At 32.0% G+C, this 796,643-nt stretch carries 697 protein-coding genes, 17 tRNA genes, 5 rRNA genes, 1 pseudogene and 2 riboswitches (2 of these 722 cut by a window edge); of the genes and pseudogenes, 457 read left to right on the forward strand and 263 right to left on the reverse strand.

Annotated elements, in window-relative coordinates; all coding sequences use genetic code 11:
• Together ACY2IJ_RS09735 and ACY2IJ_RS09740 are read right to left on the reverse strand one after the other, a co-directional pair.
• Nucleotides 1–541, reverse strand: partial view of a FecR family protein gene (locus tag ACY2IJ_RS09735; protein WP_476724169.1) — the 5' portion only. Its footprint begins 641 nt before the window's first position; 541 of the gene's 1,182 nt are visible here — the first part of the coding sequence; its start codon is at nucleotides 539–541; its stop codon lies beyond the left edge, outside the window.
• A 130-nt stretch (nucleotides 542–671) separates the two neighbouring features.
• A complete protein-coding gene (locus ACY2IJ_RS09740; protein WP_476724170.1) occupies nucleotides 672–1,229 on the reverse strand; it encodes an RNA polymerase sigma-70 factor in 558 nt (185 codons plus the stop codon).
• 303 nt (nucleotides 1,230–1,532) lie between these two features.
• Between ACY2IJ_RS09740 and ACY2IJ_RS09745 the strand changes: the two genes are divergently transcribed.
• Both ACY2IJ_RS09745 and ACY2IJ_RS09750 read left to right on the forward strand, forming a co-directional pair.
• Nucleotides 1,533–2,375: a glycoside hydrolase family 3 protein gene (locus ACY2IJ_RS09745; RefSeq protein WP_476724171.1), complete on the forward strand. Its 843-nt coding sequence runs from the start codon at nucleotides 1,533–1,535 to the stop codon at nucleotides 2,373–2,375.
• Nucleotides 2,366–4,111 (forward strand): glycoside hydrolase family 3 C-terminal domain-containing protein, encoded by a 1,746-nt coding sequence (locus tag ACY2IJ_RS09750; protein ID WP_476724172.1) that lies wholly within the window; start codon nucleotides 2,366–2,368, stop codon nucleotides 4,109–4,111. The genes ACY2IJ_RS09745 and ACY2IJ_RS09750 overlap by 10 nt, the downstream gene beginning before the upstream one ends.
• A gap of 257 nt (nucleotides 4,112–4,368) precedes the next feature.
• Here the strand turns inward: ACY2IJ_RS09750 and ACY2IJ_RS09755 are convergent, their stop codons facing one another.
• The 10 genes from ACY2IJ_RS09755 to ACY2IJ_RS09800 form a co-directional block, all read right to left on the reverse strand.
• The gene (locus tag ACY2IJ_RS09755; RefSeq protein WP_476724174.1) at nucleotides 4,369–5,841 is read right to left on the reverse strand and encodes a tetratricopeptide repeat protein; all 1,473 of its coding nucleotides are present in this window, start codon (nucleotides 5,839–5,841) and stop codon (nucleotides 4,369–4,371) included.
• A 190-nt stretch (nucleotides 5,842–6,031) separates the two neighbouring features.
• Nucleotides 6,032–8,119: a c-type cytochrome domain-containing protein gene (locus ACY2IJ_RS09760; RefSeq protein ID WP_476724175.1), complete on the reverse strand. Its 2,088-nt coding sequence runs from the start codon at nucleotides 8,117–8,119 to the stop codon at nucleotides 6,032–6,034.
• Nucleotides 8,120–8,123: 4 nt separating this feature from the next.
• Nucleotides 8,124–9,578 carry a DUF1501 domain-containing protein gene (locus tag ACY2IJ_RS09765; RefSeq protein ID WP_476724176.1) on the reverse strand — a complete coding sequence of 485 codons (1,455 nt, stop codon included), beginning with the start codon at nucleotides 9,576–9,578 and terminating at the stop codon, nucleotides 8,124–8,126.
• 5 nt (nucleotides 9,579–9,583) lie between these two features.
• Nucleotides 9,584–11,896, reverse strand: coding sequence for a PSD1 and planctomycete cytochrome C domain-containing protein (locus tag ACY2IJ_RS09770; protein WP_476724177.1), 2,313 nt, complete (start codon nucleotides 11,894–11,896; stop codon nucleotides 9,584–9,586).
• A gap of 4 nt (nucleotides 11,897–11,900) precedes the next feature.
• Entirely contained in the window at nucleotides 11,901–12,959 is a 1,059-nt protein-coding gene (locus ACY2IJ_RS09775; RefSeq protein WP_476724178.1) for an NHL repeat-containing protein, read from the reverse strand.
• 153 nt (nucleotides 12,960–13,112) lie between these two features.
• Nucleotides 13,113–17,018, reverse strand: coding sequence for a hybrid sensor histidine kinase/response regulator transcription factor (locus ACY2IJ_RS09780; protein ID WP_476724179.1), 3,906 nt, complete (start codon nucleotides 17,016–17,018; stop codon nucleotides 13,113–13,115).
• Nucleotides 17,019–17,163: 145 nt separating this feature from the next.
• Nucleotides 17,164–18,675: a RagB/SusD family nutrient uptake outer membrane protein gene (locus ACY2IJ_RS09785; RefSeq protein ID WP_476724180.1), complete on the reverse strand. Its 1,512-nt coding sequence runs from the start codon at nucleotides 18,673–18,675 to the stop codon at nucleotides 17,164–17,166.
• 10 nt (nucleotides 18,676–18,685) lie between these two features.
• Entirely contained in the window at nucleotides 18,686–22,042 is a 3,357-nt protein-coding gene (locus ACY2IJ_RS09790; protein WP_476724181.1) for a TonB-dependent receptor, read from the reverse strand.
• A gap of 137 nt (nucleotides 22,043–22,179) precedes the next feature.
• Nucleotides 22,180–23,238 carry a FecR family protein gene (locus ACY2IJ_RS09795; RefSeq protein ID WP_476724182.1) on the reverse strand — a complete coding sequence of 353 codons (1,059 nt, stop codon included), beginning with the start codon at nucleotides 23,236–23,238 and terminating at the stop codon, nucleotides 22,180–22,182.
• 117 nt (nucleotides 23,239–23,355) lie between these two features.
• On the reverse strand, nucleotides 23,356–23,973 hold the full coding sequence (locus tag ACY2IJ_RS09800; protein ID WP_476724183.1) for an RNA polymerase sigma factor: 618 nt from the start codon (nucleotides 23,971–23,973) through the stop codon (nucleotides 23,356–23,358).
• 139 nt (nucleotides 23,974–24,112) lie between these two features.
• On the opposite strand from ACY2IJ_RS09800, the gene ACY2IJ_RS09805 reads away from it, so the two are divergent.
• On the forward strand, nucleotides 24,113–24,478 hold the full coding sequence (locus ACY2IJ_RS09805; RefSeq protein WP_476724184.1) for a hypothetical protein: 366 nt from the start codon (nucleotides 24,113–24,115) through the stop codon (nucleotides 24,476–24,478).
• A gap of 153 nt (nucleotides 24,479–24,631) precedes the next feature.
• Here the strand turns inward: ACY2IJ_RS09805 and ACY2IJ_RS09810 are convergent, their stop codons facing one another.
• From ACY2IJ_RS09810 to ybeY, 3 genes are all read right to left on the reverse strand, one after another.
• On the reverse strand, nucleotides 24,632–25,636 hold the full coding sequence (locus ACY2IJ_RS09810) for a class I SAM-dependent methyltransferase (protein ID WP_476724185.1): 1,005 nt from the start codon (nucleotides 25,634–25,636) through the stop codon (nucleotides 24,632–24,634).
• A 200-nt stretch (nucleotides 25,637–25,836) separates the two neighbouring features.
• Nucleotides 25,837–27,714 carry a tRNA uridine-5-carboxymethylaminomethyl(34) synthesis enzyme MnmG gene (mnmG, locus tag ACY2IJ_RS09815; RefSeq protein WP_476724186.1) on the reverse strand — a complete coding sequence of 626 codons (1,878 nt, stop codon included), beginning with the start codon at nucleotides 27,712–27,714 and terminating at the stop codon, nucleotides 25,837–25,839.
• An 80-nt stretch (nucleotides 27,715–27,794) separates the two neighbouring features.
• A complete protein-coding gene (ybeY, locus tag ACY2IJ_RS09820; protein ID WP_476724187.1) occupies nucleotides 27,795–28,205 on the reverse strand; it encodes an rRNA maturation RNase YbeY in 411 nt (136 codons plus the stop codon).
• Nucleotides 28,206–28,341: 136 nt separating this feature from the next.
• Here ybeY and gltX point away from each other — a divergent pair, with 136 nt between their 5' ends.
• A complete protein-coding gene (gltX, locus tag ACY2IJ_RS09825) occupies nucleotides 28,342–29,856 on the forward strand; it encodes a glutamate--tRNA ligase (protein WP_476724188.1) in 1,515 nt (504 codons plus the stop codon).
• Between the two features lie 71 nt (nucleotides 29,857–29,927).
• Nucleotides 29,928–30,821: an SPFH domain-containing protein gene (locus tag ACY2IJ_RS09830; RefSeq protein WP_476724189.1), complete on the forward strand. Its 894-nt coding sequence runs from the start codon at nucleotides 29,928–29,930 to the stop codon at nucleotides 30,819–30,821.
• A gap of 20 nt (nucleotides 30,822–30,841) precedes the next feature.
• On the opposite strand, the gene ACY2IJ_RS09835 is transcribed toward ACY2IJ_RS09830, so the two are convergent.
• The 6 genes from ACY2IJ_RS09835 to ACY2IJ_RS09860 form a co-directional block, all read right to left on the reverse strand.
• On the reverse strand, nucleotides 30,842–32,320 hold the full coding sequence (locus ACY2IJ_RS09835) for a DUF5723 family protein (protein ID WP_476724190.1): 1,479 nt from the start codon (nucleotides 32,318–32,320) through the stop codon (nucleotides 30,842–30,844).
• A 90-nt stretch (nucleotides 32,321–32,410) separates the two neighbouring features.
• Entirely contained in the window at nucleotides 32,411–32,986 is a 576-nt protein-coding gene (locus tag ACY2IJ_RS09840; protein WP_476724191.1) for a DUF975 family protein, read from the reverse strand.
• Between the two features lie 61 nt (nucleotides 32,987–33,047).
• The gene (locus ACY2IJ_RS09845; protein ID WP_476724192.1) at nucleotides 33,048–33,248 is read right to left on the reverse strand and encodes a Sec-independent protein translocase subunit TatA/TatB; all 201 of its coding nucleotides are present in this window, start codon (nucleotides 33,246–33,248) and stop codon (nucleotides 33,048–33,050) included.
• Nucleotides 33,249–33,309: 61 nt separating this feature from the next.
• Complete coding sequence (locus tag ACY2IJ_RS09850) at nucleotides 33,310–33,978, reverse strand: GIN domain-containing protein (RefSeq protein WP_476724193.1); 669 nt, start codon at nucleotides 33,976–33,978, stop codon at nucleotides 33,310–33,312.
• Nucleotides 33,979–34,026: 48 nt separating this feature from the next.
• Nucleotides 34,027–36,246, reverse strand: coding sequence for a ribonuclease R (rnr, locus tag ACY2IJ_RS09855; RefSeq protein ID WP_476724194.1), 2,220 nt, complete (start codon nucleotides 36,244–36,246; stop codon nucleotides 34,027–34,029).
• 151 nt (nucleotides 36,247–36,397) lie between these two features.
• The gene (locus ACY2IJ_RS09860) at nucleotides 36,398–37,840 is read right to left on the reverse strand and encodes an FG-GAP repeat protein (protein WP_476724195.1); all 1,443 of its coding nucleotides are present in this window, start codon (nucleotides 37,838–37,840) and stop codon (nucleotides 36,398–36,400) included.
• Between the two features lie 834 nt (nucleotides 37,841–38,674).
• Between ACY2IJ_RS09860 and rpiB the strand changes: the two genes are divergently transcribed.
• Nucleotides 38,675–39,106: a ribose 5-phosphate isomerase B gene (gene rpiB, locus ACY2IJ_RS09865; protein ID WP_476724196.1), complete on the forward strand. Its 432-nt coding sequence runs from the start codon at nucleotides 38,675–38,677 to the stop codon at nucleotides 39,104–39,106.
• Nucleotides 39,107–39,222: 116 nt separating this feature from the next.
• Nucleotides 39,223–40,530, forward strand: a complete 1,308-nt coding sequence (locus ACY2IJ_RS09870; protein WP_476724197.1) for an NAD(P)/FAD-dependent oxidoreductase — start codon at nucleotides 39,223–39,225, stop codon at nucleotides 40,528–40,530.
• A gap of 35 nt (nucleotides 40,531–40,565) precedes the next feature.
• Here ACY2IJ_RS09870 and ACY2IJ_RS09875 read toward each other — a convergent pair whose 3' ends face one another.
• The gene (locus tag ACY2IJ_RS09875; protein ID WP_476724198.1) at nucleotides 40,566–42,800 is read right to left on the reverse strand and encodes a tetratricopeptide repeat protein; all 2,235 of its coding nucleotides are present in this window, start codon (nucleotides 42,798–42,800) and stop codon (nucleotides 40,566–40,568) included.
• A gap of 55 nt (nucleotides 42,801–42,855) precedes the next feature.
• Nucleotides 42,856–43,764: a formylglycine-generating enzyme family protein gene (locus tag ACY2IJ_RS09880; protein WP_476724199.1), complete on the reverse strand. Its 909-nt coding sequence runs from the start codon at nucleotides 43,762–43,764 to the stop codon at nucleotides 42,856–42,858.
• 126 nt (nucleotides 43,765–43,890) lie between these two features.
• On the opposite strand from ACY2IJ_RS09880, the gene ACY2IJ_RS09885 reads away from it, so the two are divergent.
• The 12 genes from ACY2IJ_RS09885 (at nucleotide 43,891) to ACY2IJ_RS09940 (ending at nucleotide 55,756) form a co-directional block, all read left to right on the forward strand.
• Nucleotides 43,891–44,322 carry a deoxycytidylate deaminase gene (locus ACY2IJ_RS09885; protein WP_476726553.1) on the forward strand — a complete coding sequence of 144 codons (432 nt, stop codon included), beginning with the start codon at nucleotides 43,891–43,893 and terminating at the stop codon, nucleotides 44,320–44,322.
• Complete coding sequence (locus tag ACY2IJ_RS09890) at nucleotides 44,312–45,865, forward strand: S41 family peptidase (RefSeq protein WP_476724200.1); 1,554 nt, start codon at nucleotides 44,312–44,314, stop codon at nucleotides 45,863–45,865. Before ACY2IJ_RS09885 ends, ACY2IJ_RS09890 begins: the two co-directional genes overlap by 11 nt.
• Nucleotides 45,866–45,870: 5 nt before the next feature.
• The gene (locus tag ACY2IJ_RS09895) at nucleotides 45,871–46,620 is read left to right on the forward strand and encodes a UDP-2,3-diacylglucosamine diphosphatase (RefSeq protein WP_476724201.1); all 750 of its coding nucleotides are present in this window, start codon (nucleotides 45,871–45,873) and stop codon (nucleotides 46,618–46,620) included.
• A gap of 156 nt (nucleotides 46,621–46,776) precedes the next feature.
• Complete coding sequence (locus ACY2IJ_RS09900; protein WP_476724203.1) at nucleotides 46,777–47,766, forward strand: AAA family ATPase; 990 nt, start codon at nucleotides 46,777–46,779, stop codon at nucleotides 47,764–47,766.
• Between the two features lie 79 nt (nucleotides 47,767–47,845).
• A complete protein-coding gene (locus tag ACY2IJ_RS09905) occupies nucleotides 47,846–48,712 on the forward strand; it encodes a DUF58 domain-containing protein (protein ID WP_476724204.1) in 867 nt (288 codons plus the stop codon).
• Between the two features lies 1 nt (nucleotide 48,713).
• Nucleotides 48,714–49,649 (forward strand): hypothetical protein, encoded by a 936-nt coding sequence (locus tag ACY2IJ_RS09910; protein ID WP_476724205.1) that lies wholly within the window; start codon nucleotides 48,714–48,716, stop codon nucleotides 49,647–49,649.
• Nucleotides 49,636–50,637, forward strand: coding sequence for a vWA domain-containing protein (locus ACY2IJ_RS09915; protein ID WP_476724206.1), 1,002 nt, complete (start codon nucleotides 49,636–49,638; stop codon nucleotides 50,635–50,637). The genes ACY2IJ_RS09910 and ACY2IJ_RS09915 overlap by 14 nt, the downstream gene beginning before the upstream one ends.
• Nucleotides 50,638–50,639: 2 nt before the next feature.
• Nucleotides 50,640–51,680, forward strand: coding sequence for a VWA domain-containing protein (locus ACY2IJ_RS09920; RefSeq protein WP_476724207.1), 1,041 nt, complete (start codon nucleotides 50,640–50,642; stop codon nucleotides 51,678–51,680).
• A 1-nt stretch (nucleotide 51,681) separates the two neighbouring features.
• Nucleotides 51,682–52,515, forward strand: a complete 834-nt coding sequence (locus ACY2IJ_RS09925; protein WP_476724208.1) for a tetratricopeptide repeat protein — start codon at nucleotides 51,682–51,684, stop codon at nucleotides 52,513–52,515.
• Nucleotides 52,499–54,295 carry a BatD family protein gene (locus ACY2IJ_RS09930; protein ID WP_476724209.1) on the forward strand — a complete coding sequence of 599 codons (1,797 nt, stop codon included), beginning with the start codon at nucleotides 52,499–52,501 and terminating at the stop codon, nucleotides 54,293–54,295. The genes ACY2IJ_RS09925 and ACY2IJ_RS09930 overlap by 17 nt, the downstream gene beginning before the upstream one ends.
• Nucleotides 54,296–54,298: 3 nt before the next feature.
• Entirely contained in the window at nucleotides 54,299–55,051 is a 753-nt protein-coding gene (locus tag ACY2IJ_RS09935) for a tetratricopeptide repeat protein (protein ID WP_476724210.1), read from the forward strand.
• Nucleotides 55,052–55,204: 153 nt separating this feature from the next.
• Complete coding sequence (locus ACY2IJ_RS09940; protein ID WP_476724211.1) at nucleotides 55,205–55,756, forward strand: NUMOD4 domain-containing protein; 552 nt, start codon at nucleotides 55,205–55,207, stop codon at nucleotides 55,754–55,756.
• A gap of 59 nt (nucleotides 55,757–55,815) precedes the next feature.
• On the opposite strand, the gene ACY2IJ_RS09945 is transcribed toward ACY2IJ_RS09940, so the two are convergent.
• Entirely contained in the window at nucleotides 55,816–56,646 is an 831-nt protein-coding gene (locus ACY2IJ_RS09945; RefSeq protein ID WP_476724212.1) for a mechanosensitive ion channel family protein, read from the reverse strand.
• Between the two features lie 123 nt (nucleotides 56,647–56,769).
• Here ACY2IJ_RS09945 and ACY2IJ_RS09950 point away from each other — a divergent pair, with 123 nt between their 5' ends.
• Complete coding sequence (locus ACY2IJ_RS09950) at nucleotides 56,770–57,678, forward strand: TIGR01777 family oxidoreductase (protein WP_476724213.1); 909 nt, start codon at nucleotides 56,770–56,772, stop codon at nucleotides 57,676–57,678.
• A 1-nt stretch (nucleotide 57,679) separates the two neighbouring features.
• On the opposite strand, the gene ACY2IJ_RS09955 is transcribed toward ACY2IJ_RS09950, so the two are convergent.
• The 4 genes from ACY2IJ_RS09955 to ACY2IJ_RS09970 all read right to left on the reverse strand — a co-directional run bounded on the left by ACY2IJ_RS09955 (nucleotide 57,680) and on the right by ACY2IJ_RS09970 (nucleotide 61,291).
• Nucleotides 57,680–58,522 (reverse strand): DUF4437 domain-containing protein, encoded by an 843-nt coding sequence (locus tag ACY2IJ_RS09955; protein WP_476724214.1) that lies wholly within the window; start codon nucleotides 58,520–58,522, stop codon nucleotides 57,680–57,682.
• 10 nt (nucleotides 58,523–58,532) lie between these two features.
• Nucleotides 58,533–59,540 (reverse strand): zinc-binding alcohol dehydrogenase family protein, encoded by a 1,008-nt coding sequence (locus ACY2IJ_RS09960; protein ID WP_476724215.1) that lies wholly within the window; start codon nucleotides 59,538–59,540, stop codon nucleotides 58,533–58,535.
• Between the two features lie 71 nt (nucleotides 59,541–59,611).
• Nucleotides 59,612–60,286 carry an NAD(P)H-dependent oxidoreductase gene (locus ACY2IJ_RS09965; protein WP_476724216.1) on the reverse strand — a complete coding sequence of 225 codons (675 nt, stop codon included), beginning with the start codon at nucleotides 60,284–60,286 and terminating at the stop codon, nucleotides 59,612–59,614.
• A gap of 198 nt (nucleotides 60,287–60,484) precedes the next feature.
• A complete protein-coding gene (locus tag ACY2IJ_RS09970) occupies nucleotides 60,485–61,291 on the reverse strand; it encodes an SDR family NAD(P)-dependent oxidoreductase (RefSeq protein WP_476724217.1) in 807 nt (268 codons plus the stop codon).
• A gap of 216 nt (nucleotides 61,292–61,507) precedes the next feature.
• On the opposite strand from ACY2IJ_RS09970, the gene ACY2IJ_RS09975 reads away from it, so the two are divergent.
• Nucleotides 61,508–62,392 (forward strand): AraC family transcriptional regulator, encoded by an 885-nt coding sequence (locus ACY2IJ_RS09975; protein ID WP_476724218.1) that lies wholly within the window; start codon nucleotides 61,508–61,510, stop codon nucleotides 62,390–62,392.
• Here the strand turns inward: ACY2IJ_RS09975 and ACY2IJ_RS09980 are convergent.
• The gene (locus tag ACY2IJ_RS09980) at nucleotides 62,389–63,201 is read right to left on the reverse strand and encodes a Rossmann-fold NAD(P)-binding domain-containing protein (RefSeq protein WP_476724219.1); all 813 of its coding nucleotides are present in this window, start codon (nucleotides 63,199–63,201) and stop codon (nucleotides 62,389–62,391) included. The genes ACY2IJ_RS09975 and ACY2IJ_RS09980 overlap by 4 nt on opposite strands.
• Nucleotides 63,182–63,706, reverse strand: coding sequence for a CvpA family protein (locus ACY2IJ_RS09985; RefSeq protein WP_476724220.1), 525 nt, complete (start codon nucleotides 63,704–63,706; stop codon nucleotides 63,182–63,184). Before ACY2IJ_RS09985 ends, ACY2IJ_RS09980 begins: the two co-directional genes overlap by 20 nt.
• Before the next feature lie 76 nt (nucleotides 63,707–63,782).
• Here ACY2IJ_RS09985 and ACY2IJ_RS09990 point away from each other — a divergent pair, with 76 nt between their 5' ends.
• Entirely contained in the window at nucleotides 63,783–64,124 is a 342-nt protein-coding gene (locus ACY2IJ_RS09990) for a hypothetical protein (RefSeq protein ID WP_476724221.1), read from the forward strand.
• Nucleotides 64,125–64,155: 31 nt separating this feature from the next.
• Entirely contained in the window at nucleotides 64,156–65,469 is a 1,314-nt protein-coding gene (locus tag ACY2IJ_RS09995; RefSeq protein ID WP_476724222.1) for a TlpA family protein disulfide reductase, read from the forward strand.
• Between the two features lies 1 nt (nucleotide 65,470).
• Here ACY2IJ_RS09995 and ACY2IJ_RS10000 read toward each other — a convergent pair whose 3' ends face one another.
• Together ACY2IJ_RS10000 and ACY2IJ_RS10005 are read right to left on the reverse strand one after the other, a co-directional pair.
• Nucleotides 65,471–66,574, reverse strand: a complete 1,104-nt coding sequence (locus ACY2IJ_RS10000; RefSeq protein ID WP_476724223.1) for a TlpA family protein disulfide reductase — start codon at nucleotides 66,572–66,574, stop codon at nucleotides 65,471–65,473.
• A 65-nt stretch (nucleotides 66,575–66,639) separates the two neighbouring features.
• Nucleotides 66,640–67,002, reverse strand: a complete 363-nt coding sequence (locus ACY2IJ_RS10005) for a YraN family protein (RefSeq protein WP_476724225.1) — start codon at nucleotides 67,000–67,002, stop codon at nucleotides 66,640–66,642.
• Nucleotides 67,003–67,479: 477 nt separating this feature from the next.
• Between ACY2IJ_RS10005 and ACY2IJ_RS10010 the strand changes: the two genes are divergently transcribed.
• On the forward strand, nucleotides 67,480–67,626 hold the full coding sequence (locus ACY2IJ_RS10010) for a hypothetical protein (protein WP_476724226.1): 147 nt from the start codon (nucleotides 67,480–67,482) through the stop codon (nucleotides 67,624–67,626).
• Between the two features lie 40 nt (nucleotides 67,627–67,666).
• Here the strand turns inward: ACY2IJ_RS10010 and ACY2IJ_RS10015 are convergent, their stop codons facing one another.
• Entirely contained in the window at nucleotides 67,667–68,644 is a 978-nt protein-coding gene (locus ACY2IJ_RS10015; protein WP_476724227.1) for a S66 peptidase family protein, read from the reverse strand.
• A 109-nt stretch (nucleotides 68,645–68,753) separates the two neighbouring features.
• On the opposite strand from ACY2IJ_RS10015, the gene metG reads away from it, so the two are divergent.
• The 3 genes from metG to tamL all read left to right on the forward strand — a co-directional run bounded on the left by metG (nucleotide 68,754) and on the right by tamL (nucleotide 78,347).
• The gene (gene metG / locus ACY2IJ_RS10020; RefSeq protein ID WP_476724228.1) at nucleotides 68,754–70,829 is read left to right on the forward strand and encodes a methionine--tRNA ligase; all 2,076 of its coding nucleotides are present in this window, start codon (nucleotides 68,754–68,756) and stop codon (nucleotides 70,827–70,829) included.
• Between the two features lie 274 nt (nucleotides 70,830–71,103).
• The gene (locus ACY2IJ_RS10025; protein WP_476724229.1) at nucleotides 71,104–76,089 is read left to right on the forward strand and encodes a translocation/assembly module TamB domain-containing protein; all 4,986 of its coding nucleotides are present in this window, start codon (nucleotides 71,104–71,106) and stop codon (nucleotides 76,087–76,089) included.
• Nucleotides 76,089–78,347 (forward strand): translocation and assembly module lipoprotein TamL, encoded by a 2,259-nt coding sequence (gene tamL / locus ACY2IJ_RS10030; protein WP_476724230.1) that lies wholly within the window; start codon nucleotides 76,089–76,091, stop codon nucleotides 78,345–78,347. The genes ACY2IJ_RS10025 and tamL overlap by 1 nt, the downstream gene beginning before the upstream one ends.
• Before the next feature lie 72 nt (nucleotides 78,348–78,419).
• On the opposite strand, the gene ACY2IJ_RS10035 is transcribed toward tamL, so the two are convergent.
• On the reverse strand, nucleotides 78,420–78,872 hold the full coding sequence (locus tag ACY2IJ_RS10035; RefSeq protein WP_476724231.1) for a CBS domain-containing protein: 453 nt from the start codon (nucleotides 78,870–78,872) through the stop codon (nucleotides 78,420–78,422).
• A 67-nt stretch (nucleotides 78,873–78,939) separates the two neighbouring features.
• Complete coding sequence (locus tag ACY2IJ_RS10040) at nucleotides 78,940–79,404, reverse strand: Lrp/AsnC family transcriptional regulator (protein WP_167896418.1); 465 nt, start codon at nucleotides 79,402–79,404, stop codon at nucleotides 78,940–78,942.
• Nucleotides 79,405–79,561: 157 nt separating this feature from the next.
• Here ACY2IJ_RS10040 and metE point away from each other — a divergent pair, with 157 nt between their 5' ends.
• Complete coding sequence (metE, locus tag ACY2IJ_RS10045) at nucleotides 79,562–81,868, forward strand: 5-methyltetrahydropteroyltriglutamate--homocysteine S-methyltransferase (RefSeq protein WP_476724232.1); 2,307 nt, start codon at nucleotides 79,562–79,564, stop codon at nucleotides 81,866–81,868.
• 15 nt (nucleotides 81,869–81,883) lie between these two features.
• Here metE and trpS read toward each other — a convergent pair whose 3' ends face one another.
• Nucleotides 81,884–82,855 carry a tryptophan--tRNA ligase gene (gene trpS / locus ACY2IJ_RS10050; protein WP_476724233.1) on the reverse strand — a complete coding sequence of 324 codons (972 nt, stop codon included), beginning with the start codon at nucleotides 82,853–82,855 and terminating at the stop codon, nucleotides 81,884–81,886.
• A gap of 144 nt (nucleotides 82,856–82,999) precedes the next feature.
• Between trpS and trhA the strand changes: the two genes are divergently transcribed.
• Complete coding sequence (gene trhA, locus ACY2IJ_RS10055; RefSeq protein ID WP_476724234.1) at nucleotides 83,000–83,644, forward strand: PAQR family membrane homeostasis protein TrhA; 645 nt, start codon at nucleotides 83,000–83,002, stop codon at nucleotides 83,642–83,644.
• 1 nt (nucleotide 83,645) lies between these two features.
• Here the strand turns inward: trhA and ACY2IJ_RS10060 are convergent, their stop codons facing one another.
• Entirely contained in the window at nucleotides 83,646–84,119 is a 474-nt protein-coding gene (locus ACY2IJ_RS10060) for a CYTH domain-containing protein (RefSeq protein WP_476724235.1), read from the reverse strand.
• A 69-nt stretch (nucleotides 84,120–84,188) separates the two neighbouring features.
• On the opposite strand from ACY2IJ_RS10060, the gene porZ reads away from it, so the two are divergent.
• From porZ to ACY2IJ_RS10115, 11 genes are all read left to right on the forward strand, one after another.
• Nucleotides 84,189–86,555 (forward strand): type IX secretion system anionic LPS delivery protein PorZ, encoded by a 2,367-nt coding sequence (gene porZ, locus ACY2IJ_RS10065; RefSeq protein WP_476724237.1) that lies wholly within the window; start codon nucleotides 84,189–84,191, stop codon nucleotides 86,553–86,555.
• A complete protein-coding gene (gene recO / locus ACY2IJ_RS10070; RefSeq protein ID WP_476724238.1) occupies nucleotides 86,555–87,277 on the forward strand; it encodes a DNA repair protein RecO in 723 nt (240 codons plus the stop codon). Before porZ ends, recO begins: the two co-directional genes overlap by 1 nt.
• Nucleotides 87,277–89,706 carry a TonB-dependent receptor plug domain-containing protein gene (locus ACY2IJ_RS10075; protein ID WP_476724239.1) on the forward strand — a complete coding sequence of 810 codons (2,430 nt, stop codon included), beginning with the start codon at nucleotides 87,277–87,279 and terminating at the stop codon, nucleotides 89,704–89,706. Before recO ends, ACY2IJ_RS10075 begins: the two co-directional genes overlap by 1 nt.
• Before the next feature lie 40 nt (nucleotides 89,707–89,746).
• Nucleotides 89,747–90,130, forward strand: coding sequence for a ribonuclease P protein component (rnpA, locus tag ACY2IJ_RS10080; RefSeq protein ID WP_476724240.1), 384 nt, complete (start codon nucleotides 89,747–89,749; stop codon nucleotides 90,128–90,130).
• Nucleotides 90,131–90,157: 27 nt separating this feature from the next.
• Entirely contained in the window at nucleotides 90,158–91,810 is a 1,653-nt protein-coding gene (locus ACY2IJ_RS10085; RefSeq protein WP_476724241.1) for a DUF6909 family protein, read from the forward strand.
• Between the two features lie 7 nt (nucleotides 91,811–91,817).
• Nucleotides 91,818–92,393: a sugar transferase gene (locus ACY2IJ_RS10090; RefSeq protein WP_476724242.1), complete on the forward strand. Its 576-nt coding sequence runs from the start codon at nucleotides 91,818–91,820 to the stop codon at nucleotides 92,391–92,393.
• A gap of 3 nt (nucleotides 92,394–92,396) precedes the next feature.
• Complete coding sequence (purD, locus tag ACY2IJ_RS10095; RefSeq protein ID WP_476724243.1) at nucleotides 92,397–93,671, forward strand: phosphoribosylamine--glycine ligase; 1,275 nt, start codon at nucleotides 92,397–92,399, stop codon at nucleotides 93,669–93,671.
• A 189-nt stretch (nucleotides 93,672–93,860) separates the two neighbouring features.
• Nucleotides 93,861–95,558 carry a lysine--tRNA ligase gene (lysS, locus tag ACY2IJ_RS10100; protein WP_476724244.1) on the forward strand — a complete coding sequence of 566 codons (1,698 nt, stop codon included), beginning with the start codon at nucleotides 93,861–93,863 and terminating at the stop codon, nucleotides 95,556–95,558.
• A gap of 151 nt (nucleotides 95,559–95,709) precedes the next feature.
• Nucleotides 95,710–98,304 carry an AsmA family protein gene (locus ACY2IJ_RS10105; RefSeq protein WP_476724245.1) on the forward strand — a complete coding sequence of 865 codons (2,595 nt, stop codon included), beginning with the start codon at nucleotides 95,710–95,712 and terminating at the stop codon, nucleotides 98,302–98,304.
• 201 nt (nucleotides 98,305–98,505) lie between these two features.
• Entirely contained in the window at nucleotides 98,506–99,312 is an 807-nt protein-coding gene (locus ACY2IJ_RS10110) for a S1/P1 nuclease (protein WP_476724246.1), read from the forward strand.
• 10 nt (nucleotides 99,313–99,322) lie between these two features.
• Nucleotides 99,323–101,200, forward strand: coding sequence for an endonuclease (locus ACY2IJ_RS10115; RefSeq protein ID WP_476724247.1), 1,878 nt, complete (start codon nucleotides 99,323–99,325; stop codon nucleotides 101,198–101,200).
• 230 nt (nucleotides 101,201–101,430) lie between these two features.
• Here the strand turns inward: ACY2IJ_RS10115 and ACY2IJ_RS10120 are convergent, their stop codons facing one another.
• The 5 genes from ACY2IJ_RS10120 to ACY2IJ_RS10140 form a co-directional block, all read right to left on the reverse strand.
• Nucleotides 101,431–102,225 carry a T9SS type A sorting domain-containing protein gene (locus ACY2IJ_RS10120; protein ID WP_476724248.1) on the reverse strand — a complete coding sequence of 265 codons (795 nt, stop codon included), beginning with the start codon at nucleotides 102,223–102,225 and terminating at the stop codon, nucleotides 101,431–101,433.
• 40 nt (nucleotides 102,226–102,265) lie between these two features.
• A complete protein-coding gene (locus ACY2IJ_RS10125; protein ID WP_476724249.1) occupies nucleotides 102,266–103,375 on the reverse strand; it encodes an endonuclease in 1,110 nt (369 codons plus the stop codon).
• Between the two features lie 66 nt (nucleotides 103,376–103,441).
• Entirely contained in the window at nucleotides 103,442–105,121 is a 1,680-nt protein-coding gene (locus tag ACY2IJ_RS10130) for a choice-of-anchor J domain-containing protein (protein WP_476724251.1), read from the reverse strand.
• Nucleotides 105,122–105,154: 33 nt separating this feature from the next.
• Complete coding sequence (locus tag ACY2IJ_RS10135; protein ID WP_476724252.1) at nucleotides 105,155–107,683, reverse strand: TonB-dependent receptor; 2,529 nt, start codon at nucleotides 107,681–107,683, stop codon at nucleotides 105,155–105,157.
• A 341-nt stretch (nucleotides 107,684–108,024) separates the two neighbouring features.
• Nucleotides 108,025–108,615, reverse strand: coding sequence for a hypothetical protein (locus ACY2IJ_RS10140; RefSeq protein WP_476724253.1), 591 nt, complete (start codon nucleotides 108,613–108,615; stop codon nucleotides 108,025–108,027).
• 146 nt (nucleotides 108,616–108,761) lie between these two features.
• On the opposite strand from ACY2IJ_RS10140, the gene ACY2IJ_RS10145 reads away from it, so the two are divergent.
• The 4 genes from ACY2IJ_RS10145 (at nucleotide 108,762) to ACY2IJ_RS10160 (ending at nucleotide 115,136) form a co-directional block, all read left to right on the forward strand.
• Nucleotides 108,762–109,277 carry an RNA polymerase sigma factor gene (locus ACY2IJ_RS10145; RefSeq protein WP_476724254.1) on the forward strand — a complete coding sequence of 172 codons (516 nt, stop codon included), beginning with the start codon at nucleotides 108,762–108,764 and terminating at the stop codon, nucleotides 109,275–109,277.
• A gap of 58 nt (nucleotides 109,278–109,335) precedes the next feature.
• The gene (locus ACY2IJ_RS10150) at nucleotides 109,336–110,241 is read left to right on the forward strand and encodes a FecR family protein (protein ID WP_476724255.1); all 906 of its coding nucleotides are present in this window, start codon (nucleotides 109,336–109,338) and stop codon (nucleotides 110,239–110,241) included.
• 1 nt (nucleotide 110,242) lies between these two features.
• Nucleotides 110,243–112,813 carry a TonB-dependent receptor gene (locus ACY2IJ_RS10155; protein WP_476724256.1) on the forward strand — a complete coding sequence of 857 codons (2,571 nt, stop codon included), beginning with the start codon at nucleotides 110,243–110,245 and terminating at the stop codon, nucleotides 112,811–112,813.
• Between the two features lie 262 nt (nucleotides 112,814–113,075).
• Nucleotides 113,076–115,136, forward strand: a complete 2,061-nt coding sequence (locus tag ACY2IJ_RS10160) for a hybrid sensor histidine kinase/response regulator transcription factor (RefSeq protein WP_476724257.1) — start codon at nucleotides 113,076–113,078, stop codon at nucleotides 115,134–115,136.
• Between the two features lie 269 nt (nucleotides 115,137–115,405).
• On the opposite strand, the gene ACY2IJ_RS10165 is transcribed toward ACY2IJ_RS10160, so the two are convergent.
• Nucleotides 115,406–116,542 carry a DNA polymerase III subunit gene (locus ACY2IJ_RS10165; RefSeq protein ID WP_476726554.1) on the reverse strand — a complete coding sequence of 379 codons (1,137 nt, stop codon included), beginning with the start codon at nucleotides 116,540–116,542 and terminating at the stop codon, nucleotides 115,406–115,408.
• Nucleotides 116,543–116,658: 116 nt separating this feature from the next.
• Here ACY2IJ_RS10165 and ACY2IJ_RS10170 point away from each other — a divergent pair, with 116 nt between their 5' ends.
• A complete protein-coding gene (locus ACY2IJ_RS10170) occupies nucleotides 116,659–117,342 on the forward strand; it encodes a hypothetical protein (RefSeq protein WP_476724258.1) in 684 nt (227 codons plus the stop codon).
• Nucleotides 117,343–117,451: 109 nt separating this feature from the next.
• Nucleotides 117,452–118,636 (forward strand): phosphoglycerate kinase, encoded by a 1,185-nt coding sequence (locus ACY2IJ_RS10175; protein ID WP_476724259.1) that lies wholly within the window; start codon nucleotides 117,452–117,454, stop codon nucleotides 118,634–118,636.
• Between the two features lie 137 nt (nucleotides 118,637–118,773).
• On the opposite strand, the gene rpmA is transcribed toward ACY2IJ_RS10175, so the two are convergent.
• Together rpmA and rplU are read right to left on the reverse strand one after the other, a co-directional pair.
• Entirely contained in the window at nucleotides 118,774–119,034 is a 261-nt protein-coding gene (gene rpmA / locus ACY2IJ_RS10180) for a 50S ribosomal protein L27 (protein ID WP_073118150.1), read from the reverse strand.
• Nucleotides 119,035–119,090: 56 nt separating this feature from the next.
• Complete coding sequence (gene rplU, locus ACY2IJ_RS10185) at nucleotides 119,091–119,402, reverse strand: 50S ribosomal protein L21 (protein ID WP_073118151.1); 312 nt, start codon at nucleotides 119,400–119,402, stop codon at nucleotides 119,091–119,093.
• 264 nt (nucleotides 119,403–119,666) lie between these two features.
• Here rplU and ACY2IJ_RS10190 point away from each other — a divergent pair, with 264 nt between their 5' ends.
• Both ACY2IJ_RS10190 and ACY2IJ_RS10195 read left to right on the forward strand, forming a co-directional pair.
• A complete protein-coding gene (locus ACY2IJ_RS10190) occupies nucleotides 119,667–120,170 on the forward strand; it encodes a heavy-metal-associated domain-containing protein (RefSeq protein WP_476724260.1) in 504 nt (167 codons plus the stop codon).
• 80 nt (nucleotides 120,171–120,250) lie between these two features.
• Nucleotides 120,251–121,285, forward strand: a complete 1,035-nt coding sequence (locus ACY2IJ_RS10195; protein ID WP_476724261.1) for a COX15/CtaA family protein — start codon at nucleotides 120,251–120,253, stop codon at nucleotides 121,283–121,285.
• Here ACY2IJ_RS10195 and gldD read toward each other — a convergent pair.
• Genes gldD through mutY form a run of 4 tightly spaced genes read right to left on the reverse strand, consistent with a single transcriptional unit; the run spans nucleotide 121,282 to nucleotide 124,655 of the window.
• The gene (gldD, locus tag ACY2IJ_RS10200) at nucleotides 121,282–121,836 is read right to left on the reverse strand and encodes a gliding motility lipoprotein GldD (RefSeq protein ID WP_476724262.1); all 555 of its coding nucleotides are present in this window, start codon (nucleotides 121,834–121,836) and stop codon (nucleotides 121,282–121,284) included. The genes ACY2IJ_RS10195 and gldD overlap by 4 nt on opposite strands.
• A 17-nt stretch (nucleotides 121,837–121,853) precedes the next feature.
• Nucleotides 121,854–123,164, reverse strand: coding sequence for a gliding motility-associated protein GldE (gene gldE, locus ACY2IJ_RS10205; RefSeq protein ID WP_476724263.1), 1,311 nt, complete (start codon nucleotides 123,162–123,164; stop codon nucleotides 121,854–121,856).
• Between the two features lie 11 nt (nucleotides 123,165–123,175).
• Nucleotides 123,176–123,583, reverse strand: a complete 408-nt coding sequence (locus tag ACY2IJ_RS10210; RefSeq protein ID WP_476724264.1) for a single-stranded DNA-binding protein — start codon at nucleotides 123,581–123,583, stop codon at nucleotides 123,176–123,178.
• A 37-nt stretch (nucleotides 123,584–123,620) separates the two neighbouring features.
• Nucleotides 123,621–124,655 (reverse strand): A/G-specific adenine glycosylase, encoded by a 1,035-nt coding sequence (gene mutY / locus ACY2IJ_RS10215; protein WP_476724265.1) that lies wholly within the window; start codon nucleotides 124,653–124,655, stop codon nucleotides 123,621–123,623.
• Between the two features lie 135 nt (nucleotides 124,656–124,790).
• Here mutY and ACY2IJ_RS10220 point away from each other — a divergent pair, with 135 nt between their 5' ends.
• Both ACY2IJ_RS10220 and ACY2IJ_RS10225 read left to right on the forward strand, forming a co-directional pair.
• Nucleotides 124,791–125,081, forward strand: a complete 291-nt coding sequence (locus tag ACY2IJ_RS10220; RefSeq protein WP_010136136.1) for an HU family DNA-binding protein — start codon at nucleotides 124,791–124,793, stop codon at nucleotides 125,079–125,081.
• Between the two features lie 290 nt (nucleotides 125,082–125,371).
• Complete coding sequence (locus ACY2IJ_RS10225; RefSeq protein WP_476724266.1) at nucleotides 125,372–126,901, forward strand: Rne/Rng family ribonuclease; 1,530 nt, start codon at nucleotides 125,372–125,374, stop codon at nucleotides 126,899–126,901.
• Between the two features lie 64 nt (nucleotides 126,902–126,965).
• On the opposite strand, the gene ACY2IJ_RS10230 is transcribed toward ACY2IJ_RS10225, so the two are convergent.
• Both ACY2IJ_RS10230 and uvrC read right to left on the reverse strand, forming a co-directional pair.
• Entirely contained in the window at nucleotides 126,966–129,188 is a 2,223-nt protein-coding gene (locus ACY2IJ_RS10230; RefSeq protein WP_476724267.1) for a patatin-like phospholipase family protein, read from the reverse strand.
• A gap of 12 nt (nucleotides 129,189–129,200) precedes the next feature.
• On the reverse strand, nucleotides 129,201–130,994 hold the full coding sequence (gene uvrC, locus ACY2IJ_RS10235) for an excinuclease ABC subunit UvrC (RefSeq protein ID WP_476724268.1): 1,794 nt from the start codon (nucleotides 130,992–130,994) through the stop codon (nucleotides 129,201–129,203).
• Nucleotides 130,995–131,362: 368 nt separating this feature from the next.
• Between uvrC and tyrS the strand changes: the two genes are divergently transcribed.
• Complete coding sequence (gene tyrS, locus ACY2IJ_RS10240) at nucleotides 131,363–132,661, forward strand: tyrosine--tRNA ligase (protein WP_476724269.1); 1,299 nt, start codon at nucleotides 131,363–131,365, stop codon at nucleotides 132,659–132,661.
• Nucleotides 132,662–132,748: 87 nt separating this feature from the next.
• On the opposite strand, the gene ACY2IJ_RS10245 is transcribed toward tyrS, so the two are convergent.
• The 3 genes from ACY2IJ_RS10245 to ACY2IJ_RS10255 form a co-directional block, all read right to left on the reverse strand.
• Nucleotides 132,749–134,038 (reverse strand): hypothetical protein, encoded by a 1,290-nt coding sequence (locus tag ACY2IJ_RS10245; protein ID WP_476724270.1) that lies wholly within the window; start codon nucleotides 134,036–134,038, stop codon nucleotides 132,749–132,751.
• An 84-nt stretch (nucleotides 134,039–134,122) separates the two neighbouring features.
• Nucleotides 134,123–134,563: a YHS domain-containing (seleno)protein gene (locus ACY2IJ_RS10250; protein WP_476724271.1), complete on the reverse strand. Its 441-nt coding sequence runs from the start codon at nucleotides 134,561–134,563 to the stop codon at nucleotides 134,123–134,125.
• 57 nt (nucleotides 134,564–134,620) lie between these two features.
• Entirely contained in the window at nucleotides 134,621–135,595 is a 975-nt protein-coding gene (locus ACY2IJ_RS10255; RefSeq protein ID WP_476724272.1) for a long-chain-fatty-acid--protein ligase, read from the reverse strand.
• Between the two features lie 82 nt (nucleotides 135,596–135,677).
• Between ACY2IJ_RS10255 and ACY2IJ_RS10260 the strand changes: the two genes are divergently transcribed.
• Nucleotides 135,678–136,562, forward strand: a complete 885-nt coding sequence (locus tag ACY2IJ_RS10260) for a septum formation inhibitor Maf (protein ID WP_476724273.1) — start codon at nucleotides 135,678–135,680, stop codon at nucleotides 136,560–136,562.
• A gap of 252 nt (nucleotides 136,563–136,814) precedes the next feature.
• On the opposite strand, the gene ACY2IJ_RS10265 is transcribed toward ACY2IJ_RS10260, so the two are convergent.
• Nucleotides 136,815–137,453 (reverse strand): ribonuclease H1 domain-containing protein, encoded by a 639-nt coding sequence (locus tag ACY2IJ_RS10265; RefSeq protein ID WP_476724274.1) that lies wholly within the window; start codon nucleotides 137,451–137,453, stop codon nucleotides 136,815–136,817.
• Nucleotides 137,454–137,459: 6 nt separating this feature from the next.
• A complete protein-coding gene (gene purN, locus ACY2IJ_RS10270; protein WP_476724275.1) occupies nucleotides 137,460–138,023 on the reverse strand; it encodes a phosphoribosylglycinamide formyltransferase in 564 nt (187 codons plus the stop codon).
• Nucleotides 138,024–138,203: 180 nt separating this feature from the next.
• Here purN and ACY2IJ_RS10275 point away from each other — a divergent pair, with 180 nt between their 5' ends.
• The 5 genes from ACY2IJ_RS10275 (at nucleotide 138,204) to pyk (ending at nucleotide 142,494) form a co-directional block, all read left to right on the forward strand.
• Nucleotides 138,204–138,437: an acyl carrier protein gene (locus ACY2IJ_RS10275; RefSeq protein ID WP_068828135.1), complete on the forward strand. Its 234-nt coding sequence runs from the start codon at nucleotides 138,204–138,206 to the stop codon at nucleotides 138,435–138,437.
• Nucleotides 138,438–138,455: 18 nt separating this feature from the next.
• Nucleotides 138,456–139,709 (forward strand): beta-ketoacyl-ACP synthase II, encoded by a 1,254-nt coding sequence (gene fabF, locus ACY2IJ_RS10280; protein WP_476724276.1) that lies wholly within the window; start codon nucleotides 138,456–138,458, stop codon nucleotides 139,707–139,709.
• A 5-nt stretch (nucleotides 139,710–139,714) separates the two neighbouring features.
• Nucleotides 139,715–140,455 (forward strand): ribonuclease III, encoded by a 741-nt coding sequence (gene rnc, locus ACY2IJ_RS10285; RefSeq protein WP_476724277.1) that lies wholly within the window; start codon nucleotides 139,715–139,717, stop codon nucleotides 140,453–140,455.
• Between the two features lie 92 nt (nucleotides 140,456–140,547).
• Nucleotides 140,548–141,033: an IPExxxVDY family protein gene (locus tag ACY2IJ_RS10290; RefSeq protein WP_476724278.1), complete on the forward strand. Its 486-nt coding sequence runs from the start codon at nucleotides 140,548–140,550 to the stop codon at nucleotides 141,031–141,033.
• Between the two features lie 3 nt (nucleotides 141,034–141,036).
• Entirely contained in the window at nucleotides 141,037–142,494 is a 1,458-nt protein-coding gene (gene pyk, locus ACY2IJ_RS10295) for a pyruvate kinase (protein WP_476724279.1), read from the forward strand.
• A 59-nt stretch (nucleotides 142,495–142,553) separates the two neighbouring features.
• Here pyk and ACY2IJ_RS10300 read toward each other — a convergent pair whose 3' ends face one another.
• From ACY2IJ_RS10300 to ACY2IJ_RS10315, 4 genes are all read right to left on the reverse strand, one after another.
• On the reverse strand, nucleotides 142,554–143,336 hold the full coding sequence (locus tag ACY2IJ_RS10300) for an energy transducer TonB (protein WP_476724280.1): 783 nt from the start codon (nucleotides 143,334–143,336) through the stop codon (nucleotides 142,554–142,556).
• A gap of 102 nt (nucleotides 143,337–143,438) precedes the next feature.
• Complete coding sequence (pgi, locus tag ACY2IJ_RS10305; protein WP_476724281.1) at nucleotides 143,439–144,989, reverse strand: glucose-6-phosphate isomerase; 1,551 nt, start codon at nucleotides 144,987–144,989, stop codon at nucleotides 143,439–143,441.
• Nucleotides 144,990–145,006: 17 nt separating this feature from the next.
• Nucleotides 145,007–146,242: a peptidoglycan DD-metalloendopeptidase family protein gene (locus ACY2IJ_RS10310; RefSeq protein WP_476724282.1), complete on the reverse strand. Its 1,236-nt coding sequence runs from the start codon at nucleotides 146,240–146,242 to the stop codon at nucleotides 145,007–145,009.
• A 48-nt stretch (nucleotides 146,243–146,290) separates the two neighbouring features.
• Nucleotides 146,291–147,043, reverse strand: a complete 753-nt coding sequence (locus ACY2IJ_RS10315) for a DUF3108 domain-containing protein (protein ID WP_476724283.1) — start codon at nucleotides 147,041–147,043, stop codon at nucleotides 146,291–146,293.
• 107 nt (nucleotides 147,044–147,150) lie between these two features.
• On the opposite strand from ACY2IJ_RS10315, the gene ACY2IJ_RS10320 reads away from it, so the two are divergent.
• The 6 genes from ACY2IJ_RS10320 (at nucleotide 147,151) to ACY2IJ_RS10345 (ending at nucleotide 159,325) form a co-directional block, all read left to right on the forward strand.
• Complete coding sequence (locus tag ACY2IJ_RS10320; protein WP_476724284.1) at nucleotides 147,151–148,404, forward strand: 3-deoxy-D-manno-octulosonic acid transferase; 1,254 nt, start codon at nucleotides 147,151–147,153, stop codon at nucleotides 148,402–148,404.
• The gene (locus ACY2IJ_RS10325; protein WP_476724285.1) at nucleotides 148,394–148,804 is read left to right on the forward strand and encodes a hypothetical protein; all 411 of its coding nucleotides are present in this window, start codon (nucleotides 148,394–148,396) and stop codon (nucleotides 148,802–148,804) included. The genes ACY2IJ_RS10320 and ACY2IJ_RS10325 overlap by 11 nt, the downstream gene beginning before the upstream one ends.
• A gap of 71 nt (nucleotides 148,805–148,875) precedes the next feature.
• Entirely contained in the window at nucleotides 148,876–152,592 is a 3,717-nt protein-coding gene (locus tag ACY2IJ_RS10330) for a two-component regulator propeller domain-containing protein (protein ID WP_476724286.1), read from the forward strand.
• Nucleotides 152,593–152,767: 175 nt separating this feature from the next.
• On the forward strand, nucleotides 152,768–155,845 hold the full coding sequence (locus tag ACY2IJ_RS10335) for a SusC/RagA family TonB-linked outer membrane protein (RefSeq protein ID WP_476724287.1): 3,078 nt from the start codon (nucleotides 152,768–152,770) through the stop codon (nucleotides 155,843–155,845).
• Between the two features lie 24 nt (nucleotides 155,846–155,869).
• Nucleotides 155,870–157,462: a RagB/SusD family nutrient uptake outer membrane protein gene (locus ACY2IJ_RS10340; protein WP_476724288.1), complete on the forward strand. Its 1,593-nt coding sequence runs from the start codon at nucleotides 155,870–155,872 to the stop codon at nucleotides 157,460–157,462.
• A gap of 63 nt (nucleotides 157,463–157,525) precedes the next feature.
• The gene (locus ACY2IJ_RS10345) at nucleotides 157,526–159,325 is read left to right on the forward strand and encodes an alkaline phosphatase (protein ID WP_476724289.1); all 1,800 of its coding nucleotides are present in this window, start codon (nucleotides 157,526–157,528) and stop codon (nucleotides 159,323–159,325) included.
• Nucleotides 159,326–159,391: 66 nt separating this feature from the next.
• Here ACY2IJ_RS10345 and ACY2IJ_RS10350 read toward each other — a convergent pair whose 3' ends face one another.
• From ACY2IJ_RS10350 to ACY2IJ_RS10360, 3 genes are all read right to left on the reverse strand, one after another.
• The gene (locus tag ACY2IJ_RS10350) at nucleotides 159,392–160,075 is read right to left on the reverse strand and encodes a haloacid dehalogenase type II (protein ID WP_476724290.1); all 684 of its coding nucleotides are present in this window, start codon (nucleotides 160,073–160,075) and stop codon (nucleotides 159,392–159,394) included.
• Nucleotides 160,076–160,140: 65 nt separating this feature from the next.
• Nucleotides 160,141–160,692 (reverse strand): carboxymuconolactone decarboxylase family protein, encoded by a 552-nt coding sequence (locus ACY2IJ_RS10355; RefSeq protein ID WP_476724291.1) that lies wholly within the window; start codon nucleotides 160,690–160,692, stop codon nucleotides 160,141–160,143.
• Between the two features lie 79 nt (nucleotides 160,693–160,771).
• Nucleotides 160,772–161,335, reverse strand: a complete 564-nt coding sequence (locus ACY2IJ_RS10360; RefSeq protein ID WP_476724292.1) for a TetR/AcrR family transcriptional regulator — start codon at nucleotides 161,333–161,335, stop codon at nucleotides 160,772–160,774.
• Between the two features lie 287 nt (nucleotides 161,336–161,622).
• Here ACY2IJ_RS10360 and ACY2IJ_RS10365 point away from each other — a divergent pair, with 287 nt between their 5' ends.
• From ACY2IJ_RS10365 to ACY2IJ_RS10435, 15 genes are all read left to right on the forward strand, one after another.
• The gene (locus ACY2IJ_RS10365) at nucleotides 161,623–163,887 is read left to right on the forward strand and encodes an NADP-dependent malic enzyme (protein ID WP_476724293.1); all 2,265 of its coding nucleotides are present in this window, start codon (nucleotides 161,623–161,625) and stop codon (nucleotides 163,885–163,887) included.
• 3 nt (nucleotides 163,888–163,890) lie between these two features.
• On the forward strand, nucleotides 163,891–164,472 hold the full coding sequence (ruvA, locus tag ACY2IJ_RS10370; protein ID WP_476724294.1) for a Holliday junction branch migration protein RuvA: 582 nt from the start codon (nucleotides 163,891–163,893) through the stop codon (nucleotides 164,470–164,472).
• Nucleotides 164,473–164,477: 5 nt separating this feature from the next.
• The gene (sov, locus tag ACY2IJ_RS10375; RefSeq protein WP_476724295.1) at nucleotides 164,478–171,497 is read left to right on the forward strand and encodes a T9SS outer membrane translocon Sov/SprA; all 7,020 of its coding nucleotides are present in this window, start codon (nucleotides 164,478–164,480) and stop codon (nucleotides 171,495–171,497) included.
• A gap of 12 nt (nucleotides 171,498–171,509) precedes the next feature.
• Complete coding sequence (gene gcvH / locus ACY2IJ_RS10380; protein WP_476724296.1) at nucleotides 171,510–171,890, forward strand: glycine cleavage system protein GcvH; 381 nt, start codon at nucleotides 171,510–171,512, stop codon at nucleotides 171,888–171,890.
• 58 nt (nucleotides 171,891–171,948) lie between these two features.
• Nucleotides 171,949–172,242: a VanZ family protein gene (locus tag ACY2IJ_RS10385; RefSeq protein ID WP_476724297.1), complete on the forward strand. Its 294-nt coding sequence runs from the start codon at nucleotides 171,949–171,951 to the stop codon at nucleotides 172,240–172,242.
• A 50-nt stretch (nucleotides 172,243–172,292) separates the two neighbouring features.
• A complete protein-coding gene (locus tag ACY2IJ_RS10390; RefSeq protein WP_476724298.1) occupies nucleotides 172,293–173,024 on the forward strand; it encodes an energy transducer TonB in 732 nt (243 codons plus the stop codon).
• Nucleotides 173,025–173,167: 143 nt separating this feature from the next.
• The gene (locus ACY2IJ_RS10395) at nucleotides 173,168–174,046 is read left to right on the forward strand and encodes a hypothetical protein (RefSeq protein WP_476724299.1); all 879 of its coding nucleotides are present in this window, start codon (nucleotides 173,168–173,170) and stop codon (nucleotides 174,044–174,046) included.
• A 242-nt stretch (nucleotides 174,047–174,288) separates the two neighbouring features.
• Entirely contained in the window at nucleotides 174,289–175,320 is a 1,032-nt protein-coding gene (gene trhO, locus ACY2IJ_RS10400) for an oxygen-dependent tRNA uridine(34) hydroxylase TrhO (RefSeq protein ID WP_476724300.1), read from the forward strand.
• A 173-nt stretch (nucleotides 175,321–175,493) separates the two neighbouring features.
• Nucleotides 175,494–177,050: a PSP1 domain-containing protein gene (locus ACY2IJ_RS10405; RefSeq protein WP_476724301.1), complete on the forward strand. Its 1,557-nt coding sequence runs from the start codon at nucleotides 175,494–175,496 to the stop codon at nucleotides 177,048–177,050.
• A complete protein-coding gene (locus ACY2IJ_RS10410; protein ID WP_476724302.1) occupies nucleotides 177,043–177,525 on the forward strand; it encodes a gliding motility lipoprotein GldH in 483 nt (160 codons plus the stop codon). The genes ACY2IJ_RS10405 and ACY2IJ_RS10410 overlap by 8 nt, the downstream gene beginning before the upstream one ends.
• A gap of 11 nt (nucleotides 177,526–177,536) precedes the next feature.
• Nucleotides 177,537–179,828, forward strand: a complete 2,292-nt coding sequence (locus tag ACY2IJ_RS10415) for a transglycosylase domain-containing protein (RefSeq protein WP_476724303.1) — start codon at nucleotides 177,537–177,539, stop codon at nucleotides 179,826–179,828.
• 10 nt (nucleotides 179,829–179,838) lie between these two features.
• Complete coding sequence (locus ACY2IJ_RS10420; protein WP_476724304.1) at nucleotides 179,839–180,603, forward strand: exodeoxyribonuclease III; 765 nt, start codon at nucleotides 179,839–179,841, stop codon at nucleotides 180,601–180,603.
• Between the two features lie 8 nt (nucleotides 180,604–180,611).
• The gene (locus tag ACY2IJ_RS10425) at nucleotides 180,612–181,559 is read left to right on the forward strand and encodes an OmpA/MotB family protein (protein WP_476724305.1); all 948 of its coding nucleotides are present in this window, start codon (nucleotides 180,612–180,614) and stop codon (nucleotides 181,557–181,559) included.
• Between the two features lie 4 nt (nucleotides 181,560–181,563).
• A complete protein-coding gene (locus ACY2IJ_RS10430; protein ID WP_476724306.1) occupies nucleotides 181,564–183,081 on the forward strand; it encodes a transglycosylase SLT domain-containing protein in 1,518 nt (505 codons plus the stop codon).
• Between the two features lie 6 nt (nucleotides 183,082–183,087).
• Complete coding sequence (locus tag ACY2IJ_RS10435) at nucleotides 183,088–184,098, forward strand: DUF4837 family protein (protein WP_476724307.1); 1,011 nt, start codon at nucleotides 183,088–183,090, stop codon at nucleotides 184,096–184,098.
• Here ACY2IJ_RS10435 and ACY2IJ_RS10440 read toward each other — a convergent pair.
• Nucleotides 184,088–185,026: an ABC transporter ATP-binding protein gene (locus ACY2IJ_RS10440; protein ID WP_476724308.1), complete on the reverse strand. Its 939-nt coding sequence runs from the start codon at nucleotides 185,024–185,026 to the stop codon at nucleotides 184,088–184,090. The two genes, ACY2IJ_RS10435 and ACY2IJ_RS10440, sit on opposite strands and share 11 nt — an antisense overlap.
• Before the next feature lie 141 nt (nucleotides 185,027–185,167).
• Here ACY2IJ_RS10440 and ACY2IJ_RS10445 point away from each other — a divergent pair, with 141 nt between their 5' ends.
• Nucleotides 185,168–186,532, forward strand: coding sequence for a hypothetical protein (locus ACY2IJ_RS10445; protein ID WP_476724309.1), 1,365 nt, complete (start codon nucleotides 185,168–185,170; stop codon nucleotides 186,530–186,532).
• A 65-nt stretch (nucleotides 186,533–186,597) separates the two neighbouring features.
• On the opposite strand, the gene trxA is transcribed toward ACY2IJ_RS10445, so the two are convergent.
• Together trxA and ACY2IJ_RS10455 are read right to left on the reverse strand one after the other, a co-directional pair.
• Nucleotides 186,598–186,957, reverse strand: coding sequence for a thioredoxin (trxA, locus tag ACY2IJ_RS10450; RefSeq protein WP_476724310.1), 360 nt, complete (start codon nucleotides 186,955–186,957; stop codon nucleotides 186,598–186,600).
• 201 nt (nucleotides 186,958–187,158) lie between these two features.
• Entirely contained in the window at nucleotides 187,159–189,246 is a 2,088-nt protein-coding gene (locus ACY2IJ_RS10455; RefSeq protein WP_476724311.1) for a glutamine--tRNA ligase/YqeY domain fusion protein, read from the reverse strand.
• Between the two features lie 233 nt (nucleotides 189,247–189,479).
• On the opposite strand from ACY2IJ_RS10455, the gene ACY2IJ_RS10460 reads away from it, so the two are divergent.
• From ACY2IJ_RS10460 to ACY2IJ_RS10625, 34 genes are all read left to right on the forward strand, one after another.
• Nucleotides 189,480–189,944, forward strand: a complete 465-nt coding sequence (locus ACY2IJ_RS10460) for a (2Fe-2S)-binding protein (protein WP_476724312.1) — start codon at nucleotides 189,480–189,482, stop codon at nucleotides 189,942–189,944.
• Between the two features lie 3 nt (nucleotides 189,945–189,947).
• Complete coding sequence (locus tag ACY2IJ_RS10465) at nucleotides 189,948–192,089, forward strand: xanthine dehydrogenase family protein molybdopterin-binding subunit (protein WP_476724313.1); 2,142 nt, start codon at nucleotides 189,948–189,950, stop codon at nucleotides 192,087–192,089.
• A gap of 6 nt (nucleotides 192,090–192,095) precedes the next feature.
• The gene (locus ACY2IJ_RS10470; protein WP_476724314.1) at nucleotides 192,096–193,103 is read left to right on the forward strand and encodes an XdhC family protein; all 1,008 of its coding nucleotides are present in this window, start codon (nucleotides 192,096–192,098) and stop codon (nucleotides 193,101–193,103) included.
• A gap of 1 nt (nucleotide 193,104) precedes the next feature.
• Nucleotides 193,105–193,710 (forward strand): nucleotidyltransferase family protein, encoded by a 606-nt coding sequence (locus tag ACY2IJ_RS10475; RefSeq protein ID WP_476724315.1) that lies wholly within the window; start codon nucleotides 193,105–193,107, stop codon nucleotides 193,708–193,710.
• 24 nt (nucleotides 193,711–193,734) lie between these two features.
• Nucleotides 193,735–194,100, forward strand: coding sequence for a dihydroneopterin aldolase (gene folB, locus ACY2IJ_RS10480; RefSeq protein WP_476724316.1), 366 nt, complete (start codon nucleotides 193,735–193,737; stop codon nucleotides 194,098–194,100).
• 59 nt (nucleotides 194,101–194,159) lie between these two features.
• Nucleotides 194,160–194,230 (forward strand) — tRNA-Cys (locus tag ACY2IJ_RS10485).
• Nucleotides 194,231–194,483: 253 nt separating this feature from the next.
• Nucleotides 194,484–195,281, forward strand: a complete 798-nt coding sequence (locus ACY2IJ_RS10490) for an HAD-IIB family hydrolase (RefSeq protein WP_476724317.1) — start codon at nucleotides 194,484–194,486, stop codon at nucleotides 195,279–195,281.
• Nucleotides 195,274–196,431: a glycerate kinase type-2 family protein gene (locus ACY2IJ_RS10495; protein WP_476724318.1), complete on the forward strand. Its 1,158-nt coding sequence runs from the start codon at nucleotides 195,274–195,276 to the stop codon at nucleotides 196,429–196,431. The genes ACY2IJ_RS10490 and ACY2IJ_RS10495 overlap by 8 nt, the downstream gene beginning before the upstream one ends.
• 1 nt (nucleotide 196,432) lies before the next feature.
• Nucleotides 196,433–197,644, forward strand: a complete 1,212-nt coding sequence (locus ACY2IJ_RS10500; protein ID WP_476724319.1) for a glycosyltransferase family protein — start codon at nucleotides 196,433–196,435, stop codon at nucleotides 197,642–197,644.
• Nucleotides 197,644–199,365 carry a sugar phosphorylase gene (locus ACY2IJ_RS10505; protein WP_476724320.1) on the forward strand — a complete coding sequence of 574 codons (1,722 nt, stop codon included), beginning with the start codon at nucleotides 197,644–197,646 and terminating at the stop codon, nucleotides 199,363–199,365. The genes ACY2IJ_RS10500 and ACY2IJ_RS10505 overlap by 1 nt, the downstream gene beginning before the upstream one ends.
• An 87-nt stretch (nucleotides 199,366–199,452) precedes the next feature.
• Nucleotides 199,453–200,316 carry an MBL fold metallo-hydrolase gene (locus ACY2IJ_RS10510; RefSeq protein ID WP_476724321.1) on the forward strand — a complete coding sequence of 288 codons (864 nt, stop codon included), beginning with the start codon at nucleotides 199,453–199,455 and terminating at the stop codon, nucleotides 200,314–200,316.
• Nucleotides 200,313–201,971, forward strand: a complete 1,659-nt coding sequence (locus ACY2IJ_RS10515) for a S8 family peptidase (RefSeq protein WP_476724322.1) — start codon at nucleotides 200,313–200,315, stop codon at nucleotides 201,969–201,971. The genes ACY2IJ_RS10510 and ACY2IJ_RS10515 overlap by 4 nt, the downstream gene beginning before the upstream one ends.
• A 61-nt stretch (nucleotides 201,972–202,032) precedes the next feature.
• Complete coding sequence (locus tag ACY2IJ_RS10520; protein ID WP_476724323.1) at nucleotides 202,033–203,859, forward strand: M1 family metallopeptidase; 1,827 nt, start codon at nucleotides 202,033–202,035, stop codon at nucleotides 203,857–203,859.
• A 51-nt stretch (nucleotides 203,860–203,910) separates the two neighbouring features.
• Nucleotides 203,911–204,861, forward strand: a complete 951-nt coding sequence (locus tag ACY2IJ_RS10525) for an NAD(P)H-dependent flavin oxidoreductase (RefSeq protein WP_476724324.1) — start codon at nucleotides 203,911–203,913, stop codon at nucleotides 204,859–204,861.
• Between the two features lie 73 nt (nucleotides 204,862–204,934).
• On the forward strand, nucleotides 204,935–207,082 hold the full coding sequence (gene porW / locus ACY2IJ_RS10530) for a type IX secretion system periplasmic lipoprotein PorW/SprE (protein WP_476724325.1): 2,148 nt from the start codon (nucleotides 204,935–204,937) through the stop codon (nucleotides 207,080–207,082).
• 31 nt (nucleotides 207,083–207,113) lie between these two features.
• Nucleotides 207,114–207,560, forward strand: coding sequence for a bactofilin family protein (locus ACY2IJ_RS10535; RefSeq protein ID WP_476724326.1), 447 nt, complete (start codon nucleotides 207,114–207,116; stop codon nucleotides 207,558–207,560).
• Between the two features lie 31 nt (nucleotides 207,561–207,591).
• Complete coding sequence (locus tag ACY2IJ_RS10540) at nucleotides 207,592–207,741, forward strand: hypothetical protein (protein WP_476724327.1); 150 nt, start codon at nucleotides 207,592–207,594, stop codon at nucleotides 207,739–207,741.
• Nucleotides 207,742–207,746: 5 nt separating this feature from the next.
• A complete protein-coding gene (locus tag ACY2IJ_RS10545; RefSeq protein ID WP_476724328.1) occupies nucleotides 207,747–208,160 on the forward strand; it encodes a DUF6168 family protein in 414 nt (137 codons plus the stop codon).
• Between the two features lie 101 nt (nucleotides 208,161–208,261).
• Nucleotides 208,262–209,425 (forward strand): F0F1 ATP synthase subunit A, encoded by a 1,164-nt coding sequence (atpB, locus tag ACY2IJ_RS10550; RefSeq protein WP_476724329.1) that lies wholly within the window; start codon nucleotides 208,262–208,264, stop codon nucleotides 209,423–209,425.
• A 39-nt stretch (nucleotides 209,426–209,464) separates the two neighbouring features.
• On the forward strand, nucleotides 209,465–209,659 hold the full coding sequence (locus tag ACY2IJ_RS10555; RefSeq protein WP_167896517.1) for an ATP synthase F0 subunit C: 195 nt from the start codon (nucleotides 209,465–209,467) through the stop codon (nucleotides 209,657–209,659).
• A 96-nt stretch (nucleotides 209,660–209,755) separates the two neighbouring features.
• Nucleotides 209,756–210,256 carry a F0F1 ATP synthase subunit B gene (locus ACY2IJ_RS10560; RefSeq protein ID WP_476724330.1) on the forward strand — a complete coding sequence of 167 codons (501 nt, stop codon included), beginning with the start codon at nucleotides 209,756–209,758 and terminating at the stop codon, nucleotides 210,254–210,256.
• Between the two features lie 8 nt (nucleotides 210,257–210,264).
• Nucleotides 210,265–210,819, forward strand: a complete 555-nt coding sequence (atpH, locus tag ACY2IJ_RS10565) for an ATP synthase F1 subunit delta (RefSeq protein WP_476724331.1) — start codon at nucleotides 210,265–210,267, stop codon at nucleotides 210,817–210,819.
• A gap of 26 nt (nucleotides 210,820–210,845) precedes the next feature.
• Nucleotides 210,846–212,417 carry a F0F1 ATP synthase subunit alpha gene (gene atpA / locus ACY2IJ_RS10570; RefSeq protein ID WP_476724332.1) on the forward strand — a complete coding sequence of 524 codons (1,572 nt, stop codon included), beginning with the start codon at nucleotides 210,846–210,848 and terminating at the stop codon, nucleotides 212,415–212,417.
• A 115-nt stretch (nucleotides 212,418–212,532) separates the two neighbouring features.
• The gene (atpG, locus tag ACY2IJ_RS10575) at nucleotides 212,533–213,393 is read left to right on the forward strand and encodes an ATP synthase F1 subunit gamma (protein ID WP_476724333.1); all 861 of its coding nucleotides are present in this window, start codon (nucleotides 212,533–212,535) and stop codon (nucleotides 213,391–213,393) included.
• Between the two features lie 298 nt (nucleotides 213,394–213,691).
• Nucleotides 213,692–214,201: a transposase gene (locus ACY2IJ_RS10580; protein WP_476724334.1), complete on the forward strand. Its 510-nt coding sequence runs from the start codon at nucleotides 213,692–213,694 to the stop codon at nucleotides 214,199–214,201.
• Between the two features lie 2 nt (nucleotides 214,202–214,203).
• Nucleotides 214,204–215,034: an IS3 family transposase gene (locus tag ACY2IJ_RS10585; protein WP_476726555.1), complete on the forward strand. Its 831-nt coding sequence runs from the start codon at nucleotides 214,204–214,206 to the stop codon at nucleotides 215,032–215,034.
• A gap of 91 nt (nucleotides 215,035–215,125) precedes the next feature.
• Nucleotides 215,126–215,851, forward strand: coding sequence for a metallophosphoesterase family protein (locus tag ACY2IJ_RS10590; protein ID WP_476724335.1), 726 nt, complete (start codon nucleotides 215,126–215,128; stop codon nucleotides 215,849–215,851).
• Between the two features lie 75 nt (nucleotides 215,852–215,926).
• Entirely contained in the window at nucleotides 215,927–216,136 is a 210-nt protein-coding gene (locus ACY2IJ_RS10595) for a DUF6341 family protein (RefSeq protein WP_476724336.1), read from the forward strand.
• Between the two features lie 9 nt (nucleotides 216,137–216,145).
• A complete protein-coding gene (trmB, locus tag ACY2IJ_RS10600; RefSeq protein ID WP_476724337.1) occupies nucleotides 216,146–216,817 on the forward strand; it encodes a tRNA (guanosine(46)-N7)-methyltransferase TrmB in 672 nt (223 codons plus the stop codon).
• A gap of 48 nt (nucleotides 216,818–216,865) precedes the next feature.
• Nucleotides 216,866–217,198, forward strand: a complete 333-nt coding sequence (locus tag ACY2IJ_RS10605; RefSeq protein WP_476724338.1) for an MGMT family protein — start codon at nucleotides 216,866–216,868, stop codon at nucleotides 217,196–217,198.
• 157 nt (nucleotides 217,199–217,355) lie between these two features.
• The gene (locus ACY2IJ_RS10610) at nucleotides 217,356–218,021 is read left to right on the forward strand and encodes a DUF4331 family protein (RefSeq protein WP_476724339.1); all 666 of its coding nucleotides are present in this window, start codon (nucleotides 217,356–217,358) and stop codon (nucleotides 218,019–218,021) included.
• A 22-nt stretch (nucleotides 218,022–218,043) separates the two neighbouring features.
• Nucleotides 218,044–218,595, forward strand: a complete 552-nt coding sequence (locus ACY2IJ_RS10615; protein WP_476724340.1) for a DUF4331 family protein — start codon at nucleotides 218,044–218,046, stop codon at nucleotides 218,593–218,595.
• A gap of 73 nt (nucleotides 218,596–218,668) precedes the next feature.
• The gene (locus ACY2IJ_RS10620) at nucleotides 218,669–219,952 is read left to right on the forward strand and encodes a tetratricopeptide repeat protein (RefSeq protein ID WP_476724341.1); all 1,284 of its coding nucleotides are present in this window, start codon (nucleotides 218,669–218,671) and stop codon (nucleotides 219,950–219,952) included.
• 4 nt (nucleotides 219,953–219,956) lie between these two features.
• Nucleotides 219,957–222,161, forward strand: a complete 2,205-nt coding sequence (locus ACY2IJ_RS10625) for a TonB-dependent receptor (protein ID WP_476724342.1) — start codon at nucleotides 219,957–219,959, stop codon at nucleotides 222,159–222,161.
• A 124-nt stretch (nucleotides 222,162–222,285) separates the two neighbouring features.
• Here ACY2IJ_RS10625 and ACY2IJ_RS10630 read toward each other — a convergent pair whose 3' ends face one another.
• Both ACY2IJ_RS10630 and ACY2IJ_RS10635 read right to left on the reverse strand, forming a co-directional pair.
• The gene (locus ACY2IJ_RS10630; protein ID WP_476724343.1) at nucleotides 222,286–223,092 is read right to left on the reverse strand and encodes an anti-sigma factor; all 807 of its coding nucleotides are present in this window, start codon (nucleotides 223,090–223,092) and stop codon (nucleotides 222,286–222,288) included.
• Nucleotides 223,093–223,096: 4 nt separating this feature from the next.
• On the reverse strand, nucleotides 223,097–223,627 hold the full coding sequence (locus tag ACY2IJ_RS10635) for an RNA polymerase sigma factor (RefSeq protein ID WP_476724344.1): 531 nt from the start codon (nucleotides 223,625–223,627) through the stop codon (nucleotides 223,097–223,099).
• A gap of 170 nt (nucleotides 223,628–223,797) precedes the next feature.
• On the opposite strand from ACY2IJ_RS10635, the gene ACY2IJ_RS10640 reads away from it, so the two are divergent.
• The 3 genes from ACY2IJ_RS10640 to ACY2IJ_RS10650 all read left to right on the forward strand — a co-directional run bounded on the left by ACY2IJ_RS10640 (nucleotide 223,798) and on the right by ACY2IJ_RS10650 (nucleotide 225,914).
• Nucleotides 223,798–224,355, forward strand: a complete 558-nt coding sequence (locus ACY2IJ_RS10640) for a hypothetical protein (RefSeq protein ID WP_476724345.1) — start codon at nucleotides 223,798–223,800, stop codon at nucleotides 224,353–224,355.
• A gap of 152 nt (nucleotides 224,356–224,507) precedes the next feature.
• A complete protein-coding gene (locus ACY2IJ_RS10645) occupies nucleotides 224,508–225,644 on the forward strand; it encodes an Mrp/NBP35 family ATP-binding protein (protein ID WP_476724346.1) in 1,137 nt (378 codons plus the stop codon).
• A gap of 33 nt (nucleotides 225,645–225,677) precedes the next feature.
• Nucleotides 225,678–225,914 (forward strand): NifU family protein, encoded by a 237-nt coding sequence (locus ACY2IJ_RS10650; RefSeq protein ID WP_476724347.1) that lies wholly within the window; start codon nucleotides 225,678–225,680, stop codon nucleotides 225,912–225,914.
• Between the two features lie 124 nt (nucleotides 225,915–226,038).
• Here ACY2IJ_RS10650 and ACY2IJ_RS10655 read toward each other — a convergent pair whose 3' ends face one another.
• Together ACY2IJ_RS10655 and ACY2IJ_RS10660 are read right to left on the reverse strand one after the other, a co-directional pair.
• Entirely contained in the window at nucleotides 226,039–227,904 is a 1,866-nt protein-coding gene (locus ACY2IJ_RS10655) for an ABC-F family ATP-binding cassette domain-containing protein (RefSeq protein ID WP_476724348.1), read from the reverse strand.
• A 54-nt stretch (nucleotides 227,905–227,958) separates the two neighbouring features.
• Entirely contained in the window at nucleotides 227,959–228,828 is an 870-nt protein-coding gene (locus ACY2IJ_RS10660) for a hypothetical protein (RefSeq protein WP_476724349.1), read from the reverse strand.
• A gap of 163 nt (nucleotides 228,829–228,991) precedes the next feature.
• On the opposite strand from ACY2IJ_RS10660, the gene ACY2IJ_RS10665 reads away from it, so the two are divergent.
• From ACY2IJ_RS10665 to ACY2IJ_RS10675, 3 genes are read left to right on the forward strand one after another with little or no spacing between them, the layout of a single operon-like run.
• Complete coding sequence (locus ACY2IJ_RS10665; RefSeq protein ID WP_476724351.1) at nucleotides 228,992–230,674, forward strand: ABC transporter ATP-binding protein; 1,683 nt, start codon at nucleotides 228,992–228,994, stop codon at nucleotides 230,672–230,674.
• Nucleotides 230,675–230,722: 48 nt separating this feature from the next.
• Nucleotides 230,723–231,535, forward strand: a complete 813-nt coding sequence (lolB1, locus tag ACY2IJ_RS10670) for a lipoprotein insertase outer membrane protein LolB1 (protein ID WP_476724352.1) — start codon at nucleotides 230,723–230,725, stop codon at nucleotides 231,533–231,535.
• Nucleotides 231,528–232,757, forward strand: coding sequence for a murein hydrolase activator EnvC family protein (locus ACY2IJ_RS10675; protein WP_476724353.1), 1,230 nt, complete (start codon nucleotides 231,528–231,530; stop codon nucleotides 232,755–232,757). The genes lolB1 and ACY2IJ_RS10675 overlap by 8 nt, the downstream gene beginning before the upstream one ends.
• Before the next feature lie 16 nt (nucleotides 232,758–232,773).
• On the opposite strand, the gene ACY2IJ_RS10680 is transcribed toward ACY2IJ_RS10675, so the two are convergent.
• Together ACY2IJ_RS10680 and ACY2IJ_RS10685 are read right to left on the reverse strand one after the other, a co-directional pair.
• The gene (locus ACY2IJ_RS10680; RefSeq protein WP_476724354.1) at nucleotides 232,774–233,283 is read right to left on the reverse strand and encodes an acyl-CoA thioesterase; all 510 of its coding nucleotides are present in this window, start codon (nucleotides 233,281–233,283) and stop codon (nucleotides 232,774–232,776) included.
• Between the two features lie 41 nt (nucleotides 233,284–233,324).
• A complete protein-coding gene (locus ACY2IJ_RS10685) occupies nucleotides 233,325–234,218 on the reverse strand; it encodes an HU domain-containing protein (RefSeq protein WP_476724355.1) in 894 nt (297 codons plus the stop codon).
• A 93-nt stretch (nucleotides 234,219–234,311) separates the two neighbouring features.
• On the opposite strand from ACY2IJ_RS10685, the gene dprA reads away from it, so the two are divergent.
• Entirely contained in the window at nucleotides 234,312–235,415 is a 1,104-nt protein-coding gene (gene dprA, locus ACY2IJ_RS10690) for a DNA-processing protein DprA (protein ID WP_476724356.1), read from the forward strand.
• On the opposite strand, the gene ACY2IJ_RS10695 is transcribed toward dprA, so the two are convergent.
• The 3 genes from ACY2IJ_RS10695 to ACY2IJ_RS10705 are packed head-to-tail and all read right to left on the reverse strand — an operon-like array spanning nucleotide 235,412 to nucleotide 238,191.
• Complete coding sequence (locus ACY2IJ_RS10695) at nucleotides 235,412–236,275, reverse strand: DMT family transporter (protein WP_476724357.1); 864 nt, start codon at nucleotides 236,273–236,275, stop codon at nucleotides 235,412–235,414. The two genes, dprA and ACY2IJ_RS10695, sit on opposite strands and share 4 nt — an antisense overlap.
• Before the next feature lie 5 nt (nucleotides 236,276–236,280).
• Complete coding sequence (gene dut, locus ACY2IJ_RS10700) at nucleotides 236,281–236,715, reverse strand: dUTP diphosphatase (RefSeq protein WP_476724358.1); 435 nt, start codon at nucleotides 236,713–236,715, stop codon at nucleotides 236,281–236,283.
• 33 nt (nucleotides 236,716–236,748) lie between these two features.
• Complete coding sequence (locus ACY2IJ_RS10705) at nucleotides 236,749–238,191, reverse strand: lipopolysaccharide biosynthesis protein (RefSeq protein WP_476724359.1); 1,443 nt, start codon at nucleotides 238,189–238,191, stop codon at nucleotides 236,749–236,751.
• A 63-nt stretch (nucleotides 238,192–238,254) separates the two neighbouring features.
• Here ACY2IJ_RS10705 and ACY2IJ_RS10710 point away from each other — a divergent pair, with 63 nt between their 5' ends.
• From ACY2IJ_RS10710 to ACY2IJ_RS10720, 3 genes are read left to right on the forward strand one after another with little or no spacing between them, the layout of a single operon-like run.
• Nucleotides 238,255–238,947 carry a DUF6973 domain-containing protein gene (locus ACY2IJ_RS10710; RefSeq protein WP_476724360.1) on the forward strand — a complete coding sequence of 231 codons (693 nt, stop codon included), beginning with the start codon at nucleotides 238,255–238,257 and terminating at the stop codon, nucleotides 238,945–238,947.
• Nucleotides 238,944–239,372: a hypothetical protein gene (locus tag ACY2IJ_RS10715; RefSeq protein WP_476724361.1), complete on the forward strand. Its 429-nt coding sequence runs from the start codon at nucleotides 238,944–238,946 to the stop codon at nucleotides 239,370–239,372. Before ACY2IJ_RS10710 ends, ACY2IJ_RS10715 begins: the two co-directional genes overlap by 4 nt.
• Nucleotides 239,373–239,381: 9 nt before the next feature.
• Nucleotides 239,382–240,143 (forward strand): 1-acyl-sn-glycerol-3-phosphate acyltransferase, encoded by a 762-nt coding sequence (locus ACY2IJ_RS10720; RefSeq protein WP_476724362.1) that lies wholly within the window; start codon nucleotides 239,382–239,384, stop codon nucleotides 240,141–240,143.
• A 74-nt stretch (nucleotides 240,144–240,217) separates the two neighbouring features.
• Here ACY2IJ_RS10720 and ACY2IJ_RS10725 read toward each other — a convergent pair whose 3' ends face one another.
• From ACY2IJ_RS10725 to ACY2IJ_RS10735, 3 genes are read right to left on the reverse strand one after another with little or no spacing between them, the layout of a single operon-like run.
• Nucleotides 240,218–241,753, reverse strand: coding sequence for a RagB/SusD family nutrient uptake outer membrane protein (locus tag ACY2IJ_RS10725; RefSeq protein WP_476724363.1), 1,536 nt, complete (start codon nucleotides 241,751–241,753; stop codon nucleotides 240,218–240,220).
• Nucleotides 241,754–241,773: 20 nt separating this feature from the next.
• Nucleotides 241,774–242,547: an amidohydrolase gene (locus ACY2IJ_RS10730; RefSeq protein ID WP_476724364.1), complete on the reverse strand. Its 774-nt coding sequence runs from the start codon at nucleotides 242,545–242,547 to the stop codon at nucleotides 241,774–241,776.
• Nucleotides 242,532–243,677, reverse strand: a complete 1,146-nt coding sequence (locus ACY2IJ_RS10735) for a methionine aminotransferase (RefSeq protein WP_476724365.1) — start codon at nucleotides 243,675–243,677, stop codon at nucleotides 242,532–242,534. The genes ACY2IJ_RS10730 and ACY2IJ_RS10735 overlap by 16 nt, the downstream gene beginning before the upstream one ends.
• A gap of 117 nt (nucleotides 243,678–243,794) precedes the next feature.
• Between ACY2IJ_RS10735 and ACY2IJ_RS10740 the strand changes: the two genes are divergently transcribed.
• Nucleotides 243,795–244,790: an NAD(P)H-dependent glycerol-3-phosphate dehydrogenase gene (locus tag ACY2IJ_RS10740; RefSeq protein ID WP_476724367.1), complete on the forward strand. Its 996-nt coding sequence runs from the start codon at nucleotides 243,795–243,797 to the stop codon at nucleotides 244,788–244,790.
• Nucleotides 244,791–244,844: 54 nt separating this feature from the next.
• Here the strand turns inward: ACY2IJ_RS10740 and ACY2IJ_RS10745 are convergent, their stop codons facing one another.
• The 7 genes from ACY2IJ_RS10745 to ACY2IJ_RS10775 form a co-directional block, all read right to left on the reverse strand.
• Nucleotides 244,845–245,246 (reverse strand): hypothetical protein, encoded by a 402-nt coding sequence (locus tag ACY2IJ_RS10745; RefSeq protein WP_476724368.1) that lies wholly within the window; start codon nucleotides 245,244–245,246, stop codon nucleotides 244,845–244,847.
• A gap of 78 nt (nucleotides 245,247–245,324) precedes the next feature.
• Nucleotides 245,325–246,401: a LacI family DNA-binding transcriptional regulator gene (locus tag ACY2IJ_RS10750; protein WP_476724369.1), complete on the reverse strand. Its 1,077-nt coding sequence runs from the start codon at nucleotides 246,399–246,401 to the stop codon at nucleotides 245,325–245,327.
• Nucleotides 246,402–246,522: 121 nt separating this feature from the next.
• Entirely contained in the window at nucleotides 246,523–248,544 is a 2,022-nt protein-coding gene (locus ACY2IJ_RS10755) for a glycoside hydrolase family 97 protein (protein ID WP_476724370.1), read from the reverse strand.
• A 39-nt stretch (nucleotides 248,545–248,583) separates the two neighbouring features.
• Complete coding sequence (locus ACY2IJ_RS10760) at nucleotides 248,584–249,948, reverse strand: carbohydrate porin (protein WP_476724371.1); 1,365 nt, start codon at nucleotides 249,946–249,948, stop codon at nucleotides 248,584–248,586.
• A 275-nt stretch (nucleotides 249,949–250,223) separates the two neighbouring features.
• A complete protein-coding gene (locus ACY2IJ_RS10765) occupies nucleotides 250,224–252,092 on the reverse strand; it encodes a DUF4153 domain-containing protein (protein WP_476724372.1) in 1,869 nt (622 codons plus the stop codon).
• A 115-nt stretch (nucleotides 252,093–252,207) separates the two neighbouring features.
• Nucleotides 252,208–253,227 carry a phenylalanine--tRNA ligase subunit alpha gene (gene pheS / locus ACY2IJ_RS10770; protein WP_476724373.1) on the reverse strand — a complete coding sequence of 340 codons (1,020 nt, stop codon included), beginning with the start codon at nucleotides 253,225–253,227 and terminating at the stop codon, nucleotides 252,208–252,210.
• Between the two features lie 144 nt (nucleotides 253,228–253,371).
• Complete coding sequence (locus tag ACY2IJ_RS10775; RefSeq protein ID WP_476724374.1) at nucleotides 253,372–254,673, reverse strand: HTTM domain-containing protein; 1,302 nt, start codon at nucleotides 254,671–254,673, stop codon at nucleotides 253,372–253,374.
• Nucleotides 254,674–254,745: 72 nt separating this feature from the next.
• On the opposite strand from ACY2IJ_RS10775, the gene gdhA reads away from it, so the two are divergent.
• The 4 genes from gdhA (at nucleotide 254,746) to ACY2IJ_RS10795 (ending at nucleotide 259,132) form a co-directional block, all read left to right on the forward strand.
• Nucleotides 254,746–256,089 (forward strand): NADP-specific glutamate dehydrogenase, encoded by a 1,344-nt coding sequence (gene gdhA, locus ACY2IJ_RS10780; RefSeq protein WP_476724375.1) that lies wholly within the window; start codon nucleotides 254,746–254,748, stop codon nucleotides 256,087–256,089.
• A gap of 149 nt (nucleotides 256,090–256,238) precedes the next feature.
• Complete coding sequence (locus ACY2IJ_RS10785; protein ID WP_476724376.1) at nucleotides 256,239–257,429, forward strand: T9SS type A sorting domain-containing protein; 1,191 nt, start codon at nucleotides 256,239–256,241, stop codon at nucleotides 257,427–257,429.
• Nucleotides 257,430–257,519: 90 nt separating this feature from the next.
• Nucleotides 257,520–258,611, forward strand: coding sequence for a DNA polymerase IV (dinB, locus tag ACY2IJ_RS10790; RefSeq protein WP_476724377.1), 1,092 nt, complete (start codon nucleotides 257,520–257,522; stop codon nucleotides 258,609–258,611).
• A 77-nt stretch (nucleotides 258,612–258,688) separates the two neighbouring features.
• The gene (locus ACY2IJ_RS10795) at nucleotides 258,689–259,132 is read left to right on the forward strand and encodes a 3-oxoacyl-ACP synthase (protein WP_476724378.1); all 444 of its coding nucleotides are present in this window, start codon (nucleotides 258,689–258,691) and stop codon (nucleotides 259,130–259,132) included.
• A gap of 64 nt (nucleotides 259,133–259,196) precedes the next feature.
• On the opposite strand, the gene ACY2IJ_RS10800 is transcribed toward ACY2IJ_RS10795, so the two are convergent.
• Entirely contained in the window at nucleotides 259,197–259,622 is a 426-nt protein-coding gene (locus tag ACY2IJ_RS10800; protein ID WP_476724379.1) for an OsmC family protein, read from the reverse strand.
• 135 nt (nucleotides 259,623–259,757) lie between these two features.
• Between ACY2IJ_RS10800 and ACY2IJ_RS10805 the strand changes: the two genes are divergently transcribed.
• From ACY2IJ_RS10805 to ACY2IJ_RS10815, 3 genes are read left to right on the forward strand one after another with little or no spacing between them, the layout of a single operon-like run.
• A complete protein-coding gene (locus ACY2IJ_RS10805; protein ID WP_476724380.1) occupies nucleotides 259,758–261,035 on the forward strand; it encodes a replication-associated recombination protein A in 1,278 nt (425 codons plus the stop codon).
• Between the two features lies 1 nt (nucleotide 261,036).
• Nucleotides 261,037–262,161: a glycosyltransferase gene (locus ACY2IJ_RS10810; protein ID WP_476724381.1), complete on the forward strand. Its 1,125-nt coding sequence runs from the start codon at nucleotides 261,037–261,039 to the stop codon at nucleotides 262,159–262,161.
• Nucleotides 262,158–263,348, forward strand: a complete 1,191-nt coding sequence (locus ACY2IJ_RS10815; protein WP_476724382.1) for a lipopolysaccharide biosynthesis protein — start codon at nucleotides 262,158–262,160, stop codon at nucleotides 263,346–263,348. Before ACY2IJ_RS10810 ends, ACY2IJ_RS10815 begins: the two co-directional genes overlap by 4 nt.
• A 1-nt stretch (nucleotide 263,349) precedes the next feature.
• Here ACY2IJ_RS10815 and ACY2IJ_RS10820 read toward each other — a convergent pair whose 3' ends face one another.
• The 3 genes from ACY2IJ_RS10820 to radC are packed head-to-tail and all read right to left on the reverse strand — an operon-like array spanning nucleotide 263,350 to nucleotide 266,232.
• Nucleotides 263,350–264,216, reverse strand: a complete 867-nt coding sequence (locus tag ACY2IJ_RS10820) for a hypothetical protein (protein ID WP_476724383.1) — start codon at nucleotides 264,214–264,216, stop codon at nucleotides 263,350–263,352.
• The gene (locus ACY2IJ_RS10825) at nucleotides 264,213–265,526 is read right to left on the reverse strand and encodes a polysaccharide deacetylase family protein (RefSeq protein WP_476724384.1); all 1,314 of its coding nucleotides are present in this window, start codon (nucleotides 265,524–265,526) and stop codon (nucleotides 264,213–264,215) included. Before ACY2IJ_RS10825 ends, ACY2IJ_RS10820 begins: the two co-directional genes overlap by 4 nt.
• A gap of 7 nt (nucleotides 265,527–265,533) precedes the next feature.
• A complete protein-coding gene (radC, locus tag ACY2IJ_RS10830) occupies nucleotides 265,534–266,232 on the reverse strand; it encodes a RadC family protein (RefSeq protein WP_476724385.1) in 699 nt (232 codons plus the stop codon).
• Between the two features lie 60 nt (nucleotides 266,233–266,292).
• Here radC and trkA point away from each other — a divergent pair, with 60 nt between their 5' ends.
• The 4 genes from trkA to ACY2IJ_RS10850 are packed head-to-tail and all read left to right on the forward strand — an operon-like array spanning nucleotide 266,293 to nucleotide 270,114.
• Nucleotides 266,293–267,639: a Trk system potassium transporter TrkA gene (gene trkA / locus ACY2IJ_RS10835; protein WP_476724386.1), complete on the forward strand. Its 1,347-nt coding sequence runs from the start codon at nucleotides 266,293–266,295 to the stop codon at nucleotides 267,637–267,639.
• Nucleotides 267,640–267,642: 3 nt separating this feature from the next.
• Complete coding sequence (locus ACY2IJ_RS10840) at nucleotides 267,643–269,142, forward strand: TrkH family potassium uptake protein (protein WP_476724387.1); 1,500 nt, start codon at nucleotides 267,643–267,645, stop codon at nucleotides 269,140–269,142.
• A 28-nt stretch (nucleotides 269,143–269,170) separates the two neighbouring features.
• Entirely contained in the window at nucleotides 269,171–269,350 is a 180-nt protein-coding gene (locus tag ACY2IJ_RS10845) for a zinc ribbon domain-containing protein (protein WP_476726556.1), read from the forward strand.
• Between the two features lie 53 nt (nucleotides 269,351–269,403).
• Nucleotides 269,404–270,114 (forward strand): pirin family protein, encoded by a 711-nt coding sequence (locus ACY2IJ_RS10850; protein ID WP_476724388.1) that lies wholly within the window; start codon nucleotides 269,404–269,406, stop codon nucleotides 270,112–270,114.
• A gap of 55 nt (nucleotides 270,115–270,169) precedes the next feature.
• Here the strand turns inward: ACY2IJ_RS10850 and ACY2IJ_RS10855 are convergent, their stop codons facing one another.
• The 4 genes from ACY2IJ_RS10855 to gyrB all read right to left on the reverse strand — a co-directional run bounded on the left by ACY2IJ_RS10855 (nucleotide 270,170) and on the right by gyrB (nucleotide 274,856).
• Nucleotides 270,170–271,096: a malate dehydrogenase gene (locus ACY2IJ_RS10855; protein ID WP_476724389.1), complete on the reverse strand. Its 927-nt coding sequence runs from the start codon at nucleotides 271,094–271,096 to the stop codon at nucleotides 270,170–270,172.
• Between the two features lie 90 nt (nucleotides 271,097–271,186).
• Nucleotides 271,187–271,648: a DUF2059 domain-containing protein gene (locus ACY2IJ_RS10860; protein WP_476724390.1), complete on the reverse strand. Its 462-nt coding sequence runs from the start codon at nucleotides 271,646–271,648 to the stop codon at nucleotides 271,187–271,189.
• Between the two features lie 106 nt (nucleotides 271,649–271,754).
• Entirely contained in the window at nucleotides 271,755–272,786 is a 1,032-nt protein-coding gene (locus tag ACY2IJ_RS10865; RefSeq protein WP_476724391.1) for a DUF6588 family protein, read from the reverse strand.
• Nucleotides 272,787–272,918: 132 nt separating this feature from the next.
• Entirely contained in the window at nucleotides 272,919–274,856 is a 1,938-nt protein-coding gene (gene gyrB / locus ACY2IJ_RS10870) for a DNA topoisomerase (ATP-hydrolyzing) subunit B (protein ID WP_476724392.1), read from the reverse strand.
• Between the two features lie 467 nt (nucleotides 274,857–275,323).
• Here gyrB and ACY2IJ_RS10875 point away from each other — a divergent pair, with 467 nt between their 5' ends.
• From ACY2IJ_RS10875 to ACY2IJ_RS10900, 6 genes are all read left to right on the forward strand, one after another.
• Nucleotides 275,324–276,775 carry an SLC13 family permease gene (locus ACY2IJ_RS10875; protein WP_476724393.1) on the forward strand — a complete coding sequence of 484 codons (1,452 nt, stop codon included), beginning with the start codon at nucleotides 275,324–275,326 and terminating at the stop codon, nucleotides 276,773–276,775.
• Between the two features lie 32 nt (nucleotides 276,776–276,807).
• Nucleotides 276,808–278,046 (forward strand): porin, encoded by a 1,239-nt coding sequence (locus ACY2IJ_RS10880; RefSeq protein WP_476724394.1) that lies wholly within the window; start codon nucleotides 276,808–276,810, stop codon nucleotides 278,044–278,046.
• Between the two features lie 226 nt (nucleotides 278,047–278,272).
• The gene (locus ACY2IJ_RS10885) at nucleotides 278,273–278,539 is read left to right on the forward strand and encodes a hypothetical protein (RefSeq protein ID WP_476724395.1); all 267 of its coding nucleotides are present in this window, start codon (nucleotides 278,273–278,275) and stop codon (nucleotides 278,537–278,539) included.
• A gap of 77 nt (nucleotides 278,540–278,616) precedes the next feature.
• Entirely contained in the window at nucleotides 278,617–280,014 is a 1,398-nt protein-coding gene (locus tag ACY2IJ_RS10890) for an amidase (RefSeq protein ID WP_476724396.1), read from the forward strand.
• Entirely contained in the window at nucleotides 280,014–283,355 is a 3,342-nt protein-coding gene (gatB/aspS, locus tag ACY2IJ_RS10895; RefSeq protein WP_476724397.1) for a bifunctional amidotransferase subunit GatB/aspartate--tRNA ligase AspS, read from the forward strand. The genes ACY2IJ_RS10890 and gatB/aspS overlap by 1 nt, the downstream gene beginning before the upstream one ends.
• Nucleotides 283,356–283,430: 75 nt before the next feature.
• Nucleotides 283,431–283,934: a hypothetical protein gene (locus ACY2IJ_RS10900; RefSeq protein WP_476724398.1), complete on the forward strand. Its 504-nt coding sequence runs from the start codon at nucleotides 283,431–283,433 to the stop codon at nucleotides 283,932–283,934.
• Here ACY2IJ_RS10900 and moeB read toward each other — a convergent pair.
• From moeB to thiS, 11 genes are all read right to left on the reverse strand, one after another.
• Nucleotides 283,926–284,969, reverse strand: a complete 1,044-nt coding sequence (gene moeB / locus ACY2IJ_RS10905) for a molybdopterin-synthase adenylyltransferase MoeB (protein ID WP_476724399.1) — start codon at nucleotides 284,967–284,969, stop codon at nucleotides 283,926–283,928. The two genes, ACY2IJ_RS10900 and moeB, sit on opposite strands and share 9 nt — an antisense overlap.
• Nucleotides 284,970–285,046: 77 nt before the next feature.
• Nucleotides 285,047–286,159, reverse strand: coding sequence for a 2-iminoacetate synthase ThiH (thiH, locus tag ACY2IJ_RS10910; RefSeq protein ID WP_476724400.1), 1,113 nt, complete (start codon nucleotides 286,157–286,159; stop codon nucleotides 285,047–285,049).
• Nucleotides 286,160–286,287: 128 nt separating this feature from the next.
• Nucleotides 286,288–287,055 (reverse strand): thiazole synthase, encoded by a 768-nt coding sequence (locus tag ACY2IJ_RS10915; protein ID WP_476724401.1) that lies wholly within the window; start codon nucleotides 287,053–287,055, stop codon nucleotides 286,288–286,290.
• Nucleotides 287,056–287,101: 46 nt separating this feature from the next.
• Nucleotides 287,102–287,512 (reverse strand): DUF1801 domain-containing protein, encoded by a 411-nt coding sequence (locus ACY2IJ_RS10920; RefSeq protein WP_476724402.1) that lies wholly within the window; start codon nucleotides 287,510–287,512, stop codon nucleotides 287,102–287,104.
• Nucleotides 287,513–287,630: 118 nt separating this feature from the next.
• A complete protein-coding gene (thiE, locus tag ACY2IJ_RS10925; RefSeq protein WP_476724403.1) occupies nucleotides 287,631–288,281 on the reverse strand; it encodes a thiamine phosphate synthase in 651 nt (216 codons plus the stop codon).
• 50 nt (nucleotides 288,282–288,331) lie between these two features.
• On the reverse strand, nucleotides 288,332–288,703 hold the full coding sequence (locus tag ACY2IJ_RS10930; protein WP_476724404.1) for a four helix bundle protein: 372 nt from the start codon (nucleotides 288,701–288,703) through the stop codon (nucleotides 288,332–288,334).
• Between the two features lie 3 nt (nucleotides 288,704–288,706).
• Nucleotides 288,707–289,543 (reverse strand): hydroxymethylpyrimidine/phosphomethylpyrimidine kinase, encoded by an 837-nt coding sequence (locus ACY2IJ_RS10935; protein WP_476724405.1) that lies wholly within the window; start codon nucleotides 289,541–289,543, stop codon nucleotides 288,707–288,709.
• On the reverse strand, nucleotides 289,536–289,895 hold the full coding sequence (locus ACY2IJ_RS10940) for a four helix bundle protein (protein WP_476724406.1): 360 nt from the start codon (nucleotides 289,893–289,895) through the stop codon (nucleotides 289,536–289,538). Before ACY2IJ_RS10940 ends, ACY2IJ_RS10935 begins: the two co-directional genes overlap by 8 nt.
• Before the next feature lie 2 nt (nucleotides 289,896–289,897).
• Nucleotides 289,898–290,551, reverse strand: coding sequence for a thiamine phosphate synthase (locus ACY2IJ_RS10945; RefSeq protein ID WP_476724407.1), 654 nt, complete (start codon nucleotides 290,549–290,551; stop codon nucleotides 289,898–289,900).
• 345 nt (nucleotides 290,552–290,896) lie between these two features.
• Nucleotides 290,897–292,759, reverse strand: coding sequence for a phosphomethylpyrimidine synthase ThiC (gene thiC / locus ACY2IJ_RS10950; RefSeq protein WP_476724408.1), 1,863 nt, complete (start codon nucleotides 292,757–292,759; stop codon nucleotides 290,897–290,899).
• 95 nt (nucleotides 292,760–292,854) lie between these two features.
• Nucleotides 292,855–293,058, reverse strand: a complete 204-nt coding sequence (thiS, locus tag ACY2IJ_RS10955) for a sulfur carrier protein ThiS (protein ID WP_476724409.1) — start codon at nucleotides 293,056–293,058, stop codon at nucleotides 292,855–292,857.
• A gap of 102 nt (nucleotides 293,059–293,160) precedes the next feature.
• Nucleotides 293,161–293,266: riboswitch (TPP riboswitch) on the reverse strand.
• Between the two features lie 456 nt (nucleotides 293,267–293,722).
• Between thiS and ACY2IJ_RS10960 the strand changes: the two genes are divergently transcribed.
• From ACY2IJ_RS10960 to ACY2IJ_RS10970, 3 genes are all read left to right on the forward strand, one after another.
• On the forward strand, nucleotides 293,723–294,970 hold the full coding sequence (locus ACY2IJ_RS10960; protein ID WP_476724410.1) for a sulfite oxidase: 1,248 nt from the start codon (nucleotides 293,723–293,725) through the stop codon (nucleotides 294,968–294,970).
• On the forward strand, nucleotides 294,970–295,356 hold the full coding sequence (locus ACY2IJ_RS10965; RefSeq protein WP_476724411.1) for a hypothetical protein: 387 nt from the start codon (nucleotides 294,970–294,972) through the stop codon (nucleotides 295,354–295,356). Before ACY2IJ_RS10960 ends, ACY2IJ_RS10965 begins: the two co-directional genes overlap by 1 nt.
• A 163-nt stretch (nucleotides 295,357–295,519) precedes the next feature.
• The gene (locus ACY2IJ_RS10970) at nucleotides 295,520–295,774 is read left to right on the forward strand and encodes a SemiSWEET family sugar transporter (RefSeq protein WP_476724412.1); all 255 of its coding nucleotides are present in this window, start codon (nucleotides 295,520–295,522) and stop codon (nucleotides 295,772–295,774) included.
• Between the two features lie 3 nt (nucleotides 295,775–295,777).
• On the opposite strand, the gene rlmN is transcribed toward ACY2IJ_RS10970, so the two are convergent.
• The 8 genes from rlmN to ACY2IJ_RS11010 all read right to left on the reverse strand — a co-directional run bounded on the left by rlmN (nucleotide 295,778) and on the right by ACY2IJ_RS11010 (nucleotide 302,329).
• Nucleotides 295,778–296,818 carry a dual-specificity RNA methyltransferase RlmN gene (gene rlmN / locus ACY2IJ_RS10975; RefSeq protein ID WP_476726557.1) on the reverse strand — a complete coding sequence of 347 codons (1,041 nt, stop codon included), beginning with the start codon at nucleotides 296,816–296,818 and terminating at the stop codon, nucleotides 295,778–295,780.
• Between the two features lie 98 nt (nucleotides 296,819–296,916).
• A complete protein-coding gene (gene queA, locus ACY2IJ_RS10980) occupies nucleotides 296,917–297,966 on the reverse strand; it encodes a tRNA preQ1(34) S-adenosylmethionine ribosyltransferase-isomerase QueA (protein ID WP_476724413.1) in 1,050 nt (349 codons plus the stop codon).
• 239 nt (nucleotides 297,967–298,205) lie between these two features.
• Entirely contained in the window at nucleotides 298,206–299,435 is a 1,230-nt protein-coding gene (locus ACY2IJ_RS10985; RefSeq protein WP_476724414.1) for a 3-phosphoshikimate 1-carboxyvinyltransferase, read from the reverse strand.
• A gap of 1 nt (nucleotide 299,436) precedes the next feature.
• A complete protein-coding gene (locus ACY2IJ_RS10990) occupies nucleotides 299,437–299,697 on the reverse strand; it encodes a hypothetical protein (protein WP_476724415.1) in 261 nt (86 codons plus the stop codon).
• Nucleotides 299,697–300,023, reverse strand: a complete 327-nt coding sequence (locus ACY2IJ_RS10995) for a nucleotide pyrophosphohydrolase (protein ID WP_476724416.1) — start codon at nucleotides 300,021–300,023, stop codon at nucleotides 299,697–299,699. The genes ACY2IJ_RS10990 and ACY2IJ_RS10995 overlap by 1 nt, the downstream gene beginning before the upstream one ends.
• Nucleotides 300,024–300,125: 102 nt before the next feature.
• Nucleotides 300,126–300,767 carry a leucyl/phenylalanyl-tRNA--protein transferase gene (gene aat / locus ACY2IJ_RS11000; RefSeq protein ID WP_476724417.1) on the reverse strand — a complete coding sequence of 214 codons (642 nt, stop codon included), beginning with the start codon at nucleotides 300,765–300,767 and terminating at the stop codon, nucleotides 300,126–300,128.
• Between the two features lie 84 nt (nucleotides 300,768–300,851).
• The gene (locus ACY2IJ_RS11005) at nucleotides 300,852–301,214 is read right to left on the reverse strand and encodes a DUF3127 domain-containing protein (RefSeq protein ID WP_476724418.1); all 363 of its coding nucleotides are present in this window, start codon (nucleotides 301,212–301,214) and stop codon (nucleotides 300,852–300,854) included.
• Between the two features lie 83 nt (nucleotides 301,215–301,297).
• A complete protein-coding gene (locus ACY2IJ_RS11010; protein ID WP_476724419.1) occupies nucleotides 301,298–302,329 on the reverse strand; it encodes a glycosyltransferase family 9 protein in 1,032 nt (343 codons plus the stop codon).
• Between the two features lie 83 nt (nucleotides 302,330–302,412).
• On the opposite strand from ACY2IJ_RS11010, the gene ACY2IJ_RS11015 reads away from it, so the two are divergent.
• From ACY2IJ_RS11015 to ACY2IJ_RS11050, 8 genes are all read left to right on the forward strand, one after another.
• Nucleotides 302,413–303,321, forward strand: a complete 909-nt coding sequence (locus ACY2IJ_RS11015) for a DMT family transporter (RefSeq protein ID WP_476724420.1) — start codon at nucleotides 302,413–302,415, stop codon at nucleotides 303,319–303,321.
• Between the two features lie 56 nt (nucleotides 303,322–303,377).
• Entirely contained in the window at nucleotides 303,378–304,235 is an 858-nt protein-coding gene (locus tag ACY2IJ_RS11020) for a YicC family protein (RefSeq protein WP_476724421.1), read from the forward strand.
• Nucleotides 304,235–304,807, forward strand: coding sequence for a guanylate kinase (gmk, locus tag ACY2IJ_RS11025; protein ID WP_476724422.1), 573 nt, complete (start codon nucleotides 304,235–304,237; stop codon nucleotides 304,805–304,807). The genes ACY2IJ_RS11020 and gmk overlap by 1 nt, the downstream gene beginning before the upstream one ends.
• Before the next feature lie 4 nt (nucleotides 304,808–304,811).
• Complete coding sequence (gene nadD, locus ACY2IJ_RS11030; RefSeq protein WP_476724423.1) at nucleotides 304,812–305,390, forward strand: nicotinate (nicotinamide) nucleotide adenylyltransferase; 579 nt, start codon at nucleotides 304,812–304,814, stop codon at nucleotides 305,388–305,390.
• Between the two features lie 68 nt (nucleotides 305,391–305,458).
• Nucleotides 305,459–306,499 (forward strand): M23 family metallopeptidase, encoded by a 1,041-nt coding sequence (locus tag ACY2IJ_RS11035; protein WP_476724424.1) that lies wholly within the window; start codon nucleotides 305,459–305,461, stop codon nucleotides 306,497–306,499.
• A 4-nt stretch (nucleotides 306,500–306,503) separates the two neighbouring features.
• A complete protein-coding gene (locus ACY2IJ_RS11040; RefSeq protein WP_476724425.1) occupies nucleotides 306,504–307,997 on the forward strand; it encodes a GH3 auxin-responsive promoter family protein in 1,494 nt (497 codons plus the stop codon).
• Between the two features lie 73 nt (nucleotides 307,998–308,070).
• On the forward strand, nucleotides 308,071–308,736 hold the full coding sequence (gene rsmI, locus ACY2IJ_RS11045) for a 16S rRNA (cytidine(1402)-2'-O)-methyltransferase (protein WP_476724426.1): 666 nt from the start codon (nucleotides 308,071–308,073) through the stop codon (nucleotides 308,734–308,736).
• Between the two features lie 11 nt (nucleotides 308,737–308,747).
• Nucleotides 308,748–309,065, forward strand: a complete 318-nt coding sequence (locus tag ACY2IJ_RS11050) for a Dabb family protein (RefSeq protein ID WP_476724427.1) — start codon at nucleotides 308,748–308,750, stop codon at nucleotides 309,063–309,065.
• 1 nt (nucleotide 309,066) lies between these two features.
• Here ACY2IJ_RS11050 and ACY2IJ_RS11055 read toward each other — a convergent pair whose 3' ends face one another.
• Nucleotides 309,067–309,888: a hypothetical protein gene (locus tag ACY2IJ_RS11055; protein WP_476724428.1), complete on the reverse strand. Its 822-nt coding sequence runs from the start codon at nucleotides 309,886–309,888 to the stop codon at nucleotides 309,067–309,069.
• A 220-nt stretch (nucleotides 309,889–310,108) separates the two neighbouring features.
• On the opposite strand from ACY2IJ_RS11055, the gene leuC reads away from it, so the two are divergent.
• The 5 genes from leuC (at nucleotide 310,109) to leuB (ending at nucleotide 315,623) form a co-directional block, all read left to right on the forward strand.
• On the forward strand, nucleotides 310,109–311,515 hold the full coding sequence (gene leuC, locus ACY2IJ_RS11060; RefSeq protein ID WP_476724429.1) for a 3-isopropylmalate dehydratase large subunit: 1,407 nt from the start codon (nucleotides 310,109–310,111) through the stop codon (nucleotides 311,513–311,515).
• Nucleotides 311,516–311,528: 13 nt separating this feature from the next.
• Nucleotides 311,529–312,128 carry a 3-isopropylmalate dehydratase small subunit gene (gene leuD, locus ACY2IJ_RS11065; protein WP_476724430.1) on the forward strand — a complete coding sequence of 200 codons (600 nt, stop codon included), beginning with the start codon at nucleotides 311,529–311,531 and terminating at the stop codon, nucleotides 312,126–312,128.
• A gap of 123 nt (nucleotides 312,129–312,251) precedes the next feature.
• Nucleotides 312,252–312,833: a hypothetical protein gene (locus tag ACY2IJ_RS11070; RefSeq protein WP_476724431.1), complete on the forward strand. Its 582-nt coding sequence runs from the start codon at nucleotides 312,252–312,254 to the stop codon at nucleotides 312,831–312,833.
• 148 nt (nucleotides 312,834–312,981) lie between these two features.
• Nucleotides 312,982–314,499: an alpha-isopropylmalate synthase regulatory domain-containing protein gene (locus tag ACY2IJ_RS11075; RefSeq protein ID WP_476724432.1), complete on the forward strand. Its 1,518-nt coding sequence runs from the start codon at nucleotides 312,982–312,984 to the stop codon at nucleotides 314,497–314,499.
• Between the two features lie 68 nt (nucleotides 314,500–314,567).
• A complete protein-coding gene (gene leuB / locus ACY2IJ_RS11080; protein WP_476724433.1) occupies nucleotides 314,568–315,623 on the forward strand; it encodes a 3-isopropylmalate dehydrogenase in 1,056 nt (351 codons plus the stop codon).
• A gap of 131 nt (nucleotides 315,624–315,754) precedes the next feature.
• Here leuB and ACY2IJ_RS11085 read toward each other — a convergent pair whose 3' ends face one another.
• Together ACY2IJ_RS11085 and ACY2IJ_RS11090 are read right to left on the reverse strand one after the other, a co-directional pair.
• A complete protein-coding gene (locus tag ACY2IJ_RS11085; protein WP_476724434.1) occupies nucleotides 315,755–316,843 on the reverse strand; it encodes a hypothetical protein in 1,089 nt (362 codons plus the stop codon).
• A gap of 37 nt (nucleotides 316,844–316,880) precedes the next feature.
• Nucleotides 316,881–317,819, reverse strand: coding sequence for an endonuclease/exonuclease/phosphatase family protein (locus tag ACY2IJ_RS11090; protein WP_476724435.1), 939 nt, complete (start codon nucleotides 317,817–317,819; stop codon nucleotides 316,881–316,883).
• A gap of 143 nt (nucleotides 317,820–317,962) precedes the next feature.
• Between ACY2IJ_RS11090 and hflX the strand changes: the two genes are divergently transcribed.
• Nucleotides 317,963–319,186 (forward strand): GTPase HflX, encoded by a 1,224-nt coding sequence (gene hflX / locus ACY2IJ_RS11095; RefSeq protein ID WP_476726558.1) that lies wholly within the window; start codon nucleotides 317,963–317,965, stop codon nucleotides 319,184–319,186.
• Between the two features lie 3 nt (nucleotides 319,187–319,189).
• Nucleotides 319,190–319,642, forward strand: a complete 453-nt coding sequence (locus ACY2IJ_RS11100; protein ID WP_476724436.1) for a NanQ anomerase/TabA/YiaL family protein — start codon at nucleotides 319,190–319,192, stop codon at nucleotides 319,640–319,642.
• Nucleotides 319,643–319,734: 92 nt separating this feature from the next.
• Here ACY2IJ_RS11100 and ACY2IJ_RS11105 read toward each other — a convergent pair whose 3' ends face one another.
• From ACY2IJ_RS11105 to ACY2IJ_RS11120, 4 genes are all read right to left on the reverse strand, one after another.
• The gene (locus ACY2IJ_RS11105) at nucleotides 319,735–320,574 is read right to left on the reverse strand and encodes a DUF3078 domain-containing protein (RefSeq protein WP_476724437.1); all 840 of its coding nucleotides are present in this window, start codon (nucleotides 320,572–320,574) and stop codon (nucleotides 319,735–319,737) included.
• Between the two features lie 3 nt (nucleotides 320,575–320,577).
• Nucleotides 320,578–321,090, reverse strand: a complete 513-nt coding sequence (locus tag ACY2IJ_RS11110; protein WP_476724438.1) for a DUF2480 family protein — start codon at nucleotides 321,088–321,090, stop codon at nucleotides 320,578–320,580.
• Between the two features lie 86 nt (nucleotides 321,091–321,176).
• A complete protein-coding gene (locus ACY2IJ_RS11115; RefSeq protein ID WP_476724439.1) occupies nucleotides 321,177–321,497 on the reverse strand; it encodes an SUF system Fe-S cluster assembly protein in 321 nt (106 codons plus the stop codon).
• Between the two features lie 18 nt (nucleotides 321,498–321,515).
• Nucleotides 321,516–321,941, reverse strand: a complete 426-nt coding sequence (locus tag ACY2IJ_RS11120) for a SufE family protein (RefSeq protein WP_476724440.1) — start codon at nucleotides 321,939–321,941, stop codon at nucleotides 321,516–321,518.
• A gap of 102 nt (nucleotides 321,942–322,043) precedes the next feature.
• On the opposite strand from ACY2IJ_RS11120, the gene ACY2IJ_RS11125 reads away from it, so the two are divergent.
• The 3 genes from ACY2IJ_RS11125 to ACY2IJ_RS11135 all read left to right on the forward strand — a co-directional run bounded on the left by ACY2IJ_RS11125 (nucleotide 322,044) and on the right by ACY2IJ_RS11135 (nucleotide 325,758).
• Entirely contained in the window at nucleotides 322,044–322,964 is a 921-nt protein-coding gene (locus tag ACY2IJ_RS11125) for a PfkB family carbohydrate kinase (protein ID WP_476724441.1), read from the forward strand.
• A 60-nt stretch (nucleotides 322,965–323,024) separates the two neighbouring features.
• Entirely contained in the window at nucleotides 323,025–324,899 is a 1,875-nt protein-coding gene (locus tag ACY2IJ_RS11130) for an amidophosphoribosyltransferase (protein ID WP_476724442.1), read from the forward strand.
• Between the two features lie 313 nt (nucleotides 324,900–325,212).
• Complete coding sequence (locus tag ACY2IJ_RS11135) at nucleotides 325,213–325,758, forward strand: hypothetical protein (RefSeq protein WP_476724443.1); 546 nt, start codon at nucleotides 325,213–325,215, stop codon at nucleotides 325,756–325,758.
• Nucleotides 325,759–325,831: 73 nt separating this feature from the next.
• Here ACY2IJ_RS11135 and ACY2IJ_RS11140 read toward each other — a convergent pair whose 3' ends face one another.
• Nucleotides 325,832–326,179, reverse strand: a complete 348-nt coding sequence (locus ACY2IJ_RS11140; protein ID WP_476724444.1) for an arsenate reductase family protein — start codon at nucleotides 326,177–326,179, stop codon at nucleotides 325,832–325,834.
• A gap of 54 nt (nucleotides 326,180–326,233) precedes the next feature.
• Between ACY2IJ_RS11140 and ACY2IJ_RS11145 the strand changes: the two genes are divergently transcribed.
• Nucleotides 326,234–326,695 carry a DinB family protein gene (locus ACY2IJ_RS11145; RefSeq protein WP_476724445.1) on the forward strand — a complete coding sequence of 154 codons (462 nt, stop codon included), beginning with the start codon at nucleotides 326,234–326,236 and terminating at the stop codon, nucleotides 326,693–326,695.
• A gap of 11 nt (nucleotides 326,696–326,706) precedes the next feature.
• On the opposite strand, the gene ACY2IJ_RS11150 is transcribed toward ACY2IJ_RS11145, so the two are convergent.
• The 3 genes from ACY2IJ_RS11150 to ACY2IJ_RS11160 all read right to left on the reverse strand — a co-directional run bounded on the left by ACY2IJ_RS11150 (nucleotide 326,707) and on the right by ACY2IJ_RS11160 (nucleotide 329,992).
• The gene (locus ACY2IJ_RS11150; protein ID WP_476724446.1) at nucleotides 326,707–327,600 is read right to left on the reverse strand and encodes a hypothetical protein; all 894 of its coding nucleotides are present in this window, start codon (nucleotides 327,598–327,600) and stop codon (nucleotides 326,707–326,709) included.
• A 90-nt stretch (nucleotides 327,601–327,690) separates the two neighbouring features.
• The gene (locus ACY2IJ_RS11155; protein ID WP_476724447.1) at nucleotides 327,691–329,271 is read right to left on the reverse strand and encodes an Ig-like domain-containing domain; all 1,581 of its coding nucleotides are present in this window, start codon (nucleotides 329,269–329,271) and stop codon (nucleotides 327,691–327,693) included.
• A 34-nt stretch (nucleotides 329,272–329,305) separates the two neighbouring features.
• Nucleotides 329,306–329,992 (reverse strand): ComF family protein, encoded by a 687-nt coding sequence (locus ACY2IJ_RS11160; protein ID WP_476724448.1) that lies wholly within the window; start codon nucleotides 329,990–329,992, stop codon nucleotides 329,306–329,308.
• A gap of 65 nt (nucleotides 329,993–330,057) precedes the next feature.
• Here ACY2IJ_RS11160 and ACY2IJ_RS11165 point away from each other — a divergent pair, with 65 nt between their 5' ends.
• The 4 genes from ACY2IJ_RS11165 (at nucleotide 330,058) to ACY2IJ_RS11180 (ending at nucleotide 333,998) form a co-directional block, all read left to right on the forward strand.
• The gene (locus tag ACY2IJ_RS11165; protein ID WP_476724449.1) at nucleotides 330,058–330,969 is read left to right on the forward strand and encodes a hypothetical protein; all 912 of its coding nucleotides are present in this window, start codon (nucleotides 330,058–330,060) and stop codon (nucleotides 330,967–330,969) included.
• A 63-nt stretch (nucleotides 330,970–331,032) separates the two neighbouring features.
• Complete coding sequence (locus ACY2IJ_RS11170) at nucleotides 331,033–332,577, forward strand: glycine--tRNA ligase (protein ID WP_476724450.1); 1,545 nt, start codon at nucleotides 331,033–331,035, stop codon at nucleotides 332,575–332,577.
• A 78-nt stretch (nucleotides 332,578–332,655) separates the two neighbouring features.
• A complete protein-coding gene (locus ACY2IJ_RS11175; RefSeq protein ID WP_476724451.1) occupies nucleotides 332,656–333,165 on the forward strand; it encodes a transposase in 510 nt (169 codons plus the stop codon).
• Nucleotides 333,166–333,167: 2 nt separating this feature from the next.
• Nucleotides 333,168–333,998: an IS3 family transposase gene (locus ACY2IJ_RS11180; RefSeq protein WP_476726559.1), complete on the forward strand. Its 831-nt coding sequence runs from the start codon at nucleotides 333,168–333,170 to the stop codon at nucleotides 333,996–333,998.
• Nucleotides 333,999–334,054: 56 nt separating this feature from the next.
• On the opposite strand, the gene ACY2IJ_RS11185 is transcribed toward ACY2IJ_RS11180, so the two are convergent.
• Nucleotides 334,055–336,619 carry an ATP-dependent Clp protease ATP-binding subunit gene (locus tag ACY2IJ_RS11185; RefSeq protein ID WP_476724452.1) on the reverse strand — a complete coding sequence of 855 codons (2,565 nt, stop codon included), beginning with the start codon at nucleotides 336,617–336,619 and terminating at the stop codon, nucleotides 334,055–334,057.
• Nucleotides 336,620–336,908: 289 nt separating this feature from the next.
• On the opposite strand from ACY2IJ_RS11185, the gene gyrA reads away from it, so the two are divergent.
• The 12 genes from gyrA (at nucleotide 336,909) to ureG (ending at nucleotide 351,696) form a co-directional block, all read left to right on the forward strand.
• Nucleotides 336,909–339,428, forward strand: coding sequence for a DNA gyrase subunit A (gene gyrA / locus ACY2IJ_RS11190; RefSeq protein ID WP_476724453.1), 2,520 nt, complete (start codon nucleotides 336,909–336,911; stop codon nucleotides 339,426–339,428).
• A 12-nt stretch (nucleotides 339,429–339,440) separates the two neighbouring features.
• On the forward strand, nucleotides 339,441–340,661 hold the full coding sequence (locus tag ACY2IJ_RS11195; protein WP_476724454.1) for a tetratricopeptide repeat protein: 1,221 nt from the start codon (nucleotides 339,441–339,443) through the stop codon (nucleotides 340,659–340,661).
• Nucleotides 340,662–340,996: 335 nt separating this feature from the next.
• On the forward strand, nucleotides 340,997–342,268 hold the full coding sequence (locus ACY2IJ_RS11200) for a hypothetical protein (protein WP_476724455.1): 1,272 nt from the start codon (nucleotides 340,997–340,999) through the stop codon (nucleotides 342,266–342,268).
• 24 nt (nucleotides 342,269–342,292) lie between these two features.
• On the forward strand, nucleotides 342,293–343,555 hold the full coding sequence (urtA, locus tag ACY2IJ_RS11205) for an urea ABC transporter substrate-binding protein (RefSeq protein ID WP_476724456.1): 1,263 nt from the start codon (nucleotides 342,293–342,295) through the stop codon (nucleotides 343,553–343,555).
• 77 nt (nucleotides 343,556–343,632) lie between these two features.
• Nucleotides 343,633–345,246 carry an urea ABC transporter permease subunit UrtB gene (gene urtB / locus ACY2IJ_RS11210; protein WP_476724458.1) on the forward strand — a complete coding sequence of 538 codons (1,614 nt, stop codon included), beginning with the start codon at nucleotides 343,633–343,635 and terminating at the stop codon, nucleotides 345,244–345,246.
• 18 nt (nucleotides 345,247–345,264) lie between these two features.
• Nucleotides 345,265–346,320 carry an urea ABC transporter permease subunit UrtC gene (gene urtC, locus ACY2IJ_RS11215; RefSeq protein WP_476724459.1) on the forward strand — a complete coding sequence of 352 codons (1,056 nt, stop codon included), beginning with the start codon at nucleotides 345,265–345,267 and terminating at the stop codon, nucleotides 346,318–346,320.
• 12 nt (nucleotides 346,321–346,332) lie between these two features.
• Nucleotides 346,333–347,091 carry an urea ABC transporter ATP-binding protein UrtD gene (gene urtD, locus ACY2IJ_RS11220; RefSeq protein ID WP_476724460.1) on the forward strand — a complete coding sequence of 253 codons (759 nt, stop codon included), beginning with the start codon at nucleotides 346,333–346,335 and terminating at the stop codon, nucleotides 347,089–347,091.
• A gap of 11 nt (nucleotides 347,092–347,102) precedes the next feature.
• The gene (urtE, locus tag ACY2IJ_RS11225; RefSeq protein ID WP_476724461.1) at nucleotides 347,103–347,822 is read left to right on the forward strand and encodes an urea ABC transporter ATP-binding subunit UrtE; all 720 of its coding nucleotides are present in this window, start codon (nucleotides 347,103–347,105) and stop codon (nucleotides 347,820–347,822) included.
• Nucleotides 347,823–347,856: 34 nt separating this feature from the next.
• Nucleotides 347,857–348,600, forward strand: coding sequence for an urease subunit gamma (gene ureA, locus ACY2IJ_RS11230; protein WP_476724462.1), 744 nt, complete (start codon nucleotides 347,857–347,859; stop codon nucleotides 348,598–348,600).
• A 6-nt stretch (nucleotides 348,601–348,606) separates the two neighbouring features.
• On the forward strand, nucleotides 348,607–350,313 hold the full coding sequence (ureC, locus tag ACY2IJ_RS11235) for an urease subunit alpha (RefSeq protein ID WP_476724463.1): 1,707 nt from the start codon (nucleotides 348,607–348,609) through the stop codon (nucleotides 350,311–350,313).
• On the forward strand, nucleotides 350,313–350,981 hold the full coding sequence (locus tag ACY2IJ_RS11240; protein WP_476724464.1) for an urease accessory protein UreF: 669 nt from the start codon (nucleotides 350,313–350,315) through the stop codon (nucleotides 350,979–350,981). Before ureC ends, ACY2IJ_RS11240 begins: the two co-directional genes overlap by 1 nt.
• Nucleotides 350,982–350,985: 4 nt before the next feature.
• Nucleotides 350,986–351,696 carry an urease accessory protein UreG gene (gene ureG / locus ACY2IJ_RS11245; RefSeq protein WP_476724465.1) on the forward strand — a complete coding sequence of 237 codons (711 nt, stop codon included), beginning with the start codon at nucleotides 350,986–350,988 and terminating at the stop codon, nucleotides 351,694–351,696.
• 56 nt (nucleotides 351,697–351,752) lie between these two features.
• On the opposite strand, the gene ACY2IJ_RS11250 is transcribed toward ureG, so the two are convergent.
• Together ACY2IJ_RS11250 and ACY2IJ_RS11255 are read right to left on the reverse strand one after the other, a co-directional pair.
• Complete coding sequence (locus ACY2IJ_RS11250) at nucleotides 351,753–352,421, reverse strand: urease accessory protein UreH domain-containing protein (RefSeq protein ID WP_476724466.1); 669 nt, start codon at nucleotides 352,419–352,421, stop codon at nucleotides 351,753–351,755.
• A gap of 3 nt (nucleotides 352,422–352,424) precedes the next feature.
• Entirely contained in the window at nucleotides 352,425–353,261 is an 837-nt protein-coding gene (locus ACY2IJ_RS11255; protein WP_476724467.1) for an urease accessory protein UreD, read from the reverse strand.
• Nucleotides 353,262–353,399: 138 nt separating this feature from the next.
• Between ACY2IJ_RS11255 and ACY2IJ_RS11260 the strand changes: the two genes are divergently transcribed.
• The 4 genes from ACY2IJ_RS11260 to ACY2IJ_RS11275 all read left to right on the forward strand — a co-directional run bounded on the left by ACY2IJ_RS11260 (nucleotide 353,400) and on the right by ACY2IJ_RS11275 (nucleotide 357,424).
• Entirely contained in the window at nucleotides 353,400–355,238 is a 1,839-nt protein-coding gene (locus ACY2IJ_RS11260; protein WP_476724468.1) for a sensor histidine kinase, read from the forward strand.
• Nucleotides 355,239–355,255: 17 nt separating this feature from the next.
• Nucleotides 355,256–355,930 (forward strand): response regulator, encoded by a 675-nt coding sequence (locus ACY2IJ_RS11265; RefSeq protein ID WP_476724469.1) that lies wholly within the window; start codon nucleotides 355,256–355,258, stop codon nucleotides 355,928–355,930.
• Nucleotides 355,931–356,073: 143 nt separating this feature from the next.
• Nucleotides 356,074–356,769: a CoA transferase subunit A gene (locus ACY2IJ_RS11270; RefSeq protein WP_476724470.1), complete on the forward strand. Its 696-nt coding sequence runs from the start codon at nucleotides 356,074–356,076 to the stop codon at nucleotides 356,767–356,769.
• A gap of 1 nt (nucleotide 356,770) precedes the next feature.
• The gene (locus ACY2IJ_RS11275; protein WP_476724471.1) at nucleotides 356,771–357,424 is read left to right on the forward strand and encodes a 3-oxoacid CoA-transferase subunit B; all 654 of its coding nucleotides are present in this window, start codon (nucleotides 356,771–356,773) and stop codon (nucleotides 357,422–357,424) included.
• A gap of 7 nt (nucleotides 357,425–357,431) precedes the next feature.
• On the opposite strand, the gene ACY2IJ_RS11280 is transcribed toward ACY2IJ_RS11275, so the two are convergent.
• From ACY2IJ_RS11280 to ACY2IJ_RS11290, 3 genes are read right to left on the reverse strand one after another with little or no spacing between them, the layout of a single operon-like run.
• Nucleotides 357,432–357,758 (reverse strand): DMT family transporter, encoded by a 327-nt coding sequence (locus ACY2IJ_RS11280; protein ID WP_476724472.1) that lies wholly within the window; start codon nucleotides 357,756–357,758, stop codon nucleotides 357,432–357,434.
• Between the two features lie 20 nt (nucleotides 357,759–357,778).
• Nucleotides 357,779–358,549, reverse strand: a complete 771-nt coding sequence (locus ACY2IJ_RS11285; protein ID WP_476724473.1) for a C40 family peptidase — start codon at nucleotides 358,547–358,549, stop codon at nucleotides 357,779–357,781.
• A gap of 18 nt (nucleotides 358,550–358,567) precedes the next feature.
• Nucleotides 358,568–359,746: an acetyl-CoA C-acyltransferase gene (locus ACY2IJ_RS11290; RefSeq protein WP_476724474.1), complete on the reverse strand. Its 1,179-nt coding sequence runs from the start codon at nucleotides 359,744–359,746 to the stop codon at nucleotides 358,568–358,570.
• A gap of 74 nt (nucleotides 359,747–359,820) precedes the next feature.
• Here ACY2IJ_RS11290 and ACY2IJ_RS11295 point away from each other — a divergent pair, with 74 nt between their 5' ends.
• The 6 genes from ACY2IJ_RS11295 to ACY2IJ_RS11320 all read left to right on the forward strand — a co-directional run bounded on the left by ACY2IJ_RS11295 (nucleotide 359,821) and on the right by ACY2IJ_RS11320 (nucleotide 364,316).
• Nucleotides 359,821–361,881 carry an HD family phosphohydrolase gene (locus tag ACY2IJ_RS11295; RefSeq protein ID WP_476724475.1) on the forward strand — a complete coding sequence of 687 codons (2,061 nt, stop codon included), beginning with the start codon at nucleotides 359,821–359,823 and terminating at the stop codon, nucleotides 361,879–361,881.
• A 79-nt stretch (nucleotides 361,882–361,960) separates the two neighbouring features.
• Nucleotides 361,961–362,044 (forward strand) — tRNA-Ser (locus tag ACY2IJ_RS11300).
• Between the two features lie 18 nt (nucleotides 362,045–362,062).
• Nucleotides 362,063–362,137: transfer RNA gene (locus tag ACY2IJ_RS11305), tRNA-Pro, on the forward strand.
• Nucleotides 362,138–362,169: 32 nt separating this feature from the next.
• Nucleotides 362,170–362,243, forward strand: a tRNA-Arg gene (locus ACY2IJ_RS11310).
• A 138-nt stretch (nucleotides 362,244–362,381) separates the two neighbouring features.
• A complete protein-coding gene (locus ACY2IJ_RS11315) occupies nucleotides 362,382–363,506 on the forward strand; it encodes a Zn-dependent alcohol dehydrogenase (protein WP_476724476.1) in 1,125 nt (374 codons plus the stop codon).
• A 6-nt stretch (nucleotides 363,507–363,512) separates the two neighbouring features.
• Nucleotides 363,513–364,316 (forward strand): alpha/beta hydrolase, encoded by an 804-nt coding sequence (locus ACY2IJ_RS11320; RefSeq protein ID WP_476724477.1) that lies wholly within the window; start codon nucleotides 363,513–363,515, stop codon nucleotides 364,314–364,316.
• Nucleotides 364,317–364,318: 2 nt separating this feature from the next.
• Here the strand turns inward: ACY2IJ_RS11320 and ACY2IJ_RS11325 are convergent, their stop codons facing one another.
• Both ACY2IJ_RS11325 and ACY2IJ_RS11330 read right to left on the reverse strand, forming a co-directional pair.
• The gene (locus ACY2IJ_RS11325) at nucleotides 364,319–365,212 is read right to left on the reverse strand and encodes an AraC family transcriptional regulator (protein WP_476724478.1); all 894 of its coding nucleotides are present in this window, start codon (nucleotides 365,210–365,212) and stop codon (nucleotides 364,319–364,321) included.
• 129 nt (nucleotides 365,213–365,341) lie between these two features.
• Entirely contained in the window at nucleotides 365,342–369,514 is a 4,173-nt protein-coding gene (locus tag ACY2IJ_RS11330; protein ID WP_476724479.1) for a hybrid sensor histidine kinase/response regulator, read from the reverse strand.
• 395 nt (nucleotides 369,515–369,909) lie between these two features.
• Here ACY2IJ_RS11330 and ACY2IJ_RS11335 point away from each other — a divergent pair, with 395 nt between their 5' ends.
• A complete protein-coding gene (locus ACY2IJ_RS11335; protein WP_476724480.1) occupies nucleotides 369,910–371,307 on the forward strand; it encodes a glycoside hydrolase family 28 protein in 1,398 nt (465 codons plus the stop codon).
• A gap of 90 nt (nucleotides 371,308–371,397) precedes the next feature.
• On the opposite strand, the gene ACY2IJ_RS11340 is transcribed toward ACY2IJ_RS11335, so the two are convergent.
• Nucleotides 371,398–373,371, reverse strand: a complete 1,974-nt coding sequence (locus tag ACY2IJ_RS11340) for a sulfocyanin-like copper-binding protein (RefSeq protein WP_476724481.1) — start codon at nucleotides 373,369–373,371, stop codon at nucleotides 371,398–371,400.
• Nucleotides 373,372–373,389: 18 nt separating this feature from the next.
• Nucleotides 373,390–375,306 carry a 3-keto-alpha-glucoside-1,2-lyase-like domain-containing protein gene (locus ACY2IJ_RS11345; protein WP_476724482.1) on the reverse strand — a complete coding sequence of 639 codons (1,917 nt, stop codon included), beginning with the start codon at nucleotides 375,304–375,306 and terminating at the stop codon, nucleotides 373,390–373,392.
• 306 nt (nucleotides 375,307–375,612) lie between these two features.
• Between ACY2IJ_RS11345 and ACY2IJ_RS11350 the strand changes: the two genes are divergently transcribed.
• The 13 genes from ACY2IJ_RS11350 (at nucleotide 375,613) to ACY2IJ_RS11410 (ending at nucleotide 395,148) form a co-directional block, all read left to right on the forward strand.
• A complete protein-coding gene (locus tag ACY2IJ_RS11350) occupies nucleotides 375,613–375,960 on the forward strand; it encodes a c-type cytochrome (protein WP_476724483.1) in 348 nt (115 codons plus the stop codon).
• A 6-nt stretch (nucleotides 375,961–375,966) separates the two neighbouring features.
• The gene (locus tag ACY2IJ_RS11355) at nucleotides 375,967–376,725 is read left to right on the forward strand and encodes a 3-keto-disaccharide hydrolase (RefSeq protein ID WP_476724484.1); all 759 of its coding nucleotides are present in this window, start codon (nucleotides 375,967–375,969) and stop codon (nucleotides 376,723–376,725) included.
• A 146-nt stretch (nucleotides 376,726–376,871) separates the two neighbouring features.
• Nucleotides 376,872–378,272, forward strand: coding sequence for a sulfatase family protein (locus tag ACY2IJ_RS11360; protein WP_476724485.1), 1,401 nt, complete (start codon nucleotides 376,872–376,874; stop codon nucleotides 378,270–378,272).
• Between the two features lie 171 nt (nucleotides 378,273–378,443).
• On the forward strand, nucleotides 378,444–380,294 hold the full coding sequence (locus ACY2IJ_RS11365) for a sulfatase-like hydrolase/transferase (protein ID WP_476724486.1): 1,851 nt from the start codon (nucleotides 378,444–378,446) through the stop codon (nucleotides 380,292–380,294).
• A gap of 6 nt (nucleotides 380,295–380,300) precedes the next feature.
• A complete protein-coding gene (locus ACY2IJ_RS11370) occupies nucleotides 380,301–381,995 on the forward strand; it encodes a sulfatase-like hydrolase/transferase (protein WP_476724487.1) in 1,695 nt (564 codons plus the stop codon).
• A gap of 108 nt (nucleotides 381,996–382,103) precedes the next feature.
• Nucleotides 382,104–383,807: a sulfatase-like hydrolase/transferase gene (locus ACY2IJ_RS11375; protein ID WP_476724488.1), complete on the forward strand. Its 1,704-nt coding sequence runs from the start codon at nucleotides 382,104–382,106 to the stop codon at nucleotides 383,805–383,807.
• Nucleotides 383,808–384,104: 297 nt separating this feature from the next.
• Nucleotides 384,105–387,089 (forward strand): glycoside hydrolase family 2 TIM barrel-domain containing protein, encoded by a 2,985-nt coding sequence (locus tag ACY2IJ_RS11380; protein WP_476724489.1) that lies wholly within the window; start codon nucleotides 384,105–384,107, stop codon nucleotides 387,087–387,089.
• A gap of 13 nt (nucleotides 387,090–387,102) precedes the next feature.
• Nucleotides 387,103–388,656 carry a sulfatase family protein gene (locus ACY2IJ_RS11385; RefSeq protein ID WP_476724490.1) on the forward strand — a complete coding sequence of 518 codons (1,554 nt, stop codon included), beginning with the start codon at nucleotides 387,103–387,105 and terminating at the stop codon, nucleotides 388,654–388,656.
• Nucleotides 388,657–388,666: 10 nt separating this feature from the next.
• Complete coding sequence (locus tag ACY2IJ_RS11390) at nucleotides 388,667–389,779, forward strand: glycoside hydrolase family protein (RefSeq protein WP_476724491.1); 1,113 nt, start codon at nucleotides 388,667–388,669, stop codon at nucleotides 389,777–389,779.
• Nucleotides 389,780–389,785: 6 nt separating this feature from the next.
• Nucleotides 389,786–391,525 (forward strand): glycoside hydrolase family 2 protein, encoded by a 1,740-nt coding sequence (locus ACY2IJ_RS11395; RefSeq protein ID WP_476724492.1) that lies wholly within the window; start codon nucleotides 389,786–389,788, stop codon nucleotides 391,523–391,525.
• A complete protein-coding gene (locus ACY2IJ_RS11400; RefSeq protein WP_476724493.1) occupies nucleotides 391,503–392,459 on the forward strand; it encodes a LamG domain-containing protein in 957 nt (318 codons plus the stop codon). Before ACY2IJ_RS11395 ends, ACY2IJ_RS11400 begins: the two co-directional genes overlap by 23 nt.
• Nucleotides 392,460–392,464: 5 nt before the next feature.
• Complete coding sequence (locus tag ACY2IJ_RS11405; protein ID WP_476724494.1) at nucleotides 392,465–393,913, forward strand: sulfatase family protein; 1,449 nt, start codon at nucleotides 392,465–392,467, stop codon at nucleotides 393,911–393,913.
• Between the two features lie 5 nt (nucleotides 393,914–393,918).
• Nucleotides 393,919–395,148 (forward strand): glycoside hydrolase family 16 protein, encoded by a 1,230-nt coding sequence (locus ACY2IJ_RS11410; RefSeq protein WP_476724495.1) that lies wholly within the window; start codon nucleotides 393,919–393,921, stop codon nucleotides 395,146–395,148.
• A gap of 553 nt (nucleotides 395,149–395,701) precedes the next feature.
• Here the strand turns inward: ACY2IJ_RS11410 and ACY2IJ_RS11415 are convergent.
• Nucleotides 395,702–397,273, reverse strand: coding sequence for a tetratricopeptide repeat protein (locus ACY2IJ_RS11415; protein WP_476724496.1), 1,572 nt, complete (start codon nucleotides 397,271–397,273; stop codon nucleotides 395,702–395,704).
• A gap of 265 nt (nucleotides 397,274–397,538) precedes the next feature.
• On the opposite strand from ACY2IJ_RS11415, the gene ACY2IJ_RS11420 reads away from it, so the two are divergent.
• The 14 genes from ACY2IJ_RS11420 (at nucleotide 397,539) to ACY2IJ_RS11485 (ending at nucleotide 427,168) form a co-directional block, all read left to right on the forward strand.
• A complete protein-coding gene (locus tag ACY2IJ_RS11420) occupies nucleotides 397,539–398,828 on the forward strand; it encodes a glycoside hydrolase family 117 protein (RefSeq protein ID WP_476724497.1) in 1,290 nt (429 codons plus the stop codon).
• 2 nt (nucleotides 398,829–398,830) lie between these two features.
• Nucleotides 398,831–400,378 (forward strand): sulfatase family protein, encoded by a 1,548-nt coding sequence (locus ACY2IJ_RS11425; RefSeq protein WP_476724498.1) that lies wholly within the window; start codon nucleotides 398,831–398,833, stop codon nucleotides 400,376–400,378.
• A gap of 12 nt (nucleotides 400,379–400,390) precedes the next feature.
• Nucleotides 400,391–402,055 (forward strand): glycoside hydrolase family protein, encoded by a 1,665-nt coding sequence (locus ACY2IJ_RS11430; protein WP_476724499.1) that lies wholly within the window; start codon nucleotides 400,391–400,393, stop codon nucleotides 402,053–402,055.
• 83 nt (nucleotides 402,056–402,138) lie between these two features.
• A complete protein-coding gene (locus ACY2IJ_RS11435; protein WP_476724500.1) occupies nucleotides 402,139–403,953 on the forward strand; it encodes a sodium:solute symporter family protein in 1,815 nt (604 codons plus the stop codon).
• Nucleotides 403,954–404,080: 127 nt separating this feature from the next.
• On the forward strand, nucleotides 404,081–406,543 hold the full coding sequence (locus ACY2IJ_RS11440) for a glycoside hydrolase family 2 TIM barrel-domain containing protein (protein WP_476724501.1): 2,463 nt from the start codon (nucleotides 404,081–404,083) through the stop codon (nucleotides 406,541–406,543).
• Between the two features lie 233 nt (nucleotides 406,544–406,776).
• A complete protein-coding gene (locus tag ACY2IJ_RS11445) occupies nucleotides 406,777–410,568 on the forward strand; it encodes a VPS10 domain-containing protein (protein ID WP_476724502.1) in 3,792 nt (1,263 codons plus the stop codon).
• 1 nt (nucleotide 410,569) lies between these two features.
• Complete coding sequence (locus tag ACY2IJ_RS11450) at nucleotides 410,570–412,105, forward strand: sulfatase family protein (RefSeq protein ID WP_476724503.1); 1,536 nt, start codon at nucleotides 410,570–410,572, stop codon at nucleotides 412,103–412,105.
• Nucleotides 412,106–412,108: 3 nt separating this feature from the next.
• On the forward strand, nucleotides 412,109–413,653 hold the full coding sequence (locus ACY2IJ_RS11455) for a sulfatase family protein (protein WP_476724504.1): 1,545 nt from the start codon (nucleotides 412,109–412,111) through the stop codon (nucleotides 413,651–413,653).
• Nucleotides 413,654–413,677: 24 nt separating this feature from the next.
• A complete protein-coding gene (locus ACY2IJ_RS11460; protein WP_476724505.1) occupies nucleotides 413,678–415,234 on the forward strand; it encodes an alpha-L-fucosidase in 1,557 nt (518 codons plus the stop codon).
• A 281-nt stretch (nucleotides 415,235–415,515) separates the two neighbouring features.
• Entirely contained in the window at nucleotides 415,516–418,722 is a 3,207-nt protein-coding gene (locus ACY2IJ_RS11465) for a SusC/RagA family TonB-linked outer membrane protein (RefSeq protein ID WP_476724506.1), read from the forward strand.
• A 46-nt stretch (nucleotides 418,723–418,768) separates the two neighbouring features.
• Nucleotides 418,769–420,640, forward strand: a complete 1,872-nt coding sequence (locus tag ACY2IJ_RS11470) for a RagB/SusD family nutrient uptake outer membrane protein (protein WP_476724507.1) — start codon at nucleotides 418,769–418,771, stop codon at nucleotides 420,638–420,640.
• Between the two features lie 33 nt (nucleotides 420,641–420,673).
• A complete protein-coding gene (locus ACY2IJ_RS11475; protein ID WP_476724508.1) occupies nucleotides 420,674–422,716 on the forward strand; it encodes a SwmB domain-containing protein in 2,043 nt (680 codons plus the stop codon).
• Nucleotides 422,717–422,931: 215 nt separating this feature from the next.
• Complete coding sequence (locus ACY2IJ_RS11480; RefSeq protein ID WP_476724509.1) at nucleotides 422,932–425,409, forward strand: glycoside hydrolase family 2 TIM barrel-domain containing protein; 2,478 nt, start codon at nucleotides 422,932–422,934, stop codon at nucleotides 425,407–425,409.
• A gap of 220 nt (nucleotides 425,410–425,629) precedes the next feature.
• Entirely contained in the window at nucleotides 425,630–427,168 is a 1,539-nt protein-coding gene (locus ACY2IJ_RS11485) for an alpha-L-fucosidase (protein WP_476724510.1), read from the forward strand.
• Between the two features lie 53 nt (nucleotides 427,169–427,221).
• Here ACY2IJ_RS11485 and ACY2IJ_RS11490 read toward each other — a convergent pair whose 3' ends face one another.
• On the reverse strand, nucleotides 427,222–428,247 hold the full coding sequence (locus ACY2IJ_RS11490; protein ID WP_476724511.1) for a LacI family DNA-binding transcriptional regulator: 1,026 nt from the start codon (nucleotides 428,245–428,247) through the stop codon (nucleotides 427,222–427,224).
• A 182-nt stretch (nucleotides 428,248–428,429) separates the two neighbouring features.
• Here ACY2IJ_RS11490 and ACY2IJ_RS11495 point away from each other — a divergent pair, with 182 nt between their 5' ends.
• From ACY2IJ_RS11495 to ACY2IJ_RS11540, 10 genes are all read left to right on the forward strand, one after another.
• Nucleotides 428,430–429,440 carry a zinc-binding alcohol dehydrogenase family protein gene (locus ACY2IJ_RS11495; protein ID WP_476724512.1) on the forward strand — a complete coding sequence of 337 codons (1,011 nt, stop codon included), beginning with the start codon at nucleotides 428,430–428,432 and terminating at the stop codon, nucleotides 429,438–429,440.
• 54 nt (nucleotides 429,441–429,494) lie between these two features.
• Nucleotides 429,495–430,529, forward strand: a complete 1,035-nt coding sequence (locus ACY2IJ_RS11500) for a PfkB family carbohydrate kinase (protein ID WP_476724513.1) — start codon at nucleotides 429,495–429,497, stop codon at nucleotides 430,527–430,529.
• Nucleotides 430,530–430,589: 60 nt separating this feature from the next.
• Nucleotides 430,590–431,258 (forward strand): bifunctional 4-hydroxy-2-oxoglutarate aldolase/2-dehydro-3-deoxy-phosphogluconate aldolase, encoded by a 669-nt coding sequence (locus ACY2IJ_RS11505; protein WP_476724514.1) that lies wholly within the window; start codon nucleotides 430,590–430,592, stop codon nucleotides 431,256–431,258.
• Between the two features lie 4 nt (nucleotides 431,259–431,262).
• Nucleotides 431,263–432,915, forward strand: a complete 1,653-nt coding sequence (locus tag ACY2IJ_RS11510) for a UxaA family hydrolase (RefSeq protein WP_476724515.1) — start codon at nucleotides 431,263–431,265, stop codon at nucleotides 432,913–432,915.
• 137 nt (nucleotides 432,916–433,052) lie between these two features.
• Entirely contained in the window at nucleotides 433,053–434,489 is a 1,437-nt protein-coding gene (locus tag ACY2IJ_RS11515) for a tagaturonate reductase (protein ID WP_476724516.1), read from the forward strand.
• Between the two features lie 71 nt (nucleotides 434,490–434,560).
• Nucleotides 434,561–435,388 (forward strand): amidohydrolase family protein, encoded by an 828-nt coding sequence (locus tag ACY2IJ_RS11520; RefSeq protein WP_476724517.1) that lies wholly within the window; start codon nucleotides 434,561–434,563, stop codon nucleotides 435,386–435,388.
• Nucleotides 435,389–435,399: 11 nt separating this feature from the next.
• The gene (locus ACY2IJ_RS11525) at nucleotides 435,400–436,191 is read left to right on the forward strand and encodes an SDR family oxidoreductase (RefSeq protein WP_476724518.1); all 792 of its coding nucleotides are present in this window, start codon (nucleotides 435,400–435,402) and stop codon (nucleotides 436,189–436,191) included.
• Nucleotides 436,192–436,287: 96 nt separating this feature from the next.
• Nucleotides 436,288–437,625 carry an L-fucose:H+ symporter permease gene (gene fucP, locus ACY2IJ_RS11530; RefSeq protein ID WP_476724519.1) on the forward strand — a complete coding sequence of 446 codons (1,338 nt, stop codon included), beginning with the start codon at nucleotides 436,288–436,290 and terminating at the stop codon, nucleotides 437,623–437,625.
• A gap of 5 nt (nucleotides 437,626–437,630) precedes the next feature.
• Nucleotides 437,631–437,978 (forward strand): L-rhamnose mutarotase, encoded by a 348-nt coding sequence (locus ACY2IJ_RS11535; protein ID WP_476724520.1) that lies wholly within the window; start codon nucleotides 437,631–437,633, stop codon nucleotides 437,976–437,978.
• Between the two features lie 123 nt (nucleotides 437,979–438,101).
• Nucleotides 438,102–439,649: an FG-GAP repeat domain-containing protein gene (locus tag ACY2IJ_RS11540; RefSeq protein WP_476724521.1), complete on the forward strand. Its 1,548-nt coding sequence runs from the start codon at nucleotides 438,102–438,104 to the stop codon at nucleotides 439,647–439,649.
• Nucleotides 439,650–439,656: 7 nt separating this feature from the next.
• On the opposite strand, the gene ACY2IJ_RS11545 is transcribed toward ACY2IJ_RS11540, so the two are convergent.
• Genes ACY2IJ_RS11545 through ACY2IJ_RS11555 form a run of 3 tightly spaced genes read right to left on the reverse strand, consistent with a single transcriptional unit; the run spans nucleotide 439,657 to nucleotide 441,547 of the window.
• Complete coding sequence (locus ACY2IJ_RS11545) at nucleotides 439,657–440,253, reverse strand: DUF1684 domain-containing protein (protein ID WP_476724522.1); 597 nt, start codon at nucleotides 440,251–440,253, stop codon at nucleotides 439,657–439,659.
• A gap of 3 nt (nucleotides 440,254–440,256) precedes the next feature.
• Nucleotides 440,257–440,970 (reverse strand): class I SAM-dependent methyltransferase, encoded by a 714-nt coding sequence (locus ACY2IJ_RS11550; protein WP_476724523.1) that lies wholly within the window; start codon nucleotides 440,968–440,970, stop codon nucleotides 440,257–440,259.
• Nucleotides 440,971–440,995: 25 nt separating this feature from the next.
• A complete protein-coding gene (locus tag ACY2IJ_RS11555) occupies nucleotides 440,996–441,547 on the reverse strand; it encodes a sigma-70 family RNA polymerase sigma factor (RefSeq protein WP_476724524.1) in 552 nt (183 codons plus the stop codon).
• Between the two features lie 297 nt (nucleotides 441,548–441,844).
• Here ACY2IJ_RS11555 and ACY2IJ_RS11560 point away from each other — a divergent pair, with 297 nt between their 5' ends.
• The 4 genes from ACY2IJ_RS11560 to ACY2IJ_RS11575 all read left to right on the forward strand — a co-directional run bounded on the left by ACY2IJ_RS11560 (nucleotide 441,845) and on the right by ACY2IJ_RS11575 (nucleotide 446,248).
• Complete coding sequence (locus ACY2IJ_RS11560) at nucleotides 441,845–442,021, forward strand: DUF5522 domain-containing protein (RefSeq protein WP_476724525.1); 177 nt, start codon at nucleotides 441,845–441,847, stop codon at nucleotides 442,019–442,021.
• Nucleotides 442,018–442,731 carry a DUF4197 domain-containing protein gene (locus ACY2IJ_RS11565; RefSeq protein WP_476724526.1) on the forward strand — a complete coding sequence of 238 codons (714 nt, stop codon included), beginning with the start codon at nucleotides 442,018–442,020 and terminating at the stop codon, nucleotides 442,729–442,731. Before ACY2IJ_RS11560 ends, ACY2IJ_RS11565 begins: the two co-directional genes overlap by 4 nt.
• Before the next feature lie 227 nt (nucleotides 442,732–442,958).
• Nucleotides 442,959–445,553, forward strand: coding sequence for a T9SS type A sorting domain-containing protein (locus ACY2IJ_RS11570; protein WP_476724527.1), 2,595 nt, complete (start codon nucleotides 442,959–442,961; stop codon nucleotides 445,551–445,553).
• Between the two features lie 5 nt (nucleotides 445,554–445,558).
• Nucleotides 445,559–446,248 carry a hypothetical protein gene (locus ACY2IJ_RS11575; protein WP_476724528.1) on the forward strand — a complete coding sequence of 230 codons (690 nt, stop codon included), beginning with the start codon at nucleotides 445,559–445,561 and terminating at the stop codon, nucleotides 446,246–446,248.
• 56 nt (nucleotides 446,249–446,304) lie between these two features.
• On the opposite strand, the gene ACY2IJ_RS11580 is transcribed toward ACY2IJ_RS11575, so the two are convergent.
• On the reverse strand, nucleotides 446,305–447,900 hold the full coding sequence (locus ACY2IJ_RS11580) for a hypothetical protein (protein ID WP_476724529.1): 1,596 nt from the start codon (nucleotides 447,898–447,900) through the stop codon (nucleotides 446,305–446,307).
• Between the two features lie 429 nt (nucleotides 447,901–448,329).
• On the opposite strand from ACY2IJ_RS11580, the gene ACY2IJ_RS11585 reads away from it, so the two are divergent.
• From ACY2IJ_RS11585 to ACY2IJ_RS11630, 10 genes are all read left to right on the forward strand, one after another.
• Complete coding sequence (locus ACY2IJ_RS11585; RefSeq protein WP_476724530.1) at nucleotides 448,330–449,118, forward strand: IclR family transcriptional regulator; 789 nt, start codon at nucleotides 448,330–448,332, stop codon at nucleotides 449,116–449,118.
• A gap of 243 nt (nucleotides 449,119–449,361) precedes the next feature.
• A complete protein-coding gene (locus tag ACY2IJ_RS11590) occupies nucleotides 449,362–450,378 on the forward strand; it encodes a zinc-dependent alcohol dehydrogenase (protein WP_476724531.1) in 1,017 nt (338 codons plus the stop codon).
• Nucleotides 450,379–450,397: 19 nt separating this feature from the next.
• A complete protein-coding gene (locus ACY2IJ_RS11595) occupies nucleotides 450,398–451,162 on the forward strand; it encodes an SDR family NAD(P)-dependent oxidoreductase (RefSeq protein WP_476726560.1) in 765 nt (254 codons plus the stop codon).
• Between the two features lie 30 nt (nucleotides 451,163–451,192).
• A complete protein-coding gene (aldA, locus tag ACY2IJ_RS11600; RefSeq protein ID WP_476724532.1) occupies nucleotides 451,193–452,647 on the forward strand; it encodes an aldehyde dehydrogenase in 1,455 nt (484 codons plus the stop codon).
• Between the two features lie 86 nt (nucleotides 452,648–452,733).
• Nucleotides 452,734–453,828 carry a mandelate racemase/muconate lactonizing enzyme family protein gene (locus ACY2IJ_RS11605; RefSeq protein WP_476724533.1) on the forward strand — a complete coding sequence of 365 codons (1,095 nt, stop codon included), beginning with the start codon at nucleotides 452,734–452,736 and terminating at the stop codon, nucleotides 453,826–453,828.
• A 17-nt stretch (nucleotides 453,829–453,845) separates the two neighbouring features.
• Nucleotides 453,846–454,892 carry an aldose epimerase family protein gene (locus ACY2IJ_RS11610; protein WP_476724534.1) on the forward strand — a complete coding sequence of 349 codons (1,047 nt, stop codon included), beginning with the start codon at nucleotides 453,846–453,848 and terminating at the stop codon, nucleotides 454,890–454,892.
• Nucleotides 454,893–454,975: 83 nt separating this feature from the next.
• The gene (locus ACY2IJ_RS11615) at nucleotides 454,976–455,992 is read left to right on the forward strand and encodes an L-rhamnose/proton symporter RhaT (protein WP_476724535.1); all 1,017 of its coding nucleotides are present in this window, start codon (nucleotides 454,976–454,978) and stop codon (nucleotides 455,990–455,992) included.
• Between the two features lie 19 nt (nucleotides 455,993–456,011).
• Nucleotides 456,012–457,247 (forward strand): glycoside hydrolase family 117 protein, encoded by a 1,236-nt coding sequence (locus ACY2IJ_RS11620; RefSeq protein WP_476724536.1) that lies wholly within the window; start codon nucleotides 456,012–456,014, stop codon nucleotides 457,245–457,247.
• A 215-nt stretch (nucleotides 457,248–457,462) separates the two neighbouring features.
• Complete coding sequence (locus ACY2IJ_RS11625) at nucleotides 457,463–459,988, forward strand: glycoside hydrolase family 2 protein (protein WP_476724537.1); 2,526 nt, start codon at nucleotides 457,463–457,465, stop codon at nucleotides 459,986–459,988.
• A gap of 4 nt (nucleotides 459,989–459,992) precedes the next feature.
• Entirely contained in the window at nucleotides 459,993–461,546 is a 1,554-nt protein-coding gene (locus ACY2IJ_RS11630; RefSeq protein ID WP_476724538.1) for an alpha-L-fucosidase, read from the forward strand.
• Nucleotides 461,547–461,632: 86 nt separating this feature from the next.
• On the opposite strand, the gene ACY2IJ_RS11635 is transcribed toward ACY2IJ_RS11630, so the two are convergent.
• Entirely contained in the window at nucleotides 461,633–462,469 is an 837-nt protein-coding gene (locus tag ACY2IJ_RS11635; RefSeq protein WP_476726541.1) for an IS3 family transposase, read from the reverse strand.
• On the reverse strand, nucleotides 462,466–462,975 hold the full coding sequence (locus tag ACY2IJ_RS11640) for a transposase (RefSeq protein ID WP_476724099.1): 510 nt from the start codon (nucleotides 462,973–462,975) through the stop codon (nucleotides 462,466–462,468). The genes ACY2IJ_RS11635 and ACY2IJ_RS11640 overlap by 4 nt, the downstream gene beginning before the upstream one ends.
• A 272-nt stretch (nucleotides 462,976–463,247) precedes the next feature.
• On the opposite strand from ACY2IJ_RS11640, the gene ACY2IJ_RS11645 reads away from it, so the two are divergent.
• Entirely contained in the window at nucleotides 463,248–464,075 is an 828-nt protein-coding gene (locus ACY2IJ_RS11645; protein ID WP_476724539.1) for a hypothetical protein, read from the forward strand.
• An 89-nt stretch (nucleotides 464,076–464,164) separates the two neighbouring features.
• On the opposite strand, the gene ACY2IJ_RS11650 is transcribed toward ACY2IJ_RS11645, so the two are convergent.
• The 8 genes from ACY2IJ_RS11650 to purH all read right to left on the reverse strand — a co-directional run bounded on the left by ACY2IJ_RS11650 (nucleotide 464,165) and on the right by purH (nucleotide 472,952).
• Complete coding sequence (locus tag ACY2IJ_RS11650; protein ID WP_476724540.1) at nucleotides 464,165–464,974, reverse strand: ABC transporter substrate-binding protein; 810 nt, start codon at nucleotides 464,972–464,974, stop codon at nucleotides 464,165–464,167.
• Nucleotides 464,974–465,807, reverse strand: a complete 834-nt coding sequence (pyrF, locus tag ACY2IJ_RS11655) for an orotidine-5'-phosphate decarboxylase (protein WP_476724541.1) — start codon at nucleotides 465,805–465,807, stop codon at nucleotides 464,974–464,976. Before pyrF ends, ACY2IJ_RS11650 begins: the two co-directional genes overlap by 1 nt.
• Nucleotides 465,808–465,872: 65 nt before the next feature.
• A complete protein-coding gene (rodA, locus tag ACY2IJ_RS11660) occupies nucleotides 465,873–467,150 on the reverse strand; it encodes a rod shape-determining protein RodA (protein WP_476724542.1) in 1,278 nt (425 codons plus the stop codon).
• Nucleotides 467,131–469,017: a penicillin-binding protein 2 gene (mrdA, locus tag ACY2IJ_RS11665; RefSeq protein ID WP_476724543.1), complete on the reverse strand. Its 1,887-nt coding sequence runs from the start codon at nucleotides 469,015–469,017 to the stop codon at nucleotides 467,131–467,133. Before mrdA ends, rodA begins: the two co-directional genes overlap by 20 nt.
• Nucleotides 469,014–469,526 (reverse strand): hypothetical protein, encoded by a 513-nt coding sequence (locus tag ACY2IJ_RS11670; protein ID WP_476724544.1) that lies wholly within the window; start codon nucleotides 469,524–469,526, stop codon nucleotides 469,014–469,016. Before ACY2IJ_RS11670 ends, mrdA begins: the two co-directional genes overlap by 4 nt.
• Nucleotides 469,519–470,340, reverse strand: coding sequence for a rod shape-determining protein MreC (mreC, locus tag ACY2IJ_RS11675; RefSeq protein ID WP_476724545.1), 822 nt, complete (start codon nucleotides 470,338–470,340; stop codon nucleotides 469,519–469,521). The genes ACY2IJ_RS11670 and mreC overlap by 8 nt, the downstream gene beginning before the upstream one ends.
• A 4-nt stretch (nucleotides 470,341–470,344) precedes the next feature.
• Complete coding sequence (locus ACY2IJ_RS11680; RefSeq protein ID WP_167188757.1) at nucleotides 470,345–471,373, reverse strand: rod shape-determining protein; 1,029 nt, start codon at nucleotides 471,371–471,373, stop codon at nucleotides 470,345–470,347.
• Between the two features lie 52 nt (nucleotides 471,374–471,425).
• Nucleotides 471,426–472,952, reverse strand: coding sequence for a bifunctional phosphoribosylaminoimidazolecarboxamide formyltransferase/IMP cyclohydrolase (gene purH / locus ACY2IJ_RS11685; RefSeq protein ID WP_476724546.1), 1,527 nt, complete (start codon nucleotides 472,950–472,952; stop codon nucleotides 471,426–471,428).
• Between the two features lie 147 nt (nucleotides 472,953–473,099).
• Between purH and xrtF the strand changes: the two genes are divergently transcribed.
• Genes xrtF through ACY2IJ_RS11700 form a run of 3 tightly spaced genes read left to right on the forward strand, consistent with a single transcriptional unit; the run spans nucleotide 473,100 to nucleotide 475,041 of the window.
• Entirely contained in the window at nucleotides 473,100–473,645 is a 546-nt protein-coding gene (gene xrtF / locus ACY2IJ_RS11690) for an exosortase family protein XrtF (protein WP_476724547.1), read from the forward strand.
• On the forward strand, nucleotides 473,638–474,081 hold the full coding sequence (locus ACY2IJ_RS11695) for an exosortase F system-associated membrane protein (protein ID WP_476724548.1): 444 nt from the start codon (nucleotides 473,638–473,640) through the stop codon (nucleotides 474,079–474,081). Before xrtF ends, ACY2IJ_RS11695 begins: the two co-directional genes overlap by 8 nt.
• A 57-nt stretch (nucleotides 474,082–474,138) precedes the next feature.
• A complete protein-coding gene (locus ACY2IJ_RS11700; protein ID WP_476724549.1) occupies nucleotides 474,139–475,041 on the forward strand; it encodes an EamA family transporter in 903 nt (300 codons plus the stop codon).
• Here the strand turns inward: ACY2IJ_RS11700 and ACY2IJ_RS11705 are convergent.
• The 11 genes from ACY2IJ_RS11705 to cyoE all read right to left on the reverse strand — a co-directional run bounded on the left by ACY2IJ_RS11705 (nucleotide 475,038) and on the right by cyoE (nucleotide 482,609).
• Nucleotides 475,038–475,439: an EamA family transporter gene (locus tag ACY2IJ_RS11705; RefSeq protein ID WP_476724550.1), complete on the reverse strand. Its 402-nt coding sequence runs from the start codon at nucleotides 475,437–475,439 to the stop codon at nucleotides 475,038–475,040. The two genes, ACY2IJ_RS11700 and ACY2IJ_RS11705, sit on opposite strands and share 4 nt — an antisense overlap.
• A 2-nt stretch (nucleotides 475,440–475,441) precedes the next feature.
• Nucleotides 475,442–476,791: a magnesium transporter gene (mgtE, locus tag ACY2IJ_RS11710; RefSeq protein WP_476724551.1), complete on the reverse strand. Its 1,350-nt coding sequence runs from the start codon at nucleotides 476,789–476,791 to the stop codon at nucleotides 475,442–475,444.
• Nucleotides 476,772–477,557, reverse strand: a complete 786-nt coding sequence (rsmA, locus tag ACY2IJ_RS11715) for a 16S rRNA (adenine(1518)-N(6)/adenine(1519)-N(6))-dimethyltransferase RsmA (protein WP_476724552.1) — start codon at nucleotides 477,555–477,557, stop codon at nucleotides 476,772–476,774. The genes mgtE and rsmA overlap by 20 nt, the downstream gene beginning before the upstream one ends.
• Nucleotides 477,558–477,559: 2 nt before the next feature.
• Nucleotides 477,560–477,775, reverse strand: coding sequence for a hypothetical protein (locus ACY2IJ_RS11720; protein ID WP_476724553.1), 216 nt, complete (start codon nucleotides 477,773–477,775; stop codon nucleotides 477,560–477,562).
• A gap of 1 nt (nucleotide 477,776) precedes the next feature.
• Nucleotides 477,777–478,289 carry a DUF420 domain-containing protein gene (locus tag ACY2IJ_RS11725; RefSeq protein ID WP_476724554.1) on the reverse strand — a complete coding sequence of 171 codons (513 nt, stop codon included), beginning with the start codon at nucleotides 478,287–478,289 and terminating at the stop codon, nucleotides 477,777–477,779.
• Between the two features lies 1 nt (nucleotide 478,290).
• The gene (locus ACY2IJ_RS11730) at nucleotides 478,291–478,989 is read right to left on the reverse strand and encodes an SCO family protein (protein ID WP_476724555.1); all 699 of its coding nucleotides are present in this window, start codon (nucleotides 478,987–478,989) and stop codon (nucleotides 478,291–478,293) included.
• Nucleotides 478,979–479,632 carry a hypothetical protein gene (locus tag ACY2IJ_RS11735; RefSeq protein ID WP_476724556.1) on the reverse strand — a complete coding sequence of 218 codons (654 nt, stop codon included), beginning with the start codon at nucleotides 479,630–479,632 and terminating at the stop codon, nucleotides 478,979–478,981. The genes ACY2IJ_RS11730 and ACY2IJ_RS11735 overlap by 11 nt, the downstream gene beginning before the upstream one ends.
• Nucleotides 479,633–479,705: 73 nt before the next feature.
• Nucleotides 479,706–480,050, reverse strand: coding sequence for a cytochrome C oxidase subunit IV family protein (locus tag ACY2IJ_RS11740; protein ID WP_476724557.1), 345 nt, complete (start codon nucleotides 480,048–480,050; stop codon nucleotides 479,706–479,708).
• A gap of 36 nt (nucleotides 480,051–480,086) precedes the next feature.
• On the reverse strand, nucleotides 480,087–481,061 hold the full coding sequence (locus ACY2IJ_RS11745; protein WP_476724558.1) for a cytochrome c oxidase subunit 3: 975 nt from the start codon (nucleotides 481,059–481,061) through the stop codon (nucleotides 480,087–480,089).
• 60 nt (nucleotides 481,062–481,121) lie between these two features.
• Entirely contained in the window at nucleotides 481,122–481,709 is a 588-nt protein-coding gene (locus ACY2IJ_RS11750; RefSeq protein WP_476724559.1) for a cytochrome c oxidase subunit 3, read from the reverse strand.
• Nucleotides 481,710–482,609 (reverse strand): heme o synthase, encoded by a 900-nt coding sequence (gene cyoE, locus ACY2IJ_RS11755; protein ID WP_476724560.1) that lies wholly within the window; start codon nucleotides 482,607–482,609, stop codon nucleotides 481,710–481,712. It abuts the gene before it with no gap.
• 250 nt (nucleotides 482,610–482,859) lie between these two features.
• Between cyoE and ACY2IJ_RS11760 the strand changes: the two genes are divergently transcribed.
• From ACY2IJ_RS11760 to ACY2IJ_RS11920, 33 genes are all read left to right on the forward strand, one after another.
• Nucleotides 482,860–482,945 (forward strand) — tRNA-Leu (locus tag ACY2IJ_RS11760).
• A gap of 32 nt (nucleotides 482,946–482,977) precedes the next feature.
• Nucleotides 482,978–483,063: transfer RNA gene (locus tag ACY2IJ_RS11765), tRNA-Leu, on the forward strand.
• A 65-nt stretch (nucleotides 483,064–483,128) separates the two neighbouring features.
• The gene (locus ACY2IJ_RS11770) at nucleotides 483,129–484,199 is read left to right on the forward strand and encodes an anhydro-N-acetylmuramic acid kinase (protein WP_476724561.1); all 1,071 of its coding nucleotides are present in this window, start codon (nucleotides 483,129–483,131) and stop codon (nucleotides 484,197–484,199) included.
• A gap of 208 nt (nucleotides 484,200–484,407) precedes the next feature.
• Nucleotides 484,408–485,871, forward strand: a complete 1,464-nt coding sequence (gene nhaB / locus ACY2IJ_RS11775) for a sodium/proton antiporter NhaB (RefSeq protein ID WP_476724562.1) — start codon at nucleotides 484,408–484,410, stop codon at nucleotides 485,869–485,871.
• 109 nt (nucleotides 485,872–485,980) lie between these two features.
• Complete coding sequence (locus ACY2IJ_RS11780; RefSeq protein ID WP_476724563.1) at nucleotides 485,981–486,664, forward strand: MotA/TolQ/ExbB proton channel family protein; 684 nt, start codon at nucleotides 485,981–485,983, stop codon at nucleotides 486,662–486,664.
• A 60-nt stretch (nucleotides 486,665–486,724) separates the two neighbouring features.
• Nucleotides 486,725–487,117, forward strand: coding sequence for an ExbD/TolR family protein (locus ACY2IJ_RS11785; RefSeq protein ID WP_476724564.1), 393 nt, complete (start codon nucleotides 486,725–486,727; stop codon nucleotides 487,115–487,117).
• A 4-nt stretch (nucleotides 487,118–487,121) separates the two neighbouring features.
• On the forward strand, nucleotides 487,122–487,955 hold the full coding sequence (locus ACY2IJ_RS11790; RefSeq protein WP_476724565.1) for an energy transducer TonB: 834 nt from the start codon (nucleotides 487,122–487,124) through the stop codon (nucleotides 487,953–487,955).
• Nucleotides 487,956–488,015: 60 nt separating this feature from the next.
• Nucleotides 488,016–489,251: a bifunctional folylpolyglutamate synthase/dihydrofolate synthase gene (locus ACY2IJ_RS11795; protein ID WP_476724566.1), complete on the forward strand. Its 1,236-nt coding sequence runs from the start codon at nucleotides 488,016–488,018 to the stop codon at nucleotides 489,249–489,251.
• 88 nt (nucleotides 489,252–489,339) lie between these two features.
• Nucleotides 489,340–490,368 (forward strand): NAD-dependent epimerase, encoded by a 1,029-nt coding sequence (locus ACY2IJ_RS11800; RefSeq protein ID WP_476724567.1) that lies wholly within the window; start codon nucleotides 489,340–489,342, stop codon nucleotides 490,366–490,368.
• Nucleotides 490,369–490,374: 6 nt separating this feature from the next.
• A complete protein-coding gene (locus ACY2IJ_RS11805; protein WP_476724568.1) occupies nucleotides 490,375–491,397 on the forward strand; it encodes a mannose-1-phosphate guanylyltransferase in 1,023 nt (340 codons plus the stop codon).
• A 57-nt stretch (nucleotides 491,398–491,454) separates the two neighbouring features.
• A tRNA-Val gene (locus tag ACY2IJ_RS11810) sits at nucleotides 491,455–491,532 on the forward strand.
• Nucleotides 491,533–491,556: 24 nt separating this feature from the next.
• Nucleotides 491,557–491,634, forward strand: a tRNA-Val gene (locus ACY2IJ_RS11815).
• A gap of 110 nt (nucleotides 491,635–491,744) precedes the next feature.
• On the forward strand, nucleotides 491,745–492,716 hold the full coding sequence (locus tag ACY2IJ_RS11820; RefSeq protein ID WP_476724569.1) for a Gfo/Idh/MocA family protein: 972 nt from the start codon (nucleotides 491,745–491,747) through the stop codon (nucleotides 492,714–492,716).
• A gap of 67 nt (nucleotides 492,717–492,783) precedes the next feature.
• Nucleotides 492,784–494,064 carry a nucleotide sugar dehydrogenase gene (locus ACY2IJ_RS11825; RefSeq protein ID WP_476724570.1) on the forward strand — a complete coding sequence of 427 codons (1,281 nt, stop codon included), beginning with the start codon at nucleotides 492,784–492,786 and terminating at the stop codon, nucleotides 494,062–494,064.
• A gap of 60 nt (nucleotides 494,065–494,124) precedes the next feature.
• Nucleotides 494,125–495,450 carry a UDP-glucose dehydrogenase family protein gene (locus ACY2IJ_RS11830; protein WP_476724571.1) on the forward strand — a complete coding sequence of 442 codons (1,326 nt, stop codon included), beginning with the start codon at nucleotides 494,125–494,127 and terminating at the stop codon, nucleotides 495,448–495,450.
• A 44-nt stretch (nucleotides 495,451–495,494) separates the two neighbouring features.
• A complete protein-coding gene (locus tag ACY2IJ_RS11835; protein ID WP_476724572.1) occupies nucleotides 495,495–496,778 on the forward strand; it encodes a nucleotide sugar dehydrogenase in 1,284 nt (427 codons plus the stop codon).
• Between the two features lie 9 nt (nucleotides 496,779–496,787).
• Nucleotides 496,788–497,984 carry a glycosyltransferase gene (locus tag ACY2IJ_RS11840; protein WP_476724573.1) on the forward strand — a complete coding sequence of 399 codons (1,197 nt, stop codon included), beginning with the start codon at nucleotides 496,788–496,790 and terminating at the stop codon, nucleotides 497,982–497,984.
• Between the two features lie 13 nt (nucleotides 497,985–497,997).
• Complete coding sequence (locus tag ACY2IJ_RS11845) at nucleotides 497,998–499,389, forward strand: phenylacetate--CoA ligase family protein (protein WP_476724574.1); 1,392 nt, start codon at nucleotides 497,998–498,000, stop codon at nucleotides 499,387–499,389.
• A 10-nt stretch (nucleotides 499,390–499,399) separates the two neighbouring features.
• On the forward strand, nucleotides 499,400–500,839 hold the full coding sequence (locus ACY2IJ_RS11850) for a lipopolysaccharide biosynthesis protein (RefSeq protein ID WP_476724575.1): 1,440 nt from the start codon (nucleotides 499,400–499,402) through the stop codon (nucleotides 500,837–500,839).
• A gap of 6 nt (nucleotides 500,840–500,845) precedes the next feature.
• Nucleotides 500,846–502,021, forward strand: a complete 1,176-nt coding sequence (locus ACY2IJ_RS11855; protein WP_476724576.1) for a hypothetical protein — start codon at nucleotides 500,846–500,848, stop codon at nucleotides 502,019–502,021.
• Nucleotides 502,018–503,100, forward strand: coding sequence for a glycosyltransferase family 4 protein (locus ACY2IJ_RS11860; protein ID WP_476724577.1), 1,083 nt, complete (start codon nucleotides 502,018–502,020; stop codon nucleotides 503,098–503,100). Before ACY2IJ_RS11855 ends, ACY2IJ_RS11860 begins: the two co-directional genes overlap by 4 nt.
• On the forward strand, nucleotides 503,093–504,448 hold the full coding sequence (locus ACY2IJ_RS11865; RefSeq protein ID WP_476724578.1) for a hypothetical protein: 1,356 nt from the start codon (nucleotides 503,093–503,095) through the stop codon (nucleotides 504,446–504,448). Before ACY2IJ_RS11860 ends, ACY2IJ_RS11865 begins: the two co-directional genes overlap by 8 nt.
• An 11-nt stretch (nucleotides 504,449–504,459) precedes the next feature.
• Nucleotides 504,460–504,879 carry a hypothetical protein gene (locus tag ACY2IJ_RS11870; RefSeq protein WP_476724579.1) on the forward strand — a complete coding sequence of 140 codons (420 nt, stop codon included), beginning with the start codon at nucleotides 504,460–504,462 and terminating at the stop codon, nucleotides 504,877–504,879.
• Between the two features lie 5 nt (nucleotides 504,880–504,884).
• The gene (locus ACY2IJ_RS11875) at nucleotides 504,885–505,940 is read left to right on the forward strand and encodes a glycosyltransferase family 4 protein (RefSeq protein WP_476724580.1); all 1,056 of its coding nucleotides are present in this window, start codon (nucleotides 504,885–504,887) and stop codon (nucleotides 505,938–505,940) included.
• Nucleotides 505,937–507,082 (forward strand): glycosyltransferase, encoded by a 1,146-nt coding sequence (locus tag ACY2IJ_RS11880; protein WP_476724581.1) that lies wholly within the window; start codon nucleotides 505,937–505,939, stop codon nucleotides 507,080–507,082. Before ACY2IJ_RS11875 ends, ACY2IJ_RS11880 begins: the two co-directional genes overlap by 4 nt.
• 5 nt (nucleotides 507,083–507,087) lie before the next feature.
• A complete protein-coding gene (locus ACY2IJ_RS11885) occupies nucleotides 507,088–508,011 on the forward strand; it encodes an NAD-dependent epimerase/dehydratase family protein (RefSeq protein ID WP_476724582.1) in 924 nt (307 codons plus the stop codon).
• Nucleotides 508,012–508,120: 109 nt separating this feature from the next.
• Nucleotides 508,121–509,095, forward strand: coding sequence for an MraY family glycosyltransferase (locus tag ACY2IJ_RS11890; protein ID WP_476724583.1), 975 nt, complete (start codon nucleotides 508,121–508,123; stop codon nucleotides 509,093–509,095).
• Nucleotides 509,085–510,305, forward strand: coding sequence for an oligosaccharide flippase family protein (locus ACY2IJ_RS11895; protein ID WP_476724584.1), 1,221 nt, complete (start codon nucleotides 509,085–509,087; stop codon nucleotides 510,303–510,305). The genes ACY2IJ_RS11890 and ACY2IJ_RS11895 overlap by 11 nt, the downstream gene beginning before the upstream one ends.
• Nucleotides 510,302–511,633 carry a hypothetical protein gene (locus ACY2IJ_RS11900; protein WP_476724585.1) on the forward strand — a complete coding sequence of 444 codons (1,332 nt, stop codon included), beginning with the start codon at nucleotides 510,302–510,304 and terminating at the stop codon, nucleotides 511,631–511,633. Before ACY2IJ_RS11895 ends, ACY2IJ_RS11900 begins: the two co-directional genes overlap by 4 nt.
• A gap of 133 nt (nucleotides 511,634–511,766) precedes the next feature.
• The gene (locus tag ACY2IJ_RS11905; protein ID WP_476724586.1) at nucleotides 511,767–513,656 is read left to right on the forward strand and encodes a polysaccharide biosynthesis protein; all 1,890 of its coding nucleotides are present in this window, start codon (nucleotides 511,767–511,769) and stop codon (nucleotides 513,654–513,656) included.
• 53 nt (nucleotides 513,657–513,709) lie between these two features.
• Nucleotides 513,710–514,441, forward strand: coding sequence for a polysaccharide biosynthesis/export family protein (locus tag ACY2IJ_RS11910; RefSeq protein ID WP_476724587.1), 732 nt, complete (start codon nucleotides 513,710–513,712; stop codon nucleotides 514,439–514,441).
• Nucleotides 514,442–514,448: 7 nt separating this feature from the next.
• A complete protein-coding gene (locus ACY2IJ_RS11915; protein WP_476724588.1) occupies nucleotides 514,449–516,809 on the forward strand; it encodes a GumC family protein in 2,361 nt (786 codons plus the stop codon).
• Between the two features lie 115 nt (nucleotides 516,810–516,924).
• A tRNA-Thr gene (locus tag ACY2IJ_RS11920) sits at nucleotides 516,925–516,998 on the forward strand.
• Nucleotides 516,999–517,035: 37 nt separating this feature from the next.
• Here the strand turns inward: ACY2IJ_RS11920 and ACY2IJ_RS11925 are convergent.
• The 3 genes from ACY2IJ_RS11925 to ACY2IJ_RS11935 form a co-directional block, all read right to left on the reverse strand.
• Nucleotides 517,036–518,445, reverse strand: a complete 1,410-nt coding sequence (locus ACY2IJ_RS11925) for an FAD-dependent oxidoreductase (RefSeq protein WP_476724589.1) — start codon at nucleotides 518,443–518,445, stop codon at nucleotides 517,036–517,038.
• A gap of 63 nt (nucleotides 518,446–518,508) precedes the next feature.
• A complete protein-coding gene (locus ACY2IJ_RS11930; RefSeq protein WP_476724590.1) occupies nucleotides 518,509–519,384 on the reverse strand; it encodes a cupin-like domain-containing protein in 876 nt (291 codons plus the stop codon).
• Nucleotides 519,385–519,464: 80 nt separating this feature from the next.
• Nucleotides 519,465–520,421 carry an RluA family pseudouridine synthase gene (locus ACY2IJ_RS11935; RefSeq protein WP_476724591.1) on the reverse strand — a complete coding sequence of 319 codons (957 nt, stop codon included), beginning with the start codon at nucleotides 520,419–520,421 and terminating at the stop codon, nucleotides 519,465–519,467.
• 152 nt (nucleotides 520,422–520,573) lie between these two features.
• Here ACY2IJ_RS11935 and nrfH point away from each other — a divergent pair, with 152 nt between their 5' ends.
• From nrfH to ccsA, 3 genes are all read left to right on the forward strand, one after another.
• The gene (gene nrfH, locus ACY2IJ_RS11940) at nucleotides 520,574–521,182 is read left to right on the forward strand and encodes a cytochrome c nitrite reductase small subunit (RefSeq protein ID WP_476724592.1); all 609 of its coding nucleotides are present in this window, start codon (nucleotides 520,574–520,576) and stop codon (nucleotides 521,180–521,182) included.
• Between the two features lie 20 nt (nucleotides 521,183–521,202).
• On the forward strand, nucleotides 521,203–522,696 hold the full coding sequence (nrfA, locus tag ACY2IJ_RS11945) for an ammonia-forming cytochrome c nitrite reductase (RefSeq protein ID WP_476726561.1): 1,494 nt from the start codon (nucleotides 521,203–521,205) through the stop codon (nucleotides 522,694–522,696).
• A 79-nt stretch (nucleotides 522,697–522,775) separates the two neighbouring features.
• A complete protein-coding gene (gene ccsA, locus ACY2IJ_RS11950) occupies nucleotides 522,776–525,922 on the forward strand; it encodes a cytochrome c biogenesis protein CcsA (RefSeq protein WP_476724593.1) in 3,147 nt (1,048 codons plus the stop codon).
• A gap of 53 nt (nucleotides 525,923–525,975) precedes the next feature.
• Here the strand turns inward: ccsA and ACY2IJ_RS11955 are convergent, their stop codons facing one another.
• From ACY2IJ_RS11955 to ACY2IJ_RS11965, 3 genes are read right to left on the reverse strand one after another with little or no spacing between them, the layout of a single operon-like run.
• Complete coding sequence (locus ACY2IJ_RS11955; protein ID WP_476724594.1) at nucleotides 525,976–526,575, reverse strand: PhnA domain-containing protein; 600 nt, start codon at nucleotides 526,573–526,575, stop codon at nucleotides 525,976–525,978.
• Between the two features lie 16 nt (nucleotides 526,576–526,591).
• Complete coding sequence (gene rlmB / locus ACY2IJ_RS11960) at nucleotides 526,592–527,338, reverse strand: 23S rRNA (guanosine(2251)-2'-O)-methyltransferase RlmB (protein WP_476724595.1); 747 nt, start codon at nucleotides 527,336–527,338, stop codon at nucleotides 526,592–526,594.
• A gap of 20 nt (nucleotides 527,339–527,358) precedes the next feature.
• Entirely contained in the window at nucleotides 527,359–528,957 is a 1,599-nt protein-coding gene (locus ACY2IJ_RS11965) for a ShlB/FhaC/HecB family hemolysin secretion/activation protein (RefSeq protein WP_476724596.1), read from the reverse strand.
• Between the two features lie 226 nt (nucleotides 528,958–529,183).
• Between ACY2IJ_RS11965 and rpsL the strand changes: the two genes are divergently transcribed.
• The 33 genes from rpsL (at nucleotide 529,184) to carA (ending at nucleotide 547,432) form a co-directional block, all read left to right on the forward strand.
• Complete coding sequence (gene rpsL, locus ACY2IJ_RS11970) at nucleotides 529,184–529,558, forward strand: 30S ribosomal protein S12 (protein ID WP_068827466.1); 375 nt, start codon at nucleotides 529,184–529,186, stop codon at nucleotides 529,556–529,558.
• 29 nt (nucleotides 529,559–529,587) lie between these two features.
• Nucleotides 529,588–530,067 (forward strand): 30S ribosomal protein S7, encoded by a 480-nt coding sequence (rpsG, locus tag ACY2IJ_RS11975; RefSeq protein ID WP_457821812.1) that lies wholly within the window; start codon nucleotides 529,588–529,590, stop codon nucleotides 530,065–530,067.
• 5 nt (nucleotides 530,068–530,072) lie between these two features.
• The gene (gene fusA, locus ACY2IJ_RS11980; protein WP_476724597.1) at nucleotides 530,073–532,196 is read left to right on the forward strand and encodes an elongation factor G; all 2,124 of its coding nucleotides are present in this window, start codon (nucleotides 530,073–530,075) and stop codon (nucleotides 532,194–532,196) included.
• 18 nt (nucleotides 532,197–532,214) lie between these two features.
• Nucleotides 532,215–532,520 carry a 30S ribosomal protein S10 gene (gene rpsJ / locus ACY2IJ_RS11985; RefSeq protein ID WP_010137088.1) on the forward strand — a complete coding sequence of 102 codons (306 nt, stop codon included), beginning with the start codon at nucleotides 532,215–532,217 and terminating at the stop codon, nucleotides 532,518–532,520.
• Nucleotides 532,521–532,620: 100 nt separating this feature from the next.
• Nucleotides 532,621–533,235: a 50S ribosomal protein L3 gene (gene rplC, locus ACY2IJ_RS11990; protein ID WP_476724598.1), complete on the forward strand. Its 615-nt coding sequence runs from the start codon at nucleotides 532,621–532,623 to the stop codon at nucleotides 533,233–533,235.
• Nucleotides 533,235–533,864 (forward strand): 50S ribosomal protein L4, encoded by a 630-nt coding sequence (gene rplD, locus ACY2IJ_RS11995; RefSeq protein ID WP_476724599.1) that lies wholly within the window; start codon nucleotides 533,235–533,237, stop codon nucleotides 533,862–533,864. The genes rplC and rplD overlap by 1 nt, the downstream gene beginning before the upstream one ends.
• A 9-nt stretch (nucleotides 533,865–533,873) precedes the next feature.
• Nucleotides 533,874–534,164, forward strand: a complete 291-nt coding sequence (gene rplW / locus ACY2IJ_RS12000) for a 50S ribosomal protein L23 (protein ID WP_476724600.1) — start codon at nucleotides 533,874–533,876, stop codon at nucleotides 534,162–534,164.
• A gap of 25 nt (nucleotides 534,165–534,189) precedes the next feature.
• Nucleotides 534,190–535,017, forward strand: coding sequence for a 50S ribosomal protein L2 (rplB, locus tag ACY2IJ_RS12005; protein ID WP_476724601.1), 828 nt, complete (start codon nucleotides 534,190–534,192; stop codon nucleotides 535,015–535,017).
• A gap of 6 nt (nucleotides 535,018–535,023) precedes the next feature.
• Nucleotides 535,024–535,305: a 30S ribosomal protein S19 gene (gene rpsS / locus ACY2IJ_RS12010; RefSeq protein WP_068827452.1), complete on the forward strand. Its 282-nt coding sequence runs from the start codon at nucleotides 535,024–535,026 to the stop codon at nucleotides 535,303–535,305.
• 6 nt (nucleotides 535,306–535,311) lie between these two features.
• Nucleotides 535,312–535,719, forward strand: a complete 408-nt coding sequence (gene rplV / locus ACY2IJ_RS12015; protein WP_476724602.1) for a 50S ribosomal protein L22 — start codon at nucleotides 535,312–535,314, stop codon at nucleotides 535,717–535,719.
• 12 nt (nucleotides 535,720–535,731) lie between these two features.
• Nucleotides 535,732–536,451: a 30S ribosomal protein S3 gene (gene rpsC, locus ACY2IJ_RS12020; protein ID WP_476724603.1), complete on the forward strand. Its 720-nt coding sequence runs from the start codon at nucleotides 535,732–535,734 to the stop codon at nucleotides 536,449–536,451.
• Nucleotides 536,452–536,477: 26 nt separating this feature from the next.
• A complete protein-coding gene (gene rplP, locus ACY2IJ_RS12025; RefSeq protein ID WP_476724604.1) occupies nucleotides 536,478–536,906 on the forward strand; it encodes a 50S ribosomal protein L16 in 429 nt (142 codons plus the stop codon).
• 12 nt (nucleotides 536,907–536,918) lie between these two features.
• Nucleotides 536,919–537,104 (forward strand): 50S ribosomal protein L29, encoded by a 186-nt coding sequence (rpmC, locus tag ACY2IJ_RS12030; RefSeq protein ID WP_476724605.1) that lies wholly within the window; start codon nucleotides 536,919–536,921, stop codon nucleotides 537,102–537,104.
• Between the two features lie 12 nt (nucleotides 537,105–537,116).
• Nucleotides 537,117–537,374 carry a 30S ribosomal protein S17 gene (rpsQ, locus tag ACY2IJ_RS12035; protein ID WP_068827442.1) on the forward strand — a complete coding sequence of 86 codons (258 nt, stop codon included), beginning with the start codon at nucleotides 537,117–537,119 and terminating at the stop codon, nucleotides 537,372–537,374.
• Nucleotide 537,375: 1 nt separating this feature from the next.
• Nucleotides 537,376–537,744 carry a 50S ribosomal protein L14 gene (rplN, locus tag ACY2IJ_RS12040; protein ID WP_167188601.1) on the forward strand — a complete coding sequence of 123 codons (369 nt, stop codon included), beginning with the start codon at nucleotides 537,376–537,378 and terminating at the stop codon, nucleotides 537,742–537,744.
• 12 nt (nucleotides 537,745–537,756) lie between these two features.
• Entirely contained in the window at nucleotides 537,757–538,065 is a 309-nt protein-coding gene (gene rplX, locus ACY2IJ_RS12045; protein WP_476724606.1) for a 50S ribosomal protein L24, read from the forward strand.
• A gap of 1 nt (nucleotide 538,066) precedes the next feature.
• Nucleotides 538,067–538,618 carry a 50S ribosomal protein L5 gene (rplE, locus tag ACY2IJ_RS12050; protein ID WP_476724607.1) on the forward strand — a complete coding sequence of 184 codons (552 nt, stop codon included), beginning with the start codon at nucleotides 538,067–538,069 and terminating at the stop codon, nucleotides 538,616–538,618.
• Nucleotides 538,619–538,620: 2 nt separating this feature from the next.
• Nucleotides 538,621–538,890: a 30S ribosomal protein S14 gene (gene rpsN / locus ACY2IJ_RS12055; RefSeq protein ID WP_068827434.1), complete on the forward strand. Its 270-nt coding sequence runs from the start codon at nucleotides 538,621–538,623 to the stop codon at nucleotides 538,888–538,890.
• Between the two features lie 74 nt (nucleotides 538,891–538,964).
• Nucleotides 538,965–539,363: a 30S ribosomal protein S8 gene (gene rpsH / locus ACY2IJ_RS12060; protein ID WP_476724608.1), complete on the forward strand. Its 399-nt coding sequence runs from the start codon at nucleotides 538,965–538,967 to the stop codon at nucleotides 539,361–539,363.
• A 13-nt stretch (nucleotides 539,364–539,376) separates the two neighbouring features.
• Nucleotides 539,377–539,922: a 50S ribosomal protein L6 gene (gene rplF, locus ACY2IJ_RS12065; RefSeq protein ID WP_476724609.1), complete on the forward strand. Its 546-nt coding sequence runs from the start codon at nucleotides 539,377–539,379 to the stop codon at nucleotides 539,920–539,922.
• A gap of 11 nt (nucleotides 539,923–539,933) precedes the next feature.
• Nucleotides 539,934–540,287, forward strand: coding sequence for a 50S ribosomal protein L18 (rplR, locus tag ACY2IJ_RS12070; protein ID WP_476724610.1), 354 nt, complete (start codon nucleotides 539,934–539,936; stop codon nucleotides 540,285–540,287).
• 9 nt (nucleotides 540,288–540,296) lie between these two features.
• Nucleotides 540,297–540,821: a 30S ribosomal protein S5 gene (rpsE, locus tag ACY2IJ_RS12075; RefSeq protein ID WP_476726562.1), complete on the forward strand. Its 525-nt coding sequence runs from the start codon at nucleotides 540,297–540,299 to the stop codon at nucleotides 540,819–540,821.
• An 11-nt stretch (nucleotides 540,822–540,832) separates the two neighbouring features.
• Complete coding sequence (gene rpmD / locus ACY2IJ_RS12080) at nucleotides 540,833–541,015, forward strand: 50S ribosomal protein L30 (protein WP_476724611.1); 183 nt, start codon at nucleotides 540,833–540,835, stop codon at nucleotides 541,013–541,015.
• A gap of 11 nt (nucleotides 541,016–541,026) precedes the next feature.
• Nucleotides 541,027–541,476 (forward strand): 50S ribosomal protein L15, encoded by a 450-nt coding sequence (gene rplO, locus ACY2IJ_RS12085; protein WP_476724612.1) that lies wholly within the window; start codon nucleotides 541,027–541,029, stop codon nucleotides 541,474–541,476.
• A gap of 14 nt (nucleotides 541,477–541,490) precedes the next feature.
• Nucleotides 541,491–542,825, forward strand: coding sequence for a preprotein translocase subunit SecY (gene secY, locus ACY2IJ_RS12090; RefSeq protein ID WP_476724613.1), 1,335 nt, complete (start codon nucleotides 541,491–541,493; stop codon nucleotides 542,823–542,825).
• A gap of 2 nt (nucleotides 542,826–542,827) precedes the next feature.
• Nucleotides 542,828–543,043, forward strand: a complete 216-nt coding sequence (gene infA, locus ACY2IJ_RS12095; protein ID WP_010137062.1) for a translation initiation factor IF-1 — start codon at nucleotides 542,828–542,830, stop codon at nucleotides 543,041–543,043.
• Between the two features lie 11 nt (nucleotides 543,044–543,054).
• Entirely contained in the window at nucleotides 543,055–543,171 is a 117-nt protein-coding gene (ykgO, locus tag ACY2IJ_RS12100) for a type B 50S ribosomal protein L36 (protein WP_013621733.1), read from the forward strand.
• Between the two features lie 2 nt (nucleotides 543,172–543,173).
• Complete coding sequence (gene rpsM / locus ACY2IJ_RS12105) at nucleotides 543,174–543,539, forward strand: 30S ribosomal protein S13 (RefSeq protein WP_457828934.1); 366 nt, start codon at nucleotides 543,174–543,176, stop codon at nucleotides 543,537–543,539.
• A 7-nt stretch (nucleotides 543,540–543,546) separates the two neighbouring features.
• Nucleotides 543,547–543,939 carry a 30S ribosomal protein S11 gene (rpsK, locus tag ACY2IJ_RS12110; RefSeq protein ID WP_068827418.1) on the forward strand — a complete coding sequence of 131 codons (393 nt, stop codon included), beginning with the start codon at nucleotides 543,547–543,549 and terminating at the stop codon, nucleotides 543,937–543,939.
• 87 nt (nucleotides 543,940–544,026) lie between these two features.
• On the forward strand, nucleotides 544,027–544,632 hold the full coding sequence (gene rpsD, locus ACY2IJ_RS12115; RefSeq protein ID WP_476724614.1) for a 30S ribosomal protein S4: 606 nt from the start codon (nucleotides 544,027–544,029) through the stop codon (nucleotides 544,630–544,632).
• 20 nt (nucleotides 544,633–544,652) lie between these two features.
• Nucleotides 544,653–545,645, forward strand: a complete 993-nt coding sequence (locus tag ACY2IJ_RS12120) for a DNA-directed RNA polymerase subunit alpha (RefSeq protein ID WP_167898083.1) — start codon at nucleotides 544,653–544,655, stop codon at nucleotides 545,643–545,645.
• A 67-nt stretch (nucleotides 545,646–545,712) separates the two neighbouring features.
• Nucleotides 545,713–546,186 carry a 50S ribosomal protein L17 gene (rplQ, locus tag ACY2IJ_RS12125; protein WP_476724615.1) on the forward strand — a complete coding sequence of 158 codons (474 nt, stop codon included), beginning with the start codon at nucleotides 545,713–545,715 and terminating at the stop codon, nucleotides 546,184–546,186.
• Nucleotides 546,187–546,331: 145 nt separating this feature from the next.
• Nucleotides 546,332–547,432, forward strand: coding sequence for a glutamine-hydrolyzing carbamoyl-phosphate synthase small subunit (gene carA, locus ACY2IJ_RS12130; RefSeq protein WP_476724616.1), 1,101 nt, complete (start codon nucleotides 546,332–546,334; stop codon nucleotides 547,430–547,432).
• A 55-nt stretch (nucleotides 547,433–547,487) separates the two neighbouring features.
• Here carA and ACY2IJ_RS12135 read toward each other — a convergent pair whose 3' ends face one another.
• The gene (locus ACY2IJ_RS12135) at nucleotides 547,488–548,045 is read right to left on the reverse strand and encodes an acyl-CoA thioesterase (RefSeq protein ID WP_476724617.1); all 558 of its coding nucleotides are present in this window, start codon (nucleotides 548,043–548,045) and stop codon (nucleotides 547,488–547,490) included.
• Nucleotides 548,046–548,157: 112 nt separating this feature from the next.
• Here ACY2IJ_RS12135 and ACY2IJ_RS12140 point away from each other — a divergent pair, with 112 nt between their 5' ends.
• Nucleotides 548,158–549,066, forward strand: coding sequence for a glycosyl transferase family 90 (locus ACY2IJ_RS12140; RefSeq protein WP_476724618.1), 909 nt, complete (start codon nucleotides 548,158–548,160; stop codon nucleotides 549,064–549,066).
• A gap of 31 nt (nucleotides 549,067–549,097) precedes the next feature.
• Here the strand turns inward: ACY2IJ_RS12140 and ACY2IJ_RS12145 are convergent, their stop codons facing one another.
• Nucleotides 549,098–549,679 (reverse strand): DUF975 family protein, encoded by a 582-nt coding sequence (locus ACY2IJ_RS12145; RefSeq protein WP_476724619.1) that lies wholly within the window; start codon nucleotides 549,677–549,679, stop codon nucleotides 549,098–549,100.
• A 131-nt stretch (nucleotides 549,680–549,810) separates the two neighbouring features.
• Between ACY2IJ_RS12145 and ACY2IJ_RS12150 the strand changes: the two genes are divergently transcribed.
• Entirely contained in the window at nucleotides 549,811–550,923 is a 1,113-nt protein-coding gene (locus ACY2IJ_RS12150; RefSeq protein ID WP_476724620.1) for an aminotransferase class I/II-fold pyridoxal phosphate-dependent enzyme, read from the forward strand.
• Here the strand turns inward: ACY2IJ_RS12150 and ACY2IJ_RS12155 are convergent.
• From ACY2IJ_RS12155 to ACY2IJ_RS12255, 21 genes are all read right to left on the reverse strand, one after another.
• Nucleotides 550,920–551,900 carry a magnesium and cobalt transport protein CorA gene (locus ACY2IJ_RS12155; protein ID WP_476724621.1) on the reverse strand — a complete coding sequence of 327 codons (981 nt, stop codon included), beginning with the start codon at nucleotides 551,898–551,900 and terminating at the stop codon, nucleotides 550,920–550,922. The two genes, ACY2IJ_RS12150 and ACY2IJ_RS12155, sit on opposite strands and share 4 nt — an antisense overlap.
• Entirely contained in the window at nucleotides 551,900–552,730 is an 831-nt protein-coding gene (locus tag ACY2IJ_RS12160; protein WP_476724622.1) for a mechanosensitive ion channel family protein, read from the reverse strand. The genes ACY2IJ_RS12155 and ACY2IJ_RS12160 overlap by 1 nt, the downstream gene beginning before the upstream one ends.
• A gap of 64 nt (nucleotides 552,731–552,794) precedes the next feature.
• A complete protein-coding gene (moaA, locus tag ACY2IJ_RS12165) occupies nucleotides 552,795–553,805 on the reverse strand; it encodes a GTP 3',8-cyclase MoaA (RefSeq protein ID WP_476726563.1) in 1,011 nt (336 codons plus the stop codon).
• Nucleotides 553,806–553,847: 42 nt separating this feature from the next.
• Entirely contained in the window at nucleotides 553,848–554,756 is a 909-nt protein-coding gene (gene moaCB, locus ACY2IJ_RS12170) for a bifunctional molybdenum cofactor biosynthesis protein MoaC/MoaB (RefSeq protein WP_476724623.1), read from the reverse strand.
• 75 nt (nucleotides 554,757–554,831) lie between these two features.
• Nucleotides 554,832–555,266: a molybdenum cofactor biosynthesis protein MoaE gene (locus tag ACY2IJ_RS12175; RefSeq protein ID WP_476724624.1), complete on the reverse strand. Its 435-nt coding sequence runs from the start codon at nucleotides 555,264–555,266 to the stop codon at nucleotides 554,832–554,834.
• Between the two features lie 32 nt (nucleotides 555,267–555,298).
• Nucleotides 555,299–555,541, reverse strand: coding sequence for a MoaD/ThiS family protein (locus tag ACY2IJ_RS12180; RefSeq protein WP_476724625.1), 243 nt, complete (start codon nucleotides 555,539–555,541; stop codon nucleotides 555,299–555,301).
• On the reverse strand, nucleotides 555,535–556,104 hold the full coding sequence (mobA, locus tag ACY2IJ_RS12185; RefSeq protein ID WP_476724626.1) for a molybdenum cofactor guanylyltransferase: 570 nt from the start codon (nucleotides 556,102–556,104) through the stop codon (nucleotides 555,535–555,537). The genes ACY2IJ_RS12180 and mobA overlap by 7 nt, the downstream gene beginning before the upstream one ends.
• A 12-nt stretch (nucleotides 556,105–556,116) precedes the next feature.
• Nucleotides 556,117–557,313 carry a molybdopterin molybdotransferase MoeA gene (locus ACY2IJ_RS12190; RefSeq protein ID WP_476724627.1) on the reverse strand — a complete coding sequence of 399 codons (1,197 nt, stop codon included), beginning with the start codon at nucleotides 557,311–557,313 and terminating at the stop codon, nucleotides 556,117–556,119.
• Between the two features lie 31 nt (nucleotides 557,314–557,344).
• Nucleotides 557,345–558,787 (reverse strand): rubredoxin, encoded by a 1,443-nt coding sequence (locus tag ACY2IJ_RS12195; RefSeq protein ID WP_476724628.1) that lies wholly within the window; start codon nucleotides 558,785–558,787, stop codon nucleotides 557,345–557,347.
• 4 nt (nucleotides 558,788–558,791) lie between these two features.
• Complete coding sequence (locus ACY2IJ_RS12200) at nucleotides 558,792–562,322, reverse strand: molybdopterin-dependent oxidoreductase (RefSeq protein ID WP_476724629.1); 3,531 nt, start codon at nucleotides 562,320–562,322, stop codon at nucleotides 558,792–558,794.
• A 163-nt stretch (nucleotides 562,323–562,485) separates the two neighbouring features.
• Nucleotides 562,486–563,199: a multiheme c-type cytochrome gene (locus tag ACY2IJ_RS12205; protein ID WP_476724630.1), complete on the reverse strand. Its 714-nt coding sequence runs from the start codon at nucleotides 563,197–563,199 to the stop codon at nucleotides 562,486–562,488.
• Nucleotides 563,200–563,201: 2 nt separating this feature from the next.
• A complete protein-coding gene (locus ACY2IJ_RS12210) occupies nucleotides 563,202–564,227 on the reverse strand; it encodes a 2Fe-2S iron-sulfur cluster-binding protein (protein ID WP_476724631.1) in 1,026 nt (341 codons plus the stop codon).
• A 17-nt stretch (nucleotides 564,228–564,244) separates the two neighbouring features.
• Entirely contained in the window at nucleotides 564,245–564,724 is a 480-nt protein-coding gene (locus tag ACY2IJ_RS12215; RefSeq protein WP_476724632.1) for a hypothetical protein, read from the reverse strand.
• A 9-nt stretch (nucleotides 564,725–564,733) separates the two neighbouring features.
• Complete coding sequence (locus tag ACY2IJ_RS12220) at nucleotides 564,734–565,552, reverse strand: c-type heme family protein (RefSeq protein ID WP_476724633.1); 819 nt, start codon at nucleotides 565,550–565,552, stop codon at nucleotides 564,734–564,736.
• Nucleotides 565,553–565,582: 30 nt separating this feature from the next.
• Entirely contained in the window at nucleotides 565,583–566,068 is a 486-nt protein-coding gene (locus ACY2IJ_RS12225; protein WP_476724634.1) for a globin family protein, read from the reverse strand.
• A gap of 235 nt (nucleotides 566,069–566,303) precedes the next feature.
• A complete protein-coding gene (locus ACY2IJ_RS12230) occupies nucleotides 566,304–567,494 on the reverse strand; it encodes a hypothetical protein (RefSeq protein ID WP_476724635.1) in 1,191 nt (396 codons plus the stop codon).
• 79 nt (nucleotides 567,495–567,573) lie between these two features.
• Complete coding sequence (locus ACY2IJ_RS12235; RefSeq protein WP_476724636.1) at nucleotides 567,574–568,386, reverse strand: ABC transporter ATP-binding protein; 813 nt, start codon at nucleotides 568,384–568,386, stop codon at nucleotides 567,574–567,576.
• Nucleotides 568,387–568,399: 13 nt separating this feature from the next.
• Nucleotides 568,400–569,251: an ABC transporter ATP-binding protein gene (locus ACY2IJ_RS12240; protein ID WP_476724637.1), complete on the reverse strand. Its 852-nt coding sequence runs from the start codon at nucleotides 569,249–569,251 to the stop codon at nucleotides 568,400–568,402.
• Between the two features lie 20 nt (nucleotides 569,252–569,271).
• Nucleotides 569,272–570,369: an ABC transporter permease gene (locus ACY2IJ_RS12245; RefSeq protein WP_476724638.1), complete on the reverse strand. Its 1,098-nt coding sequence runs from the start codon at nucleotides 570,367–570,369 to the stop codon at nucleotides 569,272–569,274.
• Between the two features lie 106 nt (nucleotides 570,370–570,475).
• Nucleotides 570,476–571,855, reverse strand: coding sequence for a CmpA/NrtA family ABC transporter substrate-binding protein (locus tag ACY2IJ_RS12250; protein ID WP_476724639.1), 1,380 nt, complete (start codon nucleotides 571,853–571,855; stop codon nucleotides 570,476–570,478).
• 165 nt (nucleotides 571,856–572,020) lie between these two features.
• Nucleotides 572,021–572,734, reverse strand: a complete 714-nt coding sequence (locus ACY2IJ_RS12255) for a Crp/Fnr family transcriptional regulator (RefSeq protein WP_476724640.1) — start codon at nucleotides 572,732–572,734, stop codon at nucleotides 572,021–572,023.
• Nucleotides 572,735–572,838: 104 nt separating this feature from the next.
• Here ACY2IJ_RS12255 and nirB point away from each other — a divergent pair, with 104 nt between their 5' ends.
• From nirB to dusB, 14 genes are all read left to right on the forward strand, one after another.
• Complete coding sequence (gene nirB, locus ACY2IJ_RS12260; RefSeq protein WP_476724641.1) at nucleotides 572,839–575,355, forward strand: nitrite reductase large subunit NirB; 2,517 nt, start codon at nucleotides 572,839–572,841, stop codon at nucleotides 575,353–575,355.
• A gap of 26 nt (nucleotides 575,356–575,381) precedes the next feature.
• Nucleotides 575,382–575,756, forward strand: coding sequence for a nitrite reductase small subunit NirD (nirD, locus tag ACY2IJ_RS12265; protein WP_476724642.1), 375 nt, complete (start codon nucleotides 575,382–575,384; stop codon nucleotides 575,754–575,756).
• Nucleotides 575,757–575,866: 110 nt separating this feature from the next.
• Nucleotides 575,867–576,280 (forward strand): RrF2 family transcriptional regulator, encoded by a 414-nt coding sequence (locus tag ACY2IJ_RS12270; RefSeq protein WP_476724643.1) that lies wholly within the window; start codon nucleotides 575,867–575,869, stop codon nucleotides 576,278–576,280.
• A 2-nt stretch (nucleotides 576,281–576,282) separates the two neighbouring features.
• On the forward strand, nucleotides 576,283–576,492 hold the full coding sequence (locus tag ACY2IJ_RS12275; protein WP_476724644.1) for a putative signal transducing protein: 210 nt from the start codon (nucleotides 576,283–576,285) through the stop codon (nucleotides 576,490–576,492).
• Nucleotides 576,493–576,666: 174 nt separating this feature from the next.
• Complete coding sequence (locus ACY2IJ_RS12280; RefSeq protein ID WP_476724645.1) at nucleotides 576,667–576,930, forward strand: DUF2061 domain-containing protein; 264 nt, start codon at nucleotides 576,667–576,669, stop codon at nucleotides 576,928–576,930.
• Nucleotides 576,923–577,552, forward strand: coding sequence for a phosphoadenosine phosphosulfate reductase domain-containing protein (locus ACY2IJ_RS12285; RefSeq protein WP_476724646.1), 630 nt, complete (start codon nucleotides 576,923–576,925; stop codon nucleotides 577,550–577,552). The genes ACY2IJ_RS12280 and ACY2IJ_RS12285 overlap by 8 nt, the downstream gene beginning before the upstream one ends.
• A gap of 118 nt (nucleotides 577,553–577,670) precedes the next feature.
• Nucleotides 577,671–578,570 (forward strand): sulfate adenylyltransferase subunit CysD, encoded by a 900-nt coding sequence (gene cysD, locus ACY2IJ_RS12290; RefSeq protein WP_476724647.1) that lies wholly within the window; start codon nucleotides 577,671–577,673, stop codon nucleotides 578,568–578,570.
• Nucleotides 578,571–578,747: 177 nt separating this feature from the next.
• A complete protein-coding gene (locus ACY2IJ_RS12295; protein WP_476724648.1) occupies nucleotides 578,748–579,989 on the forward strand; it encodes a sulfate adenylyltransferase subunit 1 in 1,242 nt (413 codons plus the stop codon).
• A gap of 160 nt (nucleotides 579,990–580,149) precedes the next feature.
• Complete coding sequence (locus tag ACY2IJ_RS12300; RefSeq protein WP_476724649.1) at nucleotides 580,150–582,252, forward strand: HEPN domain-containing protein; 2,103 nt, start codon at nucleotides 580,150–580,152, stop codon at nucleotides 582,250–582,252.
• Nucleotides 582,253–582,320: 68 nt separating this feature from the next.
• Nucleotides 582,321–583,079, forward strand: coding sequence for a uroporphyrinogen-III C-methyltransferase (cobA, locus tag ACY2IJ_RS12305; RefSeq protein WP_476724650.1), 759 nt, complete (start codon nucleotides 582,321–582,323; stop codon nucleotides 583,077–583,079).
• Entirely contained in the window at nucleotides 583,079–583,675 is a 597-nt protein-coding gene (locus tag ACY2IJ_RS12310; RefSeq protein WP_476724651.1) for a precorrin-2 dehydrogenase/sirohydrochlorin ferrochelatase family protein, read from the forward strand. Before cobA ends, ACY2IJ_RS12310 begins: the two co-directional genes overlap by 1 nt.
• 79 nt (nucleotides 583,676–583,754) lie before the next feature.
• A complete protein-coding gene (locus ACY2IJ_RS12315; protein WP_476724652.1) occupies nucleotides 583,755–584,807 on the forward strand; it encodes an NAD(P)/FAD-dependent oxidoreductase in 1,053 nt (350 codons plus the stop codon).
• 162 nt (nucleotides 584,808–584,969) lie between these two features.
• Nucleotides 584,970–585,296, forward strand: coding sequence for a 2Fe-2S iron-sulfur cluster-binding protein (locus tag ACY2IJ_RS12320; RefSeq protein ID WP_476724653.1), 327 nt, complete (start codon nucleotides 584,970–584,972; stop codon nucleotides 585,294–585,296).
• A gap of 128 nt (nucleotides 585,297–585,424) precedes the next feature.
• On the forward strand, nucleotides 585,425–586,435 hold the full coding sequence (dusB, locus tag ACY2IJ_RS12325; protein ID WP_476724654.1) for a tRNA dihydrouridine synthase DusB: 1,011 nt from the start codon (nucleotides 585,425–585,427) through the stop codon (nucleotides 586,433–586,435).
• Nucleotides 586,436–586,478: 43 nt separating this feature from the next.
• On the opposite strand, the gene ACY2IJ_RS12330 is transcribed toward dusB, so the two are convergent.
• Entirely contained in the window at nucleotides 586,479–587,681 is a 1,203-nt protein-coding gene (locus ACY2IJ_RS12330; protein ID WP_476724655.1) for an ABC transporter permease, read from the reverse strand.
• Nucleotides 587,682–587,685: 4 nt separating this feature from the next.
• Nucleotides 587,686–588,081, reverse strand: a complete 396-nt coding sequence (gene rbfA / locus ACY2IJ_RS12335; protein WP_476724656.1) for a 30S ribosome-binding factor RbfA — start codon at nucleotides 588,079–588,081, stop codon at nucleotides 587,686–587,688.
• A gap of 120 nt (nucleotides 588,082–588,201) precedes the next feature.
• Between rbfA and ACY2IJ_RS12340 the strand changes: the two genes are divergently transcribed.
• The 5 genes from ACY2IJ_RS12340 to ACY2IJ_RS12360 all read left to right on the forward strand — a co-directional run bounded on the left by ACY2IJ_RS12340 (nucleotide 588,202) and on the right by ACY2IJ_RS12360 (nucleotide 593,758).
• Entirely contained in the window at nucleotides 588,202–589,080 is an 879-nt protein-coding gene (locus tag ACY2IJ_RS12340; RefSeq protein WP_476724657.1) for a cell division protein FtsX, read from the forward strand.
• Between the two features lie 3 nt (nucleotides 589,081–589,083).
• Nucleotides 589,084–589,323 carry a DUF3098 domain-containing protein gene (locus tag ACY2IJ_RS12345; protein WP_476724658.1) on the forward strand — a complete coding sequence of 80 codons (240 nt, stop codon included), beginning with the start codon at nucleotides 589,084–589,086 and terminating at the stop codon, nucleotides 589,321–589,323.
• Between the two features lies 1 nt (nucleotide 589,324).
• Nucleotides 589,325–590,119: an undecaprenyl-diphosphate phosphatase gene (locus ACY2IJ_RS12350; protein ID WP_476724659.1), complete on the forward strand. Its 795-nt coding sequence runs from the start codon at nucleotides 589,325–589,327 to the stop codon at nucleotides 590,117–590,119.
• The gene (truB, locus tag ACY2IJ_RS12355) at nucleotides 590,120–590,824 is read left to right on the forward strand and encodes a tRNA pseudouridine(55) synthase TruB (RefSeq protein WP_476724660.1); all 705 of its coding nucleotides are present in this window, start codon (nucleotides 590,120–590,122) and stop codon (nucleotides 590,822–590,824) included. It abuts the gene before it with no gap.
• Between the two features lie 135 nt (nucleotides 590,825–590,959).
• Nucleotides 590,960–593,758: a PKD domain-containing protein gene (locus ACY2IJ_RS12360; RefSeq protein WP_476724661.1), complete on the forward strand. Its 2,799-nt coding sequence runs from the start codon at nucleotides 590,960–590,962 to the stop codon at nucleotides 593,756–593,758.
• Nucleotides 593,759–593,823: 65 nt separating this feature from the next.
• On the opposite strand, the gene ACY2IJ_RS12365 is transcribed toward ACY2IJ_RS12360, so the two are convergent.
• The 6 genes from ACY2IJ_RS12365 to ACY2IJ_RS12390 form a co-directional block, all read right to left on the reverse strand.
• Nucleotides 593,824–595,011: an efflux RND transporter periplasmic adaptor subunit gene (locus ACY2IJ_RS12365; protein WP_476724662.1), complete on the reverse strand. Its 1,188-nt coding sequence runs from the start codon at nucleotides 595,009–595,011 to the stop codon at nucleotides 593,824–593,826.
• 4 nt (nucleotides 595,012–595,015) lie between these two features.
• Nucleotides 595,016–599,323 (reverse strand): CusA/CzcA family heavy metal efflux RND transporter, encoded by a 4,308-nt coding sequence (locus ACY2IJ_RS12370; RefSeq protein ID WP_476724663.1) that lies wholly within the window; start codon nucleotides 599,321–599,323, stop codon nucleotides 595,016–595,018.
• Between the two features lie 62 nt (nucleotides 599,324–599,385).
• Nucleotides 599,386–599,697: a DUF6660 family protein gene (locus ACY2IJ_RS12375; protein ID WP_476724664.1), complete on the reverse strand. Its 312-nt coding sequence runs from the start codon at nucleotides 599,695–599,697 to the stop codon at nucleotides 599,386–599,388.
• 31 nt (nucleotides 599,698–599,728) lie between these two features.
• Complete coding sequence (gene nadB / locus ACY2IJ_RS12380) at nucleotides 599,729–601,312, reverse strand: L-aspartate oxidase (protein ID WP_476724665.1); 1,584 nt, start codon at nucleotides 601,310–601,312, stop codon at nucleotides 599,729–599,731.
• A gap of 4 nt (nucleotides 601,313–601,316) precedes the next feature.
• Nucleotides 601,317–602,315 (reverse strand): quinolinate synthase NadA, encoded by a 999-nt coding sequence (gene nadA / locus ACY2IJ_RS12385; protein ID WP_476724666.1) that lies wholly within the window; start codon nucleotides 602,313–602,315, stop codon nucleotides 601,317–601,319.
• Between the two features lie 75 nt (nucleotides 602,316–602,390).
• A complete protein-coding gene (locus ACY2IJ_RS12390; protein ID WP_476724667.1) occupies nucleotides 602,391–603,464 on the reverse strand; it encodes a branched-chain amino acid aminotransferase in 1,074 nt (357 codons plus the stop codon).
• A gap of 265 nt (nucleotides 603,465–603,729) precedes the next feature.
• Between ACY2IJ_RS12390 and mnmC2 the strand changes: the two genes are divergently transcribed.
• Entirely contained in the window at nucleotides 603,730–604,395 is a 666-nt protein-coding gene (gene mnmC2, locus ACY2IJ_RS12395; protein WP_476724668.1) for a tRNA (5-methylaminomethyl-2-thiouridine)(34)-methyltransferase MnmC2, read from the forward strand.
• Nucleotide 604,396: 1 nt separating this feature from the next.
• The gene (locus tag ACY2IJ_RS12400; protein ID WP_476724669.1) at nucleotides 604,397–604,531 is read left to right on the forward strand and encodes a hypothetical protein; all 135 of its coding nucleotides are present in this window, start codon (nucleotides 604,397–604,399) and stop codon (nucleotides 604,529–604,531) included.
• Between the two features lie 13 nt (nucleotides 604,532–604,544).
• Here ACY2IJ_RS12400 and ACY2IJ_RS12405 read toward each other — a convergent pair whose 3' ends face one another.
• From ACY2IJ_RS12405 to ACY2IJ_RS12415, 3 genes are read right to left on the reverse strand one after another with little or no spacing between them, the layout of a single operon-like run.
• Nucleotides 604,545–604,901 carry an SdpI family protein gene (locus ACY2IJ_RS12405; RefSeq protein ID WP_476724670.1) on the reverse strand — a complete coding sequence of 119 codons (357 nt, stop codon included), beginning with the start codon at nucleotides 604,899–604,901 and terminating at the stop codon, nucleotides 604,545–604,547.
• Nucleotides 604,902–604,938: 37 nt separating this feature from the next.
• Nucleotides 604,939–606,027 carry a glycosyltransferase gene (locus ACY2IJ_RS12410; protein WP_476724671.1) on the reverse strand — a complete coding sequence of 363 codons (1,089 nt, stop codon included), beginning with the start codon at nucleotides 606,025–606,027 and terminating at the stop codon, nucleotides 604,939–604,941.
• Nucleotides 606,024–606,920, reverse strand: coding sequence for a hypothetical protein (locus tag ACY2IJ_RS12415; protein WP_476724672.1), 897 nt, complete (start codon nucleotides 606,918–606,920; stop codon nucleotides 606,024–606,026). Before ACY2IJ_RS12415 ends, ACY2IJ_RS12410 begins: the two co-directional genes overlap by 4 nt.
• Before the next feature lie 56 nt (nucleotides 606,921–606,976).
• Here ACY2IJ_RS12415 and ruvC point away from each other — a divergent pair, with 56 nt between their 5' ends.
• Entirely contained in the window at nucleotides 606,977–607,531 is a 555-nt protein-coding gene (ruvC, locus tag ACY2IJ_RS12420) for a crossover junction endodeoxyribonuclease RuvC (protein WP_476724673.1), read from the forward strand.
• 138 nt (nucleotides 607,532–607,669) lie between these two features.
• Nucleotides 607,670–608,794 (forward strand): radical SAM family heme chaperone HemW, encoded by a 1,125-nt coding sequence (gene hemW / locus ACY2IJ_RS12425; protein ID WP_476726564.1) that lies wholly within the window; start codon nucleotides 607,670–607,672, stop codon nucleotides 608,792–608,794.
• Here the strand turns inward: hemW and ACY2IJ_RS12430 are convergent.
• Nucleotides 608,791–610,131 carry an aldehyde dehydrogenase family protein gene (locus tag ACY2IJ_RS12430; protein WP_476724674.1) on the reverse strand — a complete coding sequence of 447 codons (1,341 nt, stop codon included), beginning with the start codon at nucleotides 610,129–610,131 and terminating at the stop codon, nucleotides 608,791–608,793. The two genes, hemW and ACY2IJ_RS12430, sit on opposite strands and share 4 nt — an antisense overlap.
• Nucleotides 610,132–610,215: 84 nt before the next feature.
• On the opposite strand from ACY2IJ_RS12430, the gene ACY2IJ_RS12435 reads away from it, so the two are divergent.
• The 3 genes from ACY2IJ_RS12435 to ACY2IJ_RS12445 all read left to right on the forward strand — a co-directional run bounded on the left by ACY2IJ_RS12435 (nucleotide 610,216) and on the right by ACY2IJ_RS12445 (nucleotide 612,004).
• Nucleotides 610,216–610,575 carry an MmcQ/YjbR family DNA-binding protein gene (locus tag ACY2IJ_RS12435; protein ID WP_476724675.1) on the forward strand — a complete coding sequence of 120 codons (360 nt, stop codon included), beginning with the start codon at nucleotides 610,216–610,218 and terminating at the stop codon, nucleotides 610,573–610,575.
• A 75-nt stretch (nucleotides 610,576–610,650) separates the two neighbouring features.
• Complete coding sequence (locus ACY2IJ_RS12440) at nucleotides 610,651–611,265, forward strand: GDSL-type esterase/lipase family protein (RefSeq protein WP_476724676.1); 615 nt, start codon at nucleotides 610,651–610,653, stop codon at nucleotides 611,263–611,265.
• 10 nt (nucleotides 611,266–611,275) lie between these two features.
• Entirely contained in the window at nucleotides 611,276–612,004 is a 729-nt protein-coding gene (locus tag ACY2IJ_RS12445) for an esterase family protein (RefSeq protein WP_476724677.1), read from the forward strand.
• On the opposite strand, the gene ACY2IJ_RS12450 is transcribed toward ACY2IJ_RS12445, so the two are convergent.
• Nucleotides 611,995–612,456 carry an OsmC family protein gene (locus ACY2IJ_RS12450; RefSeq protein ID WP_476724678.1) on the reverse strand — a complete coding sequence of 154 codons (462 nt, stop codon included), beginning with the start codon at nucleotides 612,454–612,456 and terminating at the stop codon, nucleotides 611,995–611,997. The two genes, ACY2IJ_RS12445 and ACY2IJ_RS12450, sit on opposite strands and share 10 nt — an antisense overlap.
• Entirely contained in the window at nucleotides 612,449–613,846 is a 1,398-nt protein-coding gene (locus tag ACY2IJ_RS12455; protein ID WP_476724679.1) for a dipeptidase, read from the reverse strand. The genes ACY2IJ_RS12450 and ACY2IJ_RS12455 overlap by 8 nt, the downstream gene beginning before the upstream one ends.
• A 91-nt stretch (nucleotides 613,847–613,937) precedes the next feature.
• Between ACY2IJ_RS12455 and ACY2IJ_RS12460 the strand changes: the two genes are divergently transcribed.
• Nucleotides 613,938–614,019 (forward strand) — tRNA-Leu (locus tag ACY2IJ_RS12460).
• A 121-nt stretch (nucleotides 614,020–614,140) separates the two neighbouring features.
• On the opposite strand, the gene ACY2IJ_RS12465 is transcribed toward ACY2IJ_RS12460, so the two are convergent.
• From ACY2IJ_RS12465 to ACY2IJ_RS12505, 9 genes are all read right to left on the reverse strand, one after another.
• Complete coding sequence (locus tag ACY2IJ_RS12465; protein ID WP_476724680.1) at nucleotides 614,141–614,704, reverse strand: hypothetical protein; 564 nt, start codon at nucleotides 614,702–614,704, stop codon at nucleotides 614,141–614,143.
• Between the two features lie 120 nt (nucleotides 614,705–614,824).
• Nucleotides 614,825–615,691, reverse strand: a complete 867-nt coding sequence (locus tag ACY2IJ_RS12470) for a hypothetical protein (protein WP_476724681.1) — start codon at nucleotides 615,689–615,691, stop codon at nucleotides 614,825–614,827.
• Entirely contained in the window at nucleotides 615,681–615,986 is a 306-nt protein-coding gene (locus tag ACY2IJ_RS12475) for a hypothetical protein (RefSeq protein ID WP_476724682.1), read from the reverse strand. Before ACY2IJ_RS12475 ends, ACY2IJ_RS12470 begins: the two co-directional genes overlap by 11 nt.
• 4 nt (nucleotides 615,987–615,990) lie before the next feature.
• Complete coding sequence (locus tag ACY2IJ_RS12480; protein ID WP_476724683.1) at nucleotides 615,991–616,272, reverse strand: helix-turn-helix transcriptional regulator; 282 nt, start codon at nucleotides 616,270–616,272, stop codon at nucleotides 615,991–615,993.
• A 92-nt stretch (nucleotides 616,273–616,364) separates the two neighbouring features.
• Entirely contained in the window at nucleotides 616,365–617,015 is a 651-nt protein-coding gene (locus ACY2IJ_RS12485) for a hypothetical protein (RefSeq protein WP_476724684.1), read from the reverse strand.
• A gap of 55 nt (nucleotides 617,016–617,070) precedes the next feature.
• Complete coding sequence (locus ACY2IJ_RS12490) at nucleotides 617,071–618,321, reverse strand: tyrosine-type recombinase/integrase (RefSeq protein ID WP_476724685.1); 1,251 nt, start codon at nucleotides 618,319–618,321, stop codon at nucleotides 617,071–617,073.
• Between the two features lie 355 nt (nucleotides 618,322–618,676).
• Complete coding sequence (locus tag ACY2IJ_RS12495; RefSeq protein WP_476724686.1) at nucleotides 618,677–621,310, reverse strand: carboxypeptidase-like regulatory domain-containing protein; 2,634 nt, start codon at nucleotides 621,308–621,310, stop codon at nucleotides 618,677–618,679.
• A 90-nt stretch (nucleotides 621,311–621,400) separates the two neighbouring features.
• Complete coding sequence (locus ACY2IJ_RS12500) at nucleotides 621,401–622,366, reverse strand: MauE/DoxX family redox-associated membrane protein (protein ID WP_476724687.1); 966 nt, start codon at nucleotides 622,364–622,366, stop codon at nucleotides 621,401–621,403.
• Nucleotides 622,367–622,369: 3 nt separating this feature from the next.
• A complete protein-coding gene (locus tag ACY2IJ_RS12505) occupies nucleotides 622,370–622,906 on the reverse strand; it encodes a DUF1599 domain-containing protein (RefSeq protein WP_476724688.1) in 537 nt (178 codons plus the stop codon).
• A gap of 91 nt (nucleotides 622,907–622,997) precedes the next feature.
• Here ACY2IJ_RS12505 and folP point away from each other — a divergent pair, with 91 nt between their 5' ends.
• A complete protein-coding gene (folP, locus tag ACY2IJ_RS12510; protein ID WP_476724689.1) occupies nucleotides 622,998–623,825 on the forward strand; it encodes a dihydropteroate synthase in 828 nt (275 codons plus the stop codon).
• A 36-nt stretch (nucleotides 623,826–623,861) separates the two neighbouring features.
• Here folP and ACY2IJ_RS12515 read toward each other — a convergent pair whose 3' ends face one another.
• Entirely contained in the window at nucleotides 623,862–624,440 is a 579-nt protein-coding gene (locus ACY2IJ_RS12515) for an HPP family protein (RefSeq protein WP_476724690.1), read from the reverse strand.
• Nucleotides 624,441–624,676: 236 nt separating this feature from the next.
• Here ACY2IJ_RS12515 and ACY2IJ_RS12520 point away from each other — a divergent pair, with 236 nt between their 5' ends.
• The 3 genes from ACY2IJ_RS12520 to murA all read left to right on the forward strand — a co-directional run bounded on the left by ACY2IJ_RS12520 (nucleotide 624,677) and on the right by murA (nucleotide 629,131).
• Nucleotides 624,677–627,016 (forward strand): ATP-dependent helicase, encoded by a 2,340-nt coding sequence (locus tag ACY2IJ_RS12520; protein WP_476724691.1) that lies wholly within the window; start codon nucleotides 624,677–624,679, stop codon nucleotides 627,014–627,016.
• A 135-nt stretch (nucleotides 627,017–627,151) separates the two neighbouring features.
• Nucleotides 627,152–627,814, forward strand: coding sequence for a DUF4290 domain-containing protein (locus ACY2IJ_RS12525; RefSeq protein ID WP_476724692.1), 663 nt, complete (start codon nucleotides 627,152–627,154; stop codon nucleotides 627,812–627,814).
• Between the two features lie 9 nt (nucleotides 627,815–627,823).
• Nucleotides 627,824–629,131 carry a UDP-N-acetylglucosamine 1-carboxyvinyltransferase gene (murA, locus tag ACY2IJ_RS12530; protein WP_476724693.1) on the forward strand — a complete coding sequence of 436 codons (1,308 nt, stop codon included), beginning with the start codon at nucleotides 627,824–627,826 and terminating at the stop codon, nucleotides 629,129–629,131.
• Nucleotides 629,132–629,298: 167 nt separating this feature from the next.
• Here the strand turns inward: murA and aroC are convergent, their stop codons facing one another.
• Both aroC and ACY2IJ_RS12540 read right to left on the reverse strand, forming a co-directional pair.
• Nucleotides 629,299–630,360 carry a chorismate synthase gene (gene aroC / locus ACY2IJ_RS12535; protein WP_476724694.1) on the reverse strand — a complete coding sequence of 354 codons (1,062 nt, stop codon included), beginning with the start codon at nucleotides 630,358–630,360 and terminating at the stop codon, nucleotides 629,299–629,301.
• 66 nt (nucleotides 630,361–630,426) lie between these two features.
• The gene (locus ACY2IJ_RS12540; protein ID WP_476724695.1) at nucleotides 630,427–631,182 is read right to left on the reverse strand and encodes a sulfite exporter TauE/SafE family protein; all 756 of its coding nucleotides are present in this window, start codon (nucleotides 631,180–631,182) and stop codon (nucleotides 630,427–630,429) included.
• A 188-nt stretch (nucleotides 631,183–631,370) separates the two neighbouring features.
• Between ACY2IJ_RS12540 and ACY2IJ_RS12545 the strand changes: the two genes are divergently transcribed.
• From ACY2IJ_RS12545 to ACY2IJ_RS12630, 18 genes are all read left to right on the forward strand, one after another.
• Nucleotides 631,371–631,455: transfer RNA gene (locus ACY2IJ_RS12545), tRNA-Ser, on the forward strand.
• Between the two features lie 250 nt (nucleotides 631,456–631,705).
• Nucleotides 631,706–632,986, forward strand: coding sequence for a site-specific integrase (locus ACY2IJ_RS12550; protein ID WP_476724696.1), 1,281 nt, complete (start codon nucleotides 631,706–631,708; stop codon nucleotides 632,984–632,986).
• Nucleotides 632,987–633,059: 73 nt separating this feature from the next.
• Entirely contained in the window at nucleotides 633,060–633,950 is an 891-nt protein-coding gene (locus ACY2IJ_RS12555; protein WP_476724697.1) for a helix-turn-helix domain-containing protein, read from the forward strand.
• Nucleotides 633,951–634,076: 126 nt separating this feature from the next.
• Nucleotides 634,077–634,409, forward strand: coding sequence for a metalloregulator ArsR/SmtB family transcription factor (locus ACY2IJ_RS12560; RefSeq protein ID WP_068825264.1), 333 nt, complete (start codon nucleotides 634,077–634,079; stop codon nucleotides 634,407–634,409).
• On the forward strand, nucleotides 634,399–634,908 hold the full coding sequence (locus ACY2IJ_RS12565; protein ID WP_147676749.1) for an SRPBCC family protein: 510 nt from the start codon (nucleotides 634,399–634,401) through the stop codon (nucleotides 634,906–634,908). Before ACY2IJ_RS12560 ends, ACY2IJ_RS12565 begins: the two co-directional genes overlap by 11 nt.
• Entirely contained in the window at nucleotides 634,905–635,405 is a 501-nt protein-coding gene (locus ACY2IJ_RS12570) for an SRPBCC family protein (protein ID WP_147676748.1), read from the forward strand. Before ACY2IJ_RS12565 ends, ACY2IJ_RS12570 begins: the two co-directional genes overlap by 4 nt.
• A complete protein-coding gene (locus ACY2IJ_RS12575) occupies nucleotides 635,402–635,785 on the forward strand; it encodes a DoxX family protein (RefSeq protein WP_068825270.1) in 384 nt (127 codons plus the stop codon). Before ACY2IJ_RS12570 ends, ACY2IJ_RS12575 begins: the two co-directional genes overlap by 4 nt.
• A 2-nt stretch (nucleotides 635,786–635,787) precedes the next feature.
• Nucleotides 635,788–636,000 carry a DUF4287 domain-containing protein gene (locus ACY2IJ_RS12580; RefSeq protein ID WP_054726427.1) on the forward strand — a complete coding sequence of 71 codons (213 nt, stop codon included), beginning with the start codon at nucleotides 635,788–635,790 and terminating at the stop codon, nucleotides 635,998–636,000.
• Between the two features lie 26 nt (nucleotides 636,001–636,026).
• Nucleotides 636,027–636,662 carry a DUF998 domain-containing protein gene (locus ACY2IJ_RS12585; RefSeq protein ID WP_476724698.1) on the forward strand — a complete coding sequence of 212 codons (636 nt, stop codon included), beginning with the start codon at nucleotides 636,027–636,029 and terminating at the stop codon, nucleotides 636,660–636,662.
• Nucleotides 636,663–636,667: 5 nt separating this feature from the next.
• Nucleotides 636,668–637,030 carry a DUF1801 domain-containing protein gene (locus tag ACY2IJ_RS12590; protein ID WP_476724699.1) on the forward strand — a complete coding sequence of 121 codons (363 nt, stop codon included), beginning with the start codon at nucleotides 636,668–636,670 and terminating at the stop codon, nucleotides 637,028–637,030.
• Between the two features lie 9 nt (nucleotides 637,031–637,039).
• The gene (locus ACY2IJ_RS12595) at nucleotides 637,040–637,408 is read left to right on the forward strand and encodes a VOC family protein (protein WP_068825276.1); all 369 of its coding nucleotides are present in this window, start codon (nucleotides 637,040–637,042) and stop codon (nucleotides 637,406–637,408) included.
• A gap of 83 nt (nucleotides 637,409–637,491) precedes the next feature.
• Nucleotides 637,492–637,731, forward strand: a complete 240-nt coding sequence (locus ACY2IJ_RS12600; RefSeq protein ID WP_054724470.1) for a hypothetical protein — start codon at nucleotides 637,492–637,494, stop codon at nucleotides 637,729–637,731.
• A 12-nt stretch (nucleotides 637,732–637,743) separates the two neighbouring features.
• Nucleotides 637,744–638,811 (forward strand): helix-turn-helix transcriptional regulator, encoded by a 1,068-nt coding sequence (locus tag ACY2IJ_RS12605; RefSeq protein ID WP_476724700.1) that lies wholly within the window; start codon nucleotides 637,744–637,746, stop codon nucleotides 638,809–638,811.
• An 86-nt stretch (nucleotides 638,812–638,897) separates the two neighbouring features.
• Entirely contained in the window at nucleotides 638,898–639,491 is a 594-nt protein-coding gene (locus ACY2IJ_RS12610) for a Crp/Fnr family transcriptional regulator (protein ID WP_476724701.1), read from the forward strand.
• 64 nt (nucleotides 639,492–639,555) lie between these two features.
• Complete coding sequence (locus ACY2IJ_RS12615; protein ID WP_476724702.1) at nucleotides 639,556–639,939, forward strand: VOC family protein; 384 nt, start codon at nucleotides 639,556–639,558, stop codon at nucleotides 639,937–639,939.
• A gap of 20 nt (nucleotides 639,940–639,959) precedes the next feature.
• Complete coding sequence (locus tag ACY2IJ_RS12620; RefSeq protein ID WP_476724703.1) at nucleotides 639,960–640,337, forward strand: nuclear transport factor 2-like protein; 378 nt, start codon at nucleotides 639,960–639,962, stop codon at nucleotides 640,335–640,337.
• A gap of 2 nt (nucleotides 640,338–640,339) precedes the next feature.
• A complete protein-coding gene (locus ACY2IJ_RS12625) occupies nucleotides 640,340–640,795 on the forward strand; it encodes a DUF1569 domain-containing protein (protein WP_147676740.1) in 456 nt (151 codons plus the stop codon).
• 40 nt (nucleotides 640,796–640,835) lie between these two features.
• The gene (locus ACY2IJ_RS12630; RefSeq protein ID WP_147676739.1) at nucleotides 640,836–641,087 is read left to right on the forward strand and encodes a hypothetical protein; all 252 of its coding nucleotides are present in this window, start codon (nucleotides 640,836–640,838) and stop codon (nucleotides 641,085–641,087) included.
• Between the two features lie 4 nt (nucleotides 641,088–641,091).
• On the opposite strand, the gene ACY2IJ_RS12635 is transcribed toward ACY2IJ_RS12630, so the two are convergent.
• Nucleotides 641,092–641,514 (reverse strand): DUF1330 domain-containing protein, encoded by a 423-nt coding sequence (locus tag ACY2IJ_RS12635; protein ID WP_068825288.1) that lies wholly within the window; start codon nucleotides 641,512–641,514, stop codon nucleotides 641,092–641,094.
• Nucleotides 641,515–641,648: 134 nt separating this feature from the next.
• Here ACY2IJ_RS12635 and ACY2IJ_RS12640 point away from each other — a divergent pair, with 134 nt between their 5' ends.
• The 10 genes from ACY2IJ_RS12640 to ACY2IJ_RS12685 all read left to right on the forward strand — a co-directional run bounded on the left by ACY2IJ_RS12640 (nucleotide 641,649) and on the right by ACY2IJ_RS12685 (nucleotide 647,372).
• The gene (locus ACY2IJ_RS12640; protein ID WP_476724704.1) at nucleotides 641,649–642,008 is read left to right on the forward strand and encodes an ArsR/SmtB family transcription factor; all 360 of its coding nucleotides are present in this window, start codon (nucleotides 641,649–641,651) and stop codon (nucleotides 642,006–642,008) included.
• Nucleotides 641,978–642,436, forward strand: coding sequence for an SRPBCC family protein (locus tag ACY2IJ_RS12645; RefSeq protein WP_068825292.1), 459 nt, complete (start codon nucleotides 641,978–641,980; stop codon nucleotides 642,434–642,436). Before ACY2IJ_RS12640 ends, ACY2IJ_RS12645 begins: the two co-directional genes overlap by 31 nt.
• Nucleotides 642,437–642,447: 11 nt before the next feature.
• Nucleotides 642,448–642,825 (forward strand): DoxX family protein, encoded by a 378-nt coding sequence (locus ACY2IJ_RS12650; protein WP_147676738.1) that lies wholly within the window; start codon nucleotides 642,448–642,450, stop codon nucleotides 642,823–642,825.
• 2 nt (nucleotides 642,826–642,827) lie between these two features.
• Nucleotides 642,828–643,184 carry an iron chaperone gene (locus ACY2IJ_RS12655; RefSeq protein WP_476724705.1) on the forward strand — a complete coding sequence of 119 codons (357 nt, stop codon included), beginning with the start codon at nucleotides 642,828–642,830 and terminating at the stop codon, nucleotides 643,182–643,184.
• A gap of 6 nt (nucleotides 643,185–643,190) precedes the next feature.
• A complete protein-coding gene (locus tag ACY2IJ_RS12660; RefSeq protein WP_054724495.1) occupies nucleotides 643,191–643,544 on the forward strand; it encodes a DUF4180 domain-containing protein in 354 nt (117 codons plus the stop codon).
• 17 nt (nucleotides 643,545–643,561) lie between these two features.
• On the forward strand, nucleotides 643,562–644,146 hold the full coding sequence (locus ACY2IJ_RS12665) for a YdeI/OmpD-associated family protein (protein WP_476724706.1): 585 nt from the start codon (nucleotides 643,562–643,564) through the stop codon (nucleotides 644,144–644,146).
• A gap of 15 nt (nucleotides 644,147–644,161) precedes the next feature.
• Complete coding sequence (locus tag ACY2IJ_RS12670) at nucleotides 644,162–644,365, forward strand: hypothetical protein (protein WP_054724499.1); 204 nt, start codon at nucleotides 644,162–644,164, stop codon at nucleotides 644,363–644,365.
• A gap of 170 nt (nucleotides 644,366–644,535) precedes the next feature.
• Nucleotides 644,536–645,780 (forward strand): TCR/Tet family MFS transporter, encoded by a 1,245-nt coding sequence (locus tag ACY2IJ_RS12675; RefSeq protein ID WP_476724707.1) that lies wholly within the window; start codon nucleotides 644,536–644,538, stop codon nucleotides 645,778–645,780.
• A gap of 220 nt (nucleotides 645,781–646,000) precedes the next feature.
• The gene (locus tag ACY2IJ_RS12680) at nucleotides 646,001–646,390 is read left to right on the forward strand and encodes a VOC family protein (RefSeq protein ID WP_054724504.1); all 390 of its coding nucleotides are present in this window, start codon (nucleotides 646,001–646,003) and stop codon (nucleotides 646,388–646,390) included.
• A 244-nt stretch (nucleotides 646,391–646,634) separates the two neighbouring features.
• The gene (locus ACY2IJ_RS12685) at nucleotides 646,635–647,372 is read left to right on the forward strand and encodes a DUF6597 domain-containing transcriptional factor (RefSeq protein ID WP_476724708.1); all 738 of its coding nucleotides are present in this window, start codon (nucleotides 646,635–646,637) and stop codon (nucleotides 647,370–647,372) included.
• Nucleotides 647,373–647,540: 168 nt separating this feature from the next.
• Here the strand turns inward: ACY2IJ_RS12685 and ACY2IJ_RS12690 are convergent, their stop codons facing one another.
• Nucleotides 647,541–647,918, reverse strand: coding sequence for a winged helix-turn-helix transcriptional regulator (locus ACY2IJ_RS12690; RefSeq protein WP_054724508.1), 378 nt, complete (start codon nucleotides 647,916–647,918; stop codon nucleotides 647,541–647,543).
• An 82-nt stretch (nucleotides 647,919–648,000) separates the two neighbouring features.
• Between ACY2IJ_RS12690 and ACY2IJ_RS12695 the strand changes: the two genes are divergently transcribed.
• The 8 genes and pseudogenes from ACY2IJ_RS12695 (at nucleotide 648,001) to ACY2IJ_RS12730 (ending at nucleotide 654,647) form a co-directional block, all read left to right on the forward strand.
• Nucleotides 648,001–648,828 carry an alpha/beta hydrolase gene (locus ACY2IJ_RS12695; protein WP_054724510.1) on the forward strand — a complete coding sequence of 276 codons (828 nt, stop codon included), beginning with the start codon at nucleotides 648,001–648,003 and terminating at the stop codon, nucleotides 648,826–648,828.
• 584 nt (nucleotides 648,829–649,412) lie between these two features.
• Nucleotides 649,413–649,945 (forward strand): annotated as a pseudogene (locus ACY2IJ_RS12700) (dihydrofolate reductase family protein).
• A gap of 13 nt (nucleotides 649,946–649,958) precedes the next feature.
• Nucleotides 649,959–650,366, forward strand: coding sequence for a RidA family protein (locus ACY2IJ_RS12705; RefSeq protein ID WP_476724709.1), 408 nt, complete (start codon nucleotides 649,959–649,961; stop codon nucleotides 650,364–650,366).
• 4 nt (nucleotides 650,367–650,370) lie between these two features.
• On the forward strand, nucleotides 650,371–650,805 hold the full coding sequence (locus tag ACY2IJ_RS12710) for an SRPBCC domain-containing protein (RefSeq protein ID WP_476724710.1): 435 nt from the start codon (nucleotides 650,371–650,373) through the stop codon (nucleotides 650,803–650,805).
• Between the two features lie 190 nt (nucleotides 650,806–650,995).
• On the forward strand, nucleotides 650,996–652,096 hold the full coding sequence (locus ACY2IJ_RS12715; RefSeq protein WP_476724711.1) for a putative glycolipid-binding domain-containing protein: 1,101 nt from the start codon (nucleotides 650,996–650,998) through the stop codon (nucleotides 652,094–652,096).
• 645 nt (nucleotides 652,097–652,741) lie between these two features.
• On the forward strand, nucleotides 652,742–653,551 hold the full coding sequence (locus ACY2IJ_RS12720) for an alpha/beta fold hydrolase (RefSeq protein WP_476724712.1): 810 nt from the start codon (nucleotides 652,742–652,744) through the stop codon (nucleotides 653,549–653,551).
• 17 nt (nucleotides 653,552–653,568) lie between these two features.
• The gene (locus ACY2IJ_RS12725) at nucleotides 653,569–654,483 is read left to right on the forward strand and encodes a helix-turn-helix domain-containing protein (protein ID WP_476724713.1); all 915 of its coding nucleotides are present in this window, start codon (nucleotides 653,569–653,571) and stop codon (nucleotides 654,481–654,483) included.
• Nucleotides 654,480–654,647: a hypothetical protein gene (locus tag ACY2IJ_RS12730; RefSeq protein WP_157757595.1), complete on the forward strand. Its 168-nt coding sequence runs from the start codon at nucleotides 654,480–654,482 to the stop codon at nucleotides 654,645–654,647. The genes ACY2IJ_RS12725 and ACY2IJ_RS12730 overlap by 4 nt, the downstream gene beginning before the upstream one ends.
• A 489-nt stretch (nucleotides 654,648–655,136) precedes the next feature.
• On the opposite strand, the gene ACY2IJ_RS12735 is transcribed toward ACY2IJ_RS12730, so the two are convergent.
• The 4 genes from ACY2IJ_RS12735 to ACY2IJ_RS12750 all read right to left on the reverse strand — a co-directional run bounded on the left by ACY2IJ_RS12735 (nucleotide 655,137) and on the right by ACY2IJ_RS12750 (nucleotide 659,166).
• Complete coding sequence (locus tag ACY2IJ_RS12735) at nucleotides 655,137–655,928, reverse strand: SDR family oxidoreductase (protein WP_054724523.1); 792 nt, start codon at nucleotides 655,926–655,928, stop codon at nucleotides 655,137–655,139.
• A gap of 14 nt (nucleotides 655,929–655,942) precedes the next feature.
• Nucleotides 655,943–656,542 (reverse strand): GNAT family N-acetyltransferase, encoded by a 600-nt coding sequence (locus tag ACY2IJ_RS12740; protein WP_476724714.1) that lies wholly within the window; start codon nucleotides 656,540–656,542, stop codon nucleotides 655,943–655,945.
• A 45-nt stretch (nucleotides 656,543–656,587) separates the two neighbouring features.
• A complete protein-coding gene (locus tag ACY2IJ_RS12745; protein WP_476724715.1) occupies nucleotides 656,588–657,346 on the reverse strand; it encodes a class I SAM-dependent methyltransferase in 759 nt (252 codons plus the stop codon).
• A gap of 611 nt (nucleotides 657,347–657,957) precedes the next feature.
• On the reverse strand, nucleotides 657,958–659,166 hold the full coding sequence (locus tag ACY2IJ_RS12750) for an MFS transporter (protein ID WP_054724530.1): 1,209 nt from the start codon (nucleotides 659,164–659,166) through the stop codon (nucleotides 657,958–657,960).
• Between the two features lie 98 nt (nucleotides 659,167–659,264).
• Between ACY2IJ_RS12750 and ACY2IJ_RS12755 the strand changes: the two genes are divergently transcribed.
• The 14 genes from ACY2IJ_RS12755 (at nucleotide 659,265) to ACY2IJ_RS12820 (ending at nucleotide 678,579) form a co-directional block, all read left to right on the forward strand.
• Entirely contained in the window at nucleotides 659,265–660,059 is a 795-nt protein-coding gene (locus ACY2IJ_RS12755) for an AraC family transcriptional regulator (RefSeq protein WP_476724716.1), read from the forward strand.
• A gap of 752 nt (nucleotides 660,060–660,811) precedes the next feature.
• On the forward strand, nucleotides 660,812–661,654 hold the full coding sequence (locus ACY2IJ_RS12760; protein ID WP_054724543.1) for an RteC domain-containing protein: 843 nt from the start codon (nucleotides 660,812–660,814) through the stop codon (nucleotides 661,652–661,654).
• Between the two features lie 118 nt (nucleotides 661,655–661,772).
• Complete coding sequence (locus ACY2IJ_RS12765) at nucleotides 661,773–662,048, forward strand: helix-turn-helix domain-containing protein (RefSeq protein WP_476724717.1); 276 nt, start codon at nucleotides 661,773–661,775, stop codon at nucleotides 662,046–662,048.
• Nucleotides 662,049–662,858: 810 nt separating this feature from the next.
• On the forward strand, nucleotides 662,859–663,680 hold the full coding sequence (locus tag ACY2IJ_RS12770; protein WP_476724718.1) for a transcriptional regulator: 822 nt from the start codon (nucleotides 662,859–662,861) through the stop codon (nucleotides 663,678–663,680).
• A 604-nt stretch (nucleotides 663,681–664,284) separates the two neighbouring features.
• The gene (locus tag ACY2IJ_RS12775) at nucleotides 664,285–664,896 is read left to right on the forward strand and encodes a P-loop NTPase family protein (protein ID WP_476724719.1); all 612 of its coding nucleotides are present in this window, start codon (nucleotides 664,285–664,287) and stop codon (nucleotides 664,894–664,896) included.
• A 222-nt stretch (nucleotides 664,897–665,118) separates the two neighbouring features.
• Nucleotides 665,119–666,126: a type IV toxin-antitoxin system AbiEi family antitoxin gene (locus tag ACY2IJ_RS12780; RefSeq protein WP_476724720.1), complete on the forward strand. Its 1,008-nt coding sequence runs from the start codon at nucleotides 665,119–665,121 to the stop codon at nucleotides 666,124–666,126.
• A gap of 67 nt (nucleotides 666,127–666,193) precedes the next feature.
• Nucleotides 666,194–666,943 carry a nucleotidyl transferase AbiEii/AbiGii toxin family protein gene (locus ACY2IJ_RS12785; protein WP_476724721.1) on the forward strand — a complete coding sequence of 250 codons (750 nt, stop codon included), beginning with the start codon at nucleotides 666,194–666,196 and terminating at the stop codon, nucleotides 666,941–666,943.
• A gap of 3 nt (nucleotides 666,944–666,946) precedes the next feature.
• Complete coding sequence (locus ACY2IJ_RS12790) at nucleotides 666,947–670,669, forward strand: nSTAND3 domain-containing NTPase (RefSeq protein WP_476724722.1); 3,723 nt, start codon at nucleotides 666,947–666,949, stop codon at nucleotides 670,667–670,669.
• A gap of 171 nt (nucleotides 670,670–670,840) precedes the next feature.
• On the forward strand, nucleotides 670,841–671,104 hold the full coding sequence (locus ACY2IJ_RS12795; RefSeq protein WP_068825326.1) for a helix-turn-helix transcriptional regulator: 264 nt from the start codon (nucleotides 670,841–670,843) through the stop codon (nucleotides 671,102–671,104).
• A 2-nt stretch (nucleotides 671,105–671,106) separates the two neighbouring features.
• Nucleotides 671,107–672,372: a type II toxin-antitoxin system HipA family toxin gene (locus ACY2IJ_RS12800; protein ID WP_476724723.1), complete on the forward strand. Its 1,266-nt coding sequence runs from the start codon at nucleotides 671,107–671,109 to the stop codon at nucleotides 672,370–672,372.
• A gap of 236 nt (nucleotides 672,373–672,608) precedes the next feature.
• Entirely contained in the window at nucleotides 672,609–673,676 is a 1,068-nt protein-coding gene (locus ACY2IJ_RS12805) for a DNA cytosine methyltransferase (RefSeq protein ID WP_476724724.1), read from the forward strand.
• Nucleotides 673,666–676,566, forward strand: a complete 2,901-nt coding sequence (locus ACY2IJ_RS12810) for an ATP-binding protein (protein ID WP_476724725.1) — start codon at nucleotides 673,666–673,668, stop codon at nucleotides 676,564–676,566. Before ACY2IJ_RS12805 ends, ACY2IJ_RS12810 begins: the two co-directional genes overlap by 11 nt.
• Nucleotides 676,567–676,571: 5 nt before the next feature.
• A complete protein-coding gene (locus ACY2IJ_RS12815; protein WP_476724726.1) occupies nucleotides 676,572–678,125 on the forward strand; it encodes a response regulator receiver domain in 1,554 nt (517 codons plus the stop codon).
• Between the two features lie 304 nt (nucleotides 678,126–678,429).
• Nucleotides 678,430–678,579 (forward strand): hypothetical protein, encoded by a 150-nt coding sequence (locus ACY2IJ_RS12820; RefSeq protein WP_476724727.1) that lies wholly within the window; start codon nucleotides 678,430–678,432, stop codon nucleotides 678,577–678,579.
• A 406-nt stretch (nucleotides 678,580–678,985) separates the two neighbouring features.
• Here the strand turns inward: ACY2IJ_RS12820 and ACY2IJ_RS12825 are convergent, their stop codons facing one another.
• On the reverse strand, nucleotides 678,986–679,360 hold the full coding sequence (locus tag ACY2IJ_RS12825; protein ID WP_476724728.1) for a Fur family transcriptional regulator: 375 nt from the start codon (nucleotides 679,358–679,360) through the stop codon (nucleotides 678,986–678,988).
• Between the two features lie 109 nt (nucleotides 679,361–679,469).
• Here ACY2IJ_RS12825 and ACY2IJ_RS12830 point away from each other — a divergent pair, with 109 nt between their 5' ends.
• Both ACY2IJ_RS12830 and ACY2IJ_RS12835 read left to right on the forward strand, forming a co-directional pair.
• The gene (locus ACY2IJ_RS12830; RefSeq protein WP_476724729.1) at nucleotides 679,470–680,471 is read left to right on the forward strand and encodes an NAD(P)/FAD-dependent oxidoreductase; all 1,002 of its coding nucleotides are present in this window, start codon (nucleotides 679,470–679,472) and stop codon (nucleotides 680,469–680,471) included.
• 262 nt (nucleotides 680,472–680,733) lie between these two features.
• On the forward strand, nucleotides 680,734–681,360 hold the full coding sequence (locus ACY2IJ_RS12835) for a class I SAM-dependent methyltransferase (protein WP_476724730.1): 627 nt from the start codon (nucleotides 680,734–680,736) through the stop codon (nucleotides 681,358–681,360).
• A gap of 249 nt (nucleotides 681,361–681,609) precedes the next feature.
• Here the strand turns inward: ACY2IJ_RS12835 and ACY2IJ_RS12840 are convergent, their stop codons facing one another.
• The gene (locus tag ACY2IJ_RS12840) at nucleotides 681,610–682,584 is read right to left on the reverse strand and encodes a serine hydrolase domain-containing protein (RefSeq protein WP_476724731.1); all 975 of its coding nucleotides are present in this window, start codon (nucleotides 682,582–682,584) and stop codon (nucleotides 681,610–681,612) included.
• 456 nt (nucleotides 682,585–683,040) lie between these two features.
• On the opposite strand from ACY2IJ_RS12840, the gene ACY2IJ_RS12845 reads away from it, so the two are divergent.
• A complete protein-coding gene (locus ACY2IJ_RS12845) occupies nucleotides 683,041–683,460 on the forward strand; it encodes a DUF6943 family protein (protein ID WP_054724561.1) in 420 nt (139 codons plus the stop codon).
• Between the two features lie 93 nt (nucleotides 683,461–683,553).
• Here the strand turns inward: ACY2IJ_RS12845 and ACY2IJ_RS12850 are convergent, their stop codons facing one another.
• The 8 genes from ACY2IJ_RS12850 to ACY2IJ_RS12885 form a co-directional block, all read right to left on the reverse strand.
• The gene (locus ACY2IJ_RS12850; RefSeq protein ID WP_098946169.1) at nucleotides 683,554–683,727 is read right to left on the reverse strand and encodes a hypothetical protein; all 174 of its coding nucleotides are present in this window, start codon (nucleotides 683,725–683,727) and stop codon (nucleotides 683,554–683,556) included.
• A complete protein-coding gene (locus ACY2IJ_RS12855) occupies nucleotides 683,727–683,975 on the reverse strand; it encodes a hypothetical protein (protein WP_476724732.1) in 249 nt (82 codons plus the stop codon). Before ACY2IJ_RS12855 ends, ACY2IJ_RS12850 begins: the two co-directional genes overlap by 1 nt.
• Before the next feature lie 2 nt (nucleotides 683,976–683,977).
• Entirely contained in the window at nucleotides 683,978–684,415 is a 438-nt protein-coding gene (locus ACY2IJ_RS12860; protein WP_476724733.1) for a DUF5675 family protein, read from the reverse strand.
• Nucleotides 684,415–685,173, reverse strand: a complete 759-nt coding sequence (locus ACY2IJ_RS12865; protein WP_476724734.1) for a hypothetical protein — start codon at nucleotides 685,171–685,173, stop codon at nucleotides 684,415–684,417. The genes ACY2IJ_RS12860 and ACY2IJ_RS12865 overlap by 1 nt, the downstream gene beginning before the upstream one ends.
• An 859-nt stretch (nucleotides 685,174–686,032) precedes the next feature.
• Nucleotides 686,033–690,373, reverse strand: a complete 4,341-nt coding sequence (locus tag ACY2IJ_RS12870; protein WP_476724735.1) for a PAS domain S-box protein — start codon at nucleotides 690,371–690,373, stop codon at nucleotides 686,033–686,035.
• A 108-nt stretch (nucleotides 690,374–690,481) separates the two neighbouring features.
• Nucleotides 690,482–691,858 carry a glycosyltransferase family 2 protein gene (locus tag ACY2IJ_RS12875; protein WP_476724736.1) on the reverse strand — a complete coding sequence of 459 codons (1,377 nt, stop codon included), beginning with the start codon at nucleotides 691,856–691,858 and terminating at the stop codon, nucleotides 690,482–690,484.
• A complete protein-coding gene (locus ACY2IJ_RS12880; RefSeq protein ID WP_476724737.1) occupies nucleotides 691,855–692,901 on the reverse strand; it encodes a hypothetical protein in 1,047 nt (348 codons plus the stop codon). Before ACY2IJ_RS12880 ends, ACY2IJ_RS12875 begins: the two co-directional genes overlap by 4 nt.
• On the reverse strand, nucleotides 692,901–693,266 hold the full coding sequence (locus tag ACY2IJ_RS12885; RefSeq protein WP_476724738.1) for a response regulator transcription factor: 366 nt from the start codon (nucleotides 693,264–693,266) through the stop codon (nucleotides 692,901–692,903). The genes ACY2IJ_RS12880 and ACY2IJ_RS12885 overlap by 1 nt, the downstream gene beginning before the upstream one ends.
• 231 nt (nucleotides 693,267–693,497) lie before the next feature.
• Between ACY2IJ_RS12885 and ACY2IJ_RS12890 the strand changes: the two genes are divergently transcribed.
• Nucleotides 693,498–693,582 (forward strand) — tRNA-Ser (locus tag ACY2IJ_RS12890).
• Nucleotides 693,583–693,630: 48 nt separating this feature from the next.
• Here the strand turns inward: ACY2IJ_RS12890 and ACY2IJ_RS12895 are convergent.
• Both ACY2IJ_RS12895 and ACY2IJ_RS12900 read right to left on the reverse strand, forming a co-directional pair.
• Nucleotides 693,631–695,190, reverse strand: coding sequence for a DUF4955 domain-containing protein (locus ACY2IJ_RS12895; RefSeq protein ID WP_476724739.1), 1,560 nt, complete (start codon nucleotides 695,188–695,190; stop codon nucleotides 693,631–693,633).
• Nucleotides 695,191–695,285: 95 nt separating this feature from the next.
• Nucleotides 695,286–696,293: a LacI family DNA-binding transcriptional regulator gene (locus tag ACY2IJ_RS12900; RefSeq protein ID WP_476724740.1), complete on the reverse strand. Its 1,008-nt coding sequence runs from the start codon at nucleotides 696,291–696,293 to the stop codon at nucleotides 695,286–695,288.
• A gap of 138 nt (nucleotides 696,294–696,431) precedes the next feature.
• Between ACY2IJ_RS12900 and kduI the strand changes: the two genes are divergently transcribed.
• Complete coding sequence (kduI, locus tag ACY2IJ_RS12905) at nucleotides 696,432–697,274, forward strand: 5-dehydro-4-deoxy-D-glucuronate isomerase (RefSeq protein ID WP_476724741.1); 843 nt, start codon at nucleotides 696,432–696,434, stop codon at nucleotides 697,272–697,274.
• 81 nt (nucleotides 697,275–697,355) lie between these two features.
• Here kduI and ACY2IJ_RS12910 read toward each other — a convergent pair whose 3' ends face one another.
• Together ACY2IJ_RS12910 and ACY2IJ_RS12915 are read right to left on the reverse strand one after the other, a co-directional pair.
• Nucleotides 697,356–699,206: a sulfatase family protein gene (locus ACY2IJ_RS12910; protein WP_476724742.1), complete on the reverse strand. Its 1,851-nt coding sequence runs from the start codon at nucleotides 699,204–699,206 to the stop codon at nucleotides 697,356–697,358.
• Between the two features lie 161 nt (nucleotides 699,207–699,367).
• A complete protein-coding gene (locus tag ACY2IJ_RS12915) occupies nucleotides 699,368–702,199 on the reverse strand; it encodes a M16 family metallopeptidase (protein ID WP_476724743.1) in 2,832 nt (943 codons plus the stop codon).
• 91 nt (nucleotides 702,200–702,290) lie between these two features.
• Between ACY2IJ_RS12915 and ACY2IJ_RS12920 the strand changes: the two genes are divergently transcribed.
• Entirely contained in the window at nucleotides 702,291–703,262 is a 972-nt protein-coding gene (locus tag ACY2IJ_RS12920; RefSeq protein ID WP_476724744.1) for a bile acid:sodium symporter family protein, read from the forward strand.
• 35 nt (nucleotides 703,263–703,297) lie between these two features.
• Here ACY2IJ_RS12920 and ACY2IJ_RS12925 read toward each other — a convergent pair whose 3' ends face one another.
• Both ACY2IJ_RS12925 and ACY2IJ_RS12930 read right to left on the reverse strand, forming a co-directional pair.
• Nucleotides 703,298–704,161, reverse strand: coding sequence for an SDR family oxidoreductase (locus tag ACY2IJ_RS12925; RefSeq protein ID WP_476724745.1), 864 nt, complete (start codon nucleotides 704,159–704,161; stop codon nucleotides 703,298–703,300).
• A gap of 50 nt (nucleotides 704,162–704,211) precedes the next feature.
• Complete coding sequence (locus tag ACY2IJ_RS12930) at nucleotides 704,212–704,766, reverse strand: TetR/AcrR family transcriptional regulator (RefSeq protein ID WP_476724746.1); 555 nt, start codon at nucleotides 704,764–704,766, stop codon at nucleotides 704,212–704,214.
• Nucleotides 704,767–704,874: 108 nt separating this feature from the next.
• Here ACY2IJ_RS12930 and ACY2IJ_RS12935 point away from each other — a divergent pair, with 108 nt between their 5' ends.
• Both ACY2IJ_RS12935 and ACY2IJ_RS12940 read left to right on the forward strand, forming a co-directional pair.
• Nucleotides 704,875–705,801 carry a DM13 domain-containing protein gene (locus ACY2IJ_RS12935; protein ID WP_476724747.1) on the forward strand — a complete coding sequence of 309 codons (927 nt, stop codon included), beginning with the start codon at nucleotides 704,875–704,877 and terminating at the stop codon, nucleotides 705,799–705,801.
• A 12-nt stretch (nucleotides 705,802–705,813) separates the two neighbouring features.
• Nucleotides 705,814–706,671, forward strand: a complete 858-nt coding sequence (locus ACY2IJ_RS12940) for a hypothetical protein (RefSeq protein ID WP_476724748.1) — start codon at nucleotides 705,814–705,816, stop codon at nucleotides 706,669–706,671.
• Nucleotides 706,672–706,723: 52 nt separating this feature from the next.
• Here ACY2IJ_RS12940 and ACY2IJ_RS12945 read toward each other — a convergent pair whose 3' ends face one another.
• A complete protein-coding gene (locus ACY2IJ_RS12945) occupies nucleotides 706,724–708,253 on the reverse strand; it encodes a sulfatase family protein (protein WP_476724749.1) in 1,530 nt (509 codons plus the stop codon).
• A gap of 484 nt (nucleotides 708,254–708,737) precedes the next feature.
• Here ACY2IJ_RS12945 and ACY2IJ_RS12950 point away from each other — a divergent pair, with 484 nt between their 5' ends.
• The 7 genes from ACY2IJ_RS12950 (at nucleotide 708,738) to ACY2IJ_RS12980 (ending at nucleotide 716,619) form a co-directional block, all read left to right on the forward strand.
• Nucleotides 708,738–709,775: a LamG domain-containing protein gene (locus tag ACY2IJ_RS12950; protein ID WP_476724750.1), complete on the forward strand. Its 1,038-nt coding sequence runs from the start codon at nucleotides 708,738–708,740 to the stop codon at nucleotides 709,773–709,775.
• 158 nt (nucleotides 709,776–709,933) lie between these two features.
• Nucleotides 709,934–711,064: a tRNA guanosine(34) transglycosylase Tgt gene (tgt, locus tag ACY2IJ_RS12955; protein WP_476724751.1), complete on the forward strand. Its 1,131-nt coding sequence runs from the start codon at nucleotides 709,934–709,936 to the stop codon at nucleotides 711,062–711,064.
• Nucleotides 711,065–711,066: 2 nt separating this feature from the next.
• On the forward strand, nucleotides 711,067–712,158 hold the full coding sequence (locus ACY2IJ_RS12960; RefSeq protein WP_476724752.1) for an LptF/LptG family permease: 1,092 nt from the start codon (nucleotides 711,067–711,069) through the stop codon (nucleotides 712,156–712,158).
• A 24-nt stretch (nucleotides 712,159–712,182) separates the two neighbouring features.
• On the forward strand, nucleotides 712,183–713,577 hold the full coding sequence (glmM, locus tag ACY2IJ_RS12965) for a phosphoglucosamine mutase (RefSeq protein ID WP_476724753.1): 1,395 nt from the start codon (nucleotides 712,183–712,185) through the stop codon (nucleotides 713,575–713,577).
• A gap of 207 nt (nucleotides 713,578–713,784) precedes the next feature.
• Nucleotides 713,785–714,900, forward strand: coding sequence for a DEAD/DEAH box helicase (locus ACY2IJ_RS12970; RefSeq protein WP_476724754.1), 1,116 nt, complete (start codon nucleotides 713,785–713,787; stop codon nucleotides 714,898–714,900).
• A gap of 96 nt (nucleotides 714,901–714,996) precedes the next feature.
• Nucleotides 714,997–715,944 carry a family 16 glycosylhydrolase gene (locus ACY2IJ_RS12975; protein ID WP_476724755.1) on the forward strand — a complete coding sequence of 316 codons (948 nt, stop codon included), beginning with the start codon at nucleotides 714,997–714,999 and terminating at the stop codon, nucleotides 715,942–715,944.
• Nucleotides 715,945–715,959: 15 nt separating this feature from the next.
• A complete protein-coding gene (locus ACY2IJ_RS12980; protein WP_476724756.1) occupies nucleotides 715,960–716,619 on the forward strand; it encodes a class I SAM-dependent methyltransferase in 660 nt (219 codons plus the stop codon).
• Between the two features lie 97 nt (nucleotides 716,620–716,716).
• Here the strand turns inward: ACY2IJ_RS12980 and mqo are convergent, their stop codons facing one another.
• The 5 genes from mqo to ACY2IJ_RS13005 all read right to left on the reverse strand — a co-directional run bounded on the left by mqo (nucleotide 716,717) and on the right by ACY2IJ_RS13005 (nucleotide 722,952).
• Nucleotides 716,717–718,105, reverse strand: coding sequence for a malate dehydrogenase (quinone) (gene mqo, locus ACY2IJ_RS12985; protein WP_476724757.1), 1,389 nt, complete (start codon nucleotides 718,103–718,105; stop codon nucleotides 716,717–716,719).
• 136 nt (nucleotides 718,106–718,241) lie between these two features.
• Entirely contained in the window at nucleotides 718,242–719,687 is a 1,446-nt protein-coding gene (locus ACY2IJ_RS12990; RefSeq protein WP_476724758.1) for a catalase, read from the reverse strand.
• Nucleotides 719,688–719,789: 102 nt separating this feature from the next.
• Nucleotides 719,790–720,485, reverse strand: coding sequence for a 3'-5' exonuclease (locus tag ACY2IJ_RS12995; protein ID WP_476724759.1), 696 nt, complete (start codon nucleotides 720,483–720,485; stop codon nucleotides 719,790–719,792).
• Nucleotides 720,486–720,497: 12 nt separating this feature from the next.
• Nucleotides 720,498–722,411, reverse strand: a complete 1,914-nt coding sequence (locus ACY2IJ_RS13000) for a DUF294 nucleotidyltransferase-like domain-containing protein (RefSeq protein WP_476724760.1) — start codon at nucleotides 722,409–722,411, stop codon at nucleotides 720,498–720,500.
• Between the two features lies 1 nt (nucleotide 722,412).
• Nucleotides 722,413–722,952 carry an NUDIX hydrolase gene (locus ACY2IJ_RS13005; RefSeq protein ID WP_476724761.1) on the reverse strand — a complete coding sequence of 180 codons (540 nt, stop codon included), beginning with the start codon at nucleotides 722,950–722,952 and terminating at the stop codon, nucleotides 722,413–722,415.
• 79 nt (nucleotides 722,953–723,031) lie between these two features.
• On the opposite strand from ACY2IJ_RS13005, the gene menD reads away from it, so the two are divergent.
• Nucleotides 723,032–724,714, forward strand: a complete 1,683-nt coding sequence (gene menD / locus ACY2IJ_RS13010) for a 2-succinyl-5-enolpyruvyl-6-hydroxy-3-cyclohexene-1-carboxylic-acid synthase (protein ID WP_476724762.1) — start codon at nucleotides 723,032–723,034, stop codon at nucleotides 724,712–724,714.
• 3 nt (nucleotides 724,715–724,717) lie between these two features.
• Nucleotides 724,718–725,149, forward strand: a complete 432-nt coding sequence (locus tag ACY2IJ_RS13015) for a S1 RNA-binding domain-containing protein (RefSeq protein ID WP_476724763.1) — start codon at nucleotides 724,718–724,720, stop codon at nucleotides 725,147–725,149.
• 36 nt (nucleotides 725,150–725,185) lie between these two features.
• Here ACY2IJ_RS13015 and kwaA read toward each other — a convergent pair whose 3' ends face one another.
• Entirely contained in the window at nucleotides 725,186–725,812 is a 627-nt protein-coding gene (gene kwaA, locus ACY2IJ_RS13020; protein WP_476724764.1) for an anti-phage protein KwaA, read from the reverse strand.
• Between the two features lie 313 nt (nucleotides 725,813–726,125).
• Nucleotides 726,126–727,997 (reverse strand): peptidase U32 family protein, encoded by a 1,872-nt coding sequence (locus tag ACY2IJ_RS13025; RefSeq protein WP_476724765.1) that lies wholly within the window; start codon nucleotides 727,995–727,997, stop codon nucleotides 726,126–726,128.
• Nucleotides 727,998–728,252: 255 nt separating this feature from the next.
• Here ACY2IJ_RS13025 and ACY2IJ_RS13030 point away from each other — a divergent pair, with 255 nt between their 5' ends.
• The 20 genes from ACY2IJ_RS13030 (at nucleotide 728,253) to rrf (ending at nucleotide 747,320) form a co-directional block, all read left to right on the forward strand.
• On the forward strand, nucleotides 728,253–729,092 hold the full coding sequence (locus ACY2IJ_RS13030; RefSeq protein WP_476724766.1) for a 1,4-dihydroxy-2-naphthoyl-CoA synthase: 840 nt from the start codon (nucleotides 728,253–728,255) through the stop codon (nucleotides 729,090–729,092).
• 119 nt (nucleotides 729,093–729,211) lie between these two features.
• The gene (gene purU, locus ACY2IJ_RS13035; protein ID WP_476724767.1) at nucleotides 729,212–730,084 is read left to right on the forward strand and encodes a formyltetrahydrofolate deformylase; all 873 of its coding nucleotides are present in this window, start codon (nucleotides 729,212–729,214) and stop codon (nucleotides 730,082–730,084) included.
• A 26-nt stretch (nucleotides 730,085–730,110) separates the two neighbouring features.
• Nucleotides 730,111–730,728 carry a fumarylacetoacetate hydrolase family protein gene (locus ACY2IJ_RS13040; protein ID WP_476724768.1) on the forward strand — a complete coding sequence of 206 codons (618 nt, stop codon included), beginning with the start codon at nucleotides 730,111–730,113 and terminating at the stop codon, nucleotides 730,726–730,728.
• 148 nt (nucleotides 730,729–730,876) lie between these two features.
• Nucleotides 730,877–732,121, forward strand: coding sequence for a CinA family nicotinamide mononucleotide deamidase-related protein (locus tag ACY2IJ_RS13045; RefSeq protein WP_476724769.1), 1,245 nt, complete (start codon nucleotides 730,877–730,879; stop codon nucleotides 732,119–732,121).
• Nucleotides 732,122–732,194: 73 nt separating this feature from the next.
• Complete coding sequence (gene rpmB, locus ACY2IJ_RS13050; RefSeq protein WP_073122502.1) at nucleotides 732,195–732,434, forward strand: 50S ribosomal protein L28; 240 nt, start codon at nucleotides 732,195–732,197, stop codon at nucleotides 732,432–732,434.
• Between the two features lie 29 nt (nucleotides 732,435–732,463).
• Nucleotides 732,464–732,646 carry a 50S ribosomal protein L33 gene (gene rpmG, locus ACY2IJ_RS13055; protein WP_010134999.1) on the forward strand — a complete coding sequence of 61 codons (183 nt, stop codon included), beginning with the start codon at nucleotides 732,464–732,466 and terminating at the stop codon, nucleotides 732,644–732,646.
• A gap of 8 nt (nucleotides 732,647–732,654) precedes the next feature.
• The gene (locus ACY2IJ_RS13060) at nucleotides 732,655–732,807 is read left to right on the forward strand and encodes a DUF4295 domain-containing protein (protein ID WP_167190757.1); all 153 of its coding nucleotides are present in this window, start codon (nucleotides 732,655–732,657) and stop codon (nucleotides 732,805–732,807) included.
• A gap of 109 nt (nucleotides 732,808–732,916) precedes the next feature.
• Complete coding sequence (gene ftsY / locus ACY2IJ_RS13065; protein ID WP_476724770.1) at nucleotides 732,917–733,870, forward strand: signal recognition particle-docking protein FtsY; 954 nt, start codon at nucleotides 732,917–732,919, stop codon at nucleotides 733,868–733,870.
• Between the two features lie 101 nt (nucleotides 733,871–733,971).
• The gene (rimO, locus tag ACY2IJ_RS13070) at nucleotides 733,972–735,288 is read left to right on the forward strand and encodes a 30S ribosomal protein S12 methylthiotransferase RimO (protein ID WP_476724771.1); all 1,317 of its coding nucleotides are present in this window, start codon (nucleotides 733,972–733,974) and stop codon (nucleotides 735,286–735,288) included.
• Nucleotides 735,289–735,596: 308 nt separating this feature from the next.
• Nucleotides 735,597–736,685, forward strand: a complete 1,089-nt coding sequence (dnaX, locus tag ACY2IJ_RS13075; RefSeq protein WP_476724772.1) for a DNA polymerase III subunit gamma/tau — start codon at nucleotides 735,597–735,599, stop codon at nucleotides 736,683–736,685.
• Between the two features lie 293 nt (nucleotides 736,686–736,978).
• Nucleotides 736,979–737,302, forward strand: coding sequence for a hypothetical protein (locus ACY2IJ_RS13080; RefSeq protein ID WP_476724773.1), 324 nt, complete (start codon nucleotides 736,979–736,981; stop codon nucleotides 737,300–737,302).
• 43 nt (nucleotides 737,303–737,345) lie between these two features.
• Entirely contained in the window at nucleotides 737,346–738,158 is an 813-nt protein-coding gene (locus ACY2IJ_RS13085; protein ID WP_476724774.1) for a universal stress protein, read from the forward strand.
• Between the two features lie 3 nt (nucleotides 738,159–738,161).
• Nucleotides 738,162–740,378 (forward strand): SulP family inorganic anion transporter, encoded by a 2,217-nt coding sequence (locus tag ACY2IJ_RS13090; protein ID WP_476724775.1) that lies wholly within the window; start codon nucleotides 738,162–738,164, stop codon nucleotides 740,376–740,378.
• Entirely contained in the window at nucleotides 740,365–740,946 is a 582-nt protein-coding gene (locus tag ACY2IJ_RS13095; protein ID WP_476724776.1) for a MiaE family protein, read from the forward strand. The genes ACY2IJ_RS13090 and ACY2IJ_RS13095 overlap by 14 nt, the downstream gene beginning before the upstream one ends.
• A 5-nt stretch (nucleotides 740,947–740,951) precedes the next feature.
• A complete protein-coding gene (locus tag ACY2IJ_RS13100; RefSeq protein ID WP_476724777.1) occupies nucleotides 740,952–741,395 on the forward strand; it encodes a DUF4268 domain-containing protein in 444 nt (147 codons plus the stop codon).
• A 788-nt stretch (nucleotides 741,396–742,183) separates the two neighbouring features.
• Nucleotides 742,184–743,705 (forward strand): 16S ribosomal RNA (locus ACY2IJ_RS13105).
• A gap of 86 nt (nucleotides 743,706–743,791) precedes the next feature.
• Nucleotides 743,792–743,865 (forward strand) — tRNA-Ile (locus ACY2IJ_RS13110).
• Nucleotides 743,866–743,975: 110 nt separating this feature from the next.
• Nucleotides 743,976–744,049, forward strand: a tRNA-Ala gene (locus ACY2IJ_RS13115).
• 217 nt (nucleotides 744,050–744,266) lie between these two features.
• A 23S ribosomal RNA gene (locus ACY2IJ_RS13120) occupies nucleotides 744,267–747,059 on the forward strand.
• A gap of 151 nt (nucleotides 747,060–747,210) precedes the next feature.
• Nucleotides 747,211–747,320 (forward strand): 5S ribosomal RNA (gene rrf / locus ACY2IJ_RS13125).
• Together the 16S, 23S and 5S rRNA genes with 2 tRNA genes alongside form the textbook arrangement of a ribosomal RNA operon.
• Nucleotides 747,321–747,419: 99 nt before the next feature.
• On the opposite strand, the gene ACY2IJ_RS13130 is transcribed toward rrf, so the two are convergent.
• Entirely contained in the window at nucleotides 747,420–748,871 is a 1,452-nt protein-coding gene (locus ACY2IJ_RS13130; RefSeq protein ID WP_476726565.1) for an FAD-dependent oxidoreductase, read from the reverse strand.
• Nucleotides 748,872–749,077: 206 nt separating this feature from the next.
• Here ACY2IJ_RS13130 and ACY2IJ_RS13135 point away from each other — a divergent pair, with 206 nt between their 5' ends.
• A complete protein-coding gene (locus tag ACY2IJ_RS13135; protein WP_476724778.1) occupies nucleotides 749,078–751,165 on the forward strand; it encodes a hypothetical protein in 2,088 nt (695 codons plus the stop codon).
• Between the two features lie 62 nt (nucleotides 751,166–751,227).
• Here ACY2IJ_RS13135 and ACY2IJ_RS13140 read toward each other — a convergent pair whose 3' ends face one another.
• From ACY2IJ_RS13140 to ACY2IJ_RS13165, 6 genes are all read right to left on the reverse strand, one after another.
• A complete protein-coding gene (locus tag ACY2IJ_RS13140) occupies nucleotides 751,228–752,127 on the reverse strand; it encodes an IS3 family transposase (protein WP_476724779.1) in 900 nt (299 codons plus the stop codon).
• 5 nt (nucleotides 752,128–752,132) lie between these two features.
• Nucleotides 752,133–752,519 (reverse strand): transposase, encoded by a 387-nt coding sequence (locus tag ACY2IJ_RS13145; protein WP_476724780.1) that lies wholly within the window; start codon nucleotides 752,517–752,519, stop codon nucleotides 752,133–752,135.
• A 936-nt stretch (nucleotides 752,520–753,455) separates the two neighbouring features.
• The gene (locus ACY2IJ_RS13150) at nucleotides 753,456–754,292 is read right to left on the reverse strand and encodes an IS3 family transposase (protein WP_476726566.1); all 837 of its coding nucleotides are present in this window, start codon (nucleotides 754,290–754,292) and stop codon (nucleotides 753,456–753,458) included.
• Nucleotides 754,289–754,798 (reverse strand): transposase, encoded by a 510-nt coding sequence (locus ACY2IJ_RS13155; RefSeq protein ID WP_476724781.1) that lies wholly within the window; start codon nucleotides 754,796–754,798, stop codon nucleotides 754,289–754,291. The genes ACY2IJ_RS13150 and ACY2IJ_RS13155 overlap by 4 nt, the downstream gene beginning before the upstream one ends.
• 135 nt (nucleotides 754,799–754,933) lie before the next feature.
• A complete protein-coding gene (gene odhB / locus ACY2IJ_RS13160) occupies nucleotides 754,934–756,163 on the reverse strand; it encodes a 2-oxoglutarate dehydrogenase complex dihydrolipoyllysine-residue succinyltransferase (RefSeq protein ID WP_476724782.1) in 1,230 nt (409 codons plus the stop codon).
• Between the two features lie 48 nt (nucleotides 756,164–756,211).
• A complete protein-coding gene (locus ACY2IJ_RS13165; protein WP_476724783.1) occupies nucleotides 756,212–758,935 on the reverse strand; it encodes a 2-oxoglutarate dehydrogenase E1 component in 2,724 nt (907 codons plus the stop codon).
• Nucleotides 758,936–759,149: 214 nt separating this feature from the next.
• Between ACY2IJ_RS13165 and ACY2IJ_RS13170 the strand changes: the two genes are divergently transcribed.
• Nucleotides 759,150–759,223: transfer RNA gene (locus ACY2IJ_RS13170), tRNA-Asn, on the forward strand.
• A 115-nt stretch (nucleotides 759,224–759,338) separates the two neighbouring features.
• Here ACY2IJ_RS13170 and ACY2IJ_RS13175 read toward each other — a convergent pair.
• Together ACY2IJ_RS13175 and ACY2IJ_RS13180 are read right to left on the reverse strand one after the other, a co-directional pair.
• The gene (locus tag ACY2IJ_RS13175) at nucleotides 759,339–760,505 is read right to left on the reverse strand and encodes a tetrahydrodipicolinate N-succinyltransferase N-terminal domain-containing protein (RefSeq protein WP_476724784.1); all 1,167 of its coding nucleotides are present in this window, start codon (nucleotides 760,503–760,505) and stop codon (nucleotides 759,339–759,341) included.
• Nucleotides 760,506–760,585: 80 nt separating this feature from the next.
• Nucleotides 760,586–761,626 carry a substrate-binding domain-containing protein gene (locus tag ACY2IJ_RS13180; protein WP_476724785.1) on the reverse strand — a complete coding sequence of 347 codons (1,041 nt, stop codon included), beginning with the start codon at nucleotides 761,624–761,626 and terminating at the stop codon, nucleotides 760,586–760,588.
• A 119-nt stretch (nucleotides 761,627–761,745) separates the two neighbouring features.
• On the opposite strand from ACY2IJ_RS13180, the gene ACY2IJ_RS13185 reads away from it, so the two are divergent.
• From ACY2IJ_RS13185 to ACY2IJ_RS13215, 7 genes are all read left to right on the forward strand, one after another.
• The gene (locus ACY2IJ_RS13185; RefSeq protein ID WP_476724786.1) at nucleotides 761,746–762,561 is read left to right on the forward strand and encodes an SDR family oxidoreductase; all 816 of its coding nucleotides are present in this window, start codon (nucleotides 761,746–761,748) and stop codon (nucleotides 762,559–762,561) included.
• 12 nt (nucleotides 762,562–762,573) lie between these two features.
• Complete coding sequence (locus tag ACY2IJ_RS13190) at nucleotides 762,574–764,004, forward strand: sulfatase (RefSeq protein WP_476724787.1); 1,431 nt, start codon at nucleotides 762,574–762,576, stop codon at nucleotides 764,002–764,004.
• A 1-nt stretch (nucleotide 764,005) separates the two neighbouring features.
• Nucleotides 764,006–765,169, forward strand: coding sequence for a mannonate dehydratase (uxuA, locus tag ACY2IJ_RS13195; protein ID WP_476724788.1), 1,164 nt, complete (start codon nucleotides 764,006–764,008; stop codon nucleotides 765,167–765,169).
• Nucleotides 765,170–766,582, forward strand: coding sequence for a glucuronate isomerase (gene uxaC / locus ACY2IJ_RS13200; protein ID WP_476724789.1), 1,413 nt, complete (start codon nucleotides 765,170–765,172; stop codon nucleotides 766,580–766,582). It begins immediately after the preceding gene.
• A gap of 83 nt (nucleotides 766,583–766,665) precedes the next feature.
• Nucleotides 766,666–767,631, forward strand: a complete 966-nt coding sequence (locus tag ACY2IJ_RS13205; protein ID WP_476724790.1) for a TRAP transporter substrate-binding protein — start codon at nucleotides 766,666–766,668, stop codon at nucleotides 767,629–767,631.
• A gap of 1 nt (nucleotide 767,632) precedes the next feature.
• Nucleotides 767,633–768,133: a TRAP transporter small permease gene (locus tag ACY2IJ_RS13210; protein ID WP_476724791.1), complete on the forward strand. Its 501-nt coding sequence runs from the start codon at nucleotides 767,633–767,635 to the stop codon at nucleotides 768,131–768,133.
• A 2-nt stretch (nucleotides 768,134–768,135) separates the two neighbouring features.
• Nucleotides 768,136–769,440, forward strand: a complete 1,305-nt coding sequence (locus tag ACY2IJ_RS13215; protein WP_476724792.1) for a TRAP transporter large permease — start codon at nucleotides 768,136–768,138, stop codon at nucleotides 769,438–769,440.
• Nucleotides 769,441–769,525: 85 nt separating this feature from the next.
• Here ACY2IJ_RS13215 and ACY2IJ_RS13220 read toward each other — a convergent pair whose 3' ends face one another.
• A complete protein-coding gene (locus ACY2IJ_RS13220; protein WP_476724793.1) occupies nucleotides 769,526–769,915 on the reverse strand; it encodes a DUF2721 domain-containing protein in 390 nt (129 codons plus the stop codon).
• 154 nt (nucleotides 769,916–770,069) lie between these two features.
• Here ACY2IJ_RS13220 and ychF point away from each other — a divergent pair, with 154 nt between their 5' ends.
• Nucleotides 770,070–771,161 carry a redox-regulated ATPase YchF gene (gene ychF, locus ACY2IJ_RS13225; RefSeq protein WP_476724794.1) on the forward strand — a complete coding sequence of 364 codons (1,092 nt, stop codon included), beginning with the start codon at nucleotides 770,070–770,072 and terminating at the stop codon, nucleotides 771,159–771,161.
• A gap of 164 nt (nucleotides 771,162–771,325) precedes the next feature.
• Nucleotides 771,326–771,778: a DUF1569 domain-containing protein gene (locus tag ACY2IJ_RS13230; protein WP_476724795.1), complete on the forward strand. Its 453-nt coding sequence runs from the start codon at nucleotides 771,326–771,328 to the stop codon at nucleotides 771,776–771,778.
• Nucleotides 771,779–771,823: 45 nt separating this feature from the next.
• Here ACY2IJ_RS13230 and ACY2IJ_RS13235 read toward each other — a convergent pair whose 3' ends face one another.
• Both ACY2IJ_RS13235 and ACY2IJ_RS13240 read right to left on the reverse strand, forming a co-directional pair.
• Nucleotides 771,824–773,662, reverse strand: coding sequence for a T9SS type A sorting domain-containing protein (locus tag ACY2IJ_RS13235; protein WP_476724796.1), 1,839 nt, complete (start codon nucleotides 773,660–773,662; stop codon nucleotides 771,824–771,826).
• 238 nt (nucleotides 773,663–773,900) lie between these two features.
• Complete coding sequence (locus ACY2IJ_RS13240) at nucleotides 773,901–775,571, reverse strand: sulfatase family protein (protein ID WP_476724797.1); 1,671 nt, start codon at nucleotides 775,569–775,571, stop codon at nucleotides 773,901–773,903.
• A 518-nt stretch (nucleotides 775,572–776,089) separates the two neighbouring features.
• Here ACY2IJ_RS13240 and ACY2IJ_RS13245 point away from each other — a divergent pair.
• From ACY2IJ_RS13245 to ACY2IJ_RS13265, 5 genes are all read left to right on the forward strand, one after another.
• Complete coding sequence (locus ACY2IJ_RS13245; protein ID WP_476724798.1) at nucleotides 776,090–777,004, forward strand: DMT family transporter; 915 nt, start codon at nucleotides 776,090–776,092, stop codon at nucleotides 777,002–777,004.
• Entirely contained in the window at nucleotides 777,001–778,422 is a 1,422-nt protein-coding gene (locus ACY2IJ_RS13250) for a hypothetical protein (protein WP_476724799.1), read from the forward strand. The genes ACY2IJ_RS13245 and ACY2IJ_RS13250 overlap by 4 nt, the downstream gene beginning before the upstream one ends.
• Nucleotides 778,423–778,524: 102 nt before the next feature.
• Nucleotides 778,525–780,381 carry a DNA topoisomerase IV subunit B gene (locus tag ACY2IJ_RS13255; protein WP_476724800.1) on the forward strand — a complete coding sequence of 619 codons (1,857 nt, stop codon included), beginning with the start codon at nucleotides 778,525–778,527 and terminating at the stop codon, nucleotides 780,379–780,381.
• Between the two features lie 60 nt (nucleotides 780,382–780,441).
• Nucleotides 780,442–783,024, forward strand: a complete 2,583-nt coding sequence (locus tag ACY2IJ_RS13260; protein ID WP_476724801.1) for a DNA gyrase/topoisomerase IV subunit A — start codon at nucleotides 780,442–780,444, stop codon at nucleotides 783,022–783,024.
• A 21-nt stretch (nucleotides 783,025–783,045) separates the two neighbouring features.
• Nucleotides 783,046–783,249 (forward strand): hypothetical protein, encoded by a 204-nt coding sequence (locus ACY2IJ_RS13265; protein WP_476724802.1) that lies wholly within the window; start codon nucleotides 783,046–783,048, stop codon nucleotides 783,247–783,249.
• A 71-nt stretch (nucleotides 783,250–783,320) separates the two neighbouring features.
• On the opposite strand, the gene ACY2IJ_RS13270 is transcribed toward ACY2IJ_RS13265, so the two are convergent.
• From ACY2IJ_RS13270 to ACY2IJ_RS13295, 6 genes are all read right to left on the reverse strand, one after another.
• Nucleotides 783,321–785,201, reverse strand: a complete 1,881-nt coding sequence (locus ACY2IJ_RS13270) for a DUF5060 domain-containing protein (protein WP_476724803.1) — start codon at nucleotides 785,199–785,201, stop codon at nucleotides 783,321–783,323.
• An 87-nt stretch (nucleotides 785,202–785,288) separates the two neighbouring features.
• On the reverse strand, nucleotides 785,289–786,431 hold the full coding sequence (locus ACY2IJ_RS13275) for an ABC transporter substrate-binding protein (protein WP_476724804.1): 1,143 nt from the start codon (nucleotides 786,429–786,431) through the stop codon (nucleotides 785,289–785,291).
• Nucleotides 786,412–786,951, reverse strand: a complete 540-nt coding sequence (cobC, locus tag ACY2IJ_RS13280) for an alpha-ribazole phosphatase family protein (RefSeq protein WP_476724805.1) — start codon at nucleotides 786,949–786,951, stop codon at nucleotides 786,412–786,414. Before cobC ends, ACY2IJ_RS13275 begins: the two co-directional genes overlap by 20 nt.
• On the reverse strand, nucleotides 786,948–787,700 hold the full coding sequence (locus ACY2IJ_RS13285) for an adenosylcobinamide-GDP ribazoletransferase (RefSeq protein ID WP_476724806.1): 753 nt from the start codon (nucleotides 787,698–787,700) through the stop codon (nucleotides 786,948–786,950). The genes cobC and ACY2IJ_RS13285 overlap by 4 nt, the downstream gene beginning before the upstream one ends.
• On the reverse strand, nucleotides 787,701–788,717 hold the full coding sequence (gene cobT, locus ACY2IJ_RS13290; RefSeq protein ID WP_476724807.1) for a nicotinate-nucleotide--dimethylbenzimidazole phosphoribosyltransferase: 1,017 nt from the start codon (nucleotides 788,715–788,717) through the stop codon (nucleotides 787,701–787,703).
• Between the two features lie 6 nt (nucleotides 788,718–788,723).
• Nucleotides 788,724–789,227: a bifunctional adenosylcobinamide kinase/adenosylcobinamide-phosphate guanylyltransferase gene (locus ACY2IJ_RS13295; RefSeq protein ID WP_476724808.1), complete on the reverse strand. Its 504-nt coding sequence runs from the start codon at nucleotides 789,225–789,227 to the stop codon at nucleotides 788,724–788,726.
• Nucleotides 789,228–789,316: 89 nt separating this feature from the next.
• On the opposite strand from ACY2IJ_RS13295, the gene ACY2IJ_RS13300 reads away from it, so the two are divergent.
• From ACY2IJ_RS13300 to ACY2IJ_RS13330, 7 genes are all read left to right on the forward strand, one after another.
• Nucleotides 789,317–790,243 carry an ABC transporter substrate-binding protein gene (locus ACY2IJ_RS13300; protein WP_476724809.1) on the forward strand — a complete coding sequence of 309 codons (927 nt, stop codon included), beginning with the start codon at nucleotides 789,317–789,319 and terminating at the stop codon, nucleotides 790,241–790,243.
• Nucleotides 790,244–790,263: 20 nt separating this feature from the next.
• Nucleotides 790,264–790,481, forward strand: a riboswitch (cobalamin riboswitch).
• A gap of 23 nt (nucleotides 790,482–790,504) precedes the next feature.
• The gene (locus tag ACY2IJ_RS13305) at nucleotides 790,505–792,388 is read left to right on the forward strand and encodes a TonB-dependent receptor plug domain-containing protein (RefSeq protein ID WP_476724810.1); all 1,884 of its coding nucleotides are present in this window, start codon (nucleotides 790,505–790,507) and stop codon (nucleotides 792,386–792,388) included.
• A gap of 10 nt (nucleotides 792,389–792,398) precedes the next feature.
• Nucleotides 792,399–793,475, forward strand: a complete 1,077-nt coding sequence (locus tag ACY2IJ_RS13310) for a YncE family protein (RefSeq protein WP_476724811.1) — start codon at nucleotides 792,399–792,401, stop codon at nucleotides 793,473–793,475.
• A gap of 853 nt (nucleotides 793,476–794,328) precedes the next feature.
• A 16S ribosomal RNA gene (locus ACY2IJ_RS13315) occupies nucleotides 794,329–795,850 on the forward strand.
• Nucleotides 795,851–795,936: 86 nt separating this feature from the next.
• Nucleotides 795,937–796,010: transfer RNA gene (locus tag ACY2IJ_RS13320), tRNA-Ile, on the forward strand.
• 110 nt (nucleotides 796,011–796,120) lie between these two features.
• Nucleotides 796,121–796,194, forward strand: a tRNA-Ala gene (locus ACY2IJ_RS13325).
• A 217-nt stretch (nucleotides 796,195–796,411) separates the two neighbouring features.
• Nucleotides 796,412–796,643, forward strand: a 23S ribosomal RNA gene (locus ACY2IJ_RS13330); it runs 2,561 nt beyond the window's last position.

Genomic DNA, 796,643 nt, shown 5'->3' on the forward strand with positions numbered 1-796,643 from the left:
GAACCAACAATTCATTATAAACCAACTCAGTTATATTCTTTAAAGAGTTGCTGTAATTTAACTTTGTTCCTTTTTGAGTTCCTACAACTTTTCCTTTTTCATCAACAATTGTACTTTCACCGTTAGCATTTATTACTTGAATATTTCCGTTGGCAAGTTTTAAGGTAATTTCTTCTGATGTAGTATTTGTAGCAAGTGGTAAAGCTGTTAAAGAATTTTTAGTCATGTAAAAATAAGACAGTCCAATACTTAATAAAAAAACCGCTGCAGCTCCGCCTACCCATGTTAAATATCTGAGCTTAGATACTGGGTAAATTTGTTTTTGAATTTTTTCCCAATCTTTGTTCTTTTGATCGTTAATTTGTTTTAAAAGATGATTACGTTGGTTTTGAGCTCCAGCATCTTTTAATCTATCAATAATTTGTTGGGTATCGTTTTCATCAAACAAAGGGGTTATTTTCTCTGGTTTGATTTCTTTATTTTTAAAGATAGATTTTGCTAAATCTTTAGCAAGTATAAATAAGTTCTCTAATCTGTTCATGTCTAATTTTAAAATAACAACAGGGTATTTTATTACAAAACGACACAAAAACAATATAGGGTGCAAAAAAAATGATTTTTTTTTACGTTATTCTCAATAAAACGAAATAAAAATACATTTTAGTCAGTTTCTAATTAATTAAAACAAACAGTAAAATAGCGTAAGATCCTTTTAATAAAGGACGTAATTTTTTATAAGCAATCTTTTTTTGACTTTTAACTGTATTGATAGAAATGTTTAACTCTTCTGCAATTTCATCGTTCTGACGACCTTTCATACTAAGTTCTACAACTTCTCTACATTTATTAGGCAATTTTTTTAGTGCTTCATCTACCAATCTAGAAACTTCTTCTATCAAAACTTCTTTTTCAAAATACGTTTCCGATTCTAAAAGTGTAAGATCTAAATTAGTAGCATTTATTTTTACTTTGTACTCTTTGCTTTTTAAATAATCTAAGCTTTTGTTACGAACACTTGTATACAAATAAGCCTTAATGTCATCTTGGGGTTCTAAAAGAATTTTATGATTCCAAAGTTTGATAAAAACTTCTTGCACAAGATCTTTTGCTTTTTCTAAATTATTAACATAGTTATTTGAGAACACACACAAAGACCCATACAGCGAATTGTAAAGCTCATCGTATCTGTTTTTTGTAGAAACCAATTTATTTGACACTACTTTTTTCAATCTTATCGTATAAAATTAATGACTCAAATTAGATGTTCATCACCTAAACTTAAAATTGAGAAAATCAAATATACCGAAAACGTAATTTTTAACGACTAAAAACACACAATCCGTTTAGCTATAAAAATTCTAATATGTATCACAAATGGTTAAAACAACCGTTTTATAATTTTTTACATGCTAAAATTCAAGAACAAATCCTTTAAATACAAGACTTGTCCTAATAATGTCCATTGTTATTTTTCTTACTTTCTAGTTTCTAAAATTACATTTGAGAATAATCATTTTAAAACGTTTATTCTTATGAAATACTTTAAAACAGCATTATTGTCTGCGTTTTTATTCTTACTAAGTTTTGGCTCTTTTGCACAAACTTGGAAAAATCCAAATGCAAACATTAATGATAGAGTTCAGGACTTACTGTCCAAAATGACTTTAGAAGAAAAAATTAGCTATTGCGGATCTAGAATTCCAGAAATTAAAAGATTAGGAATTCCATCTTTTGAATGGTACGGTGAAGCTTTGCACGGAATTATTGGATGGAATTGTACTCAATTTCCACAAAACATTGCCATGGGTGCCACTTGGAATCCTGATTTAATGTTTGATGTTGCTACCGCTATTTCTAACGAAGCAAGAGCATTAAAAAATATGGGGAAAAAAGAAGTTATGATGTTTTCTCCGACCGTAAACATGGCCAGAGACCCTAGATGGGGTAGAAATGGTGAATGTTACAGTGAAGATCCTCATTTAATGTCAGAAATTGCACGTATGTATGTTAGAGGAATGCAAGGAAACGACCCTAACTATGTAAAAACGGTTACCACTGTAAAACATTATGTAGCTAACAATGTAGAAACAAAAAGGGAGTGGATACATTCTAACATTGGGAAAAAAGATTTATACGAATACTACTTTCCTGCATACAAAACCTGTGTTGTAGATGAGAAAGCAACAGGAATTATGACCGCATTAAACGGTTTGAACGGAATTCCTTGTACAGCACACAATTGGTTGGTAAATGATGTATTAAGAGACGAATGGGGATTTAAAGGATATGTAATTGCAGATTGGGCTGCTGTGCAAGGTCTTGAAAAAAGAATGAAGTATGCAAAACACAACCCGAAGCTGCTGCAATGGCTATAAAAGCAGGTGTTGATCAAGAATGTTTTAGACATAAAGAAAAACAAGCTCCAATGGTAAGTGCATTGCCTAAAGCGCTAGAGCAAGGTTTAATCACAGAAAAAGAATTAGACATTACAGTTGCCAGATTGTTAAGACTTCGTTTTATGACTGGTGATTTTGATGATCCTGCATTGAATCCCTATTCTAAAATTCCTGCTAGTGTTTTAGAATCTGATTCGCACAAGGCTTTGGCATTAAAAGCTGCTGAACAATCTATTGTGTTGTTAAAAAACAATCAAGTACTTCCTCTAAAAAAGGATTTAAAAAACATTGCCATGATTGGTCCTTTTGCAGATAGATGTTGGATGGGAATATACTCTGGACATCCTAAAAGCAAAGTAAGTCCCTTAGACGGTATCAAAACCTATACCCATGCCAATGTAGCATTTGCAGAAGGTTGTAATGTAACGGCTAAAAATGATGATGACACCAAAATAGCAGAAGCTGTTGCTTTGGCTAAAAAATCAGACCAAGTAATTTTAGTTGTAGGGAATGATGAAACTACTTCTACAGAAAACACCGATAGAAAATCGATAAAATTACCAGGAAATCAGCATAAACTAATCAAGGCCGTACAAGCTGTAAACAAAAACATCATATTGGTATTAGTTCCTAGCGGACCTACAGCTATTGCTTGGGAACAAAAAAACATTCCTGGTATTGTGTGTGCTTGGCCAAACGGACAAGAACAAGGTACTGCCTTAGCAAAAGTATTGTTTGGTGATGTAAACCCTGGAGGAAAATTAAATGCTACTTGGTATGCCTCTGATAATGATTTGCCAGATTTTCACAATTACAAAATGGCAGGAGGAAACAGAACTTATATGTATTTTAAAGGAAAACCATTGTATCCTTTTGGATTTGGTTTAAGCTATACCAACTTTAAAATAAACAATGTTTCTCTAAACAAAAAGAAATTAAAAGCCAATGAATTTGTAACAGTAACTGCTACTGTAAACAATACAGGAACCTTACATGGTGATGAGGTTATTCAAGTATACATTCGCAACGTTAACTCTTCTAAAAACGCACCCATTAAAGCTTTAAAAGGATTTAAACGTGTGTCTGTAGCGGCAGGGAAACAAACCACTGTAGCTATTCAAATTCCTTACGAAGCTTTTTCTTATTACAACACTAAAAAAGGAAAGCTAATGGTAAAAAAAGGAACTTTTGAAATTTTGGTGGGTAATTCTAGTGAAAACATTATAGCTACCAAAACTATTGATGTTAAAGGTGGTGATTTACCAGAAATTAAAGTAGGACAAAAAAGTGCTTACTATAATTTTGATGCCGAAAAACACGGTAAATCTTGGGATTATTTGTACCAAAATAATACAACTAAAAATACCGTTGTTAAAAACAAAGAGGACAACTCTAAGTGGGTAGAATATGAAATTACGTTTGTAGATCCAGGATTTTATGTAAATACTTGGAATGCAGAACTAAACTTTAAATCGGCTAGTAAAGAGGCTATTATAGAAACCTTTATGGCAGGCAACGCTATTAAAACCTATACCATTTTAAACAATCAACGCACATTGGCTATTAAAATTCCAATTCCACCAGAATATGGTAAACCAGTACGTTTAAAAATTAAAACTAGAAGTGGAAACGTAGAACACGAGTCTATTAAAATTATTCCTCCTGGTGATGAAAAGCCTTTTGTAGTTTCTAAAATTATTGATCAATCTAAGTAAAATAGATTACAGTTTTTAGTGAACTTATAATGTGTACAAACCTCAGATGATTTTATATTGCCTGAGGTTTTTTATGCTGTTAGAATTCTTGAGTGATTTCTACTTTTTGGAAGAAGTGTGATTATTGTTATATGGCGAACATTTTCTGTAACAATAACTAGGTAGGTTCTCAACTTCGCTCGAACACCCAAAAGTTAATACATTGAACAGAATCGAGATGAAGATTTTCTCAAGGTTATCAAGTAGCATCTAGATGCTTAAATACTATTAATATAGGCAACCAAATTATCATCTCTATTTAATGCCAGTTTTTTTCTAAGTCTATATCGGGCTTTGTTAACACTATCTGCAGAAACACCTAAAAGCTGAGCCATTTCTTTGGTAGAAAAGTTAAGTTTTATCAATGCACAAAGTTTCAACTCATTTCTACTTAAATTAGGATGTTTGTGACTTAACAATTCATAAAAAGAACTGTTTACTTGTACAAATCGGGTTTCAAATTCTTCCCAAGTTTTGGTAGCATTTACTTTAATGGTACTTTTTATTTGTTCTACAGAAACATCGTCTTTATCTTTTTTAACATTCTCTAATCCTTTCTTTATCTCTTCTAACAGTTTGTCTTTTTGCATTAATTGTAAGGCTGTAACAGCCAATTCTTTTTCTTTAATTTCAACCTCAGCACGTGCTCTTTCTTTGGCTATTTTTTTTTCTGTAGCATGTTTTTTACGAATTAATTTTATTCCAAAAAACGATACAATTACCGTAAGAATAAATAAAATAGTCGAGAAAATTAACTGTATGTTTAATTTCTCTTTTTGAGTTTTAATGAGTTTTAACTCTTGTTCTTTTTGAATTCTTTTGTTTTGTAATATAGCTGTTCTGTAAGAATCTTTAATTTCGAATAGCTCTTTGTTACGTTCACTTTGTCCGCCAAATAAACTATCGCCTAAAACCTTAGAGCTTGTCATTTGTTGAAAAGCGATTTTATACATTCCTAATTTGCCATTAATTTTGGCCGTTTTTTCTAACAAATCTACTTTTAAACCAACTCTGTTTTTTTTCTTAGATAAAATTTCTAAACTCCTATTGTAATACGTGAGTGCTTTTTTGTTTTCTCCTTTTTGAGCATACAAATCTCCCAACATTGAATTGATAATAGATGCATAATGATGTTGGTTAGAAACCTTTTGAACTATTTCTGTTAAAAGTTTTTCGGAAGCGTTGTAATTCTTAGTTAATGTGTACAAATGAGCTTTTTCTGTAAGTACATACAACTTATCGTTAAAAGAACTATGTAGTGAATCTAAAAGATCTTCACTAATGGTTAAATATTTAGCAGCCAGGTCATACTCATCATTCATTCTATACGTTAATGCAGCAGTGTAATACAAGTTAGATTTTACCTTGGGGTTTGCAAACACCTTTTGTTGTTTTGCATGCACAAACATAGAATCTATGGCTACAAAGGCTTTTTCTTTTTCGTGAAAAATAGAATATAACTGAGATAAACTTTTATATGCTTTGTATTTAATTTTAGAATTGTGTAACGAATCTGATAGAATTAATACATTCCAAAGCTTGTCATAAGCCTCCGGATAATAGGCATGTGTTGTTAGGTATTTTGCTTTTTGTAAATCTTGTTCTATACTTTTTTGCAAGCTGTTTTGTGCCAACACATTACTGCTTATAAACCAACAACCAACCACTAAAAAACGAAGAGAATTTAACATACTACAAAGTTAACTAAAAACAATACTCAACTTAAACAAATACTACCAGTATAAATAACATTTGTGGTAATACCCAATTAGTATTTTAACTCTGTTCAGTTTACCGTTGCTAGCGATAACAAACTTCCAGTAAAAACAAACAAATCCAAACTATATGGTCTGGATTTGTTTGTAATACAATTTGCTTAAACTAATAAAAGAATAATTGAGAAACAAAAAACCTTTTGTTTGCTCCAGGTTGAATCCGTATTTTGTAGTAAGAGTATTTTGTGTTTTTTAGTTTAAAATCTATGGTATATTTATTTTTAAATTGCTTTGTTTTTGGGTACTGAATTTTATCAATCATCTTCCAATTTTCTTTGTCATTAGATCCAAATACATGTGCATACTCCAAATTATTTTTCCCAAACCTATAATAAGTTGCACATTGTATTTTTAATTCTTTTATAGGCTGTTTATTGTTTTTAAAATCTGCAATACATTCAAAATATTCCTTGTCTGTAAACATGCTCCACCCATAAGATTGTGCATTTTTATATGGTAAATAATCATCTACTAACAAAACTCTAGCATCTCCAAAATAATCTGCCGTATAGTTGGTAAAACGAGTTTCTAAAGCACTTGGCTGTATTCCTTGTTTGTGTACTCTAAAAGAAATTTCTGAACTCGATTTTTTTCCTTTTTTAAAAGCTTTTGCTTTTATAACCAATTCTCTTTTATTCTTAAAATCTATTTGAATTCCATTTTCATAAACACTAGAACTATCGGTTACCTTCTGATTGATATTGTATTTGATAACAACATCTTTATCTAAATGTTTTAAATAAATTAAATCGCCATTATTTTTAACATTAGCTCTACCTACAACTGTTGGAGGTGCCAAGGCACTTTTTTGATGACTTTCTTTTATTCCTTTTTCTACATTGATGGAACCAAGTTGATTTTCTAAAATTTCTTTATCAATATTGGTATTCCAAACACACAATGTTTCTAATTGTTTTAATGCTTTAAACGTTTTAATACTTTCATTATCTAAAGAAGTTCCTACTGCAGACAATAATTTTAATTCTTCTAATTGTTTTAAAGCCTCCAAACCACTACTTGTTATTTTGGTAAAATTTAACCACAAGCTTTCTAAATTTACAAACTCCTTTACTGTTTGTAAATCGGTATCTGTAACCTCTAAGTTTGATAAATTTAAAGAGACCAACTGTTCTTTAACCGCTAACAAACTTTGTAAATTTTTAGGTTCATAACTGCTCCCTCCCAAAACAGTAGCAACTAATGCAGGAGAGTTGGCGGATTTTTGTTGAATACTGATGTAAGGAGATTTTTTTAAGGTCGCTAAGGTTTCTGAACTTGCAAAATCAAACTCATAAACAGGTTCACTATCTTTTTTTAACCACTTTGTTGTAATTAATTTTTTTAACACATTGGTGTTTTGCAAATCTGAAACAGCAATGGTATCATTTGCTCCTTGCTGAATCCAAGTGGTAACTAACTGTATTTCTTCTTTACTTAGTTGTGGTTTTCCATCTGGAGCCATGTGTTTTTTATCTTCTAAAGGCAAGTGTACACGCTGTAAGAATAAACTTTTTTGAGGCTGATGTGCCACCCACAACGCTCCGTGCTTTCCTCCTTTGTTTATTGCTTCTATGCTACTCATATCTAAACCTCCTTTGGGTTTATTGGTATTGTGACAACTTACACATTTTGCTTTTAAAATAGGCTGAATATGGGCTTGGTAAATAGAGTTACTTAAAGGGTCTGTATGTGTAACTTGCAAAGGCTCTGTAATAAAAGTACTTCCGTGTGTTAGTCCGGCACCATAATGTCCTACAAAAACCACCAATACCAAACCTACGTACAACAACGGAGTGTATATTTTTTTAGAGTAAACTGAAACTAATAAATACATGTAAAAACTCAACGCAACTCCCAACCATTTGTGCAATTGCATCAAATCAGATTCATATCCTTCTAAAGAAAGTAAAAATCCCATAATAGTTGCAATTACAGTAGTAAAAGCAGTAAGCAATAATAATTGGTAATGTGTTTTTTGATACGTTTCTTTTTCTATGCTTTTTTTAGTAAAGGTAAACAACACCAATAACCCAATAAAAGCCACTGGAAAATGCAATATAATAGGGTGCATACGTCCTAACGGTTGTACCCAATACGGCACTTGTACAGCACTTTCAAAAACTAGTAAAAACGCTAAAAAGATATGCAATACAAATAATAATTGTAATACAAGTTTTGTTTTGTTCTTCATCATCCTTTTACGAAATAATATCTTTAACAACATGTCCGTGTACATCGGTTAATCTAAACCTTCTACCCAAATGTTTGTAAGTTAAACGTTCATGATCTAAGCCCATTAAATGCATAATGGTAGCGTGTAAATCGTGAATATGTACAGGGTTTTCTACAATATTATATCCCAACTCGTCTGTTTTTCCATATACTGTACCTGCTTTAATTCCTCCACCGGCCATAAACATGCTAAAACATCTAGGATGATGATCTCTACCATAATTTTTTTGAGTTAATTTTCCCTGACAATAATTGGTTCTTCCAAATTCTCCTCCCCAAATCACCAAAGTTTCATCTAACAAACCACGTTGTTTTAAGTCTGTAATTAAGGCAGCAGAAGCTTGATCTACGTCTTTAGCCTGACCTTTAATAGCACCTACTAAATTGTTGTGCTGATCCCATCCTTGATGATACAATTGTACAAATCGAACTCCAGATTCTGACAACTTTCTAGCCAACAAACAGTTGGCTGCATAAGTTCCTGGAATGGTACAATCTGCTCCGTACAATTCTTTAATACTTTCTGGTTCTTTAGAAATATCGGTTACTTCTGGCACTGCAGTTTGCATACGATAAGCCAATTCATACTGTTGTATTTTAGAATGGATTTCAGGATCTCCAAATTCTTTGTAATTCAATTCGTTTAAATTCCCCAAATGATCTAACATTTTTCTTCTATTGGCACTGTCCATACCTTTAGGATTGTTTAAATACAGAATAGGATCTTCACTAGCACTTAATTGTACTCCTTGGTGTGTGCTATCTAAAAAACCGTTGGACCATAATTTAGAATAAACACCTTGTCCGTTTCCTTTTCCTTTAGACAACAAAACACAAAACGAAGGCAAATTTTTATTTTCGCTACCCAAACCATAACTCAACCAAGAGCCCATACTTGGTCTAGATCCTACTTGTGCTCCTGTTTGTAAAAAAGTTAAGGCAGGGTCGTGATTGATAGCCTCTGTATGCATGCTTTTTACAATGCATAAATCATCGGTAATTTTGGCTATGTTTGGCAATAATTCGCTTACATAAGTTCCATTTTTTCCATGTCTATTAAATTTGTAATGCGACCCTACCAAAGGAAAGCTTTTTTGATTGGCAGTCATTCCTGTTAAACGTTGACCTCCTCTAATAGATTCAGGCAAATCTTGCCCAAACATTTCTTCTAACTTAGGCTTGTAATCAAACGTTTCTAACTGAGATGGGGCTCCGTTTTGTACTAAAAAAATAACCCGTTTGGCTTTAGGAGCAAAATGTGTTAATCCTAAAGGGATTTCATCTGAAGTTTGAGAACTTCCTTTTAACAAATCGGGCATTAGCAAAGACCCCAAGGCAACACCTCCCATTCCCAAAGCTGCTTTGGATAAAAAATGTCTTCTATTGATATTTAATCGATGTTCAAATTGTTCTTTTTCCATAATGATTAGCTTTTTACAATGGTTTCTTCCATGTTGTACATGGTGTGAATTACTTGCATTAAGGTAGCTACCTTAATTGGGTTTGTGTTGGGTTGCATAGGATACTCTCCTACGTTTATAAATTGTGCTGCTTTTTTAGGATGTTCCTGAAAAAAAGTTTGCTGATCTTGATAGTAACTTACCAAAATATCTTTTTCCTCTTTTTTAATTTTTCTACATAGAATTTTTTGAAAAACAGTTGCTATTTTTTCTTCTATAGTACCTGTTTCTTGTACTGTTTTTTCTGATAAAACTCTTGCTGCTTCTAAAATAGTAGGGTCGTTTAGGTTGATAAGCGCTTGCAATGGTGTAGATGTTGACAATCTTCTAACTTCGCACTGATCTCTTGAGGTTCCATCAAACACCATTTGTACAGGTGGCATGGTGGTTCTTTTTACAAAAATGTACAATCCACGTTTGTACAACAAATCTCCTTTGTCTTGTATGTATTCTGTTAAATGTCCTCTACCTGCTGTAGCAACTTCCCAAAGTCCATCGGGTTGATATACTCTTACACTTCTTCCTCCTATTTGTTGATTTAACAATCCGCTAGTAGCAAGTGCATGATCTCTAACCATTTCGGTTGTAAATCTGTTTCTATTGGCTCTGGCCAGTAATTTATTATCAGGATCTATGGCTTGTTTTTCTTTTGTAATTACAGAAGACTGTTGGTAAGTTGCTGATGTTACTATTTTTTTGATGAGGTATTTAATATCCCAATCATGTTCCATAAAATCAGCAGACAACCAATTTAACAATGCTGCATGAGTGGGCAATTCACCTTGCATTCCAAAATCTCCAGATGTTTTTACAATTCCTTTTCCAAACAATTCTTGCCAAATTCGGTTTACATAAACTCTGCTAGTTAATGGGTTGTTTTTGTTAAACATCCATTGTGTTAATCCTAATCTGTTGGGTTTGTATTCAAGAGTATCAAAAGGTAGTATGGCTTTTGGTGTGCTACTTTGTACAATTTCTCCTTTGGCATCATAAGCTCCTCTATTTAACACGTGTGTTTTCCTAATATTTGGAATGTCTTTCATTACCATAGTTTCTACAGCAACTTTTGGTGTTTTGTTAATAAAAGGCAACTTGTTTTTTACAATAGAATCTGTGATTAAGATTTTAGGTTTTTCGGCAAATAATTTACGTGAAGCGGATTCTCCATTTTCACGAAAAGGAACTTTATCAAAAAAAGCAAACGTTTGAAAATACTCTTTTTGAGAAATAGGGTCGTATTTATGATCGTGACATTTGGCACATTCAAAGGTCATTCCTAAAAAAGCTTTTCCAAATGTATTGGTTCTATCGGTTACGTTTTCTATACGTGTTTCTTCTCTAATAATTCCTCCTTCTTGGTTTAGTTTATGGTTTCTGTTAAATCCAGATGCTAGCAAAGCCTCTAAATTATCTTCCTCTAACATATCTCCCGCCAACTGATAGGTTACAAACTTTTTGTAGCTGTAGTTTTTATTAAAAGCATGAATTACCCAATCTCTCCAAGGCCACATTGTGCGCAATTGGTCGTCTTGAAATCCGTGAGAATCGGCATAACGGGCAACATCCATCCAGGTAGCAGCCATTTTTTCTCCGTAGTGTTTGCTAGCCAATAGCTCATCTACTATTTTTTCATATGCGTTTTCTGAAGCATCGTTTACAAAACGATGTTGCATTTCTAAGCTTGGAGGCAATCCTGTAATATCAAAAGCTACACGTTTTAACAAACGCTCTTTATCTGCTTTTTTATTAGGAACCAAATTGGTAGCTTCTATTTTTTGAGCAATAAAATAATCTATTTCATTTTTAGCCCAATTTTTAAGTTCTATTTTAGGAACAACGGGTTTTGTTACTTTTTTAAAAGCCCAGTGTGTGTCGTATTTTGCTCCTTGTTCTATCCACTTTTTAATTACCTTTTTCTCGTACTCACTTAGTTTTAAATTGCTTTCTAGCGGAGGCATTAGTTTTGTGGTGTCTTTAGAAACTATTCTTAAATAAATTTCTGATTTCATAGGATTGTTAGGCACAATTCCGTGTACAGCAGCATTTTCTTTTAATGCTTTAAAAGCACCTTCTTGAGTATCTAACCTTAATCCTTTAAATCTTTTTTTAACATCGGGACCGTGACAACTAAAACATTTGTCGGACAATATGGGACGAACATCAAAATTGTAATCTACTACTTTAGGTACTTTTTTTTCGGTTAATTTGTTGTAATCTCCTTGCTTTTTACAAGAAACCAACACACTTAAGAACCCTAATATATATCCTAATTTTTTCATGTTTTTAAATTCTTTCTAATTTAATAGGATAGCTTTTGTTGGCATTCCATTGACAGACATATATGTTTTTATCATTATCTATACATACATCATGACAATGATTGAATAAAGGTGTTTCTTGAAGCATAAGCTGCAACTCTCCATGCTTGTATTTGGGTTTGGTTCCTCCAGGATTGGAAATTACTTTGTTATTTTTATCTAAAATGGTTACAAAACCAGAATTAGGTACTCTTTCCAAATATTTTAATCGAGACCAACAAGCTCCTGAATACAAATTTTCTCCATCAATAACAGGACGACATACATATGCTCCTGGCAAAAAAATGGTTTCTAAGTACTTACCCTCTAGGGTAAAGCGTTTAAATGAATTGTGGACTCTAGAAGTACATAGTAAGGTTATATTGTTTGGGTCTCTGTCATCAATAGCAACTCCGTGTGCATTGTTTAGCTTTTCATCTTGATGTCCTTTTCCTCCAAACTTTCTAATAAATTCTCCTTCTTTGTTAAACTGTAGTATGTAATCAGAACCATAACCATCGGCCACATAAATATCGCCGTTAGGTGCTACCGCAGTTTCTGTAGGTCTGTAACGTTCTTTTTCTTTATATATTCCTATTTTTTTAGGATTTGGCAATTCCATTAAAACTTTTCCGTCTATGGTTGTTTTAATAATTCTTTGATTGTTATCGGTTATAAAAAGTACATCTTCTCCCCCTTCATTAAAAATAGAAAGACCGTGTCCGCTTTTCATATGATGAGTCCATGAGGTTATTAATTTTCCAGATTTATCGTACACAATAATATTGTTTTGTACATGATCTGTTACCATTATTAAACGTCCTTTGGAATCCATAACCATTTCATGACAATTTTTAACAGGTGTTGTTAGCGGATTTAAATTTCCCCATTCTTTGTGTACACGGTATTTAAAATCTCCGTGCCCTATACTATTTTTAGACAGACTTGGTTTGTTAATAATGGTAAGGCCATAGGAAGAAGTAAGGCTTAAACCAGCACCTAGCAATGCAGTGTTTTTAAGAAACTCTCTTCGGGTATTTTTCATGACTATAGTTCTAATTGTTGCCTTACAAACATAGACACAAAAAAAAACTAGCATGTGGATTTTTTGTATAAAAGAGTGCACATTTTACACAAAAAACCTATTTACACTTATAATAATGAAGTATTTACAATATTCTATTGTTGTTTTTATAATTTATTCTTTTTTGGATATATAAAAAGAAGGAGCGTTTCCAAAGTGGTTTTTAAACACTCTGCTAAAATACCTGCTATCATCAAACCCAACAGAAAAGGCAACTTGTTTTACACTTGTATTTCCTTTTTTAAGCAGTTCCATGGCTGTGGTAAGTTTGTAAAAATTAATGTATTCTATAATAGATTTTCCGGTAATAGATTGTAATTTTCGGTACAATTGAGACCTGCTTGCTCCCATTTCTAAACATAAATTTTCTACTCCAAAATTGGAATCTTCTAAATGTTTTTCCAAACAACTATTTAGTTTGATTAAAAAATTATCTTGATTTTGTTTTTGGAAGTTCTCTTGTTTGTTTTCCAGATTTTTTTGAGTCCATTCTTTTCTAGCTGTTAAAATGTTTTTTAGCTTTAATTGTATTTCTGAAATGTTAAAGGGTTTCTGAATATAATCGTGCACACCAGAATTTAAACCTATCAATTTATTTTCCATTCCTGTTTTAGCGGTTAAAAATATAACGGGAATATGAGACGTAAAATCATTTGCCTTTAATTGTTGAGTTAACTGAATTCCATCAATCGTTGGCATCATAATATCGCTAATAATAATATCGGGAATATGGGCTACTGCTTTAGACAAACCTTCTTTTCCGTTTGTAGCTGTAAGAATGGTATACGATTCTTGTAACTCTGCAGCTAAATAATTTCTAATATCTTGATTATCTTCTACCAACAACAAAACATCTTTTTCTGAATTTTCTATAGTTTCTATGACAGCTTGGGGTGAGTGTTCGTTTGTTTCTTTTAAATTTTTGCCAATAGGAATGCAAACTGTAAAATGAGATCCTTGATTTAATTCACTTTCTAAAGTTATAGTTCCTCCATGTAACGTAACTAATTCTGCACATAAAGACAATCCTATTCCAGAACTATTTAAAACCACAGAATCTTTGTCTAACTGAAAATACCTTTCAAATATTTTTTGCTGATATTCTTTGGCTATTCCCACGCCGTTGTCTTTTACTTCAATAACCAACTCTCCGTTTTCTACCTGGTTTTGAGGGTTTGTTTTTATGTTTTTTAACCAAACTATAAAATCTATTTTTCCATGTTCTGGTGTGTATTTTACTGCATTAGAAATTAGGTTAGATGTTATTTTTTGAACCACATCTGCATCGTAATAAAGTGTTGGCAGGGTCTTTTTTTGAAAAAGTGTTTTATGGAATTGGATGTGTTTTTCTTTGGTCCAATACAAATAGGCATCGTATATGTTTTCAAACAAAGTTTGATCTTTTACTTCTGATATTTTTAATTGTTGCTTGCTTTCTAATTTTCTAAAATCTAATATTTGGTTGATGAGTTCTAACAAGCGATTGCTGTTGCGATACATCATTTTTAATACTTTATGATTGGGGATAATTCCTTTTTCTGAAAATTTACTTAAAGGAGCTGTAATTAATGTTAAAGGAGTTCTTAGTTCGTGCGATATGTTGGTAAAAAAACGTAATTTCATTTGAGAAATTTCATCAAATTGTTTCAAACGCTCTTTTTCTAACTCAAATTTAGACCTAGATTTTTCTTTGTTTAAAAACCATTTAAAAACTACATAAACCACTATTAAAACAAACAACAATGCCAATGCACGTACCCAAATTAAATCCCAAAAAGGAGGAGCTACTACAATGGTTAGTTTTTTATAGTTGGTATTCCAAACATTATCTTCGTTAGTGGCTTTTACTAAAAAGGTATATTTCCCTGCAGGAATATTGGTATAGGTTGCTTTGGAGTTTTGAGAATTCACATAAGACCAATCTGCATCGTATCCTTCTAATTTATAGGCATATTTACATCTTTGGTTGTTGCTAAAATGAATTACTTGAAATGCAATCTCAAACTTGCTATCTGTATAATCTAAATTTAACAAGTTTGCTACTTCAATGTTTTTTTGAATGTATTTATTTTTAGGTTTTGGTTTTATTAAATTGTTATTTACCCACAATTTAGAAATATAAACTTGTGGTTGTTTAGTGTTTGGTTTAATTTGTTTAGGGTTGAATTTCATCAATCCTTTTTCGGTTCCAAAAACCAAATCGCCATTGTCTAAAAGCAAACTTCCTGTTCCTATTTCATTAGATATCAAACCATCTGCTTCGTTTAACACTCTAATTTCTTTTGTTTCTTCATTAAATTTTATTAGACCGTTGGTGGTTCCAATCCAAAAATTTCCTTCGTGGTCTTGTTCAATGGCCGTTATAATTTTGTCTTTTAATTCTTCCATTTCAAAAGGCAATACTTGCTCTTTTTCTAATGAAATTTTAGACAATCCTGATTGAGTTCCTACCCATAAATTTTGATGCTGATCTTCGTAAATAACATCTACAAAATTGTTGCTAATTGTATGTACATCTCCAATTTTATGTCTAAAGTGTTTAAATTGTTGGGTATCGGTATTGTATTTTTTCAATCCATCTCCTGTAGTTCCTAACCAAATAGAACCTTTGCTGTCTTCAAAAAGATTTATACATCTATGAAAATACCCTATACCATTAGGATCGTCCCAATTACACTGAAAAAAATGTTGTTGTTTAAATGGTGTTGCTTGGTAGTTTTTTACCCCTAAAATTTCGCCAACCCATAGTTGATTGTTTGATGTGTGTAAAAAACTTCTTACTTCGTTAGACTTGTCTCTTGGGTGTTTTTTAAGAAGTGTTCCATCTTCTTTAAACAAGTAATAAAACTGTGTATCCATAGCACTCACCTCTTTGCTTTGTGGGCTATTTGTAATTTGTAAATCTTTATGGGGAGTACTAAAACGTTTAACCTCTAGTTGTTGTTGTTTATCAAAAATGATGATTTCGTTGAAACTATTCATCCAGATATAATGAGAGGTTTGCAAGAGATTGTTTGATTTTTGGAAACTTAAATAAGAATCAAATACTCGTTCTTTTTCTTGAAACCTAAAAAAAGTTCCTTTGTTTGCCAACACCCACATTTCTCCTTTTACGCTGCTTTTAAAAATACTTTGCAAATAATATTTTTCCTGGAACCAATAATCTAACGAAATTCTTTCTTCTTGATGTGGAAAATTAGAGTAGATAGACACGTATTTCCAATTGACATACCAAGTATTTCCAGACATGTCTTCGGCAATTTTAAGGGACACAAAGCTATGACGATCATCTTGTTGAATTTTCCATGAGTAGTTTTCCTTAATTTTTTTAATTCTATTAAGAACAAAATATGATTGATTGGCTTTGTTTTTATCATCAACAATTCGTTGAACTGTATTGTTTTTATAATCCAATAAATTCAATCCTTTCCAGGTTCCTACAAGCAATTTTCCAGGAGTAACTTCTGCCAAACTCAATACATTGTTATGACTTAAACTCTGTTTATTGTTGGGTTGATGTTTGAACGAATGAAAGGTTTTATTTTCTCTGTTCATAAGGTTAAGTCCTCCTCCATCGGTTCCTATAAAAAATTGACCATCTGAGGTTTCATAAATAAGTTTCACCTCGTTAAAACTTAAACTTTTAGGGTTGTTTTCATCGTGAATATAACGCTCAAAACAATCAAACTCCCTTATGTATTTTAACAATCCTCCTCCATAAGTACCCACCCATAAATCACCTTTAGAATCTTCAAAAACTTTAGAAATATGGTTGTCTGTAATACTTGTGGTATCTAACTCATTTTTTACATAATTTTTATAACTACCTCCGTCATATCTCCACAATCCTTGTGTAGTAGCAATCCAAACAAACCCATATTGATCTTGTAAAATGTCTGTTGTATTGGTTTCTATGGGCAATTCATAACGAGTAATTTTATAGTTTTTTGTAAAAACTTGAGAAAACCCATTAAAAAACAAAAAAAGAAATGCTAAGAATAAAAAAGATTGTTTTTTCATTTTTAATATTTTTTAGCTTTAAAGCCAAAAGTGCTGATTGTAAATATAACTTAAAAAATAAGATTGTATAACAAACACTTAAGCCCAACCAAATACTAAGATTTGATTGAGCTTAAGAAACTAACTAAATTAAAAAAACTATATACTAATAATTATTTTGAGTTAATATTCCTTTAGATAATTGTATTTGAGAATAAGGAATTGGCATCACTTCATGTTTTCCTGTTTGAAACCCTAAAGGTCCTAAAATGGTTGCGGCTCTACCTGTTCTAATCAAATCATGGTATCTATAACCTTCACCTGCCAACTCTAAACGTCTTTCTTTATAAATAGCATCACGTAAAGCATTCCCTGTTAAAGTCATAGGTAAATCTTCAGGAAATAAATTTCCTACTCCTCCACTTTCTCTAGCACGCTTTCTTACTTTATTTACATACTCAATCGCTGTTGTTGGATCTGTTAAATAAATAGCCTCTGCATACATTAAATATGCATCTGCTAATCTTAACACTCGAACATTGTTAGCACTGTTTGCTGCTCCTCCAACAGTTGGAAAAGTATAATCACTATAAGGAGCCCAAGAATATTTTCTAATATACCAACCTGTACCATAAGTACCTGCTTTGTCATTTGGAGTATAAAAAGTAGCATCGTACCTAGGATCACGAATGGTGTCTGTTCCTATAATATTTACTACATAAGCATCCCTTAACTCTCTTTTCGCTTGCATAAACCCTCCTCCTTTTTTACTTCTAGGTGATAAAATTTGTATGGTTCCATTCCCCAAAAGACTGGTGTTTGATGAGTAATTAATTTCAAAAATAGATCCTGTTCCCCATTCTCCACTTTGTTTAAAAATATTGTTTACATCTGCTTCTAAAACATAAGGCAAGGCAAACAATTGTTCTCCATAGGTTTTAACTTGATTCATTTTGTTTTGATACAAAGAAACTCGCATCATTAATCCTAAAGCAGCTCCTTTATCTGCTCTACCAAGATAGGTATCATCCTTATCAAATCTTGACGGCAAATTTGCAATAGCCAATTCTAATTCATCTTCTATAAAAGCATAGGTAGCTTCTTCTGTTGCTCTTGGAAGATTTGCTTCGCTATACTTTAATGGTTTTTCTATTAAAGGAACCCCTCCAAAAGAATTTACCAAATCAAAGTAAAAATAAGCACGTAAAAAATGAGCCTCTGCTAAAATTTCTTGTTTTCTAACAGCATCTTCAAAATCAATATTAGGTACTTTTTCTAAAATTAAATTAGCATAATAAATCCCTTTATAATTTACTCTCCATACTTGCTCTATCGCTATATTTGAAGTTGGAATTTCATATAATTTTTTCTGATCCAAAGGAATATTGTCATTTACTCTATTTCCTCCTTTTAAAAAATCATCAGTTCCAATATCTCCAAATATTAAATCAGTCCCCATCTTTGCCCAAAAATTTTTCCTCCCATACAATTCATTCATTGCGGAATATACAGATATCATTCCTTGCTCTGCATCTACTGCTGATTTGTAATAATTTTTCACCTCTGGAGTTCCATAAGTTCCAACTTCTAAATAATCGTCGCTACAAGAAGCAAGACTCATTACTAAAGTTAATACACTAAACTTTATAATATTTTTTATGTTTGTATGTAATTTCATCATCAATAATTTAAAAGTTAATATCTAATCCCACAGAAACAGTTCTTACAGAAGGATACCTTCCTCTATCTATTCCCATATCTAAAGGACTGTTTTGTGAACTATCTATCCCTACTTCAGGATCTAAACCGTCATACTTGGTAAAAGTCAACAGATTTTGAGCTGCTATGTACCCTCGTAATTTAGTTACAAAAAACTTTTCTAATATTTTTTTAGGAACCGTATATCCTAACTGAATGTTCTTTAACCTTAAATAAGACCCATCTCTTACATATCTACTAGACAATTGTGTGTTGTTAGATTGCCCTGAAAACGTAGCTCTTGGAATGCTATTAGAAGTTCCCTCTCCTGTCCATCTTCCTAACATATTTGTGTTTAAATTACTACCCAAATCTCCTTCTAACCAATAGTCTGTACTGTTAAAAATTTTGTTTCCTTGACTACCTTGAAAAAAAGCTGTGAAATCAAACTGTTTATAAGACATGTCTAAATTAATACCATACGTAAATTTTGGAAACGGAGAACCAATAAAAGTTCTATCTCTATCGTCAATAACATTATCATTGTTTAAGTCTTTATACTTTACATCTCCAGCTTTTGTGTTTGGTAAACTTGCATAATTATCAATCTCGTCTTGATTTTGAAACAAACCAATCATTTCGTATCCGTAAAAAGAAGCTAATGGATTTCCCGCTTCGGTTCTACTAATATTTTTAAATCCGTTTGCATTACCTGTTTGAATAAGACTTCCTTCTCCAGACAACTTGATAACTTTGTTTCTAATAGCTGAAATATTCCCTCCAATACTAAAAGAAAAATCATTAATACTTTTCTTATAATTGGCTGTAAACTCCAATCCTTTATTTTCTATATCTCCCGCATTGGTATATGGATTATCTTCAAAACCAGCCGTTAATAATACTGGAGTTGGCATTAACATATCTGTGGTATTTTTGATAAAATATTCTGCTGAAAGCGTAATAGAATTATTTAACAAAGCCATATCTATACCAATGTTTTTAGTAATGGTTGTTTCCCATTTTAAATCTGGGTTTCCAGGTCTTAACGGAGCCACACCTAACTGTGTTGCTTCATCAGTTCCTAATGAATAATTAGTACCACCTACCCCTAATGTATTGTAAGTTGCCGTATTTGGAATGTTTTGATTTCCTGTTCCTCCCCAACCTGCACGTACTTTTAATTGGTTGATGACATCTATATCGTAAAATTCTTCTTTATGAAGGTTCCATGCTAAAGCCAACGAGGGAAATTGAGCCCATCTGTTATTAGCACCAAAACGAGAAGATCCGTCAAAACGATACGTACCTGTGATTAAATAACGATCATCAAAATTGTAATTTAATCTACCAAAAAATGACAATAGTTTTGATTCTGAAATCGTTCCTCCGTTACTTGCAGAAGAGATAGCTCCTGAACCTAACGTAGGATTTGCCACACTTTCTGGAATGTCATTTCTACTTGCGCTTACATTATTAGAACTCAACTGTTGAATTTCTTGTCCTAACAAAGCATTAATACTGTGTTTTTTATGAAATGTTTTATTATAGTTTAAAGTGTTTGACAAAATTAACACTCTGCTTTCTGCTCTACTTAAATTATAAGTAGTTACTGGAGAGTTAAATTTTCCTGCAACAAAATATGCAGGTTTGTAATTATCTACTTTTGTATTATTAACTTGTAATCCAAAATTCGATTTAAATTTTAACCCTTTTACAATATCTGCTTCTAAAAATAAATTACCAAAAAAGCTCTCTCTTTTTCTAGGAGCTTGCCCAAACTCTGTCAACCCCAAAGGATTTATTGCTTGAGAAGCATATTTTGCAATAGCATAAGTTCCATCATCATTGTAAAAAGGAGTGGAAGGATCTACCATATATCCTGTAAAAGCAGTCTTAGCTGTAGAATTTCCACCATAAGAAGGAACTGAACTTGTGTATGAATTTGCATACTGAATATTATGTCCTATTTTAATTTTAGGTTTTATTTGATACGTATTGTTAACTCTAAAATTGGTTCTTTTATAACCTGTATTTTTAATAATTCCATCTTGATTTATATAACCAAAAGAGACAAAATAGGTTGATTTATCTGTTCCACCAGAAACTGACAATTGATGACTTTGCATAATTGCAGATTTGTATACAGCATCTTTCCAATTGTACGATTTTAAAGAATTTGGATCTGCTAAATAAGCATCTGAAGGCATACCATCATTAGCCAACCCCTCATTGTAAATGGTTGCCCATTGTTGTGCATTTAACACATCTAAATTGTCTATTCTTTTTTGAACCCCTGCATAGGTTCTATAATTAATTACAGGCTTCCCTTTTTTTCCTGTTTTTGTGGTAATTAATACAACTCCATTTGCTCCTCTAGATCCGTAAATAGCGGTTGCCGATGCATCTTTTAATACTTCTATAGATTTTGCATCTTCCATATTAATGGTAGAAATATCGTTAATAGGAACTCCATCTACCACATATAAAGGATCTGCATTGTTTACCGTTCCAATTCCTCGAATCCTAACCATAGGTGTTGCTCCTGGTGTTCCTGAACTTTTTGAAACAGTAACCCCAGCTGCTCTACCTTGAATGGCTTGCGCTATGGAAACATTTTGTGTTTTGCTTATTTGCTCCGTATCAACAGAAGATAACGCTCCAGTTACGTCCGATTTTTTTACCGTACCATAACCCACCATTACTATGGCATCTAATTCGCTTACGTCTTGTTTTAAAACAACATTAACAACTGTTTTATTAGCTATTGCTACTTCTTTTTCTTTATACCCAACATAAGAAAAAACTAAAATTGCATTTTTAGTATTTATCGCTATTTGATAGTTTCCATCAAAATCTGTAATGGTTCCTTTGGTAGTTCCTTTCACCACTACATTGGCTCCTGGTACAGGCATTCCAAATTCATCGGAAACATTTCCTTTAACAATAATTTGTTGTTGTATTTCTTTAATTTTAAACGTTTCTTTTTCTTTAACAATTACTTGTCTATCCGCAACTATATAATCTAAATTGGTCTTTTTAAAAGACTGATTTAAAACCTCTTGCAACTCAGCATTTTTTACGTGTAATGTAACTTTTACATTTTTATCAATAACGTTGTCTTTGTAGAAAAAAACGTATTTACTTTTATTTTGAATTTCTTTAAAAAGATTTTCAAGTGTAATGTTTTTTACGTTTAAGTCTATTTTTTCTTGAGAATAAGGAATGTTTGCGTAGACAGATCCTAGTCCTAGTACAATAAATAATATAAATATTCTCATAATTTTCCACTCGACACTAGCAAACATACTTTTGTCTTGTTTATCTAGTCGATAAAAGATTTTATTCATAATTTTAAGTTTCTATTAATTAGTAATTGCATCGTTTTTAGAACGATGTGCTATTTAACTTCCAGAGGATGTTGCCGCATCTTCTGGTTTGTTTTTTTTGGTTAGATTTGTGTCTTTTATTTATTTCATATTTTACTTTATTGGTTAAACATTAATTTTACTTGATTTTTGTCTGTAATTTTATAGTGTATATTAATTCCTTTACTTAATACATCTAAAACACTCTCTAAACTATCTGACAAGTTTAGCGCTCCCGAAAATGTTTCTTTTCCTATTAATTTGTCTTGAAATTCTATGTTAACGTTGTAATATCTAGCCAATTTTTTTATGATGTAATTGAGTCTGTTTTGTTTAAGAATTAAAAGACCTTCTTTCCATGCAAAATATTGTTGAATATCTACTTTTTTGGTTACCACAGCTCCAGTATTTACGTTTACTTTACTAATAGTTCCTGGTGTTATTACTAAACTTTTCTTTTTAGGAGCAAACAAACCTTTGTTGGTATTTTGATGAGCTACTTTAACGCTTCCTTCTTTTAGCACTACATAGTTTATAAAATCATCTGAGTAACTGCTAACATTAAACACCGTTCCTAAAACTTCTATTTCTTGATTTTTAGAAAGTACTTTAAACGGTCTATTATTATCATGAGTTACATCAAAAACTGCTTCTCCTATTAAATAAACATTTCTGTGAGTGTTGTTAAACTTTACCGGATAAATTAATTTAGACCCTGAATTTAACCATACTTTTGTTCCATCCGATAATGTTAACTCTGATCTTTTTCCATAAGGAACTACAAGTGTGTTTAATTGTTCTTTTGTTTTTTGTTGAACAACTGTTTTTTGATTTGCAATACTTACTTGCTCTCCTGTTTTAGAATAAGAAATAGAACTGTTGTCTCCTTGAATTGTAATGTCATTTCCTTTTTCTAATATTAATGTAGTTTTATCTGAAGGTTTTATATTCTCTGCGTTAGAAAGCAATGCTATTTTTTGAATATGTGCTGGATCTGTTTTAGGGTTTAAAAAGTAAAAACCTATACCTACCAACAGTGCTACAGATGCAGCAAAACTAAAACGATATACTTGTTTTTGAATTTTTAACCTTTTAATTGTGGTTAAAATTCTTTTTTTAAGAAACTGTTTTTCTAACTCAGTAATCGTATATTCTCCAGAGTTTTGGGATTCTTTCATATCTAAATCTTAAATAGTATGTTATTGCATTTATCAAAAACAAAAAACATACAATATGCCTTATATATACTAAAAGCAACATTTTATTAAGATATAGACAAAAAAATATATTTATTTTTACAATAATGAAAAAACTAAGAGTAAAACAATAGGTAAAGAGTATTCTCTTAGTGCTTTTATAGCTCTATAAACAATAGTTCTAGCTGATGCAACAGAAACTTTTAAGGCTATGGCTATTTCTTCATAAGACTTACCTTCCTTAAACCTTAATGTAATTCCTTTTTGCTGAGTTTTAGTTAATTTATTAACTGCTTTTTCTAGGTTTGTTATTTTTTCTTCATAAACTTCCCTATCAACAATAAATTCTTCTTTAGATTTAGAATAGGCACTTTTATGCACTACATTTTGATAAGCATCTGGATCTAAGAAAATTTCTTTTTGTTTATACTTTTTATTTATTTTTCTTTTTAAAGCCAAGTATAAATAAAATTGCACATCATTAGTAGTACTTAATTTGTGTTGGTATTTGTACAAGTCCACAAATAAATCATGAACACAATCCATAGTGTAGGATTTGTCTCCACATAGCTTTATTCCATAAGCAATTAAATTATCTATATACAAATCATACAAGTCACCTAAAACATTGGTATCTCCTTTTACAAAAGCAAACCATAATTGGTCCTTATCCAAATTAGAATCTGATGATTTATTTTTTTGTGATTTGTAATCCATATATAATTATAATTCTTTGCTAAATAAAAAGCCATAAAAGCATTTAAAAAAGAACTAAAGGCTAAGGTAACAAAAAAAGCCAATCTATATTTTGATGAAAGAGGTATAAAAACTATTTGTACTTTTACAAAAAAAATAAATGTCTCTTAGCATTCTTACATTTCTATTAATTTCTTTTGGATACTCGCTTTTTGAAAAGCTAAAAGACAAAAAAGGATATACTTTATTTTTAGCAGAACACTTAAAAAAAGAAAATTTAGCTACACTATTTTGGTGGTTATTGGTACTTATAAACTCCATTACAACACTTGTTTTAATTTTAGGAATTATAAGTTTTTTATTTAATGTTTCATTTTTTGACCCTACTTTAACTTTTAAAGTAAGTACAGCTAACATTTTAATTTTACTTTTTGGACAAAGAATTGCTGGAGATTTTCAAGGAGCTGCAAATTTGGGAATTTATTTTATTATTGTACTTTTTGGATGGTATTTGCAAACACCATAGATTTTACTAATAATAAATAATATTTATTATTAGTAAAATTTCTATAACTAATATATTTAAAAAACAACCCTCTTAAATTCGTTTTAAGAGGGTTTTATATTTATAGCTTGTATTTTATTACAAACTTTATTTTAATTAAATTAAACGGACTTATTATTCGTTTTTCATGATTTTAAGTAAATAAATTAAAGAGGAATACTCTCCTGTTCGCTTTGCTGATTTATTAGATTTAATTCCACTTAAAAAAGCTTTGATAAAATTCTTTTTTCCTGTTTTATATTCTTCACTTAATAACGACACATAAAAAGCATCAAATTTCATAGGAATGGTTTTAACTACTTTCATTAATTCTGTAGCAAATAATCTATGAATAGATGTTTGAGAAAAATGCCATAAATGTCTTGGCACATCAAAAGCAGCCCAATGTTCTTTATAATGTTCAGCATCATAACTTTTATAATTAGGAACTGCTATTAACAAAACCCCATTTGGTTTTAATAATTGTTTTAATCTATAAATATACATATCCAAATCATGCACATGCTCCAAAACATGCCACATAGTAATTACATCAAATTGATAAGGTTTGTTTTCTGGTGTATAATTATCACTAAATTTTAAAACTTCTTTTTCTACATTTTTTGTTTCATGTTCACTATGGTGATAAAGTTTTGTTTGCTTGTAGCTTTGTTTGTAATCTAAATCTTTTTCTTCGCCAGCAAAATCATCTTCAAAAAAAGCATGTATATCAGAATATATATAAGTTCCTTTATTTAGTTTTTCTAATCCTTTTTCTCTTGCTTTTTTGTTAGGTTCTATACCTGTAACTTTCCATCCTGCTTGCTGACACGTTTTTAAAAAATCAGCAGTACCACAACCTATATCTAATACATTTTTATCTTCTACAGAAAAAGAATTTAACAATTCTAACTTTTTTTTAAGCGTATGTTTTTTAACCAAATTATAAATTATTTCTGTTACAGATTTTTTTCTATCTGTATGAGAAATATAATTTTCAGTTTCGTAATATTTTCCTAAATCCTCTTTTTTAGGTCTAGGGTTTGTTATTAATAAATCTATACGATCATCTAATAACAATTCAAATTCTTTTTTGGAAACTGAATAATCTTTAGTTTTTAAATAAGTTTCTAATGCCATATTTTAATATTAAAACGCGTTCAAATATACTTGTATATATTTTTATAAAAAAGGATTGTTTTTCTACTCTTCTATTCTTTTTTAAAAACAAAAAAAAGAATATCTATAATTTTAAAAACCGTTTAAATTCTATAAAAAAGCCGATATTTTGTAAAATATCGGCTTTTTTATAATTATTTGTTCCACGTGGAACTTGTTATTTATCTTCCCATATACACTAATAAAACAGAAACATCTGACGGAGATACTCCACTTATTCTGCTTGCTTGCGATATGGTTACTGGTTGAATTTTAGTTAATTTTTGCTGTGCTTCTGTAGACAAAGATTTTACTTTGTAATAATCAAAGCTTTTAGGAATTGTTATATTCTCTAATCTTTGAAGCTTATCTGCATTATTTTTTTCTTTTTCTATATAACCCGCATATTTAACTTTAACTTCTGCTTGTTCTAAAATCTCAGCATCAATTTCGTTACTTTTTATAAAATCTGCAACACCAGGAAACCTAATAACATCCGAAAAATCTATCTGTGGCCTAGAAGCTACTTTGTACATTTTTACAGATTGGTTAATTACTGCAGATCCTTTTTCTTCTAATATAGGGTTTGCTTCTTCTGGTTTGATACTTGTTTCTTGTAAAAACTGTACTAACAAATCTGATTTAGTAACCTTAATTTTTACTCTTTCTAAACGATCATCAGATGCCAAACCTATAGCATTTGAAATTGGAGTCAAACGAATATCTGCATTATCTTGTCTTAATAAAGTTCTATATTCTGCTCTAGAAGTAAACATTCTGTATGGTTCTTCTGTACCTTTTGTAATTAAATCATCTATTAAAACACCAATATAAGCCTCGTCTCTTTTTAAAATAAAAGGAGGTCTTTGTTGCACTTTTAAAGCAGCATTAATACCTGCCATTAAACCTTGAGATGCAGCTTCTTCATAACCCGTAGTACCGTTAATTTGCCCTGCAAAAAACAAATTCTTTACCAACTTGGTTTCTAAAGTATGTGTTAATTGCGTTGGCGGAAAATAATCATACTCAATTGCATAACCGTAACGCAAAAATTTTACATTTTCAAAACCAGCAACTTTACGCAAAGCTTTATCTTGTACATCTTCTGGTAAAGATGTAGAAAAACCATTTACGTAAATTTCAACTGTATTCCATCCTTCTGGTTCTACAAAAATTTGATGCCTATCTTTGGTCGCAAAACGATCTATTTTATCTTCTATAGAAGGACAATATCTTGGTCCTGTAGATTGAATTCTACCATTAAACATAGGGGATCTATCAAAACCAGAACGTAACAAATCATGAACTTCTTGAGAAGTATAACTCATATAACAAGAACGTTGTTTTTCTAATGGTTTCGTAGTTGGTAAATAAGAAAACTTTTCAGGATTTTCATCACCAGGTTGTTCTATCATTTTAGAAAAATCTAACGAACGAGCATCTACTCTTGGAGGTGTACCTGTTTTCATTCTTCCAGCTTCAAAACCAACTTTTACCAAATCTTCGGTAATTCCGGTAGAAGCACTTTCACCAGATCTTCCTCCTCCAAAAGATTTTTCACCAATATGAATCAATCCATTTAAAAAAGTACCTGCTGTAATAATTACAGATTTTGCTTTTATCGTAAAACCTAATCCCGTTTTTACCCCTTTTATTTCACCATCTTCTATAACCAAACCTTTAACCATATCCTGGTAAAAATCCAAATTGTCAGTTTGCTCTAACATATTTCTCCACTCCTCTGCAAAACGCATTCTATCAGATTGAGCTCTTGGACTCCACATAGCAGGTCCTTTAGATTTGTTAAGCATTTTAAATTGTATAGCCGTTTTATCTGTAACAATTCCACTATACCCACCTAACGCATCAATTTCTCTTACAATTTGTCCTTTAGCAATTCCTCCCATTGCAGGATTACAACTCATTTGCGCAATATTTTGCAAACTCATAGTAACCAACAAAGTTTTAGAACCCATGTTAGCGGCGGCTGCTGCAGCTTCAGAACCGGCATGTCCAGCACCAACAACAATTACATCATAAGTATCGGTAAATAAACTCATATATTTTTATTGTATTTAAAACCAAGTATTAACCTACTCTGTTTTATATTCATCAATATTTAATGTTCCACGTGGAACTTTTAAACCCATTTAGATATATAAAAATCTTCTTTAGAACGCATTAAAACCACGTCTTTTTCATCTTTATCTTTATATCCACAATAATGAAGAATTCCATGTATCATAACTCTTTTTATCTCTTCATTAAAATCAATATCTAAATCTTTAGCGTTATCGTATACTCTTTCTACAGATATAAATATATCTCCAGAAATTAGTTTTCCCATCGTATAATCAAAACTAATTATATCTGTTAAGGTATCATGATTTAAAAATTCTACATTCAGTTTATGAAGATATTCATCGTCACAAAAAATGTAATTTATATCACCTTCTTCAAAACCTTCTTCTTTTATTGCATTTTGAATCCAAAGAGTATAATCTTTAGCTTTATTTAATTCAAAATCAGACTCATAAGTAAAATCTATCATACTAAAAAATTGATTTGCAAAGGTAATAAAAAGGTTGATACATTGAAAGACAATAAAATAAAGTATATATAATTATAAAAAGAGCAGATAAATTATATTTGCAAGCAACAAATGAATGTCATTTAAAAAAATAATCATGGAAAATGTACGTGTAAGATTTGCACCTAGCCCAACAGGACCTTTACATATTGGAGGTGTTAGAACTGCTTTGTTTAATTATTTATTTGCAAAGAAAAACAAAGGAACATTTGTATTAAGAATAGAAGATACCGATCAGACTAGATATGTAGCAAATGCTGAACAATATATTATTGATGCTTTAGATTGGTGTGGAATTCCTTTTGATGAAGGTCCAGGAAAAAATGAAAAATTTGGTCCATACAGACAATCTGAGAGAAAAAATCTTTATAAAAAATATGCAGATGCTTTGGTGGCTAGTAACCAAGCTTATTATGCTTTTGACACTGCCGAAGAGTTAGATACTTTAAGAAAACAAGCAGAAGAAAATAAATCTGTTTTTGTATATAACAACGTTTCACGTGAAACCTTAAACAATTCTATCAACTTATCTAAAGAAGAAGTTGAACAAAAATTGGCTAATGGAGATAAATATGTAATTCGTTTTAAGACTCCTAAAGATCAAAAACTAATTTTAGACGATATGATTCGTGGTGAAATTACAATTGACACCAATACTTTAGATGATAAAATTTTGTTTAAATCTGATGGTATGCCAACCTACCATTTGGCAAATATAGTAGACGATCATTTAATGCAAATAAGTCATGTAATCCGTGGAGAAGAATGGCTACCTTCTCTTCCACTTCATAGTTTGTTGTACGAAGCTTTTGGTTGGATTGCTCCAAAATTTGCACATTTACCCTTAATTTTAAAACCAGTTGGTAAAGGAAAATTAAGCAAACGTGATGGAGATAAATTAGGATTTCCTGTGTTTCCTTTAGAATATACAAACCAAGAAACCAATGAAGTTTCTAGAGGATATAAAGAAGATGGCTATTTTAATGATGCTTTTATAAACATGTTGGCTTTATTAGGATGGAATCCAGGTACAGAACAAGAACTGTTTTCTTTAGAAGAACTAACTAAGGAATTTGACATTAAAAGAGTTTCTAAAGCAGGTGCTAAGTTTAGTGCAGATAAAACCAAGTGGTTCAATCAGCAATACATGCAACAGAAAAATGATGATGAAATAGCAATTGAATTTGTAAAATTATATCAAAATGAATTAAAAGATTTTGATATAAATTACATTACTAAAGTAGTTGCACAAGTAAAAGAAAGAGCTGTATTTACTAAAGATATATGGAACTTATCTGATTACTATTTTATAAATCCTACATCTTATGATGAAAAAGCAGCTAAAAAACAATGGAAAGAAACTACAGCTGAAATAATGCAAGATGTATTGCAAATTATTGAAAATATAGATGATTTTAGTAGTCTTGTAATAGAAACAAAAGTAAAAGAGTATTTAACCGAAAAAGAATTAGGTTTTGGAAAAGTAATGCCACCCTTAAGGTTGTGCATAGTTGGAGAAATGAAAGGTCCTCACCTATTTGATATTATTGAAATGATTGGAAAAGAAAAAACCATCATTAGAATTAAAAATGCAATAAGCAAATTAAACTAACCTAACAAGTCCTGAGAATTTACTCAGGACTTTTTTTGTAGTAAAAAACAGTATCTTTAAAATAAAAAAATATGATTTCAACTTATTTTATAATTGCATTTATAGCAATAGTATTGCTACTAGGTGTATTTACCGTTAAACAACAAACTACAGCTATTGTAGAAAGATTTGGAAAATTTGTAGGTACAAGACAAGCTGGTTTAAACATTAAAATTCCTTTTATAGATAAAATAGCAGGAAGAGTAAGTTTAAAAATACAACAGTTAGATGTACTGGTAGAAACCAAAACGAAAGATGATGTTTTTGTACAAATGAAAATATCAGTACAATTTCAAATTTTAAGAGACAAAGTAGAAGATGCCTTTTACAAACTTCAAAATCCACACGATCAAATAACAGCTTATATTTTTGATGTTGTACGTGCAGAAGTACCTAAAATGCGTTTAGATGATGTTTTTGAGAAAAAAGATGACATTGCATTAGCCATACAGAGAGAATTGAAAGATGCTATGTTAAATTATGGATACGACATTGTGAAAGCTTTGGTAACAGATATTGATCCAGATGCACAAGTAAAAGCCGCTATGAACAGAATTAATGCTGCTGAACGTGAAAAAATAGCAGCTCAGTTTGAAGGGGATGCGCAACGTATTGCCATTGTAGAAAAAGCTAAAGGTGAGGCCGAAAGTAAGCGTTTGCAAGGACAAGGTATTGCAGATCAAAGAAGAGAAATTGCTCGTGGTTTAGAAGAATCTGTAGATGTTTTAAACAAAGCAGGTATCAACAGTCAAGAAGCTTCTGCTTTAATTGTAATCACTCAACATTACGATACTTTACAATCTATAGGGTCTGAAACTAATAGCAATTTAATATTACTACCAAACAATCCAAATGCAGCTAGCAGTATGTTAAATGACATGGTAACAAGTTTAGTAGCAGCTAAAAAAATTCAAGACAACTCTTAATAAAATAATGGCAACACAGTTTACAAATCAGATTCTGTGTTGTCATTATCTTCTTCAAATTCTTCATCTTTACTTATTCTTTTTTGAATTAAAGAATAACTTCTTATGGCTGTTTTATATTCCTTTATAACTTTGGTATTATAAATAGGAATTTTTAATCCTATAAAAAAATCAACTTCTTTAGATTGATTTGTAAAGTTGGTAAATACAGAAGAACTACCAGCATAAAACAAACCTGTTCTAATTCCAATTCCTGCTTTGTAAACACCAAAGCTATTTATACTTACTGGTAAAAAAGCAGAAATATGTTGTGATTCATAACGTGGAGTAAAACTAATGTTAGAAACCGTTTTCATGGCATTTCTTCTATCTTTAGAAAACGTATAAAAATCTAAATTGGTATTTAAATACCAATGATTATTTAAATTGTAATCAAAATTAAGATGTCCCGTTGTAGGTAATAAATATGTTTCTTTTTTATACTTAGCAGACTTAATTGATAAGTAATCTGAAATCACAAAACTACTGTTCGTTAAATTTAAATTAACAGGATTCACTTGTGTTTTAGTATTGTTAAAACTTATAAATCCAATATCAGTTATAGCTGCAGAAAATTTATAAGAATATGGAGCTTTACTATAATAAATATTGCCGTGTTTATCTTTACTATTTATAGGTAATGTTTTATTCCTTTTCTCGTATACAAAACCAATATCTAAACCTTGACCATAATTAGCACCTGTAGATGATGATGTAACTGCAATAGATCCATTAAAATCTAAAGTACTGTTTTCTGGTGCACTAATATCTAAAGTAAAATTAGATTGTAAATTATTTAAGAAAAAAGAATAGGTTTTTATTCCTCTTAAAAATTTAAGACTTACTCCTACTTTTAACAATTCTCTAGGAGTGTGTAAAGGAACTGCTGCATACGTTAAACCAACTTCATACCAAGCAAAAGCTTGACCATAGCCTGTTAAAGATCCAAAATTGTTTTGTAATAATTTTTCTGGATTGTCTAAATATGTTTTTTCTGTAAACTCATTATACAACTCACTGTTAAAATTATATGTATAACCATTAAATCGAATGGCAGTTGTAAACCCAACTGTATTGTACTTGTTAACAGTCCATAAAAAAGAAGGACCTAATAAAGTAGAATTTCCATAAAAATTAGAATTTTCAGAAAAATCTTTTTTATAAAAATAATGATCTAATTCTTTTAATTCTGATACTTCTAAAATAGTATCTATGGTAGAATTTAACGAGGGCAATTTTTTTAAAACGTCAAAATCATTCAATCCAAATTTATTGTCTTTTACAATTTTAATGGGTTTTAAAATAGCATGTGTGTTTCCAAAATTAGTTGTTGATGAAAGAACATTTACATCAACTTTGTAAAACGAATCCGCAATATTTGCAGGATTAAATAATACGCTTTCTATACCCGAAAAATTATCTGTAAAACCTACAGAGGTTTGGGCATTAACAACATTCAAAAAGCATATAAAAAAAAATAGGGGGCAGATTTTTTTTATCATAGCAGTATTAAGGGTACAACATATGTTGTTAAAGCTATGATAAAATTTTTATTTATGTTTTAAAAATTGATAAAAATTAGCAAATGTAACATATTGAATAGGTACAATTAACAAACTAACCAATGGTACTTTACGTAAAATTAACACTAGAGATATTAAGGTAAAAATTAATAGAGTTAAAAAATACTTGACTTCCATCCCTTTCATCAATTCTTTACTTTTTTTAAATACTTCCATAGGTTCCATAGTAGGATTTTCTATAAGTATAAAATAAGATTGTGACAACCAAATAGCAATAATAATGCCTGGTACAATAAACAAGAATAATCCTCCAATTATAAATACTAAGGATAATAAAAAAACACCTAGTGCATTTTTAAAATGATTAAATCCATCTAAAAAATAAGAAAACTGTAATGGTTGTTTATTTACAATTGCTAAAGACAATTTAGACAAACCCGCTTTTAAAGGTCCAGAAAAAACCAATAGTAACAACATTCCAACAATTTTATTTTGTTGTATAACTAAAGGCAAAAAACTTAAAGGTAAAGAAGCTAATAATAAAAGACCATAAGTTCCTTTTAATTCTAAAATTGATTTTTTAATAAGATGAATAAGATTCATAATACAATAAAAAAAAACCTACTCTTTTCAGAATAGGTAAGTTGTTAACTATGTAGATAAATTATTTTTTATCTTCATCTATTTTCTTTTTAGACTCTTCTTCTTCGTCTTGAGTTGCTTTTTTAAACTCTTTGATTCCACCACCAAGTCCTTTCATTAATTCAGGAATTTTACGTCCTCCAAATAACAACAACACAATAACAGCAATTATTACCCATTGTCCTGGTCCTACAAATCCTAAAGATATATTTAAAGTATTCATTTCTTGTGTATTTTAAGAATTACAAATATACATTTTTTAATAACAAATAATAATCAGATGTTTACTCTTCTTGCTTGTGAATTACTTTTCCTAAAAAAGTTTTTTCGTTTACAGAAAATGGAGTTCCCATATATACAATTTCTCCTTTTAATTTAGCATTGGCATCTAAAAATTCTGAAACAAAAACTCCTGCTTGAGCTGCTTTTGCTTCTACAAATGCTTTTTTACTTTTAAAATTAAAAGCATCAAAAATACTTTTACTTTTTACCTTAATTTTTTGACTTTCTGTAAAGCCTTTTAAGAGTAAATTACTACCTAAGTCAAGGTTTGCTATAAAATCTTCTGTTTGAATCGTTAAATCGGCTCTAACGTTATTAATAGCTTCTATTTCTAAAAATTTTTCAATTATAGGCTCTTTAGATGTAAATACAACTTGGTTGGCTAATTTTATATGTCGCAAACCTGTGTTGTAATAAATTTTTACTTTTAAATCGCTCTTAAATTTCTTTTTTAAAGATGTTGATAGTTTTAATTCTTTATTTGCATTTGCAATGGTTAATTTAGAAACATCATTCCCATTAACTTCTATTTTAAAATCATTGGCCAAAATTAATTCTACCTCCATAGCACTATTAATAGTAATAGCTTTAAAAGGTTTTAAATTTTTAACTAAGTCTTGAGCAAAAGAAAATTGCCCAATGAATAAAATTGCTAAAAATATTTTTTTCATTTTTTATAATTATTCAATTTACAGAAGTGTATCAAAAGTAATACCTAATTAATCTTCTATTAAATAAAAATCTAAATGTTTACGTTCTAAATCGGCATTTTTAACTTTAATCCAAACTTCATCTCCTAATCTATACATATCACCATACTTACGCCCTACCAATGCATATTCTTCTTGATCAAACACAAAATGATCGCTGGTAATATCTCTAGTTCTTACCATTCCTTCACATTTATTTTCCATTACTTCTACATAAATACCCCACTCTGTAACCCCAGAAATTACTCCTTTAAAAGCTTTTCCTGTAAAGTTTTGCATGTATTTAATTTGCATGTATTTTATAGAATCTCGTTCTGCTTTGGCAGCTAACATTTCCATTTCTGAAGAATGTGCACATTTTTCTTCGTACTCTTCTGCAGATACAGATTTTCCTTTGTCTAAATAATGTTGTAACAATCTATGAGCCATTACATCTGGATAACGTCTAATAGGCGATGTAAAATGACTGTAATAATCAAAAGCCAAACCGTAATGACCAATATTTTCTGTGGTATATTCTGCCTTACTCATGGTACGTATGGTTAGCGTTTCAATCATGTTAGATTCTGCTTTTCCATGCACATCGCTCAATAATTTATTTAAAGATGCTGTGGTACTTTTTCTAGATTTGGTATTAATTCCATATCCAAACTTTTGAACCAGATTTCCTAAAGCTTCCAATTTATCAACATTAGGTTCATCGTGTGTTCTATAAATAAATGTTTTTTTAGGTTGACCTGCTTTGGTTTTCCCTACAAACTCGGCTACTTTTCTGTTAGCCAATAACATAAATTCTTCTATTAATTTATTGGCATCTTTAGATTCTTTAAAAAACACTCCTATTGGATTGGCATTTTCGTCCAAATTAAATTTAGTTTCAATTTTATCAAAAGCCAAAGCACCAGATTTCATACGTTTACCACGCATAATTTTTGCCAAAACATCCATTTTTAAAATCGCTTCGGATATGTTAGGATCTACTTCGTAAGCTTCATCAGTAATAGAAATTTCTGCCGGAATGGTATGCTTCTCGACTCCGCTCAAAGGCCCATTTTCTATCACTACTTGAGCTTCTTCATATGCAAAACGTTTGTCAGAATACGTAACGGTTCTACCGTACCATTCTTTTTTAATTTCTGCTTTATCATTCAACTCAAACACCGCAGAAAACGTTAATTTTTCTTCGTTCGGACGTAAAGAACAAACTCCGTTTGATAACATTTCTGGCAACATAGGCACTACCCTATCTACCAAATACACTGAGGTTGCACGGTTGTAAGCTTCTTCATCTAAAATTGAATTTTCGGCAACATAATGAGACACATCTGCAATGTGAATTCCTATCTCATAATTTCCATTTTCTAATTTTTGAAAAGACAAAGCATCATCAAAATCTTTAGCATCTCTAGGATCTATGGTAAATGTTAACACATCTCGCATATCTCTACGTTTGCTAATTTCTTCTTCGGTAATGGTTACATCTAATTGTTCTGCAGCAGCTTCTACTTCTGATGGGAATTCATAAGGTAAATCGTACTCCGCTAATATGGCATGAATTTCTGTATTGTGTTCTCCAGCTTGTCCCAAAACTCTGGTAATTTCTCCAAAAGGATTTTTTGCATCACCAGACCAATCGGTAATTTTAGCTACTACTTTATCACCATCAACAGCCGTTCCTATTTTATCTTTTGGAATAAAAATATCGTTGTTCATAGATCTGTCATCAGCCACTACAAAACCAAAACGAGCACTTAATTGTAATGTTCCTACAAATTCAGATTTTTTACGTTCTAAAACCTCTACAACCTCTGCCTCTAGCTTATTACGTTGCTTGCGTTTATACACATAAGCTTTAACAGTATCTCCGTTTAAACCTCCGTTTACACTACTTTTATTGATAAAAGCATCGGTTTCAAAATCATCACAAATAAAATAGGCATTTCCAGAGCTAGTAACATCTAAAGTACCTATATGATAGTTTTTAGAAGCATCTAAAATATATTTACCTCTATCTTCTTCTTTAATTTTTTTTTGAGCTTTTAACTCTTCTAATTTTAACAACAATTGTTGTTTACTACCATGATCTTCTAAATTAAGTTTGGCAGCAATTTGTTTGTAGTTTAAAGGATTTCCACTATTCTCGTTCAATACTTTAAAAACCTTACGAGTAAGATCTTTAATAACTCCTCCTTTTTTCTTAAAAATTCCTTTTTTTCTACTTCTTGGCATCTATGCAAATTATTTAATAATGATAAAGATAATTGTATTTAAAGAAACACATTAAGATTCGTCATATAAATTATTGTAAAGCTTTTATAAAACAAAAAACACAACCTGATTGATTGTGTTTTTTTGTTGGTAACCATTCTATTTTATATAGTTATTTAACTCCTAGTTTAAATAACTGAATAGCTCCCGAAGCGTGTTGTGCTTTTACAAAATAAACTCCTGATTGTATGGAATGATTTGGTAGTTCTTGACCTAAAATATTTTTAATTGAAAGTTTTGTATTTGACAAATTACTTTTAAAAGAATTATTTTGGAACGTAATCATCAATCCTTCTATGGTTGAAGTATTGGTGGTTAACACTACCTCTTTATATTCAAAAACTCTAGCATGACCGCTGTTAGGACCTACTCCATCATTTAAAGCCGCACCAATGGCAACTATGGTACCATCGCTATTTAAATCTAAAGATACTCCAGATTCATCAAAATCTGCTTCTCCATCAATATCATTTCCTTGCTGTATCCAAGTACTATTTTCGTTTTTATACACTCTTACATGACCATGTTTTGTTGCAGATTCACCATTTCTTTTAGCTGCTATAGCAACTATAGAACCATTGTTATTAATACGAACCACACTTCCAGATTCGTCTTGAGATCCTTCTCCTTGAATAGCAACACCTATTTGAGACCATGTTCCTGAGATGTATTGATAAACACTTGCATGACCTGTATCAACTCCAGCTTCTCCATCGCTTTTACTAGCACCTATAACAACTGTGTTTCCTGTTTCATCTAAATCAACAGAAATCCCCAAATAATCTCCAGCAGTTTGGCTATAAATATTTGAATGCAAACTCCAAGAACCAGATGTAAATTCATAAAACCTTACCAAACCAGCCAAACTTCCATTAGTAGAATTTCCGGGAGCACCTACGGCTAATTTAGTTCCTAACCCATTTAAACTAACAGACATTCCTAAATTATCTTCAGCTGTTTGACCATAAAAAACTGAACTTAAATTCCAATTACCTGAAGTATATTCATAAATTTTTACAGCACCAGATTCTAATGCATTGGTAGAATTTTTAGGGGCTCCTACCGCTAAAATAGTTCCAGATTGATTTAAACTAACAGAACTTCCAAAATAATCTCCAGACAATCCATCTAAATCTGTACCTAATTGAGTCCAAGTACCTGCATTGTATTCATAAACTCTAACATGACCTGAATTGGTACCACCGCTATTGTTATTAATGCTTCCTATTGCCACAATATTTCCAGATGCATTACTACTTAAAGAATAACCAGATTCATCATTAGCGGCTTCTCCTACAATTCTATTTCCGTATTGAATCCATTCATCAACTTCGTTTTTTTTGTACACAGTAACTACTCCATTGTTAAAAATAGTAGAGGATTCATCGTCATCTGTAGCACCTACGGCAACAATATTACCTGTTTGATTAATGGCTATAGATTTTCCAAAAAAATTATCTTTTTTATCACTATCAATATCAGATCCTATTTGAGTCCATTGTGCAAAAAAAGATTGTGTAATTAACGTAAATACTAAAAGTAGTTTTTGTTTCATTTTTTAAATTTTACGCAAATATACATTATAACCTATGTTAGCTATAATGAAACAGCAACTTTATAAAAATGAACCTTATCAACATTTATATAATATCTATTTTTTTCTTTTTTTAAATTTAAAAACAAATAATAGGGTATTATTAGCTGTTAATTTATAGAATAACTATCCTTAATTTAATTTTGAGTTAACATTTACTTTACTTTATTAACATGTTATAAAAGTGATAACTTATTTGTTTTTAATTAGTTGATGGTAGTTATTCACAGTTGTTAACAACACAATTATCCTTTTTTAATAGTATAAAAAGTTTGTTTTTAATTTTTAATAAGAAGTGAATAAATTGTTAATAACCGTTCAAAACTTTTTGGTAAATAAATTTGCTTTGTATTAGGGGAGTCACGTATTGTTTTTTTAATTCAGATTCCAAAATTTACTTTCATTTTTTTAACCACAGTTTATTAACAAATTACTGATTTTTGTAATTGTCTGATTTTAAAGCTTTTTTAAAATAGTTATTAATTTTAATGTTAATAACTATTAAGACTGTTAATTATGTAATAAAATCTACTTTTTAATATAAATATCTTAATAAATTAAAATATAAGAATCTGAATATTAATGAGTTAGTTTTGTTTGTTATAATTTTATTTTAAATAAGATATTTTTTATAAAAGTAAAACATAAAAAGTGTCCTTTTTAAAACAAGTTAAATAGTTATGTGTTTTTATGCATACTAATTTTAAACAATTGTAGATAACTATTTGTACACTTAAAGTTACTTCTTATAAAGGTTGTTTTTGTAAATTTGTTCTAAATTATAAAACTACTCTTATGAAAATAGCAATCGGAAACGATCACGCTGGACCTGCATACAAAGCAGCAATTGTAAAACTATTAGAACAAAAAGGTATTGAAATTGTGAATTATGGAACCGATACTTTTGATAGTGTAGACTACCCAGATCATGCTCATAAAGTAGCAAAAGATGTAGATACTAATTTGGTAGATTTTGGAATCTTAATTTGTGGATCTGCAAACGGAGTAGCCATGACTGCAAATAAATATAAAAATGTAAGAGCTGGTTTGTGTTGGACAAAAGAAATTGTGTCTTTAGTAAGACAACATAACAATGCTAACATATTATGTATTCCTGCAAGATTTACAGCTGTAGAACAAGCTTTAGAAATGGTAGAAACTTTTTTAAATACAGAATTTGAAGGAGGTCGTCATCAAAACAGAGTAAATAAAATTGCTTGTAGTTAATTCAAACGCTTAACAAAACAAAAACTGTATTGAATTTCAATACAGTTTTTTTATGAATAACAAATACTAACTTATTGATATATAAAACATTTGTTTTATAAAAAACATTAAAAACAATGAATGTTCCAAAAGTAGATTTACCTAGAGTTGTTGTAATAGGTGGAGGTTTTGCAGGTTTAAATTTAGTAAAAAGGTTACGCAAATTGCCTATACAATTGGTGATGGTAAACAAACACAATTACCATGCATTTCAGCCCTTGTTATACCAAATTTCTACAAGTGGTATTGAGTCTGATTCTATAGCATATCCTTTAAGAATGTTTATAAAAAAGAAGCAGAATTTTTACTTTAGAATGGCCGATGTTAAAGAAATTGATACAGAAAATAAAATTGTAAAATCAGACATTGGAGATTTAGCTTATGATTACTTAATTATAAACACAGGAACTAAGACCAATTATTTTGGAAATAAAGAAATAAAAAAGCACGCAATGCCAATGAAAACCATTCCACAGGCATTGAATTTACGTAGCTTAATACTTCAAAATTTTGAACGTGCAACGGTAGAAACCGATGTAGAAATTCAAAAATTCTTATTAAATTTTGTCATTGTAGGTGCTGGTCCAACAGGAGTAGAATTGGCAGGAGCAATAGCAGAATTTAAACAAAGTGTATTGCCTTTAGATTATCCAGATTTAGATGCTAGTTTAATGCAAATTAATTTGTTAGAAGGTGCTGATAGAGTTTTACCTCCTATGAGTGAACATGCTTCTAAAAAATCGACTAAATTTTTGAAAGAATTAGGGGTACAAATTCATACCAATACTATTGTAACAGAATACAATGGTAAATTGGCAAAAACCAAAGATGGGAAAGAATTTGCTAGTAGAACTTTAATATGGTCTGCAGGAGTTATTGCAAATAGAATTGATGGCTTTGATGAAGATTGTTCTGAACCAAGAAGCAAAAGATATTATGTAAATGAATTCAATCAAATAAAAGGTTTTAAAGATGTTTTTGCTTTAGGTGATGTTGCCTTAATGGCTTCTAAAGAATATCCCAGAGGGCATCCACAAGTAGCTCAACCAGCCATACAACAAGCACATAATTTAGCTAAAAACTTTCCTAAAATATTAAAAGGAAATACAGCATTAAAACCTTTTGTTTATAAAGACAAAGGTTCTATGGCAACTATTGGTAGAAACAAAGCGGTTGCAGATATTAACAAACTTAAATTTGGTGGATTTTTTGCTTGGCTTATTTGGATGGCTGTGCATTTAATATCATTAGTAGGTTTTAAAAACAGATTGGTTATTTTAATTACTTGGGTGTATAATTATGCAAATTACAACAAAGGATCTCGTTTAATTATTAGAAGATTTAGTGTAAGAAAACGTAGAGTACGAACCAACGCAGAATTGTAAATAATAAAAAACCTCCTATAACTAGGAGGTTTTTTTTATGGATTTAAAACCTGATAAAATTGCTGATATTGTTGATTTTTAGGTTGCAATTCTAATAATTTTTTAGCTTGTTCTCTAGCCAAATCTATTTGTTGATTTTGATGATAGATATAAGCCAATAAATAAATTAAATCTGTGTTGTTAGGATTTCTTTTTAATTGCACTTTTAAAACACTAACAGCATTAATTGTTTCTTTATTTTGAAAATATAACAAACTTAAATTATAAGCAATTCTATCGTTATTAGGTAACAAATGCAAAGCTTCTTTTAATTGAACAATAGCTTCTTTAGGTTTTCCTATTTCATTTAACAACAAACCATAATCAAAATTAGTTAAACCAAAACCAGGTTCTTGTTCTAAAATGGTTTTATAAGCTTGTTCTGCTTGGGTGTATTGTTTGTTTTGATAATATAAATTTGCCAAACTAGTTCTAACAATATTGTTAATAGGATCTAATTCTAAAGCTTCTTCTAAGGTTTTAATAGCGCTTTTAATTTTTCCTATTCCCATGTAATATTGTGCACGTTTCATTCTTCCACCAGAAAACTCACCTCCTACTTTTAAATTGTTTGCAAACTCAATTCTTACTTTGTCGTAAAAAGGAATATATTCTGCAGGAATTTTAGATTTAGGTACTGCGCTTAATGCAAAAAATGCTTTTACTCTTACTGCTCGTTTTTTATCTTTTAATAAAGGTAACAAAGCTTTGTAATTATCTGTTCCTGCTTTTAGTTCAAATAACAAATCTACAGTAGCCCCTTTTACCAAAGGAGAATCGTCTTTTAAAAAGTTTAGAACCTCATTAATGTTAATTTCAGAAACATAATTATTTAAATTAGAAACTGCCGATGCTCTTGCAATATTTGGATAAACGGTATCTTTTATCAAAGCAATTAAACTATCTTTTCCTCCTTCTGCTCTGGTTATTCCTGGTGCTAATTTATCAGAAAAATGATTTTTTAAAGGTTCTCCGTATAGTTTTACAAAATTATCATAAGCCCATTGATCGTCTTTGTCTTTATGACATCCAGAACATACATTTGGAGTATTGTATTTTAAGCTTAAATCAGGTCTTGGAACTCTAAAACTATGATCTCTTCTAAAATCATTCCCCATGTAATATTTACCGGGCATATGACAATTTATACACAAAGCACTTTCTGTTCCCATTGGGTGTTTGTGGTGTGTTTCAGAATCATATTTTGCACCTTCGTGACATTGCATACATAAACGATTGTCATTAAATTTTCGTTCGGTAGAGTGTACATTGTGGCAATCTTTACAACTAACACCGTTGTGATACATTTTACTTTGTACAAAAGAACCATATACATAATCTTCATCTAAAATTTGACCATCGGCATGGTACAAACTTTCTCTAATTAATTGAGGATAATAATGATCTAAAAATGTTCCTTGTGGTGTATGAAATAAACTAATATTTTCTCTTCTTGCGTGGCATCTTGCACAAGCATCTACCAATTCTTTAGAATTTAAATTGGTCATTTGCATACTACCATCGTTCTTGTAATGATCTCCTTGAATAACTGCTTTAGAAACGTGTTCTTTTCCAGGACCATGACAAGCTTCACAACTTACATTTACAATGGCATAATTGGTATTGTAGCTATGGTCTTTTTCGTTGTAGTTCTTTTTTACATTGGTGCTATGGCAATCAGAACACATGGTGTTCCAATTTAACCCTCCTCTACTCCAATGCAACCATTCGCTATGTACTACTTTAAAATCAGGATACAAATCAAACCATTTGTTTTTCTGAGTATCATAGGCGGTTCGTAAACATTGGTAATGTCCATCAGGAAATAATACAATGTATTGCTGTAAAGGGGTTAAACCAAAAGTATATATAATTTCGTAATCGTGATTTTTACCATCACGACCTTCTGTATTGGCATAAAATTTTCCATCTTTTTGAAAAAAAGTAGAGGTAACCCCTTGGCTTTTAAAAATCTCTCCATTAAAAGGTGCTAGAATAGTTTCACGAGAAGCTTTTTGCATAGACTTGTCATGATGAGATCCTTCCCATTGTTCAAATTGGTCGGCATGGCACTCTTTACATTTTTGGCTACCTACATAATGTTTGTTTGGAATACTATCTGTATTGGTAAAAATAGACATAGGGTCTACTTTTTGATATCCTTCATCTTTTGTGTTTTTACAAGAAATGAATAACAAAGTAGTAAATAGGAAAGCAAAAATTTTTTTCAAAAGAAATGGATTTTAAGAATAGTTAAATATAATAAAAGATTAAATAGTATTTTATTTAATTAACAGATTTTGCACATCTAAATCCTGTGTTAAATAAAGAGGATTCTTTGGTGTTTTGAGCTCTAAAAGTTGTGGTGTAACTTAATTCTAAAGCCTGGTCATACATAAAAGATCCTCCTCTAGTTACTACAACATTGTTATTTTTTTGAAACGGCATGTTTTTGTCATACGGTTCAAAAATAGTACTGGTCCATTGCCATACATTTCCAACCATGTCATGAATACCACTTTTACTTTTAGGAAAAGCATCTATAGGAGATGTGTAAAAATAACCATCTTCTACTTTTTGGTCTTGAATGGTAGCTCCATCCCAAACATTGGTCATGTGTGTATTTCCATTTTTAGGTGTATTTCCCCAAGGATATTTTAAATCTTCTCCGTTTTTAGCTGCAAACTCCCATTCTATTTCTGTAGGTAATCTTTTTCCAGCCCAAGCAGCATAAGCTACAGCATCGTTCCAACTAACGTGTGTTACAGGATGATTATTTTTGGCTTTTTCTCCATTAGGTCCCATAGGGTATTCCCACGTAACGTTTTTAACCAAATTCCATCCTATTTTTTCAAAATCAAAAACACCAGAATCCCCAAAAGTTTCAGCTTCTGTAGTATAATTGGTTGCTTCTACAAATTTTCTAAAATCAGCAACAGTCACTAAATTTATATCTAAGTAAAAAGGTTTTACCGTAGCTTCAAAAGCCGGAGATTCAATTTGTGTTCTGTCATTAGCACCTATAGTAAAGGTTCCACCTTTAAAAAGAACCATGTTGCTAGTGTCTGCAGTGTTATGGGCAGGCTTTGTTAGTTCTTTATTTTCTGTTTTTACAGAGTTGGTTTTTTCTTTTTTATCATTTTTACAAGATGTTAAAAGTATAACGGTAGTAAGTGCGGCTAAAATGTATTTCATTTTATTTTTTAATTTATTATAATGCAATATTATCTATTTATATCTATATTTTAGTAAGAAGTAACAATAAGATGCTATTTTTGTTCAATGGTTTAACCAAAAAAGAAAAGAATTAGAATGATGTCTATGCCGGATGAAAAACAACTAAAATATGATATAGCTTATTTAAAAATGGCTTTTGAATGGGCAAAATTATCTCACTGTAAAAGAAAACAAGTAGGAGCTTTAATTGTAAAAGATAGAATGATTATATCTGATGGATACAATGGAACACCTTCTGGTTTTGACAATTGTTGTGAAGATGAAAATTATGATACCAAATGGATGGTATTGCATGCAGAGGCCAATGCAATTTTAAAAGTAGCAGCATCTACCCAATCTACAAGCGGAGCTACTTTGTATATTACCCTATCTCCTTGTAAAGATTGCAGTAAATTAATTCACCAATCTGGAATTACAAGAGTGGTATATGCTAATGAATATAAAGACACCACAGGAATAGATTTTTTAAGAAAAGCAGGTGTAGAATTATTGAAAATAGAAATTGATGAAAGATAACAACAACCTTCCTATTTTTGTAGGATTATCTATTGCTTTTGGAATTATTTTAGGAAGCTTTTTTAACATTAGAAATGTTGGTAAAATATACAATCCTACTTATGCATCAGACGGAGGAAAATTAAGTTCAGTATTAAAATACATAGAAAGCGAATATGTAGATGATGTGGATGCAGATAAAATTACCGAAGAATTAATAACCGATTTGTTAAATAAATTAGACCCCCACTCTAGTTATTTATCTAAAGATGCTCAACAATATGCAAAAGAAACCATGGAAGGTAACTTTGTAGGTATTGGAGTACAATTTGTGGTAAAAAAAGATACCGTTGTTGTGGTAAAAGTATTGCCAGATGGACCTAGTAAAAAAGCTGGAATTAGAGCAGGAGACAGATTGTTAACTGCCGACAAAGACACAATTTTTGGAAAAGGATTAAACTCTAACGATATTGTTAGCAAATTAAAAGGTGTAGAAGACAGTCAGGTATTGGTAAAAGTACACAGACCTGGCGAAGAAAACTTAATAGATTTTAACATTACCAGAGGTAAAGTTGCCATTAAAAGTGTACCTGTTGCTTTTAAGTTAACAAATGATTTGGGGTATATAAAAGTTGATAGATTTGCCATGACTACTTATGATGAATTTAAAACAGCGTTAGATACTTTACAAAAAAATGGAATTCAAGATTTGGTTTTAGACCTTAGAGGAAACCCTGGAGGATACATGCATATTGCAGACCAAATGGCTGATGAGTTTTTAGCAAATGGAAAGTTAATTGTATATACAAAAAACAAAAAAGGACGTCAAAAAAATTCAGTAGCTACAAGCAAAGGTTCTTTTGAAAAAGGACATATTTATGTGTTGGTTGATGAAAATTCAGCATCGGCAAGTGAAATAGTTTCAGGAGCTTTACAAGACAACGACAGAGGAACTATTATTGGACGTAGAACTTTTGGAAAAGGATTGGTACAGCAAGAAATAGATTTTAACGATGGTTCTGCCATGAGATTAACTATTGCTAGGTACTACACTCCTACCGGTCGTTCCATTCAAAAACCATACGGAAATAATAACTACGATGATGAAGTAGCAAATCGTTACAAAAGCGGAGAATTATTTTACAAAGACAGTATTAAAGTTATAGATTCACTTAAATACACAACACCAAAAGGAAAAATTGTATATGGTGGCGGAGGTATTACTCCCGATGTGTTTATTCCTTTAGACACAACTACAACTTTAAATTATTACGAATTAAATTTAATCAACAATTTTGTGTACAATTATATAGATAAACACAGAAACGATTTGTTAAAATTTAATGAACATAATTTTATTCAAGAATTTAAAATTACACCAAGTATTTTAAAAGAATTTAACAATTACATCAAACCGTATCAGTTTGTAAATAAAAATGTAATAAAACCACTTTTAAAAGAAAACTTTGCAAGTACACTAACTACAGATCAAGTCTATTTTAAATTATTACAACAAAGAGATGTTTATATAGATAAAGTATTAGAAATTCATAAAAACCAATAAATTAAGTGAAATCAAAAAAAATATACTTTGCTTCAGATCAGCATTTTGGTGCTCCAAATAGAGAAAAAAGTTTGCAACGCGAAAAACGTTTTGTAAACTGGCTAGATACTATTAAAAAAGATGCAGAAGCTATATTTTTATTAGGAGATTTGTTTGATTTTTGGTTTGAATACAAACATGTTGTACCTAAAGGATTTGTACGTGTTTTAGGAAAAATTGCAGAAATTAAAGATTCAGGAATTCCAATTTATTTCTTTGTAGGAAATCACGATTTATGGATGACAGATTACTTTGAAAAAGAATTAAACATTCCAGTATACAGAAAACCTACAGAATTTACGTTGCACAATAAAACCTTTTTAATTGGCCATGGCGATGGTTTAGGACCTGGAGATAAAGGTTACAAATTTATGAAAAAAATATTTGTAAGCCCTTTGTGTAACTGGCTGTTTAAATGGTTACATCCCGATTTAGGTATGGCTTTGGCCAAATATTTATCTATAGAAAACAAAACCATTTCTGGTGCTGAAGATGTTCAGTTTTTAGGAGAACACAAAGAACATTTAATTTTGTTTTGTAAAGAAGTGCTACAACAAAAACACTATGATTATTTTGTGTTTGGTCACCGTCATTTACCTATGATTTTTGACTTACCTCGCAATTCTAAATACATCAATACCGGAGACTGGATAACTTATTTTACTTACGGAGTTTTAGAAAACGGTGTGTTTGATATTAAGGAACACAATTACTAGTCCATTGTTAATTAAGTATAAAATCAAAAAGAGTCAAGAAAATCTTGACTCTTTTTATTTTTAAAACTGTCAAATTTACTTAATTGGTATCAATATTGTATTTTGGTACACAAATTGATTGCAAACAACTGTATTAAGAATAAAACCTTATAAATAATGGAAGTAGACGTAAGAGCTATCAGCGAAAAAATCGAAAGAGAAAGTGCATTTGTGGATTTATTGTCCTTAGAAATGAACAAAGTTATTGTAGGTCAAAAACACATGGTTGACCGGTTGTTGATTGGTTTGTTAGGAAACGGACATATTTTATTAGAAGGAGTTCCTGGTTTGGCAAAAACCTTAGCCATCAATACCCTTGCAAAAGCTGTAGATGGTGATTTTAGTCGTATTCAATTTACTCCAGACTTATTGCCTGCCGATGTGGTAGGAACCATGATATATAACATGAAGCAAAACGATTTTTCTATTAAGAAAGGTCCTATTTTTGCAAACTTTGTGTTGGCAGATGAAATTAACCGTGCTCCAGCAAAAGTACAGTCAGCATTGTTAGAGGCCATGCAGGAACGTCAAATTACCATTGGTGATGAAACTTTTAAGTTAGACGAACCTTTCTTAGTAATGGCAACTCAAAACCCTGTAGATCAAGAAGGAACCTATACTTTGCCAGAAGCACAAGTAGACCGTTTTATGTTAAAAGTAGTAATTGATTATCCTAAATTAGAAGAGGAGCAAATCATTATGAGAGCAAACTTAAACGGATCTTTTGAAAAAGTAAATCCAGTTGTTTCTTTAGAACAAATAGTAAAAGCTCGTGAAGTAGTTCAAGAAGTATACATGGACGAAAAAATTGAGAAATACATCTTAGATTTAATTTTTGCCACTCGTTATCCAGAAAAATACGGATTGGCAAACTTAAAACCTTTAATTTCTTTTGGAGCTTCTCCTCGTGGTAGTATTTCTTTAGCCAAAGCCGCTAAATGTCATGCTTTTATCAAACGTAGAGGATATGTAATTCCAGAAGATGTAAGAGCAGTTGTACTAGATATTTTACGTCACCGTATTGGAATTACATACGAAGCTGAAGCAGAAAATGTGACTGCAGAAGACATTGTAAACCAAATAGTAAACGTAGTAGAAGTACCTTAAATCTAGTACAGAGTATATAGTATTAAGTACAAAGCAAGGTACTCAATACTCAGTACTCAGTACTCAGTACTAAAAATATATGGATACCAAAGAAATCTTAAAAAAAGTTAGAAAAATAGAGATCAAGACACGTCGTTTGTCCGATCATATTTTTTCAGGAGAATATCACAGTTCTTTTAAAGGACGTGGTATGACTTTTAGCGAGGTAAAACAATATCAATTTGGTGATGATATCCGTAGTATAGACTGGAATGTAACTGCCCGTTATAACGAACCTTATGTAAAAGTTTTTGAAGAAGAACGAGAACTAACCATGATGTTAATGGTAGATATTAGTGGTTCTGGAAACTTTGGAACAAAAGAACAGTTTAAAAGAGAAACACTTACAGAAATTGCAGCTACTTTAGCTTTTTCTGCCATTCAAAATAACGATAAAGTAGGGCTGTTGTTGTTTTCTGATGAGGTAGAATTGTACATTCCTCCCAAAAAAGGAAAAAGTCACGTACTACGAATCATTAGAGAAATGATTGAATTTGAACCTAAAAGTCAAAAAACAAACATTAACGAAGCTTTAAAATACATGTCTAACGTTATGAGAAAAAAAGCCATTGTTTTTGTTTTGTCCGATTTTATGGACGATGGTTACGAACACACCTTAAAAATACTAGGAAATAAACACGATGTTACAGGAGTTAGAGTTTACGATCAGTTTGATGAAACCTTGCCAAAAATAGGATTAGTCCCTATGGTAGATGCCGAAAGTGGTGAGACCGTTTTGGTAAATACATCGTCTAAAAAAGTTCGTAACAATTACGAAAAACAGTTTTACAATTGGAAACTAAATTTTGAAACTGCTTTTAAAAAGAGTGGTGCAGGTGTGTTAAGTTGTAGAACGGAAGAGAATTACGCAAAAAAATTATTGACATACTTTAAACAACGTGGGTAATATGAAGTATTTCATCACAAGTATTTGTTGCTTATTTAGTGTATTTATGATGGCTCAAACAGAACCATCCATCACTATAAAGGCAGATACCACCAATATTAAAATAGGAGAACAGTTAACGTATACTATTCAGGTTCCCAAAGGTAAACAAGTAACGTTTACCAAATTGGAATTAGACGGTTTAGAATTGGCAGAAGAATTACCAACCGATACGGTCAACAATCAAATTTTAAAAAAGTATTTAATTACAGGGTTTGATAGTGGTTCTTTTTACATTAAAAAACAACAAGTGTTTTTAGATACTAAGGCCTATTTTACAGATTCATTACTGATAAATGTAGCTACAGTAGCTGTAGATACTACCAAATTAGCACCTTATTATAAAACCAAAGGACAAGAAACAGAAGCTTATACCTTTACAGAAATTTGGTATCGTTATCAAAACTATTTGTACATCGCTTTAGGAGTAATTGCTTTTATTGTGGCTTTATACTTTTTGTTCCGTAAAAAAGAAGAAAAGCAAGAAGTTATTGTACCTAAAATACCACCTTATATAGCAGCAACCAAAGAATTAAAAAACTTAGAAGCTAAAGAATTGTGGCAAAACAATCAGGTAAAAGAATACTATTCTGAATTGACAGACATTGTTAGAAAATATATAGGAGATGAATTGTTTATTCAGGCTTTAGAAACTACTACAGATGAGCTGATGGATTTGTTAAAAAATGAAAACAAGCAACAACAGTTAGGTTTAGATAAAGATATTTTAGAAAGATTAGAAGGTCTTTTATCACAAGCAGATTTTGTAAAATTTGCCAAACAAAAACCTATAGAAAATGACATCAAAGGACATAAATACGATGCAGAGGCTGTGATAGAAACCATCCATAAAATTGTAGAATCAAAAAAGACGGTAGAAAAAAATGAAGTACAGTAATTTTGAATTTACAAACCCATTGTTTTTGTGGGGGTTAATCATCATTCCGTTGGCAGCGGTTTGGTTGTACATAAGCAGAAATAGAAATCAAGCTAAGTTGGCTATTTCATCTGTTAAATCTGTACACAAACCAGGTATTTACACCTATTTATATCGCAGTTTATGGACATTTAGGTTAATTGCACTAGCATTGTTAATTGTAGCTTTGGCAAGGCCTAGAAATGTAGCGGTGACTACTAAAAACAAAAAAAATAAAGGAATAGACATTGTAATGGCAACCGATGTTTCTGGATCTATGTTGGCAAGAGATTTAAAACCAAACAGATTAGAAGCTTTAAAAGAAGTAGCTGAAAACTTTGTAGACAAACGTCCTAACGATAGAATTGGAGTAGTGCTGTATGCAGGAGAAAGTTATACAAAAACTCCTATTACAAGCGATAAGTCTATTGTAAAAAGAACCATTGCTACCATAGAATATGGAGGAATAGAAGATGGTACTGCCATAGGTATGGGGTTGGGTTCTGCCGTTAACCGATTAAAAGATAGCAAAGCCAAAAGCAAAGTAATTATTTTGTTAACAGATGGAGTAAATACGGCAGGTTCTGTAGATCCTAAATTAGCAACAGAATTGGCTAAAGGAATAGGAATAAAAGTATACACCATAGGTATTGGTACCAACGGAATGGCAGAAATGCCGTATGCTAAAGATTATCAAGGAAGATTGTTGTACAAGCCAATGCAAGTAGAAATAGACGAAAAACTATTAACCTACATAGCAGAAGAAACAGGGGGTAAATATTTTAGAGCAACCTCTAACACCAAGTTAAAAACAATCTATGATGAGATTGATAAATTAGAAAAAACAGAAATAGAAGAGTTTAAATATTACAATTATCAGGAATTGTACAGAAATTTAGTTCTAGCGGCTTTAGGATTGTTGGTTTTAGAGTATTTGTTAAAGAACACTTTATTTAAAAGTTTTATATAGTTATGCAAAGATTAGAAGAACCTATATATTTTTATGCCCTTGCATTACTTCCTTTTTTATTGGTGGTTTTGTTATACAAGTTTTGGTGGCAAAAACGTACACAAAAAGCTTTTGCTACCGCTGGATTGTTACAAAAATTAGCTCCAGATTTTTCGGTGTACAAAGCTACGGTAAAATATGTGTTTTTAGCTTTGGCTATAGTTAGTTTGGTTATTGCATTGGTCAATCCAAAAATAGGAACCAAGTTAGAAACCGTTAAGAGAGAAGGAGTAGATATTGTATTTGCTTTAGATGTTTCTAAAAGTATGTTATCAGAAGATATTGCACCTAGCCGATTAGAAAAAGCAAAACAAATTATTCTTAAAACCATAGATCAATTAGGTAGCGATAGAATTGGAATTATTATTTATGCAGGTAATTCTTATCCATTATTGCCCATTACTACAGATCATGCAGCGGCCAAATTGTTTTTAAAAAATGCATCGCCAGATATGGTTTCTAGTCAAGGAACTGCTATTAACGAAGCTTTAAGTTCTGCTAAAAATTACTATAATAATGAGGAGCAAACCAATAAGTATTTAGTCATTTTATCCGATGGTGAAGATCATGAAGAAAACACCATAGACCAAGCCAAAGAACTTGCCAAAGACGGAATTAAAGTAATTACTGTGGGAGTGGGTACCGAAAAAGGAGGCGTAATTCCAGACATGATTAACGGTTATAAAAAAGGCTTAAAAAAAGACAAAAACGGAGAAGTAGTTATTACCCAAAGACATGTACAAGTGTTGCAAGAGGTAGCAGCAAGTGCTAATGGTTTTTATGTAGATGGAAATAGAACAGCAACATCGGTTAATAAAATTATTGATGTACTGTCTAAAGCCAAAAAAACAGAGTTTGAAACCAAACAATTTTCAGATTATAAAAGTCAGTTCCAATGGTTTATTGGTTTAGGAATTTTATGGTTACTATTAGATTTGTTTGTTTTTGAAAAGAAAACAAAATGGGTAAAGAGAGTGAATTTGTTTAATGAAAATGAAGAATAGAATGAAGCAAATACTATCCTTATTTATAGTTTTTACTACGTTGGTAACTTTTGGTCAAGAGTTGCCAAAAGAAAAGCTGTACGAAGCTAAAAAGCAATTAAGAAGTGGAAACAAAGCATACGATAAAAAGAATTATGCTGATGCTGCCATTGCTTATCAAAAAAGTTTGGCAGAAGATGGAACGTATTACAAAGGAGCTTATAATTTAGCCAATTCTTACTTTAACCAAAAAAAGTATAAAGAGGCTATTACACAATATCAATTAGCAAATAAATTAGCCAAAACAAAAGAAGAAAAGGCTAAAATTAGTGAGTTGATAGGGGATTCTTTTAAAAAACAAAAGGAATTAGAAAAAGCCTTAGAGTCTTACAAACAAGCTTTGTTAAAAAATCCTAAAGACGATATTCTTCGTCAAAAATTTATTGCTGCCAAACAAGAAAAACAAAAACAAGATCAACAAAATAAAGACAATAAGGATAACAAAGACAACAAGGACGATAAAAATAAGGACAAAAACGACAAAGGAGACAAAGACCAAAATAAAGACGGAAAAGGGGATAAGGATAGCGATAAAAAAGACGACAAGGACGGAGACAAGAAGGACGATAAAGAAAACGAAGACAAAAAAGATCAAGATTCTGATAAAAAGGATGGCGATAAAGGAGATGATAAAAAAGAGGAAGAACAACCTGGTCAGCCTAAAGAATCCAAACTTTCTCCACAACAAATGGAGCAGTTGTTAGAGTCTATGAGTAACGAAGAGCAAAAAACTCAGAAAAAGGTAAACGCTCAAAAAGTAAAAGCAAAAACAAACAAAAATGAAAAAGACTGGTAACCCATTTTTATTCAAAACAATTGCCTTGTTTTTGTTTTTTATGAGTACTACACTAGTAGCACAAGTAAAATTAACGGCAAGAGCAAGTAAAAAAACATTAGGAGAAAATCAACGTTTTAGGTTAGAATACACCATTAATAACCAGGAGGCAGATGATTTTAAACTTCCTAATTTTAAAGATTTTAAAATAGTAGGAGGTCCTAGTCAATCGGTTAGTAATTCATACACGTTTATTAACGGAAAGGCACAAAGTAATTTTACCAAAACCTTTACCTACATGGTAGAGCCAAAAAGAAAAGGTACGTTTACATTGCCACCAGCTACCATACAATACAAAGGAAAAACAATAGAATCTAACGCAATTACAATTCAGGTACTAGATCCTGTAGATTTGCCAAAAGATCCTAACGACCCAAATTACATTGCAAGTCAGAATGTAAAAATGGTTACGACTATATCTAACGAAAATCCGTACGTTGGAGAGCCTATTTATGTGGAATATAGACTGTATGTAAATCAAATGGCAATTAATGGTTTTGATGTAGATACACCACCTAATTACGAAGGTTTTTGGAGTCAAACATTAGAAAATGAAAGACCACAATTTAAAGACGGAACTTATAAAGGAGAACCATGGCAATATGCAACATTGCACAAAGTATTGTTAATTCCACAAAGTTCAGGAGAGTTGTCTGTCAACTCAATGTCTGCCAATTTAACCATTGGAGTTCCTACAGGAAGAGGAGATTTTTTTGGAAATATGATTACACGTAATGTCAATCAAAAATTAACATCAGCAAAAAGAACTATAAAAGTAAAATCCTTACCGTTAGAAGGAAAACCTTTAAATTTTTCTGGAGCTGTAGGAGATTATAGCTATAGCGTAAACACAAGCAGAGCTGTTTTTAAAGCCAATGAATCGGCACAAATAAAAGTAAAAGTATCGGGTAAAGGAAATTTAAAATTATTTGAAATACCTACCATTAAAACTCCTAAAGAATTAGAAGTTTACGATCCGGAAAGGAAAGAAAACGTAGAAGTTACTAGCTCTGGTTTAAGAGGAAGTATAGAAAATGCGTATACAGTAGTACCTCAATACAAAGGAAAATTTATCATTCCGGCTACATCATTTAGCTATTTTAATCCTAAAGAAGAAAAATACCAAACCATTACTTCTGATGAAATTGTGTTAGATGTTACAGAAGGAAAAGAATTGATAACTTCTGCACCTTCTGACTATACAAATGGGACTATAAAACAAGTAGTTGGTAAAAGCGATCAGAATTTTAGATATATACAAACCAGTACTCAACTAGAATCTATAGAAAAAGAAGATTTTTACTTGTCTAAATGGTTTTATATATTATTGTTATTGCCTTTGGTTATTTTACCATTAGGAGTTTTTGCTTCTAAAAAACAAAGAGAACTAAGTAAAGACATTGCTAGAAACAAATTAAAGCAAGCAGATAAATTAACGAAGAAATATTTAGCAAGTGCTAAAAAGGAGCTAGGAAATAAAGAAACTTTTTACAGTTCGTTAGAAAAGGCATTACACAACTATTTAAAAGCTAAATTAAGAGTTGAAACTACAGATATTTCTAAAGATAAAATTGCAGAAATATTAAAAGGCAAAGGTGTTTCTGATGAAATTATAAATCAGTTTACAGCCGTATTTACAGCTTGTGAATATGCTAGGTACGCAGCCTCTTCTGAAGCTAAAATGCAAGAAGATTTTGAGAAAGCAAAACAAGCCATTACCTTAATTGATAAAAACTTATAAAAAATGAAAAATTTTATAATTGGAATTTTTGTAATGTTCATTGGTTTTGTAAATGCTCAAGATTTGCAAAACACATTTAAAGAAGCAAACAATCAATATCAGAAAGAAGCTTATACACAGGCCATAAAATCTTATCAAAGTATTTTAGAGCAAGGCTTAGAGTCTTCTGAGCTTTATTTTAATTTAGGAAATGCTTACTACAAAACCAATCAAATGGCAGAGGCTATTTATTATTTTGAAAAAGCATTGGTCTTAAATCCATCCAATCAAGATGCAAAAAACAATCTTACATACGCTAACCGTAGTATAATTGATAGCATTAAAATTATTCCAAAATCAACGTTAGAAAAATTTAACGACACAGTATTGGCTGTGTTTTCTTACAACACATGGGCAAAAATAGCAGTTGTTTGTTCTCTGTTAGCTGCTTTGGTTTGGATGCTTTTTTTCTTTAGCACACAACCTGGTGTAAAAAAGCTATTTTTTACCTTAGGTATTGTAATTAGTGTGGCTTGTTTTGTAGGATGGGGAGTGGCATCTCAGCAATATGTAAAAAACAAAAACACAGTATATGCTATTGTTTTTGCCGAAGAAATATCTGTTAAAAATGCACCTAGAAACAGTGCTTTAGAAATATTTTTACTACACGAGGGTACCAAGCTAAAGGTATTAGACAAAGTAGGGGATTGGCATAAAATTAAAATTGCTGACGGGCAAATAGGTTGGATTCCTAAAGAAGCTATTAAGGTTTTTTAAAAACATTTTGTTATATTTGAGAGACCTATTGTTTACTTACCCCAAGTAATTCTTTAGTAACATACCCTATAATCGATGCTATGATTAAGATGTAACAAATTTTTACAGAATTTTTTTGTAGAACAGAGTATTAACGCGTTTAAATTTTAGTTTATGATACACGGATTTAGAAATGAAGAATGGAAAGAAATTAAGTTTGATGACAAAATAGCACCAACTGAAAAATGGAAAATTTCTAATTTTGGAAGGGTTTTAAATTGTAAAGGTGATGAAGAAAAATTATTAAGAAAAAACTTAATAAATGGTTACCCTGCAATTCCCGCTAAGCAAAAGAAAAATGGTAAAAAAACAAGCAGATTTATACACAAACTAGTTGCTGAACATTTTTTAGAAAAGAAAGAAGATGATATACATGTAATTCATTTAGATTACGACAAGTTAAACAATCATGTATCTAATTTAAAATGGGCTACCAAAAGAGAAAAAGAACTACACCAGTTTAAAAATCCTGTGTTTATAGAGGCTGTAAAGAATAAAAAAGTAAACTATAAACTAGATGAAGGAAAAGTGAGGATGATCAAACGTAAATTGGCAAGCAAAAAAAGTCATACAAGATTAAAAATGATAGCCAAACAATTTGGTGTTTCTGATATGCAAATACACAGAATTAAAACCGGTGAAAACTGGGGACATGTAAAAATATAAATAGAAAAAAGCCACTCAATATTGAGTGGCTTTTTTCTATTATTTATAGTCTAAATTTTTTATTCAGCTTTGTGAACGTGAACATCCATTTGTGGATAAGGAATATTTAATCCAGCTTTGTTAAATTCGTTGTAAACTTTAGCATTGGTATCAAAATAAACTCCCCAATAATCTGCAGCGTTTACCCATACTCTTACCGCAAAATTAACAGAACTATCTGCCAAAGCAACCACTTCTACAAAAGGTTCAGCAGGATCGTTAATAATTCTTGAATCAGCTTTTAAAATAGCCAATAAAACCTCTTTACCTTGCTCTATACTGTCTCCATATCCAATTCCAAAAGTAAAATCAACTCTACGTTTAGGTTCAGTAGAATAATTTACCATAGAAGAGTTAGACAATCCTCCGTTAGGAATAATAATTGTTTTGTTATCTGGAGTTTTTAAAATAGTATTAAAAATTTGAATTTCTTTTACAGAACCTGTGTATCCTTGTGCTTCAATTACATCACCTACTTTAAAAGGCTTAAAAATTAAAATCATAACTCCACCAGCAAAGTTTTGTAAAGTTCCAGATAAAGCCATACCAACAGCCAAACCAGCAGCTCCTAAAATAGCAATAAAAGAAGTCATTTCAATACCTAAAGTAGATAGTACAGTAATTACCAAAACAACTTTTAGTAAAACACTTACAATACTTTTTAAGAAAGGTTTTAAAGAATCGTCAGTTTTACTTTTGTCTAGCATTTTACTAAAGCCCTTTACAATAGCTCCAATAATAAAACCTCCAATAATCCATACAGCAATAGCAGAAACTAGCTTTAATCCGTATAGAGTAATGTATTCAGAACCTTTTGCTGATACATTTTCAATAATGTTGTTTACATCCATAATTTTATGTTTATAAGTTTAGTTAGAAATCAAATATAATTATTTTAAATAGTAATAACCTATGTTAGGTTGCTAAAAGCTACTGTAATTTTCTTATTTTTAAGAATATAAACAAATGTATATATGAAAGTTGTAATTACAGGAGGTACAGGTTTGGTAGGTAAACACTTGCAAAAAGAACTGTTATTGTTAGGTTTTGAAGTGATTATTTTATCTAGAGAAATAAAAAGCTCTACCACAAAAGGACTTTCTTATGCGGTTTGGGATCTTGATAAAAATAAAATAGATGTAGCTGCTGTTTGTAGTGCAAATTATATCATTCACCTAGCAGGAGCAAATATTGCAGATGGTAGATGGACCCGTAAACAAAAGCAAATTATTATTGATAGCCGAGTAGAATCTGCGAATTTAATTTTTGAAACGTTAAAAAATAATTCACACAAGGTTAGTGCTTTTATTTCTGCTTCTGGAGCCGATTGTTATGGTGTTAAAACCACAAATACAGTTTACAAAGAGTCCGATGCTTTTGGAAGTGATTTTTTAGCTGAGGTTTGTACAAAGTGGGAAGGAGCTGCTCATCAATTTGAACAATTGGGAATTAGAACCGTTTGTTTACGTACAGGAATTGTTTTTGCAACCAAAGATTCTGCTTTGCAAAAAATAGAAAAACCTATTCGTTTAGGAATAGGTTCTCCATTAGGTTCTGGAAATCAAATAATGTCTTTTATACACCTTAAAGATTTAGTGGCTATGTACATACAATCCATTCAAAATTTAAAAATGAGTGGAGCTTACAATGCAGTTTCCGATAATAAAACCAATGGTGATGTTACCAAATCGATTGCATCTATTTTAGAAAAACCTATGTTTATGCCTAATGTTCCTAGTTTTGTATTAAAACTATTGTTTGGAAAAATGGCCTCTATTTTATTAGAGGGTAGTGCTGTAGACAATTCTAAAATAAAAGCAGCAGGCTTTACTTTTAACTATCCTAATTTAACCACTATTTTAAAAGATGTATTGATCAAATAGTTTAATGTTTTCCTTTAATTTTAAACATTCCGTTACTTCTTATGTAGATAACTGTTTCTTTATCTGTAGATATTTTTGATGTAGAATTTTTTTCAGCTCCAAAATAAGATCCAGGATTTAATTGATTTTTTTCATCTTTTTTAGAAAATTGATGAGTTAAATGACCAGAAATAACAACTGCTCTAAAGTTTGGACTTAAGTTTTTAAGGTGTCCTTTAAATCCAGCTGGCAATCTTAAAAGTGTTGCACGAAGTTTATTTTTTTTATGACTTCCCCATAAAAAAGCAGTCTCTATATTGCTTTTATTCTCCACCCATTCAATATCTTTAGCATTTAACCATACCATGTTGGTTTTATCTACGTTTATTGGACGTTCACCATTGTCAAAAGCTTCTGATGTTGGTTTTACCAAATAAGGTCCTTCTTGAATATCTAAAAAAGCCAAATTTTCTTTACCATCTGCAGCAGTTATATGTGCTTCTCCAGCAGGTTGTTGCCAAAAAGATCCTGCTGGTAACCATTGTTTTTTTGCTTGTTCATCATCGTTGTGTAACAGTCCTTTAATAACAACTCCACGGTAGGTAATATTGTGAATGTGTGGGGGCGAAGAAAATCCTTTGTTAAATTTTACTAAAAATCCAGCAGGTTCGTTCTTGGTACGGTCTCCCCATAATTTTCCTGCAGCAGGACTTTTATCTCCTCTTAAAGGGTTTAACCAACCCCATTCTACATTTTCTGCAGTTACCACTTCGTTTTTAGAAAGTGTTGAATCTGTTTTTGGAGTTTGTGCGTTTGCGTAAATGCTTGTAACCAATGTTACAGCGATAATAATTGCTTTTTTCATTTTTATTTTTTTAAAATTCTTCTAATACTATTTTACCTTTTGCTTTGCCTGTTTCTAAAAAAGCATGTGCTTTTCTAAGGTTTGCAGCATTAATGGTTCCAAAATTTTCTCCTAAAGTAGTTTTAATAGTTCCATTGTCTATAAGCTCAGATATTTTATTTAAAATATGATGTTGTTCTATCATATCATCGGTTTGAAATAAAGAACGGGTAAACATTAATTCTATGTGTGTAGAAACTGCTTTTCCTTTAAAAGGCATTACGTTTAATGATTTAGGATCATCTATAAAACCAAATTTACCTTGTGGTTTAATTAGTTTTACAATTTCATCTACATGGTGTTCTGTTGCGTTTAAACTTACAACATACTCTGGTGCAGGTAAGTTGTGTTTTTTAAACTCTTCGCTTAATTTATTTCTATGATTGATGATAGAATCTGCACCTAATTCTTTTAACCAACTGGTTGTTTCGTTACGAGAAGCGGTAGCAATAATGTTTAATTGGGTTAGTTTTTTTACCAATTGTACTAAAATAGATCCTACTCCACCAGCAGCACCTATAATTAATATTGATTTGTTAGCATCATTTTTGGTAACCTGTAATCTATCAAACAACATTTCATAGGCTGTAAGCGATGTAAGGGGTAAAGCAGCAGCTTCGGCAAAAGATAGGCTAGTAGGTTTTTTACCCACAATACGTTCATCTACAACTTGATATTGCGCATTACTACCCTGTCTGTTTAAATCTCCAGCATACCAAACTTCGTCACCTACGTTAAACAAAGTTACGTCTTCACCAATTTCTTTAACAATTCCAGTAGCATCCCAACCTAGTACTTTCCAGTTATTGTTTTCAGATGCTGTGTTGGCTCTAACTTTATAATCCACCGGATTTACAGATATGGCTTTAATTTCAACCAAAATATCTTTCCCGGTAGCTTTTGGTGTGTCTAACTCTATATCTTGTAGAGATTTTACATCTTCTATTGCAAGATTTTCTTTATATCCTATTGCTTTCAATGTGTAATTGTTTTAAGGTAAAAAAGTTTCAAGACGTTCATCTTGAAACTTTTTTAACAGTGGTTTTAAAATTATTTCCAAGTAACAATATCTTCTAAAGGTCTTCTTGATTTAGGAAATTCTGGTTCTGCTTTTCTATACCCAAATGCTACCATAAAAGACAAACCGTATTTAGTGGTATCTATTCCAAATTTTTCTTGTAACAATGCTTCGGCTTTTTCTTGATGAAATCCTTCTATTGGACAAGAATCTATTCCTGTTAACGCAGCAGCTGTCATCATATTACCTAAAGCAATGTAGGTTTGCTTAGAAGACCAATCAAACAATTTTTTATCGTTGTTTAAATTAAAGTCTCTTTCTTGAAATTCTCTATAAAATTTAGAATACATTTCAATAACCTCTTCAGGTAATTGTTTTACATCTTTCATCATGTGTGCAATGTATTCTGCATCGTGTTTTACCATAGGAGCTTTCATACTAAGTCCTAATATAAAATGGCTAGCAGTGTCTAATTTTACAGGAGCTCCCCATGCCACAGGTTTTAACAATTCACGCAATTCTTTGTCTTGTACCACAATAAAATGCCATGGTTCAAAACCAAAAGAACTTGGAGATAAGTTTGCTGTTTTTAAAATAAAGTTGATGTCGTCATCACTAAGAGTTTTAGTGGCATCAAATTCTTTAGTTGCATGTCTAAAATTAAATGCGTTTAAAATGTCCTGTTTGTCAATATTAGGTGTGCTCATTGCTTTATATTTTTAATGTGTTTTTTTATTTTAGTACAAATGTAAATGCTAAATAGGTTTATTTTAAAGTATAAAAAAAGGTGATTAATGTATTTTTAGGGGTTTTTAGGGTTTTATAGTTGGTTTTTTTATTATTTTAGTGTTTAGAGAGGTTTTTTAGGGGTTATAACCCTTTATAAGTACATAAAAAACAAATAATTACTGGTTGGTAATCTCTAAAGTAACATCAATTAATTCGGCTATTTTAACAGTATCATATGCATCAGGATGTGCGTTAGAAAAAGTACCTTTTGTATCACCTTTATCGTTGTCAAAATACATTTTAGTAATGTTGTTGTATTCATCTGATATTGCCAAGTCATATAAAATAGAAACACCTTTTTCTGCTGGAGACCAATGTTGTCCGTAGGCTTCTTTTGCCATTTTTGTGTTTAATAAAGAACCTGGGTTTACTGCAATTACAGAGGTGTTTTGTAGTTTGTCTGCTAAATAAAAACTCCACATGGTTAAGGCTAATTTACTCTGTGCGTAAGCTTCGTTTACAGATATAGAGCTTTGCCCTTTTAAAGCCGAAATAGACACAGGTGTTTGTGCTGCAGAACTTAAGTTTATGATACGTGATCCTGTATTAAAAATAGGAAGTAATGCATTTGTTAATGTGTAAGGAGCTAAATAATTTACGGCAAGTCTAATGTCTATTCCTTCTTTGGTTTTAGAAACAGAACTGGTAAGAATACCTGCATTGTTAATTAAAACATCCAATTCTGACACTTCTTTAAGGATTTGTTCTCCCATACTTTTTACAGCATTTAAATCAGAAAAATCTGCCACAAAACCTTTAATGTTTTCATTTTGACTAAGTTCTTTTATTTCTGTAACAACAGTGTTTAATTTATTGGCATTTCTACCGTGTACAAAAACCACATGTCCTTCTTTGGCTAGTTTAATAGCGGTTAGTTTTCCTATGCCATCTGTACTTCCTGTAATTAAAATATGCCTTTTCATTTTGTTTTATTTTGTATTTAATGTGAGTATTTAAGTAAATAATGGTTTTTCTTTTAAAAGAACATACCTACTGTTTAACAGTTACAAATTTACTTAGTTGTTTGTGTTGTTGTTAGGTATTTAAAAAGGGTATTTATGTATTAATAAAGGTTATTAGAGGTGTGTTTGTTAATTATTAATTGTTTTTTAATAGTTTTGATGTAAATAAACAAGATTATGGAAGTTTTAGAAGCATATAAACCTTTTGAAGTACAAGAAATTAAATTATCAGAATGGAAACAAAGAGCTGTTAAAAACAATTTTTTTGAATTGGTACTGATTAAAGAAGGAGAAGGAATGCAGTGTATTAATTACAATGAATATTTTTACAAAAAAGGAAGTATTTTTTTATTACCCCCTTTAAAATGTCATTCTTTTACAATAGAAAAACCAACTAAATTTATTTTCTTAAAATTTACAGATTCGTTTTTTAAAAATGCCAATCGGGTTTCTATAGACAGAAATGAATGGTTTAAAGAAGCTTCTTTTATACTTTCTAATTACAATCAACTGCCAGGAGATATTGTTAAGAATGAAGTAGATAGAAAACATTTGTTTAGACTGGTTTCTATGATTTTACAAGAATCTAGAAGTTATGAAGAAGAATCTGTAATGTTAATTAAAAGTTTAATGACAAGTATTCTAGAAATTTTAATTAGAAATATTAAAAAAAGTAGTTATTCAGAAATTAGTAGCAAAAACTCTGACGATAGAATTACCAAAATGCTTAGTTATATAAACGAAAATATTGAAAAAACAGAATTGTTAAAAGTAGAGAATTTAGCAGATGTTTTTATGATGTCTCCAACTTATGTAAGTGAGTTTTTTAGAAAACAAGTAAAATTGCCTTTAAGAGAATATATAATTAAAGCAAAAATAAAATTAGTAGAAATTAGGTTGTTAAATTCTGATTATACCCTAACAGAAATTGCAGATGAACTTGGTTTTACCGATGCAAGTCATTTGTCAAAAACCTTTAAAAAATATACAGGATTTTCTATAAGAGATTTTAAAAAGAACGGAGAATATGTACTTTTAAAAAGAGTAGAATGTGCTGTTTAATTTTTAAAAATGTGTAAACTCTTTAGTAAATCAGGGTGTGTAAACGAATAGTTTAAATCATCCACTAATTTTTGATTAGAGATTACTTTAAAGTTGTTTAGCTCTCTAACAAAAGTAGCTGTTTTTTTACCCAATTGCTCTGTAGCTTTTGTGTAATAATCTGCTTTTGTTGGGTGTGTTGTAGCGGCTGCATTATAGGTGCTGTTCCATTTTTGTTGTTCTACGATGGCTTTTACAATACCAATACAATCTTCTAGGTGAATTAAGTTTATTGGAGACAAAGCATTTTGTACGGTTTTGTCTTCTTTAAAAAAGTTTCCAGGGTTTCTAGTACCACCTATTAAGCCAGCAAAACGGATAATGGTTGTGTTAAATTTTTTGTTGTTTTTAAACAGGTTTTCAAAATCTAACAATTCTTTTTTGGCAGGATTAATTTTAAAGTTATCAGTATCTGTAATTTCTCCATTAACATCATCATATATAGAGGTAGAACTTATAAATAATACATGTTTTATAGAAGATTTTTCTATAGACTTAACCAGTTTTTTATAAGTGTTTAAAAACGGTTTTTGTTGTCTAAAAGGAATGTTAATTAATAAAATATCTGCTTGTAAAAAATGCTCTAAATTACCATCTATATCTTCATCAATTAAAAGCGTATATGGTTGAATACCGTTTTCTAATAATGTTTCGTGTTTAGAAATGGTAGTGGTACTTCCTTTTACAATAAAATTATCGTTTACTAAGGCAGTTGCTAATGGCAAACCTAGCCATCCGCAACCTAAAACACTAAATACTTTTTGTTTCATTTTTATTTTCTATGTTGCTATCTAGTTTGTCTAACAAAGTAGGAAAAATAGAAGGTGCAAGATTTTTTACAGGAGTAAACAAAATAGATTGTTCAATTTGTTCTTTTTCTAAAAAAGGTACGACTCCGTTTATTTTTTCTAACCAACCTAAAACAACACTTAAAATTAATCCTACTTTTAGCACTCCAAAAATAGCTCCTAAAATTTTATTTAACCAACCTAAGGCAATTATAGATGCTAATTTTGTTAGTAGTTTTCCTGCCAAAGAAATACTAATTACAATTACCAAAAAAGTAATAGCAAACGCAGATAATGCAATGTATTTAGGCTCTAAATTTACGTGCTGTACTAAAAGGTCTTTTGCATAAAAAGAAAAATGCATGGCTCCATATATTCCTGCAATTAAAGCAATTAATGATGCTACTTCGGCCAACAAGCCTTTCATAATTCCTTTTACCAATCCGTACAAAAGAATAATCCCTAAAACAATATCTAAAATTTCCATAAATAAATTTGACTCAAAGATACAGTTTTATCGTTTTCCCCTTTAGGACTTCTTATATTTGTTAAAAAAAGGAACGATGGTTAATGACGAACAATTAAAGTTGCGTTGGAATGAAATTGTAAAAGATTTGTCTAATAGATTTGCAGATGGAGATTCTCTAGATGTAGATGCTATTTTATATTTAATAGGAGTGCAAGAATTAGGGCAAGGTTATAAAGTTTTTAAAAAAGATGAAAAATTAAACTTAATGCATATTGCCATTTGTAGGTTGTTAGAACCTTATGGTTATTATGAGTTTGATTATTTTGATGAGGATAGCTGGCCACACTACAAAGTATTAGAACCTTTGCCAAATTTAAAGCCAGGAGAACAAACTTTATTAATGAAAGAAGCCATTGTTCGTTATTTTGATGAGTAGTTTTGGAATGTTATTTGCTTCACGTATATCTATGAAATATTTAAGCCTTTTATTGTTTGTTTTTACTCAAATTTTAACAGCACAAAACATTGTTAAAGGAACTTTTGTAGATTCTGTTCCTAAAATTAAAAGTGTAGCCTTGTACAAATTTGTTAAAGGAACTCCAAAATATATAAACTTTGTAGATGTAAATAAAAATTCATTTACATTTAAAATGGATAGTTTACCTACGGGTTATTACAAGGTTTTGTATCAGAATGTAAGTTCTGGTTTTGTAGATTTTATTTACAATAAAGAAAATGTAAACTTTAAAGTAAATAGCAAAGTAGGGCAACCCTCGGTACAATATTCATCTTCTAGAGAAAACCAACTATTAGCAGCATACAATTACAGTTTGTTACAGCTACAAACCAAATTAGATTCTGTACAAATGTCGTTTTTTAGAAAACCAAATGCCGATATAGCTTTTTATAAACAAGTAAAATCTAAACTAGAAGGAGCTCAAAATTACTATGAAGATTTGGCTAAAAATGATTATTGTTTAAGTCTAATAAAAGCATCTAAAAGATACAATGCTCCAATTCCATTTACATTACCAGGGAACTACATTCAATCTATTCAAAAACATTTTTTTGATTATATAGATTTTACTGACAAAGAACTACAAGATTCGGATTTTTTAAAAAAAAGAGTATCTGATTATGTTTTTTATTTACATCAATCAGAAAACAAAGCACAAGAAAGCAATTTGTTTATAAGCGCTATAGAAAAAGTAAACAGTATAGTATACAACAACAAATTAAAAGAGGTATTACTATCGGATCTTCTTAAGAAATTAATAGCAAAAGAAAATGACAAGGCACTTAATTATACTTTAAATCTGTATAAATTATTACCTAAAACAATTCAGAATGCAGAGCTGTTAAAAGAGGTGCATCAACAATCTAAAACGTTATTAGGAGTTGTAGCTCCCAATATTAAAATAACAGACAAAGAAACGCTATACAGTTTAACAAAATCAAATTATATAGTTATTTTTTGGAGTAGTACCTGTTCTCATTGTTCAGAGGAGCTGCCTAAAGTAAAGGAACTATTAAAAAATTATGAGACTACTATGGCTATTATTTCTGTAGGTTTAGAAAACAAAGAAGATAAAACCAAGTGGCTTTCTGAAATTAAGCAATATCCAAATTGGAAACACGTGTTTTCTTTAGGAAAATGGGATAGTACCGATGCTATAAATTACAGTGTTGTGGCAACACCCTCTTATTTTGTTTTAGATGCTGAAAAGAGAATTGTTGCCAAACCACATACATTAAAAGAATTAAAGGCTATTTTTAAATAAATTAATCTAATAGTTCTTCAATTTTTTTACTCATAATTTCATCAATATTGTGTTTGTAACCTGTTTCAAAGAATTGAATTTTTCCTTCTTTGTCAATAATAATATTGGTTGGGTATCTAGACACATCAAACTCTTTAGCCAACCATCTACCTTGTTCTACCAAATCGTATTGTAAAGGAGTGTTTGCTATAAATTTTTCTATTCTTTCTTTATTGTCTAATGCTACAGCAATAAACTTTACTTTTTTGTTTGATTTGTATTTTTCTTTAAGAAGGTTCAATTTTGGAATTTCTGATTTACAAGGAGGACAAGTTGTAAACCAAAAATTTAAAACAACTACTTTTTTTCTTAATTTTTTACTAGAATATACAGTATCATCAATGGTTTTTACTTTAAAATCAGGGCTTTCTTTATTAATTTTTTGCTTGTATTTTAAGGTTCTTTTAGCAATTTCTAAACTCTTGTTTTTTTTGTATTCACTATATGTTTCTACCGTATAATTTTCTAAAGAATAAAGAGATTCTGGCATGTTGTAAAAGTTAATTTTGTCTGCCGTAACGGTATAGTGTCCTAGTTTACTGTTGTAACCAGGATACTGCATAATAAACCCATCTACTTTGTAATTTTTATGATAATTTATAGGGAATAAATCAGTGGCATAAATTTCATAAAATTTTCCGTTTTTAATGGTAACGTATTTACGACAAGGAATTCCTAAAATCTCTTTAGTTTCTCCTTCCTGTAAAGCCGCTTCACTATAAGGTTTTAAAAAAGAATAAGAAACAGCCTTTTTGGGTTTACTTTCTTGATGGCAATAATATCTTTTCTTTTCTTTAAAGTTGTATAAATTAAAATGGTTAGAACCTGATGAGTTTCTGTACAGATAACGTTCTACAAGTTTGTTGTTTTTAAAAATAACATTTATTTCACGTAAAAAACTAGAAGATTTTCTTTCTAAATCTGTTAATTCTCGTTCGTAATTAACTTTGTATGTAATGACAATATCTTTACTTAAATCTTCTTTGTTTGGTTTTGTAAATTGTGCAAAAATAGAAGAAATGCTAAGTAGGGTTAGCACATAAAAAATGTGAGTTTTTAATTTCATAGAGCTTTTTTTCTCTAAATATATTTTTAAAAAAGACTATTCCCAAAATTTTTTTAATAAAAACATTATTCAAAAGCTAAAAAGGCTTCTTGAATATGATTTATTTTTGTTTCATTCTTATTTTTAACAATGGCAATTACATCAAAACGAACTTCTACATCTATGTTTTTTTGTTCTACATAAGCATTGGCAGCATTTATTAATAACCTTATTTTACTTTGAGTAATAAACTCTTCTGGGTTTCCAAAAAAAGCAGTAGTCCTTGTTTTTACCTCTACAATAGCCAAGGTATTTTCTTTAATTGCAATAAGATCAATTTCAGCTTTTAAATATCGCCAATTGGTTTCTAAAATAGTATAGCCGTTTTTAAGCAAATGTTCTTTTGCCAAATGCTCTCCTAAGTTTCCTAAATCGTTGTGTTGTGCCATTATAAATTCTAATATAGTTTTTTATATTAATATTTTTATGAAACGTTTGGTTATCAATTAAAAAATTCTGAGGTTTGTAGTAGAAATGAAACACAATAATTTACATAATACCCAGTCGGTTGCCTATACAAAATCGAATTATCAAGTTATGATGGTCAAAAACCATATAGCTCGGATGTTACTGTGTATTTCTATTTTTTAAAAAAATAAAACTAAAAATATATATAAAAGCATCCATTTGGATGCTTTTTTTCGTTTACAGCAAATTCTAAATAATAATTATATGAACACAAGTTATCACTCTTCCAATTTAACATTACAGCAAATTTATGTAACCAATTTTGCCAAATATATGTCGGTTTGGTTCCCAAAAAAAGTCCTTTATAAAACAGATTGAACGTACTAAGTACTCAAACATTTCAATATTATAAAGGCACTTTTTAAAGTGTCTTTTTTATTGATTAAAATTTAAATACCATGAAAAATAGCTTAAAAAACATAAACAACATTTTTAACAATGATTTTATAAATAACATCAATAACATCAATAGAAAATTATATCCAAGACCTTATTTGTTTGAGGATGAGGTAAATGAAGAAGATGAGCCCATTTTGTTTATATAAATAGTATTAAAAATTACGATTACCATGGTAATCGTAATTTTTAGTTCGTAAATTGAATGGTTGAATGTGTTTTGCCAACTTTTATTTTTACCTCTTTACCTAGAATTAACGGTACATTTTTATCTTCATGCCCTGCAGGAAAATCAAATAAAACAGGAATGTTGTATTTTTTTACAACAGATAAAATTAGTTGTTCAATAGTTTCTCCAAATTCAGGATAATTTTGTTTGGTATCAGTAAAATCACCAATTAGAATTCCGGCACATTCTTTAAAATATCCTTTTCTATCTAAAGCTCTTAGTAGCCTGTCTATGTGGTATTTGTACTCTCCTATTTCTTCAATAAAAATAATTTTATTTTTAGCAGAAAAGCAAGTGCTTGTACCAATCATATTTTCTAAAATAGTTAAGTTTCCGCCTATTAATACACCAGAACAAGTCCCTTTTTTGTTTAAGGGGTTGGATGGAATTGTGTATGTTTTTAAATTGCCTTGTAAAAAATTGTTTAGGTCTTGCATACTTTCTTCAATTGCTGGCCATGGCTGTTTAAAATTAATGGGCATAGGAGCGTGCATGCTTTGAAAACCTAAGTTGTGTAGTTTGTTGTGAAATACAGTAATGTCGGAATATCCAATTATCCATTTAGGGTGTTTGGCAAATTTAGAAAAATCCAAATCATCAATAATTCTTACAGAACCATAACCGCCTCTAGCACACCAAATGGCTTTTGCTGTAGGGTGATTTAATGCCCATTGCATATCGTGTAAGCGTTCTTTATCGGTTCCTGCAAAATGATGATGTTCATTAAAAACAGCATCTCCAATAATTACCCGATATCCCCAGTTTTCAAAAGTTTCCTTAGCTTTTAAAATAGCTTCGGGTTGTTTTATAATTCCTGCTGGGGCTACAATTAGTATGGTGTCTCCCAGTTGTAAAAAAGGAGGTTGAGTAAAAGTGATGTTTTGACTGTTCATAGAAGTAATCACAAATAAAAAAATGAGCCTAAAAAAGGTTTTCATACGTTGTGTTTGTTGTTCGAAAATACGCAATTTACAATCTTTCAACTACCTATTTTATAAAGTTTGGTTACAGAATTGTATTTTTGCGGTCAAATAAAAAGAAAACCTGATGAACAATCCTAAGAGATACACCATTACAACGGCTTTACCTTATACAAACGGACCTATACATATTGGTCATTTAGCAGGTGTTTATGTACCTGCAGACATTTATGTACGTTACCTACGTAACAAAGGAAAAGATGTTGCGTTTGTTGGTGGTTCTGATGAACATGGAGTGCCAATTACCATTAAGGCTAAAAAAGAAGGAGTAACACCACAAGATGTGGTCGATAAATATCATGGAATTATTAAAAAATCTTTTGAAGATTTTGGAATTTCATATGATAATTATTCTAGAACATCGGCACCTATTCACCATCAAACAGCTTCGGAATTTTTTACAAAGTTGTATGAAGCAGGTGAGTTTATAGAAAAAGTAGAATCACAATTGTTTGATGAAGAAGCCAATCAGTTTTTGGCAGATAGATTTGTGGTAGGAACTTGTCCTAAATGTGGAGATGAAAATTCTTATGGAGATCAATGTGAAAAATGTGGAACGTCTCACAACGCTACAGATTTAATCAATCCAAAATCTGCTATTACAGGAAACGTACCTACGGTTAAAGAAACCAAACATTGGTTTTTACCTTTAGACAAGCACGAAGCCTTTTTAAAAGAATGGATTTTAGAAGGCCATAAAGACGATTGGAAGCCAAACGTATACGGACAAGTAAAATCTTGGATAGATGATGGATTACGTCCAAGAGCGGTAACTCGTGATTTAGATTGGGGAATTCCCGTTCCTGTAGAAGGAGCAGATGGAAAAGTTTTATACGTGTGGTTTGATGCTCCTATTGGATACATTTCATCAACTAAAGAATGGGCAGCTGCAAACGGAAAAGATTGGGAGCCTTATTGGAAAGATAAAGACACTAAATTGGTACACTTTATAGGAAAAGATAATATTGTATTCCACTGTGTAATTTTTCCTGCTATGTTAAAAGCACATGGTGATTATATTATGCCAGACAATGTACCTGCTAACGAGTTTTTAAATTTAGAAGGAAATAAATTGTCTACCTCTAAAAATTGGGCAGTTTGGTTGCACGAATATTTAGAAGATTTTCCTGGAAAACAAGACGTGTTGCGTTATGCTTTAACCGCCAATGCTCCAGAAACTAAGGATAACGATTTTACTTGGAAAGATTTTCAGGCACGTAACAACAACGAGTTGGTGGCCATTTTTGGAAACTTTATCAATAGAGTTGTAGTGTTAACCAATAAATACTACAATGGAGAAGTACCAACACCAGGAAATTTATCTGAGTTAGATGAAGATGTATTGTCACAAGTAAGAGAGTTCCCAAATATTATTTCTAAATCTATGGAACGCTACCGTTTTAGAGAAGCTTTGTCAGAAATGATGAACTTAGCTCGTTTGGGTAATAAGTACTTAGCAGATGAAGAACCTTGGAAATTGGTAAAAACGGACGAAGAACGTACCAAAACTATTATGTATGTAGCGTTACAAATAGCTACTGCCTTGTCTGTTTTATCAGAACCTTTTTTACCATTTAGTTCTGAAAAGTTGAAGAACATCTTAAATTTAGGGTCTTCGAGCGGAGTAGAGAAGCAAATCTCTTGGAATGATGTTGAGGTAAAAGATGAGTTGATTGCTGCAGGACATATTATTGGAAAAGCAGAATTGTTATTTGCCAAAATAGAAGATGCTGAAATTCAAGCTCAAATAGACAAATTAGAAGCAACAAAATTAGCCAACGCTGCCGAAGCTAAAGTAGTAGAACCTCAAAAAGAAACCATTGGTTTTGAAGATTTTATCAAATTAGATATTAGAACAGGAACTATTATAGAAGCCGAAAAAATGCCAAAAGCTAAAAAGTTATTGGTGTTAAAAGTAGATACAGGTATTGATGTAAGAACGATTGTTTCTGGAATCGCAGAAAGTTATAAGCCAGAAGATATTGTAGGTCAAAAAGTATCCGTTTTGGTAAACTTAGCTCCTAGAAAATTACGTGGTGTAGAGAGTGAAGGAATGATTTTAATGACAGATACCAAAGATGGTAAATTGTCTTTCTTAGCTCCTACAGAAGATAACGTTGCTAACGGAGAATTTATAAGCTAGATTGTAGCTACATAGAATATAAAGAGAAAGAGAAAAGGTCTGTATAAATAGTATACAGACCTTTTTTTATATATAGTTTAGTTAGTTAGTCACTAATAAATAAGCAACATGTTTGCGAATATAATAATATTTTTAATAAAACAATGAGAAAAATAACAATATGTGCTTTTTAGTTAAAAATTAGTATTTAAAAATAGTAGTATATAGTCATTTATAGGCATTATCTTTGTTATTAATATTGGTTGAACAATAACCTATTAAGCTGTGAATACCTATGTTTAAAACAATTCAACAATTTTTATTAAAAGCATTTCATTTTTTAAAATGGTTGTTTTTAGGGCTGTTGGTTGTATGTATAGCGCTAGTGTTGTTTATTCGTAGTTCTTGGGGACAGAATATTGTGAAGAACAAAGTAACTGAATTTGTAGCGCAAAAAATAGATACTAAGTTTGATATAGGTAAATTGTACCTTAGTTTTTCTGGTAATTTAATTCTAAAAGAACTGTATCTAGAAGATCAGCAAAAAGATACTTTGGTATATAGTAAAGAATTAGAGGTTTCAGTGGCTCTAATGCCAATTTTTACTAAAAACACCATTCATATAAAAGCTGTAGATTGGAAAGGACTAAAAGCTAAAGTATACAAGCCTAAAACTACAAATCAATACAATTTTGATTATATCATCAATGCTTTTGCAACTCCAAACACAGAGAAAGAAGCTGAAGAAGAAAGTGCTGCATCACCCTTAAATGTAAAAATAGGAACTCTTAATTTTTCTGATTTTGATTTGTTGTTTAACGATGAAGTTTTAGGTGTAAACACATATTTAAAATTAGGAGATTTAGGTTTAGATCTAGGTAACCAATTAAATATAAATACCTTCCATTTTCCTATTGAAAAATTAAGATTAAAGAATGTTGATGTCAAGTATGTACAACTTAAATCGTTTCCAGAAACTGAAGAAAGTCAAGAAGCATCTCCTTTGCCAATTATAAAAATTGATGATGTAGCTTTAGAAAACATCAAGGTTAATTATCAAGACCTAACAACTAATAGTTTAGCCGATGTTCATTTAGGGATGTTTGAGCTAAAAAATACGTTGGTCAATTTAAAAGAGCAAAACATTAAAGTTCATCAGGTAGGTTTACAAAATACCCTTGCCAATTTAGTTTTTGTAAGTGATGAAAAAATCATTGAGCAACAGACTACTCAAACCGCCAAAAACACAAAATTTGAATGGCCTAACTGGAAAGTAAATGTGGACGAATTGGCTTTTACCAATAATACCATCGCTTTAAAAACAGGAGAAGGAACTACGGCTAAAAATGTATTCAATCCTCAGGATTTTAAAATTAGCAAAACCAATATTTTGTTAAAGGATGTTCGTTTGCTACAAGATCAATTAGCTTTAGATCTTAAAGAGATTTCTTTTTTAGAAAAAAGCGGTTTTCAATTAAAAGAATTGGCTTTAAAAGGAAATGTAAACAATCAGCAAATAGAATTATCCAATTTAAAAATAGTTACCAATCAGAGTGCTATACAAACCCAAGGAACTATTGATTATACTACTATAAATGATTTGATCAATCAACCTAAAAACACCAAGTTTAATGTTGCCGTTAATGATTTAAATTTAAATGTAAAAGATGCCTTTTATTTTAATGCAGCGTTACAAGAAAACACATATGTTCAGCAATTATCTAAACATACTGTAACCGGAAATGTAAAAGTTAAAGGAGTGTTAAACAACGTAGATTTAACAGCTTTGAACTTAAATTGGGGAGAAAAAACATCGGTAAATATATCTGGAAAAATTAAAGATGTATTAACAGAAAATAACTTGAATTTTAACTTGCCAAATATCCGTTTTAAAACGGATAAAAAATCGATCTTAAATTTTGTTGATGAACAAACATTAGGGATTAATATTCCAAATACAATCTCTTTACAATCAACTACTAGTGGAAGTTTAACAGAAATAAAAACGGCTACTTTTTTAAAAGTATCCAAAGGAGAAATTGCCCTAAATGGAACATTTAAAAACAAACAAAAAACAATTGTAAAAGGAAAGTTAAAAGTTACCGAATTAGACTTGGGTAGCATACTTAAAAATGATAAAATAGGGTTGTTAGATTTTGAAACTGAGGTACAGGCAGATTGGAAAAAAATAGCAACTTTAAACGCAACGTTAAGCACTCAATTTAAAAATTTGGTGTTTGATGGATACAATTACAATCCTTTAGAAATTAGAGGAACTATTAAAGATGGTAAAGGACAAATAAGTACTGTTTTTAAAGATGATAATTTGGATGTTAATACCAAAACAAACATAAAATTAGATTCCATAAGGTCTAGCATTACATCGGCCATAAAAATTAATGGAGTCAACCTACAAGCTTTAAAATTAACCGAAGAAAATATAAGAGCTAGAATTTATTTAAATGTTGATTACAAAACCAATGCAGATGGTTTTAAAGTAAAAGCAGAAACAGAAAATGGTTTGTTGGTGTATAATGATGAATCTTTTCCGATGGGTAATTTTTTAATCAACACCAATATTGCTAAAGACTCTACAAGCGTAAGCGTTGCAAGTAATTTGCTAAATTTAAAACTAAGTGCCAATGCCAATCCGGAGCAAGTAACAAGTGCTGTTAACAAACATTTAACTCGTTATTTTTCTAAGAAAAAGTTAGATACCGTTGTGGGTAAAACTCGTTTAAAAGCAGAGTTCACCATCAGTCAAGATCCGCTTTTAGACCAGGTTTTTTTAAAAGGGTTGAGTAATTTTGAACCTATAAAAATGAATGTTTTATTTAATGAGGCTGATGAAAAATTAAGCTCATCATTTAAAATTCCATACATAGAATATCAAGGAAGTAGTGTTACAAATGCACAGTTTTCTTTAAATAGTTTGTCAGAAAATTTTGATTTAGATTTTAAAGTTGATAATGTAAAATACGATCCTATTAACATTCAAAACATCAATTTGCAAGGAAAGGTGGTTGATGGAACGGTATTGTTAGATTTTTCTACTTCTGATGAAACTGAAAAAATCATCAATATAAATTCTGAGATTGTAGCGAATGATTCTTTAGTCAAATTCCACATCAACCCCCAAAATTTAATTTTAAACCGAAAGCCTTGGCAAATTCCAGAGAACAATGCCATTTTGGTTAATGGAAATATAACTTCTACAGATTTTAAATTGTCTAGAAACAGTCAAATATTAACTTTTAACGCTCAAGTAAAAGAAGAGAATAACAACAATTTAGCTTTTGATTTTAAGAATTTTGATTTGTTAAATTTAGTATCGTTTCTAAATCCAGAACAGCAAATTGCTACAGGTATAGTGGGCGGAAACATAGAAATAGATCGTTTAGATAAAGAACAAAATATTGTGTCTGATATTAAAGTAGAAAAACTACATGTTTTAGAAAATATGTTGGGAACACTACAGTTAAATGCAGAAACGTTTAACCATCAAAATTACCATGTACAATTATCTTTACAAGAGCAAAACAACATCAACTTATTAATTGATGGTACTTACAACACAGCAGAAAATCAATCGCCATTAGACCTTAAAGTAAATTTAAAAAAGCTGAGTTTACAAAAAATAGAAGGTTTTGCTAAGGAATACATATCAAATGCATCCGGAAGTATTTCTTCTAATTTTAACATGAAGGGTACTCTTAAAGATCCTCTGTACAATGGAAGTTTAAACTTTAGCAATGCTCAATTAAAAGTAAATAGTTTTAATACCAATTTTACGTTGCCAGAGGAATCTATACAAATAGACAACTCAAGCGTTTTGTTAAACAAGTTTACCATTTTAGACAAAGACCAAAATGCTTTTGTGTTGGATGGTAAAGTGGAAACTAATGATTTTGCAAATCCAAAATTTAAACTGGCCTTAAAAACAGAAAACTTACAGGTTTTAAATTCTACCCAAGAAGATAACGATTTGTATTATGGAAAATTGTTTATAGATGCCGATGTAAAAATTGGAGGAGATTTAAATGTGCCTAAAATTACGGGAACGTTAAAAGTAGACAAAAACACAGATTTTACGTATGTAATTCCAGAATCTGAAATAGAAGCTGTAGAAAGAGAAGGTGTGGTTGTGTTTGTAAATAAAAAAGTAACAAACGATATTTTAACAACCAATGAATATTCAGAAACAACAACAGGAATTGTAACAGGTTTGGATATTAAAACCATTTTAAAACTAGACAAATCGGCTGTTTTAAATGTAATCATCGATAAAAAAACAGGAGACAATTTAAAAGTATCTGGAGTTGCCGATTTAAATTTTGGATTAACTCCAAACGGACGTACCACCTTGTCTGGAAAATATGAGGTAAATAACGGACATTACGAAGCTAGTTTGTACAACTTAGTAACTCGTAAGTTTGACATTGCCAAAGGAAGTAGCATTCTTTGGCAAGGAGATCCTTTAGAAGCCAAAATGGACATTAAAGCGATTTACAAAGTAAAAGCATCGGCAAGCGGATTGATGTCTTCTTTAACATCTGGAATGGATGCAGAAACTTTAAATACGTTTAGAAAAAAAATGCCTTTTTGGGTGTATTTAAATTTAAATGGAGAGTTGTTAAAACCCGAAATCAGTTTTAATTTAGACATTCCAGAAGAATCTAGAGGTGAACTAAGCGGACAAGTATATACGCAAGTACAAGAACTAAATAATAGAGAAGAAGATTTAAACAAGCAGGTGTTTTCGTTGTTGGTTTTAAATCAATTTTTTCCGTCTAACATTAGTGATGGTAGTAGTGGAGGATCGCTTTCTATAGCTAGAGACAATGTAAACAAAGCTTTGTCTAATCAACTAAATAATTACTCAAACAAATTGGTAGGTAAAACAGGAGTAGAGTTAGGTTTTGAATTGGATAGTTATACAGATTATACCAGTGAGGGAGAAGAAAACAACACACAACTAAATGTAAGTGCACAAAAACGTTTGTTTAATGATAGGTTAACCGTGCAAGTAGGTAGTGGTTTTGAAATAGAAAATACATCAAAAGAACAAAGTGAAAAAACTCCAATTATAGGAAATGTAAACATTGAATATGCGCTAACGGAAGATAGAAGATATAGATTAAAGGGATTCCGTAAAAACGAGTACCAAAGTGTTATTGATGGGCAAGTAGTAGTTACAGGAATAGCCTTTTTATTTAATAGAGAGTTTAATAAGTTCCGTGAATTGTGGCTTAAAGAAAACGCTAAAAAATCTACACAGTAATGGAGAGTACAAAAATAAATAAAGTTTGTGGGTTGTTGGTTTTGTCTCTAATCATAAGTGCGTGTAGTATAAAACGTTTTGTGCCAAAAGACGAAAAACTATATAGTGGTGCTACCATTAAAATCATCAATAAAAACAAGATAAAACAACTATCAAGCTTAGAAGAAGAGCTGCAAGAATTGTTAAGGCCAGAACCCAATAGTAAAATTTTAGGATCTAGAGTTGGTCTGTATTATTACTACAAATCTAAAGAAGGAAGTAAAAATTTTATTACCAAATACATCACCAAAAAAATAGGAGAAAAACCCATTTATTACTCCAATGTTTCTCAAAACAAAGTGGTGAATTTAATTCAAAACCGATTAGACAATAGAGGTTTTTTTAATAGCAAAGTAACTGCTACCGTAAAAGAAAAAAAGCACACAAAAAGCATTGTTTATACTGTAGAGTTAACAGATCCTTATGTGTTAGAAAGCTATCAGTTAGAGAATGATACTTTGGCTATTTACAAAGAAATTAAAGAGGAGTTAAAAACCACTTTGCTAAAAAAAGGAACCAGATATAATTTAGAATCTTTTAAAGAAGAAAGAATTAAAATTGATGAAAAACTAAAAGCCAAAGGGTATTATAATTTCAATCAAGATTTTATCATTTTTGAGGCAGACACCAATCAATACAAAAACAAACGTTTTGATTTGTATGCAAGAATAAAAAAAGAAACTCCTAAAAAAGCTTTAAAACCTTATAAAATAAATAAGGTTACGGTGTATCCTAATTACAATTTAGCTCAAAAAAACAGTGCTTTAGACAGTGTTACTTACAAAGGAGTTTCCTTTTTACAAGACACGTTATTTTTTAAACCCAAAAGGCTTCGTAATTATTTGTTGTTTAGTGAAGGAGATTTATACCATCCGGAAAAATCTAAAATTACGAGTAAAAGATTATCTTCTATTGGAACTTACAAATATGTAAATATTCAGTTTGAGGAAAATAAAAATCAAGAAAATGATAGTGTTAGAGGTTTAAATGCAGCCATTTATTTATCGCCATTAAACAAAAGATCTTTAGGGTTGGAGTTGCAAGCAGTAACCAAATCTAACAATTTTGCAGGACCCGAATTGTCTTTAAATTATAGAAATAGAAATTTATACAATGGAGGAGAATTATTAAACATTACAGGAACCTTTGCTTATGAAACACAAATAGGAAGCAATACAGAAAATTTAAATGGAATAAAATTGGGGCTGGGAGCTAGCTTAACCTTTCCAAGATTAATATTTCCGTGGGATTTAACAGGACGTTTTAAGTACGGAGTTCCTAAAACCAAAATTTCTTTTGATTCGGAATATTTAAGTCGATCTAATTTGTATGGATTAACTTCTTTTACAGGGAGTTTTGGATACCAATGGGATGCCAACAAATATTTAAGTCATCAAATAAATCCGGTAAATATTAATTATGTAAGATTGTTTAACACTACTTCTGATTTTGAAACCATTTTGGCCAACAATCCGTTTTTACAAAACAGTTTCGATCAGCAATTTATTGCAGGACTGACTTACAATTTAACGTATAATGAGTTGGGAAGAAGTACTAAAAAAAATCAAGTATTTTTTTCCACCAGTTTAGATGTTGCAGGAAATGCACTGAACTTAGTCAGCTTAAATTCTGGAGGAGATAAAAACACTTTTTTAGGTTTGGAATATGCACAATATGCCAAAGTTGATGTAGATTTTAGATACTATATGGATTTAGGAAAAGAGCAAACTCTAGTTAGTAGATTGTATGGAGGTTTGGGAATTCCTTATGGAAATTCAGATGTTTTGCCATTTACCAAACAGTTTTTTTCTGGAGGACCTTACAGTGTTAGAGGTTTTGCTTCAAGATCTATTGGTCCAGGAACATATAGTAGTGGTACGTCTAGCAGTACGTATTTTGATAGCTCAGGAGACATTCGTTTAGAAGCCAATTTAGAGTATCGTTTTCCTATTTATTCTTTGCTAAAAGGAGCCTTTTTTGCCGATGCTGGAAATGTATGGTTGTATAATGAAAACACTGCTTTGGGTGGTGGTCAATTTACGTCTAACTTTTTAAATGAAATGGCAGTTAGTGCAGGAGCAGGACTAAGAGTAGATATTCAGAGTTTTGTTATAAGGTTTGATTTTGCAACTCCTGTTAAGCAACCAACTTCTACTTCTCTAAGTACCATTAAGTTGAGCAATACCATTTTAAATTTTGCGATAGGGTATCCGTTTTAACATACAAAAGACACATAAGTTTTATTTATGTGCCTTTTGAGCTTTAGTTAGTAGTTTTGGTTAGTAGGTATTTTATTTAATTTCTAAAGCGGCTTTTAAAATATCTTTTCTACTTATTTGACCAATAATTTTATTTCCATCTACTACAGGAAAACGGTTTCTTCTAGAAGTACAAAACATGTGTGCTGCATCAAAAATGTTGGTATCACCGTTAATAGTTTCCACAATCACTTCCATATATTCGTCTACATACTGATCGTGTAATGGAATATTATAGTATCTACTATTTGCTATTTTTTTCATGCAATCACCTTCAGAAATCATTCCTATTAAATGGTCATCCTCATCAATAACACAGGCTCCTGCAATGTTGTTGGTTACCAAGGTCTGCATAGCTTCACCAATACTAACTTTTGGTAAAAACGTAATCAGTCGATCTCTAGGTACCATATAATCAGAAACTAATATTTTTCCAGCTAAAGTCTCTGCCTTAGCATCTGGGGATTTAAAATTTTTTATAGCCATACTTTAATAGTTTTGTCGTTCCCTATTAAGATACAAATAAAAAAAGTAAGAGTCAATAGTTAATTTGCTATTGAATAGGAATTTCTGTTGTGTTTTTAATTTCGGCCATTACAAAAGTACTATGAGCACTCCCAACATTGGGTACACTTCCTAAGTGATTTAGAACAAAATCTTGATAATCATCCATATCTCTAACCATTACTTTTAGCAAAAAATCAAAATCTCCAGAAATGTTGTAACATTCTGTTACTTGTGGCAAAGAGGTAATGTCTTTTACAAAGTTTTCACCTATTTCTTTGGTGTGTTCTCTTAGTTTAATGTTACAGAATACAATTAGTTTTTTGCCTAATAAACTTCTATCTAACAGAGCCACGTGTTTGGTAATGTATCCGTTTTTTTCTAGTTTTTTAATTCGCTCATGTACAGGTGTGTTAGACAAGTTGGTAATGTTGGCTAGCTCTTTAATGGTAATTCTAGCGTTTTTTTGAAGCTGTTTTAGCAGTTGCAAGTCTACAGAGTCTGGTTGATACATAGGATATATTTCTTTTTAGGAATCTTTTTTTACAGAGATAAAGATTATTATTCTTTATGTTTTCCAAATTTAGGTTTATTATCTGTATTTAAGGTGTTTTTTTAGTGTTTTGTGTATGTATTATAGTTTTGTAAAAGAATTTTAATCTATAGAAAAAGTGAAAAATCATACATTAGGATATCCAAGAATTGGAGCAAAAAGAGAATTAAAAAGAGCAATAGAAAGTTATTGGGCTAAAAATCATACAGAAGAAGCTTTAGATACAATTGCTAAAAATATTAGAAAACAAAATTGGGAAAAGCAACAACAAGCAGGAGTTGATTTAATTCCAGTAAACGATTTTTCTTATTATGACCAAGTATTAGATCTTTGTATAACTGTAGGAGCAGTACCTCAAAGATATCAAGAATTGATTGATGGTAATTTCTCTGAATTGGAAGTTTATTTTGCCATGGCAAGAGGACTACAAACAGAAAATTACGACATAACGGCAATGGAAATGACCAAATGGTTTGATACCAATTATCATTACATTGTGCCAGAGTTTGTGCAAAATCAAAACTTTAAATTGTTGTCTAAAAAAGTAATTAACGAATACAAAGAAGCAATTGATTTAGGAATTAATGCTAAACCCGTATTAATAAGTCCAGCCTCTTTTTTACTATTGGGTAAAGAAAAAGAAGAGGGGTTTGACAAATTAGATTTGTTAGATAATTTATTAGCGGTTTACAAACAAATAATTGGAAAACTTCAGAATTTAGGAGCTACTTATATTCAGATAGATGAACCTTTTTTGGCTTTAAATTTATCAGAAAATGAAAAATTGGCCATTCACAAAACCCATACTTTTTTAAGAAAAGAGTTTCCTTTAATTAATTTTATTACAGCAACTTATTTTGATGATGTTTTAGAAAACTTAGAGTTGATTAATAGCCTACCAGGTTCTGTTTTACATGTAGATTTTACAAGGGGAGATGAAACACAATTGGCACAAATTTTACAATCAGAATTTAAAAATCAATCTAAAATATTGTCTTTGGGTTTGGTAGATGGACGAAATATTTGGAAGAACGATTTTACCAAATCCATTGCAAAAATTAACAAAGCCAAAGAGGTGTTGGGAGCAGATAGAGTATGGATTGCAACCTCTAGCTCTTTGTTACACGTACCTGTAGATTTAGAGAGCGAACAGAAATTAGATGCAGAATTAAAATCTTGGTTAAGCTTTGCGGCTCAAAAATTAGATGAAGTGGTGTTGTTAAGTAAATTAACAACACATCCTACCCACAAAGATTTGTTACAATTTGATGAAAACAAACAAGCAATTCAAGAAAGAAGAGAATCTGAAAGAATTCATAAGTTTAAAGTAAAAAACAGAGAAAGCTTTATTAAAGAAGCTGATTTTAATAGAGTTAGTGCTTTTAAAACCAGAAAAGAACTTCAGAAAAGAGCTTTAAATCTACCTCTTTATCCAACCACAACTATTGGATCTTTTCCACAAACTCCAGAGGTTAGAAGTTGGAGAGCCCACTATAAAAAAGGAAGTTTATCCATTCAAGAATACAATCAACTTTTAGAAAAAGAAACCAGAGAATCTATTGAGTTTCAGGAACAAGTAGGTTTAGATGTTTTGGTACATGGAGAGTTTGAAAGAAACGACATGGTAGAATATTTTGGAGAACAATTAGAAGGATTTGCGTTTACACAATTTGGATGGGTACAGAGTTATGGAACTAGATGTGTAAAACCACCTATTATTTTTGGAGATGTAGAACGTTTACAACCTATGACGTTGGAATGGACGGTTTTTGCTCAAAGTTTAACAAACAAATATGTAAAAGGAATGCTTACCGGACCGGTAACTATTTTGCAATGGTCTTTTGTAAGAGACGATCAGCCAAGACAAACTACTTGTAATCAAATTGCTTTAGCCATTAGAGATGAGGTGGTAGATTTAGAAAGAGCTGGAATTAAAATTATTCAGATTGATGAACCTGCGATAAGAGAAGGATTGCCTTTAAAAAAAGCACAATGGAATACTTATTTAAACTGGGCTGTAAATGCGTTTAAATTATCGGCAAGTGGGGTAAAAGATGAAACTCAAATTCACACACACATGTGTTATTCTGAATTTAACGATATTATTGAGTCTATTGCCAACATGGATGCCGATGTAATTACCATTGAATGTTCTCGTTCTCAAATGGAATTGTTAGATGCTTTTGCAGCGTTTAAATACCCAAATGAAATTGGCCCTGGAGTGTATGACATTCATTCTCCTAGAGTTCCGTCTGTTGCAGAAGTGGTAGATTTAATTGAAAAGGCAGAAAAGTACATTCCGCAAGAAAATATTTGGATCAATCCAGATTGTGGATTAAAAACCAGAAAATGGCCAGAAACTAAAAAAGCCTTAGAGGTTATGGTAAATGCTACACAACAAATTAGAAATAAAGTATTGGCTTAAAAAAATAGGATACAATTAATTGTATCCTATTTTTTTTCTTACTCTTTGTAATGTTTCATTTGCTATTTTATTTGCTTTTTTGGCACCTATAGCTAGAGCTTTATCTATTTCTTCAGTGTTTTCTATGTAGTAGTTGTACTTAGCTCTTTGTTCTTTAAATTGCTCTAATAACAATTCATAAAAAGCTTGTTTGGCATGTCCATAACCATAGTTACCACCTTCGTAATTAGCTCTCATTTCAGCAATTTGTTCATCAGAAGCAATAATTTTGTACAAGGCAAATAGGTTGCAAGTATCTGGGTTTTTAGGTTCTTCTAAAGGAGTACTGTCTGTTTCTATTTTCATGATTTGTTTTCTCAATTTTTTATCATCTAAAAATAAGTTGATAATATTTCCTTGAGATTTACTCATTTTACCACCGTTAGTTCCGGGAATATATTTGGTTTCTTCTTGAATTTTAGCATCAGGAAGCACAAAAGTTTCTCCCATTTGGTGGTTGAATCTACTGGCAACATCTCTTGTAATTTCTAAATGCTGCAATTGATCTTTACCAACAGGAACAATTTCTGCATCGTACAATAAAATATCGGCAGCCATTAGTACCGGATAATCAAACAAACCGGCATTTACATCTTCTAACCTATCAGCTTTGTCTTTAAAAGAATGTGCAAGTGTTAGTCTTTGGTATGGGAAAAAACAATTTAAATACCAGGTAAGTTCAGTGGTTTGAGGTACATCGCTTTGTCTGTAAAAAATTGTTTTGTTAATATCTAGCCCAAAAGCCAACCAAGCAGCAGCTGTACTATAAGTGTTTTGTTTTAAGGTTTCTCCGTCTTTAATTTGTGTTAAAGAATGCATGTCTGCAATGAATAAAAAAGATTCGTTTGCAGGGTTGTTTGCCATTTCTATTGCAGGAATAATTGCCCCTAATAAATTTCCTAAATGTGGAGTTCCTGTACTTTGTACACCTGTTAAAATTCTTGCCATATACTTTTAAAAAATAATGTTTTGCACAAAAGTACACTTTCATAAAAAATAAGCGAATAAACGCTGTAAATTATTTCTTAAAATAGAATTTAACATTGGTTAATTTGTGTGTTTTTTCGTATATTATATAGTAAAGTTTAAGCAATGGAGTTTAAGGTAACCTATTATGAAACATTAGAAGAAAAATGGAATGTATGGTCTCATGCAGTCGGTTTTTTTTTAAGTCTTTTTGTGTTTCCTTTTTTAATGTACAAAGCCATTGTTTCTCAGTCTATAAATACCATTTTAAGTTATGCTATATATGGCATAAGCATGATTTTGTTGTATGCTGCTTCTACATTATATCATAGCACGTTTAATAGAAAAATAAGGTATTATCTTAATATTTTAGATCATTCTGCTGTGTATGTACTAATTGCAGGATCTTATGCACCAATATCTTTAGTTGTTTTGGGAGGACGGCTAGGATGGTTGGTTTTTGCCATTTCTTGGGCAGTAGCCATTTTAGGAATTGTATATAAAATTTATTTTATAGGTAGGTATAGGTTACTTTCTGTATTGTCTTATTTGATAATGGGTTGGTTACTTATTTTTTTTCTAAAACCATTAATGCAAAATTTACCACTTTGGGGACAACGATGGTTGCTGTTGGGTGGATTTTTTTATTCTGTAGGAGCTTATTTTTATGCAGCTAATAAAATTAAATACAATCATGCAATTTTTCACGTTTTGGTATTGTTAGGTAGTTTGTGTCATTTTATAACTATTTATTATCATACCATTAAATAAATTACCAGTTTTTGTAGGGTTTTTTGCTAAGTTGAGAGTTGTAGTATTCAACTTGCCCAGTAACTTCTGCTCCTAACCAATTTGGCTTATCAAAGGCTTCATGTTCATTGCTAAGTTCAATTTCTGCCACAATTAAACCTTTGTTGTCTCCATCAAAAACATCAATTTCGTAAGTATGATGGTTGCTTTTAACCAAATATCTTGTTTTGCTAATAACTCCCGGCTCGCAAATAGCCAATAATTGTTTTGCTTCGGAAACGGTAATTTGTTTTTCCCACTCAAACCTAGTCGTTCCTGCAAGGTTAGATTCTCCTTTAATAGTTAAAAATCCCTGATTATTTTTAATTCTAACTCTAACAGCTCTTTGTTTATGAGAGTTTAAATAACCTTGTTCAATTCTATCGTTTTGATAGCTTTCGTTTATAAAATCAAGATTTTTTACTAAAAATTTACGTTCTATTTCTTTGTAATTCATAAGGTTTAATCAATATTAATTTGTTTATTATGTTTTACATTTGTTACAATTCAAATTATAAATGGCAATATGAAATATATTTTTGGTTTTTTACTTCTACTAAGTCATTTTTTGTTCGCGCAAAAAGATTATTCTAATCAATGGCAAGATTTATATTCTTACAATAATGTAAAAGACTTTACGATAGTAGGTAATAATTTGTATGCCATTTCAGAAAACGCAATGTTTGTGTATGATATAAATACACAAGAAGCTCGTAAATTTTCTTCAGTAAATGGTTTGTCTGGTAACAACACTAGTAGTGTTTCATATGATGACATTACTGAAAATATTATTATTGGTTACGAAAATGGATTGATAGAAATAATTTCAGAAAATCAAAAGATAGAACCTATAACGGGAGTTAAAGACAATTTAATTTTGGTAAATAAGGCAGTAAACGGAGCGTATAGAAGTGAAAATAAGCTGTTTGTTTATGGTGATTTTGGAATTGTTGAGTTAAAAATTAATAAGCTAGAGATAGGAGATTCTTATAGATTATCTAACGATGGAATTCCCTCTAAAGTAAATCAGGTTGTGGTAAACAATAACATTCTTTACGCAGCAACCGAAAAAGGATTGTATTCTATAGATCTTTCAGAAGAATTAAATTTAAAACCAACTAATTTTAACAATTGGACTCAAATAGCACCTGGGGATGTTTTGAATTTATTACAAGTAAATAACAATGTGCTGTTTAGTGTAGGTAGCAATGTGTATGAGGTAAATAATCCACAGGTAAGTCTTTTGAGTCAAGCCAACACAGTAAGTAGTTTAACTTTAGATAATAATCATGTTGTAGTTACCACAACAAATACTGTAAATATATACAATAGCTCTGATTACTCTTTATTAAATAATATTGATTTGTCTAAGGCAGATACACACACTTTTACAACTCAAAAAGGGATTGTTAAAAATAACATATTGTACGTAAGTTCATCAGAACATGGAGTGCTGCATACAACTTTAACAGATAAAGTAAATTATTTAGAAATTCATCCTGAAGGTCCTTTTTCAAATGAAGTATATGCCTTAACTGTTGGGCAAAATCAAAAATGGATTGTGTATGGAGGTTATTCAAAAGCAGGATATAACGGGCTGAATAAAAAAGTAGGGATAGATTTTTATAATGGAAACAAGTGGGAGTATTTACCTTATGAAAAAATAGGATTTAATAGAGATTGTAATAAGGCAATTATAGATCCTTTTGATGCTTCTAAAGTATTAATTGGTTCATATTTTTCAGGAGTTTTAGAGTTTAACAACTTTGAGTATGTTACTAAATGGAATCCTGGAAATACAGCAGAAATTATACCTAAGCACGCAGAGAATCCTACCAATTCATTATCATGGATTGCAGACTTAATTGTAGATAATAATAATATGATTTGGACTGTAAACGCTAGGGCTTTGGATAATAGAATGTTTACCATGTACGATGGAAGCAAGTCTGGTGTAAATAGATGGGTGACCAATGTTAATTTTCCAGAAATGAAATATAACGGAGGTACAACAAGTGGAGTAAATAAAATGTTTGTAGATAAAAACAACAATATTTTTGCTGGAACTAGAAATAACGGGTTGTTAGCGTTTAATGCAAATCCGGTAAATAAAGAAGAAGATAGACAAGTAATTGTTTTAGATGATACTCCTGGAAATGGTGAATTACCCTCTAACGAAGTATTATCTGTAGCAGTAGATGATAACGACAAAATATGGTTAGGAACAGATTTAGGATTGGTTGTTTTTGATGATTATGAAAATTTATACAATACCAATAAAAGACCTGTGAGTAAGGTTATTATAGAAGAAAATAATGTTGCAAAAGAATTTTTAGGAGAGACAAAAATAAATGAAATTTTAATAGATGAAGCAGGAAACAAATGGTTTGCTACCGACGGAGCAGGTGTAATACAAACATCTTCCGATGCACAAACCACAATTAATCTATTCAATACATCAAACTCTCCTTTGCCGTCCGACAATGTAATTGACTTAGAATTTGATCAAAGTAATAATTTGGTCTACATGGTTACAAATAAAGGAGTTGTTGTTTATAGTAACAAATCAGAACCTTTTGGAACAACAATTACATCTGTTATAGCATATCCTAACCCAGCTATTAGAAACCAAATAGGACATGAAACAATTACCATTGTTGCTAAAGATGGTAATGGTATACCTGATGGAACTAACGTAAAAATAATGGATGTATCTGGAAGATTGGTGTTTGAAACCAACATATCAGAAGCAAATCAATCTTTTGGAGGTAAAGTAGTTTGGGACAAAAAGAATTTAAGAGGAAATTTAGTAGCCTCGGGTATATATATCGTTTTGCTATCAAGTGCTGATGGGGCTGAACACACGACCACAAAAATAGCCATTGTAAATTAATGCAAGTAGCCACAAAAGCCATTGTAATAAATGCTGTAAAATATGGAGATACAAGCCTAATTGTAAAGTGTTATACTTATGAAGAAGGAATAAAATCTTATTTGTTACAGGGAATATTAAATAAAAAAAAAGGAAAATTAAATAAGTCTCAGTTCTTTCCTTTATCCATACTGCACATTAATGCATCTCACAACAACAAAGGAAACTTAAACAGAATAACAGAAGCAAAAGTTTTATATCCGTTTAAAACACTTCATATAGATTTGGTAAAACAGTCTGTTGTCTTTTTTTTATCAGAGTTTTTATCAATTGTATTAAAAGAAGAAGAAGGAGAAAATTCAGTACTTTTTGATTTTTTAGAAAACACAATTGTTTGGTTAGATTATCATGATCAGGTTGCAAATTTTCACTTAAAATTTTTAATAGAATTAACCAAGTCTTTAGGGTTTTATCCAGATGAAACTCATAAAAATGAGAATTATATGTTTGACTTGCTCGAAGGAAAATATGTAAATCATCAGGGAGCCAATGTAATTTATGGAGAACAACTCTATTTGTTTAATCAAGCATTAGGCATAAAATTTGATACATTAAACCAGACGTTGTTCAATAAAAAACAAAGGGCTGTTGTATTAGATCTTTTGTTAAAATATTATCAACTTCATATGGTTTCGTTTCGCAGACCAAAATCTTTAGATATTTTATCAAAAGTGTTGGAATAATGATGAGAGTTTTAGTTGTCTTTTTTTTAATTTCCATTAGCTCATTTTCGCAAAAAATTAGAGTGGTAAACGCTTATACCCAAGAATATGTAGAAGGGGTAGAGGTGTACAATCAAAAGAATCAGAAACTTAAAACTTCTAATACCAAAGGCGAAATGCAGCTTTTGTTAAAAAACAACCCATCGGTTTTAACTTTTAAACACAAAGATTATTGTGAGTTAAAGGTAGTTGCAAAAGATATTGATAAAGAAGTTCTTTTAAAGCCTAAATACGAAGGATTGCAAAGCGTTGTGTTGTCTGTTGCTAGAGTTGCCGAAAAAAAACAAAGAATACCAGAAAAAATAGAGATTGTTACTAAGAAAGAAATAGAAAATTTATCGCCTCAAACATCTGCAGATATATTGGCCAATACTCCGGGTGTTAGGGTTCAAAAATCTCAATTTGGTGGAGGTTCTCCTGTAATTAGGGGAATGGAGTCAAACCGAGTTCTTTTGGTGGTAGATGGGGTAAGAATGAACAATGCTATTTATAGAAATGGACATTTACAAAACGCTATTACCGTAAGTCCTTTTGCCATAGAAAGAGCAGAAATTGTTTTTGGACCTACTTCTGTAGCTTATGGTTCCGATGCCTTAGGTGGAGTTATTCATTATTACACTAAAAACCTAAACTACAGTACCAATTTGTACAATAAGAACGATGTTTTTTACAGACACAGTACGGTTAATAATGAACAAACAGTCGCTTTTTCATCTTACAGTTCTCATAAAAAGTGGAGTTCTTATTCTAATATTTCGTATAGTAATTTTGATGATTTAAGAATGGGAAAAAACAGAACCCATGGTTATGAAAATTGGGGGAAAGTGTTTAAATATTCAAAAAATACAAATAATAAATATTACGCTACAAGTTCTCCAAATAGCAATCCAAACATTCAAAAAAACACAGGATATAAGCAGGTAGATGTTTTGCAAAAATTTAAATTTCCAATTTCTAGTGCTATAGATTTAGTGGTAAATGGTCAGTTTAGCAAGTCTAGTAATATTCCAAACTTTGGGAAATTAAACGATGAAAAAAACGACGATTTAAAGTTTGCAGAATGGTATTACGGACCACAGCAACGTTTGTTGGTTTCTGCTCAAACCAAATTCAAAGACTACAAATCGTTATTACAAAACGGTAGCATTACGTTGGCATATCAAAATGTTTTAGAGTCTAGAATTAATAGACAAATAAATTCTTTAGACAGAACATCAAGGTTTGAGGAAGTAGACGTATATTCTTTAAATAGTGATTTTTACAAGTTATTAACCAAAGACGGACATAGAAAATTGTTTTATGGAATAGAATTGGTACATAACAACGTTAATTCCAAAGCCAAAGGAGAAACATTAGCGGTAGCAGGTAATGAAATTGTAGGAGTACAGTCTACTTACAATGCAGATAGTCGTTATCCTGATGGAGGTAGTACGTATAGCAGTGCGGCTATTTATACCTCTTACAGACAATTGTTAGATAAAAAAAACACATTAAATTTAGGAATAAGATTAACCAATACATTGTTAAAAGCAAATTGGAATAACAATGTAGCAATAGCAATTCCCAACAATAGCATCCAACTAAACAACACAGCATTAACAGGTTCTTTAGGATATATATACAGACCTAAAAAAAGCGATAAAATTAGTGTGGTTTTGTCTAAAGGCTTTAGAGCTCCTAATGTAGATGATGTAGGTAAAATAAGATCAAAATCTGGAAAATTAACCGTTCCTAATACACAGTTAAAACCAGAGCACTTATACAGTTTAGAAGCAGGATATGACAAGTGTTTGTTCCGTAACGGTTTAAAATTAAACATGAATGCGTACTACACCTTGTTAGATGATTATATTGCTAGATCTCCATCATCGGAGTTTGGTGATGAAATTAGCTACGACGGAGACGAGTTTACAAACGAAGACATTTTGGCCAATACCAATCAGGGACAAGCCTATATTTATGGAGCAACTTTTGGCTTGCAAGCTCAGTTAAAAAAATATTTAAAATATCATATGAGCATTACTTATACCAAAGGAAAATCCTATGACACACAACAGCCGCTTTCTTCTATTCCTCCTTTATTTGGGAATGTTTCTTTAGGATGGTATCAATCAAAATACGATGTAGTTTTAAGCTATAGAATGTCTAAGGCTAAAAAATTAGCAGATTATAACATGGTAGAAGGAATAGATAATTTAGACGAAACTCCAAATGGAAAAGGAACACCTGCTTGGCATATTGTTAGTTTTAATTCCAACTATAGAATCACAAACGATTTAAAACTGCAATTACAACTTCAAAATATTTTTGATATTCATTACAAAGAATTTGGTTCTTCTATAAGCGCTCCCGGAAGAAATTTAGTAGCAGCGGTTGCATATTCTTTTTAAAAGAGGATTTGTAGCCTATGTTTGCTTATTTTTGCAGCGTATGAAATTCACGTTAGGTAAAAACAAAAAGTTAAAAAGTAGAAAGGCAATTGCTCAATTGTTTATAGAAGGAGAGTCTGTAAAAGAATTTCCTATAAAAATGATTTTTTTGCCTGTTCCTCCAGATCAAGAACAAATAACCAAAGTTGCTTTTTCTGTACCTAAAAGAAATTTTAAACTAGCAGTTCATAGAAATAAAATCAAAAGACTGTTAAGAGAAGCTTACAGATTGCATCAGCATGAGTTTTTTGAAGAATCTTCTAAGGCATATAACGTTATGTTTATTTACATGCAGCCCAAAATGCCTACTTACGAATATGTAGAGCATAAGTTAAAAAAACTGTTCTTAAAGTTTAAATCTTTACATCCGGTGTCAAATTCTTAATTAGAATTATTACCTTCCATATTGTATATGGAAAGACAAGAAAAATTACACGCACAAAAATCAAAAAGAGCTATTGAAACAATGTACATAACCATGTTGCATTTGTTTAATAGAGGACATTACAAGCCTATGGGGTTGTCGGGTCAATCTCTTAGAAATGCCCTGTTAGAATTGCAGCCCGAAATTTACGGTTCTATAGCAGATCCTAAAAAATTTGAACTGCAAGGTTTGTTATATGTTTTAGATAGGTTGCCTAAGGGCATAGAAACCTGTCGTTTTATAAACCTAACCGCTACAGAAGGTTTAGATCAAGCACACTTTCATAAAATAGTTCCGCCTAAAAGAAGACGAAATTGTTACAGAATAGACAAAGAGCAAATGAATATAGAAATTACTCGTGGTCGTTCTGATATTTATGATGTGCTAACACATTTAACGTTCATGTATTTAGAGTCGCATAAGCTTTTAAATAGAATGTTTGTAGGGTACAAATCTGAAATTTCTCATGAGTGGGAAAAATTAGAAGCCTTAGTGCTTTCTAGTGAAGAAATTTCTCAAGAAGACAGAGGGGTTTTGTTTGTGTATTTGTCCAATCTTTTAGGACGTGCATTTGATGAGGTAAAAGCGGTGTATCATCACCTAGCTACAGAAAATAATCCAGATAGATTTTTTCATATTATATATTGGTTGGGAAATTTAGCTGCCCAAGAACGATTAAACAATCAATACAGGTTAATTCGTTTTAGCGATGCTTTAATAGATCAGGTAGGAAAACATGTTTACGGAACCATTTGGGCAAAAAACATAAAAAATGTACTGTACAACAAAGGAATGTTACGTAGACCTATTCATATCATTAGTTCTAACATGCATTCTGTTTTAAATGTTTTGTATGCAAAAGAGGCATTAAATTACCAGAGTAAAGATAATTTTGCACTCTATAAAACCTTAAGCAACACAACCGCAACCAAAAAAAGAAAACAAGTTATAGATTATGCTATAAAAAAAGGATTAACAGAAGTAGATGATACTTCTGGTGCTAACATAGATGTTCAAATAATAGACACAAGTTATCTTACGCAACACGATAAAGAAACAGCACCTGTAATTGTAGTAATGGATTATGCTTTTGGAGAACAAGCATATGAAACTATGGACGAATTATTAAAGCCATACACTACACAAGAAGAAGAAAAAATAGAATTGGATGTACAATCTATTTCTATTATGGGAAAAGCAGGAATTTTATCTGGAGATAAAGGAGATATTATGATTCCAACAGCACATATATCCGAAGGAACAGCAGACAATTATTTTTTTATCAATGAATTAGATGAAAATCAATTCAAAAAATTAAATTTGAAAACCTTTACAGGAAACATGATTACCGTATTAGGAACATCTTTGCAAAACAAGTTTATTCTTAATTACTTTAAAAGCACTACATGGAAATGTGTAGGTTTAGAAATGGAAGGGGCACATTATCAAAAAGCCATTCAAATAGCATCTAAAGTAAGAAATCATATTTCTAAAAATGTAAAAGTAAGGTATGCGTATTATGCTTCAGACAATCCATTACATTCAGGAAGCACATTAGCATCAGGAGGCTTAGGTATGAAAGGAGTAGTTCCTACATATGCAATTACCGAAGCGATTATTGAACAAATATTTAATAGTTAAAAAATTCATGTTAAAACGAATATTTGATATTCTGTTTTCTTTCTTTATTCTAATCACTGTTTTAAGTTGGTTGGCTCCGTTAATAGCTATTTTAATTTTGATAACAACCGGAGAAAGACCTTTCTTTTTTCAAAAAAGGGTAGGAAAAAAAGGAAGACTATTTTATATTTATAAGTTTAGAACCATGAAAGGTTTTCCTCCAGTAAACGATCCTTTACTTTCCGATGAAGAAACACACAGAATTACCAAGCTAGGAAAAATACTACGCAAATATAGAATTGATGAATTTCCTCAATTTATAAACGTATTAAAAGGAGATATGAGTGTGGTAGGGCCTAGGCCAGAAAGACAAGAGTTTTTAGACAATATAATTAAAGAAATTCCCACATATGCATATTTACAATGTTTAAGACCTGGAATTACATCCTTAGGTCAAATACGTTTCGGATATGCAGATACATTTGCTCAAATGAAAATTAGGGCTCGTTACGATTTAGTTTATTTAGATAACTTATCTTTGTGGACTGATATTAAAATAATATTACTAACCATATTGGTAGTAATTAAAGGAAAAGGTAAATAAAAGATGAATATTCTTATTTTAGGTTCTGGAGGTAGAGAACACGCGTTTGCAAAAAAATTAGCAGAAAGTAAAAAATTATCAAAGTTATTTATAGCACCAGGAAACGCTGGTACCGCTAGCATTGCAAATAACATTGCTATAGATCCTACAGATTTTATTGCTGTAAAAAAAGCAGTTTTAGAAAACAACATCAACATGGTGGTGGTTGGACCAGAAGCTCCTTTGGTAGCAGGTGTTCACGATTTCTTTTTAGCAGATAATGATTTAAAAGATATTCCAGTTATTGGACCTAAAAAAGATGGAGCTGAGTTAGAAGGCTCTAAAGAGTTTTCTAAAAAGTTTATGTTTAAACACGGAGTACCTACAGCTAAATACGAATCTTTTACCAAAGAAACCGTAGCAGAAGGACAAGCGTTTTTAGAAACCTTAAAGCCACCGTTTGTACTAAAAGCAGATGGATTGGCAGCAGGAAAAGGAGTTCTAATTATAGACAACTTACAAGAAGCTAAAGATGAATTAGCAGATATGTTAACCAATGAAAAATTTGGAGCAGCTTCTTCTAAAGTAGTAATTGAAGAATATTTAGATGGTATTGAATTGTCTGTTTTTGTATTAACAGATGGAAAAGATTATAAAATATTACCTTCTGCCAAAGATTACAAAAGAATTGGAGAAGGAGATACAGGATTGAATACAGGGGGTATGGGAGCCATTTCTCCAGTGCCTTTTGCTGATGAAGCTTTCTTGTCAAAAGTAGAAAAAAGAGTTGTAAAACCAACTGTAGAAGGTTTGCAAAAAGATGGTATAGATTACCGTGGATTCATTTTTATTGGATTAATGAACATTAACGGAGAACCATTTGTAATTGAATACAATGTACGTATGGGAGATCCTGAAACAGAAGCGGTATTGCCACGTATTACTTCTGATTTGTTAGATTTATTTGAAGGTGTTGCTACACAAACTATTGCATCTAAATCTTATGAGGTAGATCCTAGAACTGCAACAACTGTAGTGGTTGTAGCTGGCGGATATCCAGAAGCGTATGCAAAAGGAGATGTAATTACAGGAACAGAAAACGAACAAGACTCTATTATTTACCATGCTGGAACGGTTTTAAAAGATCAGAACATTGTAACCAACGGAGGTCGTGTATTAGCCGTTACTTCTTTTGGAGATGATATTCCATCTGCACTAGAAAAATCATATAAAACCATTGATAAAATTTCATTTGATAAAATGAATTATAGAAAAGACATCGGATTTGATTTGGTATAAACGTTTCTAAACATCATCAAAAAACGCTTAACTAAATTTTAGTTAAGCGTTTTTTTTATCCTATAATCTTTTTAAATCCATTAAAATTAAACAAGAAAATAACTTTTTATTTCTAGGTCATCAATTCTTAAGTTCTTATTATCTTTGCCAACTCAGAATTAACGCATTATACATTTAAAAAGTACCAGCATGCAATTATCAGAACAAGAAATTGTAAGAAGAGAAAAGCTTGACAAATTAAGAGCTTTAGGAATTAACCCATATCCTGCAGATTTATTTCCAGTAGACAATTACTCAAAACAGATTAAGGAAAACTACCAGGAAGATAAAAAGGTAGTGATCGCTGGACGTTTAATGCGAAAGAAAATTCAAGGAAAAGCTTCGTTTGCCGAATTGCAAGATGCAGAAGGTAGAATACAAATTTATTTCAATCGTGATGAAATTTGTCCAGGAGAAGACAAAACCTTATACAACGATGTTTTTAAGAAGTTATTAGACTTAGGAGATTTTATAGGAGTAGAAGGAGAATTGTTTAAAACTCAAGTTGGAGAAATTTCTGTAATGGTTCGTAATTTTAAATTACTAAGTAAAGCGTTAAAACCTTTACCCTTGCCAAAAACAGATGCCGAAGGAAAAACCTATGATGAGTTTAACGATCCAGAATTGCGTTACCGTCAGCGTTATGCAGACTTGGTAGTAAACCCACATGTAAAAGAAGTATTTGTTAAGCGTACAAAATTGTTTAACGCAATGCGTTCTTTCTTTAACGATAAAGGATATTTTGAAGTAGAAACTCCAGTGTTACAACCTATTGCGGGTGGAGCATCGGCAAGACCGTTTATCACACATCACAATTCTTTAGACATTCCTTTGTACATGAGAATTGCAAACGAATTGTATCTAAAACGTTTAATTGTAGGTGGTTTTGATGGAGTGTACGAATTTTCTAAAAACTTCCGTAACGAGGGAATGGATAGAACCCACAACCCAGAATTTACAGCTATGGAAATTTACGTAGCTTATAAAGATTATAACTGGATGATGGAGTTTACCGAAAACTTGTTAGAGCACTGTGCTTTGGCGGTTAATGGTACTACCGATATTGTTTTTGGAGAACACCAAGTAAGCTTTAAAGCTCCGTTTGCTAGAGTAACCATGGCAGATTCTATTAAGCATTTTACAGGTTTTGATATTACAGGTAAAACAGAAGATGAATTAAGAGCTTCTGCTATAGAAATGGGTATTGAGGTAGACAATACCATGGGGAAAGGAAAGTTAATTGATGAAATGTTTGGAGAAAAATGTGAAGGAAACTACATTCAGCCAACATTTATTACGGATTACCCTAAAGAAATGTCTCCATTGTGTAAGGAACACAGAGACAATCCGGAATTAACAGAACGTTTTGAGTTGATGATTTGTGGTAAAGAAGTAGCCAATGCTTATTCAGAGTTAAACGACCCTATTGACCAAAGAGAACGTTTTGAAGCTCAGTTAAAATTAGCAGAAAGAGGAGATGATGAAGCTTCTAACTTTATAGATGAAGATTTCTTACGTGCCTTAGAATACGGAATGCCTCCTACATCTGGTTTGGGGATTGGAATGGATCGTTTAATTATGTATTTAACCAACAACCAATCTATTCAAGAAGTATTGTTTTTCCCTCAAATGAGACCAGAGAAAAAAGCACCTTCTGTAGAGTTAAATGATGATGAAAAAGCATTGTTTGCTTTGTTAGAAAAAGCAGAAAAAATAGCCTTGAATGATTTAAAAGCACAATCAGGTTTGTCTAACAAAAAATGGGATAAAACCATTAAAGGACTTACAGGTAAAGATTTAGCCACTGTAAACAAAACCGATGAAGGTTTGTTTGTAGAATTGGTATAATCTTATAATAAAGTATAAAAAATCCCTGTTGTAAATTTCAACAGGGATTTTTTTTGATATTAAATAATAATAAAATTGACAATACTCAACAAGTAATATTTGCTCTGCATCTGCGACTGTAGTATCTTTAAATTGTTAAAAAAATAAAATTATGCTAAAAAAAATAGTAAAAGGATTCGCCATTTTTCTTGCAGTGGTTTTTCTATTATTGTTAATAATACCCTTTGCTTTTAAAGGAAAAATTACTCAAATAGCCAAAGAACAAATTAACAATACGGTAAATGCTACGGTAGATTTTCAAGATTTATCTATTTCGTTGCTAAGGAGTTTTCCTGATGTATCTGTAGATTTGGAAAACTTATCAGTAATAAACAAAGCTCCTTTTTTGGGCGATACTTTAGCCGCTATAGGACATACTTATATAGATGTTAGTTTAAGCAGTTTGTTAGGAGACACTCCAAAAATTAACAGCGTTAAACTAGCCAATGTTTTTGTAAATGTAAAAGTAAACAAAGACAGTGTTGCTAATTATGATATTGCTTTGCCATCAGAAACAAAAGAAGAAACACCTACAAAAGAATCTGCTCCGTTTTCATTAGCCATTCAAAAATACAGTTTAGAAAACATAAATGTAACTTATGTAGACCAGGTTAGTAACATGAGTGCCAAAGTGGTAAATTTTAATCACAACGGTAGTGGAGATTTATCGCAAAATAAAGTAGATTTAGATACGCATACTACTGCCGATGCCATTTCTTTTATGATGGATGAGGTAGCTTATTTAAAAGATTTAAAATTAAATTATGATGCTGTAGTAGGAGTTGATTATGCCAATGATTTAAAGTTGACCTTTAAAAACAACGTGGCACAAATAAACGATTTAAACTTGGCTTTTAATGGTGCCTTTACCATGTTAAAAGAAGCTTACGATTTAGATTTTACCTTTAAGTCAAACAAATCAGAGTTTAAAAGTTTGTTGTCTTTAATTCCAAATGCATATACAGCAGATTTTCCTAAAGTAGAAACTACTGGTGCGTTAGATTTACATGGAAAGGTAAAAGGACAATATTCAGAAACAACCATACCAACATTAGACATAGTTTTAAAAACAAACAACGCAAGTTTAAAATATCCAGATTTACCTAATAAAATAGAAAATATTGATGTAGATGCACACATAACCAACACAACAGGTATAATGGATGATGTGGTTGTAGAAGTAAAAAACTTTGGTTTTAAAATTGCGAAAGATGTGTTTGCTGCCAATGCTTTGGTTACAAAACCTATATCAAACCCAACGGTAAAAGCAATGGTAAACGGAAAAGTAGATTTAGGAAATTTAAAAAATGCGTACCCAATTCCTCCTTTAGATTACGATTTAAAAGGAATTGTAAAGGCTAATATTTCTACTGCTTTTGATATGGATGCTATAGAAAAAGAACAATACCATAAAATTGATAGCAAAGGGAATATTTCTTTACAAGGAGTTACTGTAGGTTCAGATTTTACACCTAAGCCTATTTTGGTAAAAAAAGCAGGTTTGGTCTTTACAACCAAAAATGTAACCTTGCAAGAAACCGATATCACTACAGGAGCTTCTGACATTCAGCTGAAAGGGAGTTTAGACAACATTTATGGATATGCATTTTCTAACGGAACGTTAAAAGGAAATTTATCGGCGACATCAAAATTATTTAAAGTAGCAGATTTTTACGAAGCAGACACCACTGCAGTTGTAGCAACTACTGATACTATAAAAGGAGAGCAATTTAAAATTCCAGAAAACATAGAATTGGTTGCAAATGTAAATGCTCAAAAAATAGTATACGATAATATAGAGTTGACCAATTTTATAGGAAATACAGTTGTAAAAAACCAGAAAATTACATTTAACAAAGCCAATGCAAATATGTTTCAAGGAGCTGTTGCCATTAACGGATCTGTAGACACCAAACCCAATACAACTGCTTATGATTTTAAAATGGATTTAAAACAAGTAGACATTGCTAGTGCTTTTAATGGAATGGGAATGTTGCAAAAAATAGCCCCAATTATAGGAGCTTTTAGCGGACGTTTTGATACGGATTTAGACATTAAAGGTGATTTAGGAACTGATTTTATGCCAAATTTATCTAAGCTAACCGGAGCTGCTTTTGCCAATTTACAAGTAGACAAAATAGATGCAAGCAAAAACAAATTTTTAAGTTTAGCAGAAAATAAAATCAACTTTATAGACTTTGATAAAACCGATTTAAAAGATTTAAAAACAAAAGTTACTTTTGAAAACAGTAAAGTTAACGTAGCACCGTTTACGTTAAAATTTAAAGGAGTTCCAGTTACAGTTCAAGGTTCTCACGGATTTGATAACAAAATAGACTACGGATTAAAGTTTAATTTGCCTGCAAAATATTTGGGGAAAGAAGCAGAGAGCATTGTTAGTAAATTAAGTGGTTCCGATCAGGAAAATATAACCGTTCCTTTAGATGTTAAAGTAGGAGGTACAGTAACCAATCCATCTGTAATTCCAGGAATGAAAGATGCAGTGGCTAGTTTGGCTCAAAAAGCAATAGACAATCAAAAAGAAAAGGTAAAAGAAAAAGTAACTTCTGAAGCCAAAAACAAATTAAAAGATTTGTTAGGAGGAAGTAGTCAAAAAAATACCGATAGCACTCAAACAGAATCATCTTCTAAAGACAAGGTAAAAGAAGCAGGTAAAAAAATTCTAAACGGATTGTTTGGAAAATAACAGCTTTTCAACATTACTTAAAACCCTCAGTATTCGTTTGTAATCTGAGGGTTTTTTAATGACACTACTCAAGTACTTAATACTTACATAACAATTAGCTTGTATTAAATTATCAACAAAATAGTTTTTAGTTAACACCTATAATAGTTTAAAATACGTGCGTTTTAGTACTATTGTTGTTCACACTTTAAACTTAAAAAAATGATCAAATACATTTTAATCTTAGTCACTTCTATAAGTGTTTTTGCGAACAACGATTGGGGAAAAACAGGACATAGAACGGTAGGAGAAATTGCAGCTCAACACATTTCTAAAAACACAAGCAAAGAAATTAACAAATTGTTAAAAGGAGAATCTTTGGCTATGGTATCTATTTATGCCGATGAAATTAGAAGCAACCCAGAATACAACTCTTTTGCTCCTTGGCATTACGTAAGTTTTAGCGGAGATAAAAAATACAAAGAAGAACCTATAAACCCTAAAGGAGATATTTTACAAGGTATTAAAACCTGTATTTTAAAAATTAAAGATTCAAACGCTACCATTCAAGACAAAGCCTTTTATTTAAAAATGTTGGTTCATTTTGTAGGAGATTTACACATGCCTTTGCACACAGGTAACAAACGCGATAAAGGAGGAAATGCAATAAAATTGCGTTGGTTTGGAAACAATACAAATTTACATAGGCTGTGGGATACCGATATGATTGAGTCTTACAAAATGAGTTATTCTGAATTGGCATCTAACTTAGACATACTTTCAGAAAAAGAAAATCGTAAAATATGCAAAGGAACTTTAACAGATTGGGCACACGAATCTAGAGCTATTGCCTTAAAAGTATATGAGTCTACCGAAGAAGGTAAAAACGAAAGTTATAAATATATGTATCATAATTTTCCAATTGTAAAACAACAATTACAAAAAGGAGGAGTTCGTTTGGCTTTTGTTTTAAATGAAGTATTTAAAAAAGAATCTACTTGGTTAACTAAGTTTTTAGAAAACATTTAAAGCTAGTACAATGAACAAAATAATTCTAAGGTTATTACTCGTTGTTCCATTTATACTCTGGTCACAACAAAGTTATTACAACGGTGTAAATGTAAACGCTACAGGGTTAAATTTAAAACAAGAATTGGCAAGTAAATTAGCAGCAACACATCATCAATTAAGTTATTCAGAAATTTGGGAAGCTTGTAAAATTACAGATGTAAATCCAGAAAATAGTTCGGAGGTATTGTTGATTTATGGGTATGAAAACGGATTGGATAGCAATGCACAAAACGATAGAGAAAGGGATAAAAACAGGAATGGAGGAGGTTCTACAGATTGGAATAGAGAGCATGTGTATGCAAAATCTATAGGAAACCCAAATTTGGGAACTTCTGGAGCAGGGGCAGATGCTTTTAATTTAAGACCTGCAGATGTTAGGTACAATAGTTCTAGAGGTAGTCGTAGATTTGCAGATAGTAGCGGAAATTCCGGGGTTGTTGGTAGCAATTGGTATCCGGGTGATGAGTGGAAAGGAGATGTAGCTAGAATTATTATGTATATGTATGTTCGTTACGGAAACAGATGTTTGCCTTCTTCCATTGGGGTTGGAAGTAAGTCTGGAACTCCTGATGAAATGATTGATTTGTTTTTAGACTGGAATAGACAAGATCCTGTATCTGATTTTGAAAAAGCCAGAAATATCTATCATGATAGCAGTGGAGGATATGCACAAAGAAATAGAAACCCTTTTATAGACAATCCGTATTTAGCAACACGTATATGGGGAGGTCAGGCAGCAGAAGATCTATGGGGTATTTATACAGAGGGTAGCGGAAGCACTGATGAAGATACAGAAGCTCCTACAAAACCTACCAATGTAATGTTGGTCAATAAACAAAGCCATAGTTTAGAGTTTTCATGGTCCAAATCAACAGACAATGTTAAGGTTCTTAACTACCATGTGTATGTAAATGGAGTTTTAAAAACAACCACAACATCCAATAATGTTGTGCTTACAGGATTAAATTCTGCAACCACTTATTCATTTTATGTAGTTGCTAAAGATGCTGCAGGAAATGAATCTTTAAAAAGTGAAACCATTTCTGAAACCACCAATACAGCTACAAGTCCCGAGGTTTCTGATGCTTTATTCATATCGGAATATGTAGAAGGTAGTAGTTTTAACAAAGCTTTAGAAATAGCCAATTTTACTTCCTCATCGGTAGATTTGTCTAACTATTCTATTAAAAAGCAAAGTAACGGATCAGGAAATTGGGTATCTGCCTATACCTTGTCTGGAACTTTGCCCAAAGGAGAAGTATATGTGTTGGTCAATTCAGCATCTAACAACACAAGCTTAACTAGCAAAGCAGATGTATTGGTAGAAGATGATTATCCGAACAATCCATCACCATTAAACTTTAATGGAAATGATCCTGTAGGTTTGTTTTATCAAAATACATTAATAGATGTTGTTGGAACCTATGGTAGCAGTAGCACCTTTGGAGAAAACATCACGTTAAGAAGAAAAAATACCATAACAAAACCGACGACTACATTTCAGAAAACTGCAGATTGGGATACCTTTAACAAAGATGATTTTTCTAATTTGGGAACACATCAGTTATCACAAGAATTAAGCACTAAAGCTTATATAAAGGCAGTTGATTTTAATGTTTTTGTAAAGAACAATAATCTTAGTATTCAAAATTTAAACAAGAATGAAATAATACATCAGGTAAATATTTACAATGTTTTAGGGAAGCAATTGCATCAATATAATAATTTGTTTAAAAATACTTACCATATTCCTATAAGTCGTTTTCATCAGGGATTGATACTTATTGTAGAGGTAATTACTAAAAATGCAATGGGAAGAACAAAAATAGTGGTTGGTGAATTTTAAAACATAAGGTACTGTTAGTTTCTAAATAAGTTTATTTGTGTGATTGTATAGGCTATTAAGCTAACAACAACCCTCAACACTGCAGTGTTGGGGGTTTGTTTTAAGGGTGTTCTATGCATTTTTAACTTACAAATACTAATTAACTAATAATAGTAAAAGCCCGAGAAATTTTATTTCTCGGGCTTTTTATAAAATGTTTCAATGGGTTTGTTGTTATAGAGTAGTATATATTAGTTTACAACTACTTTTTTAACCGCTATTTTGTTGTTTTCTTTTACGGTAACAATGTACACACCTTTAGCTAAGTTTTGGTTAGCTACTTGTACACCTACTATGTTGTAAATAGCTACAATGTTTCCTTTATTAGTATTTACAGTACCATTGTTAGCTGTAACAATTAAACCAGGAATTACGTTTGTTTTAATTGATAATACAGGAGGTGTATAAGAACCTAGTGAAATTATTGTACTAAGAGCTACGTCTCCTTTACATAACCCTTTGTTATCTAATGCATTTGCACCTGCAAAAGTCCAGTCTGAAGGGTTAAAAGTAGCGCTTGGATTAGTGTTAGATTTTCTTTGAGCATAAGAATCTAAAAATTCCCAAACTTTTCCACTTCCATCTTCTCCCTCGACACCATAAATATCTATTACGGTATTATCTGAGTTTTTTATGATTCTATAACGATCATCACCATTATTGTTAGCAGAACCAGTAATTATATTAGCTGGATTTGAAAACTCATTGTTAAAATCTTCTAGATGATTAGCATTTGTAAAGTATACAAATGTATCAGTTATTGTACCTAAATTTTCTAAACTTGATGTAGCTCCCCAAGAAGTATTTGAGTTACTTTGAGTTTGTATAGAATACAAAGAAAAGTCAACTGTTCCATTAGCATAAATTTCAATCCCCTTTGGAGTTCCACCAGAACAGGGTCCATCTATAACCATTGTTATAACTGGTGTTTGTGCAAACGTAAATCCGCTTACAAGTAAAGCAATAATTAAAGTAATTTTTTTCATGATTGTCGTTTTAGAGTTGTTTGTATATAGTTTTAGTTGATTATTCCCATTTGTTTTCTGCAGGAGTTCCTCCCCAGATTAGCGTGACTAAGTAAGGGTTGTCTATAAAAGGATTTCTATTCCCTTGAGTATCTGCAATTATGTCATTTCTTTGAATTTCAAAATCAGAGATAGGATCTTCTTCATTCCATTCTAAAAAAGTATCTAAATCACCAACTTTGGTAATGCTTTCATCGTATCGTAAATGGATGTATAAAATCATTCTGGCTACATCTCCTTTCCACTCATCACCTGGGTACCATTGGCTGTTTACAATTCTAGCTTCTCCACTAGCATCTACAAATTTTCGGTTACTTCTAGAAGAATTTGTTCCAGAGTCGCAATATCTTAAGTGGTGTAAATCTCCTTTTACAATTTCATCTTTAGCAGCACCTCCTTCTCCGCCAGCGTATAAAGATTGCGGATAGATATGTTCTGTATTAAATTTACCACTAGGGCTACCAGAGGTTTGTCTAAAAGATTTATTTCTGCTCTCTCCTGTGTACATTAGAATAACATTGAATATTTCATCTTTGTCTTGATCTGCTTTTAACAAAGGAGTATGTCTAGCAGAGTAATAAATAATATTCGTGTGTTTGTTGGTGGTTACGTTTTGTAATTCTGTTTTTAGTTTTTCGGGAGATGTGGTAAATGACACTGAGCTGTAATAATTTTTTAATTCGTTTGGAATGTTAAAAATATTGGTACTCGTGTTATCTAATACAGTAATGGTAACAGTAGCAGTACTACATTCTTGTGGTGTAGCATTGGTACAAACTTCGTACTCAAAGGTGTCTGTTCCTGTAAAATCTGTTGTAGGGGTATAGGTATACGTTCCGTTGGTGTTTTTAGTAATTGTTGCGTTGTTACTGCTTGTAGTTTCCAGAGTTACAGTAACGTCTTCTACATTTTCATCGTTGTTTAAAATATCAGAAAAGGTATAAGCAGTATTCTTGTCTGCAAAAAAGGTGTCGTTATTGGCTACAGGAGCAATAATTTCTATAGGTTCTTCTGTTGGACTATCTGTACCTTCTATCACAAAAGTATTGTCTCCGCTAGAGCAAGCCGCTAATACTATTGCGCTTAGGTATAAAAAAAAGTTGGTTTTCATTTTTGTTTTAGATTAAAAAACCTCTTTCATAAAGAATGAAAGAGGTTTTGTTTTTTTAAAAGAAGATTATTCTGTTACGTATTTGTAATCTCCACTTTCGTCTAGAATTAATCTAAACTCTTCTACAGCACTGCTACCTACATAGGTTAAAGCAGAAACTGAGTAAATGGTTCCAGACTCAGTGTCTGGGAACTTGTTTTTTAAGAATAGGTTTAACGCGGCCAATACTTGTTCGTTAGACCAATAAGCATCTCCACCTGGTCTCCTGTCAAAATTTTTGTATTGATTAGCACTACTTACTTGTGAAGCAAAACTAACATCGTCTTTTAAAGAAGATTCAGAAATCCATATAAAATCATCACTAGTTAATTCATAAACAATAGGGTTGTCTGAAACCCAAGATCCTTTTTTATGAGCAAATCTAATTTCTGTTTCTGTACTTGTTTCTGGTATGATCCAAACTCCGTTTTCAAAGCTGTATAAATCAAATCTTGTTTGTACTCCTCCGCTAAAGTATTTGTAGAAAACTAATTTTTGAGTTCCTTCTATTGCATAGTTGTACTTATTAGCTAAGAAAGTTGGCAAGTAATTTTTTGGTAAAACAGAGCTACTAAAGTTATTACGTTCCCCTGGAGTATTTGCTTCTGTTCCCATTGCATCATAATCTTCTGTAGTTAACTCATAGGCATTTTCTGGCATCTTATAGTCTGTTCCATTATATGTATAAAAGGTGGTAATGGTTTCTGTATTTCCAACATATTCATCACCTTCTCCTTTGGTAATAGACACTTTTCCGATCAACCATCTGGTTGAATCTTCTGTGGTAGAGTTGTATTTAAATGCAATGTGAATGTTTTTATTGTCATAAGCAGAAAAATCAATAATATCAGAAGGAGCTAATGCGTGGTCAGTGTTATAGCTTCTGTTGGTAATGGTTAATTCGTTCCAAGTAGCAGTATTTACGTCTCCTGTGTAATTTTCAGAAACTAAAACTTTTAGTAAAGACAAGTCTGTACCATATCTTAAGTTTTCTTCCATTTGAAATTTTAACGCTGTTTCTCCAGTTAAATCAATTGCAGGAGATATTAACCAATCTTCGTTTTCTTTTGCAGAACCCGAAAATCCACTCATTTGAATATTTCCAAATCCAGTTGCATCTTCCCAAGCTTCATCTCCAGTAACGTTTAAAGCAGTCCAACCATTAAAAGTTTCGTTGGTAAAATCATAAGAAACAACTTCTCCTGCAGATGCTTTTGTTGGTTCTTCTGTAAAGTTTTTATAAGTTACTTTGTAAAAATCTCCGCTTGTAGGGTTGGTTGTTTTATTGGCAATAATGTTAGGTAACAATTCTTTTGCGTTTTCACTTGGATGAAAAGCTCCACTGTTTGCCGTAGGGTAATCTTCTGTTGTTAAAGTTACTTCTTCGGCATTAAATAGGTTACTAATAATGGTGTTGTTGTCATTGTAAATATCTACCATTAAAGCAGCTTTTGCTCCAGGAGAGTTGGGCAATACTTTGTTTAAAACAGTTGGAATTAGTTTTTCTGCTTGCTCAAAAGAAGCAAATTTTTTAGAACTTAAATCTAAAGTTTTAAAATCGTCTTCTGTTAAGGTGTATTTAATGTCTGATTTGATTTTGGTTTCTACAGGTCCTAATTCATCGTACACATCTTCTAAAGAGTCGGAACAAGAGAATAATAAGGCACTTGTTAAAAGTGTTAGTGATATATGTTTTAAATTTTTCATTTCTTTGGATTTTAATTTGAGAACTGATTTGGATTAAAAGTTGATAACAGAGCTTACACTAAAAGTTCTACCAACACCATAATATACTCTTGCATTGGCTGCAGTACCATCAATGTCATTGGCACGAGTAATGTATTTTGTATTGAATGCGTTGTACATTCTAGCCATTAGTTTGGCATCTAAAACACCAATTTTAAATTTGTGTTGTAAAGAAACATCGACCAAGCTGTATGCGGGTACTTTCCAAGGATCTTTTCCTGCTGAGTTTCTGTTATTTGGCTCAAAGTCTGCATAAAATCTATCGTAGTAATTAAAGTCTGCAAAAATGCTAGTTGCTTTTGTAATTTTGTAAGATGCGTTTAATGCTGCTGAGGTTTGAGCAGATCTACCTACAGGTAAGCCTTTAATTACAATGTTAACATCTCTAATAACTTGATTGTTGTTGTCTGTAATAATAGCGGTTACATTGTTTTGCCAAGTCCAATCACCCAAAGACAAAGCTCCTTTTAAAGTAAAAGTTTCTATAGGTCTGTATTCAAAATCAAATTCAATTCCTTGGTGTAAAGCATTTACACCTAAAATATTGGCAAAGAATATTTCGTTAGTGGTTGGGTCGGTTGTTGTTCTTGTATCGGTTCTATCGTTCCAAGCAGTTCTATAGATGTTTACATTGGCAGCAAATTTGTCTGTTCTTAAACCATAACCTAATTCTAAACTAAATATTTTTTGATTTTCTGCACTGGCATTTGTTTGGTCGTTGTTATTGGTAGGCCATACTGTATTAAAAAATGGAGCTCTTTCAAAATATCCTCCATTAAAAAATACGTTTTGGTAACTGTCAAACCTGTAGTTAATTCCTGCTTTGGCACCAAAACCAATAAAGTTTACATTGTCTGTTTTTTGGTTTGGATCACTGTCTAATTTTGCAAAATGATCTTCTCTTGCATATACTGTATTAGATAGGTTACCAGCTACAAAAGCAGTAATATCTTCATAATCATATTCTATTTGTGCAAAACTACCATAGGTTGTGTTGTATGCAGTACTAAAAAAGTCAAACTTTTCTCCTACGGTTACTTCATTATTAGGGTTGTTTACATTTCCGTCTATGTCTAAAATGTAATCACCTCCTAATAAATCTTTCATTTCTTTACCGCTGCTTACTTTTGTATATCTGTAATCTACACCAGCTGTAAAGTCATATTCTTCGTTTATTTCTAAATTATAGCTTGTTAAACCTCCTGCCCAAGTGTGGTCGTTGGTGCGTGTTTGGATGAAAATTTCTGACTCTCCGCTAACTTTGTTTTCTTGAACTACTTTGTCTAAGTCAATAGGAGCATATTTATCTCCTAAACGGTATTCTGCTGAGTCTAAATCTCCACTGTTTGGACCTTCTTCAAAGCTTACACCTCCATTACCTTTGCTGTAATATACAGAAGTGGATAATTTACTGATATCATCAATTTTCCAATAGTGATTAAGAGATGCAATTGGTTTGTGAAAAAAGTTAGAACTTAAGCTAAATTCTTGTCCGTTTTTGTATCCCCAGTTTTTATTGGTTTTTCTACCTCTTTCACTTTCTCTAAATTCTTGAATAGACAACATATCAAATCTTTGTCCGTGGCTTTGTGGTGCTCCTGTTACAAAGAATGATAATTTGTGTTGTTCGTTTAATTTTTTAGAAATACTAGCAAAGTAAGACATGGCTTCAAAAGAAGTTCCATCAACATATCCGTTTCCTGTAATTCTGTCTGCATAGGCAGTTACAGCAAAACCGTTTTCCATTATTCCTGTAGATAGTTTTAATCCATATTTTTGATATCCATCATTACCAATACCGTATTCAAATCTACCTCCTTCTTTAGCATCTGTAGATTGTGTAATAATGTTAATGGTTCCTCCAATAGATGGTACAGCTAGTTTAGAAGCTCCTAAACCTCTTTGGGTTTGTGTAGATGCTGTAACATTACCAATTCCAGCCCAGTTAGACCAAAATACTCTACCGTCTTTTGCAGCGTTTACAGGTACACCATTAATTACAACAGCTACGTTTTCAGAGTTAAAACCACGCATGGTAATTTCACCATCTCCAAAACCACCACCTGCACGAGTTGTGTACACTCCAGGAGTTGATTTTAAGATTTCTACAAATTCTTGGTTTCCTAATTTTTGTTCAATCTCTTCTTGCTTTACAGTGGAATAGGCAACAGGTGTTTTTCTGTCTATAGCTCTAGATGCAAAAACAACGACTTCGTCTAGACCAACCGTAGAACTTTTTAAAGTAATATTTAAGTTTTTAGTAGATTTATTAAAAGCAATAATTTTTGTTAAGTACCCTAAAGAAGATACTTCAATTTCTCCTGTTACTGCAGGAGTCTTTAATTCAAACTCTCCATTAAAGTTGGTAAACGTTCCTTTATTGTTTGCGTTTAATAATTTTATAGAAGTTACGGGTATAGGTTGACCAAAGGTATCTTTTACCAACCCATTGATTGTTTTTTGTCCAAAACCGTTATATGCTATACTAGTAAGCAATAAGGTAAGTAGAATAAGTTTTTTCATTTTGAGTTTTAAATTTTGTTTGTCAGACAAAACTATAGACTCATAGAGTTTTTTTGAAGGTGGCTGTTTTATATTAAGAATAAAACAAAATGAACTTAATGTAGAGCTAATGTTACCAAAACATTAGTCTGTTGATTATTTGTAAGTGTTTGGTAAACAATATGTTAATTATTAACAAAGGTTTGTGATATGTGGTTTTTGGTAAACATTTTTACAAATGCATATAAAAGGTATATAAATACTAAAAGAGGTAGAACGGTAAAGTTTTAAGCATTTATAAATAAGAAAACCTCTGTATGGGGTTTGTTACAGAGGTTATTGAGTTTAGGGGATTGAAACGATTACTTTTTTTGAGGTTTGTTAGTTTCTAAATAGGTAGTTAATTCGGTTTGTGTAGCAAATTCAATAATATTATTGTTTTTGTCTGTTATAGAAATAGGAAATTGAAAAGTTGGCTTTGTTCCGTTTTCTAAAGTTTCTACATATGCTTTCATAGCTTCTTTGTCTGCTATTTCAGTAGTGGTGTCATCAGCATTGATAACTGTTACAGGAAAAACCAATTTTAAGCCAGGTCTTTTATGTTTTCTAATAATTATTAATGCTCTTAGTTCTTTTACGGTGTTTAGGGTAGTAACTTCTCCGTTTACAGTAATTTCTATTGGAAAATCAATTTGGGGTCTGTTAGATTTTTGACCGTAGGCCTCTAGCTCTTCATCCGAAGTAATTGTTTCGTTTGTGTTGTCTGTATTTATAGCAGTAATAGGGTAATTGATACTTAAATCATCTACAATAGATGTAATGTCGTTTTGTGTAAGTTCATCATTTAATTGAGAAACAGATGTAGATTCATTTTCAATATCGGAATTGTTGTTACAGCTTATTAATAAGACAGAGGATGTAATAATTCCTAAAATGGTTCTTGTAAATTTCATGATATAATTTTTTTGGGTTATATAATTTAAACAGTATTGTTTTAAATTACCCTACTTTTTTTTTGATTTTTTTTAAAGAAATGTATTAGGAAAGGCATTTAGGTTAAAAATAAATAATTGTATTTTTGAGAATATAACTACAAATTATGTCAAAAGAACCTTCTGTTTGTGAGGCTAAAACGTACGAATCTCTATATAAAAAGTATAGTAAATCTCTATACAGTTTTATGTATTACAGATGTGGAGATTGCGATAGAGCAGAAGATTTGGTGCAAGAAGCTTTTATTAAATTATGGAACAATTGTTCTAAGGTTGTTTATCAGAAAGTAAAATCTTATTTATATACCATAGCCAATAATCAATTTTTAAATGAAGTAGCTCATTTTAAAGTAAAATTAAAATATGAAGTGAGTGTAAACAAAGAGCGTTCTAATATGGAATCTCCAGATTTTGTTTTAGAAGAAAAAGAGTTTATGGACAAGCTTCAGCATGCGTTAGAAGAATTAACACCTGGTGAACGAGAAGTTTTTTTACTAAATAGAATTGAAGATGCCACTTATAAAGAAATTGCAGAAATGCTAACCATATCTGTAAAAGCGGTAGAAAAAAGAATGCACGGAGCTTTAGTTAAGCTTAGAAAAAGTATTGGTAAAAAAATTTAAGGTTATTTAAAGTAGGGTATATAATAAGTAATTGGTTATAGATATAAAGGGGACAATTATGAAGCAAAACAACTTTACAAAAGATACTTTTTTGGCCAAATGGTTAAATAATGAGTTAACCGACAAAGAATTGTCTGATTTTAAAAAGTCTGATGATTATGAGTTGTATTCTAAAATAGCAGAAAAAAGTAAACAATTTAAATCGCCTACGTTTGATGAATCTAAGGTGTTAAAACAAATTCAAGCTAAATTAGAACAGCAAAAAGGAAGGGTTAAAAAATTAAAAGTTTTTGGATGGTGTGCTTTAGCAGCATGTGTAACCATTGTTTTAGGAATTTCTTTTTTCTTTTCTACAACCACCTTTAGCAGTGCTACCGGAGAACAAATTGCTGCAGTGTTGCCAGATGGATCTGCGGTTGAGTTAAATGGGAATTCACACATACATTTTAATAAAAAGAAATGGGAAAAAGGTCAAAGAACGATAGAGTTAGATGGGGAAGCATATTTTAAAGTAACCAAAGGAAGTACTTTTTCTGTTTTAACAAAAGAAGGAATAATTACAGTGGTAGGAACAGAGTTTAACGTGCAAACTGTAAAAAACTTTTTAGCTGTTGAGTGTTACGAAGGTAAAGTAAAGGTAAAAAGCAAAACAACGGAGCTGTTATTAACACCAGGAAAAGGAATAAAAATTAGTGACAAAATTTCTAAAAAATACAATACCTTAAAAACAAAACCTAGTTGGTTGGTGCAAAATTACCAATATAACGGAATTCCTTTACGAGTTGTTTTTAAAGACTTGGAAAACGTATATAAGATAAAAGTTCAGAATAAAAATGTAAATTTATCAAACACCTATTCTGGTACAATTGTAACAAACAATTTAGAAAAGGCAGTGCAAATTATTTCTAAGTCTATGAATATTAGCTATGAGATTCATGAAGATAAAGTAACTTTTAAAAATTAGAATGAAAAACGTTTTTTGGTGCTTTTTTTTAATTACTGTAGTTGTTTTTTCACAAGAAAAAATAAGTTTAAAAAAAGCATTAAATCAACTTTCAGAAAAACATCAAGTGGTGTTTTCTTACAACAATACTACTGTAGAAAATTTTAAAAAAGTTACGGTTAACAAACAAAAATCTATTGATGAGGTGTTGATGAGTTTATCTAAACAAACACAATTGGTTTTTGAAAAAATAGATTCAAAAAATTATGTAGTCCGTTTTTTTAATGCACAAAAAAAAGAGATTTGTGGAACTGTTGTAAGTTCAAAAAACAAGCAAGAATTACCGTTTGTAAACGTTTATAGTAGGCAACAAAATAGCAGTACCAATTCCAAAGGATATTTTCGTATAGAAGCTTTTACTGATGAGTTTATTACGTTGAGTTCTGTAGGTTATCAAACCAAAACCATAGCAGTTTCTACGTTTACCAAACACTGTAATACCATTGCTTTAGAAGAAGAAATTAACTATTTAAATGAAGTTGTAATAAGAGAATATTTAACCAAAGGAATTTCTAAAAATAAAGATGGTAGCATTGCTTTTGACTGTAAAAAAACAGGAATTTTACCAGGAGTTATAGAGCCCGATGTTTTACAATCATTACAACTAATACCAGGCTTGCATAGTCCTAATGAAACAGCATCTGGAATTCACATAAGAGGGAGTACTCCAGACCAAAATTTAGTGCTTTTTGACGGTATGAAAATGTATCATTTTTCTCATTTTTTTGGATTAATTTCTGTTTTTAACCCTTACATAATTAATCAAGTAAAAGTGTATAGATCTGGCACACACGCTAAGTACGGAAATGTTGTAGGAGGTGTGTTAGATATAAGCGTAACCGATAAAATTCCAGAGAAAATAACCATTGGCTTAGGAGTTTTATTAACTCATGCCGATTTGTATTTAAAAACACCCTTATTTAAAAATAACAAAGTAGGGTTGGTTTTTTCAGCAAGACGGTCTTTAACCGATTTTTTGAATAGCATTACTTATCAAAAATATTCCGAAGCAGTATTTCAAAATAGTAAAATAGCAGAAGGGTTAGACGATGAAAGTCTAAGAATTACCAATGCCAAGAACCATTTTTTTTATGAAGATTACCATACAAAAATAATGATTCAGCCTGCTAGTCATAGCAAAATTTCTTTAAGGTATTTGTACAATCAAAATTATTTAACGTTTACGGGAACCACTCCCAATATTAATGAAAACTTTAAAGATGATGTGCTTGTTAAAAATCAAGGGTTTAAAATAGATTGGGAAGGGGATTTGCAAAAAAATGGACTTCATAAAATAGGTTATTCTACAACCAATTTTAGAAAAGATTATGACGGATCTAGAGATCGAGAATTGAGAAATGGAGAGCATCAAAATGCAATTTATGGGAAAGAAAATACGGTTACAGAACAAAGTTTAGAATATGTTTTTGAACACAATACCATTAAAAAAAACAATTGGCAGTTAGGTTATCAATTTCAGAAATACCAAGTAAATTATCTGTTTTATAGATTTAATCAAAACAATAGAATAAATGATGTGATTGATAATAGTGGAAATAACATTGCTTTTTTTACAGAATATCAATATTTAAATCATAAAAAATGGTTGTTAAATTTGGGACTTAGGTGGCAAAAATTTTACAATGCAGAAAAGAGCTACTTAGAACCTAGGTTAAATGCAAGCTATAAAGTAAACAAAAACACACGTATGAGTTTTTCTACAGAATTAAAACATCAATCAATAAGTCAAGTAGTAGATTTTAGAAATGATGATTTGGGAGGACTTTTTGATCGTTTTTGGACACTTTCTAATGGAGTTGAATTTCCGGTTTTAAAAAGTAATCAAACAAGTATTGGTTTTGATTATCAAAAAAACAAATGGACAATTGACGTAGAATTGTATCAGAAAAAAACAAAGGGTGTTTTGTTGTTGATTGATGAAAATATAAAATCAAAAAAATATTTTAACGGAACAAACACGGTACACGGGTTCGATTTTTTATTAAGAAAACAGTGGAGCAAATACAATACTTGGGTAAGCTATACGCTGTCTAAAAGCAAATATTTATTTAAAGGGTTAAACAATTCTAAAAAATTTGATGGCTCTTATGATATGCCTCATCATTTTATTTGGTCTCATGGCTATACACATAAAAATATAGAATATTCTTTGGGTTGGAGGTTTAGGTCTGGAATTCCGTATACGGTAAAAACAGCTGTAGAAAATAAGCAAGGAACTGGAATTAGAATAAATTTTGATGATTTAAATACAGAAAGGTTACCAAATTACCAAAGAGTAGATTTTTCAATGGCTTATAAGTTTTATGTTGGTCAAAAAACAAAATACAAAGGAACCGTAAGTTTTACTTTGCAAAATATATTTAATCAAAAAAACATACTAAATAAAGATTACAAAATACAAACTGTTATAAACAACAGAGGAGTAAATAGAGAAGAACAACAAGTTTTAGTAGAAACGAATAGATTTTCTATGGGATTTGTTCCTAATATTATGTTTAGACTAAGTATGTAAAAAAAGAGTCCTACGCATTTTTAATATACCCCTATATTTTGCGTAGGACTTAAGGTATTCCCTTTACTTAAAACCCGATAGGTTTTACAACATAATTAAGTTATATAAAAAGTCAGATAATTTACCTAACCAATTACAATTGCAAATAAATCACATATAAAAATCATTATTTGGTCAATTTTAATCATAAATTGGTCAAAAAATTAAGTGAAATAGAAATCATAGTATGTTTTAAGTTTTTGTAATCCTTAATAGTATAGGTATGATTGATAAAATAATTCGTATAAATAGATTTTTTATACATGATAAAATGTCTAAAAGCACTTTAAAAAGAGTAAACCTATTGTTGCTTTTTTGTTCTGTTTGGATGCTTGAGGCTTTAATTTCTATACCCTTATCTTTCAATCAAAACAATCCGGAGTTGGTTGTTAAGGGGCATGTGTTTAATTTAATAGCTATTTTTGGGGTTGTTTTTTTCTTATATATAAAAAAATACAATTGGGCACTTGTAGTGTTTTTAACTTCTGTAATTTGTACTATTTTGTTGTTTACAAACTTTATAGCACCTAGAACATATGCAGAGTATAATTATATGTTTGTTCCTTGTTTGATATTGGTTTTAACAGATAAAAAAACAATAACGTATATAAGTTTTTTTGTTGCATATCTTGCTTTTATAGTCCCTAATGAATTGTTACATATATATCCTGAGGGAGCTTATCAAGATCCTTTTTCAGCATTTATATTTTTTATAATTAGTTTTCTTTTGGTTTACTTTTTTAAAACAAATAATTTAAAAAACGAACAATTATTGGCTACTAAAACAAAGGAATTAGAGGAGCTAAATAAATTTCAATCTCAGTTTTTTATTAATATTTCTCACGAAATAAGAACTCCTTTAACGTTGTTAAAAGGAGAAACAGATAAGTTGCAAAACATACCCTCGGCTCATGCTATAGAGCAAAACCTACATCATCAAATAAATAAGATTAAAAATATAGTAGATGATGTTATTGATCTTTCTAAAATGGACAACACATCTTTTAAATTAAATTTAAAAACCATTGATTTGAAAGATTTGGTTACAAAAGTATTTGTGTCATTTCAACCTTTGTTTGATCAGAAAAAAATTCAGTTTAAATTTATTTCATCACTAGAATATTGCAGTATTAAAGCAGATGAGGTTTATTTAGAAAGAGCACTGAATAATTTGGTGTTAAATGCTTATAAGTATACTGATGTAAACGGAATGGTAACCATTCGTTTGTTGGTTAAAAATAATAAAGTTGTATTGGAGCTGATAGATAACGGTATTGGGATTTCTAAAAAACACATAGGTAAAGTTTTTAAAAGGTTTTATCAGGTGAAAAACGACATTAATAGAAGTGGAGGTAGTGGAGTTGGTTTGTCTTTTAGCAAAGAAATTATAGAATTACATCAGGCTTTGTTTTTATTAAGTAGTAAACCATCTAAAGGAACTAAAATAGAATTGCAATTTTTACCAGATATCAATACAGTAACAAATTCTTTACCAACTAATACTGCTTTAAATATACCCACTAAAAATAAAAACATAGAAAAGATTTGTGAGAACCAAAAACATACAGTTTTAATTGTAGATGATTCTTATGATTTAAGAAATTATTTAAAAGAATTATTAAAAGATTACAATTGTATAGAGGTTTCTAATGGGGTAGAAGCCTTAAAAGTTTTAAGAAACACAACTGTTTTGTTTGATATAATTATAAGTGATTATATGATGCCAAAAATGGATGGTTTAGAGTTGCTTAAAAATATAAAAACATCATTTTCATCAATACCTGTTTTAATGCTAACTGCTAGAGTAGATCAGAATAGTAAAATAGAAATTTTAAAATTAGGAGTTACAGACTATTTAAACAAGCCTTTTGAAAAAGAGGAGTTTTTAATAAGAGTAGAAAATATATTAAAGCAACATAAAAAAAAGAAACAGTTTTTAGAGAAAGAAAAAATTTCAACATCAGAACTTCAAGAAAATAGTGTCTGGGTAAAGGAGTTAAAAACATACATATTAAAAAACGTGTCTAACCCTAAGTTAAATCAAGAGGAAATATCGGAGCAGTTTCATTTATCAAAAAGTTCTTTTTACAGAAAAGTTAAAATGGAAACAGGTTTAACTCCTAACGGGTTTATTATAGAGGTTAAGTTGCAAAAAGCAAGAGAAATTATAGAGCGTAGGTTGGATATAACATTAAAAGAACTTTCTGCAGAGGTGGGGTATTTACACACATCTTATTTTGTAAAAAAATACGAAAAAAGGTTTGGGAAACATCCTTTAAAATAAGTTATCGTTTATTAGAGAGAATAAAAGATTTGTTAACTATTTTGGAGAATAAGTATTTTTCGTTACAACTAGCACATTTGTAAACAGAGACCATAATTAAAGAATGATATGCTTTTCTTCTTCTGCTTTTATATCTCCTTTTAGAGCCACAAGAAGGACACTTTTTATTAGCGAACATTTGTTTGGTTAGTTTAGTGTTTAAAAAACATTACAAATGTAAGTATTATATTAATTGATGCTTAATAATTAATGTGTTAAGTTTTTTTTAATTATAACAATTGCTCTTTGGTGTGTAGTAATCTGGTTAGTTTTATAGAGGTATCTAACAATATTAATTTTGCATTTCCATTTCGTTCAATATGATAAATGGCATCATTTAATTCTCTGTTTATAGATTCTATGTTACCGCCGTGAATAAAAGGAGCAAATTTATCAATACTAAAACCGCTTGTTTGTGGTTGCATAAAAACCAATTCTTTAGCTCCATAATTAAACAATAAAGCTTGTCTAAAAAACTGCAAACAAAAATTTAAGAATTGTTTTTGTTTTTCTCTACCCATGGCACCAATAGTGTCAGACCAAGCAATTAAGTCTTGAATAACACTAGCGTTTCCTTTTGCTTTAAAAGCAGCTCTTACCCAGGTTATAAATAATTGTTCATATTCAAGGTCATCTCCTTCTTTTTTAAGAAGATCTAAAGCTTTTTTATAATTACCTTCTGCTCTATGAGCTATTTTTTGTGCCTCTGCAGGAAAAGAGTTCTCACGCTCAATTAATGCTTCGGCTATGTGTTCATCACTTAACAAAGGGAATTCTAACACTTGGCAACGAGAAAGAATTGTGTTTATTAATAATTCCTTTTGTTCTGCCACCAATATAAAAATGGTTTTTGCAGGAGGTTCTTCTATTAATTTTAACAATTTATTAGCAGCAGCATTGTGCATTTTTTCGGCCATCCAAATAATCATAATTTTATAACCTCCTTCGTATGGTTTTAATTTTAATGATTTTACGATTTCCTCTGCTTCATCAACCCCAATTTGTCCTTGTTTGTTTTCAATTCCCAAATGTTGATACCATTGAAATAAACTACCATAAGGATGTTTGTTTACAAAGGCTCTCCAGTCTTCTAAAAACAATTTACTTACCGGATGTTTTTTAACCTTATCGTTAACGGCTGTTGGAAAAGAAAAATGCAAATCAGGATGTTGTAGTTTTTCTACCTTTAAGCTACAAGCTTCATTGGTTTTACATAATATATACTCCGCATATGCTATAGCAGTGGCTAAGGTTCCTACCCCCTCTTTACCAACAAAAAGTTGTGCATGAGCAATTCTACCATTGTCTGCTGTAGTTTTTAAATGGTTTACTATGTGTTTTTGTCCAATAATTTTGTTAAAAAGCATGCTCAAATATACTGCTTTCCTATTATTCATAACATGAATAAAATTGATTATATAGACTTTTCTGGTTTAGAAATAAGTTCAAAAAAGTTTTTTGTAATTTTATAAAAACTAATATTATGAAAAACAGGTGTTTAGTGTGTTTTTTGTTCTTTTTTACGCTTCCTTTCTTTGGTCAAAAATATGTAAAAGGAAGCGTAATTACATTTAAAGAATATCCTTTAAATAAGGTAAAAATAAAGGCAAGCAGATCAAATAAAGTAGTTTATACAGATAGTTTAGGAAGGTTTAGTATAGAATGCAAAGAGAAAGATTATTTACATTTTTATGCTGATGGTTTTTTTAAAGAAAAACTAAAAATAGACAAAACAATTAATCAGCCTGTAGAAGTAAATCTTTACTACGATGAAAATAGCAAAGAATCGTTTTTAAAGGCAACCGAATCTAAACATGTAATCAAAAATATACTAGCTCACGCCTTAGAACATAAAAGAGCTCAAAACAATGTTTTAGAAACTTTACCATCTATATTCGATATTATACAATACAAATACCCAGGAGCCAAATTAATGGAGTTAGAAGGAACGACTCAAATTCTATTAAACGCAAGAGGAGAAAATTCTTTGTTTGCAGACATACATGCACTGTTGGTTGTTGATGGTTATGTGGTTAATGATGTTTCAGGAGTTACTCCTATGCAAGTAAAAGATGTAAAAATACATTTAGGCACTCAAGCCTCTCATTGGGGAATGAGAGGGGGGAACGGAGTTGTAGAAATTACATTAAATTATGGTCCAAGGTAAATCATTCCGTTCAAACACTATTATAACGTTTTAGTTAATTTATTTATTAACTAATTTATAAATACACACAAGTGTTATATTTGTAATCAATCAACTTAGATTTGACAATATGAAAACAATCAAAGATTTTAATTTTCAAGGTAAAAAAGCCTTAGTAAGAGTAGACTTTAACGTTCCGTTAGATGCAGATTTTAACGTAACAGACACAACAAGATTAAAGGCAGCAAAGCCAACAATCATTAAAATATTAGAAGACGGTGGTTCGGCTGTTTTAATGTCTCACTTAGGACGTCCAAAAGGGGTAGAAGACCAGTTTTCTTTAAAGCATATTGTTAAAACTGCTTCAGAAATTTTAGGAGTAGAAGTAAAATTTGTACCAGCAACAGTTGGTGCAGAAGCAGAAGCAGCAGTTGCAGCTTTAGAACCAGGACAAGTATTGTTATTAGAAAACCTACGTTTCTTTGCAGAAGAAACGAAAGGGGATTTAGCGTTCTCAGAACAATTATCAAAATTAGGAGATGTTTATGTAAACGATGCTTTCGGTACAGCTCATAGAGCACATGCTTCTACCACAATTGTAGCTCAGTTTTTTCAAGAAAAATTAGCTGGTTTTGTAATTGAAGCAGAATTAGTAAACGCCGATAAAGTATTAAAAGGGGGAGTAAAACCTGTTACAGCAATTATGGGTGGTGCTAAAGTTTCTGATAAAATTTTAATAATTGAAAAATTATTAGATGTAGCAGATAATATTATTATTGGAGGAGGAATGTCTTATACTTTTGCAAAAGCAGAAGGAGGTAGCATTGGTAAGTCTCTTTGTCAAGATGATTTGTTAGATTATGTTTTAGAATTAGAAGAGAAAGCAAAAGCAAAAGGGGTTAAATTAATTTTTCCAATAGACAATTTATTAGGAGATGATTTTTCTAATACTGCAAATACACAAGTAGTATTAAGAGGACAAATTCCAGATGACTGGGAAGGATTTGATATAGGACCTCAAACAATAGAGTTGTTTTCTAGTATTATTAAAGACTCTAAAACTGTAATTTGGAACGGACCAATGGGGGTTTCAGAAATTCCATTATACGCAACAGGAACTATTGAGGTAGCTAAAGCAGTAAAAGCAGCTACAGAAAATGGAGCTTTTTCTTTAATTGGAGGAGGAGATTCTGCAGCAGCAATCAATAACCTTGGGTTTGGAGATGATGTTTCTTATGTATCTACCGGAGGAGGAGCCTTGTTAGAATACATGGAAGGTAAAACATTACCAGGTATTGCAGCTTTAGAAGCTTAAATATAAAGATTGTATCAATTAAAAAGTCTAGCTAAGTATATTTTAGCTAGACTTTTTTTGCTTAAAAATGATATATAATAAAAAAGGCAAATTCAGTTACTGAATTTGCCTTTTTTATAAGATAATCTTTGTTTTTATTAAGCCTCAACAGGAATAATAGAAACATAAGATTTGTTGTTTCTTTTCTTTTGGAATTCAACAATTCCATCAACTTTTGCGTGTAAAGTATGATCTTTTCCCATGTAAACGTTTTCACCTGGATTGTGAGTAGTACCTCTTTGACGTACTAAAATGTTTCCAGCCAAAGCAGCTTGTCCACCAAAAATCTTTACACCTAATCGTTTCGATTCTGATTCTCTACCGTTTTTCGAACTTCCGACACCTTTCTTATGAGCCATAATATTGTGTTTTTAAGGTTATTTTTCTTTATTAATTTAAATTAGACAGTTTCAGATTAAGCGTTAATTGCTTCAATTTGAATTTCCGTTAAATATTGACGGTGTCCATTTTTCTTTTTGTAACCCTTTCTTCTTTTCTTTTTGAAAACGATTACCTTATCACCTTTTAAGTGACCTAAAACTTTAGCTTTCACTGAAGCTCCTTCTATAGCTGGGGCGCCAATAGTAACATCACCATTGTTGTCTACTAATAAAACGTTGTCAAAAGAAACAGAATCTCCTTCTTCGTTTTGTAAACGGTGCACGTATACTTTTTGGTCTTGCGCTACTTTAAACTGCTGCCCTGCTATCTCTACAATTGCGTACATACTTAAATAATTTAAAATGCTTGTTAATAAAATGGATGCAAATATACATATTATTTTTCAACAATTCTAAACTGTAAAAAGTTTTTTTGATTATTTATTTGCTTGATACTAATGTGATTAGTGTGTTTCTTTTTTGTTTTAAACTTGTTGAAAACTAAATGAACTCCCTCTTAAGAGAATGAAAAGTTGATTTTACTCAATGAACCAAGTTTAGTTTTGTAGTATTTCTTTTGTACATTTGAAGTGAAATTTAAAGAATAAGTTATGAGAGTTTTAAAGGTTTTATTTGCTGTATTTCTAACTGTCAATATTGTTGGATGCAAACCATCGTCTGAAAAGAAAAATATTCCAGAGGCTGTAAATTTACCAGCTAAATTGTTAACAACAAGTATTGATATAGAGGGAATGACTTGTGAAATAGGTTGTGCTAAAATTATAGAATCTAAAGTTTCTAAAATAGATGGGGTAACAGAGTCTAAAGTAAGTTTTGAAGATAAAAAAGGAGTTTTTGTTTATGACTCAAATAAAACATCAAAAGAAGAAATTATAAGTACTATTAATGGCTTGGTTGATGGTGAAACTTACAAAGGAAGAGAGTCAAAAGAACATTCTTGTGAACCTGGGTGTGAAAAGCCATGTTGTAAAGTTGCAGAAGGGACTACCGATTCTAAAACTTGTGCAGATACATGTAAACATAAGAAAGGAGAGGTTTGTAATAATGCGGACAAAGAAAATTGTAAAAAGTCTTGTTGTGCAACTAAGAAATAATTCAAATAATAAAGAATAAATTAAAGCTACTCTTGTGAGTAGCTTTTTTTGTATAATTTTGTTAGCAAATACTAAATATTATGAATAAAGCACTCCTTAAAACCATTAATATAGCTATTGTATCTGTTTATTTAATTTTCCTTGCAGGTTCAGTTGTTAGAATGACAGGTTCTGGAATGGGGTGTCCAGATTGGCCAAAATGTTTTGGTTATTACATTCCTCCTACTTCTCAAGATCAGATAGAGTGGAAGGCGGATACGAGTTTTAAAAAAGGAGTAATTATTATTCATAATGAGGCTTTGTATGTAGCTAAAAAGAACTTTACAACAAGTAAAGCATTTAAGCTTGAAAATTGGGAAGCATACACAAAGCATGAGTATGCAGAATTTAATGTATATCACACTTATACAGAGTATGTAAATAGGCTGAGTTCTGTACTTGCTGGCTTTGTTTTCTTAGTGCTTTTATGGAAGGTTACTTTTGATAAAAACAAAACAAGAGGTGTGGCCTTGCTAACTTATTTGGCTTTTGCAGGTATGCTTTTTGAAGCTTGGTTGGGTAAGGTAGTTGTAGATAGTTTTTTAACACCATACATAATAACCATTCATATGATTGGAGGGTTATTTATTATAGGTCTTTTATTAAGAGCAAAATTTTTAATAAGCTCTAAAAACTTATCTTTTGTGTACAAATACAACCAAACATTTCATTGGCTTTTATTTGCGCTGTTGTTAATGATGGTAATTCAAATTTTGTTAGGAACACAAGTAAGACAATATGTTGATGAACAAATTAAGGAGTATGGTTTTGGAGAAAAAGAGTATCGATTGTTAAATCCAAGTTTTAAGTTTTATTTTCACAGATCATTTACTATAATTATTGTTTTAATAAGTTCTTTTTTATTCTGGTTAAATAAAAAGTATGCTTTGGGTTACAAACAAGTAAAATGGATTTTAGCTTTTTTATTTTTTGAAGCCTTTACAGGAATATTAATGTATTACATACATTTTCCTTTTGGTACACAAGCTATTCACTTATTGTCTGGAGCTCTGTTGTTTGGGGTTTTAATGTACAGTCTTTTTGTGTCTTATAGACTAAAAAGATTTGATTCTTAATTTGTCCAAGTTAAAGTTTCAATTATTTTTTGAATGTCTTTTTTTACATAATCCACAGCTGGTAAAATAGAATCGTAATTAGGTTTTGTATTAAAATACAAAGATCCGCTTATAAAATGTTTGATGGAGTCTGTAGCTTGAAATTGTATAGGGGAAGCTGCATTTCCTGAAACTTGAAACAAACGAGCATATACTTTTTTTTGGGGGTTTTCAAAAGGATATACCTCAATATGATCTGCTATTAATGTGTGTTTGTAGGTAAGTTTCTCTGCATCGGACACTAACTGAGTTAAATTGTTGTTTACTTTTTGATAAGTAATGTTGATTTCTGCCTTTAATTTAGGGTAGTATATGTTTGACCAATTTCTGTTTTCAATAGTAAAAACAGCGTTTTTTGAAATACGAAAATTAAAAGGTAGGTTGGGAGAAATATTTTTGTAATTAGGTGATGGGTAGTTTAATTTTAGAAACGCATTTGGTTTTGGAGTGGGAGTGTTTTGGCAAGAGATGCAAGCTATAAAAACGGAGATAAGCGTTAAAAAATATTTCATGCAGTTTTTAATTGTTTTTAAAGAATAGCAACCTTTATTTGTTTTATCCTTTTTCTTTCAATGGCCTCTACGGTAAAAATTAAATTTTGATAGTTTACTTTTTCAAATTTACGAGGAAATTTTCCAGATAATTCTAGAATTAATCCTGCTAAAGTTTCAGATTCACCTTTGTCTTTTTCAAATAAAACTTCATCTAGTTCTAATACTTTACAAAAATCTTTTAGATTAATTTTTCCATCAAAAACGTAGTTGTTATCGTCTATTTTAGAGTAAGATAAGTCGTCGTCATCAAATTCATCGCTAATATCTCCTACAATTTCTTCAATAACATCTTCTAAGGTTACCAAACCGCTGGTTCCACCATATTCATCAACAACAATGGCTAAATGATTTTTTCTTTCTTGAAAATCGATTAATAAATCATCTAATTTTTTGTTTTCTGGAATAAAAAATGGTTCTCTAACTAGAGGTAGCCAGTTAAACGTTTTTTTGTGCAAATGTGGAAGCAAATCCTTGGCATAAATTACACCAATAATTTCATCAATATTATTGTCGTATACAGGGTTTCTAGAAAATCCTTTTTCTGTAATAATTTCTAAAAGTTCTGTAAATGTTGTTCGTTTGGAAATGGCACAAATATCCATTCTAGGATTCATAATTTGTACAGTTTCAGTGTTTCCAAAATTTACAATTCCTTCTAAAATATTTTTTTGTTCTGCTGTAGTGTCTTGCTCGTTGGTAAGTTCTAGTGCCTGAGACAAATCATCTACAGAAAAATTACTTTTACCACTTCTTAATTGTTTTTCTATAAGGTTAGATAGTGCTGTTAAGGGTCCGCTTATGAACACAAATATTTTTCCAATAATTACTAATACTGGGCTCATTAAAAGCGCAAAACTTTTGGCATTTCTATTGGCATAAATTTTTGGTAATACTTCTCCAAAAATTAGAATAATAAATGTAATTAGAATAACCTCTATAAAAAACCTGATGTTTAGGGTAAAGTAATATAGGTTTAAATTGAGGGTTAAGTTTCTAAAAAACACATCGCCCAAAGAGGCAAAAAGTAGTACTATTAAAATGTTTATAGCATTGTTTGCAACCAAAATATTAGCTAATAATCTTTTGGGTCTATTGATAAGTTGAATGGTTTTTTTTGAATTGCTGGTTCCAGAGGCTTCTATTTCATCAAGTTCTGATTTGGTAAGTGAGAAAAAGGCAACTTCTGATCCAGAAATTAAAGCAGAGCTTATTAATAGTCCTATTGTGAATAGGCAATTAATAATTGTGTCTAATTGTAGTCCGGTATCGTGTATGGGCTCAGGCAATGTTTTGTAGATTAAAATGGTAAATCGTCAATAATTCCGTTAGGATTCTGTTTTTCAGAATTAGAATTTTGTGTTTTGTTTTCTGATTTGGGCGATAAAAAAGTCATTTCTTGAACGTGAATTTCATGGGTTGTTTTTTTAACACCCTCTAATTCCCATTCTCTTGATTTTATTTTTCCTTCACAATAAACTTTATCTCCCTTTGTTAAATGTTTTTCACATATTTCTGCAAGTTTGTTTCTTACAACAATATTGTGCCACTCGGTAGTGGTTGTTTTTTCGCCTGTACTTTTGTTTGTATATGTTTCGTTGGTTGCTAAAGGGAATCTAGCAACGCAACCTCCACCATCAAAGTAGTGCGTTTTAACGTTGTCTCCTAAGTAACCAATAAGCATAACTTTATTAAGTGTACCTGCCATATTTTGTGTTCATTGTTTTATCAAAAATAATGAAAATTTATTTGGTTTTGTAGCTATCTAAAAAATTGTGTATCAGTTTAGGAACTGCAAAATTATCAATATCTTTCCAGTTAACACGGTGGTTTGGGTCTATGTTATTGATTTCTACAATCCAGAATTGAGTAAATAAATGCTGATGAGATAGCTTGTGTATCCATGGTTGTGGATTAAAAAGCCTAATGGAAGAAAAATTTTGCTTGTTTAATGTTTCATGATTTGCGAGTTCTTTTTGGTTTACAATTTTATCAAACTCAACTAAAGGAAATTGATATAAGTTTTTCCAAATTCCATTACCCGTTCTTTTTTCAAGTATGGTTTGCGACCCATCATCAAAAACAATAAAATTTAAATATCGGTTTTTAATTTTTATCTTTTTTTCTTTCACAGGTAACGTGTTAATCTTGTCTTTTGCTTTGGCTAAACAAGCATTGGCTAAAGGACATTCTGTGCAAATTGGATTTTGAGGTTTGCACACCATAGAGCCAAAATCCATAATAGCTTGGTTGTATTCTTTAGGGTTTGCATTTTTGATTAATTCTTGTGCTAGTTCTTTAAAATATTTAATTCCTTTAGAGGAATTGATGGGGATATCAATATTAAAGTAACGAGACAGTACTCTATAAACATTTCCATCAACCACTGCTGTTTTTTCGTTAAAACAAATAGATGCAATGGCAGATGCAGTATAATCTCCTACACCTTTTAGCTTGATGATTTCTTTATAAGTTGTAGGGAATTTTCCATCAAGTTCATTACAAATGTATTTTGCAGAAAAATGTAAGTTTCTAGCTCTAGAGTAATAACCTAAGCCTTGCCAGTCTTTTAAAACATCATCTTCATTGGCATTTGCCAAATCTTTTACGGTAGGATAGTGTTTTGTAAACGTATTGTAATAAGCTGTTCCTTGTTGAATTCTTGTTTGTTGTAAAATAATTTCTGAGAGCCAAATAAAGTAAGGGTTTGATGATTTTCTCCAAGGTAGTTCTCGTTTGTTATTTAAATACCACGTTTCCAGTATTTTATAAAATTCCATATATTTGTGCTTAGGAATGCAAACTTACAGAAAACTTCCATTAAAATTTGATGGTTAATCTTTTTAGAATTAATTAATTATCCTATCTTTGCATCCTCAATTTTTTTCTAGAATAATATTAAAAAGTAATAAGAAATGACGAAAGCGGATTTAGTAACGACAATTGCAGATAAATCAGGAATTGAAAAAGCTGATGTTTTAGCAACTGTTGAGGCGTTTATGGATGAAGTGAAAAATGCTTTAGAAAACGGTGACAATGTTTACTTAAGAGGATTTGGAAGTTTTGTAATCAAAACAAGAGCTGAAAAAACAGGAAGAAACATTTCTAAGAATACAACAATTAAAATTCCAGCACATAACATACCAGCATTTAAACCTGCTAAAACGTTTACTGAAGGAGTTAAAGCAAAAGTAGAAGTAAAGTAATTTACTACAAAAATAGATTATTAACTATCTCCAAAAGGAGACTTTAAAATTATACATTATGCCAAGCGGTAAAAAAAGAAAAAGAGCTAAGATCTCTACGCACAAACGTAAAAAAAGATCAAGAGCTAACAGACATAAGAAAAAGTAAGTTTTTATAACTTACTTTTTCTTGTTTTTTATGGTTTCGTAAAAACCATAACACGTTCATTGACATTTAAGACAATAGTCTTAATTATCAATATACTTATTTTTAATCATGTTGCCTAGTGTAACATTTAAAACAAATCAGGATGAAATTAGAATTAATAATTCGTTCAAATTCTTCTGATATTGATTTTGCATTACTTAGAGATGGTAGATTAATTGAGTTAAATAATGAATCTAACGATAATAAAATATCGGTAGGTGATATATTTTTAGCCAAAGCAGGGAAGGTGTTAAAAGGACTAAATGCTACTTTTGTAAACGTAGGTTACGAAAAAGATGGCTTTTTACACTATCATGATTTAGGAGCTCAAGTAAATTCTCTAAATAGTTTTTTAAAGAAAGTAAGTACAGGTAATTACAAAGATTTTACGTTAAGCAAATTTCAATTTGAAAAAGATATTGACAAAGGAGGTACAATTGACAAGGTGTTAAAACCAAAGCAAAATATTCTCGTTCAAATTGTGAAAGAACCTATATCTACCAAAGGACCACGAATTAGTTCTGAGTTGTCCATAGCAGGTAGGTATTTAGTATTAGTGCCGTTTTCTAACAGAGTTTCTGTTTCTCAAAAGATTGAAGATCCAAAAGAAAAAGAAAGACTTAAGAAATTGGCAAAAAGCATCAAGCCTAAAGGGTTTGGACTAATTCTGCGCACAGTTGCACAGGGAAAAAAAGTTGCAGAATTAGATAAAGATTTACAAAACTCATTACAACGATGGGTAGACATGTGTGAACGTATTCCCAATACAAACACACCTACTAAAGTTTTAAGCGAGTTAAACAGAGCATCTTCTATTTTAAGAGATGTTTTAAATGATTCTTTTACAGATATTGTTGTTGACGACGAACAGTTAGCAACAGAAATAAGAGATTACATTGAAGAGATAGATCCTGGAAAAGTGAATATTGTTAAAAATTATGACGGTAACACTCCAATATTTGAAAAATACGGAATTGAAAGGCAGATTAAATCTGCATTTGGAGAAACCGTGTCAATGAGTAAAGGTGCTTATTTGGTAATAGAACATACCGAAGCATTGCATGTTATTGATGTCAATAGCGGAAACAGATCTAACAAAGCCAATACACAACAAGACACTGCGCTTGAAGTAAACTTAATTGCAGCAACGGAAATTGCACGCCAATTGCGATTAAGAGATATGGGTGGAATTATAGTTGTCGATTTTATTGATATGAATACCAATGAAAATAGACAAAAGCTGTATGAACATCTTAAAAATGAAATGGCTACCGATAGAACCAAACACAAAATTTTACCTCCAAGTAAGTTTGGTTTAGTGCAAATTACTCGTCAACGTGTTCGTCCAGAAACGAATATCAAAACACGAGAACCTAATCCGAATAAAAACGGAGAAGTAGAAGCACCCATAGTGCTTGTTAGTAAGATAGATTTCGAACTAAGAAAAATCTTATCAACAAAAAAGCGTAACGAAAAAATCTTTTTACATGTACATCCTTTTGTAGCTGCTTACTTAAGAAGAAAATTATGTTCTCAGCAGAGAACATGGTTTAAAGAGCACAAAAAATGGATAAAAATAGTACCAAGAGATGCTTATATGTATTTGCAATATAAGTTTTCTTTTAAAAAGTAAAATCATATCAATAAAGCCCAATTAGTTAATCTAATTGGGCTTTTTTTGTTTTATAAAATTGTTTTTAAAACCAAAAACCAGCACTAAAATAGATAGCGTTGAATTTATTTTCTGGAGACCAAGTGTATCTAATGTCAAAAGGACCTAAAAAGGTGTCGGAACTTAAGCCAATAGCATATCCTGTATTGGCATTGGTAAAAAAGGGTTTGTGTTCTAGAAACTCTAGCACATCATCGGTAATTAATGCGTAGTTGGCTACAAAGTCAACATAGTTTTTTTTGTAAAATCTATAGCGTAAAGAACCCGTAGTTTTTAAAAAGGAGTTCCCTTCTAGTTCTGAAAAACTGTATCCGTAAAACGGAACAAAATTGTTAATAAAGTTGTTACCATAACCTCCTAAAGAATAGTTAAAGTTGTCTAATTGTTTTGCGGATATACTAATTGCACCATCACCTTGTGCAAAAAAAGACAATCTATCGGAAAGGGTCCATCTACCTTCCATTAATACACGTAGTTGAGAAAAAGGACTAAAATTGTTTCCAAAATCTGAAGATGCTAAAAAGGTTCTCCAAGTTGTGTTTATTAAAATTCCTTTATTTGGAAAGCTTTTTTTGTCATAAGTATCTGCTTCAATTTTAGCTAATAAGTTAAAGTAGTGGCTATCGTCAAAAAAGGTACGATTGTCATCTTTTACAGAAGCAAAATTGTTGGTAAAAGATCTTATGTATTTATGTTCTGCTCCAATAGAAATTGCATACATGTTTTCAAAATTACCTTGAGTGTAAATGTAATTGGTAAAATCTTCGTATTCAAAGTTGATTTGATTTACACCAATAAAATTGTTGCTTTTAATGGTGGTTTCAAATTGGTTAAATCGGGTATAAATTCCGTAACCTAAAAAATGTCCGTTGTCTATAAAATAATTTACATCATATCTTGTATTATCTCCAAAGGCTAGATCTATAGAAAGAATATCGTTTCGTAATAAAAGGTGTTTATGGGTGTAATTTATTAAACCAGATAAGTGGTATAAAGGGTCGTAGTGGGCTCCTAGTTTTAGAAAGCGAGATTCGGGGTTTTCTACCAATTTAATGTCTAAATCTACAATAGAATCTTTTTCGCTAAAAGAGTATAAAATGTTTTTAAAGTTGTTAGATGTGGTTGCATAATTTATGTTTTGATTAAATTTTTGCAAACTTATTTTTTGATTTTTTTTAAAGTCTAACTTTCCTCTAATATACCTTCTAGTATAGTTTTTAACTCCAGAAATGTTGTAGCTATTAATACTATATTCTGCTAAGTTTGGATTTATTTTAGTAGGTAACTTGTATTCTTTGTTTTGTTTTTTAGCAATGGCTTTTAATTGATTTATTTGTGCTTTGGCTGCTTTGTAACCAGCATCAATAATTTGTCTTTTTCTGTTAAAGTCTACAATGCTAAAATCAGCAACATCAGGGTGTAAATAAAGATCTACTTTTTTTAATCCTGCGTATTCATCTCCATACAATTGAAAGTTGATGATTTGATCTAGTACTTTTAGCGCAGAATCTAATTTTTGCTGTTTTTTTAACCTTCCTTGTACGTCTACACCAATAATGTAATTTACTCCTTTGTTTTTCATTTGATCGGTAGGAAAATTGTTAGAAATTCCTCCATCAATTACGGTAATAGAATCAATTTGACTAGGGGTTAGTAAAGTGGGCAAAGAAGCACTAGACCTAACAGCTAAGGCTAAGGAACCAGTGTTAAGTTCTACTTGTTTTCCTGTTTCTATATTGGTTGCAATACAGTAAAAAGGAATAGGAAGTTTAGAAAAATCTGTAATATGATCTACATGATGAAAAAGTTCGCTTAACGTATTGTAGGTGCATTGTCCTTTAGAAAGTGCAATGGGTAAACCTAGTTTGAATCCTTTTATGGGGAGTGTAAGTAAATATTTTTCGTTGTTTTTTTTGTCAAAAAAAGAATTGTATTTTCTGTCAATCTTATCGGTTAACATTTTTTCAAAATCAATAGCCATAATAATAGAATCTACCTGGTGAGCTGTGTAGCCAGATGCGTATAAAGCCCCCACGGCAGCTCCCATGCTAGTTCCTCCAATATAATCTATTTGTAAGCCAGCCTCTTCAATAGCTTTTAAAACTCCAATATGAGCAAATCCTTTGGCACCACCACCACTTAAAACCAATCCTACTTTTTGTGGAATGTTTAAAGTGTCGTTTTCTTTTTGTTGACAAAAAACAACTTGGTGTAATAAAATAAAAAGGATTGCAATTTTCTTTGTCATGACGTTATAAAGTTACTCCTTTTTATGGTAAAAATTATGTAATTTTTGAGCTCTAGAATTGCCTATAACACTGGTTAATTGTTCAATGGTTGCTGATTTTATTCTTTTTACAGATTTAAAATATTGCAATAAAGCTTCTACACTTTGCTGCCCTATACCAGGAATGGTTTCCAATTCAGAATTTAGAGAGGTGTTGCTACGTCTGTTTCTGTGATGTGTAATTCCAAATCTGTGTGCTTCGTTTCTTAATTGTTGTAAGATTTTTAGCGTTTCCGATTTTTTATCTAAATACAAAGGAATAGGGTCGTCTGGAAAAAACAACTCCTCTAACCTTTTGGCAATACCAATAATGGCAATTTTATTTCGTAAGCCTAAAAGATCTAAACTTTTTAAGGCCGATGACAATTGCCCTTTTCCTCCATCAATTAAAATGAGTTGAGGCAAAGGTTGGTCTTCATCTAACAATCTTTTATAACGTCTGTAAACAGCTTCTTCCATTGATGCAAAATCATCGGGGCCTTCTACCGTTTTAATGTTAAAGTGTCTGTAATCTTTTTTGCTAGGTTTTCCGTCTTTAAAAACCACACAAGCCGCTACAGGATTGGTTCCTTGTATGTTGGAGTTGTCAAAACATTCTATATGTCTTGGTTCTACACTCAAACGCAAATCGGTTTTCATTTGAGCCATAATTCGTTTGGTGTGCCTCTCCGGGTCTACAATTTGTACTTGTTTAAATTGTTCTTGTCTGTAATATTTTGCGTTTCGTAAAGAAAGTTCTACCACGCGTAATTTATCTCCTTGTTTGGGAACGGTTACTTTTATGTTTTCTCCCACGTTAACTTTAAAAGGAACCAAAATTTCTGGACTAATGGAATTGAATCTTTCTCTTAATTCTACAATAGAAAGTTCTAGTAATTCTTTATCGCTTTCTTCTAATTTCTTTTTAATTTCTATGGTGTGAGATTGAATAATGGAACCGTTAGATATTTTAAAAAAGTTGACATAAGCTGCAGCCTCATCAGACAAAATAGAAAAAACATCTACATTGTTAATGGTAGGATTTACAATGGTAGATTTTGCTTGATAGTTAGAAAGCAAGACCATTTTTTCTTTAATTTTTTGAGCTTCTTCAAATTCCATTTTACTAGCAAAATCGTGCATCATGTTTTCAAAAGCAATCATAGAATCTTTAAAGTTTCCTTTAATAATGTTTCTAATGGCTTTTATTTGGTTCATGTATGCGGTCTCGGTTTGCAAGCCTTCGCAAGGACCTTTACACTTTTTGATGTGATAGTCTAAACAAACTTTAAACTTTCCAGTGTTGATGTTTTCTACACTTAAATCGAACATACAACTGCGAATTTGATAGAGTTCTTTGATTAAATCTAACAAAGCATAGGCCGTTTTTACATTGGTATAAGGGCCAAAGTATTCCGATCCGTCACGAATCATTCTTCGGGTAACAAAAATTCTTGGAAAACGTTCTTTTTTAATACAAATCCACGGATACGTTTTGTCGTCTTTTAACAACACATTGTATTTGGGTTTGTATTTTTTTATCAAGTTGTTTTCTAAAAGCAAAGCATCGGTTTCTGTAGCGACCACAATGTGCTTGATGTCTGCAATTTTAGAAACTAAAATTCGGGTTTTGGCATCGTCGTGTTTTTTAGAAAAGTAGCTGCTAACTCGCTTTTTTAAATTGATGGCTTTTCCTACATAAATAATAGTTCCCTCCTTGTTAAAGTATTGGTATACTCCAGGAGTTGTAGGCAGAACGGTTACTTTAAGTTTTAGGTCTTGATTCACATTGTAAATTTAAGGATTTATGGGGAGTTAAGTAGTGAAGAATTTAAAGGAGTTAAAAATGTCTCTTTCATTTTGCATTAGGGATGGAGTCTTTCGAATTCCTCAAGATAGGCTCTCTGTTTGAGCTCTTTTGTTTTGTTTATAGAATTTAAGAATATGAGTAGTTAAGAAGTTAAGGAGCTTCTGAAAATACTTAACTACTCTACTCCTTAACTCCTGAATTCTATAAACAAAACAAAAAGCGAGTAATGACAGCCCGACCCTGAACTTGTTTCAGTGAAATGCCCTAAAAACTGGATTTTGTAAATTGTTAATTGCACCTTGCTAATTGCTACTTGAAAAAGTATCTTTGCTCAAAATTTTTAAAAATGGCTTACAATTTTGTAGAGGAATTAAAGTGGAGAGGGATGATGCACGACATTATGCCCGGAACTGAAGAACAATTGGCAGAAGAAGTAACTGCAGGATATATTGGTTTTGATCCTACGGCAGATTCTTTGCATATAGGGAGTTTAATTCCAATTATTGTGTTGATGCATTTCCAAAAAGCAGGTCACAAACCGATTGCTTTAATTGGAGGGGCTACTGGTATGATTGGTGATCCATCGGGAAAATCGGCAGAGCGTAATTTGTTAGATGAAGAAGCGTTGGCTAAAAATGTGGCTGGGGTAAAAGGTCAGTTAGAGCGTTTTTTAGATTTTAATTCGGATGCAGAAAACGCAGCGGAGTTGGTGAACAACTACGATTGGATGAAAGAATTTTCTTTGATTGATTTTGTTCGTGATATTGGAAAACACTTAACGGTGAACTACATGATGGCTAAGGAATCTGTAAAAAAACGTATTACAGGTGAAGATGGTGCAGATGGAATGAGTTTTACGGAGTTTACGTATCAGTTATTTCAAGGATATGACTTTTTACATTTGTACGAAAACAAAAATTGTAAGTTACAAATGGGAGGTTCTGACCAATGGGGGAATATTACCACAGGTACAGAATTGGTAAGACGTAAAGCGCAAGGAAAAGCATATGCTATGACTTGTCCGTTAATTACCAAAGCAGATGGAACCAAGTTTGGAAAATCTGAAGGAGGAAATATTTGGTTGGACAAAAACAGAACATCGGCTTATAAGTTTTACCAATATTGGTTAAACTCATCGGATGAAGATTCTGAAAACTTTATTAAAAAGTTTACTTTTTTAACCAAAGAAGAAATAGAAACATTAATTGCAGAACATAAAGAAGCTCCACATTTGCGTTTGTTGCAAAAAAGATTGGCAGAAGAAGTTACCGTAATGGTACATTCTCAAGAAGATTTAGATAACGCTGTAAAAGCATCTTCTATTTTGTTTGGGAAATCTACTGCAGACGATTTAAAATCTTTAGACGAGCAAACGTTTTTAGATGTTTTTGATGGAGTACCACAAGCAGAATTAAGCAAAGATGAGTTAACAGAAGGATTGGATATGATTGGAGCATTGGCTGCAAAAACTAACTTCTTAAAAACAAATTCTGATGCGAGACGTGCGTTAAAAGAGAATGCAATTTCTGTAAATAAAGAAAAAATAAAAGAAGATTATAAAATTACTGCTGCAGATTTAATTGCAGGAAAATATGTATTGTTACAAAGAGGTAAAAAGAATTACTACTTGGTAAGTTTTGTTTAAAACCAATTTTCGTAATATTAAAAAAGCCTTTCACAAATTTTGTAAAAGGCTTTTTTGATTTATTTACCTCTGTGGGAAGGTGAGCTGCTATTTTTCTTCTTCAAGTAGGTCTTGATACCATTTTCTTAATTTTAAGGTAGAAGGTCTGTTGTCTAAAAACATGGCACATGCATGTGCGTTTAAACCAGATTCTGCCGAAGTTACATTTACATTTTGATCTGCTAACATTTTTTGCAACTCTTTATTTTTTTTAAGATTGTCTGTGTGGAATGTTTTTGTTCCATTTAAGTTTTGCAAACGCAGAATAGCATCATTTAATTTACTACCTCCCCATCCGTCACCATCGTAATGTTGGCACATGTGAATTCCTTTCCAAGTGTTTGCAATGGATTTATTTCTTAAACCAATAAAGCCACAAGCAATGGCTCCTCTAGAAAACCCTGTTAAAAAAACATTGTTAGGGTCTCCGTTAAATTTTTTAATAATATAATTTACAACTTTAAGGGTATAGTCTACAGTGTCTTCAGGATTTCCCCATCCGCTAGGGGCTGTTTTTCCTGTTTTGTAATTCACAAAAGGTAAACTTACCCATATGGCATTTCCTTTACTCATACCATAACCAATAGTGCAATCTTCTGGGCTTCCAGAAGAGTAGCAATTGTTTGTATAAAATTCGTTTCCTGGAAACTCCACAATTATGGGAAGCTTTTTTTTAGGTGTCCATTTTTTTGGTAGAAAAAGAGCAGAATATAATTCTGAGTTATTGTCTAGCTTGTATTTTACTCTTAGTCCTGCTGTAGGTTTTTTGAGAATCATGTCTGGCACTTCCAGTCTTCCTTTAGGCATGATTGCTTTTTTCTGAACTCCTTTGTAAGTTAAATGGCTTAGTGTAATGTTTAAATTGCTAGGAGCTTTTACAATAATAAGTTTTAGTAGAGAAATATGATTTCTGTCTATTTTAGGAGTTTCTCCATCTGGAAACATGTCTAGTAAATTACATTCTAAGGTTTTAGATTCGTTTGGTTTGATGGTAGCTTCATCAGAAACAGCATCCCAACCTCTGTTTGCTTTTACATAAAAAACAACCTTTACTTCTTTGTCTCCTTTGTTGTGAATAGTACCATTTACAAATTGAGCATTTTTTAAGTTTTCCCAACCTTTTTTTGGGGCAGTAAAAACAACTTGACTGTATTTAATTTTGTTTTTTTCTTCTTTGCTTTGAATGGAAAAAACTTGTTTTTTGTTGGTGTTTGTTATGTTTACAGATAAGTTATTTGTAAAAGAGATATCATCTGTGTTTTTTAGATGATAGATAAAACTATGCTGGCTGTAGATGTAGCTAGATATGAATAGGAAAAATAGATAAAAAGCTTTCATTGTAGATATGTTAATTTTTAGAGTTTGCTAAAAATATACAATTTAGCTAATATTTAATGAGTAGCTTTCTTAAAATAATTAAACTTATTTAAGATTCTTCCAATAAGAATCGGCTTTTTCTTTAAGTTCTTTTGGGTTTTCATCTTTCCACTTTTTTAAGGTGTTTACTCCCCATGAGTTGTAAAATAAGTAGAGTTTACCATCTCTAATTTCAAAAGTTTTAGGGTTAATGTCGTATTTGGTATTATTCGCTCCAATAGCATAAGCGCACCAACCTCCGTATTGTGGAACGTATTTTTTAGGATTCTTTTTAAAAGTTTCTAGGTGCTTTTTACTTACAAACTTAAATTTTGCTCCATTGTAAGTGGTGGTAAATTCTTTTTTACCTTCTTCTGCTATGTTTTCAAAATAAGAAACTACATCGTAACCTTCGGCAACATATCCTTTTTTAAGATTGTAATCTTTTTTTTGAGCAAAAGAAATAGAAGTGGCGAATAAAATAAGAAATAAGACAATTTGTTTCATAATAGTGGATTACCGTTATCAATATGTAGTCGAAAGAAAAGGTTGTAGATTACAAGGTTACTGTATCAATAAATTACAACCTCTAATATCGGAATTGTCAAATCTACCTAAAACATCAAAAGATTCATCAGTATAAACTTTTCCTAAATCTTGAGTGGCAATAAAAGAGCAAGAATTGTAGTTGGCCAAATCAATAACATTAATTCCTCCGCTTTTTTCGTTAGGTAATAACGATAAAGCATCTTCGGTATCACGAATTAAAATTTTCATCCAAGGAGGACAATTGAATCTTTGTAAATCGTTAAAATAGGCTTGACTTAACAATTCTGTCATTCCGTATTCTGAGTGAATAGTAGCAACCCCAAAACCCTTTTTTAGTGCTGCATGCAATTCTTCACGAATCATTTCTTTACGCTTTCCTTTCATACCACCTGTTTCCATTACAATAGTGTGTTTTAGGTTACAGGGGTGTTTTTCTATAAAATCTAGCAAAGCAAAAGAAACACCTATTAACAATGTTTTTTTCTGTTGTTCTTCTTGTTCTTGTAATTTGTTAAATAGTTCTTGATGGTTGTGTAAATAAAATCCGCTATTTGGGTTTTCAGACTTGTTGATGAGATCTTCTACCATGTAGATTAAAGAAGATCCTTTACGTTCTAAATAAGAGGGTAATAAGGCTAAAACGGTATATTCTGTAATATCTCCGTAAAATTGTTGAAACGTACTTAAATAGCTTTTTTCATATGCAGAAACATTGGTGACAAAATGTTTGCTTTGGCTTGTTCCCGTGGTTCCACTGCTAAAAAAAGTTTCTTGTATAGATTCGCTACCAGAAATAATTTGATGACTTTTAAAAAATTGTATAGGTAAAAAAGGAATGGCAGAAATAGATTTTATTTTAGAGGGTTTTATGTTTAAAAGAGCAATAAAATCTTTGTAAACCTTACAGTGTTTTGCTTGGTATTGAAAGACAACTAGTGCTTTTTCTTCAAAGTTTTGGGGTGTTATAGCTAAAAAATCAAACGCTCTCATACTCAATTATTCTGGCACAAAAATAACTAAATTAGTGGTGTAACCCATGTTAATTTGTATCGACCTACTAAAAAACACACTTATGAAAACGATTACGTATTTATTTTTATCAATGTTAGCTACAAGTTATGCTCAACAAAAGACTTATAAAACAAATGTCAATCAACAATTTAAAGAGTATTGGTATGCTGGCAAAGCAGAAATTACAAGTTATGATTTGGAGCAAGAAAGATATGGAGAGTTAAGAAAAGGACATGCAGTACATATTTTTGTAACAGAACCATTTTCTAAAAAGTACAATACCAAGGCAGATGAAAAGAGTGCGGCCAATATTAGTGTATTAAAGTTAAATGCAACTAAAAAATTCAATACAGGAATATATCCTTATTCTGTAATGACAAGTAGCTTTTTACCTATTGATGAACCTACAGCTTCGTTAAAAATAAGCTCATCAACCCAAGAATGGTGTGGGCACGAATATGTTGAGTTGGTAAATGATGATGAGTTTGAAATACATAATTTTTCTTATTTTCAGGGAGCATCTTTTAGAGGTAAAAAAATAGATAAAGAGGTAGTTCTAGAAGATGATCTTTGGTCTAAAATTAGATTAACTCCAGAGAATTTACCTAAAGGAAAATTTAAAGCATTGCCAAGTTTTGTGTATTTAAGATTTTCTCACAACAATGTAAAACCTTATCAGGCAGAGGCAACAATAACTAAAGGAAAAAACACAACAGATTATCAATTAAAGTATGTGTCTTTAAATAGAACTTTAACCATTACTTTTGAGAATGCTTTTCCGTATAAAATTTTAGGATGGACAGATACTTACCAAAGTGGGTGGGGAGCAAAACAAAAGAAATTAACCACCAAAGCAACGTTAAAGAAAACTTTAAATGTAGCGTATTGGGAAAAAAATAGCAATGCCGATTTGCATTTAAGAAAAGAGTTGGGGTTAATGGAGTAGATGTTCTAGCGGAGTCGAAAACAAATTTTGTGAATTTAAAGAAATATCATCTCGACTCCGCTCGATGACCTTTATTTATAGTTGTTTAAGTGTATGTTGAATTAAGGTGTGTTGTAATTTATAAAATCACTATCTCGATTCCGTTCGACATACCTTTTGGATTAGAGCGTAGTAGAGAACAAATTATATAATGATAGAATATCTACAAATAAAAAAGATTCTCTTGATACTATTCAAGTAATGCTAACAATTTTACTTTCGTCCAAAATCTGCAGGTATTTCACCCCAAACTTTGGTTTCCCACTTTAGTATGGGGTTTTTAAAGGTGTTTTCTTGCAACCATTTTTCACCACGCTTAATCAAATCAAACATTTTTTTATTATTAGCTGTAGGCATAATTTTAGTCCTGCATTGTTTTGCTTTTACCCAAGCAATGGCAGTTCTAGAGTCAGAATAAATAGGTAAAGTAGGTTGATTTATTTTTTGCAAATAAGCCAATCCATGTACCAAAGCTAAAAACTCTCCTATGTTGTTGGTTCCTTCTTTAAATGGACCTTGTATAAACAATTGTTGTTTGGTTTTGGTGTTTACTCCTCGGTATTCCATCAATCCAGGATTTCCACTACAAGCAGCATCTACACTTATAGAAATCAAATTAGGATTTCCTGTTTTGGCTAACAATTCTTTGTCTACAATAGGTTTTTTAGTGTCTTTACCTTTGTATTCTTCGTAGGTTTTGGTAAAAGCAATTTCAGCTTCTTCTTTAGAAGTAAAAGATTTGTATTGTGCACCTTGAAAACCATCAATTTGTTTTTTACAATCATTCCAACTGTTAAAAACGCCTTTGGTTTTTCCGTTCCACACCACATAATATTTTTTGCTTTTGGCCATATATGTTTAGCTATTAATTACTTCGTCAATAACTCTAGGAAAGTGTTTGTATTCAAGTGTATGAACTTTTTGAGCAATATCTTCAGGAGAATCAGTAGGGGTTACTTCCGTTTTTGCTTGAAAAATAATAGCTCCTTCATCGTAATTTTCGTTTACGTAATGAATGGTAATTCCTGTTTCTTTTTCTTTGTTTTCCTTTACAGCATTGTGCACATGCATTCCATACATTCCTTTTCCTCCATAATTGGGTAACAGAGCAGGGTGTATGTTGATAATTTTATTAGGAAAAGCTTCAATAATGTTTTCAGGTACTTTTAATAAAAAACCAGCAAGTACAATAAAATCGGCTTCAACTTTTAACAAGTTTAGAAGTCCATCTTGCTCTTTCATCTCTTTATTAGAGAAAACTTTGCTCTTAATTCCTAATTTTTTAGCCCTTTCAAGCACAAAAGCATCCTTTTTATTGCTTAAAAAATAGGTGATTTTAACATTTTTATGGTTAGAAAAATACAGTGCAATGTTCTCTGCATTGGAACCAGAACCGGAAGCTAATATGGCTATTTTAATCATGTTTTATTGACTTTAGAGCGATTTTTAAATCGCTTGACTTGTGTTAAGTGAGTAAAAACTTAGTACAAAGATGTGATAATTTTTTATATCTTAGTGAATATATTTTCTACAAACATTGTTCGCAGAAACAAAAGTTTTTTATTTTTGTCCCGGTTTTAAACTTAATTAAATAATAATATTATGTCAGACATTGCATCAAGAGTAAAAGCAATTATCGTTGATAAATTAGGAGTTGACGAAAACGAAGTAACTGCTGAGGCAAGCTTCACAAACGATTTAGGAGCAGATTCTTTAGATACTGTTGAATTAATTATGGAATTCGAAAAAGAATTTGATATTCAAATTCCAGACGATCAAGCTGAGAACATTGGTACAGTAGGTCAAGCAGTAAGCTTTATTGAAGCAGCAAAGTAATTAGAAAATTATCTATTTATGAAATTGAAACGAGTTGTAGTTACTGGACTTGGTGCATTGACACCAATCGGAAACAATATAGAAGAGTATTGGGATGGTTTAGTGAATGGGAAAAGCGGAGCGGCTCCTATAACACACTTTGATGCTGCCAAGTTCAAAACTCGTTTTGCATGCGAGGTAAAAAACTTTGATGTGAATGAGTTTATTCACAGAAAGGAAGCTCGTAAAATGGATAAGTTTACGCAATTTGCCATGGTGGTTGCCGATGAGGCAATCCACAATTCTAAATTAGATTTAGAAAAAGTAGACTCAGACAGAGTTGGAGTTATTTGGGGATGTGGAATAGGTGGAATTGATACTTTTGAACAAGAAGTAATTAATTTTGCAAAAGGAGATGGTACTCCAAAGTACAACCCGTTCTTTATTCCTAAAATGATTGCAGATATAGCACCAGGTCATATTTCTATGAAATATGGTTTTAGAGGTCCTAACTTTACCACAGTGTCTGCATGTGCATCTTCTGCAAATGCAATTATAGATGCTTTAAATTACATCCGTTTAGGACATGCAGATGTAATTGTAACAGGTGGCTCTGAAGCCTCTGTAACAGGAGCAGCAATGGGAGGTTTTAATGCCTTGCATGCCTTGTCTCAAAGAAATGATGATCCATCAACAGCATCTCGACCATTTGACAAAGACCGTGATGGTTTTGTAATGGGAGAAGGAGGTGGAGCTCTTATTTTAGAAGAATATGAGCATGCTGTCGCAAGAGGAGCAAAAATATATTGTGAGGTTGCTGGTGGAGGTTTGTCTGCCGATGCACATCACTTAACTGCACCACATCCGGAAGGATTAGGAGCAACAAAAGTAATGCAGAATTGTTTACAAAATGCAGGTTTAAAACCTGAAGATGTAGATGCTGTAAATATGCATGGAACATCTACACCATTAGGAGATGTTGCAGAATTAAAAGCAATTCAAAAAGTTTTTGGAGAAAATGCTTACAATGTAAACATCAATTCAACAAAATCTATGACAGGTCACTTATTAGGTGCAGCAGGAGCTATAGAAGCTATTGCATCTGTACTGGCTATGGAGCATGGAATGGTGCCACCAACTATTAACAATTTTGAATTGGATGAGAATATTGATCCTAAGTTAAACTTAACACTTAATAAAGCTCAAAAGAGAGATATTAAAGTTGCGATGAGTAATACTTTTGGATTTGGTGGACACAATGCTTGTGTATTGTTTAAAAAATTAGAAGCTTAAGACTTTTGAAGTTTTTCAAAAATATAAAGAAATCTCGTTCTACATCGGACGAGATTTTTTATGCCCAAATAAAAAAAATAATAGGTTTTGTTCCTAAAAACTTAACTCATTACAAAAGGGCCTTTACGCATACATCTGTACAGTTAAAAGATGAACAAGGAAATCCTATTAACTTTGAAAGGTTAGAGTATTTAGGAGATTCCATGTTAGGATCTATTATAGCAGCCTATCTGTTTAAAGAAGTTCCAGAAGCTAATGAAGGTTATTTAACTCAAATGCGTTCTAAAATAGTAAGTAGAGAGCATTTAAATGAATTGGGAAAAGATCTTGAATTGTTAACGTATTTAAATACTAAGATTTCAAAATCAAAAATAGGAAACAATATACACGGTAATTTATTTGAAGCTTTAATAGGAGCTATTTATTTAGATAGAGGCTACAATTATTGTGAAAAATTTATCACCAAAAAAGTAATTGTTCCTTATGTTGATATTCAAAAACTTGAAGGTAAAATAACCAGTTATAAAGGTGTGTTAATAGAATGGTCTCAGAAAAATAAACGAGACTTAAATTTTGAAGTGTACGAAGATTCAGGAAATCAAAACATAAAACATTTTAGTGTAAAACTATTTGTAGACGACAAAGTAATTTCTAAAGGTAGGGCAACATCTAAAAAGAGAGCCGAAGAAATGGCGGCTAAAAGAGCTTACTATGTGTTTCAATCTGAAATAGAAAAACTACTATAACGTTTGCGTTTTATTATCGTAAAATTTATTTTTGATTGAATACTATTAACTAATTTCGTTCCTGTATTTTTACGTATTAATACGTAGTTTTTATGGCGGCTAATTTTTTAACATTTTGTGATTTTGACGAGCAAGATTACCAGTTAATCGCTGTTCATACCGTGTTGCAAGATTATAAGTTAGCTTATTTATTAAATAATGATTTAAACTTTTCTTTCCAAAGAATAGTACCAGATTTAGATTATGTAATAGAAGGTAAAAAAGCATTCTTTTCATCATTCGAATTTCATGATCATAAAAATTTAATAGACTGGTATATCATTAAAAATAAATTCAAAGTAAAAGCTCCTAAAGGTAATTCATTAGGTTTGTTTCAAACAGAAGAATCTTTTGCAAGTTCTTATGTATATTTACAACCAGAAATTAAAGAAGCAGACTTTGTCATAAAAATACAAGGAGATGTTTTAGAGTTAAAACTAAAGCAATTTTTGCAACAAATAAATAAAATAAATGGGGTAGTTACTGCATATTCAGTAGATACTCATAAATTAAACCATAAAGAATACTTAATTTTTTAAAATATGTCACAGACTAAAAAAACCAAAATTGTAGCTACATTAGGTCCTGCCTTAACAGGTAAGAAAGAAAAGCTAAGGGAATTAATGATTTCTGGAGTAAATGTTTTCAGAATTAATTTTTCTCATGCTGATGAGGATGACGTAAAAACTAACGTTAGATTAATTAGAGAATTAAATGATGAATTAGATTTTAATGTTGCAATTTTAGCCGATTTACAAGGTCCAAAATTACGTGTAGGTGTAATGGAAGAAGGTGTTGAATTGGCTCCTGGTGATGTTTTTAATTTTACAACTGAAAAATGTGAAGGAAACCAAGAAAAGGCATTTATGACTTATCAACGTTTCCCTAAAGATGTAAAAGTTGGAGAAAAAATATTAGTAGATGACGGAAAATTAATGTTTGAAGTTACAGCTACTAATGGAGAAGATTTAGTGACAACTAAAGTATTAAGAGGAGGTCCTTTAAAATCTAAAAAAGGAGTAAACCTACCTAATACAAACATATCTTTACCTGCATTAACAGAAAAAGATATTAAAGATGCTAAGTTTGCGTTGAGTTTAAATGTAGACTGGATGGCGTTATCTTTTGTTAGAAACCCTAAAGATTTAGATGATATTCATAAATTAATTGAAGAAAATTCTGATACATCTGTTTACAGAACTAGAGTAATTTCTAAAATTGAAAAACCAGAAGCTTTAGAAAATATTGATGCAATTATTGCTAACACAGATGCTATTATGGTTGCTCGTGGAGATTTGGGTGTTGAAATTCCAATGTCTGAAGTGCCTTTAGCTCAAAAAATGTTGGTAAGAAAGTGTAAAGAAGCTAAAATTCCAGTTGTAATTGCAACTCAAATGATGGAAACAATGATTGAGAACTCTGTACCTACTCGTGCTGAGGTAAATGACGTTGCAAACTCTATTATGGATGGTGCTGATGCTGTTATGTTGTCTGGAGAAACTTCTGTAGGAGCATTTCCAAACGAAGTAATTAAAGTAATGAGACAAATTATTTTAAATGTAGAAAACTCTAGTTTAATTGAAGTTCCTAGAGAATCTCCTAAACCAGATACAGATTCTGACCGTGCAATTACCAATGCAATTTGTCATCAAGCAGCATTAGTTGCAGAAGATATTGATGCAAAAGTAATTTCTACGATTACAAACTCAGGATATACAGCACAACAAATTTCTGCATTAAGACCTAAATCACAAATTTTAGCTTTCTCTTCTGACAGAAGAACATTAGGGATGATGAATATTATGTGGGGAGTAAAAGGTAGATATTATGAGCCAAACACTCCTTTTTCTACAGATATTATTAGAGATGTTAACAATATTGCTTTTGAAAGTGGATATTTACAAGATGGAGACATTGTTGTAAACTTAACTTCTACTCCAATTATGGAAAAAGGTGATGTTAACACATTGCGTATTTCTAAAGTAGACTTAAGCAAATAAGAAATATAATTTTTATATAAAAACCCCCTGTTCTTTAAAAAGAACAGGGGGTTTCTTTTTTATTCTACCATAAACCGAACTGGTAGTGTATATAGTAAATTTACTGTTTTTCCGTTTTGCTTTGCAGGCATCATTTTGGGTAAATTGCCCAAAACATCTTTAATTTCTTTGGCCAATTCTGGGTGGGTTTTTGTGGTTTTAATGTCTGGACTTATATTTCCGTTGTGATCAATAATAAATTGACAATCTATTTTTTGTAAACCCACTAAATTTAGTTTGTTAGCTAAATCAATATCAAAGTTTTTACCAAAAAATTTCGATATCTTTTTACTAAAACATTTTTTAGACTTTTCTCTATCATACATATATTTTTCGCAACCAGGGTAAACAGGAATATTTTCTACACTTACATAATTTACGGTTTCTGGTTCGTATTCTATTACATCATCAAAATATTCTATGTTTTTTAAATCTTCATCTGCAGTAGTTGTAGGAGATTCTTCTTTGATTAATGTGGTTTCAACTTCTTTGGTATCATTCACCTTTTTAACTTTGCTTACATCTATAATAGTAGGTTGTTTTTTTATTTTTTGTTTGTGAATAGGTTCTTCAAGAATTGGTTTTTCCATTCTCTTAGGTTTCTTTTCTATTCGTTTAAATTGAATGGTTTTAGTCTCATCGGTATCATATTTAATTGCAATATTCGTTTCTTTTTTAATTGCTGCATATGACTTATGTTCTATAAAAACGTAGGTAATAAAAAGAGTTAATACAAGTCCTAGTAGTGTAAAAATACCACTGTAATGTTCTAGGTTAGCTTTTGGGTTTTTCTTTAATTTCATGATGTATAAGAATTTGGTTAGATAAGATTTACATCAAGATAAGTGCCAAAAAAAAACCCTAGTGTTTGATTACTAGGGATTTGTGTACGTTAAAGTAGTTTTCTATTTTAAAAGTTTGTTTGCCATTTCTTTTCCAAGTTCTACACCAAACTGATCAAAACTGTAAATGTTCCAAATAATTCCTTGTACAAATATTTTGTGTTCATACATAGCAATTATTTTTCCTAGGCTATTTGGGCTTAATTTATTTGCTGTAATACAGTTGCTAGGTCTGTTACCTGTAAACACTTTAAAAGGTAGTTCAATAGCATTTGCAGCTACACCACTAGCCAATACTTGTTCTTTGGTTTTACCAAAACACAAAGCATCTTGCTGACCATAGAAGTTTGCCATTAATTTTTTATGATGATCTGCTTTACCGTATAAAGATTCGTTGAATCCAATAAAATCACATGGAATTAATTTAGTTCCTTGGTGTACCAATTGCATAAATGCATGTTGCATGTTGGTTCCTGCAGCCCCCCAAATAATAGTTCCTGTTTGGTAAGTAACTTCGTTTCCGTTTCTGTCTACAGATTTACCATTACTTTCCATAAAAGCTTGTTGTAAGTAAGACGGTAATGTGTTTAAGTATTGAGTGTATGGTAAAACAGCTTCGCTTTCTGCTCCATAAAAATTGTTATACCAAATACTTAACAAAGCTAAAACAACCGGAATGTTTTTGTCAAACGATGTTGTTTTAAAGTGGTTGTCCATTTGGTATGCTCCATTTAATAAATCAGCGTAGTTATCGTATCCTACAGAAAGGGCAATAGATAAACCAACAGCAGACCATAAAGAAAAACGACCTCCTACCCAGTTCCACATTGGAAATACGTTTTCTGATGCGATTCCAAAATTAGCAACCGCTTCTAAATTGGTAGAAACTGCCACAAAGTGTTTTGCAACATCTGCTTCTTTAGCACTTTGTAAGAACCAATCTTTAATAGTTAAAGCGTTTCCTATAGTTTCTTGAGTGGTAAAGGTTTTAGAAACAATTACAAATAAAGTAGTTTCAGGGTTTAATTTTTTAATCACTTCTGAAACATGATCTCCATCAATGTTAGAAACAAAGTGAGTTGTTAAATGGTTTTTGTAGTACTGTAAAGCATCTACAACCATATTGGGTCCTAAATCGGAACCACCAATACCAATGTTTACAATATCGGTAATTGATTTTCCTGTGTATCCTTTCCAGTTTCCAGAAATTACTTTTTCTGTAAAAGCTTTTATGTTTTCTTTTGCTTTGTTTACTTCTGGCATTACATCTTTACCTTCAGAAATTACAGCATTACCACTGTTGTTTCTTAAAGCAGTGTGTAGTACAGCTCTTCCTTCGGTAGCATTGATGATTTCTCCACCAAAGTATTGTTCAATTGCATTAGACAATCCAGATTCATTAGCTAATTCTACTAACAAATCCATAGTTTCTTTAGAAATTCTGTTTTTAGCGTAGTTTAGTTGTAAATCATCTAGAGCAATTGTAAAGTTTGCATCTCGGTTTTCATCCTTAGCAAACAATTCTTTTAATTCTAGATTTTTAGCAGTTTCAAAATGAGCTGCCAGTTTTTTCCAAGCGTTGGTTGTTGTTGGATTAATGTTTTGTAAAGACATAGTGGTATGTATTTGGTTTAATATGGAATAGCATCTAATTCTTTTTTAATTGGAGCTATGTAAGTTAAATAGTTTGCTTGAATTTCTTTTTTCATTGGTTTGGCTGCCGGAAGTTCTTCTTTTAACGGGTCTACTTGTCTACCGTTTTTCCAAAAACGATAGCATACGTGGGGTCCAGAAGTGTTTCCTGTCATACCTACCCATCCTATAACGTCTCCTTGTTTTACGTAATCGCCTACTTTTACGTTTCGTTTTTTCATGTGTAGGTACTGAGTTGTGTAGGTAGCATTGTGTCTTATTTTAACATAATTTCCGTTACCTCCTTTGTATCTAGATTCAATTACTTTTCCGTTAGCGGTGCTCATAATTGGACTTCCTACCGGAGCTGCAAAGTCAGTTCCTAAATGTGGTTTTACTCTTCCGTAAAAAGCAATTCTTCTTTTAAGATTGTATTTAGAGGAAATTCTACTAAATTTTAGAGGTGCTTTTAAAAAAGCTCTTCTTAAGTTGTGTGTTTGGTCATCAAAATATTCTTCTATACCCGTAATAGAATCAGGAACGTAATGAAAGGCATAAAAAGGTTTGCCTACGTGTTCAAAATAAGCAGCTTTAATTCTACCAATTCCAACAGGAACGGTGTCGTTAATATATTTTTGTTCGTAAATAACTTTAAATCGATCGTTTTTTTGCAATCTAAAAAAGTCAATGGTCCAAGCATAAATATCGGACAGGTCATTAGCAACAATAGGACTCACGTGTTTTTCATCTAACGATTGAGACAAAGAACTGGTAATAATTCCCGATGCTTTTTTTAATTTGGTTGTTACTTTTTTCTTAACAGTTTTGGTAAAAATAGAGTCTCTAAAATCTACAATAGAATAGTTTACCAAATCGTGCTGATAAATAAATACCTGAGCTTTTTCGGTAGAGTCTTTTGCTGCCAAAATGGTGTAATTTTTACCCGCTCTTAATCTTCTTACATCAAAATCAGGTTTAACGGTGTTGGCAATTTCATAAATTTTAGGAGTCCAAACGTGGTGTTCATCTAAAATAGTTCCAAAAGTTTCTCCTTTTTTAATTTCTTTTTTAAAGACTTTAAAGTTATCCAAGCTGTATCCAAAAATTTTTTTGGATACTTTAGGTTTTTTAACAAGTTGAAGAGTGTCACTTTGTTTACCCGATTTTTCTTCTTTAGAATTACAAGAATAAATAGTTAGTAAAATAAGACTTAATAGGGTGATTTTTTTTAACATTCTGGGTATTTATTTCTGACTGCCAAAAGTACAATTAATTTATGAATTTTATTGAGCATTAAAGGGATGTAATAGGCCTTTGTACTCATCAATATCTGCTTTTAAAGAGCCTACGGCTAAATCGGCTTGAATTCTTACAGGAATCCTGTTTTTATCTGCTGTAATCCATATACTAAGGCTTTCTTTGGCTTTAAAAACTCGACCAGATTGTACCATGGGTCTAAAGACAAAACATTCTATATCTCCAAACTTGGTTTTTAGATTCTCTTTTCTGAGTTTTATAAGTTTAAAAGGGAATTTTTTGTAGTCAAAAAACAAATCCATATCTACAGATTCGTTTATTTGTAAACTATCTGGAACGTTGTTTCGTAGGTAATAAAATGCAGCAATCATGTCTTGCACATTTTTAGCTGCTACTCTTTTTTGTTTGTTGTGTTTGTGGTCTACGGTAAGCACACTGTCTTTTTCAAAAAATAGCTCTACGTTTTTGGTGTATTTACCTTCTTTTATTTTTCTAATAGCTCTAGTAGGAAATCCTGTTTTTGTGTGAATAAAAGATTGGTAATTATCTTCTACAGGAAAAACCCATTTAAGCATTCCGGTAGTCCATCCTTTTCCAATAACATGTTCGTATTGTTGGTTGTTAATTGTTTTTTCTTGTACTTCAATAGTTGCGTAACCTGCATTAATAATTCCGTAATGAATTCTAAATTTTATTTTTTCACCGTCTTTATAAGCTCTATTTTGTTGAGCATTTGCAATAAATCCGATAAAAAAAAGTAGGTATATAAGTTGTTTCATATGTTTCTTTATTTAGCTTTTGATAGGTAATATCAAAACATATTCCAAAATAAAAAATTAAACTTCAATTTAGGTAAACACAGTGCTAATTTTTTAGCTTTGCGGTTATGAGGTTTTTATATAATTTTCTTATTCTAGTGGCTTCTTTTGTTTTAAAAGTCGTGGCTTTTTTCAATCCTAAAATCAAGCTTTTTGTTAAGGGTAGAAAACAAGTTTTTAATGTGTTAAACGCATCTCTAAAAACAAGCAAACCTGTGGTTTGGATTCATGCGGCTTCTTTAGGGGAGTTTGAGCAAGGTAGACCTGTAATCGAAGAACTAAAAAAGGAGTATTCTAATCATCAAATTGTATTAACATTTTTTTCGCCCTCTGGTTACGAAATTAGAAAAGATTACGAATTAGCAGACGTAGTTTGTTATTTACCAATGGATACGCTTAGCCATGCTAAAAAAATTCTTAAAGCAATACAACCATCAGCAGCAATTTTTATTAAATATGAGTTTTGGCCAAATTATTTAAATGAGCTACATCGTTTGCAAATACCTACGTTTTTAATTTCTGGAATTTTTAGAAAGAATCAATTGTTTTTTAAACCACAAGGTTTTTGGATGCGTAAACATTTGCAATACATTCAACATTTTTTTGTGCAAGACAATGCATCTAAAGAATTGTTAAATTCTATTCATATAAACAATGTTACTGTTGCTGGAGATACTCGTTTTGATAGGGTTCAGAAATTGGTTGAGGCAAATGAAAAATTACCGTTTGTAAATAACTTTAAAAACAATGCTTATTTATTAGTAGCAGGTAGTACTTGGCCAGAGGATGAAGAACAATTGGTTGCTTATATTAATACAAAAGCAACTGAAAACGAGAAATTTATTATTGCACCGCATAATATTACAAAAGAAGGAGTTTTAAAACTAAAAAATAAACTTACAAAAGAAGTGGTGTTGTATTCAGAAATGGAAGGGAAACAAATGGATGCATATTCTGTTTTTATAGTAGACACCATTGGAATTTTATCTAAAATATACGCTTATGCAAATGTGGCTTATATTGGAGGTGGTTACACCAAAAGCGGAGTTCACAATACGTTAGAAGCCGCTACCTATGGATTGCCAATTGTGATTGGTCCTAATTTTAAGAAGTTTAAAGAAGTACAAGATTTGGTCACTTTAAAAGGATGTGTAAGTGTTGATAATACCAAAGAGTTGAGCTCTGTTTTACAAGATATATATACGGATTCTAAGCTTAGAGATGGAATGTCTGTAATTACCAAGAATTATGTGGCTAAAAATTTAGGAGCTACTCAAAAAATAATGAGTTCTTTATCTAAAGTTTTAAGCAATGAAAATTAAGATTATAGCAATTGTTTTAGCTCTAGTATCTGTACTTGTTTTTTCAGAAGGAGATTTTTTTAATACTGTTCTATGGGTTCCAAATGTTTTTTGGATTGCCCCTTTTTATGGATGGTTTTGGTTATCTGCATTCTATTTTACTAAAGCATTTGGCAAACAATTAAATGTAACATACAAGTTGTTTGTTGTTTTATTAAACATTGTCCTCTTGTTTTCTTTCCTATACATGGGGTTCCAAATTTGGAAACTAAATACGGGAAATATATTAATGGAGAATCATAATATCTTTCAAATCAACCTAAAAAATATATGGTTTTGGGTTGTTTATCAATCGTATCTAATGCTATTTTTCTTTTCAGCATTTAAGTTACTGGTCACTATAGATCAAAAATCATCATAAGAACTTAATATAGATTTTATATTAAAGTAATGCCATAAGCGTAACATTGTTGGTTAATAATGATTACGATTATGAAGTTTTGGTTTTTCCTTTTTTCCATTTTTATATCTACCGTTGGTTTAAGCCAACAAATAAAATTTAAAACCTATACCACCAATGAGGGTTTGTCTAACAACTCTGTGGTAGATGTAGAAAATGATGCAAATGGTGGTTTATGGATTGGAACTTGGGATGGGTTGAATTATTTTGATGGCACTGAATTTACAGTGTATAAACATAACATCAACAATCAAAATTCAATAGCAGGTAATTATGTTGTAAACATTGAAAAAGACAAGTTTGGAACTATTTGGGTGCAAACAGATGAAGGAAAATTAAGTAAATACATAGGAAACGGAAATTTTAAAAATTTTGAATTTAAAACAGGTGTTGTTCATAGAATTAGACTTTCTAATAATAAAACTCTTGTTGCAGAAACCAGTACCAAAACCTATGAATATGTTAAAGACAAGTTTGTAGAAAACAAAGTAGCTTATGCTAACGAAGGAAATTACAATGCGTTTAGAAAAATATTAAAAACTAGATATCCGAACGTAATTGTAAATGGGGTTTTAAAAGACAAACAAGGGAATGTGTGGTTTGCAACCCGTAGAAATGGAGTTTATATCATTCCAAACCATCAGAATAACATTCAAAACAAACAAATTCATCACTACGTTGTCGATAAATATTCTGCTTACAGTTTTCATAGTAATGAAATTAACAAGTTGCATATAGATTTATTTAACAATGTTTGGTTGGCTCATAAAGATGGGGGATTAAGCATGGCTTATAAAGATTCTGATTTAATTTCTCAAATAGCTCCACACCCCATAAAATATCCTCACTTGCCCAATGAATCTATTAGGGCCATAACTACAGATTTAGAAGGTACAATTTGGTTGGGCTATTACAATAAAGGCTTGTATTACTACAATAACAAAACAAAATGTTATGTAAATTATACTATTTCTGAAGCAAGTCAAAATATAGATTGGCAAAGAGTTAGATCTTTATTTACTTCTTCTGATGGTAGTGTTTGGGCAGGAACTTATGGAGGTTTGATAAGAATTAAGAAAAACTCATATGAATTGTACAGTGCAAATTATGTAAAAGAACTGCCTAACAATAGACATTATTCTTTGTATGAAGATGAAAATAAAAATATTTGGATTTCTTGTTGGGGAGGAGTGGCTAAATTTAGTTTGACAAAAAATAGATTCGAAACCTTTAAAGGTCAAAACTTAGTAAATAAGTACCATATAAGAAATATTAAAAAAAATGATTCGGAGTTAATTTTAGCCACAGAATACAGTGGTGTTATTCTATTAAATTTAAAAAACAATACCTTACATAAGGTCACAACATCAGAAGGAATTTTAGGTAATAGTGTGTACTCTTTGTTTCATGACAAACTAACTTCTAATTATTGGATAGCTTCTTTAGGTGGGGTTAGTGTTTATCATAAAACCAAAGGAATTGTAAAAAACATTACAGAAAAAGATGGTTTGCCAAGTCATATGGTATATGGACTCATAGATACTGGTGATAAAGTGTGGTTAAGCACCACTAAAGGATTAGCGGTAATTGATAAGTTTACTTATAAAGTAAAAGCTTTAAACCCAAATGAAGGATGGTTGTCTCCAGAATTTTCAGAAGGAGCTTATTATCAAGACCCTAAAGGAATGATGTTTTTTGCTGGGGTTAAAGGTTTGAATTATTTCAATCCGGCAGCAATTAACATAAAAGAATATTTTCCTAAAATAAAACTGAAAGTAGATGGAGATGAAAATTATTCCAAACATTTAATAAAGGAACACACAAACAATACTTTAGTTGTTAGAGTAAAAGCAATTGTTTTTCCTGAAAGTCAAAAAAAAGATGTGTATTATAAGCTTGATGGAGTAGATACTTCCTGGAAACTATTAAGATGGGGAGTTTTAAAATACAATAATCTTCCATCCGGAAGTTATGATTTTTATCTAAAAACATCCTCAGAAGAAACACCATCAAGTCCTTATTTTACGGTAAAGATTAACAAAGCTTTTTATGAAACCATTTGGTTTTATTGCATTGTAACTTTAGTGTTTATGTTGTCTGTTTTAATTATTGTTTGGGTTAGAAATAAAAACAACAAAAAACTAAAGAAAAAATTAGAACAAAAAATAATTGATAGAACCAAAGTTATAGAACATCAAAAACAAGACTTGCTTAAAGCAAATCAAAAATTAGATGAAAAAAACAAAGAGGTTTCTCAACAAAAAGAACAATTACTGGAGTTGCATAATAGTTTAAAAAATGAAGATTTTGAACTGGAAAAATTCAAGTCTTTTGTGCTTTCAGAATTTCAAGAACCGGTGTCTAAAATTATTCAGGCAAGTACCAAAATAGAAGGAAATTCTAAGCAAAAAGAAAAAATAATAAACCATGCTACAAGTCTTATTAATTTATTGTCAGAGTGGAATTATTTAGATCATGTAAAAGATTTAGAGCCAACTAAAAAAAGCATTGTGAACTTATTTTCGGTGCTTAAAAATATTTTAGAAAAGAATAAAAAAGTTGCACAAAAAAATCAAGTAAATTTTATTAGCCACATTAATAAAGATATTACTTGGGTAGAAATAGACATTCTTAGGTTTAGTTTGTTAATGCAATACTTTTTTGGAGATATTTTAAAATATGCTAATAAAGACAGTCAGTTAAACATAACAATTACACATCAGAATAATCTTTTAGAACTGCAACTTATTTCTACTAGCGAGTTGTTAATTACCAATTGGGATCATGTAATTCGTTACAGTCCATATTTTAAGGCTGTTAAAACGTTGTTGCATGATTTAAACGGAAGTTTTTATGTGCAAGAGGAACAAGATTTTGTTTTAACATTTGAAATTCCTGTGTTTAAAATGAATAAAGATTTTAAACAATCAGAAATCATTTCATGGAAACATATGAACCAACAAGAATTGCTAAACAACGGAAACAAAAATATATTGGTGCTTTCTGATGTGGAGCATATAGATGTGGTAAAGCAACTTTTAGGAAATCAGCAAAGTAATTTGTTGTTCGAGAGTGCAATTGCTGATGTAAGCTCGGCTTTGCAACAAATAGATATTGATGTATTGGTGTTTTACCAAACAAATTTTACCAAAGAATTAGTTGGTTTTTTTAACAAATACAAATCACAAGAAACACAAAAGAAAATACCTTTTGTGTACATATCAGAAGAAATTAGTTACAGTCTTCAGGAACAATCTGTAGAATTTGGAATTGATGTTGTAATTCAGCTACCTGCAAGTGAATCTTATATTCAAAAGAAAATTTTAGGTCTCATAAAATCTAAAGAAAATAAAATCACGAATCAGTTAGAAAAAGACATTTTTAAAATTTTAACCGAAGAAAACGACATTGAAACAAGTAATGATAAACTCATAAAAAAGAGTTTAGAAATTATTAAAAAAGAATTGTCTAATTCTAGTTTTAATGTAGAAATGTTAATTGAAGAACTGGCTATTTCTAGAGTAAAATGCTATCGTTTGTTTAAAGAAGTTTTAGGAAAATCTCCTTCCGATGTTATTATTTCTCTTAGATTTCAAAAAGCTGCCTATTTGTTAAAAAACAAAAATTTAAACATTTCAGAAATTAGTTACGAGTGTGGTTTTAACGATCCCAAGTACTTTGGTAAGTCTTTTAAAAAACAGTTTGGAATGAGTCCAAAGGCGTTTAAAAGTCAAAAACAAGAATCGTAAGTATTATGGTAGGATTAGCCCAATGTTACCTAAACGTTAGTGTGTTAAAAATCCACCTTTTTGCAATTTAATAAAGATGTTTTAGAAGCAAAATTACCCCTTGCTTGTACAAAATTACCCCTTGTTTAAAAGCTCTCAAACTACTTTTAGCACAAATCAAAAACTAAAATACTCAATGAAAAAAGCTTATTTATTTTTATTATTTGTGGTAGGATGCATGTCGTATTCTATAGCCCAAGTAACTGTTAAAGGAACCGTGGTTTCTAAAACAGATGGAATGCCTGTACCAGGTGCATATATTGTACTTAAAGGTCAGGTAGGACAAGGAACAACCACCGTTACTAATTTTGATGGACAATTTGTAATTGAATCAAAACAAAATAATGGTTTGGTAGAAATATCTTCATTAGGATATGAAACACAAACCATTAACTACGTAGGTAATCAGGAATTAGAAGTCGTGTTAAACGATCTTGCTAGTGATTTGGATGAGGTTGTATTAATAGGTTATGGATCTGCTAAAAAAGGAGATTTAACATCATCTATAGGAATTGCAACCAACGTAAAAAGTATTGAGAGTAGACCTGTAACTAATTACAAAGAATTTTTACAAGGAAATATTGCTGGGGTAACTGTATCAAATTCTGGTGGAGATCCTACAAGTGGAGCAGATATTAGAATTAGAGGTATTGGTACTTTTAACTCAGAATCTCCTTTGGTAATTGTAGATGGTATGCCTTACAACGGACCAGACATTAACCCTAATGACATTGCTTCTGTTTCTGTATTAAAAGATGCAGCATCTGCCTCTATCTATGGTGCACAAGCAGCATCTGGAGTAATTGTAATTGAAACCAAAAAAGGTAAAAATGGGAAACCTAAATTTGGAATTAATTATTACACAGGTGTTAAATCTGCCACCAATTTACCAACACCTTTAACGGCTAAGCAGCAAGCAGAGGTGTACAACACAGCTGCAGACAATGCGGGTTCTCCAAGACAATCTGCACACGATGCAACTCAAAATCCTTACGGACAAGTAAACCGTACCAATTGGATTGATGCTATTTTTAGAGATGCAAAGGTGAACAACTTAAATTTAGATTTAAGTGGAGCTGGAGAAAAATACAATTACTTCACGTCATTTTCTTATAGAGATAGACAAGGTTTGTTAGAAGGAACAAGTTCTCAGAGCTATAATTTAAGGTTAAAAGCAGATTATCATATTACAGATAAAATTACCATAGGAGAAAACGTGTATTTGTCTAGAGACGAATCTTATGGTACAGATACAGACAATCCATATTCTGGAACTATTATCAATGCAATTTACATGCCTTCGGCATCGCCAACTCGTTATGCTGATGGAAGTTTTGCAGGAACTGCACCAGAAGATTTATCTCAGTTTGCTGGAGCTTATGGAGATACCTATAACCCATTGGCATTGTTGTTAAGACCTAATAAAAAATCACCAAGCACTTATGTAAATGCAAACGTATATTTTAAATACGATATTTTAGATGGTTTGTCTTTTAAAACCAATTATTCTGCTGCTTTTAGAAATGTTCATAAAAAAGAATTTTATCCTAAAGTACCTGAGTTAGGTAGAACAAATCCTCAAAACTCTTTAATAGAAGAAACTTCTAATCAAGACAAATGGATTTGGAACAATCAGTTGAGCTACGACAAATCTTTTGGAAATCACAACGTAAATGCTACTGTGGTGTATGCAGCTCAAAAAACAACAGGAGAATCTACTTATTTAAAGGGAACAGGGTTTTCATCAGAAGAGCCATTTAATCAATACATGCAAAATGTAAGTGTCGTAAACAAGCCATCAAACAATCCGTATGAAGATGCTTTAACTTCTGCTATCGGAAGAATAATGTACAACTATGGAAACAAATATTACGTTTCTGGAAGTATACGTAGAGATGAGTCTTCAAAATTATTTAAAAACAACCAAGCAGATAATTTTTATTCAGCTTCTGCAGCTTGGAGAATTTCTAAAGAATCGTTCTTTAATATAGAGGCTATTAACGATTTAAAAATAAGAGCTTCTTATGGTAAAATTGGAAATATAGAATCTATTAGAGGATATTACCCATACTCAGTTCCAGTAAATACAGGAAATGTAGTTTTAGGAGAAGATGCTGATTATTTTGGAAACGTGGGTAGCTATATTAATAGAAATGCAAACAAAAACTTAAAGTGGGAAACTGTAGAGTCTTTAGATTTAGGATTAGATGCTTCACTTCTTAACCATAGCTTAAACATAACGGTTGATTATTTTGAAAAAACAACCAATGATATGATTATTCCTGGTTTGGCAAACTTAAACGAAGGTAGAGATCCAGCAGATCAGAATGCAGGACAAGTAAAAAACAGAGGGATAGAATTTGCAGTTTCTTATAAAAACAGCATAGGAGATGTTAATTATAGTGTGAATGCCAATGCAACTTCTATTAAAAACGAGTTGGTAAACTTAGGAGGGTACGGAGCTTCTAAACAAGAAATTTATATTCATAATGACAATGTAAGAAATGTACTAGTACCTTATCAAACAAAAGTTGGTGGTGCTTTGTATACACCTTACTTAATTCCTTATTTAGGTGTTTTCCAAAATCAAGCAGAAATTGATGCTTATACAAAAGATGGAAACTTAATTCAGCCAAATGCAAAACCTGGAGATTTTAAATTTCAAGACACCAACAACGATGGTAAAATTAGTAGTGAAGACAAAAAATACTACAATTCATACCAACCAAAAATCACCTATAACTTTGGACTTAATTTAGATTACAAAGGTTTTGATTTGGGAATGATTTTTCAAGGAGTTGGTGGTGTAAAAGCTTTTAACGGATACAAGTACACTACTTACAATGCATCTTTATCAGGATATAACTTAGACAATAGAGTTTTAGGAGCTTGGTCAGAAACTAATAAAGGAAGTAACATTCCAAGATTGTCTACCAAAGATGATAATAAAAACTTTGGAACCACATCTAGCTGGTATTTAGAAGATGCTTCTTACTTAAGAATTAAGAACGTAACCTTAGGATATACATTTAGCAAAGAAATTATGAACAAGTTGGCAAAAGGATCTTCTTTAAGAATGTATGTGTCTGGAGAAAACTTATTGACTTTTACTAGCTACTCAGGTTTAGATCCAGAAGTAGGAGGAAAAGGATTAGATATTGCAAAATACCCAGTGGCTAGAACATTATCACTAGGATTGTTATTGTCATTATAATTTATTTAAAATTTAGAACACACAATGAAAAATATATACAGAAAAATAGGAATAGTAATGTTGGCTGCTGCTTTAGGAGGTAATATGGTATCTTGTTCAGATGATTTTACAAACTTAGACCCTATAGGGCAAGTTACAGATGAAAATTATTGGAAAACAGCTACAGATGCTGAACAAGCTGCAAACGGATTGTATACGCTTATGTTTGATGAAGAAATGTTTGGTAGAGGTTTCTTTTGGTACATCAATGCGTCAGACGATATGATTACAGGTCGTATCAAAGCATCTGCAGATAATATTAAAGATTTTAATATTGATGGTACAGAAGGAGGATACACATCTACTTGTTACCCTAATTCTTACAAAATAATAAGAAGAGCTAATGATATTTTAGCAAACGTTCCTGAAATGGAAATTAACGAAGATCTAAAAAATAGAATTTTAGGAGAAGCTTATTTTATGCGTGCGTTTAGCTATTTCTGGGTAGCACATACTTACGGAGATGATAAAAGTGGAGGAGTTCCTATTCTAACTGTAGAAAACATGTTAGATGGGGTTGCTTCTAGAACAAGACCAGCAAGTGTGGTAGAAAATTACGCAATGATTGTTGAAGACTTAAAAAAAGCAGCAGATTTGTTACCATTGTTTACAGATTATTCTGCTGAAAATTATGGTAGACCTCATAAAGATGCAGCTTTGGCATACATAGCTAAAACCAATTTGTATTGGGCACAATACGATGCTTCTAAATATGCAGAAGTGGTAAAATATGCAGATTTGGTAACCAATTCTGGTTCTGGTAGAGCGTTAATCAACACAGGGAATCCTGCAAAAGATTACAGAGAATTGCACAGTCACCTAAACAACTGGACAAGCGAATACATTTGGTCTGTAAACTCAGGAGTAGACAGAGGTAGTATTTTAACTGGAGTAATGTTAGAAAACAAAGGTTGGGGTAAATTTAACGGATGGGGATATTACACACCATCAGAAGGATTGTACAACGAATTTGAAGCAGGAGATGCTCGTAAAGCGGTAACCATTTTAAGTTTTGGTGATGAGTTTCAATATTTTGGAGAAACCAAAAGATACCAATCAGAAAACTCTTTGTCTGGTTTTCAATTTAACAAATATATGTATGAGTTTAGAGAGGCAGATGCTATTGGAACTACTGTAAATACCAATGGAGACAATCCAACAACTACCTACAACGTACCGTTAATGCGCTATGCAGAGGTGTTGCTAATGAAAGCAGAAGCTTTAATTGCTGATGGGTTAAATGGAGATGCTCCTTTAAACCTAGTAAGAGCAAGAGCAGGATTGGCTCCAAAAACCAATGCAACTATAGATGATTTAAAACACGAAAGAAGAGTAGAATTGGCAGGAGAGTTTGCAAACAGACATTTTGATTTGATTCGTTGGGGAGATGCGCAAGCAATTTACACACAACCTATTTATGGTAGAATTTACACAGATAGATCTAATCCAGATTCACCATACACTTCAGAAATTGTATGGCCTGCAAGAAACTTTGATGCTTCTTATATGAATGTTTGGCCTATTCCAAACACTGTAATTCAATCATCAGGAATTGACCAAAATAAAAACTGGAATTAAACACCAGCTTTATAAACAGCAAAAAGGTGCTATTTAAATAGCACCTTTTTTAAATAATTATTTATGTTATTATTTGTAAAAAGAAAATTTATACTAGTTCTTTTATTACTAGTTTCAGGTTTGGCCAATAGCCAAGACCACAAACATATTAGAATACAATCTCACAACGATTATTTACAAAACACACCTTTTTGGACAGCTTATACAAGCGGATTAAACTTAATAGAGGCCGATGTATTTCTAAAAAAAGGAGCATTATTTATAGCTCACACATCTAAAGAAATTAACAAGGTAAAAACATTAGAGGCTTTGTATTTAAAGCCCTTAAATCAGTTGGCAAGTACAGCAGAAGACTTGCATAAAGATTTGTTTTTAATGATTGACGTAAAGTCTGAAGCAGTAACAACTTTAGAGGCAATTATTAAGAATTTAGAAGAATACCCTCAGGTAATTCATCACCCACATATTAAAATTGTAATTTCTGGTAATAGGCCAAATTCAGAAAGTTATCACCAATATCCTTCTTTTATTTCTTTTGATTATCAAGAAATAGAAACAACCTTGTCTGCTAAAAATTTAGCAAAAGTAGACATGGTTAGTGTAGATTTTAAAAAATACACAGAATGGAACGGAAAAGGTAGATTAACCCATACCGATTATGACAAGGTAACAGCGGTGATAAACCAAGCAAAACAATTTCACAAACCTTTCCGTTTTTGGGGGACCCCAGACTCTAAAACAGCATGGAGAACTTTTTTAGAATTAGGTGTAGATGTTATCAATACAGATCAGCCTAAAAGATGTGCAACTTATGTTTCTAGTTTAAAACACAGAACGGTACAAGCAAAAATATCATCAGAAGTTTACAAGCCAACCTATAAATACGATAAGGCTAAAGGAAAAGTTAAAAACATTATTTTATTAATTGGTGATGGTAATGGATTGTCTCAAATATCATCAGCAACTTTAGCAAATGGTGGAGCTTTAACCTTAACACAGTTTAAAAATATAGGATTGATTAAAACCCAAGCAGCAGATGATTTTACAACCGATTCTGCAGCTGCAGGAACAGCTTTGGCTACTGGAAAAAAAACAAACAATAGAGCTATTGGAACAGATGTACACGGAAATACTTTAAAAAATATAACCGAAATTTTACATCAAAAAGGTTTTGCAACAGGTGTTATTACTACCGATGAAATTACAGGAGCTACCCCATCTGCTTTCTATGCACATCAAAAAGATAGATCGGAAAAAGATAAAATAGCAAAGGATTTAGTACAGAGTAAATTAGACTTTTTTGCAGGAGGAGGTTCTAACACTTTTAAAAATTTAGCTTTAGAAAAATCTTTTAGTGTAATGCATTCAGTATCTGAAGTAACAAAATCAAAAGCCAAAAGAGCAGGATTGTTTTTTTCAGAAAAAGGAGTGCCATCTATTCTTACAAATAGAGGAAATTTATTAGCAGAAACAACCAAAGCAGGATTACAATTTTTAAAAGAAAAAGAACAGCCTTTCTTTTTAATGGTAGAGGCTGCACAAATAGATAGTTTTGGTCATGCCAACAACACAGAGGGAATTGTGTTAGAGGGAATAGATTTTGACCGAGCAATTACAGAGGCTATTCAATTTGCCGATGAAAACAAAGGAACGTTGGTAATTGTAACTGCCGATCATGAAACATCTGGTTTTGGAGTTGCTAGTGGTAGTGTAGAAAACCATTCTATAGAAGGAGGGTTTATTACCCATGACCACACAGGGAGCATGGTGCCTATTTTTGCATACGGTCCGCAAGCAAACAGGTTTTCGGGAGTTTATGAAAACAACGAGGTGTTTGAAAAAATAGTAGAAAGTTTAAAATAATTTTTTGAGTTTTGTTTAAATAGCGTTAGCGGCTTGGTTTTTAAAATCACTGTCGCTTTCTATTTTTTACAAGACGATTAGTTTTTTAGCAATTTTTAAAAGATCAGTTTCGTTAATTTCAGGAATTGGAGCTAAAGGATACAATTGTTGTTCGGGTCTATTGATAAAAGCAGTTCTAAATCCTGCCCACATTGCACCAGCAACATCCCAACCATGTGCAGCAATTAGCATACAATCTTTGGGTTCTACTTTTAGTTTTTTTGCAGCCCAATGATATACTTCTGTTTCGGGTTTGTATTTTCCAAAGTCTTCTACACTTAGTTGTTCATCAAATAAGTGAGTTAGGCCTGCGTTTTTAAATTGGGTTTGCATTCCTTTTGTTGAGGAATTGGTTAAAGCAACCATTTTATAACCTGCATTTTTAAGTATGGTTAAGGCATTTAGTACTTCAGGGTGTGGAGGTAAGTTGCTGAAATTTTTCATAACCTCTTTTGTTTCATTTGTAGATAGGTTTATGTTGTAGTTTTTTGCAACCATTTGCAAAGCTGCAGCACCAATATTACTAAAATCTGTAAACTGTTTGCTAGCTGTGGTTACTAAAGAATAATGCAACATGGTGGTAAACCACAAAGGCACTAAATCTTCTTTTCCATTTAAAGCTTTTCCTATGTGTTTTTTCATGGAACTTAAATCTAACAAAGATTCGTTTACATCAAAAAATAAAACTTTAGGTCTTGGGTTGTGTTGCATCTTATTTATTTTTAAAACATAAAAAAAGGATTGTTTGTTTTACAAACAATCCTTTTAACTACTAATTATTTTTTAGACCAAGCAAAAGCTTGAAAAGGGGCATCTATAGGTGTATTGGCAATGTGATTGGTGTAATTGCTAATTACTTTTTGAGACAATCCTAAAATAATTTCTAAGACTTGTTGCTCTCCATATCCAGCTGCATAAAATGCTTCTAAATCTTCTTGAGAAACGTGTCCACGGTTTTTTACAATTGTTAAAGTCATGGTGCGTAATGCTTCTAGTTTTGCATCGGCAAGTGGAGTTTCGTTACGCAATGCTTCTGTAATTTCATCATCTACTTTCATAGATTTTGCAATTCCTGTGTGTGCTGGTACACAGTAATGACAAGCATGCTCTACATTAATAGTTTGCCAAACAACGGTTAATTCATCATTGTTAAAAGAAGTTTGTGTAAACAATTCGTGTAAGTTTTGGTAGGCTTCTAAAATTTTAGGAGCTCCTGCTAATACTCCGTGCAAACCAGGAATCATTCCGTAGGCTTTCTGAGATTTTTCTATAAGGGGTTTACTTGCTTCTGGAGCTGTTTCTAGGTTGTGAATTTTTAAGGTTGTCATAATTTCTAATTTTTTATGAATTGTATTTAATTATTTATATTATAACTAAGCGTGTGCTTAGTTATGTGGTAAAAAAAAGTTACAGACTTAAAAAAGTAACTTTAATAATGTTATCTAATTGATTTTTTTGAAAAACTTTAGATGCAATGGAGAGTCCTAATAGACTGTTCATTAAATAATCTGCCTGTTTTTCTATGGTTGAACTGTCTTTTGAGTCGTCTTGTTTTAAATTGCTTACAAATAAATCTCTAATTTCATTAGCAAATGTTTTTAACTCCAACATTATTACAGAGTCCGATTCCTCTTTAATTTCGTTGACTGTGTTGGTAACTAGGCATCCTTTGTGTAAAGAACCTTCTTTAGAAAATTCTAAAAAATCGTAAAAATATTGTTGAATTCCAGCAACTCCGTTGTTAGAGTTTTTCAATTTATTTTTAATGGAATTCACTTGCGTTTTGTAATATTTTACACTTTCTAAAAACACACCTTGTTTGTTTTTAAAACTAGCATAAATAGAAAATTGATTGATACCCATTTCTTTTTCCAACATACGTACAGAAGTTGCTTCGTAGCCATTTCTCCAAAAAAGTCCCATTGCTTTTTTGATGACCTCTTCTTCGTTATATTGTTTTTTACGTGCCATTGTTTAATGTAAAATCTACAACACAAATCTAAGCAATAGCTTAGAAATATAAAAGTAAAATTGTTTTAAAAGCTTTACATATTTAGAAAGGATGTTTGTAAAATAAAGTCTGTTTTTTCTTTTTTTGATGAAAAGTGAATGAAATAAAAACATCAGAATGGGATAATGATTCCGTTTTGTGTAAAAAAAACGGGTAAAATGCCCAATTCGTTTCGGAATTGTCAAAAAAAATCGATAGTTTTTGCTCGGTAAATACAAATGGTATCTTTGCTACATAATTATTGAATATGAGTTATACAAAAAAAGAACTAGAGGCTTTAGAATATCATGAAAAGCCCCAGCCAGGTAAAATTAAAGTGGTACCTACTAAAAGGTATGCCACTCAAAGAGATTTAGCATTGGCTTATTCTCCAGGAGTTGCAACTCCGTGTTTGGCCATTGAAAAAAATCCAGAAGATGCTTATAAATATACTTCTAAAGGGAATTTAGTAGCAGTAATTTCTAACGGAACAGCTGTTCTTGGATTAGGAGATATTGGTCCTTTAGCAGGAAAACCAGTAATGGAAGGAAAAGGATTGCTGTTTAAAATTTTTGCAGATATAGATGTTTTTGATATTGAGGTAGATACCAAAGATGTAGATAAATTCATAGAAACTGTAAAGGCTATTGCACCTACTTTTGGAGGAATCAATTTAGAAGACATCAAAGCTCCAGAAGCTTTTGAAATAGAAAGAAGATTGAAAGAGGAATTAGACATTCCTGTAATGCACGATGATCAACACGGTACAGCAATTATTTCTGCAGCTGCATTAAAAAATGCGATAGAGCTTACAGAAAAAGACATTACAAAAGTAAGAGTGGTGGTAAATGGAGCCGGTGCTGCGGCCATTTCTTGTACCAAATTGTACAAAGCATTAGGAGTTTCTGAAAAGAACATTTTAATGTGCGATAGCAAGGGAGTAATTACGACCAAGCGTGAAGACTTAAATGAGCAAAAACAAGAATTTGCTGTAGATACAGAGTTTACTACTTTAGAAGAAGCAATTAACGGTGCCGATGTATTTATTGGTTTGTCTGTTGCAGGAGCTTTAACACCAGAAATGTTAAAAACCATGGCACCAGACCCTATTGTGTTTGCTATGGCAAATCCAACACCAGAAATAGATTATGATCTTGCGGTGGCTACTCGTCCAGACGTAATTATGGCTACAGGTAGATCCGATTATCCTAACCAAGTAAACAATGTATTAGGTTTTCCATTTATTTTTAGAGGAGCTTTAGATGTTAGAGCTACAGGAATTAACGAGGAAATGAAAATGGCTGCTGTGCATGCCTTGGCAGACATGGCAAAGAAAAATGTACCTGAGCAAGTAAACATTGTATATGGTGAAAAGAATTTACAATATGGTAGAGAATATATTATTCCAAAACCATTCGATCCTCGATTGATATACGAATTGCCTCCAGCCATTGCCAAAGCAGCTATGGATAGTGGTATTGCTAAAAAACCAATTAAAGACTGGGATGCTTATATTCATGAATTAATGGAACGTTCTGGTTCTGGTAGTAAGTTTGAGCGTATGCTGGTTTCTCGTTCTCAAAAAGATCCTAAACGTGTTGTGTTCCCAGAAGCTGAACATTTAAATGTTTTAAAAGCAGCTCAAATTGTTTCTGATGAAGGAATTGCAAAACCTATTTTATTAGGAAATGTAGATTTAATTAAAACGTTAAAAGAAGAAATTGGTTTTGAGGCTGAGGTTGAAATTATAGACCCTAAGAGCGATGAGTATGCAGATAAAGTAAATTTATATGCAGAAAAGTATTGGGCCAAACGTCAACGTAAAGGAATTCGTTTGTTAGATGCACAAAAGCATATGATAACACGTAACTACTTTGCTGCAATGATGGTAAACGTAGGAGAAGCAGATGCCATGGTGTCTGGATATTCTAGAAATTACCCATCTACGGTAAAGCCAATTTTTGAAACCATTGGTAAAAGAGCAGGGGCTTCAAGAATTGCAGCAGCAAACATTATGATTACTGAAAAAGGACCGTTAATTTTTACCGATACAACTGTAAACATAGATCCGAGTTCAGAAGTTTTAGCAAACATTGCAGAGCTAGCAAGCGGAATGGCAAAAATATTTGCTATTGAACCACACATTGCTATGTTATCTTACACTAACTTTGGAGGTGTAGAGAGTGAAGGAGTTGCTAAAGTGCAAAAAGCTGTAGAGATTTTAAAAACAAAAAGACCAGACTTAAATGTAGATGGACCTATACAAGCCGATTTTGCATTGAACCACGATTTGTTGGAAAAACAATTTTCTTTTTCTGATTTGGTTGGAAACGAAACAAATACATTTATTTTTCCTAGTTTAGATGCTGCAAATATTTCTTATAAAATGATTAAGGAATTGACAGATGCAACTTCTATTGGACCTGTGTTAATGGGGCTTAACAAACCAGCACACGTAGTTCAGTTAGGTGCAAGTGTAGAAGAAATAGTAAACATTACTGCCGTTGCAGTAATTGATGCCCAAAATCAATAATACATGATTACCCATTTAAAAGGTAAATTAGTTGAAAAAAATCCTACCTATGCCATTGTAGAATGCAATGGTGTAGGTTATTTTTTAAATATATCTTTACAAACCTACTCTCAAATACCAGATAGTGAGTTGGTAACTTTGTATACACAGTTAATTGTAAAAGAAGATTCACACACCTTATATGGATTTTGTTCTACATTGGAAAGAGAAATATTTAAGTTGTTAATTTCTGTTTCGGGTATAGGACCTAGCATTGCAAGAACCATGTTGTCTTCTTTAACAACAGAAGAAATACAAAAAGCATTGGCTACAGAAAACGTAGCTGTTATTCAATCTGTAAAAGGAATTGGTGCTAAAACAGCACAAAAAGTAATTATTGAGTTAAAAGATAAAATTGTAAAGACCTATGATATAGAAGAAATTTCTACTATTGCAAACAATAGTGTGAAAGAAGAAGCGTTGTCTGCTTTAGAGGTTTTAGGATTTGTAAAAAGACAAGCCGAAAAAATAGTAACTTCAATTTTAAAAGAAACACCTGATTTAAGTGTTGAAAAACTAATCAAACTAGCTTTAAAAAAACTATAATTAACTTGAAAAAGTGCTTTGTAATAATTGTATTGTTATTCTTGGTTGTATCTGTGGGGTATAGTCAAGAAAAGGAAGTTGATACGCTTAATTTAATAGAGGAGAAACATACTTTTTCGTTTGATAATTTAAAGGATGGAACGTTATACTTAAAAAATCCAACCGATAAAAAAACAGAATACGATCCTACTATTGGAAGGTACATAATAAGAGAAAGGATAGGGAAAACAAGCTTTACAACTCCTACCTATTTAACAGAAGAAGAATATAAAGAGTATAGATTAAAACAAGATGTTCAAGATTATTTTAAAGCCAAAACAGCGGCTATAGAAGGTCGAAAAAAAGATGCAGAAGAGGCTCAAAAAGATTTGTTGCCAACTATGTATGTGAACAACAAGTTTTTTGAAACGTTGTTTGGAGGTACCGAAATTAAAATGGTGCCACGTGGTTCTGTAACCATGCGTTTTGGAGTTTTGTATCAAAATATAGAAAATCCTTTATTGTCCGAAGAAAACAGAAGTAGCTTTACACCAGAATTTGATCAGCAAATTAGAGCCAACTTATCGGCAAAAGTAGGTGAGCGTTTAACGGCAGATATCAATTATGACACACAATCTACATTTTCATTTCAAAATCAATTAAAATTAGACTTTGAACCAGGTGAAGATGATTTGATTAGGAAATTAGAAGTAGGTAATATCAATATGGATATTAAAAACAACCTAATTACCGGATCTCAAAGTTTGTTTGGAGTAAAAGCACAGTTGCAATTTGGAGCTACTACGGTAACGGGTGTGTTTTCTCAACAACAATCACAAGCTAAAAATATTATAGCAGAAGGAGGATCTGCACTTACTGAATTTGAGCTAAGAACTACACAATACGATAACAATCGACATTTTTTTATAGCTCAATATTTTAGAAATAATTACAACACTGCATTGGCAGAATTGCCGTTAATTAACTCAGCAGTACAAATTACAAAGTTAGAGGTTTGGGTTACCAATAGAAATACCAATACACAAGATGTAAGAAACATTGTGGGTTTGGTAGATTTAGGAGAATCTGGAACAGATAAATATGACAATACTCAATCTAACATTACCAATAATACCGTTACAGAAACTCCTGTAAATACTCAGTTTGTGCCTGACAACAATGCCAATAGCTTAAATCAATACATTGGAACCGATAAAACACAATTAAGAGAGGTAGAAAATGTGCCTACGGTATTGTCTAACTTTGAACAAGGTAGAGAGTATGCAGTGGTAGAAAATGCTAGAAAATTAAATGCTAGTGAGTTTACGTACAATCCGCAATTAGGATACATATCATTAAACTCTAGATTAAACGATGGAGATGTATTGGCTGTTGCCTTTGAGTATACGTATAGAGGAAAAGCGTATAGAGTTGGAGAATTGTCTACAGATGGTATAGAAAGCGATAAAAATATTGTAGTAAAATTAGTAAGGCCACAATTGATAAATACAGAAGATATTGTCTTTAATTTATTAATGAAAAATGTTTATAACATTGGGGCTTACAACTTAGACAAAGAAGGATTCATTTTTAATTTATTGTATAGAGATGATGCCACAGGTCAAGCAACAAACAATTTATTAGGATCACAAGAAGATGATATTAAAAAAAGAACCATTTTAAACTTAACCAATTTAGATAGGTTAGATGCTAATAACAACTTAACAAGAAATGTGCTGAATAAAAACTATGCCAAAGGAGATGGTTTTTTTGATTTTATAGAAGGACTTACTGTAAACACCACAAACGGATCTATTATTTTTCCTGTTATAGAGCCTTTTGGTAGAGATTTAGAAGGTTTGTTAACCAATCAGGCAGATATAGATAAATATGTTTTTAAAGAACTCTATACCACAACGGCATCTGTGGCAGAAAATGATTATCAGAAAAAAGATAAATTTTTAGTTAAAGGACAATATACATCTAGCACCAGTGATGGAATTTCACTAGGAGCTTTTAATGTACCCAGAGGATCTGTTACTGTTACAGCCGGAGGAATTGTATTGGTAGAAGGAGTAGATTATACGGTAGATTACTTTGGAGGAAAAGTAAAAATCATCAATCCGTCTATAGAATCATCGGGGCAAGCCATTAACGTTTCATTAGAAAACAACACCTTTTTCAATCAGCAACAAAAAACATTTATAGGAGTAGATGTAGAGCATAAGTTTAACGATAAATTGGTAATGGGAGCTACTTATTTAAATATTAAAGAGCAGCCAATTAGTAATAAAGTTCAGCTAGGTCAGGATCCGGTTAACAATTCTATGTATGGATTGAACCTAAACTACAGTTCTGAAATTCCTGAGTTAACAGATTGGGTAAATTATTTACCCAATATAAATACAGATGCTCCGTCTTCTATTTCTGTAAGGGGAGATTTTGCTTATTTAAGACCCAACACACCTTCTAGTATAGATATTGGAGGGGAAGCAACTACGTATTTAGATGATTTTGAAGGAGCACAAATTCCAATCAATTTAGGAACCGCACAAAATTGGTCTTTGGCAAGTGCACCTATAGGTTTTGATGGAAAAGATTTTGGAGCCAATAACAGCAATAGTTTAGAATATGGTAAAAAGCGTGCAAAATTAGCTTGGTATACCATAGATCAGTTGTTTTACACGGGTTCTAGTTTAAAACCACAAAATATAGATCCAGATGAATTGTCTAGGGCCGAGGTAAGACCTGTACAAAGTGAAGAATTATTTCCAGAAAGAAATTTAGATGTTACACAAAGAACCAATTTACAAACGTTTGATTTAACGTATTACCCTAACGAGCGTGGTCCTTATAACTATAGTCCTATCGTTAATTCGTCTCAACCTAATCAATTAACAAATCCTTCAGAAAAATGGGCAGGAATTACAAGAGGTATGCTGGTTACAGATTTTCAAAGATCTAATATTCAGTATGTAGAATTTTGGATGCAAGACCCATATGACCATTATAGCATAAGCAATAACGAAGGAATTGTAACCAATCCAAACCCTAGTAATCAGAAAGGAACTTTGTACTTAAACTTAGGAAGTATTTCTGAAGATATTTTAAAAGACAATAGAAAAGTTTTTGAAAACGGATTGCCTGAAGACGGAAGTAAAACAGGAATAGATGAAACAACGGTAGCCAATGTTCCTACAGAAAAATCATTATTATACGCTTTTGATCAAGGAGATGAAACAAGACGTAATCAAGATGTCGGTTATGATGGTATGAGTGATGCTGAAGAAAAATCAAGATTTCCAGATTTAGCATCGTTAGAAGATCCATCATCAGATAACTTCCGTTTTTTTAGAAGCACAGAATACGATTCACAAAATGCTTCTATTTTAAGAAGATATAAAGATTATAACAACACACAAGGAAACTCACCAACAGCAGCCTTGTCTCAAGAATCATATCCTACATCTGCTACCAATAATCCTGATGTAGAAGATGCTGATAGAGATCAGACCATGAATACTATTGATTCTTATTGGCAATACAGGGTAGATTTGTCTCAGAATAGTTTGAGTAAAGAAAACAACAAATTTATTGTTGATGAAAGAACCACAACAGTTACTTTAGAAAACAATACAGAAAAACAATTTAAATGGTATTTGTTTAGAGTGCCAATTACAGGAGGAGAACCTATAGGTGGTATTAATAGTTTTCAATCTATCCGTTTTATGCGTATGTTCTTAACCGATTTTGAAATTCCGGTAACTTTACGTTTTGCAGATTTTCAAATTGTAAGAGGAGATTGGAGAATTTACGATCAAATTATTGATGTAAACGATAATTTAACCAAAAGAGCTACAAGCGCTACCGAGAATTTAATAGAAACAGGAATTGTAAATATTGAAGAAAACGAAAATAGAATTCCTGTAAATTATGTTTTACCACCAACAATTAGTAGAGAAGCTTTACAAGGAACCTCTAATGTATTGCAGCAAAATGAGCAATCTTTAACGGTAACTGTAAACAAACTAGAGCAAAACAACACCATTGGGGTTTATAAAAATATAAACGTAGATATGCGAATGTTTAAACGTTTAAAAATGTTTATTCATGCCGAAGAAATTTTACAAAACACTGTTACAGATGATGATTTAGTTGCGGTAATAAGATTGGGGAGCGATACCAATGACAACTATTATCAAATAGAAGTGCCGTTAACTATAACAGATGTTCCTAATTTTGGAGCACCTAATGCTTTAGGAGCTAGAGAGGTTTGGCCCGAAAGTAATGATTTAGACATTGCACTATCTAATTTAACCAATTTAAAAATAACCAGAGATAAAGAAGGTCAGTCTGTATCTGCAATATACCCTGCGCAAACAGCTATAGATAATTCTAAAACAGTGTTTAGAATAAAAGGAAATCCAAACTTATCAAACGTTAGAACTATTTTTTTAGGGGTTAAAAACTTAGATGCTACTCAAAAAACAGCTGAAGTTTGGTTTAATGAACTTAGAATGTCTGGTTTTGACAACAAAGGAGGATGGGCAACAAAAATTTCTGCAGATGCAACCATTGCCGATTTTGCAAAAATTGCTGTAAACGGAGGTTATCAGTCTATTGGTTTTGGTAGTATAGATCAGAGTGTGAATGAAAGAAGTCAAGAAGAAATTAAAAACTATAGTGTTAACACAAGCCTTAATGTAGGGCAATTATTGCCTAACGATTGGAATATTAGAATTCCAGTAAACTATACAGTTTCCGAAGAAATAAGAACTCCAAAATACGATCCTAAATATGAAGACGTATTGGCTACCGATGCAAAAAATAAAGGAGTTGCAGCCGAAAGTATAGACATTAAAACAAAGCGTAGAAGCATAAGTTTGATTAATGTAAAGAAAGAGAGATCGGAAACAAGTGAAAGAAAACCGCAAATATATGATATAGAAAACTTTAGTGTTTCTTACACCTATAGCGATGCCACCAACGAAAGCTATATCATAGAAAAAGACATTCGTCAAAACGTAAATGCTTCAGCAAATTATGCCTATAAGTTTAAACAAATAGAGGTAAAACCTTTAGAAAATATTCCTTTTTTAAAGAGCAAGAGTTTAAGTTTGTTAAGAGATTTTAATTTTAATTTATTGCCGTCAGATATTGCTGTAAACAGTGCTATTAAAAGAAATTATAGTGAGTATAAATCAAGAGATTTGTCTCAAACCGCAGGATTAGAAATTCCAACATTAAAGCAACGTAATTTTATGTTTGATTGGGATTATAGAATTGGTTATAAATTAACAGATGCCATCAACTTAAATTTTAATGCAAGTAACAATTACATTTATGATACGTTTGAGCAAGACGTGCAAAACGAAGAAGAATTAGATAGAATAGATTTGTATTCTAACTTTTTTAACGTAGGTAGACCTAATAACTACTCACAAAGCTTAACTGCAACGTATAGATTGCCTATCAACAAAATTCCGTTATTAAGTTTTGTGAATGCAGATTATTCTTATACGGGTAATTTTAATTGGAGAGCTTCATCTCCAGATTTTGTAGAAAAGGTAGGAAACACAATTCAGAACGGAAATGTACATAATATATCTACCAATTTAAATTTCTCTAAACTTTATTCAGAAATAGGTTTGAAAAATATATTTAGTTCATCTTCTGGTAAAAAAAGAATGCCATCGCCAGGAAGAACTAAGAAAAAATCGGGAACGGTAGGTGATTTTGTGTATGGATTGCTAAGCTCTGTTAAAACAGGAAGAATTAGTTACAACAAAACCCGAAGTAGTTCTTTAGATGGTTATGTACCAGAAATAGGCTTTTTAGGTAGAAATAAATACAATGGAGGTTATGCCCCTAGCTTAGGATATGTGTTTGGTCAGCAAACCAATGTGTTGCAAAATGCAGTAGAAAATGGCTGGTTATTAGGAAGGTCTGGTGCAGAAGACGACGTGCTTTATAATAAAAACTATATGCAAACAGAATTGACAAGTTTGAATTATGATGTTACATTAAAGCCGCTTCAAGATTTAAACATTCAATTAACAGGAAGCAGAAGTTATTCCAACACAGAGCAACAACAAATAGATTATGTAAAAGGTGAAGATCAAATAGAAAATGCTCAAATTAATAGATCTGGGAATTATAACATTTCTTACTCTTTAATAAAAACAGCTGTGGGTAGTGATCCAGATGCTTTGTTTGAGGAGTTTGTAAACAACAGACAAAAAATAGTAACACAAATACACGCAGGAAGCGATGCTAATTCAGAGCAAGCACTCAATAGTCAAGAAGTTTTAATTCATTCCTTTTTGGCAGCATATAGTGGAAAAGATGTTGTTTCGGCAGATAAAACAATTTTTAAAAAAATACCAATTCCTAATTGGAACATTACTTATAGAGGTTTGATGAGGTTAGATTTTATGAAGAAGAACTTTAGCAATTTTACGCTATCTCACGGGTACAACTCATCTTATACAATAAGTAATTTTTCTAACAACTTAAATACAGATACTTCAAACCTATATCAATCAGATTTAATTTATTCTGGAATTACATTAATAGATGCTTTTTCGCCATTAATTAAGCTAGATGTTAAATTTAAAAACTCCTTATCGTTAAGAGGTACCATCAATACAAACAGAACATTGTCTTTAAACTTAAACAACACTACACTTTCCGAAATTACAGGAAATGAGTATGTTTTTGGAATAGGGTATAGATTTAAAGATGTAAAAGTAAAAACTCGTTTTTTAAGAAAACAAAGAACCTTAAAAGGAGATATAAATATAAAAGCAGACCTGTCCTACAAAACCGATGTAACCAATATAAGAAGTATAGACACGCAGACAAGTCAGCTTGTTGGAGGTCAAAATTTATTCGGAATTAAAGTAGCAGCAGATTATAATTTAAGTCGTAATTTTACGGCATCGTTGTATTACGACCAAAATGTAGCCAGTTATGCAATTTCAACATTGTATCCAAGGCAATCAATAAACGCAGGATTAAGTATAGTATATAACCTAGGAAACTAAAACAAAGAAAGAATGAATTTTCCAGAAGAATTAAAGTACACTAAAGATCACGAGTGGGTAAAAGTAGATGGAGATATTGCCATTATTGGTATTACAGATTTTGCTCAAAGTGAATTAGGAGACATTGTTTATGTAGATGTAGACACTTTAGATGAAACCGTAGAAGAAAATGAAGTATTCGGTTCTGTAGAAGCTGTAAAAACAGTATCAGATTTGTTTATGCCAATAACAGGAGAAGTTGTTGAGTTTAACGATGATTTAGAAGATGAACCTGAAGCGGTAAACGAAGATCCATACGGAAAAGGATGGATGATAAAAGTAAAAGCAGACAATATAGAAGATGTCCAAAATTTATTAGATGCTGCAGCGTATAAAAAACTTATTGGAGCGTAATAGCTTATTTTTAGCCATAGCAAGTAGTTTCTGTATTTTGGTGTTAAGTTTAATAAGTATGGAAGGAGTTCCTAATTTAAAATTTAACAACACAGACAAGTATGAACACGCGTTTGCATATACATTTATGTCATTTTTTTGGATGCTATCTTGTCAATTAGGCAAAATAAAATTAAGTTTTTTGCATTTAATTTTAATTATTATCCTCTATGGTATAATAATTGAAGTTTTACAAATGAGTGTAACAGTAAGTAGAACAGGCGATTTACTTGATGTTTTGGCAAATTCGGTAGGAGTAATTTTAGGCTATGTTATTTTAAGATTACTTCGTCGTTTATATTTGCAAGTCTAATTCTAATTTCGTTATTTTAGCAAACTAAAATTCAATTGAACTGAATAAAAATGGAAGTTAAAAAGAATCCCAAATCTAATCTTGAAAATTTTAGTAAGGTATTTACTTTGCTGGGATTGGTTTTAGCGCTGTATATAGTCTACGTGGCTATAGAGCATAAAACCTACGACAGGGTTGTAGAAGAACTACAATCGGTAACCTTACAATCTGATGATGTGGAAGACATGGTCTTGACACAAATCAAACCACCGTCTGCACCACCACCGCCACCGCCACCGCCGCCACCACCACCATCTCCTGAAAAGTTTGAGAAGGTAGAAGACGATGTTGAAATTGAAGAAGTAGTGATTCAAACTACAGAGGCAGAAGTTGATGATATTGTTGAGATTGAACAAATTGAATATAGCGACGAAGTTGAAGAAGTAACTTACGAAGATGTACCTTTTGCAGCAATTCAAAACCCAGCAATTTTCCCAGGATGTGAAAAAGCGAAAGACAAGAAAGCTTGTTTTAGTGAAAAAGTAAACAAACACATTAGTAAGAATTTTGATACCGGTTTAGCTGATGAATTAGGACTTTCAGGTGTACAAAGATTGGCAGCTATGTTTAAAATAGATGTTAATGGAAAAGTATCTGATGTTAGAGTAAGATCTAAAAGTCCAGAATTGCAAAAAGAATTTGAGAAAGCTTTAAAATCTTTACCTCAAATGGTGCCTGCAAGTCAAAACGGAAGAAAGGTAAACTTGTTATTTGCTTTACCTCTAGTATTTAGAGTAGAATAGTAAAATAAGAAAGTAAAAATAGAAAAAAGAGTGTAGCATTTGCTACACTCTTTTTTTGTTTTAATAAGTGTGTAGTAATCTTGTCTAATGCAGAACTGATTTTGTAATTAATTGGTTTGTTGTATCTTAGGGGTAAAAAAGATATGAGAAAAAGAACTATGTTAGGGTTGTTTGTATTATTAACAACATCGATATTTGCACAATTAAATCAAGGAGATATTGCTTTTATAGGTTATAATGCTGATGGAAATGATGATTTAGCTTTAGTAGCTTTGTCAGATATTCCTGCCAATACAATTATTTATTTTACAGACGGTGAGCCTAATGCTAATGGAACAGGAATGATTGATGACTCAGAAGGAGTTATTACTTGGGCAACGGGAGCATCCATTATTACTGCTGGAACAGTAGTAGTTTTTACAGATTTAAGTAATGAGTCTAATGAGTTTTTTGGAGCATCTGTAGGAGCCATAACAAGAACTAATGCAGGTTTTGCATTGGTAACGGGTGCAAGTGGAGACAATGTGTTTGCTACATTAGGAAATCCTGCAACAAACGAAGTAACTACTTGGTTAACGGGGTTTGAATTTAGGCAAACAGGACAAGGAGTTAATTTTGCTCAAACGGGTTTAACGCTTGGGATTAACTATTTAGTTATAGATAAAACACAAAGCAAAGATGGAGGTAAATACACAGGAGTAAGAACAGGAAAAACAGTTGCTGAATATAGAATGTTGTTGACTAATGAAGAGGAGTGGACTACCAATACAGAAAATGGAGAAGCTCTTTTACCTTATAGCACTACTACTTTTGAATTTACTACATTGTCGAGTTCGGTGAATGTGGTAAGTGAATTGAAGTTGACTGTTAAAAATCAGCAAATAATTACCACTTTAGGAAATGTTATAGGGGTTTACAATATGTTAGGACAACAAATTGTAAATAAAAATTTAGCAAAAGGAGTGTATGTAGTTGTGGTTAAGTACAATGGAAAAATAACCAGTTATAAATTAGCTGTATAGAGCTAATCTGTTTTTGTAAAAAAGACTCTTTTTTTAGAGAGTTTTTTTGGTTTTTGGCATGGGGTTTGTAAACTATCTATTAGTTTTAGATTATAGTTTTTCATAGTTTTAGTTTATAAACTCCTTGTAGAAAGTTGTTCTTTTTGCAAGGAGTTTTATTGTATATAAAAGTAAGGTCTGCATTATGTTGTCAAGTATTTGTTACCTTTGCAAAAAATAATGTTTAACTAAATTCATATAGCATGCAACTGTATAATAAGTTAAGCGCAGAAGAACGTGCGCAGCTAATCGATGAGGCAGGAAAAGATCGCCTTACAATTTCATTTTATCAATACCACCAAATAGGAAATCCACAGGTGTTTAGAGACCATTTGTTTATAGAATGGGATAAGCTAGACGTGTTAGGAAGAACCTATGTGGCCAAAGAAGGAATTAATGCCCAAATATCTGTTCCAGCAGATAGATTTCACGAATTCAAATCACATTTAGATAGTATTTCTTTTTTAAAAGATATTCGATTAAATATAGCCATAGAGCAAGACAATAAATCTTTTTTAAAATTAAAAGTTAAGGTTAGAGATAAAATTGTAGCCGATGGATTAAATGATGATCTGTTTGATGTAACTAATAAAGGGGTGCATTTAGATGCCGAAGCGTTTAATAAAATGTTAGAAGATCCAAACACTATATGTGTAGATATGCGTAACCATTATGAGAGTGAAATAGGTCATTTTGATGGAGCTATAACTCCAGATGTAGATACGTTTAGAGATTCTTTAGATATTATTGAAGCAGATTTAAAAGATCACAAAGAAGATAAAAATTTACTAATGTATTGCACAGGAGGTATTCGCTGTGAAAAAGCTAGTGCCTATTATAAATACAAAGGCTTTCAAAATGTATTTCAATTAGAAGGAGGAATTATTGAGTATACACGTCAAGTAAATGAAAAAGGATTAGAAAATAAGTTCAAAGGAAAGAATTTTGTATTTGACCATAGAAAATCCGAAAGAATTTCAGAAGATGTAATCTCTAATTGTCACCAATGTGGAACACCTTGTGATACGCATGTAAATTGTGCAAATGAAGCATGTCATTTATTATTCATACAATGTGATTCTTGTAAGGAAAAAATGGACGAATGTTGTTCTGATGAATGTAAAGAAATTAATGCCTTGCCATATGAAGAGCAAAAAGAATTGCGCAAAGGAAAATCTAACAGCAATAAAATATTTAAAAAAGGACGTTCTGAAGTTTTAAAGTTTAAAAAATAGATTAAAAAAACACTAAGAAGAAAATAAAATGATAAAAAGAATAGTCTGACATTAGACTTTACTTTCTGTTATTTTAATTATATCTTTAAAAATTAATAGAAAAAAATTGGTGAAATATCAATTTTTGATGAATTACGAATCTTACACAATTGTGTGATAATATATAAAAATATATGAGCTGTACTAGTTGCTCAACTAAAGAAGGTGGTGTACCAAATGGCTGTAAAAGCAATGGGAGTTGTGGTACCGGAAGTTGTGATAAATTAACTGTTTTTGATTGGCTGTCTAACATGGAATTGCCAACAGGACAAAAGCCGTTTGATATTGTTGAAATCCGTTTTAAAAATGGAAGAAAACACTTTTACAAAAACGAAAAAAATCTTCAATTAACCATAGGAGAAGTTGTAGCTGTAGAAGGAAACCCTGGGCATGATATAGGTACTGTTTCTTTAACCGGAGAATTGGTTAAAATTCAAATGCGCAAGAAAAAGGTTGATGCCGATAGCGAAGAGGTTAAAAAAATCTACAGAAAAGCAACGATTAAAGATATTGAGACTTGGGAAGAAGCAAGAGGTAGAGAAATAGAAACTCAAAAAAGAGGTAGAGAAATTATTATTAAGTTAGGTCTTAAAATGAAACTTTCTGATGTAGAATATCAGGGAGATGGAAACAAAGCTACTTTTTATTATACAGCAGACGATCGTGTAGATTTTCGTCAATTAATTAGAGAATTAGCTTCAGCGTTTTCTATTAGAGTAGAAATGAAACAAGTTGGTTTACGACAAGAAGCAGCACGTTTAGGTGGGGTTGGGTCTTGTGGTAGAGAATTGTGCTGTTCTACATGGCTTACAGATTTTAGAAAAGTAAACACTGCTGCAGCCAGATACCAACAATTGTCTTTAAACCCACAAAAATTAGCGGGTCAGTGTGGAAAATTAAAATGCTGTTTAAACTATGAACTAGATACGTATTTAGATGCATTAAAAAGTTTTCCAGCTCAAAACGTAGTTTTAAAAACTGAAAAAGGGTTAGGGGTCTTTATAAAAATGGATATTTTTAAAGAGGTGTTGTGGTATACTTATAAAGAAAACAAAACCAAATGGTTCAAACTAACGTTGGCTCAAGTTCAAGAAATTATAGAGGAAAATAAACAAGGGAATACTGTTGAAGGTTTAGAAGATTTTGATGCTGAAAATATAGAAGAAACAAAAGTAGATTTTGAAAATGTTGTAGGTCAAGATAGTTTAACACGTTTTGATGAACCAAAACGCAAAAACAATAGAAGACGAAATAATCGATCTAAAAACAAACCTAAAGGAAATACAACATCGCCAAGACAACAGGTAGGCCCTAAATCAAATAATAATTCAGAAACAGGTTCACCTGCAAATTCAGGAGAATCAAGACCTGCGAGAAAACCAAATAATAGAAGAAGGCCCAATAAAGCTAATGGGAACAACTCTGCTCCAAAAGCAAATGCAAATCCTAAAGCTGTAGATGTTCAGCCTAAAAAAGAAGGAGCTACAACCAATAAACCCAAGCCAAAAAGAAGACCAAACAAACCTAAAGCTCAAAGTAAAGAAAGGCCAGCTTCTCCAAATAACAAAAAGCCAGCAAATCAGGCTCAGCAAACAAATTCTGAAAGCGGACCTACAAACAAACCACGAAGAAGAAATAACAACAGAAGAAGACCAAACAAACCAAACAATGGGCCTGCTAAAAGTGAATAAATTTCTTTTTTTTGTAGTGTTGATACTATCCTTTTCTTGTGATCGTTATAAGAAATACGATAATTATCATACATTAAAAGATGGAGTTTGGAAAGCCAAAGATTCTGTAGTTTTTAAAGTGGATATCAAGGACGTTAGCAATCTACATCATGTATTTTTAAATATTCGAACTGATAATAATTATCAATACAGAAACTTGTTTGTAATTTCTAAAATCACCTTACCTAGTAAGGTGGTTATTCAAGATACGTTGGAGTACGAAATGGCAGATGCTTTTGGAAATTGGTTAGGAGATGGACTTACCGATGTAAAAAATAATAAATTATACTTTTTGGAGAATTACGTTTTTCCAGAAAAAGGAACGTATCAGTTTGAGTTTTCTCAGGCAATGCGAAAAAGAGGGCAAGTAGATGGAATCCCAGAACTTTTAGGGGTTGTAGATGTAGGTTTAAGAATAGAACAATCTAAAAAATAATTCATAAAATAATGGATAAGAAAACAAAATCAAAACCAAATTATAAACGCTACATTAAAATATTTTGGGGGCTATTTTCATTTTTTATCATCAGTATATTTGCTGTTTTTTTACTAGTAAATATGGGGGCTTTTGGAAAGCTACCTACGTTTGAAGAGTTAGAAAGTCCAGAGAAAAACTTTGCAACAGAAATTATTTCATCAGATGGAGTAACACTGGGGAAATACTATAAAGAAAACAGAACTCCTGTTAAGTTTAATGATTTACCACAAAACTTAGTAACTGCTTTAATAGCTACTGAAGATGAGCGTTTTTATGAACATTCTGGAATAGATTTTTACAGTTTGGCAAGAGCCATAGCCAAATTAGGGAAAGATGGTGGAGGAAGTACCATTACACAACAATTGGCAAAACAATTGTTTACCGAAAATTACGGAACTAGAAATATAATAAAACGTGTTGGTCAAAAATTAAAAGAATGGGTAATTGCTGTTAAATTAGAAAAACAATACACCAAGAACGAAATTATTACCATGTATCTTAATAAGTACGATTTTTTGTACAATGCTATTGGTATTCGTTCGGCATCAAGAATTTATTTTAACAAAGAGCCTAAAGAGTTGTCTATAGAAGAATCTGCTATTTTAGTGGGAATGGCTAAAAACCCATCACTTTACAATCCTAGAAGATTCCCAACCAATGCCAAAAATAGAAGAGCTACTGTTTTTGGTCAATTAGAAAGAAACGGAATTATTACTTCAAAAGAAAAAGATTCGTTAAACAAACTGCCTGTACAAATAACCTACACTCCCGAAGGACATAGTGATGGACATGCCACTTATTTTAGAGAATATTTAAGAGATTATTTAAAAAAGTGGATCAAAGAACATCCAAAATCAGATGGAACTAATTACAATATTTACAGAGATGGATTAAAAATATATGTAACGTTAGATTCTAGAATGCAAGCATATGCAGAACAAGCAGTGGCAGAGCATATGTCTAACTTACAGCGTATTTTTTTTAAAGAACAAAAAAGAAATCCTACCGCTCCTTTTTACGATATAGATAAAAGTCAGGTAGCGACTATTTTGTTTAGAGCTATAAGAACTACAGATAGGTACAAAACTTTAAAAGCACAGGGTTTAAGTAAAAAAGAGATTCTTAAAAAGTTTAAAGAAAAACGAAAAATGGAAGTTTTTGATTGGGCAAAAGGAAGCAAAGACACGGTAATGTCTCCTTACGACTCTATTAAATACTACAAATCTTTTTTACGTTCGGGCTTGTTGGCGGTAGAACCACAAACAGGACACATTAAAGCTTGGGTAGGAGGAATTAATCATAAGTACTTTAAATACGATCATGTAAAGCAAGGAAAACGACAAGTAGGATCTACTTTTAAACCTTTTGTATATGCATCGGCTATCAATCAGTTTAGAATTTCTCCTTGTGAAAAATATCCAAATACACCTTTTACCATTCCAAAAGGAAAATATGATTTGTTAGAAGATTGGACTCCTAAAAATGCAGGAGATGAATATGGTGGCGAATTAACGTTGAAACAAGCTTTGGCAAAATCGGTCAACGTAATTACGGCTAGAATGATTGATAGAGTAGGGCCAGAAACAGTCGTTCAATTGGCAAAAAAATCAGGAATTACATCTAACATTCCACCTTATCCATCTATTGCTTTAGGAACTATTGATGCTAGTTTGTATGACATGGTTGGTGCCTATGCTATGTTTGCTAACAAAGGATTTAGAGTAAACCAAACGATGGTAATGCGTATAGAAGATAAAAATGGTAGTGTTTTACAACGTTTTGTTCCAGAATCTGAAGAAGTAATGAGTGAGGAAGCTGCCTATGCAGTATTAGATTTGCTAAAAGGAGTTACTATGGAAGGATCAGGAGTGCGTTTGCGTGGTAAATGGGGTAAATATCCAGAGAATGTAGCCACAGGTTATCCGTATCAATTTACCAATCCTATTGCTGGAAAAACAGGGACTACTCAAAATCAATCAGATGGTTGGTTTATGGGAGTAGTACCAAATTTAGCTGTTGGAGTATGGACAGGTGGTGAAGAAAGATCTACACATTTTGCAGGAATCACATTTGGGCAAGGAGCAAGTATGTCTTTACCTACTTGGGCTTTGTTTATGAAAAAATGTTATGCAGATGAGTCCCTAAATATAAGTCAAGAAGATTTTGAACAACCCGAAGACTTTGGTATAGCAATTGATTGCAATACGTCTGCTGACGAAGATGGAGAAAGCTCTTTAATTGAAACAAATCCAGATTTTTAACATTATATATATGAAGATTATATCCTATAACGTAAACGGAATTAGAGCGGCTCTAAAAAAAGGCTTTTTAGATTGGTTAGAAGCTGCCAATCCAGACATTTTATGTTTACAAGAAACCAAAGCACATAAAGAACAATTAGATCTTACTGTTTTTGAAAACTTAGGGTATAAATATACCTATTGGTTTTCTGCACAAAAAAAAGGATACAGCAGTGTAGCCGTTTTGTGTAAAGAAGAACCAAACCATGTGGAGTACGGAACAGGTATAGAAACCATGGATTTTGAAGGTAGAAATTTACGTGTAGATTACGATACGTTTTCTGTAATGAGTTTGTACTTACCTTCTGGAACCAATGATGCTCGTTTGGATTTTAAATTGAATTATATGGATGAATTTTTGGATTATGTAACAACACTGCGTAGCCAAATTCCTAATTTAATTATTTGTGGAGATTACAATATATGTCATACAGAAATAGATATTCACAATCCTAAACAAAATAAAAATACATCAGGTTTTTTACCTGTAGAAAGAGAATGGCTAAGCAAATTTATCAATAGTGGTTTTATAGATAGTTTTAGGCATTTTAACAAAGAACCACATCATTACTCTTGGTGGAGTTACAGAGCCAATGCTAGAAATAATAACAAAGGTTGGCGAATAGACTATCATATGGTTACTCAAAATTTACAAGATAGATTAGAAAGAGCCTATATATTACCAGAAGCAAAACATTCAGATCATTGTCCAATAGTTTTAGAAATTTCTAAATAGAATATCACATGAAAAATAAAATAGTTGCAATTTTAGCCATTGCTGCATTAACAAGTTGTGTTACCAAAAAGCAGTTTACAGAACTATCTGATAAATATGATAAGTTAAGAGAAACAAGTTCAGATTTGGTTGCTCAGAATGATGAGTTGATCAAAGACAAATTTTCTATGTCTAAAGAATTAAGAGACTTAAAACAACAACATTTGTACTATAGCAATCAATCTAAAAAATTGAATGAAGAAATAGAATCTATTATGGGTAGATATAACAAACTTCAAGAATCTTACGATGATTTGTCTGCCAATAGTTCATCAACAATTAATTCTAAAATCAACGAAAACCAAACACTTTTGTCTGAGTTAGATGCTAAAGAAAATAAGTTGTTGCAAGAAGAAGCAAAACTAAGAAAGTTAAAATCTGCATTAGAAGCTAGGTCGCAAAGAATTACAGATTTAGAAGCATTAATAGCTAGTAAAGAAGCTGCAATGCAAAAATTAAAAAGTGCAATTAGTGAAGCCTTGGTTAGTTTTGAAGGAAAAGGATTAACGGTAGAAAATAGAGATGGAAAAATTTACGTTTCTATGGAAAATAAATTGTTGTTCCAGTCTGGTAGATGGGATGTTGGGAACAATGGAAAGTCTGCAGTAGTAGAATTGGCTAAAGTTTTGGTACAAAACCCAACCATAAACGTGTTAATAGAAGGTCACACAGATAACGATCCTTACCACGGAGGAGTGATTCAAGACAACTGGGATTTATCTGTAAAAAGAGCAACTGCTATTGTTAGAATTTTACAAGATCAAAACGTATCTCCAAAGCAAATTACTGCTGCGGGTCGTAGTGAATACATTCCGGTAGCACCAAACACTTCGGATGCAGGTAAAGCTAAAAACAGAAGAATAGAAATTGTATTGTCTCCAAATTTAGACGAGGTAACTAAATTATTAAACGAGTAGTATTTTGAGTAGTAGATTAATGAAGTTGGGCTTTGTGTTTTTGTTAAGTTGTTCTGTTTTTGCACAAAAAGCAACGGACACAATAGAAGTAGTGAATACAGAAATTGTTACTACAATTAAACAATACAAAGATGCAATAGCCAGTGATGAGGTAGCAAAAATAGATAGTATTTGGATAGAAAATTTATACAAATCATCTTTGTCAGATAGTATATTTGATAATTTAAGACCTATAACGGATGATAGGTTTACATTGGAAGAATTATCTACAGATACTTTAAAATACAGATTAGCTCGTTTAAACGAAAAAACACCTTTTCATATTGAATATAATATTGAATTGGAAAGGATTATAAAAAGTTATTTAAAATATAGAAAAAAGTACTACCCACAAATGATGGCAAGAGCGGAATATTATTTTCCGTTTTTTGAAGAACAATTGGCTCAGTACGAAATTCCTTTAGAAATTAAATATTTAGCCATTGTAGAATCTGCTTTAAAACCCAGAGCAAAATCAAGAGTAGGAGCCACAGGTTTGTGGCAATTCATGTATCAAACAGGTAAAATGTTTGATTTAAAGGTTAGTTCTTATGTAGATGAAAGACAAGATCCTGTAAAATCTACCAAAGCAGCTTGTAAGTATTTAGAACAATTGTATCACAGTTTTAACGATTGGGATTTGGCTCTAGCAGCTTACAATTCTGGACCTGGAAATGTATCTAAAGCGATTAGAAGATCTGGAAACAGAACCAATTATTGGAACATAAGACCTTTTTTACCAAAGGAAACAGCAGATTATGTTCCTGCATTTTATGCAACAATGTATATTTTTGAATATGCTAAAGAACATCATATTTATAAGGAGCAACCTAGAATTCATAAGTTTGAAGTTGACAGTATTCAAGTAAAACAATTGCTAACATTTCAGCAAGTTCATGATATGTTAGGGACTGATATTGAATTGTTAGAGTTTTTAAATCCATCGTATAAACTAAACATAGTGCCTTACGTAAAAGGAAGAAATTACAAACTAGCACTTCCGTTAAAAGATGCCTTGGCTTTTGTAGATAATGAAGATCAGGTATATGAATATGCAACCCTGCAAGCCAACGAAAGAGAAAAACCATTGCCACAATATTTTGAAATGAGTCAACGTATTCGTTACAAAGTAAAGTCGGGTGATTATTTAGGCCTAATTGCCGAAAGGCATGGTGTGTATGTAAGAGACCTTAAAAAATGGAACAATTTAAAATCAACCAGCTTAAAAGTTGGGCAGCGATTAACCATTTACCCTAAGCGTTTAAATTATACGATTGCCAAACCCAAACCTGTTAAAAAAATTACAAAAATAGAAGTGCCTAAAAAAGGAACAAAAGTGTATCATACCATTACAAATGGAGACAACCTTTGGGACATTTCTAAAAAATACAACGTAACCGTTACCGCTGTTAGATCTTGGAATAATCTTTGGGGGAGTAATAATCTAAAGTTAGGAAATCAATTGGTTATTTATAAAATGTAAACTTCTATGAAAAAAATTATTACTTTTTTAGCATTTGTTTTATTAATTGCTTGCGGAGATAAAAGCCAAAACAAGAAAGAAGACACAAGTTATTTAAAACCAGAATCTACCGGAAGAATCAATCATATAATTGTAGTGGTAGAACCGCAACATTGGGAGGGTAAAATAGGAAAAGCATTTAAAGAGTTAATTGCAGAACCTATTGTTGGTTTGCCACAAGCAGAATTTCAGTTTAATGTGTCTACCATACCTCCAAAAGCATTCAATAAAATGTTTCAGCATAGTAGAAATTTATTGGTGTTGCAATTGTCAGATGTGGAAACTTTTAGAACAAGTAAAGACAAATATGCCAAACCTCAAACCATTGTAGAGTTAAAAGCTCCTACGGTTGATGATTTAGTAGCATTGATAGCTACCAAAGGCCCTAGTATGATTGATGTTTTTAAAAATGAAGATTTAAAAACCATTCAGAAAGAAAACAGAAGAAATAAAATAGCTACCAAAATAAATTCTTTAGACAAACTAGGAATAAAAATGGAGATTCCTAATAAATTTAGAGTTGTAATGGATACGTTAGGATCTTTTATGTGGTTAAGAAGTCATATTTCTGGAGGAATTGCCATAGGAGATCAAACAAATAACTTATTGGCTTATGAAGCTCCAATGTTTCAGTCAAATCAACCTATTTTAAATCAAATTATTAAAAATAGAGATAGCATTGGAAAAGCATACATTAGAGGGAACAATGTAGAAAAAATGTATATGATTACCGAAGCAGCAAGAACTCCTGTAATAAGAGAGGTAACCATAAATGGGAAAAAAGCTTACGAAACCCGTGGTACTTGGGAAGTATTTGGAGCGTACAATGCAGGACCTTTTTTAAACTATTCTATTGTTGATGAAAAAAATAACAGAGTTGTAGTTGTAGAAGGTTTTAACTACGCACCATCTGTAAACAAAAGAGATTTTATATTTGAATTGGAAGCAATTCTTAAAACAACCAACCTTAAAGACTAATACAAATTTTAGATTTTTTAGGATAAGCTTTCTGACTAGAAATCATAATTTCCAGATCGTTTAGTTTGGCTTCAACTAAATAAAAAATTCCTTTATAGTAACTGTTTAAAACCGTTGCTTTAATGTCAGAATTTTCAACAATTTTAAGCTGTTCTGGATACAGAATGGCTTTTCCTTTTTTTGTAAGCCCTAAATATGTGTATGGTATTTCATTTACTTCGTTAAAAAAAGAAGCTACATAGGTTGATGTTGGTTGTTCATAAACCTCTCTAGGAGCACCACTAGTTATAATTTTATGATCTTTAAGAACATGTACAGTATCCGCAAAAGACAAAGCATCTGTACTGTCGTGTGTAGCCACAATACAAGCTATATCTTTTGTCTTTAAATAATTAAACAAACGTCTTCTTAGATGGTTTTTTCTAAAATTATCTATATGACTAAAGGGTTCGTCTAACAATAAAATTTTAGGTTCTTTAGCCAATACTCTCGCAATAGCCACGCGTTGCTTTTGTCCGCCACTTAAATTTTTAACTTTTACATGTGCAAAATCACTCATGTCTACTACTTCTAGTAGTTCTTTTATTCTAGCTTGTTTTTTTTCTTTATAAATGTTAGATAAAAATTCGCCAACGTTTTCTGCAGCAGTGGTATAAGGCATTAAACTAAAATCTTGAGCCAAATATTTCATAAACGGATGTCCAGGAATAATATTAAATTTAGGACCTAATAGTTTTTCATCATTGTAAAAAATAGCCCCTTTTTCAATGTCCATTAAACCATAAATTAATTCTAATAAAGTGCTTTTTCCACAACCACTTTCTCCTAAAAGCGCTACATACTCACCTTTATTTACATTAAAATTAATGTTTTTAAGTACGGGTTTGTTTTTAATGTAGCCATAAGAAACATCTTGAATAGATAACATAAGAATTTGTTTAAGTCGCAAATATAAGGTTTCTAGTACGATAGAAATTTAGAATTCATAAAAAGGAAAACATAAAAATATGCTTGTTGGTTTCATAAAAACATTTAAATTTAACATATGTTAAAACGTAAAACTATAACTATGAAAACTACAATCAGAATTGTTTTATTAGCGATTATTTTTGTGCAATTTGGATATGCTCAAGATGAGTTTGAAAGCTCTTTTGATAAAGAAAATACTTTATCTGCAAACCTTGGAGTAACAACTATTGGAGAACAAACCTTTGTTGGGTTTAGAGTTCAACCAGAATTTTCTATAGGAAAATTTGGATTGGGTTTAGACGTTCCTTTATTATTTAATACCGAAAACGGAGAGCTAAGAACACAGGAATTTAACAATGGTGTTGGTGTTTTTAGAATGGTTCGTTACTTACGCTATGGTAGAAAGAAAAAAGATGCTGTGTATGCTAAGTTAGGTGATATGACTGGAGAACAACTAGGTTTTGGAGCTCTTTTAGGAAACTACAGCAATGCTGTTTCTTTTGAAAGACGTAAAGTAGGTATTAGTGCCGATTTATTATTTAAAAAAACAATAGGTTTGGAAGCTATTTATAGCGATGTGAATTTTGATGGAACTCAAAAATTATTAGCCTTAAGACCTTACTATAAACCATTAGCAAAAACAAGCATTCCTGTTTTAAAAACATTAGAACTAGGAGTTAGTTATGTTTCTGATAAAGATAACTTTGAAGAAACTACTGATGCAGGTGTAACCTCTAACACAACTTTTACTAGAGATGGAAACAGTGCTGTTGGAGTAGATGTAGGAATGACTTTGTTAAGAAATGCTTTGTTAAAATTAACTTGGGATGCCCAATATGCACAGTTAAACAAAAACGATGCTTTGGCAGAAGATCTTAGTAACAACCCTGGAAATTATGAACCAGGAGCTACTTATGACGATGGTAGTGGTTTTGCAACAGGTTTAGAGGCACAGTTTAGATTTGTAGCCAATGTATTTCATTTAAATGCTAGAATAGAAAGACAATGGTACGGAGAAAATTACATTCCACAATTTTTTAATTTTGCTTATGAAATTAATAAAGATGCTCGTTTAGAGGAGTTGGTTTTAGCAGAAAAATCTCAAGGTGTTTACGGTCGTTTAGGAAGTGAAATTTTAGGATTGGTAAAAGTTGAAGGAGAATTAATTTTACCAGACGATTTAAAAAATAGCAACAGAGGAGCAATCGTAGGATTGAATTTACAAACTAAAGAAATAGCAAATTTTAGAGCAAGAGGTAAATATGTAAAAGGGCAATTATCAGATTTAGGAGATGCTTTTAAGTTTGATTCTAGAGCTTTGGCTAATATTTTAGTAACCTATAGAATTAACAAATTTTTAGAGGCAGGAGTAGATTACCAATGGACATATGCTGAAAAAGAAGACGGAACTTTTGGACCTGTTAATCAAGTAAGACCATATGTGGGTGTAAATATTAAAATTTAAGTAGAAAAATTAACGTAAAAAAGCCTCACATTTGTGAGGCTTTTTTTGTTGATTGTAAGGGTTGTTTATTTTTCAACCTTTAAAATATCTTTAATCAATTCTTCAAATTGTTGTTTAGGCAAAGCCCCTTGAGCCATTTGTGGTTTTTCTCCTTTAGGGCAAAATAATAATGATGGAATAGAACGAATTCCAAAAGCACCAGCCAATTCTTGTTCTACTTCTGTATCTACTTTGTAAATGTTTATTTTTCCATTGTATTCTTTGTCTAATTCCTCTAACAATGGAGCAACCGCTTTACATGGACCACACCAATCTGCATAAAAATCTATAATTGCAGGAACATCTCCAGCAAATTCCCATTCTTGTGATTTTTCAAAATTGAATACTTTATCTAAAAAGTCTTGTTTTGTGATTGTTTGTACCATAATTGTTGTTTTAAGGTTTCTAGGTTTAAAATTACTATTTGTTAAGTCGTTTGTCTGTATCAAAAATTACATTAGCAAAATTGGAAGCAGAATTCATAAAAAAAGTTGTCTAAAAATATTTTACAAACATCATGCTGAACTAAAATCAGGATGATGTGTATTATTTTTAGACAACCTCCATAGTTGTAATATTAGCAAATACTATGCTAAAGCCTTTTCTATAACTTCTTTAATAAAAGGACTTTTTTCTTCGGCTAAAATAGCTTCTAGCAATGTTTTGTTTTCTAACAATAATTCGGCAGTAGCAATGGCAATATTAATAGCCTCTAACTTTATAGCACCATTTTTCATTCCTAAAGCTTTGGCTAAAAATGCTTTTTCTTCTGGTGATGTAATTCCTATATATTTAAGAGTTAACAAACCAGCCAACACATCTTTGTTAGCAATTGCATCGTTTAATTTAGTGGCTAATACCTCTTTGTTTACTTTAGTAGCTAAAGGTTCTATTTGTGTTAAAAGCTCTGCTCTATCTTCGTTAGAACGTGCTTTTAAATATTTTCCTGCCAGAGCAACAATGGCATCGTAAGAAGCATCGTTTGCAGGAGCAGCAGTTTTCTTTTCTTCTTTTGCCCAAGAATCTGTCAATCCAACCGTACGGTTAAAAATTAGTTGAATAGAAGTGCTATCGGTATCTGCACAAAAATATCCTTTACGTTGAAATTGAAATCTATCCCCAGGTTTAGAAGTCAACAAACTTGGTTCTACCAAAGCAGTAATTACTTCTAAAGAATTTGGGTTGATGAACTGTTTAAAATCAATGTCTTTATGACTGTCCGGAGCTTCGTCTTTAAACAAACGATCGTATAAATTTACTTGAGCTTTTACAGCGTGTTTGCTACTTACCCAGTGAATGGTTCCTTTTACTCTACGTTTGCTTGCTTCGGTTCCAGATCCAGAACGAGAGTCTAAATCTGCTGTACAATGGATTACAGTAACATTTCCGTTTTCGTCTTTTTCTACAGAGTCAGCTTTAATAATGTATGCGTTTTTTAAACGAACTTCTCCTCCAATTTTTAATCTAAAAAACTTTTTGTTGGCTTGTTCTCTAAAGTCTTCTCTTTCTATAAATAATTCTTTAGAAAATGGAACTTCTCTTTCTCCAGCTGCTTCATCTTCAGGATTGTTTTCTGCAATTAAAATTTCTTCCTTATCTGTAGGATAATTATCAATCACTAATTTAATAGGATCTAACACTGCCATTACACGTGGTGCTGTTTTGTTTAATTCGTCTTTAATACAGAATTCTAACAAAGCCACATCGGTTACGTTGTCTCTTTTAGAAATTCCAGCAATTTCACTAAATTTTCTAATAGAATTAGGTGTGTATCCTCTACGTCTTAAACCAGAAATGGTAGGCATACGAGGGTCGTCCCAACCAGATACCAATTTTTCTTGTACCAATTGCAACAACTTACGTTTGCTCATAACGGTATAACTAATGTTTCTACGAGCAAATTCACGTTGTTTAGGTACAATATTACCAGCTTTTGTTACCTGTGCTAAATACCATTCATATAAATCTCTATGGCTTTTAAACTCTAAAGTACATAGTGAATGTGTAATGCTTTCTAAATAATCAGATTCACCATGAGTCCAATCATACATAGGATATATTACCCAATCGTTTCCTGTTCTGTGGTGATGCTTTTTTAAGACACGATACATAATAGGATCACGCATGTGCATGTTATTATGTTGCATATCAATCTTAGCACGTAAAATAGCTTCTCCTTCGTTAAATTCACCATTCTTCATTTTTTGGAACAAAGCCAAGTTTTCTTCTATAGAGGTATTTCTATAAGGACTGTCTGTTCCTGGTGTTGTTGGAGTTCCTTTTTGTGCAGCAATTTCTTCAGATGATTGTAAATCTACATAAGCTTTTCCTGCTTTTATAATATCAATCGTCCAGTCATATAGTTGTTGAAAATAATCAGAAGAATACAGTTCCTTATCCCATTTAAAACCTAGCCAAGCTACATCTCGTTTAATAGCATCTACATACTCTTGCTCTTCTTTAGCAGGATTGGTGTCATCAAAACGTAAGTTCACCGGAGCGTTGTATTTTTCACCCAAACCAAAGTTTAAGCAAATAGAAGCAGCGTGTCCAATGTGTAAATATCCATTAGGTTCTGGTGGAAAACGGAATCTTAGATTTTTAGGATCCAATCCATTTGCCAAATCTTCTTCAATGATTTGTTCAATAAAGTTTAATGATTTCTTTTCTACCATTTCAACAAAAATAATCAGTTATTAAGTCAGCAAATTTACAGAAAACAGAACGAAAACGATGAATTTATAGTTTGAAGTTGAAATATGTTCTTACTTAGTATAAATATGATTTAAGAATCAGAATCTATTTTTATAATTTAATCATCTGAAAATAAAGTATTGGTATTAAAATTGTGAATTTATTGAGTGAAATTTGATACTTATCTAATTCTATTGAAATTAAAACAACAACTATGCAATTTAAGTTAACAGTTAACAACAAAAAATACGAGGTTGATGTAGATGGAGAAACACCACTACTTTGGGTATTAAGAGATTCGCTGCATTTGGTAGGAACCAAATTTGGTTGTGGAATAGGACAGTGCGGTGCTTGCTCTGTACATTTAAACGGAACGGTGGTGCGTAGTTGTTTGTTTCCAGTGGTTGCTGTTGGAGATGCTAAGATTACTACCATAGAAGGTTTGTCTAAAAATAATGATCATCCTGTACAAATAGCTTGGAGAGAAATAGATGTGCCACAATGCGGTTATTGTCAAGCAGGTCAAATAATGACTGCTTCATCTTTATTAGCTCAAAATAACCAACCTAACAAGGTAGAAATTAAAGAGGCTATGCATGGTAATATTTGCCGATGTGCTACTTATAAAAGAATAGAAAAGGCAGTAGAAAAAGCTGTTGAAATCACTCAAAAATCTTAAACAATGGCATCAAATCAATCAATACAAATGGATAGAAAATCGTTTCTAAAAGTATCTGTACTTTCTGGAGCGGGAATTGTTTTTGGGGTTCATTTTTTACAAGGTAGCAACAAGCAAGGTAAAATGCCCGTAGATTTAGAAGCCTTAGATTACAATGAATTTAATGCCTATATACAAATAGCTAACAATGGAAGAGTAACTATTTATTCTCCCAATCCAGAAATTGGGCAAGGAGTAAAAACATCTATGCCTATGATTGTGGCAGAAGAGTTAGATGTGCCATGGGAACATGTAAGAGTGGTTCAAGCAAATTTAGATACTAAAAATTTTAAAAGACAAGTAGCAGGAGGAAGTCAGTCTATCCGATTTTCTTGGTTGCCTTTAAGAGAAGCTGGAGCTACTGCAAGACAAATGTTGATAAACGCTGCAGCTTTAGAGTGGGGTATAAAACCTAACCATTGTAGTACAAGTGATGGAAATGTAATGCATCCCAACGGTAAAAAGTTAGGCTACGGAGATTTGGTAGTAAAAGCAGCAACGTTAGAAGTACCTACAGATATTACCTTAAAAAATCCTGAGGATTTTAAAATTATAGGAAAACAAGCCAAAAATGTAGATAACTTTAAAATTACCCAAGGAGCACCATTGTATGGAATGGACTATTTTGAAGAGGGAATGGTGTATGCTTCTATTATACATCCGCCAGCTTTTGGCCAAAAATTAATAAGGTTTGATGCATCGGAAGCTTTAAAAATTAAAGGAGTTTCAGAAGTTGTAAAAACAGGAAACAACATTGCCGTAATAGCCACCAGTACATGGATTGCTTTTCAAGGTAAAAAAGCGGTAAAAGCTACCTATAGTAAAACCAATAAAAAAGAAGATTCTACCTATTTTGATCAATTAGCAGAAGAAGCTTTAGCTTCTGGACAGTTTAAAAAAGTAAGAGAAGATGGAGATGTGAATAAAGCTTTTAAAGAAGCTGATAAAGTAATAGAAAGAGTGTATGAAGCTCCTTTTTTAGCACACAATACCATGGAACCCATGAACTTTTTTGCCAATGTAACTGATGAGATCATTGAATTAAAAGGACCTATACAAACTCCAGAATTAACCGCTAAACAAGTGGCTAGAAACTTAAAAAGAGAGGTAGATGAGGTGCGTGTAGAAATGTGTAGAATTGGTGGTGGTTTTGGTAGACGATTAAAAGGAGATTATGCTATTGAGGCTGCGTTAATTTCTGATAAAATTAAAAAACCTGTAAAACTGGTTTATACCAGAGAAGATGATATGACAACAGGTTGGTATAGACCTAAAGTAAAATACAAAATAAGAGCAGCAATTAAAAACAATAAAGTAACAGGTTATCATTTAACAGATGTTTCTGTAAATGCAGTGGTTAATAAACAAAGAGCCGATTTTTTTCCTTCAGGAGCTATAGATAATTTGTTAATTGATACGTACAAAATAAAAAGTAAAGTAACGTGCTTTGCGTGGAGAGCACCCATTTGTAACATTTTGGCTTTTGCAGAACAAAGTTTTTTTGATGAGTTGGCCGAAGAACTAAACATAGACCCTGTTCAGTTGCGATTAGATTTGCTAGAAAATGCCAAAAAGCACAAAGATCAAAATATGAAATATTCTCCTGAAAGAATGCAGGAGGTTATTAAGAAGGTCGCTAAAGAAGCCCAATGGGGAGTTTCAAAGCAAGGAGTTTATCAGGGTTTTAGTGCTTACTATTCTCATAATACCCACGTGGCTCAAATTGCAGAAGTGGTTTTAAAAGACAATAAGCCTGTAGTAACCAAAGTATATTGTGTTGTAGATTGTGGAATTGTAGTAAATCCGCTAGGAGCCAAAGCACAAGCAGAAGGTGGTATTATAGATGGAATTGGACATGCTATGTTTAGTGAAATGATTGTAGAAAACGGAGTGCCAAAAAGCAATAATTTTCATCAATATCAATTAACAAGATTAAAAGATGCTCCAGAAGTTGTGGTTTCTTTTGTAGATAGTAAAGAAGCACCTACAGGAATGGGAGAACCTACCTTGCCACCGGCACCAGCAGCAGTAGCTAATGCTTTGTATGCTGCCATGGGTAAAAGATTTAGAAAACATCCTTTTATTAAAAATGGCTTAAATAGTTAGGGTTTTATGACTCATGAATTTAAAGAAATATTAGAAGCTTACCTTAAAGCCAAACAACTTTCTAAAAGTACGGTGTTAGCAACCTTGGTATCTGTTAATGGATCGTCATATAGAAAAGAAGGGGTACGAATGTTGATCCATCAAAATATGCAGATTGTTGGAGCAGTGAGTGGTGGTTGTGTAGAAAAAGAAGTGGTGTTACAGTCGCAATCTGTATTTGCCACAGGGCAATCTAAGTTAATTAGTTACGATGGAAGATACAGGTTGGGATGCGAGGGAACATTGTATTTGTTGTTAGAAAAACTAAACATTTCTGATGAGGTAATTCTTAAAATTCAACATTGTTTTGACAATAGAAAGTCATTTCAACTCAATACTTTTTATGCTGATGTGTTAACTGTGGGAGGAGGAACCACTGTTCGGTTAGATGGTGTAGATTATCCAATTTCTAATTTTAATAGAACAACAAAGTTTAAAAACTGCTTTCATCAAACCATGGAACCTATATTTCAAATTTACATTGTAGGTACAGAGCACGATGCAAATAGTTTAAGTCAGCAAGCCTCTTTTTTAGGATGGGAAGTAATTATTGTTAACGGAACTAAAACATTAAAATCTACCAATGATTTTATAGGAGCTAAGAAAATCATCAATACAGAAGAAGACGGTATTAATGAAATAAAGATAGATCTAGAAACGGCAATTGTGTTGATGAATCATAATTATGCAAAAGATTTGTGGTTTTTGCAACGTTTAAAAAATTCAAAGCCATTGTACATTGGTTTGTTGGGAGCAACAAAAAGAAAAGAACAATTGTTTACAGTTCTAATTGAAGAAGATTTGGATATTTCTGAAGAGTTTTTAGAACTCATTCATGGACCCACAGGTTTAGATATTGGTTCTGTAACTCCTCAGGAAATAGCGGTTTCTATTGTGGCAGAAATTATAGCTACTAAAAAGAATAAATTAGTAAGTTCTTTACCAAAGAATACTAGTTTAAAACTGTCAATATAAGATGATTGTAAACACAGCCTTTTTAATAGTAGCAGCCGGAAGTTCAAGTAGAATGAAACAACCCAAGCAGTTACTTCCTTTTAAAAACGATGTTTTGTTAACACATGTCATCAAACAAGTGTTGGCAGTTTCTAAAGAAAATGTGTTTGTAGTGGTAGGAGCAAATAGCGATGTTATTATTGAGGCTATTAAAAAATATTCTGTACATATTTTAAATCATCAACAGTGGAAAAAGGGAATAGGAAGTTCTATTGCTTATGGAGTTTCTGCAATTCAGAAACTAAATAAATACCAAAGAGTTGTGATTTTGTTAGCTGATCAGCCTAGTATACAAACAAAAGATATTCAGCAAATTTTAGAATATCACTACCATCATCAATGTAAAATTACGGTAACAGCTTGTCTTAATTACACAGGAGTTCCTGTTGTTTTTGAACAAGAATTTTTTAAGGAATTAAGTTTGTTGTCTAAAGATGATGGGGCCAAATCGATTCTTAAAAAACACGAATCAGAAGTGTCTAGGTTTGTTTTGAAAAAGGAAATTTTAGATATAGATACTCCTGAGGATTATGCCAAAATGTTAAAAAGTTTGAATGCTTTGTTATAGATTTGCATTTTTAAATCAGGAAATATGGGAATTATTAGAGTTCAGAATATTAGAATATACAGCAATCACGGATGTTTAGAAGAAGAGGCTAAAATAGGTTCTCACTATCGTGTAGATGTGGCTGTAAAAGCAGATTTAAACAAATCAGCAATTTCAGACAAGCTAGCAGATACGGTAGATTATGTTCATATTAACAAAATTGTTGAAGAAGAAGTATTGCAACGTTCGGAACTGTTAGAGCATGTGGTAGAAAGAGTATTGGTAAGATTGTTAAAAGAAATTTCTTTAATAGACGAAGCTACGGTGGCTTTGTCTAAACTAAACCCACCTATTGGAGGAGATGTTGAGGCTGTTACGATTGAAATGACGAAAAAAAGACAAGAATTTTAAAAAAAAATGTAAAAGTATATTGTGCAATGTATAGAATTATATAAATTTGCACGCTCAATGGTGTTTTGGCCGAGTGGCTAGGCAATGGTCTGCAAAACCATGTACAGCGGTTCGAATCCGCTAGACACCTCAAAAAAACCATCACTTTTTAGTGATGGTTTTTTCGTTTCATCCCTTTTTTATTTTTAGGTTTCATGAATTTGGAATCAAGTCTACTATACAAATCTCATTCTAACAACTGTTTTTTAGCAGGTCAATTTATTTAATAATGTCTTAGTTTTATACTTTAAGTCAAGTCAAAAAGCAATTTTTGGTTTCTAAAAGGAATATCAGTTTGGTTTTTAAAACGTGTTACTCCTTGTATATTATTTTGAACACCCGCTATGAAGACAGTTATATTTACAGATTTGGATGGAACTTTTTTAAACCACAACAACTATTCGTTTAAGGAGTCTTTTGAGGCTTTAGAACAAGTGTTTAAAAAAGAAATACCCTTAATATTTACCACAAGCAAAACCAAAGTAGAGGTAGAACAGTTGCAGCAAAAAGTAGGTATTAAAGAACCTTTTATTGTAGAGAATGGTGCAGCGCTGTTTATTCCAAAAAATTACAAAGGTTTTGATTTTTCTTTTTTAGAAGAGTTTGATGCTTTTTATTACATACTTCAGCTAGGAGTTTCTTATGATCAAGTATTAACTTTTTACAATGCCTGTAAAACAGAATTTGGAATGTTAGGCTTTAGTGATATGACAGATGAAAAAGTAAGGGAACTTACTGGATTGTCTTTAGAAAAAGCACAAACATCTAAACAGCGAGATTTTACAGAGCCTTTTGTTTTAAAAGAAGAAGCTGTAATAGAGGTTTTAGAAAAATTAGCTTCAGAAAATCAATTAAAAATTACCAAAGGAGGACGATTTTATCACTTAATAGGAAAAAATCAAGACAAAGGAAAAGCGGTAGAAAAATGTGTGGCAATTTTTGAAAAAATCTATAAAGATGAGGTAAGATCTATTGGATTAGGAGATGGACAAAATGATGTGCCCTTGTTAAAAAGTGTAAAAGTACCTATTGCCATTCAGAATCACGAAGGAGGGTATGTAGATTTATCCAATTCAAAATTGCAAAAATCGAGCTTTAAAGGAGCTAAAGGGTGGAACGAAATGGTTATGAAAAATGTATAAATTAGAATTAGAAAATATTTATTTTAAAGCTTTACACAAAGTAAAAGCTACGTCTTTAATAAAGGACAATATATCGGTAGATGAAAATGTCATCACCATAGTAGAGAACGATTATGTGCTAAAAGACAACACTCGCTTTTTTGTGTTTGGTGCAGGAAAAGCTGCTTTTGATATGGCTAAGGAGTGTGAAGCTATTTTAAAAGACAAAATTTCAGGAGGTGTTGTAATTTCTACATCTACGGGAGATTTACAATATGCAAAGCATTTTACCTCTACACATCCTTTGGTGTCTGATAAAAGTATAAAAGCTGCAGAATTATTACTAGAAGGAGTTCAGCAGTTAACAGAAAACGATGTGTTTGTGTTCTTATTGTCTGGAGGAGCTTCGGCCATGATAGAAAAACCAATTGAAGGATTAACACTGGATGATTTTACCAAAATATCATCGGCATTGTTAACATCAGGAATAGATATCAAAGCGTTAAATACGGTAAGAAAATCCATTTCACAAATAAAAGGAGGTAAGTTAGCCAATCATATAAAAGCCAAAGGAGAAGTTTTGGTGTTGAGTGATGTTATTGGAGATGATTTGCATACCATTGGTTCGGCACCCATGAACAACGGAAAATTTCCTCATCATATTATAGGGAACAATAAAATTGCGTTGCAAGAGGCAAAAATGTATATGAGTTCTAAGGTTGAGGTTACGGAAATTGTAACGACAACTTTGGAAACAGATTCAGAAAACGCAACGGAATTTATAAGCAGTAAAATTAAAGAATATGACAAGCAATACCATAGTTTTTGTTTGTTGTTTGGAGGCGAAACCACCACAACAGTGGCAGGTGATGGATATGGAGGTAGAAATCAGGAATTGGCATTAAGACTGTTGTTAACAGATTGCGTAACAGAAAATATTAGTATTCTAAGTGCGGGTAGCGATGGTATTGACGGAAGGTCCGAGGCTACAGGTGCTTATATAGATATTAATAGTTATGAAAAAATAAAGAATAAAAAACTAGATCCAGAAGCCTATTTAAAGAACAGCGATAGCAATACGTTTTTTAAAAAATTGGGTGATGATTTTGTAACGGGAATTTCGGGTACAAATGTGATGGATTTTATAATAATCGTAAAAAATAAAAAATAGTATGGCAGATTTTTTTCAGAATGGTGTAATTACAACACTTCAGAATTTAGGAGATAGAACATTAGAAGATTTAGAAAGTGAGTTAGAAGGTTTTAGCAAACGAAGAGGGATGTTGTTAATGTTACCTGCTTTGTATTCTGAGTTTGAAACCCCTGCAATGCACAAAATTATAGAGGAGTTAAAACATGTAAAATATCTTTATAAAATTATTTTAGGATTAGACCAAGCTACAGAAGAGCAATTTAAAGAGGTTAAAAAATTAATGTCTGTATTGCCTTGTCAGGTAGATGTGTTGTGGAATGATGGGCCTAGAATAAAAGAGTTGTATGCAGATCTTACTGCCGAAGGTTTTCCGGGGTTACAAACACCAGGAAAAGGAAGAAATGTTTGGACCATGATTGGGTATGCGTTGGGAGATAAAGATGCTTATGCTTTTGCTTTGCACGATTGTGATATTGTAAATTACAGCAGAGAAATTCCTGCAAGATTATTTTATCCTATCGTACATCCAGCTTTAGATTTTGAATTTAACAAAGGATTTTATTCCAGAGTAACTAATAAATTACACGGTAGAGCTACCCGTTTGTTATACACACCTTTGGTAAACTCTTTGGCTAAAGTATACGGAGAAAGTAAGTATTTAGATTATATGGGAAGTTTTAGATATTCATTATCTGGAGAGTTTTCTTTTATAAGGTCGTTGGCAAGAGGTATTGGAATTTCTCCTACTTGGGGATTAGAAGTTTCTACGTTAAGTGAGGTGTATAAAAACACATCTAACAAAAGAATTTGTCAAACAGAAATTATGGAAACCTACGAACACAAACATCAAGATTTGGGAGATCAGGCTTCTGGTTCTGGAATTTATAAAATGTCTAAAGATATTGCCAAAACTTTGTTTAGAGTGTTGGCACAAGAAGGAGTTGTGTTTTCAGAAGCTTCTTTTAAAACCTTATTGGCTACTTATTTTCAGGAATCTAGGTTCGAGATTTCTAAATACAATGCTCTAAGTAAATTAAATGCGTTGGAATATAATAGAGAGAAAGAAATAAAAGCTGTAGAAGCTTTTCAAAATGCCATACAAGAAGCCTCTCATGAGTTTTATGAAGATCCTATGGGAACACATTCTTTATCATCTTGGATTACGGTGAGATCTGTAATGCCAGATTTTTCTGAAAAATTTGTGAACTACGTTAAAAAAGACAATGAATAATGAAACATATATCAGACAAAGACCACACAATTAATAAACGCTTGCACAAACTATATCCGCCAGAAATAGCAGATAGAGCCGTGGATAGTATTATTGATTTAATTTTTAAGTACAAATCTAGAATTCAATCCAAACCTTATCACTTAAGTGAAAAAGATGTGATTTTAATTACTTACGGAGATCAAGTAAATAAAGATTACGAACCGTCTTTGCAAACCTTAAAAGGTTTTATGGATAAGCATTTAAAAGGAATTATAAATTCTGTACATATTTTACCCTTTTACCCTTATTCTTCTGATGATGGATTTTCTGTAGTAAACTACGGAGCTGTAGATCCTAAAATGGGTTCTTGGAGAGAAATAGAGCAAATAAGTGGAGAATATAGATTAATGGTGGATGGAGTCATCAATCATATTTCCCAATTTTCAGATTGGTTCAAAGCTTTCTTAGCAGGAGATCCTTATTTTCAAGATTTTTTTACAGAAGTAGATCCTTCTATAGATTTAAGCAAAGTGGTAAGACCAAGAGCCTTACCATTGTTAAGTGAATTTGTAGACAACAATGGGAAAATTAGGCATGTTTGGACAACTTTTAGTAAAGATCAGGTAGATTTAAATTACAAAAGTCATCGAGTTTTAAGAAACGTACTAGATGCTCTTTTTTATTATGTAGAAAAAGGAGCCACCTTAATTAGATTAGATGCCATTGCCTTTATTTGGAAAGAAATAGGAACCGAATGTGTACACTTAGAACAAACACATGAGCTAATTCAGTTAATGAGAGAAGTGCTACATGAAGTAGCTCCAGAAGTAATTATTATTACAGAAACCAATGTTCCTCATCACGAAAATGTATCTTATTTTGGAAGTGGAGATGATGAAGCACAAATGGTTTACAATTTTGCTTTGCCACCTTTGTTGGTGCATTCTGTCCAAAATAAAAATACCAAAACGTTAATGTCTTGGGCAAAAACATTAACGCTGCCTAGTGATAAGGTTTGCTTTTTTAATTTTACGGCAAGTCATGATGGAATTGGTTTAAGACCGGTAAAAGGAATTTTAACCGACGAGGAACTTAATCGAATGGGGGAAACAGTTAAAAACCATGGAGGATTAATTTCTTATAAAACCGATGCCGATGGAAGTCAAAGTCCGTATGAGCTAAACTGTAGTTATATGGATGCTTTAACACATCCGGATGAAACAGATGAACTTCGTTACAAAAGAATGTTTTTGTCACAAGCCACAGTATTGGCAATGCCAGGGGTTCCAGGAGTGTACTTTCATTCCTTAGTAGGATCTAGAAACTACAAAGACGGTGTAAAACATTCTGGAATAAATAGAACAATTAACAGAGAAAAATACCATATAGATTGGTTAGAAAAAGAATTAGCTACTCAAGGAACGTTGACTAAAAAAATGTTAGATAGTTATAAGAGAATTATTTCTATACGCATAAACGAAGCAGCGTTTAATCCTTTTGGAAAATTTGAGTTTATAGATTTACATACTTCTCTTTTTGTTGTAGATCAACATTGTATACACCAAAAAGAAAGAATTGTAGCAGTGCATAATTTTTCTGACACAACAATATCATGCGAGTTGCCCAACAAAATTTCTCTTCCTTTAACCAATATTTTAGCACCAAATTCCGAAGCATTAACAAGTTCAACAATAAGTTTACAGCCTTTTGAAATTATGTGGCTTAAAGGGAATTTGTAAATAGGTTGTCTTTTTTGTGTATATTTTTAGAAAATAACATTCCGTTCTAAAGTCATTTTATATCTTTAATCTTAAAATTGATTTAAAATGACTTTATATCCGATAGAGGCCGGAAACTTTAAGTTAGATGGAGGAGCTATGTTTGGAGTAGTCCCTAAAGCCATTTGGCAAAAAACCAATCCTGCCGATGCAACCAATAAAATTGATATTGGTATGCGTTGTTTGTTGATAGAAGACGGAGATCGATTGATATTAATAGACACAGGTTTAGGAAACAAGCAAAGCGATAAGTTTTTTAGTTACTACACTCCTTGGGGAAATTTTACGTTAGACACTTCTTTGGCTAAACACGGTTTTCATAGAGATGATATTACCGATGTTTTTTTAACCCATCTGCATTTTGATCATGTAGGAGGAGCCATTCAGTGGAATAAAGACAGAACTGTTTTAGAACCCTCTTTTAAGAATGCTACATTTTGGTCCAATGCCAATCATTGGCAATGGGCAGTAGAACCCAATGCTAGAGAAAAAGCCTCTTTTTTATCAGAAAACATATTGCCAATTCAGGAAAGTGGACAGCTAAAGTTTGTGGGATTGAACGGAGAACATCAATCTAAAGAATCTGAGTTAGGGTTTGGCATATTTTATGCTGATGGTCATACCGAAAAACAAATGATTCCAATAATTCAGTACAAAGGAAAAACACTTGTTTTTATGGCAGATTTGTTACCAACAATAGGTCATATACCATTGCCTTATGTAATGAGTTTTGATACACGGCCTTTGTTAACCTTATCGGAAAAAGAATTATTTTTGAAAGAAGCTGCAGCAAACGATTATTTGTTGTTTATGCAGCACGATGCACATCATGAAATATGTACCGTACATCAAACAGAAAAAGGAATAAGATTAAAAGAAACATTTACATTTAAAGAAATATTTAATTCATGAAATTAACAAAATATACAGCAGTTATTGCCCTAGGAACCTTTGTAGTAAGTTGTAGTTCTATTCACAACATAGCAGTGCCAGAAGGAAAAAGTACAGCCGTACATATTCCTGCAAAAAAGGTATTTGCAGAAGAAGAATTAAACACTTGGTCGCATTCAGACTTAGCTACAGATTCTATTCCAGGAATGAGCTTGGCTAAAGCTTATGAGTTTTTACAAGGAAAAAAATCAGTTCCTGTAATTGTAGCAGTTACCGACTCGGGTTCTGATATTACACACGAAGATTTAAAAAGCAAAGTGTGGGTAAACCCTAAAGAAATTGCTGGGAACGGTTTAGATGATGATAAAAACGGATTTATTGATGATGTTCATGGATGGAACTTTTTAGGGCCTACGTATGATGAAACGTTAGAAATTACCAGATTGTATAGAACTTTAAAACCAAAGTACGAAGGAAAAACATCGGTAGATATTAAGAAAAAAGATCAAGATGATTATTTGGCTTTTAAGGCTTTAGAAGAAGATTATAAAAACAATTTAGAAGAAGCTAAAAAAGGACAAGAACAATACATGCAATATCAAAGTATGTTAAAGGACACCGATATTGCGATGCAAAACTTAACGGGTAAAAAAGAATATACTTTAGAAGATGTTAAAGGGGCAACTTCTAATTTTGATTTTGTAAACTCTAAAAAGGAAATTGCTATCAGAATTTTAGAAAGCGGAAGTACCATAGAAGAGCAAATAGAGCAACTAGAACCTGCAGTAGAGTATTATACATCTAAAGTAAATACTTATTACAATTTAGAGTTTGATGGAAGAGCCGCTTTAAATGATGATGCTTATTCTATGAAAACAAAAGTTTATGGAGATAACAATGTAAAAGACCAGGCAGATGATGAAATTCATGGAACACATGTTTCTGGAATTATTTTGGCAGATAGAAATAATGATTTAGGAGTACAAGGAGTTGCCAATAATGCATTGTTAATGGCAGTTAGAGTAGTGCCTAATGGTGATGAATATGACAAAGATGTAGCTTTAGGAATTAGATATGCGGTAGATAATGGAGCTAAAGTTATCAATACCAGTTTTGGAAAAGGATACTCTCCAAATGCAGAATGGGTGTATGATGCGATTAAATATGCGGCTAAAAAAGATGTGTTAATTGTAAACGCAGCAGGTAACGATGCTCAGAATATTGATGACAAACCAAGCTATCCGAAAGATGTAGATGATGCCGAAGAAATATCTGACAACTTTTTAACAGTGGGTGCTATTACTCGTTTTTACGATGAAAAGTTATTGGCAGATTTTACTAATTATGGGAAAAAAAGCGTAGATGTTTTTGCACCAGGACACGATATTTACAATACTGTTCCAGGAAATAAATATAAAAAATTAAGCGGTACCTCTATGGCTTCTCCAGCAACAGCAGGTGTGGCAGCATTAATTCGTTCTTACTATCCAGAGTTGTCTGCAAGTCAAGTAAAACATATTATTATGAATTCGGGTACATTGGTAGATATGAAAGTATTGTTGCCAGGTGGAGCAGGTAAAAAAGTACAATTATCAGAAATTTCTAGAACAGGAAGAGTGGTAAATGCTTACAATGCAGTTAAAATGGCTCAAGAGATTGTAAATCAAAAAAAATAAAAAAACAAAAGACAAACAACATACCAGCTCATTACGGGCTGGTATTTTTATTTAAATAACGATGAACAAAATAATAGTATTCTTAGGACTGTTGTCGCTTAATATACATGCACAATATTGGCAACAAAAAACGGATTATAAAATGAGTATTGATATGGATGTAACAACCTATCAATACACAGGAAAGCAAGAAATAACCTATAAAAATAATTCACCAGAAACGTTAACCAAGGTGTATTATCATTTATATAACAATGCTTTTCAGCCGGGGAGTGCTATGGATGTAAAAATTCAAAACATGAAAGATCCTGACCCAAGGGTTATGGTGAATGTAGGTACAGAAGAAGCTCCAGTAAATAAAAGTAAAATTGCTTTGTTAAAACCAGAAGAACAAGGGTATTTAAAAGTGATTACTTTAACACAAGGAGGAAAAGCTTTAAATTATCAGGTAGAAGGAACTATTTTAGAAGTAGAGTTGGCCAAGCCTTTAAAATCAGGACGAAAAACTCGTTTAAAAATGGAGTTTAAAGGTCAGGTTCCATTACAAGTAAGAAGATCTGGAAGAGATAATAAAGAAGGAGTAGCTTTGTCTATGACTCAATGGTATCCAAAATTAGCAGCTTATGACGATGAAGGTTGGCATGCAAATCCGTATTTAGGAGCTGAGTTTTATGCAGACTGGGGAGATTATGAAATAGATATTACAATTGATAAAGCATATACTATTGGAGGTTCTGGTTATTTACAAAATCCTAATGAAGTTGGGCACGGTTATGAAGATTCTGCTAAAAAATTAAAACAAAAAGTAGTTGATGGAAAAATTACTTGGGAGTTTAAAGCTCCAAATGTGCATGATTTTTCTTGGGCTGCCGATGCAGATTATAAACATTTAAAACACAAAGTAACAAACGGTCCAGAGGTTCATTTTTTATATAAAAACTCATTATCTAAAGCCCAAAAAGAATCTTGGGGAAAATTACCGAAAGTAATGGATGAGTTGTTTTCTTTTTACAAAAATCAGGTAGGAGCGTATCCATACAAACAATACACGGTTGTACAAGGAGGTGATGGAGGAATGGAGTATGCAATGTGTACTTTAATTACAGGAGATAGAGAGTATAGAAGTTTGGTAGGAGTGGTTGCTCATGAATTGGCACATTCTTGGTTTCAGTTTTTATTGGCAAGTAACGAAACCAAACACGCTTGGTTAGATGAAGGTTTTACCACTTATTTATCTACCCTTATAGAAAACAAATTGTTTAACGATGAAAAAGATGCTTTTGATAAAATGTATGCCAGTTACGTAAAGTTGGTAGGTTATGGAATAGAACAACCTTTAACCACACATGGAGATGCTTTTGACTACAATTACGGTTACGGAGTTTCTTCTTACAACAAAGGAGCATTGTTTCTACATCAGTTAGAATATGTAATAGGAAAAGAAGCGCTAAAAAACACGTTAAGAAATTACTTTAAAGCCTTTAGTTTTAAGCATCCAAAACCAGAAGACTTTATCAGAATTGCAGAAAAAACTTCTGAAATAGAACTAGACTGGTATTTTAATTTTTGGATAGAAACTACTGCTACTATAGATTATGAAGTATTTCCTCCGTTAACCAATACCATAACAATTCATAGAAAAGGAAAAATGCCTATGCCTGTAGCATTAGTAGTTACTTATGAGGATGACAGTCAAGAAACATTTTACATTCCTTTAGATATTATGAGGGGAGAAAAAAAGCAAAAATCAACCTTATTGCCCGATTGGCCTTGGATAAAACCAACGTATAGTTTTAAGGTAGATCATAAAATTAAAAAGATTGAAATTGACAAAGAACATCAAATGATGGATGTAAACAGAGAAAATAATATTTGGGAGCAAAATTAACATTCGTCAATTTAAAATGAGTACCTTAAACACAAATTAGAAACACTCAACATGCCTCAATCAAAAACATTGCAACAAATACTAAATATAGATTTGCCTTTTTTGGTAGCTCCAATGTTTTTAGTTTCTAATACTGCTATGGTTATTGCAGCCATGCAAAAAGGAGGTGCAGGATGTATTCCTGCTTTGAACTACAGAAAAATTAGTGAGTTAAAAGCAGCAATACAAGAAATGAAAGCTCACAAGCCACATAATGGAGCTTTTGGAATTAATATTATAGTAAACACCTCCAACTTAAAATACAGAGATCAGTTAAAAGCTTGTTGTGACGAAGGGGTAGATTTTATTATTACTTCCTTAGGAAGCCCTAGAGAAGTAATTGTAAAAGCAAGAAGAGCTAAAATTAAAGTGTTTTGTGATGTTGTAAATTTAGATCATGCAAAAAAAGCAGAAGCTTTAGGTTGCGATGCTTTAATTGCGGTAAACAATACAGCAGGTGGTCATAGAGGAGAATTAGATCCAGAAACGCTAATTAAACAGTTGTTTAAAAACACCAATTTGCCTATTATATCTGCAGGGGGAATAGGTTCTAAGCAAGATTTAGAAAAAGTATTAGCATATGGTGCAGCAGGAGCTTCTATAGGAAGTCCGTTTATAGCCTCACAAGAATCTCAAGTTTCGGATGCTTATAAAAACGCTTGTGTAACTTATGGAGCCAAAGACATTGTAATGACCAAAAAAATATCTGGAACACCTTGTACGGTTATTAATACTCCTTATGTACAAAAAATTGGATTGGATGAAACTTGGTTGGAAAAAAAATTACACAAGTACAAATTTTTAAAAAAGTGGGTAAAACTGTTAAGGTATTTAAAAGGAACGCAAGATGTAATATCTTCTGCTAAAGAAGTAACTTATAAAACGGTTTGGGTTGCCGGACCTAGTATTGAACATACATACAAAATAGAGCCTATTTCCAAAATAATAGATAGATTTGTGTAATATGCATAATTCCATTAGCATTAGAACCTTATATTTGTCTTGTAAGAACCTTATATTTTAGACCTAAATTTTTGTGAAACACTTTTTTATATACATATCTGCATTTTTATTGTTGGCTTGTAGTACTCGTAAAGATAGGTTTGTAAACAGGCAATACCATGCTTTAGTTACAAAATATAATGTGGTTTATAACGGGAAATTAGCTTTTGAAAAGGGATTAGAAAAAGTTGAGAGTACTTATCAAGATGATTTTAATGAAATTCTTCCTATAGAGCCTTTTAGCTTTTATGCAGATCAAAAAATAGATGGTGATGCACAACCAATTGGGCAAGCAGATTTTGAAAGAGCCGAAGAAAAAGCTGTAAAAGCCATTCAGAAACACTCTATGTTGATAGGAGGAGAAGAAAGAAATTCGCAAATAGATGAAGCCTATTTATTATTGGCAAAATCTAGATATTATACCAAAAGATTTGGTCCTGCTTTAGAATCTTTTGAATACATTATTAAAAATTACCCTAGTGCCAGTTTAATATATGAAACGGTGGTTTGGAGAGCAAAAGCAAACATTCATTTAGACAATGTAGATTTTGGAAAAAGAGCTTTAAAAAGATTGCTAACCTCTTCTAGAATTTCTGATAAAATAAGACAGCAAGCAGAAATAGGTTTGGTAATGGCCTATCAAAAAACACCTGATAGTTTAGATCAAATAGTTTCACATTTAGAAGCTTCTTTGCAAGCAATTAATAAAGGAACTACAGCAAGTAGAGCTGCATTTGTTTTAGGACAAGTTTATAGAAAATTAGGATTGGTAGCAGAGTCAGATGAAGCTTTTGATCAAGTAATACAAACCCCAAACGGATTGTACAAATTAAAAGTCCAGGCTCAGTTAGAAAAAATAAACAATCATTTAAAAGAATATTCTACAGAAGAGTTTTTAGAAAAGGTAAACAAACTAATCAGAGTAACCAAAAACAGGCAATACTTAGGAGCTTTATTGTATCAAAAAGGGTTGATATATCAAGCATCTGATTCTATTTCTTTGGCCAAACAATTTTTTACAGAATCTGTGCAAAGCCCTAAAAGTGATGTCAGTCAAAAAGTATTGTCTTATGAAAAATTAGGAGATTTGTCTTACAATTTAAAGAACTACGAGTCAGCAAAATCTTATTACGATACACTGATAAATGTTGCTCAAAATAAAAATTCTAGACGTGTTATTAGAATTAAACGAAAATCGAACAGTTTAGAGAAAATTGTCAACATATCAAATCACGCGAGAACAAACGATAGTTTGCTAAAAATAGCTCGTATGAATGATGATGATTTGACAATATTTTTTAAAAACCATATTCAAAAAATAAAGGAGCAAGAAAAACAAGCAAGGTTAAAAGAATTACGCTTGTTGTCTAAACAAAACAATATAGGATTTGCTGACAAAACAGATTGGTACTTTTACAACAGCACCGAAAGAATTAAAGGGAAAACAGCCTTTAAAGAAATTTGGAATTTGTCTGTTAAAAAAGAAAACTGGTATGCAAAATCTTTAATAACTGCTAGTGATGTAAATAAAGGAACACCATCATTAGATAGAGAAGAGTCTGTAGAAAACAATAAATACAAAGTAATTTATTACACAAGTAAAATAAATAGAGATCCTAAGTTTTTAGATAGTATTACAGCTACAAGAAATTTAAATTATTACGAGTTGGCAAATGCGTATTCTACCCAGTTAGAAGAACATGATTTGGCTATTGAAAAATTAGAAAATTTAATTTTATTTGACCCTTATGATGATTTAAAGATAGGAGCCTATTATAAATTGTATAAAATTTATAAAGACTCTGGGAATTCAATCAAATCAAACGTATACAGACAGAAATTAACAAATGAATTTCCAAACTCATCGTTTACAAAATTGGCAAACAATCAAAATCAAGAAGGTTTGGTTTTAGAAGAAGAAAATGCTTATATAAAGTGTTATGAAACAATTTATGAACTTTACAAAGTAAATTCTATACAAGCTGCACAAGAAGAAATGGATGAGGCACTCGTAAAATATGGAGAAACATCTTTGGCTCCTAAATATATGTTGTTAAACGCTTATTTAATTGCAAAACAAAAAGGGAAAGAAGCCTTTGAAAAAGAATTAAAAGACTTAAACTTTAGGTATCCTAATTCTGAAGAAGCTAAAAAAGCCAAAGAATTATTAAATAAGAAATAACTAACTTTGAAAGAATAAATTAAGAGGATATATGTTTGGTTCAGATAAAAAGAAAGCACAAAACATGCAAGAGAATTTAACCATGGAGAGAAACAGGATTTCAAAGAAATCCATATTCAAAGGAAGTATTACCTCTCAGGGTGATTTTAGAATAGATGGAACTATTGAAGGAGATTTAACCACTACAGGGAAAGTAATTATAGGACCCGATGGAAAAGTTTACGGAAAAGTAAAATGTGTAAATGCAGATATAGAAGGTTTTTTAGAAGGACATTTAGAGGTTAAAAACTCTTTGTGTTTAAAACCAACAGCTAAAGTTGCAGGAGATATTTTTATGGAAAGTTTAACTGTAGAGCCAGGAGCTATTTTTAATGCGAATTGTAGAATGTTAAGTAGTATAAAAGAGTTAAATCCAGCAAATAGTGAACAAGCAACAGAATCAAAAGAGCGAGAATCAAACATTTCGGAAATTTCTTAAATTTTCAGGAATAGGAGTACAGTTAGGAGTTATGATGTTTTTGGCATCTAAAATTGGAAATGTAATAGATACGCATTATCAGTTAAGCAAACCTTGGGCTACCCTTTTGTTTATTATCTTAGCCCTTGTTATTTTTGTGATGAACTTAACCAGACAATTAAACAAACTTAATAAAGAATAATTTTAATGTTTAAAAATCATACCAAAGGTTTAGCCATTGTATTAGTGGTAAACCTTTTTGCTTTTTTACTACACAACTATTTAAAAGCAGATCGTCTTATAGATCAATTAGTTTTGGTAATAGATTTACCTCTTTCTTATATTGTAAATGCAACGTTATCTATTTTAGTGTGTACAAGTGTTTTGTTGTTAAATAAAAAATACGAAAGTCAAATAGGTTTTATTTTTTTAGGATTGAGTGTGATAAAGATGCTTTTATTGTACTTTGTTTTAAATCCGACGAATAAATTTGGAGAGGTTAGCACTCCAGATGCAATAGCTTTATTTATTCCCTTTGGATTGAATTTAGTGATGGAACAAATATTTATAGTAAAACTCTTAAAAATAAGCGATTTAACTAAAAATTTTAAAAAGGACTAAACTTTTTGAATTTTGTGTAAAACAATGTTGAAAACTCATAGTTATTTTAAATTATTGTTTACATTTGCACAAATTTTGAAACAATCCTTATTCACGAGAGAATGATAGTAAAATTGAACTTTAAGTTTTTAGTGGTGTTAATGCTTACATTAACAACGTTTACAAGTCAGGCAAACGATGATCAGCATGCTACAGATGCACACCAAAAAGAAGTAGTACAACACCAAAAAGAAAGTACAAATCATGCTTCAAATCACAATTCTCACAACAGCGGAGCTAACGATGGAGTGAGCAGTCCAGAAGAAATTACGGCATATGCTCAGCATCACTTAGCAGATTCTCATGATTTTATATTCTTTTCTGATGAGAAAACAGGACATCATTACGGATTTTCTTTACCAGTTATATTAGTAGATAATGGACTAAAAGTTTTTATGTCTTCTGAGTTTCACCACGGAGAAGCAATAGTTTCTAAAGGAGATAAAAACTATGTATTGCACCATGGTAAAATATACAATTCGGATGCTCAAGGTAATTTATTAGAAGACGAACACGGACATCACGTTCATCCATTAGATATTTCTATTACTAAAAACGTGTTTTCAATTTTAGTAATATCAATCATTATGCTTTTGTTATTTGTAAATTTAGCAAAAGGGTATAAAAAAGGACCAATTCCAACAGGATTTGCAAGAGTATTAGAGCCTTTAGTTGTTTTTGTAAGAGATGAAATAGCTAGACCAAATATAGGAGAAAAGAAGTACCGTAAGTTTATGGGGTTCTTGTTAACTGTGTTTTTCTTTATTTGGATTACCAACTTATTAGGATTAACTCCATTAGGAATTAACGTTACAGGAAACATTGCTGTAACAGTTTGTTTAGCATTGTTTACCTTCTTTATTGTACAGTTTAGTGCAAATAAAGATTATTGGAAACATATTTTCTGGATGCCAGGAGTACCTGTGCCAATGAAAATAGTTTTAGCACCTATAGAAGTATTAGGTATGTTTACAAAACCTTTCTCATTATTAATCCGTTTGTTTGCAAATATTACAGCAGGTCATACCGTTGTAATGGGATTAATAGCATTAATTTACACAGGTAAAGCAATGTTAGGTACAGGAGGAAGTATTGGAGTATCGTTATTGCTAACATTATTTATTAATGTAATAGAATTGTTAGTAGCATTTTTACAAGCATATATCTTTACAATGTTGTCATCATTGTTTATTGGTATGGCCGTAGAAGAACACGATCATCATTAAGAATAAATTTTTTGTTTAATTATATATAAATCAATTATTATGGCAATCCCAGGATTAGTAGGAGCAGGTTTAATCGTTATTGGAGCAGGTTTAGGTTTAGGTAAAATTGGTGGTTCAGCAATGGACGCTATTGCACGTCAACCAGAAGCAGCTAACAAGATTCAAACTGCAATGATTATTATTGGTGCATTATTAGAAGGTTTAGCATTTGGTGCTTTAATCTTAGGAAAATAATCACTAAGAAAAACTAAATACTATCTGTAACGGTTGGTTACAGATAGTATTTTAAACAAAAAATACAAAACAAACTAAATTAAATATTTTACATAGATGGATAAGTTAATTAACGATTTTTCATTTGGTTTATTTTTCTGGGTAGCAATTATATTTGTTATCTTAATCGTTTTAATGCGAAAGTTTGCATGGAAACCAATATTAGAAGCATTAAACGATAGAGAAGAAGGTATTTCTAATGCTTTAGAAGCAGCAGAAAATGCAAAAAAAGAGTTAGAAACTTTAAATGCTGACAACGAAAGAATCTTAAAAGAAGCTAGAGCAGAAAGAGACACTATGTTAAAAGAAGCTCGTGAAATTAAAGATAAAATTGTAGCAGATGCTAAAGAAGAAGCTAATGAACAAGCAGACACTATAATTTCTAACGCAAAACAAGCAATAGAAGTAGAGAAGCAAGCAGCATTGGCAGAGTTAAAATCTCAAATAGCAGGAATATCTATAGATATTGCTAAGAAAGTTATTAAGAGTGAATTAACTTCGGAGAAAACCCAATTAGAATTGGTAGAAAAATCTTTAAAAGAAGTTACTTTAAACTAGTATAAAGAATGAGTACAAGAGCAGCATTACGTTATGCAAAAGCGATCCTAAATCTTGCCAAAACAGATCATAGTGAATCAGCTGTATATGCAGATATGCAATTGATTGAAACTACGATTCAAGGAAGCAATGATTTAAAGGTGTTGTTAAAAAGTCCTATTATCAAATCAAGCGATAAAGTAAATGCTTTAGAAGCTATTTTTGGGAAACAAATTAACAACTACTCTTTAGGATTAATTAAGCTTTTAGCAAACAACAAACGATTAAATGTTTTAGAAACAGTAGCAAGTGATTATCAAATTATTTATGACCACTTAAAATCTATTGAAGTTGCTAAAGTAACTACAGCTGTTCCTTTAACACCTGCGTTAGAAGCGCAAGTTATAGCTAAAATAAAAGAATTAACTGGGAATGAAACAACTCTTAGCAATGAAGTAAATCCAGACATTATTGGAGGATTTATATTAAGAGTAGGAGATCTTCAGTACGATGCTAGTATAGCTAAAAGTTTAAGAGAATTAGAAAGAAGTTTTGACGATAGTCATTACGAAGCAAAAATTTAAAAATTTACATCAAATAATAAAAAAAGATGGCAGCAATAAAACCGGCTGAAGTATCAGCTATTTTACAAGAGCAGCTAACTAATTTTGAAGCAACAGGTTCTTTAAATGAAGTTGGTACTGTATTACAAATTGGAGATGGTATTGCACGTGTATACGGATTATCAAATGTGCAGTACGGAGAATTAGTTGAGTTTGAATCAGGATTACAAGGAATTGTATTAAACTTAGAAGAAGATAATGCAGGAGTTGTATTATTAGGATCTTCTTCTCAAGTACAAGAAGGTTCAACAGTAAAAAGAACTGAAAAAATTGCTTCTATCAATGTAGGTGAAGGAATTGTAGGTCGTGTTGTAGATACTTTAGGAACACCTATTGACGGTAAAGGTCCTATTGCAGGAGAAACTTTTGAAATGCCTTTAGAACGTAAAGCACCAGGAGTAATTTTCCGTGAGCCAGTAACAGAACCATTACAAACAGGTATCAAATCTGTAGATGCAATGATTCCTATTGGACGTGGACAACGTGAGTTGATTATTGGTGACCGTCAAACAGGGAAATCAACAGTAGCTTTAGATACCATCTTAAATCAAAAAGAGTTTTACGATGCAGGACAACCTGTTTATTGTATTTATGTAGCTGTTGGACAAAAAGCTTCTACAGTTGCTGGTATTGTAAACTTATTAGAAGAAAAAGGTGCTTTGGCTTATACTACTGTAGTAGCAGCTAACGCTTCAGATCCTGCTCCAATGCAGGTATATGCTCCTTTTGCTGGGGCAGCAATTGGTGAGTACTTCCGTGATACAGGAAGACCTGCTTTAATTGTTTATGATGATTTATCTAAACAAGCAGTAGCTTACCGTGAAATTTCATTATTATTAAGAAGACCACCAGGACGTGAAGCATATCCTGGAGATGTTTTCTACTTACACTCTAGATTATTAGAGCGTTCTGCAAAAGTTATTGGTGATGATTCTATCGCTTCTAAAATGAACGATGCTCCTGTTTCTTTAGCAGGAAAAATCAAAGGAGGTGGTTCTTTAACTGCTTTACCTATTATCGAAACTCAAGCAGGAGACGTATCAGCTTATATTCCTACCAACGTAATTTCTATTACAGATGGACAAATTTTCTTAGATGGAGATTTGTTTAACTCAGGAGTTCGTCCAGCAATTAACGTAGGTATTTCTGTATCTCGTGTAGGAGGTTCTGCTCAGATTAAATCTATGAAAAAAGTATCGGGTACTTTAAAATTAGATCAAGCTCAGTTCCGTGAATTAGAAGCATTTGCTAAATTCGGATCTGATTTAGATGCAGCTACTTTATCTGTTATTGAAAAAGGACAACGTAACGTAGAAATTTTAAAGCAAGCTCAGAACGATCCTTATACAGTAGAAGATCAAATTGCAATTATATATGCAGGTTCTAAAAACTTATTGTCTAAAGTTCCTGTAAATAAAGTTAAAGAATTTGAAGCAGACTATATTGAGTACTTAAATGCTAAGCATAGAGATACTTTAGATGTATTAAAGTCTGGTAAATTAGAAGGATTAGATGTATTAGAAGCTGTTGCAGCTGAAATTTCATCAAAATACGAATAAAATAGTATTGAGTAGCTAGTACAGAGCATAAAGAATCTTTGCACTAGTTACTCCTTAATATAACACGTAGTTATATATCTAGCTACTAGATACTAACTACTAACTACTTAAAAGTATGGCAAACTTAAAAGAAATTAGAAACAGAATTACCTCTATTGGTTCTACGATGAAAATCACGAGCGCAATGAAAATGGTATCTGCTGCAAAGTTAAAAAAGGCTCAAGATGCAATTACTGCTATGCGACCTTATGCTAACAAATTAACTGAGTTGTTGCAAAACTTAAGTGCTACTTTAGATGCAGATGCAGGAGGTGTATATGCAGATCAAAGAGAAGTTTCTAAAGTATTATTAGTAGTTGTTTCTTCTAACAGAGGTTTGTGTGGAGGTTTTAATACATCTATTATTAAAAAAACAGATCGTGTTATTTCTGAAAAATATCAAGGTAAAGATATTACGCTTTATACTATAGGTAAAAAGGCAAATGATATTTTATCTAAAAAATACAATGTATATAAAAATAATGTCGAAATCTTTGACAATTTAACTTTTGATAATGTTACTGTTATTGCAGAAGAGTTGATGCAATTGTTTTCTGAAGGAAAGTATGATAAAATTGAAGTGGTATACAATGTGTTTAAAAATGCAGCAACTCAAGTAGCTACATTAGAACAATTTTTACCAATTCAACCTATTGAAATAAAAGGGAATGTTTCTTCTGATTATATTTTTGAACCATCAAAAGAGGAAATAGTTGAAGCATTAATTCCTAAATCTTTAAAAACACAGTTGTATAAAGCTATTAGAGATTCATTTGCTGCCGAACATGGAGCTCGTATGACTGCAATGCACAAAGCAACAGACAATGCAAAAGATTTAAGAAACGATTTATTGTTAACATATAACAAAGCACGTCAAGCTGCCATTACAGGAGAAATCTTAGAAATTGTTGGAGGAGCTGAAGCGTTAAACAATTAAGCTGAGCTTACGAAGCTAAATTGCAAACAAGAAAAGCGTTAAACAATTAAGCTGAGCCAACGAAGCTAAATTGTAAACAAAGAAAAGCGTTAAACAATTAAGCTGAGATTACAAAGCTAAATTGTAAACAAAGAAAAGCGTTAAACAATTAAGCTGAGCCAACGAAGCTAAATTGTAAACAAAGAAAAGCGTTAAACAATTAAGCTGAGATTGCGAAGCTATAAATTTTCAATATAAAAAAAACCGATAACATGATAGAGTGCCCCCAAAATGTTAGACACAATTTGGGGGTATTTTTATGTCTAGAAAAGTAAAATACACATTAGGCTTTAAACAAGAATGTGTGAAGTTAGTTCTTAAAGGAGAACACTCTATAACTAGTTTGAGTAAAGAGCTAGGTTTTGATAGTTCTCTTCTTTCTCTTTGGTGTAGGCAATATGAACACAAAGGAGTTCAAGGTTTGTTACCAAAGATAAATAAACAATATACATCATCATTTAAACTTGATGTTTTACAACGAATAGAAAAAGAACATCTTTCGTTAGAGCAAGCATGTATTCTATTTGATATTGGAAGTGGTGCTAGTATTATTAATTGGCAAAGAAGATATAAATCCTTAGGTTTGAAAGGTCTTAAAAATCAACCTAAAGGAAGACCTATCGGAATGAAATCCAAGTCTAGAAAAAATAAATCTATACCATTAACTAGAGAAGAAAAACTTTTAAAAGAGAATCAATCTTTAAAAGCAGAACTTGATTTGCTAAAAAAGTTACAAGCCTTAGCTCAAGCCAGAGAGAAAAAGCAATAGTCATAAATGAGTTAAGGCATAAGCATGATTTGTCGGTATTGTTACCTCATGCAAAGATGGCTAGAAGTAGTTTTTATTATCATTTACAAAAAAGTAAAGAGCCTGATAAATATGAATCTATAAAAAGGTTTATTACTCAAATCTACCATCAACACAAAGGTAGGTATGGTTATAGAAGAATCACTTTAGTACTAAACAACAGAGGGATTATCATCAATCATAAAACAGTATTAAGACTAATGAAGTCCATGGGGTTAAAATCTTTGATTAGAGTTAAAAAGTATCGTTCTTACAGAGGAAGTCAAGGTAAAATAGCTCCCAATATACTTAAACGGAATTTTAAGGCTTCTAAAACCAATCAAAAATGGGCTACAGATATTACAGAATTTAAAGTTAAAGGTCAAAAACTTTATTTGTCTCCAATTATTGATTTATGTAGTAGAGAAATCATTAGTTATCAAATTTCTAGGAGTCCTAATTTTAGACAAATAACTCAAATGCTGGGGAAAGCTTTTAAAAAGTATAAAGCAGCAAATGTGTTATTACATTCGGATCAAGGATGGCAATATCAAATGGAAAAATATCAGAATATCTTAAAAAAGAACAAGATGATTCAAAGTATGTCTAGAAAAGGGAATTGTTTAGATAATGCTATTATTGAAAATTTCTTTGGAACTTTAAAATCTGAGCTGTTTTATCTAAAACAATGGAACTCGATTGAGCAATTAGAAAAGGAAATTAATGAATATATTTGCTATTATAATAATGATAGAATATCATTAGCTTTAAATGGAATGAGCCCGATAAAATATCGAGCTCATATCAATAATTAATTTTTTAACTGTCCAACTTTTTGGGGGCTGTCCATTTCGTTATCGGTTTTTTTGTGCGTAATACCTATATTTAGACTTTAATTTTTAAGAAATGGAAAGAACACTAGTTATTGGAGATATACACGGAGGTTTTAAAGCTTTGGAACAAGTTTTAGAAAGAGCAAACGTAACCTCAAAAGATACACTTATTTTTTTAGGAGATTATGTAGACGGTTGGAGTGAGGCTTTTGAAGTACTGAACCTGTTAATTAGCCTAAAAGCATCTAACAATTGTGTTTTTTTAAAAGGAAACCACGATGAGCTTTTTTACAATTGGTTAACAAAAGGAAAAGACAATCCTAACTGGTTACACCACGGAGGGCAAGCTACTATAGATTCTTACAAAGACAGACCTTATAATTTTATTAAAATCCATACACACTTTTTAGAAAACTTAGAAAATTATTATCTAGACTCAAAAAACAGATTGTTTTTACATGCAGGCTTTACCAATGTAAAAGGAATAGAACAAGAACATTTTACCAAAATGTTTTATTGGGATAGATCTTTGTGGGAAACAGCATTAGCTTGTAGAGATTTAAATAAGAATGATGAGTTTTATCCGGAACGATTAACTATTTATTCAGAAATATACATAGGCCACACACCCTTATCTAGAATAAACAAAGACAAACCATTCTGTGCAGCAGGAGTTTGGAATGTAGATACTGGAGCAGCCTTTACCAATCCGTTAACAATTATGGATGTAGATACTAAAGAATTTTGGCAGAGTGATCCTTTGCCAAGCTTATATCCAAATGAAAAAGGTAGAAATTAACATAAAAAAAGCTTTTCAGATTTTTAATCTGATTACTTTTATTACTTTTGCAGAGCTAATAAAAATATAACTATTATGACAGCATTAAACATCTTTCACACAATTGATGATTTATTTACAAACGGTTTATTTGCACCTTTTAAAGCATTGCGTTTTAGCGGATCTTGGTGGGGATCAAATGCAATTAATTTTGTGTTTGTAATTGTTGCTTTAGTGTACTTTGCTTATTGGATGAAAGAATCTAAAAAGTTTAAAGACACAAATACAGAAGATTTACCAAAATAAGAAACTATATTGGGAAGCAAGAATAAGTTAAAACGTTTTAATGAAAACGAAACGTTTGACAATGTAATACAGCCAACTAGAGAAGAAGTTGTATCTGGTTTTAAGTACCAAGGAAAATGGAATACTTTTTTTAAAAACAACAATCCTATTGTTTTAGAATTAGGTTGTGGTAAAGGAGAGTATACTGTTGCTTTGGCCAAAAGAAATCCAAATGTTAACTATATAGGTATAGACATTAAAGGAGCTCGTTTTTGGAGAGGTGCTAAAACAGCTATAGAAGAAAACATGCCCAATGTTGCTTTTGTACGTACACAAATAGAACTGGTTGATTATATTTTTGCTGAAAATGAGGTAAGTGAAATTTGGATTACTTTTCCAGATCCACAAATAAAATACAAGCGTACCAAACATCGTATGACTGGTGATGCTTTTTTAAGAAGGTATCATAAAATTTTAAATGCAGAGGGAATTATGCATTTAAAAACAGACAGCGAATTTATGCACGGATATACCATTGGTTTGTTGCACGGACAAGGACAAGAAGTTGTTTATGCCAATCATGATGTGTATAGACAAGAAGGTGCTCCCAAAGAAGTTACCGAAGTACAAACGTATTACGAAAGTCAATATTTAGAAAAAGGTAAGGCAATTACTTACCTTCAGTTTAAATTAACATATTAAAAAGAACCTCTGTTTTACAGAGGTTCTTTTATTTTAGATACTATTTTTTTGAGTTCAAACAAACAAGATTTTTTTAAAAAAGTACATCAAGTAGCTAAACAAATACCAGAAGGAAGAGTAACCTCTTATGGAGCTATTGCGGAGTATTTAGGAGCAAAATCATCCGCCAGAGTAGTAGGTTGGGCTATGAATGCTGCGCACGGAGATTTGTCTATTCCTGCGCATAGAGTTGTGAATAGAATAGGAATGTTAAGTGGTAAACATCATTTTGAAGGAACCAATTTAATGCAACAACTTTTAGAAAGTGAAGGAATTGTTGTAAAAAACAATCAAATTCAGAATTTTAAAGAAATTTATTGGCATCCATGTAAAGAACTTTAAAAAATAAAAATAATTTTTAATTCTCAAAACCATCATAATCAATTGTTTATGATGGTTTTTTTGTTTTCTTTAAAAAAAAAAAAACTTTTTTAAAACCGCATAGAACTTTCCATCGTACATACTTGTGTAAACGTTTTAATAACTAAAAAATACAATTATGAAGACAAGTAAAATTTTATTAGGGCTAGCAACTATAGCTTTGGTATCTGGAGCAATTATAGCAGCAGACCATATTGATGCCCCAGATGTAAAAGGAGGTACAAGCGACATTACAGACTTTTATGCTTTTGAAGGAGCAAGTACTAGTAATTTGGTGTTTGTAGCCAATGTACAAGGGTTAATTACTCCAGAAAATTCATCAACAGCAAAGTTTGATAAAGATGTAATGGTAGAAATTAACATTGATACCAATGGAGATAACATTGAAGATTATGTAATTCAAGCTATTCCAAACGGAAACAATATGGATGTATATGGACCAGCTATGCCAAATGAAACGGGGGCTATTAGTACAATGTTAGATGATAAGTACAAAAGTACAGTAGCAATTACGGCTTATGGAACATCTCAAATTGCTGCCACTACAAATGCAAGTATGGTAACAGGGGTAAAAGCTTTTGCAGGTTTAAGAGATGATCCTTTCTTTATGGATTTTGCAAAATATAGTGAAATTATTGCTGGAGAAGCAACAGCTTTTGACAATCCAGGAACAGATACTTTTGCTGGTACCAACGTATTATCGGTAGTAGTAGAAGTACCTAAAACCATGATTGGTGGTACAGGAACAATCAACACTTGGGTAACTACAAAAAGAAAACAATAACAACATTTAAAAAATTAAGATTATGATACGTAAAATAACAACCATAGCATGTATGTTTCTAATAGCTGCAGTTTCTGTAAACTGTTCTAATGATGATGACAATAACAATATTAAAAACGAAACAAAAGCCATGTATGTTTTAGAAGATCAAATGGGGAGACCAGCTGTAAATACGGTATTTGTAGCTTCTAATGACAAAGATGATTTTAATACCACAATTCCATCTGAACAAGGAGCCAAATACGCAAGTAAGTTTAAAGCAAATTTAGAAGCATTAAGTCCTGCTTTTAATGAGTCTACAGACACCAATGCCTTAGGACAAAATTCAGCAGCGTTTACAACATTGTTAGCAACAGATGTATTAAATGTTAGTTTAGATGGTACCACTACTTTTTACGATGGAACCAATTTGTTAACAGGTAGAGCTCTAACCGATGATGTAATTACTACAGAATTATTATTGATTTTTGGAGGTGAAGATTTTTCTGAAAATCCAACACTGTCTAATGATCATGTAGATGCAAATGATAAAGAATTTTTATCAGAATTCCCATACTTGGCATCTCCTTGGTAAAAAAGGCAAAGAACAAATACTGGGGTTTCCCAGTGTTTGTTCTTAAACCATAACACTACAATCCCCCTTAAACATGAAAAATCTAAACAAAATTATAGTCTTTGTTTCTGTGTTAATAGTTGTTGCTTGTACAAACAAGACCAACAATGTGGTACACTTAAAAGATTTAAAAACTTACTTAAGAGTTCAACAAGATGATGAGCTTATTAAAACACAAAAAAACATTGCATTCTGGAGTAAAAAATTAGAAGCCACCCCATCTCAATTTCCTTACAAAGTTCAGTTGGCAGGTTTAAAAAATCAATTATTTTCTAAAACCGGAGACATCCAACATTTAAAAAAATCTGAAGAACTTTTGTTAGATGCTATTCAAAAAACACGATCTAAAAACTCAGGTTATTTAAGAGCGTTGGCAAAAAACTATATTTCTCAACATCAATTTAAAAAAGCATTGGACCTGTTGCAAAAAGCAGAAGCTAATGGAGATAAAAAACAAGAAACTATTAACATGTTATTTGATGTTTATCTTGAACTAGGAGCAGATCAAAAAGCAGAAATGTACTTAGGAAAAATAGAAAACAAACGTTCTTTTGATTACTTAATTAGAATAGCCAAATGGCAAGATTATATAGGAAATTTAGAGGCAACTATTTCTTATATGGAAGAAGCGTTGGCCGTTGTACAAGCTAAAGAATATACAGAGCTAGAGTTGTGGTGCATAACCAATTTGGCTGATTATTATGGGCACCATGGTGATATTCAAAAATCTTATGAATATTATTTAAAAGCATTGGAACTAAATCCACATAATTATTATGCACTCAAAAAAATAGCATGGATTTCTTTTTCTAATGATAAAGATGTAGAAGAAGCCAAAGCAATTCTATCTTTTTTAGATAAAAACTATCAAGGAGTAGATGTAAATTTATTAAGTTATGAAATTGCTTTGTATGAAAATAATCAAATAGAAAACACCTACAATTCTTATTGGTCTCAGGTTCAAAATTCAGCCTACGGAGATATGTATAATGCTTATAATTTTGATATTTTTGTACACCAAAAAAAATATCAAAAAGCCTATCAAATAGCTTTAAAAGAAGTAAAAAACAGACCTACGGCAGTATCTTATTCTATGTTGGCATTGGCAACCGCTTATGTGGAAAATCCATCGTCAGGATTGGCTATTATTAGTTCTAAAAATGTGTTAAAATCTTATGAACCGGCTGTGCGGCTAAGAGTTGCCAAAGTATATGCGTTAAATAATCAAACAGAAAAAATACAACCTTTAAAAAAAGAGCTGTTAGAGGCTGCTTTTGAGTTAGGACCCGTTAAAACTAAAGAAGTACAAAAACTATAACAACATGAAAAACTTAATGTATTCGGCACTATTCCTATTGGCAAGTGTTGGTTTTGCACAAACTACAAAAGGAATTGTGGTGAATGAAAACAAAGCTCCCGTAGAGTATATGACGGTGGTAAATCAAAAAACAAAAGAGCATACGCACACAGATTTTAAAGGAAGATTTCAATTAGAAAACACAATAGCAGGAGATACTTTAGTGTTTCAAAAAATGGGATTTGGTGTTAAAAAAATAATCAGTAAAACTCCATTTGTAAACGTACAAGTAAATAGTAAAAGTATTGCCTTAGACCAGGTAGTTTTGTCTAGCGAAGTAAATGCAGCAAGTATTATTACAGCTATAGACGTGGAAACAAATCCTGTAAAATCATCTCAAGAGCTGTTAACCAAAGTACCAGGTTTAATAATTGGTCAACATGCAGGTGGTGGTAAGGCAGAACAAATTTTTTATAGAGGTTTTGATATTGATCATGGTACAGATTTGCAAGTAACAGTAGATGGTTTGCCTGTAAATATGGTGTCTCATGCACACGGACAAGGATATGCAGATTTGCATTTTGTAATTCCAGAAACCGTTCAGAATTTAGATTTTAAAGCAGGAACTTACAATGCAAAACAAGGAAATTTTGCCACTACAGGTACGGTAAATATTACAAGTAAAGAAAGCTTAAAAAACAATATCATAAAATTAGAAGCAGGAGATTTTGATACGCAACGATTACTGTTCATGAATCAGTTTATAAACAAAACCAATGAGTCTGCTTACATTGCTACAGAATACCTCCGTTCAGATGGTCCTTTTGAAAGTCCTCAAAACTTTAAAAGATTCAACATAAATAGTAAGTACATTAAAACTATTGATGATACTAAGTTGGCTTTTACATTTTCTCATTTTGTGAGCAATTGGAATGCATCAGGGCAAATTCCAGAAAGAGCTGTAAATAACGGAAGTATTTCTCGTTTTGGAGCTATTGATGATACCGAAGGTGGAGAAACTGCTAGAACCAATGCTGCCTTGTCTATTACCAATTCTTACAAAGACAATTCACAATTAAAACACTTGTTGTATTATACCAACTATCAATTTAATTTGTATTCTAATTTTACTTTCTTTTTAGAAAATCCTGTAGATGGAGATCAAATTCAACAAAAAGAAAATAGAGATATTTTTGGATATCAATCAGATTATCAGAAAAAAATGAATCTAGCTAATAAAGAAGTGCTATTTACTTCTGGAATAGGAGTTAGAACCGATAAAGTAAAAGACAATCAATTATCTAACACAAAAAACAAAACAGAAATTTTAAACAGAGTTCAATACGGAGACGTAAACGAAACGAACTTTTTTGGATACGTTAGTGGAGATATAGAATTGGGAAAATGGAATATAATACCAGCCCTTAGAGTTGATTATTTTTCTTTTGGATACCAAGATTTTTTATCTACAGATAACAAATTAAAAGAACAAAGCAGTACTGTAGTAAGTCCAAAATTAAGTGTGCTATATACACCAGTAAATAGTTTTCAGGCTTATGCAAAAATAGGACAAGGTTTTCATACCAACGACAGCCGTTTGGTGTTAAATTCTTTAGGGAATGATATTCCAAAAGCATACACAACCGATGTTGGTTTTGTATGGAGAACAGATCCAAAGGTTTTAATTGGTTTGGGAGCTTGGGCCATGTATTCGGAACAAGAATTTGTATATGTAGGAGATGCTGGAGTGGTAGAGCCTAACGGAGCATCAGAAAGAGTAGGACTTTCTTTAAATACCAGATTACAGCCAACCAACAACCTGTTTGTAAATTTAGATGCCAATTACACACATGCAAGATTTGCAGACGAACCTAACGGACAAAATTACGTGCCTTTAGCACCTAGTTTTACCTTAAAAGGTGGACTTACTTATAAAAAAGACAAAGGCTTTTACGGAGGAATAGACTTTTTACATTTAACAGATAGACCTGCCAACGAAGACAATTCTATTGTTGCAGAGGGGTATACATTAACCAATTTAAATGCAGGTTATAGATGGAATAAAGTAGAATTAGGAATTCAAATTCAGAACTTGTTTGATGTGGAGTGGAACGAAACACAGTTTGCAACAGAATCTCGTTTGCAAAACGAAGCTAGTTCTGTTGAAGAAATTCACTTTACACCAGGAACACCATTGTTTGTAAAAAGTAGCATTACCTATAAGTTTTAAGTAATATAATTTTTTGTTTAGGGGAGTTGGGTCATCTGGGGGGATGGCCCTCCTCAACTTGTTTAGTTGAAAGCAAAAGACCATCTAGTAATAGATGGTCTTTTTAGATAAAGAGTTTGTGTTTTTAGGAAACGTTTGTAACTCCTAAAGTATATAATTGTTCCAGCGTAGGTGATTTGCTACCACCTGCAGGTTCTAAAGTAATTCCAAAAGCTTCAGATTTATTAGCATTACTTACTTTAATGTATCTATCACCTTTGTTAAAAGCATCCATAGTTCCCAAACTTGTAGGAGTTAACGGGTTTAGTGTTAAAGACCAAAGCTGATATACTTTTCCTTTAGGTGCAGGTGGCAATCCTTTTAAATCTACATACATTTCATTGGTTTTCGGATCCCAATAAACATTTGCATAACTTTCTGGAGCAACAGCTTGTCCGGCTAAGTTTACTTTTATAGTTTCTGATGAAGATAAAAATGCAATAACTTCATCTCTGGTAGTAAGTTCAATGTTTTTGGCAATTACATCACCTTGTAGTTTTGCTCTTTGCTCATCTAACAATTCGTTACTGGCAATTTGTTTGGTTAAGTTTTCTTTTAAGTTATTGTTGTTGGTGTACAAGCTAATAATTCCTACCGTTAAGGCAATACTTGCAGCCCAGCCCATATAACTATATAGTTTTATAGGAATTACGTTGGTTTGTTTTTTAGTTACAGCATGCATTAATTTAGTAAAAGGATAAGCTTTTAGACTTTCTTTTTTACTTAGTTCTGCAATTTTAATTACAGTATGCTCTATATTTTTAACATGTTCTTTTAATTCAGGATACTTTTGTATGTTGGCATATACCTCATAACTATCTTCTCTGTTAAGGGTACCTGCTACATATAGCTCAAGTATACCAGATTCTATATATTCATTTATATTTATCATAACCCTATCTATTAATACTTAACTTTAAACTGTTTAAACAACTACGGCTACGTGTTTTTACCGTACCTAAAGGAATGTCTAATTCTTCAGAAGTTTCTTTTTGTGTATATCCTTTGTAAAAAATTAAGTCGATTATTTTTCTACACTTGTCAGATAGTTTTTTTACTTTATCAAACAGTGTTTTTTCTTCGTCACTAACCTCTTTGTCTTGTGGGGCTGATATATTTACGAAAATATCTAGACTTTGGTTTCTTTTCTGAATTTTATAATCTTTAGATCTGGTTTTGTCTATGGCTGCGTTTCTAGAAATGTTTAACAACCAAGTAAAAAACCTTCCTCTTTTTGGAGTGTAGCTTTCTATATTGTCCCAAACTTTTATAAAAACTTCTTGTAGTACATCTTTAGATAAATCTTCGTCTTTAAGAATATTATCAATAACCCCTAACATACTTTTGTGGTACATTTTATAGAGTTCTTCATAGGCAACAAGGTCTTTTTCTTGCTGAAATTTTATCACCAAATCATCTACATCCATATATTGTTGTGTCTAAAATTAGATTCTGAATTTAGCAATAAATTATGACTTATTAGGCCAAATAATATTTGATGTTTATCATTAAAAAACACTTTTATTTTAGGTAAGTTTACTAAATAAACAAAACGTTTGTTCGTTCTTTTATAACAAAAAAAATAGAATTAAGAAATATGAAAAAAACAATAGGTTTGGTAATGTTGCTGTTTACTTTGGGAGTTAGTGCTCAGGTAGATAGTGTTTCTGTGGTTAAAAATTTATACAATGCGCAAGCGGGTTTTGGTTTGTGGGTAAATAACGAAACTAGGTTAACTTCCGAAGTTACTTTGCGTAGCGAAATAGGATTAAATGGAGGATATCAAAAAGAAGGAAGTAGATCTACATTGGCTTTTATACCAGGTGTTTCTGTAGAGCCAAGATGGTATTTTAATTTAAAAAAGAGATATACAAAAGGGAAAGATGTGGCTTTTAATAGTGCCAATTATTGGTCTGTAAAAGCTTTTTATGTTTCCAATGCTTTTATTCTTGCAACCAACAATGCAGAACTAGAAAACAATCAATTAAACATTACGGTTAATTGGGGACTTAAAAGAAACATAAATGCACATTGGCATTATGAGTTGGGGGTTGGTTTAGGAGCCAATGCACTGTATAAAGATGAGGATAGTTTGTTTACCAATAGTTCTCCTTTGGTAGGAAATTTAACAGTAAGAATAGGATATAAGCTATAGTATTTATCAGTAGTTACTTTGTTTTAAAACAAAACGGAATCACAAGAAAATTAAATATGTGTAAGTTTTTAATTAATAGCAGACAATAGAAGATAGGTTCTTAAAAATAGGACTAAATAACCTATCTTTACAGACCAAATAAAAAGGGTAAAATGAGTATTACAAAGTCAGATATAAAAGCAGTATTAGAAACGATTACAGCTCCTGGAGAAGGGAAAAGTTTGGTGGAAAACAATAATGTAACCAATATTAATATTTTTGGTGATGAGGTAGTTGTAGATGTTCAAATTAGCAATCCTACTTTACAAGCAAAAAAGAAAACAGAAGCCGAAATAGAAAAGGCAATTGTAGCTAAGTTTGTTAATGCCAAAGTAAAGGTAAATTTATCGGTAGCGGTTAAAAAGGAAGAGCCAAAAGCAAATCCAAATTTAATTAAAGGAGATAAAATTCCTGGAATTCAAAACATTATTGCTGTAGCCTCTGGTAAAGGAGGAGTAGGAAAATCTACCGTAACAGCAAACATGGCAGTTACTTTACAAAAAATGGGATTCAAAGTAGGAGTTCTAGATGCTGATGTATACGGACCTTCTATGCACATTATGTTTGATGTTCCTAAAGCAAAACCTATTTCTGTAAATGTAGATGGACGTTCTAAAATGAAACCTGTTGAGAATTACGGAATTAAATTACTGTCTTTAGGGTTTTTTACCAATCCTAATGAAGCGGTAATTTGGAGAGGTCCTATGGCATCTAAAGCATTAAATCAAATGATTTTTGATGCAGACTGGGGAGAATTAGATTTTTTATTAATTGATTTGCCTCCAGGAACCGGAGATATTCATTTATCTATAGTACAAGCATTACCTATTACAGGTGCCGTAGTAGTAAGTACTCCACAAAACATAGCTTTGGCCGATGCTAAAAAAGGAGTGGCTATGTTCCAACAAAAAAACATTAACGTTCCTGTGTTGGGAATTGTAGAGAACATGAGTTACTTTACTCCTGCAGAATTGCCAGAAAATAAGTATTATATTTTTGGAGAAAACGGAGCAAAACATTTAGCAGAAGATATAGAAACAGCCTTTTTAGGAGAAGTACCATTGGTACAAGGAATTAGAGAAGCTGGAGATGTAGGCCATCCTGTTGCGTTGCAAAACGGAACTCCTCAAGAAATAGCCTTTAAAGAAATAACCAAAAATATGGCAGCGGAGTTGGTAAAACGCAATAAAGATTTACCACCTACAGAGGTTGTTAAAATTACAACTATGAGCGGTTGTTCAACAAAATAATAATAGTATATTTAGGACATAAATAAGTAAACGATGAACGCAGAAGAGTTGCAAAAGAATGTAGAAAATGCTTTGGATGAAATTCGTCCTTTTTTAGAATCCGATGGAGGTAATATTTCTTTAATTTCTATTGAAGACAATATTGTAACAGTAAAGTTAGAAGGGGCTTGTGTTGGATGTAACGTAAACCAAATGACCTTAAAAAATGGTGTAGAAGCCACAATTAAAAAACATGCTCCACAAATAGAAAGTGTTATAGATGTTAGTTAAAAACAACTGCTTTATATAGAAATAAAAAAACTCCCAAACTGAATTTTCAGTTTGGGAGTTTTTTGTTGTAATTTATATAAGCTCATCGAGCGGAGTCGAGATGCAATATGTTTAAAATTTTGATTTACCCTTCTAGTTTTTCACTCAATTCAAACCAACGCATTTCTTTAAATTCTATGTCATCAATAATTTTCTGAAGCTCAATTGATTTTTTATCAATGTCATCACCTTCTATTTTACCTTCAGCAAATTCAAGTTCTATGGCTTCTTTTTTACGGTTCAATTTGGCAATATCACTTTCTAAATTAATGTATTCCTTATTTTCGGCATAACTTAACTTGGTAGGTGTTTTTTGTTTTTCTTTAACCGGTTCTATTTTGGTAGGTACAATTTCTTGCTCTTGTTGGTTGTCAGAATTTTCATAAGCTCTAAAATCTGAATAGTTTCCAGGAAAGTTTTCTATCACTCCGTTTCCTCTAAACACAAACAAAGAATCTACAATTTTATCCATAAAATAACGGTCGTGAGATACTACAACCAAATTTCCAGGATAATCCAACATAAAGCTTTCTAACACGTTTAGGGTTACAATGTCTAAATCGTTGGTAGGCTCATCTAAAATTAAAAAGTTAGGATTCTGAATTAAAACCGTACATAGGTACAAACGCTTACGTTCTCCTCCACTTAATTTTTCTACAAAGTCGTATTGTTTCTTTTTGTCAAATAAAAATCGTTCTAACAATTGGCTTGCAGATATTTTATGTCCTTTAGATAAGGGAATAAATTCACCAAATTCTTTAATAACTTCTATTACTTTTTGTCCTTCTTTTACCTGTATTCCAGACTGATGGTAGTATCCAAATTTAATGGTTTCTCCTACCACAACTTTACCAGAATCTACTGGGGTATTTCCTGTTAAAACATTTAAGAATGATGATTTTCCGGTTCCATTTTTACCAATAATTCCAATGCGTTCTCCACGATTAAAATTGTAATCAAATTGATCTAACATAACCATGTTTTCCCAAGCTTTAGAAACTTTGTGGAATTCCACAATTTTGTTTCCTAAACGTTCCATGTTAATTTCTAACTGAACTTTGTGTTCTGCTCGTCTGGCTCTTGCTTTTTCTTTAATTACATAAAAATCATCTTGTCTAGATTTAGACTTGGTAGTACGTGCTTTGGGCTGACGTCTCATCCAATCTAACTCTTTTTTAAACAAGTTTTTGGCTTTGGCTTGTACTGTTTGTTCTAAAGCTATACGTTCTTCTTTTTTTTCTAAATAATAAGAATAGTTTCCTTTGTAACTGTACAGTTGTCCATTGTCCATTTCTATAATTTCGTTACAAACACGTTCTAAAAAGTAACGATCGTGCGTTACCATAAACAAAGTAATTTTTTCTTTGGCAAAAAAATCTTCAAGCCACTCAATCATTTCTAAATCTAAGTGGTTGGTAGGCTCATCTAAAATTAACAAATCGGGTTTGCTAATTAAAACGGTTGCTAAGGCTAAACGTTTACGCTGCCCTCCAGACAATCCTTTTACTTGTAACTGTAAATTATCTAGTTTTAATTTGGATAGAATTTGTTTGTATTGTGTTTCAAAATCCCAAGCATTGTATTGATCCATCATATCAAATGCTAATTGATATCTTTCAGCATCATCTGGATTTTCAATCGCCTTTTCGTATTCCTGAACAATTTTTAACACCTTGCTATCTGATGCAAAAATAACTTCTTCTACAGTTTGGTTTTCATCAAAAGAATCTTCTTGAGACAAATAGGAAACGTGCAAATCTTTACGAGTTACTACTTGTCCTGTATCTGGAATATCGTTCCCCGCAATAATTTCTAACAAGCGAGTTTTACCCGTTCCGTTTTTGGCAACAAAGGCAATTTTTTGGTCTTTGTTAATTCCAAATGATAAGTTTTCAAACAATACACGTTCTCCAAAAGCCTTGGAAACGTTTTCTATAGATAAGTAATTCACACAAAAATATTTTGTGCAAAAGTAAGGGTTTATAGTTAGAGTTGTGTATAAAAGCTACCAAGCTTGTTCAAAAGTTTTTTCATGAATGTACAGGTCTTTAACCAATTTGTTAATTCCAGTGTTTTTAAAAATATTCATTACTTTTTTTGGCCAAGTTTCTCTAAAATTAAAAGAGTTAGGTTTTCCTCCAATGGTATAAATAAATTTTTTATTCAGTTCGGCATCAAATAAAACATGAATTCCATGTAGTGCCACTTGTTCATCTAATAAAGTACGGGCTTGATTATAAGCTTTTATACGACTGGTATGAGAAATAAAGCGACTTACAAAATCTTCTACATTTTTAAGGTTCGCTTTGGTCATTTCATCAGGATGATTGATTAAAAAATCTAAGCTTTTAGAAGTTCCAGCAATACTATCTGGGCGATAATCTTTTTTTAACGATGGAGGTCTTTTTTCCCAAACAATATTTGATTTTGGTATTTTGGCTAATTTTTTCTTATCTAAAATAGGGGTTTGTGTAGTGGTGTCTTTAGGCATGGTTAACGCAGGCAGTTCGGCATCGTTTCCAATTGCATTTAAACTTAAAAAGTTACCAGTAATTCTACCGATGTATCCGTTTCCCCAGCCAGATTCTAAAGAAATAATACTTAACACTGCTGCCGGAGGAACTTTGTGCTGTACACACAACTCTGTAACAGGTAAGGCCAAACGTTTGTAAAGTTTGGCTACATGATTGTATTTTCGATATCTAAAATTAGTACTTGTTTTTTTTACCGGACCTATGGCTTTTTTAATTTTAACAGGTATTGTTTTTTTAGGAAGAGCTATTTTATTTTTTTGTTGTGTGGTAATGTTTAAACAAAAGAAATAGAATACAGTAAGTCCTCCAAAAATAAAAAAATATCTTTTCCGATTGTACATAGGCCTGTTAGATAACAATTAAATCAAATATATAGAAATAATAATTTGTGCAAAGTAAGGGCATTTAATGTTAGATTTAATTTTTAAAACTAAAAAACTCCGTCAGAACCAAAACCATCTGTATAGATTTGTTAATTTTAAAAATCAATTCTTAAGAAAAAACATGGAGGCTATCCTAAGTGTACAAAATTTAAATATTTCATTTCAAAACCAGCATCAAGAAACCCAGGTGGTTCACAATGTGAGTTTTGATATTATGCCGAATCAAATTGTAGGAATTGTTGGAGAATCGGGTAGTGGTAAATCTGTAACCTCTATGGCAATTATGAATTTATTGCCTAAAAAAAGTGTAAAAGTTTTAGGAGAAATTTTATACCATAAAAAAGCGTTGCTAAAATTAAAAGCTGCAGAAATTCGAAAAATTGTTGGGAAAGAAATTAGCATGATTTTTCAGGAACCTATGACTTCTTTAAACCCTAGTTTAACTTGTGGAGCACAAGTTGCAGAAATTTTAGAATTGCATACCCATTTATCTAAAAAAGAAATAGAAGCTGAGGTTTTACAATTGTTTGAGAAAGTAAAACTACCTAGAGCCCAAAAAATGGTTGCTCAATATCCTCATGAATTGTCTGGAGGGCAAAAGCAACGAGTAATGATTGCCATGGCTATTGCCTGCAAACCTAAGTTGTTAATTGCTGATGAACCCACCACTGCTTTAGATGTAAGAGTACAAAATGATATTGTTTTGTTGTTAAAGGAATTGCAACAAGAAACAGGAATGAGTATTTTGTTTATTACACACGATTTGGCTTTGATTGCCGAAATAGCCAATAAAGTGGTGGTTATGCAAAAAGGAAGAGTTGTAGAGCAAGGAGCTGTGAGTCAGGTGTTTTTACAACCAAAAGAGGTGTATACCAAGGCACTGATTAATGCCAAACCTAAAATGAAATACAGAGTAAAAGAATTGCCATCGGTAGCAAGTTATTCTGATTTAAATTTTAAAGAAGTTGTATACACCACCCAAGAAAGAGAACAGTTTCACAAGAAAATTTATGCTCAAAAACCATTGTTAGAAGTCAAAAATTTAAAAACATATTACACCTCCAAAAACAACTGGTTTGCAAAACCAAATGTGGTAAAGGGAGTAGATAATGTTAGTTTTCAGGTTTTTGAAGGAGAAACTATTGGATTGGTAGGAGAATCTGGAAGTGGAAAATCTACCATTGGAAGAACCATTTTAGGATTAGAAAAAGCAACCGCAGGAGAAATTTGGTACAAAGGAGTTAATTTGGTCACTTTATCAAATGCGCAAAGAAAAAAATACAGACAAGAAATTCAGTTAATATTTCAAGATCCATATTCTTCTTTAAACCCTATTATGAAAATTGGGGAAGCCATTTTAGAACCTATGCAAAAACATAAAGTGCTAAGAAACACCAAAGAACGCAAAGAGTATGTTTATAATTTGCTAGAAAAAGTAGGGCTATCTAAAGAGTTTTACCATCGATATCCGCATGAGTTTTCTGGAGGGCAAAGACAACGTATAGGAATTGCAAGAGCTTTGGCTTTGCAACCTAAATTAATTATTTGCGATGAGTCTGTATCGGCTTTAGATGTGTCTGTACAAGCACAAGTATTAAATTTATTAAACAGCTTAAAAAAAGAATTTCATTTTACCTATATTTTTATTTCACATGATCTGTCTATTGTAAAATTTATGTCTGATCAGTTGATTGTTTTAAACAAAGGAAAAATTGAAGAAATTGGAGATGCCGATGCAATTTATAATCATCCTCAAAAAGAATATACAAAAGCATTAATTCATGCCATTCCTAAAGGAATTTGATTCTGTTGTCCTCTTAATAAATTGTATATTGCATCAAAAAATAAATGTATGCAATTTAGGTTGTTGGCAGTGTGTTTACTGCTTTTGGTAATTTCTTGTAAGTCTAAGCAAACCTTAGAGCCAATTAAAATGGATATTCCTAGGCTTAGTGAGTCTAAATTATTAAAAAAATACAAAGCAAAATCTTTTGAAGAATCTGGAATTAAAACCGTAAAGATTGATGCTAAAATGTCTTATAAAATTGGAGATTCTTCTCATAAATTAGGATTGAAATTTAGAGTAGCTAAAGGAGAAAAAATATGGATAAGTGCCGATTTTTTAGGAATTCCTGTTGTTAAAATGCTCATAGAAAAAGACAGTGTTCATTATTACAATAAATTTGATAAAACCTATTTTGATGGTTCTTTTGATTTGATTAAAGAATTGATAGGGGTTGATGTAACTTATGGTGTGTTAGAAAAATTATTTATGGGAGATATGATTCTAAACATAGCCTCTAAAAGATACAATATGGACCTTCATAAAGATGCTTATTTATTTTACAACTCTAGAAATGACGACTATTTTATAGAAGGAGCTATTTATCCGTTTATTTTTAAAACAAAATCTCAAGTAATAGAACAAGTTTTAGGAACCAATAAATTTGCTGCGTACTACAAAACACATCAAAATATAGATGAGTTTTTGTTTCCTAAGGTAGTAGAGTTGCAAGCAAATAATAAAGGTAAAATAACGGTGGTTTCTATGGTCTACAATCATGTTACTTTTAATGAAGATCTTACTTTTCCGTACAAAGTTCCTAAAGATTGTGACAAAGAAATTCAGTTAAAATCTAAAAAAGAGAACAAGGCAGATGAGTAAAAAGATTTTTCTTTTTTTTAGTATTCTATTTTTAACCACTACTCTTTCTTTTGGGCAAACTGCCAAACAAAAAGAATTAGAAAAAAAAAGAGCGCTGTTGCAACAAGAAATTGCAAGGGTTAATAAGTTGTTGTTTAGTACTCAAAAAGAAGAAAAAAACTTATTAAGTAGCTTAGAGTCTATTAATAAAAAAATTCAGGTAAGAACAGATTTAATTAAAGCAATTACTGAAGAAGCAGATTATTTAGAAAGCTTAATTTTTAAAAATCAGAAAGAAAGAAAAAAACTTGAGGAAGAATTAGAGGCCTTAAAAAAGGATTATGCAGAAATGATTTTAAAATCGTACAAAAGCAAATCTGAACAAAGTAAATTGATGTTCTTATTGTCTTCAGAAGATTTTTTTCAAGGCTACAAACGTTTTAGGTATATGCAACAATATGCTGATTTTAGGAAAAAACAAGGAGATTCTATTGTGGCTAAAACCGAACAAATTGCCAATTTAACCCGAAAGTTACAGTTGCAAAAAAAACAAAAAGAATCTTTAGTAATCAAACATAAAAAGGAGGCGGAAAAAATAATAACAGAAAAGAAAAGTCAAGAGGTTTTAGTTAAAAAAATAAAATCAAAAGAAAAGTTATATGTTGCAGAAATTAGAAAAAAACAGCAGCAAGAAAGAGCTTTAGAAAAAGAAATAGAGCGTGTTATTAAAGAAGCAATTGCAGCATCTAACAAGAGCAACAGTAAAAATAAAGTTAATGTAAATGCCAAATCGTCTGGTTTTGCATTAACTCCAGAAGGAAAAGCATTGGCAAATCGTTTTGAACAAAACAGAGGAAAGTTGCCTTGGCCAGTTACAGAAGGTGTGGTGACTAGAAGTTATGGTGTTATTCCTCATCCTACTTTAAGTGGTATTAAAATAGATAGTAAAGGAATACATATTACAACTAAAAAGAATGCTTCTGCTAGAGCGGTTTTTAAAGGAACTGTTTTGGCTATACAATCTGTAAGTGGAAGACATGCAGTGTATGTACAACATGGTAATTATATTTCTTTGTATAACAATTTAGATAGAGTATATGTTACCAAAGGGCAAGAAGTGGTTTTAAAACAATCTTTGGGTACTGTTTTTACAGATAAAGTTACAGGAAAAACAATATTAAAATTTCAAATTTGGAAAGATACAAGTAGGCAAAATCCAACATATTGGTTGGCTAGAATGTAGTGTTTTGTATCCTCCTTTATTCAAACAAAGATTTTAGTTCTGTAGCTTCTTTTGGCTTTAATTTACCAGCTACTACTAGGCTTAGTTGTTTTCTTTGTAATGCGTTGGTAAAACGTCTTTTTTCTAAGTCTGTTTCCGGAATAATTTGAGGAACTTGTTTCGGTTTACCAGTTTCATCAACAGCAACAAAAGTATAAATAGCTTCGTTTACTTTGGTTCGTTCTCCAGAATTTCTGTCCTCTAAAAACACATCTGCAATTACTTCCATAGATGATGTAAAGGCTCTAGAAACTTTGGCTTCTATGGTCATCATACTTCCTAAAGGAATTACTTTTTCAAAAGACACATTGTTTACAGAAACGGTAACACAAATAGATTTAGAATGTCTTTGTGCAGCAATACAACAAATTCTATCTACACGTGCCAATAATTCCCCTCCAAACAATCCGTTTAGGGCATTGGTGTCACTTGGTAAAATAATATCGGTACTAATTGCTAAAGACGAAGATGAAGTTTTTGCTGTCATAATAAATGGTATAAACGTGTGCTAAATATAAGCTTTATTGTTTACTCATTTACAAATAACCAAGCATGTTTGTTGTCAACTTTTCTAATTTTGTGCAACGTATTTATTGCATCTCTTTTATTATTAAAAGACTCGTAGCTTACTTGGGTTAATCCCCATTTATTTAAACCAATAATGCTAGCCTTGTATCCTTTTTTGTTTAAAAGTGATACTTTTTTTTCTGCATTGGCTGCATCTTTAAAAGCACCTGCAATAATATGATACTTATAGGCAATGTTGGTTGCTTTTACTTCTTTTTCAATTTTTAAAGTAACTGGTGGTAGTGGAGTTAAAATATTGAAAGAAGCTTGTTGAATTTGTGTTGCTATTTCTTGCTGTGCAGCTATTTCTTGTTGGTTTTCAATGTTATTTACATACACATTTCCTCCCAAAAACAAACCGGCTAGTATGGCAGCAGTAGCTATGTATTTACCGTAAGATTTTTTACGTGTAATTTCTTGTTGTGGAGTTGCAATGTTATTTCGTAAAATGTAATTAGCATCTACATCACTTAAACCAAAAGAACTTGTTAAGTAGTTAATTTTGCTAATAGGTTCAAAACACAATTGGTTGTTTACAAGAGTAAATTGTCCAATGTTTTGTAATAAAAGTGGAGCCTTGTGCAAATCTTGCTGCCAGTTTTCTACAGTTTTGTGTATCATTTCTACAGCCTCATCATAAGAAATATTCAAGCTTTTTGCTATATGATTCACCAATAAACCATCGTTTTGTTGAAGGTTTACATTAAAAGAAATGTGTTTTGTTGGTGGTGTAAAAGTGTGTTGATTGGTATTTAGCTGACTTGCGTGCGTATTGCTTACAAATCCTCCAAAATTGGGAACCATTACACATTCATATCTGTAAAGTAAATCGCTTATGTATTTTGATAACTGCATAACACAAAAATATCAAAAAAATAATTAGGTTCAATAGATGGTTTCTGTTTTTTGATAGAAACATTTTTGTAACTTAAAAGAAAATTATTGCGTATGTATATTGAAGAGCTTCAATATGCTTTAGCACTTCAATACACAAAAGGAGTAGGTAGTGTTACAGCAAAAAAATTGATTGCTATTTATGGAAGTGCAGTAGAGTTGTACAAAGCACATCAACAAAAAGAGATTAGAGAAAACGTAAATCCAACTGTTTTTCAAAAATTGTTTTCTAAGACATCTGTAGAAAAGGCAAAAAAAGAAATTGATATAGCTTTAAATAGAGGGATTCATTGTATTTATTACAAGGATATGGATTATCCTCAAAGTTTATTAAACTGTTCTGATGCTCCTATTATTTTATTTAAAGACGGTGTTGAGAAATGCAACAATTATGAAAGAGTAATTAGCATTGTAGGAACTAGAAATATTACAAGTTACGGACGTGAATTTTGTAAAGAATTACTAGCTTCTTTAAAAGGATACAATCCGTTAATTGTAAGTGGTTATGCTTTTGGTGTAGATATTTGTGCACATTTAGAAGCTTTAGAAAACGGATTGCCTACGCTTGCAGTTATGGCTCATGGTTTTGGAACCGTATATCCAAAAGAGCATAAAAGGTATTATAAAAAAATGCAAGAAAGCGGTGGTTTTTTATCAGAATTTGTGTTTGATGAACCTCCGTATAGAGAAAACTTTTTAAAAAGAAATAGAATTGTAGCTGGTATAAGTCAAGCTACAATTGTTATAGAATCTGCTAGTAAAGGAGGTGCGTTGGTTACTGCAGATATTGCAAATTCTTACAATAAAGATGTTTTTGCTGTTCCAGGTAGATCCACAGATGTGTATAGCAAAGGATGTAACAATTTAATTAAACAGCACAAAGCAGCCTTAATTACTTCTGGTGAAGACTTAATAGATCAATTAGGATGGACCTCTAAAATTCATACAAACACAAAAAATATTCAGCCACAGTTGTTTGTAGATTTAGAAGGTGATGAGAAAGATATTTATGATATGTTAGAAATATCTTCTTTATATATGGATGAAATTTCTAGGCTGAGTAACATTCCGATTTATAAAATATCTAATATTATTTTTCAGTTAGAGTTAAAAGGTTTGGTTCAGGTATTGCCAGGAAAAATGATAAAAAGAGTTTAATTTTTTTTAGAAATTAAACTTTCTAAAACTACAGCAGAAACAATAATACTTCCTCCAATTAAAGTTGATATTGTAGGCTTTTCATTTAAAAAAATATAAGCAAGAATAACTACATACACAGGTTGAATACAGCTTAATAATGAAGCTGTAGTGGCAGAAAAATATTTAAAAGTTTTTACGTAGTAAGTGTGTCCAATAGCAGTGGTAAAGGCTCCTAAAAATATTAAATAAGGAAGCAAACTAACGTAGTGATTAATTTTAATGTCTAACACAAAAAGTAAAGGAGTTAAAAGCAAGGTTACCCATCCATTTTGGTAAAACATTAACATGCTAGCATCATAAGTAGCTACATGTTTTTTCATTAAAATATTTCGAGTTCCAAAAAAGATAGCTGAAATAATTCCAAAAAAGATTCCCAAACTTGTTTGATTTCCAAAATTCAATTCGGGAGTAAGTATGTATAGTCCTACTAAAACAACTAAAGCTAACAATAAATGCTTAGGATTGAACTTTGTTTTAAGAAGAAACGGTTCTAATAAAGTGGTAAAAATAGGAAAGGTAAACAAAGAAATAACTCCTAGCCCTGCTCCAGCTAATTGTAGTGCATAGAAATAAGTAATCCAATGTCCTCCTTGTAAAACAGCACAAAAAATAAAAGAACCAGTATCTTTTTTATAATTATAAGTAAGAGCAATCCCTTTAATTTTTACATAAATAGCAAGGGTAATAAAAGCAAAAAAACATCGAGACCAAATACCAATTTCTGGAGGCAAGGAAATAAAATTTCCTAAAGGAGCTGCACCAGCAATAATCATTAGAGCTATGTTTAGCTCTAAAATTTGTTTTACTTCTTTTTTCATACTTTTTATTTGGTTCCTGTGCTTCCAAATCCTCCAGTTCCTCTGTCAGTAGTGTTTAGTTCCTCTACTTCTAACCACTCAGCTTGTTCGTGTTTGGCAATTACCAATTGAGCAATGCGTTCACCATCGGTAACTTCAAAAATTTCGTTGGATAGATTTACCAAAATAACTCCAATTTCACCTCTATAATCTGCATCTATAGTTCCAGGAGAATTTAAAACCGTAATTCCTTTTTTAGCAGCCAAGCCACTTCTAGGTCTTACTTGTGCTTCATAACCTTGTGGCAATGCAATAAACAAACCTGTTTTAATAATGGCACGTTCTAAGGGCTTTAGAAATATACTTTGTGTAATGTTTGCTTTTAAATCTAAACCAGCAGCACCTGTGGTTTCGTATTGAGGTAAAGCGTGTTTTGATTTGTTGATGATTTGCACTTTCATACTAAAAGAATTTAGTGCAAAGAAACTTTTTATTTACCTGTTAAGCAATCTTTGTTTTATGAATTTTTGTTCGTTAAGATAAATAAACACTAGTGTTGATAGAATAAATAAAGTGTTTATAATATAATTACCTCTAAAAAGGTAAAAAGAGGTAAAGCATAAAGCAGAAGTAAATAGGAATAAACCAACAATTTTAGAAACTTCATAAGGTGTTTTGTAATGTTTTTGACCATATAGGTAAGACATTATCATCATAACAGCGTATACAAAAAAAGTAACCCATGCAGCTCCCATGTAACCAAAAAGAGGAACCATGGTAATAAGTCCAATTACGGTTAAAACTCCACCGAATAAAGAAAAATACATGGCATATTTTGTTTTGTTGGTGTTTTTATACCATACAGAAAGATTGTTGTATATCCCTAACAATAAATTGGCTAATAAAATAACAGGCACAATTTCTAAAGTTTGAAAATATTCAGGTTTTTTTAACAACAGTCCAGCAAAAAAATCAATATAAGCAACAATAAACAGAGCAATAAGCGCTCCTAAAATAGTAAACCATTTTAAGATTAAAGCATAGGTGTTTTTTGCGTTTTTTTGCTTGGCAATATTAAAAAAGAAAGGTTCTGCTCCAAGTTTAAAAGCGGTAATAAATAAAGCCATAAACACACCTAATTTATAAGTTCCAGCATAAGCACCTGCTATGTTTTCGTTTAAATAGTTAGGTAAAATTAATTTGTCTAAATTTTCGTTTGTGATGTAGGCAATTCCTGCAATTAAAATAGGCCAACTGTATTTTAGCATTCTTTTTAAAAGTTCAAAATTAATTTGAAGTTTGAATGTTAAAAATAGAGGGATGAATAAAATAAAAATAAATCCGCTAGCCATAAGGTTTGCTAAAAATATATAACCTGCTTTAGAGTTGGTATGAAACCAATCAAAAAGATTAAAACTAGTATGAGTAGGTAAATACCATAAAAAAAGTAGGTTTAAAAGTGCATAAATTGTAATGCTAAGAATTTTAAAACTAGCATAGTTAAGAGATTTGTTTTTTACCCTTAAATAAGCAAAAGGTATCACCACTAGAGTGTCTAGTAAAGTTGTAAAAATTAAAATTTTAAAGTGATTCACTTCATTAAACCCTAACGCAGGAGCAATTTTATAGGCGAATAAAAATAAAGGCATAAGAAGTAAAAATGCTACAAGTCCAATAATGGTAAAAGCAGTGTTGGTAACTTGAGCACTGTTTTTTTCGGAATTAAAGAACTTAAAAAACGTAGTTTCCATCCCAAAAGTAAGTAACACATTAAAATAAGAAGCCCAAACATAATACTCAGTATTTATGTTAAAATCTGCGGTGCTTGGTAAGATTTTTGTATGTAATGCAACAAGAAAAACATTGATGGCTTTGGGTAAAACAGCTGCTATACCATAAACCAAAGTGTTTTTAATAAAAGATTGTAATGTGCTCAAATTAATAAGATATAGCACAAATATATTCTATTTTTGCAGAAAGAAAATGAAAGTAAAAAAGTTATGAGATTTAAAATTACTACATCTGTTATATGGATGGTGTTGTTAGTAACTACAGTTAGTTTTGGTCAATCTACAGAAAAAATGTTTAAAAAATTAAGCTCGGCAGAAAAATGCTGGGTAATTTTTCATCCTTTTAAAGCTAAAAGAGCGCATAGAGTTACTCAAGAAGTAAAACAAGTGATAGATTCTATTTTAAGAACAGAAAATATGGGGAATCATCATGCGGGAAACCAGCTAGATGCTTTTAAACATGCATTTTGGATGTGGAGTTTGGCAGAGGAAATAGGTTGGAGATCTGCCTTGAGTTTGGGAAAACAGCATGAAAAAGGGAATTACCAGTTTTACAAAGAACATAAATTAGAAGACAGAACAACTCCCGATAAAGTTAGTGGTGAAATGGATTTGTATAATAATGCTGTAGGAATTCGGTTGTACAAACAGTATAAAAAACAAAAACTGTCTCAAAAAGAGCGAATTGAAAAGGTAAAAGAAGCTGTTTTAAGAGGAGAAATGAGAATGATTTATCAAACCCATTCAGGTAAATATTTAAATGCAAACGGCTATTTAATTCCTAAAAAAGAATATTACGGAGTATGGAATAATGCTAAATGTTTGGTTCCATCAACCTCTATATTTTTAATGGCTGATAATAAAACTAAATCCCTAAATTTGTCACAAAACATTAAACAATGAAAACAATACACTCAATTTTAGCAGCTTTTGTATTAATCGCTTTAGCAATGGTAGTTTTTAATGCCATTATGAGCTTAAAAAGAAATGAACAATTTAAAACAGGAGACAGAAAATTAGGTTTAATTGCTTTAATATTAACACATACACAGTTAATTATAGGTTTAATTACCTATTATGTTTCTCCGTGGTACAAATTGTTAAAAGGAATAGGAATGGGAAATGCTATGAAAAATGCGGAATTGCGTTTGATGAGTGTTGAACACCCATTAATGATGATTATTGCCATTGTATTAGTAACAGTTGGTTGGTCTAAGCACAAGAAGAAGACAGAAGATGCAGCAAAATTTAAATCGTTTGTTGTTTTTTACGGATTGGCACTTGTTGTAATTTTATCAAGAATACCTTGGTCTCAGTGGTTTCAATAAAATAATTTTATGGCAAAGCATCAAAAAATGCCACTAGCCAAAAGGTTATTGGCATATCCTTTATCTGTTTTATTTTATTTGGTATATGCGTTGTTACTTTGTAGTTTTCATCCAATTCAATGGTTGGCTTTAAAATTATTTGGTTACTCGGGGCATAAAAAAGTAGTCGATGTATTAAACTTTTGTTTAACAGCATCATTATATATACTAGGAACCAAAGTAAAGTTTGTCAATACATTTTCTTTTAAAACAGAAGAACCTTATATTATAATTTCCAATCATCAAAGTACGCATGAAATTCCACCATTGGGTTGGTTTTTTAGAAAATTACATCCTAAGTTTATCGCTAAAAAAGAATTAGGAAAAGGAATTCCTAGTGTTTCATTTAACTTAAAACATGGAGGTTCTGCGTTAATTGATAGGAAAGATGCAAGACAAGCATTATCTGCTATAGGGACATTTGCTAAGTATTTAGAAAAAAATAAAAGAGCAGGAATTATTTTTCCGGAAGGAACCAGAAGTAGAGATGGACAGCCTAAACGTTTTTCTGAAAACGGATTAAAGGTTTTAACCAAGTTTGCCCCATCGGCAACAGTTATTCCTGTAACTATAAACAATTCTTGGAAATTGTGGGAATATGGCCAATTTCCTATGAATATTGGTGTAAAAATGACCATTGAAGTACATAAGCCTATTAAGATTACAGACAAATCTTTTCAAGAGTTGTTTACAGAGGTTGAAGAAAAAGTAAAGAGTAAAATTATTGTATAAGAAACTTGCAAAAATTACTCGAATTATAAATATATACAAGAGAGCTTCTAATCATTTAGAAGCTCTCTTGTGTTTTAATAACCTGTGTTTTGTTTAGCGTTTGGATTTGCAGATATTTCACTTTCAGGTATGGGTAACACTAATTGGTAACTCTCAATGTCAAGCAAATTCGTAGCTTTATGAAAAGCTTTTAAAATGTAGAATCTGTTACCGTCTAATTGTAATTCTTGTTGAGATTGTAAAAAGATTGCTTCGGACAATTCACTTTTACTTATTGTTAATGAAATAAGGGGTTGTTGAGACCTAGTCCTTAATTTATTTAGATACTCAATTGCTTTTGTAATGTTGTTTGTTTGGTTATAGCACTCTGAAAGAAGTAGTAAAATTTCAGAATATCTAGAAATGTTTAAACTTTGAATGTTTAGGTTATAGTTGTTGTTGAGTGAATTTATAAGAGCATAATTGATGTTAGAAGAAGTAAAATCAAAACTATACTTATAAATTAGCTCTGTATCCTCCGGGGGATCAATAGAATTAGATAAGCTATAGTTGCTTTGAGATATTATTTGTTCTAAAAGTTCAATAGCTTTCTGATATTTGTTTTGGGTAAAATAAACTCTACCTAACAAAACTTTACAAAAGTCTTTTGTAATTCTGTTTTCTGTTTCGGATGAACTAGATGGTAAATATTGCAAAGCAAATTCTAAGTCTTTACTTACTTGCGCTATAATTTCCTCAGTGCTTTTATATTTAAACACAGGAATATTAGTAATGGTGTTTAACAGTATTGGCCCTTTACCAAACCAATTAATAATAGCTGAATAAGCATATGCTCTTATGGCATAGGCTTCAGCAAGTTTGCTGTTTAGTTTGTTAGGATGGTCCTTGTAAGTGATAGCACTGTTTTCTGCTAACCTATTAGCCCAATGTATTGTACTGTAAATAGTTTGCCAAAAACTATTTAAATCAGTATTAGTAGGTTTCACTGTATGGCTATTCAAATCAGTTTTGGAACCAAAAGGTTTTTCTGTTATTTGATTTGTGTAAAAAGAATCAAACAGAAATTGATGTTGTAAAAATAAAGGAAGTTCTTTGGTATAAATTTCGGTTAAGAGTGCTTCAATAACTTCTTCATCCAATTCAGGTTGTGAGGTATTAGACTTTACAAGTACATTATCTAACTTAATAGAGTCTAATAGTAAACTATCTTGAGCATTGTTATTAGCTACAATTACAGCATTAATTTTTGCAGATATATTATGAATAGAGTTTTTTTGGATGGTAATAAGACCACTTTTACTAGAGTATGTCTTATTGCTTAAAGTGTATTTTATATCAGCTACTTTCTGATTTACCACAGCAATATTATCAGAAGGAACTATTTTATAATCTCCTTGTAATGTATCATTTGTTTCTAATAGTAAAGTATCGTTTGCTCTTACCACACTAAATAAATAAGTATGGTCAATTGTTTTTTCTATAAAAAAATCAGAGGCTGATAAAACAAGATGTTCAGTTTCTACTTTATTTATTTTTGTGTTTAATTCTTCTTTAGTGCAACTAAGCGTTATTAGTAGAATTAAAGACAGTGCTAAAAAATAACTTTTCATTTCTTTTTAGCGTAAAGCTATCAATTTTTAATTTTAAATTCATCTCTATCTTCTAAAAAACGAAACTGATTTCTGGTTTTTGTTAAGGTATTTTTTGGGAGTGTAATTTGTCTTACAACAGCTTGGTTAGAACAGTGTGTTAACAATTCTCCTAGAGGACCAATTACTTGGGAATCTCCTTGGTAATTTAAATGGTTTCCATCTATTCCTAATCTGTTTACGGCCACTACATAGCACATGTTTTCTATAGCTCTAGCTGTTAGCAAGCTATTCCATGCAAAAGCTCTTTTGGCTGGCCAATTGGCAACATATAAAGCAATGTCGTAATCATTGGTGTTTCTAGACCAAACAGGAAATCGTAAATCGTAACAAATAAAAGGTTGTATTTTAAATCCTTTATAATTTATTGTGGTTGTATTGGTTCCTGGAGTGTAAACATCATTTTCTTTGCCATAAGTAAACAAATGTTTTTTATCGTATACAGATTGAATACCTTCTGGGGTTACAAATACAAACCGATTGTAATATTTGTTGTTTTCTTGAATGCTTAAAGATCCACAAATGGCACAATTTAACTCTTTGGCTTTGGCAAGCATCCAAGTAACAGAAACACCATTCATAGGTTCTGCAATTTTTGTGGGTTCCATACTAAAACCTGTGGCAAACATTTCTGGAAGCACAATTAAATCGGTAGTTATATTGGTTAGCTGCTTGTCTAAAAAAGCAATAGTAGCCAAACTATCCATCCATTGAATATCTGTTTGTACAAGTGTTATGTTTATTGAATTTTGCATAGTATTTCTGTAGCTTTTATGATGGTTTCATCTGTTTTGGCAAAACAAAATCTAAGAACTTTTTCATCTAAATGATTTACGTTAAAAACCGAAACAGGAATAGAGGCTATTTTAAATTCTTTCACCAATCTTTTGGCAAATTCTAAGTCGTTTTCTAAAGTAATCTTATCATATTTTAATAATTGAAAATAAGTTCCTTTGGATGGAATGTAGCTAAATTTAGAGTTTTTAATTCCATTTAAAAACAAATCTCTTTTGTTTTGATAAAATTGGGTTAAGTATTGATAGTTGTTTTCATCTTTTAAAAAAGTAGCAAATGCTTTTTGGTAAGGAGTATTAATGCTGTACACATTAAATTCATGAATTTTTACAAATTCATCCATCAATAGTTTAGGAGCAGCACAATAGCCAATTTTCCAACCTGTGTTGTGAAATGTTTTTCCAAAAGAGGCAATTACAAAACTTTGAGCTTTTAAAATTGGAAATTTACAAGCACTTTGGTGAATATTTCCATCAAAAACCATGTGTTCATAAACTTCATCGCTTAACACAATAATATTAGTGTTTTTAATTAAGTTTTGTAGCGCTAGCATGTCTTGCTCCTCAAACAAAGTTCCGGTAGGGTTTAACGGAGTGTTTAAAATAATCATCTTAGTTTTTGATGTGATTTTAGAAGCTACTTCTTGCCAATTTATTTGGTAATTAGGGTAGTGTAATTGAATACAAACAGGAACTCCACCCGATAATTTTACCACAGGTTCATAACTATCAAAAGCAGGTTTAAAAATAATAACTTCATCGTTTTTATGTATAAAACAAGTAATGGCATTAAACAAAGCTTCGGTAGCACCTGCTGTTATGGTAATTTCGTTTTCAGGATTGTATTTAGTTTGGTATAAAAAATCTATTTTTTGTGCAATGGCGGTTCTCAATTCCAAATCGCCACGCATATGTGCATACTGGTTGTATCCGTTTGCCATAGCTTTGCTAACCAAATCTTGTAAAACAGATGAGGTTTTAAAATTAGGAAAGCCCTGAGACAAATTAATAGCATTGTATTGGTTTGCCAAGCCACTCATGGTGGTAAAAATACTTTCGGGTAAATTGGGTAGTTTAGAATTGATAGTCAACGCACTAGTTTTTTAGATACCATAAAAATAAACATTGATTTGTGATTTAAATGTAAATTAATACTTAATTCCGTAGAGAAGTCTTATTTTTGAACGAATTGAAAAGTTTGATTTTTAATGAAAAAAGATACTAAAGTAGCAGTTTTTGGAGGAGGTAGTTGGGCAACAGCTATTGTTAAAATGTTATGCGAAAAAGTAGATGTAGTAGGGTGGTATATGCGTAATACCACTGCTATTGAGTATATTAAAGAACACAATCATAATCCTAATTATTTAACATCGGTTGAGTTTAAAACCAATCAGCTTTATTTATCTGATGATATTAATGAGCTGGTTTCCTATGCAGATATTATCATTTTTGCAATACCATCGGCCTTTTTAAGCACAGAACTTTCTAAATTAACGGTTTCTTTAACCAATAAAATGGTATTTTCTGCCATTAAAGGTATTGTTCCAGAAACAGGTTTAATTGTAGGAGAACATTTGCATGAGAAACACGAAATTCCGTTTGATAATATTGGAGTGATTACAGGACCTTGCCATGCAGAAGAAGTGGCTATGGAAAGATTGTCTTATTTAACCGTAGCTTGTCAAGATGAGTCTAAGGCTAAAGATTTAGCCGATTGTTTAACATCTGATTATATTTTTTGCAAAACTTCTGATGATATTATTGGTGCAGAATATGCAGCCATGTTAAAAAATATTTATGCCATTGCTGCAGGGATTGCTCATGGTTTAGGGTATGGAGATAATTACCAAGCTGTACTAATGTCTAACGCTATTAGAGAAATGAAGCGTTACATAAGAAAAGTTCATAAAATGAAACGTAACATTAACAACTCTGCTTATTTGGGCGATTTGTTAGTTACAGGTTATTCTACTTTTAGTAGAAACCGTATGTTCGGAAATATGATTGGTAAAGGATATACCGTAAAATCTGCCATGATGGAAATGAAAATGGTTGCAGAAGGTTATTATGCTGTAAAATCTGCATATGAGCTCAATCAAATTAACGGAGCCAGAACTCCTATTATAGATACAGTTTATGCTGTGGTTTACGAAGGAAAAAGCCCCAGAAAGCATTTTAAAATATTGTCTGAAAATTTAGACTAAAACCAAAAAATCCCATTTTATAAAATGGGATTTTTTAGTTGTATAAAAGAGGTGTTATTTTACAACAATACCTTCTTTATTTAATTGTTTTACCCTTCTTAAGGCACCTTCTTTAATCGTATTTTTTTCAAACACATATTTCTTTTCATACATGGTGTTACCCACAAAAAAAGTAGTGTTAAAAAAGTTGTTTAGTTTAAACAAATCGGGCTGAATTAATTCTACTTTGGCAAAAGACTTTGCAGGTAATTTCTGAAGTGTTTTTCGCATTACAGAAGTTTCTATCAATTTGTCTTCATCATATCCTTTAGAAACAATAAGAACCATTTCTAAGTCTTCTTCTTTGTCGTTTACCAAATAAACATTCCAGTCTTCGCATTGAAATTCGTTGTTGTATTCTTTTACAACAGTCATAAATACATTTTCTACTTCTGGAATTTGAATGTCTTTTTTCATGATAAAATAATAGATGGTTTAAAACCTAAATAAGCGACAAAAGTAACAATTTGTAGGAAACTAAAGGGAAGTTGCTCTTTATGATTTTTGGATATTGGGTAGTATGCGTTGTATTTGTTCTAAAAGATTTTCTATTTCAGATACAGCATCTGGATTTTTATCAACAACCATCGTACTTTGTCTTTCTATTAAAGTAACATCTACAAAGCTTTTACTAATGGAGTGATGTTCTAATTGATGTAAAATTTTATGAACAGCTTGTTTTCCTACTTCTAGAAAATTTTGACGAATTGTTGTTAATGGGGGATTAAAATAGGCACTATCAGGAGTGTCGTCAAAACCTGTAACCATTAATTGTTGTGGTACAGCAATAGCTTGTTCTGCACATGCTCTTAATGCTCCTAAAGCCATTTGATCGCTAACCACCAAAAGAGCTTGAAATTTTTTGGGATGCAACAACATTTTAGTAGCTTCTATATAACCACTTTCTGCACTCCAATTTCCTTCGGCTTCTAGTACAATTTCTGCATTGTGTTTTTTTATTTCTTGTTTCCAAGCCAAATTTCTTTGTTGTGCAGCCCAAGAATTTGTAGGTCCATTTAGTAAGGCAAAACGAGTGTGACCTTGCAAAAGTAAATGTTGTATGGTTAATTCTGCACCTTGGTAATGATTGGAAGAAACTTGACTTACCTTAGCTTCGGTAGGAACATCTATAAACAAAAAACAGATGTGTGGGTGTTTTTGTACTATTTTTTCGGCTGCTTGTGAAGAAACTCCTAGGTTGATGATAATTCCTTCTACTTGTTGCGATTTTAAATCTCGAATAGCTTCTTCTAAACTTTCGTTGTTTTGTTCTACAACAGTAAAAGCAATGCTGTATCCTTGGTTTTTACTCTCTATTCTAATGCCTTCTACAATATTCATGGCACCTTCCATAGACATTTTAAGAGAAATAATTCCTAGTATTTTTGCCTTTTTTCGAACCAATAATTGTGCTCCTTTATTAGGTACATAGCCTAAAGTATCTATGGCTTCTTGTACCTTTTTTAAGGTAACAGGATCTACCCCTTTACCCCCGTTGGTAACTCTAGAAACGGTTTGTGTAGAAACTCCTGCCAGTGCAGCTACATCTTTAAATGTGACTTTTTTACTCATGTGTTACAAATCTAATCATTAAATATAAAAGCATTTGTACTTAATTTTACTTCATCGCAAAAAAAAATCTACTTTTTGTAAGTAAACAAAAAGTAGATTGAAATACACGGGGTAATTTGTTTTATAATTTAACTACAAAACCTCCTCCGGGAGCCATTCTAATAGTTATTGTATGGGTTTTAGGCAGTGTTTCTTTTTTAAAATCTACACCATTAGTATCTGCATTAATACCATCTTTGTAAACAGTTAAAGGTCCTGTTTTTCCTGTAATATCTTTTATGTTTAAGGTAATTTCTCTGGCATCCCAATTGTTTAATCCACCAATATACCAAGTGTCACCACTTCGTCTTGCTGTTACAATATATTCACCCATTTTTCCATCTATTGTTTTACTTTCGTCCCAAACTGTTGGTACAGAAGCAATAAATTCTGTACTTATAGGATTTTTTTCGTAATTGGTTGGAGTGTCGCATAACATATTTAATGGCGATAGAAAGATGATATACTCTGCTAGCTGATGCATACGAGTTCCTTGACTCATAGGTTTAGAAAAGTTAGGGTGGTATTGTGTTTCTACTTTATTTGTAATGGTGTTTAAAGCTTTTACTGCGTTGTTCATAGCACCTTGTGTATAATCTACAGGTCCAGAAATCATTCTAATAAAAGGAAGCGTTACGTCATAAGTAACCTGATCGCATGTAGCAGGTTGCCATTTCATTTGCTCTAATCCGTGAACTCCTTCAAAGTTTAAAATATTTGGATATGTTCTTTGCAATCCAGCAGGTTTATAGGTTCCGTGTAAGTCTACCAATAAGTTGTATTTGGCACAAACTTGTGCAACACGTTCGTTAAAGTACACCAATTCTTGATCGTCTCCGTTCATAAAATCTACTTTAAATCCTTTTACACCCATTTTGCTATAATGTTCGGATACTTTTTCCATATCTCTATCAAAAGCATAATATCCTGCCCAAAGAATAATACCTACATTTCTTTCTTTTGCATAAGCAATTAATTCTTCTAGATTAATTTCAGGAACAACTTGCATTAAATCATAGACTTTGTTTACAGACCAACCCTCGTCTAAAATCACATATTCAATTCCGTTTTTAGAAGCAAAATCTATATAGTATTTATAAGTAGCGTTGTTTACACCTGTTTTAAAATCTACACCTTCTAGGTTCCAGTTGTTCCACCAATCCCAAGCTACTTTACCTGGTTTTATCCAATCGGTATTACCAATTGCATTTTCCTCTGCCAATTTGTAAGTCATGGTTGTGTTTGCCAAATCAGCATCGTTTCCAGTTACTATGGCAGCCCTCCAAGGAAAAGTTCTTTTGGTGTTTATTTTGGCAATATAATTATGACGAGATTTTACTGTTACTTGTAAGTTGTTGTACCCAGAATGTTCTTCTACTTTATTGCGCAAAGGAGCAAAAAAAGCACTTAATGTATTTTCTTTTTGGGTAGCTTTTATATACATTCCTGGGTAATTTCTTAAATCACTTTCTGTAATAGTAACACGTTTTCCTTTTGGAGCTTGTACGCTTAAAGGCAAAAAAATCAAACGTTCTTTGTCTAGCTCAGATATTTTTAAATGAGTATAAGTGTTTTCAAAAGATTGAGACAATTGATGTTCTAAATCTCCTGGAGAATATACATAAGGTATTGTTGTGTTGGCATTGTTTACAAATTGATAATCGGCAATTTCATTAACAATTTTATAAGTCCCATTTTTGGTGCTTGTAAATCGGTAAGCAATACCATCGTTGTAGGCTCTAAATTCTAATCCCCAATTGTCTTTAAATTGTATGGCCACTTGGTTGTATTCGTCTTTTACTTTTTTGGTTTTGTAAAAGGGTGCATGAATGGTTTTGTTTACGGATGATTTTTGAACACTTTTTATTTTAGGTTGTTCTCCCCATGTGGTTCCTTCGGATAATATCATGGCAATTTTAGAAGGAGCCAATACAAGAACATCGTCTTGAGAAATTGAATACCTAATGTCTTTTTCTATGTTAATTTGTGTTGCAGTTTTACCGTCTGGCGATTTTAAAATTATTTTTTGTGTTGTTGCTCCCATAGCTGTGTTGGTTATTAATAATAAGCTCATGATGAGTGTTAAGGTTGTTATTTTTTTCATTTTTCTGTATTTTAAAAATTTATATTCTTTTTGTAATTGTTACCACCAAATTTCGAATTGCAAACCATAAGTAAATCCTTTGGTGCTACTTCCAAAAGGTGCATTGGTTGGTGTTGTACCTATATGGCCTTTTAAATCGTTACTCCAAAAAGCATAGGTAACTAAGGGTCTTAAAACGGGTCTAGAGTAAAATCCTTTTTTTAAAGATATTTCTGGGGTAAAAGAAATTCGTTGTAAGTTACCTTCTACATTTACTTGCTGATTGTAAATGTATTCTGTACTTAGTTCTAAGCTTAGTTTAATATAACGATTAAAATAGTACATTCCTCTGGCACCTGTGGCTATCCAATACATTTTGCTACCTTGGTTTTCTATATAGTTTTTGGTTCCAGATTCATAATTATACGGTTGTGTACCAAAGTTTTTAAATACACTCATAAAAATACCATTGATGGCAAAACGCTCAAAATCATCATATAAAAAGTTGTTGTTAATTTCTAAGGCATAGGTAGTTCTTAAATCTGTTAACACCAAAGAAGAATTGTTTGGATTCTCTTTTTGAGACATTCCTGTCCAATGATGTTGTGCAACATTAGCTCCTTGTCTAAACAGAATTCCAAATGTATTGCTAATACGATTTTTTTCTGTGTCTAACCAAGCAAAGGCTCCAACTCCGTGACGATTTTTATAAGCTAGGGTTTGGTTTTTTGTACGTAACGAATAATTTACAGCTAAGTTTATTTTACTGTGTTTGCTCACTGGTACGTGTACCCAACGTGCATCAAACGTAAATGCTTTTAAGGTGCTTTGATTGCGATTGATGTATGAAATCACTTTTTGATCTTCAAATGTCCAAACACCAAATTTTAAATCTTGTCCTTCTTTGTTGGTAATTAAATTTTCTATTCCCATTCCCCAACCTGTTTGTGCAGGATTCATCCATTGTTTGTCTAATAAATGAATGGCTTGTCTGTGGTAGTATCGTTTACCAATCCATAGTACTTCTTTTTTGCCTAACAAATTGTTTCCGCGAACATATAATTGTGCGGTTTTGTCAAATTGCATTCCGTTTTCACTTCCAAAGGCTTCGTAAAAAGAAGTCATCCAAACTACATCTACCGATTTGTTCTCTTTTTGGTTTATGTAACGAGTGTAATCAAATTCTAATTCTCCATATGTGTCTGCTTGGTTACCCAAACTAAATTTATTTAAAGCACCAGGCATTTGAAAATGAGCTTGTGTTGCTCCGCCTTCACTTTTTCCCATTCCAGTTCTTATGTAGCCAGAAGTTCCAAAATAGTTTAGATTGTCTTCTAATAATTTTTGACTATTTGCTTTTACGCATAGTAGTAAAAAAATAGGAAGCCATATTTTACAAGGTTTAAAAAGTTGATCTCGTTTCATTTTAAATTGATTTTTGATGTTACAAACATCAATTAATGTTTACGCAAACATATATAAAAATATTGATATTTTTGTAGTTTTTAATGTTTATTGTGTTTTTGAAAACATTTTAGGTGTAGAAATACAGTAAAATAAGAGTAAGCACACTAATTTTAATAATTTCTTATTTTAGTTTTATTCTAAAAAAAGGAATTGTAAATAATCTAAAACATAAAAAAAACGACAAGTAATATTCTTGCCGTTCTCTTTTTTAGCTAAGTAACAGTTCTGTAGAGTTATTTTTCGTAGATGTATAGCGTACCTCCTATAGTTTCTGTTTGTTGTTCTTTTTTTAAAGGTGTAAAATAAAAATAATTAATATCACAAGTTATTTTTAATGCTTCACTGTTTAATGATGCTGTCCAAATTACTTCAGGAATTGCATTATTAGAGGTAGTTCCCCATTTGGTAATTAGTTGTTTCTTAATTTCTTTAAAAGGGAGGTTTAACGTATCTTTATTATGGACAATTAACAAAGCATTTTCTGTTTTGTTCAATTCAATTGTGCTGTTTGTAGTATGAATTGTTTTGGGTTGATTGTTCTTATAAAACGAAAAGTTATATAAGTAATCTGCTCCTTGTGTAGCAATTAATGTAGGCTTTTTAGTTCTATAGAAAACTTTAGTTTGATGAGTTTTATTTTTATAGATCTTACGATATTTTAATCCCATAGATTCCATGTAAACCTTGGCTTCATTAATAAATCGTGAATGTGTTTCTTTTTGACTTTTTTGATATAAACTATCTATATTTTGAGCAAACCAGGGTCTGATTTTTTGCATTCCATGATGATCGTCTAAATAATCTAAAATAGATTTTACTTGATTGTGGATAGAGTCTGGCAAAGTGACTAATTGTGTGTTTTTGTGTTGAAATGCCCATTTGGGTAACTGTTCTGTATCCCAAAGAGTTTCTGTATTGATTTTCCCATTCTGTAAAATTCCTTGAGTTTCTAGTATTTTTTGCAATCTATAAGTTTGAGAGTTTTCACTAACTGAAAACATTCCCCAGGGGCCAAAAGAGCTTAAGCACAACAAAATAGATAAAGAAATGGGAATGAATTTAATGTTGTCTTTTTTAAATAAAAAGAATAGACAAACCAAAAGAATCCATATAGCTAAGGTAATAGATGCATAGCGTTTAACAGTAATTCCATAAGCATTTACTCTTATGTTAATTGCTAAAAACAATAACACAGTTAGGGGTAACATTGCTATAAAAAAGGCTTTGGTAAATTTAGAAATCCATAAATCTTCTTTGGTTTTACCATAAGGATATAGCAATAGAATGGTAAAAAAACCAAGAATGGCTACTCCCGAAACTAAATAAGTAACCCACCCTTTTGGCCAACTTCCTAGTAAAGTAATTTTAGAAGCATATGCATAAAGAATTATTAAATATAGAATAAGCAATGGAAGTAATATGTATTGAGAAAATATTTTTAATCCTTTAGGGTATTCGGTAATATCTTCTAGTTCATTTAAATTAGTAGGAATACCAGCAACAAAAAACCAAGTATTAAAAAGACCAATTACCACTATAAACATTTCAAAATATAGTTCGTAATTAATGTTTATTTGAAATAATATGTTTAATGCAAAAAGAGCAATTGTTAAGCCTATGTATAAAACACCTGAATATAAAATAGCAGTGCAAAAGCGTAAAAATAGAGTTTTATTGTAGTTCCAAAAGCCATTAAGATGTTTGTTTTTTAGGTAGGGAATATAGGCAACCAAAAGGTGGGTAATAACATTGTAAATTCCATATCGGGTGTAAGAAATATGTAAGTTGTGGCTTTCTAAAGAATTGGGTAAAGAAAAATAAACCCCAATCAACAATCCTAAAGTTAGTATGTGCGTAATGATATTAAATGTTTTAGAATTTTGTTGTTGTTCCTTAAAAATAGTGACACAAAAAAATAAAGGGACTCCTAAAGCAAAAGTTAACAATGCATTGATGTAATTTATGGATAGGTCTAGGTCTTTTTGATATTCTACTAAAAAAATAGCCAATAATACACCGCAAATAGCAGATATAATTACCCATGGAAAACGAAAAAAAGAAGTTTTTGCACGAGTAGCTACATGAGAAAAAGAAAATTTCATAGTTAGTTTTTTGCTAAAGATAGCAAAAGAAATAATTGTGTAGGTAAAAACAGAATGCTACAAAAAATGGTGAAAAAAAACGATTCATTGAAAAATGAATCGTTTTTTTTATTTGTTAGTTAATGCTTTTAAACTGTTCTAAGAAACGAACATCGTTTTCATAAAACATTCTAATATCCGGAATTTGATATAACAACATAGCAATACGTTCTATTCCCATTCCAAATGCATAACCACTATATTTTGTAGGGTCTATATTGGCATTTTTTAACACATTAGGGTCTACCATTCCACATCCCATAATTTCTAACCAACCTGTTCCTTTGGTAATTTTATAATCTGTTTCTGTTTCTAGTCCCCAATAAATATCTACTTCGGCACTTGGCTCTGTAAATGGAAAATAAGAAGGACGTAAACGTATTTTAGATTTTCCAAACATTTCTTGTGTAAAGTATAACAAAGTTTGTTTTAAATCGGCAAAAGATACATCGGTATCAATGTACAAACCTTCTACTTGATGAAAAATACAGTGAGCTCTAGCAGAAATATCTTCGTTTCTAAATACTCTACCAGGAGACAACGTTCTAATAGGTGGCTGGTTGTTTTCCATATATCTTGTTTGTACAGATGATGTATGTGTACGCAGTAAAATATCTGGATTTTGCTCAATAAAAAACGTGTCTTGCATATCTCTTGCAGGATGATATTCTGGCAAGTTTAACGCAGTAAAGTTGTGCCAGTCATCTTCAATTTCTGGACCTTCAGAAACGGTAAAACCAATTCTAGAAAACACATCAATAATCTGATTTTTTACAATAGATATAGGATGGCGAGATCCTAAACTTAAAGGCTCTGCAGGTCTAGTTAAATCGTTTAAGCTAGCTTTGTTAAGATTTGCATCTTCTAAAGATTCCCTTAATTTATTTACTTTTTCTTCAGCAGCGTTTTTAAAAGTATTTAGTGCTTGACCAAATTCTTTTTTCTGATCGTTGGCAACATTTTTAAACTCAGCAAAAAGATCGTTTAAAATTCCTTTTTTACCAATGTATTTAATTCTAAATGCTTCTAGTTCCTCTTTAGTAGTGGCCTTAAAATCATTTACTTCACCAATTAGTTCTTTAACTTTATCTAACATAATTGTTATTCAGAAATTAGATTGCAAATTTAACAAACTATTTGGAGTAATACTTTATTTACATAGACTTTTATACAAAAGGAAATGTTGCTTTGGTGTGATTGTTTTTTACAGCGTATACAAGAGCCTTATTTGTAGCAAAAATTACCATCCGTTAAAAGGCATAATCCAAGGTTGACATTGAAAATAATTCCATGTAGTGTTTGCTAAATCTACATTTGGATCTATAAATGCTTGCAAAGGTCTATTGTTTAAGCTTTTTTTACTGATAGCAAATACTTTTACATTGTTTCCTTGTTTTTTTGCTTGATCTTTTAAATAGTGAGCATATTGCCAAATTACATCAGGATGTGTGTTTAGTAATCTTTTTTGTTTTACAGTTAAAATAGTAGGTCTGTGGTAGTATGTTCTTTGATTTGTAAGGTCTTCTATTTTGTAATAAATGGTTCCGGTGGCAGATCGTAACATCATTCTCCAACTCATTTTGTGTCCTTGTTCTGTCCAATAAGTATTTCCTTTTATAAAATGTTGTCTTAACGGTAAAAACAGTTGAAGAAGAACATAAGAAAGAATAAAAAGAGTAGTGGCAGGGTTGGTATGTTTGGTTTCTTTAGTGGTGAAATATTCTTTTTTGGGTAAAAATAGTTGTTGAACTTTTTTTGCAGGAAAAAAGAACAAAGCAAAAGAAAGGCTTAAATAAGGAAATACACCTACTTGGAACACAATAGAGTTAAAACTGTGGAAGAATATGGAAATAGCAAATCCAAAAATCCTAGTTTTTCTATGGAGAAATAAAGGAATAATCAATAAATCAAACAAAAAGCCACCATAGGCAATTCCCATGTAAAACCATTTTTTAGAAAAGTATTTTCCAATAACAGGAAAAGAGCTTTTAGGTTCTAAGGCAATTTGTGCAAATGTTCCATCAAACCAATCTGGATATATTTTGGCAATGGCACCAAAAAAATAGACACAACTTATTTGAAACATCAGTAAAAGTAAGCACCAATATTCTGTGTAAGTTTGTTGGGTTACTCTTTTGTGTTTTACATCTAAAGAAGCGTATTTGTTTGCAGGTAAAAAACACATAAGAAAACATAATAAAATCATTAAATAATAATGATTGTTGTACGAAATTTTATGCGATAAATAACAGTAAGTCCAAAGTATGGTATAACCAATAATAGAAAGTCTATAAAAATATCCTAATAAAACCCCTAGACCCAAAATACCCATAAAAATATATAGGTAATACATTCCTAAGCCATCAAGTGGTTGCAGCCATTCTAAGCCAATGTAACTAAAATGAATGCTAGGCTCTATATATGTTTTATGAATCCATCCTGTAAAAATAGAGCCCCAGGCTTCAAGCGTTAGTACCAATCCAAAAATGATTCTGAAAACAATTAGTGGACTATTGTCTGTTTTTTTAAATAAAAAATTCATAGAAAATTGTAAGATTTTAATAGGTACATTGTACCAAACAAATATATTTTTATATTTAAAAAAAACGATACAATGGATAAAAGAATAAAAGATTTTATGGAAGTTGTAAAAATTAGAAATGGTCACGAACCAGAATTTTTACAAGCAGTACAAGAAGTAGCAGAAACAGTAATTCCATATATATGCGAAAATGAAATTTATTTTGGAAAAAACATTTTATTAAGAATGGTAGAGCCCGAAAGACTAGTGTCTTTTAGAGTTTGTTGGGTAGATGATGATGGAGAAATACAAATTAATAGAGGGTATAGAGTACAAATGAACTCTGCTATTGGTCCTTATAAAGGCGGATTGCGTTTTCATCCTACGGTAAACCAAAGTGTGTTAAAATTTTTAGCCTTTGAGCAGGTTTTTAAAAATTCATTAACCACTTTGCCAATGGGAGGAGGAAAAGGAGGTTCTGATTTTGATCCTAAAGGAAAGTCTGATGATGAAATTATGCGTTTTTGTCATGCATTTATGAGTGAGTTGTTTAGACATATTGGACACGATACAGATGTACCCGCAGGAGATATTGGTGTAGGGGCTAGAGAAGTAGGGTATTTGTTTGGGATGTATAAAAAATTAAAAAATGAATTTACAGGAGTGCTAACCGGAAAAGGATTGTCTTGGGGAGGTTCTCAAATTAGACCAGAAGCTACAGGATATGGAGCTGTTTATTTTGCAGATTCTATGTTAAAAACAAAAGGAGAAGCTATTGAGGGAAAAAACATCGTAATTTCTGGTTCTGGAAATGTTGCGCAATATGCAGCAGAAAAATGTATTCAATTAGGAGGTAAAGTCTTAACAATGTCAGACTCATCAGGCTACGTATATGATGAAGATGGAATTACTCAAGAAAAATTAAATTACATAAAAGAATTAAAAAACGTAAAAAGAGGAAGAATTTCGGAATATGTTAATGAATATCCATCAGCAGTGTATTATGAGGGGCAAAAACCTTGGCAAATAAAATGTGAGATTGCATTTCCTTGTGCCACACAAAATGAATTGTTAGAAAACGATGCCAAAAGTCTAATTAATGGAGGTTGTATTTGTGTTACTGAAGGAGCTAATATGCCATGCGATATTAATGCTGTAGAAGTTTTTCATAAAGCCAAAATTTTATTTGCACCAGGAAAAGCATCTAACGCTGGTGGGGTAGCTACTTCTGGTTTGGAAATGACACAAAATGCGTTACGTTACAAATGGACAAGAGAAGAGGTTGATAAAAAACTAAAAGAAATTATGAAAGAAATACATGAATCTTGTCAAGAATATGGAGCTGAGAAAGACGGTTACATTAATTATGTAAAAGGAGCTAACATAGCTGGTTTTGTTAAAGTGGCAGATGCAATGTTGGCACAAGGAGTTATTTAAGTAAATAGTTTGTTTTTTTGTAAATGGTTTTAAAACAGGGGTTTTTCTTGTTTTAAAACCATTTGTTTCTTGTGAAAAACCATATGAGCAAATCAAAAATGATGGTTTAAAATAGCTTTGAGATAACTAACAAAAAAACAGATTATATAATGATTAAAAAACTACTATTAGTAGTTGCTTTTGCAACTACATTGTTTTCGTACGGTCAAGCAGCGGATACAAATACCATTACCAAAAGCACATCAGCAGCTAATGAATTGGTTGTTTCTACCAACGGATTTTTTTTAAACAAATTGCCAGGTGGTGGTTATGAAACAGCAACTTTAACAGTAACAAGTGTAAATGATTTTAGAACTTTAGGAGAAGGAAATGAACCTACTTATGCACAAGTGTGGTTGCCTATTAAAAACCCAGGAGCTTCAGGAAATGCATTTGCTGTAACAGGAGGACTTAAAGATTCGAACATTTCTACGAGTGTGTTAAGCGCAAACCCAAACGATGGAGATAACATGACGTTAAGAACTAGAACTTGGGTTTTAGATAAAATTGATATTAACGATGAAAGTTTGATAGCAGAAGGAACAGGTTATTCTTTAAGAGTTAGTGGTGGTGGACCTTTAGCGTTAGACAGAACAGGTTTTCCTAATACAAATATAGAAGTTGTAGAAGCATATTATCCACCCAACTATATTTCTATAAGTAATGAACAAACAGCTTTTGCAAGTGTTACTAGGGGAGAAACATTTACAATGTCGTTCAACTATACAGCTAATACGACTATTTCAGGTTTAAGATATAGAATTTTATTAGTACACCCTCCAGGAGAAAATCCAACAGAAGATCCTTACACTAACGCGGTTATAGATGATGTTACTGTTGATGATATTACCGTAACAGGAACAGAAGAAAACCAAACAGGTACTGTAACGTTTACTTTTCCAGAAGCAGAAACATTAAACGGATTAAATGTAGGAACAACTGCAGATAATGGTAGTGGGTCTCATAAATTGAATGGAAGTGATTATTATGGTTTGCAAAAATGGAATGGAACAGGTTGGGATTTTATTTCTTATAGTTTAGAATTTCCAGTAATTAATGATGCAACACTATCTTCAGGAAATTTTAAAAAAGAAGGATTGTCTATTTATCAGGATTTACAAAATGGAGTAATTACTATTTCTGATGTTTCTAGTTTTAAAACTATATATTTAAGTAATGTTTTAGGACAAATAGTAAAAACATTTAAAGCTCAAAACACATTAGATATATCTACACTACCAGCTGGTATTTACTTTTTACAAACCAATACAGGGTTAAGACAAAAAGTAGTTAAAAACTAATTCTTTTAAATTTTATGTAAAACTCCTTTGGAAATTTCTAAAGGAGTTTTTTGTTTTAAATATATAACTTGTAGTGCGTACCTTTATAAAGTGGAAAATTTACAAACAAAAACACGTAAAATTATACATGTAGATATGGATGCCTTTTTTGCATCTGTAGCGCAATTGGATTTTCCTGAACTAAGAGGAAAGCCCGTAGCAGTTGGTAGCGATGGTAAACGAGGTGTTATAGCAGCAGCTAGTTATGAGGCTAGAAAATTTGGAGTAAAGTCTGCAATGGCCGGTTCTTTGGCTAAAAAAATGTGTCCGGATTTAATTTTTGTAGGTACAGATTTTAAACGATATAAGGAAATATCAAATCAAGTAAGACAAATATTTAAAGAATATACCGATTTAATAGAGCCATTATCTTTAGATGAAGCTTATTTAGATGTAACCGAGAACAAAAAGAAAATGCAATCTGCTACTTTAATTGCCCAAGAAATTAGACAAAGAATTAAAGAGGAAACAGGCCTAAACGCATCGGCAGGAATAGCTCCTAATAAATTTGTAGCAAAAATAGCATCAGATATTAACAAGCCCAATGGCCAAAAAACTATTACACCTAACGAGGTAGTTCCTTTTTTAGAAACATTGCAAATCAGAAAGTTTTATGGGGTCGGAAAAGTGACTACTCAAAAAATGTATCAGTTGGGTATTTTTACAGGATCAGATTTAAAAAATAAAAGTTTAGAATTTTTAGAAGAACATTTTAAAAGCTCAGCACAGCATTATTACAATATTGTAAGAGGAATTCACAACAGTCCCGTACGTCCATCAAGAACTAGAAAGTCTGTAGGAGCAGAACATACTTATTTAGAAAACCTCTCGTCAGAAATATTTATTTTAGAAAAATTAAAAATCTTATCTAAAGAAGTAGCAGAAAGGTTGCTTAAAAACAATGTAAAAGGAAGAACAGTTACCTTAAAAATAAAGTATAGTGATTTTACACAAACGACACGTAGCAAAACCGGAGATTTGTTTGTGGGAAATTATGTAGATATTTTTAACATTGTAAAAGAATTATTGTTTCAAGAAAAATTAAGTAATTCTGTTAGGCTTTTAGGAATTTCAGTAAACAATTTAAACAATCAAGAACCTAGTAACTTAAAACAATATATTCAATTAAAATTAGAGCTTTAGTAAAAAGGATGTTGATTTTTTTAGGAAAAACAAGAATATAAAAAATTAATATTAAGGTGTGTAACACTATTGTGTATATGAATAAAAAAGAATTAATAGAGGTTTGTTTACAAGTAATAAATACAAGGTTAACTCAAATTCAAAAAGGAATAGATGATTACAAGGTAGATTTGTTGTCCGAAACAAAAAGTTCTGCTGGCGATAAACATGAAACTGGAAGAGCAATGATGCAGTTAGAAATGGAAAAACTAGGTCAGCAATATCAAACAGTGTTAATGCAAAAGCAAATTTTGTTAAAAATAGACAATTTGCCTACAACAACAATAAAAGTGGGGAGTTTGGTTTTGTTAAGCGGAACCTATTATTTTTTAGCAAGTAGTTTGGGAGTGGTACAGTGTAAAAATCAATCTGTAATGGTCGTTTCTATCAACTCTCCCATAGGAAAATTATTATTGGGAAAACAAGAGCATGATGAATTTACGTTTAATGGAAAAAAGTTAAGCGTAGATAAAGTATTGTAAAAACTAAAAATTTTGCCCAAATACCATAGAAAATCATTGGAAAAGTGGGCAAAATTTAAGGAGTTTATTTCTTTGGAAAATAATTAATTTTAGTTTCAACGGTTGCAAACTGACGGAACATTTCCATAACTCCACAATAGGTGTCAACAGATAGATTAACCGCTTTTTCTATTTTTTTCTCGTTTAAATTATCTCCATAAAAATTAAAGTTTACCCAAACTTTATGATAAAATTTAGGATGTTCTTCTGTCAATTCTGCTTCCACATCAATATCAAAAGTATCTACATCAATACGCATTTTTTTAATTAAAGAAGCCACGTCTATACCAGAGCAACCTGCCAAAGCAGAAAGCATTAATGCTTTAGGACGTAATCCTTTTCCTTGCCCACCTACTTCCTCAGAACCATCAATAGGTACATTTCCTCCAGGACCTTCAGATTCAAAATGGACTCCTTCTTTCCAATTTAATTTTATTTTTTGTGTTGCCATATTTCTGTATTTTAAGATGTCAAAAATAAGCAAAGTAATTGACGTACTGAAACCTACAATTGTTGAAATAAGTGGGTAGTAATAATTGCGAATCATCCGTTGTTAATTGCAATTAGGAACTCGTATATTTACTCTATGAATCAACCTTTGGCAGAGCGCATCCGACCTAAAACATTAGAAGACTACATTAGTCAACAACACCTTGTGGGTAAAACAGGAGTGTTAACCAATCATATTAATAACGGTATGATTCCGTCTTTAATTTTGTGGGGGCCTCCCGGTATTGGAAAAACAACCTTAGCAAATATAATTGCAGAAACATCTAAAAGACCCTTTTTTACACTAAGCGCAATTAATTCAGGTGTAAAAGATGTAAGAGAAGTAATAGACAAGGCTAAGCAAAGTGGAGGTTTGTTTACGACCAAAAATCCTATTTTGTTTATTGATGAAATTCATAGATTTAGCAAATCTCAGCAAGATTCATTATTAGCAGCTGTAGAAAAAGGTTGGGTTACGTTAATTGGTGCCACTACCGAAAATCCTAGTTTTGAGGTAATTCCTGCTTTGCTATCTCGTTGCCAAGTCTATATTCTAAATCCTTTTGATAAAGAAGATATGGAAGCTTTGTTGCAAAGAGCCATGGAAAAAGATGAGGTAATTGCTAAGAAAAAAGTAGTTTTAAAAGAAATAGATGCTTTGTTGCAGGTTTCTAGTGGAGATGCTAGAAAGTTGTTAAATATTTTTGAACTGATTGTGGCCTCAGAAGAAGCAGGTGTTGTGATTACCAATGAATTGGTGTTAGAAAAAGTACAGAGAAATGTAGTGAGGTACGATAAAACAGGAGAGCAACACTACGATATTGTTTCGGCTTTTATAAAATCGATTAGAGGATCAGATCCTAACGGAGCTGTTTATTGGTTAGCAAGAATGGTTGAAGGAGGAGAGGATGTAAAGTTTATAGCTCGTAGAATGTTAATATCGGCATCGGAAGATATTGGAAATGCAAACCCTACGGCATTAATTATGGCAACCAATACCTTTCAAGCGGTCACCACCATTGGTTATCCAGAAGCTAGAATACTGCTAAGCCAATGTGCTATATATTTGGCAAACTCTGCAAAAAGTAATGCCAGTTATGAGGCTATAAACAAAGCCATACAAGTAGTAAAGCAAACAGGAGATTTACCCGTTCCACTACATTTAAGAAATGCACCAACCAAATTGATGAAAGATTTAAATTACGGAGCTGATTATAAATATGCACATGCATATCCTGGTAATTTTGTGAATCAGGAATTTATGCCCGATGATTTGAAAGGAATGTCTTTATACAAGCCAGGGGTAAATGCTCGTGAAAATGAATTTAGAAAGGTGATGAAAGATAGATGGGGAGATAAATACGAAGACAATTAAAATGGGAGGTGAAAAAAGAATAGTCTATTTAACTTCGGGTCATACCGTTTATGATGATAGGATTTACTACCATATTAAACAAACTTTAGAAAAAAAAAATTACAAGGTATTTGTTTGTTCTACCTATGGTTTTACAAATAATAATCAATATAGTGTAGATGGTACCCAGTTGTCTAAAAAAGAAAAAATAGAATGGTTTTATAAGCAACTAATTTTGTTAAAACCATCTCTTGTTATTTGTGCCGAACCACTTCCTGTTTTAGCTGCCAAAAAATATAAAAAGCATTTTTCTTGTAAAATTATTTACGATGTTACAGAGTGGTATCCGTCTAAAAAAAATTTAGAAACATTATTTTTTCCTAAAAAAACAATCAAATATTTAAGTTTGTTTTTGTTGAATATATACGTTTCTTTTTTTGTAGATGGGTTTATAATAGGGGAATATTACAAGAAAAAATTATATGATATGTTATTTCCTTTTACACCTAAAGAAATGATATCGTATTATCCTCAAAAAAAATATGTTTCGTTAAAAGGCAAACAATTGCAATCCAATGTTTTTAGAATTGGTTATTCCGGAAAATTTAGCAAAGAAAAAGGATTGCATAGAGTGTTTAATGTTGCTAATTTGTTAAGGGAACAAAATCCGGATGTAAATATTCAACTAATTCTTATTGGAAAAGCTTTTGTAGAAAAAGATGAATTGTTTGTGGCTGAGTTGATAAAAATGTATCCGTTGCTTAAATTAGAAATTAAAGAAATGGTTTCTTTTGATAATTTTAGTGAATCCCTTGTAAATTTTGATATTGCGTTAGATTTAAGAGATGTTGATTGGGAAAATACTAGATGTTTGCCTATTAAAGTTTTTCATTACAATGCATGCGGAATTCCAGTGATTTATAGTCGTTTAAAAGCTCTAGAAAAAGGATATGTTGAAACTGATTTTTGCAAACTTTTACCACCTGATGAGGTTGTGCAAATAACTACCTATATTCAATCATATATAAACAATCCTAATTTGTATAGCAAAACTTCTGCAAATGCAGTAGCGCAAATTAAAGAAGCTTATTTGTGGGAGCATATAGAACAAAAATTAATAAATTTTATTCAAAAAATAGATGTGTGAAAATCAATAAAAACATTATTCAGACATTAGTTGTTAGAGGAGGAGTTGCTGTTATGAATATGGTAATTGTTTTTTTAACATTAAATGTGTTGGGAGCTTCAGGAAGAGGAAAAATAAGTCTTTTTTTAACTGATATTATGTTAATATCTATGGTAACAAGCATATTGGCTAATAGCACGGTTTCTTATCATGTTCCTAAAACCAACGTAAAACCTTTAGTAAAAATAGGGGTTTTATGGGTGTTGATGGTCTCTTTTTTTATGGGGTTTGTATTGTGTTTTTTTCATAATGAATACTTACAAAGGCATTTGTTTCCTATATCGTTTCTTTTAGGATGGATTACTCTAAATCAAATGATTTTAATAGGAAAAGAAAAAATAAAAATGTACAATATTATTTTTGTATTGGATCCTTTTTGTAGAATGATTGTTTTGCTTTTAGGTTTTTATGTTTTTAATATTACTTCTTTAACTGTATTTTTAATAGCCATGTACGTTTCTTTAGGAATAAGCCTTGTTGTGTCTATGTTGTTTGTTTTTCAAATAATTTACAAAGATGATAGAAAGGTGGAAATAAAATCTAAAGAAATTTTTAAATATGGTATAGGTACAGAAATTAGTTCTTTTATTCAGTTTTTTAATTACAGATTGCTATTTTATGTGGTCTTTTATCAGTTAGGTTCGGTAGAATTGGGGTGGTTTTCTGTAGCGGTATCTATTACAGAGTCTTTGTGGATTATTTCTAGGAGTATAACCGTAAATCAATATTCAAAAATATTAAATACAACCAGCAAATTAATACAAAGAACAATTACAAATAAAAGCGCAAAATTGTCTTTTGGACTTACAATGGTAGCTGTTGTATTGTTACTAGGTTTGCCTAAATCTGTTCTAGAGTTGGTTATTAAGGAAGATGTGGCTAATATTCAGCAAATTATATGGGTTTTGTGTCCGGGAGTTTTAATGATTGCTGTCTCAAATGTTTGGGGACATTATTTTTCGGGTAGGGGAAAGTATCAAATAAACAACATAAAATCTTTTGTAGGCTTTGTGTTAATGCTATCTGCAGCCTATGTTTTTACTCCTATTATGGGAATTACAGGAGTTGTGTTAGCAATGTTATTGGGGTATTTGGGTTCTTCGGCAACCTTGTTCGTTTTTTATATAAGAGATAGTAAGGTTAAATAGACTAAAATTTCTTAGCAAACAAGTAGTAAGTCTCCAGCTCACTTCCAAAACTTTTAAAAAACGAAGCTATTCCCGGATGCATAGATCCTTCAAAATCTAAAAAAATATTGGTTCCGGAGTAAGATTTTATCATAGAATCTAATATGGCTGTGTTTCCCTGTGCTTTGTTTCCTTTTGTGTTGTTTGCAGAAAACACATAATAAATTCTTTGTTTGTGTTTAAAGAATAAAGAACCAGAAATAAGCTGTTGGTTTTCATCTAACACACCCATAGTAATAGGGTTTAGTTTTTGTTCTAAAGCTAGTTTTTTAAGTTTTATATAATCTTGTTGATGTATGTTTAGTTCATCAGCATAGTTTTCTTTAAACAGTTCAATAATTTTTTGAATATCTATGTGTTGTTGAATTTGATGTTTTGTTTTTTTAAATTTTTTCAATCGATCTTTTCTGTCTTTTCGATAATGTTTCAAAAGAGTTTCGTAGGAATTGTTCAAACTTAACACATAATTATTTTTTGTAGTAAATAATTTAGAATGACAATGACTATTAAATTGAATGGTTGTTTTTAAAAACGTTTTAGGAATGGCAGAAACAAAGTGATGAACTAAGTTAGATGTAATTTTTTGCGATGAAAAAACACCCAATTGTTGTGTCCAACAAGGAGGGTAAATGTATTTAATAAAATATTTACTTTTCCAAGGCAGAGGCATTACAGCTTCATAATCATTTAGAATTAGAGCATCCCAATTATCAGCAACAATGTCTAAATAAAAACTAAGAGCATAAATTCTTGAGTTGCTTGCGTTTTGAATACAAGCATCATATTTTTGAGTGTTTAAGTTGTTTCTTTTTACGTAACAAATCCTCATTCCTTAACACAATTTAAGACCTCTTCATAAAAATCATCCCAATATTTCCAGTCTCCAAAATTTGAAAGACAATCATTGTGAAAAACAGAAATTAAAGTCCCGTTAACTTGTTTTACCATGTTGGTAACATGGTTTATTTTCATTAGTGCTTGTTTGGGACTTAGTTGTAGGTTAAATCGTAATGTGCTGTCTATAAAAGCATAAGGATATACTTTTAAAGGGGTTTGAATTTCAAAATCTAAATCGTAAAAATAAAAAGGAGTACAGGTACTTGCTCTAAAACCTATGTGTTTTAAATACCCCATAGAATAATCTTCGGTAATATCTAAATCAATTAATTTTTGGTAGGTTTCTGGAAGTTTATTTCTACCAAAGTGTTGTCTAGATAATTGTGTTGGTGTATTTATAATGTGAGACAACCTATCAGATTCTTTTCTTAGTTTTTCGTCATCATCCATTGTAAAATAAGAACTTAGTAATCCAACTTTGGCATAATCTGCAATAGATTTAATAAGTAAATGATATTTTCTTTTGGTAAACGCTACATTGTTGTCGTAAGTGGTGTAGTTAGAAATTAAAAAAAAGAATATTGTTTTAATATGGTACTTTTTATGAAGAGCCATAATTTTATCAAACGTATTATAAGGATCTTCTTTGATTCTTAAAAAGACTGCAATACGCACCCATACTTCATAAAGTTTAAAAGTAAAAAAGTCATAAACTCCCCCCACAATGTTTCTAATCACACCTTTGCATCTGTACAAAAAAGTTTGGTTAATGCTGAATGTTGAAATGTATTTGTAGGTATTGGGTTGATGAACGTACTCAGGATATTTTTCTTTTAAAGCTTTTAATAGTTTGTAAGCCCAAACATCTATAATTGGTTTTTCTAAAAAATTGTTTTGATAAGCAATGCTTTCCTCTGCCGGATAGCATTCATTTTCATCTAACACACAAGGTAAATATTCTTCGTATCTACTTAACAAATAAAAGCTAGCAGCAAAAATATCAAAAGGAATTACAGATTTTTTTCCTGTGCTAAAAAAACAAGGGGTACTGTCCCACTGAGACATGGTAATTTCTATATCGTTAATACCTTGTTCAAACAACAAACCATGACTCTGTATAAAAAATTCACTTCCAAGAGGACTTTTCGCATAAGTCATTTTTAAACTATCATGAGCCACAAACTCTTCTATGGTAGAAGTAAATTTTATTGGAATGTTTAAAATACGAACAAAAATATGCTTAAAAATATAGCTTACTCTTGGAGTTATTTTTTGTGTATATATTAATAATTCTTCGCTCATGGTTGGTTTATAGAATTCCCTCGTCTGCAAAGCTAAAATAAGCTTTTTGTGTGATTATTAAATGATCCAAAACTTTTATGTCTAATGTAGCAGCTGCATTTTTAATTTTTTGAGTTATTTGTTTGTCTGCTTGACTAGGTTGTAGTTTGCCAGATGGATGATTGTGACCTAAAATAATTGCAGTAGAAAGTAACTCTAAACACTTTTTAAAAATAATCCGTAAATCTACCAAAGTTCCTGTAAGTCCTCCTTTGCTAATTAATTGTTTTTCTAACACTTTGTTGCTATTGTTTATGTGTAGAATCCAAAATTCTTCGTGTGGCAAATCTCCCAAAATAGGTTCAAAAATGGCAAACACATCTTTGCTACAACTAATTTTAGGAACCGCCAATGCAGCAGACAAACGTTGTCTTTTTCCAAGAGCCAAAGCAGTAACAATGCTTATTGCCTTGGCTTCTCCAATACCTTTAAAGGTCATTAACTCATTAATGCTAGCTTTGGTTAATACGTTTAGATTGTTGTTAAAATGATTGAGAATTTTTTTAGAAAGTTCTACAGCAGATTCGTTTTTGTTTCCAGAACCTATTAAAATAGCTAAAAGTTCTGAGTCCGAAAGAGAATCTACCCCTTTTAGTATCAATTTTTCTCTAGGCCTATCGGCTTCGTTCCACTCTTTTATAGTTAATGGTTTTATATCTTGTTTCATAGCGCTTTATTTGTGACAGATACTAATTAAATGTAATATATTTGTAGCAAATATTCAGGTATGAAGATTATAATTGCTGGAGCAGGAGAAATTGGTTACCATCTTGCAAAGCTGTTGTCTATGGAGGCACATGATATTTTTGTGATAGATCAAAATACACAAAGACTAAATCATCTTAACACACACATTGATGTGTTTACAAAAAAAGGAGATGCAGCATCTATTCAAGTTTTAAAGGAAGTTGGAATTAGTGATGCAGATTTATTAGTAGCCGTAACAGAATCTCAAAACACCAACTTAACCATAGCAGGTATTGGTAAAAAACTAGGTGTTAAAAAAACCATAGCCCGTATTTCTAATACAGAATATATTAAAACCAAAGAAATTAATTTTTCTGATGTTGGTATTGATTATATGATTTCTCCCGAGGAATTAGCAGCTAATGAAATAGAAATTTTAGTTAAAGAAACCGCTTTTAATGATAAGTTTGATTTTGAAAAAGGAGAATTAAGCGTTTTAGGAGCAAAACTATCAGAAGAATCTCAAATTGTAGGAACCACTGTTCAGGAAATAAATTCAAAATTTAACTTTGATTTTATTGTAATTGCCATAAAGAGAGATACCTCTAACGAAATTGTAATTCCAAGAGGAAACACCGTTTTTCAATTAAACGATCAGGTGTATTTTTCTGTGCCTAGAGAAAGTTTAAGCAAAGTTCATTTATTGGTAGATAAAGAAAAAGTTGGAATTAAAGATGTAATGATTCTTGGTGGTGGTAGAATTGGTCAAAAAATATCAAGACGACTTTGTGGAAAAAGTTTACGAGTAAAAATGATTGAAAGTAACAGAGACAAATGTTTTGATTTATCTGATGATTTAAAAAACACTTTGGTTATTCATGGAGATGGTAGAGATATAGAACTTTTAGAAGAAGAATCTTTAAGCAATATGGATGCTTTTATTGCCGTATCTGGAAACTCAGAAACCAATATTATGACCAGTTTGGTGGCAAAATCTAAAGGAGTTAAAAAAACCATTGCTTTGGTAGAGAATATGAATTATATGGATATTTCTCAATCTATAGGAATAGATACTTTAATCAATAAAAAAATATTAGCTGCAAGTGCCATTTTTAGGCATGTTCGTAAAGGACGAGTTTTAGCTTTGGCCAATTTACACAACGTAGAGGCAGAGGTACTAGAGTTTTTTGTAAGAAGAAATACCAAAATAACCGAAGCTAAAATAAAAGATTTAAACTTACCCGAAAATTCTGTCTTAGGAGGAGTTGTTAGAAAAGGAAAAGCATTAATGACCTATGGTGATTTTACCATTTTACCAGGTGATAGAGCTATTGTTTTTTGTTTGCCAGATGCCATTTCTCAAGTAGAAAAGTTTTTTAACAACTAACCAATGAAAGGGATAAACTTTAAAATTATAGCAAGTTTTTTGGGGCTTACCTCCATGATGAATGGTTTTTTTATGCTGTTGTCAGAACCTTTTAGTTGGTATTATCACGAAGTGGCTAGCACAGGTATTCTATCAGCAGGATTGCTAACCATAGTTGTAGGATTTTTATTGTGGTTTTTTAATAAAAATGCTCCAAAAGAACTACAAAAAAGAGATGGGTACTTAATTGTAACTTTAGGTTGGTTAATGCTAACTTTAACAGGGAGTTTGCCTTATTTAATGACAGGTACAATTACATCTTTTCCCGATGCAATCTTCGAAACAATATCAGGATACTCAACAACAGGAGCTTCTATTTTAACAGATATAGAAAGTGTACCCAAAGGAGTTTTGTTTTGGAGAAGTGCAACACATTGGATTGGTGGAATGGGAATTATTGTATTAACCGTAGCCATATTACCGTTGTTAGGAATTGGAGGAATGCAGTTGTTTGTAGCCGAAGCTCCAGGGCCTTCTACAGATAAGTTACATCCTAGAATTACACAAACGGCCAAAAGGTTATGGCTTATCTATTTTAGTTTTACCATTATAGAATTTTTGTTGTTAAAAGTAGCAGGAATGACGTGGTTTGATGCCATTAACCATGCCATGGCAACATTAAGTACGGGTGGTTTTTCTACTAAAAATGCAAGTTTGGCTTATTGGAATAACAATCCATTGGTGCAATATATTATTATTGTTTTTATGTTTATTGCTGGGGCTAATTTTGTACTGAGTTATTTTGCGTTAAAAGGAAAAACATCCAAAATTTTTAAAGACGATGAGTTTAAATATTATTTTATTTTAAGTGTTGTTGTTACTGTTGCTGTTACTATTTTAATTGTATGGTTTCAAGACCCAACTTTAAAAACAAGCATTAATCACCCAATGCCTTTAGGACAATTAGAAAGTGGGTTTAGGCATGCAGCATTTCAAGTAGTAAGTGTGTTAACAACCACAGGTTTTGTTTCTGCAGATTTTACTATGTGGAACTATTTGGCTACAGCATTAATGTTTTCTTTATTCTTTATAGGTGGTTCTGCAGGGTCTACCAGTGGAGGAGTTAAAATAGTTCGTCATGTAATTATGATTAAAAACTCTTTGTTAGAGCTAAAAAAACAATTGCACCCAAAAGCAATTATATCGGTACGCTACAATGGAAGCAGAGTTTCTAGAGTAATTATATTTAATATTCTATCGTTTTTTGTTATTTATATGTTGATATTTATTTTAAGTACCATCATATTAACTTTTTTAGATTTAGACTTTCTTTCAGCGTTTGGAGCAGCAGCATCTTGTTTAGGGAATATTGGACCTGCTTTGGGATCTGTAAGTCCTGTAGATAATTTTGCACATTTAACAGATTCTGCCAAACTATTTTGTTCTTTTTTAATGCTAATTGGTCGTTTAGAATTGTTTACCGTACTAATTGTATTAACTCCTTATTTTTGGAAAAGTAATTAATGTTTTTGTAACTTTCTACAAATAGTTAATTATGAATCACAGTTTTACTTGTCCTTATTGTTGGGAGTCTATAGATATGTTTCTAGAATTTTCTGTAAGCGAAACTTACATTCAAGATTGCGAAGTATGTTGCAATCCCATAGAAATTAAAACCGAATGGAATGAGGAGGTTTTAGTGAGTTTTAATGCTACTGCAATTGGTCAGTAATTGTAAAGGAATTTATTGTTTTCGACTAAACTACAAATCATCAAATAAAAAAAATGAAGACAATTGTACATAAGGCAGGTTCTAGAGGATATGCAAATCATGGTTGGTTAGAGAGTCATCATACATTTAGTTTTGCAAATTATCAAAATTCGGAACGAATGAATTTTGGGGTATTACGTGTTTTAAATGATGACAAAGTAATTGGTGGAAAAGGATTTGGAACACATCCACATCAAAATATGGAAATAATTTCCATACCACTTTCAGGAGATTTGGAACACAAAGATTCTATGGGAACTCATGGGGTTATTAAAGAAGGAGATGTTCAGGTAATGAGTGCTGGAACGGGAGTGTACCATAGTGAATTCAATAAAAATGAAAATCAAAAAGTTGAATTTTTGCAAATTTGGTTGTTCCCAAACCAACAAAATGTAACTCCAAGATATGATCAGCAATCGATTAAAGAATTAGAAAAACAAAACGAATTTTATCAAATATTATCTCCTAATGCAAATGATCAAGGTGTTTGGATTCACCAGGATGCGTATTTCTCTATGGGAAAATTTGATGGAAATACACAAGCTACTTATCAGCTAAAAAACAAAGAAAACGGATTGTATATTTTTGTTTTACATGGTGATTTAAGAGTAGGGGACACTGAATTAATTAGTAGAGATGGTATGGGGATTGAGGATGCAGATGAGGTGAGTTTTCAGTTTAAAACCAGTTCTCATGTACTCTTAATGGAAGTACCAATGATGTAATAAAAAAAGCCTTTTATAATTAATTATAAAAGGCTTTTTAAGGTTTAGAGTTAAATTAAACCTCTAATAAACTGTTTGTTTTTTTAACAGCATCTGCAGATGAGGCAAATTTTGCTTTTTCTTCTTCGTTTAATTCTATTTCAACAATTTGTTCCAATCCGTTTTTACCTAAAATACAAGGAACACCAATACATAAATCTTTTTGTCCATATTCTCCTTCTAAATATACAGAGCAAGGAAATAGTTTTTTAGAATCTGTAGCAATGGCTTGTACCATGGCAGATACCGCAGCACCTGGAGCATACCATGCAGAGGTTCCTAGCATTTTGGTTAAGGTAGCACCACCAACTTTGGTTGCTTCTGCAATTTCGTTCAATTTTTCATCACTTAAAAATCTAGAAACTCGCATAGAGTTTCTGGTGGCTAAACGAGTAAGAGGTAACATTCCTGTGTCTGAATGTCCTCCAATAACCATTCCGTCAACATCCGACAAAGGAGCGTTTAAAGCTTCGGCAAGTCTGTATTTAAAACGACCAGAATCTAAAGCACCACCCATACCAATAATTCTATTTTTAGGAATATTTAGTTGTGTTTTTACCAAATAAGTCATGGTATCCATTGGATTAGACACAACAATAATAATGGCTTTAGGCGAATGTTCTAAAATGTTAGTTGCAACAGATTTTACAATTCCTGCATTAATTCCTATCAATTCCTCACGAGTCATACCTGGTTTTCTAGGGATTCCAGAAGTAATTACAGCTACGTCAGAACCTGCTGTTTTGGTATAATCGTTTGTAGAACCTACTATTTTAGTGTCAAAATTGTTTAATGATGCAGTTTGCATTAGGTCCATGGCTTTTCCTTCTGCATAATTTTCTTTAATGTCTACTATTACTACTTCAGAAGCAAAGTCTTTAATTGCTATGTATTCTGCACATGAAGCTCCAACAGCTCCTGCACCAACTACGGTTACTTTCATTTTATTTTGTTTTTATAGATGATTAATTTTTACGTATTAAATGTAATTAATTGTTTGTGTCCAAAATATGATTTAGGTCATTAATGAATTTTATTCAGTTTTTGCTTGTTGAATTCTTTCCTTTATTCTTTTTTGAAATTTTGGCATTCCATTTTGCATCATGTCTTGCATTAGTTCTTGCGTAATAACAGGTGTAAGTGTAATTAGCTTTTTACCAACTTCGCTTTTGTAAAATTTAATTAAGTTGTTAATGTCTTTATCGTTAAAATGTTTGGCATAAATAGTTACCATGGGTCCGTTAATCATTTCTGTGGTAAAAGCTTTTACTTCTTCTATAAGTATTGTGTTTATCTTTTCCATTTTTTGCTTTTGTTCCTCGGTTTTTAAAGAAGCTTTTATTTGTTGTTGCATCATAGGAACCATTTGATCCATCATCTGATTTACCATTTTATCGGCTTGCATTTCTTTGATTAACTCTTTTACTTTTTCTTTTGAGGTTTGTGCGTTAATTGATAGTGTTAAAATAAAGAAAAGTCCAAAAAATTTTTTCATAGTTATTTTTATTAGGGTTAGTAATTCTTCTAAAATAAGTAATAAAATCAAAAAAGCCTATTGAATTTTAAACAATAGGCTTTGTGTAGAATGTATGTAATTAATTTTATCTGAAACTAAAAGCTATCCCAGCGTTAATAGAGTTGTATTCTTGTAAAGTATAACTTCCGTATATTTTAAAGAAAGCTAAATTAATGCTCATACCTGCAGTGGTCATAAAGCTAGTGACATCATTTTCGATATTTGGTAAGTCTTCAGGATTTATTTGTTGAGGTTCTCCTAAAGCTAAACCTGTGTTAGGGTCTTTATATTGAAAGTAATAATCTCCGTTTACCACTAGGCTAGATGTACCAGTAGAGTAACCTAGACCTACAAAAAAGTTAACAATTTTTAAATCTACAGATCCTAGTAGCTGACCTGTTAGACTAGTCACTTCCATGTCAATGCTTTGTCCTTCTTCACCAGGTAAGTATTGAGAATTTAATTTAGTATATCCTCCAAATAAAGAAATATCTACTAAAGGAATACGTTTGGCAATAGGAAAATATTGTAATATGTTGTGTTTAACTCCTATACCAAATAAATCTGTTTTAAAAGAGTCGCTACCAACTTTAGGAACAAAACGTACCGTTACATCTGTTTTAAAAGGCAAGCCAATACCGGCTTGTACCATAGCAGCAGGTACTTGGTCAAACCCAATCTCATCTCCTAGACCATTAAAAGCATCAATTTCAAATTCGGCTGTTTGAGGTCCTAATGGGGTGTCAACATCTTTTGATACAATAAGTACTTCATTTGAACTTCCTCCAAAGGCTGTTGGTAGTTCTGTTTGACTAGCCCCACTTTCTAAACGAACATTCTCGTAATCAGCGATGTTAAATGTAAAGTTTTTTCTGTTGCTAGGAACAGAAGATAGCGTTGCGTTTAAAGTAAGATCAAAACCTAATAATCGATGAGGTTTGGCTGTTCGGTACCATCCGCTGTTTAAATTATAAATAGTTCCTTCAAAGGCAGGTTGTAAGTAAGATTGCATTAAAGTTCCTGCATCTTTTCCAAGTACAAGGATCTCTTCAATGTCTTGTGCTTTGGCTGTAGATAAACCAGCTGTAAAAGCAATTAGTAAGATTATTTTTTTCATAAGTATAGTGTTATGTTCTGTACGAAAGTACAAAAATGTTCACAAACCAAATGTTATCATTTAGCTAATAAAAAAAGGAGCTCATTTAACTGAACTCCTTTTAATTAATTGTATGGCAATACTTAAAAAGTATTAAGCATCAATGTTTGCATATTTTGCATTTTTTTCAATAAACTCTCTACGTGGCGGAACCTCATCACCCATTAACATAGAAAAAACTCTGTCTGCCTCCACTTCACTGTCAATAACAACTTTTCGCAAAGTTCTAAATTCAGGATTCATAGTCGTGTCCCATAGTTGTTCTGCATTCATCTCTCCTAAACCTTTATAACGTTGAATAGAAGCTGAACCTCCAAATTTTAAGTTGATCATGTCTCGTTGATCATCTGTCCATGCATATTCTTTTTTAGCTCCTTTTTTAACTAAATATAACGGAGGAGTAGCAATATAAATGTATCCTTGTTCAACCATTTCTCTCATATATCTAAAGAAGAATGTTAAAATTAAGGTAGCAATGTGAGAACCATCTACATCGGCATCACACATAATAACTACTTTGTGGTAACGTACTTTAGATAGGTTTAAGGCTCTAGGATCTTCTTCGGTACCAATGGTAACTCCAAGAGCAGTAAACATGTTTTTAATTTCTTCGTTTTCAAAAACTTTATGATTCATGGCTTTTTCTACGTTTAAGATTTTTCCTCTTAAAGGTAAAATAGCTTGAAATTCACGATCACGTCCTTGTTTTGCTGTTCCACCTGCAGAATCTCCCTCTACTAAGAAAATTTCACATTTTTCAGGATCTGTTTCAGAACAGTCAGATAATTTACCAGGCAAACCACCAATAGACATTACGGTTTTACGTTGCACCATTTCACGAGCTTTGGTAGCTGCGTGGCGGGCTTGTGCTGCTAAAATTACTTTTTGTACAATGGTTTTAGCATCATCTGGATGTTCTTCTAAATAATCGGTTAACATTTCTGATACGGCTTGACTTACAGCAGCAGAAACTTCACGGTTTCCTAATTTTGTTTTGGTTTGCCCTTCAAATTGTGGTTCCTGAACTTTTACAGATACAATGGCTGTTAACCCTTCTCTAAAGTCATCTCCAGCAATGTCAAACTTTAATTTTGACAACATTCCAGAAGCATCAGCGTATTTTTTAAGAGTGGTTGTTAATCCTCTTCTAAAACCAGATAAGTGTGTACCTCCTTCGTGTGTATTAATATTGTTTACGTAAGAGTGTAAGTTTTCTGAGTACGATGTGTTGTATACCATGGCAACTTCTACAGGAATACCATTTTTTTCACCTTCCATAGCAATAACTCCAGCAGTTAATTGCTCTCTAGTATTGTCTAAATATTTTACAAATTCAGACAATCCTTCTGTAGAATGAAATGTTTCAGAAATATAATTTCCTTCATCGTCTTTATTTCTTTTGTCAGTTAAACTAACAGTAATTCCTTTGTTCAAAAAGGCCAATTCACGCATACGAGCCGCTAAAGTGTCGTAGTTGTAAACTGTTGTTTGTTGAAATATAGATTTGTCTGGAGTAAATGTTACAGTAGTACCGTTTTTATCGGAGTCTCCAATGGTTTTTACAGGGTATAAAGCTTTTCCTCTTTCGTACTCTTGTTCCCATATTTTTCCTTCTCTGTGTACGGTTGCTCTTACGTGGTCAGACAATGCGTTTACACAAGATACTCCAACACCGTGTAGTCCTCCAGATACTTTATAAGAATCTTTGTCGAACTTACCCCCTGCACCAATTTTAGTCATTACAACTTCTAATGCAGAAACTCCCTCTTTTTTATGAAGTCCTACAGGAATACCACGTCCATTATCTTCAACAGTTACAGAATTATCTTCGTTAATTATTACAGAAATGGTATCACAATGTCCTGCTAAAGCTTCATCAATAGAGTTGTCTACTACTTCATATACCAAATGGTGTAATCCTCTTACTCCAACATCTCCAATATACATAGATGGTCGCATACGTACATGCTCCATTCCTTCTAGTGCTTGAATACTATCGGCCGAATATCCCGGTAATTTTTCTTCGCTCATAATTTATGTCTGTATTATTTTAATTTCTTAACCTATCAAATATAATTAAATAGAAGCGTTTTTAGGAATAATGTCTGCAAAATTTACGCAAACCCTAAAATTTAAAAAACGTCTTAAAATAGCTAAAAACACCTTTATTTGGGGTTTTGGTGTTTTTGGAGAATTATTTTTTAAGCTTGTGATAAGAAATGGTCTTAGAGCTTAATTTTTGAATTAAAAAAAATCGGGATTTTAGGAACTGTTAAGTTTTTTTTAGACGAATGGACCAATGTTCTTTTATGATATTTCATCAATAACAGAAGTTACTTTTAAAAAGTGTAGGTAGAAAACGATATTGATGTTAACGATGTATAATAGATAGGGGGATTAAATGCATTATCTGTAAAAAGTGCTTGTTATGATGAATGTCATATAATCAAAAGTGGTTTCTATCGAATTTTACAGTATCAAATTAAAACAACAAAACAATGGCAGATTCAAGATTAGATTCTTTAAGGAGATTTAAGCAGGTGCAAACCATGGTTGATTTTCAAGGACGAATTATCAATTTTTTAATCAGTATTATTTTAGCTTTCGGAGGGACATATCTATTACAATCTCCAGAATTAGATACTCCTCAAATTTATGTGTTATTTCTATTGATTTTATCGGTTTGTTTGTGGGTAACAGAAGCCATTCCTCCTTTTACGGTAGGTCTGTTTATTTTTGGTTTTTTAGTTTTTGCCCTCGGAAAATATTATCACGATATTGATCCGACAACCTCTAATAAAATAGTTCAAAAATATGTGCAAACTTGGTCTAACTCTGTAATATGGTTAATGCTAGGTGGTTTTTTTATGGCAGAGGCTATGCAAAAAGTAGGGCTAGACAAAACCATTTTTAAAATGACCATTAAAAGGTTTGGAACCAAACCTAGGTTTGTGTTGCTAGGAATTATGTTGGTTACTGCTATTTTTTCTATGATAATGAGTAATACAGCTACTACGGCTATGATGATTGCATCGGTATTGCCTTTTTTAAAAACATTGCCAAAAGATGCAAAAATTACCAAAGCCTTATTAATAGGTATTCCAGCAGCGGCTTCTTTAGGTGGAATGGGAACTATTATAGGTTCGCCCCCAAATGCAGTAGCTGTAGATGGTTTGTTACAAAACGGAATTAAGTTTGGTTTTTTAGAATGGATGATGATTGGATTTCCGGTAGCAATTGTATTGGTTTTAATTTTTTGGTTGATTTTGATTAGTAAGTTTATACCTAGAGTTTCTACCATCGATTTAGGTTTTTTAAGCGAAGGTGAGCCTGAAGAAGGTTCTACAGAAAAAATGTTTTTGCTAAAAAAGAAATTTGTATTGGCAGTATTAATTGTAACCATGTTGTTTTGGTTAACAGGAAAATTACACGGAATTTCTGCCTCAACAGTATCTATGTTGCCTATAATGTTGTTAACGATGTTTCGTATTGTAAATTCAGAAGATGTTAGGAAATTACCATGGGATACTTTAATGTTAGTAGCAGGAGGTTTGTCTTTAGGTTTGGCTATTAAAGAAACAGGACTGGCTGCTTATTATGTAGGATTGATTCAAGAATACAACTTAAATTTTGGAATAATGATTGTTGTTTTTGCCTTAATAACCGTTGTGTTGTCTAATTTTATGAGTAACACAGCTACCACCACTATTTTAATTCCAATAGCTATTATTTTGGCAACAGACAATCCTTTAATTCTACCATTAGTTATTGGATTTAGTGCTTCTACAGCTTTGTTTTTCCCAATTTCTACACCGCCTAATGCCATTGCTTTTAGTACAGGGCTTATAGAACAAAAAGACTTTAGATTTGGGGGAATTATAGCAGGTTTATTAGGGCCGTTAATTGTAGTGCTTGTAATTTTAGGATTTCAAATGGTTGGATTAATTTAAAAACAAAACAAGAAAGATTAAAAAGAAGAAGAATGGTGAAGTTTAAAATGATGTCAATAGTATTGTTTTCTTGTATGGCTTTGCAAGCTCAAGACAAACCCAAAGTAAAATGGAATATTACCACTCAATTTTGGGCACGTTACTCTGAGCTAAACAAAGGAACTGCTGTTAACGGAGAAAAAACCAATAGTTATGCAGATGTGTCTATTCGTAGATTAAGAATTCCGGTTACATCACAAATAACACCTAAAATTTATGGATATGCGTTGTTTGGAGGAAATAACTTTAATCATGAGTCTAAAAATTTTCCGTTACAAGTTTTAGACTTGTATGTAGAATATGCTTTTGATAAAAGTTTTGAAGTCGGATTAGGAAAATCAGGATGGCAAGGCTTGAACAGATGGAATGTACGTTCTTCAAAATCATTAATGGGATTAGATTCTCCTCTTTTTTCACTATCAACAGTTAATAAAGATGATGATTTGGGAAGGAATTTAAGTTTGTGGTTCAAAGGACAAGCGGCTAAGTTTGATTATCGTTTTGTAATCTCAAATCCTATTTCGGTAGACAAAGCCCCAGCAGCAGGTAAAGTAGATTTTGCCAACAACCGACCTAGAAAACGTTATTCTGCCTATGTAAAATATCAGTTTTTTGAAGAGGAATCAAATAAATCTGCCTATCAAACCGGAACATATATTAATAAGAAAAATGTGTTTAATATAGGGGTGGGAGCGCAGTATCAAGCAAAAGCATTTGCAGATGATGATGCTTTGCTAACAAGTACCAATTTATACAATATGAAAAATTGGGCAATAGACTCTTTTTTAAGTTTGCCTTTAAATAAAGAACAGGGAATTACAGCTTATTTAGGATATTATCATTTAGATTTTGGAAAAAATTACATTCGAAATGTAGATGCCAATGGTTCTATGTTTGATGCGGGTTCTGGAACTACTTACAACGGAGACGGAAACGGTTATCCTATGATAGGAACAGGAACTACATGGTATACACAATTGGGATATGCTTTTCCAATGTATAAAAAACACATAATTCAGCCTAATATTGCTGTTCAATATTCAGATTACGATGCTTTAGCATCTGTAATGACTGTATATGATTTTACAATAAATCTATTTTTAAACGGAACAGGACACGGAAATAAAATAAGTTTAGGATATCAATACAGACCTGTTTTTGATCGTGTTAGCTTAAACGAAATTGATAGAAAAGGAATGGCAGTGTTACAGTATCAGATTACCATTCAATAAATTTAAAGATTAAGATTAGAGGTGTTAAGTCTTAATTTTTGAATCTAAGAAATAGTTGTTTTTTTTAGTAGTTGTTCATGAAAACAGCCAGATTCTTTACGGAGGATTTGGCTGTTTTTTATAAGCTTATATTTGTCCTTAAAGATTAGGCTTTGTAAAGCTTTTTACTCCGTTAAAACTTTTGTATTTTCGCACACTTGAAGTCTGAATTTAAAGAAACTAAGAAATGAGTAAAATAATGCCTGTAGACATCTTGTCTAGCATCAAAGGAGCCAAGTCTTCTGAGGCGGTGGATAAGTTGTTTGACGTAATTAAAAATGCGGAAACAAATCAAAATTCATCAAATCAAAATGCAAAGAATGCAGTGTCTATAGACCATTTGCGAGAAGATGTAGTAGAACACAGTTCAGAAATTACCAAAAAAATCATCAAGGAAAACTTTCCTAAAGAAAAAGATGGATATTTAGTGGTGTCTAAAGTTATAGAAGGGTAAAATGTAAAAAGACGTAAAGTAGAAAGACTTTTTCTTTTGACTTTTTACTCAAAATCTTTTTATCCAAAACGAATACAATGAGTTTGATAAAAAAAATACATCAAGATTTAGTTGCTAAAAAATATACTTGTACTGCTTTGGTTCAAGAAAAACTAGCATTGCTAAAAGAAAATAAATACAATTCTGTAAACACTGTTTTAGAAGATTTGGCTTTGGAAGCTGCTGCAAAAGTAGATGCTAAAATTGCCAATGGAGAAGAAATAGGTTTGTTAGAAGGAATTCCCTTTGGAATTAAAGATGTATACATGGTGCAAGGAACCTATACATCTGCTAGTTCAGATTTGTTAAAACAATACAAGTCTGCATATACAGCAACTGCTATTCAAAAATTGTTAGATGCTGGAGCCATTCCAATGGCTAAAGAAAATTGTGACAGTTTTGGTCACGGTTCTTCTTCTGAAAATACCGTTTTTGGAAGTGTTAAAAATGCTATCAATCAAGAATTAGTAGCAGGAGGTTCTTCGGGAGGTTCTGCCGTAAATGTTGCTGCAGATTATACCGTGTTTTCTATTGGTGGAGATACAGGAGGTTCTATCCGCCAGCCAGCAGGATACAATAAAATTTATGGATTAAAACCTACTTACGGACGTGTGTCACGTTATGGGTTAATGGCTTATGCATCGTCTACCGACACCGTTGGACCTTTGGCAAAATCTATAGAAGATGTTGCGATTGTGATGAATGTGATGAGTGGTAAAGATCCAAAAGATCAAACAACCATTGCATCAGAAGAGATCAATGCTGAGGTAATTGCATCAAAACCAGAAGGAATTAAAATAGGATATTTTAAGAACTTTATTGAGAATGATGCCATCGACCCAAAAGTAAAAGCAGACTTTTTAGCAACGATTGAAAAGATAAAAGTAGCAGGATACGAGGTTCAAGAATTAGATTTTTTTAATGCAGATACGTTGGTTTCTACCTATTATACTTTAGCGATGGCAGAAACAGCATCGAACTTATCTAGGTTAGATGGAACCAATTATGGAGATAGAGTAGAAGGAAAAAACCTAAAAGATACCTACATGATTACGCGTTCTGAGAAATTTACCGAAGAAACCCAACGTAGAATTGTAGGAGGAAATCAAGTATTGTCTCAAGGTTTTTCTGATGCGATTTACTTAAAAGGTCAAGAATTAAGAAAAGAAATAGAAGCTGCTTTTGAAGCTGATTTTAATAAAGTTGATATTATTCTATCACCTGTAACTCCAGGTCCTGTTCCTAAAATAGGAGAAGTATTAAGCAACCCGCATGCCATGTATTTGTCTGATGCCTACACCGTAGGATTTAGCTTAGGACAGTTACCAACTTTAACTTGTCCTTTTGGAACAGAAACCGGAATTCAAGTAACAGGAGCAAAAAATAAAGAACAAACAATTTTACAGTTTGCTAACTTTTTAAACCAAGTGCAATAATGGAATTAGAAAGATTAAATTCTCTAATAGAAGAAAACGGAATAGAATTAGTAATTGGTTTAGAAACACACGTACGTTTAAATACAAAATCTAAGTTGTTTTGTGGATGTGCGAATGAAGAAAGCGAAGAAGCAAACGTAAATATTTGTCCGGTTTGTACAGGACAAATGGGAGTGTTGCCAGCCATTAATAAAGAGGCTATTACCAAGGCTATTTATTTTGGAAAGGCCATCAATTCAACTTTTTCTAACGAAATTACTTCATGGGATCGTAAACATTACGAATACCCAGATAACCCAAAGAATATTCAGATTACACAGTTTCACAATCCTATCATTCCAGATGGAGAGGTGGCTTGTTATAGAAACGATGGTTCTCAATTTTCTGTACAAATTGAGCAAGTGCATGTAGAGGAAGATGCTGCAAAATTGGTGCACGAGAAAACCATTTCTTTGGTAGATTTTAACAAAGCGGGAGTTCCGTTAATTGAAATTGTAACCAAACCTTGTATTCGTAATATTGAGGATGCTTCTACTTATGCACAATATGTGCAACGTATAGTTCAGAACTTAGGAGTTTCTGAGGCTAACTTAGAAAAAGGACAATTCAAGTCGGATGTTTCTGTATCGTTACGTATTAAAGGAACAGACGTGTTGAATCCTCGTACCGAAATTAAAAACTTAAACTCGTTTAAGTTTATGGTGGAGGCTTTAAAAGAAGAAATAGAAAAACAATTAAACTATTACATAGAGCACAAAGAGTTTAGACCAGATCAAACTACAGTTTTGTGGGATGAAGCTTTAAAGCAAACTAAAACCATGCGTAAGAAAGAATACGATGCTGATTATCGTTATATTTCTGAACCAGATTTGCCGTTTGTAGCTATTAAAGAGGTAGTAGATAGCATAAAAGTAGACAACAGTATTTTACCACATGCGGTAGAAACTATTTTAATTGATGGAAAGGTAAAACCTCAAGATGCTAAGTTTTTTACAGCAGATGCTTTACGTTCTAGCACGGTAATGGCATTGATTGATGCTATTGGTGATGTAGCTTTTGTAGCCAAAACATTGACCAATAACCTTAAAGCAGAGGATTACGATAAGATTGAGAATATAGATGATTTGATCTCTATTTTTAAATCTTTTAAAGATGGAAAAGTAACCAATGTATTGGTTCAAAAAGCAATTGAAGAATTGTTAGTGAACCCTAAGTTTGATTACAAAAAATACTTTGCTGATAATACCATTTCTGAAGAACAAATTCAAGAAGCTGTAAATGATGCTATTAGTGAAAACGAAGCGATTGCGAATGACATTAAAGGAGGAAACAAAGGAAAAGCAGGAGTTTTAGTTGGTAAAGTAATTGCAAAAATTGGTAAAGGAGCACCAGGGAATGTAATTCGTGAGATGATTTTGGATACCCTTGCAGGAAGTACAGAGTCCAAAGTACAGAGTACAGAGCAAGGGACTAGTAATGAAAAACTGAATACTGAGGACTCAGTACTGAATACTAGCGAAGCATTACCTGAAATTCCTTTAGTAATAAAAGAAGAGTATAGAACACATGTTATAACAGACATCACCGAAGAAACGATTAATACTACTGTAGGTTTGGCAGGATGGGTATCTAGTGTGCGAGATCATGGAGAATTAATTTTTATTGATTTGCGTGATGCCTCTTATGAAATTATTCAAGTTCGTTTAAGTAGAGAATCGTTCCCTAATTTAGATGAGTTGGTAAAATTGAAACCAGAATCTGTTATTACTGTTTCAGGTAAAATAGTACAACGTAGAGAAGATGATTACAATGCTGGATTAAGAACAGGAAAAATTGAATTAGAAGCTACGGATTTAGATATTTTAAACTTGTCTAGAACCCTGCCTTTTGAAATTAAAAAAGCGACACGTTCTAACGAAGCAGTTCGCTTTGAATACAAGTTTTTAGATCACAGAAATCAAGAAGTACGTAAAGCAGTAGTTAACCGTCATAAAGTAATTAAGTTGTTGCGTGACATGTTAGATACGGATGGTTTCTTAGAAGTAGAAACACCAATTTTAACAGCAGGTACCGATGAGGGAGCTAGAGAATTTATAGTGCCTTCTCGTAAAGAACCAGGAGCGTTTTATACGTTGCCACAAGCACCACAACAGTTTAAACAAATGTTAATGGTAGGTGGTTTTGATAAGTATTTCCAAATCGCACGTTGTTTCCGTGATGAAGATTCTCGTGGAGATCGTCAACCAGAATTTACACAGTTAGATATAGAAATGGCATATGCATCTATGCAACAAATCATAGATTTGAATACAAAGATGTTTAATACCATTGTGAAAGAGATTTATGGTAACAAATGGATTTTACGTCCTTTTGAAGTAATTACTTACAAAGAGGCTATGGATAAATATGGTTGTGATAGACCAGATTTACGTTTTGGCTTACAAATGCAAGACATTACAGACATTGTAAAAGGAACCACTTTCCAAGTATTCTCTAAACCTATTGATGAAGGTGGAATTGTAAAATGTATTAAGGTTTCTGCAGAAGAGCAAGGAGGAAAACGTATGTCTAAAGGGCAAATAGAAAAATTAACTTCTATTGCTCAACAACATGGTTTAGGAGGATTGGCTTATATTATTGTAAATGAAAACGATTTGCAATCGCCAATTATTAAATTCTTAGGAGAAGAAATTGCTCAAAATATTATTGATGTTACAGAAGCTAAAGTTGGAGATATTGTTTATTTCTCTGCAGCCGATTATGCTACTGCTAACAAAGCGTTAGATGCAGTTCGTCAGGAGTTAGGAGCCATGTTAAAATTAATCAATCCTAAGGAATTAAGACCAGCGTGGGTAGTTGACTTCCCTATGTTTGAAAAAACTGACGAAGGACGTTGGACTTTTACACATAACCCATTTTCTATGCCAGCTATTTATGATTTAGATAAACATATGAAGGGTAAAGAAGAGGAAATAGGGACAATTATAGCTCAACAATACGACTTAATTTTAAATGGTTACGAAATTGGAGGAGGATCTGTCCGTGCTCACAAACCAGAAATTTTAGAAGCAACCTATAAAAACATGGGTTACAATAAAGAAGAAATGTTAAAGAGTGTTGGCACGATGTATGATGCATTTCATTATGGAGCACCACCGCACGGAGGTATTGCATGGGGAGTAGATAGATTGATGATGATTTTAGAAAAGAAAGCTTCTATTAGAGAAGTAATGGCTTTTCCTAAAACAGGTTCGTCTGAAGATTTATTGTTTAAATCACCATCTAAATTGTCTACTAAAAAAGTAGAAGAAATGAATGTTAGAGTAATTGTGAAAAAATAAATGAAATTAAGAGTGTTTTGTATGGTTATTATTGATATAGGTTAATATATTTGCCATAAATTGTATTGATACAATATGAAAAAGTTATTTGCTAAGCTTAAAAGAAAAAATATATTCTCTTATGATGAAAAAGGTGTTGAGGTTAAAGTTTCAGCAAAAGAAAAGAGAGTAGTTAAATGGGATTCAGTTGTCAAAGTAGTTTACATAAATCACTTTGAGGAATATAGTGGATACTTTTTAACAGAAGAATATAAATCTAAAGTTCTGTATAACCGTATTTGGGTAGATTGTAGTCAAAATATGGTGAAAGTTAGAACCGGAGGAACTCCTTCTGTTAAAAATAATGTATCAAATCCTTTCTCAAAAAAATTTGGTACAACCTGTATTTACAATGTTGTATTTGTAGAATATGTAAATGAAAAAGGCTTATTGAATTTATTTGCGGTTCATTTTGAATTTGAAAAAGTAGAAAAATGCATCAAAAACATATCAAAATATCTATCAAAAGATAAAATTTATTTTGAAAAACGATTAGAAGGTTTTAATAATGTTAATAGCATAAAAAAAGCATCACTTTAGTGATGCTTTTTTTATGCCTCCTTTTAAAGAGCTTATTTTTAAATTTAAATCTTTAATAAGTTGTCTACTTCTGTTTCCTGTTTCACAGTACAACACTATTTTTTTATCGGAGTTTAATAAGTTTGGATTATTTCTTATATCATTTTCAGGAATGTGAATTCCGCCAATGTTCTGAATATCTCTTTCCAAACTTGTTCTAATATCTATCAATTGATGAGCTGAGGTAAGTTCTGAAAATTGAATTTCATGTTCAAATGCTTCAATGCCACAAAAGAAATTATAGTCAATCAATTCAGTAACGTGCAGGTTATTATTTTTCTCAAACCCTAAAATAAATTGTTGATTGTTGAGTGTATTGATGGTGAGTAGTTTTCCAGATAAAATTTCTCCAATTCCACAAATAATTTTAATGACTTCATTAGCTTGATAACTTCCAATAATTCCAGGAAGTACTCCTAAAACTCCAATTTCAGAACAAGAAGGAACTGAACCTGCTTTTGGTGGAGTAGGGTATAAGCATCTGTAAGTTGGTCCATTGTTATAGTTAAATACAGAAACTTGTCCTTCAAACTTAAAAATAGATCCAAATACCAAGGGTTTGTTGGTAAGTACAGCAGCATCATTGCATAAATATCTGGTTTGGAAATTGTCGGAACCATCAACAATTATATCGTATTGATTAAAAAGAGCTAGTGCATTGTCTTTGTTTAAAAACTCATGAACAATATTAAATTTTACATAAGGATTTAATTGTTTCATTCGGTTGGCTACTGCTCTAGCTTTAGATTTTCCAATATCATCAACCGTAAACAAAATTTGACGTTGTAAATTGGTTACATCAACATTATCTCCATCAACAATACCAATAGTTCCTACTCCAGCAGCGGTTAAATACTGAATAATAGGACAGCCCAATCCTCCAGCTCCAACCACTAAAACTTTGGCTGCTTTTATTTTTTCTTGCCCTTCTAGTCCAATTTCATTTAATAATAAATGACGACTGTATAGTGTTTTTTCGTTGTTGTTTAGTTTCACAAATACAAAGTATTGAGTACAAAGTACAAAGTATTGAGTAGCTATTGTTCTTAGTACTCATTACTTTATACTTAATACTAATTAAAAGTTTCCCAATCTTTCCATACAGGTTCTAATCCGCTTTCTTTTAACATTTCTGCAATGAGTTCTGTTGAGCGTTCATCGGAAATTTCAAATTGCTCTAAGGTTTGTGGGGCTACTGTGTAACCACCTGGATTTGTTTTAGACTCTGCACTTAAAGAGGTAATACCCAAATGGACAATGTTATTTCTAAATTTTTCGCTTTCGCGAGTACTCATAGACAGTTCTACATCTTCATCTAACAACCTAAAAGCACAAATAGTTTGCACCAAATCTCTATCGGTCATTTCTACTTTTGGTTCTAAACCTCCGCTATGTGGACGTAATCTTGGGAAAGAAATAGAGTATTTTGTTTTCCAATAGGTCTTTTGTAAATATTTAAGATGTAAAGCTGTAAAAAAACTATCTGCTCTCCAGTCTTCCAAACCAAATAAAGCCCCAATTCCAATTTTATGAACACCAGCTTTACCCAATCTATCAGCGGTATCTAAACGGTAATTAAAGTTAGATTTTTTCCCTTTAGGATGGTGTTTTTTATACTCATCTCTATGATACGTTTCTTGATAGACTAAAACGGCATATAAATTGGCTTCAATCAATTCCTCATATTCATGTTGCTCTAAAGGTTGTACTTCTATGGTAATGTTAGAAAACTGATCTTTAATTAATTCCATAGCATGTTTAATGTATGGAACCCCAACGGTTTTATTTGCTTCACCTGTGACCAACAAAATATGATCGTATCCTTTGGTTTTTAAAAAAGCAACTTCTTTTAAAATTTCTTCATCAGTTAAAGTCCTACGAGGAATTTTATTGGTCATGCTAAATCCGCAATAAGTACAAATGTTTTGGCACTCGTTAGACAAATACATGGGAACGTACATTTGAATGGTGTTTCCAAAACGTTTTTTTGTAGTCATCTTACTCATATGAGCCATTTGTTCTAAATAAGGAGCAGCAGCAGGAGATACCAAGGCTTTAAAATCCTCTAAATCTCTTTTGGTTTTAGAAAGTGCATACTCAACATCTTGAGCTGTTTTTGAGTTGATACTCGCTAAAGTTTCATCCCAATTGTAGGTGTCAAATAAGGTTTGAAATGTTTTCTTCATGTTTTTAGAGTTTTAGTAGTTAAGAATATGAGTAGTTAAGAATTTGAGTATTACTTGCGTAACCTGCTCCTTAACTCCTGCTCACTTGTGAGCTATACTCCTTAAATTCTTAACTACTTTATTCATTCCTACTGTAAAAAACTTGTTAAAGGACTACTAGCTTCCGCATGTTTTTTAATACTCGCTAATTTTGCGTTGTAAGCCATTCTACCTGCTTCCACCGCCATTTTAAATGCTTTGGCCATTTCTACAGGGTTTTGAGAAACCGCAATGGCTGTGTTTACCAAAACAGCATCGGCACCTAATTCCATAGCATAAGCAGCGTGAGATGGGCTTCCAATTCCAGCATCTACAATTACAGGAACATTGCTTTGTTCTATAATAATTTCTAAAAAGTCACTTGTTTTTAATCCCTTATTAGTTCCAATAGGAGCTCCTAAAGGCATTACGCATTGTGCTCCTACTTCTTCTAATCTTTTGCATAAAACCGGATCAGCGTGAATATATGGCATCACAACAAAACCTAGTTTTACCAATTCCTCGGCTGCTTTTAAGGTTTCTATAGGATCGGGTAATAAATACTTAGGATCTGGGTGAATTTCTAATTTAATCCAATTGGTTTCCAAAGCTTCTCTTGCTAGTTGCGCTGCAAAAACAGCTTCTTTAGCATCTCTTACTCCAGAGGTGTTGGGTAATAAATTTACATGTGGTTGGTGAATGCTTTGTAGCATTTTGTCTTGCTCATTATCTACATCAACTCGTTTTAAGGCTACGGTTACCAATTCACTCTCTGATGCTAAAATAGCTTTTGCCATTAAATCATTAGAACTAAATTTTCCTGTTCCTGTAAACAATCTTGATGTAAATTCTTTATCGGCTATTTTTAATGTGTCCATATTTTTTCTTTTCAAGAATTTAAGGAGTTAAAGCTCTTTAACTTCTTTACTCCTTAACTACTTCCTTTATTGTTCTCTTAATTATTTCTTTTAAAACTTGGGTGTCTACATCTGCTAACTTGTTAATGTATAAGCAGCCTACACCGGTTTTGTGTTTTCCTAATTGGTCTAATAAATCTTGACTTTTTTTGATGTCGCACCCCATTAGATATAAGGATGTATTTGCTTTTCTAGGCGAGAATCCACAGGTGAACCAATTGTCTTCTATGCCCGATTTTGTTTTGTATCTGTATTGGCCAAACCCCACAATACTATCTCCCCACATCACAGGTTTTTCTCCTGTTAGCGTTTCCATCATATTTAGTATTTCAAAACAATCTTTACGTTTTTGTTCTTTGTCAACTAGGTTGATAAAGTCTGTAACACTTGCGTTGGTTGGTTGATTTTTGTTGGCCATAGGTTTCGTTGTTTTGATGAGTAGTTAAGAATTTTAGGAGTGATAGAAGTTAAGTAGTTAGTAAAACTTCTTAACTCCTGCTCGTATACGAGCTTTAACTCCTCAGATTCTTAAATTCTTATTTATTTCCAAAATCATATCTCTGTTCTGCACTATTTCCGGCTTTTAATAGTTGATTGATGTTTCTAATTTGATTAAAATCTCTAGTAATTTCTCCAGACATAGCAATACCCGAAACTCCTGTTTTTAAAAGTTCAGAAATGTCGTTTATAGTGATTCCTCCAATGGCTATAATTGGGGTTTCTGTTTTTAATTCTTCAAGAATCAAACGATAACCATCTAATCCTAAAATGGGACTTAAATTATCTTTTGTAGAAGTAAATCTAAAAGGTCCCAAACCAATATAATCTACTTCTTCTTTAATTCTTTGTTGGCAGTCTTGTAAAGTATTTGCGGTTCCTCCTATAATTTGCCAAGAGAATAATTCTTTTCTAGCTATTTTGGGACTAGTGTCTGTTAATCCTAAATGAACTCCATCTGCTTTTATTTCTTTAGCAATTTTATAATGATCATTAATAATCAATCTTGTCTGAAAATGATTAGTGATTTCTCTGGCTTCTAAAGCTGTTTTTAAAATCTTTTTATCGGATAGATTTTTTAATCGAAGTTGTACCAATTCAGCTCCCGAAGCACAAGCTTTTTGGATATTTTCTAAATGCTCTATTGGTGTAGCTCCTTGCGATATGTAATGTAATTTGTTGATGGTCATTTTGTGTGAATATGGAAGTTGAGAATTTTAGGATATGAGGAGTTAAGAACTTAATTATAGTTGTTTTTATTGGCAATGGATCTACAATAAGAATTTAACATTTTGCTTACTTCATTAATCAAATCATTAAGTTTTTTAAATTCATTTGTATACTCTAAATCCCTCGATAGAATTAAAAAATATTTACATTCTTCTAGTGATGCTTGAGCAATATTATAAAACCTTAGTTTCTCTTTGTTAGAAAGTCTTTTGTATCCTTCTGCAATGTTAGCTGTAATAGAAACAGAAGCCCTTCTAAATTGAGAAGTCAATCCGTAGATTTCTTCTTTAGGGAACGATTTTGTTATTTTATAAACTTCTAGAACAAATTGATGTCCTTTTTGCCAAACTAATAAATCTTCAAAACTTTTGCTCTTTTCCATATGCTACATTGGTTTTTGAGATGATACTTTACTACTAAACTTCTCAGATTCTGAACTACTAAATTTATGCGTTCCCAACAAAGAATCATTAGAGTTTAAAAAGCTTTCAGTATAATATTTTGCAGCTTTACAGGCATCTTCTAACTCTTGTTCTAAGCCAATATTACAAGCTAAGGCAGATGACAATACACAACCGCTTCCGTGTTTTTCTGAAACTTTAGTAGCGTTTGGAGGAATGTTTACCATTACAATTCCACTATGGTATAATTCGTCCCAACCTTTTTTGTCTTTTCTATGTCCGCCTTTTAAATAGATGTTGGTTTTGCTGGCAATATGTTCTGTAGTTTCTTCAATATCTTTTTCTGGGTACAGTAATTGAATTTCATCATAGTTGGGAGTGATGATATAACATTGTTCCCAAATTTTATTCAACAAATCTTGATTTTCGTCTGTATGAAAATCAAAACCAGCAGTGGCTTTGATAATTGGATCTAAAACAATTTTTGCTTCAGGATTTAAGCATTTCAGTTGTAATAAAATATCGAGCAATGCTCGCCAAGATTGGATGATTCCTATTTTAACGATAGCAATTTCAAAACGTTCGAATAAAGTTTCAATTTGTGAAAAAATCACTTTAGGATCTGTCCAAACGCACTCTTTAAAATCTACATCATTTTGAACGGTTATAGCAGTGCAAACAGATAAGCCATAAAAACCATGTGCTTCAAATGTTTTAATATCTGAAGTCAATCCAGCACCTCCTGAAGGATCGTGACCCGCGATAGTTAATATGTATTTACAATTAGCAGTTGGCAATGTGCAATTATCAATTCTATCCATCTCCATTTTCTTTTGATTTTTTGATAATTGTAAATAGTATTTTTAATATTTGCTCAAGTTCATCAAACAATACCTCAAATTCTTCAGACTCAATATAACCTGTGTCTTTTAAAATTCTCAACCAATATTTAGTTTCTCTAGCTTCTTTGTAAGCTATATTTAGTTTATATATAAAGTCTTTTTTAGAGAAACCTCCAGTTGCTTCTTCAGTATTTGCACCTACAGAAGTTCCTGAGCGTAGTATTTGTTTAGATAAAACGTATTCTTTTTTCTCACTTACTAAATATTGAGAAAGTTTCACAATTTTAATTGCAAAGTTGTACGTTTTGTTAAGAATAATATTGTTACTCATTGTTAATTGTTCTTTGCTAATTGTACATTGAAAAATGTTTGCATTGTAACAAAATCTTCCACCGGGTTTTCACTATTCCAAATTCCACCCAATACTCCAACTCCTTTAAAGCCTAGTTTGTTAAATTCGGTTAAGTTTTCTGTTGTTACTCCTCCCATACCTACAATGGTTTTATAGATGTGATTGACATCAAAACCACGGCCATTGTAACCTTGTTTTGAAATAGAAGAGAAAACAGGACTTAGTAAATGATAGTCAAACTCAAACGTACAATTTTGTAATTCTTCTGGTTCATGAAAAGAAGAGCTTATGCTCTTAGTACTGAGTACTGAGTATTGAGTATTGAGGCTTTTAGCGTAGTGTTGCAAAAAAGTCTTTGTACTTTGTACTTTGTACTCTGTACTCAAAACGTCTCTACGTTTTGCTTCCTGAAAATGAATTCCTTTTAAATTGTATTCGTTTACCAACTCATGAAAATAATGTACTACAATTCTGTTGTGATATTGTTTGTCAATCTGATTTAAATACTCACAATGCTCTTGATAATTCTTGTGTGGTTTCCTGAAATGATAATATTCCAATCCTTCTTGAAATAGTTGATCTAGTATTTCAATTTCGTTAGGAATGTCGTTCTCGGGAGCTATAAGAATTATCATGTTTTTTTGTGTAAAGACTTCTCGATACTATTTTTCGTTCCTCAAAATTACTCGAATTGACGTTTGTGTTTATTTGTCACTTCGAGTTAATTTTACGATTGAAATGAGTTAAAATTAGTATCGAGAAGTTCTTGTTGTTATATTTTAGTTCTTCAAAATTACTTGAAATCATTTGAATGAGTTAGGGATTGAGGTTTTGTTTGAGCTCTTTTAAAACGGTGTTTTTCTGAAATTTGTTCTCGACTCCGCTCGAACACCTTTTTAAAAAGCGAGCACCGAAAGCCCAGCTTTAGATGGGCATCTCGACTCCGCTCGATGTCCATCTAAAGCAACTCCCGACTTATACTATAGATAAACCTCTGATCCTTTGTCTTTAAACTCTTGAGACTTTTCTTCCATTCCTTTTTTCAACACTTCGTTGTCATCAGAAATTTCATTGTCGGCAGCAAAATCACGTACTTCCTGAGAAATTTTCATAGAACAGAATTTTGGTCCACACATAGAGCAGAAATGAGCCACTTTTGCACCATCGGCAGGTAAGGTTTCATCGTGATATTCCAACGCACGTTCTGGGTCTAAACCTAAGTTAAACTGATCTTCCCAACGGAATTCAAAACGAGCCATACTTAAAGCATTGTCTCTGTGTTGCGCACCTGGGTGACCTTTGGCTAAATCGGCAGCATGAGCCGCTAATTTATAAGTTACCACTCCCACACGAACATCTTCCTTATTAGGCAATCCTAAGTGTTCTTTTGGAGTTACGTAACACAACATAGCACATCCGTACCAACCAATCATAGCAGCACCAATACCCGATGTAATGTGGTCGTAACCTGGAGCAATATCAGTAGTTAAAGGTCCTAATGTGTAAAAAGGAGCTTCGTCACAAACTTCAATTTGCTTTTCCATATTTTCTTTAATCATGTGCATTGGCACGTGACCTGGTCCTTCTATAAAACATTGTACTTCGTGCTTACGAGCAATTTGTGTTAATTCACCCAAAGTTTCCAATTCAGCAAACTGAGCTTCATCATTTGCATCGGCTACAGAACCCGGACGTAAACCATCTCCTAAAGAAAAAGCAACATCGTATTGTTTTAAAATTTCACAAATTTCTTCGAAATGTGTGTACAAGAAACTTTCTTTATGATGTGCCAAACACCATTTTGCCATGATGGATCCTCCACGAGATACAATTCCTGTAACACGATTCGCTGTCATAGGTACGTAACGTAATAAAACTCCGGCGTGAATGGTAAAATAATCTACTCCTTGTTCTGCTTGCTCAATTAAAGTATCACGGAAAATTTCCCATGTTAAGTCTTCTGCAACCCCGTTTACTTTTTCTAAAGCTTGATAAATAGGTACGGTACCTACTGGCACTGGAGAGTTACGGATAATCCACTCACGAGTTTCGTGAATGTTTTGTCCTGTAGATAAATCCATAATATTATCTGCTCCCCAACGGCAAGCCCAAACAGCTTTTTCTACTTCTTCTTCTATAGATGATGTGGTAGCAGAGTTTCCAATATTTGCATTGATTTTTACCAAGAAGTTTCTACCTAAAATCATAGGTTCTGCTTCTGGGTGGTTAATGTTTGATGGGATTACTGCACGACCTCTAGCAACTTCTTCACGAACAAATTCTGCCGTAATTTTTTCTGGAATGGCAGCTCCAAAATGTTCTCCTTTGTGTTGTTTTCTTATCTCGGTCATTTCGTCAATTCGTTGATTTTCACGAATGGCGATGTATTCCATTTCTGGAGTAATAATTCCTTGCTTAGCGTAGTGTAATTGCGTTACATTTTTTCCTTTTTTAGCACGTTTTGGTTTGTGTTTTAAATCAAAACGCATGTGGTCTAAACTTTTATCGTTTAAACGCTCGTTACAATATTTAGACGTAAAAGAGTCTAATTCTTCTACATCCCCACGATCTAAAATCCACTGTTCTCTAATTCTTTCTATTCCGTTATGTACGTTAATTTCTTTGTTAGGATCTGTATAAGGTCCAGAAGTATCGTAAACTGTAACTGGTTCGTTTGGTGTTTTCTTTTTGGTCATCGAATCTGTTGTGTCCGCCAAAGAAATTTCACGCATAGCCACTTTAATTTGTGGATGAATTTTTCCTGGTACGTAAATCTTTTTAGAATTTGGAAAAGGCTTTCTTGTAATTTGTCCTTCTTTTGGTGCAGTGTCTTTGTTTTTCATTTTTATTGTGGTGTTTGGTGGTAGGTAGAAAGTATAAAGACTTATCGTAGCTACGTATAATTGTTAATTCGTAATTGATTGATTGCTAATTGAGTTTATCCTCCCTGTGTAGCTTGTATAATTAAAACATCATCTCCCTGGTTTAGTTGATGTTGGTTCCAATTAGATTTTGAAATAATTTGTTGGTTAATGGCTACAGCAATTCCATGTTCTGGTTGAGACAATTGTTGTAACAACTGTTCTACAGAACTGTTTACTGAAATTTCTTTGGAAAGGTTGTTTACTTTTACAGTTATCATTATTTAAAATATTTTGGCGATAACCTTTGCAGAAGGACTCTGCTTAAACTTGATTAAGATAGTACGCTAAAAATTGCGTTGCTATGTTAATAACAAAAAGAGGTCTATGACCTCACTTTTCCCTACGTAAGTACTAACTTATTCAGGTTCAAAGGGTAATTCTCAGTTTTGTAGGTTTTTCAATTACAAAACACCCCTAAAGTTTATCGTAAACAAATATAGTTAAAATACTCGTAATTAGCTGTTAGTTTTACAGATAGTATACGATAAAAAAAAGACTACCTTATTAAGATAGTCTTTTGGTAAATTGTTTTTTGAATAAGTTAAAACATTATTTTTTTAGTGATAGTCTCTGATTTTGATTGAATATGGATTCTTTTTCCTATTTGGTAAGTATTAATATAATCTTTTGTTTTGTATTAGTATGTATTTATTCTGTATGTTTTACAACAAAAAACGATCACAACAGTTGTTCGTATCTTTGTAAATGTATTCTGATTTAAAAAAGTCAAGTTTTAGTTAACAATAATTTAAAACAAAAGACGTTTGTAGTTCATGTAATTAATTTATCCCATCCCACCCCTTAAGTATTTATAGTTGTTACAATTTTTTCATAGATTAAAGAATCTTAGATTTACTTATTCAAAAAAAACTCAAATACGAGATGGAGAATCAAACCAAAAATTCAAGAAGAGATTTTATTCGTAAAAGTAGCTTGGCAACCCTTGCCACTGTTTTAGGGACAGAAATTGTTTTTTCAAAAAATTTACCAAAGGGCTTAACACCTGTAATTTTAGAAGAATTACCAGAGAATCCTTTAGAATCGATAGGAAAACATGGAGAGTTAACCATATTTAATGATAGACCTTGGAATGTAGAAACTCCAGCACATTTATTAGACGATAGAATTACACCTGCTAAAAATTTATTTGTAAGAAATAATGGGGTGCCACCTTCGGAGGTAGATGTTTCTAGTTGGACTCTAGAAATTGAAGGAGAGTCTGTAAAACGAAAAGTTACGTTTACTTTAGATGAATTAAAAAAGAAATTTAAACATTACAGTTATCAATTGGTTATAGAATGTGGAGGAAATGGTCGTTCGGAATTTAGTCCTACAGCCAAAGGAAATCAATGGACTACAGGAGCAGTAGGTTGTCCTAAATGGACAGGGGTTCGTTTAAAAGACGTGTTGGAATATGTAGGAATAAAAGAGAATGCTGTTTATATTGGGTATTATGGAAAAGACACGCATTTAAATGGAGATTTAGATGAGGTTGTTATTTCTAGAGGAGTGCCAATAGCTAAAGCAATGGAAGAAGAGTCTCTAATTGCTTGGGCATTAAATGATGAAGATATACCATTAATGAATGGACATCCTTTACGAGTAGTTTTTGGAGGCTGGCCAGCATCTACATCAGGAAAATGGTTACGCAAAATTGTAGTAAGAGATAAAGTTCATGATGGTGTTAAAATGAATGGATATTCGTATAGAGTACCAAATAAACCTGTAAAACCAGGAGAGAAAGTTGCAGAAGAAGATATGCGTATCATAGAGTCTATGCCTGTAAAATCGTTGATTACCTTTCCTAAAACAGGAGCTATGTTAAAAGAGGGGAAAACCTTAGAAGTAAGAGGACATGCTTGGGCGGGCGATTTGGAAGTTTCTGAAATGGAGGTTTCTATTGATTTTGGATCAACTTGGCAAAAATGCGAATTAGAAAAACCTGTGAATAGACTGGCTTGGCAACATTGGAAAACAGAAGTGCAATTTCCTAAAAAAGGTTATTATGAAATTTGGGCAAAGGCAAAAGATAGTCATGGTGTTATGCAACCTATGGTGGTACCAGGATGGAATCCAAAAGGATATTTAAATAACGCTTGTCATAGAATTGCAGTAAAAATTATAGATTAATGTTCAAAAAAATATATTTAATAGGATGTATTGCTTTGGTATTAGGCTCTTGCAATCATAAAACAGAAACACCTAAAGGGCACAAGGCTGTAAAGTTTAAAGTGTATACGGATTCTATTTCTGGATTGATTATAGATAGAGGTTATCTTGAAGTAAAACAGACATGTACAGTTTGCCATTCTAGTAAATTGGTAATTCAGAATAGAGCTACAAGAGATGGATGGTTAGAGATGATTCGTTGGATGCAAAAAAAACATAAATTATGGGATTTGGGAGAAAATGAAGATTTAATTTTGGATTATTTGGCCAGAAACTATCCTCCAGTCGATAAAGGTAGAAGACCTGCTCTTGAAGGTATTGAATGGTACGAGTTAAAAAAGGATTGATTTTTGAAACAAGGTATCAAATTAAAGAAGCCTAATAATTAGATTTTAGTTGCTGCTTGTGGAGGAATTTTTTAAGTTTTTAAGAATGAAAAAATAATAAAAATAGAAGCTAGTTTTTAATAGATAATAATACTTTTACAAACAATTTTAAAAAGTAAAAATAGTGGATTTAGCATCGGTAATTGGTGTGTTAGGAGGAATTACGTCAAGCAGTATGTTCTTTCCTCAGGTTTGGAAATCATTCCAGCAAAAAGACACAAGTAGTTTGTCTTGGAGTGGTTTGTGGGTTGGATTGCTAAACGGTTTTTTTTGGTTAACGTATGGTATATTAAAAGATGATCCGATTATTTATGTAACCAATAGTTTTTTTACTTTAGGAGCTTTGTTGTTGCTGTTGTTAAAGGTTAGGTATAAATAAAAATTAGCTTTTATTAGCCAATTGTCCACAAGCAGCATCAATATCTTTACCTCTAGAGCGACGAACGTTTACTACAATTCCGTTTTTTTCTAAAGAGTACACATAATCATCTGTAGCTTTTGTGCTAGCTTGTTGGTATTCTCCATCATCAATAGGATTGTATTCTATTAAATTCACTTTACACGGAACATAAGAACAGAATTTTACCAATGCGTTAATATCTTCTTGTTTATCGTTAATGTCTTTCCAAACTACATATTCGTAGGTAATTCTGCTTTGTGTTTTTGCATACCAATATTCTAAAGATTCACGTAAGTCTGTTAACGGAAAGTTTTTAGAAAAAGGCATGATTTTATTACGAGTTTCCTCAATAGCTGAATGTAGAGAAACAGCTAAATTGAATTTTACATCATCATCAGCCAATTTTTTAATCATTTTAGGCAATCCAGAAGTAGAAACAGTGATTCGTTTAGGAGACATCCCCAAACCTTCATCACTTGTAATCATTTCTATAGATTTCATTACATTGTTGTAGTTCATTAAGGGTTCTCCCATTCCCATATACACAATGTTAGATAATTTGTGTTTGTGAGTTTTGATACTTTCTTGATTGATAGCTGCTACTTGATCAAAAATTTCATCAGCATTTAGGTTACGCATACGTTTTAAACGAGCCGTAGCGCAAAATTCACAATCTAAACTACAGCCTACTTGGCTAGAAACACAAGCAGTGGTTCTGTCGCTAGTAGGGATTAATACAGATTCTACAATTAAACCATCGTGTAGTTTTACCGCATTTTTAACCGTACCGTCTTTACTGCGTTGCATGTTGTCTACCTCAATATGGTTGATGGTGAAATTGGTGTCTAACATATCTCTAGTTTGTTTAGATAGGTTAGTCATGTCCTCAAAAGTATGAGCAGATTTGGACCATAACCATTCGTAAACTTGGTTACCTCTAAAAGCTTTGTCTCCGTTTTCAACGAAAAAATCTCTTAATTGATCTTTAGTAAGGGCTCTAATATCTTTTTTAGACATAATGATTTTGTAAAATTCTGTTAGGCAAAGGTACGTAACTATAATAAAAGAAAAATCCCGAAGTGTAAAACTTCGGGATTCTTGGAATATATTTTAACGATTGATTAGATAATCAACATTGCATCTCCGTATGTGCTAAATTTATATCCTTCTTTAATAGCTTCGTTGTACGCTTTCATTAAAAAATCGTAACCAGCAAATGCTGCTACTTGCATCATTAAGGTTGATTTAGAAGGGTGGAAGTTGGTAATCATAGAGTTGGCAATACTAAAATCATAAGGAGGGAAAATAAATTTATTTGTCCAACCATCATAAGGGTTTAATCTACCGTTAGAAGATACTGTAGATTCTATAGCTCTCATAACTGTAGTTCCAACAGCACAAACTCTACGTTTATTGTCAATAGCATTGTTAACAATTTCACAAGTGTCTTCTGATACATTCATTTGTTCAGAATCCATTTTGTGTTTAGATAAATCTTCTACTTCTACAGGATTAAAAGTACCTAAACCAATGTGTAATGTCAATTCAGCAAAATCTACTCCTTTAATTTCCAAACGCTTCATTAAATGTTTAGAAAAGTGTAAACCTGCAGTAGGGGCTGCAACAGCACCTTCTTCTTTGGCATAAATAGTTTGGAAACGTTCTTCGTCTTCTGGTTCAACTTCTCTGTTAATGTGTTTTGGAATAGGAGTTTCTCCTAGGTCTTCTAGTTTTTGTCTAAATTCTTCATAAGAACCATCATATAAAAAACGTAAAGTACGACCTCTAGAGGTTGTATTGTCTATTACTTCTGCTACCAAAGAGTCGTCATCTCCAAAAAATAATTTGTTTCCAATTCTAATTTTACGAGCAGGATCTACCAATACATCCCATAAACGGTTTTCAGCATTTAATTCACGTAACAAAAAAACTTCTATTCTAGCACCTGTTTTTTCTTTGTTACCATACATACGAGCAGGGAAAACTTTTGTATTGTTTAAAATCATTAAATCACCATCGTCAAAATAGTTGATTAAGTCTTTAAACTGTTTGTGTTCTATGGTTTGCTCTTGTCTGTTTAAGACCATTAAGCGAGATTCATCTCTGTATTCAGCAGGATGTTGTGCTATCAATTCATCAGGTAAATCAAAGTGAAATGCAGATAACTTCATGTATATGTTGTTTTTAGATAGAATGCAAATATACAATCTGAGAATAGGGGTTGTCAAGCATATTGACGTTTATTTTTGTTTTGACTAGTCATCATTATTAAATACAGGGTACTGAGAGTGAGTGTTTATGTGTAGTAGCGGTGTTTTGTAACCTATAAAAAATGCTCAAAAATTTAATTTATTTTTGAGCATTTTTTTAAAAATTGGTACTGATTACTCAATACTTACAGCCTTTTAAGTTACTGAAATCTTTCATAATCGTCCCAAAAACTAGGATATGATTTAGAAACCACTCCTGCATCGTCTATATTAATATTGGTTTTTAATAATAGAGGAGCAAAAGCCATGGCCATTCTGTGGTCGTTATAAGTAGCAATGTGTACATCGCTATTTATAGTGTTATTAAAGGTTTTTACGGTTAAGGTTTCGTCTGAGGTTTCTATAGTAGCTCCTAGTTTTGTTAATTCATTGTCTAAGGCTACAATTCTATCGGTTTCTTTAATTTTTAGAGTATGTAAGCCCGTCATATGACATTCTACTCCCAAACCAAAAGCGGTAACAGCTATGGTTTGTGCAATGTCTGGAGCTTTTACCAAATCAAATTCTACTCTTTTAGGAAGTGTAAAGTTTGGTGTTTTTTGCAAAGTGATGGTGTGGTTGTTAAACGTTGTAGTTACTCCAAATTCTTTGTAAATTTCTTGCAGCACAGAATCTCCTTGTAAGCTGTTTTGTTTGTATGATGAAATTTCTAAAGTTCCGTTTTTGGTTAAAGCCACAAATCCATAGGCATAAGAAGCAGAACTCCAGTCTGATTCTACGGTAAACTCTATGTTTTTAATTTCTTGTGTAGGAGCAACGGTTATAAATTGACCTTCAAATTCTGTGATTACTCCTAAATCATTCAATAAACTTAATGTCATTTGAATGTATGGAATAGAAGTAATTTTCCCTTCAAATTCAATAGTCAATCCATTAGGAAGTGTAGGAGCAATTAATAATAAAGAAGAAATGTATTGACTACTTACGCTACCATCAATCTTAACTTTGTTGTCGGTTAAAGTAGTTCCTGTAATTTTTAAAGGAGGATAACCATCGTTTTTAACATATTCAATATTAGCACCCAAAGAACGCAAAGCATCTACCAAAATTTTAATAGGACGTTCTTGCATTCTAGCAGATCCTGTTAAAATAATTTCTGAGTTAGGTTTTACAGCAAAATAGCTGGTTAAAAAACGCATGGTGGTTCCAGCATGCCCTATATTTATTTCTTTTTCTGATGAATTTAATGCGTTTAACATTAAGTTGGTATCGTCAGAATTAGATAAGTTGCTAATTTCTATACTTGGGTACAACGCTTGTAAAATTAACAAACGATTACTTTCACTTTTAGACCCGGTAATTTGAAAAGTGTCGTTTACTGGTCCGTTGTATTGTTTTAGGAATTTAGTTCCTATATCTGCATGTGCCATTTTATAAAGTGTTTTTAGCTTTTCTTTTGGTTAAAAAAGCCATTACAAATCCATATGCTGTAATTACAGCTAGTCTAATACCAATAAAAGTAATCCAAGTTCCATCTTGAAAACTTTGGGAGATTGCATTTAGATTACCGTTTTTAAATAATTCTGCTGCGGTAAGTACTATAATTAAAATAAACCCAAAAGAAATCATGAATCTAATCGCTAATTTCCAAATGGGAGTGTTTGCAACTTGTTGTATTTTTTGATTGGCCATTATTTTAATTTTTGATTGTTGTGATGACGATCGTGATCACGTTTTGTTTTTAAGTCTAATTTAGCATCAAAAGCAGCTTGTAGATCTACTCCTGTTTGGTTTGCCAAGCATAATAAAACAAATAATACATCAGACAATTCCTCTCCTAAATCTTTGTTTTTGTCGCTTTCTTTTTCTGATTGTTCTCCGTATCTACGAGCAATAATTCTGGCTACTTCTCCAACCTCTTCAGTTAATTGAGCCATGTTGGTTAATTCGTTAAAATAACGAACACCGTGTTCTTTAATCCACTTGTCTACGTCAAGCTGTGCATTTTTAATATCCATGTTGCTATGTTTATTCTTTGGTTGTGCTCTTTTGAGTTAAAAACGGCTCAAAGATAAGGGTTTGCTTTACAAGTAAAAAGATTAAAGTAGTAAAGTAAAAGTTTATTTTTTTTCTAAAATAGCTAAAAATTCTTGTCTCGGAATTTCATAAGCTCCTAAGCTTTCTAAGTGGCTATTGTGAACTTGACAATCTAATAGTTTGTATTTGTTTTCGGATAAATGATTGCACAACCAAGCAAAAGCAATTTTTGAAGCATTGCTTACTTTGCTAAACATACTTTCTCCGCAAAAAACGTGACCTTGATCAATACCATATAAACCACCTACCAATTGGTTGTTTAACCAAACTTCTACAGATTTTGCGTATCCTAATTCGTGTAGCCTAATGTAGGCTTGCTGCATGTCATTGGTAATCCAGGTTCCTAAGCCATCATTTCTATTAATGGTTTTACAATGATAAATTACCTCTTTAAAGTTTTGGTTAAAAGTAACTGTAAAAGTATTTTTTTTAATGATTTGCTTTAAACTCTTAGAGGGTTTATAATGTCTTGGGGCTATAACCATTCGCCAAGCGGGGCTATACCAAATAATGGGTTCGCCATCACAATACCATGGAAAAATACCTTGTTGGTAAGCTGCAAGCAAACGCTTTGTAGATAAATCTCCGCCAATGGCAAGAATATCATCTTCATTTGCTAAACTAGGATGAGGAAATTGTACAGAGTTTTGATCTAATAAATACATAGGGTAAATTTCTGTGAAATTTAATGCAAAAACGCTTCCAATAAAATTGAAAGCGCTTTAAATATTTTAAGATAACTTTTTTAATTAAAAAGGTAAATCGTCTGGTTCTTCGTTTTGTGCTATAGAAGTTGTTTCAAAAGTAGCAGGTGCTTCTCCTCCTTGTGCAGCGGGTGCAGCAGCTTCAATTCTCCAACCTGTAATAGAGTTAAAGTATTTAGCAACACCTTCTGGATTGATCCATTCACGACCTCTTAAGTTGATAGAAATAGTAACGTCTTGTCCAACTTTATATGCATCTAAAATATCTACCTTGTCTTGTACAAATTCTATCAATAACATTTGAGGGTATTGTTCATCGGTTGTTAATACCAATTCTCTTTTTCTAAATCCGCTAGCTCCAAATGTTTGCGTGTCGTTAATTAATTTAATTTTTCCTGATACTTGCATGTTCTTCATTTATTTATTGAATATCAAAAATAATTAGATTGTTAAGAAACTAGAATAGAAACTGTTTAAACTTATTAACAAATCTACTTTATTGTTGATAACACTTTGTTGACGATTGTGTTAGGTTGAATGGTGTTCATTACATGTTCGTAACCTACAATTGTTTTGTTTCCGTATACCGATGTAGGTAGTAACGGAAATTTTGTTCTATCTGCAACCAAACAATTTTCACTTTGTTTAAAAGGAGCAAATCCTGCATACGGATGCGTAGCTCCCCAAATAGTAATAGTAGGCACACCAAATAAAGCCGAAAAATGTCCGTTTCCGCTATCCATACTTATCATAACAGACAAGTTGCTTATAATGGTAAGTTCTTCTTTTAGTTGTACTTGTCCAGCAATGCAAAAAGTGTTGTTATATTGGTTGCTAATTTTTGTCAAAGCTTCTGTTTCTGATGATCCGCCTCCAAACAATAAAATTTTGTAATTTTTAGAAAGTTCCTCAATTACCTTTTTCATTAAGTCTAGGGGGTATTTTTTTCCTTGGTGGGCAGCAAAAGGAGCAATTCCAATAATTTTTTCATCGGTTTGATAATTGAATAGAGTTTTTAAAGAATTGGTTAATGTTTCTTTTTCTTTAAACGATGGAGTTTCTAAATTTATTGAAAAACCTAAGAAAGAAAACACATCTGCATAACGTTGATGTGTACTTTTTAAAGGCTTAAAAACTTTATTCTTTAGTGCTGTTAGTGCTTTTTTTTCGGATCTTCCTTTGTTGATAAACGCAGTAGGAGTACCGTCAATTTTAAAAAGAGTTCTTAATAGTTTAGAGCGTAAAACGTTGTGTAAATCAGCAACGGCATCAACCTTTAATTTTTTTAATTCTTTGTAAAGTTTATATATACCTATGGTTCCTTTGTGTTTTCCTGTAGTGTCGGCTGCATAAAAAGTTACATTTTCAATACCATCAAAAAGTGGTTTTAAAAAAGCTTTAGAAACCATGGTAATTTTTACGTTTGGATGCTGAGCTAGTAAGGTTTTTATAACAGGAACTGTCATGGCAACATCGCCCATGGCAGACATACGAATAACTAAAAGGTGCTTTTTGTTTTGCATACCACGAATTTAGTTATTTTCTGTAGATGTTTAAGTTCGTCTATCTTAAATTTCTTAGCATCTTTGTGGTAGAATTTAAAAGAATGAGTAAAAGAAATCTAGCCTTGTTGGCTGTTTTTAGTACAGCAATTTTTTATGGAATAAACTACACGTTGGTAAAAAAAGTAATGCCAGAACATATGTCTTCCTATGCTTTGGTGTGGGTTCGTATTTTTGCGGCTACTCTTTTGTTTTGGATTACTTCTTTTTTTGTAAAATCATCACCTTTAGAAAAAAAAGATTTTTTACCAGTTGCTTTGTTGTCTATTATAGCTGTTGTTATTAATATTTTGTCGTTTTTTAAGGGCTTAAGTTTAACAACTCCTATAAATGGAGCGGTTATTATGGTAACTACTCCTATTTTAGTATTTGTGTTTTCTTTGTTTATTTTAAAAGAAAAGTTAAACTGGAAAAGAGCTTTAGGAATTGTTATAGGTTTGTTGGGGGCTTATTGTTTAACAACATCTGGAGCACAAAAAACGGTAAATGCAGTAAATATTCCTTTAGGCAACTTGTTGGTGTTTGTAAATGCATCTGGCTATGCCTTGTATTTAATTTTAGCCAAAAAAATGATTGCAAAATATCATCCTATTGTTTTTGTAAAATGGCTGTATACTTTTGGCTTGTTGTTTATGACTCCATTCGTATTTCATGAAGTTTTAAAAGTAAAATGGCATCAAATTCCTGTAAATGTTTATTGGCTTGTTGCTTACGTTGTTGTTTTTGCTACTTATTTTAATTTTCTGTTTAACCTTTATGGGTTAAAACAATTAAAGCCAACTACGGTTAGTGCTTTTATTTATACACAGCCTGTAATTGCTAGTTTGTTTGCATTGTCTGTAGGTGCTGATGAATTGTCTATAGCAAAAGTATTGAGTTCTTTGGCTGTTTTTTTAGGGGTTTATTTGGTTAGTTTGCAACCAAAAGAAGCGCAAAACAAACTTAGAGAGTAGCAGTAAGGCTATCCGCCTTAAAATACGTATTTTTACAGCCAAATTTTTTAGGATACATGATACAGTCTATGACAGGGTATGGGAAAGCGATTGTGCAATTACCAACCAAAAAGGTAACAATAGAGGTTAAATCTTTAAATAGTAAAAATTTAGATTTAAGCGTTCGTATGCCTCAATACTATAAAGAAAAAGAAATTAACGTTCGTAAAAGTATTGCCAATAGTGTGGTTAGAGGAAAGGTAGATTTTTCTATTTATGTAGAAATGACTGCAGAAGTATCTCAAACAAAAGTAAACGTAAATGTAGTGGCTGATTATATGAATCAGTTAAAACAAATAGCAACAGGTTCTGATGTAGAATTGTTAGACATGGCAATGCGTTTGCCAGATACTTTAAAAACCGAACGTGAAGAATTAGACCCTGCAGAATGGGCAACTATTGAAACAGGAATTAAAGAAGCATTAGAGGCTTTGGTACAGTTTAGAAAAGACGAAGCAGCATCTTTAGAAACAGACTTTAGAGAACGCATAGAAAATATTCAAAACTTATCTTTACAAATCAACCAGCATGATGAAGATAGAATGGCAGCTGTAAAAGCAAAATTACGCAAGGCTATTGATGATTTACAAGTAACTGTTGATGAAAATAGATTTGAACAAGAATTGATCTATTACTTAGAAAAATTAGATATTAACGAAGAAAAAGTTCGTTTGGCAAATCACTTAGAGTATTTTTTAAAAGAATTGGATAATAAAGTTTCTGATGGTAAAAAATTAGGATTTATTGTTCAAGAAATAGGAAGAGAAATTAACACCACAGGTTCAAAATCTAACTATGCACCCATGCAGCAAGTTGTTGTGCAAATGAAAAATGAGTTGGAAAAAATTAAAGAACAAATTTTAAACGTATTGTAATGGCTTCAGGAAAATTAATTGTGTTTTCTGCACCTTCTGGTTCTGGAAAAACCACTATTGTAAGACACTTGTTGTCTGAAACAGATTTGCCTTTAGATTTTTCTATTTCAGCAGCTTCTCGTGAGCCAAGAGTAGGAGAAGTTCACGGAAAAGATTATTATTTTTTATCTGCCGATGCTTTTAAAGAAAAAGTAAGCGAAAATGCTTTTTTAGAATGGGAAGAAGTGTATAAAGATAATTTTTATGGAACTTTAAAATCTGAAATTACTAGAATTTGGGCAGAAGGAAAGCACGTTATTTTTGATATTGATGTAGTTGGAGGATTGAATATTAAAAAACAATTTCCAGAAGAAACGTTGGCAATTTTTGTACAACCACCTTCTTTAGAAGAAATGGAACGAAGATTGAGAGGAAGAGCTACAGAAACCGAAGAGAAAATTAGAATGCGTGTAGCCAAAGCAGCTCAAGAAATGGATTTTGCTAAAAAATTTGACACTGTTTTAATTAACAATGATTTGTCTGTGGCAAAAGAAGATGCGTATCAATTGGTTTCAGAATTTTTAAAAAAATAATTCAATGAAAATTGGTTTGTATTTTGGCACATTTAATCCGGTACATATAGGGCATACTATTTTAGCCAATCATATGTTGCATTATACAGATATGGATGAGGTTTGGATGGTGGTTACTCCTCACAATCCTCATAAAAAGAAAAGTACACTTTTAGAAAACCATCATCGTTTAGAAATGGTGTACAAAGCAACCGAATCTTATGAGCGTGTAAAACCAACAGATATTGAGTTTAAATTAAGGCAACCCAATTATACCATTGATACTTTGGTACATATTTCGGAAAAATATCCAACACACGAATTTGCTATTATTATGGGAGAAGATAATTTAAAATCTTTTCACAAATGGAAAAATTACGAGGTTATTTTAGAAGAATACGAAGTGTATGTGTATCCTAGAATAGGAAATACAATCAAAGAAAACAGTTTGGCCACGCACCCAAAAGTACATATAGTAAACGCACCGGTTGTAGAAATATCATCAACATTTATTAGAGATGCTATTAAAAATAACAAAAGTGTAAAACATCTATTAACACCACAAGTATGGGAATATATAGATTTAATGAATTTTTATAAATAAAAAGGATAATTGTACATTTGGAAATTGAGTTTTTAATTAAAAACAACATAGTCTATCAGTCATAAAACATGAAAGAAAAGAGAAAAAAAATAAAGAAAAAATTGGTTAAAAAGTACCGTTTGGTAGTTTTAACTGAAGATTCTTTTGAAGAAAAATTCTCTTTTAAACTAACACGTTTAAATGTTTTTGTATTTGGTGGTTTGTTTAGTTTGTTTTTAATAGCCATTACATCGGGGTTAATTATTTATACACCTCTAAAAGAATATATTCCAGGTTTTGAATCTCCTCAATTAAAAAAAGATGCCATTTCTTTAAATTTTCAGTTAGATTCTATTGAACAAAAAATGCATGCTTTAGAGTTGTATACAGAATCTATGAAGCCCATTTTAATAGGAGATAAAGCGATAGAAATGGATGAGTTGCCATATGTAACTAAAGAAGGAGAGTCTGTGTATCAATCTGGAATTATGAATAACGATTCTATACACAACAAACTAGCTAGGTTGTATTCTTTGTTGGCAGAGAAAAACAAAACTATAGAGTTGTTAAAAGAAAAGTACAAAGGTTTTGAAATAGATACAGTAGATGCGTTAAGTAGTATAGTTGCTATTACTGATGAAGAAGGATTAACAGAAGAGGAAATACAATCGTTAGAAAGTTCTAGGTTAGATTCTGTGTTTAGAGAAAAAGTAGAAAGAGAAGAACGATTTAGTATTTTTGGTTATGAACCAGATAATAGAACGCAAGTATTTGTAGTGCCTACTATAGGAAATATAACAGAAGAGTTTAATGTAATATCTAAACACTATGCGGTAGATATAGCCACGGCTAAAGATGCTTCTGTAAAAGCAATTACAGACGGAGTTGTAATTTTTGCGGAATGGTCTATAGAAACAGGATATGTAATTGTATTAGTACATGCGAATAATTTTGTGTCGGTATACAAACACAATAGCAAAATTAATGTGTATCAAGGAGAGCTTGTAAAAGCCGGACAAGTAATTGCAAATGTAGGGTCTACAGGGGAATTAAGCACAGGGCCACATTTACATTTTGAAATGTGGAAAGATGGGTATCCAGTTGATCCAACTAATTTTATGAAGTTTTAAAAGAATGAGTATCAAATCAAAAATTGCATTGCCTTTTGCAAAGGTAATTCGTAAGCAGGTATACAAGTGGGCCAACAACCCAATAGAAACCCAAGAAAAAACATTTCAATATTTAATAAAAACAGCTAAAAACACGGCTTTTGGAAAAGATCATAATTTTGAGCAAATAAAAAACTATCAAGATTTTAAAAATAATGTGCCTGTAAACGATTATGAAGGAATCCGTTCTTATGTAGACAGAATGGTTGCAGGAGAAGCAGATGTTTTATGGACAGGAAGACCTTTGTATTATGCTAAAACTTCTGGAACCACATCGGGAGCAAAATACATTCCAATTACCAAAGAATCTATGCCTACGCATATTAAAGCTGCTCGTAATGCATTGTTGTTTTATATTGCAGAAACAGGAGATGCTAGTTTTGTTGATGGAAAAATGATTTTTTTACAAGGAAGCCCAATTCTTAAAGATTTAAACGGAGTACAATTAGGTAGGTTAAGTGGAATTGTAGCGCATTATGTACCTAAGTATTTACAAAAAAACAGATTGCCAAGCTGGGAAACCAATTGCATTGAAGATTGGGAAACAAAAGTAGATGCTATAGTGGAAGAAACGGTTAATCAAGACATGTCTGTAATTAGTGGAATTCCATCGTGGGTACAAATGTATTTTGAGCGTTTGTATGATAAAACAGGAAAAACGGTAGCAGAGTTGTTTCCAAAGTTTAATTTCTTTATTTACGGAGGGGTTAATTTTGAGCCTTATAAAAATAAGTTCGAGAGTCTAATAGGTAAAAAAATAGATTATATAGAATTGTATCCTGCCTCAGAAGGGTTTATTGCGTATCAAGATTCGCAAACAGAAAAAGGAATGTTGTTACAGTTAAATAGTGGTATTTTTTATGAGTTTATTCCTTCAGATCAATTTTTTGATGAAAACCCACCAAGATTAACAGTTGGTGAGGTAGAGTTAGGAGTTAATTATGTAATCATTTTAAATACATCTGCAGGTTTATGGGGGTATAATATTGGAGATACGGTTGAATTTACTTCTTTAGCACCTTATAGAATTAAAGTTACGGGTAGAATTAAGCATTTTATTTCTGCTTTTGGAGAGCATGTAATAGGGAAAGAGGTTGAAAAAGCGTTGAATGATGCCATTGTGGGAACTAATATTACGGTAAGCGAATTTACAGTAGCTCCGCAAGTAACCCCCCAAAGCGGATTGCCATATCATGAATGGTTTATAGAGTTTGAAAACGAACCTAAAGATTTAGAAACGTTTGCTCAAAAAATAGATGAATCTATGCAAGAACAAAATATTTATTATTTTGATTTGATCAAAGGAAGCGTTTTAAAACCATTAGTGATTACAAAAGTTAAAAAAGGTGGTTTTCATGAGTACATGAAGTCGATAGGGAAGTTTGGTGGTCAAAATAAAATACCTCAATTATCAGACAATAGAAAAATAGCAGATGTTTTACAGAACTTTAAAGCCTAAGTTGTTTTAAAAAACTAAAAACAAAGAAAGTATTTGTTTAGAGGAATAATAACGATACAGAATATTAAATAAAATGAAACTATACTTAGTCCCAACACCTATTGGAAATTTAGAAGATATGACTTTTAGAGCAATTAAAGTTTTAAAAGAAGTGGACTTGGTATTGGCAGAAGACACACGTACTAGTGGTAAGTTAATGAAGCATTTTGAGATTACAACTCATATGCAAAGTCACCACATGCACAATGAGCATAAAACAGTAGAAAGTATTGTTCAAAAAATAAAAGGAGGAACCTCGGTAGCACTTATTTCTGATGCTGGAACTCCTGCCATTTCAGATCCTGGATTTTTATTAACACGTGCTTGTATTCAAAACAATATAGAGGTAGATTGTTTGCCAGGAGCCACCGCATTTGTCCCTGCATTGGTAAATTCTGGATTGCCAAACGAAAAGTTTGTTTTTGAAGGATTTTTGCCTGTTAAAAAAGGACGTCAAACAAGATTGTTAAAATTGGCAGAAGAAGACAGAACGATTATTTTGTACGAATCTCCACATAAATTAGTAAAAACATTAGGGCATTTGGCGGAGTATTTAGGTGCGGATAGACAAGCTTCTGTTTCTAGAGAATTGACCAAAATGTTTGAAGAAACAATTAGAGGTACTGTTACTGAATTGGCAGAATTTTATACAAACAAACCACCAAAAGGAGAAATTGTATTAATTGTTGCCGGAAAATAAATAAACACAAAATGGAGAATAAAACTTTTTTTCACAGCGTATATTTTTGGTTAAAAGAACCAGAAAACAAAGAACATTGTAAAGTGTTTGAAATCGCTTTACAAAAATTTTTAAAAAGCACTGTTTTTACAAAAACATCTAGTATTAGTAAACCTGCGGGTACAAACAGAAGTGTGGTAGACAATAGTTATACTTATTGTTTATTGGTAAGTTTTGATAGTGAAGAAAAGCATGAACTGTATCAAAAAGAGCCTGCGCACGAGTTGTTTTTAAAAGAAGCATCTATTTTGTGGGAAAAAGTTCAGGTGTATGATTCTGTTGCATTGTAGCTTAATAAACTTCTAAAGAACCAATCATTCTATCTGTAAGCAATTCATAATCACTATTGTTGTTAGACCAGAATGTAATCATATAAATAAGTGTAAAATTATCTTTAACACAGGCTATACTTTTAAAGTGTATGTCTGTGTTGTTGCTTTTAAAAGTTCCTTTTTTTAATACAGCAGGGTAATTGTTTATCTGAGTGTTTTCATCATTGTAAAATAAATCAGAACCATTCATAGTTTGATAGGTTTGTTGTATGGCTCCGTTTCCGGCACCTTTAGGATTAATTTTCCCAACAGATTCATTATAAGTACTTGTCATAACTACAGCTCCAAAACCAGCAAAATTATTGTAAGCATAATAGTCCATTTCTTTAATAAGTTTTTTAACTTCTGCAGGTAATGGAATTTCTTCTTCTTGTTTTTCTAACCAATAAGGAGATTCTATAGCTACTTTATTTCCCATAAAAAACTGTTTACCCCATTCTTTGTCTAAAAGATCTGAAACAGGAAAAGCATAATCATAAAAAAAACTAAAAACGTTGGCACTGTAATTTTTTCCAAAATAGGCTCCAAACCCTACACAGATTACAATAAAACAAATTTGCAATATTTTTTTAAAGGACAGTTTATTGCTTTTTTTAGTATAAGCAGATTTAGAGGTTCCTACTTCATTTGTAAAATCTTCAAAACTTTTATGAGCATGTTTTTTTTGCCAAGTTTTAAAGTTGTTAGAAAGTTTTTTTCCACAAGCATCGCAAAAAATTTGATATTCTGAATTCAGTAAGTTGTAATGCTCACAACTCTCGCACTTTAAATATTTCATCATTTAGGTTTGGGTGTGATAAAGGTACGTATAGAATGTATATGTAAACAAGTAGTAAACTGTATAAATTACAAACACAACATAAGATTGTAAATTTGTATTGGGCATCGTAATAATTTATAGCCAGTCTAATTGATTATAGGCCCTTTTTTTATAAATTTGCCGTTCTGTAATTCAATGAATTGCAATCATAACAGAAAACAATAAATAAGTCGAAATCAATATGGCAACAACATTATTTGACAAGGTATGGGATTCACATGTAGTCCGTCACGTAGAAGACGGACCAGATGTATTCTTTATCGATCGTCATTTTATCCACGAAGTTACAAGTCCAGTAGCATTCTTAGGATTAGAAAGTAGAGGAAACAGTGTATTGTATCCAAACCGTACATTTGCAACGGCAGATCACAACACTCCAACTATTAACCAACATTTACCGGTAGAAGATGCTTTATCTGCAAACCAGTTAAATGCTTTGGAAAGAAATGCTAAGAAACACGGAATTTCTCACTGGGGATTAGGAGATGTAAATAACGGAATTGTACACGTAGTAGGACCAGAAAATGGAATTACTTTACCAGGTGCAACTATTGTTTGTGGAGATTCTCATACATCAACTCACGGTGCTTTTGGAGCTATTGCTTTTGGTATTGGTACTTCTGAGGTAGAAATGGTATTGTCTACTCAATGTATTATGCAATCTAAGCCTAAGGCAATGCGTATTAACATTAACGGAGAATTAGGTTTAGGAGTAACTCCTAAAGATGTTGCTTTGTATATTATTGCGAAACAAACAACTTCTGGAGCTACAGGTTACTTTGTAGAATATGCAGGAGATGTTTTTGAAAATATGACAATGGAAGGTCGTATGACGGTGTGTAACTTATCTATAGAGATGGGTGCTCGTGGTGGTATGATTGCTCCAGATGAAAAAACGTTTGAGTACATTAAAGGTCGTGCCTTAACTCCAAAAGGAGCTGATTGGGACAAAGCAATGAAATATTGGGAAACTTTATCTACAGATGAAGGATCAGAATTTGATGCTGAGTTTACGTATGATGCTGCAGATATTGAACCAATGATTACTTACGGAACCAACCCAGGAATGGGAATTGGAGTAACTAAAGACATTCCAAATGCAGAATCTGTAGAAGGTGGTGTAGAAACTTACCGTAAATCTTTAGGTTACATGGATTTCAACGAAGGGGAATCTATGATTGGTAAAAAGATTGATTTTGTATTCTTAGGATCTTGTACTAACGGACGTATAGAAGACTTTAGAGCTTTCTGTTCTGTGGTAAAAGGACGTAAAAAAGCAGACCATGTAACTGCATGGTTGGTACCAGGATCTCACAAAGTAGTAGATCAAATTAAAGCAGAAGGATTAGATAAAGTTATTACAGAGGCAGGATTTGTATTAAGAGAGCCAGGTTGTTCAGCTTGTTTAGCTATGAATGATGATAAAATTCCAGCAGGAAAATTATCTGTATCAACATCTAACCGTAACTTCGAAGGACGTCAAGGACCAGGATCTAGAACTTTATTAGCTTCTCCATTAGTGGCAGCAGCTTCTGCAGTAGAAGGTGTGGTTACGGACCCAAGAACAATCTTAACTGCTAACGCTTAAAACATAGAATACAATGGCTTACGATAAATTTGAAGTATTAACAAGTACAGCTTATCCACTACCAATAGAGAACGTGGATACAGATCAAATCATTCCTGCTCGTTTCTTAAAAGCAACTGAGCGTAAAGATTTTGATATCAACTTTTTCCGTGATTGGAGATTTAATGCAGACGGAACACCTAAAGCAGATTTTCCTTTAAATCAAGAAAAATACGCAGGATCTAAAATTTTAGTAGGAGGACGTAACTTTGGTTCTGGTTCTTCTAGAGAGCATGCAGCTTGGTCTGTATACGATTTTGGATTACGTTGTGTAATTTCATCAGCATTTGCAGATATATTTAAGAACAACTGTTTAAATATTGGTGTATTACCAGTACAAGTATCAGCAGTATTTGCAGATAAATTGTTTCAAGCAATTGAAGCAGATCCTAAAACTGAAATCAAAGTAGATTTACCAGCACAAACAGTTACTTTAGTAGCTACTGGAGAATCTGAATCTTTTGATATTAACGGTTACAAAAAAGGGAACATGTTAAACGGATTTGATGATATTGATTACTTAAAAAACATAGAAGAAGAAATTACTGCCTTTGCAGAAACTAGACCTTTCTAATTTTTAAGAGAATATATACTATTTTAAAAAGCGTTTCACTTAATTGTGAAACGCTTTTTTTATTAGAGTATAATTGTTTTAATAGTTGTTGTAGATAAAATTTACATTTGCTAGAAAAAGAAAATGAAAAAGCTACTGTTAATGTTAATGCTTCTGTGTTCTGGGCTACATGCTCAAGAAGAAAAACAACCAAAATCTAACCTTTTGTATTTTGGAGTTTCTGCTATTGATTTAGGAAATTATTTTGGACAAGGTATAGACTTAAATTACATTTATAAAGAGGAGATTTCTTTTAGTATTGGAGTGAACTACAATCTATATTTCACCAAAAATTACCCAAAAGACAACGCGAATGATTTTCTTTTTGATGGTATTAGTAGTGCTGAGCATATTTATTTTACAATAGGAAAGGTAATCAAACTAAAGCAATCTAAGAGAGTTAGGTTAAATTTGTCTGCTGGTTTAGCAAAAACTTGGAATCGTGTTGAAGAAAATTTTGTAAGAGGAAATCAGGTTAGAGATGGTCGTTATGATTATGATTACGATTCAAATAGATATGAAACTGTAAGTTTAATATTAAATCCAAAATTAGAGATACCAATATTGTCTTTTATTGGTTTGCAACTTTCACCAAAAGTTATTTTAAATAAAAAAAGGAGTTTTTATGGAGTTGGAATAGGAGTTCTATTGGGAGCTTTAAGATAGATAGTCTTTATATTTTAAAGAGTGTTTCGTTATTAAGTGAAACACTTTTTTTATATTTGCAATCTGTGTTTTTTAAGGGTAGTTTGGTTAAAAACGATTGTAAATCAGTGACTAAAATACAGAACTCTTAAAAATTAGCGATCATATTATGAGCCAAAAGAAAATAGAAATAATGGATACAACACTTCGTGATGGTGAACAAACCTCAGGAGTGTCATTTGCAGCCAACGAAAAACTAACGATTGCCCAATTGTTATTGGACGAACTAAAAGTAGATCGTATTGAAATAGCTTCGGCACGTGTGTCTAAAGGAGAGTTTAATGCTGTTAAAAATATTACAGATTGGGCTAAAGAAAATGATCATATCAACAAAATAGAAGTATTAACTTTTGTAGACAAAGGAACTTCTATTCAATGGATGAAAGAAGCAGGAGCAAAGGTTCAAAACTTATTAACTAAGGGATCTATGAATCACTTAGAACACCAGTTAAGAAAAACTCCAGAAGAACACTTTTCAGAAATTGCAGCTTCTGTGCAAGAAGCAAAAGAAAATGGAATTGAAACCAACGTATATTTAGAAGATTGGTCTAACGGAATGCGTAATTCTAAAGATTACGTATATCAATATTTAGATTTTATAGCAACACAATCGGTAAAAAGAATTATGTTGCCAGATACCTTGGGGATTTTAACTCCACAAGAATCTTATGAGTATATTAAAGAGATAAAAGACAAATATCCAAACTTACATTTAGATTTTCACTGTCATAACGATTACGATTTAAGTGTTGCCAATGCTATGGAAGCTATTAAAGGTGGGGCAGATGGATTGCACTTGACATTAAACGGAATGGGAGAACGTGCAGGAAATGCACCTTTGGCAAGTGTGGTTGCAGTGGTTAATGATTTTATGCCAAATTATTTGGTAGAGGTAAACGAAAAAGCCCTGTACAAAGTAAGTAAAATGGTAGAAGCTTTTTCAGGATTTAAAATTCCAGAAAGTAAACCCGTTGTAGGAGAAAATGTATTTACTCAAACAGCAGGAATTCATGCCGATGGAGACAACAAAAAGAATTTATATTACAATGATTTGTTGCCTAAGCGTTTTGGACGTAAACGTAAATATGCCTTAGGAAAAACATCGGGTAAGGCTAATATTCAAAAAAATTTACAAGATTTAGGTCTAAATCTAAACGATGAAGAATTAAAGTTAGTTACCCAAAGAGTTATTGAATTAGGAGATAAAAAAGAATTAGTTACACAAAATGATTTGCCGTATATTATTTCTGACGTGCTAAATTCAAACACAATATCTGAAAGCGTAAAAGTAGAATCTTATGTGTTAACACACGCAAAAGGATTAAAACCCTCTACAACAGTAGCGGTTTCTTTTGAAGGAGAAGTTGTAGAAGAAAGTGCAAGTGGAGATGGTCAGTACGATGCTTTTATCAAAGCATTACGCAAAATTTATCATAAAAAAGGATTAGTTTTGCCAACACTTACAGATTATGCTGTACGTATTCCGCCAGGTTCAAATTCAGATGCGCTGTGTGAAACAGTAATTACCTGGGAATTAAACGGAAAAGAATACAAAACACGTGGTTTAGATTCAGATCAAACAGTATCTGCAATTATGGCTACCGAAAAAATGTTGAACATTATATAAATAAGAATACAGAATAAAAGTTTAAAAATCTTTGAATTCTGAATTCTAACATTCTTAAAATAAATAAAATGAAATTAAACATTGCATTATTGGCTGGTGACGGAATTGGACCAGAAGTAATTGATCAGGCTGTAAAAGTTTCTGATGCAATTGCTGCAAAATTTGGACATGAATTAACTTGGAAGCCAGCTTTAACAGGAGCTGCTGCTATTGATGCAGTTGGAGAACCTTACCCAGATGAAACTCATGAGATTTGTAAATCTTCTGATGCAGTTTTATTTGGAGCTATTGGAGATCCTAAATATGATAATGATCCAACAGCAAAAGTACGTCCAGAACAAGGTTTGTTAAAAATGCGTAAAGCTTTAGGATTGTTTGCAAATGTACGTCCTACATTTGTTTTCCCATCTTTATTAGATAAATCTCCATTAAAACAAGAGCGTATTGAAGGGACTGACTTGGTTTTTTTACGTGAATTAACAGGAGGTATTTACTTTGGTGAAAAAGGAAGAAGAGATGGTGGAGACACTGCTTTTGATAACTGTGTATACACAAAAGAAGAGGTAACTCGTTTGGCTAAAAAAGGATTTGAGTTGGCAATGACTCGTTCTAAAAAATTATGTTGTGTAGACAAAGCAAACGTATTAGAAACTTCTCGTTTATGGAGAGAAACTGTTCAAGGTTTAGAAGCAGAATATCCAGAGGTTGAGGTTTCTTATGAGTTTGTAGATGCTGTAGCTATGCGTTTGGTACAATGGCCATCTTCTTACGATGTATTGATTACCGAAAATTTATTTGGTGATATTTTAACAGATGAAGCATCTGTAATTTCAGGATCTATGGGATTAATGCCATCTGCATCTATGGGAACTGACATTGCTTTATTTGAGCCTATTCACGGATCTTATCCACAGGCTGCAGGAAAAAACATTGCCAACCCAATGGCTACTGTTTTATCTGCTGCAATGATGTTTGAAAGCTTTGGATTGCAAGAAGAAGGAAAAGCAATTAGAGAAGCAGTTAACAAAGCGTTAGCAGAAGGATATGTTACTGAAGATTTAGCAGATGGAGGAAAGTCTTACGGGACTTCTGAAGTTGGAGATTGGTTAGCGGCTGCTATTTAGTAGTTAACTTTTATAGAAATAAAAAAGGCTTGTGATTTTCACAAGCCTTTTTGCTGTTAGATATGTAATAAATCTAATTGTTTTATGAGTTTAATAACATGTAACGTGTGGGTTGATTAACAGCCTATATGTTAATTTCTAGATAGTGTATTGTACAAAATTTGATATTCAAAAACTAGTATTGTTGTATAACCGTTACATTTTGTTCTTAATTCTAAGAGTCTAAAAAGTTTATATTTTTGAAGTTTTCTAATGGTTAAATTAGGAATCATTAAGGGGATAGATGTGTAGAAATAATCTGTTGTTTTTAAAACATTATCTAATTGATAACTAAGTTTTGTTTTTGGTTTTATACCCAAGTTTAACAAAGAAATATGTAAAAATACTTGATTGATAAATGACTGTGGTTTTTGTAGAAGCTGTTGTAAATCTTTTATAAGAATGGGTTTTAAGCGTAATAGTTTTTTGTTGTTTGGGGCATTTTTGATTAGTCTAGTTACGTGATAACATATTTGAGCTGTTGTAGGGTAGCATGGAGAGACCAAATAAGGATAAGTAATATAGTCTTTAGAGGTAATAGTTCTGGTTATATAGGTAATAGAATGTTTGTCTTGTTTGTTTTTAGTAAGGTTGTTTTTAAAAGACCAAAGTAAAATGTTACACAAAACACAAACGTCTGTTTCTATGTGCATTTTTTTACCAAAGTAAACACTGTAGGTTTTTAAATTTCCGTAATTAGATCTTTTATGAAAACTCCATTTAAGGGTTCCATTAGCATGTTTAACTAACTTGTTTTTTAACCAAATATGATTTTTTTTTGGAGTGGGGTTTGTTAAATATACATAAGCAGTATCATCAGCATCATCGGCTAGTTTAAAAAAGTTAAAACGCTTCATTACTTTTCCGTTTGGAAAAAAATCCATAGGATTGGTTTTAAAAAAATTATAGGTTTTACCTCCTTTAAAATTTTTAAAATTAGGATAGCATCTTAATGTTTTATCTATAATTCTTTGAGCAATTGCTTTATTGTCTTTGGAAAGTATTGTTAAATATTCTTGTAAAGTGAATACAATAGCAGCAGAAAAAAATATATTTTCATCTTCTCTATGATAAGGAAAAATAGAATGCATACGTTGAGAGGCAAATATTCCTTTTAGGTAGCCTTTAGAATAACTATCTTTTTGTTGTTGTTCTAGCTGTTGTAATAAAAATGTAATCAAACAAGTAGTTTATAAATATATTGTATGATAAGATACGTTATTTTTTAAAAACAGCATATACGGGAAAATGATCGCTAAAACCACCACGATAAAACTTACCAATATAAGTTCTTAAGGGTTCTCCTTTGCTTCTTCCGGTCCAGTCTGTTAAAAAATCTTTGTTGTAAATGTCAGATTTTACAAACTCTATATTGTTAGATTCTACAAAAGCTTTGCTGTATAAAATTTGATCAAACAAATGCCAAACACCATTGTGCACTAAGCTTCCTTTTAAAGATTGATGTAGTGTTTCCATAGGGTTTAAAATATGGTTGCTTACAAGATGTTTTTGGATGCTTTCAGAAGATGGATCGTCATTAAAATCACCCATAATTACAATTTTTGCATCGGCATCATTTTTTAAAATTTCTGATACACGAGCAGAGAGTATTTTAGCTAAGGCTATTCTTTTCAAATCGGTTTTGTCAATACCTTTTCTTCTAGATGGCCAGTGATTGACAAAAACATGAGTCAGTTCTCCGTATAAATTTCCCTTGGCATATAAAATATCTCTAGTATCGTCTTTGGTTCCATTGGTTTCAAAAACATCAATAGGAATAGGTTCTGAATGGATTAATTCAAAAAAATCTTTGTGATATAACAATGCTACATCAATTCCTCTTTCATCAGGAGACTCGTAGTGAATGCAATCGTAATTTAAATAGCGAAGAGTTTCACTGTGTATAATATCTAAAGCTACTTGCTTGGTTTCAATTTCTGCCAAACCCACAAGTACAGGAGGAAAAACACAATGGTCTGTTCCTATTTTAGAAATTACTTTGGCTATTTTATTTACTTTGTGTTCATACCTATACTGTCCCCATTTTTTTCTACCACTTGGGGTGTAGTCACTATCTAGAGTGTGAGTATCATCCTTATAATCAAATAAGTTTTCGGTATTGTAAAAAGCAATTGAAAATAAGTTGTCTTCGGCCACTATTTGTTTTTTTTTGGATGCGTAAAGATATCTTTATTAATGAAATTCATCAAAGAAAGATTAAGGAATATGTTGATGAAAAACAAAGGTTATCAACAAATTTAGATAGTATTGATAATGGGGGAATTATGTACATTTGTAGCATGATAGAAGAAAAGAAGGTAACGTCTGAAAAAACAGTGTTGGTGGGTGTAATTACACAGCACCAAGACGAGGCTAAATCTACAGAGTATTTAGATGAATTAGAGTTTTTGGTAACCACAGCGGGTGGTGTATCGGTAAAAAGATTTGTTCAAAAATTAGATAAACCCCATCCTAAAACTTTTATAGGTACAGGAAAGTTAGAGGATGTAAAGGCTTATGTAGACTTGCACGATATAGGAACGGTAATTTTTGATGATGAATTGTCTCCTGCTCAATTAAGAAATATAGAAAAAATACTAGATGTAAAAATATTAGATAGAACTACATTAATTTTAGATATTTTTGCCCAAAGAGCAGAAACAAGTTATGCACGTACACAAGTAGCATTGGCACAATGTGAGTATTTGTTGCCTAGATTAACCAAATTGTGGACTCACTTAGACAAGCAAAAAGGGGGGATTGGTATGCGTGGTCCTGGTGAAACAGAAATTGAAACAGATAGACGTATTGTTAGAGATCAAATTTCTTTACTAAAAAAGAAATTAGCAACCATTGATAAGCAAATGGCTGTGCAACGTAAAAACAGAGGAAAAATGGTTCGTGTTGCATTGGTTGGTTATACCAATGTTGGTAAATCTACACTAATGAATGTAATTAGTAAAAGCGAAGTGTTTGCTGAAGATAAATTGTTTGCAACTCTTGATACCACTGTTAGAAAAGTAGTGATTAAAAATATTCCTTTTTTAATGACCGATACGGTTGGATTTATTAGAAAATTGCCAACTCAGTTGGTAGAATCATTTAAATCTACCTTAGATGAGGTTAGAGAAGCAGATTTATTGTTGCATGTTGTTGATGTGTCTCACCCTACGTTTGAAGATCATATTAGTTCTGTAAATACTATTTTAAAAGAAATAGAAAGTGCAAACAAGCCTACTTTAATGGTATTTAACAAAATTGATAAATACACACATGAGGTTATAGAAGATGATGATTTGGTCACAGAAAAGACGGAAAAACATTATACAATAGAGGAACTAAAAAAATCTTGGATGTCTAAAACAGATGAAGATTCTGTATTTATATCTGCCATTAATAAAGAAAACATGGAAGAGTTTAAAGACCAAGTTTTTGAAATGGTTAGAGAAATTCACGCAAAACGTTTTCCTTATAACAATTACTTGTATTCGGAATATGATCAAGATGGAAATAAAATTACATAATTTATGATTTTAGATACACTAGCAAATGCAAGTTTGTACAAAGGTTTAAGTAAGCGTTTGGCAGCAGGTTTTGACTACCTTGCTACTACAGATTTTGCTGCTTTAGAAATGGGCGTTTATAAAATAGATGGAGATGATGTCTTTGCAATTCTACAAACTTATGATACCAAAGAAGAAGTAGATTGTAGGTTAGAGTCACATCAAAAATATATTGATATTCAGTACTTAATTGCTGGAGAAGAATTTATTGGGGTAGAACCATTAAACAATCAAGAAGTAACAGAAGATTTGTTGCAAGAAAAAGATGTTGTTTTTTACAAAGGACAAGCAGAAAACATAAAATTATCAGCAGGTAGCTTTATGGTTTTTTATCCTACCGATGTGCATGCACCTGGTATTAAAATCAATCAACCATCTAAAGTAGTTAAAGTGGTTGTTAAAGTTGCTGTTAAATAAAACATTAATTATACATTAACATAAAAAATCCCAAACGAAAAGTTTGGGATTTTTTATGTTATAAACTTACATTAGTTTTATGTATTGTTATTTTAGAACTTGTAGTTAAATCCTAATCCAAATACTTCTCTTACCTGTACAGCAGCAACAGCATTGTCATCGTAAATAGCTTGTGCTACTACGTTTGCCGATAAATATTCGTTTATTTTCATTACTACATTTAATGTGTAGTCAATATCTACATTTCCAGGGTTTTCTAGGTAGTTGGCATATAGGTTTAAAATGTTTTCTACATTCACGTTTTTTACCAAGTCAAATTTATAGTAAGCCGCTATGTTTGCCCCTAATTCAAAACGACTAGTTTTTCCTTGTTCTACACCAAAAGAAGAACCGTCTTCTGTAAATTCACTATCTACAAAAATAGCTCTTGCAGATGCTGGAGTAATGTTTACTTTTAAATTGTTAGATTTTTTCCACAACATACCAAGACCTGCTTGTAAGTAAGCTGGAGAGAAAAATGTAGAAATTTTATCAACTTGTGCAGATGATTTAAATCCATCAGCAAACTGAGTTTTTAAGTTAGCGTATGCTGAGTAGTACCAATATTTGTTGGCTTGTTTACCGTATAAAGATGAGATTTCAATTTTATCATTTGTTTTGTTAAAATTATCATTTCCATCTAGCTTTGTTAAACCATAAGCTAAGATTATTTTGTTGTCCCAAACGACATTGTCTTTTTTATAGTTAAAATCGTAGTTAACGTTAGCACTAGTAGCGATGTTACTTACACCACCACCTTGCCAATCATTGTTAAATGCAGATTGGTTAAATAATAAGGTAAAGACTCCTCCTTTTTTCCAGTTACTTTCTTTTTCTTGGGCAAAGTTCACAAAAGAGCATAAAGCAATTGCTAAAATTGTAAATTTTTTCATAATCTAGTTTCGTTTTTGTTGTTTAAATAGAGGTACGGTAGAACAAGCTTCTCCGTACATTATGTTTTTGGCAACAGGAAGCAGTTTTTGTATTAATAAAGTATAGGCAGTTTCTGGAATAGGTTTGTTTGCGCATCCTTTTATTATTACAGGTTTGTCTTCAAATTGACTTATGTCAAAAATAGAAATAATTTCTACATATAAAACGGTCTCTAGTAAGTTTAGGTCTCCTACCACACATTTTTTAACATATGTAGCGGCTTTTGTGGTTAATAAAAGGTAAGCCCAAGAGGGAATAATTGCATCTGCACTACACGTAAAAGCTACATATTTGTCTTTTAGTAAAGACCAATCATAGTTTTCGGCTTTTTCTCTAAAGTCTTTTTCTTTTAAAATTAATTCTTGAAAAAGCCAATCTTTAATATCAAACAAAACACGTTCTCCAGGCAAATAAAAATCCTCTAGATCTATGTTTTTTAAGTTGCTATTGGCAACTCTGTTTACAATTTCATCCATAGTTAAATTAGTTGTTAGTACATAGTTTTAGAAATATGAATCACTAAACATTATGTATGTACTTTGTACCAATGATTCAGTACTAATTATAAAAAACCTAATTCTAATTTAGCCTCTTCACTCATCATGTCTTGAGTCCAAGTAGGATCAAAAGTTAATTCAACCTCAACATTGTTTACATCTTCCAATGCAGCTACTTTATCTTCTACCTCTTTAGGCATAGTTTCAGCAACAGGGCAGTTAGGAGATGTTAAGGTCATTAAAATTTTAACATCACTATTGTCATTTACCAATACATCGTAAATTAATCCTAATTCATAAATGTCTACAGGTATTTCCGGGTCGTAAATGGTCTTTAATACATTTACAATTTTATCTCCTATTTCTACAGTTTCTTCGTGTTTCATACTAGTTGTTTTTTGGGGTTATGCGTTTAGTTTGCTTTGCATTCCTAAAGCATATAGTTTAATTTGTTTTATCATAGAGACCAATCCGTTGGCTCTAGTGGCAGATAAATGTTCTTTCAATCCTATTTGATCTATAAAATCTAAATTAGCCTCTAAAATATCTTTAGGGGTTTGGTCGTTAAAAACTCGTAACAATACAGCAACAATTCCCTTGGTAATAATGGCATCACTGTCTGCGGAGAACTGAATTTTATCTTGGTTTAATTCTGAATGCAACCATACTTTAGATTGACATCCTTTGATAAGGTTGTTGTCTGTTTTGTATTGGTCGTCAATCACAGGAATAGATTTTCCTAGTTCTATCATATATTCATAGCGCTCCATCCAATCATCAAACATTGCAAACTCCTCTACAATTTCCTCTTGTATTTCTTTGATAGTCATATTTTAAACTTATTTTTGCAGGCACAAAGATACTGAGTATAAAACTAGGATACAACTTGAACAAACAATGATTGTAGTCTGGTTAAAATTTGAAAAAAACACATGAGTAAATTATTGATTATAGGAACAGTAGCGTTTGATGCTATTGAAACACCTTTTGGAAAAACAGATAAAATTTTAGGAGGTGCAGGAACTTATATAGGCTTGTCTGCAAGTAATTTTAAAAATGTAGATACAGCTTTGGTATCTGTTGTGGGGAATGATTTTCCTCAAGAATATTTTGATTTGTTACACGCAAAAAATATTAATACCGATGGTATTGAAGTGGTAAAGGATGGAAAAACTTTTTTCTGGAGCGGTAAGTACCACACTAATATGAATAAGAGAGATACGTTAATTACCGAATTAAATGTATTGGAACATTTTAATCCAGTTGTTCCTGAAGCTTATAAAGATGCAGAAATTGTAATGTTAGGAAATTTACATCCTTTAGTACAAAATGCAGGGTTAGAGCAAATGACTAACAAGCCTAAAATGGTGGTGTTAGATACGATGGATTTTTGGATGGATATAGCGTTAGACGATTTAAAAATGCTATTAAAAAAGGTAGATGTAATTACAATTAACGATGAAGAAGCTCAGCAATTAAGTGGAGAATATTCTTTGGTAAAAGCAGCTAAAGTGATTCATGAAATGGGTCCAAAATATGTGGTTATTAAAAAAGGAGAGCACGGAGCATTGTTGTTTCATGATTCTAAAATGTTTTTTGCACCGGCATTGCCTTTAGCCGATGTATTTGATCCTACAGGAGCAGGAGATACTTTTGCAGGTGGGTTTACAGGGTACTTAGCGCAACAAGGAGATTTGTCTTTTGAAAACATTAAGAATGCTGTAATTTGGGGGTCTAATTTGGCTTCTTTTACAGTAGAAGAGTTTGGTGTTAAACGTATTGCAGAAGCAACTACAGAAGAGGTAGAACAGCGTTTAGAGAAATTTAAGGACTTAACGAAATTTTCTTTGTAATTTTGCAAAAAATTAACGTTCTAAATAACTAAGTAGAACAAAATTAATAAAAGATACAATATGTGTGGTATTGCAATGGTGAGGTTGCTAAAACCTTTAGAGTATTATAAGGAAAAGTACGGAACAGCTTTTTATGGAGTAAATAAAATGTATTTACTAATGGAAAAACAGCACAACCGTGGCCAAGACGGAGCTGGTTTTGCAAGTATTAAGTTTAACGTAAATCCAGGAAGTAGGTATATTAGTAGAATCCGTTCTAACAAACAACAACCTATTCAGCATATTTTTAAAAAAATAAATAATCGTATTAGCGACACTATTGCTGCAAATCCAGAAAAGAAAGATGATGTAACTTGGTTGGAAGAAAATACTCCTTTTATAGGGAATTTGTTCTTAGGACACGCTCGTTATGGAACTTCTGGAGGAAATTCTTTGGAAAATGTACACCCTTTTTTACGTCAATCTAACTGGAGACACAAAAATTTAATTGTAGCAGGGAATTTTAACATGACTAACAACAGTCAATTGTTAGAAGAGCTGATAGAGTTGGGGCAACACCCAAAAGAAAGTACAGATACGGTAACGGTAATGGAAAAAATTGGTCATTTTTTAGATGATCAAGTAGAGTCTATTTATCAAGATATTAAAGGAAATTATACTAAAAAAGAAGCCTCTCCTATTATTGCTGAAAAAGTAGATTTGGTAAAAATCTTAAAAAGATCAACTCGCAGTTTTGATGGTGGATATGCAATGGCTGGTTTGTTAGGTCATGGTGATGCATTCGTGATGAGAGATCCTTCAGGAATACGTCCAGCATTTTACTACAAAGATGATGAGGTTTTAGTGGTAGCGTCTGAAAGACCTGTAATTCAAACTGCATTTAATGTAGCTATAGATAAAGTAAAAGAATTAGATCCAGGACATGCAATTATAGCAAAGAAAAGTGGAAAAGTATCTATAGAACAAATATTAGAACCTAAAGAAAAAAAGGCTTGTTCTTTTGAACGTATTTATTTTTCTAGAGGAGGAGATGCAGATATTTACAATGAAAGAAAAGATTTAGGAGTGAGAATCTTTCCTCAAATTGTAAAAAGTATAGATGGAGATTTAGAAAACACTGTTTTTTCATACATACCAAATACAGCAGAAACATCTTATTATGGAATGTTTGAAGCTGCTGAAGATTATTTAAACGAACAAAAAACAGAAAAAATACTTGCCGGAGGTAAAAATTTAAGTGCAAAAGAAGTTAGTGCAATATTGGCACAAAGACCACGTTTTGAAAAACTAGCAATTAAAGATGCTAAATTAAGAACCTTTATTACAGCCGATGATAGTAGAGATGATTTAGTAGCGCATGTATATGATGTAACCTATGGAGTTGTTAAAAAGAACGATAATATTGTTATTATTGATGATAGTATTGTAAGAGGAACTACCCTGAAAAAAAGCATTATAAAAATATTAGACAGAACAGAACCTAAAAAAATAGTTGTGGTATCATCTGCACCACAAATTAGATATCCAGACTGTTATGGAATTGATATGGCTAAATTAGGTGACTTTATAGCTTTTAGAGCTGCTGTAGAATTGTTAAAAGAAACAGGTCAGTACCAAATAGTTACCGATGTTTACAATAAATGTATCAAACAACGTAGTAAAAATGATTCAGGGATTGTAAATTTTGTAAAAGAAATATACAAACCATTTACACCAGAAGTAATTTCTGCTAAGATTTCTGAAATGTTAAAAACATCGGATATAAATGCTGAGGTAGAAATTATTTTCCAAACCATAGAAGGTTTACACCAGGCTTGTCCTAACCATTCTGGAGATTGGTATTTTACAGGAGATTACCCTACAGATGGAGGTAAGAGAGTTGTAAATGAGGCTTTTATAAATTTCTATGAAGGAAATAATAAAAGAGCTTATTAAGTGTTTAAAAATATATTTTTTCAAAAAAACCGATGTTTATAGCATCGGTTTTTTTTGTTTGTTAACATTAAATTAACATTGAGTTGCCTGGTTTTTGTTTCCTGTTTTTTAATAGTTTACGGAATTGTTAAAAATATTGGGTTAAAATTATCAAATATTCAATAAAAAAAATAAAGGTGCATTTTTGCTATTTATTTAGTTCCTTAAAATTATCAACTTCACTAAAATGCTGTATAACTTCTTATTTTACATTAAGTTAAAATAGAAATTCTATTGCTTGCGTAACTTTGTATCAAACATAAATGATATGATTATGAAAAAATTTATTTTAATCGCAGTGTTGTTGTTGGTAAGTATTTCTTACGGACAAAATTATGGTTCATTAGGATTGAGTTATGAAGCAATTAACGGAATTGATGCTACTTTATTAGAATCTGAAAGCCAAGCAGGAGATGACTACAGAAGTGCTGTAAAATCTAATTCTGTAAAAGTACAAGGTTATAATTACCAAGGAGGAGTTTATACTTATGGTTCTTTATCTGGACTAAAAGACGAGGACTTTGTTAAGAAAAAACAAAAAACCAAAGCAGAAGTGTATGCGGATGCTATGAAAAAAGACAGAGATGCATCTAGAGAAAATATTGTTATAAGAAAAGCTAAAACAGAAGTTTTGGTAAGATATAATGGTGATTACTCTAGTATAAAACTTATTGACTTTAAAGGAAACGAGGTTAAGGCAAACTTTAGTAAAAAGTATAGAGGTTTAATAGTTCCTAGAGCTAAAGAATCTAAAAAATACTTTTTAGAAGTTAAAAACGATAAAAACGATAAAACGTATTATCACCAAGTAGCTTTATAGTTAGATAAAGAAAAATTGAAATTTAGTATTCTAAAAGAGTAGTGTTGTACAACACTACTCTTTTTTTATTGTATTATAAGGTGTGTTTAATTAACGCTTCTACAGTTTTTTTACTGTTCCCAACAAAAATTTGTTCATTAATTATGGCAACAGGCCTTTTTAAAAAGGTGTACTCAGACAAAATAAGATCTTTATAATCTGTTTCAGACAAGTTTTTATCTTTTAAGCCTTGTTCTTTATACAATCTTGCTCTTTTATTAAAGAGGGCTTCATACGAATTTGTATAGGCATACATTTCTTCTAGTTGTTCTTTGGTAACAGGAGTACTTTTAATTTCTTGAATATCAAAATCTGTAAGCTCTAGTTGATTTAAAATTCTTTTACAAGTATCGCACGTTTTTAAATGATATATTTTTTTCATAAGTGTAAAGTCTATTTTATCTTTAGACTTCTCAAAAGTATAAAAATCAATAAAATGAATATTACAAATCAAGTAGATGTTTTGTTAAAAGGAAGAACTTTAATGTTAAAGATAATAGAAGGATTAACTTTAGAACAAATCAATAAGATTCCTGAAGGATTTCATAATAATATTGGTTGGAATGTTGGCCATTTAGTGGTTACACAACAATTATTGTGTTATAAAATGTCAGATCAAAACATAGAAGTGTCTAATGAAATGATTGAAAAATATAGAAAAGGAACTGCTCCCAAAGAATTAATTAGTAAAGAAGAATGGAGTCTTATAAAAGATCTTTTTATACAATTGCCTACTAAATTAGAATTAGATTATCAGCAACAGATATTTACATCCTATAACGAATATACTACCAGTGTAAATATTACCTTAAATAGTATTGAAAAAGCCATTGACTTTAACAATTTTCATGAGGGAATACATTTGGGAGTTTTATTAGGCTTAAAAAAGTTAGTTTAAAACCAACTTTTTTAAAATAAGTGGTAAATAATACCAACACTTATTACGGTGTTATAATCGTTAAATTTGTCTCCGTCTACACCTTGTGACCCAAAAGAGTTACTGTCTTTTAAATCTGGGTTAACAGCATCTATTCTATCAGATAAGTAATAGTTTATTTTCATTTCTGTAACCAAATCTACTTCTCTGCTTAATTTGTATCGGGTTCCAATGGCAGCTGTAGCAGATAGTACCAAACCTTTAATACCTTTTACGGTTTCTCCAGGGATATAATTGTCTGGGAATCCCCCAGATTTTGCAGAAGCACTACCCGCGTTATTGTTTAGTGCTTCTTGATCATAATTAGGAGTTGAACTTACATAATTGGCTCCTAAACCAAGAGCTATATATGGGTTAGCCTTGCTTCTTTGTCTGTACTTATTAAATCTATGCAAATAAGAAGTAAGGTCTTTAAAGTAGAATTCTAGTTGTGTTCCAAAAGTGATGATGGAAGTTGTACTTGTTAATCTTCCTAATAATACATTGTTAGGAGTTTTAGAATAATCTTTACCATCTTGTGCGTTATCATTTACATCTAAACTTGGGTCAACTTCTTTGTACAATAATTCTTTACCAGTTGCCATTCCATAGTTATTAAAAGAACCATAACTATATCCAAAGTTAGATTTTAAAACTAATCTTTTTACAAAAAGGCTAGAGTCATATCTTCTTGGTAATAAATGTACAGAGTGCGTGGCATTTATGCTAAGCCCGTTAACGGTTACTAATCCATCTAGAGGTCCATTAGGTTCAAAATCAGCTTGAAAATTAGAAATTCCAATATTTGCTCCTATTTCATGTTGAGGAAAAATAGATTTTCTTCTGCTTCTTCTCCATTGTGCGTTAACATCTGCATATGAAAGCACAAGTATAGCTATTAATAGGTATATATTTTTAAACACTATTGTCTTTATTAGGGTTACGAAGCCAAAAGTATAAAAAAATATTGAGCTTTGTTAATTGATTGATATATTTTCATTGATTTCCGAATTGGCTCTTAAATTAATGATTTTAGGAAAGTTATAAATATCCTCAGGTTGAGTTTTGGTGTTGTAATTTCCGTTATCAAATAGGTTGTTGTTATTGGTGTCTTTTACAATTCTAACCTTATATTCATTAGGTTCTAGTTTGGTAAAATATACTTTTTTAGAACTATTTATTATTTGTGTTGATTTGTATTTTGATTTGGTGTTGTATAGCTCTACAATTAAATTGGTGTTGTTAGAGTTTTTGATGTCTAAAATAATGTCTCCGTATTCTTCTGAGTTTGTGGTAGAAAAACTAATTTTTTTAGGATGACTTTTGTAATTTAAAAAATCTGTAAAAGCATGATCTTTTAATACTAGAGAATAGTTTTTGTTGTTTTCTCTATCAAAGTCTACAATTAATTCATGTTTTTTGTTTTTAGATAAAATATGATAAGGAATAGAAATAGAATCATTTTCTAATAATACAATACTGTCTTTATTTATAAAATCTACAGGTATTGTGGTGCTTATTTTTAAGGAATCGTTTGGGTGTAAAATACTTTTAATTAAGCTACTTATTTGAATACTATCTTTTTTTAATTCTCTTAATTTATAGGTGTAAAATTCAGGCACAGTATCTTGTTGTATGCTTAAACGAATACTATCTGTAGGCAACTCTTTAAACCATATATATAAAGAATCTTTATCTGCTTGTTTACTAATTAAATAGTTGTTTATTGGAGTGCCTGCTATTTTTACAGTAGGAGTTTTGGTTCCCTCATATCCAATAATTAGTTGGTTTCCTGTTGTTTGTTTAGGTCTATAAATTTTGTTGTCTTTAGGTTCTTTAAATAAGATAAAATCAATAGAGTCTATAGCTGTTTTTAGATCTATGCTTTTGTCTAAAAAACCAATTCGTTCTATGCCTTTGTCATATTTATAGTTGTTGTTTTTATCTTCTAATGCAATTACTTTATAGTTTGCTGCAGATAGGTTTTCTAACTCGTATAAATTGCTGCTTAAAGTATTGGTCAAGTAATTGGGTGTGTAATATCCTACTAATGTGTCATTGGCATTTTTGTAGGCCATCACACTAATATTTTCAAGTTCTTTTTCATCTAAAGGGTCTATAACATTACCTTTAATGCTTAAAGAATCTAAATATGTACCAGTGCTAAAAACATATGAAAATTTACCTAATTCATTACCTTCATTATTGTCTACAATGCTGTTTCCAAAGTTTATAGTGTAGGTTGTGTTAGGAACTAGGCTGTCTAAAAATTCAATACTTATTTTTTTAGAAACTCCCGAAAGTGGTTTTATAATAGGTTTTTTCTCCATAGGAGGAGAAATAATTAACTGAGAATTAAGCTTCTGAAATTTAATGTATTCATCAAACAAAATAACAATTTTTTGTTGCTTAAAAGATGTTGTTTTGTTCATGGGTTTGGCGATTGCCATTACAGGAGGAATACTATCCTTAGGTCCTCCATCGGGACTTCCCATTCTTGCACAACTAGAAATTTTTAGTGCCAAGAGTATAATGATAAGTATAAGTTGTTTTTTCATAATTTGTTTTACAAAGAAACTACTTTTTGTTGTACTATACTACACAAGCAATAGTAATAATAGAGATGTTAACATTGTATGCGTTTTTTAGTGTTTTTGCACAAGCCATTAGGGTGGCACCTGTTGTTAATACATCATCTACAATTAAAATATGTAACGCGTTTAAATTGTATTTGTTGTTTACTTTAAACATGTGTTTTACGCTATTGTGCCTTTCTTCTTTATTTTGCTTTGTTTGAGATTTGTTGTGTTTTGTTTTGATGAGTGCATTTGAAACGTACTTGGCATTCAAATGTTTGGCAATAGCTTTTCCAAATGTATCTACCTGATTGTACCCTCTTTTTCTTTCTTTTTTAGGGTGTAAAGGAACTGGAATTACCATATCTATTGATGAAAATCTTTCTGTACGTTGCAAATCATAGATTAATGAAGTTGCAGCTTCTGTACCAAAACTTTGCAAACCTTTATATTTTAAAGATTTTAACAGAGTTTGAATAGGACTTTTTTTATAATAAAAAAATAAAGAGGTAGCATGTTGTATGTCTATCCTTCCCCAAAACAATTTTTCTAATGGGTTGTGAGAATAATTTGTAAAACCAGTATAACTTAGTTGCAAAGCACAAGGGATACATAAAAATTTTTGATGTTTATGAATAATTGTTTTACAATGTAAGCATCTATTAGGTACAAATAAATCTCTTAAATCTTTCAGGAGATTCATAGCTTTTATTTTAAAAATAAACAATATTTTTAAAATATTAAGTGAACGTTTAAAATAAGCACTGTATGAAAAAAATTAAAGAAATAATTATAGCAGTTTTGATATTAATTTTAATAGGAGCTGTGTTCTATATTTCAAAAATTAACAAACAAAATAATGTTTACAAAGCAGACCTTTTAAAAGAAAAAGAAGCTTTGGAAAAAGATTTAGAACTAACAATTAAAGATTTAACAGCTAATCAGCAACAAAATATAGCTATTACCAAAGATTTTAATCAGGCTAATGATAAGTTAAAAGTGATTAGAACACAGTTAGAAAAATCTAAAAAGGAGGTAACTCAGTTAAAAAATAAACTGTCTTCATCCGAAGAAAATAGTTTTAAAGCCTTACAAACATTAAGAGCTGCTTTAGAAGGGGTAAAGGTTAATAACAAGCTTTTGTTTAAAAGTTTAGATTCTATAAAAACACTAAACGATAGTTTAATGGTGACTATTGCTGTTACCAAATCTGAATTGAATGCAGAAAAACTTCAAACTAAAGAATTGACCTTAAAATTATCGGATGCTACAAAAATTCAAATTTCTAAAGTAGAGGTATATGCTGTTGAAGAAAAAAAATCAGGAGAATTTAAGACTACAAGTAGATATAAAAAAGCCAACGGAATACAAGTTAAATACAATGTGTTAAACAATAAAGCTTTAAAAAATACAGAGTGCGATGTGTTTTATGTGTTAAAAAACTCAGACAATTTAATTGTAAAATCTAATGGAGAGTTTTTATACAATGGAGTAAATAAAAAGTTTACAGACGGAACACGTTTAGTTTTAAACGGAGAAACGATGCCGGTAAGTGATATTATATCTTTGCAAGACGTGTCTTTAGACAAAGGAATTTATACCTTAGAATTTTATAGCAACGATGGTTTGTTGGCTAAAGAATCTATTGAATTAAAAAATAGTTTTTTAGGAGTTTTTTAAATAAAACAAACAGTTTTTAGAACAGAACATTTATAATACAAAAAGCTTTTATATTTTTGCGCAATGGCAAAACAAGAAGATCAATTTAAAAAGGTTATTTCTCACGCAAAAGAATACGGATATGTATTCCAATCTAGTGAGATTTATGATGGGTTGAGTGCAGTATATGATTACGCACAAAACGGAGTAGAGTTAAAGAAAAACTTACGTGAGTACTGGTGGAAAGCCATGGTACAAATGCACGATAATATTGTAGGACTAGATGCTGCAATATTCATGCATCCAACCACTTGGAAAGCTTCTGGCCATGTAGATGCTTTTAACGATCCTTTAATAGATAATAAAGATTCTAAAAAAAGATACAGAGCCGACGTTTTAATAGAAGATTACGTTGCTAAGTACGATGATAAAATAGAAAAAGAAGTTAAAAAAGCAGAAAAACGTTTTGGTGATGCTTTTGATAAGGAACAATTTTTAGCTACCAATCCTCGTGTATTAGAATACAAAGAAAAAGGGGCAGCTATTTTGGCAAGAATGGGAAAATCTTTAGAAAATGAAGATTTGGCCGATGTAAAAGCTTTGATAGAAGAATTAGGAATTTCTTGTCCGTTGTCAGGTTCTAAAAACTGGACAGAAGTAAAACAATTCAACTTAATGTTTGGTACAAAATTAGGAGCTTCTGCAGAACATGCTACCGATTTGTATTTACGACCAGAAACAGCACAAGGTATTTTTGTGAACTTTTTAAACGTGCAAAAAACAGGAAGAATGAAAATTCCTTTTGGTATTGCACAAACAGGAAAAGCGTTCCGTAACGAAATTGTAGCTCGTCAGTTTATTTTCCGTCAGCGTGAATTTGAACAAATGGAAATGCAATTTTTTGTACGTCCTGGTACTCAAAAAGAATGGTATGAGGCTTGGAAAGAATCTCGTTTAAAATGGCATTTGTCTTTAGGTTTAGGAATGGATAATTACCGTTTCCATGACCATGATAAGTTGGCTCATTATGCCGATGCTGCTGCAGATATAGAGTTTAAATTCCCTTTTGGATTTAAAGAATTGGAAGGAATTCATTCAAGAACAGATTTTGATTTAAAAGCACATCAAGAATTTTCTGGAAAGAAAATTCAATATTACGACAATGAAATCAACGAAAGTTATACTCCTTACGTAGTAGAAACTTCTGTAGGATTAGATAGATTGTTTTTAGCAGTATTCTCTAACTCTTTAAAAGAAGAAGTTTTAGAAGACGGAAGTTCTAGAACTGTGTTGAGTTTGCCAGCAGTAGTAGCTCCAAACAAAGCTGCTATTTTACCATTGGTTAAAAAAGATGGGTTGCCAGAAATAGCCAAAGAAATTTTTGATTCGTTAAAGTTTGATTTTAATGTTACTTACGATGAAAAAGATGCCATTGGTAAACGTTACCGTAGACAAGATGCAAATGGAACTCCATTCTGTATTGCTGTAGATTACGAAACGAAAGATGACAATATGGTAACCATTCGTCATAGAGATACCATGGAACAAAAACGTGTAGCTATTGCCGATTTAAAATCGATAATAGATGCAGAAGTAAACATGGGAGTTTGGTTAAATAAAGCCAAATAATCGTAAGAATTACACATAAAAAAAGGTGAGCATTTTAGAGTGCCCCCAAAATGTTAGACACAATTTGGGGGTATTTTTATGTCTAGAAAAGTAAAATACACATTAGGCTTTAAACAAGAATGTGTAAGGTTGGTTCTTAAAGGAGAACACTCTATAACTAGTTTGAGTAAAGAGCTAGGTTTTGATAGTTCTCTTCTTTCTCTTTGGTGTAGGCAATATGAACACAAAGGAGTTCAAGGTTTGTTACCAAAGATAAATAAACAATATACATCATCATTTAAACTTGATGTTTTACAACGAATAGAAAAAGAACATCTTTCGTTAGAGCAAGCATGTATTCTATTTGATATTGGAAGTGGTGCTAGTATTATTAATTGGCAAAGAAGATATAAATCCTTAGGTTTGAAAGGTCTTAAAAATCAACCTAAAGGAAGACCTATCGGAATGAAACCCAAGTCTAGAAAAAATAAATCTATACCATTAACTAGAGAAGAAAAACTTTTAAAAGAGAATCAATCTTTAAAAGCAGAACTTGATTTGCTAAAAAAGTTACAAGCCTTAGCTCAAGCCAGAGAGAAAAAGCAATAGTCATAAATGAGTTAAGGCATAAGCATGATTTGTCGGTATTGTTACATCATGCAAAGATGGCTAGAAGTAGTTTTTATTATCATTTACAAAAAAGTAAAGAGCCTGATAAATATGAATCTATAAAAAGGTTTATTACTCAAATCTACCATCAACACAAAGGTAGGTATGGTTATAGAAGAATCACTTTAGTACTAAACAACAGAGGGATTATCATCAATCATAAAACAGTATTAAGACTAATGAAGTCCATGGGGTTAAAATCTTTGATTAGAGTTAAAAAGTATCGTTCTTACAGAGGAAGTCAAGGTAAAATAGTTCCCAATATACTTAAACGGAATTTTAAGGCTTCTAAAACCAATCAAAAATGGGCTACAGATATTACAGAGTTTAAAGTTAAAGGTCAAAAACTTTATTTGTCTCCAATTATTGATTTATGTAGTAGAGAAATCATTAGTTATCAAATTTCTAGGAGTCCTAATTTTAGACAAATAACTCAAATGCTGGGGAAAGCTTTTAAAAAGTATAAAGCAGCAAATGTGTTATTACATTCGGATCAAGGATGGCAATATCAAATGGAAAAATATCAGAATATCTTAAAAAAGAACAAGATGATTCAAAGTATGTCTAGAAAAGGGAATTGTTTAGATAATGCTATTATTGAAAATTTCTTTGGAACTTTAAAATCTGAGCTGTTTTATCTAAAACAATGGAACTCGATTGAGCAATTAGAAAAGGAAATTAATGAATATATTTGCTATTATAATAATGATAGAATATCAGTAGCTTTAAATGGAATGAGCCCGATAAAATATCGAGCTCATATCAATAATTAATTTTTTAACTGTCCAACTTTTTGGGGGCTGTCCATGTTTAGCTCCTTTTTTATTTGTTATTCTTTAATTTCTGAATTTTTTTGTTGTTCTATATTAACGGTTAATTCATTTTTTTCTTTGTCAAGATTCATATGAATAATATCGCCATCATTTAAATTAGAATTTACTATTTCTTCAGCTAAAGCATCTTCTATATATTTTTGAATGGCTCTTTTTAAAGGTCTAGCACCGTATTTTTGATCGAATCCTTTTTCGGCGATGTAATCTTTAGCTTCATCACTTAAAACTAAAGTGTATCCTAAACCGCTAATGCGTTTTGTTAATTTAGACAATTCAATGTCAATAATTTTATGAATGTCTTCTCTTTCTAAAGCATTAAACAGAATAACATCATCAATTCTGTTTAAGAATTCAGGAGCAAAAGATTTTTTTAAGGCTCCTTCTATAACACTCTTAATGTGTTCATTGGCCTGAGCTTTTTTAGAAGCAGTTCCAAAACCAACACCTGCACCAAAATCTTTTACTTGTCGTGCTCCAATATTAGAAGTCATAATAATAATAGTATTTCTAAAATCAATTTTACGACCTAAACTATCAGTAACATAACCATCATCTAAGATTTGTAATAACATGTTAAAAACATCAGGGTGTGCTTTTTCAATTTCATCAAGCAATACAATTGAATATGGTTTTCTTCTAACTTTTTCTGTTAGTTGTCCTCCTTCTTCATAGCCTACATAACCAGGAGGTGCACCTACCAATCTAGAAATGGCAAACTTTTCCATGTATTCACTCATATCTATACGAATTAGCGCATCGTCAGAGTCAAACATTTCTGTGGCTAAAATTTTAGCCAATTGTGTTTTTCCAACACCTGTTTGTCCTAAGAAAATAAAAGAACCAATTGGTTTGTTAGGATCTTTTAATCCTACACGATTACGTTGTATGGCTTTAATAACTTTTGCAACCGCTTCATCTTGTCCAATAACTTTTCCTTTAATGGTTTCTGGTAAGTCTTTTAGCTTGTTACTTTCTGCTTCTGCAACTCTGTTAACAGGAATTCCAGTCATCATAGAAACTACTTCGGCAACATTTTCTTCTGTTACAGTTTCTCTGTTTGCCTTAGAAGCTTCTTCCCATTGTTGTTGAGCAGATGCTAAGGCAGCTTCCATGTTTTTTTCATCATCACGTAACTTAGCTGCCTCTTCGTATTTTTGACCGTTAACTGCTTTTGTTTTATTTTCTCTAATGTTTTCTAATTCGGCCTCTAGTTTAATAATTTGTTTAGGTACTACAATGTTAGTAATGTGAATTCTAGATCCAGCTTCGTCTAAAGCATCAATAGCTTTGTCTGGTAAAAAACGATCGGTCATGTAACGATTTGTTAATTTTACACAAGCTACAATGGCATCATCTGTAAAGGTTACATTGTGATGATCTTCATATTTACCTTTAATGTTATGCAAAATTTGAATAGTTTCTTCTTCAGAAGTAGGTTCCACAATTACTTTTTGGAAACGTCTTTCTAAAGCCCCATCTTTTTCAATATTTTGACGATATTCATCTAAAGTGGTTGCACCAATACATTGAATTTCTCCTCTTGCTAGAGCGGGTTTTAACATGTTAGAGGCATCTAAAGATCCTGTAGCACCTCCAGCTCCAACAATGGTATGTATTTCATCAATAAATAAAATAATATCATCGTTTTTTTCTAGCTCATTCATTAAGGCTTTCATTCTTTCTTCAAACTGACCTCTGTATTTTGTGCCAGCAACTAAACTTGCTAAATCTAAAGAAACTACACGTTTGTTAAAAAGAATTCTAGATACTTTACGTTGTACAATTCTTAAAGCCAACCCCTCTGCTATGGCAGATTTACCAACACCAGGTTCTCCAATTAACATAGGGTTGTTTTTTTTACGTCTGCTTAGAATTTGAGAAACACGCTCAATTTCCTCATTTCGACCCACTACAGGATCTAATTTGTCCGTTTCGGCTAAAAAAGTCAAATCACGACCAAAATTATCTAAAACAGGAGTTTTAGATTTTTTGTTTTGATTGCTTTGTTGAGATTGACTTCTTTCAAAAGCACCAGAGTTTGCTCCAGAAAAATCTTGAGAACTTTCGTTTGTAGGTTGTTCAAAAGTATCTTCTAATTCATCATGTCCATCATCATCGCCTTGACTTAACTGTTTGTATAACGATTTAACATCGTTGTATGTAATGTGTAGTTTGTCCAAAATTTTAGTTATAGGGTCATTGTCATTTCGTAAAATACATAACAATAGAAGGGCTGTATCTACAGTGGTACTGTTGTAAAGTCTTGCTTCTAAGAATGTTGATTTTAAAGCTTTTTCAGCTTGTTTTGTTAGGTGAAGGTTTTTTCTTTCACCAGCTGGAATTGGTAAGCTAGAAATAGGGTGTAACGTTTCTATTTTTCGTTTTAAAAGCCCCAGGTTTACATCCAGTGCAATTAACATATCATTTGCTTTACTAGCTTGATTTCTAATAATACCTAGCAGTAAATGCTCTGTACCAATAAAGTCATGACCTAGTCTGATAGCCTCTTCCTTACTGAAACCAATCACATCTTTTACTTCTTGTGAGAAATTATCATCCATATGCTCTCTTTTTAAGATTAGGTTCTACGTAAATTTAGTAGATTTTTTTTATATAATTTACAAATAACCTGCCATTGTTAATGAAAGTCATTTTGTCTTGTTTTTAAAATATTGTTTATCAGTTTGTTAAATGGTGTTTGTGGTGTTAAAACAGTTTTTTATTTAAGTACATAGTCGTTTTTTTGTTAATAACTTATATTTAAATTAGGAAGCTGTAGCACTTGTAAAACCAATGAAAAGATGTAAATTGCTATGTTGATAATATAAAAATAACTTAAGAATAATATACATGATTGAAGGAGAAAAGCTGATTCCAATTAATATAGAAGAGCAGATGAAATCTGCGTATATTGATTATTCAATGTCTGTAATTGTGTCACGTGCCTTGCCAGATGTTAGAGATGGATTAAAGCCTGTACACAGACGTGTACTTTTTGGTATGCATGAGTTGGGAATTAAATCAACTGGAGCTTATAAAAAATCTGCAAGAGTAGTAGGAGAGGTATTAGGAAAGTATCACCCACATGGAGATACATCAGTATATGACTCAATGGTACGTATGGCTCAAGATTGGAGTGTGCGTTATATGATGGTAGATGGACAAGGGAACTTTGGGTCTGTTGATGGTGATAGTCCGGCAGCAATGCGTTATACAGAGGTTCGTATGCAAAAGATATCTGAAGAAATGTTATCAGATATTGAAAAGGAAACTATAGATTACAAGTTAAACTTTGATGATACACTAAACGAACCAACAGTTTTACCTACACGTATTCCTAATTTATTAGTAAACGGAGCTTCTGGTATTGCTGTAGGTATGGCAACTAACATGGCACCTCACAATTTAACAGAGGTTATAAATGGAATAACAGCCTATATAGACAATAGAGATATTGATATTGATGGTTTGATGGAATATATTAAAGCACCTGATTTTCCTACTGGAGGAACTATATATGGTTACGAAGGAGTAAAAGATGCTTTCCATACAGGAAGAGGAAGAATTGTACTACGTGCTAAAGCTAGCTTTGAAGAAGTTAAAGGTAGAGATTGTATTGTAGTTACCGAAATTCCTTATTTGGTGAACAAAGCAGAAATGATTAAAAAAACTGCAGAGTTAGTTAATGATAAAAAATTAGAAGGAATTGCCAATATACGCGATGAATCTGACCGTAAAGGGATGAGAGTTGTATATGTATTAAAGAAAGATGCTATTCCAAATATTGTTTTAAACAAACTTTATAAATACACGTCTTTACAAACATCTTTTAGTGTAAACAACATTGCTTTGGTAAATGGTAAACCAGAAATGTTAAACTTAAAAGACTTAATTCATTATTTTGTTGAGCATAGACATGAGGTTGTAACTCGTAGAACAGAGTTTGATTTAAAGAAAGCGGAAGCAAGAGCTCATATTTTAGAAGGATTGATTATTGCATCTGACAACATAGATGAAGTAATTGCCATTATAAGAGGGTCTAAAAACGGAGATGAAGCTAGAGAAAAATTAATGGCTCGTTTTGAATTGACAGAAATTCAAGCAAAAGCTATTGTAGAAATGCGTTTACGTCAATTAACAGGATTGGAACAAGATAAATTGCGTTCTGAGTATGAGGAAATCATGTTGTTAATTACAGACTTAAAAGATATTTTGGCTAACGAGCCAAGAAGAATGGAAATTATAAAGAACGAATTGATTGCCATTAAAGAAAAATATGGTGACGAAAGACGTTCTATAATTGAGTACGGAGGTGGAGATATGAGAATTGAAGACATGATTCCAGACTCTAAAGTAGTAGTAACTATTTCTCACGCAGGATATGTAAAACGTACACCATTATCAGAATATAAAACACAGAATAGAGGTGGTAAAGGACAAAAAGGAGTTGCGACAAGAAATGAAGATTTCTTAGAACATTTATTTGTTGGAACCAACCACCAATACATGATGTTCTTTACACAAAAAGGAAAAGTATTTTGGATGCGTGTGTATGAAATTCCAGAAGGAACCAAAGTGTCTAAAGGTAGAGCGTTACAAAACTTAATCAATATAGAAAACGACGATAAAGTAAAAGCATTTTTAGTAACTCAAGACTTAAAAGACGAAGATTACATCAATAGTCATTATGTGATTATGGCTACTAAAAAAGGTCAGGTAAAAAAGACCTCTTTAGAGCAATACTCTAGACCTAGAACAAATGGAGTTCAAGCCATAACTATTAAAGAAGAAGATGAATTACTAGAAGCTAAATTAACCAACGGAAATAGTCAGGTAATGTTAGCGGTTAAATCTGGTAAAACCATTCGTTTTGAAGAAGAAAAAACTCGTCCAATGGGTAGAACAGCATCAGGAGTAAGAGGAATTACTCTTGCCGATGAGAACGATGAAGTTGTTGGGATGATTGCTGTAGACGATATGGAAAGCGATGTTCTTGTGGTTTCTGAAAAAGGATATGGAAAACGATCTAGTTTAGAAGATTACCGTATTACCAATAGAGGTGGTAAAGGAGTTAAGACTCTAAACATTTCTGAGAAAACGGGAGAGTTAGTAGCTATTAAAAACGTAACCAATGATGATGATTTAATGATTATCAATAAATCTGGAATTACGATTAGAATGGAAGTTGATCAACTACGTGTAATGGGTAGAGCAACACAAGGAGTTAAATTGATTAATATTAAAGATTCTGATTCTATTGCTGCTGTCGCTAAAGTAATGAAAGACGATGAAGAAGTAGATGTGGTAGAAGAAACTGGAGGAGTTGTTGATGGGGCTGATAATGAAACAACAGAGACTAATCAAGAATAAAAATAAAATCAGATGAAAAGAGTATGCAGCTTTACGCTAGTATTTTTAATTGCTTTTTCTGTATTAGGGCAGAAAAAAGAATTAAAAAAAATTGAAAAATTAATTAACTCAGGAAAGTTTAGCCAAGCTACGAATCAATTAAAAGCAATAGATTCTAAAGCGAAAGGAACAGAATATGAGTCTTATTTGTATTTTTTGTATGGAAAAAATGCATTTGGTAAAAACAACAAGAAAAATTTTCCCAATGCAGCTAAATTTTTTAATAAAGTTTTAGATACAGAGCTAGGATTAGAAAAAGCCAAATATTCAGACAAATCAATTAGTTATATTAAAATTATTAATGATTATTATTTCTCTACAATAGCAGATGCATTGTCTAAAAATAATTTTAATGCAGCTGCTAAAACGTATGAAATCTATTCTGAAATATATCCTGAAAGAAGAGATATTTTAACGTTGACTTTGTATAGTTATCAAAATGCAAAAAATAAAGATAAAGTAGTAGAGCTAACAGAAAAAATGTTAAAGTTAGACACTGCAAATATATCTTATAATGCTACGAATAAATATACCAAAAGAGAAAATGAGTTTTTTAAGAAGTCTGAAAGAGATAAAGCTATTCAGCAAAAAACTCATGAAAAACCAAAGGATGTTAAAATTGAATCTAAGGTTCGTGTAGACTATTATAATATATTGGTTAGAATATATGATAAAAAAGAGCAATACCAAAAAGCTTTAAGTTTATTAGAACAAGCAAAAAAGGAGTTTCCTAAAAATCCAAAATTTGTAGAGGATTATGCTACTGTTGTCGCAAAAACGGGAGATAAAAAAGCGTATTTAAAAGCTTTAGAAGCTTTGTTGGAGTTAAAACCAGAAAGTAGAGATTTGTTAATTAACTTAGGAATTGTTCATCAAGAACTAGGTAATAGAGAAGAATCTATAAAGGCATATGATAAGGCTATTGAGGTAGATCCTAATTATTCTGGTGCTTATATAAACAAAGCATTGGTTATTATGTCTGAAGAACAAGCTATTATTGATGAGTTAAATGAAAACCTTAGGAATAAAAAGAAACATGCAGAAATTAGTAAAAAATTAAATGATATGTATCTTAAAGCAATTCCTGCTTTTGAAAAAGCTTATGAGTTAAAACCATCAGAAGGTATAAAAGCAGCATTAATTAATTTGTATAATGCTACAGAGCAAAAAGACAAAGCAGCAGCTTTAAAATAAATTGTCTTTATAAAAATTCAAAGCCCAATCTTTTTGATTGGGCTTTTTTTTATGGCTTGTTTTTAAGTTTTGATGAGCTAATTCTTATTATACATACGGAGTGTTTTCTTTTTTAGATAAGTTTTTACTTAGGTATTTTTACGTAAAGTGTATAAAACTGTTTTATAGTAGTTTTTTTTATGTTTTGCGTAGGTTTAATCTATGTTTTAATCGCTTTTTAATAAAAAATTCATGGTTGTTTTTATTAAAATTATAGATTTGTATACGTAAGTAATTTAGGTATTTAAAAATTAATACTTAAGTATTTTAAATAATCAACACTTAACTATAAACTTATGAAAACGTTAAATTCATTATTAATCGGAATTGGGATTTTTACAACATCCGTGGCAATGGCAGGAACATCGCCTAAAATTAACTCAGCGGTCAGTTATCAAAATCCACCAAAAGAAACATTGATGGATACCATTAAAAAAGAAGAAGTATTTAAACCCTCTATACATGTGGGAGGTATTATTCACATGTTTGCAGGAGCTGAGCAAAAAGGATATGCTTTTGGAGGAAATCCAGCATTATCAGATGCCAGTGAATGGAGTTCTGATTTTACAGTCTATAGAGGTAGAGTTTTAATAGGAGCTCAATTGTCTAAAAAAGGTAATTTCTTTATGGAAACCGAATTGACAACATTTGTGAATGGAGCAAATAACGGAGGGAGTAAAAGCATTAGAGTAACTCCTATGATTTTAGATGCACAGTACGAGCATGTTTTTAGCGATCAGTTTTCTGTAATTGGTGGTTTGCAATTAGTGTCTCATAACAGAAATGGGTTGCAAGGTGCTGCTAGTTTAATGGCTAATGATTTTACGTATTATCAATATCCGTATAATTTACATCCAGACAGCCCACTTCAAAACAATTTAGGTCGTGATTTAGGGGTGAATTTTAGAGGTTTCTTGGTTAATGAAAAATTAGAATACCGTTTAGGATTCTTTTCTGGTAGAACGTCTTTTGCAGGAGCAGACGAATCTCCTATAAGAACCGTAGGTAGATTGGTATACAACGTGTTTGATAAAGACAAATCGTTCTATTATTCTGGAACCAACTTAGGAAATGGTAAAACATTATCTATTGGTGCAGGTGTAGATACGCAGGGAAGTTACACTGCAATTGGTGGAGATGTCTTTTTAGACATGCCTGCTGGAGATTTAGGATCTATTACTTTAAATGGTGCGTACTCTTATTTAACAGGAGGTAACGATTTAACAGATAAGTATACGTTTGCAGATATGATTCCTACACAAGGAACACAATATTTAGAATTAGGATACTACTTTAAAGACACAAAATTACAACCTTGGATTCGTTATGAAAAACAAGACATGAATTCAGAAGATCAGCAAACAGGAGGGGTTTCTACAAGTGATTTTGATAAATATAACACCACAACAGTTTTAGGAGGAGGATTAAACTACTGGTTTAATGGATACAATACCAACTTAAGATTGTCATACACATCTACCACCAAAACATTTCAAGACATCAACTTAAATGATCAAACAAAAACATACGGTCAACTTTGGTTGCAAGTACAATTATTTATTTTTTAACAAGAAAACTAAAATAACAATCATATGAAAAATTTAAAATTTAAAAAGAGAAATTTCTTAGCGCTAGCGGTATTTGCTGTAGCAATGCTATTTACAAGTTGTGGACCTAAAAAAGAAAAGAGTACAGAAAAAGCTGCTGAAACTAGTGAAACTATAAAAGTTGGAATTCTACACTCGTTAAGTGGAACCATGGCAATTTCAGAAGTGTCTTTAAAAGATGTAGTGTTAATGGCTATTGATGAAATTAACGAAGCAGGAGGGGTTTTAGGAAAAAAATTAGAACCTGTAATTGTAGATCCAGCATCAGACTGGGATTTGTTTGCAGAAAAAGCAAAAGAATTGTTAACCAAAGACAAGGTAGATGTAACTTTTGGATGTTGGACATCTGTATCGCGTAAATCTGTTTTACCTGTTTACGAAGAGTACAAAGGATTGTTATTTTACCCTGTACAGTACGAAGGACAAGAACAATCGCCAAACATTATTTATACAGGAGCAACACCAAATCAACAATTAATTCCTGCTGCAGAATATTTAATGAGCGAAGATGGAGGAAGCTATAAAAAATTCTATTTAATAGGTACCGATTATGTATTTCCTCGTACAGCAAACAAAATCTTAAAAAATTATTTATTAGCTCAAGGAGTTCCTGCTGAAAATATTATAGAAGAATACACTCCATTTCACCATCAAGATTACCAAACTATTGTTTCTAAAATTAAAAGATTTGCTTCTTCTGGAGATGCATGTGTGTTAAGTACAGTAAACGGAGATAGTAATGTTCCTTTTTACAAAGAATTTGCAAATCAAGGTTTGTCTGCAACTACTTGTCCAATTATGGCCTTTTCTGTAGCAGAAGATGAATTAAGAGCGATGGATACTGAGTTTTTAGTAGGACACTTAGCAGCGTGGAATTATTATGAATCTATTAAAACAGCAGAAAACTACAAGTTTGTAGAAAAGTTTAAAAATTACTGTGAAAAGAATGGCTTACCAGGAGGTAAAGATCGTGTTACAGATGATCCAATTCACTGGTCTTATGCGGGAGTGTATTTATACAAAGCAGCTATAGAAAAAGCACAAAGCACAGATGTAGAAAAAGTAATAGAAGCTTTAGGAGGTTTAAAATTAAACGTTCCTGGTGGAGAAGTACAAATGCATGAATCTAATCATCACTTATCTAAACCCGTGTTGATTGGTGAGATTAGAGCTGATGGTCAATTTGACATCATTTCTGAATCTAAAGGTTTGGTTGTTCCAGAGCCTTTTAGTCAGTACGCTAAGTAAATAAACAACTAAAAACCAATCGGTTTTTTATAAAATCGATTGGTTTTTCTTTTTTGGTGAATTATAACAGAAGAAATATGAAGAATAAAATTTCCATTTTTGTTGCATTTTTAATGGTTGCTATAGGATGGGCTCAAGAAGTTGAGTCTTACAGCATACCGTTAGATACATGTGTAAATGTTCTTTTACACAAAGATGCAACCCGATTAAAAGAAGTTGCTACTTGTTTAGTAACAAATGATGATATAGCTACCTACCCCTTAATTTCAGCTATTGTAGATAAAAGGTTGTTTGTCTACAAAGGAACTGCGGTTACAAAATTTCCTGGAGATACTTTGTATTATTCTGTTTATCCAAAATTGGAAACCATAAGTGTTCAAGAAGAAAAACTATCAGAAGTAAATTTTCCAAGAAACATTAGAACCAAATTTAATGTGCTAGCCAAAAAGGTAAACTTAGTACATCCTAATAAAAGTGTTCGAGAAATGTCGTTTAGAAGTTTTAAAACTACAGGTGTTTTAAGTGATGTTGATTTTTTAACCTCTCTTAAAATACATGAAGAAGATAAAGAAGTTTTACTGGCTGCAGATGAAGCTATTTATAGCATTTGGTTGCGTAGTAACAATGCAGCTTTGCAAAACAAAGTGCTAAGCGAGTTAGAAGAAAACATGAATGTGCATATGTTAGATCCTCTTTCGGATTATGTAGCATTAAAGGAAAACACAAATGTAGAAGGAAAAAAAAGAGCTGAAAAAATAATAGAAAATATTGAATCAAGAGAAAAAACAATCAATGTTATTCAGAATTTATTTAGCGGTATTAGTTTAGGTAGTATTTTATTATTGGTGGCTTTAGGACTTTCTATTATTTACGGATTAGGAGGAGTTATAAATATGAGTCACGGTGAATTTGTAATGATTGGAGCTTACACAGCTTTTAGTGTACAGCAATTTTTTATTGGGTTTTTGCCAGAGTCATGGTTCGATTGGTTTTTTTGGGTGTCTTTACCTATATCGTTTGTCGTTTCAGGATTATTTGGGCTTTTAGTAGAAAAACTAGTCATTCGTTATTTGTACAGTAGACCTCTTGAAAGTTTGTTAGGAACTTGGGGAGTTAGTTTGATTCTAATTCAGTTAGCTAGAACCATTTTTGGAGATGTTACAGCGGTTAAAAGTCCAGAAATTTTATCAGGAGGAATCAATGTAACTCAAGGTTTAATGTTGCCATACAACAGGTTGTTCATCATTGGACTAACATTAGTGATGGTATTGCTTACCTATTTTGTGTTTTTCAAATCAAAATTAGGATTAAAAATTAGAGCGGTAACTCAAAACAGAGACATGAGTGCAAGTTTGGGAGTTTCTGTAAAAAGAATAGATTCTTTAACCTTTTTCTTAGGTTCTGGTTTGGCAGGAGTTGCAGGTTGTGCTATGACTTTAATAGGAAACGTAGTACCTAACATGGGACAAACCTATATTGTAGATTCCTTTTTAGTAGTAGTTGTTGGAGGGGTTGGAAAATTAATAGGAACTATTATTTCTGCATTAGGATTAGGAGTGCTTTCTAAAGTTTTTGAATTCTTTTACGAAGCAGTGTATGGTAAAGTAATTTTATTGCTAATCATTTTCTTCTTCTTGCAATACAAACCCAAAGGACTGTTTCCTGATAAAGGAAGACATAGTGATGATTAATTTTTAAAAGGTAGAAAAATGTTTAAAAATAAAATATATATAATTTTTATACTGGTGTTTGCGCTGGTATTTCCAATAGGATATTTCACAGGTTTAATTCCAATTAACACACTAACACTTTGGGGACGATATTTTTGTTTAGCCATTGCCGCTTTAGGAGTTGATTTAATTTGGGGCTATACAGGAATTTTAAGTATGACTCAAGCTTTGTTTTTTTGTATGGGAGCATACGGAATGGGAATGTACATGACCTTAAGTAATTTGCCAGAAGGACAGGTTTTACCAAGCTTTATGGTTTGGAATCAAGTTACAGAATTACCTTTCTTTTGGGTGCCTTTCGATAATTTTTCATACGCTTTGGTCTTGTCAATTTTAGTTCCAGGAGTGTTTGCTGGAATCTTAGGCTACTTTGTTTTTAGAAAACGTATCAAAGGAGTTTATTTTGCCATTATTACTCAAGCTATTGCTTTGGCTATGTTTTTATTGTTTAGTAGAAACGAAACCATGTTAGGAGGAACCAATGGATTAACAGATTTTAAATTCTTTTTAGGTCTAGATTTAAGAGAGAACTCAGTAAAGTTTGGGTTGTATATCTTTAGTTTAATTTCTTTAGGATTGGTGTATTGGTATTGCCACGGTTTGGTCAATTCAAAATTTGGAAAAGCATTGGTTGCTATTAGAGATAGTGAATCTAGAATGCGTTTTACCAAATACAAAGTAACCCATTATAGTGTAGCTATTTTTATGATTGGTGCCATGATTGCTGCTGTAGGAGGAATGTTGTACATGCCACAAACAGGAATTATTACTCCGGGTAGAATGGACGTTCAAGCTTCTATAGAAATGATTATTTGGGTAGCATTAGGAGGTAGAGGTAAACTAAAAGGAGCTGTTGTTGGAGCCTTAGTTTTAAACCTAATGTACAGCGTGTTTACCACCGTATTGCCAAGTTCTTGGTTGTACATCTTAGGAGGACTGTTTGTAATTACAGTATTGTATTTGCCTAAAGGAATTGTTGGCTTGGTAGATCAAATGAAAGAGAAGTTGAACAGTATGTTTGTAAAAACTGCATAAAAAGGAAAAGCAATGTTAGAAGTAAAAGATTTAAAAGTATCCTTTGGTGGTTTGGTTGCCTTAAACCTAGATACTTTCTCTATAAGAAAAAACGAATTAAGAGTAATTATTGGTCCTAACGGTGCTGGTAAATCTACTTTTATGGATATAGTTTGTGGAAAAACAAAACCACAACAAGGAAGCGTAAAGTTTAAAGGATTGGAATTATTAGGTAGAAAAGAGGTAGAAATTGCCAAGTTGGGAGTGGGAAGAAAATTCCAAAAACCATCTATCTTTTCAGGATTAACCGTTTATGATAATTTGCTATTAGGATTAGATGGTCCCAAAGATGTATTTACGTCTTATTTTTACAAGCTAGCTTCTTATGATAAAGATAGAATTATGGAAGTGGCAGAAAAAGTAGGATTGGTGAATGATTTAACCATGATTGCCGGAAGTTTATCACATGGAAAAAAACAATGGTTAGAAATTGCCATTGTCATGTTGCAAGATTCTGAATTAATGTTGATTGATGAACCCGCAGCCGGAATGTCTGATGTAGAAGCAGAAAAAACTGGGAACTTATTGTGCGATTTAAGTAAAAAACACAGCGTAATTGTAATAGAGCACGACATGAAGTTTGTGGAACAAATTGCCATAGAAAAAGTAAGTGTTTTGGTACGTGGTCAAATGTTAACAGAAGGAACTTTTCAAGAAGTAAGAAACAATCAAGAGGTGATAGATTGTTATTTAGGTAGTGCAAATTCTGCACAACAAAAAGCACATTCATAAAAATGCAATCCATGGAAAACACAAAAGAAACAATATTGTCTTTACAAAACGTTGAGGTATCTTATGGAGAAAGCCAAGTTTTGTGGGGGGTAGATTTAGAAGTAAAAAAAGGAACGATTACAACCATTATGGGACGTAACGGAGTAGGAAAATCTACCACGTTAAAAACCGTAATGGGATTGTTGGGAGAGGCTAAGGGAAGTATTTCTTTTCAGGGAAATGACATCAATAAAAAACAAACTTATAAAAGAGTAAGAAACGGAATTGGATATGTTCCACAAGGAAGAGAAATTTTACCAAAACTAACCGTTTACGAAAATTTACAAATAGGTTTAGAAGGGAATTTAAACAAAAAAGCACAAATTCCAGAAGAAGAAATTTACACCATGTTCCCTATTTTAAAAGAATTTAGAAACCGTATGGGTGGAAATTTAAGTGGAGGACAACAACAGCAATTAGCCATTGCCAGAGCATTGTGCGGAGATCCTACTTTGTTGTTGTTAGATGAGCCAACCGAAGGAATTCAACCTTCTATTATTCAGGAAATTGGAGAAGTGTTAAAAATGTTGGTAAAAGACAAAGGGATGACCGTTTTGTTGGTAGAGCAAAAGTTTGATTTTGCGAAATACTTAACCGATTATTTTTATATTTTAGATAGAGGTAGAGTTATTAAAGAAGGAGCTTCTAAAGAAATAAATATGGATGAGTTAAGATCTTATCTATCAGTATAGTCCTTTCGTAAACATACAATCAAAGTAAAATCAAATGCATTTAAGTCCAAAAGAAATAGATAAGTTAATGCTCCACAATGCGGGGTTTTTAGCTCAAAAAAGGTACGCTAGAGGTATTTTGTTAAATTATCCAGAAACCATTGCCTTAATCTCAGCTCAATTATTAGAGTTTATAAGAGAAGGAGTTTCGGTGGTAGAATTAATGGATAGAGGTAAAAAAATTCTAGGTTGTGATGATGTAATGCCAGGAGTAGAAAAAATGATTCACGATGTGCAAATAGAAGGAACTTTTCCTGATGGAACCAAGTTGGTAACCGTACACGAACCTATTTGTGATGTGAATTTGAATAACGATTGGGCTTTGTATGGTTCTGGTTTGCAAAAAACAGGAACTAAAATAGCAATTGATAATGTAATAGATGACAATCCTGGAGCAATAAAAGTTGGAGAAGGAGTCATTTTATTAAACGAAAACAGAAAAACTATTGAGTTGCATGTGGTAAATACAGGAGACAGACCTATACAAGTAGGTTCTCATTATAATTTTATTGATGTAAATATAGTGTTGAAATTTGATAGGGAAGCAAGTATTGGTTACCGATTAAATATTCCTGCAGGAACGGCCATTCGTTTTGAACCAGGAGAAACCAAAAGTGTGGAATTGGTAGAAATTAGCGGAAGCAAAATTGTATACGGAGGAAATAACTTTGTAAATGGTTGTGTAGACAATGTTCCTGTAGCAACTATTATGGAACGAGTAAACAAACAAGCAAACTAAGAAATTATGGCAAAAGAAATTAGCAAGCAGGCTTATGCTGCAATGTTTGGAATTACCACAAATGACAAGTTAACCTTAGGAGATACAGGTTTAGAAATAGAGGTTGAAAAAGATTATACGGTCTACGGTGATGAGTGCAAATTTGGTGGAGGAAAAGTTTTAAGAGATGGAATGGGACAAGCTTCCAATGTCATTCGTAAAGATTGTTTAGATACCATTATTACCAATGCGCTAATTATAGATCATTCAGGAATTATAAAAGCAGATATCGGTATTAAAGACGGATATATTGTAGCTATTGGTAAAGGAGGAAATCCTCATATTATGCCCAATGTACATCCTGATATGATTGTTGGACCAAGTACAGAGGTGATTGCATCCGAAGGGTTAATTGTAACCGCTGGTGGAATTGATGCACACATCCATTACATCTGTCCGCAACAAATAGAAGAAGCTTTGGCTTCTGGAGTTACCACTTTTATTGGTGGAGGAACAGGACCTGCAACAGGAACCAATGCAACTACATGTACACCTGGGGCTTTTCATATAGAATTTATGTTAAAAGCTACGGATGAATTTCCGATGAACTTTGGTTTTCTAGGAAAAGGAAATACATCACACCCAGAAGCAATTGTAGAACAGATTAAAGCAGGTGCTTGTGGATTAAAATTACACGAAGATTGGGGATCTACTCCAGCAGCGATAGACAATTGTTTGTCTGTTGCAGAAGAAATGGATGTTCAGGTGTGTATCCATACAGATACGCTAAACGAAAGTGGATTTGTAGAAGCTTCTAAAGATGCTTTTAAAGGAAGAACCATTCATACCTATCATACCGAAGGTGCAGGAGGTGGTCATGCTCCAGATATTATTATGCTGTGTGGAGAGGAAAATGTATTGCCATCTTCAACCAATCCAACAAGGCCATTTACAATCAATACCATTGATGAGCATTTAGATATGTTAATGGTTTGTCATCACTTAGATAAAAATATTCCAGAAGATGTGGCTTTTGCAGAAAGTAGAATTCGTGAAGAGACCATTGCATCCGAAGATATTTTACACGATTTAGGAGCACTTTCTATTGTTTCTTCAGACTCCCAAGCCATGGGAAGAGTGGGAGAAGTAATTTGTAGAACTTGGCAAACAGCCTCTAAAATGAAAGAACAAAGAGGTAGATTAGAAACCGATTCAGAAAACGATAATTTAAGAGTCAAAAGATATATTTCTAAATACACCATCAACCCAGCTATTGCTCACGGAATTTCACACATAGTAGGTTCTGTTGAGGTTGGAAAATTGGCAGATTTGGTATTGTGGAAACCTCAGTTTTTTGGAGCTAAAACCGAAATTATTGTCAAAGGAGGAACTATTGTACAAGCTCAAATGGGAGATGCCAATGCATCAATCCCAACACCTGGTCCATTGTATTCTAGACCTATGTTTGGTGCAAAAGGAAATGCAGTTGGGCAAACTTCTTTTGTAATGGTAGCCAATAGTGCTGTAGAAACCGTTGAGAATTACAATATTTCTAAAAAAGTTGTAGCTATAAAAAATTGTAGAAATATTGGGAAAAAAGACATGAAACATAATGATTGTATTCCAAATATTTTTGTAGATCCAGAAACGTATAAAGTAACGGTAGATGGTCGTCATTTAACTTGTGAACCAGCAACTAAAGTTCCTTTGGCACAATTGTATAATTTGTTTTAATGGAAAAAAATAACAACTATCATTTGTATCAAATTTTACATTTTGCAGATTCGGCTTTTCCTATTGGGGGATTTGCATATTCTAACGGAATGGAATATGCCGTGAAATCTCAAATCATCAATACCGTAGAGGAATTAATACAGTATTTAAAGTCATATATAGATCAAATGTATGCGTTTGATTTGGCTTTTGTAAAACAAGCATGTACTGTTAAAACCTTTGAGGAATTAGAATTGCTATCTGACGATTACAATGTCATGTTGTTAAATCCTGCCTTAAAAAAAGCAGGAATGGTATTGGGTAAAAACTGGTTGTCTATATTGGTAAATTTGTTTGAGGTGCCTAATTTAGAATGGTACAAAAAAATAGATACAGATTTTCATATTGTATTTGCAGCATCTTTAGGGAGTTTGGGTTTTTCGGCTCAAGAAATCTGTGAGTTGTTTGTGTTTATGAATGTGAGAGATCAATTAAGTGTGGTGGTGAGATTAGGTACATTGGGACCCACAAAATCACATCAAATACAAAAAGAATTATTAAGTTATGTGGCTACAGAATACAACATGTCTTCTATTCCAGAAGTAAAAAATGCTTGCAAGAATGCGTACATGTTAGAATTGTGTCAGTTGTCACATCAATATTTATATACAAAACTATTTCAAAATTAATTTTATGAAAATTTACGAAGAGATTTTACATCACAAAGAAACTTGGGAGAATCCTGGTTTTTTTTCTAACAGAGAATTGCAGGTAGAAAATAGAGATTTTAAAAAAAGAGCTTTTACCGTGGGGATTGGTGGACCTGTAGGAACAGGAAAAACAGCATTGTTGCTTAAAATTTGTCAGATGTTGTCTGATAAAATGAAGATAGCAGCCGTTACCAATGATATTTTTACCAAAGAGGATGCTGAGTTTTTAACAAGAAACAAAGCTTTAGAAGCGGATAAAATTGTTGGGGTAGAAACAGGTGGATGTCCACATGCTGCTATTAGAGAGGATGTTTCTGGAAATTTAAATGCTTTAGAGGAGTTGATGGCTAAGTTTCCTGATACAGAAATTTTGTTTGTAGAAAGTGGAGGGGATAATCTAGCGGCTCACTTTAGTAGAGAATTGGTCGATTTTTCTATTTATGTAATTGATGTTTCTGGAGGTGATAAAATTCCTAGAAAAGGAGGGCCAGGAATTACACAAGCAGATTTATTAGTGATTAATAAAATTGATATTGCAGAATTGGTACATGCAGATTTAAATGTAATGGATAGAGATTCTAAAAAAATGCGTGGAGATGGACCTTTTGTGTTTGCAAAAGCTTACGAAGGATATAATGTAGATGTGATTATAGATCACGTTTTACATGCAAGAAAACATGCTTTAGAAGATTAGCATAAAGAATTTTCATGATAAAGGGGAGAACTGTAAGGGTTCTCCCTTTTTGTTTGTTACAGTCCTAAAAAAATGATGGAAATTCCACAAGTTAATAAGGTAACTCCTACCAATATGTTGCTGTATTTGTGTATATTTTTAAAAGGAATTTTTACCGTTAAAAAAGACAAAGGCAATACCACTGCTAACATAGTTAATAAGGTGGCAATGCTAAAGGTAACAGAAACCAATAAAATAGCAGTGCTGTTTTCATGAGCAGCAGGATACATCAGCATTGGAATTAATACTTCGCAAGGACCAAAAACAAAAATTAAAAATAAAGACCAAGGAGATATTTTTCTATCGCTGTTTTTTCGAGTTAAAAATTTAGGCAATTTATGTGTGTGTGGTTTCTGATGTGTGATCCTTTTTATGATTCCAAAAATTAGATATAGGGCTCCAATAATAATAAATAACCAACCAGCAATATCTCCTCGCTGACTTTCTAAAAATTCAATTTTAGACAATCCAACTCCAAAAATAATTCCAATAATTCCAATAAGAATAGAGCTAGAAACGTGTCCTAATCCACACATAAGTGTCACAGAAGATGTTTTTTTTAAAGTCCATCCTTTAGATTTTGCCATCACTACAAAAGGAACGTAATGATCGGGTCCTGTAAGGGTGTGTATAACACCAATAGAAATGGCTGTGCTTAGTAGTATTTGTAATTCGGGAGTAATCATGCTTTAATATTTTCTTTCGTATGGGTTAAAGTTTAGTTGTTCTTTGTCTAAAAAAATGGTTCCAATTTCTTTCACAAATTTCCAGAGGATTAAGGTTTCTGTAGCCGAGGCTCTAAGAATGTGTAAATTGGGACTTATAGTATCTGCTGATACTACAAAAGTTGGTTGAGGTTTACTTTCTGTATCTAACCATTTTTCTACAATATGTTTGCAATGGTTTAGTACAGTCAAAGCTCTTTCTGTATTTCCTATTAGGTATAAATTTATAAACGTAGTATGATTGGCTAATATTCCGGGTGAACTACAGTTGTTTTTTTTAGGACTTAAAGAAAATTTATCTAAAAGAATTCTTTTACCATTGTAAACAACTTCTGCTTCAGAATAAAAATAATCAAACTCTAAGTTTTCGTTGCTTTTTACTCTTCCTACGCTTACCCAATCTAACAACACAAAACTACTTTCATTAGCTAAGTTGCATGTTAAATATTGTTTTAAATTGCTATCTTTTTGCAAAACCAAAGGATCATTTAGCATAAAAAAACGAGCATTGTCTTTTATGTTTATTTCTTGATGAATGGCACAGGTTCTTCCGTCTTCCGATTTGTAAACCCTATTGTTTGCTTGCGATGTTAATACACAGGTAGTATTTGTATTTGCTTCAATATTTATTTTTACATGATCTCCTTGTACAAAGCCTCCACCGTAATTAGTAGTAGTTAAATGGCAATGGGTTTTGTGAGATTTTGGGGTTAGTATTTTAATCGGTTTCTGATTGCGAATGGTAGTCGCTTTGGTAGTTCCTTGTATGTTTTTAAGTACAATTTGGGTGCAATCATTCATTATACGTACGTAATTTTGTCCAAATATAAAGAATACCAAGTAGTGTATACCTGTTTTTTAGCAGATTCTATCCTTCAAAACGCATTGAATATTGGTTTTTACTTAAGTATATTTGCTAAGTAACGATTACTCCATAAAATGAAATCTACTTCTTTTGATGAAAGTCAGCAAACACCCAATAGTACCTTAAAACAATACCATGTTTTGTATGTGGCTGCGTTGTCTGTAATAGCTATTATCACCATTATTAGTCAGGTGTTAATTCAGAAACACTTAGACAATCAAATTCACGATTCTCATTTAATTAACTATGCTTCTAGGTTGCGAACCAATTCTCAAACCTTGGCAAAATTAAGTCTAAAGTTAGAAAAAAGAGAGGAGTTAAGAACCACAAGTAAAGATTTTGAGACCACTCTTATGCAGTGGCAAAATACACACGAAAGTTTATTGTCTGGAAACGAGTTTTTGAGTTTGCCCAAAAACAAGAACATGGATATGTTTGAGTTGTACAGAATTATAGATCGTCCGTACAGAAGTATTTTAAATGCAGCATATAAAGTACGTGAGTTGATGAAGGAAGGAAACATAGAAGATGTTACTGTTATAAAACCCTATATAGACATTATTTTAGAAAACGAAAATTCTTATTTGCTAGGAATGGAAATGATTGTTTTTGATTATGATAGAATTTCTAGAATTAATATTAGAGAATTAAAAAACATAGAATATACACTGTTAACAATTGTATTGATTATGTTAATGTTAGAGGCCGTTTTTATTTTTATTCCTTTGGCTAAAAAAATAAAAGTTAGTTTTAGTGGTTTGATTGAATCTGAAAAGAAAGCCAAAAAATTAGCTACAGCTTTAAAAGAAAATAACAAAATTTTAGAACAATCTCATAACGAATTAAGAGAGGTGGATTTTGCTTTAGAAAAAGCTTCGTATTTGGTAAAAATAGATGCCGAAGGAAAAATTATGTATGCCAATGATAAATACTGTCACGTAACCAAATACAATATGAATCAGTTGTTAGGAAAACCCATTTTTTACAACAATATGGGGGGCGATGAAAGTATTATTTACAAACACATAAAATCACAAGAAGTAAGAAAAGAGGTTTGGCAAGGAGAAATATTTGATCATGCTTCTGACGGATCTGGTTTTTGGTTAGATGTTACCGTAATGCCAGTAATTAATAAAAAAGGAGAAGTACATCAGTTTTTAGTTATTGGGTTTGATATTACACTTAGAAAAAAAACAGAAGAAGAATTACGTTTGTTAAGTGAAGAAAAACTAAGAAGACAAAAAATAATTCAGAAAGTAAGAAACATATCTACCATAACAGGTCAGGAAAAAGAACGCAAAAGAGTAGCTGCAGAAATACACGATGGAATTGGTCAAATGTTAACTTCTTTACGAATTCAGGTAGAGTTTTTAGAGGAAAAAAATCCTGAAAACGTTCAAGAAATTGCCGTATTGTATCAGTTAATTCATGCCATTGTAAACGAAACTCGCAGAATTTGTTTTGAATTGCAGCCTAATGTTTTAGAAGATTTTGGCTTAAAAGCTGCACTGTCTGACTTGATAAAAAACATCAGAAAAAACACAGGAAATAATATTGTATACGAAGATCATTACGATGTTCAAGAAAAATCTCCAGAAAGAGATATTGCCATTTATAGAATTGTACAAGAAACCTTAAACAATGCAGTTAAACATGCCAAGGCCGATGAAATTAAAGTGTTTATAGAATCGGATGCAGAATTTATAACCTTACAAATTAAAGACAATGGTTTAGGGTTTAATTACAATAGCACTCATATATTTGAGGCCAAGAACAATACACACGGACTTCGTAATATTAAAGAAAGAGCAGAATTGTTAAACGCTAAATTGTCTATCAATTCTGAGTTGGAAAAAGGAACTGAAATTAAAGTAGAAATTCCTATTGATAAATCTTTAGATTTAGAGGAATAGCATTAAAAAGAATCTTTATGAAAGTAAAAAAAATTATGTTGGTTGATGATCATGAAATTTTTCGTCATGGTGTTAAACAATTGATAGATAGTGAAAACGATATGGAAGTGGTAGCACAAGCTAGTAACGGTTATGAAGCCATTGTAAAATACGATCAATATCAGCCCGATATTGTGTTGATGGATATTTCTATGCCACAATATAGTGGCTTAGATGCTTCTCAAGAACTGTTCAGAAAAAACAGTGATGTAAAAATATTGTTCTTGTCTTTGTATGATAGAAATGATTATATTTTAAAAGCGGTAAATATGGGAGCTCACGGTTATATTTTAAAAGATGAATCTAACAAAGATTTTTTAAAAGCGATTCGAAAAGTATCGGAAGGAAAGCTTTATTTTTCGGGAGATACAAGTAATATTATCATTAATAGTTTTAGAAAAGATACGAATGGAGATGTAAATTCGGCTACGGTAGAAGTAGAAAAAGGGTTTAGATTGTCTAAAAGAGAAACTCAAATTCTAGAGCAAATAGCAGAAGGTTTAAGCAATAAAGATTTATCGGAACTATTTAAGTTGAGTATTAGAACCATTGAATCTCATCGTTTAAATATTATGAGAAAACTGAGAGTAAAAAGTATAGAGCAAGCTGTTTTGGTGGCAAAATCAGAACAGTTGATTGTTGTAAAAGAATAATAGTTACATATTTAGTGTTTAAGGTCTGTTGTATAAAAGCAACAGACCTTTTTTGTTTTAAAAATTTAGTTTTATAGGGTTGATTTCTACTTTAGAACTAACAGAATATTTCTTATATTTAAGTAAATCCAATTTTAACAAACATGATTTCTAAAAAAGTAAATTCTGTAACAGAAGCATTAACAGGTGTTGCCAATGGCATGACTCTGTTGGTAGGTGGTTTTGGTTTGTGTGGTATTCCAGAAAATGCCATTGCAGAATTGGTTCGTTTAAATGTGCAGCAATTAACCTGTGTGTCTAACAACGCAGGGGTTGATGATTTTGGCTTGGGCTTGTTGTTAAAAAAGCATCAAATAAAAAAAATGGTTTCTTCTTATGTAGGAGAAAATCAGGAGTTTGAAAGACAAATGCTAAACAATGAAATTGAAGTAGAATTAATTCCGCAAGGAACTTTAGCAGAAAGATGTAGGTCTGCTAAAGTTGGAATTCCAGCGTTTTTTACACCTGCTGGAGTGGGAACAGAAGTGGCTCAAGGCAAAGAAGTTCGAGAATTTAACGGAAAACAATATTTGTTAGAATATGCGGTAAAAGCCGATTTTGCTTTGATAAAAGCATGGAAAGGTGATGAGGCTGGAAATATTATATTTAAAGGAACAGCACGTAATTTTAATCAAGCCATGTGTGGAGCTGCCAAAGTAAATGTGGTAGAGGTAGAGGAGTTGGTTCCTGTAGGAACTTTAAATCCTAACGAAATTCATGTGCCTGGAGTTTTTGTGCAAAGAATTTTCCAAGGAGAGAAATATGAAAAACGAATTGAAAAATTAACCATATCAGAATAACATGTTAAGCAAAGAACAAATAGCACAGCGTATATCCAAAGAGTTGCAAGATGGTTTTTATGTGAATTTAGGAATTGGAATTCCTACGTTGGTGGCTAACTATGTTCCAAATGGAATTAATGTAGAATTCCAAAGTGAAAATGGAGTGTTGGGTATGGGGCCTTTTCCTACTAAAGAAGCAGTAGATGCTGATTTGATTAATGCAGGAAAACAAACCATTACAACATTGCCTGGAGCTTCTTTTTTTGATTCGGAATTAAGTTTTGGGATGATAAGAGGGCAACATATAGATTTGACCGTTTTGGGTGCGATGGAAGTTTCCCAAAACGGAGATATTGCCAATTGGAAAATTCCGGGTAAAATGGTAAAAGGTATGGGTGGAGCTATGGATTTGGTAGCTAGTGCAGAAAATATTGTTGTTGCTATGATGCATACCAACAGAGCAGGTGAGTCTAAATTGTTAAAGCAATGTAGTTTGCCGTTAACAGGAATTAATTGTGTAAAAACAATTGTAACCAATTTAGGATTGTTAACTGTAGAGAATGGAAAATTTTTGTTAAAAGAAACCGCACCAGAAGTAGGTGTAGAATATATTAAAAGCGTTACAGAAGGTGATTTAGTAGTTTCTCCCGATTGTAAAGAAATGGAGTTGTAAATGCTTTTTAATGAGACACGAGTTTTAAACCTATAATTGAGCTAATAAGTGTTATTATAAAAAAGATTCTCCAAAAAGTAACAGGTTCGTTAAAAACAAAAATACCCATACACACAGTTCCAACAGCACCAATACCTGTCCACACAGCATAGGCTGTTCCAATAGGTAAATTTTGGGTAGCTTTTATTAGTAACAACATACTAATAGTTAAACAAATTAAAAACCCCAAATACCAAAAGTAAACATTATTGCCAACTGCGCTTTTAGCCTTGCTTAAACAACTAGCAAAAGCTACTTCAAACAAACCAGCAATAATAATTAATAGCCAATTCATATTTTTGTTTTTGTAGGGAGTTAAATAATTTTCTTAATTACTCTAAGTTTGTGTGTGTGTCTTTTGGTGTCTACATTGTAAATTCCCAAATGGTCCAAACGGTCAATTCTTACTTTTCCGTGAGCGTGAATAATGTAGTTGTCGGCCATCATAATTCCTACGTGAATAATGTTTCCTTCTTCGTTATCAAAAAAAGCTAAATCCCCAGGTTCACTTTCTTCTATAAAACTTAAAACATCACCTTGTGTAGCTTGGTCTTTGGCATCTCTTTTTAAAGGATATCCGTTTAATTTGTATACCAATTGTGTCAATCCAGAACAATCTATACCTAAAGGAGATTTACCTCCCCATAAATAAGGAGTGTTTAAAAATTGTAAGGCGGTAGTAACTAAGTTTTCTTTGGCTTGTTTGCCTGTAAATATAGTTCCCTCTATAGCGTATTTAATTTCGCCAATATTAAAATTTTGATGTTTGTATAAAGGCAAGTGTGAACCGATTAAGACATGTGTAAGTAAATGGTTCTGATCTTCGGCAAAGTTGATTAAATCGTTTGATAGATACAAAGGTAGTTCTGTTAAGGTTTTATAATCCTCTTCAGGAATTAACAAAAACTGTTTGTTGTCAACCCATCCTTCGTAGTTGTCAAAAGCCAAACGAATTTTACTCCATTTGTTTCTAATTTCTAAAACTTTAAAGTGTTCACCTAGTAGTACTTGAGAAACCATTTCAGAAACATCTGTAGGTTCTAATCTTAAAGGAACAATACTAAGGTTACAAATACCGTAATCCATTATAAATTTACTAGGCTATCAAATATTTTTAATAATCATGGCAGTAGCACCACCACCACCGTTGCAAATAGCAGCAAGTCCATATTGTGCTTGCTGTTGTTTTAAAATATTTATCAAAGAAACAACAATTCTTGCACCTGAGCAACCTAGAGGATGACCAAGTGATACTGCACCTCCATTTTTATTTATTTTATGCATTGGAATTTTTAGTTGTTGCGCATTGGCTAAGCCTACTACAGAAAAAGCTTCGTTTAACTCAAAATAATCAATGTCTTTAAGGTCTATGTTTGCCTTTTTTAAAACAGAAGGAATGGCTAAGGCAGGTGCTGTGGTAAATAATTCTGGTTGAGTTGCAGCATCTTCATAGGCAATAATTTCTGCCAAAGGAGTAAGGTTAAGTATGTTGGCTTTTTCTTCGGACATTAGTAACAAAGCAGCAGCCCCATCGTTTAAGGTAGATGCGTTCGCAGCTGTTACTGTTCCGTTTTTTGAAAACACGGGTTTTAGCAAAGGAAATTTTTCGGGTTTAAAATTTAAAAACTCCTCGTCTTCACATATTGTAGTTTCGTTTCCTCTTCGATCTCTAACAATTACAGGAGTAATTTCGTTTTTAAATTTTCCGTCTTTGTTTGCAGCTATTGATTTTGTGTAGGATTGAATGGCAAAATTGTCTTGTTCTTCTCTAGAAATTGAATGTGTTGTTGCGCATAAATCGGCACAAACTCCCATGTGTTGTTGGTCGTAAACGTTGGTCAATCCATCTTTTAAAAGACCATCTTCTAAAGTTCTATGTCCTAATTTTTGCCCGTTTCTTTCGTTTATGTAATGAGGAACTAGAGACATGTTTTCCATTCCACCCACCAAAACAATTTCACGATCTCCTGCTTTAATAGCTTGTGCTCCCATGGTAATAGCTTTCATTCCAGAAGCACACACTTTGTTAATAGTTGTACACGGTGTATTGTGGTTTAAATTTGCATATATACCCGCTTGTCTAGCAGGTGCTTGTCCTATACCCGCTTGCAAAACATTTCCTAAGTAAATTTCTTCAATTAAGTTTGATGGAATTTTAGTTTCATTAAGAATTCCTTGAATAGCCGTAGCTGCAAGTTTTGGAGCAGGTACAGAGGCTAAACTTCCCATAAAACTTCCTATAGGAGTTCTTTTAGCAGCAACAATCACAATTTTTTTAGGCATACTTTAATCAAATTAAGAGTACATTAATTTACAAAAATTAATTGTTTATTTTTGAGTAATATCAAAATCACTTAATGAAAAATATCATTAACCGTATCTACCAAAATCAATCCACTATTTATAAAATATTTTTATTTGTAATGGTGGTATTTTCTATTGTGTATTTTTTTCCTAAAGGAGGAAAATTTAAATACGAATTTCAAAAAGGAAAACCATGGCAATATGAGAATTTACTAGCTCCTTTTGATTTTGCTATTCAAAAAACAGATGAAGAAATTGCCAAAGAAAAACAAGAGCTGATAAAAGAATCTAATTTATACTACGAATATAAAGAAGATGTTGTGTTGTCGGTTAAACAAAAATTTAGAGATTATTATAGCCAAGCCATACAAGAAAAAGGATTGGTAGATAATTTTAAAACACAAATATACAAAGCAACTGCTGTAGATTTAATTGATTTTATTTATGATAAAGGATTTGTAGATACTGGGGTTAAAGAAGGAATTTCTTCGGATAGAATTATTTTAATCAGAAAACAACAAGAGGTGACTAAAATTCCTTTTGGTCAAATGATTACATCAGATGAAATTTTGCCCTTAATGAATACAACATTAAAAAATCAGGTAGATTATACTTATAAAAGAATTATAACCAATATTTTATCTGAAGTGCTAGTGCCCAATGTGTTTTATGATGAGGTATATACACAAAAAGATTTAAAAGAATTGTTAGCCTCTATTTCTTATACCAAAGGAAAAGTGTCTACCAAAGAGTTAATTATAGCTAGAGGAGATATTGTAGAAGGAAAAAAATTAGAAGTCTTAAACTCTTTAAAGGAAGAGTACAAGTCTCAAATATGGACTAAAAAAAATTATAGATGGATTTTAACAGGCTATATTATATTAGTGTCATTAGCTATGGGAATGCTAATGCTATTTTTGTATTTAGATAGAAAAGAAATTTTTGAAAACAACACACAAGTAACATTTATCTTTTTAAATGTACTGTTAATGGTGTTTTTAGAAACCTTAATTATAAAGCAACAAACAGAATATTTGTATGTGGTACCTGTTTGTATTTTACCTATTGTAATGAAAGCGTTTTTTGATGCTCGTGTAGCTATGTTTTCTTATTTACTAATGGTAATTATGTTAGGTTTTGTGGTTCCTAACAGTTTTGAATACATCTATTTACAAACCATTGCAGGTTTTGTGACCATTTTAACGGTATCAGATATTCATAAAAGAGGAAATTTATTTATTTCGGTAATTAAAATCACCTTAGTCTATATGTTAACGTATTTAGCATTTTATATTATACACGAAGGTGGTATTAGTCAAATTAAGAGTCGTTATTTTGTGTTGTTTGCATTAAACGGAGTGTTGTCTTTCTTATCAGTCTTTTTAATATGGTTGTATGAAAAATTATTTGGGTTGGTGTCAGATATTACTTTGTTAGAATTATCAAACACCAACAGCTTGTTGTTGAGAGAGCTAAATGAAAAAGCTCCCGGAACGTTTCAGCATTCTATGCAAGTAGCTAATTTGGCCGAAGCAGCAGCAAACGAAATAAACGCCAATGTAATGTTGGTAAGAACGGGGGCTCTGTATCATGATATAGGTAAAATATTAAACCCATTTTATTTTACAGAAAATCAATCAACAAGTGTAAACCCACACAATGAATTGTCTCCTAAAGATAGTGCTAAAATTATTATAGGTCATACTATAGAAGGAATAGAGTTGGCTAAAAAATATAGATTACCAGATAGAATTATAGATTTTATTAGAACACACCATGGAACTAGTTTGGTGTATTATTTCTATAAAAAAGAAATGGAAATGAATCCAGAACATGTAAATCAAGAAGATTTTAGATACCCTGGACCCATTCCTTTTTCTAAAGAAACATGCATTTTAATGATGTGTGATGCTGCCGAGGCAGCCTCTAAAAGTTTGTCAGAACCTACAGCAACAGCTATTGATGAATTGATAGAACGTATTGTAGAAAAACAAAAATCAGAAGGACAATTCTTAAATGCAAATATTACGTTAAAAGAAATAGAAAGTGTTAAAAAAGTGATTAAGAAAAAGCTTAAAAACATCTATCACGTAAGAATTGAATATCCAGAGTAAAAAAAATAAAAAAAAGGTTGCAAGAATTTAACTTATCTTATATATTTGCACTCGCTAAACGAAGTGGTAGAATACTTTGGGAGAGGTGCCAGAGTGGTAATGGAGCAGATTGCTAATCTGTCGACGGGTAACCGTCGCCAGGGTTCGAATCCCTGTCTCTCCGCATTTATAGATGACTATTCGGGGTGTAGCGTAGCCCGGTCATCGCGCCTCGTTTGGGACGAGGAGGTCGCAGGTTCGAATCCTGCCACCCCGACAAAAATGTTTTCGTAGAAACAAAAAAACTACGGGCTCTTAGCTCAGCTGGATAGAGCACCTCCCTTCTAAGGAGGCGGTCGAAGGTTCGAATCCTTCAGGGCTCACGAAAAACCTTACTATTTATTTAGTAAGGTTTTTTTGTTTTTAAAAATATCGCAACTTTAATAAAATATAATTATTTGTTAATTAAGTAGAATTTAGAGTAGTTTTTAAATAATACTTTCACCAAAAAATACAATTATATGTTAGCAAAGGCAGCCATAGCAAAAGGTGATGGAAAATTTTCTATAGAAGAAATTGAAGTAAAGAATCCGGTAGGAGATGAGGTTTTAGTTAAAATTTTAGCAGCTGGACTTTGCCATACAGATCATGATTCTTTACATTGGGGAAGAACAATTATTTTAGGACATGAAGGTGCTGGTGTTGTAGAAGCTGTTGGAGAAAATGTAAAATCAGTAAAACCAGGTGATAAAGTTATTTTAAACTGGGCTATTCCTTGTGGTACTTGCTTTCAGTGTCAAGAACAAAATCAACATATTTGTGAAAACAATTCTCCTGTGGTTGCAGGCGATAGTTTACCAGATGGAGAAGTGTCTGAAGGGCATGCAAGGTTAGAGAGCACTTTGTATAATGGAAAAGGAATAGAGCGTTCTTTTAATATAGGAACTTTGTCTACACATACGGTTGTTAAAGAGCAAGCCGTTGTTAAGTACGGTACAGAAATACCATTTAGTTCTGCTTCTATTATTGGTTGTGGAGTAATGACGGGTTATGGTTCAGCGGTAAATACTGCAAAAATAAAACCAGGGTCTACAGTAGTTGTTATTGGAAATGGAGGGGTAGGACTGAATGTAATTCAGGGAGCAAGAATATCTGGAGCTGCAAAAATAATTGCAATAGATCCGAATCCTACTCGTTTAGAAATGGCAAAACAGTTTGGAGCAACCCATACAATTCAAGCAGATAAAAACGATAAAAATTTACAAAATGCAACTCGTCAAGTAAAAGAAATTACGGGCAATGGTGGTGCAGATTATGCTTTTGAATGTACTGCCATTCCAGCATTAGGGGCAGCTCCTTTGGCTATGATAAGAAATGCAGGAACCGCTGTACAAGTTAGCGGTATTGAAGAAGAGGTAACTATTGATATGCAGTTGTTTGAATGGGATAAAATTTACATCAACCCATTGTATGGAAAATGTAGACCACAAATAGATTTTCCAATTCTTTTAAATTTGTACGAAAAAGGGGATTTGTTGTTAGACGAAATGGTAACAAATACCTATAAGTTTGAAAATTTAGAACAAGCATTTAAAGATATGTTAGCTGGTAAAAATGCCAAAGGTGTAATTGTTTTTGATTCTTAAATACCTATGTCAAAGTTTAGAACCACAGAGCTATCAGATACACAATTTGAATCTAATAATTTAAGATACATTACCGTTAAAAGTAAAAACTTAAAAGGAAGAGGAGATCTTAGTGTTTTTGTACCTACAGATAAAGAAGATTATAAAGATTTGCCAATTGTTGTTTTGTTACATGGTGTTTACGGAAGCCATTGGATTTGGTCTCAAAAAACAGGAATTCATTTAAAAATGAAAGAATGGATTGAATCTGGTGAAATTAAACCTATGATTGTGGTAATGCCATCTGATGGTTTGTGGGGAGATGGAAGTGCTTATGTACCACATTACACAGGTGTAGACTTTGAAAAATGGATTGTAGAAGATGTCATTAATGCTACGGTTGAATTAATTCCCCAAGCTTCAGAAAAATCTAAATTGTTTATTTCAGGTTTGTCTATGGGAGGTTTTGGAGCTTTAAGAATAGGTTTAAAACATTGCAATAAATTTACTGGAGTTTCTGGTTTGTCTTCTATTACCCATATAAAAGAGATGGAATTGTTTGTAGAAGAAAGTTTAGAGTATTACAAACAAAACACAGAGGAAAATAATTCTGTTTTACAAACGGCTTTACAGAATAAAGACCGTTTGCCTGCATTTAGATTTGATTGTGGTGTAGATGATGAATTGATAGATGGGAATAGAAAATTGCATGAAGAGCTAACCAAACAAGGAATTTCACATATTTATAAAGAAAACCCAGGAAAACACGAATGGATATACTGGGAAACCCATATTAAGGAAACCATTTTGTTTTTTAACAATTTGCTATAAGGTTAATGATGAATTTCACGACTGTTTTTTCTAAATTTAAAAGGCGATTCTCCTACTATTTTTTTAAACTGTTTGTTAAAGTAAGGAACAGAATTGTAACCACATTCGTAGCCAATTTCTTTAATAGCCATATCTGTATTTGTTAAGAATCTTTTAGAAAAATCTATTCTAATATGATTCAAATAATCAGAAAAAATCATTTGAGTTTCATTTTTAAAATATCTGCAGAAAGAAGGTAAAGTCATATTGGCCATTTCTGCACATGTTTTAATATCTATATTTTGGTTGTAGTTTTCCATTAAATACTCATGAATTTTTAACATTCGATGAGATTTAAATTGAAAATTTTCATTTAAATAATCTTCAGATGCTAAAATGCTATAGTCACTAATGCTAACCAAATTTAGAATTTTTAAAAGCTTTATTAACTGATTAAATGCATTCTCTTTAGGCATTTCTTCTAGCAAAGAAATGATTTGATTTTTGTACTGCCCTTCAATTTTTAGACCTCTAGAAGATAGTCGCAGTATTTTTCGAACCCCTTTTAATTCGGGAATATTCACAAAACTAGATCCAAAAATATTTTTTTTAAACTGAACGTAAATCGATTCACAAAATTTGTTAGGATGCTCTTCTAAATAATTTTTGTCTGTAATCCAAGCATGTGGTAAAAAGCTACCTAATAAAACCAAATCACCCACTTCAAATTTTTCTCCATGATCTCCCACCAAACGAGTTCCTGCTCCTTCTTTAATTAATAAAAGTTCATATTCTGGATGGTAGTGCCAATTTCCGTTAAAATATTGTTGTTTGTAGACTCCTGTATAAAATGAAGCATGTTCTTTTTTTTCTATTTTTTCTAGAGAAACAACAATTTTTTTAGAATTAGAATCCATATTTGTAATGATAATAATGTTTTGGTTCGTGCTAATATAGTTAAATATATAGATTGGTTAAAATTATAAGCTATGCAAAAAAAGCTTCTCGATTAAAAGAAGCTTTTTTACTTGTTGGTAGCTAAAATTTTAGGTTTTGTCTCCAAGATTGTTTTGTTGAATATAATCGCTAGGAGTCATGTTAAATTGTTTTTTAAAGCATTTTGCAAAGTAAGACGGACTGTTAAAACCTGTCATATACATAATTTCTTTAACAGATAAATCACTTTTTTCTAACAGTTGTACTGCTCGTTTTAAACGAATACTTCTAATAAACTCACTAGAAGATAAACCTGTGATTTCTTTTAGTTTTAAGTACAAATTACTTCTACTAACACTCATCTCTTTAACCAGCATTTCTACGCTAAATTCTGTGTTCATCATGTTTTTTTCTACAACTTCCATAGCCTTTTCTAAGAAAAGTTCATCGGCAGAAGTAACGGTTACATCTTCTGGTTTTAGAATAATTTCTTGATTGAAACGTTTTCTAAGACTGTCTCTTTTGTGAATTATATTTTTAATTTTTAGTTGAAGTAACTCTAGGTTAAAGGGTTTGGTAATATAATCATCAGCACCATTTTCTAAACCAGTAAATTGATGTTCTTCAGATGTTTTGGCTGTTAGTAATATAAAAGGAACATGACTAATTTCTGAGGTTTCTTTACATTTTTTACAGAATTCTACACCGTCCATTTCAGGCATTACATAATCACTAATAATAATATTAGGTATTTGTTTTTTAGCTAGCTCATATCCTTTTAAGCCATTTTCGGCCTCTAATATGTTGTAGCTTTCTTTTAACGATTGTTTGATGAAGGAACGAATGTCTTTGTTGTCATCTACAACTAAAACAATAGGTAGTTGTGATCGTTGTCCTATAATTTCATCATCTTCTTCCTGATCTTGTACAGATATTTGATGTGTAGATGAAACATAAGCAGTGGTTGTGTTTACATTGTCTTGTTTGGTTCCAAATACAATGTTAGGTTTGTCTATATATGCTTGTTTATCTATGGGTAAATTTACAGCAAATGTAGATCCTCCCCATTCATTATCTACCACTATAATAGTTCCTTGGTGTAAGTCTATTAAGCTTTTGGTATAACTTAATCCAATACCTGTTCCTGTTGGGTTGGCTAGCTCTTTGGCAGAATTGCTATAGAATCTGTTAAATATTCTTTGTTTTTTGGCATCTGAAATTCCAGAACCAGAGTCTCTAACTTCTATAACTAATTTATTGTAGACTGTTTTTTTAGTTAGTTTTTCTGAATGAAATGTTTTTTTAACGTATACATATACTTCTACAATTCCGTTTTCTGGGCAAAATTTAAATGCATTAGATAATAAATTATTCATTATTTTTTCTAGAGCATCAGGATTAAAGTAGGTGTAAATTTTCTCATCTTGAGTTTTAACACTGTATTTAATTTTTTTCTTTTCACTAATAAATTTAAAAGGTTCTGCAACTTCTTTAATAAAGCGTGCAATATTTTTGTTGTAAACAGTAAGGCTCATTTGCCCTTTGTCCATTTTTTGAAAATCTAAAAGCTGAGTAACCAAACGCAGTAAATACTCTGTGTTTTTCTCCATTAATTGATATTGGTGTCTGATTACATTCTGATCTAATGTACCTATTTTAGCTTGTAAGTATTCTAAAGGACCTTTAATTAAGGTTAATGGAGTTCTAAATTCATGAGAAATATTGGTAAAGAATTCCAATTTCATTTGTTGTAGTTCTTTGTATTTTTCCTTTTCAATATGTTCTAATTCTAACTCGTGCTTTTTTTCTGTTTTGATAATGGTAAATTTCCAAAAAGCAATTAATAGTCCTATTGCAATTAGTGCATATAGAATGTAGGCCCAAATGGTTCTCCAAAAAGGAGGAGTAATTTCTATAACTATTTTTTTAGGAGTGTTGTTCCAAATACCATCTCCGTTAGATGATTTTACACTAAAAGTATAAATACCTGGAGATAAGTTGGTATAAGTAGCAAAACGTTTTGTGGAATTGGTATAGTTCCATTTGTTTTCAAAACCACTTAGCTTGTATGCGTATTGATTTTTTTGTGGGGAAGAGTATTGTAAGGCAGCAAACTCAAAAGAAATGCTATTCTGATCGTGTTTAAGTTCTATTTTGGTAGTGTTCTGAATAGATTTTGTTAAAAGTATGTTTCCATCGTAGCTTTTTCCCAATTCTATTTCGTTATTAAATAACGAAATTTTGGTAATATGTGTTTCAGGTTGGTAAGGGTTGTCTTTAATTTTTTGAGGGTAAAAAGCATTAAAACCATTTATTCCACCAAACAACATTTCTCCGTCTTTTCTTTTAAAACAGGCTAATTCTTGAAATTCATTGCTTTGTAGGCCATCGTGAATATTATAGTTCTTAAAGGTTTCTTTTTCGGGGTTAAATTTGGAAATTCCATTATTGGTAGAAACCCATAAATATCCTTTATCGTCTTCTAAAATTCCTTTAATTACATTGTTAGGCAATCCATCTTTTTCAGTATAAACTTTAAACTGTGCGTTTTTTTCAGAAAGAGGTGAAACTAATTTGTTCAATCCACCTCCAAGGGTTCCAATCCAAAGTTCCCCTTTTTTACTTTCGTGTATAGTTAGGGTGTAGTCTAGGCTTAAACTCTTAGGATTGTCTTCGTGATTTTTATAATTAATAAACGTAGGATTTTTTTTGTTAATTTCTGTATAAGACAGTTTACTTAATCCGGTTCCGGTAGCAAACCACAAATTCTTTTTAGAGTCTTGAAATATTTTTCGAATAATAACACCACAAATACTTCCAGGGTCTTTAGGGTTGTTTGTAAAATGATTTTTTAACACAAACTGGTTGTTTTTATCAATTTGAAAAACGTACACTCCTTTGCTGTAAGTTCCAACCCATACATAATTATTGTGGTCTACATATATGGTAAAAACACTTCCTTTAATTTGTGGAATTATTTTTTGTTTGTAAAATGCTTTTTGATTTGGGTTGGTAATATCTATATAATGAAAAGAGTCTCTTCCTTCGGTTCCTAATAGTAAGAAAAGTTTTCCGTTGGTTTTAACTTCTGAAATGGCAAACGTTTTTGTAACGTTAAAAAGGTGTTCAAAAGCACTATATTTTTGATCTGTTTTTATTTCTTTATTTAACTTACCTCCTTCTGTTCCTATCCATAAATCGTTATTGCTATCGGTGTAAATTGCTCTTATTTTGTTGTAGCTTAAACTCTTTGGGTCAGATGTTTTTTTAACATGTAGAAAAGGCTTGTTTTTAGGGTCAAATTTGTTAATTCCTCCTCCGTTTGTACCTATCCAAATAATACCTGTTTGGTCTTTGTACAAAGAAGTAATAATATTTTTGTTTAAGCTATAAGGGTTTTCAGGAGAATCTTTATAAATGTTTATAAGCTTAGGTTTGTTTCCTGTATTTTCAAAATGTAAAAGCCCTTTAATAGTACCAACCCATATGTTGTTTTTATTGTCAATAATAATGTTAGAAACTCCTGTAGTGCTGTAAAATTTTATAAACTTTTTACGAATATTTAGGTTTGTATTTTGAATGTAAAAGTCTTGAGAAACAGAAATAATAAGACGTTCGTTTTCGTCTTCTACAATACTTTTAATAATTCCTGTAGGAATTCCGTATTCAGCATTTATGTTGATTAATTGGAATTCCTTTCCTTTTTGTTTTACCTGGTAAAAGTATTTGTTAGTTCCTATTAATAGCGCTCCCTTTTTGGTTTGGTATATTGCGGTAATTCTATTGTTGTTTACTTTTATAGGAAAATCTAAATGTTTAAAAACTAGACTATCTCTATGCGCAGATAAGTCTACAAAATCAAGACCTTCATTGGTTCCTATCCAAAGATTTTTTTCATGATCAATTAAAAGAGCACTAATGTAATTGTTTCTAATACTTTTGCTGTTCTTAGGGTTGTGCTTGTAATGATGAAATTTTTCTTTAGAAGTATCTAAAAAGTTCAAACCATTCCCCGTGGTTCCTATCCATAAATTATGATTATCATCTCCAGTAATTCTAAAAATTAAATTACTACTTAAGCTGTTTTTGTTTTTTTGAGGTTTGTAGTGTTTAAATTGATACCCATCATACTTGTTAAGACCATCATGAGTTCCAAACCACATATAACCATCTTTATTCTGATAAATAGTATTTACATCACTTTGTGACAATCCATCATTTACAGAAATATGATGAAAATTAATAGGGACTTGTGCGTAGGTAAATAAAGATATGAATAGCAAAAGTTTTACTACGTATGTCTTGATACAGTGTTGATGCATAAAATATTTATGTGTGATTTGTTTTTTCTAAAAAAAAATAATTTACAGTTAAGATAGTAAAGAGTACTTTGGGTTTAAAATTATTTTTTGATTTTGTTTTAAAAGCCCCTAAATTTCTTTAAAATAGTTAAGAATGTATAAGTAAACCCAAACACATATGTTTTTAAGTATTGTATAGATGATTTTTAAGACTAGCTCTTTTGTAGTTCGTTTTGTATCGTTTTAAGAACTAGATTGTATGTGTATTAAAAATGATGCCTTTTACCCATTGTGTATTACATATGTGTTTCCCTTTTTTTTACTTGTAAATTAGTTTTAGCTTTGGTAAATATCAATTTAATATAGACCATAAATTTATGATGAAAGTTGTTCTTTTTAGCACCATGTTGTTTGTACAATTATCTATTTTTGCCAACAATTACAATGTTCTTGATTTTGGAGCCAAAGCCGATGGAATTACAAAAGATACCAAAGCGGTTCAAAATGCCATAGATACTTGTACCAAAAATGGAGGAGGTACCGTATTAATTCCTGCAGGAAAAACCGTTGTTATTGGAACCATTTATTTAAAGAGTTTTGTTACTCTTAGGGTAGAAAACGGAGCTGTTTTGTTAGGAAGTCCAAATTATGAAGATTACACAACCGATACTCATAAAAACACCTATAAAAACGAAACTCACATGGACAGGTGTTTGATTTTTGCTAAAGAAGCAAAATCATTTGCCATAGAAGGATATGGAACGATAGATGGAAACGGAAGTCCAAAGAATTTTAGAAAAAAAGAGGGTAATGGTCGTCCTATGTTGTTGCGTTTTTTAAACTGTAAAGACATTCGTATGAACAATATAACTTTACAAAATCCTGCTGCTTGGACTTCTGCTTGGTTGTATTGTGACGAAATTTCGGTTAATGGTATTAAAATAAAAAGTAGAATTAATCACAATGGTGATGGGTTAGATTTTGATGGGTGTACCAATGTACGAGTTACAAATTCATCTTTTGATACCAGTGATGATTCTATTTGTTTACAAACTTCTAGACCCGACAAACCCTGTGAAGATATTACCATTACCAATTGTGTATTTAAAAGTAAGTGGGCAGCTATGAGAATTGGACTGGCTTCTAGAGGAGATTTTAACTCGGTAACAGTAAGCAATTGTACTTTTCATGATATTCAAGACTCCGGATTTAAAATTCAGATGAATGAAGGTGCAGAAATGAAAAATATGGTGTTTTCTAACATTGTTATGCGTAATGTACCAAGACCTATTTTTATGACTTTTTGCCAACAAAGAGCTGGAGCAGATGCTCCTAAAGAAATGTTACCTATGAAAGCAATGCATAGTTTTATTTTTAATGGAATAATTGCAGATAATAGAATGTTAGATGTAAATTCAGCAATTTTTATTACAGGAATGCCTAATCATGATATAACTGATGTGCAATTGAACAATATTCAAATGACTGTTGCAGGAGGGGGAACTAAAGAAGATGCTAAAAGAGAAATAAAAGAATACACTTTAGAAACATTAGGAAATTGGTGGCCTGAGTTTAAAAAAGTAGGAGTGCCTATTCCAGCTTCAGGAATTTATGCTCGTCATATGAATGGATTGTATTTAAATAATATTCACATTTTTACCGTTAATAAAGAGGAACGTCCGGCTGTGGTTTTAGACGATGTAAAGAATTATGATTTAGATAAGGTTTATGTAAATAGCAAAAAAATAGCAAAAAAAGACATTGTCTTAAAGTAGTTTGTTAAAACTCAACAAAAAAAAGGAGCAACCTAGCTAGGTTGCTCCTTTTTTTGTTTGAATGTGTTTTTGAGGGTTTAAAATAAAACTCTATTCCACAATTAATTTTGTTCTCATGGTATATGCATGCCCAGGGAATGTACATACAATCCAATATTGTCCGGGTTTACTAGGAGCAGTAAAATAAATAGTTTCAGAACTTTCTGGACCAACAATTCCTGAATGGAATAAAACCAAATCAGTATCAGGTACATAACTTAATTCAGGACCTTCTAATCCTAGTTGTAGAGCCATGTTCCCAACAGTTGTTGGAGTTTCTGCTCCAGGTTTCATAATAACCATGTTGTGTAACATATCATCGTTATTATTTAAGGTTAACTGAATTCTAGAATTCTTTTTAATGGTTATTTGTTTTAAATTGTATTGTAACCCAGGAACGGTTCCAAGTTCTATTTTTTCATCGGCTTCTTTGTTGCCCCATTCACTAGGTATTTTGTTTGCACGTTTTGGCTGATGAACTACTTTTTTAGGAGTTTTTGGCATGGCCATGTGTGCAGATTTTAAGGCACCACCTGGAACTTCATTTAGTGTGTAAAAACCTTTGTTGTGTAATAACAATTCTCCAGATTTAGATGTTAACGTAGGCATTTCTATTTGGTGAATATATCCTAAACGCATACCGTGTACGGTTAGTTTTACTTTCAATCCATCTTTAGAAACTTTAGCATGGTGTACCATTGCGTTTTGTAATTCTTCTATTGGACTACCATAAGTTTCGTGATATTTGTAAGTGAACGAAGCTATTTTGTAGTTGGTAATGTCTTCAGCTATTTTTTTACTTACAGGCTTGGTAAACTCTAATTCAAATCCATCGTTTAAAGCTTTCATTGTTTTTACTTCAAAAGGAACTTTTCCTGTCCAAACCAAGCGTTGCAATCCATACATTTTTCTACCAATAGAAGACCAACCTCTGCTAGTCATACCTACAAACATACTGTTGTCGTTACTCCAAATCATTCTCAATACTCCCGAAGAAAATCCTTCAACAAAACCAAAGGCAGCACCTTGGTATACTCCGTTTACTTTTTCTAAACAAACACGAACAATTCTACTATTCCCCTGGTCTCCAACAAACATTTGTCCTTCAAAAGGCCCAAAATTTCCGTTTGTTGTATCAAACAATATATCAGAAGTAGAAGTACCTAAAATGGTATGTGGTAGCCATATTGCAGGAGCTTTTAGAGCTTTTAATTCTTTACCATATTCATAAATAGAAAGGTGTCCCGACTTAATGTCTGATGGTTTTAGTTTTAAAGGTGAATTCAGTTCGCTAGTCCATCTTAAGCTTTCAGGATGCCCAGCAAAATCTCCTTTTTCCATGTGAGTTACTCTACCAGAACCTACCCAGTCTCCTTGGTTTTCTGAGTAAAAAACATCTCCATTAGGCATAATTCCTAAACCAGCAGGTGATCTAAATCCAGCAGCAAAAGGAGTCATTTCTCCTTTGTTGTTAAATTTTAATAGCCATCCTCTCCATTTAGAAAAACTTCTTCCGCCACCTGCCCAGGTAACGTTTAGGTGTACAAACATGTTTCCATCTTTATCTACTCTTGGTCCGTAAGAATATTCATGGTAGTTTCCAGATAAAGGCCAAGAGAAAAAAGTTTTATACAAGTCTGCTTTTCCATCTTTGTTGTTGTCAATTAATTGGGTTAGTTCTCCACGTTGAGAAGCAAAGAAAGAATTGTCTTTGTATGCAAGCCCTAAAACTTCGTGCATACCACTTGCAAATAAATTGTATTTAGGACTTTGGGTATTCGGGTTGTCTATAAGCCAAACTTCACCTCTACGTGTAGAAACACCTAATTTATGATCGTTTGTTAAAGCTAAACCTCCAACTTCTAAAGTAATGTCTTTAGGAATAGGAACATCTACAATTTTATAGTAGTCAGCTTCTTGTTCTGCCAATTGTTTGTTTAAAACTTTGTTCTTTTTTTGAGCAATTCCTGCTTTACCAATTAAAAGGGCAGTAGTAATTGCTAGTATTTTATAAGTTATTTTCATTGTTTTCTACTTTTTTAATTACCAAATAATATTGTATTCAGTGTTTTGTTTTCCTTGAGGAATTTTAATTAGCAATTCGTCTACTCCGTTTTTAGAACGAATAATCGGACGTTCATTATGTTGTTTAGGGAACTCTATGTAATAGTTGTTGTCGTTAATAATATAAACTCCATCAGTTCCTTTTTTGATATGAGGAGCTTCTGTAATTTTATGCCATATTTCTGATGTAGAATCTGTAGTAATTTGGCGAGTAAGTTTTCTTTCTGATGTGGAAGGAACAAATTTGTTGTGAATAGAAGTACCGTTTAATTCGCTAATAAATGTAGGGTTGTTTACAGCATCTACACTGTATCCTTTTTGAATTAAATGAGTGTTTTTTTGGTACCCTTTAGCCAATTGTTTTTTAGTGTTGTAGTTTTCTTTAGGCCAATTAGCATCTTTGTTTTTTAAGAAAGCAAAATCTTCATCACCATGAAAAGAAATGGTAGGTCCTTCAGGGATTCCTAATTGCTCTTTTCCTCTAGAGTGCCACATATGTGTAGCGTTTAAAAAATTCAAACTCCATACATGCAATAAAGAACCTGTTTCTAAATCGTAAGCATAATTCATTTGTTGAGGAAATCCAACAGAAATAGAGTGTGTTCTTTTTACTTTGTTGTGCATTATAAAACTACGTTGTGTAACAACTTTATTGTCTTTAGGTTCTATAATTAAAAATCTCATGTGTGTTTTGGCTTCTTCTCTTTCAGACATTTTTCTTTTCTGAATAGAATGACGTTGCATTCCTTCACCTTCTACAAAAAGTTCAAAACCACGTTGCCCCCATCTTCCTATTTGATTGAATACAACAGTAAAAGGAATCTCTCCCTTTTCTAATTGAATAGATTTATAGTTGGGTTTTTCTGCATTGTTTTCGTTTATACTCATAAGAGTTTTATTAGCAATAGCTAATAAAGCACCACCAAAGACTCTCATCTCAAAAACATAATTAGCGGTTTCTGGAATGTTAAAAGTACCTGTGTAAGCAATTAAATTTTTAGCATTTTTTTGCACATGCGTTAATGGGGTAATGGCATCTACACGATTTGTTTTTATTTTCTTTAGTTGATTGATGGCATCTACATTGTTAATTTTTTTGTTGCTTTCGTAAATAGATGCAGTAATGTTTTTGATTTGTATTTTATTGTCTTTGTTGTACAATTTGTATTTTATGTTTTTAAAAGCAACAGGCCCGTGGTCTCCTTGTAAAACAATAGGTCCCATTTCTTTTTCATCTTTTCCAAACATAGCACCTCTTGTAGGTCCAGATACTTCAGCGTTTTCTACAATTAAAACACCATTCAATTGCACTTCTTCAAAATAAGCATTTTTAATTTTTTCTCCTTTTTTGTTAAATCTAGGAGCGTGGAAAATTATTTTTAAATGTTGCCATAATCCTGGAGCTTTTGCTGCGTTTACAGAAGCAGCGGTTCCTTCATATCCTTGTTCTCCTTTTTTCTTGTTTTTATCCCAACGTTGATATACACTACCAATATCGCTATATTTAGGTTTTTTTACACCCCAGCTATCGTACAATTGAATTTCATAACGTCCTTGAAAATAAATTCCAGAGTTAGAACCAACAGGCATCATAACATCAAGCTCTAATTCTATGTCACCATGTTCAAAATTGGTAACAATGTGTTTGTTTTTTTTCTGATCATTGGTGTTTACCAACACTCCTTTTCCTTTGTTACTAAAAATGGTTCTTCTTTTGGTTCTGTCAATAGAAACAGATGAGGCTACTTTCCAATTTTCTCCAGTTTTTTTAAATTCAGACAAATCATCTAAACTTATGTTGGTAAAAGGAATAGAAGTTTGTTGTTTTTGTGCCACCATACTTCCAAGTGAAAGAAAGCAACTAAGCACCAGATAGGATAGTATTTTGTTTTTCATTATAAGGTTTTGTTAAAATATGATTCGGAATTATTTCCTAGATGTTTTGTGTATTTTTAGATTAAAAACTAGATTGTTTAATAAATGAATACAATTAGGGTAAAAGTATTAAACTTATTGTTTTTGAATGTTCAAAATTATTCACTGACTAAAATCAAACTATTTTTTAAAAAATAAATAAGATTTTTATAAAAATTTTTAAGGTACAATTATTTCTACACAAGTTGTATCTTTAAAAAACAAGCTAGAAATAAACTTTACTTTAACTTTATTATAAGAGAATTTAATAGCATAAAAAATATACACATGAAATACGTATTCACATTTATTTTTGCTTTTGCAATGATTTTTAGTGCACAAGCACAACAAAAAAAAGAAGAAAAATCGAACATACCTGTTTTAACAGATGAGGAAATTAAGCCTTTGTTAATTAAAAATGCTTGTATTGGTTGCCATAAAAAAGATAAAAAAATGGTAGGTCCTCCTTTTAAAGAAATTGCCAAAAGGAATTATTCTAATGAAAGAATAGTAGAATTAATTTACAAACCAGAACCTAAAAACTGGCCAGACTATAAAACCCCTATGGCACCTTTGTCTTTTGTAACTAAAGAAGATGGTTTAAAATTAGCTGCTTGGATTAATTCTTTAAAATAAGAAATAATGAAAAAAAGAATCTTTTTTATGGGCTTGCTTTTGTGTGGAGTAACTACATACTCACAAAAAAAAGATGAGGCAAACCCCAAAGATACCGAAGTATATAAACCTATTCCACCAGTAGTAGAACCATACAGTAAAAATGGAGTGCCAAGTGATGCTATTGTTTTGTTTGATGGAACTAGTTTAGAAGAATGGGAAACATCTACAGATAAAAGCAAACCTACATGGAAACTAAACACGCAAGAAAAATGCATGACGGTTTACAAAGGAGCATCTAAAAAGAATGCTACTATTCAGACAAAAAGAAAGTTTGGATCAATGCAATTGCATATTGAATGGAAATCGCCAACTAAAATTGTAAAAAGCGGTCAAGGTAGAGGGAACAGTGGTGTGTTTTTACAAGGACGTTATGAAATTCAAATCTTAGACAACAACAACAATGATACTTATGTAAACGGTCAAGTGGGTTCTGTGTACAAGCAATCTGTTCCGTTGGCAAAAGCTTTAGTACCAACAGGTGAATGGAACACGTATGATATTATTTATCATGCTCCAGAATTTAAAGGGGATGAACTTGTAAAGCCAGCAACCTTAACATTGTTGCATAACGGAGTTTTAATTCAAGATCATTTTGTTTTAAAAGGACCTACAAAATATATAGGAATTCCAAAATATACTTCACATGGCAAAGCTCCTATTAAATTACAAGACCATGGGAGTCCTGTTAGTTATAGAAATATATGGGTTAGAGAAATTGATTAGTTAACATTTACAAATATTAAAAAAAGCATTTTTACAATTTACGTAAAAATGCTTTTTTTAATCATATCTGTTTAGAACAGAAACGTTTGTGGTGCTTCTAAAATAAAGTTTTCACAATCTTGCTACCGTTAAAAAATCAAATTAGAATGATCAAAAAAATAAGTACACTATTCTTTTTAGCTACCGTTTGGGTTGCTACGGCACAAAAAAAGCCCAATGTATTAATCATCTTATCAGATGATCAAGGTTGGGGAGATGTTGGATTTAACGGAGCTACAGATATTCCTACACCCAATTTAAATCAACTAGCAAAAGAAGGAGTTGTTTTTAGTCAAGGATATTCATCTCACCCATATTGCAGCCCAAGTAGAGCAGGATTGTTAACAGGTAGATATCAACAAAAATTTGGACACGAAAACAATCCAGAAAACACAAAACAAAGTGAAGATACTGTTATTGGTTTGCCTTTAAATGAATTAATGATTTCTGAATTGTTACAAAAAAATAATTATCAAACCTGTGCTATAGGAAAGTGGCATTTAGGAAATGCAAACAAATTTTTGCCAAACAATAGAGGTTTTGATGATTGGTTTGGTTTTAGTGGAGGTGGTTTAAACTATTGGGGAAATACTACAGAAAAAAACAAAGAACTAGGTGTGGTTAGAGATGGTAACATAGTTCCTAAAAGTGAATTAACATATTTAACAGACGATTTTTCTAACGAAGCAGTAAATTATATAGACAAGTATTCTAAAAACGAAAAACCGTTTTTTATGTATTTAGCATACAATGCTCCACACGCACCTATACAAGCCACAAAAGAATATGTAGACAAAGTAAAGCATATAGAAAATGGAGAAAGAGCGGCTTATGCTGCCATGGTAGTTGGTATGGATGCTGGAATAGGAAAAGTAATTCAGAAATTAAAAGACACAGGAGAGTACGAAAACACTTTAATTATTTTTTATAGCGACAACGGAGGGCATTCTCACGGAGCAAGTAGTTATCCATATAGAGGACATAAAGGAATGTTGTTTGAAGGGGGAATTAGAGAGCCTTTCTTAATTTCTTGGCCTAAAAAAGTAAAAGGGAACAGAGTATATAAAAAGCCAATTATTGCGTTAGATATTTTTCCTACCATTTTATCGGCAGCCAATATAGAGCAACCAACTAGTAAAAAATTAGATGGAGTAGATTTGTTGCCTATTCTTACTAAAAAGAAAAAAAGTTTAAAAGAAAGACCTATGTATTGGCAATATTCGGGAGGAGAAGGATATGCCGTAAGAGATAAAAATTACAAGTTAATTGACTCTTATTATAAAAAAGAAACCTTGTTGTTTGATATAGATAAAGATCCGTATGAAAATCACAACATTGCAGCCAACCATCCTGAGATTGTTGAAAAATTAAAACAAAAATACAAGACTTGGGCTCAAGACAACGTTACACCACTTTGGGAAGATGCTCATTTGTTTAACTGTAATAGAGAAGAAAAAAAGAGGCAAACAATTCTTAATAAAGCCATGGCTGGCGATAAAAACAAATAATTTATACAATTATTAGAACCATTTAAACCCTTAGTATTTACTAAGGGTTTTTTAATACAAAAAACATAAGTGTTTCATGTGAACACATATGTGTTGTAGTTCTAAAGCCTTAAGATTAAACTTTGGCTTTTAAAAAAGTCTTAGCTAACGTAAACCAATAAACAAAAAGAAATGAATAAAATTTTCTATGCTTTAATTTTTGTATTCGCAGGATTAAATGCGCAACAAAACAAGCCTAATATTTTATGGATTGTAACAGATGATCATAGAGCAGATGCTATTGAGGCAGTCAACCAAGCTGTTTTAGGACAAAAAGAAAGTAAGCTAGGTTATGTAAGTTCTCCAAATATTAACAAACTGGCCAAAGAAGGAACGTTGTTTACCAATGCCTATTGCAACTCTCCAGCGTGTGCTCCTTCTCGTAGTTCTATGATGACAGGTTTGTATCCACACCATAACGGAGTCACAGGTTTTGAACAAGCTCACAATAAAGTATCCATTACCAAACCTATGATGCCACAGGTCTTAAAAGAAATAGGTTACGGAACAGCCTTGTTTGGTAAATCGGGATATCGAATTTTAGAGTGGGACGAAAAGAAAAGTAGGCCAAGTTGGACAGACCCAGGTTATTATGATGTAAACGTAAATTACAAGAATGATTTAATTCTTAAAGGATATACTGATTTTGATAACAAAGGAAAACTAAAAGTAAAAGGTGAAAAACCATTACAAATAGAAGCCTTTTTGTATAGCGATGGAAGTAAGCTAGAAGTAGTGCCAGAAGCAAAAGATGCAGCTCACAAAGAACAATTTAAAAAGGTTGATGAAAAATTAGAAATTCTTAGAGCTTATACTCGCAAACAAGAAAATATGATTATTGGAGGTGTAAGTCCAAGACCTGCAGGAGAAACTTTAGATGGTTTTATTGTAAAAGAATACCAAAATTATTTAAAGCATCAGAACCAAGCATATCAAACCTTATCGGGTAGAAATGTAAACGGACCCAAAGAAAAACAACCACAATTTGTGAGTTTAAATTTTCATTTACCACACACACCAGTATTACCTCCAAAAGAATTTAGAGATCAGTTTAAAAACAAAACGTATAAAATTCCAGCTTTTGATAAAAAAGAAGAATTAAGCAAATTGCCTCCGCAGTTGGTAAAATTATATCAGTCCATGAAAATAGATGGATTGACAGCAGCAGAAAAACAACAAGCTGTTAGAGATTATTATGCCTTTTGTGCCTATGGTGATGCGTTGATTGGAGAAGCTATTCAAGATTTTAAAGATTTTAGCAAAAAAAACAATCAGGAATATGTAATTATTTTAACTGTGGGAGATCACGGATGGCATTTAGGAGAACAAGGATTAGAAGCCAAATTTGCACCGTATAACACTTCAAATAACGGAGCTATAGTTATGGCAGGATCTAACACAAAATGGTATCCTAAAAACAAAGTAAGCAAAGCTTTTGTAGAATATGTAGATATTTTTACCACCGTATTATCAGCAGCTAAAGAAGATATTAACAGTCCACAACACCAATATTTAGATGGAATTGATTTAAGCAAAGTAGCCAGTGGATTGGAAAAAGAAAAAGAATATGTATTGGGAGAAATGAATCATGTTTACGGACCAAGAGCTTATTTAAGAGGAAAAGAATTTGCTTTTTCTATGCGTATCAAAGAAAAAAACTCAAAACCAGGAAAACAAGTTCCTCCAGGTACAGGTTTAGATTGGGCAAGAACACAAAGTTTAGAAACGGTAGAGGTAGCTTTGTTTGATTTGCGTAACGATCCTGATGAAAGAAACAATGTAGCGTTAACTAAAGACTATAAAAAATTGACGGAATGGTTCCGTAAAAAATTAACCAATATTGTGTTGGGTGATGGTCGTGTAGAAATAGATTGGAGCCAAAAAGACAAGTATAAGATTAGCAATTTTGCCAAAGGTTCTGATGATAAAAAGCTAGACATTCCCTCTAACATAATACCCGAATTAAAAGATTTTAAAAACTAAAAGAAGATGAAAAAAATAAGTATACTTTTTTTAATGTTGGCCAACTTATTAGTGGCACAAAAAAATAAAAAGCCAAATATTATTGTAGTATTGGCCGATGATATTAGTGCTCGTGAATTACCTATTTACAAGTCAGATACTTGGAGTCCACCTGTAGGAGGAAATACTCAAGATTTACAATATAGAGCTCAAACTCCGGTGTTAGATCAAATAGCAAAAGAAGGGTTGTATATTAAAACAGCGTGGGCAGCTGTTGTCTGTTCACCAAGTAGAGCCATGATGATGACGGGTAGATACGCACATTTACACAAATGGTGGGGAAACAAAACCACAGGAAAATATACCGATGAGGAAGGGAAAATTGTAACCTATCCTTTTTACGAAAGTTCTCCTTTAAATCTTGGGGTTGTGGCTAAAAAAGGTGGCTATGCTACTATGTGGGCAGGTAAAACTCAAATGCGTAATCCTAATTTAAATAGATATGGCTTTGATGAAGGGGTTTTTACACCAGGAGAATCGTCACACGTAGGAGATAATCCTTATACAGACTTTAGAATTCAAACTCAAAAGGTAGATGGAAAAAAAGTAATGCTAAATAACGACACCAAGCAAAAAGTAGATTACTATGATCAAGCTGGTTGGTATTGGAAACCTCACGTAATGTTAATGAATCATCCCACTTCTAAAAAAGAATTTGAATGGTGGCCTAACACAGCAAAATCTAGAAAAGAATATGGATTAAATACCTATGGACCTGATGTTGAATTGGATTTTATTTTTGATTTTATGGAGCGTAAAACCAAAGAAAAGAAACCTTTTTTTGTCTATCATACATCGCATTTAGGACATGATGGATTTGATTTTTTAAATCCAACAAGTCATAACAAATGGCCGGGAACCCCCAAAGTGAAATGGAAAAATGGTAAATACAAAAGAACAACTCCAAACGTAACCGGAGATAACGGAGTGTACAACACACATGGAACTGTTACAGAAGTAGGTATTCACAATCATATCAATTATTTAGACTATCAAATGTCTTTGTATTTGCAAAAATTAAAAGATTTAAAAATAGATAAAAACACCATTGTTATTTTTTGTGCAGACAATGGAACCTGGGGGTATGGGAAAAACAGTGCAGAGTCTCAAAAAGGAACGCATGTCCCTTTTATTGTGTATGCACCTGGTTTAGGGTTGACCAAAAAAGGAGAGCAAGATGTGTTGGTAAACTTAGCAGATGTATTGCCTACTATTGCAGAAATAGGAGGAGTTACAATTCCTAAAGATTACAAAATTAACGGAGTTAGTTTGTGGCCTTTCTTAACAACCAATCAAAAAGAACACAGAGATTGGATTTATGGTTATAAAGATGGACAACAAATTATTAGAAGTAAGCATGTGTTAAAAGATGGTTATAACAAATGGTACGATGTCAGCAAAAACCCATCAGACTTAATTAGTTATCCCGTTATTAAAGATTGGAGTACAATGTCTAGTCAAGCAGTTAAAGAAAAGCAAGAGTTGTTAAAAATACTGCCTAAATTTAATACATTTAAGACTCAAAGACACGGACCTTTAACAGCCAAGCAAAAACAACAAGTAGAAAAACAAGAGGCTTTAAAAGCGGAAAAGTTAAAAGCACTAAAAGCTAAGAAAAGAGCCAAACAAAAAGCAAAAAATAAAAACAAGAAAAACAAATAAGTTTTGCAACGCTAACAAGAACCAGTAATGAAAATTACTGGTTCTTTTGGTTTATACCTGTCGGTAACGTTTCCGAAGAAGAATAATAATCTATAAATTTAAAAGATGATGAAAAAAATAATAGTATGTATAATGCTAGCTACCATGGCGGTAGTAGCTCAAAAAAAACAAAAACCCAATATTATTTTAATATTGGCCGACGATATCAGTGCGCGTGAATTTCCTATATACAAATCAGATACTTGGAGTTCTGTTACAGGAAATAAAAATACACAAGATAAAAAAGTAAGAGCCCAAACCCCTGTTTTAGATAAAATTGCCAAAGAAGGAATGTATGTAAAAACAGCATGGGCATCTGTAGTTTGTTCTCCTAGTAGAGCTATGTTAATGACAGGTAGATATCCGCATTTACACAAATGGTGGGGAAACAGCACTATAGGAAGTTATACAGATGAAGATGGAAACTTAGCTTCGTATCCATTGTTTGAAAGTTCTCCATTAACCATTGGTCATGTAGTTAAAAAAGGAGGATATGCTACCATGTGGTCTGGTAAAAGTCAAATGCGTAATAAAAATTTGCAAAAGTTTGGGTTTGATGAAGGAGTGTTTACTCCAGGAGAATCATCTATAACAGAATTGGGAGAAAATCCATATTCAAGTTTTACATTAAAACAAGTAAAAGTGAATGGTAAAAAAGAATTGATCAATCAAGATACGGGTAAGCCCTTAGATTATCCATATTACGCATCGTCTAGTTGGTATTGGAAACCTCATGTAATGTTAATGAATCACCCAAGCTCTAAAAAACAATTTGAGTGGTGGCCAAACACAGCAGAATCTAAAAAAGATTACGGATTAAATACATATGGTCCCGATGTAGAATTGGATTTTATTTTTGATTTTATGGAAAGAAAAGTAAAAGAAGATAAACCTTTTTTTGTCTATCATACCACGCATTTAGGTCATGCTGCCATGAATTATTTCAATCCAAAGCGTTCAGATTTAAAATGGATTGAAACTCCAAAAATAACTTGGGAAAACGGGAAATATACAAGAGAAGAACCTAATGTAACAGGAGCAAATGGGGTTTACGATATGCATAATTCTTTATCACCAAGCGGAATTCACAGTCATGTAAATTATTTAGATTACCAAATGTGGTTGTATCTAAAAAAATTAAAAGAATTAAAAATAGACAACAACACGTTGATTATTTTTTGTGCAGACAATGGTTCTAGCAAGTACGGAAAAAACAATCCAGAATCTCAAAAGGGAACGCATGTTCCTTTTATAATGTATGGGCCAGGACTTGGATTTACCAAAAAAGGAGAACAAGATATATTAATGAATTTGTCAGACATTTTGCCAACTCTTGCCGAAATTGTTGGGTTTCAATTTCCTAAAGATTATGAAATTAATGGAGAAAGTTTAATGCCGTTTTTAACCACCAATAAAAAAACACATAGAGATTGGGTGTATGGTTACAAAGATAATTTACAGATAATTAGGGGAGAAAAAGTGTTAAAAGATGGATTGAACAAATGGTACGATGTAAGAGAATATCCGTCAGATTTAATAAGTTTTCCTGAAATTAAAGATTGGAGCAAGGTGCCGTCAGAACTTAGAGCAGAAAGAGATGCTTTGAATAAAGTCTTGCCTAGGTTTGATATGTTTGATGAGGCTCAACACGGACCCTTGTCAGAAAAACATCAAAAGAAATTAGCACAATTAAAAGCCGCTAAAAAAGCAAAATTAGCAAAGAAGAAGGCTTTAAAAAAAGCCAAACAACAAAAAAAGAAGAAGAACCAATAAGCAAACTATAAAAACTCCTAAATACCTGTAACGTTTGTTGCAGGTTTTTAGAGGTAGTAGTTTAGATTACAGTTTGTTTAAAGCTAGGGTTTTCGATAACGTTTCCGTTGAAAAAAAAGGGGTTTTTAGTGTTAAAATCGCAAAATTAATTAAGGATTGTTAGGGGAGTAGTATCTTTATGTACTTAGAAAAAGCAATACTTCTTTTTAAGAAATTAGAATCTTCAATTTTAGAATAAATATGAAATTTAATACAAATCAGAAAGTGAATATATTTAGAATTTGTACTCTAATAATAATGTTTGTAACAGTTCAAAAATTAGCTGCTCAGCAAAAAGAACATGGAGTGTTTTCTTTAAATGGAACTTGGAAATTTAACACGATATATGGGCAAGGGTACAATTACTTAAATGTACAAACTAATGCCGATGATATTGTGATAGACAATTCAGATACTCAGAAAGTTGAGGTAAAAGGAAACTGGAAATCTAAAAAACAAGGAGCAAGAGAAACTAGTTTTTATAAAGATGATTATTTAGCTAGGAACTTTGTAAAAGGAGAAAGTAAAGACAATTATGTGCGTTTTCGTCCGAACCTAGAAAAATCTGGTTATTACGAAGCCTTTGTAAGATATCCTTTTTCTAGTCATTTAACCTCTCAGTGTAATATAAAACATGCAGGAGATATAACAACTAAATATGTTAGTCAGCGTATTTTTTGCGGAGAATGGATTAGCGTGGGGATTTATCAGTTTGATAAAAACGATGACAATTACATAGAAATTACAGCCATAACCGAAGGGCAAGTTGCTGCAGATGCGGTTATGTTAAAACCTATTTCCCAAGCATCTTATACAAAAGCTAAAAAAACGCCTAGTCAGGTTTATTTACCTTCTTTTAATGATGCTGATTGGCACAATTTAAAAGTACCAGGGCATTGGGGAATGATCAATTCTTATTCTAATTATACAGGAATAGGATGGTATCGTAAATCGTTTGAATTGCCTTCTAATTGGTCCTCAAAAAAGGATGAAAAAATTAGAATTCAATTTGGGGCAGTTTATCATTTAGCTAAGGTGTACTTAAATGGAACATACATCGGAACACATCAAGGGGGATTAACTCCTTTTGAGTTTGATGTTACTAATGATGTAAAGTTTGGAGAAAAAAACGTAATTGCTGTAGAAGTAAACAATGCTTTTATTGTTGGAGCTACTTGGAATTGGGGTGGAATTATTAGAGGAGTTCAGCTTAAAAAACAAAAAAACGTTCGCATACAAAATCAATACATACACGCAGAACCAAATTTAGAAAACGGAACAGCAGCAGTAAGTTTAAAAATTAAGATAGAAAACAATTCTAACAGTGTTAGAAAAGTAAATGTATTGTCTAAAATTAAAGAAATTAGAAGTTTAAAGTTAACAGAAAAAGGAGTCGAAATAGCTCCTAATAGTAGTAAAACTATTGTGTTAACGGCTAATTTAAAAGCAAAAGATGTACGATTATGGCATTTTGACAATCCTACTTTGTATACGTTGCAAACGACTATTACAGAAAATAAAACGGAGTTAGATGCTAAAGTAAACGATTTTGGAATTAGAAAAATAGAAGTTACAGACTCGCAATTACTTTTAAACGGAGAACCTGTAAGAACAGGAGGGTTTAATAGAGTAAGTGAAAATCGTTATTACGGATCTTCAGAACCCATAGAAATTTTAGAACGTGATGTGGATTTAATGAAAGAATCGGGAGCCAATTTTATGCGTATCATGCACGGAACCCAAAACGAGGAGTTGATTAAATTATGCGATAGAAAAGGAATTTTATTGTTTGAAGAAGTAAACGTTCGTGATTTAACAAATCCTGAATTTACAGCTCCAGAGTATCCATTGGTCAAATCTTGGTTAAAGGAAATGATAGAAAGAGACAACAACCACCCAAGTATTATTGGTTGGAGTGTAGGGAATGAGTTGTCTAATCATTATGATTATGCCAAAAAAATGATGGACTATGTTCGTACAGAATTAGATGAGCATAGACTGGTAACTTGCGTAAGTAATTCAGGACAAAAGAAAGCTTATACTAGAACTACAGATCCTAATACACATGTAGATGTAATTATGCACAACATGTATCGTTGGCAAGGAGAACCTCAAGAAATATTAAATACACTAAGAACAAAATGGCCTAAAAAAGCCATCTTTATTTCAGAGTATGGTTTTGATCCATATCCAACAGCTTCTTTAGATGGGGACAAACCAATTGTATCAGAATGGAATCAACATTTTAGAGGAAAGAATCAGTTTGTTATCGGTTCATCTATGTGGACGTTTAACGATTATCGAAGTGGATATGCAGGTACTTCTGCCGAAGAAAATAGAGTTTGGGGAGTGGTAAATGTATGGGGACAAAAAAGACGTTTGTTTGATCGTTTTCAAAAAGAAAATAGTCCTATAAAAATATTAAAAGTAGAAGATATTGATCGTTCTAAAAAATCAATTGCAGTAGAAATTGTGTCCAAAGAAGCTTCGGATTATCCAAGTTATCAAATGAACAATTATCAGTTGGTGGCAACTTTTACCAATAAAAAAGGAGAAGTGTTACATGAGCAAAAAATAAAACTACCTACTATAGAAATAGGTGCTACCTGGAAAGGATGTTTGCGTTTAAAAAAGCGTTTAAATGCTTACCTGTTAAAAGTAAAAGTTGTAAATCCTTTAGGTTATGAAAGAGGAAAAAAAGAAATCTTTTTTACAGTGCCTAATGCTCCTAGTATAGACAATGTAATTGCAGGACAAAATAATGCACGAGTATATTTTACCAAGGCTGTAGGAGTAAAAGAATACAAAGTAGCTTACAAAGTTAAAGGAGGAGCCTATCAATTTACAGAACCGACCATTTCAAACTTTATAGATATAGAAAATTTGTCTAAAAACAGTTATACAATCGCTTTAATAGCCATTAATACTAAAGGAGAAAGTACAATGTCTAAAGAAGTTTCTATAGAGTTAAATAACAGCAAATTACCCCCTGTTGTTTGGGAGTCTTTTATAGATGATGAAAAACTAGTGATAGGTTATGCAAGTGATTTTGAAGATGAGGTGTATACCGTAGTTTATGGGTTTGATAAAAGCAATTTATCAGAAACATTTACCACCAATGTTAGAGGAATGATGACTGTTGATGTCAACCATCCTATTACCAAACCTTTATATTTTAAAATCAAAAGAATTGTAAAAGGACAAAGCAGTAGCTGGTCTCCTGTACAAACTGTAAATCCATAAAAAAATGAAAAGTATGTTTCAAAAGAATCCTAAATTCTATGTGCTTTCTTTTTTGATTTTTGTTTTTGGAATAACAAAAACATGGGCTCAAAAGAATGTGATTTTAATTCTTTCTGATGATCACGCTTATCAGGCAATTAGTGCGTATAAAGATAGGTTTGCAAACATAGCACCTACTCCAAATATTGATAAATTGGCCAATGGAGGAATCCGATTTGACAGAAGTTATGTCGGGAATTCTATTTGTGCTCCATCAAGAGCTACCATTTTAACAGGAAAACACAGTCACAAAAACGGGGTGATAGATTTGGCGACCAAGTTCAATGGTCATCAACAAACCTTGCCAAAATTATTGCAAAAATCCGGTTACGAAACTGCAATTGTAGGAAAATGGCACTTAAAAACAGAACCGGTAGGTTTTAGTTATTGGGATGTGTTAATTGGGCAAGGAGATTATTATCATTCCGATTTTAAGAACTCAAAAGGAGTTTACAAAACCGATGGCTATGTAACAGATGTAATTACCGACAAAGCCATTCAGTGGTTAGACAAAGGAAGAAATACTCAAAAACCATTTATGATGATTGTGGGGAATAAAGCACCACATGCCAATTGGTTGCCACCTGTAAAATATTTAAATACGTTTAAGGATGTAAAAATTCCAGAGCCGAGCAACCTCTTAGATACTTATAAAAACAGAAGTGATGCTGCTAAAGAAACAGACATGACATTGGCAGAAATGCCTTTAGGATGGTATTGTCAGTTATGGACTCCTAAAAAAGAAAAAGAAGACAGGTATTTAGATGAATATGGTTCTTTGTGGAAAAGAGCCTATGGACGATTAAAGCCAGAGGAAAAAGCAATGATGGATGCTACTTTTAATGCAGAAAACGAAGCCTTTAAAAAAGCAAACTTAGCTGGGTCAGATTTAGTAAGATGGAAATACCAACGTACCATGAAAAATTATTTAGCCTGTGTAAAATCGGTAGATGATAATGTGGGTAGGTTGTTAGATTATTTAAAAGCAAACAATTTAGAAGACGATACTTTAATTATTTATGCATCGGACCAAGGATTGTTTTTGGGAGAACACGGTTGGTACGACAAACGTTTTATGTACGAAGAAGCTTTTAGAACTCCATTTATAGCCTATTGTCCAAGTGAAATCCCAGCCCATCAAGTGTCGCAAAATTTGGTACAGAATATAGATTATACACCAACCATTTTAGATTTTGCAGAAACAGAAATTCCAAAAGATATACAAGGAGTTAGTTTAAAACCTTTAATGCAAGGAAAACGATTTAAACAAGATAGAAAAAATTTGTATTATCATTATTACGAATATCCAAGAGGACATAGTATTCAGAAGCACGAAGGTGTGGTTTCTAAAGATTTTAAGCTGATTCATTTTTACAAAATAGATCAATGGGAGTTTTTTGATTTAAGAAAAGATCCATCAGAAATGAAAAATGAATACCACAACAAAGCCTATCAAAAAGAAATTAAAAAACTAAAAAAAGCAATTGTAGAATTAAGAGATACATACAACGTACCTCAAAACAAATAAACCAAAACAAATGAAAGTAATATACTCAGCAGTTCTAGCCATGTTTTTAATGATGGCGTGTAAATCAAACAAATCAGAAAAAGTTACAGCAAAACCTGTAGACTATAAAATTGAACTAGGTGTTGTTTCCAAAAACTCTATTTTTAAAGAAGAAGGAAAAAGTGTTTGGGGAGGAAGTTTGGTAAAAGGTGAAGATGGCTTGTACCATATGTATTATTCAAGATGGCCAAAAAATATAGGATGGGAATGGGTAAATTACTCAGAAATTGCACACGCAACAGCACCATCACCATTTGGGCCTTTTACGTTTCACGATGTTGCTTTGGCGGACAGAGGACCTCAATTTTGGGATGGATCTACCACTCACAACCCAACAATTCTTAAAATTAAAGGAAAGTACTATTTATATCATATGGGGAACACCGGAGATAAAAAAATAGTAAGTGTTCCTGGAAAGCAAAAAATTAATTGGGTACACAGAAATAATCAAAGAATTGGTGTAGCTGTGGCAGACAATCCTAATGGACCTTGGACAAGATTTGACAAACCTGTTTTAGACATTAACCATGAAGATGAAAATGCGTACGATGCTTTAATGACATCAAATCCATCGGTTTGTGAAATGAAAGACGGAAAAATTTTAATGGTGTACAAAGCTGTAGGGAAAAAATTTGATTTGCCTGCAGGTGGGCCTGTAGTGCACATGGTAGCCATTGCAGATTCTCCAACAGGACCTTTTAAAAAGTTTCCAGACCCTGTGTTTGTTTTTGAAGGAGAACGCTTTCCTGCAGAAGACCCATACATTTGGTATCAAGATGGAAAGTATAGAGCTATTGTAAAGAGAATTAAATTCGAAGGAAAAAAGAGGATTTTTTCTTTAGTTCATTACGATTCTAATGACGGAATTAAGTGGGATAAAGCTAAAAACTTTGAAGTTTCTGATAGAACCGTAACATGGGAAGATGGAACAACTACTAAGTTTGACCATTTAGAACGTCCACAAGTGTTTAAAGAAAATGGAGAACCAGTAGCGTTACTATGTGCAGCAGATACGATTGATGCAAACAATGTTCGTCATTCGTTTAACATTCAAATTCCATTAAAAATTACCAAAGAAAAATAAGCAATCATGAAAAAGGCATTTCTATTGTTTTGTACGTCTGTTTTGTTGATGATATCATGTAAAAATGTAAACACATCAACAACTGAGAATTCCTACAAAAAGAAAATTTCTTTAAACGGAAGTTGGCAGTTTTTAGCTTCTAATGAAGTTGATGAACAAGCTGTTTTAGAAGCAAATTACAGCAAATGGGATACGCTTACCGTTCCTGGAAATTGGGATACGACAAAAAAGTATAGTACCTATGTAGGAAAAGGATATTATCAAAAAAACTTTCAGGTTCCCAACCATTGGAAAGGAAAACAAATACGTTTAAAATTTAATGCTGTATACCAAACAGCAAAGGTTTGGTTAAACGGACAGTATTTAGGAGAAAATAAAGGAGGTTATTTGCCTTTTGAGTTTAATATTACAGAAAAGCTAAATTCAAAAGGAAATAATTCTTTAGTGGTTATGGCAGATAATACCACTCGTAGAGGAGCTTGGTGGGCTTGGGGAGGTATTAGTAGAGAGGTCACTTTGTTTGCTAAAGAAAATGTAAGAATTGTTAACCAGCACATTGCAGCAGTTCCTAATTTTAAAACAAAAAAAGTTTCTTTTAGCATAAAATACAAAATAGAAAATAACGATAATATAGCTCGTAAAGTTTACATTCAATCTGCAATAAAGGGAAAAGAAAATATAACGGTACAAACGTTAACTATTCCACCAAATTCCTCAAAAGAAAAAAGCATTCAGTTTCAGAAAAGCTTGAATAATTATAAGTTATGGGATTTAGAATCTCCTAATTTATATAACCTTCAAACCTCAATTTTAGTAGATAAAAAGGTGTTAGATACACGTACGGATCATTTTGGAATCCGAAAATTTGAAGTAAAAAAAGAGCAATTCTTTTTGAACAACAAAGCAGTTCGTTTGAATGGATTGAATCGTGTTCACGATCATCCTGATTTTGGTAATACAGAACCTGATGCATTGATTGAACAAGATTTAAAAGACATAATGGCTTTAGGTGGACGATTTTCTAGGTTAATGCACGCACCACTTTCTGAAAACATTTTAGATTTTTGTGATAAAAATGGATTTTTACTTGTAGAAGAAATCCCGGTATGGGGAGCAGTAGATCCAAATTCGGTACCCAACAATCCGCTTACACATCAATGGATGAAAGATTTGATTACAAGAGATTTTAACCACCCAAGTGTAGTTGCTTGGAGTGTAGGAAATGAGTTGCGTACGGATAAGCCTAAATGGGGAGAACAACATTTAACACAAGACCAATACGATTATGCAAACGAAATGTTGGATTATGTGGTGTCTTTAGACAGTACCCGATTGAGAACTTATGTAAGTAACACTTCGTATCAAGGAGGAGTTATAGGAAACGAACCGTATGAAAAAGTAGATTTTTTATGTGTGAATAGTTATGGTCATGCTTTAAAAATTGTAGAAAAAGTACATCGTAATTTTCCAGACAAACCCATTTTTGTTTCCGAAATAGGAAGAGGGCAAATAGGGCCTGCACCCCATGCAGTGTTAAAAGATGATTTGGTAGATTGGATAAAACAACTTAGAAATTATCCTTACGTTACAGGGGTTTCCTTATGGAGTTATAATGATTATAGAAGTGATTACAAAGGAACTCCAGAGTCAGGATTTAGAGAATGGGGAATTGTAGATGAACGTAGAAATAAAAAGAAAGCTTATCAGCAATTAAAAGAAGCATATGAGTATTGGAATAAAAATTAAACAGCTAAAAAAAAGATATTTGTTTTTGTGCTTGTTTGCTTTTGTAGCCAAAGCACAACATTTGCCTAAGGCATTAGAAAATACTTATGAAAGCAAAGCAAATATGTATTATTCTGATGAATTTAATGCTCAGAGAAAACACAATGCTTTTGACAATGAAAAGTGGCATTACCGTCAGCCCAAACCTTGGCGAAAAGGATTGGCAACAGGTTCTAAATTTGTAGAAGAAAAAGAAGGTAAATTAATTTGTTACGGTCGCAAAAATTTAAAAAAAGCAGGAGGAATTGTATCAAACAACTATTTTCAATACGGATTTTATGCTTTCCGATGGAAAACTACAGGAATCTATGAGCAAGGAAAAAACGTGTGGCATCCTTCTATTTGGGGATCGTTAGATGATACCCAAAAAGGCAAAGTACCACATACAAGTGGAGAAGGAGATAGTTGGATGGAAATTGATATTATGGAATTTTCTACTTGGAAGTCTAGCGGAACAGATTGGAACGCCGATGCTCCGGCATATATCTGGGTAGATTCAATTAAGAAACGAGCCAAAGTAAACAAATTAGGAAAAAAGTTTGGTTGGAAAAAAGCCATGATGACCGATGGTAAAAAAGACAAGTACAAAGAACGAGTAATTGGTTCTTATGGTTTTGATACTTGGCAAACTATGGGAATGGAATACCATCCTAATTATTTGCAATTATGGTTGTTGGATAAGGATGAGTGGGTGCAAGTAGGGCATCGTATTCACTTTACAAGTAATGATGTAAAGCCTAGTCTAAGAACGGTGCCTAAGAAAGCCGTAAAACCTTTGTATTGGTACATAGGAAATTTGTACATGCCACAAGGAAAAGCAGCTGTTACCGAAGAGCAAATTACCGAATGTACTTTTGAAGTAGATTGGTTTCATTTTTACGATTATAAAAAATAAAAATAATGAATAGATTAAAAAAAATAGGGGTATTGTTCTTTTTAGCAATAGGAACATTACAAGCACAAAAAGACCAACCTTTAAATATTGTGTGGATCAATGCAGATGATTTGGGACGTGAATTGAGCTGCTATGGAGAACCTGAGGTTAAGACTCCAAATATGGATAAATTGGCTGCAGAGGGAGTAATGTATACCAATGCATACGCCAATGCTCCAGTGTGTTCTTCTAGTAGATCTTCTCAGATTACAGCAATGTATCCAACAGCCATTAATTCTGAAAACCACAGAACAATGGAAAGAAAAAAACTACCCAATGGTATTCAACCTATTACAGAATTTTTTAAACAAGCAGGATATTTTGTATCTAACGGTTCAGGGTTATCACTTATGAAAACTATGGGTAAGAAAGATTACAATTTTGCTCCAGACATAAAATACGATGGAACCCATTGGAGAGAAAGAAAAGAGGGGCAACCGTTTTTTGCTCAGGTACAAATAAAGTATCCGCATAGACCTTTTGTTTATGATACAAAACATCCTGTAGATCCAGATAAAATCAGACTACCAAAAGAATACCTAAATCATCCTTTATTAAGAGCAGATTGGGCTAAGTATTTAGAATCTGTACAGCATTGTGATGAAATAGTTGGGCAAGTATTAGCGCAATTAGAACAAGATGGATTGGCAGAGAATACAGTTGTATTCTTTTTTGGAGATCATGGACGTCCGCATTTAAGAGACAAACAATTTTTATATGAAGGAGGTTTGCAAATTCCTTTAATTGTTCGTTGGCCTAAAAAACTAAAAGCAGGAAAGCAAGACAATAGATTGGTTAGTTTGGTAGATGTTGCTGCCACTACTTTAGCCATCAGCAATCTTAAAGCTCCATACAGTTTAGATGGAAAAGTTTTTTTAGGAAAACAATGCGAAAAAAGAGATTATGTATTTGGATTTAGACAAAGAACAGGAGATGCAGTAGAGAATTTAAGAAGCATTACAGATGGACGTTACAAACTAATTTGGAACAGAACCTATGACCGATCTTGGATGCAGGTAAGTAGTTATAAAAAATTGCAATATCCTGCTTTTGCTTTGTATCATTATTTACATAGTAAAGGTGAATTGCCAGCTCCTTACAATCAGTTTATGGCTAAAAACAAACCTGAATTCGAATTTTTTGATTTGAAAAAAGATCCATCAGAGTTTCACAATTTGGCAAATGAAAAAAAATATGCTAAAATTCAAAAAAAGCTGTTAAAAAAATTACAAGAAGAATTGGCTGTTGCAGAAAAAAATAATGTGCCAGAAACCAAAGAAGCAAAACAAAAAGGAATTGTAGGTTCTCAAAATTATTATAACAATTCTGTTTCTAAAATGCATCCAAATTTAAATTCAAAAGCTAGTTATAAAGAATTGGTAAACGCTTGGGAACAAGAATTATTAAAAAAATAGAGATAATGAAAAAGGTATTATTAGGAATTGTTTTGTTGGGGGTTACAACTATATATAGTCAACAAACATTTGATTATAAAGGATGGAAATTGGTTTGGGAAGATGATTTTAATTATAAAAATGAAGTTTTAGACCAGCAATGGATTTCGGCAAACCATCCTAGTAAAAATTTATATTGTAGCCGCTGGCGAGAGAATGTAGATGTTGTAGATGGTGTAATGCATTTAAACATAAGAAAAGAAAAAAGAGGAGGGCAAGATTGGACTGCTGGGAGTATTTGGACCAAAAAGAAATTTAAATACGGTTATTTTGAGTGTAGATATAAATATGCTGGAGGTGAAGCAACCAACAATTCTTTTTGGTTAATGACAAGAGGAGGAGAACCTACAGAAGGAAAAAAGTTTGAAATTGATATTAATGAAGGTCACTACCCAAATGAAGTGAGTACCAATATACACAATTGGTCAGATTTTACAGTTTTGCCTAACGGTAAAAAAACGCATCCAAGTTATAATGAGATGTTCTTTTTTGGAACCAAACCAGATTATTCCATTCAGTTAGAAATTCCTGTAGAAACTAAAAAAATACGTTTTACATCTCATCAAAGTTCTAGATTCAATTTGGGTGAGTTTAGAGTGTATGGTGTCAATGAATCAGGAGAATACCCAACAGTATTATCGCCAACAGCAGATCGTGATATTGCTGGTTTAGAAAATTATGCTAGGTCTAAAAATGTAAATATTACCTCTAGTGGTTCTTTTAAAGGAAAATCATCAGAAAACAAATTGATAGACGGAAACCCTTTTACTTCTTGGAGTACACAATCTGAAGGAGTAAAGTGGGTAGAGTTTGCATGGAATGATCCTATTACTGTTGGTTGCATTCAGTTTACAAATGGTTGGAGAGATAAGGAAAAAGTTTGGCACAGTTTAATTAGCAACTACAAAATTCAATATTTAAAAGATGGAGAATGGAGAGATATTTCTGTTTTAGATGCTGCTAAAGAAAATGATTTTTCTGAAGAATATCATACCTATGGACTAGAATGGGATGAGAACGAACTGGTTTTTTATTTTGATGGAAAAGAATTAAGAAGAACTAAAAACGAGTTTTGTCATAGTGAAGTACCTATCTTTTTAAGTCTAGCACTTATCAAATGGCACGGAGTGCTAAAAGATGATTTGGATGGTAAAAGCATGAAGGTTGATTATGTAAAATATTATCAGAAAAAATAAATAATCTTAGAATTTATATGTTAGAAGTAACTTATATTTCTAGAAGGGTATTGTTAAAAACAGTTTATCGAATATTTCGATAAACTGTTTTTTTTGGATCCTATTTTAATAAATTTTTAAAATAAAAGTGTCATATAAAACAGCTATTTTAAAACCAAATAAAACCATTAGTAACATGTTTTAAAACATATGTATGTCTTAAAAGTAGGTTTAAGTATTAGGTTTGTGTACGCACACGTATTGAGTAGTACTCTCTTAAAATTAAAAGAATTAATTTATATAAAACTATTTACACAGCTATTATTTTAATAGCCTTAAATTTAGTTGCTTGTAGCAACAAGCAAACCACTTGGAATGTAAAAGATTATGAAGCCGTAGATGACAATACAACAATAAACACAATAGCCATTCAAAAAATAAAGAAACCTTAAAAAGATTAGGGTTAGAAGGAGTAAAACCAGATTTTACAGGATTGGTAGTGGGAACAAACAATTATGTAAACAATAACATTCGCTTGTCTAACAATCCAATATTGTTTATAGTAAGTGTTGAGTTAATTAAAGTTTTGTAAAAATTCCGAAAGGATTGTTTTTCTAGTTAATTGCATTTTTTTGCGCAATCTACTTCTTGAAGTGTTAATTCCTTCAACACTCAAACCCATAATTTGCGACATATCCTTACTACTAAAACCAAGTTTTATAAAAGCACACATTTTTAAATCGGTAGGAGTTAATAATGGATATTTGTTTTTTAACAAGGTGTAAAACATTTGATTTACAGCTGTAAAATGAGCTTCAAACTCTTTCCATTTAGTATTAGTGTTGATGTTAAGAGAGCTTTTTAATTCTTTAATAATAGTTGTGTTGTGGCCTTTTACTTCTAACTTATCTAGTTGTTTTTTTATTTCTTTTTGTAAAGAGTTTTGTTCTAGTAATTGTGAAGCAGAACTTAATAATTGTTTGTTTTTAAATTCAAGAACTTCTTTATGTTTTTTTATTTCAAGTTTTTGTGCTAAAATTTTACTTTGATTTTTTCGTTTAAAGTATAAAAATAAAGAAGCAAAAAGGCAGCATAGAATTAACACAATAAAAACGATTTTAAATCGCCATAAGGTTTTTTCTCCTTCTAAAGAATTAAGTCGTTGCAACTGAATTTCTTCTTTGTTTTTTTGAAGTTGAATTTCGTATTTGTTTTTAATTTCAAAAAGTTCTTTATTTAAAGATTTGTTACTATTAAATAACTGATCGTTTAAAGCAAAGGCTTCTGTTTGTTTTAAATAGGCTTTTAAATAATTCCCTTTTTGAGCATAAATTTCTGAAAGGTTTTTTAACGTTTGTAATTTTTTATCAGCATGAATTTTAAAAGTCTCAATGGCAGCAATACTTAATTCATAATAATAAATAGAAGTCTCATTTTTTTGTTTCAGTTTGTAGTACAAACCTAGTCGTTCATATAATAAACCATGAATTGGTTTTAAAGGTAGCGGGTAAATTCGGTTTAATTTAAAAAGATATTCTTTTGCTTTTTCCAAATTATTCATATCTAAATAAACTTGTGAAAGGTGTAACCATCCGTAATAAACAGCAACTTTGTTGTTTTTTAATTGTTGACTATATGCAATGCTTTTAAGTGCTAGTTTTTCCGCCTTTTTGTAGTTTTTATGAGCTTGTAATGCAATCCATGTAGCTTTGTTGTAAAATTCAGCCAAAAGCTCTAATCTTCTTTGTGCATTAGTTATTTGATCAAAAGCTATTTGTTTTGTTTTTTGAAAAGTTTTTTCAGCTTTTTCATATTGCTCTAAAACCATATACAATGTAATAAGCTTATATAGAATTTCAATTTTTTGAACTCTGTATTTAGGAGCTTCTACCATTGGAAGTAATGTCCAAATTTCTTCATAACAATTGCTATACAAACCTATTCCAGAAAAATAATCAACAAGAAGAAGTTTAGAATCAATAATTCTCAACGTGTCTTTTTTCTGTAGGGCTTTAGAAACGGTTAATTCTAAGTCAACACGAATACTGTCTTTCGGTTGTTGTCCAAATCCTTTGTTTTTAGTAAAAATTAAAAAGAGAGTTAGTACAATAATTTGTAATATGTGTTTTTTTAAAAATGTTTTCATTGAAAGCTGTAAAATAACGTAAGTGTCTGATAAACTTATGGATAAAAGTAACTTATTTTGTAAAATACTATGTTGTAGATTAGTTGAAATTTAAAGTTGCTATGTTTATACTAAGGTTTAAAAAGATGTTTTTAGCTGTAAAAAGTAAATATTTGGATTGTTGTTTTTGAAAGTGTTAATGCAATAGTTTCAAATTTCTTACAAATGTGTCATAGTGAAATCTATTATCACCCATTAAAATAAACCTTTAAAAATGTTCAAAAAAATGAAATCAATATTTCTAAAATTAGTTCTATTTGTTTGTTTCGTTTCCTGTCAAAAGAGTAAAGTAGAACACCATAAGAAAGCATTTCCGTATCTTATTCCAATAGAAAAACCAAATAGACCTTTAAGTGCTGCTATGGAAAGAAATTATGACGCTTATATGGGGCTTAGACCAGAAACCAACGAGCTCTATAGTCAATTTAAGTACACGCAATTAAAGGGGTTTGATTATAACAACGGAGACGGTACTATTTCACGTAGAGATCCTTCTAAAATAATATTTGTGAATGGCAAATATTATATGTGGTATACACATCGTAAAACTCCTGTGGCACCCATTGGAATTTCAAATGCTTTAAAAAGTAACGATACAATTCCATCTGCAGATTGGGATTTGTCAGACATCTATTATGCTACTTCTAAAGATGGTTTTTCATGGCAAGAACAAGGAGTTGCAATCCCCCGTGCAACATACCCTAATCCAGGGCATCGTTCGGTAACTACTACTGATATTCTTGTATGGAAAGGAAAATATTATTTGTATTATCAAGCTTTTAACGAAGCTCCTGGAAAAAACGGAGGAGATTATTGTCCAGTTGCAGTGTCTTATGCAAATTCACCAAATGGCCCTTGGATTGCTACTCACAAAATTGTCATTCCAAACGGAGCTAAAGGAGAATGGGATCAGCACTCTATTCACGATCCTTATCCGTTAATACACAATGGTAAAATATATATGTATTATAAATCAGATTTTGGAAAATCAGATTCTGAAACTATGGTTCGAATGCATGGATTGGCAATTGCCGAAGACCCACTAGGTCCTTTTAAAAAACATCCTTTAAATCCAATTTTGAATTCTGGACACGAAACTACACTCTTTCCGTTTAAAAATGGGGTTGCAGCCCTTATTATAAGAGATGGAAATGAAAGTAATACAATACAATATGCTAAAGATTGGGTAAACTTTAAAATTGCATCTACAGTAGAATTAATGCCTAATGCTGCAGGCCCTTTTGTGAAAGATGCTTTTACAGATGCTAAAGATGGACGAGGAATTACGTGGGGAATCTCTCATTTTGGAAGACCGCATAGAGATTGGAATCGAAACCATCATGTTTTGTTACGTTTTGATTGTGATTTGAGTCAAGATGTAGATGATTCTTCTATGAAAAAACATCATTTAATTCCAAAAATAGAATACATATTAAAACAAAAATTGAATCAGAAACAATTGCAAAGAATTAAAGAAGAAAATCGTTTGATAAATCAACAATATAGAAAGAAGTAAATATGAAATGTAAAATAGCAATTTTAATATTAATAATTTTTGTAGAAATTAGCTATGGACAAATAATGAAAAGGAATTCAAAACCAAATATTGTTATCATTTATGCAGATGATATGGGGTATGGTGATTTAAATTGTCAAAACCCAAATTCCAAAATACCTACGCCATATTTAGACAAATTGGCCTCAGAAGGAATGAGATTTACAGATGCACACAGTTCTTCAGGAATATGTTCGCCAAGTCGTTTTGCCTTGCTTACTGGTCAATATCATTGGAGACGAACCCATAATATCGTAAATTCATTTGGACCTCCCATGTTTAAAGACAAGGATGTAACCTTACCACAAATTTTAAAAAATAATGGATATAAAACAGCTGCTATTGGAAAATGGCATTTGGGATGGAATTGGAATTTTATAAACAAAGAACCTTCTGGAGAACGTACTTATTGGGGGGAAACTCATAAAACTTATTTGGTTCAAGATATTGATTGGGAAGCACCTTTAAAAGGTGGACCTTTAGATAGAGGGTTTGATTATTATTTTGGAGATGGAACCATTAATTTTCCTCCGTATGCATGGGTAGAAAATGATAAGTTTGTAGAAGTTCCTAATGATTTTTTTGAGTTTAATCAGTTTGAAAGACAAGCTAAAGAGATTGATTGGGACTCTCGTCCTGGGCCTAAAGTGGCAGGTTGGGATCCGTATAGAGTTTTGCCAACAATTACAGAAAAAACAATTTCATGGATTCATCATCAGAAAAAAGAATCACCATTTTTTTTATACTTAGCGCTGCCTTCTCCACATGCACCAATTATACCAAATGATGAGTTTGATGGAATGTCTAAAGCAGGAACTTATGGTGATTTTATGGTTCAAACAGATTGGGTTGTAGGTCAGGTTTTAAAAGCTTTAAAAGAAAAAGGTTTTGAAGAAAATACGATAGTAATCTTTACTTCAGATAATGGGCCAGAACAATTTGCTTTTGAAAGAGCTAAAAAATACGATCACTATAGTATGGGAGATTTTCGGGGCTTAAAACGTGATGTTTGGGAAGGTGGACATCATGTTCCTTTTGTTATAAAATGGCCAAATAATGTGAAACCAGGATCGGTTTCGAAAGAAGTGATTTCTCAAGTAGATATCATGTCTACATTGGCTGAAATTACAAACTCCTCTTTGCCCAAAGGAGCAGCTGTGGATAGTTATAGTCTTTTAGAACTTATAAAAGGGAAAAAATATAAAACACCTTTAAGAGAAGCTACAGTTCAGAACACTTATAAAGGAATGTATGGGTTAAGACAAGGAAAATGGTTATATATAAACAAATCTACAGGTCAAGTATCAAGAATGCCGAAATTCTATAAAATGATGCGTGGTTATACTGATTTTACAACCAAAGGACTTTTGTTCGATTTAGAAAAAGACTCAGAGCAACGGGTTAACTTATATACAAAACATCCTAAAGTCATAGAAAAAATGGAAGCTTTGCTGGAGACATATAGAAAACAAGGGTATTCTTTAAGGAAAAAATGGAATAAACAAAACTAAATACAAATAAGAATGAAAACAACACAAGAGAACATTGTTTTAATAATAATTTTTTTTCTTTTTTTAGGAGGAATGCAAGCGCAGGATATAGAGCGTTCTAGACCTAAACATTGGGAGGGTTTGGTCTATGGAGGTCGTTTTATGGACCGATTTTTACCTATGCCTGCTATGGGGATGTTAAGTTCTGATACTTGGGGAACACAAGCAGTAAAACCAAGGTATATAGAGAATGGAATAGAAGATAATACGTGGTCTTATTGGGGTGGAAATATCATAAAGGATGCTAAGGGAGTTTACCATCAATATTTATGTAGATGGAGGGAAGATTCAGAGAAAGGGCATATGGAATGGCCAAGGTCAGAAGTGGTACATGCTACCTCTAAAAATTCTATGGGACCTTTTAGTCCAAGAGAGGTAATAGGGAAAGGTCATAATCCTGAAGTTTATAAATTAAAAGGTGGTCGTTTTTTTATATATGTAAACGGAGGTGGTTATTTGTCTACGAGTTTATACGGACCGTGGGAGTATCAAGAATTTACATTCGATCAAAGAGAACGAGCTATTATAGACCATGTTACAAACAATACATTTGCTCAACGAGAAGATGGGTCTTATTTAATGATTTGTCGTGGTGGAGAAGTATATTTTAGTGAGTCTGGTTTGCCTCCTTTTTATCAAGTAAGCGAAAAAAGCACCTACCCTCCTTACGACGGCCGTTATGAAGATCCTGTAGTTTGGAGAACAAACATTCAGTATCATATGGTAGTAAATGATTGGTTAGGGCGAATAGCTTATTACTTGCGTTCAAAAGATGGAATTAATTGGAAAGAAGAACCAGGTGAGGCTTATATGCCAGGAATTGCTAAACATGAAAATGGACAAGTTGAAGATTGGTATAAGTTTGAACGTATGAAGGTATTGCAAGATGAATACGGACGTGCTTTTCAAGTAAATTTTGCAGTCGCAGATACCATTAAAAAATTAGATAGAGGAAGTGATAATCATAGTTCAAAGAATATTGGAATTCCAGTTACTGTTGGTCGTTTAATTACAATATTAAACAAAGAAGAAGTTAATGAATCTACAAAAGTTATTGAAGTTTTGTTAAAAGCTGAAAAAGGCTTCAACCCACATAAAGATTTAGATGTAAAGTCACTCCGCTTTGGAGCTTCTGAAGAAGTGAATTATGGAAGAGGTGCTAAGATTAAAAAAATAATAAAATTAGGAAACGATTTGGTGTTGGTTTTTAATGCTAAAGGACATGGATTTACAAAAGATAATTTTGCAGGAAAATTATTAGGAAAAACAAAGAAGGGTAAATTGCTTTTTGGATATGCTAGACTTCCTTGGATTCATTATAAAATGCAAGCATTGTCGGCTAAATATCCTGTGTTAAATGGTGTTAGTAAGCATTATTGGAAAGTAGAAGTAGAAGTGCAAAATTTTGGACAGGTTTATTCAGAACCTACTAAGATTAAGATTGAATATTTTAAAGATCATAAATGGAAAGAGTTGGTTGTTGGAAGTGTACCAATATTAGCACCTTTTCAAAAAACAACATTAGCATTTCAAGCAAGAAAATTTGCAGAAAGAGATGATGTAGTTAAAGTTAGAGTAAGCATTTTACAGAAAGGTCAAAATCCATCAATGTTAGAAGGTAATGTAATTGTTCGGTAGTTTTTTAGAATCAAATCAATCACAAAAGGTTTGTTTATAAACAAGCTATTTTAGTACATTTAGGTTCTTTTAAAACACAATAAATGATCTCCTTAAGCATTTTTGATTACCTATTAATAGGTTTGTTTTTTACAATAACCTTGTTGATAGGAATTTTGGTTTCTAAAAAATCGGGAAAAAATTCAGCTGAGTTTTTTTTATCGGGAAAAAACATGCCTTGGTGGTTGTTAGGTTTGTCTATGGTAGCTACTACTTTTTCTACAGATACACCTAATTTAGTTACAGATATTGTTCGTCAAAACGGAGTGTCTGGTAACTGGGTTTGGTGGGCTTTTTTACTAACAGGTTTGCTAACGGTTTTTGTTTATGCCAAGCTTTGGCGAAAATCCAATGTAGATACCGATATTGAATTTTACGAATTAAGATATGGAGGAAAACCAGCACGTTTTCTTAGAGGATTTAGATCTGTTTATTTAGGAGTTGTTTTTAATATTTTGGCCATGGCCGGGGTTACTTTAGCCGCTATAAAAATAGGTCAAGTAATGTTGGGTTTAGATCCTTGGCAAGTTGTGGTAAGTGCAGGTTTAATAACCGTTGTGTTTAGTGCTTTTGGAGGGTTTAGAGGAGTTGTTTATACCGATTTTTTATTGTTTTTTGTAGCCATGGCTGGAGCAATTGGGGCAGCTTACTATATTGTAAATTTACCTGAAGTTGGAGGTTTAGATGCTTTGTTAGTGCATAAAAATGTTGCAGATAAATTGTCTTTTTTTCCAGATTTTTCTGATACAAATTCACTCATCACCTTATTAATAATTCCACTAGCGGTACAGTGGTGGAGTTCTTGGTACCCAGGAGCAGAGCCAGGAGGAGGAGGTTATATTGCACAAAGAATGTTAGCTGCAAAAAACGAGAATCATGCCATTGGTGCAACTTTCTTTTTTAATATTATGCATTATGCGCTTAGACCTTGGCCATGGATTATTGTAGCCTTGGCTTCTTTAGTGGTCTTCCCAGATTTACAAAGTATCAAACAAGCATTTCCAAATATTGCAGATGATAAATTGGGACACGATTTAGCATACTCAGCCATGTTAACTAAATTACCTAGTGGTTTGTTAGGGCTGGTCTTAGCATCGTTAGTAGCGGCTTATATGAGTACTATTTCTACCCATTTAAATTGGGGGGCTTCTTATGTGGTAAATGATTTATACAAGGAACAAATAGAACCTAATGCTTCTGAAAAGAAATTAGTATTAGTAGGTAGAATAACAACAGTAGTTTTAATGGTTATAAGTGCTTTATTGGCTTTACAACTTACAGATGCTATGCAATTATTTTCTCTTATTTTAATGTTTGGAGCAGGTACAGGTTTGTTATTTATTTTAAGATGGTTTTGGTGGAGAATAAATGCGTGGAGTGAGATTTCTGCAATGGTTTCTTCGGGAGTAATTTCTTTGTTTTTTAACCAATCTTCTGTTCATCAGTTCTTATTTAATGTAAATGATGGGTTGTTTCCTGTTTGGTCAAAATATCCCTTAATAGTTGGAATTACTACATTTGTTTGGTTGTTGGTAACTTATATAACACAGCCAGAGTCTAACAGTGTTTTGTTTAATTTTTATAGAAAAACTCAACCCGGAGGTCCCGGATGGAAACAAATAATAGCCAAAGCTAACGCACAATCTGTGGAAGTTGTTACAGATACACAGCCCTGGAATTTACCTACGGGAATTTTAGCAATGCTATTGGGTTGTGTGGTTATTTATAGTTGTTTATTTGCTACTGGTTTTTGGATTTATGGGGATTATAATAATGCGCTTTTAACAAGTGGAATTGTAATTGTTTTTACTGTTTTATTGATCAGGATTTGGAAACGAATAAAAGTGAATGTCTTTTAGAAATACAGGTAATGCCTACACAAAAGATTAAAAAACACATATCTTATAGAAACAAAATCATATGTCTATTTGTAGTTAATGTGAATACACCATTTTTGTTATAGTTATTAATCTATTTAAATACAAAATGAAGAAACTCTTTTTATTTACATCTTTAATGTTTTTAAGTTTACTTGTTGGTCAAACAATCTATGCACAAGACATTAATTTTAATGAATCTTGGACGTTTTTTAATGCCGAAGCAGAAGGTGCTGAAAAAGTAAATTTTGATGATTCAAAATGGAGAAAATTAAATTTACCTCACGATTGGGCAATTGAAGGACCTTTTGATGAAAAATACAATGCACGTGCAGGTGGTTTGCCTTTTCATGGAACAGGATGGTATAGAAAAACATTTAAAGTACCAGCAAGTGCTAAAAATAAAGTTGTAAGAGTTGAGTTTGAAGGGGCTATGTATGATGCATATGTATGGGTAAATGGTCAATTGGTTGGTAACAGACCTTATGGATACATTGGTTTTGAATTCGATATTTCTAAATATTTAAAATATGACAATGAAGTGAATGTAATTGCGGTTCGTTTAAGGCCTCAAGATTTGTCTTCTAGATGGTATCCTGGTGCAGGATTGTATCGTTCTGTATGGTTAAAAATAGACGAACAAGTATATGTAGATCAATGGGGTACTTATGTAACCACTCCAACAGTTACAGAAAAATTAGCCGTAATTCAGAACGAAACCACTGTTGTTAATAAAAGCAATAAGTTGGCTAAAGTAACAGTAAAACACGAATATTTTAATCCTAAGGGAAAAAGTGTAGCTACGGTAGAAGAAAATATAAATATTAAAGCAAATACATCCGCAGTTTCTGCTTTGTATGCCAAGGTTCAAAATCCTATACGTTGGGATATTTATCAACCTAATTTATATAAAACAGTAACGACTATTACTCAAAATAATAAAGTGGTAGATACCTATGAAACTAAAATAGGTTTAAGAAGTATTGCATACACCAAAGATGGATTCTTTTTAAATGGAAAAAAAGTTCGTTTTAACGGAGTGTGTTTGCATCATGACAATGGAGCTTTGGGTTCTGCTGTGTACAAAAGGGCAGATGAAAGAAAGTTACAGATTATGATTGATATGGGAGTAAATGCCATCCGTACCAGCCACAACCCACCTTCTAGAGAGTTTTTAGAAGCTTGTGATGAATTAGGTTTGGTAGTGTTAGATGAAGCTTTTGATGTTTGGAAAATGGAAAAAGTTCCTAACGGTTACAATGTGTTTTTTGACGAATGGGCAGAAAGAGATTTGAAAGACATGATTAGAAGAGATAGAAATCATCCTTCGGTAATTATGTGGAGTATTGGGAATGAAATTATAGAGCAAAAAGACAAAAAGAACGGATGGAAAGTAGCTAAAATGCTACATGAATATTGTAAAGAAGTAGATCCTACTCGTCCAACAACAGCAGGATTTAATAATTATAGAGGTCCTTATGATAATAACATGGCTCAGCAAGTAAACATTGCTGGAGTTAATTACAAGCCTTCTAAATACGGAGAGTTGCACTCTATGTATCCAGAATTGCCATTGTATGGATCAGAAACATCTAGCTGCACAAGTAGTAGAGGAATTTATCATTTACCTATAGAAAAATACAAAACGCATGAGTCTTTACATGTAACTAGTTATGACTTAATAGGGCCACCATGGGCATATCCACCAGATGTTGAATTTCATTTTCAAGAACAAAACCCAACTATAATGGGAGAGTTTATTTGGACAGGATTTGATTATTTAGGAGAGCCTACTCCTTATGGAGGAAAAGACAACTCTACCAACGGGTATTGGAATGGAGATTGGCCATCACATGCTTCTTATTTTGGAGCTGTAGATATGTGTGGTTTCCCTAAAGATCGTTTTTACTTATACCAAAGCCAATGGACCACAAAACCAATGATTCATTTGTTACCACATTGGAATTGGAAAGGCATGGAGGGGAAAACAATTCCTGTTTATTGTTATACAAACTTAGATGAAGCCGAGCTTTTTGTGAATGGTAAGTCTATGGGTAAAAAGGTAAAAGGAAAAGATCTAACAGAAATAAAAGTAGATTTTATGCGATACGAACCTAAAACATTTAAGTCCAAATATAGACTTTCATGGGAGGTTCCTTATCAGGCAGGAAACATTAAGGTAGTTGGTTATAAAAATGGAAAAGTTATTAAAGAAGAACAAATTTTTACAGCCGGTAAACCAGCAAGAATTAGCTTGTCTGTAGATCGTAAAGAAATTGCAGCAGATGGTTCTGATTTGGCATATGTAACCGTTAGAATAGAAGATAAAAATGGAAACCTATGTCCTAATGCAGATAATTTAGTGAAGTTTTCTGTAAGAGGAGAAGGAGAATTATTAGCCGTAGATAACGGGAATCAAATTAGTTTAGAATCTTTTCAGGCAAACCAAAGAAAAGCTTTTAGCGGAATGTGTTTGGCTGTTTTAAAATCATCAAAAAAAGTAGGAGATATTAAATTAACAGCAAAGTCTAAGTATTTAAGGTCTGCTAAAGTAGTTGTAAAGACAAAGTAAAGTCAGAATATCTTATTCATGTCCAAAAATCCAGCTAATTTTTAGCTGGATTTTTTTTGAATGGATTTTTTCTAGTTAAAAAAGAAAGAAAAAAAACGATGACAGAAAAAAAAAGACATATGTATCTTACAATTCTACATATGAGACTTTCCTTTACATGCTTATGAGCTTATTTAGCATTGATTGATTTCATAAAATCGAATCAAAAAACCAAAAACCAAAACACAGCGTTTATGAAAGCAATACTAGCAATTTTAGCAGTTTTTTTGCTGCCTATAATAGGTTGGTCTCAAACACAAGTTTTTCAGAGTGGCTTTGAAAATTCATTAAATACAGAATGGGACAATGCAACAAGTGGTAGCGGATTGTCTAAATTTCAAATCAACACAATTTCTAAAAAAACAGAAAGCTATGGTTTTCAAATAAAGTTTAATGGAACAGACCAAAAAGGAAACTTATGGACTCCTAAGAACATAGAATGGAAAACAGGAAAAACATATCGAATTTCTTTTTACTACAAAGCCATTGAGCCTTTAGATAATAACCAAACTAATGTAAAAGTTTTTGATGGTTCTGGAAACAAAATAGGACATTTTAACTTTAACCTAACTCATACCAATTGGACAGAGTACGTCATAAATTTTACACCAGAAATAAACAGTACAGGAGGGCAAGTTTTATTTTCTATAAGAGCAAACAATTCAGGTGCTGGTGAAGTTTATATAGATGATGTTCGTATTCTTGAATCCGAAGATTTATCTAGTTTTTTTGACGATTTAAAATCAAAAAAATTAACATCTGTAGATACAATTTCTTGGGTGCAGTTTGGACCAGGAATGAGTGGGAATAATAAAATTTTTTATGCACATCCAACAGATCCTAATACGCATTTTATAAGTCCCAATATGGGGAATTCATATAGAACTACAGACAAAGGGTTTACCTATGAAACAATAATGAATGCCGATGCTGCATCACATAAGTCAGGGTACAGAGGTCCTGTTTCTTTTTACTCGTTAGATTTTTCAAGACAAAATGCTGATGTTGGATTGTCTACAGGTAGTGTTAAAGGAGGTTTATACAAAACAACCGATAAAGGAAAAACATGGTTGCTTATAGAGTCTGCGCAGAGTAAGGTAGGGAATAATTATTTGTCGGTAGTTTCTGTAGATCCTAAAAATGAGGATGTATGGTACTTAGGAGCAGGAAGAATGAGACATTATGGTCGTTTGTCCTATCCTCAATTAAACCCAAAAGGAACTTATGTAGATCCTAATGCAAATGGACAATTATGGAAAAGTACAGATCAAGGTGAAAATTGGACGTTATCTAATACAGGAATAAATACCAATGCAGAATTTAGTCACATTATAGTAGATCCGGTAAATAGCAATATTGTTTACGCAGCAACAAACTACGGTTTTTACAAAAGTACAAATGCAGGAGCTAGCTGGAGTTTAAAATCTGATGGAATAGATCATGATATGATTTTGTCTATGGATATGCATTTAGATGAAAATACAAATCAAGTTACATTATATGTGTTGAGTAATATTACCTGGAAAGCAAAAACTACTGCTAGTGGAAATTCAGTAGAGCACCATCAAGGAGGTGTTTTTAAAAGTACAGATCAAGGAGAAACATGGACAAATATTAACGGAAACCTGTATTTAGATTTAAGTGTCTTTGATGATAATTATGATGTTAAAAAAAGTTATTATCAAACAGTAGCTCATTATTTTGGTTTGTCTAATTGGACAGATGCTCAAACGGCATATCCTGTTTTACCAACTCACATTACTACAAGGTTTAATACAATTACGGTAGATCCTGAAGATGTTCATAATTTATATTTAGTAAACGAATATTCCAATGCATCTGATAATAATTTTAAACCAGGACAAATTTGGAGAAGTAAAAATGGAGGAGACAATTGGTATGTTACATTTAGGAATGGTAAGAACTGGAACAATGGTAGGTACGATTCTTATTGGAGTACACAAAGAAAAAATCCTATGGGGAGCAATGTTACTTTTAAATACAAAGGAGATTGGTTAAATAGAGATGATTATGAGCGCAAAGGTTGTAATTATGCCATGTTTAATGCCAATGGTTCTGTATTGTATACACAATTGGCTAAAGTAGGATTTGTATCTTATGACAAAGGAGATAATTGGGTAGATATTGATGATGAACAAGCCAACGAACCAGGTTCTAATTTAGATGGATGGGTAGGGGCAGGAAATAGCAATGTGCCAGGGCATGGATTTTACCAATCTTCTTTATGGCCAGGAAAAGTATTTTGTCCTTCAGGAGAAAATAGTTTGTGGATTACCAACAATCAAGGTGAAACAGTAAGAGAAGGAGCACAAGGGGCATCAGTAATGCATTTAGTGTATAACAACAACGGAGAAAGGCAAGAACATTCTGTAAGCTCTGTAGTAGTGCATCCAACGGATAAAAACACATGGTATGCTACTTTTTTTAGACAATCAGGAAGAGGAAAGTTATATAAAACTACCGATGCAGGAGCAAATTGGTTAGAACACGGGGTTGCAATTCCAGAACCTTGGGCACCTGCCCCTCCAGGTAGTGGAGATCAAGCAGTGCATCAAATGTGTTTAATGATTGATAAAAACAATCCTGATTACATGTATTTTTGTGTGCCAAAATCATCTATAGATATTGAATGGGTTGGAGATAGTGCACAAAGTTGGGGAGTACATCGTTCTACCAATGGAGGTGTTACTTGGCATGAAATTAATAACGGCTTGCCAGCAAGTTTAGATGTACCTAGAATTGCTTTTGATCCTAATAACAGCAATGTTTTGTATGCGGCCGTTATGGATAGAAACGGAGGCTTGTATAAATCTACCAACAACGGAACCAATTGGACAGAGGTTACAACAGCTTCTTCCATAGCAGGAACATATGGAATTAACGACATTCATTTTGATGTACATGGAAACGCATACATTACTGCAGGTTATAAAAATGCAGATACCAATGCAGGTGGTTTGTGGGTAAGCAAAGACAATATGGTTACTTGGACTCAGTTGTTTGATTATCCTTGGGTAAATAGAGTAGAAACAGCTAAGTACGATAGCAATGTAATTATGATTTCTACATTGCCAAACACCAATGTAAGTTTAAGAAATGCAGGAGCTTATTTGTCTAAAGATGGAGGAAGCACTTGGATCAAATTCAACAAAGGAAACGGACAATCAGACAGAATAAATGACATTGCAATAGATTATACCATACCAGGTAAATATTACGTTTCTACTAGAGGAAGTGGTTGGTACATGGCTAAAGAAAAAAATGCACAGAGCATAACATTGTCTTTAGATGATTTAGAAATTAAAAGCACAGCAACTACCTGTCCAGATAATGCAAATGGAGAAATAGAAATAACAGCTAAAAAAGTGTTTAATTACACGGTTCAATTAAGTGGTAACGGAATTAGCAATACAACTAAAAACTTTACTCATCAAGCTTTGTTTAGCAATTTAGCTACCGGAGAATATAAGCTATGCATTACTCCAGAAAATCAAGAAAAAAGATGTTTTACAGTTAAGATTATAGAACCACAAAAAATAGATGTTTCTACAAAGGTTAATGAGCTAGAAAAGACCATTACGCTAAATTTTAAAGGGAGTTCAGTTTACAAGGTTCAATTGAATAATCAAAAAATTCAATTATCAGAAAACACTGTTGAATTGCCTCTACAAGTAGGATTGAATACAATTACAGTAGAAGGAGATCAAGATTGTCAAGGGAAATATACAGAAGAAATAAATGTTAACGGATTACAGGTAAACCCTAATCCAACAGCAGGTGTAATTTATGTAAATGGATTAAAAACAGGAGATGAGGTAAAGGTGTTTAATGTTCAAGGAAATCAAGTATTAGGAGGTGTACAGTACAATGCTTCTATAAACCTATCGGAATTGCCTAATGGAATTTATATTCTGTCTATCAAAAACAAATCAGCAAACAATACACATAAAATCATAAAAAACTAAAATGGAAAAAATAATTTATACCTGTTTACTTGTATTTGTTGGAGGCTTGTTTTTAGGAACTGCTCAAGAAAAAAAGCGACCTAATGTAGTGGTCGTTTTAGCAGATGATATTGGGACTGGAGACATTTCATATTACCGAAAACTACACAAAGGACAAGTAGTTTTAGAAACGCCTAATATAGACAAGTTAGCCAATCAAGGAGTGGTGTTTACCAATGCACATGCACCAGCAGCTTTGTGTGCTACTTCTCGTTATTCTATTATGACAGGAAATAACAATTACCGCAGTCCAAAACCTTGGGGAGTTTGGTCTGGGTATGCAGCTACAGAAATAACTAAAGAACAGGTGTCGTTAGGTAGAGTAATGAAACAAGCCAAGTATCAAACAGCCTTTTTGGGCAAATGGCATATGGGAATGAGTTTTGCTAAAAAAAGTGATGCCAATGAGTTGTTTACTATAGAAGGTAAAAAACCAAACATAAATGTCGATTTAAGAAAAATAGTATCAGGAGGACCTGCAAGTCATCAATTTGATTATTCGTTTACATTGCCTTCTGGAATTCAGAACGAACCTTATGCTGCTTTTGAAAATAGCAAATGGTATCCTTTAAAAAAAGATTCAAAAATTACATTTGTTGATGAGGTTTTTATGGAAAGGATAGGAGCGAGTTTAGAAAAAAAAGCAGGGTTAGGGGATTCTAATTGGAATCCTAGTAAAATAGGGTCGATATTAGCTCATAAAGCGGTGAATTTTATTAGAGAAAATGCAGCTAACAAACAACCTTTTTTTATGTATTACTGTTCGCAAGCAGTACACACTCCACATATGGCTGCAGAGGAATTAAATGGAGTAAAAATAGCAGGAACCACACCATCTAAGCACTTGGATATGATCAAAGAGTTAGATGTACAAGTGGGAATGATTGTAGACGAATTAAAAAAACAAGGAGTTTATGACAACACCGTTTTTATATTCACGTCAGACAACGGAGGACTGCATGTAGATGGAGATACTTGGAATGTAGGACATGAACCAAGTGATATTTATAGAGGAAAGAAAAACGATCCATACGAAGGAGGTCATAGAGTACCATTTATAGCTGTTTGGCCAAAACAAATAAAGCATAACACCGTTTCAAATGTACCTGTTTTAGGATTAGATATTTTAGCTACAGCTGCTGCAGTTGCAAAATATAAAGTACCTAATACAGAAGCTTTAGATTCATACAATCTGCTGCCATTGCTAACCAGAACAGAAAAAAAGCATACACGTCCTTATATTCTTGTTCAAGGAGGTACAGGAAGGGAAGGTATTATTATAGAAAAAGATTGGAAGTTGATTATACAAATAGATAAAAAAGATAAAACCAATAAAAAAAGAACTCCAATAGCTTTGTTTAATTTAAAAACAAATGAAACAGAAGACGAACGATACAATTTAGTATCACAAAAAAAATACAAGAAAAAAGTAGAAGACTTAATGAAAAAGTATAACCAAACTAGAGATGGATTGGCAATGACAGGTAAACATTATTAATACATGATTAAATTAATTAAAATGACAAACAGAATTGTAGCATCTATTTTATTGATGGGAGTATTTTTCTCTGTACATGCTCAAAAAAAACCAAATGTAATAGTGGTTTTAGCAGATGATATTGGAACAGGAGATGTTTCTGCTTATAGAAAATTACATTCTAATAAAATTATATTAGAAACTCCTAATATCGATAAGCTAGTAGAGAAAGGTGTAATGTTTACCAACGCACATGCACCGGCCGCTTTGTGTGCCACTTCTCGTTATGGAATTATGACAGGAAACGGATGTCATCAAAGTCCATTGCCGTGGGGAGTCTGGAGTTCTTATGCTCCATCGGCATTTAAACCCAATCAATTAACCTTAGGAAGATTAATGCAGCAAGCAAATTACAATACAGGTTTTTTTGGAAAATGGCACTTGGGTATGAGTTTTAAAGATAAAAACAAACCAAATAAAATTTACAAAGAGGTAAGAGGAAAAAAGATGGAGTTAGGAGTAGATGTTTCTGAGATAGTTGCAGGAGGCCCTAGTTACAACGGATTTGATTATAGTTTTACATTGCCTGCAGGAATACAAGACGTTCCATATGCAGTTTATGAAAATAGCAAATGGATGCCTTTGCAAAAAGATTCTAAAATAGATGTGATTACCAATGAAAAAATGGCCAAGTTGAATGTGAAATTAGACAAAGATGAAGGTTACGGAGATTCTAATTGGGACCCACATAATATTGGACCTTTGTTGGTTGGTAAAGGAATTGAGTTCATCAAAAAAAATGCACAAAAAGAAAAACCATTCTTTATGTATTATTGTTCACAAGCGGTGCACAAACCACACACACCTTGTAAAGAATTGGACGGGGTAAAAATAGCTGGAACTACACCTTCTAAGCACATTGACATGATTAAAGAATTAGATGTGCAAGTGGGAATGCTTATCAAGCAGTTAAAGAAAGAAGGTGTTTATGAAAATACGGTGTTTATTTTCACATCAGATAACGGAGGTTTGTTGGTAGATAAAAACACAGCAAAATCAGGACACAAAGTAAGTAGTATTTACAGAGGAGCAAAAAATCAACCTTATGAAGGAGGACACAGAGTTCCTTTTATTGTGTCTTGGCCTAAAGAATTACAATCTGCAAGAATAAACAAACCTGCTTTAGGTTTAGATATTATGGCAACTTTAGCGGCTATTACAAATACTAAAATAGAAAAAGGACAAGCGGTAGATTCTTACAATTTGTTGCCAGTATTAAAAAATCCAAAGAGTGATGATATACATTCCTTTTTAATGGTACAAGGAGGATCAGGAAAACAAGGAATTATTATAGAAGATGATTGGAAGTTGATTGTAGATTTTGATAAAAAAGACAAAACTTGGAAAACGAGAACTCCAAGAGCATTGTTCAATCTAAAAGAAAATATTCAAGAAAAAGAATCAGGAAACATGGTGAACAATCCTAAATATCAGAAAAAAGTAAAAGAATTGTTAGATAAATACAACCATTACAGAGATCAAAAAACACCTACAGGAAAACACATTTAAAATAGATAAATAATCACTAGAAATATGTTGAATAGTAAAATCAAAAAAGGAATGTTAGCGGTTGCAGCGTTAAGCGCGTTAACATTTAATGAGGTAAAAGCTCAAAAGGTAAAGGCTAATTGGGAGTCTTTGGGTACCGTAAACGAGGAGCCAGATTGGTTTCAAGATGCAAAATTTGGAATTTATGCACATTGGGGGCCTGTTTCACAAGCTTTTGAAGGAACAGATCCAAATAAATTTTATGCAGGATGGCATGGAATGAAAATGTATGAAGATGGTAAAAAAGTACCAACTAAAAACGGAAAACCAACAAGTAATTTTGTGCATCAGGTAAAACAGTTTGGAGATCCTGCAGAGTTTGGATATAAAAAGTTTATAGAAAACTTTAATCCATCAGCTTTTGATGCCAAAGAATGGGCAGAATTGTTTGCAGCATCTGGAGCTAAATTTGCGGGACCTGTAGCAATGCACCATGATAACTTTGCAATGTGGGATGCAAAATCTACACGTTGGAATTCTATGAACTACGGAGGGATAGATCCATCTGCAGCCTTAAAAAAAGAAATTGAAGGAAAAGGATTGAAATTTATGGGGTCTTTCCACCATGCATTTACTTGGAAATATTTTGGGCCAGCACATAAATACGGAGGAATAGATCCTAAAGATTATGATTTATACACAAGTGCACATGATTTAGATGATGATACCCCAGACAAGCGTTTTTACAAAGAATGGTGGGCAAAATTAAAAGAATTTATTGATGTGTACCAGCCAGATTTAATTTGGTTTGATTGGTGGTTAGAAAATATGGATGAGAAAACAAGACAAAAATTCTTAGCATATTACTACAATCAAGGAAAAAAATGGGGAAAAGAAGTAGCAGTTTGTTACAAAGAAACCACGTTTCCAGAAAATACAGCTATTAGAGATTACGAAAGAGGTCGTCCTAACCAACCTAAAAAAGAAGTTTGGTTAACAGATACATCTCCAGGAGCTTGGTTTTACAGACCAGGTGTAAAGTTTAAATCACCTAATGAGTTGATTGATATTTTAGCAGACATTGTTTCTAAAAATGGATGTATGTTGTTAAACGTACCACCTAACCCAGATGGAAGTATTCCTCAAGTAATGAAAGATTTGTTAATAGATATGGGGAAATGGTTAAAAATTAATGGAGAAGCTATTTATGGAACAAGACCGTGGACTGTGTTTGGAGAAGGGCCAACACGTTTGCCAGAAGGTGGTCATAAAGTAGAGAAAATTAAAATAGCTTATACAAATAAAGACATCCGTTTTACTAAAAAATCAGAAAAAGAGATTTATGCCATTGTAATGGATACTCCTAAAGTAGCAACAATCATTAAGACATTAAGCACAGATATTGGAGTGTTAAATTCTAAAATTGAGAAAGTGGAGTTGTTAGGAAGCAATGAAAAAGTAGAATGGATAAGAAATGAAGAAGGGTTAATTATTAAAGCCCCTAGCAAAGTACCTTCAGAATATGGAGTTGCATATAAAATTACCTTAGAAGGATATAAAGAAAACAATATTGGAGGTGCTGTAGATGCACATGTTGAATAACGTTTTTTAAGAAAAACACTTTTAAATTTAAAAAGCGCTGCTGTAAACTTTAGTTTACAGCAGCGCTTTTTTTATGGTTTACTAGTTTTTGATAAGATTTAAAGTTGTTTTTTGATGAATGTTTTAAATTTTATTGCTTTTATTAGGTATATAAAGGGCTTCAGGATTTTTTTTTGAGATTTGTTAAATCATAATTGTCTTGGTTTTGAACATATGATTCATCAGATTGGTGATATAAAACCCAAATTTGAACTTATTAACTAACTAAAAACTAAGCATAAATGTATAGTGGATTAAAAATGGTGCTTATTAAAAGCAAAAGAAAATCTATTACAAAGTATTTTTTTGCAACAATGCTCTTCTTGTTTATAGGAACATTTGCAATGAATGCACAAAAAAAAATAACGGGTTTGGTTAAAGACGAAAGTGGTCTTCCGTTATTAGGGGTAAATGTAATAGTAAAAGGAACCAATAAAGTAGGTATTACCGACTTTGATGGAATGTATAGTATTCAAGCCAAACAAGGACAAGAAATTGAGTTCAACTCAATGGGGTATGAAACACTAACAGTAAAAGTGTTTGGAAACAATGTAATTAACGTAACATTAAAAACAAACTTAACAGATTTAGATGAGGTTGTAGTTGTAGGATACGGAACTCAGAAAAAGAAAGAAGTAACTGGGGCTGTAACTCAAGTAAAAGCCGAAGTTTTAGAAAAAACAACAACTTCTGATGTGGGTCAAGCCATTCAAGGTCAAATAGCGGGTGTAAACGTAGCCTCTAGTTCAGGGGCTCCTGGAGAAGAAGCAAACATTGTAATTCGTGGTTTTGGCTCTTTAATGGACGGTAACAACGGTCCTTTATATGTAGTAGATGGAATTCCTTTTGATTCAGACCCTCAATTGAGTATTTCAGAAATAGAAACAATAGATGTTTTAAAAGATGCAGCATCGGCATCAATTTATGGAGTTCGTGGTTCTAACGGAGTTATATTAATAACAACCAAACAAGGAAAAGCTGGAGAAATGAACATTCGATTAAATTCAGAATACGGTATTCAAAGCATTCAGTCGGAGTTTCATTTAATGAACAAAGAAGAGTATACTTATTTAAGTATGACTAGATCTTCTATCAATTCAGGAAAAGCTCAAGGAGGAGTTGATGTTGATATACACAGAAATGCAAGTTACTTTACCAACGATACAGATTTAAAGAAAATTTTGTTGAACAATGCAGCAACGGTACAAAATCATTCTTTAAATATTTCTGGAGGTAAAAAAGATTTAACCTATAGTATGAATATGAATTACTACGGTCAAGAAGGAATTTTTTACAATTCAGATTATGATCGATTTAATGTTAGGTCTAACACAAATTTTACAAAAGGAAACTGGAAAATTACTTCTGGAATTACATTTAAAAGAGACGAGAAAAAAGTTCCTTTTAATGGAATGATGAATCAAATTTATAGATATAGAGTTTTTCAACCTGCAATAAATTTAGACTCAGATGCACTTGAAAATTTAACAGAAATTACAACTTCAGATCCAAATGAAGATTGGAAATTAAACGAAGCTAGAAGGTTGGCTGGAGCTGTTAGAAATTTAAAAAGAGATGATACTCGAAGAGAAAACAGCACTACAGGAAATGTACAAATTCAATATGATGTTTTTAAAGATTTAAAAATTACAGGAAGATTTGGAGCTACTTTTAGAGATCGTAAGGACATTCGTTTGACCCCTGTTTTTGATATTTACAACACAGATGGAGAATTGATTTCAAATCCAAATGCTGTTTCTATCAATCAAACATCCTCAACCAATTACTCAAAATATACCTCAGAGTTATTTGCAAATTATTCTAAAAAAATAGGAGAACACAAAGTAAATATATTGTTAGGTACTACTTTTGAAAAATCACATAGTGAATACTATTCCGTAGAAAAAAGAAATGCCATTAGTCAAGGAATTACTGTGTTAGATAATTATGAATTGAACTGGGATATTGAGTCTGGAGGAAGAGATTATACACGTGTAGTTTTAGGAAACTTAGTAAGATTGCAGTACAATTATGCAGGGAAATATTTATTAAGTGCAAGTGGAAGGTATGATGGATCTTCACAATTCCGTAAAGACAATAGATGGAAATTGTTCCCTTCACTTTCTGTAGGATGGAATATCTCTGACGAATTATTTTGGGATCCTATAAAAGATGTTGCCAATTCATTTAAGTTAAGATATAGTATTGGTACCAACGGAAACGACCGTTTTTCTCCTTACAGCAACCAATCCGTAATTTATAATGGAATAGATTATGTATTTGGAAGTAACTACGCATCAGACAACCTTACAGGAAATACCTCTGCAGCAGTAGCTTTAGGATCTACACAATTAGATTATGCAAATGAATTGTTGCAATGGGAAACCAATATAGAGCAAAACTTAGGGGTAGATGTAAGTTTCTTCAGAAACAAATTAACATTCTCAGCCGATGTTTATAAAAACGAAAAGAAAGATTTGTTGTATCAAGTGGTAAACCCACCATCAACAGGGGTTTCAGGAGGAAATAGAAATACGGTTTTTAACGTAGGGAATATGGAAAACCGAGGAATTGAATTGGCGGCCAAATACAGACACAACAATAAAAAAGGATTCAGTTGGGATGTTTCGGGAACTTTTACTAAAAACAAAAACGAGGTAACTAAAACAGCACCTAACAATCCATTTATTTATTTAGACAACAGTTATATTTCTGATGCAGGTACTAGAGAATTGGTAAGTGTAATAACAGAAGGATACGAAGCTGCTGCTTTCTTTTTACGAGAAACTAACGGAATTATAAAAACACAAGAGCAGTTAGATGCGTATAAATTAATAGATCCTAGTGCTAAAATGGGAGAGTTAATGTATGTAGACCAAAAAACGGTAGATACAAATGGAGATGGAATTGCAGATGCGGGAGATGGACGTATTACAGATGAAGACAGAGTGTATAGCGGAAGTGGAACTCCAGATTTTGAAGCAGGATTGAATTTTAATGCAAATTATAAAGATTTTGATTTGTCTATGCAATGGTACGGAGCTTTTGGAGCAGAGGTAATGAATGGTAGTAAAGCTTATGCTTATCAAGAAGGAGTACACAAAGACTTGTATTACTCTTGGACACAATACAATCAAAATGCAAGTATTCCTTGGTACAACGGAAACAACACAAGATCTTTTAGAGGAGGTTCTGCATATTTTTTAGAAGATGGAACTTACGTTCGATTAAGAAACGTAGCGATTGGATATACACTACCTAAAAACACTTCTAAAACTTTAGGAATTAGTAAGCTAAGATTCTATGTTCAAGCACAGAACCCATTAACGTTTACCAAATACACAGGTTTTGATCCAGAAATAGGAGGAAGTTTAAGTAAAAGAGGTATTGATGCAGGTAAATATCCAATGTCTTCACAGTACAAATTAGGACTTCAATTACAGTTTTAATAAAGTGCGAATTAGAATTAATTCATCAATCAAAAAATAAGATAAAATGAGAACAAAATATATACACATAATAACTCCTCTGTTGTTGTTGCTGATGATTTTTCAGTCATGTTCAGATGAGTTAGACCAAATCAATCCAAACGCATTAACGACATCTAGTTTTTGGAAAAACACAGCAGATATGAATGCTGGATTAAGTGGGGTTTATGCATCCTTAAGAAATGAGAGTATTCTAGGAATTATGTCTGAGCCTACAAGAACAGACATTGCTGTACCCAATACGTTTAGAATTAGTCTAACAGGAAATCCAATTTACGATCAAACGTTTGATTTGACTACAGATGAAGTACAAGATAAGTGGGCAGAATGTTATGAAGGTATTTTTAGAGCCAATCAGGTAATAGATGGATATAACAGATTGGCATCTACTTTTACTGAAACAGAATTGGAAGTAGCTGATAGAATTTATGCACAAGCAAGAGCTATTAGAGGGTATTTGTATTATGTATTGCATAGTTCATATAACAAAGGATCATTGCCATTGCATGAAACCGTACCTGCAAATTTTGATGATTTTCAAAAACCATTTTCATCGTCAGAAGAAATTAAAACGTTTTACAGAGCAGATTTAAAATTTGGAATTGAAAAGTTACCAGTAAATTACGCAGCTTGGCAAGATGTAGGAGGGAATAACTTGGGTCGTATTACAGCAGGAGCTTGTGAAGCATTGATGGCTAAAAGTTATATGAATGAGAACGATTTTAACAATGCAAAAGTCTATTTAGAAAACGTAATGAATAATTACGGATATACATTGACGGATGATTTGGAAAAATGTTTTACAGAAATAGAAGAATTCAACTCTGAATCTATTTTTGAAGTTAATTATACTGTAGAATTAAATTCATTAAACGATGGAGAAAAGTTGTTGTCTCAAAGACTATCAGAATGGTTACATAGTGGTAGAATTCAACCATCGTCATGGTTAACGTTAAAATACAGAATGGATAAGGTAGATCCTGCCGACCCTGCAAATGAAGTTACTCAGAACGTATATGACCCTGCAAATGGAGATGTGGTTTCAACAAAAGACACTATAAGACGTTACAGTTTTAGAATGGCAACTTCAATTTCTAGTGTAGACGATCCTAACTCACCTATGTATGGAGTAACAGCAGCAGAATTTGGAACAGATAGAAATGCAGCTCCACATTCAAAAAACACTCCTAATTTCTGGAAAAAATTTACACATTGGAATGTAGATAATGGAGGAACAGGAGAAGAATTTAGCCCAGATTTACAAGGGAAATCAGGAATTAATATTCCAGTAATTCGTTTGGCAGAAATTTATTTATTATATGCAGAATGTATGATTGAAGACGGAAATTTATCAGAAGCATTACGCTACATCAATAGAGTTAGAAAACGTTCACATTTGGTTTTATTAGGAAAATCAACAGAATCGGGAGCAGAGTTTGTAGATGCAACAACAACATACATGGATGATATTGATATGGATCCTAGTAATGGAGAAGAAGAAGTGACTTTAGAAAACTTAAAAGAGCATTTAAGGTTTGTAGAAAAACCATTAGAATTAGCATTAGAAAGCGAAAGAACCATTGATTTAAGAAGATGGGGGGTGTGGAAACAACAACTACAAGATATAGCTGCTGTTGATTATGATTCTTTTCACTACAACAAAAATTTAAATGGGAAAAATGCGAAAAGATGGAGATGTTTTTTAATACCAACAGGAGAAATTCCTTATTTTCCAATATCTGCAAATAATAATAATAGAGACAAAGAACCACAGCTAAAAGATGCTTTGTTAGGGTCTGTAAACTTTAACGAAGATTTACACTCGTATTATCCAATACCACAAACAGAAATTAATGCAAACTTAAATTGGAACAAATAATCCGTTTAAGAGTTAATTAAAAAATAGATAAAGATGAAAACAATCAAACAAATATTTAAAATGTTGGCGTTATTCCTGCTAGTTGTAGGGTGTGATGCGAACGAATATGATACACCTCCCTCTTTTACAGATTTGGCCTTTACTACTACGTTTGGGGCCTCTACATTAAGAGAAGGAGAAGTGAATAGATTTATTAGTTTTATGGATATGTCTGCTGGGGCAACTCGTCACGAGTGGAGAATTCCTAAATCAGCTTTTTTCTTAAAAGGACCTATTCCTAACAACCTGAACAATCATGATGCGTATATTACCAATCCAGGAGATACAGTATCTACGGCTAAAACAGTACATGTGTTGTTTAAAAAAGGAAATTCAAATACAATTATTGAATTGTATAATGAATTTGCAGACTCTACGTCTTTTGTCATTCCGTCTTATTGGGATCCAACAATTAATGGAACAGTTTACGATACTATAAAAACAGAGAATGTAGATGGAAAGTGGGTGGCAAACTATCAAATTACGTTAGATGTATATGATACGCTTGCACCTGCTATGGAAATTTTAGACATCAATGAAAATTTATTAGAGCCAGCAAACGATACAATTGTTGTGGAGTTTGAAGAGCAATTAATTTTAAAAGATTTAACAGGAATTATACCAGACAACAATGCAAGACCAACCTCTAGCACATTTAGAATTGTAACTATAGAAGAGAACGAAGAAGATCAGGTAAATGTATTTAACAGTAAAAAAACGTACGAAGCAGAAGATTTTGAATTGTACAATACAGACACCGTAACATTTAACAAATCTATAGGGCATTTTAATGCGGTTATTATTTCTCAAAGAGAAAGAACAGAAACGTTAAAATCACAAACGGCAACATACGTTTCTCCAATTGTTATTAAAGTAGAGCCTAAAGCCGAAGATTTAACCTTAAAAACGGCTATTAAAGAAGGACCAACAGATTTGATAGAATTTACAGTAAGTTCTAAGTTGGTTGTCGCAGAAAGTATATCGGTAGCTAATTTTAGTCTTAAAGTAGATGGTGTTTCTCAAACAATTTCAAGAATTGATTTGGCTGCTAATCAAACAAAATTAAGTGTTGTTTTAGACACTCCTTTAACCCCAAGTGATGCAACTAAAACAGTTACTTTATCATACGATGGTAATGGAGGTTTAAAGTCTTTAGATGAAAGAGAATTACAAGCCTTTACAGACGAGCCTGTAGATGTGTATGTACCCACTCCAATTAATCAAACAGGAGCTATTGTTGAGTCTGAGGATGATTATGTTTTAATAGAATTTGATGAAGCTTTAGATGTAGATTCAGTGAACGATGCTGTAAACCCAGCAGATGGTTTTAGTGTAATGTTAAACGGAAGCAATTTCCCAATTACAGAAGTGTTGGTAGATGTAACCAATACCAAGATTTTAAAGTTAAAAATGAACGATGCATTGTATCAGAATGATGTGGTTACTGTATCTTATACTCACGGAACAGGAGAAATTAAATCTATAGGAGGAGGAACAATTTCAGACTTTGCAGCAACAACCATAACCCCTTATTTTGAATATTTAATTAACGATAGTTTTGAAGGAACTTTTGGAGCTTATTGGGTAGAAGGAGCAAGTGGAGCAGGAGCAACCGTAGCATTTTCTACAGAGCAAGCAGCTACAGGAAATCAAAGTGTAAAAATGACCAATGACAAACCTCGTTTAGAATCTGGAGCTAATATTTCTTATGAACAAGATGAAACATATGTATTTAGCTATAAGAGATATATTGTAGGTGCTAGTGTAACTTTAGATGCTGCAACGGAAGCCAAAGAACCAGGAGATAAGTTTTGGTTTGATTCCTCTAGCGGAGCTACAGCAAAAACACCAAGATGGTACGAAACTCCAGGAGTAGCACCAGCAGTTGATACCTGGGTAGATGTGTCTGCTGAATTTGTACCAACCACTGATTTGTTTAACAAAAAAGTAAGATTACAACCTGTACCAACATCTGATTTTGATTTTACAGTATACTACGATGACTTTAAAATCTATAAAAAAGATGTTAGAAATTAATTGTAAACTCAATATACCTTTTATATAAAAAATAAATAGGATTGTTCAAAAGCTTAGGTTTTCTTAAAAACCTAAGCTTTTTGTTTAAAATAATATGTAAGAAGTTATCTAGATAAAACCATTTGTAACTATTTAAAAATCATATCTAGTTATATGAAAGATAGAATTCGGTTTAATTTATCGTAAAATAACCTACGTTTTAACGCTTATTAAAAATGATGAAAAACCACTTAAACCCAAAAAAATCAAATCAAAATATTTTGTGGAGTCTGCTTGTACTTTTTGTAACCATAGCTTGCTCTCATAAACATGCAAATCACAGTCAAGATCTTGATTTTAACAAAGGTTGGAAGTTTACCAAAGGAGAAGTAACGGAAGCTATTCAACCAGATTTTAAAGACACAGACTGGGAAACGGTAAATGTGCCTCACGATTGGAGTATTAAAGGACCTTTTTCCAAAGACAATCCTTCTTTTTCTAGAGGGGGCTGGTTGCCAACCGGAAAGTGTACTTATAGAAAAACGTTTACGGTAAATGCATCAGAAAAAGAAAACAAAGTATTTGTGTATTTTGATGGAGCTTATAGAAATTCTACCGTTTATATTAACGGAAACAAAGTAGGTTATAGACCTTTAGGGTATATTGGTTTTCAGTATGATTTAACTAAATTCATCAACTTTAACAAAAAAAATGTACTAACCGTTACTTTAGATAATTCTGCACAACCAGGGCATAGATGGTATTCTGGTACTGGAATTTACAGAGATGTAACGTTAAAAATTAGAAACAAAACTTATGTGCCTAATTGGAGTTTGTATGTAACCACTCCAGAAATTAGTAAAGAAAAAGCAACTGTAAACGCTGCATTTGATTTGAAAACTGAGTTTACAGAGTCACAAAATATTTCTGCAAAAATAAATGTGTTGTACAAAGGGAGTGTTGTAGCTAGTAAAAAAGTAGATAAAAAAGTAGAACCCAATAAAAAAACATCTGTAAATATAGATTTGTTGGTAGAGAATCCAAAATTATGGGCTCCAGAAAGTCCTGAATTGTACACGGTACAGGTAGAGTTGTTTAAAAACAATGTACTTATAGGAAAAGAAACTACAAGAACAGGAATTAGAACATTGGGTTATGATAAAGACACAGGATTTTCTATAAATGGAGTACAAACTAAATTAAAAGGAGTTTGTTTGCACCATGCAGGAGGACCGTTAGGAGCTGCCATTTACAAAGGAACCATTCAAAGACAATTGGAAATTTTAAGAGAAATGGGATGTAATGCAGTAAGAACATCTCACAATCCTTTTTCTACAGAGTTTTTAGAAACTTGTGATGAAATGGGGTTTTTAGTAATGAACGAAATGTTTGACGAATGGGAAGTAGTAAAAGAACCAGCAACCATTCAAAACGGAAAAAAAGTTCGTATTCCTGTAAAGTATTATGCGGATATTTTTAAAGAATGGGCAGACAAAGATTTAACAGATTTTGTATTAAGAGATCGTAATCATCCATCGGTGGTAATGTGGAGTATAGGGAATGAAATCGATCAAATGAAAACAGACGAAGGAGTGCCTATTGCTAATAGGTTGATTGATATTATCCACAAATTGGATGATAGACCTGTTACCAACGGATTAATTGGTTATGGTTGGGATGCTTGGCCAAGTGAAGCAGCTGCATCTACAAGCGATATTAGAGGATACAATTACATTAAAGAAAATGGATTAGATAGAGAAGATAAAATTGCTCCTGATGCTATGGGGATTGTTACCGAGTGTGCTTCTGCACAATCCTACTATCCAAGAAGTACTTATTTATACGGTGATGAGAAAAAAGCTTGGTGGGACAAATTAGGTTACAAATATGATGATGCGTACAATTGGGTAGAGCAAAGAGAGTTAATTGGTTATAGAGGAGTGCAAGCTTGGAAAGATATTAAAAACAGACCTAATATTATGGGACAGTTTATTTGGACAGGTTGGGATTATTTAGGTGAAGTTATTCCTTACGGATGGCCAGCTAGATCTTCTTCTTTTGCTCCTATAGATTTGTGTGGTTTTCCAAAAGATGGATATTATTTTTATCAATCGCAATGGTCAGACAAACCAATGGTTCATATATTTCCGCATTGGAATTTAGAAGGAATGGAAGGTAAAAAAGTTACAGTGTATGCCTATACCAATGGAGATGAAGTTGAATTGTTTCAAGACGGAAAATCTTTAGGAAAACAAAAAAATAATACAAAAGATGTGGAGTACCAACAATGGGATGTGGTGTATCAGCCAGGAGAGCTAAAAGCAGTATCGTATAAAAACGGAAAAGTAACAGCAACCAAAACAGTAAAAACAGCAGGGCAACCTGCAAAAATTCAGTTGTTTGTAAGAAGAACAACTTTAAAAGCTAATGGAGAAGATTTGGCATATGTAGAATGTACTGTTTTAGATAAAGATGGAAATGTAGTACCAAAGGCAAACAATTTAATCAAATTTGATGTACAGGGAGCAGGTGAGTTAATAGGTGTTGGTAATGGAGATAACATGAATCATGATTCTTTTCAAGCATCTGAAAGAACTGCTTTTAATGGAAAATGTTTAGCAATTGTCAAGACAACTGAAAAGGCAGGTGAAATAACATTTGTAGCTAAGAGTAACAATTTAAAGACAGCAAAACTTACACTACAAACAAATTAAAAATAGAAATAAAAAAAACTAAGTGATTGATTGTTTAGGTTTTATGCGTAGACGTATCTAGACAATTAATTTACTGTTAAGTTCGGCTTTTAGTAATAGTTAATCATATGTTTCAGTTATTAATTCCTATGTGTCTATCAAAAAGTTACTAAATATTCATTTTTGCATTAAGTCAGTCGTTGGAAGATGTCCAATTTTTATTATTAAATAATTTTATAGAATGTTTAAGAAATTAATTTTAGCCTTTGTAGCAGGAGCATTTTTACTAGTAGCATGTAAAGGATCTGTTCAGAAAAAAGAAGAAGAAACCAAAAAGGTTTTTGAACCTAATTGGGAATCTATTAAAAAGAATTACAAAGATCCAGAGTGGTTTAACAAACAAAAATTTGGAATTTTTATCCATTGGGGAGCCTATTCTGTTCCTGCATTTTCTTCGGAATGGTACCCAAGAAACATGTACATGGATACGGCTACGTTTACCGCTCAATTAAAACACCAAAGAAACGGACCACATGAAGCTTACAAGCACCATGTAAAAACGTATGGAGATCCTAAAGAATTTGGATATAAAGATTTTATTCCAATGTTTAAAGCAGAAAAATTTGATCCAAAAGAATGGATTACTTTGTTTAAACAAGCAGGAGCAAAATATGTAGTTCCTGTAGCAGATCATCACGATGGATTTGCAATGTATAAATCTAATACAACTCGTTGGAACTCGGTAGATATGGGGCCTAAAAGAGATGTGTTAGGAGAGTTAATGAAAGAAGGACGTGAGCAAGGATTAATTATGGGAGCTTCTTCTCACTTTGCATTTAACTGGTCTTTCTACAACAAAAAAGATCATTTTGATACCACAGATCCTGCATATGCAGACTTATATTCATCAAAAGGAAAAGATTTAAACGAACCAGTTTCTGAAGAATTTAAAAAGAGATGGTGGGAAAGAACTAAAGATTTAATAGACAACTATCAACCAGATATTTTATGGTTTGATTTTATGTTAGATACTCCTGATTTTAGAGAATATCGTCCAAAATTGGCAGCATATTATTACAACAAAGGAATTGAGTGGAATAAAGAGGTTGTGTTGCAAGACAAAAACTTTTACGAAGAAGCATTTCCAGAAGGAACTGTTGTTTATGATTTAGAAAGAGGGAAATTGGCTGATATTAGAAAATTACCTTGGCAAACAGATACTTCTATAGGTAAAAATTCTTGGAGTCATGTTTCTAATTGGAAATCTAAAACAACCAATGATTTATTAGATAACTTGATTGATATTGTTTCTAAAAATGGAAACTTATTATTAAACGTGGGGCCAAAAGCAGACGGAACAATTCCTGATGATCAAGCAAAAATATTATTGCAAATGGGAGATTGGTTAGCGGCTAATGGAGATGCAATTTACAATACAAAATATTGGAGAACTTTTGGAGAAGGTCCAACAGAGGTAAAGAAAGGACATCATTCTGAAGGAAAAAATAAAGATTTTACAGGGCAAGATATTCGTTTTACTCAAAGTGAAGACGGTACAAAATTATATGCAATTTTAATGGAATGGCCTACAACAGGAAATGTTAACATTCACTCGTTAGGGTTGGATAGTGAATATTCTAAAGACATTGCAGTAAAGTCTATTAAAATGTTAAGCACAGGAAATACTTTACAATGGAAGCAAAATAACGATGGTTTAATGGTAGATTTACCAAAAGAAAAGCCTGGAGATTATGCTTATGTGTTAGAAATAAACTTGTAAAGTTACTATTTAAGTATAAAAAAGGGTTTTGTCTTAATAGACAAAACCCTTTTTTATTTCTTTTTAAGAGAAGAGTCTCTAATAATTAATTCTGCATCTAGAATTATTTTATTGAGTTTGGGTTTCCAATTTTTATCTTTTATTCTTAGTAAAAATTGTTTTGCTACCAATTTTCCAATTTTTTTGTTGTGTTGGTAAACCGTACTTATAGATGGGGAAATTAAAGAGGTAAAAGGTTCGTTACTAAAACCAACCAACGCAATATCTTCGGGAACTCTAATGCCGTTTTCTTGTAAAACTTGTAAGGCACCAAGGGCTGCATAATCACCAGAAGCATAAATAGCATCAGGTAATTTAGGAAGTTCTAAAAGTTGTTTTGTTTTTGCCCTTCCGTCTTTAAGGGTAAGATTGCTTTCTAACAATAAACTATCTACTACAGCAATATTGTTTTTAAGTAAGGCATCAACATACCCTCTAATTCGGTTTTTATAAATACGGGTATGACTAAAACCAGCAATGTGCGCTATTCTTTTACATCCCTGAGCAACTAAATGGTCTACTACTATATGACTACTTTGATAATCATCTATACCAATATAGTCTACACCAATGTCATTTTCACCTCTGTCATATAAAATTAAAGGAATCCCTTTTTCTTTAATTTTTTCATAATGTTCAAAAGAAATGGTTTCATTGGCTAAAGAAGCAATAATTCCATCTACTTGAGTTTGTAGCAAAGCCTCTATATTTCTACACTCTTTGTTATAAGACTCGTTAGATTGTGTAATAATTACATTGTATCCTTCTTTGTTTAGTTCTTCCTCAATACTTTCTACTACAGAAGAAAAAAAATAGCTATTGGTTCTTGGTACTACAATTCCCACTAAATTACTTCTTCCGCTTCTTAATGCAGAGGCCAATTGATTGGGTTGATAATTTAATTCTAAAGCTACTTTTTTTACAGCTTTTTTAGTTTTGTCACTAATTCTAGGATGATTGTGTAAGGCTCTTGAAACAGCTGAAGGGGTAATTTTCAAAACATTAGCAATATCTTTTATTGTGGTTTTCTTTTGCATCATTAAAATATTACTATATTTGTTCAATCGTTTGTGCAAATGTAAATATTCTTATCGTTTTTTCAATATATAAGATATTTAATATGCTAAAATTATAAGATTAATAATTGATTTTTTTCGGTTGTTAATTTTTTTAGCCCTTTTGTTCAAACGTTTGAACAACGAATTTAAACTTAAATAATAAGATGAAATACATAGTTTGTGAAGAGCCAGGAAAGTTTTTGTTAAAAGAAAAAGAAGCACCTGTTCGTAAAGAAAATGAAGCTTTATTAAGAATCAAAAAAGTAGGGATTTGCGGTACAGATTTACATGCGTATTCAGGAAATCAAGCTTTTTTTACATATCCTAGAATTTTAGGACATGAGTTGGCTTCGGAAATTGTAGAAATTGGAGAGAATGAAAGAGGTTTAAAAGCAGGAGATAACGTTGTGGTTATGCCATATGTAAGTTGTGGTAAATGTATTGCTTGTCGTAATGGTAAAACAAACTGTTGTACTAATATTAGTGTATTAGGAGTGCACTCAGATGGAGGTATGCAAGAATATATTACAGTTCGTCAAGATTTATTATTACCTGCAAATGATTTGTCAGACGATCAAATGGCCATTGTGGAGCCTTTGGCAATTGGAGCACACGCTATTCGTAGAGCCGATGTAAAAGCAGGAGAAACTGTGGTGGTTGTTGGATGCGGACCTATTGGAATTGGAATGGTTAAGTTGGCTCAAATTGCAGGAGCTAAAGTAATAGTTTTAGATGTAAATGACGATCGTTTAAAATATACAAAAGAAGAAATAGGAGCAGATTACGTAATTAATGTAAACAACAATCCTGTAGAAAAAATTGCTGAAATTACCAATGGAGATATGGCTACCGCAGTGTTTGATGCAACTGGATTTAAAGGAGCTTTAGAAGTAGGGCCAGATTATATGGCTCATGGAGGTCGTTATGTGTTGGTTGGTTTGTCTAAAGGAGATTTAACATTTACACATCCAAAAATTCACGCAAAAGAAACTACTATAATGTGTAGTAGAAATGCAACTACAGAAGATTTTGAGCATGTTATAAGTGTTCTTAATCAATTTCCAACAGAATCTTTTATTACGCACAATGTTCTATTTACAGAAATGATAGAGAACTTTGATAGTTGGACAAAACCAGCAACAGGAGTAATTAAAGCTACAGTTGACTTTGCTTAAATTACAAGAACTAAAAACCAAACCAAAATCATATTAACTTAATTTATTTAATCAATGTTTTCAAAAGATCATAAGGTTGTAACTTTTGGTGAGATTTTAGGAAGATTATCTCCTCCTAACAATTTACGTTTTAGTCAAGCAGCAAACTTAGAAGTAATTTACGGAGGAGGAGAGTTTAACGTAGCTGCTTCTTTAGCAAATTATGGAGTAAGAGCTCAGTTTATATCAGCAGTGCCCGACAATGCTATTGGAGATTGTGTTCTGCAAACTGTACGTTCTAGAAATGTAGGAGCCAAACACATATTAAGACAAGGAAACCGTTTAGGATTGTATTTCTTAGAACACGGTGCCTCTGGTAGAAATAGTGCTGTTGTTTACGATAGAGCACACTCTGCGATGTCCGAAGTAAAACCAGGACAATTTGATTGGGATACCATTTTTAAAGGAGCTACCGTTTTTCACTGGAGTGGAATTACACCCGCATTGTCTCAATCCGCAGCAGACACTTGTTTAGAAGCTGTAAAAGCAGCAGCAGAAAAAGGATTGACCATTTCTACAGATTTAAATTACAGAAGTAAATTGTGGAAATATGGAAAACAACCTAAAGAAGTTATGCCAGAGTTGTTAAAATACAGCAATATTATATTGGCAGATGTTGATACAGCAATGTTCATGCTTGGAAAAGCAAAAATCAATCCAGATTACAGTAAAGAAGAAGAAGTAAAAGCACAGTTTGATAAACTTATTGAATTGTTGCCAAATGTACACACTATAGGTATGACGTTTAGAAACTCAGTAAACGCTTCTCACCAAAAAATAGGTGGATTGTTATATAAAAACAAACAATTATACAGAGCTAGAATTAATGAAATTACCCCTGTTGTAGATAGAGTAGGAACAGGAGATGCTTTTATGGGAGGTTTGTTATATGGATTAATAGCTTATAAAGATGATTTGCAAAAAGCAGTTTCTTTTGCAACATCAGCTTGTGTTATAAAGCATACTATTTTTGGAGATGTAAATAGAGCCTCTAAACAAGAAGTGATAGACTTTATGGAAAGTGACGGATCTGCACTTGTAGATAGGTAGGCTCATTTCATAAATAAGTTAACAAACAACAAGATAAACAAAACAACAAAAAATAAAAAAATGGCACAGTTTTCAAGAATTGAAGTTGCTCAGGTGATGAAAGAAACAGGAATGGTTCCTTTGTTTTATCATCCGGATATTGAATTAGGAAAAAAAGTATTAAAAGCATGTTACGATGGTGGAGCTCGTTTGTTAGAGTTTACAGCACGTGGAGATTTTGCTCACGAGGTTTTTGCAGCATTAACTAAATATGCAATTGCAGAATTACCTGGAATGATTATGGGAGTTGGATCTATAACCGATGCTGCTGCTGCTTCTTTATACATGTCTTTAGGAGCAAACTTTATTGTAACACCTGTTTTTAGAGAAGATATTGCTATTGCTTGTAACAGACGTAAAGTTGCTTGGAACCCAGGATGTGGAACATTAACAGAAATTGCAAGAGCCGAAGAGTTAGGATGTGAAATTGTAAAATTATTCCCAGGAAACTTGTACGGACCTAATTTTGTAAAAGGAATTGTAGGACCTCAGCCTTGGACATCTATTATGCCAACAGGTGGAGTTACAACAGAAGAAGACAACTTAAGAGGTTGGTTTGATGCTGGTGTGGTTTGTGTAGGGATGGGATCTCAATTAATTAGCAAACAAATCTTAGCAGATAAAGATTACGACGGATTACAGAAAAAAGTAGCAGATGCATTAGCTACAATTAAAAAAATAAGAGGATAAGACTATGTCAAATCAATATGCACAAATAGATCCTAAAGACAATATTATTGTTGCTATTCAAGGATTAAAAGAAGGAATGGAAGTGTCAGTTGCTGGAAAGCAACTGACCTTAAAAGAAGACATCAAACAAAAGCACAAGTTTGCATTAAACGACTTTGCTATTGGAGATGAAATTTATATGTATGGAGTTTTAATTGGTAAAGCTGTACAACCGATTGCACAAGGTTGTGCTATTACAATAGACAACGTAAAACACGCATCTTCAGAGTACAAAGAAAGCAAAGAAAAATTTACTTGGACAGCTCCAGATATTTCTAATTTTAAGGGAAGAACCTTTAATGGATTTCACCGAGAAGATGGAAAAGTAGGAACAGCAAATTATTGGTTGGTGATTCCGTTAACTTTTTGTGAAAACAGAAACGTTGATGTTTTAGAAGGAGCACTTTCTGAAAAGTTAGGGTACGAAACTAAAAAAGATTTTGCTGTAGATACAGATGCATTAATTGCAAAGTATAAAGAAGGAGCAAGTGCAGACGAAATTTTTAACACACCAATTATTACTACTAAGGAAGAGATGTCTAAAAACAGAACCTTTTCTAATGTAGATGGAATTAAGTTTTTAAAACACGATGGAGGTTGTGGAGGAATTCGTCAAGATTCTGAAACCTTGTGTAAATTGTTAGCAGGATATATAGCCAATCCTAACGTAGCTGGTGCTACCGTATTTAGTTTAGGATGCCAAAATGCACAAATTGAAATGTTGCAAGATGCTATCAAAGCCATCGCTCCAAACAATCAAAAACCAGTTCATTATTTAGAGCAGCAACAAAGCTCAAGCGAACGTTCTTTAATTGAAGAAGCAGTAAAACATACCTTTATTGGTTTAACAGAAGCTAATAAATTAACACGTCAACCAGCACCTTTAAGCAAGCTAGTTTTAGGATTAGAATGTGGAGGTTCTGATGGATTCTCAGGAATATCTGCAAACCCAGGATTGGGGTATGCTTCTGATTTGTTAGTAGCTTTAGGAGGTTCTCCTGTATTGTCAGAATTTCCAGAACTAAATGGTGTAGAGCAAGAAATTATCAACCGTTGTGTTACAGAACACGATGCAAAAAAATTCTACGATTTAATGAGAGCTTATTCTGCTGCAGCAGTAGCAGTTGGCTCAGGATTCGAAAATAATCCTTCTCCGGGAAACATTAAAGATGGTTTAATTACAGATGCTATGAAATCTGCAGGAGCAGCTAAAAAAGGAGGAACTTCTCCAGTTGTAGAGGTTTTAGATTATACAGAGCAAGTAACTAAACCAGGTTTAAACTTATTGTGTACTCCAGGAAACGATGTAGAATCTACTACAGGTTTGGTAGGGTCTGGATGTAATGTAGTTGTGTTTACCACAGGATTAGGAACTCCTACTGGAAACCCAGTAGCACCTGTATTAAAAATGTCTAGTAATACCAACTTGTACGAGCGTATGAATGATATAATAGACATCAATGCAGGAACTGTAATTACAGGAGAAGATACCATTCAAACCATGGGAGAAAAAATATTAGACCATGTAATTAGAGTGGCAAGTGGAGAAACACCATCTAAAGCTGTATTACACGGAAACAACGATTTTATTCCTTGGAAAAGAGGAGTTTCTCTTTAAGAGCATAACATACAGAGTAGTTAGTTTTTAAGCAATGCATACTAACTGCTCGGTATTTCTGAATTAAAAAAAATAAAAATGTTTAACGAGTAGTTTCTGTCTTTGTACTCACTACTCACTATTAACTACCTAATAATATGGATTCTTTAAATAGAAATACGGCAAACGTAAAAACTTATACAGAAAGAATTATTCAATTTGGAGAAGGAAACTTCTTAAGAGCTTTTGCAAACTGGATGATTCACGAAATGAATAAAAACGCAAACTTTGATGCAGGTGTTGTTGCAGTACAACCTATCGATCAAGGTTTGATTAAAATGTTAAACGATCAAGACGGATTGTATACATTGTACTTAAACGGTATCAAAAACGGAAAAGCAATAAGCGAGCATCAAATTGTAGATTGTATTCAAAGAGGAATAGATCCTTACGCAAATCATGCAGATTATTTAGCGGTAGCTGAAAATCCAGATTTACGTTTTATGATTTCGAATACTACAGAAGCAGGTATTGCTTACAATGCTGATGACAAGTTAAATGATGCACCTCAATCTAGTTTTCCAGGGAAATTAACAGCCTTACTATACAAAAGATTCCAAACGTTTAACGGAGCATCTGACAAAGGGTTGATTTTAATTCCTTGTGAGTTAATAGACAAAAACGGAGATAACTTAAAGAAAATTATTTTACAATACGCTGCAGATTGGAACCTAGGAACTGAGTTTGTAAACTGGATTGAAAATGATAATATTTTTTGTAATTCTTTAGTAGATAGAATTGTACCAGGTTACCCAAGAGATAAAATGGATGCAATTACCAAAGAATTAGGTTATAAAGACAACTTAGTAGTAGAGGGAGAACAATTCCACTTATGGGTAATTGAAGGACCTGCATCTGTAAAAAATGAAATTCCTGCTGAGGCTTGTGGATTAAATATTGTGTTTACAGACAATATGGAACCATATAGAACTCGTAAAGTGCGTATCTTAAACGGAGCACACACTACTTTAGTACCAGTTGGGTACTTGTACGGAATAGACAAAGTGCGTGAGTCTTTAGAAGATGAAGTGGTTGGAACGTATTTAAAAAACACCATTTTTAACGAAATTTGTCCTACGTTAGATTTGCCAGATGCTGAATTAAAACAATTTTCTAACGATGTGTTAGACCGTTTTAGAAACCCATATTTAGAGCATGCATTAATGAGTATTTCTTTAAATTCTACTTCTAAATTCAAGACAAGAGTTTTACCATCAGTTTTAGAATATGTAAAAAGAAAGAATGAATTACCACAAGGGTTATTATTCTCTTTGGCTTCTTTAATTGCTTTCTACAAAGGAGATAGAAATGGAGAAGAGATTGTGTTAAAAGACGATCAATCAGCATTAGATTTCTTTAAAGCACAATGGGCAACAGGCGATGTTCCTGCTATTGTAAAAGCAACTTTATCTAACACAGATTTCTGGGGAACAGACTTAACAGCTATTGATGGATTACAAGCTGTAGTTACAGCAAATTTAGAAGCTATTGAAGCAAATGGAGTAAAAGCAAGTTTAGATGCTTTTGTAAAATAAGATCAAAAATAGTCCTCTGTAAGTTTATTTGCAGAGGATTGTTTTATGAATAACCATTAAAAGAATAAAAAATGATTATAGATTCACATCAGCATTTTTGGAACTACGAGCCTGTAAAACACGAGTGGATAGACGATGAAATGGCAGTGATCCGTAGAGATTTTTTACCTGAAGACCTACAAAAAGTATATCAAGAAAATGACGTTGATGGTTGTGTAGTGGTTCAGGCAGATCAAACTTTAGAAGAAACAGACTTTTTAATAGACTTGGCATCCAAAAATGATTTTGTAAAAGGAATTGTAGGTTGGGTAGATTTTAGAGGTGATGATATTGATGCAGTTTTAGAACATTACAGTAAGGTTGACCTAGTAAAAGGTTTTCGTCATGTAGTTCAGGGAGAACCAGACCATAACTTTTTGTTACGTCCTAACTTTTTAAAAGGAATATCTAAACTAGAAAAATATGGATTTACCTATGATATTCTGGTCTTTCCACATCAATTAGGAGCTGTTTTAGAATTTGTAAAAAAGTTTCCAAACATCAAATTTGTGATTGATCATATTGCCAAACCTTACATTAAAGATGGTTTTTATGATGGTTGGGCAGTGCTAATGACAGAAATAGCAAAAGAACCTAACGTATATTGTAAAATTTCTGGAATGAATACAGAAGCTGATTACAAAAAATGGACTCCTGAGCAATTAGAGAGATATATGCAATTGGTATTAGACGTTTTTGGAACAGACAGAATTATGTTTGGTTCTGATTGGCCTGTATGTTTGGTAGCAGGGAATTACAAACAAGTAAAAGACACAGTTACAAATTTTATAGCAAAATTAAGCCCAGCAGAGCAAAGTGCTGTTATGGGAGAAAATGCTATTAAATTTTACAATTTATAAAAAATATTTAGATGGATTTAAAATTAAAAGGAAAGGTAGTTGTTGTTACAGGAGCTGCAGGAATTAAAGGAAGTATTGGAGAAACCATTGTACAACATTTAGCTGCTGAAGGAGCAATACCTGTATTGGTAGATAGAAACGATAGAGGTTTTGAATATGCAAAAGAATTACAAGCAAAAGGAATTGATGCTATTTTTGTGAAAACAGATTTAGCAGAAGCAACACAGGTAGAAGCAGCTGCAAAAGTTATTGAAGAAAAGTATGGAGAAATTCACGCTTTAATTAACAACGTAGGTGTAAATGATGGTGCTGGGTTAGATAGTTCGGTAGAAGATTTTATGTATTCTTTAAAATTAAACATGGTTAGCTTTTTTACAATGACCAAGTTTTGTTTACCAATGTTAAAAAAAGCAAAAGGGAATATTTTAAATATTGGATCAAAAGTAGCTCTAACAGGACAAGGAGGAACTTCGGGGTATGCAGCTGCAAAAGGAGGAGTGTTTGGGTTGACTCGTGAATGGGCAGTAGATTTAATTAAATTCGGAATTCGTTCCAATGCAATTGTTATTGCCGAGAGTTGGACTCCCGCTTATCAAGCATGGATTGATACTTTAGAAAATGGAGAAGAAAAACTAAAGTCTATTGTTAAGAAAATTCCATTAGAAAATAGAATGACAATGCCTGCAGAAATTGCAGATCAATGTTTGTTTACTATTTCAGAAAAATCATCACACACAACAGGACAATTTATTACTGTTGATGGTGGATATGTAAATTTAGACAGGTCTTTACTGACAGAATAGAACATTTGTGATGTAGATATACAACTTTTGTGTTGCTAGTTTTAGATAGGTTTTTCTTAATTAGCAACACTTTTATTTTAAACTAATTTAAAAATTATGAATCAAACTATAAAAAAGCCCGTAGTTAGTAAACAACTACTTTTTCCTTTTATAATTATTACATCGTTATTTGCGTTGTGGGGAATTGCAAATGATTTAACCAATCCAATGGTATCGGCATTTAAAAAAGTAATGCCAGAATTGTCTAACATGCAAGCATCATTAGTACAGTTTGCTTTTTACTTTGGATATTTCTTTATGGCTTTGCCAGCAGCTTTATTTATTAGAAAATTTAGCTATAAATCTGGAATTATTTTAGGACTTTGTTTGTATGCAATTGGAGCCTTTTTGTTTTATCCAGCAGCAGCTTTTCAAGAATTTAACTATTTCTTAGTTTCTCTTTGGGTAATTACTTGTGGGTTGGCTTTTTTAGAAACCACATCTAATCCTTTAATTTTAGCGTTAGGAGATAAAGAAACGGCAACACAACGTTTAAATTTAGCACAAGCTTTTAACCCAATTGGTTCTTTAATGGGAATGATTGTAGCGCAACAATTTGTGATTTCTGCATTGCAATCTGATGATAAAAATGAAGCTGGAGAATTAGTGTATGATACGTTGTCTGCTACCGCAAAAGCAGCAGTAAGAGAAAATGATTTAGGAGTAATTAGTGTTCCTTATATTATTTTAGGATTGGTAGTTTTGGCAATTATGGTAATTATTATTTTTACCAAAATCCCTTCTACTTCAGAAGAAGAAAAAATGGGCTTGTCAGAATCGTTTAAAAAGTTATTTGCCAATAGTAATTATAAACAAGGGGTTGTTGCTCAAGCATTTTATGTAGGAGCACAAATTATGTGTTGGACTTATATTTTCCAATATGTAGATAATATTAACGAAGGTTTGCCAGAAAGTGAAGCTTTAACAGCCACTTGGTTTAATGTAGCTGCCATGATTATTTTCTTATCAGGTAGATGGATTGGAACAGGATTAATGAAAACCATGAATCCATCAAGAGTATTGATGATGTTTGGTGTTGGAGGAGTTATTTTTACAGCGGGTGCCATTTTATTACCAGGAACCATAGGATTGTATTCTTTAGTATTGGTTTCTTTATTTATGTCTATTATGTTCCCTACTATTTACGGAATAGCTTTAAAAGATATGGGAGATGAAGCTAAAATTGGTTCTGCCGGATTGGTAATGGCCATTGTAGGAGGTGCTTTAATGCCAATTTTACAAGGAGCAATTTTAGATTGGGGAGGACCTGGTTTTTCTGATGTAAAAATTCTAGGATTTATTCCAGAAGTAAACTTCTCGTTTATTTTACCTTTAATTTGTTTGGCTGTTGTAGCTAGATATGGAATGGTAACGTATAAAAAATCAAAAAACTAAAAACAATGAGTACAAAAAGATTTTGTTTGACTTGCGATTTAAAAGATGATCCTAAGTTGATAGCTGAATATAAAGAATACCATGCAGCAGGTAACGCGTGGCCAGAAATTACAAAAAGCATTAAAGATGCAGGAATTGTAGACATGCAAATCTATTTATCAGGAAATAGAATGTTTATGATTATGGAATGCGATGAAACATTTGATCCAAACAAAAAAGCAGAAATGGATGCGAACAATCCAAAAGTGCAAGAATGGGAAGAGTTGATGTGGAAATATCAACAAGGATTGCCTTGGGCTAAGAATGGAGAAAAATGGATTGAAATGGAAAAAGTTTTTCAATTAGGAGCTTAATACACATTTTAAATATTAATATTCATTAATAAAAGGTAAAAACAGCATTTATAGATTAATTGTAAATGCTGTTTTTTTTGTTGTAAAACAATTATAATTTACTTTTCAATAAACAACTTTATAATGAAAGCGACCTTTTCTAAATACATACTTCTTTTGTTAATATCTTTTTGTTTTTCTTGTAAACCACAAAAGGAAAAAAAGGAGTCTGTTCAGCAAAATTATGTAGTAGACCAAGGAAAACAACTAGCAGAAGTCCATTGTACAAGATGTCATCAATTACCCGAACCTCAAAAATTCCCTAAAAGATATTGGAATGAAGTTTTGCCTGTAATGAGTTTCTTTTTAGGTGCACAAAAACAAGGAACTCAATTGTCTGACTTTAAAAATCCAATAGCAAAACAAAGGTTGTTGGCATCTGGAATGTTTCCAGAAAAACCATTGGTTACAGATGCTGAATGGAAAATGATACAAGATTATTACCTTTTAAACGCTCCAGATAAAAGCGAGCCAGCACCAATTTTAAATTTTACTTATGAAATTCCTCAATTTACAAAAGAGGAGCTTTCTTGGAATGCTAAAATAGAGGGATTAACTTATTTAAACTTTTACAAAGGAAATTATGAGATTGGTTACAGTACTGAAAAATCAAGTTTTTATTCAAAAATAGATGCCAAAGGAAAAGAAATTGCTAAAACAAAAGTAGAATCTCCTGTGGTACGTGTAATTAAAGATAGAGGAGCAGAATTGTTATTGTTATTAGGGAGAATGGCAAATGTTGATGAACCTACAGGAAAAATTATTGTGAAAACAAAAAACGGGTTGAGCAAGTTTATGGAATCTTTAGAAAGGCCTGTAGATTTTGTAATTCAAGATTTTGATAACGATGGAATGGCTGATGTCTTGATCGCAGAATTTGGAAAGTATTTAGGGGGAATCCATATTTATTCTAGAGGAAAAGGAATTGTGAAAACAACCATTCATCCAAAATCGGGAGCTATAAAATTTGTGGTAAAAGATGTTAATAATGATGGCTTAAAAGATTTTTATGCCTTGGTTGCTCAAGAGGATGAAAGTGTTTATTTATTTACCAATAAGGGAGGTTTAAATTTTAAAAAACAAAAATTAATAAGCTTGCCACCAGATTGTGGAACCATGCATTTTGAGTTGTTAGATTTTGATAATGATGGAGATGTAGATATAATTACCTCTAGTGGTGATAGTGATGATTTTGTAAGTGCGTTAAAACCAGGACACGGAATTAGATTGTTTGAGAATTTAGGAGACTCAAACTACAAAGAGGTTTGGTTTTACAAACAAGAAGGATCTTACGGAACTGTTTGTGCAGATTTTGACAATGATGGTGATTTAGACATTGCATCTATTGGGTACTATGCTTCTTTAAGAAATAAACATCAGGAAAGTTTCTTGTATTTTGAAAATCTTGGGAAACAACATCAAAAGTGGAATTTTAAAACCTACTCAATGCCTAACACAGAAAATGCTTGCTTTATGCTAATTAAAGCCAAAGATGTAGATAACGATGGCGATTTAGATATTGTTTTAGGAAGTAATGCAGGAATCTTTGGCAATGATAAAAAAAATGCAATCGTTAACAATTGGCAACGTAACGGTGGTGTAATTACTGTGTTAAAAAACAATTACAAATAAAAACTCACTAATATTTAACCCCAGCAAGAATTTGCATGTCTATATGGTTTTGTTTAGGAGGTATAGGGCAAACATATTTTTTGTTATAGGCACAATAAGGATTGTAAGCTTTGTTAAAATCTAAAGTAATGTATCCTGTTGGTTCCGATGGAATGGTAGTATCTAAATATCTACCGCTTCCGTAAGTGGTTTTTCCATTACTTGTATCGGTAAAGGGAATAAATAAATAGTTTTCATAGCCTTTTTGTTTCATCAAACTTAAACTTTGATAAATGTTTAAAGACAATTGTTTACCGTCTATAGTAAAAGTAGCAACAGCATATTGTTGGTATGCTTCTGTTTTTCCGGCCGTATTTGGAATGTATTGTATAGGAGTGTTAAAAGTGTATTGAAGTTTTGCTTTTACTTTGTATTTTTTTTGAATCGCAAAAAAAGGCAATCCGTTAAAGCTTTTTATTTTGTGTTTAGGTAAAGGACTCTCTTTTTTGTTTTTAAAATGTTCGTTTAATCCTTGTCTGTATGCTTTAATTTCTGATACATAATCTTGTTTTTGAGCATAGGAAAAGCTACAAATAAATAGAAGTATCCAAACAATGTTTTTCATAATTTATGCTTTGGTAATTTTGGCTAAATAGTCATAATGTAATCCTTCTTCTACCAATTCACAATTTAAACCGTTGTATATAGCACAGCGTTGTAAAGTGTTGTAGTCTACATATAGCCAATCAAAAGTTTCAGATTGTTGCTCTTTGTAATTCATCCAAAATTGCACTTCTCCGTAATATTCTTGAGTAGCATCTATCCAATGGTCTCCGTTTTCATCTTCAAACATATAAATAATATCAGAGGAGTCTATAAGAATTTGTCCGTTAGGAGTTAAATACTCACATAGTTTTAACAAGAACTCTGCCAGGTTGTTTAGTTTTCCACAAATTCCGGTACCGTTCATTAGTACCAAAATGGTATCAAACTTTTTAGTAGTATCAAAGTTGTAAATATTAGCTACGTGGGCATTAGTAATACCTCTGTGTTTGGCTACTTCAATAGCTCCTTCAGAAATGTCTATAGCCGTAACCTTTAATCCTTTTTTTTGCAAATATAAGGAGTGGCTACCAGCACCGCAGCCTATATCTAAAACAGCTCCTTTGGCTAGCTGTAAGGCTTTTTGTTCTAAAGGGGGCATGTTGTTAAAATCTCTTAATAAATAAGGCAAAGGAAGTTCGTCTTCTTCTGCAATAGAAGAACTGGTTAGTAGCTTATCAGTGTTGTTTTTTTCAAAATAATAAGCTTTTAGAGCATTTCCAAGTATATCTTTAGCCATTTATATAGATTTTGTGTAAAATTACTTACAAAGACTGAACTCTACAAACTTTACAATCATCTATATTTTTATGTTCACCTTTTAAATGACCGTTTTCATCTAAGGTGTAGTTACAACAATCCATATAGCTTTGTTTTAATAAATCTTTTCCTCTTAAAATTCTAGACTTAGTGGCTGCTAAACTTAAGTTTAATTCTTCTGCTACTTTGGTTTGTTTGTAGCCTTTTATGGTAGCTAAAAGTAAAACACTTTTGTATTTTTCTGGCAAATTGTTTATTAAAGGAAGTAAACAATCTTTAGGGTTATGATTAGATTCTTTATTTAAAAACTCTATTTCTTTAAGGTCTGATGGAATGCTTTTTTGTTGTGTTTTATAATGGTCTAATAAAGTATGATTGGCAATTGTAAAAATCCAACTTTTTAATGCTGTAGGATCTTTTAATTGTTCTTTTTTAAGATGAATTTTTAGAAAAACATCTTGTAAAAGATCTTCGGTAATTGTAGAATTGTGTGTTTTACTTAAAAGAAATTTTTGAAGATCTTCTGCATATAAATTCCAAATATTTTGTGTATTCATAAGCTTTACAGTTGGTTGTCACAAAAAAGTTAATGTTTGTAAAGCTATTAGACAAAATCCAATAGCTTTACAATTTTTATTAAAGTTAACAATTACAGGAATTACATGTACAGTTTTCACAAGTACAATTTTTACAATTTCCTGTTTTACAGCCATTGCATTGGCAAGTACATTTTGTAGCATTCATATGTGTAAATTTTAAAGGTTTATATATAAGACGATGCTAGGTTTAAAAAGATTCATTTTTTTTAATATTTTTTCGTTTTAAAGGGATAGGGTTGTTATTTTTGATTCCGCATGAATAGATTAAACATTCCACCAGAGGAAGGAGATTTTTATACCAATGAACAAGGTTTTAGAGTTTTTACAGAACAGTATCATTTAAAAAGAGGATATTGCTGTAAGAGTGGTTGTAAACACTGTCCGTATGGATATGATAAAAAAACAGATTCTTTTATAAAAAACGAAAAATGAAAAAAATAGCAGTAGTATTAGTAGCCTTGTTTTTAACCAATTGTGCAGAGCTAAGTCACATTGTAAATAACTTACCTATTGGAACAGAGAGCCCTGTAACTAGTTTAGATATTTCGCAAGGATTAAAACAAGCTTTAGATAAAGGAATTTCTGATCAAGTAAGTAAATTAACACAAGATAAGGGGTTTTATAATAATGAATTGGTTAGAATAGCCTTGCCGGATGAATTAAAAAAAGTAGATGAAACTTTAAGGAAATTTGGACTGGGAGATTTAGCAGACAAAGGTTTGATTGCTTTAAATGCAACAGCCTCTGATGCGGTAAAAACAGCAACACCAATTTTTGTAGATGCTGTGAAAAATATGTCTTTTAACGATGCTAAAAACATATTAATGGGGAGCAATAATGCAGCAACAAATTATTTAACAGCCACTACTAACGACAAATTATACGCTTCTTTTAGCCCAGTAATTAAAAATTCTTTTGATAAAGTAGGAGCGGCAGAAATATGGACCTTGCTAATAGATAAATACAATCAAATTCCATTTATTACCAAAGTAAATCCAGACTTAACAGATTATGTGACAGAAAAAGCATTAACAGGAGTTTATACTATGATTGCTATTGAAGAGCAAAAAATAAGAACCAATATTAACGAACGTTCAACCGTTTTACTACAAAAAGTATTTGCCTTACAAGACGGTAAATAAAAGACTTTATAACAGATTAAAAAGTCCGCTTTTAAAGGTTAATTTCCTTTAAAGCGGAGTTTTTGGTGTTAATTAGTTGCCTTTCAGTTTTCTAACTCATATGTGTTTTGTGTTATAACAAATCAATTAAATTGATATTGTATAGTATTTATTGAGTGTATAATTGCTCTTTTATTTAGAGTTAGCCTTTATATTTGAAACACTAACCCCCTTAAACAGAAGCTGTTTTGAAAAAATATTTCTTATTTCTTTTACTTAGTAATAGTTTTTTATTGGTAAGTCAGAATACTCGTGTAGATGTCAATCTAAATGTTAAACATATTGTAGGTGGAATTTCTGAATTCGACCGTTCTAAGTTTATTACCATACATTCCAATCAAATGGAGAATGAATGGGATGGTGATAATTTTACATCGGATTTAAGAAGTGATTTTTTAGAAGGTTATGATGTGTATTTGGGGAGAGATACAGGAGGAATTACATGGAATTTAAATTACATGGAAGAAGATCCGGCAAGACCTGGTTTTGCAAACCCGGCAAAAATAGCATCTAAAGGATTAAATTCTAGAAACAACTATGCCTCCAAAACACACTTACATAAGTACGAAAGCAGAAAAAACCATGTAGTTGGTGCACAGTTGCATCCGTTTTGGACAGGAGAAAGCCAAAGAGCTACTAGTGGAACTGGGTGGAAATTAGCCAGCCCAACAGCTACGGGAGAATATATGGGACGTTATTTTAATGAGTTCCATGGTGGTAACGGTCAGCCTTTGCCAAAATGGGTAGAAGTTATTAACGAACCTGCCTACGAAGCTTTGGGAGGGAAAAAGAATTACACAAACTCTTTGCAAGAAATTGCAGATTTTCATGTGGAGGTGGCCGATGCTATTAAAGCTCAGAATCCAAATTTAAAAGTAGGTGGATATACTGTAGCTTTTCCTGATTTTGAGACAGGAGATTTTCAGCGTTGGATAAATAGAGATAAGTTATTTATAGATGTTGCTGGAGAAAAAATGGATTTTTGGTCTTGGCATTTGTATGATTTTCCAGCGATTGGAGGAAGAGTGGAGTTGCGTTCTGGAAGTAATATAGAGGCAACATTTGACATGCACGATCAATACAGTATGTTGGCATTAGGACATACCAAACCTTATGTAATTTCAGAGTATGGAGCGCAAACACATGATTATAATAATAAGCCATGGGAGCCTTATAGAGATTGGTTGTTTTTAAGAGCTCAAAACTCTATGATGATGTCTTTTATGGAAAGACCTGATGCTATTGAAATAGCAATTCCATTTACCATTGTAAAAGCAGAGTGGGGATACAATCACGATAAAGATTTACCTTATGGAGCTAGATTAATGAGAAAGACCAACGAACCTGAAAGTTATACTGGAGAATGGGTGTATACAGAAAGAGTTAAATTTTATCAATTATGGAAAAATGTAAAAGGAACCAGGGTAGATTCTCAAACAACAGATTTAGATATTCAGGTAGATGCTTATGTTGATGGAAACAAAGGTTACGTAATTTTAAACAATTTAGAGTTTGTTTCTAAAGATATTGATTTGGATATTTTTGATAAATATGGACAGCAAGTTAGTAGCATACATCAAAAGCATTTAACGTTGTTGGGAACTAATCCTGTTTTAGAGGAAGTAGACGTAAGTGTGCCTCTAAACAAAGTCAGTTTAGGGCCAGGAGCTACCATGATTTTGGAGTATACGTTTGCCAATCCAATTAACATAGATGAAACTTCTAATGAAACAAAATATTATGCAGATAGTTATTTAAAACCTATACAAGCCAATCAATCTGTGAGTTTTAATATTAACAATGTGTCTAAGCCTACTACTTATGGCGAGGCAGTTTTACGAGTTAGTGTAGGGAGAGATCACGGAAGTGTAATTATTCCATCGGTGCAAATAAATGGATCGGTGTTGGAAGTGCCTACAGACTATAGAGGATATGATCAAGCAGATAAAGATCGATTTTTTGGTACGATTGAAATCCCTGTGTCTTATGATTTGATTCAGGAAAATAATGAGGTTTTAGTTACATATCCAGATAGTGGAGGGCATGTAAGTAGTGCAATTTTACAAGTGTTTCATTTTAGTACAGATGTTAGAAATCAAGCAAGAGTTTATGAGCCAGATTATTTAGAAATAACCAATGTTCAAACAAACTTACCATCAGTAACAAGAGGAGAAGATTTTGACATTACATTTAACTACACAACCAATGCCAATATAGAAAACATGCAGGCAACATTATATATGCATAGAAGTCCGCCCTATACGTTGGGGTTTGTTGCACCTTCAAAAAATATTTCAGATATTGCTGTGTCTGGAACGGTTGAAAATCAACAAGGAAAAGCAACGTTAACCTTTACAGAAGACAAAACAGTTGATGCTTATTTAGGAGATTCTTATACATTTAATGTATGGCCAAGTGCAGATTTGCCTTCACCGGATAAATATTATTTAAGATTGTATAGAGATAGTACCAATTCTAACAGAAAGTTTTCAACAGGTTCCCAGTTTATTTTTAAAAACATTACTATTGCAACTATTAAGGACAGCTCTTTATCATCTACCCAAAGAACAAAAAAAAGTATTGGGGTTTACCCTAATCCTACAACAGGTTTGATAAGTTTATCGAATATAAACAATGTAGAATATATTAATGTTGTAAATGTATTAGGAAAAGTTTTAAAAACAGTTTCGGTTACAGATCAGTTAGATTTGTCTGATTTAAATTCAGGAATGTATATTTTAATGACAAATAATAATCAAAAAGCAAAAGTTTTTAAATTATAATTAGAATGAAAAAATTAAGAAGTATAAGTTTAGGTTTGTTGTTGGTAAGTATTATTGCGTGTAGTAAAAAAGATACTGATGAAATTGTTTTAGAACCTCAAAAAAGCACATTAATTTATCCATCAAACAACGAGAATTGTGAAGGTGGCACAGTAGTGTCCGATGAACAAGCTAGCCTAAATTTTTGGTGGAATAAAGCAGAGCATGCAGATTCTTATGTTTTAAAAGTCAAAAATTTAGAAAACAGTAAAATAACATCTTATACTACAACAAGTAATAAAAAAGAGGTGACTCTTTTAAGAGGAGTTTCTTATTCCTGGTCTGTTGTTTCTGTAAATAAAGATTCGGAAAAAGAGACTATAAGTGATTCTTGGAATTTTTATATGGCAGGGAATGGAGTTGAGAGCTACGTGCCTTTTCCGGCCAAATTAACAAGTCCTGTAAACCAAGAAAATATAACAACGGCTAGTGTAAGCTTAACTTGGGAGGGTAGCGATCTAGATAACGATATTAAAGAGTTTGAAGTGTATTTAGGGACTAGTATGAATTTAACAACAAGGTACAGTGTAACAACGCTTTCTAAAGAAGAAAATATAACGGTAAATAGTGGAGATACATACTACTGGAAAATAGTAACAATAGATCAATTAGGAAATTCATCGAGTTCAGAAGTTTATAGTTTTGTAGTAAATTAGATTACTTGCCAAAAGCTATATAACAAAAAAGAACCATTTTAAATGGTTCTTTTTTGTTATATAGAATTTATAAAATCACTCAAACTGTCATTACGCTCTAGACCAAGTTTTTTTCTAAGTCTGTATCTAGATGTGTGTACGCTTTCAACTGAAATACCTAGTAAAGAAGACATTTCTTTACTAGAAAAGTTTAGTTTAATAAGGGCACATATTTTTTGATCTGTTTGCCCTAACTTAGGATACTTTTCTTTTAAATTGGTGTAAAAACTTTGGTTAATACTGGTAAATCTAGCTTCAAATTCTTTCCAATTACTAGTAGGGTTTCCTTGTATAGTATTTACCATACGGTTAATAACCTTAATGTCTATGTTGTCTTTCTGTTTGGCAAGTTTATCTTTTAAGTTTTTAAGAAACTCTTCTTTTTCAATTAATTGAAGAGCAGAAGCGGTTAGTTCTTTGTTTTTTAACTCTAAAATTTCATTTTTCTTATCTAGTTCTAGCTTTTGTTTTTCTTGAATTGCCTTTTTTTCTTTTTGATGGTTTGATTTTAAACTTCTTATAAAAATAATAATGAACAGTATTAAGAAAATAATACATACGGTTAGTAAAATATGTTTAAGAAACCAAATATATTCTTCTTGCTCTAAAAGTTTAATCCTACGCGTGGTTTCAAGTTTTTCTTGCTCTTCTTTGGCAATTCTATAAGTGTCTTTTAAGTTGAATAAAGCTTGATTGTTTTCGCTCTTGCTTCCAAAAATAATTTCGTTTTGTTCTTTAGATAATTTAAGATAAGTAAAAGCTTTTTTGTAGTTTTTCTCGTTGGTGTATATATTGGTAAGTTCGTCATAGGCAGTTATTTTATAATTTGTATGACTGTTATATTTGTTAGAGGTTTCTATAGATTTTTTAAAATAACTTTTAGCTTTTTCTAACTCCCCTTTTTCTTTATATGTAATTCCAATTAAGTTATATATAATTACCAAATAAGAAGGATCTTCTTTTTCATAGTAAGCCTTGGCACTGTTTAGTTTGTCAAGTGCTTTTGTGAATTTTTTTTCTAAAGTTAATTTGTAACCAATTTCTGCTTCTAAATAATAACTTGTTTTTTTGGTGTTAGCCGTAAGCATGCAACTATCTAAATATGTCTTAAATAATTCATTTTGCTTTCTAACTCTATAAAAATTTGTGAGAGCAAAGTAATTAGAGAATAGATAGGTTACCTTAACGTATTTTCTTTTGACAGCTTCTTTACCAATAGCTAAAGATTTGTTGAAATAGTTAAGAGATTTTTCGTCTCTGTTATAGAAGCTATACAGCCAGCCAAGGGCTTGGTATATTCGTCCAACTAACATTTTAGATTCTATTTTTTCAGACAATAATAAAGCATTCCAATATTCATCATAAGACATACTATAATTCATATTGTGGCTATGTACCTTTCCTTTTGCAATAAGAGCATCAATAGCCGCAATTGTATCGTGTCTTTTTATGGCTGAATGATATGATTTGTCAAAATTTTCAAGAGCAAGTTTGGGGTTAATGTATTTTAACTTATCAGCTTTTATGTATATACTGTCTTTTTTTCTTTGAGAAAAACAAACAGAAGTTATTAGTACAAAGAATAGTAGTTTTTTACAAAATAATAATTTCATTAGTAAAAGGTTTTAATAAGAAATAGGAGTACTCCAAATTACAAACATTTTCACGATCAAAAGTTATTTTGTTAAGCTTATTGTTGTGATGTTTCTTTTTTATGTTCTGTTTTTTTTCTAGTAAGTTGATGTTGTTGAGGGTATATGTGTTGTGTGTTTATAAAATGTCTAGTTAGGTTTGTGTATAAAAATAGATTTTTAGTAGCTTTTTAAAGCAGTTTCTGAGGTGTATGCAAATCAAATGTTTCGTAAAAAAGTAAAAGAATAGATTTTATGACCATGTTAAAATTATATATGTTGTGATTTCATTAACTCAATGTCTAGTTTTTTAAGTTACCTTTAAGTGTGTAAAAGCTTCATTTATTTAAAAGATTCATTTCTTGTTTAAATAATAACTATTTTTGTAAGCAGTAATGAAATTTATGCCAGATGAGTATTTTAAAAGAAGAGAGTAAACCCGTGTACAATGTTCCTAATTTAGAGCGTGGGTTAATGATAATTGAATTGTTGGCAACCTGTAAAGGCGGCTTAACATTGGCAGAAATTATAGAGAGTTTATCAATAACTAAAACAACAGCTTTTAGAATAGTAAACACACTCATCTTTAAAAATTACCTTCAGAAAAACGAAACCACTAAAAAAATTACTCTTTCCAGAAAAATGTTAACCTTAGGCTTGTCTGCTATGAATGAGCAAAGTATTGCCGAAGTTTCTATAGACATTATGAGAGCAGTTAGAGATGAGTTAAAAGAATCTGTAATGCTTGGGATTATTATAGGAGACAAAGGGACTATTTTAGAGCAAGTAGCTTCCTCATATCCTGTTAAATTGTTTGTAGAACAAGGAACACAGTTTAGTTTGCATAGTTCTGTAGGGGGGAAGTCTATATTAGCACACTTGCCAGAAAAAGAAATGAATGCAATTGTAGATACACTAGAATTTACAGCCTATACAGAAAATACCTTAGTGTCTAAAGATGTGTTTAAAGAACAATTAAAACAAGTTAAAAAAATAGGATATGCTGTAGATAATGGCGAAGATATTCAGGGGATTAATTGTGTAGGAGCACCCATTTTTAACGAATATGGTGTTCCCGTAGCTGCTATTTGGATTACAGCACCCCATGGTAGATTGCCTTCTAAAGATTTTGATAAAAAAGGAGAAGTAATTGCAAAATATGCCAATGAAATTTCCTTAAAACTTGGTTATGTTGGCTAAATTTTTGTCAAAAAACATTAAAATAATAACCTCATAAATAGTTGTTTATCTGTTTTTTTAACTTTTATATAAAGTTCTAGCACCTTATTTTACTGACTTTATTTACGAATTTGAATACCAAATATGAAACTAATTTCATATTTGGTATTTTTTTGTGTAAAAAAGTGTAATTTTTACAATTAATTGTATATTTGTTCCAAATAAGGAACAAGTTTCTTATTTGGAACTTAACAAAAAATCAATATGAGAGCAACCGTTTATGAAGGTAACAAAACCTTTACTGTAATTGAAAAAGAAATTGAGCAACCTAAACCAGGTGAGGTAAGAATTAAGGTAGCGTATGTAGGTGTTTGTGGTACAGATGTACATATTTATCATGGAATGATGGACAAGAGGGTAACCACTCCAGTTACTATTGGGCATGAAATGTCTGGTGTAATTGATGCAGTTGGAGAAGGAGTAACAGAGTATGCAGTTGGTGATAAAATTGTAGTTCGTCCTTTAGATGATAGAAAAGTAAAACCATCAGACAAAGGTTTTAATCACATTTGTGAAGAATTAAAATTTGTAGGGATTGATAGTGAGGGAGCTATGCAACAATATTGGAATGTGCCTACTTTTATTTTACATAAACTAAAAGCAGAAACAGATTTAAAATTAGCTGCATTAATAGAACCTTTATCAGTAGCAGCTCACGATGTTCGTTTAAGCGGATTGGTAAAAGGAGAAACTGCTGTTGTTTTAGGTGGTGGACCTATTGGTTTATTAGTTGCAATGGTAGCTAAAGAAGTAGGAGCACAAGTAATTATTTCTGAAGTAAATCCTACTCGTATTGCAAAAGCAAAAGAATTAGGTTTTGATGCTGTAAGCCCTTTAGAAGTTGACTTGGTAGAATACGTAAAAAGCAAAACAGAAAACAGAAGAGCAGATGTGGTTTTTGAAGTTGCTGGTGTACAACCTGCTTTAGATATTATGTGTGAAGTAGCAGGAATTCGTGGTAGAATTGTAATGGTAGCTATACACGGTGTTAAAAAAGAAATAGATTTATTTAAGTTCTTCTGGAAAGAATTAAAATTAATTGGAGCTCGTGTATACGAAAAAGAAGATTATGAAAAATCAATCCAATTAATTACTGCAAATGAATTGCCGTTTGAGCAAATGATTACAGATGTTCAACCATTATCTAACATTCAAACTGTATTCGAAAATATCGATAAAAATCCTGATGGATTAAAAGTTTTAATGGATTGTCAATTATAAAAATAAAATAACCATGAGTATATTAAACACATTTAGTTTAGAAGGAAAAACAGCTTTAGTAACAGGTTGTAAAAGAGGAATTGGAATGGCAATGGCTGTAGGTTTAGCTGAGGCAGGAGCAAATATTATTGGAGTTTCTGCATCGTTAGAGCTAAGCGGTAGTGCCGTTTCAAAAGCGGTAGAGGCAACAGGAAAATCTTTTTCTGCTTACCAATGTGATTTTTCTGATAGAAAATCGTTATACGCTTTTATTGCAGCTGTAAAAAAAGATCATCCACAAATTGATATTTTGGTAAACAATGCAGGAACTATTTTAAGAACTCCAGCTGCTGAACATCCAGATGAAATGTGGGATAAAGTAATTGAAGTAAATCAAAATGCTCAATTTATCTTAACCAGAGAAATTGGGAAAGAAATGGTAAATAGAGGATCTGGTAAAATTATTTTCACCGCTTCATTACTAACTTTCCAAGGAGGAATTACTGTACCAGGATATGCTGCAAGTAAAGGAGCTATTGGTCAGTTAACAATGGCTTTTGCTAACGAATGGGCAGGTAAAGGAGTTAATGTAAATGCAATTGCACCAGGTTATATTGCTACAGACAATACAGAAGCTTTAAGAAACGACCCAGAAAGATCAACATCAATATTATCTAGAATTCCAGCAGGAAGATGGGGTGAAGCAACAGATTTTGCAGGACCAACAGTATTTTTAGCATCAGAAGCTGCATCATACATGCACGGAACCGTTATGTTAGTAGACGGTGGATGGATGGGAAGATAATTCGATTAATTAACCAAAAAAAGAAAAATCATGTCACAAGTAAAAGAATATCAGTTATTTATTAACGGTGAGTGGAAAACTTCAACTTCTGGAGAAACAATAGATATTATCAGTCCATCTACAGAAGAAGTAGTTGCAAAAGTGCAAAACGGAACTGCAGAAGAAGCTATTGAAGCTTTAGAAGCTGCTGACAAAGCACAAAAAGAATGGAAAAAATTACCAGCTCGTGAACGTGCGGATTTATTATACAAATTAGCAGATGAAATTGAGGCGAATACAGAAGAATTAGCTCAATTATTAGTTAAAGAACAAGGAAAACTTTTAAAAGTTGCTCGTTTTGAGGTAGCAGTTGGAGCATCTTTTATTAGATACGCTTGTGAGGGAGCTAGAAGAATTGAAGGGGATATTATTCCTTCAGACAATCCAAACGAACAAATCTGGATTCAAAAAGTACCAAGAGGAGTAGTTGTTGCTATTACAGCATGGAATTTCCCGTTTGCATTAGCAGGACGTAAATTAGGACCCGCTTTAGTAGCAGGAAATACGATTGTAATCAAGCCTACATCAGAAACTCCATTGGCAACATTAGAGTTAGGAAACTTGGCAAACAAAGTTGGAATTCCAGCAGGAGTTATCAATATTTTAACAGGACCAGGTAGAGCAATGGGGAATGCATTGGTAGAAAGCCCTATTTGTAAAATGGTTACCATGACAGGTTCTACACCAGTAGGTCAACAAATTGCACGTAACGCAGCAGACAATTTAACACATGTTCAATTAGAGTTAGGAGGTAAAGCACCTTTTATTGTTTTTGCTGATGCAGATATTGATGCAGCAGTTGATGCAGCTTTACATTCTCGTTTTGACAATTGTGGGCAAGTTTGTACATGTAACGAGCGTATGTATGTTCACGATGATGTTTATGATGTATTTATGGAAAAATTCTTAGCAAAAGTAGCTAAGATAAAAGTAGGTGACCCAATGTTAGAAGATACGGATATGGGACCTAAAGTAAATGCAAATGAATTAAAGCATATGGAGCACTTAGTAGAAGTTTCTGTAAAAGAAGGAGCTACTATTGCTGCAGGAGGTAAAAGACCAGAAGGTGCTGAGTTTGAAAAAGGTTTTTGGTTTGAACCAACGGTATTGACCAATGTAACTCAAGACATGACCATTGTACACGAAGAATCGTTTGGACCAATTTTACCAGTATTAAAGTTTAGCTCTTTTGAACAAGTTATTGAATTTGCAAATGACTGTGAATACGGTTTGGCTGCCATGGTATTTACCAATGACATGAATACAATAATGAAGTGTAACGATGAGTTAGAATACGGAGAAATTTATGTAAACAGAGGACATGGTGAACAACACCAAGGATTCCACAACGGATATAAATTATCTGGTTCAGGAGGTGAAGATGGTAAATATGGTTTTGAACAATATTTAGAAAAGAAGACTTTCTATATTAGACACAAAGCATAATTAGTTTTTTTAGAGTATTAGCCATTGGTTTCTGTTTTTTTGGTTTATGGTTCCAATGGCTTTGCTCTCTTTTATAATTAAATATTATGAGTACAAAAATTTCAAATATTAAAACACAATTGTTTACCGTTCCATTGCCAGAGGTAATGTCAGATGCTAAACATGGTGATCATTATCATTTTGAGTTAGTTACAGTAACTATTACTCTAGAAGATGGTAGTCAAGGAACAGGATATACATACACAGGAGGTAAAGGTGGTTTTGCTATTAAAGCAATGGTAGAGCATGATTTTGCCAATGTGTTGGTAGGTAAAGATGGTACTGATGTAGAAGGAATTTATGACTTTTTAGAGTGGCATATTCATTACGTAGGACGTGGAGGAATTGCTTCTTTTGCTATTTCGGCAGTAGACATTGCATTGTGGGATATCCGTTGTAAAAAAGCGGGGCAACCTTTATGGAAAATGGCTGGTGGAGCAGGAAATACTTGTAAAGCTTACTGTGGTGGAATTGATTTAATGTTCCCTATAGAAAAGCTATTAAATAACATGAAAGGTTATTTAGAAAAGGGATTCAATGCTGTAAAAATTAAAATTGGACGTGAAAACTTAGAAGAAGATTTAGAGCGTATCAAAGCAGTTAGAGAATACATAGGTCCAGATGTAACATTTATGGTAGATGCAAATTACTCTATGACCGTTGAAAAAGCCATTAAAGCAATTGAAGGTTTTAAACAATACAATATAACTTGGTTTGAAGAGCCAATTATTCCAGACAACTACAAAGGTTTTGGAGAAATTGCAGATGCAACAGGATTTCCATTAGCAATGGGAGAAAATTTACATACTATTCACGAATTTGAATATGCATTTGACCAAGCAAAATTATCTTTTGTACAACCAGATGCATCTAACTGTGGTGGAGTAACTGGATGGTTAGCAGCAGCAAGATTGGCAGACAAGCACGGAATTCCAGCATGTTCTCACGGAATGCAAGAATTACACGTAAGTTTAGTATCTGCACAACCAAATTCAGGTTGGTTAGAAGTGCATAGTTTTCCAATAGATGAATATACTACTAGACCTTTAGTAGTAGAAAATCATAGAGCAGTTGCACCAGATTACCCAGGAGTAGGAGTTATTTTTAACTGGGAGAAATTAGCACCATACGAAGAAAAATAATATAAAACATAAAATTGATGAAAACAACAAGTTCAAAATTCGGAACCTATCAAGGTCAAGACATAGCACTGTATAGTATTAAAAACAACAACGGAGTAGAGGTTAAAATAACCAACTTTGGAGCCACTATAACAACTATAAATGTACCCAATGATAAAGGAGAAATTGAAAATATAGCTTGTGGTTTTGATCAGTTTGAAAACTATTTTTCTAAAAGTTATACAGACAATGCTCCCTACTTTGGAGGAACTGTAGGGAGATATTGTTCTCAAATTAAAAATTCAAAATTTACATTAAACGGTCAAGAATATCCTTTGGCAGCTAACTGCGGAGAAAATAATTTACACGGTGGAGTAGTAGGTTTTGATAAAAAAGTTTGGGACGTAAAAATTATTGATACAAATACATTTGCTGGAGTAGAAATGTCATTAATAAGTAAAGATTTAGAAGAAGGGTTTCCTGGAAACGTAAAAGTTTCTGTCTCGTTTACTTTAAATGATGCTAATGAATTATCTATTAATTATTTGGCAACTCCAGATCAAGATACACCTTTAGCACTAACCAACCATACTTACTTTAACTTAAACGGATTTGCAACTTCTATAGAAGGACACAATGTTAAAATTAAAGCAAGTAATAAATTAGCAATGGATGCAACCGGAGCTGCTCCAGGAGAAGTGGTAAATCTAAATGGTGAAGATGATGATTTAAGAAGTTCTAAAATTATAAAACATGTGCACCAAGCCATGGGAGATGGTTTTGAACACTATTATATTTTTGATAAAGAAGCTTTTCAATTAGAAAAAGTAGCAGAAATTTCATCAAATGTAACCTCAAGAAAATTAGAGGTATCTACAACAGAGCCTGGAATGTTATTCTACACAGGAAAATATACTTCTAACGATATTAAAAGAGAAAACGGACAACAGTTTGGTAAGTACAAAGGTTTTTGCTGTGAAACACACAGGTACCCTAATGGACCAAATATTGAAAATTCACCAAAGTCAATTACCAAAGCAGGTGAAGAGTTTAAAAGTACAACAACTTTTAAATTTAGTTGGTAATAAAATCTAAGAACTGTTTAGTTAGTTACATCTTAATAAGAACTAACAAACAACAATATTTAATAACTTAAACAACTATTTTTATGATTACAGGTGTTTTATTTGCTGTGCTTGCTGGTTTATTATTAGGGTTATATGCCTTGCCAGAAAAATTTACAAAAGGATTTGAATTTGAAAACACATGGAGTTTGTTTTTTGCCATTAATACTTTTGTAGTACCAAACATTGCTGCTTTTTTATTAATTGATGGATTTACCAATGTTTTAGGAGCTATTCCTACAAATGTTTTAATAGGAATGATTGTTTCTAGTGTATTATGGGGAATTGGAGCCATGATGTGGGGAAAAGCAATTAACTATATAGGTTTGTCTTTAGGGTTCTCTATTTTTATAGGAACTATTATTTTGGTAGGTTCTTTAATTCCATTTTTTGTAGGGGGGATTCCAGCAACCAATGTTTTCTTAACTATTTTAGGAGGTTTGGTTGTGGTATTAATTGGTGTAATGGCCAATGGTAGAGCAGGAATTATTCGTCAAAAAGACGAAAAAGGAACCAGTGTTGAAGATAAAAAAGGAGGTTCTATGCTAACCGGAATTTTAATTGCTATTGTTGGTGGTTTGTTAGCTACTGGATTTAGTTTTGCAAATTCTTATGGAGCAGAAATTATAGATCAAGCTTCTCAGGCACAAGGAAATGCTCCTTGGAAAAGCGCTATTGCTGTAATGTATGTTGTGTATATGGCAGGAGGTGTAGCTATTGCAGTGTACTTCATTCAGCAATTATCTGCTAAAAAACTATGGGGAAAATTTAAAACTCCACATTTAGGAAAAAATATAGTATTAACAAGTATTATGGGAGTGTTTAACTTTGCAGCTTCTGTAATATTTGCATTTGCAGCTTTTAAACTAGGAAAAGAATTAGGAGGAAGCGTAGGTTACGCAATTTTTAATACAGCTTGTGTAGTAACAGCAATTGTAAGTGGTTTAATTACCAAAGAATGGGCTAAAGCATCAGGTAAAGCTAAAAACTCACTGTATTTAGGATTGTCTTGCATGATTATCGGAATTCTGATCATTGCCTACTCTAATACCTTAGCATAAACATTAAACAAATTAACTAATGAAAAAAATAAAATACATACTTCCATTTATATTAGGAATAGGATTATTTTCTTGCAAACAAGAAGAAAAAGCAGATTGCAATAAAGAAATAAAACCAACGGCTGATCAATTAGACTTTTTAGGAATTACCAATGCCGATAAATTAAGTGCAGCTTCTAAAAGAGCTTTGCTATGGGATGAAGAATTGGTAAAAGGGAACGATTGGTTTTTTAAATACGAAACTTACGATTTAAAAGGAGATTTAGCTTACGAAGAAGGTGTAGTTCGTAGAGATCCTAGTGCGATGATTATGCATGATGGAAAGTATTACGTTTGGTACACAAAATCTGTAGGTCCTACTGATGGATTTGGAGGAGATATTGAGAATGACAAAGTTTTCCCTTGGGATAGATGTGATATTTGGTACGCAACTTCTAAAGACGGAATTACATGGAAAGAAGAAGGTTTAGCGGTAGCTCGTGGAGAAAAAGGATCTTATGATGATCGATCTGTGTTTACAGTAGAAATTATGGAACACGATGGAATGTATTATTTATGTTACCAAACGGTAGGTGGATTGTACAACGTAAGAGTTAAAAACCAAGTAGGTTTGGCTTGGTCTAATTCCCCTAACGGACCTTGGACTAAAAGTAAAGAACCAATTTTAAGCCCAGCAGACAACGGAATTTGGAAAGGTGAAGAACAAGATAGATTTGCTGTAATTAAAAAAGGAGATTTTGATTCTCATAAAGTACACGATCCATGTATTTTACCTTACAAAGGTAAATTCTACTTGTATTACAAAGGAGAACAAATGGGAGAAGCTATCACTTTTGGAGGTCGTCAAATTCGTCACGGAGTTGCTATTGCAGACAATCCTAAAGGGCCTTATGTAAAGTCTGAATACAACCCAATATCTAACAGTGGACACGAAATTTGTGTGTGGAAATACAATGGTGGTATTGCTTCATTAATTACCACAGATGGACCCGAAAAAAATACGGTACAATGGTCTCCTGATGGAATCAACTTTGAAATTAAAGCCGTAGTAAAAGGAGCTCCTCATGCTATTGGTTTAAATAGAACTGCCGATAATGAAAAAGAACCAACAGAAATTTTACGTTGGGGATTGACACATGAATACAAAACATATGATTATCAATACATTCGTGGATTTAGAACAGAAAGAATGCACAAACATACTGCAAAAGGAGTAGTAAAAGGAAAAGATGTATCGGTAAAAGATCAAAAATAGAAATACAAAATGTATTTAAAAGACCACCTTTAGGTGGTCTTTTTTGTTTTTAAACCAGTCGGATTTGTGTGTTTTTAAAATCTTGTATATTGGTAAATTGTGTGTTGTTAAGTCGTATTAGTGTTTTTTATGTGATGAAAATCATTGTTTTGATTTGTCAGATTTTAAAACTTTATAAAGACAAAAAATAGTAGTTACACTCACATTTTATTTCTATGAAACATATATTAAAAAAAGAACTATGGCTGTTTTGCTGTCTCTTTGTAGCGAGTTTTATTTATGCCCAACCAGGTACTATTAATTCTCATAATGAAAACAGCCAGTTGGTTAGAGACTTTAGTGGCTATCAGTGGAAAATGAAAATGATGCTTCCGGGTGAGGGAGTTAAACAAGGCTTGCACAAACTGCCACCAGAAGACATTGAAACCCATGTATGGAACCCTGCTAAAGTTCCGGGTGATGTATACACAGATTTGTGGAAAGCAGGTGTTATAGAAGATCCTTATTTTGGAAGAAATAGCGTAAAAGCACAATGGGTTATGCAGTACGAATGGTGGTACTCATACCAATTTAATGTAACACAGCCTATTGGAGATAATTTAGTTCGTTTGGATTTTGATGGAGTAGACTATGCTTGTGATGTTTGGTTAAATGGACATTATTTGGGAAGTCACGAAGGTGCTTTTTCTCCATTTTCGTTTGACATCAATAAAGCTTTAAGAACCTCAAAAAAATGGTTGCAAAGCTCCAATATTTTAATGGTAAGATTGGCTCCACCACCACAAGTAAATGCCAAGGTTGCGGGAAGAAAAACTCCTTGGTTTGGAGATTATTGGAGAGATTTAATCCCTTTTGGTTTGTATCGTCCTATACGAATGGTAACTACAGGAAAGTCTAGAATTACAGATGTTTATGTAAACCCTAAAATAAATAAAGATCAATCTGCAAATGCACATTTAGAGATTGAAGTAGAAAATACATCAACCCAAACAAAAGAGTTAACGTTTGTAGGTACCATTAAGGGAAAAAATTTTGAAAGTAAAACGATAAAGTTTGAGTTTTCTAAAAAAGTACAACCAGGAAAACAGGTTTTAAAAGAACAAATAAAAATAAACAATCCGAAACTTTGGTGGCCTTGGGATTTAGGAAAACCGAATTTATACACTGCCAAAATTTCTTTAAAAGACAATAAAATCAACCAAGATTTTTCTGAAACTACCTTTGGAATTAGAGAAGTTACCATGAAATGGAATCCTGGTTTTTCTAAAGATGAGGTAAGTTTTCCTAGAACTACAGTTATTAATGGTAAACCCATATTTATTCGTTCTGCTTGTTGGGGTGGCCCACCAGATATTTTTGTGGGAAGAACCTCTGAAGAAAAATACAAAAGGTTGATTCAATTAGCCAAAGATGCAAATATGAATAACATTCGAATTTTTGGATGGCATCCCCCAGAAATTCCGCTTTTTTATCAATTATGTGATGAGGCAGGGATTACAGTTTGGCAAGATATTATTCCACTAGGAACAGGTAATATACCCAAAGATGAAGCATCATTAGAAAGAATTTTTAAAGAAGGAGAAAATGTAATTATAGAAAGAAGAAATCATCCCTCTTTAATTATGATGGAAGGTGGAGAGGAAATGTTTTTACGTTCTGGAGATGCTATGTTTACTAGAAATTTTTTGGAAACTTTAGGAAAAAGATTGCAGGCCAAAGCAGATTTGCCTTATGTGCCCGATTCTCCATTAACTTGCGAAACAGCCCAATCTGCAGGTTACAAGCCTAAAGAAGCAGTACATGCTTTGCGTTATTTTTATGGTATGGGAAAACAGCTAATGGAAGATTGGTATAGTAGTTTAGATTTCCCTATTGTTCCAGAATATGCAATTACATCGGTGCCCAATGTGTCTAGTTTAAAAAAGTTTATTCCCAAAAATGAATTGTGGACACCAGGTGTAAGTTGGGGACACCACTGGGCAGATTTAGACAGGTTAAGAATCCAAAATTTTGATGCTTTTGGAGAAGAACGAACAGGTTCTTTACAAGAGTTTGTAGATGCTACTCAAGATGCACAAGGAATTATTTTTAAATTAGGAATTGAACATTTTAGAAGAAGAAAACCTGTAACAAGCGGAATTTCTCTGTGTCATTTTATTACATATTGGCCAGATATGAAATGGGGGATTGTAGACAATTATACCCAACCAAAACGTTCTTACAACTATGTAAAAACAGCTTATCAACCAGTGCTTATCAACTTAAAATTTAACAAAAGAAGGTGGATGAACTCTGAAAGTTTTAAAGGAGAAGTTTGGATTGTAAACGATTTGTATACATCTTTTAAAAATTGTACTGGAACTTATATTGTAAAAGATGACAAAGGAAATGTACTAACAAAACAATCTTTTAAGGTTGATGGAATTAAAGAAAATAGTGCGTTTAAAGTAATGAGTGTAAAAGAGAACGTACTAAAAAATGTAAAAAAATATTTTTATGTTACCTTGGAGTTAAAAGACAAAAAAGGAACAATAATTTCTGAGAATGAGTACATGTTGCTAATAGGAAATCAGAAAAAAGCTTCTGCTGATTTTAAAAAGATGGGAGAAGAGGTAAGAAAAAGAAATAGAACTTATACTTATGGTAACTATTATAAATTTTACGATAAATATTCGGGAGATAATAACGCAGAGTTAGAAAGCAAAACAGATACAATAACAACTAGAGGGTTTAATAAATAAGACTATGAGGAATTTAACTATTGCAATATTGGGAGTGTTCGTTTTAATGACTTCTTGTCAAAGTCAGGAAAAAAAATCTCCAAAAACAACATATCAATCAGACTGGGAATCTTTAAAAAAGCACCAAACTCCCGAATGGTTTTTAGATGCAAAGTTTGGAATTTATTGCCATTGGGGACCTTATTCTGTACCTGAATATGAAAATGAATGGTACTCGCACTGGATGTACGTGCAAGAGGGAAATCCAGAAGCTAAAAGCGAAAGACATTTACGCTTTCATAAGCATCATGTAAAAACATATGGACCTTTGGATAAGTTTGGATATAAAGATTTTATTCCCATGTTTAAAGCAGAAAAGTTTGATGCAGCTGAGTGGGCAGACTTGTTTGAAAAAGCAGGAGCAAAGTTTGCAGGACCCGTATCGGAACATGCTGATGGTTTTGCCATGTGGGATAGTGATTTAACACGATGGAATGCCAAAGACATGGGGCCTAAACGAGATGTTATGGGAGAGCTTTCTAAAGAAATTAGAAAACGAGGAATGAAATTTATTGCTACTTATCACCGACAATGGTTGTATGCTTGGTACCCAACTTGGGATGAAAGAACAGATGCAGCCGATCCTCAATATGCAGATTTGTATGGTCCAAAAGTTAAAAAGGGAGATTTTCAGTATCCATACAGACCTCATGAAATAGATCAAGGAGTAAAAAGATATTATCCTGTTGCAGATCAAAAATTTAATGATGAATGGCTAAATAGGTTAAAAGAAATCATTGATAAATACAATCCAGACTTGGTTTGGTTTGATAATAAAATGGACGTAATTTCTGAAGAGCATAGAAAAGAATTTTTATCATACTACTACAACCACGCAGCAGAAAAAAATCAGGAAGTGGTTTCTACCTATAAGTTTTACGATTTTGCTAAAGGAACTGCAGTGTTAGATTTGGAACGATCTAGAATGAAAGAGAAAAAAGAGTTTCCATGGCTAACGGACGATTCAATAGATTGGAAAGCATGGTCACATATTAGCAACCCCAATTACAAATCTACCAACAGACTAATAGACTTTTTAGTAGATGTAGTTAGTAAAAATGGAGCTGTATTGTTAAACATTACACCCAAAGCCAACGGAGAAATTCCTGAACCTGTAAAAGAGCGTTTGCTAGAAATGGGAGATTGGTTAAAGGTAAACGGAGAAGCTATTTATGGAACCAGAACGTTTGATATTTATGGAGAAGGAAAAGCAAAAGTTACCGAAGGACATTTAAGCGAACAAAAAAATTCTGATAACACTGCAGAAGATATCCGTTTTACTACAAAAGGAGATATTTTGTATGCCATTGTATTAGATTGGCCTGAAGGGAATGAATTTACGATTAAGAGTTTAAAAAAGGATAACGGATTGTATGCTAAAAAAATTGCAAACATAGAAATGTTAGGAGATGGAACTTCTCTACAATTTGATAGAAACGAAAAAGGATTGACTATTGAATTGCCTAAACATAAAAAAGGTAAACATGCTTTTGCTTTTAAAATAACTCCTAAAAAGTAAAGGATTATATAGTGTTACCAATTATATAAAATCCTGTGGAATAATGATGTTATGGACAGCCCCCAAAAAGTTGGACGGTTAAAAAATTAATTATTGATATGAGCTCGATATTTTATCGGGCTCATTCCATTTAAAGCTACTGATATTCTATCATTATTATAATAGCAAATATATTCATTAATTTCCTTTTCTAATTGCTCAATCGAGTTCCATTGTTTTAGATAAAACAGCTCAGATTTTAAAGTTCCAAAGAAATTTTCAATAATAGCATTATCTAAACAATTCCCTTTTCTAGACATACTTTGAATCATCTTGTTCTTTTTTAAGATATTCTGATATTTTTCCATTTGATATTGCCATCCTTGATCCGAATGTAATAACACATTTGCTGCTTTATACTTTTTAAAAGCTTTCCCCAGCATTTGAGTTATTTGTCTAAAATTAGGACTCCTAGAAATTTGATAACTAATGATTTCTCTACTACATAAATCAATAATTGGAGACAAATAAAGTTTTTGACCTTTAACTTTAAACTCTGTAATATCTGTAGCCCATTTTTGATTGGTTTTAGAAGCCTTAAAATTCCGTTTAAGTATATTGGGAGCTATTTTACCTTGACTTCCTCTGTAAGAACGATACTTTTTAACTCTAATCAAAGATTTTAACCCCATGGACTTCATTAGTCTTAATACTGTTTTATGATTGATGATAATCCCTCTGTTGTTTAGTACTAAAGTGATTCTTCTATAACCATACCTACCTTTGTGTTGATGGTAGATTTGAGTAATAAACCTTTTTATAGATTCATATTTATCAGGCTCTTTACTTTTTTGTAAATGATAATAAAAACTACTTCTAGCCATCTTTGCATGATGTAACAATACCGACAAATCATGCTTATGCCTTAACTCATTTATGACTATTGCTTTTTCTCTCTGGCTTGAGCTAAGGCTTGTAACTTTTTTAGCAAATCAAGTTCTGCTTTTAAAGATTGATTCTCTTTTAAAAGTTTTTCTTCTCTAGTTAATGGTATAGATTTATTTTTTCTAGACTTGGGTTTCATTCCGATAGGTCTTCCTTTAGGTTGATTTTTAAGACCTTTCAAACCTAAGGATTTATATCTTCTTTGCCAATTAATAATACTAGCACCACTTCCAATATCAAATAGAATACATGCTTGCTCTAAAGAAAGATGTTCTTTTTCTATTCGTTGTAAAACATCAAGTTTAAATGATGATGTATATTGTTTATTTATCTTTGGTAACAAACCTTGAACTCCTTTGTGTTCATATTGCCTACACCAAAGAGAAAGAAGAGAACTATCAAAACCTAGCTCTTTACTCAAACTAGTTATAGAGCGTTCTCCTTTAAGAACTAACTTCACACATTCTTGTTTAAAGCCTAATGTGTATTTTACTTTTCTAGACATAAAAATACCCCCAAATTGTGTCTAACATTTTGGGGGCACTCTATTATTCTACAGGTTTTTTGTTTTATCAAAGTATTTTTTTGATATTTTTAAAGGGGAAGATTTAACTATAGAAGTTTGTTTTACAGTTTGTTATGAAACTTAAAAATGATCTTTTTAAAAGATGTATTAAAAACAATGCTTTAACGACTAAGGCCAAAATTAGGGTAGTTACTTGTTAGCTATTGTGTATGTAATTATTTAAATAAATTTTAATCATAAAAAGATAAAGAATGAAAACCAATGTTGTACTTAGTTTAATTTTAGTGTTAACCCTTTTTTCTTGTAAAGAAAAAAGTCAACAAAATAAAACAGAAGTTGCTGAGAAACTAGAAACTCTACCAGAATTTAAAAATAAAGGACATGAGTTAGTGTATGAAATGATTCAAAAAGTTGGAGATTATCAAAAATTGGCTGCTAAAAAAGATGTAGTTTATACGTATACTTATCAAACTCCAGATGGAAAAAAAGATGTGTCTACTGAAAAATATTTGTTTGATGGAGAATTGTCTTATGGAGCATATAAAAAACACGAACGCACATTGTCAAATTTAGAAGGGCTTTTGGAACAAGGGTATGATGGTAACGAGTTTTGGTTAAAAAGTAAAGGAACATTAATAGATGATGAGGCTGCTTTAAAAAGAGTAAAGTTTAACAGACCTACCAATTTTTACTGGTTTACCATGATGCAAAAATTACTTGATCCAGGATTGATTTATGAGTTTTTAAAAGAAGAAACGGTAAATGGAAAATTATACAATGTTGTAAAAGTTACTTTTGAATCTGCAGACAACAAGCCTAAAGATATTTATCAACTATACATAAATAAAGAAACAAAGTTGGTAGATCAGTTTTTGTTTACGGTTGTAGATTTTGGGAAAACAGAGCCTTTTATCATGTTATTAAGCTATGAAAAAATAGAAGATTTGTTAATTCCTACTACACGTAAATACAAACCATCTGACTGGAATGGAACAGTAAGCAACGACCCTTGGATTTTGGTAAATTGGACAGATATAAAGTTTAATAACAACTTGCAAAAAGAAGATTTTCAGAAATAAAGAAATGTAAAAGAGTGCCTTTTGCAAAAGCTAAAAACCCAAACAATTCTATAGAGTTGTTTGGGTTTTTGTGTTTCTTTTATGAAAGATTAAAATGAAGAGCCTTCGTTAATTCTATTTCTTACAACTTTAAAATAATCAAAAGCTTTTAAAAGCCTAGATCCAAACCAACTAAACATTTCTCCGTCTACAAATACAGCACTAGATCTATTGGTGTATTCACTAATTTCAAAAGCGTGTTTGTCTTTAAAAGGAAAAGGTTCTGAGGAAAAGAATAAAATTTCAGGATCTCCATCGTGTCTTATTCTTTTAGGGTTTATTTCAGGATATTGTTCTAAGTTTGCATAAATATTATCAAACTTATTAAGTTGTAATAAAGTATTAATGTAAGTATTGTTGGCAGCTACCATCCATGGGTTGTACCAAATAAAATAAGCTACTTTTTTTACATTAAAATCAGCAATAAAACTTGAGAAATCTTCTAGTTTTAGTTCAATTTTTCTATTTAATAAATCGGCTTCGGTTCTTCTATTTAACAGGATTCCTAAATTAGAAATCATACGTTTAGAATCTTCTATATTGCTAATTTTGGTAACGTATACTTGGGTAAATTCTTGTAATTGAGCTACAATTTCTGGAGTGTTTTCTTCTTTGTTACAAAAAACAATATCTGGTTGCAGCTCTTTTATTTTTTCTAGCTTGATGGTTTTGGTACCTCCAACTATTGCTTTGGTGTGTTTAAAATGTACAGGATGCACACAAAATTTAGTTACACCAATAATAAACTCTTCAACATTTAAATCGTACAAAGTTTCGGTAATAGAAGGCACTAACGAAATTATTTTTTTTGGCTTTTTCTCAAAGCTCATTTCGTTTCCTAAATCATCAGTAAAAGTCATTATGCAATGTTGTTTTTAGCTAGTATAATAGCCATTTGTTGCTGTAGTTTTTCTGCCTCTAACTTAGCTGCTTTGGCAAAATTAGTTCCGTTACTTGCGTAAATAATTCCTCTAGAAGAGTTAATTAACAAACCAATATTGTCTTTATTAATTCCGTGTTCACAAACACCTTCTAAACTACCACCTTGAGCACCCACACCAGGAACCAATAAAAAACTATTAGGAGCAATTTCTCTAATTCCTTTAAAATATTCTGCTTTTGTTGCACCTACAACAAACATTAAGTTTTCTGAATTGTTCCAAGTTAAAGCTGTTTTTAACACTTCTTTGTATAAGGGTTGTTTGTTTACCAACTCTTTTCCCTGAAAGTCTAATCCACCTTTGTTAGAAGTTAGTGCCAACATAATGGTAAACTTATTTTTAAAGGCTAAAAAAGGCTCTACAGAATCGCTACCCATGTATGGAGCAACGGTTACAGAATCAAAATTTAAATCTTCAAAAAAAGCTTTGGCATACATGGTAGATGTATTTCCAATATCTCCACGTTTGGCATCGGCAATGGTAAAAATTTCAGGATAATTTTGGTTAATGTAACGAATGGTTTTGTCTAAAGATTGCCATCCTTTAATTCCGTAAGCTTCGTAAAAAGCAGTGTTAGGCTTGTAAGATACCGCTACATGATGTGTCGCATCAATAATTTGTTTGTTAAACTCAAAAATAGGATCTTCGGTTTCTAGCAAGTGTGGTGGTATTTTGTTTAAATCCACATCTAAACCTACACATAAAAAAGATTTTTTTCTTTTAATTTCTGAAACCAATTCTGCTAATGTCATCCGTTTGTTTTTTGCATTTAATAACTCTGCAAAAATACGGATATCCTAGTAAATAATCACTCTAATTAGAGTTCGTAATTTTTAGAAGCATCTAGTTTTATAAAAATAAAAAGCAACATGGTAAATCCCCATAAAGAGGAACCTCCATAACTAAAAAAAGGTAGTGGAATACCAATGGTAGGAAATAAACCAATAACCATAGCAATGTTAATTAACACATGGAAAAAAAAGATACAAGCAACTCCGTAACCATATACTCTGCTAAAGGTTGATTTCTGCTTTTCGGCTAAAAAAACAATTCTAAGAATAAAAAACATAAAGCATAAAACCACCAACATAGATCCCCAAAAACCCCATTCTTCTCCAATGGTACTAAATATATAATCGGTGTCTTGTTCGGGTACAAATTTACCTTGGGTTCTATCTCCTTGTAAAAATCCTTTACCCCAAAAGCCTCCAGAAGAAATTGTTTTAATAGATTGGTAGGTGTTGTAACCTATATCGCTAGTATCATCACTTAAGCCTAATAGAATGTTAAATCGATCTCTGTGTCTTTGTTTAAAAACATAATTAAATACATAATATACGCTGTATACATATCCTAAAATTACAGATATGATTCCTAGAATTTTAGGCCATTCAAAACGAAGAAGTTTTTTACGACCTTTTGCAACAAACCAAAGAGTAATAATAGACAATAATAGAATTCCTATAATTATATATACATAACCAAAAACCAATGTAGCTAAAAATAGTACGACTGCAGAAATACCAACAATTAAAATGTTTGGATGTAGTCCTTCTCTGTAAAAAAGTAAGATAAAAGAAAGGTATACCAAAGCAGAACCAGGGTCGGGTTGTAGGGTAATTAGTATTGCAGGAATACAAATAATAACAAATGTTTTGAGTCTGTTTTTTAAAGGTTTAAAGCTAAACTGACGGTCGTTAAGTAATCTTGCCAGGGCTAATACAGTTCCTGTTTTGGCAAATTCTGTAGGTTGAATACTAAAGCTACCAATAGCATACCAAGAGGTGGCTCCATTAATGTTTTTACCTACGACAAATAAACCTGCTAGCAAAAGCATAGAGGCTAGATAGATATATGCAGCAAATTTTTCGTAAAAAGAACTTTCTATAAACAATAAAAAAATGGACATTAAAATTCCCAATCCTATCCAAAGAATTTGTTTTCCGTAACGAGCACCAAAATCAAAAAACTCATTGTGGGTTTCGGAACTAGATGCAGAATAAATATTCATCCAACCAAAACCAACTAGAGCTAGGTATAAAAAAATTAAGAGCCAATCTATTTCTAATTTTATATTATTTCTTTGCGACTTCAAGTGACTGTATGGATATTTGTTTGTTGTATTCTTTTTCTAAAGAAGTGTTTATAATTTTATCTTCCCACCATTTTAATTGATGAGTTCCTAAAAGGTATTTTTCAATCATTAAACTAGCAATAGGTGCAGCAATCATAGAACCATATCCTCCATTTTCTACAAAAATAGCCAATGCAATTTTAGGATTGTCTTTGGGAGCAAAAGCCACAAAAATAGAGTGATCTTCTAGTTCGTATTTTACACCGTTTTTACGAATGTAATTTTGTACAGTTCCTGTTTTTCCGCAAATGTCAATTCCGTTAACTTTTACGTGCTTGGCAGTTCCTGTTTTGTAAACATCGTGCATTCCTTCAATAACAGGGGCAAAGTTATTTTGATCAATGGTGGTTTGTCTTTTGGTGGTAAATTTTTTTATTTCTATGTTTTGATTGTTAATTTTTTTTAAAATATGAGGAGTGTAAAAATAACCTCTATTGGCAATAGCAGCAATCATATTTGCCAATTGAATAGGGGTTGTTATAATTTCTCCTTGTCCAATGGCATTAGAAATAATGGTAGGGAATTTCCAGGTTTTTCTAGGATAGATTCTATCGTAATAATCTGCTGTAGGAATATTTCCTTTTCTACCGGATGGCAAATCATACCCTAAATAATTACCCAAGCCAAAACTGTGTAAATGTTCTGCCCATTTGGTTACACTTTGTTGTGGTGTAGGGTACTTTTCTATCAAACGTTTGTATACATTGGCAAAATAACTGTTGCAAGATTTTGCAATTCCTAGTCGTAAATCTATAGGTCTACCCACAATGTTACAGTGGCAGCCCATAAAATTGTGTTTACCACTCGCGTATTTATAACCATGATGACAATAGAATCCAGTTTCTGGAGTAATTACTTTTTCTTGCAAACCAATAAGTCCTTGAATTAATTTAAAAGGTGATCCAGGAGCATAGGCAGCTTGAAGACCTCTGTCTATCATAGGTTTGTTTATACTATCGTTAAAAAGAATAACAGAGTTTTTAGATTTTTTTCTTCCGACCATTAAGTTTGGGTCGTAGTTGGGAGCGGTAACCAAAGCAAGTATTTCTCCAGTACTAGGTTCAATAGCTACAATACCACCACGTTTGTTTTTCATTAGTAATTCTCCGTACTGTTGCAAATCTAAGTCTATACTTAAAGTTAAATCTTCTCCAGGTTTAGATACGGTATCAAAAATTCCGTCTTTATAAGGACCAATTACTTTGTTTAACCGGTTACGTAATTTGTATTCTACTCCTTTGGTACCCCTTAATAAATGTTCGTATTCTTTTTCAATACCTTGTGTACCGACCAATTCTCCTTGTTCGTAATAAGGATTTTTTTGAGCAAGATATTCGTTTACTTCGTTAATGTAGCCTAAAATATTAGAAGATGATTTATGCGGATAACTTCTTAATGATTTACGTTGAATACTAAAACCTTTGTATTTGTATATTTTTTCTTGCAAATAAGCATAATCTTCTTTAGACAATTGACTTAAAAAGACCGATGGCAACCAAGGAGAATAATTTTTTGCTCTGGAAAGTTTATGTTCTAAATAGTTTTTATCTATTTTTAAAAGTTTACAAAACTCTAAAGTATCAAAAGGAACTACTTCATTAGGAATTACTTTTACATCATAAGTTTGCTCATTGGCAACCATTAATTTACCATTTCTATCAAACACAAAACCTCGTTCCGGATAAGTGTAGATTCTTTTAATAGTAGAACTATTTAGTGATATATCTGTACTATCGTGTTGTATGATTTGAAGAAAAAAAAGTCTTGTAATAAAGATAATTCCCGTAGCAATAATTAATAAGGGAAATAACAAGCTTCTTTTTTTCATTGTTTTTTGGTTGTGGTAAAAATAGATAAGAAAATAATGACTACAAAGGTAGTAAATAAACTATTGGTAAACGTTTTCTGTAAGATGCTTAGTATGTAAGAAACATTAAAATATTCTAAAGAATAGATTGTAAACTGATGAATAAAAGCCAAACAGAAAATAAATGCAATTTTGGGCAAAGTACCGTAGTTGCTGTATTTAAACAGTTTTAAGTTTAAATCTTTATCATTAAAAATAAATTTTAAAATAGGCAAACGGGTATATGCTATTAATAAATAAGCTGCAGCATTTACTCCGCCAGAGTTGCTAAACATATCTATAATAAGCCCTAGTAGAAAGCTATTTACTAAAAAACCAGAAATGTCTTTTTTTAGCGGATACCACAGTAAAAATAACAATCCTATTTGTGGGTTTATATATCCGAACAAACGCATTTGGTTTGCTATTAATACCTGTAATGGAATTAATAGTAAGAAATGAATTAGTATTTTAATGTTATTACTACTCATTATTACTGTTTTCTAGCTGTTCAATTTCTTGCTTATGCAAATTTTTAATAATGTAAACATTGGTAACGTTTCTAACATCGTTAAAAAGGGATACATTTATTTTTTCGTACCTGTTGTTTTGGTATTCTATTTCAGATACACTACCTATTAAAATACCTTCAGGAAAAATAGCAGAACGTCCTCCTGTAACAATCGTATCTCCTATTTTTATAGGAGCCTGTCTAGGAATATCTATCAATTGTACTTCTTTATAAGACTTTCCATTCCAAGTTAAAGTTCCAAAAAAATCTGATTTTTTTAAACGAGCATTGACTTTAAAATGGGTGTTTAGCACAGAAATAGCACTAGCGTAATTTTTAGAAGTGTTAGAGGTAATACCAATAATCCCTTTGCTGTTTACCACAGCCATATACGGAGTAATACTGTCTTTTTTACCTCTGTTAAGTGTTAAAAAGTTATTGTTTTTATGAAAATCATTATTAATGATTTTAGCAGAAGCATATTCAAACTTTTGTTGAAATCTAAGATTGATACTGTCTTTAAAACTAATAGGAACAATCGCTTTTTTTAATAGTTTGTTTTTTAGTTCACTATTTTCTTTGGCTAGCATGGTGTTTTCATCTTTTAGATGCAAATAACTTCTAAAAGAAGTAACGCTATTGTACAGTCCACCTGTGATTCCGTTTGCAGAATTGATGAATTTACTTTTTTGATAGGAGTGAAACTGTATAGTAAAAAACAATGCAATCAATTCTAAAACAAAAAACAAGAGAAAGTTTCTGTGTTTTTGAATTAAATATAAAATAAACTGCATGTGCTTAACTTAATAGAACCGATTTGTATTTTTCTAATTCTTTTAAAGCAATTCCTGTTCCTCTAACAACCGCTCTTAATGGATCTTCTGCAATGTATACAGGCAAATCTGTTTTTCTAGACAAACGCTTGTCTAAACCTCTTAGCATAGATCCACCACCGGCTAAATAAATACCTGTGTTGTAAATATCGGCAGCTAATTCTGGAGGAGTAGATGATAAACACTCCATTACAGCATCTTCTATTCTAAGAATAGATTTGTCTAAGGCTTTGGCAATTTCTCTGTAAGATACTTGTACTTGTTTAGGTTTACCGCTTAGCAAGTCACGTCCTTGTACCAACATATCGTCAGGAGGAGTTTCTAAATCTTCGGTAGCAGCACCTATTTGAATTTTAATTTTTTCGGCAGTAGATTCTCCAACGTGTAAGTTGTGTTGTGTACGCATGTAATACATAATATCACTAGTAAATAAATCACCAGCTACTTTTACAGATTTGTCGCATACAATACCTGCAAGGGCAATTACCGCAATTTCTGTAGTACCACCACCTATATCAATAATCATGTTACCTCTTGGTTCCATAATATCAATACCTACACCAATGGCCGCAGCCATTGGTTCGTAGATAAGGTATATTTCTTTTGCATTCATATGAACGGCAGAGTCTCTAACGGCTCTTTTTTCTACTTCTGTAATTCCAGAAGGAATACAAATAACCATTCTTAATGAAGGGGCAAAAACTTTCTTTTTAATTGAAGGAATACTTTTAACAAACTCTTTAATCATTTCTTCTGATGCCTGAAAATCTGCAATTACTCCATCTTTTAAAGGACGGATGGTTTTTATGTTTTCATGCGTTTTACCTTGCATTAAACTAGCATCTCTTCCGGTAGCGATAATTTTTCCTGTGGTCCTGTCTCTTGCTACAATAGACGGAGAGTCAATCACAACTTTACCTTCGTGAATGATAAGTGTATTGGCTGTACCTAAATCTATAGCAATGTCTTCGGTCCAAAAGTCAAAAAATCCCATGTTTGTTGTTTGTTTTTTTAGTTCCTATGTTAACTCTATAAATGTAATCAAATTAATGTTTGAAATGACGAGTTCCTGTCATTACCATTGCAATTCCGTTTTCGTTACAATAATCAATAGATAATTGATCTTTAATAGAACCACCAGGTTGAATTACAGCTTCTATTCCTGCTTTGTGAGCTATTTCTACACAGTCTGGGAAAGGGAAAAAAGCATCACTTGCCATTACAGCACCTTTCAAATCAAACTGAAAGTGATTTGCTTTGGCAATGGCCTGTTCTAAAGCATCTACTCTAGAGGTTTGACCTGTACCACCTGCACACAAAGTTTTGTTCTTAACTAAAATAATGGTGTTAGATTTGGTATGCTTACAAATTTTAGAAGCGAATAATAAATCGTCTATTTGTGCATCGGTAACCACTTTTTCTGTTACGTTTTTTAAATCTTCTTTTTTATCGGTAACTAAGTTTGCATCTTGGAATAACACTCCGTTTAATGCAGTACGGTAAGAAATTTTAGGCAACTCAACATCTTTTAAAATTAAGATGACTCTGTTTTTCTTTCCTTTTAAAATTTCTAAAGCAGCAGCATCATAAGCAGGTGCAATTACTACCTCGCAGAATAATTTGTGAATTTCTTCTGCCGTAGCTACATCAATAGTTTTGTTAGCAATTAATACTCCTCCAAAAGCAGAAGTAGGGTCACCAGCTAAAGCATCTACATAAGCCTTAGCTAAGGTTTCTCTTTGTGCAAATCCACAAGCGTTGTTGTGTTTTAAAATAGCAAAAGTTGGAGCTTCTCCTTTAAATTCGTTGATTAAGTTTACAGCAGCATCTACGTCTAATAAGTTGTTAAAAGATAATTCTTTACCGTGTAATTTTTCGAACATAGCATCTAAATCACCATAGAAAGCTCCTTTTTGATGAGGGTTTTCTCCGTAACGTAAAGGAGTTACTTTGTCAAAAGATTGACGGAAGTTGTTTTCCTCTTCGTTCATGTAGTTATAGATAGCAGAATCGTAGTGGCTAGAAACAGCAAAAGCTTTTGCAGAAAAACGCTTACGATCTTCTATAGTTGTATTTCCGTTATCTGCAGAAATAATGTTTAAAAACTCATCGTATTGTTCCATTGATGAAACACAGATTACATCTTTAAAGTTTTTAGCAGCAGCTCTAATTAAAGAAATTCCACCAATGTCTATTTTTTCGATAATATCTTGTTCAGGAGCACCACTTGCTACTGTTTTTTCAAAAGGATACAAGTCAACAATAACAATATCCATTTCTGGAATTTCAAACTCAGCCAATTGTGCTTTGTCTCCATCGTTGTCTCTACGGCTTAAAATACCTCCAAAAACTTTTGGGTGTAAGGTTTTAACACGTCCTCCTAAAATTGATGGATATGAAGTAATGTCTTCAACAGCCACACAATCAATACCTAAGTCTCTAATGAATTTTTCAGTTCCACCAGTTGTGTAAATAGTAATTCCTAACTCGTTAAATTTTCTAACAATTGGTTCTAAACCATCTTTGTGAAAAACTGAAATTAAAGCTGATTTAGCTTGCTTAGTAGTGCTCATTTTTGTGAATTTCGATTAAAAAGGCAAAATTACTAAAACTACTCCAAAGCGTAAACAATTTTAAAGTTTCTTTATTATCAAAGTTTTATAATATGGAGTACAATTTAATTTTTAACTTTATTCTTGTGTTAAAATTAAAGTGCAGCTATGAAGAACAAAAAAATTTGGTGGTTTTTATTTCGGTTTTTAGGAACTTATTTTTTCCTTTTTTTGTTGTATTCATTGTTTTTAATGAGTACACAAAGCAAATCACCTGTTTTTATTTGCGATCCGTTAACAGTTCATGTTGCAGAACAATCGGCATATTTTTTAAATGTATTTCATCAAGGAGTTGTACTACAGCCAGATTTGGATGAATTGAGTGTAAATATGTTTATTAATGGCGATTATATAGTTGGAATTATAGAAGGTTGTAATTCTGTAAGTATTGTCATACTTTTTGTTGCATTTATTATAGCATTTAAAGGAAGTTTAACACACACGTTGTGGTTTTCTGTAGTAGGAGCATTGTCTATTTATTATGTAAATATTTTTAGAATAGTGGTGTTAACATACGGAATGCATCATTATCCTAAGTACACGTGGTTGTTTCACGATTTGGTTTTTCCGGCCATTATTTACGGATATGTTTTTATTCTGTGGATTGTTTGGGTCAATTATTTTTCGAACTTAAAAAACACAAAACATGCCTAAGTTAATTAGAATTATTCTTGTTGTACTCTTGTTCTTTTGCTTGGTTTTGGTGCGAGCTTTTGAATACGACTTGTTTTATGATCCTTTTTTAAATTATTTTGAAAGCGATCATTTAACAAAGCCAATGCCAGAGGTAAATTATGTAAAGTTGTTTTTTTCTTATTTGTTCCGATTTTCTTTAAATAGTGGAATCTCTTTTTTAATTCTTAAAGTAGCTTTTACAGGAAGAGCTTTTTTAAAAACAATTGCAAGTTTTTATGGTATTGCATTCCTTTTTTTATCGTTTCTTTTTTTCTGTTTAATTGGTTTTAAATTAGAAGTAGGTTACTTGTTTCCGTTTTATGTAAGAAGGTTTATTATACATCCTATTTTTATTATAGTTCTATTTCCTTTTATATACGTTTTAAAAAAACGTTATCGTTTTAATTTAGAGTAAAACAATTCCAATAAGCATTTTTTAGGTTGTACTTTTGCCATCTCTAATTATACGTTTATGTGGATTTATTATGGGTTGTTAGCTGCCTTGTTTTTAAGTTTTAATGCTTTGTCTAGAAAGCAAAGTGTAAAAGGAAATGCTGTTTTTCCGGTTTTACTGGTGTCTAATGCAACTAGTTTACTGGTTTTGTTACCTGCTTTTATTGGTTCTATATTTTATGCAGAACAAATGAAAAATATAGGATTTTATATGCCTACAATATCTATAAATGATCATTTTTTAATAGGAATTAAATCTGTATTAATGACCTGCTCGTGGATATTAAATTTTTATGCATTAAAGCACTTACCTATTACTATTGTTACGCCCATAAGAGGGGCAGGTCCTTTTTTTACATTTTTAGGTGCTGTTGTAATTTACCAAGAAAGCCCAGAACTTTTACAATGGATTGGTTTTTTTCTAATCATTATATCGATGATATTTTACTCTAGAATAGGAAAAAAAGAAGGGATTGTTTTTAAAAATAACAAATGGATTTTAGCCATTGTAGGTGCTACTTTTTTTGGATCGGTAAGTGGTTTGTATGATAAATTTTTGTTTCAATACAAGACTTATGAAGTAATGACAGTGCAGTGGTGGTTCTTTTTTTATGTAACGTTGTTTATGCTACTATTAGTTTTGTTTGTGTACAGACCTAACAAGAAAAAAATGGGTAAATTTCATTTGCATTGGACGATTATTGCAAGTGGAATCTTAATTTTTTTGGCAGACTATTTTTATTTTAAAGGATTGCAAGATCCAGAAGCTTTAATTATGATTATGTCTGCTGTAAAAAGAAGTCAAATATTATTTACAGTATTGATAGGAGGATTAATTTTTAAAGAACAAAACAGAAGAATGAAATTAATTCCGTTGTTAGGAATTTTAGTTGGTGTGTTTTGTATACTGTATAGTTCTTAAATACTAACCAATATTACAGAAATTAGTCCCAAAATGATTCCTGCAATTTTTAAGGGGGTTAGTTGTTCGCCTAAAAAAGCAACACCTAATCCAATGGTAATTAGCAAGGCTAAATTTCTAATAGGAACTACAGTGCTTAATTTACCATGTTTCATGGCTAAAAAAAAGCAAACCTGAGCCAAGCCTCCTAAAGCACCACCAATAGCTATAAACTTAAAATGTTTGGCATCGTACTTTGTTTTTTCTACAATAGATAATATTCCAAGTACCAACATATGGCTCAAAATAAAAATAGTAGCCCCCAAACCTGTTGAAAAAAAGGGGGTTCCTTGTTTGTAGAAAAATACAGCTACACCAAAAAGAAGCATAGCGGCTAAGGCATATAGTATGGAAACCATATTTATATAGGTAATATTAATTTGGCAATGGTAAAGTAAATAAAGATTCCAAAAATATCATTACTTGTAGTAATAAATGGACCTGTTGCCAATGCAGGATCTATTCCTCTTTTGTGTAAAATAATAGGTACAAAAGTTCCTATTAATGCAGCAATAATAATTACAATAATTAAAGAAAGAACAATGGTAATGCTAGTTAGCATATCAAAATGTTGTACAAACCCGTAACCTATTACCAAGCAGCCTAAAACAATACCATTAATTAAGCTAAGTCCAATTTCTTTAAACAATCGGTTCCATAAACTTCCTTTTATATTGTTATTTGCCAATCCTTGTACAATAATAGCAGATGATTGTACCCCTACATTTCCACCCATAGCAGCAATTAGTGGAGTAAAGAAAAATAAAACAGGAAATTTACTTAAAGTATCATCAAAACTACCCATAATAGCGGCCGCACCCAATCCTCCAAGCAAACCTAAAATTAACCAAGGAAGTCTAGCTCTTGTCAATTCTAAAATAGAGTCGCTTGCTTCTACATCGTCGGTAATACCGGCAGCCATTTGGTAATCTTCTTTGGCTTCGTCTATAATAATATCTACAATATCATCAATGGTAATTTGTCCTACCAAACGATTCATTTCATCTACCACAGCAACCACTACCAAATCGTATTTTTGCATTACTTTGGCAACATCTTCGGCTTTGTCATCAACTTTAACAGAGGTAATAGAGGGTGAGTAAACCTCACTAACCGAAGTTTTTGTAGAGGTGGTTAACAAACTTTTTAAAGACAATCTACCTTTTAAAACATCGTTGTCATCTACTACATAAATGGTGTATACTTTTTCAACTTCTTCGGCTTGCAAACGCATTTCTTTAATGCTTCGCATATTACTCCAAGATTCGTTTACTTTGACCAATTCTTTCCCCATTAATCCCCCAGCAGTGTCGTCATCGTAACGTAAAAGATCTACAATATCTTTGGCGTGTTCTACGTCTTCTATTTTAGAAATGACTTCTTCTTTTTGTTCTTCGGAAAGTTCAGAAAGTACATCGGCAGCATCATCAGTGTCTAGTTCATCTACCTCTTTGGCAATTTCATCAGAAGATAATCCTTTTAAAATGTGTTCACGAATATCTTCATCTAGTTCAACAATAGCATCCGATGTTTTATCGGTGTCTAATATTTTAATGATAGAAACGGCTAATTCAGGGTTTACCTCTTCAAAAAGTTCTGCTAAATCGGCATAGTGGACTTCACTGAAAATTTCTTTGATTTGTTTGAATTTGTTTTGTTCTACAAGTTCAGACAAATGAATAATAAAGTCTTTATTGATTTGAAATTCCATCTTGTTCAATTAAAGCAGTTAGTTCAATAAATCCTGATACAGATACTTGCTCTGGACGTTTGTCAAAGATAGGGTTTGTTCTTAAATCATCCGATAGGTTTAGGCTTTTTAAACTATTTCTTAACGTTTTACGTCTTTGTCCAAAAGATGTTTTTACAACATGTTTAAACAATCTATCGGGAACAGAAAGGAATAAGTCTTTTTTACGTTTCATTACCATTACTCCAGAATCTACTTTTGGAGGTGGGTTAAAAACGGTTGGAGGTACGGTAAATAAATATTCGGTGTCGTAATATGCTTGTGTTAGTACCGATATAATTCCATAGGTTTTGCTTCCGGGTGCTGCGCAAATTCTTTTGGCAACTTCCATTTGAAACATTCCTCCAAACTCAGGAATTAATTCTCTGTTTTCTATGGTTTTAAAAACAATTTGACTAGATATGTTGTAAGGAAAGTTTCCTATGATGGCAAATTGTTCGTTTTTAAAAAGTTCTTTAAGATCTACTTTTAAAAAATCTTTCCCATATATTCTAGGGCCTAAATGTAAATAATGTGCTTGTAAATATTCTACAGATTCATCGTCTATTTCTATAACGTGCGTTGTGTATTTTTTTTCTAACAAATATTTGGTCATTACCCCCATACCAGGACCAATTTCTAGTACGTTTTGGTATCCTTGTTCTGATAGTATATCAGCAATTTTTTGAGCAATACTTTCATCGGTTAAAAAGTGTTGTCCTAAATGTTTTTTGGCTCTTACAGACATAATTAGTTGTTTTTTTTATAGTATTTCCAAAATACAAGAGCAACAATAGCTACTAAAATATAGGGGATAATCATTAAAGTTACAATTCCATCGTTTAGCCCTTTAGCCAAACCAGTATCTCCGTTTTCTACCACAGCTTTACACATGGCACATTGTCCATAACTCTTAAGTAAGTTTGTTGTAAAAAGAAATAAAATAAGAAATTGTAGTTTTTTCATTTTAGTAGTATGGGTTAATCATTAGATATACAACTACTCCAGTAATGGCTACATATAACCACAAAGGGAACGTGTATTTTGCTAATTTTTTATGTCTTAAATCATCACGATTCAATCCTCTTACAAAGGTGGTTAATACCAAAGGAATTACTGCAATTGAAAGTATAATATGTGAAATTAAAATAAAGTAATAAATGTAAGCAATTGCTCCGGTACCTCCATATTTGGTAGAATCACTAGTCATGTGATACAATACATACATAACCAAAAACAATGCAGAACACAGTAGGGCAAGTTTTATATAAGTTTCGTGTGTTTTAATGTTTCCTTTTTTAATGGCAAGTACTGCTAAAATTAACAATATAGCTGTAAATCCATTTATAGTAGCATAAATAGGAGGTAGGAATATGGGTAGTTCAAACGGTAATCTTACCTTAAATAATATAGCTACTGCTACAGGTATTACTATTGATAAAACAGTGATGAGTTTTTTGTAATTGTTGGTTGTTTTCATGTTATTGTTCGTCTAATAATAATTGAATATCTTCTTTTAACATTTTTACTTCGGATAATTCTAACCCTTGATAGAATATTTTAGGATTTCCATGATTGTCTTTTCTAGAGCGTAAGTATCCGTTTTTGTCTACCAAAGCAAAAAAACCTTGATGTTCAAAACCACCTTCAACTTCAGGATTGATACCTGCAAAAATATTTAATCCTTTGTTAGCCATTTCAAAAATTTCCTCTCTATCTCCTGTTAAAAAGTGCCAGTTTAAACTAGTTACTCCGTAGTTTTCTGCATATTCTTTTAATTTTAAAGGAGTGTCTACTGTTGGGTTTATTGTAATAGATGCTATTCCAAAGTCAGAACGTTCACCATATGTTTCTTCAACAGTTAGCATATTTTTATTCATAATTGGGCAGATAGAAGGGCAAGTGGTAAAAAAGAATTCTACCACAAATACTTTTCCTTCAAAGTCTATATTAGAAATTGTTTGGTTGTTTTGATTGGTAAGCGTAAAATCTGGCATTTTACGTTTTTTATGATCTACAACAAAGTAATCTAAACCGCTAGAGGTAGGAAGTTTTTTTTGAACGTGATTTAATCTGGTATTTCTAGGTTCTAAATGGTGTTTGTAATTTCTAACTACAAAAATTCCAAAAATTAAAATAATAAATACAATGCCTATGTATGAGAACTTTTTATTTTTCATTTTTTCCTAATCTTTCTTTTCTTGAGGTGGTTGAAACTTCTAATTCGTAAAATACATTTTGAGTGTCTGTTAACAATTTGTTTTTTAAATCATTCACAGAAGATAAGTCGTAAGCAAATACATCTTCTCCAATTTTATCATCATCGGTTCTACCTCTTTGGTTGTTATTTTTATCTACAATAAACGCTTTGTTTGCAGCTAAATTGTTGTCTAAAGAGGTGTTTGTTTTAAGAGAATTGTAAAGAGTTGTGGTTTGTATAGAATCTAAACAAATAAACTTCCATTTATAAAATTTACTACCATTGGTTTTTGCCAATCTTTTTTTAATAATTTCAATCTCTGGATTGTTTTTACCTATGTAAAAAGAGATCATTTGAAACTTGGTGTATTTGGCTAATTTTTTAAAAACAACCTCGTTAATATTAAAAATTTCGGTGTCTTTTTGTTGAGGTTTTTTTCCTAAAAAAGTAACAACGTTTATGTTGTTTTTAAAAGAAATACTATTCTGTTTAACATCAGTTATATCTACAATATTTGTTTGAAAGGTTTTGCATGGAATAAAGTTAACTTCACCTAAGGATAAAAATATAAAAAAAGCTAAAGGTCCAATAAACAAAAGCGATAGGATGATTTTTTTCTTCATAATAAGTTGAGGTTAGAATACCAAAAAAGGTGGATAAATCCACCTTTTAAATATTGTCATAATACCTGTTAAACTAGTATTTCCAGTTTATGTAAGGTGCTAAAGTATCGTGTAAATAACTACCTTCTATTAATAATAAAGTAACCAAATAAGGAATTAATATTATTAAAGGAATAATAATAGAGTTTACAAAGTTTTTACGCTCGTGATTCATGTGCATGAAATACCACATAATTCCAGCTGCCTTTACAATTGTTAAAATAATAAAAATCCAGTTTAATAAAGAGGTTCCTAAAAAGTTAGTGTAGTGTAAACCATGAGGTTTAATAATACCTAAGATTACCTCTATAATTGTTACTAATGATAAGAATCCGAAAACTTTCCAGATTAATTTAGTGTTTGATTCGTGTTGTCCCATAATATATAAATATGAATGCTGTCTTTTTATTATTAATTAAACTAGGTAGAAGAATGTAAATACAAATACCCACACTAAATCTACAAAGTGCCAGTACAATCCAACTTTTTCTACCATTTCATAGTGTCCTCTTCTTTCGTAAGTTCCTAATAAAACATTTACAAAAATAATAATGTTTAAAGCAATCCCTGAACATACGTGAAAACCGTGGAATCCTGTAATAAAGAAAAAGAAATCAGCAAATTGACTAGATCCATATTCGTTAACTTCTAGGTTAGCACCTCTAACAACTCTAGAAGATTGTTCTAAAAACTTTAACGCTTCTGCTTTGTTAAGAATAACTATTTTTTGTTTTGTTTCTGGATTTATTTTTTCTAAACGAATTCCTACTTCAGGATTGTGTTTAAAATCTTCAATAATACCAGCAGTAGTGTATTCGTAAGTTGTTTCTCCTTTTGTGAACCAAAGTCCGTTTTCACGAGTGTGTTCTATCACAGGGTTGTTTGGAGTTGCAAAATCTTCTAAGGCAATTTGTTTTCCATCGTAGTTTACAAATTGAATAATTTTACCGTCTTTTAATTGAACAGCACCAAATTCTCCTTTGATAAAGTTTTTCCATTCCCAAGCTTGTGATCCAACAAAGACCAAACCACCAATAATTGTTAAAAACATGTAAGTAATTACTTTGTTTTTCTTCATTTGATGACCTGCATCAACAGCCAGTACCATTGTTACAGATGAGAAAATTAAAATGAACGTCATCAATGCAACATAATACATTGGATAAGTTCCATGAAAAAGCGGAAAGTGTGTAAATACTTCATCGGCAATAGGCCAAATGTCAATAAATTTGTAACGAGTTAGTCCGTAGGCAGCTAAAAATCCTGCAAAAGTTAATGCATCAGATAAAATGAAGAACCACATCATCATTTTTCCATAACTAGCCCCTAATGGTCTAGTAGCTCCACCTTCCCATACGTTTGTGTTCTGATCAGCAGTTGTTGCTTTCATAAGTATTGTTGTTGTTTATTTGTTCGGTTTTCGTTCGAGTGGCAAATTTATAAATTTAGATTAAGTATTAAAATAAAAGAATAAAAATAGTATAATCCATAGTAAATCTAAAAAGTGCCAAAAAATAGTCCCTAATTCTAGACCTAAGGTATTGCCGTTGTTGTATTTACCTAATAATTGTTTTACAAGCATTACAATTAATATAACAATAGCTACAAAAATATGTAATAAATGTGCAAAGACAATCACCATTAGCATAGATGATGATATCAAGCTAGTAGGTCCTGTAAAAAACAACCCAGAATTTTTTAATTCTGCAAAACCATTAAATTGAGATATCACAAAACCTATTCCCAATCCTAAAGTGATTAATAATAAGAACGAAGTAATGTTGGCTTTGTTTTTTTTACCAAAATACATAGCTAAGTGTATACTAATACTACTAATTACAATTAAGTAGGTACTGGTAACTAAAGAGTTTGGTAATTCAAAAGAAACCCAGTCTTCTCTGTTACTACTAATTACATAGGCACTTACCAATCCAGCAAACATCATGGTCATACTTACCAAAGAAATCCATAACATAGGTTTTGCTGTTTTTTTTCTACCTGTTCTTAATTCTGCTTTAACGTTTATTGCTTGATCCATTTAGTGTAAAAATTTATCTATTATGTAAATAATTTGAATGGCTGTTATGTAAAATACACTGGCAAGCATTAATTTCTTGGCAGTTTCTTTGCTAAGATCTTTATACAGTAAAATTCCATAGTATAAAATTACACATCCACTTAAAAATATAATAACTGCCGTAGCAGGGTATATATAAAAACTTCCTGTTTTTTGAAATACGGGAATAATAGAGGCAAAAATAAGCATTACCGTATATATTAAAATCTGAATTACAGCTTTTCTGTCTCTTTTACCCATGGGTAATAAATTATACCCTGCTTTTAAATATTCATCATGACCTAACCAACCAATAGCCCAAAAATGAGGGAATTGCCAAAAGAACTGAATCATAAATAAAATACCTGCTTCTATACCAAACTGATCGGTGGCAGCCACCCATCCTAACATAAAAGGAATAGCCCCTGGAAACGCTCCCACAAAAACAGCTAGTGGAGTAATTCCTTTTAAAGGAGTATAGGCACAAGTGTATAGAAAAATAGAAATTGCACCAAACAAAGCTGTTTTCTCATTAATTGTATAGAGAATTCCCAATCCTAAAATGGTAAAACTAACAGCAATAATCATAGCTGTTTTTAAATCATATCGTCCTGTAGGCAAAGGTCTGTTTTGAGTCCTTTTCATTAGTTTGTCTACATCTTTTTCTATAATTTGATTAAAAGCATTAGAAGCTCCCACCATTAAATAACCACCTATAGATAGCAACGCGACCGTTGTATAATTAATTGTTTGGGCTGCTAGTAAATATCCTGCTACAGCCGAAAAAACAACACTTAAAGAAAGACCAAATTTGGTAAGTTGTTTAAAATCGCTTAAAAAAGTGTTTTTAGACGGCACCAAAGAAGTATCGGTATTTGACATTTAGTTTTTTTAAGGTTCTAATTTTTTTTGCAAAGATAGGGATTAAATTTACGTATAAATTGAAGTTTTACATTTAATTAACATCTGGTTTTAAGTTGCATAATGTGAGGAAATAAAAAAACTTTAAAAAAAACATGATTTTATTTTTTTGAGAAAAGAAATATCTCTTATATTTGCACTCGCATTTACAGAAATGCATACGTTCTTAGTTAAAAAATAAAACATACCAAATATTTAGTGTAAACTGAATGCTCAAGTGGTGGAATTGGTAGACACGCTGGACTTAAAATCCAGTGGGCAGAAATGCCCGTATGGGTTCAAGTCCCATCTTGAGTACAAAGTTTTTTAACAATTATAAGTTTACACACGCTCAAGTGGTGGAATTGGTAGACACGCTGGACTTAAAATCCAGTGGGCAGAAATGCCCGTATGGGTTCAAGTCCCATCTTGAGTACAAAGCCTCATCGATTTAAATCGGTGAGGCTTTTGTTTTTTAGAGAAAGCGAGTAGATTTACAACATGAAAACTGCTAAAAAAGAAACTTTTGTAATAGGCCTAATGTCTGGTACTTCTTTAGATGGAGTAGATTTGGTTTGGGTGAAATTTACAGACAACAATGCTTTTGAAATGTTAGCAAGTACCACTATAGCTTATTCTAGTTTTTGGTACAATCAACTGCAAAATGTTTCTCTAATCCCTAAAGGATCTCCAGAATTACTACGTTTAAATACAGATTTAGGTGTTTATTTTGGAACGTTAATTTTAGATTTTATCAAAACTTATAAAATCTCAAAATTAGATTTTATCGCTTCTCATGGCCACACAGTTCATCATCAGCCAGAAATAAAATATACTTTACAAATAGGTTGTGGTAAAGAAATATATAAAAAAGTAGGTGTAAAAACAGTATACGATTTTAGAACACAAGATGTGAATTTAGGAGGTCAAGGAGCTCCATTGGTGCCTATAGGAGATGCATTTTTATTTTCTGAGTATGATTATTGTTTAAATTTAGGAGGTTTTTCTAATGTGTCTTATGCAGATAATGGAGTAAGAAAAGCTTTTGATATATGTCCAGTAAACACAGTTCTGAATTATTATGCCAATCAATTGGGTTGTTCTTACGATGATAAAGGAAAATTGTCTAAGCAAGGAAGTGTCCATGAAAAATTGTTAGCAGAGCTTAATAAGTTAGACTTCTACACTATTCAAAAACCAAAGTCGTTAGGAGTGGAATTTGTACAGCAAAACATAACACCTATTTTATTAAAGTATAATTTAAAAACAGTAGATGTACTAAGGACTTATGTAGAACATATTGCAATTCAAATAGCAGGTCAATTGGCTAATGGGACTGTTTTTATTACAGGAGGAGGTGCTTATCATACATTTTTGTTAGAACGAATTCAAGCGCATAATGCTAATTTAAATCTAGTGGTGCCCAGTGGTGTTTTGATAGACTATAAAGAGGCTTTAATTTTTGCTTTGCTAGGAAAGTTAAGGGTAGAAAATAAAGTAAATTGCTTGGCTAGTGTAACAGGGGCTGTTAAAAATCACTCTTCAGGGCTTATTTACAAAGGTGATGATTGAGTTGTTTTAGAGACAGCTTTTATGGGAAATGATTTTATAGATGAGTTAAATAGGTGTTAATTATTTTGTTAAATATTTATAAAATTAAGCAGGCTTTGTTAAATTATTGTTGTTTAGCGTTGTTTACTGAATTTTTAACAAGTATAAATACCTAGTGAAACTATTAAAATGTTATTTTAGCTACCGAATTTTAAAAAAATAAAATACAATGAAATATTTTTTAGGCTCTAGTCCAAAATGGTTCAAACTTGTTATGATCTTTTTTTTACTGATCAATATTCCAATATCTATTTATTTTCCACACGTAGGAGCTTGGTTGTTTATTGCTGAGTTTATTTTTACGTTGGCAATGGCATTAAAGTGTTACCCATTACAATCTGGAGGTTTGTTAGCAATAGAAATTATAGCATTAGGATTAACATCACCAGAAAATGCGTATCATGAAGTAGATCAAAACTTAGAAGTTGTGTTGTTGTTAGTCTTTATGGTCGCAGGTATCTATTTTATGAAACCATTATTGATGTATATTTTTAGTAAAATCTTCACAAAAATAAAATCAAAAGTAATTTTATCATTGTTGTTTGTATTCTTGTCGGCAATATTATCTGCCTTTTTAGATGCTTTAACAGTAACGGCAGTATTAATTAGTGTTGCTGTTGGTTTTTATGGTATTTATCATAAAATACACTCAAGTGCAGAAGACTTTAATAATGATGGTGTGTTGGATAGAAAAGAATTAAGCGGAGAAACTTTAGAGCAATTCAGAAGTTTCTTAAGAAGTTTAATTATGCATGGTGTGGTAGGAACTGCATTAGGAGGAGTTTGTACGTTGGTTGGAGAGCCACAAAACTTGTTGATAGGAGAAAGAATGGGTTGGGATTTTATTGAGTTTTTCGTAAAAATGTCTCCAATTACAATGCCTGTTTTAGTTTGTGGATTGTTAACTACAGTTGTGTTAGAGTTAACAGGAGCATTTGGTTTTGGTGGTAAATTGCCAAAAATAGCAGATCAAATTATTCAATCTTACACGCAAGAAGAAGAAGCAAAAAGAACAGCAAAAGAAAAATATGCATTAAAAGTTCAAGGAATAGCAGCATTGTTATTAATAGCAGGGTTGGCATTGCACTTAGCTCCTGTAGGTTTTATAGGATTGGCATTAATTATTTTACAAACAGCTTTTATGGGAATTACAGAAGAACATCAGTTAGGACATGCTTTTGAAGAAGCATTGCCTTTTACAGGATTGTTAGTAGTTTTCTTTGTTGTAGTTGCTATGATTCACGATCAGCACTTGTTCTCGCCAATTATCCATTGGGCATTAGAGCAAAGTCCAGAATCTCAACCAGGGTTGTTTTATATAGCAAATGGTGTGTTGTCTGCAATTAGTGATAACGTATTTGTGGCAACCGTATACATTGGAGAGGTGCAAAATGCGTTCAAATCAGGAGTAATAGATAGAGAGCATTTTGAGCATTTAGCAATTGCTATTAATACCGGTACAAACTTGCCAAGTGTAGCAACACCAAATGGTCAAGCTGCGTTTTTATTTTTATTAACCTCTGCGTTGGCACCGTTAATCAACTTGTCTTACGGAACCATGGTAAAAATGGCCTTACCTTATACAATTGTATTAGGAGGTGTAGGTTATATAATGGTGAGAGTTATTTTATAAAAAAAAGATCAAATCATATAAAAAAGGAACCTTACAGAGGTTCCTTTTTTTGTTTGTAGTTGTGCAATAATAAATTGTATTTTCGTTACATAAATTAAGAGTTTATATTATGGTCCAAAATCAAGAAGAAGTTTTACCCGTTGCAGAGGTAAGTCAAGAAAAAACACTATCTATAATAGAATTAATTATGGATGGTGGAGTTGGTGGTCAAATTATTATGGGAATTCTATTTCTATTGTTAATTGTGGCTGTTTACATATATGTAGAACGTTTTTTGGCGATTAAAGCAGCAAGCAAAGAAGATAAAAACTTTATGAATCAAATTAAAGAGCAAATTAGTATTGGTAATATTGATGGTGCTAAAAGTTTGTGTTCTAAAATAGATACTCCGGTTGCAAATTTAATAGAAAAAGGAATTTCTAGAATTGGAAAACCCTTAGAAGATATTAATACAGCTATAGAGAATGCTGGAAAGTTAGAAATATACAAATTAGAAAAAAACATAAGTGTATTGGCAACGATTTCTGGAGCTGCTCCTATGATTGGTTTTTTAGGAACTGTTATAGGTATGATTGTATCTATTCATGAAATTGCAAATGCAGGTGGGCAAATAGACATAAAAATGTTGTCTGATGGATTGTATACTGCAATGACCACTACAGTGGGCGGGTTAATTGTTGGGATTATCTCATATATTGCATACAATCATTTGGTGGTAAGAACCGATAAAGTTGTGTATCAAATGGAAGCAAAATCTGTAGAGTTTTTAGACTTGTTAAACGAGCCTGTTTAAAAGAGCAGGTTGTTAGTAAGTGTGGTGGTTAAAAATAGTAAACAGAAAAAGTAGTAAAAAATGAACATTAGAAGTAGAAATAAAGTAAGTGCAGATTTTAACATGTCGTCAATGACAGATATTGTTTTCTTGCTGTTGATCTTCTTTATGTTGGCATCTACTTTGGTTACTGTAAATGCCATAGATGTTTTGTTGCCAAAAGCAGGTGGAAAAACAGAGAATAAAGGAGTCATTTCTGTTTCTATTACTAAAGATGGAAGTTATTATGTAGATGCAGATCGTGTAGAATTCAATCAATTAGAAAATACATTGCTTACAAGATTTTCATCAGACAATCAAGGAACACTTGTAATAAGAGGAGATCATGAATCGGCTTATAAAAATATAATGAGTGTGATTGATATTGCGAACAGAAATAAAATCAAAATGATTTTAGCGGTTAAAGGTCAATAATTTTATGATTTTTAAAACAACATATCAAAAACAAGCAGCTATTGCAACTACTTTGTTTACAGCAGTTTTATTAATACTGGTGTTTTTTTGTGGCTTAAGGTATTTGGATCCGCCAGAAGAATATGGTGTGGCTATAAATTTTGGAACTTCTGAATTGGGTTCTGGAAAACCTAAATTGAATGAAAGTATCAAATCTAGTCCCATAAAAGAACAAACAAGTACTGTTCAGGAAGTTGTAAAAAAAACAAGTCCAATAGAAGAAAAAGTTGTGACCCAAACCTCAGAAGAGGCTCCTGTAATTAAAGAAACTAAACATGCAAAACAAGGGGAGGTAAAAACCGTAGAAAAAAAACAAATTCCTAAAAATTCTGTAAAAAAAGAAGTCCCTGAAAAACCCACTCCAACCAAAGAAACTCAAAATGCATTAAATAGTTTGTTTGGTAAAAAATCATCAGGAAAAACGGCAGAAAGTGAAGGTGATGACAATGTAGATGGAGTAAAAGGGAGTGCTTCTGGAGAGCCAAATAGTCAAAAGTATTATGGGAATAATGGTTTGGGAGGAGATGGAAACTATCAATTGAAAGGTAGAAGAGCTTTGTCAAAACCTATTCGAAAACCTGAATGCAATGAAGAGGGAATTGTGGTGGTTAGAATTGAGGTGGATGTAAATGGAAGGGTAATTGCAGCAACTCCTGGAGTAAAAGGAACTACCAATAACAATCCTTGTTTGTTAGAACCTGCCAAAAAAGCGGCTTTGGCCACAAAATGGAATCCTGATGGAAATGCACCCAATAAGCAAGTGGGATTAATACGTTATAAATTTATTCTTTCTGAATAAGTAAATACAAAAGTCAGCAATAGCTACTAAAAACTTAATACACAGTACTCAGTACTATATATGAATTATCAAGAAACTTTAGATTGGTTGTTTCACCAATTGCCAATGTATCAAAAAGTAGGTGCAAAGGCTTATAAAAAAGATTTATCAAACACATGGTTGTTAATGGATTATTTAGGGAATCCAGAAAAAGAAATTCAAGCAATTCATGTAGCAGGAACCAATGGAAAAGGATCAACAAGCCATATGTTGGCTTCTGTGTTGCAAGAGCAAGGTTATAAAACAGGCTTGTACACGTCTCCGCATTTGATAGATTTTAGAGAACGAATTAAAATTAATGGTTTAGAAATACCAGAGGAATACATTGTTGCATTTGTGGCAAAACACCAAACTTTTTTTGAGCAAAATTCTTTGTCTTTTTTTGAAATGACAGTCGGATTGGCTTTTGAGTATTTTAGGGAGTCTAATACCGATTTTGTAGTTCTAGAAACAGGTTTAGGAGGTCGATTAGATTCTACAAATGTGGTAGATTCATTAGTTGCAGTAATTACCAATATTGGTTTAGATCATACCCAGTTTTTAGGAAATACTCTGCCGTTAATTGCTGCTGAAAAAGGTGGGATTATCAAACAAAATAAACCTGTGGTAATAGGAGAGTATCATCCTGAAACTTATTCTGTTTTTGAGGAAATAGCTAGTCAGAAAAATGCAATGTTACACAAAGCTTTTGAATTGCCAGAAGTGTTGTTTGATTGTGAATTGAAGGGAGCTTATCAAAAACACAATTTAAAAACAGTTATTAAGACCCTAAAAGTTTTGCAACAATTAGGTTGGCAAATTTCAGAACATGCTATAAAAAAAGGTTTGTCTAAAGTAGTGCAAAATACGGGGTTGTTAGGTAGGTATCAAACGGTGCAAGAAAACCCTAAAATAATATGCGATACAGGGCACAACAAAGAAGGGATTTCTTTGGTTTTAGAGCAATTAACAAAAGAAGAATTTCATCAATTACACATAGTTTTTGGAGTGGTAGATGATAAAGATCTAAAATCCGTATTGCCTTTATTGCCAAAACAAGCTATTTATTATTTTACAAAACCCTCCATTGCTAGAGGTTTGCATCAACAATTATTAAAAGAAAATGCCATTGAGTTTTCTTTAAAAGGAGAAGCATATAGTTCTGTAGAAGCAGCTGTAAATATGGCTACTACAAATGCAACAAATAAAGATTTAATTTATGTAGGAGGTAGTACCTTTGTAGTTGCAGATTACTTAACTTTACTAAAACAATGTTAATAGTGTTTTTTAACCAAAAGCTAATCTTAAAAAGAGTTGGCTAAAAAACAATATTATATATTTGTCAATCAAAATATAGAAACAATACATGAAAATTTTAGTTACAGGAGCAGCAGGTTTTATAGGATTTCATTTGTCTACACTATTGCTAAGTAGAGGTCATCAAGTAGTTGGTATTGATAATATTAATGACTATTATGACGTAAATCTTAAGTTTGCTAGATTGTCAGAACTAGGTATTGATAGAGAGAGTGCCTCTGAATTTGGAAATGAAGTTGTTTCTAATAAAACATCAGATTTTAAATTTTTGAGAATCAACTTAGAAGATAGAGAGGCGATTAATGGTCTTTTTGAAGCAGAAAAATTTGAAGTAATCTGTAATTTGGCAGCACAAGCAGGAGTTCGTTACAGTATAGAAAATCCACATGCATATGTAGATAGTAATATTGTAGGGTATGTGAATTTATTAGAAGCTTGTAGGAATACGGGAGTAAAACACATGGTGTATGCAAGTAGCTCTAGTGTTTATGGGTTGAATTCTAAAATACCATTCTCTACAAAAGATACCGTAGATACTCCTATTAGTTTGTATGCAGCTTCTAAAAAAAGTAATGAACTAATGGCTCATACCTATTCTCATTTATTTGGGTTTGCCACAACAGGATTAAGATTTTTTACGGTATACGGACCTTGGGGAAGACCAGATATGGCAGCCTATTTATTTGCAGAAGGAATTAGAAACAATCATCCTATAAAAGTATTCAACCATGGAAAAATGGAAAGAGACTTTACATACGTAGGTGATATTGTACAGGGGGTAATGAGAATTATTGAAGGAGAGGTAGATACAAGAGCAAAAAACAAAGAACTTTACAAAGTATATAATATTGGGAATAATAACTCTGTTAAATTAACAGATTATATCGAAAATATTGAAAAGAATTTAGGGAAGGAAGCAGAAAAAATTATGATGGACATGCAGCCAGGAGATGTAGCTAAAACATGGGCTGATGTAACAGATTTAATTAAAGACTACAATTATAGCCCTAACACATCAATAGAAGAAGGTGTGAAAAAATTTATAGATTGGTACAAAGTCTATAATAATATCAAATAAAACTGAATGGCTAAAATAGTTAATGTTATTTTAAGTGGAGGGGTAGGTTCCAGATTATGGCCTATTTCTAGAAAAAAAAGTCCCAAGCAATTTCTTCAAATTTTTGAAGGAAAGTCTTTGTTTCAATATACAATGTTGAGAAACAAGTCTTTTGTAGATGATTATATGTTGGTTACCAATGAAACTCAATTGGCAATGGCAGATCAGCAATCCAAAGAATTGGGGATTACAGTAAATAAAAAAATTATTGAGTCGGTAGGAAGGAATACAGCCCCTGCTATTACTTTAGCGGCTTTAAGTTTAGAGCCGGACGATATTATGTTCATCACGCCTTCCGATCATATGATTGGAGATGAACAAGAGTATGAGATTTCGGTGAGTAATGCTATACGATTAGCAAAAGAAGGGAGTATTACAACTTTTGGAATTCAACCATTAAAGCCAGAAACAGGTTATGGCTATATAGAGTATAAAGGAGAAAATGTAAAATCTTTTAGAGAAAAGCCTAATCAAGATTTGGCTATTAAATACATAAGATCAGGTAAGTTTTGTTGGAATAGCGGAATGTTTTGTTTTAAAGCTTCTGTTTTTTTAAATGAAATAAAAAAATACCAACCCGATATTTATGAAGCTTCTGTAGCAGCTTTTGAAAAAAATGAAGAAGGTTACATTCCTAAAAAAGAAATGGAGAATATTCCAGAAGATAGTATTGATTTTGCGGTTTTAGAAAAATCAAAAATTATTAAAATGGTAAAATCTCACTTTATTTGGTCAGACTTGGGGTCTTTTGATTCCTTGATATCTTATGCCAAAGATTTTCATAATGATGAGTTGTTTGAAATGGTAAAAGGAGAAAACATAGTAAATTCTTATGCCATGTGTTCCAAGCCAGTTTATGCAACTAGAGGAATTGATCATATTGTCTTAATAGAGTCGGAAGACTGTATTTTGTTGATTACTAAGGATAAAAGTGAAGAGGTAAAGCAGGTACGAGAATACGCAGGAGAAAAAGATGAAAAATTATTGTAATTTTTCTTAAAAAATTTGTTTTTATCTAGAATAAAGCTCTATATTTGCACCCGCTAAGGGCGATTAGCTCAGTTGGTTCAGAGCACCTCGTTTACACCGAGGGGGTCGGGGGTTCGAATCCCTCATCGCCCACCAAATATACCTTAGTATAACAATTAAGGGCAATTAGCTCAGTTGGTTCAGAGCACCTCGTTTACACCGAGGGGGTCGGGGGTTCGAATCCCTCATTGCCCACCAAAGTCCATTTCTTTTTAGAAGTGGACTTTTTTTGTTTTTAAAGGTTTTATTACTCACATCTCTTTTTCTATATTTGGTAGCTGTAGCTATAAAATAGCTATTAAAAAAGTATGAAGAAAAATTTCGCATTGTTAGGAGCAGCAGGGTATATAGCTCCAAGACATTTAAAAGCAATTAAAGATACCGGAAATGAATTGTTGGCTGCGTTAGATAAAAACGATAGTGTTGGGATTATAGATTCTTATTTTCCTGAGTCATCTTTTTTTGTAGAGTTTGAAAGGTTTGATAGACATGTTGAAAAACTAAAAAGAGAAGAAGGGGTTAAGTTGGATTATGTAAGTATTTGTACACCTAATTATTTACATGATGCTCATATTAGAATGGCTTTAAGGTCTGGAGCTAATGCTATTTGTGAAAAACCATTGGTTTTAAATCCTTGGAATATAGAGGCTTTGAAAGCTATAGAACAAGAAACAGGAAAGAAAATATATACCATATTACAGTTACGTCATCATCAAGCTATTTTAGATTTAAAAAAGCAGGTAGAAAATGCACCAGAAGGAAAAGTGTTTGATGTTGATTTAACCTACTTAACTTCTAGAGGAAAATGGTATTATGCATCTTGGAAAGGAGATCTTGCCAAATCAGGTGGGATAGCTTCTAATATTGGAGTGCATTTTTTTGACATGTTGGCTTGGGTGTTTGGCGGTTTAAAACAGAATGTTGTGTATGAGCATACGCACGATAGATCTTCTGGGTATTTGGAGTTTGAAAAAGCAAGAGTTAAATGGTTTTTGTCTATCAATTACGAATTGGTACCCGAAGAAATTAAAGCCAAAGGTCAAAGAACTTATAGATCTATAACAGTAGATGGTACCGAAATTGAATTTAGTGGAGGTTTTACAGAGTTGCACACAGAAAGTTACAAATCAATTTTAGAAGGAAAAGGTTTTGGTTTGGATGATGCTATGAACTCTATTAAAATAGTACAACAAATAAGAAGTGCGGAGATAGAAACTCCAAAAAAAGAAAAAGTTCATAAAATGTTTTATTTACCAAAATATAAACATCCTTTTGCTTAAATATCATGATTGTTTAACATAGGTTTAGGAGTTTTAAGTTATATTTGTCAATTCAAAAAAAAAGAGTATGAAAATAGGGGTGATAGGTTTAGGATATGTAGGTCTTCCATTGGCAAGATTGTTTGCAACCAAATATGCAACTGTAGGATTTGATATTCATAAAAAAAGAGTTTCTGATTTAAGAGAAGGAAATGATTTTACACTAGAAGTAGATTCGGACACTTTAAAAGGAGTGTTAATAAATTGTGAACCAAAAGAAGGTGAAAAAGGACTTTATTGTACCGATAATTTAGAAGAATTAAAAGATTGTAATTTTTACGTAATTACAGTTCCAACACCAGTAGACAAAAATAATAGACCTGTATTAACACCATTAATCAAAGCAAGTGAAACCGTAGGAGCTGTCTTGAAAAAAGGAGACATTGTAGTGTATGAATCTACAGTGTATCCAGGAGCTACGGAAGAAGATTGTATTCCTGTGTTAGAAAAAACATCAGGATTGGAATTTAACAAAGATTTTTACGCAGGATATTCTCCAGAAAGAATCAATCCGGGAGATAAATTACACACCGTAGAAAAAATATTGAAAGTAACCTCTGGATCAACACCAGAAATAGGTAAAAAAATAGACGAAGTGTACAAATCGGTTATTGTTGCAGGTACTCATTTAGCCCCAACAATTAAGGTAGCCGAAGCGGCTAAGGTCATAGAAAACTCACAAAGAGATATTAACATTGCGTTTGTAAACGAGTTGGCTAAAATATTCAATTTAATGGACATCAATACGCACGATGTTTTAGAGGCTGCCGGAACCAAATGGAACTTTTTACCATTCAAACCAGGTTTGGTAGGAGGACACTGTATTGGAGTAGATCCTTACTACTTGGCACAAAAAGCGCAAGAGTACGGATACCATCCAGAAATTATTTTGGCAGGTAGACGTATGAATGATAGCATGGGAGCTTATGTAGCTGCACAGGTAACGAAACTTTTAATTCACAATAACATAAAGGTAAAAGGTGCTAAGGTATTAGTGCTAGGAATTACTTTTAAGGAAAATTGTCCAGATGTTAGAAATACAAAAGTAGTAGACGTTATTAGCGAGTTAAAAGAATATGGTTTACAAGTAGATGTATACGATCCTTTAGCGAGCAAGCAAGAAGTAAAGCACGAGTACAATTTAGAGGTTTTAAATAATTTTCCAATTACAACTTACGAAGCTGTTGTATTGGCAGTGGCTCATCAAGAGTTGTTAAGTTTAGACTTAAAAAAAATATTAGTTCCTGAAGGGGTGGTGTACGATGTTAAAGGAGTTTTAGATAAAGATGTAGCGAACGCTAAGTTATAAGTTTTAAAAATAAATATATTAAAGAAAGGTGTTATGCCTTAAATAGTAAATTAATAGAACATGAATATTACAGTAGTAGGTACAGGATATGTAGGTTTGGTAACAGGTACATGTTTTTCCGAAATGGGGAATAAAGTAACGTGTATAGATATAGACCAAAAAAAAGTAGAAAACTTAAAAAACGGAATTATACCTATTTATGAACCTGGTTTAGAGCCTTTGGTAAAAAAGAATGTAGATCTTGGAAACTTACACTTTAGTACTGCTATTAAAGATGGTTTACATGACTCTGAAGTTGCATTTATTGCTGTAGGAACTCCTATGGGTGATGATGGTTCTGCAGATTTACAATATGTATTAGCTGTAGCTAAACAAATAGGTCAAGAAATGACCAAACCTCTAGTAGTAATAGACAAATCTACTGTGCCAATTGGAACTGCAGATAAAGTAAAAGCAACCATTCAAGCAGAGTTAGACAAAAGAGGAGTTGACATAGAGTTTTATGTAGTTTCAAATCCTGAATTCTTAAAAGAAGGAGCAGCTGTAAACGATTTTATGAAACCAGATAGAGTTGTTGTAGGAGCAGATTCTGAAGAAGCGTTTAAGATTATGAGAAAATTGTATTCTACATTTACGCACAATCATGATCGATTGATTGAAATGGATATTAGGTCTGCAGAAATGACCAAATATGCAGCCAATGCAATGTTGGCAACTAAAATTTCATTTATGAATGAGATTGCTAATATTTGTGAAAAAGTAGGGGCTGATGCAAACAAAGTAAGAATTGGTATTGGGTCAGACAATAGAATAGGTTATAGTTTTATATATCCAGGTGCAGGTTACGGAGGATCTTGTTTTCCTAAAGATGTAAAAGCACTAAAGAAAATAGCCGAAGAAAACGGATACAAAGCAAAATTAATTACCTCTGTAGAAGATGTAAATGATGCTCAAAAGTTTGTGATCTCAAATAAAATTGTAGCAAAGTTTGGAGAAGATTTAACAGGATATACATTTGGATTGTGGGGATTATCTTTTAAACCAGGAACCGATGACATGCGTGAAGCACCAGCCATTTATGTAGTAAACGAATTGGTGAAAAGAGGAGCTAAAATTAATGCATACGATCCAAAAGCAATGCACGAAGCTCAAGAGTGTTACTTAAAAGGAGTAGAAGGAATTCAATACGTAACATCAAAATACGCTGCTTTAGAAAATGCAGATGCGATGATTTTGTTAACAGAGTGGAAAGAATTTAGGTCTCCAGATTTTATGGAAATCAAATCGTTGTTAAAAACACCTGTTATTTTTGATGGAAGAAATCAATACGGAGCTTTTGAAATAGAAAAAGATGGTTTTGAATACTACCAAATAGGAAAAGCATAGTCAAAACTAAAATATAAAAACAACTTGTTTGTAAAAGTAATAAGATGAGTGAAATTAAGATAGGAGTTATAGGGTTAGGATATGTAGGATTGCCTTTAGCTAGATTGTTTGCCACAAAATATGCCGTTGTGGGGTTTGATATCAATCAAGAAAGAGTTGCAGAATTAAATGCTGGAACAGATAGCACATTGGAAGTAGACAATGCTACATTGCAAAGTGTTTTGGTAACTAAAAATACAGACCAAAAAGGATTGTTTTGTTCTTGTAATTTAGAAGACTTAAAAGATTGCAATGTATATGTAGTAACAGTTCCAACACCTGTAGACAAAAACAATAGACCTGTATTAACACCACTTATAAAAGCAAGTGAAACCGTAGGAGCTGTCTTAAAAAAAGGAGACATTGTAGTGTATGAATCTACAGTGTATCCAGGAGCTACCGAAGAAGAATGTATTCCTGTGTTAGAAAAAACATCAGGATTTGAATTTAATAAAGATTTTTATGCAGGATATTCTCCAGAAAGAATCAATCCGGGAGATAAAGAACATACTGTAGAAAAAATATTAAAAGTAACCTCTGGTTCAACACCAGAAATAGGTAAAAAAATAGACGAATTGTACAAATCGGTTATTGTTGCAGGTACTCATTTAGCCCCAACAATTAAGGTAGCCGAAGCGGCTAAGGTTATAGAAAATTCACAAAGAGATATTAACATTGCGTTTGTAAACGAGTTGGCTAAAATATTCAATTTAATGGACATCAATACGCACGATGTTTTAGAGGCTGCCGGAACCAAATGGAACTTTTTACCATTCAAACCAGGTTTGGTAGGAGGACACTGTATTGGAGTAGACCCTTATTATTTGGCACAAAAAGCGCAAGAGTACGGATATCATCCAGAAATTATTTTGGCAGGTAGAAAAATGAATGACAGTATAGGTTCATATATAGCTTCTGAGGTAATTAAGACAATGATTAAAAAAGACGTTAGAATTAAAGATGCTGAAATATTACTTTTAGGTGTAACTTTTAAAGAAAATTGTCCAGATGTAAGAAACACAAAAGTTATAGATGTTATTACAGCCTTAAAAGAATATAATACAAATATAACTGTATATGATCCTTGGGCCAAAAGTGATGAAGTTTTAGCAGAGTACAACATAGAAACTTTAGAAATTTTACCAAATAAAAAATTTGATGCTGTAGTTTTGACAGTAGCTCATACTACTTTTGAAAATATAAATTTAAGTTCACTAAAAAAAGATAAAGCTATTGTTTATGATGTAAAAAATGTGTTGCCATTTATTGAAATAGATAATTCATTTTAAGATATTTTTATGAAAATATTATTAATAAATATATCTGCATATCCTAATGTAGGAGGAGTTGAAAACTCATTAAATTACATTGCTTCAGAGTTGTTAAAAAAAGGACATGAAGTAAAAATTGTTTCGTTTGACACTAACATAAAAGAAAAAACTACATTAAATAATAATAATATTAGCTATATAAAACTTCCTTTAAAAGATTCTTTTGGGACTCCTATAAGGCTTTTTAGAGTGAATACAGTGGTAAGAAAATATTTTAAAAATATTGTTGATGGATTTAAACCAGATGAGATATGGAGTCGTAATACGTTGTTTGCTTTTTGTGTAGCCAAACTAAAACTTAATATTCCAATTGTTCAAATTTATGCAACAACAGCTTATCTTCATACAAAAGGAACCTATTTTACAAAGGATAATATAAGCATTCTAAAAAAAATTAAATTTTTAATCTATTTTTTAATGGATTACCCAACGTTATTTTACGTTGAAAATACTTTAGTAAAAAAAACTAGATCTATTGTTTTTAGTGATTTAATGATATTTCAATTAAATAAATCATATGGAAAAAACATCAAAGAGCTATTAAAAATAACACCAGGAATAGACCATTCTGTTTTTTCGGTAAAGAATGCAGAATTATATACTTCTAGATTTCAGGAAAAATATCCTGATTTAATAAATGGATACTTATTATATGTAGGGAGATTGTCTTCTGCCAAAAACATAGATTTATTAATAGAAGGTTATGCAAAATCTAATCAAAAATATCCTTTGGTGTTAGTAGGAGATGGAAATCATCAAAAATTTTTAGAAAAAAAAGTTGAAAATTGGGGAATAGAAAAAAAAGTTTTTTTTGTAGGAAAACAATCAGAGTTGTTACCAATTTTTTACAAGAATGCAAAATTAACTGTTTTGCCTTCGACCATTGAAACTTTTGGTCAAGTAATTATAGAATCTATGGCGTGCGGAACTCCTGTAATGGGATTTGGTGCAACAAAAAACTATAAAAACGGTGTTTTAAACGCTTTTTTAGAAATTATAGAAAATAATGTGACAGGTGTTGTTCTAAAAGAAGTAACGTCTGATTGTTTGTCAAACTCATTAAATCATTTTTTTAATCAAAACAAATATCTAAGGGAAAATTGCTTATTAAAAAGTAAAGAATATTCTTGGGATAGTTTTGTGATGAAAGTTATTAATCCTTAAAAATAAGAATATTATGAATTATTTTCATATTTATAACAAATTACCATTACTTATTAGAATTTGGATATCTAAAACATATGTTTTATTAGCAGGTAATAAATTTACACCAGCTAAAGAAGAAACCACATATTTTGAGCTTTTAAATAAAACTGAGTACCTATCTAAAGAGGAATTATTAGTTGTTCAAAACCAAAAATTGTCTAAACTAATCCAACATGCTTATGACAATGTGCCTTACTATAGTAAATTGTTTAAAAAACTAAATTTAACTCCAAGTGATATAAAAGCTAAAGAAGATTTGGTAAAGTTGCCGGTATTAACTAAGAAAATTATTACGGAAAATTACGATGATTTAATTAGCTTAAAGCATAATATTGAAGACATGACAACAATTACTACTGGAGGATCTACAGGGACTCCAATGAAGTACTTGTATGATAGTCATATGATTGGAGTACGAAAGGCTCATTGGTGGAGGTGGTCCAAATATGCTGGGATTAATCTTTATAAAGATAAAATGATATATATTGGAGGAGCTTGTAAGGTTAAATTAAAAAAACCTAATAATGCTAGAGCAATTCTCGTTCCCCATGGTAAAGTATTACAGTTTTATACTAATTATATCACAGATAAAAGTCTTGATAGGTTTATTAGAGATATTAAAAGATATAAAGGAGATTATATTAGAGGTTATGCATCAGGTATTTATTTGTTGGCTCAAAGGTTAAATAAAAAAGGAATAACATTACCAATGAAAGCTGTTTTAACTTCATCAGATACATTATACGATAACTATAGAGAATCTATAGAAAAAGCATTTACTTGTAAAGTATATGATCATTATGGACAGAATGAGGATATTATGACAGCAAATCAGTGCAATGCATTCTCAGGGTATCATATTAATGATGAAAGTTCTATAGCAGAAGTCGTTGATGATAGTTATGAAACCATTGAGGGAAAAACAGGATTACTAGTAGGAACACATCTAGAAAATTATTCTATGCCTTTAATTAGATATGTTATAGGTGATTTAGGAATGATAGATAATAATATACAGTGTAATTGTGGAAGAAATCATACTCTTATTACAAGATTAGATGGTAGAAAAGATGATATTATCGTCAGAAGAGACGGAACAAAAATAGGTGCTGGCTCTATGAATCAGCCAATGAAATTGATGTTTGGTAAATTACAACAATGTCAGTTTATTCAAGTAGATATTGATAAAATTTTAATTAAAGTTGTTCCTACCAACTTATGGAAAGATATTGATTCTGATGAATTAATAAATAATACTAAGACTCAAGTTGGAGATGCTTTTGAGATTAGAGTTGAATTAGTTGAAGAAATTCCAATGAGAAAGAATGGTAAGTCACAATTAATAAAATCATTAATTCAGTAATATTATTTTAATGAATTCAATAAACAGGACTTTTGTAAGTGGTGCGTTTTGGGTAACTTTTTTTTCTATTATATCTATTCCTTTTACATTTTTTTTAAATTGGATATTTGGGATATATGATAGTACAGGTACTGTTTTAGGCTATTATACTTTATTAATTGTTTTTATTAATACAGTAACAACATTTGTTTTATTTGGAGGTTCCACAATTATAACAAATTTTTTACCTAAAATAGGAGAAGAAGAGAATGAAGGAAAATTTTTGTTTACCTACACTTTTATTAGTTTTATTTTTTTAATAATCTTTTGTTGTTTAATTTGTTTTTTTCCAACTATATCAACTTATCTTTTTGATAGTAAACATTTTTTGAAAAATCTAAATTTGTTTATATTAATAACACCTTTTATAGCCTTTTCTGAAATTATTATTTATGCTTTACAAGGAAGTATGCAGTTTAAAAAAGCATCTTTTTTAATGCAATTAAGGGTCTTGTTCTTTGCTATTTTCATGGTTGTGTTCTATTTTACAGATAGAAGTGTTTTATTAACTAAAGGTCTAGATTACTTTGTTATACTGTTAATCTTAATTTACGGAATAATTATTTTTTTAGGTTTAAAAACAATTACTTTTAAAATAGGACATTATTGGAGAAGTAATTTTACTTCATTTTCTATTTATTCTTTTTTTAACACAATTAACACGTATATATTTGGAAATGTAGATAAAATTTTAATTTTAAAATTTATTGGTTTAAAGGAAATGGGAGTGTATTATGTTTTAGTTCAAATATCTACTTTAACAGGCTTTATATCTTTAAAGATTGGACAAGTTTTATTATCCTCTTTTTCTAAATTAGTACATGAAAATGATAAGGAGAATATAGAGAAGGTGTATGGGAAAACTTCTACATTAATGGTTCTTATAAGTACTTTAGTATCATTTTTTTTATTGGTTGTAAGTTTGTTTCTAATTCCTATTTATGGTGATTTATATGTGGGATATACACCTGTATTAATATTTTTAATTTTAGGAGCCAATCTAGGAAATATTGGATCTATTAATAGTATGTATATTTTAGCTAATGAAAAGAATCGTTCTTTTTTTATAAATAATGTTTTATTAAATGTAATACAAATAGGAATTACATTGTTTTTTATAGAATCTTATGGAGTGCTGGCAGTTTTAATTGGAAGAATTGTAGGACGTATATTTTCTCAAGCGGGTTTATTTATTATAGTGAAAAATATTAATAATATAAAAGTCCCTAAAATATATTTTCAAAGTCAAGTTTTTGTATTAATTGCATGCGGAGTTACTTATAGTTCTTACCTTGGTTACTATTCAGTATACGTAGCAATTCCAATTTTATTATTACAAGCGCTTTTATTCTTTAAAATATCAAAATTTAAAGTATCGTACTTTATTAAGTTAATTGAAAATTTAAAATAAATTTTAATGATTTCAAAAATAAAAAAAATAGTATTGGCTTCGCCTTATGTAAAGCATTGTAGTCAAACCATATATGAATCATTGTTAGGGTGTGTAAAAATGTATGAGTCTACATTGGATGTAGAATGGGAAAATAGATCCAACATAGTAAGAGATATATTGTTAAAAATACAAAGGCCTGATGGTGGATTTGATATAGGTTACAATTTTAATTTTGGAAAATTTCATAAAAAAGGAGAAAGCACATCGCCAGAATTAGTTTCATTAATTGCTTTATGTGAATATGAGCGTGTTTTTGGTGAGGATATAGAAACTAGATCTGCAATGGACAAAGCCGTTTCTTGGATAGAAAGGTTTACGTTGAATTTAGGGGATGGTAAATATGCAATACCATATGGCCCATATTCAATAAATGAGGTTATGGTTTATAATGGAACTTCGTTTGCTTGCGCAGCACTAGGGTGTTATTTAGGAGTAACTAAAAGTGATGATGAAAAGTTGATAAATATTTACAATGGAATGAATAAGTATTTATTAGAAGTTATGTCTGTAGATGAGTCTAAAAAAGGGAAGTTTTGGTACTATTCAGATCAACAGAATCCAATTATATCGGACTTAGCTAAAGGGAAAATAGATTATTACCATCAAATGCAACAAGTAGAAGTACATGCATTAGCTCAGAGTTATTTTCCTAATAAAGATCAAGAACAGTTAATACAAGAAGCAGCAAAACACGTATTAGAGCTTCAAAAAGAAAATGGTGTAGTACCTTATGGAAATAAAACAATTTATTTTAAAGATTTAATACACGTTTGGGGGTTTTGCTCTGTAATGTCAGGTTTTTTAGCTGCACACAAACATAAACCTAACGATAAATATTTAACTGCAGCAAAAAAGGTAAAAAATTGGTTGTTGAAATTTTCATGGAATAAAAATTATTTTTACGCTTCATTAAAAGAAGATGGTTGTGTTAATAATAATGAATACATGGTTCGTTCAGATGCATGGGTCTTTAATTCTTTAGCAAACTATTACAATATGTTTTCTGAAGAGGAATTGAAGGAAGTTATAGAAAAAACATATCTTAAAATGGAGAGTTGTAATTTTTCAGGTAAAGAATCTCACGCACAAAACCTCAGAAAAAAACTAATTATAGGCTTACTAAAAAAAATAAAGCAATGAAAAATGTTTTGGTCATTAGTGATGAATTCCCTCCTTTTGGAGGAGGTGCTGGTTTTGTTGCAAAGCAAATGATTAATGAATTGTCACAAAAAGATTATAAAATAACTTTGCTAAGTAATCATAAGGTTAAGAAAATACATTCTGAAATTAATATAATAAGTATTTTTAGAATTAAAATTATCTGGATTGCCTTTTACTATCTTAAATTTTTGTTTTTAAACTGGAAAAAGTATGACACAATTATTTTAAATGATGCCAATACTGTTATTCCTTTTATGTTTTTTTTTAATAAAAAAGTTAGGGCAAAAACTATTATAATTATTCATGGTACTTCAATAATAGAAAATTACAAAAAAGGTCTTAATAAATTATATAAAATAGGGTCTCCTTTGTTTTATAGATTATTAACGGAATTAAAATCCGTAGTTGGAGTGTCAAATTTTATGTCAGGATTTGTTAGTGAAAATTACCCTTTATTAACAAATATAAGAACTTGGATGCCTGGTGTTGCCTATGATGTTTTTTCAATTGATAAAAAACAAGAGTTTACTAATTGTTTTGATAGCAATACCAATATTTTAACAGTAAGTAGAGTTGTAAAAGATAAAGGTTATGTTGAAATGTTACAAGTTGTAAAAACATTATTAACTAAAGACGAACAGCTTGTATGGCATATTGTAGGGAAAGGAGCTTATTTAAATGAGTTTAAGCAAGAAGTTGAACGGTTGGACTTAACAAAGAATATTATTTTTCATGGATATTTAAATAGAGAGTTATTATCTATGTTGTATAAACAAGCAGATGTGTTTATGTTATTGTCTAACTTTAAAGAATCTTTAGGTTTGGTTTATTTAGAAGCCCAATATTATGGATTGCCAGTTTTAGCAAATAACAAAGGAGGTCCGGTAGAAATTATTACAGAGCAAACCGGTTTTTTAATAGATAATATAAACATGGCTGTTGAAGTATTGGAAACGAAAGCATATAAAGCTTTGTCATCCGAAACAATAAAAAAGGAAGCATTAAAATATGATTCTAAAAACATGATAAAAAAATTAGAAAATATTATAAATGACTAATTTTTTGTATAAAATAAAAAACATTGTTTTTGTATTAGGAGTATTGTCAATGGTAATGATTATGTTCATTACACAAGAGATATTGATTGGCGGCTTGTATATATGTTTTATATTGTTAGGTTTCTTGTTTTATAAAAACAAAGAAAGGAGTTTTTATTTATTGAGTTTAAGCATATCAATGATTATAATGCCTTTGTTGGTGAATTCATACTTAGCAGAAACAGGTTTGCCTTTTATACCTGGAGGTGATGCAGAAAGATATTATAGTATAGTTATAGAAATTGTTAATGGTAATATGAGGAATTACTATGGTAGATATAAATTATACTTGTATTTACTTTCAAGTTTTTATAAAATTATTATTTTTTTAGGTGGGTCTACTAACTTTTATTATTTCTTATTTGTAAGTACTGGAGTAGGAGCAAATGTAGCACCGTTACTTTATAAAATAGGTAAAGGTAGGTTTCAAGAAAAAATTTTAGTATCGGCATGTATTGTAACTATAAGTTTTCCTGGAATTTTACAAGTAGCCACAAATACTTGGCGTGAAAGTTTAGCATATGCCCCTTTTTTATATTCAATTTATCTGGCTTTAAATATAAAGAACACCAAAAATTTAATCACTTACTTATTAGTCATTTTATTTATCTCTAATATTAGATTAGAGATAGCGATTGTATCATTATTGTTTTTTGCTTGTTATAATTATATTTTTATAAAAGGAAGAGAAGGGAGAGTAAGGACAATTGCAAATAATAAATTATTTGTTTCAGTTGTATTAAGTTTAGGTCTGTTTTATGCATATCAAAATGGACTTTTCGAATATTTTAAATATTCAAGTTCTACATCTATTACCTCTCAAATGGAAATGTATACAGAAATTTCAAACAACAAAAGTGGAGGAAAATCTATTTCTACTTCTCTAAGGAATTTAGGTGCTATAGGTCATTTAGGATTGTTTTTTTATACATTATACGTTCCTTTACCAGCTCCAATATTTTATGAAAAAGATCTTTTTTTTGAAACAGTTTTTATAAGTTTTGGTGATGTGGCATGGTACTTTATGTTACCTTTTTCTGTATTAGGATTTATAGAATATTTCAAAAAAAATAGAAGCAACTCGTTTACGAAGTCTATTTTTATAGCCATTGTTTTTGGAACTCTAATTATAGCATTAACATCAGTAGGATCGCCTAGACATAAATATTATTATTATCCAATACTTTTTATTTATTACTTCTATTACATTTATAATACTTCTAAAAAAAATAGAACTAAAAAGTACTTAGGATTATTGCTTATTTATACCGTAATGGTAGTTGGTTATTTAAGTTTAAAATTTATTTAAAAAATAAGTTAATGAAAAATAAGATTACACTTTTAACTATTTCTTTAATTAAAGGAGGAGCAGAATATCAACTAGGTGAGTATATTAATGTTATAAGCTTTGTAAAAAACACAGATTTAATTAGAAAATCTATGTTGGGTTTTACTATTGTTTTTATGGAAAGAATTCTAAACGTATTGTTAGAAAGTTTCACTTTAAGAATTTTACATATAGCTTTTAATGCTATTGGAGCAACTAACGAAATTAGATCAAATAACATAAATAGTTATATTGTTAATTTTGAAAAACATACTGTTGATTGTTTAAATAAAATAGAGAAGTTAAAACAAATTAATAAACCTAAAGAAGTTCAGAATTCTGTATTATTTAAGTTTAATGCGAAAAAAATAATTGCTTCCTATAAAGAAACTATTTTAAAAAATCTAAAATAAATCTTTTGAAAACTAAAGTAATACTTCACATATTAACAGGCTTACGAGCTGGTGGTGCTGAAAAAGTTGTACACGACTTAGCCCTAGGATTAAAAAGCAATAACTACAAAGTATTTGTTGTGTCAATAACCAAAGAAGATAGATTATTATCCAAATTTAAAGATAGTAATATAGAGGTTATTGTTTTAGGTCTTGGTAAAAATATTTTAACATGGATAAAATCATTTATTAAAATAAGTAAGTTAATAAACAGAGAAGGAATAAGAGTAGTTCATGCTCATATGTTCCATTCATTAATATTTACAACTGTTCTTAAAATATTAAAACCAAATATAAAAATTGTATTTACTTCTCATAATTATTTTTTGGGGTCTAAACTTAGAGAAAAGGTGGTGAAAATTCTAAAACCCTTAAGAAGTTCAGATATACTGTTCTCTCCTGATATGAAACGAGATATTTATATAGACAATGTAAATATAATTCCAAATGGTATTGATACTACAAAGTATTATTGTGATGAATATAAAAATGAGAAATTTACTTTTTTAACTATAGGTAGAATTCAAAAAGTTAAGAATCATATTAAAATAATAGACTTTGTTGTTGAATTAAAAGATCGATTTGATTTTGTAGTTACTATTGTAGGAGAAGGTCCCCTTAAAGATGAAGTAGTCAATTATGCTTGTGAAAAGGGAGTAAGTGATAAAATTCAATTTTTAGGATATAGAAGTGATATACCAGATTTGTGTGCTAAGTCAGACGTTTTTATATTACCTTCACTTTGGGAAGGATTGCCTATTTCTTTGTTAGAAGCAGCAGCTTCAAGATTGCCTATAATATCAACTCCTGTTGGTAGTATTCCATCGTTTATTGATAATAACACAGGTTATTTGTCTGAAATTAATGATTTTTCTGATACAATGTATGAGGTTTATTTAAATCAGAAATTTGCAATAAAAAAAGCAGAAAAATTAAGGGATAAAGTAAGGTCTAAATATGATTTAAAAGAAATTACAAAATCTCACATAGAGTTGTACAATAATTTAAATACAAAAAGATGAAAGTAGCATTGGTAGAAAATTATGGGGCAGATTTTGTGGGAGCTAGACTTAGATTGGCTTTGTTTTTACAAAAAAAAGGAGTAGAAGTTACTGCTATTATTCCTAAAGATGGTTGCAAACAAACTATAGAAGCTCAAGGAATAAGAGTGTTAGAAGTAGGAGCCAACATTAGAGCCAAAGGTTTAGGGGTAAAAATAGCATATGCCAAAAGTTTAAAAAAAATAATAGCAGAAGAACAGTTTGATGTGGTGCATTTGTTTAGGTTGCAACCCAATATTATTGGAACCATTGTTACAGGTTTGTTTAGCAAATCTAAAATTGTAAATCATGTAACAGGTTTAGGGGTTGCTTTTGCAACACAAACAGCCAAAAGTAAACTGCAACAATGGGTAATAAAAACCGTATATAGAACAAACAATGTGTTGTTTAAGCCTTATACAGTTTTTCAAAATGAGCAAGATATAGAAGAACTAAACATGCACAAACGTAGTATGTGTATTAAAGGGAGTGCCGTAAACCAAGAAAAATTTAACATTCAAAATGTGGCACAACAAACTAAAGAACTACAAGTCTTGCAAACAGAGTTAGGCAACAAGCCTAGTTTAAAATTTATATTTGTTTCTAGATTGCTAAAAGAAAAAGGAATTTTAGAACTTATAGAAGGTTTTTCTGCAGCACGTACGCAAACACAACAAGAAATAGAATTGTTTATTGTAGGGTGGAGTGATACCCAAAACCCATCGGCAGTATTGCCAGAAGAATTAGAAAAAACAATTCAACACAAAGAGGGCATTACTTATTTAGGAAAAAGAGCCGATGTACACAGGTTATTGTACTTGTGCGATGTAGGAATTTTACCCACATATTACAGAGAAGGAACTCCGCGTTTTTTGTTAGAAGCCATGCGCATGAAAAAAGCAATTATTACCACCAACATGCCAGGTTGCGATCATTTAATAGAAAACAATGGATTGTTAATTACCCCTAAAAGTGTAGAAGCTATAGAAAAAGCAATAATTACCATAGCAACTTTAAATGTTAAAGAGTTAGGAGAACAAAGTTTTGCAAAATACACCCAAGAATTTAGTGAAGAAATAGTTTATAGTGCTATTTTAGAATTGTATCAAAAATTAGTTGCTTAAAAATAATGATAGAATCAATTGCCATTACAGGAATTACAGGTTTTGTTGGAAGTAATTTAAAAAACTATTTAGCAAACACAAACGTATTAGGAGTGTCTAGAACCAAAAGTGTAGACACTATATGTTACAAAGAACTAACTACAGAGGTTTTAAACCATCAAACAGCCTTAGTGCATTTGGCAGGTAAAGCACACGATTTAAAGAAAACAGCAAACGATTCTGAATATTTTGAAGTAAATACAGAATTGACTAAAAAATTATTTCAAACATTTTTAGCAAGTAATTGCGAAGTGTTTATTTATATGAGTTCTGTAAAAGCAGTAGCCGATGTAGTTCCTACAGTGTTAACCGAAACAGCAGTTCCTAACCCTATTACGGTATATGGAAAATCTAAAAAACAAGCAGAAGATTATTTGCTAGCACAACCGTTACCAGCCAACAAAAGACTATATGTTTTAAGACCTTGCATGATTCATGGTCCTAACAACAAAGGAAATTTAAACGTTTTGTATAGTTTTGTAACGAAAGGAATTCCATATCCGTTTGGAAAATACCAAAATCAACGTTCATTTTTGTCGGTAGAAAATTTATGTTTTGTCATTCAACAACTTATAGAAAACAAAGCAATACCCAACGGAGTGTACAATGTAGCCGATGACGAGCCAATGTCTACTAATAATTTGGTAAGTCTTATAGGAGAAACCATTCAAAAACCGGCCAAAATTATGCAAACACCTAAAACCATTGTAAAAGCTTTGGCTAAATTAGGAGATGTGCTTCCGCTACCTGTAAACACAGAAAGGTTAGATAAGTTAACAGAAAATTATGTGGTGTCTAATCAAAAAATTAAAAAAGCAATAGGCAAAGAATTACCATTAACAACACAAGAAGGTTTACGTGTTACATTGCAATCATTTGTAGCCAAGTAAAGAAATAAGATAAAATTAATAATAAGAATAAAATTTAAATTTGAATTATTGTTAATGCTTCTTGTAAAAAAATACCTTTGCCAAAAAAATGTATCTAAAATAAACTAAAATGCAGTACTTATTTATTTTTCTATTCTTAGTAATCGCATCGATTGTCTATTTAAAATTAGCAGATCGTTTTAACATTATAGACAAACCCAACCAAAGAAGTTCACACACCATTCCTACCATTAGAGGCGGAGGAATTTTATTTATTATTGCTTTGATATTGTTTTTTGTAACGTCAGGATTTCAATATCCTTATTTTGTATTAGGAACTTTTATTATTGCTTTGGTAAGTTTTATAGACGATTTAAAAACATTAAGCACTAGAGTGCGTTTGCCTTTTCAAATAATAGCAATTTATTTGTTGTTTTTTCAAGTATTAGGGTTTGGTTTAAGTCTTTGGATGATTCCTATATGCATAACCTTAGGAGTAGGTTTTATCAATCTATATAATTTTTTAGATGGAATCAATGGAATTATAGGAACGTTAAGCTTTGTGGTGTTGGCTGGATTGTATTATATCAATACACAACATCCAGTATTGGATCCCGATATTTTTAGATATCAGTTTTTAGCTATTGTTGTTTTTGGATTTTACAATTTTAGAAAAAAAGCACGATTTTTTGCTGGAGACATAGGGAGTATTGGTATGGCCATGATGGTGTTTTTTACCGGATTACAATTACTGGTAGCCTTAAACGCTCCTATTGTATTAATGTTAATGGTAGTGTATGGAGCAGATAGTATGTTAACTGTTTTGTACCGATTTTTTATTGCTAAAGAAAATGTAGGAGAACCACATAGACATCATATTTATCAAAAATTGGTAGATAGAACTTCCATGTCACATATGCAAGTTTCTGGTTTGTATGTCTTTATTCAACTAGTAGTAAGTGCCGTTGTATTGTCTATCTATACCTTAGAATTGAAAGCTCAGTTTTTAGCTATTGTACTTATTTGCTTGGTATTTGTACTACTATATACGTTGGCTTTTAGAATTTTAGAAAAAAAGAAACCCAGTGTAATCAATGCAAAATAAAAAATTTGTAGTCAATACACTCTCTTTATTCTCTATAAAAGGGGTAGAGTTGTTGTTTACAATTTGGCTCATTCCATTTTTGTTACACCGCATAGGAGTAGATTATTATGGAGTATATGCATTTGCAATGTCTTTAGTATTGTTTTTTACCAATGTTTTAAACTACGGATTTAACTTGTCTACGGTTAGAGATTTGGCAAAATCTAACAATCATCCAGAAAAAATACAACAACTTTTTAACCAGGTATGCAATGTTCGCTTTTATTTATTTGTGTTTTCTTTTGTAGTTGTGATATTTATTATTTTAGTGTTTTCTAAATTTTATGCATTTCAAAAAGTTTATGCTTTAAGTGCTTTTATGTTGGTTGGGCACTTGTTTTCTTTAAGATGGTTCTTTTTAGGTTTAGAAAAAATGAAATTTTATTTTTTCTTAAATTTAGCAGCAACATTATTGTTTGTTATAGGCTTGTTTGTTATGGTTACACAGCCAACAGATGTGCTTTGGGTGCCTTTGTTAGAATCTTTATCGTTAATTGCAATTAACTTAATAGGTTTTGTTTGGGTGCTAAAACACTACAAGATAAAATTACATGTATTGCCCCTAAAAGAAGTTTGGGGTTATTTAAAAAATAATTTTAGCTCCTTTGTAAATTTGTTATTGCCATCTATATACAATAATATTATCGTTTTTTTGGTAGGGGTAATAGGAATTCCATCAGATGTAACCTTTGTTCATATAGGTTTAAAACTAACCAATATGTTTACAACTGGAAATGCTATTTTAACCAAAGCATTTTATCCGTTGGTCAATAGAAATCAAAATCAATTTTATCAAATGAAAACAATTTTAATTTCTTTAGGAGCCCTACTATCTATAGTTATGTTTTTGGGAAGTGAATGGATTGTGTTTACTTGGTTAAATAAAGAAAATACCCAAGAATTGGATGAGGTAGTTTTATTTGTTCAATTACTATCAATAGTTCCGTTTTTAATGGCGGTTATTTCTGTATATGGTGTAAACGGATTGTTGGTGTATTACAAAGATAAATTGTATAGTGTGTTAACATTTATAGCCACTTTAATTATGATTGTTTTAATTGTAATACTAATGCCTTATTATGGATATTTAGGAGCAGGAGCAGCATTGTTGTGTAGCCGTTTTTTTTATGCAATCACCTCTTGGTATTACTGTAAAAAGTTAGTAGTATGAGAATGTTTGATGGGTCTAAAACTTTAGGTTGGTTTTTACTATTGGCATTGTTTTCTATAGCATATGCTTTTTATCCGTTAGGAACTAGAAATCATTTAGGAGTTTTAAGTGGTTTTTTAGGAATAGGGCTTGTTTCTTTGTGGGGATTTTTAGGCATAGGAACTCCGCAAAAAGTAAATATCAACACATCGGTCTGCCTGTTTTATTATTTTTTCTTTTTTATCGCTCCTGTACTACAATATAAAACAGCTACAGTATTCAATGTTACATTGCCTATTTCCGATAGGTTGTATTTAAAATCGATCACAATATCTTTAATTTCTTTGTTGTTTTATTTGGTTAGCTATCAGTTTTTGTACACTAAAATTAAAGGTACTGTTGCGGCTCCAACCAAGAGCAATACACCTGTTTTGTTTGGAGTATATGTTGTTGTTTCCTTACTTGCAGTTGTTTTTTATTGTTATTTGATCAAGTTTAATTGGGGGTTGTTGGTGCAGAGAGCTTTTAGATTTAAATTAAAAGAGAACACCAATTTAGGGCACATAGGATATGGTTTGTTGTTAATTGTAAGACAAATTCCTTTTGTGGTATTTTTAATTTATCAGCTAAAAAATCCTAAACAAGTTCAAAGATCGTTGTTATTACTTAGCTGCGTGATTTTGGTAGATTTCCCTACAAGTTTATCAAGAGGATTGTTAGGAGTTGTGTACATTCCTATTCTATTGTTTTATGTTCCTTTTTTAAAAAATGGAATTCGTTACATTTTGTTATTAATTACCGGTGTTCTGGTATGGTTTCCTTTTTTTAATTGTTTTAGAAATTGGAAACACAAAGGTATTTCTTTGACTTACGATTTATTTAACACAGGACATTTTGATGCGTTTCAAAATTTTACATTTTTAATAAAAGAACAGGTTGTTACTTTGGGAACTCAATTAAAAGGAAGCATATTGTTTTTTACCAGATCTATAAACGGTGTGCCAAATTTAGGTAGTGGACATTTAATTGGAGAACAAGTAGGTTATGGATTTTTAAATGTTGCTATGCCATATATAGGAGAAGGATATATAAACTTTGGTTATGTAGGTATTTTGTTCTTTACAATTGTTTTGGCAGGAATAAATGCTTTTTTTGATAAATTATACCACAAGCAAAATAAAAATTTAGTTGTAAAAGCATTTTTTTACATTTTATTAGGATATGAATTTTACTTAATGAGAGGAGATTTAATGAGTTCTATAAAAATGTTTACTAGTTTTGCGCTGGCTTACATCATTGTAAGTTTTATAGAAAAAGGAATTGCTAAAATACAACCTAAACATAACTGATAATTTATTTTTTAGTAATCTAGACATGTTTTAGATGTTCTATATTGCGACACCTTGTTATAAGGTTGTTAAAAATATCAATTAGAGTTATAAACAAAGGTTAAAATTCGCAGGATATTATATATTTGTGCATATGAAAAAATACATCATAGAATTAATTAGTCAAAACATACCAAGGTCTTTAGTACTTCTTATAGATCTTACCATTGTAGCGGTTAATTTTATACTTTCTTACTTTATTTTAAACGAATTTTCTGTTGAGTTTGACTTAATGGAACCATTTGTACAACTACCTTATGTAATTACCACAGCATTGATTAGTTTTTTGGTGATGGGGTCTTACAAAGGAGTTATAAGACACACTGGTCTTAGAGATACCATAAGTATTTATTCAAGCGTATCTTTGCTAACAGTTATTTTGTTGATCATGAATTACATCAATACCAAAGATGGAATTTTTCAGCAATACTTACTTTCTTTATCTAACATTGTGGTCCTTTTTCTATTAAACGTTATTGCTTTAATTACAAGTAGGTACTTGTTTAAGTTTGTGTACAAAGGTATTGTTAAAAAAACGTTAGAAAGTTCAAATGTTATTGTTTATGGAGCAGGAGAAATGGGGACTATTGTATATTCTACCTTGCAAAAAAGTAACGAGAAAAGTAGCAAAGTAAAGTGTTTTGTAGATGATGATCCTAAAAAACAAGGAAACAAAATAGATAGAATTAATATTGTTTCTTTAGATCATATTGATGAAGATTTTATTGCAACAAATGAAATTAAAGAAGTAATTATTGCCATTAAGGAAATATCTCAATCAAGATTGTTAGAAATTTCAGATAAATTTTTAAATTTTTCGGTAAAAATCAAAATGGTACCACCAGTTTCTAAATGGGTTGGAGGAGACTTAAGGCTGAATCAAATTAAAGAAATTAATATAGAAGATTTATTAAATAGAACACCAATAAAATTAGACAATCCTAAAATACTTAATGATGTTAGTGGAAAAGTAGTTATGGTTACGGGAGCTGCAGGTTCTATAGGTTCAGAAATTGTAAGACAACTTTCTTTGTACAATTGTGCTAAAATTGTATTAATAGATCAGGCAGAATCTTGTTTGTATGACTTAGAACAAGATTTGTTAAGGAAAAAAAGAAAAGGAATTGTAGGTTATGTAACAGATGTTAGAGACTTTCCAATGATGGATTATATTTTTAACGAACATAAACCAAACATTGTATTCCATGCTGCAGCCTATAAACACGTGCCTTTAATGGAAGCTAATCCTTATGAAGCTGTTAAGGTAAACGTGATAGGAACCAAAAATGTAGCAGACTTATCTTGTTTATATAAGGCCGAAAAATTTGTTATGGTTTCTACAGACAAGGCAGTAAACCCAACCAATGTAATGGGGGCTACCAAAAGAGTGGCAGAACTATACATAAGTTCTAAAAATTGTAAAGACAACTGCACCAAGTTTATAACTACAAGGTTTGGAAACGTATTGGGTTCTAACGGATCTGTAATTCCTTTGTTTAAAAAACAAATAGCTGATGGAGGTCCTATTACCTTAACACACCCCGAAATTACAAGATATTTTATGACCATACCAGAAGCTTGCCAATTGGTGATTGAAGCGGGTTGTATGGGAACAGGAGGAGAAATCTTTATTTTTGATATGGGGAAATCTGTGAAAATATTTGATTTGGCCAAAAGAATGATCAAATTATCAGGACTTTCCTATCCTGAAGATATTGATATAAAAATAACAGGACTAAGACCTGGGGAAAAATTGTACGAAGAATTGTTAAACGATGGAGAGAATTCGATACCAACACACCATCATAAGATAATGATTCACAAAACAGAAACATTTAATATAGAAGAGAAAATAGAGAAAATTAATGAATTGATTAAGTTAAATAACCCCGCGAACTGTTTGTTAATAGTTCAAAAAATAAAAGAAGTAGTCCCTGAATTTATATCCAATAATTCTATATTTGAAAACTTAGATAGAAAGTAACAATGAGAAATAAAAAACTGAAATACTTACTAGTCACAATTGTAGCTATCGTTATGGCTTCTTGTGCCTCAAGAAAAGATATTATATATCTGCAAGAGCTACAAAACACTGAAAATGTAGTGCTAGAGGTAGAAAAATTTCAAGCTCCAACATTCAAAACCGATGATAGATTAACAATTAATATATCATCTATCAATCCAGAAGCAGCAAGACCTTTTAACTTATATATTACATCATTTAATACTAGTGGTTTAAATGCAAGTGGACAACAACAACAGCAGTCTTACTTAGTAGATGCAAATGGAGAGATTAGTTTTCCACAATTAGGAAAATTAAAAGTTGAAGGAAAAACAAGAATTGAACTAGAGTATTTTTTAGAAGAAAAATTAAGGCCTTTTTTACCCGATGTAAAAGCGAATGTACAATTGGTGAATTTTAGAATTTCGATATTAGGTGAAGTTAATAAACCTGGAGAATATATTATTAACAGAGAAAAAATATCAGTGTTACAAGCATTAGGTTTGGCAGGAGATTTAACCATACATGGTAAAAGAGATGATATAAAATTAATAAGAGAGCAAAATGGGAAATTAGTGTCTTATAATATAGACTTAAGAGATAATGAAATATTAAATTCGCCTTATTTTTATTTAAAACAAAATGACGTATTGTATATTTCTCCCAACAAACCAAGAGTCAACGCTTCAGCAAGTTCACCAACGGCTTCCTATATCATATCAGCAACAGGATTGTTAATTACAATTATTTCAATTTTAACAAGGTAAATAGATCATGGAAAAAAATATAAATAACGAGTTTATAAAAGATAACGATTCTATAAATATAAGAGCTGAGGTTGAAAAATATTTAGTTCATTGGAAGTGGTTCTTTTTATCTGTATGTATATGTGTAGGAATTGCAGTTTTTTACGCTAAAACAAAAGTCAATATTTTTCAGACAACAGCAAGTGTTTTGGTAAAAGAAGAAGGTGGAGCAGCTTCTGAACTTCAAGTTTTTCAAGATTTAGCTTCTTTAGGAGGAGGAGTTCAAAACAATGTAACTGATGAGGTTGAAATATTGAAATCTAGAACATTGACAAAAGCTTATGTGAAAAAACTAGATTTAAATTTTAAAATATATCAGCAACAAGGATTAAAAAACACTGAGTTATTTGCAAACAGACCCATAAAGCTACAAGTATTATCTGATAAAGAAGAATTTTATCAATTAGATACTCTAGTAGATTTTAATATACTAAGTGATAAGGAGTATGAGTACCAGATAGAAGGTGAAGAGGAATTTAAAAAGATTAAGTTTGGAAAAAAGATTAAGATAGCAAACTGTGAGTTATTATTGACACCTAGCTTCAATACATATAATAAAGAAAACAATAATACATATACATTACAATTCAACAAAATAGAAAATGTAATTGAGTCTTTTAAAAAAGAAGTTTCAGTTACAGCGATGGAAGATGCAAATATTATTAATATTAATTTTCAATATCCAGTAAAGGAAAAGGCTGAATTGTTGCTGAATACAATGATTGATTTGTACAATCAAATGTCTGTAGAAGATAAAAATTTGGTAGGTACTAAAACAGATGAATTTATTACAAAACGTTTAGAAGTGATAAAAGAAGAGTTAGATGAAATAGATAAAATGGAAGAAGTCTATAAATCTGACAAGCAACTTACAGATATAGAAGTACAATCAAAAGTATTTGTAGATGCAAAGTCTGAAAATGAACTAGAAGTGTTTAAAAAAGAGACTGAGTTGAGAATGGTTAAGTTTATGTTAGAAGATCTTGAAAAATCTAGAGATGATTTTCAGTTATTACCAACTAACATAGGTGTTCAAGATAATTTGTCTCTTAATGCATCTGTAGCAAAGTATAATGAATTGTTGCTAGAAAGAAATAGATTGTTAAGAAACTCCTCTGTAGCAAATCCAATTGTACAAAATCTAAATGCTGAATTGCAAAATTCAAAAATAAATATTAAAGAATCTTTACAAAACGTAAAAAAACAATTAGAAATAACAATAAACTCCTTAAACTCCGTAGAGCAAAAATACGAGGCAAGAATTTCTAATTTGCCTAAGCAAGCAAGAGAATACCGTTCTATTTTAAGAAGACAAGCTATTATAGCTGAGTTGTATTCTTATTTGTTACAGAAAAAAGAAGAGAATGAAATTTCAATGGCAGTTACTTTATCAAATGCAAAAGTTATTGACAGAGCTTATAGTTCTGTAAATCCTGTAGCACCTAAAAAAATGATAATAGCGTTAGTAGGGTTAATATTAGGACTAATTATTCCTTTTGCAGTTATTTACATTAGAGATTTGTTAGATACCAAATTCCATACAAAAAGTGATTTGAAAGGAATTGTAACATTACCTTTATTAGGTGATATTCCTTTTGACAATACCGAAGAAAAGGTAGTTATTAAGAAAGGGAGTAGAACTAGTACAGCAGAAGCTTTTAGATTGCTTAGAACCAATTTGGATTTTATGATGACTAAAGTGGAAGATACATCTAAATCTATTTTTGTAACATCTACTATTTCAGGAGAAGGAAAAACGTTTGTGTCTGTAAACGTAGCTGCATCTTTATCTTTAACAGGTAAAAAAGTATTGTTAATGGGTATGGATTTAAGAGCTCCTAAAATAACACAGTATTTAGGGTTGCCAAATAGAAATGGAGTTACCAATTATTTAATAGATAGCAATGCTAATTTAGATGATATGGTTGAGCCATTGGCTGGTTTTGAAAACTTACATTTATTGAGTTCTGGAATAGTACCTCCAAACCCAGCAGAATTGTTATTGAGCCCTAAAATTGCAGAAATGTTTGCAGAGTTAAAAGGCAAGTACGATTATATTGTTGTAGATACAGCTCCTGTTAATTTAGTAACAGATACATTGATGCTAAGTAAGCATGCAGATATGTTTTTATATGTATCTAGAGCAAATTATTTGGATAAGCGTATGCTAGAGGTTCCAGAAAGATTGTATCAAGAAAAACGTTTGCCTAATATGGCTATTTTAATCAATGGATTAGATCATAGTAGAGGATATGGGTACGGATATGGTGGATATGGATATCCTAGTGAAGACAATAATAAAAATTTCTTTCAAAAAATATTCAAATAAATAAAGCTAAAAACCTCATTTTCAATGAGGTTTTTTTTAGCTCTAAAAAAAGATAATTTTTTTGAATAAAAATGTTTGCAATATTGTAAAAAGAGACTATATTTGCACCCGCAACGCCGATATAGCTCAGCTGGCTAGAGCAGCTGATTTGTAATCAGCAGGTCGTAGGTTCGAGTCCTATTATCGGCTCAAAAGAGACAACATTTGTTGTCTCTTTTTTTTGTTTCTATTTTAAGAAGTTTCTAATTCCATAACTAGCCAATACACCTTCTCCGGTAGCAGCAGCAACTTGTGCGATAGCTCCTTCTCTACAATCTCCAGCAGCAAAAATTCCTTTTACAGAAGTTTCTGCTAAATTTTTAGTAGTTATAAAACCTTGATCGTTTAAGTTTACCAAACCTTTAAAGTTTTTAGTATTTGGAATTAAGCCAATAAAAATAAAAGCTCCATCGGCTGTAATTTCTTTTTCCTCTAGAGTTTCATTGTTTTTAACAATTAATCCTTTGAATAAGTCTTTGTTGTTTTTGGTAAAAGATATAGGTGTGTGGTTTGAGTAAACTTCTATATTATCAATACTGTCTAGTTTTTCTACATAAGTCTTAGAGGCTTTAAAGGTTGCAGATCTATTAATAATTTTAACAGTTTTACAAAAACCAGCTAAAAAAATACCTTCTTCTAGAGCCGAGTTTCCTCCTCCTATAACAATAACTTCTTTGTCTCTGTAAAAAGCCCCATCGCAAGTAGCACAAAAATGAACACCAGAACCAATTAAATCACCTTCATTAGGAATTCCTAGTTTTCTATAAGTAGATCCGGTAGAAAGTACTACTGTTTTGCTTAAATAGGTTCCCATTAAAGTAGTTAGTTTAAATAGTTCTCCTTCTTTTTCAATTTTAGATACTTCTTCTCCTGTTTTAATTTCAGCTCCATAAGTTGTTGCTTGCTGTTCCATACGCTCCATTAGCTTGGGTCCCGATATTTCATGAAAACCAGGATAGTTTTCTATTTTTTCGGTTAAAAAAGCATTTCCTCCTATATTTTTCTTTTCTAAAATTAAGGTATTAAACCTGTCTCTTTGTGCATAAATAGCGGTGGTTAAACCTGCAGCTCCGCCTCCTATAATAATACTATCATAAACTTTGTGTTGTTGGCTACTATCTATGCTTAATAAATCTTTTAATGTAGCATTGTTTGGGTTGGTGTAGGGAGTTCCGTTTAGAATTAATGTAGGAATAATACGCTTTCCTTTGTTAATTGCTTCTACTTGGTCTGTAGCCCATTGATGTGCATCTACATCAATAAATTGATAGTTGATTTGATTGTTGTCTAAATAAGATTTAGCTCTTCTGCAATCTGGACACCAATCTGCACCAAATAAAATTAATTGCCCTTGTGGATTGATTCCTAATACGCTTGCTAAAACAGCGTTGTTTGGGTTGGTGTAGGGTTTGTTGTGAATAATAATGGTAGGAATGATTCGCTTTCCATTGTTTATCGCTTCAACTTTTTGTGTGGCTTCTTTGTCTAAATCCACATCAATAAATTGATAGTTGATGTTGTTAGTATCTAAATAAGATTTGGCTCTTTTGCAATCGGGGCACCAATCTGCACCGTATAATGTTATTGTGTTTTCCATGTTTGTGTTTGGGTTTGTAGTCGCAATTGCTAAAGAACTTGTACAAATTAGTTTGTTATACTGCTATACAGCAATGTTATCTATAATTTCATTAGCATCTTGTTTGGCTTTGTTGTTTTTCCAGTTCATCCATTTTTCTCCTAAGGTTTTTCTCATCAAATTTTCTACAGGTACCATTACAGAAAAATTGTAAAGTGCATGTGCTAAGTTTTTTGGATGTGTGGCCAAACTTCTTAAAGTCATAGAAAAACCTGGAGTAATATATTTCATGTAGTGCCAATATCCTTCTGGGATATAAAGCATATCACCATGTTCTAAATGTGCAATATATCCTTTGGCATTTTTTAAAGCGGGCCACTGTTTAAAGTCAGGGTTAGAAAAATCAATACCTCTATGAGCCATTAAGGAATTAGGAATTTTATATAGGTGTTTGGTTTGGTTTTGGTCAAACAGAATGCATTCTTTTTTTCCTTCAAAATGAAAATGAAAAATATTGGCTAAATCTATGTCATAGTGCATAAAGGTAAAAGAGTCGTAACCTCCAAAAAATAAGGTTGGAATGCTTTTTAAAAAAGTAACTCCCAAGTTAGGATACTTAAAATCGTTTTGTAAGTTGGGTACTTCTTTTAAAATATTCCACAAAAATATTCGATACTTGGTGGGTTTAGATTTTAACAAACGAATGTACTTGTCCATTCGCATATATGCATGCGGACTGTTAAATTTTGCTTTAGGATCCACGGGTCTATCATCGTACAAAGGAACTGATTTGTTACCAGCTACTTCTTTAATATATTCTAAATTCCATTTGTTATAAGCAGGCCATTCTTTAGAGAATTGTTTAACAATTACGGGTTTTTGCTTTTTGTAATAATTTTGAATAAAATCTTTTTTACTAATCTCTGTAACAACGTCTACTTTTTGTAAGTTTAACTCCATACCCATATCAATTTTAAATAAAAAATTACCTCATAAAGTTAAAATAACCAATTGAAATTTTCAAATAGGAGAGGTTGATTTTAGTCAATGGAGCTATATTTTTGAGGCACAGGTGCTTCTATAAAGAAGTTGTCTTGTTGGTGTTTAAATGTAAGTTTCCATGCATGCAAAAACAAACAGTCGGTACTGTAAGTAAGCGGGTTGTTTTTAAAATAATTAGGATCTTTGTAGCCTAGATCTCCTACAATAGGCAAACCAAGTTGTGCCAAATGCAAACGTATTTGGTTGGTTCTACCTGTGTGTGGAATAACTTCTAGTAGTGTTTGGTTTTGGTCTGCTCTTCGTTCTAAAACTTTAAATTCGGTATACGCATCTATACCATTTGTACAAGAAGCTCTTCCTCCTCCCGCAGTTTTACCTGTTCCAATTTTGGTACTGGTATTAAAATAATCATTGGTAGGAATTCCTTCTACCAAAGCTAAGTACGTTTTTTGAGTCTGTTTGTTTTCAAACTGAGCACCAATAGTGTTTACAATTTCTTTGTTTCTACCCAGAATAACAATCCCTGTGGTGTTGGCATCTAGTCTATGTATAATTTTAAAATCTTCTTCTGGAAAAGCAAGTTTTAAAATTTCGATAAGAGAGTTTTTGTTAAACCTTCCGCTAGGATGCATAGGAAGGGGAGCAGGTTTGTTAAGAATAATAATATCCTCATCGCTATAAAGCAATTCTATTTGGGTTGAAACGTTGGGTTCTGTTTTTGGTGCAGATGAATGTTCGGTAATATCTCCCCCTTTTACAATAGAATCAATTGTAGCAGGCTTACCGTTAATCAATAACGTTTGATTGTTAATTTTTTCTAGCCAAACCTCTTTTGTAGCACGTGGTACCAACTTTAAAAAAAAGTCTACAATATTTAAATCTTCATATTTTTTTTTAACGGGCAGTTTGTAATGAGTAGGCATAGGTGTACTACCAGGCAATGGATTTGTGACCTTTTGTATTTGCGCGTTAAAAATTTCTTTTTGAATAGACATAAGACTGCAAATATACTAGATACATTTTTTCGTTTATTTTTTTTAGTATGATTTATATCATATAAGCGGATAAAATTTAGACATAAATTTACTTTGACTAAAAGATCATCAACAAGAATAGGAATGTAAGCGTGTAGCAATCGTAAATTAATATGGAAAAAAATCAAAGTTTTTTACCCGAGAAAAAATCAAAATGGCGATCTATAGCTATTTTTTCAATTGCAATTGTTATTGGTTTGGGAGCTTTTATGGCTAAAGAATCGTCTATTGTTTCTTATATGTCAGATGATCCTAAAGCATGTGTCAATTGTCATGTAATGGTTCCAGTGTACAATGCTTGGATGCACAGCTCTCATAGAGAATGGGCTAGTTGTAACGATTGTCATGTGCCCCATAATAATGTGTTTAATAAATATTTTTTTAAAGCCAAAGACGGATTGTTTCATGCATCGGTTTTTACAGCACGTGCAGAACCCGAAGTAATGTTTATGAGACCAGCATCTGCTCATGTGGTCCAAAACAATTGTTTGCGTTGTCATGTGCAGCAAGTAACTCAAACCAAATACGATGGATTTATAGCAAGTCACGGAAAAAACAGAACGGATAGACAATGTTGGTCCTGTCATAAAGAAGTGCCACATGGTAAAATTCACGGAATTTCAACCGTAAAATACAACATAGCTCCTATTCCAACAGATACTCAAGAAACGGTTGTTCCTAAATGGTTGGAGGAGTCAATTCAAAAAGAATCATCAAACTAAGAAATCATAAACTAAAAACAATACAAATGAAAAACAAGGTACTATTTGCGCTTACGGCTGTGTTTGTGTTTTTGTTGGGGCTGTTGGCTTCAAGCATCATTAATAGAAAAAATGAAGCAAAATACAAATACCTACCCAAAGTAAAAATTCACGAAAACGAACCAAGAAATGAAGTTTGGGGAGAAAATTATCCTGCAGAATATCAATCCTATCTTCAAACAGCAGATACTTCATTTGCATCTTATCAAGGTGGTTCGGTTAAAAGAGACATGTTGGAAGAAGACCCTAGGTTGGTAGTACTTTGGGCAGGATATGGTTTTTCTAAAGATTACAATCAAGGAGGGGGACATATGAATGCAATTAAAGACATTCAGAACACTTTAAGAACAGGAGGGCCCAAAGGAGAAGGGGATGGACCTATGCCTGCAACTTGTTGGACATGTAAAAGTCCTGACGTGCCTCGTTTGATGAATGAAAAAGGAGTGGCAGAATTTTATAGTGGTAAATGGGCAGACAAAGGAGCAGAAGTTGTAAATCCTATTGGATGTGCAGATTGTCACGACCCTAAAACCATGAAGTTAACCATTACAAGACCTGCGTTAATAGAGGGGTTTAATGCAATGGGGAAAGATATTAACAAAGCTTCTCATCAAGAAATGAGGTCGTTGGTGTGTGCACAATGTCACGTAGAGTATTATTTTGATAAAAAGAAACCAGGTAGAGAAGGAGTTCCTTATTTAACCTTCCCTTGGAAAAACGGAATGACAGTAGAAGACATGGAAAAATATTACGATGATATTGAGTTTTCAGACTGGATTCATAAATTAAGTAAAACCCCAATGTTAAAAGCACAGCACCCAGGGTACGAAACTTATTTAACAGGTGTACATGCAGACAGGGGTGTTTCTTGTGCAGATTGTCATATGCCTTATAAAAGTGAAGGAGGACAAAAATACACAGATCATCACATTCAATCTCCTTTAAACAATGTGGCTAATTCATGTCAGGTTTGTCATAGAGAAGATAAGGACAAGTTGATTGCCAATGTTTATGAACGTCAGCAAAAATCTACTCAAAGCAGATTAAAGTTAGAAGACTTTTTGGTAAAAGCACATATAGAAGCTAAAAAAGCTTGGGACTTAGGAGCAACAGAGGCTCAAATGAAAGAGATTTTAATGGATATTCGTCATGCACAATGGAGATGGGATTATGCAGCTGCATCACATGGAGCATCTTTCCACTCACCTGTAGAGATTGCAAGAGTGATTAGTTCTGGGTTAGATGTGGTTCAAGAAGGTCGTGTAAAATTAGCAAGATTATTGGCAGAATTGGGGTATAACAAACCTGTAGAAATGCCAGATATTTCTTCTAAAGAAAAAGCACAAGCTTACATTGGTTTGGACATGAAAAAATTAAACTTAGAAAAAGAAGAGTTTAAAAAGACTTTATTACCTAAATGGTTAAAAGAAGCAAAGGAGCGTGAAGCTACTTATCCAGAAACAACGTTAGAATAAACTAAACTAAATCTATAATTCACGGTAAAGACACATGGGAATGCCTATTGTGTCTTTACTTATTTTAACAACAAACGCTATGAAAATTTTATATAGAATTTTTGCTTCCCCTGCCTTAGCGGTTTTATCATTAATTGCATTTGCAATTTCTATGGCTGTAGCCACTTTTGTAGAGAATGATTATGGAACAGCTACTGCTTGGGTATTGATATATGATGCCTGGTGGTTTGAAATGATTATGCTCTTAATGACGGTTAGTTTTGTGTTTAATATTTTTAAATACAAATTGCTTAGAAAAGAAAAATGGCCGGTGTTAATGTTTCATCTTGCGTTTGTGTTAATTATGGTGGGTGCTGCTGTTACTAGATATTATTCTTATGGAGGAGTGTTAAGAGTTAGAGAAGGGCAAACGTCTAACACGGTGTTGTCTGCTACTAATTTTGTAACGGTAAAACTACATCATAAGGGCAAAACAAAAGTGGTTCAAAAAAAAGCATCGTTTTCTCATGCCAAAAGCAATTCTTTTGAGTTGTCTACGGATGATAACAATACACCTGTAACGTTGGTTTATAAAGATTATATTCCTGATGCAACTTCTAAAATAGTGATTGACACTTTGGTGGGAAAACCCATATTAGAAGTAGTTGTTTCTGTAGGAGATGGAAGAAAAACCATTTTTTTAACGGATGGAGAAATTAGGGTTGTAGGAAAAGAAAATTATAAGATTGGTTTAAATACAGATGAACAGGATGCAGTTAATATTATAAACAAAGGAGATGGTTTTAAAATAAAAGCTCCTAACGGGTTGGATTATTTTATCATGGCTTCTCAAAATGCAGGAAAAATAAAACCCAATACTTGGGATGTAATGCATTTAAGCACCTTGTACAGATATCAGAACTTATCTTTGGTTCCATTGGCTTTTCATGCAAAAGGAAAAGTTGCTTTTGAATCGGGGACTGTAGAAGGTTCTAAAGAAAACGACAAAAACAAAGATGATGTATTGTTGTTAGAAGCAAGATCAGGAAATCAGATTGTAGAAGTTCCTTTAGTGTACAGAGAGGGTTTTGTGCCAGAAACACATAGTATTAATTTAAAAGGAACTCATATAGATGTAGCTTATGGATCTAGAGAAATTACGTTGCCTTTTTCTATTCGTTTGAATGATTTTCAATTAGATCGTTATCCGGGTTCTACAAGTCCTGCTGCTTATGCTAGTGAGGTTTCTGTGATAGATCGTGGAAAAGAAACTCCGTTTAGAATTTTTATGAACAATGTATTAGATTATAAAGGATATCGGTTTTTTCAGGCAAGTTATGATACTGATGAAAAAGGAACGGTGTTGTCTGTAAATCACGATGCTATTGGAACAAATTTAACCTACTTAGGATATTTGTTTATGGGAATTGGAATGTTTTTTACTTTGTTTGGAAAAGGAACTAGGTTTAGAACTATTTTAACTAAAATGAAAAAATTAGAAACGGTTAAAGTTGTTGCCATCTTGTTTACGTTGTTGTCATCTTTTTCTAACTATGCTCAAGCTAACACTACAGACAAAACAACTAGTGTAGTTGCTTTTGTAAAAATTTCTATGGATAATCATCATTCCAAAAAGTTTGAAAAATTATTGGTGCAAGATTTAGATGGTAGAGTAAAACCAATAGGAACCTTAGCATCGGAATTTCTAAGAAAAATATCAGGAAAAACGTATTACAAGTATAGAGAAGATGGAGTGATTAAAAAGTTAAATGCCAGCCAGGTGTTTTTGGCTTTGCAAATGGCATCCGAGGTTAGTCAGAACATTCCTATGATTAAAGTAGATGTTAAAAAAACGAAAGATGTTTTAAATAGTATTGAAATTTCTGAATTTAAAACAGTTGCTTTTAGAGATTTGTTGGCGAATGATGGAAGTTACCTATTGTCTAAATATGTAGAAGAAGCAAACCAGAAAAAGCCAGCAGAAAGATCGGAGTTTGATAAAGAAATTTTAAAAATTGATGAGCGATTTAATGTTTTGTACAATTTGTTTATAGGAACTTATTTAAGAATATTTCCTAATAAATTAGATACCAATGATACTTGGTTTAGTTACACACATCATTTTGAAGATTTTTCGAATGAAGATACTTTGTTTGTAAAAAGTGTCATCGCTAATTATTTTAAAAACCTATCTCTAAAAAGATGGGAAGAAGCTGAAAAAGATTTGTCTTACATCAGTACCTATCAAAAAGTGTTGGGTAAAGATATTATCCCCTCAGAAAAAAGAATAGAGGCTGAGTTGTTGTACAATAAGTTGAATTTGAACTTTTGGTTGTTTCAGGTCTTTTTTGTTTTTGGTTTTGTGTTGTTAATTTTTGCGGTCATCCGAGTTTTTACACATCATAAAACAATTCATTATTTATGGAATGGAATTGTAGCGCTTACTTGGTTAGGATTTATAGTGTTTGCTGCGAACATTATTTTACGCTGGTATGTGGCACAACATGCTCCTTGGAGTAACGGATACGAAATGTTGGTTTTTGTTGCCTGGGTATTGTTATTGTGTGGTTTAATCGTCCATAAAAAATCTGATTTTGCCTTACCGCTAGCAACTATATTTACAGGTGCTTTGTTGTTTGTGAGTTATTTGGATTGGATCAATCCAGAAATTACCAATTTAATGCCTGTGTTAAAATCCTACTGGTTAAAAGTACACGTAGCAACCATTGTAAGTAGTTATGCTCCGTTAGCATTGTCTGCTGTATTAGGAATGATGGCTTTAGTTTTAATGGTGGTTAGAAACTCTAAAAACAAAGCTAAAGTAAATGTAAAAATAAAAGAGCTGACTTATTTAAACGAGTTAGCCATGACCATTGGTTTGTTTGTGCTTTCTGTAGGAACATTTTTAGGTGGAGTTTGGGCAAATGAATCTTGGGGAAGATATTGGGCTTGGGATCCAAAAGAAACTTGGGCTTTGATAAGTATTATTGTATATGCGATAGTGTTGCACTTGAGGTTGATTCCCAAACTAAAAAGTGAATACGTTTTAAATATGGTAAGTATGTTTGCTTTTTGGTCTATTATTATGACCTCTTTTGGAGTGAATTATTATTTAACAGGTTTGCATAGTTATGCTTCTGGAGATCCTGTTCCTATTCCAAAATTTACCTATGTAATTATGGGAAGTATGATTTTTATTTCCGTTTTTGCTTACACAAGAAACAAACAATTTAAAAAGAATAAGTAATAAAAAAGCTCGAGAATTTTCTCGAGCTTTTTTATTGGTAAGAATACAATTTGTTAAGATTGTTGTTCTGCATTGGCTTTTTTAACAAACTTTGTTAAAATTACAATTTGTGTTCCGCTAATTCTTCCTTCAATTTGTTCTGCATTGTCGTGTACTAAAGAAATGTTTCTAACAGCAGTACCTCTTTTGGCAGTAAAGTTACCACCTCCTTTTACATCTAAATCTTTGGTAAGCGTAATAGTATCACCAGCTTCTAAAATAGCACCATTGGTATCTCTGTGAATAATTTTTTCATCATCACTTAAGTGGTCACCTGTAGCTTCTGCAAAACGTAAATCAGCATCTTCTAAATACATCATGTCAATTAAATCTTGTGGCCATCCTTCAGCTTTTAATCTGTTTAACATTCTCCATGCGGTAATTTGAACCGCTTTGTGTTCACTCCACATAGAATCGTTTAAACATCTCCAGTGATTGGCATCCATGTTTTCAGGATGGTCTATTTGATCTTTACACGTATCACAAATTAAAATATTGGTATCTAATGTGTCTGTTAAACTAGGTTTCAGTCTTATATCGTTTAAGTTCCCTGTAGCTGTGCACAATTCACATTGATTTCCACTTCTTTTTTCTAATTCTTCTCTTACGTTCATTATAATATCAATTCTTTTAATTATTCATTCTCTGTCTCACTGTTTCGTATAAAAAGGCTCCACAGGCAACAGAAACATTTAAAGAACCAATTTTTCCTAACAAAGGTAGTTTGGCTTTGGTATCGGCAATTTTTAAAATAGAAGGGTTGATACCTCTATCTTCAGAACCCATAACAATGGCCGTAGGTTGATTAAAGTTTACGTCAAAAACGGTGTCTTCTGTTTTTTCGGTAGCGCAAACAATTTTAATATCTGCTGCTTGCAACATAAAAATAGCATCCTTAATATGATCTACTTTACAAATAGGAACATTAAAAGCTGCTCCTGCCGATGTCTTTACAGTTTCTCCGTTAATAGGAGCATTTCCTGTTTTAGGAACTATAATTCCGTGTACACCAGTACATTCAGCTGTACGAATAATAGCACCAAAGTTACGTACATCAGATATTTGATCTAGTAATATAAACAAAGGAGTTTCTCCTTTTTCTATAGTAGAAGTAATAAGTGTGTCAAGGTCGTAAAAAGCAACAGGAGCAATTAAAGCTCCAGCACCTTGGTGATTGTTATCTCTAGACATACGATCTAGTTTTTCAACAGGTACAATACTAGAAGTTATATTGTTTTCTTTAATCAATTGTTTTAATTCAATCATTAAAGGTCCGTTAACATCTTTTTGTAAAAAAACTTTATCGATGGAATTACCAGCTTTAATGGCTTCAATAATAGCTCTAATTCCAAATATTTTTGAGGGTTGTTTTTCCATAATGCAAATGTAGTCAAAAGCTAGAATATGGTAACAAAGTTGATGTGGAATAATCCGTTATTTAAATTAAAAGAGCTACTTTGGTTTTTACCCACAGCATAACTAATTTTTAGCAATCCAGATGGAGTTCCTAATGTATACCCTAATCCGAGACTTAATAAATTGTTTTGCTGTGTTGGGCTTCTTACATGTCCAACATCAGAAAAAGCATACAAATAACTAATAGCATTGTTAAAATAACGGTATTCAATATTGCTAAAATTGTATAAATATCCGGTAATGCTTTGTTCTAAAAAACCTCTAATAGAGGTGGCACCTCCTATTCGGTATAGTTCGTTGTTAATAATGTCGTCAGATTTTAGATAAGCATTTCTGTTTCTAAGATAAAAGTGATTGTTGTTGGTAATTTCTATATTGTAAATAGCATCACTTTTAAAAGTTGCTTGTTTGGTGTTTTTGTTAGTTTTTCTGTTTCCATATGCTATGTCTAAAGCAAATTTAAACTTGGGGATTTTCCAACTATTTAATTCTAAATATTCGTAGCCTAATCCTATAAAATTTTTAGAATAATCTTTATTTGTAATAGTTTCGTTTATGTTAGCAGATGATTCTGTGTTGTAATAACTTCGGATCAAATGCTTGTAGAAAGGAGTGTAACTTAGGTTAAATTGTTGTATGGTGTTTACAAAAGAACGGTCTTGTCTAAAAATATTTAGTTTGTACCCTACGTTTACAGGGGTGTTGAATATATAAGGATTGTCTATGTTTAAATCTATTTCTTGTTGATCTTGACCTGAATTGTTCCACTTAAAAGAAAACGTTTCTCCTTTGTGTAATGTATTGGTTAAAGAAATATCTATATAACCGTTAAATTTAATTTTATCTTGACCTTCTTGATTGCTAAATCCAATAAGAGCATCTAATCTATTGGCTTTTAGTTTTTTTAAATATAGGTAAAGATGAGTGGAATCTTTGGTAAATAGCACAGCAGGCTTTTTTTGATTTTGAACAAATAGAAGTTGATTTATTTTTTGTTCCGTTTTATCTAATAAATCTTTACTAAAAGGTTTGTTAGACTTTAAATAATATTTTAAAAAACGCTTAGAAAATTTTGGATAACCTTTTACAACGGTTTTGTTAATGTATCTTTTTTGAGAGGAGCCTATATATAAGTCGCAAAATAAAGTATCGTTATTGTATTGTTGATTGATAAGTTCTATTTCTGTAAAATTTTCTCCTTGCTTGTCAAACGCATCAGAAATTTGCAATAGTAGTTTTTTTAAATAATTAGGAGTTGTGTATATGTAGTCCTTTTTTGTTTTTAGTAATTTTTTAACAGTAGAAGATGTTGTTTTTATGGTAACAACATCTATTTTTTGTCCTAAATCAATATGGTATGTTTTTAGAGTGTCTGTTTCTGTAGCAGATGTAGAATAAAAATAATATCCTTTTTGAGTTAGTAGTTTGTTTAATTCCTTGATGTTATCAATATTTTGTAGCGAAAAATCAACATGCAAACTATCCTTTAGAAAAAAAGAAGTTTTTTTTTCTTGTCCCCAAATGGAAAAAGAAATTCCAAAGAGAAGAAAAAAGGGAATAAAAAGTTTTAGAAATTTCATAAAATCAAATCTAACAGAAATCTTTTGATGTTACAATTTAGATGCTTTAAATAAAAAAGTGAAATAAAAAATACAGATAGATTTTAGTGCTTTAAAAATCAAAAAAATAACTTTCAAATAAAATTAACTCATTGATATTTGATTAATTAGAAAATAATTGTACTTTTGCAGACCCTTGGAAAGGATTCTGAGGGTAAATATTAAAACGTTATATATATATTAATTTATGCCAACTATTCAACAATTAGTTAGAAAAGGAAGAGCCCAAGTTACTAAGAAGAGTAAATCGGCTGCTTTGAAGGCATGTCCACAACGTCGTGGAGTATGTACGCGTGTTTATACTACAACACCTAAGAAACCTAACTCGGCAATGCGTAAAGTTGCTCGTGTTAGATTGACAAATGGTAATGAGATAAACGCTTACATCCCAGGAGAAGGACATAACCTACAAGAGCACTCGATAGTATTAGTAAGGGGAGGAAGAGTAAAAGATTTACCAGGGGTAAAGTATCACGTAGTGCGTGGAGCTTTAGATACTGCTGGAGTTGAGGGAAGAACTCAACGTAGATCTAAGTATGGAACTAAGCGTCCAAAGAAATAATCTATAATCTTTTAAATTCTTAAGAAAACATGAGAAAAAGAAGAGCAAAAAAGAGAGTTCTTTTACCGGATCCAAAATTTAACGATCAGTTGGTGACACGTTTTGTGAATAACTTAATGTGGGATGGAAAGAAATCTACAGCGTTCAAGATTTTTTACGATGCATTAGAGATTGTAGAAAACAAAAAAGGAGAAGATGAAGAGAAATCTTCGTTAGAAATATGGAAAGATGCATTATCTAACGTAATGCCTCAGGTAGAAGTACGTAGCCGTCGTGTAGGTGGTGCTACTTTTCAAATTCCAATGCCTATTAGACCAGACCGTAAGGTGTCTATGGCAATGAAATGGTTAATTTCTTACTCTAGAAAGAGAAATGAGAAGACTATGGCTCAAAAATTAGCTGCAGAAGTATTGGCTGCTGCTAAAGAAGAAGGAGCTGCTGTTAAGAAGAGAGTTGATGTACACAAGATGGCAGAGGCTAACAAAGCATTTTCACACTTTAGATTTTAATAAAAATGGCTAGAGATTTAAGATTAACTAGAAACATTGGTATTGCTGCTCATATTGATGCAGGAAAAACAACAACAACAGAACGTATCTTGTATTATACAGGGGTTTCTCACAAAATTGGAGAAGTTCATGATGGTGCAGCTACTATGGACTGGATGGAACAAGAGCAAGAAAGAGGTATTACAATTACTTCTGCTGCTACAACTTGTGAATGGCAGTTTCCTTTGGAAAACGCACAACCATTACCAGAGACTAAAGGTTATCACTTTAATATTATTGATACTCCTGGGCACGTAGATTTTACTGTAGAGGTAAACCGTTCTTTACGTGTTTTAGATGGATTGGTATTCTTATTTAGTGCTGTTGATGGTGTTGAGCCTCAATCAGAAACTAACTGGAGATTAGCAGATAACTATAAAGTACCACGTATTGGATTCGTAAACAAAATGGACCGTCAGGGATCTAATTTTGGAAGAGTTTGTACTCAGGTAAAAGAAATGTTAGGTTCTAATGCAGTTGAAATCGTTTTACCAATTGGTGAAGAGAATGATTTTAGAGGTGTTGTGGATTTAGTTAAAAACAGAGCTATTGTATGGCATGACGAAACTCAAGGGGCAACTTTTGATGTTGTAGACATTCCAGAAGATTTAGTGGATGAAGCTTCTGAAGCTAGAGCTAGATTGATTGAAGAAGTTGCTTCTTACGACGAAGAGTTGTTAGAGAAGTTTATGGAAGATGAAAACTCTATTACAGAAGAAGAAGTACATGCTGCTTTAAGAGCTGCTGTAATGGACATGGCAATTATTCCAATGATTTGTGGTTCTTCGTTTAAAAACAAAGGAGTTCAGTTCTTGTTAGATGCTGTATGTCGTTACTTACCTTCTCCAATGGATAGAGATAACATTGTTGGGATTAATCCAGATACAGAAGAAAAAGTTACAAGAAAACCAGATGCAAAAGATAAGTTTTCTGCATTAGCATTTAAAATCGCTACAGATCCTTTCGTAGGACGTTTAGCTTTCTTCCGTGCTTATTCAGGACGTTTAGATGCTGGTTCTTATATATTAAATAACCGTTCAGGTAAAAAAGAGCGTATTTCTCGTATTTACCAAATGCATGCAAACTCTCAAAAAGCTATCGATTTTATTGAGGCTGGAGATATTGGTGCAGCTGTTGGTTTTAAAGATATTAAAACGGGAGATACAATGTCTTCATTAGATGCTCCTATTATTTTAGAATCTATGGATTTCCCAGATCCAGTAATTGGTATTTCAATTGAGCCTAAAACAAAAGGTGATGTTGATAGAATGGGTATCGCATTAGGTAAACTAGCAGAGGAAGATCCTACTTTTACAGTAAAAACTGATGAAGCTTCTGGACAAACAGTAATCTCAGGAATGGGAGAATTACATTTAGAAGTTTTAGTTGATCGTTTAAAGCGTGAATTTAAAGTAGAGGTAAATCAAGGACAGCCTCAGGTAGAATATAAAGAAGCTGTAACACAAACTACAGAACACAGAGAAGTTTATAAAAAACAATCTGGAGGACGTGGTAAGTTTGGTGATATTGTATTTGAAATGGGGCCAGTAGATGCTGATTTCGAAGGAACTGGATTACAGTTTGTTGATGAAATTAAAGGTGGACGTATTCCTAAAGAATTTATTCCAGCTGTAGAAAAAGGATTTAAAGAGTCTATGGCTAATGGACCTTTAGCTGGATTCGTAATGGATTCTTTAAAAGTAGTATTAAAAGATGGATCTTTCCACCCTGTGGATTCTGATGCACTATCTTTTGAATTAGCTGCTAAATTAGGATACAAAGCTTGTGCTAAGGCTGCAGGAGCGGTAATTTTAGAGCCGATTATGTTGTTAGAGGTGATTACACCAGAAGAAAACATGGGAGATATTGTTGGTGACTTAAACAGACGTAGAGGTCAAGTTAATGATATGAGTGATAGAAGTGGGGCTAAAGTTGTAAAAGCTGAAGTGCCATTATCAGAAATGTTTGGATACGTTACAACGTTACGTACACTATCTTCAGGTAGAGCAACATCTACAATGTCGTTCTCTCACTATGCTCAAACACCTTCAAACGTGTCTGAGGAAGTAATCGCAGCTTCTAAAGCTTAATTAAAAACATTTTAGAAAATGAGTCAAAAAATCAGAATAAAATTAAAGTCTTACGACTATAACTTAGTAGATAAGTCTGCTGAGAAAATCGTAAAGACGGTAAAGTCAACAGGAGCTGTTGTAAATGGTCCTATTCCTTTGCCAACAAATAAAAAGATTTTTACGGTTTTACGTTCTCCACACGTAAACAAAAAATCAAGAGAGCAATTCCAATTATCTTCTTATAAAAGATTATTAGACATTTATAGTTCTTCATCTAAGACTATTGATGCTTTAATGAAATTAGAATTACCTTCTGGAGTAGAAGTAGAAATCAAAGTTTGATAAAACTTAATAGACAAGTAAAACCAGTCTAACTATGTTAGGCCGGTTTTTCTGTCTCTTATAAAATAGAAAATTTAATAACAATAATTAATTAATAATAATGTCTGGGTTAATAGGAAAAAAAATCGGAATGACTAGCATTTTTGATGAGAACGGGAAAAATATTCCTTGTACTGTAATTCAAGCTGGTCCATGTGTAGTTACCCAAGTCAGAACTGAGGAAGTAGATGGTTATTCTGCTATCCAATTAGGTTTCGATGACAAATCTGACAAGAATACTACCAAAGCTTTGCAAGGTCACTTTGCTAAAGCAGGTACTACTTCTAAAAAGAAAGTTGTTGAGTTTAGTTTTGACGAGGAGTTGAATTTAGGAGATACAGTTGGTGTAGATCTATTTGTTGAAGGAGAATTCGTTGATATATCAGGAGTCTCTAAAGGTAAAGGTTTCCAAGGGGTTGTAAAACGTCATGGATTTGCTGGAGTAGGTCAAGCTACCCACGGTCAACACAACCGTTTAAGAGCTCCAGGATCTATTGGTGCTGCATCTTACCCTGCACGTGTATTCAAGGGAATGCGTATGGCAGGAAGAATGGGAGGAGATCAAGTTAAAGTTGAAAACTTAAGAGTTTTAAAAGTTGTTGCTGACAAGAACTTAATCGTAGTAAAGGGATGTGTTCCTGGTGCTAAAAACTCTTACTTAACTATCGAGAAATAATGAAAGTAGCAGTTTTAGATTATACAGGAAAAGATACAGGACGTCAGGTTGAATTATCTGATGCAGTATTCGCTATAGAGCCAAATGATCACGCAGTTTATTTAGATGTAAAGCAACATTTGGCAAATAAAAGACAAGGAACTCACAAAGCTAAAGAAAGAGCTGAGATTGCTGGGTCTACTAGAAAAATTAAAAAGCAAAAAGGTACAGGTACTGCTCGTGCAGGATCTATTAAATCTCCTGTTTTTAGAGGAGGAGGTAGAGTTTTTGGACCTAGAACTAGAGATTATTCTTTTAAGTTAAATAAAAACTTAAAGAGACTGGCTAGAAAATCTGCTTTCAGTTTACAAGCAAAAGAGTCTAATATTATCGTTTTGGAAGATTTTACTTTTGAAGCTCCAAACACTAAAAATTTCATTAATGTATTGAAAGCTTTAGAGTTAGATAATAAAAAATCTCTATTTGTGTTGGGTGAGTCAAATAAAAATGTATATTTGTCTTCACGAAATTTAAAAGGGTCTGAAGTTGTAACTACCTCAGAATTAAACACTTACAAGTTATTGAATGCTGGTACAGTTGTTTTGTTGGAGGGGTCTATTTCAGATATTGAAGCTAATTTAAGTAAATAGGGTACAGATATGAGTATTTTAATAAAGCCTATTATTACAGAAAAAGCAACAAAAGATAGCGAATTATTAAATCGTTATGCTTTTGTTGTAAGTTTAAAAGCTAACAAAATTGAAATCAAAGATGCTGTAGAAGCAACTTATGGAGTTTCAGTTGAGAAAGTAAGAACAATGGTATATCCGGTAAAACGTTCGACTAAATACACTAAAAAAGGTGTAGTTGAGTCGAAAGTTTCTGCATATAAAAAAGCTATCGTAGAGGTAGCAGAAGGAGAGAATATTGACTTTTATAGCAATATTTAATTAATAAACAATTTTAAATTTTAACATGTCAGTTAGAAAATTAAAACCAATCACACCAGGTCAGCGTTTTAGAGTAGTAAATGGGTTCGACGCCATTACTACTGATAAGCCGGAAAAGTCATTATTGGCACCGAAAAAAAGATCTGGAGGTCGAAACAACAGTGGTAGAATGACAATGCGCTACGTAGGTGGTGGTCATAAAAAAAGATACCGTATTATCGATTTTAATAGAGATAAATTTGGTGTTGAAGCAACTGTTAAAACAATTGAGTACGATCCAAATCGTACAGCATTTATTGCATTAGTTGAATATACTGATGGAGAAAAAAGATATGTAATTGCACAAGCTGGTTTACAGGTTGGGCAAACTATCGTAAGCGGACAAGATGCTGTTACTCCAGATGTAGGTAACGCAATGCCTTTAGCTAACATTCCTTTAGGTACAACAATTTGTTGTATTGAATTAAGACCAGGTCAAGGAGCTGTTATGGCTCGTTCTGCAGGATCTTTTGCTCAATTAATGGCAAAAGAAGGAAAGTATGCTACTGTAAAATTACCGTCAGGTGAAACAAGATTAATATTATTGACTTGTATCGCTACAATTGGAGTTGTATCTAACTCAGATCACCAATTACTAGTTTCTGGTAAAGCAGGTAGATCTAGATGGTTAGGTAGAAGACCAAGAACAAATGCTGTAAGAATGAACCCAGTTGATCACCCAATGGGAGGTGGAGAAGGACGTTCTTCAGGAGGTCATCCTAGATCTAGAAATGGTATACCTGCAAAAGGATACAAGACAAGATCTAAGACAAAAGCGAGTAATAAGTATATTTTAGAACGTAGAAAAAAATAATAAGACATGGCACGTTCATTAAAGAAAGGACCTTTCATTTTTCATAAACTTGAGAAGAGAGTTATTGCGAATGCAGAAGCAGGTAGCAAAGAAGTTATAAAGACATGGTCAAGAGCTTCTATGATTACTCCAGATTTCGTTGGACAAACTATTGGAGTTCACAACGGAAGAACATTTGTACCAGTATATGTTACTGAAAACATGGTAGGTCATAAATTAGGAGAGTTTTCACCAACACGTACCTTTAGAGGTCACGGTGCAGACAAGAAAAATAAAGGAAAAAAATAGTAGGATATGGGAGTTCGTAAACATAATATGGCAAAACAGATCAAAGAAGCAAAGAAAGAAGTAGCTTTCGCTAAATTGACTGGTTGTCCTACATCACCAAGAAAAATGAGATTGGTGGCTGATTTAGTAAGAGGAGTAGAGGTTGAAAAAGCTTTACAAATCTTGAAGTTTAGCTCTAAAGAAGCATCTATAAATGTTGAAAAGTTGTTATTGTCTGCAATAGCAAACTGGCAAGCAAAAAACGAAGATGCTAGTTTAGAAGATGCTAATTTATATGTAAAAACAATTACTGTAGATTCTGCAGCAATGTTAAAGAGATTAAGACCAGCTCCACAAGGTCGTGCACACAGAATTCGCAAGCGTTCTAATCACGTTACTATTGTGTTGGGAAGTAAAAATGTTGAAAGCAAATAATCATAAGTAGAAATGGGACAAAAAACTAATCCAATAGGAAATCGTTTAGGAATCATCAGAGGATGGGATTCTAACTGGTACGGAGGTAATGACTACGGAGATAAAATTGCTGAAGACAATAAGATAAGAAAGTATTTAAACGCAAGATTATACAAAGCGAGCGTTTCTAGAATAATTATTGAACGTACTTTAAAACTTGTAACCGTTACTATCACTACAGCTAGACCTGGTATCATTATCGGAAAAGGTGGACAAGAGGTAGACAAGTTGAAAGAGGAGTTGAAAAAATTAACTGGAAACGAAGTACAAATCAATATTTTTGAAATCAAGCGTCCAGAATTAGATGCTAATTTAGTTGCAGCAAGTGTTGCTCGTCAAATTGAAAATAGAATTTCATACAGACGTGCAATTAAAATGGCTATTGCAGGAACTATGCGTATGAACGCTGAAGGGATTAAAATCCAAATTTCAGGTCGTTTAAACGGAGCAGAAATGGCACGTTCAGAGCACTATAAAGAAGGTAGAATTCCTTTATCTACTTTTAGAGCTGATATTGATTATGCTTTGGTAGAAGCACATACAACTTACGGTAGAATCGGAGTGAAAGTGTGGATAATGAAAGGTGAGGTTTATGGAAAGCGTGAATTGTCTCCATTAGTAGGTTTGGCTAAAAAGTCAGGAGGAAAAGGTGGAAACAATGCAGGTAAGAAAGCACCTCGTAGAAGAAAATAATTTTTCACAAAAATTAGAATTTAGAAATGTTACAGCCTAAAAGAGTAAAGTACCGTAAGGTACAGAAAGGTAAAGGTAATTTAAAAGGTAATGCTCAAAGAGGAAACCAACTTGCTTTCGGTATGTTTGGAATTAAATCTTTAGAACAAGCCTTAATTACCTCAAGACAAATAGAAGCAGGTCGTATTGCAGCGACACGTTATATGAAAAGGGAAGGACAATTATGGATTAAAATCTTTCCAGATAAGCCTATTACAAAAAAGCCTTTAGAGGTACGTATGGGTAAAGGTAAGGGTGCTCCTGAATATTTCGTAGCCGTAGTAAAGCCTGGTAGAATATTGTTTGAAATCGGAGGTGTACCTTTCGATGTTGCTAAAGAAGCATTGCGCTTAGCAGCTCAAAAAATGCCAGTTAAAACTAAGTTCGTTGTTGCGAGAGATTATCAAAACGCTTAATATCTAAGAGAAATGAAACAATCAGAAATTAAAGAATTATCGGTAGCGGATTTGCAAGAGAAATTAGTTTCTCTTAAAAAGAACTATACTGATCTTAAGATGGCTCATGCTATTTCTCCATTAGAGAATCCTTTAGAGTTAAGAGCGCTTAGAAAAACTGTAGCAAGAGTAGCTACTGAGTTAACTAACAGACAATAGTATTTTTACAAGATGGAAAATAGAAATCTTAGAAAAGAAAGAATTGGTGTTGTATCTAGTAACAAAATGGACAAGTCTATTGTTGTTGCCGAGGTTAAAAAAGTAAAGCACCCAATGTACGGAAAATTCGTATTGAATACGAAAAAGTACGTTGCACACGATGAGCAAAATGACTGCAACATAGGAGATACGGTAAGAATCATGGAAACAAGACCTTTAAGTAAATCTAAACGTTGGAGATTAGTAGAAATCCTAGAAAGAGCGAAATAGTATGTTACAGACAGAATCAAGATTAAACGTAGCAGATAACACTGGAGCTAAAGAGGTCTTAGTGATCCGTGTTTTAGGAGGAACAGGAAAGCGTTATGCATCTATTGGAGACAAAATTGTAGTTACTGTAAAGTCTGCAACTCCAAATGGAAACGCTAAAAAAGGTCAAGTATTTAAAGCTGTTGTTGTTCGTACCTCTAAAGAAGTACGAAGAAAAGACGGTTCTTACATTCGTTTTGACGACAACGCATGTGTGTTGTTAAACGCAACTGGAGAAATGTCTGGGACACGTGTATTTGGACCTGTAGCAAGAGAACTTCGTGATAAGCAATTCATGAAAATTGTATCATTAGCACCTGAGGTGCTTTAATATTTGTAAAAAATGGCAAAGATTAAAATTAAATCAGGAGATACAGTAAGAGTTATTGCTGGAGATCAAAAAGGTAAAGAGGGAAAAGTAGTAAAGATTATTACTGAAAAAAACAAAGCAATTGTTGAAGGTGTAAACTTAGTTTCTAAGCACACTAAGCCAAGTGCTCAAAACCCTCAAGGAGGAATTGTAAAGAAAGAGGCTGCTTTGCCAATTTCTAACTTAGCTATTTTAGAAGATGGAAACATTACTAAAGTTGGTTATAGAGTAGAAGATGGTAAAAAAGTGCGTTTTTCTAAAAAATCAGAAAAAGCTATTTAATATGAGTTATATTCCAAGACTTAAACAAGAGTACACTGACAGAATTAAGGCTGCCTTAACTGAAGAGTACGGATATAGCAATATTATGCAAGTACCTAAATTAGAGAAAATAGTAATCTCTAAAGGTGTAGGTGCTGCTATTGCAGATAAGAAATTGGTAGATTACGCTGTAGAAGAGTTAACTACTATTTCAGGACAAAAAGCAGTTGCAACATTGTCTAAAAAAGATATCGCAACATTTAAATTACGTAAAGGAATGCCAATTGGGGCAAGAGTAACTTTACGTGGAACTAAAATGTACGAATTCTTAGACAGATTAATTACTGCTTCTTTACCACGTGTAAGAGATTTTAACGGTATTAAAGCTACTGGTTTTGATGGAAGAGGAAATTATAACTTAGGTATTACTGAGCAAATTATTTTCCCTGAAATTAATATTGATCAAGTGAAAAAAATTGGTGGTATGGATATTACTTTTGTAACATCTGCAGCTACTGATAAAGAAGCTAAATCATTATTAACAGAATTAGGTTTACCATTTAAAAAGAACTAATTATGGCTAAAGAATCAATGAAAGCTCGTGAGAGAAAAAGAGCTAAAACAGTTGCCAAATACGCTGAAAAACGTAAAGCTTTAAAAGAAGCTGGTGATTATGAAGGATTACAGAAGTTACCTAAAAATGCTTCTCCAATTCGTACTCACAATCGTTGTAAGTTAACAGGAAGACCAAAAGGATATATGAGACAATTTGGTATTTCTCGTGTAACTTTCCGTGAAATGGCTAACCAAGGGTTGATCCCAGGTGTTACAAAAGCAAGTTGGTAAAATTTTTAAGAATTAATTTTAGATGCTAGCCCTGAGCTTGTTTCAGGGTGATAATCTAAACCAATACAATTATTATGTATACAGATCCAATAGCAGATTACTTAACAAGAGTAAGAAATGCTTATTTAGCAGGTCACAGAGTTGTGGAAATTCCTGCATCAAAAGTTAAAAAAGCAATCACAGAGATTCTTTTTGACCAAGGATATATTTTAAGTTATAAATTTGAAGAAAGAGATGCTCAGGATTCAATTAAAATAGCTTTAAAATACAATCCAGAAACAAACGAATCAGTTATTAAGAAAATTGAACGTATTTCTACACCAGGTTTACGAAAGTATGTTGGTGTTGAAGATTTACCACGTGTATTAAACGGATTAGGTATTGCTATAGTTTCTACTTCTAAAGGAGTAATGACATCTAAGCAAGCTGCAACTGAAAACATAGGTGGTGAAGTAATTTGTCACGTTTACTAAAAAATAGAATAGTATGTCAAGAATAGGAAAAAGCCCAATCGCAATTCCAGCTGGTGTTACTGTTACTATTAACGGAGACACAGTTACTGTAAAAGGGAAATTAGGAGAATTATCTCAAGAAATTACTGATGGAATCAGTATTAAAGAAGAAGAAGGAAAACTTATCTTAGATAGACCAACAGAATCTAAAACCCATAGAGCAAAACATGGTTTATACAGAGCTTTAATCAACAACATGATTGAAGGTGTGTCTAAAGGATGGACTAAGGAATTAGAATTAGTTGGAGTTGGATATAGAGCTTCAAATCAAGGTCAAGTTTTAGATTTAGCTATTGGATACTCACACAACATTGTGTTAGATATTGCTCCAGAAGTTAAGGTTGAAACAGTATCAGATAAAGGTAAAAATCCAATCGTAAAACTTACTTCTTTCGATAAGCAATTGGTAGGTCAAGTAGCAGCAAAGATTCGTTCTTTCCGTAAACCTGAACCATACAAAGGAAAAGGAATTAAGTTTGTAGGTGAAGAATTAAGAAGAAAAGCAGGTAAATCTGCATAATTTATAGTATTATGGCATTATCAAAGCTTGAAAGAAGACAAAGAATTAAGCGTAGAATTAGAAAAATTTCTGAAGGTACAGCAACTAAACCAAGATTATCTGTGTTTAGAAGTAACAAAGAAATTTACGCTCAATTAGTTGATGATAAAGCAGGAGTAACATTAGCTTCTGTATCATCAAGAGATAAAGAAATCGATGCAAAAGGAACTAAAGTTGAAATAGCAGCATTAGTAGGTAAATCAATTGCAGAAAAAGCATCTGCAGTAGGTGTTCAAACAGTAGCATTCGATAGAAATGGTTATTTATACCATGGTAGAGTTAAAGCATTAGCTGAAGCAGCTAGAGAAGCTGGTTTAAAATTTTAAGAAAATTATATTATGCAAGGATATAAAAACGTAGAAAGAGTTAAGCCAAGCGGATTAGAGTTAGTGGATCGCTTAGTAGCTGTAAACCGTGTAACTAAGGTTACAAAAGGTGGACGTACTTTTGGATTTTCTGCTATTGTAGTAGTAGGAAATGGTGAAGGTGTAGTAGGTTACGGATCTGGTAAATCTTTAGATGTTGCATCTGCAATTGCTAAGGCTGTAGAAGAAGCTAAAAAGAATTTAGTTCGTATTCCATTAATGAACGCTAGTTTACCACATGAACAAAAAGGTAAATTTGGTGGTTCTAAGGTATTATTATTACCTGCATCACACGGTACCGGAGTTATCGCTGGTGGAGCTGTACGTGCGGTATTAGAATCAGTTGGTGTACATGATGTATTATCTAAGTCTCAAGGATCATCTAACCCTCACAATGTTGTAAAAGCAACTTTTGATGCTTTATTACAATTAAGAAGTCCACAACAAGTGGCTGCTGAGAGAGGAATTTCTTTAGACAAAGTATTTAACGGTTAATATTGAATACCATGGGAAAAATTAAATTAACACAAGTAAAGAGCCAAATAAACCGTACGCAAGTTCAAAAAAGAACTTTAGAAGCGTTAGGTTTGACTAAAATTGGAAAGGTTGTTGAGCATGATGCTACTCCATCAATTGTAGGAATGGTGAATAAAGTTAAACACTTAATTTCTGTAGAAGAAATTAAATAAGTTATAAAAAGATGAGTTTAAACAATTTAAAACCTGCTAAGGGTTCTGTAAAAAGTGGTAAACGTATTGCTAGAGGTGAAGGTTCTGGTCATGGAGGTACTGCTACAAGAGGACACAAAGGTGCAAAATCACGTTCTGGATATTCTAGAAAAGTTGGTTTTGAAGGAGGTCAAATGCCATTACAAAGAAGAGTACCTAAGTTTGGATTTACCAATGTAAACCGTAAGGAATACAACGGAATTAATTTAGACAAGTTACAATCTTTAGTAGAAAGTGGTAAAGTTACAGATACAGTTAATTTAGCTGTATTAGTAGAAAATGGTTTAGCAAGCAAAAACGACTTAGTTAAAATACTAGGTGGTGGAGAATTGAAAGCTAAATTAAACGTAACTGCTCACAAATTTACGGGAACTGCAAAGGCTGCTATTGAAGCTGCTGGAGGAGAAGCTGTAACTTTATAATTATTATTAAGTAGATGAAGAAATTTATCCAAACCATAAAAGACATTTGGTCAATTGATGAGTTAAAAGGTAAAATATTATTAACTCTAGGGTTAATGGCAGTTTACAGATTTATGGCTCAGGTAACCTTACCAGGAATAGATCCTCAACAATTAACGGCATTAGGAAGTAAAACTTCTGATGGTCTTTTAGGTTTATTAAGCGCATTTACAGGTGGTGCATTCTCAAGAGCTTCTATTATGGCTCTTGGGATTATGCCATATATATCAGCATCTATTGTAGTACAGTTAATGGGGATTGCAGTTCCTTATTTACAAAAATTACAAAAAGATGGTGAAAGCGGAAGAAATAAGATCAACCAAATTACACGTTGGTTAACAATAGGAATTACTGTTGTGCAAGGAGGAGCTTATTTAACAAGTTTACCAACCTTAGGTATACCTCAAGAGGCATACTTATTGGGACAAGGTGGAATGTTCTGGATTTCTTCAATGATCTTATTAACTGCAGGAACTGTTTTTGCAATGTGGCTAGGAGAACGTATTACTGAAAAAGGAATTGGTAATGGTATATCATTATTGATTATGATTGGTATTATAGCAAGATTCCCTGGTGCATTTATGCAAGAATTAACATCTAAATATGCAGCTGGTTCTGGAGGATTCATGATGATTCTTTTAGAAATTATTGTATGGTTGGCAATTATATTGGCAAGTATATTATTGGTAACAGCTGTAAGAAAAATTGCAGTGCAATACGCTAGACGTACTGTTGTAGGAAGTATAGATGATGCTCAAGGAGCAAGACAGTATATTCCTTTAAAATTAAACTCAGCAGGAGTAATGCCAATTATCTTTGCACAAGCAATTATGTTTGTTCCTGGATTAATAGCAAGAAACACTGATGGTACGATGCAAACAGTATTCAATGCATTATCTGATTTTAATGGATGGGGTTACAATATTTTATTCTGTGTTTTGATTATTGTGTTTAGTTATTTCTATACAGCAATCACAATTCCAACAAATAAAATGGCTGATGACCTTAAAAAAAGTGGAGGATTTATCCCGGGAACCCGCCCAGGTACTGAGACTGCAGAAAAATTAGATAGTATTTTGTCAAAAATTACGTTACCTGGATCTATTTTCTTAGCTTTGCTGGCTGTTTTCCCAGCCATTGTAGTTCATTTTGGTGTTCAACAAAACTGGGCTCTGTTTTACGGAGGTACTTCGTTAATTATTATGGTAGGTGTTGCAATCGATACCATCCAGCAAATTAACTCGTATTTACTAAACAGACATTACGACGGTCTAATGAAAACTGGAACTAAAAGAAGAGGAACAATTTAATTATGGCAAAACAAGCGTCAATACAACAAGACGGTACAATTACAGAAGCATTATCTAACGCTATGTTTAGAGTAGAGTTAGAAAATGGTCATATTGTTACTGCACACATCTCAGGTAAAATGCGTATGCATTATATTAAATTATTACCTGGAGATAAAGTTAAGTTAGAAATGAGTCCTTATGATTTATCAAAGGCTCGAATTACTTATAGATACTAAAATATCATACGATGAAAGTAAGAGCATCAATAAAAAAGAGAAGTGCCGAGTGCAAGATTGTGCGTAGAAAAGGCAGATTATATGTAATCAATAAAAAGAATCCTAGATTCAAACAAAGACAAGGTTAGTTATGGCAAGAATTTCAGGTATTGACATTCCAAAGAACAAACGTGGTGTAATAGCGTTAACTTATATTTTTGGAATTGGTAAAACTAGAGCTAAAGAGATTTTAGCAAATGCTGGAGTAGATGAGAACATTAAAGTTCAAGATTGGACTGATGCTCAAATCGGAGCAATTCGTGAACAAGCAGGAACTTACACTATAGAGGGTGAGTTACGTTCAGAAATCCAAATAAACATTAAGCGATTAATGGATATTGGATGTTTTAGAGGAATCCGTCACCGTGCTGGATTACCGTTAAGAGGTCAAAGAACCAAAAACAACTCTAGAACAAGAAAAGGAAAACGTAAAACTGTAGCGAACAAAAAGAAATAATTAAGTTATGGCTAAATCTAATACAAAGACCGCTAAAAAGCGTAAAGTTATTGTTGAGTCTGTTGGAGAAGCACACATTACAGCTTCATTTAACAACATCATCATTTCTTTAACAAATAAAAAAGGAGATGTAATTTCATGGTCTTCTGCAGGTAAAATGGGATTCCGTGGATCTAAAAAGAACACTCCTTATGCTGCACAAACAGCTGCTGAAGATTGTGCTGCTGTAGCACACGAAGCAGGATTACGTAAAGTAAAAGTATACGTAAAAGGACCTGGAAATGGTAGAGAATCTGCAATTCGTACAATTCACAATGCAGGAATCGAAGTTTCAGAAATTATAGATGTAACACCATTGCCACACAATGGATGTAGACCTCCAAAAAGAAGAAGAATATAATTTTTTAATTAACAATAAAGTTGGCACTATAAAGTTATCGAAGGACTAAGCCTTAATTCATAACTGTCAATTTTTAAAATTTTTATTATGGCAAGATATAATGGACCTAAAACTAAAATTGCTCGTAAGTTTGGAGAAGCAATTTTTGGAGACGATAAGTCTTTTGAAAAACGTAATTACCCACCTGGTCAACACGGGTTGGCAAAGAAAAGAGCTAAACGTTCTGAGTATTCTTTACAATTACAAGAAAAACAAAAAGCAAAGTATACTTATGGTATTTTAGAACGTCAGTTTTCTAATTTATTTAAGAAAGCATCAGCAAGTAAGGGAATTACAGGGGAAGTTTTATTACAATTATGTGAATCTCGTTTAGATAACACTGTATTCCGTATGGGATTATCTAATTCAAGAAGTGGAGCTCGTCAGTTAGTATCACACAGACATATTACAGTTAACGGAGAAATCGTTAACATTCCTTCTTACCAATTGAAGCCTGGTGATGTTGTTGGTGTAAGAGAAAAATCTAAATCACTTACAGTTATAGAAAATAGCTTAGCTAGTACTTCAACTGTTTTTGAGTGGTTAACTTGGAATAATGATACCAAAACAGGAACGTTTGTTACTGTACCTGAAAGAATTCAGATTCCAGAAAACATCAAAGAGCAATTAATCGTCGAGTTATACTCGAAATAATAAATAGACACCAGTTAGCTATGGCAATATTAAATTTTCAGAAACCAGATAAAGTTATCATGATTGAATCTACCGATTTTGAAGGTAAATTCGAATTTAGACCGTTAGAGCCAGGTTTTGGTTTAACAGTAGGTAATGCTTTGAGAAGAGTATTATTGTCTTCTTTAGAAGGTTTCGCTATTACTTCTTTACGCATTGAAGGAGTTGAGCATGAATTCTCAACTGTAGAAGGTGTTGTTGAAGATGTTACTGAAATCATCTTAAACTTAAAACAAGTACGTTTTAAGCAACAGATAGAAGACACTGATAAAGAAACAGTTTCTGTATCAGTATCAGGTCAGAACCAAATCACTGCTGGTGATATACAAAAGTTTACTTCAGGTTTCCAAGTTTTAAACCCAGATTTAGTAATATGTAACTTAGATAGCTCTGTAGCTGTAAGTTTTGATATTACTATTGAAAAAGGTAGAGGATTTGTTCCTGCTGAAGAAAACAAGAAAGTAAATGTGCCTTTAGGAACTATTTTTACAGACTCTATTTACACTCCTATAAAGAATGTAAAATATGCTGTAGAGAATTACCGTGTAGAGCAAAAAACAGACTACGAAAAATTAGTTTTTGATGTAGTTACTGATGGATCTATTAACCCTAAAGATGCTTTAACTGAAGCTGCAAAAATTTTAATCCACCACTTTATGTTATTCTCTGATGAGCGTATCACTTTAGAGGCAGATGAAATTGCAAGAACAGAAACTTATGATGAGGAATCATTACACATGAGACAGTTGTTAAAAACTAAATTGGTGGACATGGACTTATCTGTAAGAGCATTAAACTGTTTAAAAGCAGCAGAAGTAGAAACGTTAGGAGATCTTGTATCTTTTAACAAAAACGACTTAATGAAATTTAGAAACTTTGGTAAAAAGTCTTTAACAGAGTTAGACGAATTGGTAAATGTTAAAAATTTACATTTCGGAATGGATTTAAGTAAATACAAATTAGACAAAGACTAGTATAATCCTTTCATATTTTGCTCCCCAAAGAGGGTAGATGCAAGATGAAAGCTAAAAATCATGTACAATGAGACACGGAAAGAAATTTAACCACTTAGGTAGAAAAACAGCACATAGAAATGCAATGTTAGCAAATATGGCTTGTTCTTTAATAGAACACAAGCGTATTAACACAACTGTAGCTAAAGCAAAAGCTTTACGTATGTATGTTGAGCCTATCATTACAAAATCTAAGCAAGATACTACTCACAATCGTAGAGTTGTTTTTTCTTACTTAAAAAACAAATATGCTGTATCAGAATTATTTCAACAAATTGCTGTTAAAGTAGCTGATAGACCAGGTGGATACGTACGTATCATTAAACTAGGAAATCGTCAAGGAGATAACGCACCAATGGCTATGGTAGAATTAGTTGATTACAACGAAATCTACAACCCTAACGGAGCTAAAAAGAAAAAGACGACTCGTAGATCTAAGAAAAAAGCTGATGCACCTCAAGTTGAGGCTGCTGCTGAATCTACAGAAACTACTGAAGAATAATGATTTTTACGATAAAGTAAAATATATAAAGGATAAACTATTTTATAGTTTATCCTTTTTTTATATTTGCACAAATATTTTTACAAACATTCTTTGTTGAAAGATTAGGTGACAAACCTCCACCCAACAACAAAAACAACTTTATATGAAGTACAAAGAATTAAAAAAAGCAATTTTATTATTGGAAGACGGAACTATTTTTGAAGGGAAGTCTGTTGGAATAGATGGAACCAGTATAGGTGAAATTTGTTACAATACTGGTATGACTGGTTATCAAGAAATTTTTACAGATCCTTCTTATTTCGGTCAAATTATGGTAACAACCAATGCACATATTGGTAATTACGGAGTAAATAATGATGAAGTAGAGTCTGACGGAATAAAGATTGCTGGATTGGTGTGTAGAAATTTTAGTTATGAATATTCTAGAGAACGTTCTGATGGATCTTTAGAAGATTATTTCAAAAAACATAAATTGATTTCTATTACTGATGTTGATACTAGAGCAGTTGTAAGCTACATTAGAAAGCATGGAGCAATGAATGCTTTAATTTCTACAGATGTTGATAATATAGATGGTTTAATGGCTAAATTAAAAGATGCTCCAAGTATGGTTGGATTGGATTTAGCCTCTGTAGTATCTACCAAAGAACCTTATTACTATGGTGATGAAAACGCAACTTACAAAGTTTCGGCTTTAGACTTAGGAATTAAGAAGAATATTTTAAGAAATTTAGCAAAGAGAGATTGTTATATTAAAGTTTTTCCTTGTACAGCTACTTTTGAAGAAATGGAAGCTTTTAATCCTGATGGATATTTCTTATCAAATGGTCCTGGAGATCCAGAACCTTTAGAAAGTGCTCAGCAAATAGCAAAAACAATTATAGATAAAGATTTACCTTTGTTTGGAATTTGTTTAGGGCACCAAATTATAGCATTATCTCAAGGGATTTCTACATATAAAATGCACAATGGACATAGAGGTATCAATCACCCAATAAAAAACCTAATTACAGGTAAAGGTGAGATTACATCTCAGAATCATGGATTTAATATTAGTAGAGAAGATGTAGAGGCTACAAATCACGTAGAAATTACTCATGTACACTTAAATGATAATACCGTTGCTGGTGTTGCAATTAAAGATAAAAAAGTGTTCTCTGTACAATACCATCCAGAGGCAGGTCCTGGACCTAATGATGCAACTTACTTGTTTGATCAATTTATTGAGAACATGAAAAGTTAATATAAATAATTTACTTAAAAAGGCCTTAGTTTAATCACACTAAGGCCTTTTTAATTTAATCTAGTAAACTAGGATCTATATACACATTAAAGTCTTTTAGTTCCTCTAAATGTTCTTTATAATTAAAGCTTTGTTTGCTAAAAGCTTGTTTTCTTAACTTATTAGTTTCAAGCCTACTTTTAGAACGTATAAAACGTCTTACATCTTCAGAGTTTCTAAGTTTTAATTTAGGCACAACAGCATTTTTACCATCTTTTGTTTTGGCTACCATTACAAAATAAGAAGAATTGCAATGTTTTTTTTCACCAGTTTGTATATTTTCAGATATTACTCTTATTCCAACGGTCATAGAAGTGTTTCCAACGTAATTAACCCTAGCTTTAAGAGTTAAAAACTCACCAACATTCACAGGGTTTTTAAAATCTACGGTATTTACCGATGCCGTAACACAATACTGTCCGGAATATTTTGAAGCACAAGCAAACGCAATTTGATCCATTAGGTTTAATATATAACCTCCATGTATTTTTCCACTAAAATTAGAATTCATTGGTTTCATTAACTCTGTAATTTCTACAGCAGAGTCCTGAGGACTTTTTATGTTTTCTGGCATAACTATAGTTTTATAACTTGCTACAAATATACGTAATTATACGTAGTTTTTATGTTCTTGATATCTACAAAATATATTGTAGTTTTGAACCGTAAAGATAAGATTTGTATTTATGGGATTGATAAAATTTAAGTACTATGTTAAAAATACTATTTTGGATGTATTGCCTCGTACTTTATTTAAAAAAAAGATAAATACAGCAGATGAGAATAGTCTAAACAGAGTTAATTATTATAATAAATTAGAAACTTTTTTTGATAAAGCGAACGGAAAAACCATTCAGGATTTTAGAAAGCCTAGAAAATTAAAAACCTATTATTTTGATTTAATTGAAGTCTTAAGATTTTATCCAAAAGAGAATAGAATATTTTATGAGTTTGGAGATGTAGTAAAGGTACCTAATGTACCCACATTTGTTAAAAGTAGACCTATTAGTGACTCCAACCAAAATTCAGTTTTATTAAAGCTAAATAAAGTAAGGCATTTTAAATTTGTGAATGACAAATTGGCCTATACTCAAAAAAAGAACATCTTAATTGGTAGAGCAAAAATTTTTGATTACCATCCGCATAGAATTTCTTTTTACGAAAAGTATTTTGATCATCCTTTATGTAATTTAGGAGCTGTAAATTCACCTAAAGTAAATCAAAAATGGGCAACCACTAAATTGTCTATAAAAGAACATTTAAAATATAAATTTGTTTTGTCTTTAGAAGGGAATGATGTGGCTACAAACTTAAAATGGATTATGTCGTCAAATTCTATTGCGGTAATGCCCATGCCTAAATATGAAACCTGGTTTATGGAAGGAACCTTAATACCAGATGTGCATTTTATTTGTATTAAAGATGATTATTCTGATTTGGAAGAAAAATTAAATTATTATATCAATAATACAGATAAAGCTTTAGAAATTATTAAAAATGCCAATAGCTATGTTGCTCAGTTTAGGAATGCCAAACAAGAAAAAGCCATTGCTTTTGGAGTTGTAGATAAATACTTTAGTTTGCAAAAAAAATAACGACCTGTATAATATAACAGGTCGTTATTTGTTAATAGTTTCCAATTTCTTGTAGAGGATCTGTTTTTAAATCTTCGTAAAACTTTGTATAAGTAACATACATGTACGGAATTAACCAAAGAAAACCAATTCCAAATGTTAATAAACAAAGTAAAGACCAACCCATAAAACGTAGGGTAAGTCTAAAATATTTCATTTTGTAACCATCCATCATTTCTTGACTTTTTTTCATGGCTTGTTGCGGACTTAATTCAGGTTCGTCTACCATAATAAAATAGGTCATTGAATATGAAAAAGCTTTGATAATTCCTGGAATGATAAATAGTAAAGACCACAAGAATACATTAAGTAAAATGAGTAGATAAGCAATCAATCCATCAGCAAATCTATTAAAACCCTGAAAAATTTGTTCTATTTTAAGTTCTTTACCTCTACTTATATTTAAAGAAAATAAAGCAAGTCCTAAAGCAAAAGGACCTGTAATAATGATGGCTGCATAAGAAGCAATAGAAATAATAATTGTGTAAATAAGAAAAGTACCAATAGCAATTCCCCAATTATTTTCTAGAGATTTTCTTGCCGATTGCATTAAAGTAGTGTTTTCAGTAACCATTTTTTATGTTTAATAATTTAGGGACGTAAGTTAACCACAATTTTGTAGAACTATAAAAGGAATTCTTTTAAAATTTAACTGTGTTTATCATCACATTTGCTTTTTTGCTACCTTAGCAAAAAACGAAGTCGTTGAAAGAAAAAATATATCTATCACCCCCAGATGCAAAAGGGAATGAGCAAGAATTGATAGGTTCTGTATTTAAAAGTAATTGGATTGCTCCTTTAGGACCTATGTTAGATGAATTTGAGCAGAAATTAGCTGATTTTGTAAAAGTTCCTTACGCTGTAGCTTTAAATTCTGCGACAGCAGCCATTCATTTAGGATTACAAGTTTTGGGAGTTAAAAAGGGAGATAAGGTGTTGTGTTCTACTTTTACGTTTGTAGCATCTGTAAACCCGGTTACTTATTTAGGAGCTATTCCTATATTGATTGATGCTGAGGTGGATACGTGGAACATTTGTCCGGTTTTGTTAGAACAAGCCGTTGTAAAAGAAATAAAAAAAGGACAAAAACCCAAAGTTTTAATTCTGGTACAAGGGTATGGAACTCCTGCCAAAATGGACCAAATTTTAGCCATTACAAAGAAGTACAATATTTTAGTTTTAGAAGATGCAGCATCTGCTTTGGGTGCTATTTATAAACAGCAAGCAATTGGTACTTTTGGAGATGTAGGTGTATATTCTTTTAACGGAAATAAAATAATAACAACTTCTGGAGGAGGTATGTTGGTGTCAAATCATCAAAAATATATTGATAAAGCTAGGTATTTGTCAAGCCAAGCTAAAGAGAACACTTCCGATTATCAACACAATCAAATAGGATACAATTATAGGTTGAGTAATGTATTAGCAGCTATTGGTGTGGCACAGTTAGATTTGTTGCCAAATTTTTTGATGAGTAGAAAAAAGAATCATCAATATTACAAAAAAGCTTTGAATGGAAAAGAACTTGTGTTTTTAGAGCCTAGTATAAATACAGAAAGTAATTACTGGTTAACATGTGTGTTATTTCCTTCTAACTCTTTAAAAGAAAAGGTAAGATTGGCTTTGGCTAATGAGCATATAGAAAGTAGATCTTTATGGAAACCTATGCATCAACAAACCATATACCATACACATGTTTTTTATAAAAATGGAGTGAGTGATGATTTGTTTGAAAGAGGTTTGTGTTTACCAAGTGGTTCATCACTAACAGAAAACGACTTGGCTAGAGTTTGTAAAGTGATTTTAAATGTGCTTTAAAACCACTTTTTCTTTTTAAATAAGTACACAGAAATTAAGGTGATAATTGCCATAACTGCTAACAATACAAAATAACCATATTCGGTTTGTAATTCGGGAATGTTTTTAAAATTCATTCCATAAATACCTGCCAAAAATGTTAATGGAATAAAAATAACGGAAAAGATTGTTAGCGTTTTCATTACTTCGTTTAAACGGTGTCCTTGAATACTAAAAATCATGTTAATTTTACTTTCTAGTTCTTGCAAATCAAAATCTATATTGCTAATTAGGTTGTTTACTTGTGTGTTTAGTTCGCTAAAAAACTTTTTATTTATTTTTTGATGTTCAATTTTTTCAAAACGAGTAATAATATCACGCAAACTAATAGCTGCTCTTTTAAAAGTAATTAATGTGTTTTTTTCTTTTTCTACATTGTGAGTAAATTCTGGAGTTGGTTTTACATCAATAGTTTGACTTAATGTTTTCATAGACGAAGAAATTTTGTCGTACGTATCTTCGTAATTGTCTATGATAGATTCTAAGATTAAGAACAATAAATAATCTGTTTTTTTAGATCTAACAATTCCTTTGTTTTCTTTAATACGTTCTCTAATCCATTCAAAATAATCTCCTTTTTCTTGCTGAATGCTCCATAAATAATTGGGAGTTAGAATAAAGAACATTTGCTCTGTATCAAAATTAGTGGTTTCTGTTTTTAATACTTTTATGGCCACAAAAATTGCATTGTCTAGCTCTAAAACCTTGTTAGGATGAGAGTCGTTACTTACTAATTTTAACAAAAAATCATCTAAAATAGTAGAGGTAATAATTTGTTTAAATTCTTTGGTATGATAAGTTCCGTAGGTATTTAACCAAAAAATAGATTTATCGGGACTGTTAAAGTTTATATTCTCTATGTTGCTAATAGGCTCACAACTATACTGCTCTTTAGAATAGTTGATTAAAGAAGTACTGTTTAAAAAAGTGTTTTTCATTAGGCTTCTTTTATCACGTGAAGATCCAGTTGGTTAAATGGAACTGTAATATTATTTTCTTTAAATGCTTTGGCAATATTTATTCTAATTTCGCTTTTTATTTTTTCTGCAGCAAATATATTTCGGGTATAAAAAAGTAAAGTAAAATCTAAAGAAGAAGCTCCAAAATCAGAAAAACGAACATCGGTTTCTTCTTCTTTTATAATTTCTGGATGATGGTTCGCACATTTTTTTAAGGTTTTTATAACTAAATCTATATCTGTACCATAGGCAACTCCTACTTTTACAGTAAACAAAGTTTTGGTTTCGTGATGACTCCAGTTAATTACTTTATTTGTAGTGATTAAAGAATTGGGAATAATTACAGAAATATCAAAACGGTTAATTGCTTTGGATGTTCGTAAACCTATCTCCTGAATTTTAACAATATCTCCATCTACTTCTAAAATATCTCCCACTCGGGTAGTTCCTTCAAATAGCAAAATTAATCCAGAAATAAAATCATTAAAAGTTTGTTGCAGTCCTAAACCAATACCCACTAATAAAGCAGCGGAACCTGCTAAAATTAGTTTTACATCTATACTTAAACTTTCTAAAATAAAAACAATGGCAACCGTCCAAAAAAAGTAAGCACTTATCTGAATCATTGCATAAGTGTTGGTATTGGTGTTGTTAAGTGTATTTCTTTTTCTAATAAGTTTAGCAACCAACCATAAAATTACCTTGGTAATAATAAAAATTAACAAGGCTAGTAAAAGATTGTAAATCTTAATGGTGTGTTCTCCAAAAGAAAGTACGTTAATATCTAAAAAATCGCTAATAGCATTCATTCAAATTGTTTTTTATAAATGTATAAAAAAAGGAATTTCAAATACCAAAAAGATAATAGATTCTCTAACCACCAATAGCTATCATGCTACGATTGTTTAAACGTAAATTTTCTGAAGTAAACTTGTCTTGAGTATCCATTCCACCTCTAACTTTCTTTTTAGATTGAATGGCAATGTTTATAGGTTTTTCAATATTACCACCTGCTCTAAGTGTGTCTAGTAAGTTGGTTTCTCCTCCAGAGAATAAACAGTTTTTAAGCATTCCGTTGGCTGTTAGCCTAATTCTGTTACAACTGTCGCAAAACGGATTGGTAACAGTGCTTATAATGGCAAAGCTCCCTACAGCTCCTTTAATTTGATAGTTTTTAGAAGTGTCATTAGGAGCATCTTGTAATTTTATAACATTATTGGTTCCAAAATGCTGAATTGCTTTATGAGTAATAGTTTCTAAAGAGACCAACTTGTCTAAATTCCATTTGTTTCCGTCAAAAGGCATAAATTCAATAAAACGCAAATTTAAATTGTGATGTTTGGTGTAGTCTATAAAATCAATAATTTCATCATCATTGGTTTCTTTCATCAATACACAATTCAGTTTTACTGTAAAAAAATCATCATTGGTAAATAGTTGAATGTTGTCTAGAACCTTTTGAAAATCTTTTCTTCGGGTGATGGAATTAAATTTAGTAGGATTTAAAGAATCAATACTAATGTTGATTTTTTTAAGATTACATTCTTTAAAAATATCGATGTATTGATCAATTAAAACTCCGTTGGTAGTAATAGATAATTCTACGGGCAACGTAGCTAATTTTCTTAAAACAACTTCTACATCTTTTCTAACCAAGGGCTCTCCTCCTGTAATTCGGATTTTAGTAACTCCTAAGTCTACAAACTTTTTAGCAACAGTATAGATTTCATCATAGGTCATGATGTGTTTTTTGGGAGACAACGGTATTCCTTCTGAAGGCATGCAATAGGTACATCTAAAATTACATCTTTCTGTAATAGAAATACGTAAATAGGTGTGTTCTCTGTGAAACGAATCTACTAATATGTGGTTGGTTGTGCTGATAAAATTTGTTGTTTTATTAATTATTTACTTCTCATTTTTTGATTAATGTCTTTCCCCTTTTAGCACACCGTAAATGTGTAAAATTGCAGGGAAAATAGCTTCCATAGATTCTTCTGCTCCTTTGGTAGAACCAGGTAAGGCAATTACCAAAGTGTTGTTAATAATACCCGCTACACTTCTAGATAACATTGCGTACGGAGTTCTTTGTTGTCCGTAGTTCCTAATGGTTTCTTCTATTCCTGGAATTCTTCTTTCTAGTAAAGGAAGTAAAGCTTCTGGAGTTACATCTCTTTTAGATAAACCTGTACCACCTGTATAAATTATCAAGTCAAAATCTTTTTGACTATTGCTAATAGCTTTGTCTTGAATAATATCTTTTTCATCAGGAATAATGGTGTATTCACCAATACTCACTTCACACTCGTTTAGTTTTTTAATAATTGCTTTACCTGCCTTATCTTCTTTTTTTCCTGCAGAAATAGTGTCAGAACAAACAATAACCGATGCCTTTAAGCCTTTTCCATTCTTTTTGTGAAAGGTAGATTTTCCTCCTCTTTTTTCTAAGAGTTTAATGCTTCCTATTTCCACGTGTTTGTCAATAGGTTTTAACATGTCGTACATGTTTAAAGCAACAACGCTAGCACCGTGCATCGCTTCTACTTCTACACCTGTTTTATAAATGGTTTTAACGGTCATTAAAACGGTAATTTCTAAACCATTTATTTGATATTCTACTCCTGTAAATTCTATAGGTAACGGATGACAATCGGGTAATAAATACGGAGTTTGTTTAATTCCTAACAAACCTGCTGCACGACTCATTTCAAACACATCTCCTTTAGGAACGGTTTTGTTTAGAATGGCATCAATGGTTTCTTGTTTGCTAACAATTACAATTGCTTGGGCTGTTGCGGTTCTAAGAGTATTACTTTTGTGTGTGATGTCTACCATTTATGAGAGATTTTGGCTGTTGATTTGTAGCCGTTGGCAATTTATATTTAGGTGAAATAAGCTAATAATTAGCGGCTACGAATTCACTTTCCACTGATGTGTTTCGTCTTCAAAAATTTCTTTGCCAAAAATAGGGCTTTCTGCTTTTATAACTTCTACTAAATGTTCTAAGGCTTTAATTGCTTGTTTTCTTCTAGGTGATGATACAAATACAAACAAGCAAATTTCACCTGCTTTTACAGTACCTAAACTGTGATAAATGTGCATGCAAGTCAATTCGAATTTGTCAAAGGTAGCTTCTCTAATTTCATCAAACTTAGTGTTGGCCATTTCTTCGTATGCAGTATATTCTATGGCAGCAACTGTTTTTCCATCAATTTCATCAGCTCTTACCTGACCTAAAAAAATATCATGAGCCCCAATAGTTGTTTTGGTTTGATGTTTTGCTATTGAATTGGCAATAAAATCAGGAGTAATGGCTCCGTCTACAAATACGTTTTTTTTCTTCATGTGACTCTGTTTTTTAAGAACAACAAATATAATCAACCTCCTGCAAATGGCGGTAAAAAAGCAAGTTCATCTCCATTGTTCAATAATTGTTCTTTAAAGGTTATTTTTTGATTTTGAGCAATATTGTAAGTCGTATTTTTTAGAGCAGGATATTTGGTAACAATGAACAATTCTAAATCTTGAATAGTGCTAATAGAGTTTGGAATCTCAAGTGTTTCTTGAGGTTGTTTGGTATGCTCTATAAGCATTCCAAAATATTTAATGGTAATTAGCATATGTTGTATTTTTCTAAATCTTTAGGGGTATTGATATTGATAATTTTAGGAACAATTTTTTCTGGGGCAATAAGGGTTTTGTCATCTAACTGCTTTATAACAAAACGTAATTTTTGAATTTTATTTTTCAAAGCTAGTTTAAAAATACTCAAACATTTTTTATTGTAAAGAGCTATAAGTGGAGTTGTTCTAGAATTATGAATGTATTGTACAATATCATATTTATTGTTTCTGTGTTCTAATAAAGGTTTAAAAACATCTAAATCTACTTTAGGGGAGTCGCAACTAACAATAATACTATAATCGGTTTTACTGGCTTTTAATCCGGTGTAAACCGCCGCTACAGGACCATAGTTTTTTACGTTGTCAGGAATTCTTTTTACTCCAAACTGATCGTAGTTTTCATTGTCACTCACAATAATAATTTCATCAACAATAGGAGCAAGGTTGTTAATAATGTGCTGGGTAAATGTTATGTCATTCAGTAATATAGTTCCTTTGTCGGTACCCATTCTTGAGCTTTTTCCACCTGCTAGAATTATTCCGGTAATGTTTTTATGCATAACAATTTGTGTTTAATCAATAATATATGTGGTAACAGTTGTGTTTTCTTCAAAGGTTCCTACACCCTCATCTAAATAAACCAAAGCATTGGCACTAGCAAAAGTGTTTAACATGGCAGAACTCTGACTTCCTAAAACTGTAACTTTTTTTCCTGTGGCTTTCGCTTTTAAAAATTCTCCTCTAATTCCTTTTTTAATGTATTTGTTTTGTAAGCTTAGGTTAACGGTTTGTTTTTTGTAATTAGGATTTCCTATAAATTGTTGCAAAGCAGCCTCTATATAAATGTAAAAACAAGTTAAGGCCGATGCTGGGTTCCCTGGCAAAGCAAAAATATTGGTATTTCCATTTTTACCATAAAACAACGGTTTTCCTGGTTTTTGCTTTATTTTATAAAACAGTTGTTGGGTGTTTAGTTCCAAAAGGGCTTTGCCTACAAAATCATAATCGCCTACAGAAATTCCTCCAGAAATCAACACAAAATCACTTTGATTAATGGCAGCATGTAAACTTTCTTTAGTAGCTTGGTAATCGTCTTTAACTTTTAAAATGGTTACGTTGTCAAATCCTTTTTTAAGCAAAGCAGATTGCAACATAATGGCATTGCTTTCGTAAATCTGACCAAATTCTAATGGTTTTCCTGCTTCGGCCAATTCATTTCCAGTTACCACAATGGTAATGCTTGGTTTTTCATAAACCTCTACATTGGTAATTCCTAAAGTTGCTAAAAAACCAATAGCAGCAGGGTTTAATTTAGTGCCTGCTGTAAGTGCCAATTCATTTTGTTTGATTTGTTCACCCACCAAACGAATGTTTTTATTGTAGGTTAGCGTGTCTTCTATGGTAAGAATTCCATCAGCAACTGCGGTGTTTTCTTGCATAATTACAGCATTTGCATTGGTGGGAGTAGGAGCTCCCGTAAAAATTCTTACTGCTTGACCAACTTCTAACGTTCTGTGGTTGTTGTCTCCTGCTTTAATTTCATCAACCAACACAAAATTATTCTGATGTTGTTCATCAAACAAAACCGCATAACCATCCATTGCTGATTGGTTGAATGGTGGCATGTTGATAGGAGAAAAGGTGTCTTTTGCCAAAAAGAAATCCAAAGCGTTTATAAGTGATTTACGCGTAATGTTCCCTGTATTGGTATGTGTGTTTACCAATTCAATAGCCTCTGAAATACGAATCATGTAATTATTATTGTCCATACACTATAAAATAAGAGACTAAAATTAGAATTTATTCTTGAAGTACCACTTCTATAAAATCTTTTTTAGGGGCTTCGCATAAATTACAAACATAGTCCGATGGCAATTCATCAAAAGAAGTTCCTGCTGTAATATTTGCTTCTTCATCACCTAACTCTTCATCATAAACCGTCATACAATTTTTACATTGATGGATTTTGTCTTGACCAATTCCAGTATCTTTATTCTCTTTAGGTTTTGCAACGTTTTCAGAATTGGTGTCTAATTGTTCAAAATACAACTGACTCAATTTCATTAACAAACCAGGCAATTCAATTTCTTCTACATTTTGAGCGTACTGAATGTATTCTCCTGTATTTGGATCAAAGTTTTTACAGTATAAAACGTTGTAGGAGCTTATAGTTTCAAACTCATTGGCCATTTTAGGTGATGGGTTTTTCTCTATAATCATAGAGGTAAAATACTGAGGATGTTCACTCCTTTCATGATATCCAATGGTTAAACCATAGGTGCTAATATCATTTTGATCAAAAGATTTTACAATAAAACGTTTTAGTTTTAAAGCTTCTGCATCGTTTACAGGTAAGTGCCAGTTTAATTCTAAAGAAGAATGACGAACGTTAATTCCTCGTTGTCCTAAGAATTTTTCCAACATAAATTTATAATCCTTTTCTATACCCTTTACAATAAAAGATTTCCAAGGAGTAATACAAATTCTACTGATTTTATAATCCATACAGAAATCACAAAATTCTTCTAAGAATTTAATATCGTATTTGTTGTTTCTCCAATACAGTCCCAACCAATATTGATTGATTCCCATTTTGTTCATTCCCTCATAATAAGGAAATGGTCTAAAAGGAATGCTTAAAGGTTCTGTAATTACTTTGTTGTTAGAGTCTACCAATTCGTTTACACGATTGTATAACTCTTGAATGTTGTCAAAGTTTTTATACTCATCTTCTATGGCTTTGGCAACTTTAGAAATGTTCCAAGTATAAACTAAAACGGGGTAGGATGTGTTTTTGTTCCAGCCTGGTAGATTTAAATTTAAATACCAATAATCTTCGTTTTTAGAAGCAATAAAATTCAATTGTCCATTGTAAAGTGGAACTAAATTTTGTTGAGGATCTACAATGTTTATTTTTAAAGAAGGATTGTATTTAAATTCTTCGTGCAGGTATAAGTAAGTAGTAGCGCTTAGCCAAGGTGTTTGTGGAAAAACATCGGCACAAACATAGGAAGATACAATGTTTTGAAATTTATGATTTTCTTCAACATCTTGTTTAAACTGAGGAAAATATGTTTTTAATAAATGCTCTTGATTTTCTTTAACAGGCAATAAAATATCTTGTCTAGAACCAAAGCTAATGCTATTTAAGTTTAGGGCTTTGGCTAGGTAAATAACTTGTTTTAACTCGTTAGGTGTAATTACTCCCCCTTTTATAAAAATTCTTTTTAATGTTTCTACCATCTTATTAAGCGTTAATAGTCATTAATTCTTCTTTTAAAATATCTCTTACTTCGGGCTTACAACTTCCGCACCCTAAACCAGCTCCTGTTGTTTTGCAAAGCTCTGCAAAGTCTGTACAACCTCCTGCAATTTTTTGCTTTAAGTTTCCGTCTCCAACTTGGCTACAAGAACAAACTAATTTACCTATAACAGGTTCTCCACCACCACTACCACGTAACAATTCATCACGTTTGTCCGATAATTCTACACGATCTTCTATTAAGGCTTTAAATTCTGCAAATTCTTTTTTATCACCCATTAAAACCGCTCCTACTAAAATATCGTCTTTCACCACACATTTTTTATAGTAACGCTTTCGTTCATCAGTTAAAATAATTTGTTCATAGGATTTGTCTCCTTTAGGAACTTCTATGTTTCCAATACTACACAAGTCTAGGTTTTCAAATTTTAGAATGTTCATTAGCACAGAACCGTCGTACACACTTCCTAAATCTCCTAAAATAAATTTAGCAGCAATGTCTGCTTGTTGTTCTGCTGCCGATGTAATTCCAAATAACCATCCGTTGTATTGTGCAATTTCTCCTAAGGCAAAAATGTTTGGATCGCTAGACTGTAAATGTTGATTGACTTCTATACCTCTACCGCAATTTAATTTAATAGCCCTACCTAATTCTATATTAGGAATGGTTCCTATGGCATAAACAATAGCATTGGTTTTGATTATTTTTCCAGTTTTTAATCGTACTTCTAGCTCTGTTTCTTTTTCGGTTTCAAAAACAGTATCTACTTCGTTGTTGTAGTGTACTTGAATGCCTCTTTCAGCAACATCTTGTCCTAATAATCTACTAGAAACTAAGTCTAATTGACGTTCCATTAATCTGTTGGCACGTTGTATAATACTAGATTGAATGTTTATTTTAGAAAGTGATGCTGCTAATTCTAATCCTAACAATCCACCACCTACAATAGTTACGTGTTGTTCTTTTTCTGGCAATCCTGTTTTTGCCAAATGCGATTTTAAATCATCGGCATCTTTTTTAGTACGCATGGTAAAAGCACCAGGCATGTCTAGTCTAAAATCTTTGGGAACAAAGGCTCTACTACCTGTGGCCATTATTAAAATGTCGTAAGTATGTGTGTTTCCGTTGCTGTCTAAAATAGTTTTTTGTTCTCTGTCTATTTTTACAATGCTACAACTAGCGTGTAGTTTAACTTTAAGCTTGTTAAGTTCTCCTTCTTTAATTTTTTGTAATTGATCCCAGGTCATTTCTTCATTAATGTACTCGGGTAACATTACTCTGTTGTAAAACGGATAGGGTTCTAAAGAAAACACATCAATTTCATCTTCAAAATTGTGCTCTCTGTAAGTCTGAATAAATCGGTAAGAAGCAGATCCTGCACCAATTAAGCAAATTTTTTGTTTTTCTTTTTTAAACTTGGTTACTTGTGCAACAGCATGTTTAAAATCGGGTTCGCTAGAAATAGGATCTATTAATTCGTTGGTTAGATTATTGGCTCTACCAAAATCATTATCAGAAATTCTACCAAAATGCATTGGCATAAAAATAGCTCCTTTTTTAATGTCTTTGTTAACTACAGCCTTAACTCTAGTGGTTCCTCTATGGTTGTTTACTACTACAATAGTTCCATCTTCTATGTTTCTAGCCTTAGCATCTTCGGGGTGTATTTCTACATAAGGACCATCTATGTGGGTTAGTAATCGTTTTACTTTTCCTGTTTTGGTACGAGTGTGCCATTGATCACGAATACGACCGGTGTTTAAAACCAGAGGAAATTCTGCTGTAGGTTGTTCTGATTGGTTGTAAATGTGTTGAGGTACGTTAAAATTTGCTTTTCCGTCTGGAGTGTAAAACTTTTTATCGGTAAACAATCTAGGTGTTCCTTTACTTTCTATTGAAGGAACTGGCCATTGAACCGTTTTTAGTTCTTTAATTTTCTCATAAGATAAACCAGAAATATCAATATTGGTTCCTTTGGTCATTCTACAATATTCGTTGTAAACTTCTTCTGCGTTTTTAAAATCAAAACCTCTGTAGTTCATGGCTTGTGCAAACTTCCAAAGAATTTCTACATCTGGTAGTGCTTCTCCAGGAGGCTCAATTCCTTTTTCTAAATAAGAAATTCTACGTTCAGAATTAGACATAGTTCCTTCTTTTTCTAGCCAACCAGCAGCAGGCAATAATAAATCTGCAAATTTGGTAGTTTCAGAATTGTGAGAAATGTCTTGAACTACTACAAATTTAGCTTTCTTTAAAGCCCTTTCTACTTTGTTAGAATTAGGTAAACTTACTACAGGATTGGTACAAATAATCCAAATTGCTTTTAAATCTCCTTTGTCTAAAGCATCAAACATTTTGGTAGCGGTGTATCCTGGTTTTGGATTGATAGGATTACTCCCCCAAAAATCTGAAACTTCTTTTCTGTGTTCAGGATTCATTAAATCTTTATGAACAGCCAACAAATTGGCCATTCCTCCAACTTCACGTCCTCCCATTGCATTGGGTTGTCCTGTTAAAGAAAAAGGACCCGAACCAGGTTTCCCTATTTGTCCTGTAACTAAAGAAATGTTTAGTAAAGAAACATTTTTGTCAACCCCAATAATACTTTGGTTAAGTCCCATGGTCCACATGCTAATAAATCCTTTAGCATTTCCAATATACTTGGCAGCAAGTTTTATGTCGTTTAAAGAAACATCACAAATTTTAGCCGATTCTTCTAAAGAAGTTTCAAATACTTGTTTTTTTACGTCTTCAAAGTTGTTGGTGTGATTTAAAATAAAATCCAAATCAATTTTATCCGTTTCAATCAGTTCTCTAACAATAGCATTGTTCAGCACCACATCGGTTCCTGCTTTAATTTGTAAATGCAAATCGGCAATGGCAGTGGTTTGTGTTTTCCTAGGGTCTACAACAATAAATTTGGTATTAGGGTTTGCTTCTTTGTGTGCTTCTAATCTTCTGTACAAAATAGGGTGACACCAAGCTGGGTTGGCTCCTGTAATTAAAAAAGTGTCGGCCAATTCAATATCTGCATAAGCAATAGGCACAGAATCTTCTCCTAGTGCTTTTTTGTATCCAACAACAGCAGAACTCATACACAACCTAGAATTCGTGTCAATGTTGTTGGTTCCAATAAACCCTTTGGTTAGTTTATTTACTAAATAATATTCTTCGGTTAAACATTGTCCAGATACGTAAAAACCAACGCTATCTGGTCCGTGTTTTTTAATGATAGATTTAAATACAGCTGCAGCTCTTTCAAAAGCAGTGTCCCAAGAAACCCTTTTTAAAGGATGGTTTTTACTCCATTTCATTTCAGGGTATAAAATACGATCGGTAGTATCTTGCGCTACGTAATGGAGGTTCATTCCTTTAGAGCAAAGCATTCCTTTGTTTACAGGATGTTCGGTGTCTCCTGTAACTTTTAAAGCTCCGTTGTTATCTTTATTAACTATGATTCCACAACCTACTCCACAGTAAGAACAAGTTGTTTTATATGATTTATTTGCAGACATGAGTTTCTGATTTAAAAGATACTAGTTGCAAATATATGAAAAATACGTATATATTAAGTATATATACGTAGTTTTATCCGTAAATGTTATTAACATCTTAGAAGAAAGATAAGATGTATAGTTTCTTGATTTTTACAGGTTTTGGTTTTGGGAGGTTGAAAAATTATTTGTTAGTGTATTTTTTTATCCATTCTTGTTCTGATAATGCCTTGAATTTTTTAACACCTTCATATGGATCATCACCACCTTTAAAATAAGCTTTAATTTTGCTTAACGGAATAGTGTCTTTCATAAAAAGAGCAGCCTCCGCTTGATGATTTCCATGAAAGTCATGACATTGTAAACAAGTGCTCCACATTCCTTTTTTAAATAATTCTGAGTGAGGAGTGTCTATAGGGTCGTTTTTAATTTTGGTATCACTATGGCAGTTGATACAGTAGTTTCCTTGTGCTAAGCTTACTCTAATACCATTGTGTTCGCTATGACATGTAGCGCAATTGGTAGCATCAATTTTTTGAATGGCTTTTTTGTGTTTAGGTTCTAAAAAACGATGGGTTGGATGTCTGTCGTTATCTCTATCGTGACACGATAAACATTTTTTGGTGGTTACAGGTAGAGAACCAAATTCTACCATTTTTTTTCGAAGCCCTAATGCGTGTTCTGTGTTAGATTGTATTTGTTGTATCCAAGTTCCTTTTGCATCTTGATGACATGTGTTACAAGAAAATCCTTCGTGACCTGTGTTCATAGGACCAATACTTAGATATTCTTCTGCAGGTTTTATAAAAAGGAGTGATGAAATGGCTATAATAGCAATGATAAATCCTATTAAAATTCCGTAAAACTGTCTTTTTCTAAGTGGATTAATTTCAAACATAATTAAGCTATTTCAATAGTTATACTTTCGCTATTTGGATAGGTAATACAGGTTAAAACTTCTCCGTTATTTACTTGTTCATCACTTAATAAGTGTCCTTTACTCATGGTGGTTTCTCCATCTATACAAGTTCCCTTGCAAGTACTGCACATTCCAGATCTACACGAGTAGGGAAGAGGTATGTTTTTTGACATGGCTTGTTGGAGTATGGTTTTGTTGCCAGGAACTTCTAATTGATATGTTTCTTTATTGTAATGAATGGTTACTTGGCTAACCAAGTTTTTTCTATTTATTTTTATGGTTGGAGCCTTAAATGCTTCTAATAAAATTTGTTTTCTGTTAACACCTTTGTTTTTAAGAATTTGTACTGTGTTGTCCATAAATCCTGTAGGTCCACACATCATATACTTGTGATCTCCAAAATCTAGATTGTATTTTTTGAATATGGTGTCTAAAATTTCTTCTGTTAAAAAACCTGTATGAAATTGTGGATTGATGTTTTCACTAAGGACATGTTCAATAAACAATTGGTTCGGTTTTTCTTTTTCTAATTGTTTTAAAGCATTGTAAAAAATAATGTTTTCTTTATTCTGATTAGCGTAAATTAACAAAATTTTAGATGTGGGTTCTACGGCTAAGACAGATTTTAGAATAGAAAAAACCGGAGTAATACCACTACCAGCACCAAAAAGTACATATTGATGAGAGTTGTTTTTATTGGGGGTAATGTTAAAGCTTCCCATGGCAACATCTGCCTTTATTTTGTCTCCTACTTTTAAAACATTGTTTACGTAATTAGAAACATAACCACTTTTTACTTTTTTTACAGTAATTCTTAGGTCGTTTTCTGTGTCTGGACTACTGCTAAATGAGTAGGCTCTTTTTACAGTATCTTTTCCAATTTTAAAATCGAGCATAATAAATTGACCAGGTAAATACTTAATTTTTCTGAAAAAATTTCCATTTTTAAAGCAAACTGTTACAGCTTCTGGGGTTTCTTGAATTATGTTGGTTACTTTTAATATCATTGTTTTAGTTCCGTCTGTTATTTGTAGTAGAATACAGTTCCTATATGAAGGAATAAAATGATTGTAATAAGCATGGATAAGCTTACATGAACAATCATCCATCCTTTAAAAATCCATTCTTTTTGAGATTTAATTACATCTAAATTGATGGTTCCTAATAGTATGTTGGCAAAAAACACATAACTAAGTAAGGCTAAATAGCCGTATCCATAGCTAGTTGCGTGTAAGTAAAATAATATAGGGCTAAAGGCACCTATCCATTTGTGGATTTCGGTAAGTTTAACGGAATGTTTTTTTAGTCTGGGAATAATTCTGGTAAACGTTAAAAACCACTGGAAAGTTATAAATAACGCTATTGCCACTCCGCTCCACCTTTTATATAGTTCTTGAGATTGGAGTTTTTCTAAAGATGCTATTTTAAAACCTAGTAAATCCTGTAGAATATAGCTACAGAATAATACTAGGCCTATAATGGTTATAACTTTTTGATTTTTCAAGATGTTATCTTATTTCATTAATGATGACAGGGTTGTATAAGCAGATAGTTTTCTTACACTATCTATAAAAACTTCTGGAGTAGGTAAATAATTACCAGTTGAAGGCCATTTGTCTCCAACCTCTGGTTTTTGAGTTTCTTTAAAGTTTTTAATTTCTTCTAGGTAGTCATTGTAAACTGCAGTAGTACCATCTCTGTAGGCTTTTAATACGTTCATAGCTTCTGTATAGCTTAAAGAATCTGCAGGATATTGCCATGTAGTTGCTCCCATAACATCTCCTAATTTCCAGTCGGTTTTAGTTGTTTTTTCGTGGTTGTTATGACAGCTAACACAAGCAGGTGCTCCAGCAACATCTGCAAACATGGCGGTGTATAGTTGCGAATCTTCATCAAAAAAATGTTTGGGTTCTCTATTTTCTTTAATTTCTTTAAATAACTCTGCTTGTTTACCTACCAATTGGTTTGAGGCACTAATAGGATAATCGGAGCTTAAATACAAGCCTAATGGAACATCGCCTTTTCTAATGTCGTTGGCAATTCCTCTAAGAAATAAAGCTGGTAAAGGACCTGCTTCTACTTTTTCGTCTTGCCATTCTTCGTCAAATTTAAAACCCTGTTTTTTTCCGCCTCCTACAATGGCTTTGGTGTAAAGAGTTCTAGTAACATCGTTCTCATGAGCAACCATGGTTAAAACTTCGGCAACGGAGAATGATTTTTTTTCAGAACTGGCAGAAGACTTTTCTTCAGGCACACCTCCGCAAGCAATAAGAAGTGAGAAAATGGTTAAGAAAGAAAATAATTTTTTTAGTAAGTATATAAAGGTTTTCATGTTGATTATTTTTAGGGTTAGGTGTTTTGTTTAGTAAGCAGCTTCAATCATTACAGAAGACATTAGTCCATATACATCAATCCAGGCTTGTTTAACTTCTGGGGTAAAATCATCTCCCAAACCAACGGCTAAAGTACCAATTAATGCGGCTCCAACAGTGTCGTAGTGCGATTTTTCAACACGATAAGCCACGTGTCTTTTTCCAAGATCTTGTAAAACAGGGATTAAGGCTTCTATGTTTGATAAGCCTGCAACTGCTGCCGATAACATAGTCATTAATTTGTTTCCTTGTTCTTTCATTTTGTCTTCATCTGCTGCAGGAAATAAAGGTTTTAGTTTGGGATCTAATTCAAATAATTTAGAATAAAATATATCAGCAGCTGTGGCAGCGATGGGTTTTACGGCTTCAAAAGAAACTTGTACATATTCTATGGTTTTAGCGGGTATTATTTCTTTTTCTTCGACTACAGTTTCTGCTTTTTTCTTTCCAAATAATTTTGATAAAAATGAGCTCATAATTTTAGGGTTTTAGTTTATTGTATTCTTTCTTTAAAAATAAGTCTAAACTTGTTTTTAATTGCTGTTAATCAGTGGTGTAAGGTTTGTTTTATAATGGTTTAATAGATGTGTTTTGTCAGTTGTAAAAACTGCTCAAGACAGTAGTGTTTACGGGTGTTTTATGAAAAAAGCCCGAACAAAATGCTCGGGCTCTTAACACTGAATAATTAAGGTTTAAGGATCCCTTAATTTTTTATAAAAATTTTGGTTTGATAACTAACATTAGCCATGCCCAGTTTTGAGTGTCTTTTGCTCCTGTTACAGAATTTGGCTCAAAGAATTGAGAGTAACCTCCTACTAAAGAAAATCCGTTGAATTTTTTGGCAACTACCAAATCTATTTCAGAACCTAAATTGTCTTTACCTTGAGATTGTTCTGAGAAATGGTGTCCTTTTAGTTTTACAGCATAACCTTTAATTTTAGTAGCAATACCTAGGTTAAGGTCTACAAGACCACCTGCATTTGCATGGTTTCCTACATAAAAACGATCCATTAAACCATTAAAAGCGTGGTTGGTTCCGTATAAAGGAAAAAACGCTGCAGAATCATCTTTTTTACCAGAAATAATTTCTGCTCCAGCGCTAATACTTGTAATATCAGTTGCTTTTATGCTAGCATCTAAACTTGCTAAGTAAGCACCTTTTACATCTACATCTCCAACTCTTTGACCATCTTGGATGTATGCGTTTGCTTTTAAAGTTACAATATCAATTTTGTAATCTGCATGTAAACCAGCAGTTAATAAAGTTGACTTGTTTTCTGTTGCTGCTTGGTAGGTGTTAGCTAAAATTAATGCACTTAAATTAAAGTCGTTGTATTTTTTATTAGCATGAACAAATGCCATTTCTCTGTATGAAAATAAGGTAGCTGTATCGTAAATTGAACTGTTTGGAGTGTTTAGAGCACCACCAATGTTCAAAGAGTATCCGTCGTTGCTGTATTTAAAAACTCCTGCATCGTGAGTTCTAGCTTGTTGTGCCCAACCTAAACCTCCTAAAATTCGTTGATCATCGTAAGACAATGGTTGACGACCAATTTTAAAAGAAGAAGATTCTCCTAATTTAATGTCAGCCCATGCTTCTTGAACTCTAAAGTTTCCGTTTCCTGCTGCTGAAATTTGAGGACGATCTCCAAATTTAAAAACTTCTTGAATTCCTAAATAAGTGGTGTAGCTTTCTGTTTTGTAGGTAGCGTTTAATGCAGCTCTTACACTTGTAGAAAGATATCCTTCTGTTCCTGTTGCGGCGGTAGAAGATTGTCCGTGTCCAAACCATTCTGTACGTGGTCTAAACTCTCCTTCTAAAGAAAAACTTGGGGTTTCTTGTGCGTTTGCAATTGCTGTAAAGGCAAATGTAGCGGCTAATAATGATTTTGTGAATTTCATAATTATAAATATTTAGTTATATGTTTAATTGATAATATTAGGGTTATTAAGGTATTGTGTAAATGATTTAGGTCATGTTTTAATGTTCTAAGAAATCGATTAAATGTTTTCTGTAGTTGTAGTAATCATCGTGTTCTAAAATTGCTTTTCGGGTTCTTGGTCTTTCAAAATCAATAGAAAGTACATCTCCAATTTTAGCTCTTGGTCCGCTAGTCATCATAACTACTCTGTCTGCAAGAAATATGGCTTCATCAACATCGTGTGTTATCATTACGGCTGTAATTTTTTCTTTGTTCCAAACGTCAATCAATACATCTTGTAATTGACCTCTGGTTAAAGAGTCTAGCATTCCAAAAGGCTCATCTAGTAACAAAACTTTTGGTTTAATAGCAAAAGCTCTGGCAATACCTACGCGTTGTTGTTCTCCTTGAGATATTTCTGAGGCTCTTTTGTGAAAAGCGCTTTCCATACCTACCTTGTGTAAGTAGTATTTACAGATGTCTTCTTTTTGTTTTTTGCTAGCATGAGGGTATACTTTTTTTACTCCTAACATTACGTTTTCCATGGTGGTTAGCCATGGCATTAAGCTTGGTGCTTGAAAAATAACACCTCTGTCGGGTCCAGGTCCTTTAATGCTGCTACCTAGTACAGAAATTTTACCTCCTGATATTTCGTTTAATCCGGCAATCATGGAAAGCATGGTAGTTTTTCCACATCCGGAATGACCGATGATGGTAATGAATTCTTCTTTTTTAATTTGTAGGTTTAAGTTTTCTAAAACTACGTAGTCTCCTTTTGGGGTTGGATATACTTTTTTTAAGTCTATTAAATCAAGCATTACCTCGTTAGAGGGGAAACGTTCTATTTTTGGATTGTTGGTTATAAGAGTCATAAGTTAGAGTTTTTTAATTAGCATCCCATCTAAAGTCTTTTGGTTGAATTTCGGGTAGTTCATAAGTTGCTGTGCTTTCTGCTGCTTGCGCATCTCCTAAATTCATTAAGTATTCAATAATTTGATTACGTGTTTTTTTGTATTCAGGATTGTCGTTTAAAGCAGTTTTGTCTCTAGGTCTTTCAATGTTTACTTTAAATTCAGGTCCTAAAGTTGCATTGGGTCCTGGTTTTAAAGGAATAATTCTATCGGCCATATAAATGGCTTCATCAACATCATTGGTAATTAACAAAGCTGTACGTTTGTTTCTTTCCCAAATTTTAAGAATTTCATCTTGCAAGTTTCCTCGAGTTAAAGCATCTAATGCACCCAAAGGTTCATCCATAATAATCATTTCAGGATCCATTGCTAAAGCTCTAGCAACAGACACACGTTGTCTCATACCTCCAGAAAGTTCTTTGGGTCTTTTGTTGGTAGCATGTGTTAATCCAACCATTTCAATATATTCTTTTACTCTAACGTCTTTTTCTTGTTTTGGAGCTTTTGGAAATGCTTCTTGAATTGCCATGTCTATGTTTTGATAAACGGTAAGCCATGGTAGTAGAGAGTAGTTTTGAAAAATAACGCCTCTTTCGTGACTAGTATCTTCTACGGGTTTTCCTTTAAATATAACTTCTCCTTCAGTTGGTTTTAGCAATCCGTTAATAAGGTTTACCAAAGTGGTTTTTCCACTTCCAGAAAAACCAACAATGGCTACAAATTCTCCTTCTTCAATAGTTAGGTTAATGTTGTCTAAAATTTCACCTTTTTCTTCCTTTGCAGGATTGTAGGTTTTAAAGACGTTTTTTAATTCTAAAATTGCCATAACGTTTGTTTTTAAGGTTTTTAAATTGTTTCTTTTTCAAATGAAATCAGGTTTTGAATAAATAACATGATTCTGTCTAATGCGAAACCAATCATACCGATGACAAACATGGCTACAATAATTTTTGAATTAGAATCCATAGCTCCATTTTGAAATTCTTCCCACACAAACGACCCTAGTCCTGGTGATTGAGCCAGCAATTCAATAGCAATTAATACCATCCAAGCTACAGATAATGTAATACGTAGTCCTGTAAATATTAAAGGAAGTGATGCGGGTAGAATTACTTTAAAAATCTTTTGCATAGGTCTTAGTTTTAAAACTTTTGCTACATTAATGTAGTCTGTGTTTACAGAAGCTACTCCCATGGCTGTGTTAACCAATGTAGCCCACATAGAACATAGTCCTACAGAAATAAAAGAAATAATAAAAGCACTATCTCCTTCTGAATTTTTAGTTAAGGTTTTAACAATCATAAAAACTAATAGTAACCATACTACGGGTGATACAGGTTTGAATATTTGAATCACCCAGTTGATGGATCCTCTTAAAGTTGCACTTAGTCCAATAACAATTCCTATAGGAACAGCAATGAATAGAGCTAGTAAAAAACCAGTAAATACTGTTTTTAAACTTGTTTTAATTTGGTCTACAAAAGATGGTCTACCTGTGTATGTAATAACTGACTTTCCTTGTTTTACACGTTTTTTGTTCAATTCAAAAGTTTTTTCTTTAAAAGCTTTTTTATCAGCAGCAATGGTTTTATGGTCTTTTAAAAGTGTTTGATAAGCAGCGTAAACTTGTGAAGGAGAGGGTAGGGTGTTGGGTTGACAACTTGGGTCTCCAGACTCCATACATTCCTTTATTTTTTGAGCTTCTGCTTCTCCTTGGTTTTTTAATGTGGTCTCAATTTTATAATCTGCCTCTATGTTGTATAGAGTTGTAGAACCTAATTGCCAAAGTCCAACAAAAATGAAAACAGATGCTACAGGAGCTACTATTTTTCTAAATATTTCTTTGATGTTTTTTTTAGGCTCTTCTTTGTTGATTAACCGTATTAATGGTTCTAAAAAACCAAGTCCAATAAACTTAATTACTCTAATGATTGAATCTTTCATGATGTATTGTTTTTCCTTAAAATGCTCTTAAATATTCAGTACAGTGTATTTAAAGTAAAGAGTGCTAAGAGTAAGCACTCTTTACTTTGTAAATCTTTTCAGTGGATTAGTCTTTATTACCAATTTTAAATGAGTTGATGTAGCTAATAGGATCTTTACCGTCGTATTTGTTACCATCAATAAAGTCTGTAGTTGCTGGCTTGTATCCGTCTGTAGTAGGAATATCACTTGCAGGAATTTTACCTTCGCTCACTAGAATTTCAGCAGCTTTTTTCCAAATATCAGGTCTGTAAATTTCTTTTGCTTTTTCTGCATACCATTCAGCTGGTTTGGTTTCTGGAATTTGTCCCCATCTTCTCATTTGAGTTAAAAACCACACAGCATCAGAGTAGAATGGGTATGTTGCGTTGTAGCGATAGAATACGTTAAAGTCTGGCATTTCACGTTTGTCTCCTTTTTCAAATTCAAAAGTACCTGTCATAGAGTTAGCTAATACAGTTTCATCAGCACCTACATATTGAGGCATTGATAATATTTTTACCGCTTCTGTTCTGTTCCCAGGAGCATCTAACCATTGTCCAGCTCTAATTAAGGCCTTGGTTACGGCTACAGCAGTGTTAGGGTTTTCTTCAACAAATTTTTTGGTCATAACAAATACTTTTTCCGGATTGTTTTTCCAAATATCGTAGTTGGTTGTTACAGGTACTCCAATACCTTTGGCAACAGCCTGTTGGTTCCAAGGTTCACCTACACAGTATCCGTAAATAGTTCCTGCTTCTAGTGTAGCTGGCATTTGTGGTGGAGGTGTTACAGACAATAAAACATCTGCATCAATTTGCCCTTGAATATTGTCAGCTGAATACATTCCAGGATTTATTCCTGCTGCTGCTAACCAGTATCTTATTTCGTAGTTGTGAGTAGATACAGGAAATACCATACCCATTTTAAAAGGTTTTCCTTCGTTTTTGTATTCAGTAATTACAGGTTTTAAGGCATCAGCGCTAATTGGGTGAATAGGTTTTCCGCTATCGTCTTTTTTAACATGAGGTTTCATTCCTTCCCAAACTTTATTAGAAACAGTAATTCCGTTTCCGTTTAAGTCCATAGAGAATGGAGTTACTAATGCTGCTTGACGTCCAAAACCAGCTCCAGCTGCAATAGGTTGTCCTGCTAACATATGTGATCCGTCTAATTGTCCATCAATAACACGGTCTAAAATATTTTTCCAGTTAGATTGTGCTTCTACAGAAACAAATAAGCCTTCATCTTCAAAAAATCCTTTTTCTTTTGCGATGGCTAGGGGGGCCATATCTGTTAACTTAATAAATCCAAAAGTTAATTGAGGTTTTTCAATTTCTAAACTTGTAGTAGCTGGGGCTGGAGTAGCTGCTTCTGTTGTTTTACTTTCTTTTTTCTTACTTCCGCATGATGTAAGCAGAATTGCTGCTGCAAACAATGTAGAGGCTTTTAAAAATGTGAGTTTCATATAAAGTGATTTTTAGTTAATTACGTATTGGTACTTGTTTTTGATAAAGATATATACGTATTTTGTTTACGTAGTTGCGGATTTATCACTTCAGTATGAGTTTTTAAACACAAAAAAAACTGCTCAAGAGCAGTTTTTTGTTTGATAGACTAAGTATTACGTAGTTTAACTATCTAAGAAGAAATTGTGTTCAGATATTTCTTTCTTTAGTTTTTTTACATCAAGTATTTTGATGAGTTTTGATTTTGTAAATATTAGATCTTCTTTTTTAAGGGCGGAAAGAATACGTATAACTTGTTCATCTGTAGTTCCTGCATAGTCAGCCAGCTCTTTTCTAGATAATTCTAAACCTAATGTTCCATCTTCTGAGTTCCCAAATTTTCTATATATATATAAGAGCATATCAATTACTTTTTCTCTTACAGTCATTTGAGACATGGTTTTTACTTTAGTTTCGCTTCTGTTTAGTTCTTCTGCATAAAATTGCATAAAATCAAAAGTTACTTTTGGCTCTGCAAGTAAAATTTCTTTTAATAAAGAGGTAGAAAAGTTACATAGTATCGTATCTTCTATGGCTGTTGCTCCAATTTTGTAGGTTTCTCCCATACCAAATCCACGATGACCTATAACTTCACTGTCTTTAGATAGTCTAAGTATTTGTTCTTTTCCGTTGTAACCTGTTTTTATCACTTTTACTTTTCCGCTATATATAAAGTATAAACCGTTAACAGGAGCTCCTTCCATTATAAATTGCCTAGATTTTTTACACTGAATAGTGTGTTTTTGGTTGGTAATCTCAGGATTAAGGTTGTTAATATGTACTAGGTTTTTCTTAATTAAGCACTTTTGATTGGTGCATTCAGAACAGCTGTAATTCATTTTTCTACGTATTTAAGTAACAAATATACTTATAAATTTTGTTAATCTAAGTATTACTACGTATATTTGCATTGTAGTACAAAGTAAAACAAACTTCTTTATATATGAAAACAATTTTAGTAATAGGTAACGGAATGGTAGGTTATAAGTTTTGTGAAAAGCTTATGGCTAAAACTAAAAGAGGTGATTATAAGGTGATTGTGTTTGGTGAAGAGCCAAGACCAGCTTATGACAGAGTTCACTTGAGTGAGTATTTTGCAGATAAAGATGCAGAGCGTTTAAGTATGGCTCCTAGAGAATGGTACGAAGAACACGGAATAGAATTGATTACTAATGAGCGTGTTACAGATATTCATAGAGGGTCTAAAACAATAACCACCATTAGTGATGCTGAATATACGTATGATTACTTGATTTTAGCAACAGGATCTTCTGCTTTTGTGCCTCCAATTCCAGGAGTAGAAAAAGAGGGAGTGTTTGTGTATAGAACCATAGAGGACTTAGATGCCACAATGGCTTATGTAGAAAAGATAAAATCGGAAGGAACTCCTAAAAGAGCTGCTATTCTTGGTGGTGGATTGTTAGGTTTGGAAGCGGGTAAGGCTATTTTGGATATGGGATTGTCTGCTTCGGTAGTTGAATTTGCTCCTAGATTAATGCCGAGACAATTAGATAATGATGCAAGTAAGGTTTTACAACGAAAGTTAGAAGATTTAGGAATAGAAATTTTATTAAACAGAGGGACTCAAAATATTGAAGGAGATAAGGCAATTACAGGAATGAAGTTTTCTGAAGAAGAAACCTTACCTGTAGATATGTTGTTGGTTTCTGCAGGTATTCGTCCAAGAGATGAGTTGGCTAAAACATGTGGTTTAGAAGTGGGAACTCGTGGAGGGATTTTGGTTTCTAATGATATGAAAACTTCTGATGATAGTATTTATGCTATTGGAGAATGTGCTTTGTTAAATCAAATGATATATGGTTTGGTGGCTCCAGGATATGATATGGCTGGTGTTGCTGTAGATAACATTTTAGGAGGTGAGGCTTTAATGCCAACTTCTATAGATATGTCTACCAAACTTAAATTAAGTGGTATTGATGTAGCTAGTTTTGGTGATGCGTTAAATGAAGCCAAAGAAAGTGAGTCTATTGTGTATGAAAATAAGTTTCAAGGGATTTATAAGAAAATCAATGTCTCTAAAGATGGTAAAAAATTATTAGGAGGAATTTTGGTGGGAGATGCTTCTGATTACAATATGTTGCATCAAATTTTCTTAAACGGAATGGCAATTCCTGAAAACCCTGAAGATTTAATTTTAGGAGCAAGAGGTGGAGAAGAAGCTTCGTTTGGATCTGCGTTAGATTTACCAGATACTGCTGTAGTTTGTTCTTGTGAGGCGGTGACCAAAGGAGCTATTTGTTGCAAAGTAGAAGAAGGAGTTACTACCTTAAAAGGAATTGCAGCAGAAACCAAAGCAACTACTGGTTGTGGTGGGTGTAAGCCAATGGTTACAGACTTAATTAACGAAACTTTAAAAGCACAAGGGGTTACTGTTAAAGAAACTGTTTGTGAACACTTTGATTATTCTCGTCAAGAATTATATGATATTGTAAAGTTAAAAGGAATTAAAACTTATGATGAGTTGTTAGCATCTTATGGTAAGGGTAAATTGGGTTGTGAAACTTGTAAACCAGTGGCAGCATCTTTATTTGCAAGTATTTATGCGGATACAGGTAATGATCATAATGTAATTCAAGATTCTAACGATAAATTTTTAGCAAACATTCAGCGTAATGGAACTTATTCTGTAGTGCCTAGAGTTGCAGGAGGTGAAATTACACCAGAACAACTAATTGTTTTAGGGCAAATAGGTAAGAAATACGATTTATATACAAAAATTACAGGTGGTGCTCGTATTGACTTTTTTGGAGCGGAGTTGCATGAATTGCCATTAATTTGGAAAGATTTAATTGATGCAGGTTTCGAATCAGGACATGCGTACGGTAAATCTTTACGTACGGTAAAATCTTGTGTAGGTTCTACATGGTGTCGTTATGGTATGGATGAATCAGTATCTTTTGCAATAGAAATAGAAAACAGGTACAAAGGATTGCGTTCGCCACATAAAATTAAAGGTGGAGTTTCAGGATGTATTCGTGAATGTGCAGAGGCTAGAGGAAAAGATTTTGGAATTATAGCCGTAGAAGGTGGATGGAATTTATACATAGGTGGAAATGGAGGAGCTACTCCTAGACATGCAGAGTTATTGGCAGAAAAAATTACCAACGAAGAAGTAATTAGATATACGGACCGTTTCCTAATGTATTACATTAAAACAGCTGGACCTTTGGTTAGAACGGCTGCTTGGTTAGATAAAATAGAAGGTGGGGTAGAACATGTAAAAGATGTGGTGATTAATGATTCTTTAGGATTGTGTGATCAATTAGATCAAGATATGGCAGGTTTGGTAGATGCTTACAAATGTGAGTGGAAAGAAGCTATTGAAAATATTGATGAGCAAAACAATCGTTTTATGCATTTTGTAAACTCAGAAGAAAGTGATGAAACAATTGAGTTTGTGTCTTTAAGAGATCAAAAAATGCCAAAACAGTGGTCTTAATCCTTAACGCTTAAAATTTTAAAAAAATGAATTCAATTTTAGAACAATATAAAACATTACCAGAATCAGAAGTAACTACGTGGTTCAAAGCAGCTCCTGTAACTAAATTCCCAGAAAACGGAGGGGCTTGTGTAAAGGTAGATAACAAACAAATAGCGGTATTTAATTTTACGGCAGAAGGAAAATGGTATGCATCTCAAAATGTATGTCCTCATAAAATGGAAATGGTATTATCTAGAGGAATGATAGGAGAAGATTGTGGAACTCCTAAAATTGCGTGTCCATTGCATAAAAAAACATTTTCTCTTGAAACAGGAGAGAGTTTAAACGGAGAAGCTTATTCAATTGCTGTATATCCAGTAAAAATTAAGGACGGATTCGTATATATAGGTACTCATTAGTAAAATTATGTTTTATTAATAAGTTTGTTTTATACTCAACTAAGCTCGATGTTTACATCGGGCTTTTTTTTCTGTTCTAGAATATCAGTTGGATTCGTATATTTGTTTTTATGTTATCAAAGAAAACAAAATACGGTATCAAAGCATTAACTTATTTGGCAAGAACAAATAAGGATTGTCCGGTACAAATTTCAGAAATTGCTACGCACGAAAATATATCGATTAAATTTTTAGAACGAATTCTTTTAGAGCTTAGAAAAGCAGGAGTGCTAGATTCTAAAAAAGGAAAAGGAGGTGGGTATTTCTTAGCTCGTTTGCCAAAGGATATTCCAATGACAGATATTATTCGTACGTTAGAAGGACCTATTGCTATGGTGCCATGCGTGTCTTTAAATTTTTATAAAAAATGTGATGATTGCAAAAGCGAAGAAGTTTGTGCAGTAAATAAATTAATGATTCAAGTAAGAGATAGCTCTTTGCAAGTTTTTAGAAATACATCATTACAAGATTTAATTAATTATTAACTATGGCATATATAAAAGTGTTTTCGGGAAGTGTGGTTAAAGTACAACATGTAAAGCAATCTTTAGAAGAGCAAGGAATTTATCCTGTAACTAAAGATCATTTTGCATCAGCAAGTATTGCGGGTTTTGGATCACCCATGTCAGATTATCAAGAGCTTTTTGTTCATTCAGATGAAGAAATAAAAGCCCAAAAAATTATTTTATCTCTTTAGTTTGCTAAGTTTTTCTAGTGTAGAAACACTTTCTGATTTTTATTACCCTACTAATTTTGTAGATTTTTATGTTTTTTGTTGTGAGCATGTAATAAAAACTATATCTTTGCGACCTACTTGTTATAATTTCCTACTTACTGGGTAGGGTAATGAGTAAGAGTATAAAAAATAAGAATGATAACAGATAAGATTTTAGGGAATAAATCAGATGCGAGTTTTAAAGAATCTACGTCATCAGATAAACCTATTCGCAGTGTGGTTAAAGCTGTGAGTTGGAGAATTGTTGGAACTTTAGATACTTTGCTAGTATCGTGGTATGCAACAGGAAATCTTACCATGGCATCATCTATAGCATCAATTGATTTTGTAACCAAAATGATATTGTACTTTTTTCATGAACGTGCGTGGAACGCAATAAAATGGGGTAAAAATGAGTAAAAAATATACAGATGAGCAAATTGCTCAATTCAATCAAGAGTTAAAAGGAAAAACACCAGCAGAAATAGTTACTTGGGCTATTATTCAAGCAAAAAAGCCGGTGATAACCACTAACTTTAGACCTTATGAGGGAGCAATACTTCATGTAGTAACTAAAGTAAAGCCAGAAATAGATGTTATTTGGTGCGATACTGGATATAATACTCGTAATACTTACAAGCATGCAGAAGAGCTAATTAAGTTGTTAGGATTGAATATAGATTTGTATGTCCCAAAACAAACTTCAGCTCATAGAGATGCTGTAATGGGGATTCCTCAAATTGAGGATCCAATGCACAAAGTATTTACAGAACAAGTAAAGCTAGAGCCTTTTAAAAGAGCTATGGAAGTACATCAACCAGATGTTTGGTTCACAAATTTAAGAAAAGGACAAACTGCTTTTAGAGATTCTATAGAAGTGGTATCACAAGATGCAAATGGAGTGTTAAAAGTAAGCCCATTTTATGATTATTCCGATGAGCAATTAGATGCATATTTAGAAGAAAATAACATTCCAAACGAACACAAGTACTTTGACCCAACCAAAGTGTTAGGGAACAGAGAATGTGGATTGCATAACTAGTAATGAGTACAGAGTAGTTAGTACAAAGTATTAAGTAGTCTGTGTTGAGAAAAATAAATAATACGTAGCAATAGTAGTCTATGTACTTTGTACTAACTACTAAATACTAAATAAAAAAATGAACGAATTAAGAGTAAATACATTAGAAAGCGAAGCAATTTACATTTTAAGAGAAGTTGCCGCGCAATTTGAAAAACCAGTATTGTTATTCTCTGGAGGAAAAGATTCTATTACCTTGGTAAGATTGGCTCAAAAAGCATTTTGGCCAGCTAAAATTCCTTTTCCGTTTTTACACGTAGATACAGGTCATAACTTTCCAGAAACGATTGAGTTTAGAGATCGTTTGGCAAAAGAATTAGGAATTGAGTTGATTGTACGTAATGTACAAGACAATATTGATGCAGGTAAGGTTGTAGAAGAAACAGGGAAATATGCTTCTCGTAACATGTTGCAAACAGAAACGTTGTTAGATGCTATTGAAGAATTTGGTTTTGATGCTTGTATTGGAGGTGCTCGTAGAGACGAAGAAAAAGCAAGAGCTAAAGAACGTATTTTTTCAGTTCGTTCAGATTTTGGAGAATGGGATGAAAAAAACCAAAGACCAGAGTTGTTTGATTTGTTAAACGGAAAAATAGAATTAGGACAAAACGTACGTTGTTTCCCTATTTCTAACTGGACAGAGTTGGATGTTTGGTCTTATATAGAAAAAGAAAATATAGAAATTCCATCAATCTATTTTGCACACAAACGTAAAGTGTTCTTAAGAGATGGTATGATTTGGTCTGCTGAAGATGAGGTAGTTTACCGTGAAAAAGATGAAGAGGTAAAAGAAATGATGGTGCGTTTTAGAACCGTTGGAGACATGAGCTGTACAGCAGCCGTTTTATCTGATGCCGTTTCTATTTCCAAAGTAGTACAAGAAATTAGAGATTCTTCTATTTCTGAACGTGGGGCTCGTATTGATGATAAAAGATCAGAAGCTGCCATGGAAAAACGTAAACAACAAGGGTACTTCTAAAAGTACTGAGTACTTGGTATAAAGTACAAAGTAGATATAAACACATAAAGTACGAAGCAACTGTAAACTTAATACTCAGTACTGACTACTTAATACTATAAAATTAAAAAACACATAAAGTACATATAGCCACTGAAACTTAATACTCAGTACTCAGTACTTAATACTATAAGTAAAATGGAAGTTTTAAAAATAGCAACAGCAGGAAGTGTAGATGACGGAAAAAGTACGTTAATTGGACGTATTTTGTATGACACACGTTCTTTAACAGACGATAAACTAGAAGCAATAGAGCGCACCAGTAAGCAAAAAGGGTTTGATTATTTAGATTTTTCTTTGGCTACAGATGGTTTGGTTGCAGAAAGAGAACAAGGAATTACAATTGATGTAGCTCATATTTACTTTTCAACAGCAAAGAAAAGTTACATTATTGCAGATACTCCAGGACATGTAGAATATACTCGTAACATGGTTACAGGTGCATCTACATCACAAGCGGCTATTATTTTAGTAGATGCTCGTAACGGAGTCATAGAACAAACGTACCGTCACTTTTTTATCAATAATTTATTAAAGGTAAAAGATATTATTGTGGCTGTTAATAAAATGGACTTGGTAGATTTTGCTCAAGATAAATTTGAAGCTATCAAAGCAGAAATTACAGATTTGGCAAAAAGAGCAGGTTCTACACAAAACATCACTTTTATTCCCGTATCAGCATTGCAAGGAGACAATGTGGTAGATGCATCAGAACACACACCTTGGTACAATGGAACTACGTTGTTAGCGCATTTAGAAGCATTAGAAGCCCAAGACGTGTACGAAGAATCTGTAGCTCGTTTACCAGTGCAAACAGTAATTCGTCCTAAAACAGATCAGTTTCATGATTTTAGAGGATATGCAGGAAAATTATACGGAGGTAGTTTGGCTGTTGGAGATGAGGTAACCGTATTGCCATCAAAAACAGTATCTAAAATTAAAGATATTTACTTTTTCGATAAAACCTATAGTGTTGCAGAAAGAGGAACTTCAATCAACGTAACTTTAGAAAACGACATCAATATTTCTCGTGGAGATATTATTGTAAAAGCTTCTGAATTACCAAGAGAGACAAAACAATTACAAGCTAAGGTTTGTTGGATGGATACGACCAACCTAGTAGTAGGTAAAAAATATTTATTACAACAAGGTGCAAATGTAATTGCTGCAAAAGTAGCAACTATAGATGCAGTAATTGCAACAGATTTTTCTGGAGAATCTGCAGCAACGGAATTAAAAATCAATGAAATCGGAAAAGTATCATTTAAACTAGCCAAAACATTGTTTTATGATACGTATGCAGAAAACAAAACAACAGGTTCTTTTATTTTAATAGATCCTCAAACAAACAATACATCAGGAGCTGGATTTATTCAGTAACAAAAGTACCAAGTACATAGTATTGAGTACTGAGTTGATGGTGCTTGATTTAAAAAATGAAATATTAATAAAACAAGTTTTAAAGTTTTAAAAATTAGTAAAAGCAAATCTTTTTACTTAATACTTAATACTTTGGACTACAAAAACAAAGTTTTTGACCATGCAAAGTTTTAGATCAGAAATAGAAAACCCTATTGTTCAAAAAGATATTATTGAATTAGGAGATAAAATTCAACAGTTTTACGATGGTAAAATTGATGAAGAAAAGTTTAGAAGTTTACGTTTAGCACGTGGAGTATACGGTCAACGTCAGTTTGGTGTACAAATGATTCGTATTAAATTACCATACGGAAAAGTAACTTCTGACCAATTATTAAGAATATGTGATGTTTCTGAGGAATACTCAAGAGGACGTTTGCATATTACTACTCGTCAAGATATTCAAATTCACTACGTAAGTTTAGACAGAACTCCAGAATTATGGGCAGAGCTAGAAAAAAGTGATGTGACTATTCGTGAAGCTTGTGGAAACGCAGTACGTAACGTTACAGCATCACCAGATGCAGGTATCAACCCAGAAGAACCATTTGATGTTTCTCCATATGCACATGCTGTATTTAAGTTCTTTTTACGTAACCCAATTTGTCAAGAATTAGGACGTAAATTCAAAGTTTCTTTTTCATCAGCAGATGATGATTCAGCGTTGTCTTACATGCATGATATCGGTTTTATTGCTAAAATAAAAGTAGTAGACGGAAAACCTGTATTCGGATTTAAAGTAATGTTGGCAGGAGGATTAGGTTCTCAACCTCGTTTGGCCGATGTAGCTCACGAATTTTTAGAAACAGATAAAATAATTCCTTACATGGAATCTATTTTACGTGTGTTTGATAGATACGGAGAACGTTCTAAAAGAGCAAAAGCACGTTTAAAATTCTTAGTTAAAGATTTAGGATTAGAAGCTTTTAACGAGTTGGTTGCTAAAGAACAATTAGCATTGTCTAATCAATCTGTTGTTATTTCTACAGAAGGATTTGATAACAATCCAGATCTATCAGGAATTGTAGCTCCAGAAGTTACTATTGATGATGTAGAAGCTTATGAAGCATGGAAAGCAAGCAATGTTTTTGCTCAAAAGCAACAAGGATTGTTTGCCATTGGAATTAAAGTAAATATTGGAGATTTCTATTTGCCAGAAGCAAGAGCTTTGGCTGCTTTAATTAAAGAGTATGCTGCAGATGAATTAAGATTTACCTTACGTCAAAATATATTAGTACGTCACGTACGCGAAGATTTATTACCATTCTTTTACACCAAATTAAAAGAATTAGGATTTACAGATTTAGGATACGAATCTATTGTAGATGTTACAGCATGTCCAGGAACAGATACTTGTAACTTAGGAATTGCCTCTTCTACAGGAGCAGCAGTTGAATTAGGTAGAGTGTTAAGAGCAGAGTATCCAGAATTTGCAAACGATTCTGATTTGGTGATTAAAATTTCTGGATGCATGAATGCTTGTGGTCAACACAACTTATGTAACATTGGGTTCCAAGGAATGTCTGTAAAAGCAGGTAAATATGTAGCTCCAGCTTTACAAGTGTTATTAGGAGGAGGAACTTTAGGAAATGGAGAAGCAAGAATTGCAGATAAAGTAATTAAAGTACCATCTAAAAGAGGACCAGAAGCGTTAAGGTTAATCTTAAATGATTATATAGAAAACTCTGGAGGTGTAGATTTTATTGAGTATTACGAATCTCAAGGAGGTCAAAAATATTTCTACGATTTCTTAAAGCCATTGTCTAGTACAGATGATTTAGAAGAATCTGACTTTATTGACTGGGGGAACGAAGAAAAGTACGAAAAAGCAGTAGGAGTTGGAGAATGTGCTGGTGTTGTTATTGATTTAGTGGCTACTTTATTGTACGACTCTAAAGAAAAGTTAAACAACGCAAAAGAAACGTTTGAAGCAGGTAAATTAAGCGATGCTATTTATTTTGCATATAGTTCAATGGTACATACTGCTAAAGCAATTTTAACAGCAGAAGGAACAAAAACCAACACTCACAATAAAATTATTTCTGATTTTAACGAGATTTTTGTGCAAGGAGGAAAAATTGATTTAGGAACTGATTTTGAATCATTCATTTATCAAATTAACCAAAACGCACAATCTGAAGCTTTTGCTAAGAGTTATATTGCAGATGCTGAAAAATTCTACGGATTGGTAGATGCTTACAGACAAGCTGAGTTGGCAGAATAATTACAATAATAAAGAAGTAAGATTGAAGATTTAATTAATTTTGAATCTTCAATCTTAAAACAAAAATAATGAGTAAAGGGAAATTAACATTAGTAGGAGCAGGACCTGGAGATCCGGAACTAATTACGCTAAAAGGAGTAAGAGCTCTAAAAGAGGCTGATGTTGTTTTGTATGATGCTTTGGCTAATGAAGAATTGCTAAAGTATTCAGAAAATGCAGAGAAAATCTTTGTTGGAAAACGAAGAGGAATGCACAAATTTATTCAAGAAAAAATACAAGAATTAATTGTAGAGCACGCATCACAAGGAAAACATGTGGTAAGACTAAAAGGAGGAGATCCTTTTATTTTTGGTCGTGGTGCAGAAGAATTAAAATATGTATTAGAAAAAGGGATTGATTTTGAAATAGTATCAGGAGTAACCTCTGCTATTGCTGCACCTGCTAGTTATGGAATTTCATTAACACAAAGAGGAGTAAACGAAAGTTTTAGAGTCATTACTGGAACTACTTCAGATTTAGAGTTGAGTAACGATATTGAAGCAGCAGCAAAATCTAACGTAACCATTGTGGTTTTAATGGGAATGAGCAAGTTAGAAAAAATTGTAAATGCGTTTATCAAGCAAGGTAAAATCAACATTCCTGTAGCTATTATAGAAAACGGAACCAAAGATATAGAGCGTTTAGCTATTGGTAACATTAGTACTATTTTAGAAATCATCAACCAAAAAGGACTAACCAATCCGTCTATGATTGTAATTGGTGAAACCGTAAAAGAAAGCGAAGTATTGTATACTTACTTGTTAAATAAAAAAGGACAAACATTGTAATGGAAAAAAATCAATTATATCCGGTTTTCTTAAAAGTTACAGCACTAAATACATTAATTGTAGGTGGAGGAAATGTTGCTTTAGAAAAATTGTCTTTTTTATTAAAATCTAGTCCAGATGCTAAGGTAACCATGATTTCTCCTTTTTATAGAGAAGAAACCATTGCCAAGGCAAATGAAGGAAAAGTAAGAATGGTTGTAGGAAAGTACGATGCTAGTATGTTAGAAGGAAAACATATAGTAATTGCAACGACTGATGTGCCAGAAGTAAACTTAAAAGTTTACAACGACTGTAAAGAACGCGCTATTTTGGTGAATTTGGCAGACAACCCTCCGTATTGCGATTTTTATATGGGTGGAATTGTAACCAAAGGAAATGTAAAAATTGGAATTTCTACTAACGGAAAATCTCCAACCATGGCCAAACGTTTACGTCAGTTTTTTGAATCTGTATTGCCAGAAAATATTGATGATTTGGCCGAGTATTTAAATAAATACCGAGATACCATTAAAGGAGACTTTGAAGAAAAAGTTGAAAAAATGAACGAGTTTACCAAAGGATTGGTAGCAGACGTTAAAAAGAAGATAAAAGAATAAAAGTAAAGCGGTTAATTGAATAATTATTCTCATTTTTGCAACCGTTATTTAAAACGATAATAAATAAAAAAGTAAGATAATGATTAAAACAGATATCTTAATCATCGGAGCAGGACCAGTGGGTATGTTTGCGGTATTTGAAGCAGGTTTGTTAAAGTTGCACTGTCACTTAATTGATGCATTGCCTCAACCAGGAGGACAATGTTCTGAGATTTATCCAAAAAAACCAATTTATGACATTCCAGCTTACCCAGAAGTATTAGCAGGAGATTTGATTGATAATTTAGCAGAGCAAATTAAACCATTTGAACCAGGATATACCTTAGGAGAAAGAGCTGAAACTATTGAGAAATTAGAAGACGGAACTTTTAAAGTTGTTACTAATAAAGGAACAGAGCACTACGCTCCAACTGTATTTATAGCTGGAGGATTAGGTTCTTTTGAACCACGTAAGCCACCTATTAAAGAGTTGGTAGATTTTGAAGACAAAGGAGTGGAGTACATTATTCGTGATCCAGAATTTTACCGTAACAAACGTGTGGTAATTTCAGGAGGTGGAGATTCTGCTTTGGATTGGTCTATTTTCTTATCTGATGTTGCTAGCGAAGTATCTTTGGTACACCGTAGAAATGAATTTAGAGGAGCGTTGGATTCAGTAGAAAAAGTAGCTGAATTGTCTAAGGCTGGAAAAATCAACTTAATTACAGATGCTGAGGTAAAAGGAATTAACGGAGATGGAAAGGTAGAATCAGTAATGATTAAGCACAAAACAGAAGGTGAAATAGTTAAAGAATGTGATCACTTTATTCCATTGTTTGGATTGTCTCCAAAATTAGGGCCTATTGCTAATTGGGGATTAGAAATTGAGAAAAATGCCATTGTAGTAAATAATGCATTAGACTACCAAACAAACATTCCTGGAATTTTTGCTATTGGAGATGTAAATACATATCCTGGAAAATTAAAACTAATTTTGTGTGGTTTCCACGAAGCAACTATTGCAGTGCAATATGCATATAACATTATCAACCCTGGAAAGCGTTACGTAATGAAATATACAACTGTAAATGGAGTAGAAGGATTTGATGGAGAAAAGAAAGAAGCTAAGAAAGCTACAGTAAAAAGTATTTAATTATTTTTTATTCAAATATAGAAAACGCTTGAGTCTAATAGATTCAAGCGTTTTTTTGTGAATTGAATACTTGTATTTCTAATAGATTGTTTTAATAATTAAGAGATAGGTTGTATCTTTGCACCTCAATTTTAGGAACATAGTTAATTAAAATTCAGTACAATGTCTGATATTACCATTAAGATTAAAGATAGAGAAGGAGTCGTTCATGAGTTACAAGCTCCTACAGATATGGCTATGAACATTATGGAACTTTGTAAGGCTTATGAATTGCCTGTAGAAGGAACTTGTGGAGGTATGGCTATGTGTGCTTCGTGCCAATGTTATATTTTATCAGACCACGAATTGCCTGAGATGGGTGATGCAGAAGAAGATATGTTAGATCAAGCATTTTATGTAGAAGATAACAGTCGTTTAGGATGCCAATTACCTATTACAGAAGATTTAGACGGATTAGAAATTGAATTAGCTCCAGAAAGTGAAGTTTAATTTTTAAATAAAATAATAAAACAAAAAAGTTCTTCAGTTATTGAAGAACTTTTTTGTTAGTAAAAGGATTATTATTAAAATAGTATCTTTGCAATCCAATTTTTTTGGAAGCTAAAAATAAGAGCATTATGGTGAAAATAGGCAATATAGAATTGAATGACTTTCCGTTGTTGTTAGCTCCTATGGAAGATGTAAGTGATCCTCCATTTAGAGCTTTGTGTAAAGAACAAGGAGCAGATTTGGTATATACAGAGTTTATATCATCAGAAGGGCTCATTAGAGATGCTGCCAAAAGTGTAAAAAAATTGGATATTTATGAAAAAGAACGTCCAGTTGGAATTCAAATTTTTGGAGCTAATTTAGAGTCAATGTTACGTACTGTAGAAATTGTAGAGCAATCTAAACCAGATATTATTGATATCAATTTTGGATGTCCTGTTAAAAAAGTGGTGAGCAAAGGTGCTGGAGCAGGTATTTTAAAAGATATTGATTTAATGGTATCTCTCACCAAAGAAATGGTAAAACATACACACTTGCCGGTTACCGTAAAAACTCGTTTAGGTTGGGATGAAAATTCTATTATGATTGAAGAAGTGGCAGAACGATTACAGGATGTAGGTTGTGCAGCTATTTCTATTCACGGTCGTACGAGAGCTCAAATGTATAAAGGAAATGCAGATTGGACGAGAATTGCAGCGGTAAAAAACAATCCTAGAATGCACATTCCTGTTTTTGGAAATGGAGACGTAAACACTCCAGAACGTGCTATTGAAATGAGAGATGATTATGGATTGGACGGTTGTATGATTGGTAGAGCTTCTATAGGAAATCCGTGGTTTTTTAAAGAAGTAAAACATTTTATGGCCACAGGGGAACATTTACCAATAGCCTCTATTGCAGATAGAGTTGAGGTAGCTAGAAGACATTTAGAAATGGAAATTGCTTGGAAAGAAAACGAAATACAAGCAGTTATGGAAACTCGCAGACACTATGCAAACTACTTTAAAGGAATTAGAAATTTTAAGGAGTATAGAATACGTTTGGTAACCGAAGATTCTGCCCAAGGAGTTTATGATATTATGAATGAAATTGTAGACAAATTTGGAAATATTTCTCAAGAAAGTTTACTACAGAAATAAATTAAAAAAAACACAATCATAATTTTATGATTGTGTTTTTTTATTAAGATCTTCTTTTTATAAAGTTTTCAGAAATTCTACCACTGGCTAATAAACTAGCCAAAGCCCCAAATATAATAATGGTTATACAAACGGTAGCAACGTTTAACCATTCAAAAGCAATAGGATATGCAATGCTAGGGGTAATCATTACAAGTTCAAATTTAATTTGAATAAAAACCAAAGTCATACCTAAAAGCAAACCAATAAACATTCCAACTAAGTTTAATAAAAACCCATAAATGGCAAAAATTCTTCTTACTTTTTGCAATGGAGCTCCCATGTTTATTAAGGTTTTTATGTCTTTCTTTTTATCTACAATAACCATAATAATGGTTCCACTAGTGTTAGATAGTACCATAACAACAACCAATAAAGAAACCAAATAAGCAATTAGTTTTTCGGAATTAAGAATTTTGTAAAAAGAACTGTTCAACTCTTCTCTTTTAGAAATGGTGCAATTGGTTAGGTTGTTTTTTAAGTATTGAATAGTGCTAGTAGCAGAAGAATTGTTAGCCATTACAATATCAATAGAACTAACTTCATTGGTTTGTTTCCCTAATAATTTCTGAGCTAAAATAAGGGGTACATACACATATTTATTTTCTTCTTGGTTTTGATTGGAAATTATACCAATAATTTGTGGTTGAACACTTCTAAAGGCATTTTTAGGATTGGTTATATATCCTTTTCCTGCTTTTGGAACATAGCTAAATAATTTATGAGTATACACATTTACATCTAACTCATTTGCTAACTTAAAACTAGTAACACAACTATTAGTGCTGTTTGCAGCAAACCATTCTCCTATCATAACAGATGTGTCAATAGGAATTACTTTGTTAAACAAACTGTCAACTCCTTTTATATAGGCAATGGTTTCTTTGTCTTTGTTTTTAAAAAAAGCACGATCTTCTAAAATCTTTGTATAATGTATAGCGTTAGGGGTATTGGCTAAAATGTTAAGAAAATTAGCATCTACCAAAAAAGATTTTCCTTGTTTTGGAGTAACCCTAATGTCGGGAGTATGAGTATCTAGAATACTTAAGCTGTAATCTTTAATTCCAGAAAATACAGAAAGTACTATAAAAAGAGCCATTGTACCAGCAACCACACCTAAGCAAGCTAAAATGGTAACAATGTTAATAATATTATTACCACTCTTAGATTTTAAATATCGTTGGGCAATGTATAATGGAAACTTCAAAAGTTTAAGATTTTTTTCTTTTATCTAAGATATCAGGATTGTGAATAGGATTCACATCTTTACCTTTTAAAGAAGCATCAATGTTTTCAATATAATCTAAAGAGTCATCACCAAAAAACAACAAATTAGGCATTCTTCTTAATTGATGTTTGGTTCTTTGTGCCAATTCATGTCTTATAGATGCTGTATTGTCAGTAACAGCCTTTAAAATAGCCTCTCTTTTTTCTGATGGAAATACACTTAAATATGCTTTTGCTTGTCCCAAATCAGCGGTAACATTTACCTTAGATACAGATATAATAACGCCACGCAATCCGTTTCTAGCATCGGCTTGTAAAACCTCGGCTAAATCTTTTTGAATTACGCCAGCAATTTTCTTTTGTCTATTTGTTTCTTCCATAAAACAAAGATACAATTTGCAATTAACAAATAAACAATTGGAGAAATAAACAATTCAACAACATTCATTTTTAATAATCATTTTTTGATAGTACCTTGCAACAAAATTTGAAATTACTGTATGTCTAAATCTTTCGAAAAGTATCAAAAAAGACGACTGCTTGCATCGTACCTATCTGTAGTTATTAGTATTACAATGGTGTTGTTAATGGTGGGTTTTTTAGGCTTAACCGTTTTAAAATATAGAAATTTAAGTAGTTATTTTAAAGAAAAAGTATCGGTTACTTTATATCTTAAAAACAATTTAAAGACTGCAGATAAAAAAGATTTAGAAACCTTTTTAAAAGAAAAAGAATACATATATAAAATACATTTTGTATCTAAAAAGCAAGCTGCAGAAGAGTTTAGTAAAGACATTGGAGAAGACTTTTTAACTTTTTTAGGGGATAATCCTTTAAAAAGTTATTATGAAATAAGGTTAAAAGCAGATTTTGTAAACCCTGCACAATTGGTATACATTTCTAAAGAATTGGAAAAAAATGGGTTTATTGATGAGGTTGCTTATGATGCTCCTTTGGTAGATTTATTAACTAAAAATATAAAAAGTATTGGTTTTTGGTTAATTATTGGTGCTTCTGTATTGGCTTTTATAGCCATATTGTTGTTAAATAGTTCTATAAGACTATCTATATATTCTAAAAGATTTACCATTAAAACCATGCAAATGGTAGGGGCAACCAAATCATTTATACGCAAACCTTTTATATGGTCTAGTGTGCGTTTAGGATTGATAGGAGCTTTCTTAGCATCTGTTATTTTGGTAAGTTTTTGCTACAAAGTAAACGACAAATTACCTGCGTTGGCTTTGTTAGAAGATAAACAAGTACTAGCCATGGTAGTAGGAGGAATATTTGGTGTAGCTTTTTTTATTACAGCATTTAGTTCATTTTTGGCAACACAACGTTTTTTACGATTAAAAACAGATCAACTTTATTTTTAGGTTATGAAAGGAAAATTTGCATCCGAATTTGTATTTGGAAAAAAGAACTATCAATTAATGATTTTAGGATTGATAGTGATAGGAATAGGTTTTATTTTAATGTCTGGTGGTGGATCCGATGATCCAGAAGTCTTTAACCAAGCTATTTATAATTTTAGAAGAATAAGAGTTGCACCAACATTGGTGTTGATTGGTTTTGGAATAGAAATTTGGGCCATATTAGCCAACCCTTCAAAAAAATAACATGGGATTATTAGAAGCAATTATTTTAGGTATCATTCAAGGATTGACAGAATTTTTACCAGTATCATCTAGCGGACATTTAGAAATAGCCAAGTTTATTTTAGGAGATCATTCTATACCCGAGGAAAGTTTAACTTTTACTGTAGTTTTACATTTTGCTACCGCTTTAAGTACATTGGTTATTTTTAGAAAAGAAGTATTTCAAATTTTAAAAGGATTGTTTCAGTTTAAAATAAATGAAGAGTTTTTATTTTCTTTAAAAATTGTACTCTCTATGATTCCTGCTGTAGTTATAGGATTGGCTTTTGAAAAAGAATTAGAATCTTTTTTTGGAGGAAAAATTTTATTTGTAGGTGCCATGTTGCTAGTAACTGCAGTATTGCTGTTATTGGCAGATAGAGCCAAAACAACCAATAAAGGTGTTACCGTAGTAGGATCCGTAATTATAGGAATATCACAAGCCATAGCCATGTTGCCTGGTATTTCTAGATCTGGTGCAACCATTTCTACATCGGTATTGTTAGGGGTTGATAGAAACAAAGCCGCAAGATTTTCTTTTTTAATGGTTGTTCCTTTAATATTAGGTAAAATTGCGAAAGATGTTTTAGGAGGAGATTTGCATTTTGATTCTGAAGAAATGATTCCAATGTCTATTGGTTTTATTGCTGCATTTGTGGCAGGATTGGTTGCTTGCCAGTGGATGATTGCTTTGGTTAAAAAAAGCAAACTAATTTATTTTTCAATTTATTGTGCAGTTGTAGGAGTTATAGCCATTGCGTATACATTTTTAGCTTAAATGAAAACATTAGAGGAATACAAAGAGGGTCAGGTGTTGTTAATAGACAAACCTCTTCACTGGACATCATTTCAAGTGGTTAACAAACTTCGTTGGGTAATAAAACAACAGTTTAAAATTAAAAACATTAAAGTAGGGCATGCAGGTACTTTAGATCCTTTAGCTACAGGTTTGCTAATTTTATGTACCGGAAAGTTTACTAAAAAAATAGAAACCTATCAGGCACAACATAAAGAATATACAGGTACCATAACTTTAGGAGCCACTACACCAAGTTATGATTTAGAAACCGAGGTTGATAAAACCTATCCTACAGAACATATTACCGAAGAAATAATTCGTGAAACAACTCAGCAATTTGTAGGAGAAATAGATCAAAAACCTCCTATTTTTTCGGCAATTAAAAAAGAAGGGAAACGTTTGTACGAATTAGCAAGAGAAGGAAAAACAACCGAAATAAAATCTAGAAAAGTTACCATTTCTGCTTTTGAAATTACAAGTATAGATTTTCCAAATGTACACTTTAGAGTAGCTTGTAGCAAAGGGACTTACATTCGTTCTCTAGCTTATGATTTTGGATTGGCATTAAACTCGGGTTCTCATTTATCTGCTTTACGTAGAACTAAAATTGGAAATTTTGACGTGAAAAATGCAATTTCTGTAAATGCATTTTTAGAAGATTTTGGTATCAATACATCAGAATAAACCGCAGAGAATTACTGTGTTTTTACCTTATTTACAAGGAACATAAACATTTCTTAAATCTTATCTTTTTTTTAGCATTTGGGTAATTAATAGTTTAAATATTATATTCTACTTTTGCGAAAAAATTGATATGATATGAAACACAATTACTCTAAAAAAATTCTATTTATTTTATTAGTAATAGCTAGTAATTTAACAGCTCAAGTAGATAATGATGATCCGCCCAATGCTGCAGCGTATCAACAATTGTTAAACAATAACAGGAATCATTTATCTGTTTTTGAAGAAGAGTACAAAAGCAAAAAAAATCAAGCCAAGCAAGGAGCTGTTTATGGAGCTAAAACAGCAAGCCCTCAGTTAACCACCATTCCTATTCATGTGATTGTAATTAGAAAGGCTGATGGATCTGGAAATCATATTACAGAACCAGAGGCAGATGCATCTATTAGTACTATGAATGGTTTTTTTAACGATTCTTATATGGAGTTTTTTCGTTGTGATAACATTACTTATATCAACGATGATGATTTACAAAACTTTAATGATTCTGTTGAAGATGAAGAAATTGAAGGGAATGGAGTTACAGAAAACGATCAACAGTATTTAATAGAAAATGGTTATATAAAAGATAACATCATCAATTTAATAGTAACGAACTTAGTTAGTGGTAACGGATATGCATACTACCCTGGTGGACCAAATATAATGGTATTAGGGTATGATATTCTTGAAAATGGAACCACATTATCTCATGAAATGGGACACTTTTTTGGATTGCAACACACGCATGAAGGTTTTGATAATGACGATATAAGCAAACGAGAATTGGTAGATGGTTCTAACTGTACAACAGCTGGAGACGGTTTTTGTGATACTCCAGCAGATCCTAACGTACAAGCAAATGGAAATGTAGATGTTAACTGTGTGTATTCAGGAACTATTACGGATGCCAATGGCGATTTATTCAACCCGAATACAAGAAATTTAATGTCTTATTCTAGAAGAAATTGTAGAGATCATTTTAGTGATGAGCAAAAAGCACGTATGTATGCTGTGTTAAAGTCTTCTTTAAGAGATGATTTTATTTGTCCTTCTATATCGGTAGATATGTCTGTAAATGTTTCTTCTAGCTGTGCTACTAGTTTAACTGTTCAATTTACAGATAATAGTACAGGGGCTACCTCGTGGGCTTGGGATTTTAACAATGATGGTATTACAGATAGCACTCTTCAAAATCCATCGTATACATACCCAGAAGGGAAACATACAGTGGCTTTAACCATTTCTAACGGAAGCCAAAATGTAACCAAGGTTTTTTACAATAAAACAATATATGTAGGAGCAGAGGAAGAGAGTTACGAACAAAACTTTAACGATTTTATTGCGAATGGAAATCTTGAAGAAAATTGGTCTAAAGTAACAGCAGCAACAGGATATGGATGGAAAATAGGAAGTGGAAACACACCTACAAATGGAACTGGTCCTAATGCAGATGGAGATGGAGACCCAAATAAAAATTATTTGTATGTAGAATCTAGTCCTACAGGTTCAGGAGAAGTAGCAGAACTAATTTCACCATGTGTAAAGTTAGGAGCAAATCCATTTTTAAACTATAAATATCATATTTTTTCAGAAAGTTCTTCTATAGGAACTTTACATGTAGATATTAGTACAGACGGAGGTGCTACTTGGATAAATTCTTTAGTTACCTACGACAAACCTGTGCAAACAAGCAGTAACGAGGCTTTTAAGCAAGAAAGTATTTATCTAAAGGCATATGCAAATCAAACAGTAAAAGTAAGGTTTAGAGCTATAAGAGGAAATAGCTTTAAAGAAGATTTTGCCATAGATAATGTTGAATTTAAGAATGTTTCATCGGTTAGTTATACCACAAATAAAAATTCAGGAGTATGTGTAAATAACTTAAGTGTAGATTTTACAGATACTAGTGTTTTATTAACAGGTGCAATTACTTCTTGGGCTTGGGATTTTAACAACGATGGAATTATAGATAGTACTCTTCAAAACCCATCATACACGTTCGGAAAAGGAACTCATACCGTAAAATTAACAGTAGCAAATGAATCTGAATCGTTAACCAAAGTTTTTACGGATAATACGATAACCATAGGAGCTGAAAAAATAGGGGATTATATTGAAAACTTTAACAACTTTACAAACAATTCTGAGGTAAATGAACAAAGTTGGACCACTGTAAAGGCTGCTACGGGTTATGTATGGAAAGTAGGAAAAGGAAGCACACCAACAGGAGGAACAGGTCCGGAAACAGATGCAGATGCCACAACAACAGGACATTATTTATTTGTAGAGTCTAGCCCAGTTGGAACAGGAGAAGTTACAGAATTAATATCTCCTTGTGTAGCGTTAGGGAATCATCCTGTGTTAAGTTATGCGTATCATTTTTATTCTTCATATGACAATCTAAATCAAATAGGAGAGTGTTACGTAGATATTAGTACCGATGCAGGTGCAACATGGCCAACTACTTTAAAAAGTTATGAAAACAAAGTACAAACAGCTAGTGCTGATGCTTTTATTGAAGAAAATATTGATTTGTCTTCTTATGCCAATCAAATGGTTAAAATAAGATTTAGATCTGTTAGAGGAACAGGTTATAGAAGTGATTTTGCTATAGATAATGTTGCGTTTAAAGAAGATGTTTCTTTAAATAATCAAGATTTTGGCAAAACTAAAATAGGCATACACCCTAACCCAGTGCGTACTGTTTTAAGTATAGAGATTTTTAATAATGAGGTAGTTTACTATGAGGTGTTAGATGTTTTAGGAAGAAAGGTAATGTTTGGGGAGTTACAACATAAAGAAATTAATGTAGCTCAATTAAACAAAGGGACTTATATTTTAATTTTAACAAAAAATAAAAGTAGGACTATTCAAAAGTTTATCAAGCAATAAAATAATTGTTAACACACAAAAAAGCACAGCCATTTGGCTGTGCTTTTTGCTTTAAGGAATGTTGGTTAATGTTCGTGACTCAATTCTCCGTTTTTAGATTGTGCATAAATATAATAAGCACCTTGCGTTACAATTTTCATGTTTTTAGGAATTTCATCAATAGGAGTAACTTGTGTAAAACCATTGTGGCTTGCCCCTGTTTTAACATTAATTTTTAAGAATTCTGTATCGTCATTGTTTTTTTCTACGTTAGCAACGTAAATAAATTCGTTGCCATTTTCTTTTACAACAGCATTTTCAGGCAAAGCATTTACCGTTTTGTTGTTTAGCCAAATTTTAGCATTTATAAATAAGTCTTTAATAAAAATAGGTCTGTTTTTTTCTAAATGTCCGTGTACTCTAACCGTTTTGGCAGTTCCGTTAAACTCTTTACCTATTACACTTACTTCTCCATTATATATTTGTTGATTAATAGCGGGAGTGGTATAACTTATTTTTTGTCCCACTTTAATTTTATCAATGTCTTTTTCAAACACATCTAATTCTAGGTGAATATGATCATTGGCTACAATTTCCATTAAAGAAATATGGGGTTGTACATACACACCGTTGTACATGTTTATTTTGGTAATAAAACCACTCATAGGAGCTTTTATGGGAATTTGATGTACAATGTTTTTAGTGTTTAAAGAATGCGTGGCAATACCTAAATAATTTAATTGTTGTTTTAAACCCATATATTCAGCTTGTAACATGTTAAGTTTAGCTTGTGCTGTTTGTAAGTTTTTAGGAATTCCTGCATTGGCATGTATCAACTCTTGTTGCCTGTTAAATTCTATTTGTTGAAGTTCTAGTTGTGCTTTAATTTTTAAAAAATCTTGTTGTTTTACTATAAAATCAGGGTTTTCTAAATAGGCAATATTTTCATTTTTATGAATAAAATCACCTTCTATAAACTTTTTATGTCCCGATATAATTCCTTCATATTTAGCATTTACCGAAGAAAAAGCATTTGGTGGAAGTCCCAAAACCCCCGTAGCTTTAACAAAGTGATTTATTTTTATTTTAGAAAAATCACCAAATTGTAAATCAATGGTTTTGATTTGTGCGTTGCTTAAATGAGTGTTTTCTTCTTCATGATGTTCATGTGTTTCGTTTTGTTCTGTAGGCTTGTTAGAGGTTTTTTGTTGACAAGCACTTATTACAGTTAATAATAAAAATGAATTAAAAATAACTTTTATAGGTGTTTTCATAAGTTTAGTATTGATGGGTAATAAATTGATAGTAAGCCACAGCGTTGTTGTGTGCCAATAATTGATTCCAATATTTTTGCTCATTGTTGCTTACCATTTGTAGGGTGCTTAATAATTCTAAGTAAGATATTTCTCCAGCCTGATAATTTAATTTTGAGATTCTAATCATTTCTGGATTGATTTGTTTGACTTGTGATTCGTAAAAGTCAACTCCCTCTTGGTATACAATTACTTGATTCTTTGCATTGTTTATTTCCTGCTCAAAGCTCAATACATCACTTTTATAGTGTTGTTCAGCAATGGCTATATCCATTTTTTGAGCTTTTATTTTCTGTTTAATTTGGTTGTTAAACAAGGGAATATTAATGCCCCCAGCTATACCATTTAGCCAACCTCCTTGCACATAATTTTGAGCCGCGTAACCAATCGTAAAACTAGGGTTTAATTGCATTTTACTTACATTCATTTTTGCTTGTGCAATGGCTATGTTTTGTTTGCTTTTTTCTAACCAAACCACATTAGAGCTGTCTTTAAAATGCACTTTACTTTTGGTTAAGTTAGTTGTTGCCAAGAATTGATGATTACTGTTTAAAATAGATTGTAGCTTTTTTTTAGAGTTTTGTATTTCTAAATCCGATTGCTTGATAAGCAGTTCATATTCTTTTAATTTAGACACTAGCGTGTAAGCCTCTATATTATTAGCTGCTCCGGACTTTACTCTAGCTTTGGCTATTTTGCTAAACTGTGTGTAAATTTCTGCCAATTGTGTATACAGGCCTTTTAATTTTTGCTGATGTTGTAACTCGTAATATGCTTGTTTTACTTGGTAAGAAACTTTGCTAATTAATAAAGTTTGTTCTAAAGTACTTTGCGTAGTAATTTCGTTTTGCAAACGATTGCTAGCTTTAGAATTACCCAAGTTGTTAAATTGTTGAGAAATGGTAATTTGATTTACTTGTTGATTGTTTTCTACAAACAAACCATCGCCTTTGTAACCAATAGAAGTATTTCCTAGCAAGTACAATTTGTGTTGTAAAGACTTATTTTTAGTAACTTCCAAAGATGCTGCTTTTAGTTTAGGATGATTTTCTAAGGCTATATGAATAGCTTTTTTTAGCGTAATGGTTTTTTCTTGTGCCTGTGTTTTTACTCCTATACAAAATAATACTAGTAGCAATAGGGCTTTTTTTGATGAAATTTTAATGCTTTTAAGTTGCCAGTTTTCCATCCACAGATATAAAATAGGCAAGATGATTAAAGTTAAAAAAGTGGCAGAAATCAATCCACCAATTACCACTGTTGCTAACGGACGTTGTACTTCTGCACCACCAGAAGTAGATAAAGCCATAGGTAAAAAACCTAACGATGCCACTGCAGCAGTTAATACAACAGGTCTTAAACGCACTTGTGTTCCTTCTAAAATTCTATCATGTATATTTTTCATCCCTTCTTTTTTAAGTTGATTTAAATAACCAATGAGTACAATTCCATTTAATACAGCAACTCCAAATAAAGCAATAAATCCAATTCCTGCAGAAATGCTAAAAGGCATTCCTCTTAGTTGTAATGCCCACACACCTCCAATGGCAGATAATGGAATTGCAGTAAATATTAAAATTGCTTGTTTAAAAGAACCAAATGTAAAATAGAGTAAAATAAAAATAAGCCCTAAAGCAATTGGCAAGGCTATAGATAAACGTGCATTGGCTGCTTTTAGGTTTTCAAACTGTCCTCCATAAGTAAAATAATATCCAGACGGCAATTCAAGTTTGTTGTCTAGCTCTTGTTGAATTTTAGTTACTAATGTTTCAACATCGGTACTACCAACATTAACTCCAATTACAATTCTTCTATTTGTGTTTTCTCTAGAAATTTGCATAGGTGCATTTTTTAAAGAAATAGAAGCAATACTGCTCAACGGAATTTGATGTCCGTTTTCTAATGATATAAATAAGTTTTCAATATCTTCAATTTTAGATCTGTAGTTTTGGTCTAAACGAACTACCAAATCAAATCTTTTTTCACCCTCATAAATAATTCCAGCTTTTTCACCAGCAAAAGCACTACGGATTATTTTGTTCACATTGCTAATGTGCAAACCATATTGGGCAAGTTTGGAATAGTTATAATCTATAACAATTTGTGGCATTCCAACAGTTTGTTCTACATTAACAGTAGCTACACCTTTTAAAGCTTTAATAATTTTTTCGCTCTCTTTTGCTTTTTTATATAGCACTTCTAAATTGTCTCCAAATAACTTAATAGCAATGTCGGCTTTGGTTCCCGTCATCAGCTCATTAAAACGTAACTGTATAGGCTGTGAAAATTCATAGCCTACTCCAGGTAAATCATGCAAAGAAGCTTCTATTTTTTCAAACATTTCTGACCTATTATTAGCAGATATCCATTCGTTTTTTGGTTTCATTATTAAGGTGTAGTCTGCAATTTCTACAGGCATGGGATCTGTAGGTATTTCTGCTGCACCAATATTAGAAACAATGTCCTCTATTTCAGGAAACTCTTTTAACAGTTTGTTTTGAATTTTTTTAGCAGTTTCTATACTTTGGGTTAGAGAACTACCTGGAGGTAAAATTTGCTGCATGGCCAAATCTCCTTCTTCTAAAGTTGGAATAAATTCGCCTCCCATTTTTGTAAATACGAATAAAGTCAATAAGAAAATCATCAAGGTAGATCCAATAAATATTTTTTGATGCTTTAAGGCTTTTTCTAAAATAGGTTGATATATTTTTTGGATTTTTTCAATAAACCTATCTGCAAAAGTTTTCTTATTGGTAATGTTTTTGTTTAAAAACAAAGCAGCCATCATAGGTACATAGGTAAGCGATAAAATTAAAGCTCCTGTAATGGCTAACATAACGGTTTGTGCCATGGGTTTAAACATTTTACCTTCTATACCTACCAAGGCAAGAATAGGAATGTAAACCATTAAAATAATAATTTCTCCAAAGGCAGCAGAGCTTCTTATTTTTTGAGAAGATGAAATTACTTCTTTGTTCATTAGCTTTTTGGTGAGTTTTTTTCCTGCGTGTTTAAGTTGTAATCTGTGAACAATGGCTTCTACAATAATTACAGCACCATCTACAATCAAACCAAAATCAATAGCTCCTAAGCTCATTAAATTGGCAGAAATTCCTAATAAGTTCATCATAGAAATAGCAAATAGCATGGCAAAGGGTATAACAGAAGCCACAATTAATCCTGCTCTCCAATTTCCTAATAACAAAACAAGGATGAAGATGACGATTAAACCTCCTTCAATTAGGTTTTTTTCTACAGTTCCTATAGCAGTTTTAATTAATTTGTCTCTCACCAAATAAGGTTCTACAATTACACCTTTTGGCAAAGATTTTTGAATTTGGACAACCTTTTCTTTTACCAATTCTGTAACTTCGGCTGAGTTAGCTCCTTTAAACATCATTACTCTTCCTCCAACTACTTCTTCACCATCTCTTACCAAAGCTCCATACCTAGGAGCTTTTCCGTAGTGTACTTTTGCAACATTTTTTATTAAAATAGGAATGTTATTTTTGTTTTGAATAACAATGTTTTCTATGTCAGTAATAGATTTTGCAATTCCTTGAGCTCTGATGTAATATGTATTTGGATTTTTTTCTATGTAGGCTCCTCCAGTATTTTCATTGCTTTTTTCTAAAGCCTCAAAAACATCGGTAATACTTAAATTTATAGATTTTAAAACACTAGGGTCTACTGCAACTTCGTATTGTTTTAAGTGTCCTCCCATAGAGTTTATTTCGGCCACCCCCTCAATACCTAATAGTTGTCTTTTTACAATCCAATCCTGAATGGTTCGTAATTCTGTAGCATTGTACTGATCCTCATAACCTTTTTGAGGCCTAACAACATATTGATAAATTTCTCCTAAACCTGTAGAAATAGGAGCCATTTCTGGTGTACCTAATCCGTTGGGAATATTGTTTTGTGCTTCTTTTAATCGTTCGCTAACCAATTGCCTGGCTAAATAAATATTGTAATTTTCTTGAAAAACAACAGTAATTACCGAAAGGCCAAAACGTGAAATAGACCTAATTTCTTCTGTTTTTTGCAAACTTTGTAAAGATAATTCTATAGGAGTAGTAATAAATTGTTCTATTTCTTGAGTGGCCAACGTTGGACTTACTGTAATTATTTGAACCTGATTGTTGGTGATGTCAGGAACTGCATCAATGGGTATTTGTCTTAAAGAATAGACACCCCATAGAGTAAGAGCCATCATAAATAACCCTATAACAAACTTATTCTTAACAGAATAAGCAATGATTTTATCAAACATTTTTGTGTGATTTTAGTTAAACTTTATGTGATAACAAGACGTACTTGTTCTAATAAAAATGTTTAACTAAGTATAGGAGGGTGCCAAACACCGTGGGTGTATTTTTGACTATAATGAAAACGGTAGTTGTAATTGTGTTTGTAAAAAACAGAAATTTCTGTTTTTTGAAACAGTTGAATTTTAGTTAATATAATTAATGTTCCGCAACAATTACAATTGCATACAGGTGTGCAATCATCTTGTTGGTGATGTGAATTATCTGAAAAACAAGAGGTAATTTCTTCGTGATGTATGTTCGCATAAATAGCATCATTACATGGTATAGCTACCATAGCAATAATAATGATGGATAATATATACGATGTAAGTTTCATTACTTACAAAAGTAATTTATTTAGTTAAAGTTTACACGTAGTCTTGATTAAAAAATCCACCTTTATTTTCTTTACGTTCACTAGAGGCTTTAATAATAAGATATGCATTGGTAATTAAATTCCTAAGTTCACAAATTGGAACTGAAAGTTTTGCTGTTTTATACAATTCTTTATTTTCTTGATATAAAATTTCAAGACGATTGGCTGCTTTTTTTAAACGAATATCAGAGCGAACAATTCCTACATAATTACTCATTATTTTCTGAATGTCTTTTCTATCATGCGTAATTAAAATATTCTCTTTGTTTTGAGAAGTATTGGTGTCATCCCAATCAGGAATGTCAGTTCTAAAATTTAAAGAATCTAATATTTGAGTAGCATGTACAAAACTTCTGTGTGCATAAACCACAGCTTCTATTAAGGAATTAGAAGCCAATCTATTTGCACCGTGTAAACCTGTTCTAGAACACTCTCCACAAGCATATAAGTTTTCAATAGAGGTTTGTCCGTTTTTGTTTACAGCAATTCCACCACATATATAATGTGCAGCAGGAGTAACAGGAATAAAATCTTTATGAACATTAATTCCTAAAGACTTACATTTTTTGGTAATGTTAGGAAAGTGATTTACAAAATGTTTAGAATCAATGTGTGTACAATCTAAATACACATAATCTTCACCAGTAAGCTTTAATTCAGTATCTATAGCTCTTGCTACTACATCTCTAGGAGCCAACTCTAAACGTTCATCATATTTTTCCATAAAACGCTCACCATGGCTATTTCTAAGAATTCCACCTTCACCTCTAACAGCCTCAGTAATTAAAAAAGCTGGAGATTGTGCTGGTTCTTGGTGCAATGCAGTTGGATGAAATTGTATAAATTCAATATCTTGTATTTTGGCTTTGGCTCTATAGGCCATAGCAATTCCATCACCTGTAGCTATTTTAGGGTTGGTGGTAGTTCTGTACACTTGTCCGCTACCTCCAGCAGCCAATAAAGTTACTTTGGCTTGAATGGTTTTTATGTTCTGAGTAATTTCATCTAACACATAGGCACCATAACATGTAATATGATCTCTGTGTGTAACTGTTTTTTCGTGACCTTGGGCTCTTAAAATATGATGATCTGTAATAAAATCTACCGTAAAGTGATCTTCTAATAAGGTAATATTGGGTGTGTTCTCTACGGCTTTTAACAATGCACGAGCAATTTCATAGCCGGTAATGTCTTTATGGTGTAAAATTCTATTTTGAGAATGTCCACCTTCTCTTCCCAAACTATAATCACCTTGGTTGGTTTTGTCAAACTGGGCTCCCCAAGCAATTAATTCTTCTAATCTTTTAGGAGCTTCTTCTACCACCATTCTAACAACTTCTTCATCGCACAAACCATCACCTGCTATGAGTGTATCTTGTATGTGTTGTTCAAAAGAGTCTATATTGGTATTGGTTACTGTAGCAATTCCACCTTGAGCATATTTGGTATTGCTTTCTTCCTTTTCTGCTTTTGTAACTAAAGTAATGGATGCGTTTTTATGAAAACTGGCTACTTTTAGAGCATAAGAAAGACCTGCAATTCCGGAACCTATAACTAAAAAATCTGTTTTAATCATGTTTTTATTTAGAAAGCGCTAGCATTTTTTCAATAGGAACTAATGCTGCTTCGGCAAGTTTTTTTTCTACCTCAATGGCAGGTAATTCGTGTTCTAAACACAAAAATAATTTTTTCATGGTGTTCATACGCATGTAAAAACACTCACTACAAGCACAAGTATTGTCCTCTTCCGATGGGGCAGGGATCAATTCTTTGTTAGGTACTTGTTTAATCATTTCGTGTAAAATTCCTGCTTCGGTAGCTACAATAAATTTATGGTTTTTACTCTCTCTTGCATATTTTAACAAACCGGCGGTAGAACCAATATAACTTGCTGTTTTTAAAATATGTGACGGAGATTCTGGGTGGGCAATTATTTCAGCATCAGGGTGTTCAGAAGCTAAGGTTAATAGTTTTTCTATAGAAAAGGCTTCGTGTACCATACAAGCTCCATCCCATAAAACCATATCTCTACCTGTTTCTTTGTTTAAATAATCTCCTAAATTTTTATCTGGAGCAAAGATGATTTTTTGATCTTTTGGAAAAGAATTAATTATTTTTACTGCATTTGATGAGGTACAAACAATATCACTCATGGTTTTAATCTCAGCAGAACAGTTAATGTAAGTAACTACTTTATGATCTGGGTACTTTTGTTTAAAAGCTCTAAAATCTTCTGGAGGACAAGAATCTGCCAAAGAGCAACCTGCGTTTAAATCTGGTAATAAAACTTTTTTGTTAGGATTTAAAATTTTAGCTGTTTCTGCCATAAAATGAACTCCACAAAAAACAATAATATCGGCACTGGTTTTGGCTGCTTCTTGTGCTAGTTGTAAGCTATCTCCTACAAAATCTGCAATGTCTTGAATGGCCTCTTCTTGGTAGTAGTGTGCAAGAATTACAGCGTTTTTTTCTTTTTTTAGTCGATTAATTTCAGCAACATAATCAATATTACTTTGGGTATCGATGTCTAAAAATCCTTTTTTATTTAAGTTGTCTTTTGCTTGAGCTAAAGTGTCCATTAAAAATAGTTTTGAAGTACAAATTTACAAAAAAAGAGCCTATAATAGGCTCTTTTAATTTATATGTCGATTAGATTATATAGTTCTTACAGCATATTTCCATCCAAATGGATCTTCTGCTTTACCGGTTTGAATATCGGTAATTTTCTTTTTTATAATAGATGCGTAACTATTTTCTAATTTAGGAAGATCATAATCAGTTCCTTTAAAGTTAAAACTAACAATAGGATTGATTACAGCAGCTGTTCCGGCTCCAAACATTTCTAACAAGGTTCCGTTTTTAGCAGCTTCTTCAATTTCATATACAGAAATATCTCTTACCTCTACTTTGTAACCTTCTTTTTCTGCAATAGCAATTACACTTTTACGTGTAATACCATCTAAAATTCTATCAGATGTTGGAGCGGTAATTAAAGTATCTCCAATTCTGAAAAATACGTTCATTGTACCTGCTTCTTCTAAGTTTTCGTGTGTACTAGAATCTGTCCATACAACTTGTTGGTATCCTGCTTCGTTTGCTAATTTTGTTGGGTAAAATTGCCCAGCATAATTCCCTGCACATTTAGCAAAACCAACTCCTCCGCTAGCAGATCTACTGTATTTGTCTGCAAACAATACACTTACTTCTCCGCTGTAATAAGATTGAGCAGGAGATAAAATAAACATAAATTTATATTGTTTTGCTGGAGAGGCAGATACTCCTGGCTCTGTTGCAATGATAAACGGACGTATGTACATAGAACTACCTTCTGTAGTTTGAATCCAATCTTTATCTATGTTTAATAACATTTCCATTCCATCAAAAAACAAGTCTTTTGGAAATTCTGGAATAGCCAAACGGATGGCAGATTTGTTCAATCGGATAAGGTTGTCCTCGGGTCTAAATAACCAGACGGCACCATCGACAGATTTGTAGGCTTTCATTCCTTCAAAAATTGCTTGACCGTAGTGGAATACTTTAGCTGATGGGTCTAAGGAAATGGGACCATAAGGTCTAATTTTCGCATTTGTCCATTTTCCATCAATATAATCACATTCAAACATGTGATCTGTAAAGTTTTCTCCAAACGATAAGTTGTTAAAATCTACCTCATTAATTTTTGTAGTTGTAGACTTTGTAATCGTGATGTTCTGGTTGTTAATTCCCATGATTTCGTTTGTAAAAAAAATATTTATGAAGAACAAAAGTAAATATAAAAATTGTAATGTATGCAATAAAAATATTTTTAGTTAAGGGTTTTTTATTTAGAAGTTTGTAGGTCTATTTTTTTCTTTTAAATGAATTAATAATGGCACAAAACAACCGATAAACAAAGCGTATTTAGAAATTAAACAGGTAGGTGCTAAACAATCATATTTTAGCAATTCAGCATTAAATTTAATAGCTATATTTGCATCAGCAATTTTAACTGTTTTGAAAAGAAAAATTATTGTTACATCAGATGGTTCTACCACCATTCATATCCCAAGTTGGAATGAAAGTTATCATTCTACGCATGGTGCTATACAAGAAGCTTATCATGTGTTTATTGAAATGGGATACAAATCTGTTGAAAAAAATGATTTGTCTATTCTAGAAGTAGGTTTTGGAACAGGATTAAATGCTTTTATTACTTTGTTAGAAACGGCTAAAGATGGTAGAACAATTAATTACGTTGGTGTAGAAGCGTATCCGGTAAGAGAAGATGAGTTGTTGGCTTTAAATTATGTGTCTGAATTGGATACAAGAAATTTGTCGCACAAATTTGAAGAAATGCACTTAACGCCATGGAATAAACCGCAAAAAGTAAGTCCTAATTTTACGCTAACAAAGCGACAAATGTTTTTTCATAATATTCATGATGAAAATGTTTTTGATTTGATTTATTTTGATGCTTTTGGTGCTAGAGTACAACCAGATTTATGGACAGAAGAAATTTTTGAAATCATGTTTAAAGCCATGAAGCCTGGAGGTAAAATAGTAACCTATGCAGCTAAAGGTAGTGTGCGTAGAGCCATGCAAGCAGTTGGCTTTTTAGTAGAAAGATTGCCAGGTCCTCCAGGGAAAAGAGAAATGTTGAGAGGAACAAAAATAGAATAGAATGACTGAGTTTTCAAGATTAAAAAGAAAAAAGCCTAACCGAATAAGAGTAATTTTATTAGTGGTTGTATTGTTTGTAGTATTGTATTTGTTAAAGAATGCAGATAGTTTAGTTGCTCAGTTTTTTGGAAAGTAAACGAAATTTAAAATTAGTTTGTTTTTCTGTTCTTTAGTTTGTGTTCTGTAATAAAAATAACAGAAATTAGGGAGAGCACTGCTACTACAATTCCTGTAATAACAAGTATAGGATGTGCTTTTTGAGGAATTTTAAAAGCCGCAATAATAAAGCTAGCTATTAAAAGAAGAGTTCCTGTTTGTATCATTTTTTTTGCAGAAAACTTCTGAGAAAAATCCCAGTTTTCTTTAGTTGACATAGACCTTTTAGTTCTGTAACCATATAGTGCATTTATTTCTTTAGGAGGGAACTTTAACATTAAAAAACCGGTGATTATAGAGATAATTGCTGCGGAAATAGGTGTAATAAGTAACTGAAGTTGAGTCCACATAAGATATGTTTTTAGGTTATTTAAATATAAAAAAAACTTATCTTTTAAAGTCTCTTTCTTTCCAAGTATATCCTCCAAACAAAGCTCTAAAACCTATGTAAGTATTTAACAAAGGATAGATAATGGCCATTTGAAAATAGTTCCAATAACTTATTTTTTGGTTTAATTTTTCTGTGGTTATGAATAATAAAATTCCATCTACACCTATTTTTACCAACCATAAAAATACCGCTAATAGAGGCTGTATTGCAATACTTACAAGTAGCGTTAATTGGGTAATTAAAACCAATAAGCCTACCAGTTTGGTAAAGTTATTTTTATAATGTGTGCTTTTTGCAGCCCAACGAATACGTTGTTGAAAAACAGCTGTCCAATTGTTTTCAGCCTTTGTGCGTACAATAGCTTCTGTAGTGTTTAAGTAGTGAACTTTATCTGGGTTTTGTTTCACAAAACTTTCTAAAGTAAAAATATCATCGCCGCTGGCTATGTTAGAATGGTGGTTTTGCTGTATTTCTAAGTAACGTTTTTTATCAAATCCCATATTGGCAGCATTGCACATAATTGGTTTTTGAAGTCCAAAACTACCCATGGTTACTCCTATTAAACTTAAACAATCTAACAATTGATATTGGTGAATAAAATTGTTTTTAGCCATAAGGGTAATTGGCCCCGCTATAAACAAACTTTGTTGTTCTGTGCTAAGAGTGTTGTAGGTGTGTAGCCAATTTTTAGGAACTATGCAGTCGGCATCTGTTGTAATGATAAAATCAAATTTAGAAGCTTGTATACCCTTAGAAATAGCATCTTTTTTAGGAGTATTGCTTGCTTTTTTATTGTTAAGCAATGTAATGTTTGTGAGTTTAGTTTGCCAATGCTCAATAATTTTTACAGAAGCATCTATAGATTGATCATTAATCAAAAGAACTTCAAAAAAAGGTGTAGGATAATCTAGCTTGTGAATACTTTCTAAAAGAGCATTTAAGGAAGATTCCTCGTTTCTAAAAGGAATGATAATACTAAATTTTTTACGAGGGTTTTGGGTGTTGATTTTTGTTATTGGTAAGTAAATTAATCCAAGGGTAAAAACAAATATTAATAAAGTATAAAGACCAATAATTAAAATCATATAGGTTTGTTTTTAAGTGTATAGAACTGTAATAAACTCCCAATAATTGCAGGAGTTGCATGGTTGCAAATCCATAAAATAAAATAAGCAATTAAAATAGTAGCTTCTGTATAACCTAAAGGATGCAATACAAACAAAGCAACACTACCTTTAATAGCAAAATCTAAAATATTTAAAATGGGTAATAAAGAACTAAGTAAATAAATAGCACAAATTCCCGCATATAGTTCAGTGTTGTCTAGCGTGTAGTTATGCAATAAAACAACCAATAAAAAGGAAAAGAAAATAAATTTTATTACCGAGTATACAAACAATAAAAGGTGTGTTTTTGCAGGGATACTTTTTATATATAAGATGATTTTTTTTCTAAAGAAAATAGCCATCACAATTCCAATACATGCTGTAAAGGTTAAAAAGGTTTGTTGATTAAAAGCTCTGGCATCAATCTTTTCTATGAGTTTGTAAACTCCCCAACTTCCAAAAAGCAGAGTGGTTAGCATTTGATACATTCCTTTGCTTAAGTTTAAAAACACTATTTGTTTGCTACGTTCTTTAGGATAAAAAAGAATTTTTTTTAAATAATTTCCAGAATTAAATGGAGTAATCAATCCGTAGGTGTAAGCCACTAAGGTTTCATAAGCAGCTTTTTTAAACGATATTTTATCAAACGTTTGAATAACAATTTTCCATTTTAAAATTTCAAAACACCAGTTTCCTATAGAGCAAATTAGAATTAATAAAAAAGAAATAGGATGTAAAAAATGATAAACATCGGTAGAACTAAAAGAAGTTGTTGCAATTCTATAGCCTATGTAAAACAGGGCAGCAAAACTTACTACGTATTTTAGCAAACGGTTTAAAATAGAAAAATATTTATGAATTGATTTAAGCATGCACTAAGGTAGCATTCATTTTAGCTATCTTTGCTAAAATAGTTAAATCCACTTTATTGGCCTTAGAAAAAATTATATTAGGAATAGACCCTGGAACCACCATTATGGGGTTTGGGGTGATAAAAGTTGTAGGAAAAAAAATGGAATTTGTTCAAATGAACGAATTGTTGTTAAGTAAATACAACGACCCTTATGTAAAATTAAAATTGATTTTTGAACGTACTATTGAGTTGATAGACACCTACCATCCGGATGAGTTGGCTATTGAAGCTCCGTTTTTTGGTAAAAATGTACAATCAATGTTAAAATTGGGTAGGGCACAAGGAGTAGCTATGGCAGCAGGTTTGTCTAGACAAATTCCGGTAACAGAATATTTGCCTAAAAAAATAAAAATGGCCATTACAGGTAATGGAAACGCAAGTAAAGAGCAAGTGGCTTTAATGCTTAAAAGTTTATTGAGTTTAAAAACATTGCCTAAAAACCTAGATGCTACCGATGGTTTGGCAGCAGCGGTTTGTCATCATTTTAATAGTGGTGTAAAAGTAGGAGGTAAGAATTATAGTGGATGGGCAAGTTTTGTAAGTCAGAACGAAAGCAAAATTGTAAAATAGGTACAGTATAAAAGTGTAGAGTATTAAGTAAAAGGGCTTTTTTTAGGAGTATAGTAGTTAAGAATATAAGGAGTTAAGAAGTGTCGTTTTTATGAGATGAAAAAAGAAGAAAATTTTTTAACCAACAACCAACAACCAATGGCAGGTATTTATATACACATTCCGTTTTGTAAAAAAGCATGTCATTATTGCGATTTTCACTTTTCAACCTCTCTAAAACAAAAACAAACTTTTTTAGAGGCTTTGGAAAAAGAAATTATTCTTAGGGTTGATGAGTTTAAAAATGAAACAGTAGAAACTATTTATTTTGGAGGAGGAACTCCTAGTATTTTAGAAGTAGCAGAACTTCAAAAAATTATAAACGTAATTAGAGCTAATTATCGGGTGATTACAAATTCAGAAATTACACTAGAGGCCAATCCTGATGATTTATCGGATGCAAAAATAATAGGGTTTGCAAATACAGAAATTAATAGGCTAAGTATTGGAGTGCAATCTTTTGGAGATAAAGAATTGCAAATGATGAACCGAGCGCACAATGCTAAAGAAGTGCTACAGTGTTTGCAAACAGCTACACAATATTTTAAGAATATTACCATTGATTTGATGTATGGAATTCCAGGTTTGTCTAATGAGGAATGGCAACAAAATATAAAACAAGCATTGAGTTTTGGTATTCAGCACATTTCGTCTTATGCACTTACGGTTGAAGAAGGAACGGCTTTGCATCATTTTATTAAAAATAAAAAGTATCCTGAATTAGATGAGAATTTGGCTGCGACTCATTTTGATATTTTAGTTTCGGAACTGTCACAAGCAGGTTTTGACCATTATGAAATTTCCAACTTTGGAAAACCAACTTTTTATTCCAAGCACAATACTTCTTATTGGTTAGGAAAGCGATATTTAGGTTTTGGACCTTCTGCGCATACTTTTAATGGAAATACAAGAAGCTGGAACGTTGCAAACAATGCAAAGTATATATTGGCATTGCAACAAGGAAAAATACCATCAGAAAAAGAAGAATTGTCTGCGAAAGACGTTTATAACGAATATATAATGACGGGTTTACGAACCATTTGGGGAGTTTCTTTAGAAAGAATAACTTCAGATTTTGGAGAGGAAACCAAGAGTTTTTTAGAAAAACAAATTGTACCATTTCTAGAAAATGGAACCTTAGAATTAAACAACAATCAGCTAAAAACTACACAAAAAGGAAAGTTTTTAGCCGATGGAATTGCTAGTGATTTGTTTTGGGTTTAGGCTACAGTATTGGTTTTAGCGTTTAAAAACGTTTTTAAACCCTGTTCTCCTAATTCTTTTCCATAACCAGATTTTTTTACGCCCCCAAAAGGAAACTTAGGATCTGATGTTACTTTAAAATTGATAGACACATAACCAGATTCAACTTGTGCTGCTAATTTTTTTGCTTTTTTAATATCCGTAGACCAAATAGCGGTTCCCAATCCGTAATCAGAGTTGTTAACATCCTTAATGGTTGTTTCTAAATTATCATAAGGAATTACACAAATTACAGGTCCAAAAATTTCTTCTTTTAACATTGGGTTTTCTTTGTTAACCACTAACAAGGTAGTTTCGTAAAAAGGTTCGTTAATTTTTCCTCCTACAATCAATTCTGCTCCATTTTTTAACGTTTCTTCTACTTGACTTTGTAGTGTTGGTAAAAACTCTGCCTTAGAAATGGGACCTATTTTGGTGTTTTTGTTTAAAGGGTCTCCAGGGGTTAATCCTGCTATTTTTTCTTTAAAAAAATCAAGTGTATACTCTAATTTGTTTTTGGGTACAAAAATTCTTTTAGCAGCAATGCAAACTTGTCCAGAGTTGGCAGTTCTAGATTCAAAAGCCGACGTTAAAGCTGTATCAAAATCAGCATCTTCTAAAATAAGAGAAGCATCTGTACCTCCTAACTCCAATACCGATTTTTTTAAGTGTTTACCTGCTAAGGCAGCTACAGAGCTTCCTGCTTTGGCACTTCCTGTTAAACAAACTCCTTGTACCACTGGGTGAGCTACAATTTGCTCTACTTGAGAGGTTTCTATAATTAACGTACTAAAAACAGCTTCGGGATAACCAGCATCTGTAAATAATTTTTCTATAGCTACAGCAGCTCCAGTTACATTGCTTGCATGTTTTAACAAGCAAACATTTCCTGCCATAATATTAGGGAACACATAACGGAATACTTGCCAAAAAGGAAAATTCCAAGGCATAATTCCAAAAACAGCTCCAGTACTGTGGTAGCTTATATAAGTGTTTTCGTTTAAAAACGTATTTTCTAAAAAAGCAGCACTTTTGTTGGTAAAATAGTCAATAAGTGTACTTGTTTTTTCAATTTCGGCAAAAGCTTGTGTAATGGGTTTTCCCATTTCTGTGCTAATTAAAGTAGCAAATTCCTGTTTGCGTTCTAGTAATAATTCCTTTAGTTTTTTACCCAACTCTTCTTTATCTTTAAAAGAAAAATTTTTCCAGTTATTGTAAGATTCTTGAGCTGTATTTAATTTTAAATTTAACTCATGGTCCGTTAAATAATTGTACTGATGAATTTCTTTTTGTGTATATGGATTGATGGTTGTAATCATTGTAAAGTAGACTAAGTTTTATTTACAAACTTACAAAATGTATCTTAGTAGATAAGTTGTTCTATATCAAGTAAAATAGTAAAAATGAACATAGAAAATTTAAGAGATTATTGTATATCTAAAGCGCACGTAACAGAAAGCTTTCCTTTTGATGAGTCTACTTTGGTTTTTAAAGTAGCTGATAAAATGTTTGCTTTAACAGGTTTGGAGCGATTACCTTATGGAGTAAATTTAAAATGCGATCCGGAAGAGGCTATTTTGTTAAGAGAAAATTACCAAGCAGTAAATGCTGCATATCATATGAATAAAAAACATTGGAATACGATTGTTTTAGATGCCGATATGGATACAAATGAAATTAAAAAATGGATAGATCATTCCTATAATTTGGTGGTAAATAGTTTTACCAAAAAGAAACAGAAAGAACTAGGCTTTATAAAATAGTTAAATTGTTTGTAATTAGTTGGTAAGAAAAATATTTGCATAACTTTGTGTGTCCACTATAAAAGAGTAAGGAAGATGTTTTGGTATCAAGAAGAGTTAGATAGACTGGCAAGAGAGAAAAAAGAATTAAGTTACGTTCCTGAAATGGTTTTTTACGGAAGTTCATCATTTAACTTATGGAACGATATTCCTGAATTATTTAAAGAATACAAACCTATAAATTTAGCCTTTGGAGGCTCCACTTTGGCAGCGTGTTCTTGGTTTTACAAACAAAATTTTAAAGATTTAAACCCTAAATCTATTATAATTTATGCAGGGGATAACGATTTGGGAGATGGTAGACATCCAGAAGAAATTGTACTGTTTTTTAAAACTTTGTTAACACAAATAAGAGAAGATTACGGAGGGATTCCTGTTACTTTCGTTTCTATAAAACCAAGTCCAAGCAGATGGTATTTAGAAGGAAGTATTAGGTACACCAATAGTAATATTAAAGATTTAACAGAGTTAGATGAAAATTTTCATTTTATAGATATTTACAAAGCAACTCTAGATTTATCAGGAAAACCCAATACAGATTATTTTATAGAAGACGGTTTGCATTTGAATAAAAAAGGATATAAAGTTTGGTTTGATATTATTTCTAAACACAAAGAATGTTTTCCTGCAATTGTAGAAAAATCTATGTAATGACAATCCTATGAAAAGAGAATACCACAAGTGGTATAGCCCAAATTTAGAAAGAGATATGGAGTTGCTAATTTTTGGGCACTCTGGAGCTAAAGTTCTGTTTTTTCCTCCAAGAATGGGGCGTTTTTATGATTATGAAAATTGGAGGGTTGTTAAAGCTTTAGAAGAAAAAATAAACAATGGAGAACTCCAGATTTATTGCTTAGATAGTATAGATACAGAAACTTTTTACAACAATTGTGATCATCCTGGTCATAGAATTTATAGACACAACCAGTACGAAAATTACATTTTAAGCGAGGTAGTTCCGTTAATGAATGCGTTAAACAACAATCCTAATATTATTTCTGCAGGGTGTAGCTTAGGAGCATATCATGCTGTTAATATTGCCATGAGACATCCTGAACTTTTTTGCAAAGTAGTGGGAATGAGCGGACGTTATGATTTAACAGTCTCTAAAGGATATTTTAATGATTTGTTAGAAGGTTACCATAATGAATATGTGTATTTTAACATGCCTAATCAGTTTTTAAAAAATATAGAAGATGCTGGTTTGATTCAGCAAATAGAAAAACTAGACATTATTTTAGCCATTGGAAAAGAAGATTTGTTTTTAGAAAGTAACTACCATTTAAAACATATTTTTGACGAAAAAGGAATTTCCTATCAGTTTTATGAGTGGGATGGAGAAGCCCATAAAGCAAAGTATTGGCGAAAAATGGTTCAAATTTATATTTGATGAATGGTAGGATTGTGTTTAATAATAAAATTACAAGACCTAGCTATAAAACAATAATCATTTGCTTGAGAAAACAATTCGTTAATTGCAAGCGTATTTGTATGATGGGTGGTTATAATAGGTTGTAAAGTAACTAGTTCAAATTGTCCACTTCCATTCGGATTTACTTTTACCTTTCCTACAGGATGATCGGTGTAACTATCTATCACAATTTTATGAAGGCTACACAAATAGAAAAAAGACATCATGTAGCAAGAAGCCAATGCTGATAGTAACATTTCTTCTGGGTTGTATAAATCTTTGTGCCCGTGAAAAATAGCATCTGCAGAACCTAATAAGCTAGGTTTGTTTTTAAAACTTAACTCGTAGGTTTTGTCATATCTATAATTTTTAGCAATATTTATGCTTCCTTTCCAGGTCAAATCAATTTTATATTCTTGTAGGTTACGCATTTTGCAAATATAAATCAGTAAAGTGTTTGTAGAAATAGGGAATGGTTTCTATTCCTTTGTAAAAATTAAACAAACCAAAATGTTCGTTAGGAGAATGAATTGCATCGCTATTTAAACCAAAGCCCATTAAAATAGTATGACTCTTAAATACATCGTTAAATAAAGAAACTATAGGAATACTACCTCCTGATGGTTGTGGAATTGGAGGATTTGTAAATGTTTCTGAGTAGGCTTTGTGTGCTGCTTTATAGCCAATAGAATTTATTGGAGTTCTATAAGCTTTTCCACCATGATGTGGTTTTACAGTTACTTTTACTGATTTTGGAGCAATGCTTGTAAAATAATTGGTAAATAATTGGGTTATGGTATCTGGATCTTGGCCTGGAACCAAGCGCATAGAAATTTTAGCATAGGCTTTAGAGGGTAAAACGGTTTTGGCACCTTCTCCAATGTAACCTCCCCAAATACCGTTAACATCTAAGGTTGGTCTTACAGAACTTCTTTCTAAAGTAGTGTACCCTTTTTCTCCAAATTCTTCATCAATATTTAAAGCTTTGTTGTAGTCTGATTGATTGAAAGGAGCTTTGCTCATTTCTGTTCTTTCTTCTTTAGATAGTTCATACACATGATCGTAAAAACCAGGAATGGTAATTTTGTTATCAGTATCGTGAAGCTGAGCTATCATTTTTGTTAAAATATTGATAGGGTTTGCAACCGCACCTCCGTAAAATCCAGAATGTAAGTCTCTATTAGGTCCGGTAACTTCTACCTCTATATAACTCAATCCGCGTAAACCTGTGGTAATAGAAGGCTGTGTGTTAGAAATCATTCCGGTGTCTGAAATTAAAATTACATCATTCTTAAACAACTCAGCATGTTTTTTTATAAAAGGAGCAAGGCTAGGAGAACCTATTTCTTCTTCTCCTTCTATCATAAATTTTACGTTACATGGTAGCTGTTTGGTGGCAATTAAAAATTCAATGGCTTTGATATGCATAAATAGTTGGCCTTTGTCATCACAAGCACCTCTGGCAAAAATAGCTCCATCAGGATGAATGTCTGTTTTTTTAACAACAGGCTCAAAAGGAGGAGTGTCCCACAAATTTATGGGATCTGCAGGTTGTACATCGTAATGCCCATAAACTAATATGGTTGGTAGTTTAGGGTCTATTATTTTATCTGCGTAAACCACAGGATTTCCGTTGCTAGATATTTGTTGTGTGTTTTCACATCCGGCTTTTTCTAATGCCTTTTCTACTTCTTGTGCTGTTTGTAGTAGCTGAGGTTTGTAGTTAGAATCGGCACTAATAGATGGGCTTTTTAGCAAATTAAAAAGTTCATTTAAAAACCTTTCTTTATGGGTGTGGATGTATTCTTGTAACAGATTCATATCAAAATTTTAAAGTTTTACTAAAATATAATTTTTTCTCTTTGCAAATTGTAACTATTGTGTATATTTGCACTCGTTAAAGATTTTAACAGCAGGCGTGGTGGAATTGGTAGACACGCTAGACTTAGGATCTAGTGCCGCGAGGTGTGAGAGTTCGAGTCTCTCCGCCTGTACAATTAAAAACCTCAACAGGCTTATTTATAGCTAGTTGAGGTTTTTTTCGTTTGTAATTTGTATGACTATTGTACGATTAGAAGTTTCTAAGCTTATTTTGTCAAATTTTACGTGCCATTATTATTGTGTAGTTAGGAGCTTTTCAATTTCATCTATTGTAATGTTCTCAGCTTTCTGTATCTGTTTTTTTAATTTTAAATATCTTTTAGTCGGTTTCCCTTTATAATATTTTTTAAAATATCTACTGTGTAGTTGCTCATAATACTTGTCGCTTTTAAAATATACTCCGTACGTTTTTTCTAACGTTCTATAATATTTGCTTTGTGTTTGGGTTGAATACATTCCAGTTTTTAGAGCACTTCTATGTTGAAATATGCCATTAATCAAATGAAGTTTTCTACATCTTACCCCTGTGTATTTACATTTAAAATACCAAACAACTCCCTTGTTTAGATTTGATTCTGTAGAAACTAAGTAAACTTTATACTTATAAAAGGTATTATTACAATTATACGTAAATTCAATAAAACTATTGCGTTCAGTTAGTGAAGTTTCAATATTTATACTGCCTGAGTTTTCTCCTTGCTTTACCCAGTTAACAATCGCTTTGATGTTCTTGTTTTTTTGTAGGTACTTTAGTTTTTTTAAATCTGTAATTGATAAGCTTTTAACCTCATCAAACAAAAAAGGAAATGTGTAATTTTTAGCCATAATTTTATTTTTAAACCTAAATAATTAAGGAACATTATAACAAGGGGGTTACAGATTACAACTATAATTAAAGATGTAATTTGTAACCCATATCTAAACTTGTAATTCGTTACCCTTTTTAGTTAAAATTTCTACTATTTTGTTTTGTGTATTGAAACCTATTGTCTTGTTTAACTTTTTTAATTTATCAAAGTGATACTTTTTGTTTTTCCTTGAATATAAATTGTTCCTTTCGTTCCAAAATGTATTGGTTTGGTATTCAATATGCTTTTTGGTTATCGTATTATCAATATCATAAAAAATAATATTGTTCCATTGATTAATTAATTCATCAAAAAATATCTTTTTATCACAGTTTATAAAGTCTTCAAGTGTGAAAATGCCCAATGCTCTATATTTAGACCAGTTTATACGCTTTATTTCAACCCTTAAAACCTCTCTGTTTAACTTGTACTGTAAACCTTTGTTATAGATTTTTAAAATATAATTAGAGTGTTTAAATTGAATGTATTTACCCTCTATTTTACAATCAATTCCAACAGTTTTATTTACTGATAAATGTTGTATGCAATTATCTATAACATAATTACTAGTTAACAACAATAAGATGATATTAAAACCCCACTCAAGATTTAGAATTTTTAAATTAATAGGCTTTATTTTTAAATCTATTTTTAGCTGTTTTAAGGTGTTTGTAAAACAACTTTGATTCATATCATTATAATTGTGTTTCCCGTTGTTAGAATAGATGTGAATACTTCCTGAAATCCAAACCCTCCCACTATTAAATATTTGTATTTTTAAATTTTTGTAACGTGCTTCTTTGTATTTAAAAATTTCTCCAGTGGTTGTGCTCACTTTACAAATAAAGTCAAGTAGGGGGTTGGTTTCAAAAACTGTTTTGTCTAAACCTATAACCTCAGCTTTTATAAAATCAATAGGAATATATTTAATGCTCAAAAGGAATATCTAATTGATTTGATTGAGGGAATAAATCAGGATTAGTACTATATTCGTTTACATTATTATGACCTGTAATTGTACATTTCCTCTTTCTTATAACAGCTACTTTGTTTGTGTTTAAAAGAGTTTTAATGTGTCTACAAATGTTTTCACGCATTATACCTGTGTAAACATCTAATTCTTTCATAGTCATAGGTTTTACGTATAGTGCTGTTGAAATCTTTTTTAATTGATTATCTTTGCTGTGACCGTTTCCGTTCGGTATAAAGCTGTGAGTATTTCCAGTGCTCATAGCTTTATTTTTTTAATGGAATTAAACAGTTTAATAACTCCGCTTTTTTGTAGTATCTGCGGTTTGCAATACCATAAGCTTTAACCTTGCCTTTGTTTGTCCAGTGCCAAAGTGTGCTACTGTCTATTTGTAGGAATTTACACGTTTCTTCACGTGTTAACAACTCATCAGGATTATGAGTGTTTAAAGTTTTCTTAAAGTCTTCTAATTGACTTTTAACGCCTTCTTTGATTAGCTGTGTTAAAGCTTCATGGCTTACATTTTGTAGTAGGATTGATTGTGTCATTACTTATAAAGTTTTAAATTATAAGCAAATATTGGTTTGGTTTTGTACCCTAAAAGACTACGTTTTGTACCTTTTTGGGTACGTGTTGTATCTTATTTTTTATAAAGAGTTTTTGCTCTCTCATAAGCTTTTAGTCTTGTAGATGTTCTACTATGATTTGATGTTTTATTTATTATCAATCCATTGTAAGTTGAGGTTATCCAATCTAAAAAATTAACTTGATTTACTGTGCTATGAATTAACTTATGTTTTTTCATTTCTTCATACATAAATTTAACATCGGTTCTTTTTGTCTCATTAATTTCAAGTTCGTCAAACATTGATTGCCATACTTCAAAAGCATTGCCCTTAAAAATATGATGGTGTAATTCCTTTTTGACCTCATCAGGTTTATTGGTTTCAATGTCAGTTTTGTTTTGATGAATTCTTAATATCGGATTGTATTCTTTTTCTATTTTTAACCTGTCTATTTCTTTCTTACAAAATTCTTGAAACGTACAACCTAATATATTTTTGTCCTCTTTAATGTTTTTGTCTAATGAAGCTGTAAAGCACTGTATTTTTTCAATCTCTCCATTAGGCTTAAGGTTTAGTATATCAGTTTTAAATTCATAAATCTTTTGATTCCAAAAATTAATTATATTTTCTATTGACTCTTGCTTATTAGCCTCTTCCTTGTAAAGTTTCCAGTTATCAAAATTGTATTTTTCTTTAAAATCGTTTAGTTTTTTTTCTAAATTCATTTTCGTAGTATTTAATTTAAAAGAAGTAAAGAATGTGCTTTTTAATTGTTTATTGTTAGAAATATTTAGTTATTTCAAGTGCCAAATCTTTATTGCTTTTACCTATGTAATTTAAAAACATTGCTTCGGTACTGTGTCCCGTAATATTAATTAATAAAGATGTTGGTATAGTAGTGTAAAAGTTGGTAGCAAAAGAACGTCTTCCTATATGAGAAGTAACCAATTCATATTTTTTATAAGTTCCTGATTGTTTTCTGAATTTCCTACTTTCTTTTTCGGTTTCAGTCATTTTACTTCCTTTGGTTGGTTGGTCTATGTTTGCCAATTTGCAAATTGTTTTTATAAAGTCATTATATTTTTGGTCTGAGATTTTATAAGGAAAGTCTCCGTTTCTTTTATTAAGTATCTCTATTACTTTAGGATGTAAAGGAACTGTCATATTCTTACCTGTTTTTACTTGTGTGAACTCAATTAGGTGTTTTCCATTTTCAACCCTAATTTGTTCCTTTGTAAACCTCATAAAGTCTGAAATTCTTTGTCCTGTATAACAACTTATAATCAACCAGTCTTTTACATTTTCTAAACTATCTGTTAATTTTTCTTTACTGATGTTTTCAATCTTTGTTAAGTCTTCAAAAGTCAAATAAATTTTATCAACTTTTTGTCTTTCTACTCTTAAACCATCTAATTGTTGATGTGTTTCTATACCTAAAAAACGTGCGTGTTTGCAAAAGGTTTTTATAAATACAAAAGCTCTTTGAATGGTGTTTTGTGCGTATAGTTCGCTTTTGCAATAATCAACAAATTCATTTTTAAAATTATCATTGATGTTTTTTATAAAGATTGTTGATTTTCTAGAAGTTTCAAACCGTATTAATAATTCCTTAATAACCTTGATTTTTTTTAAGGTGCTTTTTGTAGTTTCATTTTTTCGATACTCAATATAAAAATCAATGTAGTTGATTAAGTCTTTGGGTATTTGCTTGTTTTCTGTTGGTGGGTTGTAGTAGTAATCAATTTGATTAATCAACCAATCTTTTGTGATGTTATCAGGATTTACAGAATTAAAAGCTTTTAAAATATGATTTTCAATTTTATTTAGTTCACTGTTTATTTCGATTTGCAAGTTTGTAACCTCAATGTCTTTAGATTTCTTTTTATGCTGTTTGCTCCAGTAAGCTTTAGTTACTTCTATTTTTGTATTTGCTCCAAAAACATAGTCTTTCTCGTTATATCTGTATAGTAGTCTAAGGTTTAAGTTTCCCTTTTCTTTAGTTGAACGATATAAGAAGTTAATTGAAGCCATTATATTACATATTTATAATACAAATATAGATTGTTGTACGGTAATTGTACGGTAAAATGAAAAATAAATCAAATTACATCAAACTAGATAAAAAACAAATACCTTTGTAAAGTGGTTGTTTCTATGTTTTTATTGTTTTTTTATAGGTTTATAAGGTCTTTGTTGAGGTAGATGTTTTTTGTTTTTGTACTCTCTCCGCCTGTACAAAAAAGCTCTTGTGTAAACAGGAGCTTTTTTTTGTGTAAAAAAGTAACGAGAATTTTATACTTAGTATAGTCATAAGTGAGTTTCTCCGTCTGTATAACAAAAAAGCCTTCACAAACTGTGAAGGCTTTTTTGTTGCATTGAAACTTGTTTAGTTCTTAAAAATATATTTAAAACTTAACATGGCATATTGTTGTAAAACATCGTAGGTATAAGTAGAGTTTCTACTTTCTGTTAAGTTTCTAGTTGTATTGTTGTATTGGTTTAAAATGTTAAAAACCGTAAACTTTAATTTCGCTTGGTTGGGTATAATACTGTAATTGGCAGTAATGTTCCATACCAAAGATTCTCTTCCATAATCTTTCTCAAATTTTGGATTTAAATTGTATTGTACTTGATTAAAAATAGTAAATCTTTTTGGAGCAAATGTTGTAAGATTTAAACCAAAAGTGTGTTGTGTGTTAGATTGATCTTGAACACTATCATTATTGTAATCGGTGTTGTCTAAAAAGAGTCTGTAGTAAGGAGATATTTCAATCAAATCATTATAGTTTACCTCTGTGTAAAAAGATGGGGAAAATCTATAATAAGTGCTTTTAAAAGCAATATTATTTACAAAATGAGCATTGCTACCAACAGAACTGTACCATCTTAACTTTAAATTGTAAAATAAAGGAGCTTTTTTTAAGTCTTTAGAAATACTTCCGTTTACAGTAAACATATTATTATCGCTATTGTTTACAAAAGTTTTCGTGGTAATTAAATCTACTTCATCTATAGTAGATTTGTTAATAATTTTGTCCTGTACGGTAGTATAACTAAATCTGTTAAAGAAATAGATTTTGTTTTTTCGGTTGTAAAATCTAATGTTTAAACTAAGTAAATGTTCTAATTCTCTTTTTAAATCAGGATTACCAATGGTGATTCTTGTAGGGTTGGTATTGTCTGTAATGGTTAACAGTTCGTTGTATTTTGGAATAATACTTTTGGTTCTGTAGTTGGCATTAAATATCAAACCATTTTTTGTTTTGTATCGTGCTTTTGATGAGAATAAAAAGTCTTTAAAATTACGAATCAAACCAATATCTCTATTAAATTCTTGATTGTTTAGTTCTGTTTTTAAATGCCCTACTCTAAAGTTGTAGAAAAAGCTGTTTTTTCTGTAAATGTAAGAAAGTCTATGTTCTAGTTTTTGAACATTAATTTCTTGATCGTAACTTAAACTGGTGTTGTAAGTAGCATTATTATTTACTGCATCTATGTCTGATACGTTTTGTTCTGTTTCTTGTTTTTCGCTTCGGTTTTCTATTTCATATTCAATTACATGATTGGTTCCTATTCTTTGTCCGTATTTAAAGTTGTTTCCTATACGTGTATCTGTTCTAAGATAGTCTGTGTTTTGGTTTCTTAATACGGTTCTAGGGTTGTTGGCAAAAAAGTTGGTTTCTGATTGATTTAAATTGTTGTTGTTATATGAGTTGGAAGTTGTAAAAATTCTATAAGTGGCATACGAATTTAGTTTTTCAAATTTATAGATGGCATTTATAATGGAGTTTAATGATTTTGACTTTTGCGTTTGATAAAATTCAGAATTGTTATTGTTAATCAACTCATTATCTTGATTGCTTGTTTCACTATTGTTTGTACGACGAAACTCTCTGTCTTTAGAAAAGAAACGAGCATTGGTAATTAACCTAAAATTATTAAAAAGTGTATTGGTAAGTTTTAGGTTTCCTTTGTGTATTTGTTGATCGGTTACTTGATCAGAGTTTTCTATACGATAATTGTTTGTGGTTGGTAACAATATAGTTTGATCTGCTCTTACACCTCTTTCGTGCTTTGTATCGGAAAATAGATAGTCTACGTTTATTTTGTCTCCGTTTAAAAATTTATCGGAGTAGTTACTTCCTATGTTGCTTTCTGTTTTAATGGCTTTTGCTTTGTCTAAAGTATTGGCATCATCTTCATCGCCATAGCTAAAGTTGTTTTTATTTACGTTGTTGCTAAAAGCCAAAACGGTTAATAAAGATTTTTTGTACATTCTGTTTACTACTCCGTTGGCCTCGTATCTTTTATCGGTACCATATCCGCCAGTTACATTTCCAAAAATGTTCCCATTGTCTTTTTTCTTTAGAGTAATATTTATGGTTTTGGTTTCTTCGCTATTTACACTACCTGTAAAGTTTTCTTCATCACTTCGGGTATCGGTAATTTCAATTTTATCAATGACATCTTTTGATAAAATTTTCATAGCAACTTTAGGATCATCGCTAAAAAAGGGTTCACCATTTACTAAAATTCTAGTGACATCTACTCCGTTTACTTGTATGCTACCATCTTCGTTATCAACAGAAACTCCAGGTAGTTTTTTTAGTAAATCTTCGGCAACAGCATCTTCTCTGGTTTTAAAAGAAGAAGCGTTGTATTGAATGGTATCGTTTTTAATAAGTACAGGTGGAGTAGCGGTAATAACAACTTCGTTTAAACTTTCGGCTGCTTCGTGTAATAAAATTTGCCCCAAGCTTACATTGGTACTTGCGTTAATTTTTTCTTTGTATGTGGTGTATCCTATGTAGGTAATTACTATTGAAATATCGGTTTCTTTTTTAAGGTCTCCTTCAATTTTAAACTCTCCTTTTTCATCGGTAAAACCATAACCTAAAAGACGATTGTTTTTGGTCGCTTCTATTTGAACAGTTGCAAATTCAATGGGTTCTTTGGTAGTTTCATCTATAATAGTTCCTTTTACTTCTATTTCTTGTGCATAGTTAATTAAGCTCCACATTAGAGTACTAATGAAGAGTAACTTTCTATAAAAATGAGTCATGTTTGTTTAAAGTTTAAACTAAGACTTTAAAAAATGAGAAAAGTTTAATTAAAAAGTGTTTTTTGGGATATTCTTCCAATGAAATTTAGAAACTACAGTTGCGTTTTCTAAAATTAAAATACCAGGGTTTGCTCTCGTCATGGTTTTTAGAGTAGTACTGTCACAAAATAAGATGTCAAAAGGTAGTTGTTCTTCTTTTTTTATTTGGTTTACCAAGTCAGAACCGCTACTAGAAAGTGCATATACTAAATAGCCTTTTTCTTTTGTTTTTTGTGCCAATTGTTTTAAAGATTTCCAAGAATCTTTTTCTGTATTCTCTAACTGATTGACAACTATTAATACGGCTTTTGGAGCGTTTAAAATTGTGTCTGTAAGATCATCGGTTTCGGACTCTAGATAAAAATCATGCACAGGCGGAATTTCACCGTCTTCTTTATATTCCATTCCCTCTTTAATATTTTTTCCTACAGCATAAGCTCTAAAATCTATAAGAGGTAAGTAGGTTAACGCTTGGTAAATAATGTAAAAAGAAGCAAACCAAGCAACAAATAAAATCCACTTATTAATGGTTTTGCTAAAAATTGGTTGAATGTGTTTTTGGTGTACCAACATCCAAACAATTAAAAAGATAAAAATTACATTTTTATAAAACGTTTCCCATGGACTTAAGGTAATCGCATCACCAAAGCAACCACAATCGGTTACTTTATCATAAAAGGCAGAATACCAGGTTAGAAATAAAAAGAAAGTGGTAATTCCTAACAAGCTCCACAAGGTCAATTTGGTTTTAAAACCAATTAAAATAGCAATACCTAATAGCAATTCTATCAAAATTAAAAGAATGGCAAAAGGCAACGCATAGGGTATTAAAAACTCTAGGTTCAATACATCAGCTCCAAAATATTCTTCAAACTTATAAGCAGAACCTAACGGATCTACCAATTTTACGAACCCCGAAAAAATAAACAATGCTCCTGTAAATACTCTAAATAATTGGGTGATGATTTTTAACATAGCTTAAAGAGTTAAGTGAATCATAGCAAAAACAGAATAATTAATCATGTCTTGGTAATTGGCATCAATCCCTTCGGATACCAATGTTTTTCCTTGGTTATTTTCTATTTGTTTTACACGTAGTAGTTTTTGCAAAATTAAATCTGTTAAAGAACTTACACGCATGTCTCGCCAAGCTTCGCCATAATCGTGATTTTTGTTTAGCATTAGTTCTTTGGTAATTTTTATGTGTTTTTCATAAAGAGCTACAGCTTCTTGTGTGTTTAAATCTGGCTGGTCTGCAATTCCTTTTTCTATCTGTATTAATGCCATTACACAGTAATTAATAATACCAATAAATTCAGAAACTTCACCTTCATCTACTTTTCTAACCTCATTTTCTTGCAGTTGTCTAATACGTTGTGCTTTAATAAAAATTTGATCGGTTAAACTAGGCAATCGTAAAATTCTCCACGCGCTACCGTAATCGCTCATTTTTTTAGAAAAAAGATTTTGGCAATCGTTAATAATTTTATCGTATTGTTCTGACGTATGAGACATAATGTGTGTTTTTTCTGTAATTTCGATATCGGAAACGAATTTAATAAACAATTATGAGTTTCTGTCCATCTATAAAACAAAAGTATTTTGAATGCAAACAACTATTAACTGCAAAGGAAAATTAATCGATTTGTCCACACCCAAAGTAATGGGGATTCTAAATATTACTCCAGATTCTTTTTTTGATGGAGGGCAATATACAGAAGAAGAACAAATTTTAAAGCAAGCTGCTAAAATGTTGCAAGAAGGAGCCACTTTTATAGATGTTGGTGCGTATTCTTCTAGACCTGGAGCAGCTCACATATCTGAAGAAGAAGAATTGAGTAGAATTGTGCCAGTGGTTAAATTGCTGGTTGATAAAATTCCAGATATTTTAATTTCTGTAGACACCTTTAGAAGTAATGTAGCTCAACAATGTATTAAAGCAGGTGCAGCAATAATAAACGATATTTCTGGAGGAGATTTAGATAAAGAAATGTTTGCCACTGTTGCAGCATTGCAAGTACCTTATGTTATAATGCATATGCAAGGAACTCCACAAAATATGCAACAAGCACCTACCTATAAAAATGTAGTTACAGAGGTGTTTTATGAGTTGTCTAAAAAAGTAGAGAGTTTAAACAAATTGCATGTACATGATGTAATTTTAGATGTAGGTTTTGGTTTTGGAAAATCAGTAGTACATAATTTTGAGCTGTTAAAAAACTTAGACTATTTTCAGGAAATGAAATTGCCGGTGTTAACAGGTGTTTCAAGAAAATCTATGTTGTACAAGCCTTTAGGTGTGGGGCCTAAAGAAGTTTTAAATGCAACAACTATTGCTCATACAATTGCGGTTCAAAAAGGAACACAAATTTTACGTGTTCACGATGTAAAAGAAGCTGTAGAGGTAGTAAAAGTTATGGAGTTGTTAGGGTAGGTTTTATAAAAAAAATATAGATGTATAAGTTAAGAATTAATCAATATTTCTGATACGTTTAACAAGTTTGTTATTTTTAGGGTACACTCTATTAGGTGTTATGTTGTTAAAAAACAAAGCACAAACAAGTAAAATTAAACAACCACTTAAAACAGGAGATAAAACATACCAAAAACCTAAACTTATAATTTTAGGAGCCCCTATTACGGCAATTAAAGCAGTTGCACCGCCAGGTGGATGTAATGTTTTTGTTATTTGCATAGCTACAATAGATAAGCTAACAGCTAGAGGTGCGGCTAACCAAAAAACATCTCCAACTAATTTGTAAACACAAACTCCAATAAGAGCAGAAAAAACATGTCCTCCTATAAGGTTTCTAGGTTGTGCCAAAGGACTATAAATGGCTCCATAAACCAATACACTAGAAGCTCCAAAAGAACCAATTAAAAAAATACTTTCGGTCTTGTCTAAATAATAAGTTTGTAGTAATGCAATGCAAGCAATTCCCATAAAAGAACCAATAAAAGACCAAAAATGTTCCTTTTTGTCTATTAATGTTTCTTTGTAAATTACATATTTTGTAATTCTATAACTTTTATTAATATGTTTTTTCATAGTTTTTTTTCTGTGTTAAAACCATGTTTCAAACATAAGAAATCTATTTTTAGATTGATAAAAATAACTATAGAAAAAAGATGATTTGTCTAGATTGTATAAGTCAAATATATTTTATTGTTTAACAATTATGCTTTTGTAGGTTGATTAGAAATTCAATATCAAATCAAAAACAATAGGTAGAACCATTCTCTAAATAATTCTTATTTTTAGCCTACTTAAAAAAGAATAGCCAAGTGTCAGATTATTTAGAAGGATTAAACCCTCCACAACGCGCAGCCGTTGAGCAAATGGAAGGGCCCATGATTATTATTGCCGGTGCAGGATCTGGAAAAACAAGAGTATTAACTTATAGAATTGCCCATTTGTTAAAAAATGGTGTAGATTCATTTCAGATTTTATCGCTGACCTTTACCAACAAAGCCGCTCGAGAAATGAAAGAGCGTATTGGTGCTGTGGTAGGAAAAAGCGAAGCCAAAAATTTGTGGATGGGAACATTTCACTCTGTGTTTGCCAGAATATTACGTTCCGAAGCAGACAAATTAGGATACCCGCCTAGCTTTACCATATATGATTCTCAAGACACCGTTCGGTTAATGAATTCTATCATCAAAGAATTGGGGTTAAATAAAGAGCAGTACAAAGCCAAAGCTATTTTAAGCAGAATATCTCAGTTTAAAAATAATTTAATCACTGTAAAAGCATACAGAAATAATCCCGAGTTAATTGAGGCTGATACCATGGCTATGAGACCTCAAATGGGAGCTATTTATAAAGAATATGTAGACAGATGTTTTAAAGCAGGAGCAATGGATTTTGACGATTTGTTATTGCGTACCAATGAGTTGTTGGTTCGTTTTCCAGATGTATTGTCAAAATACCAAGATAGGTTCCGTTACGTAATGGTAGATGAGTACCAAGATACCAACCATTCTCAATATTTAATTGTACGTGCTTTGGCCGATCGTTTTCAGAATATTTGTGTGGTAGGAGACGATTCACAATCTATTTATGCCTTTCGTGGAGCCAATATTAACAACATCTTAAATTTTCAGAAAGATTATCCAGACGTTAAAACGTTTAAGCTAGAGCAAAACTACAGGTCTACAAGTAACATTGTAGAAGCCGCTAATAGTTTGATAGAAAAAAACAAAACACGTTTAGATAAAACTATTTTTACAGCCAATGATGCCGGAGGTAAAATAAAAATAATGCGAACATTGTCCGACGGTGAAGAAGGACGTTGGGTCGCAAATTCAATTTTTGAAAATGCTATGAATTTGCAAATGACTTACGACAAGTTTGCCATCTTGTACAGAACCAATGCCCAATCTCGTGCCATGGAAGATGCATTGCGTAAAAAAGGAATTAAATACAAAATATACGGTGGTTTGTCTTTCTATCAACGTAAAGAAATAAAAGATTTATTAGCCTATTTGCGAATAATCATCAACCCAAATGATGAAGAAGCATTAAAAAGAATTATCAACTATCCAGCAAGAGGAATTGGAGCTACTACCATTGATAAGTTAACAATTGCAGCCAATCATTATGAAAAATCGATGTTTCATGTAATTCAAAACTTAGCAGATACCGATGTTAAATTACAAGGGGCAACAAAAAATAAATTGATGAATTTTGCCAACTTAATAGAAAGTTTTCAAATATCATCAAAAGCAAATAACGCTTTTCAAGTTGCCGATGAAGTTGTAAAAAGAATTGGTTTGATTAAAGATTTACAAGCCGATGGAACTCCAGAAGCAGTTAGTAGAGTAGAAAATGTTCAGGAGCTATTAAACGGAATTAAAGATTTTATTGAAGAACGAAAAGAACAAGATTTAGATACTGGTTTAACAGCCTTTTTAGAAGATGTAGCCCTGGCAACAACGCAAGATAGCAAAGAAGATGATGAACCCATGGTGTCTTTAATGACCATTCACTTGGCCAAAGGATTGGAGTTTCCGTATGTGTATATTGTAGGAATGGAAGAAACCTTGTTCCCATCGGCTATGAGTATCAATACACGTAGTGAACTAGAAGAAGAAAGACGATTGTTTTACGTAGCCATTACCAGAGCAGAAACACAATGTTATTTAAGTTTTGCACACACCCGTTACAGATGGGGTAAATTAATAGACTGTGAACCAAGTCGTTTTTTAGAAGAAATAGATCCTAAATACATAGAACATTTAGCACCTCAAAGAGAAAAAGTTGTAGCCAATCGTTTTGTAGATAGCAATTTGTTTGAAGATGATATTCCAAAAGATAAAATCCGTTTTCGCAAGCCTATTTCAAGATCTATCCGTAATCAAGAAAAACCAGCAGAAAAGAAAACACCTTTTAAACAACCTCAAAATTTAAAACGAATTTCTCCAAAGCTAGCACAGCAGTTAAATAGTTCTAAAGCCGAACAAAAATTAGCAGTAGGAAATAAAGTAAACCATGCCAAGTTTGGAAACGGAGAAGTGTTGCATTTAGAAGGAACAGGGGTAAATACAAAAGCCGAAGTAAAATTTGAAGGAATAGGAACTAAAAAAATTCTACTGCAATTTGCAAAGTTAAATATATTAGAATAGGACAAACTTTATAAAACAAACAGTAAATATATTTTCCTTTTAGGATAAATAATTGTTTATTGTAATACCAAACGTTGTTTGAATGCGTTCGTCTGAATGTAATAACAAAACAGCCAATAACACTTAAATAAAACTATGGGTTTTGATTTAGAATACAATTCTGAAAGAAGCACTTTGATTATTCCAGAATACGGAAGACATATACAAAAATTAGTAAATCATTGTGTGGCATTAGAAGATGACCAAGAAAGAGAAAAAATGGCTCATGCCATTATAGATGTAATGGGGAATTTACAACCACATTTAAGAGATGTTCCAGATTTTAAACACAAACTATGGGACCAGTTGTTTATCATGTCTAAGTTTGAATTAAAAGTAGAATCTCCTTACGAAAAAATAACAGTCGAAGAAGTTAATGCCAAGCCAGAAAAATTAAATTATCCAAAATCAGCAAGTAAGTACAAGTTCTACGGAAACAACATTCAAACCATGATTGATGTTGCTTTGAGTTGGGAAGATGGAGAATTAAGAGATGCCTTAATTCTAAACATTGCCAATCACATGAAAAAATGTTATTTAAATTGGAACAAAGACACCGTAGAAGATTTTGTGATTTTTAACCATTTAAATGAGCTTTCTAAAGGAGATATAGATTTAAGAAAATCAGAATTAGAATTGTCTCAAAGCGGTACTTTATTACGTAAAAGTAATGCGGGTAGAATGAACAATCAACATCAAAAAAATAACCGTAACAACAACGGAAGAAAACACAACAACAATCAAAAACACCGTAAATAACTTTAGTACATGGCAACGTTTAAAGTAGAAGGAGGTCACTCATTACAAGGTGAGATTACTCCCCAAGGAGCAAAAAATGAAGTATTGCAAATATTATGTGCTGTTTTATTAACTCCCGAAAAAATTAAAATAGAAAACATTCCAAACATTATAGATGTTAATAAGTTGATTTCTATTTTAGGTGATTTAGGAGTAAAAGTAAATCAGTTAAACGAGCATACTTACGAATTTCAAGCAGATGAAGTAAATATTGATTATTTAAGTTCAGAGGCTTTTAAAGAAGACGGTAAAAAATTAAGAGGATCTATTATGTTGGTAGGGCCAATGCTGGCTCGTTTTGGTAAAGGATACATTCCTAAACCAGGAGGTGATAAAATAGGACGTAGAAGATTAGATACCCATTTTGAAGGTTTTATAAATTTAGGAGCAACTTTTAGATACAACAAAGAAGAACACTTTTACGGAGTAGAATCTCCACGTTTGCAAGGAGCAGATATGTTGTTAGATGAAGCTTCTGTAACCGGAACGGCAAACATAGTAATGGCTGCTGTATTGGCAAAAGGAACCACAACTATATACAATGCAGCTTGCGAACCCTACTTGCAACAATTGTGTAACATGTTAAACCGAATGGGAGCCAAAATTACCGGTGTAGGATCTAATTTATTAACAATTGAAGGGGTTGAAAAATTAGGAGGTACAGATCATCGAATTTTACCAGATATGATTGAGATAGGATCATGGATTGGTATGGCAGCAATGACCAAATCTGAGCTAACTATTAAAAATGTATCTTGGGAAAACTTAGGGCAAATACCAAGAGTTTTTAGAAAATTAGGAATTCAGTTAGAAAAAAGAGGAGATGATATTTTTATTCCTAAACAAGAATCTTACGAAATAGAGAGTTATATAGATGGTTCTATGTTAACCGTAGCAGATGCACCTTGGCCAGGTTTTACACCTGATTTGTTAAGTATTGTTTTGGTGGTTGCTACACAAGCAAAAGGAACAGTATTAATTCATCAAAAAATGTTTGAAAGTAGGTTGTTTTTTGTAGATAAATTGATAGACATGGGGGCAAAAGTTATTTTGTGTGATCCGCATAGGGCTACTGTTGTCGGAATGAATCATAAACACACTTTAAAAGCAACAACCATGACTTCTCCAGATATTAGAGCAGGAATTTCTTTGTTAATTGCAGCATTATCGGCAAAAGGAACTAGTACGATTCACAACGTAGAACAAATAGATAGAGGATACCAAAATATTGTAGAAAGATTACAAGCTGTTGGGGCTAAAATAGAAAGAATAGATTAGTTATTAGCTTGCAGTTAATGGTTTTTAGACCAAACAAAAAACGTACTATCTAAATTTAGATAGTACGTTTTTTATGTTTAAAAGGTTTGCGTGCTATTGAGGTTTGTAGCGTTTCATTTAAACTCTAACCAAGAACCAACAACTAGAAACCAAGAACCAAATAAAAATTAGATTCTTCTTGCTTTGTCTAACATCATATTATCTACTAAAACCATAGCGGCTAAGGCTTCTACAATAGGAATAGCTCTAGGAACCACACAAGGATCATGACGACCTTTCCCCATCATTTTTACAATATTACCATCTTTGTCAATAGTTTCTTGTTCTTGTATAACAGTGGCAACAGGTTTAAAAGCTACTTTAAAGTAAATGTCCATTCCATTACTAATTCCTCCTTGAATTCCCCCAGAGTAATTTGTTTTGGTAGTACCATCTGCATTAAAAATATCGTTGTGTTGACTTCCTGTCATAGCTGCTCCTTCAAAACCACTACCAAATTCAAAACCTTTTACAGCATTAATAGATAGCATTGCTTTTCCTAATTGAGCATGTAGCTTGTCAAAAATAGGTTCACCCAATCCAACAGGCACATTCTGAATGACACAAGTAACTACACCACCTACGGTATCTCCTTGTTTTTTAATTTCAGAAATGTAATCAATCATTTCTTGTGCTTTTTGTTCATCAGGACAACGAGCAATATTGCTTTCTATTTTAGAAAAATCTAATTCTTGATATGGAGTTTCTACATGAATATTACCTACAGAAGAGGTAAATGCATTGATTTTAATTTCTGGAATAGCCTGTTTGGCAATAGCTCCTCCTACAACCCAATTGGCTGTTTCTCTGGCCGAAGTTCTACCTCCTCCTTTATAATCTCTATGACCATATTTTTGACTATAGGTATAATCAGCGTGAGATGGACGATATTGATCTTTAATATGAGAGTAATCTTTAGATTTTTGATTGGTATTTACAATTCTAAATCCAATAGAAGCACCTGTGGTAATTCCCTCAAAAATACCCGCCATAAACTCAACCGTATCTGGTTCTTTACGTTGGGTTACAATTTTAGATTGTCCAGGTTTTCTTCTATCTAATTCTTTTTGAATTGCTTCAAAGTCTAGTTTAATCCCGGCAGGACATCCGTCTATAACTCCTCCAATAGCTGGACCGTGAGATTCACCAAAAGTGGTAATAGTAAATAGATTTCCAAATTTATTTGCCATAAAAAATAAGTTTGTGCGAATTTACGCAAATTTAAAAGATTTGTTGTTTAAAATATTTGAAATAGTTTAAGTAAAACATAGTTTAATAGACATGGCAATTACAATTATGAATAAAGCAACTCTAATAAAACCATCTCCTTTTTTTACAGAATACCTACTTGCAACCCAAGCTCCACTAGAATTTCCAATAGCAAGAGTAATACCGTAAAGCCAATTTACTTTATGGTTTATTACAAAAACAATGAGTGCTACAAAAATGTATATGCAAACAGTGGTTACTTTTGTTGCATTTGCTTTAACCAGGCTTAGTTTGTTAAGGTAGGGTAATAGCATTAGAATAAGTATACCACTACCTGTATTTAAAAAACCTCCATAAAGTCCAATAAAAAAGAAAATAACTAAGGAAATGTATAAATGTTTTCCTGTGGTTCTCTCTACAACTTGTTGTGTTGATTTTTGATTGCGTTTAAAAATACTTAACAACACAACAAGAACCATTACAATAGAAAGAATTTTTTTAAAAAGTTGTCCGTCAATATTTATGGCATAAATAGCCCCTATAAACGAACCAATTGATGCAGAAATTCCTAAATAAATACTAAAAGGAAATGTATGAACTCCTTTGCTTCTAAATCCGCTAGTGGCCGATGCGGTTTGAAAAAATATAGCAAGTTTATTGGTTCCATTTGCTATTGTTTCTGGTAATCCCATAAAAATTAACAAAGGAAGGGTAAGTAGAGAACCACCACCTGCAACGGTGTTTATAGCTCCAGCTAAAAATCCGGCTGGGATTAATAAAAGGAGTTGCAAATCAAAGTTCATATATTAGGTTCTTTACTAGTAGTTAAAATTACGATTTTTAAAAGAGCACTTTTACTTTTTTTAAAGTCTAGTTTGTTTTACAACAGATGTTTATTTTTTGAATTAAAAAATAAAATAATAAAAGTTTTGGGAAATAGTAAAAGTGTTCTATATTTGCAGTCGCTAAACGAGAAATCGTTAGATGCTCTGGAGAAATGGCAGAGTGGTCGAATGCGGCGGTCTTGAAAACCGTTGTCTGTAACAGGACCGGGGGTTCGAATCCCTCTTTCTCCGCTAAGAGTTTGAGAAACTCAATCAAAACGCTGTAAAACTTATGTTTTACGGCGTTTTTTCATTTGTGACTATCCCATAAAGTTCATTAAATGGTATGCTTTCAGTGACCTATTTAGTGACCTATTGTTTAAAATTCAAATAGGTCACTAGAAAACGCTGAAACACTTGTATAATAAGGAGTTCACGTTTTGAACATCTTGTTTCAAGTAGTTTTAAGAGATAGTTTTATCAACCTAAAAAGTTACCACAAATGACCAAAACATTCAACTTACTCTTCTTGATTAAGAAAAGTAAAATCAAAGCCAATGGCACAGCCCCAATTTATTTAAGGATAACCATTAACGGAAAACCAAAAGAAATTGCATCAAAAAGATATGTAGCACCCAATTTATGGAATAGTAAACTTCAGAAAGTGATAGGTAAATCCGAAGAAGTAAAATCTTTAAATAGGTATCTTAAAACGTTAGAACAGCAAGTTTATGATACACACCATGCAATATTGAAAGACAAAATAATTGCAACCTCAGCAGTTTTAAAATCTAAACTTCAAGGTGTTGATGATAAACAAAGAATGTTAATTCCAATCTTCAAAGATCATAATAACAAAATTAAAGAACTGGTTGGAAAAGAATATGCTCCAGGAACATTAGAGCGTTACAAAACATCTTTAAAACACACAATAGCTTTTTTAGAATGGAAATATCAAATATCGGATATAGATATTGCAAAAATCAATCATGCTTTCATAACTGAGTATGAGTTTTATTTAAGAAGCGTTAGAAATTGTAATAATAACACAGCTGTTAAATACATCAAGAATTTCGGTAAAATCATAAAGATATGTTTGGCCAATGATTGGCTAGACAAAAATCCATTCGCCAATTATAAAGCAAAAGTTAGAGAAGTTGAGCGTGTCTATTTAACAGAAGAAGAAATCCAAACCATATTGAATAAAGATTTTAAGACAGAAAGACTATCGCTAGTTCGTGATATCTTCCTTTTTAGTTGCTTTACAGGATTAGCATACATTGATGTCAAAAATTTAACAAAACTGCATATAAGCATTGGAATCGATGGAGAGAAATGGATATTTACTCACAGACAAAAAACAGAATCCGCTTCAAAAATCCCCATACTCCCTGTTACACAAATGATAATTGATAAGTACGCACAGCACCCGCAATGTATAAACGAAAACAGACTGTTCCCTATTTTGAGTAATCAAAAAATGAATGCCTATCTTAAAGAAATTGCAGGTGTTTGTGAAATTGAAAAAGATTTAACTTTTCATATTGCACGCCACACTTTTGCAACCACCGTAACACTTACAAATGGCGTTCCTATAGAAAGCGTAAGTAAAATGTTGGGGCATAAAAATTTACGGACTACCCAACATTATGCAAAAATTTTGGATAAAAAAGTAAGTGAGGATATGAAGGTTTTGAGAGATAAATTCAGTTTAACTGATATAAAATCTCAAAAAAATAATAATTTAACTTATTATAATAAACTACTATCAAACAACTTATAACTATGATTGTTTTTCTAAATATCTTTTCTTTGTAATTCAAAACAAACATTAGCTATATAAGAATAGAAATTTAATGAAAGAGAAAAGTATTCCTTTTTATACTTCTATTAATGATTTTCTAGAATCAATACCTGTCAATCATAGGACTAAAAATCCTATGTTTTATTGTATGCGTTTAGAAGAGCATAAAGATGAAATTTACAAAGCTCCATTTCGTAGAGATTTCTTTTTTATCGGTTTAATAACATCTAATGGAAAAACCAATGTTATATATAACAATCAAGATGACCATATAAAAGAGTCATTTCTCACCTTTCAATGTTCAAACTTGATTTATAGTTTTTACAAAGAAAAAAATACGGAAGGTTATCTCATTTATTTTAAACAGGAATACTTTAATTTTTTAAAATTTGATTTTTTTAATGAATTCCCATTTTTTAATATTTTAAACATCAACTTATTTCAACTAGAAAATAAAAAATATCAAGAATTAGTACCAGTATTTGAAGAGGTATTTAAATCTTATGAAAATACAGATGTCTTTTCCAAAATTACTACACATAAATTTCTTGCTTTACTCTATAATCTAAAAGAATTTACTAAGATTCAAAATGAATTACAACCATTAATAAATTCTAGTCATTCCATTACAAATCAATATTTAAAATTGGTGAATGTTCATTACCTCGAAAAACGAACGGTTAAAGAATATGCATCCTTATTAAATATCAGTGCTAGTCACTTATCTAAAACCGTTAAAACTGAAACTAATAAAAAAGCACTTTCGCATATTAATGGCAGGCTTATAAAGGAGGCAAAATCACTGATTCAATTCACTAATTTAAGCATAGCTGAAATAGCACATCAATTAGGCTTTTCTGACGCTTCTAATTTTGGTAACTTCTTCCGTAAGCATACTTCAACAAGTCCACTTACATTCAGAAAAAATTACACAAACCGATAAACACTATTTATTCCCGTTTTTGCACCATTTTATAAAATAAGGTTCGTCTAATTTTGTAATGAAATTATACTAGTAATTTGCGTAGCTAAATAACTTCATATATATTTGTAGTCAAATAACTTCACAATGAAATTAAGACGAGATATTTTCCAAGCCATTAGCGATCCAACAAGAAGAGCAATATTGGTACTACTTACTTCACAATCCATGACAGCAGGTGCCATTGCAGAAAATTTTGATGCTGCGAGGCCTACTATTTCTAAACACATTCAAATTTTAAATGAATGTGACTTGGTTGATGCAAACCAACAAGGTCGAGAAATATACTACGAGTTAAAAGTTGAAAAAATGAAAGAAATCGACAAATGGTTAGAGCAATTTAGAGCCATTTGGGAAAATAGATTTAACCAACTAGATAATTTATTAGAAACACTTAAAAACAAAAATAATGAAGAGTAATTTATTATTCAATTTTTCCGTGAATAAGGAAAATAAAACTATTAACATTCAGCGAGAGTTTAATGCTAATCTTGAATTGGTTTGGAAAGCTTGGACAGAACCAGAATTATTAAACCAGTGGTGGGCACCAAAACCCTATCATATTGAAACTAAAACTTTAGATTTAGAAATTGGCGGAATGTGGCTTTATGCAATGGTAAGCCCTGAAAACGAAAAGACCTGGTGTAAAGCTGATTATAAAGGAATTGAAATAAACAAGTTATTATCTTGGTTAGATGCCTTTTGTGACGAAAATGGAAATGAAAATACAATAAAACCACGCTCATTATGGACAAATATTTTTACAGAAAAAAATGACATTACATTAGTAGATGTTACCTTAAAACACGATAAACTAGAAGACATTGAAACATTGATTAAAATGGGCTTTAAGGAAGGTTTCGGAATGGCTCTTTTAAACTTAGACCAATTATTATTAACTAAAAATAAAAAACAATGAATAAACTACAATTTGACTTCTTAGTAAACAAGAAAGATAACACACTTACTATTGTGCGTGAATTTAACGCAGAAAGAGAACTTGTTTGGGATTGCTACACGAAAAGTGAATTATTAGAAAAGTGGTTTGCACCAAAACCATTGACGGCCAAAACAAAGACGATGGATTTTAAGGAAGGCGGCTATTGGTTATACGCTATGATAGAACCAAACGGAACTGAGCACTGGGGACGAACAGATTTTACAGAAATTAAACCTATTGATTATTATAGATCATTAGATGGGTTTTGTGATAAAAATGGAAATCTAAACCCAGGTTTGCCAAGAGCAAAATGGCATGTGAGTTTTTTAGATTTGAATGAAAAATCAAAAGTTGAGACCATTGTAACCTACAATTCTCTAAAAGATTTAGAAACTATAATAGAAATGGGAATGGAAGATGGACTTAAATCAACGTTAGAAAGATTGGATGAGTTATTAATAAATGTAAGAAAATGAAAAAGATTAAAATCATATTTTGGATAGCAACTTCCATCATTTTTGCGTTAGAGGCCCTAATGCCATTGGCAACGCTTTTATTCGCACACGAATATTTTAACGCAGGAACTAAACCTTTGGGCTATCCCGATTACTTCGCCTACGCTTTAATTGTTTGCAAAATATTAGGAGCAACCGCGATAATGCTTCCAAAACTTCCAGTTAAACTAAAGGAATGGGCGTATGCCGGTTTAACATTCAATTTAATTTTTGCAGCTATAAGTCATATAGCGGTAGACCAAGTCATAGCCAACATTGTAATGCCTATAGTGGTAGGAATTGTTCTAAGTGTATCTTATGTCTACTCACAAAAAATTAATCATAAATCTAAAACTATATAATTATGTCATTCCAAACATACATCAAAAACATAGAAGATAAAACAGGTAAAACCGCAGAAGATTTTCAAACATTAGCAGAACAAAAAGGCTTTACCAGGAATGGAGAATTAGTTGTAAAGGCTACCGAAGTGACCAATTGGTTGAAAGAAGACTTTCAGTTAGGCCATGGTCATGCAATGGCTATGTATGCCTATATAAAAGGGAAAAGAGAATAAACTACCATCCTTAAAATTATAATTAAATGAACAAGTTAACTGTCGCAAAAATAAGTGCTATTGGATTTGTTGTCCTATTAGTTATTTTACATTTCATAAACACATCAGTAAATCCAATATGGCAACCCATTAGCGAATATGCATTAGGAAATACAGGTTGGTTGATGCAGATTGTATTCTTTTTACTTGGTATAAGTTTTTTAACCTTAGGCTTATATCTAATTAAATACTTACCCAAAATAGGTTCTAAAATTGGAGGAGTGTTGTTAGTAATAGCATCTCTTGGTAATTTCTTAGCAGGCATTTTTAATACTGATCCTGTAGATACTTTACCCGAGTACATGACTATGAGTGGCCAAATTCATAACGCAGCAGCAGGACTATTAGGTTTTATGATTTTGGCTACGGTGTTTATTACTTATCAATTTAGAAAACAGGAACAGCTTAAACCATTTAGAAAAAATATGTTTGTATTTACTATAATTCTTTGGGGTTTAGAGGTTGCTTTAATAATTGTCATGGGTGTTTATTTGAGTGAAACGAATGGTATGATTACACCAGAGACTCCTATTGGTTGGCTTGGTAGAATCGTTATCGTATTTTGTGCTATTTGGGTTTGGAGTTGTGCTCATTATCTCCAAAAATCTAATTTCAAAAATTAGCTCATATGAATATCATCAATCAATTCATAAAAGATAAAATTAAGGAAGAGCATCAACCTATTTTTTTAAAGTTTAGGAGCTTGATTAAAGCAAAATTCCCAACACTAAAAGAAGAAATGCGAGGAGGAACCGAAAAATATTATGGTGTCCCAGTTTATAGACACAATAGAATTATCATCTCCGTGAGCCCTACCCTAAAAGGAATTACCTTTTCATTTACGGATGGTAAACAGTTTGAAGACAAGTATAAACTACTTGAAGGAGTCGGAAAAAAATCATTAAATTTAAGATTGAGTGACCCCAAAGATTATAAAGATGACATACTTGAGTATTATATTTTACAAGCGATTGAATTAGATAATAAATAAAGAAGTGTAATGAAAACAACCATTCTAAGAATAGTTCCTAACATTTATTCCAATGATGTGGAAGCAAGCAAAAAGTTTTATACTCAGTTTTTAGAGATGAAACTGGTGATGGATATGGAATGGGTTTTAACTTTTGCATCCAAAGAAAACCCAAAGGCTCAAATCACAATTATTCAAAATACGGAGAACAAACCACTGGATAATAAAGCCATTTTTCTATCCATAGAAGTGGTGAATATTGACCAATGGTATGAACGAGCAAAAACACAAGATATTGAAATAGTTTACCCAATAACAACCGAATCTTGGGGTGTAAAACGATTTTTTGTCAAAGATCCCAACGGAGCAACAATCAATTTATTGTCACATTGTGTTTAGTTTTTTTTAAATAAAAAAAGACTGTCAAAGGGTTGTCACAATTCCTAGTTTTCTTTGTTGTATAAAATTATAATTGTTATAAAATGATAGAAGTATATAAAACTAATATCTTAAAAAAGAAACAAGCTAGGAGAATAAAGAAACAAATAAAAAATAGGTTTCCTAATTACTGTATTGATTTTGATCTTGAAGATTGTGATCATATTTTAAGAATCGAAAATTTTAACGATATATTAGACAATGATGTTATTATTAATATGGTTCAAAAACAAGGTTTTAATATTGAAATTCTAACAGATGAAATTTCTATAGTAAACATTTAAAATACTATTGTGATGGCATATACAGATAATATTTCAAGACTTTCACGGTTAACAGCAATTCATTTAAAATTACAGTCCAATTTATATGTGACTGTAGAACAATTGTCGGAGCAATTCAATATTAGCAAAAGAACTGTTTATAGAGATTTACACGCTTTAGAGCAAGCCAATGTTCCTATTGTGGCTGTGGAGGGAAAAGGTTATACTTTAATGGACGGGTATAAAATTCCACCTGTAATGTTTACAGAAACTGAAGCAAATGCACTCATTTTTGCACAAAAGATAATGGCAAAAACCAAAGATGAATCTTTGATAAATGAATTTAATAATGCCATAGATAAAGTAAAAGCAGTATTACGAAGTGAAGAAAAATCAAAAGCTGATTTTTTAGCGAATAGAACATTTATAGGAAAGAATTGGCAAAATGAAAAAACAAGTAATTTTCTTTCTGTAGTACAACGTGCTTTAACAAATTTTAATGTATTAAAAATAGCCTATAAAAAAGAATCTGACTTAGAACCAATTCTAAGAGAAATAGAACCTTTTGCTATTTACCATAGTTTTTCAGAAGATTGGATTGTAGTAGCTTGGTGCAGGTTGAGAAATGAGTTTAGAAATTTTAGAATAGACAGGATAAAAACCATCGTTAGTTTACCCGAAAAATTCGTTCCACACCATATGACAATGGAAGAATATGGAGAAATCCAGCGGAAAAAATATTTAGAAGGAAATAGTTTACATTATAAAAATATAAAAACAACCAAAATGATAACCGTAAAAGTAACGTACACTGTAAAACCTGATTTTGTTCAGAAGAACCAAGAAAACATTAACTTGTTTATGACTGATTTCAAAAAAATGGACACTAATGAATTCCGCTACGGTTCCTATGTGTGTGGAGACGGCAAAACATTTGTTCACCTATCTCATTACAAAAATGAGAACATTCAAAAAAAAATGCTTCAGGTGCCTTCATTTTTGTCTTTTCAGAAACAAAGAGATGAAAGTGGTTTAGAAGACTTGCCAGAAATTGAAGTAATGGAAGTAGTTGCTTCTTCACATGATATTTTTAAGTTTTAAAACCTATAAATAAAAAGGAATGTTTACCTACTCCAATTTTAAGATTATTGAATCTCAATATTTTGTATTTTTAAACCAAAAAAATAATGACAGATTCCTTTTTTGAAAGTATTTATAACTATCCAAGTATTAAAAAAGAGGACTATAAAGCTATTATGTCCGCCCACACCAAAGTTGAGTTTGTAAAAAATGAAATCATACTTAATGAAGGCAAAATAAGCAATGAATATTTTTTGATAAAAAAAGGATTGTTTCGTTCATTTGTTATTGACTATAAAGGTAACGAGATTACTACCGATTTTTTTAGTCCTAATGATATTTTAATTGAAGTAGCTTCTTTATTTCTTCGAATCCCTTCAAAAGAAACGATTCAGGCATTAACAGACTGTGAAGTTTATAAAATTAATTTTAATGATTTTCAAAAATTGTATAGCACTATAGAAGGCTTTACCGAATGGGGAAGAACCTGGATGTCTCAGCAACTTTTTATAGCCAAATACCGTGCTGTAAATATGCATACACAAAGTGCTTCTCAACGCTATTTAGAACTAATGAATCAGAACCCACAAATAATCAAAGAAGTACCCTTAAAATATATTGCTACTTATTTAGGGATTACCGATACGTCTTTAAGTAGGATAAGAAAAGAAGTATTGTCTCAATTAGAGAACTTGCCATAGGACAAGATTTTTTCGCTTTCCTTTTTTCATTTTTGTAATCGTAACAATTAAATAAATAGATAAGATGAAAAAATTTAATCCTGTAGTGTGGTTCGAAATTTATGTAAATGACATAGATAGAGCTGTAAAGTTTTACCAAAATGTATTTCAAGTTACATTGGACGATATGAGTGACCCAACAAATAAAAATGTTCAAATGAAATGTTTCCCTAGTGATATGGAAAATTACGGTGCAGCTGGAGCTTTAATGAAAATGGATGGGATAACACCTTCTACAAATGGTAGTCTTGTTTATTTTGGTTGTGAAGATTGTAAGATTTTAGAAAATCGGGCAGCTGAAAATGGAGCTGAAATTATTCAAGCGAAAATGGGAATTGGAGAACACGGCTTTGTATCTATTGTTAAAGATACTGAAGGGAATTCTATTGGGTTTCATTCATTGAACTAGGAAATAAAAATGATTTAAAAATGACCAAAATAATATCGAGTCCCAATTGCGGTAATTCTCCCAAAATGGAATTTTTAAAACAATTTAATATTGCCTTTGTCGAAGGGAATGTTGCCTTTTTAACAGAAAATGTAACAGACGACATCGTTTGGAATATGATTGGCGACAAAAAATTAGAAGGAATAAAAGCGTTTACGGAAGAATTAGAAAAAATGCAATCTGTAAAAGCATCTGAATTGATATTAAATCAAATCCTATCCCACGGTAAAGAAGGTGCAGTAAATGGGGTAATGACAATGGAAAATGGAAAACAGTATGCGTTTTCTGATTTTTATCTGTTTCAGAGTGCTAAAGGAGAGAAATTAAAAGAAATAACATCATACTGCATAAAATTATAAAGATGAAAACCATTTTTGACCCGAACATCAGACTACAGCTAATCAAACGAATTGAACAAATCAATGCAGACAGTAAAGCGCAATGGGGTAAAATGAATGTTTACCAAATGATAAAACATTTGAACATTTGGAATCAATGGGTGTTAGGTATTGATAACAATATACCTTATAAACAAGATTTTCTAGGTAAACTTATTGGAAAAATGGTCTTAAAGGCCAACACCAAAAACGACAAACCAATAGGCAAAGGTGCACCAGCAGGTTCAAACTTTACCATCAAAGAGAAAAGTGGAGATTTTGAGAAGCAAAAACAAAAATTGTTTGATTTAACTGAACATTACGGGTGCTATAACAACCTAGATTTTATTCACGGTTTTTTCGGTAGAATGACCAAAGAACAAATTGGAATTTTCGCTTATAAGCATTATGATCATCATTTAAGACAGTTTGGAGTTTGACTTACATTCATTGTATAGAAGTATAAATCTCTTGAAGAAAATGAAAGTGAATCCCCAGATTAATACTCCCTCTGCCACGGTCGAGATTTTCAAAACCAATGTTGACAACCAACAGTTAGCCAACAAAATAGTAGCTGATTTCAAGCAATTATATCCTGAGTATCGCATCAACTTTGATTTAGAGGATTGTGATAAAATACTTCGTATAGAAAGTTATACAGGTATTGATATTTTAGGCATTCTCAACTATGGCAGTTTAAACAATTTAGAAATAAATCTTATTGACTATTAGATGCTTAAAATTTTATTTCAGAGCTTGGTAGCAAACGTGAATCTTCAAGTGCAGCAGTTCTATGACCAGCATTTTTTAGATAATCTTCACTTTGAGCAAATTCCATAAATTTTAGTACCGATTGATGTTTAACCAATAATATTGCATCCCATTTTTCAGTTTCAGGTCCTATTAAAAAATCTTTTCCCTTTCCATAATATACAATTTCACTACCTGCTTTTAGAAATTGTGATTTTGTGGTATCGAGATATAGCTGATAGGCTTCTTCTCCACTAATTTCTTGTTTGGGTCTTAGATGTTTTAAATCTGTATAATCAGCTATTTCTTTAAATTTTAATAGATTTAACATTACTATTTCTCCCCTGTCCTTAAAGTTTTGATAAAATTGTTTACCACTATTGGTTGTGGCTTCTAAATATTTTTCCATTACAAATTATTTAATCTAACCATTCATTTACAGTTGTCTAATTTAAAATAATACACTTTTTTTATCGTATTTTTCTTAAAAAAAATTGCGCAATTAAATAACTGCACTTATATTTGCAGTCAAATAACTGCGTAATGAAATTAAGGAGAGATGTATTTCAAGCTATAGCCGACCCAACACGAAGAACCATTATCACGTTGGTTGCGGCAAGTGCAATGACACCGAGTGCTATTGCCGAAAACTTTGATTATTCCAGACAAACCATTTCCAAACACATTCAAATTCTTACCGAATGTGAATTGTTGAAACAGGAACAAAAGGGAAGGGAAATCTATTATCAACTAAATCCTGATGGGATGAAGGAAATAGCTGAGTTTATAGAACCGTTTAGAAAATTATGGGATGAACGATTTAATTCATTGGAAGCTGTTATGAAGAAACATCAATCAAATATTAAAAGACAATGGAGCAAAAAACTAAAATCAATGCCCTAGAAGGTAAGCAAGAGCTAACTATCACGAGAGAATTTGACCTTCCTGTTGAACTTGTTTACAAAGCCTATACCGAAGCAGAATTTGTAGCAGAATGGATGGGAACCAACGTACTAAAACTGGAAAACAAAAATCACGGAAGTTATGCATTTGAAACCTCACACGAAGGAAACGTAATGTTTAAGGCAAACGGAACAATTCACAAAATCGTACCAAATCAAGAGATAGTAAGAACTTTTGAAATGGAAAATATGTCGATAGGCGTACAATTGGAGTTCTTGAATTTTGAAAAAGTTACAGAAGACAAAAGCATGTTAACCATTCAGATTATATACAAATCAGAAAAACACCGTGCTGAGCAATTAAAACTACCTTTTGCTTATGGTTTAAATATGGCTCACGATAAATTAGAGGTAATATTTACAAATTAAAAAAAGTCATAATGAAAAAAAGAGACAAAATCATTTATTGGATAGCCACAGTTTGGCTTTCCTTAGGGATGTTATCAACAGGAATTGTACAATTGTTGCAATTAGAAGAAAATATTCAAAGTATGGAATTACTAGGTTATCCTATGTATTTGTTAAGTATTCTAGGTGTATGGAAAATTCTGGGAGTTATAACCATCTTAATTCCTAAATCCCCATTACTTAAAGAGTGGGCATACGCAGGGTTTTTCTTTGTAATATCAGGTGCTATTATTTCCCATTTAGCAGTTGGAGATGAATTAATAACACTTTTTGGACCGACTTTACTTTTAGCTCTTACAATAGCATCTTGGTATTTCAGACCGGCAAACAGAAAATTAGAAAAACAATAGATATGGCAGATTTAAAACCTAAAACAGTTGATGAGTTTATAGACAATTCACCAGAAAAATCTCAGGGAATTATGATTAAGCTGAAAAAGCTAATCGAAGCTACTGAACCAAATGCAGAAAGTGGTATTAGTTGGAATGTGCCCATCTATAAATGCAATGGAATTCTAGCAGGATTTTCCTTGGCTAAAAAACACGTCAGTTTTGGCATAGATTCATTAACCGAAGAGATGCGTAAAATATTGGAAGAAAAGGGATATAAAACAGGAAAGAAAACCATTCAGATAAAGTTTGACCAAGATATTCCTTCAGAAGAATTTAAGCTACTTATTCAAGAACAGGCTAAGCTCAACGCATTATAAAATCAGATGGAAATCAAAGAACATTCAAAAAGCGGTATTAAAATCGCAGAAATTATCTCAAATGAAATTATAATTAAAACCACAGAAGATGCCTTGGATTTAATGGGTAACATCTATTATCAAGGATATGATAAAATGATTTTACATCAAAAAAATATTACACCAGAGTTTTTTGATTTAAAAACTAAGTTGGCTGGAGACATCCTTCAGAAATTCACTCAATACAATATGGCTTTATCCATTATTGGAGATTTTTCAAAATATGAAAGTAACAGTTTAAAAAACTTTATATACGAAAGTAACAAAGGATTACAGGTTAATTTTCTAAGTTCAATGGATGAAGCACTAAACACATTGTAAAATAAAAATATTCTTAAATGGAAAAAGTAGACCAATACATCGAAAAGATAAAGAACTGGAAAGAAGAAACCATTCTATTGCGAGAAATCTGTTTAGAATGTGGTCTCGAAGAGGATTTTAAATGGATGCATCCTTGTTATACTTTTCAAGGTAAAAACATTGTACTTATTCACGGTTTTAAGGAGTATTGTGCCTTGTTATTTCATAAAGGAGCATTACTTAATGATGCTAACAACCTTTTAATTCAACAAACCGAAAACGTGCAGTCAGCTCGTCAAATTCGATTTAGAAACAAACAGGAAGTTATTGACTTAAAATCAGCTATCAAAGCTTATGTTTTTGAAGCCATTGAGGTGGAAAAAGCAGGATTGGAAGTAAAAATGAAAAAGACTTCTGAATATGAAATTCCTCAAGAACTTGAAGAAGCATTAAAAAGCAATCCCGAATTAGAAACCGCATTTTATAACCTAACCCCAGGGAGACAAAGAGGGTATTTACTCTATTTCTCACAAGCCAAACAATCCAAAACACGAATATCAAGAATTGAAAAAACAATCCCTAAAATACTAGAAGGAAAAGGTTTAAATGATAGAGAAGCATAAAACATCCAATTAGCTATGAAAAATTATCCTAAAGACAAATTAATACAAGCCTCAACAGTTATTGAGTCACTACTACATAAATGTGAAAAGTCCAGGCTAAAACTTACGGATAGAACATCACAACATACTTTACTAAAAAATAGAATTGAGGCTCTCAAAATTGCTTTAAAACTTATAGAAAGTGAGGTTGAAAACAAATTGATAGACAATGGGAAATAAAAAAGAACTGATCAATCAAATAGAATTTTTAAGAATCCCATTTATAATTATTATTTTAGTTCTTATAAGTAGAATAGCATCAATGATTTTATTCAATTGTTGGCAACAAGCTAAAAAAAATCCGTTTTCACATCAAACAACGAGCAAAAAAAAATAAGTTCAGCTTTTAGATGACAAAATCCCCAAAAAAATCAATCATATTTGTCTTAATCGTTACTGCTTTAGATACTGCGGGATTAGGAATAATATATCCCGTTTTACCACAACTAATAGAGGATTTAGTAAACACAGATATAAGTACTGCGGCAACTTATGGTGGTTGGCTGACTTTTGCATATGCGTTGATGCAGTTTTTTTTTGCACCTGTTTTAGGAAATTTGAGCGACAGATATGGCAGAAGGTCAGTATTATTGATTTCGCTATTCGGTTTTACGCTTGATTATTTATTTCTTGCGTTTGCACAAAATATAATTTGGCTTTTTATCGGTCGCATAATTGCAGGAATAACCGGAGCAAGTTACTCGGTTACAGCGGCTTCAATTGCAGATATAAGCACCGATGAAAATAGAACGAAAAATTTTGGTTATATAAATGCTGCATATAGTTCGGGCTTAATAATCGGACCAGTAATCGGTGGATTGCTCGGACAATTTGGAACACATATACCTTTTATTGCAGCAGCTGTTTTAAGTTTCGGGAATTTTGTTTTTGGATATTTTATGTTCCCAGATACATTGGACAAATCCGATAGAAGAAAATTTGAATTAAAACGAGCCAACCCTTTTGGGTCTTTTAAACATTTAAGCAAATTTCCAACAATTATAACTCTAATTGTTGCAATGTTCTTTATGGCAATTGCAGGTCATAGTATGCCAAGTGTTTGGGCGTATTTTACCATTGAAAAATTTGATTGGAATGTAGAATTAATAGGTTATTCATTAGCATTTTTAGGTTTACTTTCAATTATCGTTCAATCTTGGCTTGTAGGCATATTGGCCAAAAAGTTGGGAGATGACAAAATGACCATATTTGGGTTATTGTTTTCAATCGTAGGATATTTACTCATAGCATTCTCAAACGTGGAATGGCTTCTAATTCCAGCAATGATAATTAATGTAATTGGGAGTGTGCAAAGAACAGGTTTTCAAAGTATAATTTCCTCTCAAGTTTCAAAAAGCGAACAAGGCGAATTGCAAGGAAGTTTAAGCAGTCTTCTCGGATTAGCAACAATTATCGCACCACCATTACTGACAATGGTTTTCACACATTTTACAAAAAATGAAAGTTCGGACATTTATTTTCCAGGAGCACCATATTTAATTGCTGTATTTTTGACAATAATAAGCCTGATTATAATGTTTATAAATTACAAAAATCGGAAAAAGCCAGTTGCCAACAACGTATATAAAACATAGCTATTTCGGGCTTTCCCAAAGGTTTGTGCTTATTTACGAAGTCCGCCAAATTTTTATTTTTGTATATTTAGAAATTAAAAGATAAGTAGAAAAAATAAAAATTTGGCTTGTGCATAATCCGAAAAGTTAGCGTCTATTTACACGCTACGTTTCATATACAAACACGTTAGCTGCAAACTGAAAATACATCGTACTAAACAACAAAATTAAAGTCTGAACAATGAACGACATCAAATTTAATGGCGGAATAAATATCGCAATAAAAATTCCGAAATCTAAATATCAGGAAACTGTGAAATTTTATAGAGAAATCCTGAAATTGGAAGTGACCGAAAAAGAAATAAAGAACCCAACAGTTTCTAAAACTCACGAAGTTAAATTTGGAAATAATATAATTTGGTTGGATTGCGTAGACAATTATACTCATTCGGAAACTTGGTTGGAGCTGAAAACGCCCAATGTGGAAAAAGCGACAGAATATTTGAAATCCAACGGAATTGAAACTTGCGATGAATTGGAAGAAATACCAAAAGATAATCATTGGATAATGGACCCAGCAGGTAGTGTATTTATAATCGGAAAAGATAATTCGGAATATTCACTCGACTGAAAAAAAGTGAACAAGTTACACGTATAAAAAAATGCTAGGTTTAGCTAAACCAAAATTAGTTGCTCGTTTGCTAGCTTCTAATTTTTCTTTGGGAGATCTTCACACACACAACTTTTATACATAAATGTTCTGCATAATGTAAAATTAGACTGGTGTATTCAAAATACCGCAATAAAAAACGAATAACTTTAGAAATTAGGGAGAAACAAGTTAAACAACAATTAAACTTCTTATAGTTTTATCAATGAAGTATAAAGAAATAAATCCAAGTCATAACCTCCAAAATCAAATTCACAGCTATTGGGAGTTAAGAGGAGATACATCGAGTAATCATTGGGAACGTATTTTTCCTGATGGTTGCCCAGGTTTAATTATGAATCATGGAGACAACTGTTTTACCGATAATGGTACAATGAAAATGGAACACGGTAAAACTTATATGGTTGGAGCAATGACTACTTTTAAAGAAAGTTATATTAATGAACACACACACCTCATAGGTATTTGTCTTAAACCATCAGCTTTTGCATCATTTTTCTCTTATTGCTCTCTCAGCGAGATAAAAAATAACACCGTGCTATTAGACAAAAATCTCTCTTTTGATAGAGACCTTTTTTTTAAGAACAACTACACCGATTATTTAAATCAATTTTTTACGGATAGAAAAAATAATAAGGCCACAAGATTAAGTTCAGTCATAGATGACATACAGGTATCAAGAGGTTTAATGACTATTGATGAATTGTCAAAACAAAATGGAATTTCAATAAGGCAATTAGAGAGGTTATTTAACAGCTTTATAGGGTTAACGCCAAAAGAATACGCAAACATTATTCGTCTACAATACGCATTAAATTTAATTGCATCACAAAAGGAACACGCATCATTATCAGATATTGCTTTTGAATGTGGATATTATGACCATTCTCATCTCACCAATGCTGTAAAACGTCATACAGGGTTTTTACCCTCCGAACTTTAAAATGTCGTTTTTTTCCAAAGAAAAACACTAGTCAACTTTCTATTTTTGTAGAAAATTAAAATTTCACACCAAATGAGAAAAATAAAACTATTTATAGTAACCAGTTTAGATTTTCCATATACTAGAATGTTAGTCATAAGTTAAAAAAACGTAGGTCTAAAAAGAAACTTAAGAAATAGAGTGAGCAGAAATCCTTTTGCCATCTGCGTACAATTTCCCCCAATCACAAAGACTTTCTAAAATAGGAACCAAATCCAAGCCTTTATTGGTCAAAACATATTCTATTCCAACAGGTACTGTATTTGGAATTTCTTTTTTAATTAATATGGCGTGTGTTTCCAATTCCTTTAATTGTCTTGCCAAAACAGTTTCCGAAATATTAGGCAACTCTTGCTGTATCAAATGAAATCGATTGTTGCCTTGAGAAATGGAATAAACAATCTGTGATTTCCATCGACCATTTATCATTGCAATTGCCGAATTTAACTCACAAACTTGAAATAGGAACTGTTCGTTGACATAATTTGTCGATTGTTTTTTTCTCATAATCAATAGTTTAAAGACTAACAATTTTGTTAGTTATTGTTTCAAAAACAGTCTTTTAAGATCTTTGACAAAAATATAAAAAATGAAAAATATCGTTTTAATTACAATATCTATGGTTTTGACACAATCGCTTTTTGCTCAAAAAGTTTTTAGCATAAAATCAGATAAATTGGAAAGAACAGTTTCAGTTTCTGTACAAAAACCAACAAACTATCAATCTTCAAAAAGCTATCCTTTGGTTTTTATGCTTCACGGTTATAGTGAAAATTATGAACAATGGAGTAAAACAACCAATTTGGAAAAATTAGCAACGGATTATCAAATGATTTTAGTCTGTCCAGAAGGTTTCGTCAACTATTATTTGAATAGTCCAAATTTAAAAACCTTTCAATACGAAGATTTCTTTTTCCAAGAACTTGTTCCTAACATTGAGGAAAAATACAATATTGACAACAAGAATATTTTTATAACTGGTTTGAGCATGGGAGGCTATGGAGCTTTGAGTTTATTCATAAAGCATTCTGAATTTTTCAATACTGCTGCTTCTACAAGTGGAGCTCTTGAATTTGATTACGAAAACTTAAAAAAAGTCAGCTTAAAATTCTTTGAAAGCAAAAGAATGACAAACGATATGGAAATGACATTGGGAAACCCGAAAGAAAATGATTGGCAAAAGTTTAGCATTTCATCTTTGTTAAAAAACCAAAAGGAATTTAATAAAGGTTTTTTTATTGATTGTGGTTTAGATGACCCTTTACTCTCAAACACCATACAAATTAAGGAATTGGCTTTGTCTAAAAAATTACCGATAAGATTTTCAATTCAACCCGGAGAACACAATACTGAATATTGGGCGAAATCCGTTGAATACCATTTTGTATACTTCAAGCAACATCTGAAAACTGAATAGTAAAAATCTGTGGCTAAGGCTAACAATATAACGAACGACACTGTAGAAACCAATGAAGTACAATAAAGTAAAACCATACAAAGAATTAGAACCTTTTATTCATTTCTATTAGGAACTGAGAGGGTACGAGCTAGAAAGACAATGGGCATAGGTTTTTCCAGATGGTTGTGCTGGTATAGTAATAAATTTGTGAGATACTTGCTTGACTGACAACGGCTCGACTTTAATGGAGTTTGGGAAACTTAGGTAGTTGTTGCAATAACTTCTTTAATAGACAGCTTTATTGACACTGATGTACGTTTAAGGTATGTGCCTTAAACCTGCAACTTTTTACAAATTTCTATAAAGATCCTCCCAAAATGAATTGACTAAAGACACCGTGAATTGGAAAAATATAAATCATTTAATCTTGATAAAGTATAGAAAATCCGTTTAATTATTTTGATCATTTTTACTCCGAAAAAATAATTACCAAATCCAAGTAATTGTTATATTTATCCTCCGACCTTTAAAATGTCGCATTTTTCCAAAGAAAAACACTAGTCAACTTTCTATTTTTGTAGAAAATTAAAATTTCACACCAAATGAGAAAAATAAAACTATTTATAGCAACCAGTTTAGACGGATTTATAGCGCAACCAAATGATGACCTTAGTTTTTAAAGTTAGTTGAAAAAGAAGGAGAAGATTATGGTTATGATGCATTTACTTCATCCATAGATACGATTATTATTGGTCGTAAAACCTATGATTATGTTGTAAAAGAGATTGGTGCTTCTCACTACGATAATGGGAAAAGAGATGTTTATGTAATTACAAGAACGGAACGTCCAGACAACGGTAGAATTAAATTTTATACAGGTAATATAAAAGACTTAGTAACACAACTTAAAAGCGAAGCGGGTAAAGACATTTATTGTGATGGTGGTGCTGTAGTGGTTAATGAACTACTTAAAAATGACCTCATTGATGAACTTACTATTTCCATTGTACCTATTCTTGTAGGTAATGGTACAAGATTATTTAAAGAAGATAGACCAGAGCAACTATTGGAATTTATAAGTGCCAAAACATTTGATACGGGATTGGTACAGGTATATTACAAACGAAAAAAATAAACAACGAACAATGATGAATAGAATGGAACATATAAATCCGGAAGGACTAATAAAAAATTCTGCGTTTTCTCAAATCATAACGACTGAAGGAAACGGAAAGACAATTTATATAGGTGGACAAAATGCAGTAAATGGAAACGGAGAAATTGTAGGGAAAAATGATATTTTAAAGCAAACTGAGCAAGTAATGAAAAACCTTGAAATTGCTCTTAAATCTTGTGGAGTAAATTTTGAGAGTTTAGTGAAATTAAACATTCACATTGTTCAAGGGCAGAATGCTTATGGTGCATTTCAAGTTTCACAGAAATTTTTAGGACAAAACCCAAACCCACCGATTATTACAGTTTTGTATGTTGCAGGACTAATAAATCCCGAATTTTTACTTGAAATTGATGCTATCGCATTTAAACCTGAAAAATAAGAAAATGGAAAATCAAGTCGGAAAAACCAAAGATGTAGGATTTCAATTTGGAATAAGGAAAACCTTTTCTGTTTCGAGTGAGAAGGTTTGGGACTTTTTATTTTCCGAGAATGGACTAAAGATTTGGTTAGGCAATTTGAAAAATGAACTTGAAATTAAAAAAGAATACGAAACTGAAAATGGCATAACAGGACTTGTCCGTGTTTTTAAAGCAAATTCCCATATTCGACTGAATTGGAAACCGAAAAATTGGGAAAATATGTCAACAATTCAAATTAGAGTAATTGGAAATCAAGAAAAGACAACAGTTGCAATTCACCACGAGAAATTATTGAATGCTGAACAGAGAGCGCAAATGAAAGAACATTGGAACGAAATAATGAACAAAATAGGAACTGAAATAAAAAAGCCAGCAGGTAACATTGTATATAAAAAATAGGCGATTTAGTGCTGAATTCGAGGAGTTTGGCTCGTATCAAAATTTGTGCATAACCGAAAGCTCCGTGTTTCTTAACCGCCTTCTTTTCATATTCGTAAACGTTAGCAGTCATTGTAAACGAACTCTCAACCAATAACTATCATAAAATAGAAAGATTCTAATATTTATTTTGACATTACATTTTTCAAATATGCCAGCACAAGACAAAATAATAGTGTGGAAAAGCACTTATGTAAACACAACCGAATTTACCACCATTAATTTTAAAGACACGATTGAAGTTAAGGGACACATCACAGGTCAAGGATTAGGGAAATTGTTAAATGTAAATTATCAACTTGACATTAATAAAAAATGGGAAATTCAGTCAGTAAACATCAATTTTCAATCAGACAGTACGTTTAACATCTCACTCACAAAAAATAAAGACAATCATTGGGTCAATGAAAAAGGCAAAATCCTCGAACAATTGGATAACTGTATAGACATTGATATTGCCTTGACCCCTTTTACCAACACATTACCAATCAATAGGCTGGGTCTAGCAGTTGGAGAATCAAAAGAAATAGAAGTCGTTTACTTTGAATTACCTACCAAAAATTTTTCGCCTGCCAAACAGCGATATACCAATTTAGGTAATGGAGTTTACAAGTATGAAAATCTTGCTTCCGGATTTACTGCAAACTTAAAAGTTGACAGTCAAGGATTTGTTTTAGATTACCCAGGTATTTGGCATAGAGTGTTTTCAGAGCATGAAGCTACTGCAAGACAGAAGGAAGGATTTGCTTCTTCACTGATTTCTGATAATGCAAGTGACGAAATTACTGGAAATAATATTTACGATTGGCTTATAGGAAGTTGGAATGTAGAAGCTGTTGATTATTTAGAAAACAATGAAATAATAAAATCACAAGGTGAATGGCATTTTGTCTATGTACTTGAAGGCAGAGCTGTACAAGATGTTTGGATTGCCCCGAAACGTTCATTAAGAACGCCAAACCTAAAACAGCCAAGAATTCGTTATGGTTCAAGCATACGTTATTTTGACGCAAAATCAAAAAAATGGTGTGTTTATTGGTTCAATCCCGTGAGTAGTACAGTAAGTAAACTTTATGGTTGGGAAGACAAAGGTAATATTGTACAGGAAGGAACCGATGAAGATGGAAATATAATGCGGTGGACATTTCAGAACATAACCAACAAGTCATTTCATTGGAAAGGAGAAATTAGTACCGATAATGGAGAGACTTTTACTTTACAAGCAGAGTTTTTTGGAACACGAAAATATTAAACGCCAAAATGAAAGTATTTTCTACAACAAGAGAGGTACTTCGCACCATTGGACAACCTGACCCCAGCAACCGTATATTTTGGATTGGATCAAAGGAAATTCAAAAACATCAACTGATAAAGAAAAAATGTTGCTCAAAAGAATGAAAGAGCACCAAATTCAAGAGTTATAACTATTAACATATAAAATAACGAAGAATTGCTCATTTTTATGACCAGATATTGTGCTGTCCTCTATCTATTCACAGGTCTTGTTTTTAAAGCAAATTCACACATTCGCTTGAATTGGAAACTTGCCCATTAGGAAAACGTGTAAACGTTCAAATTCGAGTTATTGGAAACGAGTCAAAAACAACTATAACCATTCTTCAAGAGGAACTTTTAAATGATGTACAGAGAATCTAAGTGAAAGCATATTGGAACGAGATAATAAAGAAAATTGGAGCTGAACTGTTGTGAAGGTAATACTCAAATAAACCTAGAGCTACTTAATTAAATATTCATTAATTCATACCAATTGTTCGGAAAACAACCACTAGTTGTTGAATCCAACTAAAAAGAGAACTTTTACAACTAATCGTAGTCAATTAAATTTCTTATTACTGGGCAGCACAATCTACTTTTGCATAAACAAAATTGTAATAAGATGAACTCATTAAAAATTCAATCAAGTAAAAAGTATATAAAACCTTGGAAGGGCTTTATATCTGTGGAAGACACTCAACTTTATCTTCAAGATTCAGGAGGTTTAGGCCCTGTTATTATTTACTTAAATGGCTCGTATGCCAACCTCAAACACTGGGACCGTGTTATTCAAGAACTTGGCTCAGACTATCGTCACATTTTGTATGATGAACGTGCCCGTGGTAAATCAAAGAAATCAAAGGATTACTCCTTTGATGCTTGCTTGCGTGACCTGACAGCAATTATCAAGGCAAGACAAATCAAAAACCCAATATTGGTGGGTTGGTCATATGGAGCCATTTTAGCTACGCATTGGGTGAACAAAAATCCTGGAGTACCCCGTGGAATAATAGCAATAGATAGTGCTGTACCTTATGGGCTTACGGGTGAAGAATCTCAAAAGCGTATTTATAAATTATTTAATCGCTTAAAATGGATTCTCCCTGTAATTGCTCCATTTGGTTTAGCTGCAAAAATGAGTGCTAAACAACATGCGGAAATCAATATCGAAATAAATGAAATTTCCGCTAAATTAGAACAAACCCTACTAGATATTAACATACCTGTATGGTATGTCTTTGCATCAGGCGAAAGTCGTGGCGGAGAAGCTCATGAATTTAAGGCCATGCGTGACAGTCTCAACCCTTTGTTGAAAAAAAATGAAAATTTGAAAGTATTTAAACAGGTAGAGAACAATCACGAAAAGATTCTCTCAAAAGATTACAAAACGATAGGAAATGCAATTCAAACATTAAACGAGAAAATTAAATAAATTTATATCCTTTTATTATGAATAACTCAAAACAATTAGGTCTGAAAATTTTAGAGGCACGAAAAAACATTAATTTATCACAGGCAAAACTAGCGAATATAATTGCCATTAGCCCTCAAGCTATTGGGAAGTGGGAACGTGGTGAATCAATGCCTGATATTATAATGTTGGATAAATTAGCTAAAGTCTTTGATGTAGATCTTAACTATTTTTCTAATGAAAGTAATAGTGGCTCACATAAAGTCGACCTACAGCAAAATTCAAATAAGCTACTTTCAAATGATTCAGGTACTCATTCCAATAACGACTATAGCTCAAATTGGGATATGTCTAGTGGGAATTGGGTAGATGCAGACTTTTCAGATTTGAAGAACCTTAAAGATAAATTCAGTAACTCTAATATGAAACGCTGTAAATTTATCGGTTCTGAATTATCAGGTCTTCTATTAAGAGGTAACAATATTGATGGATGTGATTTTACAGATTCTGAAATAAAAAGCAGTCAAATACAAAACTCTCAACTGATAAATAATGAGTTTCAAAATTGTGTGTTACAAGGGTCTGAATTTTCACAAAACCACATCAAAAACTGTAATTTTTCAAATGCCAATTTATCTAAGGTAAAGCTTATTTCAGGAACTTTTATAAATATAGAAGTGATAAAAACTGTTTGGAATCAAACCTCTTTTATTAAAATGTATTTTGAAAACATTGTTTTTGAAGGAAATATCGACAACTGTTCTTTTGATAATTGCAGATTTAAGAAAGTAACATTTCAAAATGCAGTATTAACCAATACCTTTTATAAAGGCAGAAAATTGAAAGGAGTTAAGTTTATCAACTGTAAAGCAGATAAAATGACTTACGAGTTTTTAAAAAATGCAAAGGCAGATTTGAAGGAGGTTACATTATTATCACATAAACAACTATGATAGACGAAAAAATAAACCTCTCAGAATTAAAAAATCTGAAGTTTGAATACATTAAAAATGAATATGTGGTAACTTTAGTTGATAACCAAGGCTTTGAAATATTAAAAGGGTATGGTATTTCAATTGTAGATGCAATCAATGATTTACATCAAAATTTAATATAAAATTAAAATTTAACAATTGTCTCCTATTGGTCACAAATTGTAAGTTAAATAAATTAAAAACAATCTTAGGTCAAGAAAGTAACCAATACATCGAAAAGGTAAAGAACTGGAAAGAACAATCCCTGAATTTGTCAGGTATCATGCCTTAATTTCAATTGCAGTAGTTTTTCCATTTCCGTAGTTTCCTGCAATACAAACTAATTTCATAAGAACTAAATATTATTTTTTTAACTTCTTTGTAGATATTAATTATAATTCTTTTAAGCAAAGTGAGCGTTATCAATAATTATCTCTTTGCCGACGTACAACGATTAAAAGTAGGGCTGTAAATAAGCGATAAATTTTCAGTTTAGCAAGAAGTCATATTTTTAATTTTCTTGTTTTCAAAAATACAAATTTAAAATATGGCGACCTCTCATACACGCACAAGCCTTTGTTCAAACACACTACCTACCCTACTTTTTTTATAGATATAAGCGAGAGGCATTTCTACTTGTAGTTGATTGTTTTTATAAATGTGTTCCAATCTTCTTTCCCGAAAGTATTATTTGGAGAAAGATTCACGCCTGTTCGAAACAGTTGATGCCGAATATCATTAGTCATTTCCGTTTGTATTTCCCAGCTAGGGTGGAATTCTTTTAAATAACTATCAGTCATTTTTTCAAAAGAAAGTATTTTAGGCCCTCCAAAATCTGGAAGTAAACCTTTTGGCGATTCTAAAGATATTCTTGCTAATAATTCAGCAACCTCTTGCGTACCAATGGATTGAAATTTTAACTCTTTTGGGATTTTCAAAATAGACTTATCGTCAGTCGTTTCATTGATAAAATTTTGTATCAAATTAACTACAAAACTGTGGAATTGTGTAGTCCTTACAATTGTATAAGGAAATCCACTATTTGACACTAAGTTTTCCACCTCAAGTTTTGCCTGATAATAAGGATAGTCGCTCTTATCAACCCCGACAATAGAAATATAAACAAAGTGTTTTATAGCACGACTACCAATTGCTTTTAATAAATTTTTTGTACCCTCAACATCTACCAGTTGAAAGTCCCTAGGGTTACTGGCACAATGTATGACAACATCAACATTATTAGTCGCTTTTTTCAGTCCAGTATTTTCGGCTAAGTTACCCATGTAATACGTAATGTTGTCTTCTTTAGTAGGCGTGAAGGTTTTAGTTGATAAAACTCCTACTTTATAATTTTGCGATATAAGGGTCTTAGCAACTTTTCTCCCAAGATGTCCAGTTCCTCCAGTAATTAAAATCCTGTTCATAATTCTTTTAAAATTTATTTTCTGTTTATTTTTTCTTGAAGATTGGATTTCACATTATTAATCCATTCGTCCTTCAAAATACTCAATACAATAAGGTCAATTCGGTTTCCTTTTGCGTCAAAACTAAAATTCCTCAAAACTCCTTCTTCGACACAACCAATGCTTTTCATAGCATTAATGCTTCTTTTATTAGCAATATTGGCTTTAAATGCTACGCGTTCGTATCCTAATTGCTCTAAAGCAAATTCGAGCAATAAATATTTTGAATTTTTGTTAATGTAAGTTCCTTGATGATCTTTTCCATACCAAGTGTAGCCTAATTCCAATGTTTTGGTGACCTGGTTTATTAAATAAAATCTGGTGCTACCTACCATTTTATTTTGCAATTTGTCTATCACGACAAATACATAATCGGTTTGTTTTTTTCTGTTTTCAATAGCAGTTTTGATGTATTGCCTTAAATTATCTTCTCCGTTTGCACCAAAAGCATTGAAATCCCAAATATCCAATTCGTTTAAAGAATATCGTAAAAGTTGATCAAAGTCATTTTCAACCAATGGTCTTAAAAGCACTTTGTCGTTCTTTAAAATATAGTCTTTTTGAAAGTCAATCATTTTTGTTTTTTCATAATTTTGTCGTAATAATATATAAAAAACCTCTTAATTATTTTTTGCAAAAAATATTTGAATCGGATAATGTAGAAAATACTCATTATTAATTTCTGTGACATTTATTCCTAAATCATCTACTCCAACATCTGCAACAATCATATCTTTTAAAGCTATTGGATTACTCGGAAAAGATGCTTCAAGCTGCTCATTAAGTCCAATTTTCATTGAATAAAAATCAGTATTAACATTTTTGAAACCTACTTTTTCAAAAAGACGATAAAATTCGGTTAATGAAAGTGCAGCAACATGAGAACAATCTCTATTTCTCTCCATTTCATTGTATTTTTTTATTTTAGTGTCTGGTAAAGAAACATCAACAACTATAACTACTCCATCGGGTTTGCAGACTCTTTTCATTTCAGACAAAACTTTAAGTGGATTTAAAAAATGATGAAAACCAAATCTAGAAACTACTATTGAAAAACTATTATCTTCATAAGGTACATTCTCCACATCTCCTATTTGCCAAGTAAGGTTTTTAAGATTAAATTTTGTTTGTAATTTTTTAGCTTCATCAAGCATTCCTTGAGTCATATCAATACCTGTTACATGATTGGTGTGTTTGGCAAATTCGCACGAGACAATACCTGATCCACAAGCAATATCTAAAACTTTATCTTTTTTAGAAGCAGACGTTATTGAAATTAATTTTTCTAAAGCATCGCTATGTGAAGTTATCGCACTATAACCGCTTGCTTGTTTTGAAAATTGTTCTACAATGTTTTCATTATGTTTTTTAGTGTCCATAAATCTATTATTTTAATTTTCTCCAAAGTTCTAAACTTATCACTAAGTCACAATTACTATATTTGGACAATGAATAGCGAGTATCAGACAAATATTAAAATAGATTGGCTTTAAAACAGTAGTATGAAAATAAAGCCAATCTATTTTAAAACGGAAAAATTGTATATTTGGATTTACTAACAGTTCTAAATTGGGAAGGCTTACATAACCACTAACCGTTCTAATTAGTCTCTCCTTAGTTTCATATTAGTTAATTGAATACCAATATTATAAGTTTTTTTGTTCAATATTGATGTTTATAATTGCAAGGTAGGAGGTAATAAAAATCTTATCTTGTTTATATGCTTCATTAATAAACTTATCAATTGTAATTGATGAATAAACTTCTCCTTGTAATTCAGTAAGTTTACAAATGAATGGGGAAAGAAAATTTTTTTCAATTTGTTGTATTAGTTGTTTTTTATCAATTGTATTGGAGCAATATATAGCTATATGTTTCATCTTTCTTCTAAATCATTTTCGTGTTATATTTCAAAATAAAATTACTTTAAATAAGAAAACAAATTTTATAATTTCTAATTCAAGCAATTATAAAATTTGCGTTAATCAAACTATACTTTTTTACTTTCTATATTAGGTAAAAAGCTTGTTAGAATCCCAATTAATGGTAAAAAGGCACAAACTTTAAATATATATACAATACTAGTTTCATCAGCAAGTTTTCCTAAAATAGCAGAACCCAAACCACCCATTCCAAAAGCAAATCCAAAGAACAGTCCTGCTACTAAACCTACTTTTCCTGGAAGTAATTCAGTTGCATAAACTAATATTGCCGAAAAAGCAGAGGAGATAATCAATCCTATTACAATGGATAAAATTCCAACCCAAAATAACGACACATAGGGTAGTAAAAGTGTAAAAGGAGCCGCACCTAAGATAGAAATCCAAATAACATATTTTCTTCCGAATTTATCACCTAATGGACCACCTATTAAGGTTCCTACAGCTACCGCACCTAGAAAAGCAAACAAATAAATTTGTGATTCCTGTATGGATACATTGAATTTTTCTATTAAGAAAAATGTATAATAACTTGTGATACTGGTCAAATAAAAATATTTAGAAAATATTAAAAGTAGTAAAATTATCAAAGAGAATATTATTCTATTTTTTGATAAATGATGTGTTGATATTTTTTCGGAAGCTATTCTATTTTGCTGTTTTAATTCCAACTGAATGCTATACCAAATAGCTACTTTATATAAAACAAAAACACCTATTAATGCAATAAGGCAAAACCAAATAATGTGTAATTGCCCAAAAGGAATTACAATTAAAGCCGCTAATAATGGACCAACTGCACTCCCAGCATTTCCTCCCAACTGAAAAATTGACTGTGCTAACCCCTTTTTTCCACCAGAAGCTAAATGGGCTACTCTTGAGGATTCAGGATGAAAAATTGAAGAACCAATACCTATTAAAGCCACTGCGGCTAATAAATAATAAAAATTAGATGCAATAGAAGCAAAAAACAATCCTGATAAGGTAAAACTCATTCCAAATATCAAGGAATAGGGTTTGGATTTTTTATCAGTATACATGCCCACAAACGGTTGTAAAATAGATGCGGTGACTTGATAAATTAAAGTAATCATTCCGATTTGAGTAAAATTAAGATCAAATTTTTCTTTGAATAATGGATAAACAGAAGGAATTACAGCTTGTAATAAGTCATTTATAAAATGAGAAAAACTAATTGTAAAAAGTATGGAATATATTGTTTTTTGAGCTATTTCTGTATTTGTATTAATGCTTTTCATAAATGGTTGTTTTAGGTTTATTTTTTTTTAAATAATAGCTGAATTATTTTTCACAAAGATTTTAATAAATATACTGCCTGAATTGGTATATTTGGACAATGAATAGTGAGTATCAGACATATCGATTAGTTGATTTTGGATTCCAAATTAATTCAGATTTGCCAGTAATAGGATATTCGGAAATGGTAACCAATTCTATTTGTATATCACATTCACATCCAAGAGCACAACTTCTTTATGCTACTACTGGTGTAATGAACGTAGTAGTTAATAACCAGATTTGGGTAGTGAATCCATTACAAGGACTTTGGATTCCAGGAGGAGTAGAACATCAAGTTTCTTTTCAAAAAAATGTCAAATTATATAGTGTCTTCATAGATCCTTCTTTTACAGATGGATTACCAAAAACTACTTTTTCATTTGACATTTCCTCTTTTTTAAAACAATTACTATTTAAAATTATTTCTTTTAATACAGTTGATACTGTCTCAATTTCAGAAAAAAGAATTATGATGGTCTTTTTAGATGAAGTTACTTTAATACAACCTAGTATTACTTTTTTACCAACAACAAATCATGTAAGATTAAAGAATGTTGTACAGCTTTTACTTAACGATGTTGCCAGTAAGCAAACGATAGAATACTATGCTGAAATTTCATGTATGAGTAGTCGAAATTTATCTCGTTTATTCATCAAAGAATTGGGTATGAATTTTAGTGATTGGAGAATTCGTTTAAAACTTTTAGAAGCAATAAAAAGATTAGGTGAGCAACAATCTGTAAAAGAAATAGCCTTTGATTTAGGATATGAAAGCTCGAGCTCATTTATTTATATGTTTAAAAAACATTTAGGTAAAACACCATCAAATTATATTTTGAAAAGTAAGGATTGAAATGTGTGAAATAGTTAAATGTTAATTAATTAAAAACCTTTATACAAATAATTAATACATTCGAAATTTCTCTTTCACAGTGTAAATGTTTTACAAAGAGTTTGTAACCTCTTTATATAGGAAGAATTTATAATTTTTTTATTTATATTAATGATTAATTGTCCTAATATCCTTATTTATTGTCTATATATGATTATTTAGACTTTATAGTCTTAGCTTAACTTTACTAAAAATATTATGGATACCAAAAAAAACATTTTAGCTTAATTAAATAATCCAATGAGTGCTTTTCAATCACTTCTCATAATGATGTTTATGAAAAAATAATCCACATGTTATGGAGGAATAAAGAAGACTAAATATTGGATATTGCTTGTAAGTTTACTAAACATTGTTTTGTGTTACAGGATGAAAGCATGACAAAGGAAATACTTAATAATGTATATGAAATTAAAGTATAAAAATCTATAAATGGATACAATTTTAATTACAGAAAGAAATGGACATCTCAAAAAAAAACAGTATGTCTTTATAGGTAATGAAGGATTGTGTTACACAAATTTTATCAAAGAAAATCCAATTTTAAAAAATTGAGAATATAATAATATTATAGAAGTTACCTAACAAGGAATATCTGTTTTAATGATGTAAACAAAGTGGTTGTTATTATTTGTATGAGAAACTTTAATTAAGTAAGATCCTGATGATGCGAAAAATTTCTTAATAATTTAACTTATAACAAAAATAACGGTTTGCAACCCCCAATAAACAAACTACTAATAGACCTACAAGAACAACTCAATTTTATAAATATTGAGATTGATGACCCTATTGTGGCATGTGAGCAAGCCATTGAAATAACCTTAAAATCTTTAGAGCAATTAAAGAAGTTTGTGTTAAAAAGAAAATTCAAATCAACAAACGAAGAAATTAATTTTTTCAAAGAAATCAAGCCTCAATTTTCGTCCAAATTTATTTATTACAACAAAATATATAAAATGGAAACCAAAAGACCTTATGGAGGTCAAAGAGTGGTGAAAAAATTTTATAGAAATGAATTACGAAAACTAAAATTGTTTTTTGATAGCGAACTAGAGTTTTATAGATACTTCCGAACAGGAAGCAATTATTTAGATCATAAATATTTTGTACGCGGTAAGTTAGATGTAAAATTAAGCTTAAACTCATTTTATTTCGAATCAGATAAAAACTTTGCAACCACACATAGTTACAAAGTCGCTAAAATTATAGCGCATGATTTACTACAAGTATACCTAGAGGATAAATTATTGTTATTAGAAAATAAGCAACCCAATCAAAAATCACAAGTTAACCCGAAGATCAAACAAAACTGGACGGGCTCTAAAGTGGCTCTAATAGAGCTGTTGTACGCATTACATTCAGAAGGTGTGTTTAATAATGGAGCTTCAGATTTAAAAGACATTGCTGCCTATTTCGAAGACACCTTCAATATCAATTTAGGTCAATATCACAGAGCTTTTTTAGAAATTCGAATGCGCAAAGGAGATAGAACAAAGTTTATGACCTCACTTAAAGAGAGTCTTAAAAAAAGAATGGATAATTCGGATGAATAAGATAAGTGATTGATTTTATTGTCTTTAAAATAAAATGTATCACAACTTCGGTTCGCCTTGTGATGTAAAACCACTCAAAACCAACAAATTTGTACCATAACAATCTAAAAATCAAGTTATGGAAGTAGAACTAATTACAAAAGAAGACTTACACCAATTCAGAATAGACCTTCTAAACAGCATCAAAGCCATCATAACCCATCAAGCTGGATATCGAGAAAAACAATGGCTCAAATCTATTGAAGTCCGAAAACTGCTAAACATCTCTCCAGGAACCTTACAAAACCTTCGCATCAATGGTACGCTCACTTATACCAAAGTTGGAGGTATTATCTTTTATGCCTACGATGATATTCAAAAGGTTTTAGAAGAAAATAAAGTTAATAATTCCTAAAGCTAATTACAATCTCTATTCGACATAGGATTTGTAGGCGAGTGTCAATCAATAGAAAAAACCGTAAAAAGAAAAGCTGTTTGAGGCTTAAGCCGAGTTCTTTTCTTTTAGGGTTTGAGATTGTAATTGACCGCTGAGAATCCAAGTCTTGACTTTTTGTTTCTTTTGTGTTAAGACAAAAGAAAAATCAATTTTACTGTCGAAAATTCAAGGGGCTATTTCTATGATAAAGTTTGTATTGATTGAATTTAAAATGTTTATGTCAATGTAAAAAACACAAAATTAAACCATTTACAAAATGAACTACATAAAACACTTAACAGGATTTTTTGACCGCATCATTCACGATTCAAATTTAAACCCAACACACATAAGTTTATACTTAGGCTTATTTCAATACTGGAACGCAAAATGTTTTGAAAAATTTTCTAATATGTATTTCGACATAGGATTTGTAAAGCGAGTGTTAATCAATTGAAAAATTCATAAAAAGAAAAGATCATAAATCTAGTTAGAATCTCAATCCGCCATAGAATCTGGCAGACGAGTGCCAATAGTTTGAATATGTCGTTAAAAAAGAAAAGCTGTTTGAACGCAGTGAGTTCTTTTCTTTTAGACATAGAAAACGTAATTGACCGTCGAAGATTTAAGGCTTGAATTTTTGGTTCGTTTTGTTTCAAGACAAAATGAACAGGGACACATTGAGAGAAATAAAAATAAATATTATTTTTTTGAAAGTGTCATTACAAGCATATCGAAGGGTTCTGATAAAACAAAAAAGAAAATAATAATAATTAAATTATTTACAAAATGAATTACATAAAACACTTAACAGGATTTTTTGACCGCATCATTCACGATTCAAATTTAAATCCAACCCACATAAGTTTATACTTAGGCTTATTTCAATACTGGAATATCAACCGGTTTAAAAATCCAATAAGCATTACAAGAGATGAGGTTATGCGTATTAGTAAAATATGTTCTAAAGGAACGTATCACAAATGTATACGCGAATTAAATGACAAGGGATATCTTAAATACGAACCATCCTACAATCCATTTAAAGGTAGTATGGTCTATATGTTCAATTTTTCAGAAGACTTAAAACCAGTTCAAAAAAAAGACCGCAATACTAAAAAAAATATCCCTGTTGATGAACAAGCTCTAAACAAGCAAAAAACTAGTAGTGAACAAGCACTGGTATCTTCTATAAACAGTATAAACAAAACAAACACTTTAAACATTTCAAACTTGGAAGAACAAGCACCAAATTTTAAAAATAAAATTGTACAGTTTAAAAATCAGGGCGATGTAAAAGAAAAAAAGTTGCGGCAAAAAAAGAAAAATAAGATCACTTCAAATACAGTCTTGAAGCCGACTATTGAAGAAGTAAATAAGTATTTTATAGAACAAAAACACCCAGAATTAGAAGCGCAGAAGTTTTACAATTATTTTACCAGCAATGGTTGGTTAGTAGGCGGAAAAACCAAAATGGTCGATTGGAAAGCTGCTGCAGAAAATTGGATGCTTAACAGTACTAATTTTAAGCACAACACCGACACAACACCGATAAATCGAGCAAAACAACTCAACACAACTACGGATAAAAATTACTCCGAACCATTATAACGCTATACCTTGTCTTGAACCTAATCGTAGTGTCAGTTCGAGTGCGATAGCGTATCGAGAACAATTTTTTTTAGAAAGTCAAAAAACAGGAATAAAAATAATAAATCTAGTTACAATTTCAACCCGCCATAGAATCTGGCAGGAGAATGTCAAATATTTGAAGGTTTTGTAAAAATAAAAGCTGTTTGAGTCTAAAAAGAAAACATAAATAAAAGTAAAAAATAACAAATCTAGTTAGAATTTCAATTTGACATAGGATTTGTAAGCGAGTGTCAATCAATTGAAAAATCCGTAAAAAGAAAAGCTGCCTGAGGCTTTAGCCGAGTTCTTTTCTTTAGGATTTGAGATTGTAATTGACCGCTGAAAATCCAAGTCTTGACTTTTTGTTTCTTTTGTGTTAAGACAAAAGAAAAATCAATCTTATTGTCAAAGATTCAAGACTAGATTTTTTTGTTGAAGCTTGTGCTGAGCGGAGTCGAAGTATTTTCAGCAATGGAAAAAAGAAAATAAACTTTCGTCTTAACTTTTTGTTAAAGCCTGTGCTGAGCAAAGTTGAAATATTTTCATCAAAAAAAGACAAAGTAAAAAAACAAAATCAGAGATAATGAATTCGAACCTCAACTACCAAGAAATAACCCAATGGCTCGAAAAAAAAGGCAAAGAACTATTCGGAACACATTTCAAAATTTATAAAGAAGATGAAACCATTATTGAAAAGTTAATAGCCTATATGCTAAAAGATGAAAAAAGAGCTATTGAACTCAATATTTTTTTAGAAAAAGGCATCTTACTTTCTGGCCCCATAGGCTGTGGCAAAACATCATTAATGACCTTGATAAAACATATTACCGAAAAAGAAAAGTATCATGTAAAATCCTGTAGAGATGTAAGTTTTGAATTCATACAAGACGGTTACGAAGTCATTCACAGGTATAGCAAAGGCAAGCTATACCAACCAAAATACAACACCATTTGTTTTGACGATTTAGGAACGGAAAGCAACTTAAAATACTTCGGTAACGAATGCAATGTCATGGCAGAAATTATATTAAGCCGCTACGATTTGTTCGTTAGTAAAAAGCTAAAAACCCACATCACCACTAACTTATCTGCATCAGAAATTGAACAACACTATGGAAACCGCGTAAGAAGCAGAATGCGAGAACTATTTAATTTAATCGCTTATAACAATACTTCAAAAGACAAACGCAGGTAATTAAACCCTATGAATTAATGTCATTTTTCAATCAATAAGTACACAACACCTTTTTTTTATAAATTAAACTTTGGCAAAATTCTTCATTTTTGCCAAAGTTTAACCATCATAACTTTTAAGCGTCAGGACTTTATTTAAATAATTTACATATATTTGTTCATGTTAAATAAGTGTTCACGAATAATGAACATTTAAAAATAATGAACATAGAGAGGAAATACAATGGACGAAATAGAGATACTAAATAAAGCAATTCATAATTTAGAAAAGGATATTCCAATAACATGGAAATGGGATACTGTGAATGATAATAAAGACATAGGTGTTGATGGAAAATTAGACCTCACAATTAACAATCAAAAAATTACAATGCTGGTTGAAGTTAAAAAAGATGTTAAAAACCATCAATTGTTTAATATCATAGATTATAATAATAGATTCAAAAACTTCTTATTAGTAGCAGAAAAACTATATCCAAAAGTAAAGAAAGAACTTCGAGAAAACCAAGTAAATTATTTAGAAGAAAATGGAAATGTGTACATCAATAAAGACGGTTTCTTTATTTATATAGATACCCATAAAACAACAAAAACTCAAAAAGAAAAAGGAAATAGAGCATTTACCAAAACAGGGCTAAAAGTAATATTTCATTTCTTATTAGATCCTCAATTAATCAACCAAACACAACGAGAAATAGCAGAAATAACCAATGTAGCATTAGGTAATATTCCATTAATCATAAATGGTTTATTGGAAACCAACCTCATCTTAAAATTAAACAAAAATGAATATATAATTAATGATAATGAAGAGCTGCTGCATAAGTGGATGACAGATTTTGAGCAAACGTTAAAACCTACGCTTTTTAAACAACGTTTTAGATTTCAAAACAAGAACCAAGATTGGAAAACGTTACAATTCAAAACCGATAAAACAGTTTGGGGTGGCGAACCAGCTGGAGATATCATAACCAATCATCTAAGACCAGAAAAATTCACGATTTACACAAAAGAAACTACAAAAGATTTGATGTTGCAATACAAATTATTACCTGACGATAATGGAGATATTTGGGCCTATGATATGTTTTGGGCTGCAAATTTTAATAAAAATAATAACAACACAGCACCAAAACAATTGGTTTATATAGATTTAATGATTACTGATGATAAAAGGTGTAAAGAAACTGCAAAGCTAATTTTTGATGAACACATCCAACCAAACATATAAAGAACTCGCTATCCCCTACTTCAAAGAAGTTTTTGATTGTATTGATGAGGTCATGATAAAACTAAAAGTGTCTTATTATCTCATTGGAGCAAGTGCCATAGCCTTAGAATTATTAAAAGACGGAATTAAACCTAGCAGAGGTACAAAAGATATTGACTTTGCAATTATGATTTCTTCTATTCAGGAATTTGAAACCATAGTTGAAGAGCTTGGCAATTACGGATTTAATAAAGTAGAGGCTCCATGGACAATGTATCACGATAAATTTAATATTGTTATAGATCTATTACCATTTGGAGAAATTGAAGAAAAATTCACAGTAAACTTCAATGAGCGCTATACCGATTTGCATGTTTTAGGGTTTAGCGAAGTATTACAACTTCCGGAAACTGTTCAAATAGAAGAAAAATCAATACAAATTCCTTCCTTACCAGGAATGGTTATTTTAAAGCTAATCGCTTGGAGTGATAGGCCTGAAGAACGTGATAGTGATTTGTATGATATTTTAAGAATTATAGAACACTATTTCAATTTAAATTTTAATGAAATAGTAGAGCATCATAACGATACTTTTCCAGAAGAAGGAGATTTAGACCAACTCAAAATTGCAGCAAGGGTATTAGGTAGAAAAGCAAGTCAGTTTTTAAATATTTCAGAGGCAATTAGCACTCGAATTTTAAAAACATTAAACGATAATATCATAGACCCTAAAAAATCTGCAATAGCAAAACAATGGATTAGTAATAAAGAATGGGGCTTAGAATATGCTGTTCAAATTTTGGAAGAGTTAAAACGTGGTTTAATAGAAAAGAAGTAAAATATGTCTCAACTTTCTGAAATAGTATCAAAAATAATTTCGTTAAACAGTACATTATTTCAAGAAATGTGTGACGAAATCATATTACGTAATTATCCATCTCATAAAGATTTTGGGAGGTCTGGTATGGCTTTAGGCAAAGAGGAAACAAAACCAGGAACACCCGATTCGTATATTCTTTTAAGTAATGATCTTTTTGTATTTAACGAAATCACAAAAGATAAAAGTGGTGGTTTGGGTAAACTTATTGACGATTTCAATAAATGTATAGATGAAACAAAGACTAGAGTAAAAAAAGAAAAAATACAGACAATAACATTCTGTACAAGCTTTGAGTTAAAACCAGGTCAAAGTGATCAGCTCAATGAACTATGCAAAAAAGAAAATATTCTAATGGATTTTTGGAATGTGAATCGTATTGCGAGAAATATCTTATTTCAAAATACCGACTTGGGTAATAAATATTTAGATATTCCTTTAGATAAATCTCAATGGGTTTCGTTAGATACTTTTGTAGTAAACTACAACAGTGCTGGTAAACAAATTGCAACGCCATTAAACAATCCTTTTCTACATAGAGATGATGAAATTAAAGATGCGTTTCAATTAATAAATAAACATCATATTTCAATTATTTCTGGTCCTGCAGGAACAGGGAAATCTAAGTTATGTGTTGAAATTTTAGATAGATTGTTAAGAGAGCAACCAAATATGGCTGTTTGGGTTAATTCTTTTGACAGTGATTCAATAATAGATGATTTAAAAGGAAAACTCTCTCTAGAATCGCAAACCATACTTTTTATTGATGATGCACACAGAATATCTCATTTTGAACAAATTTTACAGTTTTTAAAAAATAGTTCTTATAACAAAGTCAAAATTCTTGTAACAGTTAGAGATTATGCTGCATCAGATTTTTCAGAACACATTAGTGAGTTTGATTACGAAACGATAAGCATCAATAGGCTTAAAGATGAAGAACTAAGTGATATATTAACTACCGAACCCTTTTGTATAAAAAATAAAGATTCACTTCATAAAATATTAGAGTTAGCAAAAGGTAATGTTAGGCTTGCACTTATGCTTGCTAAGCTTGATAATGTTAATAAAGATATGTCCGCTCTTAATAATACAGAAGATGCGTTTGATCTTTATTTTAAAACTTTTTTAAAGGATTCAAGTGAATTAAAAAATGAAAGTGTTATTAATACAATGGCTATAATTACCTTTTTTGGTTCAGTAAATATGAATTCTGTTGATTTTGATAATTTACTCAATACATTCAAACTAAATAAAAATGAGTTCGTTTCAAATGTTGAGTTATTAAGAAAGTCTGAATTGATAAGTATTTATAAAGAAGAAATTAAGATAGTTGAACAAAACTTAGGGGTATATTTTTTTAACAAAGCTTTTTTTCAATTGAAATCATTAGATTTTGAGACATTATTATTTAATTATTTTCCAACATATGATTATCGATTTAAAGATTGTGTTATATCTGCTAATAATAGTTTTAATCACGAAAATGTTGTCCAAGCTATTAAACATGTGTTAATCAATTTTGCGCGTAACTCTAAAATAAACCTATTAGGATTCTATGAATTATTTTGGTTTATCATACCTGACCAAACAATTGAGTATATGCTTCAATTAGGACTTCAAGGAGAGCTTAAACCTGTAGATAAATACGAACTTACCTTTGAGAATAATGAGTTTTCATCACAAAAGAGAAATATATTTAGTTTATTGAGTCACTTTGCAAGAAGGCCATCTACTTTTCTAAAAAATGCTTTATTGGCTTCATTAGAATTTGTTAGGCGTAATCCAGAAGCAGCAAGTGAATTTCATTATACGATAAAAGAATATTTAACTTTTGATTACCAAGATGTACAATATGGTTATTATAAGCAAAAAACTTTATTAGAGATTATTTTAAAAGGAGCTAATGAAGAAAAGCAATTGGAAAAAGAATTGTTTTATGTAATAGGAAAAATGTTGTTAAAACATAAATTTCAACAAGTAAAACCTTTGTATGGTAACAGTCTGTCAATTTATAATTACGAAGTAAAAAAAGGAACAATCATAGAAGAGTTAAGAGATGATATATGGAATAGAGTTTTTATCCATTTTGATTCTTATGAAAAGGAATCCTTAGAATTATTAGAATCTTGTGCTTCAATGCACCCAGATAATAATGTGGAATTAATGAAATATGATTTAGAATTTATATTAAAAATCATTAATGATAAATTAAATCCAAAAGTATTTGAACATTGTAGATATGTGCAAAAACAAATTTGGTGGTGTAATAGGTCTAAGGTAAATCACAAATCCTTCAAAGATCTATCAACACTATTTAACTGTGAGTTATATCAATTTTATAAAATTTTAAATAGAGAGTTATTAAATGGAGTTCACAGATTTGAGCTAGAAGATAAATTAGAACATAAAATATATGAGGAAAAAAAGAACAATGAAATAAAAACCTATATAATTTCTAAATATTCTAAAGCTCCTCAATTACTCTATAAAGAGTATCTATATTTATACAAAGCTACAAATGCTAAATGGAGCATCACTCAAACTAGTTTTGATATAGCCGTTAACGCTATTTTTGAAATTGATTTTAAAAGAGGGGTAAAATTATTAGAAACAATAATTAAAGACAATAATCAAGTAAATTATATCCCATATTGGCCTTTTTCAAATTTCCTTAAAGAAGAAAAGGAAGCATTTGAAATTTTTGAGGTAATCAACAAGGGGAATTATAATAGAAAAACCAACATATTATTATGCTATTTTGAAAGACTTCAAGTTGAAAAAAATTATGACAAGGTATTGATAGATATTGTTAATTGGTCTCATGCTGTTTCTGAAAATTTTAGTATTTCTTTTGAAAATTTAGAGAAATATTTGAAAGAGGATTCAAAGTTGTTTCATAAGGTATTGTCTTCATTAAATAAGAAGATGAAAGAAGGAGTGAGAATTTATTTTTATGGTAGTTTGTTTGAAAAATACGTGAATTTATTTACAGATGACATTAGAATTTTAAAAGAAACATACCTGTTACAAGATTTTACTCAAGACCATTTTGATTATGATAGTAAAGGATTAGAACAACTATGCATATCTTATCCTGAATTTCTTTTAGAATATTTTGAATATTATTATAGCACACCAGAACTTAAAAGGCCTAATAGAGAACATCGTGATAGATACAATTTTATATGGAAAAATGAAGATTTAATAAGAGGAGTGGAAACTGTTTTAGATTTTATAATTGACAAAGAATATTACTATGGAATAAGCGACCATCCAGCAGGGAACCTTTTTGAACAATTAAAACCAGAAGAAAACAAGAAAGCTGTTTCTTTTTTAAGGTCTTATATGCTAAAGCACACAAATAGTCCTAAACATCTAAATGTTATTATGAACATAGTTCATAATAAATTTCCAAATCAAAAAGGGGATTTTATAAAGATTCACCTCATTACAAATAAAAGTAAAGACGTTTTTGAAAAAGTAAGATGGATCTATCAGCAAGCAATTTGGAGTGGTAACGCAGATCCAGAATTGATCAGAGCTAAAAGATGGGAAGAAGTATTAGGTTTTGTAAATGAATTACCTGATGATATAATGTTATTACCAATACAAAATTTCATTAATGAAACTATTGAAATAAATAGAGAATATAGTCGTACAAGAAAAAAAAGAGGTAGGCAATAGAGGCACATATTAAAGCACTTTTTATCATTTCTACAACAAGTCAAAACCCATTTTTCTTGTTTTCCTTGACTACTAGAGTTAGATTAAATGATAAATAAGCTTCTTGCATAATGTATTATAATACACATTTTAAAGTTTTTTTATATATTTGTGTATTATAATAAACAAAATATGATAGATGCAATCACTATTAAGGAAGTAAAATTGCAGTTGGGTGAGCTTTGCAAACAGAAAAGACAAATTTACGAAATGTCTCAGCAAGACCTTGGAGAAGCTTTAGAATTGTCACGTTATACCATTCAAAAATTTGAAAACGGTAAGAACGCAACTTTAGATACAGTACTAAAAATAGCAAATCATTTTGATTTACTAGAACCATTGTTTCAAGCATTAAAAGATGTAGAGAATAAGAATGATATAAACTCATTATATTAAAAATGGCTAAAAATCAAATCATAGAAGTGATATTGTTTGGGATAGAAATAGGTAAAATTGGATACGACATAGACAAGCGTACCTCTTTTTTTCAATACAATCCAATTTTTTTAGAATCTAACCAATACAGCAATATATTTCCTTATGTTTTTAAACGGATAAAACCAGTACAAGTATTCTCAAAATTTGAAGGAGAAACATTCAGAGGGTTGCCTCCTATGATTGCCGATTCCTTACCTGATCTGTTTGGAAATATTATTTTTAAAGAATGGTTAGAAGCTAAAAAGACAGAGGTTAAAAAAATAACACCACTAGAACAACTAACCTATGTTTCTAATCGCGGTATGGGGGCCATTGAATACCACCCTTCGGTAGAAATACCAACATCAACAACAATTAATATAGAAGAAATTGTTGAGGTACTAAACAAAGTGCTAGATGTAAAAAATAAAACAGCAGGAAAGGCTTTAAATGATTTAGCCCTTTTAAATATCTTTAAGATAGGGACATCAGCAGGTGGTGTAAGACCCAAAATTCTTATTTCAGAACATAAAGAGTCCGGTAACATTATTCCTGGAGATATAGAATACTCAAAGGATTACAATCATTACCTCGTAAAGTTGTGTATGGATGAGGAAGCGGGCTATAACAAGGAAAAAACAGAATACATATATTATCTATTAGCAAAAGAAGTAGGCATACAAATGATGCCTTCAAAATTAATAGACAACAAACATTTTGCAACGTTACGTTATGATAGACAACATGGTGAAAAACAACATGTTTTAACCGTGTCAGGGTTAACAGGATGGGATTTTAAAAAACCAGACAATGCCAGTTATGAAAACGTATTTAAACTAGCATTAGATCTTAAGGTACCGCATAAAGATATTCAAGAACTCTTTAGACGTATGGTGTTTAATATTGTTTTTGCAAACATTGATGATCATTTAAAAAATCATAGTTTTATCTATAACAAAGAAACAAATTCTTGGAATTTAGCACCTGCGTACGATTTAACATATCCCTTAAATATAAATCTAACCTTTAGCAAGGTAACAAGAGCCTTGTCAATCAATCATAAAAGAAATAAGATTACTTTAGAAGATGTGTTAACCATTGCAGAAGCCTATGTTATTAAAAACCCCAAAGGGATTATTCAAAACATACAAGGAGCTACTTTAAAATGGGATTCTTTATGTAAAGAATTTGAAGTGCCTGAAAAGGTACGTGAGGCAATTAAAAAAGAGTTTACCAACCTTATATAAGCTGAAATTAAGATATTGACTACAGATATAAAAGTAAAATACCATGATTATTGGATAGATTTTAGAGAGGTGAGTTAATAAATCCCATAACAGCTGTTATGAAGTTCAAAAGTTGTGAAATTTTCAAGATCAACAAAACAATAGAATTAAGTATTTAGAACTAAAAATAAAAGAATAATTTGAGATAATTTAAGATCGTTTAAATTTGCTTATTTTTGAAAAATATTACAAGAGTTATGAAAGTAAAGTCTAAACTAAAAGCAGTTGATTTTTTCTGTTCCGGGGGGGGGATGTCTTCTGGTATGCAGGGTACAGGTATTAAAATACTTGCAGGTATAGATTATGACAATACTTGTAAGGAAACTTATGAAGCAAACATAAAAGGAGCAAAATTTATACATGCAGATGTTTTTGATTACAAAGAACAGCAATTAGAAAAAGAATTGAATCTTCAAAAAAATGATAATGATTTAATTCTAATAGGATGTAGTCCATGCCAGTTTTGGAGCATAATCAATACAGATAGAAAAAAATCCGCAAAATCTAAAAGTCTTTTAATCGAATTTAGACGATTTGTAGAATATTTTAATCCTGGGTATGTTGTTGTAGAAAATGTACCAGGTGTATTAAGAAGAAAAGACGAAAGCGGTTTAGAAGATTTTATTTTATGGTTAGAAAACCATGATTACAAAGTACACCATAGCATTCATAATGTAATGGAATACGGTGTACCACAAAGTAGAAAAAGACTTACATTAATTGCCAATAGGGTAAACAATAAAGTTTTAGAACCTATAAAGTACACAGGTAAAATAAAGACAGTTTATGATACAATAGGAGAACATAATGGTTTTCCTAAGATAGAAGCTGGACATAAAGATGAAACAGAGTTTGCGCATTCAGTTGCTGGGTTAAAACAAATAAATATTGATAGATTAAATGTAACCGCTAAAGATGGAGGCTCAAGAATGGCTTATGCAAATAATGAAGATTTAGCTCCTAATTGCCATAGAAACGACACTACAAATTTTAAAGATACTTATGGTAGAATGTGGTGGCACAAACCTTCACCTACAATAACAACAAAGTTTTTTAGTATTTCAAATGGTAGATTTGCTCATCCGGAAGAGAATAGAGCTATTTCAATAAGAGAAGGTGCTGTTCTACAGTCGTTTCCAAGAAATTACAAAATTAAAGCAACTAGCATTGCCAATGCAGCAAGAATGATTGGAAATGCTGTACCTCCAAAATACGCTTCTTCAATAGCGAAGGCAATAATAAAAAATCATCTAAATGCAGTTTAGAACCAAAGCAAGAGCAGTCGATTTATTAGGTAAAGGACAAATTGCTGATTTACCAACAGCCATTACGGAGTTGTGGAAAAATGGTTATGATGCTTATGCAGATAATTTAACTGCCGAAATATATTTATCTGGTTACAAAGATTTAAAGAATCCTTTATTTGTAATGACAGATGATGGTAAGGGAATGTCTAGAAAAGACATTTTCGAAAAATGGTTAGTTTTAGGAACTGATTCAAAAACTAGAGCAACTCTTGAAGAAAAAGAAAGTGAAGAAACACTTTGGAAAAGACCAAGAATTAAAGCGGGTGAAAAAGGAATTGGAAGACTTTCTGTTGCTTTTTTAGGTAACCCAATGTTAATGCTAACTAAAAAACAAGGACATCCTTTACAGGCTTTGTTTTTTGACTGGAGGTTATTAGAAAATTATAATCTGTTTCTTGATGATGTAGATATTCCTGTTGAAAATATTGATTCGATAAATGAATTTCCAACCAAGTTTGAAAAATTAAAGAATGATTTTCTGAAAAATTTTGAAAAAGAAAATGACATTGATGGCAATTTAATATGGGAAGCTTCGCAATCAGAATTAAAAAATGAAATTGAAACATCAGTAACCAAATGTTACTTATCTGGTTTTTTAGAAAAAAAACTTTTAGAGAATATTATAAATTTAGAGAAAAATAACGGTACTAAATTTATAATATTTGAACCTTTAGATCAAATTGTTCAGTTGGCAGACTCAGAAGACGACACTTTAAATGATAGAAATTTTGTTATTTCAAGCTTATCTGGTTTCACTAATGAGTTTATAAAAGACAATAAGAATGTTTCTACTTCAATTCCAATTTATGGGAAAAGTGAACAATCATTTGATTTCCTTACTTCATACGGTAACTTCTTTAGTTCAGAAGATTTCAATTTTGCGGATGTTTTAATTGATGGTGAATTTGATGGTAAAGGTTCTTTTAAAGGGAAATTAAAAATTTATGATCAAACTATTGATTATGAATATACAAATCCAAGAAAAAAAGATAAAAGAAATGAATACGGTTCTTTTCCAATAAGATTAGGTTATTCACAAGGTAGAGAAAGCGAATCAAATTTAGAGTCGAGTGCTTGGAAAAAAATAAATGACAAAGTTACAGAGTATGGTGGTTTGTATATTTATAGAGATAATTTTAGAGTACTACCATATGGAAGAACCGATTTTGATTTTTTAGGTTTTGAAAAAAGAAGAGCATTAAGGGCTAGTTCAGCTTATTTCTCTCATAGAAGAATGTTTGGATATTTAGCTCTAACTAGAGATGAAAATGAGAAGTTAAAAGACAAATCAAGTCGAGAGGGTTTAATTAATAACCCTGCTTATGCAGCTTTCAAGAATGATTTAGAATCTTTCTTTATTGAATTAGCCCAAGAATATTTTAGCGACACTGCTAAACAATCACTTTTTTTAGATAAAAAGTTACAACTTAAAGAGCAATCGGAGGCTTTAAAAGCTGATAAAAAAAGAGAAACAGCAGAAAAGGTCCAATTTTCAAAAGATTTAAATTCTTATTCTGAGCGTTTTGATAAATACCAAAAAGATTACCAAGATTTACTAAATCAATTAGAAGAAAAGACAAATCAAAGTGATGTTTTATATTCTGATATAGAAGATTTATTAGATAGGATACATACATTAGATATTGGTTATAAAACCCTTTTACCTAAAGTACCTAAAAGATATAAACCAACTGATACACAATTAGACAGATTAGATAAATTCGAAAACAAACTGGTTAAATTTAATGACACTATTAAAAAAGACAGTGCTCAACTAATGGTTAGGGTACAAGAAAAACTAGAAGTCAAAGAATTAAAAATGGAGTTTGTTAAAAATTTCCAAAAATATAATGGTACTCTTGAAAGGTTAATTTCAGACAATAAGGTTGTTCTTAAAAACAAATTTGATGCACTACTTCAAGATTATTCACTAAGATCTAAAAGAATTAAAGAAGAATTAAACTTAGATAAGGAACAAATTGTTAATTCTATCAATTCAAAAGAAAGTGTAAGAATTCAATCTGAAAAACTATCTAATAAATTTGAGTTTTTAAGAGAACAAGTAAATAAAGAATTACTTCCATTAATTGAGCATTTAAACAAATTAAGTTTTGATTTAGATGAAGAGTTAATCCAAGGTGCTTATAAAGCTGAATACGATACTATGAAATATCAATGGGATCAAACCAGAGAAACAGCACAACTTGGAGTTGCTGTAGAAATCATAGATCATGAATTCAATCAATTGTATGCGAAAATTAATTATTCTATAGACAAATTAAGCAATGATAATTTGTTTACTGATGTAGAGCAATTTCAATTTTTAAAACAAAATTTCAAACAATTAGAAGATAAATACGACTTACTTTCACCACTTTATAGAGTATCAGGAGTGATTGCTAAAGAAATAAAATGTCAAACAGTTTTTAATTACCTAGAAAAATTCTTTGCTTCAAAAATCAATTCTAATGTAGATATATTTGAACAAACAAAAGCTTTTAAAAATCACATAATCAATATAAAAGAACCAGTAATACACACTGTTTTTATTAACATTATTAACAATGCACTTTATTGGTTAAGAAACTCAAAAACCAAGCATATAAAATTTGATTATTTTAAAGATACAGAAGAAATAGTTATTATGAATTCCGGGCAAAAAATAGAAGAACATCGTTTAGAAAAAATATTTCAACTTTTCTATTCCAATAGACCAAATGGTAGAGGTATTGGACTTTATTTATCTAAACAAAGTTTAAACGAATCCTATTTTGATATTTATGCTACTAATGATAAAAATTACAATTTATTAAACGGTGCTTGTTTTGTAATTAAGCCTTTAAAATAAAAAATATGACTTTGCTTCAAAAAACTAGAGAAATCATTAATGATTCAATAAAATCGGTAATATTTATTGATGAAAAGGCATATGAACCTTTTACGGCTTTACCTACTGGGGATAATATTGAAACAACTCTTTCTAAAAATTTGTTTAAAAAATTCAAAACAAAAGGAATTAGTCTATCCATTCATAAATTTTCTCCAAAAGATTTTGATGATGAAAACAAGATAAGTTTTCTTTTAAAAAAAAGAGACCTAGTTCTTTTAGATTGGAAACTTGATGGTGAAAGCGGTGAAAAATTTTCGTTAAGATTACTTTCAAAAATAATTCAAGAAAAAAACATACATTTTTGTTCAATATACACATCTCAAAATAATTCAGATGAAATAATAAATAATATACTCACATATTTTTCTGGATATGATAACGCATATTATCAAAGTATATTAGACGAATTAGATCCTTATCTTGATGGTCAAGAAGTTTTGTTGGATCAAATATCTTATGATAACAAAGAGTTAAACAAAAAATTGAGAAACTCTTTTTTAGAAATAAATGACCAATTACCTAGCTTAATATCCAACATAACTGGATTAAAGGGTATTGGAGAAGCTTTAATTCAAGTTAAAATTGCATTTTCAAACTTTCAGAAAGCAGAACATTCAATTAAGTATATTCCTAAACACCTTAATAGGGAGAATAAAACATTAAACATAAATAATACAATAATAACCATTATCTCTAAAGATGAAGATAATGCAAGTAAGATTATTAATAAAATAGTAAATCAAGTTAGTAAATCTGAAAATTGTTATTCACAAATATTAGGTCTTGATATGCAAAATGTCTTTAATAATGAAACTTCATTTATTGACGAAAATTTGCTTGATACGAATCTTGATACTTTAATGTTTCACAGAAAGCAATTAATAAGTAACAATCTAGAGAATGAATTTGAAAATTTTATTAAAATAATTTTACTAGAGCATTCTAAATTAAAGTTAGAAAATTCTTTATTGAAAACTCTTGAAAAATCATTTTTAGATAAAGTGACAAAAAAAAGACTTAAAATTGAACCTCAGAAAATTGCTAAGTTGAATACATTTTATAATGGTTCATTTATTAATAATAAAGCATTGTTAAATTTTGGTGATGTTTTTAAAGATAATAAGGGTTATTTTTATTTGTGTATAACTCCTTTATGTGATTGTATTCTACATAATGGAAAAAGTAATATTGGTTTTAAATATTATTTTGTTAAAGGACAAAAGTCTAATTTAGAAACAGCTATAAACATAGGAGAAGAAGGTTTTGTGTCATTTTTAGATGATAAGACTTCTGTTGTTTGGAAACAAAAAGAATATATAAAACCTTTCCAATTATATATTCCAAATCCATCGTTAAATGATAATAAAATAACTTATTTAGACTGGGATAAAAAAAATGATAAAGTAGAGGTAGAAATTGAATATGTTTTTTCTATAAAGCAAAACTACACCCAGAGAATTGTAAACCATGCATTTGGACATCCAATTAGAGTTGGAGTTGATTTTGTGAAAAAATAATTGTTTTTTAATTAAAAGTTTAATGGGTACTACGTTTTACATCAGGTTCAATATGAATAATAAATAAACAGTTATATTTAATATGAATAGAGTCTTGATTGATTCTGAGAAATTTTAGAAGAAGCTGAAAAGAAATATTCTTTTCTTTAGGGCATAGATGTAACCGATGAATATACAGTATTTATTACACATTTATTTAATTATATTTCATCAGCAGTGTTTAAAATAAAAGGTAAACCTGATCAAGCAATATATTACAATACAGCAGAAAATTTAAATTCTAAACTTCTTAATTGTATAGTTATTGAAAATTCTAATAACAGCATGTTATCCGCAAAAAAATGCTGAAAAAACAGTTGTTGCTTTTACAAACGAAGGTAAAAATACTAATATTGAATTAGCAGATCATAAAATCAATAGTTTTGAGAATGATGAGTATGAGTTATTTATTTAAAACAGCAATTGTGCTGTAAATAACTCCCCACAAACCAAAACTCAGTTTTCTCGTTCCTCAAAATCCTCTGTCTTTTGGTTTGTTCCCCGCGCCATACGTCTATAGCGTTTAAATTGCCCTACTGTTGCAGCACATTACAGCTTGTTTCATTCGCGCCTCATTACACAACTATAAAGAGCTGCCCCAAGCAAAAAGCTAATTATTTAAACGCTATCCCAAAGCTAAGTTACATAACGGGTAGTTATGGCAGCATTCATTCACTTTCTGTACCATAACTCCATTATGTAAAATAGCCGCTTTCCAACGCTCAAATCCTAACTACTAATAACATTAGTCGCTATTCATGAACTCCCATTAAAAACAATATAAAAACAGTGAACTAAATAGCCAACATAATTATTACTCCTTATGAGCATTCATTACATAACCCAGTTAAAATACAATTCACCTGCTTAACAGCATAACCATTTGGGAGAGAAAAATGAACAGCACTGGGCAAGCATTCTATCGTTTCACAATGAGTGCATCTAAAATGAAAATGTTGCTCTGGTAATTTTTGCTCATCACATTTTACACAAAATGCAAAATATTGTTTTCCATCATCTGCTACAATTTTATGAAGCGTACCATCATCACAAAAACGATTTAATATTCTGTAAATCGTAGCTCGATTAATAGCTATATCAATACGCTTTTCTATAGCATCCTGGCTCATTGCTTTATTAGAATCAACAAGTATTTTTAACACAGCTTCTTGAGTTATAGTATGTCTTCTTTTCATTTAATGCGATTTAATCGCAATAATTATTGCGACTTTGTTGCAATATAATAAAATATACAATATGTTTGCAAAATAATTATTTGCGACAATGTTGCATTAGTGAAATTTAATGACTAGAAGAGAGCTCATAAAAAAGGGAGGATTGGTAAGTTTAGCAATGACCTTACCTATAACGTTAAGCAGTTTTATAAAATTTAATCATATGATAGATAGAAAAGATTTTGAAGTAATTATAGTTGGTGGGAGCTATGCAGGGCTTTCAGCTGCTATGGCACTAGGACGTTCTTTAAGAAATGTTCTAATAATAGATGGCGGTTTACCTTGTAATAGGCAAACACCACATGCACATAATTTTATAACACATGATGGAACCAAACCTAGTCAGATTTCAGCAAAAGCAAAAGCACAAGTATTACAGTATAATACAGTCAAATTTCTTGAGGATTTTACAATTGATGCAAAAAAAATAAACAATAACTTTCTAGTTACGACACAATCGGGTAAGGAGTTTACTGCAAAGAAATTAATTTTTGCAACGGGCGTTAAAGACATTATGCCAGATATAAAAGGCTTTTCAGATGCTTGGGGTGTTTCTGTAATCCATTGTCCTTATTGCCATGGTTATGAATTCAAAGGAGAAAAAACAGGTATTATGGCCAATGGCGAAAGAGCTTTTCATTTAGCATCACTAGTTCATAATTTAACAAAAGACGTAACGATTCTAACCTCTGGTAAAGCAGATTTTAGCGCTGAACAATTAATGAAACTTAAAAAGCATAAAATTAAAATTATTGAATCCAAAGTACCACAGATTGAACATGATAAAGGACATATTAAAAATGTTGTATTTGAAGACGGTCAAAAAATTCCATTTGTAGGGGTGTATGCAGCTATTCCTTTTAAACAACATTCAGAAATACCAATGTCATTGGGTTGCGAATTAACCGAAAGCGAACATATAAAGGTAGATGTATTTCAAAAAACATCAATAGAAGGTGTGTTTGCCTGTGGTGATAATGCAACAATGATGCGTTCAATAAGTAATTCTGTACATACAGGTAATATGGCTGGAGCAATGGTGAATATGGAATTAACAGAAGAGCAATTTTAAAAGCAAAAATATGATTGAAGTATATACAACTGATATCCCAAATAAGATAATCGCTAATAGTATTTTAACGAATCTAAAAATTAGTTTCCCTAAATTGAGGTTTAATTATGACATAGAAAAACCAATAATCAATTATCCTTGCACTCATAGTATTTTAAGAGTTGAAGGTGAAAGTTTTAATATTGAAAAGGTGATGTTGTATATTCACAAATTAGGTTTTAGGTGTGATGTTTTAGAAGACAAACTATGTAAATATTAGAAGATGGGAGAATTTTGGGAATCAAATTTTAAAGGAAAACAAGCCATGTGGGGGTATGAACCTACAGATGTAGCCAAATCTACTGCTGTATTTTTCAAAGAAAAAGCATTACAGGAAATATTAATACCTGGTATCGGTTATGGTAGAAATGCGAAACCGTTTATTAAGAATAATCAAAATGTAACCGGAATAGAATTATCTAAAACGGCAATTGAAATAGCTAATAATCATTTTTATGATGTCGTTAAAATCTACCACGGTTCGGTAGCAGACATGCCTTTTGATTCTAAAAAGTATGATGGCATTTTTTGTTATGCCCTATTGCATTTACTCGATGAAAAAGAACGTTTACAATGCATTAATAATTGCTATAATCAATTACAACCAGGAGGGTATATGGTTTTCGTTAGCCTTTCAATAAACGATATGAGATATGGTAAAGGAATAGAAATTGAAGAAAACAGATATACAACGGCACACGACGTTAATTTATTCTTTTACAACAAATTCAAAATTGAAAAAGAATTCAAAGATTATGGTTTGTTAGAAGCAGTAGAAGTTACAGAACCCATTAAGGCATTAAAAAATAAACCCTCTCAGATATTTTGGAAAATAATATGTTCTAAGTAAAGACCCATTTCAAGGGTGTAGGTTACAGCAATTAGTAATGTTTTCCATGTGTCTGCGGTAGGCAAACTACATTCGTTCAGTCCCTTATCAGGGAATCACTCTTTTCATTTCCCCACCTCAACACCGCGCATAAAAAAAGTGCACCACTGCGTTCAGCACTTCATTTATTTTTCCCACCGCTACAACATCAATAATCACTTCCACCTACGCATATTACCATTATACGTTATTTTTGAGACATTAGTAAACTTACAATAATGGTAAAAGATGCTTTTTTATAAATTCAATTCTATCTTTTGCTCGTGGCATAAATCGAGAAGTAATAGCTATGACAACTTTCTTTTCAGGTGAAACAAAAATGACATTTCCACCATCACCTATGGCTGCATAACAATTAAGATTCGCATCACTTTCAGTAATAACCCACCACAAATAACCATAGGATCGTGTACCCCATTTGCTTTGTGTTTTAGTACTCTCTTCAACCCATTGTTGTGTTAGTATTTGCACTCCATTCCATGTGCCTTTATTCAAATACAACAATCCTATTTGTATCAAATCTCTGGTAGTTAATGCAAGTCCCCAACCTGCTGTATGAACTCCTTTAGGATCAACAACCCAACCGCTAACATGTCTGTCTTTTAAAAAAGAAAAATAAGTATCCTTATCATTTATCGAGTAATTAGTAGGTGTCTTTATTCCTAAAGGTGTAAACAAATGTTCTCTTGCAAAATCAAGTACTGTTTTACCAGTTGCATTGGTCAATATTCCAGATAATACTTGTATACCAATAGTGGTGTATTTAAAAGTACCTATTTCTTTTTTACCTCCTAATAAATCTAAAACGGCTTTTGTCCAATCATCACTAGAATACACTTTTGTATAAGGCTCATGTTTATATTTATAAGGAGCCGTCATGGTCAACAAATCTCTTATAGTGATTTTTTGTAATGTTTTTTCTCCTCTTTTGAGTTTATAATTGGGAAAAAAATCCAATATATTTTGTTCTGTACTTTTTATAGCTCCTTTTTTAATGGCTATACCAACAAGTGCAGATACAATACTTTTTGTCACAGATGCAACGTGTATAGTATCGTTTTGTTGATATCCATCAAAATAATTTTCGTAAACAATTTCATTATTTTTAGAAACTACAATTCCCGTAATATTATCATATTCTAATTCGATTAAATCTTTTATTTTTTGTGCGTTTTGTTGGTTCATATACTTCTTAATTGAGAATCAAAATTATGTCAGTTAAAAAATATTTTAACTATCAAATAGAAACAATTTTAAAATAAATTTTAAATTATGTTTGATTATCAGATTTTTAACAAAAAATAAATGGAAAGATGATAAGGTAAAAAACAAAAAAAAGAATGCAATACTAGGCACTCCCTTCGTCCAATGCTTTTATGCTATAAAGGTCAAGCCCTACGGGTTTTGAAAAAAATCTCCACTGCTAAACTCAACTGGTTTTAACATCTTTTTACAATCCAGTAAATATCCTTTCTGTTTAATATGATGAACAAATTAAGCAGTAGTATTTTTTCCAAAAACCTTGACAGCATAGCCTCGTTTCCTTAATGATGGGCTTTCTTTTTTCTGTTTTTCTTTTAAAATTTTATTGCGCGAAGCGTAGCGGAGCATAGAGAATCTTAATTTTTTAATTGGATAACTATGCTAACTTTTCAAATCAAAACCCACAAACACGGGCAAACGTACTCAAAACCGCATTTCTACATCTTAAACAAAGGGTTAAATAGTGGAAAACCATGTAGAACCCCAATAAGAAACTCATTTGTTATTTCAACAGAAACAATTGAACAAAAAGAAGCTTTGTTTCAGCTATCATATATGTTGTTAGAATCCAAATACTATAATTATTATTTGAAAGGTTCTGTTATTCCTTTTATAGGCATAAATGATGTTAAAAATTTACTGATAAAAAATCATAAGTACCTAAAGCAACAAGATTTTCAAACAAAAATTGAGGCAATAAAAAAAGTAGAGGTCCTAGAAAAAGGTTTTCAAAATAAATTAAAAACCATTCAAGAGCTAAAAACCTCCTTATTAAGATCCTGTAAATTGGAAAGGTAAATAAAAAAGGTTCAATCAATATGACTGAACCTTTAGCGTTCGGAGAAGTTACCACACTAAAAACCGAACACGATGTTTATTTTATGATGAAGTCTATTTCTTAGACTTTGTAAGCCATTTTAAAAAATAAGAAACGGCAAAACTGACAGTGGCTCCAACAATAGCCAGAAGAACTGTTTTGAGAATATCTTCAGAAAAAATGGTAGGACTGATACTCAATAATGTTCCTGAGGCAGTTCCTATTTTAAGTGAAATATTTGTTTTCATTACTCAGAATTTATTTCATTTGCTGAGCTGATTTCTTTTAGAGCTTCATCATCAACAGTTACTTGACTTACAGCAGATAAAACACCACCAGCAACAGCCACATATCCTGCAATAGTTACAACCGTTGCAGGCAAAGCAATAGGAGCAGCAATAATACTTCCGCTTATGGCTAGCAATGACAAACCTACGGTTCTTAAAACCTTAAAAAACTTAGGTGTTGGTGCATTTGCACGTTTTGTTACATTCATAATTATATGTTTTTAAGTTCAACTTTCTTTTTATCATTTAGGTTGGTTGAGGTAATTCTCAATTCCACTTGTATATTTTTATCTAATAAGGGAAAAACCAAATCAGTTAATTTCTTGAGTGCTTTTCTTGAGGAATTACCTTGACCAATTCCTATGTGATTTGTTACAGGAGCAATACAGCCTTTTAATTCTTTTTGAGCATGATTCGCAGGATGGATTAATATCAAATTTCGTCCTGGAACATTTTTAATTTGAAGATGCTTTTTAAATCGTTTGCTATAACGCTTCTGCAAAATATATATCCCCTCTGGAATACAAGAAACACAACGTTGATTCTCTAACCAAGGCAACTCAATAGTTTGGCAAATAGTTTTACCGTTAAATTGGAGGGTTCCTTGTGTTCCATTAGGAAAATAAGTTCTATACAGTACCAACAACATTATACACCGCTATCAACTTTTACAATAGCTAAAGGATTGTATGTACCGTTTTTAAGAGAATACATTTGTCCATTAACTTCTTGAAAAAATTCAATACCCAATGCTAAAAACAAAGGATGTGTACTATTTGCCGTTACGGCATTGCTTAAATTAATAACAGCAGTGGCCGTTGTATCCCATGGTAAAATTGCCGTTTCAGAAGTTTCTACAATAGAAGTCTCTTCTTGAAAATCAACTTCAGCACCTCCAGAAATCACTTTAAAATGTGTTGTACCACTGGGTGCTGCAATCATATTTGATGGAATAAAAGAAGGAATCTCAATATCCAAAGTTCCTGCAACACGATCAATTGTACCCGTAAAAGGTGCAAATAAACTGGTACCAAGTTTACCTCTAATATTAAATTCAAACCCTAAAAGCAATTCTGTTTCACCATCAATTACGTTACGCAATCCACGTTCGCTAGTGCTATCTGCTTGAATGACTTTCACCATAGTTTGTGTCAATCTACTAACCATTCTACCATCAGAAGCATTCAATAAAAGCAATCTCAAAGCAGTTCGTAACACTTTACCTGCTTTACCCGCTCTACCAAATTCAGAACCATTTTCACGCGTTCTTTGAAAAGCCGGATCTGATGCAATTCTTTTTGCATCAATACCGCCTTTTTCACGAGCCAAATGTCCGTCTTTGGTTTTGTAAAAGGTAATATCTCCAATAGTACCTTTTAGTTTAATTATGCCTTTTTGTCTTGCCATATTTTTTCATTTTTTGATTATACATTTAGAATGTTCAGGTACACTCTTTCAAACCGCATAAATCAAATCACGATGCATCAAAAACCGATTTACAGGAACAAATCTTTCATTTAAAATTAATAAACACAAGGAACTACTACCTTACAGAGCTATTATAGCCTAATAAGTTCTTTTTTACCTATTTTTACTGACTAATGGATAAATGATATTAAATAACTTTGAAAAGGCTGTTATTTCGTTTCTATGGCACTCACGAATAAAGTATAGTAAAGCCAAGTTTAAAGTATAGATAGTATATGAAATTTGAACAAAAGAGAGTATGTATATATCCAAAAGACGTTCAAAGAATTACGGGTAAAAGTTATCGTTATTCACGATTACTTTTAATTGACATCAAAAAGCACCTAAACAAACAAGATCATCAATTCATTTCTGTTGATGAATTTTGCCTGTATACAGGGCTTAAATTTGAAGAAGTAAACCCTTTGATAATTGGATAACAGATTAAGAGTTAAACCTCTTAAACAGCCTCTTTTTAATTATTAAAAACAAGTTCATTAAGTAGTTCAGTATTTGGACTTAACTCTTGTGTTTTCAGTGGTTTATTGTTATATTTACACATACAATTTAATGTTCTTTGTGCATATTTGATAGTGACCTATTTAATGACCTATCGAAACATATTACAGCGTAACCCTTATAAACACTAGCATAAAAAGAGGAATACAAATCCCTCTTTCTCCGCAAAGCCTTTAAGTAAACACTTAAAGGCTTTTTTGCTTTTATAAATAAAGGAAATAAAAAAAACCTCAACAGAGTTTTGTATACTGTTGAGGTTTTTTAGTTTATTGTTAGAGTGTTAAGATTGTAATATGTTTAACACAATGTTTGTTTCTTGATTTAACTTTTTTTGCAAACTTGTAACCTCGTTATGATTGTAATTGTCTAAAAGTTCAAATTTCATGGCTATTTCAGATAGTTTTAAAAGACCTGCAGTAGTGCTGGTTCCATATAATTTATGACCAATGTTTTTTACCTCTTCAAAATTTTTCTGTTCAACAGCTTTTTGCATGTTTTCTGAAGCTTCTTGAATTTGCTCTATAATTAATTGTTTTATTTGCTGAATAGCATTTAAATCATCTCCATAATATGTTTTTAACTGTTGTGGGTTAAAATGTTGGTGTGTGTCCAGTTCTTCTACTTCTTTTGGTATATTATTTATAGATTCTTCGTTGTTAGAAATGTGTTTGTTGATTACAGTAACCAAGTCTTCTTCTACCAAAGGTTTTACAATAAAATCAGTCATTCCCATTTCAAGACATTTCTCTCTTTCTCCTTTAACATTACCTGCTGTAATAGCTATAATTGGGGTGTTTTTTTTTGTTTTATCTTGTAAGCTTCTCATAATTTGAGTTGCTTCATAACCATTCATAATTGGCATTTGAATATCCATTAAAACAATGGTATAATTGTTTTTCTGATATAAATCTACAGCTTCTTGTCCGTTAACAGCTTCTGTTACTGTTGAGTTTGGAAATTTTCTGTGAATAATTGTTTTTGCAAGTAGTCTATTTACATTATTATCTTCTACCAAAAGGAACGAATTTTCTTCAAGTTTAACAAGATCTTGTTTTGTTTCTTTTTGTATTACAAGCGGAACTTCTTTATTGTTTAATTTAGAAAGACAAGAATAAATTTCTTGCATTTTTGCAGGCTTGGTTAATCGTTGTGCTATTTTAAGCTCTTTAGATTCGGATATTAAATTAGCATCATTTGAGGAACTGTATAATAATATATCAGGTTGTATTTCATCATTAATATTATAAAAGTTTTCTCTTATTTTTCGAATCGTTTCTATACCGTCCATATAAGGCATATGGTAATCCATAATAATTACATCGTATAACTTGTCTTCAGAAAGCAATTGTAAAGCTTCAAAACCGCTTTTAGCCTGATCGGTGTGAATGCCCTTTAATCTTAGTATTTGACTAACAATATTTCTGTTATTTTGGTTGTCGTCTACAATTAGAACTTTTTTAATTTGATCTAAATTTTCCCATACAATTTTTTCTCCGTGTTCGCTTTTAAAATCTACATCAAAGTAAAATGTACTTCCTATACCTAGTTGACTTTTAACTTGTAATTGACTGTTCATCATTTTTAACAATTTGTTAGATATGGTAAGTCCAAGTCCTGTTCCTCCGTATTTTTTAGTTGTAGAGGTGTCTTCTTGAGAAAAAGCATCAAAAATTTTGGCTTGCTTTTCTTTTTTTATTCCTACACCTGTGTCTCTTACGCTAAAACGGAACGTATTGTTTTGCTTGTTTTGTTTTAAAATTTCAATTTTTAACTCAATTTCTCCTACTTCAGTAAATTTGGCTGCGTTTCCTAATAGGTTGATTAATATTTGTTTTAATCTAATGGAATCTGCCCAAATAAATCTAGGGAGTTCTGGTGATAGGTTTAACAGCAATTCTAAATTTTTCTTTTGAACTTGGTAGTTTACAATGTCTGATGCATAACAACCAATTTCGAATAAATCGCATTTGTCTATATCTAATTCTAGTTTACCTGCTTCTATTTTAGAAAAGTCTAAAATATCGTTAATTATGTTTAGTAGTCCGTTGGCAGATTGATTTACAATATTTAGATATTGTTTTTGAGTGTCTGATAATTCTGTTTTTAACACTAAGTCTGTAAAACCAATAACACCGTTTAATGGAGTTCTTATTTCGTGACTCATGTTTGCTAAAAATTCAGATTTGGCAACACTGGCTTGTTCAGCTAATTGTTTGGCTTTTTTTAATTCCTCTCTTTGTTTAATAATGGGGGTTATGTTTTGTGTAGAAATCATAATTCCGCCAATTTCACCTAGGTAGTTATACCAAGGTCTCATTTCCCAACTAATGGTTTTTTTGTTTCCTGTTTTTTGAGAAACATATACTTCTTCGTCTTTTTTTAGAATTTCACCGCTAAGGACTCTTTTGTATCGCTCTTTTCTTTCTCCATTAATGTCTGGAAAAATTTTGGAATGAGACATTCCAACTATGTTAATGTCTTTTAAATGGTATTTTTCTCTCCATTTATGACTAACATTTATGTAGTTTAAATTTCTATCTACCATGGCTACAGCAGCAGGTGCGTGTTCTACAAAAGCAGCAAGTCTTGCTTTTTCATCTCTAAGAGCATTCTCTATATTTTTACGCTTTGTAATGTTGGTAGCAATGGCTAAAAACCCAATTAATTGATTGTCATCATTCTCAATAGGCGTAACGACTAAAGATATGGTAAGTTTAGATCCATCTTTTTTTATTGCAGTCCACTCTCTGTGTTCGGAACCTTCTCTAATAGGAACTTCGGTAAAAACTCGTTCTTTTTCTATATTAATTCCAAATTGCTCAGACAGTTCTTTGCTACGTTGTTCTACTTCATCTTCTACGTGAATAAATATAGGTGTTTTTACTCCAATTACTTCTTCGGGTGTGTAACCATATAGTCTTTGTGCTCCTTTGTTAAATACAGTAATAATTCCTTTTTTATCTGTAGCAATAATACTTACTTCAGAAGATGCGTTTAAAACATCGTCTAAGAATTTTTTAGATTCGTTGAATTTAATTTCCGCTATTTTACGTTTGTTAATGTCTTGAAAAGTTCCAAAAACACGTACACATTTTTCGTTTTCAAATTGTGGGTTTCCTATAGCTCTAACCCAAATTTCTTTATTTTTAATGGTAATGATTTGTAGCTCTAAATCAAAAGGTTCTCCTTTTTCTATAGCAGTATTAAGAGCTGTAGTTATTTTTTCTCTATGTATACCTTCTTTGTAAAAGTTGATTCCTTTTTCTAAGTCGGGTTGAAAGTTTTCTGGGACTTCATGAATTTGTTTGGTCATAGAAGTCCAATATATTTTTTGCTTTACCAAATCTAATTCCCAACCACCAACTCTTGCTACCTTGTTAGTTTGTTCTAACAGGTCTTTTACTCGTTTTAAATTTTTTTCTAAATGATATTGTTCGGTAATGTCTGCAGCGTTTCCTATTACATAAGATTCGCCAGATATGTTGGTTTCTAAAGTGTTGTTAAAAATCCAAATTCTTTTAGAACCATCTTTACCAATGGTAATCATTTCTCCTTTGTAGTTTCCAATTTTTTGAATGTACTGTAGGTAATTTTTTAGTTCTGGGTATCGGTTTTCAGGAACAATATCAAAAAGTGTAAAGTCTTTAACTTCTTCTTTGGTGTAACCAAGGGCTTTGGCTCCAGATTTGTTTACGCTTAATAATTTTCCGTTTAAGTCGTGCGTACACATTAAACCTTGAGAGCTTTCGAAAAAAGTTTTGAAACGTTCTTCGTTGGCTTCTATTTGTTTTGTTTTTTCTACATCTTCTGTAATGTCTCTTGCAATGGCAAATATATTTCCAGTTATAGGTTCTGGAGAAGCAACCCATTGTAAAACTCTATATTGTCCATCTTTTTTTCTAAATCTATGTGTAAAGTTTACAGTGTCTAAACCTTCACCTAGTTTCATAATTTCTTTAGCACTTACTTCAATATCCTCTAAATGAATAAAATCAAAGAAAGAGTTTTCTAACAGAGTTTCGGAACTCCATCCTAAATTTTCTTCAAAGGCTGGGTTTACTTTTTTAAAGTAACCATCGGTTCCTGCAATACAAATTAAATCATTAGATAGTATAAATAGTTTTCCAAAATTTTTATGTTCTTCTTTGGCTTTTCTGCTAATAATAAGGTCTATAACTTCATCTGCTAATAACTTTAGGCAGTCTTTTTGGTTTTGATTAAGTTTTTTTGGAACCTTATCTATTACGCACAATGTTCCTAATGCGTAACCGTTTGGATCTATTAAAGGTTGACCTGAATAGAATTTTATATTTGGGTCGTTTGTTACTAAAGGATTGTTTTTAAATCTTTCGTCTACAGTTGCATCAAATACTTCTAAAATTTCTTTTTGTCGAATGGCATGATTGCAAAAGGCAATATCTTTGCTTGTATATTCTACAGTAATTCCTACTTTAGATTTAAACCATTGTCTTTCTTCATCAATTAACGAAATTAATGAAATAGGAGTTTCGCAAATAAGCGATGCTAGTTTTGTAATTCTATCAAATTCTGCTTCATAAGGGGTATCTAAAAGGTCGTATGATTTTAATGCTTTTAATCTTTTTTCTTCTTTTGTAGACATTTTGTTTTCTAAATTAATAATTATTACGTTTTAAAGAGGGGTATTGCTTTAACGTAATAAATTACGAGGTTTCTTTGGAAACAAAAATTAAGAATATTAATTGACTTTTTAAAGCATTTTAGTGTTTTTTTGATTATTAAAAATGCTTTTAAAAAAAGAAATAAAATCAATAGGAATTAGAATAATAGGTTCTAAAACAGCTAGTTTTAATTGTTCTAGAATATAATTATTTGTATTTGTGGTTTTTAGTGTAAGGGTTTTGGTTAAAATAGCAAAAAGAGAGTAGCTTATTTTAATTAAAAATAGAAGTAGATATATTTGTATTACAAATTGCCAGGAGTTTAATTTTAGGACGATAGAAAGTACTAAATACCCAAAAAGAATAGATTTAAAAAACGGGGTTAAAAAAGTTAGGAACAACCAATAAGGAAAATGTACAAAACCTAAAGTATTGTATTTTGGGTTTAAAAACAATGTTTTATAAATACCAAAGTTTTTAAAGGTTTTTAATATTTTTTTGTGTTGTTGTTCTACAATTCTTTCAAAAGTTAAAGGTTCTTTTCTCCAGCACAAAGTATCTGGTAAAAAAGAAACTTTATAGTCTGTTTTGTTAGCATGCATATATTGCCTTATTCGCATGAGCAAATCTGTATTCTTATTTAATTTTTTTGTGGAATATCCATTGCATTGAATAACCATTTCTTTGTCAAAAATTAGTAAAAAGTCAGAATTTAATAAAAGTTCATTTAGTTTAGACCAGGCCATGTATTTTAAAAGTATGGACCTAGAGTTTTGAAGGGCAAATATGTTGGATATATTTTTTTGAACAGAAGTAGTGTTCTTGTTTTTTTCTTTCGTGTTTTCTATAGAGTTTACGGCACAGCCTGTAGCAATAATCTTTTTTTTATCTTCTTCTAAAAAAGGATGAATAAGTTTTAAAAGTATATCTTGATTTAAAACATAATTAGCAGGTATATGAGTTGTGTATTTACTGCTAGCAATATTTATACCTGTATTTAAAAAATCGGTAAGGTCATAGTTGTTTTTAACAACAATAATTAACTTTTTATATAAAGGATTTTTACTCTTGTAAACACTATTTACTTTTTTTATGTCTATTTTTTCATCAATATAAATACGTACAGGTTGTAAGTTATAAGTTGTAATAAGAGTTTGTATAGAGTTTTTAGCCGTTTTGGGAAGTAAAATAATAATTTCTTTATTGTTGTAATGAACCGATAATAAAGAAGCTACAATTTGAGTAATATTTGTGATATGATTTTGAATAGTGGTAATTATAGAAACACTAGGGGCATTTGTAGAAGATGCAATTGTGCTATAATCTATAAATAGTTGTTTGTTGTAATAATGCTGTGTTTTTAAAATTGATTTTAAAGCCAAGTAAATATGAACTATTACAAATAAAACAGCATAAGAAAAAAAGAAATAGAGTATATAGGTGTTTAAGTTGTTTGTCCAATTCATAAATTTACTTCTTCTTTTATTTGTACTATAATATTTTGCAGAGGTTTGCTGCTAGCTTCTGGTTGCTTTTCTAAAATTTCAATTCCTTGCTGGTTTATTAAAGAAATTGTTTTTGCAATGTGTAGCTTTAACGTAGTATTTTCTGTTTTTAAAAAACCAATAAGGGGTTCTACAAGATTAGGTTCATTAAATCCAGGGAGTTCATTTAAGATAGTTATTTTATTGTCTGTGTTTTCTTTAGGATAAGCTTTTATCAGTTCTAAAGATGTATGATGATTGTAAATTTTAGAAATGGTTTTTATGGCCTGTTGTCTAATTTTAGCATTTTTATGATGTAATAATTTTACAGTATCCGTGTAAAAATCAAATAAGTGATAATTGGCTATTAATTTTAAAGCAAAAATAATTACACTTTTATTAAATGATTTTAGCCATATTTTAATTCCTTTAAATTCATCGGGATCTATTTCTTTTAGTTCTTTTAAAAGCAAAATTTGATACCATTCGGAAATAGGATATGTAATAATGTTCAAAAATTTTAATCCATCAAAACCACTAATTTTAATCAAAGCAACTTGCGATTCAATTCTAATAAGGTTGTTTTTATGATTGGTGTTTTCAAAAACAATATCTTTAAAATGGGTTAATTTCATAATCCCAATATTTCTAATAGCTCTTGCTTTTAAATGCCAAAATATATGAGATATATAATAAGAATCTTGTTTGTCAAGTTCTAAAAAAAGATAAAGTTTTTTTAAATTTCTAGTTGTTTCTCCTGAAAAAATTTTAACAGCATCAATAATTTTTTGAGAAATAAATTTTTTAAAAGTCTGCTGTTTGTTCAGTTCAATTATAGATACAGATATATTATCATCAGCTTTAGAGTTTTCTAAAAATAAATAAGAATTTATTAATTGACTACATTCATTATTCCATATTACATGTTTTTGTTTTTCTATTTTATTAGAATAGGAAACATAAAGTATTAGTATAAAAAGGACAATGTTTAAAGACAGTATAATGTAAAGTAAAGATAGTAACATCAATCTCTTTTTAAAGCAAATCGTTTAATTCTAACAGATAATTCGTTGGGACTAAATGGTTTTGGGATAAAGTCATCTGCACCTAAATCAAAAGCTTCTAGAACTACATCTTCTTGTCCCATTGAAGTAAGTACAATGATTTTAATTTGATTGTGATATTTTTTTTTAATTCTATCTACAAGTTCTAAGCCAGAAACATGTGGCATCATAATATCTGTTATGACCATATCTGGTATGTCAAGTTCAATTTTTTTCAAAGCATCGCTACCATCAACTGCAATGGTTACATCGTGATTGTCTTTTTTCAATCTAAATTCAAGTGCACTTCTTATAAGGTTATCGTCTTCTGCAACTAGTATTTTCATTATGAAGTTGTCTTTTTAAGAGAATAATATACGCTATAAATAGGGGGTATAAGCCTATTATTTCTATATAATTTCGAGTTACAATTTAGTTTTTTTTTACTTAACAAAAGCTATGATTTCTCAGTTAATAAGGTTTTATTTTTTAGATAGAAATAAATCTGTTTTTTTTATGGAAAAACGAAATAGAGTTTTATATTTGCAGTCGCTAAACGAGAAATCGTTAAGAGCTCTGGAGAAATGGCAGAGTGGTCGAATGCGGCGGTCTTGAAAACCGTTGTCTGTAACAGGACCGGGGGTTCGAATCCCTCTTTCTCCGCAAAAAAAAACCTCAACAAATTTGTTGAGGTTTTTTTTGGAATAATCCTTATTTATAAATGTTGATCCATTTAGGAAGTTTTCCTAAACGAAGTTTTAATTGTTCTTCAAATAAAGATTCTGGTTGCACAGGTGTTCCAATACTTTCTGCTATTTGAACTTCATCTGCTTTAAAAGTAGTACCAGAACCATGAAAGCCCACTATAATAGGAGGAACCACTCTCCAAAACCAAGTATTTGTAGCAATAAATTTAAAATTCTTTTCAGGACTGTCTGTTTCTTTATAATTCCATAAAACTAAATATCGTCCGTGGTTTGGTAAATTTTGTCTTGCTCCTCCAGCTCTTCCCGTAAAAAAGCCACCTTCAACGTTGTCAAACAAAGTACATCTAGGTTGCGATGCATGAGCTTCGAAAGAAGTGTGAGGAGGATGTTTAGATCTCCAAATAACAGTTGCAGTAGTGCTTCCTCCTTCTACACCAACTGCATGATGCATTCCAGCATTATCAATTATTTTAGCTAATAAAATTCCAGTAGAGCCACCTCCTGCATGTACTGAATTGTGGCCAATAGTTCCTTCTATTGTTATATTTATAGCAGTACAATAAGCAGATTGTGAAAAACTAGTGGCACGATTTATATTTTTAAAAGTACAGTCTTTTATCCATGAATTAACAGTTCTAGAAAACTTTAAAATAGACCATCCTCCATCGTCTTGTGAAGATCTATGATGGATAAAATTTTTTGTCCAATTTCCTTCAAAACGAATGTTCTCAAAGCCAATATTTTCTAGATGTCCGTATTTATATATTTTCCAATTGTGTTTTGCTAATATATCGTAATGAATTGGGCTAACAAATGTAATTTGATTTCCGTTTATACAATCTACCTGAAGTCTTTCGTTAACTTGAACACCTTTCTCCAAAATATGGGTCCATTTAGGATCTGTTTTTAAAGGATTTATGTCATAATAAATTAAGTCTTTGTTGTTGTTTTGAACTTTTAAAATTAACCAGTCTCCTTTTTTTATTTTTGAAGCATCTGCAACAGTTATAGTGTGTGTTTCTCTTTTAGTATTTGCGATTACATTTGTGATAAAAGGGTCTCCTTTAGTGGTTTTGGTCTCTATGGCATAAGGTGTACTATATAGCTTGGTAGGGTTTTTAGGAAGTAAGTTTTTTTTAAAAAACAAAATGGTACCATTTTTATCATCACCTTCACCACGTAATATTATGTTTGATGATTTAATGAGTATTGTATTTAAATCATCTTCTTTTGTGTTGATATAATATTTTCCTTTAGGAAAAAAAACAATTCCTTGTTTATTTTTTTCAGCTTCTGAAATTGCTTTTTTTATGGCTTCTTTGTCTGATATGGTATCGTTAGGAATAGCTCCATAATTTAAAACGTTAAATATTTTGTAAGAAACAGTTGGTATTGGTAATTCACTGTATTTATAACCTGCATAAGAAAAATTAGGCAGTATAGCTTCCGTATTATTATTTTTTGCTGTTACATAATCTTTCCATAATTGCGATTCTCCTTTTTGAGCTAGGCAAGTAAACGAACAAATTAAAATTAGTTTGTTTATAAGGACTTGAAAGTTCATGTTTTTATACAGATTAAGTTTTTTAATTTAAAATTAGTTTTTTCGGTTTTGTAAGAATTGCTTTTTTAAGGTGTATAAAATGTTTGTTTTAGTACCTATGAATTTCGTACAATTAATTCTGTAGATAATACTATAGATTGATGTTGTCCGTTTTTTTCTTTTTGTTCTATTAGGTCTATTAATTTAGAGCACGCAATTATTCCCATTTCATAATCGGGCTGATTAATGGTTGTTAAATTGGGTTCTATAACAGCAGAAATAGAATCGTTGTTAAAACCTACCACCGAAATATCTTCAGGAATTTTGATCCCATTGGCTTTTAAATATTGCATAGCACTGATAGCAGAGGTATCGTTTGATGCGTAAATTCCATCAATATTTCCCATTTGTATAATTTTTTTAGCAAACTCAACCCCATCTTCCTCAGTTAATTTGGCTTCAAAAATGTTATCTTCTTTAACGGGTAAATTATGTTCTCTAAGCGCTGCTATATACCCCTCTTTTCTATTTTTATAAAGTAATATTTTTTGATTTCCTGAAAAGTGGACAATATTTTTGCAACCTTTTTCTATTAGGTGCTTGGTAGCATTGTAGCTAGCTTCAAAATCGTTAATGGTAATAGAAGTAAAGTTTTTTAGGGGCACAGGTCTGTCATAAAATATAATAGGGCCTCCGTGGTTTTTAAAATTTTCTATGTGTTGGTAATTCGTAGTTTCCATAGATATGGAGATTAACAAACCATCTACACGGTTAGATAAAAAGGTAGAAACTAGTTTTTGTTCTCTTTCAAAGTTTTCAAAACTTTGTCCTATAACTACATTGTAACCAGATTTGTAAGCAGTTTCTTCTATTCCAGAAATTACAGAGGAAAAAAAGTTTCTAGAAATTCTAGGAACAATAATTCCAATAGTATTGGTTTTACGAGTTCGTAAATTAGAGGCTAATGTGTTTTTTTGATAGCCTAATTCATTTGCTTTTTTAAGTATTAAATCTTTTGTTTTTTTAGAAACTCTAGGACTATTGTTTAAAGCTCTAGAAACCGTAGAGCTGTCTATATTTAGAGCTTTAGAAATATCGTGAATTGTGGGTTTTGTTTTTTTCATTACTTAAAATAGCATTTGTAAATATACTGTGGGTTTAATCGAACCCCAAATTTATAGCCTGAAAACTTAACATCTACAATTGATTGTGCTTTTTAATATTTTATACTTTTACTAAAAGTAATCAAAACCTATATAGTTATGGAGAAAAATTTTGAAACACGATATGCCACTTCCCCCAGAGAAGTAAAGCAAATGAATACTGAAGAATTAAGAGATGAGTTTTTGATTGAAAAATTATTTATAGAGAATGAAGTAAAATTAATATACTCTCATTACGATAGATATATTATTGGAGGGGTGATGCCTGTTAACCATTCTGTAATGTTGGAAACAGTAGATGCACTCAAATCTGCTTATTTTTTAGAAAGAAGAGAGTTAGGAGTTATTAATGTTGGAGGAAAAGGGACTGTTTCTGTAGATGGGGTTACTTATGAATTAAATCATAGAGAAGCGTTGTATATTGGAAGTGGAAATAAAGAAGTAATTTTTTCTAGTGAAATGCAGAAACAGCCTGCTAAATATTATATAAACTCTACTCCAGCTCATACATCTTATCCGATTAAAAAAATTGGTTTGGATGATGTTGAAGTAACAGAATTAGGAACTTTAGAAACGGCCAATGCAAGAGTTATTCGTAAATACATTGTAAGTAGTATTGTTGATGTTTGTCAGTTACAAATGGGAATGACAACGTTAAAACAAGGAAGCGTTTGGAATACAATGCCTGCCCATGTGCATGACAGAAGAATGGAGATTTATTTTTATATAGATGTGCCTAAAAATCAGGCCGTTTGTCATTTTATGGGGCAACCTACCGAAACAAGACATATATGGATGGCTAATGAACAAGCGGTTATTTCACCCCCATGGTCTATACATTCTGGGTCTGGAACTGCAGCATATACTTTTGTGTGGGGAATGGCTGGTGAAAACTTAGATTATAATGATATGGATATGTGCAAAATTACAGAGTTAAGGTAAGGACGGAAGGTTAGATTTTTGATAAAGTAAAAAAGCCGTTTCTTAATAAAGAAACGGCTTTTTTTAGAGATGAAAGATGGATTATTGAACTCCTAAATATTCCAATCTTCTAACTACTTGTGGTTCTTTAGAAGCAGTAGTTAATTTATCTTTTTCAAGATTAAATTTGTAATTAAATCCATCTTGCATTACTACAATGGAGTTTAAAATTAACAATGCTTCGTTAGGGTCTTTTGTGTCATATAAAGCTTGAGACATTACTTTTACCGGATTTTTCTTTCCTATAAATCCAAGAAATTCTGCAGCTTTTACTTTGTTAATAAATTGATCGTCTTTTTTAGACATTTTAACAGCCTTCTTAGCAAATTTCTTTGCTTGTTTTCCAAAGCTAGTACAAGCGTTTATAGCCCAATATCTTTCCCATGGGTCTTGAGAGTTTAAGTATTTTGCTATTTTGGGTTTGGCTGTATCAAAATCTTCTAAAGCCAAATTTGCAATAGATAAATATTTTTTGATGTCTGCTTTATGAGTTTTTCCAAATTCAACAGGATTGTTAAAGGCATTTTTAATTAAATAAAATTCAGGATACAACGCTAAATCGTTGATGTTTTCCATTTTATCAATCAACAAACCTCTTAATTCTGCCAATTTATTTTTATAACTAGGATCTTTAGCTAAGTTGTTAGTTTCATAAGGATCTGCTTCTATATTGTATAGAGCTTCTACTGGTTTTGTGGTAAAGAATTGAGATTGAATTTTGTTTAATTTTCCAGCTTCATTCAATTCACTCCATTCTTGGTAAGCCAATTGTTTGTAACGATAGTTGTTCATTAATCCATCGTAATTAATAGGTTGAAAATGTCTTAAGTACTTGTATTTTCCTTTTCTATAACCTCTAACCATATCGTATTTTTCATCCATACGGTCTGAGTAACTAAATACTTCATCACGACTATCTAAATCTGCTTTAGAAACATTTTTACCTAAGAAAGGTATTCCATCAATTCCTTTTGGCGGAGTAATTCCTACTAGGTTCATTAAGGTAGCTCCAAAATCTACAAAGCTTACAAAACCACTGTTTCTAGTTCCTGCTTTTACGTTTACCAAATGCTTGTATTTTTCTGGAATGTAAACAACCATGGGTACTTCTAAACCAACTTCTTGTATGTATCCTTTACTTCCAGGTAAAACCCCACCGTGATCAGAGAAATAGAAAATAAAAGTATCATCCATTAACCCATCTTTTTTTAATTCATCTATAACTTGCCCAACTTCTGTATCCATTTGAACAATTTTGTCTCTATACCAAGCATTGGTATATTTCATCAATTTTGTGTTTGGATGATTTGGTTGTACAGAATAATCTTCTGGATTGGCATTTGTTTTTTTGGTTTCGTAATCTTTTTGTGTAAAATGCACTCTACTTTCGTGCGTTGTCATAATATTAAATACATGGAAAAAAGGCTGTCCTGGTTTTCTGTTTCTCCATGTTGCTTTTTTAGAAGAGGAATCCCAAACGGTATCCGATTTTATAATATTATAATCTTCTTTATAACAGTTGGTTGTGTAATATCCTGCTTGTTTTAAATAGGCTGGATACATTTCTACTCCTGTAGGCATTGGGACTTGTTGCAATCTTCTGTGGTAATGAGAAGCAGCTCTTGGTCCATAAACTCCAGAAATAAGAGTAGAACGAGCAGCACTACATACAGCAGCGTTAGAAAAAGCATTGTCAAAAATAACTCCCTGTTCTGCTAAAGCTTCAATATTAGGAGTTTCAATACCGTTTTCGTTAAACAGCTTTAAATAGTGTTTAGAGTTGTCTTCAGAAGTTACCCAAACAATATTAGGACGATCTAGTTTTTCTTTTTTTTGCGCGTATGCTGTAAGCATAGTAAAGGTTACTAATACAAATAGTCGGAATGAATTCATAGTTACTTTTAAATTATGTGTGAATTTGTTATTGCTTAAAAAAAATAATTTAGCGGGTCTAAATTTATAATAAATTAGTGAGGAAATGTATAGTATTGTTTAATTACAATACTATACAATAGCTAAACATTATTTTTTAGACTTTATTTTTAAGGATTCGTTTAATTTTCTGGTTTAAGAATTGCGGTAATTTTGTTTTTAGACAAGTATTTGTTAGCCACTTTCTGAAGGTTTTTAGAAGACAACTGTTTTATTTTTAGTTCTTTAGAAACAAAATTCTGAATGTTGGTTTGATAATAATCGGCATTTTTCATAACATTGATCCAAAAGTTGTTTTTTTTCAAATTTTCTTTATGTTCTAATAGTTGTGTTTCTATAACTTTATTCAAATCTTTATCAGAAACTCCGTTGGCTTTAATTTTTTCTAATTCTAACAAGGCTTTTTCTTTTAGTTTTTGAATGTTTTCGGGTCCGCAAGGAAAGGAAATAGAAAAGTTGTATTTTTTTACAGGAAGTTTGCTAATGTTTCCTTTTGCGCTTACTCCATACACTCCACTTTCTTCTTCTCTTAATTGTTCTATCAATTTAATAGATAAAACATCGGCTAGGCTTTTTAAATAATAATCATCGTTTTTTTCATAATCATCAGCAAGTCCCATGTACATAATTTTAACCAAACTTTTAGGTTCGGTTCCTTTAATTACCGTTTTTTGATGTTCACCACTTAGCGGTAACGCTTCAATATTTCTATAAGTTTCTTTTGTTGGGGCACTAGGTAAAGAGGCAATATAGGTTTTACAGTATGCTAATAATTGTTGTTCATTAAAATTACCAACAAAGTAAAAGTTAAAATCTGCTGCGTTGGCAAAACGTTCTTTGTATTTTTGATATGCTAACGAGTAATTGGTGTTTTTCCATACTTCTTCTGTAGGAAAACCAACGTATCTTGATGAGTTTTGGTTGATGAATTTTTCTAATTCTACAGAAAAATAAGTAGTTGGGTTAGAAATAATATTTTTTAAATAGGCTTGCATTTTGTTTTTGTAAGAATTGTATGCCTTAGGATCGTAATTCAATTTGGTAAAATACAAATGTGTCAATTGAAAAAAGGTTTCTAAATCTTTAGGGGTCGATGATCCTTGCATTCCTTCATGATACATTCCTATATATGGAGCAACACGAACCGATTTACCTGTTAATAGTTTTTGCAAATCATTTTTAGAATAATTGTTGATTCCAGCTTCGGTTAAAGCACCATTAGCTATGGTAGTTTGTTTGTATTCATCATCAGATAATAATGAAGATCCTCCAAAGCTAAATGCTTTGAATAAGATTTGATTGTCTTTAAAATCTGTTTTTTTGTAATGAACTTTTGCTCCGTTACTTAGTGTAATTTTGGTAATGTTTAAAACGGTGTCTTTTTCTGTAGTAACAATTGTTCCAGCTTTTGGAGTTTCAGACATTAGTCCGTTATCAAAACTTTTTTCTTCGTAAGGTTTTAAGGATTGTTGTTTACTTTGGTTTAAAATAGCCATCACCTGATTTTCTGATATTTTAGGAATGTCTTTTTTTTGAGGGCCTGTAAAAATAACCACTCTATTTTCGTTAATAATATATTGCTTTATAAGAGAGTTACAATCTTTTAAAACAATATTAGGTAATAGTTTAGAAATCATTTTAAATTCCCAATCTACACCAGGAATAGGTTCTTTGTTTAAAAAGTTTTGAATGTACTCAGAAGTATAGCTGCTAGATTCAGTTTTGTTTTTTTCTTGATATGCACGTTCTATACTGTTTTGTAAAGCTTTTTTGGCTCTGTCTAATTCACTTTGTAAAAACCCATAACGCAATACACGTTCGTTTTCTGTAACCAATGTTTTAAAAGCTTCAAGCTGTCCTGTTTCGCTACAAACCGCATAGTTTTGATAAGCATTTTTAGATTTGTCCCAAATAGCATCGTATCCTACACCTGCATAAATAAAAGGTGGGTTTTCAGCGTACCTTAATTCGTTAAGTCTATTGTTAAGCATTGTGCTAAACAAATTATTGGTCAGTTCTTTTTTATAATCTTCTAGGGTAACAATTGGGGTTGCTGTTTTTTTAGATTTATAATATAACTGCACCGTAGATCTGCTAGCTTCTGGATCTGTAGTAATAGATACCAGTGTTTTTTTATGATTAGGACTTGTGTATTCTTTTCTCTTTTTAGGTTTTTTAACAGCAGGATATTTTTCAAAGTGAGACTTAATTTTTTCTTCAAGAATTTTGGCATCTACATCTCCTACAGCTACAATTGCCATTAAATCGGGTCTGTACCAATCTTTGTAAAAACTTCTTAAATCTTCATGAGTAAAATTTTCCAATACTTTTTGAGTTCCAATAGGCAAACGTTCTGCATAACGAGATTTGTACATTAATTTAGGTAAATATTGGGCTAACATTCTTTTATTGGCACCTAGTCCTAATCGGTATTCTTCTAGTACAACTCCTCTTTCTTTGTCAATTTCTTCGGCGGTTAAAGAAGCGTTAAAAGCCCAATCTTCTAAAATTTGAAAACCTTTTTCAAGTTTTTCATCATTGTCTGTAGGAATTGGTAAAATGTATACCGTTTCATCAAAACTAGTGTAAGCGTTTAAGTGAGCTCCAAATTTTACTCCAATACTTTGTAAATAATCAACCAGTTCATTTTTATTAAAATTCTTAGAACCATTAAAATTCATATGTTCCATAAAATGAGCAAGTCCTAATTGTTTTTCATTTTCTAATATAGACCCTGCTTTTACCACCAGCCTTAATTCTACTTTTTGTTCTGGTTTGGGGTTTTGCCTTATATAGTAAGTTAATCCGTTAGATAAAACACCCTTTGTAACGTTCCCATCTGTAGGAATAACGCTAGATGTATGTGTTGTGTTTTTTTCTTGAGCATTTATTACTGATGAATATATAGTAATAATAAAAAAAGGAATAAATAGTAGATTTTTTAGAAAGAACATAAAAGTTAAAATTTTAAAAACTTATTTATTAATGTGTTTATCTATTTGTTCTAAAAAGAATTAATTTTAGAAACTTAAATGTAATCAAATAATGTTCCTTAAAAAACTTAAAATACCCATAGATGGTTTTATTTTATCATTACTAGTAGCTATTGTTATGGCTTTTATAGTTCCTAAAGGAGCAAGTGTACTGCATGTAAAAAAAATTACAGAGGTAGGTATAGGATTGATTTTCTTTTTTTATGGGTTAAAACTTTCTTTTACAGAAGTTTTACAAGGAATTAAAAATTACAAACTACACATTTTAATTCAGTGTAGCACTTTTTTAATTTTTCCCATCATAATTTTAGCATCAAAACCTGTTTTAACTACTTGGGTAGGGAATTCTTTTTGGGTGGGTTTGTTTTTTTTAGCGGCTTTGCCTTCTACAGTTTCTTCGTCGGTAGTAATGGTTTCTTTGGCCAAAGGGAATGTGCCTTCTGCTATTTTTAATGCTAGTATTTCTGGAATTATTGGAGTTTTTTGCACTCCATTGTGGATTGGTTTGTACGTAAACCAGTCTAGCGGAATGTCTTTGGCCGATGTGTTTTTAAAATTAATTTTTCAAATTGTATTGCCTTTAACTTTTGGATTGCTGTTAAACTTAAAATGGGGACATATTGCTAAAAGAAATAGTGCTAAAATAGCTTTGTTTGATAAGTCTATGATTGTATTGATTGTTTATAGTAGTTTTTGTACTTCTATACTGGCAAATATGTTTACAGAAATAAGTGGCATAAATTTAATAGCCCTTTTTGCAGTAGTGTTCTGTCTTTTTTGGATGGTTATAGGAATTGTATATTTTGTATCGGTACAATTAAAATTAACATTAGCCGATAGAATTACGGCTACGTTTTGTGGTTCCAAAAAATCTTTGGTGCACGGTTCTGCTATGGTTCATATTATTTTTGGCAATAGTGTAAGTGCAAGTTTGTTTTTGTTGCCTGTAATGATGTATCATATTACACAGTTAATTATTTTGGCTTTTGTAGCCAACAAACTAGGAACTAGAACACAGACTTAATTCTGAAAATAGAATTGAGTCTGTGTTTTTAGAGTTTATAGAATGTCTTTTTTTACCGACTCTAAAATTAAAGATCCGCTTGGGTCTGTAGCCGTTTTTAAGTGTGTAAATTTTTCTGCCCATTCAGAGGTTCTAATTCTTAAAGGAGGATGTTCGTTTTCTGCTACGCTTAAAATAACAGAAGCTACTTCTTTTCCTGTTTGATATGGTGAGTTTTTAGAGTTTTCAGCTCTCTTTTGTACTCCTTCTAAGTATTTGTTAAAAATAGGTGCATATTCTCCTGTAGCAAAATCTCCTTTTTCGTTTACTGTTTTTTGAATAGCATTACTCATAAATTCAGTAGTAATCCCACCAGGTTCTACTATAGAAAAATAAATATTAAAAGGGTCAGATATATATGTTGCCAAAGCTTCTGTAAATCCTTCTACAGCAAATTTAGCAGCACAATACAATTCATTAAAAGGTTGTCCTACCAATCCACCCACCGAACTAATATTAATTATTCGTCCTTGTTTTACTGTTCTCATATAAGGTAAAACGGCCCTAGTGGTGCGTACTACTCCTAAATAATTTACTTCCGTAACCCAGTTAATTTCATCAAAAGTTGCTTGTTCTAAGGTTTTAGAAAAACCAGCTCCAGCATTGTTTATTAAAATATCTATGCGCTTATAATTATCTATTATATATTTTACTGTTCTTTCAATAGTTTCGTTTTTGGTAACATCCAATTCTAGCAACTCAATATCTAGCTTTTCTTCAATAATTACTTTCTTTAAGGTTTCAGCTTTGTTTAAATTTCGCATAGTTGCAAAAACTTTGTAACCTTTTTTAGCAAATAAAATTGTAGATTCTAAACCTACACCTGTTGATGTCCCTGTAATTAATACGTTTTTTTTCATTTTAAAATTTATTTATTTTGGAATGATTATTCCAAATTAGGTTAAAAAAATTATTCTTTAATAGCATCCCAAACTAAATTCAATTGGTTTTTTAGAGATGCTTTTTTGTTGATTTTGGGTGTAGATTGATGCCATCTAACAAATGATAAAATAGAGCCTCCAATAAATTGAAGTAATTCGTCAGTATCTATATTCTTAATAATTCTATTTTGTTTTCCTGATTTTATCAATTTTAAAATGGGTTCAATTGTTTTAATACCAATGTTTCTACTTGTTTCGGTAATTAAAGGAGATGCATATAATTGTTCTATAAAACTAAAATACAAAGGGTGCTCAATAAAAAAAAGTAAAGTGGCTTTGTAATAAGATTCAAATTGAGTTTTAATAGGTGATGTTTCAGAAAAATTAGCAAACAAGGCAGTTTCTTCTTGTTTAATCATTACATAAATATCATTAATTAGTATTTCTTTAGAAGCGTAATAATTATAAATGGTTCCCATTCCAGTACCTGCCTCTTTGGCAATAGCAGACATAGGTGTGGCATGTATTCCATTATTTGCCAACAAATTTAAAGCAGCATTAATAATACTTTCTTGTTTGTTCATAATGCAAATATATAAGTTTTGGAATGTTTGTTCCAATAAAAAAATATTTTTTTGTAAACCTTTAATAAATCTATCGACAGAATCTTAAATTAACTAAACACTTTGACAATGAGAAAACTACAAAGTAACTTTTGGATACTGCTGGTATTTTTAAGTTTCACATCCTGCATTCAAGAAGATTTGGTGAACGATTATGTAGAGCCAGAATTTAGAATTGATACAGAAAACCCCATTCCCCAAAGAATAGGTTTGGACAACACCTATCAATTTTCAGCTTCTTTTTTTAACGATATAGGACAGCAAACCACACAAAACATTGTTTGGTCTAGCTCTAATACAAGTGTGTTGACTATTGATAACCAGGGATTAGCAACAGCAGTAGGTACAGGGCAGTCTGTTATAAAAGCAAGTGTTGAGGATGACAATCCTAAAAATAAATCAAAAACAATAACCAAAACAATAGCTACTATTACCGTAGACCAAATTAAAGAAGGAACAATAGCAATAAACAATCCTAGAACCGTTCCAATGGTTATTGGAAGTACCTATGGTTATAAAGCAGATTATATTGGAGAGGGAACTTTAGAATGGTCTAGTTCAGCCTCTAATATTGTAAGTGTAAATAGTACTACAGGAATTGCAACGGCAAGGGCAGTAGGAAACGCTACCATTACAGTAGCCGTTTTAGATAACGGAAATACATTAACGGATGCAACTGAGATAAGTGTAATTGCTACTCAATCTAAAAAAGCAATGCTATCTGGTTCTTATGGTTTGTCTGGTTCTGTTACTTTTACAAGCAATACTTTAGATTTTTCAGAGGATTTTAGTGTGCGTTCTGCACCAGGAGGGTATTTTTATTTGTCTAACAATCCAAATTCTATTAGCTCGGCACTAAAAGTAGGAGAGCAAGTAAAAGAAAGATCAGGAGCATGGAGTATTTCTCTTAACAACGTAAACATAAACAACTATAATTACATTATTTTTTGGTGCGATCCATTTGATGTGTATTTAGGAGGAGGAACATTCGAATAAAAAAAGAAACAGATGAAACATAGATTAATCATATTAGCCCTTCTTTTAATTACTTTGAATGGAATGGCACAATGGACCAAAGGAAAAGGAAAAGGATATTTTAAATTGGCAACATGGTATTTAGAAGCCGATGAACATTTTACAGACTCAGGAGACAAATCTCCATTAACCACAAGAGGAGTTTTTAATGTTAATTTTTATGGAGAATATGGATTGACAAATAAGCTAGATGTTATAGCGTATATTCCTTTTTATGTAAGAAGTTTTCAAAACAAATCGGTGTCTGCAACCCGAGGAAATACAATAACCGAAGGAGCAGCATTAAATAGTTTTGGAGATACGGATATAGGAATTAGGTATTCTCTTTTGCAAAATCACAAAGTAGCTATATCATCAACCTTAAAGCTAGGAATTCCATTAGGGAAAACAAGTGGAGGAAATGAGAGGGCAGTGTTGCAAAATGGTGATGGAGAGTTTAATCAGCATTTACAAATTGATGTAGGTTTACCTTTTACACTTGGGCAAGCCAGTGCTTATGCAAAAACACATATAGCCTACAACCATAGAACCGAAGGCTTTTCTGATGAAATTTATTATGGTGGAGAACTTGGAGTAAAGTTTTTTAAAAAATTATGGCTTATTGGCCGATTGGCTGTTTTAGAGTCTACAAGAAATGGTTCTTTGGGTGATGCAGGAAATATAAACGGAAGCATTTTTGCGAATAATATTGAGTACACCAGTTTGGGGGTAGAAATGGCTTACTATATAACTTCTAAAATAGGAATCTCAATTAATTATGCTTCTCCAGTTTCTGGAAGAATAACAGTGGCAGCACCGTCATACAGCGGAGGAGTTTTTTTAGAAATGTAGTTTAAAAATAACAACATCTTGCAATATTAGCAAGATGTTGTTATATGAAATATTAGTTCCAATATTCATCAATTACTCTTGTGATTTCAGGATATTTAGAATCATCTTCTTTGGTTTCTTTTCTCAGTTTTTTCAATCTGTTTTTTAAATCTTTAATAATATCTTGATATTCCTCATCTCCATATCTATTGTTCATTTCTTTAGGATCCTTTTTTAGATCATAAAATTCCCAGGCAGGAGGTGTATTAAAATAAGACATAGAAGCAGGGTTGTGTGCCCATTCTTGTGCTTCAGTATTTCGGGTTGTATTGTAGTCTCTTCCATAAAAGAAAATCAATTTGTAGTCTTTGGTTCTAATTCCAAAATGAGCAGGATTGTTGTGTTTGTGAGCCATGTGCATCCAGTACCTGTAGTAAGTTTCTTTTTTCCAATCTTTAGGTTCAATACCTGTTTCTAATATGCTATTAAAACTAGCTCCCTGCATATAAGTTGGAGTAGTACCTCCAGCCATGTTAATTATAGTAGGAGCAAAATCAGTATTGTTAATAATAGCATCTACACGACTACCCGCTTTAATTTTTTTAGGATAACGAACCATAAATGGCATGCGCATAGATTCTTCATACATCCATCTTTTATCAATATAATCATGTTCTCCTAGCATAAATCCTTGATCTCCTGTGTAGATAATAATAGTGTTGTCCATTAATTTTTCTTTTTCTAAATAATCAAACAAGCGTTTTACATTGTCATCTACTCCTTTCACACAACGTAAATATCTTTTTAAATATTCTTGATAAGCCAGTCTTTTGTATTCAGGGTCAGGAATATTAGGATCAATTTCCATGTGCATTCCCATGTTTCTAATTATATTCCTATGTCCTATAGATGAACCAATGGTGTCTAACAAAGAATCGTTAAAACCTCTAGTTCCTACAGAACCATTGTTCTTGTTGTCCCATAAGCTAGCAGGTTCAGGAATGGTTACATCAGCTAAATAATTTTCGTATCTAGGGGCATATTCAAAAAAATCGTGTGGAGCTTTAAAATGATGCATCAGAAAAAAAGGTTTGTTTTTATCTCTTTTATTTTTTAACCAATCTAAAGATAGGTCTGTAATTACATCAGATGAGTGTCCTTTGTATTGGGTCGCATTTACTTCTCTTACCAAATCTTCTTCAAATCTAAATTTGGTTTTGGTTCCTCCTTCTTTAGTGTATAAGGTTGGGTTAAAATAATCTCCTTGTCCTGGCAATACGTTGTAATAATCAAAAGCATCAGGAGCGTGTTTTAAATGCCACTTGCCAATCATTGCGGTTTGGTAACCTAATTTGTTCATTTCTAATGCCAAATATTGTTTTTCTTTTTTTAAGCGACCACTTAAATCAACAACCCCGTTTACTTGCCCATATTGACCTGTTAATATACTAGCTCTAGAGGGAGTACAAATAGAATTGGTACAAAATACATTTTCTAACAATACACCTTCTTTAGCAATTCTGTCAATAGTAGGTGTAGGGTTTAAACTAGCCAATCTACTTCCATAAGCTCCAATTCCTTGTGTGGTATGGTCGTCAGACATAATAAAAATGATGTTAGGTTGTTCAAGGCTATGGTTTTGATGTTTTTTTTTGCAGCTAAATACTGAAAGAAGTATTGTGAAAAGTGTAATTAATTGGAGTTTTCTCATAAAAAATGATTTTTTTATTGGGTATTTAAAATTGTTAGACCTAAAGTAATTAAAAAAACAAATGATACTTTAAAGAATATTGCTCAAGAATAGATTTATGCTTTATGTTAAGTTTTTGTATAGTAACTTTAAGGCATTTGTTTTGTTAAAAAGTAAGAATACGACTTACATATTTGTCAAATCCATCATAATTTTAAATAAACCCCTTGAAGAACGATATACTCGTTTTGATTGGGTACGCACTTGGGATTGGAGTAGTGTTTTAGAGATTTGTGGTAGTATAAAAACATTTGTTTTATCAACCAACAGAACAAGTGCCTTAGTTCATTAAAAGTTGTTTTAGTTTTACGTTTATCAAACACAAAAAAACGTAAAAATGAACAAACGATTTTATGTTCTAAAGATTGCTATCATCTTTTTGATATTAGGATGCACATCATCATCTAACGATGTATTTGTTCCTCCTACGGACACTGAGATTACAACAGAAGAAGAGTTTACGGAAAAAGACGATCCTACAAAACCTACTTTTAACCACAATCAAGATCCAAATCAAAGTAAAAAGAAATGGGTAAAAGTAACTGCATTGTCTGATGAGTTTGAAGGTGAAACGTTAGATGTAGACAAGTGGAATCCTAACCCACAGTATTTATGGGGAAGTTACGAGCAAGATAGAGGATGGTATGGTTCGTCTAGATCTCTTTTTGAACCTGAAAATGCAACCGTTTCCGACGGGATGTTGCGTTTGGAAGGTGAAAAATTTGACAACCCTAAATATTCTCCTCAAGACAAAACAAATCAACCTGCAACAAGAAGATATGGAGGGGCTTATGTGTATGGAAATGTGTTGTCTGAACCAGGCTACTACATGGAGGCAAAAATGAAAGCTAGCAAAACGGCTATGTCTGCTGCTTTTTGGTTGATGTCTGAGCCCAAGCCATGTAAGGAAACACCTAACAACGGAGAACGATCGGAATTGGACATTCAAGAATGCGTAGGTGTATTAACAGGAGAATTAGGTGATGAATGGACAAAAGATGATTGGGCAATAAAATCTAATTGGGATCGAATTTTTCACTACAACACGCATAGACATAGTACGCAAGAGTGTTACAATGGAGAACAACAAACTGTTGGAGGAAAAAGTAATTTTGAAACTAAAAACTCTGAAGAATTTCACATTTATGGAGCTTTTTGGCATGCTGATGGAAATCAAGTAGATTTTTATATAGATGGAAATTTTGAAAAATCAGTAACACCAGCAGTTCAGTTTACAGCTCCTTTACGATTGATTATGTCTAGTAATTTTTACGATTGGATTGAAGAAACTACTGCAGAAGAAATGGGCTTTAACAAACCTTTAGAAGAGCGTTATACAAGGTTTGATTGGGTACGAACTTGGAAATTAGAGTAGCATCGTAAAATTACTTGTTTAAAAAGAAGAGAGTTCATTGCCAATGTGTTCTCTTTTTTGTTGTTAGCATACAGGCAAATAAAATAATTTTCAAGAGGAAAATTCATTTTTGTAAAATATAAAACAACAGTTCATTTCAAAGTGTTATTTTTGTCGCTATGAAATTTAAGATAGAAGCATTAGATCCTAAAAGTAAGGCAAGAGCAGGAGAAATAACTACAGACCATGGAGTTATAGAAACTCCAATTTTTATGCCCGTAGGTACTATGGGAACAGTAAAAGGGGTTCATCAACGTGAGTTAAGAGAAGATATCAATCCTGATATTATATTAGGAAACACCTATCATTTGTATTTAAGACCTAAAACAGAAGTGTTAGAAGCTGCTGGAGGTTTGCATAAATTTATGAATTGGGATCGTCCTATTTTAACAGATTCAGGAGGATATCAAGTGTATTCTTTATCTGGACGTAGAAAAATTAAAGAAGAAGGTGTAAAGTTCAAAAGTCATATAGACGGATCTTATCACTTTTTCTCACCAGAAAATGTCATGGAAATTCAACGTAAAATTGGAGCAGACATTATTATGGCTTTTGATGAGTGTACTCCATATCCTTGTGATTACAACTATGCAAAACGTTCTATGCACATGACTCACCGTTGGTTAAAACGATGTGTCAATCATTTAGAAAAAACACCGTACCATTATGATTATGCACAAACATTTTTTCCAATTGTGCAAGGAAGTACGTATACTGATTTAAGAAAACAATCGGCAGAATTTATAGCTTCTGTAGAGGCAGAAGGAAATGCCATTGGAGGATTGTCTGTAGGAGAACCTGCAGAAGAAATGTATGCAATGACAGATGCAGTTTGTAGCGTGTTGCCAGAAGATAAACCTAGATATTTAATGGGAGTAGGAACTCCAATTAACATTTTAGAAAATATAGCCTTGGGGGTAGATATGTTTGATTGTGTAATGCCTACACGTAATGCACGTAATGGAATGTTATTTACATCACAAGGACATATTAATATTAAAAATAAAAAGTGGGAAAAAGATTTTTCTCCAGTAGACCCTGCAGGAATTACGTGGGTAGATACTGAGTATTCTAAAGCCTATTTACGTCACTTATTTATTTCTAACGAATTTTTAGGCAAGCAAATTGCTACCATACATAATTTAGGATTTTACTTATGGTTGGTTAGAGAGGCTAGAAAACATATTTTAGCAGGAGACTTTAGAGAGTGGAAAGATAAAATGGTAAAACAAATGGACAACAGGCTGTAAATTTGAAAATATTAGATAAATACATACTATTACGTTACTTAAAATCAGTGTTTTTTACACTGTTTATTTTAATACCCATTGCGGTAGTAATAGACGTTTCTGAAAAAGTAGATAAATTCTTACGTCATGACGATTTAACGTTTCTAGAAATTATCAGAGATTATTATTTAAATTTTATTGTTTATTACGGAAATACATTTTTGCCTTTAGCAACCTTTATTGCTTGTATTATGTTTACTTCTAAATTGGCTAACAATACAGAAGTAATAGCCATTAGTAGTGCCAATATTTCTTTTACACGTTTTTTACGACCTTATTTTATTGGAGCGACTATTTTAGCAAGCATTGCCTTGGCTATGAATCATTTTGTGGTTCCAAAAGGAAATGAAATTAGGCACAAGTTTGAGAGAAGTTATATTAATAAAAATGTAGGAGGAAGAGGAAATGTAAAAAACTTTAACCTCCAATTAAATGATAGTGCCAAAGTATTTATTAAAAGTTTTAATATTTCAGGAAACAGAGGTTTTAACTTTTCTTATTCAGAGTTTGATGGAACAAAAATAAAGTACAAATTAGTCTCAAACAATATTGTTTGGGATACCGAAAAATTAATTTTCAAATTACCAGATTATACAGAAAGATTTGTATTTGCGAATAGAGATTCTTTAGCATCAGGTAAAGACAAAGAAATGAATTTAGATTTTACACCAGAAGATTTAAAAACATCAGGATCAAAATCTATGAATTTAACTTCAGATGAGCTGATTGATTTTATTCAAAAATCTGAAAAAAGAGGAGTTAAAAATTTAAATTCATACTATGTAGAATTGTACCAAAGAACAAGTTTACCTGTGTCTGCATACGTACTAACCTTAATAGCTGTGTCTTTAGCCTCTAGAAAAAAAAGAGGAGGAGTTGGAATTAATCTTGCTATTGGAGTTGGGCTAATGTTTATTTACGTGTTCTTTATGAAAGTAGCTAAAGTATTAGGTTCTGCCCCAAATTCTAACGCACTTTTTATGGCTTGGTTGCCTAATTTTATATTTGGAATAATAGCAGTATACCTATACATTAAAGAAAAAAAACAAGGATAAAAACCTAAAAAACATTGAAATAAAATGTCATTAATCAAATCAATTTCAGGAATTAGAGGAACTATTGGAGGTCAAGTAGGAGATAATTTAACTCCCTTAGATGCTGTTAAATTTGCAGCTGCATATGGAACTTGGCTAAAAGATAGAAATAAATCGGCTACAGAAATTAATGTAGTTGTAGGTAGAGATGCACGTATTTCTGGTGCTATGATTAGTAGTTTGGTAACCAACACACTTATTGGTTTAGGTATTAATGTTATCGATTTAGGTTTGTCTACTACACCAACTGTTGAGGTAGCTGTACCTTTAGAAAAAGCACAGGGAGGTATTATTTTAACAGCATCGCACAATCCAAAACAATGGAATGCCTTAAAGTTGTTAAACGAAAAAGGAGAGTTTTTAAATGGAGAGGATGGAAAAGAAATTCTTGAATTTGCAGAAAAAGATGCATATCTATTTGCTGAGGTAGATGATTTGGGTACTTATAAAGAAGATCACTCTTATGTAGAAAAACACGTTCAAGAAGTGTTAAATTTAAAACTAGTAGATGTAGATGCTATTCAAAAAGCTGGATTTAAAGTAGTTCTAGATGCGGTAAATTCTACAGGAGGAATTTTTATTCCTGCTTTGTTAGAAAAATTAGGTGTAGAATGTGTAAAACTGTATTGTGAACCTAATGGACAATTTCCTCACAATCCAGAGCCTTTAAAAGAACATTTAGGAGATATTTCTAAATTGGTGGTAAAAGAAAAGGCAGATTTTGGAATTGTAGTAGATCCAGATGTAGATAGATTGGCTTTAATTAGTGAAGATGGTTCTATGTTTGGAGAAGAATATACGTTGGTTGCTTGTGCAGATTATGTACTTGGAAAATTAGGAGGTGGTAACACGGTTTCTAATTTATCTTCATCTAGAGCCTTAAGAGATGTTACGCAAAAACATGGCGGAACCTATACAGCAAGCGCTGTAGGAGAAGTAAATGTTGTAACTGCCATGAAAGAAACCAATACGGTAATTGGAGGTGAAGGAAATGGAGGGATTATTTATCCAGAATCTCATTACGGACGTGATTCTTTAGTAGGAGTTGCTCTGTTTTTATCTCATTTAGCTACCTGCGGAAAGTCTTGTAAAGAGTTAAGAGATAGCTATCCTGCTTATTTTATGAGTAAAAATAAAATTCAGTTAACACCAGAATTAGATGTAGATGGAATTTTGGTTGCTATGGCAGAAAAATATAAAAACGAAGAAGTAAATACAATTGATGGTGTTAAAGTAGATTTTGCTGAGGAGTGGTTACACTTAAGAAAATCTAACACAGAACCTATCATAAGAATTTATACAGAAAGTGGAACGCAACAATCTGCCGATGCATTGGCTCAAAGAGCAATTGATGAAATTAAAGAAATTGCAGGTTTGTAAGAATTTGTAGGTCATCGAGCGGAGTCGAGATGAGTTAAAAGAGAAGTTCATTGAGAACTAAAATCTGAATAAAAGTCCGAGAAATTCTCTCGGACTTTTCTTTTATAAAAAAGGGAGCAATAAAAAGAGAGTCTCTTTTATCTAATTTCTCAAATCTGATATCTAAATTATAATAGTACCTTTGTAATCAAATAAAAAAATAAAATTTTGAGAAATTTTAAAGAAATAGGAGTTGCTAGTCACTTTATACAATCAATGAAAGAAATGGGAGTAAAAACTCCTACAGAAATACAAGAACGTTCTATTCCAAAATTATTGGAAGGGCAAATAGATTATATAGGTAAAGCACAAACAGGAACAGGAAAAACCATCGCATTCGGATTGCCTTTGTTGCAAAAAATCAATCCAAATAAGAATGAAATTCAAGCCTTGGTTTTAGCTCCTACAAGAGAATTGGCTCAGCAAATAAAAAAGCAGTTGTTTAAACTGACTAAATATGCTCCTGAAAAAATATTTTGTGAAGCAGTATATGGAGGTGAAAAAATAGATGTACAAATAGCAAATTTAGAAAGAACCACACACGTTGTTGTTGCTACACCTGGCCGATTGTGTGATTTGTTAGATAGATCTGCTATAGATATTAGCAATATTAAAATGTTGGTGTTAGATGAAGCAGATGAAATGCTAAGCATGGGATTTTTACCTGATTTGAATAGAATTTTAAAATTTTCTACAGGAACTAAGAACACTTGGCTGTTTTCTGCAACATTTCCCAATGCTTTAGGTAGTTTGGTAAAAACGTATATGAACAATCCTGTTCGTGTAGAAGTAGAAGCAAATCAGTTGATCAATGAAAACATAGCTCATAAATTTATAAGCACAACCTTAGCTCAAAAATTAGATGTTTTGATAAACTTTGTAGAAAGCAGAGGTATGGAAAAAGGAATTGTGTTTTGTAAAACAAAATTAGGAGCTCAAAAACTAAAAGAGGAATTAGAAACAGAAGGTTTTTCTATTGCTGTTTTAGAAGGAGACATGGGACAACGTGATCGAGAAAAATCGTTGCGTTCGTTTAAAAATGGAGCTAGTCAATTACTAGTTTGTACAGATGTGGCTGCTAGAGGAATAGATATTCCAAATGTAAATTTTGTCATACACTATCAACTACCAGAAAAAACAGAATATTTTGTGCACCGTAGTGGTAGAACTGCACGTGGAGGAAATAAAGGATTGTCTTTAGCTATTGTTTTATCAAACGAAGTTGAACAATTACACGCGTTACAAAAAGAATTTAAAATTCATTTTGGAAAATATACTATATAATCACTTTACATAAAACATATCACTTATAGAATTGTTTTAGCGTATTCCTAATTAAAAGCGCAATAGGGTTAGTTTTGTATAGAAAAACAACTCATTATGATGAAATATGTTAAGCAAACTTTGTTTTTAGGTGCTTTTTTACTGCTAGCTTGTTCTAAAGATTCTGATTCAGTAGGATTTATTCCACCAGTTAAGCAAGAAGAACCAAAAGAAGAGGAGTCTAAAACAGAATTAGGAAACGATGCTACAGTTCCAAGTTTTATGTCTGGAGAAGATCCTAATACAAGTAATTTAAATTGGTCCAAAGTAGATTTGCTATCTGATGAGTTTGATGGAAATTCTTTAGATGAGGTTAAATGGGGAAAGTTAGGTACAGGTTGGAATGGTAGAACCCCAGGAATATTTAAAGAAGATGCTATTAGCGTATCTGATGGAGATATGAAGATTACCAACTACAAACTAGACGAGCCAGAAGGAGATTACACACATGCAGGAAGTTTGGTTAGATCTAAAACTACAGCCAAACCAGGAATGTATTTAGAGTGTAGAATGAAAGCAAGTAAAACCTTTATGTCCTCAACTTTTTGGTTGATTAATAATAGAGGAGAAGGAGCAGGGTGTGATAAAAGAACAACAGAATTAGATATTCAAGAAACAGTAGGTAGAATATCTGAAACAGCTCCTGCTTGGGCACAAAAACATGATGCCGGTATGTTTTCTAACACACATAGTAGAAATAAAACGTGTGATGAAACGAAAGAAGGTAGTGTAGGTTCTAACGTAAACACAACATTTAAATGTTGGGAAGATTATCATATTTATGCTTGTTGGTGGAAAAGTCCAACAGAAGTTTTATTTTTTTTAGATGGAAAATTTTTGAAAAAAGTAACTCCTGCAGAAAATTTTGATTTGCCAATGTATTTAAGAATGGTAACAGAAACGTATGATTGGAACCCAGTGCCTTCTGACGGAGGACTAAAGGGAACTAAAGAAGAAAGAACAACTTATTACGATTGGGTAAGAACTTGGGAGTTGATAGAATAAAGAATTAGTTTACAAATGACCTATAAACAGAAAAAACCTTGGCCTACAGACAAAGCTATGATTCAGGTATATGAAATGCATTTGTGGGGAGGAAGTGAACATGATTTTTACTCAGGAGAAGGCTCTCATAAGCCAGAAATAGTAAATCCTTATATAAAAGCTGTTCAGCGTTTTCTAAGCTCTTTTGCGACTCCATTGTTGGTTTGTGATTTAGGTTGCGGCGATTTTAATATAGGAAAACAAATAGCTCCATATACATCTTCTTACATAGCTGTAGATATTGTTCCTCAATTGATTGATAGAAACAGACAAAAATTCACAAGTCAAAACGTAAGTTTTCATTGTTTAGATATTGCTAAAGATTTGTTACCAAAGGCAGATTGTGTTGTGCTAAGACAAGTATTACAACATTTGTCTAATGAAGAAATAAAATTAATTGTAAAAAAATTAAATGTCTACAAGTATATAGTTCTTACAGAACATCATCCCATAGGTAATTTTGAACCTAATAAAGATATTATTTCGGGACAAGGTATTAGAATAAAAAAGAAAAGTGGGGTCTGTTTGTTAGAACCGCCGTTTAATTTTAAAATAAAAAAAGAAACCTTATTGCATCAGGTTAAATTACCAAACAATCAAGGAATTATAAAAACATTTTTATATTGTGTAAACTAATAAATATCTTAGGTTTTGTATAGTTAAGGTGTGTTTATACATAAAAAAAGCTGCTTGATTTTTCAAGCAGCTTTTTTGAATAATATGTATGTTGTACTTATTCAAAACATTTTTCTATTACATCTTTCATTACAGAATAAGAGGTAGAAGCTCCAGGAGAAGCACCAAGTAAAGCTGCAATGCTTTTGTCTTTAGAAACAATAATTTCTGTTCCAAACTCTAGTTTTCCACTACGTTTTTTGTGTTTTTTAATAATTTGCACACGCTGACCGGCTACTACAACCTTCCAATCTTCATCTTTAGCTTCAGGATAAAATTCTCGAAGCATTTCCATTCTATCTTCAAATTTTAAACTTACTTGTTTTACAAGATATCCTACTAAAGGAAGGTTGTTATATCCTGCTCCAAGCAAACTCATAATATTGTCAAATTCTACAGATTTAGGTAAATCAAAGAAAGAACCGTGCTTTAAAAACTTGGTTGTAAAACCAGCATAAGGTCCAAATAACAATTCTTTTCTACCATTAATTACCCTAGTATCCATGTGAGGTACAGACATTGGTGGAGCCCCTTTTTTAGCTTTTCCATATACCTTGGCTGCATGTCTTTCTATAATATCTGGGTTGGTACAACGTAACCACAATCCGCTAATAGGAAACCCTCCGTAACCTCTAGCTTCTTCTATTCCAGATTTTTCTAGTAACGATAAAGCACCACCACCAGCACCAATAAATAAATAGTTGGTTACTATTTTCCAATGTTTACCTACGTTTTGTCCTTTTACAGAAAGTAACCAACGGTTGTTTTTGGTTTTTTCAATATCAATAACATTGCTGTGGTTGATAAGCTCTACATTGGCTTGTTTAGATAAAAAGCGGAAAATTTGTTCAGCTATTTCACCAAAGTTAACATCGTATCCGTTTTTCATATAGGTAGCTGCCACACTAGACCTTTTGTTTCTTCCTTCCATCATCAAAGGAACCCATTCTTTAATTTGGTCTTTGTCTTTGGAAAAAACCATGTCTTTAAAAAACGTTGTTTCTTTTAAAACATTCCATCGTCTTTCTAAAAAATCAACATCTCTTTTACCTTGTACAAAACTAATATGTGGTACTTCAGAAATACATTTGTTTAGGTTTTGAATGTAACCTTTTTCTTTACAATCTTTCCAAAACTCTAAAGTTTCATAAAATTGTGTTGCTGTTTTAATGGCTTTTGTAGGGTCTACAACACCACCTTTTTCAGGAGTGTAATTCAACTCACAGTTTCCGGCATGACCCGTTCCAGCATTGTTCCATGCTTCAGAACTTTCTTCGGCCATTTTAGGAAGCTTTTCTATAATGGTAATTTTTTTACCAGGGAATTTTTCGAAAAGTAAAATTGCCAAGGTGGCACTCATAATTCCTCCTCCAATCAATACAAAATCAGCATGTTTAATGTGTTGATGTTTTGACGAGTGTTTTTTAGAAATTGATTTTTTGGGCATTTTTTAGAACCTTTGTTTTTTAGAGACTACAAAGATATAGGTTTCTTGTCATTAAAATAAGACTTAGCTATGCTAAGATTAGTTTGTTTTTAATAGAAATTAAAAATTTAACGAAAACGTTATAAATGCTAAATTATTAACAGTTTTTTAGTTTTTGAATGACTAGTTGCCCATATTCAGGATCTGCTTTTTGAAATTGAGCAATCATTCTTTGCTGAATAGTAGTGTTGGCATGTTGTAGCCCTTCAACAATATTGCTAGTTAATGCATCTTTCTGATCGTTTGTCATAATTCTGAATAAATTACCTGCTTGCGTGTAATTATCATCCTCTCTAGTATCAAATCTGTCAATAGTTTCAGCATTAATTCTTAAAGGTGGTTCGGTAACACTTTTATCTTGCTGGGGAGCATTTTCTCTATCATTTGGATAAAAGTTGACACTCGTTTCAGTTTTATTAGTATGACCAAAAGGACATCCTCCTGTAGCCATAGCACCATCTTGTTGGTAATGATGAACTGGACATTTTGGGCTGTTTACGGGAATTTGATTGTGGTTAGCACCCACTCTGTATCTATGTGCATCTCCATATGCAAATAATCTAGCTTGTAGCATTTTGTCTGGAGAAGCTCCCAAACCAGGAACCAAATTAGCAGGGCTAAACGTAGCTTGTTCTGTTTCTGCAAAGTAATTATCTACATTTTTATTTAATTCCAATTGCCCTATTTCTATTAAAGGATAATCTGAATGTGGCCAAACTTTTGTTAAATCAAACGGATTGATATCATAAGTTTCTGCATCTTTTTCTGGCATAATTTGAATTTTAACAGTCCAACTAGGAAAATCTCCTTTTTCTATGGCAGTAACCAAATCGTTTTGCATTCCATGTGCATCTTTTAAGGCAGCCTCTTTATTGGTTAAGTTTTTAATTCCTTGATTGGTTTTAAAATGCCATTTTACCCAAAAACGTTCTCCGTTGTTGTTCCAAAAGCTTAAGGTGTGTGATGCATAACCATTCATGTTTCTTAAAGAGGCCGGAATTCCTCTTTCTGACATTAAAATAGTTACTTGGTGTAAAGATTGTGGATTGTTTGCCCAAAATTCAAAATGATTTGATGGATTGGGAACATTTGTTTTAGGATCTTTTTTTTGTGAATGTATAAAGTCAGGAAATTTAGAAGGCTCTCTTAAGAAAAACACTGGTGTGTTGTTTCCTACCATGTCCCAGTTTCCTTGCTCTGTGTAAAATTTTACAGAAAATCCTCTTACATCTCTTACATAATCGCTAGAATCTTGACCTCCTGCTACTGTAGAAAATCGGGCAAATACTTTGGTTTCTTTGCCTACATTTTGTAAAAAATTAGCAAGGGTATATTGGCTTAAATCTTTGGTAAGTTTAAAGGTACCATAAGCACCATATCCTCTTGCATGTACAACTCTTTCCGGAATTCTCTCTCTGTTAAAGTGAGCTAATTTTTCCATTAGTTGCCAGTTGTCAAAGGTTAAAGATCCGTTTTTACCTGCCGAAATACTGTTGTGGTCATCTGATATAGGTGCACCATTTTGAGAAGTCAATTTTTTCATTATGATTTGTGATTTTGTTATAAAAACAAAACTACATAGTAAATAATGATTGAAATATTTATTTCTATTGATTTTTGTAATAGCTGTATGTTGTAAAACTATTTAATAAATCATTTTTGGTGTGTAAAACAAATCTTTTAGGGTTAAATCGTTGTTTCTGTTAAGTCGTCCTAATATTTTAAAAAAAGCAATAGCAGTAATGTAGGCATCACCATAAGCAGTGTGTCTATCTTTCTTTTTAACTTTTAATTCTTCGCAAATTTCATCAAGACTAAATACTTTGTTGTACACATCGGCATATACTTGATGTTTTGTTTTTTTAAATAAAATATTGGTGTCTAGTGTTTTGTTTTTTAGTTTGGGAAGCCCCATTCTTTTTAAAGCATAGTTTACACAGTTTACATCAAAGTTAATGTGATGTCCAACAATTATAGCTCCTTCTACATATTTTAAAAATGCTTGTATGGCTTCTTCTTCATTACATTTGTGATAATGCCCTTTTTTTAACAAGCCGTGTATAGCTACACTTTCTCTTTTAAACACTTCTTGTTCTAAATATTTTTCAAATGTATTTTTAACGTGAATTGTATTGTTTTCTATTGTGACTGCTCCCATAGATAATATTCTATCGTTTTTTGGGTCTAGTCCAGAAGTTTCACAATCAAAAACCACAAATTTAGATTCTTTGATAGATTTATTGTTAAGGTTTTTTAAGGATTCTACATACTCTTTCCAATAATCTGGATGGTGCTTTTTTTTGAAATAATAATTTATGTTTTTAACAATAAATTGAATCATAGATAATTAGATTTAGATGTTTGCTTGGTAACGAACGCTAATAATTTCTTGAATACTTTTAATAGGTTTAAAACAACGTCTTAGTTTTACTTTGTCTGATTTTGATAGCGTTTCTAGTTTTATAAATTTACCATCATCTTCTCCTAAAGTAGTTAGTCCGTTTTTTGTTTTAAATTTTAGCAAGGCTTTAAAAGCATAGGCACAAGCTTCGTACACTTCTGCGTTTTGAGGTTCTAATTCTCTTAGTTTGTAGTATCTTTCTGCTGTGTTGTTAATTCCTTTTAAATTGTGTTGTAGTGTTAAAATTCTAGCAGCATCAATAAGAGGCATTATGGCACGTTGCTTAATGTTAAAATGGTCTTTATGGGCTCCGTCTTGATCTACTAAAAATTGTCTAAAAAATCCTAAAGGACTTGGGCTTTTTAATGCATCTTGAGCTAAGAACATAAAAAAGCGTTTATTGTCTTTGGTATGTTTATAAACAGATGCAGACAATTCATCAACTAATTTTTTTGTTCCGTACACAAAGTTAAAATCAAAAAATATTGCGGTTAACAAAATGTTTTTTTCTGTAGGGTTGTAAATCCAATCTTCAAATTGTTTTTTCCATTCTTTTTTGCTCAAACACCATTTAGGGTTGCTAGCCATCATTTCTGCCGGACAGTATTCATAGCCAATAGAGTGTAGGTTTTTAGTAATTAGAGTGGCAAGCTCTATAAAAAAACTTCTGGCAGCTTCTGTTTGGTCTTCTGAAACATCATCAAATATAATTCCGTTGTCTTGATCGGTTGGAATAAGCTGCTCTTTACGGGCTTGACTACCAAGTGCAAAAAAAGCAAATTTACAAGGAGGAGTTTTATTTAATTCTTTTACAGATAGTTCTACCACTTTTTGATTGATAGACTCGTTAAGTTCTGCAACAACAGTTAGTGTGTGGGTAAAGGAAATATGTTGATCTATGTATCTTTTTAATAAATCGTTTAATTGTTGTCTTAAATCTCTTAATCTAGAAACGGTTCTGGCTCTGCTAATTTGTTTCATTAACACAGCAGGGTTGTTACTTAACGATGCTACAATGTCTTGTTGTGTAACCATTCCCAGCATTTTGCTGTTTTTGGTACCATCTTCTGTAATACAAATGTTTTCTACTTTTTTTTGAAGCATAATAATTTGTGCTTCGGCTATAGAAATGTCTGAAGAAGCTGTTACAACAGGGCTTCCCATTATTTCTTTCACACTTTCATCAATAGAATATTTACCTGTGGCTACGGTGTGCAATAATATTTTGTTGGTAATAACTCCTGTTGGTTTGTTTTTCTTTAAAATAAAAATAGAGCTAATTTTGTTTTCGCTCATAATTAAAGCAGCTTCTCTAACGGTGTGTTTGTGTGTACAACTAATAGCCGTTGTCATTAAATTACCTATTTTAGAACTAAAGTAATCTGTTTGTCTTGTACGTTTATAGTCGGCAAAAATTCGTTCGTTTTCTTCTTGAGAAAAACGGGTGGTAGAGTTACTTGCAAAACGTGTAATTAGGTATTTGCTAATTTCGGCATTGTTTACAAATTGCTCGTTAAATATTTGAATTGGAATGGCATAAACAATAGATTCTTCATAGGCTTTGGCGTTTAGAATGTAGTTTTCGTTAACAATTAAAGGTCTTAAACCAAGAACATCACCTTCATCACACATTTCAACTTCTATTGTTTTTTCTCCGTCTTGTCTATATATACGTATAGCTCCTTGGTTTACAATATAAAAATGGTCTTTGGCGGGTTTTCCTTGCGAATACAATGTTTCGTCTTTGTCTAAGTACAAAACATTTGTTTCTACAGCAAGTTTGTATAAATCGTTATAAGATAAATTATCAAAAGGAGGATAATTTTTAATAAAATCTGTAATTCTTTCTGCAATGCTATTTTTCATTCTAAAGGCTTTCTCTTAGTAATTTAAGTATGTGTTTGTAGTAATCAACCTGATGAGGAACAAAACTATGAGTATGGATGTAATTGTTTTCTAAAAAATCAATAGGAACTAATTTTAAATCGCTTACTTCTGATGTTTGTGGGGTTAATTGGGAAAGTTCTGTATGCAATTCACTTAAAAAAATATGATGAATTTCATGATCTATAAGTCCATTAGCATGGAAGTGTTTTTCTTCCCAAATACCCTTGTAGTTTAATTGTTTTGTAGAAACAGATAAATCAATTTCTTCTTTTATTTCTCTGATGGCAGCACTTGTATAATCTTCTTCCGAAGCTATGTGGCCTGCTACCGACACATCCCATAAGTCTGGGTAAATTTCTTTGGTTTTGTCTCTTTTTTGGAGCAGAACTTCTCCTTTTGGTGTATAAAACCATATATGTACACTAGCGTGTAAAATTCCATTCTGATGTGCAAAACTTTTCATACAAGCATTGCCTGTAGGTTCTCCTTTAAGGTTTACAATATCTATAAGTTCATCCATAATAAAAAGAAACTGTATAGGGTAAAGATACTATCTTTTTATTTGTAATTTTACACTCTTATTAGAGAGAAAATACCAAATGAAATATCCTGAAAATGAATTGGCACAATTGGTTGTAGCTTCTTGTGTATCCAATCATGTTAGCGAGGTTGTAATATCACCAGGGTCTCGTAATGCTCCATTAACTATAGGTTTTAGTCAAATGTCTAAAGTGAATACCTATAGTTTAGTAGATGAGCGTTGTGCAGCTTTTGTCGCTTTAGGAATGGCTCAAAAAAAACAAAAAGTTACGGCGGTTGTGTGCACCTCAGGCTCTGCTTTGTTAAATTATTACCCTGCAGTATCAGAAGCTTTTTATAGCCACATTCCTTTACTTGTAATTTCTGCAGATAGGCCTAAACATTTAATAGATGTAGGAGATGGGCAAACCATTAGACAAAAAGGAGTTTTTAAAAATCATATATTGTTTGAAGCCGATTTGGTAGAAATTAAGGCAGATGCTGATAAAATAGCTAATAAAGAACAACTATACAAAGCCATAAAGATTGCAAATACCCAAAAAGGACCTGTGCACATTAATGTTCCTTTTGATGAGCCTTTGTATAATTTGGTTCCAGATATGTTAGCGTATCCTTTAGAAAAAATAACAGAAGAGCAAGAGCTTACAGAAACTCCTTTGGAGTTAAAAGAACTAGAAGAGTTTGCAGGTATATGGAATAAAGCGGCTAAAAAAATGGTTTTAATAGGAGTGCATCAGCCTAGTGAATTGTTGCAAACGCAAATAGATCATTTGTTAAAAGATCCATCCGTTTTAGTATTAACCGAAACCAATTCGAATATTAACTCTAACAATACGATTAATAACATAGATCAGTTCTTAGCAGGTTTTTCAGAATCAGATAAAGAATTTTATCAGCCAGATGTGTTGTTAACTCTTGGAGGTTTAGTGGTTTCAAAAAGAATTAAGCAATACTTAAGGGCTTTTAAACCTAAAGAACACTGGGCAGTACACAGTACAACAGGGTATGATACTTTTTTTGCATTAACTCATCATTTTAAAGTTTCGTCTGAGTTGTTTTTTAGCCAATTTTTTTGGTTAACAAAACCTAAAGAAAGTACATATCAGCAACAAGGATTAAAAATTAAAAAACATAGAAAAAACAAACATCAAGAATATGTAGCATCTTGTGAATATTCTGATTTTAAGGTGTTTGATATTTTGGTGTCGTTCTTTCCTAAAAATTCTGTTTTGCATTTAAGCAATAGTGCAACAGTTCGCTATGCACAATTATTTGATATTGATGACTCTGTAGCTGTTTTTTGCAATAGAGGAACTAGTGGTATTGATGGTAGTACATCTACAGCAATTGGTTATGCTATGCAATCAGAAAAACAAGTAACACTGGTTACAGGCGATATTAGTTTTTTGTATGACAGCAATGCATTGTGGAATACTTACATTCCTAATAATTTTAGAATTGTAATTATAAATAATAACGGAGGAGGAATTTTTAAAATTTTACCTGGCCCCAAAACAACCGGAGCCTTGTCTTATTTTGAAACCCCACACGGATTAACCGCAGAGCATTTAGCAAAAATGTATGGCTTTGCATATATAACAGCCAATGGGATTGATGATTTAGAAAAAGAAATGACATCTTTTTATTTAAAAAGTCAGCAACCAAAAATAATAGAGGTTTTCACACCAAGTGATAAAAACGATCAGGTTTTGAAAACATATTTTGAATCGTTTAATATATAGATTATGGAAGAATTTAAAGAAGGACAACAGGTAGAGGTTGTGATAGGTGCTTTTTCTAAACTAGGAATTACCGTATTGGTAGATGAGGTTTGTGAAGGAATGTTGTATAAAAATGAAGTTTATCAACGTGTAGAAGAAGGACAACGATTGAAAGCTTATGTTAAAAAAGTAAGAGAAGATGGAAAGTTGGATATTTCTTTACAGCCTATAGGTTTTAGAAACAGCATTACAAAGTTTCAGGTACAAATATTAACAGCTTTAAGAGCTCATAACGGATTTTTACCTTTAACAGACAAATCGGAACCAGATACAATTAAGTACGAATTGGGAATGAGTAAAAAAGCATTTAAAAATGCAATTGGTGGTTTGTATAAAAACAAAGTTATTGCGTTAGAAGATAACGGAATAAAATTGTTAGAACATATTCAAAAGTAAAAAAAGGAAGCCATAGCGCTTCCTTTTTTTATAATTCTAAGTGAGTTTTGTATTGACCAAACTATTTATACTGTTTGTAGACATACTTTGTTTGTTGTGAGATTTTATGGCAAAAAAGACATTATCACTTATGTGTTTAGATTCTATAAAATCTTCTTTACTAATAGAGTCTTTGGTAATAAGAATTACGTGTTTTTTGTTTTGAGTACTTACTTTATAAATGTGATACCCTAACAATGCCAATGTAGGATTGGTGTAATAAATATTGGTTTTTACATAAATAACACCAATAATAAACAAGATTAAAATAAACATCAATCCGTTTCTCTCCTTAGATAAATCAAAATCCAAATCAAAACTTAACAAAGGAACAACATAGGTAACTAAAAAAGTAAGGTGTTCCCAATTATGGTCTTCTACTTCTGTAATTTGTTCTGGTTTGGTAACACCATCTTCTATTATGTATTTAAACTTATAATAGAATAAGAACCCAGATACAATAAATATTAGGCAGACAATAGGAATGGCATTAGATATAATAAGTTCTTTAATTCCATTGGTGCTGTGTTTTTCAAAATAAATGGGGATGTTTATTTTGTTAACGAATAATAATAAGAATAACAGCCATAGCGACAGTACATAGAGTTGAATTTTTAGTAACATTTTTTTCAGTTTTTAAGCAATTTGTTAAACACATAATTTTTATATTTTACAAGATGTTTCTTGTGAGGTATTTATGTTCTGTTTTACAATTTGCTATAAAAAAAGGGGGATAGTTAATGGTTTTGGTTTAAGTATCAGTTTTTTCATAGCTCAATAAAGTTAAGTAAAAAAAAATTAATGCTATGGAGTACTTTGTTTATGAGAGGGCTAGCGTGTTAAAAAAACATTATATCTACTGCTAAATATTATCTTTTTAAAATAAAAACAACAAAGCCTTGCAAAATTTAGCAAGGCTTTGTTTGTGTATAAAATGTTAAAATTGATCTTCTTCAAATTCAAGTTCTGCATCTTTTTCCCAAATTTCCATTTCGCAAGGTTTGCAGTTAAATTTTAATTTGTACTGATTTTCTCCATGGGTTAACGTTAAAGGTTCCTTTACTTTTGCTCCCATAGTGTCTCGCTGATACCTAGCACATTTACCTAGTTCGTATTTTACACAATACTTGGTGGTCATTACTCTTGCTTTTCCAGGATCCCATTGCAATTCAAATGCTTTTTCAATTTCTTCTACACCATGTCTTTTGTAAAATTGTCTTGCCAATTTATTAGAAACGTTGTAAGTAAAGTCTAATGTTTTTTCTGGGTAAGGATGGTCTGTTTTTACAATAGGTTGTTCGTCTCTATCATATTCTTCAATCCTAATATCAATTAACTTGTCTAAAACAGTTCTTCTTATTTCGTTAATTTTAGAAATAGGCACAAACCAATTGTTTTCTATATCAATAGTAATGTTGTCAACAATAAAAGGAGTATTACCTGTTTTGACTAAGTTTTTTTCTAAGTTGTTTTTTAAGAAACCTTCTTTTTTAGCGAGTTCTTTGGTAATTTTAAACCCTTCAGAACTGGTATGTCCATCTTCATCAGTAGCTATAAGTTGAAAACCATACTGCGTTTCTTCAAACCTTAGTTCTACTCCAATTTTTCTAATAGCACTGTTGTCTTTTTCTACTTGTTTGTTAAAATTGGCATCGGAATTTCTAGAAATTAAAGTTCCAACAGCAATGTTTTTAAAGTTGTTAGGAGTAATCCATCCGTTTTCTACGGTATTTACTTGTACACCGTCAGCTTCATTGTTTTCGTTAATAAAGTACAAACCGTCACCGTTGTTTAGTTTTTCGGCATTTTCTATTAAGTATCTTCCGTTTTTAACCTCAAGAACTTTCCCTATAATTTGACCTTTGGATTTTGGACTTTCCCAAGAACCTATTTTGGCAATTCTTTTGTTAACAAAGTAATCGGTATATCCACGGTTAAAGCTTCGTCCCATTTCGGCATCAAACGTATAAAAAGTTCTACCCGATGAAGCTTTTTGATAATTTTCTTTTCCTTCGTTATTTAAAAAGTCATCTAATCGTTTTCTTAAGTACGATACGTTGTTTTTAACATAGACTACATCTTTCAGTCTTCCTTCAATTTTAAAAGACATCACTCCAGCTTTTATCATTTCAGGTAGCTGATCACTTAAATCTAAGTCTTTAATAGATAGCAAATGACTGCTTTCAATCAATGTATCACCATTACCGTCTGTTAATTTGTAAGGCAATCTACAGTTTTGAGCACAAGAACCTCGGTTGGCACTACGCTCACCACCAGCAACACTCATATAGCAATTTCCACTAAAAGAAACGCACAAAGCTCCCGAAACAAAAAATTCTAGTTCCACATCGCAAGCTTCATTAATCTCTTTAATCTGATCAAGATTTAGTTCTCTGGCTAAAACTACACGTTTCATTCCAGCTTTTTGTAAAAACTCTACCTGTTTAGGTTCTCTGTTGTTGGCTTGTGTACTTGCGTGAATTACAATAGGAGGCAAGTTCATTTCAAAAATAGCCATGTCTTGTACAATTAAAGCATCTACACCTATGTGGTACAATTCATGGATTAATTTTTCACAAGTTTCTAGTTCGTTGTCATATAAAATAGTGTTAATAACCACAAAAACTTGTGCCTTAAACAAATGGGCATATCTAACCATTTCTGCAATATCTTCTACAGAGTTATTAGCGTTTGTACGAGCACCAAACTGTGGAGCTCCAATATAGACAGCATCTGCTCCTGCGTTAATGGCTGCCATTCCTTGAACAAGGTTTTTGGCTGGAGCTAAAATTTCAACCTTTTTTTTCATAAATAATATTGCTTCTATACACTCTTTGTCTACTTTGTAAAGTTCTTTTTATCAGCTTGTTAAAGTAAGAGTTGTTGTTGATATCAAAATTAGGGATGGCAAAGTTACTATTTTTTGTTGGTAAAATAATTAATAATCAAACGTTTAAGAGTAATTTGTGATTGTTTGGCAGATTGAGGCAAACACCAATCGAAATAAAATTAAAATGATAACTTTACCCACTGTTAAATAAAATAAGAAACCAAATTAATTTGCATGTCAACAATCAATTGGAAAACCGCTAAAGAATACGAAGATATTACGTACAAAAAATGTAATGGAGTTGCCAGAATTGCTTTTAATAGACCCAATGTAAGAAATGCATTTAGGCCTAAAACAACATCGGAACTATACGATGCTTTTTACGATGCACAAGAAGATACTTCTATTGGAGTTGTATTGTTATCTGCCGAAGGCCCATCTACAAAAGATGGCGTTTATTCTTTCTGTTCTGGTGGAGATCAAAAAGCAAGAGGACATCAAGGTTATGTAGGAGAAGACGGTATGCACCGTTTAAACATATTAGAAGTACAACGTTTAATTCGTTTTATGCCTAAAGTGGTAATTGCTGTTGTTCCTGGTTGGGCTGTTGGTGGCGGACATAGTTTACATGTAGTTTGCGATATGACGTTGGCCAGTAAAGAGCACGCTATTTTTAAACAAACAGATGCCGATGTTACTAGTTTTGATGGGGGATACGGTTCTGCTTATTTAGCTAAAATGGTAGGACAGAAAAAAGCCAGAGAAATTTTCTTTTTAGGTAGAAATTATTCAGCACAAGAAGCTTTTGAAATGGGAATGGTAAATGCGGTTATACCACATGCTGAGCTAGAAGATACTGCTTATGAATGGGCACAAGAGGTTTTAGGAAAATCTCCGCTATCCATAAAAATGCTAAAGTTTGCTATGAATTTAACAGACGATGGCATGGTAGGTCAGCAAGTTTTTGCGGGGGAAGCCACTCGTTTGGCCTATATGACAGATGAGGCCAAAGAAGGAAGAAACGCCTTTTTAGAAAAGCGTAAACCAAATTTTGACAAAAAATACATAGTATAATTATAATTAGCTGATGCTTTTTCGTTAAATTTTAATAATTGTAAAGAATACTACTTTATGTGTAAATGATCATCGAGCGGAGTCGAGATGAAAATGCATGAACCACCAACTAAAAATAAATGAAACCACAAATCATAACTTTTTTAATAAAGTGTCCCGATCAAAAGGGAATTGTATCTAAACTAACACATTTCTTTTATCAAGAAGGATTTAACTTGGTTAGTGCACAACAATACACCAATTCTATTGATGGAATGTTTTTTATGCGCTTGCGCATAGAGTCAGACGATTCGGTAGTAATTAGTCAAGAACAATTAGAAGAACGCTTTGATCGTTTGGCACAAGCCTACAATATTGTTTGGAGTGTAGATTATGGAACGGCAAAACAAAAGGTTGCCATTATGGTTTCTCATACAACACACAACTTATATGATTTGTTGCAGCGAAACAAAGAAAACAAATTGCATTGCGATGTAAAAATGGTGGTTAGTAACCATACCAAATTAAAACCTATTGCCGATATGTTTGAAATTCCTTTTTATCATTTACCGGTAACTAAGGATACTAAAAAAGAACAAGAACAACAGTTGATAGATTTGTTTGATTCTAATGAAATTGATTTGATCATTATGGCTCGTTATATGCAAATTTTATCAAATGATTTCATCAATCATTACCCTAATAAAATCATCAATATTCACCATTCTTTTTTACCCGCTTTTCAAGGAGCCAACCCTTATATGAGAGCATATGAAAGAGGAGTAAAATTAATTGGAGCCACAGCCCATTATGCAACAGAAGATTTAGATGAAGGGCCTATCATAGAACAAGATGTAGAACGTGTAACACACGAAAGTACACCAACAACATTAAAAGCTATTGGTGCCGATATAGAAACCATGGTGTTGGCAAGAGCGGTTAAATGCCATTTAAACAATCAAATTATTGTAGATAGTAACAAGGCAATTGTGTTTCCAGAAACGGGAGAATAAAGCCTTTGTTAAAAAATAAAAAGTATATGAAAATCATTTGTATAGGAATGAATTATGTAGAACATATCAAAGAGTTTGATAGAGATTTTATTCCTACAGAACCAGTTGTTTTTCTAAAACCTGATTCGGCTGTATTGCCTAAAAAAAATCCGTTTGTAATTCCAGTTTTTTCTAACAGAGTAGAGTACGAAGTAGAAGTATTGGTTAAAATAAACAAAGTAGGAAAGCATATTGGAGAACGATTTGCACACAAGTATTATGATGAAATTGGATTAGGAATAGATTTTACAGCACGTGATGTTCAGTTAGATTTAAAAGCAAAAGGACAGCCATGGGAAAAAGCCAAAGGGTTTGATGGAAGTGCTGTAATTGGAGAATCTTTTGTTTCTAAAGAGCAATTTGCAGATTTAAACAATATTAATTTTAAGCTAGAAAAAAACGATGAACAAGTTCAAGTAGGAAATACATCGGACATGATTTTTAAAATAGATCAAATTATAGCTTATATTTCTACCATTTATACTTTAAAAAAAGGAGATATTATTTTTACCGGAACTCCTTGTGGGGTAGGGCCAGTAGCTAAAGGAGATGTTTTAAAAGGCTATTTAGAAAACGAAAAATTAATAGATATAAAAGTAAGATAGAATTTAGATTTTGGCTGTTAATTAATGGTTTTTAGTAATGAAGTATTTGTGAAAAAAACTAAAAGCAAACATCCAAATACCAACGTTCGGTATCCAAATATCTATTTACTAATATCCAACAACTATCACCCAAAAACTAATAAGCAGATTGAAAGCAAGTATAATTACCATTGGAGATGAAATTTTAATAGGACAAGTTTTAGATACCAATACACAGTGGATAGCTACTAAATTACATGCCTTAGGAGTAGAGTTGATAGAGACAGTTTCTATTTCAGATACGCAACAAGCTATTGTCAACGGAATAAATCACGCAGTTTCTATAGCCGATTTAATTATAGTAACAGGAGGGTTAGGTCCTACTAAAGATGATGTCACAAAGCATACGCTTACCAAATATTTTGATGATGAATTGGTGTTAAACCCAACAGTATTAGCGCAAATAAAAGGCATGTTTGCAAAAAGAGGTATTCCATTCGGAAAACTAAACAACGATCAAGCAATGTTGCCAAAAAATGCTATTATTTTACCAAACCCCATTGGGACAGCAGCAGGAATGTGGTTCGAAAAAAATGGAAAAATAGTAGTTAGTTTGCCAGGTGTGCCATTTGAAATGAAAGGGTTGGTGGAGAATGAAGTGCTACCAAGACTTGTAAAAAAAGGAGGTTTTCCATCACAAGCTTATCAAACCTACGTGTTGTATGGGGTTGGAGAAAGTACAGCAGCAGAAATGTTAGAAGATTTTGAAAATCAGATTCCAGAATTTATCAAATTAGCTTATTTACCTGCACCAGGACGTTTAAGATTGCGTTTAACAGGAGTACATACTAACAAAGGAATTTTAGAAGCTGTTCTTATGGAGCAAGGAGCCAAAATAGCAGAGGTTTTTAAAGAATATAGCTTTATGATAGGAGATGTAGATGCTGTTAGTTTTATAAAAGAAAAATTAATTGAAACAAAGCAAACATTGGCTGTAGCAGAAAGTTGTACAGGAGGTAGAATAGCTACAGAAATCACAGCACAAAGCGGAGTGTCTGCATTCTTTTTAGGAGGAATAGTAGCGTACAATGCAAGTCTTAAACAAAATTTGTTAGGAGTGTCTTTGGAAAGTATTCAAAAACATACTGTTGTTTCTGCACAAGTAGCATCAGAAATGGCTTTGGGAGTAAAACAACTAACGGGGGCAAATTATGCAATTGCTACAACAGGGAACGCAGGACCTACTTTAGACGACACATTAGAAGAGGTGGGAGTGGTTTTTATAGCCATCGCAACACAAAATCAAGTAATTGTAGAGAAATTTAACTTTGGGCAACCACGAGAAAAAGTCATAGAGCAGGCTAAAAACAAGGCTTTTGAAATGTTAAGTAAAGAAATATTAAAAAATCACTAAATTAATTTTGTTAGTACAAATAATTGTTGTTAAATTTGCACTCCGTTTAGAATTAAATTAAAACTGATACGAGATGTCAAAAGTTTGTGAACTTACTGGTAAAAAAGCAATGGTTGGGAACAACGTTTCTCACGCTTTAAATAGAACAAAGAGAAAATTCAACGCTAACCTAATTACAAAGCGTTTTTATATTCCTGAAGAGGATAAGTGGATTACCTTAAAAATATCTACTGCTGCGTTAAAGAATATCAATAAAAAAGGTATTTCTGCTGTAATTAAAGAAGCAAAGGAAAAAGGATTTTTAGTTAAATAATTTTTTCTTAGAAAAAAAGATATATAGAGATGGCAAAAAAAGGAAACAGAGTACAGGTTATTTTAGAGTGTACTGAGCACAAAGCTTCTGGACAACCAGGAACTTCTAGATACATTACAACTAAAAACAAGAAGAATACTCCGGATAGATTAGAGATTAAGAAATTTAATCCTATCTTAAAGAAAATGACTGTTCACAAAGAAATTAAATAATATAGGAAATGGCAAAGAAATCAGTAGCATCGTTACAGACAGGTTCTAAAAGATTGTCTAAAGCTATCAAAATGGTAAAGTCTCCAAAATCAGGAGCTTATACTTTTGTTGAAGCTATTATGGACCCTACACAAGTAAAAGACTTTTTTGCAAAAAAATAATTTTTGTAAAAATTGACAATACAAAGGCTACTTTCAATATCGAAAGTAGCTTTTTTTGTATTTTAACACTTTCTTGTTATAAACACAACACTGTTAAATAGTTAAATGTATGAGTTTTTTTAAAAAAATATTTTCTTCGGATAAGAAAGAAACTTTAGATAAGGGTTTAGAAAAAACAAAAACATCCTTTTTTTCAAAGCTTTCTAAAGCAGTTGCCGGAAAGTCTAAGGTAGATGCAGAAGTATTAGATGATTTGGAAGAAGTATTAATAGCATCTGATGTAGGTGTAAATACAACTTTAAAAATAATAGACCGTATAGAGGAAAGAGTAGATAGAGATAAATACTTAGGTACCGATGAACTAAATCAAATCTTAAGAGAAGAAATAGCAGGATTATTGTCGGAAACCAATGAAGAAGATGCAACAGATTTTGTAATCCCTAAAGATAAAAAACCTTATGTTTTAATGGTTGTGGGGGTTAATGGTGTAGGAAAAACAACAACCATTGGTAAATTAGCAGCACAGTTTAAAAAACAAGGATTGAGTGTGGTTTTAGGAGCAGCAGATACATTTAGAGCAGCAGCTATAGATCAATTACAAGTTTGGGCAGATAGAGTTGATGTGCCTATTGTAAGGCAAGAAATGGGTTCTGATCCTGCTTCTGTAGCTTTTGATACTCTTAAATCTGCAGTGTCTAAAAATGCCGATGTTGTTATTATAGATACAGCAGGACGTTTGCATAACAAAGTCAATTTAATGAATGAGTTGACAAAAATTAAAAGGGTAATGCAAAAAGTGGTGTCAGATGCTCCTCATGATGTATTATTAGTTTTAGATGGTTCTACAGGACAAAATGCATTTGAGCAAGCCAAGCAATTTACCTTAGCAACAGAAGTAACTTCATTAGCTGTAACTAAATTAGACGGAACCGCAAAAGGTGGAGTGGTAATAGGAATTTCCGACCAGTTTAAAATTCCCGTAAAATATATTGGAGTAGGTGAGGCGATAGACGATTTACAAGTATTCAATAAATTTGAATTTGTAGATTCTTTCTTTAAATAATAAAAACACAACACATAAAAAGAAGCTATTTTATGAAAGTAGATTTTCTTTTTTATATGTACAGTACTAGATACTTTGTACTGAATATTTGATACTATAAAATGCGTACAAAAACAGTAAAGCAAAATAAAATAAACGTTGTTACCTTAGGTTGTTCTAAAAACGTTTATGATTCTGAAGTCTTAATGGGGCAGTTAAAAGCCAACGGAAAAGAGGTGGTTCACGAAGATGAGAATGACGATGGAAATATTGTAGTTATTAATACTTGCGGATTTATTGGTAAAGCCAAAGAAGAATCTGTAAACACAATTCTTCACTATGCAAATAGAAAAGAAGAAGGATTGGTAGATAAAGTATATGTTACAGGATGTTTGTCTGAAAGATACAAACCCGATTTAGAAGCAGAAATAACCAATGTAGATCAGTACTTTGGAACACAAGATTTGCCAAACTTGTTAAAAGTACTAGAGGCCGATTATAAGCACGAATTAATAGGGGAACGACTAACAACCACACCTAAGCACTATGCCTATTTAAAAATAGCAGAAGGATGTGATAGACCTTGTTCTTTTTGTGCGATTCCTTTAATGAGAGGTAAACACCGTTCTACACCAATAGAAGAGTTGGTAGAAGAAGCTGGTAAATTGGCTGCAGATGGAATAAAAGAATTGATATTGATAGCACAAGATTTAACCTATTACGGGTTAGATTTGTATGGGAAAAGAAATTTAGCCGATTTGTTAAAAGAATTGGTAAAGGTAGATGGAATCGAATGGATTCGTTTGCATTATGCATTTCCAGCAGGATTTCCTTTAGATGTGTTAGATGTAATGAAATCCGAACCTAAAGTATGTAATTATTTAGATATTCCTTTACAACACATAAATACAGAAATTCTAAAGTCTATGAGACGAGGAACAACTTATGAAAAAACAAATAAGTTGTTAAAGGAGTTTAGAAATCACGTACCCGAAATGGCCATTAGAACAACTCTAATTGTAGGATACCCTGGAGAAACAGAAGAAATTTTTGAAGAATTAAAAGCTTGGGTACAAGAAATGCGTTTTGAACGTTTGGGAGTGTTTGCATATTCTCATGAAGAAGATACTCATGCAGCAACTTTAAATGATGATGTTCCAGAAGAAGTTAAAGAAGCAAGAGTTGCAGAAATTATGGAACTACAAGCTCAAATTTCTTGGGAATTAAATCAGGAGAAAGTAGGGAAGGTATACAAGTGCATTTTTGACAGAAAAGAAGGAGAATATTTTATAGGAAGAACCGAATCTGACTCTCCAGATGTAGATAATGAGGTTTTGGTAGATGCTAAAAAATATTATATCAAAACAGGAGAATTTGTAGAAATTGAAATTTATGAAGCAGGAGACTTTGATTTATATGGAATCCCATTAAAACAGTAGGATAATCAAGGGTCAGAACAGTAGCTACTAGTTGTTTAATTTACAACTTTTTTAACATTTGATATGGTTAGTAACAGGAACCTTTGTATATTTGTTTCTATAAATATTTAGGGGTAGGTATTTATAATGACGTTACACATTTTAATTTTTAGGGGTAGAAATTAAAATGTTGTTTTAAATAACAAGTAATGTTCAAAACAATTAGTCCAGTCAATAATTTTATTGCTGGACTTTCTTTTTTTTATAAATCTATCAAGTTGCCTAGCATTTTACAAATAGGTATATTTGTTTTTTATTAAGAAAAATACATGGAACCATTTATTGTATCTGCAAGAAAGTATAGACCACTTACGTTTAAAGATGTAGTGGGGCAACAAGCAATTACAAATACTTTAGAAAATGCAATAAAAAACAATCATTTAGCACAAGCTTTGTTGTTTACAGGACCAAGGGGAGTTGGTAAAACAACATGTGCCCGTATTTTAGCTAAAAAAATAAACGAACAAGCTACTCAAACAGAAGTAGAAGATGACTTTGCTTTTAATGTTTTTGAATTAGATGCAGCATCTAATAACTCCGTAGATGATATCCGATCTTTAATAGATCAGGTTAGGATTCCTCCTCAAGTAGGAAAATACAAAGTGTATATTATAGATGAGGTACACATGTTATCTCAATCTGCTTTTAATGCGTTTTTAAAAACATTAGAAGAACCACCTGCACATGCTATTTTTATTTTAGCAACTACCGAAAAACATAAAATAATACCAACCATTCTATCAAGATGTCAAATTTTTGACTTTAAGCGAATTACGGTGGTTGCAGCAAAAGATCATTTAAAAAGCATTGCAGTTCAAGAAGGTGTAAATGCAGATGATGATGCATTGCATATTATAGCTCAAAAAGCAGACGGAGCTATGAGAGATGCTCTTTCTATTTATGATAGGGTAATTAGTTTTGCTGGTAAAGATTTAACTAGACAGGCTGTTACAGAAAATTTAAATGTTTTAGATTATGACATTTATTTTAAGATTACTGATTTATTAGTGGAGAATAAAATTCCAGATGTATTAGTAGAGTTTAACTCGGTGTTGTCAAGAGGTTTCGATGGGCATCATTTTATAGGTGGTTTGGCATCTCATTTTAGAGATTTATTGGTGGCAAAAGACAATGCCACAGTTCAACTACTAGAAGTTGGAGACAATGCAAAAAAACAATATATAGATCAGGCAAATAAAGTTCAATTGTCTTTTTTAATTGCAGCCATAGACAAAGCCAATACTTGCGATTTACAATACAAAACAAGTAAAAATCAAAGATTGTTGGTAGAACTTTGTTTAATGCAAATAGCTTCTATTACCTATGGTGATGTAAAAAAAAAAGCAGTAACTATATAATTCCTGCTACTTTTTTTAGAGTACAAACAGCTTCTGTTTCAACAGAACCCAAAAAAGACATTGTAACCAAAGGTGTAGCCATAACACAAAGTGTTCAAAAAGAAATACAAGTAACAAACAGTTCTCCTGTTCAAAACACTCCTAACTCGTTAACCAGAAAAAGAAGAACATCAGCTTTATCTTTAAAAAAAGTACATCATAAACTAACCGATATAGATTATGTTGCCAATGATGATGATATTAGCAACAAACCTAAAGATGTTTTTACAGAATTACAATTGGTTGATAAGTGGATGCTTTTTGGAAGAAAATTAAAACAAGAAGGTGAGTTAAATTTGGCTTCTATAGTAAATGCAAACAAACCTATTTTACAAAAAGGCGAAGTTGTGTTTGTGTTACCCAATGGATTAATGGAAGAACAATTTGGAGTTGTTAAGTCAAAATTATTAAACTATTTAAGAGTAGAATTAAATAATTATTCTATTCAGATAAAAACAAAAGTAGTTCAGTCAGAAAAGAAAAAGTATATATATACTCCTCAAGAAAAATTTAAAAAATTGATAGAATCAAATCCTAACGTACTGTTGCTTAAAAACAAGTTTGGATTGAATATATAGGTTTAACTAAATCATTAAGAATATCAAGCAGTTTAAAAAAATATTGGTTGGAGCGGCCTTTTCTCCTAGTTTAAAAGCAAATTTAATAGAGGCTTGTAGGTATGCTAACTACTTTAAATCAAAATTGTATGTGGTGCATATAGGTGAAGAAACCTTGCAAAAAAAACAACAATTTCAAGATATTGTAAAAGATTTTGGTTTTACAGGCAAAGTGTTCTATATTTTTAAAAAAGGAAATCCTAAAAAAGTGTTGCCTAAAATATGTGAAGAAAATCAAATTGATTTATTGATTTTAGGAGCTGTAAAAAGAGAGCAGCTATTAAAACATTATTTAGGATCTGTGGCTAGAAAATTAACCAAAAAAGTAAAATGTTCTGTTTTGCTTTTAATGATTCAGTCTCAAAAAGAATTGCATAAAAAACATATTGTAGTAAATGGATTGGAATCAAACGAATCTGATACAACCATTGCAACAGCGTTTTATGTAGCTCACAGTTTACAATCTAAAAAAGTAACCATTGTAGAAGAAATCAACAATACTCAAGTAAAGGTAGATGATGATAAATCTTTGAGAAGAGCAGCAATTAATCACGAAAGAAAAACACATCAAGAAAATTTAAGAATCAAAAAAATTATAAATGTAATTCCTAAAGAGTTTAAACAATCTGTAGAAATTAAAATGCAAGGAATTTTTGGAAAAAGTGGTTATGCAATAGGACACTATGCGCGTGTTGTAAGGTCAGAATTATTAATTATGCACACTCCAATACATTTGAGTTTTACCAAAAGAATAATGGCAAACGATATGAATTTTATTTTATCTGAATTGCCTACAGATGTTTTAATCATAAAATAAAATATGCCACAACCCAAAGAATCAAATCAGTTTTTAACTACACTACCTCAAAATATTTTTTCAGGATTTGTAGTTTCTTTAATAGCACTGCCTTTAGGTTTAGGTTTGGCTTTAGCATCTGAAGCACCACCAATTTCAGGAATTATTGCAGCTGTGGTTGGAGGAGTAATAGTATCTATTTTTGGAGGTTCTAATGTAACTATTACAGGACCAGGAAATGGTTTGGTAGTTGTATTGCTAACGGCCATTACAACACTAGGACAAGGAAATTTAGAATTAGGATTTGCTTATACATTAGCTGCCATTGTGTTGTCTGGAGCTATTATGACTGTGTTGGGTTTTTTAAGATTGGGAATTTTAAGTGATTTTTTTCCTTCCACAGCTATTCAGGGAATGTTGGCAGCTATTGGTATTGGGATTTTTGCAAAGCAATTTCATGTAATGCTAGGGAATTCTAATGAAGATGGAGGCTTGGTGGAGTTGTTGATAGAAATACCTAAAACAATTCAAACATTTGTAAACACCGAAAATCACAATTTCTTTTATGCAGGAATTGTAGGAATTGTTAGTTTGTGTATCATGATTTTTCATGAGAAAATCAGAAACAAATATTTTCAACTAATTCCAGCCCCTATGTGGATTGTTTTTTTTGCTGTTGGAATGAGTTATTTTTATCAATTGGTATTAAAACAAGCACATCCAATAGACAAAGAATGGTTAATAAACATTCCAGACAATGTACTTACAAGCTTAATGTTTCCTAATTTCGGCAAATTATTTACGGCAGAATTTATAACAGCAGTAGTATCTATTACATTAATAGCAAGCATAGAATCTTTATTAAGCATTAAGGCAGTAGACCAGCTAGATCCTTTAAAAAGAAGATCCAATGTAAATAAAGATTTAAAAGCACTAGGTTTGGCAACAATCATTAGTGGTTTTTTAGGAGGTTTAAATGTGGTAACCGTAATTGCTCGTAGTTCTGTAAATGTAAATAACAAAGCAACTAACAGGGCAGCAAATTTATTTCATGCTCTTTTTTTACTAGCGTTCTTACTATTGTTTCAAACCCAATTAAAAATGATTCCTTTGTCTGCATTGGCAGCAATATTGGTATACACGGGTTATAAATTGGCTGCTCCTAAAAATATAGTAGCCGTTTCTAAAGTAGGAGGTGAACAATTGGCCATTTTTTTTATAACCTTAATTACCACTATTTTTACGAGCTTAATTATAGGAATAGTAGTAGGAATCTTGGCTACTTTTTTAGTACATGTTATCGTAAATAAAGAAATTATAATGTTTGTAAGAAATGCATTAAAACCTAATGTATTAATGTTTAAAGAAACAGATGGCAGTTATTACATAAGTGTTAAAAATTTTAGCTCTTTTATTAATTTTTTTAGATTAAAGAATAAATTGAATTTAATACCCGAGCATGAAAATGTTGTGTTAGACTTTTCAAGATGTAGATTTGTAGACAATACCGTCATGGAAAACATTCAAACCTATGTAGAAAAATTCGAAAACAAACAAGGAAGCTTAGAAGTTACAGGCTTAGATATGCATGGTGCTGGTAGTTTACATCCGTTTGCTCCAAGAAATATAAAAAAAGCTCCACAAAAAGAAGGAAAAATAGCTTTAACCAAAAGGCAAAAAAAATTAGAACAAATAGCAAAAGACTTTGACTGGAAATACGTTCCTTTTGTGTCTAATCCAATAGAGTTGTTAGCAGATTTTACATTCTTTAAAACAAGAAGAATTCAAAGAACAAAAAACTTATTAGTAAAAGGCAATGATAAATTATTCGATGTTGTGTTTACAGAAGGAGCTTTTATAGCACATCAGTTAATACGTTCAACCGTATTTCATGTAAAGGTAGATGCTCCAATACCTAACTTTACATTAGATAAGGAAGGTTTGTTTGAATATGTAAAACAGTTTACAAACTTTTCAGATATAGAAATTCCCAATCATCCAGATTTTAATAAAAGATTTTACTTGTCTGGAAGTCATAAAGAACAAGTATTAGATTTCTTTACAAATGAAATCATATTATTTTTAGAAAGTAATATGTACTATCATATAGAATCTAATCAAAACGGTTTGTTAATTTTTAAAAAAGAAAGATTAGCAAGTGTAAAAGAAATAAAAGCAATGATAGATTTTGGATTGCGATTTGAAAAATTAATTAAAGAAACAGCATATGTTAGGGCTTAAATTACCAACAGACCCAAGATGGGTAAATATAGCAGAAAAAAATATTGATGAAATTTTAATAGATCATGCACACTGTGAACAAAAAGCAGCTTCTACAGCAATTTCATTAATTGTAAGTTTTCCAGAATATACAGAATTAGTGCAAGAAATGATTGCATTGGTAAAAGAAGAAATGAGTCATTTTAAATTAGTGCACGACAAACTAATTGCTAAAGGAGTTGTTTTAGGTAGAGATAGAAAAGATGAGTACGTTGCAGATTTAATTACTTTTTTCCCAAAAGGAGGAAGCAGAACAACACAACTTGTACATAGACTTTTGTATGCTGCTTTAATAGAAGCACGTAGTTGTGAACGTTTTCGTTTGTTGTCAGAAAATTTAAAAGACCAAGAATTGGCTAAGTTTTATAGAGATTTAATGGTTTCAGAAGCTAATCACTATACTTTGTTTTTAAACTTTGCTAGACAATACGGAGATAGAGTAGAGGTAGATAACAAGTGGCAAGCTTTGTTAGCTTATGAAGCTAAGCTTATGGAGAATCTAGGGAATAAAGAATCCATACACGGATAAGAACTATGTATAGTAAAGAAGAAGCTGCAAAAATTAGAAAAGAATTTTGGGTTAGTTACGGAAAATCATTTCCAAGAAAATGGGTGTTATACAATACCAGAATTAAAGACTTCGGATTTAAATTTGTAGCAGACAGAAAAAAAGCAATGGTGGTTTTAGATATAGAATCCACAGACAGCATTCAAAGAGAGTTACTTTATGACCAAATGGTGTCTCTTAAAAAAATTATAGAAACCGAATATCTCTCAGAGGTTATTTTTGATAAAGATTACTATTTAGAAAACGGAAAACTAATTAGTAGAATTTATGTAAACCACAATCAAAAGTTTAGTATCAATAATAAAGACACATGGTCTAGTTGTTATACGTTTTTTAATAAAACCATGCATCAGTTCGAATTGTTTTGGTACGAATATCAAGATTATATAGAACAAGCTGTTGTAAAATAAGTTCAAACCAACACTATAATTGTATTGTATCAGCATTTTAAACCTTTATATAGTGTTGAAAGCAGTATAGTTAAACAAGTTTTTTTGATTTATTGTGTCGTTACCTTTCAGGTCGGGCTATCACTACTCGCTTTTTTTGGTTTTAAATAAGAGTAATAAAGATTGTTTATGGGTAACTGCAGCTAAAACTTTTCATATTTCAACAATTCAAAAAAGAGCTCAAACAAGTCGTTCTATCCCTAACGCGTATATATAGTATAGAATCAGCAAAAGAATAATTAAAAAAAGAAAGCGTTAAGTTTAGTGTATAAAGTACGAGTAATAAGGGTTTTAGGTATTTTAGAAAAAAATAAATAAAAAAAGGTTAAAAAAGATTAGGAAAAAAGCAAAAAAGGTGCGTATCTTTGCAGCCGCAACAGCGACTAGGTAACTAGTTCAAAGTTGAAGTTCATATAAGGTTTTAAGGGTTTTTAGAAGGAGTTTTAACAAGCTTCACGATAGAAGAAAAAAGATTTAAAAATATTTTAAATTTTATTTGTTTTAGAAAGAAAAAAGTTCTTATATTTGCATCCGCTTAGCGAAGCAGCTAAGTTGCTAACTTCTAAGGGAGTTAGTTGTATGAAGAGTCTGAAAAGACGTAAGTTCATTGATACTATTGAAAATTGACAGCGTAAAATTAAAGAGTAAATTACATGCTGATATTTGGGGTTAGTTTTTCAGATATTGAGTATGAAGATTTTTTTGAGCATCATCATAATTTAAGACATAGTAATATGTCAAACAAAATAACGATGAAGAGTTTGATCCTGGCTCAGGATGAACGCTAGCGGCAGGCTTAACACATGCAAGTCGAGGGGTAACAGAGATTGCTTGCAATTTGCTGACGACCGGCGAACGGGTGCGTAACGCGTATAGAACCTACCTTAAACAAGGGGATACCCCATGGAAACGTGGACTAATATCCTATGGTGTTAATAATTCGCATGGATTATTAATTAAAGATTTATCGGTTTAAGATGGCTATGCGTCCTATTAGTTAGTTGGTAAGGTAACGGCTTACCAAGACATCGATAGGTAGGGGTCCTGAGAGGGAGATCCCCCACACTGGTACTGAGACACGGACCAGACTCCTACGGGAGGCAGCAGTGAGGAATATTGGTCAATGGAGGCAACTCTGAACCAGCCATGCCGCGTGAAGGATGACTGCCCTATGGGTTGTAAACTTCTTTTATAGAGGAAGAAACTGTGGTACGTGTACCATACTGACGGTACTCTACGAATAAGGACCGGCTAACTCCGTGCCAGCAGCCGCGGTAATACGGAGGGTCCAAGCGTTATCCGGAATCATTGGGTTTAAAGGGTTCGTAGGCGGGCTAATCAGTCAGAGGTGAAATCCCATCGCTTAACGATGGAACTGCCTTTGATACTGTTAGTCTTGAGTTATATGGAAGTAGATAGAATATGTAGTGTAGCGGTGAAATGCATAGATATTACATAGAATACCGATTGCGAAGGCAGTCTACTACGTATATACTGACGCTGATGAACGAAAGCGTGGGGAGCGAACGGGATTAGATACCCCGGTAGTCCACGCCGTAAACGATGGACACTAGTTGTTGGGCATTAGCTCAGTGACTAAGCGAAAGTGATAAGTGTCCCACCTGGGGAGTACGGTCGCAAGATTGAAACTCAAAGGAATTGACGGGGGCCCGCACAAGCGGTGGAGCATGTGGTTTAATTCGATGATACGCGAGGAACCTTACCAGGGCTTAAATGTAGGATGCATTGTTTAGAGATAGACATTTCTTCGGACTTCTTACAAGGTGCTGCATGGTTGTCGTCAGCTCGTGCCGTGAGGTGTCAGGTTAAGTCCTATAACGAGCGCAACCCCTATTTTTAGTTGCTAACAGGTTAAGCTGAGGACTCTAGAGAGACTGCCGGTGCAAACCGAGAGGAAGGTGGGGATGACGTCAAATCATCACGGCCCTTACGTCCTGGGCTACACACGTGCTACAATGGCAATGACAGAGGGCAGCTACCTGGCGACAGGATGCGAATCTTTAAACATTGTCACAGTTCGGATTGGAGTCTGCAACTCGACTCCATGAAGCTGGAATCGCTAGTAATCGCATATCAGCCATGATGCGGTGAATACGTTCCCGGGCCTTGTACACACCGCCCGTCAAGCCATGGAAGCTGGGGGTGCCTGAAGTCGGTCACCGCAAGGAGCCGCCTAGGGTAAAACTGGTAACTAGGGCTAAGTCGTAACAAGGTAGCCGTACCGGAAGGTGCGGCTGGAACACCTCCTTTCTAGAGAAAAGAGATGTATGTTATGAGAAGTCTATTTACTTTTTAATTAGCTGTTAATTTTTATATATATACACAATCACATATTGAGTCTCGTAGCTCAGCTGGTTAGAGCGCTACACTGATAATGTAGAGGTCGGCAGTTCGAGTCTGCCCGAGACTACAACTATAGTATGTGTTTTTGTGAAACAGGAAATTCTAGAAGCAGAAATAATTACAATTACGAATTAGTAATTACTAATGACTAAAAACTAATTACTAACTACTAGTAATGGGGGATTAGCTCAGCTGGCTAGAGCGCTTGCCTTGCACGCAAGAGGTCATCGGTTCGACTCCGATATTCTCCACGATTCAATTGACAATTAACAGTTGGGAATTAGCAATTAAAAAATTGTTCATTGCACATTGTAAGATTGAAAATTGAAAGAAAGTTCATTGACATATTGATAATAATATTATAAAAATAATATTACTTGAGTAGACATTATCGTTTATCATTTAGATAGACGATTAATAAAAATACAACAATCGCAAGATTGTAAAAATTAAAGACGCAAAAGAGTACAATAAGCTAATTAAGGGTGTATGGCGGATGCCTAGGCTCTCAGAGGCGAAGAAGGACGTGATAAGCTGCGATAAGCTACGGGGATTTGCACATAAGAGTTATATCCGTAGATTTCCGAATGGGGCAACCCACTATGTTGAAGGCATAGTATTCGAAAGAAGGCAAACCCGGTGAACTGAAACATCTAAGTAACCGGAGGAAGAGAAAATAAAAATGATTTCGTTAGTAGTGGCGAGCGAACGCGAAAGAGCCCAAACCGATTTTGTTACGGCAAGATCGGGGTTGTAGGACTGAAACATCAAGAAACAATCGAATTAGAATAACCTGGAAAGGTTAACCAAAGAGGGTGATAGTCCCGTATAAGTAAGAGAAGTAATTGTATCAGATTCCTGAGTAGGGCGGGGCACGAGGAACCCTGTCTGAATCTGCCGGGACCATCCGGTAAGGCTAAATACTCCTGAGAGACCGATAGTGAACTAGTACCGTGAGGGAAAGGTGAAAAGAACCCTAAGTAAGGGAGTGAAACAGATCCTGAAACCGTACACCTACAAGCGGTCGGAGCCCACAAGCTGGGTGACGGCGTGCCTTTTGCATAATGAGCCTACGAGTTACTTTATCTAGCAAGGTTAAGGATTTAAGATCCGGAGCCGTAGCGAAAGCGAGTCTTAATAGGGCGTTTTAGTTAGGTTGAGTAGACGCGAAACCTGGTGATCTACCCATGGGCAGGTTGAAGCTTTGGTAACACAGAGTGGAGGACCGAACCCGTTGACGTTGAAAAGTCTTGGGATGACCTGTGGGTAGGGGTGAAAGGCCAATCAAACCAGGAAATAGCTCGTACTCCCCGAAATGCATTTAGGTGCAGCGTTGTATTAGTTATATAGAGGTAGAGCTACTGATTGGATGCGGGGGCTTCATCGCCTACCAATTCCTGACAAACTCCGAATGCTATATAATGATTTACAGCAGTGAGGGCATGGGTGCTAAGGTCCATGTCCGAGAGGGAAAGAACCCAGACCATCAGCTAAGGTCCCCAAATATATGTTAAGTTGAATAAACGAGGTTTGTTTGCCCAGACAGCTAGGATGTTGGCTTGGAAGCAGCCATTCATTTAAAGAGTGCGTAACAGCTCACTAGTCGAGCGAACGAGCATGGATAATAATCGGGCATAAACATATTACCGAAGCTATGGACTTTATAAGTGGTAGGGGAGCATTCTATTTGTGCTGAAGGTGTTCTGTAAGGGATGCTGGAACGGATAGAAAAGAAAATGTAGGCATAAGTAACGATAAGGCGGGTGAGAAACCCGCCCTCCGAAAGACTAAGGTTTCCTCAGCGATGCTAATCAGCTGAGGGTTAGTCAGGGCCTAAGGCGAACCCGAAAGGGGTAGTCGATGGACAACAGGTTAATATTCCTGTACACGCACCCATTAAAAGTGACGGATTTCCCAGATTTACTCGTACTGACGGAATAGTACGGAGAGCTTAGCCTTCGGGCGAAGCGAGTAAAAGTAAGAAGTTCCAAGAAAAGCGAGGGCTGCGTCCTGTACCGTAAACCGACACAGGTAGTTGGGATGAGTATTCTAAGGAGCTCGAGTGATTCATGGCTAAGGAACTAGGCAAAATAGACCCGTAACTTCGGGAGAAGGGTCGCCCTGAATAAATTCAGGGCCGCAGTGAAAAGGTCCAGGCGACTGTTTATCAAAAACACAGGGCTCTGCTAAAACGAAAGTTGATGTATAGGGCCTGACACCTGCCCGGTGCTGGAAGGTTAAGTGGAGGGTTTAGCTTTTAGCGAAGATCTGAAATGAAGCCCCAGTAAACGGCGGCCGTAACTATAACGGTCCTAAGGTAGCGAAATTCCTTGTCGGGTAAGTTCCGACCTGCACGAATGGTGCAACGATCTGGACACTGTCTCAGCCATGAGCTCGGTGAAATTGTAGTATCGGTGAAGATGCCGATTACCCGCTACGGGACGAAAAGACCCCGTGAACCTTTACTATAGCTTAGTATTGTGTTTGGATAAGTAATGTGTAGGATAGGTGGGAGACTTTGAAGCGGCATCGCTAGGTGTTGTGGAGTCATTGTTGAAATACCACCCTTTGCTTATCTAGATTCTAACCCAGCGATGGGGACAGTGCTTGGTGGGTAGTTTGACTGGGGTGGTCGCCTCCAAAAGAGTAACGGAGGCTTCTAAAGGTACCCTCAGTACGCTTGGTAACCGTACGTAGAGTGCAATGGCATAAGGGTGCTTGACTGCGAGACCTACAAGTCGATCAGGTTGGAAACAAGAGCATAGTGATCCGGTGGTTCCGCATGGAAGGGCCATCGCTCAAAGGATAAAAGGTACTCCGGGGATAACAGGCTGATCTCCCCCAAGAGCTCACATCGACGGGGGGGTTTGGCACCTCGATGTCGGCTCGTCACATCCTGGGGCTGGAGAAGGTCCCAAGGGTTGGGCTGTTCGCCCATTAAAGTGGCACGCGAGCTGGGTTCAGAACGTCGTGAGACAGTTCGGTCTCTATCTGTAGCGGGCGTTAGAAATTTGCGTGGATTTGACTCTAGTACGAGAGGACCGAGTTGAACTAACCTCTGGTGTATCAGTTGTTCCGCCAGGAGCATTGCTGAGTAGCTACGTTGGGAAGGGATAAGCGCTGAAAGCATATAAGCGCGAAACCCACCACAAGATGAGATTTCTTTAAAGGGTGGTTGTAGATCACGACCTTGATAGGATACAGGTGTAAAGGCAGTAATGTCATAGCCGAGTATTACTAATAACCCATAGGCTTATGTACTTGCGGGCTTTAATAACGTATACAATCGAGTAATAAAAAAAGTATAATATTGGTATCAATATGTTAACACATAATCAATTTACAATTGGCAATGTACAATTATGAAAAAAAATCGTAATTATTAATTGACTAGTTTGTAATTGAATAATCTTAAGGTGATTATTGCAATAGGGCTCACCTCTTCCCATTCCGAACAGAGCAGTTAAGCCTATTAGCGCAGATGGTACTATCGTTAGATGGGAGAGTATGTCATCGCCTTTTTTTGAATCCCGATTCTTTATTAGAATCGGGATTTTTTGTTTTACAGAACCTTCATTAACATTGTAGTGATGGCTTTTGGGGTATAGAATTTGCTGATTACTAGTTTTTTAAAATATTTCCTCTAGGTTTATCTGCTTTTTTTAAAACAATATCTGAATGTAAAAATTGAGCTGCTTTTGCAGAATCTGTTACTTTAACAGCACTACGTTTTAACATTTCAGATTCAAATTTGGTTAATACAATTTTTCTTAAGCCAATTTTTTTCCACTCAGAATTGGGTCTGCATTCTTTTTTTATAGCTTTTGCTAAAGACAGAGCATCTAACAAAGCTTGGTTTGCACCTTGTCCCTTAAACGGACTCATAGGGTGTGCAGCATCTCCAATAAGTGTTGCTTGTCCACAAGTTTCTAGAATTTGAGGGGGTAACAATTCTCTATCATACACAGGATAACCTGATATTTTAGATTCAGGTGTAGCTGCAATAATTTCTGGAATAGGAGAGTGCCAATTTGTTTTGACACTAGCTTCTTTTTTTAAAGCAGAGGAACCTAATTGACTTAATTTTTGAGCTTCTTTTTCTGGCATAGGAAAACTAAGTTGCCACATAATGGTATCTGTATCAAAAGGCATCATGTATATTCTTTCAGTTCCATTGGCTGTTTGAAATACAGTTTTGGAATCTAACAAATCGCTATTTATATTTTGGAGTTTTTTTAACGGGCAAATTCCTAAAATCACCATACAATCTAAATAACGTAAAGGAAATAAATTGTTACCAATTAAATGTTTTCTTACAGTACTTCTAATTCCATCTGCTCCTACAATTAGGTTGGCGGTACTTTTGGTTAATTTTCCGTTGACTAAAAACTCTAGCTCAATATTGTTATTATCTATTGATTTAAATTGAGTTAGTTGATGTCCCCATTTTATTACTGCATCATTATCTTTTAATTGTTCTAATAAAGCCAAACGTAAAGATTGACGAGCAATGTGTATATTGGAGCGTTTAGGTATTGAATTGATGTTAGAAGAAATCCACTTTCTAGTTCCCCACTCACCTAAGATTGTTCCATTTGTATTGTGAACCAAATGTCTGGTAGAAACAATTCCTTTTTCTAAGGTAATAATACCAAATCCTTCTATAGCCTTGCTAGCTTGTTGTAGTGTTAAACCATAGCCTTGAGACCTTGTGTTAAAATTGTCATCACGTTCGTAAAGTGTAAAAGGAATTCCTCTGTGTAAGCAAGCAACAGCTAAAGCAACACCACCTATACCACCACCAATAATTGCAATTTTGGGAGCATTTTCTAAATCTATTATGGGAGGGTTTGTAGAAGGGTTTAATCCTGATCCTGAACATTCTGAACAAGAATATTGATGTCCTTTAGGAGGTGATGGAGCATTTTTATGATTAGGGTTTTGATGATATTCTTTTAAAGCAATTTTATAGTGAAGCTTTACTTTTTTACTAACACCTCTACTTTTAGTTCCTTCTCCTTTGCATGTTTTACATGTAGTCCAAAAAAGTTGCTCCTGTTCCAATAGTTTTATTTAAATAAATGTTTGAGTAATGGGGTGGGATAAAAGTAATCAATTTTATGGAGTTTCTAGTTTAGAAATTATAGTATGGTTTTTGGAAACTTGAAAATTTGATAAGTCTGATGTTGCTTTAAGTTAAAATAGGACTTGTTTTCTAAGGTAGAAAATCAGAATTTAATATGTTCGTTAAAACATATATTTTATAATAAAAACATCATATGAAAGTTACTTCTAGATTCCATAATTTGAATCAATTTTTAAAAATTATTAAGGCATTATTTACTGTGTTCATTGTATTTATGTCTTTTGCATTTACACATCCAGCTGAGAATGCAATATTAGAGAACAAACTAGTAAAGGTTGCTGTTAACAAACAAAATGGAACGTTTACTGTGTTGGAAAAAAAGTCTAATCAATTGTGGAAATCGGATCCTTGGGTAAATGCAGCAGGCTTATTAACTGTGAAAAATAAAGGAAAAGCAGAAGATTTAAATATCTCATTAAGCAAGAGTATTACAGTTGCTAAATTAAATGAATATGTCATTGCAATTACTTTTACAAATCCAGTATTTGAAAATGGAAAAGTAGCCTCAGGAATTGAGATTAAAACAGAATTAAGTTTAGAAACAAAAGAAGCAAAACTTCATGTAAAAGTAGTGTCCGTTAAAAGTGCAGGATATAATGTTACAGAATTAAGGTATCCTTCTAGAGCTTTTAGTTTAGAAACAGATGTAGATAAAGGAGCGGCGGTAATACCTCAAAAGCAAGGACTTATTTGCCCATCTTATATTTTTCCTATGAATGGAGGTTCTTTTTGTATGTGGGACGATGCTACATATTACGCCAAAACAAGCGGTAAGTTACCTTTGTATGATAATGGAGCAGGATTGACTATGCCTTGGTGGGGAACGCACAACCAAAAATCTGCAGTTGTTGGAATTGTTCATAAATCAGCAATGCCAAAAATGTTTTTTAATATTAATAACAATGGACAATACTTGTTTAATAGTGTTGGTAAAATGTCTCCTTACAAAAGAATTGAGTTTTTAGACCCTGTTTGGAATTTGAATAGAAAGAATGAAACAAAAATGATAACTTATGAGTTTATTCCGAACGGAACGCATGTAGATATGGCAAAGGCTTATAGGAAAGAAGCAATTAAAGATGGTTATTTTGTGTCCTTAAAAGAAAAAGCAAAAAGAGACCCAGATGTAAATAAATTAAAAGGAGCTATTTATATGGGAGTTTATGGTGGATATCCCCACTATGTAGAAATGCCTGGAATGGCTTTTACTTTTAAAGAATTAAGCAATATTATTAAAACTACACATAATGAGTTAGGTGTAGACAATGCATTTTTTCATGCATGGGGAGTTTTTTCTAATTTTGTTCCTAATTGTTGGCCTATAAATGAGAATTTAGGAGGTGTTTCTGGTTTGAAAGAAGCTGTAGACTTAACTAAAAAGTACGGATATCTATATTCTTCTTACCACGCCTATTCTGCTACTTTAGAAAATGATCCAGAGTTTGATACCGATTTATTTGCAGTAAAAAACGGAAAGCTAGTAAACACAGGAAGTAGGTGGGCAAATATAGATCCTGATAAACAATTAGGTTTGGCAAAAAAGAGTTTGCATAAAGAAATTGCTGCTTTGGATTTAGAAGCAGATATTACAGATATTTCTTTTGCAAGATTGTCTGATGTAGAAGAGGAAAATGTTGGATTGTACAACTTGGCAAAATACATTGATTCGTTAAACTTGGTTAATGGAACAGAGCACGGACAACAACAATTTATTCCTTATTTTGATATGTTTGAGGGATTGACTTATTTACCTACTGGAGGAAATTTAGCACAATTTTCTCATAGAGCACCATTATTTAATTTAGTTTACCACGATGCTATTGCTGTTTTTGGTAAAATTCAAGATCCAGATAATCAGATTTCTATTAATGGAGATTTTAGAGTAAAGTCTTTAAGAAATATGTTGTACGGATTGGGTAGTACTATTTTCTTTTCTCCTTATGAGTTTGATGGAATGAAAGAAATGATAAAAATAGCTAATGAAGTAGTAAGCCCTGTAAACAAAGAAACATTTTTTGCAGAGTTGACTAGCCATACATATTTAAGTGATGATTTTAAGTTACAAAAATCTACGTTTGCATCGGGTACTGAAGTAATTGTAAATATGGGGCCAGTGGCACAAAAAACAAAAGAAGGATTAAACATTCCTGCTTTTGGTTGGTATGTAACTTTAGCCAATGGGAAAATACACAAAGGAAGCTTTAGAATTTCTACAAAGTAGGGAATTTTAACTAATTGTGACGTCCTAAAAAACCGTTACAGTTTTATAAAAGATTAAATTTATTAAATATCATCACAAATCATGATTTGTGATGATATTTTCTTTTTATAGGACTTTATCCTTATTGTGTCCTGTTTATGCATTTGTTCAGGAGTCTTCATCAAACAGGACAAATGAGGTCTTTGAGTATTGTATATTTTGATAGCTTCTTTTACGACCTTTGACATTAAGCTAATATTTAGTTTTGAAATATTGATCAGGAACTCTTGTTTTAAAATACCATTCACTCTTTCTGCTATTGCATTTTGATAAGGGTCATAGGACTCAGTCATACTACATTTGATTTTTGCTTTCTTAAGTATTTCTTGATATCTATTGCTGCAATATTGCAGCCCTCTATCGGAATGATGAATTAATTGATTTTTGGGGTATACTCTATTTTTGATAGCCTTTTTCAATGCTTTAATACTAGCATTTACTTCAAGGGTATTATCTAGAGAATAGCCCATAATCTTCTTGGAATAAGCATCGGTTGTTAGTGATAAATACATCGGATTTTGTCTATTCCCCACATAAGTAATATCAGATACCCATACCTGCTCTGGTCTTGTAATACTCAGATGCTCAATCAAATTCTTGTGCTTTCTAAATCGATGATGAGAGTTAGTGGTTATATGATAACTTCGTTTGGGTTTGATTAATAGATGATTTGCTTTGAGAATCTTAAACAACCTATCTCTACCCACTCCTAATTCCCGTAAAGGCTGTTGTAAAATATGATACAATTTCCTTGTACCAATACGAGGTTGATTCCCACGAATAGAAACAACTAAATCAACCACTTGTTGAGCTATTTCTTTCTTTTTTTTCTTTGAATGTACCGCTCTATAATATACCTGTCTGCTCAACCCAAGTAACTCACAGGTAGCAGAGATACTTTGCTGATAATCTATTCTAAACATATCGATTACTTGGGTTTGGAGTTTTTTCTGATAGGAATATTATACTCCTTTTCAGCCAGATCAATCATCATATCAAATAAGATAGATTTCTTATCGGATTGCTCTAATTGTTTTTCTAAATGTGCCTTTTGTTTTTTTAATAATCGAACCTTTTGTTCAAGTTCCATTAATTTTTGTTCGGAAGTCTTGGGCATATTGGAAGGTGTTTGATTTTCCCAATCAAAGTTACCATATTTTCGTAACCAACTTACAACAGTACTTCTTGCCTGGATACCATATTTACGTTGAGCAGCGGTTGTGGAAAGTTCACCACGCTCAATCTCTAATACTACTTGAAGTTTAAAGGACATAGTGTAGTCCTTTTGAGTACGCTTTACATAATTTTTATTCATTGCTAAAAAATTAGTGTAACGCTATTTCAGGACGGGACAAATAATAAATAAAAAAGAGCTTTGTGAGTATTTACAAAGCTCTTTTTCGTAAATGTTTTTTTTTCAAAGAGCAAATAGGTCATCGAGCGGAGTCGAGATGTGGAATGCTGAATGGTGTTTTAATTACATTAAAGTTGTTAGGTTCTCGATTTTACTTTAATATTTACCTAGTACAGGCTGCTTAAACACCATTTGAATAGTGTTCTAAAACCAAGTTTTTTACAATGATTACTTTTGATTTTTTGCTATTGTTTGATTATAGTAAGGCTTAGAAAATTTGAATTCTATATTCTTACTTTAACACCTTTTTGTTTTCCATTTTAAACTAGTCAACATAGGTCATCGAGCGAAGTCGAGATGTGGAATGCTGAATGGTATTTAATTACATTAAAGTTGTTAGGTTCTCGATTTTACTTTAATATTTACCTAGTACAGACTGCTTAAACAATATTTGAATAGTGTTTTAAAACCAAGTATCCTTTTATAGTTAGAGATTGGTGTTAACAAATTCAGTTTCATTTAAGTTATGCGCTATATATGAGTTGTAATTCATTCGGAATAATATGCAATTATACCTACTAAAGGTACTCACTTATATTAGAAACCAATAAAATTGTTTTGAACAGATTTAACAATACTGTTAATAAAATTTTTCTCGCATTAGTGATTGAACGGCTTGTATAAGCTCTTCTTTTGGTTCTCGATTCCGCTTGAACATCCAAAAGAAAGCGAGTAGTGAAAGCACGACCCGAGTGTAGGGAAGGGGAATGCCCTAAGTAGATAAAAAGATATTACATCTCGACTCCGCTCGATGACCCATACATAAAGAAAGCAAAAAAAAAGGATGATTACTTAATTGGTATGGACAGCCCCCCAAAAAGTTGGACAGTTAAAAAATTAATTATTGATATGAGCTCGATATTTTATCGGGCTCATTCCATTTAAAGCTAATGATATTCTATCATTATTATAATAGCAAATATATTCATTAATTTCCTTTTCTAATTGCTCAATCGAGTTCCATTGTTTTAGATAAAACAGCTCAGATTTTAAAGTTCCAAAGAAATTTTCAATAATAGCATTATCTAAACAATTCCCTTTTCTAGACATACTTTGAATCATCTTGTTCTTTTTTAAGATATTCTGATATTTTTCCATTTGATATTGCCATCCTTGATCCGAATGTAATAACACATTTGCTGCTTTATACTTTTTAAAAGCTTTCCCCAGCATTTGAGTTATTTGTCTAAAATTAGGACTCCTAGAAATTTGATAACTAATGATTTCTCTACTACATAAATCAATAATTGGAGACAAATAAAGTTTTTGACCTTTAACTTTAAACTCTGTAATATCTGTAGCCCATTTTTGATTGGTTTTAGAAGCCTTAAAATTCCGTTTAAGTATATTGGGAGCTATTTTACCTTGACCTCCTCTGTAAGAACGATACTTTTTAACTCTAATCAAAGATTTTAACCCTATGGACTTCATTAGTCTTAATACTGTTTTATGATTGATGATAATCCCTCTGTTGTTTAGTACTAAAGTGATTCTTCTATAACCATACCTACCTTTGTGTTGATGGTAGATTTGAGTAATAAACCTTTTTATAAATTCATATTTATCAGGCTCTTTACTTTTTTGTAAATGATAATAAAAACTACTTCTAGCCATCTTTGCATGATGTAACAATACCGACAAATCATGCTTATGCCTTAACTCATTTATGACTATTGCTTTTTCTCTCTGGCTTGAGCTAAGGCTTGTAACTTTTTTAGCAAATCAAGTTCTGCTTTTAAAGATTGATTCTCTTTTAAAAGCTTTTCTTCTCTAGTTAATGGTATAGATTTATTTTTTCTAGACTTGGATTTCATTCCGATAGGTCTTCCTTTAGGTTGATTTTTAAGACCTTTCAAACCTAAGGATTTATATCTTCTTTGCCAATTAATAATACTAGCACCACTTCCAATATCAAATAGAATACATGCTTGCTCTAACGAAAGATGTTCTTTTTCTATTCGTTGTAAAATATCAAGTTTAAATGATGATGTATATTGTTTATTTATCTTTGGTAACAAACCTTGAACTCCTTTGTGTTCATATTGCCTACACCAAAGAGAAAGAAGAGAACTATCAAAACCTAGCTCTTTACTCAAACTAGTTATAGAGTGTTCTCCTTTAAGAACCAACCTTACACATTCTTGTTTAAAGTCTAATGTGTATTTTACTTTTCTAGACATAAAAATACCCCCAAATTGTGTCTAACATTTTGGGGCACTCTAGTAATCATCCTTTTTTATAAAGTTTATTTGTTTTTTGTTGATTGGTTAAGTCGACTATAATATAATACGAACGAACAAATCAACAATCAAATATTAAAGTTCTAATGCTTTTTTAGGATTGTTGTTCATTAACAATTCAATTGGGTTTTCTATAGCTTCTTTAATAGCTACTAAGAAACCAACAGATTCACGACCATCTACAATTCTGTGATCATAAGATAAGGCAACATACATAATTGGTTGAATAACCACTTGACCGTTTACAGCCATTGGACGTTCTACAATGTTGTGCATACCTAAAATAGCAGATTGAGGTGGGTTGATGATTGGTGTAGATAACATAGATCCAAATACACCCCCGTTAGTGATTGTAAAAGTACCACCTGTCATTTCATCTACAGTAATTTGTCCATCACGAGCTCTTAAAGCCAAACGCTTTACTTCTGCCTCAACTCCTCTAAAAGATAAGTTTTCTGCATTTCTAATTACAGGAACCATTAATCCTTTTGGACCAGAAACTGCAATAGAAATATCGGCAAATTCATTTTTAATTTGGTAATCACCGTCAATCATAGAATTAACATCAGGATACAATTCTAAAGCTCTAGTTACCGCTAAAGTAAAGAAAGACATAAATCCTAAACCAACTCCGTGTTTTGCTTTAAATTCTTCTTTGTATTGAGCACGTAAATCAAAAACAGGTTGCATATTAACTTCGTTAAACGTAGTTAACATAGCTGTTTCATTTTTAACAGAAACCAAACGTTGTGCTACTTTTCTACGTAACATAGACATTTTTTTCTTTTCAGAAGCACGGCTACCAGTGGTAGAACCCATAGCAGGAACTGCGTTAATGGCATCTTCTTTTGTGACTCTACCATCTTTACCTGTACCTTGTATGGTATTTGGTTGAATTCCTTTTTCGTCTAATATTTTTTTAGCAGCTGGCGATGCAGTTCCAGAAGCATATGTTTTTTCATCGTTTGATGGTGCATCTGCTTTTGGATTTTCTGGCTCAGCCTTTTGCTCTTTTTGTTGTGGAGCTTCTTCTTTTTTCTCTGGAGCAGCAGCACCTTCAGGTCTATCTGCATCCATATCAATTAAACATACTACAGCACCTACGGCTACAGCATCACCTTCTTCTGCTTTTAGAGTGATGATTCCACTTTCTTCTGCAGGCAATTCTAAAGTTGCTTTGTCTGAATCTACTTCAGCAATTGGTTGGTCTTTTTCTACATAATCACCATCTTCAACTAACCAAGTTGCGATTTCTACTTCTGTGATCGATTCCCCTGGAGAAGGGACTTTCATTTCTAAAACCATGATAATATTTTATATGTTATTTGTTTATTTAGTGTTCTTTGTTGTGTGTTATGCTTGAAATACTTTGTCTAGTACAGCTTGATGTCTTTTCTTAAATCTGGCACTAGATCCTGCAGCAGGTACAGAGTAAAACTTTAAAGAGGCTACAGATAATGGAACCAATTCAAAACGTTGTAACATGTAAGACCATGCTCCCATATTTTCTGGTTCTTCTTGTGCCCATACAAATTCAACATTGCTAGGATAAGAATCTATAACAGCTTGTATTTTTTCTTTGTGTAAAGGAAATAACTGCTCTATACGTACCAAAGCAACAGATTCGTTTTCTAATTTTTCTCTTTCTTCTAACATATCGTAGTAGAATTTACCAGAACAGAAAACGACTTTTTTAACGTTTGATTTGTTGATGATTGGGTCATCAATCACTTCTTGGAATCCTCCATCAGCTAATTCTTCAAGAGTATTTACAGCTTTAGGATGACGTAACAAACTTTTAGGTGTAAAAACAATTAGAGGTTTACGGTGGTTACGTTTCATATGACGACGTAACAAATGATACATGTTTGCTGGTTCTGTACAGTTTGCAACGGTCATATTATCATAGTCACATAATTGTAAATATCTTTCAATTCTTGCCGATGAGTGTTCTGATCCTTGACCTTCATAACCATGTGGTAACAACATTACAATACCGTTTTGCAACTTCCATTTGTCTTCGGCTGCACAAATGTATTGATCAAACATAATTTGTGCTCCGTTACCAAAGTCTCCAAACTGTGCTTCCCAAATAGTTAAAGTGTTTGGATGAGCCATAGCATAACCATAGTCAAAACCTAGAACTCCATATTCTGATAATAAAGAGTTGTAAATAGTCATGACTCCTTTGTTATTTTGATTGGTGTTTAATAGGTTGATTCTTTCTTCTGAAAGCTCATCTCTTAAAATAGCATGACGGTGGCTAAATGTACCTCTTTCTACATCTTGTCCAGAAATACGTACATTAAATCCTTCTTCTAACAAAGAACCATAGGCTAATGTTTCTGCCATTCCCCAGTCTAATTTGTTGTCTTCAAAGACCATTTTAGCACGACCTTCTATAATACGTTGTGCTTTACGTACAAACTTAACTCCTTCTGGATTTTGAGATACGACTCTTGTAATATCTTCTAACTTGTTTTTAGGATAGGTGGTGTCTATAGGGGTTAACATTTCTTCCAATCCTTCTCTCACAAAATTCTCCCAAGTTTCTTCCATAAATGGAATTACTCTAGAAGTTTCATCGCTTTTAGCTTGGTTGAATTTATCTTCTAATAAGTTTTTGTATTCGTCTTGTAGAGATTGTGCATACGCAGCATCAATATTTTTTTCAGCAATTAGCTGATCAATATAAATATCTCTTGGGTTTTTATGTTTAGAAATGTTTTTATACAATTGAGGTTGTGTAAACCTTGGCTCATCTCCTTCATTGTGTCCGTATTTACGATATCCTAATAAATCGATGAAAATATCACGTTTAAACTTCATTCTAAATTCTAAGGCTAGTTCTATTGCATGACAAACAGCTTCTACATCATCTGCATTTACGTGTAGTACAGGAGATAGAGTTACTTTGGCAACATCGGTACAATAAGTACTAGAACGAGCATCTAAATAGTTGGTGGTAAATCCTACCTGATTGTTAATAACCAAGTGTAAAGTTCCTCCGGTTTTGTATCCGTTTAGTCTACTCATTTGTATTACCTCATACACTACACCTTGTCCAGCTACGGCAGCATCACCATGAATAATGATAGGTAATATTGCTTCTTCGTTTCCGTTGTAAATGGTGTCTATTTTAGCTCTAGCAACTCCTTGTGCAACAGGTCCTACAGTTTCTAGGTGCGATGGGTTAGGCAATAAGTTCATTTTCATTACCGCCCCATTTTGATAGGTTTTACTACGAGTTAACCCCATGTGGTATTTAACATCCCCATCAATATTTTCTTCATCAAAATCTTTTCCTTCAAATTCAGAAAACAAATCACGAACAGGTTTTTTAAAGATGTTGGTTAAGGTATTTAAACGACCACGATGAGCCATACCTAACACACACTCTTTAACTTTGTATTTTTCTGATGCACTCTTTAAAGCTGTAGCTAAGGCAGGTATTACTGTTTCTCCTCCTTCTACAGAAAAACGTTTTTGACCAACATATTTAGTTTGTAAAAAGTTTTCGAATCCAACTGCTTGGGTTAGTTTTTTTAGGATGTATTTTTTTTGATCTAAATTAAAATCTGCGTGATTTGCATTTTTATTCAATCTGCTTTGCCACCATTTAATTTCTTCTGGTTGACGAATATACATATATTCAATTCCAATAGAATCACAGTAAATTTCTTTTAGTCTATTCACAATGGTTTCTAGTGTAGCAGCACCAATACCAATTATTTCTCCTGCGTTAAATACTGTTTTTAAATCGTCGTTTGACAATCCAAAGTTTTGAATATCTAAAGTAGGTTCATAATGTCTACGTTCTCTAACTGGGTTGGTTTTGGTAAATAAGTGTCCTCTAGTTCTATATCCGTTTATTAGGTCAAGAACTAAAAATTCTTTTTTTACCTCTTGAGGTACTTCAATATTGTTTTCTCCCTCATATGATTCGTTAGCCAAATCATATCCTTGAAAAAAACTTTTCCAACTAGGCTCAACACTATCAGGGTTTATTTGATATTGCTCGTATAAATCGGCAATAAAACCTGTATGAGCAGCATTAAGGAAAGAAAATTTATCCATGTTAATATGTTGTCTTTATTTTTGTTGTTCGTTGTCTAACTAACAAAATTAATTTATTTGTGGTTTTAACGCTATAAGTATTTGTTTTATTCTTTAAAATCATAAAAATTATAACAGATTGATTTTTTTTGTTTTTTTTAGAAAAAACTATTTTAAATTTATAAAAAGTATTATATTTGCAACCGCAAAGAAAAATTTGCTGCTATATGCAACTTCCTCCTTAGCTCAGTTGGTTAGAGCATCTGACTGTTAATCAGAGGGTCCTAGGTTCGAGTCCTAGAGGGGGAGCAAAAAAAGCCTTCACAGTATTGTGAAGGCTTTTTGTTTTTTAAGATTTTAAGGTAAAAAAAAGCACTTGAAAATATATTCAAGTGCTTTTTGTATTTGTAATGCTTACTGTTATTTAGTTTTTAACGTGTAAAGCTTCGTTCAATTCAATAGTTTTAGGGTTTGGTCTACATTCTAAATGACCGTTTGTAGAATTTAATAAGAATAGTAATTTTTCTTTTCCGTTTAATTCTGCTCCTTTTACAATGTTTTGTCCTTCTTCTACAACAGTTCCGTTAAGATCAACAGGTTGTTTGTCTGCATTGTATAACCAAACTTTAGCAGCAGCAGTAACATATACTCCAGCAGCAATAGTACATCCAAATCCTAAAGAAATTCCTGTTCCAGAGTTGGCTCCTAACAAACATTTGTCTCCAATAGAAATCACGTTTTTATTTCCTCCAGATAAAGTTCCCATAATAGAAACCCCTCCACCTAAGTCAGAATCGTGACCTACAATAACTCCTGCAGAAACACGACCTTCAATCATTGCATTTCCTTTAGTACCTGCGTTAAAGTTAATGTAACCTGCTGGCATTACCGTAGTACCTACTGCACAATGCGCTCCTAAACGAACTTGAGATCCGCTAGCAATTCTTACTCCGTTTGGTACGTGGTAATTTACCATGTAAGGAAATTTATCTACGTGAGATACAATAATGTTTTCTCCTTTAAAAGTAGCTTTAATTCTTTCTGCAGATAAATCTTCTGGTAAAATAGGGCCGTGGTTGGTCCAAGCAATGTTGTTTAATTTTCCAAACACACCCTCTAGAGACAATCCGTGAGGCAATACGTGTAATTGAGATAAACATTGTAATTTAAAGTATCCTTCTACAGCATCTGCAACAGGTTGATCTTTATCGAATAAGAAATAAGCAACTACATCTACTTCTTGATAAGTATTTGTAGGAACTGAAATATTTTCTAACAATTGTTGAATTAAGATAATATTTGGATGTTTTTCAATTTCTCCATGAAAAGCTGCAAAGTTGTCAAAAGCTTTTTGTAATTGTTCTTTAGAAACAGTTACAAAACCATTTTCTGCTCCTTTGTACCCTACAACATCTTGTAACAATGCAGCAGTACCAAAAGCAGAGTCCCAGTTAATGTTAGGAAAGTTTACGTCTAAAACTTTATCTCCCTTAGATCTACGAATTCCCAATCCAAATGCTAATGGTTTTGTGTATCCTTCTGTAGCTTCAACTTTTGCTACATATGCTTTAAAATCTTGTAATGTATTCATGTTTATTTGTTTTCAAAAAATGATTTTGGCAAATATAAGTGTTTGTAATTAGCTATAAAAACAGATGGAAGTCTTGTTTTTTATAAAAAGTCTACATTTTCTTTTAGAACTATATCTATAGGTAGGTAGTAATGTGAGTTGGGTTCCTTTTTATGAATTAGGTAATTAAATAATAGTTTGATACCATCGTAACCTTGCTGATAGGCTTTTTGGCTGATTAAAAAATCGATAATCCCCATTTTTAAGTATTTTATGTTTTCAGAAAGATTGTCAAAGCCACCTAATTCAATATCTTCTCTTTCTATATCAATCATACTTTTAGCTACAATGCTAATTTTACTTGAGGGCACAAAAATACCTTTTATGTTAGGGTTGCAATCTAAGAATTGCTTTAATTGTTTGTTTAGTGTTTGTTCTTGTTCTATGGACTGAAGATTAAGTCGTTGTACTTTAATAGATTTATCTGATTGTTTAAAAAAAGATTCAAATCCTTTAATTCTATTATTAATACCTGTGTAATTAGTAATGTTTTTTCTTATTTCTACAATCAATACTTCAGACTCTTGAGGCAATACCCAGTTGAACAATTTTCCAGCTAAATAGCCTCCTTTAAAAGAGTTTTGACCAATAAAAGACAAATTATTAATTCCCTGAGTTTCGGAGTTAATAGTAACGTAAGGAATTTGTTGTTGATCAAGTTGTTGTACCAATTCTAATGTTTCTTTTTGTAGCAAAGGAGCTAACAATACAGCATTAGGTTTACATTGCATCATTTTGTGAAAAGATTGAATGTAGGATTCAGGATTGAATTGATCGTATTCAAAATTATGAACCCCAATTCCTAATGGTTCTATTTCATCTTTAGCATCTAGAACACCTTGTTTAGGAGAATTCCAAAATTCATTAGAGTTTTTAGCACTAGGAAATAAAGTAGCTATAGAGAACTTTTTTTTAGAAGCCAAAATACTAGCAATAGGATTTACGGTGTAATTATTTTCTTCAATTATTTTTAGAATTTTAGCACGTGTTTTTTCAGAAACTCCTCCACGGTTGTGTAGCACTCTATCTACAGTTCCTGCCGATACGTTTGCTTTTTTAGCAATGTCTTTAATTCTATTCAAAAGGTAAGGGTTAAAATGTTGATAAAAACAAAAGTAAATTAAAAAAAAATAGTAAATATTTATTTTAGTTAAATAAATATGTATTTTCGTGTACGTACACGAAAAATATAACATACAAAATGACAAAATTATTTAATATTAAAAATCAAGTAATTGTAATTACAGGAGGTGCAGGAGTACTAGGTGGAAGCATTGCAGAACATTTAGCTAGTGAAGGAGCTAAAGTGGTAATTATTAGTAGAAGTGAAAATACGGTTGCTGATAAATTAGCTGTTTTAAAAAATATAAGTGATACTGTTTTAGGCTTTGCATGCGATGTGTTAAACAAAGAAGCATTAGAACAGGTAAAAGATAAAATTATAAATCAATGGGGAAAAATAGATGCATTAATCAATGCAGCTGGAGGAAATATGCCAGGAGCTACTATTGGACCAGAAAAATCAATTTTTGATTTACAAATGGATGATTTTAGAAAAGTATCTGAATTAAATTTAGATGGAACCGTATTACCGTCTATGATATTTGGTAAAGAAATGGTAGCTCACGGAAAAGGTTCTATCATCAATGTGTCATCTATGGCTGCAGCACAAGCTTTAACAAGAGTTGTAGGGTATTCTGCTTCTAAAGCGGCAATAGATAATTTTACCAAATGGATGGCAACAGAATTGGCATTAAGACATGGCGATCAATTAAGAGTAAATGCTATTGCCCCTGGTTTTTTTATCGGAAAACAAAATTTAAGATTGTTAACAAACGAAGATGGTTCTTACACAGATAGAGGAAATACCATTATTCAAAACACTCCCATGAAACGTTTTGGTAAGTCAGAAGAGTTAAACGGAACGGTTCAATGGTTGTTAAGCGATGCTGCAAGTTTTGTAACAGGAATTGTAGTACCTATAGACGGTGGATTTAGTGCATTTAGTGGAGTATAAAAAATAAGTAAAATGAATTATATTAAAATAAGTACGGTTTTAGTTTTATTACTATTTAGCAATTCTTTTGCCCAGCAAAAAAAGAATGTATTGCTTATTTGCGTAGATGATTTAAGACCCGAACTAAAATCTTTTGGGGCAGATTATATTGTATCTCCAAATATTGATGCGCTGGCAAAAAAAGGAAGAGCTTTTTACAATCATTACGTAAATGCACCAAGTTGTGGTCCTTCTAGATATACAATGCTTACAGGTTTGTATGAAGAATTAGGAATGCATAAAAATTCCAATGATGCCTTGTTTAGAAGACAGCAAAAAATGACAAGCAATCCTAAAGCGGTTGTTCCTAGTATGCCAGAATGGTTTAAAAAACATGGGTATACAACCGTTTCTTTAGGAAAAGTATCTCATCATCCAGGAGGAAAAGGTGGTGAAGGTTGGAATGATCCTAGTGAAGTTGAAATGCCTGGTGCTTGGGATAAAAGTTGGATTCCTGTTGCAGAATGGAAAAGCCCACAAGGAACCATGCATGGATTGGCACACGGAGAAATTAGAAAAAAAGCAAGTGATATGGCTGTTTTTCAGACAAAAGAAGGGCCAGATACTATTTATCCAGATGGACATATTACCAATGCTGCTTTGGCTCAGTTAGAGGAGTTTACCAAACAATCTAAACCCTTTTTCTTTGCTGTAGGATTTATCAAACCTCATTTACCTTTTGGTGCTCCCAAAAAATATTACGATATTTACGACGGAGTTGAGATTCCCGAAGCTCCATTTCCAACAAAACCAAACTGGAATTCTACGTGGCATGGATCTGGTGAGTTTATGAAATACAATCGATTGTATAAAGATCCTAGAAAGGATAAAGTTTTTGCAAAAGAGGTAAAAAAACACTACGCTGCTTGTGTTAGTTATGCAGATGCGCAGGTTGGGAAAGTTGTTGAGAAATTAAAAGAAACCGGTTTAGATAAGAATACAGTTATTGTACTGTGGGGCGATCATGGGTGGAGTTTGGGAGATCATGCCATTTGGGGAAAACATAGTTTATTTAATGAAGCTTTGCATTCACCTTTAATTATTGTCGATAAGTCGATTCGAAAAAAAGGGAAAGGAACCAATGCTGTTGTAGAAACGGTAGATATTTTTCCAACCTTGTGTGATTTGACAGAATTGCCAATTCCTGCATTTGCAGATGGAGAGTCTTTGAAACCAATGTTACAAAACGTAAAAACAAAAGGTCATATAGCCTATGCGTATAGAAAAAATACAAAAACGATAAAAACAGCAAGGTATAGATTCACTTTAAAAGGTGAAAAACCTATAGAGTTGTTTGATCATATAAAAGATCCGTACGAAACAAAAAACATAATTGCTCAGCACCCTAAAGTTGTAAAAGAGTTGGTAGCATTGGTAAAATTAAAAGATTTAAAAAGAGAGTAAAATGAAACAAACATTTAGATGGTTTGGTGTAACAGATTCAGTTCAGTTATCACACATAAGGCAAGCAGGAGCTACAGGTGTAGTTACCGCTTTACATCATATACAAAATGGTGAAGTTTGGGAAGTGGAAGAAATCATGAAAGTGAAAAAGATGATAGAAGAAGCTGGATTAGAATGGTCTTTTATAGAAAGTATTCCCATTCACGAGAACATAAAACTACAAAAAGGAGATTATTTACAACGTATAGAAAATTACAAACAAAGTATTAAAAATGTAGCCGCTTGTGGTGTTAAAAACATTTGCTACAACTTTATGCCCGTGTTAGACTGGACTCGTACACAATTGTTTTGGCCTTTAAAAAATGGAGCTACTGCTTTGCGTTTTGACAAAGTAGAAATGGCAGTTTTTGAAGTGTATTTAATGGAGCGAGCAGGAGCAGAGAATGATTACACAGAAGAGGTTTTAGAAAAAGCAAAAGTAGCTTTTAAAACTATGGATGATACGGAAAAAACACGTTTGTCTGATTGTATTTTAAAAGGATTGCCTGGTACGGTAGATGATTTGTCTATGGAGGAATTTAAAGCAATGATTGCTCAATATGATGGAATGACTCATCAAGATTTAAAAAATAATTTATCGTTCTTTTTAAATGAAGTTATTCCTGTTGCAGAAGAAAATGGAGTGGTTATGGCCATACATCCAGATGATCCGCCAATGGATATTTTAGGATTGCCAAGAATCATAAAATCAGAAAAAGATTTAGAAGATTTGGTTGGTTTTATAAACAGTCCATCTAACGGAATTACTTTTTGTACCGGTTCTTTGGGAGCCAATCCGGATAATGATTTACCTAAAATGATAGAAAAATTTGGAGATAGAATTCACTTTTTACACTTAAGAAATGTACGCAGAGAAGCAGATGGTAGTTTTTACGAAGACGAACATTTAGGAGGCTCTAGTGATATGTACGAGGTGGTAAAAGCGGTTACCAAGATAGAAGAACAAAGAGGAATAGAAATACCGATGCGACCAGATCATGGACATCAAATTATAGATGATTTAACCAATAACAAGGCATATTGTGGTTATACAGCTTTAGGTAGGTTAAAAGGATTGGCAGAATTAAGAGGTTTAGAACTAGGAATTAAAAGAAGTATACGATAAATGAAATCAGTTAAAAAAGACGAAAATTTTATGAATGATGATTTTTTGTTGCAAACAGAAGTAGCAAAAAAATTATATCATAACTACGCAAAAAAAATGCCGATCATAGATTATCACAATCATTTATTGCCAGAAAAAATAGCAAAAAATGAGTGTTTTAAAGATATTACAGAGGTTTGGTTGTCTGGAGATCATTATAAATGGAGAGCTATGAGAGCCAATGGTATTGATGAAGAATTTATTACAGGAACAACAACAACCTCTTATCAAAAATTTGAAAAGTGGGCAGAAACAGTTCCTTATACCGTAAGAAATCCGTTGTTTCATTGGATACACATGGAGCTTAAAAAATATTTTGGAATTACAGATATTTTACAACCAAGTACGTGTAAAGAAATTTATGACAAAGCCTCTAAAAAATTACAGAATACCACGCCAGAACAATTGTTGCTAGAAGCAAATGTAGAAGTAGTTTGTACTACAGATGATCCTATTGATGATTTAAAATGGCACAAACAAATTAAAGAAGGTAACTTTAAAATAAAAGTATTACCGACTTTTAGACCCGATGCTATTTTTAATATTGAAGGAAAAGGTTTTGTAACGTACATACAAAAATTAGCAGACAGATCTAAAATTGAGATTACAGATTTACAAAGCTTAATAGCTGCATTACAACAACGTGTAGAATTTTTTGATAGTTTAGGTTGCAAATTGTCTGATTTTGGAGTAGCAGGCCCTTTAATTTATGATGTTTTTTCTGAAGACATAGCCAACGAGGCTTTGGTTGCTGTTTTGGCAGGAAAACACATATCAAAAGAACAAATAACGCATTATAATTCTTATGTGTTGTATCAATTAGCAACTATGTACCATGCAAAAGATTGGGCTCAACAATTCCATTTAGGATCTGTAAGAAACAACAACGATCGTTTGATGCGTAATTTGGGAGCAGATGTAGGATGTGATTCTGTTTCTGATGACACTTATGCTCACCAAATGTCTAAATTGTTTAATCAATTGGATAGCGATGAAAAATTAGCAAAAACAATTACGTACAATTTAAATCCGGCAGAAAACGAAGTGTTTGCAACTATGATGGGGAACTATAGTGGAAGCACTCCAGGTAAAATGCAATGGGGTTCTGCTTGGTGGTTCTTAGATCAAAAAGATGGAATGGAAAAACAACTACAAACCTTGTCTAACATTGGTTTGTTAAGTCGTTTTGTAGGAATGTTAACAGACAGCCGTAGCTTTATGTCTTTCCCTAGACATGAATATTTTAGAAGAATATTGTGTAACGAAATAGGAAGAGATGTTACCAATGGAGAAATACCAAACGATTTGGAATTTTTAGGAGGTATCGTAGAAGATATATGCTATTACAATGCTCTAAATTATTTTAAATTTTAGTCATTTATTAAAAAGTTGCTTTGTTCAAAAGCAGAATGCTAGTTTTTAAAATAATTGGCATCAATCTATTTTTACATTATGTTATGAGAGTTTATTATTATTTAATTGGGTTTGTACTGTTGGTGTCTTGCAATAAGTTAACAGAAACCAAAACGTTAACCTTAGCCCATAGTTTGCCTATTTCTCATCCAGTACACAAGGGAATAGTAGTATTTCAGCAAGAATTAAAACAAATATCTAAAGGAAAGTTAGATGTTAAAATTTATCCTGATGGACAATTGGGAGATGAACGTGAAGCTTTAGAGTTGTTGCAAATAGGAAGTATTTCTATGACCAAAGTAAGTGCAGCCACTATGGCCAATTTTGTGCCAGAATACGGTGCTGTTAGTATTCCTTATATTTTTAGAGATAAAGAGCATTGTTTTAAAGTATTAGAAGGTGAGATAGGGAAAGAACTATTGCAAAAAGGAGACGATAGATGGTTAAGAGGATTGTGTTTTTACGATGCAGGTGCTCGTAGTTTTTATACCGTAAATAAACCAGTAGAATCTGCAAAAGATGTAAAAGGATTAAAAATTCGTGTAATGAACGATCCGACAGCTGTAAAAATGGTGAGTGCTTTAGGAGGATCTCCTACACCTATGGCTTATGGAGAGCTGTATACTGCTCTGCAACAAGGAGTGGTAGATGGTGCAGAAAATAACATTCCGTCTTTTGTAACGTCTCGTCACTTTGAAGTCTGTAAGTATTATAGTTTTGATCAGCATACCTATATTCCGGATGTATTAATTATGGGGACAAAAACATTAAATCGTTTGTCTGTTCAAGAAAAAGAATGGGTGTACAGTGCTGCAAGAAAATCGGCTCAGGCACAAAAAAAGTTTTGGGAAGATTCTGTAAACGAAGGACTAAAAGTTTTAAAAGAAGCAGGAGTCCAAATTTATTATCCAAACAAACAACCTTTTAGAGATCAAACGCAATCTATTATAGAAGATTTTAAAAAGAAGTCTTTTGGGAATTTAGTAGAGGCAATTCAAAATACAAAATAAGATGGAGCAGTTATTTAAAGGAATTAAAAGAGTACTAGAGCTACTATTAATAGTAATATTTGTGGTATTGGTTATAGATGTGGTATGGCAGGTAATTGCTCGTTATGCTAAAATTAGTTCAGGGTTTACAGAAGAGCTTTCTAGATTTTTATTAATCTGGTTAGCTGTAATTGCAACTGCATATTCTAGAAGTTACAAAGGTCAAATGGCAATTGATTTTTTCTACGAAAAATTCAGTACCAAAGGAAAATACGTTCTTAGTTTGTTTATAGAGTTTTGTATTATGTCTTTTGCAAGCGCAGTTATGGTTGTTGGAGGTATAAACTTGGTGAATATAACTCTAAAACTAGGACAGTTGTCTCCGTCTTTAGGGTTTCCAGTAGGGTATGTATATAGTATTGTGCCTACATGCGGAATTCTTATTTTGTTTTTTAGTTTATATCACATTATCAATTATATAAGAGATTATAAAAAAGGAATCTCTACAAGTAAAACAGTTTAATTATGAGTATAGCAGTTATTGGAGTTATCACACTTTTTGTGATTTTGTTTGCCTTGTTGTTGTTAAAAGTTCCGGTTTCTTATAGTGTAGGAATTGCTACCACGGTTACTTTGTTAATTAGTTTGCCATCGGTACCAGCCATTACCACAATTATGCAACAAATGACAACAGGAATAGATAGTTTTGCCCTATTGGCCATTCCGTTTTTTATTTTGGCAGGAGATATTATGAATAGTGGAGGAATTGCCAATAGATTGGTGAATTTCTCAAAATCTTTGGTGGGTAGTTTTCCTGGTGGTTTGTTATATGTAAACATTATATCAGCCATGTTTTTTGGAGCTGTTTCTGGTTCTGCAGCAGCATCAGCATCAGCAATTGGAGGTATTTTAGCCAAAAGAATGGAAAAAGAAAATTATCCAAAACCTTTTAGTGCTTCATTAAATATTACCTCTTCTACAGTAGGGTTAATTATTCCACCAAGTAACGTATTGATTGTTTTTGCATTAGCAAGTGCAGGAGCAGCCTCTGTAGAAGCGTTGTTTTTAGCAGGATATTTACCAGGAATTTTATTAGGATTGGCTTTTATTACTTGGGCAGCTATAGTTGCAGTAAAAAGAAAGTTCCCTAAAGAAGAACGTGTTCCTTTAAAACAATTATGGGATGATTTTAGAAAAGCTATTTTAAGTATTTTAATGATTATTGTAGTTGTAGGAGGTATTGTTTTTGGAGTGTTTACAGCTACAGAAGGGGCTGTAATAGCCGTAGTATATGCTTTGGTGTTAAGTTTTTTTTATAAAGAAATTTCTATAAAAGATTTAGGAACTGTAATTGTAAAAAGTTCTAAAACAGTGGCTGTTGTAATGTTTTTAATTAGTACATCAATGGCATTGTCTTGGTTGTTTGCTTATAACGAAATTCCTCAAATGATTTCGAACTTTATGTTGTCTAATTTTGACAGTCCTATATTTATGTTATTGGCCATTAATATTACCCTGTTAATTGTAGGAACTTTTATGGATATGACTCCTGCGGTGTTAATTTTTACCCCTATATTTTTACCTATTGTAACCGAAATAGGTATGGATCCGGTACATTTTGGAATTGTAATGGTATTAAACCTATGTATTGGTTTGTGTACTCCGCCTGTAGGAACGTTGTTGTTTATAGGTAGCGGAGTTGCAGGAATAGAGGTAAGTAAAGTAATAAAACCCTTGCTGCCTTTTTTAGCAGTTATGATTTTGGTGTTACTACTAGTTACATTTATTCCTCAAATTAGTATGTTTTTACCTAATTTGATGGGGAAATAGATATAGATTGGTTTGTTGTGTAATTGATGATCTTAATTAGATTAAAATTATTCACATAAAATGTATAATAGTAATCAATATTAAATTACACCTCTATATCCTTTAATTGTACTTGTAATGCTTTGGTAGAAACTTGTATTTCTATCAATAATAAAATCAAAGAAAGCATCATAGAATTAAGGCTAATGATAAAAATAACATCAGCAGTTAAAGTCATTTCTAAAAAAAGCACAAGCATTGTTAATACCGCTCCCATAAAGCTTAAAATGGCAAAACCTTGGGTGGCTCTAATTAAAGTCAATCGTTTGCTTAAAATTTTAATTTGTACCCCAATGTTTTTTTCATGAGAGGTTTTGTATTCTTTATGTAATTGTCTAACCAAGGCAGCAATAGCCAAATAGCGAGCATTGTATGCTAACATGGTTAAAGAAATTGCAGGAAATAACAAAGCCGGAATACTCATAGTTAAATTCATAGAAAGTGTCTTTTTATAGGTGGTTAAAAGTACAAAGAATCTAACGGATATTAATGAGTTTAAAAAAATCTATGATTTAGGTTTTAGCAGGTCTAATAGTTTCAAAATTTGAATTATAGGTTGTATCTTTGCCACTTCTTAAAACAAATAACTCATGAAAGCAGGTATTGTAGGATTACCAAACGTAGGAAAATCAACTTTATTTAATTGTTTGTCTAATGCAAAGGCTCAAAGTGCAAACTTTCCGTTTTGTACAATTGAACCAAACATTGGAGTGGTAAACGTACCAGATCCAAGATTAGAAAAATTAGAAGAATTGGTAAATCCAGAAAGAGTTGTACCTGCAACTGTAGAAATTGTAGATATTGCTGGTTTGGTAAAAGGAGCTAGTAAAGGAGAAGGATTGGGAAATCAGTTTTTGGCAAACATTCGTGAAACAGATGCTATTTTGCATGTGTTACGTTGTTTTAATGATGATAATATTGTGCATGTTGATGGATCTATCAACCCTATTCGTGATAAAGAAACCATTGATATAGAACTGCAACTTAAGGATTTAGAAACGGTTGAAAAACGTTTAGAAAGAGTAAAAAAGTTAGCTAAAACAGGAAATAAAGAGGCTCAGGCTGAATTTGATGTTTTAGATAAAATAAAAACATCTTTAGAATCAGGAGTTTCCGTTCGTGCTTTAGAGTTTACAGAAAAAGAATTAGAATTTATAAAACCTTTACAGTTTATTACCATTAAACCAGTAATGTACGTTTGTAACGTAGATGAAGAAGCTGCTGTTGATGGAAACGAATATGTAGAATTGGTAAAAGAAGCTGTAAAAGATGAAAAAGCTGAGGTATTGGTATTGGCTGTAGGTACAGAAGCAGATATTAATGAATTGGAAAGCTACGAAGAACGTAAAGAATTTTTATCAGACGTTGGTTTAGATGAGCCTGGAGCTGCAAAATTAATTCGTTCTGCATACAAATTATTAAATTTACAAACGTATTTTACCGCAGGAGTTAAAGAAGTAAGAGCTTGGACAATTAATATTGGAGATACAGCTCCGCAAGCTGCAGGAGTAATTCATACAGATTTTGAAAAAGGATTTATTCGTGCAGAGGTAATTAAGTATAATGATTATGTTGCTTTAGGAAGTGAAGCAAAAGTAAAAGAAGCAGGTAAATTGTCTGTAGAAGGAAAAGAATACATTGTACAAGATGGAGATATGATGAACTTTAGATTTAACGTATAAGTTTGTTAGTACATAGCATATAAAAAAAGAGAGCCAAAAGGCTCTCTTTTTTTGTGATAGTTTTTTTTACTTGTATTTAATTATAAGATGACATTAGTTTTTTTAAAAAAGAATATATTTAATTCCATACTAGAAATATCTATTTAACAAACAACTATTACAAAATGAAAAATGTATTTAAAAGTACAGATACTGACGAAATTATAGAGCGTATAGAAAATTTGTCAACAGACAGTCAGCCCAATTGGGGAAAAATGAACGTGGCACAAATGTTAGCGCATTGCAATGTAACTTATAAATTTATTTATGATGATATTCATCCTAAAGCAAAAGGCTTAAAAAAGTTTTTATTAAAGTTATTTGTGAAAGGAGTTGTGGTTGGAGACAAACCTTATAAAAAGAACAGCCCAACAGCTCCAGAGTTTGTTATTGCTGATGAGAAACAATTTGAAGTTGAAAAACAACGTTTGATAGCTTATATAAATAAAACTCAGCAATTAGGAGAAAATTATTTTGATAAAAAAGAATCTCATTCTTTTGGAGTGCTGTCAAAAAAAGAATGGAATACCATGTTTGCCAAACATTTAGATCATCATTTAACGCAGTTTGGAGTTTAATAAAAAAGAGAGCTTTTTGGCTCTCTTTTTAGTATACAATTAAGATTATTGTTTGATAAGTTTTTTGGTGATTTTGTTCCCTGTGGTTTCGGTTATCGTAATTAAATACATTCCTGGAGCTAAATCACTTATAGGTATTGTAATGTTGCTTGATTTGTTATAGGTGTTGTGCTTTACAATGTTTCCAGATACATTGGTAATAACAATATTTTGTATTGTAGAATTACTTTTAATTGTTATAAAATCTTTGGATGGATTAGGAGATATAAAAGTACTTTGCAAAGTTAATGAGCTATTATACTTTAATATTTCCTCTGTTATTTTAACATTAGTTACAGAAAGTCTTGTAAAAGCATCACCAGAAATAGAACTTGCTGCTTTGCGGTTTTTATTTACATTAACACCGTTAACTAATTTGTTTCTACACAATGATGTGTAAACAGCATGAGTAGGTTCATATACTTCAGCAGCATTAATTCCTTGTCCGCTTTTAACCCATGCATTACAAGTTCCTTCGTCATATCCTTCAAAAAATATTTTGGCATTTCCTTTATTGTTAATAGTAGTTCCTAAAAAAGTATTGTTAATATTGGTTTGATTTCTTCTAGCTCCAATAAATATTTTTTCTCCTTCATCAATTAAAATAAAAGCACTAAGACTTGTAGAGGCATTAAAAGTATTACCCGCTATATAAATATTTCTTGGTCCATAGTCGTGTACATCTCTTTTACATTCTTTACCTGCTGCAAAAGTAACTCCATCGGGTTTGTAGCTTGTGGTAGTTTGATCTGCTTCTGCAATACACTGTGTATAAGCACGTCTTTCATTACTACCTTTAATTAAATATGTCCAATTAGGATAGGTGTTGCTAGCTGCTTGCTGAGAAACACGTTTATGACCTTCTGTTCCTGCTAATGATATGTATTGGAATTTACTGCTTCCAGTAGGATTCATAGAAAAAGTATTGTTGTAAATTTCTACGTTTCTAACAAATTGCTCAAAGTGCAATGCTTGTCCGTAACCAGCAGCTCCGGACATTCCAGCAAATTGATTGTGTCTAATGTTATAATCGCTAATTTGTACACCTCCTATATGAAAAGATTCAACTTTTTCAAAAACACAGTTTTTAACTGTAGAACCGCTTAAACTAGTGCTTGTTGTAATTCTAGTTCCTACATCTTTACCGTTTACAACACCAGTTTTTATTCTGTCATTTCCGCAGTCGGCAATAACACCTCTTTTATATCCTGTTTTAAAAACACAGTTGTCTATCACAAATTGATCGACTGCAGTAATTACTTTCCCTCTTCTATTTGTGTCTCTGTTTAAAATTAAAATACAAATATCTGCAATGTCTTCAAATTGAGAATTTTTAACTTCTAAACCGTGAGTAGCAAAACCAATTGGCCCTGCAATTCCTTTTTGATTTGATTTTTTGAATAAAACATTGTCGAACTTATGATTTTTACTCACTTTGGTTACATGGCCATCAGAATCTTTTGTAGGAGCAAAAATAAAAATACTGTTATCGTAAGATTTTAATTTGTTGGCAGCGTTTAGTGTTAAATTTACCATTTTAATATTTTTACCATAAGCCCTTATTAGTCCTTTAGATTCTGCCGATAGTTTTAAAACAGTATTTGTTCTAGAAGCTCCTAAACCTATAATTACCAAATTAGATCTGTTAATATTTATTGGTGATGCAAACATATAGGTACCCGCTTTTATTTTTAAAGTATCAATATTGGTGTTGTTTACCATATTAATGATTTCACTTGCTGTGTTTGCTGTTAAAGATGTTTGTGAAAAAGAATTTTGATAAGACAATAGTCCTACTAAAATTAAGAGATAACTAAGTTTTACTTTTGAAAAATAATTCTTCATAATAATTGTATTAGATTTAAGTTAGGGTATAAATCTATCCTTGTGATTGTTTGTTTAATGAAACAAATGTGTTTTTTGTAAGAATTTTACAATTAAATACGTGTTTTTGTAGTAAATAATAGTTTTTGAGTAGTCTTTTTAGGATATTAATTAGTTTTGTTGATTGAGTTAGAGAATAATAAAAAAAGAGAGCTATTACAAAATAGCTCTCTTTTTATAGAATGTATTTGAAAAGAAATTAATCGTTCCAGTGTTTGTCAATTACTTTTTGAATGTGAGGGAATTTATCTCCATCTTCTTCATTTAACTCCTTACGTTTTGCTTTTAATTGTTCCTTTAAATCAGCAATAATTTCTTTGTACTTAGGGTCGTTGTAAGCATTGTTCATTTCTTTAGGATCTACAGTTAGGTCATAAAATTCCCAAGCTACAGGAGTGTCCATTGTAAACCTGTTTCCCCAACTTTTTTTGTTCCATTCAGCATCAGGTTTGTGAACATCTACCCAATATTTTCCGTAAAAGAAAATCAATTTGTATTGTTTGGTTCTAATTCCAAAGTGAGCTGGATTTGCATGTGCATGTGCCATGTGCATCCAATATCTGTAATATGTAGATTGTTGCCAGTTTTTAGGTTCTTTTCCTTTTTTAAGAATGTATTCAAAACTGTTTCCTTGCATTTTTTTAGGAGGTTTTCCTCCAGCTAAATCAATTAATGTAGGAGCAAAATCTGTATTGTTTATAATAGCATCTGTTCTTGTTCCAGGTTTAATTTTTTTAGGATATCTAACAAAGAAAGGCATTCTCATAGATTCTTCATACATCCAACGTTTGTCTATGTAATCATGTTCTCCAAGCATAAATCCTTGATCTCCGGTATATACAATAATGGTATTGTCATACAATCCTTCTTTTTTAAGGTATTCTATAATTCTAGCAACGTTATCATCTACACCTTTTACACAACGTAAATACCTTTTTAAATATTCTTGGTAGGTTTCATGAATGTATTCGTTCCCTTCTAGCCATTTAGGAGATTCAATATCTAACTTAGGATTGTTGTGTTTGGTGTATTGTTTACTCCACATACGCATTCCCATGTGTCTAATGGTGTTTCTTTTAGAAACAGAAGAACCAATTTCGTGAATTAATGAATCATCTACACCTCTAGTTGCTATAGATCCATTATTTCCGTTGTGGTATAAACTAGCAGGTTCTGGTATATGAACATCAGCTAAATAATCTTTGTAACGTGGTGCATATTCAAAATCATCATGTGGTGCTTTAAATTGGTGCATTAAAAAGAAAGGCTTGTTTTTGTCTCTTTTGTTTTTTAACCAATCTAGAGTAATATCGGTAATTACATCAGAACTATGACCTTTGTGAACTTTTCCTTCGTAATTTTTAGAACCATATTTTGCATAGTTCATTCCTGTTTCTGTTAGGTTTGGATCAAAGTAAGAACCTTGCTGACCGTGTTCCATAAATACGTTATAGTAATCAAAATCAGGTCTATTTCCTAAGTGCCATTTTCCTACCAAGGCAGTTTGGTATCCTAATTTTTTAATTTCTTGAGGCAAATAATGGTGTTCTGTTTCTACATCACCTTCTAAATCTAACACCCCGTTTTTTTGGCTGTATTGTCCTGTAATTATAGATGCTCTACTTGGAGTACAAATGGAATTGGTTACAAAACAGTTGTCAAAAATCATTCCTTCTTTAGCAATTTTATCTAGCGTAGGTGTTGGGTTTAACACAGCAAGCCTACTTCCGTAAATTCCAAATGCCTGAGAGGTATGATCATCAGACATAATGTAAAGAATATTGGGCTTTTTTTGTGCGTTTGTTTTTTGAGTTAGGCTAATAGCGGCTAATAGAGTTGCCAAACCTAGTAACAAAGATTTAGTATTCATTTTTTAAATTATTTTGCCATAAATGTATTAAGATTACTTTGTATGCAGTAAAACATATGTTTTTTTTAGAGAGAATATTCGTTAAATCAAAAGTAATCGTACAAATTAAGGTTGCTTTTGATGGAAAGTAAAATGTTATTTTTTGATACAAATGATTGTTTGTAGGTAAAATGTAAATGCTATAAGTTTAGCTAGAAACAACAATTGTGTTGTTTGTTTTAAAGGTTTTTACAAGTTGTCCAGTTATAGTACGGATAGAAATAGTGATAATTTTAGTAATACCTGTATTGTTTAAGGTTTTTTGCTAGAAGGTTAAGGGTAAGAATTACGTGTTGTTAATTCTAAAAGTTAAGCCACTTTTTTCTGTTTTAGAATCAATTATAGAGAAAGAAAAGGGAATTGTAGTTGATGTTTTTATCTTTTTTAGGTTTCTATAAAAGTTTAGTTTAAAGAGTATTCTATTTGTTTTTTTGGTACTTAACTATGTATAAACAACTACTTTTGATTTGTAAAAAGTAATGAAAACTAAAAGAGGAATGAAAAACATATCGCAAAATTCTTTAGGAGTGTTTATTGCCTTGTTGGCAGTTTGTTTGTTTTCGTCAAAAGCAATTATCGTAAAGTTAATTTATCAATTAGAAGTACCAACATTACATGTTTTGTTGTTAAGAATGTTGTTTTCTGTGCCTTTTTACATAGGGGTATTGTTGTATACAAAAAAAGAAACCAAAGAAAAACTAACCAATACACATTATGTATGGTTGTTGTTTTTAGGTATTGTAGGTTATTATGTGGCTAGTTTTTTTGATTTTTATGGATTAAAATATTTAACGGCAAGTTTAGAACGTATTATTTTGTTTGTTTATCCAACATTGGTAGTGTTAATAGGAGCTGTTTTCTTAAAAACAAAAATTACCAAGCAGCAAATTTGGGCCATTGCCATTACTTATTTTGGAGTTTTTATCACGTTCGGATCAGAGTTGCAAATAAACCATAGCAACAATGTTTTGCTGGGGGCAGCATTTATTTTTATAAGTGCATTAACTTATGCATCTTATTTGGTAGGGAGTGGTTGGCTAATTCCAAAATTTGGAACATTAAGGTTTACCTCTTTAGCCATGATTATAGCTTGCTCTTCTGTTTTTATACACTATTTTATAACAGATAGAAGCTCTGTTTTAATGTATCCTAATCAAGTTTATTTTTACAGCTTAGGAATGGCTTTTTTCTGTACGGTATTACCTTCTTATTTGGTATCTTTTGCTATTCAGAAATTAGGGGCTTCTAAATTTGCTATTATAGGAAGCATGGGGCCTATATTTACCATATTGTTAGCAGCTTTGGTGTTAGGTGAAAGTATTACTTTTGTACAAGCTATAGGTGTAGCAATTGTAATTGTAGGAGTTAGAATTGTGTCAAAAAAACAAAAATGAATAAAGTACTAGTAGTCATAAACAAGCAACGCATATTTTTAATAGGGCTATTGGTTGTTTTAATAAGTTTTGCATTTACGTACAATGTTCCTTTTTTTTGGGATGCATTGTCTAAATCTTCAAGAGCTACTTGGTTTTATGAACATCATTTTGATCAGTGGGTAGTGCCAACAGAAATAAATTCTGGACATCCACCATTTTGGACTTTATTATTGGCATTTACATGGGAATTTTTTGGTAGAAGTTTACTGGTTAGTAGAATGCTGTTGCTAGTGCTGAATATTGGAGTCGTATATCAGTTACAGTTGTTGATACATACATATAAACGGCAAAGAATTCCTTGGTATTGGTACTTAATACTTTTTATAGAGCCTACTTACTTAGCACAAACCACTATTTTAAATAATGATGTTTTAATGTTGTTTATGTGTTTAATGGCATTTAACACCATTCAAATAAATAGAGTTTTATACAGCTTGGCAATTACAGGGCTTCTGTTTTGTAATTTAAGAGGAATGTTCTTTTTGGTTGGTTTTTTTATGTTTGATATATATGTGCATTTTATCAAAACAAAAAACAGAAAAAAAGCACATCAATTATTGTATGCCTATGTTTTAGCCTTAGGTTGTTTTACAATGTATCTTTTTTATCAATACTCAGTGTTAGGTTGGATTATCAAATCACCTCAAAACATAGCACATAGAAGTTGGGTAGATTTAAAACAATTTATAGTAAATGCTATATCTATAATTAGAGTTTTTGCAGATTATGGCAGGTTTTTATTTTTGACAATTTTACTAATATGTTTGATAATTGCTTTTAAACAAAAAAAGAAATTATCAAATAAAATTAAAGAATTGCTCTGGGGGTTTTGTTGCCTTTTGTTACCAAATATTTTGGTAATGTTGTTGTCTACAAACCCAATTGGTCACAGATATTTAATGCTTTTTTACCTTATAAGCCTTCTTGTATTTGTAAATTTGCTACATGTAACAATACAACAAAAGAGAAAAAAAATAGGCTTGTTTTTTTTGTCGATTATGTTTTTAATTTCTGGACATTTTTGGATTTATCCAGAAACAATATCACAAGGTTGGGATAGTTCGTTAGCCTATCTAAATTATTTTCCAGTAAAGAAAAAAATGCAAAAATATGTTGTAGATCATCAAATTCCAATAGATAGTATTGGTTCTAAAACAAGAAATCCAAGTTTGTATATAGAATATTTGTCTAAAGGGAACCAAGTAAATTATGTAGAGAATAAAACCATTAAAGATGTAAAATATTACTTGCATAGCAATATAGAGAATCAAACCAAAGATGACGAAATTCTTGAATTAAAAACTCATTGGAAACTGTTAAAAGAATACAAACAAAACGGTGTATTTGTTCGTTTGTACAAATCACCGAACAAATAGGGGATTCGTGTAAAACCTGTTAATAATTACTTAAGGATAGTTGTTGATAAACTACGATAAAAGCTTAAATTTAACCTAAACCTAAAAATTAGAAACCTCTTCATGAATCAAGAAACAAAATATACCGAAGACAATATACGATCGTTAGACTGGAAAGAGCATATTAGAATGCGACCAGGTATGTATATTGGGAAGTTAGGAGATGGATCATCACAAGATGATGGTATTTATATTTTGATTAAAGAAGTGATAGACAACTCTATAGATGAGTTTGTAATGGGTGCAGGTAAAACCATTGAAATTTCTGTAAAAGATGAGGTGGTTAAAATTAGAGATTACGGACGTGGAGTTCCTTTAGGAAAAGTAGTTGATGTAGTTTCTAAAATGAACACAGGAGGTAAGTACGATTCTCGTGCCTTTAAAAAATCTGTTGGATTAAACGGAGTTGGTACCAAGGCCGTAAATGCTTTGTCTAGTAGTTTTTCTATTCAATCTATTCGTGATGGACAAACAACTACAGCAGAATTTGAAAAAGGAGAGTTGGTCAATCAAACCCCTTTAGAAGCTACTACAATAAGAAGAGGAACTAGAGTTATTTTTCATCCCGACAATAGCATTTTTGTCAATTACAAATTCCGTAAAGAATATGTAATTAAAATGATTAAAAATTATGTGTACCTAAATCCAGGATTGACGATTGTTTTTAATGGAGAAAAGTATGTTTCAGAAAACGGGTTGAAAGATTTACTGGAAGAAAACATACATGAAGATACGTTGTCTTATCCTATCATTCATTTAAAAGGAGATGATATTGAAATTGCCATGACACATAGCAAAACTCAATATAGTGAGGAGTATCATTCTTTTGTAAACGGACAACATACCACACAAGGAGGAACACATCAAAATGCATTTAGAGAAGCTGTTGTAAAAACCATTAGGGAATTTTTTGGAAAAAACTTTGATGCTTCAGATGTTCGTAAATCTATAGTAAGTGCCATTGCAATTAAAGTAATGGAACCTGTTTTTGAAAGTCAGACCAAAACAAAGCTAGGATCTACAGAAATGGGAGGAGATTTACCTACGGTTAGAACCTATATTAACGATTTTGTAAAAACCAATTTAGACAACTATTTACATAAAAATCCTACCACTGCCGAAGCCATTCAACGTAAAGTAATGCAGGCAGAAAAGGAGCGTAAAGAACTGTCTGGTATTCGTAAAATAGCTAGAGAACGTGCTAAAAAAGCAAGTTTACACAATAAAAAATTACGAGATTGTAGAATACATTTGGCAGATTCTAAAAAAGAAGGACATTTAGACACATCTTTGTTTATAACAGAGGGAGATTCTGCAAGCGGATCTATTACCAAGTCTCGTAACGTAAACACTCAAGCTGTGTTTAGTTTAAAAGGGAAACCTTTAAACTGTTATGGGTTGACTAAAAAAATTGTGTACGAAAATGAAGAATTTAACTTGTTGCAAGCAGCTTTAAATATTGAGGACGGAATAGAAAATTTACGTTATAACAATGTAATTATTGCTACCGATGCCGATGTGGATGGAATGCACATTCGTTTGTTATTAATTACATTCTTTCTACAATTTTTTCCAGAGGTAATTAAAGAAGGACATTTGTATATTTTAGACACACCACTCTTTAGAGTTCGTAATAAAAAAGAAACCATTTATTGTTATTCCGAAGAAGAAAAACAAGCAGCTATAGAAAAATTAACAGGAAAAGCAGAAATTACCCGATTTAAAGGGTTGGGAGAAATTTCTCCAGATGAGTTTCAACATTTTATTGGCGATAATATTCGTTTAGATCCTGTAATGTTAGATAAAGAACAATCTATAGAGTCTATGTTAGAATTCTACATGGGTAAAAACACACCAGACCGTCAAGATTTTATTATTGACAATTTAAAGTATGAATTGGATGTAATTGAGGAGAATTAGTCTCTAAAATAAATCGATATCAATATAAAGAAGTAAAACATAAATACCAGTTGCAACTATATGCAAGACGACATCAACAATAACCAAGAAGAAAATCAATTTGAAACTCCTAAAGAGGTAGAAAGTCAAGAGACCATTACCAAAGTTACAGGAATGTACAAAGAATGGTTTTTAGATTATGCTTCTTACGTAATCTTAGAACGTGCAGTACCAGCCATTGCCGATGGTTTTAAACCAGTGCAAAGACGTATTATGCAATCTATGAAGGATTTGGATGATGGACGTTACAACAAAGTAGCCAATTTGGTAGGGCATTGTATGCAATACCATCCACACGGAGATGCTTCTATTTCGGATGCTATGGTGCAAATTGGTCAAAAAGAGTTGTTGATAGACATGCAAGGAAACTGGGGGAACATTCTTACAGGAGATCGTGCAGCAGCAGCTCGTTATATAGAGGCTCGTTTGTCTAAGTTTGCCTTAGAAGTAGTGTTCAATCCTAAAACTACAGAATGGCAAGCTTCTTATGATGGTCGTAGAAAAGAACCAATTCATTTGCCTGTAAAATTTCCAATGCTATTGGCACAAGGAGGAGAAGGAATTGCAGTAGGATTGTCAACAAAAATTTTACCACACAACTTTAACGAGTTAATAGAAGCATCAATCAAAATATTAAAAGGAAGAAGTTTTACACTCTACCCAGATTTTTTAACTGGTGGAGTTATAGATGTAACCAATTATAACGATGGTGCTAGAGGAGGAAAAGTTAGAGTAAGAGCTAAAATTTCTCAGTTAGATAAAAAGACCTTAGTGGTTAACGAAATTCCATATGGTACCACAACTTCTTCGTTAATAGAGTCTATTTTAAAAGCCAACGATAAAGGGAAAATTAAAATCAAACAAATAGAAGATAATACAGCAAGAAATGTAGAGATTTTAATTCATTTACCACCAGGAATTTCACCCGATAAAACCATAGATGCCTTGTATGCGTTTACCAATTGCGAAATTTCTATATCTCCGTTGTGTTGTGTAATTCAAGAACATAAACCTGTTTTTGTAGGGGTGTCCGATATTTTAAAAATATCAACAAACAATACCTTGCATTTGTTAAAACGTGAATTAGAAATTCAGTTAGGAGAATTGCAAGAAAAATGGCACTTTGCTTCTTTAGAAAGAATTTTTATAGAAAATAGAATTTATCATGATATTGAAGAAGAAAGCACTTGGGAAGGAGTACTTTCTGCAATAGACAACGGTTTAAAACCACATGTGGCTCATTTAAAAAGAGCTATTACAGAAGAGGATATTGTTCGACTAACAGAAATAAGAATCAAGCGAATTTCTAAATTTGATATAGACAAAGCCAAACAAATTATAGAAAGTTTAGAAGATGAAATTGCAAAAGTGCAACATCATTTAGAAAACTTAATAGAGTTTGCTATTGATTATTTTAAGAGTTTAAAAGAAAAATACGGGAAAGAAAAACCTCGTATGACCGAAATTAGAACTTTTGATGATATTGAAGCTACCAAAGTAGTAATGCGCAACGAGAAATTGTACGTTAATAGAAAAGAAGGGTTTGTAGGAACTTCTTTAAAACGAGATGAGTTTGTTGCCGATTGTGCAGATATAGACGATGTAATTGTGTTTCGTAAAGATGGAACCATGATTGTAACCAAAGCTGCACAAAAAACATTTGTTGGTAAAGATATTATTCATGTAGCTATATTTAAAAAAGGAGACAAGCGTACTATTTACAACATGATGTATCGTGATGGTCGTTCTGGACCAAGTTACATGAAACGTTTTAACGTTACGTCTGTAACTAGAGATCGTGAATACGATTTAACCGCAGGAAATAAAAGTTCTTTGGTTTGGTATTTTACAGCCAACCCTAACGGAGAAGCCGAAACGGTTTCTATAGAATTAAAACCTTTGGCAGGTCTTAAAAAATTAAAATGGGATATAGATTTTTCAGAATTATTAATCAAAGGACGTTCTTCTAAAGGAAATTTAATTACCAAATATCCAGTTAAAAAAATAGAGTTCAAGTCTGCAGGAACTTCTACCTTAAAACCTCGTAAAATTTGGTTTGATGATACCGTACAAAGATTAAATGTTGATGGGAGAGGTGATTTGTTAGGAGAATTTACGGCAAAAGATAAGCTGTTAATAGCCACACAATCTGGTAAAATAAAAACCATTACTCCAGATTTAACAACTCACTTTGAAGACGATATGGTTGTGTTAGAAAAATGGATTCCAAACAAACCTATTTCGGCAATATATTATGAAGGAGAAAAGGAAAAATATTATGTAAAACGTTTTGTAATAGATGCTCCAGATAAAGAAGAATTCTTTATAAGTGAACATCCTAAAACACAGTTACAAATTGTAGTAACAGATTTTAGGCCAAATGTAGAGGTTGTTTTTAGCAAACGTAGCTTAGACAATCTAATTATAGATCTAGAAGATTTTATTGCGGTAAAAGGAATTAAAGCTCTAGGAAATCAACTCACCGATGAAAAAATAAGAACAGTAAACAGATTAGAACCTTTGCCTTATGAACCGGTAGAAAATGAAATAGAGGAAGAAAGTGAAGAAGAAGCAAACGATAAAGACCAACCTACGTTGTTTTAATCGATGATAAAATAAAAGATGATGAATAAAAATTTAATTATTAGTATTGCTCTTGGGATAATTGCATTTCTTTTTTTTAAAATACAGAAGTGGAGTATAAATGATAAGTTTGATGTTTCTAAAAATGCCAATATTATAAAAGATGGCTTAAAAACAAGGACATGGATTACTATCTGTACACTTGTCTTTGGTGCCGTATTTTTTTTCTTTAAATCTTTAAGATAAGAAAATGAATAGAACAATAAATAGTGTAATTATTGTTTTCAATTTAGAAAACACCTTTTTTTAGTTAGTCTTTACTTTGTAATCAAAGCAACCCAATCATTTTTATCATCAGGAGCATTTATAATATGTTCTTTATTTAATTTTTCTTTGTTAGACATTGTACCGTTTCTAGGGTTGTACCATTGTATTTTCCAACGTTTGTTTTTTAACTCAATTGTTGTACTGCCTCCTTTGGGTAAATAAACCACATAAGCTTTCCCTTTATTTGCCAAAACATAATCTTCTTTATTTGTTGTTAATTCATCATAACTAACAGCATCAATCATGTAATTCTGAAAATAGTTATCAAAAAACTGAACAGCATAACTTCCTTCTTTGTACAAATCTCCTCTTAGTCTGTGGTCTTGATTGTGAATATCACCATCATTATCTGTATAACCATAATAGTATTCTACACCAGCACCCCCAGACATTAAAGTAGCCCATAAAACTTCATGTCTTACTACATTTAGCGGAATTCTAATTCCTTGACCTGCACTACCTTGTTCGTCATTAGCTACTACCCATTTTTTACCAGCTTCTTTAGATGCTTGAACCCATGTTTTTACACTTTTATGAATCAAGTGTCTGTCTTTTTGAATAGAAGCACCTGTCAATTCTGATTTATTTCCTAAAAGTTGAGGGTATTTTTTGTCTTGTTGTTTAGGAAATGTGTGTAGCACCAAATTGTGATGATAAGGGTCAATGCTGTTGATATACTTAGTAATATCAATCACTACATTGTCTGGAATTACAGTTTCTTCGGTAATGTTCCAGTTTAAGGCTAAGTGATGTGAAAATCTTGCAATTAATTCTCTATAATACAATTTACGTTCTCTGCCATTTTTATTATTGTCCATAAACTTGCAGTTTTCATTTTCCATGGTTTTAAAATGTAGATACAGTCCTTTAGTATCGGCATATTCAAGAATTTTTTCCCATTGTGCTAGCTTGGAAACATCAAATCTATCTTTCTGTAAATGATCCCATAAGTTTTTACGTTCAGCATAGTTCATTCTTTTAGTTTCTCCATTAGGTAAACTTTCGTATTCTTTCATAGATACACTCATTAAATGAGGAAAAATATTTTGATCATCTCCACCTGCATTAAATGTTAAAAAAGACATGGCATTGGCTCCTTGTGAACTTAAGTAGTTTACCACTCCTAAAAGCTCTGTTCCTTTTCCGTTTTGCCAAGTATAACTACTTGCTTCTTGCGGGTTGTAATCTTGTTGATGAGGACTCCATGTTTTACGTGTTCTTTTAAAACTAGCTAGAGTTCCTTTTTTATGATCCCATCTAGGAAATCTTCTGTTTGGAGTGGCATCAAAATCATCATAAGCAAAAGTATTTTCAGGAGAATCGGCACCTGCCTTTACAAACCATTGTCCGTTTGGTTTTTTAGGGTTGGTTCCAGAGAATTTTAAATATCTTTCTCCCACATATTGCAATCTTCCTTTGTTAGGAGCTCTAAAATCTTTTCCTGTTTTGTTAGAAGGTGTTACTTTAAAAGTACCAGTAACACCATCCATATAACCAGCACTTTTCTGATTTTTAGATTCTGAAACAGCAACATCAGTTCCTGTTTTAAAAGCTACTTTATAGGTCCAAGTACCTTTGCTATCTGGAGCAAAATGTACGTTCCATTTGTTTCCTGAAGAACATCCTTCAGCAGGATTTTCGCAAGCAGCGTAATAACCAGGAACGGTATAACTAGTTTTTCCTTTGGTAAAAGTAACATCTAACCTATAATCGGTAAAAGGATTGGGAGTTGCAGTTTCTGAAGTGTTAGGGCCTTCAAAAGTTAGGGTAATTTTATGCCATGTTTTTAATTCTCCAGTTATTTTTTGAGCATGTATTTGAATTGCAAAAGTTAAAAAACTTAAGAAAGCGAGTTTGGTTTTAAAGTACATTTAACAAGTGATTTTGATGTAATTACTAATTGTATTTTGTTTTTGTTGTTAAAAACGCAATAAAAGTAATTAAAAAACACTTAGTCTTTAATCTAAACTATTAAAAAAAGTTGTTTTGTAATTGGGCAATACTTCTGGGTGGCAAATTTTAATAATATCTTTTAAAATAAAATCTGGTCTTAGTGCTCCTAATTCAAAAAACAGCAAACCTCCTGTGGGTCCCGTTGTATTGGTGTAGGTGTATATTTTATGATGAATATATGGAGCAAACTGCGTGTAGTGTTTGTTGTTGTTAGCCAAAGCTTGCTTGTTGGCTGCATAACCTGGAGCAAACCAATAATCGGCATTTTTTGCTTTTACAAATACATCTTCAAACTGCAAAGACAAGCTACCGGTTCCTTTGGTTTGTTTCCATAGGTAATTTGTTTTTGCATCGCTTAAAATTTTGGCAACAAAACTATCTCCAGCAGGTGTGTACCATATTCCGTTGTAAATAGATCCGTACAAAACATTAGGTTGGGTGGTTACATTCTCTACTACTTTTTTAGCTTTTTTATAGCTATTTTCTATTTCTTTAAAAATAGCATTGGCTTCTTTTTCTTTGTTAAGAAATAGCGCAAAAAACTTAATCCATTCGGCCCTACCCAAAGGAGATTCTTCTAGCCAACTAGCATCTACAACAATAGGGATTCCTGCTTTTTTTAAGGTATTAAAGTTTTTGTTTAGGTTGTCTACTGCAAAGGCAAACAATACATCAGGGTTAATGTCTAGAATTAATTCGGTATTCATATGTTCTTCGTGTCCCACATCTGTAATTAAACCGTTGTCAATTCTTTTTCGGGTTTTTAAAGATGATATAAAATGTGTGTTGGGATAACCTTTTAAAAGATGTTCTGAGTTTAAAGCTTCTAAAACTGGTATTTGAGTGGTTGAGGTTGCTACAATTTTTTGAATAGGGGTGTTAACAATAATTTGATTTGGGTTGTTAGGTGTTATAATAGTGTCACCTTTTATTAAAATATATTCATAGGGAGTGGTAGCTCCTTTGTAAGGAGTGTGTACAATTATTTTAGTGTATTTATTAAATGTTTGATAACTAAATCCCTTTGCGTATAGAATGTTATGATTGTAAGAAACTTTTTTGTTTTTGGTGGCTTTTGGTTGACAAGCAAGCAAAGCAAAAAAAGACAAAAAAATATAAAACTTCAGGTTATAAAATGCTGTATTCATTGGTGGTTGTATCTATTTTAACAATGGTTCCGTAGGGAATTTTAAAATTAAAGGAATCGTTTAAATCTGTATTGGTTGTATGCGATAATACACTTCTAATAATTCCAGAATGTGTAACAACAATGGTATTGTTTTCTTGAATGCTTTTATAAACATTTAGAGCTCTAGCAAACAAATCTAAATAATTTTCTCCGTTAGGTACACGAACGTTTACAAAGTCATTCATCCAAGGAGTTGTTTCTTCATTTGGAATGGTATTCCATTCTTTTAGCTCCCAATCTCCAAAATCTAATTCCATTAAATCTGTAGAAGTTTTGTAAGTGGTATTTAGTTTAGCAGCTAATTTGGTACATCTTTTTAATGGGCTACTAATAACAACATCGGTATTTACATATTGTAGTTTGCTTAGTAAAAAGTTAGCTTCGTCTTCAAAATTATCAGCAACATCAATATCTGATTGTCCGTAACAAATTCCTTTTTCTATATCAGGAGTCGTGTGTCTTATAAAATAAAGAATCATAGTAAGGCAATTAAGCTTAGATAAAAAATAACTTCGGTAAGTTGTTGGGTAGCACCAGCACAATCACCTGTGTGTCCACCAATCCATTTGTGAAAGTATGTAGCCAGTAAATACTTGGTAACAAATACCGGTATAAGTGTTAAAAAGACCCAAGGGGTAAAGAAAAAAAGCAAAGGAATAAAGGCAAAAACACCACAGATAAGCACATCTTTTTTTGTGATTCCTACTGCGGATGGTTTTATTTTACTCTTATCAATGTCTTGTACATAAGGTTCTGTGTAAATAAGTGTTGTTGCTGCAAAACGGCTAATGGCATGTCCAGAAATAATAGCCAAAATACAAGTAAAAATGTCTAATTCTGCTAGTGATTGGTGTTTGATTGCTAATAAAATTCCGAGTCCTACAATTCCGTATGTTCCTACCCTGGAATCTTTCATAATGGTGAGAATTTTTTCTTTGGTCCAGCCACCACCAAATCCATCACAAACATCGGCAAAACCATCTTCGTGAAAAGCACCTGTAATCCAAATGGTAGCAGCAATGCTTAATAAAATAGAAATAGAATCGTTAAATAAAAATTGAGCTAAGTAATAAATTAAAGCACCAAAACTACCTACAATAATTCCGACTAATGAAAAATAACGACTACTTTTTGTTAAAATTTCTGGAGAATGATCTATGTTTTTGGGACAAGGGATTCTTGTAAAAAACATGATAGCTGTAAGAAAAATAGCAATTTCTTTTTTCATTTAATAAACAGTGTTGGTTACTTCGGCAGATTCAAAACTTGCCATTTGATTTAAAAAGTTAACTGATGCTTGTACAATTGGGTAAGCCAAAGCTGCTCCTGTACCTTCTCCTAGTCTTAATCCTAAGTTTAAAATAGCATCTGCTTTTAAAAAGTCTAACATTTTAGCATGTCCTTGTTCATTAGAGCAATGCGAATAAATACACTTGTTAAGTACAGATTTGTTCATGGCTTGTGCAGCTAATAGGGCAGATGTTACAATAAATCCATCAACTAGAATAATCATACCTAGTTCAGCAGCTTGTAAAAAAGCTCCGGTCATCATGGCAATTTCATAACCACCAAAAGTGGCCAAAATTTCTATAGGGTCTTTTAGGTTAGGATAATTGTTTTTGGCTTTCTTTAAAATGGCTATTTTGGTTTTAACCCCCTCTTCTGAAAAACCTGTACCTTTTCCTACACATTCTTGAATAGATAATTGTGTAAAAGAACTCATTAATAAGGCTGCCGATGAGGTGTTTCCAATTCCCATTTCTCCAAAACCAATTACATTGGTTCCTAGTGTAAATTGTTTGGTAACTAGTTCTTTTCCTTTTAAAATAGCTTGGTTGCAATCTGCTATGCTCATGGCAGGTTCATTACAATAGTTTTTGGTTCCCTTGTTTATTTTTGCATGTATTAAGTTAGGAACTCCATTAAAATTAAAATTAACTCCAGCATCTACTACTTTTAAATGAATGTTATTTTGTTTGCAAAAAACATTAATAGCAGCCCCTCCTTGTAAAAAGTTAAAAACCATTTGCGAGGTTACTTCTTGTGGAAACGGACTTACAGGTTCTACGTTTACAATTCCATGATCTCCTGCAAAAACAATAATAGTGGGTTTGGATAAAATGGGAGTGGTCGTTTTTTGAATTTCTCCAATTTTAAGTGCAATGGTTTCTAAAACACCCAAAGAACCCATAGGTTTTGTTTTGGTGTTTATTTTATGCTGTAATTCAGATTGAATGTTGTCCATAAGTATTTATTTTAAAATCATTGGAATTCCAGAAACCATAAATGTTGCTTTGTTGCTTACTTTGGCAATTTCTTGATTTACCCATCCTTGTAGTTCTGTAAACTTACGTCCTATTTGGGTTTCGGCATGCACACCCATTCCAATTTCGTTAGAAATAATAATCAAGGTGGCTTCTAATTGGGTTAATTTTTCAATTTCTGCCTTTACAAGTTCTAAACATTTAGCAACATTGTAGTTGTTGTCTGTATAAAAATTGGTTAGCCATAAAGTCACACAATCAATTAATACAACAGCGTTTTTGGGTATTACAGCGCTTAAGTTTTTTTCTTCTTCAATAGTCGTCCAACGCTCATCTCTGTCAGATACATGTCTGTCTACACGTGTTTTAAAATCATCATCCCATATTCTAGAAGTTGCTAAATAATAAGGGGTTGGTGATAGTTCTTCGGCCAATTTTTGAGCATAGCTACTTTTTCCGGAACGTTCTCCACCTGTGATGTAATAAATCATACTTTAATTTTTAACAAAGATTGTTAAGTTTTAACGACAAAAAAAATGGATTTGAAAAAAAGACTAGTTTTGCAGAAAAATAAAAAGATATGACAGTTTCTTCTATGATGCCCGCCGTAACCCAAATGATTTACGATATGGGTTTAGAACACATGCTAAACGGAATTACTTTTGAGTGTCCGCAGCAAGCTTTGCAAGAAAAACAAGTAATGGTGCGTTGTGTTTTAGAAGACAAAGAATATACCAGCGATGAAATAAATACATTGTTTTCTGAAAGCAAAGCTACCGGAAAAAGTTTGTATTATGTAGATGAAGAAATAATGCATAACATCAATCCGTCTTTAGTTTTTACACAAGATGTTTGTGATGTGTGTCAAATTGATACTGAAAGTGCAGAAAGATCTTTGTCTAAGTTACCGGTAGTTCCTAAAACAATTTCTATTACTCCACAATCTTTAAACGATGTTTTTAAAGATGCCATAACAATTGCAACCGCCATGGGGTTTCCAGAAAAAGGGGAGCAATATGTGTTAAGTTTACAGAATGAAATTAAAAAAATAGTAGATACTCTAAGAGCAGGACTAACCTTGCCTAAAAGTGTAATGTTGTTAGAGTGGATAGATCCGTTGTTTAACTGTGGACACTGGATTCCTCATCAAATAGGATATGCAGGTGGAGTAGATTTGCTGTCACACCCATCAGGAGATAGCATTGTGATAGATTGGAACAAAATTGTAAAATACAATCCAGAAGTATTGGTAATTGCTCCTTGTGGTTATACTCAAGAAAGAACTTTGGACGATATGAAGTTTTTAGAAGCAAAACCAGAATGGAAAAACTTAAGAGCTGTGCAAAACAAGCAAGTGTATATTGCAGATTTTGATTTGTTTACCCAATCTTCTGCCAGTACTTTGGTAGATGGTATTAAAGTTTTAGCTAAAATATTTCATCCAGAACTTTTTCCTAAAAAAATAGATTTGGAACAGAAGTATTGTAATTATTTTGATAAAAAGTAATTTAGAACTAAAAAACAACGTACTTTTGCCACGATTTTGGTTTTTATGCTATTCAATGTAAGTTGAACCATAAAATTAAAAGGGAATCTTGTTAAAATCAAGAACTGTACCCGCAACTGTAAACTTAGCCGTAAAAGGTGCTTATTACATTCTTAAACCACTGTTTTAAATAATAGTAAAAACGGGAAGGTAGTAATAAGACGTAAGTCAGGAGACCTGCCAGATTCATAATATAAATTCTTTCGGGAGTAAAGGAAATTTATGATGAAACTATGTAAAGCGTTTTTTTTAATAAGCATATTTTGTTGTGCCAAAACTGTAGCTCAAAATGATTCTATCAATCGTTTAGAGAAAGTGGTCTTGTTGGCTGATACAACAAAGAAACAAGAAGATTTAGGAACTAAAAAAATAACGTTATCCGTAGAGCAAGTTGTAAAAAACCCAACAAACTTCACCGAATTATTAAGGTACAATAGTCCTATTGCTTTTAAAGATTATGGAAATGGAGGGACAAGTTCTGCCAGGTTTAGAGGAACATCTGCCACCAATACATTGGTGTTGTGGAATGGAATCAGTATCAATGCTATAGGAAATGGTCAAGTAGATTTTAATGCCATATCTGCTAGTACTACAGATCAAATTGTGGTAAAAAGCGGAGGAGGAAGTGTGCAATTTGGTTCTGGTGCCATTGGAGGTGTTGTTCAGTTAAATGATATACTCTCTTTTAAAAAGCATAAAAATTTTGATCTGTTTACCAGTTATGGTAGTTACAATACAAGTTCTAATTTTTTTAAAGCCAATATAGGTACAGGTAAATGGGCAATAAAGTTATCTTCTACCTATAATAGTTCGGATAATGATTATGTTTATTTAGACAAGAGATATAAAGATGAAAACGGAAACTTGTTGTATAATGAAAATGGGAACTATAAAAATTATGGAATAGATTTTAGTTTGGGATATCAATTTTCTAGAAGAAACAAACTTTATTTTTATACCACTAAATACTATGGAGATCGTCTTTTTTCTGATGGAATTCCCAATCCATCTAATGCAAATGAGCGCAATGAAAATTTTAATCAACGTAATTTATTAAAATGGAATTTCTCATCTAATGTTTTTCAACAATCTTTAAAACTAGCATACTTAACTCAGGAATTTAGGTACTATAGTAACAAAGCTTTTAAAAATTTTGGTTACGGAAAATCAAACAAAAAAGTAGTAGATTATGATGCTTCATATCGGTTTTCAAATGTTTTAAAGGCGAAGTATTTGATGATGTATGAATCTACAAACGGTTCAACAGATCAAATCCAATCAAGAAATAGAGAAGCATTTTCTTTTGGAGGGATGATATTTTATATGCCTACTGCTTCATTATCTACCTCTTTTAATCTTCGTAAAGAGTTTAATTCTAACTTTTCAGTTCCTATGTCTGTATCGTTAGCTGCAGAACAAAAATTAAATAAAAAGATCACTTTAAAAACCAATTTATCTACCAATTATAGAGTACCCACATACAATGAACTGTACTGGCCTATAGTAGGAAATTTAAATTTAGTGCCAGAAAAATCAAAGCAGTTAGAGTTGGGAGCAGATATAGACATTCATCAATTACATGTCTCAGCTACTTATTTTTATATAGATATAAAAGATAAAATTATTTGGTTACCTACAGGAGGTACTAATTTATGGCGTCCTAAAAACATACAACATGTAGCCAATCAAGGAATTGAGGGAGCTTTGTCTTACAAAGTATTACTGCCTAAAGAACAAAAACTTTTACTTACTGGTAATTATACGTTTACAAGTGCTTTTAACAAAAAAACAAATGCTTCTTTGCCTTTTGTACCACAGCATTTGCTCAATTATAACTTGTCTTATACATATAAAAGGTTAAGTGTGTATTTACAAGGCCTGCACCAAAGCAAAGTATACACAACAGAAGATACATTAAGCAATTATTCTATAGCTAAGGTTACAGTGTTTAATTGTGGAGTTAATTATAGTTTGTTAAATAAAAAACATCACAAATTAATTTTAGGGGGTAAAGTAAACAATGTTGGTAATAATCTATACTACTTTACCAATTTACGACCTATGCCCGGACGAAACTTTAATATAAATATTCACTATAAATTTTAAACTAAAAAAAATGAAAAAATACTCAATTTTTAAATTACTAATACTGCTAAGTGTTGTTTTTGTTTCTTGTACAAAAGAAGAAACTATTGTTCAAAATGTTTTTGAAACAGTAGATACCAACATAATTGTTAGCTCAGAGGGAAACTTTGGAGCTAAAGATGGTTCTGTGTCTTATTTCGGTAAGAATGATTCTGATATATTTTATTATGAAAATGTAAATGGATCAAAAGTAGCAGGACTAATTCAGTCTATTTGTTTTGGAGAAGAAGATGCATATATTATCTTAAATGATGTAAGTCAAATTATAGTGGTTGATAGATATACCTTTAAGAAAAAAGCCATTGTACAAACAGGATTAGGGAATCCAAGATACATGACTATTGTAGATAACAAAGGATATATTACCAATTGGGGAAGCGGTTCTGATGAAACAGACGATTATATTGCTGTTCTAGATTTAACAACCAATACAATAGAAGAAACTACAATTCCATTAGCGAATGGGGTTGAACGAGTAATTACTAAAAATAATAAGTTGTACGTATCTCATCAAGGTGGATATTCTTCTAACAACATAGTTTCGGTGGTAAATTTAGTCGCTAATAATGCGGTGACTACAATTAAGGTAAATGATAACCCTGATGAAATGTTTTTTAACAATGCAGGAGAATTGGTTGTTTTGTGTCAAGGAAAACCTTTAAGTTACGCTAGTACTCCGCCTTATTCAGCATTAACAAACACAACGTCTTCTATAACTTTTATAAATACAGCCGATAATAGTATTAATAAAGAATTGGCTTTTGCAGAAAATACAAGAGCTACGCTAATGTCTTATGATGACGGGAATATTTATTATTATGTAGGAGATAAGGTTTTTAGTATAAAAGACAGCGCTACAGAAATTTCAACTTCAAACGGTATTACTGTAGGGGCTATATATGGAATGAGTACCAAAGACAATCATTTGTTTACAGTTTCCTACTCATTTACATCATTGTGTAAATTAAAAGTTGTAAACATTTCAACTTTAGAGACCGAGTATAGTAGTGCTGTTGGTTTAGGGGCTTCTAAAATTTACTTTTTTTAGACTAATTAAATAGATTATAACGAATAATCTTACAAAGGGTGATGGAGTGTTTATTTATAACACCCCATCACTTTTTTTTATAGCTACAATTTACAATGAGCATTTTAAACCTTTATATAGAGGAAAGGAGTATAGTTAAACAAGTTTTTTTTGATTTATTGTGTCGTTACCTTTCAGGTCGGGCTATCACTACTCGCTTTTTTTGGTTTTAAATAAGAGTAATAAAGATTGTTTATGGGGTAACCATCCTAAATCTTTTCATATTTCAACAATTCAAAAAAGAGCTCAAACAAGTCGTTCTATCCCTAACGCATCTATATAATAAGTAATAAAGAAAGCTATATTAAAAAAAGAAAGAGTTAAGATTAGTGTATAAAGTACGAGTAATAAGGGGTTTAGGTATTTTAGAAAAAAATAAATAAAAAAAGGTTGAAAAAGATTAGGAAAAAAGCAAAAAAGGTGCGTATCTTTGCAGCCGCAACAGCGACTAGGCAACTAGTTTAAAGTTGAAGTTCATATAAGGTTTTAAGGGTTTTTAGAAGAGGTTTTAACAAGCTTCGCGATAGAAGAAAAAAGATTTAAAAATATTTTAAATTTTATTTGTTTTAGAAAGAAAAAAGTTCTTATATTTGCATCCGCTTAGCGAAGCAGCTAAGTTACTAACTTCTAAGGGAGTTAGTTGTATGAAGAGTCTGAAAAGACGTAAGTTCATTGATACTATTGAAAATTGACAGCGTAAAATTAAAGAGTAAATTACATGCTGATATTTGGGATTAGTTTTTCAGATATTGAGTATGAAGATTTTTTTGAGCATCATCATAATTTAAGGCATAGCAATATGTCAAACAAAATAACGATGAAGAGTTTGATCCTGGCTCAGGATGAACGCTAGCGGCAGGCTTAACACATGCAAGTCGAGGGGTAACAGAGATTGCTTGCAATTTGCTGACGACCGGCGAACGGGTGCGTAACGCGTATAGAACCTACCTTAAACAAGGGGATACCCCATGGAAACGTGGACTAATATCCTATGGTGTTAATAATTCGCATGGATTATTAATTAAAGATTTATCGGTTTAAGATGGCTATGCGTCCTATTAGTTAGTTGGTAAGGTAACGGCTTACCAAGACATCGATAGGTAGGGGTCCTGAGAGGGAGATCCCCCACACTGGTACTGAGACACGGACCAGACTCCTACGGGAGGCAGCAGTGAGGAATATTGGTCAATGGAGGCAACTCTGAACCAGCCATGCCGCGTGAAGGATGACTGCCCTATGGGTTGTAAACTTCTTTTATAGAGGAAGAAACTGTGGTACGTGTACCACACTGACGGTACTCTACGAATAAGGACCGGCTAACTCCGTGCCAGCAGCCGCGGTAATACGGAGGGTCCAAGCGTTATCCGGAATCATTGGGTTTAAAGGGTTCGTAGGCGGGCTAATCAGTCAGAGGTGAAATCCCATCGCTTAACGATGGAACTGCCTTTGATACTGTTAGTCTTGAGTTATATGGAAGTAGATAGAATATGTAGTGTAGCGGTGAAATGCATAGATATTACATAGAATACCGATTGCGAAGGCAGTCTACTACGTATATACTGACGCTGATGAACGAAAGCGTGGGGAGCGAACGGGATTAGATACCCCGGTAGTCCACGCCGTAAACGATGGACACTAGTTGTTGGGCATTAGCTCAGTGACTAAGCGAAAGTGATAAGTGTCCCACCTGGGGAGTACGGTCGCAAGATTGAAACTCAAAGGAATTGACGGGGGCCCGCACAAGCGGTGGAGCATGTGGTTTAATTCGATGATACGCGAGGAACCTTACCAGGGCTTAAATGTAGGATGCATTGTTTAGAGATAGACATTTCTTCGGACTTCTTACAAGGTGCTGCATGGTTGTCGTCAGCTCGTGCCGTGAGGTGTCAGGTTAAGTCCTATAACGAGCGCAACCCCTATTTTTAGTTGCTAACAGGTTAAGCTGAGGACTCTAGAGAGACTGCCGGTGCAAACCGAGAGGAAGGTGGGGATGACGTCAAATCATCACGGCCCTTACGTCCTGGGCTACACACGTGCTACAATGGCAATGACAGAGGGCAGCTACCTGGCGACAGGATGCGAATCTTTAAACATTGTCACAGTTCGGATTGGAGTCTGCAACTCGACTCCATGAAGCTGGAATCGCTAGTAATCGCATATCAGCCATGATGCGGTGAATACGTTCCCGGGCCTTGTACACACCGCCCGTCAAGCCATGGAAGCTGGGGGTGCCTGAAGTCGGTCACCGCAAGGAGCCGCCTAGGGTAAAACTGGTAACTAGGGCTAAGTCGTAACAAGGTAGCCGTACCGGAAGGTGCGGCTGGAACACCTCCTTTCTAGAGAAAAGAGATGTATGTTATGAGAAGTCTATTTACTTTTTAATTAGCTGTTAATTTTTATATATATACACAATCACATATTGAGTCTCGTAGCTCAGCTGGTTAGAGCGCTACACTGATAATGTAGAGGTCGGCAGTTCGAGTCTGCCCGAGACTACAACTATAGTATGTGTTTTTGTGAAACAGGAAATTCTAGAAGCAGAAATAATTACAATTACGAATTAGTAATTACTAATGACTAAAAACTAATTACTAACTACTAGTAATGGGGGATTAGCTCAGCTGGCTAGAGCGCTTGCCTTGCACGCAAGAGGTCATCGGTTCGACTCCGATATTCTCCACGATTCAATTAACAATTAACAGTTGGGAATTAGCAATTAAAAAATTGTTCATTGCACATTGTAAGATTGAAAATTGAAAGAAAGTTCATTGACATATTGATAATAATATTATAAAAATAATATTACTTGAGTAGACATTATCGTTTATCATTTAGATAGACGATTAATAAAAATACAACAATCGCAAGATTGTAAAAATTAAAGACGCAAAAGAGTACAATAAGCTAATTAAGGGTGTATGGCGGATGCCTAGGCTCTCAGAGGCGAAGAAGGACGTGATAAGCTGCGATAAGCTACGGGGATTTGCACATAAGAGTTATATCCGTAGATTTCCGAATGGGGCAACCCACTATGTTGAAGGCATAGTATTCGAAAGAAGGCAAACCCGGTGAACTGAAACATCTAAGTAACCGGAGGAAGAGAAAATAAAAATGATTTCGTTAGTAGTG

Source organism: Wenyingzhuangia gracilariae (assembly GCF_056387575.1).

Excerpts from the sequence above, each read along its gene's own strand:
- ACY2IJ_RS11280 (WP_476724472.1), bottom strand. The coding sequence starts at position 357,758 with ATGAATTGGCTATTAATTATTATTGCTGGTTTGTTTGAAGTAGCTTTT.
- trpS (WP_476724233.1), bottom strand. The coding sequence starts at position 82,855 with ATGGCAAGAATTTTAACAGGTGTACAAAGTACAGGAACTCCACATTTA.
- ACY2IJ_RS13220 (WP_476724793.1), bottom strand. The coding sequence starts at position 769,915 with ATGAATTTAACTATGAGTATTCCGGCTTTGTTATTTCCTGCAATTTCT.
- ACY2IJ_RS11390 (WP_476724491.1), top strand. The coding sequence starts at position 388,667 with ATGAAAGTAATATACTCAGCAGTTCTAGCCATGTTTTTAATGATGGCG.
- ACY2IJ_RS12255 (WP_476724640.1), bottom strand. The coding sequence starts at position 572,734 with ATGAATTACAGCTGTTCTGAATGCACCAATCAAAAGTGCTTAATTAAG.
- ACY2IJ_RS13005 (WP_476724761.1), bottom strand. The coding sequence starts at position 722,952 with ATGGATGAACTTATAGATATTGTAAACCTTAAAGGAGAACCTACAGGC.
- ACY2IJ_RS11585 (WP_476724530.1), top strand. The coding sequence starts at position 448,330 with ATGAGTATTTTAAAAGAAGAGAGTAAACCCGTGTACAATGTTCCTAAT.
- ACY2IJ_RS12710 (WP_476724710.1), top strand. The coding sequence starts at position 650,371 with ATGGAAAATCAAGTCGGAAAAACCAAAGATGTAGGATTTCAATTTGGA.
- ACY2IJ_RS10365 (WP_476724293.1), top strand. The coding sequence starts at position 161,623 with ATGAGTTATACAAAAAAAGAACTAGAGGCTTTAGAATATCATGAAAAG.
- ACY2IJ_RS11370 (WP_476724487.1), top strand. The coding sequence starts at position 380,301 with ATGAAAAAAATAAGTATACTTTTTTTAATGTTGGCCAACTTATTAGTG.
- ACY2IJ_RS11610 (WP_476724534.1), top strand. The coding sequence starts at position 453,846 with ATGAAAACAACAAGTTCAAAATTCGGAACCTATCAAGGTCAAGACATA.
- ACY2IJ_RS12815 (WP_476724726.1), top strand. The coding sequence starts at position 676,572 with ATGACTTTGCTTCAAAAAACTAGAGAAATCATTAATGATTCAATAAAA.
- ACY2IJ_RS11160 (WP_476724448.1), bottom strand. The coding sequence starts at position 329,992 with ATGAATCTCCTGAAAGATTTAAGAGATTTATTTGTACCTAATAGATGC.
- ACY2IJ_RS09790 (WP_476724181.1), bottom strand. The coding sequence starts at position 22,042 with ATGAATAAAATCTTTTATCGACTAGATAAACAAGACAAAAGTATGTTT.
- ACY2IJ_RS10890 (WP_476724396.1), top strand. The coding sequence starts at position 278,617 with ATGAGTTTGATAAAAAAAATACATCAAGATTTAGTTGCTAAAAAATAT.
- ACY2IJ_RS11100 (WP_476724436.1), top strand. The coding sequence starts at position 319,190 with ATGATTTTAGATACACTAGCAAATGCAAGTTTGTACAAAGGTTTAAGT.
- trhA (WP_476724234.1), top strand. The coding sequence starts at position 83,000 with ATGGAGTTTAAGGTAACCTATTATGAAACATTAGAAGAAAAATGGAAT.
- ACY2IJ_RS10900 (WP_476724398.1), top strand. The coding sequence starts at position 283,431 with ATGAAAAAGTTATTTGCTAAGCTTAAAAGAAAAAATATATTCTCTTAT.
- ACY2IJ_RS11325 (WP_476724478.1), bottom strand. The coding sequence starts at position 365,212 with ATGGATTCTAATTCTAAAAAAATTGTTGTTTCTCTAGAAAAAATAGAA.
- ACY2IJ_RS12950 (WP_476724750.1), top strand. The coding sequence starts at position 708,738 with ATGAACAAACGATTTTATGTTCTAAAGATTGCTATCATCTTTTTGATA.
- atpH (WP_476724331.1), top strand. The coding sequence starts at position 210,265 with ATGAGTACAAGAGCAGCATTACGTTATGCAAAAGCGATCCTAAATCTT.
- ACY2IJ_RS11130 (WP_476724442.1), top strand. The coding sequence starts at position 323,025 with ATGTGTGGTATTGCAATGGTGAGGTTGCTAAAACCTTTAGAGTATTAT.
- ACY2IJ_RS11615 (WP_476724535.1), top strand. The coding sequence starts at position 454,976 with ATGATTACAGGTGTTTTATTTGCTGTGCTTGCTGGTTTATTATTAGGG.
- ACY2IJ_RS12485 (WP_476724684.1), bottom strand. The coding sequence starts at position 617,015 with ATGAATTTAGAAAAAAAACTAAACGATTTTAAAGAAAAATACAATTTT.
- ACY2IJ_RS09840 (WP_476724191.1), bottom strand. The coding sequence starts at position 32,986 with ATGAATCTTATTCATCTTATTAAAAAATCAATTTTAGAATTAAAAGGA.
- dut (WP_476724358.1), bottom strand. The coding sequence starts at position 236,715 with ATGAAAGTGCAAATCATCAACAAATCAAAACACGCTTTACCTCAATAC.
- rpmC (WP_476724605.1), top strand. The coding sequence starts at position 536,919 with ATGAAACAATCAGAAATTAAAGAATTATCGGTAGCGGATTTGCAAGAG.
- ACY2IJ_RS11165 (WP_476724449.1), top strand. The coding sequence starts at position 330,058 with ATGAAAAAAATTAAAGAAATAATTATAGCAGTTTTGATATTAATTTTA.
- trxA (WP_476724310.1), bottom strand. The coding sequence starts at position 186,957 with ATGGTACAAACAATCACAAAACAAGACTTTTTAGATAAAGTATTCAAT.
- ACY2IJ_RS10755 (WP_476724370.1), bottom strand. The coding sequence starts at position 248,544 with ATGAAAAAAATAACAACCTTAACACTCATCATGAGCTTATTATTAATA.
- ACY2IJ_RS12660 (WP_054724495.1), top strand. The coding sequence starts at position 643,191 with ATGGAAATCAAAGAACATTCAAAAAGCGGTATTAAAATCGCAGAAATT.
- mqo (WP_476724757.1), bottom strand. The coding sequence starts at position 718,105 with ATGCCCAAAAAATCAATTTCTAAAAAACACTCGTCAAAACATCAACAC.
- ACY2IJ_RS12940 (WP_476724748.1), top strand. The coding sequence starts at position 705,814 with ATGAAACATAGATTAATCATATTAGCCCTTCTTTTAATTACTTTGAAT.
- ACY2IJ_RS10825 (WP_476724384.1), bottom strand. The coding sequence starts at position 265,526 with ATGAGCGAAGAATTATTAATATATACACAAAAAATAACTCCAAGAGTA.
- ACY2IJ_RS13140 (WP_476724779.1), bottom strand. The coding sequence starts at position 752,127 with ATGTTTAGAATAGATTATCAGCAAAGTATCTCTGCTACCTGTGAGTTA.
- ACY2IJ_RS11455 (WP_476724504.1), top strand. The coding sequence starts at position 412,109 with ATGATTAAATTAATTAAAATGACAAACAGAATTGTAGCATCTATTTTA.
- rplR (WP_476724610.1), top strand. The coding sequence starts at position 539,934 with ATGGCATTATCAAAGCTTGAAAGAAGACAAAGAATTAAGCGTAGAATT.
- ACY2IJ_RS12850 (WP_098946169.1), bottom strand. The coding sequence starts at position 683,727 with ATGAAAACAAATATTTCACTTAAAATAGGAACTGCCTCAGGAACATTA.
- ACY2IJ_RS12160 (WP_476724622.1), bottom strand. The coding sequence starts at position 552,730 with ATGAATGCTATTAGCGATTTTTTAGATATTAACGTACTTTCTTTTGGA.
- ACY2IJ_RS10265 (WP_476724274.1), bottom strand. The coding sequence starts at position 137,453 with ATGGCCAAAAGCAAAAAATATTATGTGGTGTGGAACGGAAAAACCAAA.
- lolB1 (WP_476724352.1), top strand. The coding sequence starts at position 230,723 with ATGCAATTTAGGTTGTTGGCAGTGTGTTTACTGCTTTTGGTAATTTCT.
- ACY2IJ_RS11260 (WP_476724468.1), top strand. The coding sequence starts at position 353,400 with ATGAAATCTACTTCTTTTGATGAAAGTCAGCAAACACCCAATAGTACC.
- purD (WP_476724243.1), top strand. The coding sequence starts at position 92,397 with ATGAATATTCTTATTTTAGGTTCTGGAGGTAGAGAACACGCGTTTGCA.
- ACY2IJ_RS10150 (WP_476724255.1), top strand. The coding sequence starts at position 109,336 with ATGAAGCAAAACAACTTTACAAAAGATACTTTTTTGGCCAAATGGTTA.
- ACY2IJ_RS11620 (WP_476724536.1), top strand. The coding sequence starts at position 456,012 with ATGAAAAAAATAAAATACATACTTCCATTTATATTAGGAATAGGATTA.
- rplE (WP_476724607.1), top strand. The coding sequence starts at position 538,067 with ATGAGTTATATTCCAAGACTTAAACAAGAGTACACTGACAGAATTAAG.
- ACY2IJ_RS12975 (WP_476724755.1), top strand. The coding sequence starts at position 714,997 with ATGATGAAATATGTTAAGCAAACTTTGTTTTTAGGTGCTTTTTTACTG.
- ACY2IJ_RS09770 (WP_476724177.1), bottom strand. The coding sequence starts at position 11,896 with ATGAAAAAATTAGGATATATATTAGGGTTCTTAAGTGTGTTGGTTTCT.
- ACY2IJ_RS10730 (WP_476724364.1), bottom strand. The coding sequence starts at position 242,547 with ATGCAAAATTCAATAAACATAACACTTGTACAAACAGATATTCAATGG.
- ACY2IJ_RS09760 (WP_476724175.1), bottom strand. The coding sequence starts at position 8,119 with ATGATGAAGAACAAAACAAAACTTGTATTACAATTATTATTTGTATTG.
- ACY2IJ_RS11175 (WP_476724451.1), top strand. The coding sequence starts at position 332,656 with ATGTCTAGAAAAGTAAAATACACATTAGGCTTTAAACAAGAATGTGTA.
- ACY2IJ_RS12595 (WP_068825276.1), top strand. The coding sequence starts at position 637,040 with ATGAAAACAACCATTCTAAGAATAGTTCCTAACATTTATTCCAATGAT.
- mrdA (WP_476724543.1), bottom strand. The coding sequence starts at position 469,017 with ATGAAAAAAAGAAGCTTGTTATTTCCCTTATTAATTATTGCTACGGGA.
- ACY2IJ_RS09780 (WP_476724179.1), bottom strand. The coding sequence starts at position 17,018 with ATGAAAAAACAATCTTTTTTATTCTTAGCATTTCTTTTTTTGTTTTTT.
- rpsG (WP_457821812.1), top strand. The coding sequence starts at position 529,588 with ATGAGAAAAAGAAGAGCAAAAAAGAGAGTTCTTTTACCGGATCCAAAA.
- ACY2IJ_RS09965 (WP_476724216.1), bottom strand. The coding sequence starts at position 60,286 with ATGAGCACACCTAATATTGACAAACAGGACATTTTAAACGCATTTAAT.
- ACY2IJ_RS10985 (WP_476724414.1), bottom strand. The coding sequence starts at position 299,435 with ATGGCACATGCAGATATAGGAACTAAATTCCTAAAACAATACAACGGA.
- ACY2IJ_RS11535 (WP_476724520.1), top strand. The coding sequence starts at position 437,631 with ATGAGTACAAAAAGATTTTGTTTGACTTGCGATTTAAAAGATGATCCT.
- ACY2IJ_RS11155 (WP_476724447.1), bottom strand. The coding sequence starts at position 329,271 with ATGAAAAAACAACTTATACTTATCATTATACTCTTGGCACTAAAAATT.
- ccsA (WP_476724593.1), top strand. The coding sequence starts at position 522,776 with ATGAAAATTTTATATAGAATTTTTGCTTCCCCTGCCTTAGCGGTTTTA.
- ACY2IJ_RS09800 (WP_476724183.1), bottom strand. The coding sequence starts at position 23,973 with ATGGATTACAAATCACAAAAAAATAAATCATCAGATTCTAATTTGGAT.
- ACY2IJ_RS09860 (WP_476724195.1), bottom strand. The coding sequence starts at position 37,840 with ATGAAACAAAAACTACTTTTAGTATTTACGTTAATTACACAATCTTTT.
- ACY2IJ_RS11900 (WP_476724585.1), top strand. The coding sequence starts at position 510,302 with ATGAGAATGTTTGATGGGTCTAAAACTTTAGGTTGGTTTTTACTATTG.
- ACY2IJ_RS11495 (WP_476724512.1), top strand. The coding sequence starts at position 428,430 with ATGAAATACATAGTTTGTGAAGAGCCAGGAAAGTTTTTGTTAAAAGAA.
- thiE (WP_476724403.1), bottom strand. The coding sequence starts at position 288,281 with ATGACCATCAACAAATTACATTACATATCGCAAGGAGCTACACCAATA.
- ACY2IJ_RS12350 (WP_476724659.1), top strand. The coding sequence starts at position 589,325 with ATGGGATTATTAGAAGCAATTATTTTAGGTATCATTCAAGGATTGACA.
- moaCB (WP_476724623.1), bottom strand. The coding sequence starts at position 554,756 with ATGGTAGACATCACACACAAAAGTAATACTCTTAGAACCGCAACAGCC.
- secY (WP_476724613.1), top strand. The coding sequence starts at position 541,491 with ATGAAGAAATTTATCCAAACCATAAAAGACATTTGGTCAATTGATGAG.
- ACY2IJ_RS10040 (WP_167896418.1), bottom strand. The coding sequence starts at position 79,404 with ATGTATCAACCAGACTCTGTAGACTTGCAACTGCTAAAACAGCTTCAA.
- thiC (WP_476724408.1), bottom strand. The coding sequence starts at position 292,759 with ATGAAAAACAAAGACACTGCACCAAAAGAAGGACAAATTACAAGAAAG.
- ACY2IJ_RS10415 (WP_476724303.1), top strand. The coding sequence starts at position 177,537 with ATGGATAAGAAAACAAAATCAAAACCAAATTATAAACGCTACATTAAA.
- ACY2IJ_RS10025 (WP_476724229.1), top strand. The coding sequence starts at position 71,104 with ATGTTTAAAACAATTCAACAATTTTTATTAAAAGCATTTCATTTTTTA.
- ACY2IJ_RS11435 (WP_476724500.1), top strand. The coding sequence starts at position 402,139 with ATGATCTCCTTAAGCATTTTTGATTACCTATTAATAGGTTTGTTTTTT.
- ACY2IJ_RS09810 (WP_476724185.1), bottom strand. The coding sequence starts at position 25,636 with ATGGCATTAGAAACTTATTTAAAAACTAAAGATTATTCAGTTTCCAAA.
- ACY2IJ_RS10345 (WP_476724289.1), top strand. The coding sequence starts at position 157,526 with ATGTTATTATTTGTAAAAAGAAAATTTATACTAGTTCTTTTATTACTA.
- mutY (WP_476724265.1), bottom strand. The coding sequence starts at position 124,655 with ATGGAATTTTATAAAATACTGGAAACGTGGTATTTAAATAACAAACGA.
- ACY2IJ_RS12360 (WP_476724661.1), top strand. The coding sequence starts at position 590,960 with ATGAAACACAATTACTCTAAAAAAATTCTATTTATTTTATTAGTAATA.
- ACY2IJ_RS12235 (WP_476724636.1), bottom strand. The coding sequence starts at position 568,386 with ATGACTCTTATAACCAACAATCCAAAAATAGAACGTTTCCCCTCTAAC.
- ACY2IJ_RS11695 (WP_476724548.1), top strand. The coding sequence starts at position 473,638 with ATGCCTAAGTTAATTAGAATTATTCTTGTTGTACTCTTGTTCTTTTGC.
- ACY2IJ_RS10965 (WP_476724411.1), top strand. The coding sequence starts at position 294,970 with ATGTTCAAAAAAATATATTTAATAGGATGTATTGCTTTGGTATTAGGC.
- kduI (WP_476724741.1), top strand. The coding sequence starts at position 696,432 with ATGGAGAAAAATTTTGAAACACGATATGCCACTTCCCCCAGAGAAGTA.
- ACY2IJ_RS09970 (WP_476724217.1), bottom strand. The coding sequence starts at position 61,291 with ATGAAAAGGCATATTTTAATTACAGGAAGTACAGATGGCATAGGAAAA.
- ACY2IJ_RS12645 (WP_068825292.1), top strand. The coding sequence starts at position 641,978 with ATGGAGCAAAAAACTAAAATCAATGCCCTAGAAGGTAAGCAAGAGCTA.
- ACY2IJ_RS10725 (WP_476724363.1), bottom strand. The coding sequence starts at position 241,753 with ATGAAAAGTTATTTTTTAGCACTGTCTTTAATTCTACTAATAACGCTT.
- lysS (WP_476724244.1), top strand. The coding sequence starts at position 93,861 with ATGCAATTATCAGAACAAGAAATTGTAAGAAGAGAAAAGCTTGACAAA.
- ACY2IJ_RS11860 (WP_476724577.1), top strand. The coding sequence starts at position 502,018 with ATGAAAAATGTTTTGGTCATTAGTGATGAATTCCCTCCTTTTGGAGGA.
- ACY2IJ_RS10515 (WP_476724322.1), top strand. The coding sequence starts at position 200,313 with ATGAAATTAACAAAATATACAGCAGTTATTGCCCTAGGAACCTTTGTA.
- ACY2IJ_RS12270 (WP_476724643.1), top strand. The coding sequence starts at position 575,867 with ATGTTATCAAAGAAAACAAAATACGGTATCAAAGCATTAACTTATTTG.
- ACY2IJ_RS10360 (WP_476724292.1), bottom strand. The coding sequence starts at position 161,335 with ATGGCACGTAAAAAACAATATAACGAAGAAGAGGTCATCAAAAAAGCA.
- ACY2IJ_RS10145 (WP_476724254.1), top strand. The coding sequence starts at position 108,762 with ATGTCAAAAGAACCTTCTGTTTGTGAGGCTAAAACGTACGAATCTCTA.
- ACY2IJ_RS12580 (WP_054726427.1), top strand. The coding sequence starts at position 635,788 with ATGTCATTCCAAACATACATCAAAAACATAGAAGATAAAACAGGTAAA.
- ACY2IJ_RS09915 (WP_476724206.1), top strand. The coding sequence starts at position 49,636 with ATGAAGTACAGTAATTTTGAATTTACAAACCCATTGTTTTTGTGGGGG.
- ACY2IJ_RS12685 (WP_476724708.1), top strand. The coding sequence starts at position 646,635 with ATGAAGTATAAAGAAATAAATCCAAGTCATAACCTCCAAAATCAAATT.
- ACY2IJ_RS11445 (WP_476724502.1), top strand. The coding sequence starts at position 406,777 with ATGAAAGCAATACTAGCAATTTTAGCAGTTTTTTTGCTGCCTATAATA.
- ACY2IJ_RS13190 (WP_476724787.1), top strand. The coding sequence starts at position 762,574 with ATGAATTATATTAAAATAAGTACGGTTTTAGTTTTATTACTATTTAGC.
- ACY2IJ_RS09945 (WP_476724212.1), bottom strand. The coding sequence starts at position 56,646 with ATGGATGTAAACAACATTATTGAAAATGTATCAGCAAAAGGTTCTGAA.
- ACY2IJ_RS09850 (WP_476724193.1), bottom strand. The coding sequence starts at position 33,978 with ATGAAAAAAATATTTTTAGCAATTTTATTCATTGGGCAATTTTCTTTT.
- ACY2IJ_RS11895 (WP_476724584.1), top strand. The coding sequence starts at position 509,085 with ATGCAAAATAAAAAATTTGTAGTCAATACACTCTCTTTATTCTCTATA.
- ACY2IJ_RS11460 (WP_476724505.1), top strand. The coding sequence starts at position 413,678 with ATGTTGAATAGTAAAATCAAAAAAGGAATGTTAGCGGTTGCAGCGTTA.
- rpsJ (WP_010137088.1), top strand. The coding sequence starts at position 532,215 with ATGAGTCAAAAAATCAGAATAAAATTAAAGTCTTACGACTATAACTTA.
- ACY2IJ_RS10190 (WP_476724260.1), top strand. The coding sequence starts at position 119,667 with ATGAGAGTTTTAAAGGTTTTATTTGCTGTATTTCTAACTGTCAATATT.
- ACY2IJ_RS11700 (WP_476724549.1), top strand. The coding sequence starts at position 474,139 with ATGTGGATTTATTATGGGTTGTTAGCTGCCTTGTTTTTAAGTTTTAAT.
- ACY2IJ_RS10545 (WP_476724328.1), top strand. The coding sequence starts at position 207,747 with ATGTTTAAAAATCATACCAAAGGTTTAGCCATTGTATTAGTGGTAAAC.
- ACY2IJ_RS11275 (WP_476724471.1), top strand. The coding sequence starts at position 356,771 with ATGTTAAGCAAAGAACAAATAGCACAGCGTATATCCAAAGAGTTGCAA.
- ACY2IJ_RS12935 (WP_476724747.1), top strand. The coding sequence starts at position 704,875 with ATGAGAAAACTACAAAGTAACTTTTGGATACTGCTGGTATTTTTAAGT.
- ACY2IJ_RS10640 (WP_476724345.1), top strand. The coding sequence starts at position 223,798 with ATGAAAAAAACAATAGGTTTGGTAATGTTGCTGTTTACTTTGGGAGTT.
- ACY2IJ_RS10220 (WP_010136136.1), top strand. The coding sequence starts at position 124,791 with ATGACGAAAGCGGATTTAGTAACGACAATTGCAGATAAATCAGGAATT.
- ACY2IJ_RS12720 (WP_476724712.1), top strand. The coding sequence starts at position 652,742 with ATGAACTCATTAAAAATTCAATCAAGTAAAAAGTATATAAAACCTTGG.
- ACY2IJ_RS13270 (WP_476724803.1), bottom strand. The coding sequence starts at position 785,201 with ATGTACTTTAAAACCAAACTCGCTTTCTTAAGTTTTTTAACTTTTGCA.
- ACY2IJ_RS12415 (WP_476724672.1), bottom strand. The coding sequence starts at position 606,920 with ATGCTTAAATCAATTCATAAATATTTTTCTATTTTAAACCGTTTGCTA.
- atpB (WP_476724329.1), top strand. The coding sequence starts at position 208,262 with ATGATAGTAAAATTGAACTTTAAGTTTTTAGTGGTGTTAATGCTTACA.
- ACY2IJ_RS11540 (WP_476724521.1), top strand. The coding sequence starts at position 438,102 with ATGAAAGCGACCTTTTCTAAATACATACTTCTTTTGTTAATATCTTTT.
- ACY2IJ_RS10500 (WP_476724319.1), top strand. The coding sequence starts at position 196,433 with ATGGCAGATTTTTTTCAGAATGGTGTAATTACAACACTTCAGAATTTA.
- ACY2IJ_RS11745 (WP_476724558.1), bottom strand. The coding sequence starts at position 481,061 with ATGAAAGCAACAACTGCTGATCAGAACACAAACGTATGGGAAGGTGGA.
- ACY2IJ_RS10135 (WP_476724252.1), bottom strand. The coding sequence starts at position 107,683 with ATGAAAAAACTTATTCTACTTACCTTATTGCTTACTAGTATAGCATAT.
- hflX (WP_476726558.1), top strand. The coding sequence starts at position 317,963 with ATGATAGAAGAAAAGAAGGTAACGTCTGAAAAAACAGTGTTGGTGGGT.
- tyrS (WP_476724269.1), top strand. The coding sequence starts at position 131,363 with ATGGCTTACAATTTTGTAGAGGAATTAAAGTGGAGAGGGATGATGCAC.
- ACY2IJ_RS10320 (WP_476724284.1), top strand. The coding sequence starts at position 147,151 with ATGAGGTTTTTATATAATTTTCTTATTCTAGTGGCTTCTTTTGTTTTA.
- ACY2IJ_RS11170 (WP_476724450.1), top strand. The coding sequence starts at position 331,033 with ATGGCAAAACAAGAAGATCAATTTAAAAAGGTTATTTCTCACGCAAAA.
- ACY2IJ_RS11825 (WP_476724570.1), top strand. The coding sequence starts at position 492,784 with ATGAAAATAGGGGTGATAGGTTTAGGATATGTAGGTCTTCCATTGGCA.
- rbfA (WP_476724656.1), bottom strand. The coding sequence starts at position 588,081 with ATGGAAGAAACAAATAGACAAAAGAAAATTGCTGGCGTAATTCAAAAA.
- ACY2IJ_RS10015 (WP_476724227.1), bottom strand. The coding sequence starts at position 68,644 with ATGAAAACCTTTTTTAGGCTCATTTTTTTATTTGTGATTACTTCTATG.
- ACY2IJ_RS10090 (WP_476724242.1), top strand. The coding sequence starts at position 91,818 with ATGTTAAAACGAATATTTGATATTCTGTTTTCTTTCTTTATTCTAATC.
- ACY2IJ_RS10795 (WP_476724378.1), top strand. The coding sequence starts at position 258,689 with ATGAATAAAAAAGAATTAATAGAGGTTTGTTTACAAGTAATAAATACA.
- ACY2IJ_RS11470 (WP_476724507.1), top strand. The coding sequence starts at position 418,769 with ATGAGAACAAAATATATACACATAATAACTCCTCTGTTGTTGTTGCTG.
- ACY2IJ_RS11020 (WP_476724421.1), top strand. The coding sequence starts at position 303,378 with ATGATACAGTCTATGACAGGGTATGGGAAAGCGATTGTGCAATTACCA.
- ACY2IJ_RS12555 (WP_476724697.1), top strand. The coding sequence starts at position 633,060 with ATGAAAGAGAAAAGTATTCCTTTTTATACTTCTATTAATGATTTTCTA.
- ureA (WP_476724462.1), top strand. The coding sequence starts at position 347,857 with ATGCATTTAAGTCCAAAAGAAATAGATAAGTTAATGCTCCACAATGCG.
- ACY2IJ_RS11255 (WP_476724467.1), bottom strand. The coding sequence starts at position 353,261 with ATGAATGATTGCACCCAAATTGTACTTAAAAACATACAAGGAACTACC.
- ACY2IJ_RS10750 (WP_476724369.1), bottom strand. The coding sequence starts at position 246,401 with ATGAGTAAAAAAGTCACATTTAAAGATGTAGCTGCACTGGCAGGAGTT.
- ACY2IJ_RS12695 (WP_054724510.1), top strand. The coding sequence starts at position 648,001 with ATGAAAAATATCGTTTTAATTACAATATCTATGGTTTTGACACAATCG.
- ACY2IJ_RS10475 (WP_476724315.1), top strand. The coding sequence starts at position 193,105 with ATGATTGTAAACACAGCCTTTTTAATAGTAGCAGCCGGAAGTTCAAGT.
- ACY2IJ_RS12560 (WP_068825264.1), top strand. The coding sequence starts at position 634,077 with ATGAAATTAAGACGAGATATTTTCCAAGCCATTAGCGATCCAACAAGA.
- ACY2IJ_RS10880 (WP_476724394.1), top strand. The coding sequence starts at position 276,808 with ATGGTGAAGTTTAAAATGATGTCAATAGTATTGTTTTCTTGTATGGCT.
- nirB (WP_476724641.1), top strand. The coding sequence starts at position 572,839 with ATGAAAACAATTTTAGTAATAGGTAACGGAATGGTAGGTTATAAGTTT.
- ACY2IJ_RS09750 (WP_476724172.1), top strand. The coding sequence starts at position 2,366 with ATGGCTATAAAAGCAGGTGTTGATCAAGAATGTTTTAGACATAAAGAA.
- rplB (WP_476724601.1), top strand. The coding sequence starts at position 534,190 with ATGTCAGTTAGAAAATTAAAACCAATCACACCAGGTCAGCGTTTTAGA.
- gcvH (WP_476724296.1), top strand. The coding sequence starts at position 171,510 with ATGAATTTTCCAGAAGAATTAAAGTACACTAAAGATCACGAGTGGGTA.
- ACY2IJ_RS11290 (WP_476724474.1), bottom strand. The coding sequence starts at position 359,746 with ATGCCTAAAAAAATTGTGATTGTTGCTGCTAAAAGAACTCCTATAGGA.
- mnmG (WP_476724186.1), bottom strand. The coding sequence starts at position 27,714 with ATGAGTTTATTTACCGATACTTATGATGTAATTGTTGTTGGTGCTGGA.
- radC (WP_476724385.1), bottom strand. The coding sequence starts at position 266,232 with ATGAAACAAGATATAAAACCATTAACTATAAAAGAGTGGAACGAAGCC.
- ACY2IJ_RS11515 (WP_476724516.1), top strand. The coding sequence starts at position 433,053 with ATGGATTCTTTAAATAGAAATACGGCAAACGTAAAAACTTATACAGAA.
- ACY2IJ_RS10250 (WP_476724271.1), bottom strand. The coding sequence starts at position 134,563 with ATGAAACAAATTGTCTTATTTCTTATTTTATTCGCCACTTCTATTTCT.
- ACY2IJ_RS13030 (WP_476724766.1), top strand. The coding sequence starts at position 728,253 with ATGTCAACAATCAATTGGAAAACCGCTAAAGAATACGAAGATATTACG.
- ACY2IJ_RS10990 (WP_476724415.1), bottom strand. The coding sequence starts at position 299,697 with ATGGCCAATCAAAAAATACAACAAGTTGCAAACACTCCCATTTGGAAA.
- ychF (WP_476724794.1), top strand. The coding sequence starts at position 770,070 with ATGAAAGCAGGTATTGTAGGATTACCAAACGTAGGAAAATCAACTTTA.
- murA (WP_476724693.1), top strand. The coding sequence starts at position 627,824 with ATGGCAACGTTTAAAGTAGAAGGAGGTCACTCATTACAAGGTGAGATT.
- ACY2IJ_RS11780 (WP_476724563.1), top strand. The coding sequence starts at position 485,981 with ATGGTCCAAAATCAAGAAGAAGTTTTACCCGTTGCAGAGGTAAGTCAA.
- ACY2IJ_RS11185 (WP_476724452.1), bottom strand. The coding sequence starts at position 336,619 with ATGGATGATAATTTCTCACAAGAAGTAAAAGATGTGATTGGTTTCAGT.
- ACY2IJ_RS11850 (WP_476724575.1), top strand. The coding sequence starts at position 499,400 with ATGAATTCAATAAACAGGACTTTTGTAAGTGGTGCGTTTTGGGTAACT.
- ACY2IJ_RS12500 (WP_476724687.1), bottom strand. The coding sequence starts at position 622,366 with ATGTTAAAAATCATCACCCAATTATTTAGAGTATTTACAGGAGCATTG.
- ACY2IJ_RS10395 (WP_476724299.1), top strand. The coding sequence starts at position 173,168 with ATGAGAAAAAGAACTATGTTAGGGTTGTTTGTATTATTAACAACATCG.
- ACY2IJ_RS09785 (WP_476724180.1), bottom strand. The coding sequence starts at position 18,675 with ATGAAATTACATACAAACATAAAAAATATTATAAAGTTTAGTGTATTA.
- ACY2IJ_RS10595 (WP_476724336.1), top strand. The coding sequence starts at position 215,927 with ATGACAGCATTAAACATCTTTCACACAATTGATGATTTATTTACAAAC.
- ACY2IJ_RS10170 (WP_476724258.1), top strand. The coding sequence starts at position 116,659 with ATGAAAAACAGGTGTTTAGTGTGTTTTTTGTTCTTTTTTACGCTTCCT.
- ACY2IJ_RS10405 (WP_476724301.1), top strand. The coding sequence starts at position 175,494 with ATGAGCTGTACTAGTTGCTCAACTAAAGAAGGTGGTGTACCAAATGGC.
- ACY2IJ_RS10115 (WP_476724247.1), top strand. The coding sequence starts at position 99,323 with ATGAACAAAATAATTCTAAGGTTATTACTCGTTGTTCCATTTATACTC.
- ACY2IJ_RS13205 (WP_476724790.1), top strand. The coding sequence starts at position 766,666 with ATGAGAGTTTATTATTATTTAATTGGGTTTGTACTGTTGGTGTCTTGC.
- ACY2IJ_RS12925 (WP_476724745.1), bottom strand. The coding sequence starts at position 704,161 with ATGAAAAAAAACGTATTAATTACAGGGACATCAACAGGTGTAGGTTTA.
- ACY2IJ_RS12505 (WP_476724688.1), bottom strand. The coding sequence starts at position 622,906 with ATGTCTCATACGTCAGAACAATACGATAAAATTATTAACGATTGCCAA.
- ACY2IJ_RS10675 (WP_476724353.1), top strand. The coding sequence starts at position 231,528 with ATGAGTAAAAAGATTTTTCTTTTTTTTAGTATTCTATTTTTAACCACT.
- ACY2IJ_RS12515 (WP_476724690.1), bottom strand. The coding sequence starts at position 624,440 with ATGAAAAAACATATTAATAAAAGTTATAGAATTACAAAATATGTAATT.
- tamL (WP_476724230.1), top strand. The coding sequence starts at position 76,089 with ATGGAGAGTACAAAAATAAATAAAGTTTGTGGGTTGTTGGTTTTGTCT.
- ACY2IJ_RS10710 (WP_476724360.1), top strand. The coding sequence starts at position 238,255 with ATGAGATTTAAAATTACTACATCTGTTATATGGATGGTGTTGTTAGTA.
- ACY2IJ_RS11885 (WP_476724582.1), top strand. The coding sequence starts at position 507,088 with ATGATAGAATCAATTGCCATTACAGGAATTACAGGTTTTGTTGGAAGT.
- ACY2IJ_RS10850 (WP_476724388.1), top strand. The coding sequence starts at position 269,404 with ATGAAGACAATTGTACATAAGGCAGGTTCTAGAGGATATGCAAATCAT.
- ACY2IJ_RS11575 (WP_476724528.1), top strand. The coding sequence starts at position 445,559 with ATGAAAAAATTAAGAAGTATAAGTTTAGGTTTGTTGTTGGTAAGTATT.
- ACY2IJ_RS11475 (WP_476724508.1), top strand. The coding sequence starts at position 420,674 with ATGAAAACAATCAAACAAATATTTAAAATGTTGGCGTTATTCCTGCTA.
- ACY2IJ_RS11625 (WP_476724537.1), top strand. The coding sequence starts at position 457,463 with ATGAAACATATATTAAAAAAAGAACTATGGCTGTTTTGCTGTCTCTTT.
- ACY2IJ_RS11365 (WP_476724486.1), top strand. The coding sequence starts at position 378,444 with ATGAATAAAATTTTCTATGCTTTAATTTTTGTATTCGCAGGATTAAAT.
- ACY2IJ_RS09795 (WP_476724182.1), bottom strand. The coding sequence starts at position 23,238 with ATGAAAGAATCCCAAAACTCTGGAGAATATACGATTACTGAGTTAGAA.
- ACY2IJ_RS12855 (WP_476724732.1), bottom strand. The coding sequence starts at position 683,975 with ATGAATGTAACAAAACGTGCAAATGCACCAACACCTAAGTTTTTTAAG.
- ACY2IJ_RS13255 (WP_476724800.1), top strand. The coding sequence starts at position 778,525 with ATGAATCAAGAAACAAAATATACCGAAGACAATATACGATCGTTAGAC.
- rpsN (WP_068827434.1), top strand. The coding sequence starts at position 538,621 with ATGGCTAAAGAATCAATGAAAGCTCGTGAGAGAAAAAGAGCTAAAACA.
- ACY2IJ_RS10300 (WP_476724280.1), bottom strand. The coding sequence starts at position 143,336 with ATGAAATTAAAGAAAAACCCAAAAGCTAACCTAGAACATTACAGTGGT.
- ACY2IJ_RS12190 (WP_476724627.1), bottom strand. The coding sequence starts at position 557,313 with ATGGACAATAATAATTACATGATTCGTATTTCAGAGGCTATTGAATTG.
- pyrF (WP_476724541.1), bottom strand. The coding sequence starts at position 465,807 with ATGACATTAGCAGAATTGGTTTCAGAAATTAAAAGAAAAAAATCTTTT.
- ACY2IJ_RS10420 (WP_476724304.1), top strand. The coding sequence starts at position 179,839 with ATGAAGATTATATCCTATAACGTAAACGGAATTAGAGCGGCTCTAAAA.
- ACY2IJ_RS13060 (WP_167190757.1), top strand. The coding sequence starts at position 732,655 with ATGGCAAAGAAATCAGTAGCATCGTTACAGACAGGTTCTAAAAGATTG.
- ACY2IJ_RS11805 (WP_476724568.1), top strand. The coding sequence starts at position 490,375 with ATGGCTAAAATAGTTAATGTTATTTTAAGTGGAGGGGTAGGTTCCAGA.
- ACY2IJ_RS11195 (WP_476724454.1), top strand. The coding sequence starts at position 339,441 with ATGAAAAGAGTATGCAGCTTTACGCTAGTATTTTTAATTGCTTTTTCT.
- ACY2IJ_RS12775 (WP_476724719.1), top strand. The coding sequence starts at position 664,285 with ATGAATTCGAACCTCAACTACCAAGAAATAACCCAATGGCTCGAAAAA.
- ACY2IJ_RS12670 (WP_054724499.1), top strand. The coding sequence starts at position 644,162 with ATGAAAAATTATCCTAAAGACAAATTAATACAAGCCTCAACAGTTATT.
- urtB (WP_476724458.1), top strand. The coding sequence starts at position 343,633 with ATGAAGAATAAAATTTCCATTTTTGTTGCATTTTTAATGGTTGCTATA.
- ACY2IJ_RS11545 (WP_476724522.1), bottom strand. The coding sequence starts at position 440,253 with ATGAAAAACATTGTTTGGATACTTCTATTTATTTGTAGCTTTTCCTAT.
- fusA (WP_476724597.1), top strand. The coding sequence starts at position 530,073 with ATGGCTAGAGATTTAAGATTAACTAGAAACATTGGTATTGCTGCTCAT.
- ACY2IJ_RS12915 (WP_476724743.1), bottom strand. The coding sequence starts at position 702,199 with ATGTTCTTTCTAAAAAATCTACTATTTATTCCTTTTTTTATTATTACT.
- ACY2IJ_RS11440 (WP_476724501.1), top strand. The coding sequence starts at position 404,081 with ATGAAGAAACTCTTTTTATTTACATCTTTAATGTTTTTAAGTTTACTT.
- ACY2IJ_RS09890 (WP_476724200.1), top strand. The coding sequence starts at position 44,312 with ATGAAAGATAACAACAACCTTCCTATTTTTGTAGGATTATCTATTGCT.
- ACY2IJ_RS10995 (WP_476724416.1), bottom strand. The coding sequence starts at position 300,023 with ATGGATATTAAAAATGCACAGCTTGACGTAGACAAGTGGATTAAAGAA.
- ACY2IJ_RS09985 (WP_476724220.1), bottom strand. The coding sequence starts at position 63,706 with ATGGAAATTTTAGATATTGTTTTAGGGATTATTCTTTTGTACGGATTG.
- ACY2IJ_RS13235 (WP_476724796.1), bottom strand. The coding sequence starts at position 773,662 with ATGAAGAATTATTTTTCAAAAGTAAAACTTAGTTATCTCTTAATTTTA.
- ACY2IJ_RS12675 (WP_476724707.1), top strand. The coding sequence starts at position 644,536 with ATGACAAAATCCCCAAAAAAATCAATCATATTTGTCTTAATCGTTACT.
- trhO (WP_476724300.1), top strand. The coding sequence starts at position 174,289 with ATGCAACTGTATAATAAGTTAAGCGCAGAAGAACGTGCGCAGCTAATC.
- ACY2IJ_RS12450 (WP_476724678.1), bottom strand. The coding sequence starts at position 612,456 with ATGCGTAACCTACAAGAATATAAAATTGATTTGACCTGGAAAGGAAGC.
- ACY2IJ_RS11320 (WP_476724477.1), top strand. The coding sequence starts at position 363,513 with ATGTCAAAGTTTAGAACCACAGAGCTATCAGATACACAATTTGAATCT.
- ACY2IJ_RS12495 (WP_476724686.1), bottom strand. The coding sequence starts at position 621,310 with ATGTGGAGCTTAATTAACTATGCACAAGAAATAGAAGTAAAAGGAACT.
- ACY2IJ_RS11870 (WP_476724579.1), top strand. The coding sequence starts at position 504,460 with ATGAAAAATAAGATTACACTTTTAACTATTTCTTTAATTAAAGGAGGA.
- ACY2IJ_RS12895 (WP_476724739.1), bottom strand. The coding sequence starts at position 695,190 with ATGAACTTTCAAGTCCTTATAAACAAACTAATTTTAATTTGTTCGTTT.
- ACY2IJ_RS10330 (WP_476724286.1), top strand. The coding sequence starts at position 148,876 with ATGAAGTTTTGGTTTTTCCTTTTTTCCATTTTTATATCTACCGTTGGT.
- ACY2IJ_RS13285 (WP_476724806.1), bottom strand. The coding sequence starts at position 787,700 with ATGAAAAAAGAAATTGCTATTTTTCTTACAGCTATCATGTTTTTTACA.
- ACY2IJ_RS11490 (WP_476724511.1), bottom strand. The coding sequence starts at position 428,247 with ATGATGCAAAAGAAAACCACAATAAAAGATATTGCTAATGTTTTGAAA.
- ftsY (WP_476724770.1), top strand. The coding sequence starts at position 732,917 with ATGAGTTTTTTTAAAAAAATATTTTCTTCGGATAAGAAAGAAACTTTA.
- ACY2IJ_RS10935 (WP_476724405.1), bottom strand. The coding sequence starts at position 289,543 with ATGGATAGAATTGATAATTGCACATTGCCAACTGCTAATTGTAAATAC.
- ACY2IJ_RS11500 (WP_476724513.1), top strand. The coding sequence starts at position 429,495 with ATGTTTTCAAAAGATCATAAGGTTGTAACTTTTGGTGAGATTTTAGGA.
- ACY2IJ_RS10350 (WP_476724290.1), bottom strand. The coding sequence starts at position 160,075 with ATGCAACACAACCCAAGACCTAAAGTTTTATTTTTTGATGTAAACGAA.
- ACY2IJ_RS12405 (WP_476724670.1), bottom strand. The coding sequence starts at position 604,901 with ATGTGGACTCAACTTCAGTTACTTATTACACCTATTTCCGCAGCAATT.
- glmM (WP_476724753.1), top strand. The coding sequence starts at position 712,183 with ATGTCATTAATCAAATCAATTTCAGGAATTAGAGGAACTATTGGAGGT.
- gyrB (WP_476724392.1), bottom strand. The coding sequence starts at position 274,856 with ATGAGCGAAGAAAAATTACCGGGATATTCGGCCGATAGTATTCAAGCA.
- ACY2IJ_RS12440 (WP_476724676.1), top strand. The coding sequence starts at position 610,651 with ATGTTTTGGTATCAAGAAGAGTTAGATAGACTGGCAAGAGAGAAAAAA.
- ACY2IJ_RS11335 (WP_476724480.1), top strand. The coding sequence starts at position 369,910 with ATGATGAAAGTTGTTCTTTTTAGCACCATGTTGTTTGTACAATTATCT.
- uxaC (WP_476724789.1), top strand. The coding sequence starts at position 765,170 with ATGAAATCAGTTAAAAAAGACGAAAATTTTATGAATGATGATTTTTTG.
- ACY2IJ_RS10945 (WP_476724407.1), bottom strand. The coding sequence starts at position 290,551 with ATGATAATTCTTATAGCTCCCGAGAACGACATTCCTAACGAAATTGAA.
- xrtF (WP_476724547.1), top strand. The coding sequence starts at position 473,100 with ATGAAGAACAAAAAAATTTGGTGGTTTTTATTTCGGTTTTTAGGAACT.
- ACY2IJ_RS12680 (WP_054724504.1), top strand. The coding sequence starts at position 646,001 with ATGAACGACATCAAATTTAATGGCGGAATAAATATCGCAATAAAAATT.
- nirD (WP_476724642.1), top strand. The coding sequence starts at position 575,382 with ATGAATTCAATTTTAGAACAATATAAAACATTACCAGAATCAGAAGTA.
- nadA (WP_476724666.1), bottom strand. The coding sequence starts at position 602,315 with ATGGACACTTTAGCTCAAGCAAAAGACAACTTAAATAAAAAAGGATTT.
- ACY2IJ_RS11735 (WP_476724556.1), bottom strand. The coding sequence starts at position 479,632 with ATGAAGAAAAAAATCATCCTATCGCTTTTGTTTATTGGACCTTTAGCT.
- ACY2IJ_RS11865 (WP_476724578.1), top strand. The coding sequence starts at position 503,093 with ATGACTAATTTTTTGTATAAAATAAAAAACATTGTTTTTGTATTAGGA.
- ACY2IJ_RS09925 (WP_476724208.1), top strand. The coding sequence starts at position 51,682 with ATGAAGCAAATACTATCCTTATTTATAGTTTTTACTACGTTGGTAACT.
- ACY2IJ_RS12590 (WP_476724699.1), top strand. The coding sequence starts at position 636,668 with ATGAATATCATCAATCAATTCATAAAAGATAAAATTAAGGAAGAGCAT.
- ACY2IJ_RS10745 (WP_476724368.1), bottom strand. The coding sequence starts at position 245,246 with ATGAAAAAAGACATTCAAATTCCAGAAGTAGAAAATGTATTTATGACT.
- ACY2IJ_RS11380 (WP_476724489.1), top strand. The coding sequence starts at position 384,105 with ATGTTTGTAACAGTTCAAAAATTAGCTGCTCAGCAAAAAGAACATGGA.
- cobC (WP_476724805.1), bottom strand. The coding sequence starts at position 786,951 with ATGATTCTTTATTTTATAAGACACACGACTCCTGATATAGAAAAAGGA.
- ACY2IJ_RS11295 (WP_476724475.1), top strand. The coding sequence starts at position 359,821 with ATGAAAAATATCATTAACCGTATCTACCAAAATCAATCCACTATTTAT.
- ACY2IJ_RS09920 (WP_476724207.1), top strand. The coding sequence starts at position 50,640 with ATGCAAAGATTAGAAGAACCTATATATTTTTATGCCCTTGCATTACTT.
- ACY2IJ_RS12320 (WP_476724653.1), top strand. The coding sequence starts at position 584,970 with ATGTCTGATATTACCATTAAGATTAAAGATAGAGAAGGAGTCGTTCAT.
- ACY2IJ_RS10390 (WP_476724298.1), top strand. The coding sequence starts at position 172,293 with ATGGAAGTTAAAAAGAATCCCAAATCTAATCTTGAAAATTTTAGTAAG.
- ACY2IJ_RS09775 (WP_476724178.1), bottom strand. The coding sequence starts at position 12,959 with ATGAAAAATACCCGAAGAGAGTTTCTTAAAAACACTGCATTGCTAGGT.
- ACY2IJ_RS10120 (WP_476724248.1), bottom strand. The coding sequence starts at position 102,225 with ATGAAAAAAATTACTTTAATTATTGCTTTACTTGTAAGCGGATTTACG.
- ACY2IJ_RS10580 (WP_476724334.1), top strand. The coding sequence starts at position 213,692 with ATGTCTAGAAAAGTAAAATACACATTAGGCTTTAAACAAGAATGTGTG.
- ACY2IJ_RS12840 (WP_476724731.1), bottom strand. The coding sequence starts at position 682,584 with ATGAACCAACAAAACGCACAAAAAATAAAAGATTTAATCGAATTAGAA.
- ACY2IJ_RS11410 (WP_476724495.1), top strand. The coding sequence starts at position 393,919 with ATGAAAAAGGTATTATTAGGAATTGTTTTGTTGGGGGTTACAACTATA.
- ACY2IJ_RS11345 (WP_476724482.1), bottom strand. The coding sequence starts at position 375,306 with ATGAAAAACAAAATACTATCCTATCTGGTGCTTAGTTGCTTTCTTTCA.
- ACY2IJ_RS12210 (WP_476724631.1), bottom strand. The coding sequence starts at position 564,227 with ATGATATTAAAAGTAACCAACATAATTCAAGAAACCCCAGAAGCTGTA.
- ACY2IJ_RS13155 (WP_476724781.1), bottom strand. The coding sequence starts at position 754,798 with ATGTCTAGAAAAGTAAAATACACATTAGACTTTAAACAAGAATGTGTA.
- ACY2IJ_RS12635 (WP_068825288.1), bottom strand. The coding sequence starts at position 641,514 with ATGGAAAAATATTTAGAAGCCACAACCAATAGTGGTAAACAATTTTAT.
- rpsS (WP_068827452.1), top strand. The coding sequence starts at position 535,024 with ATGGCACGTTCATTAAAGAAAGGACCTTTCATTTTTCATAAACTTGAG.
- ACY2IJ_RS12800 (WP_476724723.1), top strand. The coding sequence starts at position 671,107 with ATGGCTAAAAATCAAATCATAGAAGTGATATTGTTTGGGATAGAAATA.
- ACY2IJ_RS10635 (WP_476724344.1), bottom strand. The coding sequence starts at position 223,627 with ATGGATGTAGATGATTTGGTGATAAAATTTCAGCAAGAAAAAGACCTT.
- ACY2IJ_RS10125 (WP_476724249.1), bottom strand. The coding sequence starts at position 103,375 with ATGAAAACCAACTTTTTTTTATACCTAAGCGCAATAGTATTAGCGGCT.
- ACY2IJ_RS11800 (WP_476724567.1), top strand. The coding sequence starts at position 489,340 with ATGAAAATTTTAGTTACAGGAGCAGCAGGTTTTATAGGATTTCATTTG.
- ACY2IJ_RS11550 (WP_476724523.1), bottom strand. The coding sequence starts at position 440,970 with ATGGCTAAAGATATACTTGGAAATGCTCTAAAAGCTTATTATTTTGAA.
- queA (WP_476724413.1), bottom strand. The coding sequence starts at position 297,966 with ATGAAGTTATCTGCATTTCACTTTGATTTACCTGATGAATTGATAGCA.
- ACY2IJ_RS13000 (WP_476724760.1), bottom strand. The coding sequence starts at position 722,411 with ATGAAAAATAGCATTGCAGAAAGAATTACAGATTTTATTAAAAATTAT.
- rpsM (WP_457828934.1), top strand. The coding sequence starts at position 543,174 with ATGGCAAGAATTTCAGGTATTGACATTCCAAAGAACAAACGTGGTGTA.
- ACY2IJ_RS09830 (WP_476724189.1), top strand. The coding sequence starts at position 29,928 with ATGATTTCAACTTATTTTATAATTGCATTTATAGCAATAGTATTGCTA.
- uxuA (WP_476724788.1), top strand. The coding sequence starts at position 764,006 with ATGAAACAAACATTTAGATGGTTTGGTGTAACAGATTCAGTTCAGTTA.
- ACY2IJ_RS13185 (WP_476724786.1), top strand. The coding sequence starts at position 761,746 with ATGACAAAATTATTTAATATTAAAAATCAAGTAATTGTAATTACAGGA.
- rpiB (WP_476724196.1), top strand. The coding sequence starts at position 38,675 with ATGAAAATAGCAATCGGAAACGATCACGCTGGACCTGCATACAAAGCA.
- ACY2IJ_RS11930 (WP_476724590.1), bottom strand. The coding sequence starts at position 519,384 with ATGGAGTTAAACTTACAAAAAGTAGACGTTGTTACAGAGATTAGTAAA.
- ACY2IJ_RS11395 (WP_476724492.1), top strand. The coding sequence starts at position 389,786 with ATGAAAAAGGCATTTCTATTGTTTTGTACGTCTGTTTTGTTGATGATA.
- ACY2IJ_RS11405 (WP_476724494.1), top strand. The coding sequence starts at position 392,465 with ATGAATAGATTAAAAAAAATAGGGGTATTGTTCTTTTTAGCAATAGGA.
- ACY2IJ_RS10245 (WP_476724270.1), bottom strand. The coding sequence starts at position 134,038 with ATGAAAGCTTTTTATCTATTTTTCCTATTCATATCTAGCTACATCTAC.
- ACY2IJ_RS12430 (WP_476724674.1), bottom strand. The coding sequence starts at position 610,131 with ATGATTACAACCATCAATCCATATACACAAAAAGAAATTCATCAGTAC.
- ACY2IJ_RS11040 (WP_476724425.1), top strand. The coding sequence starts at position 306,504 with ATGAGTATCAAATCAAAAATTGCATTGCCTTTTGCAAAGGTAATTCGT.
- ACY2IJ_RS11055 (WP_476724428.1), bottom strand. The coding sequence starts at position 309,888 with ATGATGAAATATTTAAAGTGCGAGAGTTGTGAGCATTACAACTTACTG.
- ACY2IJ_RS11350 (WP_476724483.1), top strand. The coding sequence starts at position 375,613 with ATGAAATACGTATTCACATTTATTTTTGCTTTTGCAATGATTTTTAGT.
- ACY2IJ_RS11955 (WP_476724594.1), bottom strand. The coding sequence starts at position 526,575 with ATGAACGTAAGAGAAGAATTAGAAAAAAGAAGTGGAAATCAATGTGAA.
- rplC (WP_476724598.1), top strand. The coding sequence starts at position 532,621 with ATGTCTGGGTTAATAGGAAAAAAAATCGGAATGACTAGCATTTTTGAT.
- ACY2IJ_RS11050 (WP_476724427.1), top strand. The coding sequence starts at position 308,748 with ATGGAGAATAAAACTTTTTTTCACAGCGTATATTTTTGGTTAAAAGAA.
- nrfH (WP_476724592.1), top strand. The coding sequence starts at position 520,574 with ATGGAAAAAAATCAAAGTTTTTTACCCGAGAAAAAATCAAAATGGCGA.
- ACY2IJ_RS10060 (WP_476724235.1), bottom strand. The coding sequence starts at position 84,119 with ATGAATTACAAAGAAATAGAACGTAAATTTTTAGTAAAAAATCTTGAT.
- ACY2IJ_RS10495 (WP_476724318.1), top strand. The coding sequence starts at position 195,274 with ATGTATAAATTAGAATTAGAAAATATTTATTTTAAAGCTTTACACAAA.
- ACY2IJ_RS11965 (WP_476724596.1), bottom strand. The coding sequence starts at position 528,957 with ATGAAATTTCTAAAACTTTTTATTCCCTTTTTTCTTCTCTTTGGAATT.
- ACY2IJ_RS12275 (WP_476724644.1), top strand. The coding sequence starts at position 576,283 with ATGGCATATATAAAAGTGTTTTCGGGAAGTGTGGTTAAAGTACAACAT.
- ACY2IJ_RS10230 (WP_476724267.1), bottom strand. The coding sequence starts at position 129,188 with ATGACAAAGAAAATTGCAATCCTTTTTATTTTATTACACCAAGTTGTT.
- ACY2IJ_RS12540 (WP_476724695.1), bottom strand. The coding sequence starts at position 631,182 with ATGAACTTTGATTTGCAACTCCTTTTATTAATCCCAGCCGGATTTTTA.
- atpG (WP_476724333.1), top strand. The coding sequence starts at position 212,533 with ATGGCAAACTTAAAAGAAATTAGAAACAGAATTACCTCTATTGGTTCT.
- ACY2IJ_RS11120 (WP_476724440.1), bottom strand. The coding sequence starts at position 321,941 with ATGACTATCAAAGAAATACAAGAGGAAATTGTAGAGGAGTTTGCAATG.
- ACY2IJ_RS12585 (WP_476724698.1), top strand. The coding sequence starts at position 636,027 with ATGAACAAGTTAACTGTCGCAAAAATAAGTGCTATTGGATTTGTTGTC.
- ACY2IJ_RS12900 (WP_476724740.1), bottom strand. The coding sequence starts at position 696,293 with ATGAAAAAAACAAAACCCACAATTCACGATATTTCTAAAGCTCTAAAT.
- ACY2IJ_RS12550 (WP_476724696.1), top strand. The coding sequence starts at position 631,706 with ATGACCAAAACATTCAACTTACTCTTCTTGATTAAGAAAAGTAAAATC.
- ACY2IJ_RS10435 (WP_476724307.1), top strand. The coding sequence starts at position 183,088 with ATGAAAAAAATTATTACTTTTTTAGCATTTGTTTTATTAATTGCTTGC.
- ACY2IJ_RS12280 (WP_476724645.1), top strand. The coding sequence starts at position 576,667 with ATGATAACAGATAAGATTTTAGGGAATAAATCAGATGCGAGTTTTAAA.
- mobA (WP_476724626.1), bottom strand. The coding sequence starts at position 556,104 with ATGCATAAAAACATTACCGGAATAATTCTAGCAGGTGGAAAAAGCTCA.
- ACY2IJ_RS12945 (WP_476724749.1), bottom strand. The coding sequence starts at position 708,253 with ATGTCTGACGACCATACCACACAAGGAATTGGAGCTTATGGAAGTAGA.
- ACY2IJ_RS12870 (WP_476724735.1), bottom strand. The coding sequence starts at position 690,373 with ATGTCTACAAAAGAAGAAAAAAGATTAAAAGCATTAAAATCATACGAC.
- dprA (WP_476724356.1), top strand. The coding sequence starts at position 234,312 with ATGTATATTGAAGAGCTTCAATATGCTTTAGCACTTCAATACACAAAA.
- ACY2IJ_RS13275 (WP_476724804.1), bottom strand. The coding sequence starts at position 786,431 with ATGAATACAGCATTTTATAACCTGAAGTTTTATATTTTTTTGTCTTTT.
- ACY2IJ_RS12630 (WP_147676739.1), top strand. The coding sequence starts at position 640,836 with ATGAAAGTGAATCCCCAGATTAATACTCCCTCTGCCACGGTCGAGATT.
- ACY2IJ_RS09845 (WP_476724192.1), bottom strand. The coding sequence starts at position 33,248 with ATGAATACTTTAAATATATCTTTAGGATTTGTAGGACCAGGACAATGG.
- rplO (WP_476724612.1), top strand. The coding sequence starts at position 541,027 with ATGAGTTTAAACAATTTAAAACCTGCTAAGGGTTCTGTAAAAAGTGGT.
- ACY2IJ_RS10225 (WP_476724266.1), top strand. The coding sequence starts at position 125,372 with ATGAAATTAGAATTAATAATTCGTTCAAATTCTTCTGATATTGATTTT.
- ACY2IJ_RS11605 (WP_476724533.1), top strand. The coding sequence starts at position 452,734 with ATGAGTACAAAAATTTCAAATATTAAAACACAATTGTTTACCGTTCCA.
- ACY2IJ_RS11650 (WP_476724540.1), bottom strand. The coding sequence starts at position 464,974 with ATGACTTTTACTGATGATTTAGGAAACGAAATGAGCTTTGAGAAAAAG.
- rpmB (WP_073122502.1), top strand. The coding sequence starts at position 732,195 with ATGTCAAAAGTTTGTGAACTTACTGGTAAAAAAGCAATGGTTGGGAAC.
- rpsD (WP_476724614.1), top strand. The coding sequence starts at position 544,027 with ATGGCAAGATATAATGGACCTAAAACTAAAATTGCTCGTAAGTTTGGA.
- ACY2IJ_RS11720 (WP_476724553.1), bottom strand. The coding sequence starts at position 477,775 with ATGAAAAAACTACAATTTCTTATTTTATTTCTTTTTACAACAAACTTA.
- truB (WP_476724660.1), top strand. The coding sequence starts at position 590,120 with ATGAAAACATTAGAGGAATACAAAGAGGGTCAGGTGTTGTTAATAGAC.
- ACY2IJ_RS12340 (WP_476724657.1), top strand. The coding sequence starts at position 588,202 with ATGTCTAAATCTTTCGAAAAGTATCAAAAAAGACGACTGCTTGCATCG.
- ACY2IJ_RS09930 (WP_476724209.1), top strand. The coding sequence starts at position 52,499 with ATGAAAAAGACTGGTAACCCATTTTTATTCAAAACAATTGCCTTGTTT.
- ACY2IJ_RS10075 (WP_476724239.1), top strand. The coding sequence starts at position 87,277 with ATGATGAGAGTTTTAGTTGTCTTTTTTTTAATTTCCATTAGCTCATTT.
- metG (WP_476724228.1), top strand. The coding sequence starts at position 68,754 with ATGAACAATCCTAAGAGATACACCATTACAACGGCTTTACCTTATACA.
- ACY2IJ_RS10765 (WP_476724372.1), bottom strand. The coding sequence starts at position 252,092 with ATGAAATTTTCTTTTTCTCATGTAGCTACTCGTGCAAAAACTTCTTTT.
- ACY2IJ_RS12570 (WP_147676748.1), top strand. The coding sequence starts at position 634,905 with ATGAATAAACTACAATTTGACTTCTTAGTAAACAAGAAAGATAACACA.
- ACY2IJ_RS10875 (WP_476724393.1), top strand. The coding sequence starts at position 275,324 with ATGGCAGATTCAAGATTAGATTCTTTAAGGAGATTTAAGCAGGTGCAA.
- ACY2IJ_RS12625 (WP_147676740.1), top strand. The coding sequence starts at position 640,340 with ATGAAAACCATTTTTGACCCGAACATCAGACTACAGCTAATCAAACGA.
- ACY2IJ_RS11250 (WP_476724466.1), bottom strand. The coding sequence starts at position 352,421 with ATGATTACTCCCGAATTACAAATACTACTAAGCACAGCCATTTCTATT.
- ACY2IJ_RS10630 (WP_476724343.1), bottom strand. The coding sequence starts at position 223,092 with ATGATAAATATAAATGAATATATAGAATCTGGTATACTTGAGCTATAT.
- ACY2IJ_RS12140 (WP_476724618.1), top strand. The coding sequence starts at position 548,158 with ATGGGATTGATAAAATTTAAGTACTATGTTAAAAATACTATTTTGGAT.
- ACY2IJ_RS12240 (WP_476724637.1), bottom strand. The coding sequence starts at position 569,251 with ATGGCAATTTTAGAATTAAAAAACGTCTTTAAAACCTACAATCCTGCA.
- ACY2IJ_RS12300 (WP_476724649.1), top strand. The coding sequence starts at position 580,150 with ATGCAAAGTTTTAGATCAGAAATAGAAAACCCTATTGTTCAAAAAGAT.
- ACY2IJ_RS10540 (WP_476724327.1), top strand. The coding sequence starts at position 207,592 with ATGATGTTTTTGGCATCTAAAATTGGAAATGTAATAGATACGCATTAT.
- ACY2IJ_RS13080 (WP_476724773.1), top strand. The coding sequence starts at position 736,979 with ATGCTTTTTGGAAGAAAATTAAAACAAGAAGGTGAGTTAAATTTGGCT.
- ACY2IJ_RS09955 (WP_476724214.1), bottom strand. The coding sequence starts at position 58,522 with ATGAAAAAAGCAATTATTATCGCTGTAACATTGGTTACAAGCATTTAC.
- ACY2IJ_RS12845 (WP_054724561.1), top strand. The coding sequence starts at position 683,041 with ATGCTAACTTTTCAAATCAAAACCCACAAACACGGGCAAACGTACTCA.
- ACY2IJ_RS10650 (WP_476724347.1), top strand. The coding sequence starts at position 225,678 with ATGAACGCAGAAGAGTTGCAAAAGAATGTAGAAAATGCTTTGGATGAA.
- ACY2IJ_RS11200 (WP_476724455.1), top strand. The coding sequence starts at position 340,997 with ATGAAAACGTTAAATTCATTATTAATCGGAATTGGGATTTTTACAACA.
- ACY2IJ_RS10000 (WP_476724223.1), bottom strand. The coding sequence starts at position 66,574 with ATGAAATTAAAAACTCACATTTTTTATGTGCTAACCCTACTTAGCATT.
- ACY2IJ_RS12910 (WP_476724742.1), bottom strand. The coding sequence starts at position 699,206 with ATGAATTCATTCCGACTATTTGTATTAGTAACCTTTACTATGCTTACA.
- ACY2IJ_RS12655 (WP_476724705.1), top strand. The coding sequence starts at position 642,828 with ATGGCAGATTTAAAACCTAAAACAGTTGATGAGTTTATAGACAATTCA.
- ACY2IJ_RS12745 (WP_476724715.1), bottom strand. The coding sequence starts at position 657,346 with ATGGACACTAAAAAACATAATGAAAACATTGTAGAACAATTTTCAAAA.
- ACY2IJ_RS12610 (WP_476724701.1), top strand. The coding sequence starts at position 638,898 with ATGACAGATTCCTTTTTTGAAAGTATTTATAACTATCCAAGTATTAAA.
- leuB (WP_476724433.1), top strand. The coding sequence starts at position 314,568 with ATGAAATTAAACATTGCATTATTGGCTGGTGACGGAATTGGACCAGAA.
- odhB (WP_476724782.1), bottom strand. The coding sequence starts at position 756,163 with ATGGTTTTAGAAATGAAAGTCCCTTCTCCAGGGGAATCGATCACAGAA.
- ACY2IJ_RS12365 (WP_476724662.1), bottom strand. The coding sequence starts at position 595,011 with ATGAAAACACCTATAAAAGTTATTTTTAATTCATTTTTATTATTAACT.
- aldA (WP_476724532.1), top strand. The coding sequence starts at position 451,193 with ATGTCACAAGTAAAAGAATATCAGTTATTTATTAACGGTGAGTGGAAA.
- mreC (WP_476724545.1), bottom strand. The coding sequence starts at position 470,340 with ATGCAGTTTATTTTATATTTAATTCAAAAACACAGAAACTTTCTCTTG.
- ACY2IJ_RS10175 (WP_476724259.1), top strand. The coding sequence starts at position 117,452 with ATGAAAACAATCAAAGATTTTAATTTTCAAGGTAAAAAAGCCTTAGTA.
- ACY2IJ_RS10645 (WP_476724346.1), top strand. The coding sequence starts at position 224,508 with ATGAGTATTACAAAGTCAGATATAAAAGCAGTATTAGAAACGATTACA.
- ACY2IJ_RS10715 (WP_476724361.1), top strand. The coding sequence starts at position 238,944 with ATGAAAACAATACACTCAATTTTAGCAGCTTTTGTATTAATCGCTTTA.
- ACY2IJ_RS11525 (WP_476724518.1), top strand. The coding sequence starts at position 435,400 with ATGGATTTAAAATTAAAAGGAAAGGTAGTTGTTGTTACAGGAGCTGCA.
- ACY2IJ_RS10920 (WP_476724402.1), bottom strand. The coding sequence starts at position 287,512 with ATGGCCAACAAAAATCAACCAACCAACGCAAGTGTTACAGACTTTATC.
- kwaA (WP_476724764.1), bottom strand. The coding sequence starts at position 725,812 with ATGTTACTAAAAATTCAACTCTATGTACTGTCGCTATGGCTGTTATTC.
- ACY2IJ_RS10615 (WP_476724340.1), top strand. The coding sequence starts at position 218,044 with ATGATACGTAAAATAACAACCATAGCATGTATGTTTCTAATAGCTGCA.
- ACY2IJ_RS12455 (WP_476724679.1), bottom strand. The coding sequence starts at position 613,846 with ATGAATCTGTTACAAGAATACATCCACACCCATAAAGAAAGGTTTTTA.
- ACY2IJ_RS12650 (WP_147676738.1), top strand. The coding sequence starts at position 642,448 with ATGAAAAAAAGAGACAAAATCATTTATTGGATAGCCACAGTTTGGCTT.
- ACY2IJ_RS09880 (WP_476724199.1), bottom strand. The coding sequence starts at position 43,764 with ATGAAATACATTTTAGCCGCACTTACTACCGTTATACTTTTAACATCT.
- ACY2IJ_RS13040 (WP_476724768.1), top strand. The coding sequence starts at position 730,111 with ATGAAAATCATTTGTATAGGAATGAATTATGTAGAACATATCAAAGAG.
- rpmD (WP_476724611.1), top strand. The coding sequence starts at position 540,833 with ATGGGAAAAATTAAATTAACACAAGTAAAGAGCCAAATAAACCGTACG.
- carA (WP_476724616.1), top strand. The coding sequence starts at position 546,332 with ATGAAGTACAAAGAATTAAAAAAAGCAATTTTATTATTGGAAGACGGA.
- gldD (WP_476724262.1), bottom strand. The coding sequence starts at position 121,836 with ATGAAATATTTTTTAACGCTTATCTCCGTTTTTATAGCTTGCATCTCT.
- ACY2IJ_RS09975 (WP_476724218.1), top strand. The coding sequence starts at position 61,508 with ATGGAAGTTTTAGAAGCATATAAACCTTTTGAAGTACAAGAAATTAAA.
- fucP (WP_476724519.1), top strand. The coding sequence starts at position 436,288 with ATGAATCAAACTATAAAAAAGCCCGTAGTTAGTAAACAACTACTTTTT.
- ACY2IJ_RS12665 (WP_476724706.1), top strand. The coding sequence starts at position 643,562 with ATGGAAAAAGTAGACCAATACATCGAAAAGATAAAGAACTGGAAAGAA.
- urtE (WP_476724461.1), top strand. The coding sequence starts at position 347,103 with ATGGAAAACACAAAAGAAACAATATTGTCTTTACAAAACGTTGAGGTA.
- ACY2IJ_RS12615 (WP_476724702.1), top strand. The coding sequence starts at position 639,556 with ATGAAAAAATTTAATCCTGTAGTGTGGTTCGAAATTTATGTAAATGAC.
- ACY2IJ_RS11590 (WP_476724531.1), top strand. The coding sequence starts at position 449,362 with ATGAGAGCAACCGTTTATGAAGGTAACAAAACCTTTACTGTAATTGAA.
- ACY2IJ_RS10525 (WP_476724324.1), top strand. The coding sequence starts at position 203,911 with ATGCCTCAATCAAAAACATTGCAACAAATACTAAATATAGATTTGCCT.
- rpsQ (WP_068827442.1), top strand. The coding sequence starts at position 537,117 with ATGGAAAATAGAAATCTTAGAAAAGAAAGAATTGGTGTTGTATCTAGT.
- ACY2IJ_RS10005 (WP_476724225.1), bottom strand. The coding sequence starts at position 67,002 with ATGGCACAACACAACGATTTAGGAAACTTAGGAGAGCATTTGGCAAAA.
- ACY2IJ_RS10620 (WP_476724341.1), top strand. The coding sequence starts at position 218,669 with ATGAAAAATCTAAACAAAATTATAGTCTTTGTTTCTGTGTTAATAGTT.
- ACY2IJ_RS10820 (WP_476724383.1), bottom strand. The coding sequence starts at position 264,216 with ATGAGGATTTGTTACGTAAAAAGAAACAACTTAAACACTCAAAAATAT.
- ACY2IJ_RS12920 (WP_476724744.1), top strand. The coding sequence starts at position 702,291 with ATGTTCCTTAAAAAACTTAAAATACCCATAGATGGTTTTATTTTATCA.
- ureG (WP_476724465.1), top strand. The coding sequence starts at position 350,986 with ATGAAAATTTACGAAGAGATTTTACATCACAAAGAAACTTGGGAGAAT.
- cobT (WP_476724807.1), bottom strand. The coding sequence starts at position 788,717 with ATGGACAACATTCAATCTGAATTACAGCATAAAATAAACACCAAAACA.
- ACY2IJ_RS10685 (WP_476724355.1), bottom strand. The coding sequence starts at position 234,218 with ATGCAGTTATCAAAATACATAAGCGATTTACTTTACAGATATGAATGT.
- ACY2IJ_RS11340 (WP_476724481.1), bottom strand. The coding sequence starts at position 373,371 with ATGAAAATAACTTATAAAATACTAGCAATTACTACTGCCCTTTTAATT.
- gatB/aspS (WP_476724397.1), top strand. The coding sequence starts at position 280,014 with ATGGAATTAGAAAGATTAAATTCTCTAATAGAAGAAAACGGAATAGAA.
- ACY2IJ_RS11465 (WP_476724506.1), top strand. The coding sequence starts at position 415,516 with ATGTATAGTGGATTAAAAATGGTGCTTATTAAAAGCAAAAGAAAATCT.
- ACY2IJ_RS12765 (WP_476724717.1), top strand. The coding sequence starts at position 661,773 with ATGGAAGTAGAACTAATTACAAAAGAAGACTTACACCAATTCAGAATA.
- ACY2IJ_RS10535 (WP_476724326.1), top strand. The coding sequence starts at position 207,114 with ATGTTTGGTTCAGATAAAAAGAAAGCACAAAACATGCAAGAGAATTTA.
- ACY2IJ_RS11670 (WP_476724544.1), bottom strand. The coding sequence starts at position 469,526 with ATGAGTAGTAATAACATTAAAATACTAATTCATTTCTTACTATTAATT.
- ACY2IJ_RS12605 (WP_476724700.1), top strand. The coding sequence starts at position 637,744 with ATGGCATATACAGATAATATTTCAAGACTTTCACGGTTAACAGCAATT.
- ACY2IJ_RS10275 (WP_068828135.1), top strand. The coding sequence starts at position 138,204 with ATGTCAGACATTGCATCAAGAGTAAAAGCAATTATCGTTGATAAATTA.
- ACY2IJ_RS10455 (WP_476724311.1), bottom strand. The coding sequence starts at position 189,246 with ATGGTAGAAAAGAAATCATTAAACTTTATTGAACAAATCATTGAAGAA.
- ACY2IJ_RS11400 (WP_476724493.1), top strand. The coding sequence starts at position 391,503 with ATGAGTATTGGAATAAAAATTAAACAGCTAAAAAAAAGATATTTGTTT.
- ACY2IJ_RS12135 (WP_476724617.1), bottom strand. The coding sequence starts at position 548,045 with ATGCCAGAAAACATAAAAAGTCCTCAGGACTCTGCTGTAGAAATTACA.
- ACY2IJ_RS12725 (WP_476724713.1), top strand. The coding sequence starts at position 653,569 with ATGAATAACTCAAAACAATTAGGTCTGAAAATTTTAGAGGCACGAAAA.
- ACY2IJ_RS11935 (WP_476724591.1), bottom strand. The coding sequence starts at position 520,421 with ATGTCTATTCAAAAAGAAATTTTTAACGCGCAAATACAAAAGGTCACA.
- ACY2IJ_RS09980 (WP_476724219.1), bottom strand. The coding sequence starts at position 63,201 with ATGAAACAAAAAGTATTTAGTGTTTTAGGTTGCGGATGGCTAGGTTTG.
- ACY2IJ_RS10510 (WP_476724321.1), top strand. The coding sequence starts at position 199,453 with ATGACTTTATATCCGATAGAGGCCGGAAACTTTAAGTTAGATGGAGGA.
- ACY2IJ_RS10740 (WP_476724367.1), top strand. The coding sequence starts at position 243,795 with ATGAAAAAAGATACTAAAGTAGCAGTTTTTGGAGGAGGTAGTTGGGCA.
- ACY2IJ_RS10010 (WP_476724226.1), top strand. The coding sequence starts at position 67,480 with ATGAAAAATAGCTTAAAAAACATAAACAACATTTTTAACAATGATTTT.
- rplN (WP_167188601.1), top strand. The coding sequence starts at position 537,376 with ATGTTACAGACAGAATCAAGATTAAACGTAGCAGATAACACTGGAGCT.
- ACY2IJ_RS12730 (WP_157757595.1), top strand. The coding sequence starts at position 654,480 with ATGATAGACGAAAAAATAAACCTCTCAGAATTAAAAAATCTGAAGTTT.
- ACY2IJ_RS10915 (WP_476724401.1), bottom strand. The coding sequence starts at position 287,055 with ATGGACACATTAAAAATAGCCGATAAAGAATTTACATCAAGATTGTTT.
- ACY2IJ_RS12565 (WP_147676749.1), top strand. The coding sequence starts at position 634,399 with ATGAAGAGTAATTTATTATTCAATTTTTCCGTGAATAAGGAAAATAAA.
- ACY2IJ_RS11750 (WP_476724559.1), bottom strand. The coding sequence starts at position 481,709 with ATGGATCAAGCAATAAACGTTAAAGCAGAATTAAGAACAGGTAGAAAA.
- rplV (WP_476724602.1), top strand. The coding sequence starts at position 535,312 with ATGGGAGTTCGTAAACATAATATGGCAAAACAGATCAAAGAAGCAAAG.
- ACY2IJ_RS12770 (WP_476724718.1), top strand. The coding sequence starts at position 662,859 with ATGAATTACATAAAACACTTAACAGGATTTTTTGACCGCATCATTCAC.
- thiS (WP_476724409.1), bottom strand. The coding sequence starts at position 293,058 with ATGATAACTGTAAAAGTAAACAACCTTTCCAAAGAAATTTCAGTAAAC.
- ACY2IJ_RS11730 (WP_476724555.1), bottom strand. The coding sequence starts at position 478,989 with ATGAAAAATAAAAAGTTCTCATACATAGGCATTGTATTTATTATTTTA.
- ACY2IJ_RS11035 (WP_476724424.1), top strand. The coding sequence starts at position 305,459 with ATGAAAGAAAAGAGAAAAAAAATAAAGAAAAAATTGGTTAAAAAGTAC.
- ACY2IJ_RS12810 (WP_476724725.1), top strand. The coding sequence starts at position 673,666 with ATGCAGTTTAGAACCAAAGCAAGAGCAGTCGATTTATTAGGTAAAGGA.
- ACY2IJ_RS12480 (WP_476724683.1), bottom strand. The coding sequence starts at position 616,272 with ATGACACAATCAATCCTACTACAAAATGTAAGCCATGAAGCTTTAACA.
- fabF (WP_476724276.1), top strand. The coding sequence starts at position 138,456 with ATGAAATTGAAACGAGTTGTAGTTACTGGACTTGGTGCATTGACACCA.
- nhaB (WP_476724562.1), top strand. The coding sequence starts at position 484,408 with ATGAAATATTTTTTAGGCTCTAGTCCAAAATGGTTCAAACTTGTTATG.
- ACY2IJ_RS12200 (WP_476724629.1), bottom strand. The coding sequence starts at position 562,322 with ATGTCTGCAAATAAATCATATAAAACAACTTGTTCTTACTGTGGAGTA.
- ACY2IJ_RS13295 (WP_476724808.1), bottom strand. The coding sequence starts at position 789,227 with ATGATTTATTACATCACAGGTGGAGAACGTTCCGGAAAAAGTAGCTAT.
- ACY2IJ_RS11505 (WP_476724514.1), top strand. The coding sequence starts at position 430,590 with ATGGCACAGTTTTCAAGAATTGAAGTTGCTCAGGTGATGAAAGAAACA.
- ACY2IJ_RS12400 (WP_476724669.1), top strand. The coding sequence starts at position 604,397 with ATGACTGAGTTTTCAAGATTAAAAAGAAAAAAGCCTAACCGAATAAGA.
- mgtE (WP_476724551.1), bottom strand. The coding sequence starts at position 476,791 with ATGGAATTTCAAATCAATAAAGACTTTATTATTCATTTGTCTGAACTT.
- rplU (WP_073118151.1), bottom strand. The coding sequence starts at position 119,402 with ATGTACGCAATTGTAGAGATAGCAGGGCAGCAGTTTAAAGTAGCGCAA.
- ACY2IJ_RS10865 (WP_476724391.1), bottom strand. The coding sequence starts at position 272,786 with ATGAAAAAAATAATCTTACTAATTGCTTTTACAGCTGGTTTATCTACA.
- ACY2IJ_RS12195 (WP_476724628.1), bottom strand. The coding sequence starts at position 558,787 with ATGGTAGAAACATTAAAAAGAATTTTTATAAAAGGGGGAGTAATTACA.
- ACY2IJ_RS09905 (WP_476724204.1), top strand. The coding sequence starts at position 47,846 with ATGGATACCAAAGAAATCTTAAAAAAAGTTAGAAAAATAGAGATCAAG.
- ACY2IJ_RS11125 (WP_476724441.1), top strand. The coding sequence starts at position 322,044 with ATGAGTAAATTATTGATTATAGGAACAGTAGCGTTTGATGCTATTGAA.
- ACY2IJ_RS10775 (WP_476724374.1), bottom strand. The coding sequence starts at position 254,673 with ATGAATTTTTTATTTAAAAAAACAGACAATAGTCCACTAATTGTTTTC.
- folB (WP_476724316.1), top strand. The coding sequence starts at position 193,735 with ATGGGAATTATTAGAGTTCAGAATATTAGAATATACAGCAATCACGGA.
- ACY2IJ_RS13210 (WP_476724791.1), top strand. The coding sequence starts at position 767,633 with ATGGAGCAGTTATTTAAAGGAATTAAAAGAGTACTAGAGCTACTATTA.
- ACY2IJ_RS12475 (WP_476724682.1), bottom strand. The coding sequence starts at position 615,986 with ATGAGCACTGGAAATACTCACAGCTTTATACCGAACGGAAACGGTCAC.
- ACY2IJ_RS10210 (WP_476724264.1), bottom strand. The coding sequence starts at position 123,583 with ATGGCAGGTACACTTAATAAAGTTATGCTTATTGGTTACTTAGGAGAC.
- ACY2IJ_RS13250 (WP_476724799.1), top strand. The coding sequence starts at position 777,001 with ATGAATAAAGTACTAGTAGTCATAAACAAGCAACGCATATTTTTAATA.
- ACY2IJ_RS12145 (WP_476724619.1), bottom strand. The coding sequence starts at position 549,679 with ATGGTTACTGAAAACACTACTTTAATGCAATCGGCAAGAAAATCTCTA.
- ACY2IJ_RS12780 (WP_476724720.1), top strand. The coding sequence starts at position 665,119 with ATGGACGAAATAGAGATACTAAATAAAGCAATTCATAATTTAGAAAAG.
- ACY2IJ_RS10465 (WP_476724313.1), top strand. The coding sequence starts at position 189,948 with ATGGCATCAAATCAATCAATACAAATGGATAGAAAATCGTTTCTAAAA.
- ACY2IJ_RS12375 (WP_476724664.1), bottom strand. The coding sequence starts at position 599,697 with ATGAAACTTACATCGTATATATTATCCATCATTATTATTGCTATGGTA.
- ACY2IJ_RS11560 (WP_476724525.1), top strand. The coding sequence starts at position 441,845 with ATGAATAGATTAAACATTCCACCAGAGGAAGGAGATTTTTATACCAAT.
- ACY2IJ_RS10085 (WP_476724241.1), top strand. The coding sequence starts at position 90,158 with ATGGAAAGACAAGAAAAATTACACGCACAAAAATCAAAAAGAGCTATT.
- ACY2IJ_RS09885 (WP_476726553.1), top strand. The coding sequence starts at position 43,891 with ATGCCGGATGAAAAACAACTAAAATATGATATAGCTTATTTAAAAATG.
- ACY2IJ_RS12830 (WP_476724729.1), top strand. The coding sequence starts at position 679,470 with ATGACTAGAAGAGAGCTCATAAAAAAGGGAGGATTGGTAAGTTTAGCA.
- cyoE (WP_476724560.1), bottom strand. The coding sequence starts at position 482,609 with ATGTCAAATACCGATACTTCTTTGGTGCCGTCTAAAAACACTTTTTTA.
- ACY2IJ_RS10505 (WP_476724320.1), top strand. The coding sequence starts at position 197,644 with ATGAAACATATATCAGACAAAGACCACACAATTAATAAACGCTTGCAC.
- ACY2IJ_RS09765 (WP_476724176.1), bottom strand. The coding sequence starts at position 9,578 with ATGGAAAAAGAACAATTTGAACATCGATTAAATATCAATAGAAGACAT.
- ACY2IJ_RS13015 (WP_476724763.1), top strand. The coding sequence starts at position 724,718 with ATGGAAGAATTTAAAGAAGGACAACAGGTAGAGGTTGTGATAGGTGCT.
- ACY2IJ_RS13245 (WP_476724798.1), top strand. The coding sequence starts at position 776,090 with ATGAAAACTAAAAGAGGAATGAAAAACATATCGCAAAATTCTTTAGGA.
- ACY2IJ_RS12875 (WP_476724736.1), bottom strand. The coding sequence starts at position 691,858 with ATGAATTGGACAAACAACTTAAACACCTATATACTCTATTTCTTTTTT.
- ACY2IJ_RS10340 (WP_476724288.1), top strand. The coding sequence starts at position 155,870 with ATGAAAAATATATACAGAAAAATAGGAATAGTAATGTTGGCTGCTGCT.
- ACY2IJ_RS12285 (WP_476724646.1), top strand. The coding sequence starts at position 576,923 with ATGAGTAAAAAATATACAGATGAGCAAATTGCTCAATTCAATCAAGAG.
- ACY2IJ_RS10195 (WP_476724261.1), top strand. The coding sequence starts at position 120,251 with ATGAATAAAGCACTCCTTAAAACCATTAATATAGCTATTGTATCTGTT.
- ACY2IJ_RS11785 (WP_476724564.1), top strand. The coding sequence starts at position 486,725 with ATGAACATTAGAAGTAGAAATAAAGTAAGTGCAGATTTTAACATGTCG.
- ACY2IJ_RS10885 (WP_476724395.1), top strand. The coding sequence starts at position 278,273 with ATGAGTAAAATAATGCCTGTAGACATCTTGTCTAGCATCAAAGGAGCC.
- ACY2IJ_RS11840 (WP_476724573.1), top strand. The coding sequence starts at position 496,788 with ATGAAAATATTATTAATAAATATATCTGCATATCCTAATGTAGGAGGA.
- ACY2IJ_RS11135 (WP_476724443.1), top strand. The coding sequence starts at position 325,213 with ATGAAAAAATTTATTTTAATCGCAGTGTTGTTGTTGGTAAGTATTTCT.
- ACY2IJ_RS12750 (WP_054724530.1), bottom strand. The coding sequence starts at position 659,166 with ATGAAAAGCATTAATACAAATACAGAAATAGCTCAAAAAACAATATAT.
- ACY2IJ_RS10355 (WP_476724291.1), bottom strand. The coding sequence starts at position 160,692 with ATGACAACCTTAAAAATTCACAACCTAGAAACAGCTCCAGAAGCAAGT.
- leuD (WP_476724430.1), top strand. The coding sequence starts at position 311,529 with ATGGCTTACGATAAATTTGAAGTATTAACAAGTACAGCTTATCCACTA.
- ACY2IJ_RS10520 (WP_476724323.1), top strand. The coding sequence starts at position 202,033 with ATGAACAAAATAATAGTATTCTTAGGACTGTTGTCGCTTAATATACAT.
- ACY2IJ_RS11705 (WP_476724550.1), bottom strand. The coding sequence starts at position 475,439 with ATGGTTTCCATACTATATGCCTTAGCCGCTATGCTTCTTTTTGGTGTA.
- ACY2IJ_RS13025 (WP_476724765.1), bottom strand. The coding sequence starts at position 727,997 with ATGAAAAAAAAGGTTGAAATTTTAGCTCCAGCCAAAAACCTTGTTCAA.
- ACY2IJ_RS11645 (WP_476724539.1), top strand. The coding sequence starts at position 463,248 with ATGAAAACCAATGTTGTACTTAGTTTAATTTTAGTGTTAACCCTTTTT.
- ACY2IJ_RS09745 (WP_476724171.1), top strand. The coding sequence starts at position 1,533 with ATGAAATACTTTAAAACAGCATTATTGTCTGCGTTTTTATTCTTACTA.
- ACY2IJ_RS12690 (WP_054724508.1), bottom strand. The coding sequence starts at position 647,918 with ATGAGAAAAAAACAATCGACAAATTATGTCAACGAACAGTTCCTATTT.
- ykgO (WP_013621733.1), top strand. The coding sequence starts at position 543,055 with ATGAAAGTAAGAGCATCAATAAAAAAGAGAAGTGCCGAGTGCAAGATT.
- thiH (WP_476724400.1), bottom strand. The coding sequence starts at position 286,159 with ATGAAGAAAACATTTCAAACCTTATTTGACACCTACAATTGGGATGAA.
- ACY2IJ_RS10720 (WP_476724362.1), top strand. The coding sequence starts at position 239,382 with ATGGCAAAGCATCAAAAAATGCCACTAGCCAAAAGGTTATTGGCATAT.
- purH (WP_476724546.1), bottom strand. The coding sequence starts at position 472,952 with ATGAGCACTACTAAGCAAGCTAAATCAGCTTTAATTTCAGTTTTTCAC.
- ACY2IJ_RS10555 (WP_167896517.1), top strand. The coding sequence starts at position 209,465 with ATGGCAATCCCAGGATTAGTAGGAGCAGGTTTAATCGTTATTGGAGCA.
- ACY2IJ_RS11425 (WP_476724498.1), top strand. The coding sequence starts at position 398,831 with ATGAAATGTAAAATAGCAATTTTAATATTAATAATTTTTGTAGAAATT.
- ACY2IJ_RS11140 (WP_476724444.1), bottom strand. The coding sequence starts at position 326,179 with ATGAAAAAAATATATCATTTAAAAACGTGCGATACTTGTAAAAGAATT.
- ACY2IJ_RS10930 (WP_476724404.1), bottom strand. The coding sequence starts at position 288,703 with ATGGAAAAGAGCAAAAGTTTTGAAGATTTATTAGTTTGGCAAAAAGGA.
- hemW (WP_476726564.1), top strand. The coding sequence starts at position 607,670 with ATGGCAGGTATTTATATACACATTCCGTTTTGTAAAAAAGCATGTCAT.
- gltX (WP_476724188.1), top strand. The coding sequence starts at position 28,342 with ATGGAAAATGTACGTGTAAGATTTGCACCTAGCCCAACAGGACCTTTA.
- ACY2IJ_RS10940 (WP_476724406.1), bottom strand. The coding sequence starts at position 289,895 with ATGAGTAACAATATTATTCTTAACAAAACGTACAACTTTGCAATTAAA.
- ACY2IJ_RS13215 (WP_476724792.1), top strand. The coding sequence starts at position 768,136 with ATGAGTATAGCAGTTATTGGAGTTATCACACTTTTTGTGATTTTGTTT.
- ACY2IJ_RS11830 (WP_476724571.1), top strand. The coding sequence starts at position 494,125 with ATGAATATTACAGTAGTAGGTACAGGATATGTAGGTTTGGTAACAGGT.
- ACY2IJ_RS13100 (WP_476724777.1), top strand. The coding sequence starts at position 740,952 with ATGTATAGTAAAGAAGAAGCTGCAAAAATTAGAAAAGAATTTTGGGTT.
- ACY2IJ_RS10425 (WP_476724305.1), top strand. The coding sequence starts at position 180,612 with ATGAAAAATAAAATAGTTGCAATTTTAGCCATTGCTGCATTAACAAGT.
- ACY2IJ_RS09995 (WP_476724222.1), top strand. The coding sequence starts at position 64,156 with ATGAAATATTTAAGCCTTTTATTGTTTGTTTTTACTCAAATTTTAACA.
- ACY2IJ_RS13145 (WP_476724780.1), bottom strand. The coding sequence starts at position 752,519 with ATGAATAAAAATTATGTAAAGCGTACTCAAAAGGACTACACTATGTCC.
- nadD (WP_476724423.1), top strand. The coding sequence starts at position 304,812 with ATGAAAATTGGTTTGTATTTTGGCACATTTAATCCGGTACATATAGGG.
- ACY2IJ_RS11115 (WP_476724439.1), bottom strand. The coding sequence starts at position 321,497 with ATGAAACACGAAGAAACTGTAGAAATAGGAGATAAAATTGTAAATGTA.
- ACY2IJ_RS11480 (WP_476724509.1), top strand. The coding sequence starts at position 422,932 with ATGATGAAAAACCACTTAAACCCAAAAAAATCAAATCAAAATATTTTG.
- ACY2IJ_RS10490 (WP_476724317.1), top strand. The coding sequence starts at position 194,484 with ATGAAGACAGTTATATTTACAGATTTGGATGGAACTTTTTTAAACCAC.
- ACY2IJ_RS11820 (WP_476724569.1), top strand. The coding sequence starts at position 491,745 with ATGAAGAAAAATTTCGCATTGTTAGGAGCAGCAGGGTATATAGCTCCA.
- ACY2IJ_RS12930 (WP_476724746.1), bottom strand. The coding sequence starts at position 704,766 with ATGAACAAACAAGAAAGTATTATTAATGCTGCTTTAAATTTGTTGGCA.
- ACY2IJ_RS13095 (WP_476724776.1), top strand. The coding sequence starts at position 740,365 with ATGTTAGGGCTTAAATTACCAACAGACCCAAGATGGGTAAATATAGCA.
- rpmG (WP_010134999.1), top strand. The coding sequence starts at position 732,464 with ATGGCAAAAAAAGGAAACAGAGTACAGGTTATTTTAGAGTGTACTGAG.
- ACY2IJ_RS11555 (WP_476724524.1), bottom strand. The coding sequence starts at position 441,547 with ATGAATACACAAAATATTTGGAATTTATATGCAGAAGATCTTCAAAAA.
- purN (WP_476724275.1), bottom strand. The coding sequence starts at position 138,023 with ATGATTAAAATAGCCATATTAGCTTCCGGTTCTGGTTCCAATGCAGAG.
- rplF (WP_476724609.1), top strand. The coding sequence starts at position 539,377 with ATGTCAAGAATAGGAAAAAGCCCAATCGCAATTCCAGCTGGTGTTACT.
- ACY2IJ_RS12205 (WP_476724630.1), bottom strand. The coding sequence starts at position 563,199 with ATGTTTGAAATTAATCCACTTAGAAAAAGACAGTTTTACGGAATTTTA.
- ACY2IJ_RS13165 (WP_476724783.1), bottom strand. The coding sequence starts at position 758,935 with ATGGATAAATTTTCTTTCCTTAATGCTGCTCATACAGGTTTTATTGCC.
- ACY2IJ_RS10800 (WP_476724379.1), bottom strand. The coding sequence starts at position 259,622 with ATGGCAACACAAAAAATAAAATTAAATTGGAAAGAAGGAGTCCATTTT.
- ACY2IJ_RS12865 (WP_476724734.1), bottom strand. The coding sequence starts at position 685,173 with ATGGCAAGACAAAAAGGCATAATTAAACTAAAAGGTACTATTGGAGAT.
- ACY2IJ_RS10325 (WP_476724285.1), top strand. The coding sequence starts at position 148,394 with ATGAAAATTAAGATTATAGCAATTGTTTTAGCTCTAGTATCTGTACTT.
- ACY2IJ_RS11905 (WP_476724586.1), top strand. The coding sequence starts at position 511,767 with ATGAAAAAATACATCATAGAATTAATTAGTCAAAACATACCAAGGTCT.
- ACY2IJ_RS11105 (WP_476724437.1), bottom strand. The coding sequence starts at position 320,574 with ATGAAAAAATTTACAATTTTAGCAATTGCTTTATGCTCTTTTGTGAAC.
- ACY2IJ_RS11770 (WP_476724561.1), top strand. The coding sequence starts at position 483,129 with ATGAAAACTGCTAAAAAAGAAACTTTTGTAATAGGCCTAATGTCTGGT.
- ACY2IJ_RS12795 (WP_068825326.1), top strand. The coding sequence starts at position 670,841 with ATGATAGATGCAATCACTATTAAGGAAGTAAAATTGCAGTTGGGTGAG.
- ACY2IJ_RS09870 (WP_476724197.1), top strand. The coding sequence starts at position 39,223 with ATGAATGTTCCAAAAGTAGATTTACCTAGAGTTGTTGTAATAGGTGGA.
- ACY2IJ_RS13135 (WP_476724778.1), top strand. The coding sequence starts at position 749,078 with ATGAAAGTTACTTCTAGATTCCATAATTTGAATCAATTTTTAAAAATT.
- trkA (WP_476724386.1), top strand. The coding sequence starts at position 266,293 with ATGAAGATTATAATTGCTGGAGCAGGAGAAATTGGTTACCATCTTGCA.
- ACY2IJ_RS12640 (WP_476724704.1), top strand. The coding sequence starts at position 641,649 with ATGAAATTAAGGAGAGATGTATTTCAAGCTATAGCCGACCCAACACGA.
- ACY2IJ_RS11385 (WP_476724490.1), top strand. The coding sequence starts at position 387,103 with ATGTTTCAAAAGAATCCTAAATTCTATGTGCTTTCTTTTTTGATTTTT.
- ACY2IJ_RS12990 (WP_476724758.1), bottom strand. The coding sequence starts at position 719,687 with ATGAAAAAATTGACTTCTCAAAATGGTGCACCTATATCAGATGACCAC.
- ACY2IJ_RS13240 (WP_476724797.1), bottom strand. The coding sequence starts at position 775,571 with ATGAATACTAAATCTTTGTTACTAGGTTTGGCAACTCTATTAGCCGCT.
- rpsK (WP_068827418.1), top strand. The coding sequence starts at position 543,547 with ATGGCTAAATCTAATACAAAGACCGCTAAAAAGCGTAAAGTTATTGTT.
- ACY2IJ_RS10160 (WP_476724257.1), top strand. The coding sequence starts at position 113,076 with ATGATTGATAAAATAATTCGTATAAATAGATTTTTTATACATGATAAA.
- ACY2IJ_RS12740 (WP_476724714.1), bottom strand. The coding sequence starts at position 656,542 with ATGATTGACTTTCAAAAAGACTATATTTTAAAGAACGACAAAGTGCTT.
- ACY2IJ_RS12220 (WP_476724633.1), bottom strand. The coding sequence starts at position 565,552 with ATGAAAACCTTTATATACTTACTAAAAAAATTATTTTCTTTCTTAACC.
- ACY2IJ_RS12370 (WP_476724663.1), bottom strand. The coding sequence starts at position 599,323 with ATGTTTGATAAAATCATTGCTTATTCTGTTAAGAATAAGTTTGTTATA.
- ACY2IJ_RS12410 (WP_476724671.1), bottom strand. The coding sequence starts at position 606,027 with ATGATTTTAATTATTGGTCTTTATACTTTATTAATATTTGTTTTTACC.
- ACY2IJ_RS12390 (WP_476724667.1), bottom strand. The coding sequence starts at position 603,464 with ATGGGAATTAACAACCAGAACATCACGATTACAAAGTCTACAACTACA.
- ACY2IJ_RS12435 (WP_476724675.1), top strand. The coding sequence starts at position 610,216 with ATGAACATAGAAAATTTAAGAGATTATTGTATATCTAAAGCGCACGTA.
- ACY2IJ_RS09950 (WP_476724213.1), top strand. The coding sequence starts at position 56,770 with ATGAAAGTTGTAATTACAGGAGGTACAGGTTTGGTAGGTAAACACTTG.
- ACY2IJ_RS12445 (WP_476724677.1), top strand. The coding sequence starts at position 611,276 with ATGAAAAGAGAATACCACAAGTGGTATAGCCCAAATTTAGAAAGAGAT.
- ACY2IJ_RS11240 (WP_476724464.1), top strand. The coding sequence starts at position 350,313 with ATGGAAAAAAATAACAACTATCATTTGTATCAAATTTTACATTTTGCA.
- ACY2IJ_RS11360 (WP_476724485.1), top strand. The coding sequence starts at position 376,872 with ATGATCAAAAAAATAAGTACACTATTCTTTTTAGCTACCGTTTGGGTT.
- ACY2IJ_RS13310 (WP_476724811.1), top strand. The coding sequence starts at position 792,399 with ATGAAAAAATACTCAATTTTTAAATTACTAATACTGCTAAGTGTTGTT.
- rlmB (WP_476724595.1), bottom strand. The coding sequence starts at position 527,338 with ATGGAAAAACAACCCTCAAAAATATTTGGAATTAGAGCTATTATTGAA.
- ACY2IJ_RS11580 (WP_476724529.1), bottom strand. The coding sequence starts at position 447,900 with ATGAAATTATTATTTTGTAAAAAACTACTATTCTTTGTACTAATAACT.
- ACY2IJ_RS11415 (WP_476724496.1), bottom strand. The coding sequence starts at position 397,273 with ATGAAAACATTTTTAAAAAAACACATATTACAAATTATTGTACTAACT.
- ACY2IJ_RS09935 (WP_476724210.1), top strand. The coding sequence starts at position 54,299 with ATGAAAAATTTTATAATTGGAATTTTTGTAATGTTCATTGGTTTTGTA.
- ACY2IJ_RS12230 (WP_476724635.1), bottom strand. The coding sequence starts at position 567,494 with ATGAAATTCACAAAATCATTATTAGCCGCTACATTTGCCTTTACAGCA.
- pheS (WP_476724373.1), bottom strand. The coding sequence starts at position 253,227 with ATGTTAGATAAAGTTAAAGAACTAATTGGTGAAGTAAATGATTTTAAG.
- infA (WP_010137062.1), top strand. The coding sequence starts at position 542,828 with ATGGCAAAACAAGCGTCAATACAACAAGACGGTACAATTACAGAAGCA.
- ACY2IJ_RS10680 (WP_476724354.1), bottom strand. The coding sequence starts at position 233,283 with ATGACAGCAAAAACTTCATCTTCGTCTTTAGCAATTAGTACCGATATT.
- rpsL (WP_068827466.1), top strand. The coding sequence starts at position 529,184 with ATGCCAACTATTCAACAATTAGTTAGAAAAGGAAGAGCCCAAGTTACT.
- rimO (WP_476724771.1), top strand. The coding sequence starts at position 733,972 with ATGCGTACAAAAACAGTAAAGCAAAATAAAATAAACGTTGTTACCTTA.
- ACY2IJ_RS11890 (WP_476724583.1), top strand. The coding sequence starts at position 508,121 with ATGCAGTACTTATTTATTTTTCTATTCTTAGTAATCGCATCGATTGTC.
- ACY2IJ_RS12620 (WP_476724703.1), top strand. The coding sequence starts at position 639,960 with ATGACCAAAATAATATCGAGTCCCAATTGCGGTAATTCTCCCAAAATG.
- ACY2IJ_RS11510 (WP_476724515.1), top strand. The coding sequence starts at position 431,263 with ATGTCAAATCAATATGCACAAATAGATCCTAAAGACAATATTATTGTT.
- ACY2IJ_RS12880 (WP_476724737.1), bottom strand. The coding sequence starts at position 692,901 with ATGTTACTATCTTTACTTTACATTATACTGTCTTTAAACATTGTCCTT.
- ACY2IJ_RS12295 (WP_476724648.1), top strand. The coding sequence starts at position 578,748 with ATGGAAGTTTTAAAAATAGCAACAGCAGGAAGTGTAGATGACGGAAAA.
- ACY2IJ_RS12310 (WP_476724651.1), top strand. The coding sequence starts at position 583,079 with ATGGAAAAAAATCAATTATATCCGGTTTTCTTAAAAGTTACAGCACTA.
- ACY2IJ_RS10860 (WP_476724390.1), bottom strand. The coding sequence starts at position 271,648 with ATGAAAAAATTTTTTGGACTTTTCTTTATTTTAACACTATCAATTAAC.
- ACY2IJ_RS09910 (WP_476724205.1), top strand. The coding sequence starts at position 48,714 with ATGAAGTATTTCATCACAAGTATTTGTTGCTTATTTAGTGTATTTATG.
- urtA (WP_476724456.1), top strand. The coding sequence starts at position 342,293 with ATGAAAAATTTAAAATTTAAAAAGAGAAATTTCTTAGCGCTAGCGGTA.
- aat (WP_476724417.1), bottom strand. The coding sequence starts at position 300,767 with ATGTATTTATTAGATCAAAACTCTGTACAATTTCCTCATCCTAGTTTA.
- ACY2IJ_RS12250 (WP_476724639.1), bottom strand. The coding sequence starts at position 571,855 with ATGAAACTCACATTTTTAAAAGCCTCTACATTGTTTGCAGCAGCAATT.
- ACY2IJ_RS13090 (WP_476724775.1), top strand. The coding sequence starts at position 738,162 with ATGCCACAACCCAAAGAATCAAATCAGTTTTTAACTACACTACCTCAA.
- ACY2IJ_RS11375 (WP_476724488.1), top strand. The coding sequence starts at position 382,104 with ATGAAAAAAATAATAGTATGTATAATGCTAGCTACCATGGCGGTAGTA.
- ACY2IJ_RS11565 (WP_476724526.1), top strand. The coding sequence starts at position 442,018 with ATGAAAAAAATAGCAGTAGTATTAGTAGCCTTGTTTTTAACCAATTGT.
- ACY2IJ_RS10785 (WP_476724376.1), top strand. The coding sequence starts at position 256,239 with ATGATTAAAAAACTACTATTAGTAGTTGCTTTTGCAACTACATTGTTT.
- ACY2IJ_RS12980 (WP_476724756.1), top strand. The coding sequence starts at position 715,960 with ATGACCTATAAACAGAAAAAACCTTGGCCTACAGACAAAGCTATGATT.
- ACY2IJ_RS11270 (WP_476724470.1), top strand. The coding sequence starts at position 356,074 with ATGATTTCTAAAAAAGTAAATTCTGTAACAGAAGCATTAACAGGTGTT.
- ACY2IJ_RS10660 (WP_476724349.1), bottom strand. The coding sequence starts at position 228,828 with ATGTACAATCGGAAAAGATATTTTTTTATTTTTGGAGGACTTACTGTA.
- ACY2IJ_RS11450 (WP_476724503.1), top strand. The coding sequence starts at position 410,570 with ATGGAAAAAATAATTTATACCTGTTTACTTGTATTTGTTGGAGGCTTG.
- rpsC (WP_476724603.1), top strand. The coding sequence starts at position 535,732 with ATGGGACAAAAAACTAATCCAATAGGAAATCGTTTAGGAATCATCAGA.
- ACY2IJ_RS10560 (WP_476724330.1), top strand. The coding sequence starts at position 209,756 with ATGGATAAGTTAATTAACGATTTTTCATTTGGTTTATTTTTCTGGGTA.
- ACY2IJ_RS10130 (WP_476724251.1), bottom strand. The coding sequence starts at position 105,121 with ATGAAAAATTTAAAACATATATCACTAACACTTTTAACAAGTGCCTTA.
- ACY2IJ_RS11795 (WP_476724566.1), top strand. The coding sequence starts at position 488,016 with ATGAATTATCAAGAAACTTTAGATTGGTTGTTTCACCAATTGCCAATG.
- rnr (WP_476724194.1), bottom strand. The coding sequence starts at position 36,246 with ATGCCAAGAAGTAGAAAAAAAGGAATTTTTAAGAAAAAAGGAGGAGTT.
- ACY2IJ_RS11285 (WP_476724473.1), bottom strand. The coding sequence starts at position 358,549 with ATGGATTACGGTATTTGTAACCTTAGTATTGTTCCTTTAAGATTAGAA.
- ACY2IJ_RS12835 (WP_476724730.1), top strand. The coding sequence starts at position 680,734 with ATGGGAGAATTTTGGGAATCAAATTTTAAAGGAAAACAAGCCATGTGG.
- ACY2IJ_RS11915 (WP_476724588.1), top strand. The coding sequence starts at position 514,449 with ATGGAAAAAAATATAAATAACGAGTTTATAAAAGATAACGATTCTATA.
- ACY2IJ_RS12245 (WP_476724638.1), bottom strand. The coding sequence starts at position 570,369 with ATGAAAGATTCAATCATTAGAGTAATTAAGTTTATTGGACTTGGTTTT.
- ACY2IJ_RS11070 (WP_476724431.1), top strand. The coding sequence starts at position 312,252 with ATGAAAAAGCTACTGTTAATGTTAATGCTTCTGTGTTCTGGGCTACAT.
- ACY2IJ_RS10805 (WP_476724380.1), top strand. The coding sequence starts at position 259,758 with ATGAATCAACCTTTGGCAGAGCGCATCCGACCTAAAACATTAGAAGAC.
- ACY2IJ_RS10385 (WP_476724297.1), top strand. The coding sequence starts at position 171,949 with ATGGAAGGAGTTCCTAATTTAAAATTTAACAACACAGACAAGTATGAA.
- ACY2IJ_RS12715 (WP_476724711.1), top strand. The coding sequence starts at position 650,996 with ATGCCAGCACAAGACAAAATAATAGTGTGGAAAAGCACTTATGTAAAC.
- ACY2IJ_RS12490 (WP_476724685.1), bottom strand. The coding sequence starts at position 618,321 with ATGGCTTCAATTAACTTCTTATATCGTTCAACTAAAGAAAAGGGAAAC.
- ACY2IJ_RS10665 (WP_476724351.1), top strand. The coding sequence starts at position 228,992 with ATGGAGGCTATCCTAAGTGTACAAAATTTAAATATTTCATTTCAAAAC.
- ACY2IJ_RS11640 (WP_476724099.1), bottom strand. The coding sequence starts at position 462,975 with ATGTCTAGAAAAGTAAAATACACATTAGGCTTTAAACAAGAATGTGTG.
- cobA (WP_476724650.1), top strand. The coding sequence starts at position 582,321 with ATGAGTAAAGGGAAATTAACATTAGTAGGAGCAGGACCTGGAGATCCG.
- ACY2IJ_RS11430 (WP_476724499.1), top strand. The coding sequence starts at position 400,391 with ATGAAAACAACACAAGAGAACATTGTTTTAATAATAATTTTTTTTCTT.
- ACY2IJ_RS10960 (WP_476724410.1), top strand. The coding sequence starts at position 293,723 with ATGGAGAATCAAACCAAAAATTCAAGAAGAGATTTTATTCGTAAAAGT.
- ACY2IJ_RS11880 (WP_476724581.1), top strand. The coding sequence starts at position 505,937 with ATGAAAGTAGCATTGGTAGAAAATTATGGGGCAGATTTTGTGGGAGCT.
- ACY2IJ_RS10105 (WP_476724245.1), top strand. The coding sequence starts at position 95,710 with ATGCTAAAAAAAATAGTAAAAGGATTCGCCATTTTTCTTGCAGTGGTT.
- menD (WP_476724762.1), top strand. The coding sequence starts at position 723,032 with ATGAAATATCCTGAAAATGAATTGGCACAATTGGTTGTAGCTTCTTGT.
- rplQ (WP_476724615.1), top strand. The coding sequence starts at position 545,713 with ATGAGACACGGAAAGAAATTTAACCACTTAGGTAGAAAAACAGCACAT.
- pgi (WP_476724281.1), bottom strand. The coding sequence starts at position 144,989 with ATGTCTTTACAAAACATTAATCCAACAACAACCAACGCTTGGAAAAAA.
- ACY2IJ_RS10290 (WP_476724278.1), top strand. The coding sequence starts at position 140,548 with ATGGCGGCTAATTTTTTAACATTTTGTGATTTTGACGAGCAAGATTAC.
- rplP (WP_476724604.1), top strand. The coding sequence starts at position 536,478 with ATGTTACAGCCTAAAAGAGTAAAGTACCGTAAGGTACAGAAAGGTAAA.
- urtC (WP_476724459.1), top strand. The coding sequence starts at position 345,265 with ATGTTTAAAAATAAAATATATATAATTTTTATACTGGTGTTTGCGCTG.
- ACY2IJ_RS11630 (WP_476724538.1), top strand. The coding sequence starts at position 459,993 with ATGAGGAATTTAACTATTGCAATATTGGGAGTGTTCGTTTTAATGACT.
- ACY2IJ_RS12225 (WP_476724634.1), bottom strand. The coding sequence starts at position 566,068 with ATGAGCTCATTTTTATCAAAATTATTTGGAAAGAAAAAAGCAGAAACT.
- ACY2IJ_RS12175 (WP_476724624.1), bottom strand. The coding sequence starts at position 555,266 with ATGAAGAAAAAAAACGTATTTGTAGACGGAGCCATTACTCCTGATTTT.
- rsmA (WP_476724552.1), bottom strand. The coding sequence starts at position 477,557 with ATGTCTGTAAGAGCCAAAAAACATTTAGGACAACACTTTTTAACCGAT.
- ACY2IJ_RS10315 (WP_476724283.1), bottom strand. The coding sequence starts at position 147,043 with ATGAAACAACTTATATACCTACTTTTTTTTATCGGATTTATTGCAAAT.
- ACY2IJ_RS12885 (WP_476724738.1), bottom strand. The coding sequence starts at position 693,266 with ATGAAAATACTAGTTGCAGAAGACGATAACCTTATAAGAAGTGCACTT.
- ACY2IJ_RS10110 (WP_476724246.1), top strand. The coding sequence starts at position 98,506 with ATGATCAAATACATTTTAATCTTAGTCACTTCTATAAGTGTTTTTGCG.
- ureC (WP_476724463.1), top strand. The coding sequence starts at position 348,607 with ATGGCAAAAGAAATTAGCAAGCAGGCTTATGCTGCAATGTTTGGAATT.
- ACY2IJ_RS12805 (WP_476724724.1), top strand. The coding sequence starts at position 672,609 with ATGAAAGTAAAGTCTAAACTAAAAGCAGTTGATTTTTTCTGTTCCGGG.
- ACY2IJ_RS11420 (WP_476724497.1), top strand. The coding sequence starts at position 397,539 with ATGAAATCAATATTTCTAAAATTAGTTCTATTTGTTTGTTTCGTTTCC.
- ACY2IJ_RS10460 (WP_476724312.1), top strand. The coding sequence starts at position 189,480 with ATGCAATTTAAGTTAACAGTTAACAACAAAAAATACGAGGTTGATGTA.
- ACY2IJ_RS09900 (WP_476724203.1), top strand. The coding sequence starts at position 46,777 with ATGGAAGTAGACGTAAGAGCTATCAGCGAAAAAATCGAAAGAGAAAGT.
- leuC (WP_476724429.1), top strand. The coding sequence starts at position 310,109 with ATGGCAACAACATTATTTGACAAGGTATGGGATTCACATGTAGTCCGT.
- ACY2IJ_RS12705 (WP_476724709.1), top strand. The coding sequence starts at position 649,959 with ATGAATAGAATGGAACATATAAATCCGGAAGGACTAATAAAAAATTCT.
- ACY2IJ_RS12315 (WP_476724652.1), top strand. The coding sequence starts at position 583,755 with ATGATTAAAACAGATATCTTAATCATCGGAGCAGGACCAGTGGGTATG.
- nadB (WP_476724665.1), bottom strand. The coding sequence starts at position 601,312 with ATGATTAAAACAGATTTTTTAGTTATAGGTTCCGGAATTGCAGGTCTT.
- ACY2IJ_RS11910 (WP_476724587.1), top strand. The coding sequence starts at position 513,710 with ATGGCTTCTTGTGCCTCAAGAAAAGATATTATATATCTGCAAGAGCTA.
- rplW (WP_476724600.1), top strand. The coding sequence starts at position 533,874 with ATGAGTATTTTAATAAAGCCTATTATTACAGAAAAAGCAACAAAAGAT.
- ACY2IJ_RS12735 (WP_054724523.1), bottom strand. The coding sequence starts at position 655,928 with ATGAACAGGATTTTAATTACTGGAGGAACTGGACATCTTGGGAGAAAA.
- ACY2IJ_RS11485 (WP_476724510.1), top strand. The coding sequence starts at position 425,630 with ATGTTTAAGAAATTAATTTTAGCCTTTGTAGCAGGAGCATTTTTACTA.
- ACY2IJ_RS12575 (WP_068825270.1), top strand. The coding sequence starts at position 635,402 with ATGAAAAAGATTAAAATCATATTTTGGATAGCAACTTCCATCATTTTT.
- ACY2IJ_RS11520 (WP_476724517.1), top strand. The coding sequence starts at position 434,561 with ATGATTATAGATTCACATCAGCATTTTTGGAACTACGAGCCTGTAAAA.
- ACY2IJ_RS12525 (WP_476724692.1), top strand. The coding sequence starts at position 627,152 with ATGGGTTTTGATTTAGAATACAATTCTGAAAGAAGCACTTTGATTATT.
- ACY2IJ_RS13305 (WP_476724810.1), top strand. The coding sequence starts at position 790,505 with ATGATGAAACTATGTAAAGCGTTTTTTTTAATAAGCATATTTTGTTGT.
- pyk (WP_476724279.1), top strand. The coding sequence starts at position 141,037 with ATGTCACAGACTAAAAAAACCAAAATTGTAGCTACATTAGGTCCTGCC.
- dnaX (WP_476724772.1), top strand. The coding sequence starts at position 735,597 with ATGGAACCATTTATTGTATCTGCAAGAAAGTATAGACCACTTACGTTT.
- ACY2IJ_RS11010 (WP_476724419.1), bottom strand. The coding sequence starts at position 302,329 with ATGCAAAACAAAAAGCACCTTTTAGTTATTCGTATGTCTGCCATGGGC.
- atpA (WP_476724332.1), top strand. The coding sequence starts at position 210,846 with ATGGCAGCAATAAAACCGGCTGAAGTATCAGCTATTTTACAAGAGCAG.
- ACY2IJ_RS09940 (WP_476724211.1), top strand. The coding sequence starts at position 55,205 with ATGATACACGGATTTAGAAATGAAGAATGGAAAGAAATTAAGTTTGAT.
- ACY2IJ_RS10260 (WP_476724273.1), top strand. The coding sequence starts at position 135,678 with ATGAAAACGATTACGTATTTATTTTTATCAATGTTAGCTACAAGTTAT.
- dusB (WP_476724654.1), top strand. The coding sequence starts at position 585,425 with ATGGTGAAAATAGGCAATATAGAATTGAATGACTTTCCGTTGTTGTTA.
- ACY2IJ_RS12600 (WP_054724470.1), top strand. The coding sequence starts at position 637,492 with ATGATAGAAGTATATAAAACTAATATCTTAAAAAAGAAACAAGCTAGG.
- gmk (WP_476724422.1), top strand. The coding sequence starts at position 304,235 with ATGGCTTCAGGAAAATTAATTGTGTTTTCTGCACCTTCTGGTTCTGGA.
- ACY2IJ_RS12995 (WP_476724759.1), bottom strand. The coding sequence starts at position 720,485 with ATGATTCAATTTATTGTTAAAAACATAAATTATTATTTCAAAAAAAAG.
- ACY2IJ_RS10760 (WP_476724371.1), bottom strand. The coding sequence starts at position 249,948 with ATGAAACGAGATCAACTTTTTAAACCTTGTAAAATATGGCTTCCTATT.
- ACY2IJ_RS11355 (WP_476724484.1), top strand. The coding sequence starts at position 375,967 with ATGAAAAAAAGAATCTTTTTTATGGGCTTGCTTTTGTGTGGAGTAACT.
- ACY2IJ_RS11855 (WP_476724576.1), top strand. The coding sequence starts at position 500,846 with ATGATTTCAAAAATAAAAAAAATAGTATTGGCTTCGCCTTATGTAAAG.
- gyrA (WP_476724453.1), top strand. The coding sequence starts at position 336,909 with ATGATTGAAGGAGAAAAGCTGATTCCAATTAATATAGAAGAGCAGATG.
- ACY2IJ_RS11740 (WP_476724557.1), bottom strand. The coding sequence starts at position 480,050 with ATGGGACAACACGAATCAAACACTAAATTAATCTGGAAAGTTTTCGGA.
- rplX (WP_476724606.1), top strand. The coding sequence starts at position 537,757 with ATGGCAAAGATTAAAATTAAATCAGGAGATACAGTAAGAGTTATTGCT.
- folP (WP_476724689.1), top strand. The coding sequence starts at position 622,998 with ATGCAAACAACTATTAACTGCAAAGGAAAATTAATCGATTTGTCCACA.
- ACY2IJ_RS10625 (WP_476724342.1), top strand. The coding sequence starts at position 219,957 with ATGAAAAACTTAATGTATTCGGCACTATTCCTATTGGCAAGTGTTGGT.
- ACY2IJ_RS10140 (WP_476724253.1), bottom strand. The coding sequence starts at position 108,615 with ATGAAATTTACAAGAACCATTTTAGGAATTATTACATCCTCTGTCTTA.
- recO (WP_476724238.1), top strand. The coding sequence starts at position 86,555 with ATGCAAGTAGCCACAAAAGCCATTGTAATAAATGCTGTAAAATATGGA.
- ACY2IJ_RS11265 (WP_476724469.1), top strand. The coding sequence starts at position 355,256 with ATGAAAGTAAAAAAAATTATGTTGGTTGATGATCATGAAATTTTTCGT.
- ACY2IJ_RS12345 (WP_476724658.1), top strand. The coding sequence starts at position 589,084 with ATGAAAGGAAAATTTGCATCCGAATTTGTATTTGGAAAAAAGAACTAT.
- ACY2IJ_RS13300 (WP_476724809.1), top strand. The coding sequence starts at position 789,317 with ATGACAGTTTCTTCTATGATGCCCGCCGTAACCCAAATGATTTACGAT.
- ACY2IJ_RS10855 (WP_476724389.1), bottom strand. The coding sequence starts at position 271,096 with ATGAAAGTAACCGTAGTTGGTGCAGGAGCTGTTGGAGCTTCATGTGCA.
- ACY2IJ_RS11145 (WP_476724445.1), top strand. The coding sequence starts at position 326,234 with ATGAATATTACAAATCAAGTAGATGTTTTGTTAAAAGGAAGAACTTTA.
- ACY2IJ_RS10035 (WP_476724231.1), bottom strand. The coding sequence starts at position 78,872 with ATGGCTATAAAAAATTTTAAATCCCCAGATGCTAAGGCAGAGACTTTA.
- ACY2IJ_RS11015 (WP_476724420.1), top strand. The coding sequence starts at position 302,413 with ATGAGTAAAAGAAATCTAGCCTTGTTGGCTGTTTTTAGTACAGCAATT.
- ybeY (WP_476724187.1), bottom strand. The coding sequence starts at position 28,205 with ATGATAGATTTTACTTATGAGTCTGATTTTGAATTAAATAAAGCTAAA.
- ACY2IJ_RS12180 (WP_476724625.1), bottom strand. The coding sequence starts at position 555,541 with ATGCTAATTACCATTAAATATTTTGGAATGCTTATAGAGCATACCAAA.
- gdhA (WP_476724375.1), top strand. The coding sequence starts at position 254,746 with ATGGATAAAAGAATAAAAGATTTTATGGAAGTTGTAAAAATTAGAAAT.
- rplD (WP_476724599.1), top strand. The coding sequence starts at position 533,235 with ATGAAAGTAGCAGTTTTAGATTATACAGGAAAAGATACAGGACGTCAG.
- rpmA (WP_073118150.1), bottom strand. The coding sequence starts at position 119,034 with ATGGCTCATAAGAAAGGTGTCGGAAGTTCGAAAAACGGTAGAGAATCA.
- ACY2IJ_RS13175 (WP_476724784.1), bottom strand. The coding sequence starts at position 760,505 with ATGAATACATTACAAGATTTTAAAGCATATGTAGCAAAAGTTGAAGCT.
- ACY2IJ_RS10310 (WP_476724282.1), bottom strand. The coding sequence starts at position 146,242 with ATGTTAAAAAAAATCACCCTATTAAGTCTTATTTTACTAACTATTTAT.
- ACY2IJ_RS11315 (WP_476724476.1), top strand. The coding sequence starts at position 362,382 with ATGTTAGCAAAGGCAGCCATAGCAAAAGGTGATGGAAAATTTTCTATA.
- ACY2IJ_RS10445 (WP_476724309.1), top strand. The coding sequence starts at position 185,168 with ATGAAAACTACAATCAGAATTGTTTTATTAGCGATTATTTTTGTGCAA.
- ACY2IJ_RS11075 (WP_476724432.1), top strand. The coding sequence starts at position 312,982 with ATGAGCCAAAAGAAAATAGAAATAATGGATACAACACTTCGTGATGGT.
- ACY2IJ_RS12120 (WP_167898083.1), top strand. The coding sequence starts at position 544,653 with ATGGCAATATTAAATTTTCAGAAACCAGATAAAGTTATCATGATTGAA.
- ACY2IJ_RS10610 (WP_476724339.1), top strand. The coding sequence starts at position 217,356 with ATGAAGACAAGTAAAATTTTATTAGGGCTAGCAACTATAGCTTTGGTA.
- ACY2IJ_RS11110 (WP_476724438.1), bottom strand. The coding sequence starts at position 321,090 with ATGGATGAAATTGTAAACAGAGTTGCCAATAGCAACTTAAAAAACATA.
- ACY2IJ_RS10840 (WP_476724387.1), top strand. The coding sequence starts at position 267,643 with ATGAAAGGGATAAACTTTAAAATTATAGCAAGTTTTTTGGGGCTTACC.
- ACY2IJ_RS10470 (WP_476724314.1), top strand. The coding sequence starts at position 192,096 with ATGACTCATGAATTTAAAGAAATATTAGAAGCTTACCTTAAAGCCAAA.
- ACY2IJ_RS10255 (WP_476724272.1), bottom strand. The coding sequence starts at position 135,595 with ATGAGAGCGTTTGATTTTTTAGCTATAACACCCCAAAACTTTGAAGAA.
- ACY2IJ_RS13260 (WP_476724801.1), top strand. The coding sequence starts at position 780,442 with ATGCAAGACGACATCAACAATAACCAAGAAGAAAATCAATTTGAAACT.
- ACY2IJ_RS11845 (WP_476724574.1), top strand. The coding sequence starts at position 497,998 with ATGAATTATTTTCATATTTATAACAAATTACCATTACTTATTAGAATT.
- tgt (WP_476724751.1), top strand. The coding sequence starts at position 709,934 with ATGAAATTTAAGATAGAAGCATTAGATCCTAAAAGTAAGGCAAGAGCA.
- ACY2IJ_RS12790 (WP_476724722.1), top strand. The coding sequence starts at position 666,947 with ATGTCTCAACTTTCTGAAATAGTATCAAAAATAATTTCGTTAAACAGT.
- cysD (WP_476724647.1), top strand. The coding sequence starts at position 577,671 with ATGAACGAATTAAGAGTAAATACATTAGAAAGCGAAGCAATTTACATT.
- purU (WP_476724767.1), top strand. The coding sequence starts at position 729,212 with ATGAAACCACAAATCATAACTTTTTTAATAAAGTGTCCCGATCAAAAG.
- ACY2IJ_RS10165 (WP_476726554.1), bottom strand. The coding sequence starts at position 116,542 with ATGCTTTTTAACAAAATTATTGGACAAAAACACATAGTAAACCATTTA.
- ACY2IJ_RS12755 (WP_476724716.1), top strand. The coding sequence starts at position 659,265 with ATGAATAGTGAGTATCAGACATATCGATTAGTTGATTTTGGATTCCAA.
- ACY2IJ_RS11790 (WP_476724565.1), top strand. The coding sequence starts at position 487,122 with ATGATTTTTAAAACAACATATCAAAAACAAGCAGCTATTGCAACTACT.
- ACY2IJ_RS09805 (WP_476724184.1), top strand. The coding sequence starts at position 24,113 with ATGTCTCTTAGCATTCTTACATTTCTATTAATTTCTTTTGGATACTCG.
- rnpA (WP_476724240.1), top strand. The coding sequence starts at position 89,747 with ATGAAATTCACGTTAGGTAAAAACAAAAAGTTAAAAAGTAGAAAGGCA.
- ACY2IJ_RS13265 (WP_476724802.1), top strand. The coding sequence starts at position 783,046 with ATGAATAAAAATTTAATTATTAGTATTGCTCTTGGGATAATTGCATTT.
- ACY2IJ_RS09755 (WP_476724174.1), bottom strand. The coding sequence starts at position 5,841 with ATGTTAAATTCTCTTCGTTTTTTAGTGGTTGGTTGTTGGTTTATAAGC.
- ACY2IJ_RS10155 (WP_476724256.1), top strand. The coding sequence starts at position 110,243 with ATGAAAAACGTTTTTTGGTGCTTTTTTTTAATTACTGTAGTTGTTTTT.
- ACY2IJ_RS10440 (WP_476724308.1), bottom strand. The coding sequence starts at position 185,026 with ATGTTATCTATTCAAGATGTTTCTTATGGCTACATTAAAAACAAACCC.
- ACY2IJ_RS12825 (WP_476724728.1), bottom strand. The coding sequence starts at position 679,360 with ATGAAAAGAAGACATACTATAACTCAAGAAGCTGTGTTAAAAATACTT.
- ACY2IJ_RS11005 (WP_476724418.1), bottom strand. The coding sequence starts at position 301,214 with ATGCAAGTATCAGGAAAAATTAAATTAATTAACGACACGCAAACATTT.
- ACY2IJ_RS11680 (WP_167188757.1), bottom strand. The coding sequence starts at position 471,373 with ATGGGATTTTTTGACTTTTGGACCGAAGACATTGCTATAGATTTAGGT.
- ruvA (WP_476724294.1), top strand. The coding sequence starts at position 163,891 with ATGATTACCCATTTAAAAGGTAAATTAGTTGAAAAAAATCCTACCTAT.
- rpsH (WP_476724608.1), top strand. The coding sequence starts at position 538,965 with ATGTATACAGATCCAATAGCAGATTACTTAACAAGAGTAAGAAATGCT.
- ACY2IJ_RS10810 (WP_476724381.1), top strand. The coding sequence starts at position 261,037 with ATGGGAGGTGAAAAAAGAATAGTCTATTTAACTTCGGGTCATACCGTT.
- ACY2IJ_RS11925 (WP_476724589.1), bottom strand. The coding sequence starts at position 518,445 with ATGGAAAACACAATAACATTATACGGTGCAGATTGGTGCCCCGATTGC.
- ACY2IJ_RS11835 (WP_476724572.1), top strand. The coding sequence starts at position 495,495 with ATGAGTGAAATTAAGATAGGAGTTATAGGGTTAGGATATGTAGGATTG.
- ACY2IJ_RS10695 (WP_476724357.1), bottom strand. The coding sequence starts at position 236,275 with ATGAAAAAAGAAGTAAAACAAATTTTAGAGCTAAACATAGCTCTAATG.
- ACY2IJ_RS11725 (WP_476724554.1), bottom strand. The coding sequence starts at position 478,289 with ATGAAAACAACCAACAATTACAAAAAACTCATCACTGTTTTATCAATA.
- ACY2IJ_RS12860 (WP_476724733.1), bottom strand. The coding sequence starts at position 684,415 with ATGTTGTTGGTACTGTATAGAACTTATTTTCCTAATGGAACACAAGGA.
- rsmI (WP_476724426.1), top strand. The coding sequence starts at position 308,071 with ATGAAACTATACTTAGTCCCAACACCTATTGGAAATTTAGAAGATATG.
- ACY2IJ_RS09990 (WP_476724221.1), top strand. The coding sequence starts at position 63,783 with ATGGTTAATGACGAACAATTAAAGTTGCGTTGGAATGAAATTGTAAAA.
- ACY2IJ_RS10590 (WP_476724335.1), top strand. The coding sequence starts at position 215,126 with ATGGAAAGAACACTAGTTATTGGAGATATACACGGAGGTTTTAAAGCT.
- urtD (WP_476724460.1), top strand. The coding sequence starts at position 346,333 with ATGTTAGAAGTAAAAGATTTAAAAGTATCCTTTGGTGGTTTGGTTGCC.
- ACY2IJ_RS10335 (WP_476724287.1), top strand. The coding sequence starts at position 152,768 with ATGAAAAAAGCTTATTTATTTTTATTATTTGTGGTAGGATGCATGTCG.
- ACY2IJ_RS12155 (WP_476724621.1), bottom strand. The coding sequence starts at position 551,900 with ATGAAAAACACTTTTTTAAACAGTACTTCTTTAATCAACTATTCTAAA.
- ACY2IJ_RS13230 (WP_476724795.1), top strand. The coding sequence starts at position 771,326 with ATGAAAAATGTATTTAAAAGTACAGATACTGACGAAATTATAGAGCGT.
- aroC (WP_476724694.1), bottom strand. The coding sequence starts at position 630,360 with ATGGCAAATAAATTTGGAAATCTATTTACTATTACCACTTTTGGTGAA.
- porZ (WP_476724237.1), top strand. The coding sequence starts at position 84,189 with ATGAAATATATTTTTGGTTTTTTACTTCTACTAAGTCATTTTTTGTTC.